The organism is Enterobacter cloacae complex sp. 342H5 (assembly GCF_050030905.1).
Lineage (GTDB): Bacteria > Pseudomonadota > Gammaproteobacteria > Enterobacterales > Enterobacteriaceae > Enterobacter > Enterobacter intestinihominis.
In genome coordinates this window covers 225,819-1,148,564 of record NZ_JBLGVB010000001.1, presented here as the reverse complement: position 1 = coordinate 1,148,564, position 922,746 = coordinate 225,819, and the positions used below count along the sequence as shown (strand labels likewise).

827 protein-coding genes, 19 tRNA genes, 9 rRNA genes, 1 other RNA gene, 31 pseudogenes, 2 riboswitches and 1 other annotated feature (2 of these 890 running past the window's edge) are annotated in these 922,746 nt (G+C 55.0%); of the genes and pseudogenes, 360 read left to right on the top strand and 527 right to left on the bottom strand.

What is annotated here, in order from left to right:
* From ACQG03_RS05575 to ACQG03_RS05565, 3 genes are all read right to left on the bottom strand, one after another.
* Nucleotides 1-1,929, bottom strand: partial view of a beta-galactosidase gene (locus tag ACQG03_RS05575; RefSeq protein ID WP_063163459.1) — the 5' portion only. It extends 1,161 nt beyond the left edge of the window; only the first 1,929 of its 3,090 coding nucleotides appear in the window; the start codon lies at nt 1,927-1,929; its stop codon lies beyond the left edge, outside the window.
* 103 nt (nt 1,930-2,032) lie between these two features.
* Nucleotides 2,033-3,103 carry a LacI family DNA-binding transcriptional regulator gene (locus ACQG03_RS05570; RefSeq protein ID WP_063163460.1) on the bottom strand — a complete coding sequence of 357 codons (1,071 nt, stop codon included), beginning with the start codon at nt 3,101-3,103 and terminating at the stop codon, nt 2,033-2,035.
* Between the two features lie 75 nt (nt 3,104-3,178).
* Nucleotides 3,179-3,790 carry a YczE/YyaS/YitT family protein gene (locus ACQG03_RS05565; RefSeq protein WP_022647263.1) on the bottom strand — a complete coding sequence of 204 codons (612 nt, stop codon included), beginning with the start codon at nt 3,788-3,790 and terminating at the stop codon, nt 3,179-3,181.
* Between the two features lie 84 nt (nt 3,791-3,874).
* Here ACQG03_RS05565 and ACQG03_RS05560 point away from each other — a divergent pair, with 84 nt between their 5' ends.
* Nucleotides 3,875-5,296, top strand: a complete 1,422-nt coding sequence (locus ACQG03_RS05560) for a PLP-dependent aminotransferase family protein (protein ID WP_063163461.1) — start codon at nt 3,875-3,877, stop codon at nt 5,294-5,296.
* Nucleotides 5,297-5,366: 70 nt separating this feature from the next.
* Here ACQG03_RS05560 and ACQG03_RS05555 read toward each other — a convergent pair whose 3' ends face one another.
* The 3 genes from ACQG03_RS05555 to ffs form a co-directional block, all read right to left on the bottom strand.
* On the bottom strand, nt 5,367-5,582 hold the full coding sequence (locus tag ACQG03_RS05555) for a hypothetical protein (protein WP_006809861.1): 216 nt from the start codon (nt 5,580-5,582) through the stop codon (nt 5,367-5,369).
* The gene (locus ACQG03_RS05550) at nt 5,579-5,830 is read right to left on the bottom strand and encodes a hypothetical protein (RefSeq protein ID WP_022647261.1); all 252 of its coding nucleotides are present in this window, start codon (nt 5,828-5,830) and stop codon (nt 5,579-5,581) included. Before ACQG03_RS05550 ends, ACQG03_RS05555 begins: the two co-directional genes overlap by 4 nt.
* A 247-nt stretch (nt 5,831-6,077) precedes the next feature.
* Nucleotides 6,078-6,174: signal recognition particle sRNA small type (gene ffs / locus ACQG03_RS05545), an RNA gene on the bottom strand.
* Between the two features lie 170 nt (nt 6,175-6,344).
* Here ffs and ACQG03_RS05540 point away from each other — a divergent pair.
* Nucleotides 6,345-6,656: an MGMT family protein gene (locus tag ACQG03_RS05540; RefSeq protein WP_063163462.1), complete on the top strand. Its 312-nt coding sequence runs from the start codon at nt 6,345-6,347 to the stop codon at nt 6,654-6,656.
* A gap of 37 nt (nt 6,657-6,693) precedes the next feature.
* On the opposite strand, the gene ACQG03_RS05535 is transcribed toward ACQG03_RS05540, so the two are convergent.
* Nucleotides 6,694-7,221: a YbaY family lipoprotein gene (locus ACQG03_RS05535; protein ID WP_022647259.1), complete on the bottom strand. Its 528-nt coding sequence runs from the start codon at nt 7,219-7,221 to the stop codon at nt 6,694-6,696.
* 203 nt (nt 7,222-7,424) lie between these two features.
* On the opposite strand from ACQG03_RS05535, the gene tesB reads away from it, so the two are divergent.
* Nucleotides 7,425-8,285 carry an acyl-CoA thioesterase II gene (tesB, locus tag ACQG03_RS05530; protein WP_022647258.1) on the top strand — a complete coding sequence of 287 codons (861 nt, stop codon included), beginning with the start codon at nt 7,425-7,427 and terminating at the stop codon, nt 8,283-8,285.
* A 93-nt stretch (nt 8,286-8,378) separates the two neighbouring features.
* On the opposite strand, the gene amtB is transcribed toward tesB, so the two are convergent.
* From amtB to ACQG03_RS05505, 5 genes are all read right to left on the bottom strand, one after another.
* Complete coding sequence (amtB, locus tag ACQG03_RS05525) at nt 8,379-9,665, bottom strand: ammonium transporter AmtB (RefSeq protein ID WP_022647257.1); 1,287 nt, start codon at nt 9,663-9,665, stop codon at nt 8,379-8,381.
* Nucleotides 9,666-9,700: 35 nt separating this feature from the next.
* Complete coding sequence (gene glnK, locus ACQG03_RS05520) at nt 9,701-10,039, bottom strand: P-II family nitrogen regulator (RefSeq protein WP_006809867.1); 339 nt, start codon at nt 10,037-10,039, stop codon at nt 9,701-9,703.
* A gap of 211 nt (nt 10,040-10,250) precedes the next feature.
* Nucleotides 10,251-12,032, bottom strand: a complete 1,782-nt coding sequence (locus ACQG03_RS05515) for a SmdB family multidrug efflux ABC transporter permease/ATP-binding protein (RefSeq protein WP_063163463.1) — start codon at nt 12,030-12,032, stop codon at nt 10,251-10,253.
* Nucleotides 12,025-13,779 carry a SmdA family multidrug ABC transporter permease/ATP-binding protein gene (locus ACQG03_RS05510; RefSeq protein WP_045307882.1) on the bottom strand — a complete coding sequence of 585 codons (1,755 nt, stop codon included), beginning with the start codon at nt 13,777-13,779 and terminating at the stop codon, nt 12,025-12,027. Before ACQG03_RS05510 ends, ACQG03_RS05515 begins: the two co-directional genes overlap by 8 nt.
* 30 nt (nt 13,780-13,809) lie before the next feature.
* Nucleotides 13,810-14,268 carry an Lrp/AsnC family transcriptional regulator gene (locus tag ACQG03_RS05505; RefSeq protein ID WP_022647254.1) on the bottom strand — a complete coding sequence of 153 codons (459 nt, stop codon included), beginning with the start codon at nt 14,266-14,268 and terminating at the stop codon, nt 13,810-13,812.
* A gap of 115 nt (nt 14,269-14,383) precedes the next feature.
* Here ACQG03_RS05505 and ACQG03_RS05500 point away from each other — a divergent pair, with 115 nt between their 5' ends.
* Nucleotides 14,384-15,430, top strand: coding sequence for a PLP-dependent cysteine synthase family protein (locus ACQG03_RS05500; protein WP_426726097.1), 1,047 nt, complete (start codon nt 14,384-14,386; stop codon nt 15,428-15,430).
* A 41-nt stretch (nt 15,431-15,471) separates the two neighbouring features.
* Here ACQG03_RS05500 and cof read toward each other — a convergent pair whose 3' ends face one another.
* Nucleotides 15,472-16,290, bottom strand: a complete 819-nt coding sequence (gene cof, locus ACQG03_RS05495; protein ID WP_023299454.1) for an HMP-PP phosphatase — start codon at nt 16,288-16,290, stop codon at nt 15,472-15,474.
* 101 nt (nt 16,291-16,391) lie between these two features.
* On the opposite strand from cof, the gene ACQG03_RS05490 reads away from it, so the two are divergent.
* A complete protein-coding gene (locus tag ACQG03_RS05490; protein ID WP_045622308.1) occupies nt 16,392-18,092 on the top strand; it encodes an SgrR family transcriptional regulator in 1,701 nt (566 codons plus the stop codon).
* 66 nt (nt 18,093-18,158) lie between these two features.
* The gene (queC, locus tag ACQG03_RS05485; protein ID WP_045142053.1) at nt 18,159-18,854 is read left to right on the top strand and encodes a 7-cyano-7-deazaguanine synthase QueC; all 696 of its coding nucleotides are present in this window, start codon (nt 18,159-18,161) and stop codon (nt 18,852-18,854) included.
* Between the two features lie 62 nt (nt 18,855-18,916).
* Here the strand turns inward: queC and ACQG03_RS05480 are convergent, their stop codons facing one another.
* From ACQG03_RS05480 to bolA, 9 genes are all read right to left on the bottom strand, one after another.
* Nucleotides 18,917-19,315, bottom strand: coding sequence for a YbgC/FadM family acyl-CoA thioesterase (locus ACQG03_RS05480; protein WP_017694410.1), 399 nt, complete (start codon nt 19,313-19,315; stop codon nt 18,917-18,919).
* 97 nt (nt 19,316-19,412) lie between these two features.
* On the bottom strand, nt 19,413-19,793 hold the full coding sequence (locus ACQG03_RS05475; protein WP_063150412.1) for a helix-hairpin-helix domain-containing protein: 381 nt from the start codon (nt 19,791-19,793) through the stop codon (nt 19,413-19,415).
* A 148-nt stretch (nt 19,794-19,941) separates the two neighbouring features.
* Complete coding sequence (gene ppiD, locus ACQG03_RS05470) at nt 19,942-21,813, bottom strand: peptidylprolyl isomerase (RefSeq protein ID WP_063163464.1); 1,872 nt, start codon at nt 21,811-21,813, stop codon at nt 19,942-19,944.
* Nucleotides 21,814-22,025: 212 nt separating this feature from the next.
* Nucleotides 22,026-22,298 carry a nucleoid-associated protein HU-beta gene (gene hupB / locus ACQG03_RS05465; RefSeq protein ID WP_002444653.1) on the bottom strand — a complete coding sequence of 91 codons (273 nt, stop codon included), beginning with the start codon at nt 22,296-22,298 and terminating at the stop codon, nt 22,026-22,028.
* 210 nt (nt 22,299-22,508) lie between these two features.
* Nucleotides 22,509-24,863 (bottom strand): endopeptidase La, encoded by a 2,355-nt coding sequence (gene lon, locus ACQG03_RS05460; RefSeq protein ID WP_006809878.1) that lies wholly within the window; start codon nt 24,861-24,863, stop codon nt 22,509-22,511.
* Nucleotides 24,864-25,047: 184 nt separating this feature from the next.
* Nucleotides 25,048-26,322 carry an ATP-dependent protease ATP-binding subunit ClpX gene (gene clpX / locus ACQG03_RS05455; RefSeq protein WP_006809879.1) on the bottom strand — a complete coding sequence of 425 codons (1,275 nt, stop codon included), beginning with the start codon at nt 26,320-26,322 and terminating at the stop codon, nt 25,048-25,050.
* Nucleotides 26,323-26,449: 127 nt separating this feature from the next.
* Nucleotides 26,450-27,073 (bottom strand): ATP-dependent Clp endopeptidase proteolytic subunit ClpP, encoded by a 624-nt coding sequence (gene clpP / locus ACQG03_RS05450; RefSeq protein ID WP_006809880.1) that lies wholly within the window; start codon nt 27,071-27,073, stop codon nt 26,450-26,452.
* A gap of 260 nt (nt 27,074-27,333) precedes the next feature.
* Complete coding sequence (gene tig, locus ACQG03_RS05445; RefSeq protein WP_006809881.1) at nt 27,334-28,632, bottom strand: trigger factor; 1,299 nt, start codon at nt 28,630-28,632, stop codon at nt 27,334-27,336.
* A 331-nt stretch (nt 28,633-28,963) separates the two neighbouring features.
* Nucleotides 28,964-29,281, bottom strand: a complete 318-nt coding sequence (gene bolA / locus ACQG03_RS05440) for a transcriptional regulator BolA (RefSeq protein ID WP_003859051.1) — start codon at nt 29,279-29,281, stop codon at nt 28,964-28,966.
* Nucleotides 29,282-29,584: 303 nt separating this feature from the next.
* Between bolA and ACQG03_RS05435 the strand changes: the two genes are divergently transcribed.
* The 7 genes from ACQG03_RS05435 to cyoE all read left to right on the top strand — a co-directional run bounded on the left by ACQG03_RS05435 (nt 29,585) and on the right by cyoE (nt 36,947).
* Nucleotides 29,585-30,163: a lipoprotein gene (locus ACQG03_RS05435; protein WP_022647246.1), complete on the top strand. Its 579-nt coding sequence runs from the start codon at nt 29,585-29,587 to the stop codon at nt 30,161-30,163.
* A 45-nt stretch (nt 30,164-30,208) separates the two neighbouring features.
* Nucleotides 30,209-31,684, top strand: coding sequence for a muropeptide MFS transporter AmpG (ampG, locus tag ACQG03_RS05430; protein ID WP_022647245.1), 1,476 nt, complete (start codon nt 30,209-30,211; stop codon nt 31,682-31,684).
* Nucleotides 31,685-32,162: 478 nt separating this feature from the next.
* A complete protein-coding gene (gene cyoA / locus ACQG03_RS05425) occupies nt 32,163-33,110 on the top strand; it encodes a cytochrome o ubiquinol oxidase subunit II (RefSeq protein ID WP_006809886.1) in 948 nt (315 codons plus the stop codon).
* Nucleotides 33,111-33,126: 16 nt separating this feature from the next.
* Entirely contained in the window at nt 33,127-35,118 is a 1,992-nt protein-coding gene (gene cyoB, locus ACQG03_RS05420) for a cytochrome o ubiquinol oxidase subunit I (protein ID WP_006809887.1), read from the top strand.
* On the top strand, nt 35,108-35,722 hold the full coding sequence (locus ACQG03_RS05415; RefSeq protein WP_022647243.1) for a cytochrome o ubiquinol oxidase subunit III: 615 nt from the start codon (nt 35,108-35,110) through the stop codon (nt 35,720-35,722). The genes cyoB and ACQG03_RS05415 overlap by 11 nt, the downstream gene beginning before the upstream one ends.
* Complete coding sequence (locus tag ACQG03_RS05410; RefSeq protein ID WP_006809888.1) at nt 35,722-36,048, top strand: cytochrome o ubiquinol oxidase subunit IV; 327 nt, start codon at nt 35,722-35,724, stop codon at nt 36,046-36,048. Before ACQG03_RS05415 ends, ACQG03_RS05410 begins: the two co-directional genes overlap by 1 nt.
* A gap of 11 nt (nt 36,049-36,059) precedes the next feature.
* The gene (gene cyoE, locus ACQG03_RS05405; RefSeq protein ID WP_022647242.1) at nt 36,060-36,947 is read left to right on the top strand and encodes a heme o synthase; all 888 of its coding nucleotides are present in this window, start codon (nt 36,060-36,062) and stop codon (nt 36,945-36,947) included.
* 40 nt (nt 36,948-36,987) lie between these two features.
* On the opposite strand, the gene fucU is transcribed toward cyoE, so the two are convergent.
* The 3 genes from fucU to fucI are packed head-to-tail and all read right to left on the bottom strand — an operon-like array spanning nt 36,988 to nt 40,640.
* Nucleotides 36,988-37,416 (bottom strand): L-fucose mutarotase, encoded by a 429-nt coding sequence (fucU, locus tag ACQG03_RS05400; RefSeq protein WP_022647241.1) that lies wholly within the window; start codon nt 37,414-37,416, stop codon nt 36,988-36,990.
* Nucleotides 37,409-38,812: an L-fuculokinase gene (gene fucK, locus ACQG03_RS05395; RefSeq protein WP_063163465.1), complete on the bottom strand. Its 1,404-nt coding sequence runs from the start codon at nt 38,810-38,812 to the stop codon at nt 37,409-37,411. The genes fucU and fucK overlap by 8 nt, the downstream gene beginning before the upstream one ends.
* A 49-nt stretch (nt 38,813-38,861) precedes the next feature.
* The gene (gene fucI, locus ACQG03_RS05390; RefSeq protein ID WP_063163466.1) at nt 38,862-40,640 is read right to left on the bottom strand and encodes an L-fucose isomerase; all 1,779 of its coding nucleotides are present in this window, start codon (nt 40,638-40,640) and stop codon (nt 38,862-38,864) included.
* Nucleotides 40,641-41,047: 407 nt separating this feature from the next.
* On the opposite strand from fucI, the gene ACQG03_RS05385 reads away from it, so the two are divergent.
* From ACQG03_RS05385 to ACQG03_RS05355, 7 genes are all read left to right on the top strand, one after another.
* On the top strand, nt 41,048-42,547 hold the full coding sequence (locus tag ACQG03_RS05385; RefSeq protein ID WP_023299446.1) for a sugar ABC transporter ATP-binding protein: 1,500 nt from the start codon (nt 41,048-41,050) through the stop codon (nt 42,545-42,547).
* A 2-nt stretch (nt 42,548-42,549) separates the two neighbouring features.
* Entirely contained in the window at nt 42,550-43,533 is a 984-nt protein-coding gene (locus ACQG03_RS05380; protein ID WP_063163467.1) for an ABC transporter permease, read from the top strand.
* Nucleotides 43,534-43,579: 46 nt separating this feature from the next.
* Nucleotides 43,580-44,530, top strand: a complete 951-nt coding sequence (locus ACQG03_RS05375; protein WP_000858088.1) for an ABC transporter substrate-binding protein — start codon at nt 43,580-43,582, stop codon at nt 44,528-44,530.
* A gap of 11 nt (nt 44,531-44,541) precedes the next feature.
* Nucleotides 44,542-46,131 carry an FGGY-family carbohydrate kinase gene (locus ACQG03_RS05370; RefSeq protein ID WP_063163468.1) on the top strand — a complete coding sequence of 530 codons (1,590 nt, stop codon included), beginning with the start codon at nt 44,542-44,544 and terminating at the stop codon, nt 46,129-46,131.
* 60 nt (nt 46,132-46,191) lie between these two features.
* Entirely contained in the window at nt 46,192-47,187 is a 996-nt protein-coding gene (locus ACQG03_RS05365; protein WP_063163469.1) for a LacI family DNA-binding transcriptional regulator, read from the top strand.
* Between the two features lie 27 nt (nt 47,188-47,214).
* Nucleotides 47,215-47,862 (top strand): L-fuculose-phosphate aldolase, encoded by a 648-nt coding sequence (gene fucA, locus ACQG03_RS05360; RefSeq protein ID WP_063163470.1) that lies wholly within the window; start codon nt 47,215-47,217, stop codon nt 47,860-47,862.
* Nucleotides 47,863-47,976: 114 nt separating this feature from the next.
* Complete coding sequence (locus ACQG03_RS05355) at nt 47,977-49,338, top strand: MFS transporter (RefSeq protein WP_046620558.1); 1,362 nt, start codon at nt 47,977-47,979, stop codon at nt 49,336-49,338.
* A 32-nt stretch (nt 49,339-49,370) separates the two neighbouring features.
* Here ACQG03_RS05355 and ACQG03_RS05350 read toward each other — a convergent pair whose 3' ends face one another.
* Nucleotides 49,371-49,862, bottom strand: coding sequence for a YajQ family cyclic di-GMP-binding protein (locus ACQG03_RS05350; RefSeq protein WP_022647233.1), 492 nt, complete (start codon nt 49,860-49,862; stop codon nt 49,371-49,373).
* A gap of 125 nt (nt 49,863-49,987) precedes the next feature.
* Here ACQG03_RS05350 and panE point away from each other — a divergent pair, with 125 nt between their 5' ends.
* Nucleotides 49,988-50,899: a 2-dehydropantoate 2-reductase gene (gene panE, locus ACQG03_RS05345; protein ID WP_022647232.1), complete on the top strand. Its 912-nt coding sequence runs from the start codon at nt 49,988-49,990 to the stop codon at nt 50,897-50,899.
* The gene (gene yajL, locus ACQG03_RS05340) at nt 50,862-51,452 is read left to right on the top strand and encodes a protein deglycase YajL (protein ID WP_063163471.1); all 591 of its coding nucleotides are present in this window, start codon (nt 50,862-50,864) and stop codon (nt 51,450-51,452) included. The genes panE and yajL overlap by 38 nt, the downstream gene beginning before the upstream one ends.
* An 87-nt stretch (nt 51,453-51,539) precedes the next feature.
* Here the strand turns inward: yajL and thiI are convergent, their stop codons facing one another.
* Entirely contained in the window at nt 51,540-52,988 is a 1,449-nt protein-coding gene (gene thiI / locus ACQG03_RS05335) for a tRNA uracil 4-sulfurtransferase ThiI (protein WP_022647230.1), read from the bottom strand.
* A 178-nt stretch (nt 52,989-53,166) separates the two neighbouring features.
* Here thiI and xseB point away from each other — a divergent pair, with 178 nt between their 5' ends.
* The 4 genes from xseB to ACQG03_RS05315 all read left to right on the top strand — a co-directional run bounded on the left by xseB (nt 53,167) and on the right by ACQG03_RS05315 (nt 57,233).
* Nucleotides 53,167-53,409: an exodeoxyribonuclease VII small subunit gene (gene xseB / locus ACQG03_RS05330; protein WP_003859094.1), complete on the top strand. Its 243-nt coding sequence runs from the start codon at nt 53,167-53,169 to the stop codon at nt 53,407-53,409.
* Nucleotides 53,410-54,309 (top strand): (2E,6E)-farnesyl diphosphate synthase, encoded by a 900-nt coding sequence (gene ispA, locus ACQG03_RS05325; protein WP_017383172.1) that lies wholly within the window; start codon nt 53,410-53,412, stop codon nt 54,307-54,309.
* Nucleotides 54,310-54,333: 24 nt separating this feature from the next.
* A complete protein-coding gene (gene dxs, locus ACQG03_RS05320; RefSeq protein ID WP_063163472.1) occupies nt 54,334-56,196 on the top strand; it encodes a 1-deoxy-D-xylulose-5-phosphate synthase in 1,863 nt (620 codons plus the stop codon).
* A 62-nt stretch (nt 56,197-56,258) separates the two neighbouring features.
* The gene (locus ACQG03_RS05315; RefSeq protein ID WP_063163473.1) at nt 56,259-57,233 is read left to right on the top strand and encodes an aldo/keto reductase; all 975 of its coding nucleotides are present in this window, start codon (nt 56,259-56,261) and stop codon (nt 57,231-57,233) included.
* Between the two features lie 69 nt (nt 57,234-57,302).
* On the opposite strand, the gene thiL is transcribed toward ACQG03_RS05315, so the two are convergent.
* The 5 genes from thiL to nrdR all read right to left on the bottom strand — a co-directional run bounded on the left by thiL (nt 57,303) and on the right by nrdR (nt 60,908).
* Entirely contained in the window at nt 57,303-58,274 is a 972-nt protein-coding gene (gene thiL / locus ACQG03_RS05310; protein ID WP_022647226.1) for a thiamine-phosphate kinase, read from the bottom strand.
* 77 nt (nt 58,275-58,351) lie between these two features.
* Nucleotides 58,352-58,771, bottom strand: a complete 420-nt coding sequence (nusB, locus tag ACQG03_RS05305; RefSeq protein ID WP_006809908.1) for a transcription antitermination factor NusB — start codon at nt 58,769-58,771, stop codon at nt 58,352-58,354.
* Between the two features lie 21 nt (nt 58,772-58,792).
* The gene (gene ribH / locus ACQG03_RS05300; RefSeq protein ID WP_003859098.1) at nt 58,793-59,263 is read right to left on the bottom strand and encodes a 6,7-dimethyl-8-ribityllumazine synthase; all 471 of its coding nucleotides are present in this window, start codon (nt 59,261-59,263) and stop codon (nt 58,793-58,795) included.
* A gap of 87 nt (nt 59,264-59,350) precedes the next feature.
* The gene (ribD, locus tag ACQG03_RS05295) at nt 59,351-60,454 is read right to left on the bottom strand and encodes a bifunctional diaminohydroxyphosphoribosylaminopyrimidine deaminase/5-amino-6-(5-phosphoribosylamino)uracil reductase RibD (protein WP_426726096.1); all 1,104 of its coding nucleotides are present in this window, start codon (nt 60,452-60,454) and stop codon (nt 59,351-59,353) included.
* A gap of 4 nt (nt 60,455-60,458) precedes the next feature.
* Nucleotides 60,459-60,908, bottom strand: a complete 450-nt coding sequence (nrdR, locus tag ACQG03_RS05290; RefSeq protein ID WP_003859099.1) for a transcriptional regulator NrdR — start codon at nt 60,906-60,908, stop codon at nt 60,459-60,461.
* A 152-nt stretch (nt 60,909-61,060) separates the two neighbouring features.
* On the opposite strand from nrdR, the gene ACQG03_RS05285 reads away from it, so the two are divergent.
* Entirely contained in the window at nt 61,061-61,600 is a 540-nt protein-coding gene (locus tag ACQG03_RS05285; RefSeq protein WP_022647224.1) for a DUF3251 domain-containing protein, read from the top strand.
* Nucleotides 61,601-61,868: 268 nt separating this feature from the next.
* Entirely contained in the window at nt 61,869-62,753 is an 885-nt protein-coding gene (locus ACQG03_RS05280; RefSeq protein WP_032621817.1) for a nucleoside-specific channel-forming protein Tsx, read from the top strand.
* Nucleotides 62,754-62,841: 88 nt separating this feature from the next.
* Here ACQG03_RS05280 and ACQG03_RS05275 read toward each other — a convergent pair.
* The 6 genes and pseudogenes from ACQG03_RS05275 to queA form a co-directional block, all read right to left on the bottom strand.
* Nucleotides 62,842-62,952: pseudogene (locus tag ACQG03_RS05275) on the bottom strand (DNA-binding transcriptional regulator); the annotation flags it as partial.
* A 70-nt stretch (nt 62,953-63,022) separates the two neighbouring features.
* Nucleotides 63,023-63,994 carry a protein translocase subunit SecF gene (secF, locus tag ACQG03_RS05270; protein ID WP_063163474.1) on the bottom strand — a complete coding sequence of 324 codons (972 nt, stop codon included), beginning with the start codon at nt 63,992-63,994 and terminating at the stop codon, nt 63,023-63,025.
* A 10-nt stretch (nt 63,995-64,004) separates the two neighbouring features.
* Nucleotides 64,005-65,852: a protein translocase subunit SecD gene (gene secD / locus ACQG03_RS05265; protein ID WP_032621613.1), complete on the bottom strand. Its 1,848-nt coding sequence runs from the start codon at nt 65,850-65,852 to the stop codon at nt 64,005-64,007.
* A 27-nt stretch (nt 65,853-65,879) separates the two neighbouring features.
* The gene (gene yajC, locus ACQG03_RS05260) at nt 65,880-66,212 is read right to left on the bottom strand and encodes a preprotein translocase subunit YajC (protein ID WP_003859109.1); all 333 of its coding nucleotides are present in this window, start codon (nt 66,210-66,212) and stop codon (nt 65,880-65,882) included.
* A 22-nt stretch (nt 66,213-66,234) separates the two neighbouring features.
* Nucleotides 66,235-67,362 carry a tRNA guanosine(34) transglycosylase Tgt gene (gene tgt, locus ACQG03_RS05255; RefSeq protein WP_003859110.1) on the bottom strand — a complete coding sequence of 376 codons (1,128 nt, stop codon included), beginning with the start codon at nt 67,360-67,362 and terminating at the stop codon, nt 66,235-66,237.
* Between the two features lie 53 nt (nt 67,363-67,415).
* Nucleotides 67,416-68,486, bottom strand: coding sequence for a tRNA preQ1(34) S-adenosylmethionine ribosyltransferase-isomerase QueA (gene queA, locus ACQG03_RS05250; RefSeq protein WP_022647221.1), 1,071 nt, complete (start codon nt 68,484-68,486; stop codon nt 67,416-67,418).
* 92 nt (nt 68,487-68,578) lie between these two features.
* Here queA and acpH point away from each other — a divergent pair, with 92 nt between their 5' ends.
* A complete protein-coding gene (acpH, locus tag ACQG03_RS05245) occupies nt 68,579-69,160 on the top strand; it encodes an ACP phosphodiesterase (RefSeq protein WP_032624760.1) in 582 nt (193 codons plus the stop codon).
* A 127-nt stretch (nt 69,161-69,287) separates the two neighbouring features.
* Nucleotides 69,288-69,890, top strand: a complete 603-nt coding sequence (locus ACQG03_RS05240) for a peroxiredoxin C (protein ID WP_003859113.1) — start codon at nt 69,288-69,290, stop codon at nt 69,888-69,890.
* Nucleotides 69,891-69,938: 48 nt separating this feature from the next.
* Here ACQG03_RS05240 and ACQG03_RS05235 read toward each other — a convergent pair whose 3' ends face one another.
* The 7 genes from ACQG03_RS05235 to phoB all read right to left on the bottom strand — a co-directional run bounded on the left by ACQG03_RS05235 (nt 69,939) and on the right by phoB (nt 81,621).
* Nucleotides 69,939-71,318, bottom strand: coding sequence for a DUF3999 domain-containing protein (locus ACQG03_RS05235; RefSeq protein WP_063163475.1), 1,380 nt, complete (start codon nt 71,316-71,318; stop codon nt 69,939-69,941).
* Nucleotides 71,315-73,924 carry a DUF2339 domain-containing protein gene (locus ACQG03_RS05230; protein ID WP_063163476.1) on the bottom strand — a complete coding sequence of 870 codons (2,610 nt, stop codon included), beginning with the start codon at nt 73,922-73,924 and terminating at the stop codon, nt 71,315-71,317. Before ACQG03_RS05230 ends, ACQG03_RS05235 begins: the two co-directional genes overlap by 4 nt.
* A 90-nt stretch (nt 73,925-74,014) precedes the next feature.
* On the bottom strand, nt 74,015-75,832 hold the full coding sequence (gene malZ / locus ACQG03_RS05225; RefSeq protein ID WP_063163477.1) for a maltodextrin glucosidase: 1,818 nt from the start codon (nt 75,830-75,832) through the stop codon (nt 74,015-74,017).
* Between the two features lie 599 nt (nt 75,833-76,431).
* Entirely contained in the window at nt 76,432-77,805 is a 1,374-nt protein-coding gene (proY, locus tag ACQG03_RS05220) for a proline-specific permease ProY (protein WP_017383160.1), read from the bottom strand.
* Between the two features lie 80 nt (nt 77,806-77,885).
* On the bottom strand, nt 77,886-79,205 hold the full coding sequence (gene brnQ, locus ACQG03_RS05215) for a branched-chain amino acid transporter carrier protein BrnQ (RefSeq protein ID WP_003859118.1): 1,320 nt from the start codon (nt 79,203-79,205) through the stop codon (nt 77,886-77,888).
* 409 nt (nt 79,206-79,614) lie between these two features.
* The gene (gene phoR, locus ACQG03_RS05210; RefSeq protein WP_023299433.1) at nt 79,615-80,910 is read right to left on the bottom strand and encodes a phosphate regulon sensor histidine kinase PhoR; all 1,296 of its coding nucleotides are present in this window, start codon (nt 80,908-80,910) and stop codon (nt 79,615-79,617) included.
* A 21-nt stretch (nt 80,911-80,931) separates the two neighbouring features.
* Nucleotides 80,932-81,621, bottom strand: coding sequence for a phosphate response regulator transcription factor PhoB (gene phoB / locus ACQG03_RS05205; RefSeq protein WP_063163707.1), 690 nt, complete (start codon nt 81,619-81,621; stop codon nt 80,932-80,934).
* Between the two features lie 187 nt (nt 81,622-81,808).
* Between phoB and sbcD the strand changes: the two genes are divergently transcribed.
* Together sbcD and sbcC are read left to right on the top strand one after the other, a co-directional pair.
* On the top strand, nt 81,809-83,014 hold the full coding sequence (gene sbcD / locus ACQG03_RS05200) for an exonuclease subunit SbcD (RefSeq protein ID WP_063163708.1): 1,206 nt from the start codon (nt 81,809-81,811) through the stop codon (nt 83,012-83,014).
* Nucleotides 83,011-86,142, top strand: coding sequence for an exonuclease subunit SbcC (gene sbcC, locus ACQG03_RS05195; protein WP_063163709.1), 3,132 nt, complete (start codon nt 83,011-83,013; stop codon nt 86,140-86,142). The genes sbcD and sbcC overlap by 4 nt, the downstream gene beginning before the upstream one ends.
* A gap of 87 nt (nt 86,143-86,229) precedes the next feature.
* Here the strand turns inward: sbcC and mak are convergent, their stop codons facing one another.
* Nucleotides 86,230-87,135, bottom strand: a complete 906-nt coding sequence (gene mak / locus ACQG03_RS05190; protein ID WP_003859127.1) for a fructokinase — start codon at nt 87,133-87,135, stop codon at nt 86,230-86,232.
* A gap of 123 nt (nt 87,136-87,258) precedes the next feature.
* Here mak and rdgC point away from each other — a divergent pair, with 123 nt between their 5' ends.
* The gene (rdgC, locus tag ACQG03_RS05185; protein ID WP_006809928.1) at nt 87,259-88,173 is read left to right on the top strand and encodes a recombination-associated protein RdgC; all 915 of its coding nucleotides are present in this window, start codon (nt 87,259-87,261) and stop codon (nt 88,171-88,173) included.
* A 47-nt stretch (nt 88,174-88,220) separates the two neighbouring features.
* On the opposite strand, the gene ppnP is transcribed toward rdgC, so the two are convergent.
* The 5 genes from ppnP to ACQG03_RS05160 form a co-directional block, all read right to left on the bottom strand.
* Nucleotides 88,221-88,508 carry a pyrimidine/purine nucleoside phosphorylase gene (ppnP, locus tag ACQG03_RS05180; protein ID WP_003859131.1) on the bottom strand — a complete coding sequence of 96 codons (288 nt, stop codon included), beginning with the start codon at nt 88,506-88,508 and terminating at the stop codon, nt 88,221-88,223.
* A 71-nt stretch (nt 88,509-88,579) separates the two neighbouring features.
* On the bottom strand, nt 88,580-89,257 hold the full coding sequence (locus tag ACQG03_RS05175) for an AroM family protein (protein ID WP_003859133.1): 678 nt from the start codon (nt 89,255-89,257) through the stop codon (nt 88,580-88,582).
* 236 nt (nt 89,258-89,493) lie between these two features.
* Entirely contained in the window at nt 89,494-89,685 is a 192-nt protein-coding gene (yaiA, locus tag ACQG03_RS05170) for a protein YaiA (RefSeq protein ID WP_003859135.1), read from the bottom strand.
* Between the two features lie 44 nt (nt 89,686-89,729).
* Nucleotides 89,730-90,254 (bottom strand): shikimate kinase AroL, encoded by a 525-nt coding sequence (gene aroL, locus ACQG03_RS05165; RefSeq protein WP_063163710.1) that lies wholly within the window; start codon nt 90,252-90,254, stop codon nt 89,730-89,732.
* Nucleotides 90,255-90,398: 144 nt separating this feature from the next.
* The gene (locus ACQG03_RS05160) at nt 90,399-90,857 is read right to left on the bottom strand and encodes a YaiI/YqxD family protein (protein WP_022647211.1); all 459 of its coding nucleotides are present in this window, start codon (nt 90,855-90,857) and stop codon (nt 90,399-90,401) included.
* 97 nt (nt 90,858-90,954) lie between these two features.
* On the opposite strand from ACQG03_RS05160, the gene proC reads away from it, so the two are divergent.
* The gene (gene proC, locus ACQG03_RS05155; protein ID WP_023305563.1) at nt 90,955-91,764 is read left to right on the top strand and encodes a pyrroline-5-carboxylate reductase; all 810 of its coding nucleotides are present in this window, start codon (nt 90,955-90,957) and stop codon (nt 91,762-91,764) included.
* 16 nt (nt 91,765-91,780) lie between these two features.
* On the opposite strand, the gene adrA is transcribed toward proC, so the two are convergent.
* The 5 genes from adrA to ACQG03_RS05130 all read right to left on the bottom strand — a co-directional run bounded on the left by adrA (nt 91,781) and on the right by ACQG03_RS05130 (nt 96,138).
* Nucleotides 91,781-92,884 (bottom strand): diguanylate cyclase AdrA, encoded by a 1,104-nt coding sequence (adrA, locus tag ACQG03_RS05150; RefSeq protein ID WP_023305562.1) that lies wholly within the window; start codon nt 92,882-92,884, stop codon nt 91,781-91,783.
* Nucleotides 92,885-92,986: 102 nt separating this feature from the next.
* Nucleotides 92,987-93,307 carry a phosphate starvation-inducible protein PsiF gene (gene psiF, locus ACQG03_RS05145; RefSeq protein WP_022647208.1) on the bottom strand — a complete coding sequence of 107 codons (321 nt, stop codon included), beginning with the start codon at nt 93,305-93,307 and terminating at the stop codon, nt 92,987-92,989.
* A gap of 294 nt (nt 93,308-93,601) precedes the next feature.
* A complete protein-coding gene (gene iraP, locus ACQG03_RS05140) occupies nt 93,602-93,862 on the bottom strand; it encodes an anti-adapter protein IraP (RefSeq protein ID WP_003859148.1) in 261 nt (86 codons plus the stop codon).
* A gap of 199 nt (nt 93,863-94,061) precedes the next feature.
* Entirely contained in the window at nt 94,062-95,285 is a 1,224-nt protein-coding gene (locus ACQG03_RS05135) for a multidrug efflux MFS transporter (RefSeq protein ID WP_063163711.1), read from the bottom strand.
* Nucleotides 95,286-95,454: 169 nt separating this feature from the next.
* Complete coding sequence (locus ACQG03_RS05130) at nt 95,455-96,138, bottom strand: extensin family protein (RefSeq protein ID WP_023305560.1); 684 nt, start codon at nt 96,136-96,138, stop codon at nt 95,455-95,457.
* A gap of 104 nt (nt 96,139-96,242) precedes the next feature.
* Here ACQG03_RS05130 and ddlA point away from each other — a divergent pair, with 104 nt between their 5' ends.
* Entirely contained in the window at nt 96,243-97,340 is a 1,098-nt protein-coding gene (ddlA, locus tag ACQG03_RS05125; protein WP_063163712.1) for a D-alanine--D-alanine ligase, read from the top strand.
* A gap of 3 nt (nt 97,341-97,343) precedes the next feature.
* Here ddlA and ACQG03_RS05120 read toward each other — a convergent pair whose 3' ends face one another.
* Nucleotides 97,344-97,562 (bottom strand): DUF2754 domain-containing protein, encoded by a 219-nt coding sequence (locus tag ACQG03_RS05120; RefSeq protein ID WP_022647204.1) that lies wholly within the window; start codon nt 97,560-97,562, stop codon nt 97,344-97,346.
* A gap of 248 nt (nt 97,563-97,810) precedes the next feature.
* On the opposite strand from ACQG03_RS05120, the gene ACQG03_RS05115 reads away from it, so the two are divergent.
* Nucleotides 97,811-98,113: a DUF2755 family protein gene (locus ACQG03_RS05115; RefSeq protein ID WP_003859159.1), complete on the top strand. Its 303-nt coding sequence runs from the start codon at nt 97,811-97,813 to the stop codon at nt 98,111-98,113.
* Here the strand turns inward: ACQG03_RS05115 and ACQG03_RS05110 are convergent, their stop codons facing one another.
* From ACQG03_RS05110 to ACQG03_RS05100, 3 genes are all read right to left on the bottom strand, one after another.
* Nucleotides 98,114-99,211: a DUF1615 domain-containing protein gene (locus ACQG03_RS05110; RefSeq protein ID WP_063163713.1), complete on the bottom strand. Its 1,098-nt coding sequence runs from the start codon at nt 99,209-99,211 to the stop codon at nt 98,114-98,116.
* 12 nt (nt 99,212-99,223) lie between these two features.
* Nucleotides 99,224-100,444: a peptide antibiotic transporter SbmA gene (gene sbmA / locus ACQG03_RS05105; RefSeq protein ID WP_022647202.1), complete on the bottom strand. Its 1,221-nt coding sequence runs from the start codon at nt 100,442-100,444 to the stop codon at nt 99,224-99,226.
* Between the two features lie 114 nt (nt 100,445-100,558).
* Nucleotides 100,559-101,092, bottom strand: a complete 534-nt coding sequence (locus tag ACQG03_RS05100) for an isochorismatase family protein (RefSeq protein ID WP_023305557.1) — start codon at nt 101,090-101,092, stop codon at nt 100,559-100,561.
* Nucleotides 101,093-101,296: 204 nt separating this feature from the next.
* On the opposite strand from ACQG03_RS05100, the gene ampH reads away from it, so the two are divergent.
* Nucleotides 101,297-102,457 (top strand): D-alanyl-D-alanine-carboxypeptidase/endopeptidase AmpH, encoded by a 1,161-nt coding sequence (gene ampH, locus ACQG03_RS05095; RefSeq protein ID WP_022647200.1) that lies wholly within the window; start codon nt 101,297-101,299, stop codon nt 102,455-102,457.
* Between the two features lie 2 nt (nt 102,458-102,459).
* On the opposite strand, the gene ACQG03_RS05090 is transcribed toward ampH, so the two are convergent.
* Together ACQG03_RS05090 and ACQG03_RS05085 are read right to left on the bottom strand one after the other, a co-directional pair.
* Nucleotides 102,460-103,086: a helix-turn-helix domain-containing protein gene (locus ACQG03_RS05090; protein WP_022647199.1), complete on the bottom strand. Its 627-nt coding sequence runs from the start codon at nt 103,084-103,086 to the stop codon at nt 102,460-102,462.
* 87 nt (nt 103,087-103,173) lie between these two features.
* The gene (locus tag ACQG03_RS05085; protein WP_063163714.1) at nt 103,174-105,948 is read right to left on the bottom strand and encodes an autotransporter outer membrane beta-barrel domain-containing protein; all 2,775 of its coding nucleotides are present in this window, start codon (nt 105,946-105,948) and stop codon (nt 103,174-103,176) included.
* A 452-nt stretch (nt 105,949-106,400) separates the two neighbouring features.
* Between ACQG03_RS05085 and hemB the strand changes: the two genes are divergently transcribed.
* Both hemB and ACQG03_RS05075 read left to right on the top strand, forming a co-directional pair.
* Nucleotides 106,401-107,375 (top strand): porphobilinogen synthase, encoded by a 975-nt coding sequence (gene hemB / locus ACQG03_RS05080; RefSeq protein ID WP_003859169.1) that lies wholly within the window; start codon nt 106,401-106,403, stop codon nt 107,373-107,375.
* Nucleotides 107,376-107,500: 125 nt separating this feature from the next.
* The gene (locus ACQG03_RS05075; protein WP_063163715.1) at nt 107,501-109,225 is read left to right on the top strand and encodes a lysophospholipid acyltransferase family protein; all 1,725 of its coding nucleotides are present in this window, start codon (nt 107,501-107,503) and stop codon (nt 109,223-109,225) included.
* Nucleotides 109,226-109,294: 69 nt separating this feature from the next.
* Here the strand turns inward: ACQG03_RS05075 and tauD are convergent, their stop codons facing one another.
* The 6 genes from tauD to mmuP all read right to left on the bottom strand — a co-directional run bounded on the left by tauD (nt 109,295) and on the right by mmuP (nt 115,249).
* The gene (gene tauD, locus ACQG03_RS05070) at nt 109,295-110,146 is read right to left on the bottom strand and encodes a taurine dioxygenase (protein ID WP_063163716.1); all 852 of its coding nucleotides are present in this window, start codon (nt 110,144-110,146) and stop codon (nt 109,295-109,297) included.
* Nucleotides 110,143-110,970, bottom strand: coding sequence for a taurine ABC transporter permease TauC (tauC, locus tag ACQG03_RS05065; RefSeq protein ID WP_022647195.1), 828 nt, complete (start codon nt 110,968-110,970; stop codon nt 110,143-110,145). Before tauC ends, tauD begins: the two co-directional genes overlap by 4 nt.
* Entirely contained in the window at nt 110,967-111,734 is a 768-nt protein-coding gene (tauB, locus tag ACQG03_RS05060; RefSeq protein ID WP_022647194.1) for a taurine ABC transporter ATP-binding subunit, read from the bottom strand. Before tauB ends, tauC begins: the two co-directional genes overlap by 4 nt.
* Before the next feature lie 10 nt (nt 111,735-111,744).
* Nucleotides 111,745-112,707, bottom strand: coding sequence for a taurine ABC transporter substrate-binding protein (gene tauA, locus ACQG03_RS05055; RefSeq protein ID WP_063163717.1), 963 nt, complete (start codon nt 112,705-112,707; stop codon nt 111,745-111,747).
* Between the two features lie 222 nt (nt 112,708-112,929).
* The gene (gene mmuM / locus ACQG03_RS05050) at nt 112,930-113,862 is read right to left on the bottom strand and encodes a homocysteine S-methyltransferase (RefSeq protein ID WP_063163718.1); all 933 of its coding nucleotides are present in this window, start codon (nt 113,860-113,862) and stop codon (nt 112,930-112,932) included.
* Complete coding sequence (gene mmuP / locus ACQG03_RS05045; RefSeq protein ID WP_023305550.1) at nt 113,849-115,249, bottom strand: S-methylmethionine permease; 1,401 nt, start codon at nt 115,247-115,249, stop codon at nt 113,849-113,851. The genes mmuM and mmuP overlap by 14 nt, the downstream gene beginning before the upstream one ends.
* Nucleotides 115,250-115,407: 158 nt before the next feature.
* Between mmuP and ACQG03_RS05040 the strand changes: the two genes are divergently transcribed.
* Both ACQG03_RS05040 and ACQG03_RS05035 read left to right on the top strand, forming a co-directional pair.
* Entirely contained in the window at nt 115,408-116,517 is a 1,110-nt protein-coding gene (locus ACQG03_RS05040; RefSeq protein ID WP_022647190.1) for an AI-2E family transporter, read from the top strand.
* Between the two features lie 114 nt (nt 116,518-116,631).
* Nucleotides 116,632-118,416, top strand: coding sequence for a diguanylate cyclase (locus ACQG03_RS05035; protein ID WP_063163719.1), 1,785 nt, complete (start codon nt 116,632-116,634; stop codon nt 118,414-118,416).
* Nucleotides 118,417-118,438: 22 nt separating this feature from the next.
* Here ACQG03_RS05035 and ACQG03_RS05030 read toward each other — a convergent pair whose 3' ends face one another.
* On the bottom strand, nt 118,439-118,948 hold the full coding sequence (locus ACQG03_RS05030) for a hypothetical protein (protein WP_023299409.1): 510 nt from the start codon (nt 118,946-118,948) through the stop codon (nt 118,439-118,441).
* A 182-nt stretch (nt 118,949-119,130) separates the two neighbouring features.
* Here ACQG03_RS05030 and ACQG03_RS05025 point away from each other — a divergent pair, with 182 nt between their 5' ends.
* From ACQG03_RS05025 to ACQG03_RS04990, 8 genes are all read left to right on the top strand, one after another.
* Nucleotides 119,131-119,625, top strand: a complete 495-nt coding sequence (locus ACQG03_RS05025; protein ID WP_022647187.1) for a molybdopterin-dependent oxidoreductase — start codon at nt 119,131-119,133, stop codon at nt 119,623-119,625.
* 17 nt (nt 119,626-119,642) lie between these two features.
* Complete coding sequence (locus tag ACQG03_RS05020; RefSeq protein WP_023299408.1) at nt 119,643-121,580, top strand: putative bifunctional diguanylate cyclase/phosphodiesterase; 1,938 nt, start codon at nt 119,643-119,645, stop codon at nt 121,578-121,580.
* Between the two features lie 143 nt (nt 121,581-121,723).
* Nucleotides 121,724-122,844, top strand: a protein-coding gene (locus ACQG03_RS05015; RefSeq protein WP_085950818.1) for an IS3-like element ISSen4 family transposase whose coding sequence is annotated in 2 segments (ribosomal slippage) — nt 121,724-121,982 and nt 121,982-122,844 — 1,122 coding nt in all. Because the reading frame shifts where the segments join, the coding sequence is not laid out codon by codon here.
* A 220-nt stretch (nt 122,845-123,064) separates the two neighbouring features.
* Nucleotides 123,065-123,322 (top strand): YjhX family toxin, encoded by a 258-nt coding sequence (locus tag ACQG03_RS05010; RefSeq protein WP_022647185.1) that lies wholly within the window; start codon nt 123,065-123,067, stop codon nt 123,320-123,322.
* Nucleotides 123,323-123,329: 7 nt separating this feature from the next.
* Nucleotides 123,330-124,970, top strand: coding sequence for a class I SAM-dependent methyltransferase (locus tag ACQG03_RS05005; protein WP_139153958.1), 1,641 nt, complete (start codon nt 123,330-123,332; stop codon nt 124,968-124,970).
* A gap of 123 nt (nt 124,971-125,093) precedes the next feature.
* Nucleotides 125,094-125,345, top strand: coding sequence for a zinc ribbon domain-containing protein (locus ACQG03_RS05000; protein WP_063163721.1), 252 nt, complete (start codon nt 125,094-125,096; stop codon nt 125,343-125,345).
* Between the two features lie 64 nt (nt 125,346-125,409).
* Nucleotides 125,410-125,622, top strand: a complete 213-nt coding sequence (locus ACQG03_RS04995) for a hypothetical protein (protein ID WP_063163722.1) — start codon at nt 125,410-125,412, stop codon at nt 125,620-125,622.
* A gap of 275 nt (nt 125,623-125,897) precedes the next feature.
* Nucleotides 125,898-126,290, top strand: a complete 393-nt coding sequence (locus ACQG03_RS04990) for a putative zinc ribbon protein (RefSeq protein ID WP_074148401.1) — start codon at nt 125,898-125,900, stop codon at nt 126,288-126,290.
* Nucleotides 126,291-126,539: 249 nt separating this feature from the next.
* On the opposite strand, the pseudogene ACQG03_RS04985 reads toward ACQG03_RS04990, so the two are convergent.
* The 7 genes and pseudogenes from ACQG03_RS04985 to ACQG03_RS04955 all read right to left on the bottom strand — a co-directional run bounded on the left by ACQG03_RS04985 (nt 126,540) and on the right by ACQG03_RS04955 (nt 149,777).
* Nucleotides 126,540-127,007 (bottom strand): annotated as a pseudogene (locus ACQG03_RS04985) (ferritin-like domain-containing protein).
* Nucleotides 127,008-127,232: 225 nt separating this feature from the next.
* Entirely contained in the window at nt 127,233-128,804 is a 1,572-nt protein-coding gene (locus ACQG03_RS04980) for an EAL domain-containing protein (protein WP_426726095.1), read from the bottom strand.
* A gap of 3 nt (nt 128,805-128,807) precedes the next feature.
* Complete coding sequence (locus tag ACQG03_RS04975) at nt 128,808-130,928, bottom strand: HlyD family efflux transporter periplasmic adaptor subunit (protein ID WP_237765605.1); 2,121 nt, start codon at nt 130,926-130,928, stop codon at nt 128,808-128,810.
* Complete coding sequence (locus tag ACQG03_RS04970) at nt 130,925-132,277, bottom strand: efflux RND transporter periplasmic adaptor subunit (protein WP_063163725.1); 1,353 nt, start codon at nt 132,275-132,277, stop codon at nt 130,925-130,927. Before ACQG03_RS04970 ends, ACQG03_RS04975 begins: the two co-directional genes overlap by 4 nt.
* A gap of 1 nt (nt 132,278) precedes the next feature.
* Nucleotides 132,279-133,031 (bottom strand): efflux RND transporter periplasmic adaptor subunit, encoded by a 753-nt coding sequence (locus ACQG03_RS04965; RefSeq protein WP_063163726.1) that lies wholly within the window; start codon nt 133,029-133,031, stop codon nt 132,279-132,281.
* A 19-nt stretch (nt 133,032-133,050) separates the two neighbouring features.
* Nucleotides 133,051-134,889, bottom strand: a complete 1,839-nt coding sequence (locus ACQG03_RS04960) for a TolC family protein (RefSeq protein WP_237765606.1) — start codon at nt 134,887-134,889, stop codon at nt 133,051-133,053.
* 98 nt (nt 134,890-134,987) lie between these two features.
* Complete coding sequence (locus ACQG03_RS04955; RefSeq protein WP_426726094.1) at nt 134,988-149,777, bottom strand: Ig-like domain-containing protein; 14,790 nt, start codon at nt 149,775-149,777, stop codon at nt 134,988-134,990.
* A gap of 922 nt (nt 149,778-150,699) precedes the next feature.
* Here ACQG03_RS04955 and ACQG03_RS04950 point away from each other — a divergent pair.
* Nucleotides 150,700-150,822 (top strand): annotated as a pseudogene (locus tag ACQG03_RS04950) (arsenical resistance protein ArsH); the annotation flags it as partial.
* Between the two features lie 418 nt (nt 150,823-151,240).
* Here the strand turns inward: ACQG03_RS04950 and ACQG03_RS04945 are convergent.
* From ACQG03_RS04945 to ACQG03_RS04915, 7 genes and pseudogenes are all read right to left on the bottom strand, one after another.
* Nucleotides 151,241-151,666: a hypothetical protein gene (locus ACQG03_RS04945; RefSeq protein WP_080465267.1), complete on the bottom strand. Its 426-nt coding sequence runs from the start codon at nt 151,664-151,666 to the stop codon at nt 151,241-151,243.
* 383 nt (nt 151,667-152,049) lie between these two features.
* Complete coding sequence (locus tag ACQG03_RS04940) at nt 152,050-152,250, bottom strand: hypothetical protein (protein ID WP_063163731.1); 201 nt, start codon at nt 152,248-152,250, stop codon at nt 152,050-152,052.
* A gap of 198 nt (nt 152,251-152,448) precedes the next feature.
* Nucleotides 152,449-152,580, bottom strand: coding sequence for a YadA-like family protein (locus ACQG03_RS04935; protein WP_367281612.1), 132 nt, complete (start codon nt 152,578-152,580; stop codon nt 152,449-152,451).
* Between the two features lie 222 nt (nt 152,581-152,802).
* The gene (locus ACQG03_RS04930) at nt 152,803-153,675 is read right to left on the bottom strand and encodes a hypothetical protein (protein WP_127341379.1); all 873 of its coding nucleotides are present in this window, start codon (nt 153,673-153,675) and stop codon (nt 152,803-152,805) included.
* Between the two features lie 340 nt (nt 153,676-154,015).
* Entirely contained in the window at nt 154,016-155,113 is a 1,098-nt protein-coding gene (gene brnQ / locus ACQG03_RS04925) for a branched-chain amino acid transport system II carrier protein (RefSeq protein WP_426726093.1), read from the bottom strand.
* A gap of 550 nt (nt 155,114-155,663) precedes the next feature.
* A pseudogene (locus ACQG03_RS04920) lies at nt 155,664-156,137 on the bottom strand (tyrosine-type recombinase/integrase); the annotation flags it as partial.
* A pseudogene (locus ACQG03_RS04915) lies at nt 156,137-156,673 on the bottom strand (IS3 family transposase); the annotation flags it as partial. The pseudogenes ACQG03_RS04915 and ACQG03_RS04920, both read right to left, overlap by 1 nt.
* On the opposite strand from ACQG03_RS04915, the pseudogene ACQG03_RS04910 reads away from it, so the two are divergent.
* The 3 genes and pseudogenes from ACQG03_RS04910 to ACQG03_RS04900 form a co-directional block, all read left to right on the top strand.
* A pseudogene (locus ACQG03_RS04910) lies at nt 156,673-156,912 on the top strand (hypothetical protein); the annotation flags it as partial. The pseudogenes ACQG03_RS04915 and ACQG03_RS04910 sit on opposite strands and share 1 nt — an antisense overlap.
* 113 nt (nt 156,913-157,025) lie before the next feature.
* Nucleotides 157,026-158,214: pseudogene (locus tag ACQG03_RS04905) on the top strand (IS3 family transposase).
* 170 nt (nt 158,215-158,384) lie between these two features.
* A complete protein-coding gene (locus ACQG03_RS04900; RefSeq protein ID WP_063152659.1) occupies nt 158,385-159,278 on the top strand; it encodes a GntR family transcriptional regulator in 894 nt (297 codons plus the stop codon).
* A gap of 46 nt (nt 159,279-159,324) precedes the next feature.
* On the opposite strand, the gene ACQG03_RS04895 is transcribed toward ACQG03_RS04900, so the two are convergent.
* Both ACQG03_RS04895 and phbB read right to left on the bottom strand, forming a co-directional pair.
* Entirely contained in the window at nt 159,325-160,662 is a 1,338-nt protein-coding gene (locus ACQG03_RS04895; protein WP_063163735.1) for a CitMHS family transporter, read from the bottom strand.
* Between the two features lie 73 nt (nt 160,663-160,735).
* Complete coding sequence (phbB, locus tag ACQG03_RS04890; RefSeq protein ID WP_063163736.1) at nt 160,736-161,479, bottom strand: acetoacetyl-CoA reductase; 744 nt, start codon at nt 161,477-161,479, stop codon at nt 160,736-160,738.
* A gap of 309 nt (nt 161,480-161,788) precedes the next feature.
* On the opposite strand from phbB, the pseudogene ACQG03_RS04885 reads away from it, so the two are divergent.
* Nucleotides 161,789-162,879: pseudogene (locus ACQG03_RS04885) on the top strand (lactonase family protein).
* Between the two features lie 10 nt (nt 162,880-162,889).
* On the opposite strand, the gene ACQG03_RS04880 reads toward ACQG03_RS04885, so the two are convergent.
* The 7 genes from ACQG03_RS04880 to ACQG03_RS04850 form a co-directional block, all read right to left on the bottom strand.
* Nucleotides 162,890-163,825 carry a LysR substrate-binding domain-containing protein gene (locus ACQG03_RS04880; RefSeq protein ID WP_063163738.1) on the bottom strand — a complete coding sequence of 312 codons (936 nt, stop codon included), beginning with the start codon at nt 163,823-163,825 and terminating at the stop codon, nt 162,890-162,892.
* A 2-nt stretch (nt 163,826-163,827) separates the two neighbouring features.
* Nucleotides 163,828-166,476, bottom strand: coding sequence for an aconitate hydratase (locus tag ACQG03_RS04875; RefSeq protein WP_063163739.1), 2,649 nt, complete (start codon nt 166,474-166,476; stop codon nt 163,828-163,830).
* A gap of 123 nt (nt 166,477-166,599) precedes the next feature.
* Nucleotides 166,600-167,277: a transporter substrate-binding domain-containing protein gene (locus ACQG03_RS04870; protein ID WP_063163740.1), complete on the bottom strand. Its 678-nt coding sequence runs from the start codon at nt 167,275-167,277 to the stop codon at nt 166,600-166,602.
* Nucleotides 167,264-168,643 (bottom strand): MFS transporter, encoded by a 1,380-nt coding sequence (locus ACQG03_RS04865; RefSeq protein ID WP_063163741.1) that lies wholly within the window; start codon nt 168,641-168,643, stop codon nt 167,264-167,266. The genes ACQG03_RS04870 and ACQG03_RS04865 overlap by 14 nt, the downstream gene beginning before the upstream one ends.
* A gap of 14 nt (nt 168,644-168,657) precedes the next feature.
* On the bottom strand, nt 168,658-169,545 hold the full coding sequence (locus ACQG03_RS04860; protein ID WP_063163742.1) for an amidohydrolase family protein: 888 nt from the start codon (nt 169,543-169,545) through the stop codon (nt 168,658-168,660).
* Between the two features lie 37 nt (nt 169,546-169,582).
* A complete protein-coding gene (locus ACQG03_RS04855; RefSeq protein WP_063163743.1) occupies nt 169,583-170,236 on the bottom strand; it encodes an arylsulfatase in 654 nt (217 codons plus the stop codon).
* A gap of 51 nt (nt 170,237-170,287) precedes the next feature.
* Entirely contained in the window at nt 170,288-171,358 is a 1,071-nt protein-coding gene (locus ACQG03_RS04850) for an isocitrate/isopropylmalate dehydrogenase family protein (RefSeq protein WP_063163744.1), read from the bottom strand.
* Between the two features lie 323 nt (nt 171,359-171,681).
* Here ACQG03_RS04850 and otnK point away from each other — a divergent pair, with 323 nt between their 5' ends.
* From otnK to ACQG03_RS04835, 3 genes are all read left to right on the top strand, one after another.
* Nucleotides 171,682-172,941, top strand: a complete 1,260-nt coding sequence (gene otnK / locus ACQG03_RS04845; protein ID WP_063163745.1) for a 3-oxo-tetronate kinase — start codon at nt 171,682-171,684, stop codon at nt 172,939-172,941.
* Complete coding sequence (locus tag ACQG03_RS04840) at nt 172,934-173,572, top strand: aldolase (RefSeq protein WP_063152671.1); 639 nt, start codon at nt 172,934-172,936, stop codon at nt 173,570-173,572. Before otnK ends, ACQG03_RS04840 begins: the two co-directional genes overlap by 8 nt.
* 62 nt (nt 173,573-173,634) lie before the next feature.
* Complete coding sequence (locus ACQG03_RS04835; protein ID WP_367281611.1) at nt 173,635-174,954, top strand: SLC13 family permease; 1,320 nt, start codon at nt 173,635-173,637, stop codon at nt 174,952-174,954.
* Nucleotides 174,955-175,227: 273 nt separating this feature from the next.
* Here ACQG03_RS04835 and ACQG03_RS04830 read toward each other — a convergent pair whose 3' ends face one another.
* Both ACQG03_RS04830 and ACQG03_RS04825 read right to left on the bottom strand, forming a co-directional pair.
* On the bottom strand, nt 175,228-176,508 hold the full coding sequence (locus ACQG03_RS04830) for a CitMHS family transporter (RefSeq protein ID WP_063152672.1): 1,281 nt from the start codon (nt 176,506-176,508) through the stop codon (nt 175,228-175,230).
* 183 nt (nt 176,509-176,691) lie between these two features.
* A complete protein-coding gene (locus ACQG03_RS04825) occupies nt 176,692-177,618 on the bottom strand; it encodes an SMP-30/gluconolactonase/LRE family protein (protein ID WP_063163747.1) in 927 nt (308 codons plus the stop codon).
* 233 nt (nt 177,619-177,851) lie between these two features.
* On the opposite strand from ACQG03_RS04825, the gene ACQG03_RS04820 reads away from it, so the two are divergent.
* From ACQG03_RS04820 to ACQG03_RS04800, 5 genes are all read left to right on the top strand, one after another.
* Nucleotides 177,852-178,790 (top strand): hydroxymethylglutaryl-CoA lyase, encoded by a 939-nt coding sequence (locus tag ACQG03_RS04820; protein ID WP_063163748.1) that lies wholly within the window; start codon nt 177,852-177,854, stop codon nt 178,788-178,790.
* The gene (locus ACQG03_RS04815) at nt 178,790-179,992 is read left to right on the top strand and encodes a CaiB/BaiF CoA transferase family protein (RefSeq protein ID WP_063163749.1); all 1,203 of its coding nucleotides are present in this window, start codon (nt 178,790-178,792) and stop codon (nt 179,990-179,992) included. The genes ACQG03_RS04820 and ACQG03_RS04815 overlap by 1 nt, the downstream gene beginning before the upstream one ends.
* A 106-nt stretch (nt 179,993-180,098) precedes the next feature.
* Nucleotides 180,099-181,400, top strand: a complete 1,302-nt coding sequence (locus ACQG03_RS04810) for an MFS transporter (RefSeq protein WP_200480652.1) — start codon at nt 180,099-180,101, stop codon at nt 181,398-181,400.
* Between the two features lie 118 nt (nt 181,401-181,518).
* Nucleotides 181,519-182,292: an IclR family transcriptional regulator gene (locus tag ACQG03_RS04805; RefSeq protein ID WP_063152677.1), complete on the top strand. Its 774-nt coding sequence runs from the start codon at nt 181,519-181,521 to the stop codon at nt 182,290-182,292.
* A 286-nt stretch (nt 182,293-182,578) separates the two neighbouring features.
* Nucleotides 182,579-182,989: an ASCH domain-containing protein gene (locus tag ACQG03_RS04800; protein ID WP_023299534.1), complete on the top strand. Its 411-nt coding sequence runs from the start codon at nt 182,579-182,581 to the stop codon at nt 182,987-182,989.
* A gap of 214 nt (nt 182,990-183,203) precedes the next feature.
* On the opposite strand, the gene ACQG03_RS04795 is transcribed toward ACQG03_RS04800, so the two are convergent.
* The 54 genes and pseudogenes from ACQG03_RS04795 to ACQG03_RS04530 form a co-directional block, all read right to left on the bottom strand.
* A complete protein-coding gene (locus ACQG03_RS04795) occupies nt 183,204-184,400 on the bottom strand; it encodes a tyrosine-type recombinase/integrase (RefSeq protein ID WP_063163750.1) in 1,197 nt (398 codons plus the stop codon).
* Between the two features lie 347 nt (nt 184,401-184,747).
* The gene (locus tag ACQG03_RS04790) at nt 184,748-185,179 is read right to left on the bottom strand and encodes a tail fiber assembly protein (RefSeq protein WP_303319439.1); all 432 of its coding nucleotides are present in this window, start codon (nt 185,177-185,179) and stop codon (nt 184,748-184,750) included.
* Between the two features lies 1 nt (nt 185,180).
* On the bottom strand, nt 185,181-186,095 hold the full coding sequence (locus ACQG03_RS04785) for a gp53-like domain-containing protein (RefSeq protein WP_303319440.1): 915 nt from the start codon (nt 186,093-186,095) through the stop codon (nt 185,181-185,183).
* Nucleotides 186,095-186,775 carry a DUF2612 domain-containing protein gene (locus tag ACQG03_RS04780; RefSeq protein ID WP_426726092.1) on the bottom strand — a complete coding sequence of 227 codons (681 nt, stop codon included), beginning with the start codon at nt 186,773-186,775 and terminating at the stop codon, nt 186,095-186,097. The genes ACQG03_RS04785 and ACQG03_RS04780 overlap by 1 nt, the downstream gene beginning before the upstream one ends.
* On the bottom strand, nt 186,772-187,971 hold the full coding sequence (locus ACQG03_RS04775; protein WP_053520698.1) for a baseplate J/gp47 family protein: 1,200 nt from the start codon (nt 187,969-187,971) through the stop codon (nt 186,772-186,774). Before ACQG03_RS04775 ends, ACQG03_RS04780 begins: the two co-directional genes overlap by 4 nt.
* Entirely contained in the window at nt 187,972-188,325 is a 354-nt protein-coding gene (locus tag ACQG03_RS04770) for a hypothetical protein (protein ID WP_023325694.1), read from the bottom strand. It abuts the gene before it with no gap.
* Complete coding sequence (locus tag ACQG03_RS04765) at nt 188,325-189,077, bottom strand: Gp138 family membrane-puncturing spike protein (RefSeq protein ID WP_426726091.1); 753 nt, start codon at nt 189,075-189,077, stop codon at nt 188,325-188,327. Before ACQG03_RS04765 ends, ACQG03_RS04770 begins: the two co-directional genes overlap by 1 nt.
* 60 nt (nt 189,078-189,137) lie before the next feature.
* Nucleotides 189,138-189,383 (bottom strand): hypothetical protein, encoded by a 246-nt coding sequence (locus ACQG03_RS04760; protein ID WP_074139174.1) that lies wholly within the window; start codon nt 189,381-189,383, stop codon nt 189,138-189,140.
* Between the two features lie 72 nt (nt 189,384-189,455).
* Nucleotides 189,456-189,920, bottom strand: a complete 465-nt coding sequence (locus ACQG03_RS04755) for a hypothetical protein (RefSeq protein WP_137653560.1) — start codon at nt 189,918-189,920, stop codon at nt 189,456-189,458.
* Nucleotides 189,921-189,922: 2 nt separating this feature from the next.
* Nucleotides 189,923-190,987 (bottom strand): hypothetical protein, encoded by a 1,065-nt coding sequence (locus tag ACQG03_RS04750; protein ID WP_370883021.1) that lies wholly within the window; start codon nt 190,985-190,987, stop codon nt 189,923-189,925.
* 2 nt (nt 190,988-190,989) lie between these two features.
* Nucleotides 190,990-191,292, bottom strand: coding sequence for a phage baseplate plug family protein (locus ACQG03_RS04745; protein ID WP_032625704.1), 303 nt, complete (start codon nt 191,290-191,292; stop codon nt 190,990-190,992).
* A complete protein-coding gene (locus ACQG03_RS04740; protein WP_426726090.1) occupies nt 191,292-191,879 on the bottom strand; it encodes a phage baseplate protein in 588 nt (195 codons plus the stop codon). The genes ACQG03_RS04745 and ACQG03_RS04740 overlap by 1 nt, the downstream gene beginning before the upstream one ends.
* A pseudogene (locus ACQG03_RS04735) lies at nt 191,879-192,439 on the bottom strand (lytic transglycosylase domain-containing protein); the annotation flags it as partial. The gene ACQG03_RS04740 and the pseudogene ACQG03_RS04735, both read right to left, overlap by 1 nt.
* A 219-nt stretch (nt 192,440-192,658) precedes the next feature.
* Nucleotides 192,659-194,095 (bottom strand): annotated as a pseudogene (locus tag ACQG03_RS04730) (lytic transglycosylase); the annotation flags it as partial.
* Entirely contained in the window at nt 194,085-194,249 is a 165-nt protein-coding gene (locus ACQG03_RS04725) for a DUF6889 family protein (protein ID WP_023229521.1), read from the bottom strand. The pseudogene ACQG03_RS04730 and the gene ACQG03_RS04725, both read right to left, overlap by 11 nt.
* 23 nt (nt 194,250-194,272) lie before the next feature.
* Nucleotides 194,273-194,725 (bottom strand): phage tail assembly chaperone, encoded by a 453-nt coding sequence (locus ACQG03_RS04720; RefSeq protein ID WP_023332016.1) that lies wholly within the window; start codon nt 194,723-194,725, stop codon nt 194,273-194,275.
* 3 nt (nt 194,726-194,728) lie between these two features.
* The gene (locus ACQG03_RS04715; RefSeq protein WP_032625718.1) at nt 194,729-195,169 is read right to left on the bottom strand and encodes a DUF3277 family protein; all 441 of its coding nucleotides are present in this window, start codon (nt 195,167-195,169) and stop codon (nt 194,729-194,731) included.
* A gap of 11 nt (nt 195,170-195,180) precedes the next feature.
* Nucleotides 195,181-196,341 carry a DUF3383 family protein gene (locus ACQG03_RS04710; protein WP_426726089.1) on the bottom strand — a complete coding sequence of 387 codons (1,161 nt, stop codon included), beginning with the start codon at nt 196,339-196,341 and terminating at the stop codon, nt 195,181-195,183.
* A 3-nt stretch (nt 196,342-196,344) separates the two neighbouring features.
* Entirely contained in the window at nt 196,345-196,893 is a 549-nt protein-coding gene (locus tag ACQG03_RS04705) for a phage neck terminator protein (RefSeq protein WP_423776489.1), read from the bottom strand.
* On the bottom strand, nt 196,883-197,272 hold the full coding sequence (locus ACQG03_RS04700; protein ID WP_001142474.1) for a hypothetical protein: 390 nt from the start codon (nt 197,270-197,272) through the stop codon (nt 196,883-196,885). Before ACQG03_RS04700 ends, ACQG03_RS04705 begins: the two co-directional genes overlap by 11 nt.
* The gene (locus tag ACQG03_RS04695) at nt 197,259-197,813 is read right to left on the bottom strand and encodes a hypothetical protein (protein ID WP_077064292.1); all 555 of its coding nucleotides are present in this window, start codon (nt 197,811-197,813) and stop codon (nt 197,259-197,261) included. The genes ACQG03_RS04700 and ACQG03_RS04695 overlap by 14 nt, the downstream gene beginning before the upstream one ends.
* Nucleotides 197,810-198,217, bottom strand: a complete 408-nt coding sequence (locus ACQG03_RS04690) for a DUF4054 domain-containing protein (protein ID WP_001125673.1) — start codon at nt 198,215-198,217, stop codon at nt 197,810-197,812. Before ACQG03_RS04690 ends, ACQG03_RS04695 begins: the two co-directional genes overlap by 4 nt.
* Nucleotides 198,183-198,572: an STY1053 family phage-associated protein gene (locus ACQG03_RS04685; RefSeq protein WP_006120171.1), complete on the bottom strand. Its 390-nt coding sequence runs from the start codon at nt 198,570-198,572 to the stop codon at nt 198,183-198,185. The genes ACQG03_RS04690 and ACQG03_RS04685 overlap by 35 nt, the downstream gene beginning before the upstream one ends.
* A gap of 41 nt (nt 198,573-198,613) precedes the next feature.
* Nucleotides 198,614-199,555: a DUF2184 domain-containing protein gene (locus tag ACQG03_RS04680; protein WP_021241729.1), complete on the bottom strand. Its 942-nt coding sequence runs from the start codon at nt 199,553-199,555 to the stop codon at nt 198,614-198,616.
* A gap of 11 nt (nt 199,556-199,566) precedes the next feature.
* Nucleotides 199,567-200,070 carry a structural cement protein Gp24 gene (locus tag ACQG03_RS04675; protein WP_045356289.1) on the bottom strand — a complete coding sequence of 168 codons (504 nt, stop codon included), beginning with the start codon at nt 200,068-200,070 and terminating at the stop codon, nt 199,567-199,569.
* Between the two features lie 4 nt (nt 200,071-200,074).
* Entirely contained in the window at nt 200,075-201,307 is a 1,233-nt protein-coding gene (locus ACQG03_RS04670) for a DUF2213 domain-containing protein (protein ID WP_045356287.1), read from the bottom strand.
* Between the two features lie 14 nt (nt 201,308-201,321).
* A complete protein-coding gene (locus tag ACQG03_RS04665; RefSeq protein WP_001435593.1) occupies nt 201,322-201,930 on the bottom strand; it encodes a phage minor head protein in 609 nt (202 codons plus the stop codon).
* Between the two features lie 16 nt (nt 201,931-201,946).
* Entirely contained in the window at nt 201,947-203,413 is a 1,467-nt protein-coding gene (locus ACQG03_RS04660; RefSeq protein ID WP_333014417.1) for a DUF1073 domain-containing protein, read from the bottom strand.
* The gene (locus ACQG03_RS04655; protein WP_039024882.1) at nt 203,413-204,816 is read right to left on the bottom strand and encodes a PBSX family phage terminase large subunit; all 1,404 of its coding nucleotides are present in this window, start codon (nt 204,814-204,816) and stop codon (nt 203,413-203,415) included. Before ACQG03_RS04655 ends, ACQG03_RS04660 begins: the two co-directional genes overlap by 1 nt.
* Nucleotides 204,740-205,495: a hypothetical protein gene (locus tag ACQG03_RS04650; protein ID WP_114675790.1), complete on the bottom strand. Its 756-nt coding sequence runs from the start codon at nt 205,493-205,495 to the stop codon at nt 204,740-204,742. The genes ACQG03_RS04655 and ACQG03_RS04650 overlap by 77 nt, the downstream gene beginning before the upstream one ends.
* 57 nt (nt 205,496-205,552) lie before the next feature.
* Entirely contained in the window at nt 205,553-205,810 is a 258-nt protein-coding gene (locus tag ACQG03_RS04645) for a hypothetical protein (RefSeq protein WP_045332614.1), read from the bottom strand.
* Nucleotides 205,807-206,304 (bottom strand): KilA-N domain-containing protein, encoded by a 498-nt coding sequence (locus ACQG03_RS04640; protein WP_001472853.1) that lies wholly within the window; start codon nt 206,302-206,304, stop codon nt 205,807-205,809. Before ACQG03_RS04640 ends, ACQG03_RS04645 begins: the two co-directional genes overlap by 4 nt.
* 192 nt (nt 206,305-206,496) lie before the next feature.
* Nucleotides 206,497-206,970 carry a lysis protein gene (locus ACQG03_RS04635; RefSeq protein WP_032655989.1) on the bottom strand — a complete coding sequence of 158 codons (474 nt, stop codon included), beginning with the start codon at nt 206,968-206,970 and terminating at the stop codon, nt 206,497-206,499.
* Nucleotides 206,967-207,407 carry a lysozyme gene (locus ACQG03_RS04630; protein WP_426726088.1) on the bottom strand — a complete coding sequence of 147 codons (441 nt, stop codon included), beginning with the start codon at nt 207,405-207,407 and terminating at the stop codon, nt 206,967-206,969. Before ACQG03_RS04630 ends, ACQG03_RS04635 begins: the two co-directional genes overlap by 4 nt.
* Nucleotides 207,394-207,699 carry a phage holin family protein gene (locus ACQG03_RS04625; RefSeq protein WP_129318762.1) on the bottom strand — a complete coding sequence of 102 codons (306 nt, stop codon included), beginning with the start codon at nt 207,697-207,699 and terminating at the stop codon, nt 207,394-207,396. Before ACQG03_RS04625 ends, ACQG03_RS04630 begins: the two co-directional genes overlap by 14 nt.
* A gap of 303 nt (nt 207,700-208,002) precedes the next feature.
* Nucleotides 208,003-208,692 carry a bacteriophage antitermination protein Q gene (locus ACQG03_RS04620; RefSeq protein WP_426726087.1) on the bottom strand — a complete coding sequence of 230 codons (690 nt, stop codon included), beginning with the start codon at nt 208,690-208,692 and terminating at the stop codon, nt 208,003-208,005.
* Entirely contained in the window at nt 208,689-208,805 is a 117-nt protein-coding gene (locus tag ACQG03_RS04615) for a hypothetical protein (RefSeq protein WP_426726086.1), read from the bottom strand. Before ACQG03_RS04615 ends, ACQG03_RS04620 begins: the two co-directional genes overlap by 4 nt.
* Nucleotides 208,802-209,161, bottom strand: a complete 360-nt coding sequence (locus ACQG03_RS04610; protein ID WP_016245440.1) for a RusA family crossover junction endodeoxyribonuclease — start codon at nt 209,159-209,161, stop codon at nt 208,802-208,804. The genes ACQG03_RS04615 and ACQG03_RS04610 overlap by 4 nt, the downstream gene beginning before the upstream one ends.
* The gene (locus tag ACQG03_RS04605; RefSeq protein WP_057060250.1) at nt 209,158-209,448 is read right to left on the bottom strand and encodes a DUF1364 domain-containing protein; all 291 of its coding nucleotides are present in this window, start codon (nt 209,446-209,448) and stop codon (nt 209,158-209,160) included. The genes ACQG03_RS04610 and ACQG03_RS04605 overlap by 4 nt, the downstream gene beginning before the upstream one ends.
* Nucleotides 209,441-209,611, bottom strand: a complete 171-nt coding sequence (locus ACQG03_RS04600) for a NinE family protein (RefSeq protein ID WP_426726085.1) — start codon at nt 209,609-209,611, stop codon at nt 209,441-209,443. Before ACQG03_RS04600 ends, ACQG03_RS04605 begins: the two co-directional genes overlap by 8 nt.
* A complete protein-coding gene (locus ACQG03_RS04595; RefSeq protein WP_032180568.1) occupies nt 209,611-210,048 on the bottom strand; it encodes a recombination protein NinB in 438 nt (145 codons plus the stop codon). Before ACQG03_RS04595 ends, ACQG03_RS04600 begins: the two co-directional genes overlap by 1 nt.
* 250 nt (nt 210,049-210,298) lie before the next feature.
* Complete coding sequence (locus ACQG03_RS04590) at nt 210,299-210,541, bottom strand: hypothetical protein (protein WP_023157318.1); 243 nt, start codon at nt 210,539-210,541, stop codon at nt 210,299-210,301.
* A complete protein-coding gene (locus ACQG03_RS04585) occupies nt 210,538-211,464 on the bottom strand; it encodes a DUF551 domain-containing protein (protein ID WP_426726084.1) in 927 nt (308 codons plus the stop codon). The genes ACQG03_RS04590 and ACQG03_RS04585 overlap by 4 nt, the downstream gene beginning before the upstream one ends.
* 271 nt (nt 211,465-211,735) lie before the next feature.
* Nucleotides 211,736-212,119, bottom strand: a complete 384-nt coding sequence (locus ACQG03_RS04580) for an ead/Ea22-like family protein (RefSeq protein WP_232419683.1) — start codon at nt 212,117-212,119, stop codon at nt 211,736-211,738.
* Nucleotides 212,116-212,376, bottom strand: a complete 261-nt coding sequence (locus tag ACQG03_RS04575; protein WP_105322446.1) for a DUF4752 family protein — start codon at nt 212,374-212,376, stop codon at nt 212,116-212,118. The genes ACQG03_RS04580 and ACQG03_RS04575 overlap by 4 nt, the downstream gene beginning before the upstream one ends.
* Entirely contained in the window at nt 212,373-212,825 is a 453-nt protein-coding gene (locus ACQG03_RS04570; RefSeq protein ID WP_426726083.1) for a hypothetical protein, read from the bottom strand. Before ACQG03_RS04570 ends, ACQG03_RS04575 begins: the two co-directional genes overlap by 4 nt.
* Complete coding sequence (locus tag ACQG03_RS04565) at nt 212,822-213,166, bottom strand: transcriptional regulator (RefSeq protein ID WP_426726082.1); 345 nt, start codon at nt 213,164-213,166, stop codon at nt 212,822-212,824. Before ACQG03_RS04565 ends, ACQG03_RS04570 begins: the two co-directional genes overlap by 4 nt.
* Nucleotides 213,166-213,930 (bottom strand): annotated as a pseudogene (locus ACQG03_RS04560) (DnaB-like helicase C-terminal domain-containing protein); the annotation flags it as partial. The gene ACQG03_RS04565 and the pseudogene ACQG03_RS04560, both read right to left, overlap by 1 nt.
* Before the next feature lie 270 nt (nt 213,931-214,200).
* A pseudogene (locus ACQG03_RS04555) lies at nt 214,201-214,518 on the bottom strand (LAGLIDADG family homing endonuclease); the annotation flags it as partial.
* 432 nt (nt 214,519-214,950) lie between these two features.
* Nucleotides 214,951-215,619 (bottom strand): annotated as a pseudogene (locus ACQG03_RS04550) (DnaB-like helicase N-terminal domain-containing protein); the annotation flags it as partial.
* Nucleotides 215,609-216,505, bottom strand: a complete 897-nt coding sequence (locus tag ACQG03_RS04545) for a DNA replication protein (RefSeq protein WP_154849193.1) — start codon at nt 216,503-216,505, stop codon at nt 215,609-215,611. The pseudogene ACQG03_RS04550 and the gene ACQG03_RS04545, both read right to left, overlap by 11 nt.
* Nucleotides 216,498-216,644, bottom strand: coding sequence for a hypothetical protein (locus ACQG03_RS04540; RefSeq protein WP_015571544.1), 147 nt, complete (start codon nt 216,642-216,644; stop codon nt 216,498-216,500). Before ACQG03_RS04540 ends, ACQG03_RS04545 begins: the two co-directional genes overlap by 8 nt.
* 80 nt (nt 216,645-216,724) lie before the next feature.
* A complete protein-coding gene (locus tag ACQG03_RS04535) occupies nt 216,725-216,946 on the bottom strand; it encodes a CII family transcriptional regulator (protein WP_045622363.1) in 222 nt (73 codons plus the stop codon).
* A 38-nt stretch (nt 216,947-216,984) separates the two neighbouring features.
* A complete protein-coding gene (locus ACQG03_RS04530) occupies nt 216,985-217,230 on the bottom strand; it encodes a hypothetical protein (protein WP_045354765.1) in 246 nt (81 codons plus the stop codon).
* Between the two features lie 84 nt (nt 217,231-217,314).
* Here ACQG03_RS04530 and ACQG03_RS04525 point away from each other — a divergent pair, with 84 nt between their 5' ends.
* From ACQG03_RS04525 to ACQG03_RS04515, 3 genes are all read left to right on the top strand, one after another.
* Nucleotides 217,315-218,091, top strand: coding sequence for a LexA family transcriptional regulator (locus ACQG03_RS04525; protein WP_063851391.1), 777 nt, complete (start codon nt 217,315-217,317; stop codon nt 218,089-218,091).
* A gap of 235 nt (nt 218,092-218,326) precedes the next feature.
* A complete protein-coding gene (locus tag ACQG03_RS04520; RefSeq protein ID WP_039024874.1) occupies nt 218,327-218,674 on the top strand; it encodes a hypothetical protein in 348 nt (115 codons plus the stop codon).
* 38 nt (nt 218,675-218,712) lie between these two features.
* Nucleotides 218,713-218,835: a hypothetical protein gene (locus tag ACQG03_RS04515; protein WP_255250421.1), complete on the top strand. Its 123-nt coding sequence runs from the start codon at nt 218,713-218,715 to the stop codon at nt 218,833-218,835.
* A gap of 213 nt (nt 218,836-219,048) precedes the next feature.
* Here the strand turns inward: ACQG03_RS04515 and ACQG03_RS04510 are convergent, their stop codons facing one another.
* The gene (locus tag ACQG03_RS04510) at nt 219,049-219,246 is read right to left on the bottom strand and encodes a hypothetical protein (protein WP_161348831.1); all 198 of its coding nucleotides are present in this window, start codon (nt 219,244-219,246) and stop codon (nt 219,049-219,051) included.
* Nucleotides 219,247-219,951: 705 nt separating this feature from the next.
* Between ACQG03_RS04510 and ACQG03_RS04505 the strand changes: the two genes are divergently transcribed.
* The 17 genes and pseudogenes from ACQG03_RS04505 to ACQG03_RS04425 all read left to right on the top strand — a co-directional run bounded on the left by ACQG03_RS04505 (nt 219,952) and on the right by ACQG03_RS04425 (nt 228,381).
* Nucleotides 219,952-220,272, top strand: a complete 321-nt coding sequence (locus ACQG03_RS04505; RefSeq protein ID WP_370991341.1) for a hypothetical protein — start codon at nt 219,952-219,954, stop codon at nt 220,270-220,272.
* 453 nt (nt 220,273-220,725) lie between these two features.
* A complete protein-coding gene (locus tag ACQG03_RS04500) occupies nt 220,726-220,968 on the top strand; it encodes a hypothetical protein (RefSeq protein WP_063862855.1) in 243 nt (80 codons plus the stop codon).
* The gene (locus tag ACQG03_RS04495; protein WP_023330205.1) at nt 220,965-221,123 is read left to right on the top strand and encodes a hypothetical protein; all 159 of its coding nucleotides are present in this window, start codon (nt 220,965-220,967) and stop codon (nt 221,121-221,123) included. The genes ACQG03_RS04500 and ACQG03_RS04495 overlap by 4 nt, the downstream gene beginning before the upstream one ends.
* Nucleotides 221,120-221,329 carry a cell division protein FtsZ gene (locus ACQG03_RS04490; protein WP_006809788.1) on the top strand — a complete coding sequence of 70 codons (210 nt, stop codon included), beginning with the start codon at nt 221,120-221,122 and terminating at the stop codon, nt 221,327-221,329. The genes ACQG03_RS04495 and ACQG03_RS04490 overlap by 4 nt, the downstream gene beginning before the upstream one ends.
* 72 nt (nt 221,330-221,401) lie before the next feature.
* Nucleotides 221,402-221,686 carry a host nuclease inhibitor GamL gene (gamL, locus tag ACQG03_RS04485; RefSeq protein ID WP_426726081.1) on the top strand — a complete coding sequence of 95 codons (285 nt, stop codon included), beginning with the start codon at nt 221,402-221,404 and terminating at the stop codon, nt 221,684-221,686.
* Nucleotides 221,687-221,695: 9 nt separating this feature from the next.
* Entirely contained in the window at nt 221,696-222,613 is a 918-nt protein-coding gene (locus ACQG03_RS04480; protein WP_000059964.1) for a recombinase RecT, read from the top strand.
* Complete coding sequence (locus ACQG03_RS04475) at nt 222,610-223,290, top strand: lambda exonuclease family protein (protein ID WP_045330146.1); 681 nt, start codon at nt 222,610-222,612, stop codon at nt 223,288-223,290. The genes ACQG03_RS04480 and ACQG03_RS04475 overlap by 4 nt, the downstream gene beginning before the upstream one ends.
* Before the next feature lie 2 nt (nt 223,291-223,292).
* The gene (locus tag ACQG03_RS04470) at nt 223,293-223,754 is read left to right on the top strand and encodes a hypothetical protein (protein WP_052687530.1); all 462 of its coding nucleotides are present in this window, start codon (nt 223,293-223,295) and stop codon (nt 223,752-223,754) included.
* Nucleotides 223,751-225,070: pseudogene (locus ACQG03_RS04465) on the top strand (DNA cytosine methyltransferase); the annotation flags it as partial. The gene ACQG03_RS04470 and the pseudogene ACQG03_RS04465, both read left to right, overlap by 4 nt.
* Nucleotides 225,059-225,661, top strand: coding sequence for a phage N-6-adenine-methyltransferase (locus tag ACQG03_RS04460; RefSeq protein ID WP_426726151.1), 603 nt, complete (start codon nt 225,059-225,061; stop codon nt 225,659-225,661). The pseudogene ACQG03_RS04465 and the gene ACQG03_RS04460, both read left to right, overlap by 12 nt.
* A pseudogene (locus ACQG03_RS04455) lies at nt 225,658-225,876 on the top strand (hypothetical protein). Before ACQG03_RS04460 ends, ACQG03_RS04455 begins: the two are co-directional and overlap by 4 nt.
* 47 nt (nt 225,877-225,923) lie before the next feature.
* Nucleotides 225,924-226,067 carry a hypothetical protein gene (locus tag ACQG03_RS04450; protein WP_080337602.1) on the top strand — a complete coding sequence of 48 codons (144 nt, stop codon included), beginning with the start codon at nt 225,924-225,926 and terminating at the stop codon, nt 226,065-226,067.
* A 91-nt stretch (nt 226,068-226,158) separates the two neighbouring features.
* On the top strand, nt 226,159-226,374 hold the full coding sequence (locus tag ACQG03_RS04445; RefSeq protein WP_426726080.1) for a TraR/DksA family transcriptional regulator: 216 nt from the start codon (nt 226,159-226,161) through the stop codon (nt 226,372-226,374).
* Nucleotides 226,374-226,604 (top strand): annotated as a pseudogene (locus ACQG03_RS04440) (DUF4222 domain-containing protein); the annotation flags it as partial. The gene ACQG03_RS04445 and the pseudogene ACQG03_RS04440, both read left to right, overlap by 1 nt.
* Nucleotide 226,605: 1 nt before the next feature.
* Complete coding sequence (locus ACQG03_RS04435) at nt 226,606-226,956, top strand: DUF7694 domain-containing protein (RefSeq protein WP_045356228.1); 351 nt, start codon at nt 226,606-226,608, stop codon at nt 226,954-226,956.
* Nucleotides 226,957-226,993: 37 nt separating this feature from the next.
* Nucleotides 226,994-227,341 carry a helix-turn-helix domain-containing protein gene (locus ACQG03_RS04430; RefSeq protein WP_072044663.1) on the top strand — a complete coding sequence of 116 codons (348 nt, stop codon included), beginning with the start codon at nt 226,994-226,996 and terminating at the stop codon, nt 227,339-227,341.
* Nucleotides 227,224-228,381 (top strand): site-specific integrase, encoded by a 1,158-nt coding sequence (locus ACQG03_RS04425; RefSeq protein ID WP_230852473.1) that lies wholly within the window; start codon nt 227,224-227,226, stop codon nt 228,379-228,381. Before ACQG03_RS04430 ends, ACQG03_RS04425 begins: the two co-directional genes overlap by 118 nt.
* Nucleotides 228,382-228,395: 14 nt before the next feature.
* On the opposite strand, the gene ACQG03_RS04420 is transcribed toward ACQG03_RS04425, so the two are convergent.
* The 3 genes from ACQG03_RS04420 to proB form a co-directional block, all read right to left on the bottom strand.
* A tRNA-Thr gene (locus ACQG03_RS04420) sits at nt 228,396-228,471 on the bottom strand.
* 111 nt (nt 228,472-228,582) lie between these two features.
* Nucleotides 228,583-229,836 (bottom strand): glutamate-5-semialdehyde dehydrogenase, encoded by a 1,254-nt coding sequence (gene proA, locus ACQG03_RS04415; protein WP_063163980.1) that lies wholly within the window; start codon nt 229,834-229,836, stop codon nt 228,583-228,585.
* Between the two features lie 11 nt (nt 229,837-229,847).
* Entirely contained in the window at nt 229,848-230,951 is a 1,104-nt protein-coding gene (gene proB / locus ACQG03_RS04410; RefSeq protein ID WP_063163979.1) for a glutamate 5-kinase, read from the bottom strand.
* A 305-nt stretch (nt 230,952-231,256) separates the two neighbouring features.
* Between proB and phoE the strand changes: the two genes are divergently transcribed.
* Nucleotides 231,257-232,309, top strand: a complete 1,053-nt coding sequence (gene phoE, locus ACQG03_RS04405; RefSeq protein WP_022647150.1) for a phosphoporin PhoE — start codon at nt 231,257-231,259, stop codon at nt 232,307-232,309.
* Nucleotides 232,310-232,440: 131 nt separating this feature from the next.
* Here the strand turns inward: phoE and crl are convergent, their stop codons facing one another.
* The 3 genes from crl to gpt all read right to left on the bottom strand — a co-directional run bounded on the left by crl (nt 232,441) and on the right by gpt (nt 234,706).
* Entirely contained in the window at nt 232,441-232,842 is a 402-nt protein-coding gene (crl, locus tag ACQG03_RS04400; protein ID WP_022647149.1) for a sigma factor-binding protein Crl, read from the bottom strand.
* Nucleotides 232,843-232,898: 56 nt separating this feature from the next.
* A complete protein-coding gene (gene frsA / locus ACQG03_RS04395) occupies nt 232,899-234,143 on the bottom strand; it encodes an esterase FrsA (RefSeq protein WP_023305490.1) in 1,245 nt (414 codons plus the stop codon).
* A 104-nt stretch (nt 234,144-234,247) separates the two neighbouring features.
* Nucleotides 234,248-234,706 carry a xanthine phosphoribosyltransferase gene (gpt, locus tag ACQG03_RS04390; RefSeq protein WP_003863205.1) on the bottom strand — a complete coding sequence of 153 codons (459 nt, stop codon included), beginning with the start codon at nt 234,704-234,706 and terminating at the stop codon, nt 234,248-234,250.
* 258 nt (nt 234,707-234,964) lie between these two features.
* Between gpt and pepD the strand changes: the two genes are divergently transcribed.
* A complete protein-coding gene (pepD, locus tag ACQG03_RS04385; protein ID WP_063163978.1) occupies nt 234,965-236,422 on the top strand; it encodes a cytosol nonspecific dipeptidase in 1,458 nt (485 codons plus the stop codon).
* A gap of 55 nt (nt 236,423-236,477) precedes the next feature.
* Here the strand turns inward: pepD and dinB are convergent, their stop codons facing one another.
* The 8 genes from dinB to ACQG03_RS04345 all read right to left on the bottom strand — a co-directional run bounded on the left by dinB (nt 236,478) and on the right by ACQG03_RS04345 (nt 243,683).
* Nucleotides 236,478-237,536 carry a DNA polymerase IV gene (gene dinB / locus ACQG03_RS04380; RefSeq protein ID WP_032624796.1) on the bottom strand — a complete coding sequence of 353 codons (1,059 nt, stop codon included), beginning with the start codon at nt 237,534-237,536 and terminating at the stop codon, nt 236,478-236,480.
* Nucleotides 237,537-237,643: 107 nt separating this feature from the next.
* On the bottom strand, nt 237,644-237,844 hold the full coding sequence (nqrM, locus tag ACQG03_RS04375; protein WP_003863212.1) for a (Na+)-NQR maturation NqrM: 201 nt from the start codon (nt 237,842-237,844) through the stop codon (nt 237,644-237,646).
* A gap of 2 nt (nt 237,845-237,846) precedes the next feature.
* Nucleotides 237,847-239,070 (bottom strand): NADH:ubiquinone reductase (Na(+)-transporting) subunit F, encoded by a 1,224-nt coding sequence (gene nqrF / locus ACQG03_RS04370; protein WP_023299390.1) that lies wholly within the window; start codon nt 239,068-239,070, stop codon nt 237,847-237,849.
* A 10-nt stretch (nt 239,071-239,080) separates the two neighbouring features.
* Nucleotides 239,081-239,677, bottom strand: coding sequence for an NADH:ubiquinone reductase (Na(+)-transporting) subunit E (gene nqrE / locus ACQG03_RS04365; RefSeq protein ID WP_003863217.1), 597 nt, complete (start codon nt 239,675-239,677; stop codon nt 239,081-239,083).
* A 6-nt stretch (nt 239,678-239,683) separates the two neighbouring features.
* A complete protein-coding gene (locus ACQG03_RS04360) occupies nt 239,684-240,322 on the bottom strand; it encodes an NADH:ubiquinone reductase (Na(+)-transporting) subunit D (protein ID WP_063163977.1) in 639 nt (212 codons plus the stop codon).
* Nucleotides 240,315-241,109, bottom strand: coding sequence for a Na(+)-translocating NADH-quinone reductase subunit C (locus tag ACQG03_RS04355; RefSeq protein WP_063163976.1), 795 nt, complete (start codon nt 241,107-241,109; stop codon nt 240,315-240,317). The genes ACQG03_RS04360 and ACQG03_RS04355 overlap by 8 nt, the downstream gene beginning before the upstream one ends.
* Nucleotides 241,102-242,337 (bottom strand): NADH:ubiquinone reductase (Na(+)-transporting) subunit B, encoded by a 1,236-nt coding sequence (locus tag ACQG03_RS04350; protein ID WP_063163975.1) that lies wholly within the window; start codon nt 242,335-242,337, stop codon nt 241,102-241,104. The genes ACQG03_RS04355 and ACQG03_RS04350 overlap by 8 nt, the downstream gene beginning before the upstream one ends.
* 2 nt (nt 242,338-242,339) lie before the next feature.
* Nucleotides 242,340-243,683: a Na(+)-translocating NADH-quinone reductase subunit A gene (locus tag ACQG03_RS04345; protein WP_063163974.1), complete on the bottom strand. Its 1,344-nt coding sequence runs from the start codon at nt 243,681-243,683 to the stop codon at nt 242,340-242,342.
* A gap of 300 nt (nt 243,684-243,983) precedes the next feature.
* Here ACQG03_RS04345 and dpaA point away from each other — a divergent pair, with 300 nt between their 5' ends.
* The gene (dpaA, locus tag ACQG03_RS04340; RefSeq protein ID WP_006810008.1) at nt 243,984-244,724 is read left to right on the top strand and encodes a peptidoglycan meso-diaminopimelic acid protein amidase; all 741 of its coding nucleotides are present in this window, start codon (nt 243,984-243,986) and stop codon (nt 244,722-244,724) included.
* Here the strand turns inward: dpaA and ACQG03_RS04335 are convergent.
* Nucleotides 244,695-245,462: a class II glutamine amidotransferase gene (locus ACQG03_RS04335; RefSeq protein ID WP_017383120.1), complete on the bottom strand. Its 768-nt coding sequence runs from the start codon at nt 245,460-245,462 to the stop codon at nt 244,695-244,697. The genes dpaA and ACQG03_RS04335 overlap by 30 nt on opposite strands.
* 48 nt (nt 245,463-245,510) lie before the next feature.
* Complete coding sequence (gene lpcA, locus ACQG03_RS04330) at nt 245,511-246,089, bottom strand: D-sedoheptulose 7-phosphate isomerase (protein WP_003863232.1); 579 nt, start codon at nt 246,087-246,089, stop codon at nt 245,511-245,513.
* Nucleotides 246,090-246,328: 239 nt separating this feature from the next.
* Between lpcA and fadE the strand changes: the two genes are divergently transcribed.
* Nucleotides 246,329-248,773, top strand: a complete 2,445-nt coding sequence (gene fadE, locus ACQG03_RS04325; RefSeq protein WP_038415395.1) for an acyl-CoA dehydrogenase FadE — start codon at nt 246,329-246,331, stop codon at nt 248,771-248,773.
* 107 nt (nt 248,774-248,880) lie between these two features.
* The gene (locus tag ACQG03_RS04320) at nt 248,881-249,651 is read left to right on the top strand and encodes an amidohydrolase (RefSeq protein ID WP_023305484.1); all 771 of its coding nucleotides are present in this window, start codon (nt 248,881-248,883) and stop codon (nt 249,649-249,651) included.
* A 41-nt stretch (nt 249,652-249,692) separates the two neighbouring features.
* Here the strand turns inward: ACQG03_RS04320 and ACQG03_RS04315 are convergent, their stop codons facing one another.
* From ACQG03_RS04315 to dnaQ, 9 genes are all read right to left on the bottom strand, one after another.
* Nucleotides 249,693-251,294: a gamma-glutamyltransferase family protein gene (locus tag ACQG03_RS04315; RefSeq protein ID WP_063163973.1), complete on the bottom strand. Its 1,602-nt coding sequence runs from the start codon at nt 251,292-251,294 to the stop codon at nt 249,693-249,695.
* A gap of 9 nt (nt 251,295-251,303) precedes the next feature.
* Nucleotides 251,304-252,179: an ABC transporter permease gene (locus ACQG03_RS04310; protein WP_063163972.1), complete on the bottom strand. Its 876-nt coding sequence runs from the start codon at nt 252,177-252,179 to the stop codon at nt 251,304-251,306.
* A gap of 2 nt (nt 252,180-252,181) precedes the next feature.
* A complete protein-coding gene (locus ACQG03_RS04305) occupies nt 252,182-253,123 on the bottom strand; it encodes an ABC transporter permease (protein WP_023305482.1) in 942 nt (313 codons plus the stop codon).
* Between the two features lie 18 nt (nt 253,124-253,141).
* Entirely contained in the window at nt 253,142-254,656 is a 1,515-nt protein-coding gene (locus ACQG03_RS04300) for an ABC transporter substrate-binding protein (protein ID WP_022647135.1), read from the bottom strand.
* 2 nt (nt 254,657-254,658) lie between these two features.
* The gene (locus ACQG03_RS04295) at nt 254,659-255,741 is read right to left on the bottom strand and encodes an ABC transporter ATP-binding protein (protein WP_063163971.1); all 1,083 of its coding nucleotides are present in this window, start codon (nt 255,739-255,741) and stop codon (nt 254,659-254,661) included.
* Complete coding sequence (locus ACQG03_RS04290) at nt 255,738-256,751, bottom strand: ABC transporter ATP-binding protein (RefSeq protein ID WP_063163970.1); 1,014 nt, start codon at nt 256,749-256,751, stop codon at nt 255,738-255,740. Before ACQG03_RS04290 ends, ACQG03_RS04295 begins: the two co-directional genes overlap by 4 nt.
* Nucleotides 256,748-257,467: a FadR/GntR family transcriptional regulator gene (locus tag ACQG03_RS04285; RefSeq protein ID WP_022647132.1), complete on the bottom strand. Its 720-nt coding sequence runs from the start codon at nt 257,465-257,467 to the stop codon at nt 256,748-256,750. Before ACQG03_RS04285 ends, ACQG03_RS04290 begins: the two co-directional genes overlap by 4 nt.
* Nucleotides 257,468-257,854: 387 nt before the next feature.
* Nucleotides 257,855-257,931: transfer RNA gene (locus ACQG03_RS04280), tRNA-Asp, on the bottom strand.
* A 132-nt stretch (nt 257,932-258,063) separates the two neighbouring features.
* On the bottom strand, nt 258,064-258,795 hold the full coding sequence (gene dnaQ, locus ACQG03_RS04275; protein ID WP_072201000.1) for a DNA polymerase III subunit epsilon: 732 nt from the start codon (nt 258,793-258,795) through the stop codon (nt 258,064-258,066).
* Between dnaQ and rnhA the strand changes: the two genes are divergently transcribed.
* A complete protein-coding gene (gene rnhA, locus ACQG03_RS04270; protein WP_162196835.1) occupies nt 258,749-259,327 on the top strand; it encodes a ribonuclease HI in 579 nt (192 codons plus the stop codon). The two genes, dnaQ and rnhA, sit on opposite strands and share 47 nt — an antisense overlap.
* On the opposite strand, the gene ACQG03_RS04265 is transcribed toward rnhA, so the two are convergent.
* On the bottom strand, nt 259,328-260,044 hold the full coding sequence (locus ACQG03_RS04265; RefSeq protein ID WP_063163969.1) for a class I SAM-dependent methyltransferase: 717 nt from the start codon (nt 260,042-260,044) through the stop codon (nt 259,328-259,330).
* 32 nt (nt 260,045-260,076) lie between these two features.
* On the opposite strand from ACQG03_RS04265, the gene gloB reads away from it, so the two are divergent.
* Complete coding sequence (gene gloB, locus ACQG03_RS04260; protein ID WP_045308942.1) at nt 260,077-260,835, top strand: hydroxyacylglutathione hydrolase; 759 nt, start codon at nt 260,077-260,079, stop codon at nt 260,833-260,835.
* A gap of 68 nt (nt 260,836-260,903) precedes the next feature.
* Nucleotides 260,904-262,268 (top strand): murein transglycosylase D, encoded by a 1,365-nt coding sequence (gene mltD, locus ACQG03_RS04255; protein ID WP_022647128.1) that lies wholly within the window; start codon nt 260,904-260,906, stop codon nt 262,266-262,268.
* Nucleotides 262,269-262,320: 52 nt separating this feature from the next.
* Here the strand turns inward: mltD and ACQG03_RS04250 are convergent, their stop codons facing one another.
* The 3 genes from ACQG03_RS04250 to ACQG03_RS04240 all read right to left on the bottom strand — a co-directional run bounded on the left by ACQG03_RS04250 (nt 262,321) and on the right by ACQG03_RS04240 (nt 265,285).
* Complete coding sequence (locus ACQG03_RS04250; protein WP_063163968.1) at nt 262,321-263,094, bottom strand: class I SAM-dependent methyltransferase; 774 nt, start codon at nt 263,092-263,094, stop codon at nt 262,321-262,323.
* Nucleotides 263,095-263,171: 77 nt separating this feature from the next.
* Nucleotides 263,172-263,972, bottom strand: coding sequence for an endonuclease/exonuclease/phosphatase family protein (locus tag ACQG03_RS04245; RefSeq protein WP_032621812.1), 801 nt, complete (start codon nt 263,970-263,972; stop codon nt 263,172-263,174).
* A gap of 137 nt (nt 263,973-264,109) precedes the next feature.
* Nucleotides 264,110-265,285 (bottom strand): MFS transporter, encoded by a 1,176-nt coding sequence (locus tag ACQG03_RS04240; protein ID WP_022647125.1) that lies wholly within the window; start codon nt 265,283-265,285, stop codon nt 264,110-264,112.
* A 104-nt stretch (nt 265,286-265,389) separates the two neighbouring features.
* Here ACQG03_RS04240 and yafC point away from each other — a divergent pair, with 104 nt between their 5' ends.
* Nucleotides 265,390-266,295 carry a DNA-binding transcriptional regulator YafC gene (gene yafC / locus ACQG03_RS04235; protein WP_022647124.1) on the top strand — a complete coding sequence of 302 codons (906 nt, stop codon included), beginning with the start codon at nt 265,390-265,392 and terminating at the stop codon, nt 266,293-266,295.
* A gap of 30 nt (nt 266,296-266,325) precedes the next feature.
* Here the strand turns inward: yafC and dkgB are convergent, their stop codons facing one another.
* The 8 genes from dkgB to gmhB all read right to left on the bottom strand — a co-directional run bounded on the left by dkgB (nt 266,326) and on the right by gmhB (nt 273,424).
* Entirely contained in the window at nt 266,326-267,129 is an 804-nt protein-coding gene (gene dkgB / locus ACQG03_RS04230; RefSeq protein WP_063163967.1) for a 2,5-didehydrogluconate reductase DkgB, read from the bottom strand.
* A 160-nt stretch (nt 267,130-267,289) separates the two neighbouring features.
* Nucleotides 267,290-267,366 (bottom strand) — tRNA-Asp (locus ACQG03_RS04225).
* 55 nt (nt 267,367-267,421) lie between these two features.
* A 5S ribosomal RNA gene (gene rrf / locus ACQG03_RS04220) occupies nt 267,422-267,537 on the bottom strand.
* Between the two features lie 69 nt (nt 267,538-267,606).
* Nucleotides 267,607-270,511: ribosomal RNA gene (locus tag ACQG03_RS04215) — 23S ribosomal RNA — on the bottom strand.
* 171 nt (nt 270,512-270,682) lie between these two features.
* A tRNA-Ala gene (locus tag ACQG03_RS04210) sits at nt 270,683-270,758 on the bottom strand.
* 42 nt (nt 270,759-270,800) lie between these two features.
* Nucleotides 270,801-270,877, bottom strand: a tRNA-Ile gene (locus tag ACQG03_RS04205).
* Nucleotides 270,878-270,947: 70 nt separating this feature from the next.
* Nucleotides 270,948-272,489 (bottom strand): 16S ribosomal RNA (locus ACQG03_RS04200).
* The 16S, 23S and 5S rRNA genes sit together here with 3 tRNA genes alongside, the layout of an rRNA operon.
* 368 nt (nt 272,490-272,857) lie before the next feature.
* The gene (gmhB, locus tag ACQG03_RS04195; RefSeq protein ID WP_022647122.1) at nt 272,858-273,424 is read right to left on the bottom strand and encodes a D-glycero-beta-D-manno-heptose 1,7-bisphosphate 7-phosphatase; all 567 of its coding nucleotides are present in this window, start codon (nt 273,422-273,424) and stop codon (nt 272,858-272,860) included.
* Between the two features lie 188 nt (nt 273,425-273,612).
* On the opposite strand from gmhB, the gene metN reads away from it, so the two are divergent.
* From metN to proS, 6 genes are all read left to right on the top strand, one after another.
* Nucleotides 273,613-274,644, top strand: coding sequence for a methionine ABC transporter ATP-binding protein MetN (gene metN / locus ACQG03_RS04190; RefSeq protein ID WP_023299376.1), 1,032 nt, complete (start codon nt 273,613-273,615; stop codon nt 274,642-274,644).
* A complete protein-coding gene (locus ACQG03_RS04185; RefSeq protein ID WP_003856130.1) occupies nt 274,637-275,290 on the top strand; it encodes a methionine ABC transporter permease MetI in 654 nt (217 codons plus the stop codon). Before metN ends, ACQG03_RS04185 begins: the two co-directional genes overlap by 8 nt.
* Nucleotides 275,291-275,330: 40 nt before the next feature.
* Nucleotides 275,331-276,146 carry a methionine ABC transporter substrate-binding lipoprotein MetQ gene (metQ, locus tag ACQG03_RS04180; RefSeq protein ID WP_006810023.1) on the top strand — a complete coding sequence of 272 codons (816 nt, stop codon included), beginning with the start codon at nt 275,331-275,333 and terminating at the stop codon, nt 276,144-276,146.
* A gap of 106 nt (nt 276,147-276,252) precedes the next feature.
* Nucleotides 276,253-276,657, top strand: a complete 405-nt coding sequence (rcsF, locus tag ACQG03_RS04175) for an Rcs stress response system protein RcsF (RefSeq protein WP_003856133.1) — start codon at nt 276,253-276,255, stop codon at nt 276,655-276,657.
* Nucleotides 276,654-277,361: a tRNA (N6-threonylcarbamoyladenosine(37)-N6)-methyltransferase TrmO gene (tsaA, locus tag ACQG03_RS04170; protein WP_023299375.1), complete on the top strand. Its 708-nt coding sequence runs from the start codon at nt 276,654-276,656 to the stop codon at nt 277,359-277,361. The genes rcsF and tsaA overlap by 4 nt, the downstream gene beginning before the upstream one ends.
* Nucleotides 277,362-277,473: 112 nt before the next feature.
* Complete coding sequence (gene proS, locus ACQG03_RS04165) at nt 277,474-279,192, top strand: proline--tRNA ligase (RefSeq protein WP_063163117.1); 1,719 nt, start codon at nt 277,474-277,476, stop codon at nt 279,190-279,192.
* 46 nt (nt 279,193-279,238) lie between these two features.
* On the opposite strand, the gene nlpE is transcribed toward proS, so the two are convergent.
* From nlpE to ACQG03_RS04150, 3 genes are read right to left on the bottom strand one after another with little or no spacing between them, the layout of a single operon-like run.
* Nucleotides 279,239-279,937 (bottom strand): envelope stress response activation lipoprotein NlpE, encoded by a 699-nt coding sequence (gene nlpE / locus ACQG03_RS04160; RefSeq protein ID WP_006810026.1) that lies wholly within the window; start codon nt 279,935-279,937, stop codon nt 279,239-279,241.
* A gap of 39 nt (nt 279,938-279,976) precedes the next feature.
* Entirely contained in the window at nt 279,977-280,393 is a 417-nt protein-coding gene (arfB, locus tag ACQG03_RS04155) for an alternative ribosome rescue aminoacyl-tRNA hydrolase ArfB (protein WP_022647119.1), read from the bottom strand.
* Nucleotides 280,390-280,935: a YaeQ family protein gene (locus ACQG03_RS04150; RefSeq protein ID WP_022647118.1), complete on the bottom strand. Its 546-nt coding sequence runs from the start codon at nt 280,933-280,935 to the stop codon at nt 280,390-280,392. Before ACQG03_RS04150 ends, arfB begins: the two co-directional genes overlap by 4 nt.
* Nucleotides 280,936-281,130: 195 nt before the next feature.
* Between ACQG03_RS04150 and ACQG03_RS04145 the strand changes: the two genes are divergently transcribed.
* Together ACQG03_RS04145 and rof are read left to right on the top strand one after the other, a co-directional pair.
* Nucleotides 281,131-281,331 carry a YaeP family protein gene (locus ACQG03_RS04145; RefSeq protein ID WP_003856146.1) on the top strand — a complete coding sequence of 67 codons (201 nt, stop codon included), beginning with the start codon at nt 281,131-281,133 and terminating at the stop codon, nt 281,329-281,331.
* A complete protein-coding gene (rof, locus tag ACQG03_RS04140; protein WP_023305471.1) occupies nt 281,318-281,578 on the top strand; it encodes a Rho-binding antiterminator in 261 nt (86 codons plus the stop codon). Before ACQG03_RS04145 ends, rof begins: the two co-directional genes overlap by 14 nt.
* Nucleotides 281,579-281,604: 26 nt before the next feature.
* Here rof and tilS read toward each other — a convergent pair whose 3' ends face one another.
* The 20 genes from tilS to rpsB form a co-directional block, all read right to left on the bottom strand.
* Entirely contained in the window at nt 281,605-282,891 is a 1,287-nt protein-coding gene (gene tilS, locus ACQG03_RS04135; RefSeq protein WP_063150265.1) for a tRNA lysidine(34) synthetase TilS, read from the bottom strand.
* A gap of 58 nt (nt 282,892-282,949) precedes the next feature.
* Nucleotides 282,950-283,339 (bottom strand): VOC family protein, encoded by a 390-nt coding sequence (locus ACQG03_RS04130; protein ID WP_022647115.1) that lies wholly within the window; start codon nt 283,337-283,339, stop codon nt 282,950-282,952.
* A 66-nt stretch (nt 283,340-283,405) separates the two neighbouring features.
* Complete coding sequence (locus ACQG03_RS04125; protein WP_063163118.1) at nt 283,406-285,538, bottom strand: lysine decarboxylase LdcC; 2,133 nt, start codon at nt 285,536-285,538, stop codon at nt 283,406-283,408.
* 100 nt (nt 285,539-285,638) lie between these two features.
* A complete protein-coding gene (gene accA, locus ACQG03_RS04120) occupies nt 285,639-286,598 on the bottom strand; it encodes an acetyl-CoA carboxylase carboxyl transferase subunit alpha (protein ID WP_003856154.1) in 960 nt (319 codons plus the stop codon).
* A 12-nt stretch (nt 286,599-286,610) separates the two neighbouring features.
* A complete protein-coding gene (dnaE, locus tag ACQG03_RS04115; RefSeq protein WP_023305469.1) occupies nt 286,611-290,093 on the bottom strand; it encodes a DNA polymerase III subunit alpha in 3,483 nt (1,160 codons plus the stop codon).
* 38 nt (nt 290,094-290,131) lie between these two features.
* Entirely contained in the window at nt 290,132-290,728 is a 597-nt protein-coding gene (gene rnhB / locus ACQG03_RS04110) for a ribonuclease HII (RefSeq protein ID WP_023305468.1), read from the bottom strand.
* On the bottom strand, nt 290,725-291,873 hold the full coding sequence (gene lpxB / locus ACQG03_RS04105; RefSeq protein ID WP_023305467.1) for a lipid-A-disaccharide synthase: 1,149 nt from the start codon (nt 291,871-291,873) through the stop codon (nt 290,725-290,727). The genes rnhB and lpxB overlap by 4 nt, the downstream gene beginning before the upstream one ends.
* Entirely contained in the window at nt 291,873-292,661 is a 789-nt protein-coding gene (lpxA, locus tag ACQG03_RS04100; protein ID WP_003856164.1) for an acyl-ACP--UDP-N-acetylglucosamine O-acyltransferase, read from the bottom strand. The genes lpxB and lpxA overlap by 1 nt, the downstream gene beginning before the upstream one ends.
* Nucleotides 292,662-292,664: 3 nt before the next feature.
* Nucleotides 292,665-293,120 carry a 3-hydroxyacyl-ACP dehydratase FabZ gene (fabZ, locus tag ACQG03_RS04095; protein ID WP_003856165.1) on the bottom strand — a complete coding sequence of 152 codons (456 nt, stop codon included), beginning with the start codon at nt 293,118-293,120 and terminating at the stop codon, nt 292,665-292,667.
* Nucleotides 293,121-293,224: 104 nt separating this feature from the next.
* A complete protein-coding gene (gene lpxD, locus ACQG03_RS04090; protein WP_038415377.1) occupies nt 293,225-294,250 on the bottom strand; it encodes a UDP-3-O-(3-hydroxymyristoyl)glucosamine N-acyltransferase in 1,026 nt (341 codons plus the stop codon).
* Between the two features lie 3 nt (nt 294,251-294,253).
* Nucleotides 294,254-294,748: a molecular chaperone Skp gene (gene skp / locus ACQG03_RS04085; protein WP_006810039.1), complete on the bottom strand. Its 495-nt coding sequence runs from the start codon at nt 294,746-294,748 to the stop codon at nt 294,254-294,256.
* Between the two features lie 123 nt (nt 294,749-294,871).
* The gene (gene bamA, locus ACQG03_RS04080) at nt 294,872-297,289 is read right to left on the bottom strand and encodes an outer membrane protein assembly factor BamA (protein WP_022647109.1); all 2,418 of its coding nucleotides are present in this window, start codon (nt 297,287-297,289) and stop codon (nt 294,872-294,874) included.
* Between the two features lie 31 nt (nt 297,290-297,320).
* Entirely contained in the window at nt 297,321-298,673 is a 1,353-nt protein-coding gene (rseP, locus tag ACQG03_RS04075) for a sigma E protease regulator RseP (protein ID WP_022647108.1), read from the bottom strand.
* An 11-nt stretch (nt 298,674-298,684) separates the two neighbouring features.
* Nucleotides 298,685-299,542, bottom strand: coding sequence for a phosphatidate cytidylyltransferase (cdsA, locus tag ACQG03_RS04070; protein WP_063163119.1), 858 nt, complete (start codon nt 299,540-299,542; stop codon nt 298,685-298,687).
* Nucleotides 299,543-299,554: 12 nt separating this feature from the next.
* On the bottom strand, nt 299,555-300,313 hold the full coding sequence (ispU, locus tag ACQG03_RS04065) for a (2E,6E)-farnesyl-diphosphate-specific ditrans,polycis-undecaprenyl-diphosphate synthase (RefSeq protein WP_003856176.1): 759 nt from the start codon (nt 300,311-300,313) through the stop codon (nt 299,555-299,557).
* A gap of 185 nt (nt 300,314-300,498) precedes the next feature.
* The gene (ispC, locus tag ACQG03_RS04060; RefSeq protein WP_023299367.1) at nt 300,499-301,698 is read right to left on the bottom strand and encodes a 1-deoxy-D-xylulose-5-phosphate reductoisomerase; all 1,200 of its coding nucleotides are present in this window, start codon (nt 301,696-301,698) and stop codon (nt 300,499-300,501) included.
* 92 nt (nt 301,699-301,790) lie between these two features.
* On the bottom strand, nt 301,791-302,348 hold the full coding sequence (gene frr / locus ACQG03_RS04055; RefSeq protein ID WP_003856180.1) for a ribosome recycling factor: 558 nt from the start codon (nt 302,346-302,348) through the stop codon (nt 301,791-301,793).
* A 167-nt stretch (nt 302,349-302,515) separates the two neighbouring features.
* Nucleotides 302,516-303,241 carry a UMP kinase gene (pyrH, locus tag ACQG03_RS04050; RefSeq protein WP_008501910.1) on the bottom strand — a complete coding sequence of 242 codons (726 nt, stop codon included), beginning with the start codon at nt 303,239-303,241 and terminating at the stop codon, nt 302,516-302,518.
* A gap of 149 nt (nt 303,242-303,390) precedes the next feature.
* Complete coding sequence (gene tsf / locus ACQG03_RS04045; RefSeq protein WP_015572722.1) at nt 303,391-304,242, bottom strand: translation elongation factor Ts; 852 nt, start codon at nt 304,240-304,242, stop codon at nt 303,391-303,393.
* 117 nt (nt 304,243-304,359) lie between these two features.
* Nucleotides 304,360-305,085: a 30S ribosomal protein S2 gene (gene rpsB, locus ACQG03_RS04040; RefSeq protein ID WP_022647105.1), complete on the bottom strand. Its 726-nt coding sequence runs from the start codon at nt 305,083-305,085 to the stop codon at nt 304,360-304,362.
* Nucleotides 305,086-305,406: 321 nt separating this feature from the next.
* Here rpsB and map point away from each other — a divergent pair, with 321 nt between their 5' ends.
* From map to ACQG03_RS04020, 4 genes are all read left to right on the top strand, one after another.
* Nucleotides 305,407-306,201, top strand: a complete 795-nt coding sequence (map, locus tag ACQG03_RS04035) for a type I methionyl aminopeptidase (protein WP_022647104.1) — start codon at nt 305,407-305,409, stop codon at nt 306,199-306,201.
* A gap of 62 nt (nt 306,202-306,263) precedes the next feature.
* A complete protein-coding gene (gene glnD / locus ACQG03_RS04030; protein WP_032676702.1) occupies nt 306,264-308,939 on the top strand; it encodes a bifunctional uridylyltransferase/uridylyl-removing protein GlnD in 2,676 nt (891 codons plus the stop codon).
* Nucleotides 308,940-308,971: 32 nt separating this feature from the next.
* Nucleotides 308,972-309,796, top strand: a complete 825-nt coding sequence (dapD, locus tag ACQG03_RS04025; RefSeq protein WP_003856214.1) for a 2,3,4,5-tetrahydropyridine-2,6-dicarboxylate N-succinyltransferase — start codon at nt 308,972-308,974, stop codon at nt 309,794-309,796.
* 111 nt (nt 309,797-309,907) lie between these two features.
* Nucleotides 309,908-310,297, top strand: coding sequence for a DUF3461 family protein (locus ACQG03_RS04020; RefSeq protein WP_022647102.1), 390 nt, complete (start codon nt 309,908-309,910; stop codon nt 310,295-310,297).
* Nucleotides 310,298-310,386: 89 nt separating this feature from the next.
* On the opposite strand, the gene ACQG03_RS04015 is transcribed toward ACQG03_RS04020, so the two are convergent.
* The 3 genes from ACQG03_RS04015 to dgt all read right to left on the bottom strand — a co-directional run bounded on the left by ACQG03_RS04015 (nt 310,387) and on the right by dgt (nt 314,771).
* Nucleotides 310,387-311,544 carry a CdaR family transcriptional regulator gene (locus ACQG03_RS04015; RefSeq protein WP_003856217.1) on the bottom strand — a complete coding sequence of 386 codons (1,158 nt, stop codon included), beginning with the start codon at nt 311,542-311,544 and terminating at the stop codon, nt 310,387-310,389.
* Nucleotides 311,545-311,690: 146 nt separating this feature from the next.
* Nucleotides 311,691-313,124, bottom strand: a complete 1,434-nt coding sequence (gene degP, locus ACQG03_RS04010; protein ID WP_426726079.1) for a serine endoprotease DegP — start codon at nt 313,122-313,124, stop codon at nt 311,691-311,693.
* Between the two features lie 132 nt (nt 313,125-313,256).
* Nucleotides 313,257-314,771, bottom strand: coding sequence for a dGTPase (gene dgt / locus ACQG03_RS04005; RefSeq protein WP_023299363.1), 1,515 nt, complete (start codon nt 314,769-314,771; stop codon nt 313,257-313,259).
* A gap of 82 nt (nt 314,772-314,853) precedes the next feature.
* Here dgt and mtnN point away from each other — a divergent pair, with 82 nt between their 5' ends.
* From mtnN to ACQG03_RS03990, 3 genes are read left to right on the top strand one after another with little or no spacing between them, the layout of a single operon-like run.
* On the top strand, nt 314,854-315,552 hold the full coding sequence (gene mtnN / locus ACQG03_RS04000; protein WP_003856223.1) for a 5'-methylthioadenosine/S-adenosylhomocysteine nucleosidase: 699 nt from the start codon (nt 314,854-314,856) through the stop codon (nt 315,550-315,552).
* Nucleotides 315,545-316,354 carry a vitamin B12 ABC transporter substrate-binding protein BtuF gene (gene btuF / locus ACQG03_RS03995; RefSeq protein ID WP_022647099.1) on the top strand — a complete coding sequence of 270 codons (810 nt, stop codon included), beginning with the start codon at nt 315,545-315,547 and terminating at the stop codon, nt 316,352-316,354. The genes mtnN and btuF overlap by 8 nt, the downstream gene beginning before the upstream one ends.
* 23 nt (nt 316,355-316,377) lie before the next feature.
* Nucleotides 316,378-317,001, top strand: a complete 624-nt coding sequence (locus ACQG03_RS03990) for a TRIC cation channel family protein (RefSeq protein ID WP_003856227.1) — start codon at nt 316,378-316,380, stop codon at nt 316,999-317,001.
* 57 nt (nt 317,002-317,058) lie between these two features.
* Here ACQG03_RS03990 and erpA read toward each other — a convergent pair whose 3' ends face one another.
* Complete coding sequence (gene erpA / locus ACQG03_RS03985) at nt 317,059-317,403, bottom strand: iron-sulfur cluster insertion protein ErpA (protein WP_003856230.1); 345 nt, start codon at nt 317,401-317,403, stop codon at nt 317,059-317,061.
* An 85-nt stretch (nt 317,404-317,488) separates the two neighbouring features.
* Nucleotides 317,489-318,889 carry a H(+)/Cl(-) exchange transporter ClcA gene (gene clcA, locus ACQG03_RS03980; RefSeq protein ID WP_046619962.1) on the bottom strand — a complete coding sequence of 467 codons (1,401 nt, stop codon included), beginning with the start codon at nt 318,887-318,889 and terminating at the stop codon, nt 317,489-317,491.
* A 177-nt stretch (nt 318,890-319,066) separates the two neighbouring features.
* On the opposite strand from clcA, the gene hemL reads away from it, so the two are divergent.
* Nucleotides 319,067-320,347, top strand: coding sequence for a glutamate-1-semialdehyde 2,1-aminomutase (gene hemL, locus ACQG03_RS03975; RefSeq protein ID WP_045308081.1), 1,281 nt, complete (start codon nt 319,067-319,069; stop codon nt 320,345-320,347).
* Nucleotides 320,348-320,441: 94 nt separating this feature from the next.
* On the opposite strand, the gene fhuB is transcribed toward hemL, so the two are convergent.
* The 6 genes from fhuB to hrpB form a co-directional block, all read right to left on the bottom strand.
* Nucleotides 320,442-322,424 (bottom strand): Fe(3+)-hydroxamate ABC transporter permease FhuB, encoded by a 1,983-nt coding sequence (gene fhuB / locus ACQG03_RS03970; protein ID WP_032625558.1) that lies wholly within the window; start codon nt 322,422-322,424, stop codon nt 320,442-320,444.
* Nucleotides 322,421-323,311: a Fe(3+)-hydroxamate ABC transporter substrate-binding protein FhuD gene (gene fhuD, locus ACQG03_RS03965; protein WP_063163120.1), complete on the bottom strand. Its 891-nt coding sequence runs from the start codon at nt 323,309-323,311 to the stop codon at nt 322,421-322,423. The genes fhuB and fhuD overlap by 4 nt, the downstream gene beginning before the upstream one ends.
* Complete coding sequence (gene fhuC, locus ACQG03_RS03960) at nt 323,311-324,108, bottom strand: Fe3+-hydroxamate ABC transporter ATP-binding protein FhuC (RefSeq protein ID WP_063163121.1); 798 nt, start codon at nt 324,106-324,108, stop codon at nt 323,311-323,313. Before fhuC ends, fhuD begins: the two co-directional genes overlap by 1 nt.
* 50 nt (nt 324,109-324,158) lie before the next feature.
* Nucleotides 324,159-326,369, bottom strand: coding sequence for a ferrichrome porin FhuA (gene fhuA, locus ACQG03_RS03955; RefSeq protein ID WP_023299357.1), 2,211 nt, complete (start codon nt 326,367-326,369; stop codon nt 324,159-324,161).
* 237 nt (nt 326,370-326,606) lie between these two features.
* Nucleotides 326,607-329,132 carry a bifunctional glycosyl transferase/transpeptidase gene (mrcB, locus tag ACQG03_RS03950; protein WP_023305460.1) on the bottom strand — a complete coding sequence of 842 codons (2,526 nt, stop codon included), beginning with the start codon at nt 329,130-329,132 and terminating at the stop codon, nt 326,607-326,609.
* 197 nt (nt 329,133-329,329) lie between these two features.
* Nucleotides 329,330-331,759, bottom strand: coding sequence for an ATP-dependent helicase HrpB (gene hrpB, locus ACQG03_RS03945; RefSeq protein ID WP_063163122.1), 2,430 nt, complete (start codon nt 331,757-331,759; stop codon nt 329,330-329,332).
* Between the two features lie 73 nt (nt 331,760-331,832).
* Between hrpB and thpR the strand changes: the two genes are divergently transcribed.
* The 16 genes from thpR (at nt 331,833) to ACQG03_RS03865 (ending at nt 346,131) form a co-directional block, all read left to right on the top strand.
* Complete coding sequence (gene thpR / locus ACQG03_RS03940) at nt 331,833-332,387, top strand: RNA 2',3'-cyclic phosphodiesterase (protein WP_003856249.1); 555 nt, start codon at nt 331,833-331,835, stop codon at nt 332,385-332,387.
* Nucleotides 332,377-333,081: a DNA/RNA nuclease SfsA gene (gene sfsA, locus ACQG03_RS03935; RefSeq protein WP_032625548.1), complete on the top strand. Its 705-nt coding sequence runs from the start codon at nt 332,377-332,379 to the stop codon at nt 333,079-333,081. The genes thpR and sfsA overlap by 11 nt, the downstream gene beginning before the upstream one ends.
* Nucleotides 333,082-333,257: 176 nt before the next feature.
* Nucleotides 333,258-333,713 carry an RNA polymerase-binding protein DksA gene (gene dksA, locus ACQG03_RS03930; RefSeq protein ID WP_001155232.1) on the top strand — a complete coding sequence of 152 codons (456 nt, stop codon included), beginning with the start codon at nt 333,258-333,260 and terminating at the stop codon, nt 333,711-333,713.
* A gap of 59 nt (nt 333,714-333,772) precedes the next feature.
* Nucleotides 333,773-334,663, top strand: coding sequence for a tRNA glutamyl-Q(34) synthetase GluQRS (gluQRS, locus tag ACQG03_RS03925; protein WP_022647088.1), 891 nt, complete (start codon nt 333,773-333,775; stop codon nt 334,661-334,663).
* Nucleotides 334,664-334,705: 42 nt separating this feature from the next.
* A complete protein-coding gene (pcnB, locus tag ACQG03_RS03920) occupies nt 334,706-336,103 on the top strand; it encodes a polynucleotide adenylyltransferase PcnB (protein WP_074148356.1) in 1,398 nt (465 codons plus the stop codon).
* The gene (folK, locus tag ACQG03_RS03915; protein ID WP_023305457.1) at nt 336,100-336,579 is read left to right on the top strand and encodes a 2-amino-4-hydroxy-6-hydroxymethyldihydropteridine diphosphokinase; all 480 of its coding nucleotides are present in this window, start codon (nt 336,100-336,102) and stop codon (nt 336,577-336,579) included. The genes pcnB and folK overlap by 4 nt, the downstream gene beginning before the upstream one ends.
* Before the next feature lie 123 nt (nt 336,580-336,702).
* The gene (gene panB, locus ACQG03_RS03910; protein WP_022647086.1) at nt 336,703-337,494 is read left to right on the top strand and encodes a 3-methyl-2-oxobutanoate hydroxymethyltransferase; all 792 of its coding nucleotides are present in this window, start codon (nt 336,703-336,705) and stop codon (nt 337,492-337,494) included.
* Between the two features lie 11 nt (nt 337,495-337,505).
* On the top strand, nt 337,506-338,357 hold the full coding sequence (gene panC, locus ACQG03_RS03905; protein WP_063163124.1) for a pantoate--beta-alanine ligase: 852 nt from the start codon (nt 337,506-337,508) through the stop codon (nt 338,355-338,357).
* A 31-nt stretch (nt 338,358-338,388) separates the two neighbouring features.
* A complete protein-coding gene (panD, locus tag ACQG03_RS03900; RefSeq protein ID WP_022647084.1) occupies nt 338,389-338,769 on the top strand; it encodes an aspartate 1-decarboxylase in 381 nt (126 codons plus the stop codon).
* 324 nt (nt 338,770-339,093) lie between these two features.
* A complete protein-coding gene (locus tag ACQG03_RS03895; RefSeq protein WP_023299349.1) occupies nt 339,094-339,705 on the top strand; it encodes a fimbrial protein in 612 nt (203 codons plus the stop codon).
* A gap of 85 nt (nt 339,706-339,790) precedes the next feature.
* A complete protein-coding gene (locus tag ACQG03_RS03890) occupies nt 339,791-340,534 on the top strand; it encodes a fimbrial chaperone (RefSeq protein WP_063163125.1) in 744 nt (247 codons plus the stop codon).
* A gap of 81 nt (nt 340,535-340,615) precedes the next feature.
* The gene (locus ACQG03_RS03885; RefSeq protein WP_022647081.1) at nt 340,616-343,210 is read left to right on the top strand and encodes an outer membrane usher protein; all 2,595 of its coding nucleotides are present in this window, start codon (nt 340,616-340,618) and stop codon (nt 343,208-343,210) included.
* A gap of 38 nt (nt 343,211-343,248) precedes the next feature.
* Nucleotides 343,249-343,818: a fimbrial protein gene (locus ACQG03_RS03880; RefSeq protein WP_032625598.1), complete on the top strand. Its 570-nt coding sequence runs from the start codon at nt 343,249-343,251 to the stop codon at nt 343,816-343,818.
* 26 nt (nt 343,819-343,844) lie between these two features.
* The gene (locus ACQG03_RS03875) at nt 343,845-344,408 is read left to right on the top strand and encodes a hypothetical protein (RefSeq protein ID WP_023299346.1); all 564 of its coding nucleotides are present in this window, start codon (nt 343,845-343,847) and stop codon (nt 344,406-344,408) included.
* A gap of 14 nt (nt 344,409-344,422) precedes the next feature.
* The gene (locus tag ACQG03_RS03870) at nt 344,423-345,025 is read left to right on the top strand and encodes a fimbrial-like protein (protein WP_038415358.1); all 603 of its coding nucleotides are present in this window, start codon (nt 344,423-344,425) and stop codon (nt 345,023-345,025) included.
* Nucleotides 345,026-345,045: 20 nt separating this feature from the next.
* Nucleotides 345,046-346,131 (top strand): fimbrial protein, encoded by a 1,086-nt coding sequence (locus ACQG03_RS03865; protein ID WP_063163126.1) that lies wholly within the window; start codon nt 345,046-345,048, stop codon nt 346,129-346,131.
* Nucleotides 346,132-346,134: 3 nt separating this feature from the next.
* On the opposite strand, the gene ACQG03_RS03860 is transcribed toward ACQG03_RS03865, so the two are convergent.
* The 4 genes from ACQG03_RS03860 to ACQG03_RS03845 form a co-directional block, all read right to left on the bottom strand.
* Nucleotides 346,135-347,382 (bottom strand): polysaccharide deacetylase family protein, encoded by a 1,248-nt coding sequence (locus ACQG03_RS03860; RefSeq protein ID WP_032670914.1) that lies wholly within the window; start codon nt 347,380-347,382, stop codon nt 346,135-346,137.
* 63 nt (nt 347,383-347,445) lie between these two features.
* A complete protein-coding gene (locus ACQG03_RS03855; RefSeq protein ID WP_022647075.1) occupies nt 347,446-347,886 on the bottom strand; it encodes a PTS sugar transporter subunit IIA in 441 nt (146 codons plus the stop codon).
* Nucleotides 347,887-347,991: 105 nt separating this feature from the next.
* Nucleotides 347,992-348,762: an ABC transporter permease gene (locus ACQG03_RS03850; RefSeq protein WP_022647074.1), complete on the bottom strand. Its 771-nt coding sequence runs from the start codon at nt 348,760-348,762 to the stop codon at nt 347,992-347,994.
* Nucleotides 348,759-349,685: an ABC transporter ATP-binding protein gene (locus ACQG03_RS03845; RefSeq protein ID WP_003856300.1), complete on the bottom strand. Its 927-nt coding sequence runs from the start codon at nt 349,683-349,685 to the stop codon at nt 348,759-348,761. Before ACQG03_RS03845 ends, ACQG03_RS03850 begins: the two co-directional genes overlap by 4 nt.
* 107 nt (nt 349,686-349,792) lie before the next feature.
* Between ACQG03_RS03845 and can the strand changes: the two genes are divergently transcribed.
* A complete protein-coding gene (gene can, locus ACQG03_RS03840) occupies nt 349,793-350,455 on the top strand; it encodes a carbonate dehydratase (protein ID WP_003856301.1) in 663 nt (220 codons plus the stop codon).
* A 64-nt stretch (nt 350,456-350,519) separates the two neighbouring features.
* Here the strand turns inward: can and hpt are convergent, their stop codons facing one another.
* Complete coding sequence (gene hpt, locus ACQG03_RS03835; protein WP_003856303.1) at nt 350,520-351,056, bottom strand: hypoxanthine phosphoribosyltransferase; 537 nt, start codon at nt 351,054-351,056, stop codon at nt 350,520-350,522.
* Between the two features lie 206 nt (nt 351,057-351,262).
* On the opposite strand from hpt, the gene ACQG03_RS03830 reads away from it, so the two are divergent.
* A complete protein-coding gene (locus tag ACQG03_RS03830) occupies nt 351,263-353,653 on the top strand; it encodes a glucose/quinate/shikimate family membrane-bound PQQ-dependent dehydrogenase (RefSeq protein WP_063163127.1) in 2,391 nt (796 codons plus the stop codon).
* 86 nt (nt 353,654-353,739) lie between these two features.
* Here the strand turns inward: ACQG03_RS03830 and cueO are convergent, their stop codons facing one another.
* A complete protein-coding gene (gene cueO, locus ACQG03_RS03825; RefSeq protein ID WP_032625523.1) occupies nt 353,740-355,299 on the bottom strand; it encodes a multicopper oxidase CueO in 1,560 nt (519 codons plus the stop codon).
* 145 nt (nt 355,300-355,444) lie between these two features.
* Between cueO and ACQG03_RS03820 the strand changes: the two genes are divergently transcribed.
* The 3 genes from ACQG03_RS03820 (at nt 355,445) to speD (ending at nt 357,558) form a co-directional block, all read left to right on the top strand.
* Complete coding sequence (locus ACQG03_RS03820) at nt 355,445-355,792, top strand: YacC family pilotin-like protein (protein ID WP_003856306.1); 348 nt, start codon at nt 355,445-355,447, stop codon at nt 355,790-355,792.
* A 101-nt stretch (nt 355,793-355,893) separates the two neighbouring features.
* The gene (gene speE / locus ACQG03_RS03815; RefSeq protein ID WP_022647071.1) at nt 355,894-356,763 is read left to right on the top strand and encodes a polyamine aminopropyltransferase; all 870 of its coding nucleotides are present in this window, start codon (nt 355,894-355,896) and stop codon (nt 356,761-356,763) included.
* Entirely contained in the window at nt 356,764-357,558 is a 795-nt protein-coding gene (gene speD / locus ACQG03_RS03810) for an adenosylmethionine decarboxylase (RefSeq protein WP_022647070.1), read from the top strand.
* A 31-nt stretch (nt 357,559-357,589) separates the two neighbouring features.
* Here speD and yacL read toward each other — a convergent pair whose 3' ends face one another.
* Complete coding sequence (yacL, locus tag ACQG03_RS03805; protein WP_022647069.1) at nt 357,590-357,952, bottom strand: protein YacL; 363 nt, start codon at nt 357,950-357,952, stop codon at nt 357,590-357,592.
* Between the two features lie 185 nt (nt 357,953-358,137).
* Nucleotides 358,138-360,735, bottom strand: coding sequence for a bifunctional aconitate hydratase 2/2-methylisocitrate dehydratase (gene acnB, locus ACQG03_RS03800; RefSeq protein ID WP_038415351.1), 2,598 nt, complete (start codon nt 360,733-360,735; stop codon nt 358,138-358,140).
* A gap of 387 nt (nt 360,736-361,122) precedes the next feature.
* Here acnB and ACQG03_RS03795 point away from each other — a divergent pair, with 387 nt between their 5' ends.
* Both ACQG03_RS03795 and ACQG03_RS03790 read left to right on the top strand, forming a co-directional pair.
* A complete protein-coding gene (locus ACQG03_RS03795; RefSeq protein ID WP_063163128.1) occupies nt 361,123-362,640 on the top strand; it encodes a DUF3300 domain-containing protein in 1,518 nt (505 codons plus the stop codon).
* Between the two features lie 10 nt (nt 362,641-362,650).
* Nucleotides 362,651-363,442, top strand: a complete 792-nt coding sequence (locus ACQG03_RS03790; protein WP_063163129.1) for a DUF2950 family protein — start codon at nt 362,651-362,653, stop codon at nt 363,440-363,442.
* 52 nt (nt 363,443-363,494) lie between these two features.
* Here ACQG03_RS03790 and lpdA read toward each other — a convergent pair whose 3' ends face one another.
* The 4 genes from lpdA to pdhR all read right to left on the bottom strand — a co-directional run bounded on the left by lpdA (nt 363,495) and on the right by pdhR (nt 370,556).
* Nucleotides 363,495-364,919, bottom strand: coding sequence for a dihydrolipoyl dehydrogenase (lpdA, locus tag ACQG03_RS03785; RefSeq protein ID WP_003856313.1), 1,425 nt, complete (start codon nt 364,917-364,919; stop codon nt 363,495-363,497).
* A gap of 175 nt (nt 364,920-365,094) precedes the next feature.
* Nucleotides 365,095-366,990: a pyruvate dehydrogenase complex dihydrolipoyllysine-residue acetyltransferase gene (aceF, locus tag ACQG03_RS03780; protein ID WP_022647065.1), complete on the bottom strand. Its 1,896-nt coding sequence runs from the start codon at nt 366,988-366,990 to the stop codon at nt 365,095-365,097.
* Between the two features lie 14 nt (nt 366,991-367,004).
* The gene (gene aceE / locus ACQG03_RS03775) at nt 367,005-369,668 is read right to left on the bottom strand and encodes a pyruvate dehydrogenase (acetyl-transferring), homodimeric type (RefSeq protein ID WP_022647064.1); all 2,664 of its coding nucleotides are present in this window, start codon (nt 369,666-369,668) and stop codon (nt 367,005-367,007) included.
* A 123-nt stretch (nt 369,669-369,791) separates the two neighbouring features.
* The gene (pdhR, locus tag ACQG03_RS03770; protein WP_006173806.1) at nt 369,792-370,556 is read right to left on the bottom strand and encodes a pyruvate dehydrogenase complex transcriptional repressor PdhR; all 765 of its coding nucleotides are present in this window, start codon (nt 370,554-370,556) and stop codon (nt 369,792-369,794) included.
* A 537-nt stretch (nt 370,557-371,093) separates the two neighbouring features.
* On the opposite strand from pdhR, the gene aroP reads away from it, so the two are divergent.
* The 3 genes from aroP to ACQG03_RS03755 all read left to right on the top strand — a co-directional run bounded on the left by aroP (nt 371,094) and on the right by ACQG03_RS03755 (nt 374,987).
* Nucleotides 371,094-372,464, top strand: a complete 1,371-nt coding sequence (aroP, locus tag ACQG03_RS03765; RefSeq protein ID WP_023299335.1) for an aromatic amino acid transporter AroP — start codon at nt 371,094-371,096, stop codon at nt 372,462-372,464.
* 164 nt (nt 372,465-372,628) lie between these two features.
* On the top strand, nt 372,629-374,026 hold the full coding sequence (locus ACQG03_RS03760) for a glycoside-pentoside-hexuronide (GPH):cation symporter (RefSeq protein ID WP_022647062.1): 1,398 nt from the start codon (nt 372,629-372,631) through the stop codon (nt 374,024-374,026).
* Nucleotides 374,027-374,036: 10 nt separating this feature from the next.
* Nucleotides 374,037-374,987, top strand: a complete 951-nt coding sequence (locus ACQG03_RS03755) for a glycoside hydrolase family 43 protein (protein ID WP_023299334.1) — start codon at nt 374,037-374,039, stop codon at nt 374,985-374,987.
* Between the two features lie 18 nt (nt 374,988-375,005).
* On the opposite strand, the gene ampE is transcribed toward ACQG03_RS03755, so the two are convergent.
* Nucleotides 375,006-375,860: a beta-lactamase regulator AmpE gene (ampE, locus tag ACQG03_RS03750; protein WP_023299333.1), complete on the bottom strand. Its 855-nt coding sequence runs from the start codon at nt 375,858-375,860 to the stop codon at nt 375,006-375,008.
* The gene (gene ampD, locus ACQG03_RS03745; RefSeq protein ID WP_063163130.1) at nt 375,857-376,420 is read right to left on the bottom strand and encodes a 1,6-anhydro-N-acetylmuramyl-L-alanine amidase AmpD; all 564 of its coding nucleotides are present in this window, start codon (nt 376,418-376,420) and stop codon (nt 375,857-375,859) included. The genes ampE and ampD overlap by 4 nt, the downstream gene beginning before the upstream one ends.
* 87 nt (nt 376,421-376,507) lie before the next feature.
* On the opposite strand from ampD, the gene nadC reads away from it, so the two are divergent.
* The 4 genes from nadC (at nt 376,508) to hofC (ending at nt 380,579) form a co-directional block, all read left to right on the top strand.
* The gene (gene nadC / locus ACQG03_RS03740) at nt 376,508-377,401 is read left to right on the top strand and encodes a carboxylating nicotinate-nucleotide diphosphorylase (protein ID WP_022647058.1); all 894 of its coding nucleotides are present in this window, start codon (nt 376,508-376,510) and stop codon (nt 377,399-377,401) included.
* A 174-nt stretch (nt 377,402-377,575) separates the two neighbouring features.
* Nucleotides 377,576-378,013 carry a prepilin peptidase-dependent pilin gene (gene ppdD / locus ACQG03_RS03735; RefSeq protein ID WP_023299332.1) on the top strand — a complete coding sequence of 146 codons (438 nt, stop codon included), beginning with the start codon at nt 377,576-377,578 and terminating at the stop codon, nt 378,011-378,013.
* Nucleotides 378,014-378,025: 12 nt separating this feature from the next.
* A complete protein-coding gene (gene gspE, locus ACQG03_RS03730) occupies nt 378,026-379,405 on the top strand; it encodes a type II secretion system protein GspE (RefSeq protein ID WP_022647056.1) in 1,380 nt (459 codons plus the stop codon).
* Complete coding sequence (gene hofC / locus ACQG03_RS03725) at nt 379,395-380,579, top strand: protein transport protein HofC (RefSeq protein WP_063163131.1); 1,185 nt, start codon at nt 379,395-379,397, stop codon at nt 380,577-380,579. Before gspE ends, hofC begins: the two co-directional genes overlap by 11 nt.
* 33 nt (nt 380,580-380,612) lie before the next feature.
* Here the strand turns inward: hofC and ACQG03_RS03720 are convergent, their stop codons facing one another.
* Nucleotides 380,613-381,656: a GMP reductase gene (locus ACQG03_RS03720; RefSeq protein WP_022647054.1), complete on the bottom strand. Its 1,044-nt coding sequence runs from the start codon at nt 381,654-381,656 to the stop codon at nt 380,613-380,615.
* A 228-nt stretch (nt 381,657-381,884) separates the two neighbouring features.
* On the opposite strand from ACQG03_RS03720, the gene coaE reads away from it, so the two are divergent.
* The 3 genes from coaE to yacG are packed head-to-tail and all read left to right on the top strand — an operon-like array spanning nt 381,885 to nt 383,452.
* A complete protein-coding gene (coaE, locus tag ACQG03_RS03715) occupies nt 381,885-382,505 on the top strand; it encodes a dephospho-CoA kinase (RefSeq protein WP_022647053.1) in 621 nt (206 codons plus the stop codon).
* Nucleotides 382,505-383,248, top strand: a complete 744-nt coding sequence (gene zapD, locus ACQG03_RS03710; RefSeq protein WP_022647052.1) for a cell division protein ZapD — start codon at nt 382,505-382,507, stop codon at nt 383,246-383,248. Before coaE ends, zapD begins: the two co-directional genes overlap by 1 nt.
* Nucleotides 383,249-383,257: 9 nt before the next feature.
* On the top strand, nt 383,258-383,452 hold the full coding sequence (gene yacG / locus ACQG03_RS03705) for a DNA gyrase inhibitor YacG (RefSeq protein ID WP_003856332.1): 195 nt from the start codon (nt 383,258-383,260) through the stop codon (nt 383,450-383,452).
* Nucleotides 383,453-383,486: 34 nt separating this feature from the next.
* Here the strand turns inward: yacG and mutT are convergent, their stop codons facing one another.
* From mutT to leuO, 23 genes are all read right to left on the bottom strand, one after another.
* On the bottom strand, nt 383,487-383,879 hold the full coding sequence (mutT, locus tag ACQG03_RS03700) for an 8-oxo-dGTP diphosphatase MutT (protein WP_032625594.1): 393 nt from the start codon (nt 383,877-383,879) through the stop codon (nt 383,487-383,489).
* 57 nt (nt 383,880-383,936) lie between these two features.
* A complete protein-coding gene (gene secA / locus ACQG03_RS03695; protein ID WP_045622469.1) occupies nt 383,937-386,642 on the bottom strand; it encodes a preprotein translocase subunit SecA in 2,706 nt (901 codons plus the stop codon).
* A 58-nt stretch (nt 386,643-386,700) separates the two neighbouring features.
* Nucleotides 386,701-387,204, bottom strand: a complete 504-nt coding sequence (gene secM / locus ACQG03_RS03690; RefSeq protein ID WP_074148358.1) for a secA translation cis-regulator SecM — start codon at nt 387,202-387,204, stop codon at nt 386,701-386,703.
* A 280-nt stretch (nt 387,205-387,484) separates the two neighbouring features.
* Nucleotides 387,485-388,402, bottom strand: a complete 918-nt coding sequence (lpxC, locus tag ACQG03_RS03685) for a UDP-3-O-acyl-N-acetylglucosamine deacetylase (protein WP_003856337.1) — start codon at nt 388,400-388,402, stop codon at nt 387,485-387,487.
* Between the two features lie 101 nt (nt 388,403-388,503).
* Nucleotides 388,504-389,655: a cell division protein FtsZ gene (gene ftsZ / locus ACQG03_RS03680; protein ID WP_022647048.1), complete on the bottom strand. Its 1,152-nt coding sequence runs from the start codon at nt 389,653-389,655 to the stop codon at nt 388,504-388,506.
* A gap of 62 nt (nt 389,656-389,717) precedes the next feature.
* A complete protein-coding gene (ftsA, locus tag ACQG03_RS03675) occupies nt 389,718-390,974 on the bottom strand; it encodes a cell division protein FtsA (RefSeq protein ID WP_063163133.1) in 1,257 nt (418 codons plus the stop codon).
* On the bottom strand, nt 390,971-391,813 hold the full coding sequence (ftsQ, locus tag ACQG03_RS03670; protein WP_003856342.1) for a cell division protein FtsQ: 843 nt from the start codon (nt 391,811-391,813) through the stop codon (nt 390,971-390,973). The genes ftsA and ftsQ overlap by 4 nt, the downstream gene beginning before the upstream one ends.
* A 1-nt stretch (nt 391,814) precedes the next feature.
* Nucleotides 391,815-392,735: a D-alanine--D-alanine ligase gene (locus ACQG03_RS03665; protein ID WP_063163134.1), complete on the bottom strand. Its 921-nt coding sequence runs from the start codon at nt 392,733-392,735 to the stop codon at nt 391,815-391,817.
* A complete protein-coding gene (gene murC, locus ACQG03_RS03660; RefSeq protein ID WP_022647046.1) occupies nt 392,728-394,203 on the bottom strand; it encodes a UDP-N-acetylmuramate--L-alanine ligase in 1,476 nt (491 codons plus the stop codon). The genes ACQG03_RS03665 and murC overlap by 8 nt, the downstream gene beginning before the upstream one ends.
* A gap of 59 nt (nt 394,204-394,262) precedes the next feature.
* Nucleotides 394,263-395,327 carry an undecaprenyldiphospho-muramoylpentapeptide beta-N-acetylglucosaminyltransferase gene (gene murG / locus ACQG03_RS03655; protein WP_063163135.1) on the bottom strand — a complete coding sequence of 355 codons (1,065 nt, stop codon included), beginning with the start codon at nt 395,325-395,327 and terminating at the stop codon, nt 394,263-394,265.
* Entirely contained in the window at nt 395,324-396,568 is a 1,245-nt protein-coding gene (gene ftsW, locus ACQG03_RS03650) for a cell division protein FtsW (RefSeq protein WP_022647044.1), read from the bottom strand. Before ftsW ends, murG begins: the two co-directional genes overlap by 4 nt.
* Nucleotides 396,568-397,884, bottom strand: coding sequence for a UDP-N-acetylmuramoyl-L-alanine--D-glutamate ligase (gene murD / locus ACQG03_RS03645; protein ID WP_046619898.1), 1,317 nt, complete (start codon nt 397,882-397,884; stop codon nt 396,568-396,570). The genes ftsW and murD overlap by 1 nt, the downstream gene beginning before the upstream one ends.
* A gap of 2 nt (nt 397,885-397,886) precedes the next feature.
* Nucleotides 397,887-398,969 (bottom strand): phospho-N-acetylmuramoyl-pentapeptide-transferase, encoded by a 1,083-nt coding sequence (mraY, locus tag ACQG03_RS03640; protein WP_003856353.1) that lies wholly within the window; start codon nt 398,967-398,969, stop codon nt 397,887-397,889.
* Nucleotides 398,963-400,321, bottom strand: coding sequence for a UDP-N-acetylmuramoyl-tripeptide--D-alanyl-D-alanine ligase (gene murF, locus ACQG03_RS03635; RefSeq protein WP_063163136.1), 1,359 nt, complete (start codon nt 400,319-400,321; stop codon nt 398,963-398,965). The genes mraY and murF overlap by 7 nt, the downstream gene beginning before the upstream one ends.
* Entirely contained in the window at nt 400,318-401,805 is a 1,488-nt protein-coding gene (gene murE, locus ACQG03_RS03630) for a UDP-N-acetylmuramoyl-L-alanyl-D-glutamate--2,6-diaminopimelate ligase (RefSeq protein ID WP_023305439.1), read from the bottom strand. Before murE ends, murF begins: the two co-directional genes overlap by 4 nt.
* A complete protein-coding gene (ftsI, locus tag ACQG03_RS03625; protein WP_022647040.1) occupies nt 401,792-403,558 on the bottom strand; it encodes a peptidoglycan glycosyltransferase FtsI in 1,767 nt (588 codons plus the stop codon). Before ftsI ends, murE begins: the two co-directional genes overlap by 14 nt.
* A 15-nt stretch (nt 403,559-403,573) precedes the next feature.
* Entirely contained in the window at nt 403,574-403,939 is a 366-nt protein-coding gene (gene ftsL, locus ACQG03_RS03620; protein WP_003856363.1) for a cell division protein FtsL, read from the bottom strand.
* Nucleotides 403,936-404,877, bottom strand: coding sequence for a 16S rRNA (cytosine(1402)-N(4))-methyltransferase RsmH (gene rsmH / locus ACQG03_RS03615; RefSeq protein ID WP_003856366.1), 942 nt, complete (start codon nt 404,875-404,877; stop codon nt 403,936-403,938). The genes ftsL and rsmH overlap by 4 nt, the downstream gene beginning before the upstream one ends.
* A gap of 2 nt (nt 404,878-404,879) precedes the next feature.
* The gene (mraZ, locus tag ACQG03_RS03610) at nt 404,880-405,338 is read right to left on the bottom strand and encodes a division/cell wall cluster transcriptional repressor MraZ (RefSeq protein WP_014830641.1); all 459 of its coding nucleotides are present in this window, start codon (nt 405,336-405,338) and stop codon (nt 404,880-404,882) included.
* A gap of 591 nt (nt 405,339-405,929) precedes the next feature.
* A complete protein-coding gene (gene cra, locus ACQG03_RS03605; RefSeq protein ID WP_003856369.1) occupies nt 405,930-406,934 on the bottom strand; it encodes a catabolite repressor/activator in 1,005 nt (334 codons plus the stop codon).
* Between the two features lie 176 nt (nt 406,935-407,110).
* Nucleotides 407,111-407,605, bottom strand: a complete 495-nt coding sequence (gene ilvN, locus ACQG03_RS03600) for an acetolactate synthase small subunit (RefSeq protein WP_001252742.1) — start codon at nt 407,603-407,605, stop codon at nt 407,111-407,113.
* Nucleotide 407,606: 1 nt separating this feature from the next.
* Nucleotides 407,607-409,331 carry an acetolactate synthase 3 large subunit gene (ilvI, locus tag ACQG03_RS03595; RefSeq protein ID WP_045308063.1) on the bottom strand — a complete coding sequence of 575 codons (1,725 nt, stop codon included), beginning with the start codon at nt 409,329-409,331 and terminating at the stop codon, nt 407,607-407,609.
* A 376-nt stretch (nt 409,332-409,707) separates the two neighbouring features.
* Nucleotides 409,708-410,652, bottom strand: a complete 945-nt coding sequence (leuO, locus tag ACQG03_RS03590; RefSeq protein ID WP_022647036.1) for a transcriptional regulator LeuO — start codon at nt 410,650-410,652, stop codon at nt 409,708-409,710.
* A 627-nt stretch (nt 410,653-411,279) separates the two neighbouring features.
* On the opposite strand from leuO, the gene leuL reads away from it, so the two are divergent.
* The 5 genes from leuL (at nt 411,280) to leuD (ending at nt 416,139) form a co-directional block, all read left to right on the top strand.
* A complete protein-coding gene (gene leuL / locus ACQG03_RS03585; RefSeq protein WP_057979999.1) occupies nt 411,280-411,366 on the top strand; it encodes a leu operon leader peptide in 87 nt (28 codons plus the stop codon).
* Nucleotides 411,367-411,457: 91 nt separating this feature from the next.
* Nucleotides 411,458-413,029 carry a 2-isopropylmalate synthase gene (leuA, locus tag ACQG03_RS03580; protein WP_022647035.1) on the top strand — a complete coding sequence of 524 codons (1,572 nt, stop codon included), beginning with the start codon at nt 411,458-411,460 and terminating at the stop codon, nt 413,027-413,029.
* Nucleotides 413,029-414,120: a 3-isopropylmalate dehydrogenase gene (gene leuB, locus ACQG03_RS03575; protein WP_022647034.1), complete on the top strand. Its 1,092-nt coding sequence runs from the start codon at nt 413,029-413,031 to the stop codon at nt 414,118-414,120. The genes leuA and leuB overlap by 1 nt, the downstream gene beginning before the upstream one ends.
* Nucleotides 414,121-414,122: 2 nt before the next feature.
* Nucleotides 414,123-415,523, top strand: a complete 1,401-nt coding sequence (gene leuC / locus ACQG03_RS03570) for a 3-isopropylmalate dehydratase large subunit (protein WP_063163137.1) — start codon at nt 414,123-414,125, stop codon at nt 415,521-415,523.
* Nucleotides 415,524-415,533: 10 nt separating this feature from the next.
* On the top strand, nt 415,534-416,139 hold the full coding sequence (gene leuD, locus ACQG03_RS03565) for a 3-isopropylmalate dehydratase small subunit (protein WP_022647032.1): 606 nt from the start codon (nt 415,534-415,536) through the stop codon (nt 416,137-416,139).
* 90 nt (nt 416,140-416,229) lie between these two features.
* Here leuD and ACQG03_RS03560 read toward each other — a convergent pair whose 3' ends face one another.
* From ACQG03_RS03560 to sgrT, 3 genes are all read right to left on the bottom strand, one after another.
* On the bottom strand, nt 416,230-416,382 hold the full coding sequence (locus ACQG03_RS03560) for a Hok/Gef family protein (protein ID WP_010427008.1): 153 nt from the start codon (nt 416,380-416,382) through the stop codon (nt 416,230-416,232).
* 217 nt (nt 416,383-416,599) lie between these two features.
* Nucleotides 416,600-417,778, bottom strand: coding sequence for a sugar efflux transporter (locus ACQG03_RS03555; RefSeq protein ID WP_063163138.1), 1,179 nt, complete (start codon nt 417,776-417,778; stop codon nt 416,600-416,602).
* A gap of 120 nt (nt 417,779-417,898) precedes the next feature.
* On the bottom strand, nt 417,899-418,051 hold the full coding sequence (gene sgrT / locus ACQG03_RS03550) for a glucose uptake inhibitor SgrT (RefSeq protein WP_003856388.1): 153 nt from the start codon (nt 418,049-418,051) through the stop codon (nt 417,899-417,901).
* An 88-nt stretch (nt 418,052-418,139) separates the two neighbouring features.
* Between sgrT and sgrR the strand changes: the two genes are divergently transcribed.
* From sgrR to thiQ, 4 genes are all read left to right on the top strand, one after another.
* Nucleotides 418,140-419,795, top strand: a complete 1,656-nt coding sequence (gene sgrR / locus ACQG03_RS03545) for an HTH-type transcriptional regulator SgrR (RefSeq protein WP_022647030.1) — start codon at nt 418,140-418,142, stop codon at nt 419,793-419,795.
* Between the two features lie 36 nt (nt 419,796-419,831).
* Nucleotides 419,832-419,932, top strand: a riboswitch (TPP riboswitch).
* Between the two features lie 31 nt (nt 419,933-419,963).
* Nucleotides 419,964-420,947 (top strand): thiamine ABC transporter substrate binding subunit, encoded by a 984-nt coding sequence (thiB, locus tag ACQG03_RS03540; protein WP_022647029.1) that lies wholly within the window; start codon nt 419,964-419,966, stop codon nt 420,945-420,947.
* Nucleotides 420,923-422,533: a thiamine/thiamine pyrophosphate ABC transporter permease ThiP gene (gene thiP, locus ACQG03_RS03535; protein WP_063163139.1), complete on the top strand. Its 1,611-nt coding sequence runs from the start codon at nt 420,923-420,925 to the stop codon at nt 422,531-422,533. Before thiB ends, thiP begins: the two co-directional genes overlap by 25 nt.
* Nucleotides 422,517-423,218 carry a thiamine ABC transporter ATP-binding protein ThiQ gene (thiQ, locus tag ACQG03_RS03530; protein WP_063163140.1) on the top strand — a complete coding sequence of 234 codons (702 nt, stop codon included), beginning with the start codon at nt 422,517-422,519 and terminating at the stop codon, nt 423,216-423,218. Before thiP ends, thiQ begins: the two co-directional genes overlap by 17 nt.
* Before the next feature lie 43 nt (nt 423,219-423,261).
* Here the strand turns inward: thiQ and ACQG03_RS03525 are convergent, their stop codons facing one another.
* Together ACQG03_RS03525 and araC are read right to left on the bottom strand one after the other, a co-directional pair.
* Entirely contained in the window at nt 423,262-424,029 is a 768-nt protein-coding gene (locus tag ACQG03_RS03525; RefSeq protein WP_017383796.1) for a DedA family protein, read from the bottom strand.
* Nucleotides 424,030-424,147: 118 nt separating this feature from the next.
* A complete protein-coding gene (araC, locus tag ACQG03_RS03520; RefSeq protein WP_032625458.1) occupies nt 424,148-424,993 on the bottom strand; it encodes an arabinose operon transcriptional regulator AraC in 846 nt (281 codons plus the stop codon).
* A gap of 335 nt (nt 424,994-425,328) precedes the next feature.
* Between araC and araB the strand changes: the two genes are divergently transcribed.
* From araB to rluA, 6 genes are all read left to right on the top strand, one after another.
* Nucleotides 425,329-427,038, top strand: coding sequence for a ribulokinase (araB, locus tag ACQG03_RS03515; RefSeq protein ID WP_063163141.1), 1,710 nt, complete (start codon nt 425,329-425,331; stop codon nt 427,036-427,038).
* Nucleotides 427,039-427,048: 10 nt separating this feature from the next.
* A complete protein-coding gene (gene araA, locus ACQG03_RS03510; RefSeq protein ID WP_063163142.1) occupies nt 427,049-428,551 on the top strand; it encodes an L-arabinose isomerase in 1,503 nt (500 codons plus the stop codon).
* 86 nt (nt 428,552-428,637) lie between these two features.
* Nucleotides 428,638-429,333 (top strand): L-ribulose-5-phosphate 4-epimerase, encoded by a 696-nt coding sequence (araD, locus tag ACQG03_RS03505; protein WP_022647024.1) that lies wholly within the window; start codon nt 428,638-428,640, stop codon nt 429,331-429,333.
* A 156-nt stretch (nt 429,334-429,489) separates the two neighbouring features.
* Nucleotides 429,490-431,847 (top strand): DNA polymerase II, encoded by a 2,358-nt coding sequence (gene polB, locus ACQG03_RS03500; RefSeq protein WP_063163143.1) that lies wholly within the window; start codon nt 429,490-429,492, stop codon nt 431,845-431,847.
* Between the two features lie 127 nt (nt 431,848-431,974).
* Nucleotides 431,975-434,881 carry an RNA polymerase-associated protein RapA gene (gene rapA, locus ACQG03_RS03495; protein ID WP_023299306.1) on the top strand — a complete coding sequence of 969 codons (2,907 nt, stop codon included), beginning with the start codon at nt 431,975-431,977 and terminating at the stop codon, nt 434,879-434,881.
* A gap of 12 nt (nt 434,882-434,893) precedes the next feature.
* The gene (gene rluA, locus ACQG03_RS03490) at nt 434,894-435,553 is read left to right on the top strand and encodes a bifunctional tRNA pseudouridine(32) synthase/23S rRNA pseudouridine(746) synthase RluA (protein WP_045308054.1); all 660 of its coding nucleotides are present in this window, start codon (nt 434,894-434,896) and stop codon (nt 435,551-435,553) included.
* A gap of 31 nt (nt 435,554-435,584) precedes the next feature.
* On the opposite strand, the gene djlA is transcribed toward rluA, so the two are convergent.
* Entirely contained in the window at nt 435,585-436,400 is an 816-nt protein-coding gene (gene djlA / locus ACQG03_RS03485; RefSeq protein WP_023299305.1) for a co-chaperone DjlA, read from the bottom strand.
* Between the two features lie 239 nt (nt 436,401-436,639).
* Between djlA and lptD the strand changes: the two genes are divergently transcribed.
* The 6 genes from lptD to apaH are packed head-to-tail and all read left to right on the top strand — an operon-like array spanning nt 436,640 to nt 443,384.
* Nucleotides 436,640-439,006, top strand: coding sequence for an LPS assembly protein LptD (gene lptD / locus ACQG03_RS03480; RefSeq protein WP_063163144.1), 2,367 nt, complete (start codon nt 436,640-436,642; stop codon nt 439,004-439,006).
* Nucleotides 439,007-439,059: 53 nt separating this feature from the next.
* Nucleotides 439,060-440,346, top strand: coding sequence for a peptidylprolyl isomerase SurA (gene surA, locus ACQG03_RS03475; protein ID WP_063163145.1), 1,287 nt, complete (start codon nt 439,060-439,062; stop codon nt 440,344-440,346).
* Entirely contained in the window at nt 440,346-441,332 is a 987-nt protein-coding gene (gene pdxA, locus ACQG03_RS03470) for a 4-hydroxythreonine-4-phosphate dehydrogenase PdxA (RefSeq protein WP_022647019.1), read from the top strand. The genes surA and pdxA overlap by 1 nt, the downstream gene beginning before the upstream one ends.
* Nucleotides 441,329-442,150: a 16S rRNA (adenine(1518)-N(6)/adenine(1519)-N(6))-dimethyltransferase RsmA gene (rsmA, locus tag ACQG03_RS03465; RefSeq protein ID WP_003856423.1), complete on the top strand. Its 822-nt coding sequence runs from the start codon at nt 441,329-441,331 to the stop codon at nt 442,148-442,150. Before pdxA ends, rsmA begins: the two co-directional genes overlap by 4 nt.
* Nucleotides 442,151-442,153: 3 nt before the next feature.
* Nucleotides 442,154-442,531, top strand: coding sequence for a Co2+/Mg2+ efflux protein ApaG (apaG, locus tag ACQG03_RS03460; protein ID WP_003856425.1), 378 nt, complete (start codon nt 442,154-442,156; stop codon nt 442,529-442,531).
* A gap of 4 nt (nt 442,532-442,535) precedes the next feature.
* Nucleotides 442,536-443,384, top strand: coding sequence for a bis(5'-nucleosyl)-tetraphosphatase (symmetrical) ApaH (gene apaH, locus ACQG03_RS03455; RefSeq protein ID WP_022647017.1), 849 nt, complete (start codon nt 442,536-442,538; stop codon nt 443,382-443,384).
* A gap of 39 nt (nt 443,385-443,423) precedes the next feature.
* Here the strand turns inward: apaH and folA are convergent, their stop codons facing one another.
* From folA to kefF, 3 genes are all read right to left on the bottom strand, one after another.
* Nucleotides 443,424-443,903: a type 3 dihydrofolate reductase gene (folA, locus tag ACQG03_RS03450; RefSeq protein WP_003856431.1), complete on the bottom strand. Its 480-nt coding sequence runs from the start codon at nt 443,901-443,903 to the stop codon at nt 443,424-443,426.
* A 114-nt stretch (nt 443,904-444,017) separates the two neighbouring features.
* The gene (gene kefC / locus ACQG03_RS03445) at nt 444,018-445,883 is read right to left on the bottom strand and encodes a glutathione-regulated potassium-efflux system protein KefC (protein WP_063163146.1); all 1,866 of its coding nucleotides are present in this window, start codon (nt 445,881-445,883) and stop codon (nt 444,018-444,020) included.
* Nucleotides 445,876-446,406 carry a glutathione-regulated potassium-efflux system oxidoreductase KefF gene (gene kefF / locus ACQG03_RS03440; RefSeq protein WP_023305423.1) on the bottom strand — a complete coding sequence of 177 codons (531 nt, stop codon included), beginning with the start codon at nt 446,404-446,406 and terminating at the stop codon, nt 445,876-445,878. Before kefF ends, kefC begins: the two co-directional genes overlap by 8 nt.
* Nucleotides 446,407-446,770: 364 nt before the next feature.
* Between kefF and ACQG03_RS03435 the strand changes: the two genes are divergently transcribed.
* Nucleotides 446,771-449,794, top strand: coding sequence for an autotransporter outer membrane beta-barrel domain-containing protein (locus ACQG03_RS03435; RefSeq protein ID WP_423739774.1), 3,024 nt, complete (start codon nt 446,771-446,773; stop codon nt 449,792-449,794).
* 50 nt (nt 449,795-449,844) lie between these two features.
* On the opposite strand, the gene ACQG03_RS03430 is transcribed toward ACQG03_RS03435, so the two are convergent.
* From ACQG03_RS03430 to ACQG03_RS03385, 10 genes and pseudogenes are all read right to left on the bottom strand, one after another.
* Nucleotides 449,845-450,078, bottom strand: a complete 234-nt coding sequence (locus ACQG03_RS03430) for a YgdI/YgdR family lipoprotein (RefSeq protein WP_003856439.1) — start codon at nt 450,076-450,078, stop codon at nt 449,845-449,847.
* Between the two features lie 182 nt (nt 450,079-450,260).
* Nucleotides 450,261-453,485, bottom strand: a complete 3,225-nt coding sequence (carB, locus tag ACQG03_RS03425) for a carbamoyl-phosphate synthase large subunit (RefSeq protein ID WP_023299298.1) — start codon at nt 453,483-453,485, stop codon at nt 450,261-450,263.
* An 18-nt stretch (nt 453,486-453,503) separates the two neighbouring features.
* Complete coding sequence (gene carA / locus ACQG03_RS03420; RefSeq protein ID WP_023299297.1) at nt 453,504-454,652, bottom strand: glutamine-hydrolyzing carbamoyl-phosphate synthase small subunit; 1,149 nt, start codon at nt 454,650-454,652, stop codon at nt 453,504-453,506.
* Nucleotides 454,653-455,106: 454 nt separating this feature from the next.
* Complete coding sequence (gene dapB, locus ACQG03_RS03415) at nt 455,107-455,928, bottom strand: 4-hydroxy-tetrahydrodipicolinate reductase (protein WP_048966493.1); 822 nt, start codon at nt 455,926-455,928, stop codon at nt 455,107-455,109.
* Between the two features lie 205 nt (nt 455,929-456,133).
* Nucleotides 456,134-457,084: a 4-hydroxy-3-methylbut-2-enyl diphosphate reductase gene (ispH, locus tag ACQG03_RS03410; protein ID WP_022647010.1), complete on the bottom strand. Its 951-nt coding sequence runs from the start codon at nt 457,082-457,084 to the stop codon at nt 456,134-456,136.
* Between the two features lies 1 nt (nt 457,085).
* Nucleotides 457,086-457,535, bottom strand: a complete 450-nt coding sequence (fkpB, locus tag ACQG03_RS03405; RefSeq protein WP_023299296.1) for an FKBP-type peptidyl-prolyl cis-trans isomerase — start codon at nt 457,533-457,535, stop codon at nt 457,086-457,088.
* A gap of 116 nt (nt 457,536-457,651) precedes the next feature.
* On the bottom strand, nt 457,652-458,152 hold the full coding sequence (lspA, locus tag ACQG03_RS03400) for a signal peptidase II (protein WP_048966494.1): 501 nt from the start codon (nt 458,150-458,152) through the stop codon (nt 457,652-457,654).
* The gene (ileS, locus tag ACQG03_RS03395) at nt 458,152-460,968 is read right to left on the bottom strand and encodes an isoleucine--tRNA ligase (protein ID WP_038415308.1); all 2,817 of its coding nucleotides are present in this window, start codon (nt 460,966-460,968) and stop codon (nt 458,152-458,154) included. Before ileS ends, lspA begins: the two co-directional genes overlap by 1 nt.
* A gap of 45 nt (nt 460,969-461,013) precedes the next feature.
* A complete protein-coding gene (ribF, locus tag ACQG03_RS03390; RefSeq protein ID WP_023299293.1) occupies nt 461,014-461,940 on the bottom strand; it encodes a bifunctional riboflavin kinase/FAD synthetase in 927 nt (308 codons plus the stop codon).
* Between the two features lie 7 nt (nt 461,941-461,947).
* Nucleotides 461,948-462,165 (bottom strand): annotated as a pseudogene (locus tag ACQG03_RS03385) (DUF2575 domain-containing protein).
* A 101-nt stretch (nt 462,166-462,266) separates the two neighbouring features.
* Here ACQG03_RS03385 and rpsT point away from each other — a divergent pair.
* Nucleotides 462,267-462,530, top strand: coding sequence for a 30S ribosomal protein S20 (gene rpsT / locus ACQG03_RS03380; protein WP_003856458.1), 264 nt, complete (start codon nt 462,267-462,269; stop codon nt 462,528-462,530).
* A 58-nt stretch (nt 462,531-462,588) separates the two neighbouring features.
* On the opposite strand, the gene nhaR is transcribed toward rpsT, so the two are convergent.
* From nhaR to dnaK, 4 genes are all read right to left on the bottom strand, one after another.
* Nucleotides 462,589-463,488, bottom strand: a complete 900-nt coding sequence (gene nhaR / locus ACQG03_RS03375) for a transcriptional activator NhaR (RefSeq protein ID WP_003856462.1) — start codon at nt 463,486-463,488, stop codon at nt 462,589-462,591.
* Between the two features lie 58 nt (nt 463,489-463,546).
* A complete protein-coding gene (gene nhaA, locus ACQG03_RS03370; RefSeq protein ID WP_032625424.1) occupies nt 463,547-464,722 on the bottom strand; it encodes a Na+/H+ antiporter NhaA in 1,176 nt (391 codons plus the stop codon).
* Between the two features lie 173 nt (nt 464,723-464,895).
* On the bottom strand, nt 464,896-466,041 hold the full coding sequence (dnaJ, locus tag ACQG03_RS03365) for a molecular chaperone DnaJ (protein WP_008502040.1): 1,146 nt from the start codon (nt 466,039-466,041) through the stop codon (nt 464,896-464,898).
* Nucleotides 466,042-466,128: 87 nt separating this feature from the next.
* Nucleotides 466,129-468,042: a molecular chaperone DnaK gene (gene dnaK / locus ACQG03_RS03360; protein WP_006810169.1), complete on the bottom strand. Its 1,914-nt coding sequence runs from the start codon at nt 468,040-468,042 to the stop codon at nt 466,129-466,131.
* Between the two features lie 296 nt (nt 468,043-468,338).
* Here dnaK and satP point away from each other — a divergent pair, with 296 nt between their 5' ends.
* Nucleotides 468,339-468,905: an acetate uptake transporter gene (gene satP / locus ACQG03_RS03355; protein WP_022647004.1), complete on the top strand. Its 567-nt coding sequence runs from the start codon at nt 468,339-468,341 to the stop codon at nt 468,903-468,905.
* Here the strand turns inward: satP and ACQG03_RS03350 are convergent.
* The 3 genes from ACQG03_RS03350 to tal all read right to left on the bottom strand — a co-directional run bounded on the left by ACQG03_RS03350 (nt 468,882) and on the right by tal (nt 471,978).
* Nucleotides 468,882-470,204 (bottom strand): MFS transporter, encoded by a 1,323-nt coding sequence (locus tag ACQG03_RS03350; RefSeq protein WP_023305417.1) that lies wholly within the window; start codon nt 470,202-470,204, stop codon nt 468,882-468,884. The genes satP and ACQG03_RS03350 overlap by 24 nt on opposite strands.
* 122 nt (nt 470,205-470,326) lie before the next feature.
* Nucleotides 470,327-470,914, bottom strand: coding sequence for a molybdopterin adenylyltransferase (gene mog, locus ACQG03_RS03345; protein WP_063163149.1), 588 nt, complete (start codon nt 470,912-470,914; stop codon nt 470,327-470,329).
* 110 nt (nt 470,915-471,024) lie between these two features.
* Nucleotides 471,025-471,978 carry a transaldolase gene (tal, locus tag ACQG03_RS03340; RefSeq protein ID WP_003856481.1) on the bottom strand — a complete coding sequence of 318 codons (954 nt, stop codon included), beginning with the start codon at nt 471,976-471,978 and terminating at the stop codon, nt 471,025-471,027.
* 262 nt (nt 471,979-472,240) lie between these two features.
* Between tal and ACQG03_RS03335 the strand changes: the two genes are divergently transcribed.
* Both ACQG03_RS03335 and yaaA read left to right on the top strand, forming a co-directional pair.
* Nucleotides 472,241-473,674, top strand: coding sequence for an alanine/glycine:cation symporter family protein (locus ACQG03_RS03335; protein ID WP_023299289.1), 1,434 nt, complete (start codon nt 472,241-472,243; stop codon nt 473,672-473,674).
* 66 nt (nt 473,675-473,740) lie between these two features.
* Nucleotides 473,741-474,514 (top strand): peroxide stress protein YaaA, encoded by a 774-nt coding sequence (yaaA, locus tag ACQG03_RS03330; protein WP_063146405.1) that lies wholly within the window; start codon nt 473,741-473,743, stop codon nt 474,512-474,514.
* A gap of 31 nt (nt 474,515-474,545) precedes the next feature.
* Here yaaA and ACQG03_RS03325 read toward each other — a convergent pair whose 3' ends face one another.
* The 7 genes from ACQG03_RS03325 to yjjY all read right to left on the bottom strand — a co-directional run bounded on the left by ACQG03_RS03325 (nt 474,546) and on the right by yjjY (nt 481,354).
* Nucleotides 474,546-474,833 (bottom strand): DUF2502 domain-containing protein, encoded by a 288-nt coding sequence (locus ACQG03_RS03325; protein ID WP_022646999.1) that lies wholly within the window; start codon nt 474,831-474,833, stop codon nt 474,546-474,548.
* 250 nt (nt 474,834-475,083) lie between these two features.
* Entirely contained in the window at nt 475,084-476,370 is a 1,287-nt protein-coding gene (gene thrC / locus ACQG03_RS03320) for a threonine synthase (protein WP_063163150.1), read from the bottom strand.
* Nucleotides 476,371-476,373: 3 nt separating this feature from the next.
* Entirely contained in the window at nt 476,374-477,303 is a 930-nt protein-coding gene (thrB, locus tag ACQG03_RS03315; protein WP_023299286.1) for a homoserine kinase, read from the bottom strand.
* 1 nt (nt 477,304) lies between these two features.
* A complete protein-coding gene (gene thrA, locus ACQG03_RS03310) occupies nt 477,305-479,767 on the bottom strand; it encodes a bifunctional aspartate kinase/homoserine dehydrogenase I (protein WP_022646997.1) in 2,463 nt (820 codons plus the stop codon).
* Between the two features lie 24 nt (nt 479,768-479,791).
* Nucleotides 479,792-479,909 (bottom strand) — a sequence feature (Thr leader region).
* Complete coding sequence (thrL, locus tag ACQG03_RS03305; protein WP_015572623.1) at nt 479,848-479,916, bottom strand: thr operon leader peptide; 69 nt, start codon at nt 479,914-479,916, stop codon at nt 479,848-479,850. (Overlaps the previous feature by 62 nt.)
* Before the next feature lie 211 nt (nt 479,917-480,127).
* Complete coding sequence (locus ACQG03_RS03300; protein WP_063163151.1) at nt 480,128-480,814, bottom strand: tRNA/rRNA methyltransferase; 687 nt, start codon at nt 480,812-480,814, stop codon at nt 480,128-480,130.
* A gap of 399 nt (nt 480,815-481,213) precedes the next feature.
* The gene (yjjY, locus tag ACQG03_RS03295; RefSeq protein WP_001541509.1) at nt 481,214-481,354 is read right to left on the bottom strand and encodes a protein YjjY; all 141 of its coding nucleotides are present in this window, start codon (nt 481,352-481,354) and stop codon (nt 481,214-481,216) included.
* 95 nt (nt 481,355-481,449) lie between these two features.
* Here yjjY and arcA (ACQG03_RS03290) point away from each other — a divergent pair, with 95 nt between their 5' ends.
* A complete protein-coding gene (gene arcA / locus ACQG03_RS03290) occupies nt 481,450-482,166 on the top strand; it encodes a two-component system response regulator ArcA (RefSeq protein ID WP_003856501.1) in 717 nt (238 codons plus the stop codon).
* A gap of 48 nt (nt 482,167-482,214) precedes the next feature.
* On the opposite strand, the gene creA is transcribed toward arcA (ACQG03_RS03290), so the two are convergent.
* A complete protein-coding gene (creA, locus tag ACQG03_RS03285; RefSeq protein ID WP_003856503.1) occupies nt 482,215-482,685 on the bottom strand; it encodes a protein CreA in 471 nt (156 codons plus the stop codon).
* Nucleotides 482,686-482,899: 214 nt separating this feature from the next.
* Here creA and robA point away from each other — a divergent pair, with 214 nt between their 5' ends.
* A complete protein-coding gene (gene robA / locus ACQG03_RS03280) occupies nt 482,900-483,769 on the top strand; it encodes an MDR efflux pump AcrAB transcriptional activator RobA (protein WP_022646995.1) in 870 nt (289 codons plus the stop codon).
* On the opposite strand, the gene gpmB is transcribed toward robA, so the two are convergent.
* A complete protein-coding gene (gene gpmB / locus ACQG03_RS03275; protein WP_063163152.1) occupies nt 483,766-484,413 on the bottom strand; it encodes a 2,3-diphosphoglycerate-dependent phosphoglycerate mutase GpmB in 648 nt (215 codons plus the stop codon). The genes robA and gpmB overlap by 4 nt on opposite strands.
* A gap of 48 nt (nt 484,414-484,461) precedes the next feature.
* Here gpmB and yjjX point away from each other — a divergent pair, with 48 nt between their 5' ends.
* The gene (gene yjjX, locus ACQG03_RS03270) at nt 484,462-484,977 is read left to right on the top strand and encodes an inosine/xanthosine triphosphatase (RefSeq protein WP_022646994.1); all 516 of its coding nucleotides are present in this window, start codon (nt 484,462-484,464) and stop codon (nt 484,975-484,977) included.
* 27 nt (nt 484,978-485,004) lie between these two features.
* Here the strand turns inward: yjjX and trpR are convergent, their stop codons facing one another.
* On the bottom strand, nt 485,005-485,334 hold the full coding sequence (trpR, locus tag ACQG03_RS03265; RefSeq protein WP_003856511.1) for a trp operon repressor: 330 nt from the start codon (nt 485,332-485,334) through the stop codon (nt 485,005-485,007).
* A gap of 55 nt (nt 485,335-485,389) precedes the next feature.
* The gene (gene sltY / locus ACQG03_RS03260; protein ID WP_063163153.1) at nt 485,390-487,327 is read right to left on the bottom strand and encodes a murein transglycosylase; all 1,938 of its coding nucleotides are present in this window, start codon (nt 487,325-487,327) and stop codon (nt 485,390-485,392) included.
* Between the two features lie 226 nt (nt 487,328-487,553).
* On the opposite strand from sltY, the gene ettA reads away from it, so the two are divergent.
* On the top strand, nt 487,554-489,221 hold the full coding sequence (gene ettA / locus ACQG03_RS03255) for an energy-dependent translational throttle protein EttA (protein WP_063163154.1): 1,668 nt from the start codon (nt 487,554-487,556) through the stop codon (nt 489,219-489,221).
* A gap of 93 nt (nt 489,222-489,314) precedes the next feature.
* Here the strand turns inward: ettA and ACQG03_RS03250 are convergent, their stop codons facing one another.
* Nucleotides 489,315-490,214, bottom strand: coding sequence for a LysR family transcriptional regulator (locus tag ACQG03_RS03250; RefSeq protein WP_022646992.1), 900 nt, complete (start codon nt 490,212-490,214; stop codon nt 489,315-489,317).
* A 107-nt stretch (nt 490,215-490,321) separates the two neighbouring features.
* On the opposite strand from ACQG03_RS03250, the gene ACQG03_RS03245 reads away from it, so the two are divergent.
* A complete protein-coding gene (locus ACQG03_RS03245) occupies nt 490,322-491,323 on the top strand; it encodes a zinc-binding alcohol dehydrogenase family protein (protein WP_022646991.1) in 1,002 nt (333 codons plus the stop codon).
* Nucleotides 491,324-491,422: 99 nt separating this feature from the next.
* Here the strand turns inward: ACQG03_RS03245 and nadR are convergent, their stop codons facing one another.
* From nadR to serB, 3 genes are all read right to left on the bottom strand, one after another.
* Nucleotides 491,423-492,655 (bottom strand): multifunctional transcriptional regulator/nicotinamide-nucleotide adenylyltransferase/ribosylnicotinamide kinase NadR, encoded by a 1,233-nt coding sequence (gene nadR, locus ACQG03_RS03240; RefSeq protein ID WP_015572616.1) that lies wholly within the window; start codon nt 492,653-492,655, stop codon nt 491,423-491,425.
* A gap of 35 nt (nt 492,656-492,690) precedes the next feature.
* Nucleotides 492,691-494,076 (bottom strand): DNA repair protein RadA, encoded by a 1,386-nt coding sequence (radA, locus tag ACQG03_RS03235; RefSeq protein WP_003856523.1) that lies wholly within the window; start codon nt 494,074-494,076, stop codon nt 492,691-492,693.
* A 75-nt stretch (nt 494,077-494,151) separates the two neighbouring features.
* Nucleotides 494,152-495,120 (bottom strand): phosphoserine phosphatase, encoded by a 969-nt coding sequence (serB, locus tag ACQG03_RS03230; RefSeq protein WP_003856524.1) that lies wholly within the window; start codon nt 495,118-495,120, stop codon nt 494,152-494,154.
* 117 nt (nt 495,121-495,237) lie between these two features.
* On the opposite strand from serB, the gene ACQG03_RS03225 reads away from it, so the two are divergent.
* Complete coding sequence (locus ACQG03_RS03225; protein ID WP_015572615.1) at nt 495,238-495,882, top strand: YtjB family periplasmic protein; 645 nt, start codon at nt 495,238-495,240, stop codon at nt 495,880-495,882.
* A gap of 39 nt (nt 495,883-495,921) precedes the next feature.
* Nucleotides 495,922-496,938, top strand: coding sequence for a lipoate--protein ligase LplA (lplA, locus tag ACQG03_RS03220; RefSeq protein ID WP_063163155.1), 1,017 nt, complete (start codon nt 495,922-495,924; stop codon nt 496,936-496,938).
* A gap of 85 nt (nt 496,939-497,023) precedes the next feature.
* On the opposite strand, the gene deoD is transcribed toward lplA, so the two are convergent.
* The 4 genes from deoD to deoC all read right to left on the bottom strand — a co-directional run bounded on the left by deoD (nt 497,024) and on the right by deoC (nt 501,347).
* Nucleotides 497,024-497,743, bottom strand: coding sequence for a purine-nucleoside phosphorylase (deoD, locus tag ACQG03_RS03215; protein WP_003856538.1), 720 nt, complete (start codon nt 497,741-497,743; stop codon nt 497,024-497,026).
* 125 nt (nt 497,744-497,868) lie between these two features.
* Complete coding sequence (gene deoB / locus ACQG03_RS03210; protein WP_022646989.1) at nt 497,869-499,092, bottom strand: phosphopentomutase; 1,224 nt, start codon at nt 499,090-499,092, stop codon at nt 497,869-497,871.
* A 53-nt stretch (nt 499,093-499,145) separates the two neighbouring features.
* Complete coding sequence (deoA, locus tag ACQG03_RS03205; RefSeq protein ID WP_063163156.1) at nt 499,146-500,468, bottom strand: thymidine phosphorylase; 1,323 nt, start codon at nt 500,466-500,468, stop codon at nt 499,146-499,148.
* A gap of 99 nt (nt 500,469-500,567) precedes the next feature.
* Nucleotides 500,568-501,347, bottom strand: a complete 780-nt coding sequence (gene deoC, locus ACQG03_RS03200; protein ID WP_038415274.1) for a deoxyribose-phosphate aldolase — start codon at nt 501,345-501,347, stop codon at nt 500,568-500,570.
* Nucleotides 501,348-501,610: 263 nt separating this feature from the next.
* Here deoC and ACQG03_RS03195 point away from each other — a divergent pair, with 263 nt between their 5' ends.
* Both ACQG03_RS03195 and ACQG03_RS03190 read left to right on the top strand, forming a co-directional pair.
* The gene (locus ACQG03_RS03195; protein WP_063163157.1) at nt 501,611-503,146 is read left to right on the top strand and encodes a YjjI family glycine radical enzyme; all 1,536 of its coding nucleotides are present in this window, start codon (nt 501,611-501,613) and stop codon (nt 503,144-503,146) included.
* Nucleotides 503,121-503,981 carry a YjjW family glycine radical enzyme activase gene (locus ACQG03_RS03190; RefSeq protein WP_022646985.1) on the top strand — a complete coding sequence of 287 codons (861 nt, stop codon included), beginning with the start codon at nt 503,121-503,123 and terminating at the stop codon, nt 503,979-503,981. Before ACQG03_RS03195 ends, ACQG03_RS03190 begins: the two co-directional genes overlap by 26 nt.
* Here the strand turns inward: ACQG03_RS03190 and ACQG03_RS03185 are convergent.
* The 8 genes from ACQG03_RS03185 to ACQG03_RS03150 all read right to left on the bottom strand — a co-directional run bounded on the left by ACQG03_RS03185 (nt 503,976) and on the right by ACQG03_RS03150 (nt 510,343).
* Nucleotides 503,976-504,758, bottom strand: coding sequence for a TatD family hydrolase (locus ACQG03_RS03185; RefSeq protein ID WP_022646984.1), 783 nt, complete (start codon nt 504,756-504,758; stop codon nt 503,976-503,978). The two genes, ACQG03_RS03190 and ACQG03_RS03185, sit on opposite strands and share 6 nt — an antisense overlap.
* Complete coding sequence (locus tag ACQG03_RS03180; RefSeq protein WP_023299272.1) at nt 504,755-505,807, bottom strand: patatin-like phospholipase family protein; 1,053 nt, start codon at nt 505,805-505,807, stop codon at nt 504,755-504,757. Before ACQG03_RS03180 ends, ACQG03_RS03185 begins: the two co-directional genes overlap by 4 nt.
* A 122-nt stretch (nt 505,808-505,929) precedes the next feature.
* A complete protein-coding gene (locus tag ACQG03_RS03175; RefSeq protein WP_003856556.1) occupies nt 505,930-506,091 on the bottom strand; it encodes a DUF1328 domain-containing protein in 162 nt (53 codons plus the stop codon).
* A 125-nt stretch (nt 506,092-506,216) separates the two neighbouring features.
* Nucleotides 506,217-506,834 (bottom strand): molecular chaperone OsmY, encoded by a 618-nt coding sequence (osmY, locus tag ACQG03_RS03170; protein ID WP_022646982.1) that lies wholly within the window; start codon nt 506,832-506,834, stop codon nt 506,217-506,219.
* Nucleotides 506,835-507,138: 304 nt separating this feature from the next.
* A complete protein-coding gene (gene prfC, locus ACQG03_RS03165) occupies nt 507,139-508,728 on the bottom strand; it encodes a peptide chain release factor 3 (RefSeq protein ID WP_022646981.1) in 1,590 nt (529 codons plus the stop codon).
* 92 nt (nt 508,729-508,820) lie between these two features.
* Nucleotides 508,821-509,498: a pyrimidine 5'-nucleotidase gene (yjjG, locus tag ACQG03_RS03160; protein ID WP_022646980.1), complete on the bottom strand. Its 678-nt coding sequence runs from the start codon at nt 509,496-509,498 to the stop codon at nt 508,821-508,823.
* A 19-nt stretch (nt 509,499-509,517) separates the two neighbouring features.
* Entirely contained in the window at nt 509,518-509,961 is a 444-nt protein-coding gene (rimI, locus tag ACQG03_RS03155) for a ribosomal protein S18-alanine N-acetyltransferase (protein WP_063163158.1), read from the bottom strand.
* The gene (locus ACQG03_RS03150; RefSeq protein WP_022646978.1) at nt 509,930-510,343 is read right to left on the bottom strand and encodes a DNA polymerase III subunit psi; all 414 of its coding nucleotides are present in this window, start codon (nt 510,341-510,343) and stop codon (nt 509,930-509,932) included. The genes rimI and ACQG03_RS03150 overlap by 32 nt, the downstream gene beginning before the upstream one ends.
* A 102-nt stretch (nt 510,344-510,445) precedes the next feature.
* Between ACQG03_RS03150 and rsmC the strand changes: the two genes are divergently transcribed.
* The 4 genes from rsmC (at nt 510,446) to ACQG03_RS03130 (ending at nt 511,938) form a co-directional block, all read left to right on the top strand.
* Nucleotides 510,446-511,474, top strand: a complete 1,029-nt coding sequence (gene rsmC / locus ACQG03_RS03145) for a 16S rRNA (guanine(1207)-N(2))-methyltransferase RsmC (protein WP_032625390.1) — start codon at nt 510,446-510,448, stop codon at nt 511,472-511,474.
* 144 nt (nt 511,475-511,618) lie between these two features.
* Nucleotides 511,619-511,705 (top strand) — tRNA-Leu (locus ACQG03_RS03140).
* A 28-nt stretch (nt 511,706-511,733) separates the two neighbouring features.
* Nucleotides 511,734-511,819 (top strand) — tRNA-Leu (locus ACQG03_RS03135).
* Nucleotides 511,820-511,851: 32 nt separating this feature from the next.
* Nucleotides 511,852-511,938: transfer RNA gene (locus tag ACQG03_RS03130), tRNA-Leu, on the top strand.
* A gap of 42 nt (nt 511,939-511,980) precedes the next feature.
* On the opposite strand, the gene ACQG03_RS03125 is transcribed toward ACQG03_RS03130, so the two are convergent.
* Complete coding sequence (locus tag ACQG03_RS03125) at nt 511,981-512,250, bottom strand: DUF1435 domain-containing protein (protein WP_026080652.1); 270 nt, start codon at nt 512,248-512,250, stop codon at nt 511,981-511,983.
* A gap of 216 nt (nt 512,251-512,466) precedes the next feature.
* Here ACQG03_RS03125 and ACQG03_RS03120 point away from each other — a divergent pair, with 216 nt between their 5' ends.
* Nucleotides 512,467-513,531 (top strand): GGDEF domain-containing protein, encoded by a 1,065-nt coding sequence (locus tag ACQG03_RS03120; protein WP_023305406.1) that lies wholly within the window; start codon nt 512,467-512,469, stop codon nt 513,529-513,531.
* Between the two features lie 95 nt (nt 513,532-513,626).
* Nucleotides 513,627-514,415, top strand: coding sequence for a siderophore-iron reductase FhuF (gene fhuF / locus ACQG03_RS03115; protein ID WP_022646974.1), 789 nt, complete (start codon nt 513,627-513,629; stop codon nt 514,413-514,415).
* Between the two features lie 77 nt (nt 514,416-514,492).
* On the opposite strand, the gene ACQG03_RS03110 is transcribed toward fhuF, so the two are convergent.
* Nucleotides 514,493-515,839, bottom strand: a complete 1,347-nt coding sequence (locus ACQG03_RS03110; RefSeq protein WP_063163159.1) for a PTS sugar transporter subunit IIC — start codon at nt 515,837-515,839, stop codon at nt 514,493-514,495.
* Between the two features lie 328 nt (nt 515,840-516,167).
* Between ACQG03_RS03110 and ACQG03_RS03105 the strand changes: the two genes are divergently transcribed.
* Entirely contained in the window at nt 516,168-516,626 is a 459-nt protein-coding gene (locus ACQG03_RS03105) for a YbaK/EbsC family protein (protein WP_022646971.1), read from the top strand.
* 37 nt (nt 516,627-516,663) lie between these two features.
* Here the strand turns inward: ACQG03_RS03105 and bglJ are convergent, their stop codons facing one another.
* Entirely contained in the window at nt 516,664-517,299 is a 636-nt protein-coding gene (gene bglJ / locus ACQG03_RS03100; RefSeq protein WP_063163160.1) for a DNA-binding transcriptional activator BglJ, read from the bottom strand.
* Complete coding sequence (locus ACQG03_RS03095) at nt 517,296-518,033, bottom strand: helix-turn-helix transcriptional regulator (protein WP_022646969.1); 738 nt, start codon at nt 518,031-518,033, stop codon at nt 517,296-517,298. Before ACQG03_RS03095 ends, bglJ begins: the two co-directional genes overlap by 4 nt.
* Before the next feature lie 389 nt (nt 518,034-518,422).
* On the opposite strand from ACQG03_RS03095, the gene ACQG03_RS03090 reads away from it, so the two are divergent.
* The 9 genes from ACQG03_RS03090 (at nt 518,423) to ACQG03_RS03050 (ending at nt 525,716) form a co-directional block, all read left to right on the top strand.
* Nucleotides 518,423-519,199, top strand: coding sequence for a threonine/serine ThrE exporter family protein (locus ACQG03_RS03090; RefSeq protein WP_017383842.1), 777 nt, complete (start codon nt 518,423-518,425; stop codon nt 519,197-519,199).
* A complete protein-coding gene (locus tag ACQG03_RS03085; RefSeq protein WP_032621429.1) occupies nt 519,190-519,663 on the top strand; it encodes a threonine/serine exporter in 474 nt (157 codons plus the stop codon). The genes ACQG03_RS03090 and ACQG03_RS03085 overlap by 10 nt, the downstream gene beginning before the upstream one ends.
* Before the next feature lie 44 nt (nt 519,664-519,707).
* Nucleotides 519,708-520,160: a MarR family winged helix-turn-helix transcriptional regulator gene (locus tag ACQG03_RS03080; protein WP_022646966.1), complete on the top strand. Its 453-nt coding sequence runs from the start codon at nt 519,708-519,710 to the stop codon at nt 520,158-520,160.
* A gap of 84 nt (nt 520,161-520,244) precedes the next feature.
* Nucleotides 520,245-520,673 (top strand): organic hydroperoxide resistance protein, encoded by a 429-nt coding sequence (locus tag ACQG03_RS03075; protein WP_003856578.1) that lies wholly within the window; start codon nt 520,245-520,247, stop codon nt 520,671-520,673.
* 124 nt (nt 520,674-520,797) lie between these two features.
* A complete protein-coding gene (gene dnaT, locus ACQG03_RS03070; protein WP_023299265.1) occupies nt 520,798-521,343 on the top strand; it encodes a primosomal protein DnaT in 546 nt (181 codons plus the stop codon).
* On the top strand, nt 521,340-522,077 hold the full coding sequence (gene dnaC, locus ACQG03_RS03065; RefSeq protein ID WP_003856580.1) for a DNA replication protein DnaC: 738 nt from the start codon (nt 521,340-521,342) through the stop codon (nt 522,075-522,077). The genes dnaT and dnaC overlap by 4 nt, the downstream gene beginning before the upstream one ends.
* A gap of 84 nt (nt 522,078-522,161) precedes the next feature.
* On the top strand, nt 522,162-522,644 hold the full coding sequence (locus tag ACQG03_RS03060) for a DUF2501 domain-containing protein (protein ID WP_022646964.1): 483 nt from the start codon (nt 522,162-522,164) through the stop codon (nt 522,642-522,644).
* Nucleotides 522,645-522,915: 271 nt separating this feature from the next.
* Entirely contained in the window at nt 522,916-525,207 is a 2,292-nt protein-coding gene (opgB, locus tag ACQG03_RS03055; RefSeq protein WP_063163161.1) for a phosphatidylglycerol--membrane-oligosaccharide glycerophosphotransferase, read from the top strand.
* A complete protein-coding gene (locus tag ACQG03_RS03050) occupies nt 525,207-525,716 on the top strand; it encodes a GNAT family N-acetyltransferase (RefSeq protein ID WP_063163162.1) in 510 nt (169 codons plus the stop codon). Before opgB ends, ACQG03_RS03050 begins: the two co-directional genes overlap by 1 nt.
* Nucleotides 525,717-525,838: 122 nt before the next feature.
* On the opposite strand, the gene tsr is transcribed toward ACQG03_RS03050, so the two are convergent.
* Together tsr and hpaR are read right to left on the bottom strand one after the other, a co-directional pair.
* Nucleotides 525,839-527,503 carry a methyl-accepting chemotaxis protein gene (gene tsr, locus ACQG03_RS03045; RefSeq protein ID WP_023305399.1) on the bottom strand — a complete coding sequence of 555 codons (1,665 nt, stop codon included), beginning with the start codon at nt 527,501-527,503 and terminating at the stop codon, nt 525,839-525,841.
* Nucleotides 527,504-527,586: 83 nt separating this feature from the next.
* A complete protein-coding gene (gene hpaR, locus ACQG03_RS03040) occupies nt 527,587-528,027 on the bottom strand; it encodes a homoprotocatechuate degradation operon regulator HpaR (protein WP_006810239.1) in 441 nt (146 codons plus the stop codon).
* Between the two features lie 268 nt (nt 528,028-528,295).
* Between hpaR and hpaG the strand changes: the two genes are divergently transcribed.
* The 15 genes from hpaG to ACQG03_RS02965 all read left to right on the top strand — a co-directional run bounded on the left by hpaG (nt 528,296) and on the right by ACQG03_RS02965 (nt 544,562).
* The gene (gene hpaG / locus ACQG03_RS03035; RefSeq protein ID WP_063163163.1) at nt 528,296-529,573 is read left to right on the top strand and encodes a 4-hydroxyphenylacetate degradation bifunctional isomerase/decarboxylase; all 1,278 of its coding nucleotides are present in this window, start codon (nt 528,296-528,298) and stop codon (nt 529,571-529,573) included.
* Complete coding sequence (gene hpaE, locus ACQG03_RS03030) at nt 529,570-531,036, top strand: 5-carboxymethyl-2-hydroxymuconate semialdehyde dehydrogenase (protein ID WP_022646959.1); 1,467 nt, start codon at nt 529,570-529,572, stop codon at nt 531,034-531,036. Before hpaG ends, hpaE begins: the two co-directional genes overlap by 4 nt.
* A gap of 2 nt (nt 531,037-531,038) precedes the next feature.
* Nucleotides 531,039-531,890 (top strand): 3,4-dihydroxyphenylacetate 2,3-dioxygenase, encoded by an 852-nt coding sequence (hpaD, locus tag ACQG03_RS03025; protein ID WP_063163164.1) that lies wholly within the window; start codon nt 531,039-531,041, stop codon nt 531,888-531,890.
* 9 nt (nt 531,891-531,899) lie between these two features.
* Nucleotides 531,900-532,280 (top strand): 5-carboxymethyl-2-hydroxymuconate Delta-isomerase, encoded by a 381-nt coding sequence (locus ACQG03_RS03020; RefSeq protein WP_063163165.1) that lies wholly within the window; start codon nt 531,900-531,902, stop codon nt 532,278-532,280.
* A gap of 106 nt (nt 532,281-532,386) precedes the next feature.
* Nucleotides 532,387-533,190: a 2-oxo-hept-4-ene-1,7-dioate hydratase gene (hpaH, locus tag ACQG03_RS03015; RefSeq protein WP_015572593.1), complete on the top strand. Its 804-nt coding sequence runs from the start codon at nt 532,387-532,389 to the stop codon at nt 533,188-533,190.
* 10 nt (nt 533,191-533,200) lie between these two features.
* The gene (gene hpaI / locus ACQG03_RS03010; protein ID WP_023299257.1) at nt 533,201-533,998 is read left to right on the top strand and encodes a 4-hydroxy-2-oxoheptanedioate aldolase; all 798 of its coding nucleotides are present in this window, start codon (nt 533,201-533,203) and stop codon (nt 533,996-533,998) included.
* A gap of 21 nt (nt 533,999-534,019) precedes the next feature.
* The gene (gene hpaX, locus ACQG03_RS03005) at nt 534,020-535,366 is read left to right on the top strand and encodes a 4-hydroxyphenylacetate permease (protein WP_032625355.1); all 1,347 of its coding nucleotides are present in this window, start codon (nt 534,020-534,022) and stop codon (nt 535,364-535,366) included.
* A complete protein-coding gene (gene hpaA, locus ACQG03_RS03000; RefSeq protein WP_022646953.1) occupies nt 535,338-536,228 on the top strand; it encodes a 4-hydroxyphenylacetate catabolism regulatory protein HpaA in 891 nt (296 codons plus the stop codon). Before hpaX ends, hpaA begins: the two co-directional genes overlap by 29 nt.
* A 195-nt stretch (nt 536,229-536,423) precedes the next feature.
* Complete coding sequence (gene hpaB / locus ACQG03_RS02995) at nt 536,424-537,986, top strand: 4-hydroxyphenylacetate 3-monooxygenase, oxygenase component (protein ID WP_023299255.1); 1,563 nt, start codon at nt 536,424-536,426, stop codon at nt 537,984-537,986.
* 17 nt (nt 537,987-538,003) lie between these two features.
* The gene (locus tag ACQG03_RS02990) at nt 538,004-538,513 is read left to right on the top strand and encodes a 4-hydroxyphenylacetate 3-monooxygenase reductase subunit (protein ID WP_003856606.1); all 510 of its coding nucleotides are present in this window, start codon (nt 538,004-538,006) and stop codon (nt 538,511-538,513) included.
* Between the two features lie 120 nt (nt 538,514-538,633).
* On the top strand, nt 538,634-538,891 hold the full coding sequence (locus ACQG03_RS02985) for an HTH domain-containing protein (protein WP_022646951.1): 258 nt from the start codon (nt 538,634-538,636) through the stop codon (nt 538,889-538,891).
* Nucleotides 538,892-539,110: 219 nt separating this feature from the next.
* Nucleotides 539,111-541,264 (top strand): carbon starvation CstA family protein, encoded by a 2,154-nt coding sequence (locus tag ACQG03_RS02980; protein ID WP_022646950.1) that lies wholly within the window; start codon nt 539,111-539,113, stop codon nt 541,262-541,264.
* A gap of 96 nt (nt 541,265-541,360) precedes the next feature.
* Nucleotides 541,361-541,564, top strand: a complete 204-nt coding sequence (locus ACQG03_RS02975) for a YbdD/YjiX family protein (protein ID WP_023299252.1) — start codon at nt 541,361-541,363, stop codon at nt 541,562-541,564.
* A gap of 10 nt (nt 541,565-541,574) precedes the next feature.
* The gene (yjiA, locus tag ACQG03_RS02970) at nt 541,575-542,528 is read left to right on the top strand and encodes a GTPase (RefSeq protein WP_058677750.1); all 954 of its coding nucleotides are present in this window, start codon (nt 541,575-541,577) and stop codon (nt 542,526-542,528) included.
* 186 nt (nt 542,529-542,714) lie between these two features.
* Nucleotides 542,715-544,562 carry a 3'-5' exonuclease gene (locus ACQG03_RS02965; protein WP_063163167.1) on the top strand — a complete coding sequence of 616 codons (1,848 nt, stop codon included), beginning with the start codon at nt 542,715-542,717 and terminating at the stop codon, nt 544,560-544,562.
* An 84-nt stretch (nt 544,563-544,646) separates the two neighbouring features.
* Here ACQG03_RS02965 and ACQG03_RS02960 read toward each other — a convergent pair whose 3' ends face one another.
* Complete coding sequence (locus tag ACQG03_RS02960) at nt 544,647-546,005, bottom strand: esterase-like activity of phytase family protein (protein WP_063163168.1); 1,359 nt, start codon at nt 546,003-546,005, stop codon at nt 544,647-544,649.
* Between the two features lie 409 nt (nt 546,006-546,414).
* Between ACQG03_RS02960 and ACQG03_RS02955 the strand changes: the two genes are divergently transcribed.
* A complete protein-coding gene (locus ACQG03_RS02955) occupies nt 546,415-546,960 on the top strand; it encodes a YfaZ family outer membrane protein (RefSeq protein WP_023299248.1) in 546 nt (181 codons plus the stop codon).
* A 178-nt stretch (nt 546,961-547,138) separates the two neighbouring features.
* Here the strand turns inward: ACQG03_RS02955 and ACQG03_RS02950 are convergent, their stop codons facing one another.
* Nucleotides 547,139-548,509, bottom strand: coding sequence for an NAD-dependent succinate-semialdehyde dehydrogenase (locus ACQG03_RS02950; RefSeq protein WP_063163169.1), 1,371 nt, complete (start codon nt 548,507-548,509; stop codon nt 547,139-547,141).
* A gap of 150 nt (nt 548,510-548,659) precedes the next feature.
* On the opposite strand from ACQG03_RS02950, the gene ACQG03_RS02945 reads away from it, so the two are divergent.
* The 3 genes from ACQG03_RS02945 to ACQG03_RS02935 are packed head-to-tail and all read left to right on the top strand — an operon-like array spanning nt 548,660 to nt 551,380.
* Complete coding sequence (locus ACQG03_RS02945; RefSeq protein ID WP_048965818.1) at nt 548,660-549,403, top strand: helix-turn-helix domain-containing protein; 744 nt, start codon at nt 548,660-548,662, stop codon at nt 549,401-549,403.
* 48 nt (nt 549,404-549,451) lie between these two features.
* The gene (locus ACQG03_RS02940) at nt 549,452-550,105 is read left to right on the top strand and encodes a LysE family translocator (protein WP_022646942.1); all 654 of its coding nucleotides are present in this window, start codon (nt 549,452-549,454) and stop codon (nt 550,103-550,105) included.
* A gap of 3 nt (nt 550,106-550,108) precedes the next feature.
* Nucleotides 550,109-551,380, top strand: coding sequence for a DUF445 domain-containing protein (locus ACQG03_RS02935; protein ID WP_022646941.1), 1,272 nt, complete (start codon nt 550,109-550,111; stop codon nt 551,378-551,380).
* Here ACQG03_RS02935 and ACQG03_RS02930 read toward each other — a convergent pair.
* From ACQG03_RS02930 to ACQG03_RS02900, 7 genes are all read right to left on the bottom strand, one after another.
* Nucleotides 551,377-552,453, bottom strand: coding sequence for a DUF2955 domain-containing protein (locus tag ACQG03_RS02930; RefSeq protein WP_022646940.1), 1,077 nt, complete (start codon nt 552,451-552,453; stop codon nt 551,377-551,379). The genes ACQG03_RS02935 and ACQG03_RS02930 overlap by 4 nt on opposite strands.
* On the bottom strand, nt 552,443-553,510 hold the full coding sequence (locus tag ACQG03_RS02925; protein ID WP_088581776.1) for an HlyD family secretion protein: 1,068 nt from the start codon (nt 553,508-553,510) through the stop codon (nt 552,443-552,445). The genes ACQG03_RS02930 and ACQG03_RS02925 overlap by 11 nt, the downstream gene beginning before the upstream one ends.
* Complete coding sequence (locus tag ACQG03_RS02920; RefSeq protein WP_022646938.1) at nt 553,507-553,977, bottom strand: MarR family winged helix-turn-helix transcriptional regulator; 471 nt, start codon at nt 553,975-553,977, stop codon at nt 553,507-553,509. Before ACQG03_RS02920 ends, ACQG03_RS02925 begins: the two co-directional genes overlap by 4 nt.
* 149 nt (nt 553,978-554,126) lie before the next feature.
* Entirely contained in the window at nt 554,127-554,822 is a 696-nt protein-coding gene (locus tag ACQG03_RS02915; protein ID WP_032621437.1) for an ArsR/SmtB family transcription factor, read from the bottom strand.
* Nucleotides 554,797-555,192, bottom strand: a complete 396-nt coding sequence (locus ACQG03_RS02910) for a hypothetical protein (protein ID WP_063163170.1) — start codon at nt 555,190-555,192, stop codon at nt 554,797-554,799. The genes ACQG03_RS02915 and ACQG03_RS02910 overlap by 26 nt, the downstream gene beginning before the upstream one ends.
* On the bottom strand, nt 555,185-555,508 hold the full coding sequence (locus ACQG03_RS02905) for an antibiotic biosynthesis monooxygenase family protein (protein ID WP_063163171.1): 324 nt from the start codon (nt 555,506-555,508) through the stop codon (nt 555,185-555,187). The genes ACQG03_RS02910 and ACQG03_RS02905 overlap by 8 nt, the downstream gene beginning before the upstream one ends.
* A 243-nt stretch (nt 555,509-555,751) precedes the next feature.
* Entirely contained in the window at nt 555,752-556,231 is a 480-nt protein-coding gene (locus tag ACQG03_RS02900; RefSeq protein ID WP_023299241.1) for a carboxymuconolactone decarboxylase family protein, read from the bottom strand.
* A 101-nt stretch (nt 556,232-556,332) separates the two neighbouring features.
* On the opposite strand from ACQG03_RS02900, the gene ACQG03_RS02895 reads away from it, so the two are divergent.
* Nucleotides 556,333-557,721, top strand: a complete 1,389-nt coding sequence (locus tag ACQG03_RS02895) for a PLP-dependent aminotransferase family protein (RefSeq protein ID WP_023299240.1) — start codon at nt 556,333-556,335, stop codon at nt 557,719-557,721.
* A gap of 85 nt (nt 557,722-557,806) precedes the next feature.
* Here ACQG03_RS02895 and ACQG03_RS02890 read toward each other — a convergent pair whose 3' ends face one another.
* Nucleotides 557,807-557,968 (bottom strand): DUF1127 domain-containing protein, encoded by a 162-nt coding sequence (locus ACQG03_RS02890; RefSeq protein ID WP_003863073.1) that lies wholly within the window; start codon nt 557,966-557,968, stop codon nt 557,807-557,809.
* A gap of 176 nt (nt 557,969-558,144) precedes the next feature.
* Here ACQG03_RS02890 and ACQG03_RS02885 point away from each other — a divergent pair, with 176 nt between their 5' ends.
* Nucleotides 558,145-559,560, top strand: a complete 1,416-nt coding sequence (locus ACQG03_RS02885; RefSeq protein ID WP_022646932.1) for a PLP-dependent aminotransferase family protein — start codon at nt 558,145-558,147, stop codon at nt 559,558-559,560.
* 102 nt (nt 559,561-559,662) lie between these two features.
* On the opposite strand, the gene foxA is transcribed toward ACQG03_RS02885, so the two are convergent.
* From foxA to ACQG03_RS02870, 3 genes are all read right to left on the bottom strand, one after another.
* Entirely contained in the window at nt 559,663-561,771 is a 2,109-nt protein-coding gene (gene foxA, locus ACQG03_RS02880; protein WP_139153947.1) for a ferrioxamine B receptor FoxA, read from the bottom strand.
* 121 nt (nt 561,772-561,892) lie between these two features.
* Nucleotides 561,893-562,846 (bottom strand): helix-turn-helix domain-containing protein, encoded by a 954-nt coding sequence (locus ACQG03_RS02875; RefSeq protein WP_022646930.1) that lies wholly within the window; start codon nt 562,844-562,846, stop codon nt 561,893-561,895.
* Nucleotides 562,847-562,984: 138 nt separating this feature from the next.
* Nucleotides 562,985-563,218, bottom strand: a complete 234-nt coding sequence (locus ACQG03_RS02870; RefSeq protein WP_003863067.1) for a DUF2171 domain-containing protein — start codon at nt 563,216-563,218, stop codon at nt 562,985-562,987.
* 219 nt (nt 563,219-563,437) lie between these two features.
* Between ACQG03_RS02870 and ACQG03_RS02865 the strand changes: the two genes are divergently transcribed.
* Nucleotides 563,438-563,623: a hypothetical protein gene (locus ACQG03_RS02865; RefSeq protein WP_010427252.1), complete on the top strand. Its 186-nt coding sequence runs from the start codon at nt 563,438-563,440 to the stop codon at nt 563,621-563,623.
* Between the two features lie 38 nt (nt 563,624-563,661).
* Here the strand turns inward: ACQG03_RS02865 and ACQG03_RS02860 are convergent, their stop codons facing one another.
* Together ACQG03_RS02860 and ACQG03_RS02855 are read right to left on the bottom strand one after the other, a co-directional pair.
* A complete protein-coding gene (locus tag ACQG03_RS02860) occupies nt 563,662-564,783 on the bottom strand; it encodes a cupin domain-containing protein (RefSeq protein ID WP_063163173.1) in 1,122 nt (373 codons plus the stop codon).
* 134 nt (nt 564,784-564,917) lie between these two features.
* A complete protein-coding gene (locus ACQG03_RS02855; protein ID WP_022646928.1) occupies nt 564,918-565,523 on the bottom strand; it encodes an ATP-dependent Clp protease proteolytic subunit in 606 nt (201 codons plus the stop codon).
* 318 nt (nt 565,524-565,841) lie between these two features.
* Between ACQG03_RS02855 and ACQG03_RS02850 the strand changes: the two genes are divergently transcribed.
* Entirely contained in the window at nt 565,842-566,459 is a 618-nt protein-coding gene (locus ACQG03_RS02850; protein ID WP_022646926.1) for a response regulator transcription factor, read from the top strand.
* A 3-nt stretch (nt 566,460-566,462) separates the two neighbouring features.
* On the opposite strand, the gene ACQG03_RS02845 is transcribed toward ACQG03_RS02850, so the two are convergent.
* From ACQG03_RS02845 to ACQG03_RS02825, 5 genes are all read right to left on the bottom strand, one after another.
* Entirely contained in the window at nt 566,463-572,048 is a 5,586-nt protein-coding gene (locus tag ACQG03_RS02845) for a trifunctional serine/threonine-protein kinase/ATP-binding protein/sensor histidine kinase (protein WP_063163174.1), read from the bottom strand.
* Between the two features lie 9 nt (nt 572,049-572,057).
* The gene (locus ACQG03_RS02840) at nt 572,058-572,438 is read right to left on the bottom strand and encodes a response regulator transcription factor (protein ID WP_006810275.1); all 381 of its coding nucleotides are present in this window, start codon (nt 572,436-572,438) and stop codon (nt 572,058-572,060) included.
* A gap of 23 nt (nt 572,439-572,461) precedes the next feature.
* Nucleotides 572,462-572,722: a XapX domain-containing protein gene (locus ACQG03_RS02835; protein ID WP_006810276.1), complete on the bottom strand. Its 261-nt coding sequence runs from the start codon at nt 572,720-572,722 to the stop codon at nt 572,462-572,464.
* Entirely contained in the window at nt 572,719-572,940 is a 222-nt protein-coding gene (locus tag ACQG03_RS02830) for a DUF1427 family protein (RefSeq protein ID WP_022646923.1), read from the bottom strand. Before ACQG03_RS02830 ends, ACQG03_RS02835 begins: the two co-directional genes overlap by 4 nt.
* Nucleotides 572,941-573,001: 61 nt before the next feature.
* Complete coding sequence (locus ACQG03_RS02825) at nt 573,002-573,688, bottom strand: hydrolase (protein WP_022646922.1); 687 nt, start codon at nt 573,686-573,688, stop codon at nt 573,002-573,004.
* Between the two features lie 220 nt (nt 573,689-573,908).
* Here ACQG03_RS02825 and ACQG03_RS02820 point away from each other — a divergent pair, with 220 nt between their 5' ends.
* Genes ACQG03_RS02820 through ACQG03_RS02805 form a run of 4 tightly spaced genes read left to right on the top strand, consistent with a single transcriptional unit; the run spans nt 573,909 to nt 578,655 of the window.
* Nucleotides 573,909-575,780, top strand: a complete 1,872-nt coding sequence (locus tag ACQG03_RS02820) for an amidohydrolase (RefSeq protein WP_063138020.1) — start codon at nt 573,909-573,911, stop codon at nt 575,778-575,780.
* Nucleotides 575,780-576,187, top strand: a complete 408-nt coding sequence (locus ACQG03_RS02815) for a DoxX family protein (protein WP_063163175.1) — start codon at nt 575,780-575,782, stop codon at nt 576,185-576,187. Before ACQG03_RS02820 ends, ACQG03_RS02815 begins: the two co-directional genes overlap by 1 nt.
* Entirely contained in the window at nt 576,184-577,803 is a 1,620-nt protein-coding gene (locus tag ACQG03_RS02810) for an MFS transporter (protein ID WP_063163176.1), read from the top strand. Before ACQG03_RS02815 ends, ACQG03_RS02810 begins: the two co-directional genes overlap by 4 nt.
* Before the next feature lie 30 nt (nt 577,804-577,833).
* The gene (locus ACQG03_RS02805; protein ID WP_038415217.1) at nt 577,834-578,655 is read left to right on the top strand and encodes an alpha/beta fold hydrolase; all 822 of its coding nucleotides are present in this window, start codon (nt 577,834-577,836) and stop codon (nt 578,653-578,655) included.
* A gap of 39 nt (nt 578,656-578,694) precedes the next feature.
* Here ACQG03_RS02805 and ACQG03_RS02800 read toward each other — a convergent pair whose 3' ends face one another.
* Entirely contained in the window at nt 578,695-580,089 is a 1,395-nt protein-coding gene (locus ACQG03_RS02800; RefSeq protein ID WP_063163177.1) for an MFS transporter, read from the bottom strand.
* A gap of 45 nt (nt 580,090-580,134) precedes the next feature.
* Nucleotides 580,135-581,223, bottom strand: a complete 1,089-nt coding sequence (locus tag ACQG03_RS02795; protein WP_063163178.1) for a cellulase family glycosylhydrolase — start codon at nt 581,221-581,223, stop codon at nt 580,135-580,137.
* A 185-nt stretch (nt 581,224-581,408) separates the two neighbouring features.
* Between ACQG03_RS02795 and ACQG03_RS02790 the strand changes: the two genes are divergently transcribed.
* Entirely contained in the window at nt 581,409-582,416 is a 1,008-nt protein-coding gene (locus ACQG03_RS02790) for a LacI family DNA-binding transcriptional regulator (RefSeq protein WP_063163179.1), read from the top strand.
* On the opposite strand, the gene fosA is transcribed toward ACQG03_RS02790, so the two are convergent.
* Entirely contained in the window at nt 582,402-582,827 is a 426-nt protein-coding gene (fosA, locus tag ACQG03_RS02785) for a FosA/FosA2 family fosfomycin resistance glutathione transferase (RefSeq protein ID WP_058677530.1), read from the bottom strand. The two genes, ACQG03_RS02790 and fosA, sit on opposite strands and share 15 nt — an antisense overlap.
* Before the next feature lie 199 nt (nt 582,828-583,026).
* On the opposite strand from fosA, the gene trpS reads away from it, so the two are divergent.
* From trpS to ACQG03_RS02765, 4 genes are all read left to right on the top strand, one after another.
* Nucleotides 583,027-584,028, top strand: a complete 1,002-nt coding sequence (gene trpS, locus ACQG03_RS02780; RefSeq protein ID WP_063163180.1) for a tryptophan--tRNA ligase — start codon at nt 583,027-583,029, stop codon at nt 584,026-584,028.
* A 250-nt stretch (nt 584,029-584,278) separates the two neighbouring features.
* Entirely contained in the window at nt 584,279-584,761 is a 483-nt protein-coding gene (locus tag ACQG03_RS02775; RefSeq protein WP_063163181.1) for a hypothetical protein, read from the top strand.
* A 3-nt stretch (nt 584,762-584,764) separates the two neighbouring features.
* A complete protein-coding gene (locus ACQG03_RS02770; RefSeq protein ID WP_063163182.1) occupies nt 584,765-586,423 on the top strand; it encodes an S-type pyocin domain-containing protein in 1,659 nt (552 codons plus the stop codon).
* Nucleotide 586,424: 1 nt separating this feature from the next.
* On the top strand, nt 586,425-586,673 hold the full coding sequence (locus ACQG03_RS02765; RefSeq protein WP_063151063.1) for a bacteriocin immunity protein: 249 nt from the start codon (nt 586,425-586,427) through the stop codon (nt 586,671-586,673).
* 89 nt (nt 586,674-586,762) lie between these two features.
* On the opposite strand, the gene ACQG03_RS02760 is transcribed toward ACQG03_RS02765, so the two are convergent.
* Entirely contained in the window at nt 586,763-587,236 is a 474-nt protein-coding gene (locus tag ACQG03_RS02760) for a SymE family type I addiction module toxin (RefSeq protein WP_074133550.1), read from the bottom strand.
* 300 nt (nt 587,237-587,536) lie between these two features.
* On the opposite strand from ACQG03_RS02760, the gene ACQG03_RS02755 reads away from it, so the two are divergent.
* From ACQG03_RS02755 to ACQG03_RS02720, 8 genes and pseudogenes are all read left to right on the top strand, one after another.
* Complete coding sequence (locus ACQG03_RS02755) at nt 587,537-588,406, top strand: phosphorothioated DNA-binding restriction endonuclease (protein WP_063163183.1); 870 nt, start codon at nt 587,537-587,539, stop codon at nt 588,404-588,406.
* 484 nt (nt 588,407-588,890) lie between these two features.
* A pseudogene (locus tag ACQG03_RS02750) lies at nt 588,891-590,014 on the top strand (IS3-like element ISSen4 family transposase).
* Nucleotides 590,015-590,127: 113 nt separating this feature from the next.
* The gene (locus ACQG03_RS02745) at nt 590,128-590,580 is read left to right on the top strand and encodes an ATP-binding protein (RefSeq protein WP_426726078.1); all 453 of its coding nucleotides are present in this window, start codon (nt 590,128-590,130) and stop codon (nt 590,578-590,580) included.
* 298 nt (nt 590,581-590,878) lie between these two features.
* Nucleotides 590,879-591,388 (top strand): hypothetical protein, encoded by a 510-nt coding sequence (locus ACQG03_RS02740; protein ID WP_426726077.1) that lies wholly within the window; start codon nt 590,879-590,881, stop codon nt 591,386-591,388.
* Nucleotides 591,389-591,586: 198 nt separating this feature from the next.
* Entirely contained in the window at nt 591,587-591,892 is a 306-nt protein-coding gene (locus ACQG03_RS02735; protein WP_426726076.1) for a hypothetical protein, read from the top strand.
* A gap of 220 nt (nt 591,893-592,112) precedes the next feature.
* A pseudogene (locus ACQG03_RS02730) lies at nt 592,113-592,511 on the top strand (DNA cytosine methyltransferase).
* A gap of 8 nt (nt 592,512-592,519) precedes the next feature.
* Nucleotides 592,520-592,663: a DNA cytosine methyltransferase gene (locus ACQG03_RS02725; RefSeq protein WP_426726075.1), complete on the top strand. Its 144-nt coding sequence runs from the start codon at nt 592,520-592,522 to the stop codon at nt 592,661-592,663.
* A gap of 258 nt (nt 592,664-592,921) precedes the next feature.
* The gene (locus ACQG03_RS02720) at nt 592,922-593,179 is read left to right on the top strand and encodes a DNA cytosine methyltransferase (protein WP_426726074.1); all 258 of its coding nucleotides are present in this window, start codon (nt 592,922-592,924) and stop codon (nt 593,177-593,179) included.
* Between the two features lie 121 nt (nt 593,180-593,300).
* On the opposite strand, the gene ACQG03_RS02715 is transcribed toward ACQG03_RS02720, so the two are convergent.
* From ACQG03_RS02715 to ACQG03_RS02705, 3 genes are read right to left on the bottom strand one after another with little or no spacing between them, the layout of a single operon-like run.
* Nucleotides 593,301-593,771 carry a hypothetical protein gene (locus tag ACQG03_RS02715; RefSeq protein WP_426726073.1) on the bottom strand — a complete coding sequence of 157 codons (471 nt, stop codon included), beginning with the start codon at nt 593,769-593,771 and terminating at the stop codon, nt 593,301-593,303.
* Complete coding sequence (locus ACQG03_RS02710; protein ID WP_426726072.1) at nt 593,768-594,388, bottom strand: DUF6119 family protein; 621 nt, start codon at nt 594,386-594,388, stop codon at nt 593,768-593,770. The genes ACQG03_RS02715 and ACQG03_RS02710 overlap by 4 nt, the downstream gene beginning before the upstream one ends.
* Nucleotides 594,389-594,413: 25 nt before the next feature.
* Nucleotides 594,414-594,893 carry a DUF6119 family protein gene (locus ACQG03_RS02705; protein ID WP_426726071.1) on the bottom strand — a complete coding sequence of 160 codons (480 nt, stop codon included), beginning with the start codon at nt 594,891-594,893 and terminating at the stop codon, nt 594,414-594,416.
* 950 nt (nt 594,894-595,843) lie between these two features.
* Between ACQG03_RS02705 and ACQG03_RS02700 the strand changes: the two genes are divergently transcribed.
* From ACQG03_RS02700 to ACQG03_RS02670, 7 genes and pseudogenes are all read left to right on the top strand, one after another.
* A complete protein-coding gene (locus ACQG03_RS02700; protein WP_426726070.1) occupies nt 595,844-596,149 on the top strand; it encodes a hypothetical protein in 306 nt (101 codons plus the stop codon).
* Between the two features lie 215 nt (nt 596,150-596,364).
* Complete coding sequence (locus tag ACQG03_RS02695; protein ID WP_426726069.1) at nt 596,365-596,820, top strand: hypothetical protein; 456 nt, start codon at nt 596,365-596,367, stop codon at nt 596,818-596,820.
* 236 nt (nt 596,821-597,056) lie between these two features.
* A pseudogene (locus ACQG03_RS02690) lies at nt 597,057-597,499 on the top strand (hypothetical protein).
* Nucleotides 597,468-598,640 carry a relaxase/mobilization nuclease domain-containing protein gene (locus ACQG03_RS02685; RefSeq protein WP_426726068.1) on the top strand — a complete coding sequence of 391 codons (1,173 nt, stop codon included), beginning with the start codon at nt 597,468-597,470 and terminating at the stop codon, nt 598,638-598,640. The pseudogene ACQG03_RS02690 and the gene ACQG03_RS02685 overlap by 32 nt, the downstream one beginning before the upstream one ends.
* 270 nt (nt 598,641-598,910) lie before the next feature.
* Complete coding sequence (locus ACQG03_RS02680) at nt 598,911-599,189, top strand: hypothetical protein (RefSeq protein WP_074148351.1); 279 nt, start codon at nt 598,911-598,913, stop codon at nt 599,187-599,189.
* Between the two features lie 29 nt (nt 599,190-599,218).
* Nucleotides 599,219-599,605, top strand: a complete 387-nt coding sequence (locus ACQG03_RS02675; RefSeq protein WP_063163190.1) for a hypothetical protein — start codon at nt 599,219-599,221, stop codon at nt 599,603-599,605.
* A gap of 24 nt (nt 599,606-599,629) precedes the next feature.
* A complete protein-coding gene (locus ACQG03_RS02670; protein ID WP_074148352.1) occupies nt 599,630-599,893 on the top strand; it encodes a cell wall-binding protein in 264 nt (87 codons plus the stop codon).
* Between the two features lie 40 nt (nt 599,894-599,933).
* Here the strand turns inward: ACQG03_RS02670 and ACQG03_RS02665 are convergent, their stop codons facing one another.
* The 15 genes and pseudogenes from ACQG03_RS02665 to rraB all read right to left on the bottom strand — a co-directional run bounded on the left by ACQG03_RS02665 (nt 599,934) and on the right by rraB (nt 612,027).
* Nucleotides 599,934-600,362 carry a hypothetical protein gene (locus ACQG03_RS02665; protein ID WP_063163191.1) on the bottom strand — a complete coding sequence of 143 codons (429 nt, stop codon included), beginning with the start codon at nt 600,360-600,362 and terminating at the stop codon, nt 599,934-599,936.
* Between the two features lie 96 nt (nt 600,363-600,458).
* Nucleotides 600,459-600,842: pseudogene (locus ACQG03_RS02660) on the bottom strand (hypothetical protein).
* Between the two features lie 14 nt (nt 600,843-600,856).
* Nucleotides 600,857-602,740 (bottom strand): annotated as a pseudogene (locus tag ACQG03_RS02655) (DNA-binding protein).
* Nucleotides 602,737-604,048 (bottom strand): annotated as a pseudogene (locus ACQG03_RS02650) (tyrosine-type recombinase/integrase). Before ACQG03_RS02650 ends, ACQG03_RS02655 begins: the two co-directional pseudogenes overlap by 4 nt.
* Nucleotides 604,041-605,243 (bottom strand): annotated as a pseudogene (locus ACQG03_RS02645) (tyrosine-type recombinase/integrase). The pseudogenes ACQG03_RS02650 and ACQG03_RS02645 overlap by 8 nt, the downstream one beginning before the upstream one ends.
* A gap of 282 nt (nt 605,244-605,525) precedes the next feature.
* Nucleotides 605,526-605,841, bottom strand: a pseudogene (locus tag ACQG03_RS02640) (hypothetical protein).
* Nucleotides 605,816-606,074: pseudogene (locus tag ACQG03_RS02635) on the bottom strand (helix-turn-helix transcriptional regulator). The pseudogenes ACQG03_RS02640 and ACQG03_RS02635 overlap by 26 nt, the downstream one beginning before the upstream one ends.
* A 165-nt stretch (nt 606,075-606,239) precedes the next feature.
* Nucleotides 606,240-607,050, bottom strand: a pseudogene (locus tag ACQG03_RS02630) (DUF6387 family protein).
* A 111-nt stretch (nt 607,051-607,161) separates the two neighbouring features.
* Nucleotides 607,162-607,452, bottom strand: a pseudogene (locus ACQG03_RS02625) (tyrosine-type recombinase/integrase); the annotation flags it as partial.
* A gap of 28 nt (nt 607,453-607,480) precedes the next feature.
* A pseudogene (locus ACQG03_RS02620) lies at nt 607,481-608,635 on the bottom strand (IS3 family transposase).
* Nucleotides 608,636-608,697: 62 nt separating this feature from the next.
* Nucleotides 608,698-609,663, bottom strand: a pseudogene (locus tag ACQG03_RS02615) (tyrosine-type recombinase/integrase); the annotation flags it as partial.
* Between the two features lie 189 nt (nt 609,664-609,852).
* Nucleotides 609,853-609,937 (bottom strand) — tRNA-Leu (locus ACQG03_RS02610).
* Between the two features lie 106 nt (nt 609,938-610,043).
* Nucleotides 610,044-610,766, bottom strand: coding sequence for a hypothetical protein (locus tag ACQG03_RS02605; RefSeq protein ID WP_063163200.1), 723 nt, complete (start codon nt 610,764-610,766; stop codon nt 610,044-610,046).
* Between the two features lie 30 nt (nt 610,767-610,796).
* On the bottom strand, nt 610,797-611,555 hold the full coding sequence (gene miaE / locus ACQG03_RS02600) for a tRNA isopentenyl-2-thiomethyl-A-37 hydroxylase MiaE (protein WP_022646893.1): 759 nt from the start codon (nt 611,553-611,555) through the stop codon (nt 610,797-610,799).
* 46 nt (nt 611,556-611,601) lie between these two features.
* Nucleotides 611,602-612,027: a ribonuclease E inhibitor RraB gene (rraB, locus tag ACQG03_RS02595; protein ID WP_017694625.1), complete on the bottom strand. Its 426-nt coding sequence runs from the start codon at nt 612,025-612,027 to the stop codon at nt 611,602-611,604.
* A gap of 99 nt (nt 612,028-612,126) precedes the next feature.
* On the opposite strand from rraB, the gene argL reads away from it, so the two are divergent.
* From argL to xynR, 3 genes are all read left to right on the top strand, one after another.
* The gene (argL, locus tag ACQG03_RS02590; RefSeq protein ID WP_213083700.1) at nt 612,127-612,222 is read left to right on the top strand and encodes a putative translational regulatory protein ArgL; all 96 of its coding nucleotides are present in this window, start codon (nt 612,127-612,129) and stop codon (nt 612,220-612,222) included.
* Entirely contained in the window at nt 612,192-613,196 is a 1,005-nt protein-coding gene (argF, locus tag ACQG03_RS02585) for an ornithine carbamoyltransferase (protein WP_032625248.1), read from the top strand. The genes argL and argF (ACQG03_RS02585) overlap by 31 nt, the downstream gene beginning before the upstream one ends.
* Before the next feature lie 346 nt (nt 613,197-613,542).
* The gene (xynR, locus tag ACQG03_RS02580) at nt 613,543-614,304 is read left to right on the top strand and encodes a DNA-binding transcriptional repressor XynR (protein ID WP_063163233.1); all 762 of its coding nucleotides are present in this window, start codon (nt 613,543-613,545) and stop codon (nt 614,302-614,304) included.
* On the opposite strand, the gene ACQG03_RS02575 is transcribed toward xynR, so the two are convergent.
* The 5 genes from ACQG03_RS02575 to ACQG03_RS02555 all read right to left on the bottom strand — a co-directional run bounded on the left by ACQG03_RS02575 (nt 614,289) and on the right by ACQG03_RS02555 (nt 621,101).
* On the bottom strand, nt 614,289-615,899 hold the full coding sequence (locus ACQG03_RS02575) for a glycoside hydrolase family 43 protein (RefSeq protein WP_063163201.1): 1,611 nt from the start codon (nt 615,897-615,899) through the stop codon (nt 614,289-614,291). The genes xynR and ACQG03_RS02575 overlap by 16 nt on opposite strands.
* A gap of 11 nt (nt 615,900-615,910) precedes the next feature.
* A complete protein-coding gene (locus ACQG03_RS02570; protein ID WP_023299198.1) occupies nt 615,911-617,293 on the bottom strand; it encodes an MFS transporter in 1,383 nt (460 codons plus the stop codon).
* Between the two features lie 226 nt (nt 617,294-617,519).
* Complete coding sequence (gene yagF, locus ACQG03_RS02565; RefSeq protein ID WP_063163202.1) at nt 617,520-619,487, bottom strand: xylonate dehydratase YagF; 1,968 nt, start codon at nt 619,485-619,487, stop codon at nt 617,520-617,522.
* Nucleotides 619,488-619,501: 14 nt separating this feature from the next.
* Nucleotides 619,502-620,410, bottom strand: a complete 909-nt coding sequence (yagE, locus tag ACQG03_RS02560) for a 2-keto-3-deoxygluconate aldolase (RefSeq protein ID WP_063163203.1) — start codon at nt 620,408-620,410, stop codon at nt 619,502-619,504.
* A gap of 238 nt (nt 620,411-620,648) precedes the next feature.
* Nucleotides 620,649-621,101 carry a YhcH/YjgK/YiaL family protein gene (locus ACQG03_RS02555; protein ID WP_063163204.1) on the bottom strand — a complete coding sequence of 151 codons (453 nt, stop codon included), beginning with the start codon at nt 621,099-621,101 and terminating at the stop codon, nt 620,649-620,651.
* A gap of 675 nt (nt 621,102-621,776) precedes the next feature.
* On the opposite strand from ACQG03_RS02555, the gene arcA (ACQG03_RS02550) reads away from it, so the two are divergent.
* The 5 genes from arcA (ACQG03_RS02550) (at nt 621,777) to ACQG03_RS02530 (ending at nt 627,063) form a co-directional block, all read left to right on the top strand.
* Nucleotides 621,777-622,997: an arginine deiminase gene (arcA, locus tag ACQG03_RS02550; protein WP_045620964.1), complete on the top strand. Its 1,221-nt coding sequence runs from the start codon at nt 621,777-621,779 to the stop codon at nt 622,995-622,997.
* A gap of 10 nt (nt 622,998-623,007) precedes the next feature.
* Entirely contained in the window at nt 623,008-623,919 is a 912-nt protein-coding gene (gene arcC / locus ACQG03_RS02545) for a carbamate kinase (RefSeq protein WP_022646884.1), read from the top strand.
* A 129-nt stretch (nt 623,920-624,048) separates the two neighbouring features.
* Nucleotides 624,049-625,053, top strand: a complete 1,005-nt coding sequence (argF, locus tag ACQG03_RS02540; RefSeq protein WP_038415176.1) for an ornithine carbamoyltransferase — start codon at nt 624,049-624,051, stop codon at nt 625,051-625,053.
* A gap of 46 nt (nt 625,054-625,099) precedes the next feature.
* Nucleotides 625,100-626,503, top strand: a complete 1,404-nt coding sequence (locus ACQG03_RS02535) for a YfcC family protein (RefSeq protein WP_063163205.1) — start codon at nt 625,100-625,102, stop codon at nt 626,501-626,503.
* An 80-nt stretch (nt 626,504-626,583) separates the two neighbouring features.
* Entirely contained in the window at nt 626,584-627,063 is a 480-nt protein-coding gene (locus ACQG03_RS02530) for an arginine repressor (protein ID WP_042322591.1), read from the top strand.
* Nucleotides 627,064-627,066: 3 nt separating this feature from the next.
* Here the strand turns inward: ACQG03_RS02530 and ACQG03_RS02525 are convergent.
* Nucleotides 627,067-627,184: pseudogene (locus tag ACQG03_RS02525) on the bottom strand (hypothetical protein).
* Between ACQG03_RS02525 and ACQG03_RS02520 the strand changes: the two are divergent.
* The 5 genes from ACQG03_RS02520 to gbpA all read left to right on the top strand — a co-directional run bounded on the left by ACQG03_RS02520 (nt 627,164) and on the right by gbpA (nt 630,757).
* Nucleotides 627,164-627,268 (top strand): pyrBI operon leader peptide, encoded by a 105-nt coding sequence (locus tag ACQG03_RS02520; protein WP_022646880.1) that lies wholly within the window; start codon nt 627,164-627,166, stop codon nt 627,266-627,268. The pseudogene ACQG03_RS02525 and the gene ACQG03_RS02520 sit on opposite strands and share 21 nt — an antisense overlap.
* A gap of 34 nt (nt 627,269-627,302) precedes the next feature.
* A complete protein-coding gene (pyrB, locus tag ACQG03_RS02515) occupies nt 627,303-628,235 on the top strand; it encodes an aspartate carbamoyltransferase (RefSeq protein ID WP_003863368.1) in 933 nt (310 codons plus the stop codon).
* A 12-nt stretch (nt 628,236-628,247) separates the two neighbouring features.
* Complete coding sequence (gene pyrI / locus ACQG03_RS02510; RefSeq protein WP_003863370.1) at nt 628,248-628,709, top strand: aspartate carbamoyltransferase regulatory subunit; 462 nt, start codon at nt 628,248-628,250, stop codon at nt 628,707-628,709.
* A gap of 73 nt (nt 628,710-628,782) precedes the next feature.
* Nucleotides 628,783-629,169, top strand: coding sequence for a 2-iminobutanoate/2-iminopropanoate deaminase (ridA, locus tag ACQG03_RS02505; RefSeq protein WP_003863373.1), 387 nt, complete (start codon nt 628,783-628,785; stop codon nt 629,167-629,169).
* A 136-nt stretch (nt 629,170-629,305) separates the two neighbouring features.
* A complete protein-coding gene (gene gbpA / locus ACQG03_RS02500; RefSeq protein ID WP_063163206.1) occupies nt 629,306-630,757 on the top strand; it encodes an N-acetylglucosamine-binding protein GbpA in 1,452 nt (483 codons plus the stop codon).
* Nucleotides 630,758-630,842: 85 nt separating this feature from the next.
* On the opposite strand, the gene ACQG03_RS02495 is transcribed toward gbpA, so the two are convergent.
* A complete protein-coding gene (locus ACQG03_RS02495; protein WP_063163207.1) occupies nt 630,843-633,227 on the bottom strand; it encodes a beta-N-acetylhexosaminidase in 2,385 nt (794 codons plus the stop codon).
* 200 nt (nt 633,228-633,427) lie between these two features.
* Nucleotides 633,428-636,136, bottom strand: coding sequence for a magnesium-translocating P-type ATPase (mgtA, locus tag ACQG03_RS02490; RefSeq protein ID WP_063163208.1), 2,709 nt, complete (start codon nt 636,134-636,136; stop codon nt 633,428-633,430).
* A gap of 386 nt (nt 636,137-636,522) precedes the next feature.
* On the opposite strand from mgtA, the gene treR reads away from it, so the two are divergent.
* The 4 genes from treR (at nt 636,523) to ACQG03_RS02470 (ending at nt 641,604) form a co-directional block, all read left to right on the top strand.
* The gene (gene treR, locus ACQG03_RS02485; RefSeq protein ID WP_022646876.1) at nt 636,523-637,470 is read left to right on the top strand and encodes a trehalose operon repressor TreR; all 948 of its coding nucleotides are present in this window, start codon (nt 636,523-636,525) and stop codon (nt 637,468-637,470) included.
* 127 nt (nt 637,471-637,597) lie between these two features.
* A complete protein-coding gene (gene treB / locus ACQG03_RS02480) occupies nt 637,598-639,016 on the top strand; it encodes a PTS trehalose transporter subunit IIBC (protein WP_022646875.1) in 1,419 nt (472 codons plus the stop codon).
* A gap of 51 nt (nt 639,017-639,067) precedes the next feature.
* Complete coding sequence (treC, locus tag ACQG03_RS02475) at nt 639,068-640,723, top strand: alpha,alpha-phosphotrehalase (protein ID WP_063163209.1); 1,656 nt, start codon at nt 639,068-639,070, stop codon at nt 640,721-640,723.
* Nucleotides 640,724-640,857: 134 nt separating this feature from the next.
* Nucleotides 640,858-641,604: an oligogalacturonate-specific porin KdgM family protein gene (locus tag ACQG03_RS02470; protein ID WP_022646873.1), complete on the top strand. Its 747-nt coding sequence runs from the start codon at nt 640,858-640,860 to the stop codon at nt 641,602-641,604.
* Between the two features lie 8 nt (nt 641,605-641,612).
* On the opposite strand, the gene ACQG03_RS02465 is transcribed toward ACQG03_RS02470, so the two are convergent.
* A complete protein-coding gene (locus ACQG03_RS02465) occupies nt 641,613-642,272 on the bottom strand; it encodes a MurR/RpiR family transcriptional regulator (protein ID WP_063163210.1) in 660 nt (219 codons plus the stop codon).
* A 179-nt stretch (nt 642,273-642,451) separates the two neighbouring features.
* Between ACQG03_RS02465 and ACQG03_RS02460 the strand changes: the two genes are divergently transcribed.
* The 5 genes from ACQG03_RS02460 to nrdG all read left to right on the top strand — a co-directional run bounded on the left by ACQG03_RS02460 (nt 642,452) and on the right by nrdG (nt 650,108).
* Complete coding sequence (locus ACQG03_RS02460; protein WP_074148354.1) at nt 642,452-643,849, top strand: PTS fructose transporter subunit IIC; 1,398 nt, start codon at nt 642,452-642,454, stop codon at nt 643,847-643,849.
* A 10-nt stretch (nt 643,850-643,859) separates the two neighbouring features.
* On the top strand, nt 643,860-646,457 hold the full coding sequence (locus ACQG03_RS02455) for a glycoside hydrolase family 38 C-terminal domain-containing protein (RefSeq protein ID WP_063163211.1): 2,598 nt from the start codon (nt 643,860-643,862) through the stop codon (nt 646,455-646,457).
* 1 nt (nt 646,458) lies between these two features.
* Nucleotides 646,459-647,031, top strand: coding sequence for a PTS sugar transporter subunit IIA (locus tag ACQG03_RS02450; protein WP_063163212.1), 573 nt, complete (start codon nt 646,459-646,461; stop codon nt 647,029-647,031).
* A gap of 368 nt (nt 647,032-647,399) precedes the next feature.
* Complete coding sequence (gene nrdD / locus ACQG03_RS02445; protein ID WP_063163213.1) at nt 647,400-649,538, top strand: anaerobic ribonucleoside-triphosphate reductase; 2,139 nt, start codon at nt 647,400-647,402, stop codon at nt 649,536-649,538.
* A 105-nt stretch (nt 649,539-649,643) separates the two neighbouring features.
* Nucleotides 649,644-650,108 carry an anaerobic ribonucleoside-triphosphate reductase-activating protein gene (gene nrdG, locus ACQG03_RS02440; protein ID WP_022646867.1) on the top strand — a complete coding sequence of 155 codons (465 nt, stop codon included), beginning with the start codon at nt 649,644-649,646 and terminating at the stop codon, nt 650,106-650,108.
* 32 nt (nt 650,109-650,140) lie between these two features.
* Here nrdG and ACQG03_RS02435 read toward each other — a convergent pair whose 3' ends face one another.
* The 12 genes from ACQG03_RS02435 to pmbA all read right to left on the bottom strand — a co-directional run bounded on the left by ACQG03_RS02435 (nt 650,141) and on the right by pmbA (nt 660,901).
* Nucleotides 650,141-652,051, bottom strand: coding sequence for a BglG family transcription antiterminator (locus ACQG03_RS02435; protein ID WP_023299187.1), 1,911 nt, complete (start codon nt 652,049-652,051; stop codon nt 650,141-650,143).
* 19 nt (nt 652,052-652,070) lie between these two features.
* Entirely contained in the window at nt 652,071-653,207 is a 1,137-nt protein-coding gene (locus ACQG03_RS02430; protein ID WP_063163214.1) for a lactonase family protein, read from the bottom strand.
* 119 nt (nt 653,208-653,326) lie between these two features.
* Nucleotides 653,327-654,067, bottom strand: a complete 741-nt coding sequence (gene dagF, locus ACQG03_RS02425) for a 2-dehydro-3-deoxy-phosphogluconate aldolase (RefSeq protein WP_063163215.1) — start codon at nt 654,065-654,067, stop codon at nt 653,327-653,329.
* Entirely contained in the window at nt 654,064-655,182 is a 1,119-nt protein-coding gene (locus ACQG03_RS02420; RefSeq protein WP_063163216.1) for a DgaE family pyridoxal phosphate-dependent ammonia lyase, read from the bottom strand. The genes dagF and ACQG03_RS02420 overlap by 4 nt, the downstream gene beginning before the upstream one ends.
* Nucleotides 655,166-656,299, bottom strand: a complete 1,134-nt coding sequence (locus ACQG03_RS02415; RefSeq protein WP_022646862.1) for an amidohydrolase/deacetylase family metallohydrolase — start codon at nt 656,297-656,299, stop codon at nt 655,166-655,168. The genes ACQG03_RS02420 and ACQG03_RS02415 overlap by 17 nt, the downstream gene beginning before the upstream one ends.
* A 42-nt stretch (nt 656,300-656,341) precedes the next feature.
* Nucleotides 656,342-656,983, bottom strand: coding sequence for a DUF4310 family protein (locus tag ACQG03_RS02410; protein WP_003856081.1), 642 nt, complete (start codon nt 656,981-656,983; stop codon nt 656,342-656,344).
* A gap of 13 nt (nt 656,984-656,996) precedes the next feature.
* Nucleotides 656,997-657,773, bottom strand: a complete 777-nt coding sequence (locus ACQG03_RS02405; protein ID WP_006810337.1) for a DUF4311 domain-containing protein — start codon at nt 657,771-657,773, stop codon at nt 656,997-656,999.
* A gap of 22 nt (nt 657,774-657,795) precedes the next feature.
* The gene (locus tag ACQG03_RS02400; RefSeq protein WP_006810338.1) at nt 657,796-658,095 is read right to left on the bottom strand and encodes a DUF4312 family protein; all 300 of its coding nucleotides are present in this window, start codon (nt 658,093-658,095) and stop codon (nt 657,796-657,798) included.
* Nucleotides 658,096-658,097: 2 nt separating this feature from the next.
* Nucleotides 658,098-658,460, bottom strand: a complete 363-nt coding sequence (locus tag ACQG03_RS02395) for an SFCGS family glycine-rich protein (protein WP_006810339.1) — start codon at nt 658,458-658,460, stop codon at nt 658,098-658,100.
* Between the two features lie 10 nt (nt 658,461-658,470).
* Entirely contained in the window at nt 658,471-658,809 is a 339-nt protein-coding gene (locus ACQG03_RS02390; protein WP_026080657.1) for a PRD domain-containing protein, read from the bottom strand.
* 310 nt (nt 658,810-659,119) lie between these two features.
* Nucleotides 659,120-659,506, bottom strand: a complete 387-nt coding sequence (gene cybC / locus ACQG03_RS02385) for a cytochrome b562 (RefSeq protein ID WP_022646861.1) — start codon at nt 659,504-659,506, stop codon at nt 659,120-659,122.
* A gap of 42 nt (nt 659,507-659,548) precedes the next feature.
* The gene (pmbA, locus tag ACQG03_RS02380; protein WP_023299182.1) at nt 659,549-660,901 is read right to left on the bottom strand and encodes a metalloprotease PmbA; all 1,353 of its coding nucleotides are present in this window, start codon (nt 660,899-660,901) and stop codon (nt 659,549-659,551) included.
* 95 nt (nt 660,902-660,996) lie between these two features.
* On the opposite strand from pmbA, the gene yjgA reads away from it, so the two are divergent.
* Nucleotides 660,997-661,548 (top strand): ribosome biogenesis factor YjgA, encoded by a 552-nt coding sequence (yjgA, locus tag ACQG03_RS02375; protein WP_003856072.1) that lies wholly within the window; start codon nt 660,997-660,999, stop codon nt 661,546-661,548.
* Between the two features lie 86 nt (nt 661,549-661,634).
* On the opposite strand, the gene mpl is transcribed toward yjgA, so the two are convergent.
* Complete coding sequence (gene mpl, locus ACQG03_RS02370) at nt 661,635-663,008, bottom strand: UDP-N-acetylmuramate:L-alanyl-gamma-D-glutamyl-meso-diaminopimelate ligase (RefSeq protein WP_022646859.1); 1,374 nt, start codon at nt 663,006-663,008, stop codon at nt 661,635-661,637.
* Between the two features lie 179 nt (nt 663,009-663,187).
* On the opposite strand from mpl, the gene fbp reads away from it, so the two are divergent.
* Nucleotides 663,188-664,186, top strand: a complete 999-nt coding sequence (fbp, locus tag ACQG03_RS02365) for a class 1 fructose-bisphosphatase (RefSeq protein WP_022646858.1) — start codon at nt 663,188-663,190, stop codon at nt 664,184-664,186.
* Between the two features lie 39 nt (nt 664,187-664,225).
* On the opposite strand, the gene ACQG03_RS02360 is transcribed toward fbp, so the two are convergent.
* The 5 genes from ACQG03_RS02360 to ytfQ all read right to left on the bottom strand — a co-directional run bounded on the left by ACQG03_RS02360 (nt 664,226) and on the right by ytfQ (nt 670,473).
* Nucleotides 664,226-665,794, bottom strand: a complete 1,569-nt coding sequence (locus ACQG03_RS02360) for a methyl-accepting chemotaxis protein (protein WP_063163217.1) — start codon at nt 665,792-665,794, stop codon at nt 664,226-664,228.
* A 93-nt stretch (nt 665,795-665,887) separates the two neighbouring features.
* Nucleotides 665,888-666,889, bottom strand: coding sequence for a galactofuranose ABC transporter, permease protein YjfF (gene yjfF, locus ACQG03_RS02355; RefSeq protein ID WP_022646856.1), 1,002 nt, complete (start codon nt 666,887-666,889; stop codon nt 665,888-665,890).
* Entirely contained in the window at nt 666,876-667,901 is a 1,026-nt protein-coding gene (gene ytfT, locus ACQG03_RS02350) for a galactofuranose ABC transporter, ATP-binding protein YtfT (protein ID WP_169806220.1), read from the bottom strand. The genes yjfF and ytfT overlap by 14 nt, the downstream gene beginning before the upstream one ends.
* A gap of 10 nt (nt 667,902-667,911) precedes the next feature.
* The gene (gene ytfR / locus ACQG03_RS02345; RefSeq protein ID WP_022646854.1) at nt 667,912-669,414 is read right to left on the bottom strand and encodes a galactofuranose ABC transporter, ATP-binding protein YtfR; all 1,503 of its coding nucleotides are present in this window, start codon (nt 669,412-669,414) and stop codon (nt 667,912-667,914) included.
* A 102-nt stretch (nt 669,415-669,516) separates the two neighbouring features.
* The gene (ytfQ, locus tag ACQG03_RS02340; RefSeq protein WP_022646853.1) at nt 669,517-670,473 is read right to left on the bottom strand and encodes a galactofuranose ABC transporter substrate-binding protein YtfQ; all 957 of its coding nucleotides are present in this window, start codon (nt 670,471-670,473) and stop codon (nt 669,517-669,519) included.
* 309 nt (nt 670,474-670,782) lie between these two features.
* On the opposite strand from ytfQ, the gene ppa reads away from it, so the two are divergent.
* Entirely contained in the window at nt 670,783-671,313 is a 531-nt protein-coding gene (gene ppa, locus ACQG03_RS02335; RefSeq protein WP_006810347.1) for an inorganic diphosphatase, read from the top strand.
* 141 nt (nt 671,314-671,454) lie between these two features.
* Here ppa and ACQG03_RS02330 read toward each other — a convergent pair whose 3' ends face one another.
* The 3 genes from ACQG03_RS02330 to tamA are packed head-to-tail and all read right to left on the bottom strand — an operon-like array spanning nt 671,455 to nt 677,308.
* The gene (locus tag ACQG03_RS02330) at nt 671,455-671,799 is read right to left on the bottom strand and encodes a gamma-glutamylcyclotransferase family protein (RefSeq protein WP_045307822.1); all 345 of its coding nucleotides are present in this window, start codon (nt 671,797-671,799) and stop codon (nt 671,455-671,457) included.
* 2 nt (nt 671,800-671,801) lie between these two features.
* Complete coding sequence (tamB, locus tag ACQG03_RS02325) at nt 671,802-675,578, bottom strand: autotransporter assembly complex protein TamB (protein WP_063163219.1); 3,777 nt, start codon at nt 675,576-675,578, stop codon at nt 671,802-671,804.
* On the bottom strand, nt 675,575-677,308 hold the full coding sequence (tamA, locus tag ACQG03_RS02320; RefSeq protein WP_022646850.1) for an autotransporter assembly complex protein TamA: 1,734 nt from the start codon (nt 677,306-677,308) through the stop codon (nt 675,575-675,577). The genes tamB and tamA overlap by 4 nt, the downstream gene beginning before the upstream one ends.
* A gap of 224 nt (nt 677,309-677,532) precedes the next feature.
* Here tamA and msrA point away from each other — a divergent pair, with 224 nt between their 5' ends.
* Entirely contained in the window at nt 677,533-678,174 is a 642-nt protein-coding gene (gene msrA / locus ACQG03_RS02315; RefSeq protein ID WP_003856057.1) for a peptide-methionine (S)-S-oxide reductase MsrA, read from the top strand.
* A 250-nt stretch (nt 678,175-678,424) separates the two neighbouring features.
* Nucleotides 678,425-679,762: a hemolysin family protein gene (locus tag ACQG03_RS02310; RefSeq protein ID WP_022646849.1), complete on the top strand. Its 1,338-nt coding sequence runs from the start codon at nt 678,425-678,427 to the stop codon at nt 679,760-679,762.
* Between the two features lie 76 nt (nt 679,763-679,838).
* On the opposite strand, the gene ACQG03_RS02305 is transcribed toward ACQG03_RS02310, so the two are convergent.
* Nucleotides 679,839-680,045, bottom strand: a complete 207-nt coding sequence (locus ACQG03_RS02305; RefSeq protein ID WP_003856054.1) for a DUF1107 domain-containing protein — start codon at nt 680,043-680,045, stop codon at nt 679,839-679,841.
* Between the two features lie 324 nt (nt 680,046-680,369).
* On the opposite strand from ACQG03_RS02305, the gene ACQG03_RS02300 reads away from it, so the two are divergent.
* A complete protein-coding gene (locus ACQG03_RS02300) occupies nt 680,370-680,927 on the top strand; it encodes a YtfJ family protein (protein ID WP_017383934.1) in 558 nt (185 codons plus the stop codon).
* On the opposite strand, the gene cysQ is transcribed toward ACQG03_RS02300, so the two are convergent.
* Nucleotides 680,921-681,661, bottom strand: coding sequence for a 3'(2'),5'-bisphosphate nucleotidase CysQ (cysQ, locus tag ACQG03_RS02295; protein ID WP_022646848.1), 741 nt, complete (start codon nt 681,659-681,661; stop codon nt 680,921-680,923). The genes ACQG03_RS02300 and cysQ overlap by 7 nt on opposite strands.
* A 190-nt stretch (nt 681,662-681,851) precedes the next feature.
* Here cysQ and ACQG03_RS02290 point away from each other — a divergent pair, with 190 nt between their 5' ends.
* A complete protein-coding gene (locus ACQG03_RS02290) occupies nt 681,852-683,795 on the top strand; it encodes a bifunctional 2',3'-cyclic-nucleotide 2'-phosphodiesterase/3'-nucleotidase (RefSeq protein WP_426726067.1) in 1,944 nt (647 codons plus the stop codon).
* 93 nt (nt 683,796-683,888) lie between these two features.
* On the opposite strand, the gene ACQG03_RS02285 is transcribed toward ACQG03_RS02290, so the two are convergent.
* Nucleotides 683,889-684,275: a winged helix-turn-helix transcriptional regulator gene (locus ACQG03_RS02285; RefSeq protein WP_022646846.1), complete on the bottom strand. Its 387-nt coding sequence runs from the start codon at nt 684,273-684,275 to the stop codon at nt 683,889-683,891.
* An 84-nt stretch (nt 684,276-684,359) separates the two neighbouring features.
* On the opposite strand from ACQG03_RS02285, the gene ACQG03_RS02280 reads away from it, so the two are divergent.
* Together ACQG03_RS02280 and ACQG03_RS02275 are read left to right on the top strand one after the other, a co-directional pair.
* Nucleotides 684,360-685,208: an SDR family oxidoreductase gene (locus ACQG03_RS02280; protein ID WP_022646845.1), complete on the top strand. Its 849-nt coding sequence runs from the start codon at nt 684,360-684,362 to the stop codon at nt 685,206-685,208.
* An 81-nt stretch (nt 685,209-685,289) separates the two neighbouring features.
* Entirely contained in the window at nt 685,290-686,141 is an 852-nt protein-coding gene (locus ACQG03_RS02275; protein ID WP_058647071.1) for an AraC family transcriptional regulator, read from the top strand.
* Nucleotides 686,142-686,162: 21 nt separating this feature from the next.
* Here the strand turns inward: ACQG03_RS02275 and ACQG03_RS02270 are convergent, their stop codons facing one another.
* Nucleotides 686,163-686,522, bottom strand: a complete 360-nt coding sequence (locus tag ACQG03_RS02270; RefSeq protein WP_023305310.1) for a DUF4156 domain-containing protein — start codon at nt 686,520-686,522, stop codon at nt 686,163-686,165.
* 416 nt (nt 686,523-686,938) lie between these two features.
* Nucleotides 686,939-687,115, bottom strand: a complete 177-nt coding sequence (locus tag ACQG03_RS02265; protein WP_023305308.1) for a hypothetical protein — start codon at nt 687,113-687,115, stop codon at nt 686,939-686,941.
* A gap of 434 nt (nt 687,116-687,549) precedes the next feature.
* Between ACQG03_RS02265 and ACQG03_RS02260 the strand changes: the two genes are divergently transcribed.
* Nucleotides 687,550-688,155, top strand: coding sequence for a response regulator transcription factor (locus ACQG03_RS02260; RefSeq protein ID WP_023305307.1), 606 nt, complete (start codon nt 687,550-687,552; stop codon nt 688,153-688,155).
* On the top strand, nt 688,152-691,649 hold the full coding sequence (locus ACQG03_RS02255) for an ATP-binding protein (RefSeq protein WP_063163220.1): 3,498 nt from the start codon (nt 688,152-688,154) through the stop codon (nt 691,647-691,649). The genes ACQG03_RS02260 and ACQG03_RS02255 overlap by 4 nt, the downstream gene beginning before the upstream one ends.
* A gap of 9 nt (nt 691,650-691,658) precedes the next feature.
* Here ACQG03_RS02255 and ACQG03_RS02250 read toward each other — a convergent pair whose 3' ends face one another.
* A complete protein-coding gene (locus ACQG03_RS02250; RefSeq protein WP_023305305.1) occupies nt 691,659-692,267 on the bottom strand; it encodes a hypothetical protein in 609 nt (202 codons plus the stop codon).
* A 309-nt stretch (nt 692,268-692,576) separates the two neighbouring features.
* Here ACQG03_RS02250 and ACQG03_RS02245 point away from each other — a divergent pair, with 309 nt between their 5' ends.
* On the top strand, nt 692,577-693,542 hold the full coding sequence (locus ACQG03_RS02245; RefSeq protein ID WP_022646843.1) for a DMT family transporter: 966 nt from the start codon (nt 692,577-692,579) through the stop codon (nt 693,540-693,542).
* An 80-nt stretch (nt 693,543-693,622) separates the two neighbouring features.
* Here ACQG03_RS02245 and ACQG03_RS02240 read toward each other — a convergent pair whose 3' ends face one another.
* Entirely contained in the window at nt 693,623-695,269 is a 1,647-nt protein-coding gene (locus tag ACQG03_RS02240) for a methyl-accepting chemotaxis protein (RefSeq protein ID WP_045307817.1), read from the bottom strand.
* 245 nt (nt 695,270-695,514) lie between these two features.
* Between ACQG03_RS02240 and ytfE the strand changes: the two genes are divergently transcribed.
* Nucleotides 695,515-696,177 carry an iron-sulfur cluster repair protein YtfE gene (gene ytfE, locus ACQG03_RS02235; RefSeq protein WP_023299148.1) on the top strand — a complete coding sequence of 221 codons (663 nt, stop codon included), beginning with the start codon at nt 695,515-695,517 and terminating at the stop codon, nt 696,175-696,177.
* 86 nt (nt 696,178-696,263) lie between these two features.
* On the opposite strand, the gene cycA is transcribed toward ytfE, so the two are convergent.
* Nucleotides 696,264-697,673, bottom strand: a complete 1,410-nt coding sequence (gene cycA, locus ACQG03_RS02230; protein WP_022646840.1) for a D-serine/D-alanine/glycine transporter — start codon at nt 697,671-697,673, stop codon at nt 696,264-696,266.
* Nucleotides 697,674-697,987: 314 nt separating this feature from the next.
* Nucleotides 697,988-698,608: an FKBP-type peptidyl-prolyl cis-trans isomerase gene (gene fklB, locus ACQG03_RS02225; RefSeq protein WP_022646839.1), complete on the bottom strand. Its 621-nt coding sequence runs from the start codon at nt 698,606-698,608 to the stop codon at nt 697,988-697,990.
* Nucleotides 698,609-698,839: 231 nt separating this feature from the next.
* Here fklB and ACQG03_RS02220 point away from each other — a divergent pair, with 231 nt between their 5' ends.
* On the top strand, nt 698,840-699,478 hold the full coding sequence (locus ACQG03_RS02220) for an OapA family protein (protein WP_032625204.1): 639 nt from the start codon (nt 698,840-698,842) through the stop codon (nt 699,476-699,478).
* 46 nt (nt 699,479-699,524) lie between these two features.
* Here the strand turns inward: ACQG03_RS02220 and ACQG03_RS02215 are convergent, their stop codons facing one another.
* The 5 genes from ACQG03_RS02215 to rpsF all read right to left on the bottom strand — a co-directional run bounded on the left by ACQG03_RS02215 (nt 699,525) and on the right by rpsF (nt 702,046).
* Nucleotides 699,525-700,454, bottom strand: coding sequence for a DMT family transporter (locus ACQG03_RS02215; protein WP_032625201.1), 930 nt, complete (start codon nt 700,452-700,454; stop codon nt 699,525-699,527).
* 152 nt (nt 700,455-700,606) lie between these two features.
* Nucleotides 700,607-701,056: a 50S ribosomal protein L9 gene (gene rplI, locus ACQG03_RS02210; protein WP_006810372.1), complete on the bottom strand. Its 450-nt coding sequence runs from the start codon at nt 701,054-701,056 to the stop codon at nt 700,607-700,609.
* 41 nt (nt 701,057-701,097) lie between these two features.
* Nucleotides 701,098-701,325 carry a 30S ribosomal protein S18 gene (gene rpsR, locus ACQG03_RS02205; RefSeq protein WP_000135199.1) on the bottom strand — a complete coding sequence of 76 codons (228 nt, stop codon included), beginning with the start codon at nt 701,323-701,325 and terminating at the stop codon, nt 701,098-701,100.
* A gap of 4 nt (nt 701,326-701,329) precedes the next feature.
* Nucleotides 701,330-701,644 carry a primosomal replication protein N gene (priB, locus tag ACQG03_RS02200; RefSeq protein ID WP_022646836.1) on the bottom strand — a complete coding sequence of 105 codons (315 nt, stop codon included), beginning with the start codon at nt 701,642-701,644 and terminating at the stop codon, nt 701,330-701,332.
* Nucleotides 701,645-701,650: 6 nt separating this feature from the next.
* Nucleotides 701,651-702,046 carry a 30S ribosomal protein S6 gene (gene rpsF / locus ACQG03_RS02195; protein ID WP_014068637.1) on the bottom strand — a complete coding sequence of 132 codons (396 nt, stop codon included), beginning with the start codon at nt 702,044-702,046 and terminating at the stop codon, nt 701,651-701,653.
* Between the two features lie 340 nt (nt 702,047-702,386).
* Here rpsF and yjfY point away from each other — a divergent pair, with 340 nt between their 5' ends.
* A complete protein-coding gene (gene yjfY, locus ACQG03_RS02190; RefSeq protein ID WP_017383944.1) occupies nt 702,387-702,662 on the top strand; it encodes a DUF1471 family protein YjfY in 276 nt (91 codons plus the stop codon).
* Between the two features lie 133 nt (nt 702,663-702,795).
* Here yjfY and ACQG03_RS02185 read toward each other — a convergent pair whose 3' ends face one another.
* The 6 genes from ACQG03_RS02185 to ulaA are packed head-to-tail and all read right to left on the bottom strand — an operon-like array spanning nt 702,796 to nt 707,203.
* The gene (locus tag ACQG03_RS02185; RefSeq protein WP_063163221.1) at nt 702,796-703,482 is read right to left on the bottom strand and encodes an L-ribulose-5-phosphate 4-epimerase; all 687 of its coding nucleotides are present in this window, start codon (nt 703,480-703,482) and stop codon (nt 702,796-702,798) included.
* Nucleotides 703,475-704,335, bottom strand: a complete 861-nt coding sequence (locus tag ACQG03_RS02180; protein ID WP_063146648.1) for an L-ribulose-5-phosphate 3-epimerase — start codon at nt 704,333-704,335, stop codon at nt 703,475-703,477. The genes ACQG03_RS02185 and ACQG03_RS02180 overlap by 8 nt, the downstream gene beginning before the upstream one ends.
* A gap of 9 nt (nt 704,336-704,344) precedes the next feature.
* Nucleotides 704,345-704,995, bottom strand: a complete 651-nt coding sequence (gene ulaD, locus ACQG03_RS02175; RefSeq protein WP_063163222.1) for a 3-keto-L-gulonate-6-phosphate decarboxylase UlaD — start codon at nt 704,993-704,995, stop codon at nt 704,345-704,347.
* 12 nt (nt 704,996-705,007) lie between these two features.
* The gene (ulaC, locus tag ACQG03_RS02170; protein ID WP_003856024.1) at nt 705,008-705,475 is read right to left on the bottom strand and encodes a PTS ascorbate transporter subunit IIA; all 468 of its coding nucleotides are present in this window, start codon (nt 705,473-705,475) and stop codon (nt 705,008-705,010) included.
* A 9-nt stretch (nt 705,476-705,484) separates the two neighbouring features.
* Nucleotides 705,485-705,790 (bottom strand): PTS ascorbate transporter subunit IIB, encoded by a 306-nt coding sequence (gene ulaB, locus ACQG03_RS02165; protein WP_003856022.1) that lies wholly within the window; start codon nt 705,788-705,790, stop codon nt 705,485-705,487.
* A 12-nt stretch (nt 705,791-705,802) separates the two neighbouring features.
* Nucleotides 705,803-707,203 carry a PTS ascorbate transporter subunit IIC gene (gene ulaA, locus ACQG03_RS02160; protein WP_022646831.1) on the bottom strand — a complete coding sequence of 467 codons (1,401 nt, stop codon included), beginning with the start codon at nt 707,201-707,203 and terminating at the stop codon, nt 705,803-705,805.
* A gap of 359 nt (nt 707,204-707,562) precedes the next feature.
* On the opposite strand from ulaA, the gene ulaG reads away from it, so the two are divergent.
* Both ulaG and ulaR read left to right on the top strand, forming a co-directional pair.
* On the top strand, nt 707,563-708,627 hold the full coding sequence (ulaG, locus tag ACQG03_RS02155; RefSeq protein ID WP_058647072.1) for an L-ascorbate 6-phosphate lactonase: 1,065 nt from the start codon (nt 707,563-707,565) through the stop codon (nt 708,625-708,627).
* A gap of 109 nt (nt 708,628-708,736) precedes the next feature.
* Nucleotides 708,737-709,492 carry an HTH-type transcriptional regulator UlaR gene (ulaR, locus tag ACQG03_RS02150; protein WP_003856014.1) on the top strand — a complete coding sequence of 252 codons (756 nt, stop codon included), beginning with the start codon at nt 708,737-708,739 and terminating at the stop codon, nt 709,490-709,492.
* On the opposite strand, the gene yjfP is transcribed toward ulaR, so the two are convergent.
* Complete coding sequence (gene yjfP / locus ACQG03_RS02145) at nt 709,489-710,211, bottom strand: esterase (RefSeq protein WP_023299141.1); 723 nt, start codon at nt 710,209-710,211, stop codon at nt 709,489-709,491. The two genes, ulaR and yjfP, sit on opposite strands and share 4 nt — an antisense overlap.
* Before the next feature lie 137 nt (nt 710,212-710,348).
* On the opposite strand from yjfP, the gene bsmA reads away from it, so the two are divergent.
* From bsmA to ACQG03_RS02130, 3 genes are all read left to right on the top strand, one after another.
* A complete protein-coding gene (bsmA, locus tag ACQG03_RS02140; RefSeq protein WP_003856011.1) occupies nt 710,349-710,678 on the top strand; it encodes a biofilm peroxide resistance protein BsmA in 330 nt (109 codons plus the stop codon).
* Between the two features lie 148 nt (nt 710,679-710,826).
* A complete protein-coding gene (gene yjfN, locus ACQG03_RS02135) occupies nt 710,827-711,102 on the top strand; it encodes a DUF1471 family protease activator YjfN (RefSeq protein WP_017694671.1) in 276 nt (91 codons plus the stop codon).
* Between the two features lie 170 nt (nt 711,103-711,272).
* Nucleotides 711,273-713,204, top strand: coding sequence for a methyl-accepting chemotaxis protein (locus ACQG03_RS02130; protein WP_023299139.1), 1,932 nt, complete (start codon nt 711,273-711,275; stop codon nt 713,202-713,204).
* On the opposite strand, the gene ACQG03_RS02125 is transcribed toward ACQG03_RS02130, so the two are convergent.
* Complete coding sequence (locus ACQG03_RS02125) at nt 713,201-714,823, bottom strand: isovaleryl-CoA dehydrogenase (protein ID WP_063163223.1); 1,623 nt, start codon at nt 714,821-714,823, stop codon at nt 713,201-713,203. The genes ACQG03_RS02130 and ACQG03_RS02125 overlap by 4 nt on opposite strands.
* Before the next feature lie 195 nt (nt 714,824-715,018).
* Between ACQG03_RS02125 and ACQG03_RS02120 the strand changes: the two genes are divergently transcribed.
* Complete coding sequence (locus ACQG03_RS02120; RefSeq protein ID WP_023305299.1) at nt 715,019-716,293, top strand: MFS transporter; 1,275 nt, start codon at nt 715,019-715,021, stop codon at nt 716,291-716,293.
* Nucleotides 716,294-716,384: 91 nt separating this feature from the next.
* On the opposite strand, the gene rlmB is transcribed toward ACQG03_RS02120, so the two are convergent.
* From rlmB to nnr, 14 genes are all read right to left on the bottom strand, one after another.
* Complete coding sequence (gene rlmB / locus ACQG03_RS02115) at nt 716,385-717,116, bottom strand: 23S rRNA (guanosine(2251)-2'-O)-methyltransferase RlmB (RefSeq protein ID WP_003856001.1); 732 nt, start codon at nt 717,114-717,116, stop codon at nt 716,385-716,387.
* A 64-nt stretch (nt 717,117-717,180) separates the two neighbouring features.
* Nucleotides 717,181-719,622: a ribonuclease R gene (gene rnr, locus ACQG03_RS02110; RefSeq protein WP_023299135.1), complete on the bottom strand. Its 2,442-nt coding sequence runs from the start codon at nt 719,620-719,622 to the stop codon at nt 717,181-717,183.
* Between the two features lie 38 nt (nt 719,623-719,660).
* Nucleotides 719,661-720,086: a nitric oxide-sensing transcriptional repressor NsrR gene (gene nsrR / locus ACQG03_RS02105; protein ID WP_426726066.1), complete on the bottom strand. Its 426-nt coding sequence runs from the start codon at nt 720,084-720,086 to the stop codon at nt 719,661-719,663.
* Nucleotides 720,087-720,278: 192 nt separating this feature from the next.
* Nucleotides 720,279-721,577, bottom strand: coding sequence for an adenylosuccinate synthase (locus ACQG03_RS02100; RefSeq protein WP_032621775.1), 1,299 nt, complete (start codon nt 721,575-721,577; stop codon nt 720,279-720,281).
* Between the two features lie 104 nt (nt 721,578-721,681).
* Complete coding sequence (locus ACQG03_RS02095; protein ID WP_003855996.1) at nt 721,682-721,879, bottom strand: DUF2065 domain-containing protein; 198 nt, start codon at nt 721,877-721,879, stop codon at nt 721,682-721,684.
* Between the two features lie 71 nt (nt 721,880-721,950).
* The gene (hflC, locus tag ACQG03_RS02090; RefSeq protein ID WP_022646821.1) at nt 721,951-722,955 is read right to left on the bottom strand and encodes a protease modulator HflC; all 1,005 of its coding nucleotides are present in this window, start codon (nt 722,953-722,955) and stop codon (nt 721,951-721,953) included.
* A 2-nt stretch (nt 722,956-722,957) separates the two neighbouring features.
* Nucleotides 722,958-724,217: an FtsH protease activity modulator HflK gene (gene hflK, locus ACQG03_RS02085; RefSeq protein ID WP_022646820.1), complete on the bottom strand. Its 1,260-nt coding sequence runs from the start codon at nt 724,215-724,217 to the stop codon at nt 722,958-722,960.
* Nucleotides 724,218-724,273: 56 nt separating this feature from the next.
* Nucleotides 724,274-725,554 (bottom strand): ribosome rescue GTPase HflX, encoded by a 1,281-nt coding sequence (gene hflX / locus ACQG03_RS02080; protein WP_003855991.1) that lies wholly within the window; start codon nt 725,552-725,554, stop codon nt 724,274-724,276.
* A 74-nt stretch (nt 725,555-725,628) separates the two neighbouring features.
* Nucleotides 725,629-725,940, bottom strand: a complete 312-nt coding sequence (hfq, locus tag ACQG03_RS02075; protein ID WP_006810391.1) for an RNA chaperone Hfq — start codon at nt 725,938-725,940, stop codon at nt 725,629-725,631.
* A gap of 85 nt (nt 725,941-726,025) precedes the next feature.
* Nucleotides 726,026-726,976 carry a tRNA (adenosine(37)-N6)-dimethylallyltransferase MiaA gene (gene miaA, locus ACQG03_RS02070; protein ID WP_063163224.1) on the bottom strand — a complete coding sequence of 317 codons (951 nt, stop codon included), beginning with the start codon at nt 726,974-726,976 and terminating at the stop codon, nt 726,026-726,028.
* Nucleotides 726,969-728,813 (bottom strand): DNA mismatch repair endonuclease MutL, encoded by a 1,845-nt coding sequence (mutL, locus tag ACQG03_RS02065; protein WP_063152400.1) that lies wholly within the window; start codon nt 728,811-728,813, stop codon nt 726,969-726,971. Before mutL ends, miaA begins: the two co-directional genes overlap by 8 nt.
* Nucleotides 728,814-728,822: 9 nt before the next feature.
* Nucleotides 728,823-730,163 (bottom strand): N-acetylmuramoyl-L-alanine amidase AmiB, encoded by a 1,341-nt coding sequence (gene amiB, locus ACQG03_RS02060; RefSeq protein WP_022646817.1) that lies wholly within the window; start codon nt 730,161-730,163, stop codon nt 728,823-728,825.
* Nucleotides 730,164-730,179: 16 nt separating this feature from the next.
* Nucleotides 730,180-730,641: a tRNA (adenosine(37)-N6)-threonylcarbamoyltransferase complex ATPase subunit type 1 TsaE gene (gene tsaE, locus ACQG03_RS02055; RefSeq protein WP_003855970.1), complete on the bottom strand. Its 462-nt coding sequence runs from the start codon at nt 730,639-730,641 to the stop codon at nt 730,180-730,182.
* The gene (gene nnr / locus ACQG03_RS02050) at nt 730,634-732,157 is read right to left on the bottom strand and encodes a bifunctional ADP-dependent NAD(P)H-hydrate dehydratase/NAD(P)H-hydrate epimerase (protein ID WP_038415132.1); all 1,524 of its coding nucleotides are present in this window, start codon (nt 732,155-732,157) and stop codon (nt 730,634-730,636) included. The genes tsaE and nnr overlap by 8 nt, the downstream gene beginning before the upstream one ends.
* Here nnr and queG point away from each other — a divergent pair.
* On the top strand, nt 732,156-733,295 hold the full coding sequence (queG, locus tag ACQG03_RS02045; protein WP_015572463.1) for a tRNA epoxyqueuosine(34) reductase QueG: 1,140 nt from the start codon (nt 732,156-732,158) through the stop codon (nt 733,293-733,295). The genes nnr and queG overlap by 2 nt on opposite strands.
* Nucleotides 733,296-733,565: 270 nt before the next feature.
* Here queG and ACQG03_RS02040 read toward each other — a convergent pair.
* From ACQG03_RS02040 to orn, 4 genes are all read right to left on the bottom strand, one after another.
* A tRNA-Gly gene (locus ACQG03_RS02040) sits at nt 733,566-733,641 on the bottom strand.
* 45 nt (nt 733,642-733,686) lie between these two features.
* Nucleotides 733,687-733,762 (bottom strand) — tRNA-Gly (locus ACQG03_RS02035).
* 45 nt (nt 733,763-733,807) lie between these two features.
* Nucleotides 733,808-733,883, bottom strand: a tRNA-Gly gene (locus ACQG03_RS02030).
* Between the two features lie 196 nt (nt 733,884-734,079).
* A complete protein-coding gene (gene orn / locus ACQG03_RS02025; RefSeq protein WP_003855965.1) occupies nt 734,080-734,625 on the bottom strand; it encodes an oligoribonuclease in 546 nt (181 codons plus the stop codon).
* A gap of 107 nt (nt 734,626-734,732) precedes the next feature.
* On the opposite strand from orn, the gene rsgA reads away from it, so the two are divergent.
* The 3 genes from rsgA to mscM all read left to right on the top strand — a co-directional run bounded on the left by rsgA (nt 734,733) and on the right by mscM (nt 740,194).
* Complete coding sequence (rsgA, locus tag ACQG03_RS02020) at nt 734,733-735,785, top strand: small ribosomal subunit biogenesis GTPase RsgA (protein WP_074148355.1); 1,053 nt, start codon at nt 734,733-734,735, stop codon at nt 735,783-735,785.
* Between the two features lie 97 nt (nt 735,786-735,882).
* Complete coding sequence (asd, locus tag ACQG03_RS02015; RefSeq protein WP_022646813.1) at nt 735,883-736,851, top strand: archaetidylserine decarboxylase; 969 nt, start codon at nt 735,883-735,885, stop codon at nt 736,849-736,851.
* Between the two features lie 19 nt (nt 736,852-736,870).
* Nucleotides 736,871-740,194, top strand: coding sequence for a miniconductance mechanosensitive channel MscM (gene mscM, locus ACQG03_RS02010; protein WP_022646812.1), 3,324 nt, complete (start codon nt 736,871-736,873; stop codon nt 740,192-740,194).
* Between the two features lie 40 nt (nt 740,195-740,234).
* Here the strand turns inward: mscM and yjeM are convergent, their stop codons facing one another.
* Together yjeM and epmA are read right to left on the bottom strand one after the other, a co-directional pair.
* The gene (yjeM, locus tag ACQG03_RS02005; RefSeq protein ID WP_063163226.1) at nt 740,235-741,734 is read right to left on the bottom strand and encodes a glutamate/gamma-aminobutyrate family transporter YjeM; all 1,500 of its coding nucleotides are present in this window, start codon (nt 741,732-741,734) and stop codon (nt 740,235-740,237) included.
* 178 nt (nt 741,735-741,912) lie between these two features.
* Nucleotides 741,913-742,890, bottom strand: coding sequence for an elongation factor P--(R)-beta-lysine ligase (epmA, locus tag ACQG03_RS02000; protein WP_003855960.1), 978 nt, complete (start codon nt 742,888-742,890; stop codon nt 741,913-741,915).
* A gap of 310 nt (nt 742,891-743,200) precedes the next feature.
* Here epmA and frdA point away from each other — a divergent pair, with 310 nt between their 5' ends.
* Genes frdA through frdD form a run of 4 tightly spaced genes read left to right on the top strand, consistent with a single transcriptional unit; the run spans nt 743,201 to nt 746,494 of the window.
* Complete coding sequence (frdA, locus tag ACQG03_RS01995; RefSeq protein WP_063163227.1) at nt 743,201-744,991, top strand: fumarate reductase (quinol) flavoprotein subunit; 1,791 nt, start codon at nt 743,201-743,203, stop codon at nt 744,989-744,991.
* Nucleotides 744,984-745,718 (top strand): succinate dehydrogenase/fumarate reductase iron-sulfur subunit, encoded by a 735-nt coding sequence (locus ACQG03_RS01990; protein ID WP_022646809.1) that lies wholly within the window; start codon nt 744,984-744,986, stop codon nt 745,716-745,718. Before frdA ends, ACQG03_RS01990 begins: the two co-directional genes overlap by 8 nt.
* Nucleotides 745,719-745,728: 10 nt before the next feature.
* Complete coding sequence (gene frdC / locus ACQG03_RS01985) at nt 745,729-746,124, top strand: fumarate reductase subunit FrdC (RefSeq protein ID WP_063163228.1); 396 nt, start codon at nt 745,729-745,731, stop codon at nt 746,122-746,124.
* Between the two features lie 10 nt (nt 746,125-746,134).
* Nucleotides 746,135-746,494 carry a fumarate reductase subunit FrdD gene (gene frdD / locus ACQG03_RS01980; RefSeq protein WP_000609653.1) on the top strand — a complete coding sequence of 120 codons (360 nt, stop codon included), beginning with the start codon at nt 746,135-746,137 and terminating at the stop codon, nt 746,492-746,494.
* 29 nt (nt 746,495-746,523) lie between these two features.
* On the opposite strand, the gene ampR is transcribed toward frdD, so the two are convergent.
* The gene (gene ampR, locus ACQG03_RS01975) at nt 746,524-747,399 is read right to left on the bottom strand and encodes a LysR family transcriptional regulator AmpR (protein WP_046620977.1); all 876 of its coding nucleotides are present in this window, start codon (nt 747,397-747,399) and stop codon (nt 746,524-746,526) included.
* A 132-nt stretch (nt 747,400-747,531) separates the two neighbouring features.
* Between ampR and blaACT the strand changes: the two genes are divergently transcribed.
* Both blaACT and ACQG03_RS01965 read left to right on the top strand, forming a co-directional pair.
* On the top strand, nt 747,532-748,677 hold the full coding sequence (gene blaACT, locus ACQG03_RS01970) for an ACT family cephalosporin-hydrolyzing class C beta-lactamase (RefSeq protein WP_063163229.1): 1,146 nt from the start codon (nt 747,532-747,534) through the stop codon (nt 748,675-748,677).
* A 157-nt stretch (nt 748,678-748,834) separates the two neighbouring features.
* Nucleotides 748,835-749,365: a lipocalin family protein gene (locus ACQG03_RS01965; protein WP_023299124.1), complete on the top strand. Its 531-nt coding sequence runs from the start codon at nt 748,835-748,837 to the stop codon at nt 749,363-749,365.
* On the opposite strand, the gene sugE is transcribed toward ACQG03_RS01965, so the two are convergent.
* Nucleotides 749,362-749,679, bottom strand: coding sequence for a quaternary ammonium compound efflux SMR transporter SugE (sugE, locus tag ACQG03_RS01960; RefSeq protein WP_015572453.1), 318 nt, complete (start codon nt 749,677-749,679; stop codon nt 749,362-749,364). The genes ACQG03_RS01965 and sugE overlap by 4 nt on opposite strands.
* 262 nt (nt 749,680-749,941) lie before the next feature.
* Here sugE and ACQG03_RS01955 point away from each other — a divergent pair, with 262 nt between their 5' ends.
* Nucleotides 749,942-750,541, top strand: a complete 600-nt coding sequence (locus tag ACQG03_RS01955) for a helix-turn-helix transcriptional regulator (RefSeq protein ID WP_023299123.1) — start codon at nt 749,942-749,944, stop codon at nt 750,539-750,541.
* 37 nt (nt 750,542-750,578) lie between these two features.
* Here the strand turns inward: ACQG03_RS01955 and ecnB are convergent, their stop codons facing one another.
* From ecnB to efp, 3 genes are all read right to left on the bottom strand, one after another.
* Complete coding sequence (gene ecnB, locus ACQG03_RS01950) at nt 750,579-750,725, bottom strand: lipoprotein toxin entericidin B (protein ID WP_006178941.1); 147 nt, start codon at nt 750,723-750,725, stop codon at nt 750,579-750,581.
* Nucleotides 750,726-750,833: 108 nt separating this feature from the next.
* Complete coding sequence (locus tag ACQG03_RS01945; protein ID WP_006810410.1) at nt 750,834-750,965, bottom strand: entericidin A/B family lipoprotein; 132 nt, start codon at nt 750,963-750,965, stop codon at nt 750,834-750,836.
* A gap of 57 nt (nt 750,966-751,022) precedes the next feature.
* The gene (gene efp / locus ACQG03_RS01940) at nt 751,023-751,589 is read right to left on the bottom strand and encodes an elongation factor P (protein WP_003855940.1); all 567 of its coding nucleotides are present in this window, start codon (nt 751,587-751,589) and stop codon (nt 751,023-751,025) included.
* 40 nt (nt 751,590-751,629) lie between these two features.
* Here efp and epmB point away from each other — a divergent pair, with 40 nt between their 5' ends.
* The gene (gene epmB, locus ACQG03_RS01935) at nt 751,630-752,658 is read left to right on the top strand and encodes an EF-P beta-lysylation protein EpmB (RefSeq protein ID WP_022646803.1); all 1,029 of its coding nucleotides are present in this window, start codon (nt 751,630-751,632) and stop codon (nt 752,656-752,658) included.
* Nucleotides 752,659-752,723: 65 nt separating this feature from the next.
* Here the strand turns inward: epmB and ACQG03_RS01930 are convergent, their stop codons facing one another.
* Nucleotides 752,724-753,077, bottom strand: coding sequence for a DUF4156 domain-containing protein (locus ACQG03_RS01930; RefSeq protein WP_022646802.1), 354 nt, complete (start codon nt 753,075-753,077; stop codon nt 752,724-752,726).
* A 233-nt stretch (nt 753,078-753,310) separates the two neighbouring features.
* On the opposite strand from ACQG03_RS01930, the gene ACQG03_RS01925 reads away from it, so the two are divergent.
* Together ACQG03_RS01925 and ACQG03_RS01920 are read left to right on the top strand one after the other, a co-directional pair.
* Nucleotides 753,311-753,958: a nucleoside recognition domain-containing protein gene (locus tag ACQG03_RS01925; RefSeq protein WP_038415111.1), complete on the top strand. Its 648-nt coding sequence runs from the start codon at nt 753,311-753,313 to the stop codon at nt 753,956-753,958.
* The gene (locus tag ACQG03_RS01920; protein ID WP_022646800.1) at nt 753,955-754,416 is read left to right on the top strand and encodes a YjiG family protein; all 462 of its coding nucleotides are present in this window, start codon (nt 753,955-753,957) and stop codon (nt 754,414-754,416) included. Before ACQG03_RS01925 ends, ACQG03_RS01920 begins: the two co-directional genes overlap by 4 nt.
* Nucleotides 754,417-754,557: 141 nt before the next feature.
* On the opposite strand, the gene groL is transcribed toward ACQG03_RS01920, so the two are convergent.
* Together groL and ACQG03_RS01910 are read right to left on the bottom strand one after the other, a co-directional pair.
* Entirely contained in the window at nt 754,558-756,204 is a 1,647-nt protein-coding gene (gene groL / locus ACQG03_RS01915) for a chaperonin GroEL (protein WP_006810416.1), read from the bottom strand.
* Between the two features lie 39 nt (nt 756,205-756,243).
* The gene (locus ACQG03_RS01910; protein WP_003855929.1) at nt 756,244-756,537 is read right to left on the bottom strand and encodes a co-chaperone GroES; all 294 of its coding nucleotides are present in this window, start codon (nt 756,535-756,537) and stop codon (nt 756,244-756,246) included.
* Between the two features lie 178 nt (nt 756,538-756,715).
* On the opposite strand from ACQG03_RS01910, the gene yjeH reads away from it, so the two are divergent.
* Nucleotides 756,716-757,963, top strand: a complete 1,248-nt coding sequence (gene yjeH, locus ACQG03_RS01905) for an L-methionine/branched-chain amino acid transporter (RefSeq protein ID WP_023299120.1) — start codon at nt 756,716-756,718, stop codon at nt 757,961-757,963.
* Nucleotides 757,964-757,986: 23 nt separating this feature from the next.
* Here the strand turns inward: yjeH and ACQG03_RS01900 are convergent, their stop codons facing one another.
* On the bottom strand, nt 757,987-758,451 hold the full coding sequence (locus ACQG03_RS01900) for an FxsA family protein (RefSeq protein WP_003855925.1): 465 nt from the start codon (nt 758,449-758,451) through the stop codon (nt 757,987-757,989).
* A gap of 335 nt (nt 758,452-758,786) precedes the next feature.
* On the opposite strand from ACQG03_RS01900, the gene aspA reads away from it, so the two are divergent.
* From aspA to ACQG03_RS01875, 5 genes are all read left to right on the top strand, one after another.
* Complete coding sequence (gene aspA, locus ACQG03_RS01895) at nt 758,787-760,223, top strand: aspartate ammonia-lyase (RefSeq protein WP_003855923.1); 1,437 nt, start codon at nt 758,787-758,789, stop codon at nt 760,221-760,223.
* Between the two features lie 116 nt (nt 760,224-760,339).
* Nucleotides 760,340-761,641 (top strand): anaerobic C4-dicarboxylate transporter, encoded by a 1,302-nt coding sequence (locus tag ACQG03_RS01890; RefSeq protein WP_008502949.1) that lies wholly within the window; start codon nt 760,340-760,342, stop codon nt 761,639-761,641.
* Nucleotides 761,642-761,754: 113 nt separating this feature from the next.
* Nucleotides 761,755-762,078 (top strand): divalent cation tolerance protein CutA, encoded by a 324-nt coding sequence (cutA, locus tag ACQG03_RS01885; protein WP_003855908.1) that lies wholly within the window; start codon nt 761,755-761,757, stop codon nt 762,076-762,078.
* Nucleotides 762,054-763,757 carry a protein-disulfide reductase DsbD gene (locus tag ACQG03_RS01880; protein ID WP_063163230.1) on the top strand — a complete coding sequence of 568 codons (1,704 nt, stop codon included), beginning with the start codon at nt 762,054-762,056 and terminating at the stop codon, nt 763,755-763,757. Before cutA ends, ACQG03_RS01880 begins: the two co-directional genes overlap by 25 nt.
* 49 nt (nt 763,758-763,806) lie before the next feature.
* Nucleotides 763,807-764,382: a transcriptional regulator gene (locus ACQG03_RS01875; RefSeq protein WP_022646797.1), complete on the top strand. Its 576-nt coding sequence runs from the start codon at nt 763,807-763,809 to the stop codon at nt 764,380-764,382.
* Here ACQG03_RS01875 and ACQG03_RS01870 read toward each other — a convergent pair.
* Nucleotides 764,379-764,969 (bottom strand): LysE family translocator, encoded by a 591-nt coding sequence (locus tag ACQG03_RS01870; RefSeq protein ID WP_023299118.1) that lies wholly within the window; start codon nt 764,967-764,969, stop codon nt 764,379-764,381. The two genes, ACQG03_RS01875 and ACQG03_RS01870, sit on opposite strands and share 4 nt — an antisense overlap.
* Before the next feature lie 35 nt (nt 764,970-765,004).
* A complete protein-coding gene (locus tag ACQG03_RS01865; RefSeq protein ID WP_063163231.1) occupies nt 765,005-765,850 on the bottom strand; it encodes an AraC family transcriptional regulator in 846 nt (281 codons plus the stop codon).
* Nucleotides 765,851-766,019: 169 nt separating this feature from the next.
* Here ACQG03_RS01865 and ACQG03_RS01860 point away from each other — a divergent pair.
* A tRNA-Phe gene (locus ACQG03_RS01860) sits at nt 766,020-766,095 on the top strand.
* 244 nt (nt 766,096-766,339) lie between these two features.
* Here the strand turns inward: ACQG03_RS01860 and rrf (ACQG03_RS01855) are convergent.
* The 4 genes from rrf (ACQG03_RS01855) to ACQG03_RS01840 all read right to left on the bottom strand — a co-directional run bounded on the left by rrf (ACQG03_RS01855) (nt 766,340) and on the right by ACQG03_RS01840 (nt 771,314).
* A 5S ribosomal RNA gene (rrf, locus tag ACQG03_RS01855) occupies nt 766,340-766,455 on the bottom strand.
* Nucleotides 766,456-766,524: 69 nt separating this feature from the next.
* Nucleotides 766,525-769,429 (bottom strand): 23S ribosomal RNA (locus ACQG03_RS01850).
* Between the two features lie 183 nt (nt 769,430-769,612).
* Nucleotides 769,613-769,688 (bottom strand) — tRNA-Glu (locus tag ACQG03_RS01845).
* 84 nt (nt 769,689-769,772) lie between these two features.
* Nucleotides 769,773-771,314 (bottom strand): 16S ribosomal RNA (locus ACQG03_RS01840).
* 485 nt (nt 771,315-771,799) lie between these two features.
* On the opposite strand from ACQG03_RS01840, the gene ACQG03_RS01835 reads away from it, so the two are divergent.
* Nucleotides 771,800-772,753, top strand: a complete 954-nt coding sequence (locus ACQG03_RS01835) for a nickel/cobalt transporter (RefSeq protein WP_063163958.1) — start codon at nt 771,800-771,802, stop codon at nt 772,751-772,753.
* A gap of 32 nt (nt 772,754-772,785) precedes the next feature.
* Here the strand turns inward: ACQG03_RS01835 and proP are convergent, their stop codons facing one another.
* Nucleotides 772,786-774,288 carry a glycine betaine/L-proline transporter ProP gene (proP, locus tag ACQG03_RS01830; RefSeq protein ID WP_022646793.1) on the bottom strand — a complete coding sequence of 501 codons (1,503 nt, stop codon included), beginning with the start codon at nt 774,286-774,288 and terminating at the stop codon, nt 772,786-772,788.
* A gap of 646 nt (nt 774,289-774,934) precedes the next feature.
* On the opposite strand from proP, the gene kdgT reads away from it, so the two are divergent.
* Nucleotides 774,935-775,927, top strand: a complete 993-nt coding sequence (gene kdgT, locus ACQG03_RS01825) for a 2-keto-3-deoxygluconate transporter (protein ID WP_022646792.1) — start codon at nt 774,935-774,937, stop codon at nt 775,925-775,927.
* A 33-nt stretch (nt 775,928-775,960) separates the two neighbouring features.
* Here kdgT and ACQG03_RS01820 read toward each other — a convergent pair whose 3' ends face one another.
* Complete coding sequence (locus ACQG03_RS01820) at nt 775,961-776,839, bottom strand: diguanylate cyclase regulator RdcB family protein (RefSeq protein WP_022646791.1); 879 nt, start codon at nt 776,837-776,839, stop codon at nt 775,961-775,963.
* Complete coding sequence (gene crfC, locus ACQG03_RS01815; RefSeq protein ID WP_022646790.1) at nt 776,836-779,190, bottom strand: clamp-binding protein CrfC; 2,355 nt, start codon at nt 779,188-779,190, stop codon at nt 776,836-776,838. The genes ACQG03_RS01820 and crfC overlap by 4 nt, the downstream gene beginning before the upstream one ends.
* A 591-nt stretch (nt 779,191-779,781) precedes the next feature.
* On the opposite strand from crfC, the gene ACQG03_RS01810 reads away from it, so the two are divergent.
* The 16 genes from ACQG03_RS01810 (at nt 779,782) to phnP (ending at nt 791,758) form a co-directional block, all read left to right on the top strand.
* The gene (locus ACQG03_RS01810; RefSeq protein WP_022646789.1) at nt 779,782-780,117 is read left to right on the top strand and encodes a zinc ribbon domain-containing protein YjdM; all 336 of its coding nucleotides are present in this window, start codon (nt 779,782-779,784) and stop codon (nt 780,115-780,117) included.
* Nucleotides 780,118-780,197: 80 nt separating this feature from the next.
* Nucleotides 780,198-780,629 carry a VOC family metalloprotein YjdN gene (gene yjdN, locus ACQG03_RS01805; protein ID WP_022646788.1) on the top strand — a complete coding sequence of 144 codons (432 nt, stop codon included), beginning with the start codon at nt 780,198-780,200 and terminating at the stop codon, nt 780,627-780,629.
* Nucleotides 780,630-780,802: 173 nt separating this feature from the next.
* Nucleotides 780,803-781,591 (top strand): phosphonate ABC transporter ATP-binding protein, encoded by a 789-nt coding sequence (phnC, locus tag ACQG03_RS01800; RefSeq protein WP_003860210.1) that lies wholly within the window; start codon nt 780,803-780,805, stop codon nt 781,589-781,591.
* A 23-nt stretch (nt 781,592-781,614) separates the two neighbouring features.
* Nucleotides 781,615-782,631: a phosphonate ABC transporter substrate-binding protein gene (gene phnD, locus ACQG03_RS01795; protein WP_022646786.1), complete on the top strand. Its 1,017-nt coding sequence runs from the start codon at nt 781,615-781,617 to the stop codon at nt 782,629-782,631.
* Between the two features lie 50 nt (nt 782,632-782,681).
* A complete protein-coding gene (gene phnE / locus ACQG03_RS01790; RefSeq protein ID WP_426726065.1) occupies nt 782,682-783,476 on the top strand; it encodes a phosphonate ABC transporter, permease protein PhnE in 795 nt (264 codons plus the stop codon).
* Between the two features lie 5 nt (nt 783,477-783,481).
* Nucleotides 783,482-784,207 carry a phosphonate metabolism transcriptional regulator PhnF gene (gene phnF, locus ACQG03_RS01785; protein WP_022646784.1) on the top strand — a complete coding sequence of 242 codons (726 nt, stop codon included), beginning with the start codon at nt 783,482-783,484 and terminating at the stop codon, nt 784,205-784,207.
* Nucleotides 784,208-784,660, top strand: coding sequence for a phosphonate C-P lyase system protein PhnG (phnG, locus tag ACQG03_RS01780; protein WP_023299115.1), 453 nt, complete (start codon nt 784,208-784,210; stop codon nt 784,658-784,660).
* On the top strand, nt 784,657-785,241 hold the full coding sequence (gene phnH / locus ACQG03_RS01775; RefSeq protein ID WP_023305278.1) for a phosphonate C-P lyase system protein PhnH: 585 nt from the start codon (nt 784,657-784,659) through the stop codon (nt 785,239-785,241). The genes phnG and phnH overlap by 4 nt, the downstream gene beginning before the upstream one ends.
* Nucleotides 785,241-786,305, top strand: coding sequence for a carbon-phosphorus lyase complex subunit PhnI (locus tag ACQG03_RS01770; protein WP_022646782.1), 1,065 nt, complete (start codon nt 785,241-785,243; stop codon nt 786,303-786,305). Before phnH ends, ACQG03_RS01770 begins: the two co-directional genes overlap by 1 nt.
* A complete protein-coding gene (phnJ, locus tag ACQG03_RS01765) occupies nt 786,298-787,143 on the top strand; it encodes an alpha-D-ribose 1-methylphosphonate 5-phosphate C-P-lyase PhnJ (protein WP_023299113.1) in 846 nt (281 codons plus the stop codon). Before ACQG03_RS01770 ends, phnJ begins: the two co-directional genes overlap by 8 nt.
* Entirely contained in the window at nt 787,140-787,895 is a 756-nt protein-coding gene (phnK, locus tag ACQG03_RS01760) for a phosphonate C-P lyase system protein PhnK (RefSeq protein ID WP_006177354.1), read from the top strand. The genes phnJ and phnK overlap by 4 nt, the downstream gene beginning before the upstream one ends.
* Before the next feature lie 306 nt (nt 787,896-788,201).
* The gene (gene phnL / locus ACQG03_RS01755; protein WP_063163960.1) at nt 788,202-788,882 is read left to right on the top strand and encodes a phosphonate C-P lyase system protein PhnL; all 681 of its coding nucleotides are present in this window, start codon (nt 788,202-788,204) and stop codon (nt 788,880-788,882) included.
* Nucleotides 788,879-790,015 carry an alpha-D-ribose 1-methylphosphonate 5-triphosphate diphosphatase gene (phnM, locus tag ACQG03_RS01750; RefSeq protein ID WP_038415093.1) on the top strand — a complete coding sequence of 379 codons (1,137 nt, stop codon included), beginning with the start codon at nt 788,879-788,881 and terminating at the stop codon, nt 790,013-790,015. The genes phnL and phnM overlap by 4 nt, the downstream gene beginning before the upstream one ends.
* The gene (gene phnN, locus ACQG03_RS01745) at nt 790,012-790,563 is read left to right on the top strand and encodes a ribose 1,5-bisphosphokinase (RefSeq protein WP_032621424.1); all 552 of its coding nucleotides are present in this window, start codon (nt 790,012-790,014) and stop codon (nt 790,561-790,563) included. Before phnM ends, phnN begins: the two co-directional genes overlap by 4 nt.
* Nucleotides 790,556-790,990, top strand: coding sequence for an aminoalkylphosphonate N-acetyltransferase (gene phnO / locus ACQG03_RS01740; protein ID WP_063163961.1), 435 nt, complete (start codon nt 790,556-790,558; stop codon nt 790,988-790,990). Before phnN ends, phnO begins: the two co-directional genes overlap by 8 nt.
* A 9-nt stretch (nt 790,991-790,999) precedes the next feature.
* Nucleotides 791,000-791,758 (top strand): phosphonate metabolism protein PhnP, encoded by a 759-nt coding sequence (gene phnP, locus ACQG03_RS01735; protein ID WP_023305273.1) that lies wholly within the window; start codon nt 791,000-791,002, stop codon nt 791,756-791,758.
* Nucleotides 791,759-791,813: 55 nt separating this feature from the next.
* Here the strand turns inward: phnP and yjdP are convergent, their stop codons facing one another.
* Together yjdP and ACQG03_RS01725 are read right to left on the bottom strand one after the other, a co-directional pair.
* Nucleotides 791,814-792,137 carry a DDRRRQL repeat protein YjdP gene (yjdP, locus tag ACQG03_RS01730; RefSeq protein WP_063163962.1) on the bottom strand — a complete coding sequence of 108 codons (324 nt, stop codon included), beginning with the start codon at nt 792,135-792,137 and terminating at the stop codon, nt 791,814-791,816.
* A 69-nt stretch (nt 792,138-792,206) separates the two neighbouring features.
* A complete protein-coding gene (locus ACQG03_RS01725; protein ID WP_063163963.1) occupies nt 792,207-794,486 on the bottom strand; it encodes a hybrid sensor histidine kinase/response regulator in 2,280 nt (759 codons plus the stop codon).
* Between the two features lie 181 nt (nt 794,487-794,667).
* Here ACQG03_RS01725 and ACQG03_RS01720 point away from each other — a divergent pair, with 181 nt between their 5' ends.
* The 6 genes from ACQG03_RS01720 to ACQG03_RS01695 all read left to right on the top strand — a co-directional run bounded on the left by ACQG03_RS01720 (nt 794,668) and on the right by ACQG03_RS01695 (nt 800,835).
* Nucleotides 794,668-796,182, top strand: a complete 1,515-nt coding sequence (locus ACQG03_RS01720) for a sugar ABC transporter ATP-binding protein (RefSeq protein WP_063163964.1) — start codon at nt 794,668-794,670, stop codon at nt 796,180-796,182.
* A gap of 2 nt (nt 796,183-796,184) precedes the next feature.
* Nucleotides 796,185-797,180, top strand: coding sequence for an ABC transporter permease subunit (locus ACQG03_RS01715; RefSeq protein WP_003860239.1), 996 nt, complete (start codon nt 796,185-796,187; stop codon nt 797,178-797,180).
* A 28-nt stretch (nt 797,181-797,208) separates the two neighbouring features.
* Entirely contained in the window at nt 797,209-798,150 is a 942-nt protein-coding gene (locus ACQG03_RS01710; protein ID WP_003860240.1) for an ABC transporter substrate-binding protein, read from the top strand.
* A gap of 108 nt (nt 798,151-798,258) precedes the next feature.
* Nucleotides 798,259-798,945 carry a D-lyxose/D-mannose family sugar isomerase gene (locus tag ACQG03_RS01705; protein ID WP_063163965.1) on the top strand — a complete coding sequence of 229 codons (687 nt, stop codon included), beginning with the start codon at nt 798,259-798,261 and terminating at the stop codon, nt 798,943-798,945.
* A gap of 10 nt (nt 798,946-798,955) precedes the next feature.
* A complete protein-coding gene (locus ACQG03_RS01700; RefSeq protein ID WP_048965641.1) occupies nt 798,956-799,816 on the top strand; it encodes a ketose 1,6-bisphosphate aldolase in 861 nt (286 codons plus the stop codon).
* Nucleotides 799,816-800,835 carry a carbohydrate kinase family protein gene (locus ACQG03_RS01695; RefSeq protein ID WP_426726064.1) on the top strand — a complete coding sequence of 340 codons (1,020 nt, stop codon included), beginning with the start codon at nt 799,816-799,818 and terminating at the stop codon, nt 800,833-800,835. The genes ACQG03_RS01700 and ACQG03_RS01695 overlap by 1 nt, the downstream gene beginning before the upstream one ends.
* On the opposite strand, the gene ACQG03_RS01690 is transcribed toward ACQG03_RS01695, so the two are convergent.
* On the bottom strand, nt 800,817-801,548 hold the full coding sequence (locus ACQG03_RS01690; protein ID WP_022646769.1) for a response regulator: 732 nt from the start codon (nt 801,546-801,548) through the stop codon (nt 800,817-800,819). The genes ACQG03_RS01695 and ACQG03_RS01690 overlap by 19 nt on opposite strands.
* Before the next feature lie 256 nt (nt 801,549-801,804).
* Here ACQG03_RS01690 and fdhF point away from each other — a divergent pair, with 256 nt between their 5' ends.
* From fdhF to ACQG03_RS01670, 4 genes are all read left to right on the top strand, one after another.
* Nucleotides 801,805-803,952 carry a formate dehydrogenase subunit alpha gene (gene fdhF / locus ACQG03_RS01685; RefSeq protein WP_080465274.1) on the top strand — a complete coding sequence of 716 codons (2,148 nt, stop codon included), beginning with the start codon at nt 801,805-801,807 and terminating at the stop codon, nt 803,950-803,952.
* Between the two features lie 296 nt (nt 803,953-804,248).
* Nucleotides 804,249-805,618 (top strand): IS3-like element ISKpn8 family transposase gene (locus ACQG03_RS01680; protein ID WP_085949440.1). Its coding sequence is split into 2 segments (ribosomal slippage): nt 804,249-804,729 and nt 804,729-805,618, totalling 1,371 coding nucleotides; the frame shifts between segments, so codons are not numbered across the junction.
* A 99-nt stretch (nt 805,619-805,717) separates the two neighbouring features.
* Nucleotides 805,718-805,870: a Hok/Gef family protein gene (locus ACQG03_RS01675; RefSeq protein WP_023299102.1), complete on the top strand. Its 153-nt coding sequence runs from the start codon at nt 805,718-805,720 to the stop codon at nt 805,868-805,870.
* A gap of 121 nt (nt 805,871-805,991) precedes the next feature.
* The gene (locus ACQG03_RS01670; protein ID WP_038415085.1) at nt 805,992-806,666 is read left to right on the top strand and encodes a tetratricopeptide repeat protein; all 675 of its coding nucleotides are present in this window, start codon (nt 805,992-805,994) and stop codon (nt 806,664-806,666) included.
* Between the two features lie 83 nt (nt 806,667-806,749).
* On the opposite strand, the gene gltP is transcribed toward ACQG03_RS01670, so the two are convergent.
* On the bottom strand, nt 806,750-808,063 hold the full coding sequence (gene gltP, locus ACQG03_RS01665; RefSeq protein WP_022646765.1) for a glutamate/aspartate:proton symporter GltP: 1,314 nt from the start codon (nt 808,061-808,063) through the stop codon (nt 806,750-806,752).
* A 423-nt stretch (nt 808,064-808,486) separates the two neighbouring features.
* On the opposite strand from gltP, the gene acs reads away from it, so the two are divergent.
* From acs to actP, 3 genes are all read left to right on the top strand, one after another.
* Nucleotides 808,487-810,445: an acetate--CoA ligase gene (gene acs / locus ACQG03_RS01660; protein WP_023299100.1), complete on the top strand. Its 1,959-nt coding sequence runs from the start codon at nt 808,487-808,489 to the stop codon at nt 810,443-810,445.
* Between the two features lie 133 nt (nt 810,446-810,578).
* Nucleotides 810,579-810,893: a DUF485 domain-containing protein gene (locus ACQG03_RS01655; RefSeq protein WP_038415083.1), complete on the top strand. Its 315-nt coding sequence runs from the start codon at nt 810,579-810,581 to the stop codon at nt 810,891-810,893.
* Nucleotides 810,890-812,539 (top strand): cation/acetate symporter ActP, encoded by a 1,650-nt coding sequence (gene actP / locus ACQG03_RS01650; RefSeq protein WP_023299099.1) that lies wholly within the window; start codon nt 810,890-810,892, stop codon nt 812,537-812,539. The genes ACQG03_RS01655 and actP overlap by 4 nt, the downstream gene beginning before the upstream one ends.
* Nucleotides 812,540-812,572: 33 nt before the next feature.
* On the opposite strand, the gene ACQG03_RS01645 is transcribed toward actP, so the two are convergent.
* Both ACQG03_RS01645 and ACQG03_RS01640 read right to left on the bottom strand, forming a co-directional pair.
* Nucleotides 812,573-813,262: an LrgB family protein gene (locus tag ACQG03_RS01645; protein WP_022646761.1), complete on the bottom strand. Its 690-nt coding sequence runs from the start codon at nt 813,260-813,262 to the stop codon at nt 812,573-812,575.
* Nucleotides 813,255-813,665, bottom strand: a complete 411-nt coding sequence (locus ACQG03_RS01640; RefSeq protein ID WP_022646760.1) for a CidA/LrgA family protein — start codon at nt 813,663-813,665, stop codon at nt 813,255-813,257. Before ACQG03_RS01640 ends, ACQG03_RS01645 begins: the two co-directional genes overlap by 8 nt.
* 102 nt (nt 813,666-813,767) lie before the next feature.
* Between ACQG03_RS01640 and ACQG03_RS01635 the strand changes: the two genes are divergently transcribed.
* On the top strand, nt 813,768-814,655 hold the full coding sequence (locus ACQG03_RS01635) for a LysR family transcriptional regulator (RefSeq protein ID WP_022646759.1): 888 nt from the start codon (nt 813,768-813,770) through the stop codon (nt 814,653-814,655).
* A 512-nt stretch (nt 814,656-815,167) separates the two neighbouring features.
* Here the strand turns inward: ACQG03_RS01635 and ACQG03_RS01630 are convergent.
* From ACQG03_RS01630 to soxR, 4 genes are all read right to left on the bottom strand, one after another.
* The gene (locus tag ACQG03_RS01630; RefSeq protein ID WP_022646758.1) at nt 815,168-816,814 is read right to left on the bottom strand and encodes a Na+/H+ antiporter; all 1,647 of its coding nucleotides are present in this window, start codon (nt 816,812-816,814) and stop codon (nt 815,168-815,170) included.
* Between the two features lie 153 nt (nt 816,815-816,967).
* Nucleotides 816,968-818,317: a guanine/hypoxanthine transporter GhxP gene (gene ghxP / locus ACQG03_RS01625; protein ID WP_022646757.1), complete on the bottom strand. Its 1,350-nt coding sequence runs from the start codon at nt 818,315-818,317 to the stop codon at nt 816,968-816,970.
* A gap of 297 nt (nt 818,318-818,614) precedes the next feature.
* Complete coding sequence (locus tag ACQG03_RS01620; RefSeq protein ID WP_063163878.1) at nt 818,615-819,286, bottom strand: glutathione S-transferase family protein; 672 nt, start codon at nt 819,284-819,286, stop codon at nt 818,615-818,617.
* A gap of 353 nt (nt 819,287-819,639) precedes the next feature.
* A complete protein-coding gene (gene soxR, locus ACQG03_RS01615) occupies nt 819,640-820,098 on the bottom strand; it encodes a redox-sensitive transcriptional activator SoxR (protein WP_003860275.1) in 459 nt (152 codons plus the stop codon).
* Between the two features lie 98 nt (nt 820,099-820,196).
* Here soxR and soxS point away from each other — a divergent pair, with 98 nt between their 5' ends.
* Nucleotides 820,197-820,523: a superoxide response transcriptional regulator SoxS gene (soxS, locus tag ACQG03_RS01610; protein ID WP_003860277.1), complete on the top strand. Its 327-nt coding sequence runs from the start codon at nt 820,197-820,199 to the stop codon at nt 820,521-820,523.
* 6 nt (nt 820,524-820,529) lie between these two features.
* Here soxS and ACQG03_RS01605 read toward each other — a convergent pair whose 3' ends face one another.
* The gene (locus ACQG03_RS01605) at nt 820,530-822,095 is read right to left on the bottom strand and encodes an EAL domain-containing protein (RefSeq protein ID WP_063163879.1); all 1,566 of its coding nucleotides are present in this window, start codon (nt 822,093-822,095) and stop codon (nt 820,530-820,532) included.
* 265 nt (nt 822,096-822,360) lie between these two features.
* A complete protein-coding gene (locus ACQG03_RS01600; RefSeq protein WP_063163880.1) occupies nt 822,361-823,761 on the bottom strand; it encodes a sensor domain-containing diguanylate cyclase in 1,401 nt (466 codons plus the stop codon).
* 441 nt (nt 823,762-824,202) lie between these two features.
* Between ACQG03_RS01600 and ACQG03_RS01595 the strand changes: the two genes are divergently transcribed.
* On the top strand, nt 824,203-824,484 hold the full coding sequence (locus ACQG03_RS01595; protein WP_022646751.1) for a YjcB family protein: 282 nt from the start codon (nt 824,203-824,205) through the stop codon (nt 824,482-824,484).
* A 61-nt stretch (nt 824,485-824,545) separates the two neighbouring features.
* Here ACQG03_RS01595 and ssb1 read toward each other — a convergent pair whose 3' ends face one another.
* The gene (ssb1, locus tag ACQG03_RS01590; protein ID WP_003860284.1) at nt 824,546-825,070 is read right to left on the bottom strand and encodes a single-stranded DNA-binding protein SSB1; all 525 of its coding nucleotides are present in this window, start codon (nt 825,068-825,070) and stop codon (nt 824,546-824,548) included.
* 251 nt (nt 825,071-825,321) lie between these two features.
* Here ssb1 and uvrA point away from each other — a divergent pair, with 251 nt between their 5' ends.
* Nucleotides 825,322-828,144: an excinuclease ABC subunit UvrA gene (uvrA, locus tag ACQG03_RS01585; protein WP_003860287.1), complete on the top strand. Its 2,823-nt coding sequence runs from the start codon at nt 825,322-825,324 to the stop codon at nt 828,142-828,144.
* Between the two features lie 3 nt (nt 828,145-828,147).
* Here uvrA and ACQG03_RS01580 read toward each other — a convergent pair whose 3' ends face one another.
* The 8 genes from ACQG03_RS01580 to dnaB form a co-directional block, all read right to left on the bottom strand.
* Nucleotides 828,148-828,501, bottom strand: a complete 354-nt coding sequence (locus ACQG03_RS01580; protein WP_063163881.1) for an MmcQ/YjbR family DNA-binding protein — start codon at nt 828,499-828,501, stop codon at nt 828,148-828,150.
* A 2-nt stretch (nt 828,502-828,503) separates the two neighbouring features.
* Nucleotides 828,504-828,920, bottom strand: a complete 417-nt coding sequence (locus tag ACQG03_RS01575; protein WP_038415073.1) for a secondary thiamine-phosphate synthase enzyme YjbQ — start codon at nt 828,918-828,920, stop codon at nt 828,504-828,506.
* Nucleotides 828,921-829,032: 112 nt separating this feature from the next.
* Nucleotides 829,033-829,746 (bottom strand): acid phosphatase AphA, encoded by a 714-nt coding sequence (gene aphA / locus ACQG03_RS01570; protein ID WP_063163882.1) that lies wholly within the window; start codon nt 829,744-829,746, stop codon nt 829,033-829,035.
* Nucleotides 829,747-830,004: 258 nt separating this feature from the next.
* Complete coding sequence (gene tyrB, locus ACQG03_RS01565; protein WP_022646748.1) at nt 830,005-831,198, bottom strand: aromatic amino acid transaminase; 1,194 nt, start codon at nt 831,196-831,198, stop codon at nt 830,005-830,007.
* Nucleotides 831,199-831,269: 71 nt separating this feature from the next.
* Nucleotides 831,270-832,283: an AAA family ATPase gene (locus ACQG03_RS01560; RefSeq protein WP_038415072.1), complete on the bottom strand. Its 1,014-nt coding sequence runs from the start codon at nt 832,281-832,283 to the stop codon at nt 831,270-831,272.
* Nucleotides 832,280-832,837: a nicotinamide riboside transporter PnuC gene (gene pnuC, locus ACQG03_RS01555; RefSeq protein ID WP_063163883.1), complete on the bottom strand. Its 558-nt coding sequence runs from the start codon at nt 832,835-832,837 to the stop codon at nt 832,280-832,282. The genes ACQG03_RS01560 and pnuC overlap by 4 nt, the downstream gene beginning before the upstream one ends.
* Before the next feature lie 21 nt (nt 832,838-832,858).
* Entirely contained in the window at nt 832,859-833,938 is a 1,080-nt protein-coding gene (gene alr, locus ACQG03_RS01550) for an alanine racemase (protein ID WP_063163884.1), read from the bottom strand.
* A 16-nt stretch (nt 833,939-833,954) separates the two neighbouring features.
* Nucleotides 833,955-835,367 (bottom strand): replicative DNA helicase, encoded by a 1,413-nt coding sequence (gene dnaB, locus ACQG03_RS01545; protein ID WP_003860298.1) that lies wholly within the window; start codon nt 835,365-835,367, stop codon nt 833,955-833,957.
* Between the two features lie 66 nt (nt 835,368-835,433).
* On the opposite strand from dnaB, the gene ACQG03_RS01540 reads away from it, so the two are divergent.
* Nucleotides 835,434-836,417, top strand: a complete 984-nt coding sequence (locus ACQG03_RS01540) for a quinone oxidoreductase (protein ID WP_063163885.1) — start codon at nt 835,434-835,436, stop codon at nt 836,415-836,417.
* A 185-nt stretch (nt 836,418-836,602) separates the two neighbouring features.
* Here the strand turns inward: ACQG03_RS01540 and pspG are convergent, their stop codons facing one another.
* The 4 genes from pspG to ACQG03_RS01520 all read right to left on the bottom strand — a co-directional run bounded on the left by pspG (nt 836,603) and on the right by ACQG03_RS01520 (nt 840,027).
* Nucleotides 836,603-836,845, bottom strand: a complete 243-nt coding sequence (gene pspG / locus ACQG03_RS01535) for an envelope stress response protein PspG (protein WP_023299092.1) — start codon at nt 836,843-836,845, stop codon at nt 836,603-836,605.
* Between the two features lie 136 nt (nt 836,846-836,981).
* Nucleotides 836,982-837,977 carry a tRNA dihydrouridine(20/20a) synthase DusA gene (dusA, locus tag ACQG03_RS01530; RefSeq protein ID WP_426726063.1) on the bottom strand — a complete coding sequence of 332 codons (996 nt, stop codon included), beginning with the start codon at nt 837,975-837,977 and terminating at the stop codon, nt 836,982-836,984.
* Between the two features lie 82 nt (nt 837,978-838,059).
* Entirely contained in the window at nt 838,060-839,346 is a 1,287-nt protein-coding gene (traF, locus tag ACQG03_RS01525; RefSeq protein ID WP_152811457.1) for a conjugal transfer protein TraF, read from the bottom strand.
* Nucleotides 839,347-839,538: 192 nt separating this feature from the next.
* A complete protein-coding gene (locus ACQG03_RS01520) occupies nt 839,539-840,027 on the bottom strand; it encodes a cupin domain-containing protein (RefSeq protein WP_022646741.1) in 489 nt (162 codons plus the stop codon).
* 117 nt (nt 840,028-840,144) lie between these two features.
* On the opposite strand from ACQG03_RS01520, the gene zur reads away from it, so the two are divergent.
* The gene (gene zur / locus ACQG03_RS01515; protein ID WP_006810484.1) at nt 840,145-840,657 is read left to right on the top strand and encodes a zinc uptake transcriptional repressor Zur; all 513 of its coding nucleotides are present in this window, start codon (nt 840,145-840,147) and stop codon (nt 840,655-840,657) included.
* A 47-nt stretch (nt 840,658-840,704) separates the two neighbouring features.
* On the opposite strand, the gene ACQG03_RS01510 is transcribed toward zur, so the two are convergent.
* The 4 genes from ACQG03_RS01510 to ACQG03_RS01495 form a co-directional block, all read right to left on the bottom strand.
* Entirely contained in the window at nt 840,705-840,914 is a 210-nt protein-coding gene (locus ACQG03_RS01510; protein WP_003860314.1) for a CsbD family protein, read from the bottom strand.
* Between the two features lie 119 nt (nt 840,915-841,033).
* The gene (dinF, locus tag ACQG03_RS01505; protein ID WP_063163886.1) at nt 841,034-842,371 is read right to left on the bottom strand and encodes an MATE family efflux transporter DinF; all 1,338 of its coding nucleotides are present in this window, start codon (nt 842,369-842,371) and stop codon (nt 841,034-841,036) included.
* 63 nt (nt 842,372-842,434) lie between these two features.
* Nucleotides 842,435-843,043 (bottom strand): transcriptional repressor LexA, encoded by a 609-nt coding sequence (gene lexA, locus ACQG03_RS01500; RefSeq protein ID WP_003860318.1) that lies wholly within the window; start codon nt 843,041-843,043, stop codon nt 842,435-842,437.
* 108 nt (nt 843,044-843,151) lie between these two features.
* Nucleotides 843,152-843,520 (bottom strand): diacylglycerol kinase, encoded by a 369-nt coding sequence (locus ACQG03_RS01495; RefSeq protein ID WP_006810487.1) that lies wholly within the window; start codon nt 843,518-843,520, stop codon nt 843,152-843,154.
* Between the two features lie 154 nt (nt 843,521-843,674).
* Between ACQG03_RS01495 and plsB the strand changes: the two genes are divergently transcribed.
* Nucleotides 843,675-846,095, top strand: coding sequence for a glycerol-3-phosphate 1-O-acyltransferase PlsB (gene plsB, locus ACQG03_RS01490; RefSeq protein WP_023299088.1), 2,421 nt, complete (start codon nt 843,675-843,677; stop codon nt 846,093-846,095).
* A gap of 89 nt (nt 846,096-846,184) precedes the next feature.
* Here plsB and ubiA read toward each other — a convergent pair whose 3' ends face one another.
* The 5 genes from ubiA to malK all read right to left on the bottom strand — a co-directional run bounded on the left by ubiA (nt 846,185) and on the right by malK (nt 851,306).
* A complete protein-coding gene (gene ubiA, locus ACQG03_RS01485) occupies nt 846,185-847,054 on the bottom strand; it encodes a 4-hydroxybenzoate octaprenyltransferase (RefSeq protein ID WP_022646737.1) in 870 nt (289 codons plus the stop codon).
* 12 nt (nt 847,055-847,066) lie between these two features.
* Entirely contained in the window at nt 847,067-847,564 is a 498-nt protein-coding gene (gene ubiC / locus ACQG03_RS01480; protein ID WP_058677314.1) for a chorismate lyase, read from the bottom strand.
* 172 nt (nt 847,565-847,736) lie between these two features.
* Nucleotides 847,737-848,675, bottom strand: a complete 939-nt coding sequence (gene malM / locus ACQG03_RS01475; protein WP_063152840.1) for a maltose operon protein MalM — start codon at nt 848,673-848,675, stop codon at nt 847,737-847,739.
* A gap of 111 nt (nt 848,676-848,786) precedes the next feature.
* Nucleotides 848,787-850,154 carry a maltoporin gene (locus ACQG03_RS01470; RefSeq protein WP_032621777.1) on the bottom strand — a complete coding sequence of 456 codons (1,368 nt, stop codon included), beginning with the start codon at nt 850,152-850,154 and terminating at the stop codon, nt 848,787-848,789.
* A 42-nt stretch (nt 850,155-850,196) separates the two neighbouring features.
* Complete coding sequence (gene malK / locus ACQG03_RS01465; protein ID WP_003860329.1) at nt 850,197-851,306, bottom strand: maltose/maltodextrin ABC transporter ATP-binding protein MalK; 1,110 nt, start codon at nt 851,304-851,306, stop codon at nt 850,197-850,199.
* 371 nt (nt 851,307-851,677) lie between these two features.
* Between malK and malE the strand changes: the two genes are divergently transcribed.
* From malE to malG, 3 genes are all read left to right on the top strand, one after another.
* On the top strand, nt 851,678-852,868 hold the full coding sequence (gene malE / locus ACQG03_RS01460) for a maltose/maltodextrin ABC transporter substrate-binding protein MalE (RefSeq protein WP_022646733.1): 1,191 nt from the start codon (nt 851,678-851,680) through the stop codon (nt 852,866-852,868).
* 121 nt (nt 852,869-852,989) lie between these two features.
* Nucleotides 852,990-854,534, top strand: a complete 1,545-nt coding sequence (gene malF / locus ACQG03_RS01455) for a maltose ABC transporter permease MalF (RefSeq protein ID WP_063163887.1) — start codon at nt 852,990-852,992, stop codon at nt 854,532-854,534.
* Between the two features lie 14 nt (nt 854,535-854,548).
* The gene (gene malG, locus ACQG03_RS01450; protein WP_003860332.1) at nt 854,549-855,439 is read left to right on the top strand and encodes a maltose ABC transporter permease MalG; all 891 of its coding nucleotides are present in this window, start codon (nt 854,549-854,551) and stop codon (nt 855,437-855,439) included.
* Between the two features lie 96 nt (nt 855,440-855,535).
* Here malG and psiE read toward each other — a convergent pair whose 3' ends face one another.
* From psiE to pgi, 6 genes are all read right to left on the bottom strand, one after another.
* Entirely contained in the window at nt 855,536-855,946 is a 411-nt protein-coding gene (gene psiE, locus ACQG03_RS01445) for a phosphate-starvation-inducible protein PsiE (protein WP_000202963.1), read from the bottom strand.
* A 178-nt stretch (nt 855,947-856,124) separates the two neighbouring features.
* Nucleotides 856,125-858,221 (bottom strand): YjbH domain-containing protein, encoded by a 2,097-nt coding sequence (locus ACQG03_RS01440; RefSeq protein ID WP_023299084.1) that lies wholly within the window; start codon nt 858,219-858,221, stop codon nt 856,125-856,127.
* A complete protein-coding gene (locus tag ACQG03_RS01435; RefSeq protein ID WP_023305255.1) occupies nt 858,221-858,958 on the bottom strand; it encodes a capsule biosynthesis GfcC D2 domain-containing protein in 738 nt (245 codons plus the stop codon). The genes ACQG03_RS01440 and ACQG03_RS01435 overlap by 1 nt, the downstream gene beginning before the upstream one ends.
* Entirely contained in the window at nt 858,955-859,593 is a 639-nt protein-coding gene (locus ACQG03_RS01430; RefSeq protein ID WP_003860339.1) for a YjbF family lipoprotein, read from the bottom strand. The genes ACQG03_RS01435 and ACQG03_RS01430 overlap by 4 nt, the downstream gene beginning before the upstream one ends.
* Nucleotides 859,594-859,656: 63 nt before the next feature.
* Nucleotides 859,657-859,899, bottom strand: coding sequence for an exopolysaccharide production protein YjbE (yjbE, locus tag ACQG03_RS01425; protein ID WP_003860341.1), 243 nt, complete (start codon nt 859,897-859,899; stop codon nt 859,657-859,659).
* A 366-nt stretch (nt 859,900-860,265) separates the two neighbouring features.
* Complete coding sequence (pgi, locus tag ACQG03_RS01420; protein WP_022646728.1) at nt 860,266-861,915, bottom strand: glucose-6-phosphate isomerase; 1,650 nt, start codon at nt 861,913-861,915, stop codon at nt 860,266-860,268.
* A gap of 374 nt (nt 861,916-862,289) precedes the next feature.
* Between pgi and lysC the strand changes: the two genes are divergently transcribed.
* From lysC to ACQG03_RS01405, 3 genes are all read left to right on the top strand, one after another.
* Nucleotides 862,290-863,639 (top strand): lysine-sensitive aspartokinase 3, encoded by a 1,350-nt coding sequence (gene lysC / locus ACQG03_RS01415; RefSeq protein ID WP_022646727.1) that lies wholly within the window; start codon nt 862,290-862,292, stop codon nt 863,637-863,639.
* 93 nt (nt 863,640-863,732) lie between these two features.
* A complete protein-coding gene (panS, locus tag ACQG03_RS01410; protein WP_023295757.1) occupies nt 863,733-864,677 on the top strand; it encodes a ketopantoate/pantoate/pantothenate transporter PanS in 945 nt (314 codons plus the stop codon).
* 50 nt (nt 864,678-864,727) lie between these two features.
* The gene (locus tag ACQG03_RS01405; RefSeq protein WP_045620921.1) at nt 864,728-865,000 is read left to right on the top strand and encodes a DUF3811 domain-containing protein; all 273 of its coding nucleotides are present in this window, start codon (nt 864,728-864,730) and stop codon (nt 864,998-865,000) included.
* On the opposite strand, the gene rluF is transcribed toward ACQG03_RS01405, so the two are convergent.
* From rluF to metH, 5 genes are all read right to left on the bottom strand, one after another.
* Nucleotides 865,001-865,873 carry a 23S rRNA pseudouridine(2604) synthase RluF gene (gene rluF / locus ACQG03_RS01400; protein WP_022646725.1) on the bottom strand — a complete coding sequence of 291 codons (873 nt, stop codon included), beginning with the start codon at nt 865,871-865,873 and terminating at the stop codon, nt 865,001-865,003.
* Between the two features lie 54 nt (nt 865,874-865,927).
* The gene (locus tag ACQG03_RS01395; RefSeq protein ID WP_226869808.1) at nt 865,928-866,101 is read right to left on the bottom strand and encodes a CcdB family protein; all 174 of its coding nucleotides are present in this window, start codon (nt 866,099-866,101) and stop codon (nt 865,928-865,930) included.
* Nucleotides 866,101-866,394 (bottom strand): type II toxin-antitoxin system CcdA family antitoxin, encoded by a 294-nt coding sequence (locus ACQG03_RS01390; protein ID WP_045620920.1) that lies wholly within the window; start codon nt 866,392-866,394, stop codon nt 866,101-866,103. Before ACQG03_RS01390 ends, ACQG03_RS01395 begins: the two co-directional genes overlap by 1 nt.
* A 95-nt stretch (nt 866,395-866,489) precedes the next feature.
* A complete protein-coding gene (locus tag ACQG03_RS01385) occupies nt 866,490-868,121 on the bottom strand; it encodes a Na/Pi cotransporter family protein (protein WP_022646722.1) in 1,632 nt (543 codons plus the stop codon).
* Between the two features lie 116 nt (nt 868,122-868,237).
* On the bottom strand, nt 868,238-871,921 hold the full coding sequence (metH, locus tag ACQG03_RS01380) for a methionine synthase (RefSeq protein ID WP_063163888.1): 3,684 nt from the start codon (nt 871,919-871,921) through the stop codon (nt 868,238-868,240).
* 193 nt (nt 871,922-872,114) lie between these two features.
* Between metH and iclR the strand changes: the two genes are divergently transcribed.
* A complete protein-coding gene (gene iclR, locus ACQG03_RS01375) occupies nt 872,115-872,942 on the top strand; it encodes a glyoxylate bypass operon transcriptional repressor IclR (protein ID WP_022646720.1) in 828 nt (275 codons plus the stop codon).
* Nucleotides 872,943-873,010: 68 nt separating this feature from the next.
* Here iclR and aceK read toward each other — a convergent pair whose 3' ends face one another.
* The 7 genes from aceK to ACQG03_RS01340 form a co-directional block, all read right to left on the bottom strand.
* Nucleotides 873,011-874,750, bottom strand: a complete 1,740-nt coding sequence (aceK, locus tag ACQG03_RS01370) for a bifunctional isocitrate dehydrogenase kinase/phosphatase (RefSeq protein WP_022646719.1) — start codon at nt 874,748-874,750, stop codon at nt 873,011-873,013.
* Nucleotides 874,751-874,799: 49 nt separating this feature from the next.
* Nucleotides 874,800-876,104, bottom strand: a complete 1,305-nt coding sequence (gene aceA, locus ACQG03_RS01365) for an isocitrate lyase (protein WP_045309064.1) — start codon at nt 876,102-876,104, stop codon at nt 874,800-874,802.
* Between the two features lie 31 nt (nt 876,105-876,135).
* On the bottom strand, nt 876,136-877,737 hold the full coding sequence (gene aceB / locus ACQG03_RS01360) for a malate synthase A (RefSeq protein ID WP_063147238.1): 1,602 nt from the start codon (nt 877,735-877,737) through the stop codon (nt 876,136-876,138).
* A 270-nt stretch (nt 877,738-878,007) separates the two neighbouring features.
* The gene (gene metA, locus ACQG03_RS01355; RefSeq protein ID WP_022646716.1) at nt 878,008-878,937 is read right to left on the bottom strand and encodes a homoserine O-acetyltransferase MetA; all 930 of its coding nucleotides are present in this window, start codon (nt 878,935-878,937) and stop codon (nt 878,008-878,010) included.
* Between the two features lie 218 nt (nt 878,938-879,155).
* Nucleotides 879,156-879,271: ribosomal RNA gene (rrf, locus tag ACQG03_RS01350) — 5S ribosomal RNA — on the bottom strand.
* A gap of 71 nt (nt 879,272-879,342) precedes the next feature.
* A 23S ribosomal RNA gene (locus ACQG03_RS01345) occupies nt 879,343-882,247 on the bottom strand.
* A gap of 199 nt (nt 882,248-882,446) precedes the next feature.
* A 16S ribosomal RNA gene (locus tag ACQG03_RS01340) occupies nt 882,447-883,988 on the bottom strand.
* A 561-nt stretch (nt 883,989-884,549) separates the two neighbouring features.
* On the opposite strand from ACQG03_RS01340, the gene purH reads away from it, so the two are divergent.
* Nucleotides 884,550-886,139: a bifunctional phosphoribosylaminoimidazolecarboxamide formyltransferase/IMP cyclohydrolase gene (gene purH, locus ACQG03_RS01335; RefSeq protein WP_058677639.1), complete on the top strand. Its 1,590-nt coding sequence runs from the start codon at nt 884,550-884,552 to the stop codon at nt 886,137-886,139.
* A gap of 15 nt (nt 886,140-886,154) precedes the next feature.
* Nucleotides 886,155-887,447, top strand: a complete 1,293-nt coding sequence (gene purD / locus ACQG03_RS01330) for a phosphoribosylamine--glycine ligase (RefSeq protein WP_022646714.1) — start codon at nt 886,155-886,157, stop codon at nt 887,445-887,447.
* Nucleotides 887,448-887,494: 47 nt separating this feature from the next.
* Here the strand turns inward: purD and ACQG03_RS01325 are convergent, their stop codons facing one another.
* The 6 genes from ACQG03_RS01325 to nudC form a co-directional block, all read right to left on the bottom strand.
* Complete coding sequence (locus ACQG03_RS01325; RefSeq protein WP_058677638.1) at nt 887,495-888,187, bottom strand: DUF1481 domain-containing protein; 693 nt, start codon at nt 888,185-888,187, stop codon at nt 887,495-887,497.
* A gap of 11 nt (nt 888,188-888,198) precedes the next feature.
* Nucleotides 888,199-888,471: a nucleoid-associated protein HU-alpha gene (gene hupA / locus ACQG03_RS01320; protein WP_002445246.1), complete on the bottom strand. Its 273-nt coding sequence runs from the start codon at nt 888,469-888,471 to the stop codon at nt 888,199-888,201.
* Nucleotides 888,472-888,657: 186 nt separating this feature from the next.
* Nucleotides 888,658-889,248: a YjaG family protein gene (locus tag ACQG03_RS01315; protein WP_022646712.1), complete on the bottom strand. Its 591-nt coding sequence runs from the start codon at nt 889,246-889,248 to the stop codon at nt 888,658-888,660.
* A 41-nt stretch (nt 889,249-889,289) separates the two neighbouring features.
* The gene (gene nfi / locus ACQG03_RS01310; RefSeq protein ID WP_003862312.1) at nt 889,290-889,961 is read right to left on the bottom strand and encodes a deoxyribonuclease V; all 672 of its coding nucleotides are present in this window, start codon (nt 889,959-889,961) and stop codon (nt 889,290-889,292) included.
* A 9-nt stretch (nt 889,962-889,970) separates the two neighbouring features.
* Nucleotides 889,971-891,035, bottom strand: coding sequence for a uroporphyrinogen decarboxylase (hemE, locus tag ACQG03_RS01305; protein ID WP_023299076.1), 1,065 nt, complete (start codon nt 891,033-891,035; stop codon nt 889,971-889,973).
* Between the two features lie 38 nt (nt 891,036-891,073).
* Nucleotides 891,074-891,847, bottom strand: a complete 774-nt coding sequence (gene nudC / locus ACQG03_RS01300) for an NAD(+) diphosphatase (protein ID WP_022646710.1) — start codon at nt 891,845-891,847, stop codon at nt 891,074-891,076.
* Nucleotides 891,848-891,942: 95 nt separating this feature from the next.
* Here nudC and ACQG03_RS01295 point away from each other — a divergent pair, with 95 nt between their 5' ends.
* The 10 genes from ACQG03_RS01295 (at nt 891,943) to ACQG03_RS01250 (ending at nt 900,728) form a co-directional block, all read left to right on the top strand.
* Nucleotides 891,943-892,440 (top strand): Rsd/AlgQ family anti-sigma factor, encoded by a 498-nt coding sequence (locus ACQG03_RS01295; protein ID WP_063163988.1) that lies wholly within the window; start codon nt 891,943-891,945, stop codon nt 892,438-892,440.
* 54 nt (nt 892,441-892,494) lie between these two features.
* Nucleotides 892,495-892,604: riboswitch (TPP riboswitch) on the top strand.
* A gap of 78 nt (nt 892,605-892,682) precedes the next feature.
* Complete coding sequence (thiC, locus tag ACQG03_RS01290) at nt 892,683-894,578, top strand: phosphomethylpyrimidine synthase ThiC (RefSeq protein ID WP_063163989.1); 1,896 nt, start codon at nt 892,683-892,685, stop codon at nt 894,576-894,578.
* The gene (gene thiE / locus ACQG03_RS01285) at nt 894,578-895,219 is read left to right on the top strand and encodes a thiamine phosphate synthase (RefSeq protein WP_058677636.1); all 642 of its coding nucleotides are present in this window, start codon (nt 894,578-894,580) and stop codon (nt 895,217-895,219) included. Before thiC ends, thiE begins: the two co-directional genes overlap by 1 nt.
* Nucleotides 895,206-895,961, top strand: coding sequence for a thiazole biosynthesis adenylyltransferase ThiF (gene thiF, locus ACQG03_RS01280; protein WP_063163990.1), 756 nt, complete (start codon nt 895,206-895,208; stop codon nt 895,959-895,961). Before thiE ends, thiF begins: the two co-directional genes overlap by 14 nt.
* On the top strand, nt 895,945-896,145 hold the full coding sequence (thiS, locus tag ACQG03_RS01275) for a sulfur carrier protein ThiS (RefSeq protein WP_003862324.1): 201 nt from the start codon (nt 895,945-895,947) through the stop codon (nt 896,143-896,145). The genes thiF and thiS overlap by 17 nt, the downstream gene beginning before the upstream one ends.
* 1 nt (nt 896,146) lies before the next feature.
* Nucleotides 896,147-896,914: a thiazole synthase gene (gene thiG, locus ACQG03_RS01270; protein WP_022646705.1), complete on the top strand. Its 768-nt coding sequence runs from the start codon at nt 896,147-896,149 to the stop codon at nt 896,912-896,914.
* Nucleotides 896,914-898,047: a 2-iminoacetate synthase ThiH gene (thiH, locus tag ACQG03_RS01265; RefSeq protein ID WP_063163991.1), complete on the top strand. Its 1,134-nt coding sequence runs from the start codon at nt 896,914-896,916 to the stop codon at nt 898,045-898,047. Before thiG ends, thiH begins: the two co-directional genes overlap by 1 nt.
* Nucleotides 898,048-898,380: 333 nt before the next feature.
* On the top strand, nt 898,381-899,922 hold the full coding sequence (locus ACQG03_RS01260) for a sensor domain-containing diguanylate cyclase (protein ID WP_063146984.1): 1,542 nt from the start codon (nt 898,381-898,383) through the stop codon (nt 899,920-899,922).
* 180 nt (nt 899,923-900,102) lie between these two features.
* On the top strand, nt 900,103-900,411 hold the full coding sequence (locus ACQG03_RS01255) for a PTS sugar transporter subunit IIB (RefSeq protein WP_010425948.1): 309 nt from the start codon (nt 900,103-900,105) through the stop codon (nt 900,409-900,411).
* Nucleotides 900,411-900,728: a PTS lactose/cellobiose transporter subunit IIA gene (locus tag ACQG03_RS01250; RefSeq protein WP_003862327.1), complete on the top strand. Its 318-nt coding sequence runs from the start codon at nt 900,411-900,413 to the stop codon at nt 900,726-900,728. Before ACQG03_RS01255 ends, ACQG03_RS01250 begins: the two co-directional genes overlap by 1 nt.
* 115 nt (nt 900,729-900,843) lie before the next feature.
* Here the strand turns inward: ACQG03_RS01250 and rpoC are convergent, their stop codons facing one another.
* The 13 genes from rpoC to ACQG03_RS01185 all read right to left on the bottom strand — a co-directional run bounded on the left by rpoC (nt 900,844) and on the right by ACQG03_RS01185 (nt 914,906).
* Nucleotides 900,844-905,067: a DNA-directed RNA polymerase subunit beta' gene (gene rpoC, locus ACQG03_RS01245; protein WP_022646702.1), complete on the bottom strand. Its 4,224-nt coding sequence runs from the start codon at nt 905,065-905,067 to the stop codon at nt 900,844-900,846.
* Nucleotides 905,068-905,143: 76 nt separating this feature from the next.
* Nucleotides 905,144-909,172 carry a DNA-directed RNA polymerase subunit beta gene (gene rpoB, locus ACQG03_RS01240; protein WP_023299068.1) on the bottom strand — a complete coding sequence of 1,343 codons (4,029 nt, stop codon included), beginning with the start codon at nt 909,170-909,172 and terminating at the stop codon, nt 905,144-905,146.
* A gap of 319 nt (nt 909,173-909,491) precedes the next feature.
* The gene (rplL, locus tag ACQG03_RS01235) at nt 909,492-909,857 is read right to left on the bottom strand and encodes a 50S ribosomal protein L7/L12 (protein ID WP_002445276.1); all 366 of its coding nucleotides are present in this window, start codon (nt 909,855-909,857) and stop codon (nt 909,492-909,494) included.
* Nucleotides 909,858-909,923: 66 nt separating this feature from the next.
* Nucleotides 909,924-910,421, bottom strand: a complete 498-nt coding sequence (gene rplJ, locus ACQG03_RS01230; RefSeq protein WP_003862338.1) for a 50S ribosomal protein L10 — start codon at nt 910,419-910,421, stop codon at nt 909,924-909,926.
* Between the two features lie 289 nt (nt 910,422-910,710).
* Complete coding sequence (gene rplA / locus ACQG03_RS01225) at nt 910,711-911,415, bottom strand: 50S ribosomal protein L1 (RefSeq protein ID WP_006810530.1); 705 nt, start codon at nt 911,413-911,415, stop codon at nt 910,711-910,713.
* A 3-nt stretch (nt 911,416-911,418) separates the two neighbouring features.
* Nucleotides 911,419-911,847: a 50S ribosomal protein L11 gene (gene rplK, locus ACQG03_RS01220; RefSeq protein ID WP_003862340.1), complete on the bottom strand. Its 429-nt coding sequence runs from the start codon at nt 911,845-911,847 to the stop codon at nt 911,419-911,421.
* A 156-nt stretch (nt 911,848-912,003) separates the two neighbouring features.
* A complete protein-coding gene (gene nusG / locus ACQG03_RS01215) occupies nt 912,004-912,549 on the bottom strand; it encodes a transcription termination/antitermination protein NusG (RefSeq protein ID WP_003862341.1) in 546 nt (181 codons plus the stop codon).
* Nucleotide 912,550: 1 nt separating this feature from the next.
* Nucleotides 912,551-912,934, bottom strand: coding sequence for a preprotein translocase subunit SecE (gene secE / locus ACQG03_RS01210; protein WP_003862342.1), 384 nt, complete (start codon nt 912,932-912,934; stop codon nt 912,551-912,553).
* A gap of 227 nt (nt 912,935-913,161) precedes the next feature.
* The gene (tuf, locus tag ACQG03_RS01205; protein WP_022646700.1) at nt 913,162-914,346 is read right to left on the bottom strand and encodes an elongation factor Tu; all 1,185 of its coding nucleotides are present in this window, start codon (nt 914,344-914,346) and stop codon (nt 913,162-913,164) included.
* 118 nt (nt 914,347-914,464) lie between these two features.
* Nucleotides 914,465-914,540, bottom strand: a tRNA-Thr gene (locus ACQG03_RS01200).
* A gap of 6 nt (nt 914,541-914,546) precedes the next feature.
* A tRNA-Gly gene (locus ACQG03_RS01195) sits at nt 914,547-914,621 on the bottom strand.
* A 116-nt stretch (nt 914,622-914,737) separates the two neighbouring features.
* Nucleotides 914,738-914,822 (bottom strand) — tRNA-Tyr (locus ACQG03_RS01190).
* An 8-nt stretch (nt 914,823-914,830) separates the two neighbouring features.
* Nucleotides 914,831-914,906: transfer RNA gene (locus tag ACQG03_RS01185), tRNA-Thr, on the bottom strand.
* A gap of 317 nt (nt 914,907-915,223) precedes the next feature.
* On the opposite strand from ACQG03_RS01185, the gene coaA reads away from it, so the two are divergent.
* Nucleotides 915,224-916,174, top strand: a complete 951-nt coding sequence (gene coaA / locus ACQG03_RS01180; RefSeq protein ID WP_032622068.1) for a type I pantothenate kinase — start codon at nt 915,224-915,226, stop codon at nt 916,172-916,174.
* Between the two features lie 42 nt (nt 916,175-916,216).
* Here coaA and dppF read toward each other — a convergent pair whose 3' ends face one another.
* The 7 genes from dppF to eptB form a co-directional block, all read right to left on the bottom strand.
* Nucleotides 916,217-917,215: a dipeptide ABC transporter ATP-binding subunit DppF gene (gene dppF / locus ACQG03_RS01175; protein WP_022646698.1), complete on the bottom strand. Its 999-nt coding sequence runs from the start codon at nt 917,213-917,215 to the stop codon at nt 916,217-916,219.
* Nucleotides 917,212-918,195: a dipeptide ABC transporter ATP-binding protein gene (dppD, locus tag ACQG03_RS01170; protein WP_010426220.1), complete on the bottom strand. Its 984-nt coding sequence runs from the start codon at nt 918,193-918,195 to the stop codon at nt 917,212-917,214. The genes dppF and dppD overlap by 4 nt, the downstream gene beginning before the upstream one ends.
* A 10-nt stretch (nt 918,196-918,205) precedes the next feature.
* Nucleotides 918,206-919,108, bottom strand: coding sequence for a dipeptide ABC transporter permease DppC (gene dppC, locus ACQG03_RS01165; protein WP_022646697.1), 903 nt, complete (start codon nt 919,106-919,108; stop codon nt 918,206-918,208).
* Between the two features lie 9 nt (nt 919,109-919,117).
* Nucleotides 919,118-920,137: a dipeptide ABC transporter permease DppB gene (gene dppB, locus ACQG03_RS01160; protein ID WP_022646696.1), complete on the bottom strand. Its 1,020-nt coding sequence runs from the start codon at nt 920,135-920,137 to the stop codon at nt 919,118-919,120.
* 161 nt (nt 920,138-920,298) lie between these two features.
* Nucleotides 920,299-921,906, bottom strand: a complete 1,608-nt coding sequence (dppA, locus tag ACQG03_RS01155) for a dipeptide ABC transporter periplasmic-binding protein DppA (RefSeq protein WP_063163307.1) — start codon at nt 921,904-921,906, stop codon at nt 920,299-920,301.
* Between the two features lie 621 nt (nt 921,907-922,527).
* Nucleotides 922,528-922,604, bottom strand: a tRNA-Pro gene (locus ACQG03_RS01150).
* Between the two features lie 91 nt (nt 922,605-922,695).
* Nucleotides 922,696-922,746 carry the end of a kdo(2)-lipid A phosphoethanolamine 7''-transferase gene (gene eptB, locus ACQG03_RS01145; protein WP_022646694.1) on the bottom strand. It continues 1,644 nt past the right edge of the window, so only the last 51 of its 1,695 coding nucleotides appear in the window; its start codon lies beyond the right edge, outside the window — the gene reads right to left on this strand; it ends in the stop codon at nt 922,696-922,698.

Sequence of the window (922,746 nt, the reverse complement as noted above, 5' to 3'; positions counted from 1 at the left end):
GATCTCGACGACCAGCGGAACGGTGCTCACCAGCGTAAAGGTAAAGAACTGCTGGGCACGCTGCGCCTCGTAAAGGGCGGGATGCGGAGTGCGATCGGGAAACACCAGCCCGTTGAGGCAGAACTGACGGTCGTTGGGCTTATCGCCAAAATCGCCGCCGTAGGCCCAGAATGCCGTGCCGTCTTCCGCTTTTTTCGTCAGCGCCTGATCGACCCAGTCCCAGACAAAGCCGCCCTGCAACCGGGGATGGCTGCGGAATGCCTGCCAGTAGCTGGCAAAGCCGCCAAAGCTGTTGCCCATCGCGTGGGCATACTCGCAGAGGATCAGCGGACGGGTTTCGTCCGGCATGCCGATCCACTTTTTAATCGACCACTTTGGCACCGCCGGGAACGGCTGATCCTGATCGACGCGGGCATACATCGGGCAGACAATATCGGTAGCGGCTGTACTGGCGCCGCCGCCTTCGTACTGCACCGGCCGCGTGGGATCGCTGGTTTTCAGCCAGCGGTACAGCGCATCGTGGTTCGCCCCATGCCCGGACTCATTCCCCAGGGACCAGATGATGATGGACGGATGATTCCGGTCCCGCTGCACCATACGCGTTACACGTTCGCTCATGGCAGGCAGCCAGCGCGGATCGTCCGCCAGGCGGCTCATCGGCACCATGCCATGGGTTTCAATATTCGCCTCATCGACCACGTACAGGCCGTAGCGATCGCAAAGCGTGTACCACAGAGGGTGATTCGGATAATGCGAGCAGCGCACGGCATTGAAGTTATGCTGCTTCATCAGTTCGATGTCGCGGCGCATGGTCGCCTCATCCATCACCTGCCCCTTCTCAGGATGATGTTCATGACGGTTCACGCCGCGGATCAGCAGCGGTTTGCCGTTAAGCTTCAGCAGGCCGTTGCTGATTTCGACGCGTCTGAAACCGACATCGCAAGCTTCAGTCTCCAGCATGTTGCCCTGCACATCCCGAAGCGACATGGTCAAACGATAGCGTTCCGGTGTTTCAGCGCTCCACAGCGCGGGATTGTTCACGGGTATCGCCACCGTGAGCCGCTCCGCCCAACTGCCGCGTTCGTCCACGATGGCCGATCCGGGCTGTTGCGTGATTTGCGCGCAGGCTTCGCCGTTACGCCACAGGGTAAACGCCACCTCGCATTCGGCATAGCGTAAGCCTTCCAGCGCAACGTCAACCCGGAGCAGCGCCCGATCGCATTCGGCATTCAGATCGGTCACGATCTGATAATCGGCAATCTGCGTTTCCGGCTTGTGCAGCAGCGAGACGTCACGGAAAATGCCGCTCATCCGCCACATGTCCTGATCTTCCAGGTAGCTTCCGTCGCACCAGCGTAACACCATCACCGCCAGGCGGTTCTGCCCCGGTCGCAGCACCGCGCTGAGGTCGAACTCCGCAGGCAGACGGCTGTCCTGGGAATAGCCTATCCACTGGCCGTTACACCACAGATGAAAAGCTGAATTCACCCCATCAAAGATAATGCGGGTTTGCCCGCTGAGCAGCCAGGCATCATCCATCTCAAATGTGAGCGAGTAACAACCGGTTGGGTTTTCAGCCGGAACATAGGGCGGGTTCACATTTATTGGATAGGTGACGTTGGTGTAGATGGGGGTATCGAATCCCTCCATCTGCCAGTTCGACGGCACGGGCATCTCAACGGCATCAGACAGATCGTCCGTTACCCATGCCTCGGGCACCTGCTCTGGTGCCGGGAAAAAGCTGAATCGCCAGATGCCGTTAAGCAGACGCTTGCTCAGCGAAGGCTTATCCTCCCGGGCGAGGGTTTCATCGCGCCAGCTATGAAAAGGCGCGTGTGCGGCCAGACGATTCCACTGCGTCACGCCCGGGTTTTCCCAGTCACGACGAGCCAGAATTGCGCTGAGGGTCAGCGGCAATGTGGAAGACATATCAACCTCTTTACGAAGCGCTCACAATTTTAGTCAACATGCCCTGGTAAACGGTGGCGGTAAAGACTTTGATCGTCACCAGGCGAGCACGATCACAAAAGTGCTAGCTGCGCGCCAGTTTCTCCGCCAGCAGCGCCAGCGTTCTTAGCTGTTGCGCCAGCTCTTCACGATCGGCCTGTTGTACGGCGCGCGGCGCGGTGGAATGACGAACGATCAACGTAACAGGAAGTTGTTGTTGCCAGGGTTCGGCGTGACGGGCAGTTGCCAGGAGCCACTCCACGCTGCGTTCACCGGCCTCGCGGAACGCCTGCCGAACGGTGGTCAGCGGAGGGGAAAACCACGCGCTGTCAGCCGTATCATCAAACCCAACAACCGAGATCTGCCCCGGTACCGCAACGCCTTTTTCCGCACAGGCGCGTAAAACGCCAAGCGCCATCTGATCGTTCGCCACAAGGATCGCCTCCGGCAGCTGCGCGCCCGCCAGGAGCTGATGCCCTTTCTCGTAGCCTGAAGCCGCGCTCCAGTCGCCCTGCGCCACCGCATACGCCTCCACGCCAGCCTGAGCCAGCGTAGTTTTCCATCCCGCCAGGCGAGCCCGGGCAGAGACAGAACTTTCCGGCCCGGCGAGCAGCGCAATTCGCCGGTGCCCCAGCGAAAGCAGATGCTCCGCCCCCAGGCCAGCGCCCTGTTCAGCATTGAAAACGAGGCTGTTAACCCGAGCTGTGGGGGAAACATCAAGAAAAAGAACCGGGGTCGGCGAGGCCATTTCCTGAAGCATTTCTGCCTGAGCATCTTCCAGCGGAACGTTCACCAGCAGCGCCTCCACGCGCTGCGCCAGTAACTCCTGCAAAGCAGCCTGACACTGCGCGGGCTGCTCCACCATAGAGATGAGCACGCCAGCCCCCTGCTCCACTGCCCGGGATTTTACAGCTGAGGCGATTTGCGACGGCGCATGCAGCGCCAGATCGCTGGTCATCAGCCCCAGCGTGCGGGTGCGTTTTCCGGCCAGCTGCTGCGCGCCACGGTTAGGTACATAGTGTAGCGCCGCCATGGCCTGTCGGACCTTTTCCCGCGTACGGGCAGAAACGTGTTCCGCGTCGTTAATCACCCGGGAAACGGTCTGATAAGAAACGCCCGCTACGCGGGCAACGTCATAAAGAGTGATCGCTTTCATAGATTCTGGCGTCGTAAAAGGTAGTCACTATTCTGACACAGTTACGCCATTATAGCCTGTGAGCGCTTCGCAAAATTAAGCAATCCGCTCCGGCTGCGCGGCTTTCTGCATGCGCGGTCTCTGGCGAAACCACGGCAAACAAAGCTGGATCAGCGGGCCGATGGTTAACGCATACAGCACGGTTCCGACGCCAAACGCTCCCCCGAGGAGATAGCCGACGATCAACACGGTCACCTCGATTGCGGTACGCACGCTGCGGATCGACCAGCCCAGCCGGGCGTGTATGCCGGTCATCAGACCGTCGCGCGGGCCTGCGCCAAAACCCGCGCCGATATACATTCCGGTGGCAAGGGCGTTAACCACAATGCCGGAAACCAGCAGGGTGATGCGCACGGGCAGCGAGGTGAGTTCCGGGATCAATGCCATTGACGCATCTGCCGCCAGGCCAATACAAATCACGTTACTGACCGTACCCAGCCCCGGAAGCTGACGCAGCGGGATCCATAGCAGCAGCACCGCAGCCCCGGTTAAAATCATCACCGTGCCGATGCTCATTCCGGCCTGGATGGCGACGCCAAGGTGAAAAACATTCCAGGGATCAACACCCAGATCCGAACGAATAAACATCGCGGTTGAAAGTCCGTAAAGGGCTAAACCGACATAAAGTTGTACCAGACGACGCACCATTTTCTCTTCTCCGAAGAACCAGCTTCCATCTTCGCTGAAAATGGCACTATGATTAATGTCCAGTTTTCAAATAGTGGACTGCACATGTCATCACGTCGTTTTGGAAGCCAGTCTCTGGTTCGCCTGTTAGGGCACTGGCAACAAACCTCTTCCCGCACCCCGCGGTGGCGCCAGCTGGCTGACGCGTTACGCCTGTTAATTCTGGATGGCAGGCTGGCGCTAAACACGCGCCTGCCCGGAGAGCGGGAACTGGCCGCCGCACTGGACGTCAGCCGCACCACCATCAGCAGCGCGCTGGCGCATCTGCGTGAAGAGGGTTTTCTGGAGAGCCGTCACGGCAGCGGTTCCCGGGCGATCCTGCCAGACAGCCGGGCCGTGCCCACACTTTCCACTGCCAGCGCGGCGCTGGATCTCTCAACCGCCGCGCTCAACGCAGGGCCAGAGATCCATCAGGCCTACACCCACGCGCTGACGACCATTACGCCGAATCTGGCGCTGACCGGGTACGATCAGCTTGGGCTTCCAGCGCTGCGTGAAGCTATCGCCGCCCGCTACACCGCACGCGGTCTGCCCACCCGGGCAGACGAAGTGATGGTGGTGAACGGTGCCGTCAGCGGCTTCGCCCTGATCTTAAGAATGATGACCGGGCCCGGGGATCGCGTGGTGGTGGATCATCCCACCTACCCGCTGGCGATAGCCGCGATTCAGGGGGCGCAATGCCGGCCCGTTGGCGTCTCGCTGCCAGAAACGGGCTGGGATACCGATGGTTTTGCCGCAACGCTTGCCCAGACAGCCCCGCGTCTGGCCTATCTAATGCCGGATTTTCATAATCCGACCGGGCGCTGCATGGATGCCGCGACGCGTCAGACCATAACCGACATCGCCGCGCAAACCCGCACCACGCTGGTGGTGGATGAAACCATGGTCGATCTCTGGTTCGATGCTCCCCCGCCGCCGCCGCTGGCCGCCTTTAACCCGGAGGCCGCGGTGATTACGCTGGGTTCCGCAGGCAAAAGCTTCTGGGGTGGGCTTCGTCTCGGCTGGATCCGCGCCTCGTCCCGCACTATCGCCACGCTCGCACAGACGCGCGACACGCTGGATCTGGGCTCTCCGGTGCTGGAACAGCTGGCCACGCTGTGGCTTATCGAAAACAGTGAAACCTTCCTGCCTGCCCGGCGGGAAATGCTGGCAGAACGGCGTGACCGCTGCGGCCAGATGTTACGGGAGCATTTCCCCGAATGGCGGTTTCAGGAAGCGGAGGGAGGACTTTCATACTGGATTGAACTACCCGGCATGCTGGCGACTCAACTGGCGGCACGTGCGGAAACGACAGGCATCATTATGGGCACCGGCACGCGCTTTGGGCTTTCAGGCGCGTTTGACCGCTACCTGCGTATGCCCTTCTCACTCAATTCGCCAGAACTTGAAGAGGCATTACTGCGTATCAAACCGCTGTGGCTTGCCTTAAATAAAAGTACACCGCCAGTAAAACGGAACCTGGTGTAAATTATTCGCCAGAAACAATAAAAACAGCTGACTGTAACGCATGCAGTCAGCTGTTTTCATGAAGAACAACTTAATGTTGAGGAGGAATCGGGAAGCCTTTCAGCGAAATAATGAAATTTTCACCTTCTTTCTTTATTTTTGCACCGGTATCACACCAGTCAGACGCAATTCGAAAGAACTCATCACTTCCTACATTCCAGCCAAGACGAACATGTTTCACATAGCCCGAACGTAACAGATTGCAGGCCTCGTTGTAATCGCTGGCAGTCGATAGTTGTTGTTTCATTTTCTCTTCTTCAGAAGTTTACGTAGTGCTTTGATTTCTTTAGGAGTAAATGGATTTACGCTCTCTTCTTCCGTATGCTGATTATCAACATCCTCTTCCGATACTCCCGCCTCTTCTACTGCTTCAAATGCCAGCAGCAGCAGTTTCTCTGTGGTCACGCTTAAATTCTCATTATTGTCTTCCGCATAGTGGCGGAGTCTTTCTTTTAGCGCTTCATCAATTTTAACGTTTAAAACCGCAGTTACCATGATTGTCACATCCTTTCGGAACACGTGTTTAATTTAATACACGAAGATAAGTTTGTTATCCAGATATATATTTTTTGCTTATGATAACAAAAAGACGCCCGATAATAAAATGACAGTCTATTATTACAGGTTTATGACATTATTATTTCAGTTCAATGAAGGATATATTGCACGAACAAAATAGGCACATAATTGAGAAGGTTTATATAGGGGGGAAACTTCAGAGAAGAACACAAATGGGTGGGGGCCCTGCCAGCTACATCCCGGCACCCACGTCGTCTGCCCTGGCTGCTTCCTTCCGGACCTGACCTGGTGAACAGAGTAGCGTTGCGGGAGAACCAACAGAGCCCCCATTGAGAGCGTTGATAACCAACGCGCTGGCGCATTATCCCTGTGGAGCACCTCAATTGCAAGCCGCTGGCAACTGGATGCTGGATTATTGCGCAAACTGACCCGACAATCTTCTTTATCTTCGTATAACATTACCCTTTGCTGATTTCCCGCTGGAGAAACAATGGACGAACACGACTCTTTCCCACAGCGAGTGTGGCAAATCGTGGCCTCGATTCCGGAAGGCTGTGTCACGACCTATGGGGAAGTCGCCCGACTGGCGGGCTCTCCGCGCGCAGCGCGTCAGGTTGGCGGCGTGCTAAGAAGGCTTCCGGAGGGAAGTACGTTACCATGGCACCGGGTCGTTAATCGCCGTGGTGCCATTTCCCTCACCGGGCCAGACTTGCAGCGCCAGCGTCAGGCATTACTCTCAGAAGGGGTACAGGTGTCCGGGACGGGACAGATAGATATGCAGAAGTATCGCTGGGAATACTGACGCCCTCTCCCATCAAGATGAAGAGGGCGAAAGAAAGTTACAACTGTGTTGGCGGTGTAGGCAAGGTCGGCTGATTGGTCTGCGTTGCCACAGGCACTTCAGTCTGCTGCACTGGGACCAGGGTCAGGTCGATTTTGGTGCCCCCTTTGTTGACCGCTTCCTGCACGGTATCGGTGATAAAGACCAGCTTATCGTTGATCGTTACCGCCGCGCTCAGGAGGATACGCGCGTTAGGCTGAACGTCAGACGGGTTGTACGGCAGCACGAAGCTGAACGGCGCCTGTTTACCCTCTGTACGAACTGCACGCTGTGCAAGGACTTTAGACGGTGCATCCGCCAGAGACGCATCGGATAACGTGACCGTTAAAACCGCGTCCGGCGGCAGAGCGACTTTCTGTTTGATCCAGATGGTACCGGACACGTTAGGCTGTCGAATAGCTTGCTGTGAAAGGGTGTTAATCCCGTTTGGGGTCGCCGTTGGTACCGCTACATCGGCACTCTTATCCGCACAGGCGGACAACGCCACCGCCATTGCAACACCGCTTAACATAGGCACGAGTTTCATTGAAGTCTCCTTATCATCAATGCACCGGCGGGATCGATCCCATCCGATGTCGTTTTATTCACATAACGTAAACAAGTGTGGCACAAATCACGGATTTATGCCTAATTTTGCCCAGGTATTAAGATAATTCTACCCATCGGACCACTATCGTTTCTGCGTTATACTCAGCATATCTTTCGCCACGGCGTTTATTGAGGACCACTATGAGTCAGGCACTGAACAATCTGCTGACATTGCTGAACCTGGAAAAAATAGAAGAAGGGCTTTTTCGCGGACAGAGCGAAGATTTAGGCTTACGCCAGGTTTTTGGGGGCCAGGTCGTGGGGCAAGCGCTATATGCCGCTAAGGAGACAGTTCCGGCAGACCGTCTGGTGCACTCATTCCACAGCTACTTTTTACGCCCCGGTGACAGCGCTAAACCGATTGTGTACGACGTGGAAGTTCTGCGTGACGGCCAAAGCTTCAGCGCTCGCCGTGTGGCGGCCATCCAGCATGGGAAACCCATCTTCTACATGACCGCCTCCTTCCAGGCGCCAGAGCCGGGCTATGAGCATCAAAAACAGATGCCGTCCGCCCCATCGCCGGACGATCTGAAATCGGAAACCGAAATTGCCCGCGCACTCGCACATCTGCTGCCGCCGCAGGTAAAAGAGAAGTTTCTGTGCGATAAACCGCTGGAGATCCGCCCGGTCGAATTTCATAACCCAATGAAGGGGCATACTGCTGAGCCCACCCGCCAGGTGTGGATCCGCGCCAACGGCAGCGTACCGGCAGACTTGCGCGTGCATCAGTATCTGCTGGGTTATGCGTCGGATTTCAACTTCCTGCCGGTTGCGCTACAGCCGCACGGCGTGGGATTCCTGGAAAAAGGGATGCAGGTCGCCACGATTGACCATTCCATGTGGTTCCATCGTCCTTTCGATATGAACGAGTGGCTGCTTTACAGCGTAGAAAGTACCTCTGCGTCCAGCGCACGCGGTTTTGTTCGCGGGGAGTTTTACACCCAGGATGGTGTGCTGGTGGCTTCTACCGTGCAGGAAGGTGTGATGCGTAATCGCGGGTGAGGTAAAAAGCCCGGTCGCTACGCTTACCGGGCCTGCAAATTTCACTTTTTCAGGCCGGGTAAGGCGAAGCCACCACCCGGCAAGGCACTCAAATTATGCGTTGTACGCATTCTCGCCGTGGCTGTTGACGTCCAGACCTTCGCGCTCCTGCTCTTCCGGTACGCGCAGCCCCACGGTCATATCGGCCAGCTTGTAGCCGATAAAGGCCACAACGCCCGACCAGACAACCGTAATCGCGATACTTTCAAGCTGGACCAGCACCTGATGCATCATGGTCACGCCTTCAGCATAACCCACGCCGCCCAAAGATTGTGCAGCAAAGATACCGGTCATGATACAGCCGATAATGCCGCACACACCGTGTACGCCGAATACATCACACGGATCGTCAACGCGCAGAATACGTTTCAGTGCGGTAACGCCCCACAGCCCCGCCAGACCCGCGACGATACCGATCAGCAATGCGCCGCCCACGCCCACGTAACCGCATGCTGGCGTAATACCTACCAGACCGGCAATCGCCCCAGAACAGGCACCCAGCAGGGATGGCTTGCCGCGAACGGCCCACTCGCCAAATACCCATGAGAGGATGGCCCCGGCAGTTGCCACCACGGTATTCACGAAGGCCAGCGCGGCGATTTCGTTAGCGGCGCTGGCTGAACCTGCGTTGAAGCCGAACCAGCCAAAGTAGAGGATGGCGGTGCCGGTAAAGACCATCGGCAGGTTGTGCGGCTTAAATGCTTCTTTCCCAAAGCCCACGCGCTTGCCAATCAGGTATGCGCCTACCAGGCCGGCTACGGCGGCGTTGATGTGAACAACGGTGCCGCCCGCAAAGTCCAGAGCGCCATGGGAAGCCAACAGACCACCGCCCCAGACCATATGCGCAATCGGGACATAGGAGAGCGTCAGCCAGACCACCACGAAAATCAGTACCGCAGAGAAGCGGATACGCTCAGCCAGCGCGCCCACAATCAGCCCCACGGTGATGCACGCGAATGAGCCCTGGAACGCGACATGAATATACTGATAGAAGCTGCCCATTACCGCGGTCAGTTCGATATTTTTCAGCATCGCCCAGTTAACGTTGCCGAAGAAGGCGTTGCCCTCCCCGAAGGCCAGCGAGTAACCGTAAACCACCCACAGCACGCACACCAGCGCGAACGTGACGGCAACCTGCGTCAGCATGGAGAGTACGTTCTTGCCGCGGATCAGGCCGCCGTAAAACAGCGCGATCCCCGGAATCGTCATGAACAGCACCAGCGCGGTGCAAATCATCATAAAGGCATTATCGGCTTTGTCTGCCACAGCAGGTGCAGCCATTGCCAGGCCCGGCAGCAGTGCCAGCGAACCCAGACCTGTTTTCATTGTTGCTTTCATCATTTTCTCGATCCCTATCACTGTGTGCCAGGAGTTACTTACAACGCCGCTTCGTCAGATTCGCCGGTACGGATGCGAATGACGCGCTGTAGTTCGGCAACGAAAATTTTGCCGTCGCCAATTTTTCCGGTGTAGGCCGCTTTGCTGACGACATCAATCACCTCATCAAGCTGATCGTCGGCAATCGCCACATCAATCTTCACTTTTGGCAGGAAGTTAACGCTGTATTCCGCCCCGCGATAAAGCTCGGCATGACCTTTCTGACGCCCAAAGCCTTTCACTTCGGTGACAGTCAGTCCCTGAATACCCATGGAAGACAGCGCTTCACGCACGTCTTCGAGTTTGAATGGTTTGATTACCACCGTAACCAGCTTCATATATCCCCTCCAGTCAGAATTCGGTAATGGCCGCAGCTAACACGAGAGGTATATTGCAAAGGGTGTGCCAGAAGTGAAATGTGAGGAGGAAAGCGCCGCGGCGCGCCTGCGCCGCGAAGGGGTGAAAAAAAACGCACCATGGCAGTGCAGGGTGCGTTTCAGTTTTGCACCAACGGTTAAGACTGTTAGCGCATTGCCTTGTTATGGTGCATCAGGCGCTGAGCGACTCCTCCTCGCGCACGCTGGCGGCCAGCTCGTCGCCTGCCAGCTGCAACTGATACATCTGCCAGTAGCGTCCTTTCGCCTCGAGCAGCGCTTTGTGCGTACCCCGTTCAACGGCCTGGCCACGGTGCAGCACCAGAATGGTATCGGCATCGACGATCGTTGAGAGGCGGTGAGCGATCACCACCAGCGTAGTGCGATCCCGCACGGCAGCCAGCGCCAGCTGGATCGCCTGTTCGGTACCGGAGTCGATGCTTGCGGTCGCTTCATCCAGAATCAACACCTGCGGCGTCTCAATCAGCACGCGCGCCAGCGCCAGGAGCTGCTTTTGCCCGACAGAGAGGTTATTGCCTTGCTCGCCCAGCCGGGTATTGATCCCCTCGCTTAACCCGCGCGCCAGATCTGCCAGCTGCACCGTTTCCAGCACCTCCCATACCTGCTCAGGCGTGAAAGATCGTCCCAGCGTCACGTTGGCATAAAAGGTATCCGCCAGCACTACCGGATCCTGCTGCACCATCGCGACGCCTTTACGCAACGCGTTGTGGCTAAGCGCGGAAAGAGGCCGTCCATCCAGACGGATCTCCCCCTGCGTCAACGGATAGTAGCCCATCAGCAAACTGGCGAGCGTGCTTTTGCCGCTGCCGGTATGCCCAACCAGGGCGACAAAACCGCGCGACGGTACCTCGAGGTTGATATCATGCAAGACAAGCTGATCGTCGCGGTAGGCAAACGAGACATGATCAAACGCTATGGATCCACTTTCCAGCGGACGTTCATCATCGCCATAGGTCTGACGCGGCCTGTCCATCAGCTCAAACACACGCTCACCCGCGACTACCGCCTGTTGCAGCATCGATTGCTGCGTAGTGAGTTCAATCAGCGGTTCGTTAAGACGGCCAAGGTAACTGATAAACGCGTACAGCACTCCCACCTCAATGGTTCCGCGCGTCGTCAGGCCAAACAGCATCAACATCCCGCACAGCACCAGCGCAGAGAAGAGGCTCAGCAGCGGGCGTAACAGGAAGCCGTCCAGACGTAACGTCTGCATCCGCGCCATATAGTGCGAGCGACTGGCTTCTCCCATCCGCTCGCCAAAACGCGCCTGCTGGCGAAACTGCTGGATAACGCTCATGCCGTTGATCACTTCGTTGAAGCCATCATTGATGTCTGCAAGGTAAGCGCGCACGCGACGAACAATCGGCGTGCTGTAGCGCTGGTAAATTACCATCACAATCAGCACCGCCGGGAAAATAGCGATCGCCACCAGCGCCATCCGCCAGTCCAGACTGAACATCGCCACCAGCATCGCGCCAATCAATGCGGCACTGCGCAGAACCGTTGCGACAACGGTCACATAAAGGTCGCGGATCACCTCGGTGTCATTGGTGACGCGCGAAATAACCTGCCCGACCGGCTGGGTATCAAACTCGCTCAGCGGCTGGCGCAGCGCGGCATCCATCACATCCGTGCGTAGCTGCTGGACCACGCCCACGGCGGCCCGGTTAAACAGCAGCGACTGCGCATAGTGCAGCCCCGCCGCCGTCAGCTGTAGCCCGACATACGCCACACCCAGCCCCGCCACCAGCCCCAGCGGCAGATAGCTTTTCGCCACCATGTTATCGATAAAATAGCTGATAAGCAGCGGACCGGTCACCTCCGCAATCGCGGCGATCCACAGTAACAGCACGGCGATGGAAAGCGGTTTGCGCCACGGTGAGCCATAGGCGAGCAGCCGTTTTAACGTCGGCCACATCTGTCCAAACTTACGCATCGGTGACCTCCTCATCCAGCGCAGCTTCAAGCTGTTGATAGCGGTACATATCCCGATACCAGCCGGCCTGCCCGGCGAGCTGTTCATGCTGACCACGTTGGGCAATATGCCCGTGCTGAAGCACCAGAATTTCACTGGCTTCGGTAAGGGCCGACAGACGGTGCGCGCTGATGATGACCGTGCGCCCCTCCCCCCACTGGCGAAGGTTATGCAGAATTTGATGCTCGGTACGCCCGTCAACCGCGGACAGCGCATCATCCAGAATCAGGATCTCAGCGTCCAGCAGCAGCGCGCGGGCAATAGAGATACGCTGTTTTTGTCCACCGGAGAGCATAACGCCCCGCTCACCCACTTCTGTGTCGTAGCCCTGCGGCAGGCGCAGAATATCCTCATGTACGCTGGCTAAGCGCGCCACATGCTCGATCTGGTCCTGTGTCGCCGTCGGGCACCCGAGCGCGATATTGTTGGCTATGGTGTCTGAAAACAAAAACGGCGTCTGGCTGACGACCGCCAGGCGGCTGCGCCAGTCATCCAGCAGCAGACGTGGCAGGGGGACGTCATGGAAACGGATATCGCCTTCGCTCACGTCAAAATGGCGCTGAATCAGTGACAGAATGGTGCTTTTACCGGAGCCCGTCGGGCCGCAGATGCCCAGCATCTGACCAGGACGCAGCGTGAAACTGACGTTTTCAAGCACCGGATGTTCCGTTTGCGGGTAGATAAAGACGCGGATATCAGCCTTCAGAACACCCGGACCTTCCGGTACCGGCTCGCTGCCATCGTTCACTACCGGCACTTCCGCCAGCATGGCGCGGATACGGCTGTAGGCGGCGCTCCCACGTTCAACGATGTTAAACATCCAGGCCAGCGCCAGCATCGGCCAAATCATCAGCCCGAGGTACATCGCAAAGCTGGTTAACTGCCCGAGGGTCATGGTGCCTCGCACCACCATCCAGCTGCCGCCGCCCACCGCCAGCAGGTTCGCCATGCCAATCGCAATATAAATTGTCGGATCAAAGCGGGCGTCTATACGCGCCACGCGCATGTTTTTCGCACCGGTATCGGCGGCGTCGGCCGCAAACAGCGCGGACTGCCTGTCTTCCAGACCAAACGCTTTGATCATGCGGATGCTGGTCATGCTCTCCTGGGTGCGATCGTTTAACGACGAGAACGCCGCCTGCGCCAGCTTAAAGCGTTCATGGAGCTGCTCGCCGTAGCGGTTAATCGCCAGCGCCATCAGCGGCATCGGCAGCAACGCCAGCAGCGTGAGCTCCCAGCTAATTTGCGTAGACATCACAATCAGTACCGCACAGCCCATCACCAGGGAATCCACCAGCGTTAACACCCCTTCACCGGCGGCAAACACCACACGGTCCACATCGTTTGTGGCGCGGGCGATGAGATCCCCGGTACGGTGACGCAGATAAAACTCAGGGTGCTGGCGGCTCAGCTGGCGGTAAAAGTCCTCGCGCAGCTCAACGGCAAGCTGATAGGACGCGCCGAACAGCAGCACGCGCCAGACATAACGCAGCAGGTAAACCACCACGGCCGTCAACACCAGCGTACCGACCCACATCATCACCCGTGCGGCGGTGTAATGCTGTTCCGTAACACCATCCACGACGTATCCCACCACTTTGGGCGGGATCAGTTGCAAAATGGCAATGATAATAAGCAGGGCCACCGCGCCGAGGTAGCGTTGCCACTCCCGACGAAAGTACCAGCTTAATTGGGCAAATAATCGCACGCGGTCTTTTCCTGAAGATATTTTATGAAGTTATTCAATGGGTAACGCTGTGGTGTATTTAATCTGTTCCATGGCGAAACTGGAGGTGACATCGGACAAGCCCGGTACGCTATTGACCAGCCGCTTGTAAAAATCATCGTAGCGCTTCATGTCTGCCACCTGAACGCGCATCAGATAGTCGTATTCCCCCGCCATGCGCCAGAAGCCGAGCACCTCGGGCATGTCGGAAACCTGGGTGACGAAGCGGCTGTACCATTCGCTGCTGTGATGCTGCGTTTTTATCAGGACGAAGGCGGTCAGTCCAAGCCCCAGTTTTTCGGGGTCCAGCAGCGCCACACGTCCCAGCAGAATGCCATCGTCTTCCAGCTTCTTGAGGCGCTTCCAGCACGGTGTGGTGGTCAGATTAACGGCATCTGCCAGCGCCTGCAAAGAGAGGGTGCAGTCGCTTTGCAGCAAAGAAAGCAGCTTGCGGTCAATTTTATCTAGCATATCCACCTCCCGGAGAAAATTATTCTCCTTACATTCTATTTTAAAGGCCAGATAGCAACAATTTTTTCTGTGCTTTTCGCTATGCTGGGCACAAAATGACAAACGGATAACTACGATGAATAGCACCTGGGTTAAACATGCCATCAGCGAAATAAATGCCGACTATCAGCGCTCGGCAGATACCCATTTGATCCGCCTGCTTTTGCCTGGATTTCCCGGCATTCAGCTTTACCTGAAGGATGAAAGTACCCATCCTACCGGCAGCCTGAAGCATCGCCTGGCGCGTTCACTCTTTTTATACGGTTTATGTAACGGCTGGATTAAAGAAGGCACCACGATTATTGAATCGTCGTCCGGATCAACTGCCGTCTCAGAGGCCTACTTTGCCCGCCTGCTGGGCCTGCCGTTTATCGCTGTGATGCCCTCCTGCACGGCGAAACGTAAAGTTGAACAGATCGAATTTTACGGCGGACGCTGCCACTTTGTGGAAAGCGCCTGCGAAATCTATGCGGCCTCCGAAATGCTGGCCCGCGAACTAAATGGTCACTATATGGACCAGTTCACCTTCGCCGAGCGCGCCACCGACTGGCGCGGCAATAATAACATTGCGGACAGCATTTTCCGCCAGATGACCCACGAGCCACATCCCGTCCCCTCTTACATTGTCATGAGCGCGGGCACGGGCGGAACCTCCGCCACCATCGGACGTTATATCCGCTGTCAGGGTTATGATACGCAGCTGATGGTGGTTGACCCTCAGAACTCGGTGTTCCTTGATTACTGGCAATCTCGCGATGCCAGCCTGCGCAGCCCTGTGGGGAGCAAGATCGAAGGAATTGGTCGCCCGCGCGTCGAACCCTCGTTCATTCCGGACGTTGTGGATGAGATGCTCCGCGTGCCGGACGCCGCCAGCGTCGCGACGGCGCACTGGCTGGAGACACAGCTTGGCCGTAAGGTCGGAGCCTCTACCGGCACCAATATGTGGGGGGCGCTACAACTGGCCGCGAGAATGCGTGAAGAAGGCCTTAGCGGCTCTGTCGTCACGCTGCTGTGCGACAGCGGGGAACGCTACCTGGACACCTATTACAACGCAGAATGGGTACAGGCCAATATTGGCGATGTTGAACCGTGGAAAGCGCAGATTTTGCATCTGGTGAAATAAAAAAAAGCCAGGCTTTAGCCTGGCTTGCTGGAAGGAGCTCGCTATTCGGGGGAATATGGGAGGTTATTTTTGTCCAGCCAATGCGTCAAAAAATGGGACACCGCTTCGTTACGACAGTGTCCGATAACCGGTAAATGCGGGAGCGCGGCGATAAGTTGCGGCATCGCGTTCCCCATAATCAGACCACGGCCTACGCTGCTCAGCATCTCGTGGTCGTTCATGGCGTCACCAAAGGCCATACAGTCCTGCATCGTCAGCCCCAGACGATCGCTCAGCACCGCCAGCGCAGATCCTTTGTTACAGCCCACCGGCAACACTTCAAGACAGTCCACCGCCGAGAAGGTCAGGTGCGCCCGGTCACCCAGCGCCTCGTTAAGCTGAATACGCAGGCGGCAGAGATCGTCGTGATCGCCGCAGAAGCAGATCTTGGTTACCTTGTGTGCCGGAATGCGGCGCAAATCGATGAGCTGATATTTAAAGCCACTGTAAACGTGAGCGTGCAGCAAGGCCGGGATCTCACGCCCGGTAAACCAGCCTTCATCGTTAAAAACATGCACGCTGGCCTGCGTATCCCAGGTGCTGTGCAGGACGATGTCCGCCACTTCCGGATCCAGATCCTGACGGTGCAGCACATCGCCCTCGACGGAGTGAATGCGCGTCCCGTTGCCGGTGATCAGGAACGCATCGAGGGCAAATGTTCCCAGCAGATGGCGCATCTCCAGCACATGACGACCAGTGGCAAACGTCAGGGTGACTTCACGCTCGCGCAGGCGCTTAAGTGTGTTCAGGGTTTTCTCCCCTAAACGGTGATCCGGCATTAACAGCGTGCCGTCCATATCAAATGCAGCGAGCCGAGCCATAATTACTCCCGAAATGTGATGCGGTTAACTTGTGCATCAGTATTACGTGAGATATACGGAAGTAATAGTGAATAGATGATAATTATTGTTCCGGGTTTTTCATGCGCCAGCTTAACCGTCTTAACCAGTATCAGCGTCTGTGGCACCCCTCCGCCGGCGCAACGCAGCAGGTGACCATCAGTGAACTTGCCAGCCGCTGCTTTTGCAGCGAGCGACATGTACGCACCCTGCTGCGCCAGGCGCAGGAGGCGGGCTGGCTAAGCTGGCACGCCCGCTCCGGACGAGGAAAGCGTGGGGAATTACGCTTTCACGTCACCCCGGATTCGTTGCGTAATACGATGATGGAAGAGGCCCTGAAAAGTGGACAGCAGCACAACGCGCTGGAGCTGGCCCAGCTCGCGCCTGAAGATTTGCGATCGCTGCTGCATCCGTTTATGGGCGGGCAATGGCAGAACGATACGCCGACGCTGCGTATTCCCTACTATCGTTCGCTGGAGCCGCTTCAGCCGGGGTTTCTCCCTGGCCGGGCGGAGCAGCATCTGGCGGGACAGGTATTCTCTGGTTTGACGCGTTTTAATGGTAACAGCAGTGAACCCACGGGCGATCTGGCGCATCACTGGGAAGTCTCTGCTGACGGCCTGCGTTGGCATTTCTACATACGCTCCACCCTGCACTGGCATAACGGCGATAAAATAGAGACGGCACAGCTCAGGCAAAGCCTGACGGCGCTGCTATCGCAGCCCGGCATGGACACGCTTTTCCGCAGCGTCTTACGTATCGAAACCACGCATCCGCAAAGCCTGACGTTTATTCTCCATCAACCTGACTACTGGCTGGCGCACAGGCTGGCAACATACTGTAGCCGTCTGGCGCATCCCGATTACCCCGTGGTGGGCAGCGGTCCCTTTCGGCTGAGCGTTTTTGAGCCTGAACTGGTGCGTCTGGAAAGCCACGAGCAGTATCATCTTGGCCATCCGTTACTTAAGGCTATCGAGTACTGGATCACGCCCCAGCTTTTTGACTACAGTCTGGGCACCAGCTGTCGCCACCCGGTGCAAATCGCCATTGGCGAGGCCGACGAGCTGGCCAGCCTGCGGCTGGTGAGTAACAGCACCAGTCTGGGCTTCTGCTACCTCACGCTGAAACAAAGTCCGCGTCTGAGCGAACTTCAGGCAAAGCGGCTGATTAATATCATTCATCTCTCAACGCTGCTGCATACGCTTCCCCTGAACGAAGGGCTCATCACTCCTACCGAGGAACTGCTTCCCGGCTGGGCGATCCCCCAATGGCCTGATTTAACCGACGTTGTGCTGCCAGAGGCATTGACGCTTGTCTACCACCTGCCGGTTGAGCTTCACACCATGGCCAGCCAGTTAAAAGCATACCTTGCGCGGCAGGGCTGTGAACTGACCGTCATCTTTCACGACGCCAAGACGTGGGACGGTTGCCAGCAGCTTGCCGATGCAGACATCATGATGGGAGACAGACTGATTGGCGAAGCGCCAGCGTACACCCTTGAGCAATGGCTCCGCTGCGATGCGCTCTGGCCGCATCTGCTGAGCGCACCGGCATACGCCCATTTGCAGGCCACACTGGATGCGGTGCAGACGCAGGCCGACGAACGTGACCGACACGCAGGACTTCAGGCTATCTTCAGCCGATTAATGGAGACAGCCGTCCTGACACCGCTCTTTAACTACCAGTATCAAATCAGCGCTCCTCCGGGCGTCAACGGAATACGCCTTAACACTCGCGGCTGGTTTGACTTCACCGAAGCCTGGCTTCCTCCACCAAACGCGTGAAGAAGCTGGTCGCCGCTTTAGCCAGGCGTTAACATGACGCTTTTACCGTAACTGTCGAGATGATCTATGAAACGTGCCGTCGTCGTGTTCAGCGGAGGACAAGATTCCACAACCTGCCTGATTCAGGCACTTCACCAGTATGATGAAGTGCACTGCGTCACTTTTGATTATGGTCAGCGTCATCGCGCTGAAATCGATGTCGCTCGTGAACTGGCCCTCAAACTGGGCGCCCGCGCTCATAAAGTGCTGGACGTGACGCTGTTAAATGAACTGGCCGTCAGCAGCCTCACCCGCGACAGCATTCCGGTGCCTGATTACGAACCGGATGCCAGCGGCATTCCGAATACCTTCGTACCTGGGCGTAATATTCTCTTCCTGACCCTGACGGCAATCTATGCCTACCAGGTGAAAGCCGAAGCGGTGATCACGGGCGTGTGTGAGACCGACTTCTCTGGCTACCCGGACTGCCGGGATGAATTCGTGAAAGCGCTCAATCACGCCGTGGATCTGGGAATGGCAAAAGAGACCCGCTTCGAAACGCCGCTGATGTGGCTGGATAAAGCCGAAACCTGGGCGCTGGCCGACTACTGGGGCAAGCTGGATGTCGTTCGCAACGAGACCCTGACCTGCTACAACGGCATTAAAGGGGACGGCTGCGGGCAGTGTGCCGCCTGTAACCTGCGCGCGAACGGTCTGAATCATTATCTTGCGGATAAAGCGGGCGTGATGGCCGCGATGCAGAAAAAGACCGGTCTGAAATAAGGGCTAACTGTCCGCGCTGTCGTACAACAGGAGTCGACAGCGCGGGCATTCCTGAATATTACTTATGCGATCATCAGCTCCAGCTTTTCGCGCAACTCCCCTTCCAGCGGCAACGCTTTCTGGGTTTTGAGATCGATACAGACAAAGGTGATCAGCGCATCGGCCACCACCTGCCCTTCTGGCTCAAGCGTGACGACCTGGCTCAATACACCACTTTTGCCATTCAGTTGTTGGACCTCACTGGTCACGGTGAGCACATCCCCAAGCACAGCCGGGCGGCGGTAGTTAATGTTGATGTTGACGACCACAAACGCGATGTTGTGTGCGGTCAGCCACTGGAAGCTTTCGCTGTTCTCCAGGCCATCCCAGCGCGCCTCTTCAAGAAATTCAAGGTAGCGGGCGTTATTGACGTGCTGGTAAACATCGAGGTGATAACCACGGACTTTGATTTGTGTCTGCATAGCGCAATAGCCTTTCGTTGTTATAGGTTCAGAGGTCATAACTGGTATGACCTCTTTATCCTGGCAAATTTTTGCCGCAGTGCAAGTGATTACGCGATTACAGCGTCAGGTGTGCGAGATTGCGCTCAACCAGCGCGCTGCCCATACCCGGCACCTGCTTGAGATCGTCAAGGGTTTTGAAAGGACCGTACTCCTCGCGGTAGCTAACAATGGCCTGGGCTTTTTTAAGTCCCACACCGTTCATCACGCGCGCGAGCTCTTCTGCCGATGCCGAATTGATGCTGACTCGCGTACCGTCATCCTCTGCACTTTTACCGGCATCAGTCGCTTTTGATTGCGTATGAGCCTGCGCAGCTGAGTCTGTTTTGGTCTGTGCAGCCTGCGCTTTAGCCGAGGGCGACGCCGCCAGCGCGACCGCACTCATCCCGGAAGTGGCAATAGCCAGTGTAATTAACAGTGCTTTGATTCCACATTTCATGCTGTTTTCTCCTTGTTTGTTGACAGCCACGCCACGATAGCCGTACGAGAAAACAGGGACAAACAGCAGATTGCAGAAATGGAAAAGGCCGCGAAAGCGGCCTTTAGTTTTTGCAGAGCGTTACGAAAATCTGCGAGCAGGTACGTAATTATTGCTCCTGGGTCACCACATCACCCAGCTTGATTTTGGCTTCTTTACGCAGGTTGCTCATCATCGCTTCGAAAGCAATCTGGGCATTATTCTGGGTAATTCCCTGAACCATGGCCTTCTTCTGCGCGTCTGGCAGCGTGCCGGCTTTGACTTCATCCAGAGCCAGAATCACCACGTTACCCTGCATATCGGTCGTGGTGCCAAAGACAGGTTTGTCTTTCGCCGGCAGGCTCAGACCAAACGCCGCCTGGCTGACAGGATCCTGACCGGTACGGCTCAGCGTTTTGGCTTCGCCAAAGCTCAGGCCAGCCGCTTTCAGTGCATCGTTCTTACCGGCTTTCAGATCGGCCAGAATTTTCTCTGCATCCAGTTTTGCCTGCTGTGCCGCTTTGTTGTGTTTGACCAGCGCCACCACCCGATCTTTCACTTCCGCCAGGGGCTTCACTGCCTCGGCTTTGTGCTCGCTGACGCGCAGTACGAACGCACGGTCACCGTCAACGGTAATGATGTCTGAGTTGCTGCCCGGCGTACCGTTCTCACCTACCAGACCACCATTGAAAATGGCATCTGAAACCGGTTTGAAGTTCAGTTCTTCCGGCAGATTTTCATGGCTGAACCAGCCCGTCTCAACCGCTTTCACGCCAGCAGCCTGCTCAGCGCCCGCCAGTGATTCGTTGTCGTTGCTTGCGGCATCGCTCACTTTCTGTTGCAGAGCATAGAAGGCGTCCAGCGCTTTCTCCTGCTTCACTTTCGCAGCGATATCATCACGAACGTCAGCCAGCGGCTTGGTTTTCGCCGCCACGACATCGTCCAGACGCGCCACCAGGAAGCCAACGGAGGATTTGATTACACCAGACAGTTGGCCTTTCTCTTTAAGACCCGCATTTTTCAGCTCGTCCGGGGTAGTGGAATCTTCCAGCCAGCCCATATCACCACCGTTTTTGGCAGAAATAATGTCGGTGGATTTTGCTTTCGCCACGGTCGCGAAATCAGCGCCTTTGTTCAGCTCGTCCAGCACGGCTTTTGCTTCTGCTTCCGTTTTGGTCTGGATCACGCTGTAACGGTTACGCTGCGGCTGAGTGAACTGATCCTGATGCTGGTCGTAATAAGACTGGATCTCGGCGTCAGTCGCGTTTTTCTGCATCGCGGCAGCATCCAGCTTGATATAGCTTACGCGGAACTGTTCAGGAGAGATGAAGTTGTTCTTGTTTTGCTCGTAGTAAGCATTAACTTCAGCGTCGCTAACCTGCTGTTTCGCCGCCAGTGCATTGACATCAATCGTCGCTTCACGCACCACGCGTTGCTGCGCCACCAGTGCCGCCAGCGCTTCAGTTTCGCCTTTCAGCATGAAATCGGTGCCCACCACCGCGTTGATCAGCTGTTGCGTGGTCAACTGGTTACGCAGCGCCTGTGCGTACTGGTCAGCCGTCATCCCCATCTGGTTAACAATGCTGTTGTAACGCGCGTTGTCGAACTTCCCATTAGACTGGAAAGCCTGCGTCGAGAAGATGGCTTTTTTAACCTGCTCATCGCTGATGCCCAGACCGAGGCTTTTCGCGTACTGGTCCAGCAGCGCTTCGTCGATAAGGCGGTTCAGCGTCTGCTGACGCAGGTTTTTCATATAGCCTTCGTTGGCTGCAAGTTCAGAGTATTGGTCGCCCAGCTGTTGCTGCATGCGGTTACGTTCACCAGCAAAAGCGTTCTCGAACTGCCCACGGCTAATTTCCTGGCCATTCACTTTTGCGGCGTAGTTCGCGCCACCGCCGATGAGGTAACTACTCACACCGGTCAATATGAACGACACGATAATGATACCGAAAATAATCTTGAGCACGAGACTGTTAGCAGCCGTGCGTAAGCTGTCCATCATGGTGTAACAACACTCCGCTGTAGGTGACTGGTTACCTGACGCTGACGGAAAATCCTGACCGTCGCGCGTAAAGGCGTATTGTGACAAGAAAACAGGGCAATTGTCAGCCCACAACTCGCATAAACTCGCACAAATCAGGTCTGGACAAACAAAAAAGGCACATCAAACGATGCGCCCTTGTACTTTTCAGCTTCCCTGGAGCGGGAAAGCAATCAATTTACTGCGTCTTTCAGCGCCTTACCTGCACGGAAACCCGGCACTTTAGCGGCAGCAATGGTGATCTCTTTACCGGTCTGCGGGTTGCGGCCAGTACGGGCAGCACGCTCTTTAACCGCAAAAGTACCGAAGCCTACCAGTGCAACGTCGTCCCCAGCTTGCAGAGATTCAGTAACAGAAGCAATTAAAGCATCTAAAGCACGTCCAGCTGCAGCTTTAGAAATATCAGCACCCGCAGCAATTTTGTCAATCAGTTGAGATTTATTCACTGTTCTCTTCCTCTCTTTATAATTTATATCGCACCTGAATCCTTCACAGCGCGACCGCGCAGCAGTTATATCAGTCCTGCTATGACCTTACAACACCCGTTGTTGATGGCTAACCCAATCAGCAATCTAAATTAGCTATACAAAAAAAGGCTGGCAAGTACGAAATGACTTACCAGCCTTGTTTTTATTAGCGCTCTTTGCGCGAGGTCACTATTTTGCGGTTACAACCTGCATTCCGGACGGTTCATTTTGCAGTGCGAGAGTCAGAACTTCCTCAATGCGTTTCACCGGATGGATCTGCAAATCGGCAATAACGTTGTCCGGAATCTCTTCCAGATCGCGTTTATTCTCGTAAGGAATCAATACGGTTTTGATCCCACCACGGTGTGCCGCCAGCAGTTTTTCTTTTAACCCGCCGATGGGCAGTACCTGACCACGCAGCGTAATTTCACCAGTCATGGCCACATCAGCACGGACCGGGTTACCCGTCAGGCAGGAAACCAGCGCCGTGCACATAGCAATACCCGCGCTTGGGCCATCTTTCGGCGTCGCCCCTTCCGGAACGTGAACGTGAATGTCGCGTTTTTCGTAGAAATCCGGGTTAATACCCAGTTTTTCCGCGCGCGCACGCACCACGGTCAACGCTGCCTGGATGGACTCCTGCATCACTTCACCGAGCGAGCCAGTGTAGGTCAGCTTGCCTTTACCCGGTACACAGGCGGTTTCAATGGTCAGCAGATCGCCACCCACTTCCGTCCACGCCAGTCCAGTCACCTGACCAACGCGGTTTTCGTTGTCCGCACGGCCATAGTCGAAGCGTTGAACGCCGAGGTAAGCATGCAGATTGTCGCCGTTAATCACGATGTGCTTCAGGCTCTTATCCAGCAGCAGCTGCTTAACCGCCTTGCGGCACAGTTTAGAGATCTCACGCTCAAGGCTACGCACGCCCGCTTCACGGGTGTAGTAACGAATAATGCCGACAATAGCGCTGTCCTCAACGGTCAGCTCGTTAGCTTTCAGCGCGTTACGCTCAATCTGCTTCGGCAGCAGGTGCTGCTTAGCAATGTTCAGCTTCTCGTCTTCGGTATAACCGGACAGACGGATCACTTCCATACGGTCCAGCAGCGGTGCCGGAATGTTCATGGAATTCGACGTCGCCACGAACATCACATCGCTCAGGTCGTAATCGACTTCCAGGTAGTGATCGCTGAACGCCACGTTCTGCTCTGGATCAAGCACTTCCAGCAGCGCCGACGCCGGATCGCCACGCATGTCCGAAGACATTTTGTCGATCTCGTCGAGGAGGAACAGCGGGTTTTTGACGCCCACTTTCGCCATCTTCTGGATCAGCTTGCCCGGCATAGAACCGATATAGGTACGGCGGTGACCGCGGATTTCCGCTTCATCACGCACGCCGCCCAGCGCCATACGGATGTACTTACGTCCGGTCGCTTTGGCGATGGACTGGCCCAGAGAGGTTTTACCCACCCCTGGAGGCCCTACCAGGCACAAGATTGGACCTTTGATTTTGTTCACACGGCTCTGTACCGCGAGGTACTCAAGAATGCGGTCTTTCACACGTTCCAGGCCATAGTGGTCGGTATCGAGGATTTCCTGTGCCTGACGCAGGTCTTTTTTGACCTTGCTGCGGGCATTCCATGGAACCTGAACCATCCACTCAATGTAGCCGCGTACAACGGTCGCTTCCGCCGACATCGGAGACATCATTTTCAGTTTCTGCAACTCAGCTTCGGCTTTCTCTTTCGCCTCTTTCGGCATCTTCGCCGCGTCGATCTTACGCTTCAGCGCTTCGTTTTCATCCGGCGCATCGTCCATCTCGCCGAGCTCTTTCTGAATGGCTTTCATTTGCTCGTTCAGATAGTACTCACGCTGCGATTTTTCCATCTGCTTTTTGACGCGGTTGCGAATGCGCTTCTCAACCTGGAGCAGATCGATCTCAGACTCCATCATCGCCATCAGGTATTCCAGACGTTCGTTAACGTCGGACATTTCCAGCACGGACTGTTTGTCAGCCAGCTTCAGCGGCATGTGCGCAGCGATGGTATCCGCCAGACGTGCAGGATCGTCGATGCTGTTCAGCGACGTCAGCACTTCAGGTGGGATTTTCTTGTTCAGCTTGATGTAGCCTTCAAACTGGCTGATCGCGGTGCGTACCAGCACTTCCTGCTCGCGCTCATCAAGTTCCGGTGAATCAAGGTACTCTGCCTTCGCAGAGAAGTGCTCGCCATCGTCTGACAGAGTGGTAATACGCGCGCGCTGTAAGCCTTCCACCAGCACCTTCACGGTGCCATCTGGCAGCTTCAGCATCTGCAAAATAGAGGCCACGGTCCCGACGGTGAAAAGATCGTTTACACCCGGCTCATCCGTTGATGCTTCCTTCTGCGCAACCAACATGATTTTTTTATCATGATCCATGGCGGCTTCGAGGCAACGGATAGATTTTTCCCGCCCTACAAATAAGGGTATGACCATGTGCGGATAAACCACCACATCGCGCAACGGCAATACGGGGATTTCAATGCGTTCAGAACGCTCAGGATTCATAGAGCTCTCTCTTAGTTTAGTGTCCGCCAGGTAAACTGGTCATGTAACTGTGCTTCACACAACCATTAACATGTAATCCAGTATATGGGGATGTTTCCCATACATTCAACGCCATGAATACGGAAAAAGTAAAGGGGAGATAAAATCCCCCCTTTTTGATTAACTGATTGTATGAAATGGTGAATTATTCGCCAGATGCCTGCTGCGCTTCCGGTTTACCGTAAATCAGTAACGGCTTGGTCTGGCCACCAATGACGGACTCGTCGATCACGACTTTTTCGACATCTTCCATAGAAGGGAGATCGTACATCGTGTCGAGCAATGCTGCTTCCACGATAGAACGCAGGCCACGGGCACCGGTTTTACGCGCCATCGCTTTCTTGGCAATCGCGTCCAGTGCTTCGTCACGGAATTCCAGCTCAACGCCTTCCAGATTAAACAGCGCCTGATACTGCTTGGTCAGCGCGTTTTTCGGCTCTTTCAGGATCTGAATCAGCGCGTCTTCGCTCAGTTCGTTCAGGGTCGCCACAACCGGCAGACGGCCGATAAATTCCGGAATCAAACCAAATTTGATCAGATCTTCCGGTTCAACCTGCGCCAGCAGCTGGCCTTCGTTTGGTTTTTCAGACGTAGCTTTCACCGTTGCGCCAAAACCAATGCCGGAGCCGGTTTCCACACGGTGAGAGATCACTTTATCCAGGCCTGCAAACGCACCACCACAGATAAACAGGATCTTGGAGGTATCAACCTGCAAGAATTCCTGCTGCGGATGTTTACGCCCACCCTGCGGTGGAACAGCCGCAACCGTACCTTCAATCAGCTTCAGGAGCGCCTGCTGCACACCTTCGCCCGAGACGTCACGGGTGATGGATGGGTTGTCTGATTTACGGGAGATTTTGTCAATCTCATCGATATAGACGATCCCGCGCTGGGCTTTCTGCACGTCGTAATCGCACTTCTGGAGCAGCTTCTGGATAATATTTTCAACGTCTTCGCCCACATAACCGGCTTCGGTCAGGGTGGTGGCATCCGCCATGGTGAACGGAACATCCAGCAGGCGCGCCAGCGTTTCCGCCAGCAACGTTTTACCGGAACCCGTAGGCCCGATCAGCAGAATGTTACTTTTGCCCAGTTCCACGCCATTGCTGGTATCGCCGTTACGCAGACGCTTGTAGTGGTTGTATACCGCCACCGCCAGCACTTTTTTCGCCTGCTCCTGACCAATGACATAGTCGTCCAGGTGGTGGCGAATCTCGTGTGGCGTTGGTAACGCGCTGCGCTCACGGTGCGGCGCGACTTCTTTAATCTCTTCGCGAATGATGTCGTTACATAAATCGACGCATTCGTCGCAGATATACACGGACGGCCCGGCAATCAGTTTACGCACTTCATGCTGGCTTTTGCCGCAAAAAGAGCAGTACAGCAGTTTGCCCGAACCATCTTTGCGTTTATCTGTCATGAGTCCAAACCTCTTTTTAAGTTCTATGTGCCGCACATGACGACGCAAATGCCATACTCAGACGCAAGCTGCTTACAGGCAACGTGCCGCCCTAAATTAGTATAGCGGCACACTCGCGTCGCGGGCATCAATTACGATGGGTCAAAATGGAGTCGACTAAGCCGTACTCAACTGCCTCAGGTGCAGACAGGAAGCGATCGCGCTCGGTATCGCGCTCGATCTGCTCGAGTGGTTGACCCGTATGCTGCGCCATAAGTTCATTCATGCGCGCTTTTACTTTCAGAATTTCTCGGGCGTGGATTTCAATATCCGTCGCCTGGCCCTGGTAACCACCCAGCGGCTGGTGAATCATCACGCGGGAGTTAGGCAGGCAGAAACGCTTACCTTTCGCCCCTGCGGTTAACAGGAAAGCCCCCATGGACGCCGCCTGTCCCATACAGATGGTGCTGACATCCGGCTTGATGAATTGCATGGTGTCATAAATAGACATGCCCGCCGTAATCACACCGCCCGGCGAGTTGATGTACAGGTAAATGTCTTTTTCCGGGTTTTCCGCTTCCAGGAACAGCATCTGCGCCACGATCAGGTTAGCCATATGGTCTTCCACCTGGCCGGTCAGAAAGATAACGCGTTCCTTGAGCAGACGGGAATAGATATCGAAAGATCGCTCACCGCGTGAGGTCTGTTCAATAACCATTGGCACCAGCGCCATATGGGGTGCAAAGTTATCTCGTTCGCCACTGTATGACATTTCCGTCTCCTGGTTCAAAATTGAAAACACCTGCTGTACTGATTGTAACCTTATGGACGGATTATCAGCCAGTCTCAATCATCGTGATTACATACTAATGGGGGTCGCCATGCCCTATTTCAAGCATAACAACGTTTTGTTGTAACGCTAACACTGAAAGGGCGTTTTAGCACCCTTCCAGGACTAAAGCTGTGATAAAAAAAACCCGTCGCCGGAGGGCAACGGGTTTTTTGTTCAAACTTTAAACCGTTGGGGCGAAATTACGCCTGCTGGTTCATCAGTTCGGTGAAAGAGGTCTCTTTTTCGGTTACTTTCGCTTTCGCCAGTACCGCTTCAACAGCCTGCTCTTCCAGTGCAACGTTGCGCATGTTGTCCATCAGCTCTTTGTTCTTACCGTAGAACTCGATCACTTCTGATGGATCTTCGTATGCAGAAGCCATCTCTTCGATCAGGCCTTTCACACGCTCTTCGTCAGCTTTCAGCTCGTGGGTACGAATCACTTCGCCCAGCAGCAGGCCAACAACAACGCGACGTTTCGCTTGCTCTTCGAACAGCTCGCGTGGCAGTTCCATCGCTTGCTGCTGGTTGCCACCGAAGCGCTGTGCAGCCTGACGGCGCAGAACGTCGATTTCGCTGTCGATCAGGGCAGCAGGAACGTCGATGTCGTTCGCTTTCACCAGACCTTCAATCGCCTGAGACTTCACGCGGTTACGTACAGCGCCGTTCAGCTCGCGCTCCATGTTTTTACGCACTTCAGCACGCAGACCCGCAACAGAACCATCTTCCACGCCGAAACGCTTGATGAATTCTTCAGTCAGTTCTGGCAGTTCGCGCTCTTCAACTTTCTTCAGGTTGATGACGAACTTCGCTGCTTTACCTTTCAGGTTTTCAGCGTGGTATTCTTCAGGGAAGGTCACGTCGATGGTGAACTCTTCGCCTGCTTTGTGGCCTTTGATACCGTCTTCGAAGCCTGGGATCATACGACCCTGACCCATCGCCAGTACGAAATCAGACGCTTTACCGCCTTCGAACTCTTCGCCGTCTACTGAACCGGTGAAGTCGATGGTTACGCGGTCTTCCGCGTCAACAGCGCCTTCTTTCTCTTTCCAGTTCGCCTGCTGCTTACGCAGGGTATCCAGCATGCCGTCAACGTCTTCGTCAGTCACGGAAACGATCGGTTTTTCAACTTCGATTGATTCCAGACCTTTCAGCTCAACTTCCGGGTACACTTCGAACTCTACGGAATAGGTGAAGTCTTCGCCCTGCTTGTATTCACCTGGAACGTAGTTTGGCGCGCCGGCTGGATTGATTTTTTCTTTGATGATCGCGTCGATAAAGTTGCGGCTCATCAGTTCACCCAGCACATCCTGACGCACGGAAGCGCCATAACGCTGAGCAACAACATTCATTGGTACTTTGCCCTTGCGGAAGCCGTCAATACGTACTTTTTTTGCTACGTTGACCAGCTCGCTTTTCACAGCAGTTTCGATGCTGTCAGCAGCGATAGTAATCGTTACACGGCGGCCAAGGCCTTGAGTGGTTTCAACTGAAACTTGCATCTTGTTACCTCAAAAAAATCACAGTGCTCGGTCAACTCTGAATCTGTCTGTTATACCGGGATGCTCTCTTATGTGCAGATTCACATTCCCTGTCGCCAGAATCATCCCGAAGACATTCAATAAGACGCGGCATTATAGCGGCATCACTTAGGTGAGTCGAGAACGGTTGGAGCATGTTGCTGCGGCTTTTTTCACACTTTAAGGCTATTTTTAGCCTTAAAAACGCGCCATCCGCTCAAAACTCAGACAAAACAAAACGGCCCGAAGGCCGTTTTGACGAAATCTGTAAGCAACATACTGGAAAAACTCCGGCGGTTGCAAATCCGATTTATCAGGCGATGGTGCCTGCACCCCGACAAGGCGGTGATGCGAATACCGTATCCTGCAGCCCTTCCCATTCCTTAATGGTGTAGGTATGCAGCGCCAGCGCATGTACGGTTGTGGAGAGTTCTTCCGTCAAGGTGCTGTAGATCAAGCGGTGTCGGTTCAGGAAACGTTCTCCCGTGAAGCGATCGCTGACCAGAACCACTTTGAAGTGGCTTTCAGAACCTGCCGGCACGTTATGACGATAGCTTTCGTCGACAACTTCGAGAAACACAGGGTTGAACGCTGCCCTTAATTTTTCTTCTATCTGTTCACGTATCATCATGAAATCACTCCTCCGACAACGCTAAGATGTCACCCATCCCTTTAAATATTAGCCGCTTTTACCGGTTCCATTACACCGTGACAACAAATATTTAGCTTTCGTCTGATTTTCTCATCCAAACGGATGAAGTTCACTATGAGGTTCATACGTTTTGTCACTTACAGGCAGAGAAAAGCGGAAAGGTGGTCAGTTTTCGGACAAGGCGATGAATTTACATGCGTTGACCACTTCCCCTGGCCGTTGGCGATGTTATGATGGCGGCAATTTTTCTCTCTTTGCTTACGATTCGTTGAGAACCCGAAAATGTTAAAAAAAATCTTCTTTCCGTTGGTAGCACTCTTTATGCTCGCCGGTTGCGCAACCCCGCCGACGACCATTGACGTTTCACCAAAAATTACCCTGCCTCAGCAGGATCCAAGCCTGATGGGCGTGACGGTCAGCATTAATGGCGCCGATCAGCGTCAGGACCAGGCGCTGGCGAAAGTGACTCGCGACAACCAGCAGGTTACGCTGACCGCTTCCCGCGACCTGCGCTTCCTGTTGCAGGAAGTACTGGAAAAACAGATGACCTCCCGTGGCTACATGATTGGCCCAAGCGGCGCGGTTGATCTGCAAATCATCGTGAACAACCTGTACGCTGACGTCTCCCAGGGTAACGTTCGCTACAACATTGCGACCAAAGCCGATATCTCCATCATCGCTACCGCGAAGAACGGCAACAAGATGAACAAAAACTACCGTGCAAGCTATTCCGTTGAAGGCGCATTCCAGGCCTCCAACAAAAATATCGCTAACGCGGTTAACAGCGTGCTGACTGACACCATTGCCGACATGGCACAGGACACCAGCATTCACGACTTCATCAAGCAGAACGCACGTTAATCCTGCTGACTGACCCGGTGCTTCACCGGGTCAGTTCATAAGAACATGTCCAGTCACTACTTACGCATTTTCCAGCAACCGAAATCAGCTATTCTGCTGATCCTGGGTTTCGCCTCCGGTTTACCCCTTGCGCTCACCTCCGGCACGTTACAGGCGTGGATGACGGTTGAGAACATCGATCTTAAAACCATTGGTTTCTTCTCGCTCGTCGGCCAGGCTTACGTCTTTAAGTTCCTGTGGTCGCCAGTGATGGATCGCTATACCCCACCGTTCCTCGGGCGCCGTCGCGGCTGGTTAGTGATGACGCAGGTGCTGCTGTTGCTGGCCATTGCCGCAATGGGTTTCCTTGAACCGTCAACGCAGCTGCGCTGGATGGCCGCGCTTGCGGTGGTCATCGCCTTCTGCTCCGCCTCGCAGGACATCGTTTTTGACGCGTGGAAAACGGACGTCCTGCCAGCGGAAGAGCGTGGCGCCGGTGCGGCAATCAGCGTGCTCGGCTACCGCCTGGGTATGCTGGTTTCCGGCGGACTCGCACTGTGGCTTGCTGACCGCTATCTCGGCTGGCAGGGCATGTACTGGCTGATGGCCGCACTGCTGATCCCCTGCATTATTGCCACCCTGTTCGCGCCTGAACCGAGCGATGTGATCCCGGTTCCACGCTCGCTGGAGCAGGCCGTCGCCGCACCGCTGCGCGACTTCTTTGGTCGCAATAATGCCTGGCTGATCCTGCTGCTTATTGTCCTTTATAAGCTTGGCGACGCTTTCGCCATGAGTCTGACCACTACCTTCCTGATCCGCGGCGTCGGGTTTGATGCGGGCGAGGTCGGCGTGGTGAACAAAACCCTGGGGCTGTTTGCCACGATTGTCGGCGCGCTGTACGGCGGCGTATTGATGCAGCGCCTGACGCTGTTCCGCGCTCTGCTGATATTTGGCATCCTTCAGGGCGCATCGAATGCCGGTTACTGGCTGCTGTCGATCACCGACAAGAATATGATCAGTATGGGGACGGCGGTATTCTTTGAGAACCTGTGCGGCGGTATGGGCACTGCGGCATTTGTCGCCCTGCTGATGACGCTGTGCAATAAGTCATTTTCCGCTACCCAGTTTGCGCTGCTCTCTGCCCTTTCCGCCGTCGGGCGCGTATACGTTGGCCCCGTCGCGGGCTGGTTTGTTGAAGCCTACGGTTGGCCGACCTTTTATCTCTTCTCGGTGGTGGCGGCCGTGCCGGGGATTTTATTGCTGCTGGTCTGTCGCCAGACGCTGGAATATACCCAGCGGACGGAACACTTCATGCCGCGCACGGAATATCACGCTGCCTATCGGTTTGCCCTGCGTCTGCTAATGGCAGGTTGTCTTGCCCTGGTAGGGTGGCTCACGGTGCTCATCATGAATGCGACTACCGACTTGTCACTTCCTTTTGAAACCCTTCTGCTTGATGCAGGTGTGTTTCTCGCTCTGGCGGGGATCCTGACGGGTGGGATGCTGGATTTCATGTCATTACGAAAAACGCAGATGACATGAAGTAAAAAGCGAAAGGTTATTTCCCGTTGTAATAACAGCCCGAAATTATAACGGTGAAATAACCGCCATCGACAAAAAAAATATTTGTTGTTTTGTGCGGGATAGCATTCGGAAATTATTGGAGCTTATTTCGCTACGCTATTTTTCATTAAACGATTCAGCATTCGAAACATTGAATTTTCGTTTTTTAGTTGTCTTTTTATTGATAATTAATTGTTAACTAATTGTGTGTTTTTCGCAATGGTTATACCAATTGTCCCTTTTGCGGTATGCTGGGGCACCCTTTCGTTATAACGCCCACTCCGTGCGGCTTCCGTCTGGAAACGCGACATAATTTGCAACACTTGTGACATGTGCGGCAGAACCCAGTAACACCTTCCTGACACAGGGCTAATGATGTTTACAGTAATGTAACCTTCCCGTAAAATGCCCCCACACTTTAAACGCCACCAGACTCCCGTGGAATTGAGGTCGTTAAATGAGACTCAGGAAATACAATAAAAGTTTGGGATGGTTGTCATTATTCGCAGGCACTGTATTACTCAGTGGCTGCGATTCTGCACTACTAGACCCCAAAGGACAGATTGGACTGGAACAACGTTCATTGATACTGACGGCTTTTGGCCTGATGTTGATTGTGGTTATTCCTGCCATCTTGATGGCTGTTGGTTTCGCCTGGAAGTATCGTGCGAGCAATAAAGATGCGAAGTATAGCCCTAACTGGTCACACTCCAATAAAGTGGAAGCTGTGGTCTGGACGGTACCTATTCTGATCATCCTGTTCCTTGCTGTACTGACCTGGAAAACCACTCACGCACTTGAGCCGAGCAAACCGCTGGTTCACGATGAAAAACCCATTACCATTGAAGTGGTCTCCATGGACTGGAAATGGTTCTTCATCTATCCAGAACAGGGCATTGCTACCGTGAATGAAATCGCCTTCCCGGCGAACACTCCGGTTCAGTTCAAAGTGACCTCCAACTCCGTAATGAACTCCTTCTTCATCCCACGTCTGGGCAGCCAGATTTACGCGATGGCCGGTATGCAGACTAACCTGCATCTGATTGCGAATGAAGCAGGCACCTACGACGGTATCTCCGCCAGCTATAGTGGCCCGGGCTTCTCGGGTATGAAGTTCAAAGCTATCGCTACGCCAGACCGCGCGACTTTCGACCAGTGGGTTGCAAAAGCGAAGCAGTCTCCAAACACCATGTCTGACATGGCGGCGTTCGAAAAAGTGGCTGCACCTAGCGAATACAACAAGGTGGAGTACTTCTCTAACGTGAAACCGAATCTGTTCAAAGATGTTATTGGCAAATTTATGGATCACGGCATGAGCATGGACATGACCCAGCCTGAAGGCGAGCACAACACGCACCAGGGTATGGAAGGCATGGACATGAGCCACGCGGAAACCGCTCACTAAGGGGCCGAGGAAGAAAATGTTCGGAAAATTGACATTGGATGCGGTGCCGTACCATGAACCCATTATCATGGTTACGATTGCTGCAATTATCATTGGTGGCGCGGCCTTAGTTGGCCTGATCACTTACTTCGGTAAGTGGAGCTACCTGTGGAACGAGTGGCTGACTTCGGTTGACCACAAAAAACTCGGCATCATGTACTGCATCGTCGGTATCGTCATGTTAATTCGTGGCTTTGCGGATGCAATCATGATGCGTAGCCAGCAGGCGCTTGCGTCTGCGGGCGAAGCCGGATTCCTGCCACCGCACCACTACGATCAGATCTTTACCGCTCACGGCGTTATCATGATCTTCTTCGTGGCGATGCCGCTGGTAATCGGTCTGATGAACGTTGTCGTTCCGCTGCAAATCGGCGCGCGCGACGTTGCGTTCCCGTTCCTGAACAACCTGAGCTTCTGGTTCACCGTTGTCGGCGTTATCCTGGTTAACCTGTCACTGGGTGTGGGCGAATTTGCTCAGACCGGCTGGTTGGCCTACCCGCCACTTTCGGGAATTGAGTACAGTCCGGGCGTGGGCGTTGACTACTGGATTTGGGCGCTTCAGCTCTCCGGTGTCGGTACCACCCTGACCGGTATTAACTTCTTCGTGACCATCCTGAAGATGCGTGCACCAGGTATGACGATGTTCAAGATGCCAGTATTTACCTGGGCATCTCTGTGCGCCAACGTCCTGATTATCGCGTCGTTCCCAATTCTGACCGTCACCATCGCGCTGCTGACCCTGGATCGCTATCTGGGTACCCATTTCTTCACGAATGATATGGGTGGCAACATGATGATGTACATCAACCTGATTTGGGCCTGGGGTCACCCGGAAGTGTACATCCTGGTTCTGCCGGTGTTCGGTGTGTTCTCCGAAATCGCGGCAACCTTCTCGCGTAAACGTCTGTTTGGTTACACCTCTCTGGTGTGGGCAACCGTGTGTATTACCGTCCTGTCGTTCATCGTCTGGCTGCACCACTTCTTCACCATGGGTGCGGGCGCCAACGTAAACGCCTTCTTCGGTATTACCACTATGATTATCGCGATCCCGACCGGGGTTAAGATCTTCAACTGGCTGTTCACCATGTACCAGGGCCGTATCCAGTTCCACTCAGCGATGCTGTGGACCATCGGCTTCATCGTGACCTTCTCCGTAGGTGGGATGACCGGCGTGCTGCTGGCGGTTCCGGGCGCTGACTTTGTCCTGCACAACAGTCTGTTCCTGATTGCGCACTTCCATAACGTTATCATCGGCGGCGTCGTCTTCGGCTGCTTCGCAGGTGTGACCTACTGGTGGCCAAAAGCGTTCGGTTTCACCCTGAACGAAAAATGGGGCAAACGCGCGTTCTGGTTCTGGATCATCGGCTTCTTCGTGGCGTTTATGCCGCTGTACGTGCTGGGCTTCATGGGGATGACCCGTCGTCTGAGCCAGCAGATCGATCCGCAGTTCCATCCGATGCTGATGATTGCAGCGGGCGGCGCCGCGCTGATTGCCTGCGGTATCCTGTGCCAGCTGATTCAGTACTACGTGTCTATCCGTGACCGTAACCTGAACCGCGACCTGACCGGTGACCCGTGGGGTGGCCGTACGCTGGAGTGGTCTACCTCTTCTCCACCTCCGTTCTATAACTTTGCCGTAGTGCCGCACATTCATGAGCGTGACGCATTCTGGGAAATGAAAGAAAAAGGTGAAGCGTACAAGCAACCTGAACATTACGAAGAGATCCATATGCCGAAAAACAGCGGTGCGGGCATCGTGATTGCCGCCTTCGCAACGGTATTTGGTTTCGCAATGATCTGGCACATCTGGTGGATGGCGATTGTTGGCTTCGCTGGCATCGTAATCAGCTGGATTGTGAAGAGCTTTGACGAGGACGTGGACTACTACGTACCAGTCCGTGAAGTTGAAAAGCTGGAAAACCAGCATTTTGACGAGATTTCTAAAGCGGGGCTGAAAAATGGCAACTGATACTCTGGCGCACTCGACTGCCCACGCGCATGAACATGCGCACCATGATACAGGACCGACGAAAGTCTTCGGTTTCTGGATCTACCTGATGAGCGACTGCATCCTGTTCTGCTGTCTGTTCGCAACCTATGCCGTTCTGGTGAACGGCACAGCGGGCGGCCCGACCGGTAAGGACATCTTTGAGCTGCCGTTCGTTCTGGTTGAAACCGCACTGCTGTTATTCAGCTCCATCACCTACGGCATGGCGGCTATCGCCATGTACAAAAACAACAAAAGCCAGGTTGTTTCCTGGCTGGCGTTGACCTGGTTGTTTGGTGCTGGCTTTATCGGGATGGAAATCTATGAATTCCATCACCTGATTGCGGAAGGCTTTGGTCCGGATCGCAGTGGCTTCCTGTCAGCGTTCTTCGCGCTGGTCGGCACCCACGGTCTGCACGTGACCTCTGGTCTGATCTGGATGGCAGTGCTGATGTTCCAGATCTCCCGTCGCGGCCTGACCAGTACTAACCGTACCCGTATCATGTGCCTGAGCCTGTTCTGGCACTTCCTGGACGTGGTATGGATCTGTGTGTTCTCTGTTGTCTATCTGATGGGGGCGATGTAATGAGTCATTCTAACGATCATGGCGCTTCCCACGGCAGCGTAAAAACCTACATGACAGGTTTCATCCTGTCGATCATCCTGACGGTGATCCCGTTCTGGATGGTGATGAACGGTTCTGCATCTAAGCCGGTTATCCTGGGCGCAATCCTGGTGACCGCAGTGATTCAGATTCTGGTGCATCTGGTTTGCTTCCTGCACATGAACACCAAGTCCGATGAAGGCTGGAACATGACGGCCTTTATCTTTACCGTGATTATCATCGCTATCCTGGTAGTCGGTTCCATCTGGATTATGTGGAACCTTAACTACAACATGATGGTTCACTAAGAGCGGCGAGTATGTTTAAGCAATACCTGCAAGTCACGAAACCAGGCATCATCTTTGGCAACCTGATCTCCGTAATCGGAGGGTTCCTGCTGGCCTCTAAAGGCAGCATTGATTACACCCTCTTTATTTACACGCTGGTCGGTGTGTCACTGGTGGTTGCGTCCGGTTGTGTATTTAACAACTACATCGACATGGATATCGACAAGAAGATGGAAAGGACCAAAAATCGGGTGCTGGTTAAAGGCCTGATTGCTCCTTCCGTCTCGCTGGTGTACGCCACCTTGCTGGGTATTGCTGGCTTTATGCTGCTGTGGTTTGGTGCTAACCCGCTGGCCTGCTGGCTGGGGGTGATGGGGTTCGTGGTGTATGTAGGCGTCTACAGCCTGTATATGAAACGCCACTCCGTCTACGGCACGCTGATTGGTTCTCTCTCCGGCGCTGCGCCGCCGGTGATTGGCTACTGCGCCGTCACGAACGAGTTCGACAGCGGTGCGCTGATCCTGCTGGCTATCTTTAGCCTGTGGCAGATGCCGCACTCCTACGCCATCGCGATTTTCCGCTTTAAGGATTATCAGGCAGCGAACATTCCGGTTCTGCCGGTCGTGAAGGGCATCTCAGTTGCCAAAAACCACATCACGCTGTACATCATCGCTTTTGCCGTGGCAACGCTGATGCTCTCTCTGGGCGGTTACGCCGGATATAAATATCTGGTGGTGGCCGCTGCGGTGAGCGTCTGGTGGCTCGGCATGGCTCTGCGCGGATACAAAGTGGAAGATGACAAGGTCTGGGCACGCAAGCTGTTTGTGTTCTCGATTGTCGCCATCACCTCCCTGTCCGTGATGATGTCCGTAGACTTCATGGTGCCAGATTCACAAAGCCTGCTGACGTACGTCTGGTAAGAAGACTGAAGTAAAAACGCCGGGTTTAACCCGGCGTTTTTTATTGGTACGGCGTAACCCCTTTCTTTAACAGTATATTGCCGTATTTCGCTGTCTCGCCTGTCACCACAATGGCGTACGCTTTCTGTGCCCGCGCATAAAACGCATAACGGTCAATACGCGTAATCCCCTCCCCTTCCGCCTCACCAAAGAGTGCGTTGCGATAGCGTGCTTCTACCTGTATATCGAGCGTATCCCCGTCGACAGGGGCCATCATCACCAGCGGTGGCGCATAGCTGTCGAGTTCAAACAGCGGTATCACCGCGGCCAGCAAATCGCTGATGAGCAGGCCATCTGCGCGGATCGTCTTTGGCCCCAGGCTGTGCGCGGGAAAGTGAGCGTCTGCAAAAATAATCTCGTCACCATGGCCCATCTCTGCCAGCGTTTTCAGCAGCTCGGGTGAAATCAGTGGGGATATCGTTTTAAGCACGGCTTTGTTCCTCAGGATAGAAATAACGGTAACGATAGTGGACCCGATCGCGAGCAGCCTCAGCGCTGGCCGTTTCTCCGACGCCCCACCATCCGTACAAAGATGCTCCCAGCACGGTCGTATCTGCATCTTCAAGAACCTTCACCGGGATCCCAAGCGCATTGGACTTGAGCTGATTCCACAACATATTGCGGCTACCTCCCCCCACCAGCAGGAGTTCACGCGCCTTAAATTGCGCGATCGCCTCCAGCGCCTGGAGTTTTTCTTGCAGATGCACCGTGAGTCCTTCCAGGGCTGCGCGGTAAAAATGGGCTGGCGTGGTGGTGAGCGTAACGCCCTGCCAGCCGGCGAGCGGAGAATCGAGCAACTGGGTATTCATCGTGACGCCATCCGCCCCGTACGGAATTGCCGCCGCCTGATCCAGAATAGTGTCCCAGTTGACATCAGGCGACCAGAACAGCGCGCGGATCCACTCCAGTACGCCAGACGCCAGATATTGCATTCCCGGATTATAGAGCCCCGTCCGGCTATCCAGTTCGCAGGTCGCGCCCGGGTATTGCCCCAGTAAAGCGGTATCAACCTGCGAGGTGCGCGCCATTAAAATCTCCCAGGTTCCCGAAGAGAGAACCGGCTCATTAATTCCCGCACCGGCGCCAAAAAGGGCAAACTGCGTATCGTGCCCGGCGGAGATCACCGGCACACCGCAAGGCAATCCGAGTCTGGATGCAGCGTCGGGCTGCAGTTCACCCATCATCTCTCCGGGGGAAACCAGCGGCGGGAAAAGGGAATGAGGCACGCCGATCTTGCTTAAGATCGTTTCGCTGAAGCACCGCTGATGCAGATCGAACATCTGACTGGTACCGGCCATCGTGAGATCGGTCGTCATTTTTCCGGTCAGGCGATGGTTGATTAGCGAGGAGATAAAAAGCCAGGCGTGAGCACGCTGTAACAGATCGGGATGGTTGTCCTGAAGCCAGCCTAGCTTATACAACGTGTTGAAACTAAACTGCCCAACGCCGGTGATCTGCTGTAGTTCAGCCGGGGAGCACAAACGGGCAACCGCTTCCATCACCGGCACGGTCCGTGGACATTTCCAGCTGATGATCGGGTAAAGCAGTTCTCCGCGCTCATCTACCAGCGCGCCATCCACGCCAAAGGTCGTCACACTCATTCCGCACAGTTGATGCTTGCTCAGCACTGCGCTGATTTTCTGACAACAGACGGCAAAACGTTGCATGATGGCGTCGAGCGACCACTGGTGCCAGGCCGGATTTTCAGCGGCACTTTCGCTTTCGTTCGCCACCGAGGCTCGCGCCACAATATTCCCTTCAGGATCCAGCGCAATGGCGCGCACGTTCGTCGCGCCACAATCGAGAACCAGAAAACATTTTTTCATTGCGGTCCCCACAGGCTGCCAGTCCGCCGGAGCAGGCTGGCAAACCGGCTTATTGTTTGTATAACGGTCCGTAATTTTCACAGGCGCGGTAATCCTGCCCTTCCGGATCCATACCGTGAGCGCCCCAGGCCGTCGGCCGATAAATCAGCGCCTCCGGTACGTTATGCATGCACACGGGAATGCGCAGCATGGACGCCAGGGTGATGAAATCAGCACCGACGTGCCCGACGGTTAGCACCCCGTGGTTAGCCCCCCAGTTCGCCATCACTGAATAGACGTCGCTGAACGGGCCTTTACCGGTCAGACGTGGGGCAAACCAGGTGGTGGGCCAGGTTGAATCGGTGCGCTTATTCAGAATGTCATGTACTTGTTCCGGCAGCTCAACACTCCAGCCTTCCGCTATCTGTAATACCGGGCCCACCCCCTTGATGAGGTTTACGCGGGTCATGGTAAATGGCACGCCACCTCGGGTGAGGAAGTTTGATGAGAAACCGCCCCCGCGAAAGTATTCATGCACCGCCGGACACCAGTGGGTTGCGGCCAGGCACGCGTTGGCTTCCTGCTCAGTAATGTCCCAGTGTGGTTTCAGGGTCGGTTTCCCCTCGGCATCTTTCTGCTCCGCTGTACCGTCCAGTGCCGCCGAGCCGGAGTTGATCAGATGAATAATGCCCTGCTCAGCCCGTCCAGTGAGTTTCTGGCCGGTAACACGCTCAACCGACTCTGGCGACCAGTAGGTGCGCACGTCGGCAAAGATTTGCGCTGTACCGGTCATCAGATGTCCAAACAGCATTGCTACCCCGTTCAGGCTGTCATTTTCCGTCGCCACCACCAACGGCTGGCGAATACCGTTCCAGTCAAAGGAGCTGTTCAGCAGCGCCTCTGCGGTATCGCCATTTGGATACTGATCCGTCCAGTGGCGCTGTCCCTGGAACCCGGACGCGATGGCGTTATAGCCCAGAGATTCCTCCACGCGGCCCATCGCAGCGAGTTTTGGGTTACCCTGCATCATGTCGCGGATGCACATCGCCATCAGCAGACTCTCCCGCAGGATCGCGGCATTCTCCTGTTCATTGCGACGATACTGCTCCGCGTTTTTATCCTCGCCGAAACGGAAATGTGCTTGCGCCCAGTCCAGGGCCAGCTCAAGTTCTTGCTCGTCGTAAATCTTATGATCGATGCGGCGACGCAGTTCGGTCATATCCACCGCCTGCACCTTCATCCCCAGCCAGGATTCAAAGAAGTTGTGATCGACAATCGAGCCCGCAATCCCCATCGAGACGCCGCCCACCGACAAATAACTTTTCCCCTTCATGCTGGCGACCGCCAGGCCCGCCCGGGCGAAGCGCAACAATTTTTCTTCGACGTCTGCCGGGATGGTCTCGTCGCCCGCATCCTGTACATCGTGGCCATATATGGAAAACGCCGGGATCCCTTTCTGGTTATGCGCCGCCAGTGCCGCCGCGAGATATACTGCCCCCGGACGCTCGGTGCCGTTAAAGCCCCAGATCGCTTTCGGACGCAGCGGATCCATATCAATGGTTTCACTCCCGTAACACCAGCAGGGGGTGACGGTGATCGTCAGACCAACGTGGCACGTGCTGAACTTCTCTTCGCAAGCGGCGGACTCCGCCATTCCGGCAATGCAGCTATCGGCAATTACGCACTCAACGGGCGTACCGCAGGGGTGGCGTAATTTTTCACTGACTAGCGCCGCCGTGGCTTTCGCCATGTTCATGGTCTGCTCTTCCAGAGACTCGCGTACGCCCATTCGGCGGCCATCAATAACAGGTCGAATGCCAATACGGGGTAACGCTTTTATCGTTTTCATAGCCCTTCCTCACGTTGGTTAACCTATCCGTCTCAGGGGCATAGCCGTGAAAAAGCGCCCAGGCAGCGCCGTGAACGGAAAGTGGTGAAATTTGCTAACTCGAATTAGCTTAGGGTTCACACTAAAAATGAGACAAGATAAATGTGCAGGATCTGTGAGCAGTTTCACGATGAGAGGTCAAAATTCGATCAGCGTCAGGTATTACGATTCAGCAAAAACTAAACATATCGTTTAAATTCAATCAAATAACAAAATACCTTTGCACGACGTCACAATTTGAATACAAATGATTTGGCTAAATTATAACCCTAAAATAGCTTTTAAGGACGAAAGCTAAGTCGAGTTAGCTTATTAACTAAATCACTGTGGCTTGTGATTCATTGCCTTTCCAACACAGGAATTTTGCAATGTCAGAGACTCTTATTCAGATGACGTGCATTACCAAACGCTTTCCCGGCGTGCTGGCGCTGAATCAGGTTGATTTCGATTTACGCTGCGGCGAAGTTCATGCCCTCTTAGGTGAAAACGGTGCCGGCAAATCGACGCTGATGAAAATTTTATCCGGTGTTTACCAACCTGATGCCGGTGAAATTCGCTTTGAAGGGCAATCTGTATCATTCAGCGATCCGCTAAGTGCTCAGCATGCAGGTATTACGATTATCCATCAGGAATTTAATCTCTTCCCCGATTTAACCGTGGAAGAGAATATCTTTATTGGCCGTGAATTCTGCAAAAATAGTCGCTGGCAGTTAGATAAACGCGCCCAGCGACAGGCGGTTGAGAAAATACTGCACACGCTGAATTTAAAAATCGCCCCGGACGCCCGCGTCAGTGAATTAACCGTAGCCCAGCAGCAGATGGTGGAAATTGCCAAAGCGATTTCGGTCAATGCCAAAGTGCTAATCATGGATGAACCCACCGCCGCGCTGACCGAAAGTGAAATCGAGAGTTTGTTTGACGTCACGCGGATGCTCAAGGCTCAGGGCACGGGGATTGTCTACATCTCGCACCGTCTGGAAGAGCTGGCGCTGATCGCCGATCGCGCGACCGTCATGCGCGACGGACAATACATCGCCACCGTAGATTATGAAACGGTTCAGATCGGCGAGCTTATCGCCATGATGGTTGGCCGCAATCTCGATAACATCTACCCAAAACGCCCGCCGCATCAGCGCAGAGAAAAAGTGCTGGAGGTGAACGGCCTGACGCGTAATGGTGTACTGCATGACATCAACTTTACCCTCTGGCGCGGTGAGATCCTCGGTCTCGCTGGCTTAATGGGCGCAGGCCGAACTGAACTGGGCCGGGCCCTGTTTGGCGCCGATGCGATTGACGCTGGCACCCTGACGCTGAACGGCACCCCCACACGTATTAAAGACGTGGCTGACGCCATTGAGAAAGGCATCAGCTATTTAACAGAAGACCGCAAAAAAGAGGGACTCGCCCTCGGCCTTTCTGTTGAGATGAACATTATGCTCGGCAATTACCCAGACTACGCTGGCGCCGCGGGTAATGTCGATGAAAAACGCTGCCGGGAGTCCAGCCAGAAACTGGTGGATACGCTGCGAATAAAAACGCCACATCTGGAACAGGCGGCACTGAATTTAAGCGGCGGTAATCAACAGAAGATCATTATTGCCCGCTGGGTCTGCAAAGACACCGATATTTTAATTTTTGATGAGCCAACCCGGGGAATTGACGTTGGCGCCAAGCTGGAAATCTACGAATTAATGAATCGCCTTGTCGCTAAAGGTAAATCGATCATCATGATTTCATCCGAACTGCCGGAAGTATTAGGAATGTGCGACCGCATACTCGTGATGCGCAGCGGCCGCATTGCCGGCGAAATAGCGGCTGAGCACGCCACCCAGGAAAAAATCATGCAATACGCCACGCTGGAGGATTAATCATGTCCGTTACCGTTCCATCGCCGCAAAGCGGAAGTCATACGATGAAAATAAATAAAGCGCTCCTGATGCGTCTGGCGCCTCTTTTTAGCCTGGTATTGCTGGTTCTGTTTTTCAGCTTCAGCTCTCCGTTCTTCTTTAATACTGAAAATATCATGACTATCGCCCTGCAAACGGCGGTGATTGGCATCATGGCCATTGGCGTGACCTTTGTGATTATTACCGCCGGGATCGACCTGTCACTCGGATCGGTGGTGGCGTTCTCAGGGGTTGCGGTGGGCATCGCCGCCGGGTTTGGTATGCCGTTGCCGGTCTGTATTCTGGCAGGCGTGCTCGCAGGCGGACTTTGCGGCTATGTGAACGCGTTTCTGGTCACCAAAATGACCATACCACCGTTTATTGCCACCCTCGGCTTAATGATGTCGGTACGCGGCATCAATATGGTGATGACCGATGGCCGCGCGATTTATTTTTCTGACTACCCGCAGTTCAAGCTGCTAGCACAGGGTCGCCTGTTCGACGTTCTGCCTTATCCGGTGTTCTACCTGGTCATCGTGGCACTGATCGCCATGTGGATCCTGAAGAAAACGGTGATGGGCCGCTATATCTACGCTGTCGGCAGCAATGAAACGGCGGCACACCTTTCCGGGATCAAAGTCCAGCGAGTGAAAATTTTCGTTTACGCCTTCTGCGGCCTGTTAACCGGCGTGGCCGGGGTGATCCTCGCCTCTCGTCTCAACTCAGGCCAGCCAACCGTGGGCGTGGGTTATGAGCTGGAAGCCATTGCGGCGGTAGTGATCGGCGGTACCAGTCTGATGGGCGGCGTGGGCACGATTGGCGGCACCATCATAGGCGCGTTCATTATGAGCGTGCTGAAAAACGGCCTCAATCTCATGGGCGTGTCCCAGTTCTGGCAGATGATGGCGATGGGCGTGGTCGTCGTTGCCGCCGTCTACCTGGACACGTTACGTAAAAGAATGCGTTAGGTTCTCGATACAACAAGCCCTGCCAACCCTACAACGGAGCAAAATAATGAAAACCAGCCATATCCTGAGCGCCCTGTCGCTCGTTGCCATCCTGTCCAGCAGCGCGCTGGCAAAAGATTTAAACCTGCCGGTGGTCAGTAAAGGTTACCAGCACGAATTCTGGCAGACGGTCAAAATGGGAACGGAAGCTGCCGCAAAAGAGTTGGGTGACAAAACCAGCTACGTTGGCCCTGCTGATGAAACGCAAATCGCCGAACAGATCCAGTTAGTCGAAAACACCATGGCACAAAAGCCAAACGGCCTGTTGCTGGCCGCACTTGATGCAAACGCCCTTGCCCCGCTGGTCGAAACCGCCAACAGCCGGGGGATCAAAGTGGTGACCTTCGACTCGGGCGTGAACTCGGATATCCCGGCCAGCTTTGTCGCCACCAATAACCGTAAGGCGGGCGCACAGGCTGCGGATGCGCTGGCGGAGCAGGTAGGCCAGAAGGGGAAAGTGGGTATTATCGCCCACGTAGCCGGGACGACGTCCGCCATTGAGCGCTCTGAAGGGTTCAGCGAGCGGATGAAAGAGAAGTACCCGAATATTCAGGTACTGCCGGTGCAATACAGCGATGGCGACCCGCAAAAAGCGATGGATAAAACCATTGATATGGTTCAGGCCAACCCGGATATCGCCGGTATTTATGCCACCAACGAAGGCTCAACCCTGGGCGTTGCGAACGCTATCGACAGCCAGAATCTGAAGGGCAAAGTAAAAGTCATCGGTTTTGACAGCACCGAAGCCATCATTAACTTCCTTAAAAACGGTGTGATTCAGGGCTTCGTGGTGCAGGACGCCTATCAGATTGGTTATCAGGGCATAAAAGCGCTGAACGCGGTGATTTCCGGACAGACGGTGGCCAAAGAAATTGATATTCCAGTGAAATATGTCAATGCGCAGAATATCAACACGCCTGAAATTGATAAACTGCTGCATCCGTTTGGTAAAAAATAAGGAAGTTCATGATGAGTGACGGCTATTTCCTCGGGGTAGATGTAGGTTCAGCCAGCGTTCGTGCAGGGCTTTACTCTGCGCAAGGCGAGCGTTTGAGCTTCGCGACCCGTCCGATTTCGCAGTTTCACGCCAGCAATGCGCGCGTGGAACAATCCTCTGTGGAAATCTGGCAGCAGGTTTGTGCGGTGGTGCGGGAAGCCGTCGACTCCTCTGGGATTTCACCTGACGCCATTCGTTCGATTGGCTTCGACGCCACGTGCTCGCTGGTCGCGCTGGATGCTGACGGTAACGGCCTGAGCGTCTCCCCGGACAGTCCGGCATCGCAGGACATCATTATGTGGATGGATCATCGTGCTCACGAAGAAACCGTTCACATCAATGCCACACGCGATCCGGCCCTGTGCTACGTGGGCGGCGAGGTCAGCATCGAGATGGAGTTGCCAAAACTGCTGTGGTTGCAGCGGCATCATCCTGAAACCTGGAATCAGGCCTGGCGCTTTTACGACCTTGCCGATTTTCTGGTCTGGAAAGCGACGGGCCAGGACGTCGCCAGCCTGTGCACCCTCACCTGCAAATGGAACTACCTTGCGCATGAGGCGCAGTTCAGCGAATCGCTGCTCAGAGCGGTGGGGCTGGAAAACTTACTGACAAAAATTCCCGGCACTATTCTGGACGTCGCTGAATGCGTCGGGAAACTTAGCCCGCAGGCAGCGCAAGCTCTGGGTTTGTCCGAAGAAGTGGTTGTGGCAAGCGGCATGATCGATGCCCACGCGGGTGGCGTGGCGCTGACGGGCTCACACCCGGAAGGCACGCTGGCGCTCATCAGCGGAACCTCGAACTGCCATATGCTTGCCAGTCAGACGGAGATCCATACGCCCGGCGTCTGGGGACCTTACTGGAGCGCCATGCTGCCGGGCTACTGGCTGACGGAAGGCGGGCAAAGTGCTGCCGGGGCGCTGGTCGACTGGACGTTGCGCGAGCACGGAGTCAGCGCAGAGCTGTTTGCAAAAGCAGAAGCGGCGCAATGCCATCCGGTGGCATTACTCAACGACTGGGTAGCCGCGCTTGAGCAGGAAGAAAAATATCCCACCCGCAACCTGCACATTCTGGCCGATCACCACGGCAACCGCTCGCCGCGTTCGCGTCCTGATGCCCGGGGCTGCGTAGTCGGTCTGACATTAGAGACCGGTGAGCGCGCGCTGGCGAGGCTCTATCTGGCCACGCTACAGGCCATTGCCTACGGCACACGACACATTATGGATACTCTGAAACATCATGGGCACACCTTGTCGCGCATTGTCATTTGTGGTGGAGCTACTCATAACCGGCTCTGGCTGCGGGAGTATGCCGATGCCACAGGCTGCAATATTCACCTTTTAGCCGAAGAAGATGCGGTCACTCTCGGCGCGGCCATTTGCGGCGCTGTGGCGAGCGGTGCATGGGCAACGCTTACCGACGCCACCCGGGAAATGGTCAAAGCCGGCGATATCATCACCCGTCGGCCGGAAACCGCGGCCTTCCACCGGCAAAAATATGAGGCGTACCTGATGCTGTGGACCCAGCAACAGGCGCTTAATCTCCTGATGCAGCAGGAAATGTAATGGCAGGATGCGTATGCTTTATCAGCAGTTTTTACGTACGTTAAGGATTGAGGCGTAGCGATGGCCAAAACAGTTGAACAGATAGCGAAGGATCTGAATTTATCCATCACCACCGTGCGGCTGGTACTGAGCGGGAAAGCCGAACAGTATCGGATCAGTGTGAAAACACAGTCCCGAATTAATGAACACGTCGAGCGCTTCGGCTATACCCTCAACCATTCGGCGCGCAGTCTGAAGTTAAACAAAACCGAGACGCTGGGGCTCATCGTGCCCAACATCTCAAACGTGTTCTTTGCAACGCTCGCCGAGAAACTCGAACTGCGCTGCCGCCGTTCGGGTTACCAGCTGATGATCAGCTGTACTTACAACGATGTGGATTACGAAAACAAGCTGGTAAAAGCTCTGATGGCGCGCAACGTGGACGGCTTATTTATCGTTCCCTCGACGCTGGAAAATCAGCAGCATCATTTGCGGCAGATCCAAAAGCCACTGGTGCTCCTTGACCGGGATTTTGGCTTTACTGACAACGCGCTGGTAGAGAGTCATAACGAGGCTGGGGGGGATGAACTGGCCCGCAATATGCTGGAAGAGTGCAAAACGCCGCTCTGGTTCCTTGTGGGCGATACCGCACTGCCCAGCATTACGGACCGTCTGAACGGCTATTTGCAGGCCCTGAAAACAGCCGGTATTCACCATCGCGAGTGGGTCATCGAAGGGCCGGACAATACGCCGGAGGGGGGATATGCCCTGATGGATTCGCTTATCGACAGCCAGGGTGTTCCGCAGGCGTTTATCGCCTCATCGTTACCCGTCCTGGAAGGGGCAATCGAAGCCCTGCGGACGCGTACCGGTACCGTGCCTCAACACATCAATATTGGCACCTTCGATGAGCACCCCATGCTGGGGTTCCTGCCTAACAGCGTCTGGTCCATGCAGCAGGATGAAGATACCTGGGCGGAAAAAGCGTTTGAACTGATGCAGCGAGCCATCGACGGCGAAGCGGTCAACGAGACGGCGAAAGTCGATATGAAGCTGGTCAAACGTTCCCGCCAGTAAAAATAAAACTGTACCCGGAGAAAAAAAATGGAACGAGCCCGATTAGCCAGAGACATTATCGACACCTGCCTTGAGATGACCCGCATGGGATTAAATCAGGGCACCGCCGGGAATATCAGCGTTCGCTATCGCGACGGTATGCTGATTACGCCGACCGGAATTCCCTACGAGCATCTGACCGAAGAGAGTATCGTCTATGTCGATGCACAGGGGCGACACGAAGAGGATAAACTGCCCTCCAGCGAATGGCGTTTTCATCAGGTTGTGTATCAGACCCGCCCAGATGCTAACGCCGTCGTCCATAACCATGCGGTTAACTGTACCGCCGTCTCGATACTCAACCGCCCCATTCCTGCTATTCACTATATGATTGCCGCCGCCGGGGGAAACTCCATTCCCTGCGCGCCTTACGCGACCTTCGGGACGCGCGCGCTGTCAGAGCATGTCGCGGTCGCGTTACGCGATCGCAAAGCGACGCTATTACAGCACCACGGTCTGATCACCTGCGAAGAAAATCTTGAGAAGGCACTGTGGCTGGCGCAGGAGGTAGAGGTGCTGGCAAAACTCTACCTGGCCACGCTGGCGATCATGGATCCCGTTCCGGTACTCAGTGACGATGAAATTGCCATTGTTCTTGAGAAATTTAAAAGCTACGGGTTGCGCGTCGAGGCGTAATTTTTTATCCGGGGGTGCTTTTATCACACCCTCGTAATATCTCTTAAACAAACACCTATTTACCGCACTTATCACCCCGCCTAAACTATGGCCTGCTTTTTGGTAGAGGTGGTAATGAACGATTATAAAATGACGCCAGGCGAACTGCGTGCGACCTGGGGTTTAGGGACTGTTTTCTCGCTGCGGATGCTTGGCATGTTTATGGTCCTGCCCGTTCTGACCACATATGGCATGGCGTTACAGGGTGCCAGCGAAGCGCTGATTGGTCTGGCGATCGGTATCTACGGCCTGGCGCAGGCGATATTCCAGATCCCCTTTGGCCTGCTCTCCGACCGCGTGGGTCGCAAACCGCTGATTGTCGGCGGGCTGCTGGTGTTTGTACTTGGCAGCATCATCGCCGCCCTCTCCCACTCCATCTGGGGAATTATTCTTGGCCGCGCCCTGCAAGGTTCCGGGGCGATTGCCGCCGCCGTGATGGCGCTGCTGTCAGATTTAACCCGCGAGCAAAACCGCACCAAAGCCATGGCGTTTATTGGCGTCAGCTTCGGCGTTACGTTTGCCATTGCCATGGTGCTGGGGCCGATTATTACCCATTCACTCGGCCTGCACGCCCTGTTCTGGATGATAGCCGTGCTGGCAACCATCGGGATCGCACTCACGCTGTGGGTTGTGCCGGACAGTAAAAACCATGTCCTGAACCGTGAATCCGGGATGGTCAAAGGCTGCTTCAGCAAAGTCATCGTCGAGCCGCGCCTGCTTAAGCTGAACTTCGGCATTATGTGCCTGCACATTCTGCTGATGTCCACCTTTGTCGCCCTGCCCGGTCAACTTGCCGCAGCAGGTTTCCCGGCGGCAGAGCACTGGAAAATTTATCTGGTCACAATGCTGATCTCGTTTGTCTCCGTTGTGCCCTTCATTATTTACGCCGAAGTGAAGCGCAAAATGAAACGCGTCTTCGTGGGCTGCGTGGCGTTACTGTTGATTGCCGAGATTGTGCTGTGGGGCGCCGGCCCACATTTCTGGGAGCTGATCGCAGGCGTACAGCTGTTCTTCCTGGCGTTTAATCTGATGGAAGCCCTACTGCCGTCGCTTATCAGCAAAGAGTCTCCGGCAGGATACAAAGGCACCGCGATGGGCATTTACTCCACCAGCCAGTTTCTCGGCGTGGCGATCGGCGGGTCCCTCGGCGGCTGGGTGGACGGCCTTTTTGATTCTCAGACCGTGTTCCTCGCCGGTGCGCTACTGGCGATGCTCTGGCTGTTTGTTGCCAGCACCATGAAAGAGCCGCGCTATGTGAGTAGCCTGCGGGTAGAAATTCCCGATGACGTGGCAATCGGTGACGCGTTACAAAAGCGTCTGGAAGCGACAGAGGGCGTGAGCGAAGTGCTGATTGTCCCGGAAGAGCGCAGTGCGTATGTCAAAATTGACAGCAAAGTGACTAACCGCTTTGAGGTAGAGCAGGCGCTGAAGGCCTGAAAAAATGCCCGGTTTAGCCGGGCATAATTGTCTTAATCGCGGAAGTTTTTAAACTGGAATGGCTGACCGAGATCGCCGCCACGCACCAGCGCCATCACGGATTGCAGGTCATCACGGGATTTTCCGGTCACGCGGATCTCTTCCCCCTGGATCTGCGCCTGCACTTTCAGCTTGCTGTCTTTGATAAGCTTAACGATTTTTTTCTGTACCGCGCTTTCAATCCCCTGCTTCAGCTTCGCTTCCACAAACCAGGTTTTGCCGCTGTGAACAAAATCTTCCGGTACATCAAGTGAGGTCCCTTCAATGCCGCGCTTGAGCAGCTTGGCGCGCAGGATATCCAGCAGTTGGTTGACCTGGAAATCAGACTCACTCAGGACTTTGATTGTCTTGTTCGCGTCGTTCAGTTCAATGGTCGCCTCAACGCCACGAAAATCGAAACGTGACTCCACTTCACGAATAGCATTATCTACGCCGTTACGCGCTTCCTGCAGATCAACTTCAGAAACAATATCGAAAGATGGCATCTTTTCTTCTCCCTTCATTTTTGTTGCGTTGCATAATACCTGCAACGAGGCATAACGAGAAGCTTAGCTGATGGCGCTATACTTAGCGTCTTAGCACCTGGCGCAGTTGCAGGTGAGGAGGAACAATGAAAGTAACAGTGCTTGGATGCGGCGCCCTTGGTCAACTCTGGCTTAGCGCGCTATGCAAACAGGGACACGACGTTCAGGGCTGGCTGCGAATTCCCCAACCCTATTGCAGTGTGAATGTGATGGGTACAGACGGTTCAATTTTTAACGAGTCGTTGACGGCAAACGATCCGGAATTTCTCGCGAGCAGCGATCTGCTGCTGGTCACGCTGAAGGCCTGGCAGGTCTCCGATGCGGTGAAAAGCCTGGCCGCCCAATTACCTGAAAGCACGCCAGTCCTGCTGATTCACAACGGTATGGGTACCATTGAAGAGCTAAAGTCTGTCCGGCAACCGCTGCTAATGGGAACAACCACCCACGCGGCACGCCGCGACGGTAACGTCATTATTCATGTTGCCAGTGGCATCACCCATATCGGCCCGGCGCGTGAACAGCCCGGCGATTACAGCTATCTTGCGGATACCCTGCAAAGCACGCTGCCTGACGTCGCCTGGCACAATAACATTCGCGCAGAACTGTGGCGCAAACTGGCGGTCAACTGCGCGATCAATCCGCTGACTGCCCTGCTGGATTGCCCTAACGGTGATCTGCGCCAGCATCCCGATCGGTTAGCGCTGATTTGCCGGGAAGTTGCCGCCGTCATTGAACGCGAAGGCTACCACACCTCAGAAACCGATTTACGTTATTATGTCGACCAGGTCATTGAGAGTACGGCAGAAAATATCTCCTCAATGCTGCAGGATATCCGGGCTATGCGGCATACCGAAATTGATTACATTACCGGTTATCTGTTAAAACGCGCCCGGGCACACGGCATTACCGTTGCGGAAAACAGCCGTCTGTTTGAGTTAGTTAAACGAAAGGAGAGTGAGTATGAGCGCATCGGCACTGGTATGCCTCGCCCCTGGTAGCGAAGAGACAGAAGCGGTCACCACCATTGATTTGATGGTACGTGGTGGTATTAAGGTTACCACCGCCAGCGTCGCCAGCGACGGAAGTCTGGCGATTACCTGCTCGCGTGGGGTCAAGATCCTGGCAGATGCACCGCTTGTACAGGTGGCGGACGGTGATTACGACATTATCGTGCTGCCGGGCGGTCTGAAGGGCGCGGAGTGTTTCCGCGACAGCCCGCTGCTGGTTGAAACCGTTCGTCAGTTTCATCTTTCCGGGCGTATCGTCGCGGCAATCTGTGCGGCCGCAGGTACGGTACTGGTTCCGCACGACATTTTCCCCATCGGCAATATGACCGGCTTCCCAGGCCTGAAGGATACGATTCCGGCAGACCAGTGGGTGGATAAACGCGTGGTCTGGGATCCGCGCGTTAACCTGCTCACCAGCCAGGGGCCGGGTACCGCCATTGATTTTGGCCTGAAGATTATTGACCTGCTGGTCGGGCGTGAGAAAGCGTATGAAGTGGCGTCATCGCTGGTGATGGCGGCGGGGATTTATAACTACTACGAGTAAAAAAAGCCGGGTGGCGGCTACGCCTTACCCGGCCTACAAGTGTACGGTACCGTAGGCCCGGTAAGCGAAGCGCCACCGGGCAATAGGCTACGGGCGATACACCTTCACGTTCGCGAAGCCCTGCTCACGCAGGTACAACGCCTGTAAACGGCTCATGACCCCACGTTCGCACCACAGCAGATACGTTTTGCTCTGGTCGAGATCGCCAAACTGGGTGCTCAGCTTGTAGAACGGCAGCGAAACCACCTCCACGCCTTCCACCTGCAACGGCTTGTCATCCTGCTCATCAACAGAACGTATATCCAGAATCGTATCGTTAGCACCGAAGCCGCTGACCGTCTCCACCTCAACCACGTCCTGCTCGGTCTGCTGGGCGATCTCACGGATATCGATGTTCGACGCTTCCGCCACCACTTTTTCCAGGATGCTGAAATCGAAGTTCTCTTCTTCCGCTTCGATCTTCGCCTTCACCGCTTTAATGGTTGGACTTTTTGAGATCACGCCGCAATATTCCGGCATGGTGCGGGCAAAATCTTCAGTACCGATTTTACGCGCCAGATCGATGATGTGCTCTTTATCGTGAGAGATCAGCGGACGCAGGATCAGCGTATCAGACACGTTGTCGATAAGGCGCAGGTTGGTCAGCGTCTGGCTGGAGACCTGCCCCAGTGCTTCACCGGTGACCAGCGCTTGCACGCCGTAGCGCTCAGCCACTTTGGACGCCGCACGCACCATCATACGTTTCAGGACTACGCCCATCTGGCCGTCATCCACTTTCTCAAGAATTTCGCCGACCACCGGCTCAAAGTTGATCGCCACAAAACGCACGCGGTGAGAGCTGCCGAAGCGGTTCCACAGGTAATGCGCCACCTGACGTACGCCGATTTCGTGCGCCGCGCCGCCCAGGTTAAAGAAGCAGTAGTGCACGCGGCAGCCGCGACGCATCAGCATATAGCTGGAAACGCCGGAGTCGAACCCGCCGGAGATCAGCGACAGCACATCTTCTTGCGTGCCGATCGGGAAGCCGCCAATACCTTCATAACGGCCCTTAACCAGCAGCAGGCGATCGTTTTCGATCTCAAGATTAACGGTAACGTCCGGATTAGTCAGACGCACGCGCGCCGTCTCAACGTGCTGGTTCAGACCGCCGCCGACATAGCGCTCAACGTCAATGGAGCTAAACTCATGCTTACCACGGCGCTTCACGCGTACGCAGAACGTTTTGCCTTCGATCTGATCGCGGTACTGTACCAGCGCCTTTTCGAAGATATCGTGCATATCGGTGAAGGGAACGTCTTCCACTTCCAGAATATGGTGAATACCCGGGATACGGGTCAGCGCGTCGCGAATATCAAGACGTTTGTTTTCGTCTTTCGCGCGGACTTCAACGTGGTCCCAGTGACGCACCACGGCGAGCGTTTCGTCGTAGTGTTTTAATACGTTACGAATGTTCCCGGTGAGAATTTTAATAAAGCGCAAACGCACGGATTGGCTTTTGATGGTGATTTCAGGGAACAATTTAATGATAAACTTCATGGCGGCAATGTTTCTTAGGCAAGCTTATAAAGGCTTGTAGTGGAAAATGATACAGCAGCCCACACCCGTGGCTGCATCCAGGCGCGCAAGTATACCACCATCGCGCCACTCGCGTTATTTGATAATTGCCCCGAGTCCGTTACCATGTCAGGGCGAAAAATTTAAGAGTCAATTCACTATGCCGAAGAAAAACGACGCACCGGCCAGTTTCGAAACTGCGCTGAGTGAACTGGAGCAGATCGTTACCCGTCTTGAGAGCGGCGATCTCCCGCTGGAAGACGCGCTCAACGAATTTGAACGCGGCGTGCAGCTCGCGCGCCAGGGGCAGGTAAAACTCCAGCAGGCCGAGCAGCGTGTGCAGATCCTGCTTTCCGACAGCGAAGACGCTAAAACCACGCCATTCACACCGGACGCCGAGTAAATGGATTTTTCCAACGCGCTTCAGGCGCGCGTCATCCGCGCCAACGACGCGCTGCGCCGTTTCATTGAGCCGCAGCCTTTTCAGAACACTCCTCTGGTTGAAGCCATGCACTATGGCGCACTCTTGGGGGGTAAACGCCTGCGTCCGTTCCTGGTGTATGCCACGGGCAATATGTTCGGTATCAGCGATAACACGCTGGACGCCCCGGCAGCCGCCGTGGAGTGTATCCACGCCTATTCGCTGATCCATGATGATTTGCCGGCCATGGACGACGACGATCTGCGTCGCGGTCAGCCGACCTGCCACATTAAGTTCGGCGAAGCGAATGCCATTCTGGCGGGTGATGCGCTGCAAACCCTGGCGTTCTCTATTCTGAGCGATGCGCCGATGGTTGAAGTGAGCGATCGCGATCGTCTGGCAATGGTGTCCGAACTGGCAATGGCCAGCGGCGTCGCCGGGATGTGCGGCGGCCAGGCGCTGGATTTAGAGGCTGAAGGTCGTCAGGTTACTCTGGAACAGCTGGAGCGCATCCACCGTCACAAAACGGGCGCACTGATTCGTGCAGCCGTTCGCCTGGGCGCGCTGAGCGCGGGTGAACGCGGGCGTAAAGCCCTGCCGGTTCTGGACAGATACGCAGAAAGTATCGGTCTGGCATTCCAGGTTCAGGATGACATTCTGGATGTGGTGGGCGATACTGCAACATTGGGAAAACGTCAGGGTGCGGATCAGCAGCTTGGCAAAAGTACCTACCCCGCCCTGTTGGGCCTTGAGCATGCCCAACGTAAAGCCCGGGATCTGATAGACGATGCCCGCCGGTCGCTAAATGAGCTGGCCGCGCAATCGCTGGATACCTCGGCACTGGAAGCGCTAGCGGACTACATAATCCAGCGTGATAAATAAACTATAAATCTCGATGAGCCTTTGATGAGTTTTGATATTGCCAAATACCCGACACTGGCGTTAGTTGACTCCACTCAGGAGTTACGTCTGTTGCCGAAAGAGAGTCTGCCGAAGCTGTGTGACGAGCTGCGTCGCTACCTGCTCGACAGCGTTAGCCGCTCCAGCGGCCACTTCGCCTCCGGACTTGGCACGGTTGAGCTGACCGTGGCGTTGCATTACGTCTATAACACGCCGTTCGATCAGCTGATCTGGGATGTTGGCCACCAGGCCTATCCGCACAAAATTCTGACCGGACGTCGCGATAAGATTGGCACCATTCGCCAGAGAGGCGGCCTGCATCCGTTCCCGTGGCGCGGCGAGAGCGAGTTTGACGTGTTAAGCGTCGGCCACTCTTCCACCTCCATTTCTGCGGGCATTGGTATTGCCGTTGCCGCCGAAAAAGAGAATAAACAACGCCGTACCGTCTGCGTGATTGGCGACGGGGCGATCACCGCCGGGATGGCTTTTGAGGCCATGAACCACGCGGGCGATATCAAACCGGACATGCTGGTGATCCTCAACGATAACGAAATGTCGATCTCCGAGAACGTCGGCGCGCTGAATAACCATCTGGCGCAGCTGCTGTCCGGTAAGCTTTACTCCTCACTGCGCGAAGGCGGGAAAAAAGTCTTCTCGGGCGTACCGCCGATCAAAGAGCTGCTTAAGCGTACCGAAGAACATATCAAAGGCATGGTCGTGCCGGGTACGCTGTTTGAAGAGCTGGGCTTTAACTATATTGGCCCGGTGGACGGCCACGATGTGTTAGGTCTGGTGACGACGCTTAAAAACATGCGCGACCTGAAAGGCCCGCAGTTCCTGCATATCATGACCAAAAAAGGGCGTGGTTACGAACCGGCGGAAAAAGATCCGATCACCTTCCACGCGGTGCCCAAGTTCGACCATACCAGCGGTTGTCTGCCGAAAAGCAGCGGCGGGATGCCGAGCTACTCAAAAATCTTTGGCGACTGGCTGTGCGAAACGGCGGCGAAAGACAACACGCTGATGGCGGTGACGCCTGCCATGCGTGAAGGCTCCGGCATGGTCGAGTTTTCCAAAAAATACCCGGACCAGTATTTCGACGTCGCCATTGCCGAGCAGCACGCGGTAACCTTCGCAGCGGGCCTGGCGATTGGCGGCTACAAGCCGGTGGTAGCGATTTACTCTACCTTCCTGCAACGCGCCTACGATCAGGTGATCCATGACGTTGCCATCCAGAAGCTGCCGGTGCTGTTTGCTATCGACCGTGCGGGCATCGTGGGGGCTGACGGCCAGACGCACCAGGGCGCATTTGACCTCTCCTTCCTGCGCTGCATCCCGGACATGGTGATCATGACGCCAAGCGACGAAAACGAGTGTCGTCAGATGCTGTATACCGGTTACCACTATCAGGACGGTCCCTGTGCGGTACGTTATCCACGCGGCAATGCCCTTGGCGTTGAATTACGGCCGCTGGAAAAACTGGATATCGGTAAAGGTCTGGTGAAACGTCGCGGTGAAAAAGTGGCGATCCTGAACTTTGGTACGCTGATGCCGGAAGCGGCAAAAGTCGCTGAAACCCTGAATGCGACGCTCGTCGATATGCGATTTGTGAAGCCGCTCGATGAATCTCTGATTCTGAGCATGGCGGAAAGCCATGAGGTGCTGGTCACGCTGGAAGAGAACGCCATCATGGGTGGCGCGGGTAGCGGCGTGAACGAAGTGCTGATGGCGAACCGTAAAGTCGTTCCGGTGCTTAATCTCGGCCTGCCGGACCACTTCATCCCGCAAGGCACTCAGGACGAGGCGCGCGCCGACATTGGCCTGGACGCCGTCGGTATCGAAGCTAAAATCCGCACCTGGCTGGCCTGATCCCTCCCCTTTTCTGCTCCTGCTATGCTTAAACGTATTGTTTAAACAGCAGGAGCGGAACCATGCAATACACGACATTAGGAAAAACAGACCTCAAGGTGTCCCGGCTTTGCCTGGGCTGCATGACGTTTGGCGAGCCTGACCGGGGAAATCACGCCTGGACGCTGCCGGAAGAGAGCAGCCGCCCTATCATTAAGCGCGCCATTGACGGCGGCATCAACTTCTTCGATACCGCCAACAGCTACTCCGACGGCAGCAGCGAAGAGATTGTGGGCCGCGCCCTGCGAGATTTTGCCCGTCGGGATGAGATTGTGGTCGCCACCAAAGTGTATTACCCGTCAGGCGATCTGGCGGAAGGCCTTTCTCGCACGCAGATCCTGCGCTCCATTGATGACAGCCTCAGACGCCTGAACATGGATTACGTCGACCTGCTGCAAATTCACCGCTGGGATTACAACACGCCGATCGAAGAGACGCTTGAAGCGTTGAACGACGTCGTGAAAGCCGGTAAAGCGCGCTACATCGGCGCATCGTCCATGCATGCCTCACACTTTGCTCAGACGCTCGATCTCCAGGCGCAGAACGGCTGGGCGCGCTTTGTCACTATGCAGGATCACTACAACCTGATCTACCGGGAAGAAGAACGCGAGATGCTGCCGCTCTGCTACCAGGAAGGCGTGGCGGTGATCCCGTGGAGCCCGCTGGCGCGCGGAAGGTTAACCCGTCCGTGGGGTGAAACTACCGCCCGGCTGGTATCGGATGAAGTAGGTAAAAATCTGTATGACGATACAGAAGCCAGCGATGCGTTAATTGCCGAACGATTAGCCGGGATCGCCGACGATATCGGTGCAACGCGCGCGCAGGTAGCGCTGGCGTGGCTGCTGAGCAAGCGCGGTGTCGCCGCACCGATTGTGGGCACATCGCGGGAAGAACAGCTGGACGAGTTATTGAGTGCGGTGGACTTATCGTTGACGCCGGAGCAGATTGCCGAGCTGGAGACGCCGTATCAGCAACATCCGGTGGTAGGGTTTAAATAAACAATTCAGGGAACAAAATCCGTAGGCCGGGTAAGCGCAGCGCCACCCGGCAATACAGAGCGCACAAAATTACGCGAAGTGATCGTACCCTTTCCAGTCAAGCGTAACCGGGGCGCCGTCGCGGACAAACAGCAGCCCTTCACTTTCCGGCATCACCTGCCCGATGCAGGTAAATTTCGCCCCCAGATGCGCTAACGCCACATCCAGCGTCCCGCGATTCAGCTCGGGAACGGTAAAGCACAGCTCATAATCTTCCCCACCGGATAGTGCCCAGCGCAGCGCCTGTTCAGGATCGGCATGGCGACGCAACGGCTCTGACAGTGGGAACAGATCCAGATCGATCCGTGCGCCCACGCCACTGGCCTTCAGGATATGGCCGAGATCGGAGATCAGCCCGTCAGAGAGATCGATAGCCGAACTGGCCCGCTCGCGCAGCGCCTGACCGTGCAAAATACGCGGCGTGGGCCGCAGGTGGCGCTTCACCAGGTACGCCGCATCGTCAGCATCTTCAACTGCTAAACGGTTCTGAAGGATCGCCAGCCCGGCCGCGCTATCCCCCGGCGTACCGGTCACGTAGATCCAGTCGCCCGGTTTTGCGCCCGAACGCTTCAGCGCGCGCCCCGCTGGCACATAGCCGTGGATTGCCAGGGTCATCGACAGCGGCCCGGCGGTGGTATCACCGCCAATCAGCTGCATATCGTAATAATTCAGCTGTTCAAACAGGGCATCGCTGAAGGCTTCAAGCCAGGCTTCATCCACCTCCGGCAGGGTCAGAGCCAGCGTCAGCCAGGCCGGGTCGGCGCCCATTGCCGCCAGATCGCTAACGTTTACCGCCAGCGCCTTATACGCCAGGTCGGCAGGATCGATATCGGGCAGGAAGTGACGCCCACATACTAAGGTGTCGGTGCTGATTGCCAGCGTCTGTTTTTCGGGAATATTGAGAAGTGCGCAGTCATCGCCAATGCCGGTTTCAACATCAAGACGAGAGGTTCTGACACGGTCGAAATAACGGGCAATCAGGGAGAATTCGCCGCATGCCATACGTTATGCCTCAGCAAATAAAAGAAAAAACCGGAGCCGCACTGCCAAAAAGGCAATGCAAGACTCCGGTTTGCGGATCACTTTTTGTGGGGACGGATCGCAGGTGCGGCTTTATCCAGCACGCCGTTTACAAACTTGTGGCTGTCTTCAGCGCCGAAGGTTTTTGCCAGTTCGATCGCTTCGTTGATGGCCACTTTGTACGGCACATCATCACGTTTAGACAGCTCAAACAGCGCGATACGCAACACTGCTTTTTCGACCTGGCCCAGCTCTTCGAGCAGACGGGACAGGTATGGCTTCATCAGACCATCGAGATACGCGCTATTAGTCGCCACTCCCGACAGCAGTTCACGGAAGTACAGAACGTCAACGTCTTTCACGTCCTGTTCTGACAGGAACTGGTATTCAACATCAGCGATGTCGTTCTGGGACAACTGCCAGGAGTAAAGTGCCTGGACGGCACATTCACGGGCGCGGCGACGAGCAGCAGGTTTCACGGAATTCCCCTTACAAAAAAATCAGGCCTTGATGGCTTTCAATACATTGATCATTTCAAGCGCGGTCAGTGCAGCTTCTGCACCTTTGTTACCGGCTTTGGTGCCAGCACGTTCGATGGCTTGTTCAATACTTTCGGTAGTCAGTACGCCGAACGCGACAGGAATTTCAGCATCCTGTGCAACGTGCGCCAGACCATTGCTTGCACCGCCCGCAACGTATTCGAAGTGCGCAGTGCCGCCACGAATAACAGTACCCAGTGCAATCACCGCGTCGTATTTACCGGTTTTCGCCAGCGCGCCCGCTGCCAGTGGCAGTTCGTAAGCACCTGGTACCCAAACGACGGTAATGTTGTCATCTTTAACCTGGCCGATACGTTTCAGGGCGTCAACCGCACCTTCCAGCAGGCTGTCGTTGATGAAGTTGTTGAAACGCGCAATGGTGATGGCGACGCGAGCGTCCGGGGTAGCTACAGCAGCTTCAATAATGTTCATACTCTTCCTTTACGGGTTCATTTGGCCCCGCAGGGGGGCGGATTTTATCATAATACTTTGCGCACTGCTTCCCTATTTCAGGAGCAATTACGCTGTCGTTAAATGGAGGCAGACATCCGGGCCTACCGGACGAATCTCGCTGAATGAGAGTTGCGGCGCATCGGCCAGTTTTTCAAGGCCGGGCAGCACAAACAGGCCGCGCGCGTCGTTACCTAACAGTTTAGGCGCAACGTAGACCAGAAGCTCATCCACCAGCCCTGCCTGGAGCAGCGCGCCGGCGAGCGTCGGACCGGCTTCAACCCAGATGCTGTTGACCTGCTGTTTACCCAGCAGCATCATCAGCACCACCAGATCGAGATGCCCGTTGTGTTCCGGCACCATAATGCTGCGCACGCCTTGCGGCCATTCGCGCGTATCTTCTTTGGTGCGGGCAATCCAGGTTTCCCCCGGCTGCTGCACGATGCGGTGCTCCGGCGTCACGCGGTTCTGGCTATCAATAATAATGCGCAGCGGCTGACGCAGGTTCTCCTGCGGATAGAGTGCCTGGGTATCCGCATTCAGCTCATCCCAGCGCACGGTCAGGACCGGATCGTCAGCCAGCACCGTTTCACTGCTGGTGAGAATAGCATGGCTTTGTGCGCGCAGACGTTGCACATCGCGCCTTGCCTGTGGCGAGGTGATCCACTGGCTCTCGCCGTTCGCCATCGCCGTGCGGCCATCCAGTGACGCGCCAAGCTTAAGCTGGATAAACGGGAAACCGGTGCGCATACGCTTCAGGAAGCCTTTGTTGATGGCTTCGGCATCCTGCATCATCAGGCCGTGACTGACGTCGATCCCTTCCTGTTGCAGACGATACAGCCCGCGGCCCGCCACCTGCGGGTTAGGATCCTGCATGGCGGCGACAACGCGCGAGACTCCCGCCGCAATCAGTACTTCGCAGCACGGAGGCGTGCGCCCGTGATGACTGCATGGCTCCAGCGTCACGTAAGCCGTCGCGCCACGCGCCCTCTCCCCCGCCATGCGCAGGGCATGCACTTCAGCGTGCGGCTCGCCTGCGCGGTAGTGAAAACCTTCCCCCACGATCTCGCCATCTTTAACAATGACGCACCCGACATTAGGGTTAGGGTGAGTGGTAAACCGACCGCGCTGCGCCAGCTTCATGGCTCTCGCCATGTACATCTCGTCCTGCATAGGCTTAATCCTGTAAGCGGGCGATCTCTTCGCCAAACTCTTTAATGTCTTCGAAGCTGCGGTAAACGGAGGCGAAGCGAATATAGGCGACTTTATCGAGCTTTTTCAGCTGTTCCATCACCAGGTTACCGATCATTTTGCTCGGCACTTCGCGCTCACCTAGCCCCCGCAGATAAGATTTAATATGATTTAACGCCATTTCGACGTCATCGGAGCTGACGGGCCGTTTTTCCAGCGCCTTGAGCATCCCGCTACGCAGTTTTTCTTCATTGAACGGTTCGCGCACATCGTTACTTTTTACCACGCGCGGCATTACCAGCTCTGCCACCTCGAAGGTGGTAAAACGCTCGTTGCACACCAGGCACTGCCGACGACGACGCACGGAAGACCCTTCGCCTACAAGACGTGAGTCGATGACTTTGGTATCCACAGCGGAGCAAAATGGGCAATGCATACGATGTCCCTGTTATCTGGTTAACTGATTTCTATTTTACCCTGAACTGGCCCGACAACAAAGGAAGAGCTTTTTGAGACAAAGGATCTATGCCTGACGCCACTATCCTGTCTACCATTGCAGCAATGTGTGATTTCAAGGAATTAAACGCAATGACAAGACGTTACCTGAAAATAGTGCTGGTTGGGAGCCTGTTCACGCTCAGCGCCTGCGCACAGCAAAGTGAAGTTCGCGAGATGAAACAAAGCGTGAATACGCTCAATGTGGCGATGGACAAACTTAATAAAGAAACCGTGAAGATCACCCAGCAGAACGCGCTGAATGCCAAATCCAGCAATGGCGTTTATTTATTGCCGGGCGCAAACACGCCCGCGCGTCTGAACAGCCAGATTGGCACGCTAAGGATGTCTCTGGTGAATGTTGCAGCGAATGCCGATGGTACGCGCGCAACATTACGCATTCAGGGTGAATCCAACGATCCGCTTCCCGCCTTCAGCGGCACCGTAGAGTGGGGCCAGATTCAGGGCACCACGGAGAGCTATCAGGAGGTGAATGTGAAGAATCAGCTCTTCACCGCCCCCGCCAGCACGCTGGCACCGAGCGATGTTGATATCCCGCTCCAGCTGAGCGGACTGACGCCAGAACAGTTGGGCTTTATCCGCATTCACGACATTCAACCTGCCGCGCAATAACCCGCCCTTTTAGCGGAGTGAAATGTCACTCCGCTAACATTTACATTTCGTATGGATTGGCAACATAAATGATTGCCGCTACAATCCCGGCCGTTTAAAGTACGCAAACGTGAACGCAATCGATTACGTATGTGAGAGATATGTGAAACAACACATATTTTTGTGAGCAAGGATTCCTATAATAGGCTCCGCAGAAACACGAAATATTTAGAAACGCAATTCGCGCATTTTTCACTCCCGGAAGGGAATTTCAATCAGTGGCATGATTATGAAAAAAACATTACTCGCAGCTGGCGCCGTGCTGGCACTGTCCTCCTCTTTCACTGTTAACGCAGCGGAAAACGACAAACCACAATATCTCTCCGACTGGTGGCACCAGAGCGTTAACGTGGTAGGCAGCTACCACACCCGTTTCGGGCCGCAGATCCGCAACGATACCTACCTGGAATACGAAGCGTTTGCCAAGAAAGACTGGTTTGATTTCTACGGCTACGTCGATCTGCCGGTATTCTTCGGCGGTAACTCCGATGCGAAAGGTATCTGGAACAATGGCTCCCCGCTGTTCATGGAAATCGAACCGCGTTTCTCTATCGACAAACTGACCGGCACCAGCCTGGCGTTTGGTCCGTTCAAAGAGTGGTACTTCGCGAACAACTACATCTATGACATGGGTCGCAACGATTCTCAGGAACAGAGCACCTGGTATATGGGTCTGGGTACTGACATCGAAACCGGCCTGCCAATGAGCCTGTCACTGAACGTGTATGCGAAATACCAGTGGCAGAACTATGGCGCATCAAATGAGAACGAGTGGGATGGCTACCGTTTCAAAGTGAAATACTTTGTGCCAATCACTCAGCTGTGGGGCGGTAACCTGAGCTATATCGGCTTCACCAACTTTGACTGGGGTTCAGACCTGGGCGACGATAACTTCTATGACAACAACGGGAAGCATGCTCGTACCAGTAACTCCATCGCCTCCAGCCACATTCTGGCGCTGAACTACGATCACTGGCACTACTCTGTTGTTGCGCGTTACTGGCACAACGGTGGCCAGTGGAACGACGACGCCAGCCTGAACTTCGGCAACGGCGACTTCAGCGTTCGCTCTACCGGTTGGGGTGGTTACCTGGTCGTGGGTTACAACTTCTAACCTGTGCGGACTTCGCCCGGTGGCGCTGCGCTTGCCGGGCCTACGATCCGAATGTAGGCCGGGTAAGGCGTAGCCGCCACCCGGCTTTTTACTGCTTCACCTTCCGCAAAAAATCTGCCAGAGCTCTGTCCGCACTTTCGCTAAAGCGTCTCTCCGTCTGCACAATATTGAGGCACCTGTCGAGCCGGAAGCAGCGGTATGCATACTGTCAGGAGTAGACAAAAAAAATCCCGGCCAGCAGGCCGGGATTTCGATACCGCATAAGACTCTTACGGCAGAATGGACGGCTGATCCGCCCCTTCTTTCTCGACTTTCTGCTGGATCAGATGCTCGCGCTTCATGCCCAGCTTCAGCGCCAGCGCGGACGCGACGTAGATAGACGAGGCCGTACCGATTGACACACCGATCAGCATGGTCAGCGAGAAGCCTTCCAGCACCGGGCCACCGAACAGGAACAGCATCAGGATCACCATCAGGGTGGTGCCGGAGGTGATCAACGTACGGTGCAGCGTCTGGGTCAACGACACGTTAAAGATTTCGTACGGCGTGCCGCGACGGATCTTACGGAAGTTTTCACGAATACGGTCAGATACCACGATACTGTCGTTCAGTGAGTAACCGATAACGGACATCAGGGATGCCACAATCGTCAGGTCAATCTCAATGTGGAAAAGAGACAGTATGCCCATGGTGATCACCACGTCGTGCGCCAGAGCGATAACCACGCCTGCCGCCAGTCGCCACTCAAAGCGGAAACCGACGTAAATCAGAATCGAGATCAGCGCCACCAGCAGCGCCATCGCACCGGTCTGTGCCAGGTCAGCACCAACGCTCGGGCCGACAAACTCAATACGCTTAACCGCTGCATCCTGGCTGGTCGTTTCGTTAATAACCTGAACGACCTTGCTGCCCAGCTCCTGGCTGCCGTTGGCATCGTGTACCGGCGGCATACGCACCATGATGTCGCGGCTGCTGCCGAAGTTCTGTAGCAGCGGCTCTTCAAAGCCCGCTTTTTGCAGAGACTCACGCATCTGGTCCATATCGACCGGTTTTTCCAGGGTAATTTCGATCACCGTACCACCGGTGAAATCCAGACCCCAGTTAAAGCCTTTCACGCCCATAATGACGATGGACAAGATCAGCAGAAAACCTGAAATGCCGAAGGCCCAGTAGTCCCAGCGCATAAAGTCCCAGACTTTACGGCCGTGGTTCAATTGTTCAACAGTATATTCCTGTGCCACAACGCACTCCTCAGATAGACAGCTTTTTGACGCGCTTGCCGCCGTACAGCAGGTTCACGATGGCACGGGTGCCGACAATAGCGGTAAACATCGACGTTGCGACACCGATACCGGTAGTAATCGCAAAGCCTTTGATCGCGCCAGTACCCACTGCATACAGGATAAGAACCTTAATCAGTGTTGTTACGTTCGCATCGAAGATGGAGCTGAACGCCCCTTTGTAGCCTTCTTCAATCGCCTGCTGTACAGAACGACCGTTGCTCAGCTCTTCTTTAATACGTTCGTTTATCAGTACGTTGGCGTCGACCGCCACCGCAAGGGTTAGAACGATACCCGCGATACCCGGCATGGTTAGCGTCGCCCCCGGCAGCAGGGACATGATACCGATGATCAGCACCAGGTTGGCAATCAGCGCGGAGGTCGCAATCAGGCCGAACTTCTTATAGAAGAAGATCATGAAGATGATGGACACCGCCAGACCGGCCAGACACGCTTCCAGACCCTGCTTGATGTTCTGCATACCCAGGGTTGGACCGATGGTACGCTCTTCAACAATCTGAATTGGCGCAATCAGCGCACCGGCACGCAGCAGCAGAGAGAGCTGACGCGCTTCGTTCGGGTTGCTGATACCGGTAATACGGAAGCTGTTACCCAGACGAGACTGGATGTTGGCGATGTTAATCACCTCTTCCTCTTTCACCAGCACGGCACGGCCATTGGCGTCTTTCTTACCGCTGTCTTTGTACTCCACGAACAGGGTCGCCATCGGCTTGCCGATGTTGTCCTTGGTGAAGTTAGACATGATGTTGCCACCTGCGCTGTCCAGCGAGATGTTAACCTGCGGCTGGTTGTACTCATCCTGGCTTGAAGTGGAGTCGGTGATATGGTCACCGGTCAGGATCACGCGTTTGTACAGCACAACCGGCTGGCCTTCGCGGGTCTGTTTCACTTCGGAATCGCCCGGCACACGGCCTGAAGCCGCAGCAGCCTGGTCAACGTTGGCGTTAACCAGACGGAACTCCAGAGTCGCCGTCGCGCCCAGAATCTCTTTCGCACGGGCGGTATCCTGGATACCTGGCAGTTCGACCACGATACGGTCAGCACCCTGACGCTGTACCAGTGGCTCAGCCACGCCCAGCTGGTTTACACGGTTACGCAGAATGTTAATGTTCTGCTGAACGGCGTACTCACGTGCTTCACTCAGACGCGCGTCGGTCATTACCGCACGCAGCTGGTTGCTGCCCTGAGAGGTGATCACCAGATCGCGGTGACGTTGAGACAGATAGGTCACAGCCTGATCGCGTGCCGCGCTGTCGCGGAACGTGATGCTCATGCCGTAGTTATCTTCTTTACGTACGGTGGTGTACGGAATGCCTTTATCGCGCAGATCGCTGCGCAGGCTGTCGATATTCTGTTCCTGTAGCTTGCCGAGCGCGGTATCCATATCCACTTCCATCAGGAAGTGAACGCCGCCACGCAGGTCAAGACCCAGTTTCATTGGCTCTGCGTTCAGCGCAGCCAGCCAGCGTGGGGTTGCAGGAGCAAGGTTAAGCGCCACGACATATTTATCACCCAGCACGCCCATCAGCGCTTCACGTGCGCGGAGCTGCGTGTCGGTGGTGTCGAAGCGAGCAAGAATTGCGCCCTCTTCCAGTGCCACAGACTTAGCGGTAATTTTTTCTTCTTGTAACGTTTTCTGGACCTGGATCAGCGTTTGCTCACTGGCGGCGACACCGCGCGCGCCAGTGATTTGAACGGCCGGATCCTCACCATACAGGTTGGGAAGCGCGTACAGCAGGCCGACGATAATCACGACGACCAGCATGATGTACTTCCACAAAGGATAACGGTTTAACACGGCAGTTCCCTTTGGGAAAAGTTGGGATTACAGCGCCTTCATGGTGCCTTTCGGCAGAACGGCAGCTACGAAGTCACGTTTGATAACCACTTCAGTGGTGTCGTTCAGGGCGATAGCAATGTAGCCGTTTTCCGCTACTTTGGTTACGCGACCCACCAGGCCACCATTGGTCAGGACTTCATCGCCCTTCGCGATGGAGTTCATCAGGTTTTTGTGCTCTTTAGTACGCTTCTGCTGTGGACGCAGGATCATGAAGTAGAAGATCAGACCGAACACAACCAGCATCAGAATCAGAGACATCGGGCTGCCCTGCGCTGGTGCACCCGTTGCTGCTACCGCATCAGAAATAAAAAAGCTCATTCAAATTCCCTCATTATTAAAATTAATCAACGTTCAACGGTGGAACATCCCGCCCCTGACGTTGGTAGAAATCGGTCACGAAGCTCTCTAATTTACCCTCTTCGATAGCCTTACGTAAACCAGCCATTAAGCGCTGATAATAACGAAGATTATGAATGGTATTGAGACGCGCCCCCAAAATCTCGTTGCAACGATCGAGATGATGCAGATACGCGCGAGAATAATTGCGACAGGTATAGCAATCGCACTCGGAATCGAGCGGGCTGGTGTCACTCTTATGCTTCGCGTTACGGATTTTCACCACGCCATCGGTAACGAACAGATGACCGTTACGTGCGTTTCGGGTTGGCATAACGCAGTCGAACATATCAATGCCGCGACGTACGCCTTCCACCAGATCTTCTGGTTTACCCACACCCATCAGGTATCGTGGTTTATCCGCCGGGATTTGCGGGCAGACATGCTCCAGAATACGGTGCATATCTTCCTTCGGCTCACCCACAGCCAAACCGCCGACAGCGTAGCCATCAAAGCCTATCTCTACCAGACCTTTAACCGAGATATCGCGTAAATCTTCGTAAACGCTGCCCTGGATAATGCCGAACAGCGCATTTTTGTTTTGCAGGGAGTCAAAACGGTCGCGGCTACGCTTCGCCCAACGCAGGGACATCTCCATGGAACGTTTGGCATAGTCCCAGTCCGCCGGGTATGGCGTACATTCGTCGAAGATCATCACGATATCGGAGCCGAGATCGTACTGAATCTCCATAGACTTTTCCGGATCGAGGAAGATTGGATCGCCGTTGATCGGGTTACGGAAGTGTACGCCCTGCTCGGTGATCTTACGGATATCGCCCAGGCTGAAGACCTGGAAACCGCCGGAGTCGGTGAGGATGGGGCCTTTCCACTGCATGAAGTCGTGCAGGTCGCCGTGGAGCTTCATGATCTCCTGGCCTGGACGCAGCCACAGGTGGAAGGTGTTGCCGAGAATAATCTGTGCGCCAGTGGCTTCAACTTCTTCCGGCGTCATTCCTTTTACGGTGCCGTACGTGCCCACAGGCATAAACGCGGGGGTTTCTACCACGCCGCGATCAAACACCAGGCGACCGCGACGCGCGCGGCCATCGGTGGTATCGAGTTCAAATTTCATTTTTTCTCCGACGTCAGAAAAACAGTCCAACGTTGTAACACGGTGCCGCGGACTTATTCCCCGACACGCTCATTCAAAGCCTGCGGATTGTACGTGATAAACATCGCGTCACCGTAGCTAAAAAAGCGATATTTTTGTTCTACCGCAGACTTGTAGGCGTTCATCGTATGCTGATACCCCGCAAACGCGGAGACCAGCATAATCAGCGTCGATTCAGGCAGATGGAAGTTGGTCACCAGCGCATCAATGACTTTGTACTGATAGCCCGGGTAGATAAAGATCTGCGTATCGCCAAAGAAGGGCTCAATCAGCTCTTTTTTCGCGGCCTGCGCAGCGCTCTCAAGGGAACGTACCGACGTTGTACCGACGGCCACGACGCGGCTACCGCGCGCTTTCGCCGCCAGCACCGCATCAACCACCTCCTGCGGCACTTCGGCATACTCAGAGTGCATGATGTGGTCTTCGATGCTGTCCACGCGCACCGGCTGGAACGTCCCCGCGCCGACGTGCAGCGTCACGAAGGCCATCTCAATACCCTTGGCGCGCAACTTTTCCAGCAGCGGTTCATCAAAGTGCAGGCCCGCCGTTGGCGCCGCCACTGCGCCAGGCTTCTGGCTGTAGACGGTCTGATACAGCTCGCGGTCGGCTTCTTCATCCGGGCGTTCAATGTACGGCGGCAGCGGCATGTGGCCGATGGCGTTGAGGATATCAAGCACCGTGCGCTCGTCGTTAAACTCCACCTCGAACAGCGCGTCGTGACGCGCGGTCATGGTCGCTTTGATGCTCTCGTCATCACCCAGCAGCAGTTCAGCGCCCGGCTTCGGCGCTTTGGATGCGCGAATATGTGCCAGAATACGTTTATCATCGAGCATACGTTCGACCAGCACCTCAATCTTGCCGCCGCTGGCTTTACGGCCAAACAGACGCGCTGGGATCACGCGGGTATTGTTAAAGACCAGCAGATCGCCAGGGTTGAGCTTGTCGAGCAGATCGGTGAAAGTACCGTGCGTCAGCGCGCCCGTTGGCCCGTCCAGTGACAGCAAGCGACAGCTGCTACGCTCAGGCATGGGGTAGTGAGCAATCAGGGATTCAGGTAGTTCAAAGGAGAAATCGGCGACGCGCATGACGTATACTCGTGACTTAAAAACAGGCGGCATAGTCTAGTGCTCACACCCTTTTGCTGCAACAACTAGCCGCCACCGGACGAATAAAACGCATGAATTTTCTCGCTCACCTGCATCTCGCTCACCTCGCGGACAGCTCCCTCTCCGGCAATTTGCTGGCCGATTTCGTACGCGGCAACCCCGCGGAAGATTATTCCCCCGAGGTTATCGACGGGATTTTTATGCACCGCCGCATCGACGTGCTGACCGATAACCTGCCGGAAGTGACGGAAGCCAAAGCCTGGTTCCGCCCCGAAACGCGACGCGTGGCGCCGATCACGCTCGACGTCATGTGGGATCATTTCCTGTCGCGCCACTGGTCCCAGCTGTCGCCTGATATGTCGCTGCCTGAGTTTGTGCGCTACGCCCACGCGCAGGTGTCGATCATTTTGCCGGACTCCCCACCGCGCTTTGTGAATCTGAATAACTATCTGTGGTCTGAACGCTGGCTGGAGCGTTACCGCGAGATGGATTTCATTCAGAACGTGCTCAACGGCATGGCCAGCCGTCGACCGCGTCTGGACGCGCTGCGCGACTCCTGGCACGACCTGGACGAACATTATGACGCGCTGGAAACGCGCTTCTGGCAGTTCTACCCGCGCATGATGGCGCAGGCGAAAAATAAAGAACTGTGATGCCGGTTCGATTGATAGGTAAAAGCTGGTGGAACGATTGTTACCACCTCTTTGTCTTATTCCCGCGCTGCCTCTATACTGGCCCGCGTTGCGTTCCAAATAACCTTAGTATCTACAGGAGAATCATATGGTTCTGGTAACTCGTCCGGCTCCGGATTTTACAGCTGCCGCCGTTCTGGGCAACGGTGAAATCGTTGAAAACTTCAACTTCAAACAGCACACCAACGGTAAAGCGACCGTTCTGTTCTTCTGGCCAATGGACTTCACTTTCGTTTGCCCGTCTGAGCTGATCGCGTTCGACAAACGTTACGAAGAATTCCAGAAGCGTGGCGTGGAAGTGGTTGGCGTCTCCTTCGACTCTGAATTTGTACACAACGCATGGCGTAACACCCCTGTCGAAAACGGCGGCATCGGTGCGGTGAAATACGCGATGGTTGCGGACATCAAACGCGAAATCCAGCAGGCTTACGGTATCGAACATCCGGACGCTGGCGTTGCGCTGCGTGGTTCTTTCCTGATCGACGCGAACGGCATCGTTCGTCACCAGGTTGTGAACGATCTGCCGCTGGGTCGTAACATCGACGAAATGCTGCGCATGGTTGACGCGCTCCAGTTCCACGAAGAGCACGGTGAAGTGTGCCCGGCTCAGTGGGAAAAAGGTAAAGAAGGTATGGCGGCTTCCCCAGACGGCGTAGCTAAATACCTGTCTGAGAACGTATCCAGCCTGTAATCGGCACGGTTTACGAAAAACCCGCGACTACGCGGGTTTTTTTATGGCTTATGCTGCGCCGTCTTTTTTTACCTCGCGCCAGATGCGCCATGCCATACCCGCAAGCACCATCACCCCGACGATCAGTACGCCCCAGACCATCAGCGTTTTCATTCTGCTTTCCTGCTCAGCCGCAGACGTCGCGGTTAAACGCGCCTCGCCGCCCAGCGGAACAGGTTCCAGCGTATCCGCCATCGGCAGGGCTGCCAGATCGTAGGTTTTACGCAGTTCGGTCGGGATCAGCATATCCGTCTCCACGCTTGCCGGTTTCGCAGCCCCGTTCCCCCATGCAAGCAGATACGGCCCCTTCCCCTGCGCGTTGAACACAAGATCATAGCGCACGCGTTGCCCGATCACGCCCGGCAGGTTCTCTGGCAAACGCGCATTGTAGGTCTTGATTTTTACCGCCTCGACCAGCCCGCCCGGGAGCGGAACAGGTTCAGACGTTTTGCCGCCGAGCTGGTAGATCACCTCTTTTTTCAGCGTATGCCACCGATCCTTGTCCGCCCCCCGCCAGGCTATTTCTGCCGGGAGAACGCCGTCGCCATTCAGCATGAAGGCGATCGCACTCAGAGGCTGCGGATGTTTCCAGCGCCACACGGCTTCGCTATCGGATAGCCGCTCCCCCTCTCCCGCCAGGCTAATGTGCTCTGATTCCGGCTGCGCAGGAGCGTTAATCGCGTTGACGCCGGTTAACGTCAGGGCTGAACGCCCCGTGTTCAGCACCAGCAGCAGATAGCGATTCGCCTCAGGAGATAACACCAGATCGGTATCGATGCGGTCGAGCTTCAGGCGATCCTGTCCACTCATCACGTCCAGCAGGGGCATCTCTTCGCGCAGGGTATACCAGTTTTTCAGATCCTCGCTGTAATAGACCGATGCCGTCCCCTGCCACGAGCCCTGCGGCGTGTCCCAGAAAAGCTGGAGCTTAGAGAGCGGAACCTCCGTCGCGTTTTCCGGCAGGGTCAGCAGATAGTGCTGTCCGGCAGCCGCCGCGTGTTGCCCTTCCAGCACAATCTCCACGCCGTTTCTGGCACGTAACATAATTTTATCGCCACTGCCCTCTTCCCCACCCGGCGAGGCGTTAAGCGCAAAGAGGCGCAGCGCCGTGGTGGTCGGTGCCGGCTGCGGACGCGTCGTGGTAACCAGGCTGAACGGTACCGGCTCGCCCGACTGATTAAACACGCGCACGTCGCGCAGATCGGGCGATGTGCTCTGCTGATAAACCGCCAGCGGCAGCATGACCCGATACCACGGCGAAGAGGCAGAGGTATCAAGGGACAGGCCATAGGCATAATCCCGCGGGGATTCCACCGGCGCGCCCTCGCTGAATGCCGGACCGGCCACGGCCAGCAGTGCCGCACAAACAACCGCATTCATCCATTTCATTTTTCTTCTCCTGCTTTAGGCGGTAGCGGCGAGAAATAGCCCACAATCAGGACCAGGATCGCCACGCCAATAAACGCGACAGCACGCGCCAGGCCGCCACCGCCCGCGCTGTCCACCAGCATCAGTTTGAGCATGACCACCCCCAGCAGCACCGCACCGCCAAGCCACTGCTGACGGGAGGCCTGACGGGTGGCGCGGATCATGACCACCAGCGCGCAGAACATCCAGAACAGGGCAAAGGTGGTCTGGATAAGCCGCGAATGCCACAGCGACTCCATATTCCAGGCCACCTCGCCGTACCACGCCAGCGCGCGCAGCAGCGCGCCGTTTAGCCACCAGAAGCCAAGCGCCATCAGCACAACGGCGGGCCACGGTCGGGACTGAGCAAGCGATGCCGGATAGTGGCGATCCACTGCCCGATAAAACACCACCAGCCCCAGCAGCGCGAACGCCGCCCCTTCCTCAAGCGGGTTCACCAGCGGCAGCCAGGTCTGTCGATAGACTACCCCGTCCTGGAAATTAGTCACGACCAGCAATACCACCAGCGCCACAACCACAGGGATCACGGCAAGGCAGGCGTAGAGCGCAGGCCATACCCGGAACGGCCACCCGCGACGCCGTACGGCCGCGGAGAGTGCCATAATCACCCCACCGCCGACAGCCATCGCAATGCCGCTTCCCCAGGCCGCCATGCCCCATGGCAGGGAGCGGGCAAACCAGTAAAGCTCGGCGGCCATGGCGAGTAAAATCATCCACAACAGCGACAGATGCAGCCCCATTGCGATGCGCGGAAGAAGTTTATCTTCGTCGCGCCGCAGCATCATCAGGGCGGCAGGCAGCGCAATAGCCCAGGCCAGATTTGCCCAGCCGGCTGCCAGGATCTGCTGTTGCCAGACCTGATAAAGCACCATCAGCAGCATCACCGGCCACAGCAGCCATTTGCTGGCATCCAGCTCCCGCCATGCCAGACGAGCGGCAGCCTGCCGCCATCCCCAGGCCGACACCGCCGTCAGCGCCAGCACGCCCGCAAGAACCGATAATTCTGTCTTGAGGATCAGTTGCGACGCACCCAGTTGCGCCACTAACCAGAACAGCAGCCCACCGACCAGCAGCGCCCAACTGCCCGACAGCACGATTTTCTGCCACAGCCAGGCCGCAGCCAGCCAGCAAAGACTGAGCACTGCGAAAATAAGCAGCAGGCTCAGGGAGGTGACGCCGTCCATCTGCGCCCATATCGCGCTGCCGAGCGCCAGCACCAGCAGCGCCGTCCCGCTATAGCTCATACGCCGCTGCTGCTGTTGCACGCCCAGCCAGAGGATACCCAGCCCCTCCAGCGCCCAGGCCATCGCCGTCCAGCGCGCCGAAAGCGCCAGCGGAATGGCAAGCGTGGCAAACCCGCCGCCAATCGCCAGCGCCGCCATAATCAGTGGTCGCCCAATGGAGGGGTAACGTCGCAGCGCGAGGAACGCCAGTGAGAGATAAAACGCACCATAACCCAGCGCGCTGAGCGCCGGGCCGTACGTCCAGTGAGACGTCATGCCGTACTGCATCCCAAAACCAATCAGCGGCGGGGCAAACAGCAGTACGCCGTCAATAATCTGTTTGCCTTTTTCCTGCGCCCGCAGCGACAGCGCTACGCTAAACACGCCAAAAATAAGCGTATTGGCAATCAGGAACAGCTGACAGATAACATAGTTTTCAGGCTGGTAGTCGCTCAGCCCCCACACTCCGCCAACGCCAAACGTGAAGAGCAGCCCGAGCAGGTTGAGCTCGCGCCAGTGCTGCCAGATGCTGATGACGAGAATGCCGATGGAGAGCAGAAGATAGAAGGAGAACAGCGCCACAAAGCTACCGCCCCCGGTAGACAGGAGCAGCGGCGCAAGATATCCGCCCAGGCTCGCCAGCATGGCAAGGCTCAGCGCCTTTTGCAGCACGGCCAGCCCGACGCTCGCCGCGCAAATCACCACCAGCAGCGCAAACGCCAGCGTCATCGGCAGCATCTGCCACAGCCGGAATGCGCCAAAGACGGTCAGGTAAAGCACGCCGGTCGCCCCGCCCTGGAGGATCAGCGCGTAGATCCGCTGCCTGTGCCGCAGCCGCCATCCAACGGCCAGCAAACCCATGGCAAACAGCGCCGTGGCGGCAAGACGCAGCTCAAGCGGAAACAGTGAATGTTCAACGGTATAGCGCAGCAGGAAAGAGAGGCCGAGGAAGAGCAGTACAATCCCCAGTTTTGCCAGCGGATTGCCCTGCATAAACCAGCGCGTCAGCGAGGACAGGATGCCGCCAAAGGCGGAAGGCCGTTTTGCCGCCGGGACAGGCGCAGGTTCTGCTTCAGTGACGGGCGGTTCGGGACGCCAGGGATCGACAGGTGCGTTAACGGCCTCTGGCACCGGCGCTGGTGTCTCCACTGGCGCGGCGGTCTGCACCGGCTCCGGCGCTTTCTCAGCTACACCGTGCTGCTCAAGCGCCTCAATGCGCTGGCGAAGCCGGGCGATCTCCTGCCGCGCCGCCGTGCTTCGATTAAAGCCTATCACCGCAAGCACGGGGGCCACGACCAGCGCAAAAACCAGGAACAAACAGCCAAGGATGTAAAGCTCGTCCATGTTTCCACCTTCACCGTAAAAGATCCGTTAAGATTGACACAAATAGTTGCATTTGCGCCATCTAAAAGGTGAAAACCATGCTGCCTGCGCTTAGCTGCCGAACCAGACCGTAGCGGAGATCGCCGGCAGCGTGAGCACGTTCTCCTGTAACGTCGCTTTCCCCTCTTTGCTCTTCCACGTTTTACCGGCCAGCAGCGGTGAATCTTCCAGCACCACTTCACACGCCTCACCCCGGTTGATCGCCACCAGCACGCGCTGCTGGTTGTAGACGCGGACAAACACCACCACATTATCTTGGGCGTACATCACCTGACAGCCCCCGTAACGCAGGGCCTGACTCTGCCTGCGCAGCGTCGCCATACGCTGGTACAGGCTGAACAGATCCTGATCCTGTTTTTCACGCTCCCATGGGAAGGTTTTGCGGCAGAACGGATCGTTGTTACCGTCCAGCCCCACTTCATCTCCGTAATAGATGCACGGCACGCCCGGCCAGGTGAAAAGCCAGGTCACCGCCAGCGGCAGACGCGCCAGATCTTTACCCAGCAGCGATTTAAAGCGCGCGGTATCGTGGCTGTCGAGCTGGTTAAACATCCGAAGCTGCTGCTGATGAGACAGGCCAGCGCGATAGTTCTCCATCCACGTCATGCAGGTTTCGGCGTCAATATGCTGCGGATCGTAAGAGATATCGGTGTTAGCGAGGAACCCCCACAGCGGGAAGGTGAAGCCGCGATAATTCATCGACGCGTCTTCTGCATCTGCCTGCAACCACTGACGCGCGTCGCCAAAGTGCTCCCCGAAGACGAATGCTTCCGACCGGGCCGCTTTTGCCGACCGGGTAATGGCGGCGACATGCTGAAGGTTATTCCGCGCCCCGCCTGCTTCCCCCAGCATATGCACCACGTCCAGCCGCCAGCCGTCCATATTCCACGGCGCTTTCAGCCAGTGGCGCACGATGCTGTCTTCGCCGCCGTAGATTTCATTCACAAGCGTTGACGACTGGAAATCGAGCTTCGGCAGACTCGGGTAGCCCAGCCAGTCCAGGGCGCGGCCATTCTCGTCAAAACTGTACCAGTCACGCTGGGGGGAATCCGGATTATGGCATGCGCCGCCCATCGACTGATTGTGGCGGTCGAACCACGCATGAGAATCACCGCTGTGATTGAACACGCCATCAAGGATCAGGCGCATACCTTCTTTTTGCGTGTTGTGGCGCAGCCGCAGCAGCGCCTCGTCACCGCCAAACTGCTCGTCAACGTGGCGGTAGTCCTGCGTATCGTATTTGTGAACGCTTGGCGCTTTAAACACCGGGTTCAGGTACAGCGCCGTCACGCCGAGCTTTTTCAGGTACGGCAGTTTTTCGCTGATACCGTCGAGATCGCCGCCGTAAAAGGTCGATCCCCCCGCCTGGGCGGTCAGCGGCTCGTCCCATTTTTTCAGAATGATGTCGTGACCGACCGCATGATGGTAATAAACCTTGTCCTGGTCGGCGGTGCGCTTTTCACTGCGCGCAAAGCGGTCCGGGAAAATCTGGTAAAAGACCTGATCGTTAACCCACTGCGGGCCGTTATCCGGGTGATCCACGGCAAACTGCTCCAGCCTGGCCGGAGGGAAACGGCTGAAGCCCTGCGGGGTAAACCACAGCTGGCGGTTGTTCCACAGCAGCTTGAAGCCGTAGCGGCGACGCGGCTGTCCGCTGCGCAAATCGATATTCGCCCGCCACGCCGTAATACCCGGCTGAGGCTGGCTGCGCACCTTGTGCATTTTCAGCGATGTATCTTCGTTATCCACTTCGGCGCGCAGGGTCACACGTTCAGGCTGATTTTCCCCTGCCAGCCAGAGCGTAATCACAAGGTTGTCTTTGTTTTGCTTAACAAATGGGGCAACCGGAAGGTGCCAGGCGTTTAACATCACGAATCCCCTTTGATGAAATTGACGTCACCTTGCCACAGGGTGATTAAGGATAGCTCACCATGATGGGATTTATTGGGGGAGGAGGACGGGGGAGGAGGCATCAGTGCGGCCTGATGCCCTCACCCTCACCCTCTCCCACGGGGCTAAGGGATCCCCAGTAATTTTTTTATGCAGAAGCAATAAAGTTGCTTTCTAAATGACTGAGGGCTGTCAGCGATGCCCTGGTCCGGCTGTAAATCGCTGAGGCGTTTGCCTTCCGGCCGGGGCGAGGCGCAGGGATGCGCCGAGAGGGCGGCTTTACAGGGACGTTGCCTCCGCCCGTACCCGATAAGCCGGAAGGAATAAGCCGAGGGCACCGCGAAGCGGCGATTTACCGCCGGGAGCCCGGGTCGCCAGGGTGGTGGCGACTGAGCCACCCTGGCACGTTCACCGGTCATGTCGTTACAGAGTAGCAAGGAACATAAAGTGAACGGAATGACCACCACCGCCGTATGTTCCCCTCACCCTAATCCTCTCCCCGGAGGGGCGAGGGGATTGCTCAGTGCTCGCATTAATTTGTGGGGAACCCTCTCCCACGGGGAGAGGGGAAAAGAATGTTACTGTGCTTCCGCCAGCTGACGATCGCGGCGACATTTAAACATCCAGCCCACCAGCAGCAGGACGATCCACGCGAAGCCTACGTACAGGGAAATGCGGGTATCCGGGTGGTAGCCAATCAGGCCGATGATGAAGACCAGGAAGATGAGACCGACAATGGTCGTTGGCACGCCGCCCGGCACTTTAAACTTCAGCGCTTTGGCCTCTTCTGGTGACAGGCGGCGACGGAACGCAATCTGCGACAGCAGGATCATGATCCACACCCACACCGTCGCAAAGGTCGCCAGCGACGCAATCACCAGGAAGACGTTCTCCGGCATAATGTAGTTCAGGTAGACCGAGAACAGCAGCGCCACGGTCATGACCAGCACCGTTACCCACGGGGTACCGCGACGCGACGTTTTGGCAAACACCTTCGGCGCACTGCCCTGCTCCGCCATGCCGTGCAGCATACGGCCCACGCCGAACACGTCACTGTTGATGGCCGACAGCGAGGCGGTCAGCACCACAAAGTTGAGAATGCTGGCGGCAAACGCAATGCCCATATGCTGGAAAGTCAGGACAAACGGGCTGCCGTTGGTGCCCACCTGGTTCCACGGGTAGATGGACATAATCACAAACAGCGTGCCCACGTAGAACACCAGGATGCGCATCGGCACCGAGTTGATGGCGCGCGGAATAGACTTCTCCGGATCTTTCGCTTCCCCGGCGGTGATGCCGATAATCTCAATACCGCCATAGGCGAACATGACCATCTGGAGCGACATGACCATCCCGAGCCAGCCGTTGCTAAAGAAGCCGCCGTTGCTCCACAGGTTGTGAATGCCGGTTGGCTGTCCACCGTTGCCGATCCCCCAGATGATAATGCCGAAACCGGCGAGGATCATGATGATAATGGTCGCGACCTTGAAGAAGGAGAACCAGAACTCCAGCTCGCCAAACACCTTCACGCTCATCAGGTTAACGGCGCAGATGATCAGCACCACGCTCAGCACCCAGATCCAGTGCGGCACGGCGGGGAACCAGACCCCCATATAGATACCAAACGCCGTCACATCGGCAATGGCAACAATCAGGATTTCGAAGCAGTAGGTCCAGCCGGTGATAAACCCGGCCAGCGGGCCTAAATTTTCCTGCGCGTAGCGGGAGAAGGAACTGGCAGAGGGGTTGTGAACCGACATTTCGCCAAGGGCGCGCATGATGATATACGCCGCCACGCCGCCGATGATGTAGGCCAGCAGAACGCTTGGACCGGCCATTTTGATGGCATCTGCCGAGCCATAAAAAAGACCGGTACCGATAGCCGAGCCCAGCGCCATAAAGCGGATGTGGCGGGTGCTCAATCCACGTTTAAGTTTGTTAGTGCTTTCCATTAAAATCTTGCCATTCAACACGAAAAAACAAAAAACCACGGGGCCTTAAGCCCCGTGGTTAAACAATTTGTTGCCGTTGATTAATGGGCGTTGGATGTCACCTGACGCCCTGCCGCACGGTCCCAGATAATCGCCAGAACCAGCGCTACAACGGAAGGCATCAGCCAGGCCAGGCCCTGCTCGGACAGCGGCAGACGCTGTGTCCAGGCTGGCAGGATTTCTGCAAATGCTGATGCTTTGATCCCGTCAAGGATACCAAAAATCAGGCTGATAAACATGGCTGGCGCAATAATTCGCGTGGAGTTATGCCACCACGGACGGGTGAAGCTCAGCACTACCAGCACGATACATGGCGGATAGATCGCCGTCAGCACCGGAATTGAGACCTGAATCAGGTGGCTCAGACCGAGGTTTGACACCGCCATGGAGAAGATGCCGAGGATAAACACCAGCGTGCGGTAAGAAAGCGGCAGATACTGAGCGAAGAACTCCGCGCAGGCGCAGGTCAGACCCACCGCCGTCACCAGACAGGCCAGGAAAATCAGCGCCGCCAGCAGCATGCTGCCTGCACCACCAAAGGTGTGCTGCACGTAAGCATGCAGGATCGCCGCGCCGTTTGCGCTCTGATCGACCAGCGTTGCGCTATCTGAACCCAGACGGAACAGCGCCAGATACAGCAGCGTCAGGCCGACACCGGCCATCAGGCCAGCCCAGATGGTGTAGCGAGTCAGCAGACGCGCTTCGGTCACCCCGCGGGAACGCGCGGCGTTAACGATAACGATACCAAACACCATCGCGCCAAGCGTATCCATCGTCAGATAGCCGTTCACGAAACCGTTTGAGAACGCCGCGTTCTGGTAGGCGTCCATCGCGGAGCTGATGGGCCCCGCAGGCCAGACGATGGCCGCAACCGCCAGCACAATCAGCGCCACAATTTTCAGCGGTGCCAGGAAGTTACCCACAGTATCCAGCAGTTTGCCCGGATAGAGAGAAACCAGAATCACGATGGCGAAGTAAATGAGGCTGTAAATAAACAGCGGCATCGCGCCGTCACCGGTCAGCGGGGCAATACCCACTTCAAAGGAGACGGTCGCCGTACGCGGGGTCGCGAACAGCGGGCCAACGGCCAGATAGCAGACGGTTGCCAGCAGAACGCCAGCCACTTTGCCAATCGGGGTGCTGAGGCTGTCCACACCGCCACCGACTTTCGCCAGCGCGATAACGGTCAGTACCGGCAGGCCCACGGCAGTAAGCAGGAAGCCAAACGCAGCCGTCCAGACGTGTTCACCCGCCTGTAAGCCAACCATTGGAGGAAAAATGATGTTACCTGCGCCAACGAACAGCGCAAATGTCATAAAGCCCAGCGCGATAATGTCACGCGATTTCAAGTGATGGGTCATAAAACCTTACTGCCTGTGGATGTGGTGTTGAATACGTTGAGATTTTCGCCATCCCTGACGGGACGATACAGCGGAAAATTTGCTCAATTTCAGCGGGATATGCTCCCGTCCAGGCGTGGCGAAGAATAGTTTTTCGATTTACCACGCAAATACAGTCGGTCTGACAGTATATGGGGGGCAATTTAAACGCTTATAACGTTTAAAGGCAAGAAGGGATCGTAAAACCAGAACAATATGCCAGCATGAAAATGCAGACCAAAATAATATGCCATGTATAAGAAAAACCCATGGCTAATCATGCGAACAAAAAAGCACCAGCCGTATAATATTCACTCGCGTTTCGCTTGACTGCAAAGCAAACGGGCCAGCAATCGCTGGCCCGTGGAAAGGTAGCCTGACACACACGCTGTCAGGCACTTTTTTTGGCAATTAATCGTTCCGGGATCACGAAGCTAAAGCGCGTGCCCTTACCCAGGGTGCTTTCGATATTGAGCCGGCTTTCGTGGTGGCTGACGGCATGCTTCACAATTGCCAGCCCCAGTCCGCTCCCGCCGGTCTGCCGCGAGCGCGCCTTATCCACCCGGTAGAACCGTTCGGTGAGACGCGGGAGGTGTTCAGGCCCAATCCCCGGCCCGTTGTCCTCGACGCTAAACTCAGCCCCTGCCGGAGTATGCTGCCACCGCACCGCGATATGCGTCCCTGTCGGGGTATGATTCACGGCGTTATAGACCAGGTTTGAGATAGCGCTTCGCAGCTCATCTTCACTGCCGAGCACTTTCAGCGTGTTATCAACATCAAAACTCAGGGTGTGTTGATTATGGCTCAGCGTTTGGGCTTCGCGCTCCACCACCCGCAACATCATCGGCACATCAATGATGTCGTTTAGCGCCAGCGACGGGGCAGCCTCAATTTTTGAAAGCGTTAGTAGCTGTTTGACCAGCCCTTCCATGCGGAACGTCTGTTCCCGCATGGTATGCAGCGCTTTCTCACGCGGCGCCCCCTCAAGCGTTTGCTCCTGCATCATCTCCAGATAGCCCTGAAGCACCGTCAACGGCGTACGCAGCTCGTGGCTGACGTTGGCAAAGAAGTTACGTCTCGCGCCCTCAAGCTGATGCATCTGGGTGACATCCCGCGCCACCATCAGCCACTGCCGATCGCTGTAGGGCATCACGCGAATTTCAAGATGGCGACCGTTATTGAGCTTCAGATTGTGCGGACGACTAAAATCACGCGTTTTCAGATACAGCGTGAACTCGGGATAGCGCAGAAGGTTGAGGATGTTCTGACCGTTATCATCCGGCCAGCGCAGGCCCAACAGCTGCTGTGCGAGGCCATTGCACCAGAAGATGGTCCCTTCTTCCGTCGTCAGGATCACTGCGTCCGGCAGCGACTCCGCGCCGCTGCGAAAGCGTTTTATCAGGCTTCCCAGCTCACGACGGCGCTTTTTATTACGCATCTGCATCTGGTGCAGGCCGTAGAGTAGCGGTTCCCAGCTCCCGCTTCCCGGCGGGGGTGTCATACTTCTGTCGACCCACAGCCACCAGGAAAGACGCAGTAAATTCCAGAAATGCCAGACGAGCAACCCCGTCACGGCCACCAGTAAAAACCACGGCAGATAGCCAAAAATAGCCCCCAGAATGAGGGCCGGAATACAGCATAAGATCAGTTCAAAGACGAGCCTTTTCCATGACAGACGTTCCAGCACGCGTCACACTCCTGTCATTGTTCAGAAACGGGTCGAGAAGCGATAACCCGTGCCGCGGACCGTCTGTACCATGCGATCGTGGCCGCTCAGTTCCAGTGCTTTACGCAGGCGGCGAATATGGACGTCAACCGTTCGGTCTTCGACATAGACGTTAGTTCCCCAGACGTTATTCAGCAACTGTTCGCGGCTGTAAACGCGCTCCGGGTGGGTCATAAAGAAGTGCAGGAGTTTAAATTCGGTGGGGCCCATATCGAGGGGATTTTCACCGGTCATGACCCGGTGTGAGGTAGGATCCAGGCTCAGGCCCTGCATCTCAATCACCTCTTCCACCGCCATCGGTGAAATACGGCGCATCACGGCTTTGATACGCGCCACCAGCTCTTTTGGAGAGAATGGCTTGGTGATGTAATCGTCCGCGCCGGTTTCCAGACCGCGCACGCGATCCTCTTCCTCACCGCGCGCCGTCAGCATCACCACCGGGATATCGCGGGTCATCGTCTCGCGTTTGATATGCTTGATAAACTGCAATCCGGAACCGCCAGGCAGCATCCAGTCCAGCAGGATCAGATCGGGCCAGGGTTCATTCAGCTGGTTCACCGCGCTGTCATAATCTTCCGCTTCAACCGGCTGGAAGCCATTTTGTTCAAGCACGAAGCACACCATTTCACGGATCGGAGCTTCATCTTCTACGACCAGAATACGTCTCGCCATACTTTGCCCTGTCTTATCGTATTTAAGTTACAAGTCTGTAATGCGGCGTCATTATGCGTCAGATTTATGACAGATTTATGAAAAACGTTACCACGATAAATAGCAAACTGTTGTTTTATTACAGCGGTTATTTTCAGTTCCCCGAACGTTTATAATCCTGCTTTCTTATTATTGCCACGGATCTCTTATGCGCATACTTCACACCTCAGACTGGCACCTGGGTCAAAATTTTTACAGCAAAAGCCGCGCCGCGGAACATGAAGCGTTCCTGAACTGGCTGCTGGAGACGGCTCAGGCTCACGAGGTGGACGCAATTATTGTGGCGGGCGACATTTTTGATACCGGATCGCCGCCGAGCTATGCGCGTGAGCTGTACAACCGTTTTGTGGTCAACCTCCAGCAAACCGGTTGTCACCTGGTGATTGTCGCCGGAAACCATGACTCGGTCGCGACGCTGAATGAATCCCGCGATATTCTGGCGTTCCTCAATACCACCGTGGTGGCCAGCGCCGGACACGCGCCGCAGATCCTGAAAAAACGTGACGGCACGCCGGGCGCAGTGCTATGCCCAATTCCGTTTTTACGCCCGCGCGATATCGTGCAAAGCCAGGCAGGCCTGTCCGGGAGCGAAAAACAGCAGCATCTGTTGCAGGCCATCACCCGCTATTATCACCAGCAGCATACGGAAGCCTGCGCCCTGCGCGGCGAACAGGCCATTCCTATCGTTGCCACCGGGCACCTCACCACCGTCGGGGCCAGTAAGAGTGACGCGGTGCGCGAGATTTATATCGGTACGCTGGACGCGTTTCCAGCGCAAAACTTTCCCCCCGCCGACTACATTGCCCTCGGGCATATTCACCGGGCCCAGATCGTCGGGGGATGCGAGCATATTCGCTATTGCGGCTCGCCCATTTCCCTCAGTTTTGACGAAACGGGCAAAGCCAAATCCGTGCATCTGGTGAGCTTCACCGAAGACAAACTTAGCGCCGTTGAGACGCTTGAGGTGCCGGTCACCCAGCCGCTGGCAGTGCTGAAAGGCGATCTGGCCGCCATTACCGCTCAGCTTGAGCAGTGGCGCGGCGCAGTGCTTAATCCCCCCGTCTGGCTCGATATCGAAATCGCCACCAATGACTACCTGTACGATATGCAGCGTAAAATTCAGACGCTGACGGAAGACCTTCCCGTAGAGGTGCTGCTGGTACGTCGCAGCCGCGAGCAGCGCGAGAAAATTCTGCTGAACGCCCAGCGTGAAACGCTTAGCGAACTTCGGGTTGAAGAGGTGTTCGCGCGGCGGCTTGCGCATGAAGAAGTGGACGAGGCCAGGCGCACCAGGCTTAACGAGCTGTTTGCCCATACCCTGCATTCCCTCAATGACGAGGACGAAAACGCATGAAAATTCTGAGCCTGCGTCTGAAAAATCTGAATTCGCTAAAGGGTGAGTGGAAAATCGATTTCACCGCGGAGCCTTTCGCCAGCAATGGGCTGTTTGCCATCACCGGCGCAACCGGCGCGGGTAAAACCACGCTGCTGGATGCCATCTGCCTGGCGCTTTACCACGAAACACCGCGTCTTAATAAGGTCTCTCAGGCACAAAACGACCTGATGACGCGCGATACCGCCGAATGCCTGGCTGAAGTGGAATTTGAGGTCAAAGGCGTTGCTTATCGCGCTTTCTGGAGCCAGAACCGCGCCCGCAACCAGCCAGACGGGAACTTACAGGCACCGCGCGTTGAGCTGGCCCGCTGCGAAGACGGCAAAATTCTGGCCGATAAAGTCACGGATAAGCTGGAACAAACCGCCGCACTCACCGGGCTGGACTATGGTCGCTTTACCCGCTCGATGTTGCTCTCACAGGGGCAGTTTGCCGCCTTCCTGAACGCTAAACCGAGCGATCGCGCAGAGCTGCTGGAAGAACTGACCGGCACGGAAATTTACGGCCACATTTCCGCCATGGTTTTTGAAAAACACAAAGCGGCACGCAACGCGCTGGAGATGTGCGAAGCGCAGGCCGCAGGCGTTGTGCTGCTGAGCGAGGAACAGCAGCAGCACTTGCAGCAAAGTTTGCAGGCACTTACTGACGAAGAAAAAAACCTGCTGGCACAGCAGCAGAGCCAACAGAAAGATTTTCAGTGGCTTACGCGTAAAGACGAGCTGATACGTGAGCAGCAACGCGCAGCCGCTTCGCAGCAGCAGGCGCAACAGGCTCTGACGGACGCCGCGCCGCAACTGGCGAAGCTCCAGCTGGCACAGCCCGCCGCCCAGCTACGTCCGCTGTGGGAGTATCAGCAGGAGCAGACCACCCGCCTGGCGCAGACAACAGCGCGAATAGTTGAAGTAAATACTCGCTTACTCGACAGAGCGGCGCAGCGCTCGCGTATTCGCAACGGTGCGCTGCGCAACCGTGAACAGTTGCAGACAGAACACACGGTACTGACGCAGTGGCTAACCGAACACGATCGTTTCCGTCAGTGGGGGCAGGAAATTGCCGGCTGGCGGGCGCATTTTACGCAACTGAGTCGCGATAAAAATCAGCTTGTGGCCCAGTCAGCGCGTATGGCTGAGCTTCGTCAGAAACTGGCTGAGATGCCGGAGAGTACGTTGACGCTGACGGCTGAGGATCTCGCGACGGCAATGGAGCAACAGGCACAATCGCGGGCGCTCCGCCAGCGTCTGACTGCGCTTCACGCTCGCTATCAGCCGCTGCAAAAACGGCTGCGTCAGAATGCGGAAAGCGTGCAGAAAGCGCAGGCTGAGCAGGCTAAGCTCAATGAAACGCTGATCCTACGGCGTCAGCAGTTCAAAGAGAAAAATCAGCACTATGCCGACCTGAAAGCGCTCTGTGAGCGTGAGGCAACAATCAAGGATCTTGAGAACTATCGTGCTCAGCTGGAAGCGGGTAAACCTTGCCCGCTCTGCGGTTCAAGCGAACATCCGGCAGTTGCGCAGTATCAGGCGCTTGAACTGACCGACAATCAGCGCCGCCGCGACGCGCTGGAGAAAGAGGTTGCCGCGCTAAAAGAGGAAGGATTGCTGGTGCTCGGGCAGGTGAATGCGCTCACCCAACAGATCCAGCGCGAGACAGAGGAAGTACAGGCCCTCTCTCAGGAAGAGCAAGCACTCACTAAAGAGTGGCTGGAGGTCTGCGCCTCCCTGAACATAGCGCTGAATATTCAGGATGATATTGCCCCCTGGATGAGCGAACAGGAGCAGTATGAACGCCATCTGTATCAGCTTAGCCAGCGTCTGACGCTGCAAAACCAGCTCAATGAACAGGAAGATCAGGCGCGCCAGTACCAGCAGCAGCTGACGGCGACGCGTCAGGCGCTGGCGGCCTCGCTAGAGTCGCTGTCGCTTAGCGTGCCCGATGAAGGGGCCGAAATCGCCTGGCTGAGCGCACGCGAAGCTGAATATACCCGCTGGCAGGAAAAACAGGCCCAGCACGGTACGATTCAGGAACGTATTAACGCCCTGATGCCCATCCTGGAGACGCTGCCGGATTCTGATGACGCAGAAGCCAACGCTGTTATCCCTGAGAACTGGCGCGGCATCCATGACGAATGCGTGTCGCTACAAAGCCAGTTCACCACCCTACAACAGCAGGAGACGCTTGAGCGTGAACGGCTCCAGCAATCACAGGCTCAGTTCAACGCCGCGCTGACCGCGAGCTGCTTTGCCGATCGGGACGCATTTCTCTCCGCCCTGCTGGATGAAACGTCGATCCACCAGCTTGAACAACAAAAGCAGACGCTGGAAAACCAACTCCAGCAGGCCACGGCGCTTTCGTTGCAGGCAAGCCAGCAGCTTCAGGCGCATCAGGCACAGCGCCCCGAGGGGCTGGAAACCGACGCCGCAACCCTTCAGGCGCAGTTACACCAGCTGGCGCAACAGCTTCGGGACAACACCACGCATCAGGGGGAGATCCGCCAGCAGCTCAAACAGGACGCCGATAACCGTCTGCACCAGCAGGCGCTTATGCAGCAGATTGAGGAGGCGGCGCGTCAGGCTGACGACTGGGGCTATCTCAATGCGCTGATAGGCTCCAGCACCGGCGATAAATTCCGTAAATTCGCCCAGGGGCTGACGCTGGATAATCTGGTGTGGCTTGCCAACCAGCAGCTCAACCGTCTGCATGGCCGCTATCTGCTTCAGCGTAAAGCCAGCGACGCGCTGGAGTTGGAGGTGGTTGATACCTGGCAGGCCGATGCGGTACGCGATACCCGTACCCTGTCCGGCGGGGAAAGTTTCCTCGTCAGTCTGGCGCTGGCTTTAGCGCTTTCCGATCTGGTCAGTCACAAAACGCGCATTGACTCGCTTTTCCTGGATGAAGGGTTCGGCACACTCGACAGCGAAACGCTGGACACCGCGCTGGATGCGCTCGACGCGCTGAACGCCACCGGGAAAACCATCGGCGTGATCAGCCACGTAGAGGCAATGAAAGAACGTATTCCGGTGCAGATCAAGGTGAAGAAGATCAACGGGCTGGGGTATAGCAGGCTGGACAGGGAGTTTGCGGTGCAGTAAATGGGGGATGTTGCCCTCACCCTGGCCCTCTCTCTGTGGGAGAGGGTACAAACATCAAAAACGGCAACGCAAGTTGCCGTTTTGCGTTTATTCCGGCCAGAGCCACGCCGCGCCGCGCACACCGCTGGAATCTCCATGGACGGCTTTGCGGATCGGCGTTTCGCATTCGCCCCCAAATACCCACTGTTTCACCAGCGTTGGCACCGTCGCGTACAGCCGGTCAACGTTGCTCATGCCGCCGCCCAGCACAATCACGTCCGGATCGAGGATATTGATCACATGCGCCAGTGATTTAGCCAACCGCATTTCGTAGCGGCTGAGCGCCAGTTCAGCCACCGGATCCTGCTCCTCAACCAGACGCATAATCTCGTTGCCTTTCAGCGGCTGGCCGCTCAGACGATGATAATCGGTGGCAAACCCCGTGCCGGAAATAAAGGTCTCAATACAGCCCTGCTTGCCACAGTAGCACGGCACCTCGGCACGGTATTTGAGTTCATCTTCGTCCATCCACGGTAACGGGTTGTGCCCCCACTCACCCGCGGTGCCGTTGCCGCCAATATGCGAGCGCCCACCGAAGGCCACGCCCGCCCCGCAGCCGGTACCGATAATGACCGCAAATACGGTCTGCGCGCCAGCCGCTGCGCCATCTACGGCCTCAGAGACCGCCAGGCAGTTAGCGTCATTTGCCAGACGCACTTCCCGGTTCAGACGCTGGCTTAAGTCTTTATCAAACGGCTGACCGTTGAGCCAGGTAGAGTTGGCATTTTTCACCACGCCGGTATACGGCGAAATGGAGCCGGGGATCCCCATCCCGACCGTGCCCGTCTCGCCCGTTGCCTGCTCTGCCATATCGACCAGACGGGCAATCGTCTCTATGGTCTGGTGATAATCATCGCGCGGCGTAGGCAGACGGTGGCGAAACAGTTGCTCCCCCTGCTCGCTCAACGCAATAACTTCTGTTTTGGTGCCGCCCAAATCAATCCCAATACGCACAAGACACTCCTCATTATTTTGATTATCAACAGAGTAGAAGCCCACTTCCCGATTAGCAATGCAAGCGATGCGACAATTCGTTATCATGCCCGCTGATTTAACGACAAGGCCGTGGAAATTATCATGCTGTGGTTCAAAAATTTGATGGTTTACCGTCTCAGCCGCGACGTTTCGCTGCGTGCAGAAGAGATGGAAAAACAGTTAGCCGCTTACTCCTTTACCCCTTGCGGTAGCCAGGATATGGCAAAAACCGGCTGGGTTCCGCCAATGGGTTCTCAAAGCGATGCGCTGACCCACGCCAGCAGCACGGGGCAAATCATCGTTTGCGCCCGCAAAGAAGAGAAGATCCTGCCGACGCCTGTGGTGAAGCAGGCGCTCGAAGCGAAGATCTTCAAGCTGGAAGCTGAACAGGGCCGTAAGCTTAAAAAAACCGAAAAAGATTCACTGAAGGATGAAGTGCTGCACTCGCTGCTGCCGCGCGCCTTTAGCCGCTTTAGCCAGACCATGATGTGGATCGACACCGTGAACGGGCTGATCATGGTCGACTGCGCCAGCGCCAAAAAAGCGGAAGATACGCTGGCGCTGCTGCGTAAGAGCCTTGGCTCATTACCGGTGGTACCGCTGGCACTGGAGACGCCGATTGAGCTGACCCTGACTGAGTGGGTGCGCAGCGGGACTGCCGCGCAGGGCTTCCAGATCCTTGATGAAGCAGAGCTGAAAGCGCTGCTGGAAGATGGCGGCGTGATCCGCGCGAAGAAACAGGATCTGGTGAGCGACGAGATCGCCGTGCACATTGAAGCGGGCAAAGTGGTGACTAAACTGGCACTCGACTGGCAGCAGCGCATTCAGTTTGTGATGTGTGATGACGGCTCCGTGAAGCGCCTTAAATTCTGCGATGAACTGCGCGATCAGAACGAAGATATCGACCGCGAAGATTATGCTCAGCGCTTTGACGCAGACTTTATCCTGATGACCGGCGAGCTGGCGGCGCTGATCCAGAACCTGGTGGAAGGTCTCGGCGGCGAAGCGCAGCGTTGACAGGCAAAACGTAGGCCGGGTAAGCGAATGCGCCACCCGGCATGCTTTTATTTCAGATAGCGGCACAGATAAGAGGTTGGCTCTGCAACCTGCAAATGGAACTCGCTGTGGCCCGGCACGTTGAACACCTGCCCGGCACTATAGACTTTCCACTCCGTTTCACCCGGCAGCAGGACGTTCAGCGCACCACTGACCACCGTCATCTCTTCCGCTTCTGCGGTGCCAAAGGTGTATTCCCCTTCCGCCATGACGCCGACACTGGCGCGGCCAGTGCTGCTGCTGGTAAAACCAATGGATTTCACTTTACCGGAAAAGTATTCGTTACTTTGAAGCATGAACTGGCCCTTATATTTATAGAGAAAAATCCACTATAGGGGCCATGCTCATGACCTGTCACGCAAAATCATTACACCAGCAATTCTGACGCCAGACGCGCCATCAGGACGTTAGAGAGCAGCACCGGAACATCCAGCGCCTTTTGCAGTAAATCACGATGCCGTTGATGGAAGCCCAGGCAGTCCAGCATCAGGACATCCGCCCCTCTGTCGATCAACTCCTGCCCGGCCGCAATCAGCTTCGCTTCGCTGTCCCAGAACGGGTTTGCCAGCGCGTACAACGGGGTGTGCTCCAGCGCGGCCCACTTCACCGTCTGGTTATCCAGCAGTTCTTCTACGGGAACGATAACGCCCACCTGATGACCATCAACAATTGACGCCACCAGCGGGGGGATAATCCGCATCGGTTCGAGCAGAATGGCATTACGCGCGCTGAGTCCTTTAACGGGTGCTGTGCTCATCAGCAAAATAACGTCATAGTCCTGATTGTCGAGCACTTCGATCACGCCCTGTAGCGCGCGCTCGATTTTCTGGCGCGACACATGCGCCAGTTTACCGTCACTGAGTAACGTTGCCAGGGGATCTTCCCCCTCTCCGACCGCGTAGTCTTCCATGACCTCTTCCCGACTGAGCTTCCCTAACAGACTGAGATGCGTAATTTGTTGTTCAGAGACATGCTCGGTTAAGAGCGGTAATACTTCGCTTACAGGGACCACACCAATCGTGAGGATCGCCAACGTCGCCTTCATTTTGATCGCCTTTCGTTACTACCACAACTGCCACACAAGTACAGGCTCACTACGCTGCACTGTTCATTTTTTCAACAAAACAGCACCAAGGGTAGCAGGGGATCTCTACACCGTAATGTAAAGATCGACTGGCCTTTCCGAATCCACCTGTAATAACTAAATATTAACTGCTGCTTAACATCAGCGATATGTTAAAAGTGTGATTCAGGCACGGTTGTAACGAATTCGGATTCCTGTCAGGACTTCTCGGGATCCTCATAGCGCCGTTTCGCATCCAGCGCTTCCTGTTCGGTTTCATGTTCGCTGATCAGCGAATCAGGTTTAGGGTGATCGGCACGCAGCTGGTACCAGGTTACGGTCTGATCGCCGTTACCTTTTTCAACGGTAACGATGCGGGCTTCTCGTGGATAGGGAGGTCTGGTTGGCATAGCTCATCCTTTTTTTATGTCTGAGCTATGAGTATAGACGGCTGTCAGCTGGCGCAAGCCAAACGCAGGGCGGTAATAATCTGAATCGCAACTTTCTCGGGTGACGCTGACGCATCCACAACGTGGTGTGCCGCCTCGCGGTACAGTGCATCGCGTTCGGCGAGGACCTCGCTGACCTCTTCACTCAGCGGTTTCGCGGTCAGCGCCGGGCGCTGCCCCTCTTCCGGAAACGCCTCCAGCCGCCCCACCAGCGTAGAAACCGGGGCACAGAGGTAGATTACGACACCCTTTTCGCGCATAAACTGGCGGTTATACGGCGCCAGAATAATGCCTCCACCGGTCGCAATCACGGTTGACGGCGCGGTCACCGCTTCCAGCGTGGCCGTTTCGCGCGCACGAAAGCTCTCCCACCCCTCATTCTCCACGATATCGGCGATGGTCTTACTGGCATTCTCCTGGAGCCAGTGGTCAGTATCGACAAACTGACTCTGGCACAGACGCGCCAGCTCCAGGCCAACGGTGGTTTTCCCACAGCCGCGAGGGCCAACTAAAAAGATGGGTGGGTTCATAACCAGGTGTTCCCCTTGCTGCCGGATAACTGAAGGCTGTAAAGAAATGATTGCAGAAGATGTTGCGCTAACTTTACTGCAAAGCGGTACGGAATGACAAGCCTGTGGAAGCCACACTGTACCACAAAACAGCCCGGAGGTGGGCTACGCCGGGCGGCGCTTCACTTCCAGCAGCCATTTATCCAGCTCGGCGGCAAACTGCTGGCGATCGCGCTGCGACAGGCTGTCCGGCCCACCGGTTTGCACGCCGCTGGAACGCAGGGTATCCATAAAATCACGCATGGTGAGCTTCTCCCGGATCGTTGCCGGCGAATAGCGTTCTCCGCGCGGGTTAAGCGCCGCGGCCCCCTTCGCCAGCACGTCGGCAGCCAGCGGGATATCCGCCGTGATCACCAGATCTCCTGCGTCACACAGGCGTACTATCTCGTTATCTGCCACGTCGAACCCGGCCGGCACGCGCAGAGAACGAATGAACCTGGAGGGCGGCACGCGGATATTCTGGTTCGCCACCAGCGTCATCGGCATCTGCACCCGCTCGGCGGCGCGGAATAAAATCTCTTTAATCACATTCGGACACGCGTCCGCATCAACCCAAATCGCCATAGTGTCTCCCCATTATGATTCTGGCGACTATTGTCGCCTGCATTTCGTTGTTAAGCTATCAATGAGAGATAACAACGCATAATAACGGAGAGACGTGATGGATAAGAAAATCGGGTTTATCGGCTGCGGAAACATGGGTAAAGCTATCCTCGGTGGACTGATAGCCAGCGGCCAGGTGCTGCCGGGGCAGATTTGGGTCTTCACCCCATCCCCGGATAAAGTCGCGGCGCTGCGTGATGAGTATGGTATCAACGCCGCCGAAAGCGCGCAGGAAGTGGCTCAGGTGGCGGACATTGTCTTTGGCGCCGTTAAGCCGAATATCATGATTAAAGTCCTGAGCGAGATCACCTCCAGCCTGAACAAAGAGAGCCTGGTGGTGTCGATTGCCGCAGGCGTGACCCTCGACCAGCTCGCCCGCGCGCTGGGGCACGACCGTAAGATTGTTCGCGCCATGCCAAACACCCCGTCGCTGGTAAATGCCGGTATGACCTCCGTTACCCCGAACGCGCTGGTTACTTCTGAAGAGGTGGCGGATGTATTGAACATTTTCCGCTGCTTTGGCGAAGCGGAAGTGATTGCCGAACCGATGATCCACCCGGTTGTCGGCGTGAGTGGTTCTGCCCCGGCGTATGTCTTTATGTTTATCGAAGCCATGGCCGATGCCGCCGTACTTGGCGGTATGCCGCGCGCGCAGGCCTACAAATTTGCGGCGCAGGCGGTGATGGGCTCGGCCAAAATGGTGCTGGAAACGGGTAAACATCCGGGCGAACTGAAAGATATGGTGTGCTCGCCGGGTGGCACAACCATTGAAGCCGTGCGCGTGCTGGAAGAGCGCGGGTTCCGCTCCGCCGTGATCGAGGCGATGGAAAAATGCATGGAAAAATCAGAGAAGCTGAGTAAGTCCTGATGCGTTACGCCGGGCGTCAGGCGGCCACTTCGGTGCGACCCCGTCCGGCATTTTTGGCTTTATAGAGGGCCACGTCCGCGGCCTTTAGCCATTCACGATAGTGCGTGAACTGCGCCCCCCAGGGGGCAACCCCAACGCTGATACACAACCTCGCCATAGGTGCTCCGTGCAGCGGCATGTTGACCAGCCTTTCATGGACGCGCGCCATCGCCGCAATCGCGTTGTCGGCAGGCGTGCCTGACATGATCACCGCGAACTCATCTCCCCCGAAGCGGCCAATATAATCGCCTGCGCGCAGGGTCAGCTGAAGCTGGCGCGTGATGGCGACAATCGCTTCATCCCCCACGTCATGCCCCCAGGTGTCGTTGATCGTCTTGAAGTGATCGATATCGATGAGCAGTATCGTCGCCTGTCGATGGCTGCGACGGCAGGCCTCAAATTCGTTACGCAGCAACGTTTCCCAGTGACGGCGATTGAACACGCCGGTCATTCCGTCGCGGGTACTCATCAGCTCAAGCCGACGCTTATGCTCTGCCAGCCGGATCGCCGTGCGGTGACTGAGCCAGGCAAACAGCATGGGGTAGACCACCAGCACGGGGAGCGTCAGCCACAACGCCAGCGGTTCAGAGGTCAATAGCACAGGAGTACCCGTGGATTGCACGGTGAGCAGGGCAGACAGAGCAAGCAGCGCAAGTCCTGTCAGAAATAAGCGGCATCCCCCCGATCCCATCATGTTCATGCCGATCATCACGATCAGCGCCGCCGTTGGCAGCGCATTGAACCCTATTAATCCCATCCAGACGCCAGCAATGATGGCATCGATTTTCAGATTAACGATTTCACCGCTGTGGGGGCAGGTCGAACGAAAAGCCAGCTGCCAGGCCAGATGGGGCCAGACAAAGACCCAGCCCACCAATAGCAACCACCAGACGCCAGAAAGAAGCTGACTCACCAGAACGCTGGCAAGCGGAACAAACAGCGCCGCCAGACCAACGATGCGTGCCAGCCGTATTCGCCGGGCAAATCGCAGACCGGAACGGTATGAGTCATCCTGAGAAAGCTGCTGATACCACGCTTCCCGAATGTTCTCGTGATTGTCATAAAACTCATCATTCATCATTTTTGGGAATATTCTGAAACATTTTCCCAAATTATAGAGAGGGGGATAGCGGGGAAAGTATGAAATTTTGGGTGAGCCACAGCCGTGACTCACCCGTTAGCACTACGCCTGTTTTTTCAGGCACGCGCTCATAAACTTGCTGCGATCGTCGCCTTTAAGCATCTGCTGTGTCGCCTGGGCATTGCACTCGCGCATTTTTTGCTGCTGCGGGGTCAGGCTTTTTTCACCCGGTTTGGTCGTACCATTTTTAAGGCAGTCGCTCATATACGTTTTACGGGCATCCCCTTTCAGACTTTGCGAGGTCGCCTGTTGGTTACAGGTCGTCATGCGCTGCTGCTGGGGCGTTAACGTTTTCTCTTCCGCATGTGCTGAGGCGATCAGACACAGGCCAGAGAGCAGGGTAACCAGTATTGTTGTTTTCATTGCACCATCCTTTATGTGAAGTTCCACGTTAAGTCTGGTTCGTTACGGGAAAAAAACCACCCTGCGGCCATGATTTTCACCGTGATTCAGGGTTATTTCAGTCCCGTCACAGCGCGATTATTATTAACCGGTTTCGCAGGAACGGAGGAGGTAATTACGAGCGAGTTTAATGCGGTGAAAAGTGTGCTCTGCTTCATTTTAATTTCCCCATGGTAACGGGGTAAAAATAAAAACAGAGCGACGCCAGGCATCCTGCATGACAATTCTGTGACACGTCATTTCACCTCTGGCCGGTTAACTGCGAGGATGCCTTAAAAGCTTCTTTACGTATTGCTGAAGCAGCTCCGCGTCCTCTGCGGGCACCTGTGAATCAGGGCGAGCTTTTTCCAGCGCGCCTTCAACGTTGTCGATCAACGCCTCCTGCTCTGGTTTTGCCATCTGTCGCAGCAGCGCCGTCACAACGATCTCCAGCGCCTCGACCTGGGCAACCAGCTCTTTCGACTCTTCTTCCTTTTGGGCAAGCTTAACCAACAACTCAGCAATGAGATTTTTCATGGTGCTATGTCCTTATGTGATTTCCCCTGAAATTAACACCCTCACTGAATAATGAAAAGCATGGATTGCTTTTATCTTATGCAAAAGTGACATTGCTGCCAAAAAAGATATTTCGGAGCGCAAGCGAAACGTTTTTCTAAAAGACAGGAGCCGCATTTCGTTATATAAAAATGCGGCCATCATAAGAATTAATAATATATTATCGTGTTTGTCGGCCTGACTTTGCCTCAGCGATTCGCCGGCGACGGCGCAAGGCTAAGGCCAGTTGAATAATATTAAGAAGCACCACTACCGCCGTCGCGGCAAATACCCAGCGGAAACCCGCCATCGCCGAGACCGAGGCGCCAATAAGCGGGCCCGCTACGTTGCCTAAATACATGAACGACTGGTTGTAGCCAAAAATGCGGCCGGTTACCTGGTCACTGGAATATTTCACCAGCAGCGTCTGTACAGCGGGCAGCATAGCACCATCCGCGAAGCCAAGCAGGAAGCGCAACACCCCGAGCTGAAGCGGTGTTGTGACGAACGACATGGCAAAGAAAAGGATCACCGCAATGATGAGCGTTGCCATCAGAATGCGTGCCGTACCGATCCTGTCGCCCAGTTTCCCCAGACGCGGAGCGGACATCAGCGCCGACACGCCCGGCACGGCGGCAATCATCCCGCTCAGAAAAGCAATGTTGCTGCTGTCCGGTGCCATCGACTTGATAAACAGCGCCAGAATCGGTCCCACCGAGCCGTTACAGAGCTGGATCACCATCGTTGTCACAAAAAGGCTAATCATCAGGCCAGGATAAGGTAGCGAGGCGAAAACCGCCTTTCCGCTCAGGCGTTCTGATTTGCTGACGACAGGCCGACCGCCCTCTTTTATCAGAAAAAGGGTGACCAAAAAGCTGACCGTTAGCAGGATGGCGGTAATGATAAAGACCGCACGCAGCCCAACATGGTCAGCCAGGAAGCCGCCGAGCAGGGGGCCGCCAATTACACCGCTAATCTGGGCAGTGGAAAGCGTGCTGAGTGCCCAGCCGCTCCGCTCGCGCGGTACCTGTGAGGCCACCAGCGCCATGGCATTCGGAATGTACCCGGAGGTCAGCCCCATTATCGCCCGCAGAATAAACAGCTGCCAGACGTTGGTGGCGAAGGCCTGGAGCAAAATGGCTATCGCCATCCCCAGCGAGGCGCGGAGCAGCATCAACTTGCGCCCCTTGCGATCCGCAAGGCTGCCCCACATCGGTGACACAATAGCGGACACCAGAAACGTCACGCTGAACGTCAGGCCGGACCACATAGAGAGCGCTTCATGGGAAGTGACCCCCAGCTGCGACACGTAAAGCGGCAGGAAGGGCAATATCTGGCTGATAGCCAGTCCGGTGAAGAAGCAGCCGAACCAGACTGAAATGAGGTTAACTTTCCAGGATTCCATAACAGAAATAGTCTTCATTTTTAGGCGAATTCGCCGACAGATTAGCAAGTTACGCGCAATGACATAGCGCCAGAGATGCGGCCTTGCAGACTTTGGTGTTTTATCTTCCCAGTCATCATATTTGTGAGATAAGTCACAATCTATCCAATTTTCGGCGGAAGATTATGCTTCATCGACATAAGCCATAGCCGCGCATTCCCAGATGGAAATGGTTGGCATGGGCGGCATTGTAGTCCGGCCCCAGACCGTTACCGTAATAGCCGCAGCTTGCCGACAGCAGGGCCTGTAGCCAGGGCTGCGTCTTTTCCGCTTTCCAGCCGTTGAGGACGGTAACACGCTGTCCGTTTGCCAGCCTGAAAGCGCTGATATCCAGCGCATCCGCCGTGGCATGTTCGCTGCGCCGCGCATCCGGGCGGCTGTAGATATTGCGGCAGGCGAAGCTGCCCAGATGTTCAATACGCGTAAGCTCGCTGCCGGTCCAGGTTTTGGTGAGCGGCCGGGCCTGCTGGCTGACAAACAGCGCCGAGCTTAACGCCAGCGGGCAACTGGCAAGGAAGCTGCTGTTCAGGCTCACTGGGCCAAAATCGCGCACGCGCACCACGTTACTCAGCGGACATTCCCCGGCGCTGTCAGCGACCGCCTGGGTACGGATAAGCTGGCGTTGATTCGCCTGCGCTAACAGGTTTTCGCACGCCTGCGGCGTTAAGCGCCGGAGTTTAAACTGGGTTATTTTTCCTGGCGGATCGTCAAGCGTAAGCGGCACGAAAGGGTTGTAATGCGGCGGCAACCAGCGGTAGCCCACCGTGGCGATCCCGGCAATAACAATAAGAATAAGCAGACCTTTTCCTTTCACGCGCCCCCCTTCAACATCCCTCAAAACATTATGGCAGAAGGCCGCGAAACCCGCCGGGCATCGTGGTATGTTATTGGCTTTTCGTCAGACTGGAAGAGAGTGAGATGGCAAAGCAGCGCGTAGGTATTGTCTTTGGGGGAAAATCATCAGAGCACGAGGTGTCATTGCAATCGGCTAAAAATATCGTTGATGCGATTGATAAAAGCCGTTTTGACGTGGTGCTGCTGGGCATTGATAAACAGGGCCAATGGCATGTTAACGATGCCAGCCAGTATCTGTTACACGCTGACGATCCGGCGCGCATCGCCCTTAATCCTTCTGATATCAGCGTCGCAACGGTTCCAGGCGTGGCACAGGGACAGCTTATCGATGCCGGGAACGCGCAGGCGCTGGCACAGATTGACGTGGTGTTCCCTATCGTTCACGGCACGCTGGGCGAAGACGGCTCCCTGCAAGGCATGTTGCGGATGGCGAACCTGCCGTTTGTCGGCTCCGATGTGCTGGGTTCTGCCGCCTGCATGGATAAAGACGTCACTAAACGTCTGCTGCGCGACGCCGGTCTGAATATTGCACCGTTCGTCACGCTCACTCGCGCCAACCGCGATAAACACAGCTTCGCGCAGATCCAGGCGCAACTCGGCCTGCCGCTGTTCGTGAAACCGGCGAATCAGGGCTCGTCCGTCGGCGTCAGCAAAGTCACCAGCGAAGCACAGTTTAACGATGCCGTTCGTCTGGCCTTTGAGTTTGACCACAAGGTGGTGGTTGAGCAGGGAATTAACGGGCGCGAAATTGAGTGCGCCGTACTGGGTAACGACTTCCCGCAGGCGAGTACCTGTGGTGAAGTGGTGCTGAATAGCGGCTTCTACTCCTACGACACCAAATATATTGACGACAAAGGTGCCCAGGTTGTGGTTCCCGCCGCGCTCGATCCTGACGTTAACGACAAGATCCGGGCGATCGCCGTTGAAGCCTATCAGGCGCTGGGATGCAGTGGGATGGCGCGCGTCGATGTGTTTCTGACGGCGGATAACGAGGTGGTGATTAACGAAATCAACACCCTGCCGGGCTTTACCAATATCAGCATGTACCCGAAATTGTGGCAGGCCAGCGGAATAAGCTATCCGGAACTGATCACCCGCCTGATTGAACTGGCGCTGGAGCGTCACGCCGCTGACAGCGCCCTGAAAAGCTCTGTTAACTGACGGTTAGTCGGCTTTCTCTGCCGTCGTCTCATCGGGACGACGGCGGATAATGAATCCCGCCAGCCAGAAACTGATTACCCAGGTCACCAGCCCAACCGCATAGGTTTGCCAGCCCTTCGCTTCAAATCCCAGCAGCCCGACAACACCGTTGAGTATAAAGATCAGCCCGATCGCAAAGGCGTAGTAATGCCAGTCACGGCGTAGTTTGGAAGTGAGCTTCATGACAACTCCGGCAGAAAAAAAACTATCCTCTCACAGTTTGATAAAGCCGTCTGTGGCGGATACGTAAATTCTGAAAAGCAGCGTAGTTTCACTTATGTTATCAATTTGTGACGTGATGCAGAAATCGACAATCCAGGAGAAATCCTGAGCCGAATTTCCCACGATTCTGATATTGACAAATGCTATGACCTGTCACACTCACCCTGTACGACGCGTATTAAAACAGAGTGATATTTTCGGGAGGTCTTATGGCAGACTTTACATTGTCGAAACCGATTTTTGGCGGAAAACAACCAAAAACCTCCACGGCGGGGAATATTGCCTATGCCCTGTTTGTTCTGTTTTGTTTCTGGGCAGGAACCCAACTGCTGAACATGCTGGTGCATGCCCCTGGCGTGTATGAGCATCTGATGCAGGTGCAGGATACCGGCCGCCCGCGCGTTGAAATCGGTTTAGGCGTGAGCACCGTATTCGGGCTCATTCCCTTCCTCGCGGGCAGCATGGTTCTGGGCGTGATTGCGCTCGTGCTGCGCTGGCGCAACCGCCACTGATTACAGTCCCATACAGCGAGCCCGACGATCGTCCACGCGTTTTGCGAACCATGCGGTCGTCAGGTTACGCGTGATCTTCGGGCTTTCAAGCTGAATGCCTGGCAGAATGGCTCTGGGTAGTGCCTTTCCACTTTTCTTCTCTGCAAGCGCGAAAACCTGCTTATACAGATCCGTTTTCTCAAACGCCAGGCTGTCACCCTTCTCCAGCTGTCGGCGAATGTCACTGTTGCTCATCTCCAGTTTCGTCGAAATTTTTCGCACTGCCCGTTCGGTGGACCCTGCCTCGCTGCTGCCGTATGCAATGAGATCGCCATCCAAAGCGAGCTTCACACCGCTGGCGCGGCTTACCGCATTCTGGAAGGCTGCATTTCGGCTGGCATACCAGCCCGCGTTAAAGTCGGCAAAACGATACAGCGGTTTATCGTAGTTGGCCGGATAATTCAGCAGGTGATACGTCCCAAACCACAGCCCACCGCGCAGGGAGAAGACTTCCTGACGCACCGTACCGTCGATATCCCACGGATAGCCGTCGGTATGCTTTTCCGCAAATGCGATGCTTACCTGCATCGGACCGCCGGTATGTACCGGATTCAGCGAGCCAAACAGCTTCTGCCCCATCGGAACCATATTGATGAAATCATCGAAAATGGCGCTGAGCTGCCTCTCGGTTTTCACCGTATCCAGCCGTTCGCTGTAGCTTTTACCGTTTGGCGAGGTGATTTTAAGGGCGGTATGTACCAGGAAAACTGGGATATGCATCGATTCAGCCCGGCGGTCGATCTCCTTCCAGGCGATTTTGTTCAGGCCAGGCACAACAGGATCTGACTGATACATCGATTCCTGCTGCGCCACCGCCAGCACCGAGCAGATGTTCTCCTCGGTAGGCGCGATCTTCTGACTTTTGAAGGTCGTTGCCAGCGCATCAGCCCACTCACTGCGATCCTTCACGCTGGCGGGCATTTTTTGCCGCACCACGCTCGCCACATCAACGGGCTTCTCCCCTTCTTTGAGCGGGGCGGCCCCTTTCTCGGCACAGCCCGCCAGCACGACGGCGGCGAGTAACGTCAGCGGTAATGCACGTGGTACGGCAAATGGCATAGCAATTCCTTTTTAACCTAATGTATGGGTGACTTCCTGCAAATCCTTATCGTCCAGCTCACGCTCGAAACTGCGTAAACGTTTGTAGATGGACATCAGCTCCACCAGCGTAGTCCAGGAGCTAATCAGGTACTGGAACGAACCGCGAACCTGACCAAAAACGTTGGTGATCTGGGTCATCAGACCGAGCGTAATCGTACCCGCAACGATGGACGGGAACAGCAGGAACAACCCGAAAACGTTATCAACCTGAAGATAAAGGATGCGCGCGATATTGAAATACATGTAATGGAAATAGAGGCGGAAGTAATTACGACGTACGGCGCCAAACAGCTCACGCACGGTAGGCGGTGACGCACGGTTGGGATCGTCTTCACCATACACCAGCTCTTTACGGTAGGCCGCTTCCACGCGCTGGTTTTTAAATTCCAGCCCCGGCAGCTTGATCCCCACCACTGCCAGCAGTCCCGTTCCCATCAGCGACCAGACAATCGCGGCAATGACCAGGCCGTACGGCAGATGGCCGACAATCGGCAGTTCCGGAACGTGGGATGAGAGCGTCACCAGCACCGGCAGGAAGGCGATCAGCGTCATGATGGCATTAATAAAGCTAACGCCCATATCTTCGAGTGTAGAGGCAAAACGCATGGTGTCTTCCTGCACACGCTGTGCGGCACCTTCGATATGACGCAGGTGCTGCCAGTGCGCCATATAGTGTTCGTTCATCGCGGTACGCCAGCGGAACACATAGTGACTGACGAAAAAGTTATTCATCACGCCGATCACCACGGCGATGAGGGCGATGCCGAGGAAGATCCCCACCTCATGGTAGAACTGGTTAATGGTCACTTTATGCGGCGAACTCAGCGCCGTCTGGATCAGATCGTAAAACGGCGCATACCAGGCGTTGACTGCCACGCCCACTTCCACCAGGAACCAGGTGACAAAGATGATTAACGACGTGCCGAGAATCGACCAGTATTGCCAGCGGTGAGGCGAATAGATAAACCAGAACATGGCAAAAAGCCCCACGCAGAGCATGTAATAGGCGTAGAAAAGCAGATAGCTCATGGACCAGAAGCGCGCAGCGCTAATGGGAATGTCGCCCGTTGCCCCCGTAAGACGGGTCAGCCACGCGCCGCCACCGGCCTGCCAGAAAATGACAGCCAGCAGTGCCCAAATAAATGCCGACAGGAAAAAGGGCCCCGGCTTTGGGAAAAAAGACTTAAACATTGTGCTTCCTTCTTGTTGTTATGGCTGTTGCTGTGTTTAACATATCGCCACACGAAACCTTGCCTGGGCCAGCCTCCCGGCTCAGGCAAAAAAGTCAGACCTGCGGGTGAATTATTAGTTCGCTTTCCAGTTTTCAAGAATTGTTTCGGTGCGTTTCACCGAAGGCGGGTTGGCAGGGGCGATGAAGTTACGCCAGACATCGTTATAGTGCGCGATCAGAACCTGGGCATCGGCCGCTGGACGATTGGCCGTGGTGTGGGCATCCTCCGCAACCGTGATGTGGTAGCCCCGGCTGACACCGTTTTTAAAGGTGGCATCGACACAATAATCCGTCGCGCAGCCGCAGATAATAAATTCATCGATCTCCTGTTCGCGCAACAGTGCCTCGAGCGAAGTGTTATAGAAGGCATCGCAAGCGGTCTTCGTGACGTAAAACGCCCCTGCCGGCTGGTTGAGATCGGGCAGCAATGCAAACCCTTCGCTCCCCTCCTCTAGCCCGCCAGCTTCAGTATGCTGTATGAAAATAACGGCCTCAGCAGCCTGGGTAAGCTGATTGATCAGTGAGACACATTTCTCACTCTGATGGCGCGGCGTCTTAAACACCCCATTCTGCATATCAACCACCAAAACCACACGCTTTTCAGACATACCGTTCTCCGCAATAATGAATGTAACTGGTGACTATCATAAGCCCGATGTCACAAAATGGGAGTCTGGCCGTAAGTAAATTGTGCAAATTTACCCACGGTTACGTTTTTCTCGCTATCGTTATGCAAATCGGACGATTGCCCGACGCCGATTAGTAGTATAACTACCCGTAACTCTCCTTATTCACTGGATGGATGCTTTTCGTTGAAACGTTGTCTGCTCTCTTTCGCCGCGCTGTGTGCGGTGAGCCTGTCCACCGCCCAGGCAGCACAGCCTCTGACGGCACCGGTTCTGGCCTCTGACATTGCCGATCGCTATGCGAACCTTATTTATTACGGCAGTGGTGCGACGGGAATGGCGCTGGTCGTGATCGACGGTAACCAGCGGGTGTTTCGCAGCTTCGGTGAAACACGACCGGGAAATAACGTTCGCCCGCAGCTGGATTCCGTTATCCGTGTCGCGTCGATAACCAAGCTGATGACCAGCGAAATGCTGGTGAAATTGCTCGATCAGGGCGTGGTAAAACTCGACGATCCGCTCAGCAAATATGCGCCACCCGGCGCTCGCGTTCCGACATATCAGGGAACGCCGATCAGGCTGGTGAACCTGGCGACCCATACCAGCGCCCTGCCGCGAGAACAGCCCGGTGGCGCTGCGCATCGCCCTGTCTTTGTCTGGCCAACTCGCGAACAACGCTGGAACTACCTGAGCACCGCAACGCTGAAATCGGCCCCGGGTTCTCAGGCTGGCTATTCTAACCTGGCGTTTGATCTGCTGGCCGACGCGTTAGCAACGGCATCAGGTAAGCCTTACCCTCAACTTTTTGAAGAGCAAATCACGCGTCCGCTCGGGATGAAAGATACTACTTACACCCCCTCCCCGGACCAGTGCAAGCGTCTGATGGTGGCGGAAAAAGGGGCCAGCCCGTGTAATAACACGCTGGCAGCCATTGGCAGCGGTGGGGTTTACTCTACGCCTGGCGACATGATGCGCTGGATGCAACAGTTCCTCTCATCGGATTTTTACGCGCGCAGTAATCAGGCCGACCGAATGCAGACGCTCATCTACCAGCGTGCTCAGTTACGTCGCGTCATTGGTATGGATGTTCCCGGTAAAGCCGATGCCCTCGGCATGGGCTGGGTATATATGGCGCCAAAAGATGGTCGCCCGGGTATTATTCAAAAAACCGGTGGGGGTGGCGGATTCATCACCTACATGGCGATGATTCCGCAATCAAACGTGGGCGCTTTTGTGGTGGTCACCCGGTCACCGAACACCCGCTTCGTGAATATGAGTGATGGCGTAAATAACCTTGTAGCCGAGCTGAGCGCCAATAAAGCGCAGGTACTTACGGCCGCTAACTGAGCTTAATAGTCCGTGGGCAAACGGTTGATACTGATCAGTTTGCCCCGGCTCATATTGATGTAGTTCCCCTGACGCAGCGCCGCCAGAACCTCCGCAACCACCGAACGTGATATACGCGTGCTACGCTGAATATGATTCATCACACCAATTTTTGAGCGTAGCGTGTCATCCCACTCGGCCATATTGATTAGCATCGCCCGAATTTGGCTATACGAATTATTTCCGACCAGCTGGATATCACGTTTTCCCAGTAAATGATTTAGCCATGAAAGCCAGCAGAATGCTTCTTGCCAGAGTTGCGCTTCTTGAATAATTTCGCATGCAGTAGAGGCTGGCAAATAAAATCCGGTACAAGGTGTTTGTGCCATCAGAGAATATTCAAGATAGCTGTCATTAATCCATGCACTTAATCCATGAATATAGGGTGCCCGTGCAATACCCACGAGTAATTCATCTGATTTACGGTGAACGACTGTCAGGCCGGATTGTATTACAAATGTCAATGGTTCATCATCATTATTGCCGGTAGTTATAAATTGTTGTGGTTCCGTTTTAAATGGGGTACCGGCGACTTCCAGACACTTTATGAGCCGGCTTAATTCAGAAAGTGGTTTCGCATTAACGTTCATGCATACCTCAAGTCATCTGTATATGTCGGTTCTTTATTATTTTTAAAGCACATAAAAAAGCGGGGGCAAAATCCCCCGCGTTTTTTCTTACCAGGTATATTTCACACCCAGGTTTGCTCCCCAGTTCTGGTCAACGTCGCCGCCGCCCAGATAAGTCGCATCAGTGTAAGCACTGAAGTTTTTCGTGAAGCTGAACTGAGTGCCCAGTCCCACGCGAACCGCAGAGCCTTCCACGCCGTTGTCAATGCTGTCATTGTTGATATCAGCATTGTTGTCGGCATCGTCATACACGTAAGCCAGCTTGAAGTAAGGGGTTAATGCCTGCTCGCCACCGTAGTTGAAGGTATAACCTGCATCCACGCCGAGCTCATAACGCATACTGTCGTAAGACTGGCCATCGATACGCATGTCGTTGCTTAACTGATAGTCATCACCGGACTGGAACAGGCCAGAGATCGCCGCGTAAGGCGTGACGTAGCCAGACAGGTTTGGTTTCCAGTCATAGCCCAGTTTCATCCCGAAACCAACGGCGTCAGTCGTGGTATTACCGTCAACATACTGACCGTTGCTCATGGTAGCAGAGAGGTCGTTGTTGAAGCGGGTGTAGCTCATGGAGCTGTCGAGGAAGATGTCGTTCATGAACTTCGCCGACGCGTAGATCATCGCAGTCTGGCTGTCCTGATCGACCTGACCAGTACGATCGCTGATATCACCCTTCGCGAAACCAGCCGCACCACCGACAATCCACTTCGCGTTATTACCGTCGATCTGAGTATCCAGACCCACCATAATGCCGCTTACGTCCTGATCGTAGCTAACGGTGCCATTATCCGCGTCAAAGTTGCCGCCAAAATAGCTCACCCATGCGCCGCCGTTATCTGCCAGGCCATGACGGCTGTTGGTCAGACGGGTACCCACGGTATCCTGTTGCAGATTCCAGATGTTGATATTAGCAGAAGGAATGCTCAGCGCCATGTTGGCGTAGTCAGTCAGCTCTTCCTGCTGGAGAACAACGGTGTCACCCTTCTGCTGCGCCTGATAGGTGTATGCACCTAAATCAGCTTTGTTTGCCGCAGTAAAGCTGGCAGCGGTATCCGCGTTATTGTCATAAACGCGAATGATCTCTTTGTTTTTGTAGTCAGCTACGGAGCCTGCACCGGTCGCATCGTCGATGCGCACTTTATAGTTACCGGCAACGTCACCGTTCACCGCCAGATGGCCGTCAGAGTTCAGCGCGACAACACCATAGTCGTAGTCCGCTTTATGGCTATCGTTGGTGATATAGCGTGCGTTGTTCAGGTCGCTGTTCAGCACATAATCGCGGCTGGCAACGTTGAGCACACCGCCATCAGTCAGCACCATATTGTGCGTATCAACCTGACCCAGACCCAGCGCCAGCTCTGCACCGTTGTCTACAGTAATGGTGTTGGCATACAGTTCTGCCGTCTCTTCAGTCAGTGCCGCACGGCTGTAGCTATCCAGATACAGACTGTCGGTTGCCACGGCACCGCTGTCGCCAATATTCAAGGTTGAAGCATTGGTCAGGGTGATGGAATCTGCCAGCAGGCCGGAGTTTTCAACATTGACCTGAGACTGGTTGTTCACCGTCAGTGCATCGATGTTGGAGATCTTGCGGGTATCCCACTCGGAACCGTTATCCAGCGCCACGTTGAACAGGCCGCTCTGATACACCTCTTCACCGGCAACGTGACCGTTGCTGTCAAAGGTAGAATCAGGCCAGATGCTATTCGGGGACAATGCGTGCCAGTCTACGTTGCTGTAGCCCTGGCCATACATCTGCGCAGTGCCGATAGCTTCAACGCTGGACTGCGCTGCACCCACCCACTTACTGCCGTTGGTCAGCGTGACATCCAGTTTATCGGTACCATCCCAGCCGTTGGTGGTTGGGTTATAGACGCCATCTTCTGTGGTATCCGTTGCCGGATCGCCATTCTCGTAGAAGTTGTTATCAAAGGTGCTGGAGAAAAGAATGTCACCCGTAACGGTAGAGTGATCGAAGGTAGCGGTGGTCTGCATGGCGTTATCAGACGCACTGGCAGCAACGATCAGCGCCGCATCATCCGCAGCCGTGGCGTTGGTTTCACCGTAGTCGCTTGGCTTCGCCGTTTGACCGTAGAAGCCGCTGGTACCCAGATCGCTGTATGCGCCAGAGGTCAGCACAGAGTCTTTCACCACCAGCGTATCGGTAAAGATATTGCTGCTGTTAGCAACGCCTTCAACACCGTCGTATGGCGTGTTATCAAGCTCCTGATAACCCTGCGTCAGCGTGATGCCCGCGATGTGGGAATTGTTCTGAATAACGATATCAGACTCAACATCCAGGGTGATGGCGTTACCCAGACCATAGGTGTCCAGATAATGCGTTTCAGTGGTATCGCCATTAACGACATCATACGCATAATGCTCGTAGGTATCGTTGATGGTGGAGTTATCAACAGTCAGGCTAAAACGATCGTACTGGGTATGCGTAGTGCCGTCAGTATCTACGCCTTCTGCACACGTCGTGGTCATACATTCTGACGTGATCATGCCGTTAATGGTGCTGTTAGAAATACTCAACGCGTTCGCACGGCCATTGACACCATCATCCAGATAGTATGTCGAAATAACTCCGTTTACGGTTGATTTATTGATGACTGGATAAATGTCACCATCATGTGTGGCATCTGAATAATCCCAGTCAGCATAACCATAATACCAGGGCGTGGACGCAGTATTGTCATATCCAAAAGTATTATATGTCGTGCCGGATATATCTTTCGCATTGGCCTGAGAAGCGATAGCCAGTGTGCAGGCTAATGCAAGTTGTGATACAACCAGTTTCTTTTTCCATGTTTGCATTGGGTCATCCCTCCTCAGGGACGTAAGCAAGTTTGTCCATCAAATCATTTGGCAACGTTTAATTGCGGAAGGAATTATGCAGTTTCACTTCGAAAAGGTTCAATGAATGATTCCATTAAGTCCGTATTCAGACAAATAAGCTTATAATCCCAAGACAATATCAATCATTATGAATAAATATTATAAATTCAACTGATTGCAAACTACTTTAGTTGCTTCGACACATATAATAAAAAGCAATAAATCATTTATATTTATAATCCCAAACCAATATAGAAGCCTCACCAATATCACATACCACTCTGGACACCATAATAAGATTTATAATATATACAAAATACATGTAGCGTATATTAATCGATTTCGAAAATCTAAAAGACAACTTTAGTAAAACACCACTCTCCGCTTTCAGGTACACTAAGCCTCTTTGTTCCACAAACATCAGGCATACCATGACCGATTTAATTGCTCGTCCCCGTCGCCTGCGCAAGTCACCCGCACTGCGCGCCATGTTTGAAGAGACAACACTGACCTTAAACGATCTGGTGTTGCCGATTTTTGTTGAAGAAGAGATCGATGACTACAAAGCCATCGACGCGATGCCGGGCGTGATGCGCATTCCTGAAAAGCATCTGGCCCGCGAGATCGAACGCATTGCGAATGCGGGCATCCGCTCGGTGATGACGTTCGGTATCTCCCACCACACTGACGCAACCGGCAGTGATGCATGGAAAGAAGACGGCCTCGTGGCACGCATGTCGCGCATCTGCAAAGAGAGTGTGCCGGAGATGATCGTCATGTCCGATACCTGCTTCTGCGAATACACCTCTCATGGCCACTGCGGTGTGCTATGCGATCACGGCGTGGACAACGATGCGACCCTGCTGAATCTGGGCAAGCAGGCGGTGGTTGCCGCCGCCGCGGGTGCGGATTTCATTGCACCTTCTGCGGCAATGGATGGTCAGGTTCAGGCTATTCGTCATGCGCTGGATGCGGCAGGCTTTACCGACACCGCCATCATGTCCTACTCCACCAAATTCGCCTCCTCCTTCTACGGCCCGTTCCGTGAAGCAGCGGGCACGGCGCTGAAAGGCGATCGTAAAACCTATCAGATGAACCCGCTGAACCGCCGCGAAGCGATTCGTGAATCTCTGCTCGATGAAGCACAGGGCGCAGACTGTCTGATGGTGAAACCGGCCGGCGCGTATCTGGATATCCTGCGCGACATTCGCGAACGCACCGAACTGCCGCTGGGCGCATACCAGGTGAGCGGCGAGTACGCGATGATCAAATTCGCCGCGCAGGCGGGTGCCATCGACGAAGAGAAAGTGATCCTCGAAAGCCTGGGTGCGATCAAACGCGCGGGCGCGGATCTGATCTTCAGCTACTTCGCGTTGGATCTGGCTGAGAAGAAAATTCTGCGTTAATCCGCTTTAGCGCCGGGTGGCTTCGCCATACCCGGCCTGCTCTCTGCGCGAATCTTCACCAAACTGCAATACAACCGACATCTCCTCCTTCTACTGTCTGGGCAAGACGGCAGGAGGAGTGATCAATGTTTAGTCTCGACAGCGTTCTTGATGACCTTTGGCCTCAGGCGAGGCCCGCACCCTGGCAAAAAAGTCTGTTAAAAAGACTGCTCCACGAAGACGAATTTCAGCAGTTTGCCGCCAGCCACCGTCACCTGAAAGGGCTGGATATGGTAGAGCAGGTTCTGGAACACCTTGATATTCTCTGCACCATTTCCGCCCGAGACCTCGAACAAATCCCCGAACACGGCCCACTCATTGTGATAGCGAACCACCCGACGGGCACCCTGGATGGGCTGGCGCTACTGTATGCCGTTTCGCGCGTGCGCCGGGACGTCAAGGTTGTCACCAACCGGATGCTGTCTCACCTTGAGCCCCTCAGCTCGTTGTTTATCCCCGTGGACAATATGGGCGGCAGAACCGCAAAAGCATCTCTGGTGCAGATGGAGCAGCACCTGCAAAACGCCGGCGTGCTGATCTTCTTCCCGGCGGGCGAAGTCTCCCGCCCAACGCGTAAAGGCATCCGCGATAAAAAGTGGCATCCGGGCTTTATCAAGCTGGCCAGCAAACTACGGGTACCGCTGCTACCGGTACATATTCAGGCCCACAACAGCCTGCTGTTTTATGCCAGCACCCTGGTATCGCCGACGGTATCCCTGCTGCTGCTGATGCAACAGATGTTTCGCCGCCGCCACAGCCAGCTGCCGATCAAAATCGGCCAGCAGATTGCCTGGAATGATCGGTTTAGCTCTACCCTTTCATCGCGTGAGATGGCCGAGCAGTGCCGTCAGCATGTGATACGACTTGGCAAGGGATTGCCTGGCGTCTTTAGAACCCAGTGCGCCATTGCCCGCCCGGAAGACAGGGCCACGCTGAAGCGGGAGCTGGCGCAGGCCGAATGTCTGGGCAAAACCAGCGATGGTAAAACCATCTATTTGTGGCAGCGCAACGGGCAGGAAGAGGCGCCTCTGCTGCGCGAGCTAGGGCGACTGCGCGAGATTGCCTTTCGCGCCGTGGAGGAAGGCAGCGGAAAGCGCCGGGATACCGACAGCTACGATGATGACTATCTGCACCTTATTCTGTGGGATGATGATGACCTCGAGATTGTCGGCGCGTACCGCTTTATGCCAACGGCCATGCAGGTGGAAAAGTGCGGCGTCGAGGGATTGTACAGTTACAGCCTGTTCCACTACGACGAAAAAATGCAGGACATACTGGAGCACGGCATTGAGCTGGGGCGCAGCTTTATACAGCCGCGCTACTGGGGACGTCGCGGTCTGGACTACCTGTGGTCAGGCATTGGCGCCTATCTGGCGCGCTATCCACATTACCGTTACCTGTTTGGTCCGGTGTCCATCTCCGGCGGCTTACCGCCTGCCGCCCGGGATCTGCTGGTCGCGTTTTATCGTCTCTGGTTTCCGGCCAGCCACCCGTTAGCCGCCTCGCGTCAACCCTACCCGGCGTCACTCCCGGACGTGCTGGCGCAATTTAGCGGGGTGGATTACGTGGATGACCTGACAAAGCTCAAATCCCTGCTCGGCAATCTGGGCTGCGGTATTCCGCCGCTTTATAAACAATATTCCGAGCTATGCGAGCCAGGCGGCGTGCAGTTTATCGATTTCGGCAGCGATCCGGCGTTCAATAACTGTATCGACGGGCTGGTGCTGGTGGATCTGTGTTATCTGAAGGCGAACCGCTATCAGCGGTATATAGAGGCGCACTTAATACCCTCACCCCTGCCCTCTCCCTAAAAGGGAGAGGGTGAAAACCGCACCGGTCAGTCCCCTCGCCCCTTTGGGGAGAGGGTTAGGGTGAGGGGCTCAAACCGCACGGTAGAACGGCTTATCCCCCAAAATCGTCGCCCGCTGCATAATCCTTCGCTGCGGCAGGTAATCCGCATTGGCGTAATGCTGTGTGACGCGGTTATCCCAAATCGCCAGATCGTTCTCCTGCCAGCGCCAGCGCACCTGAAACTCCGGCTTCGTGATATGCGCAAACAGGAAACTGAGCAGCGCCTCGCTCTCTTTTTCCGTTACGTCCACAATGCGCGAGGTAAACCCTTCGTTCACAAACAGCGCCTGCTTGCCGGTCACCGGATGGGTACGCACCACCGGGTGCAACAGCGGCGGATGCTTTGCAACCGCATCCAGCCAGCGCTGGTGCTCCTCTTCCGTTTTACGGTACTTATACTCCTGGAACGATTTTTTAAAATCATGCTCCGCCCGCAGGCCACTTAGCAAGGTCTGGAACGGCGCGGAGAGCGCCTCAAACGCCGCAATGCCGCTCGCCCACAGCGTATCGCCGCCGGTCTCTGGCAGTAGTTTTGCTGCCAGAATCGCCCCGGCTGGCGGTGTGTCGATAAAGGTAACATCCGTATGCCAGTTGTCATTATCGGGCGGGTTATCGTTATGAGTGTCCAGCACGATAATTTCCTCCACCCCTTCCGCATGCGGGTAGACCGGGTGGATATGCAGGTCGCCAAAACGCAGGGCCAGCGCGCGCTGCTGTTGCGGGGTGATGGCCTGATCGCGCAGGAACACCACCTGATGGCGCAGCACCGCGTGGTACAGCTGCTCAAACTGGTTATCGCTCAGCGGACGGGTTACGTCCAGGCCCGACACCTGCGCGCCAATGTACGGCCCCAGCGGGACAATCGTCAGACGTTCACTCATTGTATTTCTCCATGCCAGGGCGTCAGGCGACGCTGTAGCGTGCGCAGTCCCAGTTCTAATCCAAAGGCGATCGCGGCGATGACCGCGATCCCTGCCAGTACCACGTCAGTCGCCAGGAACTCTCCCGCCGACTGCACCATAAACCCAAGGCCGCGCGTGGCGGCAATCAGCTCTGCCGCCACCAGCGTTGACCAGCCCACCCCAAGGCCGATGCGCAACCCGGTCAATATCTCCGGCAGCGCACCTGGTAAAATGACGAACAGCAGTACCTGCGCGCGGCTGGCGCCGAGCGACTGCGCCGCACGTATGCGTACCTGCTGCGCACTCTTTACGCCAGCCAGGGCCGACATTGCTACCGGCGCAAAAATAGCCAGATATATCAGTAAGATCTTTGACGTCTCGCCGATGCCAAACCAGATCACCATCAGGGGCAGATAAGCCAGCGGCGGTACGGGACGGTAAAGCTCTATCAGCGGGTCGAGAATGCCGCGCACCGTCGGGCTCAGTCCCATCGCAATCCCCACCGGAACGCCAATAATGACCGCCGCCAGCAGCGCCACCAGAATACGCGTCAGACTGGCGCCTAAATGCTGCCAGAGGGTGGCATCCATAAAGCCCTGCGGTCCGGCGATGGCGATCAGTTTTTCCAGAACCTGGCCTGGCGGGGGCAGAAACAGCGGGCTGATCCACTGCTGCGCGGCAACCGCCCACCATACCGCCAGCAACACCACCAGCGTGCTGACGCTTAAGGTGAGCTGGCGAGAGAACGGCCAGCGTAAGGCACGGCGCGTCCGCCGCGTTTTTTCACTGAAGACAATGCTCATGAGAACGCCTCCCGCTGTTCAAACACACGGCTCAGGATGTATTCCCGTTTTTCGATAAATAGCGGGTCTGATTTAATGCTGCGTACTGGCTCTCCCGCCACATAGCGCCGGGCAAACTCAAGCGGCAGACGCTCCAGCACGCGTCCCGGTCCCGGTGAGAGCAGCACCAGCTCCGTCGCCATAAACACGGCCTCTTCGATATCGTGGGTGATTAACAGCACCTGCTTGCCGGTTTCGTGCCACAGGCGCAGCAGCAGGGTTTGCATCTGCTCACGGGTAAAGGCATCCAGCGCCCCGAAAGGTTCGTCCAGCAACAGCAGCTGAGGGTTAGCCGCCAGCGCACGGGCAATCCCGACGCGCTGACGCTGCCCGCCTGAAAGCTGCCAGATAAAGCGTTTTTCAGCCCCCTCCAGCCCGACCTTTTTCAACATGTCGCGCGCCGTATTCAGACGCTGTTCACGCGCTACGCCGGCCAGTTGCAGACCAAACGCAACGTTTTCCTGCACGTTTCGCCACGGAAGTAGCCCTTCGTTCTGGAAGACCACGCCGCGCTCTGCGCCCGGCCCCGTTACCCGTTTTCCTTCGAGTTGGATCGTGCCGTGCTGATACGGTACAAACCCGGCGATCAGGTTCAGCAGCGTCGTTTTCCCGCAGCCGGACGGCCCCAGTACGACCAGCAGTTCACCGCTGTCCAGCGTCAGGTTGATCTCTTTCAGGGCGGGTTTGCCGCCGTAATCGGCAGACAGGTTGGTAATGTTCAGCATCGCAGCCCCCTTATTTCACAAAGCGGTCGGTCACGAACCGGCTGTAATCCGCTGCCACCGCAGGCACTTTGCCCTGCTCTTTCAGGAACGTCGCAGTGTCGACAATCGCTTTGCTCACCGGCCCGTTCAGCTGCTGGACCTGCTGCGCAGGTGTCAGATAGGTGTTGCCTTTCACCAGCCCCGGCACGTCAGCTTCCGGCACACCGCTCAGACGTGAGAGCTTCTCCAGGTTGGCGGGCTGTTTCAGCCATTCATCCGGGTTGCTGATGTAAGGCTGCTGAGCGTCGATGGCGCTTTTGGCGAAGGCTTTCACCACTTCAGGGTGTTTTTCGGCAAAGTCCTTACGAACGACCCAGACATCAAGTGTTGGCGCCCCCCATTGCCCCACTTTTTCGGAGTCGGTCAGCACGGTGCCGTCTTTTTCCAGCTCGTTGACGGCGGGCGCCCAGACGTATGCTCCGTCAATGTCGCCACGCTGCCAGGCGGCAATAATCGCTGGAGGTTGCAGGTTGATGATCTGCACCTGGCCCGGCTTAATACCCCAGTGTTTCAGCGCTGCCAGCAGGCTGTAATGCGTGGTGGAGATAAACGGCACCGCGATGCGTTTGCCAATCAAATCTTCGGGTTTCGTGATGCTTTTCTTCACCACCAGCGCTTCGGAATTTCCGAGCTGCGATGCCAGCAGGAAGACTTCAATCGGCACCTGCTGGCTGGCGGCCACCGCCAGCGGGCTGGAACCCAGGTTGCCAATCTGCACGTCGCCCGAGGCTAACGCCCGCACAATTGCCGCGCCGCTGTCGAACTTGCGCCAGTTGACGTTCGCCCCGCTCGCTTTGGCGAAGGTGTTATCCGCCTGCGCGACTTTCGCCGGTTCCGCGGAAGTCTGATACGCGACGGTGACGTCCACCGCCTGCGCCTGAAATGCCCACAGCGCCAGTGCACCAAGTAACGTGATTCGCGATGAAATTGCCATACCGTCTGCTCCCCTTGTTGTTATAAGGGCAGTATTTCCGGCGCGAGAATTTTGATAAAGGAATAAAAAAGAATCGCTAATGACGATTCGTTTTTAGAAAAAAAGCGGGAAAGGATAGTGAATTTTGTGCGGTTGTTTCGCCGGGTGGCGCTGCGCTTACCCGGCCTACGGTTCGTGCAATTTGTAGGCCGGGTAAGGCGCAACCGCCGCCCGGCAAAGGCCTCAGCGCTGAACCGTCAGCGCAGCAATATCCTGCGGCGTGGTCCGACAGCAGCCGCCAATCAGCTTCGCGCCTGCTTCCAGCCACTGCGGTAAATACCCCGCCAGCGTCTCGCACGTTTCACCGCGGTGATGCCAGGTTTTACTCACCGCATCGTAATGCTCGCCGGAGTTCGGATAGACCACCAGGGGCAGCGACGTCAGGCTGTGCAGATGCGTCAGCGCCGCCGTGGTGTTTTCCAGCGCGATACAGTTAATCCCCAGCGCGACAACCTGCGGGTAGCTTTCCAGCGCAGAAACAACATCCCGCAGCGGCGTTCCGTCGCTCAGGTGCTCACTGTCACGCAGGGTAAATGAGAACCATGCCCGGGCGCGCGGAAACGCCGTCAGCAACGCCGCCAGCGCCTTAATCTCAGTGAACGAAGGCAGCGTTTCACAGGCCAGGAGGTCCGCGCCCGCATCCAACAGCGCCTCTACACGCGGGCGGTGGAAGGCGGTAAATTCTTCAGCGCTACGCACATAATCGCCGCGATACTCGGAACCATCGGCCAGATACGCGCCGTAAGGGCCCACAGATCCCGCCACCAGCAGCGTGCCTGCATTTGCGTTCTCAGCCAGGTAAGCTTCCCGCGCTTTGCGTGCCAGCTCTACGCTTTTGCCAATCAACGCCCGGGATTGCGACTCGTCCAGCCCGCGAGCGGCAAAGCCTGCGGGTGTCGCCTGATAGCTGGCGGTGATCGCCACCTGTGCCCCCGCGCGGTAGTAGTCGAGGTGTACGTCGCGGATCAGCTCCGGATTTTCCATCAGCACTTTGGCCGACCAGAGACTGTCGGCAAGGTTACAACCGCGCGCTTCCAGCTCCGTTGCCATCGCCCCATCCAGCACGACAAACGGCTGTTTTTCAAGGAGGGCGGTAAGCGGATTATTCTGCGACATGTTCAGGCTCCTGCGTGGTCAGATTTCGGGTCAGGTAGTACGCACCATAACACAGGGCGACAAACGGAAGCCCGCAATAAAGGGCAATACGCTGGCTGGGGTCAAACCACAGGCCGACGCAGGCCACCAGGCAGAGGATAAAGCCAAGCACGGGCACCAGCGGATACCATGGCGCGCGATACTGCAACGCGGATAGCGGCTGGCCGGACTGCACGTGACGGCGACGAAACACGAAGTGCGACGCGCAAATGCTAATCCACACCGCCACCACCGCAAAACCGGAAATGGCTGACAGGGCCACAAACACCGTATCCGGCGCGACCACGCTGGAGAACAACGCCAGCACGCCGCCCAGCATGGAAACAGAAAGCGCCGTCAGCGGCACGCCGTTTTTGTTGACGCGGGCAAAGCAGCGCGGCAGCGTTTTCTCGTTAGACAGAGACCAAAGCATACGGCCAGAGGCGTACAGACCCGAGTTCGCCGCCGAGAGGATCGCCGTCAGGATCACGAAGTTAAAGATATCCGCCGCATACGGAATGCCGACCTTTTCAAACACCAGCACGAACGGACTTTTCTCCACGCCAGCCTGCTGCATCGGGATCAACGCCGCCAGCACAAACACGGTGCCAATAAAGAAGATGATGAGCCGGGCGATGGTGGTGCGAATAGCAACCGGAATAACCTTGTGTGGGTTTTCCGTTTCCCCTGCCGCGATGCCGATAAGCTCCGTTCCTGAGAAGGCAAAGTTGACCGCCACCATGGTCATCAGGATCGGCAGGCCACCGTGCGGGAACCAGCCTTCGGCGGTAATGTTGCTTAGTCCCGGCGCGGCAGAGCCGTCCGCCATCGGGATAAAGCCAAAGATGGCCGCGCCGCCGAGAATAATAAAGGCGACGATGGTGATAACCTTGACCAGCGAGAACCAGAATTCCCCTTCCGCGAAAAAGCGCGTGGAAATCACGTTAAGACCAAAGATCACAGCGCAAAAGACAACGCACCACGTCCAGACGGGAACCTGTGGGAACCAGTACTGCATGCAGAACCCGGCCGCGGTAAAGCTCGATCCCAGCGCCACTGTCCACGTAAGCCAGTAGAGCCACGCCACGGTATACCCCGTCGCCGGGCCGAGATAGCGGGCGGCATAGACGTGAAACGCGCCGGTTTCCGGCATCGCCACGGAGAGCTCGCCCAGACATTGCATGACCAGCCAGACCACCAGCGCACCGATAAGATATGCCAGCAGCGTGCCCGCCGCGCCGGTTGTCGAGATGATATATCCGGTATTGAAGAATAACCCTGTGCCGATAACGCCACCCAGCGAGAGCATAATCAGGTGGCGGGTTTTCATGGTGCGCTTAAGTTGCCCGTTTTCTTGTTGTGTTTGCATGTTACCTTCTAAACGTATGGACATCTAAACATCCAAAGAAGGAGTGTTATACCGCGATTGTTAACAAAAAGCCACCCGGCGCGACTTCAGCGCAATTATTGGTAAATCCTTAAATCAGTTCTATAGTCGACACAGTTTCTTCTTCACCAGGACTCACTATGCGATTTAACGGACTGACCAAAGGTTTCTTTATTCTCATCCTGGCCCTTGTAACCTGGGCCTTCTTTGACGTGCTGTCTCCCTATTTCTCGGCGATTCTGTGGGCCGCGATCCTGACCATCATTTTCAACCCGGTGAAAAACAAACTGCGTACCGCGCTGGGCGATCGCAACGGGCTGGCTTCACTCCTCACACTCGGCATTATCTGCCTGATCGTGTTTATTCCGTTGATGGTGATCCTTTCCTCGCTCGCGGTGGAACTGAACATGGTTTACACCAGGCTGCAACAGAACAACACGCAGTTCCCGGAAGTGATCGCCGGTATCTTCAACCGCCTGCCGGACTGGGCCAGCGGCTTCCTGGCGGATCACAACCTGACCAACGCCGCGCAGATCCAGAAAAAACTCTCCGATGTCGCGTTACAGGGCGGGCAGTATCTGGCGGGCAGCGCGTTCCTGATTGGGAAAGGGACGTTCGGCTTTGCCATCAGCTTTGGCATTATGCTGTATCTGCTGTTTTTCTTGCTGAAAGACGGGCCGTATCTGGTGCGCCAGATCCTCGACTCGCTGCCGCTGTCTGACTTCGTCAAACAGCACCTGTTCGCTAAGTTTGTCGGCGTCTCGCGCGCCACGGTAAAAGGCACGGCGGTCGTGGCGGTGGTTCAGGGCACGCTCGGTGGTATCGCCTTTGCTATTGTCGGTATTGACGGCAGCGTATTGTGGGGCGCACTGATGGCATTTCTCTCCCTGGTGCCTGCCGTTGGGTCGGCCATCGTCTGGGTTCCCGCCGCCATCTTCCTGTTTGCCACTCACCAGCTGTGGCAGGGTCTGTTCATTGTGGGCTTCTTCGTCATTATCGTCGGGCTGGTGGACAACCTGTTGCGTCCGCTGCTGGTGGGCAAAGACACCAAAATGCCGGACTACCTGATACTGATTACCACGCTCGGCGGTATGGAGCTGTACGGCATCAACGGCTTTGTGATTGGGCCGCTGATTGCCGCTCTGTTTATCGCCTGCTGGAACCTCTTCTCCGGCCGCGATCACGCAGGCAACGCCGAGGAGCTGGACGCAGACTTTATCGAAGAGGGGAGGAATTCTCCGGATCTATAAAGAAAGGCGTTCTGTGAGGCGGCCCTGTGCCGCCTTTTTTTTCGCGATAAATCAGAGGTTTTCTATAATCTGAAATGAACGCTCTTTCACATTTGTCGTAGAAGGATCCAACAGGTGCGAATCGCCACGATCACGAACTGGGCTTATGGTGTCACGGTGTGCCTGACCATTGCCTCCGGCATCGTCATGCTGATGGCTTCCCACGCCGATAACATCGAACGTGAAGCCGTTAAACAACGCCAGGTCTTCGATCAGCTGACGGAGGAGATCGAGACAGACACCTGGATGCTCTCCGATCTGGCGCGGCTTTACGTCATCCAAAAAGAGCCCGAGGTGCTTGAGAAATATCAGGCGAAAGAAGCCGAGCTGAAGAATATCGAACACACGCTGCGACAGCTCAAAAATACGGGGGCATCGGGCGAAGAGCTGGCGCTGCTGTACGACGGACTGAAAATTGTAGACGATCTCCAGGATGAACAGCAGGCAGCCATTGACGGCATCGCCCGTGGCGAGGAACAGCAGGCCGTTTCGCTGCTGTTTGGTAAGAGCTATGAGCTGGAACTCGAACGGGCACACAACACTATCGAACGCTTTCGCATGCTGCTGGACAAGCGCATTATTGCCGACGTGCAGGCCGCAACCAAAACGTCCAAAACGCTTCGAACGGCCTCTGAGGTGATGGTCGGCCTGACCGCCCTGCTCTTCCTGTTTGTGATGGTTTTCATCCTCAAGCGCCGCGTACTCCGTCCGGTGGTGCGTCTGAGTGACGTAGTTCATCGTCTTGCATCGCAGGATTACGCCGTCGAAACGCCGAACTTTACCCAGGTTGATGAAATCGGTGATATGGCGCAGGCCATCCGCATCTTCCGTGAGAACGGGCTGGCAAGGCAGCGGCTGGAAAAAGAGCGCGATGCTGACTGGGCCATCCGCGAACTGCTGGCGCGAATGACCCAGCGGTTGCAGGGCTGTGAAAACTTTGCCGACGTGATGAATGTGGCGGAGCTGTTTGCACCCAATATTGCGCCGGGGGTTTCAGGGCGCCTGTATATTCTGGAACGCGAGCCGTGGCAGATGCGCTGTACGGCCGAATGGCTATCGCCAGAAGGGGATAAAAAGCCGTTCCATCCTGACGAATGCTGGGCCGTCCGGCGTGGTCAAAGCCATCCGCCAGTGAACGGCGAGCCGGATATCGGCTGTTATCATCTGCCCGAATCACAGGCGCAGCAATCGCTGTGCGTTCCCCTGATTGCTCAGGGCGAGGCGATTGGATTGCTCTCATTCCAGAACATCACGCCTGAAACCGCGCCGTCCCGCGCCTATCTGGAACTGATGGCCGAGGCGCTGGGACTGGCGCTGGCCAACCAGCGGCTGCGCGATGCGCTGCTGGAAAAAGCCCTGTTCGATCCCTTGACGGGGCTGCGTAACCGCCACCATCTGGAAGATACGTTACGTACTCAAATGAAGCAGGCCGTGCGTAACGAGGAGCCGGTAAGCTGCCTGATGATCGATATCGATCACTTCAAGAGCATTAATGACCGCTTTGGTCATGAGGCCGGCGATCTGGTGATCAAAAGCGTGGCAGCCATTATTCAACGGGCGGTACACGATAGCGGGCTGGCCTTCCGCTATGGGGGTGAAGAGTTTTTGGTGCTTCTTACCGATGCAGATGAGGAAGAAGCGCACGCCGCTGCAACGGAGATTTACAACAGCGTGCATGCGCTTTCGCTGCGCTACGGGCTTTCGGAGATTGGCCCGGTGGATGTGTCGATCGGGATCGCCAGCTATCCGCAGCACGCCCAGAGCGATAATCTGCTGCGCGCGGCGGACGTCGCGTTGTACCGGGCGAAAGAGCTGGGCCGCTCGCGGATTGTCAGCTTTGGGATGCTGGAGGCGGGCTAAAGGGGTTATTCGAGCCTGAGGTTCAGGATCGCGCGATCGCCCAAAGCACCACCATACCCAGCGAATTACTCCGCTTTTCCACGTACAGGGTGCCATCGATTAAATAATATCCCTGAGGATAACAGATGCGGATCTCTCTCTTGAGTTCCGGCTCATAGACTTCCGCCCCCGAACAGCTATTTCTGCTGCCGGATTCATACCGGTAAGGTTGGCTCCAGGCAGAGTATTCTCCGTTCAGTAGCCAGGCCGCGGTAAAGATGACGAAAATGGCAACCGGCAGGCTGAAGATGATGAGGCCGAGGTAAAGTTTGACAACGTCAACAAGGGTTTTGTCTTTAAACGCCCTCTTCGCGGCGAACATCACTATCGCCACCAGCGGCAGCAGCAATGTGACAGCCGCAAGATACTGTTCCCCCAGGGCCGTAAGAAATGTCACGCGATAAATCTCGATTGACCAGACAACAAAGCCAAATATCAACGCTAACCCGCCAACGATGAGTGGAATTAAAAAGGCATAGCTATCTTTTTTCATGATGGACGGTTCCTTGTCATGCGTCTGCGGTAAGAAGGTTAAGCATCGCTCGGGTGGCTGCCGACTGACGGCGTTTTTACATCCTGATTATGATGGATAAACGTGGGGAGAGATAAAATATATAAACTAGTAGGATAACTAAATTATAATTCTTATACTTATGTTAAAACGTGGAGGCTGAAATGCGATTAATCCTAATGCTGTGCTGCTTTTTAGTGCAAAGCGTCACCCTGGCTGGTGAGTTGCCAAAACCTGCTGGTAAACCCATTTTAACGATTTACGGTAATATCGAGAACACGAATGAAAGTGGAAAAGCCGTGTTTGATATCGCCAGCCTTGAAAAACTCGGTATGGTGAGCTTCCAGACATCATCCCCCTGGTATAATGGCCGCACAAAGTTTGAGGGTGTTCCAATGAGCAAACTCATGGATTATATTGGCGCAAAGGGTAACGTGGTCAATGTTATAGCGCTTAATGATTACGCGACAGCCATCCCGCTGAGCGACTTTAAAAAATATAATGCCATACTCGCTTTGAAGGTTAATGGTGAATATATGCGCATCCGAGATAAAGGACCGGCATTCATTGTATATCCTTACGACAGTCTTCCTGAATTAAATAATCAGATATATTATTCGCGATCGGCATGGCAGGTCAGCAAAATGAAGATTGAATAGCAGTTCAGGAGAACATAATGAACAGGATACTGGTTGGTATCATTTTTTCTCTTTTTATCACCACTGGATATATTGCTTTTCTTGTTTACGATCGACAGCAGGAGCTCCAAAAACTGACTCATTACACGGAGTCATGGTCTGTCGCCCAACTGGTATCCGAATATTACCGCTTTGAATCATGGCTTGGTCTGTACGCAACCGATTCCGATGACGTTACGATAGACCAGGTCCGGATGCGGCTGGAAATTATGCTAAGCCAGAATGATCTGTTTAAGGAGGGGGATTTAGGACATTACATTAAAAACGTTCAGGCACATCATGACCTCGCGTTAAGCCTTGATAAAATCCTTACGTATCTGGATGCTAACCTCGAAAAAATGAGCCATTCGGATGTAAAAACATACCTTCATACCATGCATTTGCTGGATGCTCCACTCAGTCAGCTTTCATCAAGCGCGTTAACGAAAGACATTAGCACGATTAACAGTAGCAACCATAAAATACAGATCCTGTATTATATTTACTCAGCCCTCTCTTTACTGCTGATCATTCTGAGTATTATCCTGGGTTTTTTAACGATCTATCAAAATAAAAACATCCTTAAAGCGCACAGGCAGGTTGAAAGTCTTGCAGAAGAACTCCAGTTATCCAAGGAGACCCTACAGATTCAGAATTCAAAACTAGAGTATGACGTTTACCATGATTCCCTCACTGGCATGAAAAACCGTCTGTACTTCTGGGATGAGCTCAGCAAACTCAATCTTGAGGCCGAAGAAAATCATGTTCCCGTTACGGTAATGTTATTTGATTTAGACCGATTCAAAGAGGTCAACGATACCTATGGTCATGATGCTGGCGATTTACTGTTACGTCAGGTATCCAGGCGATTGACCGCCATGAGCAATATTTCAGACAGATTTTACCGTTTAGGCGGAGACGAGTTTGCTTTTTTAGCCAGTGGGTTAAACGAAAGCGAAGCCGTTTTGCGCGCTAGAGAAATCAGCGAGAATATCAGTAAACCCTATACGATTAATAACCAGCTCATAAAAATTGCCACCTGCGTGGGTATTGTTTTATCAGATAATGAACGACGTGCTGATTATCTTTATAAGTTCGCCGATCTGGCGCTCTATGAAGCCAAAAAGGCAGGCTCACAGCAGATTAAAGTTTTCCGTCAGCGAATGCTTCAGAAGTTGCAGGAGAGCAGAACGCTTGAAAATGATATGGCAAGGGCGATTGAAAACAATGAGTTTATTGTTTATTACCAGCCTATTGTGAATTCCGTCAGCAAGGAAATTTACGGCTATGAAGCGCTTATTCGCTGGATGCATCCTGTAAAGGGAATGCTTTCCCCGGATAGCTTTATTTTCGCCGCTGAAAAAACAGGCATGATCAACGAGATAGGTAAAACCGTACTTAAACTGGCCTGTAGGGAAGCGGTCTCCTGGGCTGTTCCGGCCAGGATCTCCGTAAACGTCTCGCCTGTTCAATTAGGCAGCAAATCATTTATTAATACGGTGCAGACCGTTCTGGCTGAGACCGGGCTCCCGGCTAACCGTCTTGAGTTAGAGGTCACGGAGTCATCCCTCTTTAGTGACAGAAATAACCCCATTGCGATTCTGAAAAAACTCCGCGCACTGGGCGTAAGAATTTCCATTGATGATTTTGGCACGGGTTATTCGTCGCTCTCCAGACTCAGCGAACTGAATTTTGATAAAATCAAGATCGATAAATCTTTTGTCAATCCGATATCTACACAAGAAGATGCGCTTAATATTGTGAAGCTTATTACCGGTATGGCTAAGAGCCTTAATATGGGCGTTATAGCCGAGGGCGTTGAGACCGAAGAGCAGCTTGAGCGGCTTCAGGCTCTGGGTTGCGAGCTTGTGCAGGGATATCTTTTCAGCAAACCACAGCCTCGGGTCGACAGCAAAATTAAGAGCGGCCAGGAATGATTCCCTCTCCTCAGCCCGATGCCAACCGTGATCACGTTTTTCACCCCTGGGTATTCACTTATAAAAATCAGGTGACCTGCTCCCCGTTGATTAGTACACCCCGATGTTAGTAATGTCTTCATAAGCCACATGAGGACATCCCCATGAAGAAGCGTTTTTCCGACGAACAGATCATCAGTATTCTCCGCGAAGCCGAAGCTGGGGTACCCGCCCGTGAACTCTGCCGCAAGCATGCCATTTCCGATGCCACGTTTTACACCTGGCGTAAGAAGTATGGCGGTATGGAGGTGCCTGAAGTTAAGCGCCTGAAGTCGCTTGAGGAAGAGAACACCAGACTCAAGAAGCTGCTTGCCGAAGCCATGCTGGATAAAGAGGCGCTTCAGGTGGCTCTTGGGCGAAAGTACTGACGACAGACCAGAAGCGGGAAGCCGTGATGTTGATGTGTGATGCGACCGGTCTGTCGCAACGTCGTGCCTGCAGGCTTACAGGTTTATCCCTGTCGACCTGCCGCTATGAGGCTCACCGTCCGGCTGCTGATGCGCATTTATCAGGGCGCATCACTGAGCTGGCACTGGAGCGCAGGCGTTTTGGCTACCGTCGTATTTGGCAGTTGCTGCGCCGTGAAGGGCTTCATGTTAATCATAAGCGCGTGTACCGGCTTTATCACCTCAGTGGCCTGGGCGTAAAACGCAGAAGACGTCGTAAAGGGCTGGCAACAGAACGTCTGCCGCTGCTCCGTCCGGCGGCGCCCAATCTGACCTGGTCGATGGATTTCGTCATGGACGCACTTTCCACCGGTCGCAGGATCAAGTGTCTTACCTGCGTCGATGATTTCACAAAGGAATGCCTGACGGTCACTGTTGCCTTTGGGATTTCAGGCGTTCAGGTCACGCGTATTCTGGACAGCATTGCACTGTTTCGAGGCTATCCGGCGACGATAAGAACTGACCAGGGGCCGGAGTTCACTTGCCGTGCACTGGATCAATGGGCCTTTGAGCATGGTGTTGAGTTGCGCTTAATCCAGCCGGGCAAGCCAACGCAGAACGGATTTATTGAGAGCTTTAACGGACGATTTCGCGATGAATGTTTGAATGAGCACTGGTTCAGCGATATCGTTCATGCCAGGAAAATTATTAATGACTGGCGGCAGGATTATAACGAATGCCGCCCGCACTCCACGCTGAATTATCAGACACCGTCTGAATTTGCAGCGGGCTGGAGAAAGGGTCATTCTGAGAATGAAGATTCCGACGTTACTAACTGAGTGTTGTATCTAATCGTGGGGGCAGGTCACAGGTGTTATCATTCACCCCGTAAATACCTTTCAACTCAACCCGAGGCTTTGATGCTGGAGAATGTAATCATCCGATAATCAGCTTACCGACCTTTCCAGGCCGGACTGATTATCAATGCGCCGAAATCGAATGCGGACACCGCTGTGTGTTTGCACGTTTTGCACATGATGATTAAACAGGTTTTCCAGTATGAATTTATCCCGTCAGGAACAACGTACCTTACACGTTCTCGCCAAAGGTGGCCGTATTGTGCACGTCCGCAATACCTCCGGCCGCGTCACCGCCGTTGAATGCTATAGCCGCGAAGGGCTACTGCTGGCTGACTGCACGCTCGCCGTTTTCAAAAAGCTCAAAACCAAAAAGCTGATCAAATCCGTTAACGGTCAGCCCTACCGCATTAACACTACCGGGCTGAATAACGTCCGCGCCCAGCCCGATAACCGTTAAGGAGAGGATGATGGATATCAGCACCCTTATTTCCTCATCCCGGCACATTCACCTGTCGGCGCAGGAAAGTAAAATTCCCTGGGACGAACCGGCCTTCAGCCAGCGCATGCTGGCGAAGCATTTGTCGCAGGAGCACGACTGGGCCAGCCGCAGGCAGGAGGTTATTGAGCAGCAGGTCGAATGGATCGCCAGCCAGTTACCACCTGGCGCATATATCCTCGATCTCGGCTGCGGCCCCGGCTTTTATACCCACCGCTTAGCGGAACGTGGATTTCACTGCACCGGCGTGGATTTCTCACCGGCATCCGTGAGCTGGGCCCGTCAGCAGGCGCAGAACACCGGATTGAATATCGATTATGTTCAGCAGGATGTCCGCGCATACTGGCCGGATAAATCGTTCAATTTCATCATGATGACATTCGGGGAACTGAATGTGTTTAGCACGGCGGATGCGCGCTCACTCGTCAGCCGCTGCGCGCTGTGGCTGGAGCCGGGTGGCAGGCTGCTCACTGAAGTACATACTTTCGACGAAGTTAAGCGTCAGGGAATGGCTGAACCGAGCTGGCAACGCTGTCCCGACGGGCTGTTTCTGGGCGTCCCTCACCTGCTGCTGACGGAACATGGCTGGGATGAAGAAGCACAGACCAGCTCAACGCAGTTCTGGGCCATAGAAGCAAACGGTCAAACCACCCGTTTCGGCAGCCAGATGACGGCCTGGCGCGATGATGAGTACGTCAGCCTGCTCGACAATGCCGGGTTTGCCCTGCTTCCTCCTCCTGAAAGCCACGACTGGCCAGTCAGCGAGACATTCGAAAGGAAGCTGTTTGTTCTGCTGGCTGAAAAAGCAAATATTTCAGAGAAACAGCCTCTTAATACTCAACGCAATAAAAGGAATTCCACATTGGATATCCCACGTATTTTTACCATCAGTGAAAGCGAGCACCGCATCCACAACCCGTTCACCGAAGAGAAGTACGCCACGCTTGGCCGCGTGCTGCGCATGAAGCCGGAGACCCGCATTCTTGACCTCGGCAGCGGCTCGGGCGAGATGCTCTGCACCTGGGCCCGGGATCACGCCATTACCGGTGTCGGTATCGATATGAGCCAGTTGTTCAGCGAGCAGGCCAGACGCCGCGCCGAAGAGCTCGGCGTCAGCAACCGGGTTCAGTTCATACATAACGACGCCGCCGGATACGTTACAGAAGAGAAATGCGATGTGGCCGCCTGCGTTGGCGCGACATGGATTGCCGGTGGGTTTGCCGGGACGGTTGAGCTGCTGGCGCAAAGCCTGAAACCTGGCGGGATCATGCTTATCGGCGAACCCTACTGGCGTCAGCTACCCGCGACGGAAGAGATTGCCCAGGCCTGTGGCGTCGGCTCGACAAGCGATTTCCTGACGCTCCCCGGGCTTATCAGCGCGTTTGACGACCTCGGCTACGACGTGGTGGAAATGGTACTGGCAGACCAGGAAGGCTGGGACCGGTATGAAGCCGCGAAATGGCTGACCATGCGCCGCTGGCTGGAGGCTAATCCTGATGACGACTTCGCCGCCGAAGTCAGGGCCGAGCTAAACATCGCGCCGAAACGCCACGTAACGTACGCCCGGGAATACTTTGGCTGGGGCGTGTTCGCGCTAATTGCCAGGTAACAACAAGCCCGGTATTTCTGACTGGAGATACGGGGCTTAGCCTTTATTTTGATCTGAAGCATCACCTATACAATACATATTCCGTATATTTATTAATCAGGATGTCACCATAAGGATCATCATATGTCACAACATGAACAGTTCTGTCAGGCTTGTGGAATGCCGATGTCTGCACCCGATGCACACAGTGCCAGCGATCAATATTGCGCGTACTGCAGCGACAGCAACGGCAATCTTAAACCCTGGGAAGAAGCGGTATCAGGCCTGGCCAGCTTCCTTGATTCCTGGCAAAAAGTCGGCCCGGAAGAAGCACAGAAGCGAGCAAAACGTTACCTGACGGCAATGCCCGCTTGGGCTCATAAAGCGGATGAATGAAAAACAAAGCCTGCGTGATTTAGACAGGCTATCTTCTCTCCCCTGGTTCCATAAAGGAGAGCAGATGTTTTCTTACATTATGCTAGGGACCAATGATCTGTCACGCGCCATTACATTTTACGATCCGCTGATGAATATACTGGCGTATCCTCGCGGCGGCACGGACGAGGGGGCACCAGGCCTACGTCCGCATTTCGGCGAAGGTTTCTACAGCGCTTACGTCAGAGATCCCGATGGCAACAAGCTGGCTTTCGTGTATTACACCGCACAATCCTGAGAACGATAAACCGGGGGCCTCAGTGCCCCCACCTGAAACTAAACCGATCCCGCAAATTTCAGAAGAGCGTTGGACGAGTTGATAAATGCCGAGATGTCTGAATGTTTTTACGCCAGAACTCCATAGTGTGCCAACCAAAGAACAGTAACGACACCCGACACAGGCTTACTTCGCCTCCGCCGATAACACATAGCTAATCCGCCATTCACACCCTGCCCGCGTAGCCCGTACAGGGACTGCTGACGCCTACGAATTGCCTGGCAGGAGCCAATACTATGTACGCCAAATCCTTTATCGCTCTCGACGGTAATGGTCGTCTGACCGGTGCCCATATTGCGCAGACTGCCCCTTACGACAGGTATACCTGCCACCATTGCGGCAGTGCGCTGCAATACCAACCTGGATACGACACAGAACGCCCGTGGTTTGAACACCGGCCCGACGATCTAACGGAGAACGGGCGACAGTACTGCCCGTATGTAAATTCTGTGGAAAAGGAAGTAAGACGAATTCTTAAGTTGCGCCGTTACGTGGCGGATGCTCAACCCGTGATACTCAGGACTGACTGGCACTGTAGCGACTGCGGCAACAATTACCACGGTGAACGTTATTGCGTGTCATGTGGTATTGGCGACTTGTGCCATATGCCGGAAGAGGCCTCACGATGAGAATACTGCTTATCGTTGACTTCACAAAACCTGCACTGATCTTTTCGATTAATGAATATTACTCATAGTCCCAATCCTCCTGCCTGTGATTATCAGCGAGCACAAACCCGTTAACATCCCCCTAAACGTTTCGAAGGAAGGCATCGCGGTTGAGTCCTGAAAAATAAGTCGCAGTGCCGGGTATTTTTGCGCGGATAACTACGTCATGCCTGACTTATCTCAGCGGGCGTTGAAACAAATACAACGTTCTCAGGACTGGTGTTCTGCGATTAGAGTCAGTTTCTGGTCTGTGGTTTTTTTTCTTTCAGCGTTTCAGCCAGCAGACGTGCGGCCTGCTTATAACCCAGCCTGATCGCCAGCGCGTGCACGGTCCCATAGGTGGCAATTTCATAGTGCTCCACTTTCTGGGCTGCACCAATAAGACCCGCATCCCGGACCCGCCTCGACAGAAGCAATGATTCCTAGGCTTCTTCCAAGCCCCTCCATGGCATGGCATTTCATACGTTTGATACGAACACCGTCCGTCTTCTCCACCAGTTCATCCAGACGTTCTATCTGTCACTATGTTTCTTCAAGATGCTGCTGAAATGCTGCCACAAGCTTTTCATCCGCCTCAGCACGGGCCATCTTTGGCAAGGCGCGAATAATCTGCTTTTCAGCACTGTAAACATCCGAGAGATCGTGAATAAAAAGATCTTCAAGCGTTTTAATACTCATAACCTGTTTGAATTAACAATTAAGATTCAGGCTAAAGGATAGACAATCACTACGGCAGCATCCGCTGCCGTCGAACCATTAGATTCTTGGGCCAGACAATCCCAAGTTTTTTACAGCGCCATAATGGCAGATATCCGGAGCCAGACACAGGCTTCAGCCGCACCGCTTCGGTTTATAATCCTGCCCTGCCTGGGTCGGCAGATCTTCAAAGCGAGAGCTAAAATTTCAGAAATACCCCTTCAGGATCACCATGCGAATAAACTGGTTAGCAGGAATGGGGCGGGAAAAATAGTATCCCTGCAAAAACTCGATCTGCTTATTGCGCAGATACTCAACCTGCTCCGCTGTTTCTACACCTTCGGCAATCAGCTGTAGGTGCATTTTTCGTGCAATCTCAATGACGCTGTCCACCAGGGCCGTCTCTTTGTCCTGGCCTATCTGCCCGACGAAGAGCTTATCGATTTTGATAAAATCGGGATTAAGCTGTGCTATCCACGCCAAGTTGGAGTACCCCGTACCGAAATCATCCAGGGCAATAGCCACGCCTATCTTTTTCAGCGCCTCAATATTTGCCAGCGCCTCTGCCGTTGTCTCTATGGACTGCCGCTCCGTAAGCTCCAGCACGATCTTTACCGGGTGTGGGTGAAATGCCTCGAGCATGCTTTGCACGTCACTCAGCAGATTATGATCAACGAAGTGTTCCGCACTAATATTCAGCGCAATATGTATATTCGGGGGAAAATGACCGATTACCTTGCGCAGATCGTCAGTGACCTGCGCCATTAGCATCCGCGTAAGCGGCACGATAAGGCGGGTCTGTTCAGCCAGCGGGATAAACACATCAGGTGAAATAAAGCCGCTGTCGCCCTGCTTCCAGCGGGCTAAAACCTCAAATCCGGCAATATTATGCGTCAGGCTATCATATACGGGCTGATAATAAGGAACGATGTGCCTGTCTGCGATGGCCTGGCGCAGCGCCTGTGCCGGAGAGGATAAACGTGATAAAGCGCGCCAGCAGAGCTGTCCTGCCACCGCCGAAAGTAGTGTAAAGAAAATGATTAGCTGGACGTTATTGCGCCAGTATTTATGCCAGTGCAGGCTCGTTGGCCTTTCAAAAGAGACGCGCAGGGGATAGCGTGAGGAAACCACCGTCTCATATTGATAATGCTGTCTTTTTTGCGAATAGAGCACCTCGCCGGTGCTTGTCACCCTGGAGTTGCCAATCTGAATGAAGGTCGGCATCTCCACCCCGGCAAGCCGGAAAGCGTTAATGATAAACAGTCCATTGATGCTTATCAGCACCTCGTCATGTCCGACCGGGACAAAGTAATAGAGGACGGGGACGTCGGGCGTTACCACGTCACCAGCCAGCACGCCGACCCGCTCACCGCTCTGCAGATCTGCCGGGATCTGGCGAATCTCATTGCCGGTCAGTGAGGAGCACCACACCTGGCCGTTTTCAACAAAATTAAGCCCTCGTATATGGGGATAGCGGGCAATAAGAATATCCAGCGTGCGCGACTTTTTGTCGTTGCACAGAATATCACGCGCAAGCCAGCCCTGTTTCGCCGCCACGTTGGCCTCATCAAACAAATTCTCGGTATAGCTAAGAAGCTTCTTTGAAGCGGCGCTGGCGTCACGACGTTCATTCTTCAGCTCGTGTGAGCCAGTCACCATCAGCCCGGCGATCATTAATGCCAGCGCTATCGCTACGGAGATGACCATCCGCACTCTATACGACGCGGAAGAGGCAGAGAACCGGGCGTAAAAGCGTGACAAACAGGAACCTTTCACCACGGTTTATCCCTCCTTTCCCAGCCCGGTTTGCTGGATAAGCGTCAACATTGCACTATTCAGCCATCTGCGAGCAAGGCTCTCTTTTTCACTGACGATCGAGACGGTAACCCTTCCCTCACGCACTCCGCCATGTTCAGGGGTTCGTCCCTCGATGGATACCCTATACCACACGCCTTCAGGACGCAGATCCTTTTTGGCATGCGTCGGGTTGAGGGCAATCGGCCCCCCATGATCTTTTGCCAGCAGCAGGGAGGGCAGCCTGGTTACCGCGCTGTTATCAATTGAGGTAACCTCGCCCGTCAGCGGCTGCCACTGTCCCGGCAACCACACTTTAACCCTGGCGCCATCGTGGAGGCGCAGCAGATCCTCTTCACCCGCAAGGGCTTTTACTCGCCAGCGATGGGCATTCACCACGCTGGCGATGCGCGTATCGGGGGCTATCCAGCTGCCGGGCGTGACCGTGCGGTCAACGTCCTCTATTACGCCTGACGTCGCAGCAAGCAGCTTCAGCCGCTTTAACTCACCGCTGCCCGCGTTTTGCTGCTGAGCAAACTCCCGCGCCATCTGCTCCGCCATCACCTGGCGGGCCGGGCCATCCTTATCCAGCCCGAGCGCTCCTCTCGCATTCGCCTCCCAGGCCTCCCGCAGTTCGCTGGCCTTATGGACAGAGGTTTCAGGCAGCGGGGCATCCAGCTCAAACAGCGGCTGGTTTAGCGCCACTGTCTGTCCCTCCTGAACCAGCACATCGGAGAGCCGCGCGGCAAACGGAGTATAAACCGGCTGCACAACGCCCGCTTCCAGTACCCCATGTAGGGTGACCTTACCGGACCACGGCGTGAATACCACAACGGCCACTACCGCCAGCACCAGCGCCAGCCGCATGCGGTGGCGGCGCGGCATCTCCCGGCGACGAGACCAGCAGACTTTAAGTTCCCTGAACATGGGTTGCACCACAAACGTAATGATTTCAATAAGAAAAAGAACCACGCCCAGCGCTTTAAAAAAGGCGTGGTAGACCACAACCGCAATACCAATAAAGAGGATCAGCCGGTAGATCCAGGTGGCGAAGGCAAACAGCGTTAAGAACAGCGCAAAGCCTGGCGACAGATTTTCGGGCCGGGGGTCGTCCAGTCCCCAAAGTACGCGCCGCATCGCACGCTTTGCCCAGTTTCCCGCCCGCTCATGAAGACCGGGGAAATCAAGGTAATCGCTTAGAATGTAGTAACCGTCGAAGCGCATAAACGGGCTGGCGTTGACCGCCACCGTCATGATCCAGGCCGTGGTGGCCAGAAAAAAGAACGCATTTTTAACCGGCCCCTCTGGCGCAAGAGACCAGAGCAGCGTTGCCCATCCCGCAAGTATCAGCTCGGCCACAATACCTGCGCAGGCAATCTTTAACCGCTCGCCGGAGCGGGATAGTTTCCAGCTTTCACCGGTATCTGTGTAGGCCATCGGCAGCATCACCAGCAGCGCGACTCCCATATGCCCGACGCGCACACCGTGCCGGGCGGCGGTAAAGGCGTGCCCCAGCTCATGCCAGCACTTCGATAAAACCAGCGCCACGGCAAAGCCGAGAGCCCCATGCCAGCTTACTGAATTATGTAAGCCGGCCACGACGTTATCCCACTGTCGGATGGCCAAAAACAGGCCAACCGCACTGACCACCAGCGTGAGGAGTAAAAACGCCTGGCTGAAGAGCACCCTGACCATCGGCAGTAAGCGGCGTAGCATGCGGTCGGGATGTATCAGCGGGATACGCACAAAAAGGTAGCTGTGCAACAGCCGCTTCCATACCGTCTCCCCGGGGCGATAGCGAGCGGTTCGCAGAAGCTGCTGTTGCTGAAGAAACGCCACAAAATCGCTGACGTCCTCCTCCTCCGGCTGCAGCGTGGTTTGCTGGCGGATGGTATCCGCAATCACTGCCGCATCAGCCATTTGCCAGCGTTTAAGTATTTCGATCTCCAGCCACCCCAGGCGGAAGAAGAGATTACGTACCGGATCGGTCAGATGCCAGGCGGGTGAGCCGTCGCGGTTGCGTCCTGCGGAACTGAGCTGCAGCTCATCGCGCAGCGCAGGCCAGGGCGGGGATTTCTGGGCCATGGCCTCCAGGGCTGAGGGGATCACCAGCCGCTCCATGCGCGCAGGGTGGCGATAGGTCTACGCAGCATCAGATAGCCCAGCAGGCTCCAGTCGCCGGTCACCCTCGCGGTACCCTGCAGACCGATGCGGGCGATATCTGCTTTCCCCGTCAGCGAACCACGCAGCAGATAACTTGCCACCCCGTTGGGCGCTTCCACGCTCTGATATCCCGCATAATCGAGCCGCGCGGTGAAGGACTTCAGCGGTGCGACCTTCAAAAACACGGTCATCGGCGCCCCCGGAGTCAGGTTGGTGGACTCGCTTACCGGCGCCCAGCCGCGAACGCCAAGCTTGTCCGGATCGGCCAGCAGCCCCAGGCGTTCACCCGTCTGCACGGGGCGGCCCACCCAGTCATCCGGATCGGAATAGATAAAGACCCCCGCACGCGGCGCGCGAATGGTCAGTTTTTCCAGATCGCGGGCCAGCGATTCCACCTCAACCCGCTTTTCCCGCCATTTTCCTTCCGCCATCGCCAGCTCGCTCTTCGCCTGCTGATCCTCAATGGCCTGCTGGGAGGTCTGGTGCAGCGTTACGCTGGCGGTATTCATCTCCGCCCGCGCTACCGCCAGCCGGTTATTGAGGGTGGTGTCATCCAGCATTGCCAGCACCTGGCCCTTTTCGACCGGCATGTTTGGCAGCACCATCATGCGCTTAATGACCCCCGAATCAGGCGCGGCGATGGTCTCCGTCTCCATAGAGATAATCTCCGCCGGGACCAGGGTATATTCCCGCACCGGAATAAGAAAAATCACCAGCAGCAGCAACAGCGCATATCCCAGACGTCGCCCGGCGTTTTTTTGCCAGAAACGCCTGAAGGCCGACGGGCGGGCGGTAAGCGCCCACCAGGCGTACCCGTAAAGGCCGCTAAGCTGAAGCAGCGTAAACTCCGGCATCTCCGGAGTTAGCGTCCCCGGCCAGGGATCGTCGCGTCCAATAAAGAGCAAGGCATGGATTGCGTTATCAGCTCCCGCCAGCGGTAGCACCCAGACGTGCTCGGGCAGCCACTCGCTCCACGCACCTGCCAGCGTTTCGCTCAGGAGATCGGGGGTAAGATGCAAAATGCGGGCGGCAGAAGGCAGGGCGCGACATTTCCCGGCGATATGGCGGGAAACTTCACCCAGCCACAGGGCGTAAGGGGTGTTTCGATCCACATCGCTCAGGCCAGAATGGGCCACCAGATGCGCGCGATTAGCCGGACTCAGCGTCAGCAGCGCCGCCTGACGGTATGGCACCGCCTGACGGGTTTCGTTGCAAATGGCAAACCCCAGCTCCGTCTTTTCAGTAATGGATTCGATCCTGGCGGCTAACTGAAAGAATAACGTATTGCTAGCCACGTCACGACGCTCCGGCACTAAGGGGCACGGCCATGCCGCTCATGCCCGGCAGCACGTTTTCCGTTTTGTCAGGGAAGCTGGCTTCAATTTCAATCGTCTGGCTGACGGCATCCACTTTACCGCTCATATGGGTCACGCGCAGCGGGTAGGTTTTCCCGGTTTCACCCACGGTAGCCTCCAGCTGCGATCCGATCGCAAGCCAGGTGACCCAGTTCGACGGAACATTGAGCCGCGCCCTCAGGGTACCGCTTCCCACGATGTCGATTACCGGCCCCCCGGCGGCAACCCCCTGCCCCTCTTTAACATAGATCCGCGCGACGGTGCCGCTAAACGGCGCGACGAAGCGGCACTGTTCAAGCTGAGCGTCAAAAATGCCCTTCTGGCCTTTGGTGCGATTCACTTCCGCTGCTGCCAGCCCCACCTCCAGCTGCGCCGCAGAGTTCAGCCCCTGAAGCCTGGCCTTGGCTTCGTAGCGCAGCTGAGCCGCATGGTATTCCGCCTGGGCGGCGCTGCGGCGGGCGTTAAGATCGCGGCAATCCAGCTGCGCCAGCACTTTTCCCGCCGCCACATTATCACCCAGCTGCACGTTGACTTTCGCTACGCGCCCCGCCACCACGCTGGAGAGCGGACTCTCTTTACTGGCAAGCACCAGGAAACGCACCGGCTCGGCACCCGCCGAAGCCTCCTGCGCCTGCAGGGGTATCAGGCTGCTGCCAAGAAGCAATCCTATTGCCGTCAGAACAGACTTCATCATTACTCTTCCTCTACCACTCTTAAGGTAACGTCAACGGCTGCATACCCGCGCCGCTAATACGCTGAATATCATCGGTTGCCGACAGCGCCGCCGCCTGGGCCAGCGCGCTCAGGGTACGGGTACTGACGTCATCCGGCAGATAGCTCTGGTATTGGCGCGATAGCCTGACGTTATCATCCCGGTCCACCAGCACCATTGTCCACTGCCCCTTACGCGCCGTGCTGCTGCTGAGGGTGGTAAAACGCATCTGCAGACGCAGGCTTTGCGGCGCGTCGCTTAATGTCATCTGATTGGCGGCAAGCACCTCGCTGACCGCACGTTCAATCCCGGCGCGGCTTACGCCACCCGGCACCCGTTCGATCTCAACGCGAATGGCCTGCGATGAAACGACGGCGGTTTGCGTGGTGGTAAAGACGTTTTGTTCTTCCCGACGCAGGCTGGCGGAAATTTCCCGGGAGAGGCTCGCCACGTCGGTGCGGCTGACCTGCGCAGGCAGCAGGTCAATGCCTACGGAGTTCAGCACGCGCCCGTAGGCGGCCTGGGCTTCAGCATACGAGCCCGCCATCTGAAAACGAGAAACAATCGAGCGTGCCTGGGTGCGCAGGGTCTCCAGATCGCTGGTCAGCGAGTTGTCCGAGCCGGCTTTTGAGATGCTGGCCAGCCGCTGATCGACCTGCGCCGACTGATCGGCGATCTGGAAATCGTAAACCGCCAGCTTATAGCGTTCCAGCGCAACGCGGACCTGGGTCAGCACCGCCATGCTTAATGCCATACGCCGGGCGTTATCGGTCTGGGTCCGGGCGTCGTTATTGGCGCTGATGGCGGGTATGCTGAGCAGCTTAAAGAGGTTCATGGAGACGCCCACGCCGCCCTGCACCCAGTTATTGTTATAGAGGTATTCGTTAGAGTCGTAGTTCACGCCGGCAAAGAGATTCAGGTTAGGCAGAAGCGAGGCGATCTGGCGCCGGGTTTCATAGCTGTCGATGCGTGTCTTGTAATCCTCTTCGCGCAGCTCCGGGCGGCGCTCCAGCGCCATCTGCTCAAGCTTGTCGATGTTTTGCGGCACCGCGGAGAGCGGCAGAGGCTTGTCGTCCAGCACGAGGTTACTGCCCGGCGGGGCGTTAATCAGAGCCCGCAGCTCGCTTTTCGCCATCTCCATCTGCTGACGCTTCTGGTTAAGCATGGTGATGGCATCGAGCAGCGCGCGCTGGTACTCCAGCCCCTCTACCGGCGGCAGGATACCCGCCTGCTCGGCTTCGCGGGTTTTTTCCAGCGCCGAGGCGATCTGGTCGGCCAGCGGCGTGGTTTCCGCCAGCAGTCGCTGGGCGCCCAGGGCGCGCCAGTAGGCGTCACGCACCTCCTGCACGATATTTTGCAGCACCTTGCGCCGGCGCTCCTCGGCGATATTCACCTCATCCGCCTGCTGGCGGGCGCGGAAGTAGCTCATGCCGAAATCCAGCACGTCCCAGGAGAAGGTCGCATCCGCCAGATAGTGCTCACGCTCCTCCGAGGTGGAAGGCCGCAGGCTGACCACCCGATCGTCGATACCCACGCTGGTACCACCCGAGTCATTGTTTCGCCAGCGGTAGCCCGCGTCGGCCATAAGCTTCGGCAACATATCCTGGGAAGAGAGATCGAGCTGGGTACGGGCCAGCGTGGTCTCCATCATCTTAAGGCGGTAGTCCAGATTGTATTTAAGCGCCCGCGCCATCGCGTCGGAGAGCGTCAGTGGACCATTCAGCGGCTCCTGCCCCTGGTACATGGCGGCGCGGTCCTGATTCACCCTTGCCGTAATCTCATCCTGGGTTAGCGGGGTCGGTTTTATGGTTCCGCAACCGCTGAGCATCACAGCCATCATCAAAACCCCCAGCGGCGCCAGAGGGAAACGGCGTGGAAGGGGGGCTACAGCATGCGCAGAGGCATTCAGCATTTATTCATTCCCATCATGATAAGCAACTACTTCCCCTGCGTTCCGGACGCAACGGGCAGCACAATCTCGGTCTCCGGCGCAGGCCGATGTAATGCCGCCAGCTGGGCGGAGAGCGACGGCGCCCCTCGTCCATCCGGCGGTAACAGCGATTTAACATGCACGATCTCGCCCACGGCAGGCAGCGTCAACGCGCCTGCCACAGGCATTTCTTTCTCCTTATGGGACTCAACCGCTGGCGCCTGCTCGTGCCGCGGTGTTTCGGGGGCCGTTAAGGTTTCGCGCGACTCGACGTGGCGCAGACTGAACGGGCTGAAAGCATCCCACAGCAGGTTGTCCCCCATCCCGTTGCCTTCGAGCGACGCGATATCCCGGTGATGGCGCGTGCTGGTGAACCAGCGCGGGAATAAAATCCCCTGCTCCAGCACCGGCGAGTTCGCCTGCTCAACGCCATAGCCAAGCATCGCCATCTTATAGTTAGCCTTAATGGCCAGATCGTGTTCACTGCTCTGCAGCTCATAGATCATCGGCAATATAAACAGGCCGGGCTCGAAGCTGCGCTGCAAAGGCTGATAGGGGTCCCGGACGCCAAAAAGATCCTCACGCCAGCCGTCCGGCCGGGAGAGCTGCGGCATGGCGGTAATGCCGTGGATAATAACGGTGAGGGTCGCCTGACGGCTGTTTCCGTCGGCATCCTCAATGGTATAGGTGAAGACCTCTGTCAGGCTGGCGTTAGCCTCCAGGGAGGCGACGCGCGGATCGCTGCGGTTGGCGTCATAGCGCCAGTTGCCGTTTGCATCCAGATGCAGCACGCCATACTCACCGGCGGTGACGCCGTTGACCTGCCCCACCCGTCCCGTGTTTTCAGACACGATCCCCACGATCGGGCCGCGGGCCGCCGGGCCATCCGCCCCTGCAGTATCGTTATCAAACAGGTTACCGCTCTGGCTGTACTGGGCGCGATCCTGATAGATTTCTCCCACGTCCGGCCTGGCCTGCGGCGTATCATCGATGATATTCACCCGTAGCTGGCCGCCGGTTTCATCGTTTACCTGCACGCTAAAGACGATCTCAACCGGCTGCGAATCCCGATGGACAACCGCCTGCGTCTGTACATAGCGATAGCTCAGCACACCGTGGCGGGAATCACTGGCCTGATAGCCCAGGATCTCCAGCCGTCCGTAACCGAAGTCGATCGTACCGGGCCGCTGGGCGGAGAGCTGTTGCAGCTGGGCCAGGGTAAAGGTACGGCCGTTAATGGTTACGCTCTGGGTAGCATCAAACGAGGTCAGGGCGAGGGTACCGGTCGCGATGGCGCTTCGGGCGCCGCCTTCGCGCAGACCTTCCTCATAAACGGTCAGCGCCTGCTCCGGCTTCACCTCAACCACTATGGTCGCCGTCTCGGCGACGCCGCCGCTCATCACGGTATAGGTATAGCTGTCCGTGCCGACAAAACCGGCCTGCGGAACGTAGCGGATGCGCCCGTCAGGCAGAAGGGTCACACGGCCATGCTGCCCCTGCGTCACGCTGGTTATCTCACGCTGCGGATCTTCAAAGGTGTCGTTCTTCAGCGCGTCGGTGATGAGCTCGCGGTTTTCTAAAAGCGCGCCGCGATCGTTAACCGCATCGGCAACCGGATTAATCACAATGACCAGCTTCCCGGCGCTGCTGCCGTTTTCGTTGCCGTCGGTTACGGTCCAGGTGATGGTCGGCAGCGTGCCGTTCCAGTCGGCAAAAGGCCGGAAGGTAAATCGCCCGTCGCTGGTAAGGGTAAGCTGGCCTTTACCAGAAAGAATAAGCGTCCGGCTGCCGTTGGCCGGAATATCATAGCGCGTCGCGTCGCCGTCAACGGTAAAGCCGGCGATCCGCAGCGCGTCGTTATCGCCATCGGTCACCGGTAGGCGACCCTGTACGGTTCCGCTGTCTTCGTTCATGCGAACGGTGATATCGCTGGCGACAGGCTGCTGGTTAGTCACCCAGATGACCACTGTTGCCGTCTCCTCCACGCCGCCGCTGCGCACGGTATATTCAAAGCTGTCGAAGCCAACGTAGCCCGGACGCGGCGTGTAGACCACTTTCCCGTTGACGATCGCCGCGGTGCCAATAGCCGGGGCGGTGACGCCGGTGAGCGTCGCATCCGGATTGGTAAAGCTGTCGTTGGCAAGCACATCAATGACGCCCGGGAAGTTGGAGTGGATCCGGGCTTCGTCCTGACGGGCATCTCCCACCGGGCTGATGCTAAGGTTCAGCGTTTGCGTGGCCTGGCCGTTAAGATTGCCATCCGAGACGGTATAGATAATTTGCGGCACGTCGCCGTTCCAGTCGGCAACCGGCTGGAAAAGATAGTCGCCGTTCGCCTGGAACACCACTTCTCCGACGCCCGGGATCGCCACGCGATCGCCGGGAAGCCAGACGCCAGGCAGGCCGTCAACGGTAAAATGCTCCAGCCGTAACGCATCGCCGTCGCTGTCGCGGTCGTTGGTCAGAACGTTGCCGCGCGCCGGGGTATCTTCAGCCACAACCTGGCGGTCGGCCTGCGCCTGTGGCGGGGCGTTGAGCACATTCACCGTCACGGTGGCGGTTTCTGAGCGACCGCCACTGGTGACCGTATAGGTAAAGGTATCTGTACCGACGTAGCCCGCGTCCGGCAAATAGTTAATTTTACCGTTCTGAATCAGCACCTGCCCATGGGCCGCCTTGCTTACGGCGACGATCTGCTGGTCGGCATTGGCGAAGCTGTCGTTACTGAGGGCGTCAATAATCAGCGGCTTGCCGGCGTGAACCTCAACATAGTCAGGCCCGATATCCGCAACCGGCGCGACCGTCAGCGCCAGCTCCCCGGTTACCTCTCCGCCATCATGGCCGTCGCTCACGGTAAAGGTAATGGTCGGCACGGTACCGTTCCAGTCGCCCAGCGGCGTAAAGAGATAGCTGCCGTCGCTGTTCAGCGTGAAGGTACCCTGCCCCGGGATCGTCCACGGCACACCCGGCTGGTGCGGTTGGGTTTCCCCCGGCAGGCTCCAGCCCACCACCCTGAGGGTATCCGTCGGGTTAGCATCCTTAATGTTGTTAATCACGTTGCCGCGAAGCGGGGTATCCTCCGGCCCGGAGACCGGATCCAACGGCGTTAGTACGGGTCGGCTGTTCGTTACTTCGACCGTGACGTAGGCCACTTCGGTGCGTCCTCCGCTGGTCACAGTATAGGAGTAGACATCCTGCCCCACAAAGCGCGGGTCGGGCGTATAGATAACCTGTAAGCCGTCCGCGGAGATTGTCACTTTACCGTGCTGCCCCTGCGTGACGCCGGTGACCTGCCGATCCGGATTGCTAAAGCTGTCGTTATCGAGCGGGCTCTGGGTTGAGGTGAGCCCGGCCTGCATGCTGTAGCTGTCGTTACGCACATCGATTTCAGGCGTCACGATGATAAACAGCTTACCTTCGACCTCGCCATTATTATTACCGTCAGTCACGCGATAGGTGATTTCCGGCGTTACGCCGTTCCAGTCGGCAACGGGGGTGAAGATAAAGCTGCGGTCGGCAAAAATACGCAGCGTCCCGACGCCCGGGAGAGCGACCAGCCGATCGCCCGCGCCGTTAAGGGAAGTCTGCTGGCCGTTAACCGTCACCGACAGAAGGGTCAGCACGTCGCCGTCAGGATCGCTGGCGTTTAGCTGGCCGCGTATAGCGGGCGTATCTTCCGGCGTAATGACCGTCGTTTGTTGCGCATCGGGCGTGCCGTTGAGCACCGCCAGCGTGACGGTTGCCGTTTCTTGATGGCCGGCCGGCGTAGTAACGGTATAGGTAAAGCTATCGGTACCGGTGAAACCCGCTGGCGGCAGGTACTGGACGGTGTTATCGCTCAATACGCGGATCTGGCCACCCTGCTCGCTGCGCGTAAACAGCGAGCCGGCGACCGGCGTTCCGGCGCTCAGGAGCAGGTCCGCCTGCGGGGTGGTAAAGGTGTCATTGCCCAGAACCGGAATAGTCAGCGGATCGTCCGAGTGAACAACGACAAAATCGTTAACCGTATCCCCTACCGGGATCACGCCAATCGCCAGGGTGCTGCGCGTCGTGCCGCCGTCATTGCCATCCGTAACGGTAAAGGTCACCGTCGGCACGGCGCCGTTCCAGTCGGCGCGAGGGGTAAAGGTCCAGCGTCCATCGCTTGCCAGCGTCAGGCTACCTGCCTCAAGGGTCGCGGTTTGCCCGGCAGACCAGGTGGTATTGCCGATAGTAAATTCCGTTATCCGGAGCGGATCGTTATCCGCGTCGGTGGCGCGATCGAGCACGTTGCCGCTCAATGGCGTATCCTCCGCCGTCGTCAGGGTAACGTTGCCCGAAACGGGTAGCGCGTTTTGCAGGGTCACATCGACGTTGGCGGTTTCCCGTATGCCATTGCTTATGACGGTATAGCTATAGCTGTCCTTACCGACATACCCCGCCGCGGGGGTGTAGCGAAGCTGACCGTTTTCCAGCGTGACGGTGCCGTGTGCCCCCTGGGTAAAGGACTCAAGGACCCGGCCGCCGTTGGCAAAGGTGTCATTGGCAAGCACATCGGTCAGCACGGAGACGCCAGCGTGGGTCGTCACGCTGTCGTTAACCGCATCCTGCACCGGACTCACGACAATAAAGAGTCGGTTGCTTGCCGCACCGTTGCTGTTGCCATCGGTCACGTTATAGAGGATCTCGGGCACGCTGCCATTCCAGTCCGGCAGCGACGTAAACCGATACTGCCCGTTGGCCTGCAGGTTAAAAGAGCCGACCCCGGCAAGGATGACGCTGCTTCCGGCCTGATAGAGCATGCCGTTAATGCTGAAAGAGGTGATCCGCAGGGCATCGCCATCCAAATCCCGATCGTTAGCCAGTACGTTCCCCGTCACCTGGCTATCTTCCGTGCCCGGCATATAGTCCGGTATTGCCTGCGGCGCGGTATTACGCACGTCAACGGTGATGGTCGCCGTCTCCAGCACCCCGCCGCTGGAAACGGTATAGGTAAAGCGGTCCTGACCCACATAGCCGGTATCCGGCAGATAGGTCACAAGACCGTTCTGAATCGCTACCAGCCCGTGCTGTGGATTGCCGAGCGACACAATCTGCCGGTCGCTGTTTTCAAAGCTGTCATTTTTCAGGGCATCAATAATGAGGGGGTTACCCGCATGGACGGCAACGCTGTCCGGTGCGATATCGGCAACCGGCGTTACCGTCAGGCTAAGCTGCCCCGTCGCCAGGCCGTTATCGTGCCCGTCGCTGACGGTGAAGGAGATGACCGGCACGCTGCCGTTCCAGTCCGCAACCGGCACGAAGGTAAACCGGCCGTCACTCTGCAGGGTAAAGGTACCCTGGCCCGGGATCTGATAGCCGACACCCACCGCATGGGCACGCGTCTCACCGGGAAGGCTCCAGCCGGTGACATGCAGTCGGTCACCAGCATCAGCATCGCTGGCGTTCGCCAGCACCGAGCCGGAGAGGGTCGTATCTTCGGGGCCGCTCAGGGTTATCTGCGCGGGGACTACCGGGGCAGTATTGGTGATGGTGACGTAGACCGTCGCCGTCTCTGTAACACCGCCGCTGGTTACCCTGTAGGTATAGACGTCATTGCCCACGTAGCGGGAGTCTGGCCGGTAGGTCACGCTCCCGTCAGCGTTGATCGTTACCGAACCATGCTGCCCCTGGGTTACGCTGGTGACCTGCCGATCGCTGTTGCTGAAAGTATCGTTCGCCAGCAGGTTGCGAACGTCCGCCTGGCCGGCATGCAGGGTCACCCTGTCGTCGCGGGCGTCGCTCACGGGGCTGACGACCAGCGTTAAGGTACCGCTGCTTTGGCCGCCGGGGTTTCCGTCGGTAACGGTATAGGTAATCACCGGCACCACGCCGTTCCAGTCAGGTACTGGCGTAAACTGCCAGCTCAAATCAGCGTTGACCTGCAGCGTACCGACGCCTGCCAGGGTCAGGGTTTTGCTACTCTCCGCGCCCATGACCACGGTCTGATTACCCGCCGTAAACGACACCACCGTCAGCACGTCGTTATCGGCGTCGGTCGCGTTAAAGCGCCCGCGCAGAATGTTATCCTCTGCGACGCTCTGGCGATCATCAATGGTACCGGGCAGGCTGTTGGTGACCACAACCGTCACCGTCGCCGTTTCGGTCACGCCGTTATAGCTGGTGACGGTATAGGTAAAGGTGTCGGTACCGACAAAACCCGCCGGAGGCTGGTAGCGCAGGGTATTATCGCTTAACACCTGAATGCGCCCGCCCTGGTCGGAAAGGCTAAAGGCCGAGCCGTTGACCGCCCGCCCGGCCTCAAGGGTCAGCGAATGGGTAAAGGTGTCATTACTCAGTACCGGTATTATCGTTCCGGTATCGGTATGGGTCACAGCGCTGTCGTTCCGGGCGTCCGCCACCGGCGTAACCATAATAAACAGGCTGCTCTCGGTGGTGCCGGTATTGCCATCGGAGAGCGTCCAGCGGATAAGCGGCACGGTACCATTCCAGTCGGCAGCAGGAGTAAAGATCCAGCTTCCGTCCCGGTTCATGGTTAACGTCCCCGCCTCAACGGTTGCGGTCTGGCCTGCGGCATAGCGCGTGCCGTTAAGGGTAAATCCGGTGAGCGCCAGGGCGTCGCCATCCGCGTCGGTTGCGCGGTTAAGCACATTGTCGCGCAGCACGGTATCTTCAGCCGTGGTGATGCGGATATCGTCTGAGTCCGGTGCGGTATTGGTCATTGAGACTACGACCGTCGCCGTTTCCGTCACGCCGCCGCTGGTAACCGTATAGGTGAAACTGTCGCTTCCCACATAGCCTGCCGTCGGCGTATAGATAACCTTATTGCCGGAAATAACAACCGATCCATGCTGCGGGGCCGAGGTGCCGGTAATGGCCTTATTGCCATTTTCAAAGCTGTCGTTGGCCAGCACATCCAGGGTGATGGTCCGGCCAGCGTGAGTTGCTGCCGTATCGCCCTGAATGTCGGCTACCGGCGTCACGGTGATATCCAGCGAGGCGCGGTTTGTTCCCCCCTCAAAGCCGTCGCTGACCGTGACGTAAATTGTCGGCACCCGGCCATTCCAGTCGGCTACCGGGGTAAAAATATAGTCTCCTCGGGCGGAGAGGGTAAAAGTACCGACTCCGGCGAGAGTCGCACGCTGTCCGGCGCTCCAGGTAGTGTTATTAATGGTGAAGCCGGTTACGCTAAGCGCGTCGTTGTCCGGATCGCTTAACGTGGCAAGAATATTGCCCGTTGCCGGGGTGTCTTCCGGCGTGTTGGTAAAGAAATTGCCGGTATTCGGCGGGCTGTCGGTCAGGATAACGGTCACGGTGGCCGTCTCCGTTACCCCACCGCTGGTCACGGTGTAGGTATAGGTATCCGTACCTGTATAGCCCGGATCCGGCGTATAGCGGACCTGGTTGTTGGCCAGCAGGGTTACCCTGCCGTTCGCAGGCTGGGTAAGAGAAGTCACTGTCCTGTCAGGGTTGGTAAAACTGTCGTTGGCCAGCACGTCCACCGTGACCGAAGTTCCCGCGTGAACGATGCGCACATCCTCCTGTACATCCGCCACCGGTACGACCGTCAGCACCAGGGTACCGCGGGCGGTCCCTCCCATATTGCCGTCAGAAATGGTGTAACCCAGGGTTACCGTCCCGTTCCAGTCGGCAACACCCAGATAGTTCCAGCTTCCGTCGGCGTTAACGCGCAGGGTACCCTGATTATTAGGTAAATCCACCGTTGCGCCGGCCGGGTAGTCCGTGCCGTTGACCGTAAAGCGGGTCAGGGTGAGCAGGTCGCCATCGCCGTCGCGATCGTTGGTCAGCAGATTGCCGCTCACGCTTCCGGCATCTTCGTTAATTGTACGCGCGTCGTTGACCGCAACGGGTACGATGTTGGTGACCGCAATAGTCACCGTCGCCGTTTCGGTCACGCCGCCGCTGGTCACCGTATAGGTAAAGCGGTCGGTGCCAACATAGCCCGCCGTCGGGGTGTAGATGAAGGTCGCGCCGTCAAAAGTGAGCGTGCCGTGAGCGGGCTGGCTAAAGCCGGAGAACAGCCTGCCGCCATTTTCAAAGCTATCATTCGCCAGCAGCCCGGAGGCCGGAAGCGACAGAACACGTCCGGCATGCACAGAGGCGCTGTCGTTGCCGATATCGCTCACGGCGGCGATGGTCACGCCAAGCTCCGCGGGCACCGACCAGTGGTTGATCCCTTTGGTCCACGATGCCGCGTAGTCAAAGAAGTTAACCCGGGAGTAAACGCCGCTGCCGCCCACCAGCGCAGGGTCGCTGGAGTCAGAGACGCGCAGCTGTAATCCGCCGGTTACCGGACCGTTATAGTCCGGGTTCTGGACAAAGCGCATCTGCGTATCACTGCTCAGGATCAGCGCATTCGATTCATCAATATCCGCAGGCAGACGGCTCCATGCGCCGTTATTTAGATATTCCCAATGCCCTTTCGCCGGATCGGTGGTATCACCAAAAATGCCGACCAGCGCCAGCGGCCCGCTGGCGTTGCCGCCGCCGGTAATGGCGCTCTGGTTATCCAGCCGATCGCTGTAGCTGCCGTCCAGCAGCTGGCCAAGCGTTGCGGGGGCGTTGCCATCCTCCGGGAAGGTCCAGGTACTGGTTGAGTTAATAAGGGGGCTGTCGTTAACGTTAGCCACCGGCTGTGAGAGCCTGATCAACTGGTCGCTGTAAAGGGAGGTGCCGCCGTGAGCCTGCGTTGAGCCGCTTGCGCCGTTAACGGGTGCCGCCGTGGTACTGGATTGGTCGTTATTCGCGTTATTTTCCACCAGCCGAACGCCAGGGGCATTCGGGCTACCGAAGAAGTTTGCCGCAGGCACAAAGCGCAGAAGCGCGGCGCCGTTCAGGAACAGCGCGTTGGCATCGCTGCGCGCGCCTACCGCAATCCAGCGCTGGCCGCCATCGGTTGAATACTGCCATTCTCCCTGGCGGGGGTCCGGGGTCAGCTGGCTGATGGCCACGCCCCAGAAAGGATCGGCCGTTGTGCCGTTCAGGCCGTTACCCACCGCGTCGCGGCTGTCGTCAAACAGCGGGCCGAAGAGGCTGCCCACCGACGTACCCTGCAGCGCCGCAGAGGCGCTATCCTCATCAATGACCGGTAACGCTACCGTGGGTGCCGTCGCGCGCGGGGCGTCGTTAACGGGCGTGACCTCGAATTCAAACTGGCGGGTCGTTACTATTGCCGCCGAGGTCGGGTCAGCGAAGCTGGCCTCCCCCGGATCGCTGCCAGCATCGGTCATGTTGGTAGGCAGGGCCGCCGGACGGTTGCCGGTAGAGCCGTTATCGTTCACCGTAACGGTGACGGCAAACTTGCCGTTCCAGTCTGCGGCGTCAGGCGTGCCGGCCACGTCGGGTAACGTAACGACCAGCGCCGCAAGACGGCTGTTGATCTGCGAAAGGGTGCCGGTGAGACGAACAATACCGCCTCCAACGCCATCCACCGTACCGCCGCTACCGCCCACACCACTGATGATAAACCCGTTCGGCACGGCGATAGTGACGGTCAGGCTGCTGTCGCCGGCATCCACGTCGGTTACGGTTATTGCCGGCAGCGTAACCCTGTTGCTGCCTTCGTTGGTCGAAAGACGTGGAGTATCACCCAACACAATCTGCGCCGCATCGTTGGTATCACTCTGGAAAACCAGACGCGAGGCCGTCGCCACGTTCTGCGTCAGGCCGGCCGGAATAGCGGCGTAAGGATCGATCTCGGCCGGTGGGGTGTTTTCCACGTCCGTACCGGTCGTACTGGCATTCAGGCCCCCGTTAGCGTTACCGGTCAGTGCCCCGCCAGCATCACGAAGTCGATCGTCAACAATGACCTCCACGCGGAAAGTCTGATCGGCATCGTCCAGATCGGGCCCAACCATCAGTACCTGCAGCTGCGCAAGCCAGGCGTTGATTTGCGCCTGCGTACCCTCAATCACCACCGGCGAACGGTCGCCGTTGGCGGGTGGCGAGCCTGGAGCAATCAGTGTTACCCCGGTGTTTTGCGCAGCGGAGCCGATGGAGATTGACGAGTTCCCCCGGTAATCGCCCAGGAGCAGCGGCTCGCCGTTTTCGGCCGTAATGCGCACCGTTACCCGCACCCTGTCGGTTTCACCGGCAGCGATCCCGCCAACGTCGGTGACGTCGGGATCGGCGACGTAGAAGCCGGGCACCGGCGTAAAGGTAGTGCCATTGCCGTTATTCAGGGTGACGGTTCCGGTTCCCGACGTCACGGTGGGCGCATCGTTAACCGGATCGATCGTCAGCGCGACGGCGATGGCCGCCGGCGCGCTACCCGAGGCGGCTCCAAGCGTGGCGCGCTGCGTATCCAGACTTACGTTCAGGGTGACATCCCCGGCCGCGGCGCCGTTTTGATCCTGGTTGGCATTGGCCGCACTCTGGTAGGTCAGCCCGCTGGCGGGATCGTTAAGCAGCGCCTGGATTGCGCTCGCCCGCCCGGTTAATACCAGGGTGCCGGTTTCATCCCCGACTATCGTCACCCCGCCCATATCGGTCTGTATTCCGCTGCCGCCGATGCCCAGCGTTCCCTGAGCAACCTGCAGCGTGACGGTGACGGGCAGGCCGAAGGCGTTGGATTCCACATCGGTAATCACAAAGTTGCCGCCAATCCAGGTAGCCTGATCTTCGCGCACCGTGCCGGACGCTGGTCCGGCTAATGTCCCCGGATCGTTAACGCTGGAGGCATAAATGGTCGCGCTACTGGCGGCGAGGTTACCGCTAACTGCCGGCACGGCATCGCTGTACCAGCTGTAGTTACGGCTGTCGACCGCAGAAGGGCTGGAGCCGAAAGCGGGCGATACCACCTGATTGAGCGGACCGCCGTTTGCGCCGCCGGCCAAGGCTCCGCTGCTGTCGCGCAGGCGATCGTCGGTGATAACCTGCAGCTGATAAACCGCGTTCCGGTCGCGGGCCATGGAGACGGTGAGTCCCGCCAGGGCGCTGTTAACCTGCGCCACCGTTCCGGTAAGCACCAGCAGATCGCCATTTCCACCGCTCACGCCAAGCCCGGCCACGCCGGAGACCGCGAGGGTAACATCGCTGTAGTCGGCCTTACTGAACGGCGTACCGTCAGCATGGAGCAGGCGAATAGTGGTCTGAACACGGTCGGTGACCCCGGTCGCGCCCACCAGCAGATCCGCATCGGCGATAGTAAAGCCATTAACGGGTGTACGGCCCGCCCCCACCAGTACCGCACCGCCGGTATGTTCAACCACAGGTGCATCGTTAGCCGGCGTAATGGTAATGCTGAACTGATTACCCGCCTGCTCTTTATCGCCGTCAGAAAGCCTGAAGCTAAAGCCGTCGGCGCTGGTTGCCCGGTCAACGCCGTCGTTAAGGTAATAGATAAAGCCGTTGATAACATCCTGCTGGGTAAAGGAAGAGCCCGTTCCCAGCACGTCGAAATTCACGCCGTCGGTCGAGCGGGCGAGACGCCCGAAGGCCGGAGCGCTGGTCAGGGTGTACTGAACCTGCTCGGCGCTGCTGTCGGGATCGTACGCCTGCAGCATCGCAGGGGTAATGCGCCCATATCCGCTCTCGGTCACCGTTAAAGGATTATTGGCCGGGGCGCCCCCGGCCTGATTTGGCGAACCGGCTTGTACGGCGGGATCGACCGCTGTCGGTCTGTTCGCAATGGCCGGACCATCGTTTACATTGGTGATGACCAGGCCTACTGTGGCGGTCGCCGGGGACGAGGCTCCCCAGCGATCGACGGCAACCACGCTAAACTGGGTGTTGCGCACTTCGCTACCGTCACTGACGAAACGCAGGCCGCTGCTGCCGTCGCTGGTCAGGATGGAGGCATCCAGCCGCAGCCTGTCAATATCGGCCGGGGTAATGGTTATCCATGCGCTGCCGTTATAGTACTGGAGCGCCCCGCCCGTCGGCAGCGATTTAAATACCAGCTGAATGGCGCCCGCACCGCTGGCGTCGTTATTCAGCGCATAGTTGGTCTGGCCGTTGAGCGTCTGGCTGTTCTCATAAGGCGAACCGCTGTTGGCATCGTCTGGATCGCTGACCGAAAGCATGGGACGGGTAATAACCAGCGTCGCCCCTTCCGTCAGTACGTTGGCGCTGGAGCCCTGCACTATCGGGGCATCGTTTACCGGTTTGACAAATACCCGAACGGTCGGATCCCATACGACAGGCTGCGGCTCTCCGCTACCGTCAAGGGTCACCCGTCCCGCAGAGACTTCGAAGCGGGCATTGAAGACAAAATTCTCGCCGCCGTTATGGGTAAAACGGATCAGGCCGCCGTTAATATCCGCCTGGGTGAAGGTGCCGAGCGACTCGATGGCAACCCAACTGCCGTTAACGCTTTTTTGCAGCGTAAGGCCGGACTCGCCGGACTCGGTGCCAAGCCAGGTATAAATAACTTCAACGGGATCGGCGTTAGCCAGGGCATAGCTAAGCCCGGGCGTGGCATCGGTGATTTGTCCGGTTCCGGCCAGTACCAGCGAACCGCCCTCCAGCAGCGTGCCGTGAGGCAGGGAGGACGGGTTATTGACGTCAGTACCAAAAACGGGCGATGCGACGGTACCGGGCGGCTGATCGAGCGTCGGAACGTTGCCAGGCTGGGGATTGCTGACGCTATCGGCTAAATCGATGGTGAAGCGATAGCGGGTCAGGTTGTATTCCGGAGAGTCGCCATCATAAACGCCGCCTTCACGCGCGTAGAACGCGCCGGTACTGGTCCAGTAGGCGTTCAGCGCATGATCCAGCACCTGGAAATCAAAGCTGTCGCGCTCATTTGCGCTGGTGTTGCGGTACTGTACATAGCTCACCCGCCCAGCTTTCACGTCGGCAACGGTAAAGCCATCCCCGGACTGCAGGCGCAGGCCGTTAAGCGTCAGGTAGCCATGGGACAGGTCGGCCGTATTGACGATGAAACTGACCTGCTGGTCAGTGGAGTCAACGTCCGTCGCGTTGATCATCGCTGGCGTCAGCACTACCCTTCCCCCGGCACCTACCGCCGCAGACTGGCTGCTGCCCGCATCAAAGATCGGATTATCATTGATGCTGTTCACCGTCAGGATAATGCTGCTCTCGCTGGTACCGGGGGTAGCGGTGCCGCCCCCCTGGTCGGTGACGCGCACGCCAAAGCTGTCCTGCGCAACACCCTCGGCCCCGTCGTTGGCGTAGGTCAACCGATCGCGGTCGGCATAGCTAAAGCTCAGACCAGCCTGAACGGGGCGCCCATCGAAATAGAGGGTACCGTGAGCAGGCAGGCGGGTAATGGTGAGCATCAGGCTGCTGTCCTGCGGATCGCCGCCGGTCGTCGCGTCAATATAGCGGCCCACGTTGCCGTAGACCGTGGCGTTTTGTGGCTGCCCTTCAAATACCACCCCGCCGCCGCTTACCGTCGGCAGCTGGTTTTCCGGTTGAATATTCAGCGTCACGCGAACGTTGTCCGACAGGTTTACCGGCGTGGCGCCGTCGTTGATTGACGCCGTAAAGCTATCCTGACGATTCTGGTCCGCACCGGTCGCGGTATGGACGTATCGCAGCCTGTTTTCATTAACGTCCTTCTGGGTAAACACCGAGCCGATGCCCACCCGCTGCCCGTTAAGAGTCAAATAGCCAAACTGCGGGAGCACCGTCAGGCTATAGACCATCTGCGCCGGACTCTGGGCGCCTGCGCCTAAGTCGGGATCGATGACCGACAATATGCCGGAATCAACGACGGTTCCGGCCCCGTTGTTTTCCGGTACCAGAAGCGCGGCATCGTTAACCGATGCCGGATCGTTCGCAGGGGTGATAATGATGCGCTGCGTAAGGAAGTCCATGCCGCCGGAACTGTTGAAAACATAGACATCGAGGCCGGTAGAATCGGTATGATTACCCAGCTCGCGGTCGGTTGCAGTAAACGTCAACCGGTTAAGCCAGTCCTGCGCCTCGGCCGCCGTGCCGCTAAAACTGAGAAACGCACCGGAGGTTTGTACGCCGTCTGAAAGCGTTCCCTTAGCGGCATCGTTGAGGTAAATATTGACGTTAACGGGCCCGATCAGATCGCTTTGGGTCAGGGTCCAGCCGCGTAATTGCCCGGTTTCGCCGCCCGGATTGAGGACACTGGGCTCGCTGACGATAAGATCCCCACCGCCGTTCGCCAGCTCGGGGGTTTCCAGGGTTCCGGCGTAATCCAGCGCCACCGTGCGGGCATCAATAACGCCCGTGGCGCTCTCCAGAAGCCAGTCACCGCCCGCGTCGCGGTTTCCCGTTGCGTTGCTGGAGGCGGCAATATCGGCATGGGTTAAGCTGGCAAGCTCGCTGATAAGCGCGGTATCGTCACGCGTAATTGAACAGCCGTACAGCAGGATATCGCCGTCAGAGGCGAGCTTATCGCCCAGCGCCTGCAGCTGACTCTGCAGCTTATCAACGTTATCTACCCCGATTTCATCACGCCCGAGCGTCAGCGCATCGCTCGCACCGTGGCTGTAGATATGAATAGCTGACAGGTTCTTCTCCCCCGCCAGCGCCTGGTTAAGCTGCTCCAGCCCGGAGCTGTGGCTGTCGATGACCACCACTTTTCCACGATCGGCGAGCTGAGAGGCTAGCGACTGCCAGTGGGCAATCTGGCTGTCGATAACAAATACGTCCCCTCGTGCCGCCTTCGGGGCGGTGGCGCTTTTATCAACTACCACAGGGTGTATAACATCGCGTCCAGCGTCATGCGCGTCGGCAGTACCAGGATCGGCGTGATGAGCCGCTTCAGCTACCGCCGCGCCATCAAAAAGCTGGCGCGCTTCCAGCGCAAAACGGTGTTTATGGGGACGAAGAGCGGCACTACTGCGGGAGGATTTCATATATTCACAATAAATAATGAAGCGTAAAATCACTATAAAGGAGCGCTAAAACAAGCACAATTTATTTACATATTTTTAAAATGGTGTCATAACAGAAAAAACGTTTTTGCTGTTTACACATTAATTACAGCCAGAGCTTACCGATCGATTCATTCTTTAGGTCACTTAGCTAAGGTAAATCTGATGAACCTACCGGCCCGGGGCGTAAAAAAAAATGGCGTAATTAAATAACTATGCTACGCGCAGGCAGAGACAAGCACGGGACGATATCTATCCCTTTTTGCCGTTCCGTTTACCTCAGAGTAAGGTGAAACACTATTTCATTTCGATTAGGAAAAGCGAGAACGCTATTGCCGGTATTTTTTAAAAGACTATGGGCGATAACCTTATAAATCAGGCGGCATTTTATTAAATTTACCGGCAAGACGCTTTCGTCTTTTTTCTATCTTAGCGATAAAAAAAACTCATGCTAAAAGAAGATAACAGAGCTTCATCGCGTTACGGGCAGAATGAAGCGCGATACCCCGATGGCTGTCGTGGGTCATCCGGGTATTTCCGCCGCAAAGGCCGGCCCAAAACACCAAAGGGCATAACTGTATCAAATGGCGATTCACTACGTCAGACGGCCTGTACAGCTGGGAATTTGACAAGAACAGCCGGGCAGATCCACGTTGATGGTCCGCTTATTTTCAACAGCATCAGCCTGATACTCGATGCGCTGGCAGCCGGTTTTGGACTGGCTTTTCTGTCTTCCGGCTTTGGAGAAAAGCATCTGCGTGAAAAACAGTTCATACAGGTCCGGGGGGATGGTGCCCGCCCTGGTCGGGCTACCATCTTTAATATCCCAGTAGGCACCAGCCTTTTCCGGCTTTTGCCCTGTTTGTTAAAGCGCTCAGACAGCAGCTGCGGGATGGCCGGGTTCGAGGAGCTATTTAAAATCATGCTACTGCTCAAGGGGAAAACCGCTTACCTTGCTGATCGCTAAAGCGAGCGAAAGGAGAGCCATCAGGCGCTATCTGCGAGGGTAAATCAGGCCAAAATCTAAAGTTATAATCGGCGAATAGTGCCCAATGCTCTATCGGTTTATCCTCTTTCGAACCCATGCCGTTCTGCTTATGAGGATTTAGCCGTGCGTCAGCGAAAGCAGGCTGGTGGCCGTGGTCGGACTGGATATTCATCAAATCTGCCACAACCATAAAAATTCATAACAGAGCCTGCGCACTAACAATGACTAACAGGGTACCGCGCAGATTGCTGCGGAGTACCCTGTTTTGCGCAGTTCTATGCGCAGATTGAGTAGGAGCCCTCTGGTGTGATACTGGGTCACCAGCCTTGACATAATAAGGGTTACCGGGTCGATCTGTATAAGAGCGACGGAATCGTGCTGCGCAAGTTATGCGTGAGGATTCGTTAGGCAGTAACAAAAAACCGCCCGGAGGCGGTTACGCTAAAACATTGCCATTTTACTTGGCATAACCTTGGAAGGAGCCGTCCTTCATCACTGCCACCTTACCGGTTTTATAGACAATGATTGTGTACAGCCCTTGCGAATAGGTAGTGGCGTCGGTAGTCACTTCATCTCTGGCGGCAGGCTTACCATCAACGGTTACTATGCCCAATTTGTCACGCTTGATGGCCATACCGTCATAATGCTTTATGAATGTACTTTCTTTTTTGGCAGCCTGAGCTTTTTGCGGATAAAGGCTTTGTGCGTTTTCCAGGGCCTGCTTTTCAGCTGCACTATTAATAGTAGCCTGTCGGTTCTGTTCGGCTACATAGCAAGCATCACGGCTAACCCCTTTAGCTTCACAATTAGCCATTCGCGATGCTTCGCTTGAACAACCAGCAAGGAACAACGCTGTAAAACCAAAGATCATTAACTTTGTCATACGAATCCCATTAGCACTTTTTAATTATTAGAAAAATTGCGCCCGATTAACGAGCCGGCAAACTATCCTCGATATGTCACACCCTTTTGTTGATTAATGTCACTTTTAAAGTCTTATCGCTGTCAGATAAATCCGCAAACACTAACAAGCCGTTTGGCGGTTGGATTTTGTAATGGAGCGCAGTCAAAATGCCCGTTTCGCTGCGTACCTGTTTACGCCCCCGCAACTTTGCTTACCATTCTTCTGCGGTAACTTTTTTGGTAACCTCTCTTTTAGTAACCAGCGCTAGTTACTGGTTGCTGGTCACTACCGTTCTGCTGGAAATATCACTGGAAACGTCGGGCCGTAAATTTTCATTTAGCTGCTAACCATTTTGCTTGTGGTCACATCGCACCTAACCAGTCTTCCAGCACCAAGCCTGACATGCTAAAGCTTTTGAAACAAATAACCGTCAACGATACTAATAGCGCATAACCGACGGCGGCTATACAAACAGCCATCATCGCTAAAACCATAAACTTAATCTTCGCATTTTTCGTTTGAACACGCCCACTGCCCAACAAAGAACAAGCGACCGCCACCATAGTAGAGGCTCGCGCCTGAGTATGTTAACGCGACGGCTAACGCAGTGATTACTTTATCTTCAGACGCAGACAATTGAACCCCAATGCGCGGGATAGCGGTATAAATAAAAAATATAGCGATAGCAAGCTATCGAAATAGCTTGCTATCTACGCGGCTTACCAACCGTAAGATACGCCAGCGCCTGCAACAAAATTATGCTATGTATCGTTCGACACAAACGCATTAACCACTACGTTTTCAGTAGCCCGGGCAGAGAAGCCCACGGCAAGCGCGCTTTCGCCGTCAGTGTTGCCGACGCCCGCGCCGACTGCGAACGTCTGGCCCTGGATGACTTGCGGGATGTTCGCTATTGCAGCGACGCCCGCGATACCGGCGCCCGCGCGTTTGCGGTTGTCGTCTACTTGTTTATTCAGATCTGCGAACTTGCTCGATGAGGTGCTTTCAAGTGACTGAATGCGGCCTTCGTGGTTCGCCAGCTGGCGGGAGTTCGCGCCGACTTTAGGGCTCGTGTCGGCAAGGGCTTGACGGATTACCGCCGCGTTCGCGAATGCCTAGTTTGCACGAGCTTGCGCCGCTTCGCCGGTGTATTTTTCTTTTGCCACATCGGTTTTAACGCCGTTAATTGCCGCTGTGTTCGCGTCAATTGCCTTGGTGTTAACCGGTGCCGTAGTCGTGACGGCCATAGTGCTTATGGCTGGGGCCGGAGCATCGGCAATAAGGCGCGCCAGTTTCGGCTCAGCGTTAACCACGGTATGATCTGCGACGGTTGTCAGGTTTGGATCAGTCCATCCCGGCTGTGAAAGCGGCACGGTTGCCATTTTAGTTTCGACGTAGGTCACAGTGTGATCCGCCACGGTTGTCAGTACTTCCGGCGCTGGCGGGGTCGGCATCGGCGGCGTTTTCTGGTTAATCGGCTGCGGCGTTTTCTGCGGTACGATCACCGGCACAGCTTGGAATGCTGGCGCTTTTGGCTGCGGCATCAGTTGCTGCACTACTGGTGTTTTCTGCGGCAAGATCGTCGGTACGGCCTGAGGCGCTGGCGCTTTAGGCTGCGGCGTCAGTTGCTGCACTACGGGCGTTTTCTGCGGCGCGATTACTGGCTGAGCTAACGGCGCGGGTGGTGTGGATTGGTTCGCTGTCACAATAACAGCAGTGTTATATGCTACTTGCGCATCAGCGCGGCGCTGTCCTGCCGTCTGCATTTGACGGGTGAAGCTGTCTAGATCTGCCTGATTAGAAGACACAATGTTTCCCAGGGCGTTCTTATGCGAGGCCAAAACCGCGTTGTATTGCGCGTTGGCGTCGTTCAGGGCGATGGTAGCAGACATGAGAGGCGAAACAGCCGGTGCCGTTGTTGCATTCGAAACATTTGCAATTGGTGCGATCGCGGAAGCAATTACGAATGAAAGTATGGATTTTTTCATGATGTTTGGTAAACATTGATAATGTTGTAAACGGTTAGTAAATGATGATCATCAACAAACAGTTATGCAGGCCGCTAACCCGCATAATTGTTATACAGAGGCAGTATGTTAATATGTATAAGTATTCTCCTCTGACCATCGTTTATACCTTCATATCAGCCCGTGAATGGTATTGTTAAACGGAGCAGCCCGGATATGAAAATTTTGTAAAATCAAATAATAAGTGCATAATCTTATGCTTATCTATTCTGCAAAGCTTATTGTGAATTTTTCAACTTTTACACATAGGCTCAGAATACCGATACACAACGCGCTGAAAAAAATCGACTGATACAGGTTATCAGGCATATCGATCCATTTTTTTTATGATACCCAGAGCTACTACAGATAAAGCTGCCGGATAAATAGCGCATAAAACGGGCACAGCAAATGCTGTAAGAGAATTAAGTCCAAGCACAGATATTGCCGAAGATACAACCAGTGTCGCCATCATCAGCCAGCCATAAGAAACACCTGTTGCCTGACTAAAATATCGTGCAGCGCCGCTTGTAAGACCAATAGCAGTTACCAGGCAGGCCAGAGTGATAACAGCTGCCAGTAATACCCGCCCGTACACACCAAAAACAGTTTCCACATAAATACTTATCATCTTAAGCCCGTTTTCAGCACCGTGAGCCGGGCTGTGTGCTCCCATTGACAAATAACAGATATAAATCAACGTCAACCAAGCTGCTACAATATGTGCCGCAACGGTGGAATATTTAAAAATATATTTGTTATGGGTAACCCCGCATTGTTTCAGAGTATGAGTAATTATCGCACCAAAACAAAGCGCACTGATAACATCTAACGTCTGATAGCCGTTAACAAAACCGGTGCTGAAAGCATGAAACTGGTAATCTGGCTCCGGCGTTGTTGTTACGCCAATAGGATGCAACCAGGCGCAGACACCGATAAAGATCAGCGCGCTAATTTTTATTGGTGAAAGGAAAAAACCGACAATTTCCAGTAATTTTCCTGACTTTGCCAGTGCAGCATCTACAGGGCTGAAAAAAGCGAATGAAAAAATAATTTTACTTATTAACGTTTCTTTCCCATTCGCTATCAGCTCGTAACTGATCGTTGCTATTCTTGGCGTGCCAAATGGAACCCCCAGCATAAGAAAACAAATACTAATAAAAACAAAACTGATCTGCTTCCCTAAAGGACGGGTCAATTCATTAATATCACCGCCATTTACAGCCAGCGAGATAATTGCCATAGCCGGGAACAATACAGCAGTAATGAGAAAACCTGTTCCCGCCTCATATGTTTTCATCCCCGCCTGTAACCACACCAGTGGAGGAAAGATGATATTTCCAGCCCCATAGAACAGAGCCAACGTCATTCCTCCGAGAGCCATGGTCTTTGATAGTGAAAATTTAACATTTGTTGTCATTGTTGTTACTAAATATAAAGTTTTGCGTTTAGGGGTTTATGTGGATTTAAATATAGATCAATGGATTTTTTATGGTTTTTTACTTTGTTACCGCTTTTCTCTTTTTTTATTCTGTTTCCGGCATAGTCAGACGCCATTTTCAGGGGTCGCTCAGAATTTTCATCTGAACAATATTATCGTATTTTTGTGTATGACTTTTAAGGGAAGGTTATGAGGTATAACGGCATTCATTAAGGTGATACTTCGGAAAAAATAAGAGTTATTCCGCTGTTAATCTCAGGAATTTTTCTTGCAGGATGACACTCACTCCTATGATGGCACTGAATCATAGCGGGACTAACAGATTTCCTGTTATCCATTGTCGAGCCTATCGTCATGTCCGGTTCTGGCAATAAGCTGAACTTCACATTCTGCAGAAGAAGTAATAACTTCACTGAATAAGGTATGAATGCAGCCCTAAGCAAAAAAAAGAAACGTCCTAGTATAGAGCTCTGCCAATAAGGCGGAGCTCTATTTGAGCTTTTATTGTGCTCCTCTAAAAAAGTAACAGTCATGAGGCAAGTATGAGTTCACATTTTCCTAACTGACTGATGTGATCCGCGTACCACTGCATCATCTCCCTCCGCCCTTCCAGATACAGAGCATGGTTATACGTCCCACGAATCGCATTCTTATCAACGTGAGCAAGCTGGGTTTCAATCCATGCCGTATTGAACCCTTCCTCATGCAAAATCGTACTCATCGTGTGGCGGAAACCATGCCCCGTTACCTTCCCCGTGTATCCAATCCGCTTGAACAACTGATTTATACTCGCTTCGCTCATCGTTTTACGCGGGTCATTCCTTCCTGGAAACACAAGAGGATATTGCCCAGACATCACTTTGAGTTGCTGTACGATTTCCAGCGCTTGGGTAGAGAGGGGCACCAGATGAGGCCGTTTCATCTTCATACGCTCTGCAGGTATTTCCCACACCGCTTTTTCAAGATCAAACTCACTCCAGAAAGCACCTCGAAGTGTAGTGGTCAACTAAAACTGGCCACGGCTTTAGATTTTTTCCAGTATCGGTTTTCCGATTCGTTTGGCGGTAACCCACCGTTATAGTCATGCGGCCTGAGCGAGCTGTAATACCCGACGATATAGTCTGTGATCGCATGAGCAGCTTCGCTAAAGTTTATATAGCCTGTCACTGGCACCCACTCGTTTTTCAGACTTCTGAAGAAGCGTTCCATCGGGCTGATATCCCAGCAGTTTCCGCGTCGGCTCATATTTTGCCTGATCCGGTAACGCCACAATAACTGCCGGAACTGCCTGCTTGTGTAGTGGCTACCCTGATCACTGTGGAACATCACTCCTGCTGGTTTACCTCGGGTTTCCCACGCCATTTCCAGCGCTTTGATGGTTAGCTTGCTGTCCGGTGAGAATGACATTGCCCAGCCTAACGGTTTCCTGGCGAACAGATCGAGAACAACGGCGAGGTAAGCCCATCGCCTGCCTGTCCAGATATACGTCACATCGCCGCACCACACCTGATTAGGCTCTGTCACTGCGAACTGTCGCTCTGTACTGGAGCGATATCACTGACCGGGATGGTTGGTATCACCGATGCGAGTTTAAAGAGCATTACGAGGCCGATATCAATATCCCAGTACGTTACAGCGATCCGGGCAGTATCGGCAACATCCGGCAGGTACTGGCGTATATGACCAAAATTCAACAAAAGCATGGCCTGCTGCTGTTCGGCTGCAACGAGGTCCCTGAAAGACCTTTAACCGGACGACCACGCAGGACGGACTTGTGAGGCTTACTTTTTTACGTCAAAAATCCATAGTGTGACAACTACATAGCAATGAATCACCACAGGTTTAACAGACACCTCAGAGTCATTTAAGATGACTTAAAAGAGAGGTGTCCATGAGTGGTAAACGTTATCCCGAAGGGTTTAAAATTGATGTGATAAAACAGGTTGTTACGCGTGGTCATTTTGCTTCCAGCATCGCAACACGTTTCTATACCACTACCCACAGTCTTTAAGACTGGATAAAAAAGTATGGGCCGAACTCCTACACCAATAAAGAACGGTCAGATTCTCAGGCCGAGATCCGCTGGCTCCAGAAGGAACTGAAGCGGGTTACTGACGAACGGGACATATTAAAAAAGCCGCGGCGTACTTCGCAAAGCTGTCCGACTAAGGTACGCCTTTATCCGTGACAACACCGGCTGCTGGCCTGTCCGTCTGCTCTGCCATGTGCTGAATGTGCGCCCGAGTGGGTTTTACGCCTGGCTTCAGCAGCCACATTCACGACGATATCATGCTGACCTGAAGCTGACGGGGCTTATCAAGCAGTTCTGGCTGGTATCGGGCTGTGTTTATGCTATCGCAAGATCTATCTCGATCTGCGGGATACCCCGGGCAACAGTGCGGTATAAAAAAGTCTCGCGCTTGAAGCAACATGAGGGGATAAAGACTCAGGTCGGATACCAAAGCCCACGGGTGCGTAAAGGTGAAGCCAGTATTGTGACCCCCAACAGGCACCAGTGGCAGTTCAACCCGGAAGCACCAGATAAACGTTGGGTAACAGACATAACCTATATACGAACCCACGCAGGCTGGCTGTATCTTGCAGTGGTCGTTGATCTGTTCTCGCGCAAAGTTATCAGCTGGTCAATGCAACCCTGGATGACAAAAGATATTGTCCTGAATACACTTCTGATGGCCCTGTGGCGACGTAATTCTCAAAAACAGGTGCTGGTTTATTCTGATCAGGGTAGTCGGTACACAAGCTATGAATGGCAGTCGTTCCTGAAATCGCACGGACTGGAGGGCAGAATGAGCCGTCGCGGTAACTGTCATGACAACGCGGTTGCTGAAAGCTTTTTCCAGCTACAGAAGCGTAAACGGATAAAGAAAAATATCTACGGAACGAGAGATGAAGCCAGAAGCGATATTTTTGATTACATCGAAATGTTTTAGAACAGTAAGCATCGGTATGGTTCGACCGATAAAATGCCACCTAAGGAAGTTGAAAATCAATATTATCAACGGCTCAGTGGTGTCCAGATTATCATGTCGATTCAAAGCAATCTTATCAGCGTCTCATGAGTTTTTATGATTATTTATGAGGATTTACCATTGCAAGCATCAGCAAGATCTTCCTGTGTCACACACGAAACGTGATGCCTCTCTGAACTTAACACCCCAGACATTGCTTTTAATTTAATACAAATGCAATAATATTCTCTGGATATGCATTTTTTCAAACAGGCCCTTACATGAAGATTAGTGCACTAACTGAAAGAATCTCTCAGAAAATTATGGGGTTAATTAATAATGGTGATATTGCTCCAGGTTCACATTTAAGTGTACCGAAGCTGGCCGAAATCTTTGATGTCTCCCGCTCCCCCGTACGCGAAGCATTAGTTTATCTTGAACAAAAAGATGTTTTGTTACAGAAGCAAAACCGAGGTTTTTTTGTTAAGGATGACTACATCCCTCATGCTGATACCAAGCAAGAGCTGTCAGAAGAACTCGACTTGCCTGAGTATTATCAACTGGCTGAGGATTGGCTGCAGGATAAAATCGAATCTGAAGTAACCGAGCTTTTTCTGATGAAACGCTACAACCTCACCAAAAGCCAGTTGTCTACAGTGCTCGCCAGAGGCATTAGTGAAGGATGGGTTGAACGTAAGCAAGGTTACGGCTGGCGCTTTCTACCGGTGGCAAAAACCAAGACCGCACTGGAGCAGATTTTCAGCTTCCGTATGGTCATAGAACCTATGGCCATCCTGGAACCCACGTTCAATGCTCCTCAGGAAAAAATCAACGATATACGACGCGAACTGGAAATGCTGCTGGAGAGCGGAATTGAGCGCCTCACCCCTACCCAGCTACAGCTGGCAGGCTATCGCTTTCACGAAACGATTATCGCTTTTTCGAATAATCCGTTTTTTGAAATCTCGCTGCGCAATGTCAACCGCATGCGCCGGCTGATGGACTATCGGATCATGGATGACCGTAACCGTTACTACGCTGAGGTAAAAGATCATATGCGGATCCTCGCCCTGATTGAATCCGGGCAGCGCATTGAGGCGTCCTATACCATGAAGCAGCACCTGTCCGTCGCCCTCGATAATAAAAAAATGCGCCGAATCAGCGCGGAAAGTTAACCCCTGCACCAAAAAAAATCGGCTCACACTGTGAGCCGATTGTCTGTTAACTGGCGACCGAATAGAGCGGATAAAGCCCCAGCAATAATCCCGAGCCCAGGAATATCATGCACAGCAGGAACGCCCACTTGAAGGTGTATTTTTGATGGTCGCTGAACTCGACCCCTGCCAGCCCCACCAGCAGATAGGTGGAAGCCACCAGCGGGCTTAACAGGTGCACCGGCTGCCCCACCAGTGATGCCCGCCCAATCTCAACCGGATCAATGCCGTAGGCTTTTGCCGCCTCAGCCAGAACCGGCAGCACGCCATAATAGAAAGCGTCGTTGGACATAAAAAAGGTGCCCGGAAGGCTGATCAGCGCGGTAATCGGTGCGAGATAAGGCCCCCAGGACTGCGGCAGAATGTCCAGCAGCGTGTTGGACATTGCGTTAACCATCCCCGTCCCTGACAAAATACCTGCGAAGATCCCGGCCGCGAGGAAAATCGAGGTCTGGTTCAGCGCGGCGGGGGCATGAGCAGCAATACGCTGACGCTGCGCATCCAGATGCGGGTAGTTAATCAACAGTGCGATGGCAAACGCCACCATGAACAGCACGGACAGTGGAAGCAGTTCCATCACCAGCGAGGCCATCAGCGCAAGCGTTAAGGCGGCATTAAACCAGAACATTTTTGGCCGACGCAGCTCGTCATTCACTTCATTGATGGCAGGCAGATAGCTTTCGGCATCTTCTTCGATGACCGCGCCATGTGCATTGGTCTGGATACTCAGTTTACCTAAACGACGGCGTTCACGAATGCCAATATACCAGGAGAGCGCCAGCACCCCTACCAGCCCGCAGATCATCGAGGGAATCAGCGGTATAAATAGCTCACTCGACTCCACCTTTAACGATGCCGATACGCGCGCCAGCGGGCCGCCCCAGGGAAGCAGGTTGGTGACGCTCCCGGAGAGGAAGACCACACAGGTCAGAGCAAGCGGGTCAAGACGAATACGTTTAAACAGAGGAAGCATCGCCGTAACGCAGATCATGTAGGTGGTTGAACCGTCCCCGTCGAGGGAGACCATCGCCGCCAGCAGCGCGGTACACATCACCGCCTTAACCGGATCGCCATCAATAATACGTAAGAAGAACCGTATTATCGGGTCGAATAATCCGGTATCGAACATGGTACAAAAATAAAGAATGGCGAAAATTACCATAATCGCGGTAGGCGCGACCTTCTTTAATCCCTCAATCATCATTTCGCCCATCTCGCCACCGAAGCCAGCAATCAGTGCAAACAGGATGGGAATAATAGTCAGGGCGGTCAGCGCGGATAATTTTTTGGTCATGATGAGGATCATAAAGACCACAATCATGCCGTAACCCAGGAACGAGAGCATAAGAGTCTCCGACGCAGATATTGCTAACTGCGTAATGAAAGAATGTACGTTATTAAATTATTAGGGAGAGCGATTAACTCATGTGCATACCGCCGTTGACGGAGAAGTTCGCCCCGGTGGCATAACCCGCTTCATCGGAAGCCAGCCAGGCACAAATAGAGGCAATTTCTTTTGGCGATCCCAGACGCCGGACCGGAATTTCCTGAACGATTTTATCGATGACCTGAACGGGAGTGACCGTCTTCAGTTTGCTGGTGGCCAGATAGCCGGGAGAGACGGTATTAACCGTGACGCCACGCGCCGAAACCTCACGCGCCAGGGCGCGGGTAAAGCCACGCACGGCATATTTTGCGGTGGAGTAGTTAACCTGCCCGACGGTGCCAATCTGCGCATTCAGGGAGGAGATATTAATAATGCGCCCCCAGCCGCGCGCCATCATGCTATCCACCACCTGACGCGTTACGTTAAATAAGGAGTTCATGTTGGTATCGATAACGGCCTGCCACTCCTGAGGCTGCATATCGCGGAATAAGACATTACGCGCGGTCCCGGAATTATTAATCAGCACATCCACCTCGCCGACCTCGGCACGAATTTTTTCAAAGGCATTTACCGTTGAATTCCAGTCTGCAACGTTTCCCTCAGAGGCGATAAAATCAAAACCTAACTTCTTGTTATCTTCCAGCCAGGCGTCCTTTCTTTTGGAATCAGGACCGCAACCGGCAACGACAATAAAGCCATCCTGCGCTAACCGACGACATATTGCCGTACCGAGACTACCCATTCCAGATGTGACATACGCGATACGTTGGGTCATACCCCTCTCCCGTTGCATTTTATTAACATTTGCTCACCACTTATTAACATTAAGCGGTGGACACAGGGATTCCGCAACCTAACCTTGTTGGAAATGTGAGCAGGATCGTTCAATTTCTGCATTTAACAACATTCAAATGCAATTTAAACATGAGGCAAAAACTGCACTCACGCTCTCCACATCGTTTTACATCGCTAAAATCCGCTAAACACCAGGCATAACGGGAAAACATACAGAGAAGTGAGATAAATATCACAGCGCAATAAATGCATTTATTATATAAAAAATGCAAATAAGACAGGAGTAACCATGACAACCTATGCTTACGTTGGCTGCCGGACCTCGGCATGGCGCGGTGCGCGCGGTAAGGGGATTAGCGTCTATCGGATTGCCGATTCCGGAAATTGGGAACTGTTACAATGCATCGCCTCCGTGCAGGACAACCCCGCCTGGCTGACGCTCGATCCCGGGCGTAACCGGCTCTACGTTCTGCACGGCGATGGCGACCGCGTGGCGGTATTCAATCGAGATCCCGACACCGGCCTGCTGAGCCTTTATCACCATCAAACCACCGGCCCACGTCACAGCAACCCGGACCTCGATCCCGCCCGTAGAAATAATCCGGTTGGCGCCTCGCTGACGCCTGACGGGAACACCCTGCTGATCGCCAATCATGAGGGCGGCAACATTGCTGCCCTGCCTGTCAGCGACGAAGGTCTGGAGCCGCCAGTGCACTTTGCGCCTATCGAAGGCCATACCGCCGCCCATGCCACACTGTCGCGCCCGCATGAAGTCGTTTTTGCGCCCGGCAGTCCGCTGTTTGCCGTGCCGGTTCAGGGCCGAAAGGCTGGCAACGGCATCGATATGATCCGTCTGTACCACTGGGAGGAGACCCGCTCATGCCTGGCCGATGAGGTGCAGCTCCCGGAAGGCAGCTGGCCGCGTCACGTCGATTTTCACCCCAGCGGAAAATGGCTGTATGGCATCAGCGAGCTGAGCAGCACCGTCACGGTTTATCATCTCGACCGGGAAAAGGGGACGTTCTCACTCACACAAACCCTCAGCGCGCTGCCGGCAGGCTATACGAGCCGGAGCGATGCCAGTGAAATCGAGGTGCACCCGTCCGGGCGATTTGTCTATGCCGCCAACCGGGCCATGACTCCATCGCCGTGTTCAGCATCAATCAACAGGATGGCTCACTGACGCCCACTGGATGGGTGCCCTGCGGCGGGAAAACGCCCCGCTTCACCACCCTTTCACCCGATGGCTCACGCTTCTTCAGCGCGAATGAAGACTCCGACACCATTCAGGTGTTCGACGTCGACAGCGAAACCGGTATGCTTTCCGCGACAGAAATCGTCATTGCAACGGCCAGCCCAACCTGCATCTGCTTTGCCTGATCCCGCAGGCTCAGCGTCGCTCTGCCTCTCCTTCGGGTTGCACAGCCTGCTCCGCCGGGAGCAGGCTGCCAATTAGCGTTTTCACCGACGGCGAAGCCTGCCCGTAATCCCGCACGCCGACAAGCAGCTCCCGTCTCGCCCAGGGCTCCGCTAACGGAATAACGCGGACGCCGCTGTGCAGGGTTGAGGATGCCACCTCATTCACCGGCAGCACCGCAATCCCCAGCTGCTGCGCCACCAGCTCGGCCATCGCACTAAAGCTGCTCACGCGCAGCCCCACGCTAAGGTTTTTCCCCAGGGCGCGCGCCTGGCGTTCAAGGATATGGCTCACGGCGCTGTTGCGGTGCGAGCCGATCAGTTTTTCATTCACAATATCGGCAAAAGTTAACTCGCTGCGCGCCGCCAGGGGGTGAGAGGGCCACACCAGCACCGAGAGGAGATCGTGCTGCCAGGGCCAGTACTCAATCCCTGCCGACGGGGTCCAGCTGGAGAAGAAGCCGACATCGGCCTCGCCAGCCAGTAACCCCTGCACAACGCTCATCCCGGTCTGTTCTTCAATTTCAATGTCGGTCTGCGGGTAATGCGAAAGATAGTCGCTCACCACCCGCGGCAGGTGATTCATCAGCGCCGCGGAGATGGTGTAAATACGGATGTGTCCCCGGATGCCTGCGGCATAATCGCTGAGCTCCTCTTCCATCTTCTCCAGATTGCGGAACACCTGGCGGGCATGATAGAGCAGGGAATGACCTGCCGGGGTCAGGGTTATGCCCCTCGGCATACGCAGCATCAGCTGCGTACCCACCTGCTGCTCCAGCTCGGCGATACGTTTGCTGACCGCAGATACCGCGGTATGTTTTCTGCGGGCCGCATGGGTGAGATTTTGCGTCTCCGCGACCGCCACAAAAAGAGATAAAGAGACCAGATCAAAACGCATCGTTTTATCCATAGTTAATGCTTCAGTGTTTGCTGAATGACGTAAGGCAGAATCCCACCGTGCCGGAGATAGCGCAGCTCCTGCTGCGAATCGAGGGTCAGCGTAAGCATGAATTCGCCCAGCAGCGATGTGCCGCGTCGGATCTGCATCGTCAGGGGTGTGCAGCCCGTCTGCAAATGATCCAGCCCGTCAACGTTAATCTCCTCGCGCCCGTCCATTTCTGGTAAACGCGCCGCCTCTTCAGGCGAGATATGTAACGGCAAAATCCCCATCCCGATAAGGTTAGTGCGGTGGATACGTTCAAAACTGTGCGCCACCACCGCCTTAACCCCCAGCAGCGCCTGGGCTTTAGCGGCCCAGTCCCGGCTGGAGCCTGCGCCATACCGCTCACCGGCGAAGATCACCAGGGGGGTTTCACGCTGCAGCCAGCTTTGCGCCGCTTCATACGCCGGCAGGATCTGCTGATGCTGCGCATCCCAGGCCTTGCCGCCGCCGCTGCGCTGCGCCTGCGGAAGCAAACGGTTGACCAGCGCGGTATTGGTGAACGCGCCGCGAACCATGACTTCGTGGTTACTGCGCCGCGTGGAGTAAAGGTTCAGATCCTGCGGATTTTCATGATGCTCAACCAGCCATTGCCCCGCCAGGCTTGCGAGCGGGATCGCCCCGGCCGGCGAGATGTGGTCGGTGGTGACATCATCGCCTAACCACAGGAAGGGATGCGCGCCAGAGAGGGTCAGGGTTGCGGCCGGATCCCGAGGCAGACGTTCAAGATAACCCGGACGGCGCAGATAGGTGGAGGTCGCCTCCCAGGGATAATGCACGCTTCCGGGGGCCACAATCTGCTGCCAGTGCGGGGTCCCCTGCCAGATAATGTCCCGGCGTTTGATGTAGTGCTCCGGTTTCATGATCCGTCCGAGCCACATTTCCACCTCCTCCCGGGACGGCATTAAATCGCGCATGGTAAGTGGCCGCCCTGCCTCGTCAACGCCAAGCAGGTCGTTCACCATGTCATGAGAGATATGTCCGGCAATCGCCCAGGCAATCACCAGCGCCGGAGAGGTGAGATAGCCGTGCCCGAGAGAAGGGTTCACGCGACGGGGGAAATTACGATTGCCGGACAGGACGCATACCGCCTGTAGCCCCTCGCTGACCAGCGCCTCCATTGCTGGTTGCAGGGCACCCGAGCTGCCAATGCAGGTCATGCAACCGTAGCCGGTGACGTCAAAGCCCACTTTTTCCATTTCGCTCAGCAAACCCGATGCACTGAGGTAGTCGGTGACCGCTCTGGAGCCCGGCGAGAACGAGGTTTTAACCCACGGCTTAGGCCGCAGCCCGTGTCTGGCGGCATTGCGGGCAAAGAGAGCTGCCTGAATGATAAGCCAGGGATTCGCCGTGGTCGTACAGCTGGTAATGGCGGCAATAGCCACCGCGCCCTGGCGGATCGGTTCAGGGTATTCAGACCGCGACCAGTGGCGCTCCCGCACTTGCGGACTGAGCGTGTCGGTGAAGCTGCTGGCCGCCTGACCCAGCGGGATCTGTTGATGGGGATTAACCGGCCCGGCCATGCACGGCTCAATGGTCGAGAGGTCGAGCGCAATAAGCTGGCTGAATTCAGGCTGCGGTGCATCCGCCGTCCGCCACAGATGCTGCGCCTGCATGTAGGCGCTGATGAGGGCCTGATTCTCTTCGCTACGCCCGGTTAACGCCACGTATTCAGCGCTGCGTTCGTCAAAGGGAAAGAACACCACCGTCGCGCCGTATTCTGGTGCCATGTTGGCGATGGTGGCCCGGGATTCAACGGACATGCTGGCTAACGCAGGTCCGGTAAACTCGACAAACTTACCGACAACGCCTGTTTCGCGCAGCAAGCGGGTGATATGCAGGGCCAGGTCGCTGTCGCTGACATCGGGTGACAGCGCCCCTGATAGCGAAATACCAATCACCTCGGGGAAGCTCAGGGTGACGGGTTCCCCCACCAGCGCGGCCTGCCCTTCGAGCCCGCCCACGCCCCACCCCAGAATGCCCAGGGCGTTGATCATCGGGGTATGGCTATCGGTGGCGATCATGCAATCCGCATGCAGGAGCGGCACAGGCGCGGTATTATCCACCGTCACCACTTCGGCAATGGTTTCAAGGTTCATCAGATGAATAATCCCGGTGCCCGGCGGGATCACGCGGAAGTTATCCAGGCTCTTTTCGGCCCAGCGGATAAAGCGGTACCGCTCAGCGTTGCGGCGAAAATCAAACTGCAGGTTATCTTCCAGCGCAGAGGCGGAGGCATAGCTTTCGACAATCACCGAGTGATCGATAGTCAGTACCGCCGGAATACGCGGATTGATCGCCGTGGCATCGCCGCCCAGCTCGGTTGTTAAATCGCGCATCGCCGCGAAATCAGCCAGTGCTGGCAGGCAGGTGGTGTCGTGGAACATCAGCCGATCGGGATAGAACTCAACCTCGCCTTTGTCCGCCGCCCCGGACAGCATCTGCAAAAATTGTGGCAGGGCCTCCGGGGAGCGCAGCGCGACGTTTTCCAGCAGCACGCGCAGGCTGAAAGGGAGGGCCTGCAACTGCGGCAGGGGCAGCAGCTGGGTGAGATCCACAAAATGATAGCGCTGATGATGAATCACCAGGTCAGAACGTTCGAGAGCCAGGGTTGATGTCATAGGGTCTTCCGTCACAGCAGTAATGTTATGTTCGTCAGGGGATAACGTGCCATGTCCGGGACGGGGCGAAAATTGAACTTTTGATAAGATAGCGTTCTCAAAACGAGAACGCTAAGAGGGAGATCACGCTGCGGCTAATTCTCGGTCAATAATCTGCTGTACGCTGCCTTCCGCCTGCCAGCGGGTCAGGAGCGCAACGAGATCCTGGTAGCACTGTTCGTTACCCCGGGGAACGCAGATAGCCTGGTTTATCTGACCAAAATTATCGGGCAGGACCCGATATCCCGCGTGCTCTGCGGCTGTCCGCTCCAGCGGCTGACGGATCCCCGCCGCCATATCCCCTTCGCCATTCAGAAACGCATCGATAGCAACCTGAGAGGAGCTAAGCCGGTTCAGGGTGGCGTTCTTTAGCTGGCGCGTCAGATGGAGATCGTAGGCCGCCCCTTTACCGACGTTGATCACCACCCCGGTTTTATCCATCTGCGATACGCTTTGCCACGGGCTGCTGTCGTTAACCAGAACCGTTCCCTGGATCTGGATATAGGGCTGGGTAAAGTGCAGAACCTCTTCACGCTGCGGATCGACCGCCAGAAACGCAATATCCCAGAGACCTTTTTGCGCGTCATCCACCACTTTTCCGGCGGTCGGATAGGTTTTGAACTGCGCCGTTCTGCCCCACTCCGCGGCGATTTTATGCGCCAGTTCCACCGTGATCCCGCCAGGACTGCCATCCGGCAGTTCCTTTGCAAGGACGGCATTACCCAGATTAATAGCAAAACGCAGGGGGTCAATGGCTGACATGGGGCTCCTCCGGAAGACGGTTACGGTCATGATTTTCAGTGTCGAAACTCAGGCGCTGGATTTTGCCGGCGACGAATAAATAACAGCACAAATTCAGGAAAGCGCAGACGCCAACGAAGATCAGCGCGCCGTTAAATGAGCCGGTGTCTTTAATAATGTAGGCAATTATAATCGGCGTGAAGATCCCCGAAATATTACCGATCATATTAAACAGCCCGCCGCTTAGGCCGACCGCCTCTTTCGGCGAGAAGTCGGAAACCACACACCACCCCATTGCGCCGAATCCTTTACCGAAGAAGGCCAGAGACATGATCGCCACGACAATCCAGGCAGAATCCACGTAGTTACAGATCACCATGCTGACGGCCAGCAGCATACCGATCACAATCGGCGTTTTGCGGGCCGCAGAGAGGCTAAAGCCACGGGAAAGCATGTAATCCGACAACACGCCCCCCAGCAGCGCTCCGGCGCAGCCGCACAGCGCGGGTAAAGAGGCGACGAACCCGGCTTTCAGAATAGTCATGCCACGATCGTGAACCAGATAAACCGGGAACCAGGTCAGGAAGAAGTACGAGAGTACGGTAAAGAAGAACTGCCCCATATAGACGCCGAGCGCCAGCCGGTTGGTCAGCAGTTTGCGGGTATAGCCCTTACCCGTGGTGTCGCCCTTTTTGGTGGCCTTCAGGTTGGTCAGCCCCCCGCCCGACTGGATGTAATCCAGCTCCTCGCTGTTCACCAGCGGATGGACCTTCGGGGTGTCGGCAAGAACCCGGTGCATAACCAGTGCGACCAGGATCCCCAGCCCGCCCATAAACCAGAACACCGACTCCCAGCCGAAGCGATAAGAGAACCAACCCATCAGGGGTAAAAAGACCACCAGCGCGAAGTACTGGGCGGCCGTGGTAAAACCGGAGGCTTTTCCCCGCTCGCGCGCCGGGAACCAGGCGGCGAGAAAGCGTGAGTTGGCAGGCAGGGTCGGCGCTTCAATTAACCCCATCATAAAAATAAAGCCGAAGATCATGATGCGGGTGATCCAGACGTTGTCAAACGAGGTGCTGAACCCCACCAAGAAAACGAACAGAGACCAGGTAAAGACCCCGGTGACCAGCACCCGTTTGGAGCCAAACCGGTCGAGTAACCACCCGCCCGGATACTGCCCCAGCACATACGCCCAGGTAAAGGTAGAGATCAGATAACCCAGCGCCACAATATCCAGGCCAGCGGCTTTGACCATATCGGGTCCGGCAATAGAAAACGTGGCGCGATCGCCATGGTTTAACGCAATACTTAAGAACACCATCAGCAAAATCATATAACGATAGTGCGTGGGTCTCTTTTTTGATGAAGCAGAGTCAGGAGTTGTCATTCTTTTCGGCCTTATCAGGAAGACGAAGAGTTAAATCCGTAAAGTTCAGCCGGGTTATCGACAAATAATTTGTGCCGAACCCGCTCATTACTTGCCCAGTGAAAAATCTTTGAAAGAATTAACGCGTCATCTGGCATCTTCTTATTTGCGCTAATGAGATTCGGGTGCGGCCAGTCGCTTCCCCAGACCACGCGCTCGGTGGCTTCATGTAAAAAACCTGTGATCACACCCGCCATGTCCGACACATCATCCCGCTGCGACTGATGGTAAAGCGCCGACAGTTTTACCCAGCAGCGGCCGGTACCGATGAGATCCCAGGCGAGCCTCCATGCCGGATGGGACATCGGCTCGGGCTGCGGAAGCCGGAAGAAATGGTCGATCACCAGCCGGCCCGGAAGCTGGGTTAGCAAGGCGCGCAGTTCCCAGAGCTGGTCGGCGGTGGCATGGATCTGCACATGCCAGCCGCGTTCGGCTACCCGGGCGGCCAGCGGCATCAGCATCTCCGGGGTGGTGATACTGCCCGCGCCAAAATTGAAGCGGATGCCGGTCACCCCGGCGGCGGCGAGGCAGTCCAGCTCCGCGTCGCTGACGGTATCCGTGACCACAGCTTCACCGCGCGCTACCGGGCCAAAGGACTTCAGCGCATCGAGTAAACAGCGGTTATCTGCACCGTAAGAGGAAGGTTGAACCAGGACGTGGCGCGTAAAACCCAGCCAGTGTTTAAACGCGCGATAATCGCTAACGGTGGCAGCGGGTAAATTGCGTTTATCATCGGGCGCATAAGGGTAACGCCTGTCAAAAATATGATGATGGCAGTCACAGCTATTCGCAGGTAATACGACACCGGGCAGAGACGTAATATGGCTGTATTTAATCTCTGCCTCTGTTTTCTCATTATTCACGACGGGGCCTTACTCTTTATGCCATGCCTACAGCACGTCAATTCATCAAACGCTTTAATTTATTTACGGCGGACTGCGGGCTACTTAATACCGCGCAGGAGACGGCGGAACTGACCTGCGGGTAAGCGATTTCCATAGAAAAATGGGCCAGAAGAATAGCGTCGGCCTCCTGGTGTTGCAGGGCCGCCTCGACAATCAGCTGGTTATGCAGGCTGGCATTGCCGGCGTTCAGGGCATCGCGGGCACCGGGGACCACATAACTGCTCAGGGTGGCATCTGAGTGGCATGCGGCCGCCAGTTCCCTGAATTCGTCTTCCATCCCTTTTACCGCAGGCCCGAAGGTGGCCAGCATGACGATATTCCGCCCTTTCTTCAGCGCATCCTCGAACATCGCTTCGTTAGGCTTGAGCACGGGTAGCGATTTTTCCTGCGCGCTGGCTTCGATGGCGGTGCCAAAGGCCGAACAGGTAAACAGCACCGCTGCGGCATCAATGCTGATGGCATACTCCACTAACGCATTGATACGGTTATTCATGCGCGGGGTAAGCGTGGACACTTTCGCGCGATCCACGCTCAAGGCATCGTCAAGCAGGTTGCTGACTTCAGCGTCAGGCCACAACTGCTTAAAGGTGTCATTGATTGGTGCCACGGCCAGAGGGGTGGCATGGATCAGGACAATACGTTGGCTCATGGCTTTCTCCAGATACCAAGCTGCCCGAGCTCGGGCAGCCACAACTCATGCTCAGGCGCGAATAGCCGCTGCCACTTTTTCAGCAAAGGCTTTGGTGCCGCATGTGCCACCCAGATCCGGAGTGCGGGTCGCCGGGTTCTCCAGCACTTCGTCCACCGCACGGTTGATCTCATCCGCCGCTTTCAGGAATTTCGGCTGGTTATGCTTCTCGGCATACCAGGCCAGCATCATTGCTGCGGAGAGGATCATCGAAACCGGGTTAGCTTTATCCTGGTTCTGAATATCCGGCGCGGAACCGTGCTGCGCCTGCGCACAGCAATGGGTATCGCTGGCCATAATGGAGCCCGCTAAGCCCAGGCTTCCGGAGAGTTCGCTTGCCAGATCGCTGATGATGTCGCCGTAGAAGTTGGTAGCAACCAGCACGTCAAAGCGTTCCGGGTTACGCACCAGGTGCGCAGTGGACGCATCCACCAGCAGGTCATCCAGCTGCACTTCCGGGAACTCTTTCGCCACGGTGCGCACCGCTTCCAGGAACAGACCATCCGTCATATGGAAGCTGTTGGCCTTGTGGATAGCCGTCACTTTTTTCTTACGCTGCATCGCCAGCTCAAAGGCTTTACGCGCAATACGCTCAGAGCAATGACGGGTGATTTTGCGGGTAGACAGCGCCATATCCGGGCTCGGCATTACCTCACCCCAGCCGCGCGTCATATTACGATCCGGGTAAAAACCTTCTGTGGCTTCACGCATGATCACCAGATCCATGGTTTTGCCTTCTTTCATGTTCGACGTCAGGAATGGACGCGTGCGGGCCGGGCGAACGTTCGCATACAGGTCCAGACCGATACGGAAGCCCGCTGAGACGTTACGGCCACCCTTTTCAGGTGCTGGATAGTCCGCGTGGGACTGGGTACCGAGAATGATGCCATCGTAGGTTTTCGCTTTGTCTAACGACTCCTGACGAAGCGTGGTGCCATATTTTTCCAGGCTATTGAAGCCCACATCTTCGTAGTCAAATTCAAAATCCAGGCCGAAGGCTTTATCCAGTGAATTCAGCACTGTTACTGCGGCTGAAGTGATTTCAGGACCGATACCGTCACATGGCAGAACCAGAATGCGCATAAAAACTCCAATAGGTTGTTTGCTTTCGATTGCATTTTTATATCAATAAATGCACCTAACACAAGGTGATGGCGATCACATTTATCTGATAAAGCTTTTTTGATTTAGCATTTTGTTTACCTTTCATGCACTTGCGGACAGCGATTTTTGCGGCCACAAGCACCTGTTACTGTTGCACTGCAACGTTTATGGCTGACAGGCATATGAGATCTCTGAATCGGCGGAAAAGTGTGATCTTAACCACGTTTTAACAATCACCACATTTGCATTTATAAACACATAAAAGCAGTATAACCCCATCAACGGGTTTCAGAGGAATGAACATGACTAAGTTAGGCGTTATCGCCGACGACTTTACCGGGGCCACAGACATAGCCAGTTTTATGGTCAACGCAGGCTGGAAGGTGGTGCTTTTTAATGGCGTGCCCACGGGCGTTTTCGACACGCAGGATACGGATGCCATCGTGATTGCCCTAAAGAGCCGCTCTATCCCGGTCAACGAGGCGGTGGAGCAGTCGTTATCGGCCTCGGCCTGGCTAAAGGCGCAGGGGTGCCAGCGACAGCTCTTTAAATATTGCTCCACCTTTGACTCGACCGCTCAGGGCAATATCGGCCCGGTGACTGATGCGCTGATGAAGTTCTTAAATACGCCCGCCACCCTCGTCTGCCCGGCGGTACCGGATAATGGCCGCACGATTGTGCACGGCCATTTGTTCGTTAAGGGTGAGCTGCTTAATGAAAGCGGCATGGAACATCATCCCGTCACGCCGATGAAACACTCCTCCCTGAAAAAGCTGATGGAGGCGCAGTCCGTGGGGCTGTGCGGGATGATTAATCTGGATAAGGTGAAAAACCACCCGGATGACATAGCGTCTGAGATGGAAAAAGAGCTGGCGAACAAAGCCCGTTATTTCATCTTCGACGTCCTTGATAATCAGGATCTGCTGACTGTCGCCCGGGCTACCGCGAACTTCCCGCTGGTGACCGGTGCCGCCGGGCTGGGTTACGCCATCGCCACCCTGGATGAGCAGAGCACCTTGTCCGGAAAACAGGCTATGCACATTGATGCCAGCGGCGCCAGCGTGGTGCTCTCAGGCAGCTGTTCCGCCATGACCAATCAACAGGTGGATTTCTATCAGCAGCGCGCCTCCTCTCTGGCGCTGGATGTGGAAAAAATCATTCACGATCCCGCCTATCTGGAGTTCGTGGCGCAATGGGCGATCGCCCATGCCGGTGAGCCTCTGGCACCGATGGTCTACGCCACCCAGCCGCCGCAAATCATTGAGCTGATCCAGAAGCACTACGGGGCTGAATACGTCAGCGACCGGATTGAAACCTTCTTCTCTTCGCTGGCCCAGTCGCTGACCCGGGCTGGCTTTAACAAGTTTATCGTCGCGGGGGGCGAAACTTCGGGCGCGGTGACGCAGGGATTGAACATTGAGGGGATGGTTATTGGTGAACCGGTCGCGCCGGGCGTGCCCTGGACCCAGGTCCTCAACAAACTGCAGTGGGTGATCCTCAAATCCGGGAACTTTGGCAGCCAGGATTTCTTCCAGAAAGCACAGGAACATTATCATGAGTGAAAAACAGTTAAGAGAGGATATGGTTCGCTATGCACGTTCCATGTTTGAGCGCGGATACAGCAGCGGCGGCGCGGGCAATATCAGCCTGAAACTGCCGGACGGTAATATTCTGGCGACGCCCACTAACTCCAGCTTTGGCGACCTCGATGCAGACGAGCTGAGCAAAGTCACCATGCAGGGAGAGCTGCTGTCCGGCCAGAAAGCCTCTAAAGAGGTGCTGATGCACCTTGCAATGTACCGTCAGCGCCCACACTGTGGCGGCATCGTTCATCTGCACTCTCCCTGGCTCACCGCCCTGTCGTGCCTGCCAGGCATCGACCCTGAAAATGCCCTGCCGCCAATTACCCCCTATTACGTGATGCGGGTGGGTAAATTGCCGGTGGTGCCTTACATTCGCCCCGGTTCACCGCTAATCGCAGAGCATGTTGAAAAACTGGCGGCGGAACATAACGCCATTCTTTTAGCCAATCACGGACCCATTATTTCAGGCAAAAATATCCGCGAGGCGGTATTTAATGCCGAAGAGTTAGAGGAGACGGCAAAACTGTATTTCATGCTTAAACCATTTGGCATGAATACCCTGACTCAGGAAAATGTCGACGAGCTTAACGCCACATTTAATATGAAGTAACTGAGAGTAAAACGCCCTGTGTTAATTTATTACGCAGGGTTTGCCCTACCTGTGTAACCAAAATTATAATAAGGTCGCCTATGTCTCTTATGCTTATCACCGGGATAGTTATGTTTATTATATTAACCTGGTGTCTTCTGAAAAACATATTTCCCCCGAGCATCTTATTTATTATCCTGCCTACCGCCGCCGCATTAGTCTGTGGCTTCGGTTTTAAAGAGTTAGGCGACTATGTTGCCCAGGGGTTGAAATCTGTAGTGGGAACGGCAACGCTCGTTGCCTTCAGCGCCATGTTTTTCACCCTGATGAAAGAAGCCGGCGTGTTCGACGTGATCGTGCGCTTTATTCTGCGGTTCATTACGCCGTCGACCTTCTCCGTCTTACTCGCCACCCTGGTGATCGCCTCCATTTGCAGCCTTGACGGGAATGCCTATGCCACCCTGCTGGTAACGGTGCCCGCCCTGCTGCCCATTTATGAAAAGATGAACATCAGCAAAAAGACGCTGTTACTGCTAATCACCGTGGGTGTGGGCGTCACCGGGATCACCCCTTGGGGCGGCTCGCTCAACAGAGCGATTGCGGTGACGCATCTGGATATTCTGGACGTCTATTACCGGCTGATCCCGTTACAGGCAATTCTGTTTGTACTGGGGGTTATTCTTTGCTGGTTTATGGCGAGGGTCGAAAACAGAAGCGGCTCGGGTATTTCCCCGGATGAGTTTCATCTTATGCGGGCCGATATGCTGACCTGTAAAACCGTTCATCATCCCTGGCTGCTGAAGCTCAATTTTGCTTTAGTCATCGCCACCATTGTTATTCTGGTATCCGGCCTGGTTGCCGGGAATTATCTGTTTATGATCGCCTTCTCGCTGGCGGTTATTATTAATTATCCCGATACGAAGACTGCGCAACAAAAAATCAAAGAGTACGCCCTGACGATATTCCCGGTGATCGTCATCTTTTTAACTATCGGCGTATTTGTCGGTATTCTGCAAAACACAGGCATTATTAAAGTGTTGGTGAACGAGATTGCCGACATCTTCCCCACCAGCCTGGGGCCCTATCTATATCTTATTCTCGCGGCCTTCAGCGTGCCGATTGTGATTCTGATAGGTTCCGATGCGTTCTACTTTGCGCTGTTGCCTCTCGCGGTCGGGCTGGGGCAGAGCTTCGGCGTGTCGCCTCTGCACGTCACCATCGCCATGCTTATCACCGAGCAGATTGGCTTGCTGCTGAGCCCCGTCATCCCGGCCACGCATCTCGGGCTGAGCCTGCTTAATTTACGCGTTGACGAGCATATCCGGCACTCGATGGCTAAGGTGTGGATTATGAGCGTCTGCGCACTCGTCGCAGCACTGGTAATCGGAACGATACCTGTATGAGATTGACATATTTTCAGTCTTATAGAACATAGCGTGTAAATAAAGGGACAGAATAATATCTGTCCTTACAGATTTACCAGTATATTCATCATTTCCAATGAATAGGTCGTCGGTCTCGTTTTCAAGTCCATTCAATACTCCCCTTCGAATAATATCCGCGCATCAGGTAATGCCCTCCTTTCTGAGATATGCCAACAACAATTCTTTCTTGTATATCTGCTTTCTCCGGTTCTCGGTTTACCCTTTAGTGGCCGATTAATGCTTCTTATCCAGTTAGCTATGCAGCGGCAATATGCCGAGCACTATCGCACCTGCCAGCATGCATAGTACGGTTCCCACCGCCCACTTAAGGCTTGCGCGCTGATTCAACCCATAATCCAGGTCGAGAATCCCGACAAGCAGGTAAGTTGACGCAACGAGCGGGCTGAGTAGGTGAACCGGTTGTCCAATCAACGAAGCAATCGCCATTTGCATAGGCGAGAACCCATAGCTGGCGCCTGTTTGCGCGAGAATAGGCAACACGCCGAAATAGAAGGCGTCGTTTGTCATGAAAAATGTAAACGGCATGCTGATCAGCGCCGTAAGAATGGCAATCCAGGGCCCAGCCGAGGCTGGTAGTGACTGCACAAGACTGTTAGACATGGCATCAACCATGCCAGTACCTGAAAGTATGCCGGTAAAAATACCTGCCGCAAAAATCAGAGAAACAATGGCAAGCACGTTTTCTGCATGTTTGGCAAGGAGTTCCTTCTGACGCTTGAGATCAGGGAAATTCACCAACATCGCCAGCGCAAAGGCAATCATGAAAAGTGTCGCCATAGGCAAAATGCCCAGAATTAACATAACCAGAAGGGCAATGGTCAGCGCAGAGTTGAAAAGATAACGGTAATTGGTTACGGAGGTACGCTGTTCGGTCTCTTCGCTCAGATCGATTTCAATTACACCAAGCCGGCGACGTTCGCGTAGTCCAAAAATAACGGCAACCAGCATTACCCAGGCGAGACCGCAGAGCATAACGGGCAGAAGCAACATAAAGAGATCACCAACGTCTACTTTCATGGCGCTGGCGGCGCGCGCCGTAGGCCCTCCCCAGGGAAGCATGTTCATTACTCCGATAGAAAGCAACAGCACAGTGGCCATGTACTGAAGTTTAATTCCCAGCCGGCGATAAAGTGGAAGCAGGGCTGCCGTACAGATGAGATAGGTGGTTGCTCCGTCGCCATCAAGTGCCACGCTGATACCCAGGATAGCGGTGCCTACTAATACCTTAAGCGGATCGCCTTTTACGATACGGACAATGAGCCGGATAAAAGGATCGAACAGTCCGGCGTCGGTCATGACACAAAAATACAGGATGGCAAAAGTCAGCATGACACCAGTGGGGGCAAGCAGCTTAACACCATCTATCATCATTTTTCCCAGCTCCGCATGGAAGCCTGCCACAACAGCGAAAAACAGCGGCACAAGGATTAATGCAAGCAGAGCTGACATTCTGCGAGTCATGATCAGGAACATGAACACGCCTATCATGAGGTAGCTTAATATTGTCACAATTGCACCTTCTTAATCTTTCATTGCGTTCTGTTAGATAGAACAACATTTTGTTTTATTGGTGTTAACTGTTGCGGTGAAGAGAGCCAGGCGTCAAGAAAGGTTGTAAACAAAATGTAATATTATTGAGCCGGATCGAATTTTTGATGGAATTGTGAGCATGCCTTCATCGGCATGCTCTGGTTTTCAGGTGTGAGAAAATAACCTACGGCCGGGTGCGAGGGCGGGAAATTGTTGAATGGTGCCGGTAGAAGAATCCGTTACGAATGCGGTGGCATTATCCTGGCCGCCGAATGCGATATTAGTAAGCGTACGGCCACCGGTACAGCTGTCATATCGGAAAAGCGGCACGCCATAGCGGCTGAAAATCCATACGCATCCGTGGCCCGCATCGCATACGTATACGTTACCTTCCGCATCAAGCCCCATGCCATCTGCACCGCTGACGCCTCCTGCCATGGCAGTAAAAATGCCCACTTTTGACGAGGGGCCATGCTCAGTAACAGGCAGCCGCCAGACGGCATTGCCCCGCGTCATGGCAACCAGCAGCGCCTTTCCTTCATGGTCCAGAAGCAGCCCGTTCGGACTAGGTCCGTTTGATAAAAGGCATTCAATCCTGTTTGCTTCAGGTTCAAAGCGATAAACGCGCCCGGTTGGGTCCTGCATGCCCGTCTGTCCCTGATCGGTAAAATAAAGCCGTCCGGACTCGTCAAAAAACAGGTCGTTCACCCCTTTAAAACTCTCGCTTCGTATGTGTGTAAGTATGGGGGAAACATCAGGTGAGGACGGGTTGAGTGCCAGTATGCCCCGCCTGTAGTCTGCGATGAAAAGGCGGCCATCGCGGTGAAAAGCCAGACCATTGGGCCACCCATTATATTCGACTACTAGAGACCATACGCCTAGCTGATCAATTCTGAAAATCCTGCCATAAGGAATGTCCGTAACATAAAGGTCCCCGTTCCGGTCAAAAGTGGGCCCTTCTATGAATGCCGTTATCTTCTGTCCAGGCTTATTTGCCCGGACCCAGTCTGAATCACCATTACGATAAAAGTTTTCAGGCATGCTACTGAAAATTTTGCATTTTCTTGCTGATGGCGCCGTAAATAGGCTCATAAATATTCAATCCTGATAAAAAAATATCTTGTCGAATAAGGTACTTAACCCCTCTGAAATCATTCCAGCGCACACGTTTATCAATGTGATTTAACTCGCAGTAATAAACCGTGGTGTTAAACGCTGATTGACACCTTAACAAATTACAACAAAATTATAACAGAACAATGTTTCGTCAGGCAGAACACAAAAAATGTGATGCAGGTTCACCTGACCATACCGGAGCAGAGCCAATGAGCCATAACAGCAATATAGATATTCTCATCAGTGAAGTGGGCCCGCGGGACGGACTGCAGAGCGTTTCTGGGGTCATGCCGACTGACCTGAAAAAGCAGTGGGTCAGGGATTTAGCCTCAGCCGGATTGAAGGAAATTGAAGTTGGCTCTTTTGTTTCACAGACGCTTCTGCCCCAGATGGCTGATACGGGTGAGATTGTCGGGTATGCCCGTACGCTGCCGGATCTGTTTGTTACCGCGCTAGTTCCGAACCTGCGCGGGGCAGAGGCAGCATTTAAATCAGGGGCACAGAAAGTCACCATACCGGTTTCAGTCAGCGAGCCACATTCGCTGTCAAATGTGAATAAAACCCATGACCAGATTTTCGCAGAAGTGGAAAAAATCATCGCCTTTCGCAATGAAAACTATCCCGGGGTAGAGGTGGAAGCAGGCCTTTCTACCGTATTTGGTTGCACCATACAGGGCGTGGTCCACGAAGATAACGTTCTCCGTATTGCCAGCATCATGGCTGAGCTGGGCGTTGATGAGGTCGGACTCGCTGATACCGTAGGTTACGGGACGCCGGTCCAGGTAAAGCGGCTTTTCCGCAGGCTGAAAGAAGAGGTCGGCGATCTGGCCGGCAGCGCACATTTTCATAATACCCGGGGGCAGGGGCTGGCAAACGTTCTTGCTGCACTGGATGCAGGCGTAACCACATTTGACGCTTCGCTCGGCGGTATTGGTGGATGCCCGTACGCGCCCGGCGCATCGGGCAATATCGTTACGGAAGATCTCGTCTATCTGCTCGAATCAATGGGGCTTCGTACTGGCGTGGATATAGACAAGCTGATAATGGCTCGTGAAACGCTTAAACGCGGGTTACCCGGAGAGCAACTCTACGGTTTTATTCCCGATGCCGGGGTTGGAAAAAACTTTCACTATGCAGGTAGAAAATAATGTCTGTTCAGAATGAGAAAAAACTTCCCCTGGAAGGCGTCCGCGTCATTGAGTTTGTTCATATGGTGATGGGGCCGACCTGCGGCCTGCTGTTGGCCGATCTTGGCGCAGAAGTCATTAAAATTGAGCCTGCACCGAGAGGAGATAATACCAGGCGTTTGACGGGATCAGGCGCGGGATACTGGATGACGTATAACCGGAACAAGAAAAGCCTGGCAATCGATGTTAAATCAGTTGAAGGCCTGGAAGTTGTTAAAAAGCTGATTGCTACGGCCGATGTATTTACTGAAAATTTCCGTCCGGGTGCCATGGAAAAGATAGGTCTTGGCTATGAGGCCGTCAAAGCCATTAAGCCCGATATCATTTACAGCTCAATGAAAGGCTTTCTGCCTGGTCCTTATGAGAACCGGACGGCGCTGGATGAAGTGGTGCAGATGATGACTGGTCTTGCATATATGACGGGTCCGGAGGGGCGCCCGCTGCGGGCAGGCGCGTCGGTGAACGATGTCATGGGCGGAATGTTCAGCGCAATAACCATTCTTGCTGCTCTGCTGCAGCGTGGCCAAAGCGGGAAGGGACAATTCGTGCAGACGGGACTCTATGAGAACTCAGCCTTCCTGGTTGCCCAGCACATGATGCAGAAGGCCGTAACGGGTAAATCTGCTGCACCCATGCCCAGCCGACTGTCTGCGTGGGCTGTCTATGACGTATTTACCACGTGCGAAAACGAGCAGGTGTTTATTGGCGTGGTGAGTGATACGCAGTGGAAAGTATTCTGTGAAGCCTTTGGCATGCATGATTTCGCTGTGGATGAGGGACTTACTACAAACACTCAGCGCGTTCAGGCCCGCGACCGGATTATGCCGGTTATCAGGGAACATGTACTGACGATGCCAAAACAGGACGTTATGGCACTATGTGAACAATTTGGTCTGCCATTCTCTCCGATTCGCCGCCCGGACGATCTTTTTGAGGATATACATCTTAACGAGTCTGGCGGTATGACCGGGGTTACGCTGCCAGACGGAACCGAAGTCAGTATTCCCATGCTTCCTTTTGAGATGGACGGACAGCGTTTCGGAACGCGCATCAACGTGCCTGAAGTTGGTCGTGACTCGGCATCAATTCTTGAAGAGCTGGGTTATACATCAGATGCGATAGAGCGTCTGGAAGAACGCGGCGTCATTTCCTCTCCAATTTAATAATAATCAGCCCGCAGACGCGGGCAAATTATCCATTTCTGTACCTACATTGAGGCACTGTATGTCAGCAACATCGCACCCTGCAGTGAATATCCGGAGCGGCACCATGCCGCTGACTTCCGAAGAGAATCGCATATTAATTAAAGCAGCCTGGCGGCTTATTCCGCTTCTGGGTCTGGCTTATTTCTTCAACTATCTTGATCGTACCAGCGTGGGATACGCAGCCTTACAAATGAGCTCGCAGCTTGGCCTGTCGGCTGCACAGTTTGGCCTGGGTGCGGGAATTATGTTTGTCGGTTATTGCCTGTGTGAGGTGCCAAGCAACCTTGCCATGTATCGCTTTGGTGCGCGCGTCTGGCTTGCAAGAATTATGATAACGTGGGGCCTCGTTGCTTCAGCCATGGCACTGGTGACCGGACCATGGAGCTTTTATATTCTTCGCTTTATGCTGGGCGTTGCTGAAGCCGGTTTTTTCCCGGGTGTCATATTCTTTCTGAGTATCTGGTTTCCCATTCAGTTCAGGACCCGCGTGCTGGCCTGGTTTACGGTAGCTACCCCCGTGTCTTTCCTTATCGGCGGGCCTTTATCAACCAGCCTGCTGCAGTTGCATGGTTTTCTTGGCCTGGATGGCTGGCAATGGATGTTTATCATTGAAGGTCTGCCCGCTTGTGTACTGGGCGTTCTGACGCTCCGCTATCTTGCTAACCGTCCTGAAGATGCCCGCTGGCTTACGCCTGAAGAGAAAGCTACGTTTGTGCACCTTATGAAGGCTGAACAGGCTGTCACAAAAAAAAATGAGCATTTTAATGCAGCCCTCAAAGATGTCCGCGTCTGGCTTTTAAGCGGCATTACCTTCAGCTTTACCCTGGGAACCTACGGCATAGGTATATGGCTGCCTCAGATGCTCAAAGCCGAAGGAATTGAAACTTCGTTGATAGGCTGGGTGGCGGCAATACCCTATTTCTTTTCGACGATCGGGCTTATTTATTGGGCACGTCTGGTTGATAAGTCGGGTAGAGGGGCGCTTCACCTTATTTTCGCGCTCATCCTGGCTGCGATTTCACTCATGCTGTCTCTGTATGTAAACAGTTTGCTGCCTGCAATGCTGGGCATTACGCTCGCACTGGTAGGCACCATTTCGGCAAAAACTATTTTTTATACGTTGCCCGGTAAATTTCTGAGCGGACAGGCGGCAGCTGGCGGCATTGCTCTCATTAATTCCATTGGCGCTTTTGGCGGATTCGCGGGCCCTTTCCTGATGGGCATGGCAAAAGAAGTGACACACTCATTCAGCGCAGGGATGATGCTTATGGGATGTATTATCATGTTTTCAGCATTTCTGGCGCTTCTACTGATGTTTATGATGCGGGACCAGCCAGCAGAAGCAGAATTTTTACGCACCGACTGATAACGGCATTTCTCCCTAAATACCCTGAGTTTGACCTTGTAATTACTTATTGTGTTCATTAAGTTATGAACAATTCGCCCCGGCTTTCAGGGGCTTTTCTTCACCTTATGAGGTCTGTATGACAAACGATAAAAGCGCACCGGGTAAAGATCCAGCCGGAAAAAAACCGGCAACCGAAAGCGGCGCTGCAGCAGTAGATCGCGCGTTTGCCATTCTGGCTGTATTTGATAAAGATGCCTCCCAACTGACGCTTGCAGAAATAGCGCGGCGGACCGGCTTTTATAAAAGCACTATTCTTCGACTATTAAGCTCGCTTGAAAAAGCAGGCTTTGTTCGTAAATCCGCTGATGGCCGCTACTGTATCGGGCCTGAGCCGCTCAGACTGTCATCTCTCTATCAGGCATCATTCCGCTTACGGGATGTATTGCTGCCACACCTGGAACATCTTTCAGACCTCAGCGGTGAAACATCATCATTTTACATCATGGACAATGACTGGCGGGTCATTCTGTACCGCGTAGAACCGCGACGGGCAGTTCGTGTCTCAATACGTGAAGGCGATCGCTTCTCTGTGAAGTACGGGGCGTCGGGGAAAATATTAAGTGCGTTTACCTATACCGACGATCCAATTTTTGATGAAGTCAGGGAAAAATTATGGGCAGAGTCTTACGGTGAGCGAGATCCTGAAACCGCGTCAGTATCGGTGCCAGTTTTCGGAGTAGAGGGGGTTTTACAGGGCGCACTAACGCTCTCAGGACCCAGGGAGAGATTCACGCCACAAAGCATCAGAAACATTCTGAGCCCCCTCTTTCAGTGCGCTATACATACATCCAAAGAACTCGGTGGAGATTATTCTTTACTGGTCGAAGCCCGGAAAAAATTGTCAGGGTAGAAAGCGCCAAAATACATTTGATATTCTGAACACAAAAATATCAAATGATGATTATCTTATTGATATATTTTATGAAGTAAACCTGTGCACATTTTTTATCGCCTGTTATTATATTAAATAACTAAGACTTACACGCTCTAATACCTGTATTCTTATGCATTACCAAGGTCCGCTATGAGCGAAGAGCGGACAAAGTAGCAGAGGGAAAGCATCAATGTTAATGTCCGGAAAGTTCATGTTAAAACTCTGTATGACATTTTTCATCGACGATTAAAAAGGGCTCTTAATGGCTACTGTTGAGGTATTAAAAGTAAAGTATCCAGGCGCAGATGCCTGGCAAATGGGAGACAGCCCGGAACTGGCCAGCGAGCTTGCGGACCTGATTAAAAAAGGGATTAAAACGGCCTCCTGCGGATCCTTTGCCTCTTACCAGCAAGAAAAGTCTGCCCCGAGGATTGGAAGCTATAACATTATCCTTGATGGCCTGAATGCCCCGGTCTGCGTGACCCGGCTGGTTTCAATGCGACTGGTGCGTTTTTGTGATGTGACTGAGGAGTTTGCCCGCAAAGAAGGTGAAGGCGATTTAAGCCTTCAATACTGGCGAAATGAGCATCAGCGATTTTTTACCCGCGAAGGTCATTTTTCTAAAGATATGGAGTTGATCGCAGAAGAATTTGAAGTGGTTGAAGTGCTGTAAGACGAGAGAGTCCGGCTGGCGTCTGCTGCTATTAATAACAATGTCCGCTCCTGGCACTTAGCTGACCCTCAGATTCTGCAGAAGAAGAATTAACTTCACTGAACAAGGTATGAATCCAGCCCCATGCAAAAAAAGAAATGCCCTAGAATTGAACTCCGCCATTAAGGCGGAGTTCAATTTGAGTTTTTACCGTGCCCTTCTAAAAAAATCACTGTCATGAGGCAAGTATGAGTCCACATTTTCCTAACTGACTGAGATGATCCGCATACCACTGCATCATCTCCCTACGCCCTTCAAGGTACTGGGCATGGTTGTACGTTCCACGAATCGCATTCTTATCAACGTGAGCCAACTGGGTCTCTATCCATGCCGTATTAAACCCTTCCTCATGCAAAATCGTACTCATCGTGTGGCGGAAACCATGTCCCGTTACCTTCCCCGTATAACCAATCCGCTTAAATACCTGATTAATACTCGCTTCGCTCATCGTTTTGCGGGGATCATTCCTGCCAGGAAACACCAGAGGATATTGCCCTGACATCACTTTAAGTTGCTGTACGATTTCCAGCGCTTGGGTAGAGAGGGGGACAAGGTGAGGCCGTTTCATCTTCATACGCTCTGTAGGGATTTCCCATACCGCTTTCTCAAGATCAAATTCACTCCAGAAAGCACCTCGGAGCTCGCCAGTACGAACTCCTGTAAGGATCAGCAGACGAGCGGCAAGAACAACTAACGGGCTTCCTGTGTAGCCTGCGAGAGCTTTAAAGAATTCTGGTAACTCCTCAACAGTAAGGAAGGGATAATGCTTCGATTCATGCCCTGACATTGCACTGGTAAGATCCGCTGCAGAATTGTATTCCGCACGACCGGTAACGATGGCGTAACGAAAGACTTCACTGCAACGCTGGCGAACCTTCTTGGCCTTCTCTGTCGCGCCACGGCTTTCCATTCGACGCAGCACATTAAGCAGAACCAGCGGTTTGATTTCATTTACCGGCTGCTGGCCGATATAGGGGAAAATATCTTTATTGAATGCTTCGATGATATCGGAGGCATAGCCTTCTGACCACCGGCTCACCTTCGTTCCATGCCATTCAAGCGCCACTGTCTGAAACGTATTATTGAGCTGCACATCGCGAACCAGCTTTTCTTCTTTCTTGGCAAAAGATGGATCGATACCCTCAGCCAGCTTTTTCTTGGCTTCATCACGTAGTGCCCTCGCTTGTGCAAGGGACACTGCCGGATAGACACCAAAAGCCATACGCTTCTCTTTTCCATTGAAGCGATATTTCATCCGCCAGTATCGTGAACCAGAGGGAACAACCTCAAGATACAAACCAGCTCCATCTGCCAGCTTATAGGCTTTCTCTCTGGGTTTAGCAGCATCTACCTGTCGCGCATTAAGCTTCATTGGGGGCATCTCCCTGAACCGAACACAGAATGCCCCCACTTATGCCCCCAACTGTAACTTGATTCTGGTTGAGTCCAGTTGATAACAGGAGATAAGATACGGGCTAGAATCCGCAGTATACGGACTTTGAGTTGATTTCGGTAGACCTGGGAAGAGTTTGAAATGGTGCCGATAATAGGAGTCGAACCTACGACCTTCGCATTACGAATTAGTAGAATCACATTTAACTAACTGTTTTACATACACATTGCCGCATTCACATCAGGCAACTCAATGGCACATGATGTAAGAAAGAGAAAGGCGATTTACCATGTATGACACAAATCTGGCACATCGCCAAAATGAGACTAAGCCGCTGGTGGCGTAGGCCATTTGATATCAGGAGCGGTAGAAGTATCAACCGCTTCCAGTTCATCCAGATAATCAAGCCACGCGTTATACTGTTCCTTCTCTGAATCTTTCAGTCGCCCCATTGCCGCCTTCCCGGGCCACTGCTTACCGTTCATATTGTCGTTAGCCTGGTCAATCCTCTTTTGTTTTTCAGTATTGGCAGAGGCAACAAGTTCTTCATGAGTTGGCGGTGGAATATCAGCCCACGACGGCATTCCGTTTTTTGCCACCCTGACCTTACCCTCAGGCGGCGTTGCTGAGTATTCAAGATAAACGGAATCATCAACCTCTACGCCATCCTCAGGCCAGGAGTTTGCATCGCGATAGGCATCCTCCAGAGACACAGGGTAAAACGCGTTTTTCTTTGCACTATAAAAGTAATTTCCCATTTCAATATCCTATTGCGAACCATTGTACGTAGATTGATGAGACTGGTTGCAAACCAGAAGGGATATTCCGGTTTAGTTGCCCAAGGTTGTATGCCGAAAAACCTGTTGTGGTTATATATCCCAATTGGATCATGCTCATTATAGGGGCTGTGCCCTGGTCATGCTCCGTAATAAACAGACATGCATTTGGAAATGTAATATTGAAGTTGACGGAGTTATCCGGCATTGATGGTGTAAGTGGTCCCGCCTTTCCCCATTGAATAATTAGACCGTTGGGTAGCTTGCACCATCCGTTTACGGATGTGGATAGCCCAAACGATGACATATCAGGTATCTGATTCGCCCCGGTTCCTACATCGCGCACACCCGCAGACTTCACACCGATATTCGCTCTGAATGTTGCTGCATCAGGTATATCAGCACCGTTCTGGCTTTTTGCTAATTTCCCTGATATGGCATTATTAACAGATGAATAAAATGAAGGGTCATTATTAATTGCTGCTGCCAGTTTTCTTAATGTATTCAGTCCGCTTGGGGCATTATCAATAAGTTCATTCACCACATCACGAACAAATTTTGTGTTTGCAGCTTGCTCACCATAATTTCCGGTATGAGTATCTGGTACTGTTGGCACACCTGTAAAGTTAGGGCTTTCTGCAAGTGCTGCGATAAGCTGATTAATAAAGCCGTTAACATTCCCGTTATCAAGGACATCCTGATTCGTTTTGTTTACCACATACTGAGCAATCGCAGCAGCAATAAAACTAGCCTGACGAATTGCTTTGTTTACCTGTGCACTGGACGCTTTGCCCGCCGTAAACCCAGAGAGCAGAGCGGGAAGGGTCTCCCAGTCAGCCTGTGGTGTGACGTTAGCATTTGCCGCTGTCGCGAACGGTTTAAAGTTGTTTGTTGCCATTAGAGTATTGTCCCCCATGCTCCAACATCGAACCCACCGATGTATTCGTTATCCATATCAAACCCAAAGAATTTAGAGCCCTCGGATGGTGCTTCTACCGAGGGCGTTTCAACGTCACCGGCCCATACGCCAGCTGCTTTAACGGTGAGATAGCCCTGTTTGATAGCGGCGATCAGTTCTAGAGACACCTCAGAAATGTCAGTCTCAGGAAAAACCCAGACCGATATCGTCATGTCCTGGTTGTCGACAATTTGCATCTTCAGGCCAGAGCCTGCGGTCGCAGCGTCAAGGATGGGTGGCAGCGAATCATTGCGGCCGTCCCAGTTGTTGATGGCGATTTTTGCTTTAAGAACGATGCGGTATGTCTCATCACTCAGAGTGGCGTAGCCCGCATCAGGATCATACGGGCCTTGCCATACGCCCTGGTCATATCCGAGCCCGTCAGTGTCCCAGCTAAAATACACCCCGCTTATCGGCTGGCTGACGATGCGACTGCGACCAATCCAGAGGCCAAGCGTATCGAGCTGGACGCCGACAGCGGTATCAATATCGAAAGCGCTTACCAGCCCCCGGGTGGCGCCGGTGATATCAATCAGTGGCCGCGTGCTCAGGTCAACGTGATCAAAAAATTTCGGCTTCGTGGCGTGATAGTTGGTGATTAGGTCCGTGTACTTGCTCATGACGTCACCGTTAGAACAATGTTTTCGGGTTTACACGACGCGGATTCGTTGTAGGCGATGATGATGTTTGCCGCCGCTACGCTACCGGCTGATTTGCCAATCAGCAGCTCCTGTATGTCGTAGTAGCGCGCATTGCCGCCACTCACTACGCCGAGGTTCGCCGGAGAATAAATCCTGCTCAGCAGCACATCGTCACCGATCGTCAGCCCGTTGATGTAATCCGCGACAGCCTGCTGAATCTGTACACCAATTTGCGACGTGTAGCCGGTGAATGCCTTCAGGGTGATATGTCCAAAAATTGGCACATCAGTAGACCGCGAGAAGCTGATCACGTGTGGGTTGCCGTAGGTGTCCGGTACCGTGACAGAAGTTGTCCCGTAAGTTGCCGTTCCCTGCCCTTTGTTTCCCCTGATTGTCTGGGCTATCTCGGTAACATCCCCTCCATCGACGATGGCGGAAATGGAATGAGGAGGCAGCCCGTTGCTGTCGGTTGTCCCAGTATCATTCTCGTAGAGCTTGTGACGCGTCACGCCTGCAACGTTGGCGATCGCACCGTCAACACCTTCAAACGGTGTGAGTGACGGCAGAGCGACGCTTTGCCCCTGCCTGATACGCAGCTCTGCGTCGGTTTCAGCCGGTGCGCCTACGGTGGCCGCCGCCGGGTTGGTTACAGATGCCCAGCCACGGGTCGGCGTATTGATAGTCGTAATCGTTCCGGCCAGCGCCGCAACCGCTCCGCTGTTTGAACAGGTTGCAGTTACCGTCACGGTACCGCCGACACCGATCGTCACCGAGGCAGGAAGCCGCCAGATCACGTTATTCGTGTCTTTCACGGTACCGTTTGTGATGGATGTCCCGGCAGTACCGGTTAGAATGAGATCCACGGTGGAGTTTGTCGCCCCCCGGCGCGCGATACCGTTAATTTTTACGTTACTGGTCAGCGCTGCGCCGTAACCTGTAGCAGGTGAGAAGCAGTTATAAACGGAGATGGCCGTGTTGTTGGCATCGTGGATAGCCAGCGCCACCAGCGCCACCATCTGGCCGTCTTTGCTGTCCGGCTCCAGATAAGCGTCACTACCATAAATCTGCTGGAAATAGCTCGTCAGGGTATCGAGTATCGTCTGGTAATCAGGCGCACTGATCCCCTCAGCGGTTACCGTTGCCGATAAGCCGAGTGTGTCCAAATTGAGGGCCATTTATGCCTCGCTGGTTACTGTCGTTGTTCCGTAGATAGTGTCGATTTCAGCGAAGAACTGGACGCGGCGCGTCGTAGTGTTCACTGTCGTATTGAAAGAGAGAATGGATTTAACGCCCCGCGTTTCGAGGATACGCTTACGGATCGCCAGGTTGTAGGTTTCTGGCTTCTGTTTACCGAGTACGGACTGAATCCACGGTGTGCCCTCGGTAGTGTCGAGGAACCATTGCCCATACCATAATTCGAATCGCGTTTTTACCGCCTGCGCCACGGCCTCCGGTGAGTTAATCAGCCAGGTATCATCGCCGCTGCCAAAGGTGTAATCACCGTCGGCGTCTTCACGTCTGTATCGCATCAGTTCACCCCGTCTGTGTTGCTGGTGCCGTGCTGCACGCCGCCGTGAGTGTGCGTATCATCGATTGACTTGCCGTTAGCTTTAACGGTACCGATAAACTCGACAGCGCCGGTGATTTTGGATGCAACGCCAGAAGCAACAGAACCCACCATTCCACCCAGCCAAGACAGGAGCCCGTGAATGGTAACTTTCGCCGAGAAGTCGGCCAGCGGGGTAACAACATCCAGACCGCCAGGCGCTACGATTTTAATTTTCTGCGTAGTGGGGTTGAGTTCAAAGAACGTGCTTCCATCGTCGCTGCGCAGTTGAGCGGCCCCCGTGCTGATTCCGCTGATTTTCTGCACCTGTGACTGCGGCCCGACGATACAGAACGCATCCGATAAATCATGCACCCGGTCGTCGACAGGCTCCTGCACCCCGCCGTTCTGCCACCAGAAATCGATGCAGCGGTCGGCGAAAATTACCAGACATTCATCGCCGGCTTTCACCGGGAACGTTAGCGTGCAGCCGCCGCCGCGCGGAAATATCACCGGCACATCCACCAGCAGCGGGTAATTTTTGGTAATGCGGTTCCCGTCGTTATCAGTTTCAACCGAACGGATAGCAGGCTGCACAACCGCCGTAACCGCGTCAGGATCGAATGACTGGACGATGCCAGGCAAAGCGACGCGGATCTGGTTCTTTGTGGTTTCCCGCTCCGATTTGAAGGTTTCGGCAAGGTCGCCGCTGCGGGTCTGGTCAGATACTGCCATTTGGTAGGCTCCAGAATGCAAAAAACCCGCCGGGTGGCGGGTCTGTTTAAGAAGGTTATTTTAATCAGGCTCAGAAAAGCTAAGTCCAGTTTGCCCCCATGATTCACCATGGTGATTTTTACAGGCTTTGTTTGAACAATACCCCCACCAATCAGCGAACCCATCATCTGGGTGATTCTTCAGATGTTCGGCGGTTGGAAAAATATCTGAATCCCAATTTACGCATGCATGAATAATGGGCCAGCCACAATCTTTACAATGGATTCCATCGCAAATTTGCACTGTATCGCAGGTAACTTTCTTCATCACAACCACCGTTAATTAACCAGCAACTTTCTTACACGGGAAAGATCCGATGATTTTCGGCGCGTCCATGACTTAATAACCTTGAGATTTAGCAACGCGAATACCGCCCGCCATCCCATTGAAATCCCATGCGTTTTTATGGGCAATAGGATTACGTGTGTTGAAGGCATAGCGCTGGCCCATTTTCCATGCTGTATCGCTAACAGACTTATCTTGAGAGAGGTTTACCCACTCCTTTATGCCTTTGTAAACATAGGACTTACAATCATCCGTAGTTCCTTTCCGATTGGTGTAGGCATCCAGATCTTCGCATTCTTGAAAGGAGTTGCTGACTATATCCGCGAAATCATCAATGGTCATGGCGAATCTGCGACCATTCATAGCGAAAAAAGGAGTAGCAGAGGCGTAATGTTGCCACTGCGTAAACTTTTGCTGATCCATTAAATCAACAGCCATTTTTTCATACTTCCCAGGAGCGGCTAATCCCGACATCGGAACAAGTAAACTTATTGCAATAAAAATGGCTTTCTTATTCAATCTTATCCCCACCGATTCATTGCTCCTTGACTTTGAAGATCCTCCGCGCCACGCGCTTCGCACATCATATCCATGTACCACGCCTGGCCCCTTGTGTCGCCAGTGTACATAATCCCGCGCACAATATAAACGCCATCCGTTGCGATGCTGGCAGGCTGCGCCGTGGTGCCGCTGAGCGTGATATTTCCGTCCGTGTTCTGGTCGGTGATCTGCCCACCGGCCATAGCGATATCGTTGTTCGACAGTGCGGTGCGATACACGGAAGCCTGATCCAGCTGAATGAGCCCGTTAACCCGGATGTTCGGGTTAATCAGCGCGCGGACGTTTACGCCGTTGCCGATGGTCTGCTGCGGCATGCCGATCAGCCCGGTGGCGCTGTTGAGCACAATCGCGTCGTGAACATACTCGTTATTCGCCACCATTTGGCGCTGACCGTCCACGAATTGCCATGTTGCCCCACATTGTCCGGCCACGTTATCCATAAGATGCCGTGTCATGCCGAACAGCACCCGGCCCCGTGGGAACACAGTAGCAGGCATTTCAGGCGTCAGGCCTTCGGTCGCGCCTTTGGCCTCGAAGTCTTTCATCAGCGCGCGGTTCACGTCTGCGACCGTGTAACCAGCTGCCAGCGTCTGCGAGGTTATGCTGGTGGCAAACGCCAGATCCGTATCGGCTGCCTGAATCAGGACGTAGGAATCAATAGGGCTGTCTTTACCGGTGACCGAGTAGCGAATTTCGCCGCTGAAAATCAGCCCGTAGTTGCGGCCATCACTCTGGCCCACGTCCGCCGCGTCGACTTCACGCACGGTCCCGACGTCGCTTGCCGATACCTCCGGCGCGATACCGTCGTAACCTGCAATCAGCCGCACTTTCGAAAATTCCTGCCCGGTGATGCGGTTCACCGTATCGGCTGACAGGTTGTAAATCTTGAACGTTCCCACCCGGGACGCGCTGCTGATGTTGAACCAGTCGATCGTAAAGGTCACTTTAAAATCGCTGAGCTCAATACCCTGCCCGTTCTCGTCCACGAGCTGCAGCTCGAAATGTCTCATCCAGTTCTGTGACATGCTTACTCCATTGATACCAGTAAATGACTGCGGCCGCCCAGGTCGGTTTTCGTCGGATAATCCTGTGTGCTGTCGTCACAGACCACCACCAGCTTAAAGCCGAGCCCCATATAGGCGTACTGAGCCAGCAGGTCAGCGCCCGTGACGAGAGGAATACCGGAGATTACCGGCTCCCCTCTGTCGTTCTGCAGGTCCATAATCCAGTACATATCGCGCCAGGTGATACTAATCCGCCAGGTGGTACCTGCCAGGATGATGCTGAATTGCTGGTTATCCGCTGTCAGCGGGATTTCCTGAATTGCCATTAGCCGAGTCCCAGTAATGACGCCGCGTTACCCGTGATGCTTTTCAGCAGCGAGGTATTTGGCGGCTTTGTGGTTTTGTTGCCGGTATTCAGTACCGCCGACGTGCTGGCCCCGTCCTTCATGTTGGTTTTATCCGCGACGGTGATCTGCTGAGTCTGCGAGATAAGAACCTCCCTCAGGGTGAGGACGGCGGACAGGACGTTTTCGGTTGTCTTGTCTGTCGTCACTTCCAGCGCGCGGATCAGCATGTTGCTGTACAGCCGTTTGCCGGTCACCACGTCGAAAGGAATACGGCTCGCCTGCAGGTCAAGTATCTCCTGATACGTCTGCTGGGGACTCAGCCCGAGAAGACTGGTGGCCGTCAGGTTACTGGCAAAGTCCAGCAACGATCCGCCACCAGCGAAACCGACCTCCATCACCACTTCAGACGGTTTTTTGTAGGCATGGTCGGCGATGGCGGCCCAGACCTCGACAGGGTGCTCGGTTATCTCCAGCGTGTCGGTATGTTTCTCAGAAACAACCACGCTGGGGACAATCATCCCTATTTTCCGGGTCTGCTGTTGAAAGAGAGTTGAGAGAATATCCATTAGCCCACCTTCGTTTGATTACCGCGCATAACCTGGGCGTTTGCCGACTGCTGTCGACGCTCGACCTCGGTACCAACAGAACGCGGATCACCACCACCGTAAATGTGATAGGTGTTCTGCTGCTGTACCTGCGCACCCTTTCCGGGCATGTTACTCAACACCTTAGGAATGTAGTTGCGGGTTTCCTGCGGCATCAGGGCCATCCCATGTTTCTGCACGTTCCCGATCCCCCAGTTGTATGAGGCCAGCGCCTTGCTCAGGTCACCGCCATTCGCCTTCAGCAATTGTGAGAGATATTTAGCGGCTGCCTGCGCGGCCTTTTCAGGATTGAATACGTCGTTCCCGCGCAGTCCCATGTCACGCGCGGTACCGTCCATAAACTGAAACAGCCCTTTAGCGCCAGCCCCTGAAACAGCAAACTGATTACCGCCCGATTCTGTTATGGCCACACTACGCAGCAAACCTTCCGGAAGCCGGTAGAGCTGTTCCAGGCTGGTGAGCATCGGTTGCATCCATCCCAGCAGCTCAGAGCCTGCTTTTGTAGGCTGCGGCTGCTTAACCCCTGAAAGAGGTAAGCCACTCGCATCTGTGGGGGTGAATGCTGCCGCCTCTGCAGTCGGGAACATACCATCAGCAATTTGTTTTATACCCTCTGCAATTTTGCCGAGCACGCCGGTACTACGGCCGTGATATTCAGCAGCCTCTTTCCGTGATTTTTCCTGTGTGCCGTTCAACTCATCAATTTGCGGATCACGCTTGTCCTCATGAATCCCGCGAGCCTCTCCAGCCTCGCTACCAAACAGCCAGCCTTTGACGGTTTTACCCACATTTCGCGGATCGAACCCCAGATTGTCGTTAAACCATTCCGCCGTCTGGTTAGCGCTATCCGTCACTTCAGGCATTGCTGACGGTTTATCGCTCCCCTGATTCAGGAGCTGCTTACCAACACTGGCCGCATCAGCCCAGCGCCCGTCTTTAATGGCGTTCAGCAGGTCGGCGATCATATTCAGCATCCTGCTGAACTCGCCCATCTGGTCGATGAAGTTGCTGAAATCCCACTTCAGGGACCATGATTTAGGGTCAATGTTGAGCAGTTTCGCCAGCGCTTTCGCCAGTTCGTTAACGGTCGTTTTAAGGTCACGAACCATCTTCAGCGCGGCATCGACTTCCGGCTTCCACTTGCCCCAGTCAATCAGGCTGTCCCCGCCTTCCTTCCAGGTCTGATAGTCCTCCCACAGAAGGGCAATCCCCGCCGCCAGCGCGGTAATGAGGCCAATCGGCGACATCCAGAACGTACTGTTCAGAATGCGCAGCGCAATCGTCAGCGCGCCGAACAACGAGATTAGCTCCCGCGTTTGCTTATCCAGCGATTGCCACCAGGTGATAAGGCTGGATGTCCCCTCAATAAGCCGGAAGAACAGCCGCCCAATAATGTCCCCGAGCGCCAGAATGCCTTTTATGGCTTTCGTCAGGGTCTGCTCGATGCGCGGAAAGTTATCCAGGATGTGGCGGCGCAGCGTGTCCAGCGAACCCGCCAGACCACCAGCAAGATTAGAGCCGATTTTGTCACGGGCCATGCCTGCCATCGCGCCGAACTCGCGCAGGGAGGTCATGAATTTGTTGGAGCTTCTGGCCGCCTCGTCAGCATTGAAGCCGATAGCTTTCGCCATTGCGCTGTACTGCCCGGAGAAACCGCCCACACCCCGACGCATCGCCATGAGGGTATTTTCGTCAATGCCCAGCATCTGCGCATACTGGTTAGCCCGGTAGTACGGCATGCTGCTGAGCTTCTGGCCGACGCCCGTAAAGATAGCGGCCATGTCGCGCATGTTGCCGCTGGCGTCACGGGTCTGTACGCCCAGGCGATTCAGAAAGCCTTCCGCACCGGGATTGTTACGAACAAACCGGGAGAGGTTTTCCAGAGAGGATCGCGCCGCGTCAACGCTGCCGCCTACCTGCGAAACCGCATAGCCAATAGACTGAATCCCCTGAACCGTCGCGCCGGTGCGCTGTGACGCCCAGTAGAGATTATCCAGACCGGAGGCGATCTTAGCCGTGAAGGCCACCACGGTAAGCGCGGCACCTTCGACGGCCAGCCCCATTTTGATGGCGTTTGCGGTCGTACCGGCGAGAACAGAATCGAACTTTGACGCGCCCGCTTCATCGATATCGAAGCCGAGCGAGACGAGAAAATCTTTAATAGTCTCAGCGTTCATTATCCTCTCTCCATTTCTCAATACGGCGCTGGTTGTCAGCTTTAACGGCAAGGTGGTCATTCATCAGCGCGATATCGCACAGATCGACAGATCCATCCTTCAGCGCGTAATAAGGGATTAACCCGGCGTCAACCGGGTCAAGGAGATAAGACAGCCCGTCAGGCAGGCTGTTGAGGGTTAACCCTGAGGCTGGCCCGGCGTCGCGCTGGTAGGGCTCACGGGCAAAAAATTTCCCAGTGAATCGGCGACCACCCGCGCCACCAGCTGCAGCATGGTCAGCAGGTCGATATCATCGAACATCAGCTGACCGCTGTTAAATACCGGCGTCCATCCGTCCATGTGCTTGCGTGATACCACAGCCAGGCACGGATGAATAATCGCGTTGGTGTCTTCTTCGGTCAGGGAAGACAGTTTTTCAGCGATACACGGCAGCAGGGTTTCAAACACCGGTTGTAGTTTATCGAATTTCACGTTGTCGATTTTGCCATCAGCAGGCAGAAGGGAGCGAATGCTCCCGAAATCTGACATCATCCCCGCCAGCACCGGCAGCAGTTTGCGGGTCACTTTCAGCTGGTCAAAAACGCTGAGTTTTGCCACGCGGTAATCGTGGCCTTTGATTGAGCATTCCATCTGTTAAAACTCTCCGAGAACCTGGTCGATTTTGCCGCAGTCAAACACCCAGGGCATCGTATTACCGGCTTTAGCGTTGGCGTTATCCGGCTGTTTCTGGAACGCCACGCTGCGCGCCGTGATGATGTCACCGCTCACCTTGTTTCGGATCACAATGACGTTGTTTCCCCAGGTGCCTGAGGACTGACTCTGCGCGTTGTACGCCAGCGACAGCTTTTTGTTTGTCGGCGAGGTCTTCAGCAAATTGACGGTTACCGTGCCGCTTTTATCCGCGTGCAGGCTGTGCATCACTTCGCCGTCAGCGCCGATGGTCATGGTATTTTTGGGGCCGCCCATTGCAACGATAATCCCCTCCTCTGAACTGGCGGAACCGTAGCCCAGATCAATCTCGCCGGTCGGGCCGGAGAGGGACGCCGTGACGTCCATAAAAGAATAAGTAGCCATTCATGTTCTCCTTAGCGAACGACGTTGATCTGCACATCAGCGAAATGAACCGCACCCGCCAGCTTACAGGCCACCTGAATAACAGGTGCCTTACGTGCTTCACGGTCAGCCTGCGCCTGCTCGGAAATCGGCTGCGCGTAGACGTAATAGCCTTTTGTCAGCGTGTCGCCGGAATCCAGCTGCCCAATCGGGCCACCGTTCCATACGCCAGCAGCCACCAGCCCGTTCGTGACGGACTGATCCATCGACTGCTCAACATTGGAAAGCAGACGCGTAACGCCAGCATCGGTCTGTGGGACTTTGGTTGTGCTGGTGTAGAGCAGGTTGTACAAGTTGGTCTGAACGTAGTTCTGCAGCCAGTCGAGCCCGTGGCGTTCGTCGAAGAAATCACCGCTGGACATGACGCCCTGCTGCAGGATGGCCGTATCGTTCTGGTAGTACACAAATACGTTGCAGTTTTTGGCATCCAGCGCCGCCGCCTGATTGGTGGTCAGGGTTTCATAGGTGATCCCCGGCTCCTGCTTGAATTTCAGGGTAATGGTGGTGTTGCTGCCGTTGAAATTCACCGTGAACGCGCGACCGAAAGCTGAAACCGCTGCATAAGAGCTGCTGGTGGAATATTGAATAAAGGTACGGGCATACTTGCCAGCCTTTAATTTTGACGCAACATCGGTCGTCGAGGTCGTATTGATAATCTCGGCGTCGGCAGAGGTTACCCCGAAAATGCGGCTCAGGCTGGACGCTTCGATGAGTTTAGCAACCTCAATCACGTCGGCAGCATCAAGCACATCATCGCCATCAGCAACATCATCAGCGACAACCAGCCCATACCAGTTGGTATATTGCAGGCAGGCATTAACAGCTTGCACAATGGTTTCCACGCTTCCACCTTCGGAAGAGGTCAGCGTCTTCGCCCAGCGGCCAACATAAACCTGCGTCGGCTTCGGCGACTGGCTGAAGAAAACCTGCGCCGCTTCATATTCCGGGCTGTCGACTCCGAAATCCTCGCCAATGTCCTCAACGGACGAATAGAGGCGAACGCGCTCCTGCACCGGAATGACAGTGGAAGAACCGAGGATCAGCAGCGCGCCGAAGTTACGACCAGTAGCCGCTTTCGGCGAGATGATCACATCAACGTTTACAACGTTGGATACAGGTAAGCCCTGCGTCATAGTTTATTCTCCAAAAAAGGTGACTGGCGCTTCCACCAGCGATTTAATGCCGTACTCGCGCACAACCTTCCGGCGCAGGCGCACCGTCATGTCGTAGCGGCGAACCCATTGCTGGTTGATAAGTTCGGGGAAAGGGGTCAGACCGGTGTAGTCTCCCAGGGACAAACCAAGCGCATTCAGTTCAGCATTATTTTGCGGCACAGATATGCCATCGCGAAAACGGGACGCATAAGACATACCAGCCGGGCCATAGAACGACGCCATGCACTCAAACGTTTCATGCCGCCAGAGCTGAGCGCCCTCATCGGTCTGCCTGGTGAATGCAGGACTGTTATCAATGGGCCATCCGGTAACGCCGAACGCGCACCAGTTCGTTTCAACGGGTAGCAGTGGCGGCTGATCTTTCTGCCAGCGCGGGCGAACCATCCCCGAAGGCAAGCCGGAAACATTGCGCATCCACTGGCTTAACAGCCTGTCTAGCGCTTCGTCATAATCCGGATCGCCGCTGGTGGGTGTCAGCCAGCCGCGCTCTGTGCTGGTGTTATTGCTCAACGGGAGTACCCCCATCAAACGGCAACAGTTCGCAATGCGCCTGGACGAAGCCAGCACCGTAAGCGGTATACGGGTCGACGAACGTCACACGATAATCACGGTTCTGATACGTCACGATATCGGCATCACGGCCAGTCTGCCCCTGTGTCAGCCGCTCAGTTGTCACGATAAGAATCGCGCCGCTGATAACCTGCCCGGCCTGCATGCGGCGGTTTTCCAGAGAGCGGTCAACGGTAACAACCCCGGCAAACTGCGTTTTAACTTCGCTGTCGCTACCGATCCCGTCCTCGTCCACCGTTTGCGCACGACGCGTTACCCACAGGTTGAAGTCGCAAAAGTCGGGGTCAAAAAGCACGTCTGTTACATCAAGAGTCGGCATCTTTATCCCTCACAACATGGGTAATGGCTCTGCGATATTGCCCGGTGTCGATTAGCGGTTTCACCAGATCGGTTCCGGGGGACTCGCCAGCAGCGCGTCGGGCAAGCTCCGCTTTCGCCCCTTTACGCCCTCGACGCGCGCGAGCTTCAACGGTGCTATCAGCAAGCGGTGTAAAGCCGGTAATAGTCATGTAACGCCTGACGCCATTAGCGGCCAGCGTTCCGGCGCGGTTGAGCGCTCTTTCCGCACCCGCCGCATTACCATCAAGCGCAGCCTGCGCCGCTGCTTTTAGCTGCGGCACTGTCTGTTCCTCTACCGATTTAACGCCGGGGATCAGGTGCGGGCGCGGGGGGATGTTTTGCGCCGGTGAGCCGTATTCGTTGACGTAACCGATCCCGGCATTACCAAACGGAACATCCTCGCGCTCACTGTCTTCCGAAGGGATGCCGACCAGCACATCCTTTTTGGTTAGCGACCTGAGCGCATCCAGAATGGCCTGAGCGTTATCCACCCTCGTTGTTACACCGCTTTTGAAACTCATAGCTGGCGACCGCCCGCACCGAACATCGTGATCAGCTGATAAAATTCAGCGCCATATCGGGTGTTATTCCAGAAGCCTGCGTCAGGGTTTAGCGTCGCGCTGGTGTCATAGCTGACGCTTACCTTGTCAACGGACTTGGAGGACTGCACACCATTGGTTGAACCGCCCGGGCCGCCAACCAGCATTGCCCGGCTATCTGCCGCCCATAGCGTCATGTAGTGCGCAACGAACAACTCGGCAAAGTACGGAAACAGCTTTTTGCCGGTGACGTTTTCGCTCAGCAGTTCATCGGCCAGATTCAGACGGAACTCGATTTGGACGTCGGGATATTTTGCCGGGTCAGCAAACTGCGGGAAGTCGCGCCGAAAATCACTTACTGTTGGCAGGCTTTGATTCTTTGGCATCTTTCGCCCCATTACCGCCAGTCTGGGCGGCAGCAATCTGCGCTTGCAGGCTGTCGTTCTGCTCTTGCAGCTTGAGCAGCGCTTCTTTCAGATCGGCAATCAGCTGATCTTTATCGACAATCTGCTTATCTTTGTCGGCAATCTGCGCTTGCAGGCTGTCGATAATGGGTTGCAGATCATCGGTGTCGCTAATCACGCTTTCGGAAAGCTCAGAGTGCGCCTGGGTGAACCAGTGAGACGCGACCTCTTCCGGTACGTTATGCCGTCCCCGGCCAAATTCCTGTTTTGACTGATCGCCGAGCGTCAGCGTAAACGGGGTGTGAACATGGATGGTAACCAGCTTTTCTTTCGCCATTTTCAGTTTCCTTCTGGCCCCTTTCGGGGCCGTTCTGGTTATCAGATACCGTCCACGTAGGACAGGGTTTCTTTGTACACTGGCTCAACCGCACCGAGCTTGCCGTAGTAGGTCGCAATCTGGTACAGACCGCGATACTGGATAGGAACGCTCTGCAACGGCACCAGCGGATAGCGCACGTATTTCTTGTCGTTGGTGTAGGCTACCATACGGTCTTTACCGCCAACCCCGCGCCCTTTCAGCCATTTGACCGCTTTAATTTCCAGCGGAACGCCGTTCTGGTGGAAAGCGATAGTGTTCACGGCCAGATAGGTCAGCAGTGACTGGTTACCCGCTTCGGAAACCTTACGGCTCGCCAGCAATGAATACTGCTCTGGCGGAATGCGCAGATCAGAAGGCACGACGGAGTAACCGGAAGCGGCCCAGGCATTCGACAGAATGCTGTTCACGCTATCGAGGATCTCGTCGTTGGTGGAGTTCGCCCAGGTCTTCGGCGCATTGTTCAGCGTCACACCGACAAGGTTTGCCAGCCCTTTCAGGCCGAGCGCATCATCGCCGATGTAAACCTGCTCGTCGTTGTCCATCTGCCATTTGAGCTGCATCCCGTCGTACTTCTGGGTATCAATCGGGCGACCTACCTGCTGAGCTGCTGCCAGCTCTACAACGGTCCAGCCCAGTTCCATGCCCCAGAGGTTCAGCGGATTGCCGTCTTTGCCGATATCAACGTTAACGCCAGCAATAGCAGTGGAGTCTTTGCCTACCCAGTTTTTACCGTTCGGATTTGCGCCAGTACCCGCAGCGCCAAAGCTGGTGTTAGTCCAGCTGGAAATGTCATCTGCGATAGAAACGTCTTCACGCAGCTGAATATCGCGGGTCCAGGTGTAACCCACCAGCGGCAGGTTTAGCGTCTGGTCGAGTCGCTCCAGCTCCCCGATGAGAAAGGCACCAGAGCTATCAACGGTTGCCTGATCAAAAGTAATCATTCGTCTGTTCCTTAAATCTTCCAGGAGATTTCTGCATTGCCGTTAGCGTCACCGGCCCCTGTGAATTCGGCATTAGTCAATGCCACAGTTTTGCCATCAACGGACGTGGACATGAAGCCGCCCAGCGGCACGTCAATGGTTGAATCGAGCGAAACGACCACGTAGACAGGATCGCCTTTTTTGATGGTGCTGGCATCGAAGCCAGATCCGAGGTTAACGGTCATGTAGCCACGCTTCATGGCGTCGCCTGGGAAATTCTTATCAGTACCCACCTGACGAACCATGTCTGGCTGCGATGTGGTCGGATACGGACGGACGTAGATACCCTTTACCTTGTCGGCGGTGTCACCGTCCGCCAGCGGCACAAAAAAGCCATCAGCGTCGTATTTGCCAGCCAGACCATAGGCAGTGAAGGCGTTAGCGGATTTAAGGATCACCGGTTCGACGGTTAAGTCCTGCGGGCGAGAGATAGCCCCGGCAATGCCAACAGGCATCCGGTACAGATATGCAGTCATTGGATTATCCTTTGCGGTTAGACCAGAAGTCGGCGTTTTGTTTGTTCAGGGAAGCGATGCTGGTCATGCCCATATTTTGGCGTTGTGCATCGCCCGTGGTGGTGCGGGTGTTTCGCCCTTTGGCAATCTCTGACACGGCGTTAAACGCCATATCTACCGATTGCTTGGGCAATTTGCGGATATCCGCATCACCGACAACCTGGCGAACCAGTGTTTTGTCAGCGGCAGCCAGCACATCACGTTTGAACTCGGTAGGTTTCACCTTACGGCTCAGATCGATACCCGGAACGATAACTTCGGCACGATAAGCAGAATCACCGGTGATTGTGGTTTCCTCTTCGTCGTCCTCGCCGTCGCCGGTCGGATCTTTTTTGTCTTTTTCGTCAGGCTTATTGTCGTTATCGCCCGTCGCATTTCCTTCCAGCTTAGCCAGCAGGGCTTTGAGCAAGGTTTTGATATCATCCTCGCCGTCGCCGGTTGGCTCTCCGCCCATTTCCGGCTTTTGGTCCGGCAATGGTTGCTGCGGTGAAAGGTTAATGTTGAGGTTAACGCCGCTCGGCAGATCCCCTTCATCGCCCGTTACCGCCGCTGGCGCAGAGTCCAGCAGTTCGTTCATGGTGTCAGCATCACCCGTTTTGATGGCCGTGCGCATGCGGGTCCACCAGCTTTTCTTTTGATTTGCCATTGTGTCTCTGTCTCCAATTGCACAACGATTTCCGGCTCTGCCTTTAGGGACAAGAGCCACATGGTTTCCGGTAATATCGACCTGCTCGGCTTTTCCGGGTTCGGTCTGCTCGTACTCAGCGTCATAGCCGCACGACACTTCGCGCAGACCATCTTCGATCAGCTGAATGGCGCTTTCGTCTTTGACGATAAGGTCAGCCAGCATCAAATCAGACTGATCACCAGTCCCGCGCCGAACGTTCTGAAGATGCCCGACCGCAAGCTCTTTCCAGTTCTCGGGGTTGACCAGCCGCACATTCCCGTTTTCATCTTCAGGATGCAGGATCGTGATGCTCATCCCTTCGAATGAGGCGAGCGTGGCCGGATGGAATACCTGATCAGGAGAGCGCGTTACGACTATCTCGCCGAGCTTGTCGGGTTTGAGGTTTGGCAGATCGGCAGCGCCGTAAAGCTGCTTACCCGTTCGACCTATCGGCACGTCTTTGCACAACAGAGAGCCGTCAGCCAGCTGATAGCGGGTTTCCCCCAGCCGGGTATTGAAAAAATATTTCATGGTTTACCTGCGATTCAGGCGAGATAAGAATGAGGGTTGGGGAAGACGATCTCTTTGTAACAGCGGCAGTTCGGGAGCTCACCAGCATGACCGGTCATGCCGTCAAGCGTTGGAGGTCGGCCCCATTCGACAAACTTGCCCTCCATCTCACGATGAGAGTGCCGGACGTCGCCATCTTCGGCTGTACGCCAGATATAACCATTCGAACCAATTGACAGCGCACGCGCCTGATCGAGCGCGCCGGTTGCACGTCCAAGCTCGGTACGGGCGATAAGGTTCGCTCGTGAGCGTGACACGTCACCGGACGCTGCTATCTCTTTCGCGAATGGCTCAGCGCGGCCACCAGTCACAACGGCCTCGATGGCTTTGTTCTGAATGTCATACACCCGATCGGCGGCCTCAAGAGGTAGCGATTTGATGTACTTAATCTGCTCGGCAACGATGGATTTCATCACCTGGCCTACCGGGGCGCGGTCAACCATGTTGCGCAGCTCTGCGCTGATGTTCCGGCTGTGCTGACGCCACTGCTTTTCATTCTGGCGCGCAATGTCTGCGGTGAAGTTCTCAGCAACCTTCGTCGCCCAAGGGGTGATGATTTCGCTGTAGCGCTCCAGCGCATCCATTATCTCGGTGACGCTATCATTTGAACCATCGTAGCGCCCATTTACGATATCCCCGACCGCCCGCGCTATCTGCCGTAGGCTCGTTCGATATCGGATCTCCGCCTGGCGACTCTGGCGGTTTGTTGCCAAGTTCGCCGATGCCTGGCGGCGCTTCGTCTTCGGCATTCTCGATATCCTCGTCGGTAATGGATGCCCCGATGCCAGTGACGTCAGAGTTTTCGCGCAGGTCGGTCATCGCCGCCTTACGCGTCATTAATCCGTCGCTCAGCGCGGTGCTGATCGCGTTTGTGGTGTTTACGGCCACCGTTGAGCGGTCAACGTCAGACATTTGCCATAGCGGGTTAAACTCAAACGTGAAATCGTCCGGCAGCGGCTTACCGAGTTCCGAGCGGTGCATAATGTCCAGTATCCGGCGCATCGGCAGCCGTAAGCGGCGCTCCTGCAATGAGCTCACCCGGTCGTAATAGTTGGCGAGGTCTGCGTCACCAGTAGAGAAGCCTTTCGGGGACTGCCCGAACAGGCGCACCAGCGGGATACCAACGGCACCGCTGATCTGCTCAGCGAACTGCGAAAGAATGTCATCCAGACCGCTGAAGCTGTACTGATGGGTTTCGAACTTATCTCGCGAGTCCATGAGCGTCATGCCTTCATTACTCTGGAACTGGCGGATCAGGTCGATGTTCTTCAGCAGCGCTTCGAACGCGGGGCCACCAAGCGCGATAAGCTCGCGCAGCTTCTCCACACTGTAGGTACGCAGATGCGCTTTGTAGACCAGTTGCGCCGCGCCGACAGTGGCGCTGTCGAACGCAGTAAGCCGATCCCAGATACGCTCTACCACCGACATTCCCCATTCGTTCTCGGTCATCTTCTGCTGGAATGGCAGCGTCACCCCGTCGAAGCGGATCAGGCGACTGTGATGGATGCGCCAGGATGGAATTCCTGTTGCGGTGGTCACCACGTCGTAAAACTCAGGCTTACCGAGATCTGGCCCCATCTCTTTAATGCGCCGGGTCAGGACCGGGTTAATCATCCAGCGGTCAAGCGGGAGAATGCCCTTAAACTTGCCCTCGCCAATGGTTTCGAGCCGCAGCGGGGTCATTGGTGCCTGCCCCTCAATCATGATGAAGCCAACCGCGCCGCCGTAGAGACGCGACCATTTCAGCACGTCGTTCAGCGCATCCCAGATCTGTAACTCATCCAGCTGCGCTTCCAGGGTGCCACGGTCTTTCGCGTCAATCTCCGAAGTGATGCGAATGCCCTTGCGGGTCATATCGTCCGGGATAGCGTCGACCGCTTCGCCGATAACCCACGATCCGCGATATGACCATTCCACCAGCATGCGGTTGCGGCTGGTGAAGTTCGCCCGGTAGGTCGATGATGAATGCTGGTTAGGCGTCTGCATCCCCACGCGGGCGACAAAGTTCTCGTAGCCATCAGCGGTGGCCTGCGCCGTTCGCTGAGAGGCTTGCTTGTTTCGTGCCATCAGGCTTGCCTCCCGAGCAATTCCCAAATATCCATTGTTGTATCGGTCGGCGCGAACGCCATTATGAAAGCGTCGGCAATGTTAGGTGAGGGGATATCGCGCTTAGCCAAATCTTTCTTGCTTTCAACCATAACCCTACCGTTACGATCAAAGTCTCGGTGCGGGGTCGTCAGCTCAAGCTTTAGTTTCTCCAGGTGCGGGCACGATGAATCGATACTTATCAACTCATCAACAGGATATTCCTCTCCATTTTTCACCGCGTTGAACGTATTACGAAAGCGATCAGCTACCAGCCACCATGCCTGGGCTTTCAGATTGGCAAAGAAGTCTTTATTCGGAATGCCGTTATATTCAGAATCTGGCTCGTTCACACCAGCGCCAGCATTGAAGCGTTGATAATTAACTGGTCGTGAATAAGGATTTTCACGTCGTCTGTCTTCGTTAATTTCCGAGAATTTAGCACCAGCAGAAGCGCCAACACCAATGGAGTCATAAACGATATCAGCACTTCTCTCTGTGGCTGCCTGATATGCCCGCTGGCAGCTTTTAAGAAGCTCGTCTTCTTTTGCCTTCCATTCATCAGCCCAATACACAACGGAGCCATGACGATAAACATTGGAGCACTTATCCGCACCGCTATCGGCAACGTCGAAGCCTATTCGCTTTCGTCCGTTTGGCTCAAAACCAAGCACCTTATGGGCATCTATTGCAGCCTCAATCCACGAAAGTTTAATAATTGCCGCGTCATCATCAGATTCGGGAACCCCCATATAAACGTGGTCAAACCCCTCCGGATCACGACGCTTTGCAGCCGAGATAACCTTAAGCATGGTGTCTGAGAGGAATGGGTTTTCGTCGTAATTGATTTTTCGCACCAACGTATCTTCTGGTGGATCAACAACGAAATTACGCCATACAAAGTCAGTCACCAGACCAGGGTTAAAAATAAACCAGCATTCAGATCCGCTTTTACGAATGGTTGGTTCCAGTATCTTCCACTGGTATTCCGTTAGTGCATGGGCTTCTTCAAGCCACAAAACGCTGATACCTTCCAGGGATTTAATTTCTTCGATATTGCGCCATAAACCGTAAAACACGAATTCTGAGCCAGTGACCCGGTTGATAATTTTATTATTCAGAATTCGGAAGCGATGCCGCAGCCCAAACCGTTCAATCTGTATTTTGAGCAGGGTATAAACCGACTCTTCGATTTTGTTCTGAATTTGACGTGCGCAACAGAAACGCAGGTTGTATTTATTTGCCAGAAAGACAGCAAACCCAGCAGCATCCCATGACTTTGACGATGAGCGCCCACCAAAAAGTACTTTATTTCGAGCCTGTGTCGTCCAGAAGTTCCTTAGAGCCGGATTCAGGGTCGGTTTGGATGTCAGAGTAGAAGTCATTAAGGTCACGATCTCCATTACCGTCATCAACGCCAGCATCACGACGAAGGCGATCCGCTTCCAGAGACACTTTGTCAGTGGAGGCGAGCCGATGCTCTATAGATGCCTTTGTGAATTCCAGCGACTCAATGCGGGCCGTGTTACGGTGCATGGCTTTTTGCGCAGATGAAATTAGCTCGTGAAGATTATTGGCGGTATCGCCATCAGCTATTTCAAGCTCAGTCTGCCAGCGGCCAATATTTTCAGCAGCGGTAAGGTTCGCCGCACGCAACCAGAAAAGCTCATCATCAAGAGTGAGCGCCTGAGCATCCTCGGTAATGGCATCAGATAGAAGCATTCGGCGTCCATAGCCACCATGCTTCAATGCGTTCTGATTTCCGGGTCTGGAATTATAATGAGCGCGTTTCGTTTCTGGTGAGTTTGATGGTTTTGCGACTTCGCAGTTATCCACTAAGCCCGCTGGTGGCTTACTCTTTGCCACTTTCTCCTTTTGCGAATTCGCAGTTTTATTCGCACTTTTCTTTTGCGAATTCGCACTACCATTCGCAATTTTGATATAGCGCTTTGCAGTCGAGTAATTCAGTCCCTGCGCTTCGCACCATTCTTTGGGGGAAATGCCGGTTTTGGCATGTTCGGACAGGAACCGTTGCTGAAGCTCGCCCCAGTCCGGCTTTGCCATGAATATTTCCTCTTAATGACATTATCGAAGCCCCTCAGTGAAGAGCTTCTGTAATGGCTACTTCGTTTTTGCTTCCGCTCTTTTACGGCGGCGCTCTTCTTTCTTCTCGGCGTTTGCCATGTCCATGAATGCCTGCATGATCGAGTTCCTCATCATGTAACTGACAAAGTGATGATTGACGCAGCCGTTGAGACGGAGTTGCTCGCCAAACTGATCAACCGAGGCCAGCACTTCCATCATGCCCTTCTCGCCTTTCATGAACTCAGAGAAGTCTCGCCCCGCTCTGGAGGCGCATTCGATGACGCGATTATTCATCCTTGAAGCCCTGGGATCGTAATCTGCAGCTGGTTAGCAAGGGTGTTAATCTCAGCGACCAATACAGGCTTCGTATAACGCCATGCTGCGAGTCCTTGTCCGCAGAAGCTCGCCATGTCCTTTTTCTGGTCAAACTCATGGCACTTCATGTTGAGCTGCGCACTTAAGCTGTTGCGATGCTGAAGTTCTCCAGTGAAGTAGTCATCGAGGACTTTATAGGCCGCGTACTTGAACCCGGGGTTTAACCAAGCCGCATAATCGTAAGCAACAAACTTCCCGCCATATGTTCCACCGTGTACACCGCGCTCAGTGAAAACCACAGATTCGTGGTTTTTCTCCAGCTCGGCCAGGAACTCTTTTGTCTGCTTGTTTCGCAGATAGTGGTAAGGCGACTCAGCATCACTTTTGCCACTGGCTTTCCACATATCGGTGAGGCAGATCATGCCGTCTTCCCCGACACGGATTGGTTGATTGAAGAGGGTTAATGATTTCATTTCGCTGATACCTTTTGGTGGTTGAGCCTGTTCTCGTAGATACGGGCAGCCCAAGAGCGGTCAGCGTTACCACTGCCCTATCTCAAGCTCTACCCCGAAAGGCTCTTGGTTGATATGCGCACGAGAATGCGCGGTTTACTGCGGACATAAAAAAGCCCGACCGAAGTCAGGCTCTGTTATTTGGGTAACGAATCATTTAAGACACTGCTCTTTGATGTAGTCCTGCATGCCGCGAATCATCTTGTCAGCGGTTGCGATTCCGTCCCGGTGATCGAAATAATTCCGTCGAGCGTCTGGAGTAAGTTCGGGGGCTCCTGCATCATCCACGCCGGTGGAGGAGGTGGCTTTTGGCACTCCAGGGCAGGTTGCGGCGATGCGCAGCCGTTTAGCGCCAGAATCGACATCCCGACGCAAATCGTTAATGGTTTTTTTCGCATCGGACAATTCCTTCGTGTATTTGGCATCCAGCGCAGCAACATCGCGCTGACGCACCTGCATGTCTTTGATGGTGGCGTTCGCCAGGCGGAGACTCTTGGTGGCTTTGTCGCGCTGGTCTTTGTAGGTGATGGCGTTGTCGCGGTACCGGTTTACGAAGAACGCCAGCACGCCGATTAACGCCACCACCAGCAGCTGCAACCAGTAACGTTTGACCATATCGCCAATCATGACAGGAACAGATCCCGCTCTGCCTCCCGACGACGGGTCAGCCCATTCAGGACCTTGCCGCCAGCTTTATTCCAGCGCAGGAACTCATCGGCAGCGCCAGCGTAATCACCGGCGTTGAGTTTTCGCAGCAGGGTCGATGTCGACAGTGACCGGGCTCCGAGGTTATATGTGAACGATACCAGGGCGTCGAATTGCCACTGAGTCAGACCAACTTTAACCAGGCGTGACACATCGCTTTCATAGCTGACCAGTCCGGTCTTCAGCAGACGCTCTGCTGTTTCCTGCTTAATCGTCATCCCTGCGCGGATTGGTTTCCCGTCGACGGGCTGAGTCCAGCCATATCCAATCGTCCACACTCCGACGCTGTCCTGGTAGGCGGTGAGTTTGCAGCCTTCGAACTGCTTGATCAGGGCAATGCCTTTTTCACTGGTTTGCATTCTTCATCCCCGTCAGTCGTTCCCAGAAGTACGTCAGTGCCACGGACCCCATCGCCCCGCTGATACCAGAAGTAACCAGGATCATGTAAAGGCTAAGCCCGCTTTCAACGCTGATTAAGCCACCAATAAGACCGGTAAAGCCGGACACTGCAATTTGCGCCAGCGCATTGACCCAGCTCCAGGCGGCTTTGTTCTGCTTCACGTCAATAAGGTATCGGACCAGGCCGCCCCAGCATGACAGAGCAAGGACAATCAGCCATGACACTCCGGCAATGCTTTCTTTATCTTGCATACGTTTAGCCATATCACCTCCGAAAGAACGGGGTGCTGTTTGTGTAGTAGGAATTGCCGTCAGACACGATAGCTACTGGGCATCTGGAATTGATTGTCTGCGGCCTGAATAAAAAACCTGGCGACAAGCCAGGAAGATGAGGGTAAGGCAATGTCGGCTCTATGGCCGAAGGGTCCCAGGTAGTGGGTTCTGTGTGCGGCGTGCCGCAAATAAAAAAGCCCCGCACAATGGCGAGGCTCTTAATTCTTTGTCGACCTGCGAAGCTATGGCGACGATATCAGATTTACATGAAATATATGCGTTTCAATCCAGTTTTGCAAGACTTCTGTCGAAATTTGTCGCCTTTTGTTGTGAACGTGATCGCGTAACCTGCAACAAAGCTCCACTGTCCAGGCGCAGGAAGATGCGACGCATCTCAACCCAGCGGTCCGTAAACGTCTCTGACCAGTTCTTTGGTGTTACGCCAACCAGAGACGCCAGCGCCTGATATTCGTACGTCTCCCGCCCCGTCAGCTCCGATTTGACATCCTGGGCGGCCAGCCATATCAGTTTCTTAAGGCGCTCCATCGTCTTGCCTGCCACTTTCTTCGCGCCGAGCTGTTCCCGGAACTCTGCCCACGCCCAGTGGGTGATCGCCACCTGGTATTCGAAGCGGATATTCTCGCTGTAGTTCCACAGCAGCCATGCCTTCTGGTGGTCTTCCAGCGACAGGACGGCGCGGCGCCAGGATGCGGTCACGAACTCAACCGGCCCCACCAGTGCGATGGATGAGCCCTTTGCGCGGGACTGGCTCCCGCTCATCGCCGGGCCGTCAGGGTTAACTTTACGGCCGGTGACCGGGTCGGTGATTTTCTTCCGGCCCCGGCTGCGCGCCGTCGCGGTGAATTGCGCATTCTCGGCGAAAGCTACAAGCTGCCCTTTCGTCGCACCGCTGAGGTCTGCGGTCGCCACAATGAGCTGCTGACGTACGTATTCCAGTTGCTGACTGTTCATGCGGCTTCCTTCTGTGGCTGGTTGGTTTTGGTCTGGCTGTGCTTTGCTATTGGCGGCAGGCTGGCGCGCTTAACGCTTTCGGCCTGGTATCGGGTTATCTCGTCTCTGGTCACGGCGCGCACTCCCCAATAATGATCTGACCCTTCTCTCCCCAAAGTTTTGTAACCCGGCCATCCCAGACGCGGCTGTCGTCGTCGAAAATGGCATCGAGTAGCGCCTTTTCCAGGTTGTCTTTATCCGGTTTCTGCTGATGAGCCTGACCGTTCAGTTGCGCGCGCTTCTTCTGGCTCCAGCTTTTTGGCATGGGAATGATGAAGGTGACGTGATAACCGGACTCAGGCAGACAGATCCCGAGCTGGCGTACTTCGGCTTTAAAAGCCCAATATGCCGCTGTTGCCGGACGTTTTACCCACCGGTCCCGTTGAGTCATGCGGGGTTTGCTGACTGGCGTGATATCGAAAATATTCATATTTTCACGAGCCCCTCTTTAAGCCAGATGACCTGCGTGCGAGCCATGCCTTCCAGCGCGCACTCCTTTGCATATTCCGCATCGACCAGACGGGTTCGGCGATCAATCTCGTCGTGGCAACTGCTGCATGCGATGGTGGCGATCAGGTCAGGCGGCTTGATTCCGGTCCCGCAGAGACCAGCAAGACGAATGTGAGCCAGCACTGAGGTTTCAGGATTGCCGTTGCATACGCCGGGGATCCGCACCTGACATTCTCGGCCGCGTGCTGCTTTGCACAAATTAGCCATGCGTCCTCCGTGCCGCGAGACGCAGCCATTTCTGGTCCACCAGGCGGGCGGTGTAGTCTTTCATGGTCGGGATGTCGGACGGCTTAACCGCTGGCTTACGCTTGCGGCGCACCGGAACGCGGAAGATTTCGTTTGTGATGACGCGAGCGAGAGGGCTAGCCATTACGCAACCCTCCCGAAGTAATCACCTGAGTAGCGAACTTCACGGAGTTGCACGCCGTTTTGCACAGCAAATGCCTGGCTGTATTCGATGAGACTGGTCATGCGACGGATGCCCATCTTCGCAGTGCTTTCCCGGATGGCGCAGAACTCCCCTTCCAGACCCGGCACCACTTCACCAGGCTTACCGGTGGCAATGGCATGGCCTGAGACATACAGGACTTTCCATGAAGCGAGGTCGCGCGACTTGCCAGCCCATTGCAATTGCTTCGCTGTATCGCCACAGAGAGCGTGGAAGAGGTCGTTTTGGGCGAGAGTGCGGTCAGCCTCAGAAAACTTCACCACGAGCGGCAGAGCGTCGTTAACGGGCAGCTTCCTGATGTAGTCGATGAGGTTATCGCGAACGCGTTCGTCGCGGAGGTAGAAAACAGGCTGTTTCATACGCCACCTCCGAGAGGTAACGCAGAATGAAGAAAATCGCAGGTGCATTTCTGCATCTGTGACAAGGTGAGGAGTTCAGATTGTGGTCGCATTTAAGTCCCCTTAAATGCGCAGAAGTCACTGACGGGTGTTCAGGCCGTCAGCAAAGAAAGTATGGACGGTTGATTCAACAAAATCAACTCAAGAGAAAGGCCTCCGAAGAGGCCCTGGGCGGGTCGATATGTGAATCCCCATATCGCTTGTATGGTAGCTATGTCAACTCAGGCAGTTTGAAGCCAGCCATGTCTTCTGCCCGGATGGGAGGTGACAGGCAGTCAGCAAAGACCAGTGAACCATCGAGCAAGATAACGAAACTCCACCCTCTGAACAGGCTGGCGCTACACCAGTCGGCCTTAAGCGGCACATCTGGCATCCTGTCCGGGAAGGTTGGGTAATGCTCTGCAAGCCACTCCATGGCGTCGCAGCGGTTGATGGTGTAATTGTCGTACATCATGCCTCCTGCTGCGGTGCTGCTGGCATTGGCATCCAGTGGGTAACAAATATGTGCTCAATGCAGTTCATTTGATTACCGCCACGCATGTCAAAAAACAGTCCGGAATGCTCATCGAAGTAAGATACATAACGGTATCCCATCTTGTTCTGAACAATTACTTCCTGCTCGTCTTCCGGCATCTGCTCACCGCAAGCCACCCAGCTATCCGGAATCACCGGAGAGTTGCCGTCTTGCGCCGGAGCGATGTAGTTTTGCTCCGGACAGCAATCGGATTGCGCTGGAGAGTTACCATTCTGAAGCATGGCTTCTTGAAAGCGTCCAAGCTCCACGTACTCCTGACATGACCACCCGCCATCAATAAAATCGCGAGCTTCAACAGCGTCGAAAGTGAACGATGTTTCACCGCCAGTTGGTGAGGTTAAGCCGTACAGGTCTGCTACCGGCTTTAACTGATTGACTGGCATGGTACCTTCATTGGTGAGGGTACCATCTGCACCCTGAAGCATGACGGCGCGGCAGGCGTCAAACACTGCATTGTTAAACTTCACACCTTCAAAAAAGATTTTCCCATTATGCTCAAACCAGAACTCGGGCTTCTCGGCATCCGGTAAGAGGTTTTTAAGCACGCCATCAGGCACAGATACCGTCGCTGGCGGGGCGGTGCGATACAGAAGCACATCACCCATCTCTTTTCTGGATGCTGGCCATACATCTGCATCAGCGCCAGATTTGAGATAATCAAGATTGGTCTGGTCGATGACGCACACAGGCTCCGCTTCGAGCGATGCCAGCGCTATACGCGCATTATTAATCAGGAGGCTATCAGCAGGAGATAAAACAACATGAGCGTTACCCTCCGCATCAATTTCAGAATTCGTAATTTTTCTGAACAGCTTTGCCAGTTCTCTGGTAATAGTGCTCATGGGCGAATCTCCGTCCTGCCACCAAGTAAGCGGATTGCCACTCGTTCCCGGAAGGTAAGCGGTCGATGGTGTCCGCGGGCATTAACAATTTCAGGCTTTCCATTAGGCGGATAATTGACCCTGACCGATTGACCATCTAGCGCGTGAGAAGCCTCGAGTAGTGCTGACTTTAAGTGCGCAGGGCACTCTTTCTGCACCCGCTCGCCGTCTGAAATGACACCTGCAATCCCCTGAAGCATGCTGGCTAAATTGCTGAGATAATTTTTCACATTCACTCTCCTTTACCGGTGCCATATGCAGATAAGCACTCTTCAAATCCAGCCTGATTATCCGTTTGACCAAAACTGAAGCCATGCTGAAGACCATGACGAAATGCGCTATCTTGCAATTTATCTGCGCTATCGAGCTTCGCTTCCAGTTCAGCGATTCGCTTCTCTGCGGCTTCCAGCGATGCCAGCAGCGCCAGCACGGTGGCGGGGTTGGCTGCGGCGATAAATGCAGCATCACGCGCTTCGTTTTCACTGAATACCATGGCTATTTGCTCATGGTTCACGCCGTCAGTGGAGTAAATCTCATCGTCGAACTCAACAGCCCACCGGCCTTTCGTCGCCTTCTCCGCTGCTTCCCGTAATCCACGTTTGTCGATGTTGCTCATTGGTCGGCTCCTTCTGTGCGATACATCATGATTGTCAGATCGCCTTTAGTCGCCAGGCGCACCGTTGTTCCTGGTTCGATGCTGGACAAGTCAAACGCATCGTAAAATTCGTGTACTGCCTTCTGTCTACGAGATAGTTTTCTACGCTTCTCCCACTGCTTTAGCGCAATGGAGATAAACCACTGGCCCGTTTTGAACATGATGAATAACCACCCCATCAGAGCGAGGCCAGTGTTTAGAATGTCCAGAATGCTCATGACTGCACTCCTTTTCGAAGCTGGGCGGCGAAGTCACCGCAGATAGTTGCTGCTGCATCAAGCCCAATTTGTTCGTCCTGATAGCAATTAATAATTGCATTGCTAATTTTCAGGCAAACTTCATCTACTGCGGCGGCCCGCACTTCAGCCAGGAAAGCCTGGTACGCAGGAACCTGCATCACAGCCAGTGACCTAATTATCTTCTGCACTTCCGGCGGGCACTGCTCATAGTGATCGTCTGTAATGAACACTGCCTCGTTGTGGATTTCTTCGACTGCACTCATTTCCGCAGCCAGCGCCGCGCACTTGGCTTCACCTTCAGCCACGCCAGCCTGGTACGCTTCGAACATGTGCTGCGTCATCTCGTACACAAAGCTTCTGTCGTCTTCCATCGCTGGCGAGCAGCCGTTGTTGTTCTTGGTAAACCACTCGATAAATTTCTGTTTCATACCCCTACCCTCCCCCAAACCATCAAAACCCTTCTCATTGCCGGGCTGTTCCGGCACTCCTGGCAGATCGCGTTCGTCTCTGTACGCTGCACCAGCTTCGAATTTCCCTTCGGCATGGCCGGTATGGTTTCCGGCGCGTATTTCATGCCGTAGCTGGTCAGCCGATAAAGCCGCTGGCCGTGCTTGCCTTCGAACTCGATCAGGCCGTCTGCAAACAACGTGCTTAGCGGGCCGGAAATCTTTTTGGTGGTCATGTCGATCATGCTGGCAATACGAGCACTGTTCAGGCCCGGGTTATTACGCAGGGCTGCAAGAATCTGCCCACGAATTGTTATGGTCATCAGAACCCCCCTTTCTTTTTCGGCTGCTGCTCGCGCCCGCGGCGTTCTGCGGCGGCGGCCTGCTGGTCTGTGTCGTAAATTGCCCCGTTGTTCTGATTGCAATAAACCGTTCCGGTACTGCCGTGGCGGTTGAGTCGCAGTATTAACTCGGTTTCTCCCGGCGGCACGCTGTCATCGAAAGCACCTTCCCGGTGGATACCAACCCAGTAGTCGCAGTCCTGCTCAATCTGCCCTGTGTCGCGGGAATCGCTCGGCAACGGGCGTTTATTCACTCGCTTCTCCAGTTCGCGGTTGAGCTGGGTCAGCAGCACGACGATGCAGCCAAGCTCTTTGGCGAGGTTCTTCAACCCTTTGGTGATCATCCCGTAGGCCAGGTCATTACGGTCTGCTTTTTCGGCGGTCATCAGCGTCAGGTAATCAACCAGAATCATGCCTACGCACCCTTTCTCGCGCTTAATTCGACGGCATTCGGTAACGATATGCGCCAGTGACAGGCCAGGAGTGTCGTCGATGTACAGCATGTCGATTTCACTCAGTCTCCCGGCTGTGGCGATCGCCTTCTTAAAGTCGCCGTCGTAGTCGCCCTGGTACTGGTCATCGGCGTCATCCGTAGCGGGCATGTAAAAAATGCTCGGGTTAATGCCCGACTTCTGACCAACCAGCTTTTCAAGGATCTGGTCTCCAGGCATTTCGAGGCTGAACATCAGCGCTGGCTTTTTCTCACGAACCGCGCAGTTGATCGCCATCTGCCCGTACAGGGTGGTGTTGTGGGTCACGATATAGTCATCTGTGACATAGAGGTGCCGGGGGTGAGACACCATAATGCAAAGGCACTCTTCCGGCTCGATCTCGATAACTGATTTAATCCCAACACCACGGTTTCCAAGACGGTTCACACCAAGGTTTGCACGGATCCTCGGTGACTTAATGTGTTCAAGAATTTCATCAGGCAGCTTCATGCTGACCATTTGCGCATCTAAGCCCTGAAGAGTTTCTCCCTTGTAGGTGTATGAAATATCGGTGCGCGTTGTTTCCCTAGCTGTTCCACCGAGAGAATGAACAAGCTTTACCACCCCTTGCGAAAGCTTCTTGCTGGCCGAAGAGAATCTAATGCAGCCGAATTTTTCAACCCAGCCATCAGTCTCGAGCAGCCCAACTAATACGCCGATCCGCGTGGCTTTTCCTGCGCTGAAAATAGACTCTGGGATTTCTTTATCCTGCGCAGTTTTCCCCACCAATCCGTACTCTCTCAATCTCTCAAGGAGAGGGTTTTTACACCCACGATGATTCGTTACCGTGTAATCATTCCCGCCAATATGGCGGAGGTTCAGTGGAAATACGCTGGCCGCCATGCGAGACAGAACGTAGTCTTCTGAGTTAGTGAACTTGACGCTTTTGGTTAAAGAACCATCGCCAAGGAGAGCACCTAACACCCACCCGTCGACGTGATCGGTTGATGAGCCAAAATCACCTGACAGCGATGGAATGCGCAGCCTTCCTTGATACCTAACCCTCTGAAGCATCGCTTCTAACTTTTCAGTATCAACTACACGATCACCTTCAAATTTCGACGAGCTTATCTCCCAAAGGTGAGAGTCGGCCGCCTTAACGGTGCGCCCATCCTCAAAAGTGACTTGATACATTTTGCGGACTCCCTGAGGAAATACCCCAGTAACCATTGAGGCGTGGCCATCAACAGATGTAACTTGTTGACCAACTTTGATTTTCCCATGCGTTGTCCAAGACCCGTCCTGCAAAAGAATTTTTGCGTCCAAGGCCATTGCTTTCCCCATCTTTGGCCTTGCGCCAATCACGAACAAAGAGCCTTTAACCAGACCTTTCGGCGCCAGCAGTCGGTCGAGTGACGGGATGCCGGTGCTCATGCCGCGCTGTTCGCCTGAAGGGTCAAAGCGTTTCTCCAGATCCGCAACCCAGTCATCCATAACCTCGCCGAACGAACGCAAACCACGGCGACTGCCGGTTTTTGAATGGTCTGCGAGCTGGGTGAAAATACCCTGAATGGCCTCGTACTTCTGCGTGGCGCTCATGCCGTTGCGGGAATACAGCAGCTCAGTAGCTTCGGTCAGGCGGCTGATACCGTAGCGCTCCATTGCGGCTTCCCGGACTGATGCTGCGTATGCCACGATGTTTGCAGCGCTTGGAGTGTTCTTGGCGATCTCCGCCAGGTAAGCAAAGCCACCTACCTGCTCCGCGAGTCCTTTGCCTTCCAACGCGTCGAACAATGTCAACCCATCGACTGGCTTGTTAGCTCGGAACATGTCACGTAATTCAGCAAAGACGATCTGATGAACCCGGATGTAAAACGACTCAGGCTTGAGCATTGCCAGCACTTTTTGAACACGCTCGCTGTTGTCATCGTCCAGCAGGAGTCCGCCGATGACGCTCTGCTCTGCTTCGACGTTGTGGGGTACGGTCAGGATTTCAGAGGTCATCACAGGCCCCCTCGCGCGTCTTGGCATACACATCCACGTTCAGGAAGTATTCGAGAGCCTTGCGGCGCCATGTGCGTCCCGTGCGCTGGTCTGGGCGGTTCTCCAGCATCCAGCGGCAGTTAGTGGCGATGTAGCTCAGATACGATTCCCAGTCGCTCAAGGTGAACTTATGGCCGTCGAGCTGCTGAGTTACTTTCCCGGCCTTCTGCCAGAAGGTGCGGATCAGAGCACGGCGCTTGTCAGTCAGTATCCTGATGCTCTGGGCTTCAGGCAGTACGCGATGGTAAACCTCGACTACCTGCTCACAGCTGAGAGAAGGTTTTTTCTGCTCTGGTTTTTCTGCTGCTGATGCACACTCTCTTACGTTAGTAAGAGAGTTATTTAATATATTGTTATCTGTGGACACTGGCTGGACATCGGCTGGACACTCCACCTCCGCAGGCATTGGTGCGACTGCGTTTGGGCTGGACACTGGCTGGACATCGGCTGGACAAAAATTTGACTGATATTCGTCGTATTTGACTACTTTTAGAACAGTAAAACGGTTGTTCGATTTGGTGGTGATCATGCCCAGGTTCTGGAATTTACGGAGCAGTGATTTAACGCGATCAGCGGTCAAACCTGTTTCCATTGCCAGAGTATTTCGCCCAGTGATGAACTCTCCGCGCTCGCAGATCACATTGCCAACATCAGTCGATACCAGTGTCTGTTCGTGATTAGCGCGCAGGAGCAAGTGAACCCATAAATGAGCCGCCTCAGCGTCCTTGTAGAACGGCACATCCATAATTTTACGGTGCAGCAAGGCAAACCCCTTACCGTCATTCGCGCGCGGTTTCTGGAGCCTTCTGGCCTCTCTGGCTTCGGCTAAATTGGATACGTTACCCACGGCCACTCTCCTTACGTTTCAGTTCTTCCAGAATGGCGCGCATCTTCTCTGCCACAATCGGATTAACCGAGCGGATGAAGCGGTCGCGGGTTATGTTTTTATGTACAGCGGTATGGTAATAGCGTGGATTTTTTGCCATTATTCCTCCTGCAACTACTCTCGTTTTTGCACCTGAAAGCCGTTGGTGTTCCAGCACCGCGGCTTTTCCCCTTTCTACGTTCATGCTTCAAAATCTCCCTTCGCTCCATCCCTGTTCGAAATCAGGATGGCCAGCAGCAGCGACATGTTCGGAACCAGGTTTTCCCGCCACCGGCTTACGGTTGATTTGTTGACCCCGATAACCTCGGCGATACGGGTTGTTCCCAGCTCTGCAATCTGACGGTGTAACCAGCTCTCGATTCGTCGCGCCTCCGCTTTGTTGCGTGTAATTGATTTTTCCATTTGTGATAATTCCTGTGATTTATGGTTAGGGCCGCCTGTCAGGCGGCATGTGAATCTTGTTTAATTCGGTCAGGATTAGCTGCTTGACGGAGCCATTCAGCCGTAAACTGCCCCCTTGATGCGTCAGCCAAAAGCTGCGAATAGTTGGTTTTCTCTGTGTACTCAGTACGAGGCAGCGCCGCGTTCTTCACCCACTTGTGAATAGCAACATTCGATAGGCCACACAGGCGCGCAGCAGCGGTTTGACCACCTACAGCTTCGATTGCAAATTGCATTGGGTTCATAGTGTTTTCCGTTAACTATATTAACTACGGGTTAAGGTTATATCTTAACTGACAGTTATGTCAACTCTAATCGATAATTAACGAATGGTTAAAAAAGACGATTTAAAAGAAGAATTTTCTAAGAGACTTCGCGCTGCATTGCTTGATGCTGGCGTGGGTGGTCGTGGGCAGGCGGGCAGGATCAGAGAGGCTATGAAGTCCCAAGGGATTGCTGTATCTGAGCCAGGGATCTGGAAGTGGCTTAACGCATCAGCAATACCAGACCAAACCAATATCCTAGCCCTTAGCCGTTGGCTTGGGGTTAGGCCTGACTGGCTGGAATATGGAAGAAATGAGCCTGAACCTGAGATCCTTAGGGAATCATCCATCCCGCCAGAGTCTGAGTGGGGAACTGTCGATGCCTGGGACAAAAACACACCGCTACCTGCGGACGAGGTTGAAGTGCCTTACCTCAAGGATATTGAATTTGCATGTGGCGATGGCCGCGTTCAATGCGAGGATCATAATGGCTTTAAGCTGAGGTTCTCCAAGTCAACACTACGCCGAGTAGGGGCAAACACCGACGGTTCTGGAGTTCTCTGCTTCCCGGCCACAGGTGACAGCATGGAGCCGATCATTCCCGATGGCACTACGGTAGCCGTAGACACGAACAACAAGCGCATAGTTGACGGTAAGCTGTATGCCATTGGTCAGGCAGACGGCGGTAGCGGGCAGCTCAAGCGCATTAAGCAGCTATACCGGAAGCCGGGCGGCAAGCTAATCATTCGCAGCTACAACGGCGACGCATATCCGGATGAAGAAGCTGACATTGATGATGTTGAGATAATCGGTCGCATATTCTGGTACTCGGTGTTGCTGTAAAGACGAAGCTGCGGCTGGTGTGATAGCCGTCATCATTCAATATGATTGATGAAAATCATCATAAAGTTTGTGTTCTTTTAGTCGATTTTAAGTGTATATATATCATGTGCGCGCGATATAGAGATGTTTCCTTTCAAAGTCAATTATTTCATTGCTAAATCGTGCTTATTGAGCGGAAATCGTCCAATTCGCATTGAAAATCGATTGGAGAGATCCTATATAAGGAGTATAGTTAGTGACCCAAGAATTTAGAGATGCTGTAAAAGTGACAGATGCAGAAGCTTCTTTTCAAGAAAGGCAACTGTATCAGGTTCAGATAGCTGTGAAGGCTTTGATTGATTTCGTTGTCACTAGCTTTGAAGAGTTGGGTATCGAAAAGTTACATGAGCTCGTTGATCCGTCACTTGATGAGGTTCATGAGATCATTCTCAAGCTTGATACCAAAGCCAAGCAACTTGGCGCTCTTGACCTACAGCAGGTATTGCTTACCGCGCAGATACTGATTCGTGATATTAAACAGAAAAACCCAGATCTGTGTGCACAAAGCTCCAAAATTCTCAAAGGGGCTGTAATTTTTAAATAACTTTCTTTTGGATGAAACGAGGCACTGCGGAGGCGCATATGAATAAACTCCACACAATTTCTGAGATGCTTAAACTGGCTGGCCGTCTTAATGAAATCGTTGCAGAAATGCAAGCTCGCAAGGATGCTATCCTTGCAGAAATGAACAAGAAAGCTGCATAACCCAGTTCTAATGTTCATATTAAACCCGGCCACCGCGCCGGGTTTTTTTGTGTCTTCCATACCGAGATCCAAAAGTTACTGCGCTGGCGTTAAAATCAATGACTTACACTAACCACTAAAGCAAGCATCCAATGCAATTCAATCACTTATGACGTGATCCAAAATAACCTGCGCTGGCGCATGTTGCTCCTGCACTTTTTTGTCACTCCTGCACTACCTTCCTTTCCGCACTATCTCGGCTGCATCCCTGTTCACTCCCTTCCCTATCACGTTGCCAGTTTCCTTCCGGTACTGTTCAAGTTTTTCAATGATATCCTCCTGCGTCACAGGCAGATCCGCCAGCGATAACTCCATCACCGCGCGCCCGGCGGCATGAGCCATCATGTTCACTTTTTCTTCATCCAAGTCCATAACCCACTCCTTTTTGATGTTTTTTGCAGCATATCACGTTACGTAAAAACACATAACAAAACTAAATTAACCAACAAATCATAACCTTAGTAACCAACACCCAAATAATTAACCACTGGTTATTGACTGAAAATAACCACTAGTTAATAATCAACCCATCGAAACGAAACATCGACAGCTGAGCGAAGTTGGCCAGCGGCGGACAGCAAGTCGCCTGCTTTTTAACAACATGCAGATTTACAGCGTCAATGACCTGTTAAGACCCCTACACGTAAACGTGCAGTATCACCGGGTGCGATCCGGTCGGTGAGAGAGTATCCCCGCGCGAGAGCGAGAACGGCGTGAGAACGGGCAACACTGGCAGGGAGTTGGCGCTGACCAATACAGGGAATGTTTTGGGATTGGATGAATGCGCAGGCTGATGTGCAGGGGGACGTGACTGACTCCCGAGGATAGCTAAGCAAATAAGTCAGCTCCAGCCGCCTAAAAAGCGCCTTATGCCGGAGATCAGCACCGGCCATCCAATCGCCAAAACATTTCTCCCGCATCAGCGGGTAACTACAGAGCCAACCTCAAGCACCGGGCGCCGATGCTTGGTGATGGTAATACTGCCATCTCAACCGCACAGGAGACGATGATCCTGTTCTGGTTGGATTGGAGAAGACTTCTTAGCCCGCCCCGTGCGGGCATTTTTTCGGGGGTTGTATGTCTGCTGACGATATCTCATTGAAATATGGCACACATCAGCCAGAGACGATTCTGGCGCATCTTTCCATTGAAGAGGCATCAGAAATCATTCGGGAGAAGCTTCGCTCTGAGGTTCGTTCAGAACTCGAAGGTGAGTATGAGGATCGGATTTCCTATGCAGAGGAAGAGGCTTCCGAATGGGAGAGTCGCGCTGATGACTTCGAATCAGACGCTACGCAGCTGGCGATGGCTATAAGGGAGGCTCTCGATGCTGAGAGTCTTGATGATGCAAAAATCATCCTGGAAAGGGTCAAGCGTGACCTTGATAACTATTTCTGACTGAGGTCGCTTAGGCGGCCTTTTAGCGGGTAACGACAGAGGGTAAGACGATGGGATGGGGTGGAATTACAACAACGCGGTTCGATGAGATCTCAACTTTTGCAGAAAAATCTGGCAAGTGTGAGGTTTGTGGCAAGGCTTGCAAGCGGCGAGAGAAATTTTATCAAACGTTAAGTCCTTTCAACAAGAACGCTGATGGATCGGTGAAAACTCACCAGGAGATCAGAAAAGAAATTGAACTTAAGGCTATCGACTGGAAATTAAAGCCAGTTAGGCATGCAAAATGCGAATAACCCGCTCCGGCGGGTTTTTTAACGGCCATACATAGGCAGATTTTCGAGTCTGCCCATTTATGACAACCGGTGGCCATCCACCGCCCATTGAAACACTGAATAAATGCGTTGAAGTCTTGTATTAACCGTTCCGTTAGCCGCGATAAGGCTAAGAGGATTTATGAGCAACAAAACTGGAGGGCGCGCTTTCCCGTGTGATTCTATCGTGGAGCGCGACGAAGTTGGTCACTTACATGGTTTTGAAGTCAGCTCAGGCGGCATGACGCTGCGCGATTACTTCGCGGCAAAGGCAATGCAGGCCATGCTGTCGAATCAAGAGTGGAATCACTGGAGCAGCGAACAACATGCTGAGCATGCCTATGGTGTTGCTGACGAAATGCTCCGCGCTCGGGAGGCATCATGACAGTCACCCACAACGGCAAGCAGTACACCGCCAAAAAGCTCAACGATAACGAGTGGCAGCTGACGTCGGTATCGGCACCGCGGGAAAAACTGGTGCTGAACCGCTGGCAGATGCATATCGCTGGCCTCCTGGAACAGGTTGAGGTGAAGGTATGATCAACCACTACGGCACTACCCCGCTCATTCGCCAGTGTGTCACGCCCGGCATGATGGCGATGCATGAAGGCCGAACCTATCGCGTCTCAGCAGTCATTCAGGAGCGTAAATGGGTATACCTGCACACCGATGCAGAAATCATCCGCCTCAGTGATTGCGTGATTGACGTTCTTCTGGACGGTCACGGCAACCCTATCCAGCACTAACCACCCTATTCAACCGATCGGCCTGGCTCAATGCGGGCGGGATCTGCACATCCAAATTTCAGGAGTTCAGCCATGAACGCATACCTCACTTACGACCGCATCGAAGATCGGTGCTGGGTTGAGCAGCAGCTCACCGACGAGAAAGAGAAGTGGATCGACGACCGGGCACAGCAAATTATCGACATGATGCCAAAAGAGCCGTCTGGACTCTTCCACTTCTCGGTGCCGATCGACACCAGCCCATACGAAGGACTTCGCAGCGATAAAGCTGGCGAGGCCTACAACGATTTCATTTCGGCAGTTGCTTACGCCCAGGCGGAATACGACTGGGAGCACCGTACCGGCTGCCCGTTCTAAGGAGGGATTATGAGCTTAACCCTTGTTGATTTCGTCAAACAACAGGAGCCGCTTTTCATTAAGGCGGCCACTGACGAGCGGATGGTGTGGGCGAAGGAAAGTCAGTTCGCCATCCAGCTATTTCAGAACAACGACTACCTCGCGAAAGTTGCATTCCAGAACCAGACCAGCACACAGAACGCGATCATCAACGTTGCGGCTATCGGTATTTCGCTAAACCCAGCTCAGAAGCTGGCTTACCTGGTTCCGCGTAAAGGGGCTATTTGCCTCGACATCAGTTACATGGGCCTGATGCACATCGCGCAGCAGTCTGGCGCCATTAAGTGGTGCCAGTCGGCTATTGTTCGAAGAAACGACCAGTTCCGCCGCGAGGGGCTCGATAAGCCGCCGATCCACATCTACAACGACTTTGATACTGAAGAGCAGCGCGGGGACATTGTAGGGGCGTATGTAACGGTAAAAACTGACGATGGTGATTACCTTACCCATACGATGCGCATCGATGCCATCTACTCCATCCGTGACCGGTCTGAAGCATGGAAGAAGTACAAATCTGACAACAGCAAGAAGTGTCCATGGGTCACCGATGAAGAGCAGATGATCCTAAAGACGGTCGTGAAGCAGGCAGCAAAATACTGGCCTCGACGTGAGCGCCTGGATGCCGCCATCGACCATGTTAATACCGAGGGTGAGGAAGGTATCAACTTCTCAGCAGAACGCCAGCCAGAACGCGATGTAACCCCAGCAGGGGACGAAATTATCAAGGAGATTAACGACGTCCTTATCGCAATGGATAAGACATGGGAAGAAAACCTGCTCCCAGTCTGTTCGCAAATTTTCCGTCGTGATATTCGCGATTCATCCGAGCTTACCCAAGCCGAGGCAGTTAAGGCCTTAGGCTTCCTCAAGAAGAAGGCGGCAGCATGACACCAGAAATTATCCTGGCCCGGACCGGCATAGATGTGTCCACCGTAGAGCAAGGTGATGAAGCATGGGCCAAATTAAGGCTCGGAGTTATTACTGCCTCTGACGCTCACAACGTCATTTCCAAGCCTCGATCTGGCACCAAATGGACGGGCATGAAAATGTCCTACTTCCACACCCTACTCGCCGAGGTATGCACCGGCGTAGCGCCAGAGGTTAACGCCAAGGCGCTGGCATGGGGCAAGCAGTTCGAGGAAGACGCTCGTACCCTCTTCGAGTTCACCACTGACGTGAAAGTCACGGAGTCTCCGATTTTGTTCCGTGACGAGAGCATGCGTACCGCGTGTTCCCCGGACGGCCTGTGCAGTAACGATTTCGGCCTCGAATTGAAATGCCCGTTCACCTCCCGCGACTTCATGAAATTCCGCCTTGGCGGTTTTGAGGCCATTAAGTCCGAGTACATGGCCCAGGTGCAGTACAGCATGTGGGTGACAGGAAAAGACGCTTGGTTCTTTGCCAACTATGACCCGCGCATGAAGCGCGAAGGTATTCACCACGTCGTCGTTGAGCGGGATCCACAGTACATGACCGATTTCAACGAAATGGTTCCGGAGTTCATCGAGAAGATGGACGAGGCGCTGGCAGAGATCGGCTTCACGTTTGGCGAGCAATGGAGGTAACCATGGGAGCAAATCACTGGCAACCGTGGGAAAACCTGTTCCTGCATGAAGTTGCAGGACAGATGCCACTCTCATTGATTGCCGAAAAACTGGAAAGAACAGAGCGCGCCGTTTACACCCAGGCCGCGCGCCTCGATGTGAAATTCCCAGCCAACCCCAACCTCAGGAAGTGGACCAAAGCAGAGTTGTTTCTGTTTGGCCGGTTCACTCCCGAGGAAATCGCCACGGCAACCGGCCGCTCTATCCACTCCGTGCGCAGCAAGCGCAACTCACTTGCCCGATCGTCAGGAGGAAAAGTCATGCCTGAATGGGCTACCGAAGAGCTGGCGCTGCTGTGGCGACACTCAAACGCCGAAGTCTCGGAGATTACCGGTCGCAGCATTGAAGAGGTAGGAGATAAGCGGCTGCAAACCAATATTGAGCGTAATGGCTGGGATGTTAACGATCCGGAGCGTACATCATGAAATACGGAAGCGTGTGCAGCGGTATCGAAGCTGCCAGCAAAGCGTGGGAACCTCTCGGCTGGAAACCGGCCTGGTTCTCTGAAATCGAACCCTTCCCCTCTGCTATCCTCGCCCACCACTGGCCGGAAATAACCAACCTCGGCGACATGACCCAAATCGCCGATGCGGTGCGCACTGGTAATGTCGAAGCGCCTGATGTTCTGGTCGGTGGTACGCCTTGCCAGGCATTCAGCATCGCCGGCTTACGTGAAGGCCTGTCTGACGACCGAGGCCAGTTAACCCTCTCTTACGTGGAATTAGCCAATGCAATCGACGCAAAGCGCCGCGAACGCGGTGAGCCAGAAGCAATCATCGTCTGGGAAAACGTCCCCGGCGTGCTCAGCAGCAAAGACAATGCCTTCGGGTGCTTTCTGGCAGGACTTGCCGGAGAAAGCAGTGAATTGCAGCCAGCAGGGGGAAAATGGACGCACGCAGGTTGTGTGTCTGGACCAGAAAGGGTTATCGCCTGGCGCGTCCTTGATGCTCAATTTTTCGGAGTGGCCCAACGACGCCGACGTGTGTTCGTTGTCGCAAGTGCTCGAAAAGGATTCGATCCCGCAGAGGTACTTTTTGAGCTCGACAGCGTGCGCCGGGATTCTGCGCCGCGCCGAGAAACGCAAAAGGCTGTTGCCGCCCTTACTGCACGAGGCGTTGGAACGTGTGGCGCAGACGACAACCAGGCACAAGCTGGACACCTGATTGCTTTTGGCGGTGGAAATACTGCCGGCCATATTGATGTGGCGACCGCCTGCACCGCGCATGGAATCAGGCTGGATTTTGATACTGAGACTTTCGCAGTGCACGGCACGCAAGATCCAGATACCAATTGCGAACTGGCACACACACTTGGGCGCAACAACGGACAAGAAAACGCCTGCATCGCATTTAGCTACAAAGATAATGGAGCTGATGCGACGTCAGATCTGTCACCAACGATTCGCGCAGGCAACCACGATAAAAGCCATGCTAACAGCGGCCAACCCCCTGCCATCTGCATCCAACATGCTTCTATCGGTCGTCACGATGCAGCTGGCCCTCAGGGCAAAGGTTATCAGGAAGATGTGGCTTTCACTCAGGATTCTCGCTCATCCGCTGACGTCGTTCAGTACGGAATGCAGGTTCGCCGCCTAACACCGATTGAGTGCGAGCGCCTTCAGGGCTTTCCTGATAATCACACTCTGATCGGCTGGCGCGGGAAGGATGCTGTCGAATGCCCGGACGGGCCGCGCTATAAAGCTATCGGCAATAGCATGGCAGTACCGGTAATGCGATGGATCGGTGAGCGTATCGCCGCGGCGCTGCCAGCCGAGAAGTTGAGTGGTGATTATGGTGGAAGTAAAACGCCGCTCGACCAGCGCGACCTATGGCGCACTCCACCAGCCCTCTTCGCTGCCCTTGATGCTGAGTTCTGCTTTCAACTGGATGCCGCCGCGGCGCCGCATAACGCGCTGTGCCGGAAGTTCATCACCGCCGAGCAGGACACCCTGGAAACGCCGTGGGTTGATTATCTGAACGTACCAGGCTACGTCTGGCTTAATCCTCCCTACAGCGACATCACACCTTTCGTGAAAAAGGCCGCCGCCGAGAGCAACAATCAGATCGGCACGGTCATGCTGGTTCCGGCAGACACTTCGGTTGGATGGTTCAAAGAGGCTATCCAGACCGCCAGCGAGGTTCGCTTCATCACCGCCGGGCGGCTGGCATTTATAAACCCAGTCACCGGTAAGCCAGTCAGCGGAAATAATAAAGGCAGTATGCTCATCATCTGGCGACCGTACCCGCGTACACACTGCCACTTCGCAACTGTGGACCGGGACGAGCTGATGGCTTTCGGGGCGAAACTTCTCGCCCGCCGGGAGGCTGCATGACGCCAGAAACAGACAACGCCATCCGCGCCGCCTGCCGACGCTGCACCGAGGAAATACAGCAGACCATGCGCTAAAAGCCAAAGCCAAACTGGAACGAAACGGTGCCTCCCATCATCAACAAGCATCACAAGAAAATTGAAGCTCTGGGAGTTAGCCTCCTGGAGTTCGTCGTATACACAGGTCGGCTTAATCGCCGCTTCGGAGTTGAATCGTGAGTGAAGAAATTAAGCCCTGCCCTTTCTGCGGGTGCAAAGCTGAGTGGATGAGTCATCAATTTAACGGGATTGATTTCTGTGGTTATCAAATAGCTTGCACGAGCCCATCATGCCAAGCGACCGGTCGATTTTCAGGCCAAAGGCAAAAGGCTCTTGCAGCCTGGAACAACCGGCATGGAGAAAAGTCATGACATCGCAAAACACCAGGTCGCTAAAGCGGCCTTTTTTATTGCTGGCGTTCATCTACAACCGAATTAACCGACAGTTCCGGGAGCATTGACCATGGATATCATCGATACCGCAGCAGAGATTGAAGAGCTTCAGCGTAACGCCGCCCTTTCCGCTCACCGGATCAACCGCAACGCTGTATCAGCTGAACGTTGTGAAGAATGCGACGAACCGATCCCCGAGCCGCGGCGCGCTGCCGTGCCCGGCTGCCAGACGTGCGCGGAGTGCCATGGCGTGATCGAACTGAGGAATAAGCAGCGAGGTGCGTGATGTTTGCACTCATTCAACGAGGTCAGATTTACGCTGACCAGCACGGTTGGCCCGTCATCATCCACAGCTGCACATCACAGATAGTCCGCTACTGGCGTCAGGGCCGGATCAACACCGCTTCAATCGACCGATTCAACAATGATTTTGAGCACCTCGATCACCGTGAGGCGGCGCAGATACGCGCCGAACTCGAGGCTACAGAGCATATTAAAAAATTAAGGAGCATGAGACATGATCGGAATACTCAAGCCGGTACCGGAATCTCAGTGGCCGGTACGATGCCACGACCCCAAACGGAGCAACGTGTGGGCTAACTCTTACTTTCTGGTCCAGGAGTTTCAGGAAGAGAACGGCGTCATCCGTCTAACGGTTAACACCACCAGCATTGGCAGTTCAGGTCGGTGGAAGGACGGCATCAGCTGGGATGCATTGCAGGAAATTAAAAACGCAGTCGGCTATCAGGACCGGGATGCCGTAGAGATTTTCCCGGCGCAAAAAGACCTGGTTAACGTAGCAAACATGCGTCACCTGTGGATTGTTCCCGAATCTATCCCTTTCGCATGGCGAAAAGATGGACATTAAGACAACCTGCCCCGGTTGGGGCCATAGGAGGGCATCTATGAAAGAAGAGATTTTCACCAGAGATGAGGCTGCCGCTTTCCTGAAACTGGATAAAGGCACGGTGGCTCAATGGATTAAGTCTGGCCGCCTGGCTGCTACCAGAAAGAATCCTCACAAGAAAAAAAGCCCTTACCTGATCTGCAAAACAGACTGTATTGCAGCAGTGAAGAACCCGATCCACAATCAACCCGTGAATGCGGTTGATGTGCAGGAGGATAAAGCATGTCAATCAAACAACGTGCCGGTACGTGGCACTGCGACTTCGTTACGCCTGGTGGAAGTCGAATTAGACGGTCTCTTGGGACAACGGACAAAAGGCAAGCGCAGGAACTCTATGATCAGCTGAAAGCTGAAGCATGGCGAGTTGATAAGATGGGGGAGTTTAAGCCGCGAACGTTCGATGAAGCGTGCGTTCGCTGGCTTAACGAAAAGCAGCACAAGAAAAGCCTGGACGATGACAAAAGCCGGATCGGATTCTGGCGGATGCACTTCAAAGGAATGGACCTGTCAGCAATCACGGAAGACAGGATCTTGTCGGCGGTGAGTTCGATGGTTAATCGCAAACATCGAATGAACTGGGAGGCTAAACGGGACAGCCTGCTGCGAAGAGGTAAGCCGGCTCCTGAATTTAAGGATAAACCAGCGTCGCTGGCGACGAAGGCGACGCACCTTGCTTTCATCCGGGCGCTGTTACGGTGCGCGGCCAACGAATGGCGATGGATAGCCAAAGCGCCGAACATCAAATGCCCGGTGCCGAAAAATAAGCGTATTCGCTGGCTAACCAAAGAGGAAGCGGCGAACCTGATCCGGGAGCTTCCCGAGCATATGAAGCCAGTTGTTATTTTTGCACTGGCGACAGGGCTGCGCAGATCGAACATCACCGATCTGGAGTGGTCACAAATTGATATGCAGAGGAAGGTCGCGTGGATTCACCCCGAGGACGCGAAAGCAGGAAGGGCGATTGGGGTCGCCCTGAACGAATCGGCCTGTAAGGTGCTGCGGGAGCAACTGGGGAAGCATAACCGGTGGGTCTTTGTTCACACTGAATCATCCGTTCGCCCGGATGGAACGAGAACAAAGGCAGTGCGCAAAATGCGGTCTGATGCTAACACGGCATGGCGCGCGGCGTTAAGGCGGGCGGGAATAGAAAATTTCCGCTTCCATGACCTGCGGCACACCTGGGCAAGCTGGCTTGTACAGTCCGGCGTGCCACTCAGTGCGCTACAGGAAATGGGCGGGTGGGAAAGTATCGAGATGGTGCAGCGTTATGCGCATCTGGCACCGAATCACCTGACGCAGCATGCCATGCAAATCGACTCATTCCTGGCGGGGAATGGCACAAATATGGCACAAGGCGCTTTTGCTGAACTGGTGAATATCGCGTGAACCCGCGTGGTTAGTGGTGCCGATAATAGGAGTCGAACCTACGACCTTCGCATTACGAATGCGCTGCTCTACCAACTGAGCTATATCGGCCCTGAGAGACCGGTTACGAGCGTAACCACGGGGCAAAAGAGTAGATCTAACCGGGTGATGCGTCAATGCTCTTTTGAATCAAACGGCTATTTTTGCATCACCCGCGATTATTTACGCACGAATGGTATCATCACCGAAGCCGATCCACTTGTAGGTGGTCAGTGCTTCCAGCCCCATCGGACCGCGGGCATGCAGCTTCTGAGTGCTCACAGCCACCTCTGCACCCAGACCAAACTGGCCGCCATCGGTGAAGCGCGTCGAGGCATTCACGTAAACCGCAGACGAATCCACTTCATTCACAAACCGATTGGCATTGCGCAGGGTGCGCGTCAGGATCGCGTCAGAATGCTGGGTTCCGTGTTCACGAATGTGCGCAATAGCGTCATCGAGATCCGCAACTACCTTCACGTTCAGATCCAGCGACAAATACTCATCGTCGTACTGCTCCGCGTTAACCGGAACGACCTTCGCCGGACCGTCTTTCAGCAGGGCGAGAGCCTTCTCGTCCGCATGCAGCGTAACGCCACTTTCCGCCATCTGCTTGCTCAGCGCTGGCAGGAAGGTACTGGCGATGCCCTGATGCACCAGCAGCGTTTCGACCGTATTGCAGGTGCTTGGACGCTGAGTTTTAGCGTTGACGATAATCTTCAGCGCAGGTTCGATCTCCGCGGTGTCATCCACCACGATATGGCATACGCCGATACCGCCGGTAATGACCGGAATGGTGGAATGCTCACGGCACAGCTTGTGCAGGCCCGCGCCGCCGCGTGGGATGAGCATGTCGATGTGTTTGTCCATGCGCAGCATCTCGTTGACCAGCGCGCGGTCGGGGCTTTCAATCGCCTGCACGGCAGCCGCCGGTAAGCCGCACTCCTCCAGCGCCTGCTGAATGACGTTCACCGTCGCGGCGTTGGTGCGCCAGGTCTCTTTCCCGCCACGCAGGATAGCGGCGTTACCGGTTTTCAGGCACAGGGAGGCGACATCCACCGTCACGTTTGGACGCGCTTCGTAAATCACACCGATGACGCCGAGTGGCACACGACGACGCTCAAGGCGTAACCCGCTGTCGAGCCCCCCACCGTCAATCACCTGCCCTACCGGGTCGGCGAGGTTGCACACCTGACGGACGTCGTCGGCGATACCTTTCAAACGCGCCGGGGTCAATGCCAGACGGTCGAGCATCGCTTCGCTCAAGCCGTTACGACGCGCTTCCAGCAGATCCTGCTCGTTGGCGAGCAAAATTTCCTGCGACTGGGATTCCAGATAATCAGCGATTTTTTCCAGCACGCGGTTTTTCTCACGGCTGGAAAGGAGCGCCAGTTTATACGAGGCGGCTTTCGCGGCTGCGCCCATTTGTTCCAGCATGTTCTGGCTCCTTAACGAATAATCATGTCGTCGCGATGCACGGCAACCGGGCCATATTCATAGCCCAGGATGGCGTCGATCTGCTGGGAATGGTGGCCAGCAATCCGACGCAGCGCGTCGCTGTTATAACGGCTTACGCCATGAGCGATGTCGCGACCTTCAAGGTTACGGATTCGGATCACTTCACCACGCGAGAAGTTGCCTGTCACGCTTTTAATTCCTTTTGGAAGCAACGAGCTTCCTCTTTCCAGAATAGCGGCGGTCGCGCCTTCATCCACGGTCAATTCACCAGCCGGGGGCGCACCAAAGATCCAGCGTTTGCGGTTTTCCAGCGGGGACGCCTGGGCGTGGAAGCGTGTGCCCACAGAGATGCCTTCCATCACATCACCTATCACGCCCGGACGGCTGCCCGCGGCAATGATGGTGTCGATACCGGCCCGGCACGCCACGTCCGCGGCCTGGAGCTTGGTGCCCATACCGCCTGTCCCAAGACCAGAAACGCTGTCTCCCGCAATGGCACGCAGCGCATCGTCAATGCCGTGAACGTCTTTGATCAGTTCTGCCTGTGGATTGGAACGCGGGTCAGCGGTAAACAGCCCCTGCTGATCGGTCAGAAGCAGCAGCTTATCGGCCCCTGCAAGGATCGCCGCCAGCGCAGAGAGGTTATCGTTGTCGCCTACTTTGATTTCAGCGGTGGCAACAGCGTCGTTTTCGTTGATGACCGGAACGATATGGTTATCCAGCAGCGCGCGCAGCGTATCGCGGGCGTTCAGGAAACGTTCTCTGTCTTCCATATCCGCACGCGTCAGCAGCATCTGCCCGACGTGAATGCCATAGATGGAGAACAGTTGTTCCCAGAGCTGTATGAGTCGGCTTTGTCCTACGGCGGCCAGCAGCTGTTTGGAGGCGATCGTCGCGGGGAGTTCGGGGTAGCCCAGGTGTTCACGCCCGGCGGCAATCGCCCCGGAGGTCACAATCACAATACGATGCCCTGCGACATGCAACTGAGCGCACTGACGTACAAGCTCAACGATATGGGCACGATTAAGGCGGCGCGATCCGCCTGTTAACACACTGGTACCGAGTTTTACCACCAGCGTCTGGCTGTCACTCATGATTCTCTGCCGTTCAACAATAAGGGAAAATGATGTCAGTCAGACGTTTTAACAGGTGTCAGCCCCGTTGCCAACTGCCTTAGCACATCACCCGTCACTTTGTTGCGCGGGATCAGGAAGCGTAGCGGCAGATTTTGACAATTTTATTACCGAAAAATTAAAACATACTTTTTTAGACATATTCTTACTTTGTCATAAAACGTTCACCCACTAACGATAAAACCCTTCCTGTTTTTCACGGGGTAATAAGTTGAATCTTATTGCTCAGCGAATATTAGCGCGTTTTTATAAAATCAGGATTGAAAATGAAAAAGAGCACTCTGGCATTAGTGGTAATGGGCGTAGTTGCATCCACATCTGTTCACGCAGCAGAAGTTTATAATAAAAACGGTAATAAACTGGACGTGTACGGCAAAGTAAAAGCAATGCACTACCTCAGTGATGATGACGCGAAGGATGGTGACCAGACTTACGTTCGTTTTGGCTTTAAGGGTGAAACGCAGATTAACGATCAGCTGACGGGCTACGGACGTTGGGAAGCAGAGTTCGCGGGTAACAAAGCAGAAAGCGACTCTTCTCAAAAAACGCGCCTGGCATTTGCGGGTATTAAACTGAAAGATTTTGGTTCTTTTGATTACGGTCGTAACCTGGGTGCGCTGTATGACGTCGCCGCATACACCGATATGTTCCCGGAGTTCGGCGGTGACGGCCTGGCGCAGACCGATAACTTCATGACGAAACGCGCTTCCGGTCTGGCCACATACCGTAATACCGATTTCTTTGGCATGGTTGACGGTCTTAATATGACCCTGCAATATCAGGGTAAAAATGAAAACCGCGACGTGAAGAAGCAAAACGGTGACGGCTTCGGTACCTCCCTGAGCTATGACTTCGGCGGCAGCGATTTCTCTGTGATTGGTGCGTATGCCAGCTCCGATCGCACCAATGAGCAAAACCTTCAGGCACGCGGCGAAGGTAAAAAAGCAGAAGGCTGGGCGACCGGTCTGAAATATGATGCCAACGATATATATCTGGCCACTCTCTATTCTGAAACCCGCAATATGGCCCCTATTTCCGGTGGCTTTGCAAATAAAGCGCAAAACTTCGAAGTGGTTGCGCAATATCAGTTTGACTTTGGTCTGCGCCCATCTCTGGGTTACGTGCAGTCTAAAGGCAAAGATATCGAAGGCATCGGCGATGAAGATATCGTGAAATACATCGATGTAGGTGCGACCTATTATTTCAACAAAAACATGTCTGCGTTTGTTGATTATAAAATCAACCAGATCGATGACGATAATAAACTGGGCGTAAGCAGCGATGATATCGTTGCGCTGGGCATGACCTACCAGTTCTGATGTTGTGGTAATAAAAAAACCGGCGCTGAGCCGGTTTTTTTGTGCCCGGTGACGCTGTGCTTACCGGACCTGGGGAGTAATACGTTTTTAGGCCGGGTAAGGCGTAGCCGCCACCCGGCGCTGTGACATCATCAGGCTCTCAGTTTCACCGCTTCGCTGGAAAAATCGTCCGCAGGCTCCAGCTTCAGATCCAGCGTTGCCAGCAGGTCGCGAGCTCTGCCGTGAAATTCTTTTAGCGTATGCTCCAGGCGATCGATCACTTCCTGATCTTTGATGCTCGTCGCCTGCCAGTGCCCGTCTTTATTAAACAGGCCAAACTGATAGCTATAGGTAAAACGGTTTTCCTGTGCTTCCATTTCCATCCACCAGCCCCAGAACTCACGTTTTTCGGGTGCAGGCTTCACGTTGACGCAAACAGCCAGGCAGTCGAAAAAAAAGCGATTCTCTTCACACTGCTCTTCTCGAATATACGGGCCAAGAGCCATGAACTTCTTAATCAGTCTACTTTTCGGGTGTCCACTCGGTAACGTCATTGCGATCTCCTTTTGTGAAGCACTGTTTTACCAAACCAACGAAATTTAGCAAACTATTAACACAATCTCTGCGTGATCCAGCGTGTGATCTCTTTAAGCGCTTTGTCAAAATTCTGGTACACCGGGCTGAAGGGTACCTCCAGCAATTTGCCATCCGAAGATGACGAGGTGATTAAGCGTGACTCCTCTTCCGGGCTAAATGGATCGTTCTTCCAGAAACCGGACATCATCGGGGTTGGGCAACGGCGGCCCAGCAAGCCCTGCGTTTTTAATGAATACCGATTAAGTTCAATGCGCAACGCTTCATCTGAAGCATCATGCATGCCAAGTCGGCTCGCCAGCACGTCCAGATACATTTCAGGAACGCTACCCTGACGCGCAGGCTCGCTTAGCAGTGCATGCACTACCGGACCAAGACAGGCGACGGCCTTCAGGCGGGAAGATTCAAGGTAGGCCAGCCGTACCGCGACGTTAGCGCCAAAGCGGAAGCCAAACGCACCTACCCGGGTATGGTCAACCCAGGGGATATTCTCCAGCGCTTTTAATGCATGCTGGTGCAGCAGGCTGGAGTCTTGCGTAAGTTTCCATTTGGATGAAAAACCAATTGATGGCATATCGAGCGTCAGCATGGCGATCCCGTTTGGGGCAAAGTAGCGCTCATACAGGCTGTAATAATCAATTTGTAACGAATCCAGGCCGCCGCACATCAGAACCGTCGGGAACGGGCCTTCCCCCTCCGGCATATGCAGGAATCCAGTCACCGGGCTACCGCCGGGAATGGCGAACTCAATTTCACGCATCCGGCCAGGCAGCCGCTGGGCGGCCTCTTCATAAGCCCGGTTTGCCAGCGCCTGGGCCTGCTCCGCCAGTTCGTCTCCTTTCAGATGCGGGTATGCAGCGATGCTGTAAAGGTTTGCCGCATGCAGCCAGTGTTTGCCGCTGAGAGTAGCATCTTCTTCCTGGCTCGCTTTTTGCTGCCAGAGCATGGCCTGCTTTGACCATTCGTAGATCCAATTCCCGCCACGGTAGCCCACTACCGTGTCGTAGAGATCGCTGTCGGTGCGCTCAGACTCGCTCATCACGATACGCGCCTGCACGTCGAGGATTTCACGAGGATCGATACCGCGCCAGATCCACATCAGGCGATTAATCATGCGGTACCAGTGGGGCACGTTTTTACCATCTAACGCTGACTGTACAGCAGGCATGGTCCCCGGATTAAACCGACGCACCAGCGTCGAGGTTTCAGGGTGCTTGAAACGGGGTTTGAAAAGAGTTTCGGTGAGATTCGCCTGCGCCATTGCGTTGCCTCCATGGATACATCACTTGGAGACCATTGTAACGCGTGGCAGGGTAAAAAGAACAACGCCCGGCATAACCGGGCGTGTAAAGTTACGTACTGAAATTAACGGCCAGAGATAGGCGGTACGAAGACCACGCCCATATCCCATGGCTGTTCAATCCAGGTATCCTGTGGGATATCAATGACGTAATCATCAACCAGGGGACGACCCGCTGGTTTCGCGAAGATAGTGACGAAGTGCGCTTTTGGATACATTTCGCGGATAGCCACAGCGGTACCGCCGGTGTCCACCAGATCGTCGATAACGATAAAGCCTTCACCGTCGCCTTCCGCGCGCTTCAGCACTTTCAGCTCACGCTGGTTATCGTGGTCATAGCTGGAGATACATACGGTATCGACATGACGAATACCCAGCTCACGTGCCAGTAGCGCCCCCGGTACCAGACCGCCACGGCTGACGGCAATAATGCCTTTCCACTGTTCGGAAGGCATCAGACGCGCAGCCAGTTTGCGTGCGTGAATCTGCAACATGTCCCAGGTGACGACGTATTTTTCGCTCATGTGAAGTGTCCCAGCCTGTTTATATACGGCTTAAAAAAATGAGGGTGAACCAGGTTGCGCGAGATTATAGAGATCTGACGCACTAAAAACCAGTGTTACGCGCCATGAGCCTGAGTTTTTACATGCTTAATGCTACCAGCCACGGGAGAAAGTGGTATTCTCAGATGCATCTCGCAAGCCCGTCTTGTGGTAACGATTAACCTGCTAACCCTGTGACCTGCAACATTGTTTTGCAGCGCAACGACAAGGAGACCTATCGTGTCTGAACTGTCTCAATTATCTCCACAGCCGCTGTGGGATATTTTTGCCAAAATCTGCTCTATTCCGCACCCTTCCTATCACGAAGAACAGCTTGCCGAACATATTATGGGCTGGGCAAAGGAAAAAGGTCTGCACGCTGAGCGTGACCAGGTTGGCAATATTCTCATCCGCAAACCTGCCACCGCAGGTATGGAAAACCGTAAGCCAGTGGTATTGCAGGCGCACCTGGACATGGTTCCGCAGAAAAACAACGACACCGTTCACGACTTCACAAAAGACCCGATTCAGCCGTACATCGACGGTGAGTGGGTGAAGGCGCGCGGCACGACCCTGGGCGCAGATAACGGTATTGGTATGGCTTCCGCGCTGGCCGTGCTGGCTGACGACAGCGTTGAACACGGTCCGCTGGAAGTGCTGCTGACCATGACTGAAGAAGCGGGCATGGATGGCGCGTTCGGTCTCCAGGCAAACTGGCTGCAAGCGGACATTCTGATCAACACCGATTCCGAAGAAGAAGGTGAGATCTACATGGGCTGCGCGGGCGGGATCGATTTCATCTCTACCCTGCCGCTGTCACGCGAAGCGATTCCTGCCGGTTTCGAGACCTTTAAGCTGACGCTGAAAGGGCTGAAAGGCGGTCACTCCGGTGGTGATATTCACCTGGGCCTGGGCAACGCCAACAAACTGCTGGCGCGTTTCCTGGCGGGCCATGCCGCTGAACTGGATCTGCGTCTGGTGGACTTCAACGGTGGCACTCTGCGTAACGCGATCCCTCGTGAAGCCTTTGCGACCGTGGCGGTGCCTGCGGCGAAAGCGGAAGAACTGAAAAACCTCTCCAGCCTGTATCTGGATATCCTGAAAAACGAGCTGTCTGAGAAAGAGAAAAACCTGACGGTGGTACTGGAATCCGTTACAACGGATAAAGCCGCGCTGACCACTCAGTCTCGTGACACGTTCGTCCAGTTGCTGAACGCAACGCCAAACGGCGTGATCCGCAATTCTGACGTCGCAAAAGGCGTGGTTGAAACCTCCCTGAACGTGGGCGTAGTGACCATGGGCGACGACAGCGCAGAGATCATTTGCCTGATCCGTTCCCTGATCGACAGCGGTAAAGAGTACGTTGTGAGCATGCTGGAATCTCTGGGTACCCTGGCGGGCGCGAAAACGTCTGCAAAAGGCAGCTACCCGGGCTGGCAGCCGGATGCAAGTTCTCCGGTCATGGCACTGGTGCGTGAAACTTATCAGAGACTGTTCAACAGCACCCCAAACATTCAGGTTATTCACGCGGGTCTGGAATGTGGTCTGTTCAAGAAACCGTATCCGGATATGGACATGGTCTCCATCGGGCCGACCATCACGGGGCCACACTCCCCGGATGAGCAGGTTCACATTGAAAGCGTCGGTCACTACTGGACGCTGCTGACTGAGCTGCTGAAAGCAATCCCTGTTAAGTAATAAGCCGTTTGATGCCCGGTGGCGCTTCGCTTACCGGGCATACGATTAGCCTAATCTACAGTCCCAGCACCAGCTGACGCTCCAGCTGCGGATCCAGCAATGTGACGTGCAGCCCCACCAGTCTTACCCCTCGTCCGCCCCGCCGCTCTTCCCATGCCTTTTTTGCCGTCGCAATAAGATCCTCTTTGTTGAGGCGTGGCCAGACGTGCTCCTGCGTCGTCTGCTGAAAATCGTTAAATTTCAGTTTGATACCCTGCCGGGCAATAAGCAGATCTGGTTTGACCTTCAGTAAGCGTCGTTCAAGCTCAGGATAGAGTTGTTCCGTAATAATGGTTTCACACTCTGTCCAGTCATGGATATCTTCGCTCAGCGTGCGTTCAACGCCGACCGATTTACGCAGCCGTTCGTTGTTCACATCCCGGTCATCAATGCCCTGACTGCGTTCCCACAGTACGCGGCCAAACTTACCAAAACGCTTAAGCAGCAGCGCCAGATCGCTGCGCTGAACGTCTTCACAGGTGCGTAGCCCCATACTTTCCAGCTTTGCGGCGGAGACTTTACCCACACCGGGGATTTTGCTGAGCGGCAGCGTCTTTAAAAACGCCGGAACCTCTTCTGGGGTGATGACGTACTGGCCGTTGGGCTTATTTAAATCGGAGGCGATTTTGGCGAGAAATTTTATCGGCGCGACGCCTGCCGATGCCGTCAGGTTCAGCTCGTTAAAAATAGTCTGGCGTATCTCCTGCGCCATCAGGGTGGCGGATCCGTGGCAGTGCACGCTGTGGGTGACATCCAGATAGGCTTCATCCAGCGATAACGGTTCAATCAGAGAGGTGTAGCGGGAGAAGATCTCCCGAATGTGGCTCGATGCTTCTTTATAGGCATCAAAACGTCCGGGCAAAAGAGTGAGATGCGGGCACAGTTTCAGCGCCATCGCTGTCGGCATGGCGCTGCGCACACCGTATTTGCGAGCAGGATAGTTGGCGGTGCTGATGACACCGCGCTGAACCCGGCTGCCGCCAATGGCGATGGGAATATCCCGCAGCGCCGGGTTGTCACGCATCTCCACTGCGGCAAAAAAGCAGTCCATATCGACATGGATTATTTTGCGCATAGTAAGCCCTCACTCATTACTGGATAAGTATACAGTAAACAAATGAGGGTTGAGAAGTGTGCGTGGGAATTGTCGGGTGGCGGCGTTGCCTTACCCGACATACAAGACTAAATAATGCGTTGCTGCTCGCGAGCCATCCGTTTTTTTCGCGCATCGCACGGTTCCGGACAATCGCACACTTTTTCCATTCCGATGGAAGATATACCTCCACAGCTGCCCTGAATGCTTTTACGCTTGATGATCCAGCCTAAGGACATCCCGAATATCACCAGTACAAACACCGCAAAGGTCGCCAGAAAGGTCAGCATAATCAGCCTCCGAAATCATCGAGCATGATGTTCTCATCCTCCACGCCAAGATCTTTTAGCATCTTAATCACGGCAGCGTTCATCATTGGCGGGCCACACATATAAAACTCGCAATCTTCCGGTGCCGGGTGCTGTTTGAGGTAATTTTCATACAGCACGTTGTGGATGAAGCCCGTATAACCTGTCCAGTTATCTTCCGGCTGCGGATCGGATAACGCCACATGGAAGGTAAAGTTAGGGTTATCACGTGCCAGTTGTTCAAACTCATCGTCATAGAACATTTCGCGCAGTGAACGCGCCCCGTACCAGAAGCTGATCTTGCGCTTGCTGCCAAGGCGTTTGAGCTGGTCAAAGATATGTGAACGCATCGGCGCCATACCCGCACCGCCGCCGATAAAGACCATTTCCGCGTCGGTGTCTTTGGCAAAGAATTCGCCGAACGGGCCGGAAATCGTCACTTTGTCACCAGGCTTGAGGGACCAGATATAGGACGACATGACGCCAGGGGGTGCATCAGGCACATTCGGCGGCGGCGTGGCGATACGCACGTTGAGCATAATAATGCCCTTCTCTTCCGGGTAGTTAGCCATGGAATAAGCGCGAAGCGCGGGCTCGTTTACTTCGGAAACAAAGCGGAAGAGGTTAAATTTATCCCAGTCGGCCCGGTACTCCTCGGGCACGTCGAAGTCAGCATACGCCACGGTGTGTGCCGGACAATCAATCTGAATATACCCACCCGCACGGAACGGGACGCTCTCCCCTTCAGGAACGCGCAGCTTGAGCTCTTTAATGAACGTGGCTTTATTATCGTTAGAGATAACTTCGCACTCCCATTTTTTCACGCCGAAGATCTCCTCCGGCAGCTCAATCTTCATGTTCTGGCGCACAGCGACCTGACACGCCAGACGGCAGCCCTCTTTCGCTTCACGCTTCGTGATATGCGACAGTTCTGTTGGCAGAATATCACCGCCTCCCTCTTTCACCGTCACACGGCACTGTCCACAGGAGCCACCGCCGCCACAGGCAGACGAGACAAAAATCCCGTTGCCGGAGAGCGTATTAAGCAGCTTATCCCCTGCCGGGGTACGGATCTGATTCTGCGGATCGTCATTGATATCAATGATCACATCCCCGGAATTCACCAGCTTCGCACGCGCTGCCAGGATCAGCCCTGACAGCACCAGTACTATCAGCGTGAACATCACCACGCCAAGAATAATTTCCATCTTTTAGCCCTTATAGCTGCACACCGGAGAAGGACATAAAGCCCAACGCCATCAGGCCGGTGGTGATAAAGGTGATCCCTAAGCCACGAAGCCCCGCAGGTACGTTGGCATATTTCATTTTTTCACGGATCCCCGCCATGGTGACAATCGCCAGCATCCAGCCGATACCGGAACCGAAACCATACACAACCGATTCACTGAAGTTGTAATCGCGCTGAACCATAAATGAGACGCCGCCGAAAATGGCGCAGTTCACCGCGATTAGCGGCAGGAAGATCCCTAGTGCGTTGTACAGCGACGGGAAGTATTTATCGAGGATCATCTCCAGGATCTGAACAAGCGCCGCAATCACCCCGATAAAGGTGATGAAGTTCAGGAAGCTAAGATCAACGCCCTCCACCAGCGCGCCATCGCGAAGCACGAAGTTGAACACCAGGTTGTTAATCGGAACGGAAAGCCCCAGCACAACAGTGACCGCCACACCCAGACCGAATGCCGTCGATACCTTCTTAGAAACAGCAAGGAAAGTACACATGCCCAGGAAGAAAGCGAGCGCCATGTTTTCAACAAACACCGCGCGCACAAATAAACTCAGGTAATGAGCCATCGTCGGTTACTCCTTTTCCTGCTGTTCAGGCTTCAGCGTACGAATCAGCCAGATTAGCAAACCGATAATGAAAAATGCGCTTGGTGCCAGCAGGAACAGGCCGTTCGGCAGATACCAGCCGCCGTTCTGTACCGTATGCAGCACCGGAATGCCAAACAGTTTGCCGCTGCCAATAAGTTCGCGCAGGAAACCAACCGTCAACAGGATCACACCGTAACCCAGCCCGTTGCCGATACCGTCCATAAAGCTCGCCAGTGGCGGCATTTTCATCGCATAGGCTTCAGCGCGCCCCATCACGATACAGTTGGTGATAATCAGGCCGACAAACACCGAAAGCTGCTTCGAGGTTTCATAAGCGAAGGCGCGCAGAAGCTGATCAACCACGATCACCAGCGAGGCGATGATCGCCATCTGGACAATGATCCTCACGCTGTTGGGTATGTGGTGGCGGATCATTGAGATAAACATGCTGGAAAACGCTGTCACCAGCGTTACCGCCAGCGTCATGACTACCGCCGTTTCCAGCTTGGTGGTTACCGCCAGAGCCGAGCATACGCCCAGCACCTGAAGCGTTATCGGGTTATTGGCTAAAAGTGGGCCAATCAGCACCTTTTTAACTTCTTTCAGTTCACCCGTATCAGCCATTGTTCAGCGCTCCTTCACGTACATTCTTCAGGAAGGGACCAAAGCCCAGTTCACCCATCCAGAAATCAAAGCTGTGCTGCACCCCATTAGAGGTGAGCGTGGCGCCGGAAAGGCCATCAACGGCAAATTCATCACCGGGACGCGCTCCTCCTTTCACCACCTTCAGCGCAGGCTGGCCGTTATCATCGAGCACTTTTTTACCGACAAACTGTGCCCGCCAGTTAGGGTTCTCAACTTCGCCCCCCAGCCCTGGTGTTTCGCCCTGATCGTAATATGTAATGCCTTTGACCGTACGGCCATCGGTATCCAGCGCCACAAAGGCGTACATCATTGACCATAAACCGTTGCCATAGATGGGCAACACGATTTCCTGGATGCGCTTTTGCTCGTCGCCGACGAGGTAAATCTCCGCGACATTGCTGCGGCGCTTAATGCCTGCCGGATCCTGCGAGGCGTCAAGCATGGTGCTCATCTGCGGATCTTTTAGCGCCAGCGCCTGGTTATATTTCGCCGGGTCTTTATCCATTAACTCCCCGGTTTTTAAATCCACCAGCCGTGCGGTAATGCGTTCGGCAAACACCGCTGCGACGTCATCCTTCGTCATGCCTTCCTGCATCAGCCCGGCAACGGCAAGGATGTTACGCTGTTTATCCAGCGCACGTTGCTCCTGCTGTAGCGGTTTCAACCCAACGGCAGAACCGGCCACGACAATGGAGCAGACCAGACACAGTACCAGCACCACCAGCAGCGTTTTGCTGATACTGTCGTTATTTTTGATCTCAGCCACGCGCCTTCCTCCGCTTAATGTTGGCGCGCACGACCAGGTAGTCGAACAGCGGCGCAAACAAATTGGCAAACAGAATGGCCAACATCATCCCTTCCGGATAGGCCGGGTTGACCACGCGAATAAGTACACACATCACCCCAATGAGCGCGCCGTAGCACCATTTACCTCTGTCGGTAAACGAAGCCGAGACCGGATCGGTGGCCATGAACATCATGCCAAACGCAAAGCCTCCCAGCACGAGGTGCCAGTACCACGGCATGGAGAACATCGGGTTAGTGTCTGAACCAATAAAATTGAAAAGCGTGGCGGTGAGGACCATCCCAAGCATGACGCCAGCGACAATGCGCCAGGACGCCACGCGGCCAAAGAGGATGATGGCTCCGCCGATCAAAATCATCAGGGTAGACACCTCACCGATGGAGCCTGGAATATTGCCAATAAACGCATCAAACCAGGTGACAGGCTGTCCGGTTGCATTGTTAACCAGCGTTTCGCCGCCACCTGCCGCCCACTGTGAAAGTGGCGTCGCGCCGGAGAATCCGTCTGCTGCCGTCCACACCAGGTCGCCCGAGATTTGCGCCGGATAAGCAAAGAACAGGAACGCGCGCCCTGCCAGTGCCGGGTTGAGGAAGTTGCGTCCGGTCCCGCCGAAGATCTCCTTGGCAATCACCACGCCAAAGCTGATCCCCATCGCCGCCTGCCAGAGCGGCAGCGTTGGCGGAACAATCAGCGCAAACAGAATAGAGGTAACAAAGAAGCCCTCGTTGATCTCATGTTTGCGAATAATAGCGAACAGAACCTCCCAGAAACCGCCCACAATAAAGACAGTCATATAGATGGGGAGGAAGAAGACAGCGCCCAGCGTCATCATGCTGATCCAGCCTGCATCTGCCGCAAAGCTCACCCCCATCGACTGCGCCAGACGATAGTGCCAGTCAGACTGAATCACCTGCGCCAGCTGCTCTGCATCGTACATATGGTGCAGCGCCGGAATAGTCTGCAACCCAACGTTATACATCCCCCAGAACATGGCCGGGAAGACCGCAAACCAGACCAGAATCATCATTCGCTTGAGGTCGATGGCGTCGCGAACGTGCGCCGCGCCTTTCGTCACCAGACCCGGCGTGTAGAAAATGGTCGTTGTCGCTTCATACAGCGGGTAGTACTTTTTGAGCTTCCCTTCGGTAAAGTGCGGCTCAATTTTTTCAAAGAGGTGTTTTAAGCCCATGGTTATCCTTCCTGCTCAATGCGGGTTAACACCTCGCGCAATACGGGTCCATATTCGTATTTACCTGGACACACATAGGTACACAGCGCCAGATCTTCTTCGTCCAGCTCCAGACAGCCCAGCGCCTGGGCACCGTCGGTATCGCCGGCCAGCAGATCGCGCAGCAGCACAGTGGGCAGAATATCCAGCGGCATCACGCGTTCGTAGTTGCCAATCGGGACCATGGCGCGCTCACCGCCGTTGGTGCTGGTGGAGAAGTTAAACAGCTTACGACGCAAAAAGTGGCCGAGCGTGGTACGGGTTACCGAGTATTTTTCTGCGCCAGGCAGCACCCAGCCGAACAGCTCTTTCTCGCGCCCTTCAAGCACCACGCTCACCTGAAGATGGAAACGACCCAGCCAGGCCATCGGGCCTGTCGCGTGTCTGCCGCTCAGCACCGAGCCGGAAATAATGCGGTTTTCACCTTCTTTCGTTTCGCCAGCCAACAGCGCCGTCAGGTCTGCCCCAAGCAGCGTGCGAACCAGACGCGGTTGGGTTGCCTGAGGGCCGCCGATGGCAATAATGCGTTCTGAGCACAGCTCACCCGTGGTGAAGAGCTTACCGATAGCGATCACGTCCTGATAATTAAGATGCCAGACCTGTTTCGTCAGGCTTACCGGCTCCAGGAAATGAATATGCGTTCCCACCAGTCCGGCCGGATGCGGGCCGGCAAATTCATTAAAGGCGACCTGCCCTTGAGGATGCCCGCCCAGCTTACCGCCGCTGGCCTGGCAGACATGAACTTTGCCCGGCGTCAGGCGCGTTAACACGGTGAGGCCGGCATCGAAAGCTTTGCGTTCCGCCAGGATAAGAGGCTGCGGATCCGCGCTGAGCGGGTTGGTGTCGATGGCCGTAACGAAGATAGCGGCTGGCACAGTGCCAGGTACGGGCGTTTTGCTATAGGGACGCGTGCGAAGCGCCGTCCACAGTCCTGACTCCAGCAGTTGCGTCTGCACCGCGTCGTGGCTGAGGGTAGCGAGATCGGCGGCGTCAAAACGCGCAAACTCGCGTTTCTCATCGCCTTCAATTTGAATAACTACCGATTGCAGAACGCGACGCTCACCACGATGGATGGCGACAACGGTGCCGCTGGCTGGGGCTGTAAACTTAACGCCAGGATTTTTTTTATCCTCGAAGAGTGCCTGGCCTTTTATTACACGATCGCCTTCCTGTACTAGCATCGCGGGGCGCATGCCCACGTAATCATCACCCACAATAGCGACATGATGAATACTGGCGCCGGTCGTTACGTGCTGTTCAGGCACGCCAGAGATTGGCAGATCGAGTCCTTTTCTGATTCTAAACATGTGGTTAGCAGGTATCCATGAACAACAATCCAGAGAGGCCGGAGTGTACCATTTTCGGCCCTGCCAAGGGCAGTAAATCCGCCGTCTGGCGCGCCGAAATGCGAGCTATTGCGCAAAGTTCCTGGAGTCAGGACAATATGAATGGGTTATAAAGTAAAACTAATTTGTAAACTCAAAGGTTGGCTCTTGCGAAAATCTCCATCGGTGCTAATGTGAGCGCTCCTGTCCAGATTAGTCTGATTTCGGGTGTCTTTTGCCGTTCTGGCAAGTTGGTCATTGTTTTATCAAGGAACCAGTAGTATGCGTAAAATCGCATTGTTCATTGCGATGCTTCTGATACCGTGCATGTCGTTTGCCGGGCTGCTTGGCAGTAATAGTTCAACGACGCCGGTCAGCAAAGAGTATAAACAGCAGTTGATGGGATCCCCTGTTTATATTCAAATCTTCAAGGAAGAGCGCACACTCGATCTGTTTGTCAAAATGGGCGAGACGTATCAACTGCTCGATAGCTACAAAATCTGTAACTATTCTGGCGGACTGGGGCCGAAACAGCGCCAGGGTGACTTCAAAAGTCCGGAAGGGTTTTACAACGTTCAGCGTAACCAGCTAAAACCGGACAGCCGCTTCTATAAAGCGATTAACATCGGTTTCCCCAATGCCTTCGACCGTGCGCACGGTTACGAAGGGAAATATCTGATGATCCACGGCGCCTGCGTGTCTGTCGGCTGTTATGCGATGACGGATTCCGGCATTGATGAAATCTTCCAGTTTGTCACGGGCGCACTGGTCTTCGGCCAGCCGAATGTTCAGGTCAGCATCTATCCGTTCCGTATGACGGATGCCAACATGGCGCGCCATAAGTACTCTGTTTACACAGATTTCTGGAAACAGCTAAAACCGGGTTATGACTACTTCGAGCAGACCCATAAGCCGCCGGTGGTGTCCATCGTCAATGGCCGTTACGTGGTGAGTAAACCGCTCAGCCATGAAGTGGTTCAGCCTCAGCTGGCGTCAAATTACGCGGTCCCCGAGACAAAATAGCGCCCACTCGCCTGGCATGATCTTTTGCCAGGTTTCGTTGCCCGTCAGCGGCTGCGTTGCAATGACAGTGACCACATCGTTCGGTGTGGTCTCCTTCTGAAAATCAATTTCCACATCCTGATCGAGCAGCGTGGCGACGCCAAACGGCGCACGTCGGGTGATCCAGAACAGATTCGTCGAGCAGAATGCCATCACGTAGCGTCCGTCAGACAGCAGCATATTAAACACGCCCTTCTCGCGTAACTCAGACGCCAGTGACGCTATGTACTTAAATACTGCGGTCATGTTGCCGGGCGTACGGGGGTAGCGCTCGGTCAGCTTGTGCAGCAGCCAGCAAAATGCTTTTTCGCTGTCCGTTTCACCGACAGGACGAAAATTGCCGGTTTCCAGTGATTTATAGCCCGAGAGCTGCCCGTTGTGCGCATAGGTCCAGTTACGTCCCCACAGTTCACGGGTAAACGGATGGGTATTTTCCAGCGCCACTTCGCCACGATTGGCCTGGCGGATATGGGCGATCACCGAACAGGATTTAATAGGATAGTCCTGCACCAGTCTGGCAATGGGTGAGTTAAAGCTGGGTTGTGGATCTTTAAACGTGCGACATCCTTTGCCTTCGTAGAAGGTAATGCCCCAGCCGTCTTTATGCGGCCCGGTTCCTCCACCGCGCTGAACCAGCCCGGTGAAACTAAAGCAGATATCGGTTGGCACATTGGCGCTCATCCCGAGCAGTTCGCACATAGAACACCTCCACAACAGCGGGGGGCACCGGCGCCCCCCAGCGAAGTCTTACTTAACCATCTCTTTTTCGATCAGTTGGATCAGGATGTGGATCACTTTGATGTGAATTTCCTGAACGCGATCCGCATAACCGAAGTGTGGTACACGGATTTCAATGTCCGCTGTACCGTCCATCTTACCGCCATCTTTCCCGGTCAGGGTGATCACTTTCATGCCCTTCTCACGCGCGGCGGCGATCGCTTTGATCACGTTAGCGGAGTTACCGGACGTGGAGATCCCCAGCAGCACGTCGCCTTCACGGCCTACGGCTTCAACGTAGCGGGAAAAGATATGGTCGTAACCGAAGTCGTTGCCTACACAGGAGATGTGGCTCACGTCGGAAATCGCAATCGCCGGGTAGCCCGGACGGTTTTCGCGATAGCGTCCGGTCAGCTCTTCGGCGAAGTGCATGGCGTCACAGTGGGAACCGCCGTTACCGCAGGAGAGCACTTTACCGCCGGCTTTGAAGCTGTCGGCAAGCAGGACCGCCGCGCGCTGAATAGCGTGAATATTGGCATCATCTTTCAGAAAATTCGCCAGCGTTTCCGCCGCTTCGTTCAGTTCGTTACGAATAAGATCCTGGTACATGAGGATAATCCTTCAGTATTGATGAAATAACACAGTGGAGTGTACCGGATAGCAGTAAAAGCGAGAAGCTAAAGCCATGCGAATCGTCCGGCGTTTTGATTTTTTGTGCCGGCTAAAACGCGAACAATGTGAACCAGGTTGTAATTATTTTGTAAACACATTGCTAAAGGAAATGACATCAACTACAACCATATCATCACAAGTGGTCAGACCTCCTACAAGCAAGGGAGCTTTTCTTTATGATGATTTTGAGCATTTTCGCAACCGTTGTGCTGCTCGGGGTGTTGTTCTATCACCGTGTCAGTTTATTCCTGAGTAGCCTGATTCTTCTGGCCTGGACGGCTGCACTTGGCGTCGTTGGCCTGTGGAATATCTGGGTACTTGTTCCCCTGGCAATCATTTTGCTGCCGTTTAACCTGACGCCGATGCGTAAGTCGATGATCTCCGCGCCGGTGTTCAAGGGATTCCGTAAAGTGATGCCGCCGATGTCGCGCACGGAGAAAGAAGCGATTGATGCGGGCACGACCTGGTGGGAAGGCGATCTGTTCCAGGGCAACCCGGACTGGAAAAAGCTGCACAACTACCCGCAGCCGCGTCTGACCGCCGAAGAACAAGCCTTTATTGACGGCCCGGTGGAAGAAGCCTGCCGCATGGCGAACGATTTTGCCATCACTCACGAAATGGCCGACCTGCCGCCTGAGCTGTGGGCATATCTGAAAGAGCATCGCTTCTTCGCGATGATCATTAAGAAAGAGTACGGCGGTCTGGAATTCTCCGCTTACGCTCAGGCTCGCGTCCTGCAAAAACTGGCGGGTGTTTCCGGGATCCTGGCGATCACCGTTGGCGTGCCAAACTCCTTAGGCCCGGGCGAGCTGTTACAGCATTACGGTACGGAAGAGCAGAAAGATCACTATCTGCCGCGTCTGGCGCGTGGTCAGGAAATTCCGTGCTTCGCGCTGACCAGCCCGGAAGCCGGTTCTGATGCCGGTGCGATCCCGGATACTGGCGTGGTCTGCATGGGCGAATGGCAGGGCGAACAGGTGCTGGGCATGCGCCTGACCTGGAACAAACGTTATATCACCCTGGCGCCTATCGCCACCGTACTCGGTCTGGCGTTCAAACTTTCTGACCCGGAAAAACTGCTGGGCGGTGAAGAAGATCTGGGCATTACCTGTGCGCTGATCCCAACCTCGACCCCGGGGGTTGAAATTGGTCGTCGTCATTTCCCGCTGAACGTACCGTTCCAGAACGGCCCGACTCGCGGTCAGGATATCTTTGTGCCGATTGACTACATCATCGGTGGTCCGAAAATGGCCGGTCAGGGCTGGCGTATGCTGGTGGAATGTCTGTCGGTGGGCCGCGGCATTACCCTGCCGTCGAACTCTACCGGCGGTCTGAAATCGGTGGCGATGGGGATTGGGGCTTACGCGCATATCCGCCGTCAGTTCAAAATCTCCATCGGCAAGATGGAAGGTATCGAAGAGCCGCTGGCGCGTATTGCGGGCAATGCCTACGTGATGGACGCCGCAGCCTCGCTGATTACCTACGGTATTATGCTGGGCGAGAAACCCGCCGTGCTGTCGGCGATTGTGAAGTACCACTGTACCCACCGTGCACAGCAGTCAATTATTGATGCAATGGATATCGCAGGCGGTAAAGGCATTATGCTTGGCGAAGGCAACTTCCTGGCGCGCGGCTATCAGGGCGCACCGATTGCCATCACCGTGGAAGGGGCAAACATCCTGACCCGCAGCATGATGATCTTCGGCCAGGGTGCGATTCGTTGCCATCCGTACGTGCTGGAAGAGATGGCCGCCGCGCAGAATAACGACGTGGATGCCTTCGACAAGCTGCTGTTCAAACATATCGGTCACGTTGGCAGCAATGAAGTTCGCAGCTTCTGGCTCGGCCTGACGCGGGGGCTGACCAGCGCGACGCCGACCCGCGATGCAACCAAACGTTACTACCAACACCTGAACCGTCTGAGCGCTAACCTGGCGCTGCTGTCTGACGTCTCCATGGCCGTTCTGGGCGGAAGCCTGAAGCGTCGCGAACGCATCTCCGCCCGTCTGGGTGATGTGCTGAGCCAGATCTTCCTGGCCTCTGCGGTGCTGAAACGCTACGACGATGAAGGCCGTCAGGAAGCGGATCTGCCGCTGGTGCACTGGGGCGTGCAGGATGCGATGTATCAGGCGGAACAGGCGATTGACGACCTGCTGGCAAACTTCCCGAACCGCTTCGTGGCGGGCGCCCTGCGCGCGGTGATCTTCCCGACCGGTCGTCACCATCTGGCACCGTCTGACAAGCTGGATCATAAAGTGGCGAAGATCCTCCAGGTACCAAGCGCAACCCGTTCCCGTATTGGCCGTGGTCAATACCTGGAACCTACCCCGCATAACCCGGTAGGTTTGCTGGAAGAAGCGCTGCTTGACGTGATGGCCGCCGACCCGATTCACCAGAAGATCTGCAAACAGCTGGGCAAAAACCTGCCGTTTACACGACTGGATGAGCTGGCAAAACAGGCGCTGGCGGGTGGCATCATCGACAACAGCGAAGCTGCGATTCTGGTGAAAGCCGAAGAGAGCCGTCTGCGCAGTATTAACGTGGATGATTTCGAACCAGAAGAGCTGGCGACTCAGCCGGTAAAGCTGCCAGAGAAGCACCGCAAACCTGAAGCGGCATAAGGTATTTTGCTCTCACAAACCCCGCCCCGCGCGGGGTTTTTTATTGCCACATTTTCTGGTAATGACGTGCTACAGTGTCAAAAAGTGTTTATTAAGGAGCCTGTATCGTGCCTGGTTTAAAGATTTCTGTTTTGCAGCAACCTTTAGTGTGGATGGACGGCCCCGCCAACCTTCGCCATTTTGATCGCCAGCTGGAAGAGATTACCGGACGCGATGTGATTGTCCTGCCGGAGATGTTCACCACAGGTTTCGCGATGGAGGCAGCAAAACAGTCCATGCCGCAGGACGAGGTGGTGGCCTGGATGCACGCCAGGGCGCAGGAAACAAACGCGCTGATTGCCGGCAGCGTCGCGCTCCAGACCGGGCGCGGACCGGTCAATCGCTTCCTGCTGGTCGAGCCGGAAGGAAACGTCCATTTCTACGATAAGCGCCACCTGTTCCGCATGGCGGATGAACATCAACATTATGAAGCCGGAAACGAACGCGTGGTATTTGAATGGCGCGGCTGGCGTATTCTGCCGCTGGTCTGCTATGACCTGCGCTTCCCGGTGTGGTCGCGCAACCGCAACGATTATGACCTGGCGTTGTACGTCGCCAACTGGCCCGCCCCACGCTCCCTGCACTGGCAGGCTTTACTGACCGCGCGCGCGATTGAAAATCAGGCTTATGTCGTTGGCTGTAACCGTGTAGGAACGGACGGTAACGGGCATCACTATCGCGGTGACAGCCGGGTGATCAGTCCGCAGGGTGAGATTATTGCCACCGCCGAGCCGCATCAGGCGACACGAATTGACGCTGAGATCTCGTTAACGGCGTTAAAGGAGTATCGGGAGAAGTTTCCGGCCTGGCAGGATGCAGATCCATTTAGCATTGGATAAGAAAAAGCCGGGTGGCGGCTGCGCCTTACCCGGCCTACAAATCAGCTCACCAACGCCTGCCCGTCTTTGCGGCTCTCCGTCGCAGCCACGTAGTGCCCTTCCGGCATACGGTAAATCACCTGCGCGCCGCCAAAATTGTAATCCTGGAGCGGATCTTCCACCACTATCTGGTGTCCGCGCTCGCGCAGCGCCGCGATGGTATTGCGATCGAAGGTCGATTCAACAACCACTTCCCTGCCCTGCACCACGCGCCAGCGCGGGGCGTCAATCGCCGCTTGCGGGTTTTGCCCGTGCAGCATAATGCGAAGCGCCATCTGCATGTGCCCCTGCGCCTGCATCGGGCCGCCCATCACGCCGAAGGACATCAGCGGTTTGCCTTTACCGTCCATCGCAAAGCCCGGAATGATGGTGTGGAAAGGACGCTTGCTGCCCGCCAGCGCGTTCGGGTGTTTGGGATCGAGCACAAAGCCGCAGCCGCGGTTTTGCAGGCTGATCCCCGTCTCCGGCACCACGATCCCTGAACCGAAGCCCATAAAATTGGACTGAATAAAGGAGATCATCATCCCGCTGGAATCCGCTGCGCTGAGGTAAACCGTCCCACTCTGCGTCGGCGATCCGTACACAAAATCAGAGGCTTTATCGTGATTGATAAGCGCGGCGCGCGACTTCAGATAATGGTCGCTCAGCAGCGCTTTGGCGGCAAACTCCATATGCTCTTCATCCGCAACGTAGCGATCGAGATCCGCCAGCGCCAGTTTCATTGCCTCTATAGAGAGGTGCAGCCCCTGCACGGAATCCGGGTGATGTTTCTCGATGCCGCACTGCTCCAGAATGCCGAGCGCAATCAGGGTGGCGATCCCCTGACCGTTTGGTGGCAATTCCTGCACCGAACCGCCCGCGAAGTCGCGCGATAGCAGTTCCACCCAGTCCACACGGTGATTCGCCAGGTCTGCTTCGGTCAGGTGTGCACCATGTGCTTTGGCGAAGGCGGCAATTTTCTGCGCCAGTTCGCCACGGTAAAACGCGTCGCCGTTGGTTTTGGCGATCAGCTCCAGTGAGTTCGCCTGCGCCGGGTTACGGAAGATCTCCCCCACGCGCGGCGCGCGGCCTTCTGGCGCAAAGCAGGCACTAAACCCGGGCTGATCTTTCAGCTTGTTGTAGCCGCGCTGCCAGAGATGGCCGATCAGCGGCGAGACCGGGAAACCGTTACGCGCGTAATCAATGGCTGGCTGCGCGAGCGTGGTCAGCGGCAGCGTGCCAAAACGTTCAGCCAGCGCCACCCAGCCCGACACCGCACCCGGCACGGTCACCGCGTCCCAGCCGATTTCCGGTACGGCGGTTTTTCCGGCAAACAGATCCGCATGCCAGCTGGCTGGCGAACGACCGGACGCATTCAGACCGTGAAGTTTTTCACCGTCCCAGACAATGGCAAAAGCATCGCTGCCGATGCCGTTGCCGGTCGGCTCGACAACGGTCAGCGCCATGGCGGTCGCAACCGCCGCATCAACGGCATTTCCGCCCAGCTGTAGCATCTTCATTCCCGCCTGTGCCGCCAGCGGCTGCGAGGTGGCAACGGCGTTATGGCCCATCATCGGCGGGCGTCGTGAATCGTAACCGGTTGTAAAATCGAGCGCTTTGGTCATCATGACTCCTTAGTCGTGGCGCGGATCGAGCGCATCGCGCAGCCCGTCGCCGAGTAAATTAAAGCCCTGAACGGCAAGGAAAATCGCCACGCCGGGGAAAACCGACATCCACGGCGCCTGTTCGAGAAACCCTTTTGCGGTGTTGAGCATGGAGCCCCAGGATGGGTTCGGCGGCTGTTGGCCTAACCCTAAAAACGAAAGGCTGGCTTCGGCGATAATCGCCGAGGCAATGGCCAGCGTGGCCTGCACCAGGATAGGTGACATCACGTTAGGCAGAACGTATTTAATGATGACCCAGCGGTCCGGCAGGCCAATCGCCCGCGCGCCGTCGATGTACTCTTCGTTGCGAATGGCGATCACCTGGCCGCGCGTCAGGCGGGCGAAGATCGGCATTGCCGAGAGTCCAATAGCGATCATGGCATTCGTCAGGCTTGGGCCTAAGAATGCCCCCAGCGCGATCGCCATGATCAGGAATGGACAGGCCAGCAGTGCCTCAATAAAGCGGGAGATCACCCCGTCCCACATCTTCTGGAAATAACCCGCCACCAGCCCCAGCGGCACGCCGATGACAACCGCGATCGCCACCGACATACAGCCCGCCATCAGCGAGGTTCTCGCCCCCCAGATAATGCGGGACAAGATATCGCGCCCCAGCTCGTCGGTGCCGAACCAGTACATCGCCGATGGCGCTTTGCGCACCGCGAGGAAGTTAGCTTTGACCGGGTCAAATGGCGCGATCCACGGCGCCAGCAGCGCCACCAGCACAAAAAAGCCCACCACAAGCGCGCCAATCACCGCACTTTTATTGGCGAGGAATTTTTTCAGCACCCGGTTTTGCGCGCGCGGCAGCGCGGGCGCCACGGTTTGCGTCGTCAGTTCCGCCATGATTAACCTCGCATTTTCGGGTTGATAAGGACGTAGAGCACGTCAGCCAGCAGGTTGAGCATCAGGAAACCGATCGCCACGATCAGCACTACGCCCTGCACCACCGCGTAGTCGCGGTTGAACACCGAGTCGACGATCATTTTGCCGAAGCCCGGAATGGTGAACACCTGCTCGGTCAGCACCGCCCCGCCCAGCAGCTCGCCGAACAGCAACGTGGTGAGGGTGATCACCGGCACCAGCGCATTGCGAAAGGCGTGCTTCAGGATCACCGCTTTCGGCAGCAGCCCCTTAGCGCGCGCGGTGCGGATGTAATCCGCTTTCAGCACCGCAATCATCGACGCGCGGGTATGGCGCATCAGCGTCGCCGCCAGGCCGGTTCCGAGCACGGACGCGGGCAGCAGCAATGTCCGCATGTTCTGGATCGGATCTTCACTGAACGACACATAACCGGACGCAGGCAACCATTGCAGGTTTACTGAAAAGACCAGAATCAGCAGGATCCCCAGCCAGAAGTGCGGTATTGAGATCCCCGAGATCGCCACAAAGTTCGCCCCGTGATCGACCCAGCTGTTTTTGTTCACCGCCGCGAGGATCCCCATGCTGATACCAAACACCAGCGCGATAATCATCGCCAGCAGCGACAGTTCCAGCGTGACCGGCAGCTTGCTGGCAATCAGTTGCGTGACCGGCTCATGAGTGCGTAAGGAGACACCCAGATCGCCTTGCAGCGCGCGCGTCAGCCAGTTGAAATACTGCACGGGGATCGGCGCGTCCAGATTCAGCTCAGCACGCAGCTGGGCGATCACCGCCGGATCGCGCTCCTCCCCGGCCATGGCAATCAGCGGATCGCCAGGCAGCAGCTTTTGCAGGCCGAACACCATCATGCTCACCAGCAGCAGAGTGGGTATAGCCAGCAGCAGACGTTTGCAAATCAGTTCCAGCATGGGTTCTCCTCAGGAGGTTTATTTCGCCAGCGTTAAGCCAGCCAGACGCACAATGCCGTCCGGGTACGCTTTAAAGCCCTGCACGCGCTTGTTCAGGCCAAAAATGCGCGGTTCGAAGTAAAGGTATGCAATCGGCATATCGGTCTGAAGCTGCTTCACAACCTTGTCATACAGCGGCTGGCGGGCGGCCTGATCGGTGCTCTGACGCGCCTGCGTTAGCCATTCATCCACCTGAGCATTGCTGTAGCGGCCGTCGTTGAGGGTGCCTTTGCTGTTGATAAAGCCGTAGATGCTGCCATCTGGATCCGGGCGACCCGACCAGCCGGAGAAGCTCAACTGGTAGTCACCGCTCTGCTGGCGATCCAGCAGCGTGGCGAACTCGGTCATTTGCAGGTTCAGGTTAAAGCCCGCCTCTGCCACCATCGCCTGCAATACCTGGCCCACCTGCTGCGAGGTTGGGTTGTTCGGCACCAGCAGATTAACGGTCAGCGGCGCGGTAACGCCTGCGGCTTTCAGCAGCGCTTTGGCTTTGTCGACGTCACGCGGGGGAACCGGGAAATTGACGTGATACGGGCTTACCGGCGAAAACGCCTGGTTTGCCGGAGTGTAAAGCCCTTCGAACACTACCTGGTTTAAAGCATCGCGATCGATGGCCTGGGAAAATGCTTCACGCACGCGGGCATCTTTGAAGGGATCGTTCGCCGGGACTTTGCCATTGTTAATATTGAAGGTGATACCCTGGTATCCGAGGCCCGTCACCTTCGCCAGCGCCAGCTTGCTGTCGGCTTCGACGGTTTTGACGTCGCTGGCGGCAATGCCTTCGGTCAGGTCGAGATCGCCCGCGCGCAGGTTCGCCAGGCGCACGGAGGCATCCGGGATCGGCAGATAGATAATTTTATCGAAGTGGTAGGCGTCTTTGTTCCAGTAGTTGTCGAAGCGGGTCAGCACAATGCGGTCCTGCGACACGCGGCTGTCGAATTTATAGGGGCCGGAACAGACCGGATGGGCGGCAAAATCGGCTTTTTTCGCGGCTTCCGGCGCCATCATTGCGCCTGCGCGATCGGTGAGCTGCATCAGAAGTGCGGCATCCGGCGTTTTCAGGTGCAGGGCTATCTGCATCGGGCCGGTGACCTCCACCGACTCAACGGAAGAGAGTTCACTTTTACGCAGAGAGCCTTTTAGCGTCAGGGCCCGGTCGAGGTTGTATTTCGCGGCGGCGGCATCGAATTTTTCACCGTCGTGGAAGGCCACGCCTTCACGGAGATCCAGGGTCAGCGTTTTGCCGTCATCGCTCCACGCCCAGGATTTCGCCAGTCCCGGCACCACCTTGAGGTGCTCGTCCACGTCCACCAGCCGGTCACACAGGGAGGCAAAGACGAAGCGGCCATAATAGGTACGCGCCAGATGCGGGTCCAGCATGTCCGGATCTGCACCCAGGCCGATTCGCAGCACGCTTTCAGAATGGGCGGGCAGCGCCGCACCAAGCAACATAACACTTCCCAGTACGGTCAAAAGAGAATTACGCATTGTCATTATCATGAGTTCCTTGAAGGAAGGGAGGAGTGAGTAGCCGCGTGTTCAAACAGCGCGCGGCGGCGCAAAAATGCGGCGGATGGCGGTGCGATCTGTATAACGCTGCGATCGCGATTAATCTCCTGCCAGCGGTGGCAGGCGACCTGACGTCCGCCGTCGATTACCTGATGAATCGGCTCAACCTGACGACATTCATCGCTAACATAGGGGCAACGGGTGTGGAAACGGCAGCCGGAGGGCGGATTAGCCGGGTTCGGTAAATCACCCTGCAACAGCGGCGCATCCCGCGCTACGCCTGGCTGCATTTGCGGCGCAGAGGCAATTAATGCCTGGGTATAAGGATGCAGCGGCGCGTCGAAGATATCGTCGACGGTGGCCAGCTCGACGATTTGCCCAAGATACATCACCGCCACGCGGTCGCTCATATGACGGATAACCGCCAGACCGTGGGCGACGATCACCATCGTTAGCCCCAACTGGTGCTTCAGGCTTTCCAGTAAATTGACCACCTGTGCCTGGACGGAAACATCCAGTGCGGAAACCGGTTCATCGCCCAGCAGCAGCTTTGGGCCTGACGCCAGCGCGCGCGCAATGCCGATACGCTGACGCTGCCCGCCGGAAAATTCGTGCGGATAACGTCCGGCCCAGGCCGCGGGCAAGCCGACCGTCCTGAGCAGCTCGGCGACGTGGTACTGGCGATCCGCTTTTTTCATGTTCTGGTGCAGCCACAGCGGCTCACCGACAATCTGTTCTACCGTCATGCGCGGGTTCAGCGAGGCGAAGGGATCCTGAAAGATGATCTGTAGCTCACGCCGGAGATGGTTCAGACGTGCGCCTGAGGCGTGGGTGATCTCCTCACCCTGATAAAATACGCGCCCTTCGCTGGCGCCCAGCAGGCGCAGCAGCAGCCGGCCGAGGGTGGATTTCCCGGAACCCGACTCGCCGACAATTGCCAGCGTTTCGCCAGGCATCACCGACATCGAAACTCGGTCGACAGCGGTGACAAAGCGGGCCGGCGTAAACAGTTTTTTCGGGCCGGGGAAAAGCTTGCTCAGATCGCGGGCTTCAAGAATGGGCATAGTCATGCGGTCTCTCCCAGGGCAATGTGGTGTTCGAGCGGCACGCGGAAGCAGGCAACCTGATGGCCCGTACCGAGCGTAGTGAGCGGTGGTTTTTCAGCATGACAGCGCGTCTGCGCGAAGGGACACCGGGTGGCGAAGCGGCAGCCTTGAGGCATGGATTCCGGCAGCGGGACCGATCCGGGAATGGTGGAAAGCTGGCCCTTGCGTACGCCAAGGGAGGGGATCGAGCCCATCAGGCCAATTGTGTACGGGTGCTGCGGGTCGGCAAATATCGCCTCGACGCTTCCCTGCTCTACTACCTGGCCGGCATACATCACCGCCACCTGCTGTGCCACTTCGGCCACCACGCCTAAATCGTGGGTGATCATCAGCACCGCCGTGCCCGTTTCTTCTTTTAAGGTATTGAGCAGAGCGAGAATTTGCGCCTGAATGGTCACGTCCAGAGCGGTAGTGGGTTCGTCAGCGATCAGTAATTTGGGATGGTTTATCAGCGCCATCGCAATCATCACGCGCTGGCGCATACCGCCGGAAAGCTGATGCGGGTAAACCTTAAGGCGCATCTCTGCGGCCGGGATCTGCACCTTCTCCAGGATCTGTAGCGCAACCGTCATCGCCTCAGCCCGGGAGATCGTTTGATGGCGCATCACCGCTTCACTGAGCTGATCGCCAAGCGTGAAAGCCGGGTTGAGCGAGGTCATGGGCTCCTGGAATATCATCGCCAGCTCGCTGCCGCGCAGATTGGCATACTCGCGCGGCGAGAGCTTGCGCAGATCGTGGCGGCGGAAGTGCATCTCCCCGCTGACGATCCTGGCGCTGGCAGGCAATAACCCCATCAGCGCCAGGGAAGTGATGCTTTTACCACAGCCGGACTCGCCCACCAGCGCCAGCGTTTCGCCCGCCCTTACCGTCAGCGAGATGTCTTCGAGCACGCTTACCGGCGAGCCCGCGAATTTAACGTTGAGGTTTTGCAGCCGCAGTACGGGCATGGAGTCCTTAAAGGGTATCGTCGTCATAGCGTGGAATCGTCCTCAAGGTGGATGGCCTGAATCAGGGCGGTTTGCAGGCTGAGCAGGTGTTCGCGCATGGCGGCCGCAGCTTCATTAGGCTGGCGATGAATAATCGCTGACATGATTTTGTGATGGTGGTCGTTATAGTTGTCGACACGTTCGGGGGTGCGGGCAAGCTCGCGTAAATACTGCCAGCCGGGCTCCCGGCGGACGGCATCTATCGCATCGAAAAGCCCTAGCATGAGGCGGTTGCCGGCCGCTTCCGCAATGGCGCGGTGAAAGGCGCTATCCCATAGTTCGTTAAGATCGCGGTCATCCGGGCTGACCTTGTCAATGCGTTCCAGCATGCGCTGCATGAGCGCGAGGTTTTCCCTGGTGGCACGCAGTGCCGCAAGTCGGGCTAAGCCGGGTTCGAGCTGTAGTCGAGCTTCCATGACTTCCAGCAGGTTGGTTTGCTGAACCAATCCCTGAAGCGCCAACGGCTCAACAGGGGCAGCCGGACCAATGAAGGTACCTTTGCCCTGCTTGCGCCAGATCCGCCCTTCTTCTTCCAGCACGTCCAGCGCGCGACGCACTTCGCGTCGTCCTACGCCGAGTGTTTCCGATAGCTCACGTTCAGTGGGCAGCGGAGTGCCTGGTGTTGACTCGTGCTGGTTGATAAGCCCGCGCAACTGGTCAAGCGCGGTGCTGGAATTTGCTAAAACCCGTGAAGGTTTTTCCATATTGGTTCGCTCGCTTTCATCATGACTTTATTTTCATTAAAGATAAGTTATTGATATGACGAACTACTTATCGTGCTAATGATTAAGCAATAAGCGAACCAATAACGCATTGGTTCATGAGTTTTCTGAAGAATGACAGGTAACTAAATGATTTCTTATGAATTATTTTTACATAATTATTACACATCAACATGAGGGCAGAAGGTGAGATGGAGAAATAATGCACAATAACAGTGCGAATTACGCACCAATAATGTGCATTTGTTAATAAATTGCACTTTGTTTATTAAATTTTTGTTAATGAAAATAGAGTGAGAATAGGTGAGTTTTTAGGGGGTATAAAACGACGAAAGCCTGAATCATTTCTGATTCAGGCTTTCTGAATAGTGGCGGAACGGACGGGACTCGAACCCGCGACCCCCTGCGTGACAGGCAGGTATTCTAACCGACTGAACTACCGCTCCACTGTTCCCGTTTGGGGAACGAGGCGAATATTACGGTCTGCCTCGTAACTCGTCAACGCTTTTTCTCAGGCTTTGAATCGTTTGCTGCAAAAATCACCCAAACGGTGATTTAACAAACGTTTCCGCCTTTTTTCACCCACGCCACAGACAGCTTCCGCCCTTCTTCTGAACTAAATCGAGGCGAGATTCGTGGTTCATCAGCTCTTCATCACTGGCTAAAACAACCCGCAGGCGATTCGCCTGACGCACGACCCGCTGAATACCGCCTTCGTCCCGCGTCTGCTGGGATTCATTTTCCATACTGAATTTTATCGACGTTTGCCCGCCGGTCATGGTCAGGTATACATCGGCCAGGATCTGGGCATCGAGCAATGCGCCGTGCAGGGTTCGCTTGGTGTTGTCTATCTCATAGCGAGAGCACAGGGCATCAAGGCTGTTACGCTTGCCGGGAAACATCTTCCTTGCCAGCGCCAGGCTATCCGTGACTTTACAGAACGTATTGGTCTTTGGAATATCGCGGTTGAGCTTGCTGAACTCATAGTCCATAAAGCCGATATCGAACGACGCGTTATGAATGACAAGTTCTGCACCTCTGATGTAGTCGAGAAATTCATCCGCGACATCGGCGAAGGTGGGCTTATCCAGCAAAAACTCATCGGCAATCCCGTGAACGCCGAACGCTTCCGGATCCACCAGCCGATCGGGTTTGAGGTAAACGTGGAAGTTGTTGCCCGTAAGACGACGGTTCACTACTTCAACGGCACCAATCTCAATGATTTTGTGCCCTTCGTAGTGGGCGCCAATCTGGTTCATACCGGTGGTTTCGGTATCAAGAACAATCTGGCGAGTAATTGCAGTGCTCATAGCGGTCATTTATGTCAGACTTATCGTTTTACTGAACGTTTCAAATACAGGAAGTCTACCAGAGATGCGTAAACAGGTAGAAATTTTCACCGATGGATCTTGTCTCGGTAACCCAGGGCCCGGTGGTTATGGCGCCATTATGCGTTATCGTGAGCATGAAAAAACCTTTAGTGAAGGCTATTTTCTCACCACCAACAACCGCATGGAGCTGATGGCGGCCATCGTGGCGCTGGAAGCGTTAAAAGAACATTGTGACGTGGTGCTGAGTACTGACAGCCAGTATGTCCGCCAGGGCATCACCCAGTGGATCCACAACTGGAAAAAACGCGGCTGGAAAACGGCAGAGAAAAAGCCGGTCAAGAATGTCGACCTCTGGAAGCGTCTTGATGCCGCCCTCGGTCAGCACGAAATCAAATGGGAATGGGTTAAGGGCCACGCCGGGCACCCTGAGAACGAACGCTGTGACGAACTGGCTCGCGCGGCGGCATCCAACCCGACCCATGAGGACGCAGGTTATCAGCCTGAATCCTGATCACGGCTTTTTGTACTGCCGCGTGGCACCCACGGTCTGGCGGATCCGCGTTTTTGATTTGCTTTGCTTCATCGGGTTGAGCGTAAGGGGGATCGTCCTCTTACGCGCGACAATATACTGCATGCAGCCCAGCGCGGGTAAATGGGTGCTGAGTAAAGCACCGCCCTTTCGCGTCCAGGGAATGACCTGAAAACCGCCGTAGCTCAGCACTTCAAAATTCAGCAGTGAAAGCCAGTCCAGCTGGCGCATCATAGTAAACATCCGGCTGTTATACGGCGGCGTGCGGCGCAGCACGGGCGTTAGCTTGCGCAGCCCCATCAGACTCAGCGGATTAAAACCGCTCAGGATCAGCCAGCCGTCGTCAATCAACACGCGGTCGGCTTCCCGCAGCAGACGATGGGGATCGCTACACCAGGGCAGCGCATGGGCGAGCAGACAGGCATCAATGGATTTTTCCGCAAACGGCAAATGCAGCGGATCAGCCTTCACCTGAACCGGGGAGCCATTAAGCGATACGCTAACCTGATGCGAGATAGCGCAGCTTTCGGTATTGATTTCTGCGCTCAGATTGCCAATCTTAAGCAGGTGAAAACCATACATTTTCGCGAGCCAGGGTTTAAGCTGAAGTTCTAAGGCCTCGCGATAATATTCACCCCAGGGCAACTCTGCCCAACGTTCCGGTGGTGCGACAGTCTGAGGTATCCTTGCCGGTTTCATCAAAACACCCGCCACGCTATAAGAGGTAATGCATGAATCTTATCAGTATTTCCGCCTTTCAGGACAATTACATCTGGGTTTTAGTCGATGACGATCGCAGATGCATCATTGTTGATCCCGGCGAATCCGTACCGATCCTGCACGCGATAGAAGAAAACGACTGGCAGCCTGAAGCGATCCTCCTTACCCATCACCATCACGATCATGTCGGCGGTGTTCCCGATCTCCTTGCGCGCTATCCCCATATTCCCGTCTACGGACCAGCAGAGACACAGGATAAGGGTACGACGCAAGTTATCGAAGAAGGCGAAAGTATCTTCATCCTCGGGTGCGAGTTTTCCGTATTTGCTACGCCAGGTCACACTTCCGGTCATCTCTGTTTCTACAGCAAACCTTATCTTTTTTGTGGCGACACGCTGTTTTCCGGCGGCTGTGGAAGGCTGTTTGAAGGCACGCCAGAACAGATGTATCAATCTTTACAAAAAATTAATGCGCTGCCAGCCGACACCGTAATTTGTTGCGCACATGAGTATACATTAGGGAATATGAAGTTTGCTGCAAGCGTACTACCAGAGGATCGGGCGATTCAGGATTATTACCAGAAAGTGAAGGAGTTACGTGCAAAAAACCAAAAAACACTCCCCGTAATTCTGAAAAATGAGCGACAAATAAATTTATTTTTAAGAACGAATGACGTTGATTTAATTAATAAAATTAATCAAGAAACAAATTTGTTACAACCTGAAGCGCGATTTGCATGGTTAAGGTCAAAGAAAGATAACTTCAGATAATTGCGGGTTGCCTTTTCAAAATTTCGCCGTTATCATCGCTCGTCTTTTAAGCAACTATTGACACACACATGAAGGCAAAAGCGATATTACTCGCCTCTGTCCTGCTTGTAGGTTGCCAGTCACAAAACGGCAGCAACGTACAACAGCACGCACAGAGCCTTTCTGCGGCTGGTCAAGGGGAAGCAGGGAAGTTTACGAGTCAGGCGCGATGGTTGGACGATGGGACATCCTTCGCGCAGGAACAAGACTTGTGGGCCTCTATTGGCGACGAGCTAAAGATGGGAATTCCGGAAAACAGCCGGATTCGCGAACAGAAACAGAAGTATTTGAGAAATAAGAGCTATCTCCACGATGTAACATTACGGGCAGAGCCGTATATGTACTGGATAGCAGGGCAAGTTAAGAAACGTAACATGCCTATGGAACTGGTACTACTACCCATAGTGGAGAGCGCTTTTGACCCGCACGCGACGTCTGGCGCCAATGCAGCAGGCATCTGGCAGATCATTCCGAGCACAGGGCGAAATTATGGTTTAAAGCAGACCCGCAACTACGATGCGCGTCGTGATGTTGTCGCTTCAACGACAGCCGCTCTCGACATGATGCAACGTCTGAACAAGATGTTTGACGGCGACTGGTTATTGACTGTCGCGGCGTATAACAGTGGTGAAGGTCGTGTACTGAAGGCAATGAAAGCGAATAAAGCGCGTGGAAAATCCACAGACTTCTGGTCGCTCTCACTGCCACAGGAAACAAAGATTTACGTACCGAAAATGCTGGCACTGAGTGACATTCTCAAGAACAGCAAACGTTACGGTGTACAACTGCCAACACCAGACGAAAGTCGTGCACTGGCGCGTGTCCGCCTCAGCAGCCCTGTTGATATTCAACAGGTTGCCGATATGACGGGTATGTCGGTAAGTAAGCTTAAAACCTTTAATGCAGGTGTTAAAGGCTCCACGCTGGGTGCAAGCGGCCCGCGCTATGTGATGGTTCCGCAGAAACACGCGGAGCAGTTACGTGAGTCTTTAGCTTCGGGTGAAATTGCAGCCGTTCAGTCTACGCTGATTGCTGATACGTCGCCTGTAAGCAGCCGCAGCTATAAGGTGCGTTCAGGTGATACGCTTTCAGGTATTGCATCACGTCTTGGCGTGAATACGAAAGATCTCCAGCAGTGGAATAATCTGCGCGGATCCGGTCTGAAAGTGGGTCAAACGCTGACCGTAGGTGCAGGTAGCAGCGCACAGCGTCTCGCTAAAAACAGCGATAGCATTACCTATCGCGTACGTAAAGGCGACTCGCTGTCCAGTATTGCTAAGCGTCACGGCGTAAACATCAAAGATGTGATGCGCTGGAACAACGATACTGACAACCTGCAACCTGGCGACCAGCTGACGTTGTTTGTGAAAAACAGCGCTACGCCAGATTCCTGATAGTACGATCGCTTATTAAAAAGGCACCGATTCCCCTCGGTGCCTTTTTTGTTTATCCCGCTTTTTGCGCTTCAGCCATAATGGTGTCGCTGGTAAACGAACCATCGTCATGCAGTTCAAAGTACGCCTTGACGTCAGCAGAGGCACTCTCCTGATACAATCGGATCGCCTGAGTTAATGCCTCCGGTGTGCGCATCCGTGCAATCCATGACGTGAACTCCAGCGGCAAACGGTCGGTTATCAATGTGCGTGAAATCAAGCCAGCTTCGGTGATAAACGTAAGCCACTCTCCACTGGAGTAGTTTTGCACGTGCGAGGTATCACGCAGCGCTTCAACCGTCTGGAGCCAGATATTCCGTACCGGATGCCCGGGAGACATCACGTCCATGATGATGAATATTCCGCCCGGTTTGAGCACGCGTTTCACTTCCCGTAATGCCTGCCCCACATCATGCCAGTGGTGTGCAGAGTAACGGCTAATCACAGCCTCAAAGGATGCATCCTCAAAGGGTAAAGATTCAGCGTAGCCCTGGCGCGTCGTGATGTTATTCAGCCCTTTCGCTTTCGCCGCTTCAGCAACCACATCCAGCATCTGGCTCGATAAGTCATACGCCGTCACCTGAGCAACCTGCTGTGCGGCGGTAAAACTGGCGTGCCCCGCCCCACAGCCTAAGTCCAGCACGTGCGCGTCAGGAAACGCGGCGAGCCGTTCGCCGAGACGTACCAGATCGCGGCCAGAGGCATGTACGGCACTGCTCAGGTAGGCACTTGCCTGAGAACCAAACTGTTTTTCGACGTTGTCATGATGGGAGTGTGTTGTTGTCATGTTGCTGTCCTTTTATGGGTTAAAAAATAAAGGGCAGCACCCGCACAGGCCTGCCCCACGGCAGACCTGACGCACCATTATTTATCAGGTTTGCCGGGACTGAATTCAACTAGTAGAGGATTATGATCGGAGGCGCGCGTCACCAGAACGGAGGCGTCGTGCACGCTTAAACCCCGATAGAAGACAAAATCGAGAGGACGACCAAACGCTTTCTTGCGCTGGTCATCGTTAAAACGAACTTCACGCAGCGACATTTCACGCGCGAAGCGGTACAACGCGTTCATACGCGGACGGCTCCAGGCATTGAAGTCCCCGGCCATAATGATCGGCCCACTGTGATGAGCAATCTGATCGCCGATGGGAAGTAACTGCTTACTGTACACATCAACACCCAGGCTGAAGTTCACCGCATGAATGTTTACCACCATCAGCAGGCGGGTGTCGGGCAACGGATAGACCGTGACCAGCGCTGATTTTGCCAGACGCAGGATCGGCTCACGTTCACGCAGCGGGCAGCAATAGACCGGATGTGCGGCTGAAAGGGTCATCACCCCGGAAGGATGCTGTGGCAGAACAAAGGCAGGCACCTGATCGGCTGCAAGATAGTTCGTCGTTGCAAACCTGACCAGTTCAGGCGTGGTTTGCGCCTCCTGTAACAGAACCAGATGCGCATCTTTACCAAAATTTTGAAGTACGGATAACCACTCCGCACGCTGTTGCTTAAAGATGTTCCACACCAGTACGCGAATTTTTTCGTCACTGCTTAATGGAGTGCCCGCTGGTAATGCCTGGCTAAGGCTCGCAAACGACCCCGGAGGCAAGATCCTCTCCGCAGGCATTCCGGCAACATAACGCATGGCATAGGTATTTTTTCGCACTTTTAGAAACGGCCTCTGTAACATTAACCAGCCCGGAAAACGGACTGGTTCTAATGTTATAGGGATTTTAGGTCACACTTTCAACGCAATTACTGAGAAACCGCTTTCCAGTTTTGTAAGCAAGCACTTACTGATACTTATCCAAGTGCAACGCGAGCGGGTTTATCAAGCCGTCCACTGAGACCAATAAGGAGGAAAGCGATTAGCACAATTACCGCACCAATCCATGGCGTTTGGGTTAATCCAACATGTTCAACCACCTGCCCACCGATAACCGAACCGAGTGCGATACCGATATTAAATGCGGCGATATTCAGCCCAGATGCGACATCCACCGCATTAGGCGTATAACGTTCGGCTTTCTGCACAACATATACCTGCAATCCCGGCACGTTACCAAAAGCGAATATCCCCATAACCAACACCGTTACCAGCGCGGCGTATTGCATCGATGCGGTGAACTGGAAAATCATCAGCAGGGCAACCAGGGCGGCGAAGATGAATTTCAGCGCCGGTACCGCACCATGCTTATCCGCAAGCTTGCCGCCCCAGATATTGCCGATTGCGACGGAGATACCGTAGCCCAGTAAAATCCAGCTCACCGCGCCCGGAGAAAAACCAGCCAGTTCCTGCATCATCGGTGCAAGGAAGGTGAACGCAGTGAACACACCTCCATAACCCAGGGCCGTAACGGCATAGATCAGCAGCAGGCGCGGGTGTGTCAGAACTTTAACCTGATCGCTCAGGCTGGCGCTCGCGCGCCCCGGAATACTGGAGGGCACCAGCAGCAGGCTGGCTACCAGAGCAATCACGCCCAACAGCGATACCGCGAGGAAGGTTTCACGCCAGCCAAAATGTTGTCCGATAAACGTTCCTAACGGCACGCCGGTGACCAGCGCGACGGTTAAGCCGCCAAACATAATCGCAATGGCTGACGCCGCTTTCTCTTTTGGCACCAGGCTGGTTGCAATCGTGGAACCGATGGAGAAGAAGACACCGTGCGCGAGGCCTGTCAGCAGGCGGGCAATGACCAGCGTGGAGTAATCCGGTGACTGCCACGCCAGAATATTGCCGGCGGTGAAGAGCACCATCAGGGCAACTAACAGTTGTTTACGTGGAAAGCGTCCAGTCAGTGCGGTCAGCACAGGCGCCCCAACAGCGACGCCTAACGCGTAAATAGATACCAGCAGCCCGGCAGAAGGCAGCGAGATAGCGAGTTGTTCAGCAATGGTAGGAACAAGTCCTACAATAACAAATTCGGTCGTGCCAATTGCGAAGGCACTGATCGTCAGGGCAAGAAGCGCCAGTGGCATAAAATACTCCGTCTCTTCAGGATTAAGATGACAGGCAGTATGCGCCAGTGTTTAAATAACAAAAATGGTTAGAATCTCAATAGAATTTTGCAGGTGATGCAATAATGAAAGCCACATCGGAAGAACTGACTGTCTTCGTTGCCGTTGTTGAAAGCGGCAGCTTCAGCCGTGCTGCCGAACAGCTCGGACAGGCGAACTCCGCCATCAGCCGCTCGGTGAAAAAGCTGGAGATGAAGCTCGGGGTGAGTCTGCTCAACAGAACAACGCGGCAGCTCAGCCTGACGGAAGAAGGTGAACGTTATTTTCGACGCGTGCAGTCCGTTTTGCAGGAGATGGCGGCAGCAGAAACGGAAATCATGGAATCACGCAGCACGCCGCGTGGGCTGCTGCGCATAGATGCGGCGACGCCGGTCGTGCTGCATTTCCTGATGCCGTTGATTAAACCCTTTCGCGAACGCTACCCGGAGATGACCCTGTCTCTGGTCTCTTCTGAGACGTTTATTAACCTAATTGAGCGTAAAGTTGATGTGGCGATCCGCGCGGGAACCCTGACGGATTCAAGTTTACGCGCTCGCCCTCTGTTCACCAGCTACCGCAAAATTATCGCGTCACCGCAATATATTGCAGAGCATGGCAAACCTGAGACCGTTGAGGAGCTGAAGCAGCACCTGTGCCTGGGCTTTACGGAACCTGTCTCGCTGAACACCTGGCCCGTGGCCTGTCATGACGGACAACTTCATGAGATCACCTGCGGACTTTCGTCTAATAGCGGGGAAACGCTGAAACAGCTATGTCTTGAAGGAAACGGGATCGCCTGTTTATCAGACTATATGATTGATAAGGAAATTGCCGCGGGCCAGCTAGTTGAGCTAATGGCTGACAAACGCTTACCTGTAGAGATGCCTTTTAGCGCGGTGTATTACAGTGACAGAGCAGTAAGTACGCGCATACGCGCATTTATCGACTTCCTTAGTGAGCATATAAAAACAGCTCCCGGAGGAGCTGTATGAGGGTTTAAAGGCACAGAGGGAGGGTTTTTACTAATCCCAGTTAGGTGCTAACCCTTCGGGACTGACCAGACGATCGTTGCATTCCAGTGCAGCGATCGCTTTTTTATCTTCATCATCGAGCTGGAGATCCCACGCTAACAGGTTACTTGCCAGGTTTTCACGTTTGGTTGAAGACGGGATCACGGCATATCCTTCACCTATCGCCCATGCCAGGATCACCTGTGCAGCTGTTGCATTGTGTTTTTCAGCGATGCGCGCAATCACTTCATCTTTCAGGGCCTTACCATATGCCAGCGTCATGTACGAGGTGATGTGAATGCCATGCTGTTTCGCCCAGTCCACAACTTTGCGGTTTTGCAGGTAAGGAGAGAGTTCAATCTGGTTAGTAGCAATATTCTCTTTACCAACTGCGGCAATGGCTTTTTCCATCAATGGGATAGTGAAATTCGAGATACCAATTTCACGCGTCAAGCCCTGCTCTTTTGCTTCCAGCAGCGCCTGCATGAACTCTTCTACGGAGACGGCATCGCCAGGTGATGGCCAGTGGATCAGCGTCAGAGCAACATAATCAGTACGCAGCTTTTTCAGACTTTCCTTCAGGCTTAGGATCAGCTTGTCTTTGCTGAGGTTCTCAATCCAGATTTTGGTGGTGATGAAAAGCTCATGGCGCGGTACGCCGCTCTCCTCGATAGCCTGACCTACGGCAGCTTCGTTGTCATAAATCTGCGCCGTATCAATAGCGCGATAGCCCAACTCGAGTGCGGTTTTAACAGATGCGATAACAACGTCGTCCTTCAGGCGAAAAGTGCCCAGACCCAGTGCAGGGATAGTCATATCATTCCTCAATCGTTATGTTCGTAAACTGAGGAGGATTATCGCTGTGGTTGTTATGTCGAAAAAGATCGTAAAACGCAGAGGATTTTTGCTAATTTCGCAATAGTTAAACGACAGAAAAGAAAAAAGCCCTGAGCGTTAGCTCAGGGCTTTTAATAAGTGGCGGAACGGACGGGACTCGAACCCGCGACCCCCTGCGTGACAGGCAGGTATTCTAACCGACTGAACTACCGCTCCACCGAATACTTCTGTAACCACCGGATTAATGCACCGGCTTACTACTTAATTTGATGCCTGGCAGTTCCCTACTCTCACATGGGGAGACCCCACACTACCATCGGCGCTACGGCGTTTCACTTCTGAGTTCGGCATGGGGTCAGGTGGGACCACCGCGCTAAAGCCGCCAGGCAAATTCTGTTAATCTGTATCAGGCTGAAAATCGTGTCTGTCTCTTCGCCGAAACAGCTTCGGCGTTGTAAGGTTAAGCCTCACGGTTCATTAGTATCGGTTAGCTCAACGCATCGCTGCGCTTACACACCCGACCTATCAACGTCGTCGTCTTCAACGTTCCTTCAGGAGACTCAAGGTCTCAGGGAGAACTCATCTCGGGGCAAGTTTCGTGCTTAGATGCTTTCAGCACTTATCTCTTCCGCATTTAGCTACCGGGCAGTGCCATTGGCATGACAACCCGAACACCAGTGATGCGTCCACTCCGGTCCTCTCGTACTAGGAGCAGCCCCCCTCAATTCTCCAGCGCCCACGGCAGATAGGGACCGAACTGTCTCACGACGTTCTAAACCCAGCTCGCGTACCACTTTAAATGGCGAACAGCCATACCCTTGGGACCTACTTCAGCCCCAGGATGTGATGAGCCGACATCGAGGTGCCAAACACCGCCGTCGATATGAACTCTTGGGCGGTATCAGCCTGTTATCCCCGGAGTACCTTTTATCCGTTGAGCGATGGCCCTTCCATTCAGAACCACCGGATCACTATGACCTGCTTTCGCACCTGCTCGCGCCGTCACGCTCGCAGTCAAGCTGGCTTATGCCATTGCACTAACCTCCTGATGTCCGACCAGGATTAGCCAACCTTCGTGCTCCTCCGTTACTCTTTGGGAGGAGACCGCCCCAGTCAAACTACCCACCAGACACTGTCCGCAACCCGGATTACGGGTCTACGTTAGAACACCAGCCATTAAAGGGTGGTATTTCAAGGTTGGCTCCACGCAGACTGGCGTCCACGCTTCAAAGCCTCCCACCTATCCTACACATCAAGGACCAGTGTTCAGTGTCAAGCTATAGTAAAGGTTCACGGGGTCTTTCCGTCTTGCCGCGGGTACACTGCATCTTCACAGCGAGTTCAATTTCACTGAGTCTCGGGTGGAGACAGCCTGGCCATCATTACGCCATTCGTGCAGGTCGGAACTTACCCGACAAGGAATTTCGCTACCTTAGGACCGTTATAGTTACGGCCGCCGTTTACCGGGGCTTCGATCAAGAGCTTCGCGTTGCCGCTAACCCCATCAATTAACCTTCCGGCACCGGGCAGGCGTCACACCGTATACGTCCACTTTCGTGTTTGCACAGTGCTGTGTTTTTAATAAACAGTTGCAGCCAGCTGGTATCTTCGACTGATTTCAGCTCCGCCCGCAGGGGCTTCACCTACATATCAGCGTGCCTTCTCCCGAAGTTACGGCACCATTTTGCCTAGTTCCTTCACCCGAGTTCTCTCAAGCGCCTTGGTATTCTCTACCTGACCACCTGTGTCGGTTTGGGGTACGATTTCGTGTTACCTGATGCTTAGAGGCTTTTCCTGGAAGCAGGGCATTTATCACTTCAGCACCGTAGTGCCTCGTCATCACACCTCAGCGTTAACAAGGTACCGGATTTACCTGGAACCTCCGCCTACATGCTTAAACCGGGACAACCGTCGCCCGGCTGACATAGCCTTCTCCGTCCCCCCTTCGCAGTAACACCAAGTACAGGAATATTAACCTGTTTCCCATCGACTACGCCTTTCGGCCTCGCCTTAGGGGTCGACTCACCCTGCCCCGATTAACGTTGGACAGGAACCCTTGGTCTTCCGGCGAGCGGGCTTTTCACCCGCTTTATCGTTACTTATGTCAGCATTCGCACTTCTGATACCTCCAGCACCCCTCACAGGACACCTTCAACGGCTTACAGAACGCTCCCCTACCCAACAACACATAGTGTCGCTGCCGCAGCTTCGGTGCATGGTTTAGCCCCGTTACATCTTCCGCGCAGGCCGACTCGACCAGTGAGCTATTACGCTTTCTTTAAATGATGGCTGCTTCTAAGCCAACATCCTGGCTGTCTGTGCCTTCCCACATCGTTTCCCACTTAACCATGACTTTGGGACCTTAGCTGGCGGTCTGGGTTGTTTCCCTCTTCACGACGGACGTTAGCACCCGCCGTGTGTCTCCCGTGATAACATTCTTCGGTATTCGTAGTTTGCATCGGGTTGGTAAGCCGGGATGGCCCCCTAGCCGAAACAGTGCTCTACCCCCGAAGATGAATTCACGAGGCGCTACCTAAATAGCTTTCGGGGAGAACCAGCTATCTCCCGGTTTGATTGGCCTTTCACCCCCAGCCACAGGTCATCCGCTAATTTTTCAACATTAGTCGGTTCGGTCCTCCAGTTAGTGTTACCCAACCTTCAACCTGCCCATGGCTAGATCACCGGGTTTCGGGTCTATACCCTGCAACTTAACGCCCAGTTAAGACTCGGTTTCCCTTCGGCTCCCCTATACGGTTAACCTTGCTACAGAATATAAGTCGCTGACCCATTATACAAAAGGTACGCAGTCACCCCATAAAGAGGCTCCCACTGCTTGTACGTACACGGTTTCAGGTTCTTTTTCACTCCCCTCGCCGGGGTTCTTTTCGCCTTTCCCTCACGGTACTGGTTCACTATCGGTCAGTCAGGAGTATTTAGCCTTGGAGGATGGTCCCCCCATATTCAGACAGGATACCACGTGTCCCGCCCTACTCTTCGAGTTCACAGCAAGTGTGCTTTCGTGTACGGGACTATCACCCTGTACCGTCGGACTTTCCAGACCGTTCCACTAACACACAAGCTGATTCAGACTCCGGGCTGCTCCCCGTTCGCTCGCCGCTACTGGGGGAATCTCGGTTGATTTCTTTTCCTCGGGGTACTTAGATGTTTCAGTTCCCCCGGTTCGCCTCGTTAACCTATGTATTCAGTTAACGATAGTGCAACGGATTGCACTGGGTTTCCCCATTCGGACATCGCCGGGTCAAAGGTTCATATCACCTCGCCGGCGCTTTTCGCAGATTAGCACGTCCTTCATCGCCTCTGACTGCCAGGGCATCCACCGTGTACGCTTAGTCGCTTAACCTCACAACCCGAAGATGTTTCACTTCATGATTGCGAAAATTTGAGAGACTCGAACACACATGAGCTGTGTGTCGTTTCAATTTTCAGCTTGATCCAGATTTTTAAAGAGCAAAACTTCGCAGTGCACCTTTTCAGGTTCACTCTGAAGTTTTCTTGTGTTCGCAGTAAAGGATGGTGGAGCTATGCGGGATCGAACCGCAGACCTCCTGCGTGCAAGGCAGGCGCTCTCCCAGCTGAGCTATAGCCCCATCGTTTGTAATCTCTGTACCGCTCATCCTTTAAAAGGAGTTTGGTAGGCCTGAGTGGACTTGAACCACCGACCTCACCCTTATCAGGGGTGCGCTCTAACCACCTGAGCTACAAGCCTGCAGAGATTTTTTACTGCTGTTTTTCATCAGACAATCTGTGTGAGCACTGCAAAGGCAGGTTCTTTAAGGTAAGGAGGTGATCCAACCGCAGGTTCCCCTACGGTTACCTTGTTACGACTTCACCCCAGTCATGAATCACAAAGTGGTAAGCGCCCTCCCGAAGGTTAAGCTACCTACTTCTTTTGCAACCCACTCCCATGGTGTGACGGGCGGTGTGTACAAGGCCCGGGAACGTATTCACCGTGGCATTCTGATCCACGATTACTAGCGATTCCGACTTCATGGAGTCGAGTTGCAGACTCCAATCCGGACTACGACGCACTTTATGAGGTCCGCTTGCTCTCGCGAGGTCGCTTCTCTTTGTATGCGCCATTGTAGCACGTGTGTAGCCCTACTCGTAAGGGCCATGATGACTTGACGTCATCCCCACCTTCCTCCAGTTTATCACTGGCAGTCTCCTTTGAGTTCCCGGCCTAACCGCTGGCAACAAAGGATAAGGGTTGCGCTCGTTGCGGGACTTAACCCAACATTTCACAACACGAGCTGACGACAGCCATGCAGCACCTGTCTCAGAGTTCCCGAAGGCACCAAAGCATCTCTGCTAAGTTCTCTGGATGTCAAGAGTAGGTAAGGTTCTTCGCGTTGCATCGAATTAAACCACATGCTCCACCGCTTGTGCGGGCCCCCGTCAATTCATTTGAGTTTTAACCTTGCGGCCGTACTCCCCAGGCGGTCGACTTAACGCGTTAGCTCCGGAAGCCACGCCTCAAGGGCACAACCTCCAAGTCGACATCGTTTACGGCGTGGACTACCAGGGTATCTAATCCTGTTTGCTCCCCACGCTTTCGCACCTGAGCGTCAGTCTTTGTCCAGGGGGCCGCCTTCGCCACCGGTATTCCTCCAGATCTCTACGCATTTCACCGCTACACCTGGAATTCTACCCCCCTCTACAAGACTCTAGCCTGCCAGTTTCGAATGCAGTTCCCAGGTTGAGCCCGGGGATTTCACATCCGACTTGACAGACCGCCTGCGTGCGCTTTACGCCCAGTAATTCCGATTAACGCTTGCACCCTCCGTATTACCGCGGCTGCTGGCACGGAGTTAGCCGGTGCTTCTTCTGCGGGTAACGTCAATCGACAGGGTTATTAACCCTGTCGCCTTCCTCCCCGCTGAAAGTACTTTACAACCCGAAGGCCTTCTTCATACACGCGGCATGGCTGCATCAGGCTTGCGCCCATTGTGCAATATTCCCCACTGCTGCCTCCCGTAGGAGTCTGGACCGTGTCTCAGTTCCAGTGTGGCTGGTCATCCTCTCAGACCAGCTAGGGATCGTCGCCTAGGTGAGCCGTTACCCCACCTACTAGCTAATCCCATCTGGGCACATCCGATGGCAAGAGGCCCGAAGGTCCCCCTCTTTGGTCTTGCGACGTTATGCGGTATTAGCTACCGTTTCCAGTAGTTATCCCCCTCCATCAGGCAGTTTCCCAGACATTACTCACCCGTCCGCCACTCGTCAGCGAAGCAGCAAGCTGCTTCCTGTTACCGTTCGACTTGCATGTGTTAGGCCTGCCGCCAGCGTTCAATCTGAGCCATGATCAAACTCTTCAATTTAAGTTTGATGCTCAATGAATTAAACTTCGTAATGAATTACGTGTTCACTCGTTGAGACTTGGTATTCATTTAGTGTCCGAGGACATTAAGAATCCATGTCACTTTGAGTGCCCACACAGATTGTCTGATAAATTGTTAAAGAGCAGTTGCGACGCGCTTCAGCGCTCTGTCGCGAGGTGGCGTATATTACGCTTTCCTCTTTCAGAGTCAACCCGTTATTTCAGGATTTTTCTCTTCAACCGACCGGGTAGTCTGTGAAGTGATTCACATCTGCCGTGTCGATGGAGGCGCATTATAGGGAGCCGCCGAGGAATGACAAGCGGAAAAATGCATTTTTATTTCAACCGCTCACCTTTTCACCAAAACGTCTATTTTTGGTGCTTTTTAATCTCTTTTGGCAGATCTGCCAGACTAGTTATCACCCAGTCAGCTGCATTTTCTGCTTCTGGGGTGACTGGTTTACCGGTCCGCACTAATACTTTGGTTCCCACACCTGCCGCCGCCGCTGCCTGCATATCCTCCAGTTTATCGCCCACCATAAAAGACGCGGCCATATCAATGTGCAGGAATTCCTGTGCAGAGATAAACATGCCCGGGTGTGGCTTACGGCAATCACATGTCTGACGATACGCTTCTACTGTTCCCTGTGGATGATGCGGACAATAATAGATGCCATCAAGATCGACGCCACGATCGGCCAGAGACCAGTCCATCCATTCCGTCAGCGTCTCGAACTGCGCTTCGGTGAATTTACCCCGGGCGATACCGGACTGATTAGTTACCACCACCAGCGCATAGCCCATCTCTTTCAGCTGGCGCATGGCATCTATTACGCCCTCAATAAATTCGAACTCATCAATCTCATGGACGTAACCGTGATCCACATTAATTGTGCCGTCACGATCGAGAAAAATTGCGGGTACAGATTTTGCCACCGGTTTGCTCCTGAAAAAGGCTTGTTCAGCTAGTATCTCATGAATCGCAGCGCAATAAAGTGCTCATCGCACAGAGGTGGATTGATTTAGACGTCTGGATGCCTTAACATCCATTTTGTTTACGGTCATTACCCGTATCTGGCAGAAGAAAATGCCACGGCTAACTTACATACGATAAAAATAATCTAATGATTAAACTTTCCAATATCACCAAAGTGTTCCAGCAGGGGAACCGAACCATTCAGGCGCTGAACAACGTCAGCCTGCATGTGCCTGCTGGTCAGATTTATGGCGTCATTGGCGCATCGGGTGCGGGTAAAAGTACGCTGATCCGGTGTGTTAACCTGCTTGAGCGCCCGACCCAGGGCAGCGTAGAAGTTGGCGGCCAGGAGCTTACCGCTCTCTCAGAAAAAGAACTCACCAAAGCGCGTCGCCAGATTGGCATGATTTTCCAGCACTTTAACCTGCTGGCCTCACGCACGGTTTTTGGAAACGTGGCGTTACCGCTGGAGCTGGATAACACACCAAAAGAAGAGGTTACCCGACGCGTCACCGAACTGCTGGATCTGGTTGGGCTGGGTGATAAGCATGACAGCTACCCGGCCAACCTCTCAGGCGGGCAAAAGCAGCGTGTAGCAATCGCTCGCGCGCTGGCAAGCAACCCAAAAGTGCTGCTGTGTGATGAAGCCACCAGCGCGTTAGATCCGGCCACCACGCGTTCTATCCTGGAACTGCTGAAAGACATTAACCGTCGTCTGGGCCTGACTATCCTCCTTATCACGCACGAAATGGACGTGGTGAAGCGTATCTGTGACTGCGTCGCCGTCATCAGCAACGGTGAGCTGATTGAGCAGGACACGGTCAGCGAAGTCTTCTCGCACCCGAAAACGCCTCTGGCTCAGCAGTTCATTCAGTCCACACTGCATCTGGATATTCCGGAAGATTATCTGGAACGTTTAAAAGCAGACGCAACGCCTGACAGCGTCCCGATGCTGCGCATGGAGTTCACGGGCCAGTCCGTTGACGCACCGCTGCTGTCCGAAACCGCGCGTCGCTTTAACGTGAATAACAACATTATTAGCGCGCAGATGGACTACGCCGGTGGCGTGAAGTTCGGCATTATGCTGACGGAAATGCACGGCACACAGGAAGAAACCCAGGCGGCAATTGCCTGGCTGCAAGAACATCACGTAAAAGTAGAGGTGCTGGGTTATGTCTGAGCCGATGATGTGGCTACTGGTTCGCGGCGTTTGGGAAACGCTGGCAATGACCTTCGTATCGGGCTTTTTTGGTTTTGTGATTGGGCTGCCGGTCGGCGTACTGCTGTACGTCACGCGCCCGGGTCAAATTATTGAAAACGCGAAGCTGTATCGCACGCTCTCTGCGCTGGTGAACATTTTCCGTTCTATACCGTTTATTATCCTGCTGGTGTGGATGATTCCGTTTACACGCGTTATTGTCGGGACGTCGATTGGTTTGCAGGCGGCAATTGTCCCGCTAACCGTAGGCGCCGCGCCGTTTATCGCCCGTATGGTGGAAAACGCCCTGCTGGAAATCCCAACAGGCCTGATTGAAGCTTCCCGCGCTATGGGTGCGACGCCAATGCAGATCGTTCGCAAAGTTCTGCTGCCTGAGGCGCTGCCTGGGCTGGTGAATGCAGCAACCATCACGCTTATCACCCTGGTCGGTTATTCCGCGATGGGCGGCGCCGTGGGTGCTGGCGGTTTAGGCCAGATTGGATATCAGTACGGCTATATTGGCTATAACGCTACCGTAATGAATACCGTTCTGGTATTGCTGGTTGTGCTGGTTTACTTAATCCAATTCTCTGGCGATCGTATCGTCCGGGCTGTTACGCATAAATAACGTTACAAACAACACAAACTCGACGAGTTAAGGATATAATATGGCGTTTAAATTTAAGACCTTTGCAGCAGTAGGCGCACTGATTGGTTCGCTGGCACTGGTGGGTTGCGGTCAGGACGAAAAAGATCCGAACCACATCAAAGTAGGCGTTATCGTCGGTGCAGAGCAGCAGGTTGCTGAGGCCGCGCAGAAAATCGCGAAAGAAAAATATGGCCTGGACGTTGAGCTGGTGACCTTCAACGATTACGTTCTGCCGAACGAAGCGCTGAGCAAAGGCGACATTGACGCTAACGCCTTCCAGCATAAACCGTACCTGGATCAACAGATCAAAGATCGCGGCTACAAGCTGGTTGCTGTCGGTAACACCTTCGTTTACCCGATTGCCGGTTATTCCAAGAAAATTAAATCTCTGGATGAACTCCAGCCGGGTTCACAGGTTGCCGTCCCTAACGACCCAACCAACCTTGGCCGTTCGCTGCTTCTGCTCCAGAAAGTGGGCCTGATTAAACTGAAAGAAGGTGTTGGCCTGTTGCCGACCGTTCTGGACGTGACCGAAAACCCGAAAAATCTGAAAATTGTTGAGCTGGAAGCCCCTCAGCTGCCACGTTCTCTGGACGATGCACAGATCGCGCTGGCCGTTATCAACACCACTTACGCCAGCCAGATCGGTTTGACCCCTGCGAAAGATGGCATCTTTGTTGAAGACAAAGATTCCCCGTACGTCAACCTGATCGTGACTCGCGAAGACAACAAGGACGCGGAAAACGTGAAGAAATTCCTGCAGGCATATCAGTCTGAAGAAGTTTACCAGGAAGCCAATAAGGTGTTTAACGGCGGCGCGGTTAAAGGCTGGTAATCTCACCTCAGTGTAATATCATCAAGACGGGCATTTGCCCGTCTTGTCATTTGTGCGGTCAACTGCTTCAATATCTGACGTTTTGATTATCCACTGAGGAACTATTATGCGTGCTTTACCGATCTGTCTTTTAGCACTGATGCTGAGCGGCTGTTCTATGCTAAGCAGATCTCCTGTTGAACCCGTTCAAAGCACTGCAACCCCGCCAAAAGCGGAGCCAGCAAAACCGAAAGCGCCTCGCGCTGCGCCGGTACGTATTATTACTAAAGCCGACGAGCTGGTCGGTAAGCCATTCCGTGAACTGGGCGAAGTGAGCGGCGAATCCTGCCAGGCAACAAATCAGGACTCCCCTCCAAATATCCCAACAGCCCGCAAGCGTATGCAAATCAACGCGTCGAAAATGAAAGCCAACGCGGTGCTGCTGCACAGTTGCGAGGTCACCAGTGGTACGCCGGGCTGCTACCGTCAGGCGGTATGTATCGGTTCTGCGCTTAACATCACGGCGAAATGAGTTCATTTCAGTTCGAGCCGATAGGCGTTATCCGCTCCCCTTATAAAGAAAAGTTCGCCGTGCCGCGTCAGCCGGGACTGGTCCTTAACGGCGGCGGCGAGCTGCATCTTGTCGCGCCGTATAATCAGGCCGATGCAGTGCGCGGGCTTGAGGCATTCAGCCATTTATGGGTGGTGTTTGTGTTTCACCAGACCATGGAAGGCGGCTGGCGTCCTACCGTTCGTCCTCCTCGTCTGGGCGGAAATGCCAGAATGGGAGTTTTTGCCACCCGCTCAACGTTCCGACCGAATCCAGTCGGGATGTCGCTGGTCGAACTGAAAGGGATACGCTGTCAGAAAGATCGGGTGATCCTGGAGTTAGGTAGCCTTGACCTGGTTGATGGCACGCCGGTCATCGATATTAAACCTTACCTGCCCTTCGCCGAAGCGCTGCCGGATGCCCGTGCAAGCTATGCTCAGGACGCCCCACAGGCAGAGATGCCGGTTTACTTCACATCTGAAATAACGACGCAAATCAGCCAGCTGGAAAAGCGCTATCCTCGTCTGCGTGACTTTATCGTCGAAGTCCTGGCGCAGGACCCTCGTCCCGCCTACCGCAAAGAGGAAGACGCAGGAAAAACGTACGCCGTCTGGCTGCTGGACTTTAACGTGCGCTGGCGCGTAACTGATGCAGGTTTTGAAGTGTTTGCCCTGGAACCCAGGTAATTTTGTTCTCCTCTCTTTTGGCATCTTTGCCACACTGGTAAACTAAACCACTTTTTTTGTGTCAGGCTGGTGTTTCAGCCTGTTCCAATCGTCGAAATGGAACCGTAACAACATGCGTACTAGCCAATATCTGCTCTCCACTCTGAAGGAGACACCTGCCGACGCCGAGGTGATCAGCCACCAGCTGATGCTGCGCGCCGGGATGATCCGCAAGCTGGCCTCCGGGTTATACACCTGGCTGCCGACCGGCGTGCGCGTCCTGAAAAAAGTCGAAAACATCGTGCGTGAAGAGATGAACAACGCCGGTGCTATCGAGGTGTTAATGCCGGTCGTTCAGCCTTCTGAACTGTGGCAGGAGAGCGGTCGCTGGGAGCAGTACGGTCCTGAACTGCTGCGTATTGCCGATCGTGGCGATCGTCCATTCGTTCTCGGCCCAACGCATGAAGAAGTGATCACCGATCTGATCCGTAACGAGCTGAGCTCTTACAAACAGCTGCCGCTGAACTTCTTCCAGATCCAGACCAAGTTCCGTGACGAAGTGCGCCCACGCTTTGGCGTGATGCGCTCTCGCGAATTCCTGATGAAAGATGCCTACTCTTTCCATACTTCTCAGGAATCACTGCAAGAGACCTACGACAAAATGTACGTGGCCTACAGCAAAATCTTCTCCCGCATGGGGCTGGATTTCCGTGCTGTACAGGCTGATACCGGTTCAATCGGCGGTAGCGCCTCTCATGAATTCCAGGTTCTGGCGCAGAGCGGCGAAGACGATGTAATTTTCTCTGACTCCTCTGATTACGCCGCCAACATTGAGTTCGCAGAAGCGCTGGCACCAAAAGAACCACGCGGCGCGGCAACGCAAGAGATGACGCTGGTTGATACGCCAAACGCGAAAACTATCGCCGAGCTGGTTGAACAGTTTAATCTGCCGATCGAAAAAACCGTGAAAACCCTGCTGGTGAAATCGGCTGAAGGCAGCGCTTACCCGCTGGTAGCCCTGCTGGTCCGTGGCGATCACGAGCTGAACGAAGTGAAAGCCGAGAAGCTGCCGCAGGTTGCCAGCCCGCTGACCTTCGCGACGGAAGCCGAAATCCGCGCCGTGGTGAACGCAGGCCCAGGTTCTCTGGGTCCGGTGAATATGCCTGTTCCTGTAGTGATTGACCGCACCGTTGCGGCGATGAGCGACTTCGCTGCAGGGGCAAACATCGACGGTAAACACTACTTCGGCATCAACTGGGATCGTGACGTGGCGACGCCGGAAGTGGTTGACATCCGTAACGTGGTCGCAGGCGATCCAAGCCCGGACGGCAAGGGTACCCTGATGATTAAACGCGGTATCGAAGTAGGCCACATCTTCCAGCTGGGCGATAAGTACTCGCGCGCAATGAACGCTGCCGTTCAGGGCGAAGATGGTCGTAACCAGGTTCTGACCATGGGCTGCTACGGCATTGGGGTAACGCGCGTTGTTGCGGCCGCTATCGAGCAGAACTATGACGAACGCGGAATCGTCTGGCCGGATAACATCGCGCCGTTCCAGGTGGCGATCCTGCCAATGAACATGCACAAGTCTTACCGCGTGCAGGAACTGGCAGAGAAACTCTACGCTGAGCTGAGCGCGAAAGGTATCGACGTGCTGATGGATGACCGTAAAGAGCGTCCTGGCGTGATGTTTGCTGATATGGAACTGATCGGTATTCCACACACCATCGTCATCGGCGACCGTAACCTCGACAGCGACGAGATTGAATACAAGTACCGTCGCAACGGCGAAAAACAGATGCTCAAGACGGGCGACATTCTTGATTACCTGGTGAAAGCCATCAAAGGCTAAGAAACAAAAAAACCCCGCCAGTGCGGGGTTTTTTAATGGCTATAACTTATTTGCTTTCGCAGTCTTTACCCGCAGCAAACTTCGCGTCTTTATCTGCCACCAGCGTTTTCACCAGCTCACCGCTATCGGGGTTTGGCTCCAGCGTAAAATGCCCTTCAACCGTCAGCAACACTGGTTTGCTGTCGTTACCGCGCGCGACGGCATAGTCACGCTCCAGCTGGGCATTGTTCGCCACGCTGACTTTCTTCCCGGTTGCACAGTCAGTGAAGATTGCCGCATCCGCCATGTAGAAATACATCCCTCGCATCGCCATTGGGGTTGCAGGCAGGGTCGCTTTTACCGGGGCCAGCGTGTAGTTGAACTGGGATTCAATCGGATTGCCTTCGCGATCGAGCATCTCCATCCCCTCGCCTTTGGCGCGGAAATACGTTTTATCGCCCGTGGTATCAGTCAATACCAGCTTTTCAGCCGTACGCGCCCATGTTCCGTATGTTGCAAAAGAAGACGGCTCTTTCGCCCCCTGATAGCGCTGGTTCATCACCCAGGTGCCATCTTTTTGCAGGAACAGAGAGGTTTCGATGCCTTCACAATCTGCACATGGCAATACGCCGCGCCAGCTCTGCTGCATCGGCTTCAATTCTTCGTTTTGCGTTGGCTGTAGTACCTGTGTTTCTGAACGGTTGTTACAGCCAAAAAGCGCGAACAGGCTTGTCACGGCCAGCGCTGATAATAATGCTTTTTTCACAATACATTCCTTATGAAAAAGTGTGTCCCTTTCGTCACATTACGGATGACGGACTTTGCCACGCAGTGACTTTACGGTGGATTTCTGCGCCTTCGATGACAACCGACGTTCTTTCGATGCCCGCGTTGGACGTGTTGCCCGGCGACTTTTTTGTACAGCCGTCAGCTCTTTTATGACCGCCGCCAGTCTGGAAAGTGCCGCTTCCCGGTTCATTTCCTGGCTGCGATATTCCTGCGCTTTAATCACAATCACACCTTCACTGGTGATCAGATGATGGCTGGCGGCGAGCAGGCTTTCTTTATAATACTCTGGCAGGCTGGAGGCCCGGATGTCAAAGCGCAAATGGATAGCCGTTGAGGCCTTGTTAACGTGCTGCCCCCCTGCGCCCTGAGCACGGATGGCGGTGATCTCCAGCTCGTGATCAGGGATGCTGACGTTTCGGGACAACTCAATCATGATACGGGCTGCCAGGCCGTGAGATGAATTTCCAGATTATTCTGAGAATCGGAAAGCCAGATGGCGCCGTCCTGAATCGTTGCCTGAAGCGCCATTGTCCGGCTGGCGAATGCGCTCAGCTGTGCCAGTTGTTCATCATCCAGATACCAGACGGTAAGATTTTTGAACTGCGCACATTTATTTTTGTTTTGCTGCCACCAGATCTCCGCCGCGCGCTGGTTATAGGCAAACAACGCCACTTCAGCTGACTGGGTGCACGCCTTTTTGATCCGGCGTTCATCCGGCAGGCCAAGCTCAATCCATAAATCGATACCCAGATGATCGTTGCGCAGCCAGGCTTCCGGTTCATCTTCCGCGCTTAAACCACGGGTAAATTGCAGACGCTCGTCGGCATACTTAATCCACGCCAGCAGGCGCAGCATCATGCGCTCCTGGGTTTCAGAAGGGTGACGCGCCAGCGTCAATGACGCATCCAGAAACTGGTTACGGTCAAGATCCGCCACATTGACCACAGCTTTATAAATTGTCGCTTTCAGCGCCATGAGAGAACTCCTTTCGAATCAGGCGTACATTGTAGCGAAAACCGCAGCAAAAGGCTGTTACGAGGTGGTGGCACCCCGTTATCAAGGCGCTGATATTGCTTAAATGAGTATGGTATAGTCACCTTGCTAAACCGAGTTTAACTTCGTAGGCTTAATGATATCTCACAGTAAGTCAGTACGCTGGCAGGAGGTGATGTGAATAATTATTGTGAGTTGATTCGCAGACGGTATGCGGAAATTGCCAGCGGAGATCTGGGGTACATCCCGGATGCGTTGGGCTGTGTATTGAACGTGCTGAATGAAGTGGCCTCTGATGAGAGCCTTTCTGAATCGGTCAGGGAAAAAGCAGCGTATGCTGCGGCGAATTTACTGGTGAGCGATTATGTCGATGAATGATATCTATCAACCCATCAATTGTGATGACTATGACAACCTCGAACTCGCCTGCCAGCATCATTTAATACTGACGCTGGAGCTAAAAGATGGCGAAGTGCTAAAGGCAAAGGCCAGCGATCTGGTTTCCCGTAAAAATGTGGAATACCTGGTTGTGGAAGATGCAGGTGCAACGCGTGAGTTACGCCTCGACAAAATTGCCAGTTTCAGCCATCCGGAAATCGGCACCGTCGTGGTGAGCGAATCCTGATAACCAACGGGCAGCCAGGCTGCCCGTTACGCTTTCCATTGAAAATTGACACCCGCTTCAGCCCACCCTTCCTGGGTAATAAACACACCTGCCGCCGCGATGAGCGTGTCGCCGTAAAACAGAAGCGGCGTGGTATCACGTCGCCAGGGCGGAACGTTCTGTTCCTGCCAGATTTTCTTCAGTTTACGCCCGCCGTTACGCCCAACGATATGCAGCATGCCGCTGGCCCTGAAGCGTATGGTGACGTTCTCGTCCGGCTCAGGTAGACGCACATTGCCCGAATGGCTTAACGCAACGACACCGGCATTCAACGGTAGCGTTAATGCTTTTTCCGGCGACGGCCAGTCAAGCACAACGTCAGCCAGCGACGGCACAGATTTCACCCACCAGAGTTGCTCTTTATAGCGCCTGACGTCATAACCATTCAGGTGTATACACGGTGCGGCATCTTCCCGCGCCTGTGCAACTTCTTCCCAGATACGGTTGAGCATCGCCCGGGACGGCATAACCGCACGGTGGGAAGCCAGCCAGCGACGAATCAGAGCAGCCCGACGCACGGGGCTCATCACTTTCAACGGCGCAATGTTAAGGGCACCGTCAGCGGTAGTCAGCGTATTCAGCTCCCCGCTCAGCAACTCATCCAGCAAGCTTTCCTGTTCAGCACAAAGCATGGCACTTCTGGCCACCGCTTCGGAAAAATGGGCCCAGCGCTCACTCAGCAGCGGTAAGACGCGCAGGCGCAGGAAGTTACGGTCGTAACTGTCGTCCTGATTGCTTTCGTCTTCAATCCAGCGCAGATGATGTTGCTGCGCCCAGGCTTCCAGTGATGCGCGCGTCTCACCCAGTAGCGGGCGGATGAGCTCTGTTTCAGCAAAACCAGCACGCTCAGGCATGGCGGATAAACCCGCAGGCCCGCTGCCCCGCTTGAGCGCCAGTAAAAACGTCTCGCACTGGTCGTCCAGATGCTGCGCGGTGACCAACGCTTCTCCAGGCTGTAACGCGCCGGAAAACGCGGCGTAGCGGGCTTTGCGCGCCTGCGCCTCAATACCCAGCCCTTCATCCTCAAGCGTGACGCGTTCAACGATTAGCGGGATCGCCCACCCTGAGCACACCGCTTCGCAGTGCGCCACCCAGTCGTCGGCATGGGGGCTTAAGCCGTGATGGATATGCATCGCCCGCAGCTGGACGTCAGGCTCACGGTCGCGCCAGAGCTTAAGACGGTGCAGCAAAACGGTGGAATCCAGGCCACCGCTGAACCCCACCAGCAGCTGGCGGTAGGGTGAAACGGCGTGCGCGATAGCGGGTAAGGTCATAGGAAATTACACATAAAAAATGCCCGAACTGAACGGGCATTATCACACATGACGGCGATTACTGCTGATAAAGCTCCAGCGGCAGACCGTCCGGATCGTTGAAAAAAGTGAAACGTTTATCGGTGAAGGGATCGATGCGAATTGCTTCACAGGCCACGCCGTGGGCTTCCAGATGCTTTACCGCGCTGTCCAGGTTATCGACGCTGAAGGCCAGGTGGCGCAGGCCGCAGGCTTCCGGGCGCGAAGGACGCGCTGGCGGGAAAGGAAAAGAGAACAGTTCAATCACATATTGTCCGTTTAACGCCAGATCGCCTTTCCAGGAATCGCGCTCCTCGCGGTAGGCCTCGCTCAACAGCGTAAAGCCGAGAATGTCGCAGTAAAAGGCCTTACTTTTCGCGTAATCGGTGGCAATGATCGCAATATGATGAACAGCTTTTAAACCCAGCATAGTTTCTCCTTTTTATGGTGCCCTGAACGTTACAACCGACAACCCGCCCCTGGCAAGCGGCCCCTTTTATTTTAGGACTCTCACCCAGTACACGCCGTTATCATCGCGTTTCGCACCGTGAATATCCGTCTCAAAGCCCGGATAGTGGCGCCCTATCGAACAGAGCATCAGCAGGAAATCGAGCACCGCCCGGCTCTCCTCGGTGATCATCTCGCCCGGCATCAGCAGCGGTACGCCCGGCGGATAAGGCAGGATCATGTTGGCTGATACCCGCCCGACCAGGTTCTCCAGCTCAATGGTTTCAACCTCCCCTTTCACCTGGCGCTGCCACGCCCTGTGCGGCGTCAGCTTCATTTCAGGCAGAACATCAAATGCCTGCAGCATCAGGCGCGGCAGATCGTGCTGGCGGATCAGCCTGTGGATCCCCTGGGCCAGATCCTGAATACGCATATTGCGGTAGAAGTCAGGATCTTCCGCGTAGAGATCCGGCAGCATATTCTTCACCCGCAGGTTAAGATCGTATGCGCGCTTAAACTCCATCAGTCCGCGCAGCAGCCCCATCGCGCGGGTTTTATCGATCCCGATACTGAACAGGAACAGCAAATTATAGGGGCCGGTTTTCTCCACCACCACGCCGCGCTCATCAAGGAACTTCGCCACCAGCGCAGCCGGGATCCCTTCCTCACCCATCACACCCTGCTCATCCATACCCGGCGTCAGGATCGTCACCTTAACCGGATCAAGGAACATGTGGTCCGCATCAGCATCCCGAAAACCGTGCCAGCTCTCCCCCGGCGCGACGGGCCAGCATTCTGCCTCATCAATCTCTTCCGGCTGCCAGATATCAAAGAACCAGCCGTCCGCTTCATCTTTAAGTCGCTGAACCTCTTTTCGGAAATGCAGCGCCCGCTCCACCGAACGATTAATAAGGCGTTTCCCGGGATTACCGCGCAGCATCGCCGCCGCCGTTTCGATGGACGCCACAAGCGGGTAGCTGGGCGACGTGGTCGTGTGCATCATGAAGGCTTCGTTGAAGGTGTCCTCGTCGTACTCACCCTTGATGTGAATGAGAGACGCCTGGGAAAACGCGGCCAGCATTTTGTGCGTCGACTGCGTCTCGAAGAACACCTTGCCCGGCACCCGCTCGCCGCTCATCCCACTTTTACCCGAGTAAATCGGGTGGAAATTGGTGTAAGGCACCCACGCGGAGTCAAAGTGAATCGACGGCACGTCCAGCGTCTGCTTGATCCAGTTCGTGTTGTAAAGCAGCCCGTCATAGGTGGAGTTGGTGATCACCGCATGCACAGGCCAGCTTGCCTCGGGGATCACCGCGATCTTATTTTCAATGGCTTCATGCGCGAACTCACGGCGAGGAATGCCGCCGAGGATCCCCAGCGCATTACGCGTGGGAGACAGCCAGAGCGGCACGACGTCACTCATCATCAGCAAATGCGCCAGTGATTTATGGCAGTTTCGGTCAATCAGCAACGTGCTACCGGCAGGCGCGGCGTACATGCCGACGATCTTGTTCGACGTCGAGGTTCCGTTGGTCACCATGTAGCTCTGCTCGGCACCAAAGGTCCGGGCGATGTACTCTTCGGCTTCCAGATGCGGGCCGGTATGATCCAGCAGAGAGCCTAACTCGGTGACCGAAATCGACACGTCCGCCTTCAGCGTGTTACCGCCAAAGAAATCATAGAACAGGCATCCCACCGGGCTTTTTTGATAGGCCGTTCCCGCCATGTGGCCTGGCGTACAGAAGGTGTACTTCCCTTCATTCACATAGGTGAACAGCGCACGCGTAAACGGCGGGGTGATGTTATCCAGATATTCACCGGTGTACTGCTGAATGCGGGTCGCAATGTCCTCGGCAACGCCGAGTGAGTATTCGAAGAACCACAGCGCCATACGCATATCGTGGGCGCTGACGTCCATGGTCGAGTGAGTGTTGATAAAGGCGTACAGCGGAAGATATTCGTTGAGCTTATTGATCTCGCTGCACAACTCCATGTCGTATTCGTCCCAGTCGAATATCACGCCACAGATGCGCGGATTGTGTTCGATGAATTTCAGCAGGTCGGCGCTGTTTTGCGGCCAGATTAGCTGATATCCGCGTGCTTTAAGGGCTTGCTCCAGCTCCTTGATGGGTTCGTCTTTATAAAAGACGCCGTGTGGCCCCATGATGGCAATGATGTTCATGGTTTACCTCCTTGAAAAACATCAGATAAGCATAGTTAAGGTAAACGGCAGGTATAAAAAAAGCCGCAACAATGTGCGGCTTTTAGGATAATTGTGAGGCTTACGCGTAACCGTAGGTCATCAGACGCTGATAACGACGGTTGAGCAGATCTTCTGTGCTCAGCACGTCCAGATCAGCCAGGTCTGCCAGCAGCTGCGCTTTCAGGGAAGCAGCCATCACTTCCGGCTTACGGTGCGCGCCACCCAGCGGTTCAGGGATAACGGTGTCGATCAGCTTCAGCTCTTTCAGACGTGGGGCAATGATGCCCATCGCTTCCGCAGCCAGCGGCGCTTTATCGGCACTTTTCCACAGAATGGAGGCACAGCCTTCCGGAGAGATAACGGAATAAGTGCTGTACTGCAGCATATTCACTTTATCGCCCACGCCAATTGCCAGCGCACCGCCGGAACCACCTTCACCGATAACGGTACAGATGACCGGCACTTTCAGGCGAGACATCTCACGCAGGTTGCGTGCGATGGCTTCAGACTGACCGCGCTCTTCTGCGCCAACACCCGGGTAAGCACCCGGTGTGTCGATGAAGGTGATGATTGGCATATTGAAACGCTCAGCCATCTCCATCAGACGCAGGGCCTTACGGTAGCCTTCTGGTGCTGGCATACCGAAGTTACGACGGATCTTCTCTTTGGTTTCACGGCCTTTCTGGTGACCAATGATCATCACCGGACGTCCATCCAGACGCGCGATACCGCCGACGATAGCTTTATCGTCAGCGTATGCGCGGTCGCCTGCCAGTTCGTCAAATTCGTCAAACGCCAGGCGGACATAATCCAGGGTGTACGGACGCTGTGGATGACGCGCCAGCTGGGCGATCTGCCATGCGCCGAGATCGGCAAAGATTTTGCGCGTCAGTTCTACGCTTTTTTCACGCAGACGATGCACTTCTTCGTCGATGTTAATATCCAGTTTTTCATCCTGACGGCTTACGGCTGTCAGAGAATCGATTTTCGCTTCCAGCTCTGCAATCGGCTGTTCGAAATCAAGGAAATTCAGACTCATAGTATTCCTGTATTAGTCAAACTCCAGTTCCACCTGCTCCGAACCAATGAGGCCACGGAGATCGTTCAGTAAACGATCGCTCGGAGAGACACGCCACGTTGCACCAAAGCGCAACCGCGCACGTGCATCCGCCCTCTGATAGTAGAGATGTACTGGAATGGTCCCCGAGCGGTGGGGTTCCAGAGACTGACGGAGTCGGTTTAAAAGCTGGTCATCAATTTGCCTGTCCGTCAGCGAGATAGCAAGCCCGCGAGCATATTTTTCCCGGGCTTCGTCAATGTCCATCACTTCGCGGGCGGTCATTTTAAGCCCCCCGCTGAAGTCATCAAAGCTGACCTGTCCGCTGACGATAAGTATGCGGTCTTTTTCCAGCAATTGCTGGTATTTATCCAGCGCGTCGGTGAACAACATCACCTCCAGACGCCCGGAACGGTCATCCAGGGTACAGATGCCGATACGATTGCCGCGCTTGGTGACCATTACCCTTGCAGCAATCACGAGCCCCGCAGCCGTGGTGATTTTACCACGTTCTGTCGGATGCATGTCTTTAAGCCTGTGGCCGCCGACATAGCGCTCAATTTCTTTCAGATACTGGTTGATCGGGTGTCCCGTCAGGTACAGGCCTAACGTCTCACGCTCCCCATCCAGCACCACCTGTTCTGGCCACGGCTGGCAGTTGGAATAGGACTGCTCGATCTGCTCTGGCTCTTCCGCCAGCACGCCGAACATATCCGCCTGGCCAATGGCTTCCGCTTTAGCATGCTGATCGGCCGCTTTCAGCGCATCGCCGAGCGAGTTCATCAGCGCGGCGCGGTGTGGCCCCAGCCGGTCAAACGCACCGGACATGATCAGTTTTTCCAGCACGCGCCGGTTCAGTTTTTTGGTATCGGTGCGGGCGCACAGGTCGAACAGCTCACGGAAATAGCCGCCGTTGTTACGCGCTTCGATGATCGCCTCGATCGGCCCCTCACCCACGCCCTTGATCGCGCCGATCCCATAGACGATTTCCCCGTCATCGTTGACGTGGAAATGGTACAGGCCAGAGTTAATATCCGGCGGCAGGATCTTCAGCCCCATGCGCCAGCACTCGTCCACCAGGCCAACCACCTTTTCGGTGTTGTCCATATCGGCGGTCATTACCGCCGCCATAAACTCAGCGGGATAGTGGGCCTTGAGCCACAGCGTTTGATACGACACCAAAGCATAAGCGGCGGAGTGGGATTTGTTAAATCCGTACCCGGCGAATTTCTCCACCAGGTCGAAGATTTTCATCGCCAGTTCGCCATCGACGCCGTTTTTCTTCGCGCCATCTTCAAAGATAGAACGCTGCTTGGCCATCTCTTCCGGCTTTTTCTTACCCATCGCACGACGCAACATATCTGCGCCGCCAAGGGTGTAACCAGAAAGCACCTGGGCGATCTGCATGACCTGTTCCTGATACAGGATGATGCCGTAGGTTGGCTCCAGTACCGGTTTCAGGCTTTCATGCTGCCACTGCACATCCGGATAGGAAATCTCTTCGCGCCCGTGCTTACGGTCGATAAAGTTATCTACCATCCCCGACTGCAACGGGCCCGGACGGAACAGAGCCACCAGCGCGATCATATCTTCGAAGCAGTCTGGTTGCAGACGCTTAATCAAATCTTTCATGCCGCGGGATTCAAGCTGGAAGACGGCTGTCGTCTCGGAGCGTTGCAGCATGTCGAAACTTTTCTTGTCATCAAGCGGGATAGCCGCGATATCCAGCGGCGGCTCGCCGTTCTTCTCACGGCGGGCGTTGATCATCTCCAGCGCCCAGTTGATGATGGTCAGCGTACGCAAACCAAGGAAGTCGAACTTCACAAGCCCGGCGTATTCAACGTCGTTCTTGTCGAACTGGGTGACCGGATGCTGGCCCGCTTCATCGCAGTACAGCGGCGCGAAGTCGGTGATTTTGGTCGGGGCAATAACCACGCCCCCCGCATGCTTACCGGCGTTACGCGTGACGCCCTCCAGCTTGCGCGCCATGTCGATCAGCGCTTTCACCTCTTCGTCGGCTTCGTAGATTTCCGGCAGCTGAGGTTCAGCTTCAAAGGCTTTCGCCAGGGTCATGCCCGGATCGGGCGGCACCAGCTTAGAGATTCGATCGACAAAACCGTAGGGGTGGCCCAGAACGCGGCCCACGTCGCGGATAACCGCTTTCGCCGCCATCGTACCGAAGGTAATGATCTGTGAAACCGCATCACGACCGTACATATCGGCCACGTGCTCAATCACCTGGTCGCGTTTTTCCATGCAGAAGTCGACGTCGAAGTCGGGCATGGAGACACGTTCCGGGTTAAGGAAACGTTCGAACAGCAGGTCGAATTCCAGCGGATCGAGGTCGGTGATTTTCAGCGCATACGCCACCAGAGAGCCGGCACCTGAACCACGGCCCGGGCCAACCGGTACGCCGTTATCCTTCGACCACTGGATGAACTCCATTACGATCAGGAAGTAGCCAGGGAACCCCATCTGGTTGATCACCTGGAGTTCAATATCCAGACGCTCGTCATATTCAGGACGCTTCTCTTTACGGACCGCTTCATCCGGGAAGAGGAATTCCAGACGCTCTTCAAGGCCCTCTTTCGATTTCATGACCAGGAAATCTTCCGTGGTCATGTCGCCCGTCGGGAACTGCGGCAGGAAATATTCGCCGAGACGCACGGTGACGTTGCAGCGCTTGGCAATCTCTACGCTGTTTTCCAGCGCTTCCGGGATGTCGGAGAAGAGCTCACACATTTCCTCTTCGCTGCGCATGTACTGCTGCGATGAGTAGTTGCGAGGACGTTTCGGATCGTCGAGGGTGAAGCCGTCGTGGATAGCGACGCGAATTTCATGTGCGTCAAAATCGCCCGGCTCAAGGAAGCGCACATCGTTGGTGGCTACCACAGGCAGGCCACGCGCTTCCGCCAGGGCGACGGCCGCATGCAGATAGCTCTCTTCATCCGCACGCCCGGTACGGATTAGCTCCAGGTAATAGCGATCCGGGAAATACTCTTCGTAGAACGAGACGCACTGATCCACCAGCACGTTGTTCCCGCGCAGCAGACATTTGCCGACATCACCCATACGGCCACCGGAGATCAGCAGCAGACCTTCGTTCAGCTCCGCCAGCCAGTCGCGGTCAATCCATGGACCCAGCGCGCCGTAGCCGCGCTGGTAGGCTTTTGAGATCAGCAGAGTGAGGTTCTGATAGCCCGTGTTATTCATGGCTAACACGGAAATTTGCGTCATCTCATCGCCGAGCAGGTCGCTCTGCACGTGGAAATCCGCGCCGACGATGGGCTTTAATCCTGCGCCATGCGCCGTTCCGTAGAACTTCACCAGGCCACACAGGTTGGTAAAATCGGTGATCGCCAGCGCAGGCATGCCAAGCGAGGCCGCCTTCTTTACCAGCGGCCCGGTCTTTGCCAGCCCATCGATCATGGAGTAGTCGCTATGCACCCGCAGGTGTACGAAACGTGGTTCAGCCATCTTCAGATCCCGCGTTACTTAATTGCTTGCGTCTTGATTCAGGACACCAGTCCCAGCGCGCGTTTCACCGGGCCAAAGCTGCGCCGATGATGTTCAGTTGCGCCATGTTCAGCCAGCTTTTCCAGATGGAAAGCCGTTGGATATCCCTTGTGCTGGGCGAAACCATACGCGGGATAAGTGAGGTCCAGCGCGGCCATTTCGGCATCGCGCGTCACTTTGGCAATGATTGACGCCGCACTGATTTCTGCGACGCGGCTATCGCCTTTAACAACAGCCATTGAAGGCATCGGCAGCGTCGGGCAACGGTTACCGTCGATCAGCACATACTCAGGCACAATCTTCAGGCCCGCAACGGCACGCTGCATCGCCAGCATGGTGGCGTGCAGAATGTTCAGATCGTCGATCTCATCCGGCTCTGCGCGCCCGAGACTCCAGGCCAGCGCCTTCTCTTTAATTTCATCGAACAGCGCCAGGCGGCGCTTTTCGCTCAGTTTTTTCGAGTCGTTCAGGCCAGGGATCGGGCGGGCTGGATCGAGGATCACCGCCGCGGTCACAACGGCACCCACTAACGGACCACGACCGACTTCATCCACACCGGCAACGAGGTGGGTATGGGGATAAATAAATTCCATCATTGTGCTAACTCCAGCACCGCATCGGCCGCCTGCTCATCAGCATTACAGCGGATCAGTTGATGCAGTTCACGGAAAGTATCATGCATCTGGTGGCTGGTTTTACCGTTGGCCAGCAGCGGCAGTAATGCATCAGCCAGTGCCTGCGGCTGGCATTCATCCTGCAAGAGTTCTTTCACCAGTTCGCGACCTGCAAGCAGGTTTGGCAGGGATACGTAGTCTGTTTTTACCAGACGTTTTGCCAGCCAGAAGGTAAATGGTTTCATGCGATAACCGACCACCATTGGGCATTTTGCCAGCATACACTCCAGCGCAGCCGTGCCGGAAGCCAGCAGTGCGGCATCGCTCGCAAACATGGCTTGCCGCCCTTTCCCGTCCAGCAGGCGGACGTGAAGATCCGGGGCAACCTCGGCTTTGATACGCTCAAACTGCTCGCGGCGTTTGGCATTCACCAGCGGCACGACCACTTCAAGGTCTGGGTACGTCTTGCGGAGAATTTGCGCCGTTTTCAGGAAATCGGCACTTAGCATTTCAACTTCCGCACCCCGGCTCCCTGGCAGCAGCGCCAGACAGTGCACATCATGCGGGATGCCCAGTTCGTCACGCGCCGCATTTTTATCAGGGTCCAGCGGCATGGCATCCGCCATGGTATGACCGATAAAACGGCACGGGACATTAAACCTGTCGTAAAACGCTTTTTCGAAAGGCAGAAAAGCCAGCACCAGATTGGTGGACCGTCCGATTTTGAAAACGCGTTTCTGTCGCCACGCCCACACGGACGGGCTGACGTAATGGATAGTTTTGATCCCCTGCTTTTTCAGGTTCCCTTCAAGGGTAATATTGAAATCAGGTGCATCAATGCCGACAAAGACATCGGGCTTGAGGTCGGTAAAGCGGCGGGTAAGATCGGCGCGAATATGCAGCAGGCGACGCAGGCGGCCCAGCACCTCGACGATGCCCATCACAGCCAGCTCTTCCATTTCATACCAGGCTTCACAGCCTTCGGCCTGCATCAGCGGCCCAGCCACGCCCACAAAGCGGGCATTGGGTACACGGGCTTTAAGCGCGCGTATAAGACCTGCACCAAGAATATCGCCGGAGGTTTCTCCGGCGACCAGGGCGATAGTAAGCGGACGACTGTCGACCATTAACGAATCAGACCACGGGTTGAACGTTCAAAGAATTCCATGAACGTTTTCACTTCAGGGTGCTTATTCGCCAGCTCGGCAATTTCCGGCTTCGCCTCTTCCAGCGTTTTACCGCTACGGTACAGCAATTTGTACGCGTTGCGGATCGCGGTAATCGCTTCGCGGCTAAAGCCACGACGCTTAAGGCCTTCAATGTTCACGCCAAACGGCGTGGCATGGTTGCCCTGCGCAATCACAAACGGTGGGACGTCCTGCGCCACACCGGAGCACCCGCCGACCATCACGTGTGCACCGATGATGCAGAACTGATGGACTGCGGTCATGCCGCCAATAATTGCGAAATCATCGACCGATACGTGCCCCGCCAGCGTTGCGTTGTTGGCGAGAATACAGCGGCTACCCACGGTACAGTCGTGCGCAATATGCGCATTAACCATAAACAGGTTGTCGCTGCCCACCTTCGTCAATCCACCGCCTTGCGTTGTACCACGATGAATGGTGACGCTTTCGCGAATGCGGTTACGATCGCCGATTTCCACGCGGGTCGGTTCGCCAGCATACTTAAGATCCTGGTTAACTTCGCCGATGGAGGCGAACTGATAGATCTCATTGTTGCAGCCAATGGTGGTATGACCATTCACGACAACGTGAGATTTCAGTACTGTACCCTCACCAATTTCGACATGGGGTCCAACAATACAAAACGGGCCAATGTGGACGTTTGCGCCAATGATGGCACCCGTTTCCACAATGGCGGTAGGATGAATAAAGGCGGATTTATCAATCACGTATCAGGCCTCCCGGCTACGCGCACACATCATTGTCGCTTCGCAAACAACTTTGCCGTCAACCATAGCTACGCCTTTGAAGCGAGTCAGGCCGCGACGCGTTTTTTCAAAAGTGACTTCCATGATCATTTGATCACCAGGCACGACCGGACGCTTGAAGCGCGCTTCATCGATACCCGCGAAGTAATAGAGTTCACCCGGCTCCAGTTTACCTACGCTTTTAAACGCCAGAATACCGGTAGCCTGTGCCATCGCTTCCAGGATCAACACACCCGGGAAGATAGGTTTACCAGGGAAGTGCCCCTGGAAGAACGGCTCGTTAACGGAGACATTTTTCACTGCGCGCAGAAAACGACCTTCTTCAAAATCCAGCACACGGTCTACCAGTAAAAACGGGTAGCGGTGCGGCAGAAGTTCTAAAATCTCTTCAATATGCAGAGTATGAGTGTCAGTAGTCAAAATACTCTTCCTGTCAAATGTACTAAGTAGCAATAATAACACGGCCTGCCGGTTTATAAACAAAGCCGACAGGCCGGGAAATTTAGCGTTAAACGGATGAACGCTTAGTCTTGTTGATCGATTTTGCGCTCAATCGCTTTGAGTCGCTTGCTCATATCATCAATATTCATCACCAGTGCAGCTGTTTTACGCCATACCTTGTTCGGTTGCAGCGGGATACCGGAGGAATAAACGCCGGGCTCAGTGATGGGACGCATCACCATACCCATCCCCGTCACCGTGACTTTGTCGCATATTTCCATATGGCCATTGATCACGCTGGCACCGCCTATCATGCAGTAACGGCCTATTTTCAGGCTGCCTGCCATGATAACACCACCCGCAACTGCGGTATTGTCGCCAATCACAACGTTATGTGCAATCTGGCACTGGTTGTCTATGATAACACCGTTACCAATAATGGTGTCGTCAAGTGCACCACGGTCAATGGTTGTGCAAGCGCCGATCTCAACGCGATCGCCGATAATCACGCGACCCAGCTGCGGGATCTTAACCCAGTTACCCCGATCGTTGGCGTAACCGAATCCGTCAGAACCAATCACCGTGCTGGACTGTACGAGGCAATTCTCGCCAATCTCAACCTCATGGTAGACAGAAACATTGGCCCACAGACGAGTCCCTGCGCCAATTTTCGTATTTTTTCCAACAAAGCAGCCTGGCCCAATCACCACGTTATCACCCAGCACAACGCCGGATTCGATAACGGCGTTTGCGCCGACTGCCACGTTGTTACCCAGCTGAGCCGTTGAATCAATCGCAGCGCTGGCTGCAATGTTCTGCGCCGGCTGCGGCGTGGTATCAAGAATTTGGGCCATGCGTGCATAGGTCAGGTAGGGATTTTTCACTACCAGTGCAGCGTTAGTGGCAAACGGAAGATCGTCCTGCGTCAGAACAACGGCAGACGCCTGGCACTGAGCCAGGTGTTCACGGTACTTAGGGCTTACCATGAAGGTAATAGTGCCTGCTTTAGCAGATTGCATGGACGCAACAGCGGTGATGACGATATCGCCATCACCGTGTAATTCTGCATCCAACTGCTGAGCTAAATCAGCCAGTCGAATTGAAGGCATTACTTATTTAACCTGTTTCAGAACATCAGCGGTGATGTCTTTAACATCGCTGCTGTTGAATGCAACGGCGTTCGCATCAACAACCAGATCGATGCTCTGATCGGCTGCTACTGCTTTAACGGCAGACTGAATACGCGTCACCAGCTTGCCACGCTCTTCGTTAGAACGACGCTGACGATCCTGCTCGAAAGCCTGCGCTTTCTGAGAGAAGGTCTGGCGCTGAGACATGACGTCTTTTTCCAGTTTGCTGCGCTCGCTCGCTTTCATGGTAGAACCATCACGCTGTAAACGCTGCATCTTGGACTGAAGATCACCTTCCATACGTTGCAGTTCGCTCGCACGGCCTTTGAATTCGTTTTCCAGCGTTGCAGAAACGCCCGTTTTCTGTGCAACCTGCTGGAACAAATTACCCATGTTGACGATTGCAATTTTGTCCGCTGCCTGAGCAGAAGTTGCCATCGCTAAACCGAGACCTGCAGCTAATAACCACTTTTTCACAATTAACTCCTTACCATCCCATTGGCACCCGAGGGGTGCCGTTCTTTGCGTGGCAAGGCGACCGTTTTACCGATCGCCGGTTGTCAGCGCTACACTGCCAACGCATTCCATTGCAGCGGATTATTACCAGGTTTTACCAATGTTAAACTGGAACTGCTCCGCTTTGTCTCCATCGTATTTCTTGAACGGCTGGGCGTAGGAGAAGACCAACGGCCCCAGCGGTGACATCCATTGTAATGCGATACCTGCGGACATGCGAATGTTGCCCGGATCGCTGTAGTCCGGAACGCCCGCTGCACGCATCTGGGCGGTATTCTCCCAGTTGGTATCCCACACCGTACCTGCATCCATAAAGAAGGAGGTACGGACAGAGTTCGCGTACTTATCACTGATAAACGGCGTCGGCGTGATGAACTCGAGGCTCGCCACGGCCATGGCGTTACCGCCTACCGCATCATCAGAGCTACAGACTTGTTTTGAATCGCGGCTTGCGCAGTTATCTTCGTCATTACCGCCGTAGTAAACCGCTTTCGGACCAATGTTATTGGACTGGAAGCCACGAACGGTGCTTGAACCACCGGCGTAGAAGTTCTCATAGAACGGCAGCTCTTTGCTTCCGATACCGTCACCATAGCCCCAGCGGGTACGACCCAGTACGACCCACTTGTGGTCGTCATCAATTGGGAAGTAGGACGCCGTATCCAGCGTGACCTTGTAGAACTCGTTATCCGAGCCCGGGATCGTCACCTTACCGTTCAGGTTAACGCGTGAACCTTCCGTCGGGAAGTAGCCACGGTCAAGACGGTTGTAGGTCCAACCGTAGTTGAAGGTGAAGTCATCCGCGGCGAAACCGTTGTCATCGCTGGACGTACTTGCAGACTGACCGATGGAGTCCAGGTAACGCCACATCGCCACCTGCGGTTGCATGTTAGACAGGTCGTTATGCACGTACCCTAAACCTGCACGCAGGGTGTTGTATTCGTTAACCGGGAAGCCGAGCGTACCATCCAGACCGTAACTCTTGTTGGTATACGAGGAGAGGTCCGCGTCGTCTGCTTTAAAGTCGTTATAGAAGATACGACCACCCAGGCTTACACCGTCCACGGTGAAGTATGGGTTGGTAACGGAGAACTCAGAGTAGGTCTGGTAGTCGTTTTTCGTCCCGTTGATACCGACAGAGTAACCCGTACCCAGCCAGTTATCCTGCTGAACGCCGACCTGGAAGCTCACGCCACTTTCAGTACCGTAACCAATACCGAAGTTGAAACTACCGGTATTACGTTCTTTAACTTTATAAACAACATCCACCTGATCCGGACGACCTGGTACACGCTGAGTATCGGTATCGACCGTTTCGAAGTAGCCCAGACGGTTCAGACGCTCTTTACCCTGGTCGACCAGATCGCTTCCCAGCCATGCCCCTTCCATCTGGCGCATTTCACGGCGCAGAACGGAGTCTTTAGAGGTATCGTTACCTTCGAAGCGGATTTTACGCACGTAGAAACGGTTGCCCGCATCAACGTTAACGTGAAGCTTAACAGTCTTATCCGCGTCGTTAATTTCCGGCTGCGTTTGCACACGCGGATACGCATAACCATAGCGGCCGAGCAGCTTCTTAATGCTGTCTTCCATTTTGGTGACTTTAGATCCGCTATACAGATCGCCCGGCTGGATTTTGGTCAGAGATTCAATTTCAGCAGAATGTCCTGCCAGGTTGCCGCTGACTTCAACACCTGAAAGCGTGTATTTATCGCCTTCTGTGATGTTAACGGTAATGTAGATACCTTTCTTGTCCGGAGTCAGACTCACCTGAGTTGAATCGATGTTGAAACGGGCGTAACCGCGATCCAGATAGTAGCTGCGCAGGGTTTCAAGGTCACCCGCCAGTTTCTGTTTCTGGTATTTACGATCGCCTACCACGTTCCACCACGGCACTTCGTCACGCAGCTGGAAGTTGGAGATCAATTCGTCGGTGCTGAACGCGTGGTTACCCACGATGTTGATCTGCTGGATCTTCGCAGAAACACCTTCCTGGAAGACCAGTTTCAGGTCAACACGGTTACGTGGCAGCGGTGTAACAACCGCTTTAACGCTCGCGCTGTATTTACCGACGCTGTAATAGAAATCTTCCAGACCTTTTTCAATGTCTGCAAGGGTTGTGCGGTCCAGAGATTCCCCCACACGAACACCCGATGCCTCAAGGTTCTGCTTGAGCATGTCATCTTTCACCGACTTGTTGCCGGAGAAAGTGATGCTGGCAATCGTTGGACGTTCTTTTACCTGAACCACCAGCGTATCACCATCGCGCAGGACGCGGACGTCCTCAAAGTTGCCAGTGGCAAACAGAGCACGGATGGTGTTACTGATATCTTCATCATTAACCGTATCGCCGGGGCGCACAGGCATACTGAGGAGGGCCGCACCAACGGCGACACGCTGAAGGCCTTCGAAATGAATATCTTTCACTACGAACCCGTCAGCACCGTATACGGTCGCGCTGCTAAACAGCAGCGACGCTATGAGCAACTTTTTCATCGCCATCGTTATTATGCGTTCTTCCTAACTAACTCTCTTACAACCGAGAGAAATCATTGAAAAGTGCAAGCCCCATTAACAGCACCAGCAAAATCGAGCCAATGCGATAACTAAAGTCTTGAACTCGCTCGGATACCGGTCCGCCTTTTAGCTTTTCAATCGCTAAAAACAGCAGATGGCCCCCATCTAATACGGGAAGCGGGAACAGGTTGATTATCCCCAGGTTCACGCTAATCAGCGCAAGGAACATGAGATAGTAAATCACCCCGAACTCCGCTGACATCCCAGCCCCCTGAGCAATCGAAATTGGCCCACTGAGGTTGTTCAGTTTCACATCACCGGTTATCAATTTCCCCAACATGTTGACCGTAAGCTTCATCAGCTGCCATGTTTTATCCGTGGCCTCAACGATGGCGCTAAACGGCCCATACTGGCGTATTGTCTTGTACTCATCTGGCAGTGGGATCACTTTCGGCACAACGCCGGCAAACCCTTCCGCCTTACCGCCGCCCGATTTAGTATCCGGGGTGAGGGTCAGTGAGAGCGAACTCCCCTGCCTTTCCACTTCCAGCGCGAGCGGCTTGCCTGGATTATCGCGCACCAGAGTAACAAAGGTCATCCATTGTGTTAATGGCTGACCATCGACTTTAACGATCCTGTCACCCGCTTGTAAACCTGCTTTACTCGCTGCCGAATTAGACTGTACTTCGGCTAACACCGGCTCGATCTGCGCGCTGCGCGGGCGAATCCCCAATGTAGCGACTGGATCCTCTTTGTCTGGCTCAAAGCGCCAGTGGCGTAAATCCAGCACTTTTTCCTGCCGCTGGTCGGAACCGAAAGGCGATACGCTGACGGTTGTCTGCTCATCACCGATTTTCGCAACCAGTTGTAACCTCACGGCATCCCAATCAGGGGTTTCGATACCATCAATCGCTTTAAGTTCCATTCCCGGTGTAATTTGCGCCGTTGCCGCAATGGAACCCGTGGTGATTTCACCCACAACCGGGCGTACGCCAGGCACGCCGATAATAAACACCAGCCAGTAGGCGAAGATAGCGAAGATGAAATTGGCTACCGGTCCGGCAGCGATGATGGCAGCACGTTGGCCAACAGTTTTATTGTTGAACGCGCTATGTCGAAGTTCCGGGGCGACAGGCTCAACGCGTTCGTCGAGCATTTTGACATAGCCGCCCAGGGGGATCAGAGCAATGACAAACTCGGTGCCATGCTTATCGGTGCGCTTCCAGAGCGATTTGCCAAAGCCAATCGAGAATCGCTCTACCCGCACACCACAGCGCCGGGCAACCCAGAAATGGCCAAATTCATGCACGGTAATCAGTACACCCAATGCAACAATGAACGCCGCCAGATTCCAGAGAATGCTCAGCATAAAACCTTCCGTTATATCGTCCCAAACACCAGTAAAAGCAGGCAAGCAAATACGGGAACAGCCGCGGTAAGGCTGTCAATGCGATCCAGTATTCCGCCATGTCCTGGAATCAGGTGACCACTGTCCTTAATCCCTGCTTCACGCTTAAACATGCTCTCGGTTAAATCACCCAGTACCGATGCCAGCGCCGCGAAAATCGAACATACCAGCAGCGTGGAGGGGGCAACCTCAAGATTCGCCCAGACGCCATAGCCCCAGGAGATAATCGCTGCCGTAAACAGGCCGCCGATGAAACCTTGCCAGGTTTTGCCCGGAGAAACCTTTGGCGCCAGTTTATGTTTGCCAAACAGTTTACCAAACATATAGGCTCCGGAGTCAGCCCCCCAGACGAGAATCATCACATAAAGCAGCCATATTGCGCCGCTGTAGTGGTTTTCGTCATAGTGCCAGGCGCGCAGCGCAACCATACCCCAGAAGAACGGAACAATCGTGAGCAGACCAAAAATAAGGCGCAACACTTTAGAGTTACGCCAGATCGCCGCAGAGCCCGGGTAGAAAAGCACTAAAACAAGCGCAGCAATCCACCAGGCCAGCGATATCCATAAGGATCCGGCAACCAGCGGCTGGTGAACATCGTGATGATATTCAGGCAAGGTATACTGCATCAGGGCCAGTAAAAAACCACAGAGTACCGCCAGCCATACCCGCTGAGTACGCGAGGTAAAGCCGCTAAGCTGCCCCCATTCCCACGCGGCGAGCATACACACCACCAACGTAACAATAGCGAATCCCACCGGAGGCAGTAAAAACAGCGCTGCGATAACGACGGGTATTAATACAAAAGCGGAAATCAGGCGATACTTCAGCAAAAGCTACCCCCATCAGGCGTTATCGCCACCAGGCTCGGTGCCGCCGAAACGACGCTCTCGATTGGCAAAGGCATGCAGCGCACCTTCAAAGTCTTGTTCATCAAAATCTGGCCAAAGAACATCCGTAAAGTAAAGTTCAGCGTAGGCAATTTGCCACAGCAAAAAGTTACTTATGCGATGCTCCCCCCCTGTCCTTATAACCAAATCCACGGGAGCCAGTTCATTCATGCAGATTTGCTGACTCAGCGCCTCTTCATCAATCTGGTCGGGTCTTAACAGCCCTTCCTGAACCTGCTCAGCCAAATGCCGAACCCCCTGGATAATATCCCAGCGTCCGCCGTAATTCGCCGCGATATTGAGCGTCAGGCCGGTATTATTTTCCGTCAGCGCTTCAGCTTTGCGAATCCGTTCCTGCAAACGTGAGTTAAAACGACTGGTTTCGCCAATAATACGCAAGCGGACGTTGTGGCGGTGCAGGCTTTTTACTTCACTATCGAGCGCCCACACGAACAGTTCCATCAACGCAGTCACTTCTTGCGCAGGTCGATTCCAGTTTTCACTGCTAAAAGCATAGAGCGTTAACGCATCAATGCCGTTATTGGCGGCAAAAGAAACGGCGCGGCGAACAGATTTCGCCCCGGCTTTATGCCCAAAGGCTCGTATCTTCCCTTGTCTTTTCGCCCAGCGGCCATTGCCATCCATGATGATTGCAACATGGCGACAGCCATGTGCTGGCAAGTTTTCGCTTATTGGTTGATTCGCAGACAACATAACGCGTTTTTAGTCCCTGAAAGGATTTAACGGTACACAGGAATACTGAAGCCTATACATAAAAAAGCCGTGTCATACCACGGCTTACCTGACCACTTAAAGCCAAATACCTGCGATCAGGTGGCGCAGACTATATCACTGAAGCCCAACGCTAACAAATAGCACGACGACTAGTGCTTGCTTTATCACCAGCTTGCGAGACGTGTCACCTGTTTACGCGCAACAATACGTGCCTGTTCATCCACGGCCAGCACCTCTTCCACACTCTGCGGCTCACGCAAATCCATCATCTCCAGCACGGATAAATTCAACGCGGCGATATCAGTAAAGCGGATCTGCTGATTCAGGAATGCTTCAACGGTCACTTCATTGGCTGCATTAAGCGCCGTTGTCGCCGCCTGCCCCTGATCGAAGGCCGTCATCGCCAGTTTCAGGCAGGGATAACGGTCGTAATCAGGCTCGCTAAACGTCAGTGAACTCAGCTTGCAAAAATCGAGAGGCTTAACGCCCGATTTTACGCGGTTTGGCCACGCCATCGTATGAGCAATAGGCGTACGCATATCCGGCTCGCCCAACTGGGCCAGCACGCTGCCGTCCTGATAGCGCACCATCGAGTGAATCACCGACTGCGGGTGGATCAGCACTTCCATCTGTTTCGCCGACGCATTGAACAGCCAGCGAGCTTCAATGTATTCCAGACCTTTATTCATCATGGTGGCCGAATCGACGGAGATCTTACGCCCCATTGACCAATTCGGATGACGACACGCCTGATCCGGCGTCATTGCGCTCAATTCAGACAGTGGCGTTTCACGGAACGGGCCACCAGACCCGGTAAGCAGAATCGACACAACGCCATTCTGCTCCAGGTCAGCGTACCCCAGGTTTTGTTGAAAAGGTTGGGGTAAACTCTGAAAAATCGCGTTGTGCTCGCTATCGACCGGCAAAAGACGCGCCCCACGCTGTTTTACCGCCTCCATAAAAAGGCGTCCGCAGGTGACCAGCGACTCTTTATTTGCAAGCAGAACATCTTTTCCCGCATCAATAGCGGCAAGCGTCGGCAGAAGACCCGCCGCCCCGACGATTGCCGCCATTACCTGATCAACTTCATCAAGCGAGGCCATATCGCAAGCCGCCTGTTGCCCGCTGAGCACTTCGGTACGACAGCCCTTCTCCTGCAACAGCGCTTTCACCTGGCGGGCGCTCTCTTCATCATCCATCACCGCAAAACGAGGGGTAAACTCCATGCACTGTTCGACCATTCGCTGCACGTTTTTTCCGGCCACAAGTGCGGTCACGGTGTAGCTGTCGGGATTATGACGTACGACGTCGAGAGTGCTGCAACCGATAGAGCCGGTCGAGCCGAGGAGAGTGAGATGCTTCATGAGATGCCCAAAAGTTAGACCAGATAAAAGCAAAACGCCGCCAGCAAGACTCAATGTCCTTCTGAACGGCGTTTATCAGTGTATAGCGAAAATCAGAACTGCATCAGTTCCGCTTCTTTTTCTGCCAGCGCCGCATCAATTTTCTTGATCGCCGCGTCGGTCATTTTCTGAATGTCGTCCTGAGAACGACGATCGTCATCTTCGCTGATCTCTTTTTCTTTCAGCAGGGCTTTCACTTTATCGTTCGCATCGCGACGCACGTTACGCACGGAAACGCGACCCTGCTCTGCTTCACCGCGAACGACTTTGATCAGATCTTTACGACGCTCTTCCGTCAGCGGAGGCAGTGGAACACGAATATCCGCGCCCGCTGAGCTTGGGTTCAGACCCAGGTCAGATGCCATGATCGCTTTTTCAACGGCCGGGCTCATTGAGCGATCGAACACGTTGATTTTCAGGGTACGGGTATCTTCTACCGTCACGCTCGCCAGCTGACGCAGTGGCGTAGGCGTACCGTAGTATTCTACGATGATGCCATCCAGCAGGCTTGGGGAAGCACGGCCAGTACGGATTTTGCTGATTTGGTTTTTGAACGCTTCTACGCATTTGTCCATGCGTACTTCAGCATCTTTTCTGATGTCGTTAATCACGATACGAATCCTTGAAAACTTGTCTCAGGCAGACTATCCGCCAGCACAGCGCTACAGGTGTGCTAAGTATAGTCGCGTTTAATTCATGACAGCGCCAAAGGCGCGTCCAGGTAAGATACCACTACAAAGTAAAGCGGAATCTTACCTGTATTTATCGCCGACGGAAATTATTCCGTGATCAAAGTGCCTTCTTTTTCGCCCATCACGACGCGACGCAGCGCGCCAGGCTTGTTCATGTTGAAAACACGGATCGGCAGTTTATGGTCGCGAGCCAGCGTGAAGGCGGCAAGATCCATCACTTTCAGCTCTTTATCCAGCACTTCGCTGTAGCTCAGCTGATCGTACATGGTCGCGGAAGGATCTTTTGCCGGGTCGGCAGTAAACACGCCATCTACTTTGGTCGCTTTCAGCACCACATCGGCTTCGATTTCGATACCGCGCAGGCAGGCTGCGGAATCGGTGGTAAAGAACGGGTTACCCGTACCGGCGGAGAGGATCACCACGCGGTTGTTGCGCAGCAGGCTGATAGCCTCTGCCCAGCTGTAGTTATCGCATACGCCATTCAAAGGAATAGCGGACATCAGGCGAGCGTTCACATAGGCGCGATGAAGCGCATCACGCATCGCCAGGCCATTCATCACGGTTGCCAGCATCCCCATGTGGTCGCCCACTACGCGGTTCATCCCCGCTTTCGCCAGACCAGCACCACGGAAAAGGTTGCCACCGCCAATGACCACGCCAACCTGAATACCCAGTTCGACCAGTTCTTTGATTTCCTGTGCCATGCGATCAAGGATGCTTGCGTCAATACCGAAGCCTTCCGATCCTTGCAGCGCTTCGCCACTCAGCTTAAGCAGAATGCGTTTGTACACGGGTTTTGCATTGGTAGCCATGTTTCTTTCCTGAGACTGTCAACGATTAAGATGGGGTTAATTCTGGCGACATGATATGTCGCTAATCAGCACAGCGATACTGGAGCCTGTCTGATTTCGTGAGACGGGTGACAAAAAGAAGCCGCCCTCAGGCGGCTCCTTTTCAATCATTAAGACTGCTTGGACATGGCAGCAACTTCTGCTGCGAAGTCAGTCTCAACTTTCTCGATGCCTTCGCCCACTTCGAAGCGGATGAAGCCAGTCACGTCAGCGTTGTGCTCTTTCAGCAGTTGAGCAACAGACTTGCTTGGATCCATTACGAAAGGCTGGCCAGTCAGAGAAACTTCGCCGGTGAATTTCTTCATGCGGCCTTCAACCATTTTCTCTGCGATTTCTTTTGGCTTACCAGACTGCATCGCGATGTCCAGCTGAACCTGGTACTCTTTCTCTACCACTTCAGCAGACACGTCTTCTGGCTTAACGAATTCTGGTTTGCTTGCAGCGATGTGCATTGCCAGCTGTTTAACCAGCTCTTCGTCAGCGCCTTTAGCCGCAACCAGAACACCGATACGCGCGCCGTGCTGGTAAGAGCCCAGAACATCGCCTTCCAGGGAAGATACGCGACGGATGTTGATGTTCTCACCGATTTTAGCAACCAGCGCAACACGCTCTTCTTCGAACTGTGCTTTCAGCACTTCAACGTCAGTGATTTTGCCTGCAACCGCTGCGTCCAGAACTTTGTTAGCAAATGCCTGGAAACCAGCATCTTTAGCAACGAAGTCAGTCTGGCAGTTAACTTCCAGAATGATGCCGTAGTTGCCGTCGATTTTGGTGATGATCACGCCGTCAGCAGCAACGTTGCCTGCTTTCTTAGCTGCTTTGATCGCACCGGATTTACGCATGTTTTCGATTGCCAGCTCGATGTCGCCGTTCGCTTCGGTCAGCGCTTTTTTGCAATCCATCATGCCTGCGCCAGTACGCTCACGCAGCTCTTTTACCAGGGATGCGGTAATTTCAGCCATTCTTAAATCCTCGGGAGATGTGAACTGCCCGGCCGGGAGCCAAACAGTATAAATTGAAAAAAGGGGCCGATAATGGGCCCCTATTCATACACGGTACTAATAAGGGGTAAAACCTTATTATTCAGCTTCTACGAAGCTTTCTTCCGCCTGAGAAGCCAGATCCTGGGAACGGCCTTCACGAACGGTAGCAGCTACAGCGCTCAGGTACAGGCTAACAGCACGGATTGCGTCGTCGTTACCCGGGATAACGAAGTCAACACCGTCCGGATCGGAGTTGGTATCAACGATAGCGAATACCGGGATACCCAGGTTGTTAGCTTCTTTGATTGCGATGTGCTCGTGGTCTGCATCGATTACGAACAGCGCGTCTGGCAGGCCGCCCATATCTTTGATACCGCCCAGGCTGTTTTCCAGCTTGTCCAGTTCACGAGTGCGCATCAGCGCTTCTTTCTTAGTCAGCTTATCGAAAGTACCGTCCTGAGACTGGGTTTCCAGATCTTTCAGGCGCTTGATGGACTGACGAACAGTTTTCCAGTTGGTCAGCATGCCGCCCAACCAGCGATGGTTCACGAAGAACTGGTCGCAGCTGTTAGCAGCATCTTTCACAGCTTCGCTTGCAGCGCGCTTAGTACCAACGAACAGAATCTTACCTTTACGGGAAGAGATCTTGCTCAGCTCAGCCAGGGCTTCGTTGAACATTGGTACAGTCTTCTCAAGGTTGATGATGTGAACTTTGTTACGTGCGCCGAAGATGAAAGGCTTCATTTTCGGGTTCCAGTAACGGGTCTGGTGACCGAAGTGAACACCAGCCTTGAGCATGTCGCGCATGGAAACAGTTGCCATGTTTAAAACCTCTATATTGAAAGTTGGGGTTATGCCTCCACGTATCCCATATTACCGACCCCGAAGGGCACCCCGGAATATGTGCCGATACGTGTGTGTTGTTACACAAAGTGAGATTTGTCGCTCCCGTCCAGCCTGTGTATCTGAGATGGATCGGAAGTCCGGCGCGCTTTATATCACAAAACACGGCCAGAAACCAATAATTGTTGGCGGAGTGTGCTGTTAATGATTCTCAATTTGGCACGGGGTGCGCCTGACTGATACCATTGACAACACTTACACTAGTATTGTCGAAAAAATCGACACCGATGGACAGATTACATGGCTATCTCTATTAAGACACCTGAAGAAATTGAAAAGATGCGCGTCGCCGGTCGTCTGGCCGCTGACGTGCTTGAAATGATCGAACCGTTTGTGAAACCGGGCGTCAGCACCGGCGAACTGGATCGCATCTGTAACGACTATATCGTCAACGAGCAGCACGCGGTCTCCGCCTGCCTTGGCTATCACGGTTTTCCAAAATCCGTCTGCATCTCTATTAATGAAGTGGTTTGCCACGGCATTCCGGATGACGAGAAGCTGCTGAAAGATGGCGACATCGTCAACATCGACGTGACCGTCATTAAAGACGACTACCACGGTGACACCTCTAAGATGTTCATCGTTGGCAAGCCAACGATTCTGGGCGAGCGCCTGTGTAAAGTCACCCAGGACAGCCTCTACCTGGCGCTGAAAATGGTGAAGCCAGGCATCCGCCTGCGCACCATCGGCGCCGCAATCCAGAAGTTTGTGGAAGCGGAAGGTTTCTCCGTGGTGCGTGAATATTGCGGTCACGGTATTGGTCGTGTGTTCCATGAAGAACCGCAAGTTCTGCACTATGATGCAGACGACGGTGGCGTAGTGCTGCAAAAGGGCATGACCTTTACTATTGAGCCAATGGTCAACGCGGGCGATTACCGCATCCGTACCATGAAAGATGGCTGGACGGTAAAAACCAAAGACAGAAGCTTGTCTGCCCAGTACGAGCATACTATTGTGGTTACAGACAACGGCTGCGAAATTATGACGTTGCGCAAGGATGACACCATCCCGGCGATACTGACGAACATTGAGTGATAAGAAGCCGGCGAATGCCGGCTTTTTTAATGGCGATAGCTTTTTCTTATGGGTGGCGCACGATGAGTAATCTCTTACCCGAACAGTATGCTAACACAGCACTTCCCACCCTCCCCGACCAGCCTGACAACCCGGGCGTCTGGCCACCGCATGAGCTGACCTGCGCGCATATCAAATCCCATATGGCGGTTTTCCATCGCTGGCTGGGTAGCGCATTTGATGCAGGCGTCTCAGCCGAACAGCTCATTGAAGCGCGCACCGAATTTATCGACCAGCTCCTGCAACGTCTGTGGATCGACTACGGTTTCGGGCAGGTGAGCGACGTCGCGCTGGTTGCTGTCGGCGGATATGGCCGGGGTGAACTGCATCCGCTCTCTGATATCGACCTGCTAATCTTAAGCCGTAAAAAACTGCCGGACGATCGGGCGCAGAAAATCGGTGAGCTGTTGACCCTGCTCTGGGACGTGAAGCTGGAAGTGGGTCACAGCGTGCGCACGCTGGAAGAGTGTCTGCTGGAAGGGTTATCTGACCTGACCGTCGCCACCAATTTAATTGAAACCCGCCTGCTGATTGGCGACGTGGCGCTGTTCCTCGAACTGCAAAAGCACATCTTTAGCGACGGCTTCTGGCCTTCAGAAAAATTCTTCGCCGCGAAAGTCGAAGAACAAAACCAGCGCCACCAGCGCTATCACGGCACCAGCTATAATCTCGAACCGGATATTAAAAGCAGCCCCGGTGGCCTGCGCGATATCCACACGCTGCAATGGGTCGCCCGTCGCCATTTTGGGGCCACCTCGCTGGACGAAATGGTCGGTTTTGGTTTTCTGACCGAAGCCGAACGTAACGAACTCAACGAGTGCCTGCATCTGCTCTGGCGCATCCGTTTTGCGCTGCACCTGGAGGTCACCCGCTACGATAACCGCCTGCTGTTTGACCGGCAGCTTAGCGTGGCGCAGCGCCTGAATTACCAGGGCGAGGGCAACGAGCCGGTCGAGCAAATGATGAAGGATTTCTTCCGCGTCACTCGCCGCGTCTCTGAGCTGAACCAGATGCTGTTACAGCTGTTCGATGAGGCGATCCTCGCGCTGACGGCAGACGAAAAACCGCGTCCGATTGATGACGAATTTCAGCTGCGCGGCACGCTGATCGATCTTCGCGACGAAACGCTGTTCATCCGCGAGCCGGAAGCGATCCTGCGAATGTTCTATACCATGGTGCGCAACAGCACGATCACCGGGATCTACTCCACCACCCTTCGCCATTTACGCCATGCGCGGCGTCATCTGAAGCAGCCGCTGTGTTACATCCCGGAGGCGCGCTCGCTATTCCTGAGCATGCTTCGTCATCCGGGCGCCGTCAGCCGCGGTCTGCTGCCGATGCACCGACACAGCGTATTGTGGGCCTATATGCCACAGTGGTCGCATATTGTCGGGCAGATGCAGTTCGACCTGTTTCACGCCTATACGGTGGATGAGCACACGATCCGCGTCATGCTGAAGCTGGAAAGTTTTGCCAGAGAAGAGACGCGATCCCGCCATCCGCTGTGCGTTGATTTGTGGCCGCGCCTCTCTCACCCCGAACTGATCCTGATCGCCGCCCTGTTCCATGATATCGCCAAAGGTCGCGGCGGCGACCACTCCGTACTCGGTGCCCAGGACGTGCTGAAATTTGCCGAGCTGCACGGCCTGAACTCACGTGAGACGCAGCTTATTGCCTGGCTGGTTCGCCATCATCTGCTGATGTCGGTTACCGCTCAGCGTCGTGATATTCAGGATCCGGAAGTGATCAAGCAGTTCGCCGAGGAAGTGCAAACGGAGAACCGCCTGCGCTACCTGGTCTGCCTGACGGTAGCCGATATCTGCGCTACCAACGAAACCCTGTGGAACAGCTGGAAGCAGAGCCTGCTGCGCGAACTGTACTTCGCCACCGAAAAACAGCTGCGTCGCGGGATGCAGAACACCCCGGATATGCGCGAGCGCGTGCGCCACCACCAGTTGCAGGCGCTTGCCCTGTTGCGCATGGATAACATTAACGAAGAGGCACTACATCAGATTTGGGCGCGCTGTCGCGCCAACTACTTTGTGCGCCACAGCCCAAACCAGCTTGCATGGCACGCCCGGCATCTGCTGAAGCACGACCTGACGAAACCAATGATTCTGCTCAGCCCGCAGGCCACGCGTGGCGGAACGGAGATCTTTATCTGGAGCCCGGACCGGCCTTATTTGTTTGCGGCGGTCTGCGCCGAACTGGACAGGCGTAACCTGAGCGTTCACGACGCGCAGATTTTTACCACCCGCGACGGCATGGCGATGGACACCTTTATTGTACTGGAGCCGGACGGCAGCCCGCTGTCGTCGGACAGGCATGAGGGGATACGCTTTGGCCTCGAGCAGGCGATTACGCAGCGCAGCTGGCAACCTCCGCAGCCGCGACGTCAGCCAGCAAAACTGCGCCACTTTACCGTCGATACCGAGGTCAATTTCCTGCCGACCCATACCGACCGTAAATCGTTCCTTGAGCTGATTGCGCTCGACCAGCCAGGGCTGCTCGCCCGCGTCGGCCAGGTTTTTGCCGATCTGGGAATTTCGCTTCACGGCGCCCGAATTACAACCATTGGCGAACGAGTAGAAGATTTATTTATAATCGCGACGGCCGACCGGCGTGCCCTTAATAATGACCTGCAACTTGAAGTGCAACAACGGTTGACAGCAGCCCTCAATCCAAACGATAAAGGGTGACGTGTTTTTTAGTGAAATGGAAAGAGTAAACAATGCAGCAGTTACAGAACGTTATTGAGTCCGCTTTTGAGCGTCGCGCCGACATCACTCCGGCAAATGTGGATACCGTGACCCGTGAAGCGGTAAACCAGGTTATTTCCCTGCTGGATTCCGGCGCGCTGCGCGTGGCAGAAAAAATCGACGGTCAGTGGGTTACTCATCAATGGCTGAAGAAAGCTGTGCTGCTCTCTTTCCGTATCAACGATAACCAGGTTATCGACGGAGCAGAAAGCCGCTACTTCGATAAAGTGCCAATGAAATTTGCGGATTACGACGAAGCGCGCTTCCAGAAAGAGGGCTTCCGCGTAGTACCACCGGCAGCCGTTCGTCAGGGGGCATTCATCGCACGCAACACCGTGCTGATGCCATCCTACGTGAACATCGGCGCCTACGTTGACGAAGGCACCATGGTGGACACCTGGGCTACCGTCGGCTCCTGCGCGCAGATCGGTAAAAATGTTCACCTGTCCGGCGGCGTCGGCATTGGTGGCGTTCTGGAGCCACTTCAGGCTAACCCAACCATCATCGAAGACAACTGCTTCATCGGCGCACGTTCCGAAGTGGTTGAAGGCGTGATCGTCGAAGAAGGTTCTGTGATCTCCATGGGCGTGTACATTGGCCAGAGCACCCGTATTTACGATCGCGAAACCGGTGAAATTCACTACGGCCGCGTTCCAGCCGGTTCCGTTGTGGTTTCCGGCAATCTGCCGTCTAAAGATGGCAAATACAGCCTGTACTGCGCGGTCATCGTGAAAAAAGTGGATGCGAAAACGCGCGGTAAAGTGGGCATCAATGAACTGCTGCGCACCATCGATTAATCGGGTATAACAAAAAGCGGGGGCAACCCCGCTTTTTTTATATCCGAAGGTGGCGAAAATAGATTTTTTCGTTAATTATTCATAGGTTATGTTGAGATCAAGGGTACCGCTATGTACGATAATCTGAAAAGTCTGGGCATTACCAATCCTGATGAAATTGATCGTTATAGTCTCCGCCAGGAAGCCAATAACGATATTTTGAAAATCTATTTTCACAAGGACAAAGGAGAGTTCTTCGCCAAAAGCGTGAAATTTAAATACCCACGCCAGCGTAAGACCGTTGTCGCTGACGGTATCGGTCAGGGATATAAAGAAGTACAGGAAATCAGCCCTAACCTGCGCTACGTTATCGACGAACTCGATCAAATCTGCCAGCGCGATCGCAGCGAAGTCGATCTGAAACGTAAGATCCTTGACGACCTGCGTCACCTGGAAAGTGTTGTTACCCATAAGATCAGCGAAATTGAAGCTGATCTTGAGAAATTGACGCGTAACAAATGAGCCGTTTTATTGCCCGGTGGCGCTTCGCTTACCGGGCCTACGAACGCATGTAGGCCGGGTAAGGCGAAGCCGCCAGCCGGCAAAAAGCATCATCTTTGTTCATCCAGCTGCAACGCCACATACAGCAGTAGCCGGTCGTCAAAATTCCCTAAATCCAGCCCCGTCAGTTCCGAGATCCGGTTTAGCCTATACTCCAGCGTATTACGGTGAATAAACAGCGCTTTTGACGTTGCCAGCGGCTGCACGTTATGCCGGAACCACGCCTGCAACGTGCGGCGCAGCAGCCCGTTGTTGTCCATCGCTTTCAGACGCACAAGCGGGCGCGCCAGCTCGTTGGCCTGCCAGCCACCGCGCAAACTGTCGAGCAGGACCGGCAGCATCAGATCCTGATAGAAATAACTGCGGCTCTCCGGCATGCGCTGTTTACCCACCATCATGGTGGTGCGCGCCGTTCGCCATGAACGGGCGATACTTCCCGGCCCGGTAAAGTAATTTCCCAGCGCGACGCGAAAACGGAGCTGTCCGTTCTCCTTCATGCGCTCGATGAGCAGCTCAACGCGGCGACGATGATCTTCCGCGTCCCAGCGACCAAACTGATTAAGCGCAGGCTTGAGCACCACCATTTCCGTCAAAGAGACGATTGCCACCAGGTTGTTACGCTCCGGCGTCGCCAGCATATTTTGCAGCTGCTGTAGCTCCACCATGGCGCTGTCCACGCCAAGCTGGCCGCTATCCACCTCAATAACGGCGACCACGCGCGGCTGATTCAGGTCGATACCCAGACGCTGCGCCCACTCGCTCAGGGCAGGCGTGTGCTCCTCCGCCTGGATCAAATTCATCACCAGCTCTTCACGCAGGCGGCTGTCCTGGGCGAGCAGGTGCATCAGACGCGACTGCTCCAGCATCATCTCCGCCGTCATGCAGACCAGCTCGCCGTATTTACGCAGCGATTCAGGATCGCCGGTCAGACCGATAACGCCAACAATCTCTCCTTCCAGACGCAGCGGCAGGTTGATCCCCTGACGGACCCCGTGCAGATGTTTCGCCACGGCGTCATCAATGTCGACCACGCGCCCCTGAGAGAGCACCAGCAACGCCCCTTCGTGCAATTCACCAATACGCTCACGATCGCCGCTGCCGATAATGCGCCCTCGGGCGTCCATTACGTTGATATTGGTATCGATGATTCGCATGGTGCGCGCCACGATATCCTGCGCCATTTTGGTATCAAGATGCCAGCCAGCCATATAACCCTCCCGTGAGCAGAGCTCAAGCATAGGGAAGTTCAGCTAAGGCTGCATTGTGCAGATGCCCAAAGGCAGAGAGAGATGTATGGAGTTGTGGGAAAGGTCACAGAAAAGAGAAAGCCCCTGCGAACAGGGACTTAAGAAGATTACTGCATCAGGAGATAAATAGAGGTATCACCACGCTGAATATTCAGTGCCAGCACGGACGGCTTGCTGTCGAGAATTTTGCGCAGTTCAGCGATGTTTTTCACCGGCTGCTGGTTAGCGCCCATGATCACATCACCTTTTTTCAGGCCGATACGGGCAGCAGGTGAGTTCGCTTTCACGTTGTTCACCACCACGCCTTTATCTGCCCCTTTGTTGCTCATCTCAGCACCTTCAATACCGCTGAAGATGGTGCTGGAATCCACCTGATTCTGACTGCTCTGTTGCAGTTCCAGGCTCACGTTAACTGGCTTACCTTCACGCAGCAGGCCGAGGGTCACTTTACTGCCGATTGGCATAGAACCCACTTCCGCACGCAGGGCGGCAAAGCTGCTGATCGGTTTACCGTTCAGAGAGGTGATCACGTCACCCGCTTTAATGCCGGCTTTCGCCGCTGAAGAGTTCGGCATGACCTGGCTTACGAATGCGCCGCGCTGAGCGTCCACTTTCATCGCTTTCGCCAGCTCAGAGTTCAGCTCGGTCCCCATGATACCCAGCTCACCACGTTTCACCTGTCCATATTGCACCATCTGCGCAGTCAGGTTTTTCACCATGTTGCTCGGGATAGCAAAGCCGATACCGATGTTGCCACCGTCCGGTGCCAGGATAGCGGTGTTGATACCGATCAGTTCACCGTTCAGGTTAACCAGCGCACCGCCGGAGTTACCGCGGTTAATGGCCGCATCCGTCTGGATGAAGTTTTCATAGTTTTCCGCATTCAGGCCGCTACGTCCCAGCGCGGAGACGATACCCGAGGTCACGGTTTCGCCCAGACCAAACGGGTTACCGATGGCGACAGTGTAGTCACCCACGCGCAGCGCGTCAGAGTCGGCAAGCTTAATCGCCGTCAGGTTCTTCGGATCCTGAATTTGAATCAGCGCGATATCGGAGCGCGGGTCTTTACCGACCACTTTGGCATCGAATTTACGGCCATCGCTCATCTGAACCTTAATGGTGTTAGCATTATCTACCACGTGGTTATTGGTCACCACGTAGCCTTTCGCTGCATCAATAATAACGCCCGAGCCGAGTGCCATGAATTTCTGCTGCTGGCCGCCGCCCTGACCGTCATCCCCTGCGCCGCCGCCCTGACAGAACGGGGAGCTCTGGAATGGCGAACCGTCCTGGCAGAATGGCGAATTGTCACCGAAGAACTGCTGGAAATTACGCGGCATACGCGGCGTATTGACGGTTGTGCTGCCCTCAACGTTAATACTCACCACCGATGGCATCACTTTTTCGAGCATCGGGGCCAGGCTTGGCATCTGCTGTGCAGTCGCTGCCGAGGAAGCTGTCTCGGCCGCCGTCGCCAGAGGGGACAACGCTAAACCTAAACTCAGAGCCAGTGCACTCTTTGCTAATGTGGTTTTTTTCATGTTTCTCAATCTCGATTTACCAGATAACGCAAAATTGCTGTGTAACTCAGATTCGTTTTATACCGCTTAGTTCCGGGATTAAGTTTATGGAAAAAGTAAAAATTTATTGGTCGTCTTTACAAAACTCATGGCTTATTCAACGGCCATAAGCTTGCGGTATTCATCCCAGGCATACAAATCTGTCATCCCGCTGATATAGTCCTGGATAAGACGACAGCGATAATAATATTCCATGACTGGCCATTGGGAAGAATGACGATCTATTTTACTGACGGCCTCAATGTATGCCAGCCGGTGACGGGTTGAAAGCTTCTGATAGAGACGAGATTCAATCGGCAGGCGGCGAACACGTTCATTTTCGACCAGCTCGCAAAACTCATCGACCGTCAGCTGGAGCAGCGGGCCATAAATTTCCAGCAACCCGCTGATAACCCGGTATCCTTGCAGCTCCAGCTGTTCGACATCCGGGTGGCTGAAAACATGGCGAACAGCCACGTTTTTATATAATTCAAGCAGCTGACTAAAACTGCTCTCATCTTCCAGCAGGGCGTGATTAAATTCCCCGCTAAATATCATCGGCAAATTATCAATGAAACGGGCGGCCGCATACGGCACCAGTTTATTCAGCGTATTGACCCTCAAATACATAAAGAACTGATCTTCGGTACTGCGGCTCAGCGAATTTGAACGCGATTTATCCCAGGCATTCTCGACGACCTGTGCAAACAGAGAACCTTTTTCATGCTCTCCCCAGGCATCGTGAAGATGCTGATACAGCTCCTCGACGCTGAATATTCTTTTTTCCACTGCGTCTTCCAGATCGGCCACGCAATAAGAAATGTCATCAGCCGCTTCCATAATCCACGTCAATGGAAAACGGCCATTCGGCGTTAGCGAAAGTTCTTTACGCAACCGTTCAATGTACGCTTCTTCCGACAGGTAATAGCCCGGTTTTTTCATCAGGTAGCTATGGGTGGCAGGCGTTTCCCCCATCCACCACGCGGGACGCGTGTATTTGAGAATACAGCCCACCTGCGCCCAGGTCAGATTCATGCGCATCAGGGAGTGCACCAGACGGATCCCCTGCGCGTTACCTTCGAAATGACACAGATCCTGACGCACCTTGCGACGCAGATCGTTCAGGCTATCTTCGCCCTCACGCAGGCGTAAATCGCGTACCACACAGCGGTCATCGCTGAGCGGCTGGCTTATGGCGTCAGAGGGAAAAAGCCGCTGTTTAAACCAGTCATTGATGGCGGCCTCGCCGAAATGACCAAAGGGAGGATTGCCGATATCGTGCATCAGGCAGGCCATCTCAACGATGCTTTCGAACGGCCCGGTCAGTTCATCCAGCCCGTAGGTTTCCAGCAGACGTTGCTCTTTAAGACGGCTGAGGATCTCTTTTGCAATGTAGCGCCCCACCTGCTGCACTTCCATGGAGTGCGTTAACCGCGTACGCACCGCGGCGTTACGCTCCAGCGGGAACACCTGGGTTTTTTGCTGTAACCGGCGGATGGCGGGCGAATTGATGATGCGTCCGCGATCGCTTTCAAAAATGCGCAGGATCTCATGTTCGCTCTTATCGCCCTGTGGCGAACGGAAACGTCGGTGCCAGTTAATTTTGGTGCGAAAATCGATTGGTGCCATGTGCTCCCCCGCGTGAGAATGCGTTTCCCCTTAACCGCATGATAGACTATGCATCTTAACAAGGCACATCGCGAGTAAATCTATGAAAATCGGCATTATTGGTGCAATGGAAGAAGAAGTTACGCTACTGCGTGACAAAATTGAGAACCGTCAGACCCTCTCCCTTGGTGGCTGTGAGATCTACACCGGCCAGCTGAACGGCGTTGACGTGGCTCTGCTGAAATCAGGCATCGGTAAAGTTGCAGCGGCACTGGGCGCGACCCTGCTGCTTGAGCGCTGCAAGCCTGACGTTATCATTAATACAGGTTCGGCGGGCGGTCTGGCGCCGACGCTGAAAGTAGGCGATATCGTGGTTTCCGACGAAGCGCGTTACCACGATGCAGATGTCACCGCATTCGGCTACGAATATGGTCAGCTTCCGGGCTGCCCGGCCGGGTTTAAAGCGGATGATAAGCTGATTGCCGCCGCTGAAAGCTGCATTAACGAGCTGAACCTCAATGCGGTGCGTGGCCTGATCGTCAGCGGCGATGCCTTTATCAACGGCTCTGTTGGTCTGGCGAAAATCCGTCATAACTTCCCGCAGGCTGTGGCCGTTGAGATGGAAGCCACGGCCATTGCGCACGTGTGCCATAACTTCAGCGTGCCGTTCGTGGTCGTTCGCGCGATCTCTGACGTGGCGGACCAGCAGTCCCACATCAGCTTCGACGAGTTCCTGGCCGTTGCGGCCAAACAGTCCACCGTGATGGTGGAAACCCTGGTGCAGAAACTGGCGCGTGGGTAAGGTGTCATTCAGGGCGCTGGTCGCCCTGCTTCTGCTCGCCCCGGCCTGGCTCATCGCCGCGCCGCGGGTGATCACACTCTCCCCTGCCAATACGGAACTGGCGTTTGCCGCCGGGATTACGCCCGTTGCGGTGAGCAGCTTTTCCGATTATCCACCGCAGGCCGCCCAAATCGAACAGGTTGCCACCTGGCAGGGAATGAACCTGGAACGCATCGTGGCGCTGAAGCCCGATCTGGTTCTTGCCTGGCGCGGTGGTAATGCCGAACGACAGGTGAACCAGCTCTCTTCGCTGGGAATAACGGTAAAATGGGTAGATGCGGTGAGCATCGAACAGGTGGCGCAAACCCTCCGGGACCTCGCGCCCTTCAGCCCTACCCCCCAACGCGCCGAGCACGCTGCACAGCAGATGCTCAACGACTATGCTGCGCTAAAAACCCGATACGGCACGCAACCGAAACAACGCGTTTTTCTGCAATTTGGCAGCCAGCCGCTGTTCACTACCGGGAAAGGTTCGATCCAGAACCAGGTGCTTGAGATCTGTGGAGGTGAAAATATCTTTGCCGAAAGCCGGGTCCCCTGGCCGCAGGTCAGTCGTGAGCAGGTTCTGGCGCGACAACCGCAGGCCATTGTGGTGGTCGGAAATGCGAGCGAGATTCCTAAAATAGAACAATTCTGGCATCGGCAGCTTAAAATTCCGGTCATCGCACTCAACAGCGACTGGTTTGAACGCGCCAGCCCGCGTATTATCCTCGCCGCAAAACAACTCTGCGCCGAACTGGCAGAGAGTCACTCAAACAGATAAATACCCTATTCGAGGATTTAACGATGCTCGTGTATTGGCTGGATATTCTTGGCACAGCCGTTTTTGCTATCTCCGGCGTTTTGCTTGCCGGAAAACTACGCATGGATCCTTTTGGCGTACTGGTGCTCGGCGTCGTTACGGCGGTAGGCGGCGGAACGATTCGCGATATGGCGCTGGCAAACGGCCCGGTATTCTGGGTAAAAGATCCAACGGATCTGGTGGTGGCGATGGTCACCTGCCTGTTAACCATCGTGCTGGTTCGTCAGCCTCGCAGACTACCAAAATGGATATTGCCAGTGCTGGATGCCGTCGGTCTGGCGGTCTTTGTGGGAATAGGCGTGAATAAAGCCTTTATTGCCGGGACTGGCCCGCTGGTGGCGATCTGTATGGGCGTGTTGACCGGCGTGGGCGGAGGGATTATTCGCGACATTCTGGCGCGAGAAGTCCCGATGATCCTGCGAACGGAAATCTACGCGACGGCCTGTATCATCGGGGGGATTGTTCACGCCACGGCGTATTATACCTTTGCTGTCCCGCTGGAAAACGCGGCGATGCTGGGGATGGTGGTAACGCTGGTGATCCGTTTAGCGGCGATACGCTGGCACCTGAAGCTGCCGACGTTTGCACTGGATGAAAATTCAAGATAGGTGTCGTTTATAAGCCCGGTGGCGCTTCGCTTACCGGGCCTACAATTTGCATTCAGGTTAAATACTGAATGAAGAACCACACCCGCAGGTGCTGGTCGCATTCGGGTTAGTCACCACAAAGCGCGAACCTTCCAGACCTTCAGTGTAGTCCACTGAACCGCCCACTAGATATTGCAGGCTCATCGGATCAACCACCAGCGCGACGCCCTGTTTCTCGATAGTCATATCACCATCGTTAACCTGGTCGTCAAAGGTAAAACCATACTGGAAGCCACTACAGCCGCCGCCGGTAATATAAACACGCAGTTTCAGATCCGGATTGTCCTCGTCGGCAATCAGGGTTTTCACTTTTTTCGCTGCTGCTTCGGTAAATTCCAGCGGCAACGCTACGTCATCACTCATCTTATGCTCCCATGAATACTGCGACTGCTATTGGGTAAAAATCACCCAATTCTTTTTGTCATTATCTAATACCCTGGTAATTCATTCAAGTATTCTGCTTCAGGGCCTGTTCAGCTTCCTGTTTCGCCAGGGTACGGGCAAGAATGGTGGAGTATAGCGGTTTTCCACCCAGGAATTGGGCTAATAGTGTCGCGCCGAGGCAGGTAATGATCATTGGCAAAATGAGCTGGTAATTGTCGGTCATTTCCAGCACCAGCACGATCCCGGTCAGCGGCGCACGCAGGGAGGCCGCCAACAGCGCCCCCATTCCCGCAACCGCAAACGTTCCCGCATCCAGATGGTAGGCCGGGAAGCCTGCCGCCGCCGCCATCCCGAACGCCGTACCCAGCAGCGTTCCCAGCGCCAGCATCGGGGCGAAAATGCCGCCCGGGGCACCAGAGGAGAAGCACAATACCGTGGTGATGACGCGTGAAATAAACATAAACAGCAGCAGGCCTACGCTGAAATTCCCCGCCGCGGCAATGGGAATCAGACCGAAACCGCCGCCCGCCGCATTCGGTTCGATAAAACCGAGGATCCCGCACACGCCACCAAGCAGGCCCCCCACCAGCACCCATTTCGTGGTATTTCCGCCATGGATGCGCTGAAACATATCCTGAGCCCGTAAAATCAGGGCGTTAAAAAGCGGGCCAACGACGCCAAAAATCATCCCAAGAATCAGATACAGCCACAAAGTATTGACCGGCGCATTGGTTAGCTTGCCAACTTCAATCACCGCCCCTTCGCCGTTAAAGACGCGAAAGACAATGCTCGACATAATCACGCCGGTAAACACCGCTTTAATGGAGATCAGGTTGTAGCGGAACTGGGCGCGCATCTCTTCAATGATAAACAGGATACCTGCCAGCGGCGCGTTAAACGCGGCAGACAGCCCGGCCGCCGCCCCCGTCGCCAGCAGCGTATGGCGCGCTTCGGCGCTGCGCATACGGAACAGATCGCCGACCATGCGCCCGACGTTACCGCCCAGCTGTACCGTTGGTCCTTCCCGACCGAGCACCATGCCCGCTCCGAGCGTTCCCATCCCGCCGATAAATTTCACAGGAAGCACGCGCCACCAGCGAACCGGGCGTAGCTCTTCCAGCGCCCCCTCAATTTCAGGGATCCCCGAGCCGCCTGCTTCAGGTGCGAATTTACGCACCAGAAAATAGCCCACCATGGCAAACAGGGCCGAAAGGCCAAAGGCCCACACCCAGACCAGCCATTCACGATCCGCGAAGCTGGCGACGGTACCTATACGCCAGTTGAGCACCGCATTGACGGCTTTCTCAAACGCGACGCCTACCAGCCCGGCCAGCGTGCCCACAACGGCGGCTGCCACCAGAATGGCTAACGGGGTTTTGTCACGGTTGAGCAGCCGCCGGATACTGACCCGGTGCTTCGCGCGCGTAAACTGTTGTTGTTCAAAAGAAGGCGTGTTCTCGTTCATTACCTGTTCTGTTTCGTCATACAAAAGGCCGCAGGGATTCTACCAGAGACAATCCCCTCGTCCCCTGAAAAATACTTAACAATTGTTAAGCCTTCTATGGGGCAAAAATTTTATAACCTCTTCCGAATCACTTAGAATAGTTGCCTTAACTCATTTCTACGAACCAGGAACGACGCCATGAGCAAGTCTGAAAACCTCTACAGCGCAGCCCGCGAGCTAATCCCAGGCGGCGTGAACTCACCCGTGCGCGCCTTTACCGGCGTGGGTGGCACCCCGCTGTTTATCGAACGTGCGGATGGCGCATATCTGTATGATGTGGATGGTAAAGCCTATGTCGATTACGTCGGCTCCTGGGGCCCGATGGTACTGGGCCACAACCACCCGGCGATCCGCAACGCGGTGATTGAAGCCGCTCAGCGCGGCCTGAGCTTCGGCGCGCCAACCGAGATGGAAGTCAAAATGGCAGAACTGGTCACCGAGCTGGTGCCAACGATGGACATGGTGCGTATGGTGAACTCCGGTACCGAAGCGACCATGAGCGCTATCCGTCTGGCGCGCGGTTTTACCGGCCGTGACAAGATCATCAAGTTCGAAGGTTGTTATCACGGCCATGCCGACTGTCTGCTGGTGAAAGCCGGTTCCGGCGCGCTGACCCTCGGCCAGCCGAACTCCCCGGGGGTGCCGGCTGATTTCGCGAAACACACGTTGACCTGCACCTATAACGACCTGAGCACCGTTCGCGCCGCGTTCGAGCAGTATCCGCAGGAGATCGCCTGCATCATCGTTGAGCCAGTTGCGGGCAACATGAACTGTATCCCACCGCAGCCGGATTTCCTGCCGGGCCTGCGCGCCCTGTGCGATGAGTTCGGCGCGCTGCTGATCATCGACGAAGTGATGACCGGCTTCCGCGTGGCGCTGGCGGGTGCCCAGTCTTATTATGGCGTGGAGCCGGATCTGACCTGCCTCGGCAAAATCATTGGCGGCGGCATGCCTGTCGGCGCGTTCGGTGGACGTAAGGACGTCATGGACGCGCTGGCGCCAACCGGTCCGGTTTACCAGGCGGGTACGCTCTCCGGTAACCCGATTGCGATGGCGGCGGGCTTTGCCTGTCTGACCGAAGTGGCGCAGCCGGGTATCCACGAAACCTTGACGGACCGGACGACGCAACTGGCAAACGGTTTGCTGGAAGCCGCAGAAGATGCGGGTATTCCACTGGTGGTGAACCACGTGGGCGGGATGTTCGGGATTTTCTTCACCGATGCGAAAACCGTGACCTGCTATCAGGACGTGGTGAAATGCGACGTGGAACGCTTCAAACGCTTCTTCCACCTGATGCTGGGAGAAGGCGTGTATCTTGCCCCGTCAGCGTTTGAAGCGGGCTTTATGTCCGTGGCGCACAGCGAAGAAGATATCAATAACACCATCGACGCAGCGCGTAAGGTATTTGCGAAGCTGTAAAATGTGCGGCTTGATGCCCTCACCCCAACCCTCAGCCCACAGGGAGAGGGAGCAAACACTAAAACGGCAATCTAAGGATTGCCGTTTACTTTTATTACCGACTCTGCTTTCTCAACAGATAAATAAAGTAAGGCGCGCCGATAAAGGTCGACAGGAGGCCCGCCGGGATCTGATACGGGAACAGCACCATCCTTCCGCACCAGTCAGCAAAGACCAGGATCGCCCCGCCCGTCAGCGCAGAGATCACGATATGCGGCAAAGTCCTGCGGAAACCCATCATACGGGCGATATGCGGCGCCATTAATCCGACAAAACTGAGCGGGCCGATAGTCATGGTGGCCGTCGCCGTCAGGCACGCGGCCAGCAGCAACAGCGCAATGCGCGTTGGCGTCAGCGCCACCCCGACCGCGCGGGCGGTATCCCCACCCAGCGGCAGAATGGTCATCCAGCGGCGGCACAGCGGCACAATCGCCAGCAGCACGATCATCACAATCCCGGTATGCACCACCTGACTGCCGGTGGCGTTGTATGTTGAACCGGAAATCCATGTCAGGATCTGCGCCATGCGCGGATCGCCGCTCGCCTGCAACATCATCAGCAGCATAGTAAACGCGGTGCTGAGCGCCATCCCGGCCAGCAGCATGCGGTGAGGTGAGAAACCACCTCGCCCGGAGGCGATCAGGATAATCATCAGCGTGACTGCCGCACCGATACTCCCGGCAGGCATCAGCCAGCCGAACGCATTTCCCGGTACGAGGAACAACATCAACACTACGCCAAACGCGGCCCCGGAGCTGATCCCTAAAACTTCCGGGCTTGCCATCGGGTTGCCGGTGAGACGCTGGATAATACAGCCCGCCACCGCCAGCATGACGCCCGCAATCAGCGCAGAGAAAATCCGCGGCCAGCGCCACTGCATGAGTTCATGCAGCAAATCCCCCGTTGCCCAGTGCCAGCCCGTGGCGTCGCGTCCCAGCGAGAGTGCGGCAAACGAGGCGATAACCAGCACTGCCAGCCCGGCAAGGCTGAACCACACCACCGACTGACGCTCGGCATGCACTTTATCGCCGGCATCCATCGCCGGAGCGCTAATGCTGCGCAGGCGCGGCAGCAGCCACAGCAGCAGCGGCGCGCCGATCAGGGCCGTCACCGAGCCCGTGGAAACTTCCATCCAGACGCGCGCCAGCCAGAGAATGAGCTGATCGGAAAGCCAGAGGATCAGCGCACCAATCAGCGGCGCCAGCATCAGACGCGCCAGCAGACGGCGCGCGCCGAGCATTTTTGCCAGCAATGGCGCAAACAGGCCGATAAACCCGATGATGCCGACGGCGTTAACCAGTAACGCGCTCAGCACAATCGCCAGGGTCAGGGCCGCCAGACGGGCCAGCGACAGCGCCAGCCCGAGATTGCGCGCCACGCCGTCATCGAGGCCCATCAGCGTGAGCGGACGCAGCAGCAGCAGCGTCAGCACCACGCCGCCAAACAGCTGCGGCCACAGGCGCTGGACGATACTCCAGTCGGTCTGGGTGAGCGTGCCGGTACTCCACATAAACATGCTTTGCAGCTGATCGTGGTGAAACAGCACCAGCAGCTGGTTGATCGCCCCACAGTAGAGGCTGACGACCAGCCCCGCGAGGATCAGCGTGACCGGCGAGAGACGTTTTCCCCAGGCTACGCCAAAGACCAGCGCACCGACCACGCATGCGCCTGCCAGCGCGGCAAACTGCGAGGTTAACGCTCCCGGCAGGGTCCAGAGCGTGGTGATGGTGATCCCCAGCTGAGCCCCCGTCGCCACGCCCAGCGTGGTTGGCTCCGCCAGCGGGTTACGTAGCACCTGCTGAAACAGTACGCCCACCAGTCCCAGTCCCGCCCCGACCAGCAGGGAGATAGCCAGACGCGGCAGCAGGCTGTAGTGGAACAGCATTTGCTGAATATTGTCGATATCCGGTGCGGCAAACGCGGCTGCCCACTGATCGCGCGGTAACGCCGTGGTCAGGTTAAAGCCGGTTAATGCCAGGGCAGCCAGAAAAATGAGCGCTAACAGTAACATCGGGAAACGGGCCATACGCGTGCTCATGCCTTGCCTCCCAGTGCATTGTCCAGCACGCGGGCAAAATGCATGGCCGACAGCGTCGCGCCGTAGAACCATACCGCTGGCGCGCGCAGGAAGCGCTGCTCGCGGACGAACGGCATTGCCTGCCAGAGCGGAGTCGCCATCAGGGTTTGCATTTCGCGCTCATTGCCGTGGTCAAAGCACAGCACGTCGACATCACGAAACGCCGCCAGGCGGTCAATCCCCACGGCGGTACTGCCCCAGAATGTCATCTCGCCTTCCCAGGCATTGCGAATGCCAAAGCTGTCGAGTACTTCCTGGAACAGACAGTTATTTCCAAAGACCAGCATATGGCGGGCATCCAGCAGGGTCACCATCAGCAAAGGCCGATCGCCACGGTGGGCAAAGCGCGGCTTAAGGGAATCAATCAGCGCATCAAATTCATTGAGATGTTTTTTCGCCTCAGCCTCACGGTTGAGGAACTGCGCCATCTCGTGGATGGAATTTTTTGCCATGGTCAGCGGCTTTTTACCGTCGCTAAAGGAAAAGCCCCGTCCGGGCGCAATCTTCGCCATGGTCTCTTCCGACGGGCCATACCCCGCAGACCAGAATAAATAAGACGGTTTCATCTGGGTGAGAAGCTCAAGGTTCGGCTCCGTACGCAGACCGATGTCGATGACGGAGTCCGGCAGTTTTGGCTCATTCACCCACAGGGTGTAGTTAGGAATATCGGCCACGCCGTAAGGCGTCACGCCCAGCGCCATCATCAGTTCGACGGGCAACCACTCCAGCGCCACGATGCGGTGCGGATCGACTGCGGCAGCGCGGGCCGGGCCCATCTTTAACAGCAGAGGTGAGATTGCCATGGCCGTTAGCAGGCGACGGCGGCTAATTAATGTTGGATCCAGCATCAGTAGACAAAGCTCACGGGTGCAGCCCCGGCCGGGTGAGGCAGAATGCCCATAGGAATACCGTAGATATGTTCCAGCGTTTCGCTGCGCATCAGTTCGGCAGGCGTACCCTGAGCGATCATTTCACCGCCGCGCAGCGCTACCAGATAGTCGCAGTAGCGTGCCGCCATGTTGATATCATGCAGAACGGCAATCACCGTCAGGCCGCGCTGCTGGCTTAAGCGATGCACCAGCGCCAGGACGTCAACCTGATGAGCAATATCCAGCGCTGAAGTGGGTTCGTCGAGCAACAGGCAGCGGCTGTCCTGCGCCACCAGCATCGCGATCCATGCGCGCTGACGCTCGCCACCGGACAGGCTATCCACCAGACGTTGCGCCAGCGGTTTTAACCCAACCAGCGCGATCGCCTCTTCCACTTTCTCTCTGTCAGCAACGCCAAAACGCCCGAGCGCACCGTGCCACGGATAACGTCCAATCGCCACCAGCTCGCGCACCATCATCCCCTCCGCCTGCGGCAACTGCTGCGGCAGATAGGCCACCTTGCGGGCAAAGGCCTTACTGCTCCAGCTCGCCAGCGGCTGGTCATCCAGCAGAATGTCGCCCTCGGACGGCGGCTGATGACGGCCCAGCATCTTCAGCAGCGTCGATTTACCGGAACCATTGTGCCCGATTAAACCGGTCACTTTACCTGCGGGAAACGTCAAAGAGAGCGGATGCAGCAAGGTGCGCCCGGGTACGCGAAAGGAGAGATTGTTGAGCGTGAAGGTGGAGTCGGATTGCGTTTTAGTATCCTGCATGTCAGCCAACTTAAATAAAAAGGGCACGGCGAACCGTGCCCATAAAGAGGTTAGAAGCGGAAGGTCGCCGTGGCAACAACCTGGCGTCCTGCTCCCCAGTAGCATGCATACTCGCTGTAGCAGCTGGAGACGTATTCACGATCAAAGATGTTGTTCACGTTGACGCCGACGGAAGAGCCCGGCAGACCGAAGCGCGCCAGATCGTATTTCACGGTCGCATCCGCCAGGGCATAACCCGCGACGTTAAAGGACTCATAGGCTTTAGGCGACGCTGAGGAGTAGTACGTCACCGTGTTACCGATGTAGCGAGCACCCGCACCAACGGTCAGGCCGCTTAGCGCCGTCTCGTGGAAGGTGTAATCCGCCCACAGTGATGCCATGTTGCGCGGTACTTCTGCCGGACGACGACCTTCATACCAGGTATCGTGGGTGTATTCCGCATCGGTGTAGCTGTAGGCCGCCGTCACGTTCACGTTAGCCGACACCGCCGCTTTCGCTTCCAGCTCAAAGCCTCGGGAGCGAATTTCACCGCCCTGCACGCTAAAGCCGCTGGTCGGGTTCGCCGGATCGGCGGTCAGGTTATTGTTCTTGGTCAGCTGGTATACCGCTGCCGTCACTACAACAGGCAGATCTTTTGGAACATACTTCACGCCCGCTTCATACTGCTTGCCGCGTGCCGGATCGAACGGTTTGCCGCCCTGGGTGGTGCCAGAGAGCGGTTCGAAAGATTCACTGTAGCTGAAGTATGGTGTAATCCCGTTGTCGAACAGGTAGTTAATCCCCCCGCGCCAGGTAAATGCCTGATCGTTAATTTCCGCGGTGGTTCCGTTATTACGGTTAAAGGCAGACGTTTTCGCAAAGTCATAGCGGCCACCCAAGGTGAGTACCCACTTATCCCATTCAGCCTGATCCTGCGCATAGAGCCCGGTCTGCTCCTGACGATTGAGCATGGCATACGGGAAGTTCACATTGACGTTCGCATTGCCGTGCTGAGGATTGTTCATGCTGATCGGATCGGCGGTGCCGTAGTCAGCATCAATGTCATTTCGCATACGAAGGTAATCCACACCCGTCAGCAGGGTATGGTCAACGGCGCCGGTCGCGAATTTCGACTGGAGCTGTGTATCAACCGTGAACGAGTTGAGATCTTCATCTGAGCGCACGTAGGCACGGCTGATCTGGGCCGGGGCGATATAGCCGTTACCGTAAACTGAACGGTACAGCGTGTTGATTTTGGTATAACGCAGGTTCTGACGCACGGTGAAGGTGTCGTTGAATTCATGCGCGAAGCTGTAACCCACCATTTTCTGACGACGGGAGATCTTATTGTCTTCATCACCTTCGTTGAAGTCGGTCGGCAGTTTGTGCGCTTTTCCGTTAGCATCATAGTAAGGCACAACGGTACCTTCACGTGGCAGCCAGCCGTAGTAACCCGCATCCGGATCGCTCTGGAAGTTGCTCAGGAAGGTGAAATCGGTTTTATCATCAGGACGCCAGCTGAAAGACGGCGCAATCGCGTAACGAGTAGATTTCACCATTTCCTGCTGCGCGTTCTCACTACGTCCCAGACCGGTCAGACGGTAGGACCACACGCCGTCATCGTCAATCGCGTCGCTGAAATCAAACCCCGTCTGCCAGAGGTTATCCGTCCCCATTTTGAACTGAATTTCTTTCAACGGTTCCGTGGTTGGACGCTTGCTGACCATACTCACTACGCCGCCCGGATGGCTTTTGCCATACAGTACAGACGTCGGGCCACGTAGCAGCTCTACGCGCTCAAGGAAGTACGGGTCCATGGACGCTTCAGAGTAGTTGTCTCCCTGCAACTTCATACCATCCAGATACTGGTTGGTATTCACGGTGCTGGAGGTCGTGAAACCACGAATCGAAACCACATCGTAAGTTGTTGAGGCGCCGCGCGTTGCGAAAACGCTTGGGGTGTAGGCCAGGGCCTGTTTAACCGTCCCCGGCTGTTTCATGTCCATCTCTTCACGAGTCACAACAGAAATAGACTGCGGGGTTTTCTCAATGGGTGTATCGGTTTTCGTCGCCGTTGCAGTGCGTTTTGCCGCAATCGTCGGTGCAGGACCCCAGGCACTTTCCTGTGCAGCCGGTGCGGCAGTCACGGTGATGGTTTCTTCTTTCTTGGGGGTTTCAGCGGCTTGTGCATAAGCAGACATGCCGGCAACCGCTGTGGCTACGACGGCTGCGATTTTACGCAGCGACGTGTTAATTGGCTGAGCAGTATTGGAAAGCGCCATGATGGATCTCTGATGAAAAAGGTGAATGATAACGTAAACGAGAATTATTATTATGACCGCAGAATAATATGCGAAACGCTGACGGCATAGCAAGCGATATGCGGCCCTACAAGAATTGAGGGTTTAAGAAATAATCAACGGAAAACGGGTCGTTAATAAGGATTGAAAACAGGGTTAAGGAAATGAGTTGCTGAGGTGAAAAAACACCCCCTTCCAGGGAAGGGGGTGTCATAAGGGCTAGTTGCCGCCGAACATATCCTTGATCCAACCGGCGACGCCGTCGCTGTCTTTCTTCTCTTCCTGCTGCTGCGGCTGTTGCTGCTGCGGCTGCTGAGGCTGAGAAGACTGATCGAACGGGTTACCTGTCGGTTCTTCTGGCTGGCTTTGCTGGCACAGCGCATCCGGGTTGGTCGTCCAGACCGGCAGCGAACGCACGCCGCCGCCACAGATGAAATTACCCGAGCTGTCCACGCCCATATCGACGATATCTTCCGGGGCAACGAGGTTCAGCGGCACCGGAGACTGATTGGCCAGATAACGCTGGTAAATCGACATCGCGCCGCTCGCACCATACAGTTTGGTCGGCTGGTTGTTATCTCGGCCCACCCAGGTGATCACCACTTCACGGCCATCAATACCGGCGAACCAGGTATCGACGTTGTTGTTGGTAGTCCCGGTTTTACCCGCCAGATGCAGACCAGGATACTTCGCCCCCAGCTGACGCCCGGTACCGCGCTGGACCACCTGCTGCATGGTCCACAGCGTCATATAGGCCGCCTGCGCCGGAACAGCGCGCTCCGCCTGCGGGAAGCTCTGATACAGCACGGAGCCATCTTCGGCAATCACCGAACGCAGGGCGGAAAGCGGCGCTCGGTTACCGCCGCTGGCGATGGTCTGGAACGCCTGGGCCACTTCGATTGGCGTCAGGTTAAGCGCCCCCAGGATCATCGCTGGCACAGGGTGCAGCTGATCTTTCGGTACGCCCAGCTTCTGCCAGGTGTCGGTGATGGCGGGGAGGCCCAGCGCCATGCCGAGGTTAACAGTCGGCACGTTCATCGAGCGGGTTAACGCATCCACCAGCATCACCTGGCCGCTGAACTGCTTATCATCGTTCTGCGGAGACCACACCTGGCCGTTAGGCTGGCGCAGGGAGATTGGCGCATCGGCAATCCAGGTGTTCAGTCGATAGAGATTCGGCTGGCTCAGCGCGGTCAGGTAGGTTGCCGGTTTTGCCAGAGAACCAATCGAACGACGCGCCTGCATCGCGCGGTTATAGCCCGCATACTGCGGCTCGGCGCCGCCCACCATGGCGCGAACTTCGCCGGTGTTGCGATCAACTACCACCATCGCGGTTTCCAGATCGCTCAGCTTACGCTGCTTCTTCAGAACCGGAATACCTTCAACCGCCGCTTTTTCTGCCGCATCCTGCGCCACGGAGTCAAAGGTGGTGAAGATCTTCACCCCGGAGAGATCTTTCACTTTATCTCCGAGCTTAGACTGCAACTCCTGACGTACCATCTGCATAAAGGCAGGCTGCGGAGAGATCACCCCACCGCGCGGCTGAACGCCCAGCGGACGCGCGCTCAGCATGTCGTACAGCTCCTGGTCAATCACCTGCTGTTGTTGCAGCAGACGCAGCACCAGGTTACGACGCTCCAGCGCCAGTTTTGGGTTACGCCACGGGTTGTAGATCGACGCGCCTTTTACCATGCCCACCAGCAGCGCCTGCTGGTCAAGGCTCAGCTCTTCTACCGGACGGCCAAAGTAGTACAGGCTCGCCAGCGGGAAGCCGCGGATCTCGTTATCGCCGCTCTGACCGAGGTACACCTCGTTCATGTACAGCTCAAGAATACGATCCTTGCTGTAGCGCGCATCCATCAGCACGGCCATGTACGCTTCGTTGGCTTTACGCCAGTAAGAGCGCTCGCTGGAGAGGAACAGGTTTTTCACCAGCTGCTGGGTCAGGGTACTCGCCCCCTGCACCGTACGCCCCGCGGTCAGGTTAGCCAGTACCGCACGACCAATGGAGTAGAGGCTAATCCCGTCGTGCTCGTAGAAGTGGCGGTCTTCGGTTGCCAGCAGGGTATCCACCAGCAGATCCGGGAAGCCGTTACGCGCCACGAACAGGCGCTGTTCGCCGTTTGCGGACGACAGCATGGTGATGAGACGCGGATCGAGACGGAAGAAACCGAACTGGCGATCGTTATCCATGTTCTCAATGGTTTCCAGGCGATCGCCGTCAAAGGTCAGACGCGCGCGCACCTGCCCTTCTTTACTGTCCGGGAAGTCGAACGGACGGCGGATCATCTCAATGCTTTTCGCCTGGACGGTAAATTCACCCGGACGGGTCATTTTCGTGACCTGACGATACTGCGTGGCTTGCAGCAGCTTCACCATCTCATTCTTGCTGATGGACATGTCCGGCTCAAGGTTCACCATGCGGCCGTACACTGCCGCAGGCAATTGCCAGACTTTCCCGTCAATACGGCTGCGGATCTTCTGATCCAGATAAACGCCGTAAATCGCGATCAGAACAACAAAAACAATAAACAGCTTCAGCAGCAGCCAGAACCAGCCGCGCTTACCACGAGGCTTACGCCCTTTGCCTTTCCCTTTACGCGGCATCGGTTCTTCATCCTCATAATCGTCTTCATAGTCATCGTCATACTCCTCATCTCTGAGGCGACGACGGCTTACCTTTTCTTTCGCCGGACGCGTCGGCTTTCCCTTACGTCCTATTGGCTCGCGGTCATTCCCCGCCATGCTTTTTCTCCGCAACATTCAGGCGCAAAGGCCAGATTTTCTTATCTTGCACAGGTCAGTGAAAGAAGAAATCTCTCAAAATAAACAGCAAGACTTTCCTGACAGGAAAGTCTTTAGTGTTTTCTCCCTCTCCCTGTGGGAGAGGGCCGGGGTGAGAGCATCAGGCCGCACTTTACCTTTCAGGCCGCACTCCCCCATTACGAATATTTCTTCGTGCGCCGTGTCGGCGCGGTATTCGCCGGATCGTCCGGCCAGACGTGTTTGGGATATCGCCCCTTCATCTCTTTCTGCACTTCACGATAGCTCCCCGCCCAGAACGCACCCAGATCGCGGGTGATCTGCAAGGGACGATGCGCAGGCGAAAGCAGCTCAAGCACTAACGGCACGCGCCCTTCAGCGATGGACGGCGTGGTGGCCTCACCAAACATCTCCTGCATCCGAACCGCCAGCGCTGGCGGATTATCCTCATGATAACGAATGGCAATCCGGCTCCCGGTTGGCACAGTGTAATGCCCAGGCAGTTCACTATCCAGACGTTGACGTAACGACCAGTCCAGTAAATTCTGTAACGCTGCCTTAACATCAAGCGCCTTAAGGGCGCGCAGGGAGTGTACGCCGCTCATCTGCGGCAACAACCACTGTTCAAGCGTCGCGAGCAGCGTCTCATCATCCACCGCTGGCCACCCCTGTTCCGGCAGCCACTTCGCGGCGCAGTGCAGGCGAATGCGATATTGTTCGGCCTCAGGCGTCCAGTTCAATACGCTCAGCCCTTTTTCCCGAATGCCGTTCAGCATCGCCTGGTGTAACTCTTCCTCCGACGGCTTAGCCAGCGGTTTTGTCCCGAGCGTCAGTTTGCCAATCTGGCTACGACGGAACGCCTTCAGCGTGCCCTGGGCATCATCCCATTCGACAATGTCAGATTGCTGAAGCAGCTGCGGGCAGGCACGCGTCAGGGCGTCAATATCTACGGCAACCGCCTGCAAGATGCGCGCATCCGGGGAGTGACTGCCCTGGAGTAAGAGCGGCGCGATCAGCCATTCATGACGCGTCAGAGCATCATCGCTGTCCAGCATCGCGCCCATCCCATTTGCCAGTTGATAACGACCATCAAGCCCGCGACGGCGCGCGATCCTGTCCGGGAAGGCCTGGGCCAGAAGAGGGATAACTTTGTCGCTGTCAGGCGATCCTCCCCGGCTCTTCAGGCGGTGACACAACTGCTGCGCGCGCTGTTGCCAGTTTCCCTGCTGGCGTGAAAAGGCCTGTCCCAGATCGCTGCTGCCACCGCGCGGCGGCTCCTCAAGAATAGCCGCCAGTTTTGCCGCCGTGGCAATTTCATCGTCGCCCTGTGCTGCCACCAGCATCGTAGCCAGACGCGGATCGTTGCCCAGCGCCGCCATTTTCTGGCCGCGCGCCGTCAGTCGCTCGCCTTCCAGCGCGCCAAGCTGGGTCAGCAGGCTGCGCGCGGCGGAAAGGTTCACAACAGGCGGAGGATTAAGCCAGGTGAGCTGGTCAGGGTCCGGGCAGCCCCACTGCATCAGATCCATTACCAGCCCGGAGAGATCGCTTTGTAAAATCTCAGGCGTACTCTGCAATGCCGCACGCTCCGCCTGCTCGGCGCTGGTTAAATGCAGGCAAATACCCGGCTCAAGACGCCCAGCTCGGCCTGCGCGCTGCACCATTGAGGCCTGGCTGATGCGCTGCGTCAGTAGCCTGGTCAGCCCGGTACGCGGATCAAAACTGGCCACCCTCTCCTGCGTACTGTCCACCACCAGGCGAATGCCTTCGATGGTCAAACTGGTTTCGGCGATATTGGTCGCCAGTACCACTTTGCGCTGCCCCGCCGGTGCGGGAAGGATCGCCTTGCGCTGGTCAGCCAAATGCAGCGCGCCGTAGAGCGGGCACAGCATAACGTCACTGCTCACCCGGGATGCCAGCTGCTCCTGTACGCGCTGGATTTCGCCTACGCCGGGTAAAAACAGCAGCAGCGAGCCGGGTTCCTGACGGAGCAATTCGGCGGTGGCGATGGCAACGGCTTCGTCAAAACGCTGATGGGCAGGCAGCGGCTGATAGCGGCGCTCGACCGGAAACGCACGCCCTTCAGAGGAGATCATCGGCGCGTCAGGGAGCGTCTGCCGGAGCCGCTCGTTATCCAGCGTCGCCGACATAATCAGCAGCCGAAGGTCGTCGCGCAGCCCCTGCTGAACGTCGAGCAGCAGCGCAAGGGCCAGATCGGCCTGGAGGCTGCGCTCGTGAAATTCATCAAGGATCACCAGCCCGACGCCGCTCAGCTCCGGATCGTTTTGCAGCATACGGGTAAGAATGCCTTCAGTGACCACCTCCAGCCGCGTAGACGGGCCAATGCAGGTTTCGGCGCGCATCCGGTACCCTACCGTCTCGCCCGGTTTTTCATTCAGCAGTTCCGCCAGGCGCTGCGCCACATTGCGCGCCGCCAGCCTGCGCGGTTCCAGCAGGATAATTTTCCCGCTGATGCTCCCCTCGCGCAGAATTTGCAGGGGCAGCCAGGTGGATTTACCCGCTCCGGTGGGCGCGCTGAGCAAAACCTGTGGCGCATGTTCTAAGGCTGCGAGAAGCTCAGGAAGGACGACGGCGACGGGCAAAGAGGACACTTACGGCTCCAGAGGGTTAACATTAATCGGCGTACATTGTAGCATCGGCGCATATCATTACCGAGTCTTGCGCATGTCTGAGTCAAAACGGCTATTCTTCGCCATTGAATTACCCACCACGCTTCAACGGCAAATTGTTCGCTGGCGCGCCAGCCACTTCCCCGCGGAAGCGGGCCGCCCTGTCGTCGCCGCCAATATGCACCTGACGTTAGCTTTTCTTGGCGAGGTGAGCGCAGAAAAGCAGCGCGCGTTAAGCGCAATGGCCGGACGCATTTCTCAGCCGGGTTTTACGCTGCATCTTGACGATGCCGGGCAATGGCTGCGCTCTCGGGTGGTCTGGCTGGGGACGCGGCAGCCCCCCCGCGGACTGCTCCAGCTCGCCAACATGCTGCGGGCGCAGGCCGCGCGCAGCGGCTGTTATCAGAGCCCGCAGCCGTTTCATCCCCACATTACCCTGCTGCGCGATGCGGGTCAGGCTGTTGCCATCCCGCCACCGGGCTTTCACTGGTCCTTTCAGGTGAATGAATTTGCCCTATACGAATCTGCCTTTGTACAAGGACGCACCCGCTATACTCCGCTCCAGCGCTGGACGCTGGGCGACACGTTAAGGAATCCTGATGAAGTTTAGCCCTGCACTCCAGCCCGCCACGCTGATCCAGCGTTACAAACGCTTTCTCGCTGACGTGATCACGCCTGAGGGCGAAACGCTCACGCTGCATTGTCCTAACACCGGCGCCATGACCGGTTGCGCCACGCCGGGTGACACGGTCTGGTATTCCACATCAGAAAATACTAAACGCAAATATCCTCATACCTGGGAAATGACCGAGACGCAAAGCGGGGCATTTATTTGCGTTAATACCCTGCGCGCAAATCAGCTGGTTAAGGAAGCCCTGACAAATGGAATCCTTCCTGAACTGGTGGGTTACGGCACGCAAAAAAGCGAAGTGAAATATGGCGATGAAGGCAGCAGAATTGATTTTATGTTACAGGCGGAAGACCGCCCTGAGTGCTATATTGAAGTGAAATCAGTGACGTTAGCGGAAGAGGAAAACGGCTTCTTTCCGGATGCGGTAACGCTACGTGGCCAGAAGCATCTGCGGGAGCTAATGAGTGTAGCGGCGGCGGGCAAGCGCGCCGTGTTGCTGTTTGCGGTTCTGCATTCAGCCATTGAACGGTTTTCCCCGGCCCGTCATATTGATCCTAAATACGCGCAATTGTTGAATGAGGCACAAAAGCAGGGGGTAGAGATTTTCGCTTATAAAGCGGAACTTTCTGCCGATAATATGACTCTGAGATCCTCTCTTCCCATTGTCCTATAAGGGATTAGACGATTGACTAATAAGTGTTCTGGCCGCGTGCGCAAATACGCTTTTCCTCACAGGGTTGTCAAGTGTTACGTTTAGATAATTGCCATACGGAAAAGCATCTGCTATTTATAGCGACCTGATTTTTCCCCCAACACGGGGATCGATAGTGCGTGTTAAGGAGAAGCAACATGCAAGAAGGGCAAAACCGTAAAACATCGTCCCTGAGTATTCTCGCCATCGCTGGGGTGGAGCCGTATCAAGAGAAGCCGGGCGAAGAGTATATGAACGAAGCCCAGCTGTCGCACTTCAAGCGTATTCTTGAAGCATGGCGTAATCAACTCAGGGATGAAGTCGATCGCACCGTTACACATATGCAGGATGAAGCTGCTAACTTCCCGGATCCGGTCGACCGTGCCGCTCAGGAAGAAGAGTTCAGCCTCGAACTGCGTAACCGTGACCGCGAGCGCAAACTGATCAAAAAGATCGAGAAAACGCTGAAAAAGGTCGAGGACGAAGATTTTGGCTACTGCGAATCCTGCGGTGTTGAAATCGGTATTCGTCGTCTGGAAGCGCGTCCAACAGCCGATCTGTGCATCGACTGTAAAACGCTGGCAGAAATCCGCGAAAAACAGATGGCTGGCTAACGCCTTCCCTCTCACTACTCTGCTAAGGCGGGAGTTTCTCCCGCCTTGTTACCGTTGATATGTCTGAATCTCACTATATCGGGCGCTTTGCGCCATCTCCCTCCGGTGAATTACACTTCGGCTCATTAATTGCCGCGCTCGGCAGCTACCTACAGGCTCGCGCCCGTCAGGGTAAATGGCTGGTTCGCATTGAAGATATCGATCCTCCGCGTGAAGTTCCCGGTGCGGCAGAAACTATTCTGCGTCAGCTGGAACATTACGGTCTTCACTGGGACGGCGACGTACTCTGGCAGTCTCAACGCCATGATGCCTACCGTGAACGTCTGGCGTGGCTTGCTGAACAGGGCCTATCCTATAACTGCACCTGCACGCGTGCGCGAATTCAGAGCGTGGGTGGCGTTTACGACGGCCACTGCCGTACGCGGCACAACGGCCCTGAGAATGCCGCCGTACGGCTGATACAGCGCGCTCCGGTGACGCAGTTTACCGATGTCCTCTCAGGAACCATTCAGGCGGATGATCGTCTGGCGCGTGAAGATTTTATTATTCACCGTCGCGATGGCTTGTTTGCCTATAACCTGGCGGTGGTTGTCGATGACCATTTCCAGGGCGTCACGGAAATCGTGCGTGGGGCGGATTTGGTTGAGCCTACCGTGCGGCAAATATCGCTTTACCAGCAGTTTGGCTGGACGGTGCCGGATTACATCCATCTGCCGCTGGCGGTCAATGAACAGGGGAGTAAGCTGTCAAAACAGAATCATGCCCCGGCGCTGCCTGACGGCGATCCGCGCCCGGTATTGATCGACGCGCTGCGATTTCTCAACCAGAATGTAACGCAGGAATGGCAGGATCTGAGTCTGGATGAATTGCTGAAAACGGCCATTGCTGACTGGACGCTTATGGCCGTGCCAAAAATCCAGCATTCTCAAATGCGTTGCGCTGAGCTATGATTAGCCGCTTTTTTGATAACAAAACACACTACGAGGTGTACTATTTTTACCCGAGTCGCTAATTTTTGCCGTAAAGTGCTGAGCCGCGAAGAGAGCATGGCGAATGATGCTATTGCACAGCCACACATGTCGGTCATTCCGCGTGAGCAGCACAATATTTCCCGCAAAGATATCAGTGAAAATGCCCTCAAGGTGCTCTATCGTCTGAATAAAGCAGGCTACGAGGCCTATCTCGTCGGCGGCGGGGTGCGCGATTTACTGCTGGGCAAAAAACCAAAAGATTTCGACGTGTCGACCAGCGCCACGCCTGAACAGGTGCGTAAATTATTCCGCAACTGCCGTCTGGTTGGTCGCCGTTTCCGTCTGGCGCACGTGATGTTTGGACCGGAAATTATTGAAGTGGCGACCTTCCGCGGTCACCACGAAGCGGGCGTCAACGATCGCACAACTTCCCAGCGCGGCCAAAACGGCATGCTGCTGCGCGACAACATCTTCGGCTCTATTGAAGAAGATGCTCAGCGTCGCGATTTCACCATCAACAGCCTTTACTACAGCGTGGCGGATTTTACCGTGCGCGATTACGTCGGCGGTATGCAGGATCTGAAAGACGGCCTGATTCGCCTGATCGGCACGCCGGAAACGCGCTATCGCGAAGATCCGGTCCGAATGCTGCGCGCCGTGCGTTTCGCCGCCAAGCTAAACATGCGTATCAGCCCGGAAACCGCAGAGCCGATCCCGCGCCTGGCGACGCTGATTAACGACGTCCCCCCTGCCCGTCTGTTTGAGGAGTCGTTAAAGCTGCTCCAGGCAGGCTACGGGTTTGAAACCTACAATTTGCTGCGTGAATACAACCTGTTCCAGCCGCTGTTCCCGACCATTACCCGCTACTTCACCGAAAACGGTGACAGCGCAATGGAGCGGATGATTGCACAGGTGCTGAAGAACACGGATACCCGTATTCATAACGATATGCGCGTGAATCCGGCGTTCCTGTTCGCGGCCATGTTCTGGTATCCGCTGCTGGAAACGGCGCAGCGCATTACCCAGGAGAGCGGCCTCGCCTATTATGATGCGTTCGCGCTGGCGGCAAACGACGTGCTGGACGAAGGCTGTCGCACGCTGGCGATCCCGAAACGTATTACCACGCTGGTGCGTGATATCTGGCAGCTTCAGCTGCGTATGTCCCGCCGTCAGGGTAAACGTGCCTGGAAACTGATGGAGCATCCTAAGTTCCGCGCCGCGTTCGATTTGCTCTCTCTGCGTGCTGAAGTCGAAAGAAACCAGGAGCTACAGCGCCTGGCGCAGTGGTGGGGAGAATTTCAGGTCTCTGCACCACCGGAGCAAAAAGATATGCTCACGGATCTCGATGACGAGCCGGCACCGCGCCGTCGTCACCGTCGCCCGCGCAAGCGCGCGCCGCGTCGTGAAGGCACAGCATGACCCTTGCGTATATTGCCATCGGCAGCAATCTGGCCTCTCCGCTTGAGCAGGTTAACGCTGCCGTTCAGGCGCTGGGGGAGATCCCGCAAAGCCATATCGTGGCGGTCTCCTCCTTTTACCGTACGCCCCCGCTCGGCCCGCAGGATCAGCCTGATTATCTGAACGCCGCCGTGGTGCTGGAAACAGCCCTTGACGCAGAAACGCTGCTGGATAATACCCAGCGTATTGAGCTACAGCAGGGTCGCGTACGTAAAGCCGAACGCTGGGGACCGCGCACGCTCGACCTCGATATTATGCTTTTCGGCCACAAGGTGATTAACACCGAGCGCCTCACCGTTCCGCACTATGACATGAAAAACCGTGCGTTTATGCTCTGGCCGCTATTTGAAGTCGCCCCCGATCTCACCTTCCCTGACGGCACCTCGCTGAACGCCGTTCTGCAAAGCCTCAACGCGGAAAAACCGGTCCGCTGGTAATCCCGTGTCACCCCCGATTAGCCATGTGTTAAATATGGTTAATCGATTGCCTAAAATCATTGTTCCCTCGAATGTTACTGTTAGAATGCGCAAAGATCCGCTTTTGGGCCATCAGGAAACAGTATGAAACCAACTACCATCTCCTTATTGCAGAAATGCAAACAGGAAAAGAAACGCTTCGCCACTATCACCGCGTATGACTACAGCTTCGCAAAACTGTTTGCCGAAGAAGGGATCAACGTCATGCTGGTCGGAGACTCGTTAGGGATGACGGTACAAGGACATGATTCCACTCTGCCGGTCACGGTCGAGGATATTGCTTACCATACCCGCGCCGTGCGCCGGGGTGCGCCCGCCTGCCTGCTACTTTCCGATCTGCCGTTTATGGCGTATGCCACCCCGGAACAGGCCTTTGAAAATGCGGCAACTGTGATGCGCGCCGGCGCCAATATGGTCAAAATCGAAGGCGGCGACTGGCTGGTCGATACGGTGAAAATGCTCACCGAACGGGCCGTGCCAGTTTGCGGGCACTTAGGGCTGACGCCGCAGTCCGTTAATATCTTTGGCGGTTATAAAGTTCAGGGGCGTGGCGATGCGGCGCAGACGCTGTTTGATGATGCCCTGGCGCTGGAAGCCGCTGGAGCACAGCTGCTGGTGCTGGAGTGTGTGCCGGTTGAGCTGGCTAAGCGTATCACTGAGGCGCTGTCGATTCCGGTGATCGGCATCGGTGCGGGCAACGTCACCGATGGCCAGATTCTGGTCATGCACGACGCCTTCGGGATCACCGGCGGTCACATTCCAAAATTTGCTAAAAATTTCCTGACAGAAGCAGGCGACATGCGTGCTGCTGTGCGGCAGTATATTGCCGAGGTTGAGTCCGGCGTGTATCCGGGCGAAGAACACAGTTTCCATTAAGGAGTCCAGGTGTGCTAATCATAGAAACTCTGCCGCTGCTGCGCCAGCATATCCGCCGTGCACGTCAGGAAGGTAAACGTATCGCCCTCGTCCCGACCATGGGCAATCTGCACGACGGCCATATGAAGCTGGTCGATGAAGCGAGAGCCCGTGCAGATATCGTGGTAGTCAGTATCTTCGTTAACCCGATGCAGTTCGATCGCGAAGACGATCTGGCGCGCTATCCACGTACCTTGCAGGAAGATTGCGAGAAGCTCAAAAAACGTCATGCGGATATCGTCTTCGCACCGGCCCCCGCAGATGTTTATCCTCAGGGTACCACTGAAGCGACCTACGTTGACGTACCGGGTATTTCGACCATGCTGGAGGGTGCCAGCCGTCCGGGCCATTTCCGCGGCGTTTCCACCATCGTCAGCAAGCTGTTTAACCTGGTGCAGCCGGACATCGCCTGCTTTGGCGAGAAAGATTTCCAGCAGCTGGCGCTGATCCGCAAAATGGTTGCCGATATGGGCTACGACATAGAGATTGTCGGCGTGCCGATTGTACGTGCGAAAGATGGCCTGGCGCTTAGCTCCCGTAACGGCTATCTGACTGCGGAACAGCGTAAAATTGCGCCAGGCTTAAGCAAAGTCATGAATACCATGGCAGAGCAACTGCTGGCAAAAGAATTAACCGCAGAAGAAATCATCGCTCTGGCTGAACAGGCGCTGAACGAGAAAGGTCTTCGTGCTGACGACGTTCAAATTCGGGATGCCGATACGCTTCTGGAACTCTCAGGTACCAGCAAACGTGCGGTAATTCTGGTGGCGGCTTGGCTCGGCCAGGCCCGCCTTATCGACAACAAAGTGGTTGAACTGGCGTAGTTTTACTACCCGGAAGTGAAAGGTAAACGTAATGATTCGCAAAATGCTACAAGGTAAGCTTCACCGTGTGAAAGTCACCCAGGCCGACCTGCACTATGAAGGCTCCTGCGCGATCGACCAGGATTTTCTCGACGCGGCGGGTATTCTCGAAAACGAAGCTATTGATATCTGGAACGTTAATAACGGCAAACGCTTTTCAACGTACGCGATTGCCGCTGAACGCGGGTCTAAAATCATCTCCGTTAATGGGGCAGCGGCGCACTGCGCGGACGTGGGTGATATCGTCATTATTGCCAGCTTTGTGATGATGTCTGACGAAGAGGCACGTCGCTGGCAGCCAAAAGTGGCATACTTTGAAGGCGATAATGAAATGAAACGTATTGCGAAGGCAATTCCGGTTCAGGTTGCCTAAGCCAATAGTACTGTTATAAATTACCCGACAAATAGGTTGGGTAATTTATACATAATTAAAATGAATAGCGTTCTTTTTATATATTTTTATTAATATATTCAAGTCACCCTGCCGAACACCTGCTCATCAAAATGATGAACAATTATTATCATTCACTATTAAATAATCATATTGACTTAAAGATCGTTTAAGTATTTCTAACGCCTAACGGCTTCTCACAACCATTACTCATCACTTAGAATCCTTTTCCCGAAGCATCTGTTCGGAACGAACATAAGCCTTGCTTATGTTCACTTTTCTAGCATTTAAATATGGATATAAAAAATGTCTTTTAATAAATTAGGTCTGGCAACTGTAGTAGCAATGGTTCTGAGTGCGGGTTCTGCAATGGCAGCTGATATTCCTTCAGATACAGGCACTATTACTTTCCACGGTATGGTTTCTAATAACACCTGTAAAGTATCCCTGGATCAGAAGATTGACCAGGATGGTAATGATTTTGACGTTAACCTGGATACCGTGTTTGTAAAAGACTTCGCTAATGCGCTGGGTACCACCAGCACCCTGGGAGAAAAGAAATTCTCCCTCACCCTGACAGGTTGTGATTCTGCTACCGTCAACCAGGCATCTGCTCAGTTTGATTCCTGGGCGGGTTCTTCTTCAACTTCCGGCGGTCTGCTGGTTCCACCATCAAATACTCAAGGCGCCGCTAAAAACGTCAATCTGGTACTGTCAAACGATGGCAACTCCGCTACCGATCAGATCAAACTGGATCAGACCAACAATACCCAGAAAGCAACGATTGATACCACAGGCGCAGGCGCACTTTACTACCGTGTAGCGTATACCCAGGGTCAGAACTGGGATGCGGCCAACAACCCAGTGTCAGCTGGTGTGGTTCAGGCACAAGCTGCATTCACCATGATCTACGAGTAATTTTAAGCGCATAAATAAAATGCTCATATTATCCCCTGACGTACGTCAGGGGACTATTGATATCATTCCAACAGGAAGTGGAAAAATGTTAAGCACATCATTTTATAAAGGATTTAAAGCTGCCTGCTTTACAGCTGCTGCTGTCGCGTCATTCCAGGCAAGCGCAGATATCGTTATTTCGGGAACACGTATTGTTTATCAGCAGTCGCAAAAAGATGTCATCGTTTCTTTAGACAACCGTGGCAAAAAGCCACTATTAGTTCAATCATGGCTCGATGACGGTCGCGATGACACCAACCCACAGGAATTAAAACTACCGTTTATTATTACTCCACCAGTATCCCGAATTGATCCGCAAAAAGGTCAATCCGTTCGGATCTCATACCTGGGTGGTTCATTGCCGCAAGATCGCGAATCCCTATTCTGGTTCAATGTGCTCGAGATTCCACCGAAGTCAAAAGTGAAAGACGGTGAAAATCCTAACCAGCTCCAGCTGGCATTCCGCACACGTATTAAACTCTTTTTCCGACCTGACGGCCTGAAAGGTACGCCAGGAGATGCAGCAGCCAAAGTAACGTGGTCACAACAAAAACAAGGTAATACGCTAAACCTGATCGCACACAATGATTCCCCTTACAACGTTTCTATTTCAAATGTAAAGCTGAAATCAGCAAATAAAGAGTACCAGGTTGAGCATAAATCTATTTTACCGTTTAGTACTCAAATTATGCAGGTAAAAGGTTTAGGTAGTACTACCACCGGCACTGTTGCTTACGAAACCATTAATGACAATGGCGGCTCTGATACTTTTGAAAGCAAAGTAAATTAATAACCGCACCACCGCCACATTATAAATATAACACGTATGAATGATTCATAGCATTCATACGACGACTTGTCTGGATGAAGCATGCTATTTCAACGATCAATTTTATGTCTCGCAATCTGTGCAGCATTTCCTCTGCATGCCAGCGAGACTGAAAAAAAAGCTGTAGACACCTCATCCGAAACAGAATCGGCCATTGAATTTAATGACCAGTTCCTTATCGATAATGGTGGAGGTATCAATGTCGATCGTTATGCTTATGGCAACCCAGTTCTGCCAGGTACTTACCGTGTAAAAGTGAATTTGAATGGCAATTCAAAATCCACGGTCGAGATGACATTCATTGATAACAAAACGCCACGTGCCTCAGCATGTCTGACTAAACTCACGCTGACACAGGCAGGCGTTGATACCAGCATATTAGGCGATGATGTCAAAAACGACGAAACGTCTTGCGTAGATATCAAAAAATATTATCCCGGTGCTTCTGAAAATTTTGATAGTAGCAAGCAGGAAATGGATCTTAACTTCCCGCAAATCTACGTGCTTAAGCTTCCAGCAGGGTATGTCGATCCTTCATTATGGGATAATGGTGTTCCGGCCGGATTACTCTCATACGATCTTAATACCTGGCACAGCGAGTCAAACGGCACCAATTCAGATACCGCTTATGCGGGCTTGCATTATGGCCTGAACGTGGGGCCGTGGCGTTTACGTTCTCGCGGCAGTCTGAACTGGGACAGCGATAATGGCACACATTATTCCAGCCAGGATATCTACCTCCAGCGAGACATCACACCACTTAACGCACAGATGGTAATGGGTGATTCCTACACACGCGGTGATGTCTTTGACTCGGTGAGCCTGCGTGGTGCGCGTATGTATAACGATGACCGCATGCTCCCGGAAGGCACCTCTGGCTACGCGCCAGTAATTCGTGGTGTGGCAAACAGTAACGCCAAAGTTAGCGTAACGCAAAGCGGCAATAAAATTTATGAAACCACCGTTCCACCCGGTGCTTTCGAGATCAATGACCTCAGTACAACAGGCTATGGCAATGATTTGATTGTCACTGTAGAGGAAGCCGATGGAAGTAAACGGACGTTTACCGTTCCGTTCTCCTCAGTTACACAAATGCTCCGCCCAGGCTCCAGCCGCTGGGATGTGGGTTTAGGTGAGCTGAATGATGATTCATTGCACGATAAGCCAAACGTTGGCTACGCAACTTACGCGTATGGTCTGAATAATACCTTTACCGGTTACGTGGGTGCGCAATATACGGATATGGATTTCTACGCCGGCCTGCTTGGTCTGGCTATGAATACCCGTATTGGTGCATTCGCATTAGATGTTACCGGGTCCTATGCCGATATCGACGGGCTGGACACGCTTAAAGGGCAAAGTTATCGGCTGACCTACAGCAAAATGCTTGAAGCTACTAACACATCTCTTAACGTGGCAGCTTATCGCTTCTCTACAGAAGATTATCTCAGCCTTAACGATGCCGCCTCATTGCAGGACAGTATTCATCACGAGGAATATGGCAATCGATCTTATGACAGCAATGCCGAGCTTTATGCTGATTATCAGCGTACCAAAAACCAGATACAGGTCAGCCTGAATCAGCCATTGAATGTTAACGGTGATGAATACGGCTCACTCTATATTAGCGGCACCTGGCAGGATTACTGGAATGACTCTAGCTCCACTTCCGACTACAGCGTGGGTTACAACAATAGTTTTGCTTACGGTAGCTATAGCGTTTCTGTGCAACGCACGTACAACGAAACAGGGGAAAAGGATGACAGCGTTTATTTAAACGTCAGTATTCCATTCAGCATATTCAATAAAGATAGCGCGCAGTCAGGCGGATTTAATAACGTCAACATGAGCCTGCGCACTGATTTAAAAGGCGGTACCAGTTTTAACTCTACGGCAAGCGGCAACTCCAAAAACAGTGAAGTGAGCTATTCCGTTAGCGCCTCATCAAGCGGGGGCAACTACGGCAACCTGAACCAGGTCAGTGGCTATAGCTCATGGAACAGTCCTTACGGGCCGCTCGGTGTCTCAGCGTCCTTTGGCGATGACAATAGTAAACAGTATTCCGCGAGTTATAACGGCGGAATGGTTGTTCACTCGGGTGGCGTTGTATTTACATCCGGCAGTATCGGCGAAACGGATTCACTTGCGCTGGTAAAAGCAAGTGGCGCAACGGGTGCTCGGCTGGGTTACGGCCAAAGCCGCATTAACAGCTCCGGGTACGGGATTATGCCGTATATGTCAGCCTACAGAGAAAACCGAGTATCGCTCGATATCAGCACTCTCGAAGCAGACGTTGAAATCAAAAATACCAGCGCTGTTGCCGTACCTCGCAATGGCTCCGTTGTATTAGTGAATTTTGAAACGGATGAAGGTCGTTCGCTTGTTCTGGAATTACAACGTTCTGATAACGGCTTTATTCCGTTAGGTGCAGACGTTCTGAATGAGAAAAACGAATCTATCGGAACGGTAGGCCAGGCAGGACAAGCTTATGTACGCGGTGTGGAAGACAAAGGCGCTCTCCGGGTGGTATGGGGAAGCGATGGATCCAGCTCTTGCACGGTGCATTATCAGATTCCTGAAAATGCGAAGAAAGCAGGCTTAACCACGATTCTGAGTAATCAACAGTGCCAAATGTAATGATGTTAAAACAGGGAATCACACCCATGGGAAATAATATGAAGAAAAATCATTGCGGTTATTCATTAATCGCATTAGCAATGTTAGCGATGTCAGGTTCTGCTGCGGCAGCCGATCTCAATGTTAACTTCACTGCCAATATCCGCGAAACCACCTGCGATATGAAACTGGTCGGCGGTACGGGTTCAGATACGCAGCAAACGCTGACTATCGGTAATAACGGTCAGGTACGTTTAGATGATGTCAAAGCCGGAACGGCAAATGCCAATTTCAAAATTGTGCTCGTTGAATGCCCGGCGTCGCTGACCTCGTTAAAAACAACCGTAAAAGGAACCAAATCAGGTTATTTAGCTAGCGGCCTTGTTAACCAGATTGCAAAAACTAACGGTGGCGCTGATTACTCTGCGGCTGAAATCGCCAGAGCCGATGCACCAAATACTCCTTTTATCATTAACTCAACCCTGGATTCAGAGCGCCTGGTCTGGAGTCCGACAGAAATCCAGAATAAGGAAGTTGCTCTGGTGGCCACCTTACGTGAAACAAAAGAAAACAGCATGACCATTGGTGATTTTCAGGCCGTGGCGACCTTTGAATTTAGCTACGAGTGATTAGTGCAGGAAAACGGAGCAACATTATGAAATTCAATTCTACTTTTATCGCCCTGTCCGTTTCTGCTCTTCTGTTCTCGGGAATGGCAAGCGCAGCAATTACAGGCACCCCTAGTGTCGAATTAACGATTAAATCAAAAATTGTATCAGGCACATGTACCGCAAAAGTACTTAACGATGCAGGCACAGCCTCCACTGAAATTGCGTTCGGCGACGTATACAAATCCGATCTGGTGAACAAAACCCGTGTCGAGCCGCTCAAGATTAGTTTCACCAACTGTTCTGGAGTAACCAAGGCAACGGTGTCCGCTGCGAAAGGCGCTGGTGGTGAATGCAGTGGCGTCAACAAGACGGGTGATTCTTACTCTGGCGGCTTAGCAACGGGCTTTGAGATCTGGTCGGGTGTTGTCGATACTGGCGAGCTTATGAGCTGTAACACGCCTCCGGCTGCTAAGGATGTCACCATTACTGATGGTACCGGTGAATTCCCGATGAATTCCCGTATCGTTATCGGGCAAGGCCAAACCATTGCTGATGTAGGCGCGGGGGCGGTTACTGCGCCAGTCACGTTTACTATCGCTTATCCATAATACCAGGAACCAGTATGCAACAATCACCGTTTATTTTATACCAGCCCGGTCTTGTGTTGCTTATGGGCTTGGCTGGTGGCATCTTGCCTGGCGTAAGCCAGGCAAGCTCAGGATTAGACGTAAATATTACCGCTAACATTGTTAATAGCACCTGTAAGATGACCGTGGAAAATGACGGCGAAATTTATCTCCCCAATGCGATGCGCAGTTGGTTTTATAACCCGGATGGTAGCGATCGTTTTACTGCAACCGATGATGCAGGCGGTACGCCTTTTAAGATCCATGTAGATGATTGCTATGGAGACAGCGGTACGGCTAAAAAGCTGAGTTTTAGCTTTTCGCCGCAGTCGGGTTTCTGGCCAGGACAAAATCAGGTTTTCAAAAGTGATGATACCGCCGCAGGCGCGGCAAAAAATGTCGGCGTCGTCGTTTTCTCTGAAAAATATAAAAAGAATGTTTTAAACAACGACGGCACGTCAAAAATCACTTTTGACGTAAGCGGTCAGGATACTGCATTTTTAACGGATTATCAGTTCTATGCCCGATATCAAAATATTGGCGTAGTGGCTGGTGGTGTCGTTACCAGTAAAGTATTGGTTGACGTCACTTACGAATAATAATCAGAACAGGAAAAAGGATGAGAATGTTCAACTTTATAAGACAGGGTTTCAACGTGAAAGGCGCAATGACGTTTGCCATGGCGAGCGCGTTATTTACCCTCAGCCACTCCTGCTGGGCAGGGGAGTGCCAAATGAATAATGGAAAAGGCGGCACAACCACGCTGATCAATTCCGAATACTCAGGTGGCACCGTACGTCTTCCCCCTCCGGGTAACTACGCCAGTACTCTTTTTAACGTTAACCTGACACCGGGCATTCAGGCCAAATGTGGTGCAGGGGACGATGGTTTTAACCTCGTGTCACAAACAAACCCGACATTGCTGATGGGGAGCAGTTATGGCAGGGCTATGTTTGAAACAAATATTCCTGGGATTTATTATTCCGTAAGGGTCCACACCGCAGAAAGCGATGGAGGCATGGGTGGCTATTTCGCTATGAATACGACTGGCTGGACTACCGTTGCATCCTCCGGAAAGTCTGACCCCTGGGATGAAAAATGGATAAACACCTCAGTTCAAATTTATATTGATGAAGGTTACAGAGGCAACCCGAACAAAGAAACCTCAATCAGACCCAAACCCGGCACTCTGGGTAAAATGGGTATTGGTAATCCAAATGATAGTGACAACCAACCATGGACATTTGTGGTCAACGAGGACTCATTCCAGATCCCGATCGTTCTTCCAACCTGCGACATGGCCATGCTATCGGATGGGACTAATAATGTTAACCTGGGGGAATATTATGTTTCAGACATTAAAAACAATCGGGTTAAGGATATCCCTTTTTCCATTAGCTTAAGCAATTGTACCGGTGTGGCAAATATCACAACCAAACTCACCACCTCAAAGCTAACCGGAAAAAATAATGATCTTCTTGGTAATACGCTTTCGTCCGGAGCTGAAGGCGCAGGCGTGAAAATCATGTATAACGGAACCTCTCAACTTCTGCCGAATAATCCTGACTCATCCTATGTCATAACGGATTACCAAACCCCTGAATCCAAGCAAATTAATTATGTTGCTCAACTGGTAGCAAACGGAAACACAGTGAAACCGGGGTCGTTTAAAGCCACCGGCGTATTCACCCTTTCATACGACTAACCGCTATCCCTGCGGCTGATTACTGATCAGCCGCGACATCGTCTCCAGTGAATCCGTTCTTAAGATATACAAACGCTTCAACAGGAACGGATTATCCCCCGGCTTCACCTTCCCTTTCATCGTCGTCACTGCCAGATGAAAACCAGCGTCATTCGCTGCCTTTATCGCTTTATTGTCATAGCCGCCAAATGGATACGACACATACAATACGCGCGGGTTGAACTGAGCCAGTGCACGACGTGAGCGTTCAAAATCAAACAGGATCACGTGATAGCTACGGCTCAACAGGATGGGGTGTTTATAGCCATCCACGCGATGCAGGAAATGAGTGTGAGACTGAATGTCGAACACATCCTGGATGCCCTTGATTTCCTGAACGCTCATAAACTGTAGCGATTTTGGATCCCACTTCTGCGGATGGCCTTTGATTCGGGATGAAATTATAAACGCCGTCGCGTTGAAGCCATATTCTTTCAGCACCGGATACGCATAGCGGCTCACCGATTTGAGGCCATCATCAAAGGTGATCACCACCGCTTTCGCGGGCAGGTTCATCTTGTTACGCACGTACCCTTCAAGCTGGTACATCGTCAGCGTGGTGTAGCCCTGATCGCGTAACCATGCCATCTGATTATTAAACGCACGTACGCTGGTCGTCGTGGAGGTATGTCGAAAACGGGTGTTCTCTTCATCACGCAAAATATGATGGTAGGTCAGAACCGGTAGCCCGTTATCTTCCTGCGCATCCAGGCTGCTTACCCATGCCAGACGATTACCGATACGGATCTGGAACCAGGTCTGGTTCAGGCGGTCTTTCAGCTTATTCAGAATCGGATAGCGAAGATTAGCGCTTAAGGTGCCAAAGGGCGCGCTTCCGCTGCTGGGGGCGTTATACACCGGCGTGTCTTTCCAGGTAATGAGGTTTTGATTACTGAGCGGCTTGTTCAAGTCACCCAGGCTATCCTCAACGCGTTGTTTGCCCTGAACTTTTTCAAGGTGGTCTTTATCAATAAACCCCGTACCGAATCCGAAACGAAATTCATAGTAATCCGCCGCGGCCGGAAAGACAGCGAGGATCTGCCCGGCGCGGACATTCCCCACATTCACAACGGCATTTCCCACCTGCGCCCAGATGGCCGCATCTTCGGTGGTTTGCATATACTGAGCAGGAAGGCCTTGCTGGCTGGTCAGGCTGGCAGACGCACCACCGGAAACCACGAGCAGAAGGATAAAGATAACGCGCTTGAGCATGGAATATAAATCGACACAGAAAATCAGCCGCCATTGTAACAAAAGCGGCATCAATACCAATGTTTAATGCTTATACAGATCGTGAAGCAGAACAAAAGGCGGGTTCTTCTGCTGCTGGTGCCACAAGCTGCTCACGCCCGGCGAACCCTGCGCCACAATGGCGTGACGAAACTCAGCGCTGCTCAACGTTGCGCGCAGCGGATACATCGCTTCGAGTAAAGGCAGGCTGATACCGGAGATTACTTCACAGTTATCGTGCTTATGGCTCATTAGGGCAGCCGCACGGTATGGCGCCGCGCCGGATCTGTCAGTGAGAAAAATCACGCCATCGCCGGTGTCGGTTTCATGCAGCGCGTCACACATCATCCGGCTGAGCATATTGGTGCTCAGCCCTCGCCAGTAATTTACCGCACGACATTGCGCCAGGGGGCCAAATCGGGCCTCCAGCTTAAGCAGCATTTCCTGTGCCTCTTCATCGTGGCAGGTGATCACCCATCCCAGCATAACGTCTCTCCTTAGCAGGCGAGTAGTTTATCCAGGTGAAGGTTAGTTTACGGTGATAACTGTCAAAGAAAGTGCCCGGCAAACAGAACGTCGCCGGGCAGAAGGTTAGCTACGCAGCCCGCGTCCGCGCTGGATCAGATACCAGCACAGCAGATAGAATGCCACGATAAACACCACCAGCACCACAACGGTGGTGAACAGCGGGACATCGGCAATGCCGAGGAAGCCAAAGCGGAAGCCGCTGATCATGTAGACAATCGGGTTCAGGTGCGACAGCGCCTGCCAGAACGGCGGCAACAGCGTCAGGGAGTAAAACACCCCGCCCAGATAGGTCAGCGGCGTCAGCACGAAGGTCGGGATCAGGCTGATGTCATCAAACGTTTTAGCAAACACCGCGTTCAGCAGCCCGGCGAGGGAGAACAGGATCGCCGTCAGCAATAATGTGAGCGCCACGAACAGCCACGAATGCACCTGGAACGGGACGAAGAACAACGAAATCGCCGTCACCAGAATCCCCACGCACAGCCCGCGCGCTACGCCGCCGCCCACGTAACCGGCGATGATCACATGCGTTGGCACCGGGGCCACCAGCAGCTCTTCAATGTTGCGCTGGAACTTGGCGCTAAAGAACGACGACGCCACGTTCGCGTAAGCGTTGGTGATCACCGCCATCATGATCAGGCCCGGCACGATAAACTGCATATAGGTAAAACCGTGCATCTCACCAATGCGGGAGCCAATCAGGTTACCGAAAATGATGAAGTAGAGCGTCATGGTGATCACCGGCGGCACCAGGGTTTGCACCCAGATACGCATAAAGCGGTTAATCTCTTTTGCCCAGATGCTTTTCAGCGCGACCCAGTAAAGATGCGTCATGCCTTGTCTCCTTGTTTGTCGTGCACCAGAGAGACAAACAGCTCTTCCAGTCGGTTTGCTTTGTTACGCATGCTTAATACCTGAATGCCCTGCGCACTCAACTGTGAGAACACGCTGTTGATACCCTGCTCGCGCAGCACTTCTACCTCCAGCGTCGAGGTATCGACCAGGCGATAGTTGTAGCCCTCCAGTTTCGGCAGCGCGCTTTTCGCCGCCAGATCGAGGATAAAGGTCTCTGATTTGAGCTTGGAGAGCAGATTCTTCATCGAGGTGTTTTCCACCAGCTCACCGTGCTGAATAATGCCGATATTGCGGCACAGCATTTCCGCCTCTTCCAGGTAGTGCGTGGTCAGAATGATGGTGGTGCCTTTATCGTTCAGATCTTTCAGGAAACCCCACATGGAACGACGCAGTTCAATATCCACGCCAGCAGTCGGCTCATCAAGGATAAGCAGCTTTGGCTCGTGCATCAGCGCGCGGGCAATCATCAGGCGGCGCTTCATCCCCCCGGACAACATCCGCGCGCGTTCGTTACGCTTCTCCCACAGGTCGAGCTGTTTCAGATACTTTTCGCTGCGCTCAAGCGCCTCTTTGCGCTCAACGCCATAGTAACCCGCCTGGTTAACAACAATCTGCTGTACCGTCTCAAACGGGTTGAAGTTGAACTCCTGCGGCACCAGCCCCAGCTGACGCTTGGCGTTGACCACATCTTTTTGCAGATCGTAGCCAAACACGCTGACGCGGCCGGAGGTTTTGTTGACCAGCGAGCTGATGATCCCGATGGTGGTGGATTTCCCCGCCCCGTTCGGCCCCAGAAGCGCGTAGAAATCTCCCGCTTCGACTTTAAGATCTATCCCGCGCAGCGCCTGAACGCCCCCCGGGTAGGTTTTTTTGAGCTGTTCAAGCTCCAGTGCAATCGCCATGAATTCAACTTACCTTAAGTTCTGACACACGTTGTGTGGTTTCATTAAAAGTCGGGTTACCCTATAGTAGCGCAACGCAATCACTTGGTTACAGGTCGCTAACCTCCATGAACGACATAGATACACTCATCAGCAACAATGCACTATGGTCAAAAATGCTGGTGGAGGAAGACCCCGGATTTTTTGGAAAACTCGCGCAAGCGCAGAACCCGCGCTTTCTCTGGATTGGATGTTCTGACAGCCGTGTCCCCGCCGAACGTCTGACGGGTCTTGAACCTGGCGAACTGTTTGTTCACCGCAATGTGGCTAACCTGGTTATTCATACCGATCTCAACTGCCTTTCGGTTGTGCAGTACGCCGTTGACGTTCTTGAGGTTGAGCACATCATTATTTGTGGCCACTACGGCTGCGGCGGCGTGCAGGCGGCGGTCGAAAACACAGAGCTGGGGTTAATCGATAACTGGCTGCTGCACATTCGTGATATCTGGTTCAAACATAGCTCACTGCTGGGCGAAATGCCGCAGGAGCGCCGTCTCGACACGCTGTGTGAGCTGAACGTGATGGAGCAGGTCTATAACCTGGGCCACTCGACGATTATGCAGTCTGCCTGGAAACGCGGACAGAAGGTCTCCATCCACGGCTGGGCGTACGGTATTCACGACGGCCTGCTACGCAATCTGGAAGTGACCGCCACCAACCGCGAAACGCTGGAACAGCGTTACCGCTCGGGAATTGCCAACCTCAAGCTTAAGCACGTTAACCATAAATAACAAAGCCGGGGGTTTTCACCCTCTCCCTGTGGGAGAGGGCTGGGGTGAGGGCATCAGCCCGCAATTATTCGTCCAGAATCACTACTTTCCCAACATACGGCAGATGGCGATAACGCTGCGCGTAATCAATGCCGTAACCCACCACGAATTCGTCCGGGATGGAGAAACCAACGAACTCCACCGGCACCTGCACTTCACGGCGCTCAGGCTTATCCAGCAGAGTACAAATCGCCAGTGATTTTGGTTCACGCAGGCTCAGGATCTCACGCACTTTAGAGAGCGTGTTACCGGAGTCGATGATGTCCTCAACAATCAACACATCTTTGCCACGAATATCTTCATCCAGATCTTTCAGGATTTTCACATCACGGGTTGTGGACATGCCGCTGCCGTAACTGGAGGCGGTCATAAAATCGACCTCGTGCGGCACCTGCACTTCACGGCACAGGTCTGCCATGAACATGAAAGAACCACGCAACAGACCGACCAGCACCATTTCGCTGCCGCTGTCCTTGTAATGTTCGGTGATTTGACGACCCAGTTCGGCGATACGCGCTTTGATCTCGGCTTCCGGGATCATCACTTCAACAGTATGTTTCATATTACTAACCAAATGATTTTAGTGAAAATCTCTCAATGCGGATGACTCTCGCTCCGGCATCGATACGCAAGCCAGCCATTATACCAGTAAATGGATTGCCCTGGCGTATGAGTTATAAAAAGCAATATTTGTGATTCCGATCACAGTTGTTAATACCTATAATTAATTGCTAGCAAATAATTAACAAAACTGACGAGTACTTTTCTATGGCTGAAACAAAAACTAAACAGCCGCGTCTACTGGTGACATTAACAGCCGCGTTTGCCGCATTCTGCGCGCTGTATTTGTTAATCGGTGGCGTATGGCTGGTCGCGATTGGCGGCTCCTGGTACTACCCGATTGCGGGTCTGGTTATGGTTGGCGTAACCGTCCTGCTTTTACGCAGAAAACAATCTGCTCTGTGGCTGTACGCAGCGTTACTGCTCGCAACCATGATCTGGGGCGTCTGGGAAGTCGGGTTCGACTTCTGGGCGTTGACGCCGCGCAGCGACATTCTGGTCTTCTTCGGTATCTGGCTGATCCTGCCGTTTGTCTGGCGTCGTCTGAACGTCCCTTCCAGTGGTGCTGTAGCCGGTCTGGTCGTTGCCCTGCTGATTAGTGGCGGCATCCTGACCTGGGCCGGATTCAACGACCCGCAGGAGATCCACGGTACGCTGAACACTGAATCCACACCGGCTGCGGCTATTTCGCAGGTGGCTGACGGCGACTGGCCAGCCTATGGTCGTAATCAGGAAGGTCAACGTTACTCCCCGCTGAAGCAGATCAACGCGGACAACGTGAAAAACCTGAAGGAAGCCTGGGTATTCCGTACCGGCGACCTGAAAATGCCGAACGATCCGGGTGAGCTGACCAACGAAGTGACCCCGATTAAAGTGGGCAACATGCTCTACCTGTGTACGGCGCACCAGCGTCTGTTCGCGCTCGACGCGGCCACCGGTAAAGAGAAATGGCACTTTGATCCACAGCTGAACTCCAACCCGTCGTTCCAGCACATCACCTGCCGCGGCGTCTCTTACCACGAAGCGCGCGCTGATAATGCCAGCCCGGAAGTCATTGCCGACTGTCCTCGCCGCATTATGCTGCCGGTGAACGATGGCCGCCTGTTTGCCATCAACGCTGAGACCGGTAAGCTGTGCGAAACCTTCGCTAACAAAGGCATTCTGAATCTTCAGACCAACATGCCGGACACTACGCCGGGTCTGTATGAGCCGACCTCCCCGCCAATCATTACCGATAAAACCATCGTGATTGCCGGTTCGGTAACGGATAACTTCTCTACCCGCGAAACCTCCGGCGTTATCCGTGGTTTCGACGTGAACACCGGAAAACTGCTGTGGGCCTTCGACCCGGGCGCGAAAGATCCCAACGCGATCCCATCGGATGAACACACCTTTACCTTTAACTCACCGAACTCCTGGGCACCGGCAGCGTATGACGCGAAGCTGGACCTGGTTTACCTGCCGATGGGCGTGACCACGCCGGATATCTGGGGCGGTAACCGTACGCCGGAGCAGGAACGTTACGCCAGCTCCATCGTGGCGCTGAACGCAACGACCGGTAAACTGGCATGGAGCTACCAGACCGTTCACCACGATCTGTGGGATATGGATATGCCGTCCCAGCCGACGCTGGCGGACATTACCGTTAACGGTAAAACCGTTCCGGTGATTTACGCCCCGGCCAAAACCGGCAACATCTTCGTGCTGGATCGCAGCAACGGTAAGCTGGTTGTTCCTGCGCCGGAAAAACCGGTTCCGCAGGGTGCGGCCAAAGGCGACTACGTCACCAAAACGCAGCCGTTCTCTGATCTGAGTTTCCGTCCGGAGAAAGACCTCAGCGGTGCAGACATGTGGGGTGCCACGATGTTTGACCAGCTGGTATGCCGCGTGATGTTCCACCAGCTGCGCTATGAAGGCATCTTCACGCCGCCGTCAGAGCAGGGCACGCTGGTCTTCCCGGGTAACCTGGGGATGTTCGAGTGGGGTGGGATCTCCGTTGACCCTAACCGTCAGGTCGCCATCGCTAACCCAATGGCGCTGCCGTTCGTTTCCCGTCTGATCCCACGCGGTCCGGGTAACCCAATGGAGCAGCCTAAAGATGCGAAAGGCAGCGGTACCGAAGCCGGTATCCAGCCGCAGTATGGCGTTCCTTATGGTGTGACCCTGAATCCGTTCCTTTCTCCGTTCGGTCTGCCGTGTAAACAGCCTGCCTGGGGTTACATCTCCGGTCTGGATCTGAAGACCAACAAGATCGTCTGGAAGAAACGTATTGGTACGCCACAGGACAGCATGCCGTTCCCGATGCCTGTTCCAGTGCCGTTCAATATGGGTATGCCAATGCTGGGTGGCCCAATCTCCACCGCCGGTAACGTGCTGTTCATCGCGGCAACCGCAGATAACTACCTGCGCGCGTACAACATGACCAACGGTGAAAAACTGTGGCAAGGCCGTCTGCCAGCCGGTGGACAGGCTACGCCGATGACCTATGAAGTGAATGGCAAGCAGTACGTTGTCATCTCCGCAGGTGGTCACGGTTCGTTTGGCACGAAGATGGGCGACTATATTGTCGCGTATGCACTGCCTGACGACGCTAAGTAATGAAAAAGCCCGGTGGCGCTAACGCATACCGGGCTTTCGGGTGTCCTATGTAGGCCGGGTAAGGCGAAGCCGCCACCCGGCTTTTTTTATACGGTAAAGCCCAGCATCATCCCCGTATCTTCATGCTCCAGCAGATGGCAGTGGGCCATATAGGCAAACTCTTTCGGCGCTTCGTGGTCGAACTTCACCAGCACCTCGCTGACACCGCCTTCCACCCTCACCGTATCTTTCCAGCCCCGGCGATGCGCGTCCGGCGCTTTACCGTTCTCAGAGAGAATACGGAACTGCGTGCCGTGGATATGGAACGGGTGCAGCATCATGTCGCCTTCGCCTGAAATCACCCAGCGTTCAAACTGCCCTTTCGTGGCGGCGAACATGGGCGTGTTCATATCGAACGCTTTGCCGTTGATGCGGTTGGCGTTGTGGAAATCGAAACCATGGCCGCCGTGATCCATGCCGCCCATTTTACCGTGGTCCATATTCATATGGCCCATCATCTGGCCGTGGTGCATTCCCGCCATGGCCTGATTGCCGTACTTCTTCATCAGCGCCTGCATGCCCATCATGTCGAGCATCGGGTCCATGGAGAGCTGAAGTTTACGCTGCGTAAGCCCGTCCAGCGACGGGAGTGCGGGTAGCGTGGTGAGGGCGTCCGGCAGCGTACCGGAAGCGGCGATCTGTAGCGGCTGAATGCGCAGGACCGGATGGGGTTTATCAAACGGCGCAACGGCCATCCCCATCTGGCTGACCGGCAGGGTCACCAGGTCAAACGCTTTGCCATCGCTGATATCCACCAGCACCTCGAAGCGCTCGCCCATCAGCATCGGCAGCTCGCTCACCTTCACCGGTTCCGGCAGCAGGCCGCCGTCGCTTGCCACCACATACAGCGGGCGTTTATCGCTGGTGGCGAAGTTCAGCGAGCGGGCGTTACAGCCATTTAGCAGGCGTAAACGCAGCCAGCCTTTTGGCGCGGCATGCTGCGGGTAGATTGCGCCGTTGGTCAGCAGCGTATCGCCAAACCAGCCTACCGCCGCGCTCATTACGTCCAGCTGATAGTCAATTTGCCCGTCAGCGCTGAATTTTTTGTCCTGCACAATCACCGGGACATCGTCGATCCCCCACTGTTTTGGCAGGCGCAGCAGGCGGCTTTCATCGTCTTCAATCAGCACCAGACCGGCCAGCCCCATCGCCACCTGATGGCCCGTTTTGCCATGCTGATGCGGGTGGAACCAGCAGGTCGCCGCACGCTGGTCAGGAGTAAAGGTGACGCTGCGTTTACCACCAGGCCTGATGACGCCCTGAGGCCCCCCATCCACTTCGCCCGGGACTTCCAGCCCATGCCAGTGCAGCGTGGTCTCTTGCGCTAACGTGTTATGAATGTCTACCGTCACCGCCTTCCCTTTGCGTAACTGCAACGCAGGGCCGAGCAAATTGCCGTTATAACCCCACGTCGTGGCGGCGTGCTGACCGAACGTGGTTTTACCGGCCTGCACCACAAGCTGAATGCGGCTGCGGGCATCTGCGGCGAGTAATTCAGGTATGGGTAAAGCAGGTCTGTCGGCGGCAAAAACGGCGCGGCTCCAGAGCGGTAACGCGCTGGCAACCCCCAGCGCGGCAGAAAATTTTAAAAAATCACGACGTTGCATGTGCATTTCCTTATTTCCAGCAGGCGATCTTTTGAGCATAAACCCTCCCCTTACCGGAAGGTCAAGCACGGCGGCAATAATAAAGATCGTCGGCCTGGCATCAAGTATGCTAACGTTAATTTTCCGTGATGCAGTGGTAAAGGCAATGAAGACGTTTTTCAGAACAATTTTGTTCGCCAGCCTGATGGCGATGTGTGCGAACAGTTACGCGCTAAGTGAAAACGAAGCGGAAGATATGGCCGATCTGACGGCAGTTTTTGTTTTTCTGAAAAACGATTGTGGTTACCAGAATTTACCCAATGGGCAAATTCGTCGCGCACTGGTCTTTTTTGCCCAGCAGAACCAATGGGACCTCAGCAACTACGACAGCTTCGACATGAAGGCGCTCGGTGAAGACAGCTACCGTGATTTAAGCGGTATTGGCATTCCCACTGCTAAAAAATGCAAAGCGCTGGCTCGCGATTCACTCAGCCTGCTCGCCTACGTGAAGTAACCTTTCCGACGCCCCTTGTTGACCCGCTAACCGCTTCACGGCGGTGTTGTGTTGCGCCCATCTGCCGGATGTAATGGATGTTAACGAAGGAGGTGCTCCCCATGACCGAAAAAACGGTATGGCAAGAAACGCTGCATGACCAGTTTGGTCAGTATTTTGCCGTGGATAACGTGCTCTATCATGAGAAAACCGATCATCAGGATCTGATAATCTTCGAAAACGCCGCCTTTGGCCGCGTAATGGCGCTGGACGGCGTGGTGCAAACCACCGAGCGCGACGAGTTTATCTATCACGAAATGATGACCCACGTCCCGCTGCTGGCCCACGGCCACGCGAAGGACGTGCTGATTATCGGCGGCGGCGACGGCGCGATGCTGCGTGAAGTCTCTCGCCATCAGAATGTCGAAACCATCACCATGGTGGAAATCGACGCCGGTGTGGTGTCGTTCTGCCGCCAGTATCTGCCCAACCACAATGCTGGCAGCTATGACGATCCGCGGTTTAATCTGGTTATCGACGATGGCGTCAATTTTGTTAACCAGACCACGCAAACGTTTGATGTCATTATCTCTGACTGTACCGACCCTATCGGCCCCGGCGCGTCGCTGTTTACCTCGTCGTTTTACGAAGGCTGCAAGCGCTGCCTGAAGCCTGGCGGGATTTTTGTGGCGCAAAACGGCGTTTGCTTCCTGCAACAGGATGAAGCGCTTGATAGCCACCGTAAGCTGAGCACCTATTTTGCTGACGTCAGCTTCTACCAGGCGGCGATCCCCACTTACTACGGCGGGATCATGACCTTTGCCTGGGCGACGGATAACGACGTCCTGCGCCATCTCTCCACCGAAATTATCCAGGCCCGCTTCCACCAGGCCGGACTCAAATGCCGATACTACAACCCGGCGATCCACACCGCAGCCTTTGCGTTGCCTCAATATCTGCAAGACGCGCTGTCCTCAAAGGAGGTGAACTAATTGAAAAAGCTAAAACTGCATGGCTTTAACAATCTGACCAAAAGCCTGAGTTTTTGTATTTACGATATCTGCTACGCCAAAACAGCAGAAGAGCGCGATGGTTATATCGCCTATATCGATGAACTCTACAACGCCAACCGTCTGACCGAGATCCTGACAGAGACCTGCTCGATTATCGGCGCCAACATCCTGAATATCGCGCGCCAGGATTACGAGCCGCAGGGAGCAAGCGTCACCATTCTGGTCAGTGAAGAGCCGGTTGACCCGCAGCTTATCGACAAAACCGAGCACCCCGGCCCACTGCCAGAAGTGGTTGTCGCCCACCTGGATAAAAGCCATATCTGCGTGCACACCTACCCGGAAAGCCACCCGGAAGGCGGACTGTGTACCTTCCGCGCGGATATCGAGGTGTCGACCTGCGGCGTGATTTCACCGCTGAATGCGTTGAATTATTTAATCCACCAGCTGGAATCCGATATCGTCACTATTGATTATCGCGTACGCGGTTTTACCCGTGATATCAACGGCATGAAGCACTTCATCGATCATGAGATCAACTCCATTCAGAACTTCATGTCCGACGACATGAAATCGCTGTACGACATGATGGATGTGAACGTCTATCAGGAGAATATCTTCCACACCAAAATGTTACTTAAGGAATTCGACCTTAAGCACTACATGTTCCACACGAAGCCGGAAGATTTAAGCGAAGAAGAGCGTAAGGTCATTACCGACCTGCTCTGGAAAGAGATGCGCGAAATTTACTACGGCCGTAACATTCCGACCGTGTAATCGTGGCCCGAAGCAGGGACGCTTCGGGGAGTTACTTCTGTTTCATAAAGTCGCGGTAGGCGTTCACCACTTTCAGGAAATCTTCCACACCGCACAGCGACAGGCTCTCTTCGTCGTAGTAGCTCATCCCCTCTTCCATCTCATCACCCGAGAACTCAAGCTGGTTGGCACGCACCATCACCTCTTCGCCATCCATCCACAGGGTGTATTCGTGCCCGGCGCGTTGCCAGGAGCGTTCACTGCCTTTCACCGTTTCCGCTGCCTGTTCGACTTCATCCAGCAGCGCGAGGTTCTCTTTCACCTCTTCGTTAAACCAGTGTCCAACGGCTTCGTGCCCCATCGACATTCGCACTTTCACCACGCCGGTGATGTCGCGCAAAAATTCGTAATCCATAGCGTTTTCCTCTGCAAAGCCATTAGGGTAATTATCGCAGCAGAGAGGAAGAAAAAAAGCGGGAGAGGTGGGAGGAATGAAAATAAAAAAAATACCCCTCACCCTGGCCCTCCCCCAAAGGGAGAGGGAATAAAAAATCCCCCTCGCCCCTTGGGGAGAGGGGTTAGGGGTGAGGGGTTGGTTTTTTATACCGCGGTCTGGAATATTACCCCGTCAGCCTTCTCGGTGTACTGAGAGAGCTGGTCGAAGTTCAGATAGCGATAGGTATCCACCGCCGTCTTATCTACCTGAGCCACAAAGGTCTGGTACTCTTCCGGCGTTGGCAGTTTGCCAATCAGCGCCGCAACCGCTGCCAGCTCCGCAGAAGCCAGGTAGACGTTCGCCCCGGTACCCAAACGGTTCGGGAAGTTACGGGTGGAGGTGGAGACCACTGTCGCACCGTCGGCCACGCGCGCCTGGTTGCCCATGCACAGGGAGCAGCCCGGAATTTCAATACGCGCCCCGCTCTTACCGAACACGCTGTAGTAGCCCTCTTCGGTCAGCTGCGCCGCATCCATACGGGTTGGCGGCGCCACCCACAGACGGGTCGGCAGCTGGCCTTTGTGAGTATCCAGCAGCTTACCGGCAGCACGGAAGTGGCCGATGTTGGTCATACAAGAGCCGATGAACACTTCGTCGATCTTATCGCCCTGTACGTCAGAGAGCAGACGCGCATCGTCCGGATCGTTTGGCGCACACAGGATTGGCTCTTTGATATCCGCCAGATCGATGTCGATCACCGCCGCGTACTCTGCGTCAGCGTCAGCTTCCAGCAGCTGCGGATCCGCCAGCCATTTTTCCATGCCCTGAATACGACGCTCCAGCGTACGGCGGTCGCCGTAGCCTTCCGCAATCATCCACTTGAGCAGCACGATGTTGGAGGTCAGATACTCAATAATCGGCTCTTTGTTCAGCTTGATGGTGCAGCCCGCCGCAGAACGCTCGGCAGAGGCATCGGTCAGCTCGAACGCCTGCTCAACTTTCAGATCCGGCAGACCTTCAATTTCCAGAATGCGGCCAGAGAAGATGTTTTTCTTGCCCTTCTTCTCAACGGTCAGCAGACCCTGTTTGATGGCATACAGCGGGATTGCGTGCACCAGATCGCGCAGAGTGATGCCCGGCTGCATTTTGCCTTTGAAGCGCACCAGCACGGATTCAGGCATGTCGAGAGGCATCACGCCGGTCGCTGCGGCAAACGCCACCAGACCGGAGCCCGCAGGGAAGGAGATACCAATCGGGAAACGGGTATGAGAGTCACCGCCGGTACCCACGGTGTCCGGCAGCAGCATGCGGTTCAGCCAGGAGTGGATAACGCCGTCGCCCGGACGCAGGGAGACACCGCCACGGTTCATAATGAAGTCAGGCAGCGTGTGGTGCGTAGTGACGTCAACCGGCTTCGGATATGCCGCAGTGTGGCAGAAGGACTGCATGACCAGGTCAGACGAGAAGCCCAGGCACGCAAGGTCTTTCAGTTCATCACGGGTCATTGGACCGGTGGTGTCCTGAGAGCCCACGGAGGTCATTTTCGGCTCGCAGTACGCGCCAGGACGGATACCAGCGACGCCGCAGGCGCGACCGACCATTTTCTGTGCCAGCGAGAAGCCGCGATTGCTTTCCGCCACGTCTTTCGCCTGACGGAACACGTCACTGTGCGGCAGACCCAGCGCTTCACGCGCTTTGGTGGTCAGGCCACGGCCAATAATCAGCGGAATACGACCACCGGCACGCACTTCGTCGATCAGCACGTCGGTTTTCAGCTCGAAGCTTGCCAACAGTTCGTTGGTTTCGTGGTTGCGCACTTCGCCTTTATACGGGTAAACGTCAATCACGTCGCCCATGTTCAGGTTGCTCACGTCCACTTCAACTGGCAGAGCGCCCGCATCTTCCATGGTGTTGAAGAAGATTGGCGCAATTTTGCCGCCGAGGCACAGACCGCCGCCGCGCTTGTTCGGCACGTGCGGAATGTCGTCGCCCATGAACCACAGCACGGAGTTGGTGGCGGATTTACGGGAAGAACCGGTACCAACCACATCACCGACGTAGGCCAGCGGGAAACCTTTCTCCTGAAGCGCTTCGATCTGTTTAATCGGGCCAACGCTACCCGGCTGATCCGGCTCGATGCCTTCGCGGGCGTTTTTCAGCATCGCCAGGGCGTGCAGGGGGATATCAGGACGAGACCACGCGTCCGGAGCCGGAGAGAGGTCATCGGTGTTGGTTTCACCGGTAACCTTAAAGACGGTCACGGTAATTTTTTCAGCAAGCGCAGGGCGGTTCAGGAACCATTCGGCATCGGCCCAGGACTGCATCACCTGCTTCGCGTAAACGTTGCCTGCTTTGGCTTTTTCTTCTACATCGTAGAAGTTATCGAACATCAGCAGCGTTGAAGAGAGCGCTTTGGCAGCAATCGGTGCCAGCTTTTCGTTGTCCAGCGCGTCAATCAGCGGATGAATGTTATAGCCGCCCTGCATGGTGCCGAGCAGTTCAATGGCTTTTTCAGGAGTAACCAGTGGGGAGGTGGCTTCGCCTTTGGCGATAGCAGCAAGGAATCCGGCTTTTACGTAGGCAGCTTCATCTACGCCAGGCGGTACGCGGTTGATCAGCAGATCTAACAGGAATTCTTCTTCGCCCTCAGGCGGGTTCTTCAGCAGCTCGACGAGCGCGGCCATTTGGGTTGCATCTAAAGGTTTGGGTACAATTCCCTCGGCGGCACGTTCTGCTACGTGCTTACGGTATTCTTCTAGCACGACGGTTCTCCTCGCTCTCATTGTCATATGCGGCGGGCGTTCTCTTCACGCTCCTGTGAGACAGCAGTTTGTAGGGTAAATGCCCGATACCGCGTCGGGCAGCATAGCAGGATTTCTGCACAGTGTTAATCTGTTTACAAAAAAGCAACATTAAATTATTTGCTGAATCGTTAAGCATGGTGTAGCGGGGAGACGAGGCGAATCTTGTCCTCTTTCCCGTCGCCTTTTCAGCTATCCGATATAATTGTGTAATAAATACTCACACTCTTTATCCGGACGCTCAGGTTGGTTTCCCAACAATAGTCAAAACTGTAAAACACGAGTGAATGATACTCGCGGCAACAGCAACGCCTCACGGCACTGCACTCGTCTCGTTGGAGTCAATCTATGAAGTTGCCTTTTAAGCCACATCTTCTTGTTCTGCTTTGCAGTGCGGGGTTGTTTGCCGCCTCGGGTGTCATGTACGTTAAAAGCCGTGCAACGGAGCCTGCTACGCCTGCTCCGGTTACACAACAACCTGGCGCACCGGTAGCCCAGCCTGCGCCCGTCGCTGCCCCGGTCTACACTGCGGCGCAAATCGACCAATGGGTTGCCCCTGTCGCGCTTTACCCGGATGCCCTGCTGTCGCAAATCTTGATGGCGTCGACTTACCCGTCAAATGTTATTCAGGCCGCGCAGTGGTCGAAAGACAATCCTAAAATGCAGGGTGATGCCGCCCTTCAGGCGGTAGCCACCCAGCCGTGGGATCCCAGCGTAAAATCCCTGGTTGCGTTTCCTCAGCTGATGTCGTTGATGGGCGAAAATCCGCCATGGGTACAAAATCTGGGAGACGCTTTCCTTGCACAGCCGAAAGATGTGATGGATTCCGTACAGCGGCTGCGCCTGCTGGCCCAACAAACGGGTGCGCTGCAATCCACACCGCAGCAGACGGTCACCACCGTCACGAAACCTGCATCGACAAAAACCACGACAACCGCAACGCCTACCAGCCCAACGGTGATCAAGATTGAATCCGCCGATCCGCAGGTGGTGTATGTTCCCACGTATAACCCGAATACGGTTTATGGTAGCTGGCCTAACACCGCTTACCCGCCGGTCTATCTTCCGCCCTCACCCGGCGAGCAATTCACTGACAGTCTGGTTAAAGGATTAGGTTTTAGCCTCGGGGTCGCTACAACCTACGCCATTTTCAGCAATATTGACTGGGATGACGACGACTGGGATCACCATCATCACGATGATGACTGGGACAATCACGGCGGTTATAACCGCAACGGTGATAACAACATCAATATCAACGTGGATAATTTCAACAGAATCAGCGGGCAGCACCTGAACGGTAATAACCACACCTGGCAGCACAATCCTGCCTATCGTGAAGGCGTGCCTTACCCGAATAACCAGCTGGCTAACCGCTTCCACTCTACACATACAGCCACCGGGCTAAGCGCGACGCAGCAAAATCCAGTCAATCGCGACAGCCAGCGCCAGGCCGCTCTCAGCCAGATGGAAAAATCAACGGGTAAAACCCTCCCACACTCAGTACATACAGCCACGCGGGACGCACAACGTCTGGCCTCAACGCAACAGTTGAAGCAGATCTCGCAGCGAAATAACTATCGTGGATATGACACCAGGCCACAGGCCGTAAAACGGACGAGCACGCCGCAGCGTGAACATCATCAGACTGACATGCACAGACAGGAGAAGCGGGTTTCACAGACGGTACTGCAGCCAGCCAGGCTGCATCGGGCCAATGCCCTGAGCGGCAACGACAGCCGCTCCGCCAACTGGCAAGCCCAGCAGCAGCGCGGGGCGCAAAGCCGGCAGCTCGCTACTCGTCAACATCAGCCGCGCCAGCTCACTGGTGAACGCGCTGAACGCCATGAATTCCGTCATCGTTAAGGGAGCCGACATGAAACGTCAATTACTCAGTGGAATGGTGTTGTTCATGGTCTCGGCGGCCGTCATGGCACAGCAATCGTTCAGTTCGCCAGAACAGGCGACCAGTGAGCTGGCAAGCGCCATCAGCGAGCAAAACGAAAGTGCGATGAACAATTTGCTCGGTGAAAACTGGCGCGATTTCCTGCCGCCCGAAGGCGTTGATCCCGAAGCGGTCGATCGCTTCCTGCGCGACTGGAACGTTCATCATAAAACCGTCATCAGTGGCAACGTGGCGCACCTGGTGGTGGGCGATAACGGCTGGCAGCTACCGATCCCGGTGGTCAAAACGGCATCTGGCTGGCAGTTTGATATGCAGGAAGCCGCAGAAGAGATCCTGACCCGCGAAATCGGGCGCAACGAACTCGCAGCCATCGAAGCGCTTCACGCCTATGTTGATGCCCAGCAGAGCTATTTTGCGATGAACCATAAGTACGCGCAGAAGATAGTCAGTTCTGAAGGTAAAAAGGATGGACTGTACTGGCCCGTCGCTCCCGGTGAAACGCCCAGCCCACTGGGTCCGGCGTTCAGTCCTCCACAGTCGGGGGCGGGTTACCATGGTTACCGATTCCGCATCCTGCCGGATAAAAATGGCTTTGCCATGGTCGCCTGGCCGGTGAACTACGGTCAGACGGGGGTAATGAGCTTTGTAATTAACCAGGATGACGCGGTTTATCAGGCAGATCTCGGCAACGATTCGGCGCAGAAAGCGCAGGCTCTTAGTGAATACCAGCCGGATAAGACCTGGCAGCCTGTCACACCCTGAACGCAGCGCATAAAAAAAGCGGCCTGAGGCCGCTTTTTTCATCTGAAGAAACTTATTTCTTCTTCGCTTTCGCGTTTGGCAGGTCAGTAATGCTACCTTCAAACACTTCTGCCGCCAGGCCCACGGACTCATGCAGAGTCGGGTGTGCGTGGATGGTCAGCGCGATGTCTTCTGCGTCGCAGCCCATTTCGATAGCCAGACCGATTTCACCCAGCAGCTCGCCGCCGTTGGTACCGACAATCGCACCACCGATGACGCGGTGAGTCTCTTTGTCGAAGATCAGTTTGGTCATACCGTCTGCGCAGTCGGACGCGATAGCACGGCCAGAAGCAGCCCACGGGAAGGTGGCAGTTTCGTAGCTGATGCCTTTCTCTTTCGCTTCTTTCTCAGTCAGACCAACCCATGCAACTTCTGGCTCGGTATACGCGATAGATGGGATCACTTTCGGATCGAAGTAATGCTTCATGCCGGCGATAACTTCAGCGGCAACATGACCTTCGTGAACACCTTTGTGCGCCAGCATTGGCTGACCGACGATATCGCCGATAGCAAAGATGTGCGGCACGTTGGTACGCAGCTGTTTGTCAACGCGGATGAAGCCACGGTCGTCCACTTCCACGCCAGCTTTGCCCGCGTCGAGATTTTTACCGTTCGGCACACGGCCGATAGCCACCAGCACGGCGTCGTAACGCTGTGGTTCGGATGGGGCTTTTTTGCCTTCCATGGAAACGTAAATACCGTCTTCTTTCGCTTCAACGGCAGTCACTTTGGTTTCCAGCATCAGGTTGAATTTCTTGCTGATGCGTTTGGTGAAGACTTTAACGATATCTTTGTCGGCTGCCGGGATAACCTGGTCGAACATTTCAACCACGTCGATCTCTGAACCCAGCGCATGGTACACAGTACCCATTTCCAGACCGATGATACCGCCGCCCATAACCAGCAGACGCTTAGGAACGGTTTTCAGCTCCAGCGCATCGGTGGAATCCCACACGCGTGGATCTTCATGTGGAATGAATGGCAGTTCGATTGGGCGAGAGCCTGCCGCGATGATCGCGTTGTCGAAGTTGATCACGGTTTTGCCGTTTTCGCCTTCCACTTCCAGGGTGTTCGCACCGGTGAATTTACCCAGACCGTTTACCACTTTCACTTTACGGCCTTTGGCCATACCCGCCAGACCGCCGGTCAGCTGAGTGATAACTTTCTCTTTCCAGGTACGAATTTTGTCGATATCGGTTTTCGGCTCGCCGAAGACGATACCGTGTTCAGCCAGCGCTTTGGCTTCTTCGATAACTTTCGCTACGTGCAGCAGCGCTTTAGAAGGGATACAGCCGACGTTCAGACAAACACCGCCGAGGGTGCTGTAACGTTCTACGATGACGGTTTCCAGACCTAAATCCGCGGCGCGAAATGCTGCGGAGTAACCTGCCGGGCCTGCCCCAAGTACTACGACCTGAGTTTTGATTTCTGTGCTCATCATGACCTCTTAATGTATACCCGTCGTCCACCGGGTCGTTCTATCCGCCCGTATTTTACAAAATTGTTAACAATTTTGAAACAACAAACGGCTCACGAATTATCGCTTTCACCAATAACCTCAAAAACCCCATGAGATTATCAGAAAAAAGCCGGCCGACTGGCCGGCTTTTCGATTACATCACCAGGCGGCGAATGTCGCTCAGGGTGTTGTTGATGATGGTGATGAAACGCGCACCATCAGCCCCGTCGATTACGCGGTGGTCGAAGGACAGAGAGATTGGCATCATCAGACGCGGCACGAACTCTTTGCCATTCCACACCGGCTCCATCGCGGACTTGGACACACCGAGGATAGCCACTTCCGGCGCGTTTACAATCGGCGCGAAGTGGGTGGTACCCAGGCCGCCGATGCTGGAGATAGTGAAGCAGCCGCCCTGCATTTCGCCGGCAGTCAGCTTACCATCACGCGCTTTTTTGGAGATGGTGGTCAGTTCACGGGACAGCTCGGTAATGCTCTTCTTGTTCACGTCTTTGAAGACCGGAACCACCAGACCATTTGGCGTATCAACCGCAACACCGATGTTGATGTATTTCTTCAGCGTCAGCTTCTGGCCGTCTTCGGACAGGGAGCTGTTGAAGCGTGGCATCTGCTCAAGGGCAGCGGCAACGGCCTTCATGATAAAGACCACTGGGGTGAACTTCACGTCCAGCTTACGCTTCTCAGCTTCGGCGTTCTGCTGTTTACGGAACGCTTCCAGATCGGTGATATCGGTCTTATCGAAGTGCGTAACGTGCGGGATCATCACCCAGTTACGGCTCAGGTTAGCACCAGAGATTTTCTGGATACGGCCCAGCTCCACTTCTTCGATTTCACCGAACTTGCTGAAGTCCACTTTCGGCCATGGCAGCATGCCCGGGATACCGCCGCCAGCTGCTGCCGCAGGTGCAGCTTCGGCGCGTTTCACCGCGTCTTTCACGTAAGCCTGAACGTCTTCGCGCAGGATACGACCTTTACGGCCGGTGCCCTTCACTTTCGCCAGGTTCACACCGAATTCGCGCGCCAGGCGACGAATCAGTGGAGTCGCGTGGACGTAAGCGTCGTTTTCAGCGAACTCAGATTTTTCTGCTTTAGCAGCAGGGGCAGCAGCAGGTTTAGCAGCCTGAGCCGGTGCAGCAGCAGGTGCCGGAGCAGCCGCGGCAGCCGGAGCGGCGGCAGGCGCTGCGCCTTCCACTTCGAAGACCATGATCAGAGAGCCGGTAGACACTTTGTCGCCGGTGCTGATTTTGATCTCTTTAACGGTACCGGCGAACGGCGCAGGCACTTCCATAGAAGCTTTGTCGCCTTCAACGGTGATCAGTGACTGTTCAGCGGCAACTTTGTCGCCCACTTTCACCATCACTTCGGTCACTTCAACTTCGTCACCGCCGATATCCGGTACGTTAACGTCTTTCGCGCCGCCAGCAGCCGCTGGTGCAGCGGCCGGAGCCGGAGCAGCAGCCTGAGCAGGCGCAGCGGCAGGTGCTGCACCCGCCACTTCGAAGACCATGATCAGCGAGCCGGTAGACACTTTGTCACCGGTGTTGATCTTGATCTCTTTAACGGTACCGGCGAACGGTGCTGGCACTTCCATAGAGGCTTTGTCGCCTTCTACGGTGATCAGTGACTGCTCAGCCGCAACGGTGTCGCCCACTTTCACCAGGATTTCGGTAACTTCAACTTCGTCACCGCCGATATCAGGCACATTTACTTCTTTCGCTGCCGCGGCCGCTGCTGGAGCAGCAGCAGGAGCGGCTTCTTTCTTCTCTTCCTGCGCAGGTGCAGCAGCTGCTGCACCGTCGGCGGAATCGAAAATCATGATCAGTTTGCCAGTCTCGGTTTTATCGCCAACAGAGACTTTGATCTCTTTAACGATGCCAGCCTGAGGAGACGGGACTTCCATAGAGGCTTTGTCGCCTTCTACGGTGATCAGCGACTGTTCAGCTTCAACTTTGTCGCCTACTTTGACCAGGATCTCGGTGATTTCAACTTCATCAGCCCCGATGTCCGGTACATTGATTTCGATAGCCATTATTCTTTTACCTCTTACGCCAGACGCGGGTTAACTTTATCTGCATCGATGTTGAATTTGGTGATTGCGTCCGCAACCACTTTCTTATCGATTTCGCCACGTTTAGCCAGTTCGCCCAGTGCTGCTACAACCACGTAGGAAGCATCAACTTCGAAGTGGTGACGCAGGTTTTCGCGGCTGTCAGAACGACCGAAGCCGTCAGTACCCAGTACGCGATAATCATCAGCTGGAACGTAAGTACGAACCTGCTCAGCGAACAGTTTCATATAGTCAGTAGACGCCACCGCTGGCGCGTCGTTCATCACCTGAGCGATGTACGGAACGCGTGGGGTTTCCATTGGGTGCAGCATGTTCCAGCGCTCACAATCCTGGCCATCACGCGCCAGTTCAGTGAAGGAGGTCACAGAGTACACATCGGAACCCACACCGTAGTCTTTCGCCAGGATCTGCGCTGCTTCACGAACGTGACGCAGGATAGAACCGGAGCCCAGCAGCTGAACTTTACCTTTGCTACCTTCGATGGTTTCGAGTTTGTAGATACCTTTACGGATACCTTCCTCGGCACCTGCTGGCATTGCCGGCATGTGGTAGTTTTCGTTCAGGGTGGTGATGTAGTAGTAAACGTTCTCTTGCGCTTCACCGTACATGCGCTGCAGACCGTCATGCATGATGACTGCCACTTCATACGCGTAAGACGGGTCGTAAGAGATACAGTTAGGGATAGTCAGAGACTGAATGTGGCTGTGACCATCTTCGTGCTGCAGACCTTCACCGTTCAGGGTCGTACGACCAGAAGTACCACCGATCAGGAAGCCGCGAGCCTGCTGGTCGCCTGCCTGCCAGCACAGATCACCGATACGCTGGAACCCGAACATGGAGTAGTAGATGTAGAACGGGATCATCGGCAGGTTGTTGGTGCTGTAAGAGGTCGCAGCAGCCAGCCAGGATGCGCCTGCGCCCAGCTCGTTGATACCTTCCTGCAGGATCTGACCTTTCTCGTCTTCTTTGTAGTATGCAACCTGCTCACGGTCCTGCGGGGTGTACTGCTGGCCGTTCGGGCTGTAGATACCGATCTGACGGAACAGACCTTCCATACCGAAAGTACGCGCTTCGTCGGCGATGATTGGAACCAGACGATCTTTGATTGACTTGTTCTTCAGCATCACGTTCAGGGCACGAACGAAAGCGATAGTGGTAGAGATCTCTTTGTTCTGCTCTTCCAGCAGCTGAGAGAAGTCTTCCAGGGCTGGCAGTTCCAGCTTCTCGGTGAAGTTAGGCTGACGAGCAGGCAGGTAGCCTTTCAGCGCCTGACGACGTTCGTGCAGGTACTTGTGCTCTTCAGACCCTTCCGGGAAGGTGATGTAAGACAGGTTTTCTACCTGCTCATCGGTCACTGGAACGTTGAAACGGTCGCGGATATAACGCACGCCGTCCATGTTCATTTTCTTAACCTGGTGAGCGATGTTTTTACCTTCTGCGGTATCACCCATGCCGTAACCTTTGATGGTGTGGGCCAGGATCACAGTCGCTTTACCTTTGGTTTCCTGCGCTTTTTTCAGTGCAGCGTAAACTTTCTTCGGATCGTGACCACCGCGGTTCAGCGCCCAGATCTGCTCGTCAGTCCAGTCTGCAACCAGGGCTGCGGTTTCAGGATATTTGCCGAAGAAGTGCTCACGAACGTAGGCACCGTCTTTGGATTTGAAGGTCTGGTAGTCGCCGTCAACGGTTTCGTTCATCAGCTGGATCAGTTTACCGCTGGTGTCTTTACGCAGCAGCTCATCCCAACGACCGCCCCACATGACTTTGATCACGTTCCAGCCTGCACCCGCGAAGATGCCTTCCAGTTCGTTAATGATCTTGCCGTTACCGGTTACCGGACCATCCAGACGTTGCAGGTTACAGTTGATGATGAAGCACAGGTTGTCCAGCTTCTCACGGGTCGCGATGGTGATCGCGCCTTTAGATTCTGGCTCATCCATTTCACCGTCGCCCAGGAAGGCGTAAACGGTCTGCTCAGAGGTGTCTTTCAGACCACGGTGTTCCAGGTACTTCAGGAATTTAGCCTGATAGATTGCACCAATTGGACCCAGACCCATAGATACGGTCGGGAACTGCCAGAACTCAGGCATCAGTTTAGGGTGCGGATAAGAAGACAGACCCTTACCGTGAACTTCCTGACGGAAGTTGTTCATCTGCTCTTCAGTCAGACGACCTTCCAGGAAGGCACGTGCATAGATGCCCGGAGAGATGTGGCCCTGGAAGTACACCAGATCGCCGCCGTCTTTCTCGTTGGCTGCACGGAAGAAGTGGTTGAAGCACACTTCGTAAACGGTCGCAGAGGACTGGAAGGACGCCATGTGGCCACCCAGTTCCAAATCTTTCTTGGATGCGCGCAGAACGGTCATGATAGCGTTCCAGCGGATAGCAGAACGGATACGGCGTTCCAGATCCAGATTGCCCGGGTATTCCGGTTCGTCTTCGACGGCAATCGTGTTTACGTAGTTGCTAGCCCCTGCACCTGAAGCCACTTTCACGCCGCCTTTGCGCGCTTCTGAAAGCAGCTGATCAATCAGATACTGAGCACGCTCAACACCTTCTTCACGGATGACCGATTCGATCGCCTGTAGCCAGTCGCGAGTTTCGATCGGATCCACGTCATTTTGGAGACGTTCTGACATGGGGGTATTCCTTATCTATCTAATACGTTGATTTGTCTGGAACCTGTCCCATTGTGCTCTCGGTTAAGAACACAATAAGACAGGTTCTGCGTTTAGTTGCCGCGCTCTAAAAGTACCTGGCGCTTAATCCTTTCGTTGCTGTATGCGGCGCAATGAACGCTCGCGACGCGATTGTTCACGGCTGCGGTCCAGCAAGATTTCCTCAATGAAAGCCAGATGGCGGTGCGACGCTTCACGCGCCTGCTCCGGTTCCCCGGCCATTATCGCCTCGAATACTCGGGTGCGATGGTTGCTTACCAGCGGGAGCATCTCCCGACGGGCATACAACAATTCAAAATTCTGACGAACGTTCTGGGCCAGCATGGGCTCCATGCAGCGTAGCAGATGGAGGAGCACCACGTTGTGCGCTGCTTCGGTGACGGCAATTTGATACTGGACAACGGCGCTGGATTCGGCGTCTAAGTCGCCGGACTGCTGTGCCCGTTCAATGGCCTGATGCAGCTCGCGAATACGTACGCGGTCTTCATCAGTGCTGCGAAGGGCGGCGTAATAGGCCGCGATACCTTCCAGCGCGTGACGGGTCTCAAGCAGATCAAACTGGGATTCTGGGTGGTCAGAGAGAAGTTCTACCAGCGGGTCGCTGAAGCTCTGCCACAGGCTGTTTTGCACAAAGGTTCCGCCACCCTGACGACGGAGCAACAGGCCCTTTGCTTCGAGACGTTGAATCGCCTCACGCAGAGAGGGGCGTGAAACGTCGAACTGTTTTGCCAGCTCGCGTTCTGGCGGGAGTTTCTCGCCCGGGCGCAGTGTCCCTTCGAGAATCAAAAACTCCAGCTGCTGCTCAATCACATCGGAAAGTTTTGGTTGGCGAATTTTGCTGTAGGCCATATTCCCTGTCTTACGCCTTTTTGCCCGGAGTCAATTGGTCTTACCAATTTCATGTTCGTATCGCTAAAGTAACAAAGTATTCACCTTCTGTCCATATTGGTTTTGATTGAAATCAGGAAACCCGGCACATTTTAACAACCTTACAGAACTAACGTTTCAGGAATGTAACTTTGCACAAATGAAATGGTTACTCCCAAAGGGGCAGTTTTAACCATATTTAAACGAGGGATTTTGCAATCTGAAGCGATTCAACAAGGCAAAATATGAAAATTCGCCCGCTTATGACGCATTTCTATTCTATAGGTTGGGGTATGAGGGGTTAACGTACCGATTTACAATTGGTTTCTTTTTATTCAAGTCGTCATCAGCCCTTCATAAAGCAGGTGCATTCGCTGGCACTTACCACTATTCTGGCGCTAACGGAAGCCATCTCCGCTTTTTTCGGTATCGTTAACCGTAAAGAAATAAATACAGAATATGGACTTTCATAATTACACACGCACAGCGTGAACATAACAACCACACACGAGGTTTCAAATGGAAGCTCAACAGCATGGCGATCAGCTAAAGCGCGGTCTTAAAAACCGCCATATTCAGCTCATCGCCCTGGGCGGTGCTATTGGTACTGGCCTGTTTCTGGGCAGTGCGTCCGTTATCCAGTCGGCCGGTCCGGGCATCATTCTGGGTTACGCAATTGCAGGTTTCATTGCGTTTTTGATTATGCGCCAGTTAGGGGAAATGGTCGTTGAGGAGCCGGTTGCAGGCTCTTTTAGCCACTTTGCCTACAAATACTGGGGCAGCTTTGCGGGCTTCGCCTCCGGATGGAACTACTGGGTTCTTTACGTGCTGGTTGCTATGGCGGAACTCACCGCCGTCGGTAAATACATTCAATTCTGGTACCCGGAGATCCCCACCTGGGCGTCTGCGGCAGTCTTCTTCGTGCTGATCAACGCCATTAACCTGACCAACGTGAAAGTGTTTGGGGAAATGGAGTTCTGGTTCGCCATTATCAAAGTAATTGCCGTTGTAGCGATGATCATTTTTGGCGGCTGGTTGCTCTTCAGCGGCAACGGTGGCCCGCAGGCAACCGTACGCAACCTCTGGGAACAGGGCGGGTTCCTGCCGCACGGCATGACCGGCCTGGTAATGATGATGGCGATCATTATGTTCTCCTTCGGCGGTCTGGAGCTGGTGGGCATCACCGCCGCGGAAGCCGACAACCCGGAGCAGAGCATCCCGAAAGCCACAAATCAGGTTATCTACCGTATTCTGATCTTCTACGTGGGCTCCCTGGCGGTCCTGCTCTCCCTGCTGCCATGGACACGCGTCACGGCGGATACCAGCCCGTTTGTGCTGATCTTCCACGAGCTGGGCGACACCTTCGTGGCGAACGCGCTCAACGTCGTAGTGCTGACCGCCGCGCTCTCTGTTTATAACAGCTGCGTTTACTGCAACAGCCGTATGCTGTTCGGCCTGGCGCAACAGGGCAACGCACCGAAAGCGCTGCTTACCGTTGATAAACGTGGCGTACCGGTTAACACCATTATCGTGTCGGCGGTCGTGACGGCGCTTTGCGTTCTGATTAACTACCTGGCACCGGAATCGGCCTTCGGCCTGCTGATGGCGTTGGTGGTTTCCGCGCTGGTGATCAACTGGGCGATGATTAGCCTCGCGCACATCAAGTTCCGCCGCGCCAAGCAGCAGCAGGGCGTAACCACGCGCTTCCCTGCCCTGCTCTATCCGCTGGGGAACTGGGTTTGCCTGCTGTTCATGGCGGCCGTGCTGGTCATCATGCTCATCACGCCAGGCATGGCGATTTCCGTCTACCTCATCCCGGTGTGGATTGCGATCCTCGGCGTGGGCTATATGGTGAAACAGAAAAACGCCAAAACGGTGAAAGCGCACTAAGTGTTTTCTCGCTGTACCCGCGGTTGCGGGTACAGCGTCTTGTTACCTTCCTCACAAATTCACGCCAACAGCAAAATCCTCCATATCACCGCCCTTATATTGCAACGCATATATCCGTTTGCCAGCGAATAATTCTCTCCATACCGAAACCCGGAGATCTGTCGATGGATAACAACAAACTGTCAGTAAAAGAAAAGATCGGCTATGGCATGGGTGACGCCGGATGCAACATTATCTTTGGCGCCATCATGTTATTTGTTAACTATTTTTATACGGATATTTTTGGTCTGGCGCCTGCGCTGGTTGGGGTACTGCTGCTGTCCGTTCGCGTGATTGACGCCGTAACGGACCCAATCATGGGCGCGATTGCCGACCGTACCCGCAGCAAATATGGCCGATTTCGTCCATGGCTACTGTGGATTGCCTTCCCCTATGCGCTGTTCAGCATCCTGATGTTCACCACCCCAGAGTGGAGCTATAACAGCAAAGTTATCTATGCATTTGTCACCTACTTCCTGCTGTCGCTGACCTATACCGCCATCAACATTCCGTACTGCTCGCTCGGTGGCGTGATCACCAACGACCCGAAAGAGCGCGTTGCCTGCCAGTCCTATCGTTTTGTTATGGTCGGTATCGCCACGCTGCTGCTGTCGCTTACGCTCCTGCCAATGGCCGACTGGTTCGGTGGGGATAACAAAGCCAAAGGCTACCAGATGGCGATGACCGTGCTGGCGCTGATTGGTACCTGCATGTTCCTGTTCTGCTTCGCCACGGTGCGCGAGCGCGTTCGCCCGGCGGTACAAACCCATGACGAACTGAAAAACGACCTGAAGGATGTGTGGAAGAATGACCAGTGGGTGCGCATTCTGCTTCTGACGCTCTGCAACGTCTGCCCGGGCTTTATCCGCATGGCGGCCACCATGTATTACGTCACCTGGGTAATGGGGCAAAGCACCCATTTCGCCACGCTGTTTATCAGCCTGGGCGTTGTCGGCATGATGTTCGGCAGTATGCTGGCGAAAGTGCTGACCGACCGCTGGTGCAAGCTGAAGGTCTTCTTCTGGACCAACATCGCGCTGGCGATTTTCTCCTGCGCCTTCTACTTCTTCGACCCGAAAGCGACGACAACCATTGTTGTGCTTTACGTCCTGCTGAATATCCTGCACCAGATCCCATCCCCTCTGCACTGGTCACTGATGGCCGACGTGGACGACTACGGTGAATGGAAAACCGGGAAACGTATCACCGGGATCAGCTTCTCCGGCAACATCTTCTTCCTGAAGCTGGGTCTGGCGATTGCCGGGGCGATGGTTGGCTTCCTGCTCTCCTGGTACGGTTATGACGCGGGCGCAAAAGCGCAGAGCGCGGATGCCATCAACGGCATTGTGCTGCTCTTTACCGTCATCCCTGGCATTGGATATTTAATTACCGCGGGCGTTGTACGTCTGCTGAAAGTGGACCGTGAGACCATGAAGCAAATCCAGTCCGATCTGGAGAAGCGTCGCACCAACTATCGTGAACTGAGCGACTATCAGGAATTTAAAGCCGCTGAGACTAAATAAGGAAAGCCGAATGCAAACCTGGCCAAACCCGTTTATTGAACAACGCGCCGACCCGTATATCCTGCGTCACAATGGGCAATATTACTTTATCGCCTCCGTGCCGGAGTATGACCGGCTGGCGATCCGCCGCGCGGACTCGCTGGAAGGTTTACGCAATGCCGAAGAGGTAGTTGTCTGGCGCAAGCCCGACACCGGCCCGATGAGCCAGCTGATCTGGGCACCGGAACTGCATCATATCGACGGCAAGTGGTACATCTACTTTGCCGCCACACATACCCAGGCGCTCGACGAACTCGGGATGTTCCAGCATCGCATGTTCGCCATTGAATGCGCAGATCGCGATCCGCTCACCGGTACATGGGTGGAAAAAGGGCAAATCAAAACCCCGTTTGACACCTTCGCGCTGGATGCCACTACCTTTGTGCATCAGGGCAAACGCTGGTATCTGTGGGCGCAAAAAGCCCCGGACATTTCCGGTAACTCCAATCTTTACCTGTGTGAAATGGAAAATCCGTGGACGCTGAAAGGCGAGCCGGTGATGCTCAGTAAACCGGAATATGACTGGGAGTGCCGCGGATTCTGGGTCAACGAAGGCCCGGCGGTGCTGTTCCATGGCGATAAGCTATTTATCAGCTATTCCGCCAGCGCCACCGACGAGAATTACTGCATGGGATTACTGTGGATAGACGTAGATGCCGATCCGCAAAACCCGGCTAACTGGCATAAATCCCCGCGCCCGGTGTTCGTCACCAGCTACGAAAACCGTCAGTATGGACCAGGCCATAACAGCTTTACGCAGACGCCGGAAGGCGACGATGTGCTGGTCTACCACGCGCGAAACTACACTGAAATTGAAGGCGATCCGCTTTACGATCCGAATCGCCACACTCGCCTGAAGCTCGTCCGCTGGGACGACAACGGGATGCCTGATTTCGGCATCCCGCCTGCGGATACGCTGTAACGGCTTCGGCGCGCTGGGTCAGACCAGCGTGCCGTAAATCGTCAGCAACGCCACAATCACCACCACCACAAACGACGTTTTTTTCGCCATCGAGACGGCAGCTTTAGGCGTTTCGACTTTGTTCGTGTGCGGCTCGCGAGCCAGCGAGAATTGAGCCAGTCGGGTTAAGACCTGATACTGCGCGGTATGGCGGTCTGCAAGGGAGGCAAACCACGCTGGCAACGCCTTTTCACCGTGACCGATGAGGGCATAGACCACGCCGACCAGTCGCACCGGAAGCCAGTCGAGCACGTGCAGAATGGCATCAATGCCGGACTGGAGACGTTCATGCGGCGTAAGGTAGCGGGCAAGCCAGGTCTGCCAGGCGCGCAGAAAAGCATAGCCCATCAGCAGTACTGGTCCCCATGGACCGCCCACCACAAACCAGAACAGCGGCGCCAGGTAGTAACGGAAGTTAATCCACAGCAGCGCGTTTTGTAGCTCGCGCAGAAATTCGCGTTCATCGCAGTCCGGCGGTACGCCGTGGATCATCGTCAGCTCGCTCGCCATCGCGCCGCGCGCGTGGACATCATCCCGGGAAGCAGCTTTCAGATACGCGTGATAGTGCAAACGCACCTTGCCCGCGCCAATACACAACACGCCCAGCAGTATCCATACCACCAGCAGCGGCACGTTGAAAAAGAGGCCGTAAAGTGAGCGTAGCAACAGGAACGTAATCACCATCACACCTGCCGTCATAAGCAGCGTGCGTAGCATGGAAAAATGCCTGATCCGGCGGAATAACACTTCCAGCCGATGATCCAGATGCCAGTGCTCGCCGAGCTTAAACAGGCGTTCGGCGATCATAACCAGCAGCATGGTAAACAACGTCATGTTATCTCCTTATCTGACGACGTGGTAAGCATGGCGTGAAACCGGGACCAGTCAAACGCCGGGCCGGGGTCGGTTTTTCTTTCGGGGGCGATGTCGCTGTGCCCCGTAATGTTGTCTTTAATGGCGGGATAAAGCCCCACTAAAGTTTGCGTCACAGCAACCAGTTTCTGATATTGCGCATCGGTGTAAGGCGTGGTGTCCGTTCCTTCCAGTTCAATTCCAATGGAGAAATCATTGCACCGCTCGCGCCCCTGATACATCGACACGCCGGCATGCCAGGCTCGCTTATCAAAAGGAACATACTGAACGACTTCGCCATCACGGCGGATCAGGCAGTGCGCCGATACGCGCAAATGCGCAATCTCAGCAAAGTAAGGATGAGCATCGGGATCTATCGTTCCCGTGAATAACGCGTCGATCCACGGACCGCCAAACTCACCTGGCGGGAGACTTATGTTGTGAACCACCAGCAGTGTGGGCTTTTCATCCTCCGGGCGGCAATCGTGGTGCGGCGACGGTACATGTCGCGCGTCCACCAGCCATCCGTTTTCTAACAACATGCTGGAACTCCTTATCTATGGTGCTGTTACTCGGTTCAGAGTAGCATGTTTCAATATTATGATTCGTTACCAATTTGGAGTTTTATCATGCCGCCTCGCCGCTATAACCCCGACCACCGACGTGACGCGCTTCTGGAACGTATTAATAGTGATATCCCGGCAAGCGTTGCCCATGCCCTGAGAGAAGACCTCGGCGGTGACGTCAGCGCCGATAACGATATTACCGCCCAATTGTTGCCAAAAGAGACACGGTCGCACGCGGTAGTCATCACCCGCGAAGCGGGGGTTTTCTGCGGCAAACGCTGGGTTGAGGAGGTCTTTACCCAGCTGGCGGGCGACGAGGTGCAGGTAACATGGCACGTTGAGGACGGTGATGCGGTCACGGCAAATCAGCCACTGTTCGAGCTGGACGGCCCGTCCCGCGTCTTGCTGACCGGTGAACGCACCGCGCTCAATTTTGTGCAAACGCTCTCTGGCGTTGCCAGTGAAGTACGCCGCTACGTTGACCTGCTGGCAGGCACCCGCACGCAGCTACTGGATACCCGTAAAACCCTGCCGGGCCTGCGCACCGCGCTGAAATACGCCGTGCTCTGCGGCGGTGGCGCCAACCATCGTCTGGGGCTATCCGATGCCTTCCTGATCAAAGAGAACCACATTATTGCCTCTGGCTCGGTACGTCAGGCCGTGGAAAAAGCCTTCTGGCTGCATCCGGATGTGCCGGTCGAAGTGGAAGTGGAAACGTTGGATGAGCTGGACGAGGCCATTAAAGCGGGGGCTGACATCATCATGCTCGATAACTTCGACACGGAGCAGATGCGTGAAGCGGTCAAACGCACAAACGGCCAGGCGCAGCTTGAGGTGTCCGGCAACGTGACGTTCGACACCCTCCGCGAATTTGCTGAAACCGGCGTCGATTATATCTCCGTTGGCGCCCTGACCAAGCACGTACGTGCCCTGGACCTCTCGATGCGCTTCAAATAACTGATCTTCCCCTCTCCGCCCGGAGAGGGGAAATACGAAACCGCTCGCAATTACGCTGTCCTTCTCTGCAACACTGAATCATTTCCCTGAAAGCCCTTTCACGTTCGCGCTTTTGCCCCTCGTTTCTGCGCGCCGGTACTGCCACAGTAGCGCCACTTAACGTAAGGAGCAGATATGAACAGACAACAAGGATTTACCCTGATTGAGCTAATGGTGGTCATTGGCATTATTGCCATCCTGAGCGCGATTGGCATCCCGGCCTATCAGAACTACCTGCGAAAAGCAGCGCTCACCGATATGCTTCAAACGTTCATTCCCTACCGCACCGCTATTGAGCTTTGCGCCCTGGATCGTGGTGGTGTGGATCGCTGCGACGCAGGAACCAATGGCATCCCCTCCCCGACTACCACGCGTTACGTTTCAGCGATGAGCGTGGCGAAGGGGGTCGTATCGTTAACAGGGCAGGAAAGCCTTAACGGACTTGAAGTGCTCATGACACCGATCTGGAGCGACGGTAACGGTATGACGGGCTGGACGCGTGCCTGCAACATTGCGTCCGACACGGCGCTCAGACAAGCCTGTGAAGATGTTTTCCGCTTCGACAACAACTGACAGGAGTCGACAATGAATACCGAACAGCTTATGACGCTCTGTCAGCGCCATCACGCACTGCTACTCGCAAGCGACACCGAGATGATCAGCATTGCGGTGGTGGGTAATCCTGCCTCTGAGCTGATGGAAGCGTTACGCTTCGCCACACAGAAACGTATTGATATTGAGTGCTGGACGGCCGAACGGATGGAAAAACGGCTTCAGTCCCTCTCATCATCACACCTGCCGGGAATAGTGCCAAACTCAGCCGCTGACGTGCTCAGTACAACGTTGCAGCAGGCAGTGAACCAGCGGGCTTCTGACATCCATATTGAACCGACGGAACACGGCTACCAGATCCGTTTGCGAATCGACGGTGTTCTCTACCCGCAACCGCCGGTTTCCGCCGCCCTCGGTACGACGCTTGCCGCACGCCTGAAGGTGCTGGGCCAACTGGATATTGCGGAGCGCCGCCTGCCGCAGGACGGTCAGTTTACGGTGGAGCTGGCAAGCGTCCCCGTCTCTTTTCGTATCGCAACCCTTCCCTGTAGCGGTGGAGAAAAAATCGTGCTTCGTCTGCTTCACCAGGTGCAGCAGGCACTGGAGCTTGAACTGCTGGGGATGAGTGCAGACCAGCAGGCCCGTTTTGCCGGGGCGCTTAACAGCCCTCAGGGGTTGATTCTGGTCACCGGCCCGACCGGTAGCGGGAAAACGGTGACGCTGTACAGCGCGTTACAGGCGCGAAATACCCCTGACGTTAATATTTGCAGCGTGGAAGATCCCGTTGAAATCCCGCTTGCAGGCTTAAACCAGACGCAGATTAATCCGCGCGCGGGGCTGACCTTCCAGAGCGTGCTGCGTGCCCTGCTCAGGCAGGATCCTGACATCATTATGGTGGGTGAAATTCGTGACGGCGAAACGGCAGAAATTGCCATTAAGGCGGCGCAAACCGGGCATCTGGTGCTGTCCACCCTCCATACTAATTCGACGACTGAAACGCTGGTACGGCTGCAACAGATGGGCGTCGCGCGCTGGATGATCTCTTCGGCGCTCTCGATGGTGATTGCCCAGCGGCTGGTGCGTCGTTTATGCCCGTACTGCCGACAGGAAGCCAGCCGCCACACCGAATTACCTCGCACGCTGTGGCCCCGGCCGCTTCCTCGCTGGCAACCCACCGGTTGCGAGCGCTGCTACCACGGTTTTTATGGTCGCGTAGCCATTTTTGAAGTGCTCGTCATCGACGACACGCTGCGGCAGGCCATCGCCAGCGGAGCAAGCACGGAGGTGATTGGGTCCAGCGCACGTCAGGCGGGAATGACCTCTTTGTTTGAGCACGGCTGCATGGCCGTAGAGCAAGGGCTGACCACGCTCGAAGAGCTGTTGCGCGTCCTGGGAATGCCCGATGGCTGCTAATTCGCTCTGGCGCTGGCGTGCCCTGACCACCGAGGGGGAGGTGCAAACCGGCACCCTCTGGGCCATCGACCGTAACGCAGCTTACACGGCTCTGGTGCTTAAACAACTGCACCCGCTGGCGCTAAAACGCTGCCAGCAGCGACACCGATGGCAGGTGCAACACTGCTACGATATTTTTCGCCAGCTCGCCACGCTGCTACAGGCCGGACTCACGCTGTCCCAAAGCCTGCACATGCTGGCGGAACAGCATCCTTTGAAGCACTGGCAGGCGCTGCTGCACAGTCTTGCTGATGACCTGAGCGAAGGTTGCGCCCTGTCAGAGGCCATGAAGAAATGGCCAGAGGTGTTTAGCCCCCTTTATGTCTCGATGGTGAAGACAGGTGAGCTGACGGGTAAGCTCGAAGCCTGCTGCCGTCAGCTTGCGCAGCAACAAAAATCCCAGCAGCAGCTCAGTGCAAAGGTGAAGAAAGCGCTGCGCTATCCGCTGATCATCCTGACGCTGGCCGTTTTCGTGGTGCTGGCGATGGTCACGCTGGTGTTGCCTGAGTTTGCTGCAATCTACAAAACGTTCAACACCCCGCTCCCTTTGCTCACGCAGGCAGTCATGGGGCTGGCGGCCCTGGTTCAGGCGCATATGCTCACCCTTTTGGCCCTGCTCGTGGCAATGGTTGTCATCGCCTGTAAGCTGCGGCGGCATCCGCGCTGGCAGTACGTCCTGTTACATGTACCGGTGATGGGCACGCTGATGCGTGGGCAAAAACTGGGGCAAATTTTTACCGTGCTGTCATTAACCCAGCAGGCTGGAATTGCTTTTTTACAAGGAGTGGAGAGTGTGGAGGAAACCGTTGAGAGTGGCTATTGGCAGGAGAAACTCCGTGAGATACGCAGCGATATCGAACAGGGGATGCCCGTGTGGTCCTCCTTCCAGAAGGCCTCTGTTTTTACACCACTGTGTATTCAGCTCATTCGCACCGGAGAAGTGTCGGGTTCACTGGATGTGATGCTGATGAATCTGGCCCGCCATCATACGGAACAGACATTCCAGCAGGCAGAAAATCTGGCGGCGCTTCTTGAGCCTTTGCTACTGGTCGTGACAGGTCTGATTATTGGCACGCTGGTGGTGGCGATGTATCTGCCAATTTTCCATCTGGGGGATGCAATGAGCGCGGGGTAATGCTGGCGCACGGACGCGCGCCAGCCGTAGCCGTCAGAGGCTATTAAATACGCGGTTTTCCTGCTCCTGAACGCGGATAAACGTCGTGCGTTTAGTCAGCTCTTTCAGGCGGGAAGCCCCCACGTAGGTGCAGGCAGAACGCAGACCGCCGAGGATATCGCGCGCCGTGTTTTCGACCGGGCCACGCAGTGGCAGCTTAACGGTTTTGCCTTCCGCCGCACGGTATTTCGCGACACCCCCCACGTGACGGGTCATCGCAGATTCAGAGCTCATTCCGTAGAACAGCATGAATTTCTCACCGTTCTCTTCCACCACGGTACCACCGCTCTCTTCGTGGCCGGCCAGCATGCCGCCGAGCATCACGAAGTCCGCGCCGCCGCCGAAGGCTTTCGCCACATCGCCTGGCATGGTGCAGCCACCGTCGCTGATGATCTGGCCGCCCAGACCGTGCGCGGCGTCAGCGCATTCAATTACCGCAGACAGCTGCGGATAACCCACACCGGTTTTCACGCGCGTGGTGCAAACGGAGCCCGGGCCAATGCCCACTTTCACAATGTCGGCCCCGGAGAGGATCAGCTCTTCACACATTTCACCGGTCACCACGTTGCCCGCGATGATGGTTTTGGTTGGCCAGGCTTCACGCGCCTTGCTGACGAACTGGACGAAATGCTCGGAATAACCATTTGCCACGTCAATGCAGACAAAATTCAGCGCCGGATTGGCGTTCAGGATCTGTTTGGTTTTCTCGAAATCTGCATCAGACGTACCGGTCGAGACCATCACATGCTTCACCACGTCAGCCGAGGCGGAGGCGACAAACGCATTCCACTCCTCAGGGCTGTAGTGTTTATGTACCGCAGTAAGGATGTCGAATTGCGCCAGCGCGGTCGCCATCTCGAAGGTCCCGACGGTGTCCATGTTGGCCGCGATAATCGGCACGCCAGACCACGTCTGACCGGAATGCTTAAAGGTGAATTGACGTTCGAGTTCAACGTCTGAGCGACTTTTCAGTGTAGAGCGTTTAGGGCGGATAAGAACGTCTTTGAAACCTAACTTCAGATCTTCTTCGATACGCATGTGCGGATTCCTGGGGTTAGAGGCAAATATATTAAAAGCACAACTCCAGTGACGCTATCATACGCACTAATACCTGCTCCGCAAGACTGCGAAATTCTCTTTTTTTACGCTACAATCCTATAAATTTACCTGGTAAAAAGCGGGTAAAGAGAGCTAAACATTGGCTGTTGTAAGTTTGAATTTTAAGCAACTGATTTTAAAACTGAATAATTCCCAGGATCTGATTTAATGGGGTATATCGTCGCATTAACCGGCGGCATCGGTAGTGGTAAAAGCACCGTTGCGCACGCGTTTGCTCGTCTCGGCATCACGATTATCGACGCCGATATCATTGCCCGTCAGGTGGTAGAACCCAATACACCCGCCTTAAACGCCATCGAAGCGCATTTTGGTCGCCGTGTGATACAGGCTGACGGCACCCTGAATCGTCGGCAGCTGCGTGAGTGCATATTTTCCGATCCGGCGGAAAAAGCCTGGCTTAATGCCCTGCTCCACCCCATTATCCACCAGGAAACTCAGCGTCAGATTGCCGCAGCCAGTTCGCCCTATGTGTTGTGGGTGATCCCGTTACTGGTGGAAAATCAGCTTCAAAATAAAGCAGACAGAACGCTGGTGATTGACGTTTCCCGCGAAACGCAAATCCAGAGAACCATGGCGCGTGACCATGTTTCACGCGAGCATGCTGAACAAATTCTTGCCGCACAGGCCACGCGCGAAGCGCGCCTCGCCGTTGCGGATGATGTTATTGATAATAACGGCGCACCAGATGCCATTGCATCGGATGTTGCTCGTCTGCACGCGCAGTATCTGACCTTCGCCGCGCAGGCCGTTGCACAGGAAAAACCATAATGTCGACTCATATCCTTTTTGAGCATCCGCTTAACGAAAAAATGCGTACCTGGCTACGCATAGAATTTCTTATTCAACAACTTTCACAACATCTGCCCGTCAACGATCACGCCACCGCGCTGCATTTTTTCCGCAACGTGGGCGATCTGCTGGATGTGATTGAACGCGGCGATGTCCGCACTGAGCTGTTGAAAGAGCTGGAGCGCCAGCAGCGTAAATTACAGGCCTGGGCCGAAGTACCGGGCGTAGATAAAAGTCGAATTGACGCTTTACGCCAGCAGCTAAAAAACAGCAGCGCGACGCTGATGGCCGCGCCGCGCGTTGGACAATTTTTACGCGAGGACCGTCTGATTGCGCTGGTGCGTCAGCGTCTGAGCATACCGGGCGGTTGCTGTAGCTTTGACCTTCCAACGCTGCATATGTGGCTGCACATGCCGCAGGAACAGCGCGATCGCCAGGTAAACAGCTGGATGGGCAGTCTGGAGCCGATGAATCAAACGTTATCCCTGATCCTCGATCTTGTGCGTAACTCTGCCCCGTTCCGCAAGCAGACCAGTCTCAACGGTTTTTATCAGGATAACGGCGACGACGCCGATCTTCTGCGTTTGAATCTCTCTCTTGGCGAGCAGCTTTACCCGCAAATTTCCGGACATAAAAGCCGTTTCGCGATCCGCTTTATGCCGCTGGACAGTGAGCATGGCACCGTGCCGGAACGCCTCGATTTTGAACTGGCCTGTTGTTAAGGAGTGCCGATGTCTGACGTAACCACCGTAAACTGCCCAACCTGTGGGAAAACTGTCGTCTGGGGAGAAGTGAGTCCATTTCGCCCATTCTGCTGCAAACGCTGTCAACTTATAGACCTGGGCGAATGGGCGGCGGAAGAGAAACGCATTCCGAGCGAAGGCGATCTCTCGGATAGCGATGACTGGAGCGAAAACCAGCAGTAACATTTAAAGCCTGCTGGCGCTTCGCTTAGCAGGCCTACGGTTGTGCGACCAGCCGGAGGATCACAGGCTCATTGGCAGGCGGGAATTTTTCCGCATCGCTGGCCTGAAGCTCAATCCAGTTACCCGGCTGCCCCTCTTTTCCCCATGGCTCACCTTCCCAGTTTTCCACCAGCCAGAACCACAGCGTGATGTGCCTGTCCGGAAACTGGTACTCCAGCTTATCGAACAGCGTTGCGCCATGCGGGGTGATCCCCACCTCTTCCTGAAGCTCACGCACCAGCGCCTGCTCCGGCGTTTCACCTGATTCGATTTTTCCGCCGGGGAATTCCCATTTGTTGGCCATATGCGCATCGGCGGCACGTTGGGTAATGAAGATCTGGTTTTGCGGGTTGCGAATGATCCCGACAGCAATTTGCAGTGTTTTCATCATGTCACTTCCATAAAAAAGGCGCAGATATCTGCGCCTTTTCGTTTTGTTATGTTCTTAGCTCAGACGGCCATGGCACGCCTTGTATTTTTTGCCGGAACCACATGGGCACGGATCGTTACGACCGACTTTACGATCGCCCGTCTGCGCTGCGATTGCCGCTGCGGCTTCGCTCTCATCGGTCTGATGACTCAGCTGCTGCATCTGTGCCAGACGCTCAGCTTCTTCACGACGCTGCTGCTCCATCGCTTCCACTTCTTCCGGCATACGCACCTGAACTTTGCTCAGAGTGCTGATGACTTCATACTTCAGCGACTCCAGCATGGCAGCAAACATGGAGAAGGATTCACGCTTGTACTCCTGCTTCGGATCTTTCTGCGCATATCCACGCAGGTGGATACCCTGACGCAGGTAGTCCATCGCCGCCAGGTGCTCTTTCCACAGGGAGTCCAGGGTCTGCAACATTACGCCTTTCTCGAAGTGACGCATCATCTCAGCGCCAACCACTTCTTCCTTACGCTTATAGACGTCCAGCGCGGTTTCGTAGATACGCTCGCGCAGGGTCTCTTCGTGCAGCTCAGGCTCTTTGTCCAGCCACTCTTTGATTGGCAGTTCGAGGTCGAAGTCGTTTTTCAGACGTTCCTGCAGGCCTTCGATATCCCACATCTCTTCCAGAGACTGCGGTGGAATGTGCGCGTCGATAGTGGCTTTGAACACATCTTCGCGAATGCTGTTGATGGTTTCGCTCACGTCGGACACGTCCAGCAGTTCGTTACGCTGGGTATAGATCGCACGACGCTGGTCGTTGGCAACGTCATCATATTCCAGCAGCTGCTTACGAATATCGAAGTTGCGGCTTTCTACTTTACGCTGGGCGTTGGCAATCGCTTTGGTAACCCACGGGTGCTCGATCGCTTCGCCAGGTTTCATGCCCAGTTTACGCATCATGCCGGACACACGGTCAGAGGCGAAAATACGCATCAGCGCATCTTCCATAGACAGATAGAAACGGGAAGAACCGGCATCACCCTGACGGCCCGCACGACCGCGCAGCTGGTTATCGATACGACGAGATTCATGACGCTCGGTACCAATGATGTGCAGACCACCGGATGCCAGCACCGCGTCGTGACGCACCTGCCAGTCGGTTTTTATCTGCGCGATTTGCTCCGGGGTTGGGTTTTCCAGCTCGGCCACTTCGGCCTGCCAGCTACCGCCGAGCATAATATCGGTACCACGACCCGCCATGTTGGTAGCGATGGTTACGGCAGCCGGGTAACCCGCCTGCGCAACGATATCTGCTTCTTTAGCGTGGAACTTGGCGTTCAGCACGTTGTGCTTGATGCCCGCCTTGGTCAGCTCGTTAGACACCACTTCAGATTTCTCGATGGAGATGGTCCCCACCAGAACCGGCTGGCCCTTCGCGGTACGATCGCGAATATCTTCGATGATCGCCTGGATTTTTTCCGCTTCGGTCATGTATACCAGGTCCGGCATATCCTTACGGATCATTGGACGGTTGGTTGGTACAACCACGGTATCCAGCTTATAGATGGAGCTAAACTCAAACGCTTCGGTATCTGCGGTACCGGTCATCCCCGCCAGCTTCTCGTACAGACGGAAGTAGTTCTGGAAGGTGATAGAGGCCAGCGTCTGGTTTTCGTTCTGAATATCCACGCCTTCTTTCGCTTCCACGGCCTGGTGCAGACCATCGGACCAGCGACGTCCCTGCATGGTACGACCGGTGTGTTCATCGACGATGATGACTTCACCGTCTTTAACTATGTAGTCAACGTCGCGGGTGAACAGGGCGTGCGCGCGCAGTGCAGCCGTTACGTGATGCATCAGCATAATGTTGCTCGGGGAGTACAGAGACTCGCCCTCTTCCATAATGCCTTCAGCCACCAGCAGCTCTTCGATTTTCACCAGACCGCGTTCGGTCAGGTTGACCTGACGCGCTTTTTCATCCACGGAGAAGTGACCTTCACCCTGGAAAGTATCGGAGTCTTCTTTCTCCTGACGCAGCAGGTGAGGAATGATTTTGTCGACTTTACGGTACATCTCGGAGCTGTCTTCGGCCGGGCCGGAGATGATCAGCGGGGTACGCGCTTCATCGATCAGAATGGAGTCAACCTCATCCACCAGCGCATAGTGCAGTTTACGCTGGACGCGCTCTTCAGGGCTGAACGCCATGTTGTCACGCAGGTAGTCGAAGCCGTATTCGTTGTTGGTGCCGTAGGTGATGTCCGCGTTGTAGGCTTCACGCTTCGCAGGTGCCGGCAGGCCGGACATGTTAATGCCCACGGTCATGCCGAGGAATTCGAACAGTGGACGGTTATTTTCGGCGTCGCGCTGCGCCAGATAGTCGTTGACGGTAACAACGTGAACGCCCTTACCCGTCAGCGCATTCAGGTAAGCCGGCAGCGTTGCAGTCAGGGTTTTACCTTCACCGGTACGCATTTCCGCGATGCAGCGCTCGTTGAGCACCATCCCGCCCAGCAGCTGCACGTCGAAGTGACGCATGCCGAACACGCGTTTACTGGCCTCACGTACTACGGCAAAGGCTTCCGGGATCAGGCTTTCTAAGGTTTCGCCTTTCTCCAGACGCGCACGGAACTCCGCGGTTTTCGCTTTCAGCTCATCATCAGAGAGCTTCTCCATCGCCGGTTCCATACCGTTGATGACGTTCACAGCTTTGCGCATGCGGCGCAGGGTACGATCGTTACGACTACCAAAAACTTTGGTTAACAATTTGATTAGCATAATAAATTCTCAAACGCCCCAGTCGGGCAGATAAATTAAGGTATTGAAAAAGGTTAATTTAGCTGAGGCGTTGAGGCCCGGCACGGATGCCGTGAACCTGGCTAATCCAGGCCGAAACAGAGAAGGATGCAGGGGAAACGAAATCCGTTTGCGCCGTCTGGCTTACGGTCACTGGCGGCTGGTTGTCCTGCGTCAGAAGCGCATTGAGCGTATCGAGCAGAGCAAGGTGCTGAGCCTGGACCGGCAGCGTTTCTTCAGCAACAGGCATCGTCTGCGGCGCCATCGCGAACGACAGATGGCGAATAACCGTGCGAATCGCGTGTTGCTGCCAGTAATCAACGGAGAAATTGGGACGACGGCTGGCTTCAAGCCATGCGAGATTAGTGAAGTTAACCCGCGTGGTGAGATCGTGCTTGGTCGTCGTGGAACGTGCTGGGGTTGCCGCGTCTGCGCTGTTGCTGAGCACAGGCAAGCCGAGACTCGCCGCGACCATCCCCAATAAGAGATGCGGCCAGAAGTAACGTCTGCCAAATTGTCGCCAGCGCGTCAGTATTCCGCTCACTTGCTCCACCACGTTCGCCCGCCAGTGCAGGCTGAGTTCAGTTATTCTTTTTTAGCGCCCAGATATTACCACTAAAGCCAATACACGACAGCAGGAATGACACCTTGCAGCAGGTAAAAACGGTCATTAATGCAGCGAACACACCGTTATTTGGCACCCAACACAGGCCAGGGGTGAGAGAGACAAATCCAGAAAGGGCAGAAATAAAAACGACTGGCTTCCCTGGTCGGAGAGAGTACCAGGTGAACCAGTCGCTTTTCTTACGAAACGGCTTTAACCGTTACGCCAGGACCATAGTCGGGGCTTTGAACGCCAGCGGCAGTTCAGCTTCGTCTTCGAAGGTCACATATTCCCAGGCTTCCTGTTTTGCCAGGACGGCCTGCAACAGTTTGTTGTTCAGTGCATGACCGGATTTAAACGCGGTAAAGGCACCAATGATGTTGTGACCACACATGAAGAGGTCGCCGATCGCGTCCAGCATTTTGTGACGAACAAATTCATCTTCAAAACGCAGACCGTCTTCGTTCAGTACGCGATAATCGTCAACAACGATGGCACAATCGAAGCTGCCGCCCAGGCACAGGCCGCGGGATTGCAGATATTCGATATCACGCATAAAGCCGAAGGTACGTGCTCGGCTGATCTGACGCATGAACGCATCCGCAGAAAAGTTCATCGCATAGCGCTGGGTGCTGGAGTCAATCGCCGGATGGTTAAAATCGATGGTGAAGTCCAACGAGAAACCATTGTACGGTTTGAATTCAGCCCATTTGTCGCCATCTTCGACGCGAACGGTCTCTTTAATGCGAACAAATTTCTTCGCGCAGTTCAGTTCTTCGATGCCGGCATCCAGCAACAAATAAACGAACGGAGCAGCACTCCCGTCCATGATCGGGATTTCTGGCGCATCGACTTCAACCATAATGTTGTCGATACCCAGACCCGCCAGGGCGGCGTTCAGGTGCTCTACGGTAGAAATCCGCACGTCATGCTCGTTCACCAGACAAGTACAGAGCATAGTATCACGCACAGATTTGGCATCGGCCGGAAAATCTACCGGTGGATTCAAGTCGGTGCGACGATAGATGACCCCGGTATTGGCCGGCGCAGGGCGTAACGTCAGTGTGACTTTCTTGCCGGTATGTAAACCGACACCCGTCGCCTGAACGATACGTTTAAGTGTCCTTTGTTTGATCATCGTATAATCTCGCCAAATTAACTATCCAACCGAGAGTGTATATCACTAACGGTGGGCCAGTTTAGCACAAAGAGCGCAAATCCCCAAATTCCAGCCAATTCTTAGTCAGCTTGCTTACGCAGGAACGCCGGGATATCCAGATAATCTGGCTCTTTTGCCGTTTGTGGAGTCGGGTCGTTCACCACTTTCGCAGCCGGTTTTTGCTCCTGAGTCAGAGGCGACATACCGTGCTGCTGGTAACGATCCATCACCGGCTGCTGAGTCTGTTTGTTGGTCACGAGGGTGATCTCAGGACGCTTGTCCATACCGATACCGGTGGCCACAACAGTCACACGCAGTTCGTCGTTCATTTCCGGGTCAAGGGACGTGCCGATAACAACGGTAGCGTTGTCAGAGGCGAATGCACGGATGGTGTTACCCACGGTTTCGAACTCATCCAGACGCAGGTCAAAGCCAGCGGTAATGTTGACCAGCACGCCGCGCGCGCCAGACAGATCGATATCTTCCAGCAGTGGAGAAGAGATCGCCATTTCAGCGGCTTCTTCCGCACGGTCTTCACCGCTCGCCACGCCAGAGCCCATCATCGCGTAGCCCATCTCGGACATCACTGTGCGAACGTCTGCAAAGTCAACGTTCATCAGGCCAGGACGGGTAATCAGTTCAGCGATACCCTGAACCGCGCCTTTCAGCACGTCGTTTGCCGCGCCAAAGGCGTCCAGCAGAGAGATACCGCGACCCAGCACTTTCAGCAGCTTGTCGTTCGGAATGGTAATCAGAGAGTCCACGTGCTTGGACAGCTCGGTGATACCCTGCTCCGCGAAAGCCATACGCTTCTTACCTTCAAAGTTGAAAGGCTTGGTCACGACAGCAACGGTCAGAATACCTAAATCTTTAGCGACTTCCGCCACAACGGGTGCTGCACCGGTACCTGTACCGCCGCCCATACCCGCTGCGATGAAGACCATGTCTGCACCGTCCAGTGCAGCGCGCAGCGCTTCACGATCTTCTTCAGCCGCGTTGCGGCCCACTTCCGGGTTAGCCCCTGCTCCCAGACCTTTGGTGATGCCACCACCGATCTGAATCGTCTGGCCAACAGCCGTTTTACGCAGCGCCTGCGCATCGGTGTTCACCGCGAAGAATTCAACACCTTCGATGCGCTCGCGCACCATGTGCTCTACGGCGTTACCGCCGCCGCCACCGACGCCGATGACTTTAATCACCGCGTCGTTGGTTAATTCCATAGGTTCAAACATAATCTCTCTCTCCGTTGTGCCTGTCGCCCGAGACCGCTAATTCTCTCCGGTCTCTTAAAAAATTAAAATTCTTTTCGCAACCAGGTGTTAAGTCGTTTGACCCACGACCCCACCGAGACGCGTTTTTCCACCTCTGCCTCACCACTTAAATGGGATTCTTTCCCGTAGTGCAGCAGGCCCACCGCCGTTGAATAGTACGGCTCCTGAGCATAATCCGTTAAACCGGTGATATTCAGCGGCGCACCAATACGCACCTGCGTATGGAACACGCGCTGAGCGCAGGCCGCAAGACCTTCAATTTGCGCTGCCCCGCCGGTTAATACAATCCCCGCTGCGAGATGATGTTTCACACCCTGCTGGCGAAGCTGTTCCTGTAACTGCAAAATCTCTTCGTTGACCAGGTTGAGCAGCTCGGTATAACGCGGCTCAATTACCTCAGCCAGCGTCTGGCGTTGCAAACTGCGCGGCGGTCGACCGCCTACGCTCGGTACTTCAACGCTCTCGTCTTTGCCGACGATAGAGCCCAGCGCGCAACCGTGGCGCACTTTAATCGCCTCTGCATCGCTCGGTGGCGTACCAAAGGCGTAAGCGATATCGCTGGTCACCACATTCCCGGCGTACGGGATCACTTTGGTGTGGCGCAACGCACCGCCGGTATAGACAGCCATGTCCATTGTACCACCACCAATATCGACCACACAGACGCCCAGTTCACGTTCGTCTTCGGTCAGCACGGAATAGCTCGCGGCAAGTCCGGCGAAAATTAGTTGGTCAACTTTCAGGCCACAACGTTCAACGGCTTTTACAATGTTCTTCGCCATATCGTTGTGACATGTGATCAGGTGCACTTTTGCCTGCATACGTACGCCCGACAGACCGACCGGATTCTTGATACCTTCCTGGTAGTCGATCGCGTATTCTTGCGGGATCACATGCAGCACACGGTGCTCGTCGCGAACACGCACAGATTTCGCCGTGTGGACAACGTTCTCAACGTCTTCCTGCGTCACTTCTTCTTCAGAAATCGGCACCATACCGATTTCATTCTGGCAGCTGATGTGCTTACCAGAAAGGGCCAGATAGACAGAGGAAATCTGGCAATCTGCCATCAATTCAGCCTGGTCGATGGCGCGCTGAACGCATTTCACCACCGACTCAAGGTCGTTTACCCCACCTTTATCCATACCACGGGAAGGGCAGCTGCCCACGCCAATGATATTGACCATACCGTCGGGCAGAATTTCCCCTACCAAAGCGGCAACCTTCGCGGTGCCAATCTCCAGTCCTACTACCAATTTTCTGTCCGTCGACTTGATCATTGTTGTTCTGCCTGTACCTGTGCCTGATTTTGTTGCTGATTAGGTTCCTCGACCGGAGCCGGCTCCCAACCGACTGCTGCGCCTGAGTCATAGCGCAAATCAACGTAGCTTATCCGTTTGCCATCCGTCTGCGCCTGCTGCTGTAAAACCGGGTAAAGTTCTACAAAACGCGCCAGACGTTTCATTGTGTCGCCGCGGCCAAGATTGAGCTTAATGCCATTCGTTAAGGTCAGCTGCCAGGAACGGCGCGCCGTCATCGCAGCATCTTTTAACGTAAAGCGATCCTTAGCCAGCACCTGCCCCATCTCACGAAAACCCTGCAATACTTCGTTTTCGCTGCCTTCCGGGCCATACAACATCGGTAAATTCTGCTTGTTGACACGATCGCTCGGGACGCTGAACGAATTTCCGTCTACGTCAACCATATGCTGATCATTCCAACGCGCAATCGGCACATATTCAACCAGATGAATCTTCAATTCATCAGGCCATTGCTTTCTGACACTCGCCTGTTTTATCCACGGCAGACGTTCAATCTGACTCTGGATAATATTGACGTCCTGCGTCATAAAGGTGCCAGGCGACCCCAGCGCCAGAATTGACTGGCGAATGTCATCGTTACGCGTGTAGTGACGCTCTCCGGTCACTACCAGCTTCGACAGCGGCAACCGCTGTGCGTCTTCCATCCAGCCCAGCACCATCCAGCCGCTGATAAACACGGTGCACAGCACCCCGAGCAGGAAGATAATCCCTGCAAGACGCGTTCCATTACTCCGGCGCGAAGAAGAATATTCTTCTTCGTCATCGCGGTTGCGCGTGTTCAACGCAGCCTGAGACATATCAGCCCGCCTGGTCCAAAATACGTACGACTAATTGCGAGAAGCTCATTCCCGCCTGACGCGCCGCCATCGGCACAAGGCTATGGCTGGTCATACCCGGAGACGTGTTTGCTTCCAGCAGATAAAATTGCCCATCACCGTCAAGCATCACATCAATTCGTCCCCAGCCTCGGCATCCCAAAACATTCCAGGCTTTAAGCACCAGAGACTGTAATTCCGCTTCACGTTGTGCTTCAAGGCCAGCTGGGCAGAAATATTGCGTCTCATCAGAGAGATACTTCGCCTCATAATCATAGAAGACTCCGGCGGGTTGGATGCGTATTGACGGTAAAATTTCTTCACCAAGCATCGCGACGGTAAATTCCGGCCCGCTAAGCCATTTTTCAATCAGAACTTCTTCATCATGTTGAAATGCCAGAGCTAAAGCGTCAGCCAAATCTACAGCTTTATCAACTTTGGACATTCCCACGCTCGACCCTTCACGGCCAGGCTTCACAATAACCGGTAAGCCCAGTGACGCAATGCGTGTATTAACGCTGTCCGACAAGCCCAATTCAAATTCACGGCGCGTCAGTGCAACCCATGGCGCAACGGGCAGACCCGCCCCCTGCCACAGCAGTTTGCTGCGCAGTTTATCCATGGAGATGGCGGATGCCATCACGCCGCTGCCGGTGTACGGCATACCGATCAACTCCAGCAGCCCCTGCAACGTGCCGTCTTCACCGCCGCGGCCATGCAACGCGATAAAGGCTTTATCGAAGCCCATCGCTTTCAGCTGCGTAACGTCCACCTCTTTCGGATCAACCGGATGCGCGTCCACGCCACCTTCACGCAGGCCCGCCAGCACGGCAGCGCCCGAATTCAGAGAAACCTCGCGTTCGGCGGAAGTGCCGCCAAACAGGACAGCAATCTTATCAGCCATGACGCTCGTCCTCCTGAGTTTGCGGCTTCAGTTTGATTTCAGCTAAGGTACGGGCGATTTTGCCGATATTTCCCGCACCCTGAATCAAGATCAGATCGTTACCCGTCAGGACCGGGGCAAGCATTTCAGCTACCTGCACCGGGTCGGGGACCAGGATAGGGTCCACTTTACCGCGTCCGCGGATGGTACGACATAAAGACCGACTGTCCGCGCCCGGAATCGGCGCTTCACCCGCGGCATAAACATCCAGCATCAGCAGGGTATCGACCTGCGAAAGGACGTTGGCAAAATCGTCATACAGATCGCGGGTACGTGTGTAACGGTGCGGCTGGAAGATCATGACCAGATTCTTTTCCGGCCAACCCGCGCGTGCCGCTTTGATGGTAGCGTCCACCTCCGTCGGATGGTGACCGTAGTCATCGACCAGCATCGCAGAACCTGGCTTACCGTTTACTGGCTCCAGTGGGAACTCACCCAGGAAGTCGAAGCGACGGCCCGTTCCCTGGAAGCTTTCCAGCGCGCGCAGGATCGCCTCATCATCAATGCCTTCTTCCGTTGCAACAGCCACCGCCGCCGCCGCATTCAGGGCATTGTGACGTCCCGGCGCGTTCAGGGTGACATGCAGGAGCTCTTTATCCTGGCGTGCCAGGGTGAAATGTCCCTGCGCACCAATCTGCTTATAATCTTCCACGCGTACATCAGCGTCTTCGCTGAAGCCGTAGGTGGTAATTTGACGCCCGACGCGCGGCAGCAGCTCGCGGATCACCGGGTCGTCCACGCACATCACCGCACGGCCATAGAACGGCAGGTTGTGCAGGAAGTTAATAAAGGTCTGCTTTAAGTTCTCGAAGTCGCCCTGGTAGGTATCCATATGGTCAGCTTCGATATTGGTGACGATAGCCACCATCGGCTGCAAATGCAGGAACGACGCGTCGCTTTCATCCGCTTCCGCAATCAGATAACGGCTGTGGCCCAGACGCGCATGCACGCCAGCGGCTTTCACCAGACCACCGTTAACGAACGTTGGGTCGAGACCCGCTTCCGCATAAATGCTGGAGACCATCGCTGTTGTTGTGGTTTTACCGTGCGTACCGGCCACCGCAATGCCGTGACGGAAACGCATCAGTTCCGCCAGCATTTCCGCGCGACGGATCACCGGAATGCGCGCCTCATGCGCCGCAACGATTTCCGGGTTATCCGCGGAGATCGCGCTGGACACTACAACCACGCTCGCATCGCTCACGTTTTCCGGGCGATGATTGAAATAGATAGTCGCCCCCAGCGACGCCAGCTGCTGCGTAACAGGGTTTGGCGCCAGGTCAGACCCGCTGATCTGATAGCCTTCGTTAGCTAACACTTCGGCAATACCGCCCATGCCAGCACCACCGATGCCGACAAAGTGAATGTGCCGGACGCGACGCATCTCGGGCACGATAGAACGCAGTTTTGCCAGTTGTTGTGTATTCATTCTCTAAACGCCATCGACTACTTCAAAAAAATCGTGCAGCGCAACACGCGCTGCGAGAATTATGCCTGGGCTGCCAGGCTCACTTCTTTTGCCACCCGTTCCGTTGCATCCGGGATAGCGGTCGCGCGTGCGCGTTGCGCCATCTCCAGTAATACATCCCGGTTCCAGCCCGCCAGGGTAGTGGCGACCGCATCAGCGGTAAATTGTGGCTGCTCAAAAATTTTTGCGGCACCCGCTTTCTCAAGCGGCAGCGCATTCCAGTACTGCTGTCGGTCTTTGTGCTGGAACGGCACAATAAGCGCTGGCAAACCGGCGGCGGCGATTTCGCTCACCGTCAGCGCGCCCGAGCGACAGACCACGACATCGGCCCAGGCATAGGCTGCGGCCATATCATCAATAAATTCAGTCACTTTATGCTGCGGCTGACCTTCCTGCGCGTAAGCCTGCTCAACGCTCTGCTGAGCGCCCTTCCCGCTCTGGTGCCAGATGGTCACCGCATCACCCAGTTTTGCCGCAACCTGTGGCATCGTCTGGTTTAAAATACGTGCGCCCTGGGAACCGCCGACAACCAGCACGCGCACCGGCCCTTCGCGACCCGCCAGACGCGTATCTGGCAGCGGCAGCGCCAGCACGTCCACACGCACCGGATTCCCTACGACATCCGCTTTCGGGAATGCCCCGGGGAAGGCCTGCATAACTTTGGTGGCGATTTTTGCCAGCCATTTGTTGGTCAACCCGGCAATACCGTTCTGCTCATGCAGAACAACAGGGATGCCCAGTGACCACGCCGCCAGTCCTCCCGGACCGGAAACGTAGCCGCCCATGCCCAGAACGACGTCAGGCTTAAAGCGCTTCATGATGTCGCGCGCCTGACGCCAGGCATTGAAAATGCGCACCGGCGCCAGCAGCAGCGCCTTGATCCCTTTGCCACGAAGGCCAGAAATACGAATAAAGTCGATCTCGATACCGTGTTTAGGTACAAGGTCGGCTTCCATGCGGTCTGCGGTTCCCAGCCAGCGTACCTGCCAGCCCTGTTCCATTAAATGGTGCGCAACCGCCAGTCCCGGGAACACGTGTCCGCCGGTCCCGCCTGCCATCACCATTAACCGCTTCGGTTGATTCATCGTGAACCTCGTGTAAACGCCTGAGCTTTCTCCAGACGCGTTTCATAATCTATGCGTAACAAAAACATGATGGCCGTCGACATGATCAACAGACTCGAACCACCATAACTGATCAACGGCAAAGTCAGACCTTTGGTCGGCAGCATACCCGCTGCGGCCCCAACGTTTACCAGTGCCTGGAAGCTAAACCAGATACCAATTGAGCAGGCCAGGAAACCGGAGAAGCGGTGATCGATCTCCAGCGCTTTACGGCCAATCGACATGGCGCGGAAAGCGACGAAGAATACCATTAATAGCGCCAACACCACACCGATATAACCCAGTTCTTCCCCAATAATGGAGAAGATGAAGTCGGTATGCGCCTCCGGTAAATACTCCAGTTTTTGCACCGAGTTGCCCAGGCCTTGGCCCCAGACTTCGCCGCGGCCAAACGCCATCAGCGACTGTGTCAGCTGATAACCGCTGCCGAACGGATCCTCCCATGGGTTCCAGAACGAGGTCACACGGCGGATACGGTATGGTTCGGCGAGGATCAGCAGCACCACCGCCGAAATCCCCATCCCGATGATGGCAATGAACTGCCACAGTTTTGCTCCCGCCAGGAACAGCATCGCCAGCGTAGTGACAAACAGTACGACTACCGTACCGAGGTCGGGCTGCGCCAGCAGCAGGATCGCAAGCACCAGAATCACGCCCATCGGTTTTAAGAAGCCGCGCAGGTTGTTACGAACTTCGTCGACTTTACGCACCAGGTAGTTTGCCAGGTAGCAGAACAACGAAAGCTTGGTGAACTCTGCAGGCTGAATACGCAGCGGACCAAAGGCGATCCAGCGTGATGCCCCGTTAACGGAGCTCCCGACGACCAGAACGATCAACAGCATGATGATTGAGGCGATAAGCATGGCCGTACTGTGCCGCTGCCAGAACGACATCGGCAGGCGTAAGGTGATCATCGCCAGGCAGAACGCGAGAATGATGTACAGCCCGTCACGCTTGGCAAACAGGAACGGATCGTTTGCCAGACGCTGTCCGACAGGCATCGACGCCGAGGTGACCATAATAAAGCCGGTCGCTGCCAGCCCCAGCGTGAGCCAGAACAGCGTGCGGTCGTACATAATCAGGCTGTCGGAATCTTTATCCCGTGAAGCCATCACCCAGCCTTTCAGCGCCGTAAACAGCCATACCAGGATACCAAACCCTGGCAGACGCGGCATTTTCAGGCGAGGGAGAGATAAACGCATCAGCCTAACTCCTTCGCCAGGCGGGTAAAGACATCGCCCCGCTGTTCGAAATTCTTAAATTGATCGAGGCTGGCACAGGCTGGCGAGAGCAGCACCATATCGCCGGGCTTCACGCGGGGGGCGAGAAGGCGCATCGCCTGTTCCATGGTCTCGGTTTGTTCGGCGACCTCAGGACGCAACGCCGCAAGCTCGCTGCCATCGCGGCCAAAGCAATAAAGGCGCACGTTATCACCGTTGAGGTACTGCTTCAGCGAGGAGAAATCGGCTGATTTACCGTCGCCGCCCAGCAGCAGATGCAGTGTGCCTTCAACGTGCAGACCGTTCAATGCCGCCTCGGTGCTACCCACATTGGTCGCTTTGGAATCGTTAATCCAGCGTACGCCTTTGTGTTCCAGCGCCAGCTGAAAACGGTGAGCCAGGCCGGTAAAGGTGGTCAGCGCCTTCAGGCTTGAAGATCGCGGCAGGCCAACGGCATCCGCCAGCGCCAGCGCCGCCAGGGCGTTGGTGTAGTTATGCTGGCCGGAGAGCATCATCTCTTTCACGTTCAGCACCTTCTCACCTTTCACCCGCAGCCAGGTTTCGCCCTGCTGGCGGTTAAGGTGATAGTCACCCATGTTAATACCGAAGCTAATGCAGCGATCGTCTGCGCCACGCACCGGCATGGTGAGTGCATCATCGGCATTCACCACGCAGACTTTGGCATTTTCATAGACACGCAGCTTGGCCGCGCGGTACTGCTGCAAGCCGAACGGGTATCTGTCCATATGATCTTCGGTGACATTAAGGATCGTCGCCGCCGCCGCATGCAGGCTTGAAGTGGTTTCCAGCTGGAAGCTGGAAAGCTCAAGTACAAACAGCTCACACCCTTTATCGAGCAGCATCAACGCGGGCAGGCCAATATTACCGCCCACGCCGACATTTTTGCCCGCCGCTTTCGCCATCTCACCCACCAGGGTGGTGACGGTGCTTTTACCGTTTGAACCGGTAATGGCAACGATCGGGGCCTGCGCCTCCCGGCAGAACAGTTCGATATCGCCAACAATCTCAACGCCTGCATCCGCCGCGGCACTCAGCGAAGGATGCGCCAGCGCCATGCCCGGGCTGGCAACAATCAGATCGGCGACCAGCAGCCACTCATCATTCAGACCACCCAGGTGGCGTTCAACCTGCTCCGGCAGCTTGTCCAGACCCGGCGGAGAGACGCGCGTATCCATCACGCGCGGCGTCACGCCACGCGCAAGGAAAAAGTCCACGCAGGAGAGGCCGGTAAGGCCCAACCCGATGATAACGACTTTTTTGCCCTGGTAATCTGCCATGATTAACGTACCTTCAGCGTTGCCAGGCCAATCAGCACCAGCATCAGCGAAATAATCCAGAAGCGCACAATGACGCGCGGCTCCGGCCAGCCTTTCAGTTCATAGTGGTGGTGAATCGGTGCCATACGGAAGATGCGCTGGCCGCGCAGCTTGAAGGAACCGACCTGCAAAATCACCGACAGGGTCTCAACCACAAACACACCGCCCATAATCACCAGCAGAAACTCCTGACGCAGCAGCACGGCGATAATGCCCAGCGCGCCGCCCAGTGCCAGTGAACCGACGTCGCCCATAAAGACCTGCGCCGGATAGGTGTTGAACCACAGGAAGCCCAGCCCCGCGCCGACAATCGCCGTACAGACGATCACCAGCTCACCAGCGTGTCGCAGGTACGGGATGTGCAGGTAGTTTGCAAAGTTCATGTTACCGGTCGCCCACGCCACTAGCGCGAAACCGCCCGCGACAAACACGGTTGGCATGATGGCCAGGCCGTCCAGACCATCGGTCAGGTTGACGGCGTTGCCGGTGCCGACGATCACAAAGTAAGCCAGCAGAATGTAGAACAGCCCCAGCTGCGGCATCACGTCTTTGAAGAACGGCACCACCAGCTCGGTGGCCGGGGTGTCTTTTCCTGCCAGGTAAAGCGCGAAGGCCACACCCAGCGCAATTACCGACATCCAGAAATACTTCCAGCGGGCGATCAAACCTTTGGTGTCTTTGCGCACGACTTTGCGGTAGTCATCAACAAAACCGATGATCCCGTAGCCAACCAGAACGGTCAGCACGCACCAGACGTAGGGGTTAGACGGATAAGCCCACAGCAGAACGGACACCACAATCGCGGTCAGGATCATGATCCCGCCCATGGTCGGCGTACCGCGCTTGCTGAAATGCGATTCCGGACCGTCGTTACGCACGACCTGGCCGAAAGAGAGTTTTTGCAGACGGGCAATCATGCGCGGGCCCATCCACAACGAGATGAACAGCGCAGTCAGCAGGCTGACGATGGCGCGAAACGTCAGATAGGAAAAGACGTTAAAGCCTGAATAATATTTGACCAAATGTTCGGCCAGCCAAACTAACATGTCCCGTTCTCCTGTAATGCGTGCACAACCTCTTCCATGGCGGCACTACGTGAACCTTTAACTAAAACAGTCACAATCTGTTTTTCTGTAATCAATGCCTTCAGGCGTTCGATCAGTGCAGATTTATCGGCAAAATGTTCGCCAACTTCACTGGCATCGGAAATGGCCTTGCTCAGCGTGCCTGCGCTCAGTACGCGGTCAAGCCCGGCAGCTTTCGCCGCTTCGCCAACCTGTACGTGGCAGGCTTCGCTTTCATCACCCAGCTCGGCCATATCGCCCACAACCATCACGCGATAGCCCGGCATCTCAGACAAGACCTGCACGGCCGCCGTCATGGAGCCGACGTTAGCGTTGTAGGAGTCATCCAGCAGGAGTTTGTTTTCAGCCAGCTGGATCGGGAACAGACGCCCCGGCACGGCTTTTAAATTTGCCAGACCAGTTTTTATCGCAGCATGTGAAGCCCCTACCGCCATTGAGAGCGCTGCCGCAGCAAGCGCATTGGCGATGTTATGACGACCCGGCAACGGCAGCAGCACGTCGATGTCGCCCGTTGGGGTCAGGAGGGTGAACTCGGTGCCGTGTGACGTCACATGAATGTTGGTCGCCGAAAAATCACTGTTTGCCGCATTCGGGGAGAAGCGCCAGGTTTTGCGTGAACCAATGATGCTCTGCCAGTTCAGCCAGTCATTGTTATCGGCATTCATAATGGCGATGCCGTCATCCGGCAGGCCGGTATAAATTTCACCTTTCGCTTTCGCCACACCGGCCAGCGAACCAAAACCTTCAAGATGTGCCGCCGCCAGGTTATTCACCAGCGCCGCTTCCGGACGCGTCAGGCTCACGGTCCAAGCGATTTCGCCCTGATGGTTAGCCCCTAACTCAATCACCGCATATTCATGCTCGTGGGTCAGGCGCAGCAGCGTCATCGGTACACCGACGTCATTATTAAGGTTGCCCGCCGTATAAAGCGTGTTTCCGCACTGGCTAAGGATCGCCGCCGTCATCTCTTTAACGGAGGTTTTGCCCGACGAGCCCGTCAGCGCCACGACGCGTGTTGGCACCTGCTGGCGAACCCATGCCGCCAGCTCACCAAAGGCCAGGCGCGTATCTTTCACCACAATCTGCGGCAAATCGATATCGAGCTTACGGTTGACCAGCAGCGCACCCGCGCCGTTATCTCTAGCCTGTTGCGCAAAATCGTGGGCGTCAAAACGTTCACCCTTCAGCGCCACAAACAGGCAGCCCGCCGTCACCTTACGGGTGTCGGTGGTCACAGCCTCGATGGTCTGATCCTGACCATGCAGCATCCCCTGCAATACCGCAGCGGCCTGGCTTAACGTAATGCTAATCATGCCACCACTCCCAGCAGACGCGCTGCCGTCACGCGGTCGGAGTAATCCAGACGACGATTGCCGACGATCTGATAATCTTCATGACCTTTACCGGCCAGCAGAACTACATCGTTCTCCTGCGCCTGCATAATGGCGTTAGTCACGGCCTCCGCACGGCCTTCGACCACGCGCGCACGCCCAGCATCCAGCATGCCCGCCAGAATGTCGTTGATAATGGCCCTCGGCTCTTCGGTACGCGGGTTGTCATCGGTCACCACGGGAATATCCGCGAACTGCTCAGCGATGGCGCCCATCAGCGGACGTTTGCCCTTGTCGCGATCGCCACCGCAGCCAAACACGCACCAGAGCTTGCCTGCGCAGTGCAGACGCGCCGCTTCCAGCGCTTTTTCCAGCGCATCCGGCGTGTGGGCGTAATCCACGACCACCGTCGGCTTGCCCGGCGCACTGAACACTTCCATGCGGCCACAGACCGGTTGCAAACGCTCAGACGTTTTCAGCAGATCCACCATCGGGTAACCCAGCGCCAGCAGCGTCGCCAGCGCCAGCAGCAGGTTACTGACGTTGAAAGCCCCCATCAGGCGGCTTTCAATTTCACCTTCGCCCCAGGTGGAAGCAAAGCGGATCGTCGCCCCGCTATCGTGGTAGTTCACTTCGACTGCCTTCAGCCAGCGGCCACGACAGTTCGGATTAATGCGATCTTCCATCGACACCGCCACCGCATCTGGCAGTTTTTCCAGCCAGCGGCGACCGACTTCGTCGTCGGCGTTAATGATCGCCTGCCCGTGGTGGTGAGTGGAATAAAGCAGCCATTTCGCCGCTTCGTAGTGCTCCATATCACCATGATAATCAAGGTGATCGCGGCTCAGGTTTGTAAAGACAGAGGCGGCAAATTTCAGTGCCGCCACGCGATGTTGTACCAGACCATGGGAGGAGACCTCCATCGCCGCGAAGGTCGCCCCCTGCTCTGCAAGGCCTGCCAGCACACGCTGCACGTCAACCGCCGAGCCTGTAGTGTTTTCCGTCGGGCTTACTTTGCCCAGAATACCGTTCCCCACCGTGCCCATGACGGCACCGGTTTCACCCAGCAGCTGAGCCCATTGCGCCATCAGCTGAGTGGTGGTGGTTTTTCCGTTGGTTCCTGTCACGCCAACAAGCTTTAACTGGTCGGAAGGTTCGTCGTAAAAACGTCCTGCCAGCGCGGAGAGACGCTCATTCAGCTGGCTGAGATAGATGACCGGCACGCCGTGCATTTCACGGATCTCACCGTCTGTTGCCTCATCTTTGGCCTCAGCAATAATGGCAGCAACACCTTGCGCAATCGCCTGCGGGATATAACGACGCCCGTCCGCCTGATGACCTACCACTGCCACAAAAAGATCGCCAGAAGCCGCTACGCGGCTGTCCAGTACCATCTCTCGCAGTGCTCGCGCAGGTAGCATAGGCACCCACGGAGCAAGAAGGTCGCGCAAATTACGATCTGCCACCTGTTCCCTCGCCTTGATTAATTACAAATTCACTTTTTTCGCCCGTCGCCAGCGCATCCGGTTCAATGTTCATGGTGCGCAACACGCCGCCCATAATAGCCCCGAACACAGGCGCGGAGACGGCGCCGCCGTAGTATTTACCCGCCTGCGGATCGTTGATGACGACCACCAGCGCAAAACGCGGATTGCTTGCAGGCGCTACGCCTGCGGTATAGGCAATGTATTTGTTGATATAGCGGCCGTCCGGCCCCACTTTTTTCGCTGTACCGGTTTTGATGGCGATACGATAGCCCTTAATCGCGGCCTTCACGCCACCACCACCGGGCAGCGCGACGCTTTCCATCATATGTACGACGGTACGAACGATAGATTCCGGGAAAACACGTTCCCCCGGTACCGGTGGATCAACTTTGGTGATCGACAGCGGGCGATAAATGCCATAGCTGCCAATCGTTGCGTAGACTCGCGCTAACTGTAAGGGAGTTACCATTAGCCCGTAGCCGAAAGAGAAGGTGGCCCTCTCTATGTCAGACCACCGTTGTTTTTGAGGATATAAGCCACTGCGTTCTCCGACCAACCCCAAATTGGTCGCCTTTCCCAGCCCAAAACGTGAGTAAGTATCTACTAACGCTGAGGACGGCATCGCTAACGCCAGTTTTGACACACCGACGTTACTCGACTTCTGTAAGACCCCGGTCAGGGTCAGTTCGCTGTAACGTGCCACGTCTTTTATTTCGTGGCCGTTAATTCGATAAGGGATCGTATTCAGAACGGTATTTTCGTTGACGATGCCCCGCTGTAGAGCCGTCATCACCACCATAGGTTTTACGGTTGAACCGGGTTCAAACACATCGGTGATGGAGCGGTTACGCATCGCATCTTTTGCTGTACCGGCAAAATTATTCGGGTTGTATGAGGGACTACTGGCCATCGCCAGCACTTCACCTGTCGCCACATCCACCAGCACGGCACTGCCCGATTCCGCCTTGTTAAACGCGACGGCGTTGTTCAGCTCACGATAGACCAGCGCCTGCAAGCGCTCATCAATACTCAGGGCCAGGTTGTGCGCGGCCTGGCTGTCTGTCGAGGAAATATCTTCAATGACGCGACCATAGCGGTCTTTACGCACGATTCGCTCGCCAGGCTGGCCGGTAAGCCACTTGTCGAAGCTTTTTTCAACGCCTTCAATCCCCTGGCTATCCACGTTGGTGAAGCCAATCAGGTGCGCGGTGACTTCGCCGGAAGGATAATAACGGCGGGATTCTTCCCGCAGATGAATGCCGGGCAGCTTGAGTTTTTTAATGTAGTCAGCCATATCAGGGTTCACCTGACGGGCAAGATAGATGAAGCGCCCTTTCGGGTTGGCGTTAACGCGTGACGCCAGCTGATCCAGCGGCATTTTCAACGCGTCTGAGAGCGCCTTCCAGCGGTTATCAAGGGTGATCCCGCCTGCGTCATGCAGCTCTTTAGGATCGGCCCAGATCGCCTTCACCGGTACGCTCACCGCCAGCGGGCGGCCGGAGCGGTCGGTGATCATCCCACGAGAGGTAGAAACTTCCTGCACGCGCAGAGAACGCATATCCCCCTGACGCACCAGCATGTCAGGCGCGATGATTTGTAGCCACGCCACGCGTCCCAGCAGGAAACCCAGCGCCAGTAAAATGCAGCCGCAAAGCAACGCAAAACGCCAACTGATAAAGTTGGCCTGTTCTTCCTGGCGTTTTGGTTTTAGCGTTTTTGCCGCTGCTTTCATGCGTCGCGTTTTCCCTTATTTTTGTACTACGATATTTTCCTGCGAAGGATCAACATGCTGTAATTGCAGTTTTTCCGTTGCGATCCGTTCAACCCGGCTGTGATCGCCGAGCGCGTTTTCTTCAAGGATCAGATTTCGCCATTCAATATCCAGCGCATCGCGTTCCAGTACCATCTGTTCACGCTGCGCAGTTAATAAACGGGTATGGTGAGCGGTGGTTACCACCATGACTGCCGTCACAATGATGCAAATGAACAAGCAGAGTGGCAGCTTCCCAAACCGCAAAAGATCGTCGCCGATCACGCCAGGCAAGGCATGGCGCTCGTTGCTTCCTAACGATCCCTTAACTTTGCTTAGGGTCTCTGTCACTCTGCTGATCATGCGTTCGTCCTCTCTGCAATACGCAGCACTGAACTACGGGCACGTGGATTCTCTGCCACCTCTTCTTCGCCCGGCATCAACTTGCCTAATGCTCGCAACTGACGGCCTCCCAGCTTTCTGAGTTGTTCTTCCGTCATCGGCAGCCCAGCTGGAACCTGCGGACCGCGGCTCTGTTCACGCATAAAGCGCTTAACGATGCGATCTTCCAGCGAATGGAAGCTGATGATGGATAACCGCCCACCCGGGGCCAGCACGTCGAGCGAGCTTTTTAGCGCCAGCTCTATTTCCTCCAGTTCACTGTTTACCCAGATACGAACCGCCTGGAAGGTGCGGGTCGCAGGATGTTTGTGCTTGTCCTTCACTGGCGTTGCCGCCGCGATGACTTCTGCCAGCTCTTTGGTACGGGTCATTGGCTCAACGCGGTTGCGCTCCACGATGGCGCGCGCAATACGTTTGCCAAAGCGTTCTTCGCCGAAGGTTTTGATCACCCAGGCAATATCCGCTTCGTCAGCAGTTTGTAACCACTCGGCGGCAGACTGGCCGCGGGTGGGGTCCATACGCATATCCAGCGGACCGTCGCGCATAAAGGAGAAGCCGCGTTCTGCATCATCAAGCTGTGGTGAAGAGACGCCAAGATCGAGGAGGATCCCGTCGATTTTGCCGGTCAGGCCGCGCTCGGCGACATAATCCGCAAGCGCAGAGAAAGGTCCATGCACGATGGAAAAGCGAGGGTCATCGATGGTTTGCGCAACGGCAATCGCCTGCGGATCGCGGTCAATTGCCAGCAGGCGCCCTTCCGCTCCAAGCTGAGAGAGGATCAAACGCGAGTGGCCACCGCGACCAAAAGTGCCATCAATATAGATGCCATCTGGACGAATATTCAGGCCGTTAACGGCCTCATCCAGCAGCACCGTTGTATGTTTATAATTTTCCATCATATTTATAGAGACAAGTCCTGCAGCCGTTCCGATAATGTTGCGGAATCAGACTGCTCAGCGTCGATATCTTCCTTGACCTGTTGATACCAGGTCGTTTCGTCCCACAGTTCAAACTTGTTGAACTGCCCGACCAGCATCACTTCTTTAGTCAGACCGGCATGTTGCCGCAACACAGGCGCAATCAATAATCGCCCGGCGCTATCCATCTGACATTCACTGGCATGTCCCAATAACAACCGCTGTACGCGGCGTTCCTGCGGGTTCATGCTCGACAGTCGCGACAGCTTTTGCTCAATGATTTCCCATTCAGGCAAAGGATAAAGCAGCAGGCAGGGGGAGTTGATGTCAATGGTGCAAACCAGTTGACCCGAAGCGTTCTCAATCAGCTGGTCACGGTATCGGGTTGGTACCGATAAACGCCCTTTGCTGTCGAGATTGACTAACGTTGCTCCACGGAACATGCCAGCCTCACCCCTCCTCACCACTTTAACCCACAAATTCCCACCTGAAGGAGTTTACGGAGCGAGGGAAAAGCTTGTCAAGCCAGGACTCTCTCTGTACGGACCCGAAAGCATCCTATTTACAGAGCAAGAGTGACCTGGCTAATAACTAAACAACTGGCGAGGCAAAATTAACGTTATGAATATTTGTAAGAAAAAAACCGAATATGCACACGAGCGTTAAGACTCACTCAATATCATCGCAGGGAAATATAAAGTGTCAGTTTGCGACGCGGGCAGCATTTTAAGGCATATCGCCGGGGGATAACAGCACCAGTTTAATCCCGAGGCAATATGGATTCGTTCGTGTGCATTGAGGCCTGGAGGGAGAGTGAAAAATGGCTGAATATTCATCGGCTGGCGCCTGTTTGTAACAAAACAATACAAAGAAATGTCAGTCAAAAATTTATAATTGTGCTTTTTAACACCAAAATGGATTCAGAAAAATAGCAGGCTATGAATCTTAGAGATAAATCCTAATTTTTATCCGGGAATTATTTATCGCAATAAATTCGCCGCAAAAGGGGCAGTTATACCGCCCCTGTGGAAATATTAATGGCGGCTCAAAATTCCGCGCCGATAGAGATTACGTTTGATACGCGTAAGCCCGGGTTTCGGCTTGCGGGGTTCATCCAGGCTTGCCAGAACAATCTCCAGCACGCGCTCGGCGACGTCGCGGTGACGCTGAGCCACGGCCAGCACTGGACATTGCAGGAAGTCGAGCAGTTCGTTATCACCGAAGGTAGCAATCGCCAGATCGGATGGCAGCTTGCCATCGCGACGTAACGTCACGTCCATCACTCCCTGCAACAGAGCAAACGAGGTGGTAAACAACGCCTGCGGCATCGGGTGCGTTTCCAGCCATTTCTCGAACAGCTGGGCAGCCGCTTCGCGCTCATAACTGTTGGCATAGAGATAATGAACGTCACGCGGATCGTCTTTCCATGCCGTACGGAACCCTTGTTCACGCAGGAAGCTTACCGAAAGTTCAGGCAAAGCGCCAAGATACAGCACCGTTTCAGCCGGGAAGGTACGCAGCTCGGCAGCCAGCATTTCTGCATCGTCCTGATCGGCACCCACGACGCTGGTGAAATGTTCACGATCGAGCGCACGATCCAGCGCCACTATCGGGAACGGATCGTTCGCCCAGCGCTGATAGAACGGATGCTCGGGTGGTAAAGAGGTCGACACGATGATGGCATCAACCTGACGTTGCAGCAGATGCTCAATGCAGCGCATCTCGTTGTCGGGCTGATCCTCGGAGCAGGCAATCAACAGCTGATAGCCCCGCTGACGAGCCTGACGTTCCAGATAGTTGGCGATGCGGGTATAGCTGGTGTTTTCCAGGTCCGGGATCACCAGGCCAATAGAGCGGGTGCGCCCGGCACGTAAACCTGCGGCGACAGCATTCGGATGGTAATTATGCTCACGAACGACTGCCATCACTTTCTCAACGGTCTTATCGCTGACACGATACTGCTTTGCTTTACCGTTAATCACATAGCTGGCCGTGGTTCTCGACACGCCGGCGAGCCGGGCGATTTCATCCAGTTTCACAATTGCCCCTCAAAAAAAGAAAAGAGTCCATGGCCCTGTCAAGGTTATGGTTAAATATTTTAACATCTAAACGCAGAATAGCCTTCACGGCAACCGCTTTTGTCTGCGTTGTCGGCGGATTACGCAAAAAAAAGCCCGGCTTTGGCTACCGGGCTGAAAGAGGCGAACCTATTGCGCTACTCACGCATGATTTTATCGCCGCGCGAGAGGCCAACAACGCCAGAGCGCGCAACTTCAACAATTTTTGCCACATCCCTGACAGAGGCCAGGAAAGCGTCCAGCTTATCGCTCGTTCCGGCAAGCTGGACAGTATATATAGAAGGCGTGACGTCAATAATCTGCCCACGGAAAATATCCGTGTTGCGCTTGACCTCTTCACGGCCGTAACCGCTGGCCTGAATTTTCACCAGCATCACTTCACGTTCGACGTAAGCCCCCTGCCCCAGCTCGCTGACGCGCAGTACGTCCACCAGCTTGTGCAATTGCTTTTCGATCTGCTCAAGCACTTTCGCATCGCCGACAGTCTGGATCGTCATGCGCGAGAGCGTAGGGTCATCGGTCGGTGCCACGGTCAGGCTTTCAATGTTATAGCCGCGCTGGGCAAAAAGCCCAATAACCCGCGACAGTGCGCCCGACTCATTTTCCAGTAATACAGATAATATCCGGCGCATATCAGGTTCTCTCCGTTTTGCTTAACCACATTTCATCCATACCACCGCCACGAATATGCATCGGATAAACGTGCTCTGTGCCATCGACGATAACGTCCATGAAGACGAGGCGATTGTTTTTAACGTGCTCAAGCGCTTCGCCGAGCTTCGCTTCCAGCTCTGACGGATCGGTTACCCGCATGCCAATATGACCATAGGCTTCAGCCAGACGGACAAAGTCCGGAAGTGATTTCATATAGGACTGGGAGTGACGGCCCGAATAAATCATATCCTGCCACTGTTTTACCATGCCGAGGTAACCGTTATTCAGGTTCAGCACCAGCACTGGCAGTTCATATTGCAGCGCAGTGGAAAGTTCCTGAATATTCATCTGTATACTGCCGTCACCCGTTACGCAAATAACCGTTTCGTTTGGCAACGCCAGCTTTACCCCCAGCGCGGCGGGCAAACCAAAGCCCATCGTGCCGAGCCCGCCTGAGTTGATCCAGCGACGCGGTTTATCAAACGGGTAATACAGCGCAGCAAACATCTGATGCTGGCCCACGTCAGAAGTGACATACGCATCGCCATTGGTCAGACGCCAGATCGTCTCGATCACCGCCTGCGGTTTGATGTTCTCACTTTGCGTGTCGTATTTAAGGCACTGACGGCCACGCCATTGCTCGATTTGTTGCCACCAGTCGCGGATCTCGTCCAGCGGTTGAGAGGCGGTCTCCTGCGCCAGCAGATCCAACATTTGATCCAGCACCTGTCGTGCGTCTCCCACGATCGGCACATCCGCCGGCACCGTTTTAGAGATAGAAGTAGGATCGATATCAATGTGCAGCACCGTCGCATTCGGGCAGTATTTCGCCAGGTTGTTCGTGGTGCGATCGTCAAAACGCACGCCGACGGCAAAAATCACGTCAGAATTGTGCATCGTCATATTGGCTTCGTAGGTGCCGTGCATACCCAGCATGCCCAGCGCCTGCCGATGCGTGGCAGGGAACGCCCCCAGCCCCATCAGTGATGACGCGACAGGAAGATTAAGCTTCTCGATCAGTTCGCGTAGTTGCGTTTCGCAGGCTGCATTGACGGCGCCGCCCCCCACATAGACCACCGGTTTTTTCGCAGACAGCAGCGTTTGAAGCGCACGTTTAATCTGTCCTTTGTGCCCTTGCGTGGTCGGATTATACGAACGCATGCTCACCGACTCAGGCCAAAGGTAAGGCAGTTTATTCCCCGGATTGAGAATATCTTTTGGCAGATCGACAACCACTGGCCCAGGACGACCGCTGGCGGCCAGCCAGAAGGCTTTTTTCAGTACGCCCGGGATATCTTCAGTTTGTTTGACCAGAAAGCTGTGCTTCACCACGGGGCGTGAGATCCCCACCATGTCGCACTCCTGAAACGCATCATAGCCAATCAGCGACGTCGCCACCTGTCCGGAAAGAATGACCAGTGGAATAGAGTCCATATACGCAGTCGCTATGCCGGTAATGGCATTGGTCGCCCCCGGCCCGGAAGTGACCAGCACAACACCCACTTCGCCCGTGGCGCGGGCCAGGCCGTCAGCCATATGCACAGCAGCCTGTTCATGACGAACCAGAACATGATCAATACCGCCTACCGTGTGCAGCGCGTCATAAATATCGAGAACCGCGCCTCCGGGATAGCCGAACACTTGTTTCACGCCCTGATCGATAAGCGATCGGACGACCATTTCCGCGCCAGACAACATCTCCATGCTTTGCCTCCAGGCTTTTGTTATAGACGGTCTACAGAATTCATTTCCGCGCCGTCTTCTGACAGGGTAAACCCATCTTATAATGTGCAGAGTGATGGATACCTTAACCGCTCGTTATGAGGCAGGCAATTAGCAAACGGGATGCGGGAATGAGCAATAAAAGCAGAAAAAACAGCTGACAGACATGAATATGGTGAATTCGTCTGGTATGAGTGGAGACAATAATAATTCATCTCTTAAAAAGAGGATGGATCAGGAAATCATCTATTTTTGAGCATGCATAAGTAACTGAAAAAATTAACGCAGCACAAAATATCGCCAGTTTTAAAAACCGCAGAATAAACCGCATGACGCCATGCGGTTTATTCACCAGAACCTAGCGACGGCAAATATTGATCAGCAGCTCTTCCATCCACTGATGCCCTTTATCCCGACCCGCAGCCTCATGCCAGGAAAGATAACAGGTCCGGCTATTAAGCTTGAGCGGCAGAGGTAAAATTTGCAGATTAAGTGAATCGGAGAACTCTTCAGCAAGCCAGCGCGGCGCAATAGCGACTAACTGCGTCTGAGAAACGACATTTAATACACTGACCATGGCCATTCCCTGATAAGCCACGCTGGCTTGTTTATCGGCGGTGTCATACCACGGCTGACTGAATGAGGCATATCTGTCAAGAGCAACAACGGCGTGTTGCTCACTGTAAACATCGCTTTCACGCAGCGGCGAATTCATACGGGGATGTTTTTTACTGGCGACTAACACCATTTCGTCTTTGAACAACGGAACACAGGCAAACTCTGGACGGCGGAACTCTTCGTATCCCAGAACAAACTCTGTTTCCTGATAACGAAGCTGGTGTTCAGTGTTTTGATTTAATGATGATTTAAAAACGAGATGAATATTTGGGGCGATCTGTTCAACTTTATTATATATAACAGACGTCAAATAATTATCTAACGGACTGCAAACACAGAGATGGAAAACCCGCTCACTGCTTAAGGGTTCAAAGCCCGAACCGGGAAGTTCATTTTGAACCAGCTGTAGCGCCTGACGAATCGAACCGAATAGCTGGAATGCACGCGCTGTGGGCTGAATTCCCCTCCCATAACGAACGAATAACTCGTCGTTAAACATCACCTTAAGTCTGGCTACGGCATTACTCACGGCAGGCTGAGACATTCCCAGAGATTGCGCTGCTCGCGTAATATTCTGCTCCTGCATCACTGCATCGAATACAGTTAACAAGTTAAGATCCACTGTGCGTAACTGAGGCTTAACCCCATCATAAGTCTGTGGTTGGTTAATATTATTTTCTGGCATTTCTGACTCCACCGTCACGCTAAATTCCCTTTGCCCAGGTACAGTAATAACTTCGAAAAATATGATTTACCATGCATATACAACAAGCGAAAGGAAATTATTTAAAATTCGGAATATATAAAGAGCCCCATTCACCGAGCGGCTTTACGCACCCCATAAATGAAGAGTTAAAAATCGTTCAAAAGATATCTCAAACTTTATTGTGAGCATGAAACCATAAACCAGACAAATACACAATCAACGCTCTCATTAATAATGACTTAAGCGTTATTAAACTATTAATAGTATACAACGCATATTCATTAACAAATTGATATCAATTTTGATAACTTACTTACCCTTAAATCATTCATGAAGTTTATAAATCAATGATATGAAACACATTCCATTTCTTAGCATGTTGATGAAAATAGTATGTTCAATTGCTACCAATTATATTCAAATTATTCCAGAGATGAATCCCCAGTCCAATAATAGACAATAAAATCGGTTAGCCACGCAAAAACCAGCACAATTAGCTAATGTATTCTCCCTGCGTTGGGTCCCCGTTTTGTCGGGGAGGGGTTGACATGAGTCGGCGTATCCAGTACCACTAAAAGCATATCGCATTCACCTGGAGCAGGATTCATGATTCGCACCCTTCGTTTCACCGGTCTACTACTACTAAACGCATCCACTGTGCGCGGTAGACTGGCGGGCGAAATTCAGCGTTGAATCGTCTTCAGTAAAACTAAAAACCCGCGCCACTGCGCGGGTTTTTTTATGCTCGTAGCAAGGCGCCCTAAGACTGACAAGGACCTAACCCATGAGCCAGCAAGTCGTTATTTTCGATACTACTTTACGTGACGGTGAACAGGCATTACAGGCGAGCCTGAGTGTTAAAGAAAAACTGCAAATTGCGCTGGCCCTGGAACGCATGGGTGTAGACGTAATGGAGGTCGGTTTTCCTGTCTCCTCGCCGGGTGATTTTGAGTCAGTGCAGACCATCGCCCGCACCATCAAAAACAGCCGCGTGTGCGCTCTGGCTCGCTGCGTTGAGAAAGATATCGATGTGGCCGCGGAATCCCTGAAAGTTGCAGAAGCTTTCCGTATCCATACTTTTATTGCCACCTCCCCCATGCACATTGCAACCAAGTTGCGCAGCACGCTGGATGAAGTGATCGAACGTGCGGTGTATATGGTTAAACGGGCGCGTAACTACACTGACGACGTGGAATTTTCCTGTGAAGATGCAGGCCGCACGCCGATTGACGATTTGGCCCGTGTAGTGGAAGCCGCTATTAATGCCGGAGCCAGAACCATCAACATCCCGGATACCGTCGGCTACACCATGCCGTTTGAGTTTGCCAACATCATTACCGGTCTGTATGACCGCGTACCAAATATTGATAAAGCCATTATCTCTGTACACACCCACGATGACCTGGGTCTGGCCGTTGGCAATGCTATCGCGGCGGTGCACGCCGGCGCGCGTCAGGTAGAAGGCGCGATGAACGGCATCGGCGAACGCGCAGGCAACTGTTCGCTGGAAGAAGTGATCATGGCGATCAAAGTGCGCAAAGACATCATGGACGTGCACACACGCATCAATCACAACGAAATCTGGCGCACCAGCCAGACCGTCAGCCAGATTTGCAACATGCCGATCCCGGCCAACAAAGCGATTGTCGGTACGGGCGCGTTCGCTCACTCTTCCGGTATCCACCAGGATGGGGTGCTGAAGAACCGTGAAAACTACGAAATCATGACTCCGGAATCCATCGGTCTGAACCAGGTTCAGTTGAACCTGACCTCACGCTCTGGTCGCGCGGCAGTGAAGCACCGTATGGAAGAGATGGGCTACAAGGACAGCGATTACAACATGGATCAGCTGTACGACGCCTTCCTGAAGCTGGCGGACAAGAAGGGCCAGGTGTTCGATTACGATCTGGAAGCGCTGGCATTCATCAACAAACAGCAGGAAGAGCCAGAGCACTTCCGTCTGGACTACTTCAACGTCCAGTCCGGCTCAAGCGACATCGCCACCGCCTCCGTTAAGCTGGCCTGCGGGGATGAAATTAAAGCGGAAGCCGCCAACGGCAACGGCCCTGTGGATGCCATTTACCAGGCGATTAACCGCGTCACTGAGTACGACGTAGAGCTGGTGAAATACGACCTGACGGCTAAAGGGCACGGTAAAGACGCCCTGGGTCAGGTGGATATCGTCGTCAATTATAACGGTCGCCGCTTCCACGGTGTGGGTCTGGCGACAGATATCGTCGAATCCTCCGCGAAAGCGATGGTGCATGTCCTGAACAACATCTGGCGCGCCGCCGAAGTCGAAAAAGAGTTGCAACGCAAAGCTCAGAATAAAGAGAACAACAAGGAAACCGTGTGATGTCGAAGAATTACCATATTGCTGTGTTGCCGGGTGACGGTATTGGCCCGGAAGTGATGGCACAGGCGCTGAAAGTACTGGAAGCCGTTCGTTCGCGTTTTGCGATGAAAATTACCACCAGCCACTACGATGTGGGCGGTATTGCGATTGATAACCACGGTACGCCATTGCCGAAAGCCACTGTGGAAGGCTGTGAAAATGCCGATGCCGTGCTGTTTGGCTCCGTGGGCGGCCCTAAGTGGGAACATTTGCCGCCAGCAGAGCAGCCGGAGCGCGGTGCGCTGCTGCCGCTGCGTAAACATTTCAAACTGTTCAGCAACCTGCGTCCGGCGAAGCTGTACCCGGGGCTGGAAGAGTTCTGCCCGCTGCGCGCGGATATCGCGGCCAACGGTTTCGACATTCTCTGCGTGCGTGAGCTGACCGGCGGCATCTACTTCGGTCAGCCAAAAGGTCGCGAAGGCAGCGGTCAGCATGAGAAAGCGTTTGATACCGAGGTCTATCACCGTTTTGAAATTGAACGTATCGCCCATATCGCGTTTGAGTCAGCGCGCAAACGCCGCCGTAAAGTGACCTCGATTGATAAAGCGAACGTGCTCCAGTCTTCCATTTTGTGGCGCGAAATCGTCAGTGAAGTCGCTAAGCAGTACCCGGACGTTGCGCTGTCGCATATGTATATCGACAACGCAACGATGCAGCTGATCAAAGATCCGTCTCAGTTTGACGTGTTGCTGTGCTCCAACCTGTTCGGCGATATTCTCTCGGATGAATGCGCCATGATCACTGGCTCCATGGGCATGCTGCCCTCGGCCAGCCTGAACGAAGAAGGCTTTGGCCTGTACGAACCGGCGGGGGGCTCCGCGCCGGATATCGCAGGCAAAAACATCGCCAACCCGATTGCGCAGATCCTCTCCCTGGCTCTGCTGCTGCGCTACAGCCTGGATGCAGGCGATGCAGCAACCGCAATTGAAAACGCCATTAACCGGGCGTTAGAAGAAGGCGTCCGTACCGGTGATTTAGCACGCGGCACGGCGGCAGTCAGTACCGATGAAATGGGCGACATCATTGCCCGCTATGTCGCTGAAGGGGTGTAATCATGGCTAAGACGTTATATGAGAAGTTGTTTGATGCGCACGTTGTTTACGAGACGCCAGACGAAACCCCACTGTTGTACATCGACCGTCATCTGGTACACGAAGTGACGTCTCCTCAGGCATTTGACGGCCTGCGTGCGCACAAGCGCCCGGTGCGTCAGCCGGGTAAAACCTTTGCCACGATGGATCACAACGTTTCCACCCAGACCAAAGACATTAATGCATCTGGCGAGATGGCGCGTATCCAGATGCAGGAGCTGATTAAGAACTGTAACGAGTTTGGCGTGGAGCTGTACGATCTGAACCACCCCTATCAGGGCATCGTCCACGTAATGGGGCCTGAACAGGGTATTACTCTGCCGGGCATGACCATTGTCTGCGGCGACTCCCACACCGCGACGCACGGCGCATTTGGCGCCCTGGCGTTCGGGATTGGCACCTCTGAAGTGGAACACGTTCTGGCGACGCAGACCCTGAAGCAGGGCCGCGCCAAAACCATGAAGATTGAAGTGAAGGGGAAAGCCGCGCCGGGTATCACCGCGAAAGATATCGTGCTGGCGATTATCGGCAAAACCGGCAGTGCAGGCGGTACCGGTCACGTCGTTGAGTTCTGCGGCGACGCTATTCAGGCGCTGAGCATGGAAGGTCGTATGACCCTGTGCAACATGGCCATTGAGATGGGTGCCAAAGCAGGCCTGGTGGCCCCAGACGACACCACCTTCAACTATGTGAAGGGGCGTCTTCATGCGCCGAAAGGACAGGATTTTGACGACGCGGTTGCGTACTGGAAAACCCTGAAAACGGACGAGGGGGCAATTTTTGATACCGTTGTGACGTTGCAGGCGGAAGAGATCGCCCCGCAAGTCACCTGGGGCACCAACCCGGGCCAGGTCATTTCCGTCAACGACTGCATTCCTGACCCGGCTTCCTTCGCCGATCCGGTCGAGCGCGCGAGTGCGGAAAAGGCGCTGGCCTATATGGGGCTGAAACCCGGCGTACCGCTGACCGACGTGAGCATTGATAAAGTGTTCATCGGCTCCTGCACTAACTCCCGTATCGAAGATTTACGCGCTGCGGCAGAAATTGCAAAAGGCCGCAAAGTGGCACCGGGCGTGCAGGCGCTGGTTGTGCCGGGCTCCGGTCCGGTGAAAGCCCAGGCGGAAGCGGAAGGTCTGGATAAGATCTTTATCGAAGCAGGCTTCGAGTGGCGCCTGCCCGGCTGCTCCATGTGTCTGGCGATGAACAACGACCGCCTGAATCCGGGCGAGCGCTGTGCCTCCACCAGCAACCGTAACTTTGAAGGCCGTCAGGGCCGCGGTGGGCGCACCCACCTGGTCAGCCCGGCAATGGCCGCCGCTGCGGCAGTCACCGGTCATTTCGCCGATATTCGCAGCCTGAAATAAGGAGACAATCATGGCAGAGAAATTTACCCAACATACGGGCCGTGTTGTCCCGCTGGACGCCGCTAACGTCGATACTGACGCGATCATTCCTAAACAGTTTTTGCAGAAAGTGACGCGCACGGGTTTTGGGGCGCATCTGTTCAACGACTGGCGCTTCCTCGACGATAAAGGCGAAGTGCCGAACCCGGAGTTCGTCCTGAACTTTCCGCAATACAAAGGGGCTTCCATTCTGCTGGCGCGGGAAAACTTTGGCTGCGGATCGTCGCGTGAACATGCGCCATGGGCATTAACCGACTACGGTTTTAAAGTGGTTATCGCCCCAAGCTTCGCGGATATCTTCTACGGCAACAGCTTCAACAACCAGCTGCTGCCGGTGACGCTGAGTGACGAACAGGTCGATGAACTGTTTGCGCTGGTGCAGGCAAATCCGGGGATGTCGTTTGAAGTGGATCTGGAAGCAGAAGTGGTGAAAGCCGGTGACAAGACCTACAGCTTTAGCATTGATGCGTTCCGTCGCCACTGCATGCTGAACGGTCTGGATAGCATTGGCCTGACGCTGCAACACGAAGAGGCTATCTCCACCTACGAGAAAAAACAGCCTGCGTTTATGGGCTAAAGGCAATGGCCCGCAGGGCGCGGGCCATTGATAAGGGTGCGTTGAGGCGTAACCACTCTGGAGAGGCGGGGAAAAACCCCGCCAATACCGCTAACGTTTTGCTTCGTAAGCCAACACTGCCGCCAGCTCTGTTTTCTCCTGTCTGAAGTGCAGCTCACACAGCGAGTCACGCACCATCCAGGTGAAGATCAACAACGTCGTACAGATCAGAAACAAACCTAACAGCAGAGTACGTTTTGGCATTCCAGCCTCCTTATTGCTTTTCGGCAATGAAGAGACTAACCTCGCAATGTTGGTTGTGAAGTTGGTCTCCCCATCAGTTTTTTTGATGTGGGACTCTCCACTGTTTGCCTCTTGCGAAAGCCTGAGGCAAACAGCCTCAAGCACCCGTCACGCACTCTATGCGCCTTCTCTGCTCCTGTCAGAAAATCGTTTCATTTCGTGAAGCCGCCTTCCAGAATCAAACGTCTTTAACCCGGCACGTTAACACAAGCGTGATGACCGAAATCGCTGCGATCACCCAGTACACGGATGCATGTCCATAGCTTTGCGACAGCGCCCCCTGAATCACCCCTGCCAGAATCACGCCGGTAGAGATACTGTTAGTAAACAGCGTGGTCGCGGAGCCTGCTCGCCCCGGCATTAAATCCTGGAACCAGAGCATGCCGATCCCGGCAACGATTCCGATAAATACCGCGTTAAATAGCTGTAACGCCAGCAAAGCTTCCCGCGAATGGAAAAGGATTAACCCCGCGTAGAACACCACCCCAGCCGCCACGGCGACGACCATCATCCGACGCTTTCCGAAACGTTTTACGTAGTAACCCGCCAGAATCATCGCCGGGATCTCCAGCCCGGCAGCGGTGCCCATCAGGATCCCCGCGAGCTTGTCGGTCAGTCCCAGATCGCTGCTGATCCACAGCGGCATATCGATAATGTACATGGTGTTGCAGGTCCACATCAGCGTGGAGGCGATAAACAACATGCGGACGTTTTTATCCTGCCAGCCGCTTACCTGGGTGATGGGCTTGTCCGTCACCTGCTCTACGCGCGCCACCGATGGCAGCACAAAGGCTATCAGCGCCAGGCTGATGGCAAAAATTCCCGCGGCGATGGTGAACATGACGGTGAAACCGTAGTTCAGCGCCAGCATGAACGCCAGCGGGGGGCCGATGACCCATGCGAGAGAGAGCTGCGCACGCATCACCGAGCTGAACATCACCACTTCCCGCGCCGAGTTGTCGGCGTACTCCCGGGCCAGGGCGAAGAGCTGCGGCATGGCGGTATTCGCCAGAGAGGCCAACAGCACGCCACAGGTGATAAGCGTCAGGTAGTGACGATTAAAGGCAAACAGCAACGCGTTGCCCACGGCCATGGCGCAACAAAAGAGGATCAGCTTGCGGCGATCGCCCTGGCTGTCGGATCGTTTCGCCAGCCACAGGCTGACGAGGATCCCGGCAATGGCGTTGACGGTGTAGAACAGGCCTACCCAAAATGGCTGCGCCCCAACCTCACGACTGAGAAACAGGCTCAGCGTCGGCGCCTGTAGCGCACCGGCCACGCCCATCATGAAGGCCACCAGCATAAAAGCGGCGTACACGCCGTTCAGGCGTCGCCCCATCGTCATCAACCAGAGCATGCGCAAGTCCTTATGAAAGCGAATCGAAATTGGGTGAAATAGTAAACGAAAAAAGCCAGCAAAAACATTTTGCTGGCGGGTGATTAGCACCAATACTCAGTCACACATGATCGAGGCGAGTTAGCGAGAAGAGGTCGGTTTCGTAACGTCCCACTGCATCAGATCTTCCAGTATTCTCAGCCGCTGCTCTGCGCACTGGCGGGCCAGCCAGGACACTCCCTTTGTCGCTGAAAAATAGTGCTGATAAAACTGACGTGCGGTAGACCTCTTCATAATTTACCTCCTCGCTTCATCGATAAGGATTATTGGCTTAATATAGGGATTAATAAATTGCTGATTTTTTGTCAGGAGTTCCTCTTTTATGCCTTCTGGTCGTCTGCAACAACAATTTATCCGCCTCTGGCAGTGCTGCGAGGGGCAATCGCAGGAGACCACGCTGAACGAGCTGGCTGAGCTCCTCAACTGCTCCCGGCGTCATATGCGTACCCTCCTTAACACCATGCAGCAGCAGGGCTGGCTAAACTGGGAGGCCGAAGCCGGACGCGGTAAGCGCTCGCGCCTGACTTTCCTCTATACCGGCCTGGCGTTGCAGCAACAGCGGGCGGAGGATCTGCTGGAGCAAGACCGCATCGATCAGCTGGTCCAGCTGGTGGGCGACAAAGCCGCCGTGCGCCAGATGCTGGTCTCGCATCTGGGACGCAGCTTTCGTCAGGGACGCCACATTCTGCGAGTGCTTTACTATCGCCCAATGAAAAATCTGTTGCCCGGTACGGCGTTACGTCGCTCTGAAACCCACATGGCCCGGCAGATTTTTAGCGGCCTGACGCGGATAAATGAGGAAAACGGGGAACTGGAAGCGGATATTGCCCATCACTGGCAACAGGTGTCTCCGTTGCACTGGCGCTTTTTTTTACGTCCCGGCATTCATTTCCACCATGGACGCGAGCTGGAGATGCGCGACGTTATCGACTCCTTAGAACGCGCCCGCACGCTGCCGCTCTACTCGCATATCGCGCGGATCCACTCCCCAACGGCATGGACGCTGGATATTGAGCTATCGCAGCCGGACAAATGGCTTCCGTGGCTCCTGGGCTACGTGCCCTCGATGATCCTGCCTGCCGAGTGGCGATCCCTGAACAATTTTTCCAGCCAGCCGATTGGTACGGGCCCCTACTCCGTTTCACGGAACAACAGTAATCAGCTGAAGATCCGCGCCTTTGATGATTACTTTGGCTATAGGGCGCTGATCGACGAAGTCAACGTCTGGGTACTGCCGGATCTCAACGAAGAGCTGAGCGCAGGCCTGACGCTGGAAGGGCCAACAGCCGGTGAAAAGGCGTTCGAAAGCCGCCTGGAGGAGGGCTGCTACTACCTGCTCTTCGATAGCCGCAGCCATCGCGGGGCGAATCACGACGTACGCAGGTGGATCAGCCATGTTCTGGCGCCCGCTAACCTGATTTATCACGCAGAGGAGCAATACCAGACCTGGTGGTTCCCGGCCTATGGCCTGCTTCCGCGCTGGCACCATGCGCAGCCAGTACGCAGTGAAAAACCTGCCGGACTGGAGACCATCACCCTCAGCTACTATCGCGATCACATTGAACACCGGTTTATCGCAAGGATCATGAGTAAGCTGCTGGCAGCCGAGGGCGTGACGCTGGCGATACAGGAAGTGGACTATGATGAATGGCACCGTGGAGATGTTATCAGCGATATCTGGCTCAACAGTGCGAACTTCACGCTGCCGCTTGATTTTTCGCTCTTCTCTCACCTGTATGAAGTGCCCCTGATTCAGCACTGTATCAATCGGGACTGGCAGCGAGACGCCGCACGGTGGCGGGCAGGAGAAATGGATCTGGCCGCCTGGTGTCAGGAGCTGCTGGCCGGGCAGACGATCGTACCGTTGATTCACCACTGGCTGCTGATCCAGGGTCAGCGCAGCATGCGCGGCCTGCGAATGAATACCCTGGGCTGGTTTGATTTTAAATCCGCGTGGTTTGCGCCGCCGGAGCCATAACGCTTTCGTAATATTCACCAAATCATTACAATAGCGCCGTTCTCAACGGGGTGCTGCATCACTGATGTGCGCTGAGATAATACCCGTCGAACCTGATCCGGATAACGCCGGCGAAGGGATTTGAGGCTGTCTCTCAAAATCCTTTGCCACTCAACCCTGAGGTGCAAAGTGTTAAAAAACGTTCTTCCTCTGCTGGCGCTGTTTGCGCTGCCTGTTTTTGCTAAGCCTGTCCTGACGGTCTACACCTACGACTCCTTCTCCGCCGACTGGGGCCCCGGCCCGGCGGTGAAAAAAGCCTTTGAAGCCGACTGCAACTGCGAGCTGAAATTCGTGGCGCTGGAAGATGGTGTCTCTCTGCTTAACCGGCTGCGTATGGAAGGCAAAAACAGCAAAGCCGACGTGGTGCTCGGGCTGGATAACAACCTGCTGCAAGCCGCCACTCAAACCAGACTGTTTGCCAAAAGCGGCGTGGCGGCAGATGCCGTCAACGTGCCGGGCGGCTGGAAAAACGACACCTTCGTTCCCTTTGATTACGGTTACTTTGCGTTTGTCTACGATAAAAACAAGCTGAAGAATCCGCCCAAAAGCCTGAAAGAGCTGGTCGAAAGCGATCAGAAGTGGCGCGTGATTTATGAAGATCCGCGCACCAGCACGCCGGGTCTGGGGCTGCTGTTGTGGATGCAGAAAGTCTATGGCGACAAAACGCCTGAGGCGTGGCAGAAACTGGCAGCGAAAACCGTTACCGTCACCAAAGGCTGGAGCGAAGCCTACGGCCTGTTCCTGAAAGGCGAAAGCGACCTTGTGCTGAGCTACACGACTTCTCCGGCCTACCACATTATCGCCGAGAAGAAAGACAACTACGCCGCCGCGAACTTTGCTGAAGGACATTATTTGCAGGTGGAAGTGGCCGCCCGCACCGCCGCGAGCAAACAGCCGGAGCTCGCCGAGAAATTCCTGAAGTTTATGGTTTCACCGGCATTCCAGAATGCTATTCCGACAGGAAACTGGATGTACCCGGTCACTGATGTTGCGCTGCCGGCAGGTTTTGAGCAGCTGAACAAACCGCAAACCTCCCTGGAATTTACGCCGCAGCAGGTTGCCACCCAGCGCGCCGCATGGATAAGTGAATGGCAACGCGCCGTCAGCCGCTGATCCCCGGCTGGTTAGTTCCCGGGCTGCTCGCCGCTATACTGATGGTGGTCGTCAGCGTGGGAGCATTCCTTGCGCTGTGGTTTAACGCGCCAGAGAGCGATTTGCTTGCCCTCTGGCACGACAGCTATCTCTGGCACGTCATCCGTTTCTCCTTCTGGCAGGCGTTTCTCTCCGCGCTGCTGTCGACGCTCCCGGCCATTTTCCTCGCCCGCGCCCTCTATCGCAGACGTTTCCCCGGCAGGCTTGCCCTGCTGCGGCTGTGCGCGATGACGCTGATCCTGCCCGTGCTGGTGGCGGTGTTCGGCATTCTGAGCGTCTATGGTCGGCAGGGATGGCTGGCATTCCTTTTCAACCTGCTTGGTCTGGAATGGACCTTCTCGCCATACGGCCTGAAAGGCATTCTGCTGGCGCATATTTTTTTCAATATGCCGATGGCCACGCGCCTCTTTTTACAGGCGCTGGAAAACATTCCCGGTGAGCAGCGTCAGATTGCCGCCCAGCTTGGCATGCGCGGCTGGTCGTTCTTCCGCTTTGTCGAATGGCCGTGGCTGCGACGCCAGATTGCCCCGGTTGCCGCGCTAATCTTTATGCTCTGCTTCGCCAGCTTCGCGACCGTACTTTCTCTCGGCGGCGGGCCGCAGGCCACCACCATTGAGCTGGCGATCTATCAGGCTTTAAGTTACGACTACGATCCGGGCCGCGCCGCGCTGCTGGCGATCGTGCAGATGGTATGCTGTCTGGCACTGGTGTTACTCAGCCAGAGGCTAAGCAAAACGATCCCCACAGGAAGCAATAACATGACAGGCTGGCGCGATCCGCAGGACTGCCTGTATAGCCGCGTCGCGGATTTTATGCTGATCGCACTGGCACTCCTGCTTTTGCTGCCCCCGCTGCTGGCCGTTATCGTTGATGGACTGAATCGCAATGTGTTGTCGGTACTGCAACAACCTGTCCTGTGGCAAGCGACGTGGACCTCCTTGCGCATTGCGCTGGCAGCCGGGCTACTGTGCGTGATCCTGACCATGATGCTGCTCTGGAGCAGCCGCGAGCTGTACGCGCGTCATGCCCGTAAAGCCGGACACGCGCTGGAACTGACGGGTATGCTGATCCTGGCGATGCCGGGCATTGTGCTGGCGACCGGATTCTTTTTACTGTTCAACAGCACCCTCGGCCTGCCGGAAAGCGCCGACGGCATCGTCATTTTTACCAACGCACTAATGGCCATCCCTTACGCGCTCAAGGTGCTGGAAAACCCGATGCGCGACGTCAACAGCCGCTACAGCTTGCTGTGTCAGTCGCTGGGCATGCAGGGCTGGCAGCGTCTGAAGGTGGTAGAATTGCGCGCACTGAAACGCCCGCTCGCCCAGGCGCTGGCGTTTGCCTGCGTGCTGTCGATTGGCGATTTTGGCGTAGTGGCGCTCTTCGGCAACGAGGATTTCCGCACGCTGCCGTTCTGGCTTTATCAGCAAATTGGCTCCTATCGTAGCCAGGACGGCGCCGTCACGGCGCTGCTCCTGTTGCTGCTGTGCTTTGCGTTATTTACCGTTATCGAAAAACTTCCGGGGCGTGATGTTAAAACTGACTGATGTAACCTGGCTTTATGAGCACCTGCCAATGCGTTTTACCCTCTCCGTTCGTCAGGGAGAGCGAATCGCAGTGCTTGGCCCCAGCGGGGCCGGAAAAAGTACCCTGCTCAATCTGATTGCCGGTTTTTTGCAGCCTGCCAGCGGGTCGATCGACATTGATAATGGCGAGTATACCTACGCTCCGCCGGCTAAGCGCCCGGTGTCGATGCTGTTTCAGGAAAACAATCTGTTCAATCATCTTACGGTCTGGCAGAACATCGCGCTGGGTATGGATCCGGGGTTAAAGCTCAGTGCTGCGCAGCGTCAGACGCTGGAGGCGATCGCCGAACAAATGGGCCTGTCTGCGTTTATCAACAGACTTCCGGGGGAGCTTTCCGGCGGCCAGCGCCAGCGCGTGGCGCTGGCACGCTGTCTGGTGCGCGAGCAGCCGCTGCTGCTGCTCGACGAACCCTTTTCGGCGCTCGACCCGGCCCTGCGCCAGGAGATGCTCTCGCTGGTTGAGGAGGTGTGCGAGCGCGAGCAACTGACGATGCTGATGGTTTCGCACAGCATTGAAGATGCCGCACGCATCGCGCCGCGATCGGTGGTGATCGCGGAAGGACGTATTTTGTGGGATGGAGAGACAGAAGAACTTCTGAGTGGTAACGCAGGGGCATCTTCATTGTTGGGCATTCGTGCGGTCTGATGCCCTCACCCTGGCCCTCTCCCACGGGGAGAGGGAAAACACCTTAACGGCTCACCACCTTCAACAGGATCTCGCCGTACACCGGCATCAGCGGGTGACGGATCAGCGCCACCAGCGCTACCACCGCCACGCCGAGCGTAAGTGGGGCCAGCCAGAGCAGGCGCGTGCGCGGGAGATAGCGGGTCAGGCGATCGACGCTCGCTTTCGCGCTGCGCCACAGGCGCCAGCAGAGCCAAACCGCCAGCCACAGCAGCACCGCCGTACCCAGCAGCAGCCATTTAAACTCACCGCTTTGCATACCGTCAGGAATATCAATCGCCGCGCCCGCCAGGATACCCGGCAGGAAGTAGAACGGCGGCCAGAAGACGCAGCCGATAATGTTCGGCACCACAAACTTCGCGACGGGCAGATCCAGCATCCCGGCCACCATCGGCACCAGTGGACGCGTTGGCCCAACGAAGCGCCCCACGAGGATGGTGAACATGCTGTGCTGGTGCAGTGCATGCTCGGTTTTATCCAGCAGCGCTTTGTTTTTTTTCATGAACGACCAGCGGTGCAGCGGCTTCTTAAAGCGCCAGCCCAGCCAGAAGGAGATCCAGTCCCCCAGCAAACAGCCGATAATACCGGCCATCCACGCCTGCCAGAAATTGACCTCGCCGCTGCCGATAAGCGCCCCAAGCCCCGCCATCATCACGGTGCCGGGCAGGATCAGCCCGACCAGCGCCAGCGACTCCAGAAACGCCACCAGCGCCACGGCGATGAGCGAATACATAACGGACTGGGTAATAAAATGTTCCAGCAATGCCTGCATAACTATTCCGGTCAGAAAACGAATCAGCGATTCTGCTTAGCGCCCTGCACCGCGTCAAGGCATCAATTGTCTGAATAGTTTACAAGATGCGCCTGAAGTTCACCTGAATGTTTACCGATTATTCACATCCCGCACGGAATTCGCTCGGGCTGGCACCGGTGCACTTCTTAAACACGCGAGAGAAATAGAGCTGATCTTCAAAGCCGACGTTACGCCCGACGGTGGCGATAGGCATTCGGGTGGTGCTGAGCAGCAGTTTCGCCTGGCTGATGCGCTGATCCTCGCGCCAGCTGAGTACGCTCACGCCAAGCTGCTGGCGGAACAGATGCGACAGCCGTGACGGCGACAGGCACACATGCTGGGCGACGCTGGCAATATCAAACTGGCTGTCGGCAAGGTGGTCGCTGATGTACTGGCAGGCGTCGCGGACGCGGTTGTCCAGCGGCGGATTAAGCGACTCGTTGATGGCCTCCATGCGGCGCAGCAGTACCTGTTCAAGCAGGTTGATGGCCAGCAGTTCGGCGTAGCGCCCTCCCGCCTGCCCTGCCTCAATAATCTGTGCAAACAGCTCACGGAACTGCGCCAGATGCGCCTCATCCGGGCGATAAAAACCGGTTTGCGCGAAAATGGCCGGCCACGAGAGCCACTCCTGCCAGTAGGCGCGCGGACGGAAATAGACCCACTGGTGATACCACTCTTTGGCATCCGGGTGGCGCCCGTAGTGGTGGATCTCCCCCGGCGGGAACAGCAGCATATCACCAGGGCGGCAGATAAACTGCCGATCGCCGTTTTTAATCACCCCTTCCCCGCGAACGGTCAGGTTCAGAATATACCCTTTCATTCCGAGCGGTCGATCGACGTAGAAATCGAGATACCCCTCGGCCTCAATGGGCGTCAGCCCCGCCACCAGATGGGCGTTAAATGAGTATCCCGGCAGCAGGGGATCGTTTTGCGGTTCGGCCATAGATTCAGTTCTCCCAAGGGTCCTGAAGGAAACCAATTGTCCATATCGATAAAAGCAGTATAAAAATGGCCCGCGAAAAGATCCAAAAAGCATCACGCCTCTTTTACGTCCGCCATGTTTCAGCCTTTCCCCCTGATTTCTCCGCCAGCACGGGCGGTTAAGCAGTAACAAAAGTGTCTATAAGTACGGCAGAAATGTCCACATTGAATATTTGCACGGCGTCACACTTTCAATCGTAACAGCAATTTAATCCATAAGATTAGCGGATCCTGCCTGACGATTTTTGTCCCCAGTCTCTAATGTTCTTCCATACCTGTTTTGGATGGAGCAACACCATGGCAATTGCAATTGGCCTCGATTTTGGCAGCGACTCAGTTCGCGCGCTGGCAGTGGACTGTACGACTGGCCGGGAGATAGCAACCAGCGTTGAGTGGTATCCGCGCTGGCAAGAGGGGCGCTACTGCGATGCGCCGAACAACCAGTTCCGTCACCACCCGCGCGATTACATTGAATCAATGGAAGCGGCGATCAAAACCGTGCTGGCGGAGCTGACGGATGCCCAGCGGGCCGACGTCGTGGGGATTGGCGTCGACAGTACCGGTTCAACGCCGGCCCCGGTTGATGCAGAAGGCCGCGTACTGGCGCTTCGCCCGGAGTTTGCCGATAACCCGAACGCCATGTTTGTGCTGTGGAAAGACCATACCGCCGTGGAAGAGGCGGAAGCCATCACCCGCTTATGCCACCAGCCGGGCAAAACCGACTACTCGCGCTACATCGGCGGGATCTACTCCAGCGAATGGTTCTGGGCAAAAATCCTGCACGTTACCCGCGCGGACGCGTCGGTCGCACAGGCAGCGGCGTCATGGATTGAGCTGTGCGACTGGGTTCCCGCCCTGCTTTCCGGCACCACTCGCCCGCAGGATATCCGCCGTGGCCGTTGCAGCGCCGGGCATAAATCGCTGTGGCATGAAAGCTGGGGGGGTCTGCCTCCGGCAGCGTTCTTCGATGAACTCGACCCGATCATCAACAAACACCTGACATACCCGCTGTTTACCGACACCTTCACCGCCGATATTCCGGTCGGCACGCTCTGCGAAGAGTGGGCGAAACGCCTCGGTCTGCCGCAAAACGTGACCATTTCCGGCGGCGCGTTCGACTGCCATATGGGTGCCGTGGGCGCGGGTGCGCAGCCCAACACGCTGGTGAAAGTTATCGGCACCTCCACCTGTGACATTCTGACGGCAGATAAAGCCAGCGTCGGCGACCGCGCGGTGAAAGGCATTTGCGGTCAGGTTGACGGCAGCGTGGTTCCCGATTTTATCGGCCTCGAAGCGGGTCAGTCCGCCTTCGGCGATATCTACGCCTGGTTTGGCCGCGTGCTCGGCTGGCCGCTGGATCAGCTGGCGGCCGCGCATCCTGAACTGAAAACCCAGATTACCGCGAGCAAAAAACAGCTCCTGCCGCAGCTCACCGAAGCCTGGGCAAAAAATCCGTCTCTCGATCACCTGCCGGTGGTGCTGGACTGGTTCAACGGCCGTCGTACGCCGTTTGCCAACCAGCGTCTGAAAGGGGTGATTACCGATCTCAACCTGGCGACCGACGCGCCCGCGCTGTTTGGCGGCCTGATCGCCGCCACCGCGTTCGGCGCGCGCGCCATTATGGAGTGCTTCACCGGGCAGGGCATTGACGTGAACAACGTGATGGCTTTGGGCGGTATCGCCCGTAAAAACCCGGTGATCATGCAGGCCTGCTGCGATGTGCTCAACCGTCCGCTGCAAATTGTGGCTTCCGATCAGTGCTGTGCGCTGGGCGCAGCGATTTTCGCTGCCGTGGCCGCAGGCGTCCATGCGGATATCCCGACCGCGCAACAGCATATGGCGAGCGCCGTCGAAAGTACGCTCCAGCCGCAGGCTCAGCAGGCACAACGCTTTGAACAGCTTTATCAGCGCTACCAGCAATGGGCAAAAAGCGCCGAACTTCACTATCTCCCTGTCGCCGCCCCGGCCAAAACTACCGCGGACACTACGGCAACCCTGACACATTAAGGACACGATAATGACCATTTTTAATAATTATGAAGTGTGGTTTGTGATTGGCAGCCAGCATTTATACGGACCGGAAGCGTTGCAGCAGGTGACGAAACACGCGGAGCACGTTGTGAATGCGCTGAACGCGGAAGCCAAACTGCCGTGCAAACTGGTGCTGAAGCCGCTGGGTACTACGCCGGACGAAATCACTAACATCTGCCGCGATGCCAATTACGATGACAAATGCGCTGGCCTGGTGGTGTGGCTGCACACCTTCTCGCCAGCCAAAATGTGGATCAACGGCCTGGCTATCCTCAACAAACCGCTGCTGCAATTCCACACTCAGTTCAACGCCTCCCTGCCGTGGGACAGCATCGACATGGACTTCATGAACCTGAATCAGACCGCGCACGGCGGTCGCGAGTTCGGCTTCATCGGCGCACGTATGCGTCAACAACATGCCGTGGTGACCGGCCACTGGCAGGACGGCCAGGCACAAAAACGCATTGGCTCCTGGATGCGTCAGGCGGTCTCTAAGCAGGATACCCGTCACCTTAGAGTGGTGCGTTTCGGCGACAACATGCGTGAAGTTGCCGTAACCGACGGCGACAAAGTGGCCGCGCAGATCAAGTTCGGCTTCTCCGTGAATACCTGGGCAGTGGGCGACCTGGTGCAGGTGGTGAATGACATCAGCGATGGCGACGTTAACGCGCTGGTGGACGAGTACGAAAGCAGCTACCGCCTGACGCCTGCGGCACAGGTCAACGGCGACAAGCGCCAGAACGTGCTGGATGCCGCACGCATTGAACTGGGCATGAAGCGCTTCCTGGAACAGGGCGGCTTCCATGCCTTCACCACCACCTTTGAAGATCTCCACGGCCTGAAACAGCTCCCGGGTCTGGCGGTACAACGTCTGATGCAGCAGGGCTACGGTTTTGCGGGCGAAGGCGACTGGAAAACTGCCGCTCTGCTTCGCATCATGAAGGTGATGTCAACCGGTCTGCAGGGCGGCACCTCTTTTATGGAAGACTACACCTACCACTTCGAGAACGGCAACGATCTGGTGCTCGGCTCGCACATGCTGGAAGTGTGTCCGTCTATCGCCGTTGAAGAGAAACCGATCCTCGATGTGCAGTACCTCGGCATTGGCGGCAAAGCGGATCCGGCCCGTCTGATCTTCAACACCCGTACCGGCCCGGCCATTAACGCCAGCCTGATCGACCTCGGCGATCGTTTCCGCCTGCTGGTGAACTGCGTCGATGCTGTGGAAACTCCGCATTCTCTGCCGAAACTGCCGGTCGCGAACGCCCTGTGGAAAGCGCAACCTGACCTGCCAACCGCGTCGGAAGCCTGGATCCTGGCCGGCGGCGCGCACCACACCGTCTTCAGCCACGCGCTTGACCTGAACGATATGCGTCAGTTTGCCGAGCTGCACGACATCGAACTGACCGTGATTGATAACGACACCCGTCTGCCAGCCTTTAAAGACGCGCTGCGCTGGAACGAAGTCTATTACGGTTCAAAACGCTAAGCCCTGAATGCCCGGTGGCATTTCGTTTACCGGGCCTACGGTTCTGTAGGCCGGATAAGCGAAGCGCCATCCGGCAGGAGACGACAATGTTAGAAGATCTCAAACGTCAGGTACTCGAAGCCAACCTGGCGCTGCCAAAACATAACCTGGTGACCCTGACTTGGGGCAACGTCAGCGCCGTTGACCGGGAAAAAGGCGTGTTCGTGATCAAGCCTTCCGGCGTGGATTACACGGTGATGACCGCGGAAGATATGGTGGTGGTCAGCATCGAAACGGGTGAAGTGGTTGAAGGCGATAAAAAGCCCTCCTCCGATACGCCCACTCACCGCCTGCTGTATCAGGCCTTCCCGACCATCGGTGGGATTGTGCATACCCATTCGCGTCACGCGACCATCTGGGCGCAGGCGGGCCAGCCAATTCCGGCCACCGGCACCACCCACGCGGACTACTTTTACGGCACCATTCCCTGCACGCGTCTGATGACCGATGCGGAGATCGGCGGTGAGTACGAATGGGAAACCGGGAACGTGATCGTCGAAACCTTCGAAAAACAGGGTATCGACGCGGCGCAAATGCCCGGCGTGCTGGTGCACTCCCACGGCCCGTTTGCCTGGGGTAAAAACGCGGAGGACGCGGTGCACAACGCGATCGTGCTGGAGGAAGTCGCCTACATGGGGATCTTCTGCCGCCAGCTGGCACCGCAGTTGCCGGATATGCAGCAAACCCTGCTCGATAAGCATTATCTGCGCAAGCACGGCGCGAAGGCGTACTACGGGCAGTAAAACATTGTCCGGTGGCGCTGCGCTTATCGGGCCTACGGATCCTGTTGGCCGGATAAGCGTAGCGCCATCCGGCAAAACAGGCACTGTATAAAACCCCAGCAAACACCCCTCAACCAGGCTATAATCAGGCCTGGTTTAGTTTTGTGGGATAGCGGCGTGGCACAGGCGCAAGAAGGCTTTTTACTGACCCGACACTGGCGGGATACCCCTCAGGGCACCGAGGTTGCGTTCTGGCTGGCGACGGATAACGGCCCGCTGCACGTTACCCTGCCGCCTCAGGAGTCCGTAGCGTTTATCCCTGAACACCACGTCGAGAAGGTAAAGCAGCTGCTGCGCGGTGAAAACGGCTGGCGCCTTACTCCCCTTGAGCTGAAAGACTTCCACCGCCAGCCGGTTTATGGCCTCTACTGCCGCGCCCATCGCCAGCTGATGCGCTATGAAAAATTGCTCCGCGAAGCGGGCGTGACGCTCTATGAAGCGGACATTCGCCCGCCGGAACGTTTTCTGATGGAGCGGTTTATCACCGCCCCCGTCTGGGTAGATGGCACCGCGCAAAACGGCAGGATCGTTAACGCGCGCCTGAAGCCTAATCCGCACTATCGCCCACCGCTGAAGTGGGTCTCGCTGGATATCGAAACCACCCGCCACGGTGAACTGTACTGCATCGGCCTGGAGGGCTGTGGGCAGCGGGTTGTCTATATGCTCGGGCCCCCGAACGGCGATGCGTCCGCGCTGGATTTTCATCTGGAATACGTTACCAGCCGACCACAGCTGCTGGAGAAGCTTAACCAGTGGTTTGCCGAGCACGACCCGGATGTATTGATCGGCTGGAACGTGGTGCAGTTTGACCTGCGCGTGTTGCAAAAACATGCCGAGCGGTACCGCATTCCCCTGACGTTAGGGCGCGGAAACACGGAGCTGGAGTGGCGAGAGCACGGTTTTAAGAACGGCGTATTCTTCGCACAGGCTAACGGTCGCCTGATAATCGACGGCATCGAGGCGCTGAAATCGGCCTTCTGGAACTTCTCTTCCTTCTCGCTGGAAGCGGTCGCCCAGGCGCTGCTCGGTGAAGGTAAATCCATCGACAATCCCTGGGACCGAATGGACGAGATCGACCGGCGCTTTAATGAGGATAAGCCAGCGCTCGCTACCTATAACCTGAAAGACTGTGAGCTGGTAACGCAGATTTTCCATAAAACCGAGATCATGCCCTTCCTGTTGGAACGCGCAACGGTAAACGGTCTCGCGGTCGACAGGCACGGCGGCTCGGTAGCGGCCTTCAGCCACCTCTATTTCCCGCGGATGCACCGGGCGGGCTATGTGGCCCCTAACCTCGGTGACGTGCCGCCGCAGGCCAGTCCCGGAGGTTACGTGATGGATTCACGGCCCGGGCTGTATGATTCGGTGCTGGTGCTGGATTATAAAAGTCTGTACCCGTCGATTATCCGCACATTTCTGATTGATCCGGTAGGGCTGGTCGAGGGGATGGCGCAGCCAGACGATGCGCACAGTACTGAAGGTTTTCTCGGGGCACGCTTCTCACGCGAAAAACACTGCCTGCCTGAGATCGTGGGAAACATCTGGCACGGCCGCGACGAGGCAAAACGCCACGGCAACAAGCCGCTCTCACAGGCGCTGAAAATCATTATGAACGCCTTTTATGGGGTGCTGGGCACCAGCGCCTGCCGCTTCTTTGATCCGCGTCTGGCGTCGTCCATCACCATGCGCGGGCACGACATTATGCGCCAGACCAAAGCGTTGATTGAATCCCGGGGTTATGACGTTATTTATGGCGACACCGATTCCACCTTTGTCTGGCTGAAATCGGCCCATTCAGAAGACGACGCCGCGCAAATCGGCAAAGAACTGGTCGCCTTCGTGAACGCCTGGTGGCGCGAAAGTTTGCAAAAAGAGCGGTTAACCAGTGCGTTAGAGCTGGAGTTTGAAACCCATTTTGCCCGCTTCTTAATGCCGACCATTCGCGGAACCGACCAGGGCAGCAAGAAGCGCTACGCCGGACTGATTCAGGAAGGCGACAAGCAGCGGATGGTGTTTAAAGGGCTGGAGACAGTGCGCACCGACTGGACGCCGCTGGCACAGCAGTTTCAGCAAACGCTTTATCTGCGGGTGTTCCGCAATGAGCCGTATCAGGACTACGTGCGCGAGACGATAGCCAGCCTGATGGCGGGCGAACTTGACGCGCAGCTGGTGTATCGCAAGCGCCTGCGCCGCCCGCTGGCGGAGTACCAGCGTAATGTTCCTCCGCACGTCCGCGCGGCGCGGCTGGCGGATGAAGAGAACGTTCGACGGGGCCGCGCGCCGCAGTATCAGAACCGGGGAACGATCAAATACGTCTGGACAACGAACGGACCAGAACCCATTGATTACCAGCAGTCTCCGCTCGATTACGATCACTACCTGACCCGCCAGCTTCAGCCTGTTGCGGAGGGAATTTTACCGTTCATCAACGACGACTTTGCTACACTAGTGACAGGACAACTTGGGCTATTTTGACGCGTGACGAAACCGTTGCCATCCAGTACCATAGCGCCCTTTCCATTCCCGGACCCATTTTTCGATGACCGTCTTTTTTGACGGGGTCGAACTATTGCCTGCAATTAAAGATTAGAGCCGAACAACTATGCCTTTTACACTTGGTCAACGCTGGATCAGCGATACAGAAAGCGAACTTGGATTAGGAACCGTCGTTGCCGTCGATGCGCGCATGGTTACCCTCCTTTTCCCTGCTACCGGTGAAAACCGCCTGTACGCTCGCAATGACTCCCCTGTTACCCGCGTAATGTTCAATCCGGGTGATACCGTGACCAGCCATGACGGCTGGCAACTGAAGGTTGAAGACGTAAAAGAAGAGAATGGACTGCTCGCCTACATCGGAACGCGTCTTGATACCGACGAGACAAATGTCATCCTGCGTGAAGTGCTGCTCGACAGCAAACTGGTGTTCAGCAAGCCACAGGACCGTCTGTTTGCCGGGCAAATCGACCGAATGGATCGCTTCTCTCTGCGCTACCGCGCGCGTAAGTTCCAGAGTGAGCAGTACCGCATGCCGTGGAGCGGCCTGCGCGGTCAGCGTACCAGCCTTATTCCCCATCAGCTGAATATCGCCCATGACGTGGGCCGTCGCCATGCGCCTCGCGTGCTGCTGGCTGACGAAGTGGGCCTGGGTAAAACCATCGAAGCAGGCATGATCCTGCACCAGCAGCTGCTCTCTGGCGCTGCCGAGCGCGTGCTGATTGTGGTTCCAGAAACGCTGCAACATCAGTGGCTGGTTGAAATGCTGCGCCGCTTTAACCTGCGCTTCTCCCTGTTCGACGATGAGCGCTATGCCGAAGCCCAGCACGACGCGGACAACCCGTTTGAAACCGAACAGCTGGTCATTTGTTCCCTGGACTTCGTGCGCCGCAGCAAGCAGCGCCTGGAGCATCTGTGCGACGCTGAATGGGATCTGATGGTCGTCGACGAAGCGCACCACCTCGTCTGGAGCGAAGACGCGCCAAGCCGTGAATACATGGCGATTGAGCAGCTTGCCGAGCGCGTACCGGGCGTTCTGCTCCTGACCGCCACGCCGGAGCAGCTGGGTCTTGAGAGCCACTTCGCCCGTCTGCGTCTGCTCGATCCCAACCGTTTCCACGATTTTGAGCAGTTTGTTGAAGAGCAGAAAAACTACCGCCCGGTGGCGGACGCCGTCGCGCTGCTGCTGGCCGGTAATCGTCTCTCTAATGATGAGCTTAACACTCTCAGCGATCTGATTGGCGAGCAGGATATTGAGCCGCTGCTTCAGGCCGCGAACAGCGACAGCGATAATGCGGGATCCGCGCGTAAAGAGCTGATCGACATGCTGATGGATCGCCACGGTACCAGCCGCGTGCTGTTCCGTAACACCCGTAACGGCGTGAAAGGCTTCCCGAAACGCGAGCTGCACACCATCAAACTGCCGCTGCCGACCCAGTACCAGACGGCGATTAAAGTCTCCGGCATTATGGGTACCCGTAAATCTGCGGAAGATCGCGCGCGCGACATGCTCTACCCGGAGCAGATTTATCAGGAATTCGAAGGCGACACCGGCACCTGGTGGAACTTCGATCCGCGCGTGGAGTGGTTGATGGGCTACCTCACCGCTCACCGTTCCCAGAAAGTGCTGGTGATCTGCGCCAAAGCCGCTACCGCATTGCAGCTGGAGCAGGTTCTGCGTGAGCGCGAAGGCATTCGCGCCGCCGTGTTCCACGAAGGCATGTCCATAGTTGAGCGCGATCGTGCAGCAGCCTGGTTTGGTGAAGAGGACAGCGGCGCGCAGGTTCTGCTGTGCTCTGAAATCGGTTCTGAAGGCCGTAACTTCCAGTTCGCCAGCAATCTGGTGATGTTCGATCTGCCGTTTAACCCGGATCTGCTGGAGCAGCGTATCGGCCGTCTGGATCGTATCGGACAGGCGCACGATATTCAGATCCACGTGCCGTATCTGGAGAAAACCGCCCAGTCCGTGCTGGTGCGCTGGTACCACGAAGGGCTGGACGCGTTTGAACACACCTGCCCGACCGGCCGCACCATTTACGATCAGGTCCATGGCGATCTGATCGGTTACCTGGCCGCGCCTGAAAATAGCGAGGGCTTTGATGAGCTGATTAAATCCTGCCGTGAGAAGCACGACGCACTGAAAGCGCAGCTGGAGCAGGGTCGCGATCGCCTGCTGGAGATCCATTCCAACGGCGGTGAAAAAGCGCAGCAGCTGGCCGAAAGCATTGAAGAGCAGGACGACGACACCAGCCTGATCAGCTTCTCCATGAATCTGTTCGACATCGTCGGTATAAACCAGGACGATCGCGGCGAGAACATGATCGTGCTGACCCCGTCCGATCATATGCTGGTGCCGGATTTCCCGGGCCTGCCGGAAGACGGCTGCACTATCACCTTTGAGCGTGATGTGGCGCTGTCCCGCGAAGACGCACAGTTCATTACCTGGGAGCACCCGCTGATCCGCAACGGTCTGGATCTGATCCTCTCCGGCGATACCGGCAGCAGCACCATTTCCCTGTTGAAGAACAAAGCCTTGCCTGTGGGCACGCTGCTGGTGGAGCTGATCTACGTTGTGGAAGCGCAGGCGCCGAAACAGCTTCAGCTTAACCGCTTCCTCCCGCCAACGCCGGTGCGTCTGCTGCTGGATAAAAACGGTACGAATCTGGCCGGCCAGGTGGAGTTTGAAAGCTTCAACCGTCAGTTGAGCGCGGTGAACCGCCATACCGGCAGCAAGCTGGTGAATGCGGTGCAACAGGACGTGCATGCCATTCTGCAACTGGGTGAAACCCAGGCCGAAAAAGCGGCCAGAGTGCTGATTGATGCGGCGCGCAGCGAAGCCGATGAGAAGCTTTCTGCCGAGCTGTCGCGTCTGGAAGCGTTGAAAGCGGTGAACCCGAACATTCGTGACGATGAGCTGGCCGCAATTGAGAGCAACCGCCAGCAGGTGCTGGAAAGTCTGAATCAGGCGGGATGGCGTCTCGACGCCCTGCGTCTTATCGTTGTGACGCATCAGTAAGCGGAGCGCAAAATGGTAATGGAGCCCTACAATCCCCCGATGGATCCGTGGCTGGTCATTCTGTATCAGGACGAGCACATTATGGTGGTTAACAAGCCGAGCGGTCTGTTGTCCGTGCCGGGGCGTCTGGAAGAGCATAAAGACAGCGTGATGACGCGTATCCAGCGCGATTATCCCCAGGCCGAGTCTGTCCATCGTCTGGATATGGCGACCAGCGGCGTGATTGTGGTGGCTCTTAATAAGGCGGCAGAACGTGAGCTGAAGCGTCAGTTCCGCGAGCGCGAGCCGAAGAAGCAGTATGTCGCCCGCGTGTGGGGCCATCCGGCGCAGGCGGAAGGGCTGGTGGATTTACCGCTGATTTGCGACTGGCCGAACCGGCCAAAGCAGAAGGTGTGTTATGAAACCGGCAAGGCTGCGCAGACCGAGTATGAAGTGCTGGAGTACGCGCCGGATAATACCGCGCGCGTCCTGCTGAAGCCGATTACCGGGCGCTCCCATCAGCTGCGTGTGCATATGCTTGCGATGGGTCACCCCATTCTGGGGGACAGGTTCTATGCGCCGCCGGAAGCGCTGGCGTTAGCGCCGCGCCTGCAACTGCATGCGCAGACGCTCACCATCACCCACCCTGCTTTCGGCAACGCCATGACGTTCAAAGCCCCGCTGGACTTCTGAAAAAATGGCCCGACACTGTCGGGCCATTTTTTTATTTAAAACCTTTCTGCTCTTTAATCAGCTCGTAGGCTTTCTGGATTTCCTGCGCTTTCTGTTTCGCCATCTCCATCATCTCAGGCGGCAGGCCTTTCGCCACCAGCTTATCCGGATGGTGCTCGCTCATCAGCTTACGATAGGCGCGTTTGATGGTCGTGACATCGTCAGAGGGCTTCACGCCGAGGACATTACAGGCATCTTCAAGCGTAGGACCACGCTGCGCCTGCTGCCAGCCGCCACCGGACGATTGCTGTTGATAACCGCCGCCAAAGTGCGCGCCGCCCTGCATCATGCGCAGGAACTGATCGAACTGCATGCGGGAAATGCCCAGCTCTTCAGCAATTACATACAGGACGTCCCGTTCATTCGGATGCAGAGAGCCATCCGCGAAGGCGGCCTGGATTTGAATTTCCAGAAACATCCGAATTAAATCAAAGCGCCCGAAGCAGATGCTACGGAACTGCCGCATTTTTTCACGCAGCGGGTAGTTATCCGCTTTACCAATCCGGAATGCATTCTGCGCCGCGACGCGGGATTCGCCGTGCAGATTCATGCGATCCATAAAGACGCTGGCAACCTGAATATCGGCTTCCGTTACGCGCCCTTTTGATTTGGTTAAGTGCCCCATCACCTCGAAGGTGGTGGAAAAGAAGAGTGACTGGCGCTCGCGCTGGTTGGCAAACCAGGCCATTTTGCGGCTGCGTGCTTTATCAAACATATGGCCGATAATGAGGCCAAGAACAACACCCCAGAATCCGGCACCCATAATAATTGCGAATGCAACGCCGATTATTTTACCCCAATACTGCATATACTCCCCGAATGGTCATGTTCCTGGCCGACGCAACGCCATCATTACAGTGGTCGCGCCACGGTCAATTGAGGGACATCGCCTATAATTTGCATTATCATACTCGTCATTCGATAGCGAGCCTAACACTCTGGCGCGCAAACGGGCAGGATTAACGCTGGTACTGCGCTGATGAGTAAGATAGTCTCTGAGCGTTTGTAAGCCGTAGCCACTGATGACGGAACAATAAAATACAACGTATGAAAAAACGTATCCCCACCCTTCTGGCCACAATGATTGGCACCGCCCTGTATAGCCAACAGGGGCTCGCAGCCGATCTCGCCTCGCAGTGTATGCTTGGCGTCCCAAGTTACAATCGCCCACTGGTGAAAGGCGATACGAATGACTTACCCGTCACCATTAATGCCGACAGCGCAAAAGGTAATTATCCTGACAATGCAACCTTTACGGGCAATGTCGATATTAACCAGGGAAACAGCCGTCTGCTGGCTGACGAAGTGCAATTGCACCAGAAGCAGCCGGAAGGTGCTCAGGCGCCTGTCCGTACGGTGGATGCGCTGGGTAATGTGCACTATGACGACAATCAGGTCATCCTGAAAGGTCCGAAAGCCTGGTCGAATCTGAATACCAAAGACACCAACGTCTGGGAAGGTGATTATCAGATGGTCGGTCGTCAGGGGCGCGGTACCGCAGACCTGATGAAGCAGCGCGGCGAGAACCGCTACACCATTCTCGAAAACGGCTCGTTTACGTCCTGTTTGCCAGGGTCAAATACCTGGAGCGTTGTGGGCAGCGAAGTGATCCACGACCGTGAAGAACAGGTTGCAGAGATCTGGAACGCCCGTTTTAAACTCGGCCCGGTGCCCATTTTCTATAGTCCTTACCTGCAACTGCCTGTGGGTGACAAACGTCGTTCAGGCTTCCTGATCCCGAACGCCAAGTACAGCACGTCGAACTACTTTGAGTTCTACCTGCCGTACTACTGGAACATCGCGCCCAACATGGACGCCACGATCACGCCGCACTATATCCACAAGCGCGGCAATATCATGTGGGAGAACGAGTTCCGCTATCTGACCAAAGCGGGCGCGGGTCTGATGGAGTTCGATTATCTGCCATCCGATAAAGTGTTCCAGGACGAGCACCCAACCGAAGGCGATAAACACCGCTGGATGTATTACTGGCAGCACGCCGGGGTGCTGAATCAGGTGTGGCGCTTCAACATTGACTACACCAAAGTCAGCGATCCGTATTACTTCAACGACTTTGACTCTAAATACGGTTCCAGTACTGATGGATACGCCACGCAGAAATTCAGCGTGGGCTACGCCATTCAGAATTTTGACGCAACGGTGTCGACCAAGCAGTTCCAGGTGTTTGATACGCAAACAAACAGCACCTATGGTGCCGAGCCGCAGCTGGACGTGAACTGGTACCAGAACGACGTCGGGCCTTTCGACACGCGCGTTTACGCTCAGGCGGTGCACTTCGTCAACACCAACTCGGATATGCCGGAATCAACGCGTCTGCATATTGAGCCGACGATCAACCTGCCATGGTCAAACAACTGGGCGAGCCTGAATACCGAAGCCAAGCTGATGGCAACCCATTACCAGCAGAAAAACCTGGACTGGTATAACAATCGCTATGGCACCGATCTTGAAGAATCGGTAAACCGTACGCTTCCGCAATTCAAGATGGACGGTAAGCTGATCTTCGAACGTGATATGGGCCTTCTCGCGGACGGATACACCCAGACGCTTGAGCCGCGCATGCAGTACCTGTACGTGCCTTATCGCGATCAGAGCAAAATTCAAAACTACGACTCGTCCTTCCTGCAATCAGACTACAGCGGCCTGTTCCGCGATCGTACCTACGGCGGCCTTGACCGTATTGCGTCTGCTAACCAGTTAACGACCGGCGTCACAACGCGCATTTATGATGATGCTGCCGTTGAACGTTTTAACGTTTCTGTTGGTCAAATCTACTATTTCACCGAGTCTCGTACCGGTGATGACGACATTAACTGGGAGAAAGACAACAAAACGGGCTCACTGGTATGGGCGGGCGACACCTACTGGCGTATGACGGATCGTTGGGGTCTGCGCGGTGGTGTTCAGTACGATACACGACTGGACAATATCGCGACGAGCAGTGCCGCTATCGAGTACCGTCGTGATGAAGATCGTATGATTCAGTTGACGTATCGTTACGCCAGCCCAGAGTATATCCAGGCGACATTACCTAAAAACAGTAGAGATACAACCTGGAATGCGCCTCAGTATAAGGAAGGTATTTCACAGGTAGGTACCGCCGCGAGCTGGCCGATTGCCGATCGTTGGTCAATCGTCGGAGCCTACTATTATGACACGAATGCCCAAAAACCTGCTGACCAGATGTTAGGTCTGCAATATAACTCCTGCTGTTACGCAGTACGTGTCGGTTACGAACGCAAACTTAACGGCTGGGATACACAAAACAGTCAGGGCAAATACGATAACGTGATTGGCTTTAACATCGAGCTGCGCGGCCTGAGTTCTAACTACGGTCTGGGCACGCAGCAGATGCTGCGCTCGAACATTCTGCCATATCGCAGTTCCTTGTAATGTGCTTGATTTACAACGTAATCCGCTTTGCGGTTAATTGAAATGGAAAAAGTATGAAGAACTGGAAAACGCTGCTACTCGGTGTCGCTATGGTTGCGAATACCAGCTTCGCGGCCCCACAGGTTGTCGATAAAGTCGCGGCCGTGGTTAACAACGGCGTCGTGCTTGAAAGTGACGTTGACGGTTTGATGAAATCTGTAAAGCTCAACTCGGGCCAGGCAGGTCAACAACTTCCGGATGACGCTACGCTGCGCCACCAGATCCTGGAACGTCTGATCATGGATCAGATTGTCCTGCAAATGGGCCAGAAAATGGGTGTGAAGATCTCTGACGAGCAGCTCGATCAGGCGATCGCTAACATTGCAAAGCAGAACAACATTACCCCGGACCAGATGCGTAGCCGCCTGGCCTATGACGGCATCAGCTATGCCACCTACCGTAATCAGATCCGTAAAGAGATGCTGATTTCAGAAGTGCGTAACAATGAAGTCCGTCGCCGCGTCACCATCCTGCCTCAGGAAGTGGATGCCCTGGCGAAACAGGTGGGTAATCAGAATGATGCCAGCACTGAACTTAACCTGAGCCACATACTGATCCCACTGCCGGAAAACCCAACCTCCGATCAGGCGGCTGAGGCGGAAAGTCAGGCGCGCGCTATCGTTGAGCAGGCGCGTAATGGCGATGACTTCGGCAAACTGGCGATCACCTACTCTGCTGACCAGCAGGCGCTGAAAGGCGGCCAGATGGGCTGGGGCCGTATTCAGGAGCTGCCATCCCTGTTTGCCCAGGCGCTGAGCACGGCGAAGAAAGGCGACATCGTCGGTCCAATCCGTTCCGGTGTGGGCTTCCACATTCTGAAAGTGAACGACCTGCGCGGTCAGAGCCAGAACATTTCGGTTACCGAAGTGCATGCGCGCCATATCCTGCTCAAACCGTCTCCGATCATGACTGACGATCAGGCCCGTGCGAAGCTGGAACAGATCGCCGCAGACATCAAGAGCGGTAAAACCAACTTCGATAAAGCGGCAAAAGAGTTCTCTCAGGATCCTGGCTCTGCAAACCAGGGCGGTGACCTGGGTTGGGCGGCAGCGGATATTTACGATCCAGCTTTCCGCGATGCGTTAATGAAGCTGAATAAGGGTCAGATGAGCGCGCCAGTGCACTCCTCCTTCGGCTGGCATCTGATCCAGCTGATGGACACCCGCAACGTGGATAAAACCGATGCGGCACAGAAAGACCGCGCGTATCGCATGCTGTTTAACCGTAAGTTCTCTGAAGAAGCCGCAACCTGGATGCAGGAACAACGCGCCAGCGCTTACGTGAAAGTGTTGAGCAACTAATGAAACCGCATCGTGTTGTGATCACTCCCGGCGAACCCGCCGGGATTGGGCCTGACCTTGTGGTTCAGCTCGCCCAGCGCAGCTGGCCGGTAGAGTTAGTTGTTTGCGCAGATGCAACACTGTTACAAGACCGGGCAGCCTTGCTCGGTCTGCCTTTAACGCTCCTCCCTTACGTTGAAGGCCAACAGCCCGCACCGCAGCAGGCTGGTACTCTCACCCTGCTTTCAGTTCCGCTCCGTGCACCTGTTGTCCCCGGTGAGTTACACATCGAAAACGGCCACTACGTTGTCGAGACGCTGGCGCGCGCCTGTGACGGTTGCCTTCAGGGCGAATTTGCAGCCCTGATCACCGGTCCGGTGCATAAAGGCGTAATCAACGACGCGGGCATTCCGTTTACCGGGCATACCGAATTTTTCGAAGAGCGTTCGCACAGCCCGAAAGTGGTGATGATGCTGGCAACCGAAGCAATGCGCGTTGCGCTGGTAACAACGCACCTGCCGATCAAAGCCATTCCGGATGCCATTACGCCTGAACTCCTGCGTGAGATCATTGGCATTTTGCATCACGATCTGCAAACCAAATTCGGTATTCCGCAGCCGCATGTGCTGGTTTGCGGCCTGAATCCGCACGCGGGTGAGGGCGGACATATGGGCACTGAAGAGATCGACACCATCATTCCGGTGCTTGAGGAGATGCGGGCGAAGGGGATGAACCTCAGCGGGCCACTGCCTGCCGACACCCTTTTCCAGCCCAAATACCTGGATAAAGCCGATGCCGTACTCGCGATGTACCACGATCAGGGTCTGCCCGTGCTAAAATACCAGGGATTTGGTCGCGGGGTGAATATCACCCTCGGCTTACCCTTTATTCGAACGTCCGTTGACCACGGTACTGCGCTGGATCTGGCAGGCCAGGGAAAAGCAGATGTCGGCAGTTTTATCACGGCGCTTAATCTCGCCATCAAAATGATTGTTAATACTCAATGACTAATCGAGTCCATCAGGGCCACTTAGCCCGTAAACGCTTCGGGCAAAACTTCCTCAACGATCAGTTTGTGATCGACAGTATCGTTTCTGCCATTAATCCGCAGAAAGGCCAGGCCATGGTCGAAATCGGCCCGGGTCTTGCCGCGCTGACCGAGCCGGTAGGCGAACGCCTTGACGAACTGACCGTTATCGAACTCGACCGCGATCTGGCCGCGCGTCTGCAAACGCACCCTTTCCTCGGGCCGAAGCTGACGATTTATCAGCAGGATGCGATGACCATGAACTTTGGCGAACTGTCAGAAAAAATGGGACAGCCGCTGCGCGTGTTCGGTAACCTGCCGTACAACATCTCCACCCCGCTGATGTTCCATCTGTTTAGCTATACTGATGCCATTGCCGACATGCACTTCATGTTGCAAAAAGAGGTCGTTAACCGTCTGGTTGCAGGGCCGAACAGTAAAGCGTATGGTCGTTTAAGCGTGATGGCGCAATATTACTGCAACGTGATCCCGGTATTAGAAGTGCCGCCTTCCGCGTTCACGCCACCACCAAAAGTGGATTCTGCGGTTGTGCGCCTGGTGCCACATAAAACGATGCCGTATCCGGTCAAAGACCTGCGCGTGCTGAGCCGTATCACGACAGAAGCCTTTAACCAGCGCCGTAAAACGATTCGTAACAGCCTTGGCAATCTGTTTACCGTTGACGTGTTAGCTGAGTTGGGCATCGACCCGGCAATGCGTGCGGAAAATATTTCCGTAGAGCAGTACTGCAAGCTGGCTAATTACATCAGCGACAATGCGCCGCCGAAGGAGAGCTAAGCCATGATTGATTCGCCCCGCGTCTGTGTTCAGGTTCAAAGCGTCTACATTGAGTCCCAATCCACACCGGATGAAGAACGTTTTGTCTTTGCTTATACCGTAACCATTCGCAATCTGGGGCGGATGCCTGTGCAACTGCTCGGGCGCTACTGGCTTATCACCAACGGCAATGGCCGCGAAATTGAAGTCCAGGGTGAAGGTGTGGTCGGTGAACAACCCCATATCGCCCCTGGCGAAGAGTATCAGTACACCAGCGGTGCGGTCATTGAAACGCCACTGGGTACCATGCAAGGCCATTACGAAATGGTCGATGCCGACGGTAATGCTTTCCGCATTGCTATTCCTGTGTTCCGTCTCGCCGTACCTACACTTATTCATTAATCTAATGTCTACATATCTGATTGGCGACGTTCACGGTTGCTACGATGAACTGATCGCATTATTAAAACAGGTCGATTTTACTCCCGGGCAGGACACGCTCTGGCTTACAGGCGATTTAGTGGCGCGCGGCCCTGGCTCCCTTGACGTCCTGCGTTACGTCAAATCTCTGGGCGACAGCGTGCGGCTGGTACTGGGCAACCACGATCTGCATCTGCTGGCCGTATACGCCGGGATCAGCCGTAATAAGCCGAAAGATCGCATTACCCCCCTGCTGGAAGCACCGGATGCCGATGAGTTGCTCAACTGGCTGCGTCGCCAGCCACTGCTACAGATTGACGAAGAGAAAAAGCTGGTGATGGCTCATGCCGGCATCACGCCTCAGTGGGATCTTGAGACGGCAAAAACCTGCGCGCGCGACGCCGAAGCGGTGCTGGCGAGCGACTCCTACCCGTTCTTCCTCGATGCGATGTACGGCGACATGCCGAATAACTGGAGTGATGACCTCAGCGGCCTGGCGCGGCTACGTTTTATCACCAATGCTTTTACGCGGATGCGCTACTGCTTCCCGAACGGGCAGCTGGATATGTATTGCAAAGATACGCCGGAAAATGCCCCTGCGCCGCTTAAGCCATGGTTTGCGATTCCGGGCCCCGTGACAAACGAATATAGCGTGGTATTTGGGCACTGGGCATCACTGGAAGGAAAAGGCACCCCGGAAAATATCTATGCGCTGGATACCGGATGCTGCTGGGGCGGGGATTTAACCTGCTTACGCTGGGAAGATAAAACCTACTTTGTCCAGCCATCCAACCGACAGCTGGATTTAGGCGAGGGAGAGGCGGTCGCCTCCTGAAGATCTTTATCCTCTCCCTTTGGGGAGAGGATAAAAACGTTAACGACGTTCCAGAATTTCGAAGCAGTAGCTGTGCGAGTTCTGCGCATCCGCATCGTGAAACTCACTGAATACGGACTCCCACTCGTCCGGATCGTAATCCGGAAAATGGGTATCCCCTTCCACTTCCGCATCAATGTGCGTCAGATACAGTTTCTGCGCTTTTGGCAGGAACTGCTCATACACGCGACCACCACCGATCACCATGATCTCTTCGGCATCGCCGCAGGCGGCAATCGCTTCATCAACGGATTTCACCCACTGCACGCGATCGTCAGTGCCCGGCTGGCTACTGATCACAATATTCTTACGACCCGGCAATGGACGACCAATCGACTCCCAGGTCAGGCGGCCCATCACTACCGGCTTGTTTAACGTAGTACGTTTAAACCATGCGAGATCGGCAGGCAGGTTCCACGGCATGGCGTTTTCCATGCCGATAACGCGGTCTACCGCCAGCGCTGCAATCAGACTGATCATTGAAAATTTCCCGGATGCAAAAAATTGCCGCCACTATACGGAAAGCTTAATCTTTCGTCGACTGGCGGCAGGGTAAAGAATTAGAAATTTTTTAATATTGCTGGCAACTCCACTTCACGCAGAGGGTTTACTCTCAGGTTCATCCGCAGGATCACCGGTATGCTTGCCCTCTTCCGTCCCTTGCCAGCCGTGGCGCTGAACCAGCGACAGGTGATTACGATCCTCGTTGATGATTTCCGTCAGCATGGTGCTGGTGCGTTTAAACACCGCTGCGCGTTCGGTTGCCGTACTGCTCGCCATCGCCACCATCTCTTCAACCATCTCATGGTTAAAGCGGCGGAACAGATCGGCACGTTCACGCGCTTCATACGCACCAAGCCCCAGACTTTCCAGCGCCATGCGGCCAGATTTGAGCGCCCCTTCGAAGGTTTCACGTTCAGGGGCTGCCACCCCCGCCTGACGCAGCTGGATGTAGTGATCCACATCGCGCGCACGTGAGATAATGGTCAGATGCGGAAAATGCTCTTTAACCAGCTCAACCATCTGCATGCTGGTCTCAGGATCGTCGATGGCGTTAATCAGCACCTCGGCTTTCGCCGCCCCGGCGGATTCCAGCAGGTCCGCCCGGGTCGCATCACCGTAAAACACTTTCATATCGAATTTACGCAGCGTATCAACATGGTCAGGATCGTGATCGAGGATAACCATTTTCACACCGCTGGAGAGCAGTAAACGGCCGGCGATCTGCCCGAAGCGGCCAAATCCGGCGATGATCACGCGAGGCTGCTCCTCGTCGATCTCATCGGCTTCTCGCTCCTGTTCGCTTCCCGTTTTTTCCAGACGCGTCAGCAGCACCAGCAGAATTGGCGTTGCGGCCATCGACAGCGCGACCACCAGCGTCAGCGCTTTTGCCCATTCCGGATCGAGTACATTTGCCATTTGCGCGGCGCCAAAGACCACGAAAGCAAACTCACTCCCCTGCCCCAACAGCACGGCAAACCAGCGGCGTTGCGGTTTTGGCACGTTTAACGGTCGGGCAATCAGCCACAGCATCGCCATTTTAATGACCAGGAAACCCACCAGCAGAATGATGATGCGCAGCGGGTGGGTTACCAGCGTCCCGAAGTCGATAGACATCCCGACGCCGATGAAAAACAGCCCAAGCAGCAATCCTTTAAACGGCTCGATATCGCTTTCCAGCGCGTGACGATATTCGGAGCTTGCCAGTAAGACCCCTGCGAGGAAAGCGCCCATCGCCATCGACAGCCCAGCCTCTTCAAGCAGCAATCCAAAACCAAACACCAGGAATAACGCAACGGCGCTGAATACTTCGCGCAGGCCAGAGCGAGCCACAAAGCGCAGCAACGGACGCGTTACGTAGCGCCCCAGAAGAATTACCAGCGCCAGCGCACCGACAACCTTCAGCGCAGATAAGGCAAATGCCCCCAGCGTCGTTGAAGCGCCGCTGGTTGCCAGCAGCGGGATCATCGCTACCAGCGGGATGGCGGCAATATCCTGGAACAGCAGTACGGAGAAGGTGCTGCGCCCCATTTGCGAGACCGTCAGGTTACGTTCGTTCATTGCCTGCATGGCAATCGCCGTCGAGGAGAGCGCCAGCGTCATGCCGATCAGCTCTGCGACTTTCCACTCCATCCCCAGCAAAATGCAGAACCCGCCCAACAGCAGACCGCAGGCCAGCATTTGCAAAGCGCCACCGCCAAACACCGAGGCGCGCAGTTTCCACAGCCGCTGCGGATCCAATTCCAGGCCAATAACAAACAGCATCAGCACCACGCCGATTTCCGCAAAATGCAGGATTGACTCGGCATCCGTCACCAGCCGAAAGCCCCAGGGGCCAATCACACACCCGGCAATCAGATAGCCGAGCACCGAGCCCAGCCCCAGACGGACCGCCACGGGCACAATTAATGCCGCCGCGCCGAGGTAAATCAGCGCCTGTATCATCGTATGGCTATCCATTGTGCCCCTCCTGCCACTCGAGTAAGCGTTGTTTGTAGTGACGAGCCTGCGCCTGCAAGGTTTCATCGTCGCAGACAAAGGTACAGTGCATTGCAAAAGGCGGAAGCCAGTTCAGGCCACAGTAAAGGGCGGTAGCCTGGAGCGGCTGCGCCAGCACGTCAAATCCGGGGAAAGCGCCAATCTCAAAGTGGCTTTCCCCCCCACCGGTGGTTACAGCCCACATCAGGCTTTTTCCCTGAAGCGCTTTGCCGTTATGTCCGTATGCCCAACCGTGCGACAAGACTTTGTCGATCCACAATTTCAGCAGCGGAGGTGTGCTGTACCACTGCATCGGATGCTGCCAGACGATCAGATCGGCACGAGAGAGCGCCTCCTGTTCGGCGGCGACATCGATACTGAAATCAGGATAGAGTTGATAGAGGGAACGTATCTCAACGTTTTCGAGCGTCCTTGCCTGCTCAAGCATCCGTTTATTCGCATGCGAATGTTGCGGATAGGGATGCGCATAAATTATCAGAACCATGAATATGCCTGTCTTTTACTTTTCTTGTAGCATTGAGTGTAGACAGTTACCACCCCGACTTAAAGGGGCTATCTAACGGTTAAAAGTAAAACGCAAGTATTGGCAACCCATCCCACCTTACCAGCGACAGTGGCGCTAAACACGAAGAGCGATACGCGAGACAAATTCATCCTACAAAATAGTTATGGCCATTCATATTATCAACAGATATTTTTAGCGAAACTTAAGTCATTATTTAATAAATCAACCTGTACATAACCTATTGAAAAAATAATAATTTTATGCTTTTTTTTGTTTTAAGCTCACGCTTTAAGACGGACTAAATACGTTTTACGCACGTTATCTAATGTTCCTTCTCACTCAAATGGATGTGTACATGAGCAACAATTTCTTTAGATTAAATCATACAACCAAAACTCTTGGAAAGATATTTCCTGCCTTGTTGATATGCACCCCTGCGGTTGCGTTTTCTGCAACGATTGACCAATCAACTTCTGTTCCTCAAGATTTCTCAGCCGATGCTGAATATATTATTAATAAAAACGTGACAATCTCCTCCGCCGGTAGTGAAGCGGCGGTATCGGTCTCTGGGTTTGCGATCGATAATGTCACTAACAAAGGAAATATTTCCGGTACAGGAACTGGCCTGGATATTAATACTGGCGCGCAACGTGTAGTTATTAACAACGACAGTGGTGCAACCATTTCTTCCACCACAGCGAATGCTGTGAATATTCAGTCATTACTCGGCGATTTCAACAACAATGGAAATATCATCGGTGCGGAAAATGGCATTTATGTCAGTGAAAGCTCCTCAGCAGTAAATATTACCAACACCAGCACTGGAGTGATAAAAGGAAAAACAGGCCTGAGTTCTCAGACTGGCATTGGTATTAATAACAGTGGTGCAATTATTGGTACAAGCGGTGACGCTATCACACTAGGCACTGGCAATACAAAGATATTAAACAGTGGTACCGTACAAGGAACCCAGAACGGCATTAATGTAAAAGATACGGCAAAAGTAGATATTACGAATAGCGGAACGATTAGTGGCGATACTGCGGCTATTATGTTCGCCAGCAATAAAAATAACACCCTGGTACTTGATACGGGTTCCACTCTTATCGGTGACGTTATTTCCACCAATTCCATGGGAAACACTCTCACTCTGATCGGCACCGGTACGGAAGACAGTAACTTCGTGGGTCTGAATGAAGGCGACGGTTTTGCCAGCGTAAAAATGGAGGGTGAAAGCTGGGCACTGTCGGGCGATCTCGACATTATTGGCTCTGGCGACTCCTTGCTGATAGAGACTGGCGCGTTAACCCTGTCGGGTGCGGTATCGAATACCGGTAATACGCGGGTGGCCAAAGACGCCTCGCTGCAACTGGGCGATGGCGAAAAAACTGCGACGCTTAGCGGTGGGCTCACCAACAATGGTACCGTCATTTTTAATCAGGGTAGCGATTTCACTTTCGCCACCGACATGACCGGTAGCGGTAACGTCGAAAAAGTTGATTCCAACACGCTGACCCTGACAGGCAAAAATAGCTATACAGGGAATACGGTTCTGCACGGTGGCACCACGCTGGTCTCCACCGGAGCAACGCTCGGCGTCAAGGGCAGTAACGCCACCGTTACCGTTGAAAACGGCGCGACCTTTGCCACCGCAGGCGAAGTGAACAACAACATCGCGATTCTTAGCGGCGGTACGCTGGCGGCATGGAATGCAGTCCAGGGTAACTCCACGCTCAGCGCTTCCGGTGTTGATACCATCAACGGCAACGTGGCTAATGGCGGCACGCTGTTGCTGAGTGCTGCTGATAATAGCGTTGGCAATAATTTTACGATTAATGGCGACTACACCGGCTCTGACGGTAGCCAGATTGTGATGAACAGCACTCTGGGTGAAGATAACTCACCAACTGACCACCTCACCATTACGGGCAGCAGCTTCGGTCAGTCCGGCGTCAGCATTACCAACATTGGCGGCGCAGGCGCGCAAACCATTAACGGTATGGAAATTGTCAGCATTGGCGGCAGTTCCGAAGCCCAGCTGACGCTGGCAAAACCGGTCGTCGCAGGCGCCTGGGAATATAACCTCTACCAGCACAGTGACGGAAACTGGTATCTGGAATCAAAGGCGACGCCTTCTGATGATCCTTCCGACGACACCGATGACGGTGGCAATAATGATGACGGCGGTAACACCGACGGCGGTGGCAACACCGATAATGGTGGTAACACCGATGACGGTGGTAACACAGATGACGGTGGTAACGCCGATGATGGTGGTAACACCGACAACGGCGGCAACACTGACAACGGCGGCAACACCGATAACGGCGGCAACACTGACAACGGTGGCAACACCGATAACGGCGGCAACACTGACAACGGCGGCAACACCGATAACGGCGGCAACACCGATAACGGCGGTAACAGTGCCCCGGAAGTTATGGCACCTGAAGTGGGTGCTTACTTAGGTAACTACCTTGCTGCGCAGAGCATGTTCCTGCATAAGCGCGACGATCGCGACCAGCTCACTTTCCGCAATGAAGACGATCTGAACACCTGGATGTACGTTAAGGGTCGCTATCATGAGAACGATGCGGGTGGCGATAAAGTCAGCTACGACACCACCACCACCGTTCTGCAAGTCGGCAGCGATTTCATGAGCAAGCCAATGGATAACGGCATCCTGCGTGCCGGTGGTATGTTCGGTGCAGGCCAGGCGAAGACCCACTCTGATGCGAAGCACAACGTGCGTGACGCACAGGGTAAAGTTGATGGCTTCAATGTTGGGCTGTACGCCACCTGGCAGGAAGATCAGAAATTACGTTTGGGCAGCTACGTTGATACCTGGGCCGCTTATAGCTGGTACAACAACAAAGTCACCAGCAATCGTAACGATGAAGATTACGATAGCAAAGGTTTCGCCGCGTCTGTTGAAGTCGGCCACGCGTGGGTTATCCAGTCTGAAAATGAACGTACATGGAAGATTGAGCCACAGGCGCAGGTGATCTACAGCTATCTCGATCAGGAAAATCACACCGATCGCGACGGCGTACGCGTAACCACGCTGGACAATGACAGCGTCTTTGGTCGTCTTGGCGTTAAAGCAAGCTACTTCCAGCAGAAGGACGTCAAGGCCTGGCAGCCATACGTCGCAGTTAACTGGTTGAAAGGTGCTGGTCAAAACGATCTGGCATTCAATGACGAAACCGTCAGCAACGATACGCCAGAAGATCGTGGTCAGTTAGAGCTGGGCGTAACCGGCAACCTGAACGAAACCACAACGATCTCCCTGCGTGCCAGCGGTGAGTGGGGTGAAAACAGCTATGCCGCTTACGGCGGTCATATTTTGTTAAACCATCGCTGGTAATCGATCATTCTGACGCAAAAAAAGCAGTGGCATGTGCCACTGCTTTTTTTTTAGTTATCCAGCTCACCCATTGATTTAACCTGGTCACGGTTAATCTGTTCAGTTTGACCGGTTTCGGCGTTTTTGTACGATACCAGACCGGTATCGTCATCCACCTGCGGTTTCCCGTCAGTAACGATAGTTTTACCATCGGTGGTTTTTACGGCCTGATTTGACGAACAGCCCGCCACGGTGAACATTGCAGTGGCAGCCAGAACGGAAGCGATCAGTAGTTTATTTTGCATGGTGTTTTCCCCTGCTCTCAGTTGAATTTTCGTTATCGACCTAACCATTTTAGGCTAACTGACTGAAAGCGGATGAAAAACCAGAAGGTTCTTAAGATGGGTAAAGAAAACCGTAGGGCGGGTAAGCGAAGCGCCACCCGCCACTTGCCCGGCGGCGCTAACGCTTGCCGGGCCTACGCAGATTACTTGCTAATCTGAGCGTGCATTTCCTGCACCGAAATCACCTTCTCGGTGGCATCCGCATTCAGCGCCATGGCCGTCGCGAAACCGCCGTTCAGGGTGGTGTCGTAATGCACTTTATACTGGAGCGCGCTGCGGCGAATCAGCTTGGAGTCTTCAATCGCCTGGCGACCTGCGGTGGTGTTGATGATGTAGGTGTACTCACCATTCTTGATACGGTCCTGAATGTGCGGACGACCTTCATGCACCTTGTTCACCAGACGCGGGTTGATCCCAGCTTCACCCAGCACAATTGCCGTGCCGTGGGTTGCATCCAGCTCGAAGCCCTGTTTAAGCAGCTTGGCGGCCAGGTCAACCACGCGCTCTTTATCGCCTTCGCGAACGGAGAGCAGCGCACGGCCCGATTTTCTCATGGTGGAGCTGCTGCCCAGCTGTGCCTTGGCAAACGCTTCTGCGAAGGTGCGGCCCACGCCCATCACTTCCCCGGTAGAGCGCATCTCTGGCCCTAACAGTGGGTCAACGCCCGGGAATTTGTTGAACGGCAGCACCACCTCTTTCACCGAGTAGTACGGCGGGATGATTTCTTTCGTGACGCCCTGCTGAGTCAGCGTCTGGCCAGCCATCACGCGCGCCGCCACTTTCGCCAGCGGAATACCGGTCGCTTTAGAGACGAACGGTACGGTACGTGCCGCACGCGGGTTGACTTCAATCAGATAAACTTCGTTGTCTTTCACTGCGAACTGAACGTTCATCAGGCCGCGAACCTGCAACTCGAAGGCCAGCTTCTGCACCTGCTGACGCATCACATCCTGAATCTCCTGGCTCAGGGTGTACGCAGGAAGAGAACATGCGGAGTCACCGGAGTGCACGCCAGCCTGCTCGATGTGCTCCATGATGCCGCCAATCAGCACCATTTCGCCGTCGCAGATAGCGTCAACGTCGACTTCAACCGCGTCGTCGAGGAAGCGGTCGAGCAGCACTGGCGCATCGTTGGAAACGCTCACCGCCGTCTGGAAGTAGCGACGCAGGTCGGCTTCGTCATAGACGATTTCCATCGCACGGCCGCCCAGTACGTAGGATGGACGCACCACCAGCGGGTAACCAATCTCTTTCGCTTTCTCAACGGCCATTTCAATCGCGGTCACGGTGGCGTTCGCCGGCTGTTTCAGCTTGAGACGATCAACTGCCTGCTGGAAACGCTCGCGGTCTTCCGCACGGTCAATCGCGTCCGGGCTGGTGCCGATGACCGGCACACCTGCTGCTTCCAGCGCACGCGCCAGCTTCAGCGGAGTCTGGCCGCCATACTGCACGATCACGCCTTTCGGCTTCTCGATGCGCACGATTTCAAGCACGTCTTCCAGCGTAACCGGCTCGAAGTAGAGGCGGTCGGAAGTGTCGTAGTCGGTCGAGACGGTTTCCGGGTTACAGTTGACCATGATGGTCTCGTAACCGTCTTCGCGCAGCGCCAGCGAGGCATGCACGCAGCAGTAGTCGAACTCAATGCCCTGGCCGATACGGTTTGGACCGCCGCCCAGCACCATAATCTTGTCGCGGTCGACGGACGGGTTCGCCTCGCACTCGTCTTCATAGGTGGAGTACATGTACGCGGTATCGGTCGAGAACTCTGCCGCACAGGTATCCACGCGCTTGTAAACCGGGTGCAGGTCATACTGGTCGCGCAGCTTGCGGATCTCCGCTTCACGTACGCCCGCCAGTTTAGCCAGACGCGCATCGGCGAAGCCTTTACGCTTCAGCATGCGCAGGAAGTCTGCGTCAAGGCCGTTGATGCCCAGCTCTGCCACTTTCTCTTCCAGACGCACCAGCTCTTCAATCTGCACCAGGAACCAGCGGTCGATGTTAGTCAGGTTAAATACGCCGTCGATAGAGAGGCCCGCACGGAAGGCATCGGCGATGTACCAGATACGCTCTGCGCCCGCGTCTTTCAGCTCGCGGCGGATTTTGGTCAGTGCTTCCGGGTCGTCCAGGCTGACTTTCGGGTCAAAGCCGGTCGCGCCCACTTCCAGGCCACGCAGCGCTTTTTGCAGGGATTCCTGCTGCGTGCGGCCAATCGCCATGACTTCACCAACGGATTTCATCTGGGTAGTCAGACGGTCGTTCGCGCCGGCGAATTTCTCGAAGTTAAAGCGAGGAATTTTAGTCACAACGTAGTCGATGGACGGTTCGAAGGACGCTGGCGTGCGGCCACCGGTGATGTCGTTCATCAGCTCGTCAAGGGTGTAACCCACCGCCAGTTTCGCCGCCACTTTCGCAATCGGGAAGCCGGTGGCTTTGGAGGCCAGCGCGGAGGAACGGGACACGCGCGGGTTCATTTCGATAACAATCAGACGGCCGGTTTTCGGGTTCACCGAGAACTGCACGTTCGAGCCGCCGGTTTCCACGCCGATTTCACGCAGTACCGCCATCGAGGCGTTACGCATGATTTGGTACTCTTTGTCGGTCAGCGTCTGAGCTGGCGCAACGGTGATGGAGTCGCCGGTGTGGATCCCCATCGCGTCGAAGTTTTCGATGGAGCAGACGATGATGCAGTTGTCGTTTTTATCACGCACCACTTCCATCTCGTACTCTTTCCAGCCAATCAGCGATTCATCAATCAGCAGCTCTTTGGTTGGGGAGAGATCCAGACCGCGTTCGCAAATCTCTTCGAACTCTTCGCGGTTGTAGGCGATACCGCCGCCGGTGCCGCCCATGGTGAATGATGGACGGATGATGCACGGATAGCCCACGTCAGCCGCGACGGCCAGCGCTTCTTCCATGTTGTGTGCGATACCGGAACGCGCGGTGTCGAGGCCAATTTTTTTCATTGCTACGTCGAAGCGACGACGGTCTTCTGCTTTATCAATCGCGTCGGCGGTTGCACCAATCATGGTCACGCCGAACTCTTCCAGCACGCCCTGACGCTCCAGCTCCAGTGCACAGTTCAGCGCCGTCTGGCCGCCCATGGTCGGCAGCACCGCATCCGGACGCTCTTTCTCGATAATTTTGCGTACCACTTCCCAGTGAATCGGCTCAATGTAGGTCGCATCTGCCATTTCCGGGTCGGTCATGATGGTGGCCGGGTTAGAGTTGACCAGGATGACGCGGTAACCCTCTTCGCGCAGGGCTTTACACGCCTGCGCGCCGGAGTAGTCAAATTCGCAGGCCTGGCCGATCACGATCGGGCCAGCGCCAAGGATCAGGATGCTTTTTATGTCTGTACGTTTTGGCATGGTCTTCTCAGCTCCTGATTATTTAGCAGTCTTACGGTATTGCTCGATAAGTTCGATGAAGTGATCGAACAGCGGCGCGGCATCGTGTGGGCCCGGGCTGGCTTCAGGGTGGCCCTGGAAGCTGAACGCAGGCTTATCGGTGCGATGGATACCCTGCAAGGTACCATCGAACAGTGACTTATGCGTCACGCGCAGGTTAGCTGGCATCGTCGCTTCATCCACAGCGAAGCCGTGGTTCTGCGCGGTGATCATTACCGTGTTGTTGTCGATATCTTTCACCGGGTGGTTACCACCATGGTGGCCGAACTTCATCTTGACGGTGTTCGCTCCGCTCGCCAGCGCCAGCAGCTGATGGCCGAGACAGATGCCGAATACCGGGATATCGGTTTCAAGGAAGGACTTAATGGCGTCGATAGCGTAGTCACACGGCGCCGGGTCGCCAGGACCGTTAGAGAGGAAGATGCCGTCCGGGTTCATCTTCAGAACATCTTCCGCAGACGTTTGTGCCGGGACGACCGTCAGGCGGCAGCCACGGTCAACCAGCATACGCAGGATGTTGCGCTTGGCACCAAAATCGTAGGCCACCACGTGGAACGGCAGCTCGCTTTCCGGTTTCGCTTCCGGCAGGTCGCCTTCCAGCGTCCAGCTTCCCTGCGTCCAGCTGTAGGCTTCTGTGGTAGTCACTTCTTTCGCCAGGTCCATCCCGTTCAGGCCCGGGAAGGCTTTCGCTTTTTCCAGCGCCAGCGCCGCATCGAGGTTGTCCCCTGCGATGATGCAGCCATTTTGTGCACCCTTCTCGCGCAGCAGACGCGTCAGCTTACGGGTATCGATATCGGCAATCGCCACAATGTTATGGCGCTTCAGGTAAGAAGAGAGGTCTTCGGTGTTGCGGAAGTTGCTGGCAATCAGCGGCAGGTCGCGAATGACCAGGCCTTGCGCATGTACCTGAGAGGATTCTTCGTCAGCCGCATTGGTGCCGACATTGCCGATATGAGGATAAGTAAGAGTAACGATTTGGCGAGAATAGGAAGGATCAGTGAGGATTTCTTGATAACCGGTCATTGAAGTATTGAAAACGACTTCCCCAACCGCCGAACCCGTTGCCCCTATGGCCCGACCGATAAACTGGGTTCCGTCTTCCAGAACCAATAGCGCTGACTTAATCAAAACACCCTCCAGAGAATATTCACTCACTTTATTTGCATATTAATTCATAACCATGTCATGGATCAATGCAAATGTGTTGCCAGCGGATTTTTGGCAAACGGCGGCATTCTGGGGATTTGCCATGTAAAAGTCAACTTAAAACGGGTATTTTGTTTATTCTTTTGCAGGCCTGATGGCTTGATTTCAAATTAAGCGGCAAAAAGATCAACTAAATCACTGTGGAAACCGCTTGCGCAGGCAGTTTAAAAGAAACAGTCGTCTTGCGGGGATAGAAAGTGGACCAAATGGTCAAAATTTACAGTGCGGCAACATAAAATAGCTTGAAAACACTTACTTTTAATGAGTTAAATACAATAATTATTTTAAATGAACAAAATAAAAGGGCAATAAAATATTGCCCTATGCAATCAAATAGTTACGACTGCAATAACCACATCACGATGGGTAATAACGCTTACAAATTGTTGAGTTCGAGCACATCTCGCATATCAAAAAGACCATTTGGCTTATCTTTTAGCCACAGTGCGGAGCGTACCGCCCCGTTTGCAAACGTCATGCGGCTGGATGCTTTATGTGTGATTTCGACCCTTTCACCAATATCGGCGAACATAGCGGTATGTTCGCCGACGATATCACCCGCGCGAACGGTGGCAAAACCAATGGTGCCAGGCACGCGCTCGCCAGTGTGACCTTCGCGAGAATAGACCGCGATGTCTTTCAAATCTTTATCCATTGCATAAGCAATCGCTTCGCCCATCGCCAGCGCCGTGCCAGATGGGGCATCGACTTTATGGCGGTGGTGCGCTTCAATAATCTCAATGTCGGTATAGTCGCCCATCACCTTCGCTGCCTTTTCCAGCAGTTTCAGCATAACGTTAACGCCTACGCTAAAGTTCGCGGCGAAGACAATCGCAATGTCGGCGGCTGCTTCCTGAATGGCCTGTTTACCGGCATCATCGAAACCGGTGGTGCCAATCACCATCCCTTTACCGTGCTGGCGGCAAAACGCCAGGTGAGTCAAAGTGCCTTCCGGACGGGTAAAGTCGATGAACACGTCAAAGTCTTCTTTCACCGCCTCCAGGTTGCTCTGCACGGTAACGCCTGTCTTGCCCGCGCCTGCCAGCTCGCCCGCATCGGAGCCCAGCAGGGATGAACCTTCACGCTCCAGCGCCGCGCCAAGTGCCACGCCATCCATCTGTAGTGCCGCCTGAATCAGCTGGCGACCCATACGTCCACCCGCGCCCGCAATGGCGACACGGATCTGTGCATCATGCATAGTTATTCTCTTACGTTAAAATGATGTAAACCGTTTTCAGATTAACCAGCCTTCGCTAAGGCTGCCAACTGAAAACACCAATAATTAGAATTTAACGTGAAACCGACTCAGATATCAGTAAAAGACATGATTTTGTCGTCACGATAAGATACGAAGCAAAAAAAAGGCCAGCACAGAAGGTGCTGGCCTTTCATTAGAAAAGAAATTATTCCACTTCGCGGGCGTCGATTCGCAGCTCTTTCGGCACTTCAAAGACAATGTTCTCTTCACGGCCTTCCAGCGGCACCGCTTCGCCACCACCCAGCTCTTGCAGGCGGGCAATGACGTTTTGCACCAGAATATCCGGCGCTGAAGCACCTGCGGTAACACCGACGCAGGCCGCGTTTTTCACCCACGCTTCCTGAATGTCCGTTGCGTCGTCGATCAGAAACGCCGCTTTCCCCATACGCTGCGCCAGTTCGGCCAGACGGTTAGAGTTAGAGGAGTTTTTTGAACCGACCACCAGCACCACGTCCGCCTGTTCAGCCAACGCGCGCACGGCTTCCTGACGGTTGGTGGTTGCGTAGCAGATATCATCTTTGCGCGGCCCGACGATTTTTGGGAAGCGCTGGCGCAGGGCGTCAATCACGTCTGAGGTGTCGTCCACGGAAAGCGTCGTCTGGGTCATAAACGACAGACGCGCTTCGTTTTTCACATTCAGCGTAAAAACGTCTTCCGGCGACTCAACCAGATACATACCCCCTTCCGGGTTGCTGTACTGACCCATGGTGCCTTCAACTTCCGGGTGACCGGCATGGCCAATCAGAATCGACTCTTCACCACGACGGCTTGCACGCGCCACTTCCATATGCACCTTGGTCACTAACGGACAGGTGGCATCGAATACGGTCAGATCGCGGCTTTTGGCTTCGTTACGTACGGCCTGGGATACGCCGTGCGCGGAGAAGATGAGGATTGCGCCGTCCGGCACTTCGCTGATCTGCTCGATAAAAATCGCACCGCGCTCGCGCAGGCTGTCGACCACGTAGCGGTTGTGCACCACTTCGTGACGCACGTAAATCGGCGCGCCGTAAATCTCCAGCGCATTTTCAACAATGCTGATAGCGCGGTCTACACCGGCGCAAAAACCGCGCGGGTTAGCCAACAGGATCTGCATCTCAGTCCTCCAGCGCCGGATCGATCTCCAGCACTTCTACATCAAAATGAACGGTACGCCCGGCAAGCGGATGGTTGAAGTCAACGGTGATGGAATCCCCGTTGATTTCGCGGATCACGCCAGGCATTTCGCTGCCGTCCATAGCGGTAAAGAGCATAATCGCCCCGATCTCCGGTTCACCCGCATCCATAAACTCACGGCGCGAGAAGTACTGAATCAGATCCGGGCTTGGCACACCGAATGCCGCATCCGGCTCCAGTGAGAACGCTTTTTTCTCACCCACTTTCAGCCCGAGAAGCTGTTGTTCGAGGCCTTCAGACAGGGAGGTGTCGCCCAGACGAAACAGCGCCGGTTTGCCATTGTTGCGGGTGGACTCGGCCGTGGAGCCGTCATCCAGCTTCAGCGTGAAATGAACGAGAACCGCGCTGTTGCTCTGTACGGATTTAGACATGCAAATTGCTCGCTTGTTTTGGGTCACCTGTTGCCCGATGGCGCTACGCTTACCGGGCCTACGGGGGCCACAAATTCTGTAGGCCGGGATCGCTACGCGTCACCCGGCTGGTTTTGTTACACCTGCGCTTTCGCGGCCGGTTTAGGCAAGAAGCCTTCCAGCACGATTAACGCTGCACCAACGCATATTGCGCTATCGGCGAGGTTAAAGGTCGCAAAGTGCCAGTCGCCGACGTAGAAGTCGATCATATCGACTACAAAGCCGTGCCACAGGCGGTCAAACAGGTTACCCAGTGCGCCACCAATGATCAGCGCGTAGGCGATGTTATTCAGCTTTTGCGTGGCCTTCGAGCGGTACATCAGCACCGCGAGCACGACGCAGATACCCATTGCGATACCTGCGAAGAACCAACGCTGCCAGCCACCGCTGTCGGCAAGGAAACTAAACGCCGCGCCGTAGTTGCGGGCGTAGTGCAGGTTAAGCGACGGGAACAGCGGGACCGTATCCCCCAGAGCGAAATTCTGGAGGATCAGGAACTTGCTGCCCAAATCAATAATCAGCACCACTACCACCAGCCACAGCCAGCGCAGTCCTGTTGAACAGAGAGTTTTACTCATCAGGCAAACTTACGTTTTTCGCCGTCGCCGGCGACGTTGCTTACACAGCGTCCGCAGATGTCTGCGTGTTCCGCCACCTGGCCGACATCGGTAGTGTAATGCCAGCAACGCGGGCATTTTTCACCATCGGCTTTGCTCAGTGCGACCTTCAGTCCTTTGAGCAGTTCGCTCTGCTGAGCATCAGCAGATGCCTCGGCATAATCCGCAACTTTCGCACCGGAGGTCAACAGGACAAATCGTAATTCATCGCCCAGCGCGGTCAGCTTCGCGGCCAGCTCAGGCTCTGCGTACAGGGTCACCGTCGCTTCCAGAGAGCCACCGACTTTCTTGTCAGCGCGCGCCTGCTCGATAACCTTGTTCACTTCGCCACGCACTTTCAGCAGCTCGTCCCAGTAGGCGTCGTTCATTGCTTCAGTGCTGGAGAGGTCGAACAGACCTTCGTACCACTCGCCGGTGAAGACATACTTCTCACGGTCGCCCGGCAGGTAACCCCAGATTTCATCTGCGGTGAAGGACATGATCGGCGCCATCCAGCGTACCAGCGCCTCTGCGATGTGGAACAGCGCGGTCTGGCAGCTACGACGCGCCACGCTGTCCGCTTTCGCGGTGTACTGGCGGTCTTTGATGATGTCGAGATAGAACGACCCCATCTCAATGGAGCAGAAGCGCATAAGGCGCTGCACCACTTCGTGGAAGTCGTAAGACTCATAGGCTTTCAGAATATCTTCCTGTGCCGCTTTCGCGCAGCCTACCGCCCAGCGATCGAGCACCACCATCTCTTCCGGCTTCACCATGTCTTTTACCGGATCAAACCCGTTCAGGTTCGCCAGCAGGAAGCGCGCGGTGTTACGGATACGACGATAGCTGTCAGCAGCACGTTTCAGGATCTCGTCAGACACCGCCATCTCGCCCGTGTAGTCGGTGGATGCCACCCACAGACGCAGAATATCCGCGCCCAGCTTGTTCATCACGTCCTGCGGAGAAACGGTGTTACCGATGGATTTGGACATCTTACGGCCCTGACCATCCACGGTGAAGCCGTGGGTCAGTACCTGGCGGTAAGGTGCTTTGCCCTTCATGGCGGTGGAGATCATCAGGGATGACATGAACCAGCCGCGGTGTTGGTCGGAGCCTTCCAGATACATGTCGGCAGCGTGACCGGCGAACTCAGGGCGCACGTCAACCACGGAGGAGTGGGTAGACCCGGAGTCGAACCACACGTCCAGGGTATCCGGCACTTTCTCGTAGTTGTCCGCGTCAGCGCCCAGGATGTCACGGGAATCGAGATCCCACCACGCCTGAATGCCGTCAACTTCAACGCGCTTCGCCACCTCTTCCATCAGTTCCAGGGTGTTCGGATGCAGTTCCTGCGTCTCTTTATGCACGAACAGCGACATCGGCACGCCCCAGGTGCGCTGACGGGAGATACACCAGTCAGGACGGTTAGCCACCATGGATTCGATACGCGCCTGGCCCCAGTCCGGGATCCACTGCACGCCTTTGATCTCTTTCAGAGACTGCTCGCGCAGGCCTTTCTGGTCCATGCTGACGAACCACTGCGGGGTCGCACGGAAGATAATCGGGGTCTTATGGCGCCAGCAGCACGGATAGCTGTGCTGCATTTTCTCAACGTGCAGCAGCGCGCCGCTGGTGCGAAGCATGTCAACGATGATGTCGTTGGCTTTAAAGACGTTGATACCGTCCAGCGCCGGGTAGGTGCCAGGCAGGTAAGAGCCATCCGGACCGACCGGGTTGGCGATTTCCAGACCGTATTTCAGGCTGATGTTGTAGTCGTCAGGACCGTGGCCGCCGGCGGTATGCACCGCACCGGTACCCGCGTCCAGCGTGACGTGGTCGCCCAGGATCGCCGGAACGTCGAAGTCCAGGAACGGGTGTTTGAAGCGCATCAGCTCCAGCGCGTCGCCTTTTACGGTACCCAGCACGCTGTAATCAGTGATGTTCGCGCGTTTAAGCACGCTTTCAACCAGATCTTTTGCCAGGATAACCGCGCGACCATCAATTTGTACCAGCGCGTACTCAAACTCACCGGACAGGGAAATGGCACGGTTGGCTGGTAACGTCCACGGGGTGGTGGTCCAGATAACCAGCGAGACTGGACCGCTTACGCCTGGCAGGCCAAATTTAGCTTTGATCGCATCCTGATCGACCGCTTCGAACGCCACGTCGATAGAAGGCGAGGTTTTGTCGTAATACTCTACTTCCGCTTCTGCCAGCGCAGAACGGCAGTCCACGCACCAGTGCACCGGCTTAGCGCCTTTATGCAGGTGACCGTTGCCGATGATTTTACCCAGCGCACGGATAATGTTGGCTTCGGTTTTGAAGTCCATGGTCAGGTACGGGTGCGACCAGTCGCCTAGCACGCCCAGACGGATGAAGTCAGCGCGCTGACCGTCTACCTGGGTGGCAGCGTATTCGCGGCATTTCGCGCGGAACTCTGCGGCGGTGAACTTCTCACCCGGCTTACCGTACTCTTGCTCCACTTTCAGCTCGATTGGCAGACCATGGCAGTCCCAGCCCGGAACATAAGGCGAGTCATATCCCGCGAGTCCTTTGGACTTCACGATAATGTCTTTCAGAATCTTGTTTACAGAGTGACCAATATGAATGCTGCCATTCGCATAGGGAGGGCCATCATGCAGAATGAAGGTTTTTTTGCCTTTTTTGGCTGCACGAATGATGCCGTACAGGTCATCATCAGTCCAACGCGCCAGCATTCCCGGTTCGCGCTTGGCGAGATCGCCGCGCATCGGGAACCCTGTTTCCGGCAAATTCAGGGTTGATTTATAGTCACTCATCAGATTCTCGGTTCCGTATTTATCACGTAGGCAGTTAAGCCGGTTCTAAAGCCCAAAAAACTCGCGGGCCGTTAATTCATCTCGCGCGATTTGCGCCTTAAGTTCATCCAGCGAAGCGAATCGCTGTTCATTGCGTATTTTTTTACGCAGTATCACATCTATATGGCGACCGTAGAGGTCCATTACAACGTCCAGCAGGTGTACTTCTAACTGTTGACGCACACCGGAAACCGTTGGACGTGTACCAATGTTGGCAACACCGTAGAAAGGCTTCTCACCCAGTCCTGCCACTTCCACCGCATAGACCCCTTTAACCGGGGAGACCTGACGACGCAGCGGTATATTCGCCGTCGGAAAACCTATCGTGCGGCCCAGCGCATCGCCATGGACCACACGACCTGAAATTGTGAACGGATGACCCAGCAGCGTTTCTGCCGTGTCCAGTTCATCGTTCGCCAGCGCCTGACGTACCGCCGTGCTGCTGACGCGCACCCCGCCCTCACAGAAGGTCATCGTACTGGTGACGTCAAACCCGTACTCCAGGCCAGCCTTCTGTAATAACAAGAAATCGCCCTGACGACCAGCGCCAAAGCGGAAATCATCGCCCACGGCGAGAAACTGCACGCCAAGCTGCCTGACCAACAGATCGCTGACAAAGTTTTGTGCGGTCAGCGCGGCAAACCGACGGTCGAAGCGTACGCACAGGACGTAGTCAACGCCGGACTCCGCCAGGTAGCGTAACTTCTCACGCAGACGCGTCAGCCGCGCGGGGGATTTCTCGCCGGCAAACAGCTCCAGCGGCTGCGGTTCGAAAATCATCACCACAACGGGCAGGCCACGCGCCTCCCCTTCTTTACGCAATCCCTGCAACAGCGCCTGATGCCCACGATGCACGCCGTCAAAATTACCAATGGTCAGCACGCACCCGTGCGGGGCTTGACTGAGATTATGTATGCCGCGTATCAGCTTCATGACTGGCTCAAAACAGTGAAAATCGCCAAAGTATACCTTGTACGGCGGTTAAGGTTAACCGGCGATTGTTCACGCGAAACAGAAAGCCGTATGATTTCATCAGGCTGACCTTTCACAGCAAAAAAATCTGCCCGAGAACTGCGATTTTTATGCCGAAAGGCTGTATTCACGAAAGACAAGCTGGTAGAATCCTGCGCCATCACTACGTAACGTAGCGTCGCTCATTAACGGCGCTTATTTGCACAAATCCATTGACAAAAGAAGGCAAAGAGGGCATATTCCTCGGCCTTTGAATTGTCCACATAGAACATATTTGGGAGTTGGACTTGGCTAATATCAAATCAGCTAAGAAACGTGCCGTTCAGTCTGAAAAGGCTCGTAAGCACAACGCAAGCCGTCGCTCTATGATGCGTACTTTCATCAAGAAAGTATACGCAGCAATCGAAGCAGGCGACAAAGCTGCAGCGCAGAACGCATTTAACGAAATGCAACCAATCGTGGATCGTCAGGCTGCTAAAGGTCTGATCCACAAAAACAAAGCAGCGCGTCATAAAGCAAACCTGACCGCGCAGATCAACAAACTGGCTTAATCGCTACTTGTTGTTGCTTGTTTGAAAGAACCCGCTTAACGCGGGTTTTTTTATGTCTTCAGATTGCCGGCGGCGTAAACAGCGCCGAGTAGTCGCGGTTGCAGATTCGCTGCACCGCCGGGTGCTGAATCATCCTTTCGGCGAATATGGCGTGATACTCTTCCATCACGTTATCCACCCTGCCAATCTCGGTAATCTTGTCGTCTGAATAGAGATCGTGCGCGTACAGCGTCGGGGCAACGAAGATAGCGTTGTGCGCCTCGCCAAAAGCCTTCATCAAAGCCGCATCGTCGAACTCACCGAGGATCTCCACGTTCAGCCCCTGCGAGTTAAACCAGTTCAGCAGCTTACGTCCGAGCATAGACCGCCTACCCGGCACCAGCAGGCGGCGCTCTTCCAGGCAAGCAGGAAACGGTTTTTCCGGCGGCGGATTAATGCACCAGAAACTGACGCCGCATTCGCCAATTTTCACCGAGAACAAGCCTTCCTGCTGCGTGGAGTCGATTGGGCAGTCCGAGATAATCATATCCAGCTTATGCTGGCTCAGCTGTTCCAGCAGCATCTCGTGAGTGGACTCAAAGCAGCGTAAATGAATCTGTTCATCTTCCACCACCGCCGCATCCAGCACACCGCTTACCAGCCGTTTGGACAACGCATCCGCCACGCCCACGTCAAAGAGCAGGTTCGACTCTTTGCGATAGTTAACGATATCCAGCATCTCCTGGCTCAGGGTGAACATCTTGTCCGCATAGCGGAACACCAGTTCGCCCAGCTCGCTCGGCTCAATGCCACGTCCTTTCCGCTTAAAAAGCTTGCCCTGTAAGCGCTCTTCCAGGGCTTTGATTTGCCCGGTAATAGTTTGTGGTGTCAGGTAGAGCGCCTCTGCCGCTCCCACGACCGAGCCCTGCTTGTAGACATGCCAGAAGTAATAGAGATGGTTATAGTTCAAATGAGACATCACGTTTTCACTCCCTGATAGTTTATCGGGAGAAGGCTTCCCTTCTCCCGGTTTCCTGTTATGCCTGGACAGCCTGTCCGGACAACTTCACCTTCAACAAGGTATAACCAATAACCGCGGCCAGTAACGACCCGATAAGAATGCCGAGTTTCGCCCAGACGATAAGCTCAGGCGCGCTGGTGCCAAACGCCAGCGTCGAGATAAAGATCGACATGGTGAATCCAATACCGCACAGCACGCCGATGGCCATAATCTGACTAAAGGTGGTTCCGTTTGGCAATGACGCTAGCTTCAGCTTCAGCGCCAGCCAGCAGAACAGGCTGATACCCAGCGGCTTACCGATAAACAAACCAGCGATGATACCCAGCGGCAGCACAGAGGTGAGTCCGTCCAGGGTAACACCGGCCAGGGAAACACCCGCGTTGGCAAATGCAAACAGCGGCAGGATCATAAAGCCCACCCACGGATGAAGCACATGCTCCAGCTGTCTGGCAGGCGATTTGCCGTCCTGCTCCTTCAGCGGAATAAAGAAGCCAACGATGACGCCCGCCAGCGTGGCATGCACGCCAGACTTCAGCACCGCCGTCCACAGCACCATCCCCACCAGAATATAAATACCCGTGCGTCGGACGTTGAAGACGTTCAGCAACGCCAGCACCGCAATAGCCACGGCCGCCACGCTCAGCGACAGAACCGATAGATCGCTGGTGTAGAACAGCGCGATAATCACGATAGCGCCCAGGTCATCGATAATCGCCAGCGCCATCAGGAAAATTTTCAGTGCTACCGGGACGCGGCTACCGAGCAAGGCTAAGACCCCGAGCGCAAACGCGATATCCGTTGCGGCCGGGATCGCCCAGCCGTCACGCGCAACCGGATCCTGCCACGCAAACGCGAGAAAGAGCAACGCGGGAACGATCATCCCGCCAATCGCCGCGATCACCGGAAACGCCGCGCGCTGTCGGCTGGCAAGAGAACCGATCACCAGCTCACGTTTGACCTCCAGGCCTACCAGCAGGAAGAACACCGCCATCAGCGCATCGTTGATCCACAGCAGCATGTTCTTGTTAATTTCCAGCGCCCCGACCTTCAGCTCGACGGGGGTTTCCAGAAATGCGTGATAGAGATCGCGCGTCATGCCCATATTGGCGAGCAGCATGGCGGCTGCAGCAGCAATAATCAGGATGACGCCGCCGGATGCCTCACTGCTAAAGAAACGGTGTAGTAATTTCACGTTTATACTCTCTTTTACAACAATACCTCGGTAAAACCATAATATCAGCGCAAACAGATCGGTAAAAACAGATTAATATTGGTTATAGATTCAGTTTAACCGAGGAATAACGCTATAAAGCAAAAAGCCCGGAATCGCTTCCGGGCTTTAAAGGATAGTAACCAGCTGGCAGGTTAGCGGGTTAAATCGTCGAAGAATTTTTTGACGCCATCGAAGAAGCTTTTGGAGCGCGGGCTATTTTTCTCACCCGTCGGGCCACCAAAACTCTCCTGAAGCTCTTTCAGCAGCTGTTTCTGCTTGTCGTTCAGGCCGACCGGCGTTTCAACGACCACGCGGCATAACAGGTCACCCTGCGCGCCACCGCGAACGGATTTAACGCCTTTGCCGCGCATGCGGAACAGCTTCCCGGTCTGGGTTTCGCCAGGGATTTTCAGGTTAACGCGACCGTCCAGCGTCGGCACTTCGATTTCGCCGCCCAGCGCCGCCATCGCAAAGTTGATCGGCACTTCACAGTACAGGTTGTTACCTTCACGCTCGAAGATGGCGTGCTGTTTAACCTGAACCTGAACGTACAGATCCCCTGCCGGTGCGCCGTGCTCGCCAGCTTCACCCTCACCTGCCAGACGGATGCGGTCGCCCGTATCCACGCCTGCCGGGATCTTAACGGACAGCGTTTTGGTTTTCTCCACACGACCGTGACCGTGGCATTTGGTGCACGGATCTTTAATCAGCGTACCGCGACCATGACAATGCGGACAGGCCTGCTGCACCGCGAAGAAGCCCTGGCGCATCTGTACCTGACCGGAACCGTGACAGGTTGGACAGGTCTGTGGCTGAGTCCCCGCTTTCGCGCCGCTGCCGTGGCAAACGTCACACTCTTCCAGCGTCGGGATACGGATCTCTTTGGTTACGCCACGAACCGCTTCTTCCAGCGTCAGGTCCATGTTATAGCGCAGATCTGCGCCGCGCGCCGCGCGCTGACGACCACGACCGCCGCCGAAGATATCGCCAAATACATCGCCAAAGATGTCGCTGAAATCAGCGCCGCCGCCGAAGCCGCCGCCACCAAATCCACCGCCGCCCATGCCGCCCTGTTCAAAGGCCGCGTGACCATACTGGTCATAAGCCGCACGTTTTTGTGCATCGGTAAGGACTTCGTAGGCTTCTTTAATCTCTTTAAATTTGGCTTCAGCCTCTTTGTCACCCTGATTACGGTCAGGGTGGAATTTCATGGCCAGGCGCTTATATGCCTTTTTGATTTCACGCTCTTCCGCAGTTTTCGGAACGCCTAAAATCTCGTAATAGTCTTGCTTTGCCATTGGTTTTTTTAAGCCCCTTAACATGCGAGCACGGGCGTGGAGAATACTCCTACGCCCGTGCCGATTAATTACCCTGCATCAGGGCGATTATTTTTTATCTTTCACTTCTTCGAACTCAGCGTCGACAACATCGTCGTCTTTCGCGTTGTTCTGGGAAGCATCAGCGCCCGCCTGCTGCTGTGCGTGCTGCTGCTGAGCGATTTCCATCAGCTTCTGAGAAACCTGTGCCAGCTCCTGCATCTTCGCTTCAATGTCCGCTTTGTCTTCGCCTTTCAGAGACGTTTCCAGCGCGCTCAGTGCAGTTTCGATCGCAGTTTTGTCTTCCGCTGGCAGTTTATCGCCCGCTTCTTCAACCTGCTTACGGGTGCTGTGCAGCAGATGGTCACCCTGGTTACGGGTCTGAACCAGCTCTTCGAACTTACGGTCGGATTCCGCGTTAGCTTCGGCATCACGAACCATTTTTTCGATTTCCGCTTCGTTCAAGCCAGAAGATGCCTTGATGGTGATCTTCTGCTCTTTACCGCTGTTTTTGTCTTTCGCAGACACGTGCAGGATACCGTCAGCATCGATGTCGAAGGTGACTTCGATCTGTGGCATGCCGCGTGGTGCCGGGTTAATACCGTCCAGGTTGAACTGACCCAGAGATTTGTTATCCGCCGCACGCTTACGCTCACCCTGAATCACATGGATGGTTACCGCAGACTGGTTGTCTTCAGCGGTAGAGAACACCTGGCTGTGTTTCGTCGGGATAGTAGTGTTTTTGTTGATGAGCGGAGTCATCACGCCACCCATGGTTTCGATACCCAGTGACAGCGGAGTAACATCCAGCAGCAGTACGTCTTTCACTTCACCCGTCAGAACACCACCCTGAACCGCAGCACCGATAGCAACCGCTTCGTCCGGGTTCACGTCTTTACGTGGCTCTTTACCAAAGAATTCAGCAACTTTCTTCTGAACCATTGGCATACGAGTCTGACCACCTACCAGGATAACGTCCTGAATATCAGACACGGACAGGCCAGCGTCCTGCAATGCAACTTTCAGTGGCTCGATAGAACGGTTCACCAGGTCTTCTACCAGGCTTTCCAGTTTCGCACGGGTCACTTTGATGTTCATGTGTTTTGGACCGGTCGCGTCTGCGGTGATGTACGGCAGGTTCACATCGGTCTGCTGAGCGGAAGACAGTTCGATCTTCGCTTTCTCAGCCGCTTCTTTCAGGCGCTGCATGGCCAGCGGGTCGTTACGCAGGTCAATGCCCTGATCTTTCTTAAACTCGTCAACGAGGTAGTTGATCAGACGGGTATCGAAGTCTTCACCACCCAGGTGGGTATCACCATTGGTTGCCAGAACTTCGAAGGTTTTTTCGCCGTCAACGTCGTCGATTTCGATAATAGAGATATCGAAGGTACCACCACCCAGGTCGTAAACCGCGATAGTACGGTTACCAACTTCTTTATCCAGACCGTAAGCCAGTGCTGCTGCGGTTGGTTCGTTGATGATACGTTTTACTTCCAGACCTGCGATACGGCCAGCATCTTTGGTTGCCTGACGCTGAGCATCGTTGAAGTAAGCAGGTACGGTGATAACAGCTTCAGTTACCGGTTCACCCAGGTAATCTTCCGCGGTTTTCTTCATTTTCTTCAGCACTTCAGCAGAGATCTGCGGAGGTGCAGTTTTGGTGCCTTTCACATCAAGCCATGCATCGCCGTTATCGGCTGCGATGATTTTGTAAGGCATGATGGAAACGTCACGCTGAACTTCTTCGTCCTGGAAGCGGCGGCCAATCAGGCGTTTGATCGCAAACAGGGTGTTTTGCGGGTTTGTCACTGCCTGACGTTTAGCCGGCTGACCAACCAGAGTTTCACCATCCTGGGTATAAGCAATGATAGAAGGCGTGGTGCGATCGCCCTCGGCGTTCTCCAGCACACGTGCAGTAGTGCCATCCATAATCGCTACACAAGAGTTGGTAGTACCCAGGTCGATACCAATAATTTTACCCATCTAAACGTCTCCACTAAAAATTCAGTCAACATGTGGTTGTGTACCTGTAATAAGGGCAGAACGTGCTTTTTCAACTGCCCAGATTTGATTTTTTTCAGGTCCACACACTGCGGTTGCTTACAAGATGGGGTCACAACGGCATCCATCAAGGGGGAAGGATAAAAAATTTTTTAATTTCACCCCGATGAGATCATAGACGGCGCCGATGCCGCCCATTATGATGCCGCGCCCCGTCAGGGAGAACTGGCGCGGGTTTAACCATTTCACCATATTAATGATGATTTTTTTGAGGACTTATGGGCAACACTAAGTTGGCTAATCCGGCTCCGCTGGGCCTGATGGGTTTTGGCATGACCACCATTCTGCTGAACCTGCACAACATCGGGATGTTCCCGATGGACGGCGTAATCCTGGCGATGGGCATTTTTTACGGCGGTATCGCGCAAATTTTCGCGGGCCTGCTGGAATATAAGAAAGGCAATACCTTCGGCTTAACCGCCTTTACCTCTTACGGTTCGTTCTGGCTGACGCTGGTCGCCATTCTGCTGATGCCTAAAATGGGCCTGGCAGATGCTTCAAACGCCCATTTCCTGGGCGTGTACCTGGGACTGTGGGGCGTGTTCACCCTGTTCATGTTCTTCGGCACCCTGAAGGCGAACCGCGCGCTGCAATTCGTCTTCCTGAGCCTGACCGTGCTGTTCGCTCTGCTTGCCGCGGGTCACCTGGCGGATAACGAAGGCATCGTTCACGTTGCCGGCTGGGTCGGTCTGGTGTGCGGCGCAAGCGCTATCTACCTGGCAATGGGTGAAGTGCTGAACGAGCAGTTCGGCCGCACCGTATTACCGATTGGTGAAAAACACTGATCCCTCTGTCGTGCCCGCGTCGCGGGCACGACATCCCTCTGACTGGCGAAGCCACATCCCCAATACCAGCCCCATCAGCGATAACGCCAGCACGTACCATGCAGGTGCAAGGGGTGACAGCCCCATCAACACCGTGACCACAATCGGGGTCAGCCCACCGAAAATGGCATACGAGACGTTATAAGAGAAAGAGATGCCGGTGAAGCGTACCTCCGGCGGGAAGGCGCGGACCATTACGTACGGTACGGCGCCAACGACGCCCACGCACAGCCCGACGATGCCGTACAGCAGGAACAACTGTTCAGGATGGCTGCCCGCAAGATGGTAGAATGCCCAGCTCGACGCGGCCAGCAGCAGGCTGCCGACAATAAAGGTCACGCTGGCACCGAAACGATCCGCCGCCAGTCCCGCGGCCAGACAGCCAAAGCAGAGCATAATTGTCGCGATACTGTTCGCCTGTAACGTCACAGCAGGCGCAAAACCGTACTGTTTTTGCAGCCAGACCGGCGACATCAAAATGACCACCACGATACCCGCAGACAGCAGCCAGGTCAGAAGCATCGACACGACTACCGCTTTTTTATGCCGCACTACTACGGTTTTTACCGGCAATTCTTGCGCCAGCGCCTTCCGCTGCTGCATTTCCAGAAATACTGGCGTCTCCTGCAACCAGCGTCGCAGGTACATTGCCACTAGCCCAAACGCCCCGCCCAGCAGGAACGGGATACGCCAGCCCCAGTCGTGAACGGCCTGTTGCGTCATGCTGGTATTGATGATGGTTGCAACCACGGAGCCAAGCAGGATCCCAATCGTCAGTCCTGCGGTCAGCGTTCCGCACGCAATGCCGATGCGGCGCACCGGGACGTGCTCAGCGACAAACACCCACGCGCCCGGCACTTCCCCGCCGATGGCCGCGCCCTGGAGAATACGCATCAGCAGCAGCAATAACGGGGCGATAATGCCCATCGACTCATAGGTAGGCAAAAGGCCAATCGCCAGCGTCGGCACGGCCATCAGCAGGATGCTGAGGGTAAACATCTTCTTGCGCCCAACCAGATCGCCAAAGTGCGCCATAACAATGCCGCCCAGCGGACGCGCCAGATACCCGGCAGCGAAAATGCCGAAGGTTTGCACCTGACGCAGCCATTCAGGAATATCCGCCGGGAAAAACAACGCCCCCACGACGGCGGCGAAGAAGACAAAGATGATGAAGTCGTAAAACTCCAGCGCGCCGCCCAGAGCAGCGAGCGTGAGGGTTTTGTAGTCCTGTCGATTCAGAGGTCGGGTGTTATGTGACATAGCGAACCATTGTGCATGTGTTGTGGATTATTTTTTACAGCAATCGTAAAGAAAAAATTACTATATCGTAAATCCATTTACACGCTACTGCGGCTGGCGCTAATGTCACATTTAAAGCATTTTCAGGAGATTGTTTCGCGGCGAGCGCTTTTAGGGCGAAATGCTGCTACCACGTTGCCGTCAGTTTCCACGTACGGACCGTCAAGCAGTTGTATACAATACGGTACACTTGCAAAGATACCGTGGACGATAACGCTCCCGTCTTCGGCTTTTACTCCTTCCAGCGTTTCTTTTATCGACTTCGGCTGCCCCGGCAGGTTCAGGATCAGCGCCTGTTTGCGGATCACTCCGACCTGACGGGAAAGAATGGCCGTCGGGACAAAGTGTAGACTGATCTGGCGCATCTGTTCACCGAAGCCCGGCATTTCACGATCGGCGATAGCCAGCGTCGCGTCCGGCGTTACATCGCGGCGCGCGGGGCCGGTTCCGCCCGTCGTCAGCACAAGGTGGCAGCTCATCTCATCCACCAGCTCACACAGGGTCTGCTCGATGATCGGCTGCTCGTCCGGGATCAGGCGAGTCTGGATCTCAAACGGGGTAGTGAGCGCGCTGCCCAGCCACTCTTCCAGAGCAGGGATGCCTTTATCCTGATAAACACCGCTGGAGGCGCGGTCAGAAATCGACACTAAGCCGATGCGTAAGGTAGTCATATCCATTCCATTCAAAAAGTACTGATTAAAGGGAATGATACACGCAGAGAGAAAATTCAGACAGAGGCGGGGGAAAGAGGCGTGACCGGGAACCCGGTCACGCAGAATGATTACAGCAGGTCGCCGATCATTTTTTCCAGTTTTTCCTGGTCGATAGCAAACTTACGGATACCGTCCGCCAGTTTATCTACGGCCATTGGATCCTGGTTGTGCTGCCACAGGAACTCGGACTCGGTGATGCGCTCTGGGCGCGCTTTCACTTCGCCGGTGTAGGACAGTTTACGCTCGATAGCACCTTCGCTTTCTGCCAGCTCTTTAAGCAGCGCAGGGGCGATGGTCAGGCGGTCACAGCCAGCCAGCTCAATGATTTCACCGACGTTACGGAAGCTTGCGCCCATAACAACGGTCTCATAGCCGTGCTGTTTGTAGTATTCGTAGATTTCCGTCACGGAAATCACGCCTGGATCTTCAGACGCCGCATACTCTTTCTTGTCGGTGTTGGCTTTGTACCAGTCCAGAATACGGCCCACAAACGGAGAAATCAGGTATACGCCAGCTTCGGCACATGCACGCGCCTGTGCGAAGGAGAACAGCAGAGTCAGGTTACAGTTGATCCCTTCTTTTTCCAGCTGTTCAGCGGCGCGAATGCCCTGCCAGGTAGAGGCCAGTTTGATCAGGATACGGTCGTTGCTGATGCCCGCATCGTTGTACAGTTTGATCAGGCGTTTTGCTTTGGCAATAGACGCTTCGGTGTCGTAGGACAGGCGAGCATCAACTTCAGTAGAGATACGGCCAGGAACGAGCTTCAGGATTTCCAGACCGATGTTTACTGCCAGTTTGTCAGTCGCATCCACAACCTGCTGCGCGCGGTCATTGCTCTGTGCTTTTGCCCAGGTCACCGCCTCGTCGATCAGTTTGCGATACTCAGGGATCTGCGCGGCGTTAAGGATCAGAGAAGGGTTGGTTGTAGCATCCTGCGGCTGGTACAGCTTCATTGCCGCAATATCTCCGGTGTCAGCGACGACAGTGGTGAACTGACGAAGGGAGGTCAATTTATCCGTCATGATAGTGTTTCTCTTTTAACGTTCCCTGGATAATTCACACTACCGACAGCCTGCCAGCAGCGGAAAAATGACAGGTTTACTTGTTAGGGGGATGTAACCGGTCTGCCCTGATGATAACACGAGTGAGAGGCAGCGCAACCGCAGACAGTGCGCTTAGGCAGAGTATGATAAACTCAGAATATTAACAGGCTGCTAAGTAACAGCATGCACAATCAGTGGTAGCGCTTACATATTCACGTTGGCATCAACAAGAGGGACGTTAGTGCCTGATTTCTTTTTCTTTATTAACGAAGTTCTCTGGGGTTCAATCATGATATACCTGCTTTCAGGAGCAGGTATCTGGTTTACGTGGCGCAGCGGACTGATTCAGTTTCGCTATATTCGCAAATTTGGCAGAAGTCTGAAAAACAGCGTCACACCACAGCCGGGCGGCCTGACCTCATTTCAGGCGCTCTGTACCAGCCTGGCCGCGCGCGTCGGCAGCGGTAACCTGGCCGGTGTCGCGCTGGCAATCGGCGCGGGCGGTCCGGGCGCGGTATTCTGGATGTGGGTGACGGCGATTATCGGTATGGCCACCTCCTTTGCTGAATGCTCGCTTGCGCAGCTCTACAAAGAAAAAGACGGCAACGGTCAATTTCGCGGCGGCCCCGCCTGGTATATGGCTCGCGGACTGGGAATGCGCTGGATGGGCGTCCTGTTCTCAATCTTTTTACTGATGGCCTATGGTCTTATTTTCAATACCGTTCAGGCTAATTCCGTCGCCCACGCGCTGCGCTTTGCCTTCAATTGTCCGGAGTGGCTGACGGGCAGCGCGCTTGCCCTTCTCACCCTGCTGACCATTGTGACCGGGCTGAGAGGGGTAGCCCGCCTGATGCAGTGGCTGGTTCCGCTGATGGCGCTGCTGTGGGTGTCAACCAGCCTGTTGGTATGCGCGATACATATCGACGAAGTGCCGAACGTCATCGTCACCATTTTCCAAAGCGCGTTCGGCTGGCGCGAAGCGGCTTCCGGCGCGCTGGGTTACACCCTTAGCCAGGCGCTCACTGCGGGTTTTCAGCGAGGCATGTTCTCCAACGAGGCGGGAATGGGCTCCACGCCGAATGCCGCCGCAGCGGCCGCATCCTGGCCCCCGCATCCCGCCGCGCAGGGCATTGTACAGATGATTGGCGTCTTCACAGACACCATTGTTATCTGCTCCGCCAGTGCGATGATAATGTTGCTGTCCGGCGCCGTTGAACATCCATCCGGCAGTACAGCAGGCATTCACTGGGTACAACAGGCGCTGGTCTCCCTCGTCGGCGGTTGGGGCGCAGGCCTTGTCGCCCTTGTCGTGGGGCTTTTTGCCTTCAGTTCTATTGTGGTGAACTATATCTATGCCGAGAACAACCTTATTTTCCTGAAAGTTGACTCGCGTCTGGCCCGCAACATCCTTCGCGCGGGTGTGCTGGCCATGGTATTTGTCGGTTGCCTGCTCAGCATGCCGATGATCTGGCAACTGGCGGATGTCATTATGGCGCTGATGGCCATCACCAATTTGACGGCAATTTTGCTTCTTTCACCGGTTGTAGCGCTGATCGCGCGCGATTATCTGCGTCAGCGCAAGCTCGGCGTACAGCCCGTCTTTGACGCCTCACGCTATCCCGAAATCGAATCACAAATTGCTCCTGGCACCTGGGATGATTTGCCGCGGCAATAACAGCTATCGATCAATTCAGGGCGATTTTTTGTTAAAGTCGCTCTAAATTTCCTGCAAGGACTGGATATGCTGATTCTGATTTCACCTGCCAAAACGCTCGACTACCAGAGCCCGCTCGCCACTGAGCGTTATACCCAGCCGGAATTGCTGGACTACTCGCAACAGCTGATCCACGAGGCGCGTAAGCTTTCGGCTCCGCAAATCGCTTCGCTGATGAGCATCAGTGATAAACTCGCCGACCTGAACGCCACCCGTTTTCATGAGTGGCAGCCTGACTTCACGCCCGCTAACGCCCGCCAGGCACTGTTGGCCTTCAAAGGTGACGTCTACACTGGCCTGCAAGCAGAAACGTTTAGCGAAGCCGATTTCGATTTTGCCCAGCAGCATCTGCGCATGTTATCCGGCCTGTACGGGGTGCTGCGCCCGCTGGATCTGATGCAGCCATATCGTCTGGAGATGGGTATCCGCCTGAAAAACGCCAAAGGCAAAGATTTGTACCAGTTCTGGGGCGATGTCATTACCGATAAGCTTAACGCGGCGCTGCAAGCCCAGGGGGACAACGTGGTGATCAACCTGGCCTCCGATGAGTACTTCAAATCGGTGAAGCCGAAAAAGCTGGATGCGGACATTATCAAGCCGGTGTTCCTCGACGAGAAAAACGGCAAATTTAAAGTGATCAGCTTCTACGCCAAAAAAGCGCGCGGTCTGATGAGCCGCTTCATCATTCAAAACCGCCTGACGAAGCCAGAGCAGCTCACTGGCTTTAACAGTGAAGGGTATTTCTTCGACGAGGCATCGTCAGGAAAAAACGAGCTGGTGTTTAAGCGTCACGAGCAATAAAAGACAACCCCGCCAGCTGGCGGGGTTTGTATTAATGGTGCTTCCGGTCCGGCCCCGGGCGATGATCGTCATGACGGTGATGATCGTGACGATCGCGATGTTCATCGTGCGGACGCCAGTGGTTATCGCGCCAGTCATAGTGCGCTTTCCACCAGTCATGGTCGCGCCAGCGGCCGCCATCCCAGTAGTGTCCGTTATTATCCCGATCGCCAATTTGCAGTTTTACCGCAGGGACGAGGGTGATCTCAGCTGCCTGCACCGCCATGGGAGCGACCAGCATCAGTGAAAGCGCGATAAGTGCAGGTTTCAGTGTAGACATAGGTGACTCCTTATTCTTCTTGCCCAACGTGGGCCGATGTAAGGAGAGTACGTGATGGGAACGGTGGATGTTATTCTCTGCAATCCTAAACCCTAAGTGACCGCATTTATTGGGAATTTCTGCTTTTTTCCTGCTGTTTTTCTCCTTATTTTCTCCATAAAAAAGCCGGGTGGCGGCTTCACCTTTTACCGGCCTACTTTTCTGAAATGTTCCAGGCCGGGTAAGGCGTAGCCGCCACCGGGCAATAAACTCACGCTCGGGTCATCATCAGCTTACGCAGTGCGGCAAAGTCTGCGGGCAGCTCATGGGACAGCAACGGCAGGTCGGCGCGCTCGGCCAGCTCTTTTGGCAGCAGCAGCGTTTCACCCAGGATCGCTTCCACGCTCTCTTTGAACTTGGCCGGATGGGCGGTACCGAGGAACAGGCCATACTCACCCGGTTGAAGCTGATCGCGCAGGGCACGATAGGCAATCGCCGCGTGCGGCTCAGAGGTATAGCCCACCGCTTTCAGCTCGCGCATGGTGGCTTTCGTGGTTTCGTCCGTCACCGCTGCGTAGCCCAGGTCGCCCAGACGCCAGACCTTACGGCGGAACAGCTCTTCCACACGCGGCCAGTTGTTAGGCTGTGACACATCCATCGCATTGGAGAGCGTGGCCTGCGTCGCGTTCGGCGCCCATTTTCCGTCCTTCAGGAAACGCGGCACGGTGTCGTTGGCGTTGGTAGCAGCGATAAAGCGCTTCACCGGCAGGCCGAGTGATTTCGCCAGCAGGCCCGCCGTCAGATCGCCGAAGTTCCCGCTTGGCACGGAAACTACCAGCTGATTGCGCGCGTCCTGCGGCAGCTGGGCCACCGCTTCGAAGTAGTAGCAGATCTGCGCCAGCAGACGGCTGATGTTGATGGAGTTGGCAGAGTTCAGCCCCAGCGCCGCCTTCAGCTCTTCGTCATCAAAGGCCTGCTTCACCAGCGCCTGGCAGGCATCGAAATCGCCGTCGATCGCCACGGTTTCAATGTTGCCCCCAAGAGTGCAGAACAGTTTTTCCTGAAGCGGGCTGATTTTGCCTTTCGGATAGAGGATCACCACGCGGACGTTTTTCAGGCCGTAGAACGCATGAGCCACCGCCGCACCGGTATCACCTGAGGTCGCGGTCAGGATGGTCACCGGTTTGTCGCCGCTGATGTGGGTCAGCATCTGCGCCATGAAGCGACCGCCGAAATCTTTGAACGCCAGCGTCGGGCCGTGGAACAGCTCCAGACAGCCAACGTCAGGCTCCACCTGCTTCACCGGGGCCGGGAAAGCAAACGCCGCGCGCACGCGCTCTTCGAGCAGCTCCTGCGGGATTTCGTCGCCAATAAACGCAGACAGAATTTTGGTGCTGCGGGTGACAAAGTCCTGCTTAAGCAGTTCATCGATTTCAGTCAGTTGAAATTCCGGCAGGTCGTGGGGGAAGAACAGCCCCTGATTTTTGCCCAAACCCTGCGTTACCGCCTGCGCAAAGCTGACCTGCTCGTTATGATCTTTAAGGTTGTAGAGTTTCATTCGTTATCCCAGTACTCGTGCGCCAGCCGTGTCCAGACGGCAAATATGAACAAAGCCTTCCTGATTTTGCAGGTAGTGTTTAGAGAGCCAGTCCGCCACACGCTGCGCGGTGTCTGGCTTGTCGCATAAGGCGAACAGCGTCGGGCCGGAGCCGGAGATGCCGCACGCCTGTGCGCCGATATCCATGGATGCCTGTCGCGCTTCGTTAAAGCCCGGCAGCAGCTTCGTGCGATACGGCTCGGCAATAACGTCTTTCATCAGTTTCGCCGCCAGCTGCGGCTGTCGGGTATAGCAGGCATGAATAAAGCCCGCCAGATGACGCCCGTGGGCGATACAGTCCTGACGACGATACTGCGCCGGCAGGATCGCACGCGCTTCGGCGGTAGAAACCTTAATGCCCGGATAGGCCAGCACCCACAGCCACTCATCAAACCCTGGCACCTGCTGGCTGATGATGCCATTTTCTTCAATCATCAGCTGCATGCCGCCAAGGAAGCACGGCGCCACGTTATCATAATGAATGCTGCCGGAGATGCGCCCTTCCAGCTCGCCCATCAGCGCCAGCAGGCGGCTGTTGTTCAGCGGCTTGCCGCAGTGCTCATTCATCGCCACCAGCGCGGCGACCACCGAGCAGGCGCTGGAGCCGAGTCCCGAACCAATCGGCATGCTCTTTTCCAGCGTCATGGCGACCGGCACGTTTTTACCGATCTCCTGACAGAAGCGTTCCCAGCACTGATAAACGATATTCTCACGCGGTTCAGGCGGCAGCTTGCTGGCAAAACGGCCGACGTTATTCAGGCTGAAGCGCTCTGCCGCCTCAACCGTTACCGTATCGCCCAGCAGCGAACCATCCACTGGCGTGACCGCCGCGCCCAGCACGTCAAATCCGACGCTCATATTGGCGCTGGAAGCCGGGGCATATACTTTAACCATCTTAAACTCCTAACTTCCATGACAGGGTACGCAGCAGATCGGCAAACACGCCCGCCGCCGTCACATCATTCCCTGCGCCATAGCCGCGAAGTACCAGCGGCAGTGGCTGATAATAATGGCTGTAGAACGCCAGGGCGTTCTCGCCGTTTTTCACCTTGTACAGCGGATCGTTGCCATCCACTTCGGCAATCTTCACGCGACAGACGCCGTCTTCTTCAATATTGCCAACATAGCGCAATACCTTACCTTCATCACGGGCTTTCGCAACGCGGGCGGCAAAGGCGTCGTCAAGCTGCGGCAACCTGGCCATAAAAGCGCTGACGTCGCCGCTGTCATCAAATTCTGCTGGCAGCACCGGCTCAATCACGATATCCGAAAGCTCCAGCTCGCGGCCGGTTTCGCGCACCAGGATCAGCAGCTTACGCGCCACATCCATACCGGAGAGGTCGTCGCGCGGATCCGGCTCGGTGTAGCCCAGCTCGCGCGCGGCGCGGGTGGCTTCCGACAGGCTCATCCCTTCGTCCAGCTTGCCGAAGATAAACGACAGGGAGCCGGAGAGGATGCCGGAGAAACGCTGTAGTTCGTCGCCCGCGTTCAGCAGGTTTTGCAGGTTCTCGATGACCGGCAGGCCTGCGCCCACGTTGGTGTCATACAGAAACTTGCGGCGCGACTTGCTCGCCGCCAGACGCAGCTGGTGATAGTAATCCATCGACGAGGTGTTGGCCTTTTTGTTCGGCGTCACCACATGGAAACCTTCGCGCAGGAAATCCGCGTACTGATCGGCCACAGCCTGGCTGGAGGTACAGTCGACGATCACCGGGTTAAGCAGGTGATACTCTTTCACCAGACGGATCAGACGACCCAGGTTGAACGGCTCTTTCGCCTCTTCCAGTTCCGCCTGCCAGTTTTCCAGGTTCAGACCGTGGACGTTAGTCAGCAACGCTTTCGAGTTCGCAATTCCGCAGACGCGCAAATCGATATGTTTCTTCTTAAGCCACTCCTGCTGGCGCTTTACCTGCTCCAGCAGCGCGCCGCCGACGCCGCCGACGCCCACCAGGAACAGCTCAATCACCTGATCGGTGTTGAACAGCATCTGATGCACCACGCGCACGCCGGTAGTGGCGTCATCGTTATCCACGACAACGGAAATTGAACGCTCTGATGAGCCCTGGGCAATCGCCACGATATTGATATTGGCCCGCGCCAGGGCGGCAAAGAATTTGGCGGAGATTCCGCGCAGGGTGCGCATGCCGTCGCCTACCACGGAGATCACGGCCAGACGCTCCTGAATAGAGAGCGGCTCCAGCAGCTCTTCTTTCAGCTCCAGGTAGAACTCTTCTTCCAGCGCGCGACGGGCGCGTAGGCAATCGCCCTGCGGGACGCAGAAGCTGATGCTGTATTCGGAGGAAGACTGCGTGATCAGCACCACGGAGATCCCGTTACGGGACATGGCCGCAAATACGCGTGCCGCCATGCCAACCATACCTTTCATACCCGGGCCAGAGACGCTGAACATCGCCATGTTATTAAGGTTCGAAATGCCTTTTACCGGCAGGTCATCTTCATCAGCGCTGGCGCCAATCAGCGTACCCGGCGCCTGCGGATTACCGGTGTTTTTAATCAGGCAAGGGATCTGGAACTGGGCAATCGGGGAGATGGTACGTGGGTGAAGCACTTTGGCGCCGAAGTAGGAAAGCTCCATCGCTTCCTGGTACGACATCGACTTCAACAGCCTGGCGTCCGGCACCTGGCGCGGGTCGCAGGTATATACACCATCAACGTCAGTCCAGATCTCACAACAGTCTGCACGTAAACAGGCCGCCAGCACGGCAGCGGAGTAGTCAGAGCCGTTACGCCCCAGCACCACCAGTTCGCCCTTCTCGTTACCGGCGGTGAAGCCTGCCATCAGGATCATGTGGTCAGACGGGATTTTGCTCGCCGCAATGCGGCGTGTCGACTCGGCAATGTCGACGGTGGATTCAAGGTAGTGTCCCACAGCCAGCAGTTTTTCAACCGGATCGATGACCGTCACGTGGTGACCGCGCGCTTCCAGCACGCCTGCCATGATGGCGATAGAGAGTTTTTCACCCCGGCAAATCAGCGCCGCGTTGATGCTGTCCGGGCATTGACCCAGCAGGCTGATACCGTGAAGAACGTGTTTAATCTGGGCAAATTCGAGTTCAACGGTGGTTTTCAGCTGCGCCAGCGGGAAGCCAGGCTGGGCGTCTGCCAGCCCCTGAAGCAGTTCAGCGAAGATACGCTCGGCGTCGCTGATGTTCGGAAGTGCATCCTGGCCACCGATGGTTTTTTCAATCATCGCCACCAGGTGGTTCGTGATTTTTGCCGGGGCAGAGAGCACGGTAGCAACCTGCCCCTGCCTGGCGTTACTTTCCAGGATATCGGCAACACGCAGAAAACGCTCTGCATTTGCCACTGATGTACCGCCGAACTTCAACACTCGCATGGTTCTACCTCATTTCCTTTAGCCGAAAAAAAAGCCCGCACTGTTCAGGTGCGGGCTTTTTTCTGTTTTTCCTGTACGCGTCAGCCCGCATCGTTACCTGTGGTAATGATGATGGTTGTAGTAATGGTGGTGATGCTGATGCGTTTCATGGATGTTGTGTACTCTGTCATTATTATCTGTCTGTGCTCTATTCTTTTAGGGTTAAAGGATCGGACACCTTAAGTCAATGAATTTTTAATTTGATCACAATTCGGGACATTCTCACGTCCCGCTGCGTGCAGATTTATTTTCATCGGAATACCCCAGATGCAACCCCAGACATTAGCAGGATCGGCCATAATAAAAACTTATGACACTATTTTACTCGGCTAATTTTTTTTCAATATCATGAAGCAATCGGTGCAGCATTGCCGTGTCGCGCTGTTCAAGACGCCCCAGGCGCTGCTGTAACCAGTCCACCATTTTTTGATCGTCAGCGACGCCCAGTTGCTCGAGAAGCTTATCTGCACGAATACGCAGCGCCGCCAGCTGGTTTTCATCCGTTACTGACGCTGGCGGCTGAGGAATTTGTATTAAGGATGCTAATTGATAGCAGTACACCATCACCGCCTGCCCCAGATTGAGTGACGGATAATCCGCCACCATCGGCGCGCCCGTCAGGACGTCAGCCAGTTCCAGTTCTTCGTTAGTTAGCCCGGAATCTTCTCGCCCAAACACCAGCGCGGCTTTCTCCAGCCACTGGCTTTTTTCTTCCAGTAGTGGCACCAGTTCAGCAGGCGTGGCGTAATAATGAAACTTCGCCCGGCTGCGCGCGGTCGTCGCGACGGTAAACGAAATATCGTGCAGCGCCTCAGCGAGCGTAGCGTAAGTGGTTATATTATCGAGAATATCACCCGAACCGTGCGCCACCCATCGCGCAGCAGGCTCCAGATGCGCCGCGCTGTCTACGATACGCAAATCGGTAAAACCCATGGTCTTCATGGCACGCGCCGCAGCGCCAATATTTTCAGCTCTTGCTGGTGCCACCAGCACAATCGACAGATGCATTTATGCTCTCTTTTTAATCAGTTAGCAGGTAAAAATGTGATTCACTTCAACATATTACGCAGCACGAATTTACAATTTTGCAACACAAATCACCGAAATAGCGTTTCATAACAATTAAAAAAAGCTAAACTATTTTGTGGCTGAACAATCAGTTAGAATGTTAACAGAAGTCCATTATCCTTATGTTTTGTAATGATAATGACCTTATGAATACTCTTTTCCGATTGGATTCGTACCGTTTATCAATCAATGTCCGCAACTAGTTGGTTTATTGAAAAATTGTGACAAAGGCTAGCATTCAGCTACGATGATTTCATCAAACTGTTAACGTGCTACAATTGAACTTGATATATGTCAACGAAGCGTAGTTTTATTGGGTGTCCGGTGTCACTTAGCCTGTTATGTTGCTGTTAAAATGGTTAGGATGACAGCCGTTTTTGACACTGTCGGGTCCAAAGGGAAAGTACCCACGACCAAGCTAATGATGTTGTTGACGTTGATGGAAAGTGCATCAAGAACGCAATTACGTACTTTAGTCACGTTAAGCCGATCATGTTAATTTGCGACATGCATCAGGCAGGTCAGGGACTTTTGTACTTCCTGTTTCGATTTAGTTGGCAATTTAGGTAGCAAACATGCAGACCCCGCACATTCTTATCGTTGAAGACGAGTTGGTAACACGCAACACGTTAAAGAGCATTTTCGAAGCAGAAGGCTACGATGTCTTTGAAGCGACCGATGGCGCAGAGATGCATCAGATCCTTTCTGAAAATGATATCAACCTGGTGATTATGGATATCAATCTGCCGGGCAAAAACGGGCTTCTTCTGGCGCGCGAACTGCGTGAACAGGCGAACGTCGCGTTGATGTTCCTGACAGGCCGTGACAACGAGGTTGATAAAATTCTTGGTCTGGAAATCGGCGCGGATGACTACATCACCAAGCCGTTCAACCCTCGCGAGTTAACCATTCGTGCACGCAACCTGCTGTCCCGCACCATGAATCTGGGTACGGTCAGTGAAGAGCGTCGTAGCGTCGACAGCTACAAATTCAACGGCTGGGAACTTGATATCAATAGCCGTTCGCTGATTAGCCCGAACGGTGAGCAGTACAAACTGCCGCGCAGTGAATTCCGCGCGATGCTGCACTTCTGCGAAAACCCGGGCAAGATCCAGTCCCGTGCAGAACTGCTGAAGAAAATGACCGGTCGTGAGTTGAAGCCACACGATCGTACCGTTGACGTAACCATCCGTCGTATTCGTAAACATTTCGAATCTACGCCTGATACGCCGGAAATCATCGCCACGATCCATGGTGAAGGCTATCGTTTCTGCGGTGACCTCCAGGAGTAATCCTCCCGTCACGCAGTAAAAAACGGCGCTTTTGCGCCGTTTTTTTTATCAATGCCACGGCATAATCGGCACCGCGCTAATCGCGTTTTTCGGTGAGCCTTCCACGACTTTGTCGGAATAAGCCAGATAAGCCAGTGTGTTGCGCTTCGCGTCATAAAAACGGACCACCTGTAGCTTTTTGAACACCAGCGAGGTCCGTTTCTGGAATACAACGTCGCCCTGCGCTTTGCCGTTTTTAATTTTGTCACTCAATTCCACCGGACCAACCTGCTGGCAGGAGATGGCCGCGTCAGACGTGTCTTCAGCCAGCCCCAGGCCGCCTTTAATCCCGCCGGTCTTCGCCCGGCTGACATAGCAGGTGACGTTTTTAACGTCCGGATCGTCAAAGGCCTCCACCACAATTTTGTGGTCCGGCCCAAACATTTTAAACACGGTGTCCACGGAGCCAATTTGCTCCGCCTGTGCCACGCGCCCTGCCATCAGCGCCAGTGCTGCAAAGACTAAAACCTTGTATTTCATATTGTTACCATTCATAAAAATTACGCTGAGCGATTATTCAACAGGTTAGATAAAAATGTAGCAAGATCACAGGATTAGAATATATCCGCACTTAAATCACCACAAAAAGCATTTATGCGCAAAAAAAACACTGAATGCTAAAACGTCAAAAAATGCTATTATCCGCTAACCTGTAAACAGGCACCTGCGGCAGTTTTAAGGATGAGGATAGTATATGGATCAGGCTGGAATTATTCGCGACCTGCTCACCTGGCTGGAAGGTCATCTCGACCAGCCTTTGTCACTGGATAATGTGGCGGCAAAAGCAGGCTATTCCAAGTGGCATCTGCAAAGGATGTTCAAGGATGTCACCGGTCATGCTATCGGTGCCTATATTCGCGCACGTCGTTTATCAAAGTCTGCTGTCGCGTTGCGCCTGACCGCGCGACCAATCCTGGATATTGCCCTGCAATATCGCTTCGATTCACAGCAAACCTTCACTCGCGCCTTTAAAAAACAGTTCTCGTTAACGCCAGCGCTTTATCGCCGCTCGCCGGACTGGAGCTCCTTTGGTATGCGTCCGCCGCTGCGTCTGGGCGAGTTTGCGATGCCAAAATATGAAATCATCACCTTGCCGGAAACGCACCTGGTCGGCACCACGCAGAGCTACTCCTGTTCCCTGGAGCAGATCTCCGAGTTCCGCCATCAGATGCGCGTTCAGTTCTGGCGCGAATTTTTAAGCCACGCTCCGGCGATCCCGCCGATTCTGTATGGCCTGAACGAAACGTATCCAAGCCAGGAAAAAGATGACGAGCAGGAAGTGTTCTATACCACGGCGCTGACGCCTGACATGGCAAACGGTTACATTCATGGCTCGAAGCCTGTCGTGCTGGAAGGCGGCGAGTATGTGATGTTCTCATACGAAGGGTTAGGAACGGGCGTTCAGGAGTTCATCCTGACCGTTTACGGGACCTGCATGCCAATGCTGAATCTGAATCGCCGTAAAGGTCAGGACATTGAGCGCTACTATCCGGCGCAAGATGCAAAACCGGAAGAAGGCCCTATCAATCTGCGTATGGAATTCCTGATTCCGGTACGTCGTTAACGCTGCAACTCATCCAGTGCAGGGGCATCAAGATGCGAAATGTCCCCTGCCATCTCAACCACCCACCCCGATGCCAGCCAGGCACTTTCCTGATAGTCGATACGGGAAATGGAACAGTTGCGCAGACGCAAACGGCGCTCGGCGTAAGCCGGCAGCCCCAGAATGGTACTCACCAGGCAACCCAGCGCGATACCGTGGCTCACCAGCAGCGGTCGGCTACCTGCCGGGAGTTTCAGGCACTCGGCCAGCGCGGCATGCATGCGCACGCTCAGCTCCTGCATGGATTCCCCCTCAGGGATGCGACCATCTTCAGTGCCGTTCACCAGCGTGCGACGCCAGTCTTCTTCGGTTTCCGTCAGCGTATCGATAGGGCGTTTTTCCAGCACGCCCATATCCAGCTCGCGCAGGCGCGGTTCAAGGGTCACGTCGCAGCCACAGGCATCGGCGATGATGCGTGCCGTCTGCTGCGTGCGGCCTAAATCACTGGAGATGACGTGAGTGATACCCAGCGTTCTGGCGCGCTCCGCCACCTGCCACGCTTGCTGCACACCTTTGTCGGTGAGAGGACTGTCTGACTGGCCTTGAATACGTCGCTCGGCGTTCCACTGCGTTTCACCGTGGCGAACAAGGTATACCTGTAACATGCTTTTTTTCCGTTATACTGCGATGAATTTTTTAAATCGAGCTTAATTATGCACCATGTTGTCTCTGCTACCACCAATCCTGCCAAAATTCAGGCAATTCTAAGGGCATTTGAAGAGATCTTCGGCGAAGGATCCTGCCATATTGACGCCGTCGGCGTCGAGAGCGGTGTGCCGGAACAGCCGTTTGGCAGCGAGGAAACACGCGCTGGCGCACGAAATCGCGTGGCGAATGCAAAAGCCGCCGCGCCAGATGCTGACTTCTGGGTCGCGATTGAAGCAGGTATCGACGAAGGGGCGACCTTCAGCTGGGTTGTCATCGAAAGCCGCGAGCAGCGCGGCGAAGCGCGTTCAGCCACGCTGCCGCTGCCGGAGGTCATACTGGAGAAAGTCCGCGCGGGTGAGGCGCTGGGGCCGGTAATGTCGCACTACACCGGCATTGATGAGATTGGTCGTAAAGAGGGGGCGATTGGCGTCTTTACCGCGGGCAAGCTCACCCGTTCGAGCGTTTACCACCAGGCCGTTATTCTGGCGTTAAGTCCGTTCCATAACGCGATTTATCGTTAAGTTTGTAGGCCGGATTAGGCGAAGCCGTCATCCGGCGTTTTTAAGCAATACCGCTTCCAGCCACTGACGCAGTTCAACCGGCGCCGACTTCAGGCTGTTTGAACCCCGGGTAATCGTCGCGATGCCCGCGCCCAGCTCGTTTTTCAGTTCACGCTGGCTCATTTCGCCACGCAGCAGTTCCTCAATAATGCGTACCCGTGTACCCAGCGCTTCACGCTCGTCTGGCGTCAGCATCAGCTGTAGCAAGGGTAAATGCAGATCTTTGTCGTAAGACTGGCGGAGCAACTCCACAAAACGAAGCCACTCCTGATGACGCTGTTCGGCCATGGCCGAGGAATACGGGGAATGCTGGGTCATGTTATGCTGCCTCTTGTACTCATTAACGAGTACAGCATAACACAACCCGCGCCGATCAGTAACGTCTCTGCCACTCGGCATCGCTCATCAGGGCATCTTTCTCCCCCATGAAGTGCCGATAGTAGGCGTCATACGCCAGCACGTTCTTCACATATCCGCGCGTTTCCGAGAACGGAATGCTCTCGACGAACGCCACGGCGTCGAGTCGCCCTGCGCTGTTACCAAGCCATGTCCGCACGCGGCCTGGCCCGGCGTTGTACGCCGCTGACGCGAAGATGCGGTTATTACCGAACTGCTGATAGACGTACTGCAAGTAGCTGGTACCGATGTTGATGTTGGTCTCCGGATCCAGCAGCTGGGACGGGCTGCTGTAGCCTGGGATATTAAACATCTTCACCGTGTGCGTCGCGGTGCCCGGCATAATTTGCATCAGGCCGCTGGCCCCCACCGGCGAACGCACTTTCGGGTTCCAGGCGCTTTCCTGACGGGCAATGGCCATCGCGTAGCTTTGCGGAATATCTTTGCCGCTGGTGTAGCGATCGAACAGATCCTTATAAGCCAGCGGGAAACGCTCTTCGAGATGATCCCACAGCTTGCCGGCGATCGTCGCCTGCACGCTCAGATCCCACCAGCGATTATCAAACGCATAGCGGGCGAGCTGCGCCTTCTCGTCGGTGGTACGGCTGGTGACCAGGTTGGCCCATTCGCTGCGCGCGGTATTATCCAGATTCCAGTACATCAGCTCGCGCACGCGCGCCATTTCCGGACCCTGCGTCAGCGCCGGGTTCGCGTTGGCTGGCGCTTTGTCGATCTTCAGGGTGTACTCCTCGCCCAGACGCTGCGCCGCCGCCATCGGGTAGAAGCCGCGCTGCTGCATCAGGGAGTGGAGGATCGCTTTGGCTTCGTCTTCACGACCACGCTCCAGCAGCAGGTCCGCCTGCCAGTAACGCCATTCATCTTTCTCTTTAGCATCCATCGGCAGGCGCGCCAGCCAGGTATTGAGGCCACGACGATCGCCCGTTCCCAGCGCCATGCGCACGCGACGCTCCACCAGCGAGACAGAGTTTGAACGCATTACCGCGTCGTCACGCCAGCGCGCCTGTTCGTCGGTGACATCTGTTCCCATCAGTCGCCATGCCACAATATCGCGCAGTTCCTGGGTTTGATCGTCATTAAGCTGCTGGGCCTGCACCAGCTGCGGGATCATCAGCCGGGCGTTTTCCACATCCTCACGCGCCACGCTGGCAAAGGCCACCGCCGCCATCTGGCGGGTAAAATCGGTCGCGCCGGTGGTACGCGCAAACGTCAGCACGGTATTGGGATCGTTTGCCAGACTGATAACGGCAGAGGCAATGGTCTGATAATCCGCGGGCATCTGGCCCGCCAGCACGGTAACCAGCCGGGTGTTTCCGGCCTTCATCGCCAGGCGAATACGTTCCAGGTAAGAGAGCGGATCCTGCTTGCCCGAGGCGCGCCAGGCGCTGAACAGCGGGTCACAGGCGTTTGACTGGCTTTTGCCCGTCAACCACAGCTCTTTCGCGCCGGTCCAGGCTTCCTCCTGCTGACCGGTCGCCCATTTCGCATAATAGTAATTACACTGCGCTTCCGTCGCGCCCGGTTTATCCGGGCTGAAAGCCAGCAGGCCGCGCCAGTCTTCGCGACGGGCCAGCTCGTTCACAAACCGGGACTTCAAGGTGCGCGCAGGCGGCAGTGTCGGGTTCGCCTGAATGAAGTTATTTACGGTGACGGTCGGTTGATTCATGAGATCATCAGTGATCTGACGATACTCCAGATACGGATACAGCGGATAATCCTTCAGCGTCGGCATCAGCGCCTGCACGGTATCCATCTGCTTGTTGTCCCATGCCTGCTTAATCTGGGCATAGCGGTTACGTTGTTCATCCAGTGAATCGGCATGCACCGCCTGGCTTACCGCCATTACGCATACGCTGGCAGCCAGCAGACGCCAGACCACCCGTTTGGCTTTTTCCACAAGCTCTTCCTCATTGTTTTTCGTCAGTTGCAGCGTCTTGCCACGTGAAAGTTACCTCAACTTATGCTAACCAGGCATCCCACAACGCGCCACGTCATGGACACTTTTTTACCTTTCTTGCGCGTTTTAACACTCCCGACGTTCCTGGCTGGGATTAGGGCGTGAAAAAGGCTACACTTCGAGGCTGAAATTCATTCTCATCACGATAAAAGAGGCGAAGTCCAACGTGGCTCAATTCGTTTATACCATGCATCGTGTCGGCAAAGTTGTCCCGCCGAAACGTCATATTCTTAAAAATATCTCGCTGAGCTTTTTCCCGGGCGCAAAAATCGGTGTTCTGGGTCTCAACGGTGCCGGTAAGTCCACCCTGCTGCGCATCATGGCCGGCATCGATACAGACATCGAAGGTGAAGCCCGTCCGCAGCCTGGCATCAAGATCGGCTACCTGCCGCAGGAACCTCAGCTGAACCCGGAACACACCGTGCGTGAATCCGTTGAAGAAGCGGTATCCGAAGTGGTTAACGCCCTGAAAGGTCTGGATGAAGTGTATGCCAAATACGCCGAGCCGGATGCGGACTTCGACAAACTGGCCGCTCAGCAAGGCAAATTTGAAGAGATTATCCAGGCGCACGACGGTCACAACCTGAACGTGCAGCTGGAGCGCGCGGCAGATGCCCTGCGTCTGCCGGACTGGGATGCGAAAATCGCGAATCTCTCCGGTGGTGAACGCCGCCGCGTGGCGCTGTGCCGCCTGCTGCTGGAAAAACCAGACATGCTGCTGCTCGACGAACCGACCAACCACCTGGATGCGGAATCCGTGGCGTGGCTGGAACGCTTCCTGCACGACTTCGAAGGCACCGTGGTGGCAATTACCCACGACCGCTACTTCCTCGACAACGTGGCGGGCTGGATCCTGGAGCTGGACCGCGGTGAAGGGATTCCGTGGGAAGGCAACTACTCTTCCTGGCTGGAGCAGAAAGATCAGCGTCTGGCGCAGGAAGCGTCTCAGGAAGCGGCGCGCCGTAAGTCTATTGAGAAAGAGCTGGAGTGGGTTCGTCAGGGCGCGAAAGGCCGTCAGTCCAAGGGCAAAGCCCGTCTGGCGCGCTTCGAAGAGCTGAACAACACCGAATACCAGAAACGTAACGAAACCAACGAACTGTTTATTCCACCTGGCGCACGTCTGGGGGATAAAGTGGTTGAAGTGACCAACCTGCGTAAGTCATACGGCGACCGCCTGCTGATCGACGATCTGACCTTCTCCGTACCGAAAGGCGCTATCGTCGGCATTATCGGTCCGAACGGCGCGGGTAAATCCACCCTGTTCCGCATGATGTCCGGTCAGGAACAACCTGACAGCGGCTCTATCACCCTGGGTGAGACCGTGAAGCTGGCCTCCGTTGACCAGTTCCGTGACGCGATGGACAACAGCAAAACCGTGTGGGAAGAAGTCTCCGGCGGTCTGGATATCATGCGTATCGGCAACACCGAGATGCCAAGCCGCGCCTATGTTGGCCGCTTTAACTTCAAGGGCACCGACCAGGGCAAACGCGTGGGCGAGCTGTCTGGCGGTGAGCGTGGTCGTCTGCACCTGGCGAAGCTGCTTCAGGTTGGCGGCAACGTTCTGCTGCTCGATGAACCTACCAACGACCTGGACATCGAAACCCTGCGCGCGCTGGAAAACGCCCTGCTGGAATTCCCGGGCTGCGCCATGGTTATCTCGCACGACCGCTGGTTCCTTGACCGTATCGCAACCCACATTCTGGACTACCAGGACGAAGGTAAAGTGGAGTTCTTCGAAGGTAACTTCACCGAATACGAAGAGTACAAGAAACGCACGCTGGGCGCCGACGCGCTGGAGCCGAAGCGTATTAAGTACAAGCGTATTTCTAAGTAAGTGCCCAAAAAGCCGGGTGGCGCTCACGCTTACCCGGCCTACGGTTCTGCGCTGTTTGTAGGCCGGGTAAGGCGAAGCCGCCACCCGGCTTTTTTATTTGCCCACGTAATACCGCTTCACCTCATCAAACTGCATCGCAAAGTCGATATAGCTCATCAGCGCAGGCGAATTGAGCTTACGGCTCGGATAGGCCAGCCAGAGATCGTTCCCCTCAACGCGCCACTCCGGTAGCACCTTTACCAGCGCGCCCTTTTCGATTTTATCTTCCAGCAGGAATGCGGGTAACAGCGTGATCCCCGCCCCGGCAATGGCGCATTCTCGGGCGTACACCAGGTTATCCGTCATGTGGGCGTTATCCGGCAGGTAGCGGTAATCCTCACTCTCGCTTCGCAGAAGCCACTCCGACCATGCCCGGTGCGTAATGCAGCGGTGATCCACCAGCTGTCGTGGATGGATTAACGGCGCCCGACGTGCCAGATAGTCAGGCGAGGCCAGCATGTAGCGCGGACAGTGCCCAATCATGCGGCCAATCAGGGAAGAATCCTGCGGTTTGCCGGTGCGCAGCGCCACGTCAAAGCCCGACTCGACCAGATCCACCACATCGTCTGAAATTGATACATCCAGCGACACGTCAGGGTAGCGAAGCTGGAACTCGGCATTCATATGCGCCAGCAGCGTCGCGCCAATCCCTGCCGGACAGGTGATCCTCAGCCGTCCGCTGGGGTTTTCTCGCAGCCGCTGAATGGCATACTCCGCGCGCTCGCTGGCCGCCAGCATCTCGCGGCAGTGCACCAGATAGTGCTCGCCCGCAAACGTCAGGCTTATTCTGCGCGTCGTGCGGTTAAGCAGGCGGATCCCCACCTGCTGCTCCAGCTGGCTAATGCGTTGGCTGACGCTGGATTTCGGCAGTTCAGCCTTCTGCGCCGCCGCAGTAAAGCTGCCCATCTCAGCCACCAGCGCAAACAGCGCCATATCCTGTAGCTGTTTAAACATGATTGTTCACCCTGTACGAACGCTGAGTTCTTGATTGTCCATCTTATCATGCAGCTGACCACTTAATAGACTAGCCTCAACACAACGCATTCATTGAGGAGAACATCATGTCTGTTAAAGCCATTGCCGTTAACCCAGAAAATCCCTCCACCTTCGTTGAAATTACCCCGCCGATGCCGCAGCCCGGCGAGTACGATCTGCTGGTGGAGGTGAAAGCCGTCTCCGTAAACCCGGTGGATACCAAAGTACATGCAGGCATTGCCAAAAGCGGACTGAAGGAGCCGCGCATTCTCGGGTGGGATGCCAGCGGGATCGTCAAAGCCGTCGGGGCTGGCGTCACCGAATTCAAACCGGGTGACGAAGTATGGTACGCGGGGGATATCACCCGACCGGGCAGCAATACCACGCACCAGCTTATCGATGCGCGCATTGTCGGGCACAAGCCTGCAAACCTTGGCTGGGCCTCTGCGGCAGCACTGCCGCTGACGGCGCTCACCGCGTGGGAAGGCCTGTTTGAACGGCTGAAGATTCAGGATGCCGACGCAGATAAAACGCTGCTGATAATTGGCGGCGCGGGTGGAGTCGGATCGCTGGCGATCCCGTTTGCGAAGCACAACAGCAAGGTGAAGATCGTCGCAACCGCCTCACGAGAAGATTCCGCCCGATGGTGTCGCGATCGCGGGGCTGACGTTGTCGTAGATTACCGCGACCTGAAGGGTGAACTGGCGAAACAGGGGCTCACCTTTGTGGATTACATTTTTATCCTCAACGACACCGACGGGCACTGGGATGCGGTCAGCGATCTGATCGCCCCTCAGGGACACATTTGTTCCATCGTTGAAAATGCGCATCCGCTAAACCAGGACAAGCTGAAGTCCAAATCTGCCGCCCTGCACTGGGAATTTATGTACACCCGCAGCATGTACCAGACCGCGGATATGGCGCGCCAGGGCGAGATTTTAAATGAGGTGGCGAAGCTGGTGGATAACGGCGTGGTGGAAAGCTCGCTCAGCGAAACGCTGCACGGGCTGAGCGTGGAAAGCATTACCGAAGCGCACCGCATGGTGCTGGAGGGGCATATGCGTGGGAAAGTGGTGGTTGAGTATTGAGTGGTTTGTTCCCCCTCACCCTGCCCTCTCCCCACGGGGGAGAGGGTAAAGACAGCTCCGTGCGATCCCCTCTCCCCTTTGGGGTGAGGGGTAAGTTTTTTACCCCTGCTCCCCCATCATCTCCTTCACCAGCTCGACGCAGCGCAGGAAGCGGGAATCGTAGTCCGACTCTTCCACATGCACAAACTCAACGTTGTTCTCGTTAAGCATCTCCACCAGCATGGTCTGGAACTCCCGCCTGTCCACCGAGCTGCCCAGGCTGCGCATGCCGTCGGCAACCCATGGGGTGTTGTTTTCCAGCAGGATCACCAGGTCAAAGCGGTATTCATCAATCAGCGCCTGCACAAACGGGTGCTCGCGTCCTTCGTACTTTTTACAGAACGCCTGCGTGGTGACGAAATCGGTATCAATAAAGGCGACTTTATTGGCGTATTTCACCGCAAAATCAATGTACTGGGCATGACCGAGCGCGATTTTATCGTAGTCGGAATACTGTAATGCCATCTCGTCACCACCGAGGTGTGAGAAGACGTAATCGCGGCCATACTCCCACGCACTGGTGGTATTGAAGATATTCGCCAGCTTATTCACCAGCGTCGATTTCCCGCTCGACTCGCCGCCGAGGATCGCCACCGTACGCACGAAGAACGGCTTCACCTCGGTCGGAATGTAGTCCCAGTAGCGGAACGGGTTCTCGCGGATCTGCGCCCCGCTGATGTTCATAAAGGTGCGTTTAGGATCGATCAGCACGGTTTCGATACCCAGATGCTCGCGGAACTGTGGCGCGTCGGACTCTTCAGAGGTGTAGATCCAGTTAGGCGCAATGCCCTTCTCTTCCATAAACGCTTTGATGCCGTTGCTCCACACGTCCCAGCCGTGCGGGTACGGCTCCATGCCCTCTTCGTTAAAGGCATGAATACGAATATTTTTCTGATACTTAAAGGTCTGAAGCAGCCAGCGCAGGCGGTCCGGCACGGTGGGCTGCTGCGACATGGCGCTGTCTTCAAACAGCTGGCGATCGCGGGTTTCATCATAACCCATGATGATATGCAGCTCGTCGACCTGGCTACAGGCGCGCTGGATCAGATAGATATGCCCGGTATGCAGCGGGTAGAACTTACCGAACACCACGCCAATGTTCTTTTGCATCCGCGGAAATTCAAGCCCCAGAAAACGGTGCAGCGCTTCCAGCTTCTGCGCGCTGGGGCTTTTGATTTTGGCGTTCAGCAGTTGGCTCAGGTAGCCCTTGGTCATGCCGCTGGCGTCCGCTACCTGCTGTAACGTGCAGCCCTTCTGGCGGATAGCGGTCTTGATGTAGTCAAATGATGACATAAATTACGGTGCCTCCTGCAAAATCGAATACGTAATTATAAGTCGTCAAAGACATTTAACGCATCTGCGAGTTTTTTAACGCCAAAAACCTGCATCCCTTCCGGAATTTTTTTCGGCACGTTGGCGGCCGGAACAATTGCGCGACGGAAGCCATGTTTTGCCGCTTCGGAGATACGCTCCTGACCGCTCGGCACCGGGCGAATTTCGCCCGCCAGCCCTACTTCGCCAAATACCACCAGATCCTGCGGCAACGGTCTGTCACGCAGGCTGGAGACCATCGCCAGCAACAGCGCCAGATCCGCGCTGGTTTCCGTAACCTTCACCCCACCAACCACGTTGACGAACACGTCCTGATCCGCCATTTGCAGGCCGCCGTGACGGTGCAACACCGCCAGCAGGATCGCCAGGCGGTTCTGTTCCAGACCGACCGCCACGCGCCGCGGATTACCCATCATCGAGTGATCCACCAGCGCCTGAATTTCAACCAGCAGCGGACGCGTCCCCTCCCACAGCACCATCACCGAACTACCGGACGTAATTTCGTCGCCACGGCTCAGGAAGATGGCCGACGGGTTGCTGACTTCGCGCAGCCCCTGCTCGGTCATGGCAAACACGCCCAGTTCATTCACCGCGCCGAAGCGGTTTTTATGGCTGCGCAGGGTACGAAAACGGGAATCCGCATCGCCGTCGAGCATCACCGAGCAGTCGATACAGTGCTCAAGCACTTTCGGGCCGGCCAGCGAGCCGTCTTTGGTGACGTGGCCCACCATCACTATCGCTACGCCGCGCGTTTTGGCAAAGCGCGTTAAGTACGCAGCCGTTTCACGCACCTGCGCCACGCTCCCCGGTGACGACTGAATGTCCGCCATATGCATCACCTGAATGGAGTCGATCACCATCAGTTTCGGCTGCTCTTCTTCGGCAATCATGCAGATCTGCTCGATGCTGGTTTCCGAGAGCATATTCAGATTGCCGGTCGGCAGACCGAGGCGGTGCGCGCGCATCGCCACCTGCTGGAGTGACTCTTCGCCCGTGACGTACAGGGTTTTCATCTGTTCGGCGAGCTTGCAGAGCGTTTGCAGCAGCAGGGTCGATTTACCCGCGCCCGGGTTACCGCCGATCAGAATAGCGCTGCCCGGCACTACGCCACCGCCGAGCACGCGGTCAAATTCTTTGAATCCGGTTGAGAAGCGCGGCAGCGCCTCAAGGCTGATATCCGAAAGTTTTTGTACCTTCGACACGCCTGCATTGCCCGCATAGCCGCTCAGCCGTTCATTGCGGGCCACGCTCGGCGAAGCCGCCACACCACGCACTTCGGTGATGGTGTTCCAGGCATGACAGGCGCTGCATTGCCCCTGCCAGCGCGGATAATCCGCACCACATTCATTACAGACAAATGCGCGTTTTGGAGCTTTCGCCACGGTTTACCTCGTTATTTCTGTGCGGTCTGCGCGCCGGATAGCGCTGACGCTTACCCGGCCTACAAAAGCAGGCCGCTATTTTTGATTAATGCTGCCGGAGAGAATGCAGAACACGCCCATCAGGTCAGCATGACGGATAGTGACTTCCGTCTTTTCATTCACTTTCGGCTTGGCGTGGTAGGCAATACCCAGTCCGGCAACTTTGATCATCGGCAGATCGTTCGCGCCATCGCCGATGGCGACGGTCTGTTCGACCGGAATGGCGTATTTCTCCGCCAGACGCGTCAGCGTATTGGCTTTGTACTGCGCATCCACGATGTCGCCAATCACTTGTCCGGTGAGTTTGCCGTCCATGATCTCCAGCTCGTTTGCCACCACGGTGGTCAGACGCAGCTTGTCACGCAGGTAATCGGCAAAGAAGGTGAACCCACCGGAGGCAATCGCCACTTTCCAGCCGAGCGTCTCCAGCTTGAGCACCAGCTGCGTCAGCCCTGGCATCAGGGGCAGTTCATCGCGCACCTGACGCAAAATGTTAGCATCGGCCCCCTTCAGGGTCGCCACGCGCTGTCTCAGGCTGGCGGTGAAATCCAGCTCGCCGCGCATCGCGCGCTCGGTGACTTCCGCCACCAGCTCGCCGCTGCCCGCCAGTTTAGCAATCTCGTCAATACACTCGATCTGAATGGCGGTGGAGTCCATGTCCATCACCAGCAGGCCCGGCGTTTTCAGATGCGGGATCTTGCCGAGCGGGGCTACGTCCAGCCCGGCGTCGTGCGCCAGACGCGTGGCGCGCTGCGTCAGGGAACCCGCCAGGCGAATAACCTGATAATCTTCCACGCACCAGGCCGCAACGATGACCATCGCTGCGCCCAGTTTAGTTTGATACTGGGTGAGGCGTTGCTTATCCAGGCCGCGTCCGTACAGCAGCCAGCCGCTACGGCCAGCGTGGTAATCGAGAGGCATCACCTCATCGCCACTTAAAGAGAGCGGCAATCCTGGCCATAAAGAGACATCCGTTGGCAGGTCGCACCAGGTAATGTTCGGCATTGAAGCTCCTGTAATTTCGTTCGCGCCGGAAGGTTCCAGAGGGAAAATAACGCATGAGGCTACCCTGTAACCATCACTTCTGGCAACATTAAGCCGTAAATTTTAAGCAGGTGGAATATGGCTCGCGCAAAACTGAAATTCCGGCTTCATCGCGCCGTGATTGTCCTGATCTGTCTCGCACTATTAGTGGCGCTTATGCAGGGGGCATCCTGGTTTAGCCAGAATCACCAACGACAGCGTAACCCGCAGTTTGAAGAACTGGCCCGTACGCTGGCGCGCCAGGTGACGCTCAACGTTGCACCGTCTATGCGCACCGAAACGCCGGATGACAAGCGGATAGCCCAGGTATTGCGCCAGCTTACGGAAAACAGCCGCATTCTGGATGCGGGCGTGTACGATGAACAGGGCGACCTGATTGCCCGCGCGGGTGAGCATGTCGACGTGCGCGACAGGCTGGCGCTGGACGGCAAAAAAGCTGGCGGTTATTTCAATCAACAAATCGTTGAACCCATTCAGGGCAAGAATGGCCCACTCGGCTATTTACGTCTGACACTCGACACCCACACCCTGCCAACCGAAGCCAAACAGGTGGATAACACCACCAATATTTTGCGCCTGATGCTGCTGCTCTCGCTGGCGATTGGCGTGGTACTGGCGCGCACGCTGCTGCAAGGCAAGCGCACCCGCTGGCAGCAGTCGCCGTTCCTGTTAACCGCCAGCAAATCGGTTCCCGAAGAGGAAGAGAGCGAGAAGAAAGAATAGTGATAAAGTAGGCGGATGATTCGGAAAAGGAACTCTGCCATGTCGACGTTACGCCTGCTTATCTCTGACTCTTACGATCCCTGGTTTAATCTCGCGGTGGAAGAGTGCATCTTCCGCCAGATGCCCGCCACCCAGCGCGTCCTGTTTCTCTGGCGCAACGCTGATACGGTCGTTATTGGCCGCGCGCAAAATCCGTGGAAAGAGTGTAACACCCGCCGTATGGAAGAGGACAACGTCCGCCTGGCGCGCCGCAGCAGCGGCGGCGGTGCGGTGTTCCACGATCTCGGCAACACCTGCTTTACCTTTATGGCGGGCAAGCCGGAATACGACAAAACCATCTCGACCTCCATTGTGCTCAACGCGCTCAATTCGCTCGGCGTGACGGCTGAAGCCTCGGGTCGTAACGATCTGGTAGTGAAAACACCTGAAGGCGACCGGAAAGTGTCAGGCTCAGCCTACCGCGAAACGATGGATCGCGGATTCCACCACGGCACATTATTGCTGAATGCCGATCTGAGCCGTCTGGCAAACTATCTAAACCCGGACAAGAAAAAGCTCCAGGCGAAAGGCATTACCTCCGTGCGCGGTCGCGTGGCGAATCTGGTGGATCTGCTGCCGGGGATTACTCATGAGCAGATTTGCGATGCAATCCGTGAAGCCTTTTTCAAGCATTACGGTGAACGCGTAGAAGCCGAGGTGATTTCTCCGGATAAAACCCCGGACCTGCCAAATTTCGCGGAAACCTTTGCGCGCCAGAGCAGCTGGGAGTGGAACTTCGGTCAGGCACCGGCGTTTTCACACCTGCTGGATGAGCGATTTACATGGGGCGGCGTTGAGCTGCACTTTGACGTGGAGAAGGGCCATATTACCCGCACGCAGGTCTTTACGGATAGTCTCAATCCTGCACCGCTGGAGGCGCTGGCCGCACGTTTACAGGGCTGTCTGTATCGGGCGGATATGTTGCAGCAGGAGTGTGATGTATTAATTGGGGATTTTCCGGAGCAGGAAAAAGAGCTGCGGGATGTATCGGCGTGGATTGCTCAGGCCGTGCGCTAGTAAAAAAGCCCGCTGGCGCTGCGCTTAGCGGGCCTACAAAACCGTAGGCCGGGTCAGGCGAGGCCGCCACCCGGCACAACAGCTCTTACTCTTTATCGCCCAGCAGAACGGATTCCAGCGCGATTTTGATCATGTCGTTGAAAGTGGTCTGACGCTCGGCAGCGGTGGTCTGCTCGTGAGTACGGATATGGTCAGACACGGTGCAGATGGTCAGCGCTTTCGCACCGAATTCAGCCGCCACGCCGTAAATACCGGCCGCTTCCATTTCCACGCCCAGAATGCCGTATTTTTCCATCACGTCGAACATGTCGCCTTCTGGCGAGTAGAACAGATCGGCAGAGAACAGGTTGCCCACGCGCGCGTCAACGCCCAGCGCTTTTGCTGCGTCAACCGCGTTACGCACCATGTCAAAGTCAGCGATGGCCGCAAAGTCATGATCTTTAAAGCGAATGCGGTTGACTTTAGAGTCGGTGCACGCGCCCATGCCGATCACCACGTCACGCAGCTTAACGTCCATGCGCACCGCGCCGCAGGAGCCGACACGGATGATTTTCTTCACACCGAAATCGGTGATCAGCTCTTTGGTGTAGATGGAGCAGGATGGGATACCCATGCCGTGACCCATCACGGAGATTTTGCGGCCTTTATAGGTACCGGTGAAGCCCAGCATGCCACGCACGTTGTTCACTTCACGCACGTCTTCCAGGAAGGTTTCTGCAATGTGTTTCGCGCGCAGCGGGTCGCCCGGCATCAATACGACGTCAGCGAAATCACCCATTTCTGCATTAATGTGAGGAGTTGCCATCTTCAGTTCCTTTTACATTGTTGTTTTTGCCGGGTGGCGGCTGCGCCTTACCCGGCCTACATTCTGTTCTCCCTCTCCCTGTGGGAGAGGGTCGGGGTGAGGGCATCAGGCCTCACCCAATCCGTTTAGAACATAGCCTTGCCATATTCCATGTCAGACGTACCAAAGTATTTCGCAATCGTCTGGCCGATGTCCGCGAAGGTTTCACGATGACCCAGCGAGCCCGGTTTGACTTTCGGGCCGTACACCAGCACCGGAATGTGCTCACGGGTGTGGTCGGTACCGGTCCAGGTCGGGTCACAGCCATGGTCAGCGGTCAGGATCAGAATGTCATCTTCCCCCACCAGCTCCATCAGCTCTGGCAGACGGCGGTCAAACAGCTCCAGACCCGCGGCATAACCGGCAACGTCGCGACGGTGACCCCAGGAGGAGTCGAAGTCCACGAAGTTGGTGAAGACAATGGTCTTGTCGCCCGCTTCTTTCATCTCTTTGATGGTGGCGTCGAACAGCGCATCCAGACCGGTCGCTTTGACCTTTTTGGTGATGCCGCAGTTAGCGTAGATGTCCGCGATTTTACCTACGGAAACGACCTGGCCGTCTTTCTCGTCGACGAGTTTTTGCAGCACGGTCGGCGCCGGTGGCTCCACGGCCAGATCGTGACGGTTGCCGGTACGCTGGAAGTTACCCGCTTTGTCGCCGATAAACGGACGCGCGATAACACGGCCAATGTTGTAGCCGCCTTCGGTCAGCTCTTCACGGGCGATCTCGCACAGCTCGTACAATTTATCCAGGCCAAACGTCTCTTCGTGGCAGGCGATCTGGAACACAGAGTCAGCAGAGGTATAGAAAATCGGTTTGCCGGTTTTCATGTGCTCTTCGCCGAGCTGATCCAGAATCACGGTACCGGAAGAGTGGCAGTTGCCGAGGTAGCCCGGCAGGTTGGCGCGCTTCACCAGCTTATCAAGCAGCTCCTGCGGGAAGCTGTTCTCGTGATCGGAGAAGTAACCCCAGTCAAACAGCACCGGCACGCCAGCTATTTCCCAGTGACCGGACGGCGTATCTTTACCGGAAGAGAGCTCGTGCGCCCACGCGTAGGCGCCCACCACTTCCGCGTTTCCGTCCATACCGGCTGCGATTTTACCGGTAGAACCTTCATGCGCTTTTACCAGCCCGAGGCGGGTCAGGTTTGGCAGGTTCAGAGGGCCTTTACGACCGTTGTCCGCTTCGCCTTTTGCACAGGCTTCCGCGATGTGACCCAGGGTATCGGAACCCACGTCACCAAAACGTTCTGCATCTTCGGTTGCGCCGATGCCGAATGAGTCCAGCACCATAATAAATGCACGTTTCATAATTGTTCTCCGTACTTAGTGCTTCATAAAAATGCGATCAGATCAGTATACCGCTATTCAGTGATACGACGATAGACCGTCGGTGTGGTTTCCGGTGCTTTATCGTCAAGAGTTATTGCCGCCTTCACCGCTTTCGCCGCGTCCTGCCAGCTGGCTTCGTCTTTCGCGTGGATCACCGCCAGCGGACGTTGGCCGTCAACGCTGTCGCCCAGACGGGCCATATCGGTAAAGCCGACGCTGTAATCAATGGTGTCCGATGCCTGACGACGACCGCCGCCCATAGACACGACCGCCATGCCGAGCGCGCGGGTATCCATAGCCGAGACAAAGCCTTCACTGTCCGCATAGACCGCTTTGCTGAGCATCGCGGTGGGCAGGTATTTCGCGTAGTTTTCCACGAAGTCGGTCGGGCCTTTCTGCGCCGCCACCATCCGACCAAAGATCTCCGCCGCTTTGCCGTTGTCCAGCACAGCCTGAAGCTTCGCGCGCGCGTCAGCGTCGTCTTTGGCCAGCTCGCCGGAGATTAACATCTCAACGCACAGCGCCATGGTGACATCGAACAGGCGCGGGTTACGGTATTCGCCTGTGAGGAACTGCACGGCCTCGCGGACTTCAACGGCGTTACCGGCGCTGGACGCCAGCACCTGGTTCATGTCCGTCAGCAGTGCGGTGGTGCGCACTCCCGCGCCGTTGGAAACGCCAACGATCGCTTCAGCCAGCGCCTCAGAGAGTTCATAGGTCGGCATAAACGCGCCGCTGCCCACTTTCACATCCATCACCAGTGCGTCCAGCCCTTCCGCCAGCTTTTTGGCGAGGATAGAGGCGGTGATCAGCGGGATGGAGTCTACGGTCGCGGTAATGTCACGCGTCGCGTAGAAACGCTTGTCTGCTGGCGCAAGAGAGCTGGTCTGGCCGATAATCGCCACGCCAACGTCTTTAATAATGTCGCGGAAGCGGTTGTCATCCGGGAAGATATCGAAGCCCGGAATGGCTTCCAGTTTGTCGAGCGTACCGCCGGTATGACCCAGGCCGCGCCCGGAAATCATCGGGATGTAACCGCCGCAGGCTGCCACCATCGGGCCAAGCATCAGGGAGGTCACGTCGCCCACGCCGCCGGTGGAGTGTTTGTCCACAATCGGGCCGTTGAGGTTAAGGCTTTTCCAGTCCAGAACGGTTCCTGAATCTCGCATCGCCATGGTCAGGGACACGCGCTCAGGCATCGACATATCGTGGAAGAAAATGGTCATCGCCAGAGCCGCAATCTGCCCTTCAGAGATGGTGTTATCACGAATACCGTTGATAAAGAAGCGGATCTCTTCGTCGCTTAATGCATGACCATCACGTTTTTTACGAATAATTTCTTGTGCGAGAAACACGGTAACCTCCATGCGGAATCGGGTGAATGGCGGCGGGTATGTTGACCCGCCCTACGATCCTGTAGGCCGGGTTAGCGTAGGCCACCCGGCAATTCAAACTTAGTAGCTGCTTGCGCTCTTACCGTCACCGTGACCCAGCGCTTTCAGCAGGCTGGCCAGCAGGCTGGACGCGCCGAAGCGGTAGTGGCGGGAGTCCGCCCAGTCGGCGCCGAACAGCTCGTCGGCAATCGCCAGGAACTGCTGCGCGTCTTCTGCGGTACGCACGCCGCCTGCCGGTTTGAAGCCAACGGTTTTGGACACGCCCATATCACGGATAACTTCCATCATGATGCGCGCGCTTTCCGGAGTCGCGTTGACCGGCACTTTACCGGTAGAGGTTTTAATGAAATCCGCGCCCGCTTTGATAGCGATTTCAGACGCTTTACGAATCAGCGACTCTTCTTTCAGCTCGCCGGTTTCGATGATCACTTTAAGCAGCACGTTTGCCGCCGCACATGCGTCTTTACAGGCTTTCACCAGGTCAAAACCGACCTGCTCGTTGCCGGCGATCAGCGCGCGGTACGGGAATACCACGTCAACTTCGTCTGCGCCGTACGCAATCGCCGCGCGGGTTTCCGCCAGCGCGATCTCGATGTCGTCATTACCGTGCGGGAAGTTAGTCACGGTCGCAATGCGCACGTCCGGCGTGCCCTGTTCTTTCAGCGTTTTGCGGGCAATCGGGATAAAGCGCGGGTAGATACAGACGGCGGCGGTATTACCCACTGGCGTTTTTGCCTGATGGCACAGGGCGATGACTTTTTCATTGGTGTCGTCATCATTCAGGGTGGTCAGGTCCATCAGTTTCAACGCGCGCAGGCTGCTTGCAGTTAAATCGGTCATAACATTCTCCAACGGCAGTGCCGTATAAATTTTACCTTGCGGGTCTGTGAGTATTCTAACATTCACCCGCATCCACACTTCGACATTCATCACAGTTAATGAAAACTGTGTGCAAATTTGCATTACTGTAATGAGATCTTCTTCAAACTTTCATGCGTCAACCGCCGACAAAAGCAGCGATACCCCCTGTCGGATCAAAAGCCCCGGCAGGCTGGCTTCTTACAATTCGTTCACCATCCGCAGAACCCTCAAGGAAGTTGAACATGCCCGACGCCCTGCAACAACGATGCCAGCACATTGTGACCAGCCCGGTGTTAACCCCGGAACAAAAACGTCATTTTCTGGCGCTGGAAGCGGAGAACAATCTGTTCTATCCCGCTCTGCCAGAGGCGGCCCGCGCCGCGCTGGACGAGGGATACATCTGCGACATGTTCGAAGGTCATGCGCCTTACAAACCGCGCTACGTGCTGCCGGACTACGCTAAATTTCTGGCTAACGGCTCAGAATGGCTGGAGCTGGAAGGGGCGAAAGATCTGGATGATGCCCTCTCACTGCTCACTATCCTTTATCACCATGTTCCGTCCGTCACATCGATGCCAGTCTATCTGGGTCAGCTCGATGAGATACTCAACCCATATGTTAAAATTCTAACACAGGATGAAATCGATAGCCGAATAAAACGTTTCTGGCGTTACCTGGACAGAACCCTGCCCGATGCCTTTATGCATGCCAATATCGGCCCGGCGGATACGCCCGTCACGCGTGCTATTTTGCGAGCGGACGCAGATCTGAAGCAGGTCGCGCCGAACCTGACCTTTATTTACGACCCGGACGTCACCCCTGACGATCTGCTGCTGAGCGTGGCGAAAAACATTTGTGAGTGCAGTAAGCCGCATATTTCCAATGGCCCGGTGAATGATAAAATTTTCACAAAAGGTCGTTATGGCGTGGTGAGCTGTTACAACTCCCTGCCGCTGGCGGGCGGCGGCAGCACGCTGGTGCGCCTTAACCTGAAAGCGATTGCGGAGCACAGCCGCTCACCGGAAGACTTTTTCACCCGTACCCTTCCCCACTACTGCCAGCAACAAATCGCGATCATTAATGCGCGCTGCGATTTTTTATATGAACAATCCGGCTTCTTTGAGAATAGCTTCCTGGTGAAAGAGGGGCTGATTGATGCCGATCGTTTTGTACCGATGTTTGGCATGTACGGTCTGGCCGAAGCGGTAAACGTGCTGTGCGAGAAAGCAGGCATTACGGGACGGTACGGTAAAAACGAGCAGGCCAATGCGCTGGGTTACCGCATCAGTGAACAGCTGGCGGCGTTCGTTGAAAACACGCCGGTGAAACACGGCTGGCAGCACCACGCGATGCTGCACGCGCAGTCAGGGATCAGTTCTGATTCAGGCACCACGCCGGGGGCGCGTCTGCCGTACGGTGACGAGCCAGATCCCATCAGCCACCTGCTGGCCGTAGCCCCGCACCATAAACACTATCATTCGGGGATCAGCGATATTCTCACCCTGGATGAGACGGTTAAACGCAATCCTCAGGCGGTGGTGCAGCTGTGCCTGGGAGCGTTCAACGCCGGTATGCGTGAGTTCACCGCGAATGTGGCCGGAAACGACCTGGTGCGCGTCACCGGGTATATGGTGCGGCTCTCCGACCTGGAGAAATATCGGGAGGCCGGCTCGCGCACCAACACCACCTGGCTCGGCGAGGAGGCCGCGCGCAATACCCGTATTCTGGAACGTCAGCCACGCGTGATAAGCCATGAACAGCAGATGCGCTTTAGTTAGTCAGGTTATTCCCTTCTCCTGCGTGGACGGGCCGGGCAGCCGCCTGGCGCTGTTCCTCCAGGGCTGTAACCTGCGCTGCAAAACCTGCCACAACCCGTGGACCATCGGGCGCTGCAACGACTGCGGCGACTGTGTTCCCCACTGTCCTCATGATGCGCTGACGATTCAGGCCGGGCGCGTCTGGTGGCAGGAGAGTCACTGTCAGCAGTGCGATACCTGCCTGCACCTGTGTCAGCAGCAGGCGACGCCGATGGCGCAGCGATACAGCGTCGAGGAGATCCTCTCACGGATCCGCACGTCCGCGCCGTTTATTGAGGGCGTGACCGTCAGTGGGGGTGAGGCCACCACGCAGCTGCCGTTTGTGGTTGCGCTGTTCACCGCGATCAAAGCCGATCCGTCCCTGCGCCATCTGACGTGCCTGGTGGACAGCAACGGCCTGTTAAACGAAACCGGCTGGCAAAAGCTGTTACCGGTGTTTGACGGCGCGATGGTGGATCTGAAAGCCTGGGGCAATGAACATCACCGTTTTCTGACCGGGCGTGAAAACACGCTGATCAAGCAGAGCATCCGCTGGCTGGCCGATCGTCATCGCCTGACGGAGCTGCGCCTGCTGGTGATCCCCGATCGGTGTGATTATCTGCAACATTTGTCATCGCTGACCGCTTTTATCCACGCGTTGGGGAACGTTCCGGTGCGGATCAACGCGTTTCATGCCCATGGGGTTTACGGGGAGGCGGCGCGATGGCGGAGCGCCGCGCCGGAGGACATCGAGCCGCTGGCGCAGGCCCTGGAACGGCAGCAGATCACGGTGATCCGCCCGGCCCTTTATCTATAGCGTGATGCCGAAGACTGCGCGAGTATTTTCCAGCAGCGCGCTGGCAATCACATCTTCAGGCTCCTGACGCAGCTCACACAGCACATCAAAAACGCGCGCCGCCTGCTCCGGGCGGTTGGGCTGGCCCTGAAAACCATTGAGCGGCATGTCAGGGGCATCCGTTTCCAGCAGGAGCGAAGACAGGGGGAGCTGCGCCATCACATCCCGGGTTTTGCTGGCACGCGGATAGGTGATAGTGCCACCGACACCAATTTTATAGCCCAGCTCGATAAAACGCTGCGCCTGCTGAAGGCTTCCAGCGAAACCATGGACCACGCCCCTGCGCGGCACGTCGATGCGCTTCAGGTGCATCGCCAGTTTGTCATGGGTGCGCCTGGAGTGGAGGATCACCGGCAGATCGTGGCGCTTTGCCAGCCGGAGCTGCGCATCCAGGATCGTCTGCTGGCGTTCAAACTGCGGATCTTCACGATAGAGATCGAGGCCGATCTCACCGATGGCAACCAGCTTCGTATCCGCGTTTTGCAGCGTGGCATCCAGCCTGTCGAGATGGTCATCAAGATGGTGCTCAATCACGATCGGATGCAGACCCAGCGCGGCATACAGCGCATCGTGACCCTGGGCAAGCGCCAGGACTTTCTCGAATCTCGCCGCTTCAATAGCGGGCACAATAATGGCTCTCACACCGGCCTCAGCCGCACGCGCAATACTTGACGTTTCCTCCCCGCTAAACGGCGGGAAATCAAAGTGGCAATGGGTATCGATAAAAGAGTGCGTCACGCCAGGTCCTCGTTATCGAGTATGCCGTCGTTGGCCTGCGGCGCGTCCACCAACGGCATCGCCACCGCGTCATTGGCCACACTAGCGGGTGGCAATATGATGCTTTTATGCCGATGAAGAGGCGGTTGCTCGGCCAGCATTTTCCCGACGGTCGCCAGGAAGTATCGCCCGCATAGCCGCCCCGTTTTGTAATCCATACGCAACGCAGGCAGCCGACTGCCCAGCGCCATGCTCAGCAGCGGCTTCGGCGGGTAAATTTCAAAGATGCGCAGCTTGCCCGGTGGTTTTTCAATAAAACGCTGCATCGCGCCGTAGGTGGTTTCATGCTGCTTCGCGATATTCACCAGCGGTTGCAGGCTGCTGTCGCCCAGCCAGCGTTCCATCCGCTTAAACCACTGTGGGGTGTAATACATCTGAGAAGGCACCGTGCGGATCACCACAATGGTTTTCGCCCCGCGCCGTGCGGCCTCCTGTACCGGCACCGCGTCGCTGATACCGCCGTCAAGATAGTTTATCCCCTCCAGCAGCGCGCCGGTACGGTAGAAACCCGGGATCGCGCTGGAAGCGCGAATGATATCCAGCCAGTTCTCTTTCTGCGGCGAAAAGTAACCCGGTGAATAGTCATCGCCACGGCTGGCGCACATCCAGAACGCTTTGCCGGTATCGAACAGTCGTGACGCGGTATCCATGGCCAGCGGCATCTGGCTGGAGGTGGCATCCAGTAACCAGTCGAGATCGATCAGGTTCCCGCCGCGCACGAAGCGTACCGGATTGAAGAATTCTTTGGAGGTGGTGTAGCGCATAATCACTTTGCGCGCATAGCCGGGCTGGTTGCAGACATAGGCGGAGAGGTTCTGCGCCCCGGCAGAGGTACCGAAGTAGAGATCGAACGGGTTGAATTGCGCGCGCATAAATTCGTCGAGTACGCCGGCGGTGAAAATACCGCGCTGCCCACCCCCTTCACAGACCAGCGCAAGCTGGCCTGCATGAAACGGTTTTAACGTCAGCGGCGCAATATTGCCGAGCGTCACGGGAATTCGTTGCCCCACCTCTGCCTTCCTGTTTTCATTATTTTGATGAGACACAGTAACGCACATTCCCGATGGTTCTCAAACGAGAAAAAGCCAGTCACGAGGACTGGCTTGAGTTTGTTTAATAACTATTGCGTTTGCTACGGGCGACGTCGACCCGTAAACAGGCTGACCAGGAACAGAATAATACCGACGACGAAAACAATTTTCGCTGCCCATGCCGCGGTACCCGCCAGTCCACCAAAGCCCAATGCGGCGGCAATTAACGCGATAACCAGAAATATAATGCCCCAACGAAACATAAGCCTCTCCTTTACCATAGTTAATGTCGGCCGCTAAACGTGAGCGCTCAGGTCACTCACCGGCTTTTCCAGAGTCGTTTTTATTTCGCCCGCGGTTTTCAGCCAGACGGGCGAGTGGTACTGCTTTACTTCGTTTTCAGATCGTTTTTGACGCTTTTCACACCATCAATAGCTTTCGCAATTGACTCGGCACGATCGCTTTGTGCCTGGTTCTCAACCGTACCGGACAGCTGGACCACGCCATCGGTGGTTTCAACTTTCACCATACGGGATGGCACGATGTCGTCAGCTAACAGTTTAGCTTTGATTTCGCTGGTAGTTGCTGCATCTCCGGCATAGCCCTTCACCGACGATTCTTTGCTGTCACGTACGTGCAGTTTGTCGCTTACAGAGCTTACGCCCTCAACGCCTTTCGCTACTTTAACGGCCTCTTCAGCCTGGGTCTGGCTTTCAACGAAACCGCTCAGAGTGACAACCTTGTTGTCGGTTTTAACAGAAATATCGGTGCTCTTAATGGATTCATGATCCACCAGTGCGGCTTTCACTTTTGCTGTGATAGAGCTGTCATCCATGAAATTACCGACTTTATTCATAGAGCTATCGATTTTTTCCCCTGCGGTATTAGCGGTATTTTGCGCTTTATCCATGGTGCTGGATTCCGCCAGAGCAGAACCGCTTACCAGGACACTACCCAACGTTACGGCCAGCAGAGTTTTAGAAATCTTCAGTCTTGTCATATTCATCGATTTATTCCTGTGTTTTGCCCGTTATTTGGGCGACATACTTCCCTAAATCTTGGTTTTATATATTGCGAATTAACACACGGGCGAAATGGAGAACCAGTGGACATGCATTGAACAGTTAATTCATCCACGCCCGGTGCTAAACACTGAGTTAAATATAGATCACAATCAGAGGGGTGCATTCAGAATTGGGGAAAAAACGAACGAATAGCGAAAAATTACGTTGAATTAAGAACATTCCGCAAGGGTTTAATAACACTGGAATTAAAGAAGAGCACGGCGGCTGCCGTGCTCTGTGAGGGAATTAATGCTCGCGCGTTTTGCGGAACTGAACGTCGGGATAACGTTCCTGCGTCAGGTTCAGGTTAACCATAGTCGGGGCGATATAGGTCAGATTATCGCCACCGTCCAGCGCCAGCTGAACTTCGTTCTTACGCTTAAACTCTTCGAATTTCTTCACGTCTGAACATTCAACCCAGCGCGCGGTCGCCACGTTCACCGATTCGTAAATCGCTTCCACGTTGTACTCGCTCTTAAGACGGGCAACTACCACGTCAAACTGGAGCACACCCACCGCGCCCACGATCAGATCGTTGTTGGCGATAGGGCGGAACACCTGTACAGCCCCCTCTTCCGAAAGCTGGACCAGGCCTTTCAGCAGCTGCTTCTGCTTAAGCGGATCGCGCAGGCGAATGCGACGGAACAGTTCCGGCGCGAAGTTCGGGATACCGGTGAACTTCATCATCTCGCCCTGCGTGAAGGTATCGCCGATCTGAATGGTACCGTGGTTGTGTAAACCAATGATGTCACCCGGATAGGCTTCTTCCACGTGGGAACGGTCGCCCGCCATGAAGGTCAGCGCGTCGGAAATCACTACGTCTTTACCAATACGCACCTGACGCAGCTTCATGCCCTTTTCGTACTTACCGGAAACCACGCGCATAAAGGCGACGCGGTCACGGTGTTTCGGGTCCATGTTGGCCTGAATTTTAAAGACGAAGCCGGAGAACTTCTCTTCCTTCGCTTCTACTTCGCGGGTGTCGGTTTTACGCGGCATCGGCTGCGGGGCCCACTCAACCAGACCGTCGAGCATATGGTCAACGCCGAAGTTGCCGAGTGCGGTACCGAAGAAGACCGGGGTAATGTCACCGCTCAGGAACAGTTCTCTGTCGAACTCGTGAGAGGCGCCTTTGACCAGCTCAAGCTCATCGCGCAGTTGCGCGGCCAGCTCTTCACCGACAGCGGCGTCCAGCTCCGGGTTGTCCAGCCCTTTCACGATGCGGACTTCCTGAATAGTGTGGCCCTTACCGGTCTGATACAGGTAGGTTTCGTCTTTATAGAGGTGGTAAACCCCTTTGAACAGCTTGCCGCAGCCAATCGGCCAGGTGATTGGCGCGCAGGCGATTTTCAGCTCGTTTTCCACTTCATCCATCAGCTCCATCGGATCACGGATGTCACGGTCGAGTTTGTTCATAAAGGTAAGGATCGGCGTATCGCGCAGACGAGTGACTTCCATCAGCTTGCGGGTACGATCTTCAACACCTTTCGCGGCGTCGATCACCATCAGGCAGCAGTCCACGGCCGTCAGGGTACGGTAGGTATCTTCGGAGAAGTCTTCGTGCCCCGGGGTGTCCAGCAGGTTCACCAGGCAGTCATGATACGGGAACTGCATCACGGAGGTGGTAATCGAAATACCACGCTGCTTTTCCATCTCCATCCAGTCGGATTTAGCATGCTGGCTGGAGCCACGGCCTTTAACGGTACCCGCGGTCTGGATCGCCTGTCCGAACAGCAGCACCTTCTCGGTGATGGTCGTTTTACCGGCATCCGGGTGCGAGATAATGGCAAAAGTGCGGCGTTTGGCCACCTCTTGCAGATAAGGAGACAACGTCATAATCAATTCTTCTTAGGTAAGCGCGGCAGCAGGCCGCGCATCATGGAATACGAAAAATGCGGCTATTTTACCCATCAACAGGGGGCAGGCAATCATTGTTTACACAGGAGCTGCTCCAGTTCGTTCAATGACGTTACGGTCCAGGTCGGCTCGATGCCTTCCGGCAGCGTGCGGCCATGCGCATTCAGCCAGACGGTCGACAGGCCCGATCTCATACCTCCCAGAATATCAGATTCTGCCGTATCCCCCACCATCAGCACGCGATCGCGGTCAGGATTGCCCGCTTGCGCCAGCGCATAATCGAAAATACGCGGATCCGGCTTCGGCACGCCTACCTCTTCGGAGATCACCAGCGCGTCGAAATGATCGCGCAAGCCAGTGCGTTCAAGGCGGATCTGCTGAAGCGCGGTAAAGCCGTTGGTAATGATCCCAAGCTTCACCTTCCCTTTCAGCGAATCCAGCAGAGAAACGGCGCCGGGCAGCGGCGCGCAGATATCCGCCATCGCATTCAGGAAGGCCTCGTTCAGCACCCCAGGACTGATGTTTAACCGTTCAGCCCAGACGTCAAAACGCTGATGCTGAAGCTGTAACGCGGTGATGGCTCCGTTCTGGTAATCCACCCACAGCGGCTTGTTCACCGCCTGATAGTCCTGAAAATCTTCCGCGGTGAACGTCACGCTATAGTCGAGAAACATCCGCTGTAGGCCGCCGAACGAGTCAAACGTAAACAGCGTTTCGTCGGCATCAAAGAAAATCCAGTCCCATTTCATCGTTACAACCTTATTTTCGTTATCCAATCGGCAGAGCCATGATAATGGCGTCTTCACGTCCCTCTGCGGTGGGGTAGTAGTTACGGCGGATAGTCGCCTCGTTGAAGCCTAAGCTTTCATAGAGCGCGATGGCGGCGACATTGGACGCGCGCACCTCCAGCCACAGGGTGAAAACGTCACGGGTTTCCAGCTCACGAATGAGGTGCTCAAGCAGATCCCTGCCCAGCCCGCGGCGCTGGTAAGCGGGATCGACCGCGATATTAAACAGCGTCGCCTCGTCCAGAACGACCTGCGTGATGGCGAACGCGGCCATCGCACCGTCAACGTCCACGCGGAGATTTAAATAGCGTTCGCCTTGATTGCTGGCAAACGTCTTTTCGCTCCACGGAAAGGCATGGGCGCGTGTTTCAATCGCGAACGCGGTGGCCAGGTCAGCCGTCGTGAGGGAAGAAATCGTGTTCATATTCGCAAATTTGTTGCCATAGCGCGCTACGCGCTTTTGGGTTGGCTTTCAGTTCGTCCAGCGCTGGCGAGCTGATCTGGCTTCCTTCAAGAGGTAGCTCATCCACCGCCCCGATTCGCCAGCTGTTACAGCGGCTGTCAGGGGGAAGCATCGCGACGCTTTCGGGCGCCAGCTGTAATACCTGATCGTTTGTCACCTTCAGGGTGCGAAGGACATCCTCAATCAGGGGTTCGTTCAGGGCAGGCGGCGCTTCTGCCACCATCACCAGGCGGACATGCGCAGGGATGGAGATGGCTATTTCGCCCCGCAACGCCGTCGGGCGACGCAAAGCCCACTGGGTGATGCCCAGCTGCTGCAACTGCCAGTCTCGTCGGGATGTCATAGCGAAAACTCCTGTCTCTCAGGCGCGCAAATATAGCAAATGTGTCGAAACTGCGCCATCTACCTACTATAATCCCCGCCTGAGTTTATTGAGGAACAATTCATGTCTGCATTTACCCCGGCAAGTGAAGTCTTGCTGCGTCACAGTGATGATTTCGAAGAAAGCCGTATTCTGTTTGCCGGAGATATGCAGGATGACCTGCCCGCACGTTTCGACTGTGCTGAAAGCCGTGCCCACACCCAATACTACCACCACTGGCAGGTGCTGAGCCGCCAGATGGGCGAGCGCGCACGCTTTAGCCTGGTGGCGGAGCAGAGCGATATTGCTGACTGCGATACGCTCATTTACTACTGGCCGAAGAACAAACCGGAAGCCCAGTTCCAGCTGATGAACCTGCTTTCTCTGCTGCCGGTCGGCTGCGATATTTTTGTCGTCGGTGAGAACCGCAGCGGGGTGCGAAGCGCAGAGCAGATGCTCGAAGGCTACGCGCCGTTGACGAAAATCGACAGCGCCCGACGCTGCGGCCTGTATCATGGCCGTCTGGAAAAACAGACCACTTTTGATGCCAACACCTTCTGGGACGAGTACCAGCTTGACGGCCTGACCATTAAAACCCTGCCGGGTGTGTTTAGCCGTGACGCGCTTGATACGGGCAGCAAGCTGCTGCTGTCCACCCTGACGCCGCACACCAAGGGCAAGGTGCTGGATGTCGGCTGTGGCGCGGGCGTGCTGTCAACGGTTCTCGCCAGCCACTCACCAAAAGTGCGTTTAACCCTGTGTGACGTGAGCGCCCCGGCGGTAGAAGCCAGCCGCGCCACGCTTGCTGCGAACGGCATTGAAGGCGAAGTGATCGCCAGCAACGTCTTCTCCGACGTGACCGGTCGCTTTGACATGATCATCTCTAACCCGCCGTTCCACGACGGGATGGAGACCAGCCTTGAAGCGGCGCAAACGCTGATCCGTGGCGCAACCCGTCACCTTAACAGCGGCGGTGAGCTACGTATTGTGGCGAATGCCTTCCTGGCGTATCCGAAAGTGCTGGATGAAACCTTCGGCTTCCACGAAGTAATCGCCCAGACAGGCCGCTTTAAGGTGTATCGCACCGTGATGACGCGCCAGGCGAAAAAGTAATTCCCCTGCCCGGCGATGGCTGACGCTGCCATCGCCCATTTTTGCAGCAATCAAAACAACGTGCGCAATTTTCTGTTGACGTAAAGCTGAAAACATCTAGAATGCGCCTCCGTGGTTACGATACTTTTACAGTGTCGATGGTATGCGAAGGTGGCGGAATTGGTAGACGCGCTAGCTTCAGGTGTTAGTGTCCTTACGGACGTGGGGGTTCAAGTCCCCCCCCTCGCACCATAAATCACGTTGATATTGCTCGCACTGGGCGAAGGTGGCGGAATTGGTAGACGCGCTAGCTTCAGGTGTTAGTGTCCTTAGGATGTGGGGGTTCGAGTCCCCCCCCTCGCACCAACGAGGCGATATCAAACCAGTAAGATGACTGTGCGAAGGTGGCGGAATTGGTAGACGCGCTAGCTTCAGGTGTTAGTGTCCTTACGGACGTGGGGGTTCAAGTCCCCCCCCTCGCACCAATTATCTTACATCCCTTCAGCAGTACCTCTTGTTTTTCCCTTTTATTTCAAACTCATCAGAATCACCAGCAGTCCACTGATTAGCGCAACGCATGATGGCAACAGCACGTAATGCCGTAACTGTTTGTGCCAGATCATCGCGGATGTCACCAGCAAGCCCGAAACAATCATTGCTTTCCAGACATCAATGGGAAGATCGGCAAACATCAGCCCACCGATAATGGAACCAGGCAGCAATATTCCCCACCCACTTCCCAGCGCTTTGCTCAACATGGTTTCACCTCTCGCACTGATAATGATAACCAGTATCATATGATAATAATTATCACTTGTCAGCATGCGACGTAAGAAATTGCGCCAGCAATTGCTTTCCCATAATGACAGAGAATGTGTAAGGTGATAAATTGCCCACCTGTTAACTTCCGATAACGTTTTTCTGATAATAAAAATTCAATTTTGTAGCGACCAATAATACATAACAACACCTTGCTCATTGTTTTAATTGAGTTTTAATAAAAACGCACGCATATGACATCACAATCCTGGCTGTCCTTAGTCAACAAGAAATATCAGCTTTCTTTACGTTTATTTTTATTTCTGAACGCTGCATCAGCATTGTTCTCGGTAACAAACCCTCTCTATTCCGTTCGTGTGTTATCAGTCCCCCTGTTTGCCGTATTGACTGCCAGCACTGGCTTACTTATCTGGCACTGGAAAAATAGCACGCGAAAAATAAATATCCCTGCTGTTTCAGCTATTTTTGGGTTTTTATGGGCATGGCAGATCGTCTCAAAATTTCTGTTAATAACGCACGATCACGCAACCTATTTAATGATGGCGCTATTAACAGTGCTTTTTATAGGGTCTCTGGCTTTCGCCAGTAATATTAAAGCCTTTACGTTACATTCATTTCCCGCTTTTATATCCTGCCTGTGGCTTAGCCCGTCCGAAAACTGGTTGAGAATGGCCTATTTTTTCGCGCTGCCGGTGGTCGCCATTGGTATCCATCATGTTCTTCAGCGGCGTAATGACCGTTTCGCCCAGGAGCTGCTTTCCGAACTGCTCGAAGAGCGTGAAACCCTGACCGATCTCAGCATGATGGACCCGCTCACCGGCCTATATAACCGTCGCGGGCTGCAAAGCCGGCTTGAGAACCTCCCCAGGCCTGACGCTGGCGAGCACTTTGTGCTGCTGATGGATATCGACCATTTCAAAGCCTACAACGATCATTACGGCCATATGATGGGCGATCAGGCCTTGATCAGGGTCTCGGCTGCGATCCGCGACGCCGTGCGCTCACGCGATGTTGTCGCCCGGTTTGGCGGGGAAGAATTTATGGTGCTGTTAAGTAACATCCCACTGGAGCAAGCGCGCCAGACAGCTGAACGCATACGTCAGAAGGTTTACGATCTCAAAATTCCCCACATGTTTAACGAAAGCGTCGCCACTAACGTGACCATCAGCATTGGCATAGCCATGTTCGAAGGTGAAGACGTTGATGGCGCACTGGCGAAAGCCGATAAAGCCCTCTATGAAGCCAAGCATATGGGACGCAACAGCATTCTGCTGAGCGACGAGCTTCATATCGCCTGAAACCGCCTTCACAGCGCCAGGATAAAACGCTTGCGCTCGGTTTTATCTATAGTTAGGATTGGCAATCATTATCATTTAGATTTGTAATCCACACTATGGCGACTCGTACCGCACACATCGTTGAGCCACTGCTCTGGCGAGCTCCACTCTCCGCCGGAGAAACGACGCTTGCGGATGCCATTCGGGAAAAAATCGCCGTAACACGCGCCCATCTGCTGGATTTCATCAAACTGGATGAAGCACCGCCGCATCATGCTCTGACGCTGACTCAGTGGCAACGACCTGCCGAGCTGCGGTCACTGCTGGCAACCTATTCCGACCATATTTATCGTAACCAACCGACGCTGGCGCGGGAAAATAAACCGCTGCTTTCCCTCTGGGCACAATGGTATATCGGGCTGATGGTGCCGCCTGTCATGCTGGCCCTGTTGACCCAGGAAACGATGCTCGATCTCTCGTCGGAACATTTCCACGTCGAATTCCATGAGACCGGACGCGCCGCCTGTTTCTGGATTGATGTACACGAAGATCCGAGCGCGAGTCACCTGTCAGCGCAGGCGCGTATGGAACGACTGATTACAAGAGCGCTGGTTCCGGTCATTGATGCGCTGGAAGCGACGGGGGAGATCAACGGCAAACTGATCTGGAGTAATACCGGGTATCTTATCCACTGGTATTTAACGGAGATGAAGCCGCTGCTCGGCGACGAGAAAGTGGATGCGCTGCGTCAGAGCTGTTTCTTTGCCAGACAGCTGTCGGATGGGCGGGATAACCCTCTTTACCGCACCGTGGTTCCGCGTGAGGGACTTCTGGTGCGTCGTACCTGCTGTCAGCGCTACCGTCTGCCGGATGTCCAGCAGTGCGGCGATTGCACGCTTAAGTAGTCTGGCCCTGCCTGAAACTCGCAGAGAGAGGGAGCAAACACTAAAAACGGCAACCTGCGTTGCCGTTTTGCTTTTATCTAGGCTACCTGCTGATTTTCCTCTTCCCCATTACGCTGTGCTTCTTCCGCTTCCTGCTGAAGCAACTGTTTCTCGTACACCTTGAAGAACGGGAAATAGATAATGGCGGAAACGCAGGCCAAAACCAGCACCAGAATGGCTGCACGGAAATCCCAGCCCAGCGCCCAGGCGGCACCAACCGGAGCCGGTGCCGTCCACGGCACAACGGAAATCACGCGGCCAATCAGATCAAACTTCATCGCTGCCCATGCCAGCACGGCATTGACCATCGGCGCCAGCAGGAAAGGAATAAAGAACACCGGGTTCATCACAATCGGCGTACCAAAAATCACCGGTTCATTGATATTGAAAATGCTTGGCACCACGCTCAGGCGTCCAATGGAGCGCAGGTGCGCGGAGCGGCTACGCAGGTAACAGAACACCAGCCCCATCGTCGCTCCTGACCCACCGATCACAATAAAGAACGTCCAGAAGGCTTCCATAAAGATGTGTGGTAAAGGCAGGCTCGCCGCCAGCGCGGTCTGGTTCGCCCCCAGGTTCGTCAGCCAGAACATTTGCAGCATACCCGAGACAATCGCTGCGCCGTGGATCCCGGCAAACCACAGCAGGTGGCCAATCAGCACCGCCAGCAGGATCGCTGGCAGCGAGTCCGCCGCAGAGACCAGCGGTTTGAATATCGACATGATGGCCTGTGGGATCAGCATACCGAACTGCGACTGGATCAACAGACTCAGCGGATAGAGCGTCAGCACCACCACCAGCACCGGGATCAGCAGGTCAAACGAGTTTTTGATCATCGGCGGAACCTGGTCTGGCAGGCGGATCCCGATATTGTGTGCTTTCAGGAAACGCATCATCTCAACGCAGTAAAGCGCCACCAGGATCGCGGTGAAAATCCCGGTGCCTCCAAGGCTATCAACCGGTAAGGCGCCTTTGGTTTTAGGCGCGGCGACCAGCAGGAACGCCATCAGCGACAGCATCGCGCACATGAACGGATCCAACTGATGGGTTTTAACGTAATGTTTGCCCAGGTTGTAGGCGATAGCCGCACAGATATAGAGGGACATCACCCCCATCGTCATATCAAACGGCGTCAGAATTTGACCTTCAAACTGCTTCGCCATATCCAGCCAGGCGCGAGCAAAGCCCCAGGTGGTATCTGGCGAAAAAGGTGGGTAAGCGAACACTAATAAAAACGACCCGACAATCATAAACGGCATTGCCGAGATGAACCCGTCACGAATCGCCATAACGTGACGCTGGGAAGAGATGCGCCCGGCAATAGGGCTGACATAATTTTCAACGAAGCGGAAAATCAGATTAAATGCAGCATGGTTGGCAGACATAGCAGATCTCCTGTCAGACGTTCGTTTCGGACGTTCTCACGTCACACGTTGTTCCATACATCAGCGTCACAACCTTGCCGGATCGTGTACCTGCGGTACTGCTCAAACGGAATGGTTTCATAATTAGCTCTTATTATTAGATACAGGGGAAGTTACACACTCAGTATTAATCTCTGCATCACGCTCTGCAACCGGTTACTGTAACCGGTTTCTGTGAATGTGAAGGCGATCCAGAAATCGCCCCTGACGGATATTTGTTACTTAAGGGATATTTACAGCGACTAAATTCTTATGACAGATTACGGAAGATATTTGTCAGGAGGAATCAATGAGTTTGCAGTCTGTACAGCAGTTTTTCGCCGAACACGCTCCGGATATAGAAATCATCGAGCTTAACCAAAGCACAGCGACTGTTGCCCTTGCTGCTGCCGCGCACAACGTTGAACCCGGCCAAATTGCCAAAACGCTGTCACTGAAAATTAAAAATGATGTGATTCTGGTGGTTGCAAAAGGCGATGCGCGTCTGGATAACAAAAAGCTCAAAGAGACATTCGGCGCAAAAGCCCGCATGCTCAGCTGCGATGAGGTAGTAACCCTGACGGGTCATCCTGTTGGCGGCGTCTGCCCTTTTGGACTGGAAAATCCGCTCTCTGTTTACTGTGACATCACTTTAAAACAGTACGCCGAAGTGTTACCCGCAGCGGGCGCCATCCACAGTGCGGTGCGTATATCGCCCGACAGAATGGCGGAACTGACCGCAGCGAAATGGGTTGATGTCTGTATTTGAACGTTGCGCCAGAAAAATTCTGGCGCATCACTTAACACTACAAGAAAGAAGGAACGGTGAGAGCGGAACGGCGTATTTCCCTGACCGGGAGATGCGCCAGGATATCTGCCGCATCCAGTAATCCCACATCAGAATTGACGCCCAGTTTTACCATTGCGTTAAACTTATGCGCCCGGATGGTTTTGATATTGCGTTCAAGCTGTGCCGCAATTTCAGGGATCGAAAAACCCGATGACATATATCGCAGAATCGCCCTTTCAGTTGGGCTTAGCATACGATGCTGGCTCACACACCAGTGATTGTACACGTTGTCGTTCACGTGATGCGTTTCGCTGAGTAATGTCTCCAGCCCCTCCATTAACTGCTTCAGCGGAACCGATTTACTGATAATTCCATGTAAGCGAGAAGGCGAAAGATGGCTGACCAGTCTCGCCTCCATTTCATCAGAGGCCAGCACGATACGCTTGACGTCGCTGTGGGTGAAGGTGAGATCCCGCAAACAGGCCAGACAGTTTCGCCGCTCCTCACGCTCATCGGACAATGAATAAATTACGGCAAAGAATGAGATTTCCGAGAGCGCCGCTTTGAAGTTGTCAAATCTGGCAAACAGGTGCACCTGGTAATGGCTCAGGGCGGGCATCGCAAAAAGATGCTTCAGCCCCATAGCGCTCATTGAGCAGCTTTCGATGACGGCGATATGTTTTGTTGCAGTGGTCTTTTCCATTCCTCAAACTCTCCATAAGCCGACATTAAACTGAGTTCTCGCATTCCCTGGGTACTGCTTATCCACGCGTACATATCGGCATTACTGCGAAGTGATAAGCGACGCATTGCACTGTTTTTCTGTGCACTGATCGTTTTATTACTTTTATTAAGTAGCGTGGCTATTTGGTTGATTCCCCAACCTTTACCTAACAAACGCAACACCTTGCGTTCAGAGTGGGTAAGCGCAATCATTTGCTCACTCTCCTCTTCAATATCAGGATTTTCCGGTATCAATAACGTCTGGCTTATTCGCTCGGCACGTTCACTCCCCGCGCGAATAGCGTTAATTACGCCTTCAATGGGTTCCATATCCGAAAGCAGCGTGCTTTCCGGACGCATAAGAAGCTCTACTGCAAGTGGATAAAGGGGGCGCGAAACGAGGAATATCCAGTGAATATCCCGGTACTGATTCATTAACCCATAATATTGCTCAAGCGTGCCGCGTGGATTACGATACTCACCCGAAATATCGGCAATAACGACCCCAGCGCGACGCAATTGTAATAACGTCAACTCCTGCATCGAACGGCAGTACGTTATCTCAAAATCGGGAAAATGACGCGACATGACGCCACCTAACCCATTTTGCATAACCGGTACTCTGCTGATCACCACTCCGTGTTTACCATTCAATGGCAACATAGACCCTCCCTGTCATGAATTCTTTATTTAAGAACGAACTAACCCTGCAAGGTTAAACACGTTTGCATTCCGAATTACAAACGGGTTAATACTCGCAAAATAGAACAAATATCACATGGGTTAAGAAACGCCCAATACAGGCCTAATATCGCATAAAGACCATTTAAATTTAATTCAAATTGCGTGAAAAGATCGAAAATATGAAATTAGAAATACTTAATATATTGTTTTTATAAATCCTAATTTCATATTCATTAAATAAATAACAATGCTATCTTTCCTCCGCCCCCATCGCGCCACTGATCGCACAAATGTTGATCTGGCCCAGCGCAAAGGGCCCTGCACTTTGTGTTAAAAGTAAGCAATCTCTCTTCTCTACAGGGCGTTTCATGCAGGCAGATCGGTCTACGCAACGTGCTACCACGCGGCTATGTATTCAGTGCGGGCTTTTTCTCTTACAGCACGGCGCAGAAAGCGCCCTCGTCGAAGAGCTCTCCACACGCCTTGGGCTGGCGCTGGGGATGGACAGCGTTGAGAGTTCCATCTCGTCAAATGCCATTGTGCTGACCACCATTAAAGACGGACAGTGCCTGACCTCCACCCGTAAAAATCATGACCGCGGCATTAACATGCACGTCGTGACGGAAGTGCAGCACATCGTGATCCTTGCTGAACACAAGCTGCTCGATCTCCGGGAGATAGAAAAACGTTTCAATCAAATCAAACCCCTCCGGTATCCGCGCTGGCTGGTTGTGCTGATGGTGGGACTGTCCTGCGCCTGCTTCTGCAAGCTCAACGCGGGCGGCTGGGACGGCGCTGTCGTGACCTTCTTTGCCAGCAGCATCGCAATGTATGTCCGCCAGCTGTTGACGCACAGACAGCTACATCCGCAAATTAACTTCTGCATCACGGCATTTGTGGCGACAACCGTATCCGGCCTGCTTTTGCGCCAGCCCTACTTCGCCAGCACGCCTACTGTTGCGATGGCCGCCAGCGTATTGCTGCTGGTGCCAGGTTTTCCCTTAATTAATGCCGTCGCTGATATGTTCAAAGGCCATATCAACACCGGTCTGGCGCGCTGGGCGATAGCCAGCCTGCTGACGCTGGCGACCTGTATCGGGGTGGTAATGGCCATGACACTCTGGGGGTTACGCGGATGGGCGTGATGGATTTTATGCTCGCACTGGCACAGGACATGCTCTTGTCTGCCCTTCCCGCCGTTGGTTTTGCGATGGTGTTTAACGTCCCACAGCGTGCATTACCCTGGTGTGCGCTGCTGGGTGCCATTGGCCACGGCTCTCGTATGATCATGATGACAGCGGGCTTTAATATTGAATGGTCGACGTTTATCGCCTCCATGCTGGTTGGCAGCATCGGTATTCAGTGGTCCCGCTGGTATCTGGCGCACCCGAAGGTATTCACCGTGGCGGCAGTGATTCCTATGTTCCCGGGCATTTCAGCCTATACGGCGATGATCTCCGCCGTCAAAATCAGCCATTTTGGCTACAGCGAACCCCAGATGATCCTGCTCCTGAGCAACTTCCTTAAAGCCTCGTCGATCGTGGGTGCGCTCTCCATCGGCCTGTCGATCCCCGGCTTATGGCTTTACCGCAAACGTCCACGCGTATAATAAAATCGCTTGCAATTGTATCGCGCACTATCTATATTCATTTCATGGATGCAAAAACGAACGACACCACCAACGCGCTTCTGCTGGATAACCAGCTCTGTTTTGCCCTCTATTCGGCAAATCTGGCGCTTAACAAGCTGTACCGGCAACTGCTGGCGCCGCTTAATCTGACCTACCCGCAATACCTGGTGATGCTGGTGCTGTGGGAACAGGATGATATTACGGTGTCAGACATTGGCGAGCGGCTGTTCCTGGATTCCGCCACGCTGACTCCCCTGCTGAAACGCCTGGAAAGCGCAGGATTGATCCTCCGCCAGCGTTCCCGTCAGGATGAGCGTCAGGTCGCCGTCACCCTGAGCGACGCGGGTCGGGCGCTGCAACAGCAGGCCGTGACGATACCCCACGCCGTGGGCTGTGCAGCGCAGTGTGATACCGACACCATGCTGGCGCTCAAGCAACAGCTCGAAAGTTTGCGCCAACAGCTGCATCGCGCGTAAGGCTGTACTTTACGCGTCTAATTTTAACTTAAAACATCGTGCGCTATTTAATAGCGCATACAAACGTAAGATGAGGAACCTGCCATGTCTTTAGAAAAAGTTGTCTACACTGCCAAAGCCAAAGCAACCGGAGGCCGTGATGGCCGCGCCACGTCTTCCGATGGCGTTCTGGATGTCAAACTGGGTGTGCCAAAAGAGATGGGCGGCATGGGGGGTGAAGTAACCAACCCTGAACAGCTGTTCGCTGCGGGCTATTCCGCCTGCTTCCTGGGCGCAATGAAGTTCGTTGCGGCACGCGATAAATTCGCTCTGCCAAAAGACGCCTTTATTGAAGGCGAAGTAGGGATCGGCCCGCTGCCAACCGGTTTTGGTATCGAAGCGAAGCTGAACATCCACGTTGAAGGGATGGACGCAGCGGAAGCCAAAAAACTGGTGGATGCGGCGCACATCGTCTGTCCGTACTCTAACGCGACGCGCGGCAATATCGACGTGACGCTGAACATCATCGCGTAACCAGCCCCTGTGATTTTAGCCCCGGTAAGCGTAACGCCACCGGGGAAATCCTCTCCTTTCCTCCCCTCTCTCTGTGCTACCATAACCCTCAATCACGCCCGTAGTAATCAGTTGAGAAAGTGTTATGTCCTCCAGAATTCTGACCACCAGCATTGCTGGCATTGATGCCTTTATGCGCGATCCTCGCGGTGTGTTGACGCACGCCGAAGGCGGCACGCTCGCGGTATTTGCCGACAACGCCCCGGCGTTTTATGCGGTCACGCCGGAGCGTCTGGCGCAGCTTCTGGAAATTGAAGAGAAGCTGTCGCGCCCGGCGAGCGATGTCATGCTGGATAATCAGTTTTTTGACGAACCCGCCAGCGCCCCGGTGGCCGTTCCAATGGGGAAATTTCCCATGTACGCCGGTTGGCAGCCGGACGCCGATTTTCAGCGGCAGGCGGCCTTATGGGGAATAGCCCTCTCGCAGCCCGCGACACCGGAAGAGCTGGCAGCCTTTACCGCATACTGGCAAGCTGAAGGAAAAGTCTTCCACCATGTTCAGTGGCAGCAAAAATTCGCGCGCAGTCTGCAAATCAACCGCGCCAGCAACAACGGCCAGCCAAAACGTGATATCAATGCTTTTTCAGAACCGGACAAAAAAATCCCTGATGGATTCCGAGGTGCGAAATGAAAAACGTCGGCGACCTGATGAAACGTTTGCAGAAGATGATGCCTGCCAACGTGAAGCCCGCCTTCACCACCGGTGAAGAGCTGCTGGCATGGCAAAAAGAGCAGGGTAAAATTCGCGCGGCTGCCCTCGCCCGCGAAAACCGCGCGATGAAAATGCAGCGCACCTTTAACCGCTCGGGCATTCGCCCTCTGCACCAGAACTGCTCCTTCGAGAATTATAAGGTCGAGTCTCAGGGGCAGATGAATGCCCTTAACCAGGCGCGCCAGTACGTGGATGAATTTGACGGCAACATCGCCAGCTTCATCTTTAGCGGAAAACCCGGCACCGGGAAAAATCACCTCGCCGCCGCTATCTGCAACGAGCTGCTGCTGCGCGGGAAGTCAGTGCTGATTATCACCGTGGCCGATATTATGTCCGCCATGAAAGACACCTTCAGTAATCGCGAAACCAGCGAAGAACAGTTGCTGAATGATTTAAGTAACGTGGATTTGCTGGTCATCGACGAGATCGGTGTCCAGACGGAGTCCCGCTACGAAAAAGTGATCATCAACCAGATTGTCGATCGCCGTTCGTCGTCAAAACGCCCAACCGGTATGTTGACGAACCACAATATCGACGAGATGACCCGACTTCTTGGCGAGCGGGTGATGGATCGCATGAAGCTGGGTAACAGCCTGTACGTCATCTTCGACTGGGACAGCTACCGCAGCCGCGTCACCGGCAAAGAGTATTAAGATATTTCCAGGGAGCGCCGGAAGAGCAGAGGTATATACTGAACCCACTTCTGGCCCAAAACGGACCTTGTTGAGTAAATCATTATGAAAAAACAATTTCTTATCAGCATCCTTACTGGCGCCCTGCTGGTGACTGGCGCAGCGCAGGCCGCATCATGGCAGGAGTCGCTCTCCAGCGCAGCAAGTGAGTTAACCAAAGAGAGCGGCACGTCCCAGGGCGGGCTGTCAGCCTCGTCCCTCACCGGCCTGCTGGGCAACAGCTCCCAAAGCCTGAGTGCCGGAACGATGAACAACGCCGCAGGTATTCTGGAATACTGCGCGAAGCAGAAACTGGCTTCCGTCACCGATACCGAAAACATCAAAAACCAGGTGTTGGGTAAACTGGGTCTGGACACCCAGGAGCAGAAAGCGGACACCAACTATATGGACGGTATTCAGGGCCTGCTGAACGCGCAAAATGGTCAGCAGCTGAACCTCAGCACCCTTGGAAATTCATCTCTGGCGAAACAGGTGAAAACGAAAGCCTGCGATCTGGTGCTGAAACAAGGCGTTAATTTCCTCTCCTGATCGTCCCCCTTTTTCTGCCACAACACGCCGCGTTTATTACATTAGTCTTATACCGCGGCGTGAAGTGCGTTTTTTTACCCCCTGCCACCACCTCAGCCTCCGTATGCCACGATGCGACTGTATTCAAAAATCCGATTTTATAAACCAAATCCTAACAACAGCACACTTTCGTGACACTAAAATTGCAGCTAAGCGACATCGCAATTACATTGTATTACCCAAAAAATAAGCAATTAGCCGGCTAAGCGTTCGGCATGATGAGGATCTGCTGTTGTCAGAGTTAATGTCCCTTATCCTTTTCCTGGCTTCCATCGGCGTTTATGCCTGGAAAGCCGGTCGTCACACCTGGTGGTTTGTGGCCACCCTGGTGGTGCTCGGTATTTTTATTGTTTTAAACATTACGTTATATGCCAGCGATTACTTTACCGGCGACGGTATTAACGACGCGGTGCTCTACACGTTGACCAACAGCCTGACCGGCGCTGGTGTGGGTAAGTACATCCTTCCGGGTCTGGGGCTGGTGGTCGCCCTTGTGGGTATCTTCGCCGCGCTGGCCTGGGTTCTGCGCCGTCGCCGTCACCGTCCGCATCATCATGGCTACAGCCTGCTGGCGCTGTGCCTGGCGCTGGCCTCCGTGGATGCCAGCCCGGCCTTCCATCAAATTACCGAGCTGGTAAAATCCCAGTCGGGCGATGGTGACCCGGACTTTGCGGCCTATTACAAAGAACCCTCGAAGAAGATCGACAATCCCAGACTCAACCTGGTCTATATCTACGGCGAAAGTCTGGAACGCACCTGGTTTGACAACGATGCTTTCCCGAACCTGACGCCAGAGCTTGGCGCGCTGAAAAACCAGGGCCTCGACTTCAGCCACACCGTGCAGCTGCCCGGCACGGATTACACCATCGCCGGGATGGTGGCCTCCCAGTGCGGCATTCCGCTGTTCGCCCCGTTTGAAGGCAACGCCTCCGCCTCAATGTCGAGCTTCTTCCCGCAGAACATTTGCCTCGGCGATATCCTGAAAAACTCGGGCTATGAAAACTACTTTATGCAGGGCGCAAACCTGCGCTTTGCCGGGAAAGATGTGTTCCTGAGATCCCACGGTTTCGATCACCTGTATGGTTCCGAAGAGCTGAAAACCACGGTGGCCGATCCAGCCTACCGCAACGACTGGGGCTTTTACGACGATACCGTTCTGGATGAAACCTGGAAGAAATTCGAGGAGCTTTCCCGCGCCGGTAAACGCTTCTCGCTGTTTGCGTTGACCGTCGACACGCATCATCCGGATGGTTTCGTCTCACGCACCTGTAAACGTCGGGGCTACGACATTGACGGTAAAAACAACAAGTCGTTCAGCGCTGTGACCTGTAGCCAGGAACATATCGCGGCGTTAATCGAGAAAATCAAAGCGTCGCCGTATTTCAAAAATACGGTCATCGTCGTTTCATCTGACCATCTGGCGATGAAAAACAGCGCCTGGGATGAGCTGAATAAGCTGGATCGCAGCAACCTGTTCTTTGTGCTGCGCGGCGATAAACCGCAGCAGGAGATCATTGCCGCTAAACGTAACTCGATGGATAACGGCGCTACCGTGCTGGATATTCTGGGTGGCGATAACTTCATTGGCCTGGGCCGCAGTACGTTGTCGGGCCAGTCCCTGTCGGAAATCTTCCTCAACATGAAGGAAAAAATCCTCGCCTGGAAGCCGGATATCATTCGCCTGTGGAACTTCCCGAAAGAGATAAACGACTTCACCATCGATCAGGATAAAAAAATGATCGCGTTCTCCGGCAGCCATTTCCGCCTGCCTCTGCTGCTGCGCGTGTCGGATAACCGCGTCGAGCCGCTGCCGGAAAGCGAATACTCCGCGCCACTGCGCTTCCAGCTGGCGGAATTCGCCCCGCGCGATAATTTCGTCTGGGTCGATAAATGCTACAAAATGGGCCAGCTCTGGTCACAAGAGCTGTCACTGTCCACCGACTGGTGCGTCTCACAGGGGCAACTCGGCGGCGAGCAGACCGTGCAACACGTTGATAAACCGCAGTGGCAGGGGAAAACCGCGTTTAAAGATACGGTTATTGATACCGCACGCTATCAGCGCAACGTAGACCTGCTGAAAATCGTCGACAACGACATTCGTTATAAAGCTGACAGCTTTATTTTTAACGTTGCCGGCGCGCCTGAAGAGGTGAAGCAGTTCAGCGGTATTTCACGTCCCGAATCCTGGGGGCGCTGGTCTAACGCGCAGTTAGGTGATGAGGTGAAAATTGAGTATACCCATCCGCTGCCGGAGAAATTCGATCTGGTGATCACCGCCAGGGCATTTGGTCCCAACGCAAACCGTCCTGTGCCGGTGCGCGTCGGCGATAAAGAACAGATGCTGACGCTGAGCAATGATGTCACCACCAGCACGCTGCATTTCGTTAACCCCACGCGCAGCAATACGCTGGTCATTGTGCCGCCCGAGCCGCAGTCCACTAACGAAGGGAATATTCTCGGTCACGCTCCGCGCAAGCTGGGAATCGGCATGGTGGAGATTAAAATTGTGAGCAGCGCTGGCTGATGACGGCGTTCACCCTTCGCCCGACGTGCATCGACGACGTCGCTGCCCTGCCCGCCATCGAACGCGCGGCGGGGCAGCGATTTCGCGACGTTCCTGAGCTGGCCTGGCTGGCAGACAGCGAGGTTATTTCCGTTGAAGATCACCTCGGTTACGCCGGACGCGGATTAAGCTGGCTGGCGCTGGCTGACGACAGGCCCGTGGGCTTTATTCTCGCCGAAGCCGAGCCATCTTCGCTGTTTATTGTGGAACTTTCGGTTCATCTGGACTGGCAGGGACGAGGTCTCGGACGCCGGTTGATTAACCGTGTCGCAGAGCATGCCCGCACGCTGGGGCTAACCTCGCTGACGTTAACGACGTTTCGTGATGTCCCGTGGAACGCGCCCTACTACAGGCGATTAGGGTTTGAAATGATGACGACGCTGACGCCGGAAATGCGCCGGAAACGTGAAGAAGAGACGGCGCACGGTTTAGCGTATGGTTCCCGCTGCGCCATGCGCCTGCCTCTGTAAAATCGCCCGGTGGCGCTGCGCTTACCGGGCCTACAAAACCCAATTCCGCAGCCGCCACCCGGCAAAACCCACAATCCGTAGGCCGGGTAAGGCGCAGCCGCCACCCGGCAAAACGCACAACGTCAGAACGTTTCCCAGTTATCGCCCGCATCTGCGGTCGCCGGTTTACGCGCCACTACCGGTGCGGCAACGCTTTTCGCGGAGGCGAACTCGCGCGCCTTCATCTGTTCCTGCTGAATACGGAACACCGCAACGGCCTGCGTCAGACGGCTCGCCTGCTCTTCCAGTGCCGCCGCGGCCGCCGCAGACTCTTCCACCAGCGAGGCGTTCTGCTGGGTCACGCGATCCATCTCAGCCACCGCCAGCCCCACCTGGTCGATACCGCGGCTCTGCTCATCAGACGCAGACGCGATTTCGCCCATGATGTCCGTCACGCGCGTTACCGCATTCACGATCTCACCCATGGTTTCACCGGCGCTTTCTACCAGCGTTGAACCCAACTCCACGCGCCCCACGGAGTCTTCAATCAGGCTCTTGATCTCGCGAGCCGCCTGGGCGCTGCGCTGCGCCAGGTTTCGTACTTCACCTGCAACCACCGCAAAGCCGCGGCCCTGCTCGCCCGCACGTGCCGCTTCTACCGCCGCGTTCAGCGCCAGAATATTAGTCTGGAAAGCAATCCCGTCGATCACGCTGATAATATCGGCGATTTTCTGCGAACTGCCGGCGATGTCGCGCATGGTCTGCACCACGTTATCCACCACTTTCCCGCCTTTCTGCGCGGTTTCAGACGCGCTCAGGGCCAGGTTGCTCGCCTGACGGGCATTCTCGGCGTTTTGTTTCACGGTGGCGGTCAGCTGTTCCATACTGGCGGCGGTCTCTTCCAGAGAGGCAGCCTGCTGCTCGGTACGGGATGAGAGATCGTTATTGCCCATCGAGATTTCGCTCGCACCGCTGTAAATGGCGTTTGCGCCGTTACGCACGTCACCCACGGTGCGCACCAGCTCGCCCTGCATATGGCGCAGGGAGTCAGCCAGTTCACCCATCTCGTTGGAGCCTTCCACGTCGATGCGCTTCACCAGGTCGCCGCTGGCGATATGACGAATGCTGTCAATCAGACGGTTCAGCGGCGAAATCAGTGCCTGACGAATACCCAGCCAGACGGCAACAATCACCACCAGCACCGCAGCCAGCACGCTAATCAGCACCCAGATAGCCTGGCGGTAAGAGCTGTTGCTGTCTTCAACCGCGGTCTGATAGAGCGCGTCGTTTTGTTGCAGGTAGCTGACGTACTGCTTCTCAAAGCCATCCTGATAGCTCTGGGTCGGCTGGTCGAAGAACTCGTTGATCTTGCCCGCCCCCAGCAGCTGGATCAGCTCGGCCAGCGCGCCGTGGTAGATATCGTAATTACGTTTGATTTCCAGTGCCGCAGCGTCGCTCTGACGCGGGTCACGCGGAAGTGCTTCGTAATCCGCCCAGTTTTTTTCCGCCTGTTTCAGAGACGCAGAGGCTATCTGCATCAGCTCGGCGACGGTTGAGCCGCTGCCGATATTGTTCTGATCCATCATGTAGCGGATACCCGCGCGGTTCAGGGTGTTACGGGTTTGCAGCAGCGCCACCCAGCTACCGTTCAGGGTGGATTGTTGCTGGCGAATGGTTTGCAGAATGGTGAAATTCTCTTTGTCATGCTTCAGGGCATTGAAGAAAAGACCACCGGATGTGAGTTGTAAAAGGCCAAATATCGCTAAAACCAGCAGTAAGCTGGTGACAATCTTGATACGATTTAACATGTTTTCTCTTTCCTCAGACAGATACAGAATTTTCGGCCTGGAAAGGGAAAACTTTACGAAAATCATCCTGGATTTTAGGGTTTTTACTCTTCGTCCCGCGCGGCAATATGTCGGTTTCCGAGTTCAATAAACTCTTCCAGCAGCGCCGTGAGCTGCTTCATCTTCTCCGGGGTATATTCCGCCTCAATCTGCTGGTACGCCTCTTCCACCTGAGCCTGAGCACGCTGGTACAGCGCGTTGCCTTCTTTCGTCAGCGATACGTACAGCTTGCGCTGGTCATTCACCGGCTTTAAGCGCAGCACCAGACCGTCGCGCTCCATCCGCGTCAGAATGCCGGTCAGGCTTGGGCGCAAAATGCAGGTGCGGAACGCCAGATCGTGAAAATCCATGGAGGGATGCTCGGCCAGCACGCGGACGATACGCCACTGCTGTTCGGTCAGATTATGCCGTTTCACTATCGGGCGGAAGTAGCCCATCGCCGCTTCACGCGCCTGCAACAGCGCGATGGTTAATGAGTCATGCATCACCTTCCCCTTACATCATTAACAAGTAAACAATTTAAAACAGATGCTTTTATAGACAACACGTTGTAACCCAAAAAGTCTAACAGAAACAACGTAATTTTCTTAAGCAATTGATTTAAATAATAATTAACCCATTAGTGTAAATTTATTGTTATTCATATCACAAATTATTCACTTCTGATTGCGAAACGAACAGCAAAAGCATAAAACCAGATCATTAACATATTAATGAAATCAAAACTGGACAGTCGGTTTGAGGAGTATGGGAATGAAAGGTACTGTTTTTGCCGTAGCGCTAAACCACCAAAGCCAGCGTGCGGCCTGGGCTGAGGCGTTTGAAAAAGCCCCCTATAACGCGCCGCCAAAAACGGCGGTGTGGTTTATCAAGCCACATAACACCGTTATTCGCGCAGGCGAGCCGATTCCCTTCCCGCAGGGAGAAACCGTGTTAAGCGGCGCAACGGTGGCGCTGGTGGTGGGCAAAACCGCCAGCAAAGTACGCGTTGAAGAGGCGGCGGCGTACATCGCTGGCTACGCGCTGGCCAACGAAATCAGCCTGCCGGAAGAGAGCTTCTACCGCCCGGCTATTAAAGCCAAATGCCGGGATGGATTTTGCCCGCTCGGCGAACCTGTCGCCGTTGATAACGTGGACAACCTGACCATCATCACCGAGATCAACGGTCGCGAAGCGGACCACTGGAACACGGCCGATCTGCACCGCAACGCCGCCGAACTGCTGAGCGCCCTGAGCGAATTTGCCACCCTGAACCCCGGCGATGCGATATTGCTCGGTACCCCGCAAAGCCGCGTCGAAATTCGCCCGGGCGATCGGGTACGCATTCTGGCAGAGGGATTTCCGCCGCTGGAAAACCCGGTGGTGGAGGAACGCGACGTTACCATCGCTTCGCGCACGCCGCCGCACGCCACGCTGTTCGCGCTCGGCCTGAACTACGCCGATCACGCCAGCGAGCTGGACTTCAAACCGCCCACCGAGCCGCTGGTGTTTATCAAAGCGCCGAACACCTTTAACGGCGACAACCAGACCTCGGTGCGCCCAAACAACATTGAATACATGCATTACGAAGCCGAGCTGGTGGTGGTCATCGGTAAAACCGCGCGTAAGGTCAGCGAAGCCGAGGCGATGGACTATGTTGCGGGCTACACGGTGTGCAACGACTACGCCATCCGCGATTATCTCGAAAACTACTATCGCCCGAACCTGCGGGTGAAAAGCCGCGACGGGCTGACCCCCATCAGCCCGAACGTAGTGCCAAAAGAAGCCATCCCTGACCCGCACAACCTTCGTCTTCACACCTACGTCAACGGTGAACTGCGTCAGGAAGGCACCACCGCCGATCTCATTTTCAGCATCCCATTCCTGATTGCGTATCTGAGCGATTTCATGACCCTGCAACCGGGCGACATGATTGCCACCGGCACGCCGAAGGGGCTGTCCGACGTGGTGCCGGGCGATGAGGTGGTAGTGGAAGTGGAAGGCGTAGGCCGCCTGGTAAACCGAATTGTCAGTGAGGATACTGCAAAATGAAAAAGATTAACCACTGGATCAACGGGAAAAACGTCGCCGGAAGTGAGTACTTCCAAACCACTAATCCGGCCTCCGGCGAGGTGCTGGCAGAAGTGGCCTCCGGCGGCGAAGCCGAAATCCATCAGGCCGTTGCCGCCGCCAAAGAGGCGTTCCCGAAATGGGCCAACCTGCCGATGAAGGAGCGTGCGCGCCTGATGCGTCGCCTGGGGGATCTGATTGACCAGAACGTGCCGGACATTGCCGCGATGGAGACCGCCGACACCGGCCTGCCGATCCACCAGACCAAAAACGTGCTCATTCCACGCGCCTCGCACAACTTCGAGTTCTTCGCCGAGGTGTGCCAGCAGATGAACGGTAAAACCTACCCGGTCGATGACAAGATGCTCAATTACACCCTCGTGCAGCCGGTGGGCGTCTGCGCGCTGGTGTCGCCGTGGAACGTGCCGTTTATGACCGCCACCTGGAAGGTCGCGCCGTGCCTGGCGCTGGGTAACACCGCGGTGCTAAAGATGTCCGAGCTCTCCCCGCTTACCGCCGACCGTCTGGGCGAGCTGGCGCTGGAGGCGGGCATTCCGGCGGGCGTGCTGAACGTAGTGCAGGGCTATGGCGCCACGGCGGGCGACGCGCTGGTGCGTCATCATGACGTGCGCGCCGTCTCCTTCACCGGCGGCACCGCCACCGGGCGTAACATCATGAAAAACGCCGGGCTGAAGAAGTATTCCATGGAGCTGGGCGGCAAATCTCCGGTGCTGATATTTGAAGACGCCGACATCGAGCGCGCGCTGGACGCCGCCCTGTTCACCATCTTCTCCATCAACGGCGAACGCTGCACCGCCGGCTCGCGCATCTTCATCCAGCAGAGCATCTACCCGGAGTTCGTCAAACGCTTTGCCGAGCGCGCCAGCCGCCTGCGCGTGGGCGACCCGACCGATCCGAACACCCAGATTGGCGCGCTGATCAGCAAGCAGCACTGGGAGAAGGTCTCCGGCTACATCCGCCTCGGCATTGAAGAGGGGGCAACCCTGCTGGCGGGCGGCCCGGACAAACCGACCGATCTGCCTGCGCACCTGAAAGGCGGCAATTTCCTGCGCCCGACCGTGCTGGCCGATGTCGATAACCGCATGCGCGTGGCGCAGGAGGAGATCTTCGGGCCGGTGGCCTGCCTGCTGCCGTTTAAGGATGAAGCGGAAGGCCTGCGCCTGGCAAACGACGTGGAGTATGGCCTGGCGTCGTACATCTGGACGCAGGACGTCAGCAAAGTGCTGCGTCTGGCGCGCAACATCGAAGCGGGCATGGTGTTCGTCAACACCCAGAACGTGCGCGACCTGCGCCAGCCGTTTGGCGGCGTGAAGGCCTCAGGCACCGGGCGTGAGGGCGGCGAGTACAGCTTTGAGGTCTTCGCGGAGATGAAAAACGTCTGTATCTCCATGGGCGACCATCCGATTCCAAAATGGGGGATCTGATCATGGGAAAATTAGCGTTAGCGGCAAAAATCACCCACGTGCCGTCAATGTATCTCTCTGAACTGCCGGGCAAAAACCACGGCTGCCGCCAGTCAGCCATCGACGGGCATAAAGAGATCAGCAAGCGCTGCCGCGAGCTGGGCGTCGATACCATTATCGTCTTCGACACCCACTGGCTGGTGAACAGCGCGTATCACATCAACTGTGCGGACCATTTTTCAGGCGTCTACACCAGCAACGAGCTGCCGCATTTTATTCGCGACATGACCTACGACTACGACGGCAACCCGGAACTCGGCCAGCTGATCGCCGACGAAGCGGTGAAGCTTGGCGTGCGCGCCAAGGCGCACAACATCCCAAGCCTGAAGCTGGAGTACGGCACGCTGGTGCCGATGCGCTACATGAACGCGGATAAGCACTTCAAAGTGGTCTCCATCTCGGCGTTCTGTACGGTTCACGACTTCGCCGACAGCCGCAGGCTGGGCGAGGCCATCGTCAGCGCCATCGAAAAATACGACGGCACCGTGGCGGTGCTCGCCAGCGGCTCGCTGTCGCACCGCTTTATCGACGACCAGCGCGCGGAGGAAGGGATGAACAGCTACACCCGCGAGTTTGACCGCCAGATGGATGAGCGGGTAGTGAAGCTGTGGCGCGAGGGGCAGTTCAAAGAGTTTTGCAGCATGCTGCCGGAGTACGCCGACTACTGCTACGGCGAGGGCAACATGCACGACACGATGATGCTGCTGGGGATGCTCGGCTGGGACAACTACGACGGTAAGGTGGAGTTTCTCACCGAGCTGTTCGCCAGCTCCGGCACTGGCCAGGTCAACGCCGTTTTCCCGCTGCCCGCGTAAGGAGCCACCATGCCGCACTTTATTGCTGAATGTACCGACAACATCCGCGAGCGGGCCGACCTGCCGGGGCTGTTTGCCAAAGTGAACGAGGCGCTCGCCGCCACGGGGATCTTCCCGCTCGGCGGTATCCGCAGCCGCGCCCACTGGCTGGACACCTGGCAGATGGCCGACGGCAAGCACGATTACGCCTTTGTGCATATGACGCTCAAAATCGGCGCCGGGCGCAGTCTGGAGAGCCGGGAAGAGGTCGGTGAAATGCTGTTTGCGCTGATCAAAACGCATTTTGCAGAGCTAATGGCGGGCCGTTATCTGGCGCTCTCTTTCGCCATGGAAGAACTCGATCCGACGCTGAACTACAAACAAAACAACGTGCACGCGTTGTTTAAGTAGACATCTTTTTCGCCCGGTGGCGCTTCGCTTACCGGGCCTACAACGGCTCGAACGTAGGCCGGGTAAGCGAAGCGCCACCCGGCAACAGCCGCACAAAGGATACGCCATGCTCGACAAACACACCCATACCCTGATCGCCCACCGCCTGCATCAGGCGGAACAATCCCGGGAGCAGATCCGCGCGATCTCGCTTGAGTATCCGGAGATCACCATTGAAGACGCCTACGCCGTCCAGCGCGAATGGGTGAGCCTGAAAATTGCCGAAGGCCGCGTGCTGAAAGGCCACAAGATCGGCCTCACCTCCAAAGCGATGCAGGCCAGCTCGCAGATCAGCGAGCCAGACTACGGCGCGCTGCTGGACGATATGTTCTTCCACGACGGCAGCGACATTCCCGTGGATCGCTTTATCGTCCCGCGCATCGAAGTGGAGCTGGCCTTTGTGCTGGCAAAACCGCTGCGCGGCCCGAACTGCACGATCTTCGACGTTTACAACGCCACGGATTACGTCATCCCTGCCCTGGAGCTGATCGACGCCCGCTGCCACAACGTTGACCCGGAAACCCAGCGCCCGCGCAAGGTATTCGACACTATCTCCGATAACGCCGCCAACGCGGGCGTGATCCTCGGCGGCCGCCCGATTAAACCCGACGAGCTGGATCTGCGCTGGATCTCCGCCCTGCTCTACCGCAACGGCGTGATCGAAGAGACCGGCGTGGCCGCAGGCGTCCTTAATCATCCGGCGAACGGCGTGGCGTGGCTGGCGAACAAACTCGCGCCATACGACGTGCAGCTTGAGCCAGGCCAGATCATCCTCGGCGGCTCGTTTACCCGCCCGGTTGCCGCCAGCAGAGGCGACACCTTCCACGTCGACTACGGCAACATGGGCTCCATCAGCTGCCGCTTTGTGTAAGGAGATGATCATGCAAAACGCATTCAAAGCGGCGCTGAAAGCGGGCCGACCGCAAATCGGGTTATGGCTGGGGCTAACCAGCAGCTACAGCGCTGAGCTATTGGCCGGGGCCGGTTTTGACTGGCTGCTGATCGACGGGGAGCACGCGCCGAACAGCGTGCAGACCATTCTGACTCAGCTACAGGCCATCGCCCCTTATCCCAGCCAGCCGGTGGTGCGCCCGTCGTGGAACGATCCGGTGCAGATCAAGCAGCTGCTGGACGTGGGGGTGCAAACCCTGCTGGTGCCGATGGTGCAAAACGCCGACGAAGCGCGGCTGGCGGTCAGCGCCACCCGCTATCCGCCCGCGGGCATTCGCGGCGTCGGCAGCGCGCTGGCGCGGGCGTCGCGCTGGAACCGTATCCCGGACTATCTGCATCAGGCTAACGACGCCATGTGCGTGCTGGTGCAAATCGAAACCCTAAGAGCGTTAAAAAACCTGCCGCAGATCCTGGACGTGGACGGCGTCGACGGCGTGTTTATCGGCCCGGCGGATCTGAGCGCCGACATGGGCTTCGCTGGCAATCCGCAGCACCCGGAGGTGCAGGCCGCCATTGAACAGGCGATCGCGCAGATACGCGCCGCCGGTAAAGCGCCCGGCATCCTGATGGCGAACGAGCAATTGGCGAAACGTTACCTTGCACTCGGCGCGCTGTTTGTCGCCGTCGGCGTCGACACCACCCTGCTCGCCCGCGGCGCGGAAGCGCTGGCGGCACGTTTTATCGAACAACCGGTTACGTCAGTTAATAACAATAAATCCGTCTACTAAACGTAAGATCTGGAGCGCAGCATGACGACCTCTACCCTGCAAGATAAGAAAGCTATAGAACATCGCGTTATCAACAAGCTGTTCCGTCGTTTGATCGTGTTTCTCTTTATCCTGTTTGTCTTTTCGTTTCTCGATCGCATCAACATCGGCTTTGCCGGGCTGACGATGGGTAAAGATCTGGGCCTCACGTCGACCATGTTTGGCCTGGCCGCGACCTTGTTTTACGTCACCTACGTGCTGTGCGGGATCCCCAGCAACATCATGCTGGCGAAAATCGGCGCGCGGCGCTGGATCGCCGGGATCATGGTGGTGTGGGGCATCGCCTCTACCTGCACCATGTTCGCCACCAGCCCCGAAACGCTCTACGTCCTGCGCATGCTGGTGGGCATTGCCGAAGCCGGTTTCCTGCCGGGGATCCTGGTCTATCTCACCTGGTGGTTCCCGGCGTATCACCGCGCCCGCGCCAACGCGTTGTTTATGATCGCCATGCCGGTGACCATGATGCTCGGCTCGATCCTCTCCGGGTACATTCTGGCGATGGACGGGCTGTGGAACCTGAAGGGCTGGCAGTGGCTGTTCCTGCTGGAGGGGCTGCCGTCGGTAGTACTCGGCGTGGTGACCTGGTTCTACCTTAACGACACCCCGGATCAGGCCACCTGGCTGGATGATGATGAAAAGCAGGCACTCAAAACGATGATCGCCCGCGAGCAGGAACTGGCCATTGCGCACGTCGCCACGCCGCGATCGACGCTGCGCGAGGTGCTGACGCCCGCCGTACTGCTCTACACGCTGGCCTACTTCTGCCTGACGAATACGCTGAGCGCGATCAACATCTGGACGCCGCAGATCCTGCAAAGCTTCAACACCGGCAGCAGCAATATCGTGATCGGCCTGCTGGCGGCGATCCCGCAGTTTTGCACCATCCTCGGGATGATCTGGTGGAGCCGCCGCTCCGACAGGCTGAAAGAGCGAAAAAAGCACACCATCCTGCCGTATCTGTTTGCGGCGGCGGGATGGATGCTGGCCTCGGCGACCGATCACAGCCTGATCCAGCTGCTTGGCATCATCATGGCCTCAACCGGATCGTTTACCGCCATGGCGATATTCTGGACCACGCCGGACCAGGTGATTAGCCTGCAATCCCGCGCGGTGGCGCTGGCGGTGATCAACGCCATCGGCAACGTCGGGTCTGCCGTCAGCCCATTGCTGATTGGTATTCTTCGCGACGCGACCGGCAGCTTCAGCTCGGGGCTGTGGTTCGTGGCGGGTCTGCTGGTAGTGGGCGCGCTGGTGCTGACGCGCATTCCGATGACGCAGCGGGTTCAAAAGAGGAACGATCATGTGCCAGAGCCCTATCGCCAACATTGATATCAGCAAGGAGTACGACGAAAGTCTGGGCACCGACGATGTGCACTACCAGTCGTTCGCCCGCATGGCGGCCTTTTTTGGCCGCGACATGCAGGCGCACCGCCACGACCAGTATTTTCAGATGCATTTTCTCGACACCGGGCAGATTGAGCTGCAGCTCGACGACCACCGCTACTCGGTGCAGGCGCCGCTGTTCGTTCTGACGCCGCCGTCGGTGCCGCACGCGTTTATCACTGAATCCGACAGCGACGGCCACGTGCTGACGGTGCGCGAGGATCTTATCTGGCCGTTGTTAGAAGTGCTCTACCCCGGCACGCGGGAGGCGTTCGGCCTGCCGGGGATCTGCCTGTCGCTTGCCGACAGGCCTGACGAGCTGGCGGCGCTGAAGCATTACTGGCAGCTCATTGCCCGGGAATCCACGGAACAGCTGCCGGGCCGTGAGCATACGCTGGTCCTGCTGGCGCAGGCCGTATTTACCCTGCTGCTGCGCAACGCGAAGCTCGACGACCACGCTTCAGGCGGCATGCGTGGCGAGCTGAAGCTGTTTCAGCGCTTTAACCAGCTGACAGATGCGCATTACCACGAGCACTGGACGGTGCCAGAATACGCCAGCGAACTGCATCTTACCGAATCCCGCCTGACCGATATCTGCCGCCGCTTTGCCAACCGCTCGCCGAAACGGCTGATCTTCGACCGCCAGCTGCGGGAAGCCAGGCGCTTGCTGCTGTTTTCCGACAGCACAGTGAGCGAAATTGCCTGGCAACTGGGGTTTAAAGATCCGGCCTATTTCGCCCGTTTTTTCAACCGACTGACGGGGTGCTCACCCAGCGCATACCGGGCGCAGAAAGTACCGGTTTCCTGAACGCATCACGGTTCGTAGGGCGGGTAAGCGCAGCGCCACCCGCCGAAAAGCCGCACAGATCACAAAACAACATCCCACCCGAAAAGTACCTGCCGTTGTCCCAATCGTCCCTTCACGTTCTGCCCCTCTCACGCTTCAATTAAACAACAAAAACAAAACATAAATTTAACAACCATCTTCCGATACGAGGTCCCTATGAAGCCTGAAGATTTCCGCGCTAATGCCAAACGTCCGTTAACCGGTGAAGAGTATTTAAAAAGCCTGCAAGATGGCCGTGAGATTTATATCTACGGCGAGCGCGTTAAGGACGTCACTACCCACCCGGCATTTCGCAATGCGGCGGCGTCCATCGCCCAGATGTACGATGCCCTGCACAAGCCAGACATGCAGGATACCCTCTGCTGGGGCACCGACACCGGCAGCGGCGGCTACACCCATAAATTCTTCCGTGTGGCGAAAAGCGCCGACGATCTGCGCCAGCAGCGCGACGCCATCGCCGAGTGGTCGCGCCTGAGCTACGGCTGGATGGGCCGCACGCCAGACTACAAAGCCGCGTTCGGCTGCGCGCTGGGGGCTAACCCTGCCTTCTACGGTCAGTTCGAGCAGAACGCCCGCAACTGGTACACCCGTATTCAGGAAACCGGCCTGTACTTTAACCACGCCATCGTCAACCCGCCTATCGACCGCCATAAACCGGCGGACGAGGTGAAAGACGTTTACATCAAGCTGGAGAAAGAGACCGATGCCGGGATCATCGTCAGCGGCGCGAAAGTGGTGGCCACCAACTCTGCGCTGACCCACTACAACATGATTGGTTTTGGCTCTGCGCAGGTGATGGGCGAAAACCCGGACTTCGCGCTAATGTTCGTCGCGCCGATGGATGCCGAAGGGGTGAAGCTGATCTCCCGCGCCTCTTACGAGATGGTGGCAGGGGCGACCGGTTCCCCGTACGACTACCCGCTCTCCAGCCGCTTTGACGAGAACGACGCCATTCTGGTGATGGATCATGTGCTGATCCCGTGGGAAAACGTGCTGATCTACCGCGATTTCGACCGCTGCCGTCGCTGGACGATGGAAGGTGGCTTCGCCCGCATGTACCCGCTTCAGGCCTGCGTGCGTCTGGCAGTGAAGCTCGACTTCATCACCGCTCTGCTGAAGAAGTCACTGGAGTGCACTGGCACCCTCGAGTTCCGCGGCGTGCAGGCGGATCTCGGCGAAGTGGTGGCGTGGCGCAACATGTTCTGGGCGCTGAGCGACTCCATGTGCTCCGAAGCCACGCCGTGGATAAACGGCGCGTACCTGCCTGACCACGCGGCGTTACAGACCTACCGCGTGATGGCGCCGATGGCCTACGCGAAAATCAAGAACATCATCGAACGCAACGTGACCTCCGGGCTGATCTACCTGCCGTCCAGCGCGCGGGACCTGAACAACCCGCAGATCGACCAGTATCTGGCGAAGTACGTACGCGGCTCCAACGGGATGGATCACGTCGAACGCATCAAGATTCTGAAACTGATGTGGGATGCCATCGGTAGCGAGTTTGGCGGACGTCACGAGCTGTACGAAATCAACTACTCCGGTAGCCAGGATGAGATCCGCCTGCAATGCCTGCGTCAGGCGCAAAGCTCCGGCAACATGGACAAGATGATGGCGATGGTTGACCGCTGCATGTCCGAGTACGACCAGCACGGCTGGACCGTACCGCACCTGCACAACAACACTGATATCAACATGCTGGATAAGCTGCTGAAATAACGCAGCGGGAGGTTTCAATGCAATCTGAAGAACGCCTGCGTTTTCGCGACGCGATGGCCAGCCTGTCGGCGGCGGTGAATGTGGTCACCACCGAGGGCGATGCGGGTCGCTGCGGCATTACCGCCACCGCCGTCTGTTCGGTCACGGACACCCCGCCTTCGGTCATGGTTTGCATCAACGCTAACAGCGCCATGAACCCGGTCTTCCAGGGCAACGGCAAACTGTGCGTCAACGTGTTGAACCATGAGCAGGAGATCATGGCTCGCCACTTTGCCGGGATGACCGGCATGGCAATGGAGGAGCGCTTTGCTCTCTCCTGCTGGCAGAAAGGACCGCTGGCGCAGCCGGTGCTGAAAGGCGCCCTGGCAAGCCTGGAAGGTGAGATAACCCAGGTGCAAACCATCGGTACCCATCTGGTCTACCTTGTGGAGATTAAGAACATCATCCTCAGCAGCGAGGGGCACGGCCTGATCTACTTCAAACGCCGTTTCCACCCGGTGATGATGGAGATGGAAGCCGCGGTTTGATCCCGTTGCACAAAAAAACGCTAAGGTTTCCGCAAAGGTGCGCCGTTAACTATCCATAAGATAAATTTTCCGGGGCGGCTGGCGATGTCGTCAGCCGCCCCCTTAACGCTGGAAAGTCTTATGGCCCCTTCACCCCGAAGCCGCTCGGCTGAGCGTCTGGTTGACATCATTATTGCTCTGCACCGCAACGGAAGCGTTAATCGCCGCGATCTGATGCAAAAATTTGGCATTACCGAACGTACGGTGTACCGCGATCTACAGGCCCTTTCCCCAATTATCGAACACGACGGCAAAGGACGCTATCAGCTGCTGCCCGCATATCAGCCCTGCCGCTGCACGCAATGCCCTGATGCGAACGACGAAACCCCGCAGGGCTAGATTATTCTCAGTGATCTCAATCACATATTTTCTCCCGCCGGGGGTGAGCCTTAACCACTCACCCTCGCTTTTGACCGCTCACGCATCGCTTTCAACCACTCACCCATTTACCGTGCTTTACACGCGCGAGGATCTGGCACGATCGCTCCAGCATTAATCAATACCTCCTCACAACGAACCCTGACCCTTTTTTCTTTACATAAAAAACCAGGTCTTACTATGGATACTAAAAAACTACTTAAGCACGTGCCCTGGGCCATCCTCGGGATCATCGGCGCTTTCTGTCTGGCGGTTGTCGCATTACGCCGGGGCGAGCACGTCAGCGCCCTGTGGATCGTGGTCGCGTCGGTTTCCGTCTATCTTGTGGCTTATCGCTACTACAGCTTGTACATCGCGCAGAAGGTCATGAAGCTCGACCCGACGCGCGCCACCCCGGCAGTCATTAACAATGACGGCCTGAACTATGTGCCAACCAACCGTTACGTGCTGTTTGGTCACCACTTTGCCGCCATCGCAGGCGCGGGCCCGCTGGTCGGCCCGGTACTGGCCGCGCAGATGGGCTACCTGCCGGGTACGCTCTGGCTGCTGGCGGGCGTGGTGCTGGCGGGTGCGGTGCAGGACTTTATGGTGCTGTTTATCTCCTCGCGCCGTAATGGTTCGTCGCTGGGCGAGATGATCAAAGAGGAGATGGGCCGCGTGCCGGGCACGATCGCCCTCTTCGGCTGCTTCCTGATCATGATCATCATCCTGGCAGTGCTGGCCCTGATCGTGGTGAAAGCGCTGGCCGAAAGTCCGTGGGGCGTCTTCACCGTCTGCTCTACCGTGCCGATTGCGCTGTTCATGGGCATCTACATGCGCTTCCTGCGCCCTGGCCGCGTTGGCGAGGTGTCGGTCATCGGTATCGTGCTGCTGGTCGCCTCCATCTACTTCGGCGGCGTGATTGCCCACGACCCGTACTGGGGCCCGGCGCTGACCTTTAAAGACACCACCATCACCTTCGCGCTGATCGGTTACGCGTTCATCTCAGCGCTGCTGCCGGTGTGGCTGATTCTGGCTCCGCGTGACTACCTGGCGACCTTCCTGAAAATCGGCGTGATCGTCGGGCTGGCAATCGGGATTGTGATCATCAACCCGGAGCTGAAAATGCCGGCGGTAACCCAGTACATTGACGGTACCGGTCCGCTGTGGAAAGGCGCCCTGTTCCCGTTCCTGTTTATCACCATTGCCTGTGGTGCCGTGTCTGGCTTCCACGCACTGATCGCCTCCGGCACCACGCCGAAGCTGATGGCCAACGAAACCGACGCACGCTTCATCGGTTACGGCGCGATGCTGATGGAATCCTTCGTGGCGATCATGGCGCTGGTTGCGGCGTCGATTATCGAGCCTGGCCTGTACTTCGCGATGAACACCCCACCAGCGGGTCTCGGCATCACCATGCCAAACCTGCATGAGATGGGCGGCGAAAATACCGCGCTGATCATGGCGCAGCTGAAAGACGCCAGCGCACACGCGGCGGCGACCGTCAGCTCCTGGGGCTTCGTGATTTCGCCTGAGCAGATTATGCAGACCGCGAAAGACATCGGCGAACCATCCGTGCTGAACCGCGCAGGTGGCGCACCGACGCTGGCGGTGGGTATCGCACACGTGTTCCACAAAGTGCTGCCGTGGGCGGACATGGGCTTCTGGTACCACTTCGGTATCCTGTTTGAAGCGCTGTTCATCCTCACCGCGCTGGATGCCGGTACGCGTGCTGGCCGCTTCATGTTGCAGGATCTGCTGGGTAACTTCGTGCCGTTCCTGAAGAAAACCGACTCTCTGGTAGCAGGTGTTCTGGGTACTGCGGGCTGCGTAGGTCTGTGGGGTTACCTGCTGTACCAGGGCGTTGTAGACCCGCTGGGCGGCGTGAAGAGCCTGTGGCCGCTGTTCGGCATCTCTAACCAGATGCTGGCGGCTGTGGCCCTGGTGCTGGGCACCGTTGTCCTGGTGAAGATGAAACGCACCAAATACATCTGGGTAACCGTGGTGCCTGCGCTGTGGCTGCTGCTCTGCACTACCTGGGCGCTGGGTCTGAAACTGTTCAGCACCAACCCGCAGCTGGAAGGCTTCTTCTTCATGGCTAACCAGTACAAAGAGAAGATTGCCGCAGGCGGCGCGGATCTGACCGCGCAGCAGATTGCCAACATGAACCATATCGTGGTGAACAACTACACCAACGCGGGTCTGAGCATTCTGTTCCTGGTGGTGGTGTACAGCATTATCTTCTACGGCATTAAAACCTGGATGAAAGTGCGTAATGCCGATGGCCGTACGGACAAAGAAACCCCGTACGTGCCGGTGCCGGAAGGCGGCGTGAAGACGTCTTCACACCATTAATAAAATGGCGGGTGGCGCTGCGCTGACCCGCCCTACAACGTTACTGTAGGCCCGGTAAGCGTAGCGCCACCGGGCTTTTTCTTATCAGGACACGTTATGTTTGGTAACTTAGGCGAAGCAAAAAAATACCTCGGTCAGGCGGCGAAAATGCTGATTGGCATTCCGGACTATGACAACTACGTTGAGCATATGAAGACCAACCATCCGGATATGCCGTACATGACCTACACTGAATTCTTCCGCGAGCGTCAGGAAGCGCGCTACGGCGGAAGTGGAGAAGGCGGCGTCCGCTGCTGCTAAAGGAGAAACCATGACCCCGATTGCCGTTACCCTGCTGACCGGTTTTCTCGGCGCCGGTAAAACCACCCTGCTGCGCCACATCCTGAATGAACAGCACGGCTTCAAAATCGCCGTCATTGAAAACGAATTTGGCGAAGTCTCCGTTGACGATCAGCTGATTGGCGACCGCGCCACGCAGATCAAAACCCTGACCAACGGCTGCATCTGCTGCACCCGCTCCAGTGAATTAGAAGACGCCCTGCTGGACCTGCTCGACAGCCGCGATCGCGGTGACATCGTCTTCGACCGTCTGGTGATCGAGTGCACCGGCATGGCCGACCCCGGCCCGATTATTCAGACCTTTTTCTCCCACGACATTCTGTGCCAGCGCTACCTGCTGGACGGCGTCATCGCCCTGGTCGACGCGGTCCATGCCGACGAGCAGATGAACCAGTTCACCATCGCCCAGTCTCAGATTGGCTACGCCGACCGCATTCTGCTGACCAAAACCGACGTGGCGGGTGAAAGCGAAAAACTGCGTGAGCGCCTGACGCGCATCAACTCGCGCGCACCCATTTATACCGTGACGCACGGCGATATCGACCTGTCTCAGCTGTTCAACACCAACGGCTTTATGCTGGAGGAGAACGTCACCGCGAAACCGCGCTTCCACTTTATGGCAGACAAGCAAAACGACGTAGCGTCGATTGTGGTGGAGCTGGACTACCCGGTGGACATCAGCGAGGTCTCGCGCGTGATGGAGAACCTGCTGCTGTCGTTTGCCGACAAGCTGCTGCGCTATAAAGGAATGCTGTGGATCGACGGCGAGCCGAACCGCCTGCTGTTCCAGGGCGTGCAGCGCCTGTACAGCGCCGACTGGGATCGTCCGTGGGGCGATGAACCGCCGCACAGCGTGATGGTGTTTATTGGAATACAGCTGCCGGAAGAGGAAATTCGGGCAGCGTTTGCGGGACTGAAAAAGTAAATCGTCGCTCCCCTTTAAACAGTAAAGGGGGCGTATTTCATTAGGGCAAAATGCGGGTTTCGCCCTTTCTGTTTGCAATATTGTCTGTTAATGTTCTTATCATGAATGAAATCATGCTTTGATTAATATTGGTTACAATATTAATTAATTGGATTCATATAATTTTCATGAATTGGTAGGCGTAATATGGCAATCATTATTCCCACGGTTAGCAGCTGTAGCGAGAAAATTACGGCAGGAGAAAAAAGACTGGCAAGGCTTCTGGAGGGTGGGCTCAGCGAACAATGTACCTGCTGGTATGATACCCGAATGGGAGACAAAGACGATCATCCTGATTTTGTGATTCTGGCCCCCGATAAAGGGCTGCTGTTTATAGAAGTGAAAGACTGGTATATCACAAAAATAAAATCGGCTAATAAAACCCATATTAATTATGAAACCAAAAACGGCATAGAGCCGTTGAAGAACCCACTCGAACAAGTTCGACAATATACCTTTCATATCATCAATAGCCTGAAAAAAGATCCCCTGCTTCGCCAGAAACAGGGAGAGCATGAGGGCGGTTTTATTATGCCGTATGGATACGGTGTTTATTTGAGCAACATCACTCGGGCACAGCTGGAAAAGAGTTTTACACCTGAGGAGTTGAATGAAATATTGCCCGCCAGCCAGGTGATATGCAAAGACGAACTCAACGAGTTTATGACTCGAGAACAAATCTCTGGCCGGCTCGAATCCCTTCTCAAACATCACTTTGTTCATAACACAACACCACAGCAGCTCGATCGCATCCGGTGGCATCTTTATCCCGATGTCCGCATTAACCCATCCGTTACGCGGGTTGACCTGGATAATTTTACTTTCCACACCCCTGATGTGGTATGCATGATGGACAGGAACCAGGAACAACTCGCCAGAAGTATGGGGGCGGGACACAGGGTAATTCATGGCGTGGCTGGTTCGGGCAAAACGCTCATTTTGCACCACCGATGTATTGAGCTTGCCAACAACATTGAAAACACCAAACCGATACTGGTGATTTGCTACAACATTACGCTGGCTAAAAAACTCAAAGCGCAGCTCGAACAGCATAGCCTCAGACTTCCCGTCGAAGTTATCCATTTCCACGCCTGGTGTTATCAGCAATTAAACGCGCATCGGCGTCTTCCCCTCAGGAGCAAAAACTTTATTGAGCTGATGGAAAATGCGCTGACGGTGGCATTTGAAGAGGGAGCAATCAAACCGGAGCAGTACAGCGCCGTTTTGATAGATGAAGGACACGATTTTAAACCGGAATGGCTAAGAATCCTCGCCAAAATGCCGGACAATAAAGATAGCTCCCTGCTGTTTCTGTACGATGACGCTCAGTCAATTTATCAGAAAAAGAAAGCTCTCGATTTTACCCTGTCCAGCGTCGATATAAAGGCTCAGGGCCGTACAACTATTTTGGATACCAATTATCGCAACACCCGGCAAATACTCCATTTTGCCAGCAGCGTAGCATTTAATTATCTCAATAATCACATAGAAGCTTCTCTCAAATACCAGCAGCCTGCCGCAGGTGGCCTGTCCGGGAAGTATCCCGCGCTGGCCAGCTTTGATAATCAGGACGAGGAGATTACGCGCGTCCTCGATTGGGTCACAGAGCAGCGACAGGAAGGTGTTGCGTGGTCAGAAATCGCCATACTGTGCCCCTCAACCTACAGCATTTCAGGCATGCTCGCGCCAAGGCTTGAAGCCCGCAAGATCCCATACCAGATGATTGTCTCCAGCGATGATAAAAAGCACTGGTCCCCGCAGAATGATTACCTCTGCGTCATGCCGCTGCCCAGCAGCAAGGGGCTTGAGTTTAATTCGGTCGCCATTATGGATGCGGCAAAGGAAAGGGACAGTGAAGATCTGAGTGACGATATCAAGCGCCTTTACGTCGGCATTACCCGCGCACGACAGAATCTTCTGGTGACAATGCACGGAACCGGAAGCCTGCGAGATCATCTGGTCGAGACCTGGGAAAAGAGCGTTAAGTCGATCTAACTATTCCGCGTTGAAAAGTATCTGCACCGAACAATCCCCTCTCCCCTGTGGGGAGAGGGCCAGGGTGAGGGGTAAAGCCCAATATTATTTCAACGCCTCCGGCAGCGTCACAATCCACAGCTCGCTGTCGGACTCCGGCTTCTTCAGCGGCTTGACGCTGAGGGTAGTTTCAACCGCTTTGTCATCCAGCGTCAGCTTGCCTTCCGCGTTCACCCGATAATCCTTGAGCTTCTTGCCCTCGGCCGGGTTGTGCATCGCCACCTTCACGCCAAAGTCATTATCGTTCGCCACCGCCAGCGTTTTGTCGTCAATCAGCGCCAGCCCTTCGGCCTTTTCCTGCTGCCAGCCCAGCGCACGCAGATCGACCACCTGCGTTTTTTCAGCAAGTGTAATGCCGCGCTGCGCCAGCGTTTTCTCATCGTCAAATTCCGGGTATTCGCCCGGCTTGTCGAAGGCGGCCAGATCGCTCGCCTTGCTCAGATCCACCCTGTAGATGAGGTTACGCATTACGTCGTTTTTATCTTCGCCCTGTTCAATCAGCAGGATAGTGTGGTTATCCAGCGCCACGATATCGCCGATTTTGGCGTCGCTGTTTTTGCTGTAGGCCGCGCTGTCGACAGGGTAGCCGTACATCGCGGTTTTTCCGGTCGCCGGATCGAAGCTGACCAGTCGAGTAAACAGCGCCTGCTTTTTGCTTTTCCCGTCGATATCCAACGTACTCTGGACAGGGGCGATAATACGTCCGTCCGGCATGCGGGTCAGGCCTTCAAATCCCCGGTTTGCCTGGCGCCATTTGATAACATTTGGCAGACCGCCCGCGATGGATTTCTCCCCTTCCGCCGCCTGTGGGCCGTGGATCGCGAGGATTTTCCCTTTACTGTCAATATTAATCAGGAACGGGCCATACTCATCGCACAGCCAGTAGCCGCCCTTCCCGTCCGGCGTGATGCCTTCCGTATCCAGCCCGCGGTTATCGCCTTTCAGCACTTTTAAGGTGTCGCTTAGCGCGATTTCATTGGTGGAACCAATCACGCCACTTTGCAGCGGCAGACCGTTGATTTCGCCTTTATCGTCATGCAAAGGACGCGCGTCCACGGCCTCCGCTTTACCGTTTTGCACGCGGATCGTCATTAGCAGCGGGGCGAAATCCGGGGTAACAAAGATTTTAGCGTCATTTTTCCCCATTTTTGGCGAATCCGCGTTAGGACCGCGATCGGTCACGGTCGTAAACGTCAAGGCATCGCCCTGCTTGCCCGTAAACAGCAGGCCAGAGCCAATCCCCACAGGCAGCCCGTTCGGAAACGCGCTGGCAAACGCACCGCTGTATTTGACATGCGAGCCTTCGGGAAAACTGACGACGTAACGCTCCGCGGTTGGCTGTGCCGCCAGGCCAGAGAAAGAGAGCGCACAACCAATTAGCACAGGAATGATTTTTCTTTTCATAGTGTTAGCACCCAGTAAGTGAAGCCAACAACGTAATGAAGAAACGTGTCAGAAAAATGACATGGTGAAAGCGGTTCGGCACGACGGGGCGTATAGCCACCTCCAGAAATGTAAACCTGTGTCTTTATCTGTGACAACTGAAACACTTTTGGAAATTATTAGAAACTCAATTAATTCATCCTGAACTAATTTTTCCGACCCGTTCAGCGTACGTTTAATGAGAATCCTGAACCCTTCCTAAACGCGAATGCATTACGTATTGACTCCTTGCCGGGTCAACATTCGAACAACATTTAAAATTCAAAAACCAAACAAAAACAGCATAAAAACGTGACAAGCATCGCATTTGCAGAGATAAACAGCTCTTGTTAAGGTGCCCTCAGATTAATTTGATGACGAGGAAAAACTCATGAAAAAGCTCAACGTTCTCCTTCTTTCCGCTCTGACTGCCGTATCGGGCTCCGCACTGGCCATGGGCGGCAGCATTGAGCAGGGTAAAAACTTTACCAACCTGAATGTGGAAATGGGGAAATCAACCTCCGGTCTGTACACCGAAGGTAGCTGGCTGAAAAACACAGATGACGGCACCACAACCGGTGGCGTAGGAGCAGGCTACAACTTTGAAGTCGGCCCGGTGATGCTGAACGCAGGCGCTAAGGCCCTCTACGTTGGCCCGAAAAAAGGCGATAACGGCGTGGCGTTCCCGGTCGGCGGCGGTGTGAACGTTGCCCTGACCGACAGCATCAGGGTATTCGGTGAAGGCTACGTTGCGCCAGACGGCCTGAACAACAGCGTGAAAAACTACGTTGAAGCGAATGGTGGCGTAAGCTGGACGCCAGTGAAGCCGGTGACGCTGAAGGTGGGTTATCGTCACGTGAGCGTTGATGGTAAAGACGGTCGTCCTAACCACACGCTGATTGACGGCGCATATGTTGGCGGTGGCGTGTCCTTCTAAGCCTGTTTGCCCGTTTCGCCCGGCGGCGCTACGCTTGCACGGGCCTACAATGAAGGGTGCAATTTATAAATATTATTGCACCTTGTAGGCCGGGTAAGCGCAGCGCCACACGGCAAAAAAGGCGATGAGACTATTAATAAAAAAACCTGCCGGATGGCAGGTTTTTTTATGTCCGACATTACTTGCGAACGACCACCAGCTTCTGGTTCACAAACTCTTTGATCCCCAGGTCCGACAGCTCGCGTCCGTAACCCGAACGTTTTACGCCGCCGAACGGCAGTTCTGCCGCCGTATCGGTGAGCCAGTTGATGTACACCATCCCGGTCTCAATACGCGATGCCATCTTCTTCGCGCGCTCAATATCCTGGCTGAACACCGCTCCGCCCAGGCCGTAGTGGGAGTCGTTCGCCAGCGCGACCGCCTCGTCGTCGTTTTTCACCACGTAAATCTGCGCTACCGGGCCAAAGAACTCTTCGAAGTACGCCGGGTTGTCGCGTGAGATGTTGGTCAGGATGGTCGGCTCAAAGAAGCTCCCGTCTCGCTGCACAGGTTTGCCGCCATAGTGCAGCGTAGCGCCGTTTTTCACCGCCTCGTTAACCTGTTTGGTCAACGTGTCGAGCGCGTCTTTAGAGGACAGCGGCCCCAGCGTGGTGCTTTCGTCCAGCGGATCGCCAATCCTCACCTGCTTAAATGCCTCGGTGAATTTGCTCAGGAAGGCATCGGCAATCTTTTCATGCAGGATAAAGCGCTTCGCCGCGGTACAGACCTGCCCGGCGTTGTTGAGCCGCGCGTTAACGCCGATCTTCACCGCTTTATCCAGGTCCGCATCGTCGAGCACCACGAATACGTCGTTACCGCCAAGCTCCAGCGTGGATTTCTTAATGTGCTTCGCCGCCTGGGCCGCTACCACGCTGCCCGCTTTTTCTGAACCGGTTAGCGCCGCGCCCTGTACGCGATCGTCAGCGATGATGTTCGCCACCTGATCGGACGAGATAAACAGGTTGGTCCACGCCCCTTCCGGCGCGCCCGCCTCACGCACCAGATGGGCGAAGGTTTCCGCACAGTGCGGCACAATGCTGGCGTGTTTAGCGATGACAGGGTTACCCGCCGCCAGGTTTGGCGCCAGAACGCGCATCAACTGATAGTATGGGAAGTTCCATGGTTCGACGGCCATCAGCACGCCGATGGGGTGATGTTCAACCCATGCTTCCCCGAGTTCAGAGTCATACTTCACCGGGGCCAGGAACTGCTTCGCGTTGTCCGCATAGTAGCGGGCGATTTGCGCGCACAGCTTCACCTCGCCGCGGCTCTGTTCGATGAGCTTACCCATCTCCTGGCTGGCGATTTTCGCCAGCTCCTCCACGCGTTCGTCGATCAGGTCCGCCAGCTTATGCAGTACCGGCAGGCGCTGGCTTATGTCGCCTTTCGCCCAGTCGGAGTGATAGAGCGCATCGGCTGCCTTCAGCGCCGCTTCAACATCTGCGTCAGTGTGGGAGGGATATTCTTTGATGAGCTGGTTAGTGGCAGGATTTACTGTCTGATAAGCCATATCGAATCTCCATGTTTTACCGCTTAGGGTATTAAGGGTAGTCAACATGACTGGCTATGGACGTAAAGTTGGGTATATCCGGAAGGTTCTGAGTAAAGCGATGCCATACCGTGGCTGGCGTGGTATAAAAAACCTTCATAAGGAGTTGCTATGACCGATACCCGCCACATCCGTCAGACCTTTCACCGCGCCTCGGGCCTTGAACTACGCAGCACGTGGCAGAGCATGCAGGCGTACAAACGCCATTGCCACCCTCAGCTCTCCATCGGCGCAATTGTGGAAGGCCAGACATGCTGCGTGTGTAATGGCAGAGAATACATCCTCCAGCCCGGGGACCTGATTGTGATCCCGGCTTATGTCCCACACAGCTGCAACCCTGTTGCCGGGCAGCCGCGTAGTTATCATATGCTTTATATCGATACGGACCTTCCCCTTGCGGTTCAGGTGATTCGCAACGCTACGCTGTTTATGTATCACCGGGAAGTTGTTGAGAGGATGTCCCCTGCGTCCGTGGACAGGCTGCTTGCTGCCCTTCCCCAATGCATGGATGAGGCAGAAAAGCCTGGATCAACCAGCCAGCAGGTTCAGCAGGCATTTCTTTCCAGTCTTTCCAGCCCGCCTTCCCTCGACGCACTTGCGCAACGATTCTCGCTGCGAAAGGAGACGCTGATCCGTACCTTCAAGAAGGACACGGGCCTGACGCCTGGCAGCTTCCTCAATATCTCCCGCGTAGAGTACGCCAAAGCGCGGCTGCGTGCCGGGGATGATATCGCCGATGTCGGCTACCAGAGCGGGTTTGCCGACCAGAGCCATTTTCATAAGACCTTTGTGCGCTACACCGCCGCCACACCGCGCCAGTACGCTACGGGCCGATCAATATCAGACAATAAATAGGTTCTGTGTTTTCGTAGTCTGGCCCCAGTTTTGCATTCTGAGGTCGCTATGGAACTGTTCTTCCCTTCCGCTTTTCTCGCCCTGGCGCTGGCGCATTTTGTTGCCCTGTTAAGCCCGGGCCCGGATTTTTTCCTGCTGATGGGCTACGCCGCCCGCTACCGACTGCGCGGCAGCGCCGGATTGTGCATTGGGATAGCGGCAGGAAACGGGCTTTACATTTTGCTGGTCATTATGGGATGGAGCGCGCTGCGTCAGTTCGCGTGGCTGTTCACGTTGATTGAATTATCCGGCGCACTGTATTTGCTCTGGATCGGCTCGCATCTTGTACGCAGCCGACCGCAGACGCTGGCGCTAAATGAAACACATGAGCGCTGCCCCTCGCTACGTAAGCAGATCCTGCTGGGGCTGGGTTCAGCGCTGTTGAATCCCAAAAACGCGTTGTTCTACCTGGCGCTAATGACGGCGTTACTCGGGCCGGACGTCACGCTGCTTCAGCAGGCGACCTGCGGCGTCTGGATGGTGATGGTAGTACTGGTATGGGATTTTGCGCTGGTGTCGCTGATGGGGTTACCGGCGGTTCAGCGAAAGCTCAGCCGTTCGCTCTGGCTGATAGAGCGCACGGCGGGGGTGGTATTGATGGGGTTTGGTGGGTGGGTGCTGTGGCGGTTTTTGCACTTTTCCCCCGTATCCCTCTATCCTTAACCCATGGAAAAACATACCGAACTCAAACGCGCCAAGCTTCTCGCGCTGTCGCTGCTGCTGATTGCCGCTGCGGCCTTTATCACTACCCTGTTCCTGCCGCAAACCTTCTGGGTACGCGGCGCAAAAGCTATTGCCGAGGCGGCGATGGTCGGCGCGCTGGCGGACTGGTTTGCCGTTGTCGCGCTGTTCCGCCGGGTGCCAATTCCCTTTATCTCGCGCCATACGGCGATTATCCCGCGCAATAAGGACCGCATCGGCGACAATCTTGGCCAGTTCGTGCAGGAAAAGTTTCTGGATACCCAGTCGCTGGTCGCATTAATTCGCCGCTACGAGCCGGCCCAGATGATTGGTGCCTGGTTCAGCAAGCCCGACAACGCCCAGCGCGTCGGGCTGCATCTGATGCAGGTGATGAGCGGTTTTCTTGAGCTAACTGACGACGGGCGCATTCAGCGCCTGCTCAAACGCGCGGTGCATAAGGCTATCGACAAGGTCGATTTAACCGAGACCAGCGCCGTCATGCTGGAAAGCATGACCAAAAACAACCGTCACCAGGTGCTGCTGGACGCCATCATCAACCGTCTGATAACCCTGATTCAGCGCGAGAGCACGCGGGAATTTATCTCTGACCAGATCGTCCACTGGCTGAAGACCGAGCATCCGCGCAAGGCGATGGTGCTGCCCACCGAGTGGCTGGGCGATCAGAGCGCAGAGATGGTGTCGAACGCGGTGAACACGCTGCTGGATGATATCAGCCACGACCGCACGCACCAGATCCGTCGGGCATTTGACCGCGCCACGCTGAAGTTTATCGACAACCTGAAAAACGACCCGGAGATGACGGCCAAAGCCGACAACATCAAGCACTATCTGAAGAATGATGAAGCATTTAACCGCTACCTGGGTGAAATGTGGGCTGACCTGCGCCAGTGGCTGAAAAATGACATGCAGAGCGACGATTCCCGCGTGAAGCAACGTATCGCCAACGCCGGGCTGTGGTTTGGTGAGACGCTGTCGAATGATGCCAGCCTGCGTGCGTCGCTGAACGAGCATCTGGAGCAGGCCGCGCACCGCGTCGCGCCGGATTTTGCTGCGTTCCTGACGCGTCATATCAGCGACACGGTGAAAAGCTGGGACGCCAAAGATATGTCACGCCAGATAGAACTCAATATCGGTAAAGATCTTCAGTTCATTCGCGTAAACGGTACCCTGGTAGGCGGAACGATTGGCCTGATCCTGTTTTTACTTTCTCAGTTGCCCGCTGTGCTGGGGCATTAATCCGCTTTTGGCGGCGCGATAACGTAGCGCGTCGCCTCGAAGCGGTTCAGGATCAGGTGCACCAGAAAGACCATCGTCAGCGTGACCACCAGCGCGAAGGTAACGGAGGTGATGCGGTACAGATCGCTGAACACCAGATCGCTGTCCGGATGCATGTTTTGCCCGAACATAATGCCGATGGTGGTAATGCTGGAAAATCCCACCCCGGCCCCGACCTTCTCCATCACGTGCAGGCGCGCGCCAAATGCCAGCCCGAGGCCGATCAGCGGCATCATCAGCAGCATATGGCTGCTGTGATCGTACAGAATAAGCTGAACGACGAGGATATAGAGACAGCCCAGCACCACGCCGACCACGCGCCAGATGGAGCTCATCACCGCGCCGCGGTAGTGCATCGGGAACAGGATCAGAATGCCCGCCATCAGCGCCGAGAGCGAATCGCTTAAGTCGCTCATCTGAAATACCACGAAAATCAGCGTCGCCACGGTGCCGGAGAGCAGCGACTCGTGGCGCACGCGGGCATCGTCTTTCTCTATCAGCGGCGGCGGCTTACGTGGCTCCACGTCCGGCAGCAGGTAATTCATCAGCGCGCTCAGACACACCGCCATCACGCTCGCTTCAATGTTGGAGAACAAAAGCGTGTGCCAGTTGGTGGTGGGGTAGCTCATAAAGTTGAGCATTACGCTCTGGCACACCACGCCCATCGAACCGAACAGAAACAGCGGCCCCTTGCTCATAAAGCGAAAGCGCATCACGTACAGGGCAAAGACCACCAGCGTCATAATGACCGGCCATTGCGACAGAAAGCCGATGATGATCACCATTTCGACGCAGTTGAGCGATGCGCTGAAGATAAACTGCTTCGCCACGTGGCGGTTAAACACCGGCACCAGCGACAGCAGCATGATCGGGTAGACCACAAAAAACACGCCGTAGCTGGTGTTATAGAAGCTCGAAATACTGAGCGCAATCATCCCGGCAAAGACAATGCGCAGGGTCTGGCGGAAGTCGTTTGCCGTGTAGACGATGTTGCCGTGCGGGGTAAATACCCGCGCCAGGGTGCTAATAGACATAGTGAAGCAGGCTCACCAGATGGATTTGCATCCCGGAGAAGAAGCGCGCAAAGGGCCCTTCGCTGTTGTAGAGCTGTACGGTGGCGCGCGCGCCGGTCGGCAGCGACTTCGGTAAGGCTTCGTCCAGCGCCACGTGAATGCGCATTCGCTGGGCATCGCGCACCCAGCGGTTAGAGGTTTCCGGTTCAGAAAGTTGACCGTTAACGGCTTCCTGACCGGCGAGGATCCCCGCGTCACTGCTGGTCACGTGGGCGCGGAAAACCCGTCCCGGAAAGGCGTCAAACACCACGGCGGCGTCGGTCCCCTGGTGGGTATGACGGAGGCTCTTCTCGCGGAAATCCGCCACAATATCCGTCTGCGTATTCACCAGCGCCAGCGCTGCCGAACCGGACGAGGCGTAAAAACCGGGGCTTAATTGCAGATTACTCACCGTGCCGTCCGCCTCGGCGTAGACCTTCGTCCAGCCAAGATTCAGCTCCGCTTCATCCAGCGCGTTACGGTATTTTTGCAGCGTCACGTTACGGTGTTCATTCCGCTCGCCGCGCTGAATGCGCAGGTTATGAATATTCGCCTGAATCGAGCTGACGGACTGCTCGCTGCTCTGCCAGGTAGTGCGGACCTTATCCAGATCCGCCTGCGACACGTTCTGCAGGGTGCTCAGTTTCTGGTAGCGGTCGAAAGTCACTTTGTCGTTACGCGCGGTCAGCACGGCGGTCTTCAGGCTGGCCTGCGCGGCGGCGATCTGCGCGTCCAGTTGTTCGTTGGAAAGGCGAGCTTGCTCAAGCGCGATCTGCGCCGCTTCCACTTTATTGCGAAACGGGGTGTCGTCGAGCTCAAACAGCAGATCGCCTTTCTTCACCTGGCTATTGTTGTGGACATGGACCGCCGCCACATAGCCGGAGACACGGGCAGACACCGGCGTCACCACGCGCATCACGGTGGAATCCGGCGTCAGCGGGATCCAGATATCCGCGACGATAAAGTAGACAAACATCAGCAGGAAAGAGGCAATACTTACCCTTACCCAGCGGGCAAACTTTTGTTCAGGAGTCATTATTTTTCTGTCTTGTTATCTTCTTCGCGGATTGTCCGCAAATTGCAGGCGATTTGATTCAGGGTGGCGCTGAAAATGTCGAGATGTTCAGGCGCGATGTTTTGCGATACGCGCGTCTGAAGCGTCTCAATTACCTGGGTGAGCCTGTTAAGTACAGCTTTTCCCTCAGGCGTCAGCGTCAGAAGCCGGATGCGCTTGTCATACGGCGAGACGGTGCGCAGCAGGTAACCCTGTTTTTCCAGCTGTGTCAGGGTGCGCATTAGCGGCGGCAGTTCAATGCCCTGCACCTCCGCCAGCTCACTCACCGAGACGTTATCCCCGAGCTGATGCAGCTGCATCATCACCGTCCAGCTCGACTGGGTTAACCCGGTATCGAGAATGGCGTCGTCAATGACGGCACGCCACTGGCGCACGATCATCGCCATCCGCATGCCCATCGGCCTGCGGCTAAACAGTTCTTCTTCACTCATGGGGAAACCTCTCGTCACACGCGGTCACGATAATAGTTATCAGGGTAAGTATCAAGAAACGAGAAGTTAAAGCGCAGGAATTGCGAAATGAGATTCTCCCTCAGCCCTGTGGGAGAGGGCCAGAGTGAGGGCACAGCCCGCAGCGGAGTTTAGCGGCTAAAATGTCTGGAGATGGCGCCCTGTCCTGAAGCCGTCACAACCACCTCCCTGTACCCCGCCACCCGCTGGATCCACCCTTTGCTTTCCAGATAAAGAAGCAGCGCTGCGCCGGCTTCGCCTCCGAGATGAAACCGCCGCTCGCTCCAGTCCAGGCAGGCGCAGCACGCTTTTCGGCGCGGATGAGCGCTTAACGAAACGCCGAGCTTCAGAAACTGCTCCCGACCATACGGCGTGAGCGCTGAACCGTCTGCCTCCAGCCAGCCTGCTGCCTGCATGAAATCGTAGATCTGCACCGCCACCGCGCCCGCCAGATGGTCATAGCAGGTCCGCGCCTCCCGCATGGCTTTCGGCGCGGTAGTTTCCGGCGGGGTAATGCGGCTCCACGAAAGCCCCATCATCTGTTCCACCAGCGCCGCCACGTCGTGCCCGGCAAGACGATAATAACGATGCCGCCCTTGCGACAGGCAGGTAATTAACTGCCCTTCAACCAGCCGGGCGAGATGCCCGCTGGCGGTCGACGGCGCAACGTCTGCCGCCGCACTCAGTTCGGTGGCCGTCCACGCTCGCCCGTCCATTAGTGCACAGAGCATTTTCACGCGCGATGGATCGGCCATTGCAGCCGCTACAGCGGCAATGGCCTTTTCCAGCATCGCGCTGTTATCAGAGGGTAAGCTCGTCTTTAACATTCGTCGCCCAGGGTGTGGTGATCTCAGCGGCCAGCTTATCATCATCCGTCAGCAGAATAAGGTGATTCGCATGGTCGCTGTACTGAGTCAGGATAGACACGCCGCGTGCCGCCAGCGCGGCCGCTATCTCGCCCAGCTCGCCAGGACGCTCCTGCTTAAGCTTTCTGATCACCGGCTTTCGCAGCGCCTGCACGGTAAACCCGGCGTCGAGCAGCACACGGCGGGCTTTTTCCCCGTCCTCCACCAGGAAATGGGCATCCGTACCGAAAACGCCGCCCCCCTCCAGCCCCACGCCGTTGCGGCCTAACAGCTGTCCAAAGCGCGCCAGCTCGCCGGGCCTGTCGCTAAAAATCACGTGAACGTCATACATCCGCGTGCCCTCCCGTTTCGGAGCTGTACTCCCGCATCAGCTGCGCCACGCGAATACGGTAGAAAGAAAAAATCGACTCCCGGCCTTCGGCCTGCGCGGCCTGATGGAAGACATTCTGCTTCCAGCGGCGGACGGCCTCTTCATCCCGCCACCAGGAAAGGGACAGGATTTTGCCGTCGATGCTCAGGCTCTGAAAACGTTCAATATCAATAAAGCCGTCGATGTCCGCCAGCAAAGGCTTGAGTTCAGCGGCAAGCTGCAGATAGCGCGCCTGATGATGAGGCTCCGCTTTGGCTTCAAAAAGGACTGCGATCATGGGTGTCTCTCCGTTGTGAGGGTGTGGAGAGAATGCAGGAGGAAAAACCACAATGCTTCGGTATGGAGCGAAGTGTTTGCCGGATGGCGCTGCGCTTATCCGGCCTACGGGCTCATGTAGGCCCGGTAAGCGTAGCGCCACCGGGCAGGGTTTAACCCACCATCGACTTCGACTCCATAAACGCCCCAATCCCCCACTCGCCTGGATTACGGGCGCTGGTGGCGATGATCCGCGAGCGCAGAATTATTCCAGGTTAGCCTTCTTCAGACCGTAAGCCGCATCCAGCGCGCCCGGCTCCATGCGGGAGGTAATGCCCAGGCGGTTCCAGGCGTTGATCGCTACGATGGCGAAGTTCAGCTCTGAAATCTCGACATCCGAGAAGTGCTCCGCCACGCTGCGGTACAGCGCATCGCTCACGCCATGTACGCCAATCTGGGTCAGCGCTTCGGTGAAGGCCAGCGCCGCTTTTTCACGGGCGCTAAACAGCGGGGACTCGCGCCAGGCCGCCAGATGGTACAGGCGCAGCTCGCGCTCACCGGCGATTTTAGCCTCTTTCGAGTGCATATCCAGACAGAAGGTGCAGCCGTTCAGCTGCGATACGCGAATGTCGATAAGGTGCTTAAGCGCCGGGTCGATGGAGGTTTTCGCCACCTCCATGCTCAGGGCAGAAAGCGCGTTGGCAAGTGCAGGTGTGGCTTTGTGGTGGTTTACGCGGGTGCTCATTGTCTTTCCTCTTTTTGTGCCGTTTTTTTCATGCGATAAGGCAAATCTACGCCGTTAATGACATAGTAAAAAGACACAAAAAGCGTGAAATGAGGTAGGACATGAAGCCGGGCTATCATGAGATTTATTCCCGCTATCGCGACAACATCACGCGCGGCGTGCTGAAGCCGGGCGATAAAGTGCCTGCCATCCGCGTGCTGGCCGAAGAGCTGAAGGTGGCGCGTAAAACCGTTGAAACAGCCTATGCCATTCTGACGGGCGAAGGGTATCTGGTAAGCCAGGGCGCGCGCGGGACGCGGGTGAACCCGGATCTTCTGCTGCCCGCGCAACACGCCCCCACAGAACAAGCGACCGGCACGCTGCCGGCGTCGTTGATTAGCCAGCGCGAACGGGCCGGTTTTCTGCGCCCCGGCATTCCGGCGCTCGACAGCTTCCCCTATAAAAAATGGCTGCTGCTGGCGGGCCAGGCGACGCGCGCCATGCGTCAGGATGAAATGCTCAACCCGCCGGTGATGGGCTGGTATCCGCTGCGCGAGGCGATTGCCCGCTATCTCAATATCTCGCGCGGGTTATCCTGCACCGCCGAACAGGTACTGATCACCAGCGGCTACAGCGGCAGCCTGCGCCTGATCCTTGACACGCTTGCCAGCCGCAGCGACAAGGTGGTGTTTGAGGATCCGGGCTATTTTATGGGCCAGCAGCTGCTCAAGCGGATCGTGCCCCGCCTGCACACCGTGCCGGTTGATCGCTGCGGCATCGATACGGACTACCTGCTCCGTCATCATCGCGACGCGCGTTTTGCCATCGTTACCCCGTCGCATCAGAGCCCGCTGGCGGTGACGCTCTCACTGCCGCGCAAGCAGCAGCTGCTCGACTGGGCGTCACAAAACGAGGCGTGGATTATCGAAGACGATTACGACGGGGAATTTCACTACACCCGCAAAGTGCTGCCGTCGATGAAAAGCCTCGACCAGCATGACAGGGTGATCTTTATGGGCACCTTCAGCAAAACCATCATGCCTTCACTGCGCATGGGCTACGTGGTGATGCCCGCCAGCACCGTCGGGGCCTTTACCGACTGCGCGGACATTACCACCAGCGGCCAGCCGGTGCTGACGCAAAAAATCCTCATCGCATTTCTCAACGAAGGGCATTTTTTTCGTCATCTGAAAAAGATGCGCGCCCTGTATCAGATCCGCCGCGACTGGATGATTGCCGCCCTGCGTGAGGTCTATGGTGACCTGTTCTTCACCGAGCAAAACGACGGTGGAATGCATATTGTCGCGTTCCTCGCAAAGGGAAGCGCTGACCGGGAGATTGCCCGCTGCTGGCAGGAACAGCAACTACAGGTTAATGCGCTGTCGGAGTGGTATCGTGGTTCGGGTAAACGCTACGGGCTGGTGATGGGCTATAACAACGTGCGGTCATATCAGGAGGCGGTTGAGCTGCTGGAAAGGCCGAAACGGCAGACGCTTGCGCTGTTGAGTTGAAAACCGCCGGGTGGCGGCTGCGCCTTACCCGGCCTACGGTCTCCTGCAGGCCCGGTAAGCGTAGCGCCACCGGGCAACCCTATGCTTACACATCATATCGCGATAACCCAACGTCCTTGAGCTGCTCGTCGCTCATCTGGCTCAGAATGCGGCGGGTACGGTTGATGCGATACCAGTTACGCAGCGTTTTCGCTACCCAGACAAACGCGATAAACGGACGTTTTGAACGATTCTCGTAGAATTCCATGATGCTCTCCTCGCTGTGCCAGTGGGGTTATCATCATGGAAAACGGCCAATACAATACAGATTCAAAAACTGCTTTTGTTTACCATACAGATCCGCTAAAACGGTATCTGCATGGCGTTTTACCCACCAATCTGTACTGGTTTAATAATCTGTATGGTGAAAACAAAGGATACAGCATGACGCGCTATCAACATCTGGCCAACCTACTGGCGGAACGTATCGAACAAGGGCTGTATCGCAGCGGCGAACGTCTGCCGTCGGTACGCACGCTGAGCCAGGAACACGGCGTGAGTATCAGCACCATACAGCAGGCCTACCAGATCCTCGAAAATCTCCAGCTGATCACGCCCCAGCCGCGCTCCGGCTATTTTGTCTCGAAACGCAAAGCGCAGCCGCCCGTACCGGCGATGACGCGCCCGGTGCAGCGCCCCGTGGACGTCACCCAGTGGGATGAGGTGATGATGCTGCTGGACGCCCGCGCCGACAAAGAGATGATCTCCTTTGGCGGCGGCTCGCCGGACATCAACCAGCCGAGCCTGAAGCCGCTGTGGCGCGAGATGAGCCGCATTGCGCAGCATAACCCTGGCGAAATGCTGAGCTATGACGTGCTCGATGGTCGTCTGGAGCTGCGCGAGCAGATCGCCCGCCTGATGCTGGACGGCGGCTCCACCGTGGCGGCAAACGAGATTGTGATCACCAACGGCTGCCACGGCGCGCTGTCGATCGCCCTGCTCTCGGTGTGCAAGCCGGGGGATATCGTGGCGGTCGAGTCGCCGTCGTTTCACGGCACCATGCAGATGCTGCGCGGCTTCGACATCAAGGCGATTGAAATACCTACCGATCCCGAGACCGGGATCAGCATCGAGGCGTTAGAGCTGGCGCTGGAGCAGTGGCCGATCAAAGCGGTGATCCTGGTCCCCAACTGCAATAACCCGCTCGGGTTTATCATGCCGGAAGCGCGTAAAAAGCAGGTGCTGGCGCTCGCCCAGCGGCACGATATTGTGATAGTGGAGGATGATATCTACGGCGAGCTGGCCGCAGAGTACCCGCGCCCGCGCACCATTCACTCGATGGACATTGATGGCCGCGTGATCCTCTGCAGCTCCTTTACCAAAACCGTGGCGCCCGGGCTGCGCGTCGGCTGGATTGTGCCGGGGCGCTATTACGACCGAGTGATGCACATGAAATACGCCGCGGGCGGTTTTAACGTGCCGGGCACGCAGATGGCGGTGGCGGCGTTTATTCGCGACGGTCATTACCATCGCCACGTGCGGCGCATGCGCCAGATTTATCAGCAGAATATGGAGACCTACACCTGCTGGGTGCGGCAGTATTTTCCGGCAGAAATATGCGTTACCCGCCCGCAGGGCAGCTTCCTGCTGTGGGTCGAGCTGCCGGAGACGGTCGACATGGTGTGCGTCAGCAAGCAGCTGTGCCGTCTCAAAATCCAGGCTGCGGCCGGGTCGCTGTTTTCCGCCTCCGGTAAGTACCGCAACTGTCTGCGGATCAACGTGGCGCTGCCGCCGACGGATAAACATCGCGAGGCGTTGAAAAAGATGGGTGAGGCGATTGTGATTGCGATGGAGGGGTAGTGCGGCATTTTGCCCTCACCCCGGCCCTCTCCCACAGGGAGAGGGTGAAAACCGATCCCGTAGGCCCGGTAAGCGCAGCGCCACCGGGCATTGGCTAACGACTCAGAACGTCCACGAAACGCTGCCGACAATGCTGCGCTCTGCACCGAAGTAGCAGTAAGAGAGCGAGTTACACGCCGCAACGTAGCTTTTGTCCGTCAGGTTATTGACGTTCAACTGCGCGCTCACGCCCGTGAGCCCCACTTTCGACAGGTCATACCCCACGACCATATCCACCAGGGTGTATGACGGTAGCGTATGGGTGTTCTGACGATCGCTGGCGATCCCGTTGACATAGCGCACGCCGGAGCCGACGGTCAGGCCGTCCAGCGGGCCGCTTTTGACTTCGTAGCTCAGCCAGGCGCTGGCCATGTTACGCGGGGCATAGACGGCGCGCTTGCCCTCCTCTTCCGGGCTGCTCTTCTTGTAGCGAATATCCGTATAGGTGTAGGCCGCCTGCATGCGCAGGCTGTCGGTCAGCTGTCCAATCGCCTCCAGCTCAACGCCTTCGGATTCGATTTCACCGATGGAACGGTACGGATCGGTCGGCTCCTCTTTAGTGGCAATGTTCTTCTGGTTGATGCGGAACACCGAGGCGCTGAACTGGCTGTTCATCCCCTCCGGCTCATACTTCACGCCCGCTTCCCACTGCTTGCCCTTCATCGGATCCAGGATATTCCCCTGCTCGTCGGCAAAGCTGGTCGGCGTAAAGGCGGTGGAGTAACTGACGTACGGCGCGACGCCGTTATCAAACAGATACAGCAGCGCCGCGCGGCTGCTGAAGTTGTTTTTATCCAGATCGCTGCGGGTATGGTTGAAGTTGTCGACGTTCGACACGCTTACCTGGTCGTAACGCCCACCCAGCGTGAGGCGCCAGCGGTCAATAGACATCTGATCCTGCAGGTAGTAGCCGGTCTGGCGCAGCTTATGCTTTTCCCTGCTGTACTGGGTGATGTAGTCCGGCTTCGCGCCATAAGCAGGATGGAAAGCGTCAATCGGCGGGAAGCCGCCGTAGTAGCCGGTGACGTTGTTGGTGCGGTCCTGGTAGTCCATGCCGATCAGCACGCGGTGGTTCACCTCGCCGGTATCGAAGCTGCCGTCGACCTGGTTATCCAGGGTGATGGCGTTCATCTTCTCGTCGGAGCCGGAATAGCCGCGGTTCAGCTCGGTGTCGTTCAGCCAGCCTGCGGCATACACCTGGTTCAGCTCGACTTTGGTGTGCAGGTAGCGCAGCTTCTGGCGCACGGCCCAGCCGCTGTCAAACAAGTGCTCGATGTTATAACCGACCATGTTTTCCCGACGATCGTACTTGTCGTAATCGTCTTCACCTTCAAAAAAGGTGTTGGAGATTTTCTTACCGCTGTGCGGCACGACGGTGCCCTCATACGGCAGGCCGGAGTGGCTGCCGCCTTCAGGATCGCGGTGCAGGTAGGCCATCAGATCCAGACGGGTATTATCGGTGATACGCCAGGTCAGGCTCGGCATCAGCGCGTAACGCTCTTCTTTGAGCGGATCGAACTGGGAATCGGCATAGCGGGTCATCCCGCTGAGGCGTACGGCCACGCGGTCGTTATCATCAACCGGGCCGGTGACGTCGAACATCGCCCCGCGCTGGTTATTGTTACCGGCGAAGAGCTTGATCTCCCCGCCCGGATCGAACGATGGCTTACGGGAGGTGAGCGCCACGATGCCGCCCGGCGATGAGCGACCGTACAGCACGGAGGCCGGGCCGCGCACGACTTCGATACTGTCCAGGAACCACGGATCAACCACCAGCGAGCTGTGGGAATTGGTGTCGCCCATCATCTTCAGGCCGTCGAGGTAGACGTTGTCCAGGCTGCCGTCCGAGAAGCCGCGCAGCACCATGTAGTCGAAGCGGTTTGATGCCCCAATCTGGTTGCTGTAGACCCCCGGCGTGTAGCTCACGGCCTGACGCACGCTGGTTGCGCCCTGCTCTTCGAACTGCTCGCGGGTGACGATAGAGACCGATTGCGGGGTTTCAATATCCGGCGTTTCAAGCTTGGTGGCCGCAGACTGCATCTGCGAGGTCACCACCACGGTGTCAGTTTTTTGGGCATCCTGCGCCAGTAAAGGAAAAGCGACGCTACCGGTAACCCATCCCACCAGCAGTGCCAGACGCGATTTAGCAAACATAACCCTCTCCAGAGATATTTCTTATTGTTAATAAGAATTATTACCTTTTTGAGGGTGCAAACAGCTATGCGCGCCGCCAGGTTATGTATGCGCGATGCTAAACCGCACGGGATACGTTCGCGCGATGGACAAAATTACGTTAGCGGAGTTTGCGCACGTCACCCGGTGAAATCCCGTAATGACGACGAAACGCGGTGGCGAAGTTGGTGGCATGCTGATACCCGCACATCCAGGCCGCCTGCTGTACGCTGTGGCCTTCCAGCAGATAGCGACGCGCCAGCGCAAGGCGACAGTCTCGAAGATAATCGAAGAGTGTGCAGCCATAGCGTTGACGGAACTTGCTGCGCAGGCTGCTTGGGCTCATGGCAGCAAGGGCTGCCAGCTGCGCGAGTGTATGGTCACGTTCAGGAGACTGTTCCAGCAGGCACCGGACGCGTTCCAGACGCGCATGCTCAGGGCGGCTCGGGCAGGGCAGCTGGCACTGGTTCAGGCCGTGGCCGAGCAGCTGGTACATGAGCCCCTCCAGCAACAGCTTACGCGAGAGCACGCTTCCCCCCTGCCGCTGTGCATGCTGAATGCCTGACATCACAAACTCGGGAACGTGCCAGACAAACGCGGGGGTATTCAGGCTTTGCCATTCCAGCAGCAGCGACTCAAGCAGGGCTTCACGTCCGGCATCGTGCGGGTACACGCCAAACGAGAGCGTTTTCAGCGTGCTGTCAGCATCGTGACGCGCGCTCATCACCTGATCTTCACTCAGACGCGAGCTGAACGCCATGCCCGGGCGGACGGGATAATCGATACCATTGAGCGTGAGCGTCACGCACCCTTCCAGCACCACCAGCATATAAAGCGGGCTGCTGTGGCGAGAGGTGGTTTCATAGGGCTGTAATACACGTACGTCGGAATGGGTCAGTGAAATGCCGGACGAGAGCGTCATCTCTTCAACATTCCCCTGCAACACGGGGCTGCCGCTGACCTGCTCATCTTTTAGCTGCGGGAAACGGTAGTCGATGCCGTAGCGCTCGCCGAATATTTGAAAATCCTCAACAAAAAATATGCGCTTCGCTGATGTATTTTCACTCTGGAGCATAATGCGGAACCTGCATCGGGGAAAGGACAGGCAAAACAGTACCATTCATTTGCCATGGCAGCAATCACCGGGCGCAGACACTATTACGCTCCGGACAAAGCCGGAGCGAAGGCGTATATTTCTTTACGAGAAATATATTTATGCTTCCTGCCACTCAGCAAAAACCTCTTTATGGTTTTTGGTCAGGACAACTTTATTATCTTCGACCTTATCGACCCAGCCGAGAGGAATAAAGTGGTGCTTGCCGCCTGATTCCGGGTCGCTCTTCGCAAGCTTGATACGCTCACCATCAAGATGGTCCACAACCCCGACATGCGTTCCGCAGCTGGCGACAACCTGAGTGTGATCCTTAATTGCGCTTTTATCTACCATATTAATTCTCCTGTTTCGGTTATTTGCCTGTTGCACGAAATTAACTGTAGCGCATAAATTCGGACCTGAAATGCGTATTAGCATTTTGAAACATCATTGACAGAACCGAATATTATGTCTATTTAGCGCCGAATTGAAAAAATAAGAATAAGATTAATTATTAGCGACTGATTATTTCCCGTTCATAATTAAAGTATCGCAACCAACGAGGAGGTATTTATGACGATTCGCAACAATCGGACAGAAATTTCGCTGGCTCTTGGTGAAGCGGTCTTAGACATCGTGCAAAAAGGCCATGAGGTATCGCGAGAAAATCTCGCCCAGGCGATGAAAATTAAAGCGGAAAAAGAGCGCGACGATGAGCGGCTTCTGAACTACTGGAAGGCCTGTAATATGCTGGTTTAAACGTAGCGGCGTTTAGTCTGACTAAACGCCGCAGTCTGTTACTCGTCGAAGTACCAGTATCCCTGGTTAATCAATCCGGTCAACTCTTCCACAAACGCCGGATTATTCAGCGCTACACCCAGCTCGGCCTGGCCGAGCTGGGTGTAGCGGGACAGCGCGTCCGCCCCGTTCACATCCACCGTCTCCAGCTGTTCGCTGTTGATAAAGAAGCAGCCGTTGATGTTCAGCACGCGCAGCCCGCTCAGGCGTGATAGCGTTTCGCCCCCTTGCAGCGCGTCGAGCACCTCGTCTGCGGAATACGGCGGCTCGGCGGCGGCAATATCCAGCTCGTGACGCGGCGTGGAGACGAAGCTGCCGAACCATTTTGTAAAATCATCCGGCTTGCTAATCATGTCGATCATCATCTGGCGAATGCGATCGAGCTCGTACTGCTCCACGCGGCCCGGGTGTTCGCGGCAGGTCAGATCGGGATCGCTGTAGTGCTCGCCACCCAGATCGTTTTCCAGCGCGTAATCGGCAAAGCTGCTGATCAGATCGCGACCGTTCGGCCCGCGGAAACCGACAGAGTAGTTGAGCGCGGTTTCATGGGTGAAGCCGTCATGCGGGAATCCAGGCGGAATATAGAGGATATCGCCCGGGGCCAGATCTTCGTCAATGATTGGCTCAAACGGATCGACGTGCAGCAGGGCCGGATGCGGACAGAACTGACGCATCGGCAGCTTGTCACCCACGCGCCAGCGACGGCTACCCATCCCCTGAATAATAAACACATCGTACTGATCGATATGCGGCCCAACGCCGCCGCCCGGGACGGAGAAGGAGATCATCAGGTCATCGAGACGCCAGTCCGGCAGGACGCGGAACGGACGCACCAGCTCTGCGGCGGGCATATGCCAGTGGTTCACCGCCTGCGCCAGCAGAGACCAGCCGGTTTCACCGAGGTTATCGAAATGCTCAAACGGGCCATTGCTCGCCTGCCACTTGCCGTTAGCATGGCTTACCAGGCGGCTGTCGACTTCCGGCTCCATCGCCAGACCCGCCTGTTCATCAGGGGTAATGGGGTCGACAAAATTCGGGAAGGCATTTTTCAGCACAACGGGTTGTTTTTGCCAGTATTTCTCAAGAAATTCCGGCCAGTCGAGGTTCAGTTGATACGCCATGGTTAGCACCAGTGAGAGGGGAGACAGGCGCGATTATAGAAGAGACAGCCAGGGGGGAACTTGTCATGGGTCAATCGAGCGCGCGTAGGTCGGGTAAGGCGAAGCCGTCACCCGACGCACGCGCGGGCTAAAACTTAATCCAGGTTCAGCTCGTCATAATGGGTGATCAGTTTGCCCACGATGCCGTAGTCCAGCGCTTCCGCCGGTGACATCCAGAAGTTACGGTCGGTGTCCTTCTTCACTTTCTCCAGCGGCTGGCCGGTGGCGTCAGCAATCAGTTTGTTTACGCGTTCCAGCATGCGGATAATCTCGCGCGCTTCGATTTCGATATCCGTTGCCTGACCGCGCACGCCGCCCAGCGGCTGGTGGATCATAAAGCGGGTATTCGGCAGCGAGTAGCGGTGCTCTTTTTTCGCCGCCAGGAAGATGGTGATCCCGGCGCTTGCCACCCAGCCGGTTCCAATGACGTGCACTTCCGGTCGGATAAACTTAATGAAGTCGTGGATGGTGTCGCCCGCTTCCACGTGGCCGCCCTGGCTGTTGATGTACAGCTTGATCGGATCGTTGCTGACGCTTTGCAGCAGGATCATCTGAGTGATGACTTTCTGGGCCAGCTCCTGGTTGATCTCACCGGAGATGACAATCGAACGGGATTCCAGCAGTTTTTGCTGTAGAGCGCCCGCGCCGCTTGTTCCTTCCGCTTTTTCTTTATCGTCACTGCTTTTCAGTGTGTAGTGCATCGTTATGTCCTCAGCTTGTCGCGCTCAAAATCAGAGTGTAGCCTGTTTTACCCGTCGGCGTCCTCACACAAAACATCGTGGCTCAGGATGAATATCGCCTGTGTCACGCACTGGCTTCGCAGCCGGAAAGGTCTCTAAAAACAGCGTTCCGATCCTAACCAATTCGCCACATTTTTATTACACTTTCATATCATCTTCATATTGCCGAATGATAATAATTATTAATGTGTTAGTATGAATGAGGATAGCAAACAGTCGCTTACGTTCAAAAAGGCGCATTTTATTCTCGATGGTTTACTGATCACACCGGGGCGGTGAATGGAACACATTGTTTATGTGGTTGATGACGATGACGCAGTCAGGCAGTCCGTTGTTGGGCTGCTGGAATCAGCGGATATACACGCCCTTGGCTTTTCCTCAGCAGAAGCCTTTCTCAGCCATCCCTTTGAGGATCTGCCCTCCTGCGTGATCCTCGATATGCAAATGCCCACGATCACCGGGTTTGATGTCGCAGATGCGCTGAAAGCCAACGGGCGAGAAATACCGATCATTTTTCTCACCGGTCACGGCACCATCCCTATGTCCGTCCGGGCGATCAAAGGCGGGGCCTACGAATTTCTCACTAAACCCGTTGAATCCAGCGCCCTCATTGGCTCTATCGAATCCGCGCTCAGGCTGGCACAGCACAACGCCGCCCGCGTCAAAGAGCACTACGCCCTGAAACAGCGCCACATGTCCCTCACGCCGCGCGAGCATGAGGTGCTTGAGCTTGCCATCAGCGGCAAGCTCAACAAGCAGATCGCCGCCGAGCTGGGCGTCAGTGAGATTACGGTGAAAGTACACCGCCGCCGGGTGATGGAGAAAATGCAGGTCCGCTCCGTGGCCGAGCTGGTCAGGGCCGTCGAGCGCCTGACCAAACATCAGCCAGCGGAATAACCGTTACGCCTCCTGTCCGGCAAGCGGCAACGCGAAGGTAAACACCGTGCCGTACGGCTCTCTGCGGCGCGCGCTCAGTTTTCCCCGGTGCCGTTCAATGATGCTGGCGCTGATGGTCAGCCCCATCCCCATTCCCTGCGCTTTGGTCGAATAGAACGAGTCAAAGATCCGCTCGGTGAGCTCCGGCTCAATGCCGCTGCCGGTATCGGCGATCTCAAAGATCACCTTCCCTTCGGCGCAGTTCGCGGTGGCGATCGTGATGCTGCACGGGCGATCCGTCACTTCCGCCATCGCTTCCATCGCATTCATCACCAGGTTAAGCAGCACCTGCTGGATCTGCACGCTGTCGCCGATGATAAAGCTGTCGTCAGCGTTCAGGAGATAATCAACGCTTATGTGTCGCAGCTCAAGTTCGCTGCGGGAGAGCATAATGATGTGGCGGATCAGGAAGTGCAGATCGATTCGCGTAAACGTGGGGTCCTGTTTGCGCGTCAGAGATTGAATGCTGCGGATGATCTCCCCTGCCCGCTCGCCCTCGGCGGCGATCTCCTCCAGCCCCTCTCGCACTTTGTCCAGCCGCGCCGGATCGCGGTTGAGCCAGCGCAGGCTCGCGCCGGCGTTCGAAACAATCGACATCAGCGGCTGGTTGATCTCGTGCGCGATCGAGGAGGTGAGTTGCCCGACGGTGGTGGCCCGTGAGACTCGCGCCAGATCCGCCTGCGCCACCCGCATCGCATCCTCCGCCGCCCGCTGGCTGGTGATGTCGGTAATGATGCCGTAATACTCATTCACTTCGCTGCCCACGCCCACCGGATCGCCAATCCCGAGAATGTAGCGAACGGAGCCGTCGGTGCGGATAATGCGAAACTCCGCGCGCATCGACAGTCCGTCACGCACGCTCTGATTAACGAGGTTACCGATCCGGCCATAATCATCCTCATGCACGAAGGTCAAAAACTCCGCCATTGAGATCATCTTTTGCTGCTCCGGCAGGCCAAGAATACGGGCGTACTCTTCGGACATAAACATCAGATCCTGCACCAGCTCCCAGCGCCAGCTGCCGGTATGGCTGATCTGCTCACCCAGCATCAGCGAGGTCTGGCTGGCGCGCAGCTCTTTCTCCACCCGTCGGCGGTGGATGTTTTCCGCCAGCAGCTCGGCGTAGAGCCGTGCCGTCTCCAGCGAAACGGCCGCCTGCGCGCCCAGCAGGCTGACCACGCGCGAATGTTCGGCGGTAAACACTTCCGGCATCAGGCGGTTTTCCAGATACAGCACCCCCACCAGTCGCGCCTGTTTGAACATCGGGACACACATCACGGCGGCGCCGGACGTCACCAGATAAGGATCCTGGCTGAACGGGTGAAATTCCTCCGGTTTGCCGGTGCGGATCTCCTGCCCGGTGCGGATCACCGCGGCCAGCACCGACAGCGGCATGTCCGTCGCCATCGGTGTCTCTTTCAGGATGCGAACCCGCACCCCGTCGGTGCTGGTCCAGGCGCTGGCTTCGATCTCCGGGATGTGATTATCGCTGACGCGAAGCAGCAGGCCACGCTGCGCCCCGGCCCGTTCAAGCAGCAGCGTCATCAGGTTTTCAATTAAACGCTCGAGGTTGATTTCTTCGGACAAGGCGCGTGAGGCTTTGATGACGCTCTGTAAATCGCGGATCACCTCGTTCTGGGCAAATGCCACGGTGTCGTACGCGCGGCTCTGCCCGGAGGCCAGCAGATGCGGAAAATCCTGCTCCAGCTGACGCACCTTGGCCTGCGCCCCGGCGCGGCCCCAGGCGGCAATCGAACCGCGGAAATGGGCGTCGGAGGCGGTCGGGTAGCCGCAGGCCAGCGAGAAACGCCCTGCCAGCTCGTGGGCCAGGGCATTGATCGGGTTAAACCCGCCCTCCCGCGAGAGCCGCACCGCCTTTTCATACTGCTCCAGCGCGATGCTGTTCATGCCGTCCAGACGGACGATTTCGGCATAAATCAGCGCCTCTTTATCGGCAAACGTGCCCGGATTGATCCGCGCCCAGAGGGCAATTTTGTCGTAATGGTGATGAATACTGCGGCGATAATCCGCCGAGAAGGTCTCCGGCGAAAGCTGGCGGGAGAGCGCCAGCGCGCTGTAAAAATGGTAATCCAGCAGATGGATATGGCCCGGCGCGGACCACGCATACCAGCCCGCCCTCTCTAAATCCGCCTGCGCGTCGGCGTATTCGCCGCAGGTAAAGTGCGCCATCCCGCGATAGAGCCAGTACCAGAACAGCATGGTCGAGGTCTGCTCGGGCGCCTGCTCCGGCGGTGCGGGCAGCAGATCGTCAGGCAGCGCCTGGGCGGCGTTCCATGTGCCCGTCACCGGCGTGCGTAAAAACTCCACGTAGCGGCGCTGAATGTGCAGAACGGTTTCAATGTCCTGATAATCCGTTTTACGCACAAAAGCCAGACCGCGATCGATGCTGGTCAACACGCCGTCCAGATGATCGCCCCGGGAGAGGAAGTTAATGATCTGATGACAAGCCGCGAAGCAGGCCATCGTCATGTCGCCGTGGGTCACCGCCGAGGTAAAGCAGGCCTTGGCGCACTCGATAGTGTACGACAGCGGCTGGGTCCAGACGCTGAGCTGGTCGAGCGGCAGCAGAGTTTTAGCTTCATAGGCATCATAGCCGTGGCGGTTCACCAGCTCGCGAGCCAGCGTGCCGTACTCAAACCCGAGACGGTATTCGGCATAGCGGTGGCCAATCAGCACGCCAAACCAGGCCATCGCCGTGGTGGATGCGCCGGTTATGCCGCGATCGAGCGTGAGGTGCATCATCCGGCACAGGAGTAAAAAGTGCAGGCGCGGGCAGGTAAAGCTGGCGAAAATACTGGCGCTGTAAAGCAGGTTCATTACCGCTTCGGTCTCCGCGCTCTCCATCAGCTTAAGCTGAGTAAACGGGTTCTGCGGCGCGTCGGCGGTGCGTTGACAGAACTGCTGCCAGGCCTCGTCACATTCGGCATTTTCCGGGTAGCGGCTGATCTGGATCCCGAACACGCCCAGCCAGCATAACGACGCCTCCAGCGCCAGGCGGATCTCCGACTGGCGCATATAGACTTCCGCCAGCAGGTTAGCGGCCAGCGCTTTCTCCGTCAGCCCGCCCGGTGAGCCGAGGATCGTATCGCACAGCGCGCGCGTGCGCTCCAGGTGCCCGAGCGCGAACTCACAGCCCGCCTCTTCGATATCCAGCATAAAGTCCGAGACCGGACCCGCGTTCCCCAGCGCTCTGGCGGTCTGGATGTAACTTAAGGCGGAAAGGTAATCGCCGGTACGCTTCGCACGCCGCGCGGCCTGGAGGCTCAGCTCACGGAATCTCTGGCGCTGCGGCGCAGGCTGGATGCAGTCCAGCGCGGCGCTGACGTGGTGAACCGCGCGGAACAGCAGTTCGTTACCCGCCGTCTGCCGCGCGGCATCCGCCAGCAGGCTGGCGGTGGTCAGGTGCAGATGGCTTTTCTCGCCCTCATCCAGCAGGGCAAAGGCGGCTTCCTGCACCCGATCGTGGGTAAAAGCGTACGCTTTCTCCGTCAGCACAATCAGCTGAGCGGTAACCGCCGGATGAAGGGCGTAGCGGATTTCCGCCGCCGACTGCCCCACCACGCGGCACAGCATCTCCAGCTCGCCCGTGCAGCCGAGGCAGGCGATGCTGCCCAGCAGGCGGCGCGTCTCGTCGGGCATCTCCTTGAGCTGTTCAAGCACCAGCGTCACCACGTTCTCGGTGTAATGCCGGGCGCGGATGGCCTGGAGATCGTAATGCCATTTCCCCTGATATTTGTTGTGCACCACCAGTCCGTCATCGACGATGCGGCGGAAAAATTCCTGAACGAACAGCGGGTTGCCGCCGGTTTTTTCATGGATCAGCGTGGCAAGATCGGAGGTGCCGGTACTGCGGGCATGAAAAATCCCCCCGAGCCAGCGTGCCACGGCCTTCACCGACAGCGGCTGCGGCACGATCGTCATGGCATGCTGCGCCGCCTCCGGCAGGCTCGCCAGCGCGGTTTGCAAGCTGGGATCAGAAAGCGAACTGAGATCGCGGTGCGCCACCACCACCAGCAGCGGGATGGCGCCGCAGGCGCGCAGCAGGTGATCGAGCGTTTGCAGGCTGGCGGCGTCGATCCACTGCACATCATCCAGCAGCAGCACCAGCGGCGCGCCCTGGGTGGCGAAGGTTTTCACCAGCGCCAGCACCATATGGCTGAAGCGCGCCCGCGCGTCGATGGAAAATGTATCCGCAGAGAAACGCGGTTTATTCTCAAGAAATAAATTCAGCTCCGGCACCAGGCTGACAGCCAGCTCCTCGAAGCCTTCCAGCGCGCGCGACAGGCGGGTTTTCCACGTCGCCACCTCCCCGGCTGGCAGCCCGAGCAGGTGCAGCGTGAGCGTCCGAAACGCCGAACTCAGCACGCCGTAGGGCAGCGTGGGAGAGTATTGATCGACCTTGCCCACCGCCAGCAGCACCTTGCGCTGTTGCAGCGATTTCAGCGTGGTGGCGATCACGGAAGATTTGCCGATCCCCGACGGACCGCCAATCGTCACCAGTTCCGGCGCACCGCTCTGGCTGACCCGCTCAAACGCGGCGATGACGTCGCTGGCCTGCGGATGCGCAGAGAAAAGCGAATCGGCAAGATGGATCGCCGGAGAGCGATCCTGCTGGCCGGGAATAAAGTCGACGATCTCACCTTCGGCGGTCAGCGTCGCCTGGCAGCGCCTGAGGTCGGCAATCAGCCCGTCGACGGTCTGATAGCGATTCTCCGGATTCTTCTCCAGCAGCTTAAGGATAATGGTCGACAGCATGCCGGGTACGTCCGGACGCACCCGGCCCGGCGCAAGCGGCTCAGAGGCAATGTGGTAATGCGCCCAGTTAGTCTGGTCATCAGCGCTCAGTTCAAACGGCAATCGCCCGGTCAGAAGTTCATAAAGCACGATACCCAGACTGTAGAGATCGCTCCGGCTGTCGACGGCGCGCCGGGTACGCGTGGTGTGTTCCGGTGACATGTAGGCGGGCGTGCCGCCAGACGCGGCAAGCCGGGACTGGGAGAATGCGTCGGAGGTGGCGCAGGAAAGACCAAAGCTGCACAGACGGCTGGTGGCGTCGTGATGAACGAAGATCGACCCGGGTTTGATATCGCCGTGGATCAGGTTGTGCAGATGCATCTGGCGCAGGGGACCGCAGATGCGGATCGCCATCTCGATAAAGCGGGCGATCCCGGAAATCGCCTTACCTGCCCGGCACGCCAGCAGTTCAAAGCAGAACGGCGCGTAGACCAGCGCAAAACGTCCGCGGTACTGGGTTGAAGCGACGGGCCGGATAGCCCAGCCGTCATGAAGTCGATCGCGCAGGGCAAACTCGTTTTTAAGCAGCCGCGTTGCCCGCTCCTCTTCTTCATCGCTGACCGCGGTGGCAATAATAAACGAACCGCCGGACTGGGGATGCCGCCCGTTCATCCAGGAGATGCCGCCCTCCTGCGCCAGCACGGTAAAAATAACATCCTCTTTCAGAACAAAAGCCCGCCCTTCATGGAGACTTCCCCGGGCGGGCCAAAATGCAGGCGACGTTTGTTCGTTCATCCGCGATCCTTATTGTCGGCGGGTCAGCTCCCGCTGAATATGATCCAGCAGAATATCGATGTTAATCGGCTTACGCAAAAATGCAGCGGCGCCCAGGCTGAGTGCATACCGCTGCATATTTTCATCCGCATGGCCGGAGATAAACAGTATCGGCGGCGGCGGCGTGGCCAGCAACCGCAGCTTCTCAAACAGCTCGATCCCGTTCATGCCGCGCAGCTTGATGTCGGTGATCACCAGCGACGCGCCTGAAAGGGCGAGAGGGTGGCTCAAAAACACCTCTGCCGAATCGAAGGTATCGGTAGCATACCCTTCCGATTGCAGCAGGTTACTGAGCCCGCTGCGAACAGAGCGTTCGTCATCAATGATGGCAATGCGCCACGGCAGCGTCATGCTGTCTTTCCTCAAACAATTCGTTACGCGTCGCGGCTTTCCTTCGCGGGCGCTGGGGGCGCGGTACCGCTGATTTTCGGTACGCATTCATGACGAAACCAGGCCAGGGTCAGCGGTTCGCGGCTCACCAGACGCCGTCCGATGGGGATCAGTTGTTCACCCACCAGCATGCCGAACAGGCCAAGCAGCGCGACGACCGGCGGCGCCGGGGAATGCACGTCGAGCAGGGCGTAAATTACCCCAGCCGCGACCCCGCACACCAGCGAAATAATCCAGGCCTTCATGATGACGCTCCGGTCAGGTGCTGAACGTGGGGAACCGTCACCTGCACGCCAGCGGGATTATCGCGGGATAAAAGATGACGCATCGCCTGTTCCCCTGCCAGCATACCCAGCAGGCCAATCAGCGCCAGCGCGGGCGGTGCGGGGGAACGCACCTTCAGCACGGCATACATCAGGCCAATCAGCACGCCTGCCGCGAGGGATATCAACCCTGTACTCATTGTGAACTCCAGAGAAAAAGGCAGTGGCGAGCCGGATGAGGGACCAGCCCGCCGCCGGGATTTAGCGTGCCGGAACCGGCGCTAAGGTACGGTGCTCGCTCTTCTGGCGAGACGGCGCTTTGTGCACCATGGTGTAGGCGTAATCCACGCCCATGCCGTACGCACCGGAGTGCTCGCGCACGATATCCATCACCGCGGTGTAGGTCTCTTTATGCGCCCAGTCACGCTGCCACTCCAGCATCACCTGCTGCCAGGTCACCGGGATCACGCCCGCCTGGATCATGCGCTGCATCGCGAAGTCGTGGGCTTCTTTGGAGGTGCCGCCGGACGCGTCCGCCACCATATAAATTTCGTAGTCCCCTTCCAGCATCGCGCACAGGGCAAAGCTGTTGTTGCACACTTCGGTCCACAGGCCCGCGACAACCACCTTCTTCTTGCCGTTAGCCTTCAGCGCGTCACGCACTTTCTGGTCGTCCCAGGAGTTCATGGAGGTACGCTCCAGAATGTCCTGGCCCGGGAACACGTCCAGCAGCTCCGGATAGGTGTTACCGGAGAAGCTTTCGGTTTCAACGGTGGTGATGATGGTCGGGATGTTGAACACTTTTGCCGCTTTCGCCAGCGCCACGGTGTTGTTTTTCAGCACCTGGCGGTCAATAGACTGCACGCCAAACGCCATCTGCGGCTGGTGGTCGATGAAGATGATCTGACAGTTGGCAGGGGTTAAGACTTCGAGCTTTGTAGTGGTCATAAGATTATCCAGTGAGGTTAAAGGTTAAAATCGCCGCGAACAGCACGCCGATAAAATCGCATTCATCCTATGGCCCACGCCGCCGGGGCGTAATTATCTCTTCGTATAGTTAACCTTAGGTATAGTTATACTTTGGTATACCTATCCTATTGTATAACTGGATCTTTCCCGAAACCGGTTCCCATAATCCTGACCATTCCCCTCTCAGTCTGGAGCAGTTATGGTTACCCTCGGTAAAGCCGATCTCATTCTGGTTAACGGCCAGTTTCACACCGTCGATCGCGAGAACCCTCTCGCGGAAGCCGTTGCCGTGCGCGACGGGAAATTCCTGGAAGTGGGCACCGTCGCCGAGGTGATGCAACACCACTGCGACGGCACTAAGATGGTCGACTTAAAAGGCCACACCGCCATCCCCGGCCTGAACGACTCGCACCTGCACCTGATCCGCGGCGGGCTGAACTACAACCTCGAGCTGCGCTGGGAAGGCGTACCGTCCCTGGCAGATGCCCTGCGCATGCTGAAAGAGCAGGCCCTGCGCACGCCGTCGCCCCAGTGGGTGCGCGTGGTGGGCGGCTGGAGCGAGTTCCAGTTTGCCGAGCGCCGTATGCCGACGCTGGATGAAATTAACGACGCCGCGCCGGATACGCCGGTGTTTATCCTTCACCTGTACGACCGCGCCCTGCTCAACCGCGCCGCGCTGAAGGTGGTCGGCTACACCAGGGACACGCCGAACCCGCCGGGCGGCGAGATCCAGCGCGACGCCAACGGCAACCCGACCGGGATGCTGATCGCCCGCCCGAACGCCATGATCCTGTACTCAACCCTCGCCAAAGGGCCGAAGCTGCCGCTGGAGCAGCAGGTCAACTCCACGCGCCAGTTCATGCGCGAGCTGAACCGCCTGGGGCTGACCAGTGCCATCGACGCGGGCGGCGGCTTCCAGAATTACCCGGAAGATTACGAGGTAATTGCCGAGCTGCACGAGAAAAAGCAGATGACCATCCGCATCGCCTACAACCTGTTTACCCAGCGTCCGGGCCACGAGCTGGAAGACTTTGAAAAATGGACCGACATGCTCACGCCGGGCCAGGGCAGCGACTTCTTCCGCCACAACGGCGCGGGCGAGATGCTGGTCTTCTCCGCCGCCGATTTTGAAGACTTCCTCGAGCCGCGCCCGGATCTCGCGCCGGGCATGGAGGACGAGCTGGAGCGCGTGGTGCGCCATCTGGTCGAACACCGCTGGCCATTCCGCCTGCACGCCACCTATAACGAATCCATCAGCCGCATGCTGGACGTGTTCGAGAAGGTGAACCGCGACATTCCGTTCAACGGGCTACACTGGTTCTTCGACCACGCCGAAACCGTGTCACAGGCCAACATCGACCGCATCAAAGAACTGGGCGGCGGCATTGCCGTGCAGCACCGCATGGCCTTCCAGGGGGAATACTTCGCCGAGCGTTACGGCATCGAAGCCACCCGCCACACGCCGCCGGTGGCGAAAATGCTGGAGACCGGCGTGCCGGTGGGCTTAGGCACCGACGCCACCCGTGTGGCGAGCTATAACCCGTGGACCGCGCTCTACTGGCTGGTCTCCGGCCGCACCGTTGGCGGGATGCAGATGTACGATCACAGCGCCCGTCTGGATCGCGATACCGCCCTGATGCTCTGGACCCAGGGCAGCGCGTGGTTCTCCAGCGAGCAGAACCAGAAGGGGCAGATCAAAACGGGCCTGCTCGCGGATCTGGCGGTGCTCAGCAAAGATTACTTCCGCGTGCCGGAAGAGGAGATCAAGGGCATCGAGTCCGTCCTCACCGTGGTCAACGGCGATATCGTCTACGCCGCTGGCAGCTTTGGCCCGCTCGCGCCGCCCGCCATTCCGGTCCTGCCCGAGTGGTCCCCGGTGGTGAAGGTGCCGGGCCACTACCGCAGCGCGCCGCCGCAGGCCGCACGCGTCGGCATGAGCGCCGTCCACCACTGCAGCGGCCCGTGCGGGGTTCATAGCCACCAGCATGATTTCGCCCGCACGTCAGAGATGCCGGTGTCCGACGATAACGCTTTCTGGGGGGCGCTGGGCTGCAGCTGCTTTGCATTCTGATGAAACAAAATGACGCTTCGCCCCGGATCGATCCAGGGCTGTTTTTCCTGCGCCTGACCGGCAGCCTGCTGCTGCTTTACGTGCACGGCCTGCCGAAGGTGCTCCACTTCAGCGAAGAGCTGACGCGCATCGAAGATCCGTTTGGTTTCGGACCTTACGCGAGCCTGATCCCGGCGATCGTCGCCGAGGTCATCTGCCCGCTGTTTATCATTGCAGGGGTTTACACCCGCCTGGCGTGCCTGCCGATTATCGCCGTGCTGCTGGTGGCGATGCTGGCGGTGCACCCGGACTGGTCGATTGCCGAAGGGCAGTTTGGCTGGCTGCTGCTGATTATCTTCACCACCCTCGCCCTCACCGGACCGGGACAGTGGCGGCTGCAGCGTAAGACGATGGAGAGGTTCGCATGACCCAGGTTAACGACGTTCGCGACGCACACGTCGAGACGACGCCCGCATCGGCGGCTTCGCCCTGGCAGCCGCTGAGCCAGCCGGTGTTCCGCATGCTGTGGATCGCCACGGTGGTCTCTAACGTCGGCTCATGGATGAGCGACGTCGGTATCAACTGGAGCATGCTGACGCTCAGCGCCGATCCGCTGGATATCGCGCTGGTGCAGGCGGCCAGCAGCCTGCCGATGTTCCTCTTCGCCCTGCCGTCCGGGGTGATGGCGGACATCGTTGACCGACGAAAATACCTGCTCTTCTCCCAGCTGTGGGTGTTCATCGCCGCCGCCGGGCTGACGGTGCTCTCCTTCACCGGACACGTCACCCCTACCGTTCTGCTGGTGGCGACGTTTCTGCTGAGCGTGGGCGCGGCCATGAGCTCGCCGCCGTTTCAGGCGATTGTGCCTGACCTGGTGAGCAAGCCCGAGCTGGGTTCCGCCGTGGCGCTTAACTCGCTCGGGGTCAACATCAGCCGGGCGATTGGCCCGGCGCTGGGCGGTTTCCTGCTGTCGCTGGCCGGGCCGTGGATGGTGTTTGCGCTTAACGCGCTATCCGTGGTCGGCGTGGCGTGGGTGCTGTGGCGCTGGCGTCCGGCGCCTTCCGTGCAGCGGCTGCCGCCGGAGCACTTCTTCTCGGCGGTGCGGTCCGGCATTCGCTACGTGCACGCCGCCCCGGTGCTGCGCAACGTGCTGGTGCGTACCGTGGCGTTCTTCGTTTTCGGCAGCGCGGGCTGGGCGTTACTGCCACTGGTGGCGCGCCACGAGCTGGGCTTAGGCCCGGCGGGCTACGGCGTGATGCTGGCGTGTATCGGCCTGGGGGCGATTGCCGGGGCGATCCTGCTGCCGCGCCTGCGCCAGCGGCTGAATGCCGATCGGCTGATGGTGGCCGCCAGCCTGACGTTTGCCCTCACCATGCTGGCGCTGGCGTTCGTGCGCCACGTCTGGCTGCTGAACCTGTTTGAGTTCTTCACCGGCTTCGCGTGGATTGCGGTGCTCTCCACCCTCAACCTTGGCGCACAGCGCAGCGCCGCCCGCTGGGTAAAAGCCCGGGCGCTGGCTGTGTATCTGACGGTGTTCTTCGGCTCGATGACCGCAGGCAGCGCCGTCTGGGGGCAGATCGCCTCGCAGTTCGGCACCCCAACCTCGCTGGTGGTTGCCACGCTGGGGATGGTGCTGGCAAGCGCGACGGCGTTCCGCTGGAAGCTGGAGAAAGATCCGAATTTAAATCTCGACCTGAGCGGGCAGCCGCTGGACGGCGTGGAGATTGAACTCCCGAACGAGCGCGGCCCGGTGCTGGTGTCGCACGAGTACATCATCGACCCACAGGACGCGAAAGCGTTTTTGCAGGCCGTGCACGAGCTACGCCGGGTGCGCCGCCGCGCCGGAGCGATGAGCTGGGCGGTGTACGAGGATATCGAACGTCCAGGGCTGTTTATCGAGACCTTCCTGATGGGTTCCTGGATTGAGCATTTGCGCCAGCAGGAACGCCACACAATGAATGACCTCCTGTTGCAGAGCCGCGTTCTGGCTTTTCATCAGGGCACAACATCACCGGCAATTCGCTATCTGGTCGCGCCGGTATAACCATAACAATCACCTGCACAGGAACATACTATGGCACTGTTTAAGGCAAAAGACGGCACGCAGATTTACTACAAAGACTGCGGCGCGGGCAAACCGATCCTCTTCAGCCACGGCTGGCCGCTGGACGGCGACATGTGGGACAGCCAGCTGAACTACCTGGCCGAGCGCGGCTTCCGCGCCATCGCCTTTGACCGTCGCGGCTTTGGGCGTTCGGATCAGCCGTGGAACGGCTATGACTACGACACCTTTGCGTCCGACATTAACGACCTGATTACTACCCTGGATCTGCGCGACGTAACGCTGGTGGGCTTCTCCATGGGCGGCGGCGACGTGACCCGCTACATCAACAACTACGGCAGCGAACGCGTGGCTGGTCTGGCGCTGCTGGGCGCGGTGACGCCAATCTTCGGTAAATCGGATACCTTCCCGCAGGGTGTGGATCAGAGCGTGTTCGACGGCATCCGTGACGGACTGCGTAAAGATCGCGCCCAGTTCATCAGCGACTTCGCCACCCCGTTCTACGGCACCAACGCCGGGCAGACCGTTTCCGCGGGTGCCCTGACGCAGACGCTGAACATCGCTCTGCTGGCGTCCCTGAAGGGCACCATCGATTGCGTGACCGCCTTCGCCGAAACCGACTTCCGTCCGGATATGGCGAAAATCGACGTGCCAACGCTGGTGATCCACGGCAGCAACGACCAGATCGTGCCGTTTGAAAGCACCGGCAAGCTGGCGGCGGAGATGATCAAAAACGCCACGCTGAAGGTGTACGACAACGCGCCGCACGGCTTCGCGCTGACCCACCAGGATCAGCTCAACGAAGATCTGCTGGCGTTTGTGAAGTCGCTGTAAGTCATTACGCGAAGCCTGATGGCGCTTCGCTTATCAGGCCTACAAGGGCTGGTCCTGTAGGCCGGGTAAGGCGCAGCCACCACCCGGCGCTTTCGCAGACGCATTCCGCTCCGCCAGCAGCCGACAAATCTCCGCATGCTTCTCTTCGGTAAAGGTAAAGCGCGACATAAAGCCCATGCGAATCAGCGACCCTATCGCCGGTAACAAACAAATGCCGAAGAACAGCCCCGACAGCACGCTGTCGCTCTGTGACTGCGCCTGCGGCACATAATTGATCATCGTCAGAAACACGCCGATTAACCCGCCGCCCACCGCCACCGACATCTTGCCGGTAAAGGTCTGCCCGGAGAAAGTGATCGCCGCGCAGCGCTTGTTAGTGTGGTACTCCGCGTACTCGATGGTGTCGGCAATCATCGACGAGGTGAGGATGTTGGTCATCATCACGAACAGCGTGCTCAGGCCGAGCAGGATAAACAGCAGCGCCGTGTGCTGATAGCCCGTGAACCACATCACCACGCGCACCGCCACGTCCAGCCCGCAGAGGATCATAAACAGCTTCCGCTTCTGCATCCGGCGCGTCAGCAGCGGGGCGACCAGGCACAGCACCGCCGCCACTATCCCCATCACGCCAATAGCCATTTGCAGGCTGCCGTCGCCCATGTTGTTGATAAAGAAGTAGATATAGAGTCCGCCCGCCACGTTATGGAACACGCAGAAGAAGAACGACAGCAGGACGATAAACAGCGGCTTGTTCTGGCGCAGGTTGTGGAAGGTGTCGCGCATCGTCACCTTTTCCGGGCTGGGCGGGACGCGCTCTTTGATCTGCATAAAGCCGTTGAGCATCAGCGGCAGGCCCACCAGCATCATCACCAGCGCCGCCATAAAGTAGCCTTTATCGTTGCTGTACTGGGCAAAGAACGCCGCCAGCTTCGGGAAGAAGATGTTGGCGCAGGCAATCCCGGCGTTTACCCCGAGCATTGCCGCCGTCACCGCGCGGGTGCGCTGGCCGGAGTCGTTGGTCATCACCGACGACATCGACCAGAACGGGATATCGGAGATTGCGTACAGCGTCCCCCACAGGATATACGTCACCCCGGCGTAGAGGATTTTGGTGGTCATGTCCGCTTCGATTTTATAGAACGCCAGCAGAGTGACGCCGGTAATCAGCATCGGCGCAATCAGTAAAAAGTGGCGAAACTTGCCGAACCGGCTGTTAATGGTGTCCATAATGCTGGCAAACAGCGGATCGTGAACCGCGTCCCACGCGCGGGCAATCAGGAAGATGGTACTTGCCGCCAGCGCCGAGATCCCCAGCACGTCGGTGTAAAAATAGTTTATAAACGAACCCACTAAACCAAAGCTAAAACACTGACCTAAACCATAGCCAAAGTAGGACCATAACTCGCGAGACGGTATTTTCATTGTCATTGCCATAGTGCGTACCTGGTTGCCCGGCGACAGCGCGCCGGGTCGTTATTATTAGCCCTGCGGATCCGGGGCGATATTGCGCAGCTTCTTCATCAGCGCGATTTCAGCGCGTGAAAACGGGATACCGTTCTCCTCGAACACGTCGTGGAACCACAGGCGGCAGTAGTCCGTGGACTCCTTCATCACCACCGGCCACGGCAGCCAGGTCTGGGTTTTACCGCGCACCAGCCCCCACTGATACGGCGCGACCTTTGCCATGTACATCAGCGGGAGCTGCTCTTCGATGGTGCCGCCCACGTGACGCGCCAGCCATTCGGTGCAGAAGATTGGGCGGCCCAGCGCCTGAAGTTGCTGGATAATCGCCGTCATGCGCCCGGTATTGGTGTAGGCGTGATAGCTCACCACGTCCGACAGTTCCAGCGCGGTCTGGTCCAGCGGGTGCTGATAAAACGTCTCGCCCTCCTCTTCTGCCGGCAGACGCCAGGCGCAGACGGTAAGCGGCTGGGTCGGATCTTCCTCACGCACCCAGCGGAACGCCAGCTTCATCAACTCGTGCGCGCAGGTCTCCAGTTTCTCGTCGTACAACACCTCTTCCGTGCCCGTCGCGAAAATGCCGCGGTTTCCCGGCTCGTTATACAGATCCCACAGCAATACGCGCTTATCCTCGCGGAACTGGCGCACAACGTCGCGGATATAGCGCTCAATCTGTGGCCAGCAGTCTCGATCGCACACCTTGTCGCGCCCCGGGCTCGCCGCCGCCTGGCTGTTGTGTTTGCCCGGTACGGGCGGCTTTTGCGGGCCGAGGTACGGCTCGTCGCCGGAGAAACCGCAGTCGTCCATTAGGGTCAGCATGGTGCTGAACCCGTTGTCGTCGGCAATCGTCAAAAAGCGGTCGATGCGCGCCATCAGCCCGTCACGGTCGTGCTCCCAGACGATGAACGGCAGGTTGATGCGCAGGGTGTTATAGCCTGCGTCCGCCGCCCAGCCCAGCTCGCGGTCGATAGTGGCGGTATCGAAGGTCTCTTCCTGCCAGATATCGGTCCAGTTCACCGCTGTCGACGGCAGATAGTTGAACCCGCACAGCCAGCCTTTTTGCTGATACCACGCCTGTGCCTGTTCTTTACTCCACTGCTCTTTCATTACGCATCCTCTTGCTGATAATGTTTAGCTAATAAATATTAGCTGCGGGATAAATGCGCAAATCGCGGTGCAAAGAAAAGCGACGCCTCTCACAAAGTTCACGCTTCGATGAATGAGAAACGTGATCGGCGGCGCTAAAGCGTGCGGTTAGGGTATGATGCAAATTCGCGAAAGGGAGAGGACGGATGAAGCGAAAAACGAAAGTGACGATGAACGATGTTGCGCGGGCGGCGGGCGTGTCGCAGGCGACGGTATCGCTGGTGCTTAACCAGTCCCGCAACATCAAGCTCAGCGACGACACCCGCCAGCGGGTGATTAGCGTCGCTACCGAGCTCGGCTACGACCGTCTTCCTGCCATTCACGCTCCGCGCAACCAGGAGGAGATCGCCCTGCTGGTCAGCTCGTTGCAGAGCTTCGACCCGTTTATCGACGCCATCAGCCAGGCGCGGGAAGCGGCGTGGCGCAACGAGACGCTGCTCACCGTCTACGACTACGGCGACGACGTGGAGCTGGCCCTGAACATCATCCGCCAGCTGGACAAGCGCAACTGCATCGGGATTATCCTTGCCTCTCCGGTCACGAACGTCGTCGATATGACGCCATTTCAGGACTGTACCCGCATCCCGCTGGTGCTGCTCAACCAGCGCGACCCCGGCTCCCCGCTGCTGCCGTCGTTTATCCCGGACGACTACGCCAACGCTTTTCAGGTGACGAAACACCTCATCGCCTGCGGCGCCAGCCGTATCGCCCACATCACCGGCGAGAGCTGGATGGAGGCCTCGCGCCAGCGTCTGGCGGGCTACCAGGCGGCATTGAAGCAGGCCGGTTTAACGTGTGACGAGAGCCTGGTGCGCCAGACCAACTGGCAGTTCAGCGAGTCCTTTACCGCCACCACGTCCCTGCTGGAACTGACCGAACGCCCGGACGCCATTTTCTGTGCCAGCGACTGGCTGGCGATTGGCTGCTACCAGGCGCTGGCGGTGAATGGCGTGCGTATCCCGCAGGACATGCTGCTGGCGGGCTACGACGACCAGAAGATTTCCGAACAGCTCACCCCGCCGCTGACCAGTATCCAGTTGCCCTACAGCGAGCTGGGACGGCTGGCGGTGGAGTACCTGTGCAATCAGGAAGATGCCGCCACGCACGTAACGCTGGCGGGCAGGCTGAAGGTGCGCGCCTCAAGCCCCGTCTGAAGTAAATACCATGCCCGCATAGGGCTTCTCGCGACACGCCGCCAGCCGCGCGGCGAGGCTGCCCACGTGCAGCTCCAGCTTGTGCCCGTCCGGGTCGAGAAAATAGAACGACGCCCCCTCGCTTTTGTTCTGCTTCCAGACGGTGACGCCCGCCTGCTCAAGCCTTTGCGAGAGCGGTTCAAAATCCTCTTCCGCCACGGTAAACGCGTAGTGGGTGTAGTCGCTCTCCTGCGGCGGCACATACTGGCGCGCCTCGTCGTACGACAGGCAGACCCATAGATCGCCGCAGGTGAGATAAGCCCCGGTATTCCAGCGGGCGTGCAGCGTCAGCCCCAGCAGCTCGTGCCAGAAGGTGACGCTTTTTTGCAGGTCGCTGACCGCGAGGGTCAGATGGTTGAGAGATTGCAGCATGACGTGCCCTTTTGTTTTTCGCGCCGGACGTGGTACGGTAAAGAGATGAACATAAACCACGCCGTGCTCACCGTAAACCGCTGGTGGCTGCCTTCTTAAAGGCGGCACGGAGTAGTTTTCCCCATTTTCTGATAGCCGCCGAAAGGCGGCTTTCACTTTTCTAAGACCCCTTTCGGCAATTGCACATTAAGGAGTCTTTATGAACGCACCAACCATCCTCACCGGCGACCGCCCAACCGGCCCGCTGCACCTCGGCCACTTCGTCGGATCGCTGCGCCAGCGCGTGGCGCTTCAGCAGACGCACAACCAGTTTGTGCTGATTGCTGACCTTCAGGGGCTGACCGACAACGGCAGCAACCCGCAGAAGATCCGCGACAACATCCCCGAAGTGCTGGCCGACTACCTCGCCGCCGGTATCGACCCGAACCTGACCACTATCTGCCTGCAATCCGCCCTGCCCGCCCTCGCCGAGCTGACAATGCTGTATATGAATATCGTCACCGTCGCCCGCGTGGAGCGTAACCCGACGGTGAAAAACGAGATTGCGCAGAAGGGCTTCGCCCGCTCGCTGCCGGTCGGGTTTATGGCCTACCCCATCAGCCAGGCAGCGGACATCACCGCGTTTAAAGCCGAGTACGTGCCCGTCGGCGACGACCAGTTGCCGATGATTGAGCAGACCAACGAGATTGTGCACAAGATGAACAGCCTGCTGCCCGCCCCGGTGCTGCGCCACTGTAAGGCGATGCTGAGCGACACCAGCCGCCTGCCCGGCATCGACGGCAGCGCCAAGATGTCGAAATCGCTGGGCAACACGCTGCACCTTTCGGCCAGCGAAGAGACGATCCACCGTGCGGTCAGCGCCATGTACACCGACCCGACCCACCTGAAGGTGAGCGACCCGGGGCAGATTGAGGGGAACGTGGTGTTTACGTATCTCGACGCGTTTCATCCGGACAAGGATAAAGTGGCGGCGATGAAGGCGCACTATCAGGCGGGCGGGCTGGGGGATCGGGTATGTAAGAACGAGCTGGAGGCGTGTTTGCAGGAGCTGATTGCACCGATGCGGGAGCGGAGGGCGATGTATATGCAGGACAAGGGAGAGTTGATGGCGATGCTGAAGCGCGGGACAGAACGGGCGCAGGGGGTGACGCAGGCGACGTTGAGGGAGGTGAAGGTTGGGCTGGGGGTGCCGGTGTTTTGAAATAACGTCATGCAGCGTATGTATTCAAATAATACATGCGCTGCATAATATTATTATCGGCAATTCAGCGAATATTACATTTATAATTAACAGGAAGTATTACTAACCCTTCTTTAAAAGATGACCAATATCAACCTGGATATTTATTTCGGAATTTAGCCCGACTTATTAACCACTTTATGTATATTCGCCTTACAGTCTCAAACCTAGCATTGCTGCATTTACTCTTCTGCCCCTACAAGGAATTGTCATGCAGCTTTATACCAATGAATTTACCGCTGAGTTGAAAGCGGAAATAGATCGTTCGCCTTTTTCCGCTGAAGAACTGGCCGCCATGCCTGAGGACGCGCGCGCCATTATTGCCGAACAGGAAGCCTTTCATCGACAACATCCCGTCACCGCCATCTGGCGGATCGCCACGGCTGGCAGCCAAACCCGACTGGGCGGCGTGGTTCTTCCCGTCGATCGTGAAGCCACAATGCTCATGGACGATGGGAGTTACACCAGCGTGATTGTCGAAGGGGATTGTGTGGCCTATCCGGATGGAACGCTCGCCACGATTATGACCTCAGCAGGAGAAGCGTTTTCCTGGAGGCATCAGGGCGTTGCGCTGGTCGGCAGCCTGCTTGATAACGATGACGAGATTATCAGCACACCGCTCGGCACGACTTATCTGGTCACCCGCGATGGCATTCCACCTCAAGAGGACTTCTTAACCTGGCCCGGAGAATAGGCCATGGGCTACCGTTCTACGAACTACGGCCGCGGACAGGCGCTGCACGGCGACAGAACGACCACCGGCGCAATATGTTGTAGCACCCTGCCCAACTGCACCGAGCACGGTCGCGGCGTTATCCGCGTTGGCGATAAAACTACGGCATGCCCTAAATGCGGCAAACAGGGCGTTGTTGCAGACGGCGAACCTCGCGTTAACTGGATGGGACAAACCTCAGCCGTCGATGGTTCTGTCGTCATTTGTGGCTGCCCGCACGGAACCAACCGCGTGATCGCCCCATCGGGAGAGTGGCTCGGCTCCGGTCCCTCTCCTGAACAGATCGCACAGGAAAAGCATCAGGCCATGCTCGCGGCACGCCGAATAGAGGAAGAAGCCGAGGCGCAGCGACAAGCAGAAGAACGCGATCGCAACCGGGTCTTTGCGAAATCCTGCCTGCGCGGTGAAGGCTGTAACGATGCAGGCACCGGAAGTGAGCCGCACACCAACTTCGCCGAGATGGCGTTTTACCAGGCCATACCCAACAATGCCCCGCAACACGCCCAGGCGGCAAAGCGTAAGGCGATCCCAAAACCAAAGCAACGCAGCGCGCTTTATCTCTGGTGGAATGGGCATCACGAGGAGATGGACTATCAGGCTGCCGTTGCAGCCGAAGAAAGGGCCTGGACCACGCGGAACGCGATAGCCGATGCCAGCGAACTCGTACTGGTTGGCGGGCGTACCATCACTTCCGGCACATGGGCCGTGCGCGGCGCTGCACTTGGCGAGATAGCCACGGGAGGCCTTGGTGCGCCTGTCGCAGGGCTGCTGATAGGTATGTTTCCCGGCAAGCTGAACGACGGCGAGCAGGATTTTATCGACAGGATGCGCGCCGAGCAGATGCGGGAAGCCCCTACCCGCGTTCGCTTCACCTGGGAGAACGACGCCAGCGGTAACCCGACACCGCGCGGCTGGCATACGCCGCCGGGCAAAGACAGCGTGCGCGTTCGCAGGATGGAGTGGGATAGCCAACGCCAGGCGTACACCTTTACCACCGAAGAAGACCCCGGTATCACCATTATCTGGACACCGGACCGCACCGGAGAGAGTAAGCCGTGGGATACGGGCAATCACAACCCGGTACGGATACCGAACCCGGTTGTGGTTGATCCGCTGCCGGAGGATACGGTGATTGGTGCGACGACCAGCCCGACACCGGAAGAGAAGACGTTTGCGGATTATATTCTGATTCTGCCGGTGGGCGGTGTGCCGCCGATTTATGTCTATATCCGCCACAATCCCGGACAGGTCACAGGCAAGGGACAGAAGATTAGCGGCATTTGGTTATCTGATGCAAATACGGGGAATGGGTCTCCTATTCCAAGCCAGATAGCGGATCGATTACGTGGGCAGACATTTACGGACTTTGACCAGTTTCGTAAGGCATTTTGGCTGGAGGTATCGAGGGAATCGGGACTGCTTGAGCAATTTATCAGCAATAACCGCGCAAGTATGCGTAAAGGAAACGCCCCTTTTACACGCACACCTGACTCGGTTGGAAAAAGAGAACGTTATGAAATTCATCACATACAACCTATCAGTCAGGGCGGTAAGGTGTATGACGTTGATAATATGGGAATAACCACTCCAAAACATCACATCAAAATTCATAAGGGAGAATGATATGAGACTGTTAAGCGATTACACAGAAAAAGAATTTTTAGAACTGGTACGCAAAATTTGCAATGCGGACGCACCAACTGAAGAAGATGAGAATCGATTGGTTAGAGAATTTAAACGACTTACCGAGCACCCCGCAGGCTCTGACCTGATTTTTTATCCTGAAGAGGGTAAAGATTATAGTCCGGAAGGCATTGTTAGAGAAGTTAAGGAGTGGCGTAAAGAAAATGGTAAATCCGGATTTAAAGAATAACAATCTTTGAGACTCCCTAATACGGGCATGGGATGACATGCCCGTATCGTTTTATTGCTCCAAGGATACATTAGGTAGGAAGCCAGAAACTACTCAGGCATCGCTTGCCCGATTCCCCGCTTCACAACGGGTATATCCCCGGTATCATTTAGCGCTCCCGGAAACGTCTTCAGCCACTGGGCGACTTTCTGCTTATTTATATTCACCACGCTCATTCCTTCCAGGCATCCCCATAATTCTCTTGTATGCTGGGGTGTAATCACTATGCAGTCTTTCATGGCACGGATTTTCACGGGCATGCCGTCGATAAAGCCTGCACGGGTTAACCAGTCGCCGCCAAGGAGAAGGTATTTCATGTCTATGCGTGCATACAGTTCGCAACAGGCGGCACTGTCCTGCGGCGTTTCCGCGCGGGGATGGACGGGCGCCGCGTTGGGCGGGTTGCCGTGAAGGCGGCGGGCGCTGTTTTTGCGTACCAGCTCGCGGTTTTCAATCATGCCGGTGAAAGCGTCTGATTCTGTTTTGCAAACGGTAAACTCTGGCTTAAAATTCGTCGCAGCCATATACAACTCCTCAGTAGTTGGTTGTGGTTAGCGGTATGGGGGTGTTGCAGCACCTTCATATCGCGAATTCTCGGTTAAATTCTCTTTGATACTTCCTTTGCCGTTCGGCGTAATTTCTGGTGCTCATTATACAGGGCTGAATATAAATACAGCGGTTTTGGGTGGGGGAAATTTGGAATTTGCGAGGGGGATTCAGGAAATAGAGTTCTTTGCGGTAAGGTCATGTTTTTATTGATTGCGGGTTGATTGGTCTGGGTTTTGCGAGCATCATCGCAATTATTTACCTTCTTCCGTAACGCGATGGCTTTCAGCAAAACTCTCGAACAGGCAATTGCCGACATCACCATCTGGCGCAAAGGCGAGCAGCGTGCGCCGCATAAGCCTTTATTGCTTCTGTACGTGCTGGCGAACTATCAGCAGGGGCATGCGCGATTGTTTGATTACGGAACCGAGGTTCACGAGCAGCTGCTTAGCCTGTTAGAACGCTTTGGCCCACAGAGGAAGGCGCATTACCCGAATATGCCTTTCTGGCGGCTTAAGGGGGATGGGTTTTGGGATCTGAAGAATACCGAGTTCTGTTCGACCACTGGCAGTAAGCAACCGCCTGTTAAAGAACTTGTAGAACATAACGTCGCAGGCGGGTTTGATGAAGAACACTTTGCGCTGCTGAGTAGGAACAAAAACCTGATCGGCTCGCTGGCGCAGCAGATTCTTGAAGCGCACTTTCCTGAAAGCATTCAGGAAGATATCGCTGATGAGATGGGTTTTGATATCCAGCAGATCCGTAAGATTCGCGATCCGCTGTTCCGCCAGCAGGTGTTGCGTGCGTATAACTACGAGTGCGCAATCTGCGGATTCAATATGCGGCATGATAATGCCACCGTTGGACTTGAAGCCGCGCATATCAAGTGGAAGCAGTTTGGCGGGCCGTGTGAGGTCCCGAACGGGCTGGGGCTGTGTGCGATTCATCATAAGGCGTTTGATAAGGGATCGATTGGACTAGATGAGAGTATGCGGGTGCTAGTGTCCGAGGCAGTGAATGGGAATGGGATCGTTGGGCGGTTGTTCTGGGATTTTGCTGGTAAGCAAATTGCGCTGCCGATGGTAAAAGGGAATTATCCAAGGGAGGGGTTTGTGGAGTGGCATCGGAGGGAGGTGTTTAGAGGATGAGTGCGAAGGCCGGACTCGAACATCGCAACTATCCTCATGATCTTAATGGATTAAAATTTACCAGAGAGGGCATGATACCATCATTGATACCATCAGACCCGATTGGTGATAATCGAACAATCTTCCTATCGCAAGTAGAAATCGCATAGCAAGTAAAGTTACCACGAAAACAATAAATTATTACTTAACCTAAAACCACTAACAACAAACTATTTAGGTAACGACCCGACTATGAATAGATCAGTGAACAGGTTGTAAAAAATTCTTATATATCATAAAGTTAATTTTCGAGAAGATTGCAAATGCAATTAGGCATTAAAAAATAATTTACATTATCATATAGTTATGGTAATAAGGTAATTTACCCTATTATTTTTGAAAGGGATTTCCCATGCCCCAGCAACAAGATGCACTGACCTGCTCCCCGTTGATTAGTACACCCCGATGTTAGTAATGTCTTCATAAGCCACATGAGGACATCCCCATGAAGAAGCGTTTTTCCGACGAACAGATCATCAGTATTCTCCGCGAAGCCGAAGCTGGGGTACCCGCCCGTGAACTCTGCCGCAAGCATGCCATTTCCGATGCCACGTTTTACACCTGCGTAAGAAGTATGGCGGTATGGAGGTGCCTGAAGTTAAGCGCCTGAAGTCGCTTGAGGAAGAGAACACCAGACTCAAGAAGCTGCTTGCCGAAGCCATGCTGGATAAAGAGGCGCTTCAGGTGGCTCTTGGGCGAAAGTACTGACGACAGACCAGAAGCGGGAAGCCGTGATGTTGATGTGTGATGCGACCGGTCTGTCGCAACGTCGTGCCTGCAGGCTTACAGGTTTATCCCTGTCGACCTGCCGCTATGAGGCTCACCGTCCGGCTGCTGATGCGCATTTATCAGGGCGCATCACTGAGCTGGCACTGGAGCGCAGGCGTTTTGGCTACCGTCGTATTTGGCAGTTGCTGCGCCGTGAAGGGCTTCATGTTAATCATAAGCGCGTGTACCGGCTTTATCACCTCAGTGGCCTGGGCGTAAAACGCAGAAGACGTCGTAAAGGGCTGGCAACAGAACGTCTGCCGCTGCTCCGTCCGGCGGCGCCCAATCTGACCTGGTCGATGGATTTCGTCATGGACGCACTTTCCACCGGTCGCAGGATCAAGTGTCTTACCTGCGTCCTGACCATTTCACAAAGGAATGCCTGACGGTCACTGTTGCCTTTGGGATTTCAGGCGTTCAGGTCACGCGTATTCTGGAACAGCATTGCACTGTTTCGAGGCTATCCGGCGACGATAAGAACTGACCAGGGGCCGGAGTTCACTTGCCGTGCACTGGATCAATGGGCCTTTGAGCATGGTGTTGAGTTGCGCTTAATCCAGCCGGGCAAGCCAACGCAGAACGGATTTATTGAGAGCTTTAACGGAACGATTTCGCGATGAATGTTTGAATGAGCACTGGTTCAGCGATATCGTTCATGCCAGGAAAATTATTAATGACTGGCGGCAGGATTATAACGAATGCCGCCCGCACTCCACGCTGAATTATCAGACACCGTCTGAATTTGCAGCGGGCTGGAGAAAGGGTCATTCTGAGAATGAAGATTCCGACGTTACTAACTGAGTGTTGTATCTAATCGTGGGGGCAGGTCAGCACAGCCATTCCAGTTAAAATATAGTCATAACATCATTGAACATCTTGGATTAAAACTCTATCAGAATAGGCCTACAAATGTTTTGGCTGAACTTGTATCTAACTCTTGGGATGCTGATTCAGAGAACGTATGGATTGATATTGATGCTAACAATCTTGCTGTTTACGATGATGGCACGGGCATGGACAGGGAAACCCTTGTAAATCACTACCTTATTATAGGAAAGAGAAAAAGAACCTCAATTAATATTGAAGATTGCTCTCCTAAAAATAGAAAATATATGGGGCGAAAAGGAATTGGAAAGTTAGCTCCATTTGGAATTGCCAAGAGATTGTCTGTCGTTACGGTCAGCGAAATTGATAATACTTGTTGCTGGTTAGAAGTTGACTTAACAGAATTATTGAAAGAGTCGAACGAAAATGAACTGACAGAATTCAGCTATAAACCTGAAGTAATTTTTGATTCAACTCCAATTTCAGAAATAACTTTTGAAAAAGATAAGCATGGATACGTTAAGAAATTCGTCGAAAAATAGAATATAAAAGCGGCACACTAATAATTATGGATGATCTTTCGTTAAAAAGAAAGATCCCTACCAGGCACCTTATGGAATCCTTAGGTCAACGATTTACTGTAACTTTATTGAGAGATGATTTTAATGTCATCGTTAATGATGAATTGGTAACAGAAAAACAATCATTGCCAGAATTTTCATTGATAACTTAGCGACAGGGTTTGTTGATGAAACAATCAACATTAATGGTATAGATCGAAAGGTAAGACATTGGGTTGGCTTTGTACGAGAAGCTGAATGGCCTCAAGATCAAGCTGGTGTGGGTGTTTATGCACATGGCAAAATCGCCCAAGATCGACCTTTTGTATTTGGCTTGAAAGGGAGAGAAATCTCTACTCGCTATATGTATGGAGTAATTGAAGCTGATTGGCTGGATGAATTAGACGAGGATATTGTATCCACAGACCGTACAAGCATTAACTGGAATAACGATTATACAGAGGAAATGTATAATTGGGGTAAGAACCTGGTATCAAAATGGATCGCAAATTACAGGAAATTTCAAAAAGAAGAAAATTCAGGAAAGGTATTGCGCAAAATTAAAGAATTGCCTGATATACCAAAAATCACAGAAGAGGAAAGAGAAGCCATTAAAGATATGGTTTGTAATATGAGTCCTAAAATTTATAAAGATGAACAGTTACAAAATGAAGTTATCACACAATTAACTTCAGCATGGACTCATAGACCAACACGAAACATTATTAAATCTCTCTGGACAGAATCGAAGTTTCGGAAGGGGATGAAGAAAAATTCATTGAAACTTTGAATGATATAACCAAGTATCTTGTTCCTGAGTCTCTTTCATTATCAGTAAGTGTTTCACAGCGTATTTATGCATTAACAAAATTGCATGAACTTAGCATAGTTGGCACAGAAACCCAATTACAGGCATTACTTGAAAGCTTCCCATGGATATTAGGCTCAGATAAAGGGGAAAGTATATGCCAATACTGCTTTAAAAGAATTGGCTCGTAAGGCAATATTAGATGGCGTATTGCCCGGTCATGCGGATACGAGTAAACAACTGGCTGATTCAGCTAATGCAGGAACAAGGCCTGACTTTGCATTCTTTTCGGATGCAAATAAATCTACAATCATTGTCGTTGAACTTAAAAGCCCACAGGTTCCACTACAGTATGAGCATGTTTTGCAACTTTTAACCTATTATTATTGGATGAAATCTCATTATCCCACTTCAAAAATAACAGGTTATTTAGTGGCAAAAACGCCGGTTCAGGAATTGAGTGTGACGATCCGAATATACATGTAAAAACATGGGATCAGATTTGCTTACATTCCCGAAAAGACTATTTAGAACTATTAGCTTCGATGTTAAATGGTATATCAGAACATTATGATGACTCGCGAGTTTATGATGTAATAGAGTTGGGAGGCGAAGCGACGAAAGAACTTCTGAAAAAAATGGCAGATGTAAACACCCCACTAAGTGAGTTCTTTGAAAACATTGATAAAAAGTTGAGATTGAAATAGTGTTTAGTGCAGTAGACCTCTTCTGCGGTGGCGGGGGACTAACAGTTGGATTGAAGCAAGCTGGCTATAATGTCTTGGCTGCTGTTGAGCTTGATTCTGTAGCGGCAGAGACTTACAAAGCAAACAATCATAATACAACTTTGATAGAAAGAGACATCAGACATGTTTCTGGTGCAGAGATTTTAAAGTCAATAGGTCTCAAAGGGAGAACTAACCCTTTTGGCTGGTTGTCCTCCTTGCCAAAGTTTTTCAACGTTGACAAGAAATTACTCTAGTGAAGATAGTCGTAATTATTTTTGATAAAAGAGGTTTTACGTTTGATCTCTGATATAGAGCCTCAAATGATTATGATTGAAAATGTCCCAGGAATGATGGGTAGAGGGGAAAGCCGTTCTTAAAAGAATTCATGGACGGTATAGAGGCTCAAGGTTACATAGCAAATTTTGGTGTTCTGCAAGTTGCCGATTATGGTGTACCACAGGATAGGAAAAGATTTGTCTTACTGGCAGGAAAAGGGTTTGAAATAAAAATACCTAAGGCTACGGCTTAAACGTTAATGAAAATTTAAAAAGTGGATAACTGTAAAGGAAGCTTTAGCTGGAATGGTTAAACCAATATCCTTACTTGAAGCAAATAAGAAAGGAGGGCCAAAAGCTTTTAACTGGCATGTTATCCGAAAACAAAGTGATATCAATATTGAAAGGCTAAAATATCTAAAGCCCGGCCGTCACGTTTCGATTTACCTGATCATTTAAGACCAAACTGTCATAAAGGTGATAATTCATCTTTTAGCAATGTATATGGACGAATGAGTTGGGATAAAGTATCCCCGACTATTACAGGGGGATGTACCGTACTGAGTAAAGGTAGATTTGGGCATCCGGAAGAAAACAGAACACTATCTGTAAGAGAAGCGGCTCGTTTACAGACATTTCCAGACAACTTTATTTTTAATACTAATTTTATCGATAGAGTATGTCAAATAATTGGAAATGCTTTACCATGTAAGTTTGCCTATCATATGAGTAAGGCTTGCTTAGACTCATTAAAAATGCTTAAAGAATAAAATGATAACGAGAGTAGTATAACTGTTTGAACTACTCTCGTTATTGTCTAAAAAATAACTTGTCAATTTGTTTCTTACCACCTGCCTTTACTAATTCTCAATGATTTCAAGAAGATGACCATCATGATTTGTCATGGTAAGAATAATAAATTCTAACTTTTAATCCCATTCCCTCAATCATTTCCTTCCACGACTGGATAGCTAAAAGAGCCTGTATAGAATTAATGCCAGTGATATCATTTATTTTCTTTTGCATTGATAACCATATAGACATATGCGTTAATGGTTTTGTGAACTTTACGGTTCCTCTATTTATCATTTGAGCAGAGGTTTTAGACTGCTCAACATTATAAATAATATCGTGTGGTTTATCTGATATTTTTACAGAGATTAATTCTTTATTTAAATAAAGGTCAGCTATTTCAATTTTATAGTCACGACCATTTGTATTTAGAGATTTAATTTGTTTTAAATTTCTTGATTGATTGAAGAGTCTTTGATCTTTGGCCATTTTTTCGTTAAAATAATACTCTCTGTATTTTAATTTATCTTTATGTTTTTTATCTTTGATTAACTGTTCTTTTGTCTTCATGTTAGAAAATCTTTTTCACTTATATCCTCAGCTAAAACAAAATCAATTGATTGCAAGGAGATTTCTAGAAATCTGATAAACGTAGTATTAAAGCTGAACCAATCACCATTTTTTAAATAAAAATAGTCATCCTGTTCCCTTACAGTGAAACATAATAGTTTTTTTAATGGTAATGTATAACTGCCATGCACTTCATTTACTACTTTAACAAATACAGCATTCATATTTGTAATTTTTTCATTACTGATAAAATTTAGAATGTCGTCAATTGAAATATTATTTATAGATGGTGTTCGTGCTGCCCATTTTTGACTATCCTTCTCTTTGACAAACAATTTGTAATTAGAGTCAGAATCAACAAAAACAATACTTGTACCAAAGGATTGCATTTCATCGATTTGAACCTCGACCTCTTTCTTTATAATTGCATCCATGAGATTTATATCAAGTTCATCCATTTTGGATTGATCTAAAACTTTTTCTAATTTAGGAAATTCAAGTTTCCCCGACTTACTTAATGAAGTATCAATTTCATTGAATATATCTACTAATTCTTCTGGTTTCTTTTCGAGATCTAATTGGATAGAATCTGCAAAAATAATATTCTTGCTTCCCATATCTCATCCTGGCTTGCTTTTGTTTTTAAATGCTCAACTGACTCACCAGGCAGATATGAACCAGGAATAAATTGCTGATAGGATGCAACATCCTGTTTTTAGCTCCACAAAAATATCTACTTTTTTTAAGTAAGATATTTTCGTCATTAGCGATTCTCATTGCCACTTTTATCCCAAAATCGTGCTCGATGAATTTATTGAGGTAGAAATGAGATTTGCCCAAGCTAACCAAATAACAATGTTCTGGATTTTTATTCTTAAAGCAAAGTAACAAACCGAAATGAAATATATTGAAAGGCTCTATGACATCATCTTTAAAAAAACTCTGATATGTTTGCCACCACCATATTGCGTTACCTTTTACATTATCTGAATAATAGAAAGTCATTTTATATTTTTTCTTTTTTAATGATTTTTGCTCTATTAGTCCCACCGATGTTATTTTTTTGATTAAGTCGTCAACTTTTGAATATTCCATACTGTAAATATTATAGCTAATACTCATAGGTAATCCTTTTCAAGTTATGTTAGCTGTATCAAATAGTTGAATACAAAACTTTTTACAATCAGTAAGTTAGTTCTTAAAAGTTCAACTTTTGACCAAAACACCTTAATAAGAGAAACTGCAAGTAACGCAAGAAAATTTTTCAGAAAATTCCCATTCTCAATATCATATTACACAACAAACAAATTGTAAATGGATATTGCAAGAACATCAGGAAAATGAGATGATAGAAGGAAATATTACCCTAAAATGGTGACTATAATGTTTACTTTTAATAACTTGGTTGATTATTGCAATAATCATACTTTGTTTCTTGGTTTAACCACTTTTTGCCTCTTCTCTATATTTGCTCTCCTAATCCAATCTGCCAGAAAAGACATAAGGTATAGTCAAAACATATCCCACCTTCAAAGAGCTTCGAAAATGGTTTCTTATTGCATTAACAACATATACTTTAATAAATTTGGCATTATTTTCTTATTCTTATTATGTACCTAACCAGCCACAAGAAAGTCCATATAAAAAATCCAACAATAATTAATGGATTGCTATTAAGATGAAATATAAATTAAAAATCATAACCAGAACTAAATTTATCATAACTCCAAGTCTCCTTGCTCCTACTTTTATTATTACATCGCTTAGTAAATTGTTTAATTTTCCCATATCTCCTCCTTATAATTAATTATTTCCTGATTTACTACATTTTTGTAATATGTCAAGACCGCATTTAATAAGCAAGAGCTAACTCACCGAAGCTCCGCTTCTCTGAGTTGCCTTGCTTTTATTCCCTTTGGTCATAAAAGAAACGATAAACATACTCTTATTTATATAAATTATAAGTGGTATCAAACAAAAAATACTTTTTTATTAGAAGTAAATCCCATACACTAAGATACTCTTTATTTCATATAAATAATCAGTCATGATTCAAAATGGAGGATTACGCAATGTTAGAAGATTTTTATTCATCTGAGAAAATACAATCCCATACTTTTGTTAAATTTTACGATGGACCTCCTTATACACAACTAGGATGGAAAAAATATAGAAAATTCATCTCAATGCTGAACGATTATATCTTAAAGCTAAAAGAAGAAGAAAATATTGATGTTTTTCTGCAAGAATATGAAGTAAAACTAATCGATAGATTTTCTTGGACGTTTAGTTTCTTAGAGGAAGATATTGCTCGACAAAAGTATATAACGAGTATTCTTAGGCATGAAATAGATCTGGATCATGTCAATATTCTATGATAATAATGAGCAAGATTTTACATCAAATAACCACGATGATGATTTTGAATTAAATCCATCATCTGGTTGGGCCGACTTTTATTGCCACTTAGTTTCTACCGCGAATCATGAGTTAGAGCATATACACCCTCCAAAAAATAAATCATACAAAAAACAAAATATAGATATAAAACCATTTAGTAATGCAATAACCATAGAGGAATTTTGTACATTAATTGATCGTTAGCGGTGATGACACCGCTGATAAATATGAATATCTTTCAGCATTCGATGGTTTTTTTTCAAGCAAATATCGTGAAAGTAAGTATTTAAGGGAGGAATTCATCCCAATTAAAGATTTCATTAAAAAAATCAAAATCCCTTCTACTTCCATTTTAAATTTAGGGCTAAAAACGGAAAATTATGATGCTATGGTAACCTTGCCATCAGGCGAAAGTTTCTTATTAGAAATTACTTGTGCTCTCCCTTCTGATGATCATAAATTATTATCTATTTTATCTCAAAGCTATGACGGTTTTTACCCGTTAAAAAATATGGCAAAGCTGAAAATTGCCATAGATGACTTTCCATTAAAAATCATCGAGGTGATTAATGCTAAGTATAATAAGAATTATGAAGATAAAAAGAACGCTAATTGTATATCTCCCAAGCGAATATACCTATCAAAATGAAAATTATATTTTAAAGGAAGTTTTTAATGAGGTATCCAATAACATCCCAGAGCATAATGGTAGTTTCACTCAAATTTTACTTTTAGCGAATAGGACTTTCCCACCGCATTAGATGAATTGTAACGAGCCTTATCTATCATGGCTCGTTATCGTGATTGAATAAATAATGACAATGGATGTTGACACAATACTATAAATGAATTAATAAATATTTAACCATATTACAAGGATGTCATATGAAAAAACACAACATTGAAAAACCAAGAAATTCAGAACTGCTGTCAATTAAAAAAAATGGCAACGAAGCTTGCGCTAAAATCACACACAATGAACTTCGAGCCCACTGCATCAGTGTGAGATTAAATAATAAAGAATTAAGTAAATTGAATTATCTCAGAGGTCATTACGCAAAAGGTGAATGGTTACGTATGGCTTCCTTACAGAAGCTCCCACGATTGTACCTCCTGTAAACATCGATACATGGAAGACTCTGGGTGAGATCAATCAGAAGCTAAACCGTATTGCTCATCATATCGATAGTAAGAGTAAAGATAGCCAGCTTACTTATACAGAGCTTTTCGCTGTGAAGCGACAACTGGAAGAGCCTCGCCAGCATCTGCTAAATGCTGACATATGGAGCAAACCCTATGAAGGGTATGCAGAAGATCAAAAGGGGTAAGAGCTTCGCTGGTGTCGTTCAATATGCATTGAAGCCAAGTTCACATCATAAAAGTAATCCAATCGTCATTGGCGGGAACATGTTAGGCGATTCAGCCTCTAAATTGATCACTGAATTTGATGGCACTAAACAGCTTCGGCCAGATGTTCAGAAGGCCGTTTGGCATAACTCACTTCGCTTACCCAACGGTGAAACACTAACGAATGAACAGTGGTCCATTATCGCAGATGACTACATGAAGAGGATGGGGTTCAGTGATACTCACCTTCGTTGCTATGTGCTTCATGACGACGATGGCCAGCACATACACATTATCGCAAGTCGCATAGATCTCAATGGTGGGAAGCTCTACTTGGGTAGGAACGAAAACCTCATCAGCACACAGATCATCAGTAAACTCGAAGTCGCTCATGGCCTGACAGTGACCAAAACTGCATCTCCCCCCTCGCAAGCACAACCGAAGCGGAAGAGAGTGTCCCGTAATGAGAAAATGCTATCGGAACGAACCGGTGTTCCCTGCCCCAAGAAATCCCTTCAACAGATCATTGATAAAAGTTTGGAAGATAAGCCTGACCTTTTAACTTTTATCAAGAGGCTGGAAGAAGCTGAAGTCGGCTGTAAGGCCAACATTGCTTCTACCGGTAAGATGAACGGCTTCTCATTCGAATACACAGGAATAGCTTTCAAAGCTTCGCAATTGGGCAAGAGCTACTCCTGGGCAAATCTTAGTAATCGGCTTAACTACAACCCAGACCACTTAGAAGCTATACGAACCAACACACCAACAAAAGACCACCCTGCTGTTCCTGCTTCCATGCCAATACCTGTTCCTGTTCCTGTTCCTGTTCCTGTTCCTGTTCCTGTTCCTGTTCCTGTTCCTGTTCCTGTTCCTGTAGAACAGATTGCCAGAGCGACTGTGCGAAGCGAGAGCATAGGCGAAAAAATTGCTGAACTCGAACTGCGATTCAGAAAAGGAAGACGAAACGAAATCGCAGAGAGAAGATTCTTCAAAAAAACGCAGTACAACAGCAAAAGCATCTCAGGTTTATCGGCTGGCTTCCATTTCTTAGAAGGTTTGCAGAGCTTCTCCGAAGCTATGGGAAGAGCATCCTCCACCAGGTCCCTCCAAACTTCTCAGTAGTCTATTCATCACATCATCTGAAACCTTCAAGAAAAATTCGTTTATAGACAACTAGTTACAAATAGCTTCCGTAACCACACTCTATTCCGTAGTAATCAATTTGAATTTAGTCAAGAAAATATTGATCGTTAATACAGATCGATAATCTAGTTATGATAGTCATAAACTATCAGGTGGCGATCATCAATCGGTACAAGTGATTTTACTTTAGCCAGCCAGCCATCGAGAATCCCTACAAACACGCAGTAAATCTTCCACCCTGGGGTTGCTATGAAAAACGAAACAATAAAGTGCCCGTTCTGCTTCAAAGAGAGCCAGTTTGGAGTTAGCGTCTGCACTGGCTGTCATTCAACCATCAAATATGGAGCCGTTTCAGCCTGGTTAGCTTTACTAATAGGAATTGTGCTGTTGGCGATAGCTTTCTTCATATTCGCTGTCAGTCAAAGTTTTATATTTGCTGTCGTTATTTATTTTGCATCAGCAATTTCTTTAAGATTCTATTTACGTAAGAAATTTGCACACAGAGCCGTTTTCACACATAAAAGCTAACCCTAATCAAATATAATAAGGAAGATAAAATGAATAAATTTATTGCAACCTCCTTTTTCATTGCAATATGTTTAATTTCTGGCTGTTCAACATCAGGGAACCAGAACCTTAAAAAGGAAACACCACAAAGTCTCCAGTCAAAAATCATTAAAAACAAAACAACTAAGACAGAATTACTCACTATGTTAGGTGAGCCTGATACAAGAACTACACTCGACAGTGGCAATGAGCAATGGAGATACTTTATGTATAACAATCAGTTCAATGCCTCAACTTTCATTCCGGTCGTTGGGCTTCTAACTGGCGGTTCACAGACTCAGTCTAAAACTCTTGAAATAGATTTTAAAGGCGAAATTGTCAGTAAATGGACATTCTCTACTGAGAATAATAATACAAAATCTGGCATTCTTCAGTAACATAATTGATCAGGATTAAGTCTAATGAAAATATCTTCGGTCCTTGCTGTTATTATTTCCATATTTCTTCTTAATGCATGTAGTAGTGAGCCTTCCCAAGATGATATTTTTAAAGCTATGCGAAAATGGACTGGAAACTATCTGACCTCAGTAAAAAAAGTAGATTGCACAAAAGAATCTGATAAAAGCTATAAGTGCAATGTAGTGATGGATATTAATGGTTCGAAGCAAGCTGGAACAGTTAAATTAATAAAATCAGATGATGGCTGGCAAGTAGGAAGTTATTAATAAAGTAAATTAGTAAAATGAAGCTCCCTTTCGGGAGCTTTTATAATCTAACATTCCTTACTCTAACAACCTCATGGGTTAACTCTTTCTCGATAACCTTCACTTCATACTGTGTTTTCACAACAGCATAAATTTCTTCTGCTTTTTCTTGATTGTTATCAATATAGTTAACGAGAGAATATAGCTCCTTAAAAACTGCCTCTTTATTTTTTAACTTCTGCAAAAGATTACTTGTCAGACATTTGTATACAGAACTGAACATCGTCATAATATTATCTATGTTTCGGCTGGACTGTATATATACATTTCTTGGATAGAAATATTTCAAATGGTATCCCACAAAAATTAAGTAAAGCTGGTATGAGAATTTTTTATCGCCTGGCTGGTATCTTTTTGAGATATACTTATCGACGATGATGATAAGTTGCTCTTCCAGAGTAAATTCTGAATTGATGTTGCTTTTGTCCATAAAATGCATCCTTGCATAATTGAAATAGTCTTCCTGACCATATATTTATATTTATCGTATTTATTTAGCTTGTCAATAGGTGTAACCTATCAATTGTCATTTTTTATTAAATGGCCTATTCAATTGTTCCATAGAAAGGCCATGTCTATAAGCATTATACTGCCAATAGCTAAATTGCTCTTTGTATCTATTGTTCTGTTTTTCAACATTTCATTTTCGGCTTTTAGGTTTAATATTTGCTGTGCCGCAATAGTTAAGTTAGCTGGTTTCTTTAAGCCTGATCTTCAAGTTGAGCAAGTTCTTCTTTGTTCTATATGCTTCAACAACTTCATTATGAGCACTTAATGATTGCCTTGTGATGGTTCTGTTTAGATGCTTATAAACAGAGTTGCATAAATCACTCCATGTGATTTTGCCGTCCCAAGTTAGTATAATACTTGTAATTATCTTTATTTCGCTCCTGTTCAAATGTTTTGCCATATGTATCTCCTGTTTCAATTATTTAAAAGTTTATTAATTCTTTCCAAATTTTTTTTGTGGTGTTGCAACCATTTATCAGCCCCGTAGTCACCATTTTCAAACGCAATTTGAGTTATATTTATCAATTGTATTACTTTCTCTCGGACAGATTGCAGTCTAATTCTATCTACTGATTTCATGTTCAGTGTTTCATTATTATATTCCACAAACTGATTGATTTTAGAACAAGGTTGAACCAAATAGTTATGCACACAGTAACCAAACTCTGTTAAGTGAATTGCCCCTTGATAAAGGTTATCAAAGTCAACTGGCGATTCATTTGAGGGAATTGACTCCCTTTTACAATAATTACTCTTGTTCAATTTAATAGCTCTAATTTTATCTAACATATCTTCTTCCGACACATGGTTATAAACTCTGTTCTGATTCACATTGACACGACCAGACCATTTAGCAATATCCAGTTCAGACATTTCACCATAATGAGCTATTGTGTTTAAAAGGTGCCGTGGTTGGTGTGACCGGATAAGTAGTGGCTTACCTTCAATATCATAATATCCGTATCGGGCGAAAATATTTTTAAATCCAGACTCATTACGCATTTTATTTTGTATATCATTAAAAAAGAATCCTTCTTTGGTAGGTTTGTATAATGAATAGATATCACTCATTTGGGATAAAGAAAATTGGCGAGGATTCAATAAACATAATGCATTACTAAATCTTATAGATTTTTCTTTATCATACCAAGGAAAGTCTCTGCTAAAACCAGAGCTAATCATTTCCCATAGCTCACTCAATGAATAGTTATAATCATTGGAGTTTAAGAAACTTTTCCCACCATCCAAACTCGTTCTTTTAATTTTTAGAACGCATGATTTATGATCATGTAAAGGGTAGCCAGAAGTACATCACAAACCTGTAAAACTGTCAACTTTAATTTTTCATCAACTTTTGGGCAAAGTTCATGTCGGTAAAATTTATCAGGGTATTTTCGCACCATTGAGCAAATGCCCTTGCATTTTGTGATAAGGAAAGCAATCTTCTAATCGCTTTCTTCGCAACTGGTATCATAACCTGTGGAATCCACTTGATATTAGGGCCATACCCCTTAACCGAATAGAATCTTAGACCATATCTTTCGATACCCTTCTCATCTTTTTGTGTAATCTCACAATCAGCAGGTAAGGCTAAAATCTCAGAAATTCTGCTCGGACAACAAAGCAGGAGTGCAAATACTGCACTGGTGAATTTATCCCTTGGACTCAGTAGCTCATCATTTTTAGAAAAAATATCAGCAATCGCAAGTAATGCTGTTTCATCTCGTAGTTTCTCGTTTCTGTGATAGTCCTCAATCTCAGGAAGATAGTTGTTTTTGACCTTCTGCTTCACATGGTTTTTCAGGATATGTATCCTGATTTTACAAGGTTATGTTCACATATAAACTTTGATAATTTTTCAAGCTGTATCCCACATTGAGCGAGAAAACATTACCTTCAAAATATCTACTTTCCAATCTGCATTGCCTCATCAAAAACAACGGCTGTAACATTATAAATGAGACCACTATTCAGAACCTGCAAAAGAGCCTGTTCGAGACATAAAGCAGATCATTCTAGCCCATCTAAATTTTAAGAGTTTTCTGAATTAGTGTGCTGATATCTAATATATGCTTTGGCAAAATCGAGGAAATCTTCATGCATTGCATCTTTGGAGTTAAATACTTTATGTCCAACCCCTATCTTTCTAAAGGTTACATACCCTTTCCAAACATATTGTTCCCAATCCTGAGTTTGGGTTAGCCCAGATAGTTGATAGCGACAAAATTTTATGAATTCATTATAATTGTTTTCTGCCGTAAGTTGTTTTTTAGACTTAAATAAAATAATATTGTTCATTGGGCATTTACCTCATCAATATCAAATGGCATAAAGAAAGCACATTTATCACAAGGAAAACTTACATTTAAATTCTGACTTTCGCATTTTCTCGAAGAGCAAAATTTGAAATGTTTTTTCTCTTTAGACTTTATTCCATTCATAAAAATATCAGCGACAAATGACAATTGTTCTGAAACAGCGGAATCAATCCTTTCAACACTCCCAGCAAGATTTTTAATATAAATGCCCGTACTTGAAGTAGAAGAATGATCCAATAATTCAGCTATAGTATTGGCATTATGTCCCTCCCTAGCCAGCATAGTTGCTATCGTATAGCGAAGCCTGCGAGGAGTAGCATTGAGTAGAGAACCTGTACGATTTGAAATTAAGTTCTCAGTAATAACAATATTATTTAATGCTGTCTTAGCAATTGTTGGCTTTGCAAATATTTTACTAGACTCAAGGAAATCAGAATCTATTATGGCTAAATCAAGCAGTTTTTCCTCGTTCAAGAAAACTGGAACCTTTCCTTTGGTATAGTCATCAAGAGTTTTACCAAGGGTTTGCTCAACAAACCTCACGGATTGATTAGCTTGCAGTTGAACAATTGATGCAACTTCTGGAATCATTGCCAGTTCTCGATATTGTAGTTGTTTACCTCGTTGTTTAACTCGTGGTACTGAAATTAAATATTCTACTTTACCATTATCTAAGTTCTTTTGAAGAAGGTCTTTATATTTCAACATAACTAACTGCTGAGGTCTCTTGCCTGTCAGACTCACTAATAGCGATATTGCATAATCTGACAGTGACAGTACACCTATTCTATATGCATGATTCATAGCCTTGATCAGGGAAGTATGTTCCTCTTTTTGAGTTAGTGGGCCCCCTGTTGGATCATCTTGTAACACAGACTGACCAGCTTTTTTATTTTTAGGTCCAAATGCTTTAACAGTTCTACTGCACTTTCATCTATTCAGGATATCCAAACTCAAACCATTTAATAAAAAATGGTCGTAAAACACGAAACGATGCTGGGGCTTTTGATAATTGCTTATTTTGATATTCAATTAGAACCTTATCATCAATATGAGTAGGAGATAGTTTACAGATAAGACTCTCCATATTTCTAACAATACTTTTCACATACAAATAGCTGTTGCTATTAAAATAATATTGTACTGTATATACAAATCCACAAACCAATTTTTCATTCATAACACATATCAATTCTCTAATGTTGATTCCATTGTTTTCAATCGAACTGACGATTTTATGTTCATGCAAAGACATTTTATCAGAGTTATATTTAATTAAATTATTCATCAAATCCTCCTTTGAATAGTTGCTCTTGTTGTTCAAGTGCAGTTTTTTTCGATAGCTCAAAAATATGCCTGCGATTATAAATTATTGAAGTATCTGAACCAGGTCGCCATCCCATGAGATAAGAACGGATTTGCTGTTCTTTTTCATCGGATATATCTTGGGCATTGTCTACTGTTTTTGAGAACTCATAATTCCATGTGTGTCGTAATTTATGACCTGTTAATCCACTTAGAAGTGAGGATGATTGACGAACAACACTCACTATCTTATGGTATGAGGAAAATGACAGAGGTTGCCCTTGGGTCCTCCCTTCCTTATAGGTAATAAACAGAAAATCATGCTTATTAGCATTTTTAACTTTCCTACGATCATTCAAAATATAATCTGAAATTTCAGATATAAGTTTTGTGTCAGCAATTAATTTTCTCTCACACGTCTTCACTAATGGCTGATAAACTCGTGGATCTGTTTTATCATTTGCTTCTCCTTACTTATGCGATTGTTGATTCTGCAAAATCAATATCGCCAATACGCAGATTCAAAAGTTCACCTGCTCTCAAACCAAAGCAATGTAATAGAAGGAATATTAGATTGTTTCTTTGTTGCACTTTTTCCGTAAACGGGTTCAAGTTACTCCCTGGCGAAAGTATGCTGAACAAAGAATCTAGTTGTGCTTTGTCTAAGCTTTTTTCGATTTCCATATTATATTTATCATTATTCCTTGGTTTCTTTCTTTTTATGTTATTAATGAAAACCATTACTTCCTTGAGAGCATTTTTCTGCCCTGCATGTGAAAGAAGTATTTTGCACAACCATTCAAGATAGTTAGCGACTGTTGTAATCTGAAAATACTTAGTTGGTTTTTTGACATTTGAAACCCTAAAATTACCATCCCTTCCATCTCGGAAATTTAATGAAGTGAATTCAATCAAATCCTCAATTTAGTGAGGACGAGAAACAGCTTCTTCTGGATTCTTTCATCAATATTGATATTTTTTCTCATAAAGAATCGATATAACAATGAAATGCTACCGGCAATAACCTTCATTGTTGATATAGACTCTGACCGATTCCTGACTTGTGTTGTTATATACAAGTTTGGATAATACAATGGCTCACCAGTATCTTTATTTACGACATGACAATATCTCTCACCATTTTCGAGCATAAAAGAATCCACACAAATACTGCACATATTTTCCTCCTAAACTTTACAAAAAGTATAATTCCAATATATTAATAATAAGCATTTCGTAGATTTACAAATTTATTTGGACCGATTAAGATATTTATTTAGATTAAAACAGTGAGATAGACGATTATTCTTGTCAAATTATCATCTGGTAGATCTAGTTAATATTATGTACACCTAATACTTCGAAAACAATCTCACTGCCTTGCTAATAAACGGCAACCAAAATAATGTAAGTTATTTTGTAAGGTTTTAAGCCAAAATATGGGACCAAACTTTACATTTTTACAAAAGAATTTTCAGCCCAATCTGATATCGAATTATCCGTTTCGATAAATTTCTAATTTCATCAGGGCATTTAATTAGCGAGAACCATGTCTCGTAAACATAAAACTGCTCGAAAATATCAAGCTCAGAGATCGCGTCTAAAGGTTGTCTCAAATTTCCGACAAGATACTGACTGAGCCAGTAAATGATTTCTTTATTAAAATCGCTATTCGGCAAATCATAAATTGCTCCGGGTTCGAAGATCTTCCGAAAAAAGATCCTCGCCTAAATTGCACATATGGTTTTCTTCATTCATAAATTCTTCTATATTCATAAAAATCTCTCCCAGGTTTAATTAAGCGACTTTTAATTCTGCTTGCTTCGATAACTGATTGAATCCACTCGTCAACTTCACTCTCAACAAAAGCAACGGCACGAACACCGATCTTAACGGGTGCTGGAAACCGACCTTCACTGATCAGACGATACGCAGATCCAGGCTTTGCCGAAACCAGTTCGTTTCAAGACTTCTGGTAAACGAATTGAGTTTTGATTGATTGTATTCATTTGGCTGTCTCCTGCGTTTCCGTTACGGAGATATTAGCCATACAGATTTGTATCTATGAAGGGAATGCTGATAACTGAAAAGTTAGATGAGGGAAGAATGAAAGGAAATTCCGGGGAAGAAAAATATTACGCCCTCCCCTTGACAATTAACATGATGATTTACAACTAGAAAGAGCCGAGTTCAGAAATCGGTATGTTGAGGAGATGGCTGTTTTTACTGATAAAGTATTCGAGACTACGGGTTGTTTCTCCATTGAATGACTTCTCTGCAACTGGCCTGTCTGTATCTTTAATGTGATCTTCTCCTCTAATCTCACTTGTAAAGTCGGGATACAAGACACGAGACAAGACCATATTTGAGATTTTTACTTTTTTAAATTTTGCCCAAATCAATAGATCCATCATTGGGATAATATTGTAATCGACAAGTTTTCTTATCTTTGCCAGTCCAATTTTTTCTGTTTTGACTGGCTCAATTTCATATTCTTTCCTGAGAATGGGTAGCATCGTTTGTAAGGCTGTTATAATTTCTTCATCGCTGGACATTCCTAAATCAAATGAAACATACATCTTGCTGCTATTTTGGTTAAGAAAAAAGTCTCTCATCCTTTTTTGTTATTGGTTTCTTTTTCAACTCTTTTTTGAAATCGCCATTTTCTTTAAAAAAATCCATGCTAAACATTATTAACTTGTTCTCTAATTTTTTTATATCACCAAAGCTAACCTGCGCAACATGTCTTTGGCCCTTGCCAAAATGACCATGATTGTTATCTTGTCTGCTTAAAATAGGATTACCTTCAAGGATAGACCTTAAATTTTGATTATCATCTTCCCATCCAAAATTTACACTGTCGAAAATCGCTTCTCTAAAGGCAAGCTCAGTATGCAGTTCTTTGATTGTAAGTGATTTTAATTGCTCATAGTTTTCGAGACTAAACCAGCTTTTTAATTCTTCATAAGGGCTTACTACTTTCATTTATCCCTCCACTGTATTCAAAGCTTGAATGAGTTAACACTGCTTATTTGAATTAATTCTCCCTTAACAAGGTTGATAAGGGAGAACGATTAATTAACTACTTAATCATAGTTAATTCTTTTTAAAATCAAATGGTGAAACTTGTCGTATTCTAAGGAGGTCAAGGTAATCGGCCCACCACTGCAACATAAGCTTTCTCTCATCAAGGTGCTCTGCTTTATGTATGTAGGCAGCACGAACTGAGTTCCGCTCCTGATGGCTCATTTGCCGTTCAACAGCATCTTTCGACCACAAACCGGATTCAATTAAAGCACTACAAGCCATAGCTCTGAATCCATGTCCACAGACCTCCACGGTTGTGTCATAGCCCATAGACCTCAAAGCCTTGTTTACCGTATTTTGATCCTACCCACGTAATGTGGACACGGCCCTAAGCGAGGTTCTGGTTTTCAAATTGTTCGGGACTGAGTCCGCCACAGGCACTGTGTCGGCGCCACCGATTGTAATCACACTCGATATAATTAAACACCGTCATCCGCATGATTTCCCGGCTGATAAGGCGTTCCCCGTGGATACATTCCACCTTCAGCGAGTGGAAGAAGCTTTCCGCGCAGGCATTGTCGTAACAACATCCTTTGGCACTCATGCTACCGTGCAGATTATGCCGCTTCAGTAACGCCAGATAGTCTGCCGAACAGTACTGCCCGCCTCTGTCCGTATGCACGATGACATTTTCCGGGCGCTTACGTCGCCAGAGTGCCATCTGTAGCGCATCGCAGGCCAGCTGCGCTGTCATCCGCGACGACATCGACCAGCCGATGACAGCACGGGACCACAGGTCAATGACCACCGCCAGGTACAACCAGCCTTCGTCCGTGCGCAAGTACGTGATGTCACCCGCCCACTTCTGATTCGGGCCACTCGCGTAAAAATCCTGTTTCAGCAGATTTTCAGACACCGGCAGGCCATGTTCGCGGTATCGGACCGGGCTGAACTTCCGGGCCGCTTTTGCGCGAAGCCCCTGACGCCGCAGGCTGGCGGCAATGGTTTTGACGTTGTACTCAGGCAGTTCGTCAGCGAGACGAGGCGCACCATAACGCTGTTTTGCCTCAGTGAATGCCTGACGGACAGCAGTATCACAGACGAGCCGGAACTGCTGACGTGGTGTTATCTGCTGACGACGCAGACGCCAGCGCATACCAGCCGCTACGGGCGACCCGCAGTACCCGGCATATGGCTTTGACGCTGAACTCAGCCCGATGTTTTTCAATAAAGACATACTTCATTTCAGGCGCTTCGCGAAGTATGTCGCGGCCTTTTGGAGAATGGCCAGCTCCTCTGCCTGTTCCGCCAGTTGGCGCTTAAGACGGGCAATTTCAACGGACATTTCCTGCTCACGTTCGGAAGAGCTGCGGGCATTGTTAATCTTACTGCGCCATGCGTAGAGCTGGGATTCGTACAGGCTGAGTTCCCGGGCAGCAGCAGCAGCAACACCGATACGTTCCGCAAGCTTCAGGGCTTCGTTGCGGAATTCAGGCGTGTACTGTTTGCGGGGCTTCTTACTGGTTGATGCTGGTTTTGTCATGAGTCACCTCTGGTTAAGAGTTTACTCACTTAGTCGTGTGTCCACTATTCGTGGGTAGGATCATTTTCACTCATGGGCTTTCTGAAATCATGGTCGCCAATGAACACGAGTTCATGGTCACCGCTGATCTCTTTAATTTCCATCAACACAGACAATGCCTGACAACTCAAAGGAACAAGGTGTGGAGTTCGCATTTTCGAACCACGATGCGAATGTTTCACTCCGGGTAATGGCTCTCGCTCTGCAGGAATAGTCCACATGGCATTGTCGAAATCTATCTCTGACCAACGAGCAAACCTGAGTTCACTCGAACGAATGAAAATGAGCAATGTAAGCTTTACGGCTAACTTCGTGAGCTTTCTACCTTTGAATATTTCAATTCGCTCCAGGAGTTCAGAGAAGCGATCAAACGGTAATGCCGGTCGGTGGGTTCTTTTTGCTACCGCAATAGCTCCTGCCATCTCTTGAGCAGGGTTGTAATCTATCAGCCCGTTCTGGACAGCATATCGCATCACTGCCGTTGTTCTTTGCTGTAGGCGGGAAGCAACTTCCAGTCGCCCAGAAGCTTCAACAGCCTTGATAGGGGCAAGAAGATCTCTGGTACTAAGCTCGGATATTTTTCTTTTACCAATAGCAGTAAAGAGACCATCTTCCATGCTTTTTAGAACTCTCTCGCTATGGGAATCTGACCATTTCCTTTTACAAGCCTTATGCCAGTCCCTGGCAACAGATTCAAAAGTAAGAGCTTCGCTCTGCTCGATCTTGTCTGCCTTTTTCTTCTCGGAAGGGTCGATACCATCAGATACCAACTTTTTAGCCTCATCTCGTTTCCTGCGAGCTTCACCAAGAGAGACCATTGGATAAACACCCAATGCTAAAACTTTTTGTTTGCCATCGAAACGGTATTGAAGTCGCCAGTATTTTGAACCATTGGGGTTGATCAGCAGGTGCATACCCTGCCCATCTGTGAGTTTGAAAGGTTTGTCGGAGGGCTTGGTAGTCCTAACTTTGATATCGGTGAGAGCCATCAGTTGATACCTCCAGTGTTGGTACCAAAATCGATCGAACCGGGAATACCATCAGTTATACCATCATCGGTTGGTATATGTTCAAGGAATTGAGTAGACGTGAACAGACTAAGCCAAGTCAGAAACCTGCTTAACTTACTGTTTTTATGTACTAAAGTAGACGTTAGTAGACTTGAAAAAAGCTTTGTATGGTGCCGAAGGCCGGACTCGAACCGGCACGTATTTCTACGGTTGATTTTGAATCAACTGCGTCTACCGATTTCGCCACTTCGGCACTGAAGGGGATGCGGAAACGTTGTGGATTATACCTGTCGCGCGCCGCCATGCAAGCGACGACGCGCTAAACCCGCGCTAAGTGTCCAAAAAACCAGCGCCCTTTGTCACTCCAGCTCAGACACCGCCAGCCGAATCACCCTCGCCGCCTTCTGCTCCGGCAGCGCCAGCACCTTTGCCCACATCTCCTGCACCATATCGCAGGAGAGCTTCTCTTTGCCCGCCGCCTTCTCCGGCATCTGCAGCAGCTGGATGTCCTCGCCGTACTGATCGGCAAGTTGCTTCATAATCGGTCGGACATCCTCGACGGCCGCCTCACGCTCGGCTTGGGTCACGGTGTGGCGGTTTTTGCCGTAGGCCGCGCGCATCATGTCCGCATCGGCCTGCATGCGCCGCGCCATCAAATCTTTATCCAGCATGCGCATCGGGTTGATGCCGCCCTTCACCATCGGGTAGAGGAAGCGGAAGCAGGCGTCGTCGCTCACCTTCTGGATGGCGGCGGTCTGCTCCATGTTGATGGTCATGTAGTTCACCACGTTGGCGTCCGGGGCGTTTTGCAGGCGCGACATCTGCAGATGCAGGATCTGCGGCTGGATGGTGTCGATAATCTGCTGCTCCGGCTCGCCCGCTTTTTGCAGGGCAGCCATCTGGTCGAGGATGCGCTGATGCAGCGCGGGCTCCTGCTCCTTAATCACCTGCCAGGCGGGCATCTCGTTGAGGGCGTTATCCATCTGCCGTTCCGGAGCGCGCTGCCTGTCGAAAAACACCCAGAACGCCACGGAGGCAGCCGCAATGACGATAATCACAATACGGGTCCACTTTTTATTCATCTCGCATCCTTATCCTTGAGTTATGCCGGGTTACACCGGCACGCCGCTGTGGAAGCGAAACTCGTGGTCCGGTGTCGAGATAAGTGTGGCTTCAATTTCGCCAAAAAGCTGTATGCGCGGTGAGATATCGTCGTCGCTCACCTGCTGGGCCAGCGTCAGGTAGTCCTGATAATGGCGCGCTTCCGAGCGCAGCAGCGAGAGATAGAACTTCTGCAGGTCGTCGTCGAGGAACGGGGCCAGCGCGGCGAAGCGTTCGCAGGAGCGGGCTTCGATGTAGGCGCCGCAGATGAGCTTGTCGATTAGCGTCAGCGGCTCGTGGGTGCGCACTTCCTTCAGCATCCCTTTGGCATAGCGGCTGGCGGTGATTTTGACGTACGGAATGTCGCGGGCCAGCATCGCTTCGCGCACCTGCCAGAAGTGGTGCAGCTCCTCTTTAATCAGCAGCACCATGCTGTCGATGAGCGCCTGGCCCCACGGGTCGTCGGTTTTGGGCATCACGCTTTTGCCAATCTGCCTGTGCAGGGCGATGAAGTCCGGCTCCGGGCCGTCGCGGAAGGTGAACTGTTCGTAGGGCTTGAGCCAGTCGAGCAGCGCATCGGCACCGCTTTCGTCGGCGACGTATTTACGCACGAGTAATAGCGCAGTTTGGGCGGCCTTGAGCTCGCACACCATGTGGTCGGTGAGCAGCAACGGCAGGTTCGCCGGGTCGCGGGCTTTATCAATCCATGCTTGCGGGGTCGGGCACTGGAGGAAGTTGAGTACGGGGGCGAGTATCTGCGGGTAATCCATGGTTCTGCCTTGAAAAAGCGGTGGCGAGCGCCACCGCCTGAAACGCTTAGTGACGCACGCCGTCGTCGTCTTCGTCGACGTAATCTTCGTCGTCGCCTTCTTCGCCGTCTTCACCGTTCGGATCTTCGAAGTAGGTTCCCCAGCCGTCGTATTCCACTTCAAACTTCTCGGCCAGGTTCATCAGCTGTTCTACCTGCGCGTCGATCAGCTCCGCCTTCAGCGCGCCTTCGCTCAGGATGTCGCAGCAGATGACGGTGTCGCCCTCTTCCACTTCCAGCTCTTCCGGCTCGGTCACTTCGTAACCCAGCTTGAAGGCTTCCACGGCCATTTTTTCCAGCGCCTCGAAGTCATCCGCAGAGAAATGGTGTTCGATGGTGTACAGCGCGTCCGGATCGCTACCGTCTTCCAGCAGTTCTTCAATAATCAGACGCGTCTCTTCGCGTTGCTCTTCCAGTAATTCCGGGTTTGCCATGGGTCAATCCTCTTTAAAGTGCGGCAGATACTTCTATTTTCACACACGGACGGGTTTGCCTCCACCTTTGTTGGAAAGATTTGTGAAACGGGGTTGCAAATGAATAATTACACATATAAAGTGAATTTTAATTCAATAAGTGGCGTTCGCCATGCGAGGATAAAATGTCTGATCTGTACAAGAAACACTTTCTGAAATTGCTCGACTTTACCCCTGCACAGTTCACTTCTCTGCTGACCCTTGCCGCACAGCTCAAAGCCGATAAAAAAAATGGCAAGGAAGTACAAAAGCTTACTGGCAAAAACATCGCGCTCATCTTCGAAAAAGACTCGACCCGTACACGTTGCTCTTTCGAAGTTGCCGCATTTGACCAGGGCGCACGCGTTACCTGGTTAGGGCCGAGCGGCAGCCAGATTGGGCATAAAGAGTCAATTAAGGATACCGCACGCGTGCTCGGGCGGATGTACGACGGCATTCAGTACCGCGGCCACGGCCAGGAAGTCGTCGAGACGCTGGCGCAGTACGCGGGCGTGCCGGTGTGGAACGGGCTGACCAACGAGTTCCACCCAACGCAGCTGCTGGCTGACCTGCTGACCATGCAGGAGCACCTGCCGGGCAAGGCGTTTAACGAGATGACGCTGGTCTACGCGGGCGACGCGCGCAACAACATGGGCAACTCGATGCTGGAAGCGGCGGCGCTGACCGGGCTGGATCTACGCCTGGTGGCCCCGAAAGCCTGCTGGCCGGAAGAGAGCCTGGTGGCGGAGTGCAGCGCGCTGGCGGAAAAGCACGGCGGGAAAATCACCCTGACGGAAGACGTGGCGGCGGGCGTGAAGGGCGCGGACTTTATCTATACCGACGTGTGGGTGTCGATGGGCGAAGCCAAGGAGAAGTGGGCGGAGCGGATAGCGCTGCTGCGCGGGTATCAGGTGAACGCGCAGATGATGGCGCTGACCGGCAACCCGAACGTGAAGTTCCTGCACTGTCTGCCGGCGTTCCATGACGACCAGACTACGCTCGGCAAGCAGATGGCGAAGGAGTTCGACCTGCACGGCGGGATGGAAGTGACGGACGAGGTGTTTGAGTCGGCGGCGAGTATCGTCTTCGACCAGGCGGAAAACCGGATGCATACGATTAAGGCGGTGATGGTGGCGACGCTTGGGGAGTGATTGACTCCTCTGCGGTCTGGTGCCCTCACCCCGGCCCTCTCCCACGGGGAGAGGGAGAACACCCAGCCCGTAGGCCCGTGCAAGCGCAGCGCCGCCGGGCGAATCAGGCGACGATGCGGCCTGATGCCCTCACCCCGTCCCTCTCCCACAGGGAGAGGGAGAAAACACAACCCGTAGGCCCGTGCAAGCGTAGCGCCGCCGGGCGAATCAGGCGACGATGCGGCCTGATGCCTTCACCCCGGCCCTCTCCCACGGGGAGAGGGAGAACACCGGCGCCATTTCATTGATTTTTCACCCCGAAAAAGGTACGTTTTCGCCTTCATTCCAGCGTGGACATGCCAGCATTATGCCGATTATTCAGTCTGTTGAACGTGCGTTGCAGATCCTCGACCTGTTCAACGAGCAGGCCACCGAGCTTAAGATCACCGACATCAGCAAACTGATGGGGCTGAGCAAGAGTACCCTTCACTCGCTGCTGAAAACCCTCCAGCTTCACGGCTATATCGATCAGAACCCGGAGAACGGCAAATATCGCCTCGGCATGAAGCTGGTTGAGCGCGGTCATTTCGTCGTGGGCTCCATCGATATTCGCCAGAAGGCGAAAGGCTGGCTGACGGAGCTGTCCCAGCGGACCGGGCAGACCACCCATCTGGGGATCCTGGACGGTCGTGAAGGGGTCTATATCGAGAAGATTGAAGGCAAGCTGGCCGCCATAGCCTATTCGCGCATCGGCCGCCGCCTGCCGGTTCACGCCACCGCCATCGGCAAAGTGTTGATTGCCTGGCTGGGCGAGGCCGAGCTGAACACCCTGCTGGAGGGCTATCAGTACACCACCTTTACGCCCGCTACCCTCGCCTCTCGCGAAGCATTAATGGCCGCTCTGGCGCAGACCCGCGAGCAGGGCTATGCCCTGGACAGCGAAGAGAACGAGCAGGGCGTGCGTTGCGTGGCGGTGCCGGTGTGGAACCACGAATCCCGCGTGATTGCCGCCCTGAGCCTGTCGACCCTGACCTCGCGCGTGGACGACGCCGAGCTGGCTAATTTCCGCGAGCAGCTTCAGCAGGCCGGGCTCGCGCTCTCACGCGCACTGGGCTATACCGGCTCGTAGGTGAAGTAGTCGAAGTCCGCGTGGCAGCCGTCGCCGCTGATGTCCTCGCAGTGCAGCCCCACAAACGCGCCGGTAAAGAAGCCGCGCCCGCCGATGTAGTCATCCGACAGCTTCCACGCCTCATACGTCACCGGCACGGTGTGCCACGTCTCGCCGTCGAACGAGTAGCTGTAGCGGTAGACCAGCCTATCCACATCCACCCGGAGCCATACGCTCTCCGCACTCTCCGGCACGGGAATGGGCTGCTCGTGCAGCGGCCACGACGGCACGTTGTGGTCAAGCTGGATCACCTTAATCGTTCTCCCCTGCCCCTCATCGTAGTCCACAAAGCAGTAGCTCCAGTTTTTGCTGTTGTAGTAGCAGGTCAGCCCCGCGCTCTGCTGGAAGTGGACCGGCGAGAACTGCATCCGCGTCTCGGCCCGGAAGGTGAAATGCTGCCAGCGGCGCGCCACGGTCGACTGGGTGAATGTCGAGTTGAGCGAGTCGTTGCCGTAGAGCCGTAAGTAGCCCGGGCGGGCGGTAAGCGAGCCGAGGGTATCGTCGAACGGAATGCGCAGGGTCTGCAGTTCCGGGTCAAGCGTGCTGCCGTCGAAGTCCTCCCGCCAGATGCCCGGAACGGCTACAGGCTGCTCCGCCATCTGCGGGCCTTTCACGGTAAGCTGCGCGTGCCTGCCGCCTTCCACGTAAGGCCAGCCGTCGCGCCATTCAATGCGGGCGATGCCGGTCTCGCGCCCCAGCGGGCAGTAGCCGCGCCCGCCGGAAGCCAGCAGCGGCACGCCGGGCAGGCGCAGCGGGCGGCTGGTGAGGTAGGCCATATACCACTCCCCGGTGTGGGTTTGCAGCAGCGAGCCGTGGCCGCTCTTTTGCAGCGGGTTCTCCGGCAGGTGCCAGCTGGTCATCATCGTCACGTCCGGGTGCAGCTCGTACGGCCCGTCGATGGTTTTTGCGCGCAGCACCACGACGGCGTGCTCGTAGCTGGTGCCGCCCTCGGCAACCATCAGGTAGTACCATCCCGCGTGGCGATAAAGATGCGCCCCTTCGGTGTAGCAGAGCGGCGTGCCGGTAAACAGCGTTTTGCGCTCGGGCGAGAGCGTGCCAGTCTGCGAATCAAACTCCTGCATCACGATGGTGTTGTGCGGGTTGCTGTGGTGGCGCGGCCCCCACGGGCGGTAGAGGTAGTATTTGCGGCCATCGTCGTCGTGGAACAGGGACGGGTCAAACCCGCCGTTGCCCATCGGGATCGGCTCGCTCCACGGCCCCTCGATGGACGGCGCGGTGACGAGAAAATTGAGGCCGTTTTTCCACGGCGAGTCGACAATCTTCACGTCGGTGTAGAGCAGCCAGAACCTCCCGTCGGCGTAGCTCAGGCACGGTGCCCAGATGCCGCCGGAGTCCGGGTTGCCCTTCATGTCCAGCATCGACACGCGGTCCAGCGGGGTGCTGACCAGCGACCAGTTTTTCAGATCGCGGGAGTGGTAGATGCGCACGCCCGGGAACCACTCGAAGGTCGAGGTGGCGATGTAGTAGTCCTCGCCCTGACGGCACAGGGACGGGTCCGGGTTGAAGCCGGTCAGGATCGGGTTAGTGATTTCCATAATGCCTCCGGTTAATGGGATGCGGCTGTCGCGGCGTCGGGAACGGCCTCGCCCTGCGACGCGCGGTGCTTGATCAGCTGCTGGCTGATGGCCTCCACGCGGGCGTCGGTGAGCTTGTAGAACGAAAGCATGATGAACATGCCCGCGTAGAGCACCACCGGCACCACGCAGAACAGAATTTTGATGGTGGTCAGCACCTCGACCGGCTGCACGCTGCTGCTGGCGGAGTAGTTCACGTACGCCAGGATCCAGCCCACCACCGCCCCGCCAATCGCCAGGCCAATCTTCAGGCTGAACAGGTAGGTGGAGAACACCAGCCCGTCGAGGCGGCGACCGCTACGGCTCTCCTCGTAATCCACCACGTCAGAGGCCATCAGCCACTGCAGCGGCGTGGTGGTGTTAAAGACGAACAGGAACAGAATGTTGAGGGCAAAAATCAGCGCGATGTGCTCCGCCGGGGTGACGAAAATCAGCAGGCTAATCAGCGAGTAAGCGACGATGATCCACTTGAAGGCGGTAACGCGGTCGAAGCGGCCCAGCAGGCGGGAGGAGCAGAGCGAGCCGAACATGGTGGCGAGGCTGCCGTAGAGTAAAAACTGGGTCGCCATCTCCGGGTGATCCATCACGTATTTCACGAAGTAGAGCGTCGCCCCGCCGCGCACCACGTTGGAGCAGGTCGCCATCATCTTGAAGGCACACATGATGCGCCACTGGCTGTTGCCCAGCAGCAGCTTAAGGTCTTTCGCCACCGACGAACCCGGCTGCACCTCAAAGGTGTAGCGCTCTTTGGTGGTAAAGAAGCAGACGTAGAGCAGCACCACGCCGCTCAGGCCCAGCACGCACATGGCGCCGAAATAACCCACCTGCTCGTTGCCTTTGCCAATGATGCTGACCAGCGGCAGCGCGATGCCGCTGATGGCGAGCGACCCCGCCGCTGCCAGGAAGAAGCGCCAGGACTGCAGGGCGTGACGCTCTTTCGGGTCGGCGGTAATGACGCCCGGCATGGCGCAGTACGGGACGTTAACGAAGGTATAGACCAGAGTCAGCAGAATATAGGTCACGCAGGCGTAGATGATTTTGCCCTGCGCGGAGAAGTCCGGCGTGTAGAAGGTCAGCATGCAGACGATGCCGAACGGGATGGCGCCCCACAGCAGGAACGGGCGAAACTGGCCATGCCGCGTGCGGGTGCGGTCTACCAGCAGCCCCATCAGCGGGTCGGTCACGGCGTCGAGCACGCGGGAGACTAAAAACAGCGTCCCCATAATGCCCGCGGAGAGGCCAAACACGTCGGTGTAGAAATAGGCCAGCAGGAACATCGTGGCCTGCCAGACGAAGCCGCAGGCGGTGTCACCCAGCCCGTAGCCAATTTTGTCTTTCATGGTTAATTGCGTCATCAGAATTACACCCTTATGTAGTGTGCTGAATTACAACATCGTGTTAATGGAGTGTAATGAGCTGTTCAATTAACCAGCAATGCTCATATCTTATTTCTGAATTACGTTATTTCGCTTTTGTGACGTCAACGATATATCGCAACTTATTGTTTAAATTAGTAAATTGCAGACACGCAAAAACCGCCCGCGGACTATTTTCCGCAGACGATTTTCTCTCACAAAATAATTAAATACCGAGCGCTTTTTTACCGGCGTTAATTACCTCAATGATTTTATCGGTGTCATAAATACAGCCTTTCCAGGTGCCGCCGCTCACGGACTGTAATGCCGCCCACAGCCGGGTATCGTCCGGCAAAAAGTCGTGAGCGTGCAGGTCCGGATGCACCTGCCGCCGTGCCAGCTCGCGCGCGCCCTCTTCCGGCGTCAGCGGGTTGTCCGCAGTACCGATAAAGTTTACGCTGCCTGTTAATGTCAGGCGGTCCACCGCAATCTCAATGATGTCGTTATCGCGCAGCTTGCCTATCGGCCCGCCCGCCAGCGCCTCCGGCGACACGTGGCCGAAGCAGGCGCCCGTCGACACGCCCGAGAAGCGCGCATCGGTGATTAACGACACCGTTTTGCCCCACGAGATGTGCTTCAGCGCGGAGGTGAGCTGGTAGGTCTCCTCCATGCCGGTGCCGGACGGTCCACCGCCGATCACCACCATGATATCGCCCTGCTCAATCTCTTCCCGCTTGATGGCCCTGATCGCCTGCGCCTCCGAGACAAACACCCGCACCCGGCCGGTGTGGCGGTAAACGCCATCTTCACCGACGACCGACGGGTCGATCGCCGTGGCCTTGATCACCGATCCTTCCGGCGCAATGTTGCCCGTCGGGAAGCAGACCGTCGAGGTCAGCCCTTTCGCTTTTGCTTTTTCCGGCGGCAGGATCACGTCATCCGGCTCCACGCCGTCCTGCTCGCGCAGGCACTGGCGGAAGCGCTTACGGCGCTCCGAGCTCTGCCACCAGTCGAGGTTCTCGCCCACCGTCTGGCCGGTGACGGTCATGGCATCCAGGTGCAGCAGGCCGAGATCGCGCAGGTGGAGCATGACTTCCGGCACGCCGCCCGCGAGGAACGCACGCACGGTCGGGTGATAGTCCGGGCCGTTGGGCAGCACGCTCACCAGGCGCGGCACCCTGCGGTTGACGCGCGTCCAGTGTTCAACGTCCGGGATCGTGCAGCCCGCCGCGTGGGCGATGGCCGGAATGTGCAGCAGTAAATTGGTGGAGCCGCCGAACGCCGCGTGGATCACCATCGCGTTTTCAATAGCTTTATCGGTAAGGATATCGCGCGTGGTGATGCCGCGGTTATCCAGCTCGTTCACCGCCCGCGCCGACTGGCGGGCGATCTCCAGCCACACCACCTGTCCGGACGGCGCCAGCGCGGAGTGCGGCAACGCCAGACCCAGCGCTTCCGCGACCACCTGCGAGGTGCCCGCCGTACCGAGGAACTGACACCCGCCGCCCGGCGACGCGCAGGCGCGACAGCCCAGCTCGGCGGCCTCCTGCAAGGAGAGTTCATGGTTGGCAAAGCGCGCGCCGATGGTCTGCACCTTGCCCGCATCTTCCCCCATGGTCGGCGGCAGCGTCGCCCCGCCTGGCACCAGAATGGTCGGCAGATCGTGCATCGCGGCCAGCGCAATCATGGTAGCGGGCAGCCCTTTATCGCAGGTTGCCACGCCGATCACCGCCCGGCGCGTCGGCAGGGAGCGGATCAGGCGGCGAAAGACGATCGCCGCGTCGTTGCGGTACGGCAGGGAATCAAACATGCCGTGCGTGCCCTGCGAGCGCCCGTCGCACGGATCGCTGACGAAGGCCGCAAACGGGATCCCGCCGTTGCGCGTGATCTCCTTCGCCGCCGCCTGCATCTGCATGCCGATTTCCCAGTGCCCGGTGTGGTAGCCCAGCGCAACCGGGCGTCCGTCTCCGGCGCGGATGCCGCCCTGAGTACCGATAATCAGCACCTCTTTGCCGGTCAGCTTGTTAGCGTCCCAGCCCATCCCGGCGTTCTGCGTCATGCCGAACAGGTTGCCGCTGGGGGATTCCATCAGCATTTGCGGGGTCAGCGGCAGCGCGCCCTGCGGCCCCGCTGCGTGGGTAATGACGGCATAAAACGCGTCGTCCTGTGGGGTGAAAATTTTCTCAATGGTCATCGTTATCGTCCGGCTCAGCAGAGCTTGAGCTGTTGTAGCAGGGTTTTCAGCTGCGCCTTACGCGGCTCGTCCAGCGGCGAGGCTGGTGGCAGGACGTGCGTAGAAATTGGACGACCGCAGAGCACGATCGCCTCTTTAATGACGTTCACAAACGGCGTATCCAGCTGATACATCTGCGGGATTTGCAGCAGGGTCTGATGATACTCAGCCGCTTTCGCCACGTCTTTATCCCGCCAGGCTTTCAGAAGATTTACCGACACCTGCGGAGCAAAGTTACCGCTGGCCGAGATCGCCCCGTCGCCGCCGAGCAGCAGGGTATTGAACAGATGATCGTCGTAGCCGCAGAGCACGGTAAAGTGTGGATGGGCCGCTTTAACGGTGTGGATCATGCTGCGCAGGTGGGCGACGGAGTCGATGGTGTCTTTGATGCCGACGATGTTACTGCGCGAGTCGGCGAGGGTTTTCACCAGCGCCGGGGTCAGATCCTGCCCGGTCAGCGCCGGGAAGTTATAGAGCATCACCGGCAGCGTGACGCTGTCGGCCACCTGTTCGAAATAGCGGATCAGGTTCGCTTCCGACACTTTCCAGTAGTAAGGGTTGATCACCACGATGCCGTCCGCGCCCGCCAGCTGCGCGTGCTGGCTCAGCTCAATGGTTTCCCGGGCGTTGGTGCCGCCGGGGCCGATCAGGACCGGCACACGACGATCGACATGATCGATAGCAAAGCGGGCAATGGTTTTACGCTCTTCGGCGCTGAGCTGGGAGAACTCGCCGCCGCTGCCCAGGAAGAACAGGCCGTCGACGCCCGCAGCGATCAGATCGTCGATCAGCGCGGCGGTGCCCGGCTTATCAAGCTGGCCATCGGCGGTAAAAATGGTGGAGACAGGGGGAATGATACCCGTGAACAACGCGGACTGCGGCATGTGATCTCCTTGCTGAATCATTTTGTTCTACATTATAGAACAGTGTTCATTAATTTAACGATCATACTATGACGGAGAAAAAGCACAGGTAAATGGGAGATGAGGAGGGAGTGCGGGAAGTTTAAGCTGGATCACATATTGTCCGCTAACCCCTCACCCCGGCCCTCTCCCCAAAGGGGCGAGGGTGGTAAAGTCCCCTCTCCCCTTTGGGGAGAGGGTTAGGGTGAGGGGTAAGGAATTACTCCACCAGCATCTTAACAACCACTTTCCTGACCTTAGCAGGCGCCCCCACCGCGCACAGCGGCTTATGCACTTCGCCCGGGTAAAACACCACGAAATCTCCTTCGCTCAGCACCACGGTTTTCTCCTGCTCGCCTTCCGGCAGGAACGCGATGTCTTTGTCAGCCAGCCAGTCGGTGTCCGGCGTGCCGTGCGGCAGGGTGCTGAAGGTCATCCCTTCCTGCCCCTTCAGCACAATCTGAATATCCAGGTAGCGTGCATGGTATTCAGCGCGACGCTCAGCGAACGGCTGGGTCATGTCCTCCGATACCAGATAAAACAGGCTGTTGCCGCTGATGTCGTGCTTGCCGGTCGGCGTCGCGTCGGTGACGTGGGTCTTAACGTGCTCAATGGCCTGGCGCAGCTCTTCTGGTAGCCAGGACTGGAGATGATGAATATTGCCAATAATCATGATACAACCCTCAAATCAAAACATTGTTTCATTTTTATCTTTTATACGAGAATCGCCTCTCCCATACCAGCCCTTTTTAGACAAGATTTGCGCCAGCGCATGTTTATCGGAAAATGTGTTAATTCACTGTTAATTACATAAAGGCATTTATGCAGTCGTTATGCATAACCTCATTTCCTAAGCTTTACGCAACTTATCTAACTCGCTGAATTTAAAACGTAACTCACAAAACCTGTTGTTGCATCACACTTTATCACTTCGGTTATTTCCTTTAAAATCCCATAATTATTTATCGATTTCTCTTAAGTGAAAAATAGTTAACTGTCATTATTGCATAGCTATTCTCGAGGCAAAATTTTATTCATTAAAATCAACAGCATAACTAAATATTTCAAAGCATGTAATTCTACAAAACAATAACAACCTCAAATATTGCCACCCGTTCCTGCTTAGCTATTCATCCCGTAATAATATGAAATTAATCATTATCTGATACGAATCATGCAATTGAAAATAAACTGCTCAATATCGGTTTTCGCGTGAGCAGCGTCACAATAACCATTATTTAAGCGCCTACTATGAATCACGAAATCAATTGAGCTTAGCCGCCATGAAATTAAACACATCACATGGCGCATGCCCTTTTTATTCTGAAAAACAGTTAAAGGAATAATTATGGAAAAGCATTACGTCGGTTCTGAAATTGGTCAATTGCGTAGCGTTATGCTGCACCGTCCTAATTTAAGTCTTAAACGTTTAACGCCATCGAATTGTCAGGAGTTGTTATTTGATGACGTGCTCTCGGTTGAGCGGGCGGGAGAGGAGCATGATATCTTCGCAAACACGCTGCGCGAGCAGGGTGTGGAAGTCCTTCTATTGACCGACCTTCTTACGCAAACGCTTGATATTGCCGAAGCAAAAGCCTGGCTTCTTGAAACACAAATCTCCGACTACCGCCTCGGCCCAGCCTTTGCCGGCGACGTCCGCGGCTGGCTGGCGGATATGCCGCACCGGGAACTGGCGCGCCGATTAAGCGGCGGATTAACCTACGGTGAAATTCCGGCGGCTATTAAAAATATGGTGGTCGATACCCACACGGCAAATGATTTTATTATGAAGCCGCTGCCGAACCACTTATTTACCCGCGATACCTCCTGCTGGATTTATAACGGCGTATCCATTAATCCGATGGCGAAACCCGCCCGTCAGCGCGAAACCAATAATCTGCGCGCAATATATCGCTGGCACCCCGCATTTGCCGATGGCGAGTTTATTAAGTATTTCGGCGACGAGAATATTAATTACGACCACGCCACCCTGGAAGGCGGCGACGTATTAGTGATTGGCCGCGGGGCGGTATTGATCGGCATGTCTGAGCGCACGACGCCGCAGGGCGTGGAGTTCCTCGCCAACAGCTTGTTTAAACATCGTCAGGCCGAGCGCGTGATCGCCGTTGAGCTGCCGAAACATCGCTCCTGCATGCACCTCGACACCGTGATGACCCACATCGACGTGGACACTTTCTCCGTTTACCCGGAAGTGGTGCGCAAGGACGCCCAGTGCTGGACGCTCACCCCGGACGGACGCGGCGGCCTGCTGCGTACCCAGGAAACCGACCTGCTGCACGCCATCGAAAAAGCCCTCGGCATTAACCAGGTGCGCCTGATCACCACCGGCGGCGATGCCTTTGAAGCCGAACGCGAGCAGTGGAACGACGCCAACAACGTCCTGACCATCCGTCCGGGCGTGGTGATCGGCTACGAGCGCAACGTCTGGACCAACGAGAAGTACGACAAGGCGGGCATCACCGTGCTGCCGATCCCGGGCGACGAGCTGGGACGCGGTCGCGGCGGCGCGCGCTGCATGAGCTGCCCACTGGAACGCGACGGAATTTAAAGGAGCCATCATGGAACGAAAACCCACTCTGGTTGTGGCCCTGGGCGGCAACGCGCTGCTCAAGCGCGGCGAGCCGCTGGAAGCGGACATCCAGCGTCAGAACATCGAGCAGGCCGCCCGCACCATCGCAGGCTTAACGGAGCAATGGCGCGTGGTGCTGGTGCACGGCAACGGCCCGCAGGTCGGGCTGCTGGCGCTGCAAAACAGCGCCTACGACAAAGTCACTCCCTACCCGCTGGACGTTCTTGGTGCAGAAAGCCAGGGAATGATCGGCTACATGCTCCAGCAGGCGCTGAAAAACAATCTGCCCCAGCGCGAGGTGAGCGTCCTGCTCACGCAGGTGGAAGTGGACGCCGCCGACCCGGCGTTCAGCAACCCGACCAAGTACATCGGCCCGGTCTACAGCGAAGCCCAGGCGAAAGCGCTGGCCGCGGAAAAAGGCTGGGTGTTCAAGGTCGACGGGGCCTATTTCCGCCGCGTGGTGCCCTCTCCGCAGCCGAAGCGCATCGTGGAGAGCGACGCCATTACGGCGCTTATTCAGCGCGACCACCTGGTCATCTGCAACGGCGGCGGCGGCGTGCCGGTGGTGGAAAACGCCAACGGTTATCGCGGCATTGAGGCGGTGATCGACAAAGACCTCTCCGCCGCTCTGCTGGCGCGGCAGATCGAGGCCGATGCCCTGCTGATCCTCACCGATGCCGACGCAGTGTACCTCGACTGGGGCAAGCCGACCCAGCGCCCGCTGGCGCAGGTCACGCCGGAACTGCTCAGAGGCATGCAGTTCGACGCCGGATCGATGGGGCCAAAAGTGGCCGCCTGCCGCGAGTTTGTTGAAGCCTGCAACGGCATTGCCGGGATCGGCGCGCTGGCCGACGGCGCGGAGATCCTGGCGGGCGAGAAAGGCACGTTGATTCGTAACTGAGCACCCATTTCCCCTCACCCTAACCCTCTCCCCAAAGGGGAGAGGGGACGATGACACCCTCTCCCCTTTGGGGAGAGGGCTGGGGTGAGGGGTAAGGTCTTAGACATTAATTTTAAAAAGGATTTACCCATGACCATCAACCTGAAAAACCGCAACTTCCTGAAACTGCTGGACTACACCCCGGCGGAGATCCAGTACCTGATCGACCTCGCCATCGAGCTGAAGGCGGCCAAAAAAGCCGGTCGCGAAAAACAAACCCTGGTCGGGAAAAACATCGCCCTGATCTTTGAAAAAACCTCCACCCGCACCCGCTGCGCCTTTGAAGTGGGCGCGTTCGACCAGGGCGCGCAGGTCACCTACCTCGGCCCAAGCGGCTCGCAGATTGGCCACAAAGAGTCGATGAAGGACACCGCGCGCGTGCTGGGCCGCATGTATGACGGCATCGAGTACCGCGGCTACGGCCAGGCCATCGTTGAGGAGCTGGGCGAATACGCGGGGGTGCCGGTGTGGAACGGCCTGACCGACGAGTTCCACCCGACGCAAATCCTTGCCGACCTGATGACTATGCTGGAGCACTCTCCGGGCAAAACCCTGCCGGAGCTGAGCTTTGCTTACCTCGGCGACGCGCGCAACAACATGGGTAATTCGCTGATGGTCGGCGCGGCCAAAATGGGGATGGATATCCGCCTTGTGGCGCCGAAATCCTTCTGGCCGGAGGCCGGGCTGGTTGAGCAGTGCCGCGCCATCGCCAAAGAGACCGGCGCGCGCATCACCCTCACCGACGATGTGGGAGAAGGCGTGCAGGGCACCGATTTCCTCTACACCGACGTCTGGGTTTCCATGGGCGAGCCGAAGGAGGCGTGGGCCGAGCGCGTTAGCCTGATGAAGCCGTATCAGATTAATGCGGACGTGATGAAGGCCACCGGTAACCCGAACGTCAAGTTCATGCACTGCCTGCCGGCGTTCCACAACGAACATACCAAAGTGGGCCGCGAAATCGAGATGGCGTACGGCCTGAAGGGGCTGGAGGTGACGGAAGAGGTCTTTGAATCCCCGAACTCCATCGTCTTCGACGAAGCAGAGAACCGCATGCACACCATTAAAGCGGTCATGGTGGCGACACTCGGCGACTAATCACCGCCCGGCGCGCCGCGGGGTGCGCCGGGTTCAGGAGAACATCATGGGCAAGTTCAAATTTCCCTCCGCTTATACCATTCTCTTTTTTCTGATTGCCGTGGTTGCCGTGCTGACGTGGATTGTTCCGGCCGGGCAGTACCATATGGCGATGAACGAGGCGCTCGGCAAAGAAGTGCCGGTTGCTGGCACTTACGCGCACGTGGCAGCGCACCCGCAGGGGCTCGTCTCCGTGCTGATGGCGCCGATTGCCGGGCTGTACGATCCGGAGTCCGGCCAGGCCGGGGCGATCGACGTGGCGCTGTTTATTCTGATCATCGGGGGATTCCTCGGGATCGTCACTAAAACCGGGGCGATAGACGCCGGGATCGAACGCGTCACCACCCGGCTGCGCGGCCGCGAAGAGTGGATGATCCCGATCCTGATGGCGCTGTTTGCCGCCGGCGGCACGATTTACGGCATGGCCGAAGAGTCGCTACCCTTCTATACCTTACTGGTGCCGGTGATGCTGGCAGCGCGGTTCGATCCGGTGGTAGCGGCTTCTACCGTGCTGCTCGGCGCGGGGATCGGCACGCTCGGATCCACCATCAACCCGTTCGCCACGGTGATCGCCGCCAACGCCGCCGGGATCCCCTTCACCAACGGCATCATGCTACGCATCGCGCTGCTGGTGATCGGCTGGATCATCTGCGTGGTGTGGGTAATGCGCTACGCCCGCAAGGTGCGCAAGGATCCGTCGCTGTCGATCGTGGCGGATAAGCAGGAAGAAAATCTCGCCCACTTTCTCGGTAACAAGGGCGAGCAGTCGCTGGAATTTACCCCGGTGCGCAAACTCATCCTGGTGATCTTCGCCCTCGCCTTCGCGGTGATGATCTACGGCGTGGCGGTGCTGGGCTGGTGGATGGCGGAGATTTCGGCGGTGTTCCTCGCCAGTGCCATTATCGTCGGGCTGATCGCCCGCATGAGCGAAGAGGAGCTGACCTCAACCTTTATCAACGGCGCGCGAGATTTGCTGGGCGTCGCGCTGATAATCGGCATCGCGCGCGGTATCGTAGTGATCATGGATAAGGGCATGATTACCCACACCATTTTGCACAGCGCCGAGGGAATGGTCACCGGATTGTCGACGGTGGCGTTCATCAACGTGATGTACTGGCTGGAAGTGGTGCTGTCGTTTCTTGTGCCTTCTTCGTCCGGCCTGGCCGTTCTGACGATGCCGATCATGGCGCCCCTTGCCGATTTCGCTAACGTCAACCGCGACCTGGTGGTTACGGCTTACCAGTCGGCGTCCGGCATCGTCAACCTGATCACTCCCACCTCTGCCGTCGTGATGGGCGGGCTGGCTATCGCCCGCGTGCCCTACGTGCGTTATCTGAAATGGGTCGCGCCGCTGCTGGGGATTTTAACGGTGGTGATTATGGTGGCGTTAAGCCTGGGCGCTTTGTTGTGATTTGCCGGATGGCGCTGCGCTTATCCGGCCTACGGATCGGTGCGGTGCCACCGGTTATTTCGGGAACTGATATGGGAACTATGATGGATTACGAAGAGTACTCTCCCAAAGAGCAACTACAGCTAACGGTCTGCCAGCGTCTGATCGCGGAAAAGAGCTATCTCTCCCAGGAAGAGATCCGCCGCGACTTACAGGAGCATGGTTTTGAGACCATCAGCCAGTCCACCGTTTCACGTCTGCTCAAGTTGCTTGGTGTCATAAAAATTCGCAATGCCAAAGGGCTAAAGATTTATTCGCTGAATCCCCAGCTGCGCCCGGCCCCCGACGCGGCGCGTACGGTCTCTGAAATGGTGGTGAGCGTGGAGCACAACAGCGAATTTATCCTTATCCATACCGTCGCCGGATATGGCCGCGCGGTGGCGCGTATTCTGGATTATCACCAGTTACCGGAAATTTTAGGTGTAGTGGCCGGGAGCAGTATTGTCTGGGTCGCGCCCCGCGTAGTGAAGCGCACCGCGCTGGTGCATAAGCAAATTAATTATTTACTCAGAACGCATTAATATTCACAAAGAACCGTTTGCATTGAGTAAAGCGTGCATTAAATCGCTTGATCCCAAAAGCGAGCTGCGTATAATGCCCGACAATTTGCCGGGAGGAAGCATGGTCAAGCGTGTACGACATAACGTCTTACCGCGTCTGAAATCAGACGCTGGCCTGCCGTTTTTCTTCCCGTTGCTAAACCTATTCCCAGAGCCCCTCATTTGAGGGGCTTTTTTTTGCCCGGCGTCAGGAGATAAACATGAATCCGCTTTATCAAAAACACATCATTTCCATAAACGACCTCAGCCGCGAAGAGCTGGAACTGGTTCTGGAAACCGCGGCAAAACTGAAGGCCAATCCGCAACCGGAGCTGTTGAAGCACAAGGTGATTGCGAGCTGCTTCTTCGAAGCCTCGACCCGCACCCGCCTCTCCTTCGAAACCTCCATGCACCGTCTGGGCGCGAGCGTGGTGGGCTTCTCGGACAGCAGCAACACGTCGCTGGGCAAAAAAGGCGAAACCCTGGCGGATACCATTTCGGTTATCAGTACCTACGTTGACGCGATTGTGATGCGCCACCCGCAGGAGGGCGCGGCGCGTCTGGCGACCGAGTTTTCCGGCGGCATTCCGGTACTGAACGCCGGTGACGGCGCCAACCAGCATCCGACGCAGACCCTGCTGGATCTGTTCACCATTCAGGAGACGCAGGGCACGCTTGAGAACCTGAACATCGCCATGGTCGGCGACCTGAAATATGGCCGCACCGTCCACTCCCTGACCCAGGCGCTGGCGAAATTTAACGGCAACCGCTTCTTCTTTATCGCGCCGGACGCGCTGGCGATGCCGCAGTACATTCTCGACATGCTGGACGAGAAAGGCATCGCGTGGAGCCTGCACGCCAGTATCGAAGAGGTGATGGGCAACGTGGATATTCTCTACATGACCCGCGTGCAGAAAGAGCGTCTGGATCCGTCCGAGTACGCCAACGTGAAGGCGCAGTTCGTGCTGCGCGCCAGCGACCTTGAAGGCGCGCGTGACAATATGAAGGTGCTGCACCCGCTGCCGCGCATCGATGAGATCACCACAGACGTGGACAAAACGCCGCACGCCTGGTACTTCCAGCAGGCCGGAAACGGCATCTTCGCTCGCCAGGCGTTACTGGCACTGGTTCTGAATCGCGAATTAGCTCTGTAAGGGGAGACGACCATGACACACGATAACAAACTCCAGGTTGAAGCCATCAAGCGTGGCACCGTGATTGACCACATCCCTGCGCAGGTGGGCTTTAAACTGCTGACGCTGTTCAAACTGACCGAAACGGACCAGCGCATCACCATCGGCCTGAACCTGCCGTCGGGCGAAATGGGCCGTAAAGACCTGATCAAAATCGAGAACACCTTCCTGACCGACGAGCAGGTTAACCAGCTGTCGCTGTACGCGCCGGACGCCACGGTTAACCGCATCGACGATTACGACGTGGTGGGCAAATCCCGCCCAAGCCTGCCGGATCGCATCGAAAGCGTGCTGGTCTGCCCGAACAGCAACTGCATCAGTCATGCTGAGCCGGTTTCCTCCAGTTTCGCAGTGAAAAAACGCGCCAATGACATCGCACTCAAATGCAAATACTGCGAAAAAGAGTTTTCTCATTATGTGGTGCTGGCCAACTAATTGAGGTTGGTAATGAAATCCCGGCTGTTATAATGGCCGGGAACATTCTTAACGCTGTAATTCTGGAGAAAAAATGAGCAAAGTACTCGCGACGGAAAATGCACCAGCGGCTATCGGCCCATACGTTCAGGGCGTTGATCTGGGCAGCATGATCATCACTTCTGGTCAGATCCCGGTGAACCCAAAAACCGGTGAAGTGCCAGCCGACGTAGCGGCGCAGGCGCGTCAGTCGCTGGAAAACGTGCAGGCGATCGTGGAATCTGCCGGTCTGAAAGTGGGCGATATCGTCAAAACAACCGTGTTCGTGAAAGATCTGAATGATTTCGCGACCGTTAACGCCACTTACGAAGCGTTCTTCACCGAGCACAACGCGACCTTCCCGGCTCGCTCTTGCGTGGAAGTGGCGCGTCTGCCAAAAGACGTGAAAATTGAAATTGAAGCGATTGCCGTACGTCGCTAATTCAATTCAATTAAGAAAGGGCAGCTTAGCTGTCCTTTTTATTTCGACTATTTTTACTCTCCATATAAAATGACAAATCGCACCGTCCATTATTAAGCTTCTCCACCCGGTAATATTCTCTAATAATGGATGAGTAATGAAACTTTCAAAAATTGCACTTGCCCTCGCGACAGTGACCGTTGCATCGTCGGCATTTGCTCACGGCTATATTGAATCACCAGCCAGCCGCGCCTATATGTGTAAGCTTGGCCAAAATATTGATTGCGGCGCTGTACAGTATGAACCGCAGAGCGTGGAAAAAACTTCCGGTTTCCCGACCGGCGCTATGCCGCCGGACGGCCAGCTCGCCAGTGCAGGTATTTCCCAGTATTCTCAGCTGGATAAGCAAAGCCTGAATGCCTGGACCAAAAACCCAATAACGGCAGGCCCGCATGAGTTCGTCTGGCATCATACTGCACCGCATAAAACCACTAACTGGCGCTATTACATCACCAAACAAAACTGGGATCCAAATAAGCCGCTGACTCGCGATCAATTTGAATTAACTCCATTCTGTACGATCAACGGAAATAGTCAGGCACCAGCCGTAACAAAATCTATGACTTGCAATGTTCCTGCGCGTACGGGGTACCAGGTTATTTACGGCGTGTGGGAAATTGCGGACACCTCAAATAGCTTTTATCAGGCCATTGACGTTGATTTCGGGAATGGTGGCAACGTAACCCCGGACGAAACGCCTGCGATCGTTTCCGAATGGAGCAAAACCCTGAGCGGCCAGATTGCCGGTAATAACCTGAACGTGGGCGATAAGGTTATCGCACGCTTCTTCGACGCCAACGGTGAAGTGACCGCCATGCGTACCGAAATGACCATCGGCTCTGCTGAACAAGCCGACGCTAACCAGTGGTCTTACGATCTGGCGCAGAAGATCAACACCGCTCAGAGCGATGTCCGAGTCGGTGTTAAAGATGAAGCCGGTGACATCAGCCCGGTTCACGGCGCCAACATCGTATTCGTGAAAGAGGGCAGCACGCTGAAATCCGTTGCCATCTCCTATGAAGAGCAAAAAGCGCAGGTGAGCGAGACCATCGCCGTTTCCGATCTGCAATACAGCAAAATCGAACATGGCAACGCGACCGTCACCTTCCACGTCAACACGCAGGGTGACGTTAATTTTGAAGCGCACGTGATGAACCACCACGGTGCGGAAAAAGGTTACCTGAAGCAGGACATGAACAACGTCAATCAGGACGTGACCATGACGCTGACTGACGTGACGGCGGGACACCATATGCTGAAATACTACGCGACCAATAAAGACGGCACGATGTTCGCCCAGGACGTGCTGAACCTGATGCTGGAAAGCGATGCGGCTGCGGACAGCACCGGCCACCACGACTTTACCTTCCCGGAGAATATCGCCTCGTACAAAGCGGGCACCGTGGTACTACAGCCAAAAGACGGTAAGACCTACGAATGTAAGCCTTTCCCGTACAGCGGCTTCTGCGTGCAGTACAGCCCAACCGCAAACCAGTATGAGCCAGGCGTTGGCGCACACTGGAAAGAGGCGTGGGTTATGAAGAACTGAGTGGCCTTTACGCCCGGCGGCACTTCGTTTGCCGGGCCTACACACCACGTAGGCCCGGTAAGCGCAGCGCCACCGGGCATTTGTGTTACTGATTCCGCGTGGCGCGTAGCAGCGTCTCCAGCGGATAGACCGCCGCAATCACCACCTCATCCTGCACCTTCGCCGCGCTGTCCAGTTCGCTCTGGATCGACGCGATCTCTTTATCATCCAGCGTTCCCTGGCGCGCCACCAGATCCGTCAGCCGCAGGCCAATCGAGGCCAGCTTGTCCACCTCCTGAATTACCGGTTTGATGGCCTTCAACTGATAGCTGTTTTCGCTCAAGGCCAGCACGTCGCTGGTGTTGTTCTGCCAGCGGTTAAAGACGTGGCGCAGCGCGTCGGCGCTCTCGGTGTCTTCCGCGTCGCTCACCAGACGATCAGCCCATTTATTCATCTGACGCACGGTCGCACTTTCCGCGTTTAGCGCGTCAGCGAGCCGGTTGAGCGGCTCAAACTGATGATAGTTTCCGGCCTGGAACTTAAGATGCTGGCGGGTGTAATACTGCGCCGGTTCAAGCGCCTGGGCGAGGATTTGCAGCGGCAAGGTATCCGCATTGTTAGCGAGGCGCGTGAACTGTATCTGCTGCTGGGTATGCTGCTGTAGCCCAACCGATACCGTGGACCAGCTGTCCATCGCCTGGAGCCGGGTATACATGTTGTCGATGTCGTTGACGTCCTTCGCCGACCAAAGCCGCTCCGCCACCGCAAAGGCGCGCGGCCACAGACGGATATCCAGCACTGGCGCGACTACGTTTTCCGCCCACAGCGCGGCTTCACCGCCGAGCAGATTGGCCTCGTTCGCCGGGTCCGGCACCACCGGCGGAACGCCTTTCGGCACCTCGTCCAGACGCGTGCCGCTAATCAGGTAGCGGGCGTTACCCACCAGGAAATAGCCGCTGAGCTTATCGTTCTCAACAGAAACGACCGGACGCGTTTCACCCATCCAGGTATCAACGGTAAACGTTACCTGATTGTCGTCCCGCCACTGAATGTTATCCACCGCCCGACGCGATTTCCCGGCAAAATCAATGAATCCGCGCCAGCCAGCATCGCCTTTCACCAGCGTAAAGCTGCCTTCCACCGGCTTGCCTTTCAGACGCGGCATCGAGAAAGCCCAGCTCTGGACGCTGTCGGTGTCTGCTATCACATCCACGCCGTTCAACCCCTGCGGCACAATTTCATTGCGGTAGTGGTAGGCGGTGGATTGCGGCTGATCAAGGTAGAAACCGGTAGAGAGAATGCCCTTATAGCCGTTCTGCGCCACCTGCCCCAGCGCGTCCTGTCCCTGCCAGGACTGGATCAGAATGCTTTTCGGCAGATCGGGATGGTAGATCTCATCCCAGCCAACCATCTGCCGGTGGTGCTTCTCAAGGATCGTCTCCAGCTTGCGGTTGAAATACGCCTGCAACGCATGGCTGTCCGCCAGTTTGTTGTCGCGCATGAATCTCTGGATCGCAGCGTTCGCTTTCCACTGGCTGTCGTCAACCTCATCGCCGCCAATATGCAGATACGGATCCGGGAAGATCGCCGCCAGTTCGCTGACCATCGCGTCGGCAAAGGTATAGGTCGCCTCTTTGGTGGGATCCAGCACTGGCTTAAGCACGCCCCAGTGGCGCTCCATGGCGTACGGCCCCGGCGCGCTCATCAGCTCCGGGTAGGCGACGGCAATCGCCGAGGCGTGGCCAGGCATATCAATTTCCGGCACCACGCGTATGCCGCGCTCGGCAGCGTAACGCACAATCTCGCGCATCTGCTCCGGGGTGTAGAACAGCCCATCGCTGGCAAGCTGGGTTAATTTTGGATAACGCTTCGAGGTAAAGCGCCAACCCTGATCGTCCGTCAAATGCCAGTGCAGGACGTTGAGCTTAGCCGCGGCCATGCCGTCGATCTGGCGTTTGATATCGGGTAACGGGATGAAATGGCGCGCTGAATCGAGCAGCAGCCCGCGCCACGGGAAGCGCGGCGAATCTTCAATGGTAACCCACGGAATCGAGATGTTTTCGGCGCCGTTCTGCATCAGCTGGAGCAAGGTTTCCATGGCGCGCAGCGCGCCGAAGCGGGTGTTGGCGGAGATATTTACGCCGTTGGCGTCCACCGTGAGTTTATAGCTCTCATCGCTGTCCGGCAGCGGCTGCGGCTTCACTTTTTTAGCGATGGAAATACGGATGGTTGGCTTGTCAGGTTTTTCGGCCTGCGGCTGTAGCGTCCAGCCAGTTTGCAGGGCGATGCGCTGGCGCAGGCGGTTGACCGCATCCCCCAGATCATCGCCGCTGACGCTCACGGTGAGTTGATTGTTAAGCACCAGCGCACCCTGCGTGGTCGGGCGTTCAACCTTCGCAGGCCAGGGCATTAAGGGAAGGTCGCCTGCCGGGGCGGCAAAGGCGGAGGCGCCGAGCATAAGCCCGGCGGTTAAGAGACTGTACCGTAACATGAATGTTCCTTATCTGACGGGCCAAATAAAGGCAAAACATTCTGTTAACATGCGCTCAAATTGTCGTCAAGCGAATGCGCTGACGGAGATCACAGGTTGTTGAATTTGGGAGGAAAGCCAGCTGCCGGGTGGCGGCTTCGCCTTACCCGGCCTACGTTCGGATCGTAGGCCCGGTAAGCGCAGCGCCACCGGGCTTGCCGTTACTGCCATCCATACCGACGGCTATAGAACCCTTTGACCATCTGCGTCAGCACCATGTAACCCGCGAGGATCGCCACCAGCCACGGGAAGTAGCTCAGCGGCAGCGCCTGAAGTTGCAGGTAACTTGCAAGCGGCGAGAACGGCAGCGCGATCCCGAGCGCCATCACAATGCCCGTCATCACGATCAGCGGCCATGCGGCACGGCTCTGGATAAACGGAATGCGGCGGGTGCGGATCATATGCACAATCAGGGTCTGGGACAGCAGCCCCACCACGAACCAGCCGGACTGGAACAGCGTCTGGTGTTCCGGGGTGTTGGCGTGGAACACAAACCACATCAGGCAGAAGGTCAGAATGTCAAAGATGGAGCTGATTGGCCCAAAGAACAGCATAAAGCGCCCCAGATCGGCGGGGTTCCAGCGCTGCGGCTTCTGGATCTGCTCGTCGTCCACGTTATCAAACGGGATGGCGACCTGAGAGACATCGTACATCAGGTTCTGGATCAGCAGGTGCAGCGGCAGCATCGGCAGGAACGGCAGGAAGGCGCTCGCCACCAGCACGCTGAAGACGTTACCGAAGTTGGAGCTGGCGGTCATTTTGATGTATTTGAGCATATTGGCGAAGGTGCGACGCCCTTCGATGACGCCCTCCTCCAGCACCATCAGGCTCTTTTCCAGCAGAATGATATCTGCCGCCTCGCGGGCGATATCCACCGCGCCGTCCACGGAGATACCGATATCCGCCGCACGCAGGGCTGGCGCATCGTTGATGCCGTCGCCCATAAAGCCCACCACGTGCCCTTCACGACGCAGCAGAGTGACGATGCGTTCTTTGTGCATCGGCGTCAGGCGGGCAAACAGCGTGGTGCGCAGGGCAAGCTCGGCCAGCTCATCGTCGGACAGGTGCTCAATGTCGCTCCCCACCACGACGTCGCCCGCGGCCAGACCCACTTCGTGGCACACTTTGGCCGCCACCAGCTCGCTGTCGCCGGTCAGGATTTTGACGGTGATCCCGCTCGCTTTCAGTGCTTTCAGCGCCGGCGCGGTGGTCTCTTTCGGCGGATCGAGGAATGCGATGTAACCCTCGAGGATCAAATCGGATTCATCGATACGCTGGTAGTCCCCTTCCCGTGCGGGCAGGAACTTGCTTGCTACCGCCACCACGCGCAGCCCCTGACGGTTCAGGTTATCGGTGACGCGTTTGATGCGGCGCAGCATGGTCTCATCCAGCGGCACGATCTCGCCGTTATGACGCACCTGCGTGGAAACATTCAGGATCTCCTGCAATGCCCCTTTGCAGATCAGCTGATGTACGTCCGGCTGCTCGCTGACCACCACCGACATGCGGCGCCGTTCAAAGTCGAACGGAATTTCGTCCACCTTCTGCCAGCGGCCGGAGAGCATGCGGGCAGACTCTTCATCCACACCTTCCAGCACCGCCACGTCGAGCAGGTTTTTCAGCCCTGTCTGGTAGTGACTGTTCAGCCACGCGCTGTACAGCACCCGTTCGCTGGTCTTTCCGGCGATATCGGTGTGGTTCTCCAGCACGATTTTGTCCTGGGTCAGGGTGCCGGTTTTATCGGTGCAAAGAATGTCCATCGCGCCAAAGTTCTGGATGGCGTCGAGGTGTTTGACGATCACCTTTTGTTTAGAGAGTTTGACCGCCCCGCGCGCCAGCGTGGAGGTGACAATCATCGGCAGCATTTCCGGCGTTAAGCCGACAGCCACGGAGAGGGCGAACAGCGCCGCTTCCCACCAGTCACCTTTGGTGTAGCCGTTGATCAGCAGGACAATCGGCGTCATGACCATCATAAAGCGGATCAGCAGCATGCTGACGCGGCCAATGCCTTTCTGGAATGCGTTCGGCTCGCTCTCCTGCTCGCTGACGCGTCCGGCAAGCTGCCCAAACCAGGTGTTGCCGCCGGTAGCGGTGACAATGGCCTGCGCCGTGCCGCTGACCACCGTGGTGCCCATAAAGCACAGGGTGTCGCATTCCAGCGGGTTCATCTGCTGCGGATCGCGGGTCCTCGCCACCTTCTCTACGGGCAGGGATTCACCGGTGAGTGACGCCTGCGCGACGAACAGATCCCGCGCCTGGATGATGCGTAAATCCGCCGGGATCATGTCCCCCGCCGCCAGCTTCACCAGATCGCCCGGCACCAGCTGGTCAATGGGCAGTTCAATCCAGGCGTTTTCGCCGAGGTCGTTAATCACGCGCGACACGGTGGCAGTATTGCTGACCATCGCTTTCAGCGCATCCGCCGCTTTGGTGGAGCGCGCTTCCTGAATAAAGTTAAGCAGCGTGGAGATCCCCACCATCAGGGCAATTACGCCTGCGGCAAACAGATCTTCAGTGGCGTAAGAGATAATCCCGAGCACCGTCAGCAGCAGGTTGAACGGATTGCGGTAGCAGAGCCACAGGTGGACCCACCATGGAGAGGGTTTTTGCGCCGGGATCTGGTTATCGCCATGTTCCTCGCGGATTTTTGACACTTCTTGCGCATTCAGCCCTTCCGGGTGGCCGCCAAAGGCGCGCCAGACTTCGTTTTCATCCATCGCCGCCACGTTCAGGCAGCGCTCGGTCAGGGAAGCGGGGATTTCCGCGCCCGCCAGGGTGTTGGCATTTGGCAGCGGATCGCGCGCAATCAGGCGATGTGGCAGGTGGCGGCTCAGCTGCGCGAACAGCTGCCGGGTGATATTTTTCAGCATAGTCATTCCCCCGCATCCGCAAAGGCGGACGCAGTTTTCCCGCAGGCATGGCAGAGCCGTACCTGTCAGGCACTTAATTTATCAAGCAGGAACGTATGAACGTTGCTGCCTCACGCCGGTGAGACAGCAAAAGGCTGGCTTACCGGAAAGAAGGTTTTCTCCTGGTCAGGAGAGGTGTGGGATCGGGATCCATGTGGCCTCCGGTAAGTTAAAAATGGGATGTCGTCGCGCAGTATAAGGATTTAACCATACCTTTTGTGACTATTCGGGCGGTATGATACCCCCTCGTAAATAAACCGCACGTAAACCAGACTTTGCCCATAGCGAATTCGCAGGATAGCATTAGGCTCAACTGATTATTTTATCGTTGTTACAGGGAATACAGCATGCAGAACCGCCTTACGATTAAAGACATCGCGCGTTTAAGCGGCGTGGGGAAATCGACCGTCTCACGCGTGCTTAACAACGAAAGCGGTGTCAGCGAGCGCACACGCGAGCGCGTCGAGGCGGTGATGAATCAGCACGGTTTTTCCCCTTCCCGCTCCGCGCGCGCCATGCGCGGGCAGAGCGATAAAGTGGTCGCCATTATTGTCTCGCGTCTGGATTCCCTCTCCGAAAACCTCGCCGTACAGACGATGCTGCCCGCGTTCTACGAGCAGGGCTACGATCCGATCATGATGGAGAGTAAGTTTTCCGCGCAAATGGTGGAGGAGCATCTCGGTATGCTTCAGCGCCGCAACATTGATGGCGTAGTGCTGTTCGGGTTTACCGGCCTTAAAGAGGACATGCTTAAACCCTGGCAGCCGTCTCTGGTGCTGCTGGCGCGCGACGCCAGCGGGTTTGCCTCTGTCTGTTACGATGACGAAGGGGCAATCGTGATCCTGATGCAGCGCCTGTATGAGCAGGGCCATCGGCATATCAGCTATCTCGGCGTGCCGCATGCCGACATCACCACCGGCAAGCGTCGCCATGAAGCGTACCTGGCGTTTTGTAAAAAAAACAATCTCCCCGCCGTGGCCGCGCTGCCTGGACTGGGTATGAAACAGGGATATGAGCAGGTCGCCAGCGTGCTGACTGCACAAACCACCGCCCTGGTGTGCGCCACGGATACCCTTGCATTGGGTGCGAGCAAATATTTGCAGGAACAACGCATCGGGGAGCTGCAGTTAGCGAGCGTGGGAAGCACGCCGCTGATGAAGTTCTTACACCCGGAGATTATCAGCGTTGACCCGGGTTATGCCGAGTCTGGCCGGCAGGCTGCCGCGCAGCTGATCGAGCAAATTACCGGGCGTACCGAGCCCCGTCAGATCGTTATTCCAGCCCGCCTCTCATAATTTTTTTGAATGGATTATTGTGATCTTCGCCCGATTTCGGGAACGTTCCCATTTTCGCCGTCACGTTGAAGGAGTAGGCTTGCGCACAGGTCATAACCCCTTTCACCATCTGTCATGAGGTTTCATGATGAGTAAAGTCAAACAAGCCGATATCGATCAGCTGATCGTCCTGGTCGGCGGACGCGAGAACATCGCCACCGTCAGCCATTGCATTACCCGCCTGCGCTTCGTGCTGAACGATCCGGCCAAAGCCAATCCAAAAGCCATTGAAGAGTTGAAAATGGTTAAAGGCTGCTTCACCAACGCCGGGCAGTTCCAGGTGGTGATTGGTACCGAAGTGGGCGATTACTATCAGGCTCTGCTGGCGACTACCGGGCACTCTTCCGCCGATAAAGAGCAGGCGAAGAAGGCCGCGCGCCAGAATATGAAATGGCATGAGCAGCTGATTTCCCATTTTGCGGAGATCTTCTTCCCGCTGCTGCCTGCGCTGATCAGCGGGGGCTTAATTCTGGGCTTCCGTAACGTCATCGGCGATGTGCCAATGAGCGACGGCAAAACCCTGGCGCAGATGTACCCGGCGCTGCAAAGCATCTATGACTTCCTGTGGCTGATTGGCGAAGCCATCTTCTTCTATCTGCCGGTCGGGATCTGCTGGTCAGCGGTGCGCAAGATGGGCGGAACGCCCATTCTCGGAATCGTACTCGGCGTGACGCTGGTCTCTCCGCAGTTAATGAACGCTTACTTACTTGGTCAGCAAACGCCAGAGGTGTGGAACTTCGGCCTGTTTACCATCGCCAAAGTGGGCTACCAGGCGCAGGTTATCCCGGCATTGCTGGCGGGTCTGGCGCTGGGCTTTATTGAGACGCGTCTGAAGCGCATCGTGCCGGACTATCTCTATCTGGTGGTGGTCCCGGTCTGCTCGCTGATCCTGGCGGTGTTCCTGGCGCATGCCTTTATCGGTCCGTTTGGCCGCATGATTGGCGACGGCGTGGCCTTCGCGGTCCGTCACCTGATGACCGGCAGCTTCGCACCGATTGGCGCCGCACTGTTCGGCTTCCTGTACGCTCCGCTGGTGATCACCGGCGTGCACCAGACCACGCTGGCGATCGATATGCAGATGATCCAGAGCCTCGGCGGCACGCCGGTCTGGCCGATTATCGCCCTGTCTAACATTGCGCAGGCCTCGGCGGTAACCGGCATCATCATCGTCAGCCGTAAGCACAACGAGCGTGAGATCTCCGTTCCGGCGGCCATCTCCGCTTACCTCGGCGTCACTGAACCGGCGATGTACGGTATCAACCTGAAATATCGCTTCCCGATGCTCTGCGCGATGATCGGCTCCGGTCTGGCGGGCTTGCTGTGCGGCCTGAACGGCGTAATGGCAAACGGGATTGGCGTCGGCGGCCTGCCGGGTATCCTCTCCATTCAGCCTTCATTCTGGCAGGTATTTGCGCTGGCGATGGCGGTGGCGATTATCATCCCAATGGCGCTGACTACCGTGGTTTACCAGCGTAAGTTCCGTCAGGGCACGTTGCAGATTGTTTAATTCCCTTTTTCGGGGCGCAGTTGCGCCCCTTCGCATTTGCAGGAACGTACTATGAATACCCTTCCTCACTGGTGGCAGAACGGCGTTATCTATCAGATTTACCCAAAGAGTTTTCAGGATACCACCGGCAGCGGCACCGGCGATCTGCGCGGCGTAACGCAGCGCCTTGACTACCTGAAAACCCTTGGCATTGACGCCATCTGGCTGACGCCGTTTTATATCTCGCCGCAGGTGGATAACGGATATGACGTGGCGAACTACACTGCCATCGACCCGACCTACGGCACGCTGGACGACTTTGACGAGCTGGTTGCCCGGGCGCATGAACGTGGCATCCGCATTGTGCTGGATATGGTCTTTAACCACACGTCCACGCAGCACGCCTGGTTCCGCGAGTCGCTGGATAAAGCGAGTCCGTACCGTGAGTTCTATATCTGGCGCGACGGTACGCCGGACGCGCTTCCCAACAACTGGCGCTCAAAGTTTGGCGGCAACGCCTGGCGCTGGCATGCCGAAAGCGAGCAGTATTATCTGCATCTGTTCGCGCCGGAGCAGGCGGATCTCAACTGGGAAAACCCGGCGGTGCGCGCCGAGCTGAAAAAAGTGTGCGAGTTCTGGGCCGATCGCGGCGTGGACGGCTTGCGTCTGGACGTCATTAACCTGATTTCAAAAGATCAGGATTTCCCGGACGACACCATCGGGGATGGCCGACGTTTCTACACTGACGGGCCGCGCATCCACGAATATCTCCAGGAGATGAGCCGGGATGTCTTTACGCCGCGCAACCTGATGACGGTGGGCGAGATGTCCTCCACCTCGCTGGAGAACTGTCAGCAGTATGCGTCGCTCGACGGGCGCGAGCTGTCGATGACCTTTAACTTCCATCATCTGAAGGTCGACTACCCCGGCGGCGAAAAGTGGACGCTTGCGAAGCCGGACTTCGTGGCGCTGAAAACCCTTTTCCGCCACTGGCAGCAGGGGATGCACAACAAAGCCTGGAACGCGCTGTTCTGGTGTAACCATGACCAGCCGCGCATCGTGTCACGCTTTGGTGACGAAGGGGAACACCGCGTGGCGGCGGCGAAAATGCTCGGTATGGTGCTGCACGGGATGCAGGGCACGCCGTATATTTATCAGGGTGAAGAGCTGGGCATGACCAACCCGCATTTCAGCCGTATCACCGACTACCGCGACGTAGAAAGCCTGAACATGTTCGCCGAACAGCGGGCGAACGGCCGCGATACGGATGAACTGCTGGCGATTCTGGCGAGTAAGTCACGTGATAATGGGCGCACGCCGATGCAGTGGGACGCCTCGCACAATGCGGGCTTTACCGGGGGCGAACCGTGGATTGGTGTCTGCGACAACTACGAAACCGTGAACGCCCGCGCGGCGCTGGACGACCCCGACTCGGTGTTTTACACCTATCAGTCGCTGATTCGCCTGCGCAAAACCCTGCCGGTGCTGACGTGGGGGGATTATGAGGATCTCCTGCCTGACCACCCTTCCCTGTGGTGCTATCGCCGTCAATGGCAGGGGCAAACGCTGATGGTGGTGGCGAATCTGAGCCACGAGCGCCAGCAGTGGCAGCCCGCCCCCGCAGAGCGAGCATGGCAGGTGGCACTCAGCAACTATGAAGAGGTTCCCTTCCGACCCGATACGTTGCTATTGCGCCCGTTTGAAGCTATCTGGTGGGTACAGGAATAAACCTCAGGAGATACAGCATGCTGTATCTCTTTTTTTATGTTTAGCGATACGCTAAATGTACGACGATAACTTTTACAATATGGCGCACTCAAAATAAAAATAGCCTGCCAATTAAATAACCTCGGCAGGATATTATGAAAAAGACAATTATTAAAGCAACGTGTATTAGCGTATTATTATTGAGCACGCAGGGATGGTGCGGAAATACGTCCGTCGATCTTCGCTTTGGTCATAATACGCGCTCAGATGTAAATGATTCACGTATTAAGGTCATGCATCAGGCGAATAACGGTTTTTACTTTTCCGTTGAAGCCGCACAAAACCATAACGATACGTTTTTTGGTGATACCGACAGATATAATCCCGACGACAAAGGGCTAACGGAAGCGGCACAGGAAATCGAAACGCGCTGGCGTTTTGATCTGGGAAATGGTTTCGCCGTTGCGCCAGGGATGGTAACCGTCTTCACCACCAGCAATACGCATTACCGCCCTTTTATTCAGGGCTGGAAATCATTCGATAACGGTCTGAATCTCTCCGCCCGCTACCGCTATAACACCGTCAATGACGCGCACAGCGATAAAGAACTCGACGGCAGCGGTTATACCCGCCGCCAGTCACACCAGTTCGACATTTGGTTCGCGTATAACATCGGCAAATTCGGTATGTCCTACAACCCGCGCTTCCGCTGGCAGGATAACGTCGATCAGGGAACCGGGGATGACACCTACTGGGAGCATACCGTCGCATTCAACTACAAGCTCGACGACGGCTGGACGCCTTACGTCGAGCTTGTATCGCTGGATAAAACCTATATCAACGATGACGGCAACCATGAAAATGATTATGCCGTACGTCTGGGAATAGTTAAGCAGCTCTGACGGCCTGACTACACCGTATCGTGCTGTAGCAGCCTGCAGCCGATACGGTCCACGGCGCTCAACAGTTCAAGCTGACCTTCCCGCTGATACAAAGACACTGCGTTAATGTCGATTGGTAACGCCCAGCATAGCGTTGAGATCGACACCAATGTCGACCCCTGACGGGTAATCGCAATAATCTTCAACCCTTTGCGCAGCGCGTTACGCGCCATTTCAATCAGCGACTGCGTCTCCCCGGATTTACTGATCAACACCAGCGTCCCCTTCGATACCCGCGTCAGCTGGTGCATGTCATTCAAAATAAGGTGCGGCAGGCTCGCCAGCGACAAAAAGCGCGACAGGTAGTTGAGGCTGGTGAGCGAGGCTCCCCGTGCGTACAGATAGATATGGCTGGAATGCGTAAGCAACCTGGCCATTTCTGTCACAATATCATCCGCCTGTGACCCCGTGTCGGGGGCGGCAGGTGCAGGCGTAAAATGGTCGCGTAAAAAACGGTACCGAAGCTCGGTATAGCTTTTATAGCCCATTTTTTTACATACACGATTAACGGATGTTGTCGTGGTAAAGGTGTCACGGGCAATCTCTTTTGCCGATATATTAGAAATATTATATGCATGATGCTGAATGTATTCAAATATCAAACGTTCACTTCCCTGGAATGAATTCATCTATTACGCCCCGTTTAATCCCAACATGATATTAACACAACATAAAAATAGTCTCTGGAAGGCGCTTCACACATTGCATTTACGCGTATCACGATACGTAATTAGTATTAGCAAACATTAAAAACTGTTTTAGGTTCTCTTTATACTTCCCCTGTTTTCACATTCAGGGAATTATGACAATGACGAAACAAAAAGTTGTCGCGGTAACAGCCTGTCCAACAGGCATCGCACACACCTTTATGGCGGCAAATAAAATTATTGCATGGGCTAACGAGCACAATATTGAGGTAAAGGTCGAAACGCAGGGCAGCGATGGCGTTCAAAACCGCTTAACAAAACAGGATATCGCCTCCGCCACGGCCATTATTCTGGCAACCGACGTTCCCATTCAGGATGCCGAGCGTTTTGAAAACCTTCCTCACCTTCAAACCCGCACACAAGAGCTGATCAAACATACCGATCGCTATCTGCGTCGGGCGCTGGCCATGGAAAAAAACGTCACAACTGTCGCACAAGAAGACGATCTCCAGCGTTCGGCTTACCGGATTTTTATTGGCCATATTATGGCGGCCATCAGCTATATGCTGCCGGTCGTGGTGATGGGCGGGCTGATGATGGCGACGGCCAAAATTACCGGGCAGTTTATTAACATCGAACATTCGCCGTTCAGCGTGCTGGATAAAGTGGGCTTTATGACCATTAAGTTCATGTATCCCGTTTTTGCGATGTATCTGGCGTTTTCCATTGCTGGTAAACCCGCGCTTATCCCCGGGCTTATCGGCGGCATCATGTCAGACGAAGTCTATAAGCGCTTCTTTGATATCGAAGGCTTTATGCCATCCGGCTTTTTTGGTGCCATTGGTATCGGCTTTTTTGTGGGCTATCTGGTGCGCTGGCTCAATGATTCGATTCACGTCCGTCAGCAGCTCACCACCATTAAAACCATGCTTGTCGTCCCACTCATCACCGGCATTACGCTGGTGATGGTCATGGAATATTTGATCAACCCTATTTTTGGCTCACTTAACCAGCTGATGGTGGTCTTTTTTACCTCGGCAGGTGACACAGGACGCGGGTTCTATTCCGCGATGATCGCCGCAGGTACCGCGTTCGACCTGGGCGGTCCGGTCAACAAGGCGGCAGGCTCGGTCGCGCTCGGCCTGAATGGCATGAGCGAGACGTTTGATTTAACCGCCCGTGAACTCTCCATCGTGATCCCCTCCATCGGCGTCGGCTTTGCTGCGTTCCTCAACGGTCGCTTTGGATTACCGGATGTCTTTAGCCAGGAGGAGAAAACCGTCGGTAGCACCTCGTTGTTGCTGGGCGTGATTGGGATCTCCGAAGGCGCGATCCCGTTCATCCTGAAAAACCCACGTCTTATCCCGGTGTTCATGACCGGTGCCGTCGCCGGCGCGCTGGTCGCTATTACCCTTGGCGTGAAGCAGACGCTGCCTCTGCCAGCCGTCTGGGGCTGGCCGCTGGCGACTAATGTAGCGGGGTACCTGGCGAGCGTCTTTACTGGCGCATTGATTTGCGCTCTGGGCGTGCTCTATGTCAGCCCAAAGAACGCCAGATAAGGGGAACGTCATGAATCAGATCCACATCATTGCCCATACGCACTGGGATCAGGAGTGGTATTTCACCCGCCAGGACAGCATGGTACTGGCGTCATATAACTTTGCGGACGTCATCGACACGCTGGAGCAGGACCCCGCTTACACCTGCTATCACCTTGACGGACAGATGGCGGTAGTGGAGGATTTTCTCGTCATCAATCCCGATTATCGCGCCAGGCTGGAAAAACTGGTCAGAGAAAAAAGGATCTTTGTAGGGCCGTGGTATACCCAGACGGACACCTACAACGTGCATGGCGAATCCATTATTCGCAATCTCAAGTACGGCATCTTCGCCGCCCGTAAGCTGGGGCACGCCATGCAGGTCGGGTATCTTCCGGACACCTTCGGCCACAATGCGCAAATGCCCACGATTTTGCAGGGCTGCAATATCGACAACATCGTCTTCTGGCGCGGCATCGATCACGACAGACAGGCGAAAAGCAGCCAGTTCCTGTGGCGGGCGCCGTCAGGTGCGACCGTTATCGCCTGCGCGATGGCATTCGGTTACGGCGCGGCTAAAAACATCTCCTCTGACGCGAGCCATTTGCAGGGAAAAATCTTCCCGATGGTCAATCTCCTGCGCTCGCGGGCCGGAATAAATGACCTGCTGCTGCCCTGCGGCGGCGATCAGGTCAGTATCGACCCGGCGCTGCCGAAAATTTTACAGATCGCCAGCGCACGCTCCCCTAATGAAGACCGGTACGTTATCAGTTCGCTGGAGCGCTACGTCGATATTCTGCGCGCGCGGCGTGAACAGTTTGAACTCTGGGAAGGAGAGCTGAAATCGCCGCGCTATACCCGCATCCATAAAACGATCGGATCCGTGCGCTACGACATCAAAAAGAAAAATGATGAAGTCGAACAGTTCATCCTGCGACAGCTGGAGCCGACAATCGCCATGGCGCGTCATCAGGGGCTGCCGGTGAACCTCTCGGTGGTCGATACCCTCTGGAAAAAGTTGTTGCGAAACCATGCCCACGATTCAATTGGCGGCTGCAATAGCGATGCCACCAACCGCGACATTCTGCATCGTCTGGAACAAACCGAACAGCTGTGCCATAGCCTGTGGAACCTGGTGGTGAAAACCCTGGCCGCCGCCTGCGCTCAGGAAGGCGACCTGCTGATTTTTAACCCGCTGGCTACCCCAACGCAGCGCGTGGTGATAACCACCCTGTATAGCCGGGCTGATAATATCGCCCTGACGTATCAGGGGCTGCCCATCCCGTTCGACGTCCTGAAAAGGGATATTCTGCCCGGCGGAACGGCGATCTCCCTTACCGCCGAGGGCGAGTGCGAAACGGCCATTCCCCCTTATTACCGCTGGCACGTAGCAGTAAAGACACCGGTTCTGCCGCCGATCGGCTATCTCACCGTTAACGTTGTAGATGACCGTGCGCCTTTTCAGGAGCCTGAAAAGATAAAGGGCAGCGAGATTGAGAACGCGCATTATCGACTGTCGCTGGACGCCGGAACGCTTACCCTGGAAGACAAACGCAGCGGCAGGCGCATCCCCTCTTTCTTTACTCTCGAAGACTGTGCTGATGCGGGCGACAGCTACGATTTTTCGCCGCTTGCGGGCGACACACCGACGCGCTGTTCGCATTTTACGCTCGTCGACAGCGTGAAAACGAAGCTTGTCGAAAAGCTAACCGTCGAGGCCACAATGCTTCTTCCGCAGGATCTCGCCAGCCGTCAGGAAACGGCACGAACGCCGTTATCCATTCGTCTGGTCTGTGAATTACGCCATGACGATCCGAACCTGTATGTCGAGGCTTCGCTGGAAAACAGCCACTGCGATCACCGGCTACGTTTACTGATCGGCAGCGATATTCACACCCGTCACGCTATCGCCTCACTGCCCTTCGCAATCATCCAGCGCGAAACGGGATATGACGGTGAAAAATGGCAAGAACGCTATCGTGAGAAGCCCGTGGATATCGAAACCAGCGAGGGCATTATCGCTGTTACGGAACCGGGTAAAGCGCTGGTTGTGACTAGCCGTGGCATGAAAGAATTTCAGATTATCGGCAGCGAACCAGCAGCTATTGCCCTGACGATGTTTAAATCGACGGGTGTGCTCGGACGCAGCGATCTCGAGTGGCGACCGGGTCGGGCCTCCGGCATCAATAATACGGTGGTTGAGACTCCTGATGCCCAGTTGCTGAAACCGTTGCACTTTTCATTCACCGTCGCGCTGGCCGACAACGCCGACCACCTCACGCTGCGCCAGCTGGAAAATCAGGCGGCTGGACAGCCTTTTTCCTATCAACCGCAAGCGTTACACACGCTCGATAGCCGTCTTGAGCGCTTTGCGTTGCGTCTGCCCGAACGCAGGCTTCCGGCAGAATTCTCGCTACTGACCTTGCCAGAGCCGCTCATCCTTTCCGCACTGCCCCATGCGCAGCAGTTGCATGGCACCGTCTTACGCGTATTTAACGCCGGGACACAGCCGGTTCCCGTTCCGACAAGTCTGGCGGGGCTTCGTCAGATCAACTATCTGGAAGAGCCCGTGCAACCGGTAACAGCGATCTCACCTTCCGCAACCTGCGATTTTTTGATTGAGGCTTAATATGAACTTGCTGGCATTGACGCATCCCGATCGGGTGTTTATCAACCCGCCCCAACGTACGCCTGAAGCATTGATCCGCTGGCTCACCGAGCCGCTCGCCAGGCAGAATGTCATCAACGATCGAGAGGCATTTATCGAAAGCGTTTTACAACGCGAAAGTGAAGGTCCTACCGCGCTGGGTGAAGCACTCGCCGTCCCGCACGGTAAAACCGAGGCGGTTCTACAGGCAGCATTTTGTCTGGCGCTCTTTGACGATCCGATATGCTGGCCGGGGCTGGAAGGTGATGAAGAGGTGAGAATGGTTTTCCTGCTCGCCATTCCGCCAGCGGAAGCAGGCAGTACGCATATGCAACTGCTGACGACGCTGACCAGCAGACTAACGGATGAGCGGGTGCGTGAGCAGCTTCTGGCGGCGCACACCCGGGAAGAGGCATTGTCCGTCCTGAATGCTGAAGAACCGCCAGTACAGGACGATGGCCCCGATCGCTCCTTTCTCATCCCCGTGGTGCTGGGCAGTATTGCTACCGCAGCCTTTTTACAGGCAGGGTTGAGCTGGGTCTGCGGGGTGAGTTAATCGAGCAGCGCTCAGCACAGGCTCTGCTGAGCGCTTGTTTTTGTTGAATAATTAATCAGATTTTTCCTTCGCATCTTTACAATTGCCTCAGCGCCCGCCGTTTGTACTCTCGTCTTTTTACTTTGTCCTGCATCAAAAAAATCGCAAACATGTTTGATGCAAATCACTATATGTAGCACTTAAAATGCACGCCGACCCAACATCTTGTATTTATCGTCTACTATTCCAACAACAAGACGGCGCGAACGCTGGCCGGAATTGTGGATAACACGAGCTGGGCACGCGGGAAGTCTTTGCCTCGGCGAGGAATACGCCCGGTGAATACTTCTCCACCTCTGTGGATAACCTGTTTTTAAAATGGAGTGATCATGACACCGCATGTGATGAAACGTGATGGCTGTAAAGTGCCGTTTAAATCAGAGCGCATCAAAGAAGCCATTCTGCGTGCAGCTAAAGCAGCGGGAGTCGATGACGCAGATTACTGCGCCACCATCGCAGAAGTCGTTAGCAGCCAGATGCACAAACGCAGCCAGGTGGATATCAACGAGATCCAGACCGCGGTTGAAAACCAGCTGATGTCTGGTCCGTACAAGCAGCTGGCGCGCGCCTACATTGAGTATCGTCACGACCGTGACGTGCAGCGTGAGAAACGCGGTCGCCTGAACCAGGAGATCCGCGGCCTGGTAGAGCAAACCAACTCGTCGCTGCTCAATGAAAATGCCAATAAAGACAGCAAAGTGATCCCGACCCAGCGCGACCTGCTGGCTGGTATCGTCGCCAAGCACTATGCCCGCCAGCACCTGCTGCCGCGCGATGTAGTCTCGGCGCACGAGCGCGGTGAGATCCACTACCACGATCTCGACTACTCGCCGTTCTTCCCGATGTTTAACTGCATGCTGATCGACCTGAAAGGCATGCTGACCCAGGGTTTTAAAATGGGTAACGCCGAGATTGAGCCGCCGAAATCCATCTCCACCGCGACGGCGGTCACGGCGCAGATCATCGCCCAGGTGGCGAGCCACATCTATGGCGGCACCACCATTAACCGCATCGATGAAGTGTTAGCCCCGTTCGTGACCGAGAGCTTCAACAAACACCGTAAAACGGCGGAAGAGTGGCAGATCCCGGACGCCGACGGTTATGCCCGTTCCCGCACCGAGAAAGAGTGCTACGACGCGTTCCAGTCGCTGGAATATGAAGTAAACACGCTGCACACCGCCAACGGGCAGACGCCGTTTGTGACCTTCGGGTTTGGTCTCGGAACCAGCTGGGAATCACGCCTGATCCAGCAGTCTATTCTGCGTAACCGTATCTCCGGCCTCGGTAAAAACCGTAAAACGGCGGTGTTCCCGAAACTGGTGTTCGCCATTCGCGACGGCCTGAACCACAAGTTTGGCGATCCGAACTACGACATCAAACAGCTGGCGCTGGAGTGCGCGAGCAAGCGTATGTACCCGGACATTCTGAACTACGACCAGGTGGTAAAAGTCACCGGTTCGTTTAAAACGCCAATGGGCTGTCGCAGCTTCCTCGGCGTGTACGAGGATGAGAACGGCGAGCAGATCCACGACGGGCGCAACAACCTGGGCGTCATCAGCCTGAACCTGCCGCGCATCGCGCTGGAAGCCAAAGGTAATGAAGCGGCCTTCTGGGCGCTGCTGGATGAACGTTTACAGCTGGCACGTAAGGCGCTGATGACCCGCATCGCCCGCCTTGAAGGGGTGAAAGCCCGCGTCGCGCCAATTCTCTATATGGAAGGGGCCTGCGGCGTGCGCCTGAAGGCGGATGATGATGTGTCGGAGATCTTCAAAAACGGTCGCGCGTCGATCTCTCTCGGCTATATCGGCATTCACGAAACCATTAACGCGCTATTTGGCGACAAGCACATCTATGACAACGACGCCCTGCGTGAGAAAGGTATCGCGATTGTGCAGCGCCTGCGCGATGCGGTAGACCAGTGGAAAGAGGAAACCGGCTACGGATTCAGCCTGTACAGCACGCCGAGCGAAAACCTCTGCGATCGCTTCTGCCGTCTGGATACCGCCGAGTTCGGCATCGTGGAAGGGGTGACCGACAAAGGTTACTACACCAACAGCTTCCACCTCGATGTGGAGAAGAAGGTGAACCCGTACGACAAGATCGACTTCGAAGCGGCCTATCCGCCCATCGCGAACGGCGGTTTTATCTGCTACGGCGAGTACCCGAACATTCAGCACAACCTGAAGGCGCTGGAAGACGTGTGGGATTACAGCTATCAGCACGTGCCGTACTACGGAACCAACACGCCAATCGACGAGTGCTACGAGTGCGGCTTTACCGGTGAGTTCGAGTGTACCAGCAAAGGCTTCACCTGCCCTAAATGCGGTAACCACGATGCAGCCCGCGTCTCCGTGACCCGCCGCGTGTGCGGCTACCTCGGCAGCCCGGACGCCCGTCCGTTTAACGCCGGTAAGCAGGAAGAGGTGAAGCGCAGGGTGAAACATCTGGGGAATGGGCAGATCGGGTAATCCACTGCCACGTTAATGCCCGGTGGCGCTGCGCTTACCGGGCCTACGGACCGCTCTCTTTTGTAGGCCGGGTAAGCGCAGCGCCACCCGGCGTGGTTATTCGCGATGAACTATCACCAGTACTACCCCGTCGACATCGTCAACGGCCCCGGCACCCGCTGCACCCTCTTTGTATCAGGCTGCGTTCACGAGTGCCCCGGCTGCTATAACAAAAGCACCTGGCGCCTGAACTCGGGTATGCCGTTTACCGCTGAGATGGAAGACCGCATCATCAACGACCTGAACGACACGCGCATTAAACGTCAGGGGATCTCGCTCTCCGGCGGCGACCCGCTCCATCCGCAAAACGTGCCGGCGATCCTGAAGCTGGTAAAACGCATCCGCCGCGAGTGCGCGGGAAAAGACATCTGGGTCTGGACGGGTTACAAGCTGGATGAACTGAATGCGCAGCAGAAGGAAGTGGTGGATCTGATTAACGTCCTGGTCGACGGCAAGTTCGTGCAGGATCTTAAAGATCCTATGCTTATCTGGCGCGGCAGCAGCAACCAGGTTGTGCATCATCTGCGTTGAATGAAGGCGGATATCCTCTTTCCGCCTGAACGTCAAAACCGACTCACACTCTCCATTGCCTCAGCCTTAAACGCCGCAAAATCCTCGCACTGGCACAGGCGCGCCATCGCGCGTTCACGCAGGAAAGTGACAAAAATATCGTAAATCGCCATTGCCTCTTCGTACTCGCTTTTGCTGATGGCGAGCAGAAAAATGACATGGGCAGTTTCATCTCCCCACTGAATGCCCTGCGGCGCCAGCACGGTGTAGACCACCGTTTTTTGCGCCAGCAGGCCGAGGGAGTGCGGCAGCGCGATGCCGTCGCCGAGCATAGTGCTGACGATAGCTTCACGCTCGATAACCGATTCCAGAAATTCCGCGCCGACAAAGCCTTCGCTTTCAAGCTGCCCACACAGTTCGCGGAACAGCGTTTGCTGGTCGACAGGCTTGTCGAGAATGCGGAAATGGGCCGCGTCGAAGTATTTCTCCAGCATCCACGGGCGGGTACGGTCCACCAGCACCAGCTTGCCGATCTGCTCTAACTGATAATCGGTCGGGAACGGGGCGATTATCACCACCGGTTTGGATTTTTCGCTCACGCGAGCGGTGGAGATCACGAAGTCTTCGCCGATGGCATCGGCAAGTTCGTACTCGCGCAGGGTGAGCGTGCGCGTCACCTCAATCTGCGGGTATTTGCGCTGAAGCACCGCCTCAATCATGCGCACCATCGCGTTACCGGCGTCACATACCAGCAGCACGCGCGGCTGACGCTGGTAGCCGATGTTGTAGTGGCGCTCCAGTCCGACGCCGATATGCAGCACCAGAAAACCAATTTCGTTTTCGCTGATCACATACGGCGTGTATTTGCCCCAGCTCGACACCGCCGCGAGGGTCATATCCCACGCCATCGGGTAGTGCTGCTTGATGTTATCCAGCAGCGGATTGGGGATCATGATTTGATACCGCACGCGGGTAATCATGGTTTTGATGTGCGTGAGCAGATCTGCATGCAGTTGCTCGTCGCTCAACAGGTTGTAGTTATAGTGGGTGTTGATGTAGCGCAGGATATAGTTGACCAGGGCTTCGTCGTCGTCAGCATTAATGGCGCTGGGGGCGATCTCCTGGATCTGCCGCGCCGCAATGTGCACGCACAGCCAGCTCTCTTCCGATGGTGAAAGCGCTTTGCCCGCCAGCTCCTGGATAGCCACGGCGATATCTTTCGCCGCCTCGCGTACGTTCTCTTCCACGTCTTCAGCGTGGAATTCCGGCAGCGGATACCCCTCGCTGATGCGCCGCACCGACACCGCGCAGTACAGGCGCAGGAACAGCTCGCCTTCATCGGTCAGGCGAATGTGATGGCGCGTCAGCGCGTCGTGCAGGACAGGGACCATCTTTTCCGCCACGCCCGCGTTGAGCGCCACGTCGGTCACCAGCGGGTTCAGGCTATCCTGCTGCGCCAGCTCCCACAGGAGGTCGGTCAGGCAGGCGCGGATCGCCATCTCGCTGCCAAACAGCTTCATGCCGTGGCGCGGGCGGGTTTCCAGCGTCAGGTTGTAACGGTGGAACCACTCGCGTACTTCCACCATGTCGCTCTGCAACGTGGCCCGGCTGACGAACCACTCATCGGCCAGATCCTCCAGCTTGAGGGAAAAGGCTGACGTCAGAAAACGCACCACCAGATAGTGCACACGCTCCGGTCCGGTTCGCGGAATGCGCAGCGCGCGCGGGTGGGACGACTGCAATTGTTGATAGCGCACCACATCACTAATTTTGAGCTGATAGCCGTTGCCCCGGCTCAAAATGAACTGCGCGCCGTGGCTGGCCAGCAGCGCGTTCAGGGCGGTGATATCCGCCCGGACGGTTCGCGTGGAAACCGACAGCCGCTGCGCCAGCTCGTCCTGCGGCAGCGTCTCGTTTTGCAACAGATCGAAAAGTTGTGCTAAACGTTGGTTCGGAAATCGCACGTCGTTGTCCTCTTACTGCTCAGGGTGAAATGACCATCTGGGATGGGCTGCCGACCGGGGTATAGTCTGACTCGGCGCTCAGCTTGCCGTCCGGCGCCACGCGGAAACGGGTAATGTTGTCGCTGCGCTGGTTCATGACGTACAGCCAGCGCCCCTGCTTATCAAGCGTCAGGGTGCGCGGATAGTCGCCCCGCGTCCAGACATCGTCCTGATGTGTCAGCGTGCCCTCCGCCGTTACGGTAAAGTGCCCGATGCTGTTATGCAAACGGTTAGCGACATACAGCTGTTTCCCGTCGGCGCTTAGCGCCAGCCCGGCGGCAAAACTGGTGCCTTTATAACCGTCCGGCAAGGCTGAAACCGTTTTACCCTCTTTCAGCCTGCCGTTGCTGTCCAGCGCATAATGGGTGAGCGTAGAGGCTTCTTCGTTAATCAGCCACAGGGCATCCCCCTTCGGCGTAAAGACGAAATGGCGCGGCCCGGCCCCTTTTGAGGAGGCGCTGATAAACGGCGGATCGTTCGGGGTCAGCTTTCCGGTTCGATCGTCAAAACGGTACTGATAGATGCGATCCAGCCCCAGATCGGTGGAAAAAACGTATTTCCCGCTCGGATCGGCGGCGATCATGTGCGCGTGAGGGCCGTTATGATCGCTGATGGCGAAACTGCCCTCGACGGCAGCTTCCGGCTTCGCCGCGCCCGGTTCGCCTTTGTCCTGATGGGTGTCCGTAGCATCGCCCAGGCTGCCGTCTGCGTTAACGGGCAGCACCGCGATCGATCCGCTGACGTAGTTCGCCACCAGCAAATGTTTGCCGTTCGGCGTCAGGGAAAGATACACCGGCCCCGCGCCGCCGGAGGCCACCTGATTCAGCTCGCTCAGCGCGCCGTTATCGCCTATTCGCAACGCCTGCACCACGCCCTGCTCCACCTCGCTTGCCAGGTAGAGCGTTTTGCCGTCGTGCGAGACGGTAAGCTGCGCAGCGTTCGGGAGTTGGCTCACCAGCGTTTTGTTATCGAGCGCGCCGGTTTGCGGGTCGACGGTAAAACGGTACAGCCCTTCGCCGTTGGGATTATAGGTGCCCACCCAGGCGTATTGCGTCTGGGCGACAGCGGCGGTGGCGAGCATTGAGAGTGAAGCGACAAGCAGGGTACGGGTGTGCATGGTGGCTCCTTCGGGTGTGTGCGGTGTGTTTCCCCTCACCCTAACCCTCTCCCCAAAGGGGAGAGGGGACGATTACACCCTCTCCCCTTTGGGGAGAGGGCTGGGGTGAGGGGCAGGTTCTACTTCACCAGCTTCTTCGTCATCGCCAGCAGCGTACGCACATCTTCCGGACGCGTGTCGCCGCTGGCTTTGTCGATAATCGAGCTGTAGATATGCGGGATGATTTTGCTCACGCCCGCGTCCAGGGCGATCTGCAGGATCTCCTCAAAGTTCTCCAGATCGATTCCCCCGGTCGGCTCCAGCCAGAAGTCGTGACGGGCGCAGGCTTCCGCCACCGCTTTATACTCGTCACGGCACTTGAGGCCGCCCATCGGGAAGTACTTGATTGAGCTGCCGCCGAAATCTTTCAGCAGGGCAATCGCGGTTTCCACCGGCACAATGCCGTCCGGCGCGTTGCTGCTCAGCGGGCCGGTGGAAATTTTAACCATGCCGACGGTGCCGGTCGGGGAGACCAGGCCATTGACCACCGACTCATTCTGCCCCAGCAGCGCGCGGCTGGCGGCCACGCCGGTAAAGACCTGATTAACGTGCTGCGGCTGTACCTGGCGGGAGATTTCACTCACCATCGCCGACTGGTTCGGATCGCCTGCGCCCAGCCCCACGGAGAGCGCGTTATCAATCAGTGCCGCGTACTCGCGTATATCCGCGACGGCGCTCGCCACGTCGGGGTAATTTTTGGAGAGCACGCCCACCAGCACATGACCTTCCGCCGCCTCGTAAATGGCGCTGGCGTTGGCTTTCGATCCTGCCAGCACGTTCAGGCAGACGCGGTCACGGTAAAAGTTGGGGGTCAGTTTCATGCTTTTTTCTCCTGTCCTAATTCTTCGCTAATGCGGCGGTACACGATGTTCAGCTGGTCAGCATTCACGCTGCGCACATCCGCTTCGATAATCCCTTCGTTAGCTTTATAGCCACGGAAGTAAATGGCGTATTCGCCCTGCTTGAGCGCGTTCACCAGGTCACCGGTGCCGACGCCGGTGGTCGCTTCGTCAAACTTAATCTCGGTGCGCGCGATATCGCGACCCGCGCTGTCCCAGACCACGCGGGCGGTGACGCCGTTCAGGGTGTTGAGCGCGTCAATAAACGGCGTCATCTTCGCCACCATCTCGGCCCCGCTCTCCCTGGTGGCCGTCAGGTAGTGTTCGATGGCGCAGGTCAGGCCGAGGATCCCCTCTTTGCCCACCTTCATCGCGCGGCCAATGCCCGCCGTCTGGCGCTTCACCCACTCAACGTACTGGGTTTTGCCGATCACCAGGCCGCTGGTTGGGCCTTCAATCGCCTTCGCGCCGCTGTAGATCACCAGGTCCGCGCCGGAGCGGTAATAGGTATGCAGATCTTCTTCCGCCGCGGCATCAACGATCAGCGGCAGGTCGTGTTTACGCGCCACCACCGCCGCCTGCTCGACGCTGAGCATGCTTTTCTGTACGCAGTGGTGCGATTTAATGTAGAGGATAGCCGCTGTACGCGGGGTGATCGCTGCCGCCAGCTGATCGGCAGAGCATTCGTTGGCGTAGCCCGCTTCCACCAGCCTGCCGCCACCCAGCGCTACCATGGTGCCTACCGGTGCGCCAAAGTTAACGTTGTGGCCTTTCGGCAGGACGATCTCGTTGTTCTCAATCGGTGTGACGTGCAGGTTTTCCAGCAGCCAGTCGCTGTCTTTCACCAGTACCGCCGCCACGGACTGGGCAATGCCCGCTGACGCGCAGGAGACCACCGTTGCGCCTTCCACCTCCAGCAACTTCGCGATGTATTCGCCGGTTTTATTGACCAGATCCTTTATCTCGAAATAGTGATTCATGCCGTCCATCGCCGCCTGCACCACTTCCGGGCGCGGCGTGGAGACACCCAGCGCCGTCATGCGGCCAGAGGTGTTGATAACCTGCTTTAAGTTGTACTTCTCATAAATCGAAGGCATGTTCCGTGCTCCCTTGTTCGGTCATGTAGCCCTTGCCCGCGCGGATCGCGGCAAGCGGCACCAGAATGTGTTCAGCCTGCAGGCTGTCGTTTTCAGCATCCGTCAGCACCGTCGGCTGGCGTTTGAGGGTGAACAGCGTCAGATCAGCGTCGAGACCAGGCTGAATGCGGCCTTTGCGCGTCAGGCGCAGGCCGTCTGCGGCGTTGGCGGTGACGCAGTCAATCACCTGCGGCAATGACATGCCGATGGCGAGGAATTTCGACATCACGCTTGCCAGCGAGCCGACCGGGCCGTTGATGCGGTTGCGGCAGTAGATATCCGAGCTGATGGTGTGCGGCAGAATGCCCATCGCGATGGCGCGTTTCGCCACCTCAAAGCTGAAGCTCGCCGTGCCGTGGCCGACGTCCAGACGCACGCCGCGCTTCAGCGCAGACGTAATGGAGGCGCGCAGCTCGCCGGAGGGCGTCAGGATGCGGTTAGGCTTGCCGTTGTAGCAGTGGGTAATGATGTCGCCGGAGCTTAACAGCTCGGCAATCTCATCAAGGTTCGGCGGGTTGTTGCCGATGTGCACCATCAGCGGCAGGTCGCCATTCTCTTTTTGAATCGCTTTCGCGCGCTCCAGCGGGGTAATGCCGTTTTCACCGACCACGCTGCTGCTCATGCGCGCCTTCAGGCCGACGATAAAATCCGGGTAGCGCGTCACCGCCTGCTTCACCGCATCAGCATCAATATTGGCCATATTGGCCAGCTCGTTCTGGGCAATCAGCCCCACGCGGGAGATGTTCAGCAGGGCAAACACCTCGGTGGATGCTTTGCGGGTGATGGCGTAAAAATCATCCACGTCGTCGGCCCCGGTACTGCCCGCGTCCACCACGGTGGTGACGCCGGTGGCAATGCCCACGCTGTCCGGCTCGTCGTGGTAAATTGGGGAGTTCGGGTAGCAGTGGACGTGGGAGTCAATCCAGCCCGCGCTGACGAACACGACACCGTTAAGCTCAACCGTTTTACGAGCGGGAGCGTCAATTTGGCCTGTCGCGGCGATCTTCCCGTCCTGAATGGCGATATCGGTCAGGGTATCGTCGGCGAGGCGCGCACGGCGCAGGAGTAGATCAAACATGGGGTTCTCCTGATAAGGCGGGCACCGAAGCGCCCGCAGGTATTAAAGGGCGACCGGGAACAGCCAGCCCAAAATCATTGCGCCGAGGATGGCGCCACCGGTAATCGGCTTCTGCCAGATGTAGAACAGCAGCGCGCCCACCAGGGAACCGACGCCGATTGGAATGGAGGCGGTCATGGCGCTGAGGATAATCAACGGCCCGAGGAAGCGGCCGGAGGCGTTACCCGCGCCCATCATCACGTCTGCACCGTAGGTGGAGTTACTCTGGTTGATGGTGAACTTACGCGCCAGGATGATGACGTAGCCAATCGCCAGACCAATCACCAGGCCGGTAATCAGCGAGGCAATAAAGTTGGTCACCGGGAACATGATCCCCGCGCCCAGCAGCAGCGCCGGTACGCCGAGGCCGACGCCGGTCTGGATCGCCCCGCCGATGTCGAGAATCCCGACCAGCGACCCTTCGATGATACGGGCGAACAGGAAGCTCGCGCCGAACGCCGCCACCGCGCCGTAAACGCCGGTATCGATTCCCGCTTTCAGCATCGCCACGAAGGCCACTTCGTTAAACGCGCCGATACCGTAGAGGTAGTACATGTGCGTCCCGGCGAAGACGCCGGAGGAGAGCAGGCCAACGAAGATCGGGAACGACCAGTCGGCATACCAAAAACCTTTATTCTGTTCCATGTCGAGGCTCCTGTTATTTACCGCTGAGCGAGTTGTGGATCATATCGAGCCAGTTCGGCACGGTCAGATGGAAGGATTCGATCATCTTCATGTCGAAGCCGCGGAAGAAGCCGCTCAGCACAAACAGCAGGACGATCGCCGCCATCATCACTTTGGTGACGTGGTTCCAGCCGCTCTCTTCTACGCCTTTACCGATCAGGATCCCCAGCACCAGACCCGGCACGGCGTTACCCATGATCAGCTGCGCTGCGCCGCCAAAGATGGTGGCCCAGAAGCCCGATTTTTTACCCGCGTCGATGGCTGCCAGCCAGAAGATCACCGGCATCACGGTGTTGACCAGCAGGTTCGCGGCAGGCACCAGCACCTTCACGGCGGTGACCTGAAGCGCAGCCGGAACGGAGGAGGCGGTCAGGTTAAGGAAGGTCACGACAATCATGCCGATAATGCCGCAGGCAATCGCCATTTTGCGCGGGTCATGCAGCGTTTCACCGACGTTACGGTTTTTGATCATCAGTGCAGCAGCACCCCAGTTCGGGATGATGCGGTGGTCAACGTCCTGTGTGAAGGCACCTGCGGCCACGGAAGAGGCCCAGGCGTTAAAGAAGAAACCTAACCCAAAGGAGAAGTGGGACGCCGGATCCCCTTCACAGGAGTTCAGTTCCCCCAATGTACGAAACGCGCCCATACCCTGAGTGGTAGGCGCATGAAACATGCGTGCAGCCCCGGCTCCAACACCGACGCCAACCAGGCCGCCAATGATGAGCGATTTTATTAATATAATTAAGAACATCAGTCTGCCCTTTTATGAATAATCAGCGTTGCGTGACGAAATCCACCTGGTCGAGATTGATGGCGGTCACGTTGACGGTCACATCCAGCTCCACGCTGTAGGTGCGTCTTTCCCGACGCAGAAAGAAGAACAAAAACGCTTCTTTTCGCACCGCTTCTTGCGCCTGAACAACCTGCACATCCTGTGGCTCAATACGCAGTAAGATATGCGGTGAGGCTTTCATCACCGCGGCCTGTACGTGGTTGAGGGCGTCGGCAAAGGCGCGCGCTTTGGCGTCGCCCTTCCCCTTCACTCTCACCGTGGTCGTGAACTGTTCTTTCATGCTTACGCGCCGTATTTCTTCTGCCACGCCTGTACCAGACGCTCGCCCAGCTCTTCTTTATCCATAAAGCCAAAGCCCAGCACGTTGCAGCCTTCGTTGATAGCGGTCACCCCCTCATCCACGGAGCGCATGCCGTATTTGGCCTTGTAGCCGTATTTGGTCTGGGCGGTGATGGCACCCGCGCCGCCGCTGCCGCAGAACGAGATCCCGAAGGTGGCGTTTTCTGCTTTCATCACGTCACCGAGCTTCATATCCGCTGCCATGCCCGGTACGACAACCGCGCGTCCGCCGGCTTTTTCCACACCCGCAGCCACTTTCTGACCTTTACCCAGGCGATCGCCAATCACGACTGTAATCTGTTCCATGTGTTGCTCCTTAAAGGTTGTCTTTCGCGACTTCGAAGTGAACGGAGAGCAGCCAGGCTTCTTCATCAGGAAGATTGCCAAACTGCGCTACCACTTCACGGGCAAGTTGCATTGAATCTGGTGAAATTTCGTCGAACAGCTCTGCTTCAACCTCCGGCAGCGGCTCGCCGGTCACGGACCGGTGCGCCATTGCGCGAACGTGGGAGGTCAGCATCTGCTCCTGTACCGCGTTGGGGATGATGTTGTGCCGGGCCAGCAGGGCGTAGACCTGCTGAAGCATGGTGTTCGCGAGCTGTTCTGTTTGCACCGCCTGTTCCCCAACGTCGTTCATTACCGCTCCGTTAATCACTCGTCTTACCCCGTTAATGGCTCTGGAATAAAACTAACGTCGAGGGGGCGTTGTTTGTAGCGAGTTGTTTTCCACTTCGAAGTGGAAAGGCGAGCCGCGGCAGTGATCTGTGCCACATAAATGCGGTGAATCTGGATTAATCGCTGGATTTACGTGATGAATATCACGCTATTACGCGGCACTAAACAGGTAAGCGGAGTGGAAAAGATTACGAGCAGGCTCGCAGAAATGTGACGTGGATAAGGTTTTCTTATGGGGAGGGAGAAGAGTGTGAGCGGGGATGCTTAACGCGCCCCGCTCATCCAGACTATCAACGATACTTTTTGTGATACGCGTTGCGGGTCGCCGCAAACTGGTCGGCTGCCGCCTGAGCTTCCTTCACTTTGCCTTCGTTCGCCAGCTTCAGCGCGCCGTCGATCTGGCCGACCAGCACGTCAAAACCGTGGCGGTAGTCTTTCATCTCGGCGCTGTCCGCCGCTTTGCTTTCCAGCTTCGGCGGCGTCGCTTTTTGCGCATCCAGCGCCGCTTCACGCATTTTGGTCAGTGCGTCTTTCATCTCCGCCGCATCGTCGGTTTTCTGCACCACCTTCAGGTTTTGACTGAGGATGTCCATGTTGTCTTCAAGATCGGCAGCAAACGCAGATGAGCCAAGAACCAGCGTTGAAGCCGCGACGATCGCTAACAGGTGTTTACGCATTGCTCACTTCCTTTTTTATTATAAATCACGCTTTTACGGGGATTATTGCCCGGCGATTTTCATCTCCGGCAGTAATACAGAACCACACTGAATATTGCTGCGTGTTTCAATATCGTTACCGACCGTAACAATATTGCGCCACATGTCCTTGAGGTTGCCGGCGATGGTGATTTCGCTCACCGGATACTGAATTTCACCGTTTTCCACCCAGAAGCCCGCTGCGCCGCGAGAGTAGTCGCCGGTGATACCGCTCACGCCCTGCCCCATCAGCTCGGTGACCACCAGACCGGTGCCCATCTCTTTCAGCATCTGTTCAAAATTCAGGCCCTGTCCGGCAATGCGCCAGTTATGAATGCCGCCCGCGTGCCCGGTGCTTTTCAGCCCCAGCTTACGCGCGGAGTAGTTGGTCAGCAGCCACTGGGTCAGAATGCCGTCTTTAACGATATCCCGGCGCTCCGTGCGCACGCCTTCGCTGTCGAACGGCGTGGAGGCCAGCCCTTTCAGCAGGTGCGGGTGCTCTTCGATGGTCAACCATTCCGGCAGGATCTGCTTGCCCAGCGAGTCGAGCAGGAAGGTCGATTTACGGTACACCGAACCACCCGCAATCGCCCCCACCAGATGACCAAACAGACCGGTTGCCACTTCGTTGGCAAAAATGACCGGGGCTTTCATGGTGGAGAGTTTACGCGGCGAGAGGCGTGACAGCGTGCGTTCGGCGCACTCTTTTCCCACCCACTCCGGAGACTGCAAATCCCCCAGCGCGCGGCCAATGGTATACGCGTAATCACGCTCCATATCGCCGTTCTCTTCGGCGATCACGCAGCTGGAAAGCGAGTGGCGGGTTGAGCAGTACCCCTGCAACATGCCATGGGAGTTACCAAACACTTTGATGCCGTAGTGGCTGTTAAAGCTGCCGCCTTCGGTATTGGTGATGCGTTTGTCAGCCTGCAAAGACGCCTGCTCGGCGCGCGAGGCCAGCTCAATGGCCTCATCCGGGGTCACTTCCGCCGGATGGAACAGATCGAGATCCGGCGCGTCAAACGCCAGCAGCTCTTTATCAGCCACGCCAGCGTAAGGATCCGGGGAGGTGTACCGCGCGATATCCAGCGCCGCCTGCACTGTACGGGCGATGGCATCCGGGCTGAGATCGGTAGACGACGCGCTGCCTTTGCGATTCTGGTGATACACCGTGATCCCCAGCGCGCCATCGCTGTTAAATTCTACATTCTCCACTTCGCCATAGCGGGTGCTCACGCTAATGCCGGTGGTTTTGCTGACCGCCACTTCGGCGCCATCTGATTTACCTGAAGCGAGCATCAGCGCGGTGGAGACGGCTTCTTCCAGGATCTTACGCTGCGCTTCAACTTGTGAGGTTACTTTCATCGCAAATGCCATACTGTAAGAGAGAGTTAAGTGAAGTCTAACAGAGAACCGTTTTTCAGTGCGCGTCTTAACTGGTAACATTAGCCTCTTTTTTTAAGGAGCCTGACATGACTAAGCAGCCCGAAGACTGGCTCGACGACGTTCCCGGTGATGACATCGAAGACGAAGATGATGAGATCATCTGGGTCAGTAAAAGTGAAATTAAACGTGACGCCGAAGAGTTAAAACAGCTTGGCGCAGAAATGGTAGAACTGGGTAAGAACGCGCTGGATAAGATCCCGCTCGACCAGGATCTGCGTGATGCCATTGAACTGGCACAGAAAATCAAGAAAGAAGGGCGTCGCCGCCAGCTTCAGCTTATCGGGAAACTGCTGCGTCAGCGCGATGTTGAGCCGATCCGTCAGGCGCTGGATAAACTTAAGAACCGCCACAACCAGCAGGTTGCGCTGTTCCATAAGCTGGAGCAGATCCGCGACCGTCTGATCGAGCAAGGTGATGACGCGGTACCTGAAGTGCTGAACCTGTGGCCGAATGCCGACCGCCAGCAGCTGCGTTCTTTGATCCGTAACGCGAAGAAAGAGAAAGAAGGGAATAAGCCGCCGAAGTCTGCGCGTCTGATTTTCCAGTATCTGCGCGAGCTGTCTGAGAACGAAGAGTAAACCCCTCACCCCAGTCCTCTCTCCAAAGGGGAGAGGGAGAAGAGATAATGTAGGCCCGGTAAGCGCTAACACCACCGGGCCTTTTTTTACTCTGCGGCCGCGGCTTTCTTCGCCAGACCGTCCAGCAGCTTCTGATGGATCCCACCAAACCCGCCGTTGCTCATCACCAGAATGTGATCGCCAGGCTGTGCGGCTTTCACCACCATATCCGCTAAGACATCCACGTCCGCACTCCAGTGCGCTGGCTGAATGCAGGCGTCGGCCACTTCGGCCACCTGCCACGGAATATGCTGCGGTTGCAGGAGGAAGACCTCGTCGGCACGCCCTAAGGACGGCGCGAGATCGTCTTTGCATATCCCCATTTTCATGGTGTTCGAACGCGGTTCCAGCACGGCCAGAATGCGCGCGGTGCCGCCAACTTTGCCACGCAATGCGGCAAGCGTCGCCAGAATGGCGGTTGGGTGGTGCGCGAAATCGTCGTACACCGTCACGCCATTCGCTTCACCACGCAGCTCCAGACGGCGGCGGGCGTTAATGAACGAACCCAGCGCATTGGCGGCATCCGCAGGCAGTACGCCCACGTGACGCGCCGCGGCGATCGCCATCAGGCCGTTGTGCATATTGTGCTCGCCCACCAGGCCCCACTTCACTTCGCCCACTTTTTCGCCGTCGAGCAGCACTTCCCATTCGGAAGCATCCGCGTTGAGCTTTTTCGCCTGCCAGTGCCCCTGCTCGCCAACCAGCTCCTGCTCGCTCCAGCACCCCATCGCCATAGTCTGCTTCAGGTTGATGTCGTTCTCCGGCAGGATAATGCGGCCCTGACCCGGAACAATGCGCACCAGATGGTGGAACTGTTTCTGAATCGCTTTCAGGTCGTCAAAGATATCCGCGTGATCGAACTCAAGGTTGTTGAGGATCAGCGTGCGTGGGCAGTAATGCACGAACTTGGAGCGCTTGTCGAAGAACGCGCAGTCGTATTCATCCGCTTCAATCACAAAGAACGGGCTGTCGCCCAGACGCGCGGAGACGTCGAAATTCCCCGGCACGCCGCCGATCACGAACCCCGGCTTGTAGCCGCAGGCTTCGAGGATCCAGGTCGCCATACCGGCGGTGGTGGTTTTGCCGTGCGTCCCGGCAACGGCGACAACCCAGCGGTCGCGCAGGACAAAGTCATGCAGCCACTGCGGGCCAGACATGTACGGGATATTACGTTCCAGCACCGCTTCAACGCATGGATTCCCACGGGTCATGGCGTTACCAACGATCACCAGATCCGGCTGCGGCTCGAGCTGGCTGGCGTCATATCCCTGAATCAGAGAAATCCCCTGCTTCTCCAGCAGCGTGCTCATCGGCGGATACACATTGGCGTCCGAACCTGTCACTTCATGGCCCAGCGAGCGCGCCAGCATTGCCAGTCCGCCCATGAAAGTGCCACAAATCCCCAATATATGAATGCGCATACGTCACTATCCTTCTTCAATGTGGCGCACATTTTACTCACATGTCAGCGGCTGTGAAACGCATTTCAGGTAAATCCGTATTTTGCTGGCGCGATTCACCTCTGCGCTAATATTTGAATGTTTGTTAAGATTGTTGGACATCAACCGCTTTACTCAACATAAGATGCAGGGAAAGTGTTATGAAAACGTTAGGTGAATTTATTGTCGAAAAGCAGCACGAGTTCTCTCATGCTACGGGTGAGCTCACTGCTTTGCTGTCGGCAATAAAGCTGGGCGCTAAGATCATCCACCGCGATATCAACAAGGCCGGTCTGGTCGATATCCTGGGTGCCAGCGGTGCCGAGAACGTTCAGGGTGAGGTTCAGCAGAAACTCGACCTGTTCGCCAATGAAAAACTGAAAGCAGCACTGCGCGCGCGCGACATCGTTGCGGGTATCGCCTCTGAAGAAGAAGATGAGATCGTCGTATTCGAAGGGTGTGAACACGCAAAATACGTTGTTCTGATGGATCCGCTGGACGGCTCCTCCAACATCGACGTTAACGTTTCTGTCGGTACCATTTTCTCCATCTACCGTCGCGTCACCCCGGTTGGCACACCGGTGACGGAAGAAGACTTCCTGCAGCCGGGCAGCAAGCAGGTTGCTGCCGGTTACGTGGTGTATGGCTCATCCACCATGCTGGTGTACACCACCGGCTGCGGCGTGCACGCCTTTACCTACGATCCGTCGCTGGGCGTTTTCTGTCTGAGCCAGGAGCGCATGCGCTTCCCGGAGAAGGGCAATACCTACTCCATCAACGAAGGCAACTACATCCGATTCCCGAATGGCGTGAAGAAGTACATCAAATTCTGCCAGGAAGAGGATAAAGCCACCCAGCGCCCGTACACCTCGCGCTATATCGGCTCGCTGGTGGCGGATTTCCACCGTAACCTGCTGAAGGGTGGTATTTACCTCTACCCAAGCACCGCCAGCCACCCGGACGGAAAACTGCGTCTGCTGTACGAGTGCAATCCGATGGCATTCCTGGCCGAACAGGCAGGCGGCAAAGCGAGTGACGGTAAAGAGCGTATTCTGGATATCGTGCCGGAAAGCCTGCACCAGCGCCGTTCGTTCTTTGTCGGCAACGACCACATGGTGGAAGACGTTGAACGCATGATCCGCGAATTCCCGGACGCGTAACGCGTAAATAGGGGAGCCCGACAGGCTCCCCTATTTTTATCATGCCGTTTGCGCCGTCAGTTTGAAGGATGCCATCGCCTCCATCAGCTCGCGCGATTGTTCCTCCAGGGAACGCGTTGCCGCAGAGGACTGCTGAACCAGCGCCGCATTTTGTTGCGCCGTTTCATCCATCTGATTGACGGCAATGTTAACCTGCTCAATACCGCGGCTCTGCTCCTGAGACGCCGTCGCAATTTCTCGCATCAGTTTGGTCATACGCAGCACTTCGGTAGCGATCTCGTCCATCGTCTCACCGGCCTGTTGCGCCAGTTCGCTGCCCTCGTTCACGTGGGTTTGCGAATCGCTGATAAGCGAGCGGATCTCTTTCGCCGCATCGGCACTGCGGCTGGCGAGATTGCGCACCTCACCCGCCACGACCGCAAAACCCCGTCCCTGCTCGCCCGCGCGCGCCGCTTCCACGGAGGCGTTCAGCGCCAGAATATTGGTCTGGAAGGCAATGCCGTCGATGACGCTCAGGATATCGGCGATGCGCGCCGAGCTGCCGGCGATGTCGCGCATCTTCTCAATGACGTAGCAGACCATTTCGCTGCCATGATCGGCGGTATCGGAGACCGACTGCGCCAGCTGGTGCGCCTGCCCGGCGTTATCGGCGTTAAGTTTCACCGTGGCGGTGATCTCTTCCATGCTGGCGGCCGTCTGTTCCAGCGAGGTGGCGGTGGATTCCGTGCGCTGGGCCAGGTTCAGGTTCCCTGCCGTCAGCTCGCGGCTGCCGGTATCAATCTGCGAGCTGGCGTCACGCACCCGCAGAACGGAATTCATCAGCGACTGGCGCATCTCTTCGATGACCGCGTTGAGGCGATTAAATTCCTGGCTCGCCGGCGCGTTCAGGGTGTGGGTTAAATCCCCGGCCGCTACGTGCTCCAGCTGGGCAATTGAGGCTGAAAGCGGCTTAAGCAGCATATGGCGCAGCACCAGCCAGGCCAGCACGATAATGCCTGCCGTCAGCAGCGCCGCGACGATAATCAGGATCAGCACACGGGTTTTACTCGCCTGCACGGCGATCACCTCCGCTTTGCCGCGCGCCTCGCTCCACGTCTGGAACGCCTGCATATCGTTATCAAACTGCTTCGCCACCGGGACCAGCTTGCTTTCCAGCAGATCGTAATAGCCGTCCGCGCTTTGCTCGTTCAGGGCTTTCAGCATCGGGCTGATACCCTGCTGGTTGTACACCGCCAGGCTCGCGGCGACGTTATCCAGCAGCTTTTGCCCCTGCTCATCCGCCACGCCGCCGCCGATCACGCCCTTCAGCGTTTTCTGTGCCAGCGCCACTTCCTGGTTAATGGTTTTGACCGCCCTGGCCGCATCGTCCAGCAGGCCGACCTCCATCATGCGGACGGCCTGTCCCGCTTCGTTACGCGCGCGCAGGATCAGCGTATAGCCGGCATTTAGCTGCACCATCTGTTCACCCTGAAGATGATTGATGCGCTGGAGAGAAGCGGAACTTTGCGTAAGGGCATAAATGCCAATGCCGCTGACAATCAGCAGCAGAAGGGTCATAACGGCCAGTAAAGAGAGCAAGCCGGTACGAATCGATAGCGTTTTAAGCATGATGTTATTTCCGGTAGCGAGATATTTCTGGGCATAAAAAAAGAGTATCGACCGCTACCGGAAAATGTTTAGAGTTTAAGCAATTTCAGCATGTTATCGCCCTGTTAAAGATGTATTCACACGGGTAACAGGCGAGCTCTGGCGGTTCTCCCACAGCACCGTCAGGCCGCGCTGGAGCGCGATAAAAATAAACAGCAGAATACCGATGGCGATTTTGGTCCACCAGGAGCTGAGCGTGCCGTCGAAGTTGATGTAGGTCTGAATCAGCCCCTGGATCGCCACGCCAAACAGCGTACCGAGCACCGTCCCTACCCCGCCGCTGAGCAGCGTACCGCCAATCACCACCGAGGCAATGGCGTCAAGCTCAACGCCCACCCCCGCCAGGGCATAGCCTGCCTGGGTGTATACCGAAAACACAATCCCCGCGAGCGTGGCAAGGCCGGTCGAAAGCATATAGATGCGGATGGTGGTGCTGCGCGTGGAAATCCCCATCAGGTTCGCGGACGTGGCGCTGCCGCCAATGGCATAAACCTGGTTACCAAACCGGGTACGGTGGGCGAGGAAGATCCCGATAACCACCACGCCCAGCATCAGCAGCCCCATTGCGCTCAGGCGCCCCCCGCCGGGGATTTTCCACGCCAGGCTGGAGAGCGTGTCGTAGATCGGATGGTTTATCGGAATTGACTCCTCCGACACCAGATAGCTCACGCCGCGCAGGAAGAACATCCCGGCGAGGGTGATGATAAACGCCGGGATTTTCAGCGCGTCGATCAAAAGCCCCATAAAGGCGCCGAATGCGCAGCCCATGACCAGCACCAGCGGAAACGCCAGCAGCGGCGAAATGCCCCAAAAGCCAATCGCCTTGGCAAGGAACACGCCGGTAAAGGCGATCACCGACCCAACGGAGAGATCGATCCCGCCGGAGAGGATCACAAACGTCATGCCGACGGCGATAATGCCTAAAAAGGCGTTGTCGGTCAGGATGTTGCAAATCACCCGCGTGGAGGCGAAGCCCGGGAACTGGGTCAGGCAGTAAAGGTATCCCAGCACGAACACGCCCAGCGTGATCATTAACGGCAAATTACGTTTTATCATGACCGCGGAACCCCTTAATGAGAGTGATAAAGCGCGGCGACTGCACGATAAGTACGATAAGCACCATGACCGCTTTGACGACCTGATTAAGCTCCGGCTGGAACCCGGAGAGCAAAATACCGGTATTCATACCCTGAATAATTAACGCCCCCACCACCGAGAGCAGCAGATTAAAACGTCCGCCCATCAGCGACCCACCGCCGATAACCACCGCGAGGATCGCATCAAGCTCCAGCCAGAGTCCGGCGTTGTTGGCATCCGCCCCGCGAATGTCGGCCGCCACAATCACCCCGGCAATCGCAGCACAGACGCCGCTCAGCACGTAAGTCAGCATCACCATCAGCCGTGTATTTACCCCGGCGTTTTTCGCGGCCCGAATGTTAATCCCCACCGCTTCGATGAACATCCCGAGCGCCGTTTTGCGGGTGAAAAGCCAGAACACCACCAGCGTCACCAGCGCGACGATCACCGGGGTCGGGAAGAACAGAAAATTACCGCTGCCAATCCACGCAAGATTCGGGGAGGTAAAGGTGACGATTTGACCGGAGGTGATAAGCTGCGCCACACCGCGCCCGGCCACCATCAAAATCAACGTCGCGACAAACGGCTGGATCTTGAGCACCGCGACCAGAATGCCGTTCCACAGCCCGGCTAATACACCGGAGCCCAGCGCGGCCAGCAGAACCACCGGCAGGCTGTGCCCGGCGACGGTCATCGAGGCGGCGGTGGCGCCCGCAATTGCCATTACCGCACCGACGGAAAGGTCGATCCCGCCGGTGGCAATGACCAGCGTCATGCCCATCGCCAGCAGCGCCACGGGCGCGGCACGGTTTAAGATGTCGATCGGGCTACCAAACAGGCGGCCATCCTGCACGACGATCTGGAAGAAATGCGGAGCCACCAGGCTATCCACCAGCAGCACCAGCAGCAGCGCCACGATTTGCGGCGTGCCGGTCGGCCAGCTGAAGCGGCGCTTCGCTTCGCCAGTTTGCGAAAGAGAACGGGACATCACATATGACTCCTTACGCCGCGATGGCATTCATGATCGCCGGAACCGACAGTTTATCCAGCGGGATCTCTGCCACCTGCCTGCGATCGCGCATGATGATGACGCGATCGGCATAGCCAACCAGCTCCTCCAGCTCAGACGAGATCACCAGCAGCGCCAGACCGTCGGCGCACAGCGTTTCGATAAGCCGGATGATTTCGGCATGCGCGCCCACGTCGATACCGCGCGTGGGCTCGTCGAGGATCAGGAACTGCGGTTTGGTCAGCAGCCAGCGCGAGAGCAACACCTTCTGCTGATTACCGCCCGAAAGGAACTCGATGGGCTGTTCCGCGCTCGGGGTACGGATACCGAGCTGGCGGATGAAGCGCTCGGCAATCGCGTTCTGCTCGCGCTTAGGGATCGGACGCAGCCAGCCGCGCTGGGCCTGTAGCGCCAGAATGATGTTTTCCCGCACCGAGGCGGCGGCAATAATCCCGTCCGTTTTTCTGTCCTCCGGGCAGAAGCCCACGCCGAGGCACGACGCCTGATGCGGTGAACGTAGCGTTTGCGGTTTGCCTTTGATCAGCGCCGTTCCGCTGTCGGCAGGTTTGATCCCGAAGATCACTTCGGCGGTTTCGGTGCGCCCGGAGCCTAACAGCCCTGCCAGACCCACAATTTCACCGGGGCGTACCTCGAGGTTAAACGGCGCGATGGTCCCTTTTTTGCCGTAATCGTGAAACGCGGCGATCGGTTTTTCGCTCAGCAGCGTGCGGCCTGCGCGCTGGAGTGCGTTGGTCTCCAGCTCGCGGCCCAGCATCATTTTGACCAGCTCAATCTGCGGCAGCTCGCGGGTTTCCCGGCAGCCGACAAAGCCGCCGTTGCGCAGCACCGTAATACGGTCGCTCACCTCGTAAACCTGATCGAGGAAGTGCGTAACAAAGATCAGGCTCACGCCCTGATCGCGCAGCTGGCGCATCAGGGTAAAAAGCATCTCCACTTCCTGGGTATCGAGGCTGGCGGTGGGTTCATCGAGGATCAGCACTTTCGCCGAGAGATCGATAGCGCGACAGATCGCCACGATCTGCTGCATCGCCACGGAAAAACGGTTCAGCGGTTCGCGCACGTCGAGAGAGAAGCCATACGATTCCATCAGCTTCGCGGCGCGCGCTTCCATCTCTTTACGGCGCAGCAGGCCAAAACGTCTGGGCTCGCGGCCAATAAACAGGTTATCCGCTACCGACATGTTTGGCAGCAGGTTCACTTCCTGGTAGACCGTGCCGATCCCCAGTTGCTGCGCATGCGCGGTGTTTTTGGGCGAAATAGCATTACCTTCCAGCCAGATAGCGCCGCGATCGGCGTGATAGACCCCGGTCAGGGTTTTAATCAGCGTCGACTTCCCCGCCCCGTTTTCGCCGAGCAACGCCATGATCTCCCCCCGCCGCAGGCTGAAATCAACGTTATCCAGCGCCTTAACGCCAGGGAAAAATTTACTCAGGCCCTCTGTGCGGAGGATTTCCTGGTGTTGTTCGGTGGTCATGGTTTCCCCCTGCATTAAGCCGGATGACGCTACGCTTATCCGGCCTACAAATGAGCGTATCGTAGGCCGGGTAAGCGCAGCGCCACCCGGCAATGTCACTGATCAGTAGCCCATATTTTTCTTCTTCTCTAACTCTTCTTTCGCCGTGTCCGGCAGGTAGAGCGTGGATTTGGTGATGGTCAACTTCTCAGGCTGGGTGCCGTCTTTCTTGAATTTCTCCAGCGCATCGAATGCCGGGCCCGCCATGTTCGGCGTCAGCTCCACGCTGGCGTTCGCTTCGCCGTCAATCATCGCTTTGTAGATGTCCGGTACGCCGTCGATCGAGCCGGTGAGAATATCTTTGCCCGGCTTCAGGCCCGCTTCTTTGATGGCCTGGATGGCGCCGATCACCATGTCGTCGTTGTGGGCGTAAACCATGCAGATATTTTTGCCGTTATTTTCTGCCTTGATGAAGCTTTCCATGACCTCTTTACCCTTGCTGCGGGTGAAGTCGCCGGACTGAGAACGGATGATCTTGATGTTTGGTGCTTTGGCGATGGCCTCCGCGAAACCTTTCTTACGGTCGATAGCCACGCTCGCCCCGACGGTGCCCTGCAACTCAACCACGTTACACGGCTTGCCATCCACCTGCTTCACCAGCCAGTCACCAATCAGTTTGCCTTCCAGCACGTTATCGGCGGTGACGGTGGTCATATAGAGAGATTTGTCTTTTACGTCGATGGAACGGTCGAGCAGGAACACAGGAATTTCAGCCTCTTTAGCTTCCTTCAGCACCGGCTCCCAGCCCGTGGCAACAACCGGGGCGATAAAGATGGCATCCACGCCCTGAGCGATAAAAGAGCGCACCGCTTTAATCTGATTCTCTTGCTTTTGCTGACCATCGGCGATTTTTAGGGTAATACCGCGCTTTTCGGCCTCACTTTTCGCCACGTTCGTTTCAGCGGCGCGCCAGCCGGATTCAGATCCGACCTGCGAAAATCCAACGGTTAACGGTGCGGCCATCGCCATAGACGACATGGCTGCCGAAACTGCTGTAACAAGAAGTAAGCGCTTCCACATATGAACGTCCTCGTAGGGTAGGTTATTGTTGGTTAAAAGATGTTCTGCGGATGAACTATAGCCAATGGAATATGTTACGGATTGCGTTACATCACACTTCAGAAAAGTGAATAAAACGTTAATCACAAGTTTGTAATCGCTTTCATTTCCACATTTAAAATGCGGCTGAGTTTATGGATTATCCTGTCATGGAAACGGTCTGAAAAGTGAAAGCGCGAGGGAGATAAGACGAAAACAGGCGAAGACTTTCAGCGCCAGTTGGCTATAATACCTGCCACTTGTTTACCATCCATTTTAAAGGACACCGACATGAGCTTACTCAACGTCCCTGCGGGTAAAGAACTGCCAGAAGACATCTACGTTGTGATCGAAATCCCGGCCAACGCAGATCCAATCAAATACGAAATCGACAAAGACACCGGTGCGCTGTTCGTTGACCGTTTCATGTCTACCGCCATGTTCTATCCGTGCAACTACGGCTACATCAACCACACTCTGTCTCTGGACGGTGATCCGGTTGACGTACTGGTCCCAACGCCATACCCATTGCAGCCAGGCTCCGTCATTCGCTGCCGTCCTGTTGGCGTGCTGAAAATGACTGACGAAGCGGGTGAAGATGCGAAACTGGTTGCCGTACCGCACACCAAGCTGAGCAAAGAGTACGATCACATTAAAGATGTGAACGACCTGCCAGAGCTGCTGAAAGCGCAGATCGCCCACTTCTTCGAGCACTACAAAGATCTCGAAAAAGGCAAATGGGTTAAAGTTGAAGGCTGGGATAACGCAGAAGCGGCGAAAGCAGAAATCATCGCCTCTTTCGAGCGTGCTGCTAAGAAGTAATTCTTACTGCTGATACTAAGCCCCGCGCGTCGGGGCTTTTTTGTGCCTTTCGATGCGCCCGGCGGCGCTACGCTTGCACGGGCCTACAATCAGCAAGAGGCGCAAAACGATAACGCCACCTTACGGTGGCGCTGTCGTTTTTCAGAACTGGTCTCTGTCTAACCAGTTACCGCTTTCAATCAGCGTTAACCCATCGACCGAACGTTGGTACACATACATCCATGCACTGCCGTAAGGCGTCTGGATCAACTGGCGAGCGTATTCACCGCCCCTGGTGCGCAAGGCATCAAGTTCGGCCAGCGTAGCATTATCAATACGATAAACCTCACCCTGTACCGTTCCGTTCCCCGGAACCGCGCCTGGATAGTGGCCCAGACTGTACAACTGGTAGTTTTCGATTGTGTAATTTCCCAGCAACTGGGCGTTGGTCATCCAGTGGCTGTTGCCTTGCTTGGTTCGTAAACTGCCGTAAACAAATATTCGCATTGCTAAAACTCAAACTGATAGAGCAGATCAAGTGCCTGGTCTACGCCGGACACTGCTTCCAGATATAGCTTAGGCATCAGGCGATAACGTAACGTGAGTGTAGCCAGTGAGTCAAAGATCCCCACGCCATATTTTACCTGTAGACCCGGCAGTACATAGCCGCTGACCACTACCTGCGAGGAGTCACCCACGCCCTGAGTGTCCAGCGCCAGATTGCTTACGCCAAACGTCTCGCCGATTTTACCCACAACCTGACCACTTTGTGCAACCCCCAGACCGACTAACATCGATGTCATTGCCGCACCATCGCCCTGTTGGCTATCCAGACCCTGGCCGCGCAGCAGGTAGGAAAGCGCTTCCTGTTGCGACATGGCCGGGTCAGAGAAGATCTCTGCCTTAGGTTCATCGGCGGAGCCCGTCACGCGCACGCCCGCAATCACATCATCTTCGGTGGCTTCCGGGTTACGGATCGCTTCGATATTGAGTACCGGCTGATCCGGTGGGCCGGAGAACAGCAGCTCACCTTTACGCACAATCAAATCCTGACCGTAGGCATGGAAGCGCCCTTCAGGAATATTGATTTGTCCATTGAGGCCAAGCCCCTGTTGATCCTGCGCCACCTTCAGGTCACCCGTGAGTCTCGCCTTCAGCCCAAACGCGTCCAAACGCACGTTATTCCCCACGTGCACAATAAGATTACTATTGATCGGTATGCCAGCGCTCTTCTGTTCAACAGGTTTCAGATTTTCATTGAGCATAACTTCATCACTGGAGACGCCAACCGCGCTTTCCGGCACTTCGTGAACCACGATGCGCGCCCAGGGCACGTCGACGTGGCCGTCCAGGGTGAAGAGACTCGGCGTTGCCTCAAAGACCACGTCTGGCGACACGTCCAGGCGCACCATCGGCGGTACCGTGATACGCACCCTGCTGCCCTTGGCCGCAATACGGGCGCGCCAGTTGTCGAGCTGGCTCCAGTCTGCGTCACCAGTCAGGTTGATTTGTCCCTGCTGTGTCAGCACTGAGCCACTGAGGGTTGAGCTTTGGCCGTTAAAGTTCATCGTCAGCTGGCTTGGCTGCATATCGAACGGCATAAAGTTACCGTCAATGTCCACGCCGTTTAACCGCATTTGGCCAAACAGCTGCGGGCTTTGCGCATCCCCCGCCAGACGCAGGTTGGCGCTGAGCATCCCCGCCGCCTTTTCTCCCCGCGAGAAAATCGGATTCACCATCGCCAGGTTGAAGTTGCGAATATTGACGTTGCCGCCGAGATTGCGCCGCCCTTGCGGATCGGTAATTTGCACCTGTCCGTCAAGCTGACCGTTGTTGGTCAGACGAATAAGCCATCCCAGTTCCGCACGATTGTTACGCAGGTCAGCGTTCACATTCAGGGTGTCGAACGCCACCGGCAGCGGCGCGTCATTGACCTCCTGCGTCACCTTCACGTTACGCCCGGAGAGGGTAACGCTGCCCTGCGGCAGTCCCTCTTTGGTGGTGTCCCACGCGACGTCCGCTTTACCGCTGAAGACCCCGCTGGCCTGGGTGGTTTCCGGCATAAACGGTTTCAGCATCGCCAGGTCAAAACGGTTGAGGTTGATCTGCGCGCGTCCTTCCGCGCCCGCATCAATGGTCTGCGGCACGCACAGCTCAGCATTCGGGTTGGTCCAGCAGTGTGGCCCAATGCTGATCTTTTGCTCCGCATTGCGGTAGTCCAGCGCGATGGATCGGGACAGCACCAGCGGGCCGACCGGCGTGCTGAAGCGGGTGTTATCCAGCACGCCCTTCCAGCGCGTTGCCTGGCGGTCAAAACTGCCCGTCAGGTGCAGCTGCCCGGAGACCGGCTCGCCCTGAACGCGCAGCTGGAGATCGTGCTGCTTTTCGTTACCTTTTGCCGCCAGCGTGACCAGACTGATGTTCACGTCCGGCTGGGAGATACGCTCCACGCGCAGGTCCAGGTTTCCGCCAATCTGATCGGTGGATTTCACGTTCCCTTCGACGCGCACGCGGGCAATGGAAAGTTCCTGCCAGCGCAGGTTATTGGCGGTGATGTCCGCCAGCAGCTGCGGCGCCTCCACTGTACCGCGAACCTTCACTAACCCCTTCGCCGTCCCGCCAAGACCCGGCAGGGCGTTATCGAGATTTGGCGCGTCGATGGTGGCATCCAGATCGAGATCTTTCACCCCCAGCTCGCCTTTGATATCTGCCGTGTTGCGGCCCAGCGCCACGTGCAGGCCCGGGATCACCCACTGGAGATAGCTGTTGCCCTTAAGCGAGCCCTCTACGTTGACTTTGTTCTGCTTCACATTACCGGTGAGCTTGAGTTCCGGCACGTCCATCTGCCAGGTGCCGCCGTACAGGCTACCGCGGGTTTTGATCAGACCATTCAGTTTTGACGGCCAGTCCGGGACTTCTTTAGCGGTGTTGATCCCGGTCAGCTTCAGCTCGCCGCGCCAGCTGATCGCCTGCTGCCAGTCGAGCAGCGCGGTCAGCTCGGTTTTCCCTTCCAGCGCCGCCACGGTCAGCTTGTCGAGGTTAACCTGCAACTCGTTACCCTTCGCATCCAGAGTAATATCGGCGGGCGGTACTCCCTGCCCCTTCACTGCCGTACGGAACGACAGCGTGTAGTCGGTCATTTTGCCACTCAGCTTCAGCTTTAGATCGTCGGCCTGGAACTGCTTTTCACCGGTGAACGGCCAGTAAAGCTGCTTGCTGACAATCTCAAGGTTGAGCGGTAGACCGGCCTCTGCCAGCTGGGTTTGCCCGCGCAGTACCATATCCACAGGGCCGGAGAGGTTCACGCCGAACTCCAGCTTCTCGCGCAGCGCACCGCCGACTTTCACCTTCACCTTCTCGCCTTTCAGCGGATCGATGTTCAGGGCGCTGTTAAGGGTAATATCTACCGGCCAGTTATCGCGCAGCAGCGCATTGCCTGAGGCGTTTACCGACCCCTGGTTGGTATCGATATCCAGCGCGTCGAGCTTCATGTTGCCGTCGATACTGCTGACTTTAAGCAGTATGTTGAAGACCGTCAGATCGGTATCGCCGGTCAGACGCAGCTGCTCGCCCTTAAACTCTTCGATATTGAGGTTCAGCGGCAGATGCACGTCGGTCATCTCCGGCAGAACCGGTTTCGAGAAGAGATCTTTCAGCGTTTCACCCAGCGGTTTTTCTTCCGGCTGCGGGTTCTGGATCTTCGGCTCGACGATCTCTTCCTGCGCCACGTCGGCCACCTTCGGCAGCGCAATCAGCAGCCCTTGCAGGGAGGTTGGGGTCAGGGTGAGGTTTTTCTCCTGCCAGCGCAGACCGGAGGTGAAATCCATCACGGATACCGTCGTGTCGTCGATTTTGATATTGACGTTATCCAGCGCGACCCGGTAGAGCGCAATCGGGTACGGCGTGGAGAGATTCAGCGGGCCGCTGTCCTCTTCCTCGACAGGCTCAGACTTCGGCATTTTTTTGGAGTCTATCGCCACGTTAACGTCTTTTAGCGACAGATCGTTTACGCACAGCTGGCTGTCCCGCAGGCAGCCGAGCTTTACCGCCAGATGAAATTCGCCAGCGTTCACCGCCACGCCGGGCTGTTCATAACGAATATTCTTCAGGCGCAGATCGCGCCAGCCGCCCGTCACCTGGCCGATTTCCAGCCCTGGCACCCAGCGGTTCGCGGCGTTAAACAGCAGATGCAGGCCCGTGGTGGTACCCACCAGAAATGCCACCGTGCCGAGCAGTAATACGATAAAAATCAGCACTCCGAGGCTTATCTTCTTCCATAAACTCATAATTCAGGCCCCAGACCGATGTAAAACTGTAAACCGTGTTCTTCTTTGTCGCCCACCGGAACGGCGAAATCGAGCTTGATCGGCCCGACCGGTGACTGCCAGCGCACGCCCACACCCGCGCCGGTTTTGAAATCGCTGCGGCGGATGTCGTTCACCGCCTCGCCGCTGTCGACAAACATGGCGCCCCACCATTTGCCGCTGACGTTGTACTGATACTCCAGCGAGCCGGTCGCCAGTTTAGAGGCCCCGGTCAATTGGCCTTTCTCGTTTTCAGGTGAGATCGATTTGTACTTATATCCGCGAATGCTGCGGTCGCCCCCGGCGAAGAAACGCAGATCTGGCGGAACGCGTTCGAAGTCACCGGTTTCGATCCAGCCCAGGTTGCCACGAACCACAAAGCGGTGCTTATCGTAGAGGGTACGGATCCAGACGTTTTGCGCCTGCACGACGGAGAAATCCACGTCTGAGCCCCAGGCGGAGTTGGAATAATCGATGGAGTAGCGCTGAGAATCGCCCCAGGTCGGCATCAGGCCACCGCGCGAGCGGGTACGGCTGATCATCACGCCCGGATAAAGCAGCATGGTGGTGTTGGTGACGTTTGCCTGAGTAAAGTGGTCAAGGCTCCAGCGCAGGTTAATGGCGCGCTGCCAGCCGCTGGAGAGATCCCAGAAGCGTGATACCGCAAGCGTCGTCGAATCCTGCTCGGTATCGTTCAAATCGGTACGTTTAAAGCCGCCCTGCACGAGGTAGTATTGCTCAAGCGGATTTTTCAGCAGCGGCATTTTATAGCTGAAGTCCAGCTGCTGTTCAGGCGCAGACAGGCTGAGGCTGGTGGTCAGGCTGTGACCGTAGGAGTTCATCCACGGTTTTTTCCACGAGGCTTTCACGCGCGGGCCGACGTCCGTGGAGTAGCCGACACCGGTCTCAATGGTGTTCTCGGTGCGCGGTGAGACCACGCCATGCAGCGGTAACACTTTCGTTTTACGGGATTTATCAAATTGCGGTGCCACCACCACGGAGTTAAACCAGCCGGTGGCAGATAAACGACGGTTCAGCTCGCCCAGGTCGCTGGACTGGTAGTAGTCGCCCTTTTTGAACGGCACCAGGTTTTGCAGATACTCGTCACGGATCTGCGATCCTTCAAAGGTTACATCGCCAAACCGATAGCGCTCGCCGCTGTCGTAATCGATATCCCAGAATGCCTGACGTCGTTCAAGCGCAACGCCCAGCTGGCTTTTGTTGAACTGGCTGTCAAAGTAGCCTTTGCGCAGCGAAACGCTGGTTAAGGATTTTTTAAAGCGATCGTAATCCCCGTGATTAAGCACGGTGCCCACTTTCGGGCGGTTGCTGAGCAGATCAAGGTAGTCACGATCCGTGCGCGCACCGCCGCGCAGCACCACGTTCGTGCCGCCAATCAGGACGGGTTCTCCCGGAGAGACGCGGGCAATCAACACCTGACGTCCTTTAGCCGGCGGCGGGCGTAAATCGAAATCAATGGTGGGTTCGTAGTACCCCAACGCCTTTAAGCCTTCGCGAATGGCGTCATCCACGCGCGCGCGAAAACGCCGATCCGGCGTGACTTCATCGCTCTGGATGGTGGAAAGCTGCGCACGCACGTTTTTTTCCAGCGCCCCGGATAACCCCTCAACCTGCAAACGGACATTCGCCGCGCTGGCAATCCCGCTTGTCAGCATTAAACTGACTAAACATAACTGGCGGATCTTTGTCACGTTTTCTCCTGAATATCCCTGTTTCCACCCTGGAAGCAAATGCAGTGCCGCTCCGCGGCAAAATACGGCCTGAAAGCCAAAAACCCAAATTACGGGTTGAAAAAGGGCCTAACACCCAAATATTTCTTATGATTAAATCTAGACTCATTCATCGCATTTATTGTGTTCAATTAAACGCTTCGTGACAACCTTAACCGAAACAACGCTACCCCGGAGGCCCCACCGTGAGTTTATTTGATAAAAAGCATCTGGTATCACAAGCCGATGCGTTACCGGGACGCAACACCCCTATGCCAGTGGCGACATTACACGCCGTAAACAACCATTCAATGACAAACGTTCCTGATGGAATGGAGATCGCCCTGTTTGCCATGGGCTGCTTCTGGGGCGTAGAACGCCTGTTCTGGCAACTGCCGGGCGTGTACAGCACCGCTGCGGGCTACACCGGAGGATATACGCCTAACCCAACCTACCGCGAAGTCTGTTCCGGTGAGACCGGTCATGCTGAAGCGGTGCGTGTGGTGTATGACCCGAGCGTCATCAGCTATGAACAGTTGCTCCAGGTGTTCTGGGAAAACCATGACCCGGCGCAGGGCATGCGTCAGGGTAACGATCACGGCACCCAATACCGCTCGGCCATCTATCCGCTCACCCCTGAGCAGGAGGCTGCGGCCCACGCCAGCCTGACGCGTTTCCAGGAAGCGATGCAGGCAGCCGGTGATAAACGTCAGGTCACGACGGAAATCGCTACTGCGAAACCGTTCTACTATGCCGAAGACGACCACCAGCAGTACCTGCATAAAAATCCGTACGGCTACTGCGGCATTGGCGGCATCGGCGTCTGTCTGCCTCCACAGCAGGACTGATTACTGCATCAGCGCCACGCGAGCCGCGTGGCGCGCCTGTAAGCAAAAGTGTCAGTTCATTACTTAACCACTCACTGCCTTTTCATCCGGCCACTTTTTGCCGAAAACGTGACCTCTGGCAGATTTACACGCCTTTACGCTATACTACCGCTGAAATAATCGGCTCAACGCTACGAGCTGAGTTCAATGTGTCTTCACACGAATGGTATCAACTCCCCTTCTGAGGATCTGGCGAGAAGCCGGATAAACTATGTTAAACAGTATTTTAGTAATACTTTGTCTTATTGCCGTCAGTGCATTTTTCTCGATATCGGAGATCTCGCTGGCTGCCTCCCGTAAAATCAAACTGAAGCTGCTTGCCGACGAGGGCAACATCAACGCATCACGCATTCTGAAAATGCAGGAAAACCCAGGCATGTTCTTTACCGTGGTGCAGATTGGCCTGAACGCGGTCGCCATTCTTGGCGGTATCGTGGGCGATGCAGCATTTTCTCCGGCGTTTTATAGCCTGTTTGTAAAGTACATGTCCGCAGAGCTGGCCGAGCAGTTGAGCTTCATCCTCTCCTTCTCGCTGGTCACCGGTTTGTTCATTCTATTCGCGGACCTGACCCCGAAACGCATCGGTATGATTGCGCCAGAAGCTGTGGCTTTGCGTATCATCAACCCGATGCGCTTCTGCCTGTATGTCTTCCGTCCGCTGGTGTGGTTCTTCAACGGCCTGGCGAACGTCATTTTCCGCATCTTCAAGCTGCCGATGGTGCGTAAAGACGACATCACCTCTGACGATATTTATGCGGTGGTGGAAGCCGGGGCGCTGGCAGGCGTGCTGCGCAAGCAGGAGCACGAGCTGATCGAGAACGTTTTCGAACTGGAATCCCGTACCGTGCCGTCCTCCATGACCGGCCGTGAGAACATCATCTGGTTCGATCTGCATGAAGACGAGCAGAGCCTGAAGACTAAAGTGGCGCAGCATCCGCACTCCAAGTTCCTGGTCTGTAACGAAGATATCGACCATATCATCGGCTATGTGGACTCCAAAGACCTGCTGAACCGCGTGCTGGCAAACCAGAGCCTGGCGCTGAACAGCGGCGTGCAGATCCGCAACACCCTGATTGTGCCGGACACCCTGACGCTCTCCGAAGCGCTGGAAAGTTTCAAAACCGCCGGTGAAGACTTCGCGGTGATCATGAACGAATATGCGCTGGTGGTGGGCATTATCACCCTCAACGACGTCATGACGACGCTGATGGGCGACCTGGTCGGCCAGGGGCTGGAAGAGCAAATTGTGCAGCGTGATGAGAACTCATGGCTGATCGATGGTGGTACGCCGATTGAAGACGTCATGCGCGTGCTCGACATCGACGAGTTCCCGCAGTCCGGAAACTACGAGACCATCGGCGGCTTTATGATGTTTATGCTGCGTAAGATCCCGAAACGTACCGACTCGGTGAAATTCTCTGGCTTCAAGTTTGAAGTGGTGGATATTGATAACTACCGCATCGACCAGCTGCTGGTAACGCGCATTGATAGTAAACCGACCGTGCTGGTACCGAAGCTGCCAGATGCGGAAGATAAGGTGTCGGCGTAACCCTTTGTATGTCCCACAAACATCAACGGCTCCCATCGGGAGCCGTCTTTTTAACTACTACTGCATAGCACGTTGGTTAAGCCATCTCAGTTTGCAGACGCATAACCTGACGGTTGACTTCGGACATCACAGACAAGTGCTGTTTGTCCTTCACTTTCGGGATAAGGATTTTGCCCTTATCGAACTCAAAAGCGCCAACATCCTTGATATACAACCGTCCACGGAACAGGATCTTCACGTACTTCGCCACCTGAAGCGGGTTGTAGCGTTGGAAAATTTTCATTCTTGTATCTCCTGCGAATCATACGCCCTTGCGGTGCCACAATCGGCCCGACTGTCCTGAGCGCAAATTTTGATGCCCAATGACTATAGACCAGAACCTCGTACTTACCCAGTGTGCATAAGTTTATTTACCGTTTGATTACAATTATTCAGAATAATCTTTGCAAAGCGTGATACAGAGCAGTATATGCCGTCGTTTTTGCGTGGATATGTGCGTTCGCCCGCAAACTGGCATCGGGATTGCGGGAAAAGCCCATTGATCGCACTTATGATTAAAAGCGCATGACCAAGTGGTCGGATCACCTGCTCACAATAAGGAAACACCATGACCCTACGTAACCTCCTGGCAGCAGCTTGCCTGTTGCTGCCGCTGATGGCTTCCGCACACAACATTGAAAAAGGACAACGTGTCCCGCCGGTCGGCATTGCTGACCGGGGAGAATTGATTCTCGACAATGATAAGTTTAGCTATAAAGCCTGGAATAGCGCGCAGCTTGCGGGCAAAGTGAGAGTTGTACAGCATATTGCCGGACGTACATCCGCTAAAGAGAAAAACGCCACCCTCGTGGAAGCGATCAAGGCCGCAAAACTCCCGCACGATCGCTACCAGACCACCACCATCGTGAATACCGACGACGCGATTCCCGGCTCCGGGATGTTTGTGCGCTCAAGCCTTGAGAGCAATAAGAAGCTCTATCCTTGGTCGCAGTTTATTGTCGACAGCAACGGCGTGACGCGTAAAGCGTGGCAGCTGGAAGAAGAGAGTTCAGCGATTGTTGTGCTGGACAAAAACGGTCGCGTACAGTGGGTTAAGGACGGCGCGCTGACGCAGGATGAGGTGCAGCAGGTGGTTGCCCTGCTGCATAAGCTGCTGACTCAGTAAAGTGACACCCTGAAGCCAGGATTGAGGAATGACTCGCGCGGGGTGTAGTCCAGTGGCTTACCCTGCCAGTCATGCACATGCGCGCCTGCGGCCGCAGCCACCGCATGCCCTGCCGCCGTATCCCAGACGTTCGTCGGCCCGAAACGGGGGTACAACTGCGCCTGCCCTTCCGCCACCAGACAGAACTTCAGCGACGAGCCAATCGACGTCGTCTGGTGTTCCCCCAGCTGTTGCAGGTACTCCTCCAGCTCGCTGTCGCTGTGCGAGCGGCTGATCACCACCAGCGGAGGACGGGCATCTCGCACCTGGATCTGCTTACGCACGCCGCACTCTTCCTTCCAGGCTTTACCTTCCGCCGCGCTGTACATCACCTTCATCACCGGGGCATAAACCACGCCAAGCACCGCCTTTCCTTTTTCAATCAGGGCGATATTCACGGTAAATTCACCGTTACGCTTGATGAACTCTTTCGTGCCGTCCAGCGGGTCCACCAGCCAGTAACGCTGCCAGTGCTGACGTTCGTCCCAGCCCTGGGGCGCTTCTTCAGAAAGGACCGGAATATCCGGCGTCAGGGTCTGCAAACCTTTCAGGATCACCGTATGCGCCGCGATATCCGCCGCCGTCACCGGGGAGTCGTCCGCTTTGCTGACAACATCCATCGGTTTCGCACCGTCGTACACCTGCATAATGGCATCACCCGCATCCCGTGCGAGCTGACAAATTTGATCTAACATTCTCCACCTCTTCGTTAACGCAGTGGGCATAACTTATTGTTTTAGTTATATCGTAATGTGAACAATTCCGCTATCTGTGAAGCAATTCTGGTTTCAGCGTTCTTTTTTCTGGCAGCATTCACACTTCTGTAAGCAACAAATACTACATACATACTCTTTTGTGGCTTGGATCGAAAAAAGGACTCCTCAGATGATTAAGTTTAGCGCAACGCTCCTGGCAACGCTGATTGCGGCAAGCGTTCAGGCAGCGACGGTGGATCTCCGCATTCTGGAAACCACCGATCTGCACGGCAACATGATGGACTTCGATTACTACAAAGATACGCCTGTCGAAAAATTCGGACTGGTACGTACGGCAAGTTTGATCAACGCCGCCCGCGGTGAAGTGAAAAACAGCGTGCTGGTCGATAACGGGGACTTAATTCAGGGCAGCCCGCTCAGCGACTACATGGCGGCGAAGGGGCTGAAGAAAGGCGAGATCCATCCTGTTTATAAGGCAATGAATACGCTGGACTATGCCGTCGGCAACCTGGGCAACCACGAATTTAACTACGGCCTGAAATACCTGCACGATGCGCTGGCAGGAGCAAAATTCCCGTACGTTAATGCCAATATCATCGACGTTAAGACGAAAAAGCCGCTCTTTACCCCTTACCTGATTAAAGAGACCGAGGTTGTCGACCAGGACGGTAAAAAACAGACGCTGAAAATCGGCTATATCGGCTTTGTGCCGCCGCAGATCATGACGTGGGATAAAGCCAACCTCGACGGGAAAGTAACCGTCAACGACATTACCGAAACGGCGCGCAAATACGTGCCGGAGATGCGGGCGAAAGGCGCGGATGTGGTGGTCGTTGTGGCCCACTCTGGCCTCTCGGCCGACCCGTATCAGGCGATGGCTGAGAACTCCGTGTATTACCTCAGCCAGGTACCGGGCGTGGATGCGATCCTGTTTGGTCACGCCCACGCCGTCTTCCCGGGCAAAGATTTCGCCAGTATCAAAGGCGCGGACATCGAAAAAGGGACGCTCAACGGTGTGCCATCGGTGATGCCGGGCATGTGGGGCGACCACCTTGGCGTGGTAGATCTGGTGCTGAATAACGACAGCGGGAGCTGGAAAGTCACGCAGTCGAAAGCGGAAGCGCGTCCGATTTATGATGCCGCTGCAAAAAAATCCCTGGCCGAAGAAGATAAAAAGCTGGTCGATGTCCTGAAGCATGACCACGACGCAACGCGTGAATTTGTCAGCAAGCCGATCGGTAAATCGGCTGATAACATGTACAGCTTCCTCGCGCTGGTACAGGATGACCCGACCGTGCAGGTAGTCAACATGGCGCAGAAAGCCTATGCCGAGCACTATATTCAGGGCGATCCGGATCTGGCCAATCTGCCGGTTCTGTCTGCCGCGGCGCCATTCAAAGTGGGCGGGCGTAAGAACGATCCGGCCAGCTACGTTGAGGTGGAAAAAGGCCAGCTGACCTTCCGTAATGCCGCCGATCTCTACCTCTATCCCAACACCCTCGTGGTGGTGAAAGCCACCGGGAAAGAGGTGAAGGAGTGGCTGGAGTGCTCTGCCGGACAGTTCAACCAGATCGATCCGCACAGCAGCAAACCGCAGTCGCTGATAAACTGGGACGGTTTCCGCACCTACAACTTCGACGTGATCGACGGCGTGGAATATCAGATTGATGTAACCCAGCCCGCGAAATATGACGGCGAATGTCAGGCCATTAATCCGCAGGCAGAACGCATTAAACACCTGACCTTCAACGGCAAAGCGATTGATCCGAATGCCACTTTCCTCGTGGTGACCAACAACTACCGCGCCTATGGCGGTAAGTTTGCCGGTACGGGTGACAGCCACATCGCCTTTGCCTCGCCGGATGAGAACCGTTCGGTGCTGGCGGCGTGGATTAGCGCGGAGTCGAAAAAAGCGGGTGAAATTCATCCGGCGGTGGATAACAACTGGCGTCTGGCGCCGATCCACAGCGACACGACGCTGGATATTCGCTTTGAGACATCACCGTCCGGTAAAGCAGCCGCGTTTATCAAGGATAAGGCGCAGTATCCGATGAAACAGGTCGCGACGGATGATATTGGGTTCGCGATTTATCAGGTGGATTTGAGCAGGTAGCGATGATTGTGCCGGGTGGCGCTTGCGCTTGCCCGGCCTACGGGATCGAGGATTGCGGGTAGGCCGGGTAAGGCGAAGCCGCCACCCGGCATTTCATGCCGCACGATCGTCCCGATTCGCCATCACCTTCGGCGTATTCACCTCAATCCAGTCAGCCAGCGCGGCCACCTTCTCGCTCACCTCCAGCCCCATCGGCGTCAGGCTATATTCCACGTGCGGCGGCACAACCGGATAAGAAACGCGATCGACAAACCCGTCCTGCTCCAGCGCCTGAAGCGATTGGGCCAGCATCTTCTCGCTCACACCGCCCAGCTTGCGGCGCAGATCGCTAAAACGATGCGTCCCCTGACGTAACGCCACCAGGATCAGCACGCCCCAGCGGCTGGTAACATGTTTGAGCACTTCCCGTGACGGGCACTGTTCTGCGAAGAGATTGCCATCGCGCATTTGCTCGCTGAGCGTCGGTATCGGTGTTTTCATACTTACCTTTTTGTGCGTACTTACTAAAAGTTAGTTATGGTGATAGTGTGCCACAACACCAGACAAACACGAAGGAGATTCATCATGATCGCGATTACCGGCGCAACCGGCCAGCTTGGCCAACACGTTATTGAAGAACTGCTGAAAACCGTTCCGGCCAGCCAGATCGTGGCTATTGTGCGTAACCCGGCAAAAGCCGACGCCTTAAGCCAGCGGGGAATTGTGGTACGTCAGGCGGACTATACCGACCAGGCCGCGTTCACCACCGCCCTGAACGGCGTGGATAAGCTGCTGCTTATCTCCTCCAGCGAAGTGGGCCAGCGCGCCGCACAGCATCAGAACGTGATTAACGCCGCCAAAGCCGCCGGGGTGAAACTTATCGCCTACACCAGCCTGCTGCATGCGGATACCTCCCCGCTGGGTCTGCACGTTGAGCACGTCGAAACCGAAAATGCACTGGCGGCTTCAGGCGTGCCTTACGCCCTGCTGCGCAACGGCTGGTACACCGAAAACTACCTGGCAAGCGCGCCGCCAGCGCTGGAACACGGCGTATTTATAGGTGCCGCAGGCGAAGGCAAAATTGCCTCTGCGACCCGTGCGGATTACGCGGCGGCTGCGGCAAAAGTGATTTCTGAAGAGGGTCACGCCGGCAAGGTGTATGAACTGGCAGGTGACAATGCCTGGACGCTGAGCGAACTGGCTGCGGAGCTGAGCAAGCAGAGCGGTAAGCCGGTAACGTATCAGAACCTCAGCGAAGCCGATTATGCCGCTGCACTGAAAGGCGTTGGTCTGCCTGCCGGGCTGGCGGAGATGCTGGCGGATTCCGATACCGGTGCGTCCAAAGGCGGCCTGTTTGACGACAGCCGTACCCTGAGCAAACTGATTGGCCGTCCGACCACGCCGCTGGCGGAGAGCATCAAAGCCATTCTGTAATTGTTAAGAATTGGTTATTTTTTGTGGCATCCCTTCGGGTCATCTCGGATAATGAAGCGATGACCCACAAGGAGGCTCACCGTGCAAGGCGTACCGGAACAGTTTACTGATGAGAGAGACAGCGCGCGCTTTCGCCATCTGGCGCAGTTGCCGGGTCTGGAGCTATATCACGCGCATATTGCTGACTACGCCTTTGAGCCTCACACGCATGAAGCCTTCGGTATCGGCACCATTGAAACCGGCGCCGAACGCTTCCGCTATCGCGGTACCCAACACTTAGCCGCTGAAAAATCGGTCGTGACCATGAACCCGGACGAGATCCACACGGGCGAATCCGCCACCGAAGGCGGCTGGCGCTACCGGATGGTCTATATCGAACCCGACCTGCTGGAAGAAGTCACCGGCCTTCGCCACTGGTGGTTTAGCGACGTGACCCGCCACGACCCGCTGCGCTCGCAGCAAATTGGCCAGCTGATTTACGGCCTTTGGCATACGAACGATGCGCTGGCACAAAAAGGGTTGCTGCTGGATCTGATTGAGACGTTCCAGCCGCTGGCCCGTCACGCGCCGGTAGCCCGGGAGGGCGCGCACCGCTTCGAGCGCGTTCGCGACTATCTGCACGACAACTATATGCGCGCCCTTACGCTGGACGAACTGGCGAACGTTGTGTCGCTCAGTCCGTACCATTTCCAGCGCCAGTTTAAGGCCCATTTTCACGTCACCCCACACCAGATGCTGATGGCCATCCGGCTGTGGCGCGCCAAAGCATTCCTCACCCATGGCATGCCTGCCGCCGAGGTGGCCGCCGCAACGGGGCTGACCGATCAGTCTCACCTGACCCGCGCCTTTACCCGCCGCTACGGCATTACGCCCGTGCGTTACCAGAAGCAGGTTTCGCCGCGCTTAACGGCTCAGGGCTTTATTGCACGTTAAATACTGTGCTTAGATTATTTATCAGTTATTGCAGCGATACACTGTACCGCTTAGCGTAACGTTAGTTTGTTGGCTGGAACCTGAGCCGAAGTAGGCGCTCCCGGTCTGCCCTGCTCGCTGCGTAAGAATAACGACAACGTTACCCCCCATACTGTAAGCCTGGTTTTTTAAATCATTACGTGCGCCAGTCTCAAGATTAGAGTTTGACGTCCATCCACCCGTGAAGAAGTTTCCCTGGCTGCCCGTCACTTCCCCCAGGAATGTACAATTGCCGGTTGGTTCAGTATTAGTAATACGTACCCGTTCAGCGCCCTGGTTCAAGTTATTTGCTGAGCATGCGGTTAACGCCATACTGAATAATACTATCGCTCTTTTTTTCATGTCTTTATTTTATCCCTTTGAAATAAAATGAGTTATCAGGCATTTTTGTTATACACGCGCGATCACTCAAATAGCGCATCAATAATAGAGTAATGTTACATTCAACTCAAGAATTATAATTCCTCATCTAAAGCCGGTCACAAATAAAACCGGTTTTTGCCGGGCTAAATCCTGAGCACGATAATGGTCTTCGCTTTCATTGATTTCTTCATTACTCCTGTTTCCAAAGATCGCGCTTGGGTTTACAACCATTAGTGCAAACACCGCCATTAAGCAGACTAAAAATAGTTTTATCACAATTATTACATTAACGTTCGATCGTAAGACAAACATAATCGCCAGCTCGCTGTGGCTATTAATATGGTGCAGATAAAAAATGAAAAACCATCAAAAACGCTTACCACGCCTGAAATAATCTAGTAGCCTGCTGCCTTATTGGCAGCCTTAATTCTTTTGGATCGCGAATCTTTCTCATATTTATCTTTCTCCTCTAACACACTTCCAACCGCATCAATCCATGAATTAGCCGTACAGCCGGTAAAAAGCGTTATTGAAAGCAGCAGTAGCGCATTTTTTAAAAAATGTAATTTCATTTGTTTTCCTGTCAACATCGAACTGACTGTATTTTATTTTACCAGCCGAATGGATAACATCAGCGTTGGCGACAATGTACGTAGGAAAAGTCCCACAATCCTGCGTGGAGAGTTGCGTGTTACGGAAATCAGTCAGTGACGATAAAAAGAGGAAAAACCTTACACGTGAAAGCGAAAAGGGACACCTCGTTCTGTAGTAAAAATGGCTATACTGAGCGTTAAGTAGCAAGTAAACAGAACGATTTAACAACCTATTATTCAACACGTTATATACATTTTACGCATTCAGGTTGTTTTGGTGAAGCCTGATTTGAAATGAACTGACTGCACGGGTTCAACCTACAGCCAGTTTGTCGCCGCACCAGTGGAATGAACCAGGCTAATGCGTTAACATCAGAATAATGCATCGCTTGCCGATTATATTAAGGGTTAGTATGAAAACCGCACTTGTTGTAGACGATCATCCTTCAGTCCGCATGGCATTGAAAATGACATTAGAAAAGATAGGCTTCACTCATGTGGATGAATGTGATAACGGTGCGCAGGCTATAAACCAGATAAAAAAAGGGAAATACAATATCGTCATACTGGATATTGGTATTCCTAACATGGATGGGATGTCGGTTATCGCGGCGGTGCGAAAAGCAGAGATTAATACAAAAATCCTGGTGTTCACCTCACAGTCAGCGGAACTCTATGCCAGCAGATGCATGATGTCCGGCGTGTCTGGATTTTTGACAAAGAATGAGGGTATGGAAGATGTTTCAGCGGCGATCAAAGCCATCAATTCTGGTTTTACATTTTTTCCAAATATAAGCTATGCCAACAATTTTACATCAAGAAAATCATCCTCACTGACAAACCGCGAGCTAGAGGTACTGCGTAAAATCATTGCTGGAATGAAAAATATTGAAATAGCAGACAGCATGTGCCTGAGCAGCAAAACAATCAGTACCTATAAAACCCGGATAATGACAAAAATGGGCGTTACGACACTGGTTGATTTGATCGAGATTGCTAAAAGAGAAAAGATTGAATGAAGCGATGGGTTCACTTTAAGCTGCTGCTTATTTTAATGCCATTGTACGCCTGTGCGGAACCACTGAGCGACAAATCTCTGTCTCTGGAACTTTACCCCGATACAACCATCCAGCGTTTTTATAAGCAATCTCTGAAGGTGGGTGTTTTCAGGCCCGATTATCCGCCTTTCGATATCGTTATTAATAGCGAATACCTTGATGGGATCAATGCCGACATACTGCGGACAATCCGTAATAATTCGGATATCCATTTCTCTGTCACCCTTTTCGATAACGCTGTCGCTGCTTTTGACGCGCTGGCAGAAGGGTCTATTGATGCGATCACGACCACTGGTCCGGTAACTGAAACGAAAAAATCCAGGTATTCTTATCTCCCGGTTATTTCAACGAATAAAATAGTTGAAATCGCACCCGCGGAAAATAAACCCGATACAAAAGATTACGAGACGATTGCCATCGTTGATCGGTTTATTTCTGATGAGTTTATAAAAGAGCGCTATCCTGAAGCAAAAATAAACCGCTACGATTCCGTACTGAATGCGCTTGCCTCTGTCGCCCTCCATAAAAACGATATCTATGTGGGTGATGCAATAAGTGCTGGTTATTTTTATAACAATAGCGTTTTCAATACTCTTCACGTCAGTCGCCAGCTTAATACCATTAACCAGGCAGAAGGAAAAGTATATTTCGCAATACGTAACTCTGATATAAAAACCAGACAAATCATAGAATCCGGGCTACAAAAGATATCCCAGTCAGATCTGTCAGAATTCATAAGGGGCTGGGATAAATCCAGTGATTTTATCACGCCGGGCTCACCACAATATCTCACCGAAAAGGAAGCCCGGTGGTTACAAGGTAAGAAGCAGTTTTATGTTCAGCTGCCAACAACCGCGCCACCTTTTTCAGAATATGCTAACGGGACGTTTACTGGCATCATCCCTGATGTCTTTAGCCTGATTGGCAAAATGCTTAACGTTACGTTTGCATTTTTGCCAGAAAACCCGTCATCAAAGAACATTAATCCTGATCAGATCGTTGGCTTTGCCAGCTCCGTATACAACACCGATACGCGATATCGGTTTACCCGAAGCTTCATTCAATTTCCTCTTGTTTTCGTTACTCGTCACGGTGAGAGCCTAAAAAAATTGCCTACGCGCGCTCGCCGGATCGCGACTTTTATGGATGTTAATCATCTCGAGGGTTATGATCTCACTTCGTATACCGTTGTGCCTGTATCTTCGACGGCAGCTGCCTATAATTTATTAAGCAGTAACAAAGTCGATGCCGTACTTGATAATTTTGTCTCCGCTAATTATTACACACACACGCATCAATATTCCCTGGCCATAGACGATATAGTTGATGGAAATTTTGCCAAACTTTCCCTGGGCATTTCCGCGCACAATGAAATTTTGTATGAAATAATCAATAAATCATTAAAGAACCTCGCCGGATCTGAACTCGACGATATCACCACGAAATGGACCGCCGCGCCATCAAAAACAAGTTTCATCGAAGCAAACAAAACCGCCATTCTCTACACGGTAATAGTCCTTCTCCTGCTGGGCATGATTTCCACCGGCTGGGCGCTTGTCCTTCGAAAGCACGTTCGACATGCACAGCGGACCCAGAGAAAACTGGACGATCAGCTGGCTTTGACAAACGCGCTTATCAACGGCACGCCGAATCCCCTGTATGTTCGTAATAAAGATGCAGAGCTCATATCGTTTAATGAGGCCTATACGGAAGCTTTAAAAGATTTCCATATCGAACAGGAATACGCTTTTAGTCAGGCTGAGTTTGAAAATACAACGGCCTCACATCCTTCGTCTCTTGAAACATACCGCCAGGATTTCTTCAGCGTGTTACGGGATAAGGTATCAATATCGAAAGACCGGGCAATTACATTCAGCGATGGGCGCCCTGATGCCGTGATATATCACTGGATGGTGCCATTCCTGGATGCCGAAGGCCGCGTAAATGGCGTTATTGGCGGCTGGATTGACATCACGTCGAGAATCGAAATGGAAGAGAGCCTAAGAGCAGCCAGGAAGGAATCTGAAAGGGCGAATGTAGCAAAATCCACTTTTCTTGCCACCATGAGCCATGAAATTAGAACGCCTCTGAATGCCATTATCGGTATGCTGGAGCTTGGAACAAAAAAACTCCACGATGGAATCATAGACAGTACCGCATTCGACGTCGCCTATTCTTCGTCAAACGTACTACAGGAACTTATTGGTAATATCCTTGATATTTCCATGATTGAATCTGAAAAACTGGTTATTCATTATACAGAAATGGAGCTCAGAAAAACCATTGAACAGATTATCTCCTTATTCAGGCCTGGCGCGTTCAACAACGGTATCGAGCTTGTACTCCTATATCCAGCAAAGCTCGACGACATCATTGTGACAACAGATGAGCTTCGGTTCAGACAGGTTGTCAGCAATATCATCAGTAATGCCATCAAATTCACGAATGAAGGCGAAGTGCGTGTCGCAGTAGAATGCGTTAATTCTCAAGTCACAGACGTCGCCCTGCTGCAAATTGCCATAACGGATACGGGCTGCGGTATATCGCCTGAAGGGCAACAGACATTATTCCGACCTTTTTCCCAGGCTGATATTAACGGCTATTCTCATCAGTCAGGCTCCGGGCTTGGACTCCTCATCTCTCGCCGGCTTTGTGAAGCTTTGGGTGGAGGCATACAACTTCATAGTCAACCGGGCGTGGGAACCAGAGTCGACATTACGTTAAAAGTGGGCGTAAGCCAACAGAAGAGCAAGCGTGCTGCGGCAGAGGTTATAGATATCCAGCGTCAAAACAGCTCAGCCACCGTTCTTGTCGTTGATGATTTTTACCCAAATCTCATGCTGTTAAATAAGCAGCTGTCATACCTTGGCTACGTCGTGATCGAATGTAGCGATCCTCGTGACGCATATGCTCAGTGGAGAAGCACCGGTGCCGAGATTATTATCACTGACTGTAATATGCCGTATATCTCAGGAATTGAGCTGACAAAATTAATCCGTAAGGAAAACAGCGATACTGTAATTATCGGCCTGACGGCTGATGCCCGCGATGAACAAAGAGGAGCCTGTCTTCAGGCCGGGATGACGGAATGCCTCTTTAAACCCGTTTCGCTCAAAACCCTATCCCTCGCATTAAGCAAATTTGCCAGCGCTATCCAGCCCGCCACAAACACATGCGCAAAAGCGGAAGATCGGGTCGACCAGCATGTATTTAACTCCTGCTTAGCGCATCTCGACGTCACCATCAGCGATTTGCACGACGCTATCAGCGCGGAAGATTTCTTGCAGATCGCCGAACTTGCTCACCTGATGAAAGGTGGTTTTTATCTTCTGAAGAACGATTCGCTGGCTGACTTATGTACTGAACTGGAAGAAGCCGCAGACAGGAAAACCATCAGCCTCTGCCTTCAGCTTGCGCTACGTCTTGAAGATGCGGTAAGCGATCTCTCGTCATGAACCTTGAGCCTAACCAAGCGCTAATGTTTGGCTTTGACTGAGTATCAGACGCGCTTTTAGATATAATTCCTGACGGCTGTGCGTCCCGATCCGGTCCGACAGTAAAGCGCGCTGACAATAAAGCGTTTTTACCGAGCGAAAGAGCCGTCTGGCCTCAAGAGGAAGTGGGATATCTTTTTCCAGCATTTGCATGGTTCGGTTATCACATCGAGTGAGCAGAGGCAGAACGTTGTCCGAAGCGTGCGAGGCGTAACCGGCAATCCAGCGTCTGATTATTTCAGCCACCGCATAAATGCTGGTATCTGGAGTAATGAACAGTGTTCGTTCATATCCGCTGGTCCCTGACAGCATTCGGAAGCAAGAGTCAGTACAGAAAACAATACGAGGGATCTTCCCTTCCATTGCCGCATCCTCCTTCATCCGCCATACGAACACCTGTGGCAGCGTCATTCCGACAAAGACCTGCACCTGGATCTCTGGCATGGTAATAATGTCTGGCGAAATAATATTCCTGAAAAGCACCACCAGCGCGGAACAAAATACATTATTGGCTCCGCTGATAGAAATACGGGAACGCCCTGTCAGCATCACCTGTTCGGACCATATGACTTCCTGCATCTTCTTTCCTGTAAAATAGGCCGATCGTTCTCATCGTCCCACGTCGTTGATTGCAGGATATGAAAACCGACGTTATGCCGTGGTCGTAAAAATCCGTCGACTATAGTAATGACACCGTCCTTCGAAGCCTGTAGGTCTTATAGGTATGTCTTGTAGGATTAAACTGAAACCACGGAAAAAGTATCCTGGCGGCTGACGCTTTGGCCCCATGTCTTTACGTTCCCTGAGCGCTAATGCGCAACCTCATACAATACGCGTGCATCTGTGCCTCCTACACTGGCTACAACATGTATTACTGTGGACGAAAAGATGATTAGCGGCGTGTTGTATGCCCTGCTTGCAGGGTTGATGTGGGGGCTGATTTTCGTCGGCCCGCTGATTGTGCCGGAGTATCCGGCAATATTGCAGTCGACCGGACGCTATCTGGCGCTGGGGCTTATTGCCGTGCCGCTGGCATGGCTGGGGCGTGCGCGTCTGCGCCAGCTGAGTCGCCAGGACTGGCTCACCGCGCTGTGGCTGACCATGATGGGTAATCTTATCTACTACGTCTGCCTGGCGAGCGCCATTCAGCGTACCGGTGCGCCGGTGTCGACCATGATTATCGGCACGCTGCCGGTGGTCATTCCGGTTTTCGCAAACCTGCTTTATAGCCAGCGTGACGGCAAACTGGCGTGGTCAAAAATGGTGCCCGCGCTGGTATGCATCGCCGTGGGGCTGGTGTGCGTGAATATTGCCGAGCTACGCCACGGCCTCGAAAACTTCAGCTTGTGGCGTTACGGTTCTGGGATCTTTCTGGCGGTTATTTCGGTTGTCTGCTGGGCCTGGTATGCCCTGCGCAACGCACGCTGGCTGCGGGAAAACCCGGATAAGCATCCGATGATGTGGGCGACGGCGCAGGCGCTGGTCACGCTTCCTGTCTCGTTGCTGGGCTATGTGGGCGCGTGTGTCTGGCTGGGTAGCCAGCAACCGGCATTTACCCTGCCCTTCGGACCGCGCCCGTGGATATTCGTCGGGCTAATGGTCGCCATTGCCGTGCTCTGTTCGTGGGTTGGCGCACTGTGCTGGAACATTGCCAGCCAGAAGCTGCCAACGGTGATACTGGGGCCACTGATTGTCTTTGAAACGCTGGCCGGGCTGCTCTATACCTTCCTGATGCGCCAGAGCGTGCCGCCGCTGCTAACGGCCTGCGGGATCGCGCTGCTGGTTGTTGGGGTGGTGATTGCGGTGAGAGCGAAGCCGGAAAAACCGATGGTCGTTCCGGCGTCGGAGGGGTGAGCTTTTCGACCAGCGGCGCTTAGCTTGCAGGGCCTACAAAACCGTAGGCCGGGTAAGCGTCAGCGCCACCCGGCACAGTATCAGAACGTTTCCCAGTTCGCTTCAGACGCCGCTACGGGCTGCGCTTTAGGTGCATAGGTCTTTACCGGCGCGGCTTTCACCGCCTGGTTACGGGTGATCTTAAACACCGCCACCGCGTCGTTCAGGCGCGCGGCCTGATCTTCCAGCGCCGCCGCCGCCGCCGCAGACTCCTCCACCAGCGAGGCGTTCTGCTGGGTAACGCGATCCATCTCCGCCACCGCCTGGCCCACCTGGTCGATACCGCGGCTCTGTTCGTCGGAGGCCGACGCAATCTCACCCATGATGTCAGTCACGCGCGTAACTGCATTGACGATCTCTGCCATCGTCGCGCCCGCTTCATTTACCAGCTGAGAGCCCGCGTTAACGCGCTCGCCGGAATCATCGATCAGGGCTTTGATCTCTTTCGCCGCCTGAGCGCTGCGCTGGGCAAGGGTACGCACCTCACCCGCGACAACCGCGAAGCCACGCCCCTGCTCGCCCGCACGCGCCGCTTCTACCGCCGCGTTCAGCGCCAGAATATTGGTCTGGAAAGCAATGCCATCGATTACGTTGGTAATTTGCGCAATTTTGCTGGAACTGGTGGCGATTTCGTCCATGGTGCGCACCACGCCTTCTACCACATTTCCGCCCTTCTTCGCGGTGGAGGAGGCGTCCAGCGCCAGACGCGACGCCTGACGCGCGTTATCGGCGTTTTGCTTCACGGTGGCGGTTAACTGTTCCATGCTGGCTGCCGTCTCTTCCAGAGAAGCGGCCTGCTGCTCGGTGCGAGACGAGAGATCGTTGCTGCCCGCCGAGATTTCACCCGCGCCGGTGTAGATGGTATCTGCGCCTTCACGCACCACGCCCACCGTGTTGGCCAGCGCAGTCTGCATCTCCTGAACGTTGCGCGCCAGGATCGCCATTTCATTTTTACCCTCAGCCTGAATCGGCTGGGTTAAATCCCCTGCCGCAATGGCGCGGATATGGCTGATCACCTCTTCCAGCGGCAGCAGCAGCACGCGGCGCATCGCAATCCAGCTGGAAATAATCACCGCGATCACCAGCAGCATCACCGCAGAGAGGATCCACAGAATGCGTTTGTAGTCGCTTTCATTGTCTTTGATGCCTTTGTCGGTGAGCGCGGCCTGCGCCTCGCGCCATTCGCGATAGACCTTTTGCATCGCGGTCTGCTTCTGTTCGGCATTTTGTTTGAACATATCTTCCAGATTGCCCTGCCCCAGCAGAATGTTCATTTGCGTCAGCGTGGCGGAGTAGATGCGGTAGTGCTCTTCCAGCCTGTCGGCCAGGTGCTCGTCCATACCCGGCGTTTCCGGCAGCGCGTAATATTTATCGTAATGTGTCTGGGCATCAGCCAGCAGGTTTTTCGCGGTATTGACCAGCTCGTTCAGCTGCCCGCCGTTAATCTGCGACGCCATGCTGCTTTGCAGACGCAGCATGCCGCGGTTAAGGGTAACACGCGCCTGATTCAGGCTGATCCAGGCGTCGGTAAACTCCGCGACGTTCTGGCTGGAAAGCTGAGAAACGGTGAAGTTCTCTTTGTCGTTATTGAGCGCATTAATGAAAATGCCGGCGGAGATCAGTTGCATGATGCCGAGCACAAGCAGCACCGAAATCAAAAGAGTAATGACTTTTATACGTTTAAACATGCGTTGCCTTTTTTATATACAGGTATTGTCTGACCTGTATCTATCGGCACGCGCGGCAGGTTGTTTACTGTTTCTCCACCTTTAAAAACTTTCGAAAGCCCTTTTCTGCATTCAATCAGCAAGTTAAAAGCACGATTTTTTTGTGATCCCCTTCTCATTTTTACCCTTGCCTCTAAAGGGTTATAGTATCCACATAAAGATGCATTTAAAATACATCTTATATTCCTGATGATGAGGTAACTGCTATGGCCTTCCGCGACCAACCCTTAGGCGAGCTGGCGCTCTCCATCCCTCGCGCCTCTGCGCTGTTCCGTAAATACGATATGGATTACTGCTGCGGCGGTAAGCAAACGCTGGCGCGCGCAGCGTCGCGTAAAGAGCTGGATGTAGAAGCTATCGAAGCGGAGCTGGCTAAGCTGGCAGAACAGCCTGTCGACAAAGACTGGCGCACCGCGCCGCTGGCTGAAATCATCGACCATATCATTGTGCGTTACCACGACCGTCACCGCGAACAGCTGCCGGAGCTGATTTTACAGGCCACCAAAGTTGAGCGCGTTCACGCCGATAAACCTTCCGTACCGCGCGGCCTGGCAAAATACCTGACCATGCTGCACGAAGAACTATCCAGCCACATGATGAAAGAGGAGCAGATCCTCTTCCCGATGATCAAACAGGGCATGGGCAGCCAGGCAATGGGGCCCATCAGCGTGATGGAAAGCGAACATGATGACGCCGGCGAACTGCTGGAAGTGATCAAACACACCACCCACAATGTCACACCGCCGCCAGAGGCGTGCACCACCTGGAAAGCGATGTACAACGGCATCAACGAGATGATCGACGATCTGATGGAACACATCAGTCTTGAGAATAATGTTCTGTTCCCGCGTGCATTATCGGGTAAATAAAAAAGCCCGGTGGCGCTAGCGCTTACCGGGCCTACAACGTCCTCGAACGTAGGCCGGGTAAGCGTCAGCGCCACCCGGCAACATGCTTAACGCATGCCAGCCATCCGTTTCTTACCGATAAACAGCCAGCCCAGCCCCAGCGCAATAAACCACAGCGGCGTGACGATGAGCGCCTGACGGGTATCTTCTTCCAGCGTCAGTAGCACCAGCACGAAGACGAAGAACGCCATGCACACCCAGCACATCAGCTTGCCCAGTGGCATCTTGTAGATCGACTTCTCATGCAGATGTGGACGCTGTTTGCGGTACACCAGGTATGAGCAGAGGATGATGGTCCAGACGAACATAAACAGGATCGCCGACACCGTGGTGATCATCGTGAACGCGCCGATTACGCTCGGGTTAACGTAGAGCATCACCACACCGCCCAGCAGACAGATGCAGGAGAAGGTCAGCCCTTTCGCCGGTACCGCACGTTTAGACAGTTTGGCGAACGCGCTCGGGGCAACGCCCTCCTGCGCCAGACCAAACAGCATACGGCTGGTGGAGAAGACGCCGCTGTTCGCGGAAGAGGCCGCAGAGGTCAGCACCACGAAGTTAATCAGGCTCGCGGCAGCGGGCAGCCCCACCAACACGAACAGCTCGACGAACGGGCTCTTGGTTGGCACTACTGAGCTCCATGGCGTCACGGACATAATGATGATCAGCGCGAACACGTAGAACATGATGATACGCAGCGGAATGGAGTTGATCGCGCGCGGCAGGGATTTCTCCGGATCTTTAGTTTCCGCCGCCGTGGTCCCCACCAGCTCAATCCCGACAAACGCGAACACCGCAATCTGGAAACCGGCGAAGAAGCCGCTGATGCCTTTCGGGAACCAGCCGCCATCATTCCACAGATGGGCAAACGAGGCCTGAACGCCAGTTGGCGACTGGAAGTGCGTCAGCACCATTACCAGCCCGACGACAATCAGCGCGATGATGGCGACGATTTTGATCATCGCGAACCAGAACTCCATCTCACCGAACATTTTAACGGTCGCGAGGTTGAGGCTCAGCAGCAGGACAATCACCGCCAGCGAGGCCACCCAGTCCGACAGGCCGGGGAACCAGAATTGGGCGTAGGCCGTAATAGCGACAACATCCGCCATGCCGGTAACCACCCAGCAGAACCAGTAGGTCCAGCCGGTAAAATAGCCAGCCCACGGGCCGAGCAGGTCTGACGCGAAGTCGCTGAAGGATTTGTATTCGAGGTTCGAGAGCAGCAATTCACCCATTGCACGCATCACGAAAAAGAGCATAAAACCGATGATCATATAAACGAAGATGATCGACGGGCCTGCAAGACTGATGGTTTTGCCCGAGCCCATAAACAGCCCTGTGCCGATGGCGCCGCCAATGGCAATGAGCTGAATGTGACGGTTCGTGAGATTTCGCCGTAGCGACTGTTCAGACGTCGCCTCTTCTGCGGCGGCGACTTTGACCTGATCTACCATGTGATATTTTCCTGTTTATGCCTGTCTGTGTTGTTAAGGCTCTTCTGGCCTTTAAATACGCCAAAAAAATGACGTTCCCTTTGTAAGGGCTTATCGATAGTAGGTAAGAATCGGCGGGATGAATACTATGATTTGAATATTATGTTAATAATATGTTGAAAGTGAGTGTCATATCACTCATACAGCGCGAAACAGCTCACAAAAATACACGTAACAGTTTCGTTTGCAATACAAAATGTTGATTCCGTCGTAACTCCAGGTTTTATCGCTATTTTCCTCTCCCCGATCGGAGAGAGGAAAATAAGAAAAACCGATTACAGGATTTCCAGCAGCTCGACTTCAAACACCAGGGTGCTGAATGGCGGAATGGACGCGCCAGCGCCACGCTCGCCGTATGCCAGGTTGTGCGGGATAGTCAGTTCCCATTTTGAACCTACTGGCATCAGGGTCAGGGCTTCGATCCAGCCTGCAATCACGCCGTTGACCGGGAATTCAGCCGGTTCGCCACGCGCGACGGAGCTGTCGAACACGGTGCCGTCGATCAGCTTACCGGTGTAGTGTACGCGAACGTGGTCGGTACGCGCCGGGATTGCGCCATCACCCTGATTGATTACGCGGAACTGCAAGCCGGACTCGGTGCTGTTCACGCCTTCACGCTCACGGTTCTCTTCCAGATATTTCACGCCTTCTGCCGCCATCTCTTCGAAACGCGCGCGACGTACAGTGTCAGCACGTTCGTGGATTTCACGCAGCGCACGGTGCACAACGTCAACCGGCACAGCGGGCTGCTTGCCTTCCAGCGCGTCAGCGATACCCGCCACCAGCGCTTCCGGTAACAGACCTTCCAGGCCGGATTCGCTCAGCTGCTGTCCTACCTGCAAGCCGATGCCGTAGCTTGCCTGCGCTTCGATAGTGTCAAAAGTCGGGGTGGTCATGGGTTTTCCTTCCATCACATTTAAAGTAGCGGGCAGCATATCAGCCATGCCCTTATGGGTAAAACTTTGTCTTAAGTAAAGGTGACAAACTGCGACGAAACGGAAACAATAGTAGCCGTCAGGATTTTCCCTAATATATGTCACGAAAGCTGGCTTTGTTACGCCCATCAGGCAGTTAGCAAACTACACTTCTCAGGACAGGATAAAAAGACGCGGAGCAGGAGGAGAGCCATGCCCGGGCGATTTGAACTGAAACCTACCCTGGCGAAAATCTGGCATGCGCCGGATAACTTTCGCATCATGGACCCGCTGCCGCCTTTGCACCGCAGAGGCATTATCATCGGCGCGTTGCTGATGGTCATCGGTTTCCTGCTTCCTTCCGGCAGTGACAACGTTGATACCGGGCCGGTAAGCCGCAATGCTGAGCTGGATATCCAGTCGCAAAGCCAGCCGCAGCCTGATTCACAGCCGATGCAGACGCAACTGGTCACACCGTCTAACGATCCGGGCCAGGTTGCGCCGGTTGAACCTGAACCTGTTCAGGAAGATCAGGAGCAGGCCGCCGCCCCTTCAGAGCCACAGGCGCAACAGCCCACCGGCATTGAGCAGCAGTGGCGTTCGTATCGCGTAGAGCCAGGGAAAACCCTTGCTCAGCTGTTCCGCGACCACAATCTGCCGGCAACGGATGTGTATGCCATGGCGCAAGTCGAGGGGGCTGGCAAGCCGCTCAGCAACCTGCAAAATGGTCAGATGGTGCAGATCCGCCAGAATGCCAGTGGGGTGGTGACCGGGTTAACGATCGATACCGGAAACGGGCAGCAGGTACTGTTTACCCGCCAGCCGGACGGCAGTTTTATCAGAGCACGTTAATAGCCCAGGCCGGGTAAGGCGAAGCCGCCCCCCGGCACTTTTGTTCTCAGGCACGACGTTTATTCACCCACCAGATCCCCGAGCAGACCAGCACCAGCGCAATCGCGTATTTGATGTCCAGAATGTCTTCGCCGAGGAATATGGCGGAGAGCACTGTTCCTGCTACAGGTATGACAAAGTTGAACGGGGCAATCATACTCACGCGGTTCACTTTCAGCAGCGCGCTCCACAGGGCAAACGCCACGGATGAGAGCAGCGTCAGATACCCCAGCACGGCGACGGCCTTCATGCTGTGCACCTCCAGCGCCCCGCCCGTGGCATAGCCTCCCGCAACCAGTGCCGCCCCGCCTATCGCCAGCTGCCATCCCGTCATCACCGTCGGGTCAACGGTCTGGGAAATGCGTTTCCCGTAAAGCGTGGCCGCAGAGAGAATAAAGGCCGCCAGCACCACAAATCCGTCACCTTGCCAGACAAACTGGAAATCACTTAACCCGCCGTGGAAGTTCACCAGCATCACGCCGGTAAAGCCCAGAACACAGCCCAGCGTTTTGTTATAGCTGAGTTTGTCGTTGTGGTAGATAAAGTGCGCCAGCAGCACGCTGAAGAAGGTCCCGGTGGCATTCATGATCGAACCGTTCACCCCGGTGGTGTAAGCAAGGCCGATATAAAAGAAGGTGTACTGGATGGTGGTCTGGGTCAGCCCGAGGATCGTGAGCTGGCCAAACTGCGTGGGCGTGAGCCTGGCAATCGGTTTACGCTGGGCCAGGGCAAAGAGCAGCAGCAACGCACCGGCAAACAGAAAACGGTATCCGGCAAAGACGACTTTGGACGGAATATCATCGGTCGCGATCTGGAAGAGTTCGTAGCCACTTTTAATGGCCGGGTATGAGCTTCCCCAAAGCAGACAGCAGAGCGTGGCGCAGGCATAGGCCACATTTCGACGGGCAAAGACGGGCGTGGGCAGAGCGGTATCCATGACAAATCTCATAAATAAAATTGCGTTTCAATTTATTATCAGAGAATGCATCAGGAATAGCGACCTTACAATCGCAAAACATGACGTAGGGTCACGCTAAAAAGCAAAACGCCGGCACAAGGCCGGCGCTTCGACGTGAGCAGAGTAAAAAATTACTCAGCTACTACGTTAACAACCAGTTTAGCGAACACTTCGCTGTGAACCTGGAAGTCAACTTCGTGCTCACCAGTGGTACGCAGAACGCCGTTCGGCATGCGAACTTCGCTCTTAGCCACTTTAACGCCTGCTGCAGTGACTGCATCAGCGATATCGCGGGTACCGATGGAACCGAACAGTTTACCTTCGTCGCCAGCTTTAGACGCGATGGTAACGGTGCCCAGTGCGTTGATTGCTTCAGCGCGAGCGTTAGCAGCCGCCAGAACGTCAGCCAGTTTGGCTTCCAGTTCAGCACGACGTGCTTCGAAAAACTCTACGTTTTTCTTAGTAGCTGGAACAGCTTTACCCTGTGGTACCAGGAAGTTACGAGCGTAACCCGCTTTAACGTTTACCTGATCACCCAGGCTGCCCAGGTTTGCTACTTTATCAAGCAGAATAACTTGCATTACCTTATCCTCTTAAAGTCGTATTAATGGACCGTGCCCGATTACTGATGACGATCAGTGTACGGCAGCAGAGACAGGTAGCGAGCGCGTTTGATAGCGCGAGCCAGCTGACGCTGATATTTTGCACGAGTACCGGTGATACGGCTTGGGACAATCTTACCGCTTTCGGTGATGTAGTTTTTCAGCGTTGCGATATCTTTATAGTCGATCTCTTGAACGCCTTCCGCGGTGAAACGGCAGAACTTGCGACGACGGAAATAACGTGCCATTTGGCTAGTCTCCAGTATCTATCAAATCAATCTGCTCGGCATGCAGAACCATTTTGCTCAGGCCGTTCTTTGCCTTGTGGCAAGAGATGAACCCCTGAACGATTACTGCACTACCGACCGTTAAACTGTGAGTAATGGCCTGGTTTTCGTGTCCGCTAATGATAACGGGCATTTGGCACCACGCCTGCCGGTGAAACCCGGCTTCCTCTTGCACAGAACGATGCTCAAGCACGAACTGGCAATGCGGAATTCCTGATGGGCTGACCTTTCGAAGGGGGGTCCTGCACACGGTGCCGGACAACACCAGACGGTTGGTCATCAGAAATTACTCTTCAGAATCCCCAGCATCAGAATCATCTGCGGTTTCGTTTGCGAAATCATCGCGACGCTCACGGCGCTCGTCTTTCGCTTTAACCATCGGAGATGCTTCGGTCACTGCGTTTTTGGTACGCATAACCATGCTGCGGATAACGGCATCGTTGAAGCGGAAGGTAGTTTCCAGCTCATCAATCACTTCCTGCGGCGCTTCAACGTTCATCAGAACGTAGTGAGCTTTGTGCAGTTTGTTGATTGGGTAAGCCAGCTGACGGCGGCCCCAGTCTTCCAGACGGTGGATCGTGCCTTCTGCACCAGTGATGGCAGCAGAGTAACGCTCGATCATACCCGGAACCTGTTCGCTCTGGTCAGGATGGACCATAAAAACGATTTCGTAATGACGCATCGAATTGCTCCTTACGGATTATTCAGCCTCCTGTCTGGGTCAGCCGAGGCCCGGGGAGGCAAGGAACGTGTTAAAGGTCGGCTGAAAAATTGACGCGTCATAATACTTGCGCGCCCCGCTAAACACAAGGTGATTGCACAAATAATTCGCACAAAGGGTAAAGCTGTTCTAAGTGGGTGATTTAAAATCTCACTTATCAGAAACGCTGTTTTTTTGAACAACACCATCAGAAATGGTCACCCATCGCAACCCGGGTAGCGATTACACTTTAATCAGAGACACTGAACAGAGAAGGAGAACATTACCCCGTATCACAGCACGCAGTCGTGGAGCGCATATCATGAAAAGAATCGCAATCGCCATTTTGGCTGCGCTTTTGCTCAGTGCAAACGCGATGGCAGCCATCAGAATAGACAGCCAACAGGCCAGAAACATGGATGATGTGCAGAGCTTAGGCGTTATTTACATCAATCATAACTTCGCCACTGAAAGTGAAGCAGATCAGGCGCTTAATGAAGAAACCGATGCGCAGGGCGCAAAATACTATCACGTCATGCTGACACGTGAGCCCGGCAGCAACGGTAATATGCACGCCAGTGCAGATATTTACCAGTAACGCTTTATCGCCAGCACCAGGAAAGCCAACGAAAATCATAGCTATATATGATTGCCCCCTGCCGGGGGCTTTTTTTATGAATGGCTCCGGAATACCACCGGTTACAACTGTTTCGGTATTCCAGAGCACTTATTCACTTCTGCCCGTAATAAGCATTCGGGCCGTGCTTACGCATGAAATGCTTGTTCATCAGATAATCATCAATGCCCTGAAGATGTGGGTTAATGCCGCGCGCAATCCACGCCATTCGAGCCACCTCTTCCATCACCACCGCGTTATGCACGGCGTCATGCGCATCTTTACCCCAGGAGAATGGACCATGCTGGTACACCACAATACCCGGCGTATGCAGTGGTTCCGTCTCACCCAGCGTTTCGATAATGACCCTGCCGGTGTTAAGTTCGTACTCGCCTTCGACCTCAGCCTGCGTTAACGCCCGCGTGCAGGGAATATCGCCGAAGAAGTAGTCCGCGTGCGTCGTACCCAAAGCAGGGATCGCCAGCCCGGCCTGTGCCCAGGCGGTGGCGTGCGTGGAATGGGTATGCACAACACCACCCAGGGACGGGTAACGCTGGTACAGCGCCAGATGGGTTGCCGTATCTGAAGAAGGACGCCATTTGCCTTCAACAACGTGTCCTTCCAGGTCAACCACCACCATATCGTCCACTTTCATGGCGTCATAGGCCACGCCGCTCGGCTTAATCACCACCAGCCCCTGATCGCGATCGATGGCGCTTACGTTGCCCCAGGTAAACGTCACCAGTCCATAGCGCGGGAGATCCATATTGGCCTCAAAGACCTGCTGTTTCAGCTTAAGCATGTTCCGCCTCCAGTAAGCCTGCCCGCGCCATGCGCTCGCGCACCCAGTCCCGGGCTTTCGCCACTTCTGCCGCCGGGTCGTCCGCGGTTTCGCTCCACATCTCAATCAGGTAAGGTCCGCAATAACCTGTCTGTTTGAGCGTCTGGAAGCACCGTTCGAAATCCACCACCCCGGTGCCGAACGGTACGTTTTTAAACACGCCGGGACGGGTATCTTTTACGTGCACCGCCACGATATGCCCGATGCCCGCCTGAAGCTCCATCTGTACGTCGTTATCCCATGCCGACAGGTTGCCGATATCCGGATAAAGCTGGAACCACGGATTGTTCAGATAGTGCGCGTAGCCCAGCGCCTTGCTGATGGAGTTCATCAATGGATAATCCATGATCTCCATCGCCAGCGTCACCTGCGCACGGCTTGCCATCTCAACGCTCTCTTTCAGGCCGTCACGGAAACGACGGCGCGTCTCATCGTTGGCTTCCTGATAGTAAACATCGTAACCCGCCAGTTGGATCACGCGGATGCCAACATCCTGTGCAAAGCGAATGGCTTTACGCATGATCTCCAGCCCTTCGGCGCGTACGGCATCATCTTCGTTGCCAAGCGGAAAACGACGGTGAGCGCTCAGGCACATGGACGGCACGCGCACGCCGGTTTCGGCAATGGCGCTCACCAGCGCCAGACGCTGGTCGCGGCGCCAGTCCAGGCGAGAAAGACGCTCGTCCGTCTCATCCACCGACATTTCGACAAAATCGAAACCCAGCTGCTTCGCCAGCTGTAACCGCTCCAGCCAGCACTCCCCCGCAGGGAGTGCCTTTTCATAGATGCCAAGCGGGACCTGTTTTGACAACATACCCGCTCCTTAACCCCAAAGCTGAGCGATTGAGCGTTTAAACTGACGCGCAGCTTCCACCGGAGATTCCGCATCACGAATGCTACGACCGGCAATAAAGACGTGGATTGGAATACCCTTGAACAGCAGCAGATCTTCCAGCGCCAGACCACCGGTCACGGTCACTTTGAAGCCCATATCGGCCAGGCGTTTGATCGCGTTGATATCAGCTTCGCCCCACGCCACACCTGCGGCCTGCGCATCACGGCTGCGGTGATAAACCACCTGCTGGATACCCGCTTCGCGCCACTCCTGTGCCTGCTCCCAGGTCCAGAAGCCGGTCAGTTCAATCTGCACGTCGCCGTTGAACTCTTTCGCCACGTCCAGCGCGCCTTTCGCAGTGTTGATATCTGCACAGCAGATCACGGTGACCCAGTCGGCGTTGGCTTCAAAGCACATGCGAGAGAGAATTTTGCCCGCATCGGCAATTTTGGCATCCGCCAGCACGATTTTATGCGGATAGAGCGCCTTCAGGTCACGAACCGCACGAACGCCTTCGCCCACGCACAGAATGGTGCCGACTTCGATGATGTCCACCTCTTCCGCAATCAGACGGGTGGTTTCGTAAGCGTGAGACAGCGTCTGGTTATCCAGCGCGACCTGCAACATTGGTAATGACATTTTCAATTCCTCTTAAACGGCCGCCGCAGTGGCGTTATCAATTAAATCCAGCACGTCCTGCGCGGTACGGCAGGCACGTAAACGGTCAAAATTAGCTTCGTCATCAAACAGGTTAACGATCTGCATGATGCCCACCTCCTGGTGGGTGTTGGCATCGACAGCTGCCATGGTGATCAGAATGTCGACCGGGTCGTTATCTTCGTGGTTGAACACCAGCGGGGTTTTCAGCGTCACCAGCGCAAAACCGGTTTTCTTGACACCCTCTTCCGGGCGGCCATGCGGCATTGCCAGCCCCGGGGCAATCACAAAATAGGGGCCGTGCTGCGCCACGCCATCCAGGATGGCCTGGTAATAACGCGGCTCGACAACGTCCGCCTTAACCAGCAGGTCCACGCTCAGCTTCACCGCTTCCTGCCAGGTACTGGCTTCGGCCTGTAAAAGGATGGAGTTATTCTCAGCCAGCGAATCACGTAGTTTCATGTGGCATCCTTACTTCACGTCTTGTGGGAAGTGCTCTTTGATCACTTCCAGCAGTTTTGGCCCAAAATCCGCAGGCGACAGCATGTTGCGCACGCCTACCACGTATTTGTTGCCCGACACGCTAATCTCGCCGGCAATGTGCGTTGAAGCGATGATGATGTCCGCGCCGTTCAGTTCACTTTTGTATTCACCCACTGCGCAGCTGTTCACCGTGTGGTCAATGTTTGACTGGGTTAAAAACTGGTCCACTTTCATTTTCATGATCATGGAGCTTCCTTGCCCATTGCCACACACAGCCAGGATACGTACGGTCATAATCGAAACTCCTTAGTGAGCAGAAACTTCTGCTGTTTGTTTTTCCGCATCTTCTTCAGCTCGCAGCGAACGGCCAGCGAAGAACATATAAGTCAGTGCAATCAGGATGATGACGGCCATAAAGACCAGCCCGACGGACGCAAAGCCCTGCATCATCGGCGGTGCCAGAATTGACCAGTCCGCCATGCCCATCCAGGCGCTCATGCCGGTGAGCTTGACCGCCCACACGCACCCGAAGATTTCAACCATGCCCATCACCAGGCAGATCTTGAGCGCGGCGCGCCATCCGCCGAAGTGGTTAGCAAACACGCCGATAGTGGCGTTGGAGAAGAACATCGGGATAAAGCCAGGAATAATCAGGATTGAGGAGCCACAGCCCACCAGGATGCCGACCGCAATCAGCTGGCCGATGGTGCCCCACATAAAGCCCCAGACGACGGCGTTTGGCGCAAAGCTATAGATAGCCGCACAGTCAATCGCCAGCACCGCGCCAGGGATCAGGCGCTGAGAGATACCGTTGAACGCTTCCGACAGCTCGGCGACGAACATACGCACGCCCTGAGTGATGATGAAAATGGCCACGGCAAAGGAGAAACCGGTTTGCAGGATATAGACCGTCCAGTGGGTTTTACCCGCCATCGCCTGCACCACGTCAATGCCAAAGGAGAGCAGGATGGCACCGAAGAAAAGGGTCATCACAATCGCCGTGGAGACGATGTTGTCGTGGAAGATATTCAACCAGCCAGGCAATTTGAGGTCTTCAACACTCTCCTCTTTTTTACCCAGGTACGGTGCAACTTTGTACGCAATCCAGGAGGCGAACTGCTGCTGGTGACCGATGGAGAAACCGCAGCCGTCAGTAACGTCCTGCGTTGGCTTATACATCATGTTGGAGGTGATGCCCCAGTAAAGCGAGACCAGCACTGCCGTGCAGATGACCGTGGTCCACATTGGGTAGCCGAAGATATAGAGAGAAACGGCAATCAGCCCCGCCTGCTGGAACATGATGTGCCCGGTGAGCATGATGGTGCGAATACCGGTGATGCGGCGCAGGAGCACGTAAATGATGTTCAGCGCCAGCGCGAGCAGTACCGCATACCCAACCCAGCTGTACGCATCCCCCATGCGATCGATGGTGGCCATCATGGACGCGTAAGTGTCAGAGATGGCGCCGTTAATGCCATATACCTCAGACATTTTGGCAACGACCGGCTTAAACGTGCTGGTCAGAATGCCAGACCCCGCCTGCAACAGCATAAAACCAATGATGGTTTTGATGGTGCCTTTGATAATCACGCTGACGCTTTTGCGCAGCAGGATGTACCCCAGGCACGTCACGATACCCAGCAACAGCGGGGCGTTGGTCATTACCTGATTAAAGAAAACGGTAAAGACGTTGTAGAGGATCTCCATAACTCTCTCCAGAAAATGAGAACACGAGGGGCAATCCCTGTGTGGTTGGTGTCATCACTCTATTAATCACAAATAATCACCACAAGATTGCATTTGATTATTTGTGACGGATCACGCAATTTATTTCCATGGAGTTAGTAATGATTTTCACTACCGATCCAGAAAGATAAATAAATTCTTAATTTTCAATATATTAATTATGTGTAGCGGTTATCTTAACAACGACGAGGTGTATTTTCTGTGATGTGGCGAGGGGAATTTTCCGCAAATCAGCCATTGCAAATCGATTCAAACAGTGCCAGCATTAATCACAACAAGTCACAGTATGATTACTTTTGATTAAAACCAGGAGTCAAACGATGAGTAAAGTGAAAACCATCACCCGTGAATCATGGATTTTGAGTACCTTTCCGGAGTGGGGTAGCTGGCTGAACGAAGAGATCGAGCAGGAACAGGTTGCTCCTGGCACATTTGCGATGTGGTGGCTTGGATGCACCGGGATCTGGCTGAAATCAGAAGGCGGCGCCAACATTTGTGTCGATTTCTGGTGCGGCACCGGCAAACAGAGCCACGGCAATCCACTGATGAAAAAAGGCCACCAGATGCAGCGTATGGCCGGCGTTGAAAAGCTCCAGCCGAACCTGCGCACCACGCCTTTTGTGCTTGATCCTTTCGCCATTCGCCAGATCGACGCCGTTCTCTCTACCCACGATCACAACGATCATATCGACGTGAACGTGGCGGCAGCGGTAATGCAAAACTGCGCGGACGACGTACCCTTTATCGGGCCGCAGACCTGCGTGGATTTGTGGATTGGCTGGGGCGTGCCAAAAGAGCGCTGCATTGTGATGAAGCCGGGCGACGTGGTGAAAATCAAAGACGTTGAAATTCACGCGCTGGATGCCTTTGATCGCACCGCGCTGATCACCCTGCCTTCCGACCAAAAAGCCGCAGGCGTACTGCCAGACGGGATGGACGAGCGCGCAGTGAACTACCTGTTCAAAACGCCTGGCGGTTCCCTGTATCACAGCGGTGACTCTCACTACTCCAACTACTACGCGAAGCACGGTAACGAGCACCAGATTGACGTGGCGCTTGGCTCTTACGGTGAAAACCCGCGCGGGATTACCGACAAAATGACCAGCGCGGACATGCTGCGCATGGCCGAAGCGCTGAACACCAAAGTGGTGATCCCCTTCCACCACGATATCTGGTCAAACTTCCAGGCCGATCCGCAAGAGATCCGCGTCCTGTGGGAGATGAAAAAAGACCGACTCAAGTATGGTTTCAAGCCGTTCATCTGGCAGGTTGGCGGCAAGTTCACCTGGCCGCTGGATAAAGACAATCTCGAGTACCACTACCCGCGTGGTTTTGATGATTGCTTCACCATTGAGCCAGACCTGCCGTTCAAGTCCTTCCTCTGATTGCGCAGCCAATCGCCAGACACAGTGTCTGGCGATGTCATATTTAATTTAGTAATTTCATGCTATTTCAAATATCATCTTTTCAAATCAATTCTTTTCGGAATAGCTCATGACGGAAGCGCAACGGCATCAAATTTTACTGGAACTCCTGGCGCAAACAGGGTTTATCACCGTCGAGAAAGTGATCGAACGTTTAGGGATCTCCCCTGCTACCGCGCGGCGGGACATTAACAAGCTGGATGAAAGCGGCAAGCTGAAAAAAGTCCGCAACGGCGCAGAGGCCATCAGCCAGCAGCGTCCACGCTGGACGCCGATGAATATTCACCAGGCGCAGAATCACGATGAAAAGGTGCGGATTGCCAGAGCGGCATCACAGCTGGTGAATCCCGGGGAAAGCGTGGTGATTAACTGCGGCTCGACAGCGTTTTTACTGGGCCGAGAGATGTGCGGCAAGCCGGTGCAAATCATTACCAACTATCTGCCGCTGGCCAACTATCTCATTGACCAGGAACATGAAAGCGTGGTGATCATGGGCGGCCAGTATAACAAGAGCCAGTCCATAACCCTGAGCCCGCAGGACAGTGAAAACAGCCTCTACGCCGGGCACTGGATGTTTACCAGCGGCAAAGGCCTGACGGCGGATGGCCTGTATAAAACCGATATGCTCACCGCAATGGCAGAGCAGAACATGCTCAACGTGGTGGGTAAACTGGTGGTGCTGGTCGACAGCAGCAAGGTCGGTGAACGCGCCGGCATGCTTTTCAGCCGCGCCGAGCAAATCAGCATGGTGATCACCGGCAAAAACGCCAACCCCGAGATCCTCAGCAAGCTCGAGGATCAGGGTGTCACGGTGCTGCGCGTTTAAAGGTGCTGACGGAAAAACTCCACGGTGGCTTCCAGCGCAGCCGGAGTAATACGGTGCCGGACACCGGCACCCCACAGGCAGGTCAGATTGCTGTCCAGCCCTTCACGCTGTAGCGCCTGTTGCAGACGGAACGTTTCACCGGGCGGTACGACATCGTCGGCATCCCCATGCCACAGCAGCAGGGGACGATCGGCCAGCTGCGAAAGCGCATGGCTGACGTCCCATTCAGACAACAGGGCTTCAATCTCCTGAGGTGCCTGCGGCGGGAACAGCGTCTTTGCCAGTGACATAAAGTAGCCCGATCCCATCAGGCAAGCCACGGACGTCACCTCCGGATGCCTGGCCATGATCCCCAGCGCCGTCATTCCGCCCATTGATGCGCCTGCGACCGCCAGCCGTTTCCCCTCCACCAGCCCGGCCTGTAAAAGCGCGTCACGCAGCCCGGCGAACTCGGTCAGATTGCCGTGCAGCGTTTGCCAGAACAGCCCCAGCCGCGCCTGTTCATCGCCCGTAAAGCGTGCCCCATGATTCGGCGCATCAGGCATGACCACCCGGAAACCGGCCTGCGCCAGCGCGACGGCAAAATAGCTGTAGACCAGCTTTGAGGAGAGAAAGCCATGATAGAAAACTACCGTCGGCAGCGGCTGTTCACCTTTACCAGCCGGAAAAGCATGGATGATTTCATGCTCACTAAGCAGGCGAGTTTCAATTTCAATCATTGTCGATCCTGTGCTGATGAATGATTCATAATGTTGAGAGCTGGATTACGGTTTCACGATATTTTCATTCGAAATCTACGTCCCAGATAACACTTCGGGAACATTCCCCCAAAACTAAATTCGCAGACCACTACACTATGGCTATCAGGAAAAGAGACAGGTTTATGCGCAGGCTTACCGCTTTATTGCTGGTCTCACTGCTCAGCGGATGTTCCGTATTGCAGGGTACGCCAGAACCGGCACCGCCGGTTACCGATCATCCTCAGGAGATTCGTCGTAATCAGACGGAAGGATTACAACGCCTGGGAACCGTATCCGCGATGGTTCGCGGTTCACCGGATGATGCAGAAGACGCAATTGAAGCACAGGCCGTTGCCGCAAAAGCAGATTATTACGTCATCACGATGATTGATGAAACCATTATTACGGGACAGTGGTATGCACAAGGCATTTTGTACCGTAAGTGAGCATCATCATTTGAACGACCTTTACACTGCTTTGCGTCCGTAGACATTTTCCTGTCCACAATAAACTCCATGCCAGCAACAATGGAAATGAGTTTATTCGCGAAGGATTGCCCGGCGGATACCGGAGACACGTGAAAAGGAGCTGACGATGAAACGAACCCTTGCTTTAACGACGCTATTGCTTTCAGCGGGCCTGCTGAGCACCACGGCGCAGTCGGCTGAATTTGCCAGCGCGGATTGCGTCACGGGCCTGAATGAGATTGGTCAGATCTCCGTCAATAATATCACGGGGAGTCCGCAAGACGTTGAACGTGTCGTCGCCCTGAAGGCCGATGAACAGGGCGCATCCTGGTATCGCATCGTCCAGATGCAGGAAGATAACCATGTTAATCACTGGCGCGTGCAGGCTATTCTTTATGCATAATCCCCTCCGATAAAAGCCACTTAATTTTAGTGGCTTTTCACTTTTGCAAATTTTTTATCTCTCCCGAAACTCAATAAAAACAAACGCGTAACATTCAGTTACATTAAACAGATAAACGTTCTCTCCGCTCTGCCGTTGAACAGCCATCACTTTTCAATAATGAGCAATATATGATCACCTTTTTCCGCCGGGCAGGACTGGGCACGAAGCTATCGCTGCTAACAGGTGTAAGTGTCGCTACGCTTTTTTTGCTGTTCACTTTCCTGTTGAGCCACAACGCCAGCCAGCAGCTTGAAGATCTTGCGGTTGAAGACCTGCATAACCAGTCCACCGGCATGGTGGATATGGTAGAGATGTTCAACACCAGCCTGAGCGAAGAAGTTGAAAGCTATACCCGTCTGTTCACCACCTTTTTGCCACAGCCATTGAACAGCGACAGCAGCCAGAGCCGGACCATAAACGGGCTTACCGTTCCTTTGCTGAAAGGCGGCGAAACGGAGTTGCATGAAAACAATACGCTTTCTGATGACTTCCTGAGCCGAACGGGAGCCATCTCGACGCTGTTTGTCCGCAGCGGTAACGATTTTGTCCGCGTGGCGACGTCGCTGCGCAAAGAGAATGGCGACCGCGCCATCGGAACCGTTCTTGATACCACCAGCCCGGCATTTGCCGCCGTCACTAAAGGGGAGGTCTATCGTGGCCTCGCGCTGCTGTTCGGCAAGCGCTATATCACGCAGTACCAGCCTGTTAAGAATGCGGAAGGCCAGGTTATCGGGATTATCTTTGTCGGCGTGGACATCACCCATTCGTGGAACGTCATGCGCGAGAAAATCCTTAACCGTCGTCTGGGCGAGAGCGGCCACTTCTTTGTACTGGATCGCAGCAGCGGCAAAACGCGCGGACAGTATCTGTTCCATGCCAGCGAAGAGGGCAAACTGCCTAACTGGGACACGGCGACACAGCAGCAGCTTCTGAGTGATAAAGCCGGCACGCTGGAACGCGTGAGCGCGGATGGCCGTACGCTCAAAGTTGCCTACACGCCGCTGCCGGGCTGGAACTGGACCATCGTGGGTGAAGTCGATAAAGCCGTACTGCTTTCAAGCGTCACCACACTGCGCGATCGCTTCCTGATGGCGGGCGTGGTGCTATCCGCACTCTTCGCGGGCCTGTTCGTTATCCTCATTCGCCGGATGCTAACCCGCCCACTGCGCGAGGTGATCGCGCTTGCCCGGCAGTATGCCGCAGGCGATCTGCGCGCCAGCCTGCCGGTTACCCGCCAGGATGAAGTCGGCCAGCTGATTGACGCCATCAACGGGATCGGGGAAGGCCTGCAAAAAATTGTGTTGCAGGTCCGCGAGGCCGCAAGCGAGATCCATCTGGGGACTAACGCGCTGGCTTCAGACACCGGCGAGATCTCTGAACAGATCAACAAGCAGGCCAGCAGCGTTGAGGAGACCTCCGCCAGCATGGAGCAATTAGCCGCCACCGTGCAGCAAAATGCCGCCAACATGGAGCAAACTCAGCAGCTGGTGGGTGAAACCTCGCGCGCGGTGCATCAGGGTGGAGAGACGGTGACCCACGCAGTCTCCACCATGGATGATATTCGCGATGCATCGAAACGCATTGAAGACATCACCCGCGTGATTGAGTCCATCGCTTTCCAGACCAATATCCTGGCGCTCAATGCGGCGGTTGAAGCGGCGCGGGCGGGCGAGCACGGGAAAGGTTTCGCAGTGGTGGCACAAGAGGTACGCGCCCTGGCCGCACGCAGCGCCAACGCCGTAAAAGAGATTGAACAGCTGATTGGCGACACGCTGAACAAGGTGAGCGAAGGCCATGCGCTGTCTGAGCAGACGCGTCTGGCGATGGATGCCATCATTGTTCATATCGATAACATCAGCCAGCTTGTCACCGAGATCAACCACGCCTCCCGCGAGCAGTCGGCGGGAATTGGCCAGGTGAATCTGGCGATGACGCACATCGGTGAGGCATCGCACATCAATGCCGATCGCATCTCACGCAGCGAGCAGACAGCACAGACGCTGCGCGAGAAGGGTTCACATCTCACCCGGCTGGTGAGCCTGTTCCAGCTGAAGGCTTAACCGACCCGGCCCGTGGCGCGCAGCAGCAGGTCGTTTTGCACCTGCTCGCTCATCAGCGTGCCGCCCCGGGTATCCAGCATCATGCGGCACCACGCCTGCGCCACGGGCGGCGATGCGTGCCGCAGCATTTGACTTCCGGCCCCGAGTAAAAAGAGCTGCTGCGCGATCTCCCTGCCCTGCGCTTCCTGCGGTTTCCGCAGCTTCTGCTGTAGCTGCCGCCAGCTGCGATCGAAGTGCCTGTCCTGGCCTTTTACCTGCGCGAAATCATCGGCGAGCAGGTCGAGAATGCCCGACTGCTTCGCCAGCACGCGCAGTACATCCAGGCACATAATATTGCCAGAGCCTTCCCAGATGCTGTTGACGGGCATTTCACGGTACAACCGCGGAAGCTCACTCTCTTCGCAATAGCCTGCACCGCCCAGCACCTCCATTGCCTCTGCCACAAACGGTATACCCGCTTTGCAGACGCTGTATTTTGCCGCCGGAGTGAAAAGCCGCGCCCATGCGGCTTCCTGCGGGTCGTTGCGGTTGTCCCACGCCCGGGCGAGTCGGAACAGCAGTGCCGTGTGTCCCTCCAGCACCAGCGCCATACGGCTTAGCACGTCGCGCATTAACGGCTGGTCGATCAGATTTTTGCCGAAGGTCTGCCGCTGATGGGCATGATAAAGCGCCACCGAGAGCGCACGGCGCATCAGTCCGTGACTGCCCAGCGCGCAGTCAAAGCGCGTCAGCCCGCCCATCTTCAGAATTTGCCGGACGCCTTCCCCCTCTTCGCCCAGCAGCCAGCCGGAAGCATCAAGAAATTCAGCCTCACTGCTGGCATTTGAGCGGTTGCCGAGCTTGTCCTTCAGACGCTCAAGGCGCACGGCATTACGTTGCCCGTCGGGTAAGAAACGCGGGACAAAAAAGCAGGACAACCCGCCCTTCGCCTGCGCCAGCACCAGATGCGCATCGCTCTGCGGCACGGAGAAAAACCATTTGTGCCCCACCAGCCGGTAACTGCCATCGCTGCATTTCTCTGCTTTGGTAGTATTACTAAGTACGTCCGAACCGCCCTGCTTTTCCGTCATCCCCATGCCGATCAGCAGGCCGCGCTTTTGCGCCCCCGGCGCAAGATGGGGGTCGTAGCGATCGCTCATCAGCGGCGTTAACCACTCATGAAACGGTTTGGGCAGCGACCGTTGCAACAGCGGCGTGGCCGCAAAGGTCATGGTCACCGGGCAAAGCGTTCCCGCCTCCACCTGAGCATGAAGTACGAAACGCGCGGCCCTGGCGACGAACGATCCTTTCCGCGCCTCCTCCTCCCACGCCAGGTTGTGCACCCGGTTGGCGCAAAGCCCCTGCATCAGAAGATGCCATGCCGGATGAAAGCGGACGTCATCCAGCCTCGCTCCCGTGGCGTCATAACGCAGCAGCTCCGGCGGATTAACGTTCGCCAGTCTGCCCAGCTCCAGCGACTCTGCCGTACCCAACTGCTGGCCGATGCTGGCAAGAAGATCCACATCCCACTCAGCCCCTTCGCGCGCTACCGCATCGCGCAGGGCGCAATCAGAGAGAAAAAGGTTGCTGTTCGATAGCGGTGCAGGTTGATTAAAAACGGTATGTGTCTGCCAGTGCATGCTGTCTCCCTCCTTTCATTGGCAATAAAGATAAGTATGGACAGAGGGCATGCACGCTGCATGGGAGGGGGGTCACACGATGACGATCGTGTTGATATCATTCGTGAAATAGCTCACAGAACATAAGAATAAACTATTTCCTTACCTCACTAATGCTGAATAATTTATTCTTACCCCGTTTTTGTGAGGATCGTTATGCAACAGGATGCGCACAAGCGTGCATTAATTGCAGGCTCCATCGGTAATTTCATCGAGTGGTATGAATTTGCGGTCTATGGTTTTCTGGCAACGGTGATTGCCAGAAACTTCTTCCAGCTTGAGGGGGAAGCGGAGCTCACCAGCCTGATCCTCACCTGGGCCTCATTCGCCATCGCTTTCTTCTTCCGCCCGCTGGGTGCGGTGGTCTTTGGCCGCATTGGCGACAGGATTGGCCGTAAACCGACGCTGATTATTGTGCTGGTATTGATGACGCTCGCCACCGCTGCCATCGGTATTGTGCCGGTCTACGCCAGTATCGGGATTGCCGCGCCGCTGATCGTTACACTCCTGCGTATTCTGCAAGGACTGTTTGCGGGCGGTGAGTATGGCGGCGCGGTCTCGTTGATGACGGAGTTCGCCCCGCGCGGCAAGCGCGGTCTTTACGGGGCATGGCAGTCCTTCACCGTGGCGCTCGGGCTGTTAGCAGGCGCAGGCATTGTCGCGTTGCTCTCTGCCCTTCTCTCCCCTGAAGCCTTGCACGACTGGGGCTGGCGCATTCCGTTCTTCCTGGCGTTGCCGATGGGTGCGGTCGCGCTATGGTTGCGGGTAAGCATGGAAGAGACACCGAGCTTTGTGCAGCAACGGGAAAAACCGGTTGTTACTCAGGCCAGCACCGCCGCCACGTTCAAAACCATTCTGATGGGCATTGGTCGCGTGATGGTCTGGTCTGCGGCGGGTTATACCTATCTGGTGATTATGCCGACCTATCTGCAATCTGCGCTGCACACCGGTTTTAACCAGGCGCTGCTGATTGCGGTGATTTCTAACATTGGGTTTGCGTTCACGATCATTCCGTCGGGCATGCTGAGCGACAGGATCGGGCGGCGGACGGTGATGATTATCGCCACCGTGCTCCTGCTGATCCTCGCCCTGCCGCTGCTGAAAATTTTGCAGGCGGAGTCCAGCACGCTGGCTGTCAAAGCGATTGTGGTGCTGATTGCGGGAGGACTGGTTGGGATGCTGGCAGGGCCGGGGCCGGCTATGCTGTCTGAGATGTTCCCGACGCGCGTGCGTTATACCGGGCTGGGGCTGGCCTATTCTCTGTCGAATGCGATCTTCTCGGGCTGTGCGGGGCTGATCATTACCGGGCTGATTAAAGAGACGGGCAATCTGGATATTCCGGCGTACTACGTGATGGCAACGGCGGTGGTGAGTATTTTCGCGCTGATGACGCTGAGAAAGGATGACCATTTGCGGTCGTTAGAGGAGTGAGATTGTTGCCCGGTGGCGCTGCGCTTACCGGGCCTACGGTACCATGCTTTTGTAGGCCGGGTAAGGCGAAGCCGCCACCCGGCACAACAGGCTACCCGCGCTGACGCACCGCTTCAAACAGGCAGATACCCGTCGCAACAGAAACGTTCAGGGACGATACGCTGCCCGCCATCGGGATGCTGATCAGCTCATCGCAGTGCTCGCGGGTCAGGCGACGCATGCCTTCACCTTCTGCCCCCATCACCAGCGCCATACGGCCGGTCATTTTGCTCTGATACAGGGTGTGATCCGCTTCACCGGCCGTGCCGACGATCCAGATATTTTCTTCCTGCAACAGACGCATGGTGCGCGCCAGGTTAGTCACGCGGATCAGCGGAACGTTTTCCGCCGCGCCGCAGGCCACTTTTTTAGCGGTAGCGTTAAGCTGCGCGGAACGATCTCTTGGCACAATCACCGCATGCACGCCTGCTGCATCGGCGCTACGCAGGCACGCGCCCAGGTTGTGCGGGTCGGTTACGCCATCGAGGATCAGGAAGAACGGGTTATCCAGCTCAGCGATCAGATCCGGCAGATCGTTCTCCTGATACTGACGGCCCGGCTTCACGCGCGCGATAATGCCCTGGTGTACAGCACCTTCGCTTTTCTCATCCAGATACTGACGGTTCGCCAGCTGGATCACGACGCCCTGCGCTTCCAGCGCGTGGATCAGCGGCATCAGACGTTTGTCTTCACGCCCTTTCAGAATAAAAACTTCCTGAAAACGCTCCGGCGCGCGCTCCAGCAGGGCCTGCACCGCGTGGATGCCGTAAATCATTTCACTCATTGATGGTTCTCGTAATAAATATTGTCCCTCTCCCCGTTGGGGAGAGGGTCAGGGTGAGGGGAAATTACTCCGCCTGCTGTTTCTTCGCCGCGCGCTTCGCTTTGGTTGCGGCCGCTATTTTTTGGGTCTTGGTCGACGGTTTTTTCGCTTTACGAGCGTCTTTTTTCGCCGCCTTTGGCTTCTGCTGCTTCTCGCCACGGAAGGCGCTGTCTGGCTCAAAGTTTACTCTTTTACCTGCCTGACGTCGCTTGCCGCCCGCTTTACCGTTGCCGCCTTTTTTCGCTTTCTCACGCTCGGTTTTCCCGACGTTACGCGGAGCACGTTCGCTGGAGATGAGGCTGAAGTCGATTTTACGGTCGTCCATATTCACGGCTTCAACCTTCACTTCCACCCGATCGCCCAGACGGTAGGTCTGACCGCCGGATTCACCGATCAGACGTTGTCCGACCTGGTCGAAGCGGTAGTAATCGTTATCAAGGCTGGAAACGTGCACCAGACCGTCGATAAACAGCTCATCCAGACGTACGAAGAAGCCAAAGCCGGTGACGCTGGCAATCACACCTTTAAAGACGTTACCCACCTGATCCAGCATAAAGTCACACTTCAGCCAGTCCGCCACGTCGCGCGTTGCTTCATCCGCACGACGCTCGGTCATGGAACAGTGCTGGCCCAGTTGCAGCATCTCTTCCATGGAGTAGTGATACCCACCGGTTTCGGTCGTATTGCCTTTGTGACCTTGCTCGTGCGCCAGCAGATACTTGATCGCACGGTGCAGGGACAGATCCGGATAACGGCGAATCGGCGAGGTAAAGTGCGCATACGACTGTAACGCCAGACCAAAGTGGCCCCGGTTTTCCGGATCGTAAATCGCCTGCTTCATGGAACGCAGCAGCATGGTTTGCAGCATTTCCGCGTCAGGACGATCGCTGATGGATTCCAGCAGCTCGGCATAATCGCGTGGCTCAGGCTTATTGCCGCCAGGCAGTTCCAGGCCGAGTTCGGCCAGCACGGAACGGAACGAGGTTACGGCTTCCGTGGTTGGCTTGTCGTGAATACGGAACAGCGCAGGCTCTTTGGCTTTCTCAACGAAACGTGCCGCCGAGATGTTCGCCAGGATCATACACTCTTCAATCAGCTTGTGCGCATCGTTACGCTGAGTCTGCTCGATTCGCTCGATACGACGCTCAGCGTTAAAGATGAATTTCGCCTCTTCACTCTCAAACGAAATCCCACCGCGCTCTTCGCGCGCCTGATCCAGCGTTTTGTAGAGGTTGTGCAGCTCTTCGATGTGTTTGACCAGCGGCGCGTACTGTTCGCGAAGATCCTGATCGCCCTGCAACATATGCCAGACCTTGGTATAGGTCAGGCGCGCATGAGAACTCATCACCGCTTCGTAGAACTTATAGCCCGTCAGACGTCCCTTGCTGGAGATGGTCATTTCGCAGACCATACAGAGGCGGTCCACCTGCGGGTTGAGGGAACACAGGCCGTTCGAGAGCACTTCTGGCAGCATCGGTACAACCTGCGACGGGAAGTAGACCGACGTACCGCGGCTGCGCGCTTCGTTATCCAGCGGCGTGTGTGGACGTACGTAATAACTCACATCCGCGATAGCCACCCACAGACGCCAGCCACCACCGCGTTTTTTCTCACAGTACACGGCATCATCGAAGTCGCGGGCGTCTTCACCATCAATGGTGACCAGCGGCAGATCGCGCAGATCCACGCGGCCTGCTTTGGACTCTTCCGGCACTTCTTCACGCAGGTTTTCGATCTGGTCTTCAACCGCTTTCGGCCAGACGTAAGGAATTTCATGGGTGCGCAGCGCCATATCAACGGCCATGCCGGTGCCCATGTTATCGCCCAGCACTTCGACGATTTTACCTACCGCTTTGGTACGGCGGGTCGGGCGCTGGGTAAGTTCAACCACTACCACAAAGCCCATGCGTGCGCCCATCACCTCTTCAGGCGGGATGAGAATGTCGAAGCTCAGACGGCTATCGTCCGGCACCACAAAGCCTACGCCCGCATCGGTAAAGTAACGGCCTACAATCTGGCTGGTTTTCGGCACCAGCACGCGGACCACGCGCGCTTCGCGGCGGCCTTTACGATCTGCACCCAGCGGCTGCGCCAGGATCTGGTCGCCGTGAATACACATCTTCATCTGTTCGGATGAGAGGTACAGGTCGTCTTTACGGCCTTCCACGCGCAGGAAGCCGAAGCCATCGCGATGACCAATAACGGTGCCTTTCAGAAGATCGAGGCGTTCTGGCAGCGCGTAGCACTGGCGACGAGTAAAGACCAGCTGGCCGTCGCGCTCCATGGCGCGCAGGCGGCGGCGAAGGGCTTCAATTTGCTCTTCACCCTCAATGTTTAATTCAACGGCAAGTTCTTCACGATTGGCGGGTTTTTCGCGTTTTGTTAAGTGTTCAATGATGAACTCGCGGCTGGGGATAGGATTCGCGTATTTTTCGGCTTCGCGTTCCTGGAAAGGATCTTGTGACATGTCGGTTCCTCCGTTGTCAGCTCCGGTGGAAATTTTCTTCATTCCACCAGCAATAATTTATAAAGCGGTTGATTCTCTTCAACCAAATCGGCCAGCGTGTAGTTATCCAGTTCCTTGAGAAAACTTTGCACGGCCTTTGAAAGCGCCTGTTTCAGGCGGCAAGCGGGCGTAATGTGGCAAAACGCGCTGCTACAGTTCACCAGAGATAGCGGCTCCAGTTCACGTACCACATCGCCGATACGGATACTCTGTGCCGGTTTACCGAGACGGATCCCTCCATTCTTCCCGCGGACGGCAGCAACGTATCCGGTACGACTAAGTTGATTGATTATTTTGACCATATGATTACGGGACACACCGTACACCTCTGTGACTTCAGAGATGCTGGTCATCTTCCCATCGGGTAACGACGCCATGTAAATCAGCGCGCGTAAGCCGTAATCGGTGAAACTTGTTAACTGCACATCAACCTCAGGAAAAAGGGAAAACGCGGTCAAACCGCAGAGATATTCATTAATGATGATAAACCAGCCAGATAGTTAGCGGCTAATTTATTTGACAGACGGGGCGAAAAAGCGGAGATCCAGGAGCGGTCGCCGGATGGCGCTGCGCTTATCCGGCCTACGGGTTTCCCCGCAGGCCAGCAGTCACGAAGATTATGCGTCGAACGGGTCGCGCAGGATCATCGTTTCAGTACGATCCGGGCCGGTAGAAATAATATCGATCGGCACTTCGGTCAGTTCTTCAATACGCTTAATGTAGTCCAGCGCAGCTTTTGGCAGGCCACTACGTTCTTTCACACCGAAGGTGGTCTCAGACCAGCCCGGCATGGTTTCGTAGATTGGCTCAATGCCTTCCCAGTCGTCAGCGGCCAGCGGAGTGGTAGTCACTTCGCGACCATCTGGCAGACGATAGCCCACGCAGATTTTCACTTCTTTCAGGCCGTCCAGTACGTCCAGCTTGGTCAGGCAGAAGCCAGACAGGGAGTTGATCTGCACAGCACGACGCACGGCAACGGCGTCCAGCCAGCCGGTACGACGACGACGACCGGTGGTTGCGCCAAACTCGTTACCCTGCTTGCAGAGGAACTCGCCGGTTTCATCAAACAGCTCGGTCGGGAATGGACCTGCACCCACGCGAGTGGAGTACGCTTTGATGATGCCCAGAACGTAATCCACATAACGTGGGCCCAGGCCGGAGCCAGTTGCCACGCCACCCGCGGTGGTGTTAGAGGACGTTACGTACGGATAGGTACCGTGGTCGATGTCCAGCAGGGTACCCTGCGCACCTTCAAACATGACGAAATCGCCACGCTTGCGCGCCTGGTCCAGCAGATCGGACACATCAACAACCATGCCGGTGAGAATGTCAGCAATCGCCATGACGTCATCCAGCACTTTCTGGTAGTCAACGGCTTCGGCTTTATAGAAATTCACCAGCTGGAAGTTGTGATATTCCATCACTTCTTTCAGTTTTTCAGCGAAGGTCGCTTTGTCGAAGAGGTCGCCCACGCGCAGACCGCGACGAGCCACTTTATCTTCGTATGCCGGGCCGATGCCACGACCGGTAGTGCCGATCGCTTTCGCGCCACGCGCTTTTTCACGCGCCACGTCCAGCGCCACATGATAGTCCAGGATCAGCGGGCAGGCTTCGGAGAGCAGCAGACGCTCACGAACAGGGATACCACGGTCTTCCAGACCTTTCATCTCTTTCATCAGCGCAGCTGGAGACAGCACAACGCCGTTACCGATGATGCTGGTGACGTTTTCGCGAAGAATGCCTGATGGAATAAGATGGAGGACGGTTTTTTCACCGTTGATTACGAGAGTATGGCCTGCGTTGTGACCGCCCTGGTAGCGTACAACATATTTAGCCCGTTCAGTCAGAAGATCGACAATCTTCCCTTTACCTTCGTCACCCCATTGGGTGCCCAGTACGACGACGTTGTTACCCATTTTTTTCAAAATCACCGTTTGCTTAAAAATGGATTCTACCATCGCTTTTTCAGATATACAGCACTTTTTGACCCTAAAATATGCCGATTGCGGTTAGTTTTTGATCAGCCAATCGTTTTCCTCAACATGTAGTAGATAACGATACCGGCAACCACAAGACCACCGCCAAAACGACGCAAAATATTGTCCGGAAGTTGGCTCATTGTCGCGATCATCCGTCGCCATGCGCGTGGATAGAGCATCGGGCCGAGGCCTTCCAGCACCAAAACCAAAGCCAGTGCGAGCCAGATCGTTGAATTCATTTTTCATCCTTATAAAAGAAAACCACCGCTCCGTGAAGAGCGGTGGTTTGAATACTCAAACGAGCCTGAGTTTATCGCGTTGCGTTAGTCGGCGTCTTCATATAACGGAAGAAATCGCTGTCAGGGCTGAGTACCATCACATCCTGGTTGCTCTGGAAGCTATTCTCGTAAGCACGCAGGCTACGGATAAAGGCGTAGAAGTCGGGATCCTGGCTGAAGGCATCGGCAAACAGCTTCGCGGCTTCGGCATCGCCTTCACCACGCAGGATACGGCCCTGACGCTCAGATTCCGCCAGCGTCTTGGTCACTTCGTAGTCCGCTGCGGCACGCAGTTTCTCGGCCTCTTCCTGACCCTGTGAACGGTGACGACGGGCTACCGCTTCACGCTCGGCGCGCATACGGTTGTAGATCGCCTCGGACACCTCCGCTGGCAGGTTGATCTGCTTGATACGCACGTCAACCACTTCGATACCCAGTGCAGCCATACTGTTCGGGTTGATCACCGGTACTTTACCGTTGGTTTCAGCCTGAACGCGTTCAGCCGCTTTGGCAATCGCGTCATCCGCTGCCGGTGTTTCCACTTCGTCTTCGGTACCCGCTGTACCTGAGTTCAATGCATCACGCACTTCCAGGGTCAGACGACCACGGGAGTCGGTCACGATGTCTTTTACATCCAGACGACCAATTTCAGAACGCAGACGGTCAGAGAACTTACGTTTCAGCAGCACTTCTGCCTGAGAAACGTCACCACCGCCGGTTGCCAGGAAGTAGCGGCTGAAGTCGCTGATACGCCATTTGATGTAGGAATCAACGATCAGGTCTTTCTTCTCTTTAGTCACGAAACGGTCGGCCTGGTTATCCATGGTCTGGATACGTGCGTCGAGCGTTTTGACTGACTGAATGAAAGGCACCTTGAAGTGCAGACCCGGCTCGTAGATCACCGGACGCTTGTCGCCGTCACGCACGACGCTGCTAAACTGGAACTTGATCCCACGTTCGCCCTCTTTCACCACAAAGATGGAGGTGTAGAGCACGACCAGTGCGATGATGATGATCGCAATAACTGACTTACGCATCCTTATTCCCCCTGACGCTGGTAGTCGTTACGCTGCGCGTTAGCACGGCGTTGGTCCATAATGTCACCATCGTTCGAAGAAGGCGTTGTGTTCGCGCTGGAGCTACCAGACGAGGCTGGCGGCAGACGCAGCAGGTTGTTGGCTCCGCTGTTGTCTTTTGCTGCCGGTGCAGAACCGCCTTTAAGCATCTGATCCAGCGGCAGGACCATCAGGTTTCCGCCTTTGTTGTCGTTAACCAGCACTTTACGCGTATGGCTCAGCACTTTTTCCATGGTCTCGATATAGAGACGCTCACGGGTAATTTCCGGCGCGGCTTTATATTCCGGCAGGATCTTCGCGAAGCGAGCCACTTCACCCTGTGCTTCCAGGATGGTCTGGGTCTTATACGCGCGCGCTTCTTCCAGAATACGCTGCGCCTGACCGTTTGCACGCGGCTGAACTTCGTTGGTGTACGCTTCCGCTTCACGGATGTACTGCTGTTCGTTTTCACGCGCGGCAATCGCATCGTCAAACGCCGCTTTCACCTCTTCCGGCGGACGCGCAGCCTGGAAGTTGACGTCCAGCAGGGTGATACCCATGTTGTACGGACGGATGGTCTCTTCCAGCTCGCGCTGGGTATCGCTACGAATAACGGTACGACCTTCGGTCAGGATACGGTCCATGGTGTATTTACCGATCACGCCACGCAGGGCGCTGTCGGTCGCCTGACGCAGGCTGTCATCCGCGCTGGTCACGCTAAACAGATAACGCTCAGGATCGGTCACGCGGTACTGGACGTTCATCTCAACGCGCACCACGTTTTCGTCAGAGGTCAACATCACGCCAGACGCCGCCAGTTCACGGACGGACTCCACGTTCACTGCGGTCACGTTATCAATGAAGGTCGGTTTCCAGTTCAGGCCCGGCTCAACCAGATGGCTGAACTTACCGAAACGGGTTACCACGCCGCGCTCTGCTTCTTTAATGGTGTAGAACCCGCTGGCTGCCCAGATGATGACTACCGCCGCGGCCACAATGCTTACTACGCGGCCACCCATAGGCGGGCGCGGACTCTGAGTGGAGTTGCCACCCGAGCCAGAACCTTTTCCTCCGCCAAGGCCACCAAGCTTTTTGCTCAGTTTGCGGAAGATATCATCCAGATCCGGCGGCCCCTGCTCGCGACCACCTTTGTTGCCATTTCCCCCAGAGTTGCCGCCTTGATTATTGCTGCTTCCCCACGGGTCGCGGTCTTGTCCGTTATTACCGGGCTGATTCCACGCCATGTATATGCTCCATATTTGTTATGCAAGGGCGAATTTTTCAGGCTTCCCCTTTCTGATCAGACGATATAGTCCGCCAGCGCAGGTTCTTGTTTACAGAGGCGACGCCAGTCAACGATCGGCATACGCACCTGCATCCCCACGCTGCCGTCATCCTCCATCCACTCTTTTTCTATCGCCTGAAGCTGATAAAACCGGCTACGCAGCCTGCCTTCCTGTGGCGGCAGTCGCAGCGTGTGCTGAGCTACCTCACCGGAAAGACGTTCTGTCAAAGCCTGGAAAAGCAGTGGCACACCAATCCCGGCCTGAGCAGATAGCCAGACCCGAATTGGTTTGTTCTCTTCGTCTCGGTCGATACGCGGTTCGAAATCGTCCAGCATATCGATCTTGTTCATCACCAACAGGGTGGGAATTTCGTGGGCGTCAATCTCTTCGAGCACCACATTCACCGCGTCGATGTTTTCCTGCACGCGTACGTCAGCCGCATCAATCACGTGCAGCAGCAGGGTCGCCTGACGCGTCTCCTGCAACGTCGCTTTAAACGCTGCCACCAGATCGTGCGGCAGATGGCGGATAAACCCTACGGTATCCGCCAGTACCGTTTCACCGACGTCTGCGACGTCAATACGGCGCAGCGTAGGGTCCAGGGTCGCAAACAGCTGGTCTGCGGCATACACCTGGGCCTCGGTTATCTGGTTAAACAGGGTGGATTTACCGGCGTTGGTATAGCCCACCAGCGACACCGTTGGGATGTCGGCTTTGGTTCGCGCCCGACGCCCCTGTTCGCGCTGTTTCTCGACACGCTCCAGACGAGAAAGGATCTGGGTTATACGGCCACGCAGCAAACGACGGTCGGTTTCGAGCTGGGTTTCACCCGGGCCACGTAAACCAATCCCGCCTTTTTGTCTTTCAAGGTGTGTCCAGCCACGCACCAGACGCGTCGCCAGATGGCGCAACTGCGCCAGCTCAACCTGCAACTTACCCTCGTGGGTACGCGCACGCTGAGCAAAAATATCTAAGATCAACCCCGTGCGATCGATAACACGACATTCGCAGAGAGCTTCCAGGTTACGTTCCTGAGCCGGAGACAGCGCATGATCAAACAGCACGACTGATGCGCCGGTTGCTTTTACGGCATCCGCAATTTCAACTGCTTTACCTTCACCAACAAAGTACTTCGGGTGCGGCGCTTTACGGCTACCGGTAATCACCTGCATTGCTTCGACACCGGCGGAAGAGACCAGAGATTCAAACTCCTGGAGGTCTTCCATATCTTTGTCTTGCGAAAAATAGATGTGTACCAGCACCGCCTGCTCACCGGCGTCATAACGGTCAAACAAGCGTAAACCTCTCTAAAAAGATCAGCGGGGAACGCAGGATCCCTGGCTCCCCGTGTGGAAAACAGCCCAAAACCTTATTCGGTTTCTTCGCTGTCCTGCGCAGGAGCAGATGAACCCTGCGCGTTGCTGCCATGATGGTAGTTACTGCCAGTGCCGCCGCCAGCGTTATTGCTGTGATGAGATACCGGACGGGACGGAACAACAGTAGAAATCGCGTGCTTATAGACCATCTGGCTGACCGTGTTTTTCAACAGGATCACGAACTGATCGAAAGACTCAATCTGACCTTGCAGCTTAATACCATTCACCAAATAAATAGAAACTGGAACACGCTCCCGACGCAATGCGTTCAGGAACGGATCTTGTAAAGATTGCCCCTTAGCCATTCTATCTTTTCCTTATATGCTTGTTTTGTACTTAGAACCTTGCGATTCTGAAAAATTGCGCACGATACGGCTTAATTGTACACATTCAGTCAGCGATATCACCAATAACCTCAATCACTTCGTTTAACGCCTGTTGTGGTTTTTCACTGTCTAACCAGTGAACCCCCTCCCAACCGCGCAACCAGGTGATCTGGCGCTTCGCTAACTGTCTCGTGGCGCAAACACCTCGATAAACCATTTCATCGTATGAAATCTCGCCTTCAAGATACGACCACATCTGGCGGTATCCCACACAACGAATGGAAGGCATGTCCGTATGCAAATCTCCACGGGCAAAAAGCGCCCGCACTTCTGCTTCAAAATCTGAAGCCAACATCTGATGAAAACGCTGCTCAATTCGTTGATGGAGCAGTTCACGGCTCGCCGGGGCGATGGCGAACTGATGCACCTGATACGGCAGAGCGTCTCCTGACGTTTGCGTCAGTTCCGTTAAAGTTTTACCCGAAATGAAAAAAACTTCCAGTGCCCGGGAAAGCCTTTGCGGATCGTTTGGGTGGATTCGCGCTGCGGCAACCGGATCAATCTCTTCCAGTTGCCTGTGCAAAACGTCCCACCCCTGCTCTGCCGCCTGCCGCTCAATCTCCGCTCTCACTTCCGGATCGGCCGATGGCAGAGGCGATAACCCCTCCAGCAGCGCCTTAAAGTAGAGCATCGTGCCGCCAACTAACAGCGGTATGCGTCCCGCGGCGGTAATCTCGGCCATCTCAGCTAAGGCGTCGCGGCGAAAATCTGCTGCGGAGTAAGCCTGTGCCGGGTCGAGAATATCCAGTAAACGGTGCGGTGCCGCACGCAGTTCGTCTGCGTTGGGCTTCGCCGTGCCGATGTCCATTCCTCGGTAAATGAGGGCTGAATCAACGCTAATCAACTCTACTGGCAAAACTTTACGTAACTCAATGGCTAACGCCGTTTTACCGGAGGCCGTTGGCCCCATTAAAAAAATCGCCTTTGGCAGGCTCGCCTTACTTACATCAGTCATGTTTCAGGGCGGTCATCGCCGTTTTTAAATCAACAGGTTGTAACAAACCACCTGGCGGCGCTTTCACCAGCTGTGGACAGAGGCGTTCCACCTCTGCCAGAACGGTAATCGCCTGCGCCATACTCCACGGCGAATGTTCGCTGGCCAGATGGCGGGCGATCCACTGCGCGGTATCGGCGGCATCAAACGTCGTTTGTTGCGCCAGGTAGCCTATCAGTTCAGGAATCAAGTTTTGTAAATTTTGTTGGCGTAAGGGTAAAGGCACTGCGCGAATTGTCACATGCTGCGCGTCCAGTACGATTTCAATCCCCATTTCGGCAAGAAGCGCCTGGGCACGCTGCAAAACCCCTGTTTCCTCATGGTTTATTTTCAACCGAACCGGGATCAGTAACGGCTGAGCGCAGGCGGCGTTTTCCCCTGGCGTCAGTTGCGCCTGTTTAAGCCAGCGTTCCGCTACCGGCAACGCCAGCAGCATCAATTTCCCCTCGCGTTCAAGCAGTGCCATGTCCGGGGCGACAATCGTCAATACCCGGCCAAAACTCTGGCTATGTCCGTCAAGGGAAGACGGGGATACCTCAATATGTTCTTTCCGTTCCACGGCTGGGGTGTCCAGCAATTTACGGTATAACGCCCCTTGCTGCTTTTGATACCCCGGCTGGGCATTTGGGTAGTTGGCGCCCGTCGGGCGCGGTGCGCTTCCCGCTGACGAAAAACGCGGAGCCACTGGTTCGCGCGCGGCTGCGGGTTCAGCGAAATGGTTACGTCCGGCCGCCACGCGATTTTCTGGCAGCGATCGCGGTGCAGGAACGTCGTTTTCCAGCGGCAGCGTTGGCTCAGCCTGCTTCTGCAAAACGCTAACGACGCCCTGATAGATAAAATCATGCACCAGACGCGACTGGTGGAAACGCACCTCGTGCTTGGCGGGGTGCACGTTAACGTCAACCTGATGCGGGTCGATCTCCAGATAAAGCACAAAGGCGGGCTGTTGATCGGCGCCGAGCTTATCTTCACAGGCCTGGCGAATGGCGTGGTTAATCAGACGGTCGCGCATCATTCGACCGTTGACGTAGCAGTACTGAATCTCAGCAAACGCGGCGCTACTGGCGTTCGGATCGGCAACCCAGCCGCGCAGGGCCAAATCGCCATGCTGCCACTCAATGGCCAGCGCTTTTTCCAGGAACGGCGTGCCGCAGATGGCGCCCAGCCGACGCTCCTTTTGCCCGCCTTCCGCCACTGCCCGGTACTGACGCATCACCTTACCGTTATGACTGAGGTTAAGAGTGACATCAAAGCGTGCCAGCGCGATGCGGCGGATGATCTCGTCGATATGTCCGAATTCGGTCTTCTCGGTTCGCATAAACTTGCGCCGGGCGGGCGTGTTATAGAAAAGATCTAGCACTTCAAGCGTGGTGCCTACCGGGTGCGCCGCTGGTTTAACCGTGACGTCCATATCGCGCCCTTCGGCGTAGGCCTGCCAGGCTTCCTGCTGGTCGACCGTGCGGGAAGTCAACGTTAAGCGGGAAACGGAGCTGATACTGGCCAGCGCTTCGCCGCGAAAACCCAGGCTGATAATCGCTTCCAGATCGTCAAGTGACGCAATTTTACTGGTGGCATGACGCGCCAGCGCCAGCGCCAACTCGTCCTTTTTGATGCCACTGCCGTTATCACGAATGCGGATAAGCTTTGCGCCCCCGCGTTCAATATCGATATCAATGCGGGTCGCCCCTGCATCGAGGCTGTTTTCCACCAGCTCTTTCACCACCGATGCAGGGCGTTCCACCACCTCACCGGCGGCGATTTGGTTCGCGAGCTGCGGCGGTAGAACCTGAATCGGCATGAACTCTCCTTAATTAGTCGCGGTCATCTCACCCGGCAGCGCGGCGCTTGCCGTCTGGGCTGCCCCGCCCTGCGGCGCAGACTGAAGCGGATGCGCGTCAAAGTATTTACGCAGACCGTTATAAATCGCTTCAGCAATTTGCTGCTGATAGCTGTCGCTTCCCAGTAAACGCTCTTCACCGTGATTACTGATAAAACCCGTCTCTACCAGAATCGACGGAATATCCGGCGAACGCAGGACACCGAGGCTCGCATGTTCCGGACGACGCTTATGCAGCGATCCGACGCTTTGCAGCTGGTTGAGTACGTTAGTGGCGACATCATACCCGACGCGCTGAGAATGACCGAACTGTAAATCCAGTACCGCCTGGCTGAGATACGGATCGGCCTGGCTGTTTGCCAGCACATCGCCTGCCCCGCCTAACAGTTCAGACTGCTTCTCGTGCTCTTCAAGCCAGTTCGCCATTTCACTGTTGGCACGACGGTTCGACAGCACCCATACCGACGCGCCGGTGGCGTTACGGTTCGGCGCAGCATCCGCGTGAATCGACACCAGGAAGTTGGCGTTTTGCTTACGCGCCACATCCGAGCGTCCCATCACTGAAATAAAGTAATCTCCGTCGCGGGTCATGACCCCTTTAAACATCGGATCGTCATTCAGAAGCGCACGCAGCTTACGGGCAATGGCGATAGTGACGTTTTTCTCCCGCGTGCCGCCCGGGCCAATCGCGCCAGGATCTTGCCCGCCGTGTCCGGCGTCGATGGCGATAATCACTTTGTCGCCACTGACCGGCGTTCGCCGCGCGCTGACCGCCGGACGCGTCACCGTGTTGCTGCTGGTCACGGCGGTAAGTCGGTCATTTTGTGATTTAAACGGATTACGGGCTGGCTCAGACGGCCTTGGGGTATAAACCGGCGCTTCTACGCGTTTTGCTACCACAGGTGCAGGCGGTGGCGGCGGCGGAACATCAGCATTAATGGTAAAAACCACCGTATAACTGGCGCCGTTTTGCTGCTTAACCGCCTTCGTTTTGCCCTTTTCGGTGAGATCGACCACCAGACGCAGAGACTGCGCATCCTTCGGCGTCCCCGAACGGATGCTTTTCACCAGATTGTTGCCGCTGAACTGGAGCGGCAGCCCCTGGATCACCCCGGACTGTTTAATATCGAGCGCCACGCTGCGGCTGTCGATTTGTGAGAAAGCATATTCAGGATCGCCCATAAAGCTGAAGGTAATGCGGGCCTGGCTATCGCCATTCGACACCTGAATATCCGAGAGGCTGGCCGCACCGGCCTGCGCGCACAGCAGAACCGTGGCAGCCAAAATCCAACCTTTAACGCGATTAATCATCCCGTTATCCCTACGCTCAACCGGCTAAACGCGCCAGTAAGGAACAGCCTGATGAGGAAACCGCACTGATGCGCGCCTCACGCCCTTGTGCCTGATAATCCAAGTGAATTTCGACATCCGGGTCAGGCAGCACACCCGCACCTTGTTGCGGCCACTCCACCAGGCAAATGGCGTCGTTGGCAAAGTAATCGCGGATCCCCATAAATTCCAGCTCCTCAGGATCCGCAAGACGATATAAATCAAAGTGGTACACCATGATATTTTCAAGCGTGTACGGTTCTACTAGCGTATAAGTCGGGCTTTTTACGTTCCCGTTATGGCCTAACGCCTGCAAAAAACCACGGCTGAAGGTTGTTTTACCCGCGCCTAAATCACCATACAGATAAATGACGGTCGCCCCCTGACAGGCCTGCGCCACGCGCTTGCCGAGATCTAAAGTGGCTTGTTCATCAGGTAAAGGAATCGCTCGATTAGTCATTTTCTACGTCAATCACATCCGGGTTAACAACACGCCGCAGCGTGCAAAAAAGATCGGTGGCCAGCATACCGCGCGTTCCGTAACGAGCAGCCAGCCTGTCAGCCGCCGCACCGTGGGCCACGCAGCCAGCACAGGCTGCATCATAAAGGGGAAGTTTCTGTCCGAGCAATGCGCCAATGATGCCAGAGAGCACATCACCCATGCCGCCGCTCGCCATGCCTGCATTACCGGCATCAACGATGCCCATCGCATCATCGCTGGCGATAACGGTCCCCGCCCCTTTCAAAACGGCAACACCTCCGTAACGTTTTACCAGACGTTGGGCTGAAAGTAAGCGATCGCTTTCAATTTCTGCCACGCTACAGTTAAGCAGCCGTGCGGCTTCGCCGGGGTGTGGCGTCAGAATGCGATTGTGACGCTTATCCGGGTTTATTGCCAGAAGGTTAAGCGCGTCGGCATCCCAGAGCATCGGCTTACGAAAATTCTCGGCCTTTTGCAGGGCCTGTTTACCCCACTCCTGCTGACCCAGGCCCGGACCAATGACTACCACGTCCGCCCACTCAAGACCCTCTTCAATCGCCTGTGGGGCAAGCTCGTGGACCATCAGCTCCGGCCGCGCGGTAATAATCGGCGGAATGTTTTCGCTGCGGGTCAGCACGCGTACTAATCCGGCACCGCTGCGCAACGCGGCCTCTCCTGTCATGCGAATCGCACCTGCCGTGCCATGATCGCCACCGATAATCAGCAGCCGGCCATGATCACCCTTATGGGATGTGGGGCGGCGCGGAGGCAGCCACTGAGCAAGCAGGGAGGCATCAAAGCGGGTGATGTGGGTATCCTGTCCAGCCAGCCAGTTTTCCAGCCCCAGTGCGTTGTGATGTAACGTCCCCACGACATCCCGCGCTTTTCCGGTAAGCAAACCCGGCTTCAGGGCGATAAAGGTCACGGTGTGCGCAGCCTCAATCGACACGCCCGGCGTCGCGCCGGTTTGCGCCATCAGGCCGGAGGGAATATCCAGCGCCACCACCGGGGCGGGGTGCGCATTAGCGTGGGTAATCAGCGCGGCGACGTCATCGCGAGGCGCGCGCATCAGCCCCGTCCCCAGCAGACCATCAACAATCACGTCGACATCCTCGGGCCAGATAATATCAGGCGCATGAATAATGCCCCCCGCATTCAGCCAGGCCTCTCTCGCCATGCCAGCCTCTTCCGGTAGCGGCTTGTCGCTCTCCAGCGCCAGCAGGGTAACGCGCAGCCCCGCCGCCACCGCAAGACGAGCCACCACATAGCCATCGCCACCGTTATTGCCGTGCCCGCACAGAATCAGGTAGTGCGAGGCATCCGGATAAGCCGTGCGCGCTACGTTAAACGCCGCCTCGCCCGCGCGCTGCATCAGTTCATAAAGGGTAACGCCCAGGCTATCTGCGGCCTCTTTTTCGGCCCGACGGAGGTCATCCGCATGCCAGATGGAATGTGGTATACTTGCGGGGTTTTTCTTCACAGTATGGTCCGTCATGTCACAGCCCCTCGATCTCAATGAATTAGCGCAAAAAATAAAACAGTGGGGTGCTGAACTGGGCTTCCAGAAGGTCGGTATTACCGATACCGACCTCTCTGCCAGCGAGCCTAAGCTACAGGCATGGCTGGATAAACAATACCACGGCGAGATGGAGTGGATGGCGCGTCACGGTATGATGCGTGCCCGCCCCCACGAGCTGTTGCCGGGTACGCTGCGCGTCATTAGCGTACGCATGAACTATCTGCCCGCTAACGCGGCCTTTGCGCGCACGCTAAAAAATCCTTCGCTGGGTTACGTCAGCCGATACGCGCTGGGACGTGATTACCATAAACTTCTGCGCAACCGTCTAAAAAAGCTCGGGGAAACCATTCAGCAGCACTGTGTTTCGCTGAATTTTAGACCCTTTGTCGATTCTGCGCCTATTCTTGAGCGCCCGATCGCCGAAAAAGCCGGGCTTGGCTGGACAGGTAAGCACTCACTTATCTTAAGCCGCGACGCGGGCTCATTCTTTTTCCTGGGTGAACTGTTGATTGATTTACCCCTGCCGGTAGACGGTCCGGTGGAAGAAGGGTGTGGCCGCTGCGTGGCCTGTATGACCATCTGCCCAACGGGCGCTATCGTTGAACCCTATACCGTTGATGCGCGCCGCTGTATCTCTTATCTCACCATCGAGCTGGAAGGTGCTATTCCAGAGGAATTTCGTCCGCTTATTGGCAACCGCATCTACGGCTGTGATGACTGCCAACTGATTTGTCCGTGGAACCGTTATTCACAGTTGACGGACGAAGAAGACTTCAGTCCCCGCAAGGCGTTACATGCCCCGCAGTTGATCGAACTGTTCGCCTGGAGCGAAGCCTGGTTCCTGAAGGTGACGGAAGGTTCCGCCATACGTCGTATCGGCCACCTGCGCTGGCTGCGTAATGTGGCTGTTGCGCTGGGTAATGCCCCATGGGATGAAGCCAATCTTCAGGCACTTGAAAGCCGCAGAGGTGAGCACCCACTTCTTGATGAGCACATAGAATGGGCGATTGCGCAGCAAATTGAGAAGCGAAATGCCGGCGTGGTTGAAGTGCAGTTACCGAAGAAACAGCGCCTGGTCAGGGTGATTGAAAAAGGGCTGCCACGGGATGTGTGATATATTCACAGGCTGTGAATAAAAATAAGAATTCAGGCGCAATAAGGTTTAGCAAACAGGTCAAGTGATCTCAATAACATTTTGAAATCAAACTTTCTTCATAGATTACAGTTAATTACGAAGATATTATTCACCCTGCTAACATTTTGCACAACTGGGATTTATCACAGTTTCTGTGGATAACTCTGTTTACAAGAGTGTTTCAGATACAATAGAAAACGTCCCCAACGAAGCATTTCGCTGTGGATAATTTAGGAAAGAAGAAGAATTTGGAGCGGGAAACGAGACTCGAACTCGCGACCCCGACCTTGGCAAGGTCGTGCTCTACCAACTGAGCTATTCCCGCTTGGGTATTCTGGTGCTGTGCGTATCTTGCGATACTTTCAAATTTTGGAGCGGGAAACGAGACTCGAACTCGCGACCCCGACCTTGGCAAGGTCGTGCTCTACCAACTGAGCTATTCCCGCTTGGGTGTTCTGGTGCTGGCGTATCTTGCGATACTTTTCAAATTTTGGAGCGGGAAACGAGACTCGAACTCGCGACCCCGACCTTGGCAAGGTCGTGCTCTACCAACTGAGCTATTCCCGCAAATCTGTACTGCTTTTGTTGCTGTCGTAACGTGTAATTCTCTGTCGTTACGGGAGGCGCATTATACGAGAAATCCGTTTAGCTGCAACCCCCCTCAAAGCGATTTTTTTGAAATTCAGTTCAAGTGCTTATTTAATCGGCAAGCTGAACAATTTAGCGACAAAAACCCGGCCACGCAACGCGCCGGATCGCAAAATTAAAGCTTAATAAAGTTTTCGCGATAGTACGCCAGCTCCGCAACAGACTCACGGATGTCGTCCATTGCCTGGTGCGTCCCCTGCTTTGTGAAGCCGTCGAGAATTTCCGGTTTCCAGCGGCGAGCCAGCTCTTTTAAGGTGCTCACATCCAGATAGCGGTAGTGGAAGTAGGACTCCAGCTCCGGCATGTACTTAAACAGGAAACGACGATCCTGCCCAATGCTGTTGCCACAGATAGGCGATTTTCCTGCCGGCACCCACTGCTTCAGAAACTCAAGCGTCGCCAGTTCCGCTTCGCGGTCGCCCAGAGTGCTGGCCTTCACGCGTTCCACCAGCCCGCTGCCAGTATGGGTACGCACGTTCCACTCATCCATCAGCGCAAGCTGGTCATCGGACTGGTGCACGGCAATCGTTGGGCCTTCCGCCAGAATATTGAGGTTGGCATCGGTGACCAGTGTGGCGATCTCAATAATGCGATCGCGCTCGGGATCCAGGCCGGTCATCTCCAGATCGATCCAAATCAGGTTGTTTTCGTCCGCGCTCATGTTATTTTCCACCCTTCTCGCTTAACCGGCAGTAGCAGGTTAACTAGTATTAATTAGAGTGTATCATAGAGGTTTTGCCCGCTATGGGCGACCAGGAGCCAGCGCGATTGAGTAAAAATAAACTCTCCAAAGGGCAGCAGCGCCGCGTGAATGCAAATCACCAGCGCCGTCTTAAAACCACTACGGAGAAGCCCGATTACGACGACAACCTGTTTGGCGAAGCGACGGAAGGCGTGGTGATTAGCCGCTTCGGTATGCATGCCGATGTCGAGTCTGCCGACGGGGACATCCACCGTTGCAATATCCGTCGCACCATCCGTTCCCTGGTGACCGGTGACCGCGTGGTCTGGCGTCCAGGCAAAGCGGCTGCGGAAGGGGTAACGGTTAAAGGTATCGTTGAAGCCGTGCATGAACGCACGTCGGTTCTGACCCGTCCTGATTTCTACGACGGCGTAAAGCCCATTGCCGCCAATATCAACCAGATCGTGATCGTTTCAGCGATTTTACCCGAACTTTCGCTCAACATTATTGACCGTTACCTGGTGGCCTGCGAAACGCTACAGGTTGAGCCGCTCATCGTGCTGAATAAAATCGATCTGCTGGATGACGAGGCCATGGCCTTTGTGAATGAGCAGATGGATATCTATCGCAATATTGATTATCGCGTTTTGATGGTTTCCAGCCGCACCAAAGATGGCCTGAAGCCGTTAGAAGATGCGCTGACCGACCGCATCAGTATCTTTGCAGGGCAGTCTGGCGTGGGTAAATCGAGCCTGCTTAACAACCTGCTCGGCCTTCAGCAAGAAATCCTGACCAACGATGTGTCGGACGTCTCCGGGCTGGGCCAGCACACTACCACCGCCTCACGTCTCTATCACTTCCCGCACGGCGGCGATGTGATTGACTCCCCGGGTGTGCGTGAATTTGGTCTCTGGCATCTCGAGCCGGAACAAATCTTTAACGGATTTGTCGAATTCCATGACTATATAGGCGCTTGCAAATACCGCGACTGTAAACATGACAACGATCCGGGCTGCGCCATCCGCGAAGCGGTGGAGAACGGTGAAATAGCGGAAACCCGTTTCGAAAATTACCATCGTATTCTCGAAAGCATGGACCAGGTAAAAACGCGTAAAAACTTTTCTGATTCTGATAACTGACAACTAAGCTAAGCGTCGCTAAAATCGTCCCCTTTTTTCAGGTTCCGGCAGCGTACTGCCGGATCAGGAACGACAAAACAATGGCCTGGAGGCTACCTTGTTAAACTCATTTAAACTTTCGCTTCAATACATTCTGCCTAAACTGTGGCTCACTCGCCTGGCGGGCTGGGGCGCGAGCAAACGAGCGGGCTGGCTGACCAAACTGGTCATCGACCTGTTCGTGAAATACTACAAGGTCGACATGAAAGAAGCGCAGAAGCCGGATACGGCAAGCTACCGCACCTTCAACGAATTTTTTGTGCGTCCGCTGCGCGACGAAGTGCGCCCGCTGAATACCGACCCGAACGTGCTGGTGATGCCTGCTGACGGCGTGATCAGCCAGCTGGGTAAAATTGAAGACGACAAAATTTTGCAGGCGAAAGGCCATAACTACAGCCTGGAAGCGCTGCTGGCCGGTAACTACATAATGGCGGATCTGTTCCGCAACGGGACTTTCGCGACCACCTATCTCTCCCCACGCGACTACCACCGCGTTCATATGCCGTGTAACGGCATCCTGCGCGAGATGATCTACGTGCCGGGGGATCTGTTCTCTGTAAACCACCTGACGGCGCAAAACGTCCCTAACCTGTTTGCCCGTAACGAGCGCGTCATCTGCCTGTTTGATACTGAATTTGGCCCAATGGCGCAGATTCTGGTAGGTGCTACCATTGTGGGCAGCATCGAAACCGTCTGGGCGGGCACCATTACGCCGCCACGCGAAGGCGTGATCAAGCGCTGGACCTGGCCTGCCGGGGAAGAAGAAGGTTCTGTGGCCCTGCTGAAAGGTCAGGAGATGGGCCGCTTCAAGCTGGGCTCAACGGTCATCAACCTGTTCGCACCGGGCAAAGTTAACCTTGTCGACGAGCTGGAAAGCCTGTCCGTGACCAAACTCGGCCAGCCTCTGGCAGTATCGACGGAGGTCTTTGCAACGCCAGACGTTGCGCCAGCCCCGTTGCCGGAAGAAGAGATCAAAGCCGAGCACGATGCCAGCCCGCTGGTTGACGACAAAAAAGACGAAGGTTAACAACAGAAGGATCGCTGACGTGCGCCCGATTATCGTATTACTGATGGCCTGGTGCCTCAGCATGGGGGCGTACGCAGCGACGGCCCCCGACGCCAAACAGATAACCCAGGAGCTGGAGCAGGCAAAAGCGGCGAAACCCGCTCAGCCGGAGGCCGTTGAGTCGCTCCAGTCTGCACTGAACGCACTTGAGGAACGAAAGGGTTCTCTTGAGCGCGCCCAGCAATATCAGCAGGTTATCGACAACTTCCCCAAACTCTCTCAGACCCTGCGCTCGCAGTTAAACAGCCTGCGTGATGAACCACGCCAGGTACCCGCAGGGATGACGTCCGAGGCGCTGAATCAGGAGATCCTGCAAGTCAGCAGCCAGCTGCTGGAAAAAAGCCGTCTGGCACAGCAGGAGCAGGAACGGGCGCGTGAAATTGCCGACTCTCTCAGTCAGCTTCCACAGCAGCAAACCGATGCCCGCCGTCAGTTAAATGAGGTGGAACGCCGCATTGGGACGCAGACCGGCAACACCCCGCAGAATCAGGCCCAAAATCTTGGGCTACAGGCGGAATCCGCCAGACTTAAAGCACTGGTTGATGAACTGGAGCTGGCACAGCTTTCTGCTAACAACCGCCAGGAGCTGTCGCGGATGCGTTCGGAACTGGCGCAGAAGCAGAGCGAACAGCTGGATGCGTATCTCCAGGCGCTGAGAAATCAACTCAACAGCCAGCGTCAGCGTGAAGCTGAACGTGCGCTGGAAAGCACCGAGTTGTTGGCCGAAAACAGCGCTAACCTGCCCGACAGCATCGTCGCCCAGTTTAAGGTTAACCGCGAGCTTTCTGCCGCGCTGAATCAGCAGGCGCAGCGCATGGATTTGGTGGCCTCGCAGCAGCGTCAGGCCACTAATCAAACCCTCCAGGTTCGTCAGGCTCTCAACACGCTGCGTGAACAGTCCCAGTGGCTTGGCTCATCTAACCTGTTGGGCGAAGCGTTACGCGCACAGGTGGCTCGTCTGCCAGAGATGCCAAAACCGCAGCAGCTTGATACGGAGATGGCGCAGCTGCGCGTTCAGCGTCTTCATTATGAAGACCTTCTTAATAAGCAGCCGCAAATCCGCCAGATCCGTCAGGCTGACGGACAGCCGCTCACCGGCGAGCAAAGCCGTATTCTGGAAGCGCAGCTGCGCACCCAACGCGAACTGCTCAATTCCCTGTTGCAGGGGGGCGATACGCTGATCCTCGAACTCACCAAGCTGAAAGTCTCAAACAGCCAGCTGGAGGACGCGCTGAAAGAGGTCAACGAAGCCACGCACCGTTACCTGTTCTGGACCTCCGACGTGCGGCCGATGACCTTCGCCTGGCCGATCGAGATCGTGCAGGATCTGCGCCGCCTCATTTCGCTGGACACCTTCAGCCAGCTGGGTCTCGCCAGCGTGATGATGCTCACCAGTAAGGAGACCATCTTCCCGCTGCTGGGGGCACTGATTCTGGTGGGTTTCAGTATTTATTCCCGTCGCCACTTCACCCGTTTCCTTGAGCGCTCCAGCGCCCGTGTGGGGAAAGTGACACAGGATCACTTCTGGCTGACGCTGCGTACAGTGTTCTGGTCAATTCTGGTCGCGTCTCCGCTGCCGGTGCTGTGGATGACGCTCGGATACGGCCTGCGTGAAGCCTGGCCCTATCCGCTTGCCGTCGCAATTGGCGATGGCGTGACCGCCACCGTTCCGCTGCTGTGGGTGGTGATGATTTGCGCCACGTTTGCGCGGCCAAATGGTCTGTTCATCGCTCACTTTGGCTGGCCGCGTAATCGCGTGGCGCGGGCGATGCGCTATTACCTGATGAGCATCGGGCTGATTGTGCCGCTAATTATGGCGCTGATCATGTTCGATAATCTCAATGACCGGGAGTTCTCCGGCTCGCTGGGACGGCTGTGCTTTATGCTGATCTGCGGGGCATTAGCGGTAGTGACGCTCAGCCTGAAGCGCGCCGGGATCCCGCTTTATCTCGACAAGTCCGGCAGTGGCGATAACATGTTTAACCGTCTGCTGTGGAACCTGCTGCTTAGCGCGCCGCTGGCGGCGATGCTGGCGGCGGCTGTCGGTTATCTCGCCACATCGCAGGCGCTGCTCGCACGGCTGGAAACGTCAGTAGCTATCTGGTTCCTGCTGCTGGTGGTCTACCATGTAATTCGCCGCGGCATGCTGATCCAGCGTCGTCGTCTGGCGTTTGACCGTGCCAAACATCGTCGCGCAGAAATACTGGCTCAGCGCGCGCGGGGTGAGGAAGAGCCGAACCACGTCAACAGCACCGAAGGGACTTCAGACGCCGATGACGTCGAACTGGATCTCGATGCGATCAGTACCCAGTCCCTGCGGCTGGTACGCTCAATTCTGATGCTGGTTGCCCTGCTGTCGGTGATCTTCCTGTGGTCGGAAATCCACTCTGCGTTTGGCTTCCTGGAGAACATCTCTTTGTGGGATGTGACGTCGACGGTGCAGGGGGTCGAAAGCCTGGAGCCCATCACCTTAGGGGCCGTGCTGATTGCGATTCTGGTACTCATTATCACCACGCAGCTGATCCGTAACTTCCCTGCCCTGCTGGAGCTGGCGCTGTTGCAGCATCTGGATTTAACCCCCGGCACAGGCTATGCGATCACCACCATTACCAAGTATTTAATCATGCTGTTTGGTGGGCTGGTTGGCTTCTCGATGATTGGTATCGAATGGTCAAAACTGCAATGGCTGGTTGCCGCCCTGACCGTAGGCCTGGGCTTTGGTTTACAGGAGATCTTTGCCAACTTCGTCTCGGGTCTGATCATTCTGTTTGAAAAGCCGATTCGAATTGGCGATACGGTGACCATCCGCGATCTGACCGGCAGCGTCACCAGGATCAACACCCGCGCCACCACCATCAGCGACTGGGACCGTAAAGAGATCATCGTTCCGAACAAAGCGTTTATCACCGAGCAGTTTATTAACTGGTCGCTGTCTGACTCCGTCACGCGTGTGGTGCTGACCGTACCCGCTCCGTCGGATGCCAACAGCGAAGAGGTGACGCAGATCCTGTATACGGCTGCTGAACGCTGTTCGCTGGTAATCGACAACCCGCCGCCGGAAGTCTTCCTGGTTGATTTGCAGCAGGGGATCCAGATTTTCGAGCTGCGTATCTACGCCGCCGAGATGGGACACCGTATGCCGCTGCGCCATGAGATCCACCAGCTGATCCTGGCTGGCTTCCGCGAGCACGGAATTGATATGCCGTTCCCACCTTTCCAGATGCGTCTGGAAACGCTGGACGGACGTAAGACGGGAAGAACGTTGACGTCTGCGGCGCGTTCGCGCCCGGCGGGAAGTTTATAATCCATTTCCCCCTCCCTTCCGGGAGGGGTTTTTTCATCCGCTATGCCACTTCTGCCACGCAGGTCATCATGCGGCGGCGGTAGTTCTCATAAATCCCCATTGCCAGCAGCGAGAAGAAGATCGGTCCGCCAACCATCCACAGCGTGCTGCTCCAGTCATTTGCCTCAACCACGGGCTGAATGACGGTAAAGATGTTGGCGAACGCGACGACCAGCACCACAACAGTGGTCGCCAGCAGCGTCGCCACGCGGGTTTTGAAGATCACAAACGGTCGCTCCAGATCTCGCTTCGCCTTAAAGAACGGGAACGCCAGCGCCAGGAATAGGTACGGAAGCGTCATCGATACGTTTGCCATCAGGGTCAGCTTGTTATAGAACGCCGACGCGGTATCGCCGCCAAAGGACACCAGCAGAATGAACACGCACACCAGCATGCACTGCATCCACATTGCGTTGGCAGGCATACCGGCAGCGTTCAGCTGCGTCATACGTGCAGGCCACAGCGCCTTTGGCGTCCCCTGAATAATCGCTTTCAGCGGCGAGTAGATCAGCGTGAAGAACGCGCCAGTATAGGCGAGGAACATCGACAAACCGGTAATCCGCGCAAACCAGATCCCCAGGGTGGCCGACGTTTCCGGCGCGAGATCCATGGCGTTGCCCAGCGTCACCCCCAGGCTTTTCATCAACACGTAGGTAATGTTGCCGAGGTTGGTGGTGTTATTGCTCAGTACCTGCTGCCAGTGGGTGCTGACGCCCCAGAGGAAAATCGCCAGCGAGTAGCCAATGGAAATGACGATGGCGGCAAAGATAATGCCTTTGGCGAAGTTCTTTTCCGGGTTTTCGGTTTTATCGACCAGCCCGCCCACGGCTTCAATTCCACCGTAAGCAAAGATGGCAAACACCACGAAGGAGAGCATGGCCAGCCCGGACTGGTAACCCGGATTAGGCGATGAAACGAAGTTGACTTCCTGTGCGAAATGCCCGCCGTTCAGGCACAGAATAGCGATACTGACCAGCAGCAGCACCAGGTTCAGGCACATCACGGAAATTCCGCCAACGGCAGTGATACGGGCAATTTTGTTGATGCCTTTCGAGGCCACCCGCGTGACAACCACCATCCAGCACACCGCCAGAATACCGACCACCTGTGTGGAACTCAGCCCCGCCAGAGACCAGACCTGCGTTTTATCCGCACCGAAGAGAAACGTTGAGAACGGCACCCAGACCTTGGCCGCCGTGCTGACCATCCAGACGACATAGGATGAAAACCACATGAACGTACCGATAAACGCATAACGCGGACCGACGCTGTTGTTCATCCACGAATAGATGCCGCCTTCTTCTTTCCTGTACGCCGACCCCATCTCCGCCATCATTAGCGCAAACGGAATAAAGAAGAACAGCGCGGAAACGATATAAAACGGCGTCGCGCTGTAGCCCATCAGATAAAACGCGGACGGGCTATTGGCAAAGCCAAAAACTGACGTAAAAATCATCAGGATGAGCCCGATAAGGGTCATTTTTTTGAGTGAGTGAGACATATAACCATCCGAAACGGAATTAAACTGCGCGGATGGTAGCAGATGACCAGACAAATATTGTGGCTATCCGAGTCAAATGAAGAAAAAGACCCGTGCATAGAGAAGATAGTAGTTTTTAATGTGGCAGAGTTAAATGACCGAGTAGACCGGGTAAGCGACAGCCCCACCCGGCAATTCTTTATGCGCGATCGACCGTAAAGGCAATCACATCGCCCAGTTGTTCTGCGCCCAGCGCCAGCATGACCAGGCGATCCACACCCAGCGCCACGCCGGAGCAGTCCGGCAAACCGGCTTTAAGCGCTTCCAGCAGGTTGGTGTCAATCGGCTGCTGCGGCAGACCGCGCGCGTTGCGCTTGCGGTTATCCTGCTCGAAACGCTGTTGCTGTTCGCGCGCGTCGGTCAGCTCATGGAAACCGTTCGCCAGCTCGATGCCTTTAAAGTACACCTCAAAGCGCTCCGCCACGCGGTGATCTTCGGTGCTGATCTGCGCCAGTGAAGCCTGGCTGGCCGGGAAGTGATAGACAAACGTCGGACGATCTTTGCCAATCTGCGGTTCAACACCAAAGGTGAACAGCAGTTGCAGCAGCGTGTCGCGATCCTCTTCGTTATCCGCCACGTTGCTCAGATCCAGTTTTGCCGCCACTTCACGCAGCTGTGTTTTATCAGCCGACAGCGGATCAATTTCCAGATGACGCTGGAAGGCCTGCTGATAGGAGAGCGTTTCAGCTTCCGCGCAATCCAGCACCTGTTGGAGCAGATCGTCGACTTCGTTCATCAGACGATACATGTCGTAGTGCGGGCGGTACCACTCCAGCATAGTGAATTCCGGATTATGGTGTCGGCCCATCTCTTCATTACGGAAGCTACGGCACAGCTGATAGACCGGACCACACCCGGCCGCCAGCAGACGCTTCATATGGTATTCCGGGCTGGTCATCAGATACAGATTCATGCCCTGAGAGTGGCCTGGGCCAACAAAACGGGTTTCAAACGGGACCAGATGAATATCCGTGACCGTCGCCTGACTCATGCACGGCGTTTCCACCTCCAGGACGCCGCGATCCGCAAAGAAGCGGCGGATCTCCGCCATAATTGCTGCGCGCTTTAGCAGGTTTGGAATGGATGCGCTCGGCTGCCAGGTGGCCGTTTCGCTCATGAGTTATTTCTCCGTTTTCAGACAAGGGCACGAAGTCTACTCGCAAGCCGGGGCAGAGACAAATTTTGCACAGTAAAAGCCCCTTTTCATTGCACAGAGAAATACTGTGACGTCATTCATTAATCACGATGATAAATCACCGCACAGAACAGCAAAAAAATCGAACACGTCAAATTTCCCTCACTTCTACGCGGTTATACTGTTTTACCCATAAAGGAGCAGTGGAATCGCTTCCGCAATCGTCCGTTCGGGCAGGTGAACGTCCTTTAGCTCATCACGTTGCGGGAAAACAAAAATCTGGAGGAATGTCGTGCAAACTTTTCAAGCCGATCTTGCCGTAATAGGCGCTGGCGGGGCTGGATTACGCGCTGCAATTGCTGCGGCACAAGCCAATCCGAACGCCAAAATCGCATTGATTTCAAAAGTCTATCCGATGCGCAGCCACACGGTAGCCGCAGAAGGAGGATCCGCCGCCGTCGCGCAGGATCATGACAGCTTCGAATACCATTTCCACGACACGGTTGCAGGGGGCGACTGGCTTTGCGAACAGGATGTCGTTGATTACTTCGTGCACCATTGCCCAACGGAAATGACCCAGCTGGAACAGTGGGGATGTCCTTGGAGCCGCCGTCCGGACGGGAGCGTCAACGTCCGCCGCTTTGGTGGCATGAAGATCGAACGCACCTGGTTTGCCGCCGATAAGACCGGCTTCCACATGCTGCACACCCTGTTCCAGACCTCCCTCCAGTTCCCACAAATCCAGCGCTTTGACGAACATTTCGTTCTCGACATTCTGGTCGACGACGGTCATGCGCACGGACTGGTAGCAATGAACATGATGGAAGGCACGCTCGTCCAGATCCGCGCTAAGGCGGTGGTGATGGCAACGGGCGGTGCGGGCCGCGTATACCGCTACAACACCAACGGCGGCATCGTCACCGGTGACGGTATGGGCATGGCGCTCAGCCACGGCGTCCCGCTGCGTGATATGGAGTTCGTCCAGTATCACCCAACCGGCCTGCCGGGCTCCGGTATTCTGATGACGGAAGGCTGCCGCGGCGAAGGCGGTATTCTGGTCAACAAAAACGGCTATCGCTATTTGCAGGATTACGGCATGGGTCCGGAAACCCCGCTTGGCGAGCCGAAAAACAAATACATGGAACTCGGCCCACGCGACAAAGTCTCTCAGGCTTTCTGGCATGAGTGGCGCAAAGGCAACACCATCTCAACGCCGCGCGGCGACGTGGTACATCTCGACCTGCGTCATCTCGGCGAGAAGAAACTGCTGGAGCGTCTGCCGTTTATCTGCGAGCTGGCAAAAGCCTATGTGGGCGTCGACCCGGTGAAAGAGCCGATCCCGGTGCGTCCAACCGCGCACTACACCATGGGCGGTATCGAAACCGACCAGCAGTGCGAAACCCGCATCAAAGGGCTGTTTGCGGTGGGTGAGTGTTCCTCCGTCGGTCTGCACGGCGCAAACCGTCTGGGCTCGAACTCGCTGGCTGAGCTGGTGGTCTTTGGTCGCATGGCGGGCGAACGCGCGATGGAGCGTGCCGCAACGGAAGGTGAAGCTAACAGCGCGGCGCTGGATGCGCAGGTTGCAGACATCGAAAAACGCCTGAAAGGCCTGGTGAACCAGGAAGGTAACGAAAACTGGTCGAAGATCCGCGACGAAATGGGGCTGTCGATGGAAGAAGGCTGCGGGATCTACCGTACGCCAGAGCTGATGCAGAAAACCGTCGACAAGCTGGCAGAACTCCAGGAACGCTTCAAGCGCGTGCGCATCACCGACACCTCCAGCGTCTTCAATACCGACCTGCTCTATACCATTGAACTGGGCCACGGCCTGAACGTCGCAGAGTGTATGGCCCATTCCGCCCTGGCGCGTAAAGAGTCCCGCGGCGCACACCAGCGCCTGGATGAGGGCTGCACCGAACGTGACGACGTCAATTTCCTTAAACATACTCTCGCCTGGCGCGATGCGGATGGTACCACCCGTCTGGACTACAGCGACGTGAAAATCACTACGCTGCCACCGGCGAAACGCGTGTACGGTGCAGAAGCAGAAGCCGCCGATAAGAAGGAGAAGGCGAATGGCTGAGATGCAAAAACTGAAAGTTGAAGTGGTGCGCTACAACCCGGAAGTGGACGCCGCGCCGCACAGCGCTTTCTATGAAGTCCCTTACGACGAGCAAACCTCCCTGCTGGATGCGCTCGGCTATATCAAAGATAACCTGGCCCCGGACCTGAGCTACCGCTGGTCCTGCCGCATGGCAATCTGCGGCTCCTGCGGCATGATGGTCAACAAAGTGCCGAAGCTGGCGTGTAAAACTTTCCTGCGTGATTACACCAAGGGCATCAAGGTTGAAGCGCTGGGCAACTTCCCGATTGAGCGCGATCTGGTGGTCGACATGACCCACTTTATCGAAAGCCTCGAAGCGATTAAGCCGTACATCATCGGCAACCCGCGCACGCCGGATCAGGGGCCAAACACCCAGACGCCCGCGCAGATGGCGAAATACCATCAGTTTTCCGGCTGCATCAACTGCGGCCTGTGCTACGCCGCCTGTCCACAGTTTGGCCTGAACCCTGAGTTTATCGGCCCGGCCGCCATTACCCTGGCGCACCGCTATAACGAGGACAGCCGCGACCACGGCAAAAAAGAACGTATGGCACAGCTTAACGGCCAGAACGGGGTCTGGACCTGCACGTTTGTCGGTTACTGCTCCGAAGTCTGTCCGAAGCATGTCGACCCGGCCGCCGCCATTCAGCAGGGAAAAGTGGAAAGCTCGAAAGACTTTCTTATCGCTACCCTGAAACCACGCTAAGGAGTGCATGATGACGACTAAACGCAAAGCCTACGTGCGACCAATGCCGTCCACCTGGTGGAAAAAACTGCCGTTTTATCGCTTCTATATGCTGCGTGAAGGCACGGCTGTTCCCGCGGTCTGGTTCAGCCTCGAACTGATGTACGGGGTGTATGCCCTCAAGCACGGCCCGGAAGCCTGGGCCAGTTTTGTGGGTTTCCTGCAAAACCCAATCATCGTGGTTCTGAATCTGATTGTGCTCGCAGCCGCGCTACTGCATACCAAAACCTGGTTTGAACTGGCGCCAAAAGCAGCGAACATCATTGTAAAAGGCGAAAAAATGGGGCCAGAGCCGGTTTTTAAAGGGCTCTGGGCAGTGACGGCAGTTGTCTCTGTGGTCATTCTGTTTGTCGCACTGTTCTGGTAAGGAGACTACTGTGATCAATCCAAATCCAAAACGTTCAGATGAGCCGGTCTTCTGGGGGCTGTTTGGCGCAGGCGGCATGTGGAGCGCCATTATTGCCCCGGTCATTATCCTGCTGGTAGGGATCATGCTGCCGCTGGGGCTGTTTCCGGGCGATGCGCTGAGCTATGAGCGCGTACTGGCCTTTGCGAGCAGCTTTATTGGCCGGGTGTTCATCTTCCTGATGATCGTCCTGCCGCTGTGGTGTGGTCTGCACCGTATCCACCATGCGATGCACGATCTGAAAATCCATGTGCCAAGCGGTAAATGGGTCTTCTACGGTCTGGCAACCATTCTGACGGTCGTCACGTTGATTGCCGTGGTCACCATCTGACTGAACAGGCCCGCCATCCGGCGGGCTTTTTACTTTTTCATCTTCTCCACCAGCCACCGGGAAAATTCGCGCATGGCAGGCGTTTCTGCCCGGGACTGCAATCGGGTCAGCCAGTAACTGCCGAGTTCAATCTGCGTTGCAAAGGGCTGCACAATGCGCTCGCTGGCTAACAGATGGGTAAACATATCGACAGGCGCAATGGCAATACCTCCCCCTGCCTGAGCGGCCTCCAGCATGGTCACGGACGAATCAAATACCATCACACGGTGCGTTGGCGAAGGGGGATGTTCGCCGGCCGCCTGCATCCACGCGGTCCACTCGTCGCGTCGGTAGGAGCGCAGCAGCGTAAACCTGAGGATATCGGCCGGACAGTGCAGACTGGCGGCGATATCGGGCGTACACAGCGGCGCGAGCGGCGCATGACAAAGAAATTCAGCCTCGGTGCCATGCCACGCCCCGCCACCGTAGCGGATCGTATAGTCAAGCCCTTCGGCAGCCGGATCAACGCGGTTGTTATGGGTGGAAAGCTGAAGATCGATGTGCGGATAGCCACGGCGAAAATCGTCCAGCTGTGAGAATAAAACCCCGATGGCAAACGTACCCACCACGCCGATTTTCAGCTTCTCCTGCGCACGATGGTTAGCGAAGCGATCCAGCATTCCGGCTATACGATCGAACGAATCATTCAGTACCGGCAGTAAGTTTTCTCCCTCGGTAGTCAACATCAGCCCGCGCGACACGCGAACGAACAGCTGACAGTTCAGGTGCTGCTCCAGCGTTTTCACATGCTGGCTAATGGCTGAATGGGTCACGTTCAGCTCAATGGCCGCATGCGTAAAGCTGAGATGTCTCGCGGCGGCTTCAAAGGCTCGAAGCGAATTGAGGGGGAGATAGCTTCGCGTCATGGTCTCTTCCGTTAGAAAAATTAACAGCTAATGCTAAATTTAACCGTTTGTCAGGCACAGTCAAATCCAACAGACTACGCCTGTCTGACGGGCCCGGACATCCCCTTGACTCGCTATTACGGAAGATTACTGATGATGAAAAAATCTCTTTGCTGCGCCCTGCTGCTCGGCATCTCTTGCTCTGCTCTCGCCGCGCCAGTGTCAGAAAAAGAGCTGGCGGAGGTGGTCGCGAATACGATTACCCCGCTGATGAAAGCCCAGTCGATTCCAGGCATGGCGGTGGCCGTTATTTATCAGGGTAAACCGCACTATTACACGTTTGGCAAAGCCGATATCGCGGCCAGCAAACCCGTTACGCCTCAGACTCTGTTCGAGCTGGGTTCTATAAGTAAAACCTTCACCGGGGTTTTAGGAGGGGATGCCATTGCTCGCGGTGAAATTTCGCTGGACGATCCGGTGACCAGATACTGGCCACAGCTGACGGGCAAGCAGTGGCAGGGGATTCGTATGCTGGATCTCGCAACCTACACCGCTGGCGGCCTGCCGCTACAGGTACCGGATGAGGTCACGGATAATGCCGCCCTGCTGCGCTTTTATCAAAACTGGCAGCCGCAGTGGAAGCCTGGCACAACGCGTCTTTACGCCAACGCCAGTATCGGTCTTTTTGGCGCGCTGGCGGTCAAACCTTCCGGCATGGGCTATGAGCAGGCCATGACGACGCGGGTCCTTAAGCCGCTCAAGCTGGACCATACCTGGATTAACGTTCCGAAAGCGGAAGAGGCGCATTACGCCTGGGGCTATCGTGACGGTAAAGCGGTGCGCGTTTCGCCGGGAATGCTGGATGCACAAGCCTATGGCGTGAAAACCAACGTGCAGGATATGGCGAACTGGGTCATGGCAAACATGGCGCCGGAGAACGTTGCCGATGCCTCACTTAAGCAGGGCATCGCGCTGGCGCAGTCGCGCTACTGGCGTATCGGGTCAATGTATCAGGGTCTGGGCTGGGAGATGCTCAACTGGCCCGTGGAGGCCAACACGGTGATCGAGGGCAGCGACAGTAAGGTGGCGCTGGCACCGCTTCCCGTGGCAGAAGTGAATCCACCGGCTCCCCCGGTCAAAGCGTCCTGGGTCCATAAAACGGGCTCTACTGGCGGGTTTGGCAGCTACGTGGCCTTTATTCCTGAAAAGCAGATCGGTATTGTGATGCTCGCGAATAAAAGCTATCCGAACCCGGCACGCGTTGAGGCGGCATACCATATCCTCGACGCGCTACAGTAAAACATTGCGGGTGGCGCTGCGCTTACCCGGTCTACACAACGCATGAACTTTGTAGGCCGGGTAAGGCGAAGCCGCCACCCGGCAAAACACCCTGCACAATCTCCCGCATTTTCCCTGCTGTCATCTACACTTAACAAAAAACAGTAAGGAAACTCCTATGCGCATTCTGCCTGTTATTGCCGCAGTAACAGCCGCGTTTTTAGTGGTTGCTTGCAGTTCCCCTACTCCTCCGCCTGGCGTCACGGTAGTCAGTAATTTCGACGCACAGCGCTTCCTCGGCACCTGGTATGAAATCGCCCGACTGGACCATCAGTTCGAACGGGGCTTAGAAAAAGTCACGATCAGCTACAGCGCGATGGATAACGGCGGGATCCGGGTCATTAACCGCGGCTATAACCCGGATCGCCAGATGTGGCAGCAGTCAGTTGGTCAGGCCTATTTCACCGGCGCATCTAATCGCGCGGCCATGAAAGCCTCTTTCATCGGCCCATACTATGGCGGGTATAACGTCATTGCGCTGGACAGAGAGTACCGCCACGCGCTGGTCTGTGGGCCGGATCGCAACTATCTGTGGCTCCTCTCACGCACGCCAACGATCTCGGCGGAAATGAAACAGCAGATGCTGGACATAGCGACCCGGCAAGGGTTTGATGTGACGAAGTTAATCTGGGTAAAACAGCCGCATTAGTGCGTACTGAGTTTTAACCCGATGATACCCGCGACAATCAACGCGAGGCTGGCGATGCGCGCCAGACTCGCAGACTCCCCCAGCAGCAGAATGCCGGTAATGGCAGCCCCTACTGCGCCAATTCCCGTCCAGACAGCGTAAGCTGTGCCGACGGGTAAGGTTCGCATCGCCCATGACAGCATGACGATACTGACAATCATTGCGGCGATAGTGATGACGCTGGGCGTCAGGCGGGTAAAACCGTGGGTGTATTTCAGACCAATTGCCCATACCACTTCGAGCAAACCAGCAATAACAAGAACGATCCAGGACATTTCAGGCTCCTTAACTTAAAGACAAGTTGGGGCCGTCCCCGATGAGTGAAGCGCTTACGGGTCGTCCCGCAAGGCAGAAGTTGCGCCTTATATTTTGGTTAGCGTGGAATTTTTTTTCAAACTTTTTCTGCTGAACACCTTAAAGCAAGAAATAGCCTCAGTAAGGCACGTAGTTCAGGCATTTATGACTCATCCGACTTCTCTATGATGATAGGCTTTCTGATGGCAGGAAGCCAAACCACTAGCCGACTGCGAAAATTTTATGTTCAAAATTCTTTTGATTGACCGTTGTCACTTCACCCGCGCGGGATTTGAAGCCTGGGTCAATCATTCAGACCTGTTTTCGGGTCATTTCGTCGTAACCGGGGTAAATAATCTTTTCCTCGCCAGAGAGCATATCCTGCAATGGAAACCTGCGCTGGTCATCGCTGATTTATCTGGCTTCCGGCAGGATTTACACCATTTTCAGCAGCTTTCCTCCCTGCTAATTGCCAGCGAAACACTGCCTTTTATTATGCTGCAATCAGGGCAGGAGCAGGAGATGACTGATTATCTGGCGCAGTTCCCGATATGGTCTTCGCTCTCCAAAAATACCGATCTGGAAGCACTGGCGGCGGTGATAAACGATGCGCTAACGTCATGCGCGAGTGCGGAGCTACCGAAAATGGCGGCACCGTTGCTGACGCGTCAGGAAGAAAGAGTTCTGACCTTGTGGATGGATGGTGCGAGCAACCAGAAAATTGCCAGCAATCTTCGCATTAACGGAAAAACGGTATACACGTACAAACGCAATATCCGCATGAAGCTGCATATGGATACGCGCTACTCGCCGTTTTTATCGCTACAGGAAGTGGAGAATTGACGGTACGGTGTAATAACTTGCCGTACCGTCGCTTACATTAGTTCTGAGCTTTAGTTGCTGCGCCAGAAATCGCGCTACCACCGTCGGAGATATCTTCCCCTACGCCACGGGTGGTGTTACATGCAGTCAGTACCGAAGAAAGCACCAGAACAGAAAAGATCGCTGCAATTGTTTTCTTAACCATAATATCTTCCTTTTATAGCCAAAGTTATTTTGTGTATAGCAACTTAAGAATAGACAAAATCTTGCCGTTTGACGGAAAAGGAAGAATTTTTAGGAAAATTAGACGGAATTAGCTGGCCGCATGGGAAATGATATGGCCGAGATCCTGGATATCTTCACCCACGCCACGCGCGGTGTTGCAGCCGGAGAGAATTGCGCTGGAGAGCGCTAACAGAAGCAGAATTTTAACGGTACGTTTCATCTTCCCTGCCTGCAAAATCAGGCGCAGCGGGCGCTGCGCCTTTAATCATGACGTAAATTACTTCACGCGGGATACGTATTCGCCGGAGCGGGTATCCACTTTGATCACTTCACCGATCTGTACGAACAGTGGCACTTTCACCACAGCGCCGGTAGACAGGGTGGCAGGCTTGCCGCCAGTACCTGCGGTATCACCTTTCAGACCTGGATCGGTTTCAACGATTTCCAGCTCAACGAAGTTCGGCGGCGTAACCGCGATAGGCTGACCGTTCCACAGGGTCACGATGCACTCAGCCTGATCCAGCAGCCACTTGGCGTTGTCGCCAATCGCTTTCGCGTCCGCAGACAGCTGCTCGAAGGTTTCGTTGTTCATGAAGTGCCAGAACTCACCGTCGTTGTACAGGTAAGTCAGGTTCATATCGACAACATCAGCGCCTTCAGCGGAGTCAGTAGATTTGAAGGTTTTCTCAACACGGGTACCGGTCAGCAGGCGGCGCAGCTTAACGCGCGCAAATGCCTGGCCTTTACCTGGTTTAACGAATTCGCTGGCTTCAACCGCGTACGGTTCGCCGTCCATCATGATTTTAAGACCAGCACGAAAATCGTTGCTATAGTACGTTGCCATAAGGCCCTCTAAATTTGTTAACTGGTAGCTAAGCCACAAAATGGCGCATATTGTAACCCTAAACACCCCGTCCAGAGAAGATTGGTTATCGCAACTTGCCGATGTAATCACCAGTCCTGATGAATTGCTGCGTCTTTTAGACCTCGAACAGCACGAAGCGTTGCGTGCAGGCCGTGAGGCGAAGCGCCTTTTCGCCCTACGCGTTCCCCGCGCGTTTGTTGCCCGAATGGAAAAGGGTAACCCTGATGATCCATTATTAAAACAAACGCTGACCTCTCAGGATGAGTTTATTACCGCCCCCGGATACAGCACCGATCCGCTGGAAGAGCAGAACAGTGTTGTACCGGGTTTACTGCATAAATACCGCAATCGTGCCCTGCTGCTGGTTAAGGGCGGGTGCGCGGTAAATTGCCGCTATTGCTTCCGTCGCCACTTCCCGTACGCCGAAAATCAGGGTAATAAGCGCAACTGGCAGGTGGCACTGGACTACATCGCAGCGCATCCGGAACTGGATGAAATCATCTTTTCCGGCGGCGACCCGCTGATGGCAAAAGATCATGAGCTGGACTGGCTGCTGACTCAACTTGAGACCATCCCGCACATTAAGCGTCTGCGCATTCACAGCCGTTTACCGATCGTCATCCCGGCGCGTATCACCGACGCCCTGGTCACACGCCTGGAGCAGTCCCGTTTACAGGTGCTGCTGGTAAACCATATTAACCATGCAAATGAAATTGACGCGGACTTTCGTGCGGCGATGACGCGTATGCGAATGGCAGGCGTGACGCTGCTCAACCAGAGCGTATTACTGCGCGGCGTGAACGACAGCGCCCACGTGTTGGCCGATCTCAGCAATGCCTTATTTGATGCGGGCGTAATGCCCTATTACCTGCATGTTCTGGATCGCGTCCAGGGCGCGGCGCACTTCATGGTGACGGATGAAGAGGCCCGGAAGATTATGCGCGAGCTGTTAACGCTGGTTTCAGGTTATATGGTGCCGAAGCTGGCACGTGAGATTGGCGGAGAGCCGAGTAAGACGCCGCTGGATTTGCAGCTGCGGCAGCAGTAAAAAAAGCAGGTGGCGCTACGCTTACCTGCCTACAGGTAAAGCGGCAGCGCCATCAAAATGTTATATCAGTTCGGGCACTTATAGACCTGGCCGTTCATCTGGCTGGCGGTTGGCACAAAGCTGGACAGCATACCCTGCGTCGGGCTGCTTACCCCGTAAATCACGTTGCCGCCCATTGCCGCAGCCTGATTACGCAGGGCATTGGCCGCACCGCGCATAGAGCCGCCCTCCTCGCCGTGCTGCCCTGACATCCAGTTGCTTTGCTCGCCAGAGGCGGTGCCTAACAGCTGGCATTCGCTGCCCGGCTTATCTTCCACAAAGCGAACGCTCTGGCCCGCTGCCGTCAGCTCATTGCTGGTGCTACAACCCGCCAGCAGCAATGCTGCACCTACAATCCCTGCACAGACTTTTATGCGCATGTTATTCCTCGTTTTCAATAAGCTGGACAGTAGTTGTCCGCGTGTAAACCTTATACTAAAAAGATGACCAAAAGAAAAATGCTGAGCATTTCTGCGAGCCAGATTCCGCTGGCACTCCTCCGACATCTTAAATGAATTCTGATAATAACCTTTGGGATATCGTGTTTTAGCCCCCGATCGTTTTTAGTGATGCGACGTACAACTTTTGTACGGGACTAAAAAAAGGGGGTTTCATGAGTGCATCATCCTCAGGAGAGGAAAAAGTAACCTGGGTGGGCTATCTGGCGTTCGTGCTCACCATCGTATTTTTCTCAGGTTTTTTCGCCAAAAGTACTGAATGGTGGCGCGTGCTGGATTTTACCGTCCTGAACGGCAGCTTTGGACCGGTGAACGGCGCCCTAACGTTTCGCGGCGAGGGTGGCACAGGAGCGAAAGACGGTTTTTTGTTTGCCCTTGAACTGGCGCCCTCGGTCATTTTATCGCTCGGGATCATTGCCGTTACCGAGGGGCTGGGCGGGCTGCGCGCCGCACAACAGCTCATGACGCCCATTCTGCGCCCGCTGCTCGGGGTGCCGGGCATCTGCTCTCTGGCGCTTATCGCCAACCTGCAAAATACCGATGCAGCCGCAGGGATGACCAAAGAGTTGACCGACGAAGGGGCGATTACTGACCATGAACGCGCCATTTTCGCCACCTTCCAGACCAGCGGTAGCGCCATTATTACCAACTATTTTTCTTCCGGTGCCGCACTTTTTACCTTTATTACCGTCCCGGTGATCGCGCCGCTTGCCGTCATTCTGGTGTTCAAATTCGTTGGCGCGAACTTCCTGCGACTGTGGATCGCCCACATGGAAGTTCGTCGCGTTCAGGAGGAAAAATGATCGCCCAGACGCGTAAAAATATCATGGACTTGTTTATCGATGGCGCCCGCCGCGGCTTTACCATCGCCACCACCAGCCTGCTGCCGAACGTGGTCATGGCGTTTGTCATCATTCAGGCGCTTAAGGTGACCGGCCTGCTGGATATTGTCGGCAGGGTATGCGAGCCCATCATGGCCCTGTGGGGGCTTCCGGGTGCGGCGGCAACGGTACTTCTGGCCTCGGTGATGAGCATGGGCGGCGGCGTGGGGGTTTGCGCCAGCCTGGTCGTCGCCGGCACGCTCAGCGGCCATGATGCCACCATCCTGCTGCCCGCCATCTACCTGATGGGCAATCCGGTGCAAAACACGGGCCGCTGCCTCGGCACCGCGGGCGTGAACCCGAAATATTACCCGCACATCATCGCTGTCTGCGTCATCAACGCCCTGCTCTCGATGTGGGTGATGCAGCTACTCTTCTGAGGAGATAAAAATGGATTTTTCAGTGCTGGAACCGCATCTCTTCCGCCATGCACATCTTGTTCGAGTAACGGCTCGACGGGCAATAAAAAACCCCGGGCATCGCTGCCCGGGGTTCATTCTGAGAGGTTCAGAACAACATGATTACATCATGCCGCCCATGCCACCCATGCCGCCCATACCACCAGCAGCACCTAAGTCAGGCGCGTCGCCTTTAGGCATGTCGGTTACCATGCATTCGGTCGTGATCATCAGGCCAGCTACAGATGCCGCGTACTGCAGAGCAGAACGGGTAACTTTAGTTGGGTCCAGGATACCGAAGTCGATCATGTTGCCGTATTCTTCAGTTGCTGCGTTGTAACCGTAGTTACCTTCGCCCGCTTTCACGTTGTTCGCAACTACTGATGGCTCTTCACCGGCGTTGGACACGATCTGACGCAGAGGGGCTTCCATTGCGCGAAGCGCAACTTTGATACCTACGTTCTGGTCTTCGTTCTGAGCGGTCAGGCCAGCCAGTTTAGCGGCTACACGCACCAGCGCGACACCACCACCAGCAACTACGCCTTCTTCTACCGCAGCACGGGTCGCATGCAGGGCATCGTCAACGCGTGCTTTCTTCTCTTTCATTTCAACTTCGGTCGCAGCACCAACTTTGATTACCGCAACGCCGCCTGCCAGTTTCGCTACGCGCTCCTGCAGTTTTTCACGGTCGTAATCGGAAGTTGCTTCTTCGATCTGCTTACGGATCTGACCAACACGGCCCTGAATAGCGGCTTCTTCACCCACACCGTCGATGATGGTGGTAGTGTCTTTGTTGATCACAACGCGTTTCGCCTGGCCCAGGTCTTCCAGGGTCGCTTTTTCCAGCTCCATACCAATCTCTTCGGAGATCACGGTACCGCCGGTCAGGGTAGCGATATCCTGCAGCATCGCCTTACGACGATCGCCGAAGCCAGGTGCTTTAACCGCTGCCACTTTCACGATGCCACGCATGGTGTTAACCACCAGAGTCGCCAGCGCTTCGCCTTCAACGTCTTCAGCGATGATTACCAGCGGCTTGCCTGCTTTCGCAACGGCTTCCAGCACTGGCAGCATTTCGCGGATGTTGGAGATTTTCTTGTCAGCCAGCAGGATGAACGGGCTTTCCAGCTCAACAGCGCCAGTTTCTGGCTTGTTGATGAAGTATGGGGACAGGTAACCGCGGTCAAACTGCATACCTTCAACCACATCCAGTTCGTCTTCCAGACCAGTACCGTCTTCAACGGTGATCACGCCTTCTTTACCGACTTTATCCATCGCTTCAGCGATCAGTTTACCTACGGTTTCGTCGGAGTTAGCGGAGATAGTACCAACCTGAGCAATGGCTTTAGAGTCAGAGCACGGTACGGACAGCGCTTTCAGCTCTTCAACAGCAGAGGCGACAGCTTTGTCGATACCACGTTTCAGATCCATTGGGTTCATGCCCGCAGCAACGGCTTTCAGGCCTTCGGTGATGATCGCCTGCGCCAGTACGGTCGCGGTGGTGGTACCGTCACCAGCAGCGTCGTTCGCTTTAGAGGCAACTTCTTTCACCATCTGTGCGCCCATGTTTTCGAACTTGTCTTCCAGCTCGATTTCACGTGCAACAGAAACACCATCTTTGGTGATGGTTGGCGCGCCGAAGGATTTGTCCAGCACGACGTTACGGCCTTTCGGGCCCAGAGTGACTTTCACTGCGTCTGCCAGTACGTTTACGCCGCGGAGCATTTTTACACGAGCGTCGTTACCGAATTTTACGTCTTTAGCTGCCATGTTCTTATTTCCTCAAATTCGTACAGTTTCGTGCGTTAATTACGCTTCAACAATTGCCAGAATGTCGCTCTCGGACATGATCAACACTTCTTCATTGTCGATCTTCTCGGATTTCACGCCGTAGCCATCGTTGAAAATGACGATGTCACCAACTTTAACGTCCAGTGGCTGCACAGTTCCGTTTTCCAGGATGCGGCCCTTACCGACAGCGATGATTTCGCCACGCGTTGATTTTGCTGCTGCTGAACCGGTCAGAACGATGCCGCCAGCAGACTTGGTTTCAACTTCTTTACGTTTGACGATCACACGATCATGTAACGGACGAATACTCATTGATAGCTCTCCTTTGAGAAAGTCATTATCAGTTATGGATGACGCCGGTCCGCATGCGGTTTTCCGGCTAGTGCCCTGAGAGATGGGGATAGCTTTTTACCCCTTCAAGGGGTAATCGAAAAAAAATTTGCGAAAGTGTTACCATCCACTCTCTTTTGATGGTGGCGGGACGAGGTAAATGAGTGGACTCAGGCAGGAGTTGGGGCTGGCGCAGGGCATTGGCTTACTCTCAACGTCTTTGTTAGGCACGGGCGTTTTTGCGGTTCCCGCGCTGGCGGCGTTGGTTGCCGGCAATAACAGTCTTTGGGCATGGCCGGTGCTGATCGTGCTGGTGTTTCCGGTGGCGATTGTCTTTGCCATACTCGGGCGGCACTTCCCGAGCGCAGGCGGCGTAGCGCATTTTGTCGGTATGGCGTTTGGGCCGCGAATGGAGCGCGTCACCGGCTGGCTATTTTTGTCGGTGATACCCGTTGGCCTTCCGGCAGCCCTGCATATCGCAACCGGCTTCGGACAGGCGCTGTTTGGCTGGCACGATGAACAGCTGCTGCTGGCTGAACTCGGCACGCTGGCGATTATCTGGTGGGTTGGCTCACGCGGGGCCAGTTCCAGCGCCAACCTGCAAACGCTGGTCGCCGTGTTAATCGTCGCGCTGATCGTCGCCATCTGGTTTGCGGGTGACATTACGGTGGCGGATATTCCTTTCCCCGCGATTAATGACATCGACCACACACAGCTTTTCGCTGCACTATCCGTCATGTTCTGGTGTTTCGTCGGTCTGGAGGCGTTCGCTCATCTGGCATCCGAGTTTAAACAGCCCGAGCGTGATTTTCCCCGCGCCCTGATGATTGGCCTGCTGCTGGCGGGCACCGTGTACTGGGCCTGTACCGTACTGGTGCTGCACTTCAACGCGTTCGGTGAAGAGAAAGCCGCCGCCGCGTCGCTGCCGGGCATCGTGGTGCAGCTGTTTGGCGTTAAAGCCCTGTGGGTAGCCTGCGTGATTGGCTATCTCGCCTGCTTTGCCAGCCTCAACATCTATATTCAGAGCTTCGCCCGGCTGGTGTGGTCTCAGGCACTTTATAAACCGGATAGCCCCCTCTCACGCCTGTCAAAGCGTCAGCTTCCGGTGAATGCGCTGAATACCGTACTGGGCTGCTGCGTGGTGAGTTCCCTGGCCATTTATCTCCTCGACATCAACCTTGACGCGCTGATTATCTACGCCAACGGTATTTTCATCATGATCTATCTGTTGTGCATGCTGGCGGGCTGTCGGCTACTGAAAGGACGCTTTAAGGCGCTGGCGGCTATCGGGTGTGTCCTGTGCCTGCTGCTGCTGGCGATGGTGGGATGGAAGAGTGTGTACGCCATCGTCATGCTGGCGGGGCTGTGGGTGTTTTTACCGAAGCGGCAAAATCCGCAGGCCCGGTGAGCGAGCGCCACCGGGCAAGAAACTTACCGATCGTCTTTATGATCTAACCGGTCGCGCTGCTCATCCTTACGCTGATATTCCCCTTCAAAGGTATCGCCCGGGCCGGTGCTGAAACCACCGCCTGGCATACGGCTGAAACGCAGATGCGGCAGCAGCTTCATGGTCAGATGCTTCTGCACCGGCGGCAACAGCAACAGCAGGCCGAGGAAGTCTGTAAAGAAGCCCGGCAGGATCAGCAGCAGGCCAGCAATAATCAGCGACACGCTTTTGATCATCTCGGCGGCCGGGCTTTCACCTGCGGCCATCTTCTGCTGCATTAACAGGAAATTTTTGAAACCCTGATTGCGCACCAGCGACATGCCGATGACGGAGGTGAAGATCACCAGAATCAGCGTCAGCAGGACGCCCAGCACATGGGCAACCTGGATGAAAATCGAAATCTCAATGTAAACATAAAGAAAGAAAGCAATAAATGGTATCCAGCGCACTGGCATCTCCTGTGTGGCAGGTGCCTTCTGGCCCCTGACTGAATGTGTTCGCGAAGCGCGTAGATAAGAAATGGTGACGGTTAGCCAAAATTCAATCGGTTTGCACGGATATTTTTTCTGGAAATATTAAAGCGGTGACATATTTCACAGATTAATAATTATCATGAAATCGGGTCGATAATAAGTGATCCAGCTTACGGCAATTCGCTATCATCAGCATATGATCTCGAACATCTGGCCGATTGAGGGAATAATCGTCGGTCATAAAATATTCAAAACCACATATCAACTGTGTGTTTAGTACAATCCATCGGCAGCTTGAAAAGAAGGTTCACATGTTAAACAACATTCGTATCGAAGAAGATTTGTTGGGTACCAGGGAAGTTCCAGCGGATGCCTACTATGGTGTTCACACTCTGAGAGCGATTGAAAACTTCTACATCAGCAACAGCAAAATCAGCGACATCCCTGAATTTGTGCGTGGCATGGTGATGGTAAAAAAAGCCGCGGCTCTGGCAAACAAAGAGCTGCAAACCATTCCTAAAAGCGCTGCAAATGCGATTATCGCCGCGTGCGATGAAGTGCTGAACAACGGCAAATGCATGGATCAGTTCCCGGTTGACGTCTATCAGGGCGGCGCAGGCACCTCCGTCAACATGAACACCAACGAAGTGCTGGCAAACATCGGCCTGGAGCTGATGGGTCATCAGAAAGGTGAATACCAGTACCTGAACCCGAACGACCACGTTAACAAATGTCAGTCCACCAACGACGCCTACCCAACCGGCTTCCGCATCGCGGTGTATGCCTCTGTCGTCAAACTGGTCGACGCGATTAATCAGCTGGGTGATGGCTTCCAGCGTAAAGCCGTTGAGTTCCAGGACATCCTGAAAATGGGTCGTACCCAGCTGCAGGACGCGGTGCCAATGACCCTCGGCCAGGAGTTCCACGCGTTTAACGTGCTGTTGAACGAAGAGACCAAAAACCTGCTGCGCACGTCCGAACTGCTGCTGGAAGTGAACCTGGGCGCTACCGCCATCGGTACACGCCTGAACACCCCGGATGGCTATCAGCAGCTGGCGGTACAGAAGCTGGCTGAAGTGTCCAACCTGCCGGTTGTGCCTGCAGAAGACCTGATTGAAGCCACCTCAGACTGCGGCGCCTACGTGATGGTGCACAGCGCATTGAAACGTCTGGCGGTGAAACTGTCCAAAATCTGTAACGACCTGCGCCTGCTCTCCTCCGGTCCGCGCGCTGGCCTGAATGAAATCAACCTGCCAGAGTTGCAGGCGGGTTCATCCATCATGCCAGCTAAAGTGAACCCGGTGGTGCCAGAAGTGGTGAACCAGGTTTGCTTCAAGGTTATTGGTAACGATACGACCGTCACCATGGCCTCCGAAGCTGGTCAGCTCCAGCTGAACGTAATGGAGCCGGTGATTGGCCAGGCGATGTTTGAATCTATCCACATTCTGACCAACGCCTGCTACAACCTGCTGGAAAAATGCATTAACGGCATCACCGCGAATAAAGAAGTGTGTGAAGGCTACGTCTATAACTCCATCGGCATCGTCACCTATCTCAACCCGTTCATCGGCCACCACAACGGCGATATCGTCGGGAAGATTTGTGCCGAAACCGGTAAGAGCGTGCGTGAGGTGGTTCTCGAGCGAGGATTGTTGACCGAAGCCGAACTGGACGATATCTTCTCCGCCCAGAACCTGATGCACCCGGCATATAAAGCGAAACGATATACCGATGAAAGCGAACAGTAACCGTTCAGGCTAAGCTTCCGAAAGGCACGTCACTTGTGACGTGCCTTTTTTCTTTATGGCCGTTACCAAAACACAACAATTCAATATCAACTTGTTAATAAGCAAGGCAGGTCTTTATGTTTGGAGCAGAACTCGTCATCGTCCTGTTGGCGATTTATTTGGGCGCACGACTCGGGGGTATCGGCATCGGCTTTGCCGGCGGTCTCGGCGTGCTCGTACTTACCCTGATCTTTCAGATTAAACCCGGCGCAATCCCTTTTGACGTTATCGAAATCATCATGGCGGTTATCGCTGCCATTGCGGCCATGCAGGTCGCTGGCGGTATGGACTACCTGGTGAGCCTGGCGGAGCGTATGCTGCGTCGTCATCCAAAATACATCACCTTCCTTGCCCCACTGGTGACCTGGTTTATGACCATTCTCGCCGGTACTGGCCATACCGCTTTCTCCACGCTGCCGGTCATCACCGAAGTGGCGAAAGAGCAGGGTATTCGCCCGTCTCGCCCTCTTTCTATTGCTGTAGTCGCCTCCCAGATTGCGATCACCGCCTCGCCCATTTCTGCGGCAGTGGTCTTTTTCGCGGGTATTCTCGAGCCGATGGGCGTAAGTTATCTGACGCTGCTGGCGATCTGTATTCCGGTCACGCTGATTGCGGTAATGATCACTGCCGTGCTGTGTAACTTCCTCGGCGCCGAGCTGAAAGACGATCCGGTTTACCAGGAGCGTCTGGCAAAAGGTGAAGTGAGCCTGCGCGGTAGCCAGGTCTTTGAGCTGAAGCCGCATGCAAAACGCTCCGTGCTGCTGTTCCTGATTGGTATCGTCGCCGTGATGTTCTACGCGACCGCCATCAGCGATACGGTAGGTCTGATCCAGAACCCGGTTCTGCCGCGTAACGAAGCGATTGTGGTATTTATGCTGACCATCGCGACGCTGATCAGTATCACCTGTAAAATCGACACCAGCGAAGTGCTGAACGCCAGCACCTTCAAATCCGGTATGAGCGCCTGCGTGTGCGTGCTGGGTGTGGCGTGGCTCGGTGACACCTTCGTGAAAGCGCACATCAGCGATATCCAGACAGTTGCAGGCGACCTGCTGCACAACTATCCGTGGCTACTGGCGGTGGTGCTGTTCTTTGCCGCAACGCTGCTGTACTCCCAGGCTGCGACCACCAAAGCGCTAATGCCTGCGGCACTGATGCTGGGCGTGACGCCGCTGACGGCGATTGCCTCTTTCGCGGCGGTTTCCGCCCTGTTCGTGCTGCCAACCTACCCAACCCTGCTGGCCGCGGTTGAGATGGATGACACCGGCTCGACCCGTATCGGTAAATACGTGTTTAACCACGCGTTCCTCATCCCGGGCGTGGTGGCGATTACGCTCTGCGTGGTCCTCGGCTTTATCATCGGCGGCATTGTGCTGTAAACGGTTAGCCGTTGTAAAAATAGTTAAAAACGGGCCGCGCTGCGGCCCGTTTCATTAATGACCAATCACATGGCGTGATATAGTGAAGACTTTCGTGATGAGGAGGTCGACTTGTGAACACGCCTGATGCTGTTGTTGTACTGTGTACCGCCCCTGATGAAGCTTCTGCCCAGGATCTCGCCGCCAAAGTGCTGGCCGAAAAACTGGCTGCCTGCGTCACGCTACTTCCCGGCGCCACCTCCCTTTATTACTGGGAAGGCAAGCTGGAGCAAGAGTACGAAGTCCAGATGTTGCTCAAAACCAATCTGACCAACCAGCAGGCGCTCCTCGACTGCCTCAAGTCTCATCATCCTTACCAAACCCCGGAGCTGCTGGTGCTGCCAGTGGTCCACGGCGATAACGATTATCTCTCATGGCTCAACGCTTCTTTACGCTGATCCTGCTGCTGTGCAGCACGTCAGTTTTTGCCGGGTTGTTTGACGCGCCCGGCCGTTCGAACTTTATTCCTGCCGACCAGGCATTCGTTTTCGACTTTCAGCAAAACCAGCACGATCTCAGCCTCACCTGGCAGGTGAAAGAGGGTTATTACCTCTATCGCAAGCAGGTCAGCATCACGCCGGCAAAGGCTGACGTCGGCGCATTGCAGATGCCCGCTGGCGAATGGCACGAGGACGAGTTCTACGGTAAAAGTGAAATTTATCGCCAGCGCTTAAGCGTGCCCGTCACGGTGAATCAGGCGGATAAAGGCGCTACCCTGACGGTGACGTATCAGGGCTGCGCCGATGCGGGCTTCTGCTATCCCCCTGAAACAAAGGTCGTTCCGCTTAGCGAAGTGAAAGCGGCGGCCTCCCCTCTCCCCTCAGGGGAAATGGCCAGTGTGAGGGGTGAAGGCGAAGCCGCTTCAGACCTTCCGTTCTCAGCGCTTTGGGCGTTATTGATTGGTATCGGCATCGCCTTTACGCCCTGCGTACTGCCTATGTACCCGCTTATCTCTGGCATCGTGCTGGGCGGTAAGCAACGCCTTTCCACCGCCCGCGCGCTGTTGCTGGCCTTTATCTATGTGCAGGGCATGGCGTTAACCTATACGGCGCTCGGCCTCGTGGTCGCCGCTGCCGGGTTGCAGTTCCAGGCCGCCCTTCAGCACCCCTATGTGCTTATCGGACTGTCAGCAGTGTTTATTCTGCTGGCGCTGTCGATGTTTGGCCTGTTCACTCTGCAACTGCCCTCTTCCCTGCAAACCCGTCTGACGCTAATGAGCAACCGTCAGCAGGGGGGCTCTGCGGGCGGCGTGTTCGCCATGGGTGCCATCGCCGGGCTGATTTGCTCACCCTGCACCACCGCGCCGCTGAGCGCCATCCTGTTATACATTGCCCAGAGCGGCAACCTTTGGCTCGGCGGCGGCACGCTGTACCTTTACGCGCTCGGCATGGGTCTGCCGCTGATCCTTGTGACGGTATTTGGCAATCGTCTGCTGCCGAAGAGCGGCCCGTGGATGGAGACGGTGAAAACCGCGTTTGGTTTTGTCATTCTGGCGCTACCGGTATTCCTGCTGGAACGCATCATCGGTGATGTGTGGGGTACGCGTCTGTGGGCTATGCTCGGCGTGGCCTTCTTCAGCTGGGCATTTATCGTGAGTCTGGGTGTGAAGAAACCGTGGATGCGCCTGCTACAGATCCTTCTGCTGGCGGCCGCGCTGGTGAGCGTCCGTCCGCTACAGGACTGGGCGTTTGGCACCCCGACAGATCAGACGCAGGCTCATTTGAATTTTATACAGATTAAAAACGTGGACGATCTTAACCGCGCCCTGGTGCAGGCGAAAGGCAAACCGGTCATGCTCGATCTCTATGCCGACTGGTGCGTGGCCTGCAAAGAGTTTGAAAAATACACCTTCAGCGATCCGCAGGTACAACATGCGCTGAGCGATACCGTTCTGCTCCAGGCGAACGTTACCGCCAACAGCGCGCAGGATAAGGCTCTGCTGAAGCAACTTAACGTGCTCGGGCTGCCTACCATCCTGTTCTTCAATGAACAGGGGGAAGAACAGCTGACGCAGCGTGTAACCGGGTTTATGGACGCGACGGCATTCAACGCGCATTTGCGCAATCGCCAACCGTAAACAACACTTTAGACGGGACAAACCGTTGGGAATAGCGGAGGAGATAACCGTGCAACGCGAAGACGTACTGGGACAAGCCCTGCAATTACTTGAGATTCAAGGGATCGCCAGCACCACGCTTGAGATGGTAGCCGACCGTATCGATTACCCTCTGGATGAACTTAAGCGCTTCTGGCCGGATAAAGAGGCGCTGCTGTATGATGCCCTGCGCTATCTCAGCCAGCAGGTGGATATCTGGCGCAGGCAACTGATGCTGAATGAAGAGCTGACCACCGAGCAAAAGCTGCTGGCACGCTATACCGCACTGACGGAGTGTGTCACCAACAACCGTTACCCAGGCTGTCTGTTTATCGCCGCCTGCACCTACTTCCCCGATCCCGGACACCCCATCCATCAGCTGGCAGATCAGCAAAAACGAGCCGCGCACGAGTTCACACACGAGCTGCTGACCACACTTGAAGTGGATGATCCGGCAATGGTCGCGAAGCAGATGGAGCTGGTGCTGGAAGGTTGCCTGAGCCGCATGCTGGTGAACCGTAGCCAGGCGGATGTGGATACGGCGCACCGTCTGGCGGAAGATATTTTGCGGTTTGCGCAGTGCCGTATGGGTGGTGCACTGACCTAAGCCAGCATTCCCGTCCAGGCGGAAATAAACAAACACAGCGCCATTGCACGTTGAAATCGCACCATCGCCACGGTGGTGCGGAAAATCCGGTTCACCGCCTTCCCCAGCCACGCCCAGCACAACAAACAGACCACTGAGATCGCCAGAAACCATAGCGCCATCAGCGAAATATCCCGTAATGCATGGTCGCTTGCCGGAGCAAACAGGCTGACGACGGCCAGCGCCATCATCCAGGTTTTTGGGTTTACAACCTGTAATAACGCCGCCGCCCGCGCGGTAAATCGAACATGACGCCTGGAGGAGAGATTCGCGGCCGGGGCGCTAAACAGCTGCCAGCTCATCCAGGAAAGCCACAGCACGCCCGCCCAGCTCATCACCTGACGTATCAGCGGATACTGGCGTAACACTTCTCCTGCCCCAGCGCCTGAAACCAGAACAATAGCGCTGGCGGCAATACACCCGCCCAGGATCGCAGGAATCGTATTTTTTACGCCAAAGTGCTGACTGTTAGCCAGTACCAAAATATTGGTTGGCCCCGGTGTAATCGAGGCGACAAATGCAAACAGCAGGAAGGGTATTAAATTCACAGGTGGCTCCTTTTAGTAGAGCCATGAATGTGCCGTTATTTTCTGGAAACGTCTGGAAGGTTTGTGCACAACCGACGGTAGTGTGCCGGAGAAATACGGTACGCCCGCTGGAACCAGCGACCAAGATGGCTTTGATCGGCAAAACCTACTGCCGTCGCAACATCAACAGGTAGTTCCCCATACGCCAGCATCTGTCGGGCCTTTGCCAGGCGCAGCTGGATAAGCCAGGCGTGCGGCGCAAGGTGAAATTCGCGCTTAAAGCAGCGGGTGAGCGTAAAGCGATCCGTCCCCGTCTCCCGCGCAAGGTCTGACAGCCCCACGTTCTCGCCGATATGCGCATAGAGATAGTCGCGGGCACGCTGCGCCACAGCGGAGCTTTGTAACTGCGACGGGAGTTTCTTCCGCCAGTGGCAGTGGGCTGTAATCTTAGTGAGCAGGTTATCCATTGTGCTCTGTTGTACGATCTTCATCTCATCGTTATGCAGCGAGGCAAATGTATCACCGATAGCGCGCACCAGCTGAGGCTCTCGCGTCAGCGTTTGGGCAAAGTGGAGGGTGTAACTCCCGGGAGTAGAGTCATACAGCCCTTGAAGCGTACGGGTGAGCCAGTGTTCATCCAGATAAAAGGTCAGATAAGTAAAGCCACCCTCTACCGGTGCATCACCGTCATGTATTTCACCAGGCTCAAGTAAAAAAGCATCGCCCGGCTGGCTACGGTGGCGTTCACGGCGACAGTGGAACTGCTGCGTACCGGAAAGGGTTATTCCGACCAGATAGCTATCATGCCAGTGGGGATCAAAGGCGTGTCCTTCGAAATGCGCCTTGATTGTCTCAATACCTGTTTCTGCATGCTGACGCAGCTCAAGCCAGTCGTTTGCCATACTGCCCTCCTCTTACCGTCAGCATTGTCACATCTTGCCTGAACTGTCTGGAAGATTTGTGCACTTTCAGCGCACAAACGGACAGATTGCCGCAAACTTAAGCAGTTGAACAGCTTTTCCCGAAATAATGTTGACGATCGCGCGCGATTGCGGTTTAATGCGCTCCGTTGCCCGGATAGCTCAGTCGGTAGAGCAGGGGATTGAAAATCCCCGTGTCCTTGGTTCGATTCCGAGTCCGGGCACCACTATTTAAAGAACCCAGCCTATGGCTGGGTTTTTGCTTTTCTGCGCTTATTAAAACCTTACCTTAAATTTATTCCTGTATCTCTTCCCGATGAGGTCGTGCGGCCGGCATTGCCCGGTGGCGCTGCGCTTACCGGGCCTACAAAACCCGCATGCCAGATAAGGGGAAGCCGCCATCCGGCATGTTTTTCCGCGCACAAAGCAAAAAACCCCGCACCTTCCGGTACGGGGTTCTTTCTGTTTGATGCCTGGCAGTTCCCTACTCTCACATGGGGAGACCCCACACTACCATCGGCGCTACGGCGTTTCACTTCTGAGTTCGGCATGGGGTCAGGTGGGACCACCGCGCTAAAGCCGCCAGGCAAATTCTGTTAATCTGTATCAGGCTGAAAATCGTGTCTGTCTCTTCGCCAAAACAGCTTCGGCGTTGTAAGGTTAAGCCTCACGGTTCATTAGTATCGGTTAGCTCAACGCATCGCTGCGCTTACACACCCGACCTATCAACGTCGTCGTCTTCAACGTTCCTTCAGGAGACTTAAAGTCTCAGGGAGAACTCATCTCGGGGCAAGTTTCGTGCTTAGATGCTTTCAGCACTTATCTCTTCCGCATTTAGCTACCGGGCAGTGCCATTGGCATGACAACCCGAACACCAGTGATGCGTCCACTCCGGTCCTCTCGTACTAGGAGCAGCCCCCCTCAATTCTCCAGCGCCCACGGCAGATAGGGACCGAACTGTCTCACGACGTTCTAAACCCAGCTCGCGTACCACTTTAAATGGCGAACAGCCATACCCTTGGGACCTACTTCAGCCCCAGGATGTGATGAGCCGACATCGAGGTGCCAAACACCGCCGTCGATATGAACTCTTGGGCGGTATCAGCCTGTTATCCCCGGAGTACCTTTTATCCGTTGAGCGATGGCCCTTCCATTCAGAACCACCGGATCACTATGACCTGCTTTCGCACCTGCTCGCGCCGTCACGCTCGCAGTCAAGCTGGCTTATGCCATTGCACTAACCTCCTGATGTCCGACCAGGATTAGCCAACCTTCGTGCTCCTCCGTTACTCTTTGGGAGGAGACCGCCCCAGTCAAACTACCCACCAGACACTGTCCGCAACCCGGATTACGGGTCTACGTTAGAACACCAGCCATTAAAGGGTGGTATTTCAAGGTTGGCTCCACGCAGACTGGCGTCCACGCTTCAAAGCCTCCCACCTATCCTACACATCAAGGACCAGTGTTCAGTGTCAAGCTATAGTAAAGGTTCACGGGGTCTTTCCGTCTTGCCGCGGGTACACTGCATCTTCACAGCGAGTTCAATTTCACTGAGTCTCGGGTGGAGACAGCCTGGCCATCATTACGCCATTCGTGCAGGTCGGAACTTACCCGACAAGGAATTTCGCTACCTTAGGACCGTTATAGTTACGGCCGCCGTTTACCGGGGCTTCGATCAAGAGCTTCGCGTTGCCGCTAACCCCATCAATTAACCTTCCGGCACCGGGCAGGCGTCACACCGTATACGTCCACTTTCGTGTTTGCACAGTGCTGTGTTTTTAATAAACAGTTGCAGCCAGCTGGTATCTTCGACTGATTTCAGCTCCGTCCGCAGGGACTTCACCTACCTATCAGCGTGCCTTCTCCCGAAGTTACGGCACCATTTTGCCTAGTTCCTTCACCCGAGTTCTCTCAAGCGCCTTGGTATTCTCTACCTGACCACCTGTGTCGGTTTGGGGTACGATTTCGTGTTACCTGATGCTTAGAGGCTTTTCCTGGAAGCAGGGCATTTATCACTTCAGCACCGTAGTGCCTCGTCATCACACCTCAGCGTTAACAAGGTACCGGATTTACCTGGAACCTCCGCCTACATGCTTAAACCGGGACAACCGTCGCCCGGCTGACATAGCCTTCTCCGTCCCCCCTTCGCAGTAACACCAAGTACAGGAATATTAACCTGTTTCCCATCGACTACGCCTTTCGGCCTCGCCTTAGGGGTCGACTCACCCTGCCCCGATTAACGTTGGACAGGAACCCTTGGTCTTCCGGCGAGCGGGCTTTTCACCCGCTTTATCGTTACTTATGTCAGCATTCGCACTTCTGATACCTCCAGCATGCCTCACAGCACACCTTCAACGGCTTACAGAACGCTCCCCTACCCAACAACACATAGTGTCGCTGCCGCAGCTTCGGTGCATGGTTTAGCCCCGTTACATCTTCCGCGCAGGCCGACTCGACCAGTGAGCTATTACGCTTTCTTTAAATGATGGCTGCTTCTAAGCCAACATCCTGGCTGTCTGTGCCTTCCCACATCGTTTCCCACTTAACCATGACTTTGGGACCTTAGCTGGCGGTCTGGGTTGTTTCCCTCTTCACGACGGACGTTAGCACCCGCCGTGTGTCTCCCGTGATAACATTCTTCGGTATTCGTAGTTTGCATCGGGTTGGTAAGCCGGGATGGCCCCCTAGCCGAAACAGTGCTCTACCCCCGAAGATGAATTCACGAGGCGCTACCTAAATAGCTTTCGGGGAGAACCAGCTATCTCCCGGTTTGATTGGCCTTTCACCCCCAGCCACAGGTCATCCGCTAATTTTTCAACATTAGTCGGTTCGGTCCTCCAGTTAGTGTTACCCAACCTTCAACCTGCCCATGGCTAGATCACCGGGTTTCGGGTCTATACCCTGCAACTTAACGCCCAGTTAAGACTCGGTTTCCCTTCGGCTCCCCTATACGGTTAACCTTGCTACAGAATATAAGTCGCTGACCCATTATACAAAAGGTACGCAGTCACCCCATAAAGAGGCTCCCACTGCTTGTACGTACACGGTTTCAGGTTCTTTTTCACTCCCCTCGCCGGGGTTCTTTTCGCCTTTCCCTCACGGTACTGGTTCACTATCGGTCAGTCAGGAGTATTTAGCCTTGGAGGATGGTCCCCCCATATTCAGACAGGATACCACGTGTCCCGCCCTACTCTTCGAGTTCACAGCAAGTGTGCTTTCGTGTACGGGACTATCACCCTGTACCGTCGGACTTTCCAGACCGTTCCACTAACACACAAGCTGATTCAGACTCCGGGCTGCTCCCCGTTCGCTCGCCGCTACTGGGGGAATCTCGGTTGATTTCTTTTCCTCGGGGTACTTAGATGTTTCAGTTCCCCCGGTTCGCCTCGTTAACCTATGTATTCAGTTAACGATAGTGCAACGGATTGCACTGGGTTTCCCCATTCGGACATCGCCGGGTCAAAGGTTCATATCACCTCGCCGGCGCTTTTCGCAGATTAGCACGTCCTTCATCGCCTCTGACTGCCAGGGCATCCACCGTGTACGCTTAGTCGCTTAACCTCACAACCCGAAGATGTTTCACTTCATGATTGCGAAAATTTGAGAGACTCGAACACACATGAGCTGTGTGTCGTTTCAATTTTCAGCTTGATCCAGATTTTTAAAGAGCAAATATCTCAAACATGACTCGCAAGTCAGTTTTGAGATATGACGGCAGGTGACTTTCACTCACGAACCAGCAAGTGGCGTCCCCTAGGGGATTCGAACCCCTGTTACCGCCGTGAAAGGGCGGTGTCCTGGGCCTCTAGACGAAGGGGACGTACAGTCTCAATCGCAAGACGCCTTGCTATTTACTTTTCATCAGACAATCTGTGTGAGCACTACAAAGGCAGGTTCTTTAAGGTAAGGAGGTGATCCAACCGCAGGTTCCCCTACGGTTACCTTGTTACGACTTCACCCCAGTCATGAATCACAAAGTGGTAAGCGCCCTCCCGAAGGTTAAGCTACCTACTTCTTTTGCAACCCACTCCCATGGTGTGACGGGCGGTGTGTACAAGGCCCGGGAACGTATTCACCGTGGCATTCTGATCCACGATTACTAGCGATTCCGACTTCATGGAGTCGAGTTGCAGACTCCAATCCGGACTACGACGCACTTTATGAGGTCCGCTTGCTCTCGCGAGGTCGCTTCTCTTTGTATGCGCCATTGTAGCACGTGTGTAGCCCTACTCGTAAGGGCCATGATGACTTGACGTCATCCCCACCTTCCTCCAGTTTATCACTGGCAGTCTCCTTTGAGTTCCCGGCCGGACCGCTGGCAACAAAGGATAAGGGTTGCGCTCGTTGCGGGACTTAACCCAACATTTCACAACACGAGCTGACGACAGCCATGCAGCACCTGTCTCAGAGTTCCCGAAGGCACCAAAGCATCTCTGCTAAGTTCTCTGGATGTCAAGAGTAGGTAAGGTTCTTCGCGTTGCATCGAATTAAACCACATGCTCCACCGCTTGTGCGGGCCCCCGTCAATTCATTTGAGTTTTAACCTTGCGGCCGTACTCCCCAGGCGGTCGACTTAACGCGTTAGCTCCGGAAGCCACGCCTCAAGGGCACAACCTCCAAGTCGACATCGTTTACGGCGTGGACTACCAGGGTATCTAATCCTGTTTGCTCCCCACGCTTTCGCACCTGAGCGTCAGTCTTTGTCCAGGGGGCCGCCTTCGCCACCGGTATTCCTCCAGATCTCTACGCATTTCACCGCTACACCTGGAATTCTACCCCCCTCTACAAGACTCTAGCCTGCCAGTTTCGAATGCAGTTCCCAGGTTGAGCCCGGGGATTTCACATCCGACTTGACAGACCGCCTGCGTGCGCTTTACGCCCAGTAATTCCGATTAACGCTTGCACCCTCCGTATTACCGCGGCTGCTGGCACGGAGTTAGCCGGTGCTTCTTCTGCGGGTAACGTCAATCGACAGGGTTATTAACCCTGTCGCCTTCCTCCCCGCTGAAAGTACTTTACAACCCGAAGGCCTTCTTCATACACGCGGCATGGCTGCATCAGGCTTGCGCCCATTGTGCAATATTCCCCACTGCTGCCTCCCGTAGGAGTCTGGACCGTGTCTCAGTTCCAGTGTGGCTGGTCATCCTCTCAGACCAGCTAGGGATCGTCGCCTAGGTGAGCCGTTACCCCACCTACTAGCTAATCCCATCTGGGCACATCCGATGGCAAGAGGCCCGAAGGTCCCCCTCTTTGGTCTTGCGACGTTATGCGGTATTAGCTACCGTTTCCAGTAGTTATCCCCCTCCATCAGGCAGTTTCCCAGACATTACTCACCCGTCCGCCACTCGTCAGCGAAGCAGCAAGCTGCTTCCTGTTACCGTTCGACTTGCATGTGTTAGGCCTGCCGCCAGCGTTCAATCTGAGCCATGATCAAACTCTTCAATTTAAAAGTTTGATGCTCAATGAATTAAACTTCGTAATGAATTACGTGTTCACTCGTTGAGACTTGGTATTCATTTAGTGTCCGAGGACATTAAGAATCCATGTCACTTTGAGTGCCCACACAGATTGTCTGATAAATTGTTAAAGAGCAGTTGCGACGCGCTTCAGCGCTCTGTCGCGAGGTGGCGTATATTACGCTTTCCTCTTTCAGAGTCAACCCGTTATTTCAGGATTTTTTCTCTTCAACCGACCGGGTTGTCTGTGAAGTGATTCACATCCGCCGTGTCGATGGAGGCGCATTATAGGGAGTTCCCGAGCGACCGCAACAGAAAAGTTGCAAAAAAATGACTGACTGCTGTATTCCCCAGCAAAACCCCGCCTTATACCCTTTTACGCACAGAGTTATCCACAATCCATTGACGATCCCGGTGCGATCCCGCTAATTGAACACTATACTAGCGGCAAATATTCCTCTCGCAGACCAACCTGATGACGACACAACGACTTCAACGTGACTGGCGTATCCCAACCGCCGGGCTCGCCGTGCTGGTGTTACTTATGGCAGGTTTCGCACTGCATACGCACTGGAATGCATTTATTCAGTGGTGCCTCGCCGCTCAGATCACCCTGCACCGTTATCTGGTGATGTATTTGCTGCAACTTAATAATCATCAGTACAGCGGTGGGCTGTGGTTGTTAACCGGTGCGTTTCTTTATGGTGTACTCCATGCCGTTGGACCAGGACACGGCAAATTTATCGTCGCCACGTATCTCAGCACCAATAAAGAGAGCCAGCTCGCGGCGCGCGTCGTACCGTTTATCGGTAGCCTGATGCAGGGCGTCAGCGCGATCCTCTTTGTCTTTATCCTGGCGGTTGGATTGAACCTCGCGGCAGGGGATATCAGTACCAGCCGTTGGTACGTCGAGAAAATCAGCGCCTTACTGATTGCCGCCTTCGGTGCGTTTATCATTTATCAGGCGCTCAGCAGCCTGCGTCCGCGCAAAATGGCGATTAGCGCCATCAAGCCGCATCATCAGCATAATGAACACTGTGGCTGCGGCCATCACGGCGTAGGGGTGGATCTGGCTAAAAGCGACTGGAAAACCCGTCTGGGCGTGGTGCTGGCCATTGGCGCACGCCCGTGCAGCGGAGCAATTATGATCCTGATGTTCTCGAATGCGCTCGGCATTATTAGCTGGGGAATTGCTGCTGTGATGACAATGTCGCTGGGCACGGCGCTGTCGATTATGGGGCTGTCGCTGGCAGTACGTTACGCGCGTGAACGCACAGTAGCCTGGTTTAGTGGCGGCACTTCCCTGAACTGGGTAATGCCGATGGTCAAAATAGCCGGAGGAGTTGTTCTGATACTGTTCGCAACTATCCTCTTCCTGACGGTGATCCCCGTCAGCGTCAGCGGCGACTATATCGCCGCAGGATGCTAATAAAAGAAAACCCGCCAGCGGCGGGTTTTTTATCACTCGTTAATTCGCGGATGCTGGTCAACCAGGCGAGAACGTTTTTTCTGAAGCTCTTCAATCTCTGCGTCAATATCTTCAATCTTCTGCTCTACGTTATCGTAGTGCTCGCGCAGGATCTCCTTCGCTTCCTGAATATCGGACGCCGCAGGCGTTGCCCCTTTCAGTGGACGGTTCGCCGTCTCCTTCATAGTAATACCGGTAATCAGGCCAATCACCGCAATAACCATCAGATAGTAAGCAGGCATCATCAGGTTCTGCGTGCTCTCCACCAGTGAAGCAGCAAGCGTCGGCGTCAGGCCCGCAATCAGAACGGAGATATTAAAGGCTGCCGCCAGCGCACTGTAGCGAATATGCGTCGGGAACATTGCCGGTAGCGTAGAAGCCATCACCCCGATAAAGCAGTTGAGGATCACCGCCAGCATCAGCAGACCGGCGAAAATCAGCCCCAGCACATTGCTGTTAATCAGAATAAAGGCCGGGATTGCCAGCGCGAACAGCGCGACGCTACCGAGAATAATGAATGGCTTACGACCAAAGCGGTCGCTCAGCAGGCCCATAATCGGCTGCACAAACAGCATGCCTACCATGATGGCGATAATAATCAGCACACCGTGGTCTTCCGAGTAGTGCAGGTTATGCGACAGATAGCTCGGCATGTAGGTCAGCAGCATGTAATAGGTCACGTTGGTGGAAATCACCAGACCGATACAGGTCAGCAGGCTGCGCCAGTGTTTGGTCGCAATCTCCTTGAACGACACTTTCGGGCCATCCTGCAACCCTTCACGGTCGCCCTGCTCCAGCTTTTCAACGTGCTGCTGGAACGCAGGCGTCTCTTCCAGGGCGTGACGCAGGTAAAGACCGATGATGCCAAGCGGCAGCGCCAGGAAGAACGGAATACGCCAGCCCCAGTCGAGGAAGTTCTCTTCACCCACTACGGTTGAAATCAGAACCACAACTCCCGCGCCCATGACAAACCCGGCAATCGAACCAAAGTCGAGCCAGCTGCCCATAAAGCCGCGTTTTCGGTCCGGAGAATACTCGGCGACAAAAATCGATGCACCGGTATATTCGCCGCCAACGGAGAAGCCCTGCGCCATCTTACAGATCAACAGCAGGATCGGTGCCCATATACCAATGGTCGCATAGGACGGAATAAGGCCGATACAGAATGTACTTATCGACATGATGACAATAGTAATAGCCAGGATCTTCTGGCGACCATATTTATCACCCAGCATGCCGAAGAACAGGCCACCGAGAGGGCGAATAAGGAAGGGAACAGAGAACGTACCCAGCGCGGCAATCATCTGCAAGCTGGGATCGGCACCGGGGAAGAACACTTTACCAAGCGCATAGGCAACAAAGCCGTAGACACCAAAATCGAACCACTCCATCGCATTACCGAGCGAGGCCGCCGTAATCGCTTTGCGCAGTTTCGCATCATCAATAATGGTGACATCGCGCAGCGTGATGGGTTTTACTTTTTTCCTTCTAAGCATAGCTTTCCTCGTAGACTCAGCCCCGTCCGTTTCACAGCGCATTTGCAAGCTGTGAACCAGAGATCCGCTCCATGCGAATCTCCTTATTCAAGCGTAGCAGGTTTACTTACATTGACGTTTTACCGCAATACAACCGAACCTGTTGACGCCTGTCTGGGCAGTTAAAGACCTTTTTACCCTACCAGCGTTTATATATGTGATCAACTTCACATATATTTTTCCGGTTCGTAAGTTGGCTTCAGGTTTTGTCAATTCACGATAAATAAGGTCATTCTCACCCCCTTTATCAAGCACATCTTAACACCCGTTATTATTCCTCTTAAAACAAAAAACAATCACATTTCTTCACATCGAATTTACACAAAATTTAATTATTAACAGCGGGCATTCCTGTTTACATTCAATATGTGACGCAGATAACTAAAACAGTGTTTTATTTTCATTGAATCGCAATTCCAAAGATCGCATGATAAACCCGAACACAATATCCCAGCGGCTTTCAAATGAAGGAATGCTAAGCACCTGAATTTCGCTTTACAGCATAAGTAACGAATCGATTGGTCTTCAAGAAAGGCAATCATTTGAATTTGTTGATCTATTTTTTGAGATTTCCGCCAGCCACGCGGGCGAGATGTGAGGGTTAATGATGAAGATTAAAGCAACAATAGAACGCATCCCGGGCGGGATGATGCTGGTCCCGCTGGTACTTGGCGCGATATTAAATACGCTGGCCCCGAATACCGGTGCTTATTTTGGCGGTTTTACAAAAGGTATGATCACCGGAACGGTGCCGATTCTGGCAGTCTGGTTCTTTTGCATCGGCGCATCTATTAATTTACGTGCAACTGGTACGGTATTACGTAAATCAGGGACGCTGGTCATTACTAAAATTGCGGTCGCCTGGGTCGTTGCCATGATCTGCGCGATGTTCATTCCGGAGAATGGCATACAGACCGGATTCTTCGCCGGATTATCCGTTCTGGCCATTGTTTCAGCAATGGATATGACCAACGGCGGTCTCTATGCCAGCCTGATGAATCAATATGGCACCAAAGAAGAATCAGGCGCGTTCGTGCTGATGTCCCTGGAGTCGGGTCCGCTGATGACCATGCTGATTCTGGGTTCTGCCGGCCTTGCCTCCTTTGAACCCCACCATTTTGTCGGGGCGATCCTGCCGTTCCTGATTGGTTTTGCGCTAGGCAACCTCGATCACGATCTGCGCGATTTCTTCAGCAAAGCCACCCCGGTACTGATCCCGTTCTTCGGCTTCGCGTTGGGCAATACCATCAATCTGAACGTGATTCTGGAAACCGGCCTGCTGGGTATTGTGCTGGGTGTTGCCGTCATCGTCATCACGGGTATTCCGCTAATTATTGCAGACCGCGTCATTGGGGGCGGTAACGGAACCGCAGGTGTGGCCGCCTCGTCGGCCGCAGGCGCTGCGGTAGCTAACCCGGTGATTATCGCCCAGATTAACCCGGCCTTTGAACCAGTGGCGGCTTCCGCCACGGCCCTGGTTGCCGCCAGCGTGATTGTGACGGCGATTCTGGTCCCGATCATCACGGCGCTGTACGCCAGACGTTTTGGACAGGTTCCGGAAACCCAGGCAGAGCCGAAAGCGGTAGAAATGCACCACTAAGCCGTTCGCCCCCTCCTTAAAAAGAGGGGGCAATCACGCACTAAATATCTCTTCCACCATGCCATCCACCAGCCGTTTTGCCGAACAGAGTCTCGGCATACCCAGCGCGACCGTTTGCCAGCTCTGCGTCACTGACCAGCTCACCGGATGTTTATCCGCCTGACACCAGTCCCCCAGCCAGCCAAGCATATCTTTATAATCCATCAGACCAGGAGAAGCGGGCGTCGTCAGCCACTGATGGTAAAAATGCCGGGTGGTGGGAGAAGCGTTAATCCCCTGTGCCAGATAGTTTGCGGCCATGCTGCGCAGGTTATCTTTCAGCATGGCCGCCACATCACTATTCGCCAGACGACAGGCATCGCCAAACGCGCCCCAGCGCAACTCTTCCAGCACGATAAAGCAGCGGCCAGCCAGCGACCAGCCGTCATACTGCCCGGCTCGCCAGCGGGTAAAAATTTGCTCGCTGTGCTCGCCCGCCTGAACCGTAAGGCCGCGCTGCGCGAGCGCTTTCTCTTTATAGGCGGCACGCTGGTTGAAATGTGCGGAGAGCGCCTCGTACTGTTGCAACAATCCGGAAGGTTGAGGGAGGCGTGGATTAACCTGCTGGCGCAGGGCTACCAGCTTGTCGGACATGCGGGTCAGCGCCAGGTGTCCAGGGTCGAGCATACCGGCCAGTTTCTCCGCCAGACCCAGCCGCAGTGCTGCATTTTCGTTGAGCATTCCCGCCATTGCCCATGGCCGCAACCGGGTCTGCGTAACGATCTCCTGCGTCAAACGCTCACGAAATTGCAGTTGCTGTGGCCCCAGGAGGGTGTGACGAGCAGCATCCGCCCCCTGGACCAAATCGACCATAAATTTTGGATGAATACACTCCAGCGTCCGCCCGGGACCGTCCAGTAGCTGTGTTGTCATGGTTGCTCTGCCGCGAATAAGGTTTGAATATCATCGCGTAACAGTCGGGTATCTTCCTGAATCCACGCCGCTGTGGTCATACTTTGCTTCAACAACTGGCTAAGCGCCCGGGTTGAATGCTCATTCTGCTGCCGCACGGCAAGGCTATCACGCAAGCTTTCCTGTAACCCGGTCAGGCACAACGAAAACTCTGCAAAGAACGTTGCCATACCTGCCGTAACAGAGACATCGACCTGCGCGGCCAAAGCTTTACGTATTTGATCGCAAAACTGATCGGTATGCTGCGTAAATTTGCCATGAAGCTGGGCGATATCGATGACATATCGGGTGCGCGTCTCCACATACGCTTCCCAGCCCCAGCCGGGATGATTGAGCCAGCGCGAGACGGTATTACGTACGCTGCCCGCCCCTGCAGGCTGACTGGCGGGAGGGGTGTCCTGCACAATGGCATCATTAAATAAGCCGCGCGTATTGAAGTTAAGCTGGTTTGCCTGAAACGCCGGAAAGCTAATCCGCGCCCGAAAGCCGGCATGACTGAGCTGTTCCTTAATTTGCATCTCGATGGGGCGCATCGCCTCATTCAACGATCGGGCGAGCGTAGACTCCAGCTGATCGAAGCGTAACGCCAGCTCCCGGCTAATTCTGCTCTGCGCATTCAGCAAAATCTGCTCGCATGACGATCGGATCTTGCTCAGGACAATCTGTGCCTGCCCTTCATCGTCAAGCACCAGTTGCTGGTTCCCATCCGTGTCGTCTGTACGCATGCTGGATGGCTCGCGCCCGGCTAAATCAAGAATTAACGGGCGGCTAAACATGTCGTCCAGCGCCTGGTGAAGTTCGCCTTTCTGACTAAGCAGAAATGTATCCGCTGCGTTGAGCGCCTCTTCAACTTCATGCTGGACCTCATCGCTCACTACGCTCTGCCGCTGACGCAGCATCGCCATGTCCTCTTCCAGGCGCTTAATATTCCGCTCCAGCTCATCAAAGGCGACCGTCAGTCCCTGATGGCGAAAATCCAGGTATTCTCTGGCATTTTGCGCATAGTTCAGCAGCTTATGCGATGCCGACCGCAGGGCGAACAGCGAGGCGTTGGCGTAAGCCGCGTAAATCAGCTTGCGGATGGGCTGTTCGAACAGCGAATCCTCCCACAGCAGATCCGCCGCATGGCGAATATGGTCACTATCGTCGAGATCGGCCGTACGCCAGCGGCGGCCCAGCGCGGCCTCGGCAAAATCCTGCACCCAACGCTGATCCTGATGATCGGGAAGCCGCCCATGGGTGTTCATCTCATAGCGGGCGCGGTTTGCCAGGTAGGCCCACATGGAAGAGACCGGATAAATTTGTCCCGGAGAAATATTCCCTTTCATCAGCGTGCCGGAAATCATCGCCCGAACCTGCTCTTCATCGTCGCTGTTACGATCTTTCTGATCGAATTTATTGACCAGGGCGTAAAGCGGCACGGATTTCCCCGCCGCCGAAATTGCCTGCCGAACCTCGGCGTCGGAAATGGATTTAAGCTGGGTATAGTCCATCACCGCCAGCACGGCGGAGGCGCGCGCCAGCTGCTCGCTGAGCATTTTTTGCAGGTGCGGCTGACCGGCCTCGTTCGGCCCCGGCGTGTCGAGCAGCGTCAGTTGACCAAGATGCGCATCCAGACCGGCGAGGTGCACAAATTCCACCTCAATCACCGGAATATGTTCAATCGCGGCATACTCAGAAAAAGGAAACTCCACACCCAGCGCCTGCGAAAGCCGCACCAGATCGTTCAGGCTTTTCAGACAATGAAAGATGGGCTCCGCGCCCAGGTGATGTTTTCCGAACGCCTCACCTCTTTCGATGCGCTCCAGCAGCGTATTCATGTCCTTGTCGATTTCCAGACGCCGCGCCAGCTTGCCGCGATCTTTATCGCACAATTTCGTCTGCAACTGGGAAATCAGGGTATCAATGGGCGCAACGTGCAAAAAATGCAGCACCGGCTCCTTCTGGCCCGGCGTATGGCGGATCAGCGTGGGCAGCGCCGTCATCGGACGATTGCGGTTCGGCAGCACTTCCGTGCCCACAATCGCATTAATGGTGGTCGATTTTCCCGCTTTCATGGTACCCACAATCGCCAGCACCATTTCGAGGCGGGTTATTTTGCGTAATTCGTTATTCAGCAACGCCTGCTGAGCGTCGACACCCCGCGCGCTAAAATGTAATGGCAAAACGTTGTTATTAACGCCGCTCATGGCAGCGGCTGTGCTATCCAGCTTTGCAATCGGCATTGATTTTAATGAATCAAGATTGTTCAGAGCCAGCTGTAACAAACGTTCGGCTTCCTGGCTTAATTCAAATATGGTCTGTGTGTGCATGATAAAAGCCTTCCCTTAACGCAAATTTATTACTTTTATTAAGCAACGTTTTTTTAATTATACTGTTCAGGCTTATATGATCACGTATGGAAAACATGTTCATTTAATACAAGTAACTGAAGATAATGAGAATTTAAATCTCACCCTTCTAATACGTGTAAAACATCCCTCTGGTCAGAAGACCAAAAGTAAATAGACAAAACGCATTTTCAGGAAACATCAGGAGATATCATCGTTATTTACCCACCAAAAAAGAGAGGTATTCCCTGACACCAAAAGATGTATAGCATCAGAAAGGATAGATAAATAACGGCTTGTTCCTTCACCTTATCCGAAATGGCACAGCGTAGCAATTTGCTGTAATAAAATATTCGATATATTTATCATCATAACGATCACTGCTGTGCAGGGCATAAGCTTCCCTTAATTCACTGACAGTTCGTGTCATCTTTTACGCATTTTTGCGCTATTTTTCTAAAACAATATCACCGACAAAAGTGGGGATTTGCGTTATACTCGCTGCCTTTTTCGGCACACTGCCGTCATTTAGCTGGCGTTTTCCAGCGTGTTAACACTTTTGAGGATACCAACATGCAACTTCCACACTGCCCGAAATGCAATTCTGAATACACCTATGAAGACAATGGCATGTTCGTTTGCCCGGAATGCGCCCATGAATGGAACGATGCGGAGCCTGCGCAGGACAGCGATACGCTGATTGTGAAAGATGCGAACGGCAACCTGCTGTCAGACGGCGACAGCGTTACCGTTGTGAAAGATCTGAAGGTAAAAGGCAGTTCTTCCATGCTGAAGATTGGTACCAAAGTGAAAAACATCCGTCTTGTTGAAGGCGATCATAATATCGATTGCAAAATTGACGGCTTCGGTCCGATGAAACTGAAATCTGAGTTCGTGAAAAAGAACTGATTGACCCGCCCGGTGACGCTTCGCTTACCGGGCGTCCGGGAACTACACTTAACGGGCTTTTCTTACGTGAGGTAAAGATTATGCCGTTAAGTCCCTACATCTCTTTCGCCGGCAACTGTGCGGAGGCCACCGCCTTCTATCAGCAGGCCGTCGGCGCAGAACTCCTCTACAAAATCACCTTCGGCGAAATGCCTAAAGACGAAAACAGCGAAGAAGGCTGTCCGTCCGGCATGAACTTCCCGGATACCGCCATCGCCCACTCTAACGTCCGCATCGCGGGCAGCGACATTATGATGAGCGACGGGATACCGCCTGGCAGCAGCGCGCAATACGCGGGTTTCACACTGGTGCTCGACACCCAGGATGTGTCGGAAGGCAAGCGCTGGTTCGACAACCTCGCCGATGGCGGCAATATTGAAATGGCCTGGCAGGAGACCTTCTGGGCGCACGGATTCGGCACTGTGACCGACAAATACGGCGTGCCGTGGATGATTAACGTCGTTAAATCGTAGGCTGGATAAGCGCAGCGCATCCGGCAACAGCGTCCGGTGGCGCTGCGCTGACCGGGCCTACGGTGATTGTCATCAAATCCCCCTCAACTCTTCAAACTCCCGCAACCAACACTTAACCTGAATGTCATATTGATACGCCAGCATGAGGCCACATTTATCGTGAGGCCCAGCACATGCAAACTGTCATTCGCGTCGAGAAACTGAGCAAAACCTTCCATCACAACAAGGCGCTGCATGCCGTTGATCTGACCGTCCAGCAGGGCGAAATGGTGGCGCTGCTGGGGCCATCCGGTTCAGGAAAATCCACCCTTCTTCGTCACTTAAGCGGCCTCATTACCTGTGACAAAACGCCGGAAAGCCGCGTCGAGCTGCTGGGTAACACCGTGCAACATGCGGGGCGTCTGGCGAGCGATATTCGCAAAAGCCGCGCGCAGACGGGCTATATCTTTCAGCAGTTCAACCTTGTGAACCGCCTGACGGTGCTCGAGAACGTGCTGATTGGCGCGCTCGGCAGCACCCCGTTCTGGCGCACCTGCCTGCGCTGGTTCTCCCCTTCCCAGAAACAAGAAGCCTTACAGGCGCTGACCCGCGTCGGCATGGCGCATTTTGCCCACCAGCGCGTCTCAACGCTCTCCGGCGGACAGCAGCAGCGCGTCGCCATCGCCCGCGCCCTGATGCAGAAAGCCAAAATCATTCTGGCCGATGAGCCTATCGCCTCGCTGGATCCGGAATCGGCCCGCATCGTGATGGAAACCCTGCGCGACATCAACCAGAACGACGGCATCACCGTGGTGGTGACGCTGCATCAGGTGGATTACGCCCTGCGCTACTGCGAGCGCATCGTCGCCCTGCGTCAGGGCCACGTGTTCTTCGATGGCGCCAGCCATCAGTTTGATAACGAACGTTTTGATCATCTCTACCGCAGCGTAAACCGCGTCGAAGAACGCGCGCAGGCTGCTTAACGCCCCGATAACGAGGAATGGAAATGAACTACAAAGCCGTTGCCGCGCTGGCCTTCACCAGCATGTTCAGCATCAGCACCCTGTTAAGCCCGGCCTGGGCAGAGGAACAGGAAAAAGCGTTGAACTTTGGCATCATTTCAACGGAATCACAGCAAAACCTGAAGCCGCAGTGGGAACCGTTCCTGAAAGATATGGAAACCAAACTGGGGATCAAAGTGAACGCCTTCTTCGCCCCGGACTACGCGGGCATTATCCAGGGAATGCGCTTCAACAAAGTCGACATCGCGTGGTACGGCAACCTCTCTGCCATGGAAGCGGTAGATCGCGCCAACGGCCAGGTCTTTGCCCAGACCGTTGCAGCAGACGGCTCCCCGGGCTACTGGAGCGTGCTGATCGTTAACAAAGACAGCCCGATCAACAACCTCAACGATATGCTCGCCAAACGCAAAGAGCTGACCTTTGGTAACGGCGACCCGAATTCTACGTCCGGCTTCCTCGTCCCGGGTTACTACGTCTTCGCGAAAAACAACATCTCCGCCAGCGACTTCAAGCGCACGGTCAACGCCAGCCACGAAACCAACGCCCTGGCCGTAGCGAACAAGCAGGTAGACGTTGCCACCAACAACACTGAAAACCTCGACAAGCTGAAGACCTCCGCGCCGGACAAGCTGAAAGCGCTGAAGGTGATCTGGAAATCGCCATTGATCCCGGGCGACCCGATTGTGTGGCGTAAAAACCTCTCCGAAAGCACCAAAGACAAGGTCTACGACTTCTTTATGAACTACGGCAAAACGCCGGAAGAGAAAGCGGTGCTGGCGCACCTGGGCTGGGCACCGTTCCGCGCGTCCAGCGATTTGCAGCTGGTGCCGATTCGCCAGCTGGCGCTGTTTAAACAGATGCAGGGCGTGAAGGACAACAAAGGTCTGAAGGAAGAAGAGAAAACCAGCAAAGTGTCGGAAATTCAGGCGCAGCTGGACGATCTCGACCGCCTGACCGCCGCGCTCGGGGCGATGACCAGCGTGAATAAAGCGGTGCAGTAACTCAAGTCCCCTCTCCCACAGGGAGAGGGAGAACAGATTAAGGAGCCAACATGCAAACCATCACCCTCCCGCCGCCAAAGCGCAGCTGGTTCTCGCTCATAAGCTGGGCCGTTCTGCTGGCGGTGCTCGTTATCTCCTGGAAGGGCGCGGAGATGGATCCGCTGCTGCTCTTCAGGGACTCGGGCAACATGGCGACCTTCGCCGCCGACTTCTTCCCGCCGGACTTCAGCCAGTGGCAGGACTACCTCAGTGAAATGGCCACCACCCTGCAAATCGCCGTCTGGGGCACCGCCCTCGCCGTGATCCTCTCCATTCCGTTTGGCCTGATGAGCGCCGAAAACATCGTGCCGTGGTGGATCTACCAGCCGATGCGTCGCCTGATGGACGCCTGTCGCGCCATCAACGAAATGGTCTTTGCGATGCTGTTCGTGGTCGCCGTCGGCCTGGGTCCGTTCGCTGGCGTGATGGCGCTGTTCATCCACACCACCGGCGTACTCTCCAAGCTGCTCTCCGAAGCGGTTGAAGCCATCGAGCCCGGCCCGGTGGAAGGCATCCGCGCAACCGGCGCGAACAAAATCGAAGAGATCCTCTACGGCGTCCTGCCGCAGGTCATGCCGCTGCTCATCTCCTATTCGCTATACCGCTTCGAGTCCAACGTTCGCTCCGCCACCGTGGTCGGCATGGTGGGCGCAGGCGGTATTGGCGTCACCCTGTGGGAAGCGATTCGCGGTTTCCAGTTCCAGCAAACCTGCGCATTGATGGTGCTTATCATCGTCACCGTCAGCCTGCTGGATTTCCTCTCTCAACGCTTGCGTAAGCACTTCATCGGAGAAGCGAGGCTTTGATTGGTATGCACTTATCCAGACATCCGACCAGTTACCCTACCCGCTGGCAAGAGATTGCGGCAAAGCTCGAAGTGGAGCTGCGCACGCACTATCGGTGCGGCGACTACCTGCCTGCCGAGCAGCAGCTTGCCGACCGCTACGAAGTGAATCGCCACACCCTGCGTCGCGCCATCGATCAGCTGGTGGAACGCGGCTGGGTCCAGCGTCGTCAGGGCGTCGGCGTGCTGGTGCTGATGCGTCCGTTTGACTACCCGCTCAATGCTCAGGCGCGTTTTAGCCAGAACCTGCTCGATCAGGGCAGCCACCCCACCAGCGAAAAGCTGCTGTCTGTCCTGCGCCCGGCCTCCCGCCACGTAGCGGACGCGCTGGGGATTCAGGAGGGCGACAACGTCGTTCACCTGCGCACGTTGCGCCGGGTGAACGGCGTGGCGGTCTGTCAGATCGACCACTACTTCGCGGACCTCTCCCTCTGGCCCGTGCTGCAACATTTCGCCAGCGGTTCCCTGCATGATTTTCTTCAGGAGGCGACGGGTATCGCGCTCAAACGCACCCAGACGCGCATCAGCGCCCGCCGCGCGCAGGCTAAAGAGAGCAAGGTACTGGAGATCCCCAACATGGCCCCGCTGCTCTGCGTGCGCACCCTCAACCACCGTGACGGCGACGTCAACGCAACGGAATACTCCGTCAGCCTGACCCGCGCCGACATGATTGAATTTACCATGGAGCACTGAATGCACTTCGACACCTCCACTCGTCAGCGCTGGATGCGCGTGCTGGCCCACAGCCAGCCTGCTGCGCTGGCTGCCCGCATGAACGCGCTCGGCCTGACGCCGGACTACGACACGATCCGCGCGCCGGAGATCGGCCTGGTGCAGATCCAGGCACGCATGGGCGGCACCGGCGAGCGCTTCTTCGCCGGCGATGCCACCCTCACCCGCGCGGTGATCCGCCTGAGCAGCGGCACGCTGGGCTACGGCTACGTACTTGGACGCGACAAAACGCACGCCGAGCGCTGCGCGGTTATCGACGCGCTTTTACAGGAACAGCCGCATTTTCAGACCTTAATGGAAACCCTTATTGCCCCGCTGGAAGCTGACCGCGCCGCACGCCTTGCCGCGCGTCAGGCCGAAGTGAATACCAGCCGGGTCGACTTCTTTACGCTCGTTCGCGGAGACAACGCATGACGCTTCAACCTGCCTTTACCCTGGCCGTCCAGGATGCCCAACAGAGTTTCCGTCGCCTGCTGAAAGCCATGAGCGAGCCCGGCGTGATCGTCTCGCTGCACCAGCTTTCGCAGGGCTGGCTGCCGTTGAATCTCGCCTCTACCAGCGTGCTGCTGACGCTGGCGGACAACGACACGCCGGTATGGCTGTCAGGGGCATTGCTGAACGATATCGCCAGCCAGAACCTGCGCTTTCATACCAACGCGCCGCTGGTCGAGCAGCCCCAGCAGGCGGTCTTCGCCGTGGCAGACGAGCAAATCAGCCACGAGCAGCTTAACGCCCTGAGCGAAGGCAGCGCCGTCGCACCGGAAACTAGCGCCACGCTGATCCTGCAAGTCTCCAGCCTGAGCGGTGGTCGCATGCTTCGCCTGACGGGTGCAGGCATCGCCGACGAGCGGATGGTCGCCCCCCAGCTGCCGGAGTGCATCATCCATGAGCTGACCGAGCGTCCGCATCCGTTCCCGCTCGGCATTGACCTGCTCCTGACCTGCGGCGAGCGCCTGCTGGCGATCCCGCGAACTACCCACGTGGAGGTGTGCTGATGTACGTTGCCGTCAAAGGGGGCGAGAAGGCGATCGCCGCCGCCCATGCCTTGCAGGCGCACAGACGCCGGGGGGATGACGCTCTTCCCGAGCTGAGCGTCGCCCAGATTGAACAGCAGTTAAACCTGGCCGTCGACCGCGTGATGACCGAAGGCGGCATCGCGGACCGTGAGCTGGCGGCACTGGCGCTGAAACAGGCCAGCGGCGATAACGTGGAAGCCATCTTCCTGCTGCGCGCTTACCGCACAACGCTTGCGAAGCTGGCGGTGAGCGAGCCGGTAAATACGGCGGAAATGCGTTTAGAGCGCCGTATTTCTGCGGTGTATAAAGATATTCCTGGCGGCCAGCTGCTTGGCCCCACCTACGACTACACCCATCGTCTGATGGACTTCGCTCTGCTGGCAAACGGTGAAACACCGCAGCTCAGCGCCTCTGATGCTGAACAAGACGCCTCCCCGCACGTCTTTAGCCTGCTGGCAAACCAGGGGCTGGCGAAGGCGGAAGAAGACACCGGCAGCACGCCGGATGACATCACCCGCACGCCGCCGGTCTATCCCTGTTCGCGCTCGTCCCGTCTGCAACAGCTGATGCGCGGCGACGAAGGCTATCTGCTGGCGCTGGCCTACTCCACGCAGCGCGGCTACGGGCGCAACCACCCGTTCGCGGCAGAGATCCGCAGCGGCTATCTCGATGTCGAAATTGTGCCAGAAGAGCTGGGGTTTGCGGTGAACATCGGCGAACTGCTGATGACCGAGTGCGAAATGGTCAACGGTTTTGTCGCGCCAGAGAATGAAGATCCACACTTTACCCGCGGCTACGGGCTGGTGTATGGCCTGAGCGAGCGCAAGGCGATGGCGATGGCGCTGGTTGACCGTGCGCTCCAGGCGCCGGACTACGGCGAGCATATTGCAGGCCCGGCACAGGACGAAGAGTTCGTGCTGGCCCACGCGGATAACGTTGAGGCCGCGGGCTTTGTCTCGCACCTCAAGCTGCCGCACTACGTCGATTTCCAGGCCGAACTGGAACTGCTGAAACGCCTGCAACGGGAGCGCGCCAATGGCTAACTTAAGCGGCTACAACTTTGCCTATCTGGACGAGCAAACTAAACGCATGATCCGCCGCGCCATCCTTAAGGCTGTGGCGATCCCCGGCTACCAGGTGCCGTTCGGCGGCCGCGAAATGCCGATGCCCTACGGCTGGGGCACCGGCGGTATTCAAATCACCGCCAGCGTGATTGGCGAAGCGGACGTTCTGAAGGTCATCGACCAGGGGGCAGACGACACCACCAACGCCGTGTCGATCCGCAACTTCTTCAGGCGCGTAACGGGCGTCAACACCACTGAAAAAACCGAAGACGCGACGCTGATCCAGACCCGTCACCGCATCCCGGAAACCCCGCTGACGGAAGATCAGATTTTGATTTTCCAGGTGCCGATCCCGGAGCCGCTGCGCTTTATCGAGCCGCGGGAAACCGAAACCCGCACCATGCACGCCCTGGAAGAGTACGGGATCATGCAGGTCAAACTGTATGAGGACATCGCCCGCTTCGGCCATATCGCCACCACCTACGCCTACCCGGTGAAGGTGAACGGCCGCTACGTGATGGACCCGTCGCCGATCCCGAAATTCGATAACCCGAAGATGGACATGATGCCCGCCCTGCAACTTTTTGGTGCCGGACGTGAAAAACGCATCTACGCCGTACCGCCGTTTACCCGCGTAGAGAGCCTGGATTTCGACGATCACCCGTTTACGGTGCAGGAGTGGGACGAGCCGTGCGCCATCTGCGGATCCAAACACAGCTATCTGGATGAAGTGGTGCTGGACGACACGGGCAAACGGATGTTTGTCTGCTCCGACACCGATTACTGCCGCCAACAGAGCGAGGCGAACAGCCAATGAAACCGCTGCTTTCGGTTAACAACCTGACTCACCTTTATGCGCCGGGCAAAGGCTTTAGCGACGTGTCGTTTGAGCTGTGGCCGGGCGAAGTGCTGGGCATCGTCGGCGAGTCCGGCTCCGGTAAAACCACCCTGCTGAAGTCCATCTCCGCGCGCCTGACGCCGCAGAATGGCGACATTTTGTATGAGGGCGCATCGCTGTACGGCATGAGCGAAGCCGAGCGCCGCCGCCTGCTGCGCACCGAGTGGGGCGTGGTGCATCAGCACCCGATGGACGGCCTGCGCCGTCAGGTGTCAGCGGGGGGCAACATCGGTGAACGGCTGATGGCCACCGGCGCACGCCACTACGGCAATATCCGCGCCACGGCGCAGCACTGGCTGGAGGAAGTTGAAATCCCCGCCTCGCGCATCGACGACCTGCCGACCACCTTCTCCGGCGGCATGCAGCAACGTTTACAGATTGCCCGCAATCTCGTCACCCATCCGAAGCTGGTGTTTATGGACGAACCGACCGGCGGGCTGGACGTATCCGTGCAGGCGCGCCTGCTCGACCTGCTGCGCGGCCTGGTGGTGGAGCTGAACCTGGCGGTGGTGATTGTCACCCATGATTTAGGCGTTGCGCGCCTGCTGGCGGACCGCTTGCTGGTGATGAAGCAAGGTCAGGTGGTGGAAAGTGGGTTAACCGACCGGGTGCTCGACGATCCGCATCATCCGTATACCCAGCTGCTGGTGTCGTCGGTGTTGCAGAACTGAGGGCGCTGTTGCCGGGTGGCGCTGCGCTTACCCGGCCTACGAACAGCGCACCCGTAGGCCGGGTAAGGCTAAGCCGCCACCCGGCAAAACGAACACCGCACCCGTAGGCCGGGTAAGGCGAAGCCACCACCCGGCAAAACGAACACCGCACCCGTAGGCCGGGTAAGGCGAAGCCACCACCCGGCAAAACGAACACCGCACCCGTAGGCCGGGTAAGGCGAAGCCGCCACCCGGCAAAACGAACACCGCACCCGTAGGCCGGGTAAGGCGAAGCCGCCACCCGGCAAAACAAATCGCGAGGCAAAAATGATCCACGTTGAAAATGTCAGTAAAACCTTTGTGCTCCACCAGCAAAACGGTGTCCGCCTGCCGGTACTGCAAAATGCCTCATTAGAGGTCAGCAACGGCGAATGCGTGGTGCTGCATGGCCATTCCGGCAGCGGAAAATCCACCCTGCTGCGCTCCCTGTATGCCAACTACCTGCCGGACGAAGGCCATATTTATATCCGCCATAACAATGAATGGGTCGATCTGGTCCAGGCTCCCGCGCGCAAGGTGCTGGAAGTACGCCGCTCGACGATCGGCTGGGTCAGCCAGTTCCTGCGGGTGATCCCGCGGATCTCTGCCCTGGACGTGGTCATGCAGCCCCTGCTGGATCTCGGCGTGCCGCGCGAAACCTGCGCCGCTAAAGCCGCCAGCCTGCTGACGCGTCTCAACGTACCGGAGCGTCTGTGGCACCTCGCCCCGTCGACCTTTTCCGGCGGCGAACAGCAGCGCGTGAACATCGCCCGCGGCTTTATCGTCGATTACCCGATTTTACTCCTGGATGAACCCACCGCCTCGCTCGACAGTAAGAACAGCGCAGCGGTGATGGAACTGATCGAACAGGCCAAAGCGCGCGGCGCGGCGATCGTCGGGATCTTCCACGACGACGCCGTACGCCATCGCGTGGCGGACAGACTGCACCCGATGGGGACAAACGTATGATTATCAATAACGTCAGGCTGGTACTGGAAAATGAGGTCGTGAACGGCTCGGTTGAGGTCCGGGACGGTGTCATCCGCGCGTTTGCTGAAACCCAGAGCCGCTCACCGGACGCGATGGATGGCGAAGGCGGCTGGCTGCTGCCGGGGCTGATTGAGCTGCATACCGATAATCTTGATAAATTTTTCACGCCCCGCCCGAAGGTCGACTGGCCCGCGCATTCAGCGATGAGCAGCCACGACGCGCTGATGGTCGCCAGCGGCATCACCACGGTGCTGGACGCGGTGGCGATCGGCGACGTGCGCGACGGCGGCGATCGGCTGGAGAACCTGGAGAAGATGATCAACGCCGTGGAGGAGACGCAAAAGCGCGGCCTCAACCGCGCCGAGCACCGCCTGCACCTGCGCTGCGAGCTGCCGCACCACACTACCCTGCCGCTGTTTGAAAAGCTGGTGGGCCGCGAGCCGGTCTCGCTGGTTTCCCTGATGGATCACTCGCCGGGGCAGCGCCAGTTCGCCAACATTGAAAAGTATCGCGAATACTATCAGGGCAAATACGCGCTCAATGATGCCGAGATGGCGCGCTATGAAGAAGAGCAGCTCCAGCTTGCGGCGCGGTGGTCGCAGCCGAATCGTCTCTCCATTGCCGCGATGTGCCGTGACCGTAATATTGCCTTGGCCAGCCATGATGATGCCACGCACGACCATGTTCGCGAATCCCACCAGCTTGGGAGCGTGATCGCCGAATTTCCCACCACGTTCGAGGCGGCAGAGGCATCGCGTAAGCATGGCATGAACGTGCTAATGGGTGCGCCGAACATCGTGCGCGGCGGGTCGCACTCCGGAAACGTGGCGGCAAGCAAGCTCGCCTCCCTCGGCCTGCTGGATATCCTCTCATCTGACTATTACCCCGCCAGCCTGCTGGACGCGGCCTTCCGCGTCGCGGACGACGAAGGCAATAGCTTCACGCTGCCGCAGGCGATTCGCCTGGTGACGAAAAACCCGGCCTCGGCGCTTAATCTTCACGATCGCGGGGAAATCGCCGAGGGGAAACGGGCCGATCTGGTGCTGGCGCACCGTAAGGGCGAGCACATTCATATCGACCACGTCTGGCGTCAGGGAAAAAGGGTGTTCTGATGGGAAGACTCATCTGGTTAATGGGCCCGTCCGGCTCCGGGAAGGACAGCCTGCTGTCGGCGTTACGGCAGCGGGAACACTCACAGCTGCTGGTGGCGCACCGCTATATCACGCGCGATGCCAACGCCGGAAGCGAAAACCATATCGCCCTGAGCGAGCAGGAGTTTTTTACCCGCGCCGGACAAAACCTGCTGGCGCTAAGCTGGCATGCCAACGGTTACTACTATGGCGTCGGCATTGAGATCGACCTCTGGCTGCACGCGGGGTTCGACGTGCTGGTTAACGGCTCACGGGCGCATCTCCCGCAGGCTCGCGCCCGGTACGAAGCGGCGCTGCTCCCGGTCTGTTTGCAGGTTTCCCCGGAGGTTCTGCGTAGCCGGCTGCAAAAGCGGGGGCGCGAAAACGCACGCGAGATCGACCAGCGGCTGGAACGGGCGGCGCGCTACACCCCGTCGGGTTGCCATCTCCTCAATAACGACGGAAGTTTGCTACAGTCAGTCGAGACCTTTCTATCGCTTATTCGCCAGAAGGAGAAACAGCATGCCTGACTGCCAGCTTCGCCCCGCCACCGCCAACGATGCGCCGATCGTTTACGCTCTGATCTGCGAACTTAAGCAGGCCGAGTTCGATCATCAGGCGTTTCACGCCGGGTATCTGGCCAACTTGCAGGATCACAATATGCGCTACCAGCTGGCCGAGCTGGACGGGAAGATCATCGGGATGATCGGCCTGCACATGCAGTTTCACCTGCACCACGCCCGCTGGATCGGCGAGATCCAGGAGCTGGTGGTGATGCCGCAGGCGCGCGGATTGAAAGTGGGCAGCCAGCTGCTGGCCTGGGCAGAGGAGATCGCACGCCAGGCAGGCGCCGAGCTGACCGAGCTTTCCACCAGCGTGAAGCGCGTGGACGCGCACCGTTTTTATGTTCGTGAAGGGTATACGCAAAGCCATTTCCGCTTCACCAAACCGCTGTAGAGGTGCGTTATGAGTCTGACGATCACGCTAACAGGAACGGGAGGGGCGCAGCTGGTGCCGGTGTTTGGCTGCGACTGCGCGGCGTGCCGACGGGCGCGTTTACAGGAAAATTATCGCCGTCGCCCCTGCAGCGCGGCGGTGAAATTCAACGATGCGGTCACCTTGCTGGACGCGGGTATTCCACACCTGATGGACGACTGGCCCGCAGGGAGTTTCAGGCAGTTTTTGCTTACCCATTATCATATGGATCACGTTCAGGGGCTGTTTCCTCTGCGCTGGGGCGTGGGGGCGACCATTCCGGTTTACGGTCCGCCGGACGACGCAGGCTGTGACGACCTGTTCAAACATCCGGGCCTTCTGGATTTCAGCCACACGGTGGAGCCGTTTGTGACGTTTGAACTTCAGGGCTTGCGGGTCACGCCGCTGCCGCTCAACCATTCAAAACTCACATTTGGCTATCTGCTGGAGTCCGCCCACAGTCGCGTGGCGTGGCTTTCTGATACCGCCGGGCTACCGGATAAAACGGTGACATTTCTGCTAAATAATCAGCCGCAGGCGATGATTATTGACTGTAGCCATGAACCGCGCCAGGAGACGCCGCGCAACCACTGTGATTTGAATACGGTGATTGCGCTGAACGAGGTGATTGGCTGTCCGCAGGTGATCCTGACGCATATCAGCCATCAGTTTGACGTCTGGATGATGGATAACCCGCTGCCGTCCGGCATTGAAGCGGGGTATGACGGGATGGTGCTGGTGCTGGATTAGGTTTTGCCGGGTGGCGGCTGCGCCTTACCCGGCCTACGCGTTGCGATACCGGGGTTTACCACCGATCGTAATCATCCTCTAACCGGCGCTCATCCTCCTCTAACCGACGCCGGTCGTCATCCAGCTGCCGCTGACGCTCGTCTAAGCGCTGGCGTCGGTCTTCTAACTGCCGGCGACGATCGTCGTACTGGCGGCTGTCGGTTTGACGGCTGCGATCGTAACGATCGTCGTCATCGTCATTACGGCTGCTGCCGGGGTTATAGGCGTCGTTGATCGCCTGCTGAATATTGCCAATAGCATCATCAATCACATCGGCATGCGCCAGTTGGCTGGTTAAAGTCAGCAGACCAAATAACAGGACGGTAGAGTAACGTTTCATAAGGCCAGACTCGCAGGTGAACTGGCCTTAAAGTAATGACTGGCTGTTAGCGGGAGTAGCGGAGGAATCTCAAATTACCATCACCTTGCGCAGCGCCTGCGCCAGCTGTGCGCGGGTGAACGGTTTTCGCAGTAACGGAACGTCCGGCAGCTGCGGGTTATGCGCCGGGCGCAAATCCTGCCCGCTGATCAGCAGAACCGGCAACTGCGGATAGTGGCTGCGTACATGGCCGATCACCTCCGCACCGCTCAGGCCGCCCGGCAACATCAGGTCGCTGATAAACATACCGATATCCGGCGACGCGTCCAGCATGTTCAGCGCCTGCTCGCCGTTTTCGGCTTCAAGTGTCAGGTAGCCAAGCTGGTGCAGTTGCTCGCACAGGGTCTGCCGCACGCCCGCCTCATCTTCCAGGACCAGCACAAGCAGCTCACTTTCTGCCGGGGCCGTGGTCGCCAGCACGACATCATCGGAGAACGCGGGCAGCGTCGAGCGCGGCAGCTGGAGCCGCACGGTGGTTCCCTGCCCCGGCGCGCTTTCGATCTCAACGCGACCACCCGACTGGCGCACAAAGCCGTACACCATCGACAGCCCTAGCCCGCTGCCGCTGCCGGTCTGTTTGGTGGTGAAGAACGGTTCAAAGACCTGCGATTTCACCTCCTGCGACATCCCGCAGCCGTGGTCAATCACCTCCAGCGCGACCATATCCTGCCTGCGCCCGTCGCTGCGGGTCACACGCTGGTTCCAGGTGCGGATTTTGATCACACCGTATTGCCCCTCCATTGCGTCACGGGCGTTCATTACCAGGTTGATAATGGCGTTTTCCAGCTGGCTGACGTCAATCCATGCGGGCCACGCCGGGGTTTGCGCTTCAATATCCAGCGTCAGCGTGGCGGGAAGCGAGTGCCGCATCAGCTCGCTCAGGTTCTCCAGCAGCGGCTTCATCTCTACCGCATGGGGATGCAGGGATTGCTTGCGCGAGAAGGCCAGCAGACGCTGGGTGAGCATGGCTCCGCGTTCCGCGGCTTTAAGCGCACGGGTGATGCGCGGCGCGTCCGGTGATGCCGAATCGGTCAGCTCCAGACTGCCGATAATCACCGCCAGCAGGTTATTAAAATCATGCGCCAGGCCACCCGTCAGTTGCCCGACCGCCTTCATTTTCTGGCTGTGCAGCAGCGCCTCCTCCAGCCCCTGACGTTCGATGCGGTCAACCTCCATCTGTGAGGTCTTCTCCTTCAGCAGCCGCGTGGTGTGCTCCAGCGAAGCGGTATTGCGGGCGAAAACGTTAAACGCGCGCGCCAGTTCCCCCAGCTCATCACGCCGCTGTAGCGCGGGCACCGACACATCCTGCTCCCCATGAGCGAGGCGCGACATCGCCCTTGAGATAGCCGTCAGGTTGGAGCCCAGATTGCGGTAAATATACCAGCAGGCACAGCCGGTGATGATCAGCGCCAGCACCGCGAAGATGCTGATAAACACGCTGATGGATTGCAGCTCGTGATGGCTCTGGGCCGTGCGAAGCCGGGAAGCCTGCGCCACCTGTTCAACGTACTGATTAATGTCGCTGTTTAATATCGCCACCAGCGCCTTGATGTGGAACATGTACCAGCTGATGGACAGTTCGCTCTCCTCCAGCTGCGTCGACAGTGGTGCGAGCTTGCGCAGCTCATCATTAAAATCCGGGAGCACCAGGTTGGCCACCGGTTGCAGGGCGCTCGCGGATAACCCCGCGGTTACTGCATCCAGCTGCTGCACCGTGGCGCGCGGTGAAGGGGTATCAATGGCGGCAACGATCAGCCTGTCCATCTCTGCAAGCTGTCGGGCGTCTGGCACATTGCTCGCGTAACGGCGGTTGATATCCTGCAAATGACGCAGGTAGCTTTGGCTTTGATAGAGCGAGCTGAGCAGCGCGTTACGCTCCAGATGCCGCTTTTGCCCGCGCTCCAGCATTCCCGTCACGCTCTGCTGTAATTCATTACTCCTGCGAATAATTCGCGCCACCAGCGCCGGCTCCTGCTGCGCCAGCGGCGCATCGGCAAGTTGATCCAGCGAGTGGCGCAGCGCCATCTGCGTCTGTTTCAGCCGCTCGGCTTCGCCTTTGTACTCCAGCGCACCGACCACCTGCGACAGCCGCACCGCCGCCGTTGCCACATTTGCGGTATCACGGGCGAGGTTCATGCTGCCGGTCATGTCATCCAGCGTTTGCTGTTGGACCTGCTCCTGGATCTGGCTGGCGTGACGAAAGCCGAGCACCGCCACACCGCTGACCATCAGCGTGACGGCGACCACCAGCAGATTAAAAATCAGCAGGCGTCCGCGGGCGCTGGTGAAGAACGGGGGGCGTGAAGACATGGGTTTGGGCTCCTCTGCGGATTGGTGCCTTCACCCTGGCCCTCTCCCACAGGGAGAGGGAAAAGGAAAATGTGATGGCGATTAGCTATTCATAACTATGACAAATATGAACAGCTTCTGACATTTTGCATTTACGCGCCTGTGATGAAGTGCAGATATCGACATTCACAGGAGATCCGCCATGAGCAGAACCCCGGTTTTAGAGATGCGCCACATTGCCAAAACCTTTGGCAATTTCCACGCGCTCAAGGGCGTGGATTTGACGGTTTTCCCCGGTGAGATCCACGCGCTGATGGGGGAAAACGGCGCCGGAAAAAGCACGCTGATGAAGATCCTCGCAGGAGCCTATACCGCCAGCAGCGGCGACATCCTCATCGACGGCAAGCCATTTCACATCAAAGGTCCGAAGGATGCGCTGGCCGCAGGCATTACCCTGATTTATCAGGAGATGCAGCTTGCTCCTAACCTGACCGTGGCAGAAAACATTTTTCTCGGCAGCGAGCTGTCGCGCGGCGGGCTGGTCCAGCGCAAAGAGATGGCTGCCCAGGCGCAGGCGGTCATTGACCGCCTCGGTGCGCAGTTCAGCGCCACCGACCTGGTCATGAAGCTGACGATCGCCGAGCAGCAGCAGGTGGAGATCGCCCGCGCCCTGCACCGCAACAGCCGCATTCTGGTGATGGACGAACCTACCGCCGCCCTCTCCTCACGCGAAACCCACCGTCTGTTCGAACTGATTTTGCGCCTGCGCGATGAAGGCATGGCGATTATTTACATCAGCCACCGGATGGCGGAAGTGTATGAACTCTCGGACCGCGTCAGCGTGCTGCGCGACGGGCAATACGTCGGCAGCCTGACGCGCGACAGGCTCAACGCCTCCGAGCTGGTGCGCATGATGGTGGGCCGTCCGCTCAGCGATCTGTTTAACAAAGAGCGCGATATTCCCCTCGGCAGCCCGCGTCTTAACATCCACCACCTCACCGACGGCAAAAAAGTGCAGCCCTGTAGTTTGCAGGTGCGCTCCGGTGAAATCGTCGGACTGGCGGGTCTGGTCGGGGCCGGGCGTTCCGAGCTGGCGCAGCTGATCTTCGGCGTGCGCAAAGCCACCGGCGGCATGATTGAGGTGGACGGCGAACCGGTGGTGATCCACTCCCCGCGCGCGGCCATTGAGAACGGCATCGGTTTTCTTACCGAGAACCGCAAGGAGCAAGGTCTGTTTCTGGAGCTGGCGGCGCAGGAGAACATCACTATGGCGACGCTGGAGCGCGACGCCACCTTCGGCTGGCTGAACCGCAAAAAAGCGCAGTCGATTTCCGATGACGCCATCGCCCTGCTCAATATCCGCGTGCCCCATTCACAGGTGCGCGCGGGCGGGCTCTCCGGCGGCAACCAGCAAAAACTGCTGATCTCCCGCTGGGTGGCGATAGGCCCGCGCATTCTGATTCTGGACGAGCCCACGCGCGGCGTAGACGTCGGCGCAAAAAGCGAGATCTACCGCATCATGAACCAGATGGCGCGCAAAGGCGTTGCGATACTGATGATCTCCAGCGAGCTGCCGGAAGTAGTAGGGATGAGCGACCGGGTGTACGTGATGCGGGAAGGCAGCATTGCGGGTGAACTGCACGGGCGCGACATCTCTCAGGAAAACATCATGACGCTGGCAACCGGCGTAAACGACACACATCATCAGGCGGTGTAATTATGACAACTCCAACCCATCCGCAGCAGGTGGCGAAATCCGCCTCCGCCAAAAAAATGCTGATGAGCGATCTGATGCAAACGATCGGCATTTTGCCGATTTTAATCCTGATTGTGGCGGTATTTGGCTTTATCGCCCCGAACTTTTTCACCGAGAGCAACCTGCTCAACATTACCCGGCAGGCGTCGATCAACATTGTCCTGGCGGCCGGGATGACCTTCATCATCCTGACCGGCGGGATTGACCTCTCCGTGGGCTCGATTCTGGGCACCACGGCAGTGGCGGCGATGGTGGTCTCGCTTATCCCTGAATTTGCGATGCTCTCCATTCCGGCGGCGCTGATGCTCGGTATGGTGCTGGGGCTGTTCAACGGTGCGCTGGTGGCCTTCGCCGGACTTCCGCCGTTTATCGTCACGCTCGGCACCTATACGGCGCTGCGCGGCGCGGCCTACCTGTTGGCGGACGGCACGACGGTTATTAACTCCAACATTAACTTCGAGTGGATCGGCAATAACTACCTCGGCCCGATTCCGTGGCTGGTGGTGATCGCCCTGGCGGTGATTGTGGTGTGCTGGTTCATCCTGCGCCGCACCACCCTCGGCGTTCACATCTATGCGGTTGGTGGCAACATGCAGGCGGCACGCTTAACCGGCATTAAGGTCTGGCTGGTGCTGCTGTTTGTCTACGGCATGAGTGGCCTGCTCTCGGGCTTAGGCGGCGTGATGAGCGCTTCACGTCTCTACAGCGCCAACGGCAACCTCGGCACGGGGTACGAGCTGGATGCGATTGCGGCGGTGATCCTCGGCGGCACCAGCTTCGTCGGCGGGATCGGCACGATCACCGGCACCCTGGTGGGCGCGCTGATCATCGCCACCCTCAACAACGGCATGACGCTGATGGGCGTCTCCTATTTCTGGCAGCTGGTGATCAAAGGGGCGGTGATCATCATAGCGGTGCTGATCGACAAATACCGTACCCGACACCATCAAAGTGCATAACAACAATACCCTACGTGAGGAATACAGCATGAGATTGAAGCCCTTAGTGACCGCGCTCTGTGCTGGCGCGCTGCTGGCCGCAACTCCGTTTGCGCAGGCAAAAGATCTGAAATCCATCGGCGTGACGGTGGGTGACCTGGCTAACCCGTTCTTCGTGCAGATCACCAAAGGTGCCGAGCTGGAAGCGCGCAAGCTGGCGGGAGATAACGTCAAGGTGACGCTGGTCTCCAGCGGGTACGATCTGGGCCAGCAGGTGTCGCAGATCGATAACTTCATTGCGGCGAAAGTAGACATGATCATCCTCAATGCCGCGGATTCCAAAGGGATCGGCCCCGCGGTAAAACGCGCTAAAGAGGCGGGGATCGTGGTCGTGGCGGTGGACGTGGCGGCGGAAGGGGCCGATGCGACCATCACCTCCGATAACACTCAGGCGGGAGAAATGGCCTGTAAGTACATTACCGACCGCCTGAAAGGTAAAGGCAACGTGGTGATCATCAACGGACCGCCGGTTTCTGCGGTACAAAACCGCGTGGAGGGCTGCCAGACCGAGTTCAGGCGCCACCCGGATATCAAAGTGCTCTCGGATAATCAGAACGCCAAAGGCAGCCGCGAAGGCGGCCTGGAGGTCATGACCTCCCTGCTGGCGGCCAATCCGAAGATCGACGGCGTATTCGCGATTAACGATCCTACCGCAATCGGCGCCGATCTGGCCGCGAAGCAGGCGCAGCGCAACGAGTTCTTTATCGTTGGCGTGGATGGCAGCCCGGACGGTGAAGAAGCCCTGAAGCGCGAAAACTCCCTGTTTGTGGCGACGCCGGCGCAGGATCCGCAGGTGATGGCGGCGAAGGCGGTGGAGATCGGCTATGACATTCTTCAGGGCAAACCTGCGCCGAAAGAGCCTGTGCTGATCCCGGTGACGATGATCGATAAAAAGAACGTCGGCACGTATAAGGGGTGGACGGTTAAGTAAGCCCCTCACCCCCGGCCCTCTCCCCAAAGGAGAGAGGGTGTTCAAGTTCCCTCTCCCCTTTGGGGAGAGGGTTAGGGTAAGGGGGCGGCAAAAACTCAAGGAGTCCCCATGAAACGCTCCGACATAAATGAAATCCTCGGCCACACGCGGCAGTTCTTCTCCATGCACGGCGTGCATCTCCCGCCGTTTGCCAGCTTTCCGCCGACAAAATGGCAGCAGCTTGACCAGGCAGCATGGCAGGAGGTGTTTGACCTCAGGCTCGGCTGGGACGTGACGGCATTTGGTGGCAACAACTTCGCTGCACAGGGGTTAACGCTGTTCACCCTGCGCAACGGCTCCCCCAACGGCGTGCCCTATGAAAAGTGCTATGCCGAAAAAATCATGCACGTCCGCGACGGCCAGGTGACGCCGATGCATTTTCACTGGCGCAAGCGGGAGGACATTATTAACCGCGGCGGCGGGAATCTGATTATTGAGTTATGGAATGCGGGCGCGCATGAAGAGACCGAAAACACCGACGTGACCGTCACGATAGACGGCTGTCGGCAGACGCACGCGCCCGGCAGCCAGCTGCGCCTCACGCCTGGGGAGAGCATCTGCCTGACGCCCGGCCTGTACCACAGTTTCTGGGGTGAACGCGGCTTTGGTGACGTGCTGGTGGGCGAAGTGTCGTCGGTCAATGACGATGAACACGACAACCACTTTTTACAGCCCATTGACCGCTACAACACCATTGAAGAAGACGAACCGGCGGTGCTGGTGCTGTGCAACGAGTACACCCTCTTTCGGATATAAGGAGTGAATGATGCCATTGATTTCTCTTGCCGACGGTCTGGCCCACGCCAGGGAACACCGCTACGCCCTGGGCGCGTTCAACGTGCTCGACTCCCATTTTCTGCGCGCGCTGTTTGCCGCCGCGAAGCAGGAACGCTCGCCGTTTATCATCAACATCGCCGAAGTGCATTTTAAGTACGTGTCTCTGGAGTCGCTGGTAGAAGCGGTGAAATTCGAAGCTGCCCGCCACGATATTCCCGTGGTGCTGAACCTCGACCACGGCCTGCATTTTGAGGCGGTGGTGCGCGCCCTGCGTTTAGGGTTCAGCTCGGTGATGTTCGACGGCTCCACGCTGAGCTATGAGGAAAATATCCGCCAGACCCGGGAAGTGGTGAAGATGTGCCACGCGGTGGGCGTCTCGGTAGAGGCGGAGCTGGGCGCGGTAGGCGGGGATGAAGGTGGCGCGCTGTACGGTCATGCGGATGAAGCCTTCTTTACCGACCCGCAACTGGCGCGCGAATTTGTTGATTCAACCGGCATCGATGCGCTGGCGGTTGCCATTGGCAACGCGCACGGCAAATACAAGGGCGAGCCGAAGCTTGATTTTCCGCGTCTGGACGCCATTCGCCAGCAGACGGGCCTGCCGCTGGTTTTACACGGTGGCTCTGGCATAAGCGACACTGATTTCCGCCGCGCCATTGAACTCGGTATTCATAAAATCAATTTTTATACCGGCATGTCGCAGGCCGCACTTGCCGCCGTTGAGCAACGCATGGCGAACCGCCAACCGCTTTACGATGAGTTTGCCGAGCTGCTGCTGGGCATTGAAGAGGCCATTACCGATACGGTTGCGGAACAGATGCGCATCTTCGGCAGTGCGGGGCAGGCCTAATGGAACGCAAAGGGATCGTCGCCGCAGGCAATATGCTGGTGGATCACGTCCACCAGATCGTACAGTGGCCGGAGCGCGGCTGGCTGGCAGAAATCACCCACAGCGAACGCTCAACCGGCGGTGCGCCGCTCAACGTTCTGCTGACGCTGGCAAAAATGCACGTCGGCCTGCCGTTACAGGCGATGGGGCTGATTGGGGAAGACAGCGACGGAGACTATATTCTGGCGATGCTCGACCAGTATCACGTCAATCGCCAGCGCGTGCAGCGCACGACGTTCTCCCCAACGTCGATGTCGCAGGTGATGACCGACCCCAGCGGACAGCGCACTTTTTTCCACTCGCCGGGCGCCAACCGCCTGCTGGATCTTCCCGCCTTCGATCGTTTAGACGGATCGCTGAAGATCTTCCATCTCGGCTATCTGCTGCTGCTCGACAGCCTGGATATGCCGGACGAGGAATTTGGCACCCGCAGCGCGCGGTTACTGGCACAGATGCACGATCAGGGGTATGAAACCTCGCTCGATCTGGTGTCCCGCAAGGGCGACCCGCGCTATCAGCCGCTGGTGCTCCCTGCCCTGCGCCATCTTGATTATCTGGTGATTAACGAGCTGGAAGCCGGTGAGTTTAGCGGGCTTGAGATCCGCGACGGCCATGATGCGCTGAACATGGCCCATATCGCCGACGCTGCCGCACAGCTGCTGGCGGCAGGCGTGCGGCAGCGGGTGGTGATCCACTGTCCGGAAGGGGCATGGGGTGAATCGCCGGGTGAAAAAGGGCAATGGGTTCCGTCGTGGAAGCTGACGCAGGACGAGATTATCGGCAGCGTCGGCGCGGGCGACGCGTTTTGCGCGGGCTTTTTATACGGCTGCCATGAATCCCTGCCGCTGACGGAGAGTATTTATCTGGCGCACGCCTGCGCGCGGGCCAGCCTGCTGGCGGCTAATGCAATTGACGGCGCGAAAACGCTGGCCGAGCTTCAGACGTTTATTCAGGAGAACGGTCAGGCGGCTTTCTCATGATGGGAAACGTCCGTGGCAAAAACATAGCCCAGACCGCGAATGGTTTTGATCAGCAGAGGCTGGTGCGGATTGACCTCAATTTTTCGCCGCAGCCGCATGATCAGCACGTCGATAGTGCGGTCAAAGACCTCGGCGCTTTCGCTGTGGGTCAGTTCAAGCAGCTGTTCACGGCTCAGTACCCGGCGGGCGTTTTGCGTTAATGCCAGCAGCAGGCCATATTCGCCCTGGGTTAACGGCACGGTATTACGCTGCGGATCGCTCAGCTCGCAGCGGGTGGTGTCCAGCGTCCAGCCGTTAAAAGCAATACCCTCAACGCGCGGCGCGGCAGGCTCCGCGGCCAGCGCGCCGGTACGACGCAGCACCGCCTTAACGCGGGCGACCACCACGCGCGGATTGAACGGTTTTCCGATGTAATCATCAGCGCCCATTTCCAGCCCGACAACCACATCTGATTCACTTCCCAGCCCCGTCAGCATCACCACCGGTAGCGACGGTCGCCGCTTTTGCATCTGCAGCAAAACCTGTAATCCGTTGATATCCGGCAGCATCATGTCCAGCAGAACCAGCGCAATGCCGGAGTCCTGCTGGACACGGTTCACCGCTTCCTGACCGGTGTGACACGTCAACACGGTAAAGACGTGCTCGCTGAGCACATCCTGTAGCAGTTCGCAGACTGCGACATCATCATCAACCACCAGAATCGCCGGTTTCATCGCATGCTTCCGTCAGGGAATTATGTTAAGTCTGAACCATTCTGCCGCCGGCTCCAGCCGAATTGTTTTTTACGTGACGGAAATTCAATCCATGTCACATCCCCTGCCCTTTCGACACGTCAATTTTGACGATTGGCTGTTTTTCGTCAGGGTTTTGCCCCGCAAAGGGTCGTAAAGTCAGGAAATACCCATAGTAAAAACATGGCATAGAAGCTGCATATTGGGCAGGTAAGAACTGTTTAACTGGAGCAAAGTGATGAAAAAAGTCGTCACGGTTTGCCCTTATTGTGCCTCAGGTTGCAAGATCCACCTGGTGGTCGATAACGGCAAAATCGTCCGGGCGGAAGCGGCGCAGGGTAAAACCAATCAGGGCACGCTGTGCCTGAAAGGGTACTACGGCTGGGATTTTATTAACGATACCCAAATCCTCACCCCGCGCCTGAAAACCCCTATGATCCGCCGCGAGCGCGGCGGCAAGCTGGAAGCCGTCTCCTGGAATGAAGCGCTGGATTATGTTGCCACGCGCCTTAGCGCCATCAAGGCCAAGTATGGCCCGGATGCGATTCAGACCACCGGCTCTTCACGCGGAACCGGGAATGAAACCAACTATGTGATGCAAAAATTCGCGCGCGCCGTTATTGGTACCAATAACGTCGACTGCTGCGCTCGCGTCTGACACGGCCCATCGGTTGCAGGTCTGCACCAGTCGGTCGGTAACGGCGCAATGAGTAATGCCATCAATGAGATAGATAACACCGATCTGGTGTTCATCTTCGGCTATAACCCGGCGGATTCTCACCCTATCGTCGCGAATCACGTGATTCGCGCCAAACAGAACGGGGCGAAAATCATCGTCTGCGATCCGCGCAAAATTGAAACCGCGCGCATTGCCGATATGCACATCGCACTGAAAAACGGCTCGAACATCGCGCTGTTAAATGCAATGGGGCACGTCATTATTGAGGAGAACCTCTACGACCAGGCGTTTGTCGCAAGCCGTACGGAAGGGTTTGAAGAGTATCGCAAGATTGTCGAAGGCTATACGCCGGAGTCCGTTGAGGCGATAACCGGCGTCAGCGCACAGGAGATCCGCCAGGCGGCGCGGATGTACGCCGGAGCGAAAACCGCCTCTATTCTGTGGGGTATGGGCGTGACCCAGTTCTACCAGGGCGTGGAAACCGTGCGCTCGCTCACCAGCCTCGCCATGTTGACCGGCAATCTGGGTAAAGCGCATGTGGGCGTGAACCCGGTACGTGGTCAGAATAACGTGCAGGGCGCGTGCGACATGGGCGCGCTGCCGGACACCTATCCGGGCTACCAGTACGTCAAATTCCCGGAAAATCGCGAGAAATTCGCGAAGGCCTGGGGCGTGGAGAGCCTGCCTGAGCACACGGGGTATCGCATCAGCGAGCTGCCGCACCGCGCGGCGCACGGTGAAGTGCGTGCGGCCTACATCATGGGTGAAGATCCGCTCCAGACCGACGCCGAGTTGTCTGCGGTGCGCAAAGGGTTTGAGGATCTGGAGCTGGTGATTGTTCAGGATATCTTTATGACCAAAACCGCGGCGGCGGCGGATGTGATTTTACCGTCGACCTCCTGGGGAGAGCATGAAGGTGTCTATACGGCGGCAGACCGCGGCTTCCAGCGCTTCTTCAAGGCTGTCGAGCCGAAGTGGGATCTGAAAACGGACTGGCAGATCATCAGCGAAATCGCCACCCGCATGGGCTACCCGATGCACTACAACAACACCCAGGAGATCTGGGACGAGTTGCGGCATCTGTGCCCGGACTTTTATGGGGCAACCTATGAAAAAATGGGTGAGCTAGGCTACATCCAGTGGCCATGCCGGGATGAGTCAGAGGCGGATCAGGGAACGTCGTACCTCTTTAAAGAAAAATTCGACACCCCGAACGGGCTGGCGCAATTCTTCACCTGCGACTGGGTCGCGCCGATCGATAAACTCACCGACGAGTATCCGATGGTGCTCTCCACCGTGCGTGAAGTGGGCCATTACTCCTGCCGTTCCATGACCGGCAACTGCGCCGCGCTGGCGGCGCTGGCGGATGAACCGGGCTACGCGCAGATCAACACCGCCGATGCCGAACGGCTCGGTATTGAAGATGAAGCGCTGGTGTGGGTGAACTCGCGTAAAGGCCGCATCATTACCCGCGCGCAGGTCAGCGACCGTCCGAACAAAGGCGCGGTCTATATGACCTACCAGTGGTGGATTGGCGCCTGTAACGAGCTGGTGACGGAGAACTTAAGTCCGATAACCAAAACGCCGGAGTATAAATACTGCGCCGTAAACGTGGAGCCCATAGCGGATCAGCGCGCAGCGGAACAGTACGTGATCGACGAATATAACAAGCTGAAAGCCCGCCTGCGTGAAAGCGCAATGGGATGAAGCTGTTAATTAATCGCTGACTAAATGGGGTGAGATATTCACCCCATTATTATTTCTGGCATCGCTATTAATAATAACAATATATTTCTCTGAAGACGTCTCGCAGAAAAATGTAATTTGCGCGAAAATTAATTACATCTTTGCATTTTAATTCAGAGGGATAAGATATGCGGCGGGTGCTTAAGACTTTCTGTCTTGAGCATTGTTGAGGGACAGAAAGTGGAAAGCCCCGGGAAATTTGCATTTACCTGTACTGCACCCATTTTGTTGGACGATGAAATGGAATAGTCCCTGATATGTCAAAGCCAAAATACCCCTTCGAAAAGCGCCTTGAAGTCGTGAATCACTACTTCACAACTGATGATGGTTACAGGATCATCTCTGCACGTTTTGGTGTGCCTCGAACCCAGGTCAGGACGTGGGTTGCCCTCTATGAAAAACATGGAGAAAAAGGTTTAATTCCCAAACCTAAAGGCGTTAGTGCTGATCCAGAGTTGCGCATTAAGGTCGTGAAAGCCGTGACCGAGCAGCAGATGTCCCTCAATCAGGCTGCTGCTCACTTTATGCTTGCTGGTAGTGGTTCTGTAGCCAAGTGGCTGAAAGTCTATGAGGAGCACGGAGAAGCTGGTTTACGCGCACTCAAGATCGGCACCAAAAGAAACATTACAATGTCAGTTGATCCAGAAAAAGCGGCGTTAGCATTGGAGCTGTCGAAAGACCGACGTATTGAGGATCTTGAAAGACAAGTTCGATTCCTTGAAATGCGGCTTACGTATCTAAAAAAGCTGAAAGCCTTAGCTCATCCCGCGAAAAAGTGAAAGTACTCAACGAGCTAAGGCAGTTTTACCCTCTTGATGAGCTTCTCAAGGCAGCGGAGATACCGCGCAGTACGTTTTATTACCATCTAAAGGCTCTCAGCAAGCCTGATAAGTATGCGGATGTTAAAAAGCGTATTGGTGAGATTTATCACGAGAATAAAGGTCGTTACGGATACCGTAGGGTAACGTTGTCTCTCCATCGAGACGGGGAACGGATTAACCATAAAGCCGTTCAGCGCCTGATGGGAACCCTCTCGCTTAAGGCAGCGATTAAGGTCAAACGATACAGCTCCTACAGAGGAGAGGTAGGGCAAACCGCCCCCAATGTTCTCCAAAGGGATTTCAAGGCTACACGGCCAAACGAGAAGTGGGTTACCGACGTTACTGAATTTGCAGTCAATGGGCGAAAGCTGTATTTGTCTCCAGTAATAGATCTCTTCAACAACGAAGTTATTTCTTACAGCCTGTCGGAAAGACCTGTGATGAACATGGTCGAGAATATGCTCGATCAGGCATTCAAAAAGCTTAAGCCTCACGAGCATCCTATTCTGCACTCTGACCAGGGATGGCAGTATCGTATGAGAAGGTATCAAAACATCCTTAAAGAACAAGGCATTACACAGAGCATGTCCAGAAAAGGCAATTGTCTGGATAATGCAGTCGTGGAATGTTTCTTTGGAACCTTAAAGTCGGAGTGTTTTTATCTTGACGAGTTCAGTAATATAAGCGAACTGAAGGATGCTGTTACGGAATATATTGACTACTACAACAGCAGAAGAATTAGCCTGAAATTAAAAGGTCTGAGTCCAATTGAATATCGAACCCAGACCTATGTGCCTCGTGTTTAACTGTCCAACTTTTTGGGGTCAGTACAACCCGAGGCTACCCCTCAACCCCAACAAGTTGAGAGTAGCCTCTTATTCTTTTTTTCACAAGGAGTAAAAGGCATGACGCCATTAAAAACTGCGTTAGGCATCGTTTTTATTATTTGCCTGACGATAGTGATCTTTACCTTTATTACTCGCGGTAAGTTATGTGAGTTTTCAATAAAGAGTGAACATCAGGAGGTGGCGGCGAAATTAGCCTGTAACGCAGGCTAACCTCTTCGGGTGGAACGCGTGTTCCGCCCGGCTTGTGGGATACTGAGGTCTTAACGCACCCGTTTTTTTCTTCTGTCACCGCGATTATACTGCGCGGCATGTACCCCGATGATAAGAATCCATGAAAGCCATTTTTCTGTTGTTGTTATTTTTAACCGCCTTTGCCCGTGCCGATGAGATAGGCAGCCAGTATCGAAAACAGGCGGAAGCCGGTGATGCGCGCGCCCAGTATTATCTTGCCGATACGTACTTCAGCTCCGGCGACAGCAAGCAGGCCGCGCTGTGGGCCGAGAAAGCGGCGAAAGGCGGCAATGTCGACGCCATGGCGCTGCTGTCGCAAATCCTCTTTACGCAGGGCGACTACGCACAGGCCAAAGCTCTGGCCCAACAGGCAAACATTGCGGGCAGCAAACGCGGCGCGATCATGCTGGCACGGGTGCTGGTGAACACGCAAGCAGGCAAGACCGACTACCCGCAGGCCATTAAACTGCTGCAAACGGCGACCGAAGACATCGATAGCGACTCGGCGGTAGACGCGCAACAGCTGCTGGGGCTGATCTATGCCAACGGCGTTGAAGTCCCTCAGGATGACGTGCAGGCTGCGGCGTGGTTCAAGCGGAGTTCGGCTCTGTCCCGGACGGGCTATGCGGAGTACTGGGCAGGCATGCTGTTCAGGCAGGGTGAGAAAGGCTTTATCACACCGAATAAACAGAAAGCGCTTTACTGGTTAAACCTGAGCTGTACGGAAGGGTTTGATACCGGGTGTGAAGAGTTTGATGCGTTGAGCGGAGAGTAAATTATTGCCCGGTGGCGCTGCGCTTACCGGGCCTACGGTTATGTAGGCCGGGTAAGGCGAAGCCGCCACCCGGCATTTTTACATCATTGGTCAGCCGTTTTATCAAAACGACCCAGCACCTCGCGTTCATACGCCAGCGCTTTTTTACGGTCGAACTTGTGTTCCCACTTGGAGATTACCAGCACCGCCAGCGCATTACCCACCACGTTCAGCGCGGTACGCGCCATGTCGAGGATACGGTCCACACCGGCGATAAACGCCAGGCCTTCCAGCGGAATACCGACGCTGCCCAGCGTCGCCAGCAGCACCACGAAGGAGACGCCCGGCACGCCTGCGATACCCTTTGAGGTCACCATCAGGGTCAACACCAGCACGATTTCCTGCCACAGCGACAGGTCAATGCCGTACAGCTGAGCGATAAAGATTGCCGCAATACTCTGATACAGCGTTGAACCATCCAGGTTGAAGGAGTAACCGGTCGGTACAACGAAGCTGGTAATGGACGCCGGTGCACCGTAGGCCTCCATCTTCTCAATGATACGCGGCAGCACGCTCTCGGAGCTTGCCGTGGAGTACGCCAGAATCAGCTCATCTTTCAGAATGCGGATCAGGATCCAGATGCTCAGCCCGCACAGGCGCGCCACAATCCCCAGCACCACCAGCGCGAAGAACAGGATCGCGAAGTGCACCAGAATCACCAGCTTCGCCAACGGCCACAGGGAAGCAAAGCCGAAGTTCGCCACGGTTACGGCGATCAGCGCAAAAACACCCACCGGCGCATAGCGCATCACCATGTGGGTGACTTTGAACATGGTTTCAGAGATAGAGCGGAACACCGTTACCAGCGGTTCACGGTGCGTCGCGGGCAGGGAAGAAAGCCCCAGACCAAAGAGCACCGAGAAGAAGATGATCGGCAGCATCTCGCCCTTCGCCATTGACGCGATAATGTTGGTCGGCACCAGCGAGAGGATAGTCCCCATCAGCCCATGCGAATGGCTCTGCACGTCGGCGGTGGTGCTTTGGTATTTCGAAATATCCACCGTCGCCAGCTGCGACATATCAATCCCGGAACCTGGCTGGAACACGTTCGCCAGGGTGATACCAAGAATGATGGCAACCGTGGTGATCACTTCGAAATAGAGAATGGTTTTAACGCCGATGCGGCCTAACTGTTTCGCATCACCTACCCCGGCAATACCGACCACCAGCGTCGAGATCACAATCGGCACAACAATCATCTTGATCAGATGAATAAAGATATCGCCCGCTGGCGAGAGAAGGTTCGCAATCAGCCACTCGCGGCTGTCGCTATGGTAATGGAGGTAACTGCCCAGCAAGATGCCCAGCACAAGGGCCAGCAGGATCTGCCAGGCCAGGCTGACTTTCAAATTTTTCATAGAAACTGACTTCCTCAATGAAATCTCCGCACCAGCAAAACTGCATGAATATGGAGACATACTGAAAGGGTATGAATTGTGTTGCGTTGGTTTATGGGATTTTTTAACGCGCCGTATGAGTATCATTTGCACGGCATGCTGCGCAAGCCTTAAAGAACAAGGCATTTCACTGCAAAAAGCGTCATTGACGGTAATTAATAGCAATCCACATCAATAACCGATTGTTATGAAAAAACTTTTACAAACAAAAAAGTGAATAATTCTTCAGATGAATTATTTCCCTTCAAAGTTTCATTCGCTCAATTTTCATACTCTTCAGACATTGCGTGATCTGTCGCCCAAATACTAAACAAAGCTTGTAAAGCCCCTACTATTAACGTTTTTGCGACATATTATTAACATCTTACAAGGAGAAAAAAAGCCATGAGCCAAATACACAAACACGACATTCCCGCAAACATTGCGGACCGTTGCCTGATAAGCCCGGAGCAGTACCAGGAGAAATACCAGCAGTCCATTTCCAGCCCTGACGCATTCTGGGGTGAACAGGGCCACATCCTCGACTGGATCAAACCTTATCAGAAGGTAAAGAACACCTCTTTCGCGCCGGGCAACGTCTCCATTAAATGGTATGAAGACGGCACGCTGAACCTGGCGGCGAACTGCCTGGACCGCCATCTTGCCGAACGCGGCAACGAAACGGCCATTATCTGGGAAGGCGACGATGCCTCTCAGAGCAAACACATCTCATATAAAGAGCTTCATCGCGACGTCTGCCGCTTCGCCAACGTGCTGCTGGCCCAGGGCATTAAAAAAGGCGATGTGGTGGCGATCTATATGCCGATGGTGCCGGAAGCCGCGGTGGCTATGCTGGCCTGCGCGCGCATCGGCGCGATCCACTCCGTTATTTTTGGTGGCTTCTCGCCGGAGGCGGTTGCCGGACGTATCGTCGACTCGAACTCAAAGCTGGTGATCACCGCTGACGAGGGCGTGCGTGCCGGGCGCGGCATTCCGCTGAAGAAAAACGTCGATGAAGCGCTGAAAAACCCGAACGTGAAATCCATCCATAACGTCATTGTCTTCAAACGCACGGGCGGCAACATTGACTGGCACGAGGGCCGAGACCTGTGGTGGAGCGATCTGATTGAAAACGCAAGCGACCAGCATCAGCCGGAAGAGATGAACGCGGAAGATCCGCTGTTTATCCTTTATACCTCCGGATCCACCGGTAAGCCGAAAGGCGTGCTGCATACCACCGGCGGCTATCTGGTTTACGCGGCCACCACCTTTAAATACGTTTTCGACTACCATCCGGGCGACATCTACTGGTGTACCGCCGACGTGGGCTGGGTCACCGGTCACAGCTACCTGCTGTACGGCCCGCTGGCCTGCGGCGCAACGACGCTGATGTTTGAAGGCGTACCTAACTGGCCAACGCCGGCGCGTATGTGCCAGGTGGTCGATAAGCATCAGGTCAACATTCTCTACACCGCGCCAACGGCGATCCGTGCGCTGATGGCGGAAGGCGATAAAGCCATCGAAGGGACCGACCGCTCTTCCCTGCGCATCCTCGGTTCCGTGGGCGAGCCGATCAACCCGGAAGCCTGGGAGTGGTACTGGAAGAAGATCGGCAACGAGAAGTGCCCGGTGATGGACACCTGGTGGCAGACCGAAACCGGCGGCTTCATGATCACCCCGATGCCGGGCGCCACGCAGTTGAAAGCCGGTTCGGCCACCCGTCCGTTCTTCGGCGTGCAGCCCGCGCTGGTGGACAACGAAGGCAATCCTCAGGAAGGGGCCACCGAAGGCAACCTGGTAATCGTCGATTCCTGGCCTGGCCAGGCGCGTACCCTGTTCGGCGACCATGAGCGCTTCGAACAGACCTACTTCTCAACCTTTAAAAACATGTACTTCAGCGGCGACGGCGCGCGCCGGGACGAAGACGGTTATTACTGGATCACCGGACGCGTGGACGATGTGCTGAATGTTTCCGGCCACCGTCTGGGCACGGCGGAGATTGAGTCTGCGCTGGTGTCGCATCCGAAGATTGCCGAAGCGGCAGTTGTCGGCATACCTCACAACATCAAAGGCCAGGCGATCTACGCCTACGTCACCCTGAACCACGGCGAGGAGCCGTCGCCAGAGCTGTATACCGAGGTGCGCAACTGGGTGCGTAAAGAGATCGGCCCGCTGGCCACGCCGGACGTGCTGCACTGGACCGACTCACTGCCGAAAACCCGTTCCGGCAAGATTATGCGCCGTATTCTGCGCAAAATCGCAGCAGGCGACACCAGCAACCTCGGTGATACCTCAACGCTTGCCGATCCTGGCGTGGTAGACAAACTGCTCGAAGAGAAGCAGGCCATCGCAATGCCTTCCTAGTGTTTCTCCCTCTCCCCGTGGGAGAGGGCCGGGGTGAGGGCATCAGACCGCACCTTCCTTCCATCACCCTAACCCTCTCCCCATAGGGGAGAGGGGATAAAAACAAACCAACCTTACCTTTGGAGACTCTGTGATGAATAACGATATTTGTCAGCAGATAGAGAATAGTGCGCACTACAAGGAGCTCGTCGAAAAACGGCAACGGTTTGCCTTTATCCTTTCCATCATCATGCTGGTTATTTACGTCGGCTTTATTCTGCTGATCGCCTTTGCGCCGCAGTGGCTCGGTACGCCGCTGCACGCCGGAACCAGCGTTACGCGCGGCATCCCAATTGGCATTGGCGTTATCGTTATTTCGTTTGTGCTGACAGGTGTGTATGTCTGGCGTGCGAACGGTGAATTCGATCGTCTTAACAGAGAAGTTCTGCGCGAGGTAAAAGCATCATGAAGCGAGTCCTGACGGCGCTTGCCGCCACACTTCCCTTTGCTGCCCATGCGGCAGATGCCCTTACCGGCGAGGTCCAGCGCCAGCCAACCAACTGGCAGGCGATTATCATGTTCCTGATTTTCGTGGTGCTAACGCTTTACATCACCTACTGGGCGTCGAAACGCGTGCGCTCCCGTAACGATTACTACACCGCGGGCGGCAACATTACCGGCTTCCAGAACGGGCTGGCGATTGCGGGAGACTTTATGTCTGCCGCCTCGTTCCTCGGGATCTCCGCGCTGGTTTATACCTCGGGGTATGACGGCCTGATCTACTCCCTCGGCTTCCTCGTCGGCTGGCCGATCATTCTGTTCCTGATTGCCGAGCGCCTGCGTAACCTTGGCCGCTACACCTTTGCAGACGTAGCTTCATACCGCCTCAAACAAGGCCCCATCCGCATGCTCTCCGCCTGCGGTTCGCTGGTTGTGGTGGCGCTGTACCTGATTGCGCAGATGGTGGGCGCGGGTAAATTGATCGAGCTGCTGTTCGGTCTGAACTACCACGTCGCGGTGGTGCTGGTAGGCGTGCTGATGGTGATGTACGTCCTGTTCGGCGGCATGCTGGCCACCACCTGGGTACAGATCATCAAAGCGGTACTGCTGCTGTTCGGCGCCAGCTTTATGGCCTTTATGGTGATGAAACACGTCGGGTTCAGCTTCAATAATCTGTTTACCGAAGCCATGTCAGTGCACCCGAAAGGGGAAGCGATCATGAGCCCGGGCGGGCTGGTGAAAGATCCGATATCCGCGCTCTCGCTCGGTCTCGGCCTGATGTTCGGTACCGCTGGCCTGCCGCATATCCTGATGCGTTTCTTCACGGTGTCTGATGCACGTGAAGCGCGTAAAAGCGTGTTCTACGCCACCGGGTTTATGGGCTACTTCTACATACTGACCTTTATCATCGGCTTTGGCGCGATCATGCTGGTGGGGGCAAACCCGGCGTTTAAAGACGCGGCGGGCGCGCTTATCGGCGGTAACAACATGGCGGCGGTGCATCTGGCCGACGCGGTAGGCGGTAACCTGTTCCTCGGCTTTATCTCTGCCGTGGCCTTCGCCACCATCCTCGCGGTGGTTGCAGGGCTGACGCTGGCTGGTGCGTCTGCGGTATCGCACGATCTCTACGCCAACGTTTTCCGCAAAGGCGCAAGCGAGCGCGATGAGCTGAAAGTCTCCAAAATCACCGTACTGGTGCTGGGCGTCGTCGCCATCCTGCTGGGGATTTTGTTCGAGAAGCAGAACATCGCCTTTATGGTGGGGCTGGCCTTCTCGATTGCGGCAAGCTGTAACTTCCCGATCATTCTGCTCTCCATGTACTGGTCAAAACTGACCACCCGTGGGGCGATGATTGGCGGCTGGCTGGGGCTGCTGACGGCGGTGATTCTGATGATCCTCGGCCCGACCATCTGGGTGCAGATCCTCGGTCACGAAAGCGCTATCTTCCCGTATGAATACCCGGCGCTGTTCTCCATTGCCGTGGCGTTTATTGGGATCTGGTTCTTCTCAGCGACCGACAACTCGCCGGAGGGTAACCTGGAGCGTGAGAAATTCCGCGCCCAGTTTATCCGCTCGCAAACCGGCCTGGGTGTTGAGCAGGGCCGCGCGCACTAAACCTTTTCTCCCCGGTCGCTCTGGCCGGGGAACTTAAAACATCACCCACGCCACCAGCGGCGCGATTAATACCATTGTCACGCCCGAGAGCATCATCACCAGGCTTGCAACAACGCCTTCCTGCTGTCCCAGCTCATACGAACGTGCCGTCCCCGCCCCGTGCGACGCCGCGCCAAACCCCGCCCCTTTCGCCATCCCTTCGCGAATGGAAAGGCGCAGAAACAGCACATCCCCCACTGCCATGCCGAACACGCCGGTCACCACCACAAACAGCGCCACCAGATCCGGCTGTCCGCCGAGCGGTTTAGCCGCCGCCAGCGCGAACGGTGTGGTCACCGAGCGTACCGCCAGGCTGCGCTGGATTTCATCAGACAGGGTAAACAGCCGCGCCAGCCAGACCGAGCTACACACCGCCACTACCGTCGCGGTGACGACACCCGCGCTGAGCGACATCCAGTGGCGTTTAATAATTGCCAGGTTGTCATACACCGGCACCGCAAAGGCGATAGTCGCCGGGCCGAGCAGCCACAGCAGCCAGTGGGATTCACCAATGTAGTTCTGCCAGGAGATATGGCCGAAGACCAGCATCAGCACCAGCAGGATCGGCGTAAAGACCAGCGGCATCAGCGGCAGCGTGCGAAAGCGGCGATACAGGCGCTTGTTGGCAAAGTAAATGACGACTGTCGCAATCAGGCATAGCACGCTTATCTGAAAGTTAGTCATGCTTCTGCCTGCTGATTTCAAAGCGATACACTTTATCCACCACCCAGGCGGTGGCGCCCAGCACCATCAGCGTGCTCAGGGCGATAACCGCAAAGATGCGCCAGCCGTCGACCATCAGCAGTTGCGCATAATTCACCACCGCCACCACGGCCGGAACGAAGAACAGCAGCATCTCCGCCAGCAGCCAGCGCGCACCGGCCCGCACCCAGCTAAGGGGCAACGCGCGACAGAGGATCAGCGTCAGCATCAGCACCATTCCCACCAGGTTGGCGGGTAAAGGCAGGTTCAGCCAGTCGACAAGATATTCGGCAAAAACAAACAGTCCCGCGTAGAGCAGTACCTGAACCGGTACCTGGAGTCGTTGAACAACGGCAGGCGTAACACGGCTTAACGCCACGGCCATGGAGGTTTTCCTCAGAATTGAGACGAGGCGCCAGTATAGTGAGCGTACGGTATCGACTGAAATGAATTAAAATCATCGAAGGTATAGTTTCGAGGAATAATCATGGACATAAGAACGCTGCGCTATTTTGTCGAGGTGGTTCGCCAGCAAAGTTTTACCCGCGCAGCGGAGAAGTTATTCGTAACCCAGCCTACCATCAGTAAGATGCTGAAAAACCTCGAAGATGAGCTGAACTGTACCCTGCTGATCCGCGACGGGCGCAAGCTGCTGCTGACCGATACCGGTCGCGTGGTGTTCGAGCGCGGGCTGGCAATTCTGGCGGAGTTCCGCCAGCTGGAGGCCGAGCTTGGGGACATCAACCACCTGACAAAAGGGCTGCTGCGGCTCGGCATTCCGCCGATGGTCGGCATGATGATGGCCGGGCCGATTAGCCTGTTTCGCCAGCGCTATCCCGGCGTTGAGCTAAAAATCTCTGAGTTTGGCGGCCTGACCGTGCAGCAGGCGGTGATGAACGGTGAACTGGACGTGGCCATGACGGCCCTTCCCGTGGAAGAAGAGAGCGGGCTGGCAACGCTGCCGCTGTTCAGCCACCCGCTGTGCGTGCTGGTGCCGCGCTCCGGCGACTGGCTGAAGATTGAATCAGTAAAACCCGAGCTGCTCGGCGAACACCCGCTGCTGATTTACAACGAAGATTTCGCCTTAAGCCGCCAGCTGATGGCGCTGTTTAACCAGCACAACGTAAAGCCGCGCATTGCGGTGCGCAGCGGCCAGTGGGATTTTCTGGCAGCGATGGTACAGGCGGGCGTGGGGATAGCCATTCTGCCGCAGCCGATCTGCGAGCGGCTGGATAAAAACACGCTGCGCTGGATCCCGCTGGAGAGCGATCTGCACTGGCAGTTAGGGATGATCTGGCGTGAAGGGGTGTATCTGTCGCACAGCGCACAGGCGTGGTTGCAATGCTGTGAGGGGTTTTGGGTACCCTCACCCTAACCCTCTCCCTGTGGGCTGAGGGTTCCCCACAAATTAATGCGAGCACTGAGCAATCCCCTCGCCCCTCCGGGGAGAGGGTTAGGGTGAGGGGAACATACGGCGGTGGTGGTCATTCCGTTCACTTTATGTTCCTTGCTACTCTGTAACGACATGACCGGTGAACGTGCCAGGGTGGCTCAGTCGCCACCACCCTGGCGACCCGGGCTCCCGGCGGTAAATCGCCGCTTCGCGGTGCCCTCGGCTTATTCCTTCCGGCTTATCGGGTACGGGCGGAGGCAACGTCCCTGTAAAGCCGCCCTCTCGGCGCATCCCTGCGCCTCGCCCCGGCCGGAAGGCAAACGCCTCAGCGATTTACAGCCGGACCAGGGCATCGCTGACAGCCCTCAGTCATTTAGAAAGCAACTTTATTGCTTCTGCATAAAAAAATTACTGGGGATCCCTCTCCCTGTGGGAGAGGGAACCGATCGAGCACGTAGACCCGGTAAGCTCAGCGCCACCGGGCAATTACAGCGCTACTGATTCTCTATCAACAACGCTTCCAGCAGATCCAGATCGTGCAGCAGCTTTTGCAGCGTCTCGTTGCTGATCTGCCGCGTCGCGCGCAGGTGATACAGCTCGGCACGCTCGGAGCGCAGCGCCGCCAGGCGGAAACGGCGCTCGAGGTTCTCTTCCTGCAACGAACTTTCCACGTCGTTACGTCCGTCAGCACGGCGACGCAAATTACCAATCACGCGTGAACTGACTTCCTTCAGCAGCTGGTTATCAATGTTCTCTTCGGCATCGGCGGCCAGACGCTCCTCCATCTTCTCGATGGCGACAATCGCCACTTCCGCCGTCGCCGCACGGGCAATCCGCTCTTCCTTATGCTGCTGCGAGGTGTCACCCGCATCAATATGCTGCAGCAGAATCGGCAGCATAATTACGCCGACAAACAGGGAGAAGAGGATCACGCCCGCCGCCAGGAACACCAGCTCGTAGCGCGCCGGGAAGACGTCGCCCGTCGGCAGAAGCAGAGGAATGGAGAGCACACCAGCAAGGGTGATCGCCCCGCGAACGCCCGCGAAAGAGGCAATCAGCAGCTCGCGCGTGGTCCAGGAGCCGAACTCCATCGGCTTTTTGGTCAGGAAGCGAACGCTGAACTTCTTCATCGTCCACAGCCAGCCGAAACGCACCAGCATCAGCGAAAGGTAGATGAGTACGATATCGGTAAACAGCATCCAGACTTCAACGTTTGGATCCGCTTCGGCCGCGATCAGCGAAGATTCCATAATGCCCGGCAGTTGCAGGCCCAACAGCAGGAACACCATGCCGTTAAAGACAAACTCGAGCATCGCCCAGGTACTGTTCGCGCGCAGACGCATCGCCAGCGGCGCCCGGCGCATCACGCCGGAACGGGTGATGGTCATCCCCGCGGCTACCGCCGCCAGAATGCCCGACACGCCGATATGTTCGGCAATCAGGTAAGAGGCGAACGGCAGCAGGAACAGCAGGACGATCTGCGTCGCCGGTTCATCGCCGCCCCAGCGGCTGAGGAAGCGCAGCGAACGACCGTACAGCCAGCTTACAACAAAGCCTGCGAGGATACCGCCAATCGCCACCTTGAAGAATTCGAGGGTTGCACCGCCGACGGTAAAGACCATGGTGCCCATGGCTACCGCCACGGCAAACTTCAGGGCGACCAGGCCGGAAGCGTCGTTCATCAGCGCCTCGCCCTGCAAAATGCCCATGATTTTCTTAGGAATGCGCCCTTCGCCCACAATGCCGGACAGCGCCACGGCGTCGGTCGGCGACAGCACGGCAGCCAGCGCAAAGGCGGGTATAAGCGGGATCCCCGGTACGGCCCAGTAGATCAGGAAACCAATCCCGACCACGGTAACGACCACCAGCGCCAGCGCCAGACCGAAGATCTCTCGCCCGTGCTCAAGAAATTCGCGCGTCGGCGTTTTCCAGCCATCGGCAAACAGCAGCGGCGGGATAAACAGCACGAGGAACAGTTCCGGATCGAACTCCACGTGCAGACCGAACGTCGGCCACGCCAGCAGCGCGCCGATAGCTATTTGCATTAAAGGCAGGGGGACCTGGAAGGGCAGTACGCGTGTAACCACCCCGGATAATGAGACCACAAGGGTCATGATGAGTATTGTGAAGAAAATTTCCATGCGTTCCCTGTTTGCTGTGTTTCTTTTTAAGCCAAACCTGAGGCGTCGTGCCTCTTATTCTATCCTCTCCAGAGTAACGTAAAAGACAACGGGATGAGTCCTGAAAATAAAAACGGGCGGCCTGAGCCACCCGTTTTCGCATCAATGGATAACTTAAATTGCCCAGCCGCCCGCGTAGAACGCCACCAGCGCAACGGCGATGACAACGGTACCGATGTTCAGCTTGCGCCACTCACCGGAGACCAGACGCCCAATCACCAGCGAGGCGAAACCGATCATAATGCCGGTCACGATGTTACAGGTCAGCACGATAAAGACCGCGGTGATCAGACCGGACATGGCATCAACAAAGTCAGCAAAGTCGATTTTCGCCACGTTGCTCAGCATCAGCAGGCCGACGTACATCAGCGCAGGTGCGGTCGCGTAAGCTGGCACCAGATAAGAGAGCGGAGAGAGGAACAGGATCAGCAGGAACAGTACGCCAACGGTAATAGCCGTCAGGCCGGTTTTGCCGCCTGCCGCCGTACCCGCTGCGGACTCAATGTACACTGCCGCTGGCGCTGCACCCACCAGGCCAGAGAAAACGCTGCTCAGGGAGTCGGTGGTCAGCGCTTTGCCGCCGTCAATGATCTGGCCGTCTTTGTCCAGCAGGTTAGCCTGCCCCGCCACCGCGCGGATGGTGCCCGTGGCGTCAAACACCGCGGTCATTACCAGCGCCAGCACGCTTGGCAGGATCACCGGGTTCAGCGCGCCCACAATATCCAGGCTGCCAATCAGGGAGTTACCGTTGTCATCGCTCAGCGACGGCATGGCGAAAATCCCGGAGAAATGAACGGACGGGTCGAAAATCAGGCCGACGATGGACACGCCGATAATGGTCAGCAGAATGCCGCCCGGCACTTTCAATTTTTCCAGGCCAATGATCACCGCCAGCCCCACCAGCGACATAATTACCGGGAAGCTCGCGAAGTTACCCAGCGCAACCGGCAGGCCGTCCAGCGGGTTCTTGATGACCAGACCCACGCCGTTGGCGGCGATCAGCAGCAGGAACAGGCCGATGCCGATACCGGTGCCGTGCGCCACGCCCTGCGGCAGGTTGCGCAAAATCCAGCTACGGATGCCGGTAGCAGAGATCACGGTGAACAGTACACCCATCAGGAACACCGCGCCGAGCGCTACCGGGACGCTGATATGCTGGCCCAGCACCAGGCTGAAGGCGGTAAACGCGGTCAGGGAGATGGCGCACCCGATCGCCAGCGGCAGGTTCGCCCACAGGCCCATCACAATCGAACCCACACCCGCAACCAGGCAGGTGGCAACAAAGACCGCCGCTGGCGGGAAGCCCGCTTTGCCGAGCATGCCCGGCACCACGATGACGGAGTACACCATCGCCAGAAACGTCGTCAGACCGGCAACAACTTCCTGGCGCACGGTGCTGCCGCGAGCAGAAATTTTAAACATGGCGTCAAGTGAACCGCCGGTACGCGCAGATGGCGTAGACATAGAAAACATCCCCTGAAAATTTTTATTGAAAGTCCGTAAGCGTGGTGGAGACTCCACTGCCAGCGAAACGTCAAATCCTTGTGCTGCGTTTGCGACGAAAGGGGCGTCACAAAAAAAGCAAACGTTTAGCTCCGCGCTTACAAAACGGGTGGTCAAATGTAGGCAAACGATTATCTAGCCTAATACCCGCCCTTTTCAACTGAACTTTCTCGTTTTTCGCTAAAATTGCCTCATGACGATGAAGAATTAAGCAGAGGATGCGCAAACGTTATCGTCCATGCGCAATTTCGTTACATTTCATCCCCCGCCGGGTATCGTCAGCGGGCCGCCTTTCGCAAGCGTTGTCTGCCAGCCCGGACGTGCCTCCACTCTCTGTTTCCACGCCGCTATGTGGTCGAGATTGTCGATGCCGCCTCTCGCCAGCAGGGCGAAGAGGGGAAAACTCATCTGGATGTCCGCCATGGTCAGCGTGTCGCCGGCAAACCAGCTGTTTTCGGCAAGATGATCGTTAATAAAGCGCGCATGCGTTTCCAGCTGGCGGTTGAGATACGCTTTTTGCACCCCCTGCCCCAGCGCCTTACCCAGCGTGCGCAGGCCAAACGGGACGGGGGGTTTGCCGAGGCTGTTAAATACCAGCTTCATTAACAGCAGCGGCATCAAAGATCCTTCGGCGTAATGCAGCCAGAAGCGATACTGCACTTTATGGGCGGGATCTAACGGTTTGAATCGTGACGCCGAATCGTACGTTTCCTGAAGATATTCCAGAATCGCGCCTGATTCAGCCAGAACCAGTCCGTTATCTTCCAGTACCGGGGATTTTCCCAGCGGATGCACTTTTTTGAGCGCTTCTGGTGCGAGCATGGTTTTTTCGCGCTGGTAGCGCACAATCTCATATGTCAGACCCAGCTCTTCCAGCGCCCAGAGGACGCGATGGGAACGAGACTGGTTAAGGTGGTGGACCGTTAGCATGATGTTCTCCGGTGATTCATACTTTTTAACTATAGAAAACTGAACAACTTCACGAAAAAAATTCGGCTAAAATCTCATCATCTCCGGTGGCAAAAACGGCGGCCGGGCATAGAATTAAAGTGTCAGTACAAACCGGAACCTCCTCCACAAGCTCGACACGAGGAGTACTGATGTCGGGGGAAACCCTCCCGTGAGCCAGCGGGATAGAGAGAAAGACAAAGACCGGAAAAAACTAAAGCGCCCTTAGTGGCGCTTTAGTTCTTTATGCTTGTTGCCGGGTGGCGGCTGCGCCTTACCCGGCCTACAAAACCGAGAGCGTAGGCCGGGTAAGCGAAGCACCCGGCAAACACCTTTCAATCCTCCTCCAGCAACCGCGCCCCTGTTCCCTGCTCGCCCAACCTGTCACCCGGGTTACGCAGCGGACAATCGCTACGTGATAAACACCCGCAACCAATGCAGCCATCCAGTTCATCGCGCAGGGCCACCAGCGTGTGAATACGACGATCCAGTTCTTCTCGCCACTGGGACGACAGCTGCTTCCACTCTTTCGCGCTCAGCGAGTGTCCTTCCGGCAATACGCCGAACGCGTCGCCGATGGTAGCCAGGGGGATGCCGATACGTTGCGCAATTTTGATAATCGCCACGTAGCGGAGCACATCGCGGGTATAGCGCCGCTGGTTTCCGGCGTTACGGATACTTTTTATTAACCCTTTGCTTTCATAGAAGTGGAGCGCCGACACCGCCACGCCGCTTCGTTTCGCCACTTCACCGGGGGTTAACAGCGCTTTGATGCGCGGTAATCTCTTTTCCATAAAACCTCTTTACCTCAAGTTAACTTGAGGAATTATACTCCCCCGCAGAGAAAACGACGAATCAACCAGGACAGATGTCTCCACAGAGGGGTAACCTTATGTCGCATCAGCAAATTATTCAGACGCTTATTGAATGGATTGATGAACATATCGACCAGCCGTTGAACATTGATGTGGTCGCTAAGAAGTCGGGCTATTCGAAATGGTATTTACAGAGAATGTTCCGCACCGTAATGCATCAAACGCTGGGTGACTACATTCGCCAGCGCAGGCTCCTGCTGGCGGCGCAGGCGTTACGCTCAACGCAGCGGCCCATTTTTGATATCGCAATGGATCTGGGCTATGTGTCGCAGCAGACCTTTTCCCGCGTCTTCCGCCGCGAGTTTGACCGTACGCCGAGCGACTACCGCCATCAGCTCAATTAATGCGTGTTAACGCAAGGGTTGCTGCTGCCAGGCCATAAATGCCTGGGGCGGCATCGCTTTCGCGAAGTGCCATCCCTGACAATACTGCACGCCACGCTTCAGCAGCCAGCTCACCTGCTCCCCCGTCTCGACCCCTTCCGCAATGGTTTTCAGCCGCAGGCTTTGCGCCATCTCAATGATGTGCTCGGCAATCAGGTGGCTGGTGCTGTTGGTGGTTAAGGTATCGATAAAAGATTTGTCGATTTTCAGGATATCGACGTTCAGCGAATAGAGGTTATGCAGGTTAGAGTAGCCGGTTCCGAAATCATCAATCGCCACTTCATACCCCGCCTGGCGAAACGCCTGAATGACCGGCGTGGTTTTCGGCACGTCAATAAACCCCCGCTCCGTCACCTCAATTTTTATTTGCTGCGCGCGAACCGAGTAAAAGCGGGCTTTGTCGGAGATCAGGGCGATAAGACGCGAAGAGTGAAAATCTGACGCCGACAGGTTAATCGAGACATACAGATCGGGGTGAGCGGCAAGAAAATGGCCCAGATCGGTGAACACCTCCTCCACGACGTAATCCGTAATGCGCTCAATCATCCCCTCTTTTTCGGCCAGGGGAATAAATTCCGCCGGGCTCATAACCTGACCGTTGAATCCTGGCCAGCGCAACAACGCCTCTGCTCCCACGCACTGGTTATTTTTTATATCAATAATGGGCTGATAATGGACGCACAGCTGGCGTTTATTCAGCGCCCGGTGCAGAAGTCGGCCAGGCGAATTGAATTCACGGTGTGTTCGCGACCACACCAGCAAAATAATAATGCTGCAAATCATCCCCAGCGGTAGCGTCAGAGTAGCCTGATGATAAAGCGTTTTATAAAAACGGGCATTGGACGTTGAAACAATAGCCGCAATGGGACGCTGCTCAGATTTCACGATCGTATAAAAACGGTCGCCTTTCTGAAAAGTCGTTTCCTGATGTCGGAGCATCGAATGCAATAACGAAATATCGGTTTTCTGGCTAACAGAAAAGAATGCATTGCTGACGGTGTCATACACTCCCCACGACAGGGAACGATCGTCTGACATCACCTCACTGTACGAAAGCGGGTTGACCACTGCGACATAATTTCCGCGCTGCATATATATCATTTTATAACCATTAAAAAATGGCGTATCGCGAAAATAATAGATAGCAACGTCGGGTTTACGTGTGTAATTGGCAGCGGGGATGATGTAAGGATGATCCGGCGTAAAAAGGGTCGAGCAGAGAAAGTCCTGGCCTTCAGCATAAATTAAATCGGCAACAAAAAGGCGACCGCGGGAAACGTTCAACATATATTGACGATGCTCCGGCGTACACACTTTACCCTGATATTTTTCCGCGTCTTCCCGGGCAATATCAACCTGTTGAATAACCCGTTCAGTTTTGTTTAAAGCAAGTTCAGCAAACGTGCGCAGCTGAGCGCTGATTTCCGACACGGCTCTAAGCTGGGCAAACCATAGCGCAAGCATCACCGGCAGCATAACTACCATGATAATCCCGACCGCTTTGAGCATTTTGCGCCGCGCGCTACGATTCATTTCCCGCTCTGTATCCCTGCATGTTGTACGCCTGTAGCAATGAAGACCGGCTGCTTTGATAAACAGGTGATTACGTTGCATGAATCATGGGAAGTTAGCAACTGACTTTTGGTATTAAAAATCCTAAAATTCGTGATGCCGATAATATTTTCCCGTAAGCCAAACTAAAAGTATTCATTTCGTTTCTGATAAGGATAATAATTACCCGCGACAGGTGTGGAAAATTCGTTGGCTGAAATAGCCTGCTCTTTGTTCTTATGCTGATTTATAAATAATCAGACGCCAGAACCGTTTTTCCTCTTCCCGTACGCTTGGCGTCATATAATGCCTTATCAGCACGCATCAGTATGGCAGAAGTATCCCGTTGCCCCTGACAGACTTCAACCACCCCGGCGCTGAAAGAGAGTACCAGCGTTTTATCGCCCACACGCAGCGGTTTTGAGATCAGCGCGGCACGCAGCCGGGAAGAGAGCAACGTAGCGGCCATACCATCCGTACGCGCCAGCAGAAGAACAAACTCTTCGCCCCCTACCCGTCCCAGTGCTGACCCGGCCGGGCTCACTTCGCGAATACGGTCGCAAAAGTGAATCAATGCCGCATCGCCAACCTGATGTCCCCACCGATCGTTGATCTGCTTGAAATAATCGAGATCGAACATCAGGAGACAGAAATGGCTACTGACATCCTGCGGCGAACTGGCTGCCAGCGCCATTTTGAGCCGCTGTAAAATTGTCGAGCGATTCAGACAGCCCGTCAGATCGTCCGTGGTGGCTTTGACGGTCAGCTGCTGTTCTGCTTTTTTACGTTCGGTGATATCGAGGCCAATATTGAGAATGGAGTTATCCGGTAAAAGGATGTTTGACCAGAGGATGGTTAACGGCGTCCCGTCTTTACGCACCGGGTGCCATTCGTACATATCCTTAAGTGGTGCGAAACGAACCGACTCCTGCACGCGCTGTCGCTCCTCGGGATCCGGGTAAAACAGGGCCAGCGGATCGGGGTGCTCGCCGATTTCAGTCATACTCCAGCCAAAGACTTTTTCGCATTCGGCGTTCCACAATACACACCGGTTATGCCTGTCAAAGGCGTTCATCAATACCGGAGCACGTTCAAATAAAGTTTTATATTGCGTGACGACGCGCTGCATCTCTTGCGCTGTTTTTTCCCGCACGATGATGTCATCAAAATAATCTTTTAGCTTCTCGACCAATACCACCACGATATTTTTCAATATCGGCAACGAGGTCAGTTTTTCATTAAAAGCCAAAAAGAAATAACCACTGCACTGTCTGCCATGCGCTGAGAGTTTACACAGCACGCCGCTTTGCAGCCGCGCATAGCCCGGGTGCTGAGGGGAAAATACCGCCCGGCCAATATGCTCTTTCCAGTAGATAACGCGCCAGGCGCGGTGATGCCGTTGCAACAGGGTGCTGGCAAGAAAATCCGCCACGTTGAAGGCGTGACACGTCACGTCGCCGGCACAAACCACGCGCGGCCCGTCTGCGGATTCGACACTGACCCACGAGAGGTTTGCCCCCAGTGCGCTGTTGATGATTTCCAGCATTTCAACCGGCGAACCCTGCGCGTTGAGTTGTGGCATCAGCTTCGCCAGGGCGTGCAGAGCCTGCATGCTGTCGTTAATAATCTCGCGTCTTTTTTCTTTCATTATCTTTTCGCAGGTCATTAATCGAGAGAGCAACCGCAATAACTCATATCTGAATAAAAGAATAAGACCACGAAATCAAAGAGTATGCTGAGTGTTAAAAAAGAATAAAAATCCAAAAAAAACCAAATAATTCAATGTGATGAATTATTTTTGCGGGTACATTTATTGTTCCACACAAGCATAATCCATAGACATACTGCTGTAAACGCTATACAGCCGAGGGTGTTTTGCAAAGGTTTTGCTATCTGAATGAATTAAAAATAAAAATTCCGGCTAAGCGCCGATCTGAGCGAGTACGATATATTTTACCCGGTTATAAACCCACTTTTACCTCATACGATACTGGCGAATAAAACAGCAAATGTGATATAGTTCACACATCTTATGTAACGAGAAACATTGTTTCATTCCAGTTCGTCTGTTTTGTCGAGGATGGGTTTTATGGCAACCATTACCACCAGCATGGTGCTCCTGCGCTGGCCGTTGTTGAGCGCGGTTTTGATGTTCCTGGCCAGCACGTTAAACATTCAGTTCCGAAAGTCCGACTACGCAGGTCTTGCTGTGATTAGCACCCTGTTAGGGTTGGGTGCCGCATGCTGGTTCGCGACAGGTTTGCTCGGCATTACGCTGGTGGATATGGCCGCCGTCTGGGAAAACATTAAAGTGGTGATGGTTGAAGCCATGAGCCACACTCCGCCAGACTGGCCGATGGTGATTACCTGATAGCCTGTTATAAAAAAACCCAGACATTGTCTGGGTTTTTTGTGTTTCACGCGCCTGGATATCAGAACGGGATATCGTCGTCGAAGTCCATTGGCGGTTCGTTAGACGGTGCCGGAGCAGACTGCTGCTGAGGACGAGACTGCGCGCCGCCGCTGAACTGATTGCCGCCCTGAGGCTGTTGAGGCTGACCCCAACCGCCCTGCTGCTGGCCGCCACCTGCCGGTGCGCCACCGCCCTGACGACCACCCAGCATCTGCATGGTGCCGCCTACGTTGACCACCACTTCCGTGGTGTATTTTTCCTGACCGGATTGATCGGTCCATTTGCGGGTACGCAGCTGGCCTTCGATATAGACCTGAGAACCCTTACGCAGATACTCACCGGCCACTTCAGCCAGTTTGCCAAACAGCACAACGCGGTGCCATTCGGTCTGCTCTTTCATTTCACCGGTCGCTTTATCACGCCAGGATTCGGAAGTAGCCAGCGTAATGTTGGCAACTGCGCCACCACTCGGCATGTAGCGTACTTCCGGGTCCTGGCCCAGATTACCGACGAGAATCACCTTGTTTACGCCTCTGCTGGCCATGTTCGTGTCTCCTGAATACGTTTCTTAATAGTGTAAACGCGCGAGTGTACCATTTCCATGCGACACTTTGATAGTTGCGTAGCATGTTCCAGAGTTCTCTCGCGGACTCGACATTGTTACACAGTGAATCAGAAAATGCCTTCCAATACTGTATATTCAAACAGGTCATTTTGTGTCATAATTAGCCGTTTCTGACAGCCGTTTGTCCTTCAAACAAATCAGGCAATCCGTGTTCCAACCGGGAAAGGTGAATGGATAAGATCGAAGTTCGGGGCGCCCGCACCCACAATCTCAAGAATATCAACCTCATAATCCCTCGCGACAAACTCATCGTCGTGACCGGGCTTTCGGGGTCTGGCAAATCCTCACTGGCTTTCGACACTTTGTATGCCGAAGGACAGCGTCGTTACGTTGAATCGCTCTCGGCGTACGCGCGTCAGTTCCTGTCGCTGATGGAAAAACCGGATGTCGACCACATTGAAGGGTTGTCTCCTGCTATCTCCATTGAGCAGAAATCCACATCGCATAACCCGCGTTCTACGGTCGGTACCATTACCGAAATCCATGACTACCTGCGTCTGCTGTATGCGCGCGTGGGCGAGCCGCGTTGTCCGGATCATGACGTTCCGCTGGCGGCCCAGACCGTCAGCCAGATGGTGGATAACGTGCTGTCTCAGCCGGAAGGCAAACGCCTGATGCTGCTGGCGCCAATCATTAAAGAGCGTAAGGGTGAACACACCAAAACGCTGGAAAACCTGGCAAGCCAGGGCTATATCCGCGCCCGTATCGATGGCGAAGTGTGTGACCTGTCCGATCCGCCAAAGCTGGAGCTGCAAAAGAAACACACCATCGAAGTGGTGATTGACCGCTTTAAGGTACGTGAAGATCTGGCGACGCGTCTGGCGGAATCCTTTGAAACGGCGCTGGAACTGTCGGGCGGCACGGCGGTGGTGTCAGACATGGACGATGCGAAAGCGGAAGAGCTGCTCTTCTCCGCCAACTTCGCCTGCCCGATTTGCGGCTACAGCATGCGCGAGCTGGAACCGCGCCTGTTCTCGTTCAACAACCCAGCGGGCGCGTGCCCGACCTGTGACGGCCTCGGCGTTCAGCAATATTTCGACCCGGACCGCGTGATCCAGAACCCGGAGCTGTCGCTGGCGGGTGGCGCCATTCGCGGCTGGGATAAGCGTAATTTTTACTACTTCCAGATGCTGAAATCGCTGGCAGAGCACTATAAGTTCGACGTTGAAGCCCCGTGGGCCAGCCTGAGCGCGAACGTACATAAAGTGATCCTGTTCGGTTCCGGCAAAGAGAACATCGAGTTCAAGTACATGAACGATCGCGGTGACACTTCCGTGCGTCGCCACCCGTTCGAAGGGGTGCTGCACAACATGGAGCGCCGCTACAAAGAGACCGAATCCAGCGCGGTGCGCGAGGAGCTGGCGAAGTTCATCAGCAACCGCTCCTGCGCCACCTGCGAGGGTACACGTCTGCGTCGCGAAGCGCGTCACGTGTTTGTCGAAAACACGGCGCTGCCGACCATCTCAGACATGAGCATCGGCCACGCGATGGACTTCTTCAACAACCTGAAGCTCTCCGGCCAGCGCGCGAAAATCGCCGAAAAAGTGCTGAAAGAGATCGGCGATCGCCTCAAGTTCCTCGTGAACGTCGGCCTGAACTACCTGACGCTTTCCCGATCGGCTGAAACGCTCTCCGGCGGTGAAGCCCAGCGTATCCGTCTGGCGAGCCAGATTGGTGCGGGCTTAGTCGGCGTGATGTACGTGCTGGATGAGCCGTCTATCGGCCTGCACCAGCGCGACAACGAACGCCTGCTCGGCACGCTGGTTCACCTGCGTAACCTTGGTAACACGGTGATTGTGGTTGAGCACGACGAAGACGCCATTCGCGCCGCAGACCACGTGATCGACATCGGCCCGGGCGCTGGCGTGCACGGCGGACAGGTGGTGGCAGAAGGGACGCTGAAAGACATTATGGCGGTGCCCGAGTCGCTGACCGGCCAGTACATGAGCGGCAAGCGCAAAATTGAAGTGCCAAAACAGCGCGTGGCGGCGAACCCGGAAAAAGTGCTGAAGCTAACCGGGGCGCGCGGCAACAACCTGAAAGACGTGACCCTGACGCTGCCTGTCGGGCTGTTTACCTGCATCACCGGCGTGTCCGGTTCCGGTAAATCGACGCTGATCAACGATACGCTGTTCCCGATTGCGCAGACGGCGCTGAACGGCGCGACGCTGGCCGAGCCTGCACCGTACCGCGACATTCAGGGGCTGGAGCATTTCGACAAGGTTATCGATATCGATCAGAGCCCGATTGGCCGCACCCCACGTTCCAACCCGGCGACCTATACTGGCGTCTTTACGCCCGTCCGTGAACTCTTCGCGGGTGTACCGGAAGCGCGTTCGCGCGGCTACACGCCAGGACGTTTCAGCTTTAACGTGCGCGGCGGCCGCTGTGAAGCGTGCCAGGGCGACGGCGTAATCAAGGTTGAGATGCACTTCCTGCCGGATATCTACGTGCCGTGCGACCAGTGTAAAGGCAAGCGCTATAACCGCGAAACGCTGGAGATTAAGTACAAAGGCAAGACCATCCACGAAGTGCTAGATATGACCATCGAAGAGGCACGCGAGTTCTTTGACGCCGTCCCTGCGCTGGCGCGTAAGCTGCAAACCCTCATGGATGTGGGTCTGACCTATATTCGTCTGGGGCAGTCAGCGACAACGCTGTCCGGCGGTGAAGCGCAGCGCGTGAAGCTGGCGCGTGAGCTGTCCAAACGCGGTACCGGTCAGACGCTGTACATTCTGGACGAGCCGACCACCGGCCTGCATTTTGCGGATATCCAGCAGCTGCTGGACGTGCTGCACCAGCTGCGCGATCAGGGCAACACCATCGTGGTGATTGAGCACAACCTGGACGTGATTAAAACCGCGGACTGGATTGTCGATCTCGGCCCGGAAGGCGGCAGCGGCGGCGGTGAAATCCTCGTCTCCGGTACGCCAGAGACCGTTGCAGAGTGCGAAGCCTCGCACACCGCGCGCTTCCTCAAACCGTTGCTGTAATCGTTACACGGAGAGCTGCTGTCGGATCGTTTCCGGCAGCAGTTCTACCGCCTGTTGATACGACGCATCTACCAGGTAGTAAATTTGCGAATCTGGCAGCGAGCCGTCGAGAAACACCGTACTCCAGTGTGCTTTATTCAGATGCTTGCTTGGCCTGACATCATCGTGCTGCTGGCGCAGTAAGTCGGCCAGTTCAGGACTGGTTTTCAGCGATGCCGCAAGACGTCCCTCAACCTCTTTTACCATCGCGAACAACACATCACCCACTTTGATCTGCGTGGCTTTCCAGTCGCTGTGAACGCTCTGTTCTGCGCCCGGCTTGCTCATGCAGTACTGAAGTATCTCCGAAATTGTCATCTTTATTCCCCTTGTAGCGTTGCGATAATTTTACGCGAACCACCGTGAATGCGATGTTCTCCCAGCCAGATCCCCTGCCACGTTCCCAGCAGCAGCCGTCCGTTGTGGACCGGCAGCATCAACGAGACCCCCAGCAAAGAGGATTTGATGTGCGAAGGCATATCATCCGCCCCCTCGTAATCATGGTCATACGGGGCGTTATCCGGGACGGTTTTCAGAAAATACCGCTCCATGTCAGACCGGACGGTGGGATCGCAATTTTCATTGAGCGTGAGAGAAGCAGACGTGTGCTGAAGCAGCAGATGCAGCAAACCCGTTTTGACGCGCGGCAGGTCGCGGATTTGCCCGATGACTTCGTCCGTCACCAGGTGAAATCCGCGTGGTTTTGCGCTTAAGGTCAGGGTCTGTTGATACCACATGTGCTGCTCCGTGTTGAAAGATGAATCTTTCTAAGTGTGCAGCAAGAAAGCGAAAGGTAAAACCCGCGCGGCGAGATTTGCTTAAAAAAGCATTCACCCCGCCGTTAATGCATCAGTATTCGGAGTTAACGATCACCTCTTCGCCAAATTTACCGGCCATTGGCAGCGGTCGGTAGGTGGAGTTCGAGGCGCGTAACACCCGGATGCCTCTTGCTCCCACGTCGTGCGCCGCGGTGATGTCGTTATCTGAATCACCGTAGAACACCTTGATATTTTTCTTTTCCAGCCACTGGGTTTTGGTGTTTTGCCCTTCCTGGTCCCCGGCAAAAATGACCGGATTCATGCTGGCAGCCGGGATCAGAAAATCATCCTGTAGCGTTTTCGAGACGGTTTCGGTTTTGGTCTGGCTACGTCCTGTCACGAAGTAAATGCTGTCGCCGCGCTTTACGTGCATGGCGATCAGCGCGCGGGCAACCTCTTTCGGGATACTGAACTCATCCCAGCCGTTGTTCATCTTTTCCCAGAATTCCGGTTTTTTCAGATAGGCTTCGCTCTCAGGGGAGTACGTTTTTTTGCCGCGCCAGAAACCGGGACTGGAGAAGAGAACGGTATCGTCAATATCGAAGCCCACGGCCATCGGCGGGCGACCCGTCAGGCTATTTTCGATTTGTGCCACTGAAACCCAGTGAATGGGTGCCTGTTCGGCAAGAATGGCGGCGGTGGTGCCGGTGTAAAGCGGCGTGGGTGCAGAAGCCCGCGCAACAACGGTACTATTAAGCGAGAACAATAAGCAGGCGGCGCTGAGCGCCAGTGTGATCTTGCGCATATTTTCCCCTGAATATTCAGTTTGTTATCTTGTTATTTTGAGCGGATGGTCAAAAACTATCCGACCATAACCCCAGCGGGAGGGGAAGAAAAGGAGTTTTTGCTTATGAAGCTGAATAAAAAGAAGACGATCACAAAGTGTGGATGAGTGATGTAGGCCCGGTAAGGCGCAGCCGCCACCGGGCAAGATTTTCTGCGGCCTGATGCCCTCACCCCAGCCCTCTCCCACAGGGAGAGGGAGATAATAAGTAGTGAGTACTTACATCACAGCTGCAAACGCCTGCGCCACGCGCTGGACGTTGCCGGCATTCAGCCCCGCCACACACATACGGCCGCTGGCGATCAGGTAGACACCGAACTCTTCGCGCAGGCGATCGACCTGCGCTGCGCTCAGTCCGGTATAGCTGAACATCCCGCGCTGCTTGAGAAGATAATCAAAGTTATGTCCAGGCACGGCCTCTTTCAGAACGTTAACCAGCTCCTGACGCATCGACAGGATGCGCTTACGCATGCCTTCCACTTCCGCAAGCCAGGTGGCTTTCAGCTGATCATCGCCCAGTACGGTCGCGACCACCTGCGCACCAAAATTCGGCGGGCTGGAGTAAATACGGCGGACCGTCGCTTTCAGCTGACCGAGTACGCGTCCCGCGGCTTCGGCGTCTTCACACACCACGGACAGACCGCCGACGCGCTCGCCGTAGAGGGAGAAGATTTTTGAGAAAGAGTTGCTGACCAGCGCAGGCAGACCCGCGCTGGCAATCGCGCGAATGGCGTAGGCGTCCTCCTCCATGCCCGCCCCAAAGCCCTGATAGGCGATGTCGAGGAACGGGATCAGGTTACGCGCCTTCAGTACCTCGATCACCGCATCCCACTGGGCATTGGTGAGGTCCGCACCGGTCGGGTTATGGCAGCACGGATGCAGCAATACGATACTGCGCTCCGGCAGGGTGTTCAGTTTTTCCAGCAGCGCATCAACGCGTACGCCGTTGGTTTCGCTGTCGAACCATGGATAGGTCGCAACCTTAAAGCCCGCGCCTTCAAAGATGGCCACGTGGTTTTCCCACGTCGGGTCGCTGACCCACACGCCGGAATCCGGGAAGTACTTTTTCAGGAAATCTGCGCCTACCTTCAGCGCACCCGAGCCACCCAGCGTCTGGATAGTCGCCACGCGCTTTTGCGCGAGCACCGCGTGATCCGCACCAAACAGCAGCGGCGCAATGGTATTACGGTAGGTATTTAACCCTTCCATCGGCAGATAAAGCGAAGCCCCGTGCGGGGTTGCGTTAAGACGCGCTTCGGCTTCGGCAACGGCTTTCAGTTGAGGAATGATGCCGTCCTCGTTGTAATAAAGACCGATGCTGAGGTTCACTTTGTCGCTGCGAGGATCTTCTTTGAAACGCTCCATCAAGGAGAGGATAGGGTCGCCGGCGTAGGCGTCTACTTTCTGAAACACGCGATGTTCTCCGGATTGTTATGAGGCAGGATTTTCAACAATAAACCGGAAGCAGGAGAAGGTCGAGAAGGTTATGAAAACCGTTTCTGGATATGCCCACGAATTTGTTCGATACGTTCAGACGTCGACCCTGTGACGCGTAAATACGGGATGTTTCGGCGCGCCAGTTCAGCGATATACCACGACTGCTGCCTGCGGCGAAACGCCGCGCCTTGCCTGGTACCGTCCTGTACAAAGGGAAATTCATCGCCGCACAGTACAACCAGCGAGTAGTCCCGCCCGGCTAAGTCGTGCAGCGCCTGAGGCGCCGAGCCATACTGGTCGAGGGTATAAAACAGCGTGGTTAAGGGCGACGTATCACAAATCAGATAAGGCGCCGTGCTGGCTGCGTCCTCACGCCGCACCTGCTCGCGCGCAATATGCAGGAGATCGTCGCATTCCAGTACTCCGTTCTTTTCTTCCCAGTATTCGCGCCCGAACTCAGCGACATAGGGCGCGTTAAGCGCTGCTGCCAACGCCCGGGAAAGCGTGCTTTTGCCCGTCGACTCGCCGCCCAATAAGCAAATTCGAAAGACAAAACTCCGGTAAACCTCCGCCGAGAGCATCTCGCGGTAGCGATGAACATCAGAGCGAATAAGCGTGCCTGAGGGCGCATCAGGGCCCTCCGGGCGCTGAAGCCGCACGTGCGTGACCGGTTTGCCAAAACGCTGGCTTAATACGCGGGCAAAGCCATCGCCGTAATCCTCCGCAGTGAATACGGCGTCCGGTCGGCAGTGAAAGAAGCGTTCGCATAGGGTAGCCACGTAGTGTCGGTGGCGATCGGCATCTGCGTCGTTGGGCGGCGGCGGTTCAATATCATGGCCCGCCGCGATCTCTGGCGAAAACACCAGGTGACGACACCGCGGGAAACGCGTCTGTAGCCACTGAAGGCGCTTTTCAGGTTCGCACCCCGGCATTTCCGGTAGCGAATAGCTGATGATAAACACCGTCTCGCACCGGGCAAGCGCAGCGTTGATAAGCAATTCATGTCCTGCGTGTAAGGGCGCGAACTTGCCGACAATCAGACCCTCTGCGTAAGGTTTCATCGCGCGCGGATCTCCTTACGCCATTGATATAAACCGTGCCAGGCGTTAAACCAGAACACCAGATACAGAACCGCGGTCAAATGCAGGCCCCTCATCGCATACAGCGGCACGGCAAGGGTATTGACGGCAAGCCAGACGTACCAGTTCTCCAGGCGTCGGCCCATTAGCATGAACTGCGCCAGGATGCTGAAGGTTAAAATAATGGAGTCCAGCCAGGGCGCCCAGGCGTTGGTATACCGATGCAATAAAAGCCCGTACAGCGCCGCTACTGCCACGGCACAGGCCAGCAGAAGGAGAAAATGTCTGGGGCGGGTTCGCCGCACCTGCAATACCTCTCCGCGGTTTCCTTTCAGCCAGTGCACCCAACCCGTTATGCTCGTGATAATGAAAAAGAGCTGTAGGGTAACATCAGCATAGAGCTGCACTGAATAGAAGACCCAGGCGTATAGCCCGCTGCCGAGAATACCGATCCACCACGTGTTGATATTGTTTCTGGCCGCCAGCCAGACAGAGAGCGCATAGGCCAGACAAGCAGCCATTTCAGATGGTGACATATCCCTTCCCGGATACTGTGATTAGTCGACGTATTTCATCGCTACCCTTGAGGTTAGGCGCGTGATAAGTTCGTAAGCACTCACTTTTGTTATTTCAGCAATGCGCTCTACCGGCAGGCCTTCGCCCCACATCACCGCATCGTCACCCGCTTTATCCTGCGCGTCGGGTCCCAGATCGACACAAATCATGTCCATCGCCACACGGCCGACAATCTTCACTTCGCGACCATTGACCAGTACCGGCGTACCCGTTGGCGCGGCGCGCGGATAGCCGTCGCCGTAGCCCATCGCTACCACGCCAAGCCGCGTGTCGCGCTCACTCGTCCAGGTGCCGCCGTAACCTACCGGCTCCCCTGCTTTGTGCTCACGCACGGCAATCAGCTTTGAAACCAGCGACATCACCGGCTTAAAGCCGAAGTCCGGTCCCCAGGGTTTGTTCTCAAGCGGGGAAACGCCATACAGTATAATCCCCGGACGCGCCCAGTCGAAGTGCGACTGCGGCCACAGCAGAAGGCCGCCGGACGCCGCAATGGAGCGCATCCCCGGTTTGCCTTCGCAGAAGGTGGTGAAGATATCAAGCTGCTGTTCCGTTGCGCCGCATTCAGGCTCATCGGCGCGGGCAAAGTGGCTGACGATATTCACCGGCTGACGCACGTTCTTGCACTGGCACAGCCGCTGATAAAACGCTTCGGCATTCTCCGGGCGCACGCCCAGGCGGTGCATGCCCGTGTCGAGCTTCATCCACACGGTGACCGGCTCGCTCAGTTCGGCCGTTTCCAGCGCGGCCAGCTGTTCTTCGTTATGCACCGCCGTGTGCAGGTGCTGATCGGCAATGGTCGGCAGGTCCGAGGCTTCAAAAAAGCCTTCGAGGAGCAGAATCGGTTGCGTAATTCCACCTGCGCGCAGGCGGAGAGCTTCTTCGAGACGGGCGACGCCAAAAGCGTCGGCATCGGGGAGCGTTCGCGCGGTCTCAAGAAGACCGTGTCCGTAAGCGTTCGCTTTCACGACTGCAACGAGCTTACTGGTGGGCGCCAGTTCTCGCAGACGTTGCAGGTTGTGTCGCAGAGCGCGGCGGTTAATCACAACAGTTGCCGCTTGCATTTGAATTCCTTAGAAATTACTCATCATCATATTGAGGACCGGCATAGTTGTCGAAACGCGACCACTGGCCGTTAAAGGTCAGACGTACCGTACCGATGGGGCCGTTACGTTGCTTACCAATAATAATTTCGGCGATCCCTTTCAGATCGCTGTTCTCGTGATAAACCTCATCACGGTAGATGAACATGATTAAGTCGGCATCCTGCTCGATGGAGCCGGATTCACGCAGGTCGGAGTTGACCGGGCGCTTGTCTGCACGTTGTTCCAGAGAACGGTTTAGCTGCGACAGCGCCACCACCGGCACGTGCAGCTCTTTGGCTAACGCTTTGAGCGAGCGGGAAATTTCGGCAATCTCCAGCGTACGGTTGTCGGAAAGCGACGGAACGCGCATCAGCTGAAGGTAGTCGATCATGATGAGACCGATACCACCGTGTTCACGGGCGATACGGCGCGCGCGGGAGCGCACTTCCGTCGGCGTCAGGCCGGAGGAGTCATCAATATAGATGTTCCGTTTTTCCAGCAAAATCCCCATGGTGCCGGAGATCCGCGCCCAGTCCTCATCGTCGAGCTGACCGGTACGGATGCGGGTCTGATCCACGCGCGACAGGGATGCCAGAGAACGCATCATGATCTGTTCAGAGGGCATCTCAAGACTGAAGATAAGAACCGGTTTATCCTGCAACATCGCCGCGTTTTCGACGAGGTTCATCGCAAATGTCGTTTTACCCATCGACGGACGCGCCGCGACGATAATCAAATCCGATGGCTGAAGACCTGCCGTTTTCTTGTTGAGATCGTCATAACCGGTGTTCACCCCCGTCACGCCATCGTGCGGCTGCTGGAAAAGCTGCTCAATACGCGCAACGGTGGCGTCGAGCACATCGGCGATGTTTTTCGGGCCTTCGTCTTTGTTCGCACGGCTTTCGGCGATTTTAAAGACGCGGGACTCGGCAAGATCAAGTAGATCTTCGCTGGTGCGCCCCTGGGGATCGAAACCGGCCTCGGCGATCTCATTCGCCACCGAGATCATCTCGCGGACAACGGCACGTTCACGGACGATATCAGCGTAAGCGCTGATGTTCGCGGCACTTGGCGTGTTTTTTGACAGTTCTGCCAGATAGGCAAACCCGCCGACACTGTCGAGCTGTCCCAGACGCTCCAGCGATTCTGCGAGTGTAATCAGATCGATCGGGCTGCCCGACTCCTGCAAACGCGCCATTTCAGTAAAGATGTGGCGGTGCGGGCGGGTATAGAAGTCTTCCGCAACAACGCGCTCGGCGACGTCGTCCCAGCGTTCGTTATCCAGCATTAAACCGCCCAACACCGACTGTTCCGCTTCAATCGAGTGCGGCGGGACTTTTAACCCGGCGACCTGATAATCACGTTCACGGGGTTCAGTCTGTTTGTTGAAGGGTTTGTTTCCTGCCATAGTGAATGGAGTTACCGAGATAAAGAGTGGGTCGAAAGATTACCATAATTTTCTAACGGAGGGAGCATGGCAACACGCATTGAGTTCCAGAAACATGGCGGGCCAGACGTACTGCAAGCCGTGGAGTTTACCCCCACGGCACCTGGCGAGAACGAAATCCAGGTTGAAAACAAAGCAATCGGCATTAACTACATCGATACCTATATTCGCGGCGGTCTCTATCCGCCTCCGTCGATGCCGAGCGGACTGGGCACCGAGGCGGCCGGTATCGTCAGCAAAGTGGGCAGCGCGGTTAAGCACATTAAGGAAGGCGATCGCGTGGTGTACGCGCAGTCGGCGCTGGGCGCTTACAGCTCCATCCATAACGTTCCGGCCGAGAAAGCGGCGCTTTTACCAAATGCGATCGGCTTCGAGCAGGCTGCCGCCTCATTCCTGAAAGGGCTGACGGTCTATTATCTGCTGCGCAAAACCTACGAAATTAAGCCTGACGAGCAATTTCTGTTTCACGCAGCCGCAGGTGGCGTAGGGCTGATTGCCTGCCAGTGGGCGAAAGCCCTGGGGGCGAAGCTGATCGGCACCACAGGCAGCGCGCAAAAAGCGCAGCGCGCGCTGGACGCGGGCGCATGGCAGGAGATCAACTACCGGGAAGAGAGCATCGTTGAGCGGCTGAAAGAGATCACTGGCGGCAAAAAGGTACGCGTGGTGTATGACTCGGTGGGGAAAGACACCTGGGAATCTTCGCTGGACTGCCTGCAACGTCGCGGGCTGATGGTGAGCTTCGGTAACGCCTCCGGGGCTGTCACCGGCGTGAACCTGGGCATTCTGAATCAGAAAGGGTCGCTGTATGTCACCCGCCCTTCCCTGCAAGGTTACATCACTAATCGGGAAGAACTTGAGGAAGCCAGCAACGAGCTGTTCTCGCTGATCGCCAGCGGGGTGATCAAAGTGGATGTGGCAGAAGCGCAGAAATATCCGCTGACCGATGCGCAACGTGCGCATGAGGTGCTGGAGAGCCGGGCAACCCAGGGCTCAAGTCTGTTAATTCCCTGAGCCATAAAAAGAAATTGGGCTTCCCATGGGAAGCCCTTTCTTTTTTTTAGTTCGGCTGTATGTAGGGTACAGCTCGATGAATTCTTTAGCGGCAGCCATAGTGACAGATTCGATAAGTAAATCCTATTCTGTTCTAAAGATTGCTGCCGGAAAAGTTGCAGGTATGTGACGTACCCCTCAATACCTTAGTAACGGAAGCGGTTATTACGCTGATAAGTCGGCAGTTTTGGTGATTTAATCGCCCGTATGGCCCATACCATCGCAATCGCCAGAAGTAACCACGGCAAGAGTTTAATCGTCAGGGCAAATAATCCGCCGACAAACATCACCACCGTGGCCACAACGAGCGCGGCCAGAATACCGAGCAGCGACACGCCCGTGACCATCAGCATGATAAAGAAGCCAATCACAAAAAGTAGTTCCAGCATGGTGCTCTCCCACGAGTTCCCGAATGATGCTGCGATCATTACAAGAATCATGCCAAAAATAAGTTGTTGTTCTGAAAGCAAAACGCCCCGCAATGTGTTGCAGGGCGTGGCGTATTTGACCATCTTTTAGCGAAATTTAACGTTTATCCGCAACCAGACGCAGCGCGTGTTCCAGTACCTCAATATCCGCACCGGCTTTATGCGCGTTCTCGCTGAGATAACGACGCCACTGGCGCGCACCAGGAATGCCCTGGAACAGGCCAAGCATATGGCGGGTAATGTGGCCCAGATACGTACCATGAATCAGCTCGCGCTCAATGTACGGATACATGGCGCGCACTACGGCCACGGGATCGGTGTCAGCACCCTCAACGCCAAAGATTTCCCGGTCAACCGTCGCCAGAATGCCCGGATTCTGATACGCCTCGCGTCCGACCATCACGCCATCCATATGTTCGAGGTGCGCTTTGGCCTCGTCCAGCGACTTAATACCGCCATTGATCGACATGGTCAGGTGTGGGAAGTCGCGTTTCAGCTGGTACACGCGCGGGTAGTCCAGCGGCGGGATCTCGCGGTTTTCTTTCGGGCTGAGGCCTGAGAGCCAGGCTTTACGGGCGTGGATGATAAACATCTCGCATTCACCCTTCCCTGATACCGTGTTGATGAAATCACACAGAAACTCATAGCTGTCCTGGTCGTCTATGCCGATACGGGTTTTGACCGTGACCGGGATAGAGACGACGTCGCGCATCGCTTTGATGTAGTCCGCCACCAGGTGCGCATTTCCCATCAGACACGCGCCGAACATGCCGTTTTGCACACGGTCGGACGGACAACCGACGTTGAGGTTAATCTCGTCATAGCCGCGTTCTTCGGCCAGCTTCGCGCACTGCGCCAGCGCAGCCGGATCGCTGCCACCGAGTTGCAGCGCAACCGGATGCTCCTCTTCGCTGTACGCCAGATAGTCGCCTTTGCCGTGAATAATTGCGCCGGTAGTGACCATTTCGGTGTATAGCAGCGTATGGCGGGAGAGCTGACGCAGGAAATAGCGGCAATGTCTGTCCGTCCAGTCGAGCATTGGCGCAATGGAAAAACGATGTGCAGGGAAAGCGGTCTGAAATTCTGACGACATGGCGAACTTTTAAGCATCTGGTGGAAAAGGGGCGCTACTATAGCACAAAGAAAAGCCGGAGGCGCAGCGCCTCCGGTGTACTTTAGAACGTCATGCTCAACTGTGCCCCTGCGCCCCAGGTCTCGTCTTCGCCATAAAGCCCCATCAGGTCAACATGGACGGAGTTGAACGGCGCAAAACCGACACCGCCGGTAAAGACGTTGCTGTCGTTCCCTTTCATATCCGCACGATAACCGGCGCGTACTGCCAGCCAGCTCAGCGGCGTGACTTCGGCACCGACGCCAACGTACTGGGAGGTGTCTTCGCTTTTAAAGCCCTTGGTTTCGGTCAGATCGCCATCTGCGGTCAGCGTGACCAGATCGTTGTGCCAGGCGGCCCCGGCAGTGACCAGCGGACGGATCTGATAGGTGTCTTTATAACTCACCACCTCTCCTGTGCGCCCGTTGCGAATGCGGATATCTTTGGTATCGATATCGCGCGACATCAGGTTTTGCCCGCTCACGCCGACCGTCCAGTTTTCACCGAAATCAGCAGCAATACCGGCATCGACGTTGAAGCCAGTGTCGTCGGTACGGTAGCGGCTGTCGTTCCACTTATTACTGTCGTAATCGTAGATTGAGGTAGTGTAGTTATAGAGCCAGGTTTTTTGCAGCTTCGGCGTGACGCCAACGGAAACCGGAACGCCGCCAAGATCGAACTGACGGGCTACCGCAATACCGTAGTCGGACACAATCGCCGCCCGGCCAGACGCCGTAGAGTTAAGGTTTTTGGTGATCTGATCGGAACCGTTTAGCGCGGCATCCAGCGCCACACCGGCAGCCACCGCATCGCTTCGTTGTATGCCGCGCAGATAATCAATGTCCTGCTGATCGATTGAAGAGCTGACGCGGCCATGTGCATAGCCTTTGGCCATAAAGGCCACGGAAAGGACATCGTTAGGGATACTGACGGCAATCCCCGCCCCTGCGGTGGCGTGTGCGGTTTTGCCTTTCAGGTAGTCCAGCTCATCAGCGAGATCTTTCGCTGCGCCCTGGAACTGATTGATCGAACCTAATGGATCCGTGATGATATCAATGGGGGTCAGACTATCAACCACGTCCTTGTAATGATTGATTTTATCGTTAATGGTATCAATCTCGTCCTGAAGATTGTCTTCATCGGTCACCTGCACGCCAACGGACGGCAAAATGACCGTCACATCATCCTCGGGCTTAGATTTTGCCAGTAACGCGGGGTTGATTAACGCCCCGCTGCCATAGCTCCCTGCCGCGACACCCGTTCCGCCCATTGCGTCGCTACGCGCTTCCGTCCAGGTATTGGCTGCTCCCGCCTGATTTGCCATAAAAAAGGAGACAGCAATGCTAACCATCGAAAATTTAAAATGTTTTTTCACAGTGTGCTCGTAAATAGTTTGTTATTAGTTAACCCTGTCTGTTATCACCCAAACAGGAACGAACTATTGCTGTGAATAAGTACAAAAAGACCCGCTATTTCCCTAAGTTAAATTCCATCCCGGCCTGTTCTAATGTGTGACGACCATCAATATTTATAGAAGAGGAAATTATTTTCGCCCAGGTTTTCCATCGTGCGGGCCAAAAAACTGAGGCGGATGGTCTACCCAGTGGTCTTCGCGCGTCACGGCATACACCGGATTGAGGGGATAGTAGATGCGGTTATGTTTTTTATTAGCCTCACCCACCACCAGTAAGCGCACCTCTTCATCGGTGTTGTTGATAAAGGTATGGCACACCCCCGTGCCGGCAGGAAATCCCACGCTGTCTCCGGGTTCAAGCTTCCACAGATAACCATTGATCCAGGCCTCAGGGTAACCCTCCAGAACGTAAACAAACTCCTCTTCGTCGCTTTCCGCATGCGGATAAGAAGTACGGCGTCCGGGCGGCAGCCGTTCATGGTGAATACCAATGCGGCCGAGACCCAGCTTGCGGGCCAGCGGCGCGCCAATAGAAAACCGTTCATTGCTGTCCGGATACGTTGCGTCATCGGCGCCTTCCACGTCCCGCCAGTGCCGAATACAGTCAGGTCTTTTCATCATGCGATCTCCCGATTTGCGATGCGTCAGGTATAGCACAGCCCGGCGGATCTCGGTGTTTTTAGCAGAACATGATAAAGTGAGGGTTTTCACCCCTTACCACATCCGAGGTGCCCGATGGACAAGTCCACAAAAGAGCTGTTAGCGCAAGCTGAAAAGCTGTGCGCGCAACGCAATGTGCGCCTGACCCCGCAGCGCCTTGAGGTACTGCGTCTGATGAGCCTGCAACAGGGTGCCATCAGCGCCTACGATCTGCTCGATCTGCTGCGTGAAAGCGAGCCGCAGGCAAAACCGCCGACCGTTTATCGGGCGCTGGATTTTCTGCTGGAGCAAGGGTTTGTGCATAAAGTGGAATCAACAAACAGCTATGTGCTGTGCCATCTTTTTGACCAGCCAACTCACACGTCCGCCATGTTTATCTGCGATCGCTGTGGTGTGGTGAAGGAAGAGTGTGCGGAAGGTGTGGAAGATATTATGCATACGCTGGCAGCCAGAATGGGCTTTGCGCTGCGCCATAACGTGATTGAAGCCCACGGCTTATGTTCTGCCTGCGTGGAGGTGGAGTCATGCCGCCATCAGGATGCCTGTCAGCACGATCACTCTATCCTGGTGAAGAAAAAGCCGCGTTAAAGCCAAAGAAAAAGGCGGCTCAGGGCCGCCCTTGGGGATAGTGCCGGTTACCAGCGGTAGTCGTTACGGGTTTCCCAGTCTTTGACTTCGTTTTCCGCCTGATCTTTTTCGTAACCGTAGCGCTCCTGGATTTTACCTACCAGCTGATCGCGCTTACCTTCAATGACGGTCATATCGTCATCTGTCAGCTTACCCCACTGTTCTTTCGCTTTACCTTTGAATTGCTTCCAGTTGCCGCCGATTTCGTCTTTATTCATAATCGTGTCCTCGTGTTAAGCGTCTATGAGTATCGTCCGCTTCGTTCTTTTCTGCTGGACGTGATTATTATTGTAGTTAAGGATTCGGCAGTTGTTTTTATATTCGGAATCTTTAACCGTTACGATATATCGTGCGGGGCTGGAAACCAGGTATTGTTTTGCCAGTGACGACGCCAGATAACGGCCAGCGAAAGGCCACGCAGTGAGAGAAACACCGCCAGCGCGAGCCACAGACCATGATTGCCGAGATACGGCAAGGTCAGCAGCGTCAGGCCGAACCCCGCCGCAGCGACGGCCATACTGTTGCGCATCTCCGCCCCTCGCGTCGCACCAATAAACATGCCGTCCAGCAAATAGCACCACACGCCCACCACCGGTAATACTACCTGCCAGAGGATGTAGCGATCGGCCAGCTCACGTAGCGCGGGCAACGAGGTGAGAAGCGCGACAATATGCCCACCAAAACAGGCGTAAACCAGAGCAAAGACCAGCGCCACCAGACCCGCCTGACGACAGGCAGCACGCCAGACTTCGCGTAACTGGCCGCTTTCACGCGCGCCATAAGCCTGCCCTGAATGCGCCTCCACGGCGTAAGCAAAACCATCCAGCGCGTAAGCGGTAAAGGTCAGTAACGTCATGAGCACTGCGTTGACGGCGACGATCTCAGGCCCAAGACGCGCACCAAAAACGGTTAATGCGCCGAAGCAGAGTTGCAGCAGGAGCGAACGGAGCATGATGTCGCGATTGAGCGCCAGCAGCTTACGCATATTGCCGCGCCAGGCCGATTTCAGCAGATCCAGGGTGATACCGCGCATCGCCAGCACGCGCCAGACCATCCCCAAACCGATCAGCAGCGTCCCGTACTCGGCAATTGCCGTAGCCAGCGCCGCGCCCCGGACGTTCATGTGCAGTCCCATCACCAGCCAGAGATCGAGCACAATGTTAAGCAGGTTGCCCACCACCAGCAGGATCACTGGCGCGCGGGCGTACTGCACGCCCAGCAGCCAGCCCAGAAGGACCAGGTTTGCCAGTGAAGCGGGCGCGCTGAGCCAGCGAATTTCGAGGAACCGCCGGGCTTGTTCCAGTACGGCATCGCTGCCGCCTACAATATGGAGCGCAAGATCAATCAGCGGCGTACGCAACAGAACGATTAACGCGCCAGCACCGAACGCCAGAATGAGCGGCTGAACCAGCGCACGCGCCAGACGCAGGGGATCTTTTGCACCATACGCCTGGGCCGTAAGGCCTGTCGTACTCATGCGCAGAAAAAGTAGCAGCATAAAGAGGAAGCTGGTCGCCGTTGCGCCAATCGCGACGCCGCCCAGGTAAATCGGCGAATCCAGATGCCCGATTACCGCCGTATCCACCAGCCCCAGCAGAGGAACGGTAATATTGGAAAAAATCATCGGTAGCGCAAGACGCCACAACGCCTTATCGGCAGAAGTTAGCAATGCCATGGAAATTACCGGAATCAGAAAACAGGCCAGGCTGTAGAGGAACTACAGCCTGTCAGGAAGAGATTACAGCCATTCACCGTTGCGGATAACGCCGACAGCCAGCCCTTCAATAGAGAAGCTCTGCTCGCGGAGATCCACCACAATCGGGGAGAATTCATTGTTTTCAGGCAGAAGCTGCACGGTATTGCCTTGTTTTTTCAGGCGCTTAACCGTCACTTCATCATCAATGCGCGCCACCACGACTTGTCCGTTACGCACGTCCTGGGTTTTGTGTACCGCCAGCAGATCGCCATCAAGAATACCGATATCTTTCATGGACATTCCGCTAACGCGCAGCAGGAAATCGGCGCTCGGCTTGAACATGCCTGGGTCAACCTGATAGTGCCCTTCGATGTGCTGCTGCGCCAGCAGAGGTTCACCTGCGGCTACGCGACCCACCAGCGGAATACCGCTCTCTTCTTCCACCAGCAGACGGATGCCGCGTGAGGCGCCGGAAACAATCTCAATCACGCCCTTACGCGCAAGCGCCTTAAGGTGCTCTTCGGCAGCATTAGGAGAACGGAAGCCCAGACGCTGCGCAATTTCTGCACGCGTGGGTGGCATACCCGTCTGGCCGATATGATCCCGAATGAGATCAAACACCTCTTGCTGCCTGGTCGTTAACGCTTTCATACCGCCCCCTGGGTGTATATACAGTTATGCTGTGAGTATATACAGTCAAAGGCGATTTTGGAACCAAAAACTGCACAAAAAACCAGGGACTTAATTATTCCTCGAGGCTCATCGGAAATGCGACCAAAGTAGCGTGACCCAGGTGATCGCCGCCGTGATAATCGACAGCAGTACGGCAGCGGAACCCATGTCTTTCGCCCGGCCAGACAGTTCATGGAATTCCGACCCGATTCGGTCAACAACGGCCTCAATAGCGCTATTCAGAATTTCCACTATCATCACCAGAAGGACAGATCCGATGAGCAGTACGCGGGTGATAGCATCAACATCAAGGAAGCAGGCGATGACAACGGCAACGATTGCGGCAACCGCTTCCTGGCGGAAAGCGGCTTCATTAACCCATGCGGCGCGGAAACCTTTCCATGAATAACCGGCAGCTTTAATGATTCGAGTTAACCCAGTGGTATTATTGGCCATTAAAAGAACCTTTTATGATAAATAGCGTCAGTAACTAAAGCCGCAGCGCGTTTTGCTGCGACCTGAAGTATGACGGGTAACAACAGAAATTTTGCGCGCTTTCTGTTATCCTTGCGCCGCAATTGCATTATTAACCAGAGGCTTTACATCGTTTATGTCCGGCTGGCCACGAATTTACTACAAATTACTTAATTTACCATTAAGCGTACTGGTAAAAAGTAAGTCTATCCCAGCAGAACCTGCGCTGGAATTAGGGCTCGATACGTCGCGCCCTATTATGTACGTTTTGCCTTATAACTCGAAGGCAGACCTGCTAACGCTTCGCGCTCAATGTCTGGCGCACGATTTACCTGACCCGCTTGAACCGCTGGAAGTCGACGGTACGCTGCTGCCGCGCTACGTGTTCATCCATGGCGGACCGCGCGTGTTCACCTATTACACGCCGAAAGAAGAGTCCATTAAGCTGTTCCATGATTACCTCGATCTGCACCGCAGCAACCCCGATCTGGACGTGCAGATGGTGCCGGTGTCGGTGATGTTTGGCCGTCGTCCGGGGCGTGAAAAAGGGGAAGAGAACCCGCCGCTGCGTATGCTCAACGGCATTCAGAAATTCTTCGCCGTCTCATGGCTGGGACGCGACAGCTTTGTTCGCTTCTCGCCTTCCGTTTCACTGCGCCGCATGGCGGATGAACACGGTACTGACAAAATCATTGCGCAAAAGCTGGCGCGCGTTGCGCGTATGCACTTTGCACGTCAGCGTCTGGCGGCCGTTGGGCCACGTCTCCCGGCGCGTCAGGATCTGTTTAACAAGCTGCTGGCTTCCAAAGCGATTGCCCGTGCCGTAGAAGACGAAGCGCGCAGCAAGAAGATTTCGCACGAGAAAGCGCAGCAGAACGCAATCGCGCTGATGGAAGAGATCGCCGCAAACTTCTCCTACGAGATGATTCGTCTCTCTGACCGTATCCTCGGTTTCACGTGGAACCGCCTCTATCAGGGGATTAACGTCCACAACGCCGAGCGCGTGCGTCAGTTAGCGCATGACGGCCACGAGATTGTCTATGTGCCCTGCCACCGCAGCCACATGGACTACCTGCTGCTCTCTTACGTGCTCTATCACCAGGGCCTGGTGCCGCCGCATATTGCTGCCGGTATCAACCTGAACTTCTGGCCAGCAGGTCCGATTTTCCGCCGTCTGGGTGCGTTCTTCATTCGTCGTACCTTCAAGGGTAACAAGCTCTACTCCACCGTCTTCAGGGAGTATCTGGGCGAGCTGTTCAGCCGCGGTTATTCCGTGGAGTACTTTGTTGAAGGCGGTCGCTCCCGTACCGGTCGTCTGCTCGATCCGAAGACCGGCACGCTGTCGATGACCATTCAGGCCATGCTGCGTGGCGGTACGCGTCCTATCACGCTGGTGCCTATTTACATCGGTTATGAACACGTGATGGAAGTGGGCACCTACGCGAAAGAGCTGCGCGGTGCGACCAAAGAGAAAGAGAGTCTGCCGCAGATGCTGCGTGGTCTGAGTAAATTGCGCAACCTCGGTCAGGGCTACGTGAACTTTGGCGAGCCCCTGCCCCTGATGACATATCTGAACCATCATGTTCCGGAGTGGCGCGAGTCTATTGATCCTATCGAAGCGGTACGTCCGGCCTGGCTGACGCCAACGGTCAACGGCATTGCATCCGAGCTGATGGTACGCATCAACAATGCTGGTGCGGCAAACGCCATGAACCTGTGTTGTACCGCGCTTCTGGCCTCTCGCCAGCGTTCACTGACTCGCGAGCAGCTGACCGAGCAGATTGATTGCTATCTGGATATCATGCGCAACGTGCCGTATTCCGTGGATTCGACCGTGCCGTCTGCCACCGCCAGCGAATTGATCGATCACGCGTTGCAGATGAACAAGTTCGAAGTCGAGAAAGATACGATTGGTGACATCATCATTCTGCCGCGCGAGCAGGCCGTGCTGATGACCTACTACCGTAATAACATCACGCACATGCTGATGCTGCCGTCACTGATGGCAGCCATTATTACCCAGCACCGCCGTATTTCGCGTCAGGAGCTGCTGCGCCATATTCAGGCCATCTATCCGATGCTGAAAGCGGAGCTGTTCCTGCGCTGGAGTAAGGATGAGCTGGCGGCAGAGCTCGATAAAATGTCCGCAGAGATGCGTCGTCAGGGGCTGATTACCATCAGTGATGACGAACTGCATATCAATCCGTCACGTTCCCGAACCTTGCAGCTCCTGGCTTCCGGTGCGCGTGAGACGTTGCAGCGCTACGCCATTACCTTCTGGTTATTGAGTGCTAACCCGTCAATCAACCGCGGTACGCTGGAAAAAGAGAGTCGGACGCTGGCCCAGCGCCTGTCCGTTCTGCATGGCATTAACGCCCCGGAATTCTTCGACAAAGCGGTATTCAGCTCCCTGGTGCTGACGCTGCGCGACGAAGGTTACATTAGCGATACGGGCGATGCTGAGCCGGAAGAGACGATGAAGGTTTACCAGATGCTGGCAGAGCTGATTACCGCGGATGTGCGTTTAACGATTGAGAGTTCGACGCAGGGCGAGTGATGTTAAAGCCGGGTGGCGCTAACGCTTACCCGGCCTACATGTTCTGCTAAATCGTAGGCCGGGTAAGGCGAAGCCGCCACCCGGTTTTTTTATGACCAGTAACTCATCGCCAGCCCCATAAACAGCACCAGCCCGACGTAGTTATTATTCAGAAACGCTTTAAAGCAGGCTTCACGCTCGCGCTTCACGATCAGCTTCTGCTGATACGCAAACAGCAGACCCGCCACCAGCACGGACCAGTAAAACTCCCAGTTCAGCCCGTTCAGGCGACCAATCGCCACCATCAGCGCCAGCACCGCCACCTGCAATATGCCGATGATCAGTTTGTCGTGACGGCCAAACAGGATCGCCGTCGATTTGATGCCAATCTTGAGATCGTCATCGCGATCGACCATCGCGTATTGGGTATCGTACGCAACGGCCCAGAGAATATTCGCCAGGAACATCAGCCAGCAGCTGAGCGGAACGGACTCGCTGACCGCGGCAAACGCCATGGGAATCGACCAGCCAAATGCCGCACCCAATACCACCTGCGGCAGATGGGTGTATCGCTTCATAAATGGGTAGACCCAGGCCAGCGCCAGAGCAGCGACGGACAGCAGAATGGTCATGGTGTTAAGGGTTAACACCAGCATGAAAGAGAGAAGCACCAGCACCACAAACAGGATGCGCGCCTCTTTCCCGGTCACCTGACCGCTCGGCAAAGGACGATTCGCGGTGCGCTTAACATGTCCATCAAATTTCCGGTCAGCATAGTCGTTGACCACACAGCCCGCAGCGCGCATCAGCCAGACACCCGCCACAAACACCGCCAGGATCCACAGCGGCGGTACGCCCGGCGTGGCAACCCACAGCGCCCATAAGGTCGGCCACAGCAGCAGCAGCGCGCCAATGGGTTTATCAGTACGCATCAGGCGGTGATAGGCCAGCAGCTTATTCTGCGTCAGACTCCACTCCATTTTTTCTCCCTCTTAGTACAACGGCGATGCAGGCAAAAAGAGTTCCGTCAGTATTAACGGCTTGCCACTCAAACGAAGGCGGGAACGGCGCCCCCACAAATCGGCATCGCAACCAATTTCAATAAAATCACGGGTCAGTTCAGACGAGGTGAACAGATATCGCCCCAGCGGCGTTTTGCCGAGGCGTTGCAGTGCCAGCTCCGGCCCGGAAAGTGTAGACTCAGGAACCACCGTTCGCCCGGCAAGCCACGGCTCGCCATCCGCACAGAGTAAAATTTCACGCAGCCAGTAGCGTTCTTCCTGCGGCAGCAGCGGCAGCTCGCTGGCAATCGCTTCAGCCGAGACAAAACCTTCCTGAATCATCGTCACCGTGACCGTTTTACCCTGTTGCTCAAAACGTTTTGTCATGGAATCTTCCAGCAGCAGCCAGTCCAGCTGTTCCGGGTCAAGCGCAGGGATGTGGTCGAAATAGCGTAGCGCACGCAGCTGCGTTAGCGCGGGGTGTGACATGCCAGACTCTCCGATACATAACGTAAAAGCATTGTATCGCAGATTGGCAAAATGAGGACGGACAAACAGAATTTAACGATCACTATCGCAACAAAGGTGCAACTTAGCCAAAAAAAGTGCGCCCGCGAAGGCGCACCAAACGACTAACAAAATCAGCACTGTGGGGAGACGGTTACCCCTTGCCTTTTACACTGCTGATAAAGGTGGAACGGGCAGTGGTTGAACCTAAACGCTCGGCTTCATCAAGCAGTTTCAGCGCTTTATCGACATCGCCGTTTTTAACTGCCTGCTTGATGGCGTTGTTAAAGTAAGTTTCAGTATCGTTAAGCACCGGCTCGGCTTTTTTCGCCGGGGCCGGGGCTGCGGCTGGTGCTGCGGCTGGCGCGGCATACACAGGCGCGGCAGTATTACCCACCGTTACCGGACCCGGGCCAGATGAGCCAAACAGTGGGCCTACGAGTACGCTGGAGCTGCTGTTGGTTTTCACCTTCAGCTTAAGCAGGCCGTCGGTGGTATGGCGCGCAATCGGATCGGGAATATCGGGAATGGCGTTACCAACCCCTTTGGCATAGGCTTTTGCCGGATCGAGCAGAGTGGTGGTTTGCTGCAAATCTTTTTCAGTGGTGAAGACCAGTACGTAGAGCTTTTGCTGCCCGAGCGCCGGGGTCAGACGCATTACCCCTTCCAGGCGGTCCGCGCTCATTACACCCGGCTCTTGATAGGTAAAATAGCTGCTGGGGAAATAGGCGGAAGGCGTCATGTTCTGATCGAGGATCAGAACGTTCGGCGCAAAAACGCTGGTCTGTTTGTTAACTTCACTGGATAAAGTCAACGTTAGCTCACCGATATTAGCCGGTACGCTATAGGCGGCTACCGGCCCGGTAATGCCAGCCACATTGAGCTGTTGGCCACCCGTCGCAAGCTGTGTGCTCTGCGTTTTGGACTGATCCACCGGCGTCCAGGTTAATTGCTGTAGAGCGGCTGTCGGAATGGCAGGCGCTGCGCTGGTATTCTGCGGTACATAATTGACGTCAGCGAGCGTAACGCCAGGCACACAGGCCAGCAGACCCGCTGTCAGGCACAGCGCGACGAGATTTTTCTTCATTTTCATTGTTATCACCTCAGAAAGCGTAAGCACTGCGGTGGCCAGGCAATAGCGCGCAGTACCTCAGGAATTGAGGGGCTTTCGCCCCCCAGATTACATCGTCAGATCAGGATGCGGTTACCACCAGATTTCCATCTGGGCGCCGAAGGAGAACTCATCGTCATCGCCGCGGCTGGTAGAGAATCGACCGTTACCGGTGGAGTCAGAGATCGCGTAACGGGTAGCATCGCCGTTACCGTTCTTCGCGTAGCCCCATTTCTCATCCCACTTCGCGTAGGTTGCGAAGACACGGATGGCCGGACGAGACCAGATGCTGTCGCCAGCCTGCCACTGTTGCGCCAGGGTGATTTTGTACTGGCTGTTGCGATCGCCGGTTTCCTGGGATTTGACGTTGTCGTAGCCCACTTCCAGCAGGGTGCTCATGATTGGCGTCCATTTGTACATCGGACGTACACCCACGGTCCACCAGTCACTCCCCTGGTTATCATCCATGTCGAGTTTCTGGTACATACCGACATACATCAGGTCCCACTTGTCGGCCAGGGTGATTGCACCGTGGTCCAGGATGCGCCAGAGGCTGCCGTTGTTATTAATCACATCGTTGGCGTAGTTGGTCGTCGTGCCATCAGGATTCGTGATGGTAAAGCTGGAAGAACCATAGGAACCCTGGCTCAGACCTTTACCCTGCGTGGTCATTGAGTCCATCGCATACTGCAGCACAAACTTGTTATAGCCTTTCAGCATGCTCTGGGTATGTTCAGCGGTGAACATCCAGCCATCTTTCGACGCGCCGTCGGCAAGATCATAGCCGTCGGTCGTGTTCGCGCGGCCATAATCCACACCCAGTTCCAGCACGCCGTCCGGATTAGTTTCCAGGCCCGCTAAACGCACGTCAAATACGTCGTTCGCGGTATCTTTGGTACGGTCATAGATGTTCTGGCTGCTGAAGGCATAAGAACCGCCAGCTTCCTGGGAACGCGTCGCTGCCAGAGACAGTTTACCGAAGCCCAGATCGATGTTTTCAATACCGGCACCAGGACCAGAGATATCCCAGTAGTAGAAGTCGATCATGTGTACGTCATGACGCTGATAGAAGCGCTTACCGGCCCAGATGGTAGAGCCAGGCAGCCATTCAATCAGGTTTTTACCCTGCACGTTAGCTTCACGGAACGCCGGATCGGTACCTTCCCAGTCATTCTGCTGTGCCACGGAGTACGCTACGTTGGTGTCGAAATAGAAGCTCTTGTCGCCTTCTTTCCACACTTCCTGGCCCAGTTTCAGTTCGGCGTAGGTTTCACATTCGTTACCGAGACGGTATTTACTTTGTGCGCCTGTTGCCTGGAAACATTGTTGTTCACCGCCACTACCCGTCCAGCCGATACCAGAACGAGCATAACCATGGAAATCCACTGCCAGTGCCTGAGCAGACATTACGCCCGCTGCGACGGCAACTGCCAAAGGAAGTTTGCGCAGAGTAATCATTATTCTATCTCCTGAGATCATTGCTTTTCTTTGTAATTGGAATGCTTAAACGCCTGGCTCTTTGTGCAACCGACGACATGCAGTGCCATCCTCACGGAACAGATGGCAACGCTCTGGCGGCAAACCGATAGCGAATGTGGCACCCTCTTCTACCAACACCACGTCATTCTGGCGGTAGACCAGGTTCTGACGGATGGCGGGGATCTGGATATGAATCTGTGTTTCGTGACCAAGCTGTTCGACGACCTGAACTTCACCTTCCAGCGTCACATCAGCGATGTGGCTCGGCAGTAAATGTTCAGGGCGGATACCGAGGGACATATTGGCCCCCACCTGTACATTGGCGCTGTCGACCGGCAGCCAGACTTGCTGACGGTTTGGCAGCTCCACCTGTACCTGTTCGATTGCCGTCGCGGTCACTTTTACGGGCAGGAAGTTCATCTTTGGCGAGCCAATAAAGCCCGCAACAAAGCGGTCTGCCGGGTAGTGATACAGCTCCAGCGGTTTGCCCACCTGCGCCACGCGACCGGCGTCCAGTACCACGATTTTGTCGGCCAGCGTCATCGCTTCGACCTGATCGTGGGTGACGTAAATCATCGTGCGTCCAAGACGCTTGTGCAGACGGGAGATTTCGATACGCATCTGGACGCGCAGGGCGGCATCCAGGTTAGAGAGAGGTTCATCGAGCAGGAACACGCGCGGCTCGGCCACCAGCGTACGGCCGATCGCCACACGCTGACGCTGACCACCGGAGAGCGCCTTCGGTTTACGCTCCAGCAGATGTGCCAGCTGGAGTACTTCCGCCACCTGGGTGACGCGCTGGTTAATGGTCTCTTTTTTCGCGCCGGCCAGCTTCAGGCCAAAGGACATGTTCTCGGCAACGGAAAGATGCGGATAAAGCGCATAAGACTGGAACACCATGCCCACGCCGCGTTCAGCTGGCGGGATGTCGTTCATTCGGGTATCACCAATAAATAAATCGCCACTGGTGATGGTTTCAAGACCGGCAATCATACGCAGCAGAGTAGATTTACCACAGCCTGATGGACCAACGAACACCACAAACTCACCTTCGTGGATGTCCAGATTGATGTCTTTTGACACCACAACGTCGCCCCAGGCTTTCGTTACATTACGCAGCTGTACGCTCGCCATGCCCTTCTCCCTTCGTTACAACCTGTCACCGACAGAAACATTCAAGATAAGTTCACTATGCGTGTTCCATTACTTTCGTGAATCCTCCACCCCCCGGCTTTTTTATGGGGGAGGAGGCGGGAGGATGAGAGAGCAGGCTCTGCGACCGCAGCGGAGGGGCTGAGGCGAAAATCGTGAAGCGGCCTGCAAAATTCAGTGGGTTTTTATGTGCGCCAGCACTCATAACTTAAATTTATGTTACAGGGATCACACAAACAGGGGGTGGGGCGTAGGGACTGGGAGGATGGAAAGAGGATGTCAAATAAGGAGACTGAGTCACGTTGAACCACCTTATGTATCCACGAGCACATCACCAATAAAGGATGGCAGATATGAAGATCAAGACTGGCGCACGCGTTTTCGCATTGTCCGCCCTCGCAGCAATGATGATTTCCGCACCGGCTCTCGCCAAAATTGAAGAAGGTAAGCTGGTTATCTGGATTAACGGCGACAAGGGCTATAACGGTCTGGCCGAAGTGGGCAAAAAATTCGAGAAAGACACCGGTATCAAAGTCACCGTAGAACACCCGGACAAACTGGAAGAGAAGTTCCCGCAGGTTGCGGCAACCGGCGATGGTCCGGACATTATCTTCTGGGCGCATGACCGTTTCGGGGGCTACGCGCAGTCTGGCCTGCTGGCAGAAGTCACGCCAGACAAAGCCTTCCAGGACAAACTGTTCCCGTTCACCTGGGACGCCGTTCGCTATAACGGCAAGCTGATCGCTTACCCAATCGCGGTTGAAGCCCTGTCACTGATTTACAACAAAGACCTGGTGCCAAATCCACCGAAAACCTGGGAAGAGATCCCTGCTCTGGATAAAGAGCTGAAGGCGAAAGGTAAATCCGCTCTGATGTTCAACCTGCAAGAGCCGTACTTCACCTGGCCGCTGATTGCTGCCGACGGCGGCTACGCGTTCAAGTTTGAAAACGGCAAATATGACGTGAAAGACGTGGGCGTGGACAACGCGGGCGCGAAAAAAGGCCTGACCTTCCTGGTTGACCTGATTAAGAACAAACACATGAATGCGGATACCGACTACTCCATCGCGGAAGCGGCGTTCAACAAAGGCGAAACCGCGATGACCATCAACGGTCCGTGGGCCTGGACCAATATCGACAAGAGCAAAGTCAACTACGGCGTGACCCTGCTGCCAACCTTCAACGGCAAGCCGTCTAAACCGTTTGTTGGCGTGCTGAGCGCGGGTATCAACGCCGCCAGCCCGAACAAAGAGCTGGCGAAAGAGTTCCTCGAAAACTACCTGCTGACCGATCAGGGTCTGGATGAAGTGAACAAGGACAAACCGCTGGGCGCCGTTGCGCTGAAATCCTTCCAGGATCAATTAGCGAAAGATCCACGCATTGCGGCCACCATGGATAACGCCCAGAAAGGCGAAATCATGCCGAATATCCCACAGATGGCTGCGTTCTGGTACGCCACCCGTACCGCCGTCATCAACGCGGCAAGCGGTCGCCAGACTGTTGATGCCGCGCTGAAAGATGCTCAGGGTCGTATTACTAAGTAAGTCTGAAAAACGGCGGGTGGCGCGTGCGCTTACCCGCCCTACGACTACGGCACGATCCGTAGGTCAGGTAAGCGCAGCGCCACCTGACGATAAGTTTCCACCGTTGTAGAGGAAGAACCCCATGGATGTCATTAAAAAGAAGCACTGGTGGCAAAGCGACGCACTGAAGTGGTCAGTGATAGGTCTGCTGTGTCTGCTGGTGGGTTACCTTGTTGTTTTAATGTACGTGCAAGGGGAATACCTGTTTGCCATCATGACGCTGATTTTAAGCTCGGTTGGCCTGTATATTTTCGCCAACCGTAAAGCGTACGCCTGGCGCTATGTCTACCCGGGTGTTGCCGGGATGGGGCTGTTTGTCCTCTTTCCGCTGATCTGCACCATCGCGATTGCCTTTACCAACTACAGCAGCACCAACCAGCTCGCGCAGGAGCGCGCCACCCAGGTGCTTCTGGATCGTTCTTATCAGGCAGGTAAAACCTTTAACTTCGGCCTGTATCCTGAAGGCGACGAGTGGAAGTTAGCGCTCACTGACGGTGAGAGCGGTAAAACCTATCTTTCCGACGCGTTCAAATTTGGCGGCGAGCAGAAGCTGGCCTTAAAAGAGGCTGCGGCCCTGCCGGAAGGTGAACGTGCGAACCTGCGTATCATTACCCAGAATCGTCAGGCGCTGACCCAGCTCACCGCCGTGCTGCCCGATGACAGCAAAGTAACCATGAGCTCGCTGCGCCAGTTCTCCGGCACGCAGCCGCTTTATACGCTGGCGGATGACGGCACGCTGACCAACAACCAGAGCGGCGTGAAGTATCGCCCGAACAACGATATCGGTTTCTATCAGTCGGTGAATGCCGACGGCAGCTGGGGCGACGACAAACTCAGCCCGGGCTACACCGTCACCATCGGCTGGGGCAACTTCACCCGCGTGTTTACCGACGAAGGCATCCAGAAACCGTTCTTCGCCATCTTCGTCTGGACGGTGGTGTTCTCGGTACTGACGGTGATCCTGACCGTGGCCGTGGGCATGGTGCTGGCCTGTCTGGTCCAGTGGGAATCCCTAAAGGGCAAAGCGATTTACCGCGTGCTGCTGATTCTGCCGTACGCCGTGCCGTCGTTCATCTCGATTCTGATTTTCAAAGGGTTGTTTAACCAGAGCTTCGGTGAAATCAACATGATGCTGAGCGCGCTGTTCGGCATCAAACCGGCCTGGTTCAGCGACCCGACCACCGCTCGCTCGATGATTATCATCGTGAACACCTGGCTCGGTTATCCGTACATGATGATCCTGTGCATGGGGCTGCTGAAGGCCATCCCGGACGACCTGTACGAAGCCTCGGCGATGGACGGCGCGGGTCCGTTCCAGAACTTCTTCAAAATTACCCTGCCGCTGCTCATTAAGCCGCTGACGCCGCTGATGATTGCCAGCTTCGCCTTTAACTTTAACAACTTTGTGCTGATTCAGCTGTTGACCAACGGCGGTCCGGACCGTCTCGGCACCACCACGCCGGCAGGCTATACCGACCTGCTCGTGAGCTACACCTACCGTATCGCCTTCGAAGGCGGCGGCGGTCAGGACTTCGGACTGGCGGCGGCGATTGCCACCCTGATCTTCCTGCTGGTGGGCGCCCTGGCGATCGTGAACCTGAAAGCTACACGTATGAAATTTGACTAAGGAGGGCACTGAACATGGCTATGGTACAACCCAAATCTCAGAAACTGCGCCTCCTCGCGACGCACTTAGGCCTGCTGATTTTCATCGCGGCGATCATGTTCCCGCTGCTGATGGTTATCGCCATCTCCCTGCGTTCGGGGAACTTCGCCACCGGGAGCCTAATCCCGGATGAAATCTCCTGGGAGCACTGGAAACTCGCGCTGGGCTTCAGTGTGGAACACGCGGATGGCCGAGTCACTCCGCCGCCGTTCCCGGTGCTGCTGTGGTTGTGGAACTCGGTAAAAGTGGCGACCATTACTGCCATCGGCATCGTGACGCTCTCCACCACCTGTGCTTACGCCTTCGCCCGTATGCGTTTCCCGGGCAAAGCGACGCTGCTGAAAGGGATGCTGATTTTCCAGATGTTCCCGGCGGTGCTGTCACTGGTGGCGTTGTATGCCCTGTTTGATCGTCTTGGCCAGTACGTGCCGTTTATCGGCCTGAACACCCACGGCGGCGTGATCTTCGCCTATCTTGGCGGCATCGCCCTGCATGTGTGGACCATCAAGGGCTATTTCGAAACCATCGATGGTTCACTGGAAGAAGCCGCCGCGCTGGATGGCGCCACCCCGTGGCAGGCGTTCCGCCTGGTGCTGCTGCCGCTGTCGGTGCCGATTCTGGCGGTGGTGTTCATCCTGTCGTTTATCGCGGCGATCACCGAAGTACCGGTCGCCTCTCTGTTGCTGCGCGATGTGAACAGCTACACCCTGGCCGTCGGTATGCAGCAATACCTCAACCCGCAAAACTACCTGTGGGGCGACTTTGCCGCGGCGGCCGTCCTCTCTGCCATCCCGATTACCGTGGTGTTCCTGCTGGCCCAGCGCTGGCTGGTCAACGGCCTGACGGCGGGCGGTGTGAAAGGTTAAGTTTCATCTGTTATGCCACTGCAACCCTCAACTTTAGACGTATTGTATTGAACCAACTTGTGACTGTTGTTAGGCGCTCTTCGGAGCGCCCTTTTTTTATTCGCGTTTCAGCCGCTTTGAGTTGCACAGCCAGAGGGTGATCACCAGCAGCAGGATCGCCGCCGAGTAGATCAGCACGTCGAGCGGGGATTTATGATCGACGATGATCAGCCGCACAATGGCGGTGATGCCAATATAGACAAAATAGCGCAGCGGGAAGTGAAAGCCGGACTGAAAGTACTTCACAATCAGGGCGATAAATTCAAAGTAGAGAAAGTAGACCACCAGGCCTTCCACCAGCGCGTATTTGCTGGTTTGCTCAGGTGCGAACAGCACATCCGCCAGATGCACCGTCTCTTTACCCAGAAACACGACCAGGATCAGGCCAAGGCTCAGCAGACCGAGGTTCAGCACGGTCTGGAGTATCGTTGAGATAAACTCAACACGCGGACGAGTCAGGGATGTCATACAGCACCTCATTCTCCAGGGCGAGGTTCCTGTATAACGCAAAAATGTGACGGGGATCTATATTTTTTGTTTATGTTTTGTCCACATGAACATTCTTGCCGGGCGGCACTGCGTTTGCCCGGCCTACAAAAATATTCTTGTAGGCCCGGTAAGCGCAGCGCCACCGGGCAAACAAGCATCAGCGGAAGTTAATGTTCTTATCGCTGGTCATATCATACAGCTGGAACTTACGTCCAAGCTGCTGACCGCCGTCGCGCGTCAGCGGCGTCCAGCCCACTGCCGCACGGCTGCGGGTTGGGCCTGACGAGAACAGATCCAGCGGAATCGACACGTACACCCCTTTGGTGAAGTCCCCTTCCCCGTACTCGTCTGGCGAAACGTTGGTGATGGTGGCATAACCGCCTACCACTACGCCGCTGTCGAAGTGTTTGGAGATATCCAGCGTGCCGCCCTTATCGCCCGCCAGGTACTGCCCGACGCTGGCTTTCACCAGCACATCCTGTGCGAACGACGGCGTCCAGTAGGCGGTCAGGTGGCCGGTTTTGACACTGTAGTCGGTGAACTTCATCATGTCCTGCGCGCTGCGCCAGTCACGCTGTTTCACGTAGTTGGCATCAATCCCAAACGCCCAGTTACTGTCGACGGGACGATAAAGCACCTCCGCCCCCGCGCCGCCGAACATGGTTTCCAGATAGCCACCGTAAACCTGGCCGTAGAAGCCGTTACCGAAGTACTGGAAGTAGTTGGCCTGCAGGTTATTCACGTAGATATCGTTCTGCACATATTCGCGAACGCGGGTACGCACGCGCGGCAGTTTTGAATCGTTCGGCGGGTTGGTGTAGTTAAATTTGTCGTAGTTGTTGGCAAGGTTGCCGAACAGACTACCGGTGGTCAACAGGTGGTCGGTCACCCACAGATCCGCCGTCGCCATCGCGCCCAGCTGATACATGTAGAAGTTTTCCGGCCCACCCACGGACTGGTTCAGCACCGGATCGATATGGAAATCGAAGCGGGATTTATCGATATACCAGCCCTGCTCGGTGCTCTCTGGCACCACCGGCTCAACGCGTTTTTGCACCAGCTCGGTTTCATGTCCCAGCGGTTCGCCTTCAAGATGACGCTTAAGGCTGGCAACATCGGTTTCAGTGGTGACCTGCGGCAGGTTGAGACGGTTCTCCGTCACGCGGATCGTGCGGATCCCCTCCGGCAGATCGTTCATGACGATCCGGTTGGCGCGCTCGATCCCTTCGCGGGAGTCGCGGTATTTTACCTGCTCGCCGGTGACGTACAGCGTATCGCCTTTGGTCTGGATCTTCGGATCCGCCAGGCCCGCGTTATATTTCAGCAGCGTCAGCTGGTTCGCTACCACGGAGTGCTGAATGATCGCATCCTGCGGCTCCGGCTGGTATTTGGGCCGCGGGTTATCATTGTAGCGCGGCCGCATGTCGTTAAAGTTGGTGCGCAGCGTAAAGCCAAACATCAGGGTATTACCGCGCTCATAGCTGAGGTTAACGTCGGCCCAGTCGGTGACGCGGTAAATGGCGCCGACGTTAAACTTGCTCTTCTGCTCAATCTTGCCGGCAAAATCTTCGCTGTAGTTATTGCCTTCGTACTCCAGCTTCAGGCGCAGCGGCTGCCATGGCGTTTGATACTCTACGCCTCCAAACAACGAGGCCGGGCCGTGGAACATCTGGTCGCCGTTGATGGAACCCGCTTTTTTATAGCTGTTATCGCGGTAGCAGTATTTGTCGCTGTAGGTACAGAACGGGTTGGTTACGTTGCCGCTGGTGCCGAGGTAGCCCCAGCCAAGACCCAGCGAGAAATCAAACGGTCCCCAGGCTTTGCTGGCAACGATGTATTCCGCATCAAACAGGCCGGTCCCGCCAATGTCTTTCGCCCCGACGGAGACCTGCGGCATCCAGTAGCTCTCTTCCCACAGGCGCAGCTTCACGTCGAAGGCTTTGTCTTTATAGGTCTGATCGCCGGAGAAGGCGTCCACGCTGCTGTACTGTTTTGTACGCACGTCGGTGTAACGCAGCGTGGTCTCCAGCCAGGGGAACAGCTGCACGGACGCAGAGTAGTAACGGTACTGATCGTTATCGCGATAGTTAAGGCTGATTTCCCCCTCGCGGGCCATACGCGCGGTCGGGGTTTGCAGTAAGCCCACGCCGCCAAAATCGGACTGCGACGGGCCGATGGGTGCCGGATACGTTTCTGCATGACAGGCGGCACTCACGCACAGTGCAAGCATGCTGTAGAGATAGGTTTTTTTCATTATTCCGGTATCCGCTGTATCAGGGAGCGAAGGATATCGGCATTAAGCCCGTCATACGCTTTCGTCCAGAAATGGTCGGCAAAACCGACAAAAATGATGCTGCCTGGCATAGGTTCGATATGGCGTTTATTCCAGTAAGCCACCGGCGCTTTTTGCGTATGCCCGTCCGGATAGACCACCCAGGCATAGCTGTTATCCGCACCGCTGAGCAAGCTTTGCTCGTCGAGATAGCTCACGACGTCCCGGCCCGGCGTAAACGACTTTTTGCCAGGGCTGCTGATAAGCCCCATCACGGTGACGGTGGAAGGCTGAGCCGGCAGCCACAGGGTATAGTCCCCTTCCAGCGACGGATTGCCGTTTTCGGCGACGCGCACCTCATCCGGATCGAGATTCACCTTCTGGCGACCCGTCACCTTAACCGCCTGAAGCTGCTGACGCAGGCTAGTAATGGCCGCGGCATCGTCAGCATCTTCCTGTTGTGCCAGCCCGCTCAGTCGGGCGAGCAGCGCCTGATGTTTTTGTTCCGCTACAATCGTCGCCTGACGCTCGCTGATAACCGCCCCGGTCCACCAGCTTTTCGCCAGCCTCGGCTGCCCCACCAGATCGAGCAGATGCCCGGCGTTGGTTAAGGTTTTAGGTTTTTCGCTGTCCGGGGTGTAGACCTGTACCGTTCCCGCAGACCACGCCAGCGGCGAGGCCAGGCTGGCGAGAAGCGCAACGTGAATGAACATTTTCATGATTTCGCCGCCTTGATCAGGGTGGTCTTCACCGGGAAGAAACCGGCACCGAGATACTGTAAGGACTGGCGGATTTGCCCCTCTTCGTCCACCCAGAAGCGGTTATGCCAGGTGGCCTGATCGGTTGTCACCTCTTCATCCAGCACGCGCACCTGCGTTTCGTCGCTGCCCACTTTGACGCTGTCCGTACCATCCCAGCGGAAGGTAGAGCGGGCCGTGGCGTAGCGCACCTGTTTGTGCTCGGTCCAGCCCATTGTGCGCGTCCAGCTTGCGCCATCGACGATCTGATTCGGCTTGATGAGCGGATCTTCAGCCAGGTTGTTTACCTCAAGCAGGTTGTCGCCGCCAAGCAACGTTTTCACGATTCGGGAATGCTGAGTCACGATGGTGGCCTGATCCTGCGTCACCCATTTCTGCTGCCCGTTTTCATCGAAAGCGAGCACCACAAACAGTTGCGGACCATCGTTTAGCTGCATGTACTGGCTGGCATACGGCATGTTCTGAAGTTCGTCATCGGTCAGATGCACGCCCGGCGTGCCGAACATGCTGTCCCACAGTGAGTGGCCCAGCCCTTTGGTGGTAGCTGAGCACGCCTGCAACAGCAGGCAAATCAGGATGATTGCAGGTCGCTTCACGACTCTTCTCCGAAGGGGCGAAATAACCACACCGAAGTGTGGTTATGATTAAAACACCCGGTATTACTGGGTGCTGGTCGTCGTAGTGGTCGTGGTTCCGGTATTGGAGCCATCACCGCCACCGGTTGCCGCCAGCGCGACACCCACGGCTGAACTTACGGCGCTGGTGCTGGCTGCGGTAGAACTCCCCGCAGACGCAGACGTCGCTGCCGACCCTGCTGCTTCCCCGACCTGGACCGGAGCTGCATAGACAGACGTCGCCGCAAGCGCAGATATGGCAAAAATGCCATACAGTACTTTCTTCATAACAATTTCCCTTCAATGAATGAATGGAGATTTGCCCGAAAAGAAATTCAGGCGGATTCGAGTATACACAACTAAAGCAGTGGGTTTACCGTGGGGGTAAATAGGGATGAGGTTTTCAGACTAATGGTTAAAAATGAAAAGAAAAAAGAATTATTGAAATAGATAACCATTCATTATCAAACAGTTATAATATAAACCCATTAAAGTATCACTCCGTATTTTCTTAAAATAACCCTCAGCAATTAACGGGGTAACCGTGTTTTTCGGATTAAACTCAGATTCAGAATTTGAGATAACTAACAGACATCAGGAATTATCCGATAAAAAAATGCCGGCATATCGCCGGCATTGTTCATGACATATTTATTACGCACGCCATGCTTTATAACGGTTAATCAGACCATTGGTGGAGCTGTCGTGGCTGTCGATTGCTTTATCGTCACCCAGCTCTGGCAGAATGCGGTTTGCCAGCTGTTTGCCCAGCTCAACGCCCCACTGGTCAAAGGTGAAGATGTTCAGAATAGCGCCCTGAGTGAAGATCTTGTGCTCGTAGAGGGCAATCAGCGCGCCCAGGCTGAACGGCGTAATTTCACGCAGCAGAATGGAGTTAGTTGGACGGTTGCCTTCGAACACTTTGAACGGCACAACGTGTTCCAGCGTAGCCGGATCTTTACCCTGGTCACGGTACTCCTGCTCAACCACCTCGCGGGATTTACCGAACGCCAGCGCTTCGGTCTGGGCGAAGAAGTTAGACAGCAGCTTCGGATGGTGGTCGGACAGCGGGTTGTGCGTAATCGCCGGGGCGATGAAATCGCACGGTACCATTTTGGTGCCCTGATGGATCAGCTGGTAGAACGCGTGCTGACCGTTGGTGCCCGGCTCGCCCCAGATGATTGGGCCAGTCTGATAATCCACCGCGTTACCGTTACGGTCAACGTATTTACCGTTGGATTCCATGTTGCCCTGCTGGAAGTAGGCCGCAAAGCGGTGCATATACTGGTCGTACGGGAGAATCGCTTCGGTTTCAGCGCCGAAGAAGTTGTTGTACCAGATCCCAATCAGCGCCAGCAGCACTGGCAGGTTTTTCTCAGGCGCGGTGGTGGAGAAGTGTTTGTCCATCGCGTGCGCGCCGGAGAGCAGCTCAACGAAGTTGTCGAAGCCGACGGACAGGATGATGGACAGACCGATCGCAGACCACAGTGAGTAGCGGCCACCTACCCAGTCCCAGAATTCAAACATGTTCGCAGTATCAATACCGAACTCACCCACCGCTTTACCGTTGGTGGACAGCGCCGCGAAGTGTTTCGCCACGTGCTTTTCGTCGCCCGCGGTTTTCAGGAACCAGTCGCGCGCGCTGTGGGCGTTGGTCATGGTTTCCTGAGTGGTGAAGGTTTTAGACGCCACCAGGAACAGCGTGGTTTCCGGGTTCACCTTTTTCAGCACTTCAGCGATGTGAGTCCCATCGACGTTGGACACGAAGTGCATGTTGAGATGGTTTTTGTACGGGCGCAGCGCCTCGGTCACCATGAACGGGCCGAGGTCAGAGCCGCCGATACCGATGTTTACGACGTCGGTGATCGCTTTCCCGGTGTAGCCTTTCCACTGACCTGAGATGATCGCTTCAGAGAAGGTTTTCATCTTTTCCAGCACCGCGTTCACTTCCGGCATCACATCTTTGCCGTCAACGATAATTGGAGTATTGCTACGGTTGCGCAGCGCCACGTGCAGCACGGCACGGTCTTCGGTGCGGTTGATCTTCTCACCGGAGAACATGGATTTGATGGCATCTGCCAGCTCAGTCTCTTTCGCCAGATCTTGCAGCTTCGCCAGCGTCTCTTCGGTGATACGGTTCTTGGAGAAATCCACCAGCATCAGGTCATCGAAGGTGGCGGAAAACTTGCTGAAACGATCGGCATCTTTCGCGAACAGATCCGCGATAGTGACGTCTTTCATTTCATCAAAATGTTTCTGTAGTGCCTGCCATGCAGCGGTCTGCGTTGGGTTGATGTTTTTCATAGCAATACTCTTCTGATTTGAGAATTGTGACTGCGGTCGATTGTAGCGCCTGCAAATAAAAATTGTGATGGTTTTTATGCCATTGCCCTGGTCTGCATCAAACGCAGGTGAAAAGACCCGAAAAGTATAGCTGCTGTCGCGCCCTTCCGGCGTGGCGAAATGTTGGTCAAAAAGGGGTAAAAAGGAGCATAAAATATGGGCCTGTTATAAGTCCTGTTTCTGAGGGGTACCCCCCCATGAAAAATCCGCATAATCCCAGCATTGACAGGACCTCCCCCGCATTTTATTTATAGGGCCGTATTTTGCGCCTGCACCTGTTCTCGCTTCATTCTTGTGCCAAGGTCGCTCTATTCATTCCCTGACACGAGGTTGTTATGACGAGTTTTGTGGTCGCCAAGTTTGGCGGCACCAGTGTGGCAGACTACGCTGCCATGAACCGCAGCGCCGATGTGGTGCTGGCCGATCCGAATACCCGCCTGGTGGTGCTCTCCGCCTCAGCCGGCGTGACGAACCTGCTGGTTTCTTTGTCTGAAGGACTGGAAGCGACCGAGCGTTTCGTGAAGCTGGATGCACTGCGCAAAATTCAGTTCGACATCCTTGAGCGTCTGCAAAACCCGAACGTCATTCGTGAGGAAGTGGAACGCCTGCTGGAAAATATCACTACCCTGGCAGAAGCCGCTTCACTGGCAACCTCTACCGCTCTAACCGACGAACTGGTCAGCCACGGCGAACTGATGTCCACCCTGCTGTTCGTTGAGATCATGCGCGAGCGCAATATTCAGGCGCAGTGGTTCGACGTGCGTAAAGTAATGCGCACCAGCGACCGCTTTGGCCGCGCCGAGCCGGACGTTGAAGCTTTGGCAGAGCTCACTAACCAGCAGCTTGCCCCGCGTCTGGATGAAGGCATAGTGATCACCCAGGGCTTTATCGGCAGCGAAGCCAAAGGGCGCACAACCACGCTGGGCCGTGGCGGCAGCGACTATACCGCCGCCCTGCTGGGTGAAGCCCTGCATGCCACCCGCGTGGATATCTGGACGGACGTGCCGGGCATTTACACCACCGACCCGCGCGTGGTCTCTGCGGCAAAACGCATTGACGTGATCGCCTTTGAAGAAGCGGCTGAAATGGCCACCTTCGGCGCGAAAGTGCTGCATCCGGCCACGCTGCTGCCCGCCGTGCGCAGCGACATTCCGGTCTTCGTTGGCTCCAGTAAAGATCCAAAGGCGGGCGGGACGCTGGTCTGCAAGAAAACCGAGAACCCGCCGCTGTTCCGCGCGCTGGCCCTGCGTCGTAAGCAGACGCTGGTTACCCTGCACAGCCATAATATGCTGCACTCCCGCGGATTCCTGGCGGAAGTGTTTGGCATCCTGGCGCGCCACAATATCTCCGTGGACCTGATCACCACGTCAGAAGTCAGCATTGCGCTGACGCTCGACACCACCGGCTCCACCTCTACCGGCGACACCCTGCTGACGCAGTCGCTGCTTATTGAGCTTTCCGAGCTGTGCCGCGTGGAGGTGGAAGAAGATCTGGCGCTGGTTGCCATCATCGGTAATAAGCTGTCGCGCGCGTGCGGCGTGGGCAAAGAGGTGTTCGGCGTGCTCGACCCGTTCAGCATCCGCATGATTTGCTACGGCGCGTCCAGCTACAACCTCTGCTTCCTGGTCCCTGCCGATCAGGCCGAGCAGGTTGTGCAGAAACTTCATCAGAATTTATTTGAATAAAATTAGTTAGCACGATAAACATTATCCATAAGCCGGGCACAGACCCGGCTTTTTTATAACAAAACAACACGACAATACTGCAAGGAATTCACTATGCTCTCCGCTATCACCCGGCTGTTCCCGTTATGGGCGCTGCTGCTCTCCGTACTCGCGTATTACACTCCCACCACGTTCACGGGCATTGGTCCGTGGGTCACCACGCTACTGATGCTGATTATGTTCGGCATGGGCGTGCATCTAAAAATTGACGATTTCAAACGCGTGCTGTCTCGCCCGGCACCGGTTGCCGCAGGGATTTTCCTGCACTACCTGGTGATGCCGCTCGCGGCCTGGCTGCTGGCGATGGCCTTTAAGATGCCGCCCGACCTTTCCGCCGGGATGGTGCTGGTGGGGAGCGTCGCCAGCGGCACGGCATCTAACGTCATGATCTATCTGGCGAAAGGCGACGTGGCGCTCTCCGTCACTATTTCTTCCGTTTCCACGCTGGTGGGCGTGATTGCCACGCCGCTGTTAACCCGCCTGTACGTGGACGCGCATATCCAGGTGGATGTGATGGGCATGCTGCTCAGCATTCTGCAAATCGTGGTGATCCCGATTGCGCTGGGACTGGTGATCCACCATCTCTTCCCGCGGGTGGTGAAAGCGGTTGAGCCGTATCTGCCCGCGTTTTCGATGGTCTGCATACTTGCCATTATCAGCGCCGTGGTAGCCGGTTCCGCATCGCACATTGCTTCGGTGGGCTTTGTAGTGATCGTCGCGGTTGTGCTGCATAACACCATTGGTCTGCTGGGCGGATACTGGGGTGGAAAGCTGTTTGGTTTCGACGAATCCACCTGCCGCACGCTGGCGATCGAAGTGGGGATGCAGAACTCTGGCCTGGCGGCGGCGCTGGGTAAAATTTACTTCTCACCGCTGGCGGCGCTACCGGGAGCGCTGTTCTCCGTCTGGCACAACTTGTCCGGTTCGCTGTTAGCAGGGTACTGGTCCGGTAAGCCGATTGATGACCAACCGAAAAAAGATGCGGTGAAACAGGGTTAATTGAGCCGGCTTGCTTTACACTGAAGCCTCCCCATCAGGAGGCTTCAGCAATGGCTACACCACGTTTGACCCAGAAAGACATGACCGAAGCCGAGCAGCGCGAACTTAAAACGCTTCTCGACCGCGCCCGCATCGCGCATGGCCGCACGCTGACGAACGCCGAAACCAATCAGGTTAAAAAAGAGTACATCGATAAGCTGATGGCGCAACGTGATGCCGCGGCGAAAAAAGCCCGCAAGCTGAAAAAAGAGCTGGCGTATAAACCCGACGCAGAGGCGACTTTTTCCTGGTCCGCCAGCACATCAACCCGTGGAAGGCGCTAATCAGCGCCCTTTCTTTTTGCGCCCCGGCTGGGTAAAGCGTTTTCCGTTGCCCGGCTTGCCTCGCCCTTTCTCTTCCGCCTGCGGTGCCTTCACCACCGGACGCTTAATTGCCTGCGTTTTCGGTTTGGCTTTAGCTTTCGGCTTCGCTTCGGACGAGGAGTTCTCGATAAGTTTGAACAGCTCGATCAGCTCATCATCCGTTAAGTCACGCCACTCGCCCAGCGGGATGCCAGACAGGCTGACGTTCATGATGCGCGTGCGTTCCAGCTTCGTCACTTCATAACCGAAGTACTCGCACATGCGGCGGATCTGGCGGTTCAGGCCCTGAACCAGCGTGATGCGGAACGCGAACGGTGCTTCTTTTTTGACTTTACACTTCTTCGTCACGGTGCCCAGAATCGGCACGCCAGCGCCCATTCCGCGGATAAACTCGTCCGTCACCGGCTTGTTCACCGTCACGATGTACTCTTTCTCGTGGTCGTTACCGGCACGCAGAATTTTGTTCACCAGATCGCCGTGATTAGTCAGGAAAATTAACCCCTGAGAGTCCTTATCCAGACGGCCAATCGGGAAAATGCGGCTGCTGTGGTTCACGAAATCAACAATGTTGTCCCGCTCGCCATCTTCCGTGGTGCTGACAATCCCAACCGGTTTGTTCAACGCGATAAACACCAGGTCTTCGGCATCACGCGGTTCGATGACCTGACCATTCACTTTCACCACATCGCCAGGTACCACCTGATCGCCAATGGTGGCGCGTTTGCCGTTAAGAAACACGTTACCCTGTTCAATGTAACGGTCAGCCTCGCGACGTGAGCAGATCCCGCTCTCGCTAATGTATTTGTTTAATCGGGTTGATTGAGTTGGCAGCATAGTTTCTCCTGTGAAGGGCGAAATATACCTTACCTTGCGCCTGACAAAAAAGTCCTAGTAACCGCTGATCAGAAAATCGAGTGCATCCCGCAATGAAGCACTGCTGTTAGTAAGATCGGCAACGCGTTCACCTAACTCTTTTAGCGATATGCCTGCCATCATGTGCATCATCACCACGCAGGGTTTTCCCGCGATCTCAACGGCGGGAGCGACCAGTACATGCTTCATCAGAACGACCTCTGAAAGTCACTAAAGGAGCCGTTTTCATCAACCCACTGGTTAATGGCGTCCATAGAAGCTTTATTTTCTTCAAGCCACTCTGCGCGCCGATGTTCACGAAATTGCTCCTGCAAAGCCGCCGTTAGCACGGCAGAAAGGTTAAGTTTAAGCCTTCGCGCCTCTTCAAGAATGTCCGGCGACAGGGAAACATTCACTGATTTTTTAATGCTATTAGCACCGCGCATGAGAACCCCCATTGGAATGCGCATGAACTGGCGAAGTGTAGCGTAATAATTGAGCATCTCCTATTCCCTTAAAAATGTAAGGGTTGAAGAATAAATTGCTCTTTATGGGGAGTCACGCCTCACAAAACCGTTTTGCGAGGCGCTTTCAGAGATTAATACTCATCCCGCTCATCATCTTCATCCGGCTGCTCCATCACGCTGTACGCCACCGCGCAGAACAGCGAGTTGAGACGTTTCATATCGCCCAGCAGCCCCAGGTGGAGCGAGCTGGTTTCGATACTCTGCACGTTCTGCTGGTGCAGACGCTCAACGTGGGCGTGCGAGTAGCGCCGGTTGAGGATGCGGAAACGGTGCTTGTTGCGGCGCAGGCGGCGAGCGCTCGGCACGTCGCTGGAGAAGAAGACCGACATCGCCAGCTTCAGGTTGCTGACCAGCTGTTCGTGCAGCGCTTCCAGCTCCTTCAGCCCTTCGACAGAAAACGCCCGACGTGCGGCCAGGGATTTGTCTGCGATTTCACTGCCCATACGCTCGACAATATCCGAAGCCTGCTCCAGGTTAAGCGACATCTCAATGATTTCCGCCCAGCGGCGCGACTCCTCTTCCGCCAGCTCGTCCTGCGGGATCCGCGCCAGATAGAGCTTGATGGCGGTATACAGCACGTTGATATCGTCCGCCAGCCTGCGCAGCTCTTTTTCTTCGCGCGGCTCGCCGTGCATCACCTTTTGCAACCCTTCCAGCATGGTTTCCATCGCGTCACCCATGCGCAGCGTTTCGCGGGCGGCATTCGCGATGGCCAGCGCGGGCGTGTCCAGCACCGAGGTGTCCAGATGCTTCGGTTTAAGGCGCGCGTCCAGCTCCGGTTCATCACGAATTAGCCGCTCGCAGAAGCGGGCCATCGGCGCGGCAAACGGCACCATCGCCAGACAGCGTACCAGGTTGTAGAAGACGTGAAAGTAGATCACCAGCTCCGCTTTCGGCAGAGAGAGGTTGTCCATCAGGTTCGCCAGCGGGTGCACAAACGGCAGAATGATCAGGCTACCCACCAGCTTGAAGAGCAAACTCCCCAGCGCCACCCGGCGGGCGGCAGCATTGGCTGCGCTGTTGTTAAGCATCGCCAGCAGGCCAGAGCCAAGATTCGCACCGATGACCAGGCATAGCGCCACCGGGAAAGAGATCGCGCCCGCAGCGGTTAGCGTGGCCGTCAGTAACACGGCCGCCAGGCTGGAGTAGCTGACAATGGCAAACACCGCGCCGATCAGCGCATCCAGCATAATATCGCCGGTTAACGAGGCGAAAATGACCTGCACACCGTTGGCCTGGGTAATCGGCGTAACTGCCTGCACAATCAGCTCCAGCGCCAGCAGGATCAGCCCGAGGCCAATACCGACGCGGCCAAGCTGCCCGGCACGGCTTTGCTTACGGCCGAGGAAGAAAATGACGCCGATAAAAATCAGCAGCGGCGACAGCCAGGAGAGATCGAAGGTCAGGATACGTGCCATCAGCGCGGTACCGACGTCGGCGCCAAGGACAATCACCAGCGCCGGGGCGAGTGCCACCAGATCCTGCGCCACGAACGAGGTGACGAGCATGGTGGTGGCGTTGCTGCTTTGCACCAGCGCCGTGACGCCAATACCCGCACAGAAGGCGAGCGGCTTCTTCTCAACGCTGCCGCTGAGAACGGTACGTAAACGTGCGCCAAACACGCGCATCACGCCGGTACGAACGATATGGGTGCCCCATACCAGCAGTGCGACTGCGGAGAGCAGGTGTAACAACGTCAACACAGTGGGTTTTCCTCCTTATCGTTATTCATTTTCCTTAGGTTCAGTATAAGGGTTTAAACGTAAGAAAGAGACAAGGCACCATAGCGGTGCCCTGTTTGTTGTAAGGAAAAGTGACGTTAGTCTGCGTCGTAGCCTAAATTCGGCGCCAGCCAGCGTTCCACCTCAGACACGCTCATGCCTTTTCGCAGGGCGTAGTCTTCAATCTGATCCCGCTGAAGCTGTGCCACGGCGAAGTACTTGCTGTCCGGATGGCTGAAATACCAGCCGGAAACGGACGCGCCCGGCCACATGGCGAACGACTCGGTAAGTTTCATGCCGGTATGCGCTTCCACGTCGAGCAGTTTCCAGATAGTGCCCTTCTCGGTGTGTTCCGGGCAGGCCGGATAGCCGGGTGCCGGACGAATGCCCTGGTAGTTTTCGCGGATCAGCTCCTCGTTGCTGAGATTCTCATTCGCGGCGTAGCCCCAGTGCACCTTACGTACGCGCTCGTGCAGATACTCGGCAAAGGCTTCCGCCAGGCGATCGGCAATCGCTTTCACCATGATTTTGTTGTAATCATCGTGCTGTGCGTCGTACGCGTCCGCCAGCGCGTCTTCTTCCAGACCGCCGGTCACCGCAAAGGCACCGATATAGTCGGCTTTACCGGAGAGTTTCGGCGCGACGAAATCCGCCAGGCAGTAGTTGGCAAAGCCCACTTTCTCGGTTTGCTGGCGCAGATGGTGGCTCACGGCCAGCACATGGGTGCGGGTTTCATCGCGGTAAATTTCGACATCGTCGCCCACGCGGTTCGCCGGGAACAGCCCCACCACGCCGCGCGGGTTGAGGGCTTTCTCTGCGCTCAGTCTGTCGAGCATATCGTTGGCATCTTTAAACAGGCGTTTCGCCTCTTCGCCTACTACCTCATCTTCAAGAATGCGCGGATATTTGCCCGCCAGCGACCAGGTCATGAAGAACGGCGTCCAGTCGATGTAGTTACGCAGCGTTTCGATGCTGGCCGTCACCTCCTGCACGCCCAGACGGTGCGCGACCGGCGGCGTATAGCTGGACCAGTCGAACGCCAGATCGTTATCGCGCGCCGCCTGAAGCGAAACCGGCGGCGTGCGCGGTTTCTTACGTCCATGCTGAATGCGGACGGTTTCATACTCTTTGCGGGTGCGAGCGACAAAGTCATCGCGCTGGGTGTCAGACAGCAGTGCGGAGACCACGCCCACGGTGCGCGAGGCGTTTTGGACATACACCGTCGGCCCACTGTAGTTCTGCTCGATTTTCACTGCGGTGTGGGCTTTCGAGGTGGTTGCCCCGCCAATCAGCAGTGGAATAGTGAAGCCCTGGCGCTCCATCTCTTTTGCCACGTTGACCATTTCGTCCAGCGACGGCGTAATCAGCCCGGAAAGACCAATCAGATCCGCATTCACTTCGCGAGCGGTCCTGAGGATTTTATCCGCCGGGACCATCACGCCAAGATCGATAATTTCGTAGTTATTGCATTGCAGTACCACGCCGACAATGTTTTTGCCGATGTCGTGTACGTCGCCCTTCACGGTGGCAATGACCATCTTACCGTTACTGGAGCCCTTCTCTTTGCTGGCTTCGATAAACGGCTCAAGATAAGCCACGGCCTGCTTCATGACGCGGGCGGATTTCACCACCTGCGGCAGGAACATTTTGCCCTCGCCGAACAGATCGCCGACCACGTTCATGCCGTCCATCAGCGGCCCTTCGATCACTTCAATCGGACGGGCTGCCTGCTGACGCGCTTCCTCGGTATCCTGCTCAATGAACTCAGTAATGCCTTTTACCAGCGAGTATTCCAGACGCTTTCTCACATCCCAGGAACGCCATTCGGCCTGTTGAACATTGGCTGATTCGTCAGCTTTACTGCCGCGGTATTTTTCCGCCAGATCCAGCATGCGTTCGGTGGCGTCGTCGCGACGGTTGAGGATCACATCTTCTACTGCGTCGCGTAGTTCTGCGGGCAGGTCGTCGTAAATCGCCAGCTGTCCGGCGTTAACGATCCCCATGTCCATCCCGTTGCGGATGGCATAGTAGAGGAACACGGCGTGGATGGCCTCACGCACCGGGTCGTTGCCGCGGAACGAGAACGAGACGTTCGACACGCCGCCGGAAATTAGCGCATGCGGTAGCTCGCGTTTGATGTCTTCACACGCGCCGATAAAGTCCTGGGCGTAGTTGTTGTGCTCTTCAATGCCGGTTGCGACAGCAAAGATGTTCGGATCGAAAATAATGTCTTCCGGCGGGAAGCCCACCTCTTCGATCAAAATTTTGTACGCCCGGCGGCAAATCTCAATCTTGCGCTCGCGGGTATCGGCCTGGCCCACTTCATCGAAGGCCATCACCACCACGGCGGCCCCGTAGCGACGCACCAGCTTCGCGTGGTGGATAAAGGTATCGACGCCCTCTTTCATTGAGATGGAGTTAACGATGCCTTTGCCCTGAATGCACTTCAGCCCCTTTTCGATGACGTCCCATTTGGAAGAGTCAATCATGATCGGCACGCGGGCGATATCCGGCTCACCGGCAATCAGGTTGAGGAAACGCACCATCGCCGCTTCGGCGTCGAGCATCCCCTCGTCCATGTTGATATCGATGACCTGCGCCCCGCTTTCTACCTGCTGGCGAGCAACGTCCAGCGCTTCGCTGTACTTCTCTTCTTTGATCAGGCGCTTGAACTTCGCAGAACCGGTGACGTTGGTACGTTCACCCACGTTCACAAACAGGCTGTCGTCGCCGATGGTCAACGGCTCAAGGCCGGACAGACGGCAGGCTACCGGAAGCTCGGGTAACTTGCGCGGTGCAAGCCCGGCGACGGCGCGGCTCATGGCGGCGATGTGCTCCGGCGTGGTGCCGCAGCAGCCGCCGACGATGTTGAGGAAGCCAGATTCGGCCCACTCGCGTATTTGCGCCGCCATGGTATCGGCATCCAGATCGTACTCACCGAATGCATTCGGCAGACCGGCGTTCGGGTGGGCGGTGACGTAGCACTCTGCGATGCGCGAAAGTTCCTGCACGTACTGGCGCAGCTCGTCCGGCCCCAGCGCGCAGTTCAGGCCGAAGGAGAGCGCTTCGGCATGGCGCAGAGAGTTATAAAACGCTTCGGTTGTCTGGCCGGAAAGCGTGCGCCCCGAGGCATCGGTGATGGTGCCGGAAATCATGATCGGCAGGTCAACACCCAGCGCCTCGAACTCCTCTTTCACCGCGTAAATTGCGGCTTTGGCGTTGAGAGTGTCGAATACGGTTTCAATCAGGATCAGGTCGGAACCGCCTTCCACCAGCGCTTTAGTGGACTCACGATACGCGGCCACCAGTTGGTCAAAGGTGATATTGCGGAAGGCTGGATCGTTCACGTCCGGAGAAATCGACGCGGTGCGGTTGGTCGGGCCCAGCACCCCGGCAACATAGCGCGGCTTGTCCGGCGTGCGGGCCGTCCACTCGTCGGCGCAGGCGCGGGCGAGTTTCGCCGCTTCAAAGTTGATCTCCGCCGACAGGGATTCCATCTGGTAATCCGCCATGGCGATGGTTGTCGAGTTGAAGGTGTTGGTTTCTACAATATCCGCACCCGCTTCGAAGTAGGCGTTGTGGATATCCCTGATGACAGAGGGTTTGCTCAACACCAGCAGGTCATTGTTTCCTTTCAGGTCACAAGGCCAGTCGGCAAAGCGCTCGCCGCGGAAATCGTCTTCACTCAGACGATAGCCCTGGATCATGGTGCCCATGCCGCCGTCCAGCACCAGAATTCGTTCATTTAACTGCGCACGCAGTTGCTCTACTTTGCTGCTCACACTTGCTCCCGACAACGTTCAACATGGCCAAAAGGCTGCGTTCCATACTGGCATAATCTCTAAGGGTCGAAAAGTCACACAGCGGTAACATGAGACATGTTCACTATCACTCCTCCGATCAGTCAGGAAAGCGGTTGCAAAACCACCAAATAAAACGAAAATGATTTCCACGATACAGAAAAAGGAGTTCGTCATGGTTACGACCGTTCCCGCTAAACGCGGCAGAAAACCTGCTGCAACCACCGCTGCACAACCTGGCGGACAGGTTCAATCCCTGACGCGCGGCCTGAAGCTGCTGGAATGGATAGCCGAATCGCATGGTAGCGTGGCCCTGACGGAGCTGGCGCAGCAGGCGGGACTGCCGAACTCCACCACTCACCGCCTGTTAACCACCATGCAGCAGCTGGGCTTCGTACGTCAGGTGGGCGAGCTGGGTCACTGGGCGGTTGGCGCGCATGCCTTTATCGTTGGCAGCAGCTTCCTGCAAAGCCGCAACCTGCTGGCGATTGTCCACCCGATTCTGCGCAAGCTGATGGAGGAGTCCGGCGAGACGGTAAACCTGGCCGTGCTGGATCAGAGCGATCATCAGGCGATTATCATCGACCAGGTGCAGTGTACGCAGCTGATGCGCATGTCCGCACCGATTGGCGGCAAGCTGCCGATGCATGCCTCTGGCGCAGGGAAAGCGTTTCTCTCGCAGCTTAGCGAAGAGCAGGTGACGGGTCTGCTGCACCGTAAAGGTCTGCACGCCTACACCCACGCCACCCTGGTGTCGCCGGTGCATCTGAAAGAAGATCTGGCTCTGACCCGCAAGCGCGGCTATTCGTTTGATGACGAAGAACATGCCCTCGGGCTGCGCTGCCTCGCGTCCTGTATTTTCGACGAACACCGCGAGCCGTTTGCCGCCATCTCCATCTCCGGGCCGATTTCACGTATGACCGACGACCGCGTCACCGAGCTGGGTGCGCTGGTGATTAAGGCCGCAAAAGAGGTGACGCTGGCGTATGGTGGGATTCGTTAGGATTGAGGGCGGTCTGGTGCCCTCACCCCGGCCCTCTCCCACAGGGAGAGGGAGAAAAGCGGATGCCCTTACCCTGCGGGAGAGGGAGAAAAGCGGATGCAAAACCGCTGCTTGCGGCGGTAAGCGTAGACATCTTCCACGTGCCCGTTTTTGATCCGCGCTTGCAGCCCGCGCCAGTAGCTGGCGCGGAACAGATCGGCATGCATCTCTTCAAATAACGGCCCGATGCGTGGGTCCGCACACAGCCAGTGGCGAAACTCCTCCGGAAACACATCGCCCGGCGAGACGCTGTACCACGGCTCGCTGGACAGTTCATCTTCCGGGTAGCGCGGCGGCGGGATATCGCGGAAGTTCACCTCGGTCATGTAGCAAATTTCATCGTAATCGTAGAACACTACCCGCCCGTGACGGGTGACGCCGAAGTTTTTAAACAGCATATCGCCGGGGAAAATATTGGCAGCGGCGAGCTGGCGGATGGCGTTGCCGTACTCTTCGATGGCATCACGTAAAGCCTGGCCCTCTGACTGTTCCAGCCAGATATTTAGCGGCACCATACGGCGCTCAATGTAGAGATGACTGATCGCAATCTTATCGCCAAGATCGGTAATTTTCGTCGGCGCTTCCTGCATTAACAGCGTCATTAGCGCCGGATCGATCTGCTGCTTATCCAGCACAAAGTTTTCAAACTCCTGGGTATCGGCCATTCGCCCGACGCGATCGTGCTCTTTTACCAGCTGATAGCAGGCACGGACGTGGGCTGCGGTCATCTCTTTCTGCGGGGCGAATTTATCCTTAATCACCTTAAACACCCGATCAAAGCCCGGCAGCGTGAAGACCAGCATCACCATGCCGCGGATACCCGGCGCTTCGATAAACTGCTCATCAGCCGTGGTGACATAACGCAGGTATTCCCGATAACTCTCCGTTTTGGCATGCTTCTGACAGCCAATCGCCATATACAGCTCGGCGGTGGTTTTGCCCGGCAGGATCTCGCGCAGCCACTCCACCAGGGCGGCGGGCAGCGGGGCGTAGACCATGAAATAGGAGCGGGCGAAGCCAAATACGATACTCGCCTCAGCGCTGGTAGTCAGGCAGGTATCGACAAACAGTTCGCCGTCGTCGGTACGGTGAATGGGCAGCAGAAACGGCACGATGGCTGTCGGCGTAACCAGTTTGCCCACCAGCCAGGCGGCCTTATTGCGGTAGAAAAGCTCGTTGGCAACCTGCAAATGGCTGCGGCTGAGCACCGCCTCACCGAAGGTTTCACTGAGATACGCGTGGATATAACCGATATCCCGGGGTTTATTCTGCCACGGCAGGCGCAGCGGCAAATCTGTTAAGACGCGGTGCAGGAGCTTTTCCCAGCCGCGATCGGGAAAGAAATCTTTCGCCAGCGGACGCGGAATGGTACGGAAGCGTCGCTCGGGCTGGGAGCTGAAGATAAATAACCGCTCAGGAGATAATGAGCGGTGGTCAAATAACCGGCAATAGACGGAGTTGAAAAAGCTCTCCGCAATCTCGAAGCGCGGGTAGTCGGGTAACAGATGGGTGTAATGCTCTTTCACGCGCAGTAAAAATTCCGCATCCGGGCTTTTACCGTCGGTGATACAGCGCAGTTGTTCTACCACCAGACCTACGTGGTGATCATATAGATGGATACGCTGCTTCATGGCCTGCTGAACCGCGTGCCAGTCGGCGTGCTCAAAACGCTGTTGCGCGCCGGATGTGACTTCCAGAAAGCGGCCATACTGGGCATCGAAGCCCTGCAAAATAGTTTGGGCTATCAGTAATTCCAGACCACGCGACATATATTCCCCTCACCCCAACCCTCTCCCCGAGGGGGGAGAGGGGGAAAGATCAGAACTGTGCTTCTTCCGTTGAACCCGTTAATGCCGTGACGGAGGAAGTCCCGCCCTGAATAATTGTGGTCACATTATCGAAGTAGCCGGTTCCCACCTCCTGCTGGTGCGAAACGAAGGTATATCCCTCTTTACCCGCCGCAAATTCTGGCTGCTGTACCTTCTCAACATAGTGCTTCATGCCTTCGCCCTGTGCGTAGGCATGCGCCAGGTCGAACATGTTGAACCACATGCTGTGGATACCCGCCAGGGTGATGAACTGGTACTTGTAGCCCATATCCGACAGCTGCTGCTGGAAGCTGGCGATGGTCGTGTCGTCCAGATTTTTTTGCCAGTTGAAGGACGGCGAACAGTTATAGGCCAGCAGCTTGCCCGGATATCTCGCATGAATCGCATCGGCAAAGCGCTTCGCCAGCGCCAGATCCGGCGTGGAGGTTTCACACCAGACCAGGTCGGCGTAAGGGGCATACGCCAGGCCGCGGCTGATCGCCTGTTCAATACCGGCATGCGTGCGATAGAACCCTTCGCTGGTGCGTTCGCCGGTGATGAATTCGCTGTCGTACGGGTCGCAGTCAGAGGTGATCAGGTCCGCCGCGTCCGCATCGGTACGGGCAATGACCAGCGTCGGCACGCCGAGCACGTCAGCAGCCAGACGCGCGGCAACCAGCTTCTGGATCGCTTCCTGAGTTGGCACCAGCACTTTCCCGCCCATATGCCCACACTTCTTCACCGACGCCAGCTGATCTTCAAAGTGTACGGCCGCTGCACCGGCCTCAATCATCGATTTCATCAGCTCAAAGGCGTTCAACACGCCGCCGAAACCGGCTTCCGCATCGGCGACGATCGGCAGGAAATAATCAGTAAAGCGCGGATCGTGGGGCTCAATGCCCGCCGCCCACTGGATCTGATCCGCACGGCGGAAGGTATTGTTGATCCGATCTACCACTGACGGCACCGAGTTCGCCGGATAAAGAGATTGATCCGGATACATGCTGGAGGCCAGGTTAGCATCCGCCGCGACCTGCCAGCCGGAAAGATAGATAGCTTCAATGCCGGCCTTCGCCTGCTGCAATGCCTGACCGCCAGTCAGTGCGCCGAGGCTGTTGATATAACCTTTTTTAGACCCCCCGTGCAGCAGATCCCACATTTTCGCCGCGCCGTTCTGCGCCAGCGTACACTCCGGGTTAACCGAGCCGCGTAACTTCACCACTTCCTCTGCGCTGTACGGACGGCGAATGCCTTCCCAGCGCGGTTGGGTCCACTCTTTTTGTAACTCTTCGATCTGTTGGGTACGGGTTTTCATGTGCAGATGCTCCATATTGTTATGTGGTGAATTACGCCAGGAAGCGGTAGCCCGGCAGGGTCAGGAAGTCGATTAAGTCATCAGAGGTGGTGATTTGCTCCATCAGGCGCGCAGCGTCATTAAAACGCCCGCTGCTGAAGCGGTGCTCGCCCAGTTCGTCCTGGATGACCCGCATCTCTTCGGCCAGCATCTGACGGAACAGGGCTTTGGTGACCGGTTTGCCGTTGCTGAGCGTTTTTTGATGATGGATCCACTGCCAGATGGAGGTACGTGAAATTTCCGCCGTGGCGGCATCTTCCATCAGACCGTAGATCGGCACGCAGCCGTTGCCGGAGATCCATGCCTCGATGTACTGCACGGCGACGCGAATATTGGCGCGCATGCCCTCTTCCGTACGCTCGCCCGCACACGGCGAGAGCAACTGTTCTTCTGCGATTGGCGCATCGTCTTCACGGGTGACAAACAGCTGGTTTTTGTTATCGCCGAGTACGCGGTTGAAGACCTCCATCGCCGTGTCGGCCAGACCGGGGTGGGCAATCCACGTCCCGTCGTGGCCGTTACGGGCTTCCAGCTCTTTATCGGCTTTCACCTTGTTGAGCACCTGGTTGTTACGCTCTGCGTCTTTGCTCGGGATAAACGCCGCCATACCGCCCATCGCAAAGGCGCCGCGTTTGTGGCAGGTCTTAATCAGCAGGCGCGAGTAGGCGCTGAGGAAGGGTTTATCCATGGTGACAACCTGACGATCCGGCAATACCCGGTCGGCATGGTTTTTCAGGGTTTTGATGTAGCTGAAGATGTAATCCCAGCGGCCGCAGTTCAGGCCCACAATATGGTCACGCAGCGCATGGAGGATCTCATGCATCTGGAATACGGCTGGCAGGGTTTCAATCAGCAGCGTGGCCTTAATGGTGCCGCGCGGCAGGCTGAAACGGTCTTCTGCGTAGCTGAAGACTTCACTCCACCACGCCGCTTCCTGCCAGGACTGGGTTTTCGGCAGATAGAAATAGGGGCCGCTGCCTTTCGCCAGCAGGTTCTTATGGTTGTGGAAGAAGTACAGCGCAAAGTCGAACAGGCTGCCCGGAATCGCTTCTCCGCGCCACGTAACGTGTTTTTCTGGCAAATGCAGACCGCGTACGCGGCAGATCAGCACCGCCGGATTCGGTTTGAGCTGGTAAATTTTACCGGCTTCGTTGGTATAGCTGATGGTGCCGTTGACGGCGTCGCGCAGGTTGATCTGCCCGTCGATAACTTTCTGCCAGTCCGGCGCGAGGGAATCTTCGAAGTCCGCCATAAATACTTTGACGTTGGCATTCATGGCGTTAATCACCATTTTGCGCTCTACCGGGCCGGTGATCTCTACGCGACGATCCTGTAAATCTTCAGGGATTCCGCGAATTTTCCATTCACCATGACGAATGGAAGCGGTTTCCGAAATAAACCCTGGCAACTTGCCGTTATCGATCTCCTGCTGTTGATGAATGCGTGCCGCCAGCAGTTTATTACGCTGTGGCGTAAAGCGAGTCACCAGTTCAGTCAGAAACTCTACCGCTTCTGCCGTCAAAACTTGCTGTTCTTGCTCGCCATTCGGCTGGGTAAAGGTCAGTTCATCGACCGTTGTTGCCTGTTGAGTCATCGTTCTGCTCCTCATCAAAGATCCAAAATCACGCCCCCGATGCGAGCGAAAGATCGTTGTGTAGTTTTCGCTCAGCAGAATTAAGACTATCTATAATTTTTCCAAAATCAAAAACAATTTCCATTTTAATTCATATCCAATCACAACTGCATGATTAATATGGGATTAAAGTTTTTCACGATGTTGAGTTGGTTTTCGGAAATAAAAAAGGCACCCGAAGGTGCCTGATGTGAATAGCTGAAACGCTTTAGGATCGTTTAATGCAGACGATTACTCCAGCGTCGGATTCATGTGGCGCAGATCGTACGGCGTAATCTGGTAGACGTAATAGTTGAGCCAGTTAGTGAACAGCAGATTTCCGTGACTACGCCAGGTTGCCCGAGGCGTGTTTTGCGGATCGTTTTTCGGGAAATAGTTGTACGGGACATCCGGATTCAGACCCGCTTCAACGTCACGAAAATACTCTGACGCGAGGGTATGCGGATCGTACTCAGGATGGCCGGTAACGAACGCGATGCGTTTGTCTTTACTGGCGAACAGGTAGGCATCGCCGTCTTCCGTTTCGGCCAGGATTTCCAGGTCGGTGTAATCGCGGATCAGCTGTGCCGGAAAATCGGCGTAGCGAGAATGCGGAGCCAGGAAAGTGTCATCGAAACCACGCGTCAGCAGCGCATGCGGGTGAAGAATGTGGTGTTCGTATACGCCAGAAAGTTTGTCGCTGCGGGTTTGCTTGGGAATGCCATAGAGGATATTCAGCGCGGCCTGTACCGCCCAACAGACAAATAAGGTGGACGTGACGTGATCTTTTGCCCACTCCAGCACCTGCCTGATTTGTGGCCAGTAGGCAACGTCATTAAATTCCACCAGACCCAGCGGTGCGCCGGTGACGATCAGTCCATCGAAATTCTCATCGCGAATATCTTCAAAATTACAGTAGAAGTTATTCAGATGCTCAGCAGGCGTGTTGCGTGACTCACGGGCGTCAATGCGCAGCAGCTGGATATCAACCTGAAGCGGAGAGTTGGAGAGCAAACGCAGGAACTGGTTCTCCGTTTCGATCTTTTTTGGCATCAGATTGAGAATAAGCACCTTCAGCGGGCGAATTTCCTGACCTGTCGCACGCGAAGCCGTCATGACGAAGACATTCTCTTCACGCAAGAAATTGACGGCTGGTAGCTCGTCCTGCACCCGAATCGGCATAACCTTAAATCCTCACAGCATACGTATAAACGTTTAGACATCCAGACAGCTAACGATACCCAGAAACGGGCTTAATGTCGAGTCTGCAAGCGAAAGGTGAGAAAGTTTCAAGGAGGGAAAGCATGTAGGGCGGGTAAGGTGGGGCCACCACCCGACTTTTCAGAACGCACAAAGCAAAAAACCCCGCACCTTCCGGTACGGGGTTCTTTCTGTTTGATGCCTGGCAGTTCCCTACTCTCACATGGGGAGACCCCACACTACCATCGGCGCTACGGCGTTTCACTTCTGAGTTCGGCATGGGGTCAGGTGGGACCACCGCGCTAAAGCCGCCAGGCAAATTCTGTTAATCTGTATCAGGCTGAAAATCGTGTCTGTCTCTCTTCGCCAAAACAGCTTCGGCGTTGTAAGGTTAAGCCTCACGGTTCATTAGTATCGGTTAGCTCAACGCATCGCTGCGCTTACACACCCGACCTATCAACGTCGTCGTCTTCAACGTTCCTTCAGGAGACTCAAGGTCTCAGGGAGAACTCATCTCGGGGCAAGTTTCGTGCTTAGATGCTTTCAGCACTTATCTTTTCCGCATTTAGCTACCGGGCAGTGCCATTGGCATGACAACCCGAACACCAGTGATGCGTCCACTCCGGTCCTCTCGTACTAGGAGCAGCCCCCCTCAATTCTCCAGCGCCCACGGCAGATAGGGACCGAACTGTCTCACGACGTTCTAAACCCAGCTCGCGTACCACTTTAAATGGCGAACAGCCATACCCTTGGGACCTACTTCAGCCCCAGGATGTGATGAGCCGACATCGAGGTGCCAAACACCGCCGTCGATATGAACTCTTGGGCGGTATCAGCCTGTTATCCCCGGAGTACCTTTTATCCGTTGAGCGATGGCCCTTCCATTCAGAACCACCGGATCACTATGACCTGCTTTCGCACCTGCTCGCGCCGTCACGCTCGCAGTCAAGCTGGCTTATGCCATTGCACTAACCTCCTGATGTCCGACCAGGATTAGCCAACCTTCGTGCTCCTCCGTTACTCTTTGGGAGGAGACCGCCCCAGTCAAACTACCCACCAGACACTGTCCGCAACCCGGATTACGGGTCTACGTTAGAACACCAGCCATTAAAGGGTGGTATTTCAAGGTTGGCTCCACGCAGACTGGCGTCCACGCTTCAAAGCCTCCCACCTATCCTACACATCAAGGACCAGTGTTCAGTGTCAAGCTATAGTAAAGGTTCACGGGGTCTTTCCGTCTTGCCGCGGGTACACTGCATCTTCACAGCGAGTTCAATTTCACTGAGTCTCGGGTGGAGACAGCCTGGCCATCATTACGCCATTCGTGCAGGTCGGAACTTACCCGACAAGGAATTTCGCTACCTTAGGACCGTTATAGTTACGGCCGCCGTTTACCGGGGCTTCGATCAAGAGCTTCGCGTTGCCGCTAACCCCATCAATTAACCTTCCGGCACCGGGCAGGCGTCACACCGTATACGTCCACTTTCGTGTTTGCACAGTGCTGTGTTTTTAATAAACAGTTGCAGCCAGCTGGTATCTTCGACTGATTTCAGCTCCGTCCGCAGGGACTTCACCTACATATCAGCGTGCCTTCTCCCGAAGTTACGGCACCATTTTGCCTAGTTCCTTCACCCGAGTTCTCTCAAGCGCCTTGGTATTCTCTACCTGACCACCTGTGTCGGTTTGGGGTACGATTTCGTGTTACCTGATGCTTAGAGGCTTTTCCTGGAAGCAGGGCATTTATCACTTCAGCACCGTAGTGCCTCGTCATCACACCTCAGCGTTAACAAGGTACCGGATTTACCTGGAACCTCCGCCTACATGCTTAAACCGGGACAACCGTCGCCCGGCTGACATAGCCTTCTCCGTCCCCCCTTCGCAGTAACACCAAGTACAGGAATATTAACCTGTTTCCCATCGACTACGCCTTTCGGCCTCGCCTTAGGGGTCGACTCACCCTGCCCCGATTAACGTTGGACAGGAACCCTTGGTCTTCCGGCGAGCGGGCTTTTCACCCGCTTTATCGTTACTTATGTCAGCATTCGCACTTCTGATACCTCCAGCATGCCTCACAGCACACCTTCAACGGCTTACAGAACGCTCCCCTACCCAACAACACATAGTGTCGCTGCCGCAGCTTCGGTGCATGGTTTAGCCCCGTTACATCTTCCGCGCAGGCCGACTCGACCAGTGAGCTATTACGCTTTCTTTAAATGATGGCTGCTTCTAAGCCAACATCCTGGCTGTCTGTGCCTTCCCACATCGTTTCCCACTTAACCATGACTTTGGGACCTTAGCTGGCGGTCTGGGTTGTTTCCCTCTTCACGACGGACGTTAGCACCCGCCGTGTGTCTCCCGTGATAACATTCTTCGGTATTCGTAGTTTGCATCGGGTTGGTAAGCCGGGATGGCCCCCTAGCCGAAACAGTGCTCTACCCCCGAAGATGAATTCACGAGGCGCTACCTAAATAGCTTTCGGGGAGAACCAGCTATCTCCCGGTTTGATTGGCCTTTCACCCCCAGCCACAGGTCATCCGCTAATTTTTCAACATTAGTCGGTTCGGTCCTCCAGTTAGTGTTACCCAACCTTCAACCTGCCCATGGCTAGATCACCGGGTTTCGGGTCTATACCCTGCAACTTAACGCCCAGTTAAGACTCGGTTTCCCTTCGGCTCCCCTATACGGTTAACCTTGCTACAGAATATAAGTCGCTGACCCATTATACAAAAGGTACGCAGTCACCCCATAAAGAGGCTCCCACTGCTTGTACGTACACGGTTTCAGGTTCTTTTTCACTCCCCTCGCCGGGGTTCTTTTCGCCTTTCCCTCACGGTACTGGTTCACTATCGGTCAGTCAGGAGTATTTAGCCTTGGAGGATGGTCCCCCCATATTCAGACAGGATACCACGTGTCCCGCCCTACTCTTCGAGTTCACAACCTGTGCATTTTCGTGTACGGGACTATCACCCTGTACCGTCGGACTTTCCAGACCGTTCCACTAACACACAAGCTGATTCAGACTCCGGGCTGCTCCCCGTTCGCTCGCCGCTACTGGGGGAATCTCGGTTGATTTCTTTTCCTCGGGGTACTTAGATGTTTCAGTTCCCCCGGTTCGCCTCGTTAACCTATGTATTCAGTTAACGATAGTGCAACGGATTGCACTGGGTTTCCCCATTCGGACATCGCCGGGTCAAAGGTTCATATCACCTCGCCGGCGCTTTTCGCAGATTAGCACGTCCTTCATCGCCTCTGACTGCCAGGGCATCCACCGTGTACGCTTAGTCGCTTAACCTCACAACCCGAAGATGTTTCACTTCCGATTGCGAAAATTTGAGAGACTCGAACACACCATTAAAGATGTGTCGTTTCAATTTTCAGCTTGATCCAGATTTTTAAAGAGCAAAACTTCTTAATGCACTCAAAAGTACATTCAGAAGTTCATCATTCATCAGACAATCTGTGTGGACACTACAAAGGCAGGTTCTTTAAGGTAAGGAGGTGATCCAACCGCAGGTTCCCCTACGGTTACCTTGTTACGACTTCACCCCAGTCATGAATCACAAAGTGGTAAGCGCCCTCCCGAAGGTTAAGCTACCTACTTCTTTTGCAACCCACTCCCATGGTGTGACGGGCGGTGTGTACAAGGCCCGGGAACGTATTCACCGTGGCATTCTGATCCACGATTACTAGCGATTCCGACTTCATGGAGTCGAGTTGCAGACTCCAATCCGGACTACGACGCACTTTATGAGGTCCGCTTGCTCTCGCGAGGTCGCTTCTCTTTGTATGCGCCATTGTAGCACGTGTGTAGCCCTACTCGTAAGGGCCATGATGACTTGACGTCATCCCCACCTTCCTCCAGTTTATCACTGGCAGTCTCCTTTGAGTTCCCGGCCGGACCGCTGGCAACAAAGGATAAGGGTTGCGCTCGTTGCGGGACTTAACCCAACATTTCACAACACGAGCTGACGACAGCCATGCAGCACCTGTCTCAGAGTTCCCGAAGGCACCAAAGCATCTCTGCTAAGTTCTCTGGATGTCAAGAGTAGGTAAGGTTCTTCGCGTTGCATCGAATTAAACCACATGCTCCACCGCTTGTGCGGGCCCCCGTCAATTCATTTGAGTTTTAACCTTGCGGCCGTACTCCCCAGGCGGTCGACTTAACGCGTTAGCTCCGGAAGCCACGCCTCAAGGGCACAACCTCCAAGTCGACATCGTTTACGGCGTGGACTACCAGGGTATCTAATCCTGTTTGCTCCCCACGCTTTCGCACCTGAGCGTCAGTCTTTGTCCAGGGGGCCGCCTTCGCCACCGGTATTCCTCCAGATCTCTACGCATTTCACCGCTACACCTGGAATTCTACCCCCCTCTACAAGACTCTAGCCTGCCAGTTTCGAATGCAGTTCCCAGGTTGAGCCCGGGGATTTCACATCCGACTTGACAGACCGCCTGCGTGCGCTTTACGCCCAGTAATTCCGATTAACGCTTGCACCCTCCGTATTACCGCGGCTGCTGGCACGGAGTTAGCCGGTGCTTCTTCTGCGGGTAACGTCAATCGACAGGGTTATTAACCCTGTCGCCTTCCTCCCCGCTGAAAGTACTTTACAACCCGAAGGCCTTCTTCATACACGCGGCATGGCTGCATCAGGCTTGCGCCCATTGTGCAATATTCCCCACTGCTGCCTCCCGTAGGAGTCTGGACCGTGTCTCAGTTCCAGTGTGGCTGGTCATCCTCTCAGACCAGCTAGGGATCGTCGCCTAGGTGAGCCGTTACCCCACCTACTAGCTAATCCCATCTGGGCACATCCGATGGCAAGAGGCCCGAAGGTCCCCCTCTTTGGTCTTGCGACGTTATGCGGTATTAGCTACCGTTTCCAGTAGTTATCCCCCTCCATCAGGCAGTTTCCCAGACATTACTCACCCGTCCGCCACTCGTCAGCGAAGCAGCAAGCTGCTTCCTGTTACCGTTCGACTTGCATGTGTTAGGCCTGCCGCCAGCGTTCAATCTGAGCCATGATCAAACTCTTCAATTTAAGTTTGATGCTCGTGAATTAAACTTCGTAATGAATTACGTATGTTCACTCAGAGACTTGGTATTCATTTTTCGTCCGAGGACGTTAAGAATCCATGTCACTTTGAGTGCCCACACAGATTGTCTGATAAATTGTTAAAGAGCAGTTGCGACGCGCTTCAGCGCTCTGTCGCGAGGTGGCGTATATTACGCTTTCCTCTTTCAGAGTCAACCCGTTATTTCAGGATTTTTTTCTCTTCAACCGACCGGGTAGTCTGTGAAGTGATTCACATCCGCCGTGTCGATGGAGGCGCATTATAGGGAGTTCTCCGCAGGCCGCAACCGCTAAATGACAGAAAAATGACTGACTGCTGCATTCCCCAGCAAAACCCCGCCTTATACCCTTTTACGCACAGAGTTATCCACAGCGCTTCGAAAAAGTGAAAATATGCGAGCGTTGCGCAAACGTTTTCGTTAAAATGCTCGCGCTTAACAAGGAGGCCTCGTCAGGTGTGTTAGATGAGTTTTTCGCTGGAAAATTCATCTAACGCTCTCTGTAATCGTGAAATCCAGGGGATTTACCATGCAACAACGTCGTCCAGTCCGCCGCGCTCTGCTCAGTGTTTCTGATAAAGCCGGTATCATCGAATTCGCTCAGGCACTTTCCGCACGCGGTGTGGAGCTGCTTTCTACAGGCGGTACCGCTCGCCTGTTAGCAGAGAAAGGTCTGCCGGTAACCGAAGTGTCCGACTACACCGGTTTCCCGGAAATGATGGATGGACGCGTCAAAACCCTGCACCCGAAAGTGCACGGCGGCATTCTGGGTCGTCGCGGTCAGGACGACGGCATTATGGAACAGCATGATATCGCGCCTATCGATATGGTGGTTGTTAACCTCTACCCGTTCGCCCAGACCGTCGCCCGCGAAGGCTGTTCTCTGGAAGATGCCGTAGAGAACATTGATATCGGCGGCCCGACCATGGTGCGCTCCGCAGCCAAGAACCATAAAGATGTGGCCATCGTAGTGAAGAGCAGCGACTACAGCGCCATTATTAATGAGATGGACGCCAACGAAGGGTCCCTGACGCTTGATACGCGTTTCGACCTCGCCATCAAAGCCTTCGAACACACCGCCGCGTACGACAGCATGATCGCCAACTACTTCGGTAGCCTGGTTCCTGCCTACCACGGTGAAAGCAAAGATCCATCTGGTCGCTTCCCGCGCACCCTGAACCTGAACTTCATTAAGAAGCAGGATATGCGCTACGGCGAGAACAGCCACCAGCAGGCAGCCTTCTATATAGAAGAAGAGGTGAAAGAAGCCTCTGTTGCGACTGCTCAGCAGGTACAGGGCAAAGCCCTCTCTTATAACAACATTGCCGATACCGACGCCGCGCTGGAATGCGTGAAAGAGTTCAGCGAGCCGGCCTGCGTTATCGTCAAACACGCCAACCCATGCGGCGTCGCAGTAAGCACCTCCATTATGGATGCCTACGATCGCGCCTACAAAACCGACCCGACCTCCGCGTTCGGCGGCATTATCGCCTTCAACCGCGAGCTGGATGCGGAAACCGCGCAGGCCATCATCTCCCGTCAGTTTGTCGAAGTGATCATCGCGCCATCCGCATCCGAAGAAGCGCTGAAAATCACCGCGGCGAAACAGAACGTGCGCGTGCTGGTTTGCGGCCAGTGGGCAGAGCGCGTGCCGGGCCTGGACTTCAAGCGCGTGAACGGCGGTCTGCTGGTTCAGGATCGCGATTTGGGTATGGTGACAGAAGCCGACCTGCGCGTGGTGACCAAACGTCAGCCGACCGAACAGGAGCTGCGCGACGCGCTGTTCTGCTGGAAAGTGGCGAAGTTCGTGAAGTCTAACGCCATTGTTTACGCCAAAGAGAACATGACCATCGGGATAGGCGCAGGCCAGATGAGCCGCGTTTACTCTGCGAAAATCGCGGGTATTAAAGCAGGTGACGAAGGTCTGGAAGTCAAAGGTTCCGCCATGGCCTCTGACGCCTTCTTCCCTTTCCGCGACGGTATCGATGCGGCCGCTGCTGTGGGCATCACCTGTGTGATCCAGCCTGGCGGTTCAATCCGTGATGACGAAGTGATTGCCGCTGCCGACGAACACGGCATCGCAATGATCTTTACCGACATGCGCCACTTCCGCCATTAATTTCCGGAGCAGAAAATGAAAGTATTAGTGATTGGTAATGGCGGGCGCGAGCACGCCCTGGCGTGGAAAGCAGCGCAGTCTCCGCAGGTTGAAACCGTCTTTGTGGCACCGGGTAACGCCGGTACCGCACTGGAGCCCGCGCTACAGAACGTCGCCATCGGCGTAACCGATATCCCGGCGCTGCTGAGCTTTGCCCGGAACGAGAATATCGATCTGACGATTGTGGGCCCGGAAGCGCCGCTGGTGATCGGCGTTGTAGATGCCTTCCGCGCCGCGGGCCTGAAAATTTTCGGCCCAACGGAAGGTGCCGCACAGCTGGAAGGTTCAAAAGCCTTCACCAAAGATTTCCTCGCGCGTCATAACATCCCGACGGCGGAATATCAGAACTTCACCGAGGTAGAGCCTGCTCTGGCTTACCTGCGTGAAAAAGGCGCGCCGATTGTGATTAAAGCCGACGGTCTGGCTGCCGGGAAAGGCGTTATCGTGGCGATGACCCTTGAAGAAGCGGAAGCCGCTGTGCAGGATATGCTGGCGGGTAACGCCTTTGGCGATGCGGGCCACCGCATCGTGATTGAAGAGTTCCTCGACGGCGAAGAAGCGAGCTTTATCGTGATGGTTGACGGTGAGCACGTCCTGCCGATGGCCACCAGCCAAGATCACAAGCGCGTAGGCAATGCCGACACGGGTCCAAACACCGGCGGGATGGGTGCTTACTCCCCTGCTCCGGTGGTCACTGACGAAGTACACCAGCGCACCATGGACCGCATCATCTGGCCAACCGTAAAAGGTATGGCGGCGGAAGGCAATACCTACACCGGTTTCCTCTACGCAGGCCTGATGATCGACAAGCAGGGTAACCCGAAGGTGATTGAATTCAACTGCCGCTTCGGCGATCCGGAAACTCAGCCGATCATGCTGCGCATGAAGTCCGATCTGGTTGATCTGTGTCTGGCGGCGTGCGAAGGCAAGCTGAATGAGAAAACTTCCGAGTGGGACGAGCGTGCCTCTTTAGGTGTGGTGATTGCTGCGGGTGGGTATCCGGGTAGCTACAACACCGGGGATGAGATCCACGGCCTGCCGCTGGAAGAGATTGACGGTGCGAAGGTGTTCCACGCCGGTACAAAGCTCTCTGACGATGACCGCGTGCTCACTAATGGTGGACGCGTGCTGTGTGCGACCGCGCTGGGTCATACCGTGGCAGAGGCGCAGAAGCGCGCCTATGCGTTGATGGCGGATATTCACTGGAACGGCAGCTTCAGCCGCCAGGATATCGGCTATCGTGCCATTGCGCGGGAGCAGGGGGAGTAATTTCCCCCTCACCCTAACCCTCTCCCTCAAGGGAGAGGGGACTTAAATCAAAAACTCTTTTCTGTCGGCTGCCAGGTGCAGAAATCTTCGTTCGCCACCAGCAACAGCTGAGAGCCTTCCGGCGCTTCCAGCCATGCCACACTCACCTCCACAGATGAATGCCGCTGACGACGCTGAATGTGTTCGGTTGCCCAGGATTCAAGCTCAGGCTTCACTGTCTGCCCTTCGCAGGTGGTCACCGTGCCTTCGGCATGCCAGCGCCCCTGGCGCAGCACCACGCGGCCCTGACGCAGCGCATCGCTGGTCTGGCGAAGTTGTTCAGCACGGTAGCGGTAGAGCGCGACCTGATCGCTGGAAAGCTGCTGTTTCAGTCCACTGACCTCATGCTGCATAAAGCTCAGCTCGCCGTGGTCGTCAAAACGCACCTTCACGTGTTCGGGAGTCTTACTGTAGATATTCAGTTCAATGAGCGACAGCGCATCGCCCTGCCAGCGGTATTCTGCGGTCGAAGTATTGCCGTTATGCCACGGACTGAACGCGGTAAGCATATGCACTTCATCGCTGGAATCTTTGCGCCAGATCCTGACCGCACCCTGGTTGTCAGCGTAGCCGCTGGCGGTAAACGGGGGGAGTGAGGAATCATGACTACAGGCAGACAGCAACAGTACGCCTGCCAGCGCGAGCGGTCCACGCCAGAATGACAAAAGGGGCGTTGCCGCCCCTTCGTTAAAACTGTTCACTGCCACGCGTCTTACTTAACTGCGTCTTTCAGTGCTTTACCAGAAACAAATGCCGGCACGTTAGCTGCGGCGATTTTGATTTCTTTACCGGTCTGCGGGTTGCGGCCAGTACGCTCAGCGCGGTGGTTCACTTTGAAGGTACCGAAACCAACCAGTTGTACAGCATCGCCTTCTTTCAGAGACTCAGTAATAGCAGCCAGGGTAGATTCCAGAGCAGCTTTAGCCTGCACTTTAGACAGATCAGCCTTGTCCGCAATTACATCAATCAGTTGAGTCTTGTTCATAAGTTATCCTTTCAATGTGTTTATCGCTTGCTAAGCATCGAGTGCGACGAAAATGCCAAAAAAGCACTCTCCTGCATACACGCACCGATAGCCACTTTTTTTCGCCCCCCAAATGTAGACCAGACGGGGGGCGAAAGGGAAGAGTCGAGGAGTGACAAAACAGGCGTTAAATCACGTTTTGTTGTCTCATTGGTTAAAAATTATACCAATATTGCTCTCACCGGCCTCGCGCAGGTCCGCGCGCAGCCCTTTGATCAGCTCAATATCACGTTCTTCACACTCCGCCAGCAGACGGAAAATTTCCCACTGAATATCCCATTCCTGTTCAACCGCCGGGTTAGCACGCAGCTCTTCGTCGGTCATTTCACGGCCTTCCTGGGTCATTTCCAGCATCGCGACGGTGGTGATGGATGCCTTACTGACTTCAATGGCGTGCTCCAGGGTTTCACCGCTCAGACGGGAGTGGATCAGCTCGCTCAACGCCACACAGGCATCGATAGCCGGGTAGACGCCATACAGGTCGTAATCGTCCGCCGCAGGAATTGCCTCTTCCAGCTTTTCAAGCTGAGAGTCGAAGTTTACCTTTGCGTCTTTGACCGTCAGCGTCTCCCAGATCAAATCCAGGATACGTCGATAAATCTGGCCTTCGCCAAACTCCGTTTGCTTACAGAACGCGGCATAGTTGGGGTACATGCGCTCGCACAGGCAAGCCATAAACGTCACGTGCTGCCAGCTTTCCAGCTTCTCAAGGCGCAGATGAATCGGGTTTTGTAACATGATGATGTCTCGAATCGAAAATTAGCCGCAGTTTACCTGAATCACGGCTGAATTTCCTGCCAACGAATGAATGCCGGACGTGAAGAGGCAACGGCGTCAGCCCAGCGGGTAGGCTCAGGTAAGCGGTAGCCCTTCATACAGCGTTGCACCCACGCCAGGGCGCTGTCCATGCTGACCCGATGCCCGGTTGCGATAAACAGCGGATTGCAGCGCGCTTTACTGCGCCAGACCCACGCCAGCTGCTCGCCTTTATGGATAAGCGGCGCCAGCGCGCCCGGTTCGGCAGAGAGCGGCTCAAACGCGCCGCACAGGCGTTTTTTCGCCACGCCGATGGTCGGCACGTCTACCAGCAGACCAAAGTGGCTGGCAACGCCCAGGCGACGCGGATGGGAGATGCCGTGCCCATCCACAAACAGCAGATCGGGTTTTTGCGAGAGTTGCTCCCACGCGGCCAGCAGCGCGGGATATTCGCGGAAGGAGAGAAAGCCGGGGATATAGGGCATGGTGGTGGCGATACGCGCCACCTTGTACTCCACCAGCTCCAGCGACGGGTATTTCAGCACCACCATCGCCGCTCGCGTCACTTCACCGCCCTGCTCAAACCCGACGTCCGCCCCGCCAATGTACCGCGGAGGGTCCGTATCCAGACGATCCTCGCGGATCACCGATGAAGCCAGTTCGATTTGCTGAGCGCGTAGCGACGCGAGATCCATAACCACTCCTTACTTGTGATACTGGGCAGAAAGCCGATGCACCGCCTCCACAAATACGCCAGCGTGTTCTGGCGGTACATCCTGATGAATACCGTGACCAAGGTTGAAGACGTGGCCTTCGCCCTGGCCGAAACCAGACAGTATAGTCGACACTTCTTCTTCGATACGGGCAGGCTGTGCATAGAGCATGGACGGGTCCATGTTGCCCTGGAGCGCCACTTTATCCCCCACGCGACGACGCGCATCGGCAATATCAGTGGTCCAGTCGAGGCCCAGCGCATCACAGCCGGTGGCCGCCATCGCTTCCAGCCACTGACCGCCGCCTTTCGTAAACAGCGTTACCGGCACGCGGCGGCCTTCGTTTTCACGCAGCAGACCATCGACAATTTTGTGCATGTAGTACAGGGAGAACTGCTGATAATCACGCCCGGTCAGCACGCCGCCCCAGGTGTCGAAAATCATCACCGACTGCGCGCCCGCTTTAATCTGCGCGTTGAGATAGAGCGTGACGCTCTTCGCCAGCTTGTCGAGCAGGGCATGCAGGGCCTGCGGCTCTGCGTACATCATCTTTTTGATGACGGTAAAGGCTTTGCTGCTGCCACCTTCCACCATGTAGGTTGCCAGCGTCCACGGACTACCGGAGAAGCCAATCAGCGGCACGTCGCCTTTGAGCTCGCGGCGGATGGTGCGCACGGCGTTCATCACATAGCCCAGCTCGCCTTCCGGATCGGGGATCGGCAGCTTATCAACGTCGGCTTTGCTTTTGATCGGTGAGGTAAAACGCGGCCCCTCGCCGGTTTCGAAATAGAGCCCAAGGCCCATCGCGTCCGGAATGGTAAGAATGTCCGAAAAAAGAATGGCGGCATCGAGCGGGAAGCGGCGCAGCGGCTGGAGCGTCACCTCACAGGCCAGCTCGGCGTTTTTGCACAGCGACATAAAATCGCCCGCCTGCGCACGCGTGGCTTTGTACTCTGGCAGATAGCGTCCCGCCTGGCGCATCATCCACACCGGGGTGACATCAACGGGCTGGCGCAGCAGCGCACGCAGATAACGATCGTTCTTCAGTTCGGTCATTTTGCAGTTCCTTATTGCGTCAGTCCGTCAGTGTAACACTACTCATACTCGGCCCGACACATTGCCACGGTATCTTCTATCAGGCGACGCGCCACCGTTCCCGGCGGGGGCAGCAGCGGTAAATCGTCGTAGCGATACCAGTTCGCCTCCAGCAGCTCTTTCTGATCGATAACAATCTCGCCGCTGTCGTATTCCGCCATAAACGCGGTCATCAGGGACATCGGGAACGGCCACGGCTGCGACGTCACATAGCGCAGGTTTTTCACCTTAATGCCGCTCTCCTCCATCACCTCGCGCGCCACCGCCTGTTCCAGCGTTTCGCCGACTTCCACGAACCCGGCGAGGACGGTGTGAATGCCGTTGCGATGGCGGGTATGCTGCGCCAGCAGGATGGAATCATCACGGCGGATGGCGACAATGATGCACGGTGCGATTTGCGGGTAGTAACGTTCACGGCAGTGGCCGCAGAGCAGCGCCCATTCGGTTTTGCTCGGGTGCATGGTGTGGCCGCAGTAACCGCAGTATTTGTGCGAGCGGTAAAACTCCGCCAGCTGTACGCCGCGCCCCGCCAGCTGGAACAGGCCGACGTCCAGATCCAGCACCTGACGTACGGATCCCATATCCTGACGGCGCGCCTGTTGGATCAACCACACGGGATCGCCCTGCCACTCGCCGATCTTCAGCGCGGACTGGCCCACCAGATCGAACGTTTCCGCGGCACCGTAGGGCAACTCTCCTGAGGGCAGCCATAATTTTTGTTCGTGGCTGACGATCCACCAACCCAGATCTGATTTTTCAATAATACGATCCATATCTATTGCACTACCTTCGCTTCACTGACATGTTGTTAGCATTGTGGTTACATTTTGGATAAGCAGATCCCATTTTAAACCTTATGGAGTCGACCATGTTAAACCAGCTGGAAAGCCTGACTGAGCGCGTTGGAGGAAGTAACACCCTGGTGGATCGCTGGCTACATGTGCGCAAGCATCTCCTTGTGGCGTATTACAATCTGGTTGGTCTTAAGCCTGGCAAAGAATCCTTTATGCGACTCAATGAAAAAGCGCTGGACGACTTTTGTCAGAGCCTGGTCGACTACCTCTCCGACGGCCATTTCAACCTTTATGAACGCATTATCCGCGAAATGGAAGGGACAACGCCGTATTTAGTGGCCAGTAAACTCTGTCCGTTGCTTGAAGCCAACACCCAGCAGATCATGGACTACTACGATTCCACGCTGGAGAACGCTATCGATCACGATAACTATCTTGAGTTTCAGCAGGCGCTTTCCGACCTTGGCGAAGCACTGGAAGAGCGATTCACGCTGGAAGACAAGCTCATCGCCCTCGTGCTGGACAACAACCTGACTATCAGCACCAGCGATAACGTTGCGCGCCCTGCTTGAGTTCTTAATCGTTAACGAGTAATTTACAACCATTCGCCCCTCTGCGGAGGGGGATTTTTCTTGTCGGAGTGCCCAGTGTGAAAGCACGGGCTGAGACCGTTAATTCGGGATCCGCGGAACCTGATCAGGTTAATACCTGCGAAGGGAACAAGAGTCACACTGCTGTTGTATCGCCCTGAGGCGATCTTCTCTTGCTTCATCCGTCGTCTGACAAGCCATGTCCTTCACATCTGGAATGAGCTATGTCTACAACAAAACTGACCCGCCGCGAACAGCGCGAACACGCACAACGCTTCATCGACACCCTGGAAGGCACCGCTTTCCCGAACTCAACGCGCATCTACATCACCGGTTCACAGGCCGATATCCGCGTGCCGATGCGCGAAATCCAGCTCAGCCCGACGCTTATCGGCGGCAGCAAAGAGCACCCGCAGTTTGAAGACAACGAAGCCGTGCCGGTGTATGACACCTCCGGCCCGTTCGGCGATCCTGATGTTGCTATCAACGTGCAGCAGGGTCTGGCAAAGCTTCGCCAGCCGTGGATTGATGCCCGTAACGACTGCGAAGAACTGAGCGTGCGCAGCTCGGCGTACACCAACGCGCGCCTGGCCGACGACGGTCTGGACGAGCTGCGCTTTACCGGCCTGCTGACGCCGAAACGCGCTAAAGCGGGCAAATGCGTAACCCAGTTGCACTACGCGCGACAGGGTATCGTCACGCCGGAGATGGAGTTCATCGCCATCCGCGAAAACATGGGCCGCGAGCGCATTCGCAGCGAAGTGCTGCGCCACCAGCATCCGGGTGAAGGGTTTGGCGCTCGCCTGCCGGAGAACATCACGCCGGAATTCGTGCGTGATGAAGTAGCCGCCGGGCGCGCGATTATTCCCGCCAACATCAACCACCCGGAATCCGAGCCGATGATTATCGGCCGCAACTTCCTGGTGAAGGTCAACGCCAACATCGGCAACTCTGCCGTCACCTCTTCCATCGAAGAAGAGGTGGAAAAGCTGGTCTGGTCGACGCGCTGGGGCGCGGACACGGTGATGGACCTCTCCACCGGCCGTTACATTCACGAAACCCGCGAATGGATCCTGCGTAACAGCCCGGTGCCGATTGGCACCGTCCCGATTTATCAGGCGCTGGAGAAAGTAAACGGTATCGCCGAAAACCTTACCTGGGAAGCGTTCCGCGACACGCTGCTGGAGCAGGCGGAACAGGGCGTGGACTACTTCACCATTCACGCGGGCGTACTGCTGCGCTACGTGCCGATGACCGCGAAGCGTCTGACCGGTATCGTCTCACGCGGCGGTTCGATTATGGCGAAATGGTGCCTTTCCCATCATCAGGAAAACTTCCTCTACGAGCACTTCCGCGAAATCTGCGAGATCTGCGCCGCTTATGACGTTTCTCTGTCGCTGGGCGACGGCCTGCGTCCTGGCTCCATCCGTGACGCGAACGACGAGGCGCAGTTTGCCGAGCTGCACACGCTGGGCGAGCTGACCAAAATCGCCTGGGAGTACGATGTGCAGGTGATGATTGAAGGCCCGGGCCATGTGCCGATGCAGATGATCCGCCGCAACATGACCGAGGAGCTGGAGCACTGCCACGAAGCACCGTTCTACACCCTGGGGCCGTTGACCACCGATATTGCGCCGGGCTATGACCACTTCACTTCCGGGATCGGCGCGGCGATGATCGGCTGGTTCGGCTGCGCCATGCTCTGCTACGTGACGCCGAAAGAGCACCTCGGGCTGCCAAACAAAGAGGACGTGAAGCAGGGGCTGATCACCTACAAAATTGCCGCCCACGCGGCGGATCTGGCGAAAGGCCATCCGGGCGCGCAAATTCGCGACAACGCCATGTCCAAAGCGCGCTTTGAATTCCGCTGGGAAGACCAGTTCAACCTGGCGCTGGATCCGTTCACCGCCCGCGCCTACCACGACGAAACCCTGCCGCAGGAATCGGGCAAAGTCGCGCACTTCTGCTCCATGTGTGGGCCGAAGTTCTGCTCGATGAAAATCAGCCAGGAGGTACGCGATTACGCCGCCGCGCAGACCATTGAAGTCGGCATGGCAGACATGTCCGAAACCTTCCGCGCCAAAGGCGGCGAAATCTACCTCAAAAAGGAGGAGGCGTAATGTACCAGCCCGATTTCCCACCTGTCCCCTTCCGCTTAGGGCTTTACCCGGTGGTGGACAGCGTGGCGTGGATAGAGCGCTTGCTGGAGGCAGGCGTTCGCACCCTCCAGCTGCGCATCAAGGATAAACGCGACGAAGAGGTGGAGGCCGATGTGGCCGCCGCTATCGCGCTGGGACGTCGCTACCATGCCCGCCTGTTTATCAACGACTACTGGCGGCTGGCGGTTAAACACCAGGCGTACGGCGTGCATCTGGGACAGGAAGATCTGGAAACGACCGATCTCAACGCAATCCGTGACGCCGGTCTGCGGCTGGGCGTTTCCACCCACGATGATATGGAGATCGACGTGGCGCTGGCGGCCCGCCCCTCCTACATCGCCCTCGGCCACGTTTTCCCGACGCAAACCAAACAGATGCCGTCTGCCCCACAGGGTTTGGCTCAGCTGGCAGCCCACGTTAAGCGCCTTGCCGATTACCCCACCGTCGCCATCGGCGGAATCAGCCTTGAACGTGCGCCCGCCGTGCTGGAAACCGGCGTCGGCAGTATCGCCGTCGTCAGCGCTATCACCCAGGCAGTAGACTGGCAGGCCGCCACCGCACGGCTTTTACAACTGGCAGGAGCAGGCGATGAAAGATCGTGATTTTATGCGCTACAGCCGCCAGATCCTGCTGGAGGATATCGCCATTGACGGGCAGCAAAAGCTGCTCGCCAGCCGGGTACTGATTGTCGGTTTGGGTGGCTTGGGCGCGCCCGCCGCGCTGTATCTGGCCGGGGCGGGCGTGGGAACGCTGGTACTGGCCGATGACGATGAGGTACACCTCAGCAACCTGCAACGGCAAATCCTCTTCACGACAGAAGATGTTAACCAGCCTAAAGCACAGGTTACGCGCAAGCGGCTGAACCAGCTTAACCCCGATATTGAACTGGTGGCGCTCCAGACGCGGCTGAGCGGAGAAGATCTGCAACGCGAAGTTGCCCTTGCCGACGTGGTGCTGGACTGCACGGACAATATGGCGACGCGTCAGGCCATTAATGCGGCCTGTGTTGCACAGAACACGCCGCTGATCACCGCCAGCGCGGTCGGTTTCGGCGGGCAGATAATGGTGCTTACGCCGCCGTGGACGCAGGGCTGCTACCGCTGCCTGTGGCCGGACGAGGCTGAACCGGAGCGTAACTGCCGCACGGCTGGCATTCTTGGGCCGGTGGTGGGCGTGATGGGTACCCTTCAGGCGCTGGAAGCCATCAAGTTGCTCAGCGGCATGGAAACAGAGCGCAACACGCTCCGGCTGTTCGACGCCCGTTCCAGCGGCTGGCGCCATCTGGCGTTAAACCGCGCCAACCGCTGCCCGGTATGCGGAGGCCGCGATGCGCATTCTGTTTAACGATGAGCCGATGACGTGCGACGACGATCTCACCGTTGCCGCCCTGCTCGACACGCTGCGCCAGCTGAAGCCGGGAACGGCGCTGGCGCTCAATCAACAGATCCTGCCGCGCGAGCGGTGGGAACATCAGCAGGTCAATGAAGGCGACCAGATCCTGCTGTTTCAGGTTATCGCTGGGGGCTGAGATGTTACGTATTGCCGACAAAGTCTTTGATTCACATCTGTTTACCGGAACCGGAAAATTCGCCTCCCCGCAGCTAATGGTGGATGCTATTCGTGAAAGCGGCAGCCAGCTGGTGACGCTGGCGATGAAGCGCGTGGATCTGCGTCAGCACAACGATGCCATACTTGCGCCGTTACTGGAGGCAGGCGTGACGCTCTTACCCAATACCTCCGGTGCGAAAACGGCCGAGGAAGCAATTTTCGCTGCGCATCTGGCCCGGGAAGCGCTCGGCACCTGCTGGCTGAAGCTGGAAATTCATCCGGACGCCCGCTGGCTGTTGCCCGATCCGATCGAAACCCTGAAAGCGGCAGAGACGCTGGTGCAGCAGGGATTCACCGTTCTGCCCTACTGTGGTGCCGATCCCGTGCTGTGTAAGCGTCTGGAAGAGGCCGGCTGCGCGGCCGTGATGCCGTTAGGGGCGCCCATTGGCTCCAACCAGGGACTGGAGACCCGCGCGATGCTGGAGATCATCATCGAGCAGGCGACCGTGCCCGTGGTGGTGGATGCGGGCATCGGCGTACCCAGTCACGCCGCGCAGGCGCTGGAGATGGGGGCCGATGCGGTGCTGGTCAATACCGCGATTGCGGTGGCCGACGACCCGGTGATGATGGCGCGTGCGTTCCGCCTTGCCGTGGAGTCCGGTCTGCTGGCACGACAGTCCGGCCCCGGCTCGCGCAGCTTTCAGGCGCAGGCCACCAGCCCGCTGACCGGTTTTCTGGAGGCACTCTGATGGCTACCTTTACCGATCGCTGGCGTCAGCTTAACTGGGACGATATTGCCTTACGCATCAACAGTAAAACCTCTGCGGACGTAGAGCGGGCATTAACAGCCCGGCATGTGACCCGCGAGGATTTGATGGCCCTGCTTTCTCCGGCAGCCAGCGCATACCTTGAACCGATGGCGCAGCGCGCGCAACGCCTCACCCGCCAGCGCTTTGGCAACACGGTGAGCTTTTACGTGCCGCTTTATCTCTCTAACCTGTGCGCCAACGACTGCACCTACTGTGGCTTCTCAATGAGCAACCGCATTAAGCGTAAAACGCTGGATGAGCATGAGATCGCCCGCGAGTGTGCGGCTATTCGTGAGATGGGTTTTGAACATCTCTTACTGGTGACGGGTGAACATCAGGGCAAAGTGGGGATGGACTATTTTCGCCAGCATCTTCCGGCCATCCGCCGCGAATTTGCCTCATTGCAAATGGAAGTGCAGCCTCTGTCGCAAGAGGAATATGCGGAACTGAAAACCCTTGGGCTGGACGGCGTAATGGTTTATCAGGAAACCTACCATGAGGCGACCTATGCCCGACATCACCTGAAAGGGAAGAAGCAGGATTTCATCTTCCGGCTGGAAACGCCGGACAGGCTGGGGCGCGCCGGTATCGATAAAATTGGGCTGGGCGCGCTTATCGGTCTGTCCGACAGCTGGCGGGTTGACTGCTATATGGTGGCAGAGCATCTGCTGTGGCTACAGCAGTACTACTGGCAAAGCCGCTATTCCATCTCATTCCCACGGCTGCGTCCGTGTACGGGAGGCATTGAACCCGCCTCGCTGATGGATGAGCGCCAGCTGGTGCAAACCCTGTGCGCATTTCGCCTGTTCGCGCCGGAAGTGGAATTGTCGCTCTCCACGCGTGAATCCCCCGCGTTTCGCGACCGCGCGATCCCTCTGGCGATCAACAACGTCAGCGCCTTTTCCAAAACGCAGCCGGGCGGTTACGCGGACAATCGCCCGGAACTGGAACAGTTTGCACCGCACGACGGACGACGGCCCGACGCGGTGGCGGAAGCCCTGACTGCACAGGGGCTACAGCCCGTGTGGAAAGACTGGGACAGCTGGCTGGGAAGAGCTTCGCATTTGCGCTGAAACCGCCTGCAACAACGCGGAAAGGTTACGAGACGGCTCGTAAGATCAACGCCGGGCGATTGAGGAGATCTGCCCGGTTTTATTAGGATTAACCACGTCAGCAACGGACGCTGACCAGGGTGAAAATGCTTCTTCCTCGTTTCGCCCTGCCCTCCGCCTCTTAAACAAAATTTCAATTGATAAAATAAATACGTCGTTTCTTATCTACTCTTAAGATAAATCAACCCGTCGGAAATCGCTTTCTGTATAATTTACTACCAGCAATCTGACAGCGACTATGCTGAGGATATCGACAGACGCAACGCGTCTACCATCTGGATTGATGCACAACTCATGGCACTCCACAGTAAAAAGCTCTCTTTCACCCGACCAATTATGGTCAGCTTCGCGGGGATTCTGTTCAGTTTCGCGATAATCGCGATCCTGGTCATCCTTTCACAACGGAAGGATTTTATTGAGGATTATCATAAAATTAATGGTAACTTCACCCATAATCTGGCGGTGAACTATACCGAATCCATCCTGCGAGAAAATGACTATATTCTTGGTCGCGCTGCGATGTACTACGCCCGTGACGACAGAGTGAATCAGACGATAAATATCGACCCAGCACAGGGTTTGCAGATGTTAATGCATTTGCAGAATCTGATGCCGACGGTGTCGTCTATCTCTCTTGCGGACACCGAAGGGCACCATCTGCGCGCGCCGGAAGTACTGCCAACGGAGAAGAGTAGGTCGTTCGACGCACGAACACGCCCATGGTTTATCGGGCAAGCGGAAGCCAGCAACTTTCCTCACTACACCCGCCCCTATCTGGACTATTTCACCCAACATCCTACGGTCACCCTCTATAAACCGGTCATTTCACCGGAAGGCCGTCTGAAGGGCACGCTCGCTTTCCATCTTGATTTAACCTCCATGGGGTATACCTTGCGCCAGATGGTGGCACCGGTTCAGGGTGAGTTTTTTGTCGTGGAACGTGACGGCGCCGTTGTGCTGCATCCGGACACGGGGGCGCTCTTTAAGCAGTACGTAAGCGAAGCGCTGATGGACAAAATGACCAGCGGCGAAGGGCATCTTTTCGACCCCAAAAGTAAAACCTGGTATTACTACTACTCTTTCACCAATCCGGACTGGTTTGTGATTTATCGGGTCTCCGATGCCACGCTTTCCGTCATCACCCGGCATGAAACCACCGTCGTCGGCTGGGGATTTGCGCTGGCGGCAATCATCATCATTCTGTTCGGGCTCTATCTGCGCCATGCCTCGCGTTCTGTGCTGATGAACATTATCAACGCCATCAAAACCGGAGACGTCAATCAGGCGCCACGTCTTGAGGCGATGCTCAGCCATACCATTCGAACCAATAAAGAACGCGAGCTGGCCTATGTCCGTCAGGCCACCCATGATGCGCTGACAGGCTGCAAGAACCGCCGTGCTTTCGACAACGATGTGGATGAGCTGCTGACCGCTCATCAACCCTTCGTTCTGGCGCTGGTCGATATCGATAACTTTAAATCTATTAACGACACCTGGGGCCACCTGAGCGGGGATATTGTTCTGCGCAGCGTGGCGCGCGAAGGTATTCAGATCATGCAGCCGCACCACGTTTCCGTTTACCGCTACGGTGGGGAAGAGTTCGGGGTGATTTTCCCGGCCGAGCTGATGAACTCCGCGCACGCGCTACTGGAAGCCTGGCGCACCGCCGTGGAAAAACGGACCTGGCGGGAAGAGAACCTGCGAGTAACCTTCAGCGCGGGGGTGGGAGAGTGGCACTTCGAACCGCTGGAACAATTTATCGGCAGCGTAGATGAAGCGCTGTATACCGCTAAACAACAGGGTAAAAACCGCATCGTAAGCACGGCCAGCCGATAATACCCTTCCTGAAATTCCGCCCGTTAAGACGGGCAGAATGCTTTCATGTATAAAATTGTAACCGGTTTCAGAAAAATGCCGATTTCTTTGTGATGCCTGACACACAATCGCGGTAAAGCGGTTGTTGAAGCGGTCTGCGCGGGATAATTATCAATAAACACATGTAGATCGAGGCTGACTATGAAGAACATCGTTTTATGCTGTGCAGCGGGAATGTCAACCAGCATGCTGGTTCAACGTATGAAAGATGCCGCGCAGAAAAAAGGAGTCGAAGTAACCATTAAAGCCGTTCCGGTCGCGGAGTTTAAAGATAACATCGCGACGGCTGATATCGTATTACTGGGGCCACAGGTTAAATACGAACAGGCAAAACTCCAGGCGCAGGCCGATCCGCTTGGAAAAAAGGTCGCGGTTATCGACATGATGGATTACGGCATGATGAAAGGTGATGCCGTACTGGAAAAAGCGCTCAAGCTGCTGGAGTCATAATGGAAGACTTAGAAACCACAATCATGGAGCTACTGGTCAATGCAGGTGCGGCGCGCAGTGCGGCCCTGACAGCATTGCAGATGGCGCGAAAAGGTGACTTTGACGAAGCCGAGAAAGCGATGGAAGAGTCGCGTGAATATGTGAAACATGCGCATACTATCCAGACGCAGCTCATCGGTCTTGACGAAGGGACCGGGAAACTTCCGGTTAACCTGATCACCGTTCACTCTCAGGATCACCTGATGAACGCGATGGTCATTCAGGATCTGGCGGGCGATATGATTGAGCTTTATCGACGCATCCCGTTAGTGAATTGAAGACATACAGACTTAAAAAAACCCGCCGAGGCGGGTTTTTTATTGTCGGGTGGCGCTGCGCTTACCCGACCTGTGATTCATATGCCCGGTAATTTTACCTACCGGGCATCAACGATTACTCGTTGTCGGAACCGCCCAGACCTGCGTTCAGCAGTTCTGCAAGGCTCGCGGATGCATCTTCGGCAGTCACCTGCGGTGCAGCTGGCAGTTCACCCGCTGCACGACGACGCATACGATCCTGGTGGTACGCATAACCGGTACCGGCCGGGATCAGACGACCCACGATAACGTTCTCTTTCAGACCGCGCAGTTCATCACGTTTACCTGCAACAGCCGCTTCGGTCAGGACACGAGTGGTTTCCTGGAACGATGCAGCAGAGATGAAGGACTCGGTTGCCAGAGACGCTTTGGTGATACCCAGCAGATCGCGTGCAAAGGTCGCACCGATTTTGCCGTTCGCTTCCAGATCGCGGTTAGCGATCTTAACGCGTGAGTATTCAACCTGCTCGCCTTCCAGGAAGTCGGAGCTGCCCGCGTTTTCGATGGTTGCTTTACGCAGCATCTGACGAACGATAACTTCGATGTGCTTATCGTTAATCTTAACGCCCTGCAGACGGTATACGTCCTGTACTTCGTTAACAATGTAACGAGTAACAGCATGCACACCACGCAGACGCAGGATGTCGTGCGGCGCTTCTGGACCATCGGAGACCACGTCACCACGTTCCACGCGTTCACCTTCGAACACGTTGAGCTGACGCCACTTAGGAATCATCTCTTCGTACGGCTCGCTGCCATCTACTGGCGTGATAACCAGACGGCGCTTACCTTTGGTCTCTTTACCGAAGGAGATGATACCGCTGATTTCAGCCAGGATAGCAGGCTCTTTCGGACGACGTGCTTCGAACAGGTCCGCAACGCGTGGCAGACCACCGGTGATGTCCTTGGTACCGCCGGATTCCTGAGGAATACGCGCCAGGGTGTCACCAGAGCTGATCTGTACGCCATCTTCCAGCTGTACAATCGCTTTACCCGGCAGGAAGTACTGCGCAGGCATATCGGTGCCAGGGATCAGAACGTCGTTACCCTGAGCATCAACGATTTTCAGTGCAGGACGCAGATCTTTACCACCGGTAGTACGTTCAGCAGAATCCAGAACCACCAGAGAAGACAGACCGGTCAGCTCGTCGGTCTGACGAGTAATGGTCTGGCCGTCGATCATGTCAGTGAAGCGGATGAAACCACTTACTTCGGTGATAACCGGCATGGTGTGTGGATCCCAGTTTGCTACGGTTTCGCCGCCGGCAACCTGCTCGCCATCACCTTTCGCCATAACCGCACCGTAAGGCACTTTATAGCTCTCTTTGGTACGACCGAATTCGTCGATCAGCTTCAGCTCGGTGTTACGAGAAGTCACAACCAGCTTGCCTGCGGAGTTAACAACAGACTTCGCGTTGCTGAGCTTGATGCTACCTTTGTTTTTCACCTGGATGCTGGATTCAGCAGCCGCACGAGATGCCGCACCACCGATGTGGAACGTACGCATCGTCAGCTGTGTACCCGGCTCACCGATGGACTGTGCTGCGATAACGCCGATAGCCTCACCTTTGTTGATGATGTGGCCACGCGCCAGGTCACGACCGTAGCAGTGCGCACACACACCAAAGTCGGTGTCACAGGATACAACGGAACGCACTTTCACAGAGTCAACAGAGTTCGCTTCCAGCAGGTCACACCACTGTTCGTGCAGCAGAGTGTTGCGTGGAACCAGAATGTCTGCGGTGCCCGGCTTCAGGATGTCTTCCGCGGTCACACGACCCAGTACGCGATCGCGCAGCGGCTCTTTAACATCACCACCCTCGATAACCGGGGTCATGGTGATACCTTCGAGGGTGCCACAATCGTCTTCGGTGACGACCAGATCCTGCGCAACGTCAACCAGACGACGCGTCAGATAACCGGAGTTCGCCGTTTTCAGTGCGGTATCCGCCAGACCTTTACGCGCACCGTGCGTGGAGATGAAGTACTGGAGTACGTTCAGACCTTCACGGAAGTTCGCGGTGATTGGCGTTTCGATGATGGAGCCATCTGGCTTCGCCATCAGACCACGCATACCTGCCAGCTGACGAATCTGTGCCGCAGAACCACGCGCACCGGAGTCGGCCATCATGTAGATGCTGTTGAAGGAGACCTGCTGCTCTTCTACGCCGTCACGGTTAATCACGGTTTCGGTTTGCAGGTTATCCATCATCGCTTTGGATACACGATCGTTCGCCGCAGCCCAGATATCGATAACTTTGTTGTAACGTTCGCCTGCGGTTACCAGACCAGACTGGAACTGCTCCTGGATCTCAGCAACTTCAGCTTCCGCTTCAGAGATGATCTCGTGTTTCTTCTCTGGGATGACCATGTCATCGATACCAACAGATGCACCTGAACGCGCTGCATAAGCAAAGCCGGTATACATTGTCTGGTCAGCGAAGATAACGGTCGGCTTCAGGCCCAGAATGCGGTAACAGGTGTTCAGCATTTTGGAGATCGCTTTCTTGCCCAGCGCCTGGTTGACGATGGAGAAAGGCAGACCTTTCGGTACGATCATCCACAGAATCGCACGGCCAACGGTCGTGTCTTTCAGGCTGGTTTTCGCCACGAATTCGCCGTTTTCATCTTTTTCGTATTCGGTGATACGCACTTTAACGCGCGCATGCAGAGAGGCCAGGCCAGCGCGATAAATACGCTCAGCTTCTTTCGGGCCAGTCAGCACCATGCCTTCGCCTTTGGCGTTAACACAGTCACGGGTCATATAGTACAGACCCAATACAACGTCCTGAGAAGGAACGATGATAGGTTCACCGTTCGCTGGAGACAGGATGTTGTTGGTAGACATCATCAGCGCACGCGCTTCGAGCTGGGCTTCCAGCGTCAGCGGTACGTGAACAGCCATCTGGTCACCATCGAAGTCGGCGTTATAGGCCGCACAAACCAGCGGGTGCAGCTGGATCGCTTTACCTTCGATCAGGACTGGCTCAAATGCCTGGATACCCAAACGGTGCAGAGTTGGTGCACGGTTCAGCAGTACCGGGTGTTCGCGGATTACTTCGTCCAGGATATCCCAAACGACAGCTTCTTCACGCTCAACCATTTTCTTAGCGGCTTTGATGGTGGTGGCCAGGCCACGCAGTTCCAGCTTGCCGTAGATGAACGGTTTGAACAGCTCCAGAGCCATTTTCTTCGGCAGACCGCACTGATGCAGACGCAGATATGGACCTACGGTGATTACAGAACGACCGGAGTAGTCAACACGCTTACCGAGCAGGTTCTGACGGAAACGACCCTGCTTACCTTTGATCATGTCGGCCAAAGATTTCAGAGGACGTTTGTTAGAACCGGTGATCGCACGACCGCGACGACCGTTATCCAGCAGGGCATCTACCGCTTCCTGCAGCATACGTTTTTCGTTGCGTACGATGATGTCCGGCGCAGCCAGATCCAGCAGACGTTTCAGACGGTTGTTACGGTTGATCACGCGACGGTACAGATCGTTCAGATCCGACGTTGCGAAACGACCACCATCCAGCGGAACCAGCGGACGCAGATCTGGCGGCAGAACCGGCAGAACGGTCAGGATCATCCACTCTGGTTTGTTACCAGACTGTACGAACGCTTCCAGCAGTTTGATACGCTTGGTCAGCTTTTTACGCTTGGTTTCGGAGTTGGTTTCGTTCAGCTCTTCGCGCAGAGTTTCACACTCTTGCTCCAGATCCATGCTCTTCAGCAGGGCCTGGATAGCTTCCGCACCCATCTTCGCGTCGAATTCGTCACCGAACTCTTCCAGCGCGTCCAGATACTGTTCTTCGGTCAGGATCTGGTTACGTTCCAGATTCGTCATCCCGCCTTCGATCACAACATAAGATTCGAAGTACAGAACACGTTCGATATCGCGCAGCGGCATATCCAGCAGCAGGCCGATACGGGACGGCAGAGATTTCAGGAACCAGATGTGAGCAGTTGGAGACGCCAGCTCAATGTGGCCCATACGCTCACGGCGTACTTTGGTCTGGGTCACTTCAACGCCGCACTTCTCACAGATCACACCACGGTGTTTCAGGCGCTTGTACTTACCGCACAGGCACTCGTAGTCTTTTACTGGCCCGAAAATACGCGCACAGAAAAGGCCGTCACGCTCAGGTTTGAACGTACGGTAGTTGATGGTTTCCGGCTTTTTAACTTCACCAAAAGACCATGAACGGATCATGTCTGGCGAAGCCAGAGCAATTTTGATCGCATCAAACTCTTCGGTTTTAGTCTGCGCTTTCAGAAACTTTAATAAATCTTTCACGGATTTGCTCCCGTCGGAGTTAGCACAATCTGGTGTCGGGGGTTAACCCGACACCAGTGACCTGTTTGAGCGAGAATTACTCGTCTTCCAGTTCGATGTTGATACCCAGCGAACGAATCTCTTTCAACAGTACGTTGAAGGATTCTGGCATGCCCGGTTCCATCTGATGGTTGCCGTCTACGATGTTCTTATACATCTTAGTACGACCATTCACGTCATCAGACTTAACGGTGAGCATTTCCTGCAGGGTGTATGCTGCGCCGTATGCTTCCAGCGCCCACACTTCCATCTCCCCGAAGCGCTGACCACCGAACTGAGCCTTACCACCCAGCGGCTGCTGAGTAACCAGGCTGTAAGAACCGGTAGAACGAGCGTGCATCTTGTCGTCGACCAGGTGGTTCAGTTTCAGCATGTACATGTAACCTACGGTTACCGGACGCTCGAACTGTTCACCGGTACGGCCGTCAAACAGCGTAATCTGACCAGACGTTGGCAGACCACCCAGTTGCAGCAGCTCTTTAATTTCAGCTTCTTTTGCACCGTCGAATACCGGCGTTGCAATTGGCATACCCTTACGCAGGTTTTCCGCCAGACGCAGAACTTCATCATCGCTGAAGGTGTTCAGGTCGACTTTCTGACGCACGTCGGTACCCAGATCGTAGGCACGCTGGATGAACTCGCGCAGTTTCGCGACTTCTTCCTGCTGCTTCAGCATGGCGTTAATCTTGTCGCCGATACCTTTCGCAGCCATACCCAGGTGGGTTTCCAGGATCTGACCGATGTTCATACGAGACGGTACACCCAGTGGGTTCAGTACGATATCTACCGGCGTACCGTTAGCATCGTGCGGCATATCTTCGATCGGGTTGATCTTAGAGATAACACCCTTGTTACCGTGACGACCTGCCATCTTGTCACCAGGCTGGATCTGACGTTTAACAGCCAGATACACCTTAACAATCTTCAGCACGCCTGGTGCCAGATCGTCGCCCTGAGTGATTTTGCGGCGTTTCGCTTCGAGTTTTTTCTCGAACTCGTGTTTCAGTTCGTCATACTGCTCAGCCAGCTGTTCCAGCTGATTCTGTTTCTCTTCGTCGGTCAGGCCCAGCTCCAGCCAGCGATCGCGTGGCAGTTTGTCGAGCTTCTCAGCTTCAACGCCACCGGCAACCAGCACCGCATAGATACGGCTGAACAGACCTGCTTCGAGGATCTGCAGTTCTTCAGACAGGTCTTTCTTAGCCTGTTTGAGCTGCATCTCTTCGATTTCCAGCGCACGCTTATCTTTCTCAACGCCGTCACGAGTGAAGACCTGAACGTCGATAACCGTACCGGAAACACCGTTTGGTACGCGCAGAGAAGAGTCTTTAACGTCAGACGCTTTCTCACCGAAGATAGCACGCAGCAGTTTCTCTTCTGGCGTCAGCTGGGTTTCGCCTTTCGGTGTAACCTTACCAACCAGAATGTCGCCGCCGGTCACTTCCGCACCGATGTAAACAATACCGGATTCATCCAGTTTGGAGAGCGCAGCTTCACCCACGTTAGGGATGTCGGCAGTGATCTCTTCTGGCCCCAGCTTGGTGTCACGGGACACACAGGCCAGTTCCTGAATGTGGATGGTGGTGAAACGATCTTCCTGAACCACACGCTCGGAGACGAGGATGGAGTCTTCGAAGTTGTAACCGTTCCACGGCATGAACGCTACGCGCATGTTCTGACCGAGCGCCAGTTCACCGAGGTCGGTGGACGGACCGTCTGCAAGCACGTCGCCGCGCTCAACTGGCTCACCCAGAGATACGCAAGGCATCTGGTTGATACAGGTGTTCTGGTTAGAACGGGTGTATTTGGTCAGGTTGTAGATGTCGATACCCGCTTCGCCCGGATACATCTCGTCTTCGTTAACTTTGATAACGATACGGGATGCGTCAACGTACTGAACGGTACCGCCACGCTTAGCAACTGCTGTAACACCGGAATCAACGGCAACAGCACGTTCCATACCGGTACCAACCAGCGGCTTATCAGCACGCAGAGTTGGAACGGCCTGACGTTGCATGTTCGCACCCATCAATGCACGGTTGGCGTCATCGTGTTCCAGGAACGGGATCAGGGACGCACCGACGGATACCACCTGTTGGGTGGATACGTCCATGTAGTCAACCTGGTCGCGGCTGAACAGGCTGGATTCGCCTTTGCTACGGCAGGTAACCAGATCTTCTACAAAGTGGCCTTCGTCATCCAGGTTGGAGTTCGCCTGAGCGATAACGTAGTTGCCTTCTTCGATAGCAGACAGGTAATGAATTTCGTCGGTAACCACACCGTCGGTCACTTTACGATACGGGGTCTCAAGGAAACCGTATTCGTTTGTCTGTGCGTACACGGACAGGGAGTTGATCAGACCGATGTTTGGACCTTCAGGCGTTTCGATTGGACATACGCGACCGTAGTGAGTCGGGTGTACGTCTCGAACTTCAAAGCCTGCACGTTCACGGGTCAGACCGCCTGGGCCGAGTGCAGAGATACGACGTTTGTGCGTGATCTCAGACAGCGGGTTGTTCTGGTCCATGAACTGAGACAGCTGGCTGGAACCGAAGAACTCTTTCACTGCCGCAGAAATCGGCTTGGCGTTGATCATATCCTGAGGCATCAGGGTATCCAGATCGCCCAGAGACAGACGCTCTTTCACCGCACGCTCTACACGAACCAGGCCAACGCGGAACTGGTTTTCCGCCATTTCGCCTACGGAACGGATACGACGGTTGCCGAGGTGGTCGATATCGTCCACTTCGCCTTTACCGTTACGGATATCGATGAGCTTCTTCATCACTTCAATGATGTCGTCTTTGCTCAGGATACCGGAACCTTCGATTTCGTCGCGCAGCAGAGAACGGTTGAACTTCATACGACCTACCGCGGACAGATCGTAGCGGTCTTCGGAGAAGAACAGGTTCTCGAACAGGCTTTCAGCCGCTTCGCGAGTTGGTGGCTCACCAGGACGCATCATGCGGTAGATTTCAACCAGCGCGCTCAGACGATCGTTGGTTGGGTCGACGCGTACAGTCTCAGAGATGTACGGACCGTGGTCCAGATCGTTGGTGAACAGCGTTTCGATACGTTTGTGGCCAGACTGGCTCAGCTTAGCCAGCAGATCCAGGCTCAGCTCCATGTTCGCCGGGCAGATCAGCTCGCCAGTTGATTCATCAACGTAATCTTTCGCGGCTACTTTTCCTGCAATGTATTCAACCGGAACTTCGATGTGTTTGATATCATCTTTTTCCAGCTGGCGGATGTGGCGCGCGGTGATACGGCGACCTTTTTCCACATACACTTTGCCGTCGGCTTCGATGTCGAACGACGCGGTCTCACCACGCAGACGTTCCGGCACCAACTCCATCTGCAACTTGTTGTCGCGGATTTCAAAGATCACTTTCTCAAAGAACAGGTCCAGGATCTGCTCAGTGGTATAGTTCAGTGCACGCAGAATGATGGTTGCAGGCAGCTTACGACGACGGTCGATACGGACAAACAGGTTGTCTTTTGGATCGAATTCGAAGTCCAGCCATGAACCACGGTAAGGAATGATGCGTGCGTTATACAGTACTTTACCGGAAGAGTGCGTTTTACCTTTATCGCTGTCGAAGAAGACGCCCGGGCTACGGTGCAGCTGGGAAACGATAACACGCTCAGTACCGTTGATAACGAAAGTACCGTTGTCCGTCATGAGTGGAATTTCACCCATGTAGACTTCTTGTTCTTTAATGTCTTTTACGGTGCCTTCCGGCGCTTCGCGCTCGTAGATCACCAGACGCAGTTTTACGCGCAGCGGTGCGGAATAGGTCACGCCACGGATCTGACATTCCTGAACGTCAAACACCGGTTCGCCAAGGCGGTAGCTGACGTACTGCAGCTCGGAATTACCGCTGTAGCTCTGAATCGGGAACACGGAACGGAAGGCTGCTTCCAGGCCGTACTGCCCTTCAGGATCTTGCTCGATAAACTTCTGGAACGAGTCAAGCTGGATAGAAAGGAGATATGGAATGTCCAGAACTTGTGGACGTTTACCAAAATCCTTACGAATACGTTTTTTCTCGGTATAGGAGTAAACCATAGGGTTCCTCAGCTCGCTGACAAGTCGACCCATCTGTCCGACGAAGGGACAGTTTGTGCAACACCATTTTGTGGACCGGAAAATTGAATACTTTCCGCAATACCTGTTGCTATCACGCTTAAACCATTTCATTGCGATTTACACAGAGCGAGCACCCTGTCGCAGTATATTAAGTCGTCGATAGAAACAAGCATTGTCAGGACAACCAGCAGTCAAACAGTGTGAAATGCTGCTGATGCCTTACAGCGCAAAAAGGCTGGTGACTAAAAAGTCACCAGCCATCAGCCTAATTACTTAGGCTGCAACCAGAAAAGTTGGCTTATTTAACTTCAACTTCAGCGCCAGCTTCTTCCAGAGATTTTTTCAGTGCTTCTGCGTCGTCTTTGCTCACGCCTTCTTTCAGCGCAGCTGGAGCAGATTCTACCAGGTCTTTAGCTTCTTTCAGACCCAGGCCAGTTGCGCCACGTACTGCTTTGATTACAGCAACTTTGTTCGCGCCAGCAGCTTTCAGAATTACGTCGAATTCAGTTTTTTCTTCAGCAGCTTCAGCCGGGCCCGCAGCTACAGCTACAGCAGCAGCAGCAGAAACACCGAATTTTTCTTCCATTGCAGAAACCAGCTCTACAACGTCCATTACGGACATAGCTGCTACTGCTTCAATGATTTGATCTTTAGTGATAGACATTTAAATTGTTCCTGAAAATCAGAATAAGTTTATACGTAAGCAAATGCTTTATAAAGATAACTGCGATTAAGCAGCTTCTTTCGCATCGCGTACAGCAGCCAGAGTGCGAACCAGTTTGCCAGCCGCAGCTTCTTTCATGGTTGCCATCAGGCGTGCAATTGCTTCTTCGTAGGTCGGCAGGGTGGCCAGGCGATCGATTTGCGATGCCGGGATCAACTCACCTTCAAAGGCTGCAGCTTTGACCTCAAATTTTGCATTCGCTTTCGCGAACTCTTTGAACAGACGAGCAGCAGCGCCCGGGTGTTCCATAGAGTATGCAATCAGGGTCGGACCAACAAACGTGTCTTTCAGGCACTCGAACTGAGTACCTTCAACTACGCGACGCAGCAGGGTGTTACGAACAACACGCATGTATACGCCAGCTTCACGACCTGCTTTACGCAGTTCAGTCATTTTGTCTACAGTAACGCCACGGGAATCCGCAACTACTGCAGACAGCGCGCCTTTGGCTACTTCGCTGACTTCAGCAACAATCGCTTGTTTGTCTTGAAGATTTAAAGCCATTAGCTTTGCTCCTGGATGTTTGCCGGAACTCATGTTCCGGAACTCACTTCACTCGACCCAACGGGAAGAGCGTCTTAATACGGTGAGCAGAAACAAGCCAGAGTATTTAAAATAATCTTAGCGTTCTGTCACCGTCTACGCAGGGGATTAAGTTTCTTGCGAAACACCTGCGGTCTTCGACGGAGGCCTGGATAGGCCAGGCTCCAACGAACAATTCTTTTAGCCGCTAACTTTTGTTAGCAAACGTGGGGGTAAGATTGTAGACAAAATCACCGCCCACGTAAAGGCATTAGTTTGCAGCAGCGCTCAGGCCAGCCTGGTCAACTGCAACACCTGCACCCATGGTGGTGGAGATGCTAACTTTCTTGATGTACACGCCTTTCGCCTGAGTTGGTTTAGCTTTTTTCAGCGCAACCAGCAGAGCTTCCAGGTTTTCTTTCAGTTTGTCAGCGTCAAAGTCCACTTTACCGATGGTGGTGTGGATGATGCCGTTTTTGTCGTTACGGTAACGAACCTGACCTGCTTTAGCGTTCTTAACCGCTTCAGCAACGTTAGGAGTTACAGTACCCACTTTCGGGTTTGGCATCAGGCCGCGTGGACCCAGAACCTGGCCCAGCTGGCCAACAACGCGCATTGCATCTGGAGAAGCAATAACAACGTCAAAGTTCATTTCGCCTTTCTTGATCTGATCAGCCAGATCTTCCATACCTACCAGTTCAGCGCCGGCAGCTTTAGCCGCTTCAGCGTTTGCACCCTGAGCAAATACAGCTACGCGTACGGAACGGCCAGTACCGTGTGGCAGTACAGTTGCGCCACGAACGTTCTGATCGGATTTACGAGCGTCGATGCCCAGGTTAACGGCAACGTCAACGCTTTCAACGAACTTAGCAGTTGCCAGTTCTTTCAGCAGAGCGATAGCTTCGTTGATGTCGTACTGTTTGGTCGCATCAACTTTGTCACGGATCACGGACATGCGCTTGGTCAGTTTAGCCATTTCTTAGTCCTCCACTACCAGGCCCATGGAACGTGCAGTACCTTCAATGGAGCGAGTCATCGCTTCAATGTCGGAACCAGTCATGTCGGCAGCTTTGGTCTGCGCGATTTCCTGCAGCTGAGCGCGGGAAATTTTACCCACTTTGTCTTTGTTCGGCTTACCGGAACCAGACTTGATGCCCGCTGCTTTCTTCAGCAGAACTGCTGCTGGAGGGGTTTTGGTAACGAAAGTGAAAGAACGGTCAGCGTAAACAGTGATTACAACTGGGATTGGCAGACCTTTTTCCATGGATTCAGTTTTGGCGTTGAACGCTTTACAGAATTCCATGATGTTCACACCCTGCTGACCCAGAGCTGGACCAACTGGTGGACTTGGGTTCGCCATACCTGCTGCAACCTGCAGCTTGACGTAGGCTTGTACTTTCTTAGCCATTCTAAAATCCTCTGATTGGGTAATAACGCCTCGGAGAGGCTCCCCGTGAATAAAATTCGTTTTACGGGTCGGAACCCATAAAAACAAAAGGCGCGAAATTGTATTCCAATCTCGCGCCCTGTGCAACGATTAAATCGTCGCTTTTTTGATCGCTGCTTAGGCTTTTTCTACCTGAGCAAAGTCCAGCTCTACCGGGGTCGCACGACCAAAGATAGAAACGGAAACTTTCAGGCGGGACTTCTCGTAGTCCACTTCTTCGACGACGCCATTAAAGTCAGCAAACGGACCGTCGTTAACACGAACCATCTCACCCGGTTCAAACAGCGTTTTCGGACGCGGTTTATCACCCACCTGCTGGAGGCGGTTCATAATCGCATCAACTTCTTTGTCGCTGATTGGCGCCGGACGGTCAGATGTGCCGCCGATAAAGCCCATCACGCGTGGTACGCTGCGCACCAGGTGCCAGCTCGCGTCGTTCATCACCATCTGAACCAGCACGTAACCCGGGAAGAATTTACGCTCGCTTTTGCGACGTTGGCCGCCACGGATCTCAACCACTTCTTCGGTCGGAACCATAACTTCGCCAAATAACTCTTCCATATTGTGTAATTTGATATGCTCACGCAGCGACGTAGCTACGCGGCCTTCAAAACCGGAAAACGCCTGAACGACGTACCAGCGCTTTTTAGGGGCTTCAGACATCTCAGAACCTCAGGCCAGTGATAAAGGATACCAGGCGAACCAGAATACCATCCAGTCCCCACAGGATCAGTGACATTACAGCGGTTACCGCCGCTACAATCAGCGTGGTGTGCAATGTTTCCTGGCGAGTCGGCCAAATGACCTTGCGGACTTCGGTACGCGCTTCGCGGGCAAACGCAACGGTCGCTTTGCCTTTCGTCGTCAACAGCGCGACACCACCCGCCGCAGCAATCAGAATTACCACTGCAAGCGCGCGTAGCGGCAGCATCATGTCACGATAAAGATAGTTGCCGACAATCGCCACAATCAGCAGCACGGCTACAACTACCCATTTCATCGCTTCCAGGCCGCGCCCGCTCCCTTGAGCTTCGGTATTCGCACTCATAAACCAACCTGTCAGAAGTATTCTACAAACATTTTCACCCCGCGAGTGCGAGGCAAACCAATCGAAATGCTATTCGCTTTTCGTATTATACGCTCTCCGCAGAGCCTGTCTCAGCAATGATTATGACAAAATTAATCACTGATGAGCCAGGTTCTGATGTGAAAGCGTGCAAAAAGGGCATCAAATGATGCCCTTTTATTGCGCATTGCGTCAAATGTTATCAGCGATTAGCCGAGAACTTTAGCAACAACGCCCGCGCCAACGGTACGGCCGCCTTCACGGATTGCGAAACGCAGACCGTCGTCCATCGCGATTGGGTGGATCAGAGTCACAACCATCTTGATGTTGTCGCCTGGCATTACCATCTCTACGCCTTCTGGCAGTTCGATGGTACCGGTCACGTCAGTTGTACGGAAGTAGAACTGTGGACGGTAGCCTTTGAAGAACGGAGTATGACGGCCGCCTTCGTCTTTGGACAGAATGTACACTTCAGATTCGAACTTGGTGTGTGGCTTGATTGAGCCTGGCTTCGCCAGAACCTGACCACGTTCGATTTCTTCACGTTTGATACCACGCAGCAGAACACCAACGTTCTCACCAGCACGGCCTTCGTCCAGCAGTTTGCGGAACATTTCAACGCCAGTACAGGTAGACTTCGCAGTCTCTTTGATACCAACGATTTCAACTTCTTCACCAACTTTGATGATACCGCGCTCTACACGACCGGTAACAACGGTACCACGACCGGAGATGGAGAATACGTCTTCGATTGGCAGCAGGAATGGCTTGTCAATCGCACGCTCTGGTTCTGGGATGTAAGAATCCAGGAAGCCAGCCAGTTCGATGATTTTCGCTTCCCACTCTGCGTCGCCTTCCAGCGCTTTCAGCGCGGAACCACGAACGATTGGAGTATCGTCGCCTGGGAAATCGTACTGAGACAGCAGTTCACGAACTTCCATCTCTACCAGTTCCAGCAGCTCTTCGTCATCAACCATGTCGCATTTGTTCAGGAACACGATGATGAAAGGAACGCCTACCTGACGACCCAGCAGGATGTGCTCACGAGTCTGAGGCATAGGGCCGTCAGTCGCAGCAACAACCAGGATCGCGCCGTCCATCTGCGCAGCACCGGTGATCATGTTTTTAACATAGTCGGCGTGGCCTGGGCAGTCTACGTGTGCGTAGTGGCGAGTCGGGGTGTCATACTCAACGTGAGAGGTGTTGATGGTGATACCACGAGCTTTTTCTTCTGGTGCGTTATCGATCTGATCGAAAGCACGAGCAGCACCGCCGTAGGTTTTAGCCAGTACGGTAGTGATTGCAGCGGTCAGCGTTGTTTTACCATGGTCAACGTGGCCGATAGTACCGACGTTAACGTGCGGTTTTGTACGTTCAAACTTTTCTTTAGACATCGATTGTCCCTCTAAGACACGGATAAATCGGTGATATCACCACATCAACCAGGCGAAAATGCCTGAACTGTTGAATACATTTACATTGAAACAGAGAGAAAGGGAGGGAGAAGTGAAGTGGTGCTGATACCCAGAGTCGAACTGGGGACCTCACCCTTACCAAGGGTGCGCTCTACCAACTGAGCCATATCAGCACGTATTGGAGCGGGCAGCGGGAATCGAACCCGCATCATCAGCTTGGAAGGCTGAGGTAATAGCCATTATACGATGCCCGCATCCTGAAACTCGGCTACCCAGTTCTTTCTGTAACAAAAAAAGAGATTTCTCTCTTTTCTGTTCGAGCTGGTCAATTTTTCCAACCAGCTCCGGCGGCGTTGACGCTGCCAGAAAGTGGTGGTGGGGGAAGGATTCGAACCTTCGAAGTCTGTGACGGCAGATTTACAGTCTGCTCCCTTTGGCCGCTCGGGAACCCCACCGGACTTGATGGTGCCGACTACCGGAATCGAACTGGTGACCTACTGATTACAAGTCAGTTGCTCTACCTACTGAGCTAAGTCGGCATCAAGTAGCGCGCATTCTATGGAGACCTGCGCAGTCATGCAACTAAAAAATTGCATAAAACGTTCTTTCGCTCACATTTTATTCGAAACCAGGGCTAACCGCTGTAAATTCATCCGCTCGCGATTAAAAATCCAACATGAACGCCTGATTTCGGCACGCTATAGCCCCGGGTGATGCCTGCCCGGTTAAGCATCGCTTTCCCATATTTTTTCTTATTATTCCTCTCATCTGGTGTTAACCTCCTGCCCATTGTCCAAAATTAACTATGTGATGAGCCCGCACCCGCCGTTTCGTGATGGTTCACAGAAGCATGCTTATGAGCAAAAAAGAGCAAACGTTAATGACGCCCTATCTTCAGTTTAACCGTAGCCAGTGGGCAGCCCTGCGTGACTCCGTCCCTATGACACTGACGGAAGGTGAAATCGCACGGCTAAAAGGGATAAACGAAGATCTCTCCCTGGAAGAGGTGGCAGAAATCTATCTCCCCCTCTCTCGCTTGCTTAACTTTTATATCAGCTCCAACTTGCGTCGTCAGGCCGTACTGGAACAGTTCCTCGGCACGAACGGTCAACGTATTCCTTATATCATCAGTATTGCGGGCAGCGTGGCAGTGGGTAAAAGTACCACCGCGCGCGTGCTTCAGGCGCTGCTGAGCCGCTGGCCGGAACACCGCAGCGTGGAGCTGATCACCACCGACGGCTTCCTGCATCCCAATGAGGTGTTGAAAGAACGCGGCCTGATGAAGAAGAAGGGCTTCCCGCTCTCTTATGATATGCACCGCCTGGTAAAGTTTGTCTCTGATTTAAAATCGGGCGTGCCGAACGTTACCGCACCGGTCTACTCGCATCTGATCTACGACCGCATCCCGGATGGTGACAAAACGGTGGTGCAGCCCGACATCCTGATTCTGGAGGGCTTAAACGTACTGCAAAGCGGGATGGATTACCCTCACGATCCGCATCACGTGTTTGTCTCTGACTTCGTCGATTTCTCAATTTATGTGGATGCGCCTGAAGATCTGTTGCAACGCTGGTATATCAACCGCTTCCTGAAGTTCCGTGAAGGGGCGTTCACCGACCCGGATTCTTACTTCCACAACTACGCTCAGCTCTCTGAAGAAGAGGCTATCAACGTGGCGACCGGGCTGTGGAATGAGATCAACTACGTCAACCTCAAAGAGAACATCCTGCCGACGCGCGAACGTGCAAGCCTGATCCTCACCAAGAGTGAGAAACACGCCGTTGACCAGATTCGTTTACGGAAGTAGATCTCAGACGTAAAAAAACCGGCTTATCGCCGGTTTTTTCCTTTATGCATGCGGCTTTTCGCCGTTTTCATCCTGATCGACCGCGAAGCAGGCCACCAGCTGTCCGCCATAATCTTTCAGTTGTGGCTGCAACTGCGTACACGGACCGAAGCGGCGACGGCAGCGGGCGTTGAACGCACATCCCGGCGGCGGGTTAAGCGGGCTTGGTAACTCGCCGGTCAGCTTAATGCGCTCACGGCGGTCATCCGGGTTCAGTCGCGGCGTCGCAGACAGTAGTGCCTGAGTATATGGATGACGCGGGTTATTAAAGATCTGATCTTTCGTCCCCTTCTCTACGCAGCGTCCCAGATACATCACCATCACCTCATCGGCAATGTGCTCAACCACAGACAGGTCATGGGAGATGAAAACGTACGACAGCCCAAGATCCTGCTGTAAATCCATCATCAGGTTCAGCACCTGCGCACGCACGGATACGTCGAGCGCCGAAACCGGTTCATCGGCAATCACCACGTCCGGGTCGAGCATCAGACCACGGGCGATGGCGATACGCTGACGTTGACCGCCAGAGAACATATGCGGATAGCGATCGTAATGCTCGGTTTTCAGGCCCACCTTCGCCATCATCGCCAGCGCTTTTTCACGACGCTGCTCTTTGCTCAGGTTGCTGTTGATCAGCAGCGGCTCTTCCAGAATCTGCCCCACTTTTTTTCGCGGGTTCAGCGAACCATACGGATTCTGGAACACAATCTGGATTTTCTGACGTCGCAGTTTCTGCGCCTGCGGATCGTGCTTGAGCAGATCCTGGCCCTGATAGTAAAGCTCGCCGCCAGTCGGAACTTCAATCATCGTTAACAGACGGCCCAGCGTGGACTTCCCACAGCCAGATTCCCCTACCACCGCCAGCGTTTTTCCGCGTTCGAGAGTAAAGGAGACACCATCCAGCGCTTTTACCAGGCGCTCAGGAGCAAAGAGGCCCTTCTTCACCGGGTAATGTTTTTTCAGGTCGATGGCCTGCAACAGCATTTGTTGCGTACTCATAGTGTTGGCCTCCCGGCATCATCGAGTGGGTAGTGGCATTTAGACTGACGTCCGTCAGCTAACAGGTTCAGCTCCGGCTCGTCGACGCGGCATTTATCCGTCGCATACGGGCAGCGCGGGTTAAGCAGACAGCCCTGAGGACGGTCATATTTACCCGGTACCACCCCCGGCAGCGAGGCCAGACGCGCTTTATCCTGCGCGAACTCCGGCAGCGCGCGCAGCAGCGCCTGCGTATAGGGATGACGCGGGGCCCGGAAGATATCGTGTGAACTCCCGGTCTCCACCACCTGGCCTGCATACATCACAATGATTTTGTGTGCCGCTTCAGCCACCAGCGCCAGATCGTGCGTAATCAGCACCAGCGCCATATTCTCTTTCTGCTGCAACTCCAGCAGTAGCTCAATAATTTGCGCCTGAATGGTCACGTCCAGCGCGGTTGTCGGTTCATCGGCAATCAGCAGTTTTGGACGACAGGCAATGGCCATCGCGATCATTACACGCTGACTCATCCCACCGGACAACTGGTGCGGATAAACGTCCAGACGCGATGCCGGATCGGGTATACCCACCTGCGTCAGCAGGTCAATAGCGCGCTGGCGACGGGTTTGCTTGTTACCGCCCTGGTGCACCTTAATGGCTTCCATAATCTGGAAACCCACGGTGTAACACGGGTTCAGACTGGTCATCGGGTCCTGGAAGATCATCGCCACTTCCGCTCCCACCAGTTGGCGGCGCTGTTTTTCGGAAATGCGCTGCAGATCCTGACCATTGAATTCCAGGCTTTCCGCCATTACGCGGCCGGGATAATCAATCAGCCCCATGATTGCCAGTGAACTCACTGACTTACCGGAACCGGACTCCCCAACGATACCAACCACTTCGCCCTGATTTACGCTATAGCTGATGCGGTCCACAGCACGAAACGGTGTGCCTTCATCGCCGAAGTGCACCGATAATTTATCTACATTTAATAACGCCATCTCGTGCCTCTTACTGCTTCAGTTTGGGATCAAGTGCATCACGCAGACCATCACCCATCAGGTTAAATGCCAGCACCGTCAGCAGAATCGCCAGACCCGGGAAGGTGACGACCCACCAGGCGCTTTGCGCGAACTGCAACACGTCGGAGAGCATGGTGCCCCATTCCGGTGTTGGCGGCTGCGCACCCATGCCAAGGAAGCCAAGAGCGGCCATATCGAGAATGGCGTTAGAAAAACCGAGCGACGCCTGAACAATCAGCGGTGCAAGGCAGTTAGGAAGAATATTGACGAACATCTGGCGCATCGCCCCCGCACCCGCCACTCGAGATGCTGTCACATAATCGCGGTTCACCTCGACCAGCACGGCCGCACGGGTTAATCGGACATAGTGAGGAAGCGCAACGAACGTTAGCGCGAGCGCGGCATTGCCTATCGAAGGACCAAAGACCGCGACCAGCACCAGGGCCAGCAGAAGGCTTGGCAATGCCAGCATGATATCGACGATACGCATGATGACGTTATCAACGATGCCGCCGAAGTAGCCCGCCACCAGACCAAGCACAACGCCCATGATCAGCGACAACACCACCACGAGACAGCCAACCAGCAGAGAGAGGCGCGCGCCGTACATCAGACGAGACAGCACATCGCGGCCAACGTCATCAGTACCGAGCAGGTGCGTCAGGCTACCACCTTCCTGCCAGGCCGGTGGCGCGAGCAGCGCATCACGGAACTGGTCCGCGGGGTTATACGGCGCAAGGAAGTTCGCAAACACCGCAATCAGGATCATGATGGAAACATACACCAGCCCGACGACCGCGCCTTTGTTGCGCTTGAAGTAGTGCCAGAATTCCTGCATCGGCGTCATTGGCACCGGTGCGGTAACCGCTTTATTTTGAGTAACTTGTGACATGATGGCCCCTTACTTCTTATGACGAATACGCGGGTTCACCACGCCGTACAGCAAATCGACCAGCAGGTTGACGAGGATAATCATCGTCGCGACCAGCAATACACCGCCCTGCACAACCGGATAGTCACGGCGTTGCAGTGCATCAATCAGCCAGCGTCCAAGGCCTGGCCAGGAGAAGATGGTTTCGGTCAGGATCGCCCCGGCCAGCAGCGTACCGACCTGCAAACCGATAACGGTCACCACCGGCAGCATGGCGTTACGCAGGGCATGAATGATGATGACGCGCATACGGGTCAGACCTTTAGCGCGGGCAGTACGAATATAATCTTCGCCCAGCACTTCCAGCATGGAGGAACGAGTCATACGCACGATCACCGCAAGTGGGATAGTGCCCAGCACCATTGCAGGCAGGATCATGTGCGCAACCGCATCAATGAAGTTGCCCTCTTCGCCCCAGATCGCCGTATCAATCAGCATAAAGCCGGTTAACGGGTTGGTGTCGTCAAGGAAAACCATATCGCTGACACGTCCGGAGACCGGCGTCAGGTTCCACTGCACCGAGACCAGCATGATCAGCATCATGCCCCACCAGAAGATAGGCATGGAGTAGCCGGTCAGTGCCAGGCCAACGGCGGTGTGGTCGAAAATAGAGCCACGCTTAACGGCAGCCAGCACGCCGACGGGAATCCCCACCGCGGTCGCGAAGATCATGGCGCAGATGCCGAGTTCCAGCGTCGCCTGGAAACGCGGCACGAACTCGTCCCACACCGGAAGACGGCTTTTCAGTGAAATCCCTAAATCGCCGTGTAATACGCCCCAGATGTAGTGGAGGTACTGCTGCCACATCGGCTTATCAAGGCCGAGTTCAGCCAGCAGTTGCGCATGACGTTCAGGGGAGATACCACGCTCGCCCGCCATAATCATCACCGGATCACCCGGGATCATATGGACGAAGGCAAAAGTGAGAAGGGTGATACCGATAAACGTCGGGATAACCAGTCCCAGACGTCGGAGGATGAACTGCAACATAACCCGGATTCTCTCTGATGACGCACGCTCAGTAGCGTGACGTCTGTATTGCTCACAAATGTAAATTCCCTCTCCCTTCGGGAGAGGGTTAGGGTGAGGGGATGCATGCACGCCCCTCACCCCTGCCCTCTCCCACAGGGAGAGGGAGAACACCCTACTTATTATTCAACAGACACGTTTTCGAAGTGGTGTTTGCCCAGTGGATCGACCACGTAGCCCTTCACTTCTTTACGCACTGGCTCGTACACGGTGGAGTGAGCAACAATCAGCGCCGGAGCCTGATCGTGCATGACAACCTGCGCTTGCTTGTACAGTTCGATACGTTTGTTGTGATCATCGGTCGCACGCGCCGGCTGGATCAGGTCTTCAAACGGCTTGTAGCACCAGCGAGAGTAGTTGGAACCGTCTTTCGCTGCCGCACAGCTGAACAGGGTCGCGAAGAAGTTGTCCGGATCCCCGTTGTCGCCGGTCCAGCCCATCATGACCGCCTGGTGTTCGCCCGCTTTGGCGCGTTTCAGGTACTCGCCCCACTCGTAGGTCACAATTTTGGCCTGTACGCCAATCTTCGCCCAGTCAGCCTGAACCATTTCCGCCATACGACGAGCGTTCGGGTTGTAAGGACGCTGTACCGGCATCGCCCACAGCTCAACGGTGAAACCTTTATCCTGGCCCGCTTCTTTCAGCAGCGCTTTCGCTTTCTCAGGATCGTAGGTGTAGTCCTTAATGTCGTCGTTATAGCCCCACATGGTTGGTGGGATCAGGTTCTTGGCCGCAACGCCAGCGCCCTGGTAAACGGCTTTGATGATCGCTTCTTTGTTCACCGCGTAGGTCAGCGCCTGACGCACTTTCACGTCATCGAACGGTTTCTTCTCGGTGTTGAAGGAGAGATAACCCACGTTCAGGCCCGCCTGCTCCATCAGGTTGATATTTTTATCCTGCTTCATGCGCGCGATGTCAGCCGGGTTTGGATACGGCATCACCTGACATTCGTTTTTCTGCAATTTTGCGTAACGCACGGATGCGTCAGGCGTGATGGAGAAGACCAGACGGTCGATCTGCGGCTTGGTGCCCCAGTAGCCCGGGAAGGCTTTATACAGAATACGGGAATCTTTCTGGTACTGAAGCAGCTGGAACGGGCCGGTACCGATTGGGTTCAGGTCCACTTTTTCCGGCGTGCCGGCTTTCAGCATGTTGTCCGCGTACTCTTTAGAGAGAATAGAGGCGAAGTCCATCGCCAGGTCAGCGAGGAATGGCGCTTCCGGACGCGTCAGCACGAACTGAACGGTTTTATCGTCCACTTTTTTCACTTCAGCAATCAGGTCTGGCAGACCCATCCCTTCGAAGTATTCATAGCTGCCGCCAGACACTTTATGGTACGGGTTCTGGGCATTTTTTTGACGGTCGAAGGAGAACACTACGTCGTCGGCGTTAAAGTCGCGCGTAGGTTTGAATTCTTTGCTGTCCTGCCACTTCACGCCCTGACGCAGGTGGAAGGTATAGGTTTTACCGTCTTCGCTGATATCCCACTTTTCAGCCAGGCCAGGAATCACTTCCGTGGTACCGGTTTTAAATTCAACCAGACGGTTATAGATCGGTACAGAGCTTGCGTCGTAAGTCGTACCAGAGGTAAAGAGCTGTGGGTTAAAGCCTTCCGGAGAGCCTTCAGAACAGTAAACCAGGGTTTTTGCCTGTACGCTTGCTACGACGGTCATGGCCACCAGGCTAAGACCAAGCTTCAGCATCCCTGACTTCTTCAAGGAAATACTCATTATTGTGCTCCAATGTGATGTTTTGCTTTGTTGTGTTACGCCGCCTGACCTTTATTTATTTTTTACCCGGTCCGGTCGGTGATGCCCGAGGGCGTTAAAAGGGATAGAGAATCCTTTCAGAAGAGCGTTTGAGTTGCAGCGCAGATCCTCCCTGAAATGCCCCTCGTGCCCTACAATCTGTCAACAGAATGTGAAAACGTCAATACAGGTGGCGGGGATTTACGTGGAGTGTGAGAAACCGCAAACAAAGATTAAAAAAACTCTGAATGCCAGTTATCAGCAGAGAAATTTATGCTACTCGCCATGTTGCAGCACAAACCCCTCCCTATTTCGCAACACCCAGTGATTAAGTTTTATTCAGAATGGGTAAATTTTCTTACAGAATGGTGATTATCTGAGCACTAAATACCGCGAACGTTAAAACGCACAGCGAAAAATGCTGAGGTTATCCATAAGCAACGCGAAAAAAGATCAAACTATATATAAAAAAATACAATGGATTATGTCACAAAACCGCAAGCAGGCAGGGGGAAGCAGGGCTAAGGGGTATTTTGAGGACTCGGGTGGGGTAACGCGTTAATGCAAAAAGGGCTAACCTTGCGGTTAGCCCTTTTTAGAATGTGGTCGGCGAGAGAGGATTCGAACCTCCGACCCACTGGTCCCAAACCAGTTGCGCTACCAAGCTGCGCTACTCGCCGAATGCGGAGCGCATCTTACTGCTGAGGTGCGCCCTCGTCAATCCCTTATTTTCAAAAAGCCATTCAACTGGCGATATTCTCGCCAGACCAGCTACTGCGCGGCTTTTGTGGTGTTATCAGGGAGTTTACACCAGTTGTTGTT

Coding starts and splice junctions, on each gene's coding strand:
- ACQG03_RS05570 (WP_063163460.1), bottom strand. CDS start 3,103: ATGAAAGCGATCACTCTTTATGACGTTGCCCGCGTAGCGGGCGTTTCT.
- ACQG03_RS05565 (WP_022647263.1), bottom strand. CDS start 3,790: ATGGTGCGTCGTCTGGTACAACTTTATGTCGGTTTAGCCCTTTACGGA.
- ACQG03_RS05560 (WP_063163461.1), top strand. CDS start 3,875: ATGTCATCACGTCGTTTTGGAAGCCAGTCTCTGGTTCGCCTGTTAGGG.
- ACQG03_RS05555 (WP_006809861.1), bottom strand. CDS start 5,582: ATGAAACAACAACTATCGACTGCCAGCGATTACAACGAGGCCTGCAAT.
- ACQG03_RS05550 (WP_022647261.1), bottom strand. CDS start 5,830: ATGGTAACTGCGGTTTTAAACGTTAAAATTGATGAAGCGCTAAAAGAA.
- ACQG03_RS05540 (WP_063163462.1), top strand. CDS start 6,345: ATGGACGAACACGACTCTTTCCCACAGCGAGTGTGGCAAATCGTGGCC.
- ACQG03_RS05535 (WP_022647259.1), bottom strand. CDS start 7,221: ATGAAACTCGTGCCTATGTTAAGCGGTGTTGCAATGGCGGTGGCGTTG.
- tesB (WP_022647258.1), top strand. CDS start 7,425: ATGAGTCAGGCACTGAACAATCTGCTGACATTGCTGAACCTGGAAAAA.
- amtB (WP_022647257.1), bottom strand. CDS start 9,665: ATGATGAAAGCAACAATGAAAACAGGTCTGGGTTCGCTGGCACTGCTG.
- glnK (WP_006809867.1), bottom strand. CDS start 10,039: ATGAAGCTGGTTACGGTGGTAATCAAACCATTCAAACTCGAAGACGTG.
- ACQG03_RS05515 (WP_063163463.1), bottom strand. CDS start 12,032: ATGCGTAAGTTTGGACAGATGTGGCCGACGTTAAAACGGCTGCTCGCC.
- ACQG03_RS05505 (WP_022647254.1), bottom strand. CDS start 14,268: ATGCTAGATAAAATTGACCGCAAGCTGCTTTCTTTGCTGCAAAGCGAC.
- ACQG03_RS05500 (WP_426726097.1), top strand. CDS start 14,384: ATGAATAGCACCTGGGTTAAACATGCCATCAGCGAAATAAATGCCGAC.
- cof (WP_023299454.1), bottom strand. CDS start 16,290: ATGGCTCGGCTCGCTGCATTTGATATGGACGGCACGCTGTTAATGCCG.
- ACQG03_RS05490 (WP_045622308.1), top strand. CDS start 16,392: ATGCGCCAGCTTAACCGTCTTAACCAGTATCAGCGTCTGTGGCACCCC.
- queC (WP_045142053.1), top strand. CDS start 18,159: ATGAAACGTGCCGTCGTCGTGTTCAGCGGAGGACAAGATTCCACAACC.
- ACQG03_RS05480 (WP_017694410.1), bottom strand. CDS start 19,315: ATGCAGACACAAATCAAAGTCCGTGGTTATCACCTCGATGTTTACCAG.
- ACQG03_RS05475 (WP_063150412.1), bottom strand. CDS start 19,793: ATGAAATGTGGAATCAAAGCACTGTTAATTACACTGGCTATTGCCACT.
- ppiD (WP_063163464.1), bottom strand. CDS start 21,813: ATGATGGACAGCTTACGCACGGCTGCTAACAGTCTCGTGCTCAAGATT.
- lon (WP_006809878.1), bottom strand. CDS start 24,863: ATGAATCCTGAGCGTTCTGAACGCATTGAAATCCCCGTATTGCCGTTG.
- clpX (WP_006809879.1), bottom strand. CDS start 26,322: ATGACAGATAAACGCAAAGATGGTTCGGGCAAACTGCTGTACTGCTCT.
- clpP (WP_006809880.1), bottom strand. CDS start 27,073: ATGTCATACAGTGGCGAACGAGATAACTTTGCACCCCATATGGCGCTG.
- tig (WP_006809881.1), bottom strand. CDS start 28,632: ATGCAAGTTTCAGTTGAAACCACTCAAGGCCTTGGCCGCCGTGTAACG.
- bolA (WP_003859051.1), bottom strand. CDS start 29,281: ATGATGATACGTGAACAGATAGAAGAAAAATTAAGGGCAGCGTTCAAC.
- ACQG03_RS05435 (WP_022647246.1), top strand. CDS start 29,585: ATGTTAAAAAAAATCTTCTTTCCGTTGGTAGCACTCTTTATGCTCGCC.
- ampG (WP_022647245.1), top strand. CDS start 30,209: ATGTCCAGTCACTACTTACGCATTTTCCAGCAACCGAAATCAGCTATT.
- cyoA (WP_006809886.1), top strand. CDS start 32,163: ATGAGACTCAGGAAATACAATAAAAGTTTGGGATGGTTGTCATTATTC.
- cyoB (WP_006809887.1), top strand. CDS start 33,127: ATGTTCGGAAAATTGACATTGGATGCGGTGCCGTACCATGAACCCATT.
- ACQG03_RS05415 (WP_022647243.1), top strand. CDS start 35,108: ATGGCAACTGATACTCTGGCGCACTCGACTGCCCACGCGCATGAACAT.
- ACQG03_RS05410 (WP_006809888.1), top strand. CDS start 35,722: ATGAGTCATTCTAACGATCATGGCGCTTCCCACGGCAGCGTAAAAACC.
- cyoE (WP_022647242.1), top strand. CDS start 36,060: ATGTTTAAGCAATACCTGCAAGTCACGAAACCAGGCATCATCTTTGGC.
- fucK (WP_063163465.1), bottom strand. CDS start 38,812: ATGAAAAAATGTTTTCTGGTTCTCGATTGTGGCGCGACGAACGTGCGC.
- fucI (WP_063163466.1), bottom strand. CDS start 40,640: ATGAAAACGATAAAAGCGTTACCCCGTATTGGCATTCGACCTGTTATT.
- ACQG03_RS05385 (WP_023299446.1), top strand. CDS start 41,048: ATGTCAGAGACTCTTATTCAGATGACGTGCATTACCAAACGCTTTCCC.
- ACQG03_RS05380 (WP_063163467.1), top strand. CDS start 42,550: ATGTCCGTTACCGTTCCATCGCCGCAAAGCGGAAGTCATACGATGAAA.
- ACQG03_RS05375 (WP_000858088.1), top strand. CDS start 43,580: ATGAAAACCAGCCATATCCTGAGCGCCCTGTCGCTCGTTGCCATCCTG.
- ACQG03_RS05370 (WP_063163468.1), top strand. CDS start 44,542: ATGAGTGACGGCTATTTCCTCGGGGTAGATGTAGGTTCAGCCAGCGTT.
- ACQG03_RS05365 (WP_063163469.1), top strand. CDS start 46,192: ATGGCCAAAACAGTTGAACAGATAGCGAAGGATCTGAATTTATCCATC.
- fucA (WP_063163470.1), top strand. CDS start 47,215: ATGGAACGAGCCCGATTAGCCAGAGACATTATCGACACCTGCCTTGAG.
- ACQG03_RS05355 (WP_046620558.1), top strand. CDS start 47,977: ATGAACGATTATAAAATGACGCCAGGCGAACTGCGTGCGACCTGGGGT.
- ACQG03_RS05350 (WP_022647233.1), bottom strand. CDS start 49,862: ATGCCATCTTTCGATATTGTTTCTGAAGTTGATCTGCAGGAAGCGCGT.
- panE (WP_022647232.1), top strand. CDS start 49,988: ATGAAAGTAACAGTGCTTGGATGCGGCGCCCTTGGTCAACTCTGGCTT.
- yajL (WP_063163471.1), top strand. CDS start 50,862: ATGAGCGCATCGGCACTGGTATGCCTCGCCCCTGGTAGCGAAGAGACA.
- thiI (WP_022647230.1), bottom strand. CDS start 52,988: ATGAAGTTTATCATTAAATTGTTCCCTGAAATCACCATCAAAAGCCAA.
- xseB (WP_003859094.1), top strand. CDS start 53,167: ATGCCGAAGAAAAACGACGCACCGGCCAGTTTCGAAACTGCGCTGAGT.
- ispA (WP_017383172.1), top strand. CDS start 53,410: ATGGATTTTTCCAACGCGCTTCAGGCGCGCGTCATCCGCGCCAACGAC.
- dxs (WP_063163472.1), top strand. CDS start 54,334: ATGAGTTTTGATATTGCCAAATACCCGACACTGGCGTTAGTTGACTCC.
- ACQG03_RS05315 (WP_063163473.1), top strand. CDS start 56,259: ATGCAATACACGACATTAGGAAAAACAGACCTCAAGGTGTCCCGGCTT.
- thiL (WP_022647226.1), bottom strand. CDS start 58,274: ATGGCATGCGGCGAATTCTCCCTGATTGCCCGTTATTTCGACCGTGTC.
- ribH (WP_003859098.1), bottom strand. CDS start 59,263: ATGAACATTATTGAAGCTGCTGTAGCTACCCCGGACGCTCGCGTCGCC.
- ribD (WP_426726096.1), bottom strand. CDS start 60,454: ATGCAGGACGAGATGTACATGGCGAGAGCCATGAAGCTGGCGCAGCGC.
- nrdR (WP_003859099.1), bottom strand. CDS start 60,908: ATGCATTGCCCATTTTGCTCCGCTGTGGATACCAAAGTCATCGACTCA.
- ACQG03_RS05285 (WP_022647224.1), top strand. CDS start 61,061: ATGACAAGACGTTACCTGAAAATAGTGCTGGTTGGGAGCCTGTTCACG.
- ACQG03_RS05280 (WP_032621817.1), top strand. CDS start 61,869: ATGAAAAAAACATTACTCGCAGCTGGCGCCGTGCTGGCACTGTCCTCC.
- yajC (WP_003859109.1), bottom strand. CDS start 66,212: ATGAGCTTTTTTATTTCTGATGCGGTAGCAGCAACGGGTGCACCAGCG.
- tgt (WP_003859110.1), bottom strand. CDS start 67,362: ATGAAATTTGAACTCGATACCACCGATGGCCGCGCGCGTCGCGGTCGC.
- queA (WP_022647221.1), bottom strand. CDS start 68,486: ATGCGCGTCGCCGATTTCTCCTTTGAACTACCTGAATCCCTGATTGCT.
- acpH (WP_032624760.1), top strand. CDS start 68,579: ATGAATTTTCTCGCTCACCTGCATCTCGCTCACCTCGCGGACAGCTCC.
- ACQG03_RS05240 (WP_003859113.1), top strand. CDS start 69,288: ATGGTTCTGGTAACTCGTCCGGCTCCGGATTTTACAGCTGCCGCCGTT.
- ACQG03_RS05235 (WP_063163475.1), bottom strand. CDS start 71,318: ATGAAATGGATGAATGCGGTTGTTTGTGCGGCACTGCTGGCCGTGGCC.
- ACQG03_RS05230 (WP_063163476.1), bottom strand. CDS start 73,924: ATGGACGAGCTTTACATCCTTGGCTGTTTGTTCCTGGTTTTTGCGCTG.
- malZ (WP_063163477.1), bottom strand. CDS start 75,832: ATGTTAAACGCCTGGCACCTTCCGGTTGCCCCATTTGTTAAGCAAAAC.
- proY (WP_017383160.1), bottom strand. CDS start 77,805: ATGGAAAGCACTAACAAACTTAAACGTGGATTGAGCACCCGCCACATC.
- brnQ (WP_003859118.1), bottom strand. CDS start 79,205: ATGACCCATCACTTGAAATCGCGTGACATTATCGCGCTGGGCTTTATG.
- phoB (WP_063163707.1), bottom strand. CDS start 81,621: ATGGCGAGACGTATTCTGGTCGTAGAAGATGAAGCTCCGATCCGTGAA.
- sbcD (WP_063163708.1), top strand. CDS start 81,809: ATGCGCATACTTCACACCTCAGACTGGCACCTGGGTCAAAATTTTTAC.
- sbcC (WP_063163709.1), top strand. CDS start 83,011: ATGAAAATTCTGAGCCTGCGTCTGAAAAATCTGAATTCGCTAAAGGGT.
- rdgC (WP_006809928.1), top strand. CDS start 87,259: ATGCTGTGGTTCAAAAATTTGATGGTTTACCGTCTCAGCCGCGACGTT.
- ppnP (WP_003859131.1), bottom strand. CDS start 88,508: ATGCTTCAAAGTAACGAATACTTTTCCGGTAAAGTGAAATCCATTGGT.
- ACQG03_RS05175 (WP_003859133.1), bottom strand. CDS start 89,257: ATGAAGGCGACGTTGGCGATCCTCACGATTGGTGTGGTCCCTGTAAGC.
- yaiA (WP_003859135.1), bottom strand. CDS start 89,685: ATGCCAACCAGACCTCCCTATCCACGAGAAGCCCGCATCGTTACCGTT.
- aroL (WP_063163710.1), bottom strand. CDS start 90,254: ATGAACCCACCCATCTTTTTAGTTGGCCCTCGCGGCTGTGGGAAAACC.
- ACQG03_RS05160 (WP_022647211.1), bottom strand. CDS start 90,857: ATGGCGATTTGGGTTGATGCGGACGCGTGTCCGAATGTGATTAAAGAG.
- proC (WP_023305563.1), top strand. CDS start 90,955: ATGGATAAGAAAATCGGGTTTATCGGCTGCGGAAACATGGGTAAAGCT.
- adrA (WP_023305562.1), bottom strand. CDS start 92,884: ATGATGAATGATGAGTTTTATGACAATCACGAGAACATTCGGGAAGCG.
- psiF (WP_022647208.1), bottom strand. CDS start 93,307: ATGAAAACAACAATACTGGTTACCCTGCTCTCTGGCCTGTGTCTGATC.
- iraP (WP_003859148.1), bottom strand. CDS start 93,862: ATGAAAAATCTCATTGCTGAGTTGTTGGTTAAGCTTGCCCAAAAGGAA.
- ACQG03_RS05135 (WP_063163711.1), bottom strand. CDS start 95,285: ATGGAATCCTGGAAAGTTAACCTCATTTCAGTCTGGTTCGGCTGCTTC.
- ddlA (WP_063163712.1), top strand. CDS start 96,243: ATGGCAAAGCAGCGCGTAGGTATTGTCTTTGGGGGAAAATCATCAGAG.
- ACQG03_RS05120 (WP_022647204.1), bottom strand. CDS start 97,562: ATGAAGCTCACTTCCAAACTACGCCGTGACTGGCATTACTACGCCTTT.
- ACQG03_RS05115 (WP_003859159.1), top strand. CDS start 97,811: ATGGCAGACTTTACATTGTCGAAACCGATTTTTGGCGGAAAACAACCA.
- ACQG03_RS05110 (WP_063163713.1), bottom strand. CDS start 99,211: ATGCCATTTGCCGTACCACGTGCATTACCGCTGACGTTACTCGCCGCC.
- sbmA (WP_022647202.1), bottom strand. CDS start 100,444: ATGTTTAAGTCTTTTTTCCCAAAGCCGGGGCCCTTTTTCCTGTCGGCA.
- ACQG03_RS05100 (WP_023305557.1), bottom strand. CDS start 101,092: ATGTCTGAAAAGCGTGTGGTTTTGGTGGTTGATATGCAGAATGGGGTG.
- ACQG03_RS05090 (WP_022647199.1), bottom strand. CDS start 103,086: ATGAACGTTAATGCGAAACCACTTTCTGAATTAAGCCGGCTCATAAAG.
- ACQG03_RS05085 (WP_063163714.1), bottom strand. CDS start 105,948: ATGCAAACATGGAAAAAGAAACTGGTTGTATCACAACTTGCATTAGCC.
- hemB (WP_003859169.1), top strand. CDS start 106,401: ATGACCGATTTAATTGCTCGTCCCCGTCGCCTGCGCAAGTCACCCGCA.
- ACQG03_RS05075 (WP_063163715.1), top strand. CDS start 107,501: ATGTTTAGTCTCGACAGCGTTCTTGATGACCTTTGGCCTCAGGCGAGG.
- tauD (WP_063163716.1), bottom strand. CDS start 110,146: ATGAGTGAACGTCTGACGATTGTCCCGCTGGGGCCGTACATTGGCGCG.
- tauC (WP_022647195.1), bottom strand. CDS start 110,970: ATGAGCATTGTCTTCAGTGAAAAAACGCGGCGGACGCGCCGTGCCTTA.
- tauB (WP_022647194.1), bottom strand. CDS start 111,734: ATGCTGAACATTACCAACCTGTCTGCCGATTACGGCGGCAAACCCGCC.
- tauA (WP_063163717.1), bottom strand. CDS start 112,707: ATGGCAATTTCATCGCGAATCACGTTACTTGGTGCACTGGCGCTGTGG.
- mmuM (WP_063163718.1), bottom strand. CDS start 113,862: ATGTCGCAGAATAATCCGCTTACCGCCCTCCTTGAAAAACAGCCGTTT.
- mmuP (WP_023305550.1), bottom strand. CDS start 115,249: ATGCAAACACAACAAGAAAACGGGCAACTTAAGCGCACCATGAAAACC.
- ACQG03_RS05040 (WP_022647190.1), top strand. CDS start 115,408: ATGCGATTTAACGGACTGACCAAAGGTTTCTTTATTCTCATCCTGGCC.
- ACQG03_RS05030 (WP_023299409.1), bottom strand. CDS start 118,948: ATGAAAAAAGATAGCTATGCCTTTTTAATTCCACTCATCGTTGGCGGG.
- ACQG03_RS05025 (WP_022647187.1), top strand. CDS start 119,131: ATGCGATTAATCCTAATGCTGTGCTGCTTTTTAGTGCAAAGCGTCACC.
- ACQG03_RS05020 (WP_023299408.1), top strand. CDS start 119,643: ATGAACAGGATACTGGTTGGTATCATTTTTTCTCTTTTTATCACCACT.
- ACQG03_RS05010 (WP_022647185.1), top strand. CDS start 123,065: ATGAATTTATCCCGTCAGGAACAACGTACCTTACACGTTCTCGCCAAA.
- ACQG03_RS05005 (WP_139153958.1), top strand. CDS start 123,330: ATGATGGATATCAGCACCCTTATTTCCTCATCCCGGCACATTCACCTG.
- ACQG03_RS05000 (WP_063163721.1), top strand. CDS start 125,094: ATGTCACAACATGAACAGTTCTGTCAGGCTTGTGGAATGCCGATGTCT.
- ACQG03_RS04995 (WP_063163722.1), top strand. CDS start 125,410: ATGTTTTCTTACATTATGCTAGGGACCAATGATCTGTCACGCGCCATT.
- ACQG03_RS04990 (WP_074148401.1), top strand. CDS start 125,898: ATGTACGCCAAATCCTTTATCGCTCTCGACGGTAATGGTCGTCTGACC.
- ACQG03_RS04965 (WP_063163726.1), bottom strand. CDS start 133,031: ATGATGAAGTCTGTTCTGACGGCAATAGGATTGCTTCTTGGCAGCAGC.
- ACQG03_RS04960 (WP_237765606.1), bottom strand. CDS start 134,889: ATGATGGCTGTGATGCTCAGCGGTTGCGGAACCATAAAACCGACCCCG.
- ACQG03_RS04955 (WP_426726094.1), bottom strand. CDS start 149,777: ATGAAATCCTCCCGCAGTAGTGCCGCTCTTCGTCCCCATAAACACCGT.
- ACQG03_RS04945 (WP_080465267.1), bottom strand. CDS start 151,666: ATGACAAAGTTAATGATCTTTGGTTTTACAGCGTTGTTCCTTGCTGGT.
- ACQG03_RS04940 (WP_063163731.1), bottom strand. CDS start 152,250: ATGGTGGCGGTCGCTTGTTCTTTGTTGGGCAGTGGGCGTGTTCAAACG.
- ACQG03_RS04930 (WP_127341379.1), bottom strand. CDS start 153,675: ATGAAAAAATCCATACTTTCATTCGTAATTGCTTCCGCGATCGCACCA.
- brnQ (WP_426726093.1), bottom strand. CDS start 155,113: ATGACAACAAATGTTAAATTTTCACTATCAAAGACCATGGCTCTCGGA.
- ACQG03_RS04900 (WP_063152659.1), top strand. CDS start 158,385: ATGAAGATTAGTGCACTAACTGAAAGAATCTCTCAGAAAATTATGGGG.
- ACQG03_RS04895 (WP_063163735.1), bottom strand. CDS start 160,662: ATGCTCTCGTTCCTGGGTTACGGCATGATTGTGGTCTTTATGATCCTC.
- phbB (WP_063163736.1), bottom strand. CDS start 161,479: ATGACCCAACGTATCGCGTATGTCACATCTGGAATGGGTAGTCTCGGT.
- ACQG03_RS04880 (WP_063163738.1), bottom strand. CDS start 163,825: ATGGATAAAACGATGCGTTTTGATCTGGTCTCTTTATCTCTTTTTGTG.
- ACQG03_RS04875 (WP_063163739.1), bottom strand. CDS start 166,476: ATGACATCAACCCTGGCTCTCGAACGTTCTGACCTGGTGATTCATCAT.
- ACQG03_RS04870 (WP_063163740.1), bottom strand. CDS start 167,277: ATGTCAGCCATTGACCCCCTGCGTTTTGCTATTAATCTGGGTAATGCC.
- ACQG03_RS04865 (WP_063163741.1), bottom strand. CDS start 168,643: ATGACAACTCCTGACTCTGCTTCATCAAAAAAGAGACCCACGCACTAT.
- ACQG03_RS04855 (WP_063163743.1), bottom strand. CDS start 170,236: ATGAGCCAACGTATTGTCCTGATCCATGCCACCCCTCTGGCCGTGGCA.
- ACQG03_RS04850 (WP_063163744.1), bottom strand. CDS start 171,358: ATGCGCATTCTGGTTCTGCCATGTGACGGTATCGGTCCTGAAATCACT.
- otnK (WP_063163745.1), top strand. CDS start 171,682: ATGACTAAGTTAGGCGTTATCGCCGACGACTTTACCGGGGCCACAGAC.
- ACQG03_RS04840 (WP_063152671.1), top strand. CDS start 172,934: ATGAGTGAAAAACAGTTAAGAGAGGATATGGTTCGCTATGCACGTTCC.
- ACQG03_RS04825 (WP_063163747.1), bottom strand. CDS start 177,618: ATGAGCCTATTTACGGCGCCATCAGCAAGAAAATGCAAAATTTTCAGT.
- ACQG03_RS04820 (WP_063163748.1), top strand. CDS start 177,852: ATGAGCCATAACAGCAATATAGATATTCTCATCAGTGAAGTGGGCCCG.
- ACQG03_RS04815 (WP_063163749.1), top strand. CDS start 178,790: ATGTCTGTTCAGAATGAGAAAAAACTTCCCCTGGAAGGCGTCCGCGTC.
- ACQG03_RS04810 (WP_200480652.1), top strand. CDS start 180,099: ATGCCGCTGACTTCCGAAGAGAATCGCATATTAATTAAAGCAGCCTGG.
- ACQG03_RS04805 (WP_063152677.1), top strand. CDS start 181,519: ATGACAAACGATAAAAGCGCACCGGGTAAAGATCCAGCCGGAAAAAAA.
- ACQG03_RS04800 (WP_023299534.1), top strand. CDS start 182,579: ATGGCTACTGTTGAGGTATTAAAAGTAAAGTATCCAGGCGCAGATGCC.
- ACQG03_RS04795 (WP_063163750.1), bottom strand. CDS start 184,400: ATGAAGCTTAATGCGCGACAGGTAGATGCTGCTAAACCCAGAGAGAAA.
- ACQG03_RS04790 (WP_303319439.1), bottom strand. CDS start 185,179: ATGGGAAATTACTTTTATAGTGCAAAGAAAAACGCGTTTTACCCTGTG.
- ACQG03_RS04785 (WP_303319440.1), bottom strand. CDS start 186,095: ATGGCAACAAACAACTTTAAACCGTTCGCGACAGCGGCAAATGCTAAC.
- ACQG03_RS04780 (WP_426726092.1), bottom strand. CDS start 186,775: ATGAGCAAGTACACGGACCTAATCACCAACTATCACGCCACGAAGCCG.
- ACQG03_RS04775 (WP_053520698.1), bottom strand. CDS start 187,971: ATGGCCCTCAATTTGGACACACTCGGCTTATCGGCAACGGTAACCGCT.
- ACQG03_RS04770 (WP_023325694.1), bottom strand. CDS start 188,325: ATGCGATACAGACGTGAAGACGCCGACGGTGATTACACCTTTGGCAGC.
- ACQG03_RS04765 (WP_426726091.1), bottom strand. CDS start 189,077: ATGGCAGTATCTGACCAGACCCGCAGCGGCGACCTTGCCGAAACCTTC.
- ACQG03_RS04760 (WP_074139174.1), bottom strand. CDS start 189,383: ATGAAGAAAGTTACCTGCGATACAGTGCAAATTTGCGATGGAATCCAT.
- ACQG03_RS04750 (WP_370883021.1), bottom strand. CDS start 190,987: ATGTCACAGAACTGGATGAGACATTTCGAGCTGCAGCTCGTGGACGAG.
- ACQG03_RS04745 (WP_032625704.1), bottom strand. CDS start 191,292: ATGGCAATTCAGGAAATCCCGCTGACAGCGGATAACCAGCAATTCAGC.
- ACQG03_RS04740 (WP_426726090.1), bottom strand. CDS start 191,879: ATGGATATTCTCTCAACTCTCTTTCAACAGCAGACCCGGAAAATAGGG.
- ACQG03_RS04720 (WP_023332016.1), bottom strand. CDS start 194,725: ATGGAATGCTCAATCAAAGGCCACGATTACCGCGTGGCAAAACTCAGC.
- ACQG03_RS04715 (WP_032625718.1), bottom strand. CDS start 195,169: ATGGCTACTTATTCTTTTATGGACGTCACGGCGTCCCTCTCCGGCCCG.
- ACQG03_RS04710 (WP_426726089.1), bottom strand. CDS start 196,341: ATGACGCAGGGCTTACCTGTATCCAACGTTGTAAACGTTGATGTGATC.
- ACQG03_RS04700 (WP_001142474.1), bottom strand. CDS start 197,272: ATGCCGACTCTTGATGTAACAGACGTGCTTTTTGACCCCGACTTTTGC.
- ACQG03_RS04695 (WP_077064292.1), bottom strand. CDS start 197,813: ATGAGTTTCAAAAGCGGTGTAACAACGAGGGTGGATAACGCTCAGGCC.
- ACQG03_RS04690 (WP_001125673.1), bottom strand. CDS start 198,217: ATGCCAAAGAATCAAAGCCTGCCAACAGTAAGTGATTTTCGGCGCGAC.
- ACQG03_RS04685 (WP_006120171.1), bottom strand. CDS start 198,572: ATGGCGAAAGAAAAGCTGGTTACCATCCATGTTCACACCCCGTTTACG.
- ACQG03_RS04680 (WP_021241729.1), bottom strand. CDS start 199,555: ATGATTACTTTTGATCAGGCAACCGTTGATAGCTCTGGTGCCTTTCTC.
- ACQG03_RS04675 (WP_045356289.1), bottom strand. CDS start 200,070: ATGACTGCATATCTGTACCGGATGCCTGTTGGCATTGCCGGGGCTATC.
- ACQG03_RS04670 (WP_045356287.1), bottom strand. CDS start 201,307: ATGAAATATTTTTTCAATACCCGGCTGGGGGAAACCCGCTATCAGCTG.
- ACQG03_RS04665 (WP_001435593.1), bottom strand. CDS start 201,930: ATGGATGCGCTGGAGCGCTACAGCGAAATCATCACCCCTTGGGCGACG.
- ACQG03_RS04660 (WP_333014417.1), bottom strand. CDS start 203,413: ATGGCACGAAACAAGCAAGCCTCTCAGCGAACGGCGCAGGCCACCGCT.
- ACQG03_RS04655 (WP_039024882.1), bottom strand. CDS start 204,816: ATGACTTCTACTCTGACATCCAAACCGACCCTGAATCCGGCTCTAAGG.
- ACQG03_RS04650 (WP_114675790.1), bottom strand. CDS start 205,495: ATGGCAAAGCCGGACTGGGGCGAGCTTCAGCAACGGTTCCTGTCCGAA.
- ACQG03_RS04645 (WP_045332614.1), bottom strand. CDS start 205,810: ATGAATAATCGCGTCATCGAATGCGCCTCCAGAGCGGGGCGAGACTTC.
- ACQG03_RS04640 (WP_001472853.1), bottom strand. CDS start 206,304: ATGAAATCATTAACCCTCTTCAATCAACCAATCCGTGTCGGGGAAGAC.
- ACQG03_RS04635 (WP_032655989.1), bottom strand. CDS start 206,970: ATGATTGGCGATATGGTCAAACGTTACTGGTTGCAGCTGCTGGTGGTG.
- ACQG03_RS04630 (WP_426726088.1), bottom strand. CDS start 207,407: ATGCAAACCAGTGAAAAAGGCATTGCCCTGATCAAGCAGTTCGAAGGC.
- ACQG03_RS04625 (WP_129318762.1), bottom strand. CDS start 207,699: ATGCAAGATAAAGAAAGCATTGCCGGAGTGTCATGGCTGATTGTCCTT.
- ACQG03_RS04620 (WP_426726087.1), bottom strand. CDS start 208,692: ATGAACAGTCAGCAACTGGAATACGTACGTCAGCAGCTCATTGTGGCG.
- ACQG03_RS04610 (WP_016245440.1), bottom strand. CDS start 209,161: ATGAATATTTTCGATATCACGCCAGTCAGCAAACCCCGCATGACTCAA.
- ACQG03_RS04605 (WP_057060250.1), bottom strand. CDS start 209,448: ATGGCTAATTTGTGCAAAGCAGCACGCGGCCGAGAATGTCAGGTGCGG.
- ACQG03_RS04600 (WP_426726085.1), bottom strand. CDS start 209,611: ATGGCTAGCCCTCTCGCTCGCGTCATCACAAACGAAATCTTCCGCGTT.
- ACQG03_RS04595 (WP_032180568.1), bottom strand. CDS start 210,048: ATGAAACAGCCTGTTTTCTACCTCCGCGACGAACGCGTTCGCGATAAC.
- ACQG03_RS04590 (WP_023157318.1), bottom strand. CDS start 210,541: ATGATGTACGACAATTACACCATCAACCGCTGCGACGCCATGGAGTGG.
- ACQG03_RS04585 (WP_426726084.1), bottom strand. CDS start 211,464: ATGAGCACTATTACCAGAGAACTGGCAAAGCTGTTCAGAAAAATTACG.
- ACQG03_RS04580 (WP_232419683.1), bottom strand. CDS start 212,119: ATGAGCAACATCGACAAACGTGGATTACGGGAAGCAGCGGAGAAGGCG.
- ACQG03_RS04575 (WP_105322446.1), bottom strand. CDS start 212,376: ATGAGCATTCTGGACATTCTAAACACTGGCCTCGCTCTGATGGGGTGG.
- ACQG03_RS04570 (WP_426726083.1), bottom strand. CDS start 212,825: ATGAAACAGAAATTTATCGAGTGGTTTACCAAGAACAACAACGGCTGC.
- ACQG03_RS04565 (WP_426726082.1), bottom strand. CDS start 213,166: ATGACCATAACAATTCGTGGGCAGATTCTTGCAGCCCTGCGTAATAAC.
- ACQG03_RS04540 (WP_015571544.1), bottom strand. CDS start 216,644: ATGGCAAAAAATCCACGCTATTACCATACCGCTGTACATAAAAACATA.
- ACQG03_RS04535 (WP_045622363.1), bottom strand. CDS start 216,946: ATGGAAAAATCAATTACACGCAACAAAGCGGAGGCGCGACGAATCGAG.
- ACQG03_RS04530 (WP_045354765.1), bottom strand. CDS start 217,230: ATGAACCCAATGCAATTTGCAATCGAAGCTGTAGGTGGTCAAACCGCT.
- ACQG03_RS04525 (WP_063851391.1), top strand. CDS start 217,315: ATGGTTAAAAAAGACGATTTAAAAGAAGAATTTTCTAAGAGACTTCGC.
- ACQG03_RS04515 (WP_255250421.1), top strand. CDS start 218,713: ATGAATAAACTCCACACAATTTCTGAGATGCTTAAACTGGCTGGCCGT.
- ACQG03_RS04510 (WP_161348831.1), bottom strand. CDS start 219,246: ATGGACTTGGATGAAGAAAAAGTGAACATGATGGCTCATGCCGCCGGG.
- ACQG03_RS04505 (WP_370991341.1), top strand. CDS start 219,952: ATGTCTGCTGACGATATCTCATTGAAATATGGCACACATCAGCCAGAG.
- ACQG03_RS04500 (WP_063862855.1), top strand. CDS start 220,726: ATGAGCAACAAAACTGGAGGGCGCGCTTTCCCGTGTGATTCTATCGTG.
- ACQG03_RS04495 (WP_023330205.1), top strand. CDS start 220,965: ATGACAGTCACCCACAACGGCAAGCAGTACACCGCCAAAAAGCTCAAC.
- ACQG03_RS04490 (WP_006809788.1), top strand. CDS start 221,120: ATGATCAACCACTACGGCACTACCCCGCTCATTCGCCAGTGTGTCACG.
- gamL (WP_426726081.1), top strand. CDS start 221,402: ATGAACGCATACCTCACTTACGACCGCATCGAAGATCGGTGCTGGGTT.
- ACQG03_RS04480 (WP_000059964.1), top strand. CDS start 221,696: ATGAGCTTAACCCTTGTTGATTTCGTCAAACAACAGGAGCCGCTTTTC.
- ACQG03_RS04475 (WP_045330146.1), top strand. CDS start 222,610: ATGACACCAGAAATTATCCTGGCCCGGACCGGCATAGATGTGTCCACC.
- ACQG03_RS04470 (WP_052687530.1), top strand. CDS start 223,293: ATGGGAGCAAATCACTGGCAACCGTGGGAAAACCTGTTCCTGCATGAA.
- ACQG03_RS04460 (WP_426726151.1), top strand. CDS start 225,059: ATGCGATGGATCGGTGAGCGTATCGCCGCGGCGCTGCCAGCCGAGAAG.
- ACQG03_RS04450 (WP_080337602.1), top strand. CDS start 225,924: ATGAGTCATCAATTTAACGGGATTGATTTCTGTGGTTATCAAATAGCT.
- ACQG03_RS04445 (WP_426726080.1), top strand. CDS start 226,159: ATGGATATCATCGATACCGCAGCAGAGATTGAAGAGCTTCAGCGTAAC.
- ACQG03_RS04435 (WP_045356228.1), top strand. CDS start 226,606: ATGATCGGAATACTCAAGCCGGTACCGGAATCTCAGTGGCCGGTACGA.
- ACQG03_RS04430 (WP_072044663.1), top strand. CDS start 226,994: ATGAAAGAAGAGATTTTCACCAGAGATGAGGCTGCCGCTTTCCTGAAA.
- proA (WP_063163980.1), bottom strand. CDS start 229,836: ATGCTGGAACAAATGGGCGCAGCCGCGAAAGCCGCCTCGTATAAACTG.
- proB (WP_063163979.1), bottom strand. CDS start 230,951: ATGAGTGACAGCCAGACGCTGGTGGTAAAACTCGGTACCAGTGTGTTA.
- phoE (WP_022647150.1), top strand. CDS start 231,257: ATGAAAAAGAGCACTCTGGCATTAGTGGTAATGGGCGTAGTTGCATCC.
- crl (WP_022647149.1), bottom strand. CDS start 232,842: ATGACGTTACCGAGTGGACACCCGAAAAGTAGACTGATTAAGAAGTTC.
- frsA (WP_023305490.1), bottom strand. CDS start 234,143: ATGGCGCAGGCGAATCTCACCGAAACTCTTTTCAAACCCCGTTTCAAG.
- gpt (WP_003863205.1), bottom strand. CDS start 234,706: ATGAGCGAAAAATACGTCGTCACCTGGGACATGTTGCAGATTCACGCA.
- dinB (WP_032624796.1), bottom strand. CDS start 237,536: ATGCGCAAAATAATCCATGTCGATATGGACTGCTTTTTTGCCGCAGTG.
- nqrM (WP_003863212.1), bottom strand. CDS start 237,844: ATGCTGACCTTTCTGGCGACCTTTGCGGTGTTTGTACTGGTGATATTC.
- nqrF (WP_023299390.1), bottom strand. CDS start 239,070: ATGGAAATTATTCTTGGCGTGGTGATGTTCACGCTGATAGTACTGGTG.
- nqrE (WP_003863217.1), bottom strand. CDS start 239,677: ATGGCTCATTACCTGAGTTTATTTGTGCGCGCGGTGTTTGTTGAAAAC.
- ACQG03_RS04360 (WP_063163977.1), bottom strand. CDS start 240,322: ATGGCTGATACGGGTGAACTGAAAGAAGTTAAAAAGGTGCTGATTGGC.
- ACQG03_RS04350 (WP_063163975.1), bottom strand. CDS start 242,337: ATGGGCTTAAAACACCTCTTTGAAAAAATTGAGCCGCACTTTACCGAA.
- ACQG03_RS04345 (WP_063163974.1), bottom strand. CDS start 243,683: ATGTTTAGAATCAGAAAAGGACTCGATCTGCCAATCTCTGGCGTGCCT.
- dpaA (WP_006810008.1), top strand. CDS start 243,984: ATGCGTAAAATCGCATTGTTCATTGCGATGCTTCTGATACCGTGCATG.
- ACQG03_RS04335 (WP_017383120.1), bottom strand. CDS start 245,462: ATGTGCGAACTGCTCGGGATGAGCGCCAATGTGCCAACCGATATCTGC.
- lpcA (WP_003863232.1), bottom strand. CDS start 246,089: ATGTACCAGGATCTTATTCGTAACGAACTGAACGAAGCGGCGGAAACG.
- fadE (WP_038415395.1), top strand. CDS start 246,329: ATGATGATTTTGAGCATTTTCGCAACCGTTGTGCTGCTCGGGGTGTTG.
- ACQG03_RS04315 (WP_063163973.1), bottom strand. CDS start 251,294: ATGACCAAAGCGCTCGATTTTACAACCGGTTACGATTCACGACGCCCG.
- ACQG03_RS04310 (WP_063163972.1), bottom strand. CDS start 252,179: ATGGCGGAACTGACGACGCAAACCGTGGCGCCCGCGCTGCCGCGCGCG.
- ACQG03_RS04305 (WP_023305482.1), bottom strand. CDS start 253,123: ATGCTGGAACTGATTTGCAAACGTCTGCTGCTGGCTATACCCACTCTG.
- ACQG03_RS04300 (WP_022647135.1), bottom strand. CDS start 254,656: ATGACAATGCGTAATTCTCTTTTGACCGTACTGGGAAGTGTTATGTTG.
- ACQG03_RS04295 (WP_063163971.1), bottom strand. CDS start 255,741: ATGACTATGCCCATTCTTGAAGCCCGCGATCTGAGCAAGCTTTTCCCC.
- ACQG03_RS04290 (WP_063163970.1), bottom strand. CDS start 256,751: ATGACGACGATACCCTTTAAGGACTCCATGCCCGTACTGCGGCTGCAA.
- ACQG03_RS04285 (WP_022647132.1), bottom strand. CDS start 257,467: ATGGAAAAACCTTCACGGGTTTTAGCAAATTCCAGCACCGCGCTTGAC.
- dnaQ (WP_072201000.1), bottom strand. CDS start 258,795: ATGAGCACTGCAATTACTCGCCAGATTGTTCTTGATACCGAAACCACC.
- ACQG03_RS04265 (WP_063163969.1), bottom strand. CDS start 260,044: ATGAAACCGGCAAGGATACCTCAGACTGTCGCACCACCGGAACGTTGG.
- gloB (WP_045308942.1), top strand. CDS start 260,077: ATGAATCTTATCAGTATTTCCGCCTTTCAGGACAATTACATCTGGGTT.
- mltD (WP_022647128.1), top strand. CDS start 260,904: ATGAAGGCAAAAGCGATATTACTCGCCTCTGTCCTGCTTGTAGGTTGC.
- ACQG03_RS04250 (WP_063163968.1), bottom strand. CDS start 263,094: ATGACAACAACACACTCCCATCATGACAACGTCGAAAAACAGTTTGGT.
- ACQG03_RS04240 (WP_022647125.1), bottom strand. CDS start 265,285: ATGCCACTGGCGCTTCTTGCCCTGACGATCAGTGCCTTCGCAATTGGC.
- yafC (WP_022647124.1), top strand. CDS start 265,390: ATGAAAGCCACATCGGAAGAACTGACTGTCTTCGTTGCCGTTGTTGAA.
- dkgB (WP_063163967.1), bottom strand. CDS start 267,129: ATGACTATCCCTGCACTGGGTCTGGGCACTTTTCGCCTGAAGGACGAC.
- metN (WP_023299376.1), top strand. CDS start 273,613: ATGATTAAACTTTCCAATATCACCAAAGTGTTCCAGCAGGGGAACCGA.
- ACQG03_RS04185 (WP_003856130.1), top strand. CDS start 274,637: ATGTCTGAGCCGATGATGTGGCTACTGGTTCGCGGCGTTTGGGAAACG.
- metQ (WP_006810023.1), top strand. CDS start 275,331: ATGGCGTTTAAATTTAAGACCTTTGCAGCAGTAGGCGCACTGATTGGT.
- rcsF (WP_003856133.1), top strand. CDS start 276,253: ATGCGTGCTTTACCGATCTGTCTTTTAGCACTGATGCTGAGCGGCTGT.
- tsaA (WP_023299375.1), top strand. CDS start 276,654: ATGAGTTCATTTCAGTTCGAGCCGATAGGCGTTATCCGCTCCCCTTAT.
- proS (WP_063163117.1), top strand. CDS start 277,474: ATGCGTACTAGCCAATATCTGCTCTCCACTCTGAAGGAGACACCTGCC.
- arfB (WP_022647119.1), bottom strand. CDS start 280,393: ATGATTGAGTTGTCCCGAAACGTCAGCATCCCTGATCACGAGCTGGAG.
- ACQG03_RS04150 (WP_022647118.1), bottom strand. CDS start 280,935: ATGGCGCTGAAAGCGACAATTTATAAAGCTGTGGTCAATGTGGCGGAT.
- rof (WP_023305471.1), top strand. CDS start 281,318: ATGTCGATGAATGATATCTATCAACCCATCAATTGTGATGACTATGAC.
- tilS (WP_063150265.1), bottom strand. CDS start 282,891: ATGACCTTACCCGCTATCGCGCACGCCGTTTCACCCTACCGCCAGCTG.
- ACQG03_RS04130 (WP_022647115.1), bottom strand. CDS start 283,339: ATGCTGGGTTTAAAAGCTGTTCATCATATTGCGATCATTGCCACCGAT.
- ACQG03_RS04125 (WP_063163118.1), bottom strand. CDS start 285,538: ATGAACATCATTGCCATCATGGGGCCACACGGCGTCTTTTATAAAGAC.
- accA (WP_003856154.1), bottom strand. CDS start 286,598: ATGAGTCTGAATTTCCTTGATTTCGAACAGCCGATTGCAGAGCTGGAA.
- dnaE (WP_023305469.1), bottom strand. CDS start 290,093: ATGGCTGAACCACGTTTCGTACACCTGCGGGTGCATAGCGACTACTCC.
- rnhB (WP_023305468.1), bottom strand. CDS start 290,728: ATGATGGAATTTATTTATCCCCATACCCACCTCGTTGCCGGTGTGGAT.
- lpxB (WP_023305467.1), bottom strand. CDS start 291,873: ATGGTCGACAGTCGTCCGCTTACTATCGCCCTGGTCGCCGGAGAAACC.
- lpxD (WP_038415377.1), bottom strand. CDS start 294,250: ATGCCTTCAATTCGACTGGCTGATTTAGCTCAGCAGTTGGATGCAGAA.
- bamA (WP_022647109.1), bottom strand. CDS start 297,289: ATGGCGATGAAAAAGTTGCTCATAGCGTCGCTGCTGTTTAGCAGCGCG.
- rseP (WP_022647108.1), bottom strand. CDS start 298,673: ATGCTGAGCATTCTCTGGAATCTGGCGGCGTTCATTGTTGCATTGGGT.
- ispU (WP_003856176.1), bottom strand. CDS start 300,313: ATGTTGTCTGCGAATCAACCAATAAGCGAAAACTTGCCAGCACATGGC.
- ispC (WP_023299367.1), bottom strand. CDS start 301,698: ATGAAGCATCTCACTCTCCTCGGCTCGACCGGCTCTATCGGTTGCAGC.
- pyrH (WP_008501910.1), bottom strand. CDS start 303,241: ATGGCTACCAATGCAAAACCCGTGTACAAACGCATTCTGCTTAAGCTG.
- tsf (WP_015572722.1), bottom strand. CDS start 304,242: ATGGCTGAAATTACCGCATCCCTGGTAAAAGAGCTGCGTGAGCGTACT.
- rpsB (WP_022647105.1), bottom strand. CDS start 305,085: ATGGCAACTGTTTCCATGCGCGACATGCTCAAGGCTGGTGTTCACTTC.
- map (WP_022647104.1), top strand. CDS start 305,407: ATGGCTATCTCTATTAAGACACCTGAAGAAATTGAAAAGATGCGCGTC.
- glnD (WP_032676702.1), top strand. CDS start 306,264: ATGAGTAATCTCTTACCCGAACAGTATGCTAACACAGCACTTCCCACC.
- dapD (WP_003856214.1), top strand. CDS start 308,972: ATGCAGCAGTTACAGAACGTTATTGAGTCCGCTTTTGAGCGTCGCGCC.
- ACQG03_RS04020 (WP_022647102.1), top strand. CDS start 309,908: ATGTACGATAATCTGAAAAGTCTGGGCATTACCAATCCTGATGAAATT.
- ACQG03_RS04015 (WP_003856217.1), bottom strand. CDS start 311,544: ATGGCTGGCTGGCATCTTGATACCAAAATGGCGCAGGATATCGTGGCG.
- degP (WP_426726079.1), bottom strand. CDS start 313,124: ATGAAAAAAACCACATTAGCAAAGAGTGCACTGGCTCTGAGTTTAGGT.
- dgt (WP_023299363.1), bottom strand. CDS start 314,771: ATGGCACCAATCGATTTTCGCACCAAAATTAACTGGCACCGACGTTTC.
- mtnN (WP_003856223.1), top strand. CDS start 314,854: ATGAAAATCGGCATTATTGGTGCAATGGAAGAAGAAGTTACGCTACTG.
- ACQG03_RS03990 (WP_003856227.1), top strand. CDS start 316,378: ATGCTCGTGTATTGGCTGGATATTCTTGGCACAGCCGTTTTTGCTATC.
- erpA (WP_003856230.1), bottom strand. CDS start 317,403: ATGAGTGATGACGTAGCGTTGCCGCTGGAATTTACCGAAGCAGCAGCG.
- clcA (WP_046619962.1), bottom strand. CDS start 318,889: ATGAACGAGAACACGCCTTCTTTTGAACAACAACAGTTTACGCGCGCG.
- hemL (WP_045308081.1), top strand. CDS start 319,067: ATGAGCAAGTCTGAAAACCTCTACAGCGCAGCCCGCGAGCTAATCCCA.
- fhuB (WP_032625558.1), bottom strand. CDS start 322,424: ATGAGCACGCGTATGGCCCGTTTCCCGATGTTACTGTTAGCGCTCATT.
- fhuD (WP_063163120.1), bottom strand. CDS start 323,311: ATGCTGGATCCAACATTAATTAGCCGCCGTCGCCTGCTAACGGCCATG.
- fhuC (WP_063163121.1), bottom strand. CDS start 324,108: ATGCAGGATACTAAAACGCAATCCGACTCCACCTTCACGCTCAACAAT.
- fhuA (WP_023299357.1), bottom strand. CDS start 326,369: ATGGCGCTTTCCAATACTGCTCAGCCAATTAACACGTCGCTGCGTAAA.
- mrcB (WP_023305460.1), bottom strand. CDS start 329,132: ATGGCGGGGAATGACCGCGAGCCAATAGGACGTAAGGGAAAGCCGACG.
- thpR (WP_003856249.1), top strand. CDS start 331,833: ATGTCTGAGTCAAAACGGCTATTCTTCGCCATTGAATTACCCACCACG.
- sfsA (WP_032625548.1), top strand. CDS start 332,377: ATGAAGTTTAGCCCTGCACTCCAGCCCGCCACGCTGATCCAGCGTTAC.
- dksA (WP_001155232.1), top strand. CDS start 333,258: ATGCAAGAAGGGCAAAACCGTAAAACATCGTCCCTGAGTATTCTCGCC.
- gluQRS (WP_022647088.1), top strand. CDS start 333,773: ATGTCTGAATCTCACTATATCGGGCGCTTTGCGCCATCTCCCTCCGGT.
- folK (WP_023305457.1), top strand. CDS start 336,100: ATGACCCTTGCGTATATTGCCATCGGCAGCAATCTGGCCTCTCCGCTT.
- panB (WP_022647086.1), top strand. CDS start 336,703: ATGAAACCAACTACCATCTCCTTATTGCAGAAATGCAAACAGGAAAAG.
- panD (WP_022647084.1), top strand. CDS start 338,389: ATGATTCGCAAAATGCTACAAGGTAAGCTTCACCGTGTGAAAGTCACC.
- ACQG03_RS03895 (WP_023299349.1), top strand. CDS start 339,094: ATGTCTTTTAATAAATTAGGTCTGGCAACTGTAGTAGCAATGGTTCTG.
- ACQG03_RS03890 (WP_063163125.1), top strand. CDS start 339,791: ATGTTAAGCACATCATTTTATAAAGGATTTAAAGCTGCCTGCTTTACA.
- ACQG03_RS03885 (WP_022647081.1), top strand. CDS start 340,616: ATGCTATTTCAACGATCAATTTTATGTCTCGCAATCTGTGCAGCATTT.
- ACQG03_RS03880 (WP_032625598.1), top strand. CDS start 343,249: ATGAAGAAAAATCATTGCGGTTATTCATTAATCGCATTAGCAATGTTA.
- ACQG03_RS03875 (WP_023299346.1), top strand. CDS start 343,845: ATGAAATTCAATTCTACTTTTATCGCCCTGTCCGTTTCTGCTCTTCTG.
- ACQG03_RS03870 (WP_038415358.1), top strand. CDS start 344,423: ATGCAACAATCACCGTTTATTTTATACCAGCCCGGTCTTGTGTTGCTT.
- ACQG03_RS03865 (WP_063163126.1), top strand. CDS start 345,046: ATGAGAATGTTCAACTTTATAAGACAGGGTTTCAACGTGAAAGGCGCA.
- ACQG03_RS03860 (WP_032670914.1), bottom strand. CDS start 347,382: ATGCTCAAGCGCGTTATCTTTATCCTTCTGCTCGTGGTTTCCGGTGGT.
- ACQG03_RS03855 (WP_022647075.1), bottom strand. CDS start 347,886: ATGCTGGGATGGGTGATCACCTGCCACGATGAAGAGGCACAGGAAATG.
- ACQG03_RS03850 (WP_022647074.1), bottom strand. CDS start 348,762: ATGACGCATCTTTACTGGGTCGCGCTGAAAAGCATCTGGGCAAAAGAG.
- ACQG03_RS03845 (WP_003856300.1), bottom strand. CDS start 349,685: ATGGCGATTGCACTGGAGCTTGAACAGCTCAAAAAAACCTACCCGGGG.
- can (WP_003856301.1), top strand. CDS start 349,793: ATGAACGACATAGATACACTCATCAGCAACAATGCACTATGGTCAAAA.
- hpt (WP_003856303.1), bottom strand. CDS start 351,056: ATGAAACATACTGTTGAAGTGATGATCCCGGAAGCCGAGATCAAAGCG.
- ACQG03_RS03830 (WP_063163127.1), top strand. CDS start 351,263: ATGGCTGAAACAAAAACTAAACAGCCGCGTCTACTGGTGACATTAACA.
- cueO (WP_032625523.1), bottom strand. CDS start 355,299: ATGCAACGTCGTGATTTTTTAAAATTTTCTGCCGCGCTGGGGGTTGCC.
- ACQG03_RS03820 (WP_003856306.1), top strand. CDS start 355,445: ATGAAGACGTTTTTCAGAACAATTTTGTTCGCCAGCCTGATGGCGATG.
- speE (WP_022647071.1), top strand. CDS start 355,894: ATGACCGAAAAAACGGTATGGCAAGAAACGCTGCATGACCAGTTTGGT.
- yacL (WP_022647069.1), bottom strand. CDS start 357,952: ATGGATTACGAATTTTTGCGCGACATCACCGGCGTGGTGAAAGTGCGA.
- ACQG03_RS03795 (WP_063163128.1), top strand. CDS start 361,123: ATGAAGTTGCCTTTTAAGCCACATCTTCTTGTTCTGCTTTGCAGTGCG.
- ACQG03_RS03790 (WP_063163129.1), top strand. CDS start 362,651: ATGAAACGTCAATTACTCAGTGGAATGGTGTTGTTCATGGTCTCGGCG.
- lpdA (WP_003856313.1), bottom strand. CDS start 364,919: ATGAGCACAGAAATCAAAACTCAGGTCGTAGTACTTGGGGCAGGCCCG.
- aceF (WP_022647065.1), bottom strand. CDS start 366,990: ATGGCTATCGAAATCAATGTACCGGACATCGGGGCTGATGAAGTTGAA.
- aceE (WP_022647064.1), bottom strand. CDS start 369,668: ATGTCAGAACGTCTCCAAAATGACGTGGATCCGATCGAAACTCGCGAC.
- pdhR (WP_006173806.1), bottom strand. CDS start 370,556: ATGGCCTACAGCAAAATTCGCCAACCAAAACTTTCCGATGTGATTGAG.
- aroP (WP_023299335.1), top strand. CDS start 371,094: ATGGAAGCTCAACAGCATGGCGATCAGCTAAAGCGCGGTCTTAAAAAC.
- ACQG03_RS03760 (WP_022647062.1), top strand. CDS start 372,629: ATGGATAACAACAAACTGTCAGTAAAAGAAAAGATCGGCTATGGCATG.
- ACQG03_RS03755 (WP_023299334.1), top strand. CDS start 374,037: ATGCAAACCTGGCCAAACCCGTTTATTGAACAACGCGCCGACCCGTAT.
- ampE (WP_023299333.1), bottom strand. CDS start 375,860: ATGACGTTGTTTACCATGCTGCTGGTTATGATCGCCGAACGCCTGTTT.
- ampD (WP_063163130.1), bottom strand. CDS start 376,420: ATGTTGTTAGAAAACGGATGGCTGGTGGACGCGCGACATGTACCGTCG.
- nadC (WP_022647058.1), top strand. CDS start 376,508: ATGCCGCCTCGCCGCTATAACCCCGACCACCGACGTGACGCGCTTCTG.
- ppdD (WP_023299332.1), top strand. CDS start 377,576: ATGAACAGACAACAAGGATTTACCCTGATTGAGCTAATGGTGGTCATT.
- gspE (WP_022647056.1), top strand. CDS start 378,026: ATGAATACCGAACAGCTTATGACGCTCTGTCAGCGCCATCACGCACTG.
- hofC (WP_063163131.1), top strand. CDS start 379,395: ATGGCTGCTAATTCGCTCTGGCGCTGGCGTGCCCTGACCACCGAGGGG.
- ACQG03_RS03720 (WP_022647054.1), bottom strand. CDS start 381,656: ATGCGTATCGAAGAAGATCTGAAGTTAGGTTTCAAAGACGTTCTTATC.
- coaE (WP_022647053.1), top strand. CDS start 381,885: ATGGGGTATATCGTCGCATTAACCGGCGGCATCGGTAGTGGTAAAAGC.
- zapD (WP_022647052.1), top strand. CDS start 382,505: ATGTCGACTCATATCCTTTTTGAGCATCCGCTTAACGAAAAAATGCGT.
- yacG (WP_003856332.1), top strand. CDS start 383,258: ATGTCTGACGTAACCACCGTAAACTGCCCAACCTGTGGGAAAACTGTC.
- mutT (WP_032625594.1), bottom strand. CDS start 383,879: ATGAAAACACTGCAAATTGCTGTCGGGATCATTCGCAACCCGCAAAAC.
- secA (WP_045622469.1), bottom strand. CDS start 386,642: ATGCTAATCAAATTGTTAACCAAAGTTTTTGGTAGTCGTAACGATCGT.
- lpxC (WP_003856337.1), bottom strand. CDS start 388,402: ATGATCAAACAAAGGACACTTAAACGTATCGTTCAGGCGACGGGTGTC.
- ftsZ (WP_022647048.1), bottom strand. CDS start 389,655: ATGTTTGAACCTATGGAATTAACCAACGACGCGGTGATTAAAGTCATC.
- ftsA (WP_063163133.1), bottom strand. CDS start 390,974: ATGATCAAGTCGACGGACAGAAAATTGGTAGTAGGACTGGAGATTGGC.
- ftsQ (WP_003856342.1), bottom strand. CDS start 391,813: ATGTCTCAGGCTGCGTTGAACACGCGCAACCGCGATGACGAAGAAGAA.
- ACQG03_RS03665 (WP_063163134.1), bottom strand. CDS start 392,735: ATGGCTGATAAGATTGCTGTCCTGTTTGGCGGCACTTCCGCCGAACGC.
- murC (WP_022647046.1), bottom strand. CDS start 394,203: ATGAATACACAACAACTGGCAAAACTGCGTTCTATCGTGCCCGAGATG.
- murG (WP_063163135.1), bottom strand. CDS start 395,327: ATGAATCAACCGAAGCGGTTAATGGTGATGGCAGGCGGGACCGGCGGA.
- ftsW (WP_022647044.1), bottom strand. CDS start 396,568: ATGCGTTTATCTCTCCCTCGCCTGAAAATGCCGCGTCTGCCAGGGTTT.
- murD (WP_046619898.1), bottom strand. CDS start 397,884: ATGGCAGATTACCAGGGCAAAAAAGTCGTTATCATCGGGTTGGGCCTT.
- mraY (WP_003856353.1), bottom strand. CDS start 398,969: ATGTTAGTTTGGCTGGCCGAACATTTGGTCAAATATTATTCAGGCTTT.
- murF (WP_063163136.1), bottom strand. CDS start 400,321: ATGATTAGCATTACGTTAAGCCAGGCCGCTGCGGTATTGCAGGGGATG.
- ftsI (WP_022647040.1), bottom strand. CDS start 403,558: ATGAAAGCAGCGGCAAAAACGCTAAAACCAAAACGCCAGGAAGAACAG.
- ftsL (WP_003856363.1), bottom strand. CDS start 403,939: ATGATCAGCAGAGTGACAGAGACCCTAAGCAAAGTTAAGGGATCGTTA.
- rsmH (WP_003856366.1), bottom strand. CDS start 404,877: ATGATGGAAAATTATAAACATACAACGGTGCTGCTGGATGAGGCCGTT.
- mraZ (WP_014830641.1), bottom strand. CDS start 405,338: ATGTTCCGTGGAGCAACGTTAGTCAATCTCGACAGCAAAGGGCGTTTA.
- ilvN (WP_001252742.1), bottom strand. CDS start 407,605: ATGCGCCGGATATTATCTGTATTACTGGAAAATGAGTCGGGCGCACTG.
- ilvI (WP_045308063.1), bottom strand. CDS start 409,331: ATGGAGATGTTGTCTGGCGCGGAAATGGTCGTCCGATCGCTTATCGAT.
- leuO (WP_022647036.1), bottom strand. CDS start 410,652: ATGCCAGAAAATAATATTAACCAACCACAGACTTATGATGGGGTTAAG.
- leuL (WP_057979999.1), top strand. CDS start 411,280: ATGATTCGCACCCTTCGTTTCACCGGTCTACTACTACTAAACGCATCC.
- leuA (WP_022647035.1), top strand. CDS start 411,458: ATGAGCCAGCAAGTCGTTATTTTCGATACTACTTTACGTGACGGTGAA.
- leuB (WP_022647034.1), top strand. CDS start 413,029: ATGTCGAAGAATTACCATATTGCTGTGTTGCCGGGTGACGGTATTGGC.
- leuC (WP_063163137.1), top strand. CDS start 414,123: ATGGCTAAGACGTTATATGAGAAGTTGTTTGATGCGCACGTTGTTTAC.
- leuD (WP_022647032.1), top strand. CDS start 415,534: ATGGCAGAGAAATTTACCCAACATACGGGCCGTGTTGTCCCGCTGGAC.
- ACQG03_RS03560 (WP_010427008.1), bottom strand. CDS start 416,382: ATGCCAAAACGTACTCTGCTGTTAGGTTTGTTTCTGATCTGTACGACG.
- ACQG03_RS03555 (WP_063163138.1), bottom strand. CDS start 417,778: ATGCTCTGGTTGATGACGATGGGGCGACGCCTGAACGGCGTGTACGCC.
- sgrT (WP_003856388.1), bottom strand. CDS start 418,051: ATGAAGAGGTCTACCGCACGTCAGTTTTATCAGCACTATTTTTCAGCG.
- sgrR (WP_022647030.1), top strand. CDS start 418,140: ATGCCTTCTGGTCGTCTGCAACAACAATTTATCCGCCTCTGGCAGTGC.
- thiP (WP_063163139.1), top strand. CDS start 420,923: ATGGCAACGCGCCGTCAGCCGCTGATCCCCGGCTGGTTAGTTCCCGGG.
- thiQ (WP_063163140.1), top strand. CDS start 422,517: ATGTTAAAACTGACTGATGTAACCTGGCTTTATGAGCACCTGCCAATG.
- ACQG03_RS03525 (WP_017383796.1), bottom strand. CDS start 424,029: ATGCAGGCATTGCTGGAACATTTTATTACCCAGTCCGTTATGTATTCG.
- araC (WP_032625458.1), bottom strand. CDS start 424,993: ATGGCCGAACCGCAAAACGATCCCCTGCTGCCGGGATACTCATTTAAC.
- araB (WP_063163141.1), top strand. CDS start 425,329: ATGGCAATTGCAATTGGCCTCGATTTTGGCAGCGACTCAGTTCGCGCG.
- araA (WP_063163142.1), top strand. CDS start 427,049: ATGACCATTTTTAATAATTATGAAGTGTGGTTTGTGATTGGCAGCCAG.
- araD (WP_022647024.1), top strand. CDS start 428,638: ATGTTAGAAGATCTCAAACGTCAGGTACTCGAAGCCAACCTGGCGCTG.
- rapA (WP_023299306.1), top strand. CDS start 431,975: ATGCCTTTTACACTTGGTCAACGCTGGATCAGCGATACAGAAAGCGAA.
- rluA (WP_045308054.1), top strand. CDS start 434,894: ATGGTAATGGAGCCCTACAATCCCCCGATGGATCCGTGGCTGGTCATT.
- djlA (WP_023299305.1), bottom strand. CDS start 436,400: ATGCAGTATTGGGGTAAAATAATCGGCGTTGCATTCGCAATTATTATG.
- lptD (WP_063163144.1), top strand. CDS start 436,640: ATGAAAAAACGTATCCCCACCCTTCTGGCCACAATGATTGGCACCGCC.
- surA (WP_063163145.1), top strand. CDS start 439,060: ATGAAGAACTGGAAAACGCTGCTACTCGGTGTCGCTATGGTTGCGAAT.
- pdxA (WP_022647019.1), top strand. CDS start 440,346: ATGAAACCGCATCGTGTTGTGATCACTCCCGGCGAACCCGCCGGGATT.
- rsmA (WP_003856423.1), top strand. CDS start 441,329: ATGACTAATCGAGTCCATCAGGGCCACTTAGCCCGTAAACGCTTCGGG.
- apaG (WP_003856425.1), top strand. CDS start 442,154: ATGATTGATTCGCCCCGCGTCTGTGTTCAGGTTCAAAGCGTCTACATT.
- apaH (WP_022647017.1), top strand. CDS start 442,536: ATGTCTACATATCTGATTGGCGACGTTCACGGTTGCTACGATGAACTG.
- folA (WP_003856431.1), bottom strand. CDS start 443,903: ATGATCAGTCTGATTGCAGCGCTGGCGGTAGACCGCGTTATCGGCATG.
- kefC (WP_063163146.1), bottom strand. CDS start 445,883: ATGGATAGCCATACGATGATACAGGCGCTGATTTACCTCGGCGCGGCG.
- kefF (WP_023305423.1), bottom strand. CDS start 446,406: ATGGTTCTGATAATTTATGCGCATCCCTATCCGCAACATTCGCATGCG.
- ACQG03_RS03435 (WP_423739774.1), top strand. CDS start 446,771: ATGGATGTGTACATGAGCAACAATTTCTTTAGATTAAATCATACAACC.
- ACQG03_RS03430 (WP_003856439.1), bottom strand. CDS start 450,078: ATGCAAAATAAACTACTGATCGCTTCCGTTCTGGCTGCCACTGCAATG.
- carB (WP_023299298.1), bottom strand. CDS start 453,485: ATGCCAAAACGTACAGACATAAAAAGCATCCTGATCCTTGGCGCTGGC.
- dapB (WP_048966493.1), bottom strand. CDS start 455,928: ATGCATGATGCACAGATCCGTGTCGCCATTGCGGGCGCGGGTGGACGT.
- ispH (WP_022647010.1), bottom strand. CDS start 457,084: ATGCAGATCCTGTTGGCTAACCCGCGCGGTTTTTGCGCCGGTGTAGAC.
- fkpB (WP_023299296.1), bottom strand. CDS start 457,535: ATGTCTAAATCCGTACAGAGCAACAGCGCGGTTCTCGTTCATTTCACG.
- lspA (WP_048966494.1), bottom strand. CDS start 458,152: ATGAGTAAAACTCTCTGTTCAACAGGACTGCGCTGGCTGTGGCTGGTG.
- ileS (WP_038415308.1), bottom strand. CDS start 460,968: ATGAGTGACTATAAATCAACCCTGAATTTGCCGGAAACAGGGTTCCCG.
- ribF (WP_023299293.1), bottom strand. CDS start 461,940: ATGAAGCTGATACGCGGCATACATAATCTCAGTCAAGCCCCGCACGGG.
- nhaR (WP_003856462.1), bottom strand. CDS start 463,488: ATGTCTCATTTGAACTATAACCATCTCTATTACTTCTGGCATGTCTAC.
- dnaJ (WP_008502040.1), bottom strand. CDS start 466,041: ATGGCAAAGCAAGACTATTACGAGATTTTAGGCGTTCCGAAAACTGCG.
- dnaK (WP_006810169.1), bottom strand. CDS start 468,042: ATGGGTAAAATTATTGGTATCGACCTGGGTACTACCAACTCTTGTGTA.
- satP (WP_022647004.1), top strand. CDS start 468,339: ATGGGCAACACTAAGTTGGCTAATCCGGCTCCGCTGGGCCTGATGGGT.
- ACQG03_RS03350 (WP_023305417.1), bottom strand. CDS start 470,204: ATGTCACATAACACCCGACCTCTGAATCGACAGGACTACAAAACCCTC.
- mog (WP_063163149.1), bottom strand. CDS start 470,914: ATGACTACCTTACGCATCGGCTTAGTGTCGATTTCTGACCGCGCCTCC.
- tal (WP_003856481.1), bottom strand. CDS start 471,978: ATGACGGATAAATTGACCTCCCTTCGTCAGTTCACCACTGTCGTCGCT.
- yaaA (WP_063146405.1), top strand. CDS start 473,741: ATGCTGATTCTGATTTCACCTGCCAAAACGCTCGACTACCAGAGCCCG.
- ACQG03_RS03325 (WP_022646999.1), bottom strand. CDS start 474,833: ATGTCTACACTGAAACCTGCACTTATCGCGCTTTCACTGATGCTGGTC.
- thrC (WP_063163150.1), bottom strand. CDS start 476,370: ATGAAACTCTACAACCTTAAAGATCATAACGAGCAGGTCAGCTTTGCG.
- thrB (WP_023299286.1), bottom strand. CDS start 477,303: ATGGTTAAAGTATATGCCCCGGCTTCCAGCGCCAATATGAGCGTCGGA.
- thrA (WP_022646997.1), bottom strand. CDS start 479,767: ATGCGAGTGTTGAAGTTCGGCGGTACATCAGTGGCAAATGCAGAGCGT.
- ACQG03_RS03300 (WP_063163151.1), bottom strand. CDS start 480,814: ATGCATCTGTCGATTGTGCTGGTGGCACCAGCAAGAGCTGAAAATATT.
- arcA (WP_003856501.1), top strand. CDS start 481,450: ATGCAGACCCCGCACATTCTTATCGTTGAAGACGAGTTGGTAACACGC.
- creA (WP_003856503.1), bottom strand. CDS start 482,685: ATGAAATACAAGGTTTTAGTCTTTGCAGCACTGGCGCTGATGGCAGGG.
- robA (WP_022646995.1), top strand. CDS start 482,900: ATGGATCAGGCTGGAATTATTCGCGACCTGCTCACCTGGCTGGAAGGT.
- gpmB (WP_063163152.1), bottom strand. CDS start 484,413: ATGTTACAGGTATACCTTGTTCGCCACGGTGAAACGCAGTGGAACGCC.
- yjjX (WP_022646994.1), top strand. CDS start 484,462: ATGCACCATGTTGTCTCTGCTACCACCAATCCTGCCAAAATTCAGGCA.
- trpR (WP_003856511.1), bottom strand. CDS start 485,334: ATGACCCAGCATTCCCCGTATTCCTCGGCCATGGCCGAACAGCGTCAT.
- ACQG03_RS03250 (WP_022646992.1), bottom strand. CDS start 490,214: ATGTTTAAACAGCTACAGGATATGGCGCTGTTTGCGCTGGTGGCTGAG.
- ACQG03_RS03245 (WP_022646991.1), top strand. CDS start 490,322: ATGTCTGTTAAAGCCATTGCCGTTAACCCAGAAAATCCCTCCACCTTC.
- nadR (WP_015572616.1), bottom strand. CDS start 492,655: ATGTCATCATTTGACTACATCAAGACCGCTATCCGCCAGAAGGGCTGC.
- serB (WP_003856524.1), bottom strand. CDS start 495,120: ATGCCGAACATTACCTGGTGCGACCTGCCAACGGATGTCTCTTTATGG.
- ACQG03_RS03225 (WP_015572615.1), top strand. CDS start 495,238: ATGGCTCGCGCAAAACTGAAATTCCGGCTTCATCGCGCCGTGATTGTC.
- lplA (WP_063163155.1), top strand. CDS start 495,922: ATGTCGACGTTACGCCTGCTTATCTCTGACTCTTACGATCCCTGGTTT.
- deoD (WP_003856538.1), bottom strand. CDS start 497,743: ATGGCAACTCCTCACATTAATGCAGAAATGGGTGATTTCGCTGACGTC.
- deoB (WP_022646989.1), bottom strand. CDS start 499,092: ATGAAACGTGCATTTATTATGGTGCTGGACTCATTCGGCATCGGCGCA.
- deoC (WP_038415274.1), bottom strand. CDS start 501,347: ATGACCGATTTAACTGCAAGCAGCCTGCGCGCGTTGAAACTGATGGAC.
- ACQG03_RS03195 (WP_063163157.1), top strand. CDS start 501,611: ATGCCCGACGCCCTGCAACAACGATGCCAGCACATTGTGACCAGCCCG.
- ACQG03_RS03190 (WP_022646985.1), top strand. CDS start 503,121: ATGAACAGCAGATGCGCTTTAGTTAGTCAGGTTATTCCCTTCTCCTGC.
- ACQG03_RS03175 (WP_003856556.1), bottom strand. CDS start 506,091: ATGTTTCGTTGGGGCATTATATTTCTGGTTATCGCGTTAATTGCCGCC.
- osmY (WP_022646982.1), bottom strand. CDS start 506,834: ATGAATATGACAAGACTGAAGATTTCTAAAACTCTGCTGGCCGTAACG.
- prfC (WP_022646981.1), bottom strand. CDS start 508,728: ATGACGTTGTCTCCTTATCTGCAAGAGGTGGCCAAACGCCGCACTTTT.
- yjjG (WP_022646980.1), bottom strand. CDS start 509,498: ATGAAATGGGACTGGATTTTCTTTGATGCCGACGAAACGCTGTTTACG.
- rimI (WP_063163158.1), bottom strand. CDS start 509,961: ATGAACACGATTTCTTCCCTCACGACGGCTGACCTGGCCACCGCGTTC.
- ACQG03_RS03150 (WP_022646978.1), bottom strand. CDS start 510,343: ATGACATCCCGACGAGACTGGCAGTTGCAGCAGCTGGGCATCACCCAG.
- rsmC (WP_032625390.1), top strand. CDS start 510,446: ATGTCTGCATTTACCCCGGCAAGTGAAGTCTTGCTGCGTCACAGTGAT.
- ACQG03_RS03125 (WP_026080652.1), bottom strand. CDS start 512,250: ATGATACTGGTTATCATTATCAGTGCGAGAGGTGAAACCATGTTGAGC.
- ACQG03_RS03120 (WP_023305406.1), top strand. CDS start 512,467: ATGACATCACAATCCTGGCTGTCCTTAGTCAACAAGAAATATCAGCTT.
- fhuF (WP_022646974.1), top strand. CDS start 513,627: ATGGCGACTCGTACCGCACACATCGTTGAGCCACTGCTCTGGCGAGCT.
- ACQG03_RS03110 (WP_063163159.1), bottom strand. CDS start 515,839: ATGTCTGCCAACCATGCTGCATTTAATCTGATTTTCCGCTTCGTTGAA.
- ACQG03_RS03105 (WP_022646971.1), top strand. CDS start 516,168: ATGAGTTTGCAGTCTGTACAGCAGTTTTTCGCCGAACACGCTCCGGAT.
- bglJ (WP_063163160.1), bottom strand. CDS start 517,299: ATGAGCGCTATGGGGCTGAAGCATCTTTTTGCGATGCCCGCCCTGAGC.
- ACQG03_RS03095 (WP_022646969.1), bottom strand. CDS start 518,033: ATGTTGCCATTGAATGGTAAACACGGAGTGGTGATCAGCAGAGTACCG.
- ACQG03_RS03090 (WP_017383842.1), top strand. CDS start 518,423: ATGCAGGCAGATCGGTCTACGCAACGTGCTACCACGCGGCTATGTATT.
- ACQG03_RS03085 (WP_032621429.1), top strand. CDS start 519,190: ATGGGCGTGATGGATTTTATGCTCGCACTGGCACAGGACATGCTCTTG.
- ACQG03_RS03080 (WP_022646966.1), top strand. CDS start 519,708: ATGGATGCAAAAACGAACGACACCACCAACGCGCTTCTGCTGGATAAC.
- ACQG03_RS03075 (WP_003856578.1), top strand. CDS start 520,245: ATGTCTTTAGAAAAAGTTGTCTACACTGCCAAAGCCAAAGCAACCGGA.
- dnaT (WP_023299265.1), top strand. CDS start 520,798: ATGTCCTCCAGAATTCTGACCACCAGCATTGCTGGCATTGATGCCTTT.
- dnaC (WP_003856580.1), top strand. CDS start 521,340: ATGAAAAACGTCGGCGACCTGATGAAACGTTTGCAGAAGATGATGCCT.
- ACQG03_RS03060 (WP_022646964.1), top strand. CDS start 522,162: ATGAAAAAACAATTTCTTATCAGCATCCTTACTGGCGCCCTGCTGGTG.
- ACQG03_RS03050 (WP_063163162.1), top strand. CDS start 525,207: ATGACGGCGTTCACCCTTCGCCCGACGTGCATCGACGACGTCGCTGCC.
- tsr (WP_023305399.1), bottom strand. CDS start 527,503: ATGTTAAATCGTATCAAGATTGTCACCAGCTTACTGCTGGTTTTAGCG.
- hpaR (WP_006810239.1), bottom strand. CDS start 528,027: ATGCATGACTCATTAACCATCGCGCTGTTGCAGGCGCGTGAAGCGGCG.
- hpaG (WP_063163163.1), top strand. CDS start 528,296: ATGAAAGGTACTGTTTTTGCCGTAGCGCTAAACCACCAAAGCCAGCGT.
- hpaE (WP_022646959.1), top strand. CDS start 529,570: ATGAAAAAGATTAACCACTGGATCAACGGGAAAAACGTCGCCGGAAGT.
- hpaD (WP_063163164.1), top strand. CDS start 531,039: ATGGGAAAATTAGCGTTAGCGGCAAAAATCACCCACGTGCCGTCAATG.
- ACQG03_RS03020 (WP_063163165.1), top strand. CDS start 531,900: ATGCCGCACTTTATTGCTGAATGTACCGACAACATCCGCGAGCGGGCC.
- hpaH (WP_015572593.1), top strand. CDS start 532,387: ATGCTCGACAAACACACCCATACCCTGATCGCCCACCGCCTGCATCAG.
- hpaI (WP_023299257.1), top strand. CDS start 533,201: ATGCAAAACGCATTCAAAGCGGCGCTGAAAGCGGGCCGACCGCAAATC.
- hpaX (WP_032625355.1), top strand. CDS start 534,020: ATGACGACCTCTACCCTGCAAGATAAGAAAGCTATAGAACATCGCGTT.
- hpaA (WP_022646953.1), top strand. CDS start 535,338: ATGTGCCAGAGCCCTATCGCCAACATTGATATCAGCAAGGAGTACGAC.
- hpaB (WP_023299255.1), top strand. CDS start 536,424: ATGAAGCCTGAAGATTTCCGCGCTAATGCCAAACGTCCGTTAACCGGT.
- ACQG03_RS02990 (WP_003856606.1), top strand. CDS start 538,004: ATGCAATCTGAAGAACGCCTGCGTTTTCGCGACGCGATGGCCAGCCTG.
- ACQG03_RS02985 (WP_022646951.1), top strand. CDS start 538,634: ATGGCCCCTTCACCCCGAAGCCGCTCGGCTGAGCGTCTGGTTGACATC.
- ACQG03_RS02980 (WP_022646950.1), top strand. CDS start 539,111: ATGGATACTAAAAAACTACTTAAGCACGTGCCCTGGGCCATCCTCGGG.
- ACQG03_RS02975 (WP_023299252.1), top strand. CDS start 541,361: ATGTTTGGTAACTTAGGCGAAGCAAAAAAATACCTCGGTCAGGCGGCG.
- yjiA (WP_058677750.1), top strand. CDS start 541,575: ATGACCCCGATTGCCGTTACCCTGCTGACCGGTTTTCTCGGCGCCGGT.
- ACQG03_RS02965 (WP_063163167.1), top strand. CDS start 542,715: ATGGCAATCATTATTCCCACGGTTAGCAGCTGTAGCGAGAAAATTACG.
- ACQG03_RS02960 (WP_063163168.1), bottom strand. CDS start 546,005: ATGAAAAGAAAAATCATTCCTGTGCTAATTGGTTGTGCGCTCTCTTTC.
- ACQG03_RS02955 (WP_023299248.1), top strand. CDS start 546,415: ATGAAAAAGCTCAACGTTCTCCTTCTTTCCGCTCTGACTGCCGTATCG.
- ACQG03_RS02950 (WP_063163169.1), bottom strand. CDS start 548,509: ATGGCTTATCAGACAGTAAATCCTGCCACTAACCAGCTCATCAAAGAA.
- ACQG03_RS02945 (WP_048965818.1), top strand. CDS start 548,660: ATGACCGATACCCGCCACATCCGTCAGACCTTTCACCGCGCCTCGGGC.
- ACQG03_RS02940 (WP_022646942.1), top strand. CDS start 549,452: ATGGAACTGTTCTTCCCTTCCGCTTTTCTCGCCCTGGCGCTGGCGCAT.
- ACQG03_RS02935 (WP_022646941.1), top strand. CDS start 550,109: ATGGAAAAACATACCGAACTCAAACGCGCCAAGCTTCTCGCGCTGTCG.
- ACQG03_RS02930 (WP_022646940.1), bottom strand. CDS start 552,453: ATGTCTATTAGCACCCTGGCGCGGGTATTTACCCCGCACGGCAACATC.
- ACQG03_RS02920 (WP_022646938.1), bottom strand. CDS start 553,977: ATGAGTGAAGAAGAACTGTTTAGCCGCAGGCCGATGGGCATGCGGATG.
- ACQG03_RS02915 (WP_032621437.1), bottom strand. CDS start 554,822: ATGTTAAAGACGAGCTTACCCTCTGATAACAGCGCGATGCTGGAAAAG.
- ACQG03_RS02910 (WP_063163170.1), bottom strand. CDS start 555,192: ATGTATGACGTTCACGTGATTTTTAGCGACAGGCCCGGCGAGCTGGCG.
- ACQG03_RS02905 (WP_063163171.1), bottom strand. CDS start 555,508: ATGATCGCAGTCCTTTTTGAAGCCAAAGCGGAGCCTCATCATCAGGCG.
- ACQG03_RS02900 (WP_023299241.1), bottom strand. CDS start 556,231: ATGAGCACCCGCGTAAACCACCACAAAGCCACACCTGCACTTGCCAAC.
- ACQG03_RS02895 (WP_023299240.1), top strand. CDS start 556,333: ATGAAGCCGGGCTATCATGAGATTTATTCCCGCTATCGCGACAACATC.
- ACQG03_RS02890 (WP_003863073.1), bottom strand. CDS start 557,968: ATGGAATTCTACGAGAATCGTTCAAAACGTCCGTTTATCGCGTTTGTC.
- ACQG03_RS02885 (WP_022646932.1), top strand. CDS start 558,145: ATGACGCGCTATCAACATCTGGCCAACCTACTGGCGGAACGTATCGAA.
- ACQG03_RS02875 (WP_022646930.1), bottom strand. CDS start 562,846: ATGCTCCAGAGTGAAAATACATCAGCGAAGCGCATATTTTTTGTTGAG.
- ACQG03_RS02870 (WP_003863067.1), bottom strand. CDS start 563,218: ATGGTAGATAAAAGCGCAATTAAGGATCACACTCAGGTTGTCGCCAGC.
- ACQG03_RS02865 (WP_010427252.1), top strand. CDS start 563,438: ATGACGATTCGCAACAATCGGACAGAAATTTCGCTGGCTCTTGGTGAA.
- ACQG03_RS02860 (WP_063163173.1), bottom strand. CDS start 564,783: ATGGCGTATCAACTGAACCTCGACTGGCCGGAATTTCTTGAGAAATAC.
- ACQG03_RS02855 (WP_022646928.1), bottom strand. CDS start 565,523: ATGCACTACACACTGAAAAGCAGTGACGATAAAGAAAAAGCGGAAGGA.
- ACQG03_RS02850 (WP_022646926.1), top strand. CDS start 565,842: ATGGAACACATTGTTTATGTGGTTGATGACGATGACGCAGTCAGGCAG.
- ACQG03_RS02845 (WP_063163174.1), bottom strand. CDS start 572,048: ATGAACGAACAAACGTCGCCTGCATTTTGGCCCGCCCGGGGAAGTCTC.
- ACQG03_RS02840 (WP_006810275.1), bottom strand. CDS start 572,438: ATGACGCTGCCGTGGCGCATTGCCATCATTGATGACGAACGCTCTGTT.
- ACQG03_RS02835 (WP_006810276.1), bottom strand. CDS start 572,722: ATGAAGGCCTGGATTATTTCGCTGGTGTGCGGGGTCGCGGCTGGGGTA.
- ACQG03_RS02830 (WP_022646923.1), bottom strand. CDS start 572,940: ATGAGTACAGGGTTGATATCCCTCGCGGCAGGCGTGCTGATTGGCCTG.
- ACQG03_RS02825 (WP_022646922.1), bottom strand. CDS start 573,688: ATGACCACTACAAAGCTCGAAGTCTTAACCCCTGCCAACTGTCAGATC.
- ACQG03_RS02820 (WP_063138020.1), top strand. CDS start 573,909: ATGGTTACCCTCGGTAAAGCCGATCTCATTCTGGTTAACGGCCAGTTT.
- ACQG03_RS02815 (WP_063163175.1), top strand. CDS start 575,780: ATGAAACAAAATGACGCTTCGCCCCGGATCGATCCAGGGCTGTTTTTC.
- ACQG03_RS02810 (WP_063163176.1), top strand. CDS start 576,184: ATGACCCAGGTTAACGACGTTCGCGACGCACACGTCGAGACGACGCCC.
- ACQG03_RS02805 (WP_038415217.1), top strand. CDS start 577,834: ATGGCACTGTTTAAGGCAAAAGACGGCACGCAGATTTACTACAAAGAC.
- ACQG03_RS02800 (WP_063163177.1), bottom strand. CDS start 580,089: ATGGCAATGACAATGAAAATACCGTCTCGCGAGTTATGGTCCTACTTT.
- ACQG03_RS02795 (WP_063163178.1), bottom strand. CDS start 581,223: ATGAAAGAGCAGTGGAGTAAAGAACAGGCACAGGCGTGGTATCAGCAA.
- ACQG03_RS02790 (WP_063163179.1), top strand. CDS start 581,409: ATGAAGCGAAAAACGAAAGTGACGATGAACGATGTTGCGCGGGCGGCG.
- fosA (WP_058677530.1), bottom strand. CDS start 582,827: ATGCTGCAATCTCTCAACCATCTGACCCTCGCGGTCAGCGACCTGCAA.
- trpS (WP_063163180.1), top strand. CDS start 583,027: ATGAACGCACCAACCATCCTCACCGGCGACCGCCCAACCGGCCCGCTG.
- ACQG03_RS02775 (WP_063163181.1), top strand. CDS start 584,279: ATGCAGCTTTATACCAATGAATTTACCGCTGAGTTGAAAGCGGAAATA.
- ACQG03_RS02770 (WP_063163182.1), top strand. CDS start 584,765: ATGGGCTACCGTTCTACGAACTACGGCCGCGGACAGGCGCTGCACGGC.
- ACQG03_RS02765 (WP_063151063.1), top strand. CDS start 586,425: ATGAGACTGTTAAGCGATTACACAGAAAAAGAATTTTTAGAACTGGTA.
- ACQG03_RS02760 (WP_074133550.1), bottom strand. CDS start 587,236: ATGGCTGCGACGAATTTTAAGCCAGAGTTTACCGTTTGCAAAACAGAA.
- ACQG03_RS02755 (WP_063163183.1), top strand. CDS start 587,537: ATGGCTTTCAGCAAAACTCTCGAACAGGCAATTGCCGACATCACCATC.
- ACQG03_RS02725 (WP_426726075.1), top strand. CDS start 592,520: ATGGACGGTATAGAGGCTCAAGGTTACATAGCAAATTTTGGTGTTCTG.
- ACQG03_RS02720 (WP_426726074.1), top strand. CDS start 592,922: ATGAGTTGGGATAAAGTATCCCCGACTATTACAGGGGGATGTACCGTA.
- ACQG03_RS02715 (WP_426726073.1), bottom strand. CDS start 593,771: ATGAAGACAAAAGAACAGTTAATCAAAGATAAAAAACATAAAGATAAA.
- ACQG03_RS02710 (WP_426726072.1), bottom strand. CDS start 594,388: ATGGGAAGCAAGAATATTATTTTTGCAGATTCTATCCAATTAGATCTC.
- ACQG03_RS02705 (WP_426726071.1), bottom strand. CDS start 594,893: ATGAGTATTAGCTATAATATTTACAGTATGGAATATTCAAAAGTTGAC.
- ACQG03_RS02700 (WP_426726070.1), top strand. CDS start 595,844: ATGTTAGAAGATTTTTATTCATCTGAGAAAATACAATCCCATACTTTT.
- ACQG03_RS02685 (WP_426726068.1), top strand. CDS start 597,468: ATGAAGGGTATGCAGAAGATCAAAAGGGGTAAGAGCTTCGCTGGTGTC.
- ACQG03_RS02680 (WP_074148351.1), top strand. CDS start 598,911: ATGAAAAACGAAACAATAAAGTGCCCGTTCTGCTTCAAAGAGAGCCAG.
- ACQG03_RS02675 (WP_063163190.1), top strand. CDS start 599,219: ATGAATAAATTTATTGCAACCTCCTTTTTCATTGCAATATGTTTAATT.
- ACQG03_RS02670 (WP_074148352.1), top strand. CDS start 599,630: ATGAAAATATCTTCGGTCCTTGCTGTTATTATTTCCATATTTCTTCTT.
- ACQG03_RS02665 (WP_063163191.1), bottom strand. CDS start 600,362: ATGGACAAAAGCAACATCAATTCAGAATTTACTCTGGAAGAGCAACTT.
- ACQG03_RS02605 (WP_063163200.1), bottom strand. CDS start 610,766: ATGAATAAAAAGTGGACCCGTATTGTGATTATCGTCATTGCGGCTGCC.
- miaE (WP_022646893.1), bottom strand. CDS start 611,555: ATGGATTACCCGCAGATACTCGCCCCCGTACTCAACTTCCTCCAGTGC.
- rraB (WP_017694625.1), bottom strand. CDS start 612,027: ATGGCAAACCCGGAATTACTGGAAGAGCAACGCGAAGAGACGCGTCTG.
- argL (WP_213083700.1), top strand. CDS start 612,127: ATGAATAATTACACATATAAAGTGAATTTTAATTCAATAAGTGGCGTT.
- argF (WP_032625248.1), top strand. CDS start 612,192: ATGTCTGATCTGTACAAGAAACACTTTCTGAAATTGCTCGACTTTACC.
- xynR (WP_063163233.1), top strand. CDS start 613,543: ATGCCGATTATTCAGTCTGTTGAACGTGCGTTGCAGATCCTCGACCTG.
- ACQG03_RS02575 (WP_063163201.1), bottom strand. CDS start 615,899: ATGGAAATCACTAACCCGATCCTGACCGGCTTCAACCCGGACCCGTCC.
- ACQG03_RS02570 (WP_023299198.1), bottom strand. CDS start 617,293: ATGACGCAATTAACCATGAAAGACAAAATTGGCTACGGGCTGGGTGAC.
- yagF (WP_063163202.1), bottom strand. CDS start 619,487: ATGACCATTGAGAAAATTTTCACCCCACAGGACGACGCGTTTTATGCC.
- yagE (WP_063163203.1), bottom strand. CDS start 620,410: ATGCCGCAGTCCGCGTTGTTCACGGGTATCATTCCCCCTGTCTCCACC.
- ACQG03_RS02555 (WP_063163204.1), bottom strand. CDS start 621,101: ATGATTATTGGCAATATTCATCATCTCCAGTCCTGGCTACCAGAAGAG.
- arcA (WP_045620964.1), top strand. CDS start 621,777: ATGGAAAAGCATTACGTCGGTTCTGAAATTGGTCAATTGCGTAGCGTT.
- arcC (WP_022646884.1), top strand. CDS start 623,008: ATGGAACGAAAACCCACTCTGGTTGTGGCCCTGGGCGGCAACGCGCTG.
- argF (WP_038415176.1), top strand. CDS start 624,049: ATGACCATCAACCTGAAAAACCGCAACTTCCTGAAACTGCTGGACTAC.
- ACQG03_RS02535 (WP_063163205.1), top strand. CDS start 625,100: ATGGGCAAGTTCAAATTTCCCTCCGCTTATACCATTCTCTTTTTTCTG.
- ACQG03_RS02530 (WP_042322591.1), top strand. CDS start 626,584: ATGATGGATTACGAAGAGTACTCTCCCAAAGAGCAACTACAGCTAACG.
- ACQG03_RS02520 (WP_022646880.1), top strand. CDS start 627,164: ATGGTCAAGCGTGTACGACATAACGTCTTACCGCGTCTGAAATCAGAC.
- pyrB (WP_003863368.1), top strand. CDS start 627,303: ATGAATCCGCTTTATCAAAAACACATCATTTCCATAAACGACCTCAGC.
- pyrI (WP_003863370.1), top strand. CDS start 628,248: ATGACACACGATAACAAACTCCAGGTTGAAGCCATCAAGCGTGGCACC.
- ridA (WP_003863373.1), top strand. CDS start 628,783: ATGAGCAAAGTACTCGCGACGGAAAATGCACCAGCGGCTATCGGCCCA.
- gbpA (WP_063163206.1), top strand. CDS start 629,306: ATGAAACTTTCAAAAATTGCACTTGCCCTCGCGACAGTGACCGTTGCA.
- ACQG03_RS02495 (WP_063163207.1), bottom strand. CDS start 633,227: ATGTTACGGTACAGTCTCTTAACCGCCGGGCTTATGCTCGGCGCCTCC.
- mgtA (WP_063163208.1), bottom strand. CDS start 636,136: ATGCTGAAAAATATCACCCGGCAGCTGTTCGCGCAGCTGAGCCGCCAC.
- treR (WP_022646876.1), top strand. CDS start 636,523: ATGCAGAACCGCCTTACGATTAAAGACATCGCGCGTTTAAGCGGCGTG.
- treB (WP_022646875.1), top strand. CDS start 637,598: ATGAGTAAAGTCAAACAAGCCGATATCGATCAGCTGATCGTCCTGGTC.
- treC (WP_063163209.1), top strand. CDS start 639,068: ATGAATACCCTTCCTCACTGGTGGCAGAACGGCGTTATCTATCAGATT.
- ACQG03_RS02470 (WP_022646873.1), top strand. CDS start 640,858: ATGAAAAAGACAATTATTAAAGCAACGTGTATTAGCGTATTATTATTG.
- ACQG03_RS02465 (WP_063163210.1), bottom strand. CDS start 642,272: ATGAATTCATTCCAGGGAAGTGAACGTTTGATATTTGAATACATTCAG.
- ACQG03_RS02460 (WP_074148354.1), top strand. CDS start 642,452: ATGACGAAACAAAAAGTTGTCGCGGTAACAGCCTGTCCAACAGGCATC.
- ACQG03_RS02455 (WP_063163211.1), top strand. CDS start 643,860: ATGAATCAGATCCACATCATTGCCCATACGCACTGGGATCAGGAGTGG.
- ACQG03_RS02450 (WP_063163212.1), top strand. CDS start 646,459: ATGAACTTGCTGGCATTGACGCATCCCGATCGGGTGTTTATCAACCCG.
- nrdD (WP_063163213.1), top strand. CDS start 647,400: ATGACACCGCATGTGATGAAACGTGATGGCTGTAAAGTGCCGTTTAAA.
- nrdG (WP_022646867.1), top strand. CDS start 649,644: ATGAACTATCACCAGTACTACCCCGTCGACATCGTCAACGGCCCCGGC.
- ACQG03_RS02430 (WP_063163214.1), bottom strand. CDS start 653,207: ATGCACACCCGTACCCTGCTTGTCGCTTCACTCTCAATGCTCGCCACC.
- dagF (WP_063163215.1), bottom strand. CDS start 654,067: ATGAAACTGACCCCCAACTTTTACCGTGACCGCGTCTGCCTGAACGTG.
- ACQG03_RS02420 (WP_063163216.1), bottom strand. CDS start 655,182: ATGCCTTCGATTTATGAGAAGTACAACTTAAAGCAGGTTATCAACACC.
- ACQG03_RS02415 (WP_022646862.1), bottom strand. CDS start 656,299: ATGTTTGATCTACTCCTGCGCCGTGCGCGCCTCGCCGACGATACCCTG.
- ACQG03_RS02410 (WP_003856081.1), bottom strand. CDS start 656,983: ATGGAACAGAATAAAGGTTTTTGGTATGCCGACTGGTCGTTCCCGATC.
- ACQG03_RS02405 (WP_006810337.1), bottom strand. CDS start 657,773: ATGTTCTTAATTATATTAATAAAATCGCTCATCATTGGCGGCCTGGTT.
- ACQG03_RS02400 (WP_006810338.1), bottom strand. CDS start 658,095: ATGAAAGAACAGTTCACGACCACGGTGAGAGTGAAGGGGAAGGGCGAC.
- ACQG03_RS02395 (WP_006810339.1), bottom strand. CDS start 658,460: ATGGAACAGATTACAGTCGTGATTGGCGATCGCCTGGGTAAAGGTCAG.
- cybC (WP_022646861.1), bottom strand. CDS start 659,506: ATGCGTAAACACCTGTTAGCGATCGTCGCGGCTTCAACGCTGGTTCTT.
- pmbA (WP_023299182.1), bottom strand. CDS start 660,901: ATGGCATTTGCGATGAAAGTAACCTCACAAGTTGAAGCGCAGCGTAAG.
- yjgA (WP_003856072.1), top strand. CDS start 660,997: ATGACTAAGCAGCCCGAAGACTGGCTCGACGACGTTCCCGGTGATGAC.
- mpl (WP_022646859.1), bottom strand. CDS start 663,008: ATGCGCATTCATATATTGGGGATTTGTGGCACTTTCATGGGCGGACTG.
- fbp (WP_022646858.1), top strand. CDS start 663,188: ATGAAAACGTTAGGTGAATTTATTGTCGAAAAGCAGCACGAGTTCTCT.
- ACQG03_RS02360 (WP_063163217.1), bottom strand. CDS start 665,794: ATGCTTAAAACGCTATCGATTCGTACCGGCTTGCTCTCTTTACTGGCC.
- yjfF (WP_022646856.1), bottom strand. CDS start 666,889: ATGATAAAACGTAATTTGCCGTTAATGATCACGCTGGGCGTGTTCGTG.
- ytfR (WP_022646854.1), bottom strand. CDS start 669,414: ATGACCACCGAACAACACCAGGAAATCCTCCGCACAGAGGGCCTGAGT.
- ytfQ (WP_022646853.1), bottom strand. CDS start 670,473: ATGTGGAAGCGCTTACTTCTTGTTACAGCAGTTTCGGCAGCCATGTCG.
- ppa (WP_006810347.1), top strand. CDS start 670,783: ATGAGCTTACTCAACGTCCCTGCGGGTAAAGAACTGCCAGAAGACATC.
- ACQG03_RS02330 (WP_045307822.1), bottom strand. CDS start 671,799: ATGCGAATATTTGTTTACGGCAGTTTACGAACCAAGCAAGGCAACAGC.
- tamB (WP_063163219.1), bottom strand. CDS start 675,578: ATGAGTTTATGGAAGAAGATAAGCCTCGGAGTGCTGATTTTTATCGTA.
- ACQG03_RS02310 (WP_022646849.1), top strand. CDS start 678,425: ATGTTAAACAGTATTTTAGTAATACTTTGTCTTATTGCCGTCAGTGCA.
- ACQG03_RS02305 (WP_003856054.1), bottom strand. CDS start 680,045: ATGAAAATTTTCCAACGCTACAACCCGCTTCAGGTGGCGAAGTACGTG.
- ACQG03_RS02300 (WP_017383934.1), top strand. CDS start 680,370: ATGACCCTACGTAACCTCCTGGCAGCAGCTTGCCTGTTGCTGCCGCTG.
- cysQ (WP_022646848.1), bottom strand. CDS start 681,661: ATGTTAGATCAAATTTGTCAGCTCGCACGGGATGCGGGTGATGCCATT.
- ACQG03_RS02290 (WP_426726067.1), top strand. CDS start 681,852: ATGATTAAGTTTAGCGCAACGCTCCTGGCAACGCTGATTGCGGCAAGC.
- ACQG03_RS02285 (WP_022646846.1), bottom strand. CDS start 684,275: ATGAAAACACCGATACCGACGCTCAGCGAGCAAATGCGCGATGGCAAT.
- ACQG03_RS02280 (WP_022646845.1), top strand. CDS start 684,360: ATGATCGCGATTACCGGCGCAACCGGCCAGCTTGGCCAACACGTTATT.
- ACQG03_RS02270 (WP_023305310.1), bottom strand. CDS start 686,522: ATGAAAAAAAGAGCGATAGTATTATTCAGTATGGCGTTAACCGCATGC.
- ACQG03_RS02265 (WP_023305308.1), bottom strand. CDS start 687,115: ATGAAATTACATTTTTTAAAAAATGCGCTACTGCTGCTTTCAATAACG.
- ACQG03_RS02260 (WP_023305307.1), top strand. CDS start 687,550: ATGAAAACCGCACTTGTTGTAGACGATCATCCTTCAGTCCGCATGGCA.
- ACQG03_RS02255 (WP_063163220.1), top strand. CDS start 688,152: ATGAAGCGATGGGTTCACTTTAAGCTGCTGCTTATTTTAATGCCATTG.
- ACQG03_RS02250 (WP_023305305.1), bottom strand. CDS start 692,267: ATGCAGGAAGTCATATGGTCCGAACAGGTGATGCTGACAGGGCGTTCC.
- ACQG03_RS02245 (WP_022646843.1), top strand. CDS start 692,577: ATGATTAGCGGCGTGTTGTATGCCCTGCTTGCAGGGTTGATGTGGGGG.
- ACQG03_RS02240 (WP_045307817.1), bottom strand. CDS start 695,269: ATGTTTAAACGTATAAAAGTCATTACTCTTTTGATTTCGGTGCTGCTT.
- ytfE (WP_023299148.1), top strand. CDS start 695,515: ATGGCCTTCCGCGACCAACCCTTAGGCGAGCTGGCGCTCTCCATCCCT.
- cycA (WP_022646840.1), bottom strand. CDS start 697,673: ATGGTAGATCAGGTCAAAGTCGCCGCCGCAGAAGAGGCGACGTCTGAA.
- fklB (WP_022646839.1), bottom strand. CDS start 698,608: ATGACCACCCCGACTTTTGACACTATCGAAGCGCAGGCAAGCTACGGC.
- ACQG03_RS02220 (WP_032625204.1), top strand. CDS start 698,840: ATGCCCGGGCGATTTGAACTGAAACCTACCCTGGCGAAAATCTGGCAT.
- ACQG03_RS02215 (WP_032625201.1), bottom strand. CDS start 700,454: ATGGATACCGCTCTGCCCACGCCCGTCTTTGCCCGTCGAAATGTGGCC.
- rplI (WP_006810372.1), bottom strand. CDS start 701,056: ATGCAAGTTATTCTGCTTGATAAAGTAGCAAACCTGGGCAGCCTGGGT.
- rpsR (WP_000135199.1), bottom strand. CDS start 701,325: ATGGCACGTTATTTCCGTCGTCGCAAGTTCTGCCGTTTCACCGCGGAA.
- priB (WP_022646836.1), bottom strand. CDS start 701,644: ATGACCAACCGTCTGGTGTTGTCCGGCACCGTGTGCAGGACCCCCCTT.
- rpsF (WP_014068637.1), bottom strand. CDS start 702,046: ATGCGTCATTACGAAATCGTTTTTATGGTCCATCCTGACCAGAGCGAA.
- yjfY (WP_017383944.1), top strand. CDS start 702,387: ATGAAAAGAATCGCAATCGCCATTTTGGCTGCGCTTTTGCTCAGTGCA.
- ACQG03_RS02185 (WP_063163221.1), bottom strand. CDS start 703,482: ATGCTTAAGCTGAAACAGCAGGTCTTTGAGGCCAATATGGATCTCCCG.
- ACQG03_RS02180 (WP_063146648.1), bottom strand. CDS start 704,335: ATGTTGTCAAAACAGGTCCCGCTTGGCATCTATGAAAAGGCACTCCCT.
- ulaD (WP_063163222.1), bottom strand. CDS start 704,995: ATGTCATTACCAATGTTGCAGGTCGCGCTGGATAACCAGACGCTGTCT.
- ulaC (WP_003856024.1), bottom strand. CDS start 705,475: ATGAAACTACGTGATTCGCTGGCTGAGAATAACTCCATCCTTTTACAG.
- ulaB (WP_003856022.1), bottom strand. CDS start 705,790: ATGACCGTACGTATCCTGGCTGTGTGTGGCAATGGGCAAGGAAGCTCC.
- ulaA (WP_022646831.1), bottom strand. CDS start 707,203: ATGGAGATCCTCTACAACGTCTTTACCGTTTTCTTTAATCAGGTAATG.
- ulaG (WP_058647072.1), top strand. CDS start 707,563: ATGAGTAAAGTGAAAACCATCACCCGTGAATCATGGATTTTGAGTACC.
- ulaR (WP_003856014.1), top strand. CDS start 708,737: ATGACGGAAGCGCAACGGCATCAAATTTTACTGGAACTCCTGGCGCAA.
- yjfP (WP_023299141.1), bottom strand. CDS start 710,211: ATGATTGAAATTGAAACTCGCCTGCTTAGTGAGCATGAAATCATCCAT.
- bsmA (WP_003856011.1), top strand. CDS start 710,349: ATGGCTATCAGGAAAAGAGACAGGTTTATGCGCAGGCTTACCGCTTTA.
- yjfN (WP_017694671.1), top strand. CDS start 710,827: ATGAAACGAACCCTTGCTTTAACGACGCTATTGCTTTCAGCGGGCCTG.
- ACQG03_RS02130 (WP_023299139.1), top strand. CDS start 711,273: ATGATCACCTTTTTCCGCCGGGCAGGACTGGGCACGAAGCTATCGCTG.
- ACQG03_RS02125 (WP_063163223.1), bottom strand. CDS start 714,823: ATGCACTGGCAGACACATACCGTTTTTAATCAACCTGCACCGCTATCG.
- ACQG03_RS02120 (WP_023305299.1), top strand. CDS start 715,019: ATGCAACAGGATGCGCACAAGCGTGCATTAATTGCAGGCTCCATCGGT.
- rlmB (WP_003856001.1), bottom strand. CDS start 717,116: ATGAGTGAAATGATTTACGGCATCCACGCGGTGCAGGCCCTGCTGGAG.
- rnr (WP_023299135.1), bottom strand. CDS start 719,622: ATGTCACAAGATCCTTTCCAGGAACGCGAAGCCGAAAAATACGCGAAT.
- ACQG03_RS02100 (WP_032621775.1), bottom strand. CDS start 721,577: ATGGGTAACAACGTCGTCGTACTGGGCACCCAATGGGGTGACGAAGGT.
- ACQG03_RS02095 (WP_003855996.1), bottom strand. CDS start 721,879: ATGAATTCAACGATCTGGCTCGCACTGGCTTTGGTTTTGGTGCTGGAA.
- hflC (WP_022646821.1), bottom strand. CDS start 722,955: ATGCGTAAGTCAGTTATTGCGATCATCATCATCGCACTGGTCGTGCTC.
- hflK (WP_022646820.1), bottom strand. CDS start 724,217: ATGGCGTGGAATCAGCCCGGTAATAACGGACAAGACCGCGACCCGTGG.
- hfq (WP_006810391.1), bottom strand. CDS start 725,940: ATGGCTAAGGGGCAATCTTTACAAGATCCGTTCCTGAACGCATTGCGT.
- miaA (WP_063163224.1), bottom strand. CDS start 726,976: ATGACTGATGTAAGTAAGGCGAGCCTGCCAAAGGCGATTTTTTTAATG.
- mutL (WP_063152400.1), bottom strand. CDS start 728,813: ATGCCGATTCAGGTTCTACCGCCGCAGCTCGCGAACCAAATCGCCGCC.
- amiB (WP_022646817.1), bottom strand. CDS start 730,163: ATGATTAATCGCGTTAAAGGTTGGATTTTGGCTGCCACGGTTCTGCTG.
- tsaE (WP_003855970.1), bottom strand. CDS start 730,641: ATGACTAATCGAGCGATTCCTTTACCTGATGAACAAGCCACTTTAGAT.
- queG (WP_015572463.1), top strand. CDS start 732,156: ATGTCACAGCCCCTCGATCTCAATGAATTAGCGCAAAAAATAAAACAG.
- nnr (WP_038415132.1), bottom strand. CDS start 732,157: ATGACGGACCATACTGTGAAGAAAAACCCCGCAAGTATACCACATTCC.
- orn (WP_003855965.1), bottom strand. CDS start 734,625: ATGAGCGCGGACGAAAACAACCTGATTTGGATCGATCTGGAGATGACC.
- yjeM (WP_063163226.1), bottom strand. CDS start 741,734: ATGTCTCACTCACTCAAAAAAATGACCCTTATCGGGCTCATCCTGATG.
- epmA (WP_003855960.1), bottom strand. CDS start 742,890: ATGAGCGAAACGGCCACCTGGCAGCCGAGCGCATCCATTCCAAACCTG.
- ACQG03_RS01990 (WP_022646809.1), top strand. CDS start 744,984: ATGGCTGAGATGCAAAAACTGAAAGTTGAAGTGGTGCGCTACAACCCG.
- frdC (WP_063163228.1), top strand. CDS start 745,729: ATGACGACTAAACGCAAAGCCTACGTGCGACCAATGCCGTCCACCTGG.
- ampR (WP_046620977.1), bottom strand. CDS start 747,399: ATGACGCGAAGCTATCTCCCCCTCAATTCGCTTCGAGCCTTTGAAGCC.
- blaACT (WP_063163229.1), top strand. CDS start 747,532: ATGATGAAAAAATCTCTTTGCTGCGCCCTGCTGCTCGGCATCTCTTGC.
- ACQG03_RS01965 (WP_023299124.1), top strand. CDS start 748,835: ATGCGCATTCTGCCTGTTATTGCCGCAGTAACAGCCGCGTTTTTAGTG.
- sugE (WP_015572453.1), bottom strand. CDS start 749,679: ATGTCCTGGATCGTTCTTGTTATTGCTGGTTTGCTCGAAGTGGTATGG.
- ACQG03_RS01955 (WP_023299123.1), top strand. CDS start 749,942: ATGTTCAAAATTCTTTTGATTGACCGTTGTCACTTCACCCGCGCGGGA.
- ecnB (WP_006178941.1), bottom strand. CDS start 750,725: ATGGTTAAGAAAACAATTGCAGCGATCTTTTCTGTTCTGGTGCTTTCT.
- ACQG03_RS01945 (WP_006810410.1), bottom strand. CDS start 750,965: ATGAAACGTACCGTTAAAATTCTGCTTCTGTTAGCGCTCTCCAGCGCA.
- efp (WP_003855940.1), bottom strand. CDS start 751,589: ATGGCAACGTACTATAGCAACGATTTTCGTGCTGGTCTTAAAATCATG.
- epmB (WP_022646803.1), top strand. CDS start 751,630: ATGGCGCATATTGTAACCCTAAACACCCCGTCCAGAGAAGATTGGTTA.
- ACQG03_RS01930 (WP_022646802.1), bottom strand. CDS start 753,077: ATGCGCATAAAAGTCTGTGCAGGGATTGTAGGTGCAGCATTGCTGCTG.
- ACQG03_RS01925 (WP_038415111.1), top strand. CDS start 753,311: ATGAGTGCATCATCCTCAGGAGAGGAAAAAGTAACCTGGGTGGGCTAT.
- ACQG03_RS01920 (WP_022646800.1), top strand. CDS start 753,955: ATGATCGCCCAGACGCGTAAAAATATCATGGACTTGTTTATCGATGGC.
- groL (WP_006810416.1), bottom strand. CDS start 756,204: ATGGCAGCTAAAGACGTAAAATTCGGTAACGACGCTCGTGTAAAAATG.
- ACQG03_RS01910 (WP_003855929.1), bottom strand. CDS start 756,537: ATGAGTATTCGTCCGTTACATGATCGTGTGATCGTCAAACGTAAAGAA.
- yjeH (WP_023299120.1), top strand. CDS start 756,716: ATGAGTGGACTCAGGCAGGAGTTGGGGCTGGCGCAGGGCATTGGCTTA.
- aspA (WP_003855923.1), top strand. CDS start 758,787: ATGTTAAACAACATTCGTATCGAAGAAGATTTGTTGGGTACCAGGGAA.
- ACQG03_RS01890 (WP_008502949.1), top strand. CDS start 760,340: ATGTTTGGAGCAGAACTCGTCATCGTCCTGTTGGCGATTTATTTGGGC.
- ACQG03_RS01880 (WP_063163230.1), top strand. CDS start 762,054: ATGGCTCAACGCTTCTTTACGCTGATCCTGCTGCTGTGCAGCACGTCA.
- ACQG03_RS01865 (WP_063163231.1), bottom strand. CDS start 765,850: ATGGCAAACGACTGGCTTGAGCTGCGTCAGCATGCAGAAACAGGTATT.
- ACQG03_RS01835 (WP_063163958.1), top strand. CDS start 771,800: ATGACGACACAACGACTTCAACGTGACTGGCGTATCCCAACCGCCGGG.
- proP (WP_022646793.1), bottom strand. CDS start 774,288: ATGCTTAGAAGGAAAAAAGTAAAACCCATCACGCTGCGCGATGTCACC.
- kdgT (WP_022646792.1), top strand. CDS start 774,935: ATGAAGATTAAAGCAACAATAGAACGCATCCCGGGCGGGATGATGCTG.
- ACQG03_RS01820 (WP_022646791.1), bottom strand. CDS start 776,839: ATGACAACACAGCTACTGGACGGTCCCGGGCGGACGCTGGAGTGTATT.
- crfC (WP_022646790.1), bottom strand. CDS start 779,190: ATGCACACACAGACCATATTTGAATTAAGCCAGGAAGCCGAACGTTTG.
- ACQG03_RS01810 (WP_022646789.1), top strand. CDS start 779,782: ATGCAACTTCCACACTGCCCGAAATGCAATTCTGAATACACCTATGAA.
- yjdN (WP_022646788.1), top strand. CDS start 780,198: ATGCCGTTAAGTCCCTACATCTCTTTCGCCGGCAACTGTGCGGAGGCC.
- phnC (WP_003860210.1), top strand. CDS start 780,803: ATGCAAACTGTCATTCGCGTCGAGAAACTGAGCAAAACCTTCCATCAC.
- phnD (WP_022646786.1), top strand. CDS start 781,615: ATGAACTACAAAGCCGTTGCCGCGCTGGCCTTCACCAGCATGTTCAGC.
- phnE (WP_426726065.1), top strand. CDS start 782,682: ATGCAAACCATCACCCTCCCGCCGCCAAAGCGCAGCTGGTTCTCGCTC.
- phnF (WP_022646784.1), top strand. CDS start 783,482: ATGCACTTATCCAGACATCCGACCAGTTACCCTACCCGCTGGCAAGAG.
- phnG (WP_023299115.1), top strand. CDS start 784,208: ATGCACTTCGACACCTCCACTCGTCAGCGCTGGATGCGCGTGCTGGCC.
- phnH (WP_023305278.1), top strand. CDS start 784,657: ATGACGCTTCAACCTGCCTTTACCCTGGCCGTCCAGGATGCCCAACAG.
- ACQG03_RS01770 (WP_022646782.1), top strand. CDS start 785,241: ATGTACGTTGCCGTCAAAGGGGGCGAGAAGGCGATCGCCGCCGCCCAT.
- phnJ (WP_023299113.1), top strand. CDS start 786,298: ATGGCTAACTTAAGCGGCTACAACTTTGCCTATCTGGACGAGCAAACT.
- phnK (WP_006177354.1), top strand. CDS start 787,140: ATGAAACCGCTGCTTTCGGTTAACAACCTGACTCACCTTTATGCGCCG.
- phnL (WP_063163960.1), top strand. CDS start 788,202: ATGATCCACGTTGAAAATGTCAGTAAAACCTTTGTGCTCCACCAGCAA.
- phnM (WP_038415093.1), top strand. CDS start 788,879: ATGATTATCAATAACGTCAGGCTGGTACTGGAAAATGAGGTCGTGAAC.
- phnO (WP_063163961.1), top strand. CDS start 790,556: ATGCCTGACTGCCAGCTTCGCCCCGCCACCGCCAACGATGCGCCGATC.
- phnP (WP_023305273.1), top strand. CDS start 791,000: ATGAGTCTGACGATCACGCTAACAGGAACGGGAGGGGCGCAGCTGGTG.
- yjdP (WP_063163962.1), bottom strand. CDS start 792,137: ATGAAACGTTACTCTACCGTCCTGTTATTTGGTCTGCTGACTTTAACC.
- ACQG03_RS01725 (WP_063163963.1), bottom strand. CDS start 794,486: ATGTCTTCACGCCCCCCGTTCTTCACCAGCGCCCGCGGACGCCTGCTG.
- ACQG03_RS01720 (WP_063163964.1), top strand. CDS start 794,668: ATGAGCAGAACCCCGGTTTTAGAGATGCGCCACATTGCCAAAACCTTT.
- ACQG03_RS01715 (WP_003860239.1), top strand. CDS start 796,185: ATGACAACTCCAACCCATCCGCAGCAGGTGGCGAAATCCGCCTCCGCC.
- ACQG03_RS01710 (WP_003860240.1), top strand. CDS start 797,209: ATGAGATTGAAGCCCTTAGTGACCGCGCTCTGTGCTGGCGCGCTGCTG.
- ACQG03_RS01705 (WP_063163965.1), top strand. CDS start 798,259: ATGAAACGCTCCGACATAAATGAAATCCTCGGCCACACGCGGCAGTTC.
- ACQG03_RS01700 (WP_048965641.1), top strand. CDS start 798,956: ATGCCATTGATTTCTCTTGCCGACGGTCTGGCCCACGCCAGGGAACAC.
- ACQG03_RS01695 (WP_426726064.1), top strand. CDS start 799,816: ATGGAACGCAAAGGGATCGTCGCCGCAGGCAATATGCTGGTGGATCAC.
- ACQG03_RS01690 (WP_022646769.1), bottom strand. CDS start 801,548: ATGAAACCGGCGATTCTGGTGGTTGATGATGATGTCGCAGTCTGCGAA.
- ACQG03_RS01675 (WP_023299102.1), top strand. CDS start 805,718: ATGACGCCATTAAAAACTGCGTTAGGCATCGTTTTTATTATTTGCCTG.
- ACQG03_RS01670 (WP_038415085.1), top strand. CDS start 805,992: ATGAAAGCCATTTTTCTGTTGTTGTTATTTTTAACCGCCTTTGCCCGT.
- gltP (WP_022646765.1), bottom strand. CDS start 808,063: ATGAAAAATTTGAAAGTCAGCCTGGCCTGGCAGATCCTGCTGGCCCTT.
- acs (WP_023299100.1), top strand. CDS start 808,487: ATGAGCCAAATACACAAACACGACATTCCCGCAAACATTGCGGACCGT.
- ACQG03_RS01655 (WP_038415083.1), top strand. CDS start 810,579: ATGAATAACGATATTTGTCAGCAGATAGAGAATAGTGCGCACTACAAG.
- actP (WP_023299099.1), top strand. CDS start 810,890: ATGAAGCGAGTCCTGACGGCGCTTGCCGCCACACTTCCCTTTGCTGCC.
- ACQG03_RS01645 (WP_022646761.1), bottom strand. CDS start 813,262: ATGACTAACTTTCAGATAAGCGTGCTATGCCTGATTGCGACAGTCGTC.
- ACQG03_RS01640 (WP_022646760.1), bottom strand. CDS start 813,665: ATGGCCGTGGCGTTAAGCCGTGTTACGCCTGCCGTTGTTCAACGACTC.
- ACQG03_RS01635 (WP_022646759.1), top strand. CDS start 813,768: ATGGACATAAGAACGCTGCGCTATTTTGTCGAGGTGGTTCGCCAGCAA.
- ACQG03_RS01630 (WP_022646758.1), bottom strand. CDS start 816,814: ATGGAAATTTTCTTCACAATACTCATCATGACCCTTGTGGTCTCATTA.
- ghxP (WP_022646757.1), bottom strand. CDS start 818,317: ATGTCTACGCCATCTGCGCGTACCGGCGGTTCACTTGACGCCATGTTT.
- ACQG03_RS01620 (WP_063163878.1), bottom strand. CDS start 819,286: ATGCTAACGGTCCACCACCTTAACCAGTCTCGTTCCCATCGCGTCCTC.
- soxR (WP_003860275.1), bottom strand. CDS start 820,098: ATGGAAAAGAGATTACCGCGCATCAAAGCGCTGTTAACCCCCGGTGAA.
- soxS (WP_003860277.1), top strand. CDS start 820,197: ATGTCGCATCAGCAAATTATTCAGACGCTTATTGAATGGATTGATGAA.
- ACQG03_RS01605 (WP_063163879.1), bottom strand. CDS start 822,095: ATGAATCGTAGCGCGCGGCGCAAAATGCTCAAAGCGGTCGGGATTATC.
- ACQG03_RS01600 (WP_063163880.1), bottom strand. CDS start 823,761: ATGAAAGAAAAAAGACGCGAGATTATTAACGACAGCATGCAGGCTCTG.
- ACQG03_RS01595 (WP_022646751.1), top strand. CDS start 824,203: ATGGCAACCATTACCACCAGCATGGTGCTCCTGCGCTGGCCGTTGTTG.
- ssb1 (WP_003860284.1), bottom strand. CDS start 825,070: ATGGCCAGCAGAGGCGTAAACAAGGTGATTCTCGTCGGTAATCTGGGC.
- uvrA (WP_003860287.1), top strand. CDS start 825,322: ATGGATAAGATCGAAGTTCGGGGCGCCCGCACCCACAATCTCAAGAAT.
- ACQG03_RS01580 (WP_063163881.1), bottom strand. CDS start 828,501: ATGACAATTTCGGAGATACTTCAGTACTGCATGAGCAAGCCGGGCGCA.
- ACQG03_RS01575 (WP_038415073.1), bottom strand. CDS start 828,920: ATGTGGTATCAACAGACCCTGACCTTAAGCGCAAAACCACGCGGATTT.
- aphA (WP_063163882.1), bottom strand. CDS start 829,746: ATGCGCAAGATCACACTGGCGCTCAGCGCCGCCTGCTTATTGTTCTCG.
- ACQG03_RS01560 (WP_038415072.1), bottom strand. CDS start 832,283: ATGAAACCTTACGCAGAGGGTCTGATTGTCGGCAAGTTCGCGCCCTTA.
- pnuC (WP_063163883.1), bottom strand. CDS start 832,837: ATGTCACCATCTGAAATGGCTGCTTGTCTGGCCTATGCGCTCTCTGTC.
- alr (WP_063163884.1), bottom strand. CDS start 833,938: ATGCAAGCGGCAACTGTTGTGATTAACCGCCGCGCTCTGCGACACAAC.
- dnaB (WP_003860298.1), bottom strand. CDS start 835,367: ATGGCAGGAAACAAACCCTTCAACAAACAGACTGAACCCCGTGAACGT.
- ACQG03_RS01540 (WP_063163885.1), top strand. CDS start 835,434: ATGGCAACACGCATTGAGTTCCAGAAACATGGCGGGCCAGACGTACTG.
- pspG (WP_023299092.1), bottom strand. CDS start 836,845: ATGCTGGAACTACTTTTTGTGATTGGCTTCTTTATCATGCTGATGGTC.
- dusA (WP_426726063.1), bottom strand. CDS start 837,977: ATGTCGTCAGAATTTCAGACCGCTTTCCCTGCACATCGTTTTTCCATT.
- traF (WP_152811457.1), bottom strand. CDS start 839,346: ATGGTTAGCATTGCTGTCTCCTTTTTTATGGCAAATCAGGCGGGAGCA.
- ACQG03_RS01520 (WP_022646741.1), bottom strand. CDS start 840,027: ATGAAAAGACCTGACTGTATTCGGCACTGGCGGGACGTGGAAGGCGCC.
- zur (WP_006810484.1), top strand. CDS start 840,145: ATGGACAAGTCCACAAAAGAGCTGTTAGCGCAAGCTGAAAAGCTGTGC.
- ACQG03_RS01510 (WP_003860314.1), bottom strand. CDS start 840,914: ATGAATAAAGACGAAATCGGCGGCAACTGGAAGCAATTCAAAGGTAAA.
- dinF (WP_063163886.1), bottom strand. CDS start 842,371: ATGGCATTGCTAACTTCTGCCGATAAGGCGTTGTGGCGTCTTGCGCTA.
- lexA (WP_003860318.1), bottom strand. CDS start 843,043: ATGAAAGCGTTAACGACCAGGCAGCAAGAGGTGTTTGATCTCATTCGG.
- ACQG03_RS01495 (WP_006810487.1), bottom strand. CDS start 843,520: ATGGCCAATAATACCACTGGGTTAACTCGAATCATTAAAGCTGCCGGT.
- plsB (WP_023299088.1), top strand. CDS start 843,675: ATGTCCGGCTGGCCACGAATTTACTACAAATTACTTAATTTACCATTA.
- ubiA (WP_022646737.1), bottom strand. CDS start 847,054: ATGGAGTGGAGTCTGACGCAGAATAAGCTGCTGGCCTATCACCGCCTG.
- ubiC (WP_058677314.1), bottom strand. CDS start 847,564: ATGTCACACCCCGCGCTAACGCAGCTGCGTGCGCTACGCTATTTCGAC.
- malM (WP_063152840.1), bottom strand. CDS start 848,675: ATGAAAATGAAGAAAAATCTCGTCGCGCTGTGCCTGACAGCGGGTCTG.
- malK (WP_003860329.1), bottom strand. CDS start 851,306: ATGGCGAGCGTACAGCTGCGTAATGTAACGAAAGCCTGGGGCGACGTT.
- malE (WP_022646733.1), top strand. CDS start 851,678: ATGAAGATCAAGACTGGCGCACGCGTTTTCGCATTGTCCGCCCTCGCA.
- malF (WP_063163887.1), top strand. CDS start 852,990: ATGGATGTCATTAAAAAGAAGCACTGGTGGCAAAGCGACGCACTGAAG.
- malG (WP_003860332.1), top strand. CDS start 854,549: ATGGCTATGGTACAACCCAAATCTCAGAAACTGCGCCTCCTCGCGACG.
- psiE (WP_000202963.1), bottom strand. CDS start 855,946: ATGACATCCCTGACTCGTCCGCGTGTTGAGTTTATCTCAACGATACTC.
- ACQG03_RS01440 (WP_023299084.1), bottom strand. CDS start 858,221: ATGAAAAAAACCTATCTCTACAGCATGCTTGCACTGTGCGTGAGTGCC.
- ACQG03_RS01435 (WP_023305255.1), bottom strand. CDS start 858,958: ATGAAAATGTTCATTCACGTTGCGCTTCTCGCCAGCCTGGCCTCGCCG.
- yjbE (WP_003860341.1), bottom strand. CDS start 859,899: ATGAAGAAAGTACTGTATGGCATTTTTGCCATATCTGCGCTTGCGGCG.
- pgi (WP_022646728.1), bottom strand. CDS start 861,915: ATGAAAAACATCAACCCAACGCAGACCGCTGCATGGCAGGCACTACAG.
- lysC (WP_022646727.1), top strand. CDS start 862,290: ATGACGAGTTTTGTGGTCGCCAAGTTTGGCGGCACCAGTGTGGCAGAC.
- panS (WP_023295757.1), top strand. CDS start 863,733: ATGCTCTCCGCTATCACCCGGCTGTTCCCGTTATGGGCGCTGCTGCTC.
- ACQG03_RS01405 (WP_045620921.1), top strand. CDS start 864,728: ATGGCTACACCACGTTTGACCCAGAAAGACATGACCGAAGCCGAGCAG.
- rluF (WP_022646725.1), bottom strand. CDS start 865,873: ATGCTGCCAACTCAATCAACCCGATTAAACAAATACATTAGCGAGAGC.
- ACQG03_RS01395 (WP_226869808.1), bottom strand. CDS start 866,101: ATGAAGCATGTACTGGTCGCTCCCGCCGTTGAGATCGCGGGAAAACCC.
- ACQG03_RS01390 (WP_045620920.1), bottom strand. CDS start 866,394: ATGCTCAATTATTACGCTACACTTCGCCAGTTCATGCGCATTCCAATG.
- iclR (WP_022646720.1), top strand. CDS start 872,115: ATGGTTACGACCGTTCCCGCTAAACGCGGCAGAAAACCTGCTGCAACC.
- aceK (WP_022646719.1), bottom strand. CDS start 874,750: ATGTCGCGTGGTCTGGAATTACTGATAGCCCAAACTATTTTGCAGGGC.
- aceA (WP_045309064.1), bottom strand. CDS start 876,104: ATGAAAACCCGTACCCAACAGATCGAAGAGTTACAAAAAGAGTGGACC.
- aceB (WP_063147238.1), bottom strand. CDS start 877,737: ATGACTCAACAGGCAACAACGGTCGATGAACTGACCTTTACCCAGCCG.
- metA (WP_022646716.1), bottom strand. CDS start 878,937: ATGCCGATTCGGGTGCAGGACGAGCTACCAGCCGTCAATTTCTTGCGT.
- purH (WP_058677639.1), top strand. CDS start 884,550: ATGCAACAACGTCGTCCAGTCCGCCGCGCTCTGCTCAGTGTTTCTGAT.
- purD (WP_022646714.1), top strand. CDS start 886,155: ATGAAAGTATTAGTGATTGGTAATGGCGGGCGCGAGCACGCCCTGGCG.
- hupA (WP_002445246.1), bottom strand. CDS start 888,471: ATGAACAAGACTCAACTGATTGATGTAATTGCGGACAAGGCTGATCTG.
- ACQG03_RS01315 (WP_022646712.1), bottom strand. CDS start 889,248: ATGTTACAAAACCCGATTCATCTGCGCCTTGAGAAGCTGGAAAGCTGG.
- nfi (WP_003862312.1), bottom strand. CDS start 889,961: ATGGATCTCGCGTCGCTACGCGCTCAGCAAATCGAACTGGCTTCATCG.
- hemE (WP_023299076.1), bottom strand. CDS start 891,035: ATGACCGAACTGAAGAACGATCGTTATCTGCGTGCGCTGCTGCGCCAG.
- nudC (WP_022646710.1), bottom strand. CDS start 891,847: ATGGATCGTATTATTGAAAAATCAGATCTGGGTTGGTGGATCGTCAGC.
- ACQG03_RS01295 (WP_063163988.1), top strand. CDS start 891,943: ATGTTAAACCAGCTGGAAAGCCTGACTGAGCGCGTTGGAGGAAGTAAC.
- thiC (WP_063163989.1), top strand. CDS start 892,683: ATGTCTACAACAAAACTGACCCGCCGCGAACAGCGCGAACACGCACAA.
- thiE (WP_058677636.1), top strand. CDS start 894,578: ATGTACCAGCCCGATTTCCCACCTGTCCCCTTCCGCTTAGGGCTTTAC.
- thiF (WP_063163990.1), top strand. CDS start 895,206: ATGAAAGATCGTGATTTTATGCGCTACAGCCGCCAGATCCTGCTGGAG.
- thiS (WP_003862324.1), top strand. CDS start 895,945: ATGCGCATTCTGTTTAACGATGAGCCGATGACGTGCGACGACGATCTC.
- thiG (WP_022646705.1), top strand. CDS start 896,147: ATGTTACGTATTGCCGACAAAGTCTTTGATTCACATCTGTTTACCGGA.
- thiH (WP_063163991.1), top strand. CDS start 896,914: ATGGCTACCTTTACCGATCGCTGGCGTCAGCTTAACTGGGACGATATT.
- ACQG03_RS01260 (WP_063146984.1), top strand. CDS start 898,381: ATGGCACTCCACAGTAAAAAGCTCTCTTTCACCCGACCAATTATGGTC.
- ACQG03_RS01255 (WP_010425948.1), top strand. CDS start 900,103: ATGAAGAACATCGTTTTATGCTGTGCAGCGGGAATGTCAACCAGCATG.
- ACQG03_RS01250 (WP_003862327.1), top strand. CDS start 900,411: ATGGAAGACTTAGAAACCACAATCATGGAGCTACTGGTCAATGCAGGT.
- rpoB (WP_023299068.1), bottom strand. CDS start 909,172: ATGGTTTACTCCTATACCGAGAAAAAACGTATTCGTAAGGATTTTGGT.
- rplL (WP_002445276.1), bottom strand. CDS start 909,857: ATGTCTATCACTAAAGATCAAATCATTGAAGCAGTAGCAGCTATGTCC.
- rplJ (WP_003862338.1), bottom strand. CDS start 910,421: ATGGCTTTAAATCTTCAAGACAAACAAGCGATTGTTGCTGAAGTCAGC.
- rplA (WP_006810530.1), bottom strand. CDS start 911,415: ATGGCTAAACTGACCAAGCGCATGTCCGTGATCCGTGACAAAGTTGAT.
- rplK (WP_003862340.1), bottom strand. CDS start 911,847: ATGGCTAAGAAAGTACAAGCCTACGTCAAGCTGCAGGTTGCAGCAGGT.
- nusG (WP_003862341.1), bottom strand. CDS start 912,549: ATGTCTGAAGCCCCTAAAAAGCGCTGGTACGTCGTTCAGGCGTTTTCC.
- secE (WP_003862342.1), bottom strand. CDS start 912,934: ATGAGTGCGAATACCGAAGCTCAAGGGAGCGGGCGCGGCCTGGAAGCG.
- tuf (WP_022646700.1), bottom strand. CDS start 914,346: ATGTCTAAAGAAAAGTTTGAACGTACAAAACCGCACGTTAACGTCGGT.
- coaA (WP_032622068.1), top strand. CDS start 915,224: ATGAGCAAAAAAGAGCAAACGTTAATGACGCCCTATCTTCAGTTTAAC.
- dppF (WP_022646698.1), bottom strand. CDS start 917,215: ATGAGTACGCAACAAATGCTGTTGCAGGCCATCGACCTGAAAAAACAT.
- dppD (WP_010426220.1), bottom strand. CDS start 918,195: ATGGCGTTATTAAATGTAGATAAATTATCGGTGCACTTCGGCGATGAA.
- dppC (WP_022646697.1), bottom strand. CDS start 919,108: ATGTCACAAGTTACTCAAAATAAAGCGGTTACCGCACCGGTGCCAATG.
- dppB (WP_022646696.1), bottom strand. CDS start 920,137: ATGTTGCAGTTCATCCTCCGACGTCTGGGACTGGTTATCCCGACGTTT.
- dppA (WP_063163307.1), bottom strand. CDS start 921,906: ATGAGTATTTCCTTGAAGAAGTCAGGGATGCTGAAGCTTGGTCTTAGC.